923 protein-coding genes, 4 tRNA genes, 25 pseudogenes, 2 riboswitches and 1 other annotated feature (1 of these 955 running past the window's edge) are annotated in these 922,746 nt (G+C 47.6%); of the genes and pseudogenes, 709 read left to right on the top strand and 243 right to left on the bottom strand.

Translation table 11 applies throughout. The features are described from left to right. Positions 1-538: the final stretch of a serine--tRNA ligase gene (serS, locus tag VV089_RS18850; protein WP_334336989.1), read on the top strand. The gene continues 740 nt to the left of window position 1, outside the view; only the last 538 of its 1,278 coding nucleotides appear in the window; the start codon falls outside the window, past its left edge; its stop codon occupies positions 536-538. A 151-nt stretch (positions 539-689) separates the two neighbouring features. Continuing rightward, complete coding sequence (locus VV089_RS18845; RefSeq protein ID WP_172540541.1) at positions 690-1,568, top strand: DUF3881 family protein; 879 nt, start codon at positions 690-692, stop codon at positions 1,566-1,568. Positions 1,569-1,794: 226 nt separating this feature from the next. Here the strand turns inward: VV089_RS18845 and VV089_RS18840 are convergent, their stop codons facing one another. The 3 genes from VV089_RS18840 to VV089_RS18830 are packed head-to-tail and all read right to left on the bottom strand — an operon-like array spanning position 1,795 to position 4,542. Beyond that, positions 1,795-2,631 carry a hypothetical protein gene (locus tag VV089_RS18840; RefSeq protein WP_334336988.1) on the bottom strand — a complete coding sequence of 279 codons (837 nt, stop codon included), beginning with the start codon at positions 2,629-2,631 and terminating at the stop codon, positions 1,795-1,797. Next, complete coding sequence (locus VV089_RS18835; RefSeq protein WP_334336987.1) at positions 2,618-3,433, bottom strand: hypothetical protein; 816 nt, start codon at positions 3,431-3,433, stop codon at positions 2,618-2,620. The genes VV089_RS18840 and VV089_RS18835 overlap by 14 nt, the downstream gene beginning before the upstream one ends. Then, a complete protein-coding gene (locus VV089_RS18830) occupies positions 3,430-4,542 on the bottom strand; it encodes a hypothetical protein (RefSeq protein WP_334336986.1) in 1,113 nt (370 codons plus the stop codon). Before VV089_RS18830 ends, VV089_RS18835 begins: the two co-directional genes overlap by 4 nt. Positions 4,543-4,821: 279 nt before the next feature. Between VV089_RS18830 and VV089_RS18825 the strand changes: the two genes are divergently transcribed. Further along, a complete protein-coding gene (locus VV089_RS18825) occupies positions 4,822-5,517 on the top strand; it encodes a LytR/AlgR family response regulator transcription factor (RefSeq protein ID WP_334336985.1) in 696 nt (231 codons plus the stop codon). 81 nt (positions 5,518-5,598) lie between these two features. Here the strand turns inward: VV089_RS18825 and VV089_RS18820 are convergent, their stop codons facing one another. Together VV089_RS18820 and VV089_RS18815 are read right to left on the bottom strand one after the other, a co-directional pair. Beyond that, a complete protein-coding gene (locus tag VV089_RS18820; RefSeq protein ID WP_334334736.1) occupies positions 5,599-6,834 on the bottom strand; it encodes an IS110 family transposase in 1,236 nt (411 codons plus the stop codon). A 197-nt stretch (positions 6,835-7,031) separates the two neighbouring features. Then, complete coding sequence (locus VV089_RS18815; RefSeq protein ID WP_334336984.1) at positions 7,032-7,187, bottom strand: hypothetical protein; 156 nt, start codon at positions 7,185-7,187, stop codon at positions 7,032-7,034. Between the two features lie 201 nt (positions 7,188-7,388). Between VV089_RS18815 and VV089_RS18810 the strand changes: the two genes are divergently transcribed. The 11 genes from VV089_RS18810 to VV089_RS18760 all read left to right on the top strand — a co-directional run bounded on the left by VV089_RS18810 (position 7,389) and on the right by VV089_RS18760 (position 19,930). Then, positions 7,389-8,429 (top strand): sensor histidine kinase, encoded by a 1,041-nt coding sequence (locus VV089_RS18810; protein WP_334336983.1) that lies wholly within the window; start codon positions 7,389-7,391, stop codon positions 8,427-8,429. Positions 8,430-8,609: 180 nt separating this feature from the next. After that, positions 8,610-9,359 carry an ABC transporter ATP-binding protein gene (locus VV089_RS18805; RefSeq protein WP_334336982.1) on the top strand — a complete coding sequence of 250 codons (750 nt, stop codon included), beginning with the start codon at positions 8,610-8,612 and terminating at the stop codon, positions 9,357-9,359. Between the two features lie 10 nt (positions 9,360-9,369). Continuing rightward, positions 9,370-11,379 (top strand): ABC transporter permease, encoded by a 2,010-nt coding sequence (locus VV089_RS18800; RefSeq protein WP_334336981.1) that lies wholly within the window; start codon positions 9,370-9,372, stop codon positions 11,377-11,379. 54 nt (positions 11,380-11,433) lie between these two features. After that, positions 11,434-12,999, top strand: coding sequence for an ATP-binding protein (locus tag VV089_RS18795; protein ID WP_334336980.1), 1,566 nt, complete (start codon positions 11,434-11,436; stop codon positions 12,997-12,999). Next, entirely contained in the window at positions 12,968-13,582 is a 615-nt protein-coding gene (locus tag VV089_RS18790) for a response regulator transcription factor (RefSeq protein ID WP_334336979.1), read from the top strand. The genes VV089_RS18795 and VV089_RS18790 overlap by 32 nt, the downstream gene beginning before the upstream one ends. Before the next feature lie 148 nt (positions 13,583-13,730). Then, positions 13,731-14,414, top strand: a complete 684-nt coding sequence (locus VV089_RS18785; protein WP_334336978.1) for a response regulator transcription factor — start codon at positions 13,731-13,733, stop codon at positions 14,412-14,414. Further along, positions 14,411-15,442, top strand: a complete 1,032-nt coding sequence (locus tag VV089_RS18780) for a sensor histidine kinase (RefSeq protein ID WP_172540530.1) — start codon at positions 14,411-14,413, stop codon at positions 15,440-15,442. Before VV089_RS18785 ends, VV089_RS18780 begins: the two co-directional genes overlap by 4 nt. 9 nt (positions 15,443-15,451) lie before the next feature. Beyond that, the gene (locus tag VV089_RS18775; protein ID WP_334336977.1) at positions 15,452-15,622 is read left to right on the top strand and encodes a hypothetical protein; all 171 of its coding nucleotides are present in this window, start codon (positions 15,452-15,454) and stop codon (positions 15,620-15,622) included. Positions 15,623-15,844: 222 nt separating this feature from the next. Next, positions 15,845-16,549, top strand: coding sequence for a hypothetical protein (locus VV089_RS18770; protein ID WP_334336976.1), 705 nt, complete (start codon positions 15,845-15,847; stop codon positions 16,547-16,549). A gap of 133 nt (positions 16,550-16,682) precedes the next feature. Then, positions 16,683-17,348, top strand: a complete 666-nt coding sequence (locus VV089_RS18765; RefSeq protein WP_334336974.1) for an ABC transporter ATP-binding protein — start codon at positions 16,683-16,685, stop codon at positions 17,346-17,348. Positions 17,349-17,362: 14 nt separating this feature from the next. Beyond that, positions 17,363-19,930 (top strand): ABC transporter permease, encoded by a 2,568-nt coding sequence (locus VV089_RS18760; protein WP_334336973.1) that lies wholly within the window; start codon positions 17,363-17,365, stop codon positions 19,928-19,930. A gap of 74 nt (positions 19,931-20,004) precedes the next feature. On the opposite strand, the gene VV089_RS18755 is transcribed toward VV089_RS18760, so the two are convergent. The 7 genes from VV089_RS18755 to VV089_RS18725 all read right to left on the bottom strand — a co-directional run bounded on the left by VV089_RS18755 (position 20,005) and on the right by VV089_RS18725 (position 26,174). After that, positions 20,005-20,748, bottom strand: a complete 744-nt coding sequence (locus VV089_RS18755; protein ID WP_334336972.1) for an ABC transporter permease — start codon at positions 20,746-20,748, stop codon at positions 20,005-20,007. Continuing rightward, entirely contained in the window at positions 20,745-21,518 is a 774-nt protein-coding gene (locus VV089_RS18750) for an ABC transporter permease (protein ID WP_334336971.1), read from the bottom strand. The genes VV089_RS18755 and VV089_RS18750 overlap by 4 nt, the downstream gene beginning before the upstream one ends. Then, positions 21,502-22,425, bottom strand: a complete 924-nt coding sequence (locus VV089_RS18745) for an ABC transporter ATP-binding protein (RefSeq protein WP_172540572.1) — start codon at positions 22,423-22,425, stop codon at positions 21,502-21,504. Before VV089_RS18745 ends, VV089_RS18750 begins: the two co-directional genes overlap by 17 nt. Positions 22,426-22,564: 139 nt before the next feature. Next, positions 22,565-23,470: a sensor histidine kinase gene (locus tag VV089_RS18740; protein WP_334336970.1), complete on the bottom strand. Its 906-nt coding sequence runs from the start codon at positions 23,468-23,470 to the stop codon at positions 22,565-22,567. Further along, positions 23,471-24,160: a response regulator transcription factor gene (locus VV089_RS18735; protein ID WP_334336969.1), complete on the bottom strand. Its 690-nt coding sequence runs from the start codon at positions 24,158-24,160 to the stop codon at positions 23,471-23,473. A 122-nt stretch (positions 24,161-24,282) separates the two neighbouring features. Continuing rightward, a complete protein-coding gene (locus VV089_RS18730; RefSeq protein ID WP_334336968.1) occupies positions 24,283-25,038 on the bottom strand; it encodes a radical SAM protein in 756 nt (251 codons plus the stop codon). 236 nt (positions 25,039-25,274) lie between these two features. Beyond that, the gene (locus VV089_RS18725) at positions 25,275-26,174 is read right to left on the bottom strand and encodes a radical SAM protein (RefSeq protein ID WP_172540575.1); all 900 of its coding nucleotides are present in this window, start codon (positions 26,172-26,174) and stop codon (positions 25,275-25,277) included. A 266-nt stretch (positions 26,175-26,440) separates the two neighbouring features. On the opposite strand from VV089_RS18725, the gene VV089_RS18720 reads away from it, so the two are divergent. The 3 genes from VV089_RS18720 to VV089_RS18710 all read left to right on the top strand — a co-directional run bounded on the left by VV089_RS18720 (position 26,441) and on the right by VV089_RS18710 (position 28,670). Beyond that, positions 26,441-26,770, top strand: a complete 330-nt coding sequence (locus VV089_RS18720) for a winged helix-turn-helix transcriptional regulator (RefSeq protein WP_172540576.1) — start codon at positions 26,441-26,443, stop codon at positions 26,768-26,770. A 357-nt stretch (positions 26,771-27,127) separates the two neighbouring features. Continuing rightward, entirely contained in the window at positions 27,128-27,766 is a 639-nt protein-coding gene (locus VV089_RS18715; protein WP_334336967.1) for a DUF6088 family protein, read from the top strand. Further along, positions 27,750-28,670: a nucleotidyl transferase AbiEii/AbiGii toxin family protein gene (locus tag VV089_RS18710; protein ID WP_172540578.1), complete on the top strand. Its 921-nt coding sequence runs from the start codon at positions 27,750-27,752 to the stop codon at positions 28,668-28,670. Before VV089_RS18715 ends, VV089_RS18710 begins: the two co-directional genes overlap by 17 nt. A 640-nt stretch (positions 28,671-29,310) precedes the next feature. Here the strand turns inward: VV089_RS18710 and VV089_RS18705 are convergent. The 17 genes and pseudogenes from VV089_RS18705 to VV089_RS18625 form a co-directional block, all read right to left on the bottom strand. Then, complete coding sequence (locus tag VV089_RS18705) at positions 29,311-29,913, bottom strand: TetR/AcrR family transcriptional regulator (protein WP_334336966.1); 603 nt, start codon at positions 29,911-29,913, stop codon at positions 29,311-29,313. A gap of 26 nt (positions 29,914-29,939) precedes the next feature. After that, on the bottom strand, positions 29,940-31,532 hold the full coding sequence (locus VV089_RS18700) for a hypothetical protein (protein ID WP_334336965.1): 1,593 nt from the start codon (positions 31,530-31,532) through the stop codon (positions 29,940-29,942). Further along, on the bottom strand, positions 31,529-32,242 hold the full coding sequence (locus tag VV089_RS18695) for an ABC transporter ATP-binding protein (protein ID WP_334336964.1): 714 nt from the start codon (positions 32,240-32,242) through the stop codon (positions 31,529-31,531). The genes VV089_RS18700 and VV089_RS18695 overlap by 4 nt, the downstream gene beginning before the upstream one ends. 358 nt (positions 32,243-32,600) lie before the next feature. Continuing rightward, positions 32,601-33,314: pseudogene (locus VV089_RS18690) on the bottom strand (thiamine pyrophosphate-dependent enzyme); the annotation flags it as partial. 35 nt (positions 33,315-33,349) lie between these two features. After that, on the bottom strand, positions 33,350-34,075 hold the full coding sequence (locus tag VV089_RS18685; protein ID WP_334336963.1) for a DNA alkylation repair protein: 726 nt from the start codon (positions 34,073-34,075) through the stop codon (positions 33,350-33,352). A 30-nt stretch (positions 34,076-34,105) separates the two neighbouring features. After that, positions 34,106-34,942 (bottom strand): AraC family transcriptional regulator, encoded by an 837-nt coding sequence (locus tag VV089_RS18680; RefSeq protein WP_334336962.1) that lies wholly within the window; start codon positions 34,940-34,942, stop codon positions 34,106-34,108. Positions 34,943-35,029: 87 nt separating this feature from the next. Next, the gene (locus tag VV089_RS18675) at positions 35,030-35,773 is read right to left on the bottom strand and encodes an ABC transporter permease (RefSeq protein ID WP_103237958.1); all 744 of its coding nucleotides are present in this window, start codon (positions 35,771-35,773) and stop codon (positions 35,030-35,032) included. Next, a complete protein-coding gene (locus VV089_RS18670; RefSeq protein WP_334337597.1) occupies positions 35,770-36,438 on the bottom strand; it encodes an ABC transporter ATP-binding protein in 669 nt (222 codons plus the stop codon). Before VV089_RS18670 ends, VV089_RS18675 begins: the two co-directional genes overlap by 4 nt. A 118-nt stretch (positions 36,439-36,556) precedes the next feature. Further along, the gene (locus VV089_RS18665) at positions 36,557-37,444 is read right to left on the bottom strand and encodes a helix-turn-helix transcriptional regulator (protein WP_334336961.1); all 888 of its coding nucleotides are present in this window, start codon (positions 37,442-37,444) and stop codon (positions 36,557-36,559) included. 207 nt (positions 37,445-37,651) lie between these two features. Next, positions 37,652-38,473: a GNAT family N-acetyltransferase gene (locus tag VV089_RS18660; protein WP_334336960.1), complete on the bottom strand. Its 822-nt coding sequence runs from the start codon at positions 38,471-38,473 to the stop codon at positions 37,652-37,654. 13 nt (positions 38,474-38,486) lie between these two features. Beyond that, on the bottom strand, positions 38,487-38,723 hold the full coding sequence (locus tag VV089_RS18655) for a hypothetical protein (protein WP_334336959.1): 237 nt from the start codon (positions 38,721-38,723) through the stop codon (positions 38,487-38,489). A gap of 139 nt (positions 38,724-38,862) precedes the next feature. Continuing rightward, on the bottom strand, positions 38,863-39,744 hold the full coding sequence (locus VV089_RS18650; protein ID WP_334336958.1) for an immunoglobulin-like domain-containing protein: 882 nt from the start codon (positions 39,742-39,744) through the stop codon (positions 38,863-38,865). Positions 39,745-39,874: 130 nt separating this feature from the next. Beyond that, positions 39,875-40,705, bottom strand: a complete 831-nt coding sequence (locus VV089_RS18645; RefSeq protein WP_334336957.1) for an N-acetylmuramoyl-L-alanine amidase family protein — start codon at positions 40,703-40,705, stop codon at positions 39,875-39,877. A gap of 161 nt (positions 40,706-40,866) precedes the next feature. Then, entirely contained in the window at positions 40,867-42,021 is a 1,155-nt protein-coding gene (locus tag VV089_RS18640) for a hypothetical protein (protein ID WP_334336956.1), read from the bottom strand. A 145-nt stretch (positions 42,022-42,166) separates the two neighbouring features. Then, a complete protein-coding gene (locus tag VV089_RS18635; protein WP_160263441.1) occupies positions 42,167-42,793 on the bottom strand; it encodes a hypothetical protein in 627 nt (208 codons plus the stop codon). Then, positions 42,790-43,257 (bottom strand): RNA polymerase sigma factor, encoded by a 468-nt coding sequence (locus VV089_RS18630; RefSeq protein ID WP_160263442.1) that lies wholly within the window; start codon positions 43,255-43,257, stop codon positions 42,790-42,792. The genes VV089_RS18635 and VV089_RS18630 overlap by 4 nt, the downstream gene beginning before the upstream one ends. Before the next feature lie 281 nt (positions 43,258-43,538). After that, a complete protein-coding gene (locus tag VV089_RS18625) occupies positions 43,539-44,210 on the bottom strand; it encodes a hypothetical protein (protein ID WP_334336955.1) in 672 nt (223 codons plus the stop codon). A gap of 275 nt (positions 44,211-44,485) precedes the next feature. Here VV089_RS18625 and VV089_RS18620 point away from each other — a divergent pair, with 275 nt between their 5' ends. From VV089_RS18620 to VV089_RS18595, 6 genes are all read left to right on the top strand, one after another. Further along, positions 44,486-45,274, top strand: coding sequence for an EFR1 family ferrodoxin (locus VV089_RS18620; RefSeq protein ID WP_334336954.1), 789 nt, complete (start codon positions 44,486-44,488; stop codon positions 45,272-45,274). Positions 45,275-45,307: 33 nt separating this feature from the next. Continuing rightward, the gene (locus tag VV089_RS18615; RefSeq protein ID WP_334336953.1) at positions 45,308-45,769 is read left to right on the top strand and encodes a GyrI-like domain-containing protein; all 462 of its coding nucleotides are present in this window, start codon (positions 45,308-45,310) and stop codon (positions 45,767-45,769) included. Positions 45,770-45,796: 27 nt separating this feature from the next. Then, positions 45,797-46,153, top strand: a complete 357-nt coding sequence (locus VV089_RS18610; protein ID WP_334336952.1) for a hypothetical protein — start codon at positions 45,797-45,799, stop codon at positions 46,151-46,153. A 31-nt stretch (positions 46,154-46,184) separates the two neighbouring features. After that, on the top strand, positions 46,185-47,096 hold the full coding sequence (locus VV089_RS18605) for an alpha/beta fold hydrolase (RefSeq protein ID WP_160558259.1): 912 nt from the start codon (positions 46,185-46,187) through the stop codon (positions 47,094-47,096). Between the two features lie 80 nt (positions 47,097-47,176). After that, the gene (locus tag VV089_RS18600; protein WP_120431147.1) at positions 47,177-47,587 is read left to right on the top strand and encodes a DUF5071 domain-containing protein; all 411 of its coding nucleotides are present in this window, start codon (positions 47,177-47,179) and stop codon (positions 47,585-47,587) included. Positions 47,588-47,722: 135 nt separating this feature from the next. Beyond that, complete coding sequence (locus tag VV089_RS18595) at positions 47,723-48,097, top strand: GNAT family N-acetyltransferase (RefSeq protein ID WP_334336951.1); 375 nt, start codon at positions 47,723-47,725, stop codon at positions 48,095-48,097. A 113-nt stretch (positions 48,098-48,210) separates the two neighbouring features. Here VV089_RS18595 and VV089_RS18590 read toward each other — a convergent pair whose 3' ends face one another. From VV089_RS18590 to VV089_RS18575, 4 genes are all read right to left on the bottom strand, one after another. Next, the gene (locus VV089_RS18590) at positions 48,211-48,756 is read right to left on the bottom strand and encodes a hypothetical protein (RefSeq protein ID WP_334336950.1); all 546 of its coding nucleotides are present in this window, start codon (positions 48,754-48,756) and stop codon (positions 48,211-48,213) included. Between the two features lie 167 nt (positions 48,757-48,923). Beyond that, the gene (locus VV089_RS18585) at positions 48,924-49,187 is read right to left on the bottom strand and encodes a hypothetical protein (protein WP_334336949.1); all 264 of its coding nucleotides are present in this window, start codon (positions 49,185-49,187) and stop codon (positions 48,924-48,926) included. 64 nt (positions 49,188-49,251) lie between these two features. Next, complete coding sequence (locus VV089_RS18580; protein ID WP_334336948.1) at positions 49,252-49,704, bottom strand: DUF6194 family protein; 453 nt, start codon at positions 49,702-49,704, stop codon at positions 49,252-49,254. After that, positions 49,701-49,856 (bottom strand): hypothetical protein, encoded by a 156-nt coding sequence (locus VV089_RS18575; protein WP_334336947.1) that lies wholly within the window; start codon positions 49,854-49,856, stop codon positions 49,701-49,703. Before VV089_RS18575 ends, VV089_RS18580 begins: the two co-directional genes overlap by 4 nt. A 105-nt stretch (positions 49,857-49,961) precedes the next feature. Here VV089_RS18575 and VV089_RS18570 point away from each other — a divergent pair, with 105 nt between their 5' ends. The 4 genes from VV089_RS18570 to VV089_RS18555 all read left to right on the top strand — a co-directional run bounded on the left by VV089_RS18570 (position 49,962) and on the right by VV089_RS18555 (position 52,450). Next, positions 49,962-50,909: a helix-turn-helix transcriptional regulator gene (locus VV089_RS18570; protein ID WP_172550311.1), complete on the top strand. Its 948-nt coding sequence runs from the start codon at positions 49,962-49,964 to the stop codon at positions 50,907-50,909. Between the two features lie 147 nt (positions 50,910-51,056). Then, the gene (locus VV089_RS18565) at positions 51,057-51,416 is read left to right on the top strand and encodes a BlaI/MecI/CopY family transcriptional regulator (protein ID WP_160263451.1); all 360 of its coding nucleotides are present in this window, start codon (positions 51,057-51,059) and stop codon (positions 51,414-51,416) included. Positions 51,417-51,420: 4 nt separating this feature from the next. Continuing rightward, positions 51,421-52,050, top strand: coding sequence for a M56 family metallopeptidase (locus VV089_RS18560; RefSeq protein ID WP_334336946.1), 630 nt, complete (start codon positions 51,421-51,423; stop codon positions 52,048-52,050). Next, complete coding sequence (locus VV089_RS18555; RefSeq protein WP_334336945.1) at positions 52,031-52,450, top strand: hypothetical protein; 420 nt, start codon at positions 52,031-52,033, stop codon at positions 52,448-52,450. Before VV089_RS18560 ends, VV089_RS18555 begins: the two co-directional genes overlap by 20 nt. Before the next feature lie 288 nt (positions 52,451-52,738). Here the strand turns inward: VV089_RS18555 and VV089_RS18550 are convergent, their stop codons facing one another. The 6 genes and pseudogenes from VV089_RS18550 to VV089_RS18525 form a co-directional block, all read right to left on the bottom strand. After that, positions 52,739-54,001: a DUF6070 family protein gene (locus VV089_RS18550; protein WP_334336944.1), complete on the bottom strand. Its 1,263-nt coding sequence runs from the start codon at positions 53,999-54,001 to the stop codon at positions 52,739-52,741. Positions 54,002-54,014: 13 nt separating this feature from the next. Beyond that, entirely contained in the window at positions 54,015-55,295 is a 1,281-nt protein-coding gene (locus tag VV089_RS18545; protein WP_334336943.1) for a DUF6070 family protein, read from the bottom strand. Then, positions 55,296-56,327, bottom strand: a complete 1,032-nt coding sequence (locus VV089_RS18540) for a DUF6070 family protein (RefSeq protein ID WP_334336942.1) — start codon at positions 56,325-56,327, stop codon at positions 55,296-55,298. It lies immediately after the preceding gene. A gap of 215 nt (positions 56,328-56,542) precedes the next feature. Beyond that, positions 56,543-56,827 (bottom strand): annotated as a pseudogene (locus VV089_RS18535) (GNAT family N-acetyltransferase); the annotation flags it as partial. 88 nt (positions 56,828-56,915) lie between these two features. Beyond that, entirely contained in the window at positions 56,916-57,542 is a 627-nt protein-coding gene (locus VV089_RS18530; RefSeq protein ID WP_334336941.1) for an ABC transporter permease, read from the bottom strand. Positions 57,543-57,565: 23 nt separating this feature from the next. Continuing rightward, positions 57,566-57,898 carry a DUF6809 family protein gene (locus tag VV089_RS18525; protein WP_300858539.1) on the bottom strand — a complete coding sequence of 111 codons (333 nt, stop codon included), beginning with the start codon at positions 57,896-57,898 and terminating at the stop codon, positions 57,566-57,568. A gap of 166 nt (positions 57,899-58,064) precedes the next feature. Between VV089_RS18525 and VV089_RS18520 the strand changes: the two genes are divergently transcribed. Further along, positions 58,065-58,409, top strand: a complete 345-nt coding sequence (locus VV089_RS18520; RefSeq protein ID WP_160258808.1) for a helix-turn-helix domain-containing protein — start codon at positions 58,065-58,067, stop codon at positions 58,407-58,409. A 15-nt stretch (positions 58,410-58,424) separates the two neighbouring features. Here the strand turns inward: VV089_RS18520 and VV089_RS18515 are convergent, their stop codons facing one another. The 8 genes from VV089_RS18515 to VV089_RS18480 form a co-directional block, all read right to left on the bottom strand. Continuing rightward, entirely contained in the window at positions 58,425-59,057 is a 633-nt protein-coding gene (locus VV089_RS18515; protein ID WP_334336940.1) for a DUF1697 domain-containing protein, read from the bottom strand. Between the two features lie 217 nt (positions 59,058-59,274). Next, entirely contained in the window at positions 59,275-59,703 is a 429-nt protein-coding gene (locus VV089_RS18510; protein ID WP_334336939.1) for a DUF3788 domain-containing protein, read from the bottom strand. A 13-nt stretch (positions 59,704-59,716) separates the two neighbouring features. After that, positions 59,717-60,646 (bottom strand): AraC family transcriptional regulator, encoded by a 930-nt coding sequence (locus VV089_RS18505; protein ID WP_334336938.1) that lies wholly within the window; start codon positions 60,644-60,646, stop codon positions 59,717-59,719. Positions 60,647-60,685: 39 nt separating this feature from the next. Next, on the bottom strand, positions 60,686-60,946 hold the full coding sequence (locus tag VV089_RS18500; protein ID WP_334336937.1) for a GNAT family N-acetyltransferase: 261 nt from the start codon (positions 60,944-60,946) through the stop codon (positions 60,686-60,688). Beyond that, complete coding sequence (locus VV089_RS18495) at positions 60,943-61,278, bottom strand: GNAT family N-acetyltransferase (protein ID WP_334336936.1); 336 nt, start codon at positions 61,276-61,278, stop codon at positions 60,943-60,945. The genes VV089_RS18500 and VV089_RS18495 overlap by 4 nt, the downstream gene beginning before the upstream one ends. An 11-nt stretch (positions 61,279-61,289) precedes the next feature. Next, complete coding sequence (gene tsaA / locus VV089_RS18490) at positions 61,290-61,763, bottom strand: tRNA (N6-threonylcarbamoyladenosine(37)-N6)-methyltransferase TrmO (RefSeq protein WP_120423395.1); 474 nt, start codon at positions 61,761-61,763, stop codon at positions 61,290-61,292. Positions 61,764-61,849: 86 nt separating this feature from the next. Then, on the bottom strand, positions 61,850-62,689 hold the full coding sequence (locus tag VV089_RS18485) for a MerR family transcriptional regulator (protein ID WP_160582112.1): 840 nt from the start codon (positions 62,687-62,689) through the stop codon (positions 61,850-61,852). A 60-nt stretch (positions 62,690-62,749) separates the two neighbouring features. Beyond that, entirely contained in the window at positions 62,750-63,082 is a 333-nt protein-coding gene (locus tag VV089_RS18480; protein WP_120423397.1) for a DUF3795 domain-containing protein, read from the bottom strand. 305 nt (positions 63,083-63,387) lie between these two features. On the opposite strand from VV089_RS18480, the gene VV089_RS18475 reads away from it, so the two are divergent. After that, positions 63,388-64,647, top strand: coding sequence for an IS110 family transposase (locus VV089_RS18475; protein ID WP_286083100.1), 1,260 nt, complete (start codon positions 63,388-63,390; stop codon positions 64,645-64,647). 122 nt (positions 64,648-64,769) lie between these two features. On the opposite strand, the gene VV089_RS18470 is transcribed toward VV089_RS18475, so the two are convergent. From VV089_RS18470 to VV089_RS18455, 4 genes are all read right to left on the bottom strand, one after another. Beyond that, positions 64,770-65,144 carry a DUF3795 domain-containing protein gene (locus tag VV089_RS18470; RefSeq protein WP_334336935.1) on the bottom strand — a complete coding sequence of 125 codons (375 nt, stop codon included), beginning with the start codon at positions 65,142-65,144 and terminating at the stop codon, positions 64,770-64,772. 28 nt (positions 65,145-65,172) lie between these two features. After that, on the bottom strand, positions 65,173-65,655 hold the full coding sequence (locus tag VV089_RS18465; protein WP_334336934.1) for a VOC family protein: 483 nt from the start codon (positions 65,653-65,655) through the stop codon (positions 65,173-65,175). Positions 65,656-65,740: 85 nt separating this feature from the next. Then, the gene (locus VV089_RS18460) at positions 65,741-66,289 is read right to left on the bottom strand and encodes a DUF3795 domain-containing protein (protein ID WP_334337596.1); all 549 of its coding nucleotides are present in this window, start codon (positions 66,287-66,289) and stop codon (positions 65,741-65,743) included. Positions 66,290-66,480: 191 nt separating this feature from the next. Continuing rightward, positions 66,481-67,686 carry a hypothetical protein gene (locus tag VV089_RS18455; protein ID WP_334336932.1) on the bottom strand — a complete coding sequence of 402 codons (1,206 nt, stop codon included), beginning with the start codon at positions 67,684-67,686 and terminating at the stop codon, positions 66,481-66,483. Between the two features lie 760 nt (positions 67,687-68,446). Between VV089_RS18455 and VV089_RS18450 the strand changes: the two genes are divergently transcribed. Next, complete coding sequence (locus VV089_RS18450; protein WP_334336931.1) at positions 68,447-68,719, top strand: hypothetical protein; 273 nt, start codon at positions 68,447-68,449, stop codon at positions 68,717-68,719. Positions 68,720-68,782: 63 nt separating this feature from the next. After that, positions 68,783-69,640 (top strand): site-specific integrase, encoded by an 858-nt coding sequence (locus tag VV089_RS18445; protein ID WP_334336930.1) that lies wholly within the window; start codon positions 68,783-68,785, stop codon positions 69,638-69,640. A 258-nt stretch (positions 69,641-69,898) separates the two neighbouring features. On the opposite strand, the gene VV089_RS18440 is transcribed toward VV089_RS18445, so the two are convergent. Further along, a tRNA-Arg gene (locus tag VV089_RS18440) sits at positions 69,899-69,972 on the bottom strand. 453 nt (positions 69,973-70,425) lie between these two features. Here VV089_RS18440 and VV089_RS18435 point away from each other — a divergent pair. After that, entirely contained in the window at positions 70,426-71,082 is a 657-nt protein-coding gene (locus tag VV089_RS18435; RefSeq protein WP_172544460.1) for a YkgJ family cysteine cluster protein, read from the top strand. Between the two features lie 80 nt (positions 71,083-71,162). Here the strand turns inward: VV089_RS18435 and VV089_RS18430 are convergent, their stop codons facing one another. Beyond that, positions 71,163-72,752: a D-alanyl-D-alanine carboxypeptidase family protein gene (locus VV089_RS18430; RefSeq protein WP_334336929.1), complete on the bottom strand. Its 1,590-nt coding sequence runs from the start codon at positions 72,750-72,752 to the stop codon at positions 71,163-71,165. Positions 72,753-73,513: 761 nt separating this feature from the next. Between VV089_RS18430 and ileS the strand changes: the two genes are divergently transcribed. The 4 genes from ileS to VV089_RS18410 all read left to right on the top strand — a co-directional run bounded on the left by ileS (position 73,514) and on the right by VV089_RS18410 (position 81,117). Then, the gene (gene ileS, locus VV089_RS18425) at positions 73,514-76,666 is read left to right on the top strand and encodes an isoleucine--tRNA ligase (RefSeq protein WP_334336928.1); all 3,153 of its coding nucleotides are present in this window, start codon (positions 73,514-73,516) and stop codon (positions 76,664-76,666) included. Positions 76,667-76,696: 30 nt separating this feature from the next. Next, on the top strand, positions 76,697-79,156 hold the full coding sequence (locus VV089_RS18420) for a glycogen/starch/alpha-glucan phosphorylase (RefSeq protein WP_334336927.1): 2,460 nt from the start codon (positions 76,697-76,699) through the stop codon (positions 79,154-79,156). 161 nt (positions 79,157-79,317) lie between these two features. Then, positions 79,318-80,187 carry a SpoIID/LytB domain-containing protein gene (locus VV089_RS18415; protein ID WP_334336926.1) on the top strand — a complete coding sequence of 290 codons (870 nt, stop codon included), beginning with the start codon at positions 79,318-79,320 and terminating at the stop codon, positions 80,185-80,187. Positions 80,188-80,250: 63 nt separating this feature from the next. Beyond that, positions 80,251-81,117 (top strand): murein hydrolase activator EnvC family protein, encoded by an 867-nt coding sequence (locus tag VV089_RS18410; protein ID WP_334336925.1) that lies wholly within the window; start codon positions 80,251-80,253, stop codon positions 81,115-81,117. A 5-nt stretch (positions 81,118-81,122) separates the two neighbouring features. Here VV089_RS18410 and VV089_RS18405 read toward each other — a convergent pair whose 3' ends face one another. Further along, the gene (locus tag VV089_RS18405; RefSeq protein WP_172541934.1) at positions 81,123-81,380 is read right to left on the bottom strand and encodes a GIY-YIG nuclease family protein; all 258 of its coding nucleotides are present in this window, start codon (positions 81,378-81,380) and stop codon (positions 81,123-81,125) included. A 433-nt stretch (positions 81,381-81,813) separates the two neighbouring features. Beyond that, positions 81,814-82,482, bottom strand: a complete 669-nt coding sequence (gene trhA, locus VV089_RS18400) for a PAQR family membrane homeostasis protein TrhA (protein ID WP_172542557.1) — start codon at positions 82,480-82,482, stop codon at positions 81,814-81,816. 214 nt (positions 82,483-82,696) lie between these two features. Between trhA and VV089_RS18395 the strand changes: the two genes are divergently transcribed. The 4 genes from VV089_RS18395 to VV089_RS18380 all read left to right on the top strand — a co-directional run bounded on the left by VV089_RS18395 (position 82,697) and on the right by VV089_RS18380 (position 87,811). After that, positions 82,697-83,944 (top strand): AfsR/SARP family transcriptional regulator, encoded by a 1,248-nt coding sequence (locus VV089_RS18395; protein WP_334336924.1) that lies wholly within the window; start codon positions 82,697-82,699, stop codon positions 83,942-83,944. Between the two features lie 935 nt (positions 83,945-84,879). After that, positions 84,880-87,057: a hypothetical protein gene (locus VV089_RS18390; RefSeq protein ID WP_334336923.1), complete on the top strand. Its 2,178-nt coding sequence runs from the start codon at positions 84,880-84,882 to the stop codon at positions 87,055-87,057. Positions 87,058-87,366: 309 nt separating this feature from the next. Then, positions 87,367-87,648: a BrnT family toxin gene (locus VV089_RS18385; protein WP_334336922.1), complete on the top strand. Its 282-nt coding sequence runs from the start codon at positions 87,367-87,369 to the stop codon at positions 87,646-87,648. After that, positions 87,623-87,811 carry a hypothetical protein gene (locus tag VV089_RS18380; protein WP_334336921.1) on the top strand — a complete coding sequence of 63 codons (189 nt, stop codon included), beginning with the start codon at positions 87,623-87,625 and terminating at the stop codon, positions 87,809-87,811. The genes VV089_RS18385 and VV089_RS18380 overlap by 26 nt, the downstream gene beginning before the upstream one ends. Before the next feature lie 31 nt (positions 87,812-87,842). On the opposite strand, the gene VV089_RS18375 is transcribed toward VV089_RS18380, so the two are convergent. Beyond that, positions 87,843-88,433, bottom strand: a complete 591-nt coding sequence (locus VV089_RS18375) for a GNAT family N-acetyltransferase (protein WP_334336920.1) — start codon at positions 88,431-88,433, stop codon at positions 87,843-87,845. Positions 88,434-88,638: 205 nt separating this feature from the next. On the opposite strand from VV089_RS18375, the gene VV089_RS18370 reads away from it, so the two are divergent. Continuing rightward, positions 88,639-89,055, top strand: a complete 417-nt coding sequence (locus VV089_RS18370; protein WP_334336919.1) for a pyridoxamine 5'-phosphate oxidase family protein — start codon at positions 88,639-88,641, stop codon at positions 89,053-89,055. A 227-nt stretch (positions 89,056-89,282) separates the two neighbouring features. Here VV089_RS18370 and VV089_RS18365 read toward each other — a convergent pair whose 3' ends face one another. Both VV089_RS18365 and VV089_RS18360 read right to left on the bottom strand, forming a co-directional pair. Beyond that, the gene (locus tag VV089_RS18365; RefSeq protein ID WP_160562893.1) at positions 89,283-89,825 is read right to left on the bottom strand and encodes an NADH peroxidase; all 543 of its coding nucleotides are present in this window, start codon (positions 89,823-89,825) and stop codon (positions 89,283-89,285) included. A 193-nt stretch (positions 89,826-90,018) separates the two neighbouring features. Continuing rightward, complete coding sequence (locus VV089_RS18360; protein ID WP_172542561.1) at positions 90,019-90,402, bottom strand: Fur family transcriptional regulator; 384 nt, start codon at positions 90,400-90,402, stop codon at positions 90,019-90,021. Positions 90,403-90,836: 434 nt separating this feature from the next. On the opposite strand from VV089_RS18360, the gene VV089_RS18355 reads away from it, so the two are divergent. From VV089_RS18355 to rsmI, 9 genes are all read left to right on the top strand, one after another. Further along, positions 90,837-91,931: a C40 family peptidase gene (locus VV089_RS18355; RefSeq protein WP_334336918.1), complete on the top strand. Its 1,095-nt coding sequence runs from the start codon at positions 90,837-90,839 to the stop codon at positions 91,929-91,931. Positions 91,932-92,130: 199 nt separating this feature from the next. Then, complete coding sequence (gene hydF, locus VV089_RS18350; protein WP_172542563.1) at positions 92,131-93,348, top strand: [FeFe] hydrogenase H-cluster maturation GTPase HydF; 1,218 nt, start codon at positions 92,131-92,133, stop codon at positions 93,346-93,348. Further along, positions 93,345-94,808 (top strand): aminotransferase class I/II-fold pyridoxal phosphate-dependent enzyme, encoded by a 1,464-nt coding sequence (locus VV089_RS18345; protein WP_334336917.1) that lies wholly within the window; start codon positions 93,345-93,347, stop codon positions 94,806-94,808. Before hydF ends, VV089_RS18345 begins: the two co-directional genes overlap by 4 nt. A 10-nt stretch (positions 94,809-94,818) precedes the next feature. Continuing rightward, positions 94,819-95,412 carry a guanylate kinase gene (locus VV089_RS18340; protein WP_172542565.1) on the top strand — a complete coding sequence of 198 codons (594 nt, stop codon included), beginning with the start codon at positions 94,819-94,821 and terminating at the stop codon, positions 95,410-95,412. A 75-nt stretch (positions 95,413-95,487) separates the two neighbouring features. Then, a complete protein-coding gene (locus tag VV089_RS18335; protein WP_334336916.1) occupies positions 95,488-96,477 on the top strand; it encodes a DNA polymerase III subunit in 990 nt (329 codons plus the stop codon). Between the two features lies 1 nt (position 96,478). After that, on the top strand, positions 96,479-97,390 hold the full coding sequence (locus VV089_RS18330; RefSeq protein ID WP_334336915.1) for a PSP1 domain-containing protein: 912 nt from the start codon (positions 96,479-96,481) through the stop codon (positions 97,388-97,390). Continuing rightward, on the top strand, positions 97,380-98,117 hold the full coding sequence (locus VV089_RS18325; RefSeq protein ID WP_334336914.1) for a tRNA1(Val) (adenine(37)-N6)-methyltransferase: 738 nt from the start codon (positions 97,380-97,382) through the stop codon (positions 98,115-98,117). The genes VV089_RS18330 and VV089_RS18325 overlap by 11 nt, the downstream gene beginning before the upstream one ends. A 66-nt stretch (positions 98,118-98,183) precedes the next feature. Next, positions 98,184-99,413, top strand: coding sequence for a putative glycoside hydrolase (locus VV089_RS18320; RefSeq protein WP_334336913.1), 1,230 nt, complete (start codon positions 98,184-98,186; stop codon positions 99,411-99,413). Between the two features lie 3 nt (positions 99,414-99,416). Beyond that, a complete protein-coding gene (gene rsmI / locus VV089_RS18315; RefSeq protein WP_334336912.1) occupies positions 99,417-100,265 on the top strand; it encodes a 16S rRNA (cytidine(1402)-2'-O)-methyltransferase in 849 nt (282 codons plus the stop codon). A gap of 88 nt (positions 100,266-100,353) precedes the next feature. Here rsmI and VV089_RS18310 read toward each other — a convergent pair whose 3' ends face one another. Beyond that, on the bottom strand, positions 100,354-100,608 hold the full coding sequence (locus VV089_RS18310; RefSeq protein WP_334336911.1) for an AbrB/MazE/SpoVT family DNA-binding domain-containing protein: 255 nt from the start codon (positions 100,606-100,608) through the stop codon (positions 100,354-100,356). A gap of 233 nt (positions 100,609-100,841) precedes the next feature. Between VV089_RS18310 and VV089_RS18305 the strand changes: the two genes are divergently transcribed. From VV089_RS18305 to VV089_RS18295, 3 genes are all read left to right on the top strand, one after another. After that, complete coding sequence (locus VV089_RS18305) at positions 100,842-101,480, top strand: nucleoside recognition protein (protein ID WP_172542571.1); 639 nt, start codon at positions 100,842-100,844, stop codon at positions 101,478-101,480. A 166-nt stretch (positions 101,481-101,646) separates the two neighbouring features. Further along, positions 101,647-103,245, top strand: a complete 1,599-nt coding sequence (locus VV089_RS18300) for an AAA family ATPase (protein ID WP_172542572.1) — start codon at positions 101,647-101,649, stop codon at positions 103,243-103,245. Between the two features lie 165 nt (positions 103,246-103,410). Next, positions 103,411-104,370 (top strand): hypothetical protein, encoded by a 960-nt coding sequence (locus tag VV089_RS18295; protein WP_172542573.1) that lies wholly within the window; start codon positions 103,411-103,413, stop codon positions 104,368-104,370. A gap of 36 nt (positions 104,371-104,406) precedes the next feature. Here the strand turns inward: VV089_RS18295 and VV089_RS18290 are convergent, their stop codons facing one another. After that, positions 104,407-105,987 carry a DEAD/DEAH box helicase gene (locus VV089_RS18290; RefSeq protein WP_334336910.1) on the bottom strand — a complete coding sequence of 527 codons (1,581 nt, stop codon included), beginning with the start codon at positions 105,985-105,987 and terminating at the stop codon, positions 104,407-104,409. A gap of 221 nt (positions 105,988-106,208) precedes the next feature. Between VV089_RS18290 and VV089_RS18285 the strand changes: the two genes are divergently transcribed. From VV089_RS18285 to VV089_RS18275, 3 genes are read left to right on the top strand one after another with little or no spacing between them, the layout of a single operon-like run. After that, entirely contained in the window at positions 106,209-106,976 is a 768-nt protein-coding gene (locus VV089_RS18285; protein WP_334336909.1) for a hypothetical protein, read from the top strand. 12 nt (positions 106,977-106,988) lie between these two features. Beyond that, positions 106,989-108,164 carry a BREX system ATP-binding domain-containing protein gene (locus VV089_RS18280; RefSeq protein WP_172542576.1) on the top strand — a complete coding sequence of 392 codons (1,176 nt, stop codon included), beginning with the start codon at positions 106,989-106,991 and terminating at the stop codon, positions 108,162-108,164. Beyond that, positions 108,157-109,350, top strand: a complete 1,194-nt coding sequence (locus VV089_RS18275; RefSeq protein WP_172542577.1) for a BREX system ATP-binding domain-containing protein — start codon at positions 108,157-108,159, stop codon at positions 109,348-109,350. Before VV089_RS18280 ends, VV089_RS18275 begins: the two co-directional genes overlap by 8 nt. Positions 109,351-109,686: 336 nt before the next feature. On the opposite strand, the gene VV089_RS18270 is transcribed toward VV089_RS18275, so the two are convergent. Beyond that, positions 109,687-110,556: a helix-turn-helix domain-containing protein gene (locus VV089_RS18270; RefSeq protein ID WP_172542578.1), complete on the bottom strand. Its 870-nt coding sequence runs from the start codon at positions 110,554-110,556 to the stop codon at positions 109,687-109,689. A 285-nt stretch (positions 110,557-110,841) separates the two neighbouring features. Between VV089_RS18270 and VV089_RS18265 the strand changes: the two genes are divergently transcribed. The 4 genes and pseudogenes from VV089_RS18265 (at position 110,842) to VV089_RS18250 (ending at position 117,915) form a co-directional block, all read left to right on the top strand. Next, a complete protein-coding gene (locus tag VV089_RS18265; protein WP_334336908.1) occupies positions 110,842-113,892 on the top strand; it encodes a glycoside hydrolase family 2 TIM barrel-domain containing protein in 3,051 nt (1,016 codons plus the stop codon). 197 nt (positions 113,893-114,089) lie between these two features. Next, entirely contained in the window at positions 114,090-115,481 is a 1,392-nt protein-coding gene (locus VV089_RS18260) for an MFS transporter (RefSeq protein WP_334336907.1), read from the top strand. A 280-nt stretch (positions 115,482-115,761) separates the two neighbouring features. Next, positions 115,762-116,301, top strand: a complete 540-nt coding sequence (locus VV089_RS18255; RefSeq protein ID WP_442891558.1) for a spore maturation protein — start codon at positions 115,762-115,764, stop codon at positions 116,299-116,301. A gap of 14 nt (positions 116,302-116,315) precedes the next feature. After that, positions 116,316-117,915: pseudogene (locus VV089_RS18250) on the top strand (AAA family ATPase). Between the two features lie 45 nt (positions 117,916-117,960). Here VV089_RS18250 and VV089_RS18240 read toward each other — a convergent pair. Further along, positions 117,961-119,343 (bottom strand): alanine/glycine:cation symporter family protein, encoded by a 1,383-nt coding sequence (locus tag VV089_RS18240; RefSeq protein WP_334336904.1) that lies wholly within the window; start codon positions 119,341-119,343, stop codon positions 117,961-117,963. 245 nt (positions 119,344-119,588) lie between these two features. Between VV089_RS18240 and VV089_RS18235 the strand changes: the two genes are divergently transcribed. From VV089_RS18235 to VV089_RS18155, 17 genes are all read left to right on the top strand, one after another. Then, positions 119,589-119,897: a hypothetical protein gene (locus VV089_RS18235; protein WP_172542582.1), complete on the top strand. Its 309-nt coding sequence runs from the start codon at positions 119,589-119,591 to the stop codon at positions 119,895-119,897. A gap of 133 nt (positions 119,898-120,030) precedes the next feature. Beyond that, positions 120,031-122,046, top strand: a complete 2,016-nt coding sequence (locus VV089_RS18230) for a V-type ATP synthase subunit I (RefSeq protein ID WP_172542583.1) — start codon at positions 120,031-120,033, stop codon at positions 122,044-122,046. A 2-nt stretch (positions 122,047-122,048) separates the two neighbouring features. Further along, positions 122,049-122,528 carry a V-type ATP synthase subunit K gene (locus VV089_RS18225; RefSeq protein ID WP_172542584.1) on the top strand — a complete coding sequence of 160 codons (480 nt, stop codon included), beginning with the start codon at positions 122,049-122,051 and terminating at the stop codon, positions 122,526-122,528. A 39-nt stretch (positions 122,529-122,567) separates the two neighbouring features. Next, on the top strand, positions 122,568-123,161 hold the full coding sequence (locus tag VV089_RS18220; RefSeq protein WP_172542585.1) for a V-type ATP synthase subunit E: 594 nt from the start codon (positions 122,568-122,570) through the stop codon (positions 123,159-123,161). Between the two features lie 21 nt (positions 123,162-123,182). After that, entirely contained in the window at positions 123,183-124,154 is a 972-nt protein-coding gene (locus VV089_RS18215; RefSeq protein ID WP_172542586.1) for a V0D/AC39 family V-type ATPase subunit, read from the top strand. Then, on the top strand, positions 124,147-124,467 hold the full coding sequence (locus VV089_RS18210) for a V-type ATP synthase subunit F (RefSeq protein ID WP_172542587.1): 321 nt from the start codon (positions 124,147-124,149) through the stop codon (positions 124,465-124,467). Before VV089_RS18215 ends, VV089_RS18210 begins: the two co-directional genes overlap by 8 nt. Positions 124,468-124,491: 24 nt before the next feature. Further along, complete coding sequence (locus tag VV089_RS18205; protein ID WP_172542588.1) at positions 124,492-126,258, top strand: V-type ATP synthase subunit A; 1,767 nt, start codon at positions 124,492-124,494, stop codon at positions 126,256-126,258. Continuing rightward, positions 126,259-127,632, top strand: coding sequence for a V-type ATP synthase subunit B (locus tag VV089_RS18200; protein WP_172542589.1), 1,374 nt, complete (start codon positions 126,259-126,261; stop codon positions 127,630-127,632). A gap of 13 nt (positions 127,633-127,645) precedes the next feature. Beyond that, complete coding sequence (locus VV089_RS18195) at positions 127,646-128,323, top strand: V-type ATP synthase subunit D (protein WP_172542590.1); 678 nt, start codon at positions 127,646-127,648, stop codon at positions 128,321-128,323. Between the two features lie 217 nt (positions 128,324-128,540). Next, positions 128,541-129,254, top strand: a complete 714-nt coding sequence (locus VV089_RS18190) for a hypothetical protein (protein ID WP_334336903.1) — start codon at positions 128,541-128,543, stop codon at positions 129,252-129,254. Beyond that, positions 129,238-130,056 (top strand): hypothetical protein, encoded by an 819-nt coding sequence (locus VV089_RS18185; RefSeq protein WP_334336902.1) that lies wholly within the window; start codon positions 129,238-129,240, stop codon positions 130,054-130,056. The genes VV089_RS18190 and VV089_RS18185 overlap by 17 nt, the downstream gene beginning before the upstream one ends. A 290-nt stretch (positions 130,057-130,346) precedes the next feature. Next, the gene (locus tag VV089_RS18180; RefSeq protein WP_334336901.1) at positions 130,347-132,500 is read left to right on the top strand and encodes a PTS transporter subunit IIABC; all 2,154 of its coding nucleotides are present in this window, start codon (positions 130,347-130,349) and stop codon (positions 132,498-132,500) included. Positions 132,501-132,522: 22 nt separating this feature from the next. After that, positions 132,523-133,353 carry a PRD domain-containing protein gene (locus tag VV089_RS18175; protein ID WP_172542594.1) on the top strand — a complete coding sequence of 277 codons (831 nt, stop codon included), beginning with the start codon at positions 132,523-132,525 and terminating at the stop codon, positions 133,351-133,353. 262 nt (positions 133,354-133,615) lie between these two features. Then, on the top strand, positions 133,616-133,849 hold the full coding sequence (locus VV089_RS18170; protein ID WP_172542595.1) for a hypothetical protein: 234 nt from the start codon (positions 133,616-133,618) through the stop codon (positions 133,847-133,849). Between the two features lie 216 nt (positions 133,850-134,065). Continuing rightward, positions 134,066-135,319 carry a class I SAM-dependent methyltransferase gene (locus tag VV089_RS18165; RefSeq protein ID WP_334336900.1) on the top strand — a complete coding sequence of 418 codons (1,254 nt, stop codon included), beginning with the start codon at positions 134,066-134,068 and terminating at the stop codon, positions 135,317-135,319. Then, positions 135,316-137,853 carry a hypothetical protein gene (locus VV089_RS18160; RefSeq protein ID WP_334336899.1) on the top strand — a complete coding sequence of 846 codons (2,538 nt, stop codon included), beginning with the start codon at positions 135,316-135,318 and terminating at the stop codon, positions 137,851-137,853. Before VV089_RS18165 ends, VV089_RS18160 begins: the two co-directional genes overlap by 4 nt. A gap of 61 nt (positions 137,854-137,914) precedes the next feature. Then, the gene (locus VV089_RS18155) at positions 137,915-139,030 is read left to right on the top strand and encodes an aminopeptidase (protein WP_334336898.1); all 1,116 of its coding nucleotides are present in this window, start codon (positions 137,915-137,917) and stop codon (positions 139,028-139,030) included. On the opposite strand, the gene VV089_RS18150 is transcribed toward VV089_RS18155, so the two are convergent. Continuing rightward, positions 139,027-139,296: a hypothetical protein gene (locus VV089_RS18150; RefSeq protein ID WP_172542598.1), complete on the bottom strand. Its 270-nt coding sequence runs from the start codon at positions 139,294-139,296 to the stop codon at positions 139,027-139,029. The two genes, VV089_RS18155 and VV089_RS18150, sit on opposite strands and share 4 nt — an antisense overlap. 99 nt (positions 139,297-139,395) lie before the next feature. Between VV089_RS18150 and VV089_RS18145 the strand changes: the two genes are divergently transcribed. From VV089_RS18145 to metK, 8 genes are all read left to right on the top strand, one after another. Next, positions 139,396-140,187 (top strand): hypothetical protein, encoded by a 792-nt coding sequence (locus VV089_RS18145; protein ID WP_334336897.1) that lies wholly within the window; start codon positions 139,396-139,398, stop codon positions 140,185-140,187. A 13-nt stretch (positions 140,188-140,200) separates the two neighbouring features. Then, on the top strand, positions 140,201-140,680 hold the full coding sequence (gene lepB / locus VV089_RS18140) for a signal peptidase I (RefSeq protein ID WP_334336896.1): 480 nt from the start codon (positions 140,201-140,203) through the stop codon (positions 140,678-140,680). Positions 140,681-141,107: 427 nt separating this feature from the next. After that, a complete protein-coding gene (locus VV089_RS18135; protein ID WP_172542601.1) occupies positions 141,108-142,757 on the top strand; it encodes a putative manganese-dependent inorganic diphosphatase in 1,650 nt (549 codons plus the stop codon). 170 nt (positions 142,758-142,927) lie between these two features. Next, positions 142,928-143,503, top strand: coding sequence for a flavin reductase family protein (locus VV089_RS18130; protein WP_172542602.1), 576 nt, complete (start codon positions 142,928-142,930; stop codon positions 143,501-143,503). Beyond that, positions 143,504-144,013, top strand: a complete 510-nt coding sequence (locus VV089_RS18125) for a shikimate kinase (protein ID WP_172542603.1) — start codon at positions 143,504-143,506, stop codon at positions 144,011-144,013. A 50-nt stretch (positions 144,014-144,063) separates the two neighbouring features. Then, positions 144,064-145,692: a M23 family metallopeptidase gene (locus tag VV089_RS18120; RefSeq protein WP_172542604.1), complete on the top strand. Its 1,629-nt coding sequence runs from the start codon at positions 144,064-144,066 to the stop codon at positions 145,690-145,692. Positions 145,693-145,972: 280 nt separating this feature from the next. Beyond that, a complete protein-coding gene (locus VV089_RS18115) occupies positions 145,973-147,265 on the top strand; it encodes a UDP-N-acetylglucosamine 1-carboxyvinyltransferase (RefSeq protein ID WP_172542605.1) in 1,293 nt (430 codons plus the stop codon). A 64-nt stretch (positions 147,266-147,329) separates the two neighbouring features. Continuing rightward, a riboswitch (SAM riboswitch) is annotated at positions 147,330-147,427 on the top strand. Between the two features lie 353 nt (positions 147,428-147,780). Continuing rightward, positions 147,781-148,968, top strand: a complete 1,188-nt coding sequence (gene metK, locus VV089_RS18110) for a methionine adenosyltransferase (RefSeq protein WP_334336895.1) — start codon at positions 147,781-147,783, stop codon at positions 148,966-148,968. 71 nt (positions 148,969-149,039) lie between these two features. Here metK and VV089_RS18105 read toward each other — a convergent pair whose 3' ends face one another. Next, entirely contained in the window at positions 149,040-150,218 is a 1,179-nt protein-coding gene (locus VV089_RS18105) for an iron-containing alcohol dehydrogenase (protein ID WP_334336894.1), read from the bottom strand. A gap of 503 nt (positions 150,219-150,721) precedes the next feature. On the opposite strand from VV089_RS18105, the gene VV089_RS18100 reads away from it, so the two are divergent. The 10 genes from VV089_RS18100 (at position 150,722) to VV089_RS18055 (ending at position 162,553) form a co-directional block, all read left to right on the top strand. Next, a complete protein-coding gene (locus VV089_RS18100) occupies positions 150,722-152,683 on the top strand; it encodes a BglG family transcription antiterminator (protein WP_334336893.1) in 1,962 nt (653 codons plus the stop codon). Positions 152,684-152,924: 241 nt separating this feature from the next. Continuing rightward, positions 152,925-153,386: a PTS sugar transporter subunit IIA gene (locus VV089_RS18095; RefSeq protein ID WP_172541236.1), complete on the top strand. Its 462-nt coding sequence runs from the start codon at positions 152,925-152,927 to the stop codon at positions 153,384-153,386. 8 nt (positions 153,387-153,394) lie between these two features. Continuing rightward, entirely contained in the window at positions 153,395-153,709 is a 315-nt protein-coding gene (locus tag VV089_RS18090; RefSeq protein WP_172541235.1) for a PTS fructose transporter subunit IIB, read from the top strand. Continuing rightward, the gene (locus VV089_RS18085; RefSeq protein ID WP_334336892.1) at positions 153,709-154,794 is read left to right on the top strand and encodes a PTS fructose transporter subunit IIC; all 1,086 of its coding nucleotides are present in this window, start codon (positions 153,709-153,711) and stop codon (positions 154,792-154,794) included. The genes VV089_RS18090 and VV089_RS18085 overlap by 1 nt, the downstream gene beginning before the upstream one ends. Positions 154,795-154,984: 190 nt before the next feature. Next, positions 154,985-155,869: a class II fructose-bisphosphate aldolase gene (locus VV089_RS18080; protein WP_334336891.1), complete on the top strand. Its 885-nt coding sequence runs from the start codon at positions 154,985-154,987 to the stop codon at positions 155,867-155,869. Positions 155,870-155,903: 34 nt separating this feature from the next. After that, positions 155,904-157,514 carry a class I adenylate-forming enzyme family protein gene (locus VV089_RS18075; RefSeq protein ID WP_334336890.1) on the top strand — a complete coding sequence of 537 codons (1,611 nt, stop codon included), beginning with the start codon at positions 155,904-155,906 and terminating at the stop codon, positions 157,512-157,514. A 36-nt stretch (positions 157,515-157,550) separates the two neighbouring features. Continuing rightward, positions 157,551-159,128: an acyl CoA:acetate/3-ketoacid CoA transferase gene (locus tag VV089_RS18070; protein WP_334336889.1), complete on the top strand. Its 1,578-nt coding sequence runs from the start codon at positions 157,551-157,553 to the stop codon at positions 159,126-159,128. A 168-nt stretch (positions 159,129-159,296) separates the two neighbouring features. Further along, the gene (locus VV089_RS18065) at positions 159,297-160,157 is read left to right on the top strand and encodes a 3-hydroxyacyl-CoA dehydrogenase family protein (protein WP_334336888.1); all 861 of its coding nucleotides are present in this window, start codon (positions 159,297-159,299) and stop codon (positions 160,155-160,157) included. An 18-nt stretch (positions 160,158-160,175) separates the two neighbouring features. After that, on the top strand, positions 160,176-161,354 hold the full coding sequence (locus VV089_RS18060) for a thiolase family protein (protein WP_334336887.1): 1,179 nt from the start codon (positions 160,176-160,178) through the stop codon (positions 161,352-161,354). Between the two features lie 44 nt (positions 161,355-161,398). Next, positions 161,399-162,553 (top strand): glycerate kinase family protein, encoded by a 1,155-nt coding sequence (locus tag VV089_RS18055; protein ID WP_334336886.1) that lies wholly within the window; start codon positions 161,399-161,401, stop codon positions 162,551-162,553. A 7-nt stretch (positions 162,554-162,560) separates the two neighbouring features. Here VV089_RS18055 and VV089_RS18050 read toward each other — a convergent pair whose 3' ends face one another. From VV089_RS18050 to VV089_RS18020, 7 genes are all read right to left on the bottom strand, one after another. After that, positions 162,561-163,604, bottom strand: coding sequence for a LacI family DNA-binding transcriptional regulator (locus VV089_RS18050; RefSeq protein WP_334336885.1), 1,044 nt, complete (start codon positions 163,602-163,604; stop codon positions 162,561-162,563). A 250-nt stretch (positions 163,605-163,854) separates the two neighbouring features. Continuing rightward, positions 163,855-165,171 (bottom strand): ABC transporter substrate-binding protein, encoded by a 1,317-nt coding sequence (locus VV089_RS18045; protein WP_334336884.1) that lies wholly within the window; start codon positions 165,169-165,171, stop codon positions 163,855-163,857. A 26-nt stretch (positions 165,172-165,197) separates the two neighbouring features. Beyond that, positions 165,198-165,917, bottom strand: coding sequence for an ABC transporter ATP-binding protein (locus VV089_RS18040; RefSeq protein WP_334336883.1), 720 nt, complete (start codon positions 165,915-165,917; stop codon positions 165,198-165,200). A gap of 1 nt (position 165,918) precedes the next feature. Next, positions 165,919-166,650, bottom strand: coding sequence for an ABC transporter ATP-binding protein (locus tag VV089_RS18035; protein WP_334336882.1), 732 nt, complete (start codon positions 166,648-166,650; stop codon positions 165,919-165,921). Between the two features lie 7 nt (positions 166,651-166,657). Continuing rightward, positions 166,658-167,683, bottom strand: coding sequence for a branched-chain amino acid ABC transporter permease (locus tag VV089_RS18030; protein ID WP_334336881.1), 1,026 nt, complete (start codon positions 167,681-167,683; stop codon positions 166,658-166,660). A 22-nt stretch (positions 167,684-167,705) separates the two neighbouring features. Continuing rightward, positions 167,706-168,581 (bottom strand): branched-chain amino acid ABC transporter permease, encoded by an 876-nt coding sequence (locus VV089_RS18025; protein ID WP_334336880.1) that lies wholly within the window; start codon positions 168,579-168,581, stop codon positions 167,706-167,708. A 50-nt stretch (positions 168,582-168,631) separates the two neighbouring features. Further along, positions 168,632-169,390, bottom strand: coding sequence for an SDR family oxidoreductase (locus tag VV089_RS18020; protein ID WP_334336879.1), 759 nt, complete (start codon positions 169,388-169,390; stop codon positions 168,632-168,634). 387 nt (positions 169,391-169,777) lie between these two features. Between VV089_RS18020 and VV089_RS18015 the strand changes: the two genes are divergently transcribed. The 5 genes from VV089_RS18015 (at position 169,778) to VV089_RS17995 (ending at position 176,198) form a co-directional block, all read left to right on the top strand. Next, positions 169,778-171,394, top strand: coding sequence for a class I adenylate-forming enzyme family protein (locus tag VV089_RS18015; protein ID WP_334336878.1), 1,617 nt, complete (start codon positions 169,778-169,780; stop codon positions 171,392-171,394). Between the two features lie 38 nt (positions 171,395-171,432). Continuing rightward, positions 171,433-173,019, top strand: a complete 1,587-nt coding sequence (locus VV089_RS18010; protein ID WP_334336877.1) for an acyl CoA:acetate/3-ketoacid CoA transferase — start codon at positions 171,433-171,435, stop codon at positions 173,017-173,019. Positions 173,020-173,033: 14 nt separating this feature from the next. After that, positions 173,034-173,777 carry a 3-oxoacyl-ACP reductase FabG gene (fabG, locus tag VV089_RS18005; protein WP_334336876.1) on the top strand — a complete coding sequence of 248 codons (744 nt, stop codon included), beginning with the start codon at positions 173,034-173,036 and terminating at the stop codon, positions 173,775-173,777. Continuing rightward, positions 173,774-174,952 (top strand): thiolase family protein, encoded by a 1,179-nt coding sequence (locus VV089_RS18000; protein WP_334336875.1) that lies wholly within the window; start codon positions 173,774-173,776, stop codon positions 174,950-174,952. The genes fabG and VV089_RS18000 overlap by 4 nt, the downstream gene beginning before the upstream one ends. 103 nt (positions 174,953-175,055) lie before the next feature. Continuing rightward, positions 175,056-176,198, top strand: coding sequence for a glycerate kinase family protein (locus VV089_RS17995; RefSeq protein WP_334336874.1), 1,143 nt, complete (start codon positions 175,056-175,058; stop codon positions 176,196-176,198). Between the two features lie 57 nt (positions 176,199-176,255). On the opposite strand, the gene VV089_RS17990 is transcribed toward VV089_RS17995, so the two are convergent. Continuing rightward, complete coding sequence (locus VV089_RS17990; RefSeq protein ID WP_334336873.1) at positions 176,256-176,543, bottom strand: helix-turn-helix domain-containing protein; 288 nt, start codon at positions 176,541-176,543, stop codon at positions 176,256-176,258. A 304-nt stretch (positions 176,544-176,847) separates the two neighbouring features. Here VV089_RS17990 and VV089_RS17985 point away from each other — a divergent pair, with 304 nt between their 5' ends. The 19 genes from VV089_RS17985 to feoB all read left to right on the top strand — a co-directional run bounded on the left by VV089_RS17985 (position 176,848) and on the right by feoB (position 198,375). Next, positions 176,848-180,903: an efflux RND transporter permease subunit gene (locus tag VV089_RS17985; protein WP_334336872.1), complete on the top strand. Its 4,056-nt coding sequence runs from the start codon at positions 176,848-176,850 to the stop codon at positions 180,901-180,903. A gap of 1 nt (position 180,904) precedes the next feature. Continuing rightward, entirely contained in the window at positions 180,905-181,510 is a 606-nt protein-coding gene (locus VV089_RS17980) for a TetR/AcrR family transcriptional regulator (protein ID WP_334336871.1), read from the top strand. 41 nt (positions 181,511-181,551) lie between these two features. Continuing rightward, positions 181,552-181,775, top strand: a binding site (T-box leader). A gap of 141 nt (positions 181,776-181,916) precedes the next feature. Beyond that, positions 181,917-184,565 carry a valine--tRNA ligase gene (locus VV089_RS17975; RefSeq protein ID WP_172544046.1) on the top strand — a complete coding sequence of 883 codons (2,649 nt, stop codon included), beginning with the start codon at positions 181,917-181,919 and terminating at the stop codon, positions 184,563-184,565. A gap of 2 nt (positions 184,566-184,567) precedes the next feature. Continuing rightward, positions 184,568-185,893: a bifunctional folylpolyglutamate synthase/dihydrofolate synthase gene (locus VV089_RS17970; protein ID WP_334336869.1), complete on the top strand. Its 1,326-nt coding sequence runs from the start codon at positions 184,568-184,570 to the stop codon at positions 185,891-185,893. After that, on the top strand, positions 185,886-186,035 hold the full coding sequence (locus VV089_RS17965) for a hypothetical protein (RefSeq protein WP_172544034.1): 150 nt from the start codon (positions 185,886-185,888) through the stop codon (positions 186,033-186,035). The genes VV089_RS17970 and VV089_RS17965 overlap by 8 nt, the downstream gene beginning before the upstream one ends. A gap of 16 nt (positions 186,036-186,051) precedes the next feature. Next, positions 186,052-187,446, top strand: a complete 1,395-nt coding sequence (locus VV089_RS17960; protein ID WP_172544035.1) for a tetratricopeptide repeat protein — start codon at positions 186,052-186,054, stop codon at positions 187,444-187,446. A 169-nt stretch (positions 187,447-187,615) separates the two neighbouring features. Then, positions 187,616-187,972 carry an anti-sigma factor antagonist gene (locus tag VV089_RS17955; RefSeq protein WP_172544036.1) on the top strand — a complete coding sequence of 119 codons (357 nt, stop codon included), beginning with the start codon at positions 187,616-187,618 and terminating at the stop codon, positions 187,970-187,972. After that, positions 187,959-188,390: an anti-sigma F factor gene (gene spoIIAB, locus VV089_RS17950; protein WP_172544037.1), complete on the top strand. Its 432-nt coding sequence runs from the start codon at positions 187,959-187,961 to the stop codon at positions 188,388-188,390. Before VV089_RS17955 ends, spoIIAB begins: the two co-directional genes overlap by 14 nt. 3 nt (positions 188,391-188,393) lie before the next feature. After that, complete coding sequence (locus tag VV089_RS17945; RefSeq protein WP_334336868.1) at positions 188,394-189,107, top strand: SigF/SigG family RNA polymerase sporulation sigma factor; 714 nt, start codon at positions 188,394-188,396, stop codon at positions 189,105-189,107. A gap of 186 nt (positions 189,108-189,293) precedes the next feature. Further along, complete coding sequence (locus VV089_RS17940; protein ID WP_172544039.1) at positions 189,294-189,458, top strand: hypothetical protein; 165 nt, start codon at positions 189,294-189,296, stop codon at positions 189,456-189,458. Continuing rightward, positions 189,455-190,099, top strand: coding sequence for a stage V sporulation protein AA (locus VV089_RS17935; RefSeq protein WP_334336867.1), 645 nt, complete (start codon positions 189,455-189,457; stop codon positions 190,097-190,099). The genes VV089_RS17940 and VV089_RS17935 overlap by 4 nt, the downstream gene beginning before the upstream one ends. Positions 190,100-190,117: 18 nt before the next feature. After that, positions 190,118-190,528, top strand: coding sequence for a stage V sporulation protein AB (locus tag VV089_RS17930; protein WP_334336866.1), 411 nt, complete (start codon positions 190,118-190,120; stop codon positions 190,526-190,528). An 86-nt stretch (positions 190,529-190,614) separates the two neighbouring features. After that, positions 190,615-191,082 carry a SpoVA/SpoVAEb family sporulation membrane protein gene (locus VV089_RS17925; RefSeq protein ID WP_334336865.1) on the top strand — a complete coding sequence of 156 codons (468 nt, stop codon included), beginning with the start codon at positions 190,615-190,617 and terminating at the stop codon, positions 191,080-191,082. A gap of 267 nt (positions 191,083-191,349) precedes the next feature. Next, positions 191,350-192,813, top strand: coding sequence for an RNA-binding domain-containing protein (locus tag VV089_RS17920; protein WP_334336864.1), 1,464 nt, complete (start codon positions 191,350-191,352; stop codon positions 192,811-192,813). Between the two features lie 608 nt (positions 192,814-193,421). After that, positions 193,422-194,432, top strand: coding sequence for a stage V sporulation protein AD (gene spoVAD, locus VV089_RS17915; protein ID WP_172542035.1), 1,011 nt, complete (start codon positions 193,422-193,424; stop codon positions 194,430-194,432). Positions 194,433-194,573: 141 nt separating this feature from the next. Then, positions 194,574-194,930, top strand: a complete 357-nt coding sequence (locus VV089_RS17910) for a SpoVA/SpoVAEb family sporulation membrane protein (protein ID WP_172542039.1) — start codon at positions 194,574-194,576, stop codon at positions 194,928-194,930. Positions 194,931-195,080: 150 nt separating this feature from the next. After that, positions 195,081-195,950 carry a DegV family protein gene (locus tag VV089_RS17905; RefSeq protein ID WP_334336863.1) on the top strand — a complete coding sequence of 290 codons (870 nt, stop codon included), beginning with the start codon at positions 195,081-195,083 and terminating at the stop codon, positions 195,948-195,950. Positions 195,951-196,115: 165 nt separating this feature from the next. Next, positions 196,116-196,349, top strand: a complete 234-nt coding sequence (locus tag VV089_RS17900; protein ID WP_172542033.1) for a FeoA family protein — start codon at positions 196,116-196,118, stop codon at positions 196,347-196,349. Then, the gene (feoB, locus tag VV089_RS17895; RefSeq protein WP_172542032.1) at positions 196,339-198,375 is read left to right on the top strand and encodes a ferrous iron transport protein B; all 2,037 of its coding nucleotides are present in this window, start codon (positions 196,339-196,341) and stop codon (positions 198,373-198,375) included. The genes VV089_RS17900 and feoB overlap by 11 nt, the downstream gene beginning before the upstream one ends. A 97-nt stretch (positions 198,376-198,472) precedes the next feature. Here the strand turns inward: feoB and VV089_RS17890 are convergent, their stop codons facing one another. From VV089_RS17890 to VV089_RS17875, 4 genes and pseudogenes are all read right to left on the bottom strand, one after another. Continuing rightward, positions 198,473-198,700 carry a hypothetical protein gene (locus tag VV089_RS17890; protein ID WP_334336862.1) on the bottom strand — a complete coding sequence of 76 codons (228 nt, stop codon included), beginning with the start codon at positions 198,698-198,700 and terminating at the stop codon, positions 198,473-198,475. A 5-nt stretch (positions 198,701-198,705) separates the two neighbouring features. After that, complete coding sequence (locus tag VV089_RS17885) at positions 198,706-198,882, bottom strand: hypothetical protein (RefSeq protein ID WP_334336861.1); 177 nt, start codon at positions 198,880-198,882, stop codon at positions 198,706-198,708. Between the two features lie 243 nt (positions 198,883-199,125). After that, positions 199,126-199,632: pseudogene (locus tag VV089_RS25300) on the bottom strand (M56 family metallopeptidase); the annotation flags it as partial. A gap of 240 nt (positions 199,633-199,872) precedes the next feature. Then, on the bottom strand, positions 199,873-200,265 hold the full coding sequence (locus VV089_RS17875) for a BlaI/MecI/CopY family transcriptional regulator (RefSeq protein ID WP_334336859.1): 393 nt from the start codon (positions 200,263-200,265) through the stop codon (positions 199,873-199,875). Between the two features lie 195 nt (positions 200,266-200,460). Here VV089_RS17875 and VV089_RS17870 point away from each other — a divergent pair, with 195 nt between their 5' ends. The 33 genes and pseudogenes from VV089_RS17870 to VV089_RS17715 all read left to right on the top strand — a co-directional run bounded on the left by VV089_RS17870 (position 200,461) and on the right by VV089_RS17715 (position 230,364). Further along, the gene (locus VV089_RS17870; protein WP_334336858.1) at positions 200,461-201,132 is read left to right on the top strand and encodes a hypothetical protein; all 672 of its coding nucleotides are present in this window, start codon (positions 200,461-200,463) and stop codon (positions 201,130-201,132) included. A 65-nt stretch (positions 201,133-201,197) separates the two neighbouring features. Beyond that, entirely contained in the window at positions 201,198-210,956 is a 9,759-nt protein-coding gene (locus VV089_RS17865; RefSeq protein ID WP_334336857.1) for a DUF6531 domain-containing protein, read from the top strand. Positions 210,957-211,118: 162 nt separating this feature from the next. Next, positions 211,119-211,604, top strand: a complete 486-nt coding sequence (locus VV089_RS17860; protein WP_334336856.1) for a hypothetical protein — start codon at positions 211,119-211,121, stop codon at positions 211,602-211,604. 272 nt (positions 211,605-211,876) lie between these two features. Then, a complete protein-coding gene (locus tag VV089_RS17855; protein ID WP_334336855.1) occupies positions 211,877-212,530 on the top strand; it encodes a hypothetical protein in 654 nt (217 codons plus the stop codon). A gap of 233 nt (positions 212,531-212,763) precedes the next feature. Beyond that, on the top strand, positions 212,764-213,579 hold the full coding sequence (locus VV089_RS17850) for an RHS repeat domain-containing protein (RefSeq protein ID WP_334336854.1): 816 nt from the start codon (positions 212,764-212,766) through the stop codon (positions 213,577-213,579). Between the two features lie 59 nt (positions 213,580-213,638). Further along, positions 213,639-214,031: a hypothetical protein gene (locus VV089_RS17845; protein WP_334336853.1), complete on the top strand. Its 393-nt coding sequence runs from the start codon at positions 213,639-213,641 to the stop codon at positions 214,029-214,031. 5 nt (positions 214,032-214,036) lie between these two features. Next, complete coding sequence (locus tag VV089_RS17840; protein WP_334336852.1) at positions 214,037-214,984, top strand: hypothetical protein; 948 nt, start codon at positions 214,037-214,039, stop codon at positions 214,982-214,984. A gap of 131 nt (positions 214,985-215,115) precedes the next feature. After that, positions 215,116-215,583 carry a hypothetical protein gene (locus VV089_RS17835; RefSeq protein ID WP_334336851.1) on the top strand — a complete coding sequence of 156 codons (468 nt, stop codon included), beginning with the start codon at positions 215,116-215,118 and terminating at the stop codon, positions 215,581-215,583. A 157-nt stretch (positions 215,584-215,740) separates the two neighbouring features. Continuing rightward, entirely contained in the window at positions 215,741-215,929 is a 189-nt protein-coding gene (locus tag VV089_RS17830; RefSeq protein WP_334336850.1) for a hypothetical protein, read from the top strand. Positions 215,930-216,177: 248 nt separating this feature from the next. Next, complete coding sequence (locus VV089_RS17825) at positions 216,178-216,894, top strand: hypothetical protein (protein WP_334336849.1); 717 nt, start codon at positions 216,178-216,180, stop codon at positions 216,892-216,894. A 229-nt stretch (positions 216,895-217,123) separates the two neighbouring features. After that, positions 217,124-217,984, top strand: coding sequence for a hypothetical protein (locus VV089_RS17820; protein ID WP_334336848.1), 861 nt, complete (start codon positions 217,124-217,126; stop codon positions 217,982-217,984). A gap of 91 nt (positions 217,985-218,075) precedes the next feature. Continuing rightward, positions 218,076-218,444: a hypothetical protein gene (locus VV089_RS17815; RefSeq protein WP_334336847.1), complete on the top strand. Its 369-nt coding sequence runs from the start codon at positions 218,076-218,078 to the stop codon at positions 218,442-218,444. Between the two features lie 44 nt (positions 218,445-218,488). Further along, positions 218,489-218,899 carry a hypothetical protein gene (locus VV089_RS17810; RefSeq protein ID WP_172542028.1) on the top strand — a complete coding sequence of 137 codons (411 nt, stop codon included), beginning with the start codon at positions 218,489-218,491 and terminating at the stop codon, positions 218,897-218,899. Positions 218,900-218,901: 2 nt separating this feature from the next. Then, entirely contained in the window at positions 218,902-219,141 is a 240-nt protein-coding gene (locus VV089_RS17805) for a hypothetical protein (RefSeq protein ID WP_334336846.1), read from the top strand. Between the two features lie 316 nt (positions 219,142-219,457). Next, a complete protein-coding gene (locus tag VV089_RS17800; RefSeq protein ID WP_334336845.1) occupies positions 219,458-219,862 on the top strand; it encodes a hypothetical protein in 405 nt (134 codons plus the stop codon). A 275-nt stretch (positions 219,863-220,137) separates the two neighbouring features. Continuing rightward, on the top strand, positions 220,138-220,923 hold the full coding sequence (locus tag VV089_RS17795; protein WP_334336844.1) for a hypothetical protein: 786 nt from the start codon (positions 220,138-220,140) through the stop codon (positions 220,921-220,923). A gap of 523 nt (positions 220,924-221,446) precedes the next feature. Beyond that, positions 221,447-222,229: a hypothetical protein gene (locus tag VV089_RS17790; RefSeq protein WP_334336843.1), complete on the top strand. Its 783-nt coding sequence runs from the start codon at positions 221,447-221,449 to the stop codon at positions 222,227-222,229. Positions 222,230-222,318: 89 nt separating this feature from the next. Next, entirely contained in the window at positions 222,319-222,666 is a 348-nt protein-coding gene (locus VV089_RS17785; protein WP_334336842.1) for a hypothetical protein, read from the top strand. A 195-nt stretch (positions 222,667-222,861) separates the two neighbouring features. After that, positions 222,862-223,188: a hypothetical protein gene (locus VV089_RS17780; protein WP_334336841.1), complete on the top strand. Its 327-nt coding sequence runs from the start codon at positions 222,862-222,864 to the stop codon at positions 223,186-223,188. Then, positions 223,167-223,613, top strand: a complete 447-nt coding sequence (locus VV089_RS17775; RefSeq protein ID WP_334336840.1) for a hypothetical protein — start codon at positions 223,167-223,169, stop codon at positions 223,611-223,613. Before VV089_RS17780 ends, VV089_RS17775 begins: the two co-directional genes overlap by 22 nt. Positions 223,614-223,790: 177 nt before the next feature. Next, positions 223,791-224,224, top strand: a pseudogene (locus tag VV089_RS17770) (IS982 family transposase); the annotation flags it as partial. A 106-nt stretch (positions 224,225-224,330) separates the two neighbouring features. Continuing rightward, positions 224,331-224,648 carry a hypothetical protein gene (locus VV089_RS17765; protein ID WP_334336839.1) on the top strand — a complete coding sequence of 106 codons (318 nt, stop codon included), beginning with the start codon at positions 224,331-224,333 and terminating at the stop codon, positions 224,646-224,648. Between the two features lie 199 nt (positions 224,649-224,847). Beyond that, the gene (locus VV089_RS17760; protein ID WP_334336838.1) at positions 224,848-225,153 is read left to right on the top strand and encodes a hypothetical protein; all 306 of its coding nucleotides are present in this window, start codon (positions 224,848-224,850) and stop codon (positions 225,151-225,153) included. 281 nt (positions 225,154-225,434) lie between these two features. Further along, positions 225,435-225,710 carry a hypothetical protein gene (locus VV089_RS17755; RefSeq protein WP_334336837.1) on the top strand — a complete coding sequence of 92 codons (276 nt, stop codon included), beginning with the start codon at positions 225,435-225,437 and terminating at the stop codon, positions 225,708-225,710. 255 nt (positions 225,711-225,965) lie between these two features. Next, entirely contained in the window at positions 225,966-226,112 is a 147-nt protein-coding gene (locus VV089_RS17750) for a hypothetical protein (protein ID WP_334336836.1), read from the top strand. Positions 226,113-226,259: 147 nt separating this feature from the next. Next, entirely contained in the window at positions 226,260-226,469 is a 210-nt protein-coding gene (locus VV089_RS17745) for a hypothetical protein (RefSeq protein ID WP_334336835.1), read from the top strand. 141 nt (positions 226,470-226,610) lie between these two features. Continuing rightward, a complete protein-coding gene (locus tag VV089_RS17740) occupies positions 226,611-227,057 on the top strand; it encodes a hypothetical protein (protein ID WP_334336834.1) in 447 nt (148 codons plus the stop codon). A gap of 99 nt (positions 227,058-227,156) precedes the next feature. After that, positions 227,157-228,017 carry a hypothetical protein gene (locus VV089_RS17735; RefSeq protein ID WP_334336833.1) on the top strand — a complete coding sequence of 287 codons (861 nt, stop codon included), beginning with the start codon at positions 227,157-227,159 and terminating at the stop codon, positions 228,015-228,017. A 34-nt stretch (positions 228,018-228,051) separates the two neighbouring features. Further along, positions 228,052-228,423 (top strand): ribonuclease domain-containing protein, encoded by a 372-nt coding sequence (locus tag VV089_RS17730; protein ID WP_334336832.1) that lies wholly within the window; start codon positions 228,052-228,054, stop codon positions 228,421-228,423. A 1-nt stretch (position 228,424) separates the two neighbouring features. Next, positions 228,425-228,820 carry a barstar family protein gene (locus VV089_RS17725; protein ID WP_334336831.1) on the top strand — a complete coding sequence of 132 codons (396 nt, stop codon included), beginning with the start codon at positions 228,425-228,427 and terminating at the stop codon, positions 228,818-228,820. 111 nt (positions 228,821-228,931) lie between these two features. After that, on the top strand, positions 228,932-229,360 hold the full coding sequence (locus VV089_RS17720; RefSeq protein ID WP_334336830.1) for a hypothetical protein: 429 nt from the start codon (positions 228,932-228,934) through the stop codon (positions 229,358-229,360). A gap of 257 nt (positions 229,361-229,617) precedes the next feature. Beyond that, positions 229,618-229,812 (top strand): annotated as a pseudogene (locus VV089_RS25295) (restriction endonuclease fold toxin); the annotation flags it as partial. Between the two features lie 147 nt (positions 229,813-229,959). Next, positions 229,960-230,364 (top strand): Imm7 family immunity protein, encoded by a 405-nt coding sequence (locus VV089_RS17715; RefSeq protein WP_334336829.1) that lies wholly within the window; start codon positions 229,960-229,962, stop codon positions 230,362-230,364. Positions 230,365-230,619: 255 nt separating this feature from the next. Here the strand turns inward: VV089_RS17715 and VV089_RS17710 are convergent, their stop codons facing one another. Both VV089_RS17710 and VV089_RS17705 read right to left on the bottom strand, forming a co-directional pair. Continuing rightward, positions 230,620-231,156, bottom strand: a complete 537-nt coding sequence (locus VV089_RS17710; RefSeq protein ID WP_334336828.1) for an O-acetyl-ADP-ribose deacetylase — start codon at positions 231,154-231,156, stop codon at positions 230,620-230,622. A 105-nt stretch (positions 231,157-231,261) separates the two neighbouring features. Next, a complete protein-coding gene (locus tag VV089_RS17705; RefSeq protein WP_334336827.1) occupies positions 231,262-231,633 on the bottom strand; it encodes a zinc ribbon domain-containing protein in 372 nt (123 codons plus the stop codon). Positions 231,634-231,973: 340 nt separating this feature from the next. Here VV089_RS17705 and VV089_RS17700 point away from each other — a divergent pair, with 340 nt between their 5' ends. From VV089_RS17700 to VV089_RS17605, 20 genes are all read left to right on the top strand, one after another. Continuing rightward, positions 231,974-232,630: an SDR family NAD(P)-dependent oxidoreductase gene (locus tag VV089_RS17700; RefSeq protein ID WP_334336826.1), complete on the top strand. Its 657-nt coding sequence runs from the start codon at positions 231,974-231,976 to the stop codon at positions 232,628-232,630. A gap of 152 nt (positions 232,631-232,782) precedes the next feature. Continuing rightward, positions 232,783-233,799 (top strand): alcohol dehydrogenase catalytic domain-containing protein, encoded by a 1,017-nt coding sequence (locus VV089_RS17695; protein ID WP_334336825.1) that lies wholly within the window; start codon positions 232,783-232,785, stop codon positions 233,797-233,799. A gap of 27 nt (positions 233,800-233,826) precedes the next feature. Next, positions 233,827-234,609 (top strand): IclR family transcriptional regulator, encoded by a 783-nt coding sequence (locus VV089_RS17690; RefSeq protein WP_334336824.1) that lies wholly within the window; start codon positions 233,827-233,829, stop codon positions 234,607-234,609. A gap of 94 nt (positions 234,610-234,703) precedes the next feature. Then, positions 234,704-235,663: a C-terminal binding protein gene (locus VV089_RS17685; protein WP_334336823.1), complete on the top strand. Its 960-nt coding sequence runs from the start codon at positions 234,704-234,706 to the stop codon at positions 235,661-235,663. Positions 235,664-235,697: 34 nt separating this feature from the next. Then, positions 235,698-236,714: a 2-dehydro-3-deoxygalactonokinase gene (locus VV089_RS17680; RefSeq protein ID WP_334336822.1), complete on the top strand. Its 1,017-nt coding sequence runs from the start codon at positions 235,698-235,700 to the stop codon at positions 236,712-236,714. A 296-nt stretch (positions 236,715-237,010) separates the two neighbouring features. Continuing rightward, positions 237,011-237,922 carry a dihydrodipicolinate synthase family protein gene (locus VV089_RS17675; protein ID WP_334336821.1) on the top strand — a complete coding sequence of 304 codons (912 nt, stop codon included), beginning with the start codon at positions 237,011-237,013 and terminating at the stop codon, positions 237,920-237,922. A 36-nt stretch (positions 237,923-237,958) separates the two neighbouring features. Beyond that, positions 237,959-239,086, top strand: a complete 1,128-nt coding sequence (locus VV089_RS17670) for a TRAP transporter substrate-binding protein (protein WP_172542012.1) — start codon at positions 237,959-237,961, stop codon at positions 239,084-239,086. A 77-nt stretch (positions 239,087-239,163) separates the two neighbouring features. Beyond that, positions 239,164-239,649, top strand: a complete 486-nt coding sequence (locus VV089_RS17665; protein ID WP_334336820.1) for a TRAP transporter small permease — start codon at positions 239,164-239,166, stop codon at positions 239,647-239,649. A 370-nt stretch (positions 239,650-240,019) separates the two neighbouring features. Next, positions 240,020-241,312: a TRAP transporter large permease gene (locus tag VV089_RS17660; RefSeq protein ID WP_172542010.1), complete on the top strand. Its 1,293-nt coding sequence runs from the start codon at positions 240,020-240,022 to the stop codon at positions 241,310-241,312. Positions 241,313-241,325: 13 nt separating this feature from the next. Beyond that, positions 241,326-242,603: a lactate racemase domain-containing protein gene (locus VV089_RS17655; protein WP_334336819.1), complete on the top strand. Its 1,278-nt coding sequence runs from the start codon at positions 241,326-241,328 to the stop codon at positions 242,601-242,603. Positions 242,604-242,774: 171 nt separating this feature from the next. Then, positions 242,775-243,326: a type III toxin-antitoxin system ToxN/AbiQ family toxin gene (locus tag VV089_RS17650; protein WP_334336818.1), complete on the top strand. Its 552-nt coding sequence runs from the start codon at positions 242,775-242,777 to the stop codon at positions 243,324-243,326. A gap of 121 nt (positions 243,327-243,447) precedes the next feature. Then, on the top strand, positions 243,448-244,446 hold the full coding sequence (locus VV089_RS17645; protein WP_334336817.1) for a LacI family DNA-binding transcriptional regulator: 999 nt from the start codon (positions 243,448-243,450) through the stop codon (positions 244,444-244,446). A gap of 89 nt (positions 244,447-244,535) precedes the next feature. Beyond that, positions 244,536-246,065 (top strand): sugar ABC transporter ATP-binding protein, encoded by a 1,530-nt coding sequence (locus tag VV089_RS17640; protein WP_334336816.1) that lies wholly within the window; start codon positions 244,536-244,538, stop codon positions 246,063-246,065. Between the two features lie 49 nt (positions 246,066-246,114). Beyond that, positions 246,115-247,056, top strand: coding sequence for an ABC transporter permease (locus VV089_RS17635; protein WP_334336815.1), 942 nt, complete (start codon positions 246,115-246,117; stop codon positions 247,054-247,056). Positions 247,057-247,106: 50 nt separating this feature from the next. After that, positions 247,107-248,156 (top strand): sugar ABC transporter substrate-binding protein, encoded by a 1,050-nt coding sequence (locus tag VV089_RS17630; protein ID WP_172542005.1) that lies wholly within the window; start codon positions 247,107-247,109, stop codon positions 248,154-248,156. Positions 248,157-248,272: 116 nt separating this feature from the next. Next, positions 248,273-249,550, top strand: coding sequence for a M20 family metallopeptidase (locus VV089_RS17625; protein ID WP_334336814.1), 1,278 nt, complete (start codon positions 248,273-248,275; stop codon positions 249,548-249,550). A gap of 8 nt (positions 249,551-249,558) precedes the next feature. Further along, positions 249,559-249,708: a hypothetical protein gene (locus VV089_RS17620; RefSeq protein WP_334336813.1), complete on the top strand. Its 150-nt coding sequence runs from the start codon at positions 249,559-249,561 to the stop codon at positions 249,706-249,708. A gap of 5 nt (positions 249,709-249,713) precedes the next feature. Beyond that, positions 249,714-249,971: a PfkB family carbohydrate kinase gene (locus VV089_RS17615; RefSeq protein ID WP_334337594.1), complete on the top strand. Its 258-nt coding sequence runs from the start codon at positions 249,714-249,716 to the stop codon at positions 249,969-249,971. 80 nt (positions 249,972-250,051) lie between these two features. After that, positions 250,052-250,843: a glutamine amidotransferase gene (locus tag VV089_RS17610; RefSeq protein WP_334336812.1), complete on the top strand. Its 792-nt coding sequence runs from the start codon at positions 250,052-250,054 to the stop codon at positions 250,841-250,843. Positions 250,844-251,724: 881 nt separating this feature from the next. After that, complete coding sequence (locus tag VV089_RS17605) at positions 251,725-254,328, top strand: tetratricopeptide repeat protein (RefSeq protein ID WP_334336811.1); 2,604 nt, start codon at positions 251,725-251,727, stop codon at positions 254,326-254,328. Positions 254,329-254,387: 59 nt separating this feature from the next. Here the strand turns inward: VV089_RS17605 and pfkB are convergent, their stop codons facing one another. After that, a complete protein-coding gene (pfkB, locus tag VV089_RS17600) occupies positions 254,388-255,320 on the bottom strand; it encodes a 1-phosphofructokinase (RefSeq protein WP_334336810.1) in 933 nt (310 codons plus the stop codon). A 190-nt stretch (positions 255,321-255,510) separates the two neighbouring features. On the opposite strand from pfkB, the gene VV089_RS17595 reads away from it, so the two are divergent. The 3 genes from VV089_RS17595 (at position 255,511) to VV089_RS17585 (ending at position 259,669) form a co-directional block, all read left to right on the top strand. Then, positions 255,511-256,869, top strand: a complete 1,359-nt coding sequence (locus tag VV089_RS17595; protein ID WP_172541999.1) for an alpha-amylase family glycosyl hydrolase — start codon at positions 255,511-255,513, stop codon at positions 256,867-256,869. A gap of 65 nt (positions 256,870-256,934) precedes the next feature. Further along, positions 256,935-258,833 carry a 1,4-alpha-glucan branching protein GlgB gene (gene glgB, locus VV089_RS17590; protein WP_334337593.1) on the top strand — a complete coding sequence of 633 codons (1,899 nt, stop codon included), beginning with the start codon at positions 256,935-256,937 and terminating at the stop codon, positions 258,831-258,833. Between the two features lie 47 nt (positions 258,834-258,880). After that, entirely contained in the window at positions 258,881-259,669 is a 789-nt protein-coding gene (locus tag VV089_RS17585; protein WP_334336809.1) for an AraC family transcriptional regulator, read from the top strand. Between the two features lie 35 nt (positions 259,670-259,704). Here the strand turns inward: VV089_RS17585 and VV089_RS17580 are convergent, their stop codons facing one another. Continuing rightward, on the bottom strand, positions 259,705-260,202 hold the full coding sequence (locus VV089_RS17580; RefSeq protein ID WP_334336808.1) for a heme-binding protein: 498 nt from the start codon (positions 260,200-260,202) through the stop codon (positions 259,705-259,707). A 378-nt stretch (positions 260,203-260,580) separates the two neighbouring features. On the opposite strand from VV089_RS17580, the gene VV089_RS17575 reads away from it, so the two are divergent. The 11 genes from VV089_RS17575 to VV089_RS17525 all read left to right on the top strand — a co-directional run bounded on the left by VV089_RS17575 (position 260,581) and on the right by VV089_RS17525 (position 274,311). Continuing rightward, on the top strand, positions 260,581-261,627 hold the full coding sequence (locus VV089_RS17575; RefSeq protein WP_334336807.1) for a sugar ABC transporter substrate-binding protein: 1,047 nt from the start codon (positions 260,581-260,583) through the stop codon (positions 261,625-261,627). Positions 261,628-261,715: 88 nt separating this feature from the next. Then, on the top strand, positions 261,716-263,194 hold the full coding sequence (locus VV089_RS17570) for a sugar ABC transporter ATP-binding protein (RefSeq protein ID WP_334336806.1): 1,479 nt from the start codon (positions 261,716-261,718) through the stop codon (positions 263,192-263,194). 15 nt (positions 263,195-263,209) lie between these two features. Then, a complete protein-coding gene (locus tag VV089_RS17565) occupies positions 263,210-264,181 on the top strand; it encodes an ABC transporter permease (protein WP_334336805.1) in 972 nt (323 codons plus the stop codon). Positions 264,182-264,196: 15 nt separating this feature from the next. Further along, entirely contained in the window at positions 264,197-265,165 is a 969-nt protein-coding gene (locus VV089_RS17560; protein ID WP_172541992.1) for an ABC transporter permease, read from the top strand. Positions 265,166-265,184: 19 nt separating this feature from the next. Beyond that, positions 265,185-266,048, top strand: a complete 864-nt coding sequence (aroE, locus tag VV089_RS17555; protein ID WP_334336804.1) for a shikimate dehydrogenase — start codon at positions 265,185-265,187, stop codon at positions 266,046-266,048. Positions 266,049-266,243: 195 nt separating this feature from the next. Further along, positions 266,244-268,598: a glycyl radical protein gene (locus VV089_RS17550; RefSeq protein WP_334336803.1), complete on the top strand. Its 2,355-nt coding sequence runs from the start codon at positions 266,244-266,246 to the stop codon at positions 268,596-268,598. Further along, positions 268,595-269,488 (top strand): glycyl-radical enzyme activating protein, encoded by an 894-nt coding sequence (locus tag VV089_RS17545; RefSeq protein ID WP_334336802.1) that lies wholly within the window; start codon positions 268,595-268,597, stop codon positions 269,486-269,488. Before VV089_RS17550 ends, VV089_RS17545 begins: the two co-directional genes overlap by 4 nt. Before the next feature lie 3 nt (positions 269,489-269,491). Next, a complete protein-coding gene (locus VV089_RS17540; protein ID WP_334336801.1) occupies positions 269,492-271,264 on the top strand; it encodes a hypothetical protein in 1,773 nt (590 codons plus the stop codon). Between the two features lie 4 nt (positions 271,265-271,268). Continuing rightward, positions 271,269-272,378: a lactonase family protein gene (locus VV089_RS17535; RefSeq protein ID WP_334336800.1), complete on the top strand. Its 1,110-nt coding sequence runs from the start codon at positions 271,269-271,271 to the stop codon at positions 272,376-272,378. 146 nt (positions 272,379-272,524) lie between these two features. Then, on the top strand, positions 272,525-273,328 hold the full coding sequence (locus VV089_RS17530) for a helix-turn-helix domain-containing protein (protein ID WP_334336799.1): 804 nt from the start codon (positions 272,525-272,527) through the stop codon (positions 273,326-273,328). A 44-nt stretch (positions 273,329-273,372) separates the two neighbouring features. Then, positions 273,373-274,311: an ROK family protein gene (locus VV089_RS17525; protein WP_334336798.1), complete on the top strand. Its 939-nt coding sequence runs from the start codon at positions 273,373-273,375 to the stop codon at positions 274,309-274,311. A 62-nt stretch (positions 274,312-274,373) separates the two neighbouring features. Here the strand turns inward: VV089_RS17525 and VV089_RS17520 are convergent, their stop codons facing one another. Continuing rightward, positions 274,374-275,123, bottom strand: coding sequence for a DeoR/GlpR family DNA-binding transcription regulator (locus VV089_RS17520; protein ID WP_334336797.1), 750 nt, complete (start codon positions 275,121-275,123; stop codon positions 274,374-274,376). 220 nt (positions 275,124-275,343) lie between these two features. Between VV089_RS17520 and VV089_RS17515 the strand changes: the two genes are divergently transcribed. Next, a complete protein-coding gene (locus VV089_RS17515) occupies positions 275,344-277,758 on the top strand; it encodes a glycyl radical protein (protein ID WP_334336796.1) in 2,415 nt (804 codons plus the stop codon). A gap of 71 nt (positions 277,759-277,829) precedes the next feature. On the opposite strand, the gene VV089_RS17510 is transcribed toward VV089_RS17515, so the two are convergent. The 3 genes from VV089_RS17510 to murQ form a co-directional block, all read right to left on the bottom strand. Further along, positions 277,830-278,240 carry a DUF2871 domain-containing protein gene (locus VV089_RS17510; protein WP_172541982.1) on the bottom strand — a complete coding sequence of 137 codons (411 nt, stop codon included), beginning with the start codon at positions 278,238-278,240 and terminating at the stop codon, positions 277,830-277,832. A gap of 183 nt (positions 278,241-278,423) precedes the next feature. Further along, positions 278,424-279,209, bottom strand: coding sequence for a glycyl-radical enzyme activating protein (locus VV089_RS17505; protein ID WP_172541979.1), 786 nt, complete (start codon positions 279,207-279,209; stop codon positions 278,424-278,426). Positions 279,210-279,408: 199 nt separating this feature from the next. Beyond that, on the bottom strand, positions 279,409-280,326 hold the full coding sequence (gene murQ / locus VV089_RS17500) for an N-acetylmuramic acid 6-phosphate etherase (RefSeq protein ID WP_334336795.1): 918 nt from the start codon (positions 280,324-280,326) through the stop codon (positions 279,409-279,411). A 149-nt stretch (positions 280,327-280,475) separates the two neighbouring features. On the opposite strand from murQ, the gene VV089_RS17495 reads away from it, so the two are divergent. From VV089_RS17495 to VV089_RS17480, 4 genes are all read left to right on the top strand, one after another. Next, on the top strand, positions 280,476-281,324 hold the full coding sequence (locus VV089_RS17495) for a MurR/RpiR family transcriptional regulator (RefSeq protein ID WP_334336794.1): 849 nt from the start codon (positions 280,476-280,478) through the stop codon (positions 281,322-281,324). Between the two features lie 89 nt (positions 281,325-281,413). Then, entirely contained in the window at positions 281,414-281,878 is a 465-nt protein-coding gene (locus tag VV089_RS17490; protein WP_334336793.1) for a PTS system mannose/fructose/N-acetylgalactosamine-transporter subunit IIB, read from the top strand. A gap of 183 nt (positions 281,879-282,061) precedes the next feature. Continuing rightward, the gene (locus VV089_RS17485) at positions 282,062-283,651 is read left to right on the top strand and encodes a PTS system mannose/fructose/sorbose family transporter subunit IID (protein WP_334336792.1); all 1,590 of its coding nucleotides are present in this window, start codon (positions 282,062-282,064) and stop codon (positions 283,649-283,651) included. After that, the gene (locus VV089_RS17480; RefSeq protein ID WP_334336790.1) at positions 283,651-284,349 is read left to right on the top strand and encodes an N-acetylmannosamine-6-phosphate 2-epimerase; all 699 of its coding nucleotides are present in this window, start codon (positions 283,651-283,653) and stop codon (positions 284,347-284,349) included. The genes VV089_RS17485 and VV089_RS17480 overlap by 1 nt, the downstream gene beginning before the upstream one ends. A 33-nt stretch (positions 284,350-284,382) precedes the next feature. Here VV089_RS17480 and VV089_RS17475 read toward each other — a convergent pair whose 3' ends face one another. Continuing rightward, positions 284,383-285,663 (bottom strand): sensor histidine kinase, encoded by a 1,281-nt coding sequence (locus tag VV089_RS17475; RefSeq protein WP_334336789.1) that lies wholly within the window; start codon positions 285,661-285,663, stop codon positions 284,383-284,385. Between the two features lie 96 nt (positions 285,664-285,759). Then, on the bottom strand, positions 285,760-286,434 hold the full coding sequence (locus VV089_RS17470; RefSeq protein WP_172541792.1) for a response regulator transcription factor: 675 nt from the start codon (positions 286,432-286,434) through the stop codon (positions 285,760-285,762). Between the two features lie 256 nt (positions 286,435-286,690). On the opposite strand from VV089_RS17470, the gene VV089_RS17465 reads away from it, so the two are divergent. The 7 genes from VV089_RS17465 to VV089_RS17435 all read left to right on the top strand — a co-directional run bounded on the left by VV089_RS17465 (position 286,691) and on the right by VV089_RS17435 (position 294,329). Further along, a complete protein-coding gene (locus VV089_RS17465; protein ID WP_172541793.1) occupies positions 286,691-286,987 on the top strand; it encodes a nucleotidyltransferase family protein in 297 nt (98 codons plus the stop codon). Next, positions 286,974-287,375 carry an HI0074 family nucleotidyltransferase substrate-binding subunit gene (locus tag VV089_RS17460; protein ID WP_172541794.1) on the top strand — a complete coding sequence of 134 codons (402 nt, stop codon included), beginning with the start codon at positions 286,974-286,976 and terminating at the stop codon, positions 287,373-287,375. Before VV089_RS17465 ends, VV089_RS17460 begins: the two co-directional genes overlap by 14 nt. Before the next feature lie 359 nt (positions 287,376-287,734). Continuing rightward, positions 287,735-288,313: a hypothetical protein gene (locus VV089_RS17455; protein ID WP_334336788.1), complete on the top strand. Its 579-nt coding sequence runs from the start codon at positions 287,735-287,737 to the stop codon at positions 288,311-288,313. Positions 288,314-288,422: 109 nt separating this feature from the next. Continuing rightward, positions 288,423-290,774: an ABC transporter substrate-binding protein gene (locus VV089_RS17450; RefSeq protein ID WP_172541796.1), complete on the top strand. Its 2,352-nt coding sequence runs from the start codon at positions 288,423-288,425 to the stop codon at positions 290,772-290,774. Between the two features lie 130 nt (positions 290,775-290,904). Next, complete coding sequence (locus VV089_RS17445) at positions 290,905-291,789, top strand: carbohydrate ABC transporter permease (protein ID WP_334336787.1); 885 nt, start codon at positions 290,905-290,907, stop codon at positions 291,787-291,789. 4 nt (positions 291,790-291,793) lie between these two features. Beyond that, positions 291,794-292,690, top strand: a complete 897-nt coding sequence (locus tag VV089_RS17440) for a carbohydrate ABC transporter permease (protein WP_334336786.1) — start codon at positions 291,794-291,796, stop codon at positions 292,688-292,690. 7 nt (positions 292,691-292,697) lie between these two features. Continuing rightward, positions 292,698-294,329 carry a hypothetical protein gene (locus VV089_RS17435; protein ID WP_334336785.1) on the top strand — a complete coding sequence of 544 codons (1,632 nt, stop codon included), beginning with the start codon at positions 292,698-292,700 and terminating at the stop codon, positions 294,327-294,329. Between the two features lie 26 nt (positions 294,330-294,355). Here the strand turns inward: VV089_RS17435 and VV089_RS17430 are convergent, their stop codons facing one another. Then, the gene (locus VV089_RS17430) at positions 294,356-294,532 is read right to left on the bottom strand and encodes a GHKL domain-containing protein (protein ID WP_334336784.1); all 177 of its coding nucleotides are present in this window, start codon (positions 294,530-294,532) and stop codon (positions 294,356-294,358) included. Between the two features lie 257 nt (positions 294,533-294,789). Between VV089_RS17430 and VV089_RS17425 the strand changes: the two genes are divergently transcribed. The 4 genes from VV089_RS17425 to VV089_RS17410 are packed head-to-tail and all read left to right on the top strand — an operon-like array spanning position 294,790 to position 298,230. Continuing rightward, complete coding sequence (locus VV089_RS17425; protein WP_334336783.1) at positions 294,790-295,953, top strand: hypothetical protein; 1,164 nt, start codon at positions 294,790-294,792, stop codon at positions 295,951-295,953. After that, positions 295,943-296,752 carry a hypothetical protein gene (locus VV089_RS17420; protein WP_172541803.1) on the top strand — a complete coding sequence of 270 codons (810 nt, stop codon included), beginning with the start codon at positions 295,943-295,945 and terminating at the stop codon, positions 296,750-296,752. Before VV089_RS17425 ends, VV089_RS17420 begins: the two co-directional genes overlap by 11 nt. Further along, complete coding sequence (locus tag VV089_RS17415; protein WP_172541804.1) at positions 296,745-297,593, top strand: hypothetical protein; 849 nt, start codon at positions 296,745-296,747, stop codon at positions 297,591-297,593. Before VV089_RS17420 ends, VV089_RS17415 begins: the two co-directional genes overlap by 8 nt. Continuing rightward, positions 297,586-298,230 (top strand): ABC transporter ATP-binding protein, encoded by a 645-nt coding sequence (locus VV089_RS17410; RefSeq protein ID WP_172541805.1) that lies wholly within the window; start codon positions 297,586-297,588, stop codon positions 298,228-298,230. Before VV089_RS17415 ends, VV089_RS17410 begins: the two co-directional genes overlap by 8 nt. Positions 298,231-298,539: 309 nt before the next feature. On the opposite strand, the gene VV089_RS17405 is transcribed toward VV089_RS17410, so the two are convergent. Further along, positions 298,540-299,025: an FMN-binding protein gene (locus VV089_RS17405; RefSeq protein WP_172541806.1), complete on the bottom strand. Its 486-nt coding sequence runs from the start codon at positions 299,023-299,025 to the stop codon at positions 298,540-298,542. 155 nt (positions 299,026-299,180) lie between these two features. Here VV089_RS17405 and VV089_RS17400 point away from each other — a divergent pair, with 155 nt between their 5' ends. The 9 genes from VV089_RS17400 (at position 299,181) to VV089_RS17360 (ending at position 309,591) form a co-directional block, all read left to right on the top strand. Beyond that, complete coding sequence (locus VV089_RS17400) at positions 299,181-300,047, top strand: YitT family protein (protein WP_172541807.1); 867 nt, start codon at positions 299,181-299,183, stop codon at positions 300,045-300,047. 584 nt (positions 300,048-300,631) lie between these two features. Next, positions 300,632-301,720, top strand: coding sequence for a PucR family transcriptional regulator (locus VV089_RS17395; protein ID WP_334336782.1), 1,089 nt, complete (start codon positions 300,632-300,634; stop codon positions 301,718-301,720). Positions 301,721-301,774: 54 nt separating this feature from the next. Continuing rightward, on the top strand, positions 301,775-302,464 hold the full coding sequence (gene ftsE, locus VV089_RS17390) for a cell division ATP-binding protein FtsE (RefSeq protein ID WP_172541809.1): 690 nt from the start codon (positions 301,775-301,777) through the stop codon (positions 302,462-302,464). Further along, complete coding sequence (gene ftsX / locus VV089_RS17385; RefSeq protein ID WP_172541810.1) at positions 302,454-303,368, top strand: permease-like cell division protein FtsX; 915 nt, start codon at positions 302,454-302,456, stop codon at positions 303,366-303,368. Before ftsE ends, ftsX begins: the two co-directional genes overlap by 11 nt. Positions 303,369-303,398: 30 nt before the next feature. Further along, the gene (locus VV089_RS17380; RefSeq protein ID WP_334336781.1) at positions 303,399-304,697 is read left to right on the top strand and encodes a murein hydrolase activator EnvC family protein; all 1,299 of its coding nucleotides are present in this window, start codon (positions 303,399-303,401) and stop codon (positions 304,695-304,697) included. 119 nt (positions 304,698-304,816) lie between these two features. Beyond that, the gene (locus VV089_RS17375) at positions 304,817-306,034 is read left to right on the top strand and encodes a S41 family peptidase (protein ID WP_172541811.1); all 1,218 of its coding nucleotides are present in this window, start codon (positions 304,817-304,819) and stop codon (positions 306,032-306,034) included. Between the two features lie 388 nt (positions 306,035-306,422). After that, complete coding sequence (gene ulaG / locus VV089_RS17370) at positions 306,423-307,526, top strand: L-ascorbate 6-phosphate lactonase (RefSeq protein WP_172541812.1); 1,104 nt, start codon at positions 306,423-306,425, stop codon at positions 307,524-307,526. Between the two features lie 19 nt (positions 307,527-307,545). Next, positions 307,546-308,001 carry a PTS sugar transporter subunit IIA gene (locus VV089_RS17365; RefSeq protein WP_172541813.1) on the top strand — a complete coding sequence of 152 codons (456 nt, stop codon included), beginning with the start codon at positions 307,546-307,548 and terminating at the stop codon, positions 307,999-308,001. Positions 308,002-308,052: 51 nt separating this feature from the next. Next, positions 308,053-309,591 carry a PTS ascorbate transporter subunit IIC gene (locus VV089_RS17360; RefSeq protein ID WP_334336780.1) on the top strand — a complete coding sequence of 513 codons (1,539 nt, stop codon included), beginning with the start codon at positions 308,053-308,055 and terminating at the stop codon, positions 309,589-309,591. Between the two features lie 25 nt (positions 309,592-309,616). On the opposite strand, the gene VV089_RS17355 is transcribed toward VV089_RS17360, so the two are convergent. Further along, on the bottom strand, positions 309,617-311,293 hold the full coding sequence (locus VV089_RS17355; RefSeq protein ID WP_334334951.1) for an IS66 family transposase: 1,677 nt from the start codon (positions 311,291-311,293) through the stop codon (positions 309,617-309,619). 4 nt (positions 311,294-311,297) lie between these two features. Beyond that, positions 311,298-311,480 carry a hypothetical protein gene (locus VV089_RS17350; protein ID WP_172541642.1) on the bottom strand — a complete coding sequence of 61 codons (183 nt, stop codon included), beginning with the start codon at positions 311,478-311,480 and terminating at the stop codon, positions 311,298-311,300. 438 nt (positions 311,481-311,918) lie between these two features. Between VV089_RS17350 and VV089_RS17345 the strand changes: the two genes are divergently transcribed. The 5 genes from VV089_RS17345 to VV089_RS17325 all read left to right on the top strand — a co-directional run bounded on the left by VV089_RS17345 (position 311,919) and on the right by VV089_RS17325 (position 316,213). Then, the gene (locus VV089_RS17345) at positions 311,919-312,227 is read left to right on the top strand and encodes a PTS sugar transporter subunit IIB (protein ID WP_172541815.1); all 309 of its coding nucleotides are present in this window, start codon (positions 311,919-311,921) and stop codon (positions 312,225-312,227) included. Positions 312,228-312,445: 218 nt separating this feature from the next. Then, positions 312,446-313,210, top strand: a complete 765-nt coding sequence (locus VV089_RS17340) for a DeoR/GlpR family DNA-binding transcription regulator (RefSeq protein WP_172541816.1) — start codon at positions 312,446-312,448, stop codon at positions 313,208-313,210. Between the two features lie 18 nt (positions 313,211-313,228). Continuing rightward, on the top strand, positions 313,229-314,275 hold the full coding sequence (locus tag VV089_RS17335) for a hypothetical protein (RefSeq protein WP_334336779.1): 1,047 nt from the start codon (positions 313,229-313,231) through the stop codon (positions 314,273-314,275). Positions 314,276-314,563: 288 nt separating this feature from the next. After that, positions 314,564-315,412, top strand: coding sequence for an L-ribulose-5-phosphate 3-epimerase (locus tag VV089_RS17330; RefSeq protein WP_334336778.1), 849 nt, complete (start codon positions 314,564-314,566; stop codon positions 315,410-315,412). Between the two features lie 105 nt (positions 315,413-315,517). Further along, positions 315,518-316,213, top strand: a complete 696-nt coding sequence (locus VV089_RS17325; protein ID WP_334336777.1) for an L-ribulose-5-phosphate 4-epimerase — start codon at positions 315,518-315,520, stop codon at positions 316,211-316,213. Between the two features lie 100 nt (positions 316,214-316,313). On the opposite strand, the gene VV089_RS17320 is transcribed toward VV089_RS17325, so the two are convergent. Genes VV089_RS17320 through VV089_RS17310 form a run of 3 tightly spaced genes read right to left on the bottom strand, consistent with a single transcriptional unit; the run spans position 316,314 to position 319,757 of the window. Beyond that, entirely contained in the window at positions 316,314-318,764 is a 2,451-nt protein-coding gene (locus tag VV089_RS17320; RefSeq protein ID WP_334336776.1) for a CotH kinase family protein, read from the bottom strand. Then, positions 318,761-319,426, bottom strand: a complete 666-nt coding sequence (locus VV089_RS17315; protein WP_172541598.1) for a YigZ family protein — start codon at positions 319,424-319,426, stop codon at positions 318,761-318,763. The genes VV089_RS17320 and VV089_RS17315 overlap by 4 nt, the downstream gene beginning before the upstream one ends. A 22-nt stretch (positions 319,427-319,448) precedes the next feature. Next, positions 319,449-319,757 (bottom strand): DUF6514 family protein, encoded by a 309-nt coding sequence (locus VV089_RS17310; protein WP_172541599.1) that lies wholly within the window; start codon positions 319,755-319,757, stop codon positions 319,449-319,451. Positions 319,758-319,965: 208 nt separating this feature from the next. Here VV089_RS17310 and VV089_RS17305 point away from each other — a divergent pair, with 208 nt between their 5' ends. The 21 genes from VV089_RS17305 to VV089_RS17205 all read left to right on the top strand — a co-directional run bounded on the left by VV089_RS17305 (position 319,966) and on the right by VV089_RS17205 (position 342,041). Further along, positions 319,966-322,575 carry a PBP1A family penicillin-binding protein gene (locus VV089_RS17305; protein ID WP_172541600.1) on the top strand — a complete coding sequence of 870 codons (2,610 nt, stop codon included), beginning with the start codon at positions 319,966-319,968 and terminating at the stop codon, positions 322,573-322,575. A gap of 96 nt (positions 322,576-322,671) precedes the next feature. Continuing rightward, positions 322,672-323,043 carry a RidA family protein gene (locus VV089_RS17300; protein WP_334336775.1) on the top strand — a complete coding sequence of 124 codons (372 nt, stop codon included), beginning with the start codon at positions 322,672-322,674 and terminating at the stop codon, positions 323,041-323,043. 166 nt (positions 323,044-323,209) lie between these two features. Then, a complete protein-coding gene (locus VV089_RS17295; RefSeq protein WP_334336774.1) occupies positions 323,210-323,953 on the top strand; it encodes a LytR/AlgR family response regulator transcription factor in 744 nt (247 codons plus the stop codon). A 13-nt stretch (positions 323,954-323,966) separates the two neighbouring features. Beyond that, positions 323,967-325,229, top strand: coding sequence for a sensor histidine kinase (locus VV089_RS17290; RefSeq protein ID WP_334336773.1), 1,263 nt, complete (start codon positions 323,967-323,969; stop codon positions 325,227-325,229). A gap of 164 nt (positions 325,230-325,393) precedes the next feature. Next, on the top strand, positions 325,394-326,587 hold the full coding sequence (locus tag VV089_RS17285; RefSeq protein WP_334336772.1) for a hypothetical protein: 1,194 nt from the start codon (positions 325,394-325,396) through the stop codon (positions 326,585-326,587). Position 326,588: 1 nt separating this feature from the next. Continuing rightward, positions 326,589-327,347, top strand: a complete 759-nt coding sequence (locus tag VV089_RS17280; protein ID WP_334336771.1) for a hypothetical protein — start codon at positions 326,589-326,591, stop codon at positions 327,345-327,347. Continuing rightward, on the top strand, positions 327,340-328,179 hold the full coding sequence (locus tag VV089_RS17275) for a hypothetical protein (RefSeq protein ID WP_334336770.1): 840 nt from the start codon (positions 327,340-327,342) through the stop codon (positions 328,177-328,179). Before VV089_RS17280 ends, VV089_RS17275 begins: the two co-directional genes overlap by 8 nt. Further along, on the top strand, positions 328,179-328,808 hold the full coding sequence (locus tag VV089_RS17270) for a hypothetical protein (protein WP_334336769.1): 630 nt from the start codon (positions 328,179-328,181) through the stop codon (positions 328,806-328,808). The genes VV089_RS17275 and VV089_RS17270 overlap by 1 nt, the downstream gene beginning before the upstream one ends. A 15-nt stretch (positions 328,809-328,823) precedes the next feature. Next, positions 328,824-329,471, top strand: a complete 648-nt coding sequence (locus VV089_RS17265; RefSeq protein WP_172541608.1) for an ABC transporter ATP-binding protein — start codon at positions 328,824-328,826, stop codon at positions 329,469-329,471. Between the two features lie 172 nt (positions 329,472-329,643). Continuing rightward, complete coding sequence (locus VV089_RS17260; protein ID WP_334336768.1) at positions 329,644-330,324, top strand: Crp/Fnr family transcriptional regulator; 681 nt, start codon at positions 329,644-329,646, stop codon at positions 330,322-330,324. A 19-nt stretch (positions 330,325-330,343) separates the two neighbouring features. Then, positions 330,344-331,123: a nucleoside phosphorylase gene (locus VV089_RS17255; RefSeq protein WP_334336767.1), complete on the top strand. Its 780-nt coding sequence runs from the start codon at positions 330,344-330,346 to the stop codon at positions 331,121-331,123. Beyond that, entirely contained in the window at positions 331,120-332,214 is a 1,095-nt protein-coding gene (locus VV089_RS17250; RefSeq protein WP_334336766.1) for a BMP family lipoprotein, read from the top strand. Before VV089_RS17255 ends, VV089_RS17250 begins: the two co-directional genes overlap by 4 nt. Positions 332,215-332,337: 123 nt before the next feature. Beyond that, positions 332,338-333,894 (top strand): ABC transporter ATP-binding protein, encoded by a 1,557-nt coding sequence (locus VV089_RS17245; RefSeq protein WP_334336765.1) that lies wholly within the window; start codon positions 332,338-332,340, stop codon positions 333,892-333,894. Continuing rightward, the gene (locus tag VV089_RS17240; RefSeq protein WP_334336764.1) at positions 333,887-334,981 is read left to right on the top strand and encodes an ABC transporter permease; all 1,095 of its coding nucleotides are present in this window, start codon (positions 333,887-333,889) and stop codon (positions 334,979-334,981) included. The genes VV089_RS17245 and VV089_RS17240 overlap by 8 nt, the downstream gene beginning before the upstream one ends. Continuing rightward, positions 334,968-335,891, top strand: a complete 924-nt coding sequence (locus VV089_RS17235) for an ABC transporter permease (protein ID WP_334336763.1) — start codon at positions 334,968-334,970, stop codon at positions 335,889-335,891. The genes VV089_RS17240 and VV089_RS17235 overlap by 14 nt, the downstream gene beginning before the upstream one ends. Before the next feature lie 34 nt (positions 335,892-335,925). Further along, positions 335,926-338,181: an ADP-ribosylglycohydrolase family protein gene (locus VV089_RS17230; RefSeq protein ID WP_334336762.1), complete on the top strand. Its 2,256-nt coding sequence runs from the start codon at positions 335,926-335,928 to the stop codon at positions 338,179-338,181. A 273-nt stretch (positions 338,182-338,454) separates the two neighbouring features. Continuing rightward, on the top strand, positions 338,455-338,880 hold the full coding sequence (locus tag VV089_RS17225) for a hypothetical protein (RefSeq protein ID WP_172542870.1): 426 nt from the start codon (positions 338,455-338,457) through the stop codon (positions 338,878-338,880). Between the two features lie 149 nt (positions 338,881-339,029). Beyond that, entirely contained in the window at positions 339,030-339,869 is an 840-nt protein-coding gene (locus VV089_RS17220) for a hypothetical protein (protein WP_334336761.1), read from the top strand. 245 nt (positions 339,870-340,114) lie between these two features. Then, a complete protein-coding gene (locus VV089_RS17215) occupies positions 340,115-340,387 on the top strand; it encodes a response regulator (protein ID WP_172542871.1) in 273 nt (90 codons plus the stop codon). A 120-nt stretch (positions 340,388-340,507) separates the two neighbouring features. After that, complete coding sequence (locus tag VV089_RS17210; protein ID WP_334336760.1) at positions 340,508-341,107, top strand: hypothetical protein; 600 nt, start codon at positions 340,508-340,510, stop codon at positions 341,105-341,107. 109 nt (positions 341,108-341,216) lie between these two features. After that, positions 341,217-342,041, top strand: coding sequence for an N-acetylmuramoyl-L-alanine amidase family protein (locus VV089_RS17205; RefSeq protein WP_172542872.1), 825 nt, complete (start codon positions 341,217-341,219; stop codon positions 342,039-342,041). A gap of 196 nt (positions 342,042-342,237) precedes the next feature. Here the strand turns inward: VV089_RS17205 and VV089_RS17200 are convergent, their stop codons facing one another. The 6 genes and pseudogenes from VV089_RS17200 to VV089_RS17175 form a co-directional block, all read right to left on the bottom strand. Then, entirely contained in the window at positions 342,238-343,593 is a 1,356-nt protein-coding gene (locus VV089_RS17200; RefSeq protein WP_334336759.1) for a sensor histidine kinase, read from the bottom strand. Beyond that, positions 343,584-344,243 carry a response regulator transcription factor gene (locus VV089_RS17195; RefSeq protein WP_334336757.1) on the bottom strand — a complete coding sequence of 220 codons (660 nt, stop codon included), beginning with the start codon at positions 344,241-344,243 and terminating at the stop codon, positions 343,584-343,586. The genes VV089_RS17200 and VV089_RS17195 overlap by 10 nt, the downstream gene beginning before the upstream one ends. 27 nt (positions 344,244-344,270) lie before the next feature. Further along, a pseudogene (locus VV089_RS17190) lies at positions 344,271-344,414 on the bottom strand (YccF domain-containing protein); the annotation flags it as partial. Between the two features lie 14 nt (positions 344,415-344,428). Then, positions 344,429-345,181 (bottom strand): lantibiotic immunity ABC transporter MutG family permease subunit, encoded by a 753-nt coding sequence (locus VV089_RS17185; protein WP_172542876.1) that lies wholly within the window; start codon positions 345,179-345,181, stop codon positions 344,429-344,431. After that, complete coding sequence (locus VV089_RS17180) at positions 345,174-345,902, bottom strand: lantibiotic immunity ABC transporter MutE/EpiE family permease subunit (protein ID WP_334336756.1); 729 nt, start codon at positions 345,900-345,902, stop codon at positions 345,174-345,176. The genes VV089_RS17185 and VV089_RS17180 overlap by 8 nt, the downstream gene beginning before the upstream one ends. Then, positions 345,902-346,609: a lantibiotic protection ABC transporter ATP-binding protein gene (locus tag VV089_RS17175; protein ID WP_334336755.1), complete on the bottom strand. Its 708-nt coding sequence runs from the start codon at positions 346,607-346,609 to the stop codon at positions 345,902-345,904. The genes VV089_RS17180 and VV089_RS17175 overlap by 1 nt, the downstream gene beginning before the upstream one ends. Before the next feature lie 269 nt (positions 346,610-346,878). On the opposite strand from VV089_RS17175, the pseudogene VV089_RS17170 reads away from it, so the two are divergent. The 33 genes and pseudogenes from VV089_RS17170 to VV089_RS17015 form a co-directional block, all read left to right on the top strand. After that, positions 346,879-347,137 (top strand): annotated as a pseudogene (locus tag VV089_RS17170) (DEAD/DEAH box helicase family protein); the annotation flags it as partial. A gap of 243 nt (positions 347,138-347,380) precedes the next feature. Beyond that, a complete protein-coding gene (locus VV089_RS17165) occupies positions 347,381-348,265 on the top strand; it encodes a MarR family transcriptional regulator (RefSeq protein ID WP_334336754.1) in 885 nt (294 codons plus the stop codon). A 267-nt stretch (positions 348,266-348,532) separates the two neighbouring features. Next, a complete protein-coding gene (locus VV089_RS17160; RefSeq protein WP_172520294.1) occupies positions 348,533-349,081 on the top strand; it encodes a hypothetical protein in 549 nt (182 codons plus the stop codon). 48 nt (positions 349,082-349,129) lie between these two features. Beyond that, positions 349,130-349,654, top strand: a complete 525-nt coding sequence (locus tag VV089_RS17155; RefSeq protein WP_334336753.1) for a DUF5720 family protein — start codon at positions 349,130-349,132, stop codon at positions 349,652-349,654. A gap of 280 nt (positions 349,655-349,934) precedes the next feature. Beyond that, a complete protein-coding gene (locus VV089_RS17150; protein ID WP_334336752.1) occupies positions 349,935-350,672 on the top strand; it encodes a DUF6577 family protein in 738 nt (245 codons plus the stop codon). 4 nt (positions 350,673-350,676) lie between these two features. Beyond that, positions 350,677-351,717 (top strand): nucleotidyl transferase AbiEii/AbiGii toxin family protein, encoded by a 1,041-nt coding sequence (locus VV089_RS17145; protein ID WP_334336751.1) that lies wholly within the window; start codon positions 350,677-350,679, stop codon positions 351,715-351,717. A 19-nt stretch (positions 351,718-351,736) separates the two neighbouring features. Next, complete coding sequence (locus VV089_RS17140; RefSeq protein WP_334336750.1) at positions 351,737-352,405, top strand: DUF6088 family protein; 669 nt, start codon at positions 351,737-351,739, stop codon at positions 352,403-352,405. Positions 352,406-352,504: 99 nt separating this feature from the next. Beyond that, entirely contained in the window at positions 352,505-352,717 is a 213-nt protein-coding gene (locus tag VV089_RS17135) for a hypothetical protein (protein WP_334336749.1), read from the top strand. An 86-nt stretch (positions 352,718-352,803) separates the two neighbouring features. Then, on the top strand, positions 352,804-353,130 hold the full coding sequence (locus tag VV089_RS17130) for a GRAM domain-containing protein (RefSeq protein ID WP_334336748.1): 327 nt from the start codon (positions 352,804-352,806) through the stop codon (positions 353,128-353,130). Between the two features lie 26 nt (positions 353,131-353,156). Further along, positions 353,157-353,315 carry a hypothetical protein gene (locus VV089_RS17125; protein ID WP_334336747.1) on the top strand — a complete coding sequence of 53 codons (159 nt, stop codon included), beginning with the start codon at positions 353,157-353,159 and terminating at the stop codon, positions 353,313-353,315. Between the two features lie 33 nt (positions 353,316-353,348). Continuing rightward, positions 353,349-353,777: a hypothetical protein gene (locus VV089_RS17120; RefSeq protein WP_334336746.1), complete on the top strand. Its 429-nt coding sequence runs from the start codon at positions 353,349-353,351 to the stop codon at positions 353,775-353,777. Positions 353,778-353,843: 66 nt separating this feature from the next. Next, positions 353,844-354,089 (top strand): annotated as a pseudogene (locus VV089_RS25290) (SMI1/KNR4 family protein); the annotation flags it as partial. A gap of 137 nt (positions 354,090-354,226) precedes the next feature. Then, positions 354,227-355,576, top strand: coding sequence for a hypothetical protein (locus tag VV089_RS17115; protein ID WP_334336745.1), 1,350 nt, complete (start codon positions 354,227-354,229; stop codon positions 355,574-355,576). 17 nt (positions 355,577-355,593) lie between these two features. Further along, the gene (locus VV089_RS17110; RefSeq protein WP_334336744.1) at positions 355,594-356,550 is read left to right on the top strand and encodes a hypothetical protein; all 957 of its coding nucleotides are present in this window, start codon (positions 355,594-355,596) and stop codon (positions 356,548-356,550) included. 85 nt (positions 356,551-356,635) lie between these two features. Then, positions 356,636-357,172 (top strand): hypothetical protein, encoded by a 537-nt coding sequence (locus VV089_RS17105; protein WP_334336743.1) that lies wholly within the window; start codon positions 356,636-356,638, stop codon positions 357,170-357,172. Between the two features lie 38 nt (positions 357,173-357,210). After that, a complete protein-coding gene (locus VV089_RS17100) occupies positions 357,211-357,528 on the top strand; it encodes a hypothetical protein (RefSeq protein WP_334336742.1) in 318 nt (105 codons plus the stop codon). A 57-nt stretch (positions 357,529-357,585) separates the two neighbouring features. After that, complete coding sequence (locus VV089_RS17095; RefSeq protein WP_334336741.1) at positions 357,586-357,924, top strand: hypothetical protein; 339 nt, start codon at positions 357,586-357,588, stop codon at positions 357,922-357,924. Beyond that, entirely contained in the window at positions 357,888-358,460 is a 573-nt protein-coding gene (locus VV089_RS17090; protein ID WP_334336740.1) for a DUF4299 family protein, read from the top strand. The genes VV089_RS17095 and VV089_RS17090 overlap by 37 nt, the downstream gene beginning before the upstream one ends. Continuing rightward, positions 358,457-358,657 carry a hypothetical protein gene (locus VV089_RS17085; RefSeq protein ID WP_334336739.1) on the top strand — a complete coding sequence of 67 codons (201 nt, stop codon included), beginning with the start codon at positions 358,457-358,459 and terminating at the stop codon, positions 358,655-358,657. Before VV089_RS17090 ends, VV089_RS17085 begins: the two co-directional genes overlap by 4 nt. A gap of 123 nt (positions 358,658-358,780) precedes the next feature. Next, positions 358,781-359,572: a hypothetical protein gene (locus VV089_RS17080; protein ID WP_334336738.1), complete on the top strand. Its 792-nt coding sequence runs from the start codon at positions 358,781-358,783 to the stop codon at positions 359,570-359,572. Then, a complete protein-coding gene (locus VV089_RS17075; protein WP_334336737.1) occupies positions 359,569-359,814 on the top strand; it encodes a hypothetical protein in 246 nt (81 codons plus the stop codon). The genes VV089_RS17080 and VV089_RS17075 overlap by 4 nt, the downstream gene beginning before the upstream one ends. Positions 359,815-359,860: 46 nt before the next feature. Continuing rightward, positions 359,861-360,370 (top strand): hypothetical protein, encoded by a 510-nt coding sequence (locus VV089_RS17070; protein WP_334336736.1) that lies wholly within the window; start codon positions 359,861-359,863, stop codon positions 360,368-360,370. Positions 360,371-360,479: 109 nt separating this feature from the next. After that, positions 360,480-361,052 carry an SUKH-3 domain-containing protein gene (locus VV089_RS17065; RefSeq protein WP_334336735.1) on the top strand — a complete coding sequence of 191 codons (573 nt, stop codon included), beginning with the start codon at positions 360,480-360,482 and terminating at the stop codon, positions 361,050-361,052. Between the two features lie 187 nt (positions 361,053-361,239). Then, positions 361,240-361,986: a hypothetical protein gene (locus VV089_RS17060; RefSeq protein ID WP_334336734.1), complete on the top strand. Its 747-nt coding sequence runs from the start codon at positions 361,240-361,242 to the stop codon at positions 361,984-361,986. Between the two features lie 128 nt (positions 361,987-362,114). After that, a complete protein-coding gene (locus VV089_RS17055; RefSeq protein ID WP_334336733.1) occupies positions 362,115-363,074 on the top strand; it encodes a DKNYY domain-containing protein in 960 nt (319 codons plus the stop codon). Positions 363,075-363,079: 5 nt separating this feature from the next. Further along, positions 363,080-363,427, top strand: a complete 348-nt coding sequence (locus VV089_RS17050) for a hypothetical protein (protein ID WP_334336732.1) — start codon at positions 363,080-363,082, stop codon at positions 363,425-363,427. Positions 363,428-363,469: 42 nt separating this feature from the next. Beyond that, a complete protein-coding gene (locus VV089_RS17045) occupies positions 363,470-364,102 on the top strand; it encodes a hypothetical protein (RefSeq protein ID WP_334336731.1) in 633 nt (210 codons plus the stop codon). After that, positions 364,099-364,692: a DUF4304 domain-containing protein gene (locus VV089_RS17040; RefSeq protein ID WP_334336730.1), complete on the top strand. Its 594-nt coding sequence runs from the start codon at positions 364,099-364,101 to the stop codon at positions 364,690-364,692. The genes VV089_RS17045 and VV089_RS17040 overlap by 4 nt, the downstream gene beginning before the upstream one ends. Positions 364,693-364,876: 184 nt before the next feature. Continuing rightward, positions 364,877-365,368 (top strand): hypothetical protein, encoded by a 492-nt coding sequence (locus VV089_RS17035; protein WP_334336729.1) that lies wholly within the window; start codon positions 364,877-364,879, stop codon positions 365,366-365,368. A 43-nt stretch (positions 365,369-365,411) separates the two neighbouring features. Next, positions 365,412-365,573 (top strand): hypothetical protein, encoded by a 162-nt coding sequence (locus VV089_RS17030; RefSeq protein WP_334336728.1) that lies wholly within the window; start codon positions 365,412-365,414, stop codon positions 365,571-365,573. Positions 365,574-365,625: 52 nt separating this feature from the next. Beyond that, entirely contained in the window at positions 365,626-365,967 is a 342-nt protein-coding gene (locus tag VV089_RS17025; RefSeq protein ID WP_334336727.1) for a hypothetical protein, read from the top strand. A gap of 73 nt (positions 365,968-366,040) precedes the next feature. Then, complete coding sequence (locus VV089_RS17020) at positions 366,041-366,592, top strand: hypothetical protein (RefSeq protein ID WP_334336726.1); 552 nt, start codon at positions 366,041-366,043, stop codon at positions 366,590-366,592. 123 nt (positions 366,593-366,715) lie between these two features. Beyond that, positions 366,716-367,588 carry a hypothetical protein gene (locus VV089_RS17015; RefSeq protein WP_334336725.1) on the top strand — a complete coding sequence of 291 codons (873 nt, stop codon included), beginning with the start codon at positions 366,716-366,718 and terminating at the stop codon, positions 367,586-367,588. Positions 367,589-367,616: 28 nt separating this feature from the next. Here the strand turns inward: VV089_RS17015 and VV089_RS17010 are convergent, their stop codons facing one another. Beyond that, a complete protein-coding gene (locus VV089_RS17010; protein WP_334336724.1) occupies positions 367,617-367,907 on the bottom strand; it encodes a hypothetical protein in 291 nt (96 codons plus the stop codon). 324 nt (positions 367,908-368,231) lie between these two features. Here VV089_RS17010 and VV089_RS17005 point away from each other — a divergent pair, with 324 nt between their 5' ends. The 15 genes from VV089_RS17005 (at position 368,232) to VV089_RS16935 (ending at position 382,787) form a co-directional block, all read left to right on the top strand. Next, complete coding sequence (locus tag VV089_RS17005; RefSeq protein WP_334336723.1) at positions 368,232-368,609, top strand: DUF7668 domain-containing protein; 378 nt, start codon at positions 368,232-368,234, stop codon at positions 368,607-368,609. A gap of 45 nt (positions 368,610-368,654) precedes the next feature. After that, positions 368,655-368,990, top strand: a complete 336-nt coding sequence (locus tag VV089_RS17000; protein WP_334336722.1) for a hypothetical protein — start codon at positions 368,655-368,657, stop codon at positions 368,988-368,990. A gap of 30 nt (positions 368,991-369,020) precedes the next feature. Beyond that, a complete protein-coding gene (locus VV089_RS16995) occupies positions 369,021-369,347 on the top strand; it encodes a DUF7677 family protein (protein ID WP_334336721.1) in 327 nt (108 codons plus the stop codon). A 51-nt stretch (positions 369,348-369,398) separates the two neighbouring features. Continuing rightward, positions 369,399-369,584, top strand: a complete 186-nt coding sequence (locus VV089_RS16990) for a hypothetical protein (protein WP_334336720.1) — start codon at positions 369,399-369,401, stop codon at positions 369,582-369,584. Positions 369,585-369,646: 62 nt separating this feature from the next. Continuing rightward, a complete protein-coding gene (locus tag VV089_RS16985; RefSeq protein WP_334336719.1) occupies positions 369,647-370,528 on the top strand; it encodes a hypothetical protein in 882 nt (293 codons plus the stop codon). Further along, positions 370,434-371,483: a hypothetical protein gene (locus VV089_RS16980; RefSeq protein WP_334336718.1), complete on the top strand. Its 1,050-nt coding sequence runs from the start codon at positions 370,434-370,436 to the stop codon at positions 371,481-371,483. Before VV089_RS16985 ends, VV089_RS16980 begins: the two co-directional genes overlap by 95 nt. A gap of 65 nt (positions 371,484-371,548) precedes the next feature. Continuing rightward, positions 371,549-372,028 carry a hypothetical protein gene (locus VV089_RS16975; RefSeq protein ID WP_334336717.1) on the top strand — a complete coding sequence of 160 codons (480 nt, stop codon included), beginning with the start codon at positions 371,549-371,551 and terminating at the stop codon, positions 372,026-372,028. 72 nt (positions 372,029-372,100) lie between these two features. Next, complete coding sequence (locus VV089_RS16970; protein ID WP_334336716.1) at positions 372,101-373,660, top strand: hypothetical protein; 1,560 nt, start codon at positions 372,101-372,103, stop codon at positions 373,658-373,660. A 29-nt stretch (positions 373,661-373,689) separates the two neighbouring features. After that, positions 373,690-375,423, top strand: coding sequence for a leucine-rich repeat domain-containing protein (locus VV089_RS16965; RefSeq protein WP_334336715.1), 1,734 nt, complete (start codon positions 373,690-373,692; stop codon positions 375,421-375,423). 24 nt (positions 375,424-375,447) lie between these two features. After that, positions 375,448-376,722 (top strand): hypothetical protein, encoded by a 1,275-nt coding sequence (locus tag VV089_RS16960; RefSeq protein WP_334336714.1) that lies wholly within the window; start codon positions 375,448-375,450, stop codon positions 376,720-376,722. A 2-nt stretch (positions 376,723-376,724) separates the two neighbouring features. Continuing rightward, positions 376,725-378,038: a hypothetical protein gene (locus VV089_RS16955; RefSeq protein ID WP_334336713.1), complete on the top strand. Its 1,314-nt coding sequence runs from the start codon at positions 376,725-376,727 to the stop codon at positions 378,036-378,038. Positions 378,039-378,100: 62 nt separating this feature from the next. Continuing rightward, positions 378,101-379,636: a DUF4132 domain-containing protein gene (locus VV089_RS16950; protein WP_334336712.1), complete on the top strand. Its 1,536-nt coding sequence runs from the start codon at positions 378,101-378,103 to the stop codon at positions 379,634-379,636. Continuing rightward, complete coding sequence (locus VV089_RS16945) at positions 379,633-380,358, top strand: hypothetical protein (RefSeq protein WP_334336711.1); 726 nt, start codon at positions 379,633-379,635, stop codon at positions 380,356-380,358. Before VV089_RS16950 ends, VV089_RS16945 begins: the two co-directional genes overlap by 4 nt. Beyond that, positions 380,316-381,782, top strand: a complete 1,467-nt coding sequence (locus tag VV089_RS16940) for an SMI1/KNR4 family protein (RefSeq protein WP_334336710.1) — start codon at positions 380,316-380,318, stop codon at positions 381,780-381,782. Before VV089_RS16945 ends, VV089_RS16940 begins: the two co-directional genes overlap by 43 nt. Positions 381,783-381,860: 78 nt before the next feature. After that, positions 381,861-382,787, top strand: coding sequence for an NTF2 fold immunity protein (locus VV089_RS16935; RefSeq protein WP_334336709.1), 927 nt, complete (start codon positions 381,861-381,863; stop codon positions 382,785-382,787). A 50-nt stretch (positions 382,788-382,837) separates the two neighbouring features. Here VV089_RS16935 and VV089_RS16930 read toward each other — a convergent pair whose 3' ends face one another. Beyond that, positions 382,838-383,104 (bottom strand): helix-turn-helix domain-containing protein, encoded by a 267-nt coding sequence (locus VV089_RS16930; RefSeq protein WP_334336708.1) that lies wholly within the window; start codon positions 383,102-383,104, stop codon positions 382,838-382,840. 256 nt (positions 383,105-383,360) lie between these two features. Here VV089_RS16930 and VV089_RS16925 point away from each other — a divergent pair, with 256 nt between their 5' ends. The 6 genes from VV089_RS16925 to VV089_RS16900 all read left to right on the top strand — a co-directional run bounded on the left by VV089_RS16925 (position 383,361) and on the right by VV089_RS16900 (position 389,022). Beyond that, positions 383,361-384,026 (top strand): response regulator transcription factor, encoded by a 666-nt coding sequence (locus VV089_RS16925; RefSeq protein ID WP_334336707.1) that lies wholly within the window; start codon positions 383,361-383,363, stop codon positions 384,024-384,026. After that, entirely contained in the window at positions 384,023-385,438 is a 1,416-nt protein-coding gene (locus VV089_RS16920) for a HAMP domain-containing sensor histidine kinase (RefSeq protein WP_334336706.1), read from the top strand. Before VV089_RS16925 ends, VV089_RS16920 begins: the two co-directional genes overlap by 4 nt. 135 nt (positions 385,439-385,573) lie before the next feature. Further along, complete coding sequence (locus VV089_RS16915; protein WP_334336705.1) at positions 385,574-386,803, top strand: ABC transporter permease; 1,230 nt, start codon at positions 385,574-385,576, stop codon at positions 386,801-386,803. Positions 386,804-386,819: 16 nt separating this feature from the next. Further along, complete coding sequence (locus VV089_RS16910) at positions 386,820-388,211, top strand: ABC transporter permease (RefSeq protein ID WP_334336704.1); 1,392 nt, start codon at positions 386,820-386,822, stop codon at positions 388,209-388,211. 14 nt (positions 388,212-388,225) lie between these two features. After that, on the top strand, positions 388,226-388,855 hold the full coding sequence (locus tag VV089_RS16905; protein WP_334336703.1) for an ATP-binding cassette domain-containing protein: 630 nt from the start codon (positions 388,226-388,228) through the stop codon (positions 388,853-388,855). Beyond that, positions 388,852-389,022: a cysteine-rich KTR domain-containing protein gene (locus tag VV089_RS16900; RefSeq protein WP_016280883.1), complete on the top strand. Its 171-nt coding sequence runs from the start codon at positions 388,852-388,854 to the stop codon at positions 389,020-389,022. Before VV089_RS16905 ends, VV089_RS16900 begins: the two co-directional genes overlap by 4 nt. A 71-nt stretch (positions 389,023-389,093) precedes the next feature. Here the strand turns inward: VV089_RS16900 and VV089_RS16895 are convergent, their stop codons facing one another. Next, a complete protein-coding gene (locus VV089_RS16895) occupies positions 389,094-390,476 on the bottom strand; it encodes an MATE family efflux transporter (RefSeq protein ID WP_334336702.1) in 1,383 nt (460 codons plus the stop codon). A 123-nt stretch (positions 390,477-390,599) separates the two neighbouring features. Here VV089_RS16895 and VV089_RS16890 point away from each other — a divergent pair, with 123 nt between their 5' ends. Both VV089_RS16890 and VV089_RS16885 read left to right on the top strand, forming a co-directional pair. Beyond that, positions 390,600-391,127 (top strand): PadR family transcriptional regulator, encoded by a 528-nt coding sequence (locus VV089_RS16890; protein WP_160583012.1) that lies wholly within the window; start codon positions 390,600-390,602, stop codon positions 391,125-391,127. Positions 391,128-391,133: 6 nt separating this feature from the next. Continuing rightward, positions 391,134-391,331, top strand: a complete 198-nt coding sequence (locus VV089_RS16885) for a cysteine-rich KTR domain-containing protein (RefSeq protein ID WP_016306672.1) — start codon at positions 391,134-391,136, stop codon at positions 391,329-391,331. Positions 391,332-391,335: 4 nt separating this feature from the next. Here the strand turns inward: VV089_RS16885 and VV089_RS16880 are convergent, their stop codons facing one another. Continuing rightward, the gene (locus tag VV089_RS16880) at positions 391,336-391,707 is read right to left on the bottom strand and encodes a hypothetical protein (RefSeq protein WP_334336701.1); all 372 of its coding nucleotides are present in this window, start codon (positions 391,705-391,707) and stop codon (positions 391,336-391,338) included. 64 nt (positions 391,708-391,771) lie between these two features. On the opposite strand from VV089_RS16880, the gene VV089_RS16875 reads away from it, so the two are divergent. The 24 genes and pseudogenes from VV089_RS16875 (at position 391,772) to VV089_RS16760 (ending at position 419,347) form a co-directional block, all read left to right on the top strand. Beyond that, a complete protein-coding gene (locus VV089_RS16875) occupies positions 391,772-392,080 on the top strand; it encodes a hypothetical protein (RefSeq protein WP_334336700.1) in 309 nt (102 codons plus the stop codon). Then, positions 392,046-392,249 (top strand): RNA polymerase sigma factor, encoded by a 204-nt coding sequence (locus tag VV089_RS16870; protein WP_334336699.1) that lies wholly within the window; start codon positions 392,046-392,048, stop codon positions 392,247-392,249. The genes VV089_RS16875 and VV089_RS16870 overlap by 35 nt, the downstream gene beginning before the upstream one ends. Positions 392,250-393,032: 783 nt before the next feature. Then, positions 393,033-393,188: pseudogene (locus VV089_RS16865) on the top strand (type II toxin-antitoxin system PemK/MazF family toxin); the annotation flags it as partial. A gap of 41 nt (positions 393,189-393,229) precedes the next feature. Further along, entirely contained in the window at positions 393,230-394,195 is a 966-nt protein-coding gene (locus VV089_RS16860) for a site-specific integrase (RefSeq protein WP_334336698.1), read from the top strand. Position 394,196: 1 nt separating this feature from the next. Then, complete coding sequence (locus VV089_RS16855) at positions 394,197-395,480, top strand: site-specific integrase (protein WP_334336697.1); 1,284 nt, start codon at positions 394,197-394,199, stop codon at positions 395,478-395,480. Between the two features lie 353 nt (positions 395,481-395,833). Further along, the gene (gene uvrB / locus VV089_RS16850; RefSeq protein WP_334336695.1) at positions 395,834-397,816 is read left to right on the top strand and encodes an excinuclease ABC subunit UvrB; all 1,983 of its coding nucleotides are present in this window, start codon (positions 395,834-395,836) and stop codon (positions 397,814-397,816) included. 175 nt (positions 397,817-397,991) lie between these two features. Further along, on the top strand, positions 397,992-400,826 hold the full coding sequence (uvrA, locus tag VV089_RS16845) for an excinuclease ABC subunit UvrA (RefSeq protein ID WP_334336694.1): 2,835 nt from the start codon (positions 397,992-397,994) through the stop codon (positions 400,824-400,826). A gap of 188 nt (positions 400,827-401,014) precedes the next feature. Continuing rightward, on the top strand, positions 401,015-401,926 hold the full coding sequence (gene murB / locus VV089_RS16840) for a UDP-N-acetylmuramate dehydrogenase (RefSeq protein ID WP_334336693.1): 912 nt from the start codon (positions 401,015-401,017) through the stop codon (positions 401,924-401,926). A 451-nt stretch (positions 401,927-402,377) separates the two neighbouring features. Beyond that, entirely contained in the window at positions 402,378-403,256 is an 879-nt protein-coding gene (gene rapZ / locus VV089_RS16835; RefSeq protein WP_334336692.1) for an RNase adapter RapZ, read from the top strand. A gap of 24 nt (positions 403,257-403,280) precedes the next feature. Continuing rightward, positions 403,281-404,180, top strand: a complete 900-nt coding sequence (gene whiA / locus VV089_RS16830) for a DNA-binding protein WhiA (protein WP_172543211.1) — start codon at positions 403,281-403,283, stop codon at positions 404,178-404,180. Continuing rightward, on the top strand, positions 404,177-404,431 hold the full coding sequence (locus VV089_RS16825) for an HPr family phosphocarrier protein (protein ID WP_160562755.1): 255 nt from the start codon (positions 404,177-404,179) through the stop codon (positions 404,429-404,431). The genes whiA and VV089_RS16825 overlap by 4 nt, the downstream gene beginning before the upstream one ends. A gap of 197 nt (positions 404,432-404,628) precedes the next feature. Next, complete coding sequence (locus tag VV089_RS16820) at positions 404,629-405,399, top strand: class I SAM-dependent DNA methyltransferase (protein WP_172543222.1); 771 nt, start codon at positions 404,629-404,631, stop codon at positions 405,397-405,399. Positions 405,400-405,436: 37 nt separating this feature from the next. Then, complete coding sequence (hslO, locus tag VV089_RS16815; RefSeq protein ID WP_334336691.1) at positions 405,437-406,318, top strand: Hsp33 family molecular chaperone HslO; 882 nt, start codon at positions 405,437-405,439, stop codon at positions 406,316-406,318. A gap of 68 nt (positions 406,319-406,386) precedes the next feature. Continuing rightward, positions 406,387-408,312: an NAD(+) synthase gene (locus VV089_RS16810; RefSeq protein WP_334336690.1), complete on the top strand. Its 1,926-nt coding sequence runs from the start codon at positions 406,387-406,389 to the stop codon at positions 408,310-408,312. A gap of 85 nt (positions 408,313-408,397) precedes the next feature. Further along, positions 408,398-409,282, top strand: a complete 885-nt coding sequence (locus VV089_RS16805; RefSeq protein WP_334336689.1) for a DegV family protein — start codon at positions 408,398-408,400, stop codon at positions 409,280-409,282. A gap of 51 nt (positions 409,283-409,333) precedes the next feature. Continuing rightward, entirely contained in the window at positions 409,334-410,563 is a 1,230-nt protein-coding gene (locus tag VV089_RS16800) for an AAA-like domain-containing protein (RefSeq protein ID WP_334336688.1), read from the top strand. A gap of 171 nt (positions 410,564-410,734) precedes the next feature. Continuing rightward, complete coding sequence (locus VV089_RS16795; protein WP_334336687.1) at positions 410,735-411,439, top strand: response regulator transcription factor; 705 nt, start codon at positions 410,735-410,737, stop codon at positions 411,437-411,439. Positions 411,440-411,441: 2 nt separating this feature from the next. Next, positions 411,442-414,081 carry a sensor histidine kinase gene (locus VV089_RS16790; RefSeq protein WP_334336686.1) on the top strand — a complete coding sequence of 880 codons (2,640 nt, stop codon included), beginning with the start codon at positions 411,442-411,444 and terminating at the stop codon, positions 414,079-414,081. A gap of 334 nt (positions 414,082-414,415) precedes the next feature. Continuing rightward, a complete protein-coding gene (locus VV089_RS16785; protein ID WP_334336685.1) occupies positions 414,416-416,701 on the top strand; it encodes a hydratase in 2,286 nt (761 codons plus the stop codon). A gap of 103 nt (positions 416,702-416,804) precedes the next feature. Further along, positions 416,805-417,035 (top strand): hypothetical protein, encoded by a 231-nt coding sequence (locus VV089_RS16780; protein ID WP_334336684.1) that lies wholly within the window; start codon positions 416,805-416,807, stop codon positions 417,033-417,035. 57 nt (positions 417,036-417,092) lie between these two features. Beyond that, the gene (locus VV089_RS16775) at positions 417,093-417,440 is read left to right on the top strand and encodes a hypothetical protein (RefSeq protein WP_334336683.1); all 348 of its coding nucleotides are present in this window, start codon (positions 417,093-417,095) and stop codon (positions 417,438-417,440) included. A gap of 205 nt (positions 417,441-417,645) precedes the next feature. After that, the gene (locus VV089_RS16770) at positions 417,646-418,020 is read left to right on the top strand and encodes a helix-turn-helix domain-containing protein (protein WP_334336682.1); all 375 of its coding nucleotides are present in this window, start codon (positions 417,646-417,648) and stop codon (positions 418,018-418,020) included. 4 nt (positions 418,021-418,024) lie between these two features. Next, entirely contained in the window at positions 418,025-418,864 is an 840-nt protein-coding gene (locus tag VV089_RS16765; protein ID WP_334336681.1) for an ImmA/IrrE family metallo-endopeptidase, read from the top strand. A 72-nt stretch (positions 418,865-418,936) separates the two neighbouring features. Next, a complete protein-coding gene (locus tag VV089_RS16760) occupies positions 418,937-419,347 on the top strand; it encodes a hypothetical protein (protein ID WP_334336680.1) in 411 nt (136 codons plus the stop codon). 359 nt (positions 419,348-419,706) lie between these two features. On the opposite strand, the gene VV089_RS16755 is transcribed toward VV089_RS16760, so the two are convergent. Genes VV089_RS16755 through VV089_RS16740 form a run of 4 tightly spaced genes read right to left on the bottom strand, consistent with a single transcriptional unit; the run spans position 419,707 to position 426,036 of the window. Next, positions 419,707-421,461 (bottom strand): DUF885 domain-containing protein, encoded by a 1,755-nt coding sequence (locus tag VV089_RS16755; protein ID WP_334336679.1) that lies wholly within the window; start codon positions 421,459-421,461, stop codon positions 419,707-419,709. A 38-nt stretch (positions 421,462-421,499) separates the two neighbouring features. Then, positions 421,500-422,933, bottom strand: a complete 1,434-nt coding sequence (locus tag VV089_RS16750; protein ID WP_172543219.1) for a sensor histidine kinase — start codon at positions 422,931-422,933, stop codon at positions 421,500-421,502. A 7-nt stretch (positions 422,934-422,940) separates the two neighbouring features. Next, on the bottom strand, positions 422,941-423,642 hold the full coding sequence (locus VV089_RS16745; RefSeq protein ID WP_172543220.1) for a response regulator transcription factor: 702 nt from the start codon (positions 423,640-423,642) through the stop codon (positions 422,941-422,943). A 15-nt stretch (positions 423,643-423,657) separates the two neighbouring features. Continuing rightward, entirely contained in the window at positions 423,658-426,036 is a 2,379-nt protein-coding gene (locus tag VV089_RS16740) for an endonuclease MutS2 (RefSeq protein ID WP_334336678.1), read from the bottom strand. Positions 426,037-426,173: 137 nt separating this feature from the next. Here VV089_RS16740 and VV089_RS16735 point away from each other — a divergent pair, with 137 nt between their 5' ends. The 10 genes and pseudogenes from VV089_RS16735 to VV089_RS16690 all read left to right on the top strand — a co-directional run bounded on the left by VV089_RS16735 (position 426,174) and on the right by VV089_RS16690 (position 435,565). Further along, positions 426,174-427,451, top strand: coding sequence for a S1C family serine protease (locus tag VV089_RS16735; protein WP_172540315.1), 1,278 nt, complete (start codon positions 426,174-426,176; stop codon positions 427,449-427,451). A 58-nt stretch (positions 427,452-427,509) separates the two neighbouring features. After that, positions 427,510-428,481: a 3'-5' exoribonuclease YhaM family protein gene (locus tag VV089_RS16730; RefSeq protein WP_172540316.1), complete on the top strand. Its 972-nt coding sequence runs from the start codon at positions 427,510-427,512 to the stop codon at positions 428,479-428,481. 68 nt (positions 428,482-428,549) lie between these two features. Then, the gene (gene rlmD, locus VV089_RS16725; RefSeq protein WP_334336677.1) at positions 428,550-429,980 is read left to right on the top strand and encodes a 23S rRNA (uracil(1939)-C(5))-methyltransferase RlmD; all 1,431 of its coding nucleotides are present in this window, start codon (positions 428,550-428,552) and stop codon (positions 429,978-429,980) included. An 85-nt stretch (positions 429,981-430,065) separates the two neighbouring features. Next, positions 430,066-430,249 (top strand): annotated as a pseudogene (locus VV089_RS16720) (hypothetical protein). A gap of 266 nt (positions 430,250-430,515) precedes the next feature. Beyond that, entirely contained in the window at positions 430,516-431,898 is a 1,383-nt protein-coding gene (locus VV089_RS16715) for an RNA-binding domain-containing protein (RefSeq protein ID WP_334336676.1), read from the top strand. Between the two features lie 26 nt (positions 431,899-431,924). Next, positions 431,925-432,375 (top strand): annotated as a pseudogene (locus VV089_RS25285) (Mom family adenine methylcarbamoylation protein). A 280-nt stretch (positions 432,376-432,655) separates the two neighbouring features. After that, positions 432,656-433,027 (top strand): RNA polymerase sigma factor, encoded by a 372-nt coding sequence (locus VV089_RS16705; protein ID WP_334337592.1) that lies wholly within the window; start codon positions 432,656-432,658, stop codon positions 433,025-433,027. Positions 433,028-433,136: 109 nt separating this feature from the next. Then, the gene (locus VV089_RS16700) at positions 433,137-433,694 is read left to right on the top strand and encodes a hypothetical protein (RefSeq protein ID WP_334336675.1); all 558 of its coding nucleotides are present in this window, start codon (positions 433,137-433,139) and stop codon (positions 433,692-433,694) included. Between the two features lie 167 nt (positions 433,695-433,861). Next, positions 433,862-434,635 (top strand): sigma-70 domain-containing protein, encoded by a 774-nt coding sequence (locus VV089_RS16695; RefSeq protein ID WP_334336674.1) that lies wholly within the window; start codon positions 433,862-433,864, stop codon positions 434,633-434,635. A gap of 51 nt (positions 434,636-434,686) precedes the next feature. Further along, entirely contained in the window at positions 434,687-435,565 is an 879-nt protein-coding gene (locus VV089_RS16690) for a hypothetical protein (protein ID WP_334336673.1), read from the top strand. A 55-nt stretch (positions 435,566-435,620) separates the two neighbouring features. Here the strand turns inward: VV089_RS16690 and VV089_RS16685 are convergent, their stop codons facing one another. The 6 genes from VV089_RS16685 to malQ all read right to left on the bottom strand — a co-directional run bounded on the left by VV089_RS16685 (position 435,621) and on the right by malQ (position 442,022). After that, positions 435,621-435,827 carry a cold-shock protein gene (locus tag VV089_RS16685; protein ID WP_160562735.1) on the bottom strand — a complete coding sequence of 69 codons (207 nt, stop codon included), beginning with the start codon at positions 435,825-435,827 and terminating at the stop codon, positions 435,621-435,623. Positions 435,828-436,118: 291 nt separating this feature from the next. After that, on the bottom strand, positions 436,119-437,075 hold the full coding sequence (locus VV089_RS16680; RefSeq protein ID WP_172540323.1) for a Gfo/Idh/MocA family protein: 957 nt from the start codon (positions 437,073-437,075) through the stop codon (positions 436,119-436,121). 38 nt (positions 437,076-437,113) lie between these two features. After that, complete coding sequence (locus VV089_RS16675; protein ID WP_334336672.1) at positions 437,114-438,499, bottom strand: UDP-N-acetylmuramoyl-tripeptide--D-alanyl-D-alanine ligase; 1,386 nt, start codon at positions 438,497-438,499, stop codon at positions 437,114-437,116. A gap of 138 nt (positions 438,500-438,637) precedes the next feature. Beyond that, entirely contained in the window at positions 438,638-439,690 is a 1,053-nt protein-coding gene (locus VV089_RS16670; RefSeq protein ID WP_334336671.1) for a D-alanine--D-alanine ligase family protein, read from the bottom strand. Between the two features lie 70 nt (positions 439,691-439,760). Continuing rightward, positions 439,761-440,492: a lysophospholipid acyltransferase family protein gene (locus VV089_RS16665; RefSeq protein WP_172540609.1), complete on the bottom strand. Its 732-nt coding sequence runs from the start codon at positions 440,490-440,492 to the stop codon at positions 439,761-439,763. 9 nt (positions 440,493-440,501) lie between these two features. After that, complete coding sequence (gene malQ, locus VV089_RS16660) at positions 440,502-442,022, bottom strand: 4-alpha-glucanotransferase (RefSeq protein ID WP_172540608.1); 1,521 nt, start codon at positions 442,020-442,022, stop codon at positions 440,502-440,504. Between the two features lie 140 nt (positions 442,023-442,162). Here malQ and VV089_RS16655 point away from each other — a divergent pair, with 140 nt between their 5' ends. The 7 genes from VV089_RS16655 to VV089_RS16625 all read left to right on the top strand — a co-directional run bounded on the left by VV089_RS16655 (position 442,163) and on the right by VV089_RS16625 (position 447,949). After that, the gene (locus VV089_RS16655; protein ID WP_334336670.1) at positions 442,163-442,564 is read left to right on the top strand and encodes a protease complex subunit PrcB family protein; all 402 of its coding nucleotides are present in this window, start codon (positions 442,163-442,165) and stop codon (positions 442,562-442,564) included. 29 nt (positions 442,565-442,593) lie between these two features. After that, positions 442,594-444,180 (top strand): DUF3794 and LysM peptidoglycan-binding domain-containing protein, encoded by a 1,587-nt coding sequence (locus tag VV089_RS16650; RefSeq protein WP_334336669.1) that lies wholly within the window; start codon positions 442,594-442,596, stop codon positions 444,178-444,180. 370 nt (positions 444,181-444,550) lie between these two features. Next, positions 444,551-445,447 carry a 4-(cytidine 5'-diphospho)-2-C-methyl-D-erythritol kinase gene (gene ispE / locus VV089_RS16645; protein ID WP_334337591.1) on the top strand — a complete coding sequence of 299 codons (897 nt, stop codon included), beginning with the start codon at positions 444,551-444,553 and terminating at the stop codon, positions 445,445-445,447. A gap of 55 nt (positions 445,448-445,502) precedes the next feature. Next, entirely contained in the window at positions 445,503-446,171 is a 669-nt protein-coding gene (locus VV089_RS16640) for a GntR family transcriptional regulator (RefSeq protein ID WP_172540605.1), read from the top strand. A gap of 139 nt (positions 446,172-446,310) precedes the next feature. After that, on the top strand, positions 446,311-446,571 hold the full coding sequence (locus tag VV089_RS16635) for a hypothetical protein (protein WP_172540604.1): 261 nt from the start codon (positions 446,311-446,313) through the stop codon (positions 446,569-446,571). Positions 446,572-446,671: 100 nt separating this feature from the next. Further along, entirely contained in the window at positions 446,672-447,496 is an 825-nt protein-coding gene (gene murI, locus VV089_RS16630; RefSeq protein ID WP_172540603.1) for a glutamate racemase, read from the top strand. A 3-nt stretch (positions 447,497-447,499) separates the two neighbouring features. After that, the gene (locus tag VV089_RS16625; protein ID WP_172540602.1) at positions 447,500-447,949 is read left to right on the top strand and encodes a DUF1934 domain-containing protein; all 450 of its coding nucleotides are present in this window, start codon (positions 447,500-447,502) and stop codon (positions 447,947-447,949) included. A 101-nt stretch (positions 447,950-448,050) separates the two neighbouring features. Here VV089_RS16625 and VV089_RS16620 read toward each other — a convergent pair whose 3' ends face one another. Continuing rightward, complete coding sequence (locus VV089_RS16620) at positions 448,051-448,491, bottom strand: hypothetical protein (protein ID WP_172540601.1); 441 nt, start codon at positions 448,489-448,491, stop codon at positions 448,051-448,053. Between the two features lie 132 nt (positions 448,492-448,623). Between VV089_RS16620 and cls the strand changes: the two genes are divergently transcribed. The 3 genes from cls to spoIIID all read left to right on the top strand — a co-directional run bounded on the left by cls (position 448,624) and on the right by spoIIID (position 451,686). After that, positions 448,624-450,123, top strand: coding sequence for a cardiolipin synthase (gene cls, locus VV089_RS16615; RefSeq protein ID WP_442891555.1), 1,500 nt, complete (start codon positions 448,624-448,626; stop codon positions 450,121-450,123). Between the two features lie 48 nt (positions 450,124-450,171). Continuing rightward, entirely contained in the window at positions 450,172-451,266 is a 1,095-nt protein-coding gene (gene tig / locus VV089_RS16610) for a trigger factor (RefSeq protein ID WP_172540600.1), read from the top strand. A gap of 162 nt (positions 451,267-451,428) precedes the next feature. Continuing rightward, positions 451,429-451,686, top strand: a complete 258-nt coding sequence (gene spoIIID / locus VV089_RS16605) for a sporulation transcriptional regulator SpoIIID (RefSeq protein ID WP_172540599.1) — start codon at positions 451,429-451,431, stop codon at positions 451,684-451,686. 105 nt (positions 451,687-451,791) lie between these two features. On the opposite strand, the gene VV089_RS16600 is transcribed toward spoIIID, so the two are convergent. Next, a complete protein-coding gene (locus tag VV089_RS16600) occupies positions 451,792-452,478 on the bottom strand; it encodes a 6-phosphogluconolactonase (protein WP_334336668.1) in 687 nt (228 codons plus the stop codon). A gap of 116 nt (positions 452,479-452,594) precedes the next feature. Then, positions 452,595-453,131, bottom strand: a complete 537-nt coding sequence (locus VV089_RS16595) for a TetR/AcrR family transcriptional regulator (protein WP_334336667.1) — start codon at positions 453,129-453,131, stop codon at positions 452,595-452,597. Between the two features lie 230 nt (positions 453,132-453,361). Between VV089_RS16595 and VV089_RS16590 the strand changes: the two genes are divergently transcribed. From VV089_RS16590 to VV089_RS16525, 14 genes and pseudogenes are all read left to right on the top strand, one after another. Then, on the top strand, positions 453,362-453,763 hold the full coding sequence (locus tag VV089_RS16590) for a PTS sugar transporter subunit IIA (protein WP_334336666.1): 402 nt from the start codon (positions 453,362-453,364) through the stop codon (positions 453,761-453,763). Between the two features lie 66 nt (positions 453,764-453,829). Beyond that, positions 453,830-454,324: a PTS system mannose/fructose/N-acetylgalactosamine-transporter subunit IIB gene (locus VV089_RS16585; RefSeq protein WP_334336665.1), complete on the top strand. Its 495-nt coding sequence runs from the start codon at positions 453,830-453,832 to the stop codon at positions 454,322-454,324. Between the two features lie 22 nt (positions 454,325-454,346). After that, positions 454,347-455,144 carry a PTS mannose/fructose/sorbose/N-acetylgalactosamine transporter subunit IIC gene (locus VV089_RS16580; protein WP_334336664.1) on the top strand — a complete coding sequence of 266 codons (798 nt, stop codon included), beginning with the start codon at positions 454,347-454,349 and terminating at the stop codon, positions 455,142-455,144. 13 nt (positions 455,145-455,157) lie between these two features. Continuing rightward, entirely contained in the window at positions 455,158-455,979 is an 822-nt protein-coding gene (locus tag VV089_RS16575; RefSeq protein WP_334336663.1) for a PTS system mannose/fructose/sorbose family transporter subunit IID, read from the top strand. 242 nt (positions 455,980-456,221) lie between these two features. Continuing rightward, complete coding sequence (locus VV089_RS16570) at positions 456,222-456,548, top strand: (2Fe-2S)-binding protein (protein ID WP_334336662.1); 327 nt, start codon at positions 456,222-456,224, stop codon at positions 456,546-456,548. After that, positions 456,535-458,124 carry an FAD-dependent oxidoreductase gene (locus tag VV089_RS16565; protein ID WP_334336661.1) on the top strand — a complete coding sequence of 530 codons (1,590 nt, stop codon included), beginning with the start codon at positions 456,535-456,537 and terminating at the stop codon, positions 458,122-458,124. Before VV089_RS16570 ends, VV089_RS16565 begins: the two co-directional genes overlap by 14 nt. Continuing rightward, positions 458,121-458,450 (top strand): (2Fe-2S)-binding protein, encoded by a 330-nt coding sequence (locus tag VV089_RS16560; protein WP_334336660.1) that lies wholly within the window; start codon positions 458,121-458,123, stop codon positions 458,448-458,450. The genes VV089_RS16565 and VV089_RS16560 overlap by 4 nt, the downstream gene beginning before the upstream one ends. Continuing rightward, complete coding sequence (locus VV089_RS16555; protein WP_334336659.1) at positions 458,443-459,576, top strand: NAD(P)/FAD-dependent oxidoreductase; 1,134 nt, start codon at positions 458,443-458,445, stop codon at positions 459,574-459,576. Before VV089_RS16560 ends, VV089_RS16555 begins: the two co-directional genes overlap by 8 nt. A 92-nt stretch (positions 459,577-459,668) precedes the next feature. Continuing rightward, positions 459,669-460,319, top strand: a complete 651-nt coding sequence (locus VV089_RS16550) for an HAD family hydrolase (RefSeq protein WP_334336658.1) — start codon at positions 459,669-459,671, stop codon at positions 460,317-460,319. A gap of 232 nt (positions 460,320-460,551) precedes the next feature. Then, entirely contained in the window at positions 460,552-461,874 is a 1,323-nt protein-coding gene (locus tag VV089_RS16545; RefSeq protein WP_334336657.1) for an MATE family efflux transporter, read from the top strand. Between the two features lie 83 nt (positions 461,875-461,957). Further along, entirely contained in the window at positions 461,958-463,499 is a 1,542-nt protein-coding gene (guaA, locus tag VV089_RS16540; RefSeq protein WP_334336656.1) for a glutamine-hydrolyzing GMP synthase, read from the top strand. A gap of 105 nt (positions 463,500-463,604) precedes the next feature. Next, positions 463,605-463,736: pseudogene (locus VV089_RS16535) on the top strand (toxin HicA); the annotation flags it as partial. Further along, positions 463,720-464,081, top strand: a pseudogene (locus VV089_RS16530) (type II toxin-antitoxin system HicB family antitoxin). The pseudogenes VV089_RS16535 and VV089_RS16530, both read left to right, overlap by 17 nt. 321 nt (positions 464,082-464,402) lie before the next feature. Then, complete coding sequence (locus VV089_RS16525) at positions 464,403-464,591, top strand: TfoX/Sxy family DNA transformation protein (RefSeq protein ID WP_334337590.1); 189 nt, start codon at positions 464,403-464,405, stop codon at positions 464,589-464,591. A 147-nt stretch (positions 464,592-464,738) separates the two neighbouring features. Here VV089_RS16525 and VV089_RS25280 read toward each other — a convergent pair whose 3' ends face one another. The 3 genes and pseudogenes from VV089_RS25280 to VV089_RS16515 all read right to left on the bottom strand — a co-directional run bounded on the left by VV089_RS25280 (position 464,739) and on the right by VV089_RS16515 (position 465,837). Then, entirely contained in the window at positions 464,739-465,131 is a 393-nt protein-coding gene (locus VV089_RS25280; RefSeq protein ID WP_442891604.1) for an MATE family efflux transporter, read from the bottom strand. A 25-nt stretch (positions 465,132-465,156) separates the two neighbouring features. Continuing rightward, a pseudogene (locus VV089_RS25275) lies at positions 465,157-465,228 on the bottom strand (hypothetical protein); the annotation flags it as partial. A gap of 262 nt (positions 465,229-465,490) precedes the next feature. Then, positions 465,491-465,837 (bottom strand): annotated as a pseudogene (locus VV089_RS16515) (GNAT family N-acetyltransferase). A gap of 284 nt (positions 465,838-466,121) precedes the next feature. On the opposite strand from VV089_RS16515, the gene VV089_RS16510 reads away from it, so the two are divergent. The 8 genes and pseudogenes from VV089_RS16510 (at position 466,122) to VV089_RS16475 (ending at position 472,503) form a co-directional block, all read left to right on the top strand. Next, positions 466,122-466,727, top strand: a complete 606-nt coding sequence (locus VV089_RS16510; RefSeq protein WP_172543937.1) for a class I SAM-dependent methyltransferase — start codon at positions 466,122-466,124, stop codon at positions 466,725-466,727. A 243-nt stretch (positions 466,728-466,970) separates the two neighbouring features. Beyond that, positions 466,971-467,197, top strand: a pseudogene (locus VV089_RS16505) (DUF2992 family protein); the annotation flags it as partial. 151 nt (positions 467,198-467,348) lie between these two features. After that, a complete protein-coding gene (locus tag VV089_RS16500) occupies positions 467,349-467,525 on the top strand; it encodes a hypothetical protein (protein ID WP_172543938.1) in 177 nt (58 codons plus the stop codon). A 28-nt stretch (positions 467,526-467,553) separates the two neighbouring features. Further along, positions 467,554-468,420, top strand: coding sequence for a KilA-N domain-containing protein (locus tag VV089_RS16495; protein ID WP_334336655.1), 867 nt, complete (start codon positions 467,554-467,556; stop codon positions 468,418-468,420). A gap of 229 nt (positions 468,421-468,649) precedes the next feature. Further along, a complete protein-coding gene (locus tag VV089_RS16490) occupies positions 468,650-469,873 on the top strand; it encodes a GmrSD restriction endonuclease domain-containing protein (RefSeq protein WP_172543940.1) in 1,224 nt (407 codons plus the stop codon). A gap of 392 nt (positions 469,874-470,265) precedes the next feature. Beyond that, positions 470,266-471,438, top strand: a complete 1,173-nt coding sequence (locus tag VV089_RS16485) for a PDDEXK nuclease domain-containing protein (protein WP_172543942.1) — start codon at positions 470,266-470,268, stop codon at positions 471,436-471,438. Next, the gene (locus VV089_RS16480) at positions 471,407-471,775 is read left to right on the top strand and encodes a GNAT family N-acetyltransferase (protein WP_334336654.1); all 369 of its coding nucleotides are present in this window, start codon (positions 471,407-471,409) and stop codon (positions 471,773-471,775) included. The genes VV089_RS16485 and VV089_RS16480 overlap by 32 nt, the downstream gene beginning before the upstream one ends. A gap of 89 nt (positions 471,776-471,864) precedes the next feature. Then, on the top strand, positions 471,865-472,503 hold the full coding sequence (locus VV089_RS16475; protein WP_334336653.1) for an MBL fold metallo-hydrolase: 639 nt from the start codon (positions 471,865-471,867) through the stop codon (positions 472,501-472,503). 160 nt (positions 472,504-472,663) lie between these two features. Here VV089_RS16475 and VV089_RS16470 read toward each other — a convergent pair whose 3' ends face one another. The 4 genes from VV089_RS16470 to VV089_RS16455 are packed head-to-tail and all read right to left on the bottom strand — an operon-like array spanning position 472,664 to position 476,820. Next, on the bottom strand, positions 472,664-473,026 hold the full coding sequence (locus tag VV089_RS16470) for a response regulator (RefSeq protein WP_172543945.1): 363 nt from the start codon (positions 473,024-473,026) through the stop codon (positions 472,664-472,666). 18 nt (positions 473,027-473,044) lie between these two features. After that, positions 473,045-473,536 (bottom strand): hypothetical protein, encoded by a 492-nt coding sequence (locus VV089_RS16465; protein ID WP_334336652.1) that lies wholly within the window; start codon positions 473,534-473,536, stop codon positions 473,045-473,047. 21 nt (positions 473,537-473,557) lie between these two features. Then, entirely contained in the window at positions 473,558-473,971 is a 414-nt protein-coding gene (locus VV089_RS16460; protein ID WP_172543947.1) for a response regulator, read from the bottom strand. After that, the gene (locus VV089_RS16455) at positions 473,968-476,820 is read right to left on the bottom strand and encodes a hybrid sensor histidine kinase/response regulator (RefSeq protein WP_172543948.1); all 2,853 of its coding nucleotides are present in this window, start codon (positions 476,818-476,820) and stop codon (positions 473,968-473,970) included. Before VV089_RS16455 ends, VV089_RS16460 begins: the two co-directional genes overlap by 4 nt. Before the next feature lie 334 nt (positions 476,821-477,154). Between VV089_RS16455 and VV089_RS16450 the strand changes: the two genes are divergently transcribed. The 11 genes from VV089_RS16450 (at position 477,155) to VV089_RS16400 (ending at position 490,386) form a co-directional block, all read left to right on the top strand. Further along, positions 477,155-478,360, top strand: coding sequence for a glucose-1-phosphate adenylyltransferase (locus VV089_RS16450; RefSeq protein WP_172543949.1), 1,206 nt, complete (start codon positions 477,155-477,157; stop codon positions 478,358-478,360). Next, positions 478,357-479,499: a glucose-1-phosphate adenylyltransferase subunit GlgD gene (gene glgD / locus VV089_RS16445; protein WP_172543950.1), complete on the top strand. Its 1,143-nt coding sequence runs from the start codon at positions 478,357-478,359 to the stop codon at positions 479,497-479,499. Before VV089_RS16450 ends, glgD begins: the two co-directional genes overlap by 4 nt. A 101-nt stretch (positions 479,500-479,600) precedes the next feature. Then, positions 479,601-480,191, top strand: coding sequence for a sce7726 family protein (locus VV089_RS16440; protein ID WP_334336651.1), 591 nt, complete (start codon positions 479,601-479,603; stop codon positions 480,189-480,191). Further along, complete coding sequence (locus VV089_RS16435; RefSeq protein ID WP_334336650.1) at positions 480,191-480,451, top strand: type II toxin-antitoxin system RelB/DinJ family antitoxin; 261 nt, start codon at positions 480,191-480,193, stop codon at positions 480,449-480,451. The genes VV089_RS16440 and VV089_RS16435 overlap by 1 nt, the downstream gene beginning before the upstream one ends. Positions 480,452-480,494: 43 nt before the next feature. Next, entirely contained in the window at positions 480,495-481,046 is a 552-nt protein-coding gene (locus VV089_RS16430) for a shikimate kinase (protein WP_334336649.1), read from the top strand. Between the two features lie 175 nt (positions 481,047-481,221). Continuing rightward, complete coding sequence (locus VV089_RS16425; protein ID WP_334336648.1) at positions 481,222-483,135, top strand: hypothetical protein; 1,914 nt, start codon at positions 481,222-481,224, stop codon at positions 483,133-483,135. 16 nt (positions 483,136-483,151) lie between these two features. Continuing rightward, entirely contained in the window at positions 483,152-486,184 is a 3,033-nt protein-coding gene (locus VV089_RS16420) for an AAA domain-containing protein (RefSeq protein ID WP_334336647.1), read from the top strand. 355 nt (positions 486,185-486,539) lie between these two features. Continuing rightward, complete coding sequence (locus tag VV089_RS16415) at positions 486,540-487,226, top strand: PBECR4 domain-containing protein (RefSeq protein ID WP_334336646.1); 687 nt, start codon at positions 486,540-486,542, stop codon at positions 487,224-487,226. Positions 487,227-487,334: 108 nt separating this feature from the next. Next, positions 487,335-488,891, top strand: coding sequence for an NAD(P)/FAD-dependent oxidoreductase (locus VV089_RS16410; protein ID WP_334336645.1), 1,557 nt, complete (start codon positions 487,335-487,337; stop codon positions 488,889-488,891). A gap of 227 nt (positions 488,892-489,118) precedes the next feature. Further along, positions 489,119-489,613, top strand: coding sequence for an RNA polymerase sigma factor (locus tag VV089_RS16405; RefSeq protein ID WP_334336644.1), 495 nt, complete (start codon positions 489,119-489,121; stop codon positions 489,611-489,613). Further along, positions 489,613-490,386 (top strand): hypothetical protein, encoded by a 774-nt coding sequence (locus VV089_RS16400; protein ID WP_334336643.1) that lies wholly within the window; start codon positions 489,613-489,615, stop codon positions 490,384-490,386. The genes VV089_RS16405 and VV089_RS16400 overlap by 1 nt, the downstream gene beginning before the upstream one ends. Positions 490,387-490,530: 144 nt before the next feature. Here the strand turns inward: VV089_RS16400 and VV089_RS16395 are convergent, their stop codons facing one another. The 3 genes from VV089_RS16395 to VV089_RS16385 all read right to left on the bottom strand — a co-directional run bounded on the left by VV089_RS16395 (position 490,531) and on the right by VV089_RS16385 (position 493,632). Beyond that, the gene (locus VV089_RS16395; RefSeq protein ID WP_334336642.1) at positions 490,531-491,904 is read right to left on the bottom strand and encodes a sodium-dependent transporter; all 1,374 of its coding nucleotides are present in this window, start codon (positions 491,902-491,904) and stop codon (positions 490,531-490,533) included. 130 nt (positions 491,905-492,034) lie between these two features. Continuing rightward, a complete protein-coding gene (locus tag VV089_RS16390) occupies positions 492,035-492,799 on the bottom strand; it encodes a type III pantothenate kinase (RefSeq protein ID WP_334336641.1) in 765 nt (254 codons plus the stop codon). Between the two features lie 197 nt (positions 492,800-492,996). Continuing rightward, on the bottom strand, positions 492,997-493,632 hold the full coding sequence (locus tag VV089_RS16385) for an ECF transporter S component (RefSeq protein ID WP_334336640.1): 636 nt from the start codon (positions 493,630-493,632) through the stop codon (positions 492,997-492,999). A gap of 490 nt (positions 493,633-494,122) precedes the next feature. Here VV089_RS16385 and coaBC point away from each other — a divergent pair, with 490 nt between their 5' ends. From coaBC to VV089_RS16340, 9 genes are all read left to right on the top strand, one after another. Then, positions 494,123-495,322 carry a bifunctional phosphopantothenoylcysteine decarboxylase/phosphopantothenate--cysteine ligase CoaBC gene (gene coaBC, locus VV089_RS16380; protein ID WP_334336639.1) on the top strand — a complete coding sequence of 400 codons (1,200 nt, stop codon included), beginning with the start codon at positions 494,123-494,125 and terminating at the stop codon, positions 495,320-495,322. 72 nt (positions 495,323-495,394) lie between these two features. Continuing rightward, positions 495,395-498,883 (top strand): DNA polymerase III subunit alpha, encoded by a 3,489-nt coding sequence (locus VV089_RS16375; protein ID WP_334336638.1) that lies wholly within the window; start codon positions 495,395-495,397, stop codon positions 498,881-498,883. Positions 498,884-498,993: 110 nt separating this feature from the next. After that, entirely contained in the window at positions 498,994-499,971 is a 978-nt protein-coding gene (gene pfkA / locus VV089_RS16370) for a 6-phosphofructokinase (protein WP_334336637.1), read from the top strand. A gap of 17 nt (positions 499,972-499,988) precedes the next feature. Further along, positions 499,989-500,762: a TrmH family RNA methyltransferase gene (locus tag VV089_RS16365; RefSeq protein WP_334336636.1), complete on the top strand. Its 774-nt coding sequence runs from the start codon at positions 499,989-499,991 to the stop codon at positions 500,760-500,762. Between the two features lie 279 nt (positions 500,763-501,041). Beyond that, on the top strand, positions 501,042-502,082 hold the full coding sequence (locus VV089_RS16360; protein WP_334336635.1) for a cell wall hydrolase: 1,041 nt from the start codon (positions 501,042-501,044) through the stop codon (positions 502,080-502,082). Positions 502,083-502,285: 203 nt separating this feature from the next. Next, positions 502,286-502,972 (top strand): response regulator transcription factor, encoded by a 687-nt coding sequence (locus VV089_RS16355; RefSeq protein ID WP_334336634.1) that lies wholly within the window; start codon positions 502,286-502,288, stop codon positions 502,970-502,972. A 102-nt stretch (positions 502,973-503,074) separates the two neighbouring features. Beyond that, positions 503,075-503,989 (top strand): ABC transporter ATP-binding protein, encoded by a 915-nt coding sequence (locus VV089_RS16350; protein ID WP_334336633.1) that lies wholly within the window; start codon positions 503,075-503,077, stop codon positions 503,987-503,989. Beyond that, positions 503,982-504,806 (top strand): ABC transporter permease subunit, encoded by an 825-nt coding sequence (locus VV089_RS16345; RefSeq protein WP_334336632.1) that lies wholly within the window; start codon positions 503,982-503,984, stop codon positions 504,804-504,806. The genes VV089_RS16350 and VV089_RS16345 overlap by 8 nt, the downstream gene beginning before the upstream one ends. A gap of 24 nt (positions 504,807-504,830) precedes the next feature. Beyond that, positions 504,831-505,715, top strand: a complete 885-nt coding sequence (locus VV089_RS16340; RefSeq protein WP_334336630.1) for a sensor histidine kinase — start codon at positions 504,831-504,833, stop codon at positions 505,713-505,715. A gap of 85 nt (positions 505,716-505,800) precedes the next feature. On the opposite strand, the gene VV089_RS16335 is transcribed toward VV089_RS16340, so the two are convergent. Then, positions 505,801-506,739 (bottom strand): carbohydrate kinase family protein, encoded by a 939-nt coding sequence (locus tag VV089_RS16335; protein ID WP_334336629.1) that lies wholly within the window; start codon positions 506,737-506,739, stop codon positions 505,801-505,803. 131 nt (positions 506,740-506,870) lie between these two features. Beyond that, on the bottom strand, positions 506,871-508,319 hold the full coding sequence (locus VV089_RS16330; RefSeq protein ID WP_334336628.1) for an alanine/glycine:cation symporter family protein: 1,449 nt from the start codon (positions 508,317-508,319) through the stop codon (positions 506,871-506,873). Between the two features lie 208 nt (positions 508,320-508,527). Here VV089_RS16330 and VV089_RS16325 point away from each other — a divergent pair, with 208 nt between their 5' ends. The 7 genes from VV089_RS16325 to VV089_RS16295 all read left to right on the top strand — a co-directional run bounded on the left by VV089_RS16325 (position 508,528) and on the right by VV089_RS16295 (position 516,774). Beyond that, positions 508,528-509,814: a 4Fe-4S dicluster domain-containing protein gene (locus VV089_RS16325; protein WP_334336627.1), complete on the top strand. Its 1,287-nt coding sequence runs from the start codon at positions 508,528-508,530 to the stop codon at positions 509,812-509,814. 322 nt (positions 509,815-510,136) lie between these two features. Then, positions 510,137-510,805 carry a hypothetical protein gene (locus VV089_RS16320; RefSeq protein ID WP_334336626.1) on the top strand — a complete coding sequence of 223 codons (669 nt, stop codon included), beginning with the start codon at positions 510,137-510,139 and terminating at the stop codon, positions 510,803-510,805. 199 nt (positions 510,806-511,004) lie between these two features. Further along, positions 511,005-512,189 carry a dicarboxylate/amino acid:cation symporter gene (locus VV089_RS16315; RefSeq protein WP_334336625.1) on the top strand — a complete coding sequence of 395 codons (1,185 nt, stop codon included), beginning with the start codon at positions 511,005-511,007 and terminating at the stop codon, positions 512,187-512,189. Positions 512,190-512,480: 291 nt separating this feature from the next. Beyond that, a complete protein-coding gene (locus VV089_RS16310) occupies positions 512,481-512,975 on the top strand; it encodes a sigma-70 family RNA polymerase sigma factor (RefSeq protein WP_334336624.1) in 495 nt (164 codons plus the stop codon). Further along, complete coding sequence (locus VV089_RS16305; RefSeq protein WP_334336623.1) at positions 512,965-513,879, top strand: DUF3298 and DUF4163 domain-containing protein; 915 nt, start codon at positions 512,965-512,967, stop codon at positions 513,877-513,879. Before VV089_RS16310 ends, VV089_RS16305 begins: the two co-directional genes overlap by 11 nt. A 410-nt stretch (positions 513,880-514,289) precedes the next feature. Further along, positions 514,290-514,670 carry a BlaI/MecI/CopY family transcriptional regulator gene (locus VV089_RS16300; RefSeq protein ID WP_172543428.1) on the top strand — a complete coding sequence of 127 codons (381 nt, stop codon included), beginning with the start codon at positions 514,290-514,292 and terminating at the stop codon, positions 514,668-514,670. Continuing rightward, entirely contained in the window at positions 514,654-516,774 is a 2,121-nt protein-coding gene (locus VV089_RS16295) for a M56 family metallopeptidase (RefSeq protein ID WP_334336622.1), read from the top strand. Before VV089_RS16300 ends, VV089_RS16295 begins: the two co-directional genes overlap by 17 nt. Before the next feature lie 156 nt (positions 516,775-516,930). Here the strand turns inward: VV089_RS16295 and VV089_RS16290 are convergent, their stop codons facing one another. The 4 genes from VV089_RS16290 to VV089_RS16275 all read right to left on the bottom strand — a co-directional run bounded on the left by VV089_RS16290 (position 516,931) and on the right by VV089_RS16275 (position 521,863). After that, positions 516,931-518,484 (bottom strand): hydantoinase/oxoprolinase family protein, encoded by a 1,554-nt coding sequence (locus tag VV089_RS16290; protein WP_334336621.1) that lies wholly within the window; start codon positions 518,482-518,484, stop codon positions 516,931-516,933. Next, positions 518,484-519,578 carry a DUF917 domain-containing protein gene (locus VV089_RS16285; protein ID WP_334336620.1) on the bottom strand — a complete coding sequence of 365 codons (1,095 nt, stop codon included), beginning with the start codon at positions 519,576-519,578 and terminating at the stop codon, positions 518,484-518,486. Before VV089_RS16285 ends, VV089_RS16290 begins: the two co-directional genes overlap by 1 nt. A 148-nt stretch (positions 519,579-519,726) precedes the next feature. After that, a complete protein-coding gene (locus VV089_RS16280; RefSeq protein WP_334336619.1) occupies positions 519,727-521,328 on the bottom strand; it encodes a PucR family transcriptional regulator in 1,602 nt (533 codons plus the stop codon). 4 nt (positions 521,329-521,332) lie between these two features. Beyond that, positions 521,333-521,863 carry a VanZ family protein gene (locus tag VV089_RS16275; protein WP_334336618.1) on the bottom strand — a complete coding sequence of 177 codons (531 nt, stop codon included), beginning with the start codon at positions 521,861-521,863 and terminating at the stop codon, positions 521,333-521,335. 315 nt (positions 521,864-522,178) lie between these two features. On the opposite strand from VV089_RS16275, the gene VV089_RS16270 reads away from it, so the two are divergent. From VV089_RS16270 to VV089_RS16180, 19 genes are all read left to right on the top strand, one after another. Continuing rightward, on the top strand, positions 522,179-523,474 hold the full coding sequence (locus VV089_RS16270) for a M56 family metallopeptidase (RefSeq protein WP_334336617.1): 1,296 nt from the start codon (positions 522,179-522,181) through the stop codon (positions 523,472-523,474). A 78-nt stretch (positions 523,475-523,552) separates the two neighbouring features. Then, positions 523,553-523,921, top strand: a complete 369-nt coding sequence (locus tag VV089_RS16265; protein ID WP_172543419.1) for a BlaI/MecI/CopY family transcriptional regulator — start codon at positions 523,553-523,555, stop codon at positions 523,919-523,921. A 927-nt stretch (positions 523,922-524,848) separates the two neighbouring features. Continuing rightward, positions 524,849-525,307 carry a hypothetical protein gene (locus VV089_RS16260; RefSeq protein WP_172543418.1) on the top strand — a complete coding sequence of 153 codons (459 nt, stop codon included), beginning with the start codon at positions 524,849-524,851 and terminating at the stop codon, positions 525,305-525,307. A 287-nt stretch (positions 525,308-525,594) separates the two neighbouring features. Beyond that, complete coding sequence (galE, locus tag VV089_RS16255; protein WP_334336616.1) at positions 525,595-526,611, top strand: UDP-glucose 4-epimerase GalE; 1,017 nt, start codon at positions 525,595-525,597, stop codon at positions 526,609-526,611. A 14-nt stretch (positions 526,612-526,625) separates the two neighbouring features. Then, positions 526,626-528,152, top strand: a complete 1,527-nt coding sequence (locus VV089_RS16250) for an ArnT family glycosyltransferase (RefSeq protein ID WP_334336615.1) — start codon at positions 526,626-526,628, stop codon at positions 528,150-528,152. Positions 528,153-528,234: 82 nt separating this feature from the next. Next, positions 528,235-529,689, top strand: coding sequence for a DUF1846 domain-containing protein (locus tag VV089_RS16245; RefSeq protein WP_172543415.1), 1,455 nt, complete (start codon positions 528,235-528,237; stop codon positions 529,687-529,689). A 237-nt stretch (positions 529,690-529,926) separates the two neighbouring features. Beyond that, positions 529,927-530,130, top strand: a complete 204-nt coding sequence (gene rpmE / locus VV089_RS16240) for a 50S ribosomal protein L31 (protein WP_172543411.1) — start codon at positions 529,927-529,929, stop codon at positions 530,128-530,130. Positions 530,131-530,229: 99 nt separating this feature from the next. After that, positions 530,230-531,417: a DUF1385 domain-containing protein gene (locus tag VV089_RS16235; protein ID WP_442891554.1), complete on the top strand. Its 1,188-nt coding sequence runs from the start codon at positions 530,230-530,232 to the stop codon at positions 531,415-531,417. Next, positions 531,414-532,256, top strand: coding sequence for a peptide chain release factor N(5)-glutamine methyltransferase (gene prmC / locus VV089_RS16230; protein WP_334336614.1), 843 nt, complete (start codon positions 531,414-531,416; stop codon positions 532,254-532,256). Before VV089_RS16235 ends, prmC begins: the two co-directional genes overlap by 4 nt. Before the next feature lie 27 nt (positions 532,257-532,283). Then, on the top strand, positions 532,284-533,357 hold the full coding sequence (gene prfA / locus VV089_RS16225; protein WP_334336613.1) for a peptide chain release factor 1: 1,074 nt from the start codon (positions 532,284-532,286) through the stop codon (positions 533,355-533,357). Positions 533,358-533,366: 9 nt separating this feature from the next. Then, positions 533,367-534,356: an acyltransferase gene (locus VV089_RS16220; protein ID WP_334336612.1), complete on the top strand. Its 990-nt coding sequence runs from the start codon at positions 533,367-533,369 to the stop codon at positions 534,354-534,356. Positions 534,357-534,371: 15 nt separating this feature from the next. Continuing rightward, on the top strand, positions 534,372-535,724 hold the full coding sequence (locus VV089_RS16215) for an MBOAT family O-acyltransferase (RefSeq protein WP_334336611.1): 1,353 nt from the start codon (positions 534,372-534,374) through the stop codon (positions 535,722-535,724). Positions 535,725-535,740: 16 nt separating this feature from the next. Next, complete coding sequence (locus VV089_RS16210) at positions 535,741-536,811, top strand: hypothetical protein (protein WP_334336610.1); 1,071 nt, start codon at positions 535,741-535,743, stop codon at positions 536,809-536,811. Positions 536,812-536,838: 27 nt separating this feature from the next. Then, complete coding sequence (locus VV089_RS16205; RefSeq protein WP_334337589.1) at positions 536,839-537,930, top strand: DegT/DnrJ/EryC1/StrS family aminotransferase; 1,092 nt, start codon at positions 536,839-536,841, stop codon at positions 537,928-537,930. A 20-nt stretch (positions 537,931-537,950) separates the two neighbouring features. Further along, positions 537,951-538,373, top strand: a complete 423-nt coding sequence (locus tag VV089_RS16200; RefSeq protein WP_334336609.1) for a sugar 3,4-ketoisomerase — start codon at positions 537,951-537,953, stop codon at positions 538,371-538,373. Beyond that, on the top strand, positions 538,370-539,305 hold the full coding sequence (locus VV089_RS16195; protein ID WP_334336608.1) for a glycosyltransferase family 2 protein: 936 nt from the start codon (positions 538,370-538,372) through the stop codon (positions 539,303-539,305). Before VV089_RS16200 ends, VV089_RS16195 begins: the two co-directional genes overlap by 4 nt. A gap of 66 nt (positions 539,306-539,371) precedes the next feature. Next, positions 539,372-540,307 carry a glycosyltransferase family 2 protein gene (locus VV089_RS16190; RefSeq protein ID WP_334336607.1) on the top strand — a complete coding sequence of 312 codons (936 nt, stop codon included), beginning with the start codon at positions 539,372-539,374 and terminating at the stop codon, positions 540,305-540,307. A gap of 15 nt (positions 540,308-540,322) precedes the next feature. Continuing rightward, positions 540,323-541,414, top strand: a complete 1,092-nt coding sequence (locus VV089_RS16185; RefSeq protein ID WP_172543401.1) for an SGNH/GDSL hydrolase family protein — start codon at positions 540,323-540,325, stop codon at positions 541,412-541,414. Positions 541,415-541,439: 25 nt separating this feature from the next. Continuing rightward, the gene (locus VV089_RS16180; protein WP_334336606.1) at positions 541,440-543,014 is read left to right on the top strand and encodes an ArnT family glycosyltransferase; all 1,575 of its coding nucleotides are present in this window, start codon (positions 541,440-541,442) and stop codon (positions 543,012-543,014) included. Positions 543,015-543,164: 150 nt separating this feature from the next. On the opposite strand, the gene VV089_RS16175 is transcribed toward VV089_RS16180, so the two are convergent. Beyond that, a complete protein-coding gene (locus tag VV089_RS16175; RefSeq protein ID WP_334336605.1) occupies positions 543,165-545,351 on the bottom strand; it encodes a hypothetical protein in 2,187 nt (728 codons plus the stop codon). A 151-nt stretch (positions 545,352-545,502) separates the two neighbouring features. Between VV089_RS16175 and glmM the strand changes: the two genes are divergently transcribed. The 9 genes from glmM (at position 545,503) to VV089_RS16130 (ending at position 556,943) form a co-directional block, all read left to right on the top strand. Next, positions 545,503-546,837, top strand: coding sequence for a phosphoglucosamine mutase (gene glmM, locus VV089_RS16170; RefSeq protein ID WP_172543398.1), 1,335 nt, complete (start codon positions 545,503-545,505; stop codon positions 546,835-546,837). Positions 546,838-547,058: 221 nt separating this feature from the next. Continuing rightward, entirely contained in the window at positions 547,059-547,979 is a 921-nt protein-coding gene (locus VV089_RS16165; protein ID WP_334336604.1) for a nucleotidyltransferase family protein, read from the top strand. Between the two features lie 268 nt (positions 547,980-548,247). Next, on the top strand, positions 548,248-550,011 hold the full coding sequence (locus VV089_RS16160) for an ABC transporter ATP-binding protein (RefSeq protein ID WP_334336603.1): 1,764 nt from the start codon (positions 548,248-548,250) through the stop codon (positions 550,009-550,011). 57 nt (positions 550,012-550,068) lie between these two features. Next, positions 550,069-550,965 carry a DUF2156 domain-containing protein gene (locus tag VV089_RS16155; protein ID WP_334336602.1) on the top strand — a complete coding sequence of 299 codons (897 nt, stop codon included), beginning with the start codon at positions 550,069-550,071 and terminating at the stop codon, positions 550,963-550,965. Between the two features lie 102 nt (positions 550,966-551,067). Then, entirely contained in the window at positions 551,068-552,123 is a 1,056-nt protein-coding gene (gene hisC / locus VV089_RS16150) for a histidinol-phosphate transaminase (protein ID WP_334336601.1), read from the top strand. A gap of 61 nt (positions 552,124-552,184) precedes the next feature. Next, positions 552,185-552,694, top strand: coding sequence for a COG2426 family protein (locus VV089_RS16145; protein WP_172543890.1), 510 nt, complete (start codon positions 552,185-552,187; stop codon positions 552,692-552,694). A gap of 75 nt (positions 552,695-552,769) precedes the next feature. Next, positions 552,770-553,729 (top strand): diacylglycerol/lipid kinase family protein, encoded by a 960-nt coding sequence (locus VV089_RS16140; protein ID WP_172543889.1) that lies wholly within the window; start codon positions 552,770-552,772, stop codon positions 553,727-553,729. A gap of 45 nt (positions 553,730-553,774) precedes the next feature. Beyond that, positions 553,775-554,638 carry a class II fructose-1,6-bisphosphate aldolase gene (gene fba / locus VV089_RS16135; RefSeq protein WP_172543888.1) on the top strand — a complete coding sequence of 288 codons (864 nt, stop codon included), beginning with the start codon at positions 553,775-553,777 and terminating at the stop codon, positions 554,636-554,638. A 181-nt stretch (positions 554,639-554,819) separates the two neighbouring features. Continuing rightward, entirely contained in the window at positions 554,820-556,943 is a 2,124-nt protein-coding gene (locus VV089_RS16130; RefSeq protein WP_172543887.1) for a glutamine synthetase III family protein, read from the top strand. Between the two features lie 82 nt (positions 556,944-557,025). Here the strand turns inward: VV089_RS16130 and VV089_RS16125 are convergent, their stop codons facing one another. The 3 genes from VV089_RS16125 to typA are packed head-to-tail and all read right to left on the bottom strand — an operon-like array spanning position 557,026 to position 560,148. Then, the gene (locus tag VV089_RS16125) at positions 557,026-557,484 is read right to left on the bottom strand and encodes a bactofilin family protein (protein ID WP_172543886.1); all 459 of its coding nucleotides are present in this window, start codon (positions 557,482-557,484) and stop codon (positions 557,026-557,028) included. 42 nt (positions 557,485-557,526) lie between these two features. Beyond that, positions 557,527-558,270 carry a M23 family metallopeptidase gene (locus tag VV089_RS16120; RefSeq protein ID WP_334336600.1) on the bottom strand — a complete coding sequence of 248 codons (744 nt, stop codon included), beginning with the start codon at positions 558,268-558,270 and terminating at the stop codon, positions 557,527-557,529. A gap of 51 nt (positions 558,271-558,321) precedes the next feature. After that, complete coding sequence (gene typA, locus VV089_RS16115; protein WP_172543884.1) at positions 558,322-560,148, bottom strand: translational GTPase TypA; 1,827 nt, start codon at positions 560,146-560,148, stop codon at positions 558,322-558,324. A gap of 227 nt (positions 560,149-560,375) precedes the next feature. Here typA and VV089_RS16110 point away from each other — a divergent pair, with 227 nt between their 5' ends. The 8 genes from VV089_RS16110 (at position 560,376) to guaA (VV089_RS16075) (ending at position 569,191) form a co-directional block, all read left to right on the top strand. Then, the gene (locus VV089_RS16110) at positions 560,376-561,005 is read left to right on the top strand and encodes a single-stranded DNA-binding protein (protein WP_172542164.1); all 630 of its coding nucleotides are present in this window, start codon (positions 560,376-560,378) and stop codon (positions 561,003-561,005) included. A 169-nt stretch (positions 561,006-561,174) separates the two neighbouring features. Continuing rightward, positions 561,175-561,660 carry a cob(I)yrinic acid a,c-diamide adenosyltransferase gene (locus VV089_RS16105; protein ID WP_172542162.1) on the top strand — a complete coding sequence of 162 codons (486 nt, stop codon included), beginning with the start codon at positions 561,175-561,177 and terminating at the stop codon, positions 561,658-561,660. A gap of 112 nt (positions 561,661-561,772) precedes the next feature. Further along, positions 561,773-561,947, top strand: a riboswitch (Lysine riboswitch). Positions 561,948-562,171: 224 nt separating this feature from the next. Next, positions 562,172-563,062, top strand: coding sequence for a 4-hydroxy-tetrahydrodipicolinate synthase (dapA, locus tag VV089_RS16100; protein ID WP_172542158.1), 891 nt, complete (start codon positions 562,172-562,174; stop codon positions 563,060-563,062). Continuing rightward, positions 563,063-563,830: a 4-hydroxy-tetrahydrodipicolinate reductase gene (dapB, locus tag VV089_RS16095; protein WP_172542156.1), complete on the top strand. Its 768-nt coding sequence runs from the start codon at positions 563,063-563,065 to the stop codon at positions 563,828-563,830. Between the two features lie 151 nt (positions 563,831-563,981). Further along, positions 563,982-564,338, top strand: a complete 357-nt coding sequence (locus VV089_RS16090; protein WP_172542154.1) for a hypothetical protein — start codon at positions 563,982-563,984, stop codon at positions 564,336-564,338. Between the two features lie 24 nt (positions 564,339-564,362). Further along, positions 564,363-565,739, top strand: a complete 1,377-nt coding sequence (locus VV089_RS16085; RefSeq protein ID WP_334336599.1) for a DUF2130 domain-containing protein — start codon at positions 564,363-564,365, stop codon at positions 565,737-565,739. Beyond that, positions 565,736-567,811: a DNA helicase RecQ gene (gene recQ / locus VV089_RS16080; protein WP_334336597.1), complete on the top strand. Its 2,076-nt coding sequence runs from the start codon at positions 565,736-565,738 to the stop codon at positions 567,809-567,811. Before VV089_RS16085 ends, recQ begins: the two co-directional genes overlap by 4 nt. Before the next feature lie 87 nt (positions 567,812-567,898). After that, positions 567,899-569,191, top strand: a complete 1,293-nt coding sequence (gene guaA, locus VV089_RS16075; protein ID WP_334336596.1) for a glutamine-hydrolyzing GMP synthase — start codon at positions 567,899-567,901, stop codon at positions 569,189-569,191. Positions 569,192-569,445: 254 nt separating this feature from the next. Here the strand turns inward: guaA (VV089_RS16075) and VV089_RS16070 are convergent, their stop codons facing one another. Next, a complete protein-coding gene (locus VV089_RS16070) occupies positions 569,446-570,006 on the bottom strand; it encodes a helix-turn-helix domain-containing protein (protein WP_334336595.1) in 561 nt (186 codons plus the stop codon). A gap of 224 nt (positions 570,007-570,230) precedes the next feature. Here VV089_RS16070 and VV089_RS16065 point away from each other — a divergent pair, with 224 nt between their 5' ends. The 9 genes from VV089_RS16065 (at position 570,231) to VV089_RS16025 (ending at position 576,507) form a co-directional block, all read left to right on the top strand. Continuing rightward, positions 570,231-570,410: a DNA-binding protein gene (locus VV089_RS16065; RefSeq protein ID WP_334336594.1), complete on the top strand. Its 180-nt coding sequence runs from the start codon at positions 570,231-570,233 to the stop codon at positions 570,408-570,410. Positions 570,411-570,425: 15 nt separating this feature from the next. Next, positions 570,426-571,508, top strand: a complete 1,083-nt coding sequence (locus VV089_RS16060) for a site-specific integrase (protein ID WP_334336593.1) — start codon at positions 570,426-570,428, stop codon at positions 571,506-571,508. A gap of 4 nt (positions 571,509-571,512) precedes the next feature. Next, on the top strand, positions 571,513-571,836 hold the full coding sequence (locus VV089_RS16055) for a plasmid mobilization protein (RefSeq protein ID WP_120480443.1): 324 nt from the start codon (positions 571,513-571,515) through the stop codon (positions 571,834-571,836). Beyond that, entirely contained in the window at positions 571,833-572,966 is a 1,134-nt protein-coding gene (locus VV089_RS16050; RefSeq protein ID WP_334336592.1) for an AAA family ATPase, read from the top strand. Before VV089_RS16055 ends, VV089_RS16050 begins: the two co-directional genes overlap by 4 nt. Before the next feature lie 295 nt (positions 572,967-573,261). Continuing rightward, entirely contained in the window at positions 573,262-574,611 is a 1,350-nt protein-coding gene (locus VV089_RS16045) for a plasmid recombination protein (protein ID WP_334337588.1), read from the top strand. Positions 574,612-574,632: 21 nt separating this feature from the next. Beyond that, complete coding sequence (locus VV089_RS16040) at positions 574,633-574,947, top strand: hypothetical protein (protein ID WP_334336591.1); 315 nt, start codon at positions 574,633-574,635, stop codon at positions 574,945-574,947. A 108-nt stretch (positions 574,948-575,055) separates the two neighbouring features. Beyond that, the gene (locus VV089_RS16035; RefSeq protein WP_334336590.1) at positions 575,056-575,412 is read left to right on the top strand and encodes a hypothetical protein; all 357 of its coding nucleotides are present in this window, start codon (positions 575,056-575,058) and stop codon (positions 575,410-575,412) included. 40 nt (positions 575,413-575,452) lie between these two features. After that, the gene (locus VV089_RS16030) at positions 575,453-575,989 is read left to right on the top strand and encodes a DUF6756 family protein (protein ID WP_334336589.1); all 537 of its coding nucleotides are present in this window, start codon (positions 575,453-575,455) and stop codon (positions 575,987-575,989) included. Positions 575,990-576,045: 56 nt separating this feature from the next. After that, a complete protein-coding gene (locus VV089_RS16025; protein WP_334336588.1) occupies positions 576,046-576,507 on the top strand; it encodes a hypothetical protein in 462 nt (153 codons plus the stop codon). A gap of 483 nt (positions 576,508-576,990) precedes the next feature. Here the strand turns inward: VV089_RS16025 and VV089_RS16020 are convergent, their stop codons facing one another. From VV089_RS16020 to VV089_RS16005, 4 genes are read right to left on the bottom strand one after another with little or no spacing between them, the layout of a single operon-like run. Next, positions 576,991-578,280 (bottom strand): hypothetical protein, encoded by a 1,290-nt coding sequence (locus VV089_RS16020; RefSeq protein WP_334336587.1) that lies wholly within the window; start codon positions 578,278-578,280, stop codon positions 576,991-576,993. A 45-nt stretch (positions 578,281-578,325) separates the two neighbouring features. After that, entirely contained in the window at positions 578,326-578,895 is a 570-nt protein-coding gene (locus tag VV089_RS16015) for a helix-turn-helix domain-containing protein (RefSeq protein ID WP_334336586.1), read from the bottom strand. Positions 578,896-578,917: 22 nt separating this feature from the next. Next, complete coding sequence (locus tag VV089_RS16010; RefSeq protein WP_334336585.1) at positions 578,918-579,424, bottom strand: GNAT family N-acetyltransferase; 507 nt, start codon at positions 579,422-579,424, stop codon at positions 578,918-578,920. 38 nt (positions 579,425-579,462) lie between these two features. Then, the gene (locus tag VV089_RS16005) at positions 579,463-579,936 is read right to left on the bottom strand and encodes a GNAT family N-acetyltransferase (protein ID WP_334336584.1); all 474 of its coding nucleotides are present in this window, start codon (positions 579,934-579,936) and stop codon (positions 579,463-579,465) included. A 193-nt stretch (positions 579,937-580,129) separates the two neighbouring features. On the opposite strand from VV089_RS16005, the gene VV089_RS16000 reads away from it, so the two are divergent. From VV089_RS16000 to VV089_RS15940, 13 genes are all read left to right on the top strand, one after another. Next, positions 580,130-580,321 (top strand): DNA-binding protein, encoded by a 192-nt coding sequence (locus VV089_RS16000; protein WP_334336583.1) that lies wholly within the window; start codon positions 580,130-580,132, stop codon positions 580,319-580,321. A 12-nt stretch (positions 580,322-580,333) separates the two neighbouring features. Then, positions 580,334-581,419, top strand: a complete 1,086-nt coding sequence (locus VV089_RS15995) for a site-specific integrase (protein WP_016292727.1) — start codon at positions 580,334-580,336, stop codon at positions 581,417-581,419. Continuing rightward, positions 581,416-581,805, top strand: a complete 390-nt coding sequence (locus VV089_RS15990; protein ID WP_129178936.1) for a plasmid mobilization protein — start codon at positions 581,416-581,418, stop codon at positions 581,803-581,805. The genes VV089_RS15995 and VV089_RS15990 overlap by 4 nt, the downstream gene beginning before the upstream one ends. 100 nt (positions 581,806-581,905) lie before the next feature. Further along, a complete protein-coding gene (locus VV089_RS15985) occupies positions 581,906-582,883 on the top strand; it encodes an AAA family ATPase (RefSeq protein WP_334336582.1) in 978 nt (325 codons plus the stop codon). Positions 582,884-583,235: 352 nt separating this feature from the next. Further along, positions 583,236-584,585 carry a plasmid recombination protein gene (locus VV089_RS15980; protein WP_334337587.1) on the top strand — a complete coding sequence of 450 codons (1,350 nt, stop codon included), beginning with the start codon at positions 583,236-583,238 and terminating at the stop codon, positions 584,583-584,585. Positions 584,586-584,606: 21 nt separating this feature from the next. Continuing rightward, positions 584,607-584,921, top strand: coding sequence for a hypothetical protein (locus VV089_RS15975; protein WP_172544129.1), 315 nt, complete (start codon positions 584,607-584,609; stop codon positions 584,919-584,921). Positions 584,922-585,022: 101 nt separating this feature from the next. After that, the gene (locus tag VV089_RS15970) at positions 585,023-585,271 is read left to right on the top strand and encodes a DUF3781 domain-containing protein (RefSeq protein ID WP_016285953.1); all 249 of its coding nucleotides are present in this window, start codon (positions 585,023-585,025) and stop codon (positions 585,269-585,271) included. Next, positions 585,261-586,640 (top strand): DEAD/DEAH box helicase, encoded by a 1,380-nt coding sequence (locus VV089_RS15965; protein WP_334336581.1) that lies wholly within the window; start codon positions 585,261-585,263, stop codon positions 586,638-586,640. Before VV089_RS15970 ends, VV089_RS15965 begins: the two co-directional genes overlap by 11 nt. 35 nt (positions 586,641-586,675) lie before the next feature. Next, complete coding sequence (locus VV089_RS15960) at positions 586,676-587,047, top strand: hypothetical protein (protein WP_334336580.1); 372 nt, start codon at positions 586,676-586,678, stop codon at positions 587,045-587,047. Next, positions 587,038-587,670: a hypothetical protein gene (locus tag VV089_RS15955; RefSeq protein ID WP_334336579.1), complete on the top strand. Its 633-nt coding sequence runs from the start codon at positions 587,038-587,040 to the stop codon at positions 587,668-587,670. The genes VV089_RS15960 and VV089_RS15955 overlap by 10 nt, the downstream gene beginning before the upstream one ends. Then, complete coding sequence (locus VV089_RS15950) at positions 587,639-587,842, top strand: hypothetical protein (protein WP_334336578.1); 204 nt, start codon at positions 587,639-587,641, stop codon at positions 587,840-587,842. The genes VV089_RS15955 and VV089_RS15950 overlap by 32 nt, the downstream gene beginning before the upstream one ends. An 86-nt stretch (positions 587,843-587,928) precedes the next feature. Further along, a complete protein-coding gene (locus VV089_RS15945; RefSeq protein ID WP_334336577.1) occupies positions 587,929-588,483 on the top strand; it encodes an AlbA family DNA-binding domain-containing protein in 555 nt (184 codons plus the stop codon). After that, positions 588,480-589,481, top strand: coding sequence for an ATP-binding protein (locus tag VV089_RS15940; RefSeq protein WP_334336576.1), 1,002 nt, complete (start codon positions 588,480-588,482; stop codon positions 589,479-589,481). Before VV089_RS15945 ends, VV089_RS15940 begins: the two co-directional genes overlap by 4 nt. 78 nt (positions 589,482-589,559) lie before the next feature. Here the strand turns inward: VV089_RS15940 and VV089_RS15935 are convergent, their stop codons facing one another. The 3 genes from VV089_RS15935 to VV089_RS15925 all read right to left on the bottom strand — a co-directional run bounded on the left by VV089_RS15935 (position 589,560) and on the right by VV089_RS15925 (position 591,036). Continuing rightward, on the bottom strand, positions 589,560-589,811 hold the full coding sequence (locus VV089_RS15935; RefSeq protein WP_172542143.1) for a hypothetical protein: 252 nt from the start codon (positions 589,809-589,811) through the stop codon (positions 589,560-589,562). After that, the gene (locus tag VV089_RS15930; RefSeq protein WP_172542141.1) at positions 589,804-590,175 is read right to left on the bottom strand and encodes a plasmid mobilization protein; all 372 of its coding nucleotides are present in this window, start codon (positions 590,173-590,175) and stop codon (positions 589,804-589,806) included. Before VV089_RS15930 ends, VV089_RS15935 begins: the two co-directional genes overlap by 8 nt. A gap of 393 nt (positions 590,176-590,568) precedes the next feature. Then, positions 590,569-591,036 carry a hypothetical protein gene (locus tag VV089_RS15925; RefSeq protein ID WP_334336575.1) on the bottom strand — a complete coding sequence of 156 codons (468 nt, stop codon included), beginning with the start codon at positions 591,034-591,036 and terminating at the stop codon, positions 590,569-590,571. A 370-nt stretch (positions 591,037-591,406) separates the two neighbouring features. Between VV089_RS15925 and VV089_RS15920 the strand changes: the two genes are divergently transcribed. From VV089_RS15920 to cptIN, 3 genes are all read left to right on the top strand, one after another. Beyond that, a complete protein-coding gene (locus tag VV089_RS15920; protein ID WP_334336574.1) occupies positions 591,407-592,120 on the top strand; it encodes a toll/interleukin-1 receptor domain-containing protein in 714 nt (237 codons plus the stop codon). A 54-nt stretch (positions 592,121-592,174) separates the two neighbouring features. Further along, positions 592,175-593,275 (top strand): hypothetical protein, encoded by a 1,101-nt coding sequence (locus VV089_RS15915; RefSeq protein WP_172544142.1) that lies wholly within the window; start codon positions 592,175-592,177, stop codon positions 593,273-593,275. A gap of 237 nt (positions 593,276-593,512) precedes the next feature. Next, a complete protein-coding gene (gene cptIN / locus VV089_RS15910) occupies positions 593,513-593,983 on the top strand; it encodes a type III toxin-antitoxin system CptIN family toxin (RefSeq protein WP_172544143.1) in 471 nt (156 codons plus the stop codon). A 1,222-nt stretch (positions 593,984-595,205) separates the two neighbouring features. Here the strand turns inward: cptIN and VV089_RS15905 are convergent. From VV089_RS15905 to VV089_RS15720, 39 genes and pseudogenes are all read right to left on the bottom strand, one after another. After that, positions 595,206-596,492 (bottom strand): annotated as a pseudogene (locus VV089_RS15905) (IS110 family transposase). Between the two features lie 261 nt (positions 596,493-596,753). After that, a complete protein-coding gene (locus VV089_RS15900; protein WP_172544140.1) occupies positions 596,754-597,107 on the bottom strand; it encodes a hypothetical protein in 354 nt (117 codons plus the stop codon). After that, positions 597,022-597,276, bottom strand: coding sequence for an AlbA family DNA-binding domain-containing protein (locus VV089_RS25270; RefSeq protein WP_442891603.1), 255 nt, complete (start codon positions 597,274-597,276; stop codon positions 597,022-597,024). The genes VV089_RS15900 and VV089_RS25270 overlap by 86 nt, the downstream gene beginning before the upstream one ends. A 21-nt stretch (positions 597,277-597,297) precedes the next feature. Then, positions 597,298-597,729, bottom strand: coding sequence for a hypothetical protein (locus VV089_RS15895; protein WP_334336573.1), 432 nt, complete (start codon positions 597,727-597,729; stop codon positions 597,298-597,300). A gap of 76 nt (positions 597,730-597,805) precedes the next feature. Next, positions 597,806-598,147, bottom strand: a complete 342-nt coding sequence (locus VV089_RS15890; RefSeq protein ID WP_334336572.1) for a hypothetical protein — start codon at positions 598,145-598,147, stop codon at positions 597,806-597,808. Between the two features lie 12 nt (positions 598,148-598,159). After that, positions 598,160-598,876 (bottom strand): metallophosphoesterase family protein, encoded by a 717-nt coding sequence (locus VV089_RS15885; RefSeq protein ID WP_334336571.1) that lies wholly within the window; start codon positions 598,874-598,876, stop codon positions 598,160-598,162. A 57-nt stretch (positions 598,877-598,933) separates the two neighbouring features. Then, positions 598,934-600,514, bottom strand: a complete 1,581-nt coding sequence (locus tag VV089_RS15880) for a recombinase family protein (RefSeq protein ID WP_334336570.1) — start codon at positions 600,512-600,514, stop codon at positions 598,934-598,936. A gap of 1 nt (position 600,515) precedes the next feature. Then, the gene (locus tag VV089_RS15875; RefSeq protein ID WP_334336569.1) at positions 600,516-602,153 is read right to left on the bottom strand and encodes a recombinase family protein; all 1,638 of its coding nucleotides are present in this window, start codon (positions 602,151-602,153) and stop codon (positions 600,516-600,518) included. Beyond that, on the bottom strand, positions 602,154-603,815 hold the full coding sequence (locus tag VV089_RS15870; RefSeq protein ID WP_334336568.1) for a recombinase family protein: 1,662 nt from the start codon (positions 603,813-603,815) through the stop codon (positions 602,154-602,156). A gap of 131 nt (positions 603,816-603,946) precedes the next feature. Continuing rightward, positions 603,947-604,198, bottom strand: a complete 252-nt coding sequence (locus VV089_RS15865; RefSeq protein ID WP_334336567.1) for a DUF6870 family protein — start codon at positions 604,196-604,198, stop codon at positions 603,947-603,949. A gap of 171 nt (positions 604,199-604,369) precedes the next feature. Then, positions 604,370-605,968 carry an N-acetylmuramoyl-L-alanine amidase gene (locus tag VV089_RS15860; protein WP_334336566.1) on the bottom strand — a complete coding sequence of 533 codons (1,599 nt, stop codon included), beginning with the start codon at positions 605,966-605,968 and terminating at the stop codon, positions 604,370-604,372. 164 nt (positions 605,969-606,132) lie between these two features. Further along, positions 606,133-606,540, bottom strand: a complete 408-nt coding sequence (locus tag VV089_RS15855) for a phage holin family protein (RefSeq protein WP_334337586.1) — start codon at positions 606,538-606,540, stop codon at positions 606,133-606,135. A gap of 126 nt (positions 606,541-606,666) precedes the next feature. Beyond that, the gene (locus tag VV089_RS15850; protein WP_334336565.1) at positions 606,667-608,073 is read right to left on the bottom strand and encodes a hypothetical protein; all 1,407 of its coding nucleotides are present in this window, start codon (positions 608,071-608,073) and stop codon (positions 606,667-606,669) included. A 16-nt stretch (positions 608,074-608,089) separates the two neighbouring features. Beyond that, entirely contained in the window at positions 608,090-609,973 is a 1,884-nt protein-coding gene (locus VV089_RS15845) for a hypothetical protein (RefSeq protein WP_334336564.1), read from the bottom strand. 127 nt (positions 609,974-610,100) lie between these two features. Next, entirely contained in the window at positions 610,101-610,664 is a 564-nt protein-coding gene (locus tag VV089_RS15840) for a YdeI/OmpD-associated family protein (protein ID WP_334336563.1), read from the bottom strand. A 75-nt stretch (positions 610,665-610,739) separates the two neighbouring features. Beyond that, positions 610,740-610,937, bottom strand: coding sequence for a hypothetical protein (locus VV089_RS15835; protein ID WP_334336562.1), 198 nt, complete (start codon positions 610,935-610,937; stop codon positions 610,740-610,742). 83 nt (positions 610,938-611,020) lie between these two features. Next, positions 611,021-611,185: a hypothetical protein gene (locus VV089_RS15830; RefSeq protein WP_334336561.1), complete on the bottom strand. Its 165-nt coding sequence runs from the start codon at positions 611,183-611,185 to the stop codon at positions 611,021-611,023. A 110-nt stretch (positions 611,186-611,295) separates the two neighbouring features. Next, on the bottom strand, positions 611,296-611,595 hold the full coding sequence (locus tag VV089_RS15825) for a YciI family protein (protein ID WP_334336560.1): 300 nt from the start codon (positions 611,593-611,595) through the stop codon (positions 611,296-611,298). An 80-nt stretch (positions 611,596-611,675) separates the two neighbouring features. Beyond that, the gene (locus tag VV089_RS15820) at positions 611,676-612,038 is read right to left on the bottom strand and encodes a hypothetical protein (protein ID WP_334336559.1); all 363 of its coding nucleotides are present in this window, start codon (positions 612,036-612,038) and stop codon (positions 611,676-611,678) included. 2 nt (positions 612,039-612,040) lie between these two features. Beyond that, on the bottom strand, positions 612,041-614,971 hold the full coding sequence (locus VV089_RS15815; RefSeq protein WP_334336558.1) for a phage tail tape measure protein: 2,931 nt from the start codon (positions 614,969-614,971) through the stop codon (positions 612,041-612,043). A gap of 193 nt (positions 614,972-615,164) precedes the next feature. Beyond that, positions 615,165-615,512, bottom strand: coding sequence for a hypothetical protein (locus VV089_RS15810; protein WP_334336557.1), 348 nt, complete (start codon positions 615,510-615,512; stop codon positions 615,165-615,167). A gap of 95 nt (positions 615,513-615,607) precedes the next feature. Continuing rightward, complete coding sequence (locus tag VV089_RS15805; protein ID WP_334336556.1) at positions 615,608-615,772, bottom strand: hypothetical protein; 165 nt, start codon at positions 615,770-615,772, stop codon at positions 615,608-615,610. Further along, the gene (locus VV089_RS15800) at positions 615,769-616,146 is read right to left on the bottom strand and encodes a hypothetical protein (protein WP_125126865.1); all 378 of its coding nucleotides are present in this window, start codon (positions 616,144-616,146) and stop codon (positions 615,769-615,771) included. Before VV089_RS15800 ends, VV089_RS15805 begins: the two co-directional genes overlap by 4 nt. Before the next feature lie 15 nt (positions 616,147-616,161). Further along, positions 616,162-616,764 carry a major tail protein gene (locus tag VV089_RS15795; protein ID WP_125126864.1) on the bottom strand — a complete coding sequence of 201 codons (603 nt, stop codon included), beginning with the start codon at positions 616,762-616,764 and terminating at the stop codon, positions 616,162-616,164. 3 nt (positions 616,765-616,767) lie between these two features. Then, positions 616,768-617,085 (bottom strand): hypothetical protein, encoded by a 318-nt coding sequence (locus VV089_RS15790; RefSeq protein WP_125126863.1) that lies wholly within the window; start codon positions 617,083-617,085, stop codon positions 616,768-616,770. Then, positions 617,082-617,468, bottom strand: a complete 387-nt coding sequence (locus VV089_RS15785; RefSeq protein WP_334336555.1) for an HK97 gp10 family phage protein — start codon at positions 617,466-617,468, stop codon at positions 617,082-617,084. The genes VV089_RS15790 and VV089_RS15785 overlap by 4 nt, the downstream gene beginning before the upstream one ends. Positions 617,469-617,472: 4 nt before the next feature. Further along, positions 617,473-617,856, bottom strand: a complete 384-nt coding sequence (locus tag VV089_RS15780; protein WP_334336554.1) for a phage head closure protein — start codon at positions 617,854-617,856, stop codon at positions 617,473-617,475. Beyond that, positions 617,856-618,134 (bottom strand): head-tail connector protein, encoded by a 279-nt coding sequence (locus VV089_RS15775; protein ID WP_334336553.1) that lies wholly within the window; start codon positions 618,132-618,134, stop codon positions 617,856-617,858. Before VV089_RS15775 ends, VV089_RS15780 begins: the two co-directional genes overlap by 1 nt. Before the next feature lie 111 nt (positions 618,135-618,245). After that, on the bottom strand, positions 618,246-619,457 hold the full coding sequence (locus VV089_RS15770; protein ID WP_334336552.1) for a phage major capsid protein: 1,212 nt from the start codon (positions 619,455-619,457) through the stop codon (positions 618,246-618,248). Between the two features lie 73 nt (positions 619,458-619,530). After that, positions 619,531-619,671, bottom strand: a complete 141-nt coding sequence (locus tag VV089_RS15765; RefSeq protein ID WP_334336551.1) for a hypothetical protein — start codon at positions 619,669-619,671, stop codon at positions 619,531-619,533. After that, the gene (locus tag VV089_RS15760; protein WP_334336550.1) at positions 619,668-620,375 is read right to left on the bottom strand and encodes a head maturation protease, ClpP-related; all 708 of its coding nucleotides are present in this window, start codon (positions 620,373-620,375) and stop codon (positions 619,668-619,670) included. Before VV089_RS15760 ends, VV089_RS15765 begins: the two co-directional genes overlap by 4 nt. A gap of 233 nt (positions 620,376-620,608) precedes the next feature. Beyond that, complete coding sequence (locus tag VV089_RS15755) at positions 620,609-621,853, bottom strand: phage portal protein (RefSeq protein WP_334336549.1); 1,245 nt, start codon at positions 621,851-621,853, stop codon at positions 620,609-620,611. A gap of 75 nt (positions 621,854-621,928) precedes the next feature. After that, complete coding sequence (locus VV089_RS15750) at positions 621,929-622,747, bottom strand: MerR family transcriptional regulator (RefSeq protein ID WP_334336548.1); 819 nt, start codon at positions 622,745-622,747, stop codon at positions 621,929-621,931. Between the two features lie 115 nt (positions 622,748-622,862). Beyond that, positions 622,863-624,410 (bottom strand): terminase large subunit, encoded by a 1,548-nt coding sequence (locus VV089_RS15745; protein ID WP_334336547.1) that lies wholly within the window; start codon positions 624,408-624,410, stop codon positions 622,863-622,865. Continuing rightward, positions 624,410-624,889, bottom strand: coding sequence for a phage terminase small subunit P27 family (locus VV089_RS15740; protein WP_016220764.1), 480 nt, complete (start codon positions 624,887-624,889; stop codon positions 624,410-624,412). Before VV089_RS15740 ends, VV089_RS15745 begins: the two co-directional genes overlap by 1 nt. Before the next feature lie 36 nt (positions 624,890-624,925). Then, positions 624,926-626,521, bottom strand: a complete 1,596-nt coding sequence (locus tag VV089_RS15735; protein WP_442891553.1) for a DNA cytosine methyltransferase — start codon at positions 626,519-626,521, stop codon at positions 624,926-624,928. A gap of 1 nt (position 626,522) precedes the next feature. Continuing rightward, positions 626,523-627,650, bottom strand: coding sequence for a hypothetical protein (locus tag VV089_RS15730; RefSeq protein ID WP_334336546.1), 1,128 nt, complete (start codon positions 627,648-627,650; stop codon positions 626,523-626,525). After that, positions 627,628-628,515 (bottom strand): phosphoadenosine phosphosulfate reductase domain-containing protein, encoded by an 888-nt coding sequence (locus VV089_RS15725; protein ID WP_334336545.1) that lies wholly within the window; start codon positions 628,513-628,515, stop codon positions 627,628-627,630. The genes VV089_RS15730 and VV089_RS15725 overlap by 23 nt, the downstream gene beginning before the upstream one ends. Further along, positions 628,490-628,693: a hypothetical protein gene (locus VV089_RS15720; protein ID WP_334336544.1), complete on the bottom strand. Its 204-nt coding sequence runs from the start codon at positions 628,691-628,693 to the stop codon at positions 628,490-628,492. Before VV089_RS15720 ends, VV089_RS15725 begins: the two co-directional genes overlap by 26 nt. 382 nt (positions 628,694-629,075) lie before the next feature. Here VV089_RS15720 and VV089_RS15715 point away from each other — a divergent pair, with 382 nt between their 5' ends. Next, on the top strand, positions 629,076-629,303 hold the full coding sequence (locus VV089_RS15715) for a SymE family type I addiction module toxin (RefSeq protein WP_004070873.1): 228 nt from the start codon (positions 629,076-629,078) through the stop codon (positions 629,301-629,303). Between the two features lie 51 nt (positions 629,304-629,354). Here the strand turns inward: VV089_RS15715 and VV089_RS15710 are convergent, their stop codons facing one another. From VV089_RS15710 to VV089_RS15645, 14 genes are all read right to left on the bottom strand, one after another. Continuing rightward, complete coding sequence (locus tag VV089_RS15710; protein ID WP_334336543.1) at positions 629,355-629,708, bottom strand: HNH endonuclease; 354 nt, start codon at positions 629,706-629,708, stop codon at positions 629,355-629,357. Positions 629,709-629,710: 2 nt separating this feature from the next. Continuing rightward, positions 629,711-629,914 (bottom strand): hypothetical protein, encoded by a 204-nt coding sequence (locus VV089_RS15705; RefSeq protein ID WP_334336542.1) that lies wholly within the window; start codon positions 629,912-629,914, stop codon positions 629,711-629,713. Between the two features lie 222 nt (positions 629,915-630,136). Then, positions 630,137-630,622 carry a hypothetical protein gene (locus VV089_RS15700; RefSeq protein WP_334336541.1) on the bottom strand — a complete coding sequence of 162 codons (486 nt, stop codon included), beginning with the start codon at positions 630,620-630,622 and terminating at the stop codon, positions 630,137-630,139. Beyond that, positions 630,600-631,967 carry a DEAD/DEAH box helicase gene (locus tag VV089_RS15695; RefSeq protein ID WP_334336540.1) on the bottom strand — a complete coding sequence of 456 codons (1,368 nt, stop codon included), beginning with the start codon at positions 631,965-631,967 and terminating at the stop codon, positions 630,600-630,602. The genes VV089_RS15700 and VV089_RS15695 overlap by 23 nt, the downstream gene beginning before the upstream one ends. Next, complete coding sequence (locus tag VV089_RS15690) at positions 631,948-632,229, bottom strand: VRR-NUC domain-containing protein (RefSeq protein ID WP_334336539.1); 282 nt, start codon at positions 632,227-632,229, stop codon at positions 631,948-631,950. The genes VV089_RS15695 and VV089_RS15690 overlap by 20 nt, the downstream gene beginning before the upstream one ends. 267 nt (positions 632,230-632,496) lie before the next feature. After that, positions 632,497-634,872: a virulence-associated E family protein gene (locus tag VV089_RS15685; RefSeq protein ID WP_334336538.1), complete on the bottom strand. Its 2,376-nt coding sequence runs from the start codon at positions 634,870-634,872 to the stop codon at positions 632,497-632,499. 59 nt (positions 634,873-634,931) lie between these two features. Then, on the bottom strand, positions 634,932-636,872 hold the full coding sequence (locus tag VV089_RS15680) for a DNA polymerase (protein WP_334336537.1): 1,941 nt from the start codon (positions 636,870-636,872) through the stop codon (positions 634,932-634,934). A gap of 75 nt (positions 636,873-636,947) precedes the next feature. Further along, a complete protein-coding gene (locus VV089_RS15675) occupies positions 636,948-637,502 on the bottom strand; it encodes a DUF2815 family protein (protein ID WP_334336536.1) in 555 nt (184 codons plus the stop codon). Positions 637,503-637,506: 4 nt separating this feature from the next. Beyond that, positions 637,507-638,640 carry a DUF2800 domain-containing protein gene (locus VV089_RS15670; RefSeq protein WP_334336535.1) on the bottom strand — a complete coding sequence of 378 codons (1,134 nt, stop codon included), beginning with the start codon at positions 638,638-638,640 and terminating at the stop codon, positions 637,507-637,509. A gap of 1 nt (position 638,641) precedes the next feature. Beyond that, complete coding sequence (locus tag VV089_RS15665; RefSeq protein WP_334336534.1) at positions 638,642-639,061, bottom strand: hypothetical protein; 420 nt, start codon at positions 639,059-639,061, stop codon at positions 638,642-638,644. After that, positions 639,061-639,444: a DUF7768 domain-containing protein gene (locus tag VV089_RS15660; protein ID WP_004070900.1), complete on the bottom strand. Its 384-nt coding sequence runs from the start codon at positions 639,442-639,444 to the stop codon at positions 639,061-639,063. The genes VV089_RS15665 and VV089_RS15660 overlap by 1 nt, the downstream gene beginning before the upstream one ends. Beyond that, positions 639,404-639,778: a DUF7768 domain-containing protein gene (locus VV089_RS15655; RefSeq protein WP_004070903.1), complete on the bottom strand. Its 375-nt coding sequence runs from the start codon at positions 639,776-639,778 to the stop codon at positions 639,404-639,406. The genes VV089_RS15660 and VV089_RS15655 overlap by 41 nt, the downstream gene beginning before the upstream one ends. Positions 639,779-639,782: 4 nt before the next feature. Then, positions 639,783-639,941, bottom strand: coding sequence for a hypothetical protein (locus tag VV089_RS15650; protein WP_004070906.1), 159 nt, complete (start codon positions 639,939-639,941; stop codon positions 639,783-639,785). A 156-nt stretch (positions 639,942-640,097) separates the two neighbouring features. Beyond that, the gene (locus VV089_RS15645; protein WP_334336533.1) at positions 640,098-640,550 is read right to left on the bottom strand and encodes a sigma-70 family RNA polymerase sigma factor; all 453 of its coding nucleotides are present in this window, start codon (positions 640,548-640,550) and stop codon (positions 640,098-640,100) included. 519 nt (positions 640,551-641,069) lie between these two features. On the opposite strand from VV089_RS15645, the gene VV089_RS15640 reads away from it, so the two are divergent. Both VV089_RS15640 and VV089_RS15635 read left to right on the top strand, forming a co-directional pair. Continuing rightward, complete coding sequence (locus VV089_RS15640; RefSeq protein WP_334336532.1) at positions 641,070-641,429, top strand: helix-turn-helix domain-containing protein; 360 nt, start codon at positions 641,070-641,072, stop codon at positions 641,427-641,429. Continuing rightward, positions 641,419-642,483, top strand: coding sequence for a DNA cytosine methyltransferase (locus tag VV089_RS15635; RefSeq protein WP_334336531.1), 1,065 nt, complete (start codon positions 641,419-641,421; stop codon positions 642,481-642,483). Before VV089_RS15640 ends, VV089_RS15635 begins: the two co-directional genes overlap by 11 nt. Before the next feature lie 36 nt (positions 642,484-642,519). Here VV089_RS15635 and VV089_RS15630 read toward each other — a convergent pair whose 3' ends face one another. The 11 genes from VV089_RS15630 to VV089_RS15580 form a co-directional block, all read right to left on the bottom strand. After that, the gene (locus tag VV089_RS15630) at positions 642,520-643,476 is read right to left on the bottom strand and encodes a restriction endonuclease PLD domain-containing protein (RefSeq protein ID WP_334336530.1); all 957 of its coding nucleotides are present in this window, start codon (positions 643,474-643,476) and stop codon (positions 642,520-642,522) included. A 29-nt stretch (positions 643,477-643,505) separates the two neighbouring features. Next, on the bottom strand, positions 643,506-645,359 hold the full coding sequence (locus VV089_RS15625; RefSeq protein WP_334336529.1) for a Z1 domain-containing protein: 1,854 nt from the start codon (positions 645,357-645,359) through the stop codon (positions 643,506-643,508). Then, positions 645,346-646,494 carry a restriction endonuclease PLD domain-containing protein gene (locus VV089_RS15620; protein ID WP_334336528.1) on the bottom strand — a complete coding sequence of 383 codons (1,149 nt, stop codon included), beginning with the start codon at positions 646,492-646,494 and terminating at the stop codon, positions 645,346-645,348. Before VV089_RS15620 ends, VV089_RS15625 begins: the two co-directional genes overlap by 14 nt. 63 nt (positions 646,495-646,557) lie before the next feature. Continuing rightward, positions 646,558-647,019, bottom strand: coding sequence for a very short patch repair endonuclease (locus VV089_RS15615; protein ID WP_334336527.1), 462 nt, complete (start codon positions 647,017-647,019; stop codon positions 646,558-646,560). Between the two features lie 49 nt (positions 647,020-647,068). Then, positions 647,069-647,461, bottom strand: coding sequence for a hypothetical protein (locus VV089_RS15610; RefSeq protein ID WP_334336526.1), 393 nt, complete (start codon positions 647,459-647,461; stop codon positions 647,069-647,071). Positions 647,462-647,481: 20 nt separating this feature from the next. Then, positions 647,482-649,131 (bottom strand): hypothetical protein, encoded by a 1,650-nt coding sequence (locus VV089_RS15605; RefSeq protein WP_334336525.1) that lies wholly within the window; start codon positions 649,129-649,131, stop codon positions 647,482-647,484. A 264-nt stretch (positions 649,132-649,395) separates the two neighbouring features. Continuing rightward, entirely contained in the window at positions 649,396-649,671 is a 276-nt protein-coding gene (locus VV089_RS15600; RefSeq protein WP_334336524.1) for a hypothetical protein, read from the bottom strand. Next, complete coding sequence (locus VV089_RS15595) at positions 649,637-650,638, bottom strand: ParB N-terminal domain-containing protein (protein WP_334336523.1); 1,002 nt, start codon at positions 650,636-650,638, stop codon at positions 649,637-649,639. The genes VV089_RS15600 and VV089_RS15595 overlap by 35 nt, the downstream gene beginning before the upstream one ends. After that, positions 650,628-651,413: a ParA family protein gene (locus VV089_RS15590; RefSeq protein ID WP_334336522.1), complete on the bottom strand. Its 786-nt coding sequence runs from the start codon at positions 651,411-651,413 to the stop codon at positions 650,628-650,630. Before VV089_RS15590 ends, VV089_RS15595 begins: the two co-directional genes overlap by 11 nt. Positions 651,414-651,416: 3 nt before the next feature. Next, positions 651,417-651,662, bottom strand: a complete 246-nt coding sequence (locus VV089_RS15585; RefSeq protein WP_334336521.1) for a SymE family type I addiction module toxin — start codon at positions 651,660-651,662, stop codon at positions 651,417-651,419. Positions 651,663-651,854: 192 nt separating this feature from the next. Next, entirely contained in the window at positions 651,855-652,616 is a 762-nt protein-coding gene (locus VV089_RS15580) for a Fic family protein (RefSeq protein ID WP_334336520.1), read from the bottom strand. 497 nt (positions 652,617-653,113) lie between these two features. On the opposite strand from VV089_RS15580, the pseudogene VV089_RS15575 reads away from it, so the two are divergent. Next, positions 653,114-653,305 (top strand): annotated as a pseudogene (locus VV089_RS15575) (hypothetical protein); the annotation flags it as partial. An 86-nt stretch (positions 653,306-653,391) separates the two neighbouring features. On the opposite strand, the gene VV089_RS15570 reads toward VV089_RS15575, so the two are convergent. The 7 genes from VV089_RS15570 to VV089_RS15540 form a co-directional block, all read right to left on the bottom strand. After that, positions 653,392-653,880 (bottom strand): tyrosine-type recombinase/integrase, encoded by a 489-nt coding sequence (locus tag VV089_RS15570; RefSeq protein ID WP_334336519.1) that lies wholly within the window; start codon positions 653,878-653,880, stop codon positions 653,392-653,394. Beyond that, the gene (locus VV089_RS15565) at positions 653,867-653,992 is read right to left on the bottom strand and encodes a hypothetical protein (protein ID WP_334336518.1); all 126 of its coding nucleotides are present in this window, start codon (positions 653,990-653,992) and stop codon (positions 653,867-653,869) included. Before VV089_RS15565 ends, VV089_RS15570 begins: the two co-directional genes overlap by 14 nt. 154 nt (positions 653,993-654,146) lie before the next feature. Then, on the bottom strand, positions 654,147-654,710 hold the full coding sequence (locus VV089_RS15560; protein ID WP_334336517.1) for a tyrosine-type recombinase/integrase: 564 nt from the start codon (positions 654,708-654,710) through the stop codon (positions 654,147-654,149). Continuing rightward, on the bottom strand, positions 654,676-655,239 hold the full coding sequence (locus VV089_RS15555) for a hypothetical protein (RefSeq protein ID WP_334336516.1): 564 nt from the start codon (positions 655,237-655,239) through the stop codon (positions 654,676-654,678). Before VV089_RS15555 ends, VV089_RS15560 begins: the two co-directional genes overlap by 35 nt. A gap of 253 nt (positions 655,240-655,492) precedes the next feature. After that, positions 655,493-656,266 carry an SDR family NAD(P)-dependent oxidoreductase gene (locus tag VV089_RS15550; RefSeq protein WP_172544150.1) on the bottom strand — a complete coding sequence of 258 codons (774 nt, stop codon included), beginning with the start codon at positions 656,264-656,266 and terminating at the stop codon, positions 655,493-655,495. Between the two features lie 30 nt (positions 656,267-656,296). Continuing rightward, a complete protein-coding gene (dmpI, locus tag VV089_RS15545; RefSeq protein ID WP_172544151.1) occupies positions 656,297-656,515 on the bottom strand; it encodes a 4-oxalocrotonate tautomerase DmpI in 219 nt (72 codons plus the stop codon). Between the two features lie 26 nt (positions 656,516-656,541). Beyond that, the gene (locus VV089_RS15540) at positions 656,542-656,961 is read right to left on the bottom strand and encodes a MerR family transcriptional regulator (protein ID WP_334336515.1); all 420 of its coding nucleotides are present in this window, start codon (positions 656,959-656,961) and stop codon (positions 656,542-656,544) included. Between the two features lie 176 nt (positions 656,962-657,137). On the opposite strand from VV089_RS15540, the gene VV089_RS15535 reads away from it, so the two are divergent. Further along, entirely contained in the window at positions 657,138-657,395 is a 258-nt protein-coding gene (locus VV089_RS15535) for a hypothetical protein (protein ID WP_172544153.1), read from the top strand. A 433-nt stretch (positions 657,396-657,828) separates the two neighbouring features. On the opposite strand, the gene VV089_RS15530 is transcribed toward VV089_RS15535, so the two are convergent. Next, the gene (locus VV089_RS15530; protein ID WP_334336514.1) at positions 657,829-658,140 is read right to left on the bottom strand and encodes a TetR/AcrR family transcriptional regulator; all 312 of its coding nucleotides are present in this window, start codon (positions 658,138-658,140) and stop codon (positions 657,829-657,831) included. Between the two features lie 602 nt (positions 658,141-658,742). Here VV089_RS15530 and VV089_RS15525 point away from each other — a divergent pair. From VV089_RS15525 to VV089_RS15515, 3 genes are all read left to right on the top strand, one after another. Next, on the top strand, positions 658,743-659,336 hold the full coding sequence (locus VV089_RS15525) for an aldo/keto reductase (protein ID WP_334336513.1): 594 nt from the start codon (positions 658,743-658,745) through the stop codon (positions 659,334-659,336). An 81-nt stretch (positions 659,337-659,417) separates the two neighbouring features. Then, positions 659,418-659,630 (top strand): hypothetical protein, encoded by a 213-nt coding sequence (locus VV089_RS15520; RefSeq protein ID WP_334336512.1) that lies wholly within the window; start codon positions 659,418-659,420, stop codon positions 659,628-659,630. Between the two features lie 522 nt (positions 659,631-660,152). Then, on the top strand, positions 660,153-660,443 hold the full coding sequence (locus tag VV089_RS15515) for a hypothetical protein (protein ID WP_172544157.1): 291 nt from the start codon (positions 660,153-660,155) through the stop codon (positions 660,441-660,443). Between the two features lie 220 nt (positions 660,444-660,663). On the opposite strand, the gene VV089_RS15510 is transcribed toward VV089_RS15515, so the two are convergent. Next, a complete protein-coding gene (locus VV089_RS15510; RefSeq protein ID WP_334336511.1) occupies positions 660,664-660,921 on the bottom strand; it encodes a hypothetical protein in 258 nt (85 codons plus the stop codon). Positions 660,922-661,400: 479 nt separating this feature from the next. On the opposite strand from VV089_RS15510, the gene VV089_RS15505 reads away from it, so the two are divergent. The 20 genes and pseudogenes from VV089_RS15505 (at position 661,401) to VV089_RS15405 (ending at position 677,352) form a co-directional block, all read left to right on the top strand. Beyond that, entirely contained in the window at positions 661,401-661,736 is a 336-nt protein-coding gene (locus VV089_RS15505; RefSeq protein WP_172543317.1) for a hypothetical protein, read from the top strand. A gap of 27 nt (positions 661,737-661,763) precedes the next feature. Next, entirely contained in the window at positions 661,764-661,991 is a 228-nt protein-coding gene (locus VV089_RS15500) for a DUF5348 domain-containing protein (protein ID WP_172543336.1), read from the top strand. 366 nt (positions 661,992-662,357) lie between these two features. Continuing rightward, positions 662,358-662,430: transfer RNA gene (locus tag VV089_RS15495), tRNA-Lys, on the top strand. Between the two features lie 44 nt (positions 662,431-662,474). Next, the gene (locus tag VV089_RS15490; RefSeq protein ID WP_172543335.1) at positions 662,475-662,624 is read left to right on the top strand and encodes a hypothetical protein; all 150 of its coding nucleotides are present in this window, start codon (positions 662,475-662,477) and stop codon (positions 662,622-662,624) included. Then, positions 662,587-662,669 (top strand) — tRNA-Tyr (locus VV089_RS15485). Before VV089_RS15490 ends, VV089_RS15485 begins: the two co-directional genes overlap by 38 nt. 49 nt (positions 662,670-662,718) lie before the next feature. Further along, the gene (locus VV089_RS15480; protein ID WP_334336509.1) at positions 662,719-663,210 is read left to right on the top strand and encodes an ATP-binding protein; all 492 of its coding nucleotides are present in this window, start codon (positions 662,719-662,721) and stop codon (positions 663,208-663,210) included. Between the two features lie 403 nt (positions 663,211-663,613). Next, positions 663,614-664,285: a response regulator transcription factor gene (locus VV089_RS15475; protein ID WP_172543192.1), complete on the top strand. Its 672-nt coding sequence runs from the start codon at positions 663,614-663,616 to the stop codon at positions 664,283-664,285. Beyond that, positions 664,282-665,499, top strand: a complete 1,218-nt coding sequence (locus tag VV089_RS15470) for a sensor histidine kinase (RefSeq protein WP_172543193.1) — start codon at positions 664,282-664,284, stop codon at positions 665,497-665,499. Before VV089_RS15475 ends, VV089_RS15470 begins: the two co-directional genes overlap by 4 nt. A 155-nt stretch (positions 665,500-665,654) precedes the next feature. Then, positions 665,655-666,335, top strand: coding sequence for an ABC transporter ATP-binding protein (locus VV089_RS15465; RefSeq protein WP_172543194.1), 681 nt, complete (start codon positions 665,655-665,657; stop codon positions 666,333-666,335). A 6-nt stretch (positions 666,336-666,341) separates the two neighbouring features. Then, positions 666,342-668,555 (top strand): ABC transporter permease, encoded by a 2,214-nt coding sequence (locus tag VV089_RS15460; RefSeq protein ID WP_334336508.1) that lies wholly within the window; start codon positions 666,342-666,344, stop codon positions 668,553-668,555. A gap of 163 nt (positions 668,556-668,718) precedes the next feature. After that, positions 668,719-668,922 (top strand): annotated as a pseudogene (locus VV089_RS15455) (TnpV protein); the annotation flags it as partial. Between the two features lie 158 nt (positions 668,923-669,080). Then, positions 669,081-669,251 (top strand): annotated as a pseudogene (locus VV089_RS15450) (radical SAM protein); the annotation flags it as partial. A 406-nt stretch (positions 669,252-669,657) separates the two neighbouring features. Beyond that, positions 669,658-670,353 carry a helix-turn-helix domain-containing protein gene (locus VV089_RS15445; protein ID WP_334336507.1) on the top strand — a complete coding sequence of 232 codons (696 nt, stop codon included), beginning with the start codon at positions 669,658-669,660 and terminating at the stop codon, positions 670,351-670,353. 512 nt (positions 670,354-670,865) lie between these two features. Continuing rightward, positions 670,866-671,921, top strand: coding sequence for a DNA cytosine methyltransferase (locus tag VV089_RS15435; RefSeq protein WP_172543198.1), 1,056 nt, complete (start codon positions 670,866-670,868; stop codon positions 671,919-671,921). Further along, the gene (locus VV089_RS15430; protein ID WP_172543199.1) at positions 671,921-673,384 is read left to right on the top strand and encodes a protein NO VEIN domain-containing protein; all 1,464 of its coding nucleotides are present in this window, start codon (positions 671,921-671,923) and stop codon (positions 673,382-673,384) included. Before VV089_RS15435 ends, VV089_RS15430 begins: the two co-directional genes overlap by 1 nt. Next, positions 673,372-674,340: a DNA cytosine methyltransferase gene (locus VV089_RS15425; RefSeq protein ID WP_172543200.1), complete on the top strand. Its 969-nt coding sequence runs from the start codon at positions 673,372-673,374 to the stop codon at positions 674,338-674,340. Before VV089_RS15430 ends, VV089_RS15425 begins: the two co-directional genes overlap by 13 nt. Position 674,341: 1 nt before the next feature. Continuing rightward, complete coding sequence (locus VV089_RS15420) at positions 674,342-674,827, top strand: very short patch repair endonuclease (RefSeq protein ID WP_334336506.1); 486 nt, start codon at positions 674,342-674,344, stop codon at positions 674,825-674,827. A gap of 194 nt (positions 674,828-675,021) precedes the next feature. Further along, the gene (locus VV089_RS15415; protein WP_172543202.1) at positions 675,022-675,576 is read left to right on the top strand and encodes an RNA polymerase sigma factor; all 555 of its coding nucleotides are present in this window, start codon (positions 675,022-675,024) and stop codon (positions 675,574-675,576) included. A gap of 45 nt (positions 675,577-675,621) precedes the next feature. Further along, positions 675,622-676,659: a DUF4179 domain-containing protein gene (locus tag VV089_RS15410; protein ID WP_172543203.1), complete on the top strand. Its 1,038-nt coding sequence runs from the start codon at positions 675,622-675,624 to the stop codon at positions 676,657-676,659. Positions 676,660-676,719: 60 nt separating this feature from the next. Then, positions 676,720-677,352 (top strand): TIGR01906 family membrane protein, encoded by a 633-nt coding sequence (locus VV089_RS15405; RefSeq protein WP_334336505.1) that lies wholly within the window; start codon positions 676,720-676,722, stop codon positions 677,350-677,352. A 1-nt stretch (position 677,353) separates the two neighbouring features. On the opposite strand, the gene VV089_RS15400 is transcribed toward VV089_RS15405, so the two are convergent. Continuing rightward, complete coding sequence (locus VV089_RS15400; protein ID WP_334336504.1) at positions 677,354-678,280, bottom strand: tyrosine-type recombinase/integrase; 927 nt, start codon at positions 678,278-678,280, stop codon at positions 677,354-677,356. Between the two features lie 281 nt (positions 678,281-678,561). Between VV089_RS15400 and VV089_RS15395 the strand changes: the two genes are divergently transcribed. Continuing rightward, a complete protein-coding gene (locus VV089_RS15395) occupies positions 678,562-679,293 on the top strand; it encodes a class I SAM-dependent methyltransferase (protein WP_172543207.1) in 732 nt (243 codons plus the stop codon). Here the strand turns inward: VV089_RS15395 and VV089_RS15390 are convergent. Continuing rightward, the gene (locus tag VV089_RS15390) at positions 679,274-680,266 is read right to left on the bottom strand and encodes a hypothetical protein (RefSeq protein WP_172543206.1); all 993 of its coding nucleotides are present in this window, start codon (positions 680,264-680,266) and stop codon (positions 679,274-679,276) included. The two genes, VV089_RS15395 and VV089_RS15390, sit on opposite strands and share 20 nt — an antisense overlap. 194 nt (positions 680,267-680,460) lie before the next feature. Between VV089_RS15390 and VV089_RS15385 the strand changes: the two genes are divergently transcribed. The 26 genes and pseudogenes from VV089_RS15385 (at position 680,461) to VV089_RS15260 (ending at position 706,677) form a co-directional block, all read left to right on the top strand. Continuing rightward, positions 680,461-681,318, top strand: coding sequence for a S66 family peptidase (locus tag VV089_RS15385; protein ID WP_334336503.1), 858 nt, complete (start codon positions 680,461-680,463; stop codon positions 681,316-681,318). Between the two features lie 112 nt (positions 681,319-681,430). Beyond that, positions 681,431-681,868: a MarR family winged helix-turn-helix transcriptional regulator gene (locus VV089_RS15380; protein WP_172543209.1), complete on the top strand. Its 438-nt coding sequence runs from the start codon at positions 681,431-681,433 to the stop codon at positions 681,866-681,868. 218 nt (positions 681,869-682,086) lie between these two features. Then, positions 682,087-683,829, top strand: a complete 1,743-nt coding sequence (locus VV089_RS15375) for an ABC transporter ATP-binding protein (RefSeq protein ID WP_334336502.1) — start codon at positions 682,087-682,089, stop codon at positions 683,827-683,829. Beyond that, positions 683,819-685,747 carry an ABC transporter ATP-binding protein gene (locus VV089_RS15370; protein ID WP_442891552.1) on the top strand — a complete coding sequence of 643 codons (1,929 nt, stop codon included), beginning with the start codon at positions 683,819-683,821 and terminating at the stop codon, positions 685,745-685,747. Before VV089_RS15375 ends, VV089_RS15370 begins: the two co-directional genes overlap by 11 nt. Before the next feature lie 99 nt (positions 685,748-685,846). Next, the gene (locus VV089_RS15365) at positions 685,847-686,221 is read left to right on the top strand and encodes a hypothetical protein (protein ID WP_334336501.1); all 375 of its coding nucleotides are present in this window, start codon (positions 685,847-685,849) and stop codon (positions 686,219-686,221) included. Positions 686,222-686,459: 238 nt separating this feature from the next. Continuing rightward, positions 686,460-687,851 carry an asparagine--tRNA ligase gene (gene asnS / locus VV089_RS15360; protein ID WP_334336500.1) on the top strand — a complete coding sequence of 464 codons (1,392 nt, stop codon included), beginning with the start codon at positions 686,460-686,462 and terminating at the stop codon, positions 687,849-687,851. Between the two features lie 486 nt (positions 687,852-688,337). Next, the gene (locus tag VV089_RS15355; RefSeq protein WP_334336499.1) at positions 688,338-688,799 is read left to right on the top strand and encodes a VanZ family protein; all 462 of its coding nucleotides are present in this window, start codon (positions 688,338-688,340) and stop codon (positions 688,797-688,799) included. Positions 688,800-688,919: 120 nt separating this feature from the next. Then, on the top strand, positions 688,920-689,327 hold the full coding sequence (locus tag VV089_RS15350) for a BlaI/MecI/CopY family transcriptional regulator (RefSeq protein WP_334336498.1): 408 nt from the start codon (positions 688,920-688,922) through the stop codon (positions 689,325-689,327). Continuing rightward, complete coding sequence (locus tag VV089_RS15345) at positions 689,324-690,787, top strand: M56 family metallopeptidase (protein ID WP_334336497.1); 1,464 nt, start codon at positions 689,324-689,326, stop codon at positions 690,785-690,787. The genes VV089_RS15350 and VV089_RS15345 overlap by 4 nt, the downstream gene beginning before the upstream one ends. A 117-nt stretch (positions 690,788-690,904) precedes the next feature. After that, entirely contained in the window at positions 690,905-691,360 is a 456-nt protein-coding gene (locus VV089_RS15340) for a hypothetical protein (RefSeq protein ID WP_334336496.1), read from the top strand. A gap of 450 nt (positions 691,361-691,810) precedes the next feature. Then, positions 691,811-692,164 (top strand): hypothetical protein, encoded by a 354-nt coding sequence (locus VV089_RS15335; RefSeq protein ID WP_334336495.1) that lies wholly within the window; start codon positions 691,811-691,813, stop codon positions 692,162-692,164. 462 nt (positions 692,165-692,626) lie between these two features. Continuing rightward, a complete protein-coding gene (gene hprK / locus VV089_RS15330) occupies positions 692,627-693,562 on the top strand; it encodes an HPr(Ser) kinase/phosphatase (RefSeq protein WP_172540668.1) in 936 nt (311 codons plus the stop codon). Positions 693,563-693,582: 20 nt separating this feature from the next. Continuing rightward, positions 693,583-694,518 carry an ROK family glucokinase gene (locus VV089_RS15325; protein WP_172540669.1) on the top strand — a complete coding sequence of 312 codons (936 nt, stop codon included), beginning with the start codon at positions 693,583-693,585 and terminating at the stop codon, positions 694,516-694,518. 214 nt (positions 694,519-694,732) lie between these two features. After that, complete coding sequence (locus VV089_RS15320) at positions 694,733-695,167, top strand: NfeD family protein (protein WP_334336494.1); 435 nt, start codon at positions 694,733-694,735, stop codon at positions 695,165-695,167. Between the two features lie 54 nt (positions 695,168-695,221). Continuing rightward, on the top strand, positions 695,222-696,151 hold the full coding sequence (locus VV089_RS15315; protein ID WP_172544165.1) for an SPFH domain-containing protein: 930 nt from the start codon (positions 695,222-695,224) through the stop codon (positions 696,149-696,151). A gap of 154 nt (positions 696,152-696,305) precedes the next feature. Then, entirely contained in the window at positions 696,306-697,478 is a 1,173-nt protein-coding gene (locus tag VV089_RS15310; RefSeq protein ID WP_334336493.1) for a patatin-like phospholipase family protein, read from the top strand. Between the two features lie 63 nt (positions 697,479-697,541). Beyond that, complete coding sequence (gene argF / locus VV089_RS15305; RefSeq protein ID WP_334337584.1) at positions 697,542-698,549, top strand: ornithine carbamoyltransferase; 1,008 nt, start codon at positions 697,542-697,544, stop codon at positions 698,547-698,549. Continuing rightward, complete coding sequence (locus VV089_RS15300) at positions 698,536-698,814, top strand: hypothetical protein (RefSeq protein WP_172544167.1); 279 nt, start codon at positions 698,536-698,538, stop codon at positions 698,812-698,814. Before argF ends, VV089_RS15300 begins: the two co-directional genes overlap by 14 nt. A 4-nt stretch (positions 698,815-698,818) precedes the next feature. Next, the gene (locus tag VV089_RS15295; RefSeq protein WP_334336492.1) at positions 698,819-699,820 is read left to right on the top strand and encodes a biotin--[acetyl-CoA-carboxylase] ligase; all 1,002 of its coding nucleotides are present in this window, start codon (positions 698,819-698,821) and stop codon (positions 699,818-699,820) included. 9 nt (positions 699,821-699,829) lie between these two features. Then, complete coding sequence (locus tag VV089_RS15290; protein ID WP_172544169.1) at positions 699,830-700,168, top strand: DUF6145 family protein; 339 nt, start codon at positions 699,830-699,832, stop codon at positions 700,166-700,168. Beyond that, positions 700,161-701,597 (top strand): prolipoprotein diacylglyceryl transferase, encoded by a 1,437-nt coding sequence (locus VV089_RS15285; RefSeq protein ID WP_334336490.1) that lies wholly within the window; start codon positions 700,161-700,163, stop codon positions 701,595-701,597. The genes VV089_RS15290 and VV089_RS15285 overlap by 8 nt, the downstream gene beginning before the upstream one ends. Then, a complete protein-coding gene (locus tag VV089_RS15280; protein WP_334336489.1) occupies positions 701,590-701,835 on the top strand; it encodes a hypothetical protein in 246 nt (81 codons plus the stop codon). Before VV089_RS15285 ends, VV089_RS15280 begins: the two co-directional genes overlap by 8 nt. A gap of 79 nt (positions 701,836-701,914) precedes the next feature. After that, positions 701,915-702,880 (top strand): tRNA dihydrouridine synthase DusB, encoded by a 966-nt coding sequence (dusB, locus tag VV089_RS15275; protein ID WP_334336488.1) that lies wholly within the window; start codon positions 701,915-701,917, stop codon positions 702,878-702,880. A 368-nt stretch (positions 702,881-703,248) separates the two neighbouring features. Further along, on the top strand, positions 703,249-703,731 hold the full coding sequence (gene greA / locus VV089_RS15270; protein WP_172544173.1) for a transcription elongation factor GreA: 483 nt from the start codon (positions 703,249-703,251) through the stop codon (positions 703,729-703,731). An 88-nt stretch (positions 703,732-703,819) separates the two neighbouring features. Further along, positions 703,820-705,307, top strand: a pseudogene (lysS, locus tag VV089_RS15265) (lysine--tRNA ligase); the annotation flags it as partial. Positions 705,308-705,465: 158 nt separating this feature from the next. Further along, entirely contained in the window at positions 705,466-706,677 is a 1,212-nt protein-coding gene (locus tag VV089_RS15260) for a tyrosine-type recombinase/integrase (RefSeq protein ID WP_334336487.1), read from the top strand. A 33-nt stretch (positions 706,678-706,710) separates the two neighbouring features. On the opposite strand, the gene VV089_RS15255 is transcribed toward VV089_RS15260, so the two are convergent. Then, on the bottom strand, positions 706,711-706,944 hold the full coding sequence (locus tag VV089_RS15255; RefSeq protein ID WP_172544178.1) for a helix-turn-helix domain-containing protein: 234 nt from the start codon (positions 706,942-706,944) through the stop codon (positions 706,711-706,713). 124 nt (positions 706,945-707,068) lie between these two features. Between VV089_RS15255 and VV089_RS15250 the strand changes: the two genes are divergently transcribed. Continuing rightward, a complete protein-coding gene (locus VV089_RS15250) occupies positions 707,069-707,911 on the top strand; it encodes a hypothetical protein (protein ID WP_334336486.1) in 843 nt (280 codons plus the stop codon). 101 nt (positions 707,912-708,012) lie between these two features. Here VV089_RS15250 and VV089_RS15245 read toward each other — a convergent pair whose 3' ends face one another. Beyond that, positions 708,013-709,341, bottom strand: a complete 1,329-nt coding sequence (locus VV089_RS15245; protein ID WP_442891602.1) for an IS701 family transposase — start codon at positions 709,339-709,341, stop codon at positions 708,013-708,015. Between the two features lie 169 nt (positions 709,342-709,510). On the opposite strand from VV089_RS15245, the pseudogene VV089_RS15240 reads away from it, so the two are divergent. Then, positions 709,511-709,657 (top strand): annotated as a pseudogene (locus tag VV089_RS15240) (helix-turn-helix domain-containing protein); the annotation flags it as partial. Positions 709,658-709,716: 59 nt separating this feature from the next. Here the strand turns inward: VV089_RS15240 and VV089_RS15235 are convergent. Both VV089_RS15235 and VV089_RS15230 read right to left on the bottom strand, forming a co-directional pair. Next, complete coding sequence (locus tag VV089_RS15235) at positions 709,717-711,084, bottom strand: sensor histidine kinase (protein WP_334336485.1); 1,368 nt, start codon at positions 711,082-711,084, stop codon at positions 709,717-709,719. Next, positions 711,084-711,785, bottom strand: coding sequence for a response regulator transcription factor (locus VV089_RS15230; protein WP_288153669.1), 702 nt, complete (start codon positions 711,783-711,785; stop codon positions 711,084-711,086). The genes VV089_RS15235 and VV089_RS15230 overlap by 1 nt, the downstream gene beginning before the upstream one ends. A 302-nt stretch (positions 711,786-712,087) precedes the next feature. On the opposite strand from VV089_RS15230, the gene VV089_RS15225 reads away from it, so the two are divergent. From VV089_RS15225 to VV089_RS15200, 6 genes are all read left to right on the top strand, one after another. After that, positions 712,088-712,954 carry a tyrosine-type recombinase/integrase gene (locus tag VV089_RS15225; RefSeq protein WP_334334807.1) on the top strand — a complete coding sequence of 289 codons (867 nt, stop codon included), beginning with the start codon at positions 712,088-712,090 and terminating at the stop codon, positions 712,952-712,954. Continuing rightward, positions 712,947-714,104 (top strand): IS91 family transposase, encoded by a 1,158-nt coding sequence (locus VV089_RS15220; protein WP_334334806.1) that lies wholly within the window; start codon positions 712,947-712,949, stop codon positions 714,102-714,104. Before VV089_RS15225 ends, VV089_RS15220 begins: the two co-directional genes overlap by 8 nt. Before the next feature lie 401 nt (positions 714,105-714,505). Further along, positions 714,506-715,429, top strand: coding sequence for an ABC transporter ATP-binding protein (locus VV089_RS15215; protein WP_172543899.1), 924 nt, complete (start codon positions 714,506-714,508; stop codon positions 715,427-715,429). After that, the gene (locus tag VV089_RS15210; RefSeq protein WP_172543900.1) at positions 715,422-716,213 is read left to right on the top strand and encodes an ABC transporter permease; all 792 of its coding nucleotides are present in this window, start codon (positions 715,422-715,424) and stop codon (positions 716,211-716,213) included. The genes VV089_RS15215 and VV089_RS15210 overlap by 8 nt, the downstream gene beginning before the upstream one ends. Before the next feature lie 2 nt (positions 716,214-716,215). After that, complete coding sequence (locus VV089_RS15205) at positions 716,216-716,995, top strand: ABC transporter permease (RefSeq protein WP_334336484.1); 780 nt, start codon at positions 716,216-716,218, stop codon at positions 716,993-716,995. Between the two features lie 14 nt (positions 716,996-717,009). Next, positions 717,010-717,396, top strand: a complete 387-nt coding sequence (locus VV089_RS15200; protein ID WP_172543902.1) for a YxeA family protein — start codon at positions 717,010-717,012, stop codon at positions 717,394-717,396. A gap of 224 nt (positions 717,397-717,620) precedes the next feature. Here VV089_RS15200 and VV089_RS15195 read toward each other — a convergent pair whose 3' ends face one another. After that, a complete protein-coding gene (locus tag VV089_RS15195; RefSeq protein ID WP_172543903.1) occupies positions 717,621-717,986 on the bottom strand; it encodes a helix-turn-helix domain-containing protein in 366 nt (121 codons plus the stop codon). A gap of 51 nt (positions 717,987-718,037) precedes the next feature. On the opposite strand from VV089_RS15195, the pseudogene VV089_RS15190 reads away from it, so the two are divergent. Beyond that, positions 718,038-718,223: pseudogene (locus VV089_RS15190) on the top strand (ATP-binding protein); the annotation flags it as partial. 94 nt (positions 718,224-718,317) lie between these two features. Here VV089_RS15190 and VV089_RS15185 read toward each other — a convergent pair. Then, a complete protein-coding gene (locus VV089_RS15185; RefSeq protein ID WP_288153672.1) occupies positions 718,318-718,665 on the bottom strand; it encodes a helix-turn-helix transcriptional regulator in 348 nt (115 codons plus the stop codon). Positions 718,666-719,024: 359 nt separating this feature from the next. Continuing rightward, positions 719,025-719,534 carry a hypothetical protein gene (locus tag VV089_RS15180; RefSeq protein ID WP_334336483.1) on the bottom strand — a complete coding sequence of 170 codons (510 nt, stop codon included), beginning with the start codon at positions 719,532-719,534 and terminating at the stop codon, positions 719,025-719,027. A 572-nt stretch (positions 719,535-720,106) separates the two neighbouring features. Here VV089_RS15180 and VV089_RS15170 point away from each other — a divergent pair. From VV089_RS15170 to VV089_RS14725, 90 genes and pseudogenes are all read left to right on the top strand, one after another. After that, positions 720,107-720,514 carry a gp33 family protein gene (locus VV089_RS15170; RefSeq protein WP_303742416.1) on the top strand — a complete coding sequence of 136 codons (408 nt, stop codon included), beginning with the start codon at positions 720,107-720,109 and terminating at the stop codon, positions 720,512-720,514. Positions 720,515-720,598: 84 nt separating this feature from the next. Next, positions 720,599-721,375 carry a hypothetical protein gene (locus VV089_RS15165; protein ID WP_303742417.1) on the top strand — a complete coding sequence of 259 codons (777 nt, stop codon included), beginning with the start codon at positions 720,599-720,601 and terminating at the stop codon, positions 721,373-721,375. Between the two features lie 58 nt (positions 721,376-721,433). Beyond that, complete coding sequence (locus VV089_RS15160) at positions 721,434-723,365, top strand: bifunctional 3'-5' exonuclease/DNA polymerase (RefSeq protein ID WP_334336482.1); 1,932 nt, start codon at positions 721,434-721,436, stop codon at positions 723,363-723,365. A 3-nt stretch (positions 723,366-723,368) separates the two neighbouring features. Then, a complete protein-coding gene (locus VV089_RS15155; RefSeq protein ID WP_334336481.1) occupies positions 723,369-723,803 on the top strand; it encodes a DUF7768 domain-containing protein in 435 nt (144 codons plus the stop codon). A 1-nt stretch (position 723,804) separates the two neighbouring features. Then, positions 723,805-726,288 carry a DNA primase family protein gene (locus tag VV089_RS15150; RefSeq protein ID WP_334336480.1) on the top strand — a complete coding sequence of 828 codons (2,484 nt, stop codon included), beginning with the start codon at positions 723,805-723,807 and terminating at the stop codon, positions 726,286-726,288. 189 nt (positions 726,289-726,477) lie between these two features. Beyond that, the gene (locus VV089_RS15145) at positions 726,478-726,762 is read left to right on the top strand and encodes a VRR-NUC domain-containing protein (protein WP_303742421.1); all 285 of its coding nucleotides are present in this window, start codon (positions 726,478-726,480) and stop codon (positions 726,760-726,762) included. A gap of 88 nt (positions 726,763-726,850) precedes the next feature. Continuing rightward, positions 726,851-727,270, top strand: a complete 420-nt coding sequence (locus VV089_RS15140) for a DUF1492 domain-containing protein (protein ID WP_300849889.1) — start codon at positions 726,851-726,853, stop codon at positions 727,268-727,270. A gap of 111 nt (positions 727,271-727,381) precedes the next feature. Beyond that, entirely contained in the window at positions 727,382-727,747 is a 366-nt protein-coding gene (locus tag VV089_RS15135) for an HNH endonuclease (protein WP_334336479.1), read from the top strand. Positions 727,748-727,940: 193 nt separating this feature from the next. Further along, positions 727,941-728,237 (top strand): type II toxin-antitoxin system RelE/ParE family toxin, encoded by a 297-nt coding sequence (locus VV089_RS15130; RefSeq protein ID WP_300849887.1) that lies wholly within the window; start codon positions 727,941-727,943, stop codon positions 728,235-728,237. A gap of 32 nt (positions 728,238-728,269) precedes the next feature. Next, a complete protein-coding gene (locus VV089_RS15125; protein ID WP_334336478.1) occupies positions 728,270-729,322 on the top strand; it encodes a HigA family addiction module antitoxin in 1,053 nt (350 codons plus the stop codon). Between the two features lie 87 nt (positions 729,323-729,409). Continuing rightward, a complete protein-coding gene (locus VV089_RS15120; protein WP_334336477.1) occupies positions 729,410-729,880 on the top strand; it encodes a phage terminase small subunit P27 family in 471 nt (156 codons plus the stop codon). After that, complete coding sequence (locus VV089_RS15115; protein ID WP_334336476.1) at positions 729,880-731,505, top strand: terminase large subunit; 1,626 nt, start codon at positions 729,880-729,882, stop codon at positions 731,503-731,505. The genes VV089_RS15120 and VV089_RS15115 overlap by 1 nt, the downstream gene beginning before the upstream one ends. Positions 731,506-731,522: 17 nt before the next feature. Beyond that, positions 731,523-732,866: a phage portal protein gene (locus tag VV089_RS15110; RefSeq protein ID WP_334336475.1), complete on the top strand. Its 1,344-nt coding sequence runs from the start codon at positions 731,523-731,525 to the stop codon at positions 732,864-732,866. After that, positions 732,799-733,575, top strand: a complete 777-nt coding sequence (locus VV089_RS15105) for a head maturation protease, ClpP-related (RefSeq protein WP_334336474.1) — start codon at positions 732,799-732,801, stop codon at positions 733,573-733,575. Before VV089_RS15110 ends, VV089_RS15105 begins: the two co-directional genes overlap by 68 nt. A 14-nt stretch (positions 733,576-733,589) precedes the next feature. Beyond that, positions 733,590-734,774: a phage major capsid protein gene (locus VV089_RS15100; RefSeq protein WP_334336473.1), complete on the top strand. Its 1,185-nt coding sequence runs from the start codon at positions 733,590-733,592 to the stop codon at positions 734,772-734,774. 15 nt (positions 734,775-734,789) lie between these two features. After that, on the top strand, positions 734,790-735,119 hold the full coding sequence (locus tag VV089_RS15095) for a head-tail connector protein (protein WP_442891551.1): 330 nt from the start codon (positions 734,790-734,792) through the stop codon (positions 735,117-735,119). Further along, entirely contained in the window at positions 735,119-735,460 is a 342-nt protein-coding gene (locus VV089_RS15090) for a phage head closure protein (protein WP_278796350.1), read from the top strand. Before VV089_RS15095 ends, VV089_RS15090 begins: the two co-directional genes overlap by 1 nt. Beyond that, the gene (locus VV089_RS15085; protein WP_278796351.1) at positions 735,460-735,843 is read left to right on the top strand and encodes an HK97 gp10 family phage protein; all 384 of its coding nucleotides are present in this window, start codon (positions 735,460-735,462) and stop codon (positions 735,841-735,843) included. Before VV089_RS15090 ends, VV089_RS15085 begins: the two co-directional genes overlap by 1 nt. A gap of 2 nt (positions 735,844-735,845) precedes the next feature. Then, on the top strand, positions 735,846-736,025 hold the full coding sequence (locus VV089_RS15080; protein ID WP_334336472.1) for a hypothetical protein: 180 nt from the start codon (positions 735,846-735,848) through the stop codon (positions 736,023-736,025). Then, positions 736,015-736,332 carry a hypothetical protein gene (locus tag VV089_RS15075; RefSeq protein ID WP_334336471.1) on the top strand — a complete coding sequence of 106 codons (318 nt, stop codon included), beginning with the start codon at positions 736,015-736,017 and terminating at the stop codon, positions 736,330-736,332. The genes VV089_RS15080 and VV089_RS15075 overlap by 11 nt, the downstream gene beginning before the upstream one ends. A gap of 59 nt (positions 736,333-736,391) precedes the next feature. Further along, a complete protein-coding gene (locus VV089_RS15070; RefSeq protein WP_334337582.1) occupies positions 736,392-736,871 on the top strand; it encodes a helix-turn-helix transcriptional regulator in 480 nt (159 codons plus the stop codon). A gap of 115 nt (positions 736,872-736,986) precedes the next feature. Continuing rightward, a complete protein-coding gene (locus VV089_RS15065) occupies positions 736,987-737,640 on the top strand; it encodes a GyrI-like domain-containing protein (RefSeq protein WP_334336470.1) in 654 nt (217 codons plus the stop codon). Positions 737,641-737,642: 2 nt separating this feature from the next. Then, the gene (locus VV089_RS15060) at positions 737,643-738,179 is read left to right on the top strand and encodes a ClbS/DfsB family four-helix bundle protein (protein WP_334336469.1); all 537 of its coding nucleotides are present in this window, start codon (positions 737,643-737,645) and stop codon (positions 738,177-738,179) included. A gap of 18 nt (positions 738,180-738,197) precedes the next feature. Next, positions 738,198-739,088: an SPL family radical SAM protein gene (locus VV089_RS15055; RefSeq protein ID WP_334336468.1), complete on the top strand. Its 891-nt coding sequence runs from the start codon at positions 738,198-738,200 to the stop codon at positions 739,086-739,088. Continuing rightward, positions 739,085-739,267: a cysteine-rich KTR domain-containing protein gene (locus VV089_RS15050; protein WP_120409526.1), complete on the top strand. Its 183-nt coding sequence runs from the start codon at positions 739,085-739,087 to the stop codon at positions 739,265-739,267. Before VV089_RS15055 ends, VV089_RS15050 begins: the two co-directional genes overlap by 4 nt. A gap of 71 nt (positions 739,268-739,338) precedes the next feature. Next, positions 739,339-739,551: pseudogene (locus tag VV089_RS15045) on the top strand (sigma-70 family RNA polymerase sigma factor); the annotation flags it as partial. A 108-nt stretch (positions 739,552-739,659) separates the two neighbouring features. Further along, on the top strand, positions 739,660-739,992 hold the full coding sequence (locus VV089_RS15040) for a PadR family transcriptional regulator (RefSeq protein ID WP_334336467.1): 333 nt from the start codon (positions 739,660-739,662) through the stop codon (positions 739,990-739,992). 4 nt (positions 739,993-739,996) lie between these two features. After that, positions 739,997-740,569 (top strand): DUF1700 domain-containing protein, encoded by a 573-nt coding sequence (locus VV089_RS15035; protein WP_334336466.1) that lies wholly within the window; start codon positions 739,997-739,999, stop codon positions 740,567-740,569. A gap of 265 nt (positions 740,570-740,834) precedes the next feature. Further along, positions 740,835-742,382 carry a sodium/proline symporter PutP gene (gene putP, locus VV089_RS15030; protein ID WP_334336465.1) on the top strand — a complete coding sequence of 516 codons (1,548 nt, stop codon included), beginning with the start codon at positions 740,835-740,837 and terminating at the stop codon, positions 742,380-742,382. A 533-nt stretch (positions 742,383-742,915) separates the two neighbouring features. Beyond that, complete coding sequence (gene rpsJ, locus VV089_RS15025; protein WP_172543915.1) at positions 742,916-743,233, top strand: 30S ribosomal protein S10; 318 nt, start codon at positions 742,916-742,918, stop codon at positions 743,231-743,233. A 114-nt stretch (positions 743,234-743,347) separates the two neighbouring features. Continuing rightward, positions 743,348-743,983: a 50S ribosomal protein L3 gene (gene rplC / locus VV089_RS15020; protein WP_172543916.1), complete on the top strand. Its 636-nt coding sequence runs from the start codon at positions 743,348-743,350 to the stop codon at positions 743,981-743,983. A gap of 26 nt (positions 743,984-744,009) precedes the next feature. Further along, the gene (gene rplD, locus VV089_RS15015; RefSeq protein WP_172543917.1) at positions 744,010-744,630 is read left to right on the top strand and encodes a 50S ribosomal protein L4; all 621 of its coding nucleotides are present in this window, start codon (positions 744,010-744,012) and stop codon (positions 744,628-744,630) included. Continuing rightward, on the top strand, positions 744,630-744,929 hold the full coding sequence (gene rplW / locus VV089_RS15010; RefSeq protein WP_172543918.1) for a 50S ribosomal protein L23: 300 nt from the start codon (positions 744,630-744,632) through the stop codon (positions 744,927-744,929). The genes rplD and rplW overlap by 1 nt, the downstream gene beginning before the upstream one ends. Positions 744,930-745,000: 71 nt before the next feature. Continuing rightward, positions 745,001-745,843, top strand: a complete 843-nt coding sequence (gene rplB / locus VV089_RS15005) for a 50S ribosomal protein L2 (RefSeq protein ID WP_172543919.1) — start codon at positions 745,001-745,003, stop codon at positions 745,841-745,843. Positions 745,844-745,855: 12 nt separating this feature from the next. Beyond that, entirely contained in the window at positions 745,856-746,134 is a 279-nt protein-coding gene (rpsS, locus tag VV089_RS15000; protein ID WP_172543920.1) for a 30S ribosomal protein S19, read from the top strand. A 32-nt stretch (positions 746,135-746,166) separates the two neighbouring features. After that, positions 746,167-746,571, top strand: coding sequence for a 50S ribosomal protein L22 (gene rplV / locus VV089_RS14995; RefSeq protein ID WP_160569152.1), 405 nt, complete (start codon positions 746,167-746,169; stop codon positions 746,569-746,571). 10 nt (positions 746,572-746,581) lie between these two features. Then, positions 746,582-747,238, top strand: a complete 657-nt coding sequence (gene rpsC, locus VV089_RS14990; RefSeq protein ID WP_172543921.1) for a 30S ribosomal protein S3 — start codon at positions 746,582-746,584, stop codon at positions 747,236-747,238. Beyond that, the gene (rplP, locus tag VV089_RS14985; protein ID WP_334336464.1) at positions 747,238-747,675 is read left to right on the top strand and encodes a 50S ribosomal protein L16; all 438 of its coding nucleotides are present in this window, start codon (positions 747,238-747,240) and stop codon (positions 747,673-747,675) included. Before rpsC ends, rplP begins: the two co-directional genes overlap by 1 nt. Then, complete coding sequence (gene rpmC / locus VV089_RS14980) at positions 747,665-747,868, top strand: 50S ribosomal protein L29 (protein WP_334336463.1); 204 nt, start codon at positions 747,665-747,667, stop codon at positions 747,866-747,868. Before rplP ends, rpmC begins: the two co-directional genes overlap by 11 nt. Before the next feature lie 21 nt (positions 747,869-747,889). Next, positions 747,890-748,144 (top strand): 30S ribosomal protein S17, encoded by a 255-nt coding sequence (gene rpsQ / locus VV089_RS14975; RefSeq protein WP_334336462.1) that lies wholly within the window; start codon positions 747,890-747,892, stop codon positions 748,142-748,144. A gap of 18 nt (positions 748,145-748,162) precedes the next feature. Then, positions 748,163-748,531 carry a 50S ribosomal protein L14 gene (rplN, locus tag VV089_RS14970; RefSeq protein ID WP_172543925.1) on the top strand — a complete coding sequence of 123 codons (369 nt, stop codon included), beginning with the start codon at positions 748,163-748,165 and terminating at the stop codon, positions 748,529-748,531. 11 nt (positions 748,532-748,542) lie between these two features. Continuing rightward, a complete protein-coding gene (gene rplX, locus VV089_RS14965; RefSeq protein ID WP_172543926.1) occupies positions 748,543-748,854 on the top strand; it encodes a 50S ribosomal protein L24 in 312 nt (103 codons plus the stop codon). A gap of 22 nt (positions 748,855-748,876) precedes the next feature. Beyond that, the gene (rplE, locus tag VV089_RS14960; protein ID WP_334336461.1) at positions 748,877-749,419 is read left to right on the top strand and encodes a 50S ribosomal protein L5; all 543 of its coding nucleotides are present in this window, start codon (positions 748,877-748,879) and stop codon (positions 749,417-749,419) included. An 18-nt stretch (positions 749,420-749,437) separates the two neighbouring features. Further along, a complete protein-coding gene (locus VV089_RS14955; protein ID WP_172543928.1) occupies positions 749,438-749,623 on the top strand; it encodes a type Z 30S ribosomal protein S14 in 186 nt (61 codons plus the stop codon). A gap of 21 nt (positions 749,624-749,644) precedes the next feature. Next, entirely contained in the window at positions 749,645-750,046 is a 402-nt protein-coding gene (gene rpsH, locus VV089_RS14950; RefSeq protein WP_160569187.1) for a 30S ribosomal protein S8, read from the top strand. Positions 750,047-750,124: 78 nt separating this feature from the next. Beyond that, the gene (gene rplF, locus VV089_RS14945) at positions 750,125-750,664 is read left to right on the top strand and encodes a 50S ribosomal protein L6 (RefSeq protein ID WP_172543929.1); all 540 of its coding nucleotides are present in this window, start codon (positions 750,125-750,127) and stop codon (positions 750,662-750,664) included. A 17-nt stretch (positions 750,665-750,681) separates the two neighbouring features. Then, entirely contained in the window at positions 750,682-751,050 is a 369-nt protein-coding gene (gene rplR, locus VV089_RS14940) for a 50S ribosomal protein L18 (protein ID WP_160569138.1), read from the top strand. Between the two features lie 19 nt (positions 751,051-751,069). After that, a complete protein-coding gene (rpsE, locus tag VV089_RS14935; RefSeq protein WP_172543930.1) occupies positions 751,070-751,579 on the top strand; it encodes a 30S ribosomal protein S5 in 510 nt (169 codons plus the stop codon). A gap of 12 nt (positions 751,580-751,591) precedes the next feature. After that, complete coding sequence (rpmD, locus tag VV089_RS14930; protein WP_172543931.1) at positions 751,592-751,774, top strand: 50S ribosomal protein L30; 183 nt, start codon at positions 751,592-751,594, stop codon at positions 751,772-751,774. A gap of 25 nt (positions 751,775-751,799) precedes the next feature. Beyond that, positions 751,800-752,240, top strand: a complete 441-nt coding sequence (rplO, locus tag VV089_RS14925) for a 50S ribosomal protein L15 (RefSeq protein WP_172543936.1) — start codon at positions 751,800-751,802, stop codon at positions 752,238-752,240. Continuing rightward, complete coding sequence (secY, locus tag VV089_RS14920; protein WP_172543932.1) at positions 752,240-753,556, top strand: preprotein translocase subunit SecY; 1,317 nt, start codon at positions 752,240-752,242, stop codon at positions 753,554-753,556. The genes rplO and secY overlap by 1 nt, the downstream gene beginning before the upstream one ends. Before the next feature lie 228 nt (positions 753,557-753,784). Then, positions 753,785-754,429: an adenylate kinase gene (locus tag VV089_RS14915; RefSeq protein WP_334336460.1), complete on the top strand. Its 645-nt coding sequence runs from the start codon at positions 753,785-753,787 to the stop codon at positions 754,427-754,429. 67 nt (positions 754,430-754,496) lie between these two features. Continuing rightward, positions 754,497-755,252, top strand: a complete 756-nt coding sequence (gene map / locus VV089_RS14910; protein ID WP_334336459.1) for a type I methionyl aminopeptidase — start codon at positions 754,497-754,499, stop codon at positions 755,250-755,252. Positions 755,253-755,261: 9 nt separating this feature from the next. After that, positions 755,262-755,555: a KOW domain-containing RNA-binding protein gene (locus VV089_RS14905; protein WP_172542533.1), complete on the top strand. Its 294-nt coding sequence runs from the start codon at positions 755,262-755,264 to the stop codon at positions 755,553-755,555. Then, positions 755,548-755,766 (top strand): translation initiation factor IF-1, encoded by a 219-nt coding sequence (infA, locus tag VV089_RS14900; protein ID WP_158363570.1) that lies wholly within the window; start codon positions 755,548-755,550, stop codon positions 755,764-755,766. The genes VV089_RS14905 and infA overlap by 8 nt, the downstream gene beginning before the upstream one ends. A 219-nt stretch (positions 755,767-755,985) precedes the next feature. After that, positions 755,986-757,122, top strand: coding sequence for a 1-propanol dehydrogenase PduQ (locus tag VV089_RS14895; protein ID WP_172542532.1), 1,137 nt, complete (start codon positions 755,986-755,988; stop codon positions 757,120-757,122). Continuing rightward, positions 757,103-757,489 (top strand): BMC domain-containing protein, encoded by a 387-nt coding sequence (locus VV089_RS14890; protein ID WP_172542531.1) that lies wholly within the window; start codon positions 757,103-757,105, stop codon positions 757,487-757,489. Before VV089_RS14895 ends, VV089_RS14890 begins: the two co-directional genes overlap by 20 nt. 22 nt (positions 757,490-757,511) lie before the next feature. Then, on the top strand, positions 757,512-757,958 hold the full coding sequence (locus tag VV089_RS14885) for a EutP/PduV family microcompartment system protein (RefSeq protein WP_334336458.1): 447 nt from the start codon (positions 757,512-757,514) through the stop codon (positions 757,956-757,958). 30 nt (positions 757,959-757,988) lie between these two features. Beyond that, complete coding sequence (gene eutA / locus VV089_RS14880; protein WP_334336457.1) at positions 757,989-759,419, top strand: ethanolamine ammonia-lyase reactivating factor EutA; 1,431 nt, start codon at positions 757,989-757,991, stop codon at positions 759,417-759,419. A gap of 18 nt (positions 759,420-759,437) precedes the next feature. Beyond that, on the top strand, positions 759,438-760,805 hold the full coding sequence (locus VV089_RS14875) for an ethanolamine ammonia-lyase subunit EutB (protein WP_172542529.1): 1,368 nt from the start codon (positions 759,438-759,440) through the stop codon (positions 760,803-760,805). A 17-nt stretch (positions 760,806-760,822) separates the two neighbouring features. Then, on the top strand, positions 760,823-761,725 hold the full coding sequence (eutC, locus tag VV089_RS14870) for an ethanolamine ammonia-lyase subunit EutC (RefSeq protein ID WP_334336456.1): 903 nt from the start codon (positions 760,823-760,825) through the stop codon (positions 761,723-761,725). 19 nt (positions 761,726-761,744) lie between these two features. After that, entirely contained in the window at positions 761,745-762,395 is a 651-nt protein-coding gene (gene eutL, locus VV089_RS14865; RefSeq protein WP_172542527.1) for an ethanolamine utilization microcompartment protein EutL, read from the top strand. Positions 762,396-762,445: 50 nt separating this feature from the next. Further along, positions 762,446-763,045, top strand: coding sequence for a BMC domain-containing protein (locus VV089_RS14860; RefSeq protein WP_334336455.1), 600 nt, complete (start codon positions 762,446-762,448; stop codon positions 763,043-763,045). A gap of 18 nt (positions 763,046-763,063) precedes the next feature. Further along, positions 763,064-764,533 (top strand): acetaldehyde dehydrogenase (acetylating), encoded by a 1,470-nt coding sequence (locus VV089_RS14855; protein ID WP_334336454.1) that lies wholly within the window; start codon positions 763,064-763,066, stop codon positions 764,531-764,533. 16 nt (positions 764,534-764,549) lie between these two features. Then, positions 764,550-764,831: an ethanolamine utilization microcompartment protein EutM gene (gene eutM / locus VV089_RS14850; RefSeq protein WP_334336453.1), complete on the top strand. Its 282-nt coding sequence runs from the start codon at positions 764,550-764,552 to the stop codon at positions 764,829-764,831. Between the two features lie 157 nt (positions 764,832-764,988). Beyond that, positions 764,989-765,273, top strand: coding sequence for an ethanolamine utilization microcompartment protein EutM (gene eutM, locus VV089_RS14845; protein WP_172542473.1), 285 nt, complete (start codon positions 764,989-764,991; stop codon positions 765,271-765,273). 51 nt (positions 765,274-765,324) lie between these two features. Then, the gene (locus tag VV089_RS14840) at positions 765,325-766,122 is read left to right on the top strand and encodes an ATP-binding protein (protein WP_172542474.1); all 798 of its coding nucleotides are present in this window, start codon (positions 765,325-765,327) and stop codon (positions 766,120-766,122) included. Between the two features lie 9 nt (positions 766,123-766,131). Next, positions 766,132-766,749: a phosphate propanoyltransferase gene (pduL, locus tag VV089_RS14835; protein ID WP_172542475.1), complete on the top strand. Its 618-nt coding sequence runs from the start codon at positions 766,132-766,134 to the stop codon at positions 766,747-766,749. 17 nt (positions 766,750-766,766) lie between these two features. Beyond that, a complete protein-coding gene (gene eutJ, locus VV089_RS14830; protein WP_334336452.1) occupies positions 766,767-767,582 on the top strand; it encodes an ethanolamine utilization protein EutJ in 816 nt (271 codons plus the stop codon). A 31-nt stretch (positions 767,583-767,613) separates the two neighbouring features. Next, complete coding sequence (locus VV089_RS14825) at positions 767,614-768,324, top strand: hypothetical protein (protein ID WP_334336451.1); 711 nt, start codon at positions 767,614-767,616, stop codon at positions 768,322-768,324. A 16-nt stretch (positions 768,325-768,340) separates the two neighbouring features. After that, positions 768,341-768,631, top strand: a complete 291-nt coding sequence (locus VV089_RS14820) for a EutN/CcmL family microcompartment protein (RefSeq protein ID WP_172542478.1) — start codon at positions 768,341-768,343, stop codon at positions 768,629-768,631. A 4-nt stretch (positions 768,632-768,635) separates the two neighbouring features. Next, positions 768,636-769,985: a 4Fe-4S dicluster domain-containing protein gene (locus VV089_RS14815; RefSeq protein ID WP_334336450.1), complete on the top strand. Its 1,350-nt coding sequence runs from the start codon at positions 768,636-768,638 to the stop codon at positions 769,983-769,985. A gap of 3 nt (positions 769,986-769,988) precedes the next feature. Further along, positions 769,989-770,528, top strand: coding sequence for a BMC domain-containing protein (locus VV089_RS14810; RefSeq protein ID WP_172542480.1), 540 nt, complete (start codon positions 769,989-769,991; stop codon positions 770,526-770,528). 37 nt (positions 770,529-770,565) lie between these two features. Further along, positions 770,566-771,807 carry an ethanolamine utilization protein EutH gene (locus VV089_RS14805; protein WP_172542481.1) on the top strand — a complete coding sequence of 414 codons (1,242 nt, stop codon included), beginning with the start codon at positions 770,566-770,568 and terminating at the stop codon, positions 771,805-771,807. Positions 771,808-771,887: 80 nt separating this feature from the next. After that, positions 771,888-772,322, top strand: a complete 435-nt coding sequence (locus VV089_RS14800) for a cupin domain-containing protein (RefSeq protein WP_334336449.1) — start codon at positions 771,888-771,890, stop codon at positions 772,320-772,322. 5 nt (positions 772,323-772,327) lie between these two features. After that, positions 772,328-772,882: a DUF2284 domain-containing protein gene (locus tag VV089_RS14795; RefSeq protein ID WP_334336448.1), complete on the top strand. Its 555-nt coding sequence runs from the start codon at positions 772,328-772,330 to the stop codon at positions 772,880-772,882. 126 nt (positions 772,883-773,008) lie between these two features. Continuing rightward, positions 773,009-774,607 (top strand): AAA family ATPase, encoded by a 1,599-nt coding sequence (locus VV089_RS14790; RefSeq protein WP_334336447.1) that lies wholly within the window; start codon positions 773,009-773,011, stop codon positions 774,605-774,607. Between the two features lie 271 nt (positions 774,608-774,878). Further along, complete coding sequence (gene rpmJ / locus VV089_RS14785) at positions 774,879-774,992, top strand: 50S ribosomal protein L36 (RefSeq protein WP_003497809.1); 114 nt, start codon at positions 774,879-774,881, stop codon at positions 774,990-774,992. A 287-nt stretch (positions 774,993-775,279) separates the two neighbouring features. Next, a complete protein-coding gene (rpsM, locus tag VV089_RS14780; RefSeq protein ID WP_087163733.1) occupies positions 775,280-775,648 on the top strand; it encodes a 30S ribosomal protein S13 in 369 nt (122 codons plus the stop codon). Between the two features lie 37 nt (positions 775,649-775,685). After that, the gene (gene rpsK / locus VV089_RS14775) at positions 775,686-776,078 is read left to right on the top strand and encodes a 30S ribosomal protein S11 (RefSeq protein WP_087308020.1); all 393 of its coding nucleotides are present in this window, start codon (positions 775,686-775,688) and stop codon (positions 776,076-776,078) included. Positions 776,079-776,095: 17 nt separating this feature from the next. Then, the gene (gene rpsD / locus VV089_RS14770; RefSeq protein ID WP_172542485.1) at positions 776,096-776,689 is read left to right on the top strand and encodes a 30S ribosomal protein S4; all 594 of its coding nucleotides are present in this window, start codon (positions 776,096-776,098) and stop codon (positions 776,687-776,689) included. 60 nt (positions 776,690-776,749) lie between these two features. After that, positions 776,750-777,709 (top strand): DNA-directed RNA polymerase subunit alpha, encoded by a 960-nt coding sequence (locus VV089_RS14765; protein WP_172542486.1) that lies wholly within the window; start codon positions 776,750-776,752, stop codon positions 777,707-777,709. Positions 777,710-777,844: 135 nt separating this feature from the next. Next, the gene (locus VV089_RS14760) at positions 777,845-778,381 is read left to right on the top strand and encodes a bL17 family ribosomal protein (protein WP_172542487.1); all 537 of its coding nucleotides are present in this window, start codon (positions 777,845-777,847) and stop codon (positions 778,379-778,381) included. Positions 778,382-778,589: 208 nt separating this feature from the next. Beyond that, on the top strand, positions 778,590-779,783 hold the full coding sequence (locus tag VV089_RS14755) for a pyridoxal phosphate-dependent aminotransferase (RefSeq protein ID WP_334336446.1): 1,194 nt from the start codon (positions 778,590-778,592) through the stop codon (positions 779,781-779,783). Positions 779,784-780,044: 261 nt separating this feature from the next. After that, positions 780,045-780,980: a shikimate dehydrogenase family protein gene (locus tag VV089_RS14750; RefSeq protein WP_334336445.1), complete on the top strand. Its 936-nt coding sequence runs from the start codon at positions 780,045-780,047 to the stop codon at positions 780,978-780,980. 33 nt (positions 780,981-781,013) lie between these two features. Continuing rightward, the gene (locus VV089_RS14745; RefSeq protein WP_334336444.1) at positions 781,014-782,090 is read left to right on the top strand and encodes a sugar ABC transporter substrate-binding protein; all 1,077 of its coding nucleotides are present in this window, start codon (positions 781,014-781,016) and stop codon (positions 782,088-782,090) included. A 106-nt stretch (positions 782,091-782,196) separates the two neighbouring features. Then, positions 782,197-783,732 carry a sugar ABC transporter ATP-binding protein gene (locus tag VV089_RS14740; RefSeq protein ID WP_334336443.1) on the top strand — a complete coding sequence of 512 codons (1,536 nt, stop codon included), beginning with the start codon at positions 782,197-782,199 and terminating at the stop codon, positions 783,730-783,732. Next, entirely contained in the window at positions 783,732-784,709 is a 978-nt protein-coding gene (locus VV089_RS14735; RefSeq protein ID WP_172542499.1) for an ABC transporter permease, read from the top strand. Before VV089_RS14740 ends, VV089_RS14735 begins: the two co-directional genes overlap by 1 nt. A 14-nt stretch (positions 784,710-784,723) precedes the next feature. Next, entirely contained in the window at positions 784,724-785,695 is a 972-nt protein-coding gene (locus tag VV089_RS14730; RefSeq protein WP_334336442.1) for an ABC transporter permease, read from the top strand. A 171-nt stretch (positions 785,696-785,866) separates the two neighbouring features. Further along, a complete protein-coding gene (locus VV089_RS14725) occupies positions 785,867-786,622 on the top strand; it encodes a GntR family transcriptional regulator (RefSeq protein ID WP_172542501.1) in 756 nt (251 codons plus the stop codon). A 139-nt stretch (positions 786,623-786,761) separates the two neighbouring features. On the opposite strand, the gene VV089_RS14720 is transcribed toward VV089_RS14725, so the two are convergent. Next, positions 786,762-788,282: a xylulokinase gene (locus VV089_RS14720; RefSeq protein ID WP_334336441.1), complete on the bottom strand. Its 1,521-nt coding sequence runs from the start codon at positions 788,280-788,282 to the stop codon at positions 786,762-786,764. A gap of 349 nt (positions 788,283-788,631) precedes the next feature. Between VV089_RS14720 and VV089_RS14715 the strand changes: the two genes are divergently transcribed. The 9 genes from VV089_RS14715 to VV089_RS14675 all read left to right on the top strand — a co-directional run bounded on the left by VV089_RS14715 (position 788,632) and on the right by VV089_RS14675 (position 797,393). After that, positions 788,632-789,663 (top strand): zinc-dependent alcohol dehydrogenase, encoded by a 1,032-nt coding sequence (locus VV089_RS14715; RefSeq protein ID WP_334336440.1) that lies wholly within the window; start codon positions 788,632-788,634, stop codon positions 789,661-789,663. A gap of 15 nt (positions 789,664-789,678) precedes the next feature. Next, positions 789,679-790,263: a glucose-6-phosphate isomerase family protein gene (locus VV089_RS14710; protein ID WP_172542504.1), complete on the top strand. Its 585-nt coding sequence runs from the start codon at positions 789,679-789,681 to the stop codon at positions 790,261-790,263. Further along, on the top strand, positions 790,260-791,219 hold the full coding sequence (locus VV089_RS14705) for a hypothetical protein (RefSeq protein ID WP_334336439.1): 960 nt from the start codon (positions 790,260-790,262) through the stop codon (positions 791,217-791,219). Before VV089_RS14710 ends, VV089_RS14705 begins: the two co-directional genes overlap by 4 nt. 181 nt (positions 791,220-791,400) lie before the next feature. Continuing rightward, positions 791,401-792,048, top strand: coding sequence for a bifunctional 4-hydroxy-2-oxoglutarate aldolase/2-dehydro-3-deoxy-phosphogluconate aldolase (locus VV089_RS14700; RefSeq protein WP_334336438.1), 648 nt, complete (start codon positions 791,401-791,403; stop codon positions 792,046-792,048). After that, positions 792,045-793,001, top strand: coding sequence for a phosphoglycerate dehydrogenase (locus tag VV089_RS14695; RefSeq protein ID WP_172542507.1), 957 nt, complete (start codon positions 792,045-792,047; stop codon positions 792,999-793,001). The genes VV089_RS14700 and VV089_RS14695 overlap by 4 nt, the downstream gene beginning before the upstream one ends. Before the next feature lie 273 nt (positions 793,002-793,274). Next, positions 793,275-793,967 (top strand): DNA/RNA nuclease SfsA, encoded by a 693-nt coding sequence (gene sfsA, locus VV089_RS14690; protein WP_334336437.1) that lies wholly within the window; start codon positions 793,275-793,277, stop codon positions 793,965-793,967. Beyond that, positions 793,968-795,023, top strand: coding sequence for an A/G-specific adenine glycosylase (gene mutY / locus VV089_RS14685; RefSeq protein ID WP_334336436.1), 1,056 nt, complete (start codon positions 793,968-793,970; stop codon positions 795,021-795,023). A gap of 117 nt (positions 795,024-795,140) precedes the next feature. Continuing rightward, a complete protein-coding gene (glf, locus tag VV089_RS14680) occupies positions 795,141-796,295 on the top strand; it encodes a UDP-galactopyranose mutase (RefSeq protein WP_172542509.1) in 1,155 nt (384 codons plus the stop codon). A 72-nt stretch (positions 796,296-796,367) separates the two neighbouring features. After that, complete coding sequence (locus tag VV089_RS14675) at positions 796,368-797,393, top strand: glycosyltransferase family 2 protein (RefSeq protein WP_334336435.1); 1,026 nt, start codon at positions 796,368-796,370, stop codon at positions 797,391-797,393. A gap of 93 nt (positions 797,394-797,486) precedes the next feature. Here VV089_RS14675 and VV089_RS14670 read toward each other — a convergent pair whose 3' ends face one another. From VV089_RS14670 to VV089_RS14660, 3 genes are all read right to left on the bottom strand, one after another. Further along, a complete protein-coding gene (locus VV089_RS14670; protein WP_334336434.1) occupies positions 797,487-798,149 on the bottom strand; it encodes a phosphatase PAP2 family protein in 663 nt (220 codons plus the stop codon). A 158-nt stretch (positions 798,150-798,307) separates the two neighbouring features. Beyond that, complete coding sequence (locus VV089_RS14665) at positions 798,308-799,237, bottom strand: diacylglycerol/lipid kinase family protein (RefSeq protein WP_334336433.1); 930 nt, start codon at positions 799,235-799,237, stop codon at positions 798,308-798,310. Positions 799,238-799,241: 4 nt separating this feature from the next. Continuing rightward, entirely contained in the window at positions 799,242-800,042 is an 801-nt protein-coding gene (locus VV089_RS14660) for a hypothetical protein (protein WP_334336432.1), read from the bottom strand. 197 nt (positions 800,043-800,239) lie between these two features. Here VV089_RS14660 and VV089_RS14655 point away from each other — a divergent pair, with 197 nt between their 5' ends. From VV089_RS14655 to VV089_RS14565, 19 genes are all read left to right on the top strand, one after another. Beyond that, the gene (locus tag VV089_RS14655) at positions 800,240-803,260 is read left to right on the top strand and encodes a fucose pyrophosphorylase domain-containing protein (RefSeq protein WP_334336431.1); all 3,021 of its coding nucleotides are present in this window, start codon (positions 800,240-800,242) and stop codon (positions 803,258-803,260) included. 84 nt (positions 803,261-803,344) lie between these two features. Beyond that, the gene (locus VV089_RS14650) at positions 803,345-804,547 is read left to right on the top strand and encodes a glycosyltransferase (RefSeq protein WP_334337581.1); all 1,203 of its coding nucleotides are present in this window, start codon (positions 803,345-803,347) and stop codon (positions 804,545-804,547) included. After that, positions 804,540-805,286 (top strand): glycosyltransferase family 2 protein, encoded by a 747-nt coding sequence (locus VV089_RS14645; protein ID WP_334336430.1) that lies wholly within the window; start codon positions 804,540-804,542, stop codon positions 805,284-805,286. Before VV089_RS14650 ends, VV089_RS14645 begins: the two co-directional genes overlap by 8 nt. Before the next feature lie 80 nt (positions 805,287-805,366). Further along, positions 805,367-806,971, top strand: coding sequence for a DUF6056 family protein (locus VV089_RS14640; RefSeq protein ID WP_334336429.1), 1,605 nt, complete (start codon positions 805,367-805,369; stop codon positions 806,969-806,971). A gap of 10 nt (positions 806,972-806,981) precedes the next feature. Continuing rightward, positions 806,982-807,683 (top strand): glycosyltransferase family 2 protein, encoded by a 702-nt coding sequence (locus tag VV089_RS14635; RefSeq protein ID WP_334336428.1) that lies wholly within the window; start codon positions 806,982-806,984, stop codon positions 807,681-807,683. Further along, positions 807,680-808,072 carry a DUF2304 domain-containing protein gene (locus VV089_RS14630; protein WP_172542519.1) on the top strand — a complete coding sequence of 131 codons (393 nt, stop codon included), beginning with the start codon at positions 807,680-807,682 and terminating at the stop codon, positions 808,070-808,072. Before VV089_RS14635 ends, VV089_RS14630 begins: the two co-directional genes overlap by 4 nt. Positions 808,073-808,189: 117 nt before the next feature. After that, on the top strand, positions 808,190-809,050 hold the full coding sequence (gene rfbD, locus VV089_RS14625) for a dTDP-4-dehydrorhamnose reductase (protein WP_334336427.1): 861 nt from the start codon (positions 808,190-808,192) through the stop codon (positions 809,048-809,050). A gap of 67 nt (positions 809,051-809,117) precedes the next feature. Continuing rightward, on the top strand, positions 809,118-810,071 hold the full coding sequence (locus tag VV089_RS14620; protein ID WP_334336426.1) for a glycosyltransferase family 2 protein: 954 nt from the start codon (positions 809,118-809,120) through the stop codon (positions 810,069-810,071). An 85-nt stretch (positions 810,072-810,156) separates the two neighbouring features. Beyond that, the gene (locus tag VV089_RS14615; RefSeq protein WP_334336425.1) at positions 810,157-811,389 is read left to right on the top strand and encodes a hypothetical protein; all 1,233 of its coding nucleotides are present in this window, start codon (positions 810,157-810,159) and stop codon (positions 811,387-811,389) included. Further along, complete coding sequence (locus VV089_RS14610; protein WP_334336424.1) at positions 811,382-812,269, top strand: hypothetical protein; 888 nt, start codon at positions 811,382-811,384, stop codon at positions 812,267-812,269. The genes VV089_RS14615 and VV089_RS14610 overlap by 8 nt, the downstream gene beginning before the upstream one ends. Positions 812,270-812,512: 243 nt before the next feature. Continuing rightward, entirely contained in the window at positions 812,513-814,225 is a 1,713-nt protein-coding gene (locus VV089_RS14605) for a hypothetical protein (protein WP_334336423.1), read from the top strand. A gap of 119 nt (positions 814,226-814,344) precedes the next feature. Then, the gene (locus VV089_RS14600) at positions 814,345-815,595 is read left to right on the top strand and encodes a tetratricopeptide repeat protein (RefSeq protein WP_172543034.1); all 1,251 of its coding nucleotides are present in this window, start codon (positions 814,345-814,347) and stop codon (positions 815,593-815,595) included. 12 nt (positions 815,596-815,607) lie between these two features. Beyond that, entirely contained in the window at positions 815,608-817,032 is a 1,425-nt protein-coding gene (locus VV089_RS14595) for an MBOAT family O-acyltransferase (RefSeq protein WP_334336422.1), read from the top strand. Positions 817,033-817,227: 195 nt separating this feature from the next. Next, the gene (locus VV089_RS14590; RefSeq protein ID WP_172543036.1) at positions 817,228-817,542 is read left to right on the top strand and encodes a helix-turn-helix domain-containing protein; all 315 of its coding nucleotides are present in this window, start codon (positions 817,228-817,230) and stop codon (positions 817,540-817,542) included. Further along, positions 817,535-818,881 carry an ImmA/IrrE family metallo-endopeptidase gene (locus VV089_RS14585; RefSeq protein WP_172543037.1) on the top strand — a complete coding sequence of 449 codons (1,347 nt, stop codon included), beginning with the start codon at positions 817,535-817,537 and terminating at the stop codon, positions 818,879-818,881. Before VV089_RS14590 ends, VV089_RS14585 begins: the two co-directional genes overlap by 8 nt. A gap of 131 nt (positions 818,882-819,012) precedes the next feature. Further along, positions 819,013-819,204: a hypothetical protein gene (locus VV089_RS14580; RefSeq protein ID WP_172543038.1), complete on the top strand. Its 192-nt coding sequence runs from the start codon at positions 819,013-819,015 to the stop codon at positions 819,202-819,204. 56 nt (positions 819,205-819,260) lie between these two features. Further along, entirely contained in the window at positions 819,261-820,256 is a 996-nt protein-coding gene (locus VV089_RS14575) for a hypothetical protein (RefSeq protein WP_334336421.1), read from the top strand. Positions 820,257-820,337: 81 nt separating this feature from the next. After that, positions 820,338-821,510, top strand: coding sequence for an acyltransferase family protein (locus VV089_RS14570; protein WP_334336420.1), 1,173 nt, complete (start codon positions 820,338-820,340; stop codon positions 821,508-821,510). A 54-nt stretch (positions 821,511-821,564) separates the two neighbouring features. Then, positions 821,565-822,488 carry an acyltransferase family protein gene (locus VV089_RS14565; RefSeq protein WP_334336419.1) on the top strand — a complete coding sequence of 308 codons (924 nt, stop codon included), beginning with the start codon at positions 821,565-821,567 and terminating at the stop codon, positions 822,486-822,488. Here the strand turns inward: VV089_RS14565 and VV089_RS14560 are convergent. Next, entirely contained in the window at positions 822,444-823,622 is a 1,179-nt protein-coding gene (locus VV089_RS14560) for a CDP-glycerol glycerophosphotransferase family protein (RefSeq protein ID WP_172543042.1), read from the bottom strand. The genes VV089_RS14565 and VV089_RS14560 overlap by 45 nt on opposite strands. Before the next feature lie 152 nt (positions 823,623-823,774). On the opposite strand from VV089_RS14560, the gene glf (VV089_RS14555) reads away from it, so the two are divergent. Next, entirely contained in the window at positions 823,775-824,866 is a 1,092-nt protein-coding gene (glf, locus tag VV089_RS14555; protein WP_334336418.1) for a UDP-galactopyranose mutase, read from the top strand. A 59-nt stretch (positions 824,867-824,925) separates the two neighbouring features. On the opposite strand, the gene VV089_RS14550 is transcribed toward glf (VV089_RS14555), so the two are convergent. Further along, the gene (locus tag VV089_RS14550) at positions 824,926-826,776 is read right to left on the bottom strand and encodes a CotH kinase family protein (RefSeq protein ID WP_334336417.1); all 1,851 of its coding nucleotides are present in this window, start codon (positions 826,774-826,776) and stop codon (positions 824,926-824,928) included. 233 nt (positions 826,777-827,009) lie between these two features. Between VV089_RS14550 and VV089_RS14545 the strand changes: the two genes are divergently transcribed. From VV089_RS14545 to VV089_RS14480, 14 genes are all read left to right on the top strand, one after another. After that, the gene (locus VV089_RS14545; RefSeq protein WP_334336416.1) at positions 827,010-828,587 is read left to right on the top strand and encodes an ion channel; all 1,578 of its coding nucleotides are present in this window, start codon (positions 827,010-827,012) and stop codon (positions 828,585-828,587) included. Positions 828,588-828,956: 369 nt separating this feature from the next. Beyond that, positions 828,957-830,324 carry a homoserine dehydrogenase gene (locus VV089_RS14540; protein ID WP_334336415.1) on the top strand — a complete coding sequence of 456 codons (1,368 nt, stop codon included), beginning with the start codon at positions 828,957-828,959 and terminating at the stop codon, positions 830,322-830,324. A 20-nt stretch (positions 830,325-830,344) separates the two neighbouring features. Beyond that, positions 830,345-832,276 carry a sigma 54-interacting transcriptional regulator gene (locus VV089_RS14535; RefSeq protein WP_334336414.1) on the top strand — a complete coding sequence of 644 codons (1,932 nt, stop codon included), beginning with the start codon at positions 830,345-830,347 and terminating at the stop codon, positions 832,274-832,276. Positions 832,277-832,319: 43 nt separating this feature from the next. Continuing rightward, a complete protein-coding gene (gene otnK, locus VV089_RS14530; protein WP_334336413.1) occupies positions 832,320-833,612 on the top strand; it encodes a 3-oxo-tetronate kinase in 1,293 nt (430 codons plus the stop codon). Beyond that, positions 833,605-834,207 carry a class II aldolase/adducin family protein gene (locus VV089_RS14525; protein ID WP_334336412.1) on the top strand — a complete coding sequence of 201 codons (603 nt, stop codon included), beginning with the start codon at positions 833,605-833,607 and terminating at the stop codon, positions 834,205-834,207. Before otnK ends, VV089_RS14525 begins: the two co-directional genes overlap by 8 nt. A 334-nt stretch (positions 834,208-834,541) precedes the next feature. Next, positions 834,542-835,501: a 2-keto-3-deoxygluconate permease gene (locus VV089_RS14520; RefSeq protein ID WP_334336411.1), complete on the top strand. Its 960-nt coding sequence runs from the start codon at positions 834,542-834,544 to the stop codon at positions 835,499-835,501. A 30-nt stretch (positions 835,502-835,531) separates the two neighbouring features. Beyond that, the gene (locus tag VV089_RS14515) at positions 835,532-836,695 is read left to right on the top strand and encodes an amidohydrolase family protein (RefSeq protein WP_334336410.1); all 1,164 of its coding nucleotides are present in this window, start codon (positions 835,532-835,534) and stop codon (positions 836,693-836,695) included. A 272-nt stretch (positions 836,696-836,967) separates the two neighbouring features. Further along, positions 836,968-840,123 carry a response regulator gene (locus tag VV089_RS14510; RefSeq protein ID WP_334336409.1) on the top strand — a complete coding sequence of 1,052 codons (3,156 nt, stop codon included), beginning with the start codon at positions 836,968-836,970 and terminating at the stop codon, positions 840,121-840,123. A gap of 321 nt (positions 840,124-840,444) precedes the next feature. Beyond that, positions 840,445-841,845: a S1C family serine protease gene (locus VV089_RS14505; protein WP_334336408.1), complete on the top strand. Its 1,401-nt coding sequence runs from the start codon at positions 840,445-840,447 to the stop codon at positions 841,843-841,845. A 255-nt stretch (positions 841,846-842,100) separates the two neighbouring features. After that, on the top strand, positions 842,101-843,513 hold the full coding sequence (clpX, locus tag VV089_RS14500) for an ATP-dependent Clp protease ATP-binding subunit ClpX (RefSeq protein ID WP_334336407.1): 1,413 nt from the start codon (positions 842,101-842,103) through the stop codon (positions 843,511-843,513). 29 nt (positions 843,514-843,542) lie between these two features. Then, positions 843,543-844,538, top strand: a complete 996-nt coding sequence (locus VV089_RS14495) for an acyltransferase (RefSeq protein ID WP_334336406.1) — start codon at positions 843,543-843,545, stop codon at positions 844,536-844,538. Beyond that, positions 844,535-844,828, top strand: a complete 294-nt coding sequence (locus VV089_RS14490; protein WP_172544607.1) for a hypothetical protein — start codon at positions 844,535-844,537, stop codon at positions 844,826-844,828. Before VV089_RS14495 ends, VV089_RS14490 begins: the two co-directional genes overlap by 4 nt. Further along, a complete protein-coding gene (locus tag VV089_RS14485; RefSeq protein ID WP_334336405.1) occupies positions 844,807-845,874 on the top strand; it encodes a DUF3810 domain-containing protein in 1,068 nt (355 codons plus the stop codon). Before VV089_RS14490 ends, VV089_RS14485 begins: the two co-directional genes overlap by 22 nt. Before the next feature lie 71 nt (positions 845,875-845,945). Continuing rightward, positions 845,946-846,617, top strand: a complete 672-nt coding sequence (locus VV089_RS14480; protein ID WP_334336404.1) for an NUDIX hydrolase — start codon at positions 845,946-845,948, stop codon at positions 846,615-846,617. A gap of 9 nt (positions 846,618-846,626) precedes the next feature. On the opposite strand, the gene VV089_RS14475 is transcribed toward VV089_RS14480, so the two are convergent. Then, positions 846,627-847,316 carry a superoxide dismutase gene (locus VV089_RS14475; protein ID WP_334336403.1) on the bottom strand — a complete coding sequence of 230 codons (690 nt, stop codon included), beginning with the start codon at positions 847,314-847,316 and terminating at the stop codon, positions 846,627-846,629. A gap of 174 nt (positions 847,317-847,490) precedes the next feature. On the opposite strand from VV089_RS14475, the gene VV089_RS14470 reads away from it, so the two are divergent. The 6 genes from VV089_RS14470 to dapF all read left to right on the top strand — a co-directional run bounded on the left by VV089_RS14470 (position 847,491) and on the right by dapF (position 851,445). Next, positions 847,491-847,564 (top strand) — tRNA-Pro (locus tag VV089_RS14470). Between the two features lie 284 nt (positions 847,565-847,848). After that, on the top strand, positions 847,849-848,025 hold the full coding sequence (locus tag VV089_RS14465; RefSeq protein WP_172544610.1) for an AAA family ATPase: 177 nt from the start codon (positions 847,849-847,851) through the stop codon (positions 848,023-848,025). Beyond that, the gene (locus tag VV089_RS14460; protein ID WP_334336402.1) at positions 848,006-848,395 is read left to right on the top strand and encodes a PD-(D/E)XK nuclease domain-containing protein; all 390 of its coding nucleotides are present in this window, start codon (positions 848,006-848,008) and stop codon (positions 848,393-848,395) included. Before VV089_RS14465 ends, VV089_RS14460 begins: the two co-directional genes overlap by 20 nt. Before the next feature lie 138 nt (positions 848,396-848,533). Beyond that, on the top strand, positions 848,534-849,880 hold the full coding sequence (glnA, locus tag VV089_RS14455; RefSeq protein ID WP_172544611.1) for a type I glutamate--ammonia ligase: 1,347 nt from the start codon (positions 848,534-848,536) through the stop codon (positions 849,878-849,880). Positions 849,881-850,002: 122 nt separating this feature from the next. Continuing rightward, a complete protein-coding gene (locus VV089_RS14450) occupies positions 850,003-850,551 on the top strand; it encodes an ANTAR domain-containing response regulator (RefSeq protein ID WP_172544612.1) in 549 nt (182 codons plus the stop codon). A gap of 48 nt (positions 850,552-850,599) precedes the next feature. Next, complete coding sequence (dapF, locus tag VV089_RS14445) at positions 850,600-851,445, top strand: diaminopimelate epimerase (protein WP_172544613.1); 846 nt, start codon at positions 850,600-850,602, stop codon at positions 851,443-851,445. A 286-nt stretch (positions 851,446-851,731) separates the two neighbouring features. On the opposite strand, the gene VV089_RS14440 is transcribed toward dapF, so the two are convergent. Both VV089_RS14440 and VV089_RS14435 read right to left on the bottom strand, forming a co-directional pair. Continuing rightward, on the bottom strand, positions 851,732-851,827 hold the full coding sequence (locus VV089_RS14440; protein ID WP_334337580.1) for an AAA family ATPase: 96 nt from the start codon (positions 851,825-851,827) through the stop codon (positions 851,732-851,734). A gap of 126 nt (positions 851,828-851,953) precedes the next feature. Continuing rightward, on the bottom strand, positions 851,954-852,337 hold the full coding sequence (locus VV089_RS14435; protein WP_172544614.1) for a hypothetical protein: 384 nt from the start codon (positions 852,335-852,337) through the stop codon (positions 851,954-851,956). A 401-nt stretch (positions 852,338-852,738) separates the two neighbouring features. Here VV089_RS14435 and VV089_RS14430 point away from each other — a divergent pair, with 401 nt between their 5' ends. The 8 genes from VV089_RS14430 to VV089_RS14395 all read left to right on the top strand — a co-directional run bounded on the left by VV089_RS14430 (position 852,739) and on the right by VV089_RS14395 (position 860,267). After that, a complete protein-coding gene (locus VV089_RS14430; RefSeq protein WP_172544615.1) occupies positions 852,739-853,254 on the top strand; it encodes a recombinase family protein in 516 nt (171 codons plus the stop codon). 94 nt (positions 853,255-853,348) lie between these two features. Next, on the top strand, positions 853,349-853,522 hold the full coding sequence (locus tag VV089_RS14425; RefSeq protein ID WP_334336401.1) for a type II toxin-antitoxin system HicA family toxin: 174 nt from the start codon (positions 853,349-853,351) through the stop codon (positions 853,520-853,522). Positions 853,523-853,557: 35 nt separating this feature from the next. Further along, entirely contained in the window at positions 853,558-853,980 is a 423-nt protein-coding gene (locus tag VV089_RS14420; protein ID WP_172544617.1) for a type II toxin-antitoxin system HicB family antitoxin, read from the top strand. A gap of 815 nt (positions 853,981-854,795) precedes the next feature. Next, positions 854,796-855,272 (top strand): hypothetical protein, encoded by a 477-nt coding sequence (locus VV089_RS14415; RefSeq protein ID WP_334336400.1) that lies wholly within the window; start codon positions 854,796-854,798, stop codon positions 855,270-855,272. Then, a complete protein-coding gene (locus VV089_RS14410; protein WP_334336399.1) occupies positions 855,260-855,553 on the top strand; it encodes a sortase in 294 nt (97 codons plus the stop codon). Before VV089_RS14415 ends, VV089_RS14410 begins: the two co-directional genes overlap by 13 nt. Before the next feature lie 265 nt (positions 855,554-855,818). After that, on the top strand, positions 855,819-857,033 hold the full coding sequence (locus VV089_RS14405; protein WP_172544619.1) for an LL-diaminopimelate aminotransferase: 1,215 nt from the start codon (positions 855,819-855,821) through the stop codon (positions 857,031-857,033). A 204-nt stretch (positions 857,034-857,237) separates the two neighbouring features. Beyond that, positions 857,238-859,445 carry a cell division FtsA domain-containing protein gene (locus VV089_RS14400; protein ID WP_334336398.1) on the top strand — a complete coding sequence of 736 codons (2,208 nt, stop codon included), beginning with the start codon at positions 857,238-857,240 and terminating at the stop codon, positions 859,443-859,445. A gap of 33 nt (positions 859,446-859,478) precedes the next feature. Beyond that, complete coding sequence (locus VV089_RS14395; RefSeq protein WP_334336397.1) at positions 859,479-860,267, top strand: amidohydrolase family protein; 789 nt, start codon at positions 859,479-859,481, stop codon at positions 860,265-860,267. 122 nt (positions 860,268-860,389) lie between these two features. Here VV089_RS14395 and VV089_RS14390 read toward each other — a convergent pair whose 3' ends face one another. From VV089_RS14390 to VV089_RS14380, 3 genes are read right to left on the bottom strand one after another with little or no spacing between them, the layout of a single operon-like run. Then, a complete protein-coding gene (locus tag VV089_RS14390; RefSeq protein ID WP_334336396.1) occupies positions 860,390-860,623 on the bottom strand; it encodes a hypothetical protein in 234 nt (77 codons plus the stop codon). After that, entirely contained in the window at positions 860,623-862,740 is a 2,118-nt protein-coding gene (locus tag VV089_RS14385) for a M56 family metallopeptidase (RefSeq protein ID WP_334336395.1), read from the bottom strand. The genes VV089_RS14390 and VV089_RS14385 overlap by 1 nt, the downstream gene beginning before the upstream one ends. Then, positions 862,740-863,120, bottom strand: coding sequence for a BlaI/MecI/CopY family transcriptional regulator (locus VV089_RS14380; protein ID WP_334336394.1), 381 nt, complete (start codon positions 863,118-863,120; stop codon positions 862,740-862,742). The genes VV089_RS14385 and VV089_RS14380 overlap by 1 nt, the downstream gene beginning before the upstream one ends. A 299-nt stretch (positions 863,121-863,419) precedes the next feature. Here VV089_RS14380 and VV089_RS14375 point away from each other — a divergent pair, with 299 nt between their 5' ends. The 6 genes from VV089_RS14375 to VV089_RS14350 all read left to right on the top strand — a co-directional run bounded on the left by VV089_RS14375 (position 863,420) and on the right by VV089_RS14350 (position 869,553). Beyond that, on the top strand, positions 863,420-863,743 hold the full coding sequence (locus VV089_RS14375) for a PadR family transcriptional regulator (protein ID WP_172541216.1): 324 nt from the start codon (positions 863,420-863,422) through the stop codon (positions 863,741-863,743). Further along, entirely contained in the window at positions 863,736-864,659 is a 924-nt protein-coding gene (locus VV089_RS14370) for an HAAS signaling domain-containing protein (RefSeq protein WP_334336393.1), read from the top strand. The genes VV089_RS14375 and VV089_RS14370 overlap by 8 nt, the downstream gene beginning before the upstream one ends. After that, a complete protein-coding gene (locus tag VV089_RS14365) occupies positions 864,643-865,152 on the top strand; it encodes a hypothetical protein (protein WP_172541214.1) in 510 nt (169 codons plus the stop codon). Before VV089_RS14370 ends, VV089_RS14365 begins: the two co-directional genes overlap by 17 nt. Before the next feature lie 149 nt (positions 865,153-865,301). Further along, positions 865,302-866,012, top strand: coding sequence for a response regulator transcription factor (locus VV089_RS14360; RefSeq protein WP_334336392.1), 711 nt, complete (start codon positions 865,302-865,304; stop codon positions 866,010-866,012). Continuing rightward, positions 865,975-868,401, top strand: a complete 2,427-nt coding sequence (locus tag VV089_RS14355; protein WP_334336391.1) for a sensor histidine kinase — start codon at positions 865,975-865,977, stop codon at positions 868,399-868,401. The genes VV089_RS14360 and VV089_RS14355 overlap by 38 nt, the downstream gene beginning before the upstream one ends. 111 nt (positions 868,402-868,512) lie before the next feature. Beyond that, entirely contained in the window at positions 868,513-869,553 is a 1,041-nt protein-coding gene (locus tag VV089_RS14350) for a dipeptidase (RefSeq protein WP_334336390.1), read from the top strand. A gap of 2 nt (positions 869,554-869,555) precedes the next feature. On the opposite strand, the gene VV089_RS14345 is transcribed toward VV089_RS14350, so the two are convergent. Next, on the bottom strand, positions 869,556-870,329 hold the full coding sequence (locus VV089_RS14345) for a gamma-glutamyl-gamma-aminobutyrate hydrolase family protein (protein ID WP_334336389.1): 774 nt from the start codon (positions 870,327-870,329) through the stop codon (positions 869,556-869,558). 516 nt (positions 870,330-870,845) lie between these two features. Between VV089_RS14345 and VV089_RS14340 the strand changes: the two genes are divergently transcribed. The 6 genes from VV089_RS14340 (at position 870,846) to rplT (ending at position 876,055) form a co-directional block, all read left to right on the top strand. Further along, positions 870,846-871,544 (top strand): ABC transporter ATP-binding protein, encoded by a 699-nt coding sequence (locus VV089_RS14340; protein WP_334336388.1) that lies wholly within the window; start codon positions 870,846-870,848, stop codon positions 871,542-871,544. Between the two features lie 56 nt (positions 871,545-871,600). Then, positions 871,601-873,445 carry an efflux RND transporter periplasmic adaptor subunit gene (locus VV089_RS14335; RefSeq protein WP_334336387.1) on the top strand — a complete coding sequence of 615 codons (1,845 nt, stop codon included), beginning with the start codon at positions 871,601-871,603 and terminating at the stop codon, positions 873,443-873,445. A 2-nt stretch (positions 873,446-873,447) separates the two neighbouring features. Beyond that, positions 873,448-874,677: an ABC transporter permease gene (locus tag VV089_RS14330; RefSeq protein WP_334336386.1), complete on the top strand. Its 1,230-nt coding sequence runs from the start codon at positions 873,448-873,450 to the stop codon at positions 874,675-874,677. Between the two features lie 220 nt (positions 874,678-874,897). Then, a complete protein-coding gene (gene infC / locus VV089_RS14325) occupies positions 874,898-875,395 on the top strand; it encodes a translation initiation factor IF-3 (protein ID WP_172541206.1) in 498 nt (165 codons plus the stop codon). A 75-nt stretch (positions 875,396-875,470) separates the two neighbouring features. After that, positions 875,471-875,668, top strand: coding sequence for a 50S ribosomal protein L35 (gene rpmI / locus VV089_RS14320; protein ID WP_172541205.1), 198 nt, complete (start codon positions 875,471-875,473; stop codon positions 875,666-875,668). Between the two features lie 30 nt (positions 875,669-875,698). After that, positions 875,699-876,055, top strand: a complete 357-nt coding sequence (gene rplT / locus VV089_RS14315) for a 50S ribosomal protein L20 (RefSeq protein ID WP_172541204.1) — start codon at positions 875,699-875,701, stop codon at positions 876,053-876,055. 131 nt (positions 876,056-876,186) lie between these two features. Here rplT and VV089_RS14310 read toward each other — a convergent pair whose 3' ends face one another. Then, positions 876,187-876,432: a helix-turn-helix domain-containing protein gene (locus tag VV089_RS14310; protein WP_172541203.1), complete on the bottom strand. Its 246-nt coding sequence runs from the start codon at positions 876,430-876,432 to the stop codon at positions 876,187-876,189. 110 nt (positions 876,433-876,542) lie between these two features. Here VV089_RS14310 and VV089_RS14305 point away from each other — a divergent pair, with 110 nt between their 5' ends. The 5 genes from VV089_RS14305 (at position 876,543) to VV089_RS14285 (ending at position 879,972) form a co-directional block, all read left to right on the top strand. After that, positions 876,543-876,722 (top strand): hypothetical protein, encoded by a 180-nt coding sequence (locus VV089_RS14305; RefSeq protein WP_172541202.1) that lies wholly within the window; start codon positions 876,543-876,545, stop codon positions 876,720-876,722. A 118-nt stretch (positions 876,723-876,840) separates the two neighbouring features. Further along, on the top strand, positions 876,841-876,996 hold the full coding sequence (locus tag VV089_RS14300; RefSeq protein WP_334336385.1) for a hypothetical protein: 156 nt from the start codon (positions 876,841-876,843) through the stop codon (positions 876,994-876,996). Then, the gene (locus VV089_RS14295; RefSeq protein WP_334336384.1) at positions 876,993-877,739 is read left to right on the top strand and encodes an ATP-binding protein; all 747 of its coding nucleotides are present in this window, start codon (positions 876,993-876,995) and stop codon (positions 877,737-877,739) included. Before VV089_RS14300 ends, VV089_RS14295 begins: the two co-directional genes overlap by 4 nt. 237 nt (positions 877,740-877,976) lie before the next feature. Continuing rightward, positions 877,977-878,990, top strand: a complete 1,014-nt coding sequence (locus tag VV089_RS14290) for a CobW family GTP-binding protein (RefSeq protein ID WP_334336383.1) — start codon at positions 877,977-877,979, stop codon at positions 878,988-878,990. Positions 878,991-879,021: 31 nt separating this feature from the next. Beyond that, positions 879,022-879,972, top strand: a complete 951-nt coding sequence (locus VV089_RS14285) for a TIGR03943 family putative permease subunit (RefSeq protein ID WP_334336382.1) — start codon at positions 879,022-879,024, stop codon at positions 879,970-879,972. Between the two features lie 5 nt (positions 879,973-879,977). On the opposite strand, the gene VV089_RS14280 is transcribed toward VV089_RS14285, so the two are convergent. After that, positions 879,978-880,868, bottom strand: a complete 891-nt coding sequence (locus VV089_RS14280) for a LysR family transcriptional regulator (RefSeq protein WP_334336381.1) — start codon at positions 880,866-880,868, stop codon at positions 879,978-879,980. Positions 880,869-881,224: 356 nt separating this feature from the next. Here VV089_RS14280 and VV089_RS14275 point away from each other — a divergent pair, with 356 nt between their 5' ends. From VV089_RS14275 to VV089_RS14170, 22 genes are all read left to right on the top strand, one after another. Next, positions 881,225-882,199, top strand: coding sequence for a hypothetical protein (locus tag VV089_RS14275; RefSeq protein WP_334336380.1), 975 nt, complete (start codon positions 881,225-881,227; stop codon positions 882,197-882,199). A 186-nt stretch (positions 882,200-882,385) separates the two neighbouring features. Continuing rightward, on the top strand, positions 882,386-884,014 hold the full coding sequence (locus VV089_RS14270) for an FAD-dependent oxidoreductase (protein WP_334336379.1): 1,629 nt from the start codon (positions 882,386-882,388) through the stop codon (positions 884,012-884,014). Between the two features lie 30 nt (positions 884,015-884,044). Continuing rightward, positions 884,045-884,998: a 4Fe-4S binding protein gene (locus tag VV089_RS14265; protein ID WP_334336378.1), complete on the top strand. Its 954-nt coding sequence runs from the start codon at positions 884,045-884,047 to the stop codon at positions 884,996-884,998. A 43-nt stretch (positions 884,999-885,041) separates the two neighbouring features. Beyond that, positions 885,042-886,109 (top strand): YeiH family protein, encoded by a 1,068-nt coding sequence (locus VV089_RS14260; RefSeq protein WP_334336377.1) that lies wholly within the window; start codon positions 885,042-885,044, stop codon positions 886,107-886,109. 104 nt (positions 886,110-886,213) lie between these two features. Continuing rightward, entirely contained in the window at positions 886,214-886,663 is a 450-nt protein-coding gene (locus tag VV089_RS14255; protein WP_334336376.1) for an Lrp/AsnC family transcriptional regulator, read from the top strand. Positions 886,664-886,800: 137 nt separating this feature from the next. Beyond that, the gene (locus tag VV089_RS14250; RefSeq protein ID WP_334336375.1) at positions 886,801-887,949 is read left to right on the top strand and encodes an AI-2E family transporter; all 1,149 of its coding nucleotides are present in this window, start codon (positions 886,801-886,803) and stop codon (positions 887,947-887,949) included. 161 nt (positions 887,950-888,110) lie between these two features. Next, the gene (locus tag VV089_RS14245) at positions 888,111-889,799 is read left to right on the top strand and encodes an AAA family ATPase (RefSeq protein ID WP_334336374.1); all 1,689 of its coding nucleotides are present in this window, start codon (positions 888,111-888,113) and stop codon (positions 889,797-889,799) included. A gap of 68 nt (positions 889,800-889,867) precedes the next feature. Beyond that, positions 889,868-891,553, top strand: a complete 1,686-nt coding sequence (locus tag VV089_RS14240) for an AAA family ATPase (RefSeq protein WP_334336373.1) — start codon at positions 889,868-889,870, stop codon at positions 891,551-891,553. 124 nt (positions 891,554-891,677) lie between these two features. After that, on the top strand, positions 891,678-892,133 hold the full coding sequence (locus VV089_RS14235) for a DUF1653 domain-containing protein (protein ID WP_334336372.1): 456 nt from the start codon (positions 891,678-891,680) through the stop codon (positions 892,131-892,133). Positions 892,134-892,257: 124 nt separating this feature from the next. Next, positions 892,258-893,619, top strand: a complete 1,362-nt coding sequence (trkA, locus tag VV089_RS14230; protein ID WP_172543606.1) for a Trk system potassium transporter TrkA — start codon at positions 892,258-892,260, stop codon at positions 893,617-893,619. Continuing rightward, positions 893,616-895,058 (top strand): TrkH family potassium uptake protein, encoded by a 1,443-nt coding sequence (locus tag VV089_RS14225; protein WP_172543607.1) that lies wholly within the window; start codon positions 893,616-893,618, stop codon positions 895,056-895,058. The genes trkA and VV089_RS14225 overlap by 4 nt, the downstream gene beginning before the upstream one ends. A 248-nt stretch (positions 895,059-895,306) precedes the next feature. After that, positions 895,307-896,686: an MATE family efflux transporter gene (locus VV089_RS14220; protein WP_172541680.1), complete on the top strand. Its 1,380-nt coding sequence runs from the start codon at positions 895,307-895,309 to the stop codon at positions 896,684-896,686. Between the two features lie 172 nt (positions 896,687-896,858). Then, positions 896,859-897,683, top strand: a complete 825-nt coding sequence (locus VV089_RS14215) for an Mrp/NBP35 family ATP-binding protein (protein ID WP_172540644.1) — start codon at positions 896,859-896,861, stop codon at positions 897,681-897,683. Positions 897,684-897,791: 108 nt separating this feature from the next. Continuing rightward, positions 897,792-899,060, top strand: coding sequence for a uracil-xanthine permease family protein (locus tag VV089_RS14210; RefSeq protein ID WP_172540645.1), 1,269 nt, complete (start codon positions 897,792-897,794; stop codon positions 899,058-899,060). Between the two features lie 384 nt (positions 899,061-899,444). Next, positions 899,445-899,957 (top strand): DUF6323 family protein, encoded by a 513-nt coding sequence (locus tag VV089_RS14205; protein WP_334336371.1) that lies wholly within the window; start codon positions 899,445-899,447, stop codon positions 899,955-899,957. 71 nt (positions 899,958-900,028) lie between these two features. Continuing rightward, complete coding sequence (locus VV089_RS14200; protein ID WP_334336370.1) at positions 900,029-900,859, top strand: DUF6179 domain-containing protein; 831 nt, start codon at positions 900,029-900,031, stop codon at positions 900,857-900,859. Between the two features lie 47 nt (positions 900,860-900,906). Then, on the top strand, positions 900,907-902,223 hold the full coding sequence (locus tag VV089_RS14195; protein ID WP_334336369.1) for a putative DNA modification/repair radical SAM protein: 1,317 nt from the start codon (positions 900,907-900,909) through the stop codon (positions 902,221-902,223). A 16-nt stretch (positions 902,224-902,239) separates the two neighbouring features. Then, positions 902,240-903,010 carry a TIGR03915 family putative DNA repair protein gene (locus VV089_RS14190; RefSeq protein WP_334336368.1) on the top strand — a complete coding sequence of 257 codons (771 nt, stop codon included), beginning with the start codon at positions 902,240-902,242 and terminating at the stop codon, positions 903,008-903,010. Between the two features lie 6 nt (positions 903,011-903,016). Continuing rightward, positions 903,017-903,538 (top strand): M48 family metallopeptidase, encoded by a 522-nt coding sequence (locus tag VV089_RS14185; RefSeq protein WP_334336367.1) that lies wholly within the window; start codon positions 903,017-903,019, stop codon positions 903,536-903,538. A gap of 177 nt (positions 903,539-903,715) precedes the next feature. Next, the gene (locus VV089_RS14180) at positions 903,716-905,005 is read left to right on the top strand and encodes a homoserine dehydrogenase (protein ID WP_334336366.1); all 1,290 of its coding nucleotides are present in this window, start codon (positions 903,716-903,718) and stop codon (positions 905,003-905,005) included. Positions 905,006-905,111: 106 nt separating this feature from the next. Continuing rightward, positions 905,112-905,693: an HD domain-containing protein gene (locus tag VV089_RS14175; protein ID WP_442891601.1), complete on the top strand. Its 582-nt coding sequence runs from the start codon at positions 905,112-905,114 to the stop codon at positions 905,691-905,693. A 223-nt stretch (positions 905,694-905,916) separates the two neighbouring features. Next, entirely contained in the window at positions 905,917-907,200 is a 1,284-nt protein-coding gene (locus VV089_RS14170) for an aminotransferase class I/II-fold pyridoxal phosphate-dependent enzyme (RefSeq protein ID WP_334336364.1), read from the top strand. 105 nt (positions 907,201-907,305) lie between these two features. On the opposite strand, the gene VV089_RS14165 is transcribed toward VV089_RS14170, so the two are convergent. Continuing rightward, a complete protein-coding gene (locus tag VV089_RS14165) occupies positions 907,306-908,298 on the bottom strand; it encodes a LacI family DNA-binding transcriptional regulator (protein WP_334336363.1) in 993 nt (330 codons plus the stop codon). A 243-nt stretch (positions 908,299-908,541) separates the two neighbouring features. On the opposite strand from VV089_RS14165, the gene melA reads away from it, so the two are divergent. The 8 genes from melA (at position 908,542) to VV089_RS14125 (ending at position 917,559) form a co-directional block, all read left to right on the top strand. Then, positions 908,542-909,897 (top strand): alpha-galactosidase, encoded by a 1,356-nt coding sequence (melA, locus tag VV089_RS14160; RefSeq protein ID WP_172544272.1) that lies wholly within the window; start codon positions 908,542-908,544, stop codon positions 909,895-909,897. Next, entirely contained in the window at positions 909,881-911,185 is a 1,305-nt protein-coding gene (locus VV089_RS14155; RefSeq protein ID WP_334336362.1) for an ABC transporter substrate-binding protein, read from the top strand. Before melA ends, VV089_RS14155 begins: the two co-directional genes overlap by 17 nt. A 61-nt stretch (positions 911,186-911,246) precedes the next feature. Beyond that, a complete protein-coding gene (locus tag VV089_RS14150) occupies positions 911,247-912,122 on the top strand; it encodes a carbohydrate ABC transporter permease (protein WP_334336361.1) in 876 nt (291 codons plus the stop codon). A gap of 11 nt (positions 912,123-912,133) precedes the next feature. Next, entirely contained in the window at positions 912,134-912,970 is an 837-nt protein-coding gene (locus VV089_RS14145) for a carbohydrate ABC transporter permease (RefSeq protein ID WP_334336360.1), read from the top strand. 72 nt (positions 912,971-913,042) lie between these two features. Beyond that, positions 913,043-914,119 carry an ABC transporter ATP-binding protein gene (locus VV089_RS14140; RefSeq protein ID WP_172544268.1) on the top strand — a complete coding sequence of 359 codons (1,077 nt, stop codon included), beginning with the start codon at positions 913,043-913,045 and terminating at the stop codon, positions 914,117-914,119. After that, positions 914,119-915,186 carry an amidohydrolase family protein gene (locus tag VV089_RS14135; RefSeq protein ID WP_334336359.1) on the top strand — a complete coding sequence of 356 codons (1,068 nt, stop codon included), beginning with the start codon at positions 914,119-914,121 and terminating at the stop codon, positions 915,184-915,186. Before VV089_RS14140 ends, VV089_RS14135 begins: the two co-directional genes overlap by 1 nt. Further along, complete coding sequence (locus tag VV089_RS14130) at positions 915,179-916,147, top strand: N-acetylglucosamine kinase (RefSeq protein ID WP_334336358.1); 969 nt, start codon at positions 915,179-915,181, stop codon at positions 916,145-916,147. The genes VV089_RS14135 and VV089_RS14130 overlap by 8 nt, the downstream gene beginning before the upstream one ends. Before the next feature lie 8 nt (positions 916,148-916,155). Continuing rightward, the gene (locus VV089_RS14125) at positions 916,156-917,559 is read left to right on the top strand and encodes an MATE family efflux transporter (protein ID WP_334336357.1); all 1,404 of its coding nucleotides are present in this window, start codon (positions 916,156-916,158) and stop codon (positions 917,557-917,559) included. 117 nt (positions 917,560-917,676) lie between these two features. Here VV089_RS14125 and VV089_RS14120 read toward each other — a convergent pair whose 3' ends face one another. Then, positions 917,677-918,501, bottom strand: coding sequence for an undecaprenyl-diphosphate phosphatase (locus VV089_RS14120; RefSeq protein WP_172544264.1), 825 nt, complete (start codon positions 918,499-918,501; stop codon positions 917,677-917,679). A gap of 272 nt (positions 918,502-918,773) precedes the next feature. Between VV089_RS14120 and VV089_RS14115 the strand changes: the two genes are divergently transcribed. From VV089_RS14115 to VV089_RS14100, 4 genes are all read left to right on the top strand, one after another. Then, on the top strand, positions 918,774-919,646 hold the full coding sequence (locus tag VV089_RS14115; RefSeq protein WP_172544263.1) for an ABC transporter substrate-binding protein: 873 nt from the start codon (positions 918,774-918,776) through the stop codon (positions 919,644-919,646). Between the two features lie 233 nt (positions 919,647-919,879). Continuing rightward, the gene (locus tag VV089_RS14110; RefSeq protein WP_172544277.1) at positions 919,880-920,545 is read left to right on the top strand and encodes an amino acid ABC transporter permease; all 666 of its coding nucleotides are present in this window, start codon (positions 919,880-919,882) and stop codon (positions 920,543-920,545) included. Then, positions 920,532-921,254: an amino acid ABC transporter ATP-binding protein gene (locus tag VV089_RS14105; RefSeq protein ID WP_172544262.1), complete on the top strand. Its 723-nt coding sequence runs from the start codon at positions 920,532-920,534 to the stop codon at positions 921,252-921,254. The genes VV089_RS14110 and VV089_RS14105 overlap by 14 nt, the downstream gene beginning before the upstream one ends. 175 nt (positions 921,255-921,429) lie before the next feature. Then, positions 921,430-922,593 (top strand): galactokinase, encoded by a 1,164-nt coding sequence (locus VV089_RS14100; RefSeq protein WP_334336356.1) that lies wholly within the window; start codon positions 921,430-921,432, stop codon positions 922,591-922,593. The last annotated feature ends 153 nt before the right edge of the window (positions 922,594-922,746 follow it).

The following is a 922,746-nucleotide window of genomic DNA, read 5'->3' as shown; positions in this document are numbered from 1 at the left end:
TCTCCAGCCGGAGAATCTGCCTCAGACATTGACAAGTTATTCCCCCTGCTTCCGAAAGGAGAAGGGAGCTCACGGTCTGGAGGAGAGGGGCGTATATCGGATTCACCAGTTTGAAAAGCAGGAAATGATCGTAGTCTGCCAGCCGGAGGATAGCCCTATATGGTTTGAAAAATTGTGGCAGAATACCGTAGATCTGTTTCGGTCTCTGGATATTCCGGTTCGTACTCTGGAGTGCTGCTCCGGCGATTTGGCGGATCTGAAGGTGAAGTCTGTGGATGTGGAAGCATGGTCTCCCAGACAGAAGAAATACTTTGAGGTGGGAAGCTGTTCAAATTTAGGAGATGCCCAGGCCCGCCGGCTGAAAATCCGCATCAATGGGGAAAAAGGAAAGTACTTTGCGCATACACTGAATAATACAGTAGTTGCGCCGCCCCGGATGCTGATTGCATTTTTGGAAAATAACCTGAATGAAGACGGAAGCGTCAGCATTCCCGAAGCCCTTCAGCCCTATATGGGAGGACAGAAGGTAATCCAGTAAGCGAGAAATTGTTTAAAGTATGTGGATAAGTGTATGAATATGTGGATAACTACGTCGATTTTTGACGGCAGTGTGTATATTTATTCGTTACTGTTTATGGAGTGAATAGTAATAGTTATTCTGCTTATTCAGAAGAAGGAGGTGAAAGGCAGTGCATGAATATTTGAGAGCCGTAGGTTTTAGTGAAATCAAGGATAAAGAGCAATTGAATTTACTGCTTCAGATGACAGAAGATGGCTATCAGAGTGAACGCACCTCCGGTAATCGCGGCGGTTCAGATTTTTCCGAGCGCAAAAAGGAATTTGCTCCGGGAATGGGAATTATGCTTTGCGGAGAGTATGATGAAAAGGAAAATTACCATAGAAATTACTATTTTCCCTATTTTCAAGGAAAGCAGGAAAAGCTGTATGACAGTGTTACCGTAGAGCGTCATGCAGAAAAGGAATCCTACGCAGGAGTCTGTGACGATCTGTCTTTGGGCGTATCCATTATCTTCTATGTTCAGAATGCAGCTGATTTGCTGAATGAAAAACGTCTGAACCAGCTTTCAAACTGCACGGTAATTCTTAAGTTTACCGGCCTTTCTATAAGCGGCAAGGTGCTGCTTCCTGTGGTTAAGGGTATGACGGAGGAAGAAAACACCGATGCTGTTCTGCAGCGGACAAAGCTGATTCAGGCTGCAAGGGATGGAGACGAGGAAGCTATTGAGAATCTGACACTGGAGGATATGGACACTTATTCCATGATTTCCAGGCGGATCGCGAATGAGGATGTGTTTTCGATTGTTTCTACATACTTTATGCCTTACGGCGTGGAGTGTGACCACTACAGTATTCTGGGAGAGATCTTAGAATGCAGGCAGGTGGAGAATAGTCTTACGGAAGAGAAGATTTATGTGCTCACGGTGGAAAGCCATGATCTGGTTTTTGAGGTCTGTATTAATCAGAAGGATCTTCTGGGCGAACCCCAGGTCGGGCGGCGGTTTAAGGGTGTTATCTGGCTGCAGGGGGAGATGGTTTTTCAGCCGTAAAGGATTATGAACAGGATCATTTTCAGTATCAAGTTAAAAATGAGTGAAGTAGAGGCACAGTGTACAGGCAGAAAAATATCTGAAATTTAATATTCTGGAGGAACATCTATGCCGTTATCCGGCAGTGCCTTTTGGTGAATATCGATGTAACTGGAATGCGTGGATTCAGAATGTTATCTTGTATCTTCATGTGGCTGCAGATTTAATACATATTTCTTGGGTATCATTATTTACTATTAATTACTTTTTCTTTATAATTTGCAGCCACACATAAAGAACTAAGAATTATTATTGCAATCAGGAAGAACCTTACTGCGTACGCCAGATTAATGCCCCATTTGGGTGCAAAACCATAAAACAGATCTAACTGCGCTAAACTTACCGGTGAAAACCCATATGCCCAATCCATCCAATCATTGGAGACGCATATATCCAAAACAGCAATCCATGCGCCCATGAATGTTCCTACTGATTTACCAGTCATCTTATTTCCAAAATAGATAAGTAATCCGATACACAGAATACAGAAAAATTCCAGTAAGACACTTATCATCAATGCATCGACAGGTTCATATTGCCGCATAATATTCTGAGATACGGACAACTTCACACCAAACTCTGCTCCGGCATTTGTTTTCCCCAGTGTGCCCCAAATCTTACCCCATTCGTTTGACCATGCAATATGCCCCATAAAGGGAATAATCGCTGCAGCAGCCAGACAGGCGATATAAAGAATTGACATTTTCAAAATATAAAGAATCTGACCCAATCCCCATGACAGTTTTCCGGCTCTGGAAATCATATATTGATAAGATTCATCTTCAAATGGCGCATTGCAAAACAAAATAACTGCACTTGCCGCTATCACAAACTGCATTTCGTAATTATTGACTAAAAAAATAAAGGCAAATGGTGTAATATCTATATGTACGCTCCGGCTGAAAGTTAAAACCGCAGAAAGGTTTTCCATCACATACAACACGACAATCATAAGGATAAATGGTATTCTTATATTTTCCCGTAACATTCTCATATTGTAGTTGGATACCTTATTTGCTTTCATAAAACATTCCATTTCTAAGCCCCTTTACCAACTTTTTCGTAAAACATACGCCCATCAGGAAAACCAGAATACTTGAAGCAATCGCTGCAGCCACAACCGTATACCCACTATTCCGAATTACCGTCCTGCCTATCAATATATGGTCAAGCCGCCAGTCAGCATCAAGGGATAATATCTGGCTTACCCTTATCAGCACGTAATTCCCTAAAAACGGAAACATTGTAATGACGAATCTGTCCCTTACATATAATGACACAAACATGGAAGCGCCAGCCCATATCATCCCACGCATAAATCCAAGCGCTGCCTCTGTCATACAATAACGAACCGGGGAATGAACCGCCAGCCATTTATGAAATAAATCTGCGGCACTTTCAACGGATGTTTCATAATAATCGCTTGTCATCTGAAATCGCATACGCAAAAATAAAATCAGCAAAACTGTACCAAATGCAACAACCAGCCCGCCAATCAGGATATTTACGATATATTTCACAGCGCCATACCTTTGCGTTCCCTCTCTGGAAGCAATGTACGCAACCACTCTGTTGTTTCTTTCCTCGCAAAAGCTGGCTGCAAAAGGCAGTGCCGCAAAAACAGGCAATATATAATTTCTGCACATTCCTCCGAAAGCGGAATTGCTCGTAAAATAATATACACACCAGACAGTACTGCCGCTTTGCATTGCACTTACCAGATCATTCCATGAATCAAAGCAAATGCAGAACATAACGCCAATGATCCCTATGGCAGAGCTTGTATTGACTGCCCTCTTCCATTCATTTATGAATATCCGGATCACGAGATTTCCTCTCCTGTGATTGCATGAAACCGGATCGAATATCTGCTGTCTTCCACCGATTGTCCATTTACTTCAAACTCAACGCACCATACTGGGATCAGATCCATCTCCGTAAAGGAATCTTCCCTTAGAAGTGGGAAATACTCCATCCAGATATTCTTTGCCCTAAATTCATTTGATAAAATGACATCGCCAAATTTTTTCTTGATCGCTTTTTTAATGCCGTCTTCCCCTATAATAGCTGTTTCGTTCTGATGTTCCTCACAAGGCTCAAACATTCCCATCATGGATATCATTTCAATTCCATTATTTGACAGCAATACCGTTACAGAAGCCGGATAAGCCAAAATTCTCTCACTTGTCTGCCGCAGATTTGGCTCGTTTCGGTATACGGGAATCCCGTTTACATCCATGCGAAAGATGATCTGATACACTTCCATGTCTTCGTCAAACGTATCGTTTCCATATCCTTTTGCAGACAAAAACTGATAGTCTTCATCTTCCATAATTGTTTTTTTCACGTTCTCAAAATCCGCCTTATCCATAGCAACCACATCGAGAGCTTCCGGTTCTCCACCCACCTCAATCATCCCTATAAAGTTCTGCATCCTTCTGGCAGCATCCTCTTTGGACATAAAAGACAAATCCCTGTCATCTGCCAGTCCCATCTCCTTCGCATAGGAACAATAAGTGTCCAAATGGCTTGCCATGTCATTTCTTTGATAAGTAAGTGAGCCTCCCGTAAATCCATCGTTCCCATCATCAACAGCAAGGTCTCCTTCTGTATTTTGCCCTATCGCTTCCTGTACTTTATCATAGTCAAAACATTTTAACCTTGTTGCATACTCATAAAGATTATTTTCCGGCATTTTCAACTCTGCACTGATGAACAAATTTTCATCCAGTTTTTCATCTATAAAAACTGTTGTGTCCTGTGGCACAATTTCAGCAGTACTATTTTTTTCATCCTGTGCTTCAAACGTTTGCGTCTCTGCTTTAGGACTATCTGAATCAATACTTGGTATTTCTCCTTGGGATGTGTGAGCGCAGCCGTCTAATAATGTCATAAGAACCAAAATACCCACTAAAGCCGTTACTGTCTTTTTCATCCTTTTCAGCCTTCCTTTCTTTTCATGCGATAAATTAAATATTTCTTTTTGCTGTTACATAAGATCAATAACGGTTTCCATTATCCACGTTTCTGTTATAATTCCAATCCTTTTTGCACCAAACGACATTTTTTGCTTCTATTTGGTCATTCTTTCATCAAATTTATCTTATTTTTTAATATTAATCCAAAATCCGCCAAAAACTGTCTTTTCATGCAATACGCTTTTATTTTACGGGTCCATACTGTATAATATAGCAATATATACGGAGGTATAAAAATGCGGATACTCATCTGTGACGATGATGTGCTGATAATCGAACAGCTTCAGAAATACATTATAAATTTCTTTGAAAATATCGGTGTAAAATGTCCTGAACTGGTCTGCTTTTCTGACGGAGAATCCCTTCTGTCAGACAAAGGTGAAAAAGACATTCTTTTTCTTGATATAGAAATGCCTGGAATGAATGGCATCTATGTGGGAAATGAATTAAAAAGAGCAAACAATAATATCATCATTTTTATTGTAACTTCTTATTCCGAATATCTTGATGAGGCAATGCGGTTTCATGTATTCCGATACCTGTCAAAGCCACTGGATAAACAGCGTTTTTTCCGTAATATGAAAGATGCTGTTGACCTGTATAACACCATAACAATAAAAATCCCTGTGGAAACAAAACAGGGTATGCATACCCTTCCTGCTTCCTCTGTCATAGCAATAGAAGCACAGGGCAGAAAAATAACAGTACATACAACTTTGTGTGATTTTGAATCCATTCACAATATGCAGTACTGGCTGGAACTTCTTCCTAAAAATTGTTTTTTTCAGACCCACCGCAGCTTCATCATCAATTTTGAACATGTCATAGATTTTGACCATAATCTTGTTCATATGTCAGATAATCAACCTGCTTATCTGACAAGAAGGAAATACAGCTCATTTAAACAAGCCTATCTCCTTTATTTACTGTGAAACATAATCTTCCGGGTAGCCAAAAAAGCGCAGACTGCCCCTATCAAGCTTAAAAGAAGTTTTTGACCCTGTCTGGAAGACTCAGGCGGCAACTACCGGGGCTTCCCAACCAAGTGCTTTTAACTTTTTCAGATACGCATTGATTTTGCGTTCTTTGTTGAACTGGTTATAATAATCAGCTCCAAGATCCTTGAACACCACTCCGTCTTTGAGGATATGGTAAATGGCTATGAGCATGGAATGGGCAACTGCGACATAGGCCCTCTTCTTTCCCCTGTGGGAGCTGATCCTCATGAACTGCGCATGGAAATAGGACTTTTTATTCTTTACAGCTGAATGCGCGCAGGTAATCAGGGTTGTCCGCAAAAGGGAGTTCCCTTTTCTGGTCTTGCCGGACTTCCTCTTCCTGGCGCTTTCATTATCACCAGGGCATAATCCGGCCCATGACGAGATATGCCTGTCCGTAGGAAAACGTTCCATATCCGTGCCAATGACGGAAATGATGGCCTGCGCGCTGGTATTCCCTATACCAGTCACATCCTGGATGGCATGGGAAGCCTGTTTTTCCTCCGGCTTCATGAAGTTGTCAATCTCATCATTCAGATTTTTGATGTGGATATTAAGCTCGTCCAGGTGTGCCAGAAGCTCCTTCATCATCCGGCGCTGGAGAGGGCTCATCACACCATTGAGGTCGTCTATGATCTGCTCCTTGGTGGCCTTGAGATTATGGGCGATGATCTTCTGTTCATACATCTCATCATATTTCGGTCCATCCACGGACGCCCCGGTGAGAAGATACTCCAGGATGTTGCGCGCGCTCTTGCCGTTGATATCCGACACAGTACCGGACAGCTTGATGTTGGCGCCTTCCAGCATCTTCTGGAGGCGGTTGAGCTCCCTGGTGCGTTCACCAACAAGGCTCTTGCGGTAACGGACCAGCTCACGCAGTTCCCGCTGCTCTTTATCAGGGATGTAACTGGGCTGGAGCAGCCCATGCTGAAGAAGATCCGCAATCCATTCAGCATCCCTGACATCTGTCTTGCGTCCTGGGACAGCTTTCATATGGCGGGCATTGACCACCATAGCGTTCAGGCCGGACGATTCAAGGATGTTATACAGAGGCTTCCAATAAGATGCCGTGCTCTCCATTGCGGTCATTTCACAGCCGCCGTCTTTGAGCCAGTCAGCCATTTCGAGAAGTTCTCTGGTTGTTGCGCCAAACTCCCGTATCTCCTGCTTATTGCCTTTTCGAAAGCAGGCAACGATGAGTTTTTTGTGCACGTCAATACCACAACAATTGTCGTAAATTCTATCCATAAAGGCACCTCCTGGGTAAATTTACGGCATGGTACTCTGTCTGTTATCATTTTACTGTACGTCCTTTTGCCGTAAGAGGCTGGACAGGTGGTGGTGCAAATGAGAGTACCTGAAATCAGTTTAGAAAACGGGCTGCAGGCCCAAAATTAAAACGATCTTTGCCGTTGGTTATAGTATAGACAATGGCAAAAACAAATTCAATAACCTATCGCTTGCACAGTTTCATTTATGGTGGTGCCAAATGTGGGGCATGAGGGTTTAGAAAGTACAAGGTAAAGCAAATGGGAAATACAGTCTGTTATTTTTTCAGTTTTCTTGTAGAAGCAATTATACTTTGGCAATACTCTTCCCATTTATTTTCCTCCAAACACACGCTTTGGAAAAAGCTTACCATACTTTGCAGCTTATATTTTATCCTGTTTTTTGTTTCACTGTCTGAGCTTATATGGCTAAATGTAGCTTTATATTTTTTACTGAATTTCATTTTCTTAGTTACTCAGTATGATCTAAATTATTACTCTGTGCTATTTCATTCTTCTATACTGACGGCTGTTATGGCAATGAGTGAACTGATCGTATATGGAATTGCCAAGCGGTTTACCCTTCATTTTCTTGATAACGACAGGGAATTCTATCATCTTTTAGTTTTTGCAATTTTCAGTAAGCTTATATTTTTTGCTGTTATCTATGTACTGATGCATCTGATGCAAAAACCGAAGAAAAATATAGGGCAGTATGATAAATCTGTTTACCTTTTTATTTTCATACCTTTAACCTCTATCTTTATTATGTTTATTTTTATTAGTATTGGGGAATCGGTTCCTCTTTCATCATCACTTGATTGGATGATTGCAGCGGGCGCTGTTTTTCTGTTGGCAGCTAATCTGTTTGTGTTTGGAATCAATCAATATAATCAGAAAAAAAATATGGAATTTACAGAAATGCAGTTATTGCTCCAACAAGAATCTAATTCAGTCCAGTATTATGAAATGCTGCGTTTACAGAACGAAAACCAGCGCATCTTAATCCATGATATAAAAAAACATCTGCAATCCATTGATATGCTGAATGACCAAAAAGAACATGATAAAATAGGCGCCTATATCCGACAGCTGATACATTCCTCAGACCTGAAAGAATGTTCCAGACTATGCGATCATGAAATGCTTAATTCCATTCTATGCCGCTATATGCAGCAATGTACGGACAGTCACATAACTTTTCATGCCGACATCCGAAGCAGGACAATGGATTTCATTGCAGACAATGACCTAACATCTCTATTTTGCAATTTACTGGATAATGCCATAGCTGCTGCAGGCATTGTCCCTGATTCTTTTATTGAAATCAATACAAGAAAACATGAGAAAACATCATTTGTTGTAATAACAGTTATCAACTCCTGCAGGAAAGATCCTTTTTCCGGCAAAAACAGACAGCTTAGTACCGATAAAACTGATAAAATCAGGCATGGGTTTGGGTTAAAAAGTATTCATAAAACGGTCAGCAAATATTACGGCAATATGCAGATGTATTACAATGATGATACACTGACTTTCCATACAATCATTACTTTGAAGCAACAGGAACTGTGAACTGGATGCAGATCCTGTTACCCAAAGTTTAGAATTTTCCCACTCTCCCCTGCCGGAAAAAAGGAAATGAGGTAATTGTTGAGTAAATCACGCAAAAAATCTGCGTGATTTACTCATTCTTTTTTACAGCCCCCAAATTACAATACTGTTATAAAAAAGCGGAAAAGGAGAATAAAAGAAATGGCCACATTATTGGAAGCGAAAAACGTAACAAAAACTTATGCAAAATCACAGCACCCAAGCCTTAATAAAGTATCATTCCGCGTAACGGACGGCGAATTTATTGCCATTATGGGGGCTTCCGGATCCGGAAAGACCACCTTGCTTAATGTTCTTTCTACGATTGATACACCCACAAGCGGCAGCATTACAATAAACGGCATCAATCTAAAAAATCTGACGGATTCCAAAGCAGCGGATTTCCGCAGGGATCATCTGGGTTTTATTTTCCAGGAATATCTGCTGTTAGACAGCCTTACTATTTTTGAGAATATCGCTGTTCCGCTGACTTTACAGAAACTTCCGCCTCAAAAAATAGAAAACATGATAAGGAGACTGGCGAAAAGCTTTGGTATTGACGCACAGTTAGAAAAATATCCAAGTGAGCTTTCAGGCGGGCAAAGGCAGCGTGCTTCCGCTCTAAGGGCTATTGTGAAACATCCAAGCATTTTATTTGCAGACGAACCGACCGGGGCATTGGATTCAAGCTCCGCAACAGATTTGCTGAACACTTTAAAGGAATCAAACGAACGTCTCCATACTACGATACTAATGGTCACACATGATGCTTATGCTGCAAGTTTTGCTGACCGCATCCTGATTTTTAAAGACGGCTGCATTATTCAGGAATTATGGAAACAAAATACTGACAGGCGTGCATTCTATGAATCCATTGCACAGGAAGTAGCAAAACTAGACACAGAAAGGTAGGAAATCATTCATGAACCATTTATCTACGGCACTTAAGAACCTAAAAAATAATTTTTCCTTTTATGCCCTCTATTTATTATCCATTTCCTTTGTGATTACTATTTTTTTTGCTTTCACTTCGTTTTCCATGAATAACGTTATGCTTGAGAAAATATCAGGCGACGGGCGGGTGGAAACTATGTGCAATACGATTTCTATGTTCCTTATGGCATTCGTTATTTTTTATATGTCCTATTCAAACCGTTTCTTCCTGCGCCGGCGCATAAAGGAATTAGGTATCTATGCATTATTAGGATATCGGAAATCCACAATACTGTCTTTGCTTACAGCAGAAAATTTACTTTCCTGCTTTGGGGCTTTCGTAATCGGAATCCTTTTGGGTGGTCTGTTTCACAAAGGCATTGTGTTTGGCATTACAAAATTACTGGGATTGACAGTCAACAATTCAGAAATACCTTATTTTAACCTGAATGCCATGGGAAAGACGGCTTGTTTTGTTTTTGCTATTATTATCCTGTTATCGCTGTCCAACAGCAGATTTCTTTTGAAATCCTCCCTTATGGATTTAGTGCGGTTTGAAAAAAGTGCGGAAAAGCACACAAAGTTCCATGCCGTTCCTTCCATCATCGGGTTTGTCTCTGTCATTTTGGGATACGGTATTGCCCTTGATATCCTGCGGGGCGAAAAATCTGTCTGGTTTTCAGTCGGGTTTTATGCTGTTGGAATGCTTACATTTGCACTCATTCTTTTTGGGACAGTGCTTTTTATTGCATCTTTTCTCCCTTATGCGGTACAGACCAGCAAGAAAAATAAGAAGAAATTTTATACGGAAACAAGAATCATTACTTCACCGGGGTTTATATACCGAATGCGCTCCAATTCAAAAACGCTGATCATGCTCACATTACTGTCTGCCGCAACTTTGACTGTTTCCAGTGTTATGGCTCTCTCCCTGTATTATCCGATTGCAGCAGTATCCCGCATTGCGCCGTCAGAAATCGAGTGCCGTATTGAAAAAGAGAGCGATCTGTCCGCAATCATGGAGATCGTGAACAGCTATTCATCGGGAGATGATATTACATTCCTGCAGACCGATATTTATAAAGTCACTTCTACTGCCAGGCAGCTTCCCATGGAATACAGTGTCGGAACTTCCAAGGGAGATGCTGACAACGAAAAAATCCTTCGGAATGCAGGTTTTGAATGTATCTCATATTCTGACTATACCGCCATTCTGAAAGCGCAAGGGCGGCAAAAGGCCTTGGAGCAATTTACAGCATTAAACAGCAATGAGTGTATTTTTGTTAGATACCAGCCGGCTTCCGGCAAAGATGAAACAGGCAGCACCTATCCACTGCTCATAAACAATACAGAAATACCTGTCACTGTGACTATGACCACATTAGATAATCCGATTTCTTTTGCGAACAGTGTTGGCACTTTGATTGTAAGTGACAATTTATACAACATGATATCTGAACATGCCGCCCCCGAAACGACAGTTTTAAGTATAAATGGAAGTTCCATAACAGGCAATGAGGATCTGTTTCAGGCGCTATCTGCATATTTGGATAAAAGTCCTTACCTGCAGGGGAATTCCCACAGGATACATGAAGTAGTTTCCCTAAGCAGTTCCACCTTCCTGCTGATAGGCTTTCTTGTGGTATTATTCTTTATCGCAACAGGAAGCATCCTATATTTTAATAATATTTCAGCCATAGCCGATTCAAAATCCGATTACGATATTCTCGTAAAAATGGGATATACGAACAGGAAGATTAAAAAAATCATCAGGAAACAGGCACTCACATTTTTCAGCATTCCGTTTCTGTTCGGATTGGCAGACTGTATCTTTGCCACATTCGTATACAAAACAGCTCTTATGCAGAACCTTTTGGCAAACAGCATTGTTTTATACGCCCCTGCGATATTCGCCATTGCGCTGACACTGATCATTTATCTGATTTATTACTATATGACTGTCCATACCTGCTGTAAAATGGTTTTGGAAAAATTTTAGTTGTATGCACACAGATAACTGATATAATTTAGGCATGGATAAGGGGGCAAAAATATGAAGTGTATGATCTTTAAGCTTTTGCTTTTTATAAATTTCATCCTGCTTATACTATATATGGGGCTGGAAATAAATATTCAGATGCCTTGCAGCATGAGCAAAACCGTATCCGTATTCCTGTCATCGCTGATGCTGATAGACGCTGCTTATGTGAGTTCCTGCAATATCAGAGATAATAAAGCTATTTCTTTGTTTTGCGGTCTGCTGGCATTAGACAGTTGGTATATATCCCTTTCCGTTTCGGACAACGCTATAACAAATATTGCTTTTTATGCCTTAAGTCCAGTTATATGGTGCATTTTTATCCATTTCATACTTATGTTTTTATTTCAGGGGAGCGGTTATAAATTCAAAAAAGCAGCAAACCTCTGCCTGACTGGAACCTGTATCTGCTCCCTTATCGGCATCTTAATATCAGATAATATGTTTGCATTGTTGTATGGCATCCAGTTTTTGGCAAGCTGGCTTTGTTTCATTTTTGTTGTTGCTTACCATAGAAAAAGAGCTGCTTTTGTTCTGAAAGCAGAATGGAAGTCCATTCTGTTCTCTCTTGTGGTAATAATCATCTTATTCATTGCATACTGTCTTACCACAATGGGCATAAAAGGAAATCTTTCGAACTTTGGAGTGTATATCCCTGTCCTGCTTTTCTCCATGAGTATTCACGGTATTATACTAAAAGAACATCGCAGTTTTCCATTATCAGCCATATTTAGCAGTTTTCAGTTAATGTTGCTCCTGCTTTTCGGCGTTATCATTTGTGGTCTGATTACAATGACTTTTGGGATCGGCCGGTTATCTTTCCTTCTTATGTTGGACGCTATGTTTGTATTTATCTATGTCTGCAATATCATACTGGATTTTAATTTACGGCAGGGATCAGGCAACATGGTTATGGAAAGCAAATACAATGCCGCATTGGCACAGTTACAGCAGGAAGAGCAGATAAATCTTGAATTTTCAAATTTTCTTCATGATAATATTCTTCAAGACCTGCTTTCCATAAAAAATATGATGTATAAATCAACAAGTCCTGAGATACAGAAAATAATCACACAAACTCTTGATCATATGAACAGCTATATCCGTGAGCAGATGCAGAATTACCATCCTGTATTGCTGTCAAAGCTTACTATAAAAGAGAATTATCAAAATTTGCTTGCATATATTGCGCAATCATTTCCTGATCGCCACATCAGCATTGTTTTTGACTGTTCAGACTCTTTATTTTTAGTTCCGCCATATGATATTTTCATATATCGGCTTTTGAAAGAACTCGTCACGAATGTTTATAAACACTCTACGGGAGAAAAAGCATGGATAACGCTTACACAGGATCATGGAATGATAGTATTATGCGTAAAGGATAATGGGAGTGCTGATACCGACAGCCTCACCTGTATAGACTCATCAAAACACAGAGGTCTTGCATTAAGCGCTGACCGTGTGCATAGCATGGACGGCACTGTAAGTATAACCCAAAATTTTCCACATGGAATCAGCGTCTGCATCAACCTGCCAATGAAAGGAGATGCTTCTTATCAATATTTTATTAGTCGATGACCACGCCCTATTTTCCAAAAGTCTGGAAATTGCATTATCAGACTACCCGGAAATAAAAACCTTTAAAAGTATCCATGATATTTCCCTGTTGGATAAATTCATTGAAGAAGATGCCCCGGACATCCTGCTCATGGATATCAATTTAAAAAATATAACATCTGAAGACGGTTTGGAATTAGCAAAGCAGATATTATCCAATTATCCGGAGCAAAAAATTGTTATCCTGTCCGGATACGATCTTCCGGTATACCGAAACGAAGCCAAAAAAATCGGGGCAAAAGGATTTATCAACAAAAATACAGAACCGGAAAAGCTTATCGCTTTTCTTTCACAGATCATGCAGGGAAAATTTATCTTCAACGGTTCCATTCCGTTTTTAGAAGAATTAACGGACTGTGAAAAACAGATTTTGCAGCTTATAGCAGACGGCAGAAAACGGAAAGAGATTGCAGGCACGCTTTATATCAGCGAACGTACCCTTTCTAATCATTTACAGCATATATTTGAAAAACTTGATGTTTCCTCCTCTGTCGAAGCTGTAACCAAGGCGATTCAATTAGGATACCTCCCACCGCTTTGTTAATTCCGATTCCTGCCATAATCTTCTCCATCAAAACTGCAGTCAGGATTGTCATGGAAATCACAAAATCAAGGTTGAAGGCCACTTGCCTTGGTGGTATACTTCGTCCATAACGATTTTTACTTATGGAGCGGAGGAAGGAGATAAAACCATGAGACTTTTAGTAGTTGAGGATGACCGTCTTTTAAACAATACCCTTTGCTACAATCTTTCGGCGGTCGGCTACACAGTGGACGCTGCCATGACAAAATCAGAAGCGGTCAGCCTCTGCGAAGCGCAGGACTATGATCTGATTGTGCTGGATGTCAATTTACCTGATGGAAACGGATTTGACTTCTGTAGAGAAATCAAAGAGCGCCGTCCAGATACCGCCGTGATTTTCCTGACCGCAAACGATATGGAGAGCGACCAGCTGCGCGGTTTCGAGTTGGGAGCAGACGACTATGTGACAAAACCGTTTCCTATCAGTGTATTCCGAAAAAAAGTTTCCGCTTTGCTGGGCCGTATCCAGAGGCAGACCGGCGGCGATTGCTACACAGACGGTACATTGTCCATCAATTTTGGGGAATTGACCGCTGCCCTTGCGGGGGATCCGGTTGTCTTCACTCCAATGGAATACCGTTTGCTAAAAGTACTGGTAAGAAATCCGCAAACCGTTCTGACCCGACAGGCGCTTCTTGAAAAGCTGTGGGATGCAGATGAAAACTTTGTGGACGAACACGCCTTGACCGCAGCGATCAGCCGCGTCCGGGGAAAAATTGAAGCAGACGGCCAGCAATATATCAAGACTGTCTACGGCATGGGCTATATGTGGATCGGGGGGATAAAGAAGTGAATGGGAGCAAACTTTCCATCAACTGCGCCTGCGCGGCAGGGGCTGCTTTTTTAGGTTTTATCTCCGCTGCCACCGTTACTGCGACTTTTCTCTTTGCCGACAATCCGGTAATCGTATGGCTGTGCCTGCTGTTTTCCCTGCTGGTATTCACCTGTGCAGCCCTTTTCGTGGCTTTTCTGCGCCGGAAACTGGTATTGTTTTCGGACAGACTATGCGAAACAATAGACCATATGCTGGACGGAGACTCAGCTTGGCCGCAGGTCTGTGAGGAAGAAAACCTGTTTTACAAAATCAACCACCGGCTTGTACGTCTATATGAAGTTATGTGGGAAAATCGAGAGAGCGCAGCAAAGGAGCGGGCTGATTTGCAGGAATTAATCTCCGACATATCCCATCAGGTAAAAACGCCAATCAGCAATCTAAAAATGGTAAATGCCACTTTGCTGGAGCAGCCTATGCCAGAGGAAAAGCAGAGGGAGTTTTTGCAGGCTTCCGGCGGCCAGCTTGAAAAGCTGGATTTTCTCATGCAGGCTATGATAAAGACCTCCCGCCTGGAAACCGGCGTCATTTCACTGGACAGAAGGATACAGCCCCTTTATGACACCTTGGCGGCGGCCCTGGGCGGTATTCTGCTGAATGCGGAAAGGAAACATATTCATGTCAGCGTAAATTGTCCGGAAGATATCATTCTGGCCCACGACAGAAAATGGACAAGTGAAGCCCTGTTCAATATTCTGGACAATGCGGTGAAGTACACCCCGGCAGACGGCGATATTCAAGTTTCCGTTCAAAGCTGGGAGTTCTATGTGAAAATCGACATAACCGACAGCGGAAAAGGAATCGCAGAGAGCCGGCAGGGGATGATCTTCAAACGCTTCTACCGGGAGGAAGAAGTCCACGATGTGGAGGGCATCGGCATAGGGCTGTATCTTGCCCGGGAGATTGTCACCATGCAGGGAGGATATATGAAGGTGACTTCGGCACCAGGCAGCGGCTCCACATTTTCCGTGTTTCTGCCTCATGGATAAAATTTGCAAGTGGGAAAAATTATATTTTTTGGAAGTTTTCATAACGCATTTCTGGAAGATACCAGGAAGCAGCATGGAAGGAGAGAAAAAATCATGCTGGAATTCTTTGACGGCATGAACCGATGGGAGCGGACGGCGGAACTTATACAGATTATCATCTGGCTGCCGGCAAATGGATGATTGATAACGCCCAGTGGTGTCTGGAGGGATGCTGGTCTTTCTGCGGGCTGTAACCCATACTGAATAGAGATCCATCAGCTCCTGGGGCTTGCCGGGCTCCGCCTCTCCCAGCCTATACAGGCCGTAAAAGGGTTCCGGGCCGCGTACTTTTTACCGTCAAATATCCGTTGTAGGGCAAGAGCGGACACAACCCAAATCATTTTGAAAAGAAAGGATACCAAAATGTCAGAATTATACAGCATTCCACTTATCTATAAAGCAGGCGTATACAGCGCTGCTGAATTCAGCAAGGACATTGACAGTGACAATGCGATTTCCTTTGACTATGATGCGCAGTATCAAATGCTCACCTATGACATTCCTGTCGGGAAGGACTGGCGTGGGATGACGCTGTACAATGTGCCGGAGGATGACCTCGTCCGGATGCTCCGCGTCGTCTATGGCAAAGATGGAACACTCCAGAACATCACCACTATATTGGGTGGTCATGAAACACTGTTGTACATCCGCTACGAAAACGAGGAGCACGCCAGACAGGAAATCCGGAGATTTGCTATCCAGAATGCAGATGCTATTATTGAACAAATCCGACAATGCACAGATGTTGTGGCAAGGCTTTTCATTGAGTATTATTGCGACTCCGATAACATGGATTACCATGCCGTGATTGGCACTGCGGATCAGATGGAAACAGTAAGGCAGAAAGGACATTACGATGATTCCTGCGACTATGCCGGCAACTATCCATCTGAAAACCTTGAGGGCGATAACGAGATGCTGATAGTAATGATGCGCTGCGCTGCTGGTCATCCATGCGAGAATTTCCGGTATTCAGTGGAAATTATGTCAAAACATATCGAGGAACACGCATTGTCAGCGATAAACAAGACGGAGGATTTCAAATATATCTGTGCAGAATATGATTAAGAAATTAGAAATGAACTTTTTTTAAAATGTCACAGAATTGTGACATTTCAAGGGTAAAAAATCAGTGGTCCGTGACATTTCTGTGAGAATTGGCTGTTATGATAGCGGCATCAAAGAAAGGATGGCGCTTACCATGAGCATTTTACAAACAACGGACCTCAAAAAATACTACGGCGCAGAGCCAAATCTCACAAAGGCGCTGGACGGCGTGACTCTTTCCATCGAGCAGGGGGAATTTGCCGCCATCGTTGGAACCTCCGGCAGCGGCAAGTCCACTCTGCTGAATATGATGGGCGGTCTGGACGTGCCAACCTCCGGCAGCGTTCAGATCAAGGGAAAAGAACTGGCCGAACTGAACGACGAGCAGCTTACCATCTTCCGCCGGCGCAACATCGGCTTTATCTTCCAGAACTACAATCTTGTCCCTGTTCTGAATGTCTATGAAAACATCGTCCTGCCTGTGGAACTGGACGGCGATACGGTGGACAAAAAATTCATGGACGAAGTCGTGCGCCTGCTGGCCTTGGGGGACAAGCTGAACAATATGCCAAACAACCTGTCCGGCGGACAGCAGCAGCGTGTCGCCATCGCCCGTGCTCTCATTTCCAAGCCCGCCATTGTTCTGGCTGACGAGCCGACCGGCAATCTGGACAGCCGGACGAGCAGCGATGTACTGGGGCTTTTGAAAGCAACCAGCAGCAAATTCCATCAAACGCTGGTGATGATAACCCACAACAACGAGATCGCCCAACTTGCCGACCGCATTATCCGAATTGAAGACGGCAGGATTTTTGAGTAAGGGGGGTGCTGACGATGAATGATATTTTATTCGGCAACAGCAACAGTGTGGTCATCAAAAAGCTGTCAGGCCGCTACTTCAAGGCAAGCAAAAGCAGGAATATCATTGCGATCATCGCAATCGTTCTGACCACCATACTTTTTACCACAATCTTCACCCTTGGCTCCGGTCTGATGGATACTGTTCACGATCAGAATATCCGCAAGGCAGGCGGAGAGGGGCAGGCGGTGTTGAATTATATCAGTGATGAAGTTTACAACAATATAGCGGGAAGTTCCCTGATTGACCGCATCGCCTATACAAAAGCGGTATCTTACCGGCTGAAAAATTCGGGCTTAGAGCGTTGGCGGTCTGATTTGTGGTATATGGATGATACCGCTCTGGAATTTGCCCGCTACACGCCCACAACAGGCCGCCGGCCCGAAGGGGCAGACGAAATCATTGCGGACACAAAAACGCTGGATGCCCTGGGCGTACCGGCGCGGATCGGGGAAACCGTTTCTCTGACCTATGAGGTAAAAGGGAAGACCTACACCACCGATTTTACCCTCTGCGGCTTTTGGGAAACAGACAGCTTGAGCAATATCGGAAGGCTGATCGTATCGAAAGCCTTTGTGGACGCCCATTCGGATATTCTGTCGTATACCTATCCCATAGACAATGACTATTCCGGCGTTGTCACCGCCTACGTAATGTTCAGAAGGAATGGTGATATAGAAGCCCGGCTCCATCAGCTTCTTTCCGAAACCGGTTATACCTGTGACACAATGGGCGGCAGCAAGGAGGACAGCAACTATGTGATTGCCCGTGTCAGTCCGGCCTATCAGAGCGGCGCATTAACGGACAATCCCGCTATGCTGATTTCCGGCATTGTAGGTGCCCTGCTGATTGTCGTAACAGGATACTTGATTATCTACAACATCTTCCAGATTTCCGTTATTCAGGATATTCAGTCCTATGGACAGTTAAAAACGCTGGGGACAACAAAGCGGCAAATCAAGCGGCTGATCAATCGGCAGGCGCTCCGGCTGTCCTTAATTGGTATTCCTATCGGTCTGCTGGCAGGCTTTTTCATTGGCCGGGCCCTGGTTCCTTTTCTGATGAACGGAACAAGTTATACCGCAGACGCCGGTATCAAAGTAACGGTAAACCCTTTAATTTTCATTGGTTCCGCTGTTTTTGCTCTGTTTACGGTCTTTGTCAGCGTCCGCAAGCCTGCGAAGATTGCAGGTATGGTTTCGGCAATCGAGGCCATCCGCTATACGGAGAATGATGCGGCGGCGTTTGGAAAGCGCAAAGCCAAGGAGAAAAAATCGACCCACGGCGCAAAACTTCACTTTATGGCGCTGGCAAACCTGGGGCGCAACCGCAAGCGTACTGTGCTGGTGATTGTGTCCATGACATTGAGTTTGGTGCTGTTCAACACAGTATTCACACTGTCCGGCGGCTTTGATATTGACAAGTATATTGCAAAATTTTTAGATACGGACTTTGTGATCTCTACCGCAAATTACTTCCAGTATCAATTTGAAAAAAGTGAAAATGACCTGTCGGAGAATTTTATCGAAGCGGTCAAAGGGAATGTGTGTTTCGAGGATGGCGGCAGGCTCTATACCTCCCGCATGCTGGAAGAACCGTTTTCCATAGAACACAATGCCTTTTTCAGCTACAACAAAGATCAGAATGGAAATCCCTTTGCAGCCTTGTATGGCGCGGACGATTTTCTGTTAAATGGCATGGAGGCCGTAGAGGGAACCATTGACCTGGAAAAGCTGAAATCAGGAAAGTATATCCTGCTGAGTGTGGAGTGTAATGATGATGGAACCATCATAGATAATCCAAATATCAGTGTGGGCGACACAGTACGGATCAACCATCTGAAAGCAGAGGAACTTTCCACCGCCATTACGGACAGCTATGACTTTATCATCATGGCTAAAGTCCGGGCCAACGAGAACACGGCCACTACCCGCAACACAGGCGAAACCCGGTTCTATCTTCCGACAGAGATTTTCCTGCCGCTGTGCGATACCCCCCACCTGGTCAACTTCCCCTTTGATGTGAAGGAGGGGACAGAAGCTGAAATGGCAGAGTTTTTGAATCGCTATATCGACAGCGTGGAGCCGGGTATGGATTTTGAGTCCAAGGAAACCTATGTCAGCTCCTTTGATAACCTGACTTCCCTTATCATCACCATCGGCGGGGCGTTGAGCATCATCATCGGGATGATTGGTATCGCAAATTTTGTCAACTCCGTTTTGACAAGCGTTATTACCCGTAAAAAAGAATTTGCCATGCTGCAAAGCATTGGCATGACCGGGAAACAGTTAAAGGGTATGCTCTCCTTTGAGGGACTGTACTACGCTGTGGGAACGATCATCACATCAGCGGTTCTCGGTGTGCTGTTTTCTGTGGTAGTCGTAAAGGGGATTTCCAGTGGAATTTGGTTCTTCACCTATCAATTTGTTATCTGGCCCATGTTGGTGATCTATCCGTTCCTCATCCTCCTGACTGTGGCGATACCGGCGATGCTGTACCGCAAAATCGCCAAGGCCAGCATTATTGAGCGGCTGCGGCAGTGATGAAAAACAGGCTTTCCCATTCCCTCTTGATAAATGGGAAAGCCTGTTTCCGTTACATTTTCCTTTGCTTCTTTTTATTTTGAAATATCTGCTTTGTTTTCTCTACAATACCTAATCCGGTACACCAGCATACACAACAATCCATACAGGAAGATTGCTGCACCTGACTTCATGTATCCTAATACAGATTTATCACCATAAATGTCCGATAGAAATGAGAAACAAGCTGTAACCGGATGCCAATAAGCCGCCTTTCCATTTACTACAAACACTCCAGATACACCAACGAGCATGGACAGTATACTTCCCCATATATATTTCCCGCCATTCTTTCCAAACCACAGAATCACAGGCAATATGGTTAACGTGATACAGATGTTATACGCAAGCGCTTTCATGCATACGCCTGCCATCATAAGTACGGCGGGGCAGTTCCTTAATATAATGCCCGCAGACAAAAGCAGAACCATTTCAAACAGCGCAACTCGGATCATCAGCAAAAACAAGACTGCCGCTTTCGCTTTTATCACATCCTGCCATCTGACCGGTATCGCCAGCAGATTTTTCAGCGTATCCCTTGCATATTCCTGATCTATCATGTATCCCCCGATCAAAGATATTGTAAACGGCAGGAACAGCATCGCATTGTTGTAAAAAAACATTTCTGCAAGCCCTTCCCATTCAGGAACTCCCGCCTTAATCCGCATTTGCTGCGCAAAAGTAATGATAAACGAAAAGAGGATGCTGAGATATCCAACAAAAACCATTTTCTGTCTTTTCAATTTCTTTAATTCTGCCCGGATCAATCTTTTCATCATACATCGGCCTCCTGTCTGTTATAAAGCCATAAGCTAATTGCGAGGGAAGCTGCCGCTGTTGTCCCCAACAAAAGTATTCCCTTGTCCATTGGATAATACAGTGTGTCCAAACCAAGCTGCAGATTATCCGTATATTCAATAATGGTAAGGGGATAAGTGATGCGATATGCTGCCAAAACAGGCAGATGCATCTCAAGGCAATGAAACATGGACAACTGCCATAGAAACAAAAAATCAATGAGTATAAAACAGTTAATCGCTATCATCGCAATCAGGTTCCTTTTGCGGAGCAAAATAATCAAAAGCACAACAGGCATTGCCGCACAGACGCTGCACAGAGATGTTATTAAAAATATACTGAAAATATGGAAAGCATCCGGAATATAATTCCGCAGAAACATTCCTCCTGCAATAGTATAGGCAGTAATGATTCCCACAAATACCACGACAATCACAAGAGCAGCGGCCAATTTTGACAAAAAAATCTTCCATTCGGGTACGCCAATCACCAGAATGTTTTTCAATGTATGATTTCTCTCCTCCAGTTCAAACAGATTTAAAAGCATGGCGGAAAAGACAAATGGAATCACAAGAAAACTTCCAAACAAGACATTCGCACCGACCAAATTTCTAAAGGGATAATGGTTTTTTATACAGAGCAGTGTGCCAAACGTAGGTATCAGGATGCCAACTGCCCACAACATCCTTGCTGTCTTCTGACGCTTTAGTTTCTTTAATTCATTCCGGCATATGTTAAGCAATTCCCTCACCTCCGGTTATCCTTTTAAAATAATCTTCCAGTGTATCACGGCATTTGTTAATAGCATCTACATAAATATTCCGTTCTGCAAGAAACTTAACGATTTCCTTTGTCTGTATCTCTGTGTCAAAAATTTGAATGCACCCATTCCCCATAATCCGATAATCCTTGATATGAAATTCTTCTTCCAGCATATGGATAACCGTTTCAGTCGGATCCGCGGATACCAGAATATAATGCATATTTCTTTTTTTCAATTCCTCATAAGGACTTTCTTCCAGCAGAATCCCTTTGTCAATAATTCCTATCCTGTCTGCCAAAAGCTCAATCTCTGACAGAATATGGCTTGACAGCAGAATCGTTTTTCCATAATCTTGCGAAAGCTCCCTGATAAAATCCCTTGTTTCCATTACCCCAATTGGATCAAGCCCATTAACCGGTTCATCCAGTATCAGGATTTCCGGATCATGGATAATGGCAGCTGCAATACCAAGCCGCTGCTTCATTCCAAGGGAAAATTCTGAAAAAAGCTTTTTATCTTTATAAGGCAGCCCAACCTTCCCCAAACTTTCTTTTATTGCATCCCGTTTTATATATCCCCGCAGATCGGAAAGAATTTCCAGATTTTCTGTTGCCGTAAGGTTTGGATAAAATCCTGGTGTTTCAATCATGACACCTATCCGTCCCAAAAATTCTTTTTTATTCCCCGCAAAAGGTTGTCCAAACATATGGACAGTTCCTTTTGTTATCTTGGATAAGCCCAACAGCATTTTCATGATCGTTGTCTTTCCGGCTCCGTTCCTTCCCAAAAGTGCATAGATTTCACCCTTTTTAACATGGATATCCACTCCCTTTACTACGGCAGTATCCCCATAACATTTCGTCAGCCCTTTCGTCTCAATGACAAAATTCTCCATCACACCATCCCTTTCTTCGTGCGCTATATCTAATATAAATACATCTGCCTGCTGTTTTATATTATCATGCTTTCTCTCTCAAAACCTTACGAAAACCTTGCAAAAAAACTGCCCTGCCTTACGGCAGAACAGTTCATTTTTAATTCTCTAATATGGGAAATTCCATAACAAAACAAATTCCGTTCTTTCGGGGCTCTACAAAAATCTTCCCTCCCTGTATCAAAACCAGTTCCCGTACGATTGCAAGTCCCAGACCGCTTCCTTTACTGTTGCGGGCATCATCCGACTTATACAGCCTGTCAAAGACAAAAGGAATCGCTTTCTCAGGAATCCCCACGCCATTATCGCAGATTTTCACAGCAACTGTAATACCAGCTTGTACAATCTTTATCCAGATTTTAGAAGCCCCGCTATGTTCCATTGCATTTTTAAGCAGATTATTCACAATACGCTCATAAAAAACTCTGTCCATGCTAATCCATATCTCGTCCATATCTGATACAAAGTCATAGGATATTCCATTTCCTTCAAAAGCCGCAACCCAATTTGCAAAAATTGCCCGTGTTTCCTCTACAACATCCAATGGCTCCATTTCTGCTTTCTCTTCTTTGGAATTGAGCTTGAACCATTGAAACAGATCGTCCAGATAATCTTTTAGGACATATGCTTTTTCCCTTGCCTGTCGGACAGACTCTGCATTCATCTCCCCATGAACATATTGATAATGAACGGCATCCAGGTGACCGATAATAGATGTAAGGGGAGTTCGGATATCATGAGACAGACTTGTCATGAGCTTTTCATTCCTGTGTTCCTGCCGCTTTGTCTGTATGATACGTTCCTTATTATCCATCATAATCTGGTTGAGTTTATAACAGGTATCCGATAAAAGGGAATATTTTCTTATCAGGATCCTTCTATCCGTTTTCCCTTCTATGACTTCATCTAATACCTGATTGATTTTTTTAATCTGCCTCCAGATACCTGCCAGCAAAAACATTAGCCCCAAACAGATGACGATAAGCGCTATCATTCCTATATCCATTTACTGCCCTCCCCCGAAGCGGTAGCCGACTCCCCTGACTGTCTGTATTATGCTGGGATTTTCCGGATCATCTTCTATTTTTTTTCTTATCTTACTGACCAATGCCATAATGTTATTATCGTCATAGACATAATCGTCCTTCCATACAGCCTTATAAATCTGCTTTTTTGTATAAGCTTGCTTTGGAGATGAGGCAAGAAAATACAACAAGTCAAATTCTTTTCCTGTCAGCAGCACTTCTTTGTTTTCTTTCAATATTCCTTTCATCTGCGGAATAATAGTAATCTTATCGAAACAGAGTTTTTCTTGTGGCAAAACTCCATTCTTTAGTGTGGTATTTCTTCGAATCTGAGACGCAGCCCTCGCCAGCAGCTCCTCCATATTAAATGGTTTCGTTACATAATCATCTGCACCGATTTCCAGACCACTTACCTTATCTGACGGGGAGTTCTTTGCCGTCAGCATAATCACCGGCACCGCATACTGCTTCCGTATTTTCCCTAAAACCTCAAAACCATTTTCGCCAGGCAGCATCACATCAAGCAGTACAAGATCATATTTTGTCTGTGACAGCATATCAAGCCCCTGCTTTCCATTCCATGCCGTATCTACTTCATATAAGTCATGTATACAGTTTTGCAGCAGTTCCAAAAGAGATTTATCATCATCTATTATCAGAATTTTGTTCACGATTCACGTCCTCTGTTTTTCAAACCTCATACGGTAGATATTCCATACAACCACACTGCAATTATATGTGGAAATTCGGACTATGACAAGTATCTAAAATACAACTAAGAAAGTATCATTGCTTATCCTAAAGATTTTAAATTATTTCTATACTTCCGCATCTCCATTTCATCCGTATTATCTAATACATATTGCAATTCACATGTGACCTTTTCACGGTCATACGGAAGATACGCCGTTACGGGAGTGAAATTTGAAACCGTGTTTGCAAATAAATGTGTGCGTATATTTAAGTTGTTGATTAGCATTTGCAGTTCACGGATACGCTCTTTTTCGTCAGCAGGGACAAACAAACCTTGCTGTGCCATCTGGTACAGCTCTGTGTCTGGGAAAAGTGTAAGAGAGTCTACGGAAACAAAATACGGATTGAGCTGGCTGAACAGTTCAGCACTATTTCTTGCATTACGGTATCCGCCGTCTTTTCCCGCAAGACCTGTCATGTAAATAAAGTAATATTCAATACCCGCTTCATCTAATTTTCTGCATTGTTCCAGAATATCAGCAGCCGTATATCCTTTATTTGCAAGGGCAAGCGTTTCGTCATCGCCACTTTCCACGCCGATGCTCAGTCCGTTAATGCCCATTGCCCTTAATTTCCTTAGCTGCCACACCTCTTTATTTTTAATATCACGGATGCTCGCAAACATAGCCATTGTCTGGCATTTAATCAGATAATCCCTTACGGTCAAAGCCCTAAGTTTCAGATTCTCGTAACTCATGGCAAAAGGATTTGCCCCTGTCCAGAATATTCTCCTTGCATATGGCTGATAGCTCTTTATCTCTGCTAAATCTTCCTCAAATTCCTCCATAGGCGACATTCGGAAGTACTCGTTTTGATACAAACTGCAAAACTTGCACTTATTATAAGTGCAGCCAGAGGCAGCCTGTATGATGACCGAGTGGCTTCATATGGTGGTCGCCAAGTTCTGCCCGTAAAGTGCATGATTATCGCTCCTCCTTTTTGTGCTGCTTTTTGTGAAGATATACCTGCAGGGTGCTTTCTTATTTTTGTGTAGTTGTCTGTACATAACGGTACACTCACAAAATGTTGCTCTTACAGATGATGGACACTTCTTCTATATCGCTGTAATTCATCTTCACTGACATTTTCTATGATTTCATCAAGAAATGCCAATAACTTTTTCTTGTCTTTTGGCAGCTGCCCATGAAACTGGTACGCATTGGAAGCTCCCATTGCCGCAAAGATGGCAGGTATCTGCAAATTTTCAATGAGCGTCCGTACCTCTTTGTACTTTTCAACTTCTCCCTCTTCCTGCCAGTTCCCGCGCTGTATTTCTGCAAAAAGTTCAGAATCGGGATAAATCGTAAGCATATTTGCCCCGATGAGCGCAGGGTGAGTCTGATTGCATATATCAGCTGACAATTTTGCCCCGATTTCTCCACGGCCTGCCCCAGAAATGCTTACTAAGTAAAAGAAACTGTAATGGATGCCTGCTGCATCTAATCTCTGGCATTGTTCTATGATGTCGGCAGAGGTATATCCCTTATTCATAAACCGCAGGGCTTCATCATCGCCTGTTTCTATTCCTATTGTCAGACCGTCATATCCCATATCTCGCAGTTTGGCAAGCTCCTCATCGGTTTTAGGAATAACATCTGTAATTCTCGCAAACGAGCCGATAGATGTAACTGACGGAAGATATTTGCGGATTAGCTCTGCAATCGCAGTTAATTTGTCATAAGACAAAACAAAGGGGTTAGCTCCCGTCAAAAATACTCGGTGGGTACGCTCGCTGTTCCAACTTTTCGCTGCTCTTTTAACCTCCTGTAAATCACTCTCAATATCTTTCAGAGGGGACATTCTGAATTTGAACGGCAAATCATTATACAAAGTACAAAACTTACATTTATGATGTGTACAGCCTGCCGTTACCTCTAACAAAAGTGATGCCGCTTCATACGGCGGCCGCCAAATTGTTCCTGTGTAGTGCATAAAAACATCTCCTTTCCTTATTGTTGGCATGTTTTTCGCCATAATGGTATACCCACAGGGTGTTTCCTTATTCCTGCGCAGCTTTTTGTGTACGCATGCCGGAGGGTATAAAGGTATGTCCGCAAGGTGTTTTCTGTAGTTTATACTAATTATACTTTTGTACAATGATTTTACAAGTACTGTACTTTTTTGCAGTACCTATATCAAAGCGGTACATTGATTTTTAAGAAAAGACGTGTTATATTATTTCAGAAGGAGTGACAGGAATGAAAAAAAGTACATTGGCTGTTGAACGCTGCAAAACAGTTTCTACCATACAAAAAATTCTGGGAGGTAAATGGAAAATTGAAATCATTTATTATATCGCCTTTCGGGATATACACCGCTTTGGAGAGCTTCGCAGGCATATCGGTGACATTACGGAATCAAGTCTGACAAAGCAGCTTCGGGAACTGGAAGCCGATGGCTTCATTACCCGTTATGACTACAAAGAAGTACCTCCCCATGTGGAGTATAACCTTACTGACTTAGGCAAAAGTTTCATTCCCGTTTTTGAGCATATGAAACAATGGGGAGATGAAAACCTCAATATGTAATCATGTTTTCCTCAAAAAGACAGAGCCAGCGAGCTGACATTGGCTCTGTTTTTTCACTTTTTATGCTTGATAAACAACTACGAAACAAGTCCGTTTGTGTTATCCTTCTGTCTGATACATAGAAAAAGAGGGGAACCCTCACTGTCCAAAGCTTGTGTCGTTTATATAGAGATAAGAAAACTCCTACCAATTTGAAGGAGCCGGATGTGCAGAAACGCCGCCTTATCTCCTATCTTTTTCTTGACCGTGGAAAGGTGATCAAATACAAGATCCGTGACTGAAAAAAACATACAAACTACATTTTGACATATCTATTGACCTTTTGGGTATAAATATAGTAGTATGGAGGTGGAAGGAGTGGATACTTGTATGCTGAAGGAATATCTGGAAAAAAACTATGGTTACAACGAACCGATTTTCATAAACGAGATTCAGCTGGATGGGCTTAATGATAATGCCCTGCGCCAGTATTTCAAACGGATGCTCAAGTCAGGCGACCTGGCTCGTTTTGACACAGGGATTTATTATCTCCCCAAAGCGTCACGGCTGCTGAAAAAAAGTTATTTAGATCCCATGAAAGTCATTATACGCAAATATATCCAAAGTACAACAGAAATCTACGGATACTTCGCCGGAGCTACTTTTGCCAATCAGATCGGTCTGACAACCCAGATGCCGGCAATGTTGGAGATCATCACATCAAAAGAATCAACAAAGGGGCGTACAGTTACCGTAGGCTCCCAGGCTATCCGGCTGAAACGGCCCGCTACGACTATAACATCGGAAAACGCTGCACTGCTCCAGCTTTTGGATGCCGTTTCCCAGGCAGAAAAGTATTCTGAGCTTTCTGCTTTAGAAACCGGGAATCTTCTGAGAAACTATGCAAAACAACAAAATTATAGTAAGGAACTTCTTTCCAGCGTGTTGTCTGGCATTACAGGTCCTACTGCAAAAAAACTGATTGAATGGGGAATTATTTATGAATTTACATCATGACCACGAAGCATTTAGCGAATTTATCATCGCTGCTTCTAACGAACTGCATATACCTCCCGGAATTATTGAAAAGGATTATTATGTTACGCTTGCTCTCAAGGAGCTGGCCTCCAAGGTAAAGGGGATGGTTTTTAAAGGCGGCACCTCTCTGACAAAATGCTATCAGATTTTGGATCGCTTTTCGGAAGATATAGATATTTCCTATGCCGCATCAGAAGGCGTTCCTGGCGAAAGTCGTAAGCGGCAGCTAAAAAAGGCAGTTATTTCTTCCATGGAGTCTCTGGGGTTCTCTGTTACAAACCTCGAAGAAACCCGTAGCCGGCGCAGTTATAACTGTTACAGGGCTGGCTATCCCAGTATTTATTCCCCGCTGTTGGAATTAAAACCAGAATTGCTCATTGAAACCTATATTGCCCTATTGCCCTTTCCGACAGTAAACCGCATGGCCGATAATTATATATACCGTTTCTTGAAAATGACGGAACAGGAAGAACTGGCAGAAGAGTTTGACATCATGCCCTTTGAGATCACAACGCAGGCGATTGAGCGGACTCTGATTGATAAGGTCTTTGCCATCTGTGATTATTATTTGTCAGATAAGATTGACCGGCATTCCCGGCATTTATATGATATCTACAAGATTATGGAATATACGAAGCCGGATACATCTTTGTCAAGACTTGTCCAGGAAGTTCGGGGCCAGCGGGAGCCTCTTCCAGTCTGTCCGTCTGCTAAAACAGGGATATGTATCAATGACGTTTTGACAGAGATTGTGGACAAGGAAATATATCGGCAAGATTACGAATCGATTACTGGCAAGCTTTTATTTACATATGTTCCTTATGAAACAGTCATTAGCGGGGTAAAAGAAATTATTAACAAAGGCTATTTCAGTGATATTTGATATGACTTATCTTCATTATCTGATAAAAAAGAAAAACGAGTAAGTTACTTGAGCTTATGCTACATAGTAGGAAACTCGTTTCTCTTTGTATTCGCTTTATTAAATACTTAAAAATAATACAATAATTAAAGTATAAGTGTAAAAGCAATAGGATTTCTTAATTCTACAAGATATCTTGTTGCTTTTCATAAGTGTTCAAATATTTTTCTATGGTTTTCTTTGCCCCCAATCCACCTCATCTAAAATTTTCTCTATGTTAACTATAAATACAAATCCCAAATGGTAATCAACATCGTACTATAGTGTCCGCCAGTTCGGTGCCAAATATATAGCTGGTGGGAATCCAGTCTGGTAAGACCTGGCAAGTCGCCAGTACCGAGTCCTTGGAGCGCCAAAGGCTAACAATGGTGTTTAAGCGTAGGACAGGGAACAGGAACGCCGTAATGCGTAAGCGTGAAGTGATTGAGCTTCGTTAGATCTATCGATTGTGCGGGGTGGTCTGCTGTCTCTACGGGTCACCCATAAAGATTAGTCGTTAAAGCGAGACTATGAAAACACACCGGAGTCCTAGAGCATGGCAGACAAGGTCAATTACCCGCAAATAAAATGATATCCATTGTTTTTCTCCCGACAATGCAGTCTACTTCAAATAAGCAATTCTCCACTGCCCGACCCGTTTCAAAAAATCCCTTTCCAGGCCGTCCGGGTCCAGTTTCCCGGCGGATAGCATCTGCCAGAGACTGTGAAACAGATAGCTGTCAACCTCCTCCAGCAGCATTCCCACGTCAATACCCGGGCGGAACACGGAAAGGTCCACGGAGCCCAGCAGCTCACCCGCTGCGTCTTCATATACTTCTTTATATGACTTCCCGGTTGCCTCCCTGATTTCCAAGGACTCCGCAAAAAGGGCCCGTATGGAAAATAAATATTCATCAGGGGCCGTTCTCATAAACTCGCATCTTGCCAGAATCTTCCGGGTCATAATCTCAAAGAAATCCGTTGTTTCCTTGTAATACTTTAATTCTATTTCACAGGATATCCTGTTGATATTCTCCCAGAGGTATAAATACAGTTCCTTCTTATTGTGGAAATAGTGGAACAGCAGGGACTTTGATATCCCGCCGGCAGCTGCAATCCGGGACATGGATGCCTTTTGGTAACTGCTGTCGGCAAATACCACATATGCGGCATTTATAATCCGCTTCTGCTTTTCTTCCGGCAGCGTAAAAAATTTCCCGTTCATCGAAACCTCCTGTATCTTTTTTTTGTCTATAGTTTTTTCAGCAGTGCTGGTCCCTGCCTGGTAAGGATTACGATACATACCGTTGCAAACAGAGCGAATACCCCTATGGGCAGCGCCAGCGCAGTCCAGGGGGCTGTTTTACTGCCCAGATAATAGAATCCCGCTGCCACCCCAAGTACCGCCATGGAAGCGAACATTGCCAGCACCGTGGCCATAGACTGCTTGATAACGACCGTTTCATTCACTGCGTCAAGCTTCGGAAAGCACAGGCCCATAAGCATTCCAAAGGCGGCATGCCCTATGGCGAAAAGCAGTGTGGCAATGAGCAGCACCGCCCCCTGCCGCAAAGAAAAACTAAAAGCAATCGAAATACACAGCCCGGCAATTACCGTACAGGGCAGGGTCAGCAGAAGCTGAAAGCCAACCTTAACCCAGAGCAGGGAGCTTTCCTCTATGGGTGATTCCCGCAAAATCCACAGGTATTTTCCCTCCAGGCTGATGGAAGGCGCAGTGATGGGACAGGTGCAGAGGCCAAAACCAATCACGGCTGCCGCCATGGGAAGCAGCGGGAAAGGATACCCTGCCATTTCCACATAAGCCAACAGTTTCTCTCTCATAACCAGGGAGGCTGCCCCTGCGGCCAGCAGCAGAAGCAGACCAATACCGGCATTCCAGAAGTACATGGGCGTACCAAAAAAACGCTGCATTTCCTTTTTCAGCAAAGCCTTCTTCGGTCCGGAGACAGTCTGTGCCGTGAGTTTGTAATTGCTCTGTACGGACCGCGCGGCAAAAGCAGTCACGGCCTGACGGTATCCCCGGCCAAGGCCCATTACCACCAGGGCAAACGGGAACACGCAGCACAGGACAAAGGCCAACAGCATTTTCCAGTCTCCCATAATGCCTTCCCCCATCCACAGCATGGGTGCCGCCCAGGTAAGGGAGTTTTTCACTCCGGCGGCATTCTCAGCAAGGCTGTTAATCATACCGTTTAGGTGAAACGAGAAATAGAACACTGCCGCCATGAATATTCCCATCACAATATTCTGCCCCAACGCTCTGCGGGACACCCGGACAGACAGAAAGGCCACCAGCACCCCCAACAATACAGACAGCGCCGTATCCAGCAGCGGAAGGGCCAGCACCGCGATCCCCAGCCGCATCCAGAACAGCAGACTAAGACCCACACCGTTTTGTGTCAGAAACGTACAGATTACCCCGGCGGGAACCAGTACGAAAACGGCGAACAGCAGGTTTTCCAGATAAATGGCAGTTACCCGGCTGGCCATCAGCATGGTTGTGGGCACCGGCATACTCAGCAGCAGGTCATTGTCCTTTCCGCCAAATACCACGCCCTTCACCGCAAAGGTGGTAAACAAAAGCCCGCCCACCAGTGCCACCATGCCCATGAATACAAATACCAACACTTCCATATTGGATGGCGCCAGCGCCTTCATCAGCATATAACTGTAAAGCCCGGACAGATACAGACCCAGAAAGGCAATGAGAAAGACTGCGCCCAGCCCGGTAGCCGCTTTTCTCTTACTGCGTCCCCTGGAATTGGTTGAGGAAAGAAGCATAGACCGGAGGCTGACGTTCAACAGGACAAAAAATTTATTCATCGCTCTCCCTCCAGTTCTAAAAATACGCTTTCCAGGGAGGAATCCCCCACCAGCTCTGCCGTGGGGCCGCTTTGCACCAGTTTCCCTTTTTTGATAATGGCAATCTGGTCGCATAGCTTTTCCGCCACCTCCAGTACATGAGTGGAAAAAAATACCGCTGACCCGCTTTGGCATAATTCTGACAGATAACCTTTCATTATATGTGCAGCCGAAGGGTCCAGACCTACAAATGGTTCATCCAGAATCAGCAGCCTGGGCCGCCGGATAAAAGCAGAAATCAAAGCCAGCTTCTGCCGCATCCCATGGGAGTAGCTGCCAATGGGGGAACCCAGATTGTCCGTGAGTTCAAAAGCATCGGAATATTTGCCAATGTCTGCGGTACGCTGATCTGCAGGAATGTCATACAGATCGGCAATGAAATTAAGGTAATCAATCCCTTTCATAAACTCATAGATGTCCGGGTTGTCCGGCAGAAAAGCGGTGACACGTTTCGCCTGCACAGGATCCTTCTTAATATCGTGGCCGTCAATGGTGATGGCGCCTTCCGTAAAGTCCATCACCCCGGCCACAGCCCGAAGGGTGGTGGTTTTACCTGCTCCGTTGTGGCCGATGAATCCATAGATCTCACCTGGCCCAACATGTAAGGTCAGGTCATCCACCGCCTTCTTCCCGCCGGGATATATTTTCGAATAATGTTCAATATGAAGCATTCGTAATCTCCTTTCGTAACTCCGTTTCTTTCAATATGTTTACTGATTTTATTCCAGGTAACGGCAATGCTGCTAATGTTAATATAACCATTATGGTCACAAAATACAGGTATCATTCTTATATTGCATCCATAGCAGTTCTCCTGATGACACTACGAGCCGGACTTTATGTAAAAAATAAGAGCCTCCAAATAAATCAGAAGCTCTTTCCGGCGCACTGCGGCGTAAAAATATAAGATAATAACCTGCCCTCTCTGATTCGCTTTCTATATTATCACCCCATTGACCAATTTTGAGAAGCCCCATTTCTCTTTAACCCCTACATCATTTTCAACAAATAAACAAATCCATCTCTTTTTCATATTCCCTTATCCCCGCTTTCCAGTATCATGTCGTCCAAAGCATTGCCGGGCGGAACAATCGGCATAACATTTGCCTCCGGCTCAATGATAAATTCAATGACAGTAGGTACTTTTAAGTTGTGTTTTGCGTTTTCAAGGGCGGCGGCAATCTCATTTTCTTTTGTTACGCGAAAACTGTTTGCTCCGTAGCTTTCCGCCAATTTAAGAAAATCCGGCGTATATTCCGGGCAGTGCTCTGTCGGGGTATTGCAGCTGCCGGGGCAGCTTTTCCTGTACCGCATACAGGTGCTGGAATAACGCCTGTCAAAAAACATTTCCTGCCATTGCCGTACATTTCCCAAATAACCGTTGTTCAGTATGCAGATGGTGATTGGAAGTTCATAGCAGATTGCGGTCGCCATTTCCTGAATGTTCATCTGCATGCCGCCGTCCCCTGAAATAACGATAACATCCTTTGACGGATTTCCGATTTGGGCTCCAATAGCAGCCGGAAAGCCATAGCCCATGGTTCCTAAGCCTCCGGAAGTCAGCATCTGCTTCTTTTCGCTTAATTCCAGGAATTGTGTCGCCCATAACTGGTTCTGCCCCACATCTGTGGCAATGATCGCGTTGTCAAACGTATGGTTGATTGCCCTTATCACTTTTTCCGGGGTCAGCCCTTCTGTTTTCATGGAGAGTGGATACTGGCTTTTCCACTGCCTGATCTGCTCCTGCCTTTCCTGCGGTAGCGCAAAAAACTTCCCGTTCATCCCGAACCTCCTGATTCCTTTCCCATCCTGGTATTTGCGGAAATCAGACGTCCCCGTCCTTCTGCCTTTACCATGGTTTCCAGTTCCTTCGCCGCATCCTTTCCAATCCACCTCAATGCCTTGCTTTCTCCTTCCATCCACTCGTGCGCCAGCAAAAGCGCCTTTTCATTATAATGAAAGTTCTTTTTTCCGATTTCCCTCAAAGCAGTAGAAACCGCCTTTTTCACATGCTCCCGTCCATCATCCGCATGCTGTGTAACCATCTCCAGATAGCCGTCCACCGTTTCATCCGTAAGCTTCCTGTCATGTATCACGGAAGCTGCAATCAGCACAAACGCCGCCCTTTTTTTATATAACTGCGGTTCCCGTATCCACTTTGCAATAAAATTATCCCTGCTCTTCATCTTCAAAAATAAATTTTTACACAGGTGGTCGCATAAATCCCAGGAAACCACATCAAGGAGCAGCCTTTCCGCCTCAGCATCCGTTGTCGCCTTCGGATTCATCAACAAGACCGCCAGCATCCTTGCCTCGTGGTATTTTGTATTCCACAGTTCAAATGCCAGCTCCTGCGATTTCCCGGCTTTCTTTGCAAGGCCCCTTACTACGGACGTTGCCACACCAATACTATTTTCGGCCGGTATCCCCATCCGAATCATATTTTCCCTGTATTTCTCAGAAGCCTGCGCCCTAAGCTCATTTATCATCTCCTGACCATCCATCGGTATCCTCCTTCCGGTTCCATGCTCTTCTTATCGTACAGGAAGCCAGTATTCATAGACTGCGTCTTCCGGGTCTGCATGGAGATACACCTCAATATCCGGTATCTCTGCGTAGGTGTAGCCGGACGTAGGGAGCCACTGGGTAATGACACGCCTTTCCAGCTCCTGAAGGGTACGGTTCGTTCCCTTTCCTTCAAAAACCGCCCATTTGCATGCCGGAATCTGATATTCTTCGTATTCCCCCGGCTTCTGATCGGAACGGACAGCAATCAGATATTTCCAGTCTTCCGTATGATGGATACTGACACCGAGAAGTCCCTCCGGCTTTCCCTCTGCCATGGAGAGTAATCTGGCAAGTGTTCCGTCTGCCAGTGCGGCATCCCATACCGCTGGTATCCTTTCAAAATTCTCTGTCAGTTCTTTCGACAGGGGACAGGACCTTCCCAGTATCCGGAACGCTTCTTTTTCCTCTATCCTGAACTGCAGCGGCGCCCCTCCGTGGATTGCCATGGAAAAAGAAATGGGCGGATATGCCTGAAAGGATACCGGTTCCGTTTTTACAGCGGAGGGCGTGATTCCATGAAAATTCTTAAAAGCCCTGGTAAACGCGGTGGGAGATTCATAACCATACTTCATGGCAATATCCGTTACTTTTCCATTTCCCTTTTGCAGTTCCACGGCGGACAGAGACAGCCTGCGCCACCGTATGTATTCCCGCAGTGTCATGTCTGTCATATATAAAAACATCTGTTGGAAATAGTAGGAAGGGCAGCCCGCAACCCCGGCTACATCCTCATAATCCAGTTCCCCATCCAGGTTCTTTTCTATAAAATCAATCGCCTGGTTCAACCGTTTTATCCAGTCCATCGTGTTCCCCCTGTTGCTTTTATTATAGCCGATTCTCTCACAAAAAACCTCGCATTTGAACGATACGAATTGATAGCCCGAAAGAACTCACTCCCATTTAAAAAATTTCACCGCCGCGCCTGCACACAAAATGGTGACGATTCCCATAACCGCTGCCGGTACCCAGACAGATTCCGTATGCATCCCCAGAAAAGCCGCCTTCATAAGCTGTATCCCCTGTGCCAGCGGGAAAAGGGCAACGATTTTCTGCATCATCCCCGGCATCACCTCAAAGGGCAGCGTGGCCCCGGAAAAAATCAGCATGGGAAAGTACAAAAGGCAGGCGATCACACTGGCCATTTTTTCATTTTTCGCAATGCCGCCCACCATCATCCCGATGCTTAAGGTGGAAACCAGGGTAAGAAGCCAGCTTCCAAGGAATGCCGCCGGGCTGCCGGGAAGCCTTACGCCCCAGAACACAGCCGCCATGGGAAAGACCAGAGCCATAGAAACCGCAGCATACAGCACATAGATGGTAAATTCCACCCCCAGCAGCATAACCGGGCTGATGGGCGTCACCCGGAACCGTTTGAGGATTTTCCGTTCCCGGTATCCGGCTACCACCAGAGGCAGCCCCATCAGGCCCCCGGCGCAGATGGAGATGGTACAGACCGCGCTCATGGACTGCTCCAGGAACGTGTACTCCGCCCCCGGAAAGGCGGGCTTTGTCTGGTATATGAAACCAAGGATGACCAGTACCACAACCGGCATAATGACGGCAAAAATCACCATGTTCATATTCCGGATATTCAGCTTCAGTTCTGTTTTTAAAAGACTGAAAAATGTTCTCATGCCACAACCTCCTCGTCCGCAAATTTCAAATAGGCATCCTCCAGACGCTCACAGCCGCTCTGAGATTTCGCCTGCTCCACGGTGCCGTAAAAGACGGCCTCCCCTTTTCTCAGAATACAGATCTCATCGCAGAGGGCCTCCACCTCATCCATGAAATGGGAAGTGAGAAAAATGGTCAGCCCTTCGCCCTTTAAATCCTCAAGGATCTTCCACACCGTCCGGCGCGCCCTTGCGTCCAGCCCGGTAGTCAGCTCGTCCAGGAACACAAGCTTTGGGTTCGGTATCAACGCCAGGACAATAAACAGCCGCTGGCGCTCCCCGCCGGAAAGACTTTTCACGGTGTTTTTTATCTTATCCCCAATCCCGAAGCGTTCACAAAGCTTCTTCCAGTCTGCCGGCCTCTCATACAGGCAGGCGGTTTCCCTGCAAAGCTCGGATACCTTGATCTCCGGCTGGTAATCCCCTTCCTGAAACTGGACGCCCACTTTCTGAAATACAGCGCGCCGGTCCTTTTTGGCATCCCACCCCAATACCAGGGCGGTTCCGCCATCGGCCTGTTTCGTTCCCAGGATGCATTCGATAGTGGTACTCTTTCCGGCGCCGTTTGCCCCCAACAGACCAAAGACCGTTCCGGCCTTGACTGACAGATTCAAGCCCTTCAACACAGTTCTTCCCTGATAGCTTTTGGTAAGGCCCGTTGTTTTAACAGCCTCTTCTGTTTTCTTTCTCGTTTCGCTCAACTTATTCAAATTATCCTCCTTTTTCCGGTAACGGTATGCACCGCTACTGCTGCTTTTTAATTGCCCGAAGCTCGATGTATCCCCTCTCCCCTCTGGGCTCCAGCTGGATGCGGGGGCTTTCCTCGTCCCACTCGTATCCGATCACAGACGGGTCATAATGGTCGATGGCATATTGTACGGCAAGAATCGCCTGGGAATAATCTTCCTCCCGGAAAGGCTCCCCCTGGACCGCCAGATACTCGGCGGCAGGCAGGGAAATGACATCAAACCCCTCCGGGATTTCCCCATGGTAATCCGCCTCTGCCTCCACGCCCTGTACATAGGTGGAAGTGCCGGGCTTTTTATAGGCTCCCGGCAGCCACAGGCAGACCGGCTCCCCGCAGAGGGAATCCATGCTTTTTAATATTCCCCAGACCTCACAGCTCACTTCGTCACAGTATGCAAAATAATCTTCCGCTTTTATTCCTCGTTTGATGATGACCTTTCGCTCCGGTTTTTGGATCACCTGGATAAATACGCTCTGGAGATTTTTCATTTCCATATCCAAAACATCCTTTCTCAGTTCTCCGAATTTCACGCCGTATGGGATAAACAGGGCAATGGGCACCGGATTCTTCAGATATTCCCCCGGCCTGCAGCCGAATTCCCGGTAAAAGGCACGGATATACCCGTCCACACTGCCAAACCCGCAGTCAAAGGCCGCCTCCGTCACAAGGCACTGTCCCTCCTTCAGCCGCATGGCGGAGCGGGAAAGCCGGAGCCTGCGGATATATTCTGCCGGCGTCACCCCCAAAAGCTCCTTAAACAGCCGGTAGGAATGCCAGGGAGAAAACAGGGAGACGGCTGACAGCTGTGCCAGTGTGATATCCGCTTCCAGATGGGCTTCGATATAATCCTGCATCCTCTGGACCGCCGCTGTCTGTTCTTTCAAAATAAACCACCTCCTTCTTCCTTGGGCTTATTATTTTATAATGCCCCCTGCTTTTTGTCTCGACTTTTTTTGCTGTTTTCGGATATCATCGAAGAATCCCAAGAAGGTGGCCGGGGTGAAACGCCTGCCAGCACTGCATTGCGGAAATAACGGTGAATAAAGTGCCGGATGTCTGCGGCATCTGTGCGTCTGGCTCTATGATGATATTCATTTTTCATCTGTGGTTTTTTCTATTACGATTGACGAACCTTTTGATTTATCGCCATTCAGCCACTGCCATTGTTCTGAAAGTTCTATTCTGCCATCACTTAAAATCTGTGGTACACTGTGACATTTCCCAATTCTTATCTGGTCACTCAAATTAATATGCTGATAATAAAAATCTATTTCTCCATTCAAAGCAACCGTTCCAACTATACTCCCTTTTTTTATTCCCCCGCCATAGTAATCCGCCCATAAAATATTCTCATTTTGATGATATAAAAAAAGCGTTTGATTATCCACTTCACCATTTTCAGTATTCATCTTTGGTATAAAGTATTTTCCATCATAAAAAATATCTGTATTAGGAACTGCTATACGTTTCTCCATTACTTCATAAGCTAACCTTGCATTTCCATTGATAAATAATTCTTCATGCTTTAAGGTTTTATATCCCCTATGCTCATAAAAACAGGCTGCCGCAAGCGAAGCATCTAAGTAAATAATCGTGCTGTTAAAAGATATTTCTTTTTCAAGACATTGCATAATATAACTGCCATATCCTTTTTTCTGAAAATCAGAAGCAACAAATAGTCTTGATATATGATTTTCCTTGCAGCTGCCTGTTCCCACTAAACAATCACCAGATAACAAAACTCTAACAAAACCATTTTCTATATCTGTGGCAATGTTTTCCTTTGAATGAAGCCCGCAAAAAAATTCAACTACTCCTTGAGGATAATATAACGGATAAATAGCGTTAATCGTGTTCTGTACCAATTGATAAATTTGTTCAATGTTTTCTTTTTTTGCTATTTCGTATTTCATTAACACACCTCCATTAGCCAATTTTGTCTATGCATAGTGTAACTTGTAAATTTACTGCATTTATTAAACTTTCCTGTAGTCTCCCTGCTTCCATAGGCCTTTTCTTTTTGTCCTGCAGAAAATTGCAGATTTTTTCAACAGTCAAATCATCATCCACCATATGCTTTTCAACATCTGTTATCATGTCCTCTGCAAGATAAAATTCATTTTTCCCTGCTAAAAATATTCTGGCTGCCGGACAGAGAATCATCCCTTGTGGCCCTGCCCCTGTTGCGTATTCCCCTGTCTTTTAGGAACTGTATGGCCTCCTCCGATTCCGCCGCCGCGATACCATGCTGCACTTCATCAAGCCGCAATGCCGTCATGCTTTGCCTGGGCAAAAGTTGCCTCTATAAGAAATTTGCGCATGTTCCTGCCATCCTCCCATGCCCCACCAGAAACTCGGCGCTCAGTGTTTCCACCACAAGCCTGTACATCCCTGGCTCCAGCGTGCCATAAATATCCAGATTATATGTCTCGCTGGCACTCTCCCCGTCCGGAAGGATATGGGCAATATCCTGAAAGCCAACATTATCCGCCCTGACAGGCATTGTGTACCACTGGCCATCTATCTGTTTCTGGAGGGAAAAGTATTCCCCGTAAGTGAATTCTTCCCCGCTGTTATTGGCAATCAATACCGTAATCTCACTTGTCCCGATGTCCTGGACAGTCATAGACATCCCCTCTGTACCCTCTGCAGGCAGCTCATCCGCTTTCAGCAGGAAACAGCTGTGATATACGGACAAATGCCCGGCATTGGGAAAGTTAAGGACATTCCAGGTATCCTCATCACTGCCTTCCATCTCTCTCCATAGAAAGGAGAGGTCCGTATCCCCATAATAAACCGCCCCGTCATTCCTAAGCCAGACCCCGCCGGATGCCGTCACGGAAATGTCATACCCTTCCCCGCTGCTGATCCAGATTCCAAAGAAGGGAGTCTCCATCTGGGAGAGGGCCTGTTCCTCTGCCGCCTGGAGGGGAATATCATTGCTCCTTTTAATCACTTCCTTCTCCGTACTGCTGTCATACAGAGTCCTGACCATAACCGTTTCCCCGTCATAATAATATAGTTGGAAAGCACTTGTATCCGGGCTTGCCCCAACAAGGATATTTCCACCCTTATCATTTTTGTAAAGAAACACAGCAAACAGAACGCCTTCCACAGCCAAAAATAAAATGATGAAAAACACAACTGGTATATACTTTGTTTTCTTGTTTTCAAATGTCCCCATCGGTATCTTCCTTTATAAACCTGTCTATATTAGAAAAGCCACAGTAAAACTGCGCTTTACCGTCAGAACTATCGACTCCTTTTATTATCCTCCGATTGGCCGATTATGGGAAGCCCTGAAACAGAACCTACTATCCTGTCCTTTCCTCCATCCCTTTCACAATCCCCTTCACAAGTTCTCCGGCAAGCTTCTCCTGATATTCTTCTGACATCAGCTGATTTCTTTCATTATAATTGGAAAGATAACCTATTTCTACCAATACAGCAGGAACTGTTGTATTCTTCAGAATATAGTAATCGGCAGGTTTTACATTCCTTGAAACAATATTTTTGCTCTCTTCTATTGTTTCCATAATCTTTTCCGCATAATGTTTCCCTTCCTCCCCGCTCTTGCAGTAATAACATTCCAGACCATATATCGAACTGTCTTTTTCATAATAATTGCAGTGAATGCTTATAAAAAGATCTGCCTTTTCCCAATTTGCAATCTGTACCCGTTCCTCAAGTTTCATAAAAATATCTTTATCCCTGGTAAGTACCACCCGGATGCCCTGTTCCTCCAGCAGTTCCTTTAATTTCAGGACAACAGCAAGGTTGATCTCCTTCTCCGTTGCCGCCTGTTCCACTGTTCCCCCATCTTCCCCGCCGTGTCCGGCATCCAGGACAACCATATGGTTTTCTTCCCCCGAAAGGTCTGCGTCCAATTCATCTTCCTCTACACTGGATATTGTTTCCCGAACAACATCCGCCTTTTGGGTGCTGATCTCATTCTCATTCCTGCGGAAAAAATCCCGGATATACAAACAGCCACAGATCATCAGCAGAATCATAACTGCCAGAACAGCCGCCATGATTCCCCGGACGGTATAGGCTATGACCCTACGCCTCTTTCTGGCAATCTTCTTGCTTCTTTTTCTCTGATTCTCTGTCTTCCAGGCTGGCTGTCTTCTCTTTTGCACCATACTTACTCCTGCATTTTGTTCCTTTGGGGTATTGACAATATATAAATTACAAAAACTGCCAACCAAGCATGCCACGAACCACCGCCCACTGGTTCCTGACATGCTTACCTGGCATACTGATGATATATTAAATTATTTTCCGGCGGCCGTAAGATACTGCCCTACTGCCGCGCCGCAGGAACATAATGGAATTTTGTTCCTTCTGCTGCCACCCACATATTCGTTGGATCATCCTCATCCCATTTGTAATTTCTATCCAGAAACAGTACCCTTCCATCGGGCAGTGTTGCCATTGGGAAATATCCCTCTGTGCTGAAAGGCAGCTCGCCTGCGGAAACCTTCCATTTGATACTGGCACTCCCCAGGTCATAGCCAAGGATTCCCTGTCCGCCGAAAATTACAAGGTCACAGTCCCTCCCCGGACATACACAGTTATAGAAGCTGCCGTCACTGTGGAGAAGAAAAGAAGTGACATCCCCTATACTACCATTGCGCCCGTCCAATTCAACGATCACGGAAGTGCCATCATTTGCAATACTGTCCCAAAGTACGGCGTATACCTTTCCGTTCCGTCCTCTTCCCATGGCGGTGCGCAGCGTATAAACCTTGTAATCATAACTGATCTTATTCAGGAAGTTCCCTTCCGCATCAAAGGTCAGCACTGCTGTTCCATCGTTCTGTGTGGAAAGGTAGATATCCCCGTTTCCTGCCACTGCAATCATACGGGGTGAAAAAACTTCCTGTTTTACATATTCGGAAATGTTCAGTTTTGCCGCCACCTCACCAGACGGGCTGACCCTCCATACTTCACAGTGTTTTGTAGGGCAGACAACCTCATCATCCCTCATCACTGCTTCAATATCCCTGTCCTCTGCCACCACATACAGGTTCCCCTGTTCGTCCGTGGTCATGACGGAAAACACCATTCCATCCGGCGCCGTCACCTGCAGATCCTCCCCGTCAGCCTCCCCTGGCTTCATTTTCAGGATTCCGGATCCCCCGTCCCGCTCCCTGCTCAATAAATAAATGGCATCCGAAGACGCCGTAAGCCAGTCTACGGACACACTCCCCTTATAATCTATGGTCCGTGCTTCTGTGGATAATGGGGGCAATGCGGAACTTTGGCTGCTTTCCTCCGGGACAGTGTCATCATCCGCACGATAAGCAGAATCTGCTGAATCTTCCTGCATCACCGGCTGCGGTACCTCTCCTTCCATAACATCTGCTGTTGGGTCTGGACTGTCGCTACAACCAGTAAGACATAAGGCGCCTGCCAACAGCAGCATACCCAACAGCCTGCATTTTTGCATTTTCATGTTCCCTTCTTCCTACATATGTACTGATATGTTCCATTTCGCCTTTTTAGGGCACCATGGCTTACAGCCCTGATGCCCTGTTCCGGCCAGCCTGCTCTCAGGCAACACTGGCCTTATTCCCGATTTTTCTGTAAACTGGCAGCGATTATTCCTCCCCGGCCTGCGCTGCTCTTTCTTCGGCCTCTGCTTTTGCTTCCTCTCTTGCCTTCTGCACTTCCGGTGACTGGTCAAGGGCATAGTCCCTGGCTGCGTTAAAGTCCAGTATCTGCAGAAGCTCCTCGTCTGTCAGTTCCCGGTCAGGCAGGTAGAAGCAGCCGGTATCCTTCGTATAGGCCAGTGTATCCCCGTCCGGCACCTGGCTTTCATTCTCCACCAGGGTCAGCGTGTTCTCCGGGAACATGCCATTCTCGTACTCCTGTCGGAGGGCATCCATCCGTTTCCTTTCCTCCCTTGTATATTCCCTGCTGAACTGGTCTGCATGGATCTGTTGGCTCTGGATCATGTCCTCCGTTGCCTCCACCTCTGCCCTGGGAATCGCCTCCATCCTTGCCCGCACCAGGTTGCTGATTGCCGCATAGGAAGGAATGGACACCGCACCGAAGACCAGCATGAAGGCTGCCGCCGACATTGCCATCCTCTTAAAGCTGTTCCGTCTGTAGGTTCCGTCTGCCATCTGTGTTCTTACATTCATGATAATTTCCTCCTGCATATTTTCTTTCATGTGTACCTGTTTTAAAGCATGTCTCAGCTGTCCGCCATTCATCTCACTCATCTGCAATATTCCTCCTTCCAGGTAGTCCGAAACTGCTCCCTTCCACGCTGCAGCCTCTTTTTGACCGCATGCTCCGTAATTCCCAGGATACCGGCAATCTCCTTTACCTGGTATCCTTCTACATAGTGGAGTACCATCACGGCCCTCTGCTTTGGGGGCATCTGGAGGAGCTCTCGCACCGCCTCCCTATCCTCCTGCCGGGATACCAGTGTGCCTGCAAGCTCCTCAATGGGCACCTTCGGGTGCCGGAATCTGAACCGCTGTATGTCCCTGCAGTGATTAGTCGCCACCTTGATCAGCCATGCCTTTTCATGCTCGCCGTCCACAAATTTCGGTTTTTTCTCCAGATATTTGCAGAAGGTCTCCTGGATGGCATCCTGGGTGTCCTGCTCACTGCCGAGTATTACAATGCAGATCCGGTACAGCATCTCACTGTGTTTCCTTACTGCCGCTTCCAGGTCCATATCTTTCCATCTCCTTTCTGTTCCACATCCATCGCTCAAAATACCCGGATCTGGAAGAATTTTCTGTCACATCCGTGTCCGAAAATCTTTCCGGGTATCCTTCGGCTGGATGCTGTTATACTTATGACACGCAATCGGAAGACGAAAGGTGACCTTTTTACAAAATTTTTTAAGACACGCCAGTTTTTATGAAAGAAATGCAGGAAATAAAAGTTTTATTTAGAAAAACTGCCCTCTCCTGACAAGGGTTTTTTCCTTATCAAAAGAGGGCAGGTAATGGTTCAGTCCACTTTTACAATACAAATCTGGGTTGCTTTCAGTCCGCTGCCGGAAGAACTTCCCCATACCTGAATGAACTGGCCGGATGCCAGGTCCGCCGCTGTTGCTGCTGACATTTCAGATCTGGCCCCTCCATCATAGATCGTTTGTATAGCAAACAGGGTATTTGCATCGTATGTAACCGCAATCTTGTTATACTCAGAATCATCCCCGCTGCCAGGAGATACTACGATATCACCTCCATTATCTGATTTTTCTGTAATGGCCTCTACCACGGTAAGCTGCCCATCCTTCAGTTCTTTGATATCCCCTTCCAGATTGGGAGTACTGTCCACCCATTCTGCAGATGTGCCAGACGTACTTTGACTTTGTGCTTCCGGCTGTTCTTTCTGTGTGCTGTCTGTTCCCTGGCTGCTGCTTTCACCGGATTGCGGTTCCGGTGAGGCTTCCGGTGACTCCGGTTCATTCCCGGTGTCGGTTCCTTCTGCATCCGCTTCCGGTTCCGGAGCAGAAGCATCGTTCTCCGTATCATCTTCCGGGCTCGGCTCGCCTTGAACCACCTGTGGTTCCTGGGTATCTGATGCTTCCTCCTTCTTTCCACAGGCACATACCGCAAGGCTCAGGATGCACAGCACCCCTGTCAATAAGATCATTTTTCCTGTTTTCTTTTTCATGTTGCTCTCCTCTCATATAAAATTCCATCCACAGCTTATCCAATATTTCTGCGAATTTTTGTCCATTCTATCAGAGTAGTCTCCAAAAAGCCTCTAAAACATCTTAAAAAGAATGAACTTAATTTATTATTGCTCCATTGACCGATTTTGAGAAGATGTTTGTTTTCAGCCCTTCCCAAAATCGGTCAATGGCAGTAAAATTGACAGAAAAGGATAAAATCAGAAACCATGGTGCAGGGACGTGGTCATTACTCCAATTTTGAAAGGGAAAATATATGATAGGTATCTATTTAAGCGGAACAGGAAACACAGAACATTGTATCAAAAAGCTGCTTTTTTTACTGGATAAAACTGCGCAGGCAGTTCCGATGGAGCAGAAAGACGCGGCACATTTATTATCACAGCATGACTTTATCGTTTTTGCATATCCTGTTCAGTTTTCAAACGTTCCTGTCATGGTAAAAGATTTTATCAAAAGCCATCCGGATCTTTGGAAGGGTAAGAAAATACTTTGCGTTGCCACTATGGGATTGTTCAGCGGAGACGGCGCAGGCTGCTCGGCATGGCTGCTCAAAAAGTATGGCGCCAAAATCGTTGGCGGTTTCCATATCCGTATGCCTGATTCTGTCTGTGATGTAAAGCTGCTGAAAAAAACCTTTCAGGAGAACCGGGAAATCATCCGGAAAGCAGACAGAAAGATTGAGAAATGCGCAGAGGAAATCAGGAAAGGCAGGTATCCCAAAAACGGCCTGCATCTTTATAGCCGAATCGCCGGATTACTCTGCCAGCGTTTGTGGTACTACAGCAAAACCAAAAGTTACTCGGATCAATTAAAAATCAGTAATGCCTGTACAGGCTGTGGGCTTTGTACCCGGCTCTGCCCGGCCGACAACCTTACCCTGAAAAACGGAAAAGCGGCTGCCGGAAAACACTGTACCATGTGTTACCGGTGCATCAGTTCCTGTCCGGCAAGGGCAATTACATTACTGGGGCACACAGTCATTGAGCAGTGCCGCTATGATAAATATATCCAAAACGAGAAAAAGAAAGAGCCTTTAAAATGAAATGAAACATAAAGCGAAGGGAGTAACAAATCAATGAAAATCGAAACATGTGAAAAAGAATCCTTTGTTGTAATCGGAAAAGAAGGGGCGACAACGGACGGAGCCGGCTTTATTCAGAAGTTATGGGATGAGGCGAATTCCCATTTTGGAGAAATCGCACATCTGGCAAAGAAAGATGAAGATGGGAACATCAGCGGAATATGGGGCGCAATGTCTGACTTTTCCCGTTCCTTCCAGCCCTGGGAGGGCTTTCAGAAAGGGCTTTACCTTGCAGGGGTAGAGTGTAATGAGGATGCAAAAGCCCCCGATGGCTGGACAAAGTGGGTGATACCCGGCTATGAGTATATTTATGTGGAACGTGAAAATGATAATACCTTTTCAGAAGTAATCCAATATATGAAGGGCAATGGTATTGCTCTGGTTGGTGCCGTCCATGATTTTACCTGCCCAAAGACCGGGAAAGGGTATATATTTTTTCCCATAAGGAAGCTGTAAAAAAGAGAATTTGAGGAGGAAAACAGAATGAAATCTATCTGCGGAATTGATTGTACGAACTGTGAATTATGCAGCACTTGTAACGGATGTGCAGCAACAGAAGGGCAGCCTTTTGGGGCGGAATGCCTTGTTGCACAGTGCTGTAAAAATGGGAAAACAGCGTTAAGCGAATTAAAAGAAAAGCTGATTGCGGCCTTCCATGCGCTGCAGATTCCAGATATGGAAGAAGTAACAGAACTGAATGCGCTGAAAGGTTCCTTTGCGAACATTGAATATACCCTTCCAAACGGCCAGACCGTAAAGTTTTGGGAGTCTTCTTCAAAAAACAGGCCGCCATGGAACTACACTGTTGTTAACTCTTGGGAGAAAGGGCTGTCTTGGTAATGGAGGCGCACCGACAGAAGTTGGAGGAAACATGTATATAGACAAACAGTTAAAATTGAATGTAAACGGTGTGCCGCAGTTTGTTTCGATACGTGCAGAAAAGGAAAAGGCTCCTTTGCTGATCTATCTGCATGGTGGCCCCGGAGACGCTGCGTTTCCCTTGGTGATGACGTACAATAAAATGTTAGAACAGCAGTTCACGGTTGTTATATGGGAGCAGCGTGGTGCGGGAAAGTCCTATTATAAATTTGACGGGCCCGTTACGATTGACATTTTTGTCAATGACCTCTACACACTTGTGGATTATTTGCTGCCCCGGTTTCATCAAAGTTCGGTGTATTTGGTCGGTCATTCATGGGGGAGCATTCTGGGGCTGCGCTTTGTCCAGGCATACCCGGAATTAGTGCATACTTATATCGGCTGTGGGCAAGTCGTCAATATGAAAAAATCCAGCAAATCAGCCTATGAATATGCTCTGGCACATGCTGATAAAAAGGACTTGGAAAAACTCAGGAGGATTGATTGCTCCTATCAAACGGACAGTTGGCTGAATGACCTGCTTTTTGTGACCAGGCAGGTTGTTAAACACAAGGGTTCCCTCTATGGAAGAACAAATTATAATAATTTAGCCATTCCCTTTTTGCTCTCTCGATATTACACACTCGCCGATTTGATTCGGCACCAGAGGGGCAGTCTGCAAGCCATACAATATTTGTGGCAGGAAGTCATGCAAACAAACTTTGAAGCCCAAACACAATATGGCGCTCCAATCATATTTATCGAGGGAAGATATGACAACCATGTGTCCTCTGCTCTTGCGAAGGAATACTTCGACCGGATTGAAACAGAAAAACAGTTTTACTGGTTTGAGGAATCCTGTCACTTTCCTCAATGGAGCGAAAGCGACAGGTTTAATAAGCTAATTTGCAATTTGCTTACATAATAAATAATAATTTAGTGCGTCTTAATGCTATCAGGTAAAGACGACAAATCGTTAAGTTGAGATGGAGATGAAGAACTAATATGACAGATATTTACGACTTGGTGCCAAAAAATAAATTTGATAGTTCCAATATAGAGAGGCTAAAACACCTCACTGACAATGAGATTGAGCCGATATTACCCTCTCTTTTGGAGTGGATACAGGACTGTAATTGGCCTGTTGCTGGTGATATTTTGCCGGTGCTAGCTTTACACCAATCAGCTCTGACCCCTTTAATTCATAGAGTTTTAAGTCCACATGAAAAAGACGAAATATGGAAGTATTGGATTATTACCTGTCTGGCACCTCTTTTTTCTGATAAGAGCATAAATTGTATTCTCTCAGATATACAGAGGATTGCAAAAAAACCTACACAGGGCGAATTAAGAGAAGAAGTACAAGAAGCTGCTGTTACCTTTTTGCAGAATAGGCTATCAAAAACAAGTCGATAACTTTCAGTTTATCGGTAATTTATGCAGAACAAGAAATTGAAATCTTGTACAGATGGGGATTATGCAGATGAATTGGATTTTCCGCTGCCGGAAGGTTTTTACTTTGTAAACCCCCAGGACATTGACAGGACAAACGTGGGCAAATGCTGTTTTAAAGGTTTTGACCATGAGCAGTGTGAAGGTCCGTGGAATCATCAGTATGAGCAGCACAATTATATACTGAGCACCGCGCCGCACGCAACGCCGGAACTGGATGTGGTTATTGCAGATGAGTCGGGAGAATATGCCTGCTATGCAGGGATGTGGTGGACACCTGAAAATCGCCTGGCATACATGGAACCTCTCTGCACCATTCCTGAATACCGGCATAAAGGTCTTGCGGCGGCATTATCTGAAATGTATCGGAAAACCAAAGCATTAGGCGCAACACATATGACAGGCGGTTCCGGCAGATTTTATCAAAAAACAGGATTCCAAAATGCCGTAAAATGGACATTCTGGGAAAAATAATGTATAAGGACTGCTTAATTTATTGAACTTTTGCATGATCCACACAACAAAACGGACGCATCACATCAGTTAGTCGATACGCCCGTTTTGCTTTCCCATATATGGCATCCGCCCTAATTTAATTTCTCCAGGTTTTCATTCATCTTTTTCAGGATAGAATCCTTTTGGTCTAAAGTTACGGTCTTATCTTTTACGGCCTGGTCCAAAAGCTTTGTTACATCCTCAATATCCTTTTTATAGTTTTCCGCTGTCAATTCCTCAGCGCTCTTTGCCAGATCCGGCCTCATAACGATTGTGGGATTGAAGGCAACGATGGTAGTTTCTGTGGATACGGTAAAAGCGCCTTTGTAAATGACAAATTCACCTTTGCCGTTATCCGCCTTCAGTTTGGCCAGGTCCGCTTCCATGGCCTTGACATCGGCATGGTCTGCGCCCATATATTTTTTAATCTGGTTGATGGATTCCTCGTATTCTTCCGGGGTATAAAGCTCAAAAAGCCCTCCCAAAGTAAGATCCTCCGCCGGGTTCTGAACTTCCTGGGCCCAAACCGTGGATACCTGCGGGGCAGGCGCTGCTCCATAGGCAGTCTGTCCGGCAGCCATAAGCATAAGACACATGATTCCTGAAGCTGTAAGGTTTCTCTTTGTACGATGGAACATGGTATAAATCCTTTCTTTTTATTAGTTTATCTTCACAGGTGCGCACCTTTTGAAAAAACGGACTACTATGATAGTCTGTCTAAACAACAGACTATCATAGTAGTCCAAGTGCGTCAACGAATATTTTCTGACGAATCTCTTAAGAATTCCGATTACAGCCCGCTTTTTTAATTGGGATAGAAATTTACCACCATAAAAGTAAGCATTACATCCTGCTCATTGATATAGGTGTGCTTGACAGACGAGTCAAAAATAAGAGCGTCACCGCTGTTTAGCGTATAATTTCCCATCTCTGTGTGCAGCGTTTCCCGGCTCGTTTCGCTGAAATGGATATGTATGTCAAAGGTGGTATTTCCTATCCGCTTCACAAGATCGGGCTTCACATCCAGAAGGGCGGTGGTGTGGCTGGTCTTGCTGGTGTCTTTGTTCATAGACTCTCCTTTGCAAAAGCCATTGAAAGAATACATGATGTGTTCCTTGTATGCTTTTGTTGCATTATTTACTTTTTCTTCTGTTGAATTTTTCTTTTGCAAAATCATAGGATTCTTGTATCATTGCTTTGAAATCCTCAAAGGTCTTATCAGAGGGATTTAAAACACATACCCAGCTCATCCATGCGTAGACAGGGTGGGGAATAATGGTATCTAAAACGGTAAAATCATAATCCATTTTTACGATTTTTCCAGCAGGCGGACGCTCTGGAATATACCCAAATTTTTTAATAAAGGTCTGTTTCCTTAAACCGACATTCACACGATATACATTATCACGGTTCAACATAGAGCCTTTATCATTATCACCGTCTTTTTCTTTAACAGTTAAAACATATACTCCCCGTTTTAAAACTCCGTTCGGATTATAAAAAATCCCTTGTTCTCCCCAACTTTCTACCAATACAACATCTTTCAAATTAGACTGGCAGTAGGAAAGAATATCGTTTGGTGTCATGCCATTTCCTCCAAATGGAACATCATTGTTCCCTCGTCTGCTAAAGCAGAACAATACTCCTGAAATTCCGTAACCTGCGGCAACTTTTCCAAAGCCCCCTGTGCTGCCTCCATTGATGCCCACCAAATCATTTCAATCACGTTTTTATTCATAACATCTTGTCCTTTCGTTTGAGTATCATATTGCATTTGGTACATAGATAGTCTATCATGGAATAGTGACAACGGCTGTCACCATTCGGAAAGGAGTTTTTAAAAATGTCAAAAGCAGAACGGCTTATTGAAATGATGATAACGATAAATGCCAAAAAGGATTTTACAGTAGGCGAATTAGCAAAAGAATTTTCTGTGTCAAAGCGAACAATACTCCGTGATTTGCAAGAATTAGAACAGGCTGGATTCCCCCTTTATTCCGAAGTCGGTGCTGCTGGCGGGTATCACATCTTGAAAGAGCGCATTTTGCCGCCTATCACTTTTTCAGAGAATGAAGCCAAAGCTATATTCTTTGCCTGTCAAGCCTTGAAATTCTATCACGATTTACCTTTTGAACAGGAAACAATATCTGTTTTGAAAAAATTTTTGAACTGTCTGCCCTTAGATATACAAAGCAGTATTACACAAATTCAAAATAGTGTAGTATTTTGGATTCCAGACAGGCATTGCGATTCACCACTACTTAAATCAATGTTTCATATTGTCGTTAATCACCATTCAGCAACAATACAGTATTCATCAACACATTCTGAAAGTATACGCACAATTATACCGATTGGGCTATATGCTATGAACGGGCTTTGGTATTGCCCTGCATATTGCACCGTTGCTAATCAAATCAGAGAGTTCCGTATTGACCGTATAAAGGAAATAATAGAGGAAAAACCATATCCTAAAGGGAAATTTCCTGTTCCTGCGTCCATTCAAGAATATCTCGAAAGGTTAGAAATCGGAAATGATTACCACATAAAGATTCAGCTAACCGATATAGGTGTTAAACGCTGCGAAACTGAATTTTTACTGGCAAGGGGATTAAAAACATTCCCAACAGGCGGCGGTATCATCGACATGGAAATACGTCATGCAACCTTGGATTGGGTTGCCGATTATTTCCTGCCATTTGGAATCAATGCAACTGTCTTAGAACCACCAGAACTTGTGGAGCTAATGAAACAAAAGATATACGAATTACATCAGCATTATTGTAGGTAAGCTTCCTTATAACCCTATTATACTTATCGGTTCAATTATATTATCAGCCACATCCAGCGGTTATTCATTGACATCAACAGACTACTGTGATAGTGTATAGGAAATGTACGATAAAGAACACACAATGAATACGAGGTGAACACGGATATGGAGAAGACACTGTTTGATTCAGAACGAAAAGTAATGGAAGTAATCTGGAAAGAAGGAGACGTGACAGCCAAACAGATTTCCCTGACCTTACGTGATACCATCGGCTGGAATAAGAATACCACCTACACAGTCATTAAAAAATGTATCCAGAAGGGCTTTATTGAACGCCTGGAACCGAATTTTGTCTGCAGGGCTCTCCTTTCCAAAGAACAGGCGGTTCAGGATGATACCAGGGAATTTGTAAACCGTGTCTTTGACGGCTCCGTCCCCCTGTTGTTTTCATCCCTGCTTTCTCAGAAAGCCCTCTCAAAGAAGGAACTGGAGGAATTAAAACGAATGATCAATGAAATGGAGTAAGCCTATGAACCTGCTGCAGATGAGCCTTTCGGCTTCCGTTCTGATCCTGATTGTCATAGCATGTCGGAAGTTCTTTTCCGCCAGAATATCCAGAACCACTTTTTCGCTGCTCTGGCTGCTTGCCTGGTGGAAGCTGATGATTCCCGTACCGGTGGGCTTTCCTGTGCCTGCGGCCCATCAGTTAAGGGAAAAAATGCCGGATATCACCGTAGCTTTACCCCTTTCGGCGGGAACCTGGCAGACAGCCGGGGCCGGGCCGGACTTCGGATGGAATCTCCTTAAAATCCTGTGGCTTTGCGGCGCTGTATCTGTCAGCCTGTATATCGCTTATCTTCATGCCGCCAGTATGAAGAAATACCGCACAGCAATTCCTCTTAAGGAATCTTCCTGGATTCCCATGTGGCTGGAGCAGAAACGTTCCTTCCGCAGAATTACCGTCCGGGTTTCGGACGAGATTGCTTCCCCCTTAACCTATGCTATCTTCTTCCCGGTAATCCTGCTTCCAAAACAGTCCGACTGGGCGGACAAAGAGAGCATGAAGCTGATCGCTGACTATCGCTGCCACCATAAGCTGCGTCGCAGTCTACGGCGCCGTTCCTTCTGGCGCTTTTTCCATGAAATCCCTGAAGAATGACCCGACCCTTGGAGGGATTTTTGAACTGTACTCGGTGGAAGAGTATCAAAGGATTGTAGATACTGTAAAAGAGGACAGAGGGGAGGGAGATCCGGATGCCTTAGCCATGGAACGGGACCTGGAGCGTCTGAAAGCTGACAACGGAAAAGGGGAATTTGTCATCTATAAAGGCGCGTTTATGGTATCCACGGAAACCACGGTGGTCGCTTTCAACCCAACCATTGTCATGCGGCCGGAACTTGTAAGCCGGAATACACCTCTGACTGCTGAAACTTACCAGAATGATATAAAAGATGTGACAGAGATTCTGGAAGACGCAGTGGCAGACGGATTTTTAACAGAAACCCAGAAAAAAAGAGTGTTAGACAAAATGGAGGAGAATCTGGCCGGACTGGAATAAGCACCGAAAATGATCCTCCATTTTGAGACTGCAGGCTCCCTGCCCAGTCTTAAAAGAAACTTAAAAATATTTTTCAGTAAACAAGGGGGGATATAGGTTTTGGAAGTGCAGAATCATTGGAAGAATTTTACACAAAGACCATTTCATATTTTATGATACCCCTGTCGGCCCATGTGATTATAGTCCATGCTAATTTAAGCTTATTGATAAATTCGGCGTGTGCTGGTGTCTTTTTGTATGAGGGAACAAGGATAACCGCTGGCCCTCTCCAATGGTCTGTGATAATCTTTATTTTCCAATCCGATACTGATACTCCGGGATATTAAAAATTCCGTCATCCAGTATCCGGTTCTCCAGATACTGGATATCTCCGTTTTCTGAGAGCCTGACCGTAAGTTCATGGGTTATGACCGCATCATTGCATAAAATCATCTGGCATACCGCATCCACAGTCAGGGTAAATGTTCCATCTTCATTTTCCCTGATCTGTGTCACCTCGGGAACAGAAGTACCGAAGAAACTGGGTGCGTAATTTCCGCACCCCAGTCTCTCCCATCGGTAGACTTGACGCACTTCATCAAACACGGCCCACTGCCGAATCTCCTCCCTGGAAACCGGAAGGTAATCCATGATGGTGTTTTCAAACTCTTCTGCCGGTATCCCATGGGGATACTGCTCCGGTTCAAACCTCCTGTCATACTTCATCCCATAAAAATATTCATAAATCCCGTTATAATCCAGTTTATCCAGGCTCTCCCTGTCCCAGTTGGAGCATAACAGGTTATTTCCCTGATACCCCAATGGAAGCACACATTTTTCGGACATTTTACGGCATTCCTCTGGCAGGGGCCTCACTCTGACCAGGCAGCTTCCGTCAACAATCTCCGATACTTCCGGAGGTTCCGGTACACATAATTCATAGCAGAAATATCCTTTTTCCGTATACTGCCATTCTTTTATTCTTGTATAGGAAATGTACGCAGGCATCGGTGTTTCATCTTTCCCCCATGTCATATTTGCTGCCAGCACATACATAGTTTCCCCATCATACTGATATTGAAACCTTCCGATTCCTCCATCTCCATGAATCCGGTACAGGAGCACGGTCCCGGCCTTTCCCACTCCGGCATCCTGTAAAAAACGCTCCATCTCCTGCCAGTTCTCCATAACCTGGTACGGTTCGCTTCCTGTGACCGGCATGCCCATAGTCTTTAGCTTCTCTTTTAATTGAATTAAAACTTCCTCTGATAAAACCACGTTTGAAGCATCGCCTTTGTCCGCTTCTTGGTAGATGTCCCCGGTCAGTTCCAACGCGGCCCTTAAGTCAGCTTCCGCTTCTTTCCTTTCGTTTTCATCAACCGGAAGATCATACCCTTTTTCCCAACGCCCTTTTTTGTCATTATCTTCCCTGCTCTCTGCCAAAGAAGGTTCTTCCCCACCTTCTATGGCGCCGGACAGTGAAAACTCCTCCTGCTTTTTTCCTCCACAGGCACACAAAAATCCTGCCATCATTATAATAATAGTCTGGATATATATTTTTCTTATTTCCATGGAAATCCTTCCTTTATTTCATATCATATACGTTGGGAATGTCCAGCTCCTTTTTCTCTATGGAATTGGATAAATAACGGAATGTCCCGTCATCAAAGGGCTGAACGGTTATGATGTTGGTAAACGCACGGTCGGAGTTATAATCCGGCCATACCCCATCTACAAAGAGGGTCAGCGTTCCGTCCGGGTTCTCCTTATCCCCCACCACTTCCCCAAAAGGCGGATACGGGCTGGAAAAGATCATTTCATACGGATAGCTGTCTGTGTCTGCGCGGTAACCGCATATCTCCCTTATCCGTTCCTTTGTGACTGGAAAATACGTGGTCATGATCCGTTCATATACCTCTGCAGGTATCTCCCCATTTTCCGGCCGCAGAATCTCTCCCGTATCCATGCGATACAGGTCCTCAAACATGCATGGCATCAGGATATCCTCCACGTTGTTACTGTCCCAGTCCGTTACAAGGACATTGTAATTGACATAGCTAAGTCCGTCCAGATATTTTTCTGTCAACTCCCTGCACCGGTCAGAAAGCGGGGCTGCCCGCCAGAACTGGCGCAGGCTGGAATGGTAGAGCTGTACCGTATAGGCGTAAATGAAATATCCTTTTTCTGTCAGTTTTATCTCCGCAATATCACTGACAGCAGTAGATATGATTTCCGGTACGCCCCCTTCCCTCCATCCGATCTGCACATAAAAGGTCTGCAGGTTTCCTTTCCTGTGTATAAACGTATAAGCACCGATCAGCCCATCCAGATTCACGTCAAAAATAGTAACCAGGCTGTCCTGCCCTTTTAAATAAGCAGAATAAAAGTCCCGGACACTGTTATGGTTTTCCATATTTGCCCCATCAGTAACGCTTACATATCCGGCCTCTCCCAGCATGGATACTACCCGGTTCCTCTGCTCCCTGGAGAAATCCCTGACCGTATAAGTATAGGGCGCATCCTCCTCTATTGCTGCATACCTGTATACTTCCTGCACCTCCAAGGCAGCCGACAGGGCACTGTTTTCCAGTTCTTTTTCTTCAGCTTCACCGAGCAGGCTGTCCGGCTCTTCTAAAAAATATGGTGATGGCAATGCTTCCTGTGGTTTTTCCCCTTTGTCTGCTGCCCCGGTATTGCCAGTGGCGGCGCTGCCGGAAATCTCCATAGCCGGTTCCCAGGATTCCTCCGGCTGCTTTCGGCCTTTGTCCTCCTTAAAGCCTGTATAGAAGCTCCCGGCTGCCACTGCCAGACATAACAGGATAAGCAGGAAACTCCCCTTTCTGAACAACCGCTTTAAATCTTCCAACTAATCATCCCCTCCATATACTTTCTTCCACTGGTCTTCTGTCAGCCGGTCTGAATGCCACCACAGCTCACAGCCGCCCTCCGGAAAAATAACCTGATTGGATACATACTGAAAACCTCCATCGTCAAGGGGACGGACCACGGTTTTGTGGGTATACGCCCTGGAGGTGTTTTCCTCCGGGTATACGGCATTCACAGTCAAAGCTAACGTTCCGTCATCATTTTCCGTATAACTGACCACCTCCGGATATGGGATATCCGGATATTCAACCTCATAAAACCCTCTCGGTCTGTATTCATAAGTCTGATCCTCCGGGATATAGGCGGCCTTCCTCTGCAGCTCCTCGTAATCAATTTGCAAATGACGCTCAATGACATGTTCAAATACATCTGCCGGTATCCTGTAAAAGGCTCCGGCGTCTAAATCATCATCCGGCGTAAAAGGAACCGGCTGTTCATAGATATCAGGATAGAACCTGTCAAATAAATCATAAAAATCCAGATTCCCAAAATCCTGCTCGCTCCAGTCCGTAAGGAAAAGATTATTTCCCCCATACCCCACCGGCAGCAAATACCGTCGGTTTAATTCCCTGCACGTTTCATCCAGCGGCTCAATCCTCAGCGCCGTATGTTCCGGTTCATCACTGAGGGAAAGCACATAATAGCTTTCGGAATAATAACTTCCCTCAAACAGCAGGTAGCCTTCTTCCGTATATTCCCACGATTCTGCCGGATAGCTTACGGTACTTAAGTTTTTCGGAATCCCATTGCTATACTGATAATATCCTCTGGTTACATTTACTGCTCCCTCTGCTGTAAGAAGGTCATACTTTATAAATCCGCCGGAACTGGTGACTGCGATTATGGTAAGTTTGTCATCCTGCGCTTCCTCTACGGATCTGCAAAAGCGTAAAACCTGTTCCGAACCGACCATGTCAATCTGATTTTCCTCTACCTTTTTGCCGCATCCGGACACTATAAAAAGAAGGACACCTGCTGCAATAAACAGTTTTTGCTTTCCCATGTTTTTCATCTCTGTCAGACCACCTTTTATCAATATCTTTTATTTTAGAATTCCCGCCATGCGCAGCAGATACCTGGCATTTGTGGTAGTGCAGCGCCCCACATTTTGGCAGCAGAGAAGCATTGCACATCTATTTATCCAGCTGGGTTACGACAAGACAAAACTGATGTCCTGCCATAATCAGGGTTTCCAGTATCTCCACATCCTTTCAATTACTGATTTTCTTATACAGGGATATCATACTGCATGATGATGTTATGGAAACAGTCATGGAACCCCAGTTTTCTGTAAAGTTCAACGGCCTCCTCCGAACCGCTGAGCGTAACTGCCCTTACTCCGTTTTCAAAAAGCTCCCCCAGTGCCTGCGAGCATATCGAAATTGCCGCTTTCCTCCTGCGGTATTCCTGTATGGTGGAAACAAATTCCAAAGACGCCGTATCCCCTGTCCGGATTGTGGAGGTCGTGGATACCGGTTTCCCATCCATCTCGCACAGATAAAACCGGAGATTCTCTTCCTTATACCCTCTGCAGTTAAAAAGCCGGAAAACGTACTCCTATTATCACCCTGTTGACCGATTTTGAGAAGACTCCGGGTTCTTATTCCACAAGTTCAATGGAATCCACAATGCTCATCCTGCTGACCTTCCGGAGTGGAATACAGGTTGCCAGGATACAGGCTCTGATGGCAAAAAGTGATGCGCAGGCCATGGGAACCACGGGAACTGCCGTCAGCCGCAGGACATCCGCTGCCCCGGCCTCCACAAATACTGTGCCGATATATCCGGTGATACACCCAATCACCGCCGCACTGATGCCATAATAGAACCTTTCCCACAAAAATACCCGGTACAGGCTTCCCGCGCTCATACCCATGGCCCGCTGTATGCCGATCTCCGTGATCCGGGTATGGATATTGGTATAAACTGTATTGATAATGTTCAGGATTCCTATGAGGCCGATGAACAGAATCAGGCCCCAGGCCAGCAGACGGATCTGGGTCTTGCTTTCCGCATACTGGCGGTCCGTCTGTTCATAGGACACCGTGACCGTCCCCAGTACTCGCCTGCAAAATTCCTCCAACACCCGGTCAAAAGCTGCCCGGTCGGAACCTGCAGTTAATCCCGGCCTAAGTTCCCCTTTACCGCAAAAAGGACGGCCATCACAAACGATTGCCGCCCTGCAATTATTTTCCTGTCCTATATCTGCTTCAAACCATTCAGACAAAGCATTCCTTCCGTACCTCCGTTTTATTCCATCTTTTCCGGCCACTTTAACCCTTCTGTTTTCCTTAATAATCCCATATGAAACAGCACCTGCACGCAGTCCGCATATCCCTGGATATATGCCCTTCTCTCCTGAACAGACGCAAAGTCCTCCAGGCAGTCTTTCATTTTTTCCGCCTGATTCTGCTGCTCTGCAGATAAGGTTTTTAAAAATTCTTCCCACTCCAGCTCGGTTTCTTTCCAGGCAGTCAGCGCCTCTTCATACTCCGGAGTGCGGATGTAACTTTCCCTGTTCACATTCTCCCCGTTTAAGTTGCCCAGGAACTCAGCCATTTTCACCCACATATCATTTGACATTTCCAATTCTCCTTCCTCATTCTTAATTTCAACTCCTGCATTTCCCGTATATTCCTATCTCCTGAAGTACATTATGTATGTTATAGAAGAACTTTCTCAACCATAATCGCTTAATTATTGAAACTATAGCAGATAAAATTAAGCCATTATACTTGGAGGTGAACGGATGGACGACTTATTAAAACAGATTGGAAACCGGATACTGCATCGCAGGAAACAGCTGCGCATGACACAGGAAGAACTGTCTGAAAAGGCAGGTATCACCCCCCAGACCGTTTCTTCCGCAGAACTTGGCAAAAAAGCACTGCGCCCGGAAAATATCATCCGGGTCTGTTCCGCACTGGATATCAGCACCGATTACCTGCTTCTCGGAGAAGTGAATGCCAGCGACCACTGGACCCTGATTTCCAGAATCTCAAATCTGCATCCCGCACAATACCGTCATCTCGAAGATATTATCAACAGCTTTATCTCCGCTTTAGAGGTACGGGAAACACAGAAAAGAAAATAATTCTCCCCATGTTAATCAGTTACTCCGAAATGCTGACATGGTATCTGCAATCAGTGCTCGTGTTGCCTGATCCATCTCTTTTGGCGGATACTCTCCATCCGGCTTCTTCTCCGGCTTGAAAGCGCCCTGTTTCCATATAGTTTCACTTTTTATCTCTGTTTTATCCTCTGTCTGCCTAACATTTTCTTTCTGGCTCAGAATCTCCGCAACGATTTCTTCGATTGCCACCCTGTCTACGGTCTGGGGAATGGCAATATCCGGTGTTTCCGGGCAGTTGATATAGTGGAGGACCGCATTCACAAGAAACTGTGCCTTGCTGCGCAGCCCCTGTTTTTCCAGCAGACGAATCACGGCGTCATGGGCCGGATCATTTTCATTAAATTTGATACTGAACCGCTCCCGGTCTTTCTTTGACAGGACAAAAACAGGAATAACCAATCCAAACTGATTTTTTATCATTTCCTCAATCTTGTCCGTAAGCTTCCTTATATTATCTTCATCACTGGAAAAAATCACATTGCCGCTGTTCAGATATGTTTTTACTTCTACAAAAGCAAGTGTTTCAAATCCCTTCTTTAATTCTGCCATTGGCACTTTATTTTTTCCACTTATATTGATACCCCTTAATAAAGCAATATATCTTTTCATATCCGCCCCTCCTGTCACTTCTTGATTTATTTATTCATCAATTCAAACGCTTTTTCAAATGAGATACATTCTGTATATCTTCCATTCCACATGAATCAACAACCAAAAGTACCATTCTATTTTCTCCTATTCATTTAGACAATACCTGTTCAGACATTAAATCCTGCTTGTTATACACAGTTTGTCATAAAATGGCTCTGCAACTTTCATATTCCTGCTATGATGGTATACGCCTTCTGAGATTGATAAGGCGAAATACATCATCCATAATTTCTCTATCCCGCACATCCAGCATCAACCATTTCTGTCCATTTCCGGTTTTTGTGTTTTTGAATACTGTCTGCACATAGTCGGAACATTGCGGCATAAGAAACTCTGCCTCCGTAAATTCACGACTTCCTACAACCACGAGAGCGATAAAATAGCCCTGCATCGGATAGAGAGTACAAAGAGACTTTCCGTCTTTTTTATACTTAATATTCCAGCCTGCCTGCATAGAACAACGGCTGTGTTCCATGCAGGGCCTGACCCGATAGGTGGACTGAATACGGTTATTAAAATCTGTCCATAATGAACTGTTAATGTATTCTGTGACTTGCTCCAGTGATGGGGATTTTTCCTTTGAATATAGCGCATTCCAATCCATTCTGAACTCCTCCTTAGCCTTTATTTTTCAGCGGCAGGGGCTTGACCCAAATTTCCATACAGGCCATCCCCTCCAGGTCACGGTAATATTTCTCTGCTGAGAAAGGCTCCGTGGTTAAATTGTGGCGGGGCAGCCAGATACCAAAAAGATATTTGCCGGCCTGATCTAAAGCAGCCGTTACCAAATCCTCAAAATTTTCTGCTTCGACTCTGCAAACGATGTATTCTCCTGCCGGGAGTTCTCTCTTAACAAAACCATCCTGCAGCCGGTCCGGAATATTTTGAACAAGGCCGCCTGCAAAATAAGTGAAAAGGTTTTGTGCAATACCTTCCCCATGGGACATTCCCATTTCTACAGCAGTATTTAGATTGGCTGCGATGGAAGCCTTCTCCATGTGATAACGTTTCCAAAGTTGTCCTGGTACATCTACACCTGTGCTTTCACCAGCCGGCATTTGTTCGGAGATACGGACTTCCGTTTCCAGGCCAAGGTAAATTTCCGGTTTTTCCAATGTCCTTCTCTGGATTTCCAGGACGATATTTCCCGCCACCAGCGGAACCCCCTCGTCTACTAAAACATAATTCATGGAAACTTCCGGCCTGGCGAATGTGTTGAGCATTGGCAAATCCCTCCTGTAGCTTTCAGGTGTAATCCCATAGGTTTCCTTGAAAGCCCGTGTAAAATTGCCGTGGCTTAAAAAGCCATAGTCCAAGGCAACGTCAAGAATCCTCTGGTCGGTATTTTTTAGATTTTCAATAACCTTTGCCAAACGGCGTAGCTTCACATATTCCTGAACCGGTTTGTTTACCAGCCTTTTGAATAATCGCTGAAAATAAAAGGGGGACAGACCGACAGTATTGGCCAGTTCTTCCGTTGAAATTTCTTTTGTCAGGTGTTCCTCGATAAAAGTCAGGGATTGTTCGATTGCTTCATATGCGTGCATTGCGGCACCTCCTTAAGTTGATGATCAAATTTTATCATTTTATTTTTTGCCGGGCTTTTCACGCAATGCGCTTTTTGATTTGGAAATTTCAATATAATCAGCCTTAATCATACCATACAAATAGTAATCGCAGTATGTGTTTACCATTTTATCTTCACGGATAAGTCCCTCACACTTGAAGCCTGCTTTTTCCAAGGTTTTACAGGATACAATATTTTGTGTGTGAACATCAGCCCATAAACGCTGTAATTCCGTTTCTTCAAAGCAGAAGGTAACTGCTCTCACCAGCGCTTCTGTCATAAGCCGTTTGCCCTGGCAGGCAGGTGAAAGGCGAAATGCCACTTTTGCCATGCGGTAATTTCAATGAGATATACCCACATATCGCCAATAACTTTATGATCCTGCTTATGGATAATACCCCAATGAAAACTTTTCGCAGGTTTCTCTTGCTTTTGGATAAGTAATTCCGGGTTTAAGTCACTTTTCCCGGAGCGTTTGCCCCAATACTGATAAATAGAGCTGTCACCCAGCCATTCTTTCAGATCCGTAACATCCTCTTTTCGCAGAGGGCGCAGGATAAGCTGTTCCGTTTCAAGAACAGGTTTATTCTGAACATAATCCTGTAATTTCATAAGCTGTCCCTTTAAAAGTTAAACACCTGTCCCCAATCAAAACAGCCGGACGCTTCTGTGCTTTTCGGCCATTCGCTGCACCATGCGGGAACACCGGGCGTTTCAACCCTGTCAAAACTCGGTGTATAGGGCTTGATGTCCAGTACAGGCGTATTGTCATCCGCATCAATGAACGCAACACGAATCATTCCGTTGGTGAAATCAATGTTGATTATTTCGGACGCTGTTAATGCAACAGGGTTCGGACGTGCAGGAGACCGTGTCGCAAATACACCCATGACTTTGGGTGCGCCTTTATAGGGCTGTTTCGTTTGTAGTTCATTCCGGTCCGCATGGTTGTCGCAATCGCTGAACCACCAGAGGACTTGGATGTGGCTGAAGCCTTCCAGGGCCTGCAGTCCGGGAATGTACTCTGGGGCCAGCTGAATAAATGTGCCGCTTTCATCATTTTTCACTTTGCCAATGGCTTTTAACTGACAGGTCATATTTTTTTCCTCCTTGCTTTGTTGGTAAAACCAGTATAAGACCTCACATCATGTGAGATGCAAGAGGGAAAAAATGCCCTGCATTTTTAGCGGGGCATTTCAATTTCTATATGGCTATGGTGTTCCAGTGGTATTTGAAGCTCAATCAAATACTTTTCAGGGTTCTTCTCATTCCACGGGCCTCTATGCACGATTTGACGCATGGGGGCAGACATTTTGTATTCGCTGTTTTTCTGCAGCCATTCGGCAAAGGCAAGATAAGCTCCTTTTATATTTGCAAAATCGCCATAGACCATTGTGCAAGCCATATGCGGGACTGGTTCTGTCGTGCCAAAACAAAATGGGTCTTTTGCCTTCCCCATTTCCTTTACCGGAGCGCACAGTTCAATATCAACATCTGTCTCCCGAAATTCTGTATCGTGATAAATAGAAAATGTACTGCCCGTTATTTCTATTTTTTGCTCTCTCGTAAAAGCAGAGAGTTCTTTCCATAAGTCACCCTCGGAATAGTAGTCTGGTACAACCCTCCTCAGGGACAGCACCTGATACCCAGGGATTGGCTTAATGGAGATGTGATAGTGCAGCTCTCCTTTGCCACCCTGTATTTCACTTTTTGCAAGTTCGATTTTTTGCAGTTTTTCCTGTTCGGCCTGTATTGCATTTTCTATCTCCATGCGCTTTTTGTCGAGCTGCGTAAGAAGTGATTGCTCATCCTTCGTCAAAGCAAGCGCAATTTCTGAAACATTCAGTCCGCTGTCCCGCAAATACAGGATTTTATTCAGGCGCGGTATTTGCTCCACCGAATACAGCCGGTGTCCCGTCCACTTGTCAACCTCTGCCGGTGTCAGGATACCTGTCTCATCATAATAGCGGAGCATACGAACAGATACCTGCGTCAGCTTTGAAAATTCTCCTATCCTGAACATTGTTTCACCTCCTGCTCCAGCTTAATGAGATCACTGTAAGTTGTCAAACGAATCGGTAGTCTATCCCCTCAGATTTTTTAGAGCATCGGGGTTATTTGAGATAATCTCTCCAACAGTCTGACAGCTTTCCATGTTTGGGCAGTCTCCACATGTCGCCACACCCTTTTTCAATGCACACTGACGAATTCCGCAAAGACTATCGCAGAATACAGTTTTCATTCCATCAACACGACATCCTTCACAATTGATATGTTCAGGCAGAATGGGGGCATTATTTAACTCGGCCCATAGTTTTGCAGTTTTCTCACGCAGCGCCTGGTCATCATTGATTGTTGCGAGATATGCATCACATTTCTCACAATCCAGCCCGCAGTATGCAATCATATTTCTCATGGTTATAATCCACCTTTCTGCGAAAGGCACCAATGGGGTTATGAAACTCATTTGTGGCTTTCACTCTTCAAATTTTCCTGATATATTATCGTTGTAAGGCTGACACACTACACAACACGTGGAGGTGAGTGGTGGGGCTGTATAGCGGCAACCTCGTATGGTTATATGTGTCGGTCATCCGTTAAGGCATCAATGAATGGCGCATTCCCGCAGCCCGTAAACTTATCTCTTCCAAAGTCGACTCGATTTTGCCGGATGGCCAGTCCCTGTCAGCTTGCAACTATAAATCTCAGGAGGTTATTTTCTTGGCTTTTAAAATCTTTCGTAAAAACTGTTGTGGGCTTGATGTCCACAAAACATGGATCTATGCCTGCATCGGGATTACCGACACAAACGGCCGAACTGAGTATAAGCAGGCTCGTTTCTCGTCCTTCTCCAAAGGGCTTAAGGAACTGGCTGACTGGCTTGCAAAATACCGCTGTTTTGAAGTTTGTATGGAATCTTCCGGTAAGTATTGGATCCCTGTTTTCAATATCCTGGAAAAAGCAGGGCTCTTTGTCACCCTTGCCCATCCCAAATACACCAAACCGCAAAAAGGAAACAAGACAGACCGTAAGGATGCCAAATGGATCTGTGACCTCTTCATGTGTGACATGATCAAACCTTCCTTTATTCCGCCTGCTGACATCCGCCATCTGCGGGATCTGGTACGCTACCGGTTCAAGCTCACCTGTATGATTACTGGCGAGAAGAACCGTGCGCAGAACTGTCTTACCGTATCCAACCTCAAGCTGGATGATGTCTTCAGTGACGTTTTTGGAAAGTCCTCCCGTTCCATCACGGAACAAATACTTGCCCATCCTGGGGAAACTTTTGATGTGGCACCTTTTGTTGACAGACGGTGCAAGACTCCGATTGGAGAAATCCAGGCTGCCATTGATGGAGCTGTTTCTCCTGAACAGGCTGTCAAACTCCGTCAGTGCCTGGACCACATAGACGAACTGGAGATGCATATAGAAAAAGTGCAACAGGAAATCCTTCGTCTCAGTGATAAATACCAGGCCGCCCTTGATTTGGTCCGTACCGTTCCGGGCTTTGACAAAAATCCTATGACTGCAATCCAGATCCTTTCTGAAATCGGTGGTGATATGTCTGTCTTCCCCACAGCAAAACACCTCGTTTCATGGGCAGGATGCTGTCCCCGTAACGACCAGAGTGCCGGCAAAATCAAATCCACTCGGATTTCCCGTGCTGGTTCTTATTTTAAACCAGTTCTGGTGCAGGTTGCAAGTGCTTTGACAAGATCAAAGGACCATCCTGAAATCACCAATCGTTACAGGCGTATAAAAGCACGTCGTGGTCACAAGAAAGCCATCATCGCTGTCTGCCGTATGCTCCTGACCGCTATCTGGCACATACTCTCAGATTTAAAGCCCTATACACCAGACGGCTTCGTTGAACCACGTCCTGCGGAAAAGTCAAAGGTACTGACTACTGCGCAGGCACTTAGCTTGTTGAAGCAACGGGGATATGTTATCTCCGATTCTGCTCCGGTTCTAAATTAGGTGTTGTGTCTATATTCATTTTTTCGAAGCCACCACATGATGGCTTGTTTGTGGCGCAATTCACTTTCTCTCTAACCGCTACCTCTCAGTTTCAAACTTATGTACCTCCTAAAAATCCTAATTTAGCGTTTCCCCGTCTTAATAAATTCTATCAGCTTTTCCACATCGTCAAAATCATCATAATCGCCAATAATCCCTTTACGATGGTACAGGATTCCTCTCTTTTCATTTTCTTCAAGGCAGTCAAGAAGATTTTCTATCCCATATCTTTTTATAAATAATGTAAATCCATATGGCTTGATTTTGTTCAGCAACCCTCTTTTACAATCTATTTCACAGGCATAACAGCCTGGAAGTTCCTTTTCCATGGAACATTTTCTGTTTTCACATTGGGTGTAGTCAGGACAGTTATCCGAATAGCAGCCATTGCATTTTTCATTTTCTGAACACAGGCAACAGGCAAGCCCACACCTTGCAATTCCTAATTCTCGTTTCATTCTTTCCCTTCCTCAACTCTCGATTTGTTTATTGGCCCGCCATGCACTCACTATCCAGAAGTTTCGTTAAGTCCTCCACGGAGGCGTTCATTTTCACAGAGATCTCCTCCATCGTCATGCCGGAAGCAAGAAAACGCTTTATCACCACTTTCATATCCTCACCGACCTCTATGATATGCCTGTCCAGATCATAAAAACGAATCACCCGCTGGCCCCAGCTATGTTCGATTACTTCTCCCAGATATTCAATATCCGGGTATTCTTTCAGCCTGCGCAGAAATCCGTCAAATTCCTGTTCCTCAAAGACGATTTCCGCATTGTTGGATTTTTTTAATACCTTTTCTTTGGGTAGGTTCACAAGCCAGTCAAAATCCTGCTGCAATGCCAGGCCGCAGGTAAAAGCGATATTCCGTCCGTAGTCCTGAAATACTTCCAGTCCAAACAAATCCTCATAAAATTTTCTTGCAGCGTTCATGTCGGCCACCGCTATCACCGTACATATGTACTTCATAGAACGATTCCTTTCCGCTTTATTTTTTCTGTTCCTCTTTTACTATTGTCTGATTCAGATAAAAATAAGTACTGTACTCTGATTGTCACTTTTTCCTGCGCAGCTTCAGGTCAACCTTTCTACGGGATGCAATCTCCGAAAGCACCTCTGCTGCAAAAGCGCTTTTCTCTTTGAGCGTAAGGATCTCCATATCCGGTCTGCTCTCAATTTCCCTGAGCGCCTCCTTAAGTTCCTGCAGATTCAAAAGGTTTACCGCAACGCAAAAAAGGGTCTTTTTACGGCCGTCATTATAGCCGGACAATAAAATATCCAGTATTTTTATTTTTTCCATCTGCTCTGTATTATAGGCTTCGGCCCCAAACTGCCGGATCTTTTCCAGATCAACCCTTCGGTTGCGATGTGTAATAAAGGAATCAAAATCATCAATATGCTCATATTTTTCACATGGGTACTCCCTGCATTGACAGCAGTATTCTACTCCTCTGTGCTCCATGCTGCACCTTGCGATCCTGCACGACTGATTTCCTTCCCCTCCACCGCAGCCGGGGCAGTTTTTGTTCAAAAACATAGGGCAAAGTCCACAATTCAGACCACAAAGGGACAAGAACTGATTTTGTCGGTTAAATCCTTTCATCATACCTCCCAAACAGCTTGCCTGTACCTGATTTGACAAGCAACGACTGAATCCTCTCTGGTAAACAAAAATATAGGAAATTATATCATTGTCTATGGAATTTCACAACCAAAATGGTATAAGTGGTCAAATGAAAAATACTGGAAAGAAAAATAAGATTGCAGGTTCCAACCAACAATCTTTTCTATCGTTTATAGAGCCTCCATATCAAACAGGCTTAATTGTACCGGCTGCTCTTTTTTCTCCTTTTCTTTTAGCAGATGCATCTGTTCCAGTTCTGCTATCCTCTCTGGACCCAGCCATTTATCTGCATGGCGCCGGTCTGTGCTGTGTTCCTCCAGGCTCTCATATCCGTTCTCCAACACTTTCTTTTCCAGGCACCTGACTGCGGCCTCCCGTGACTGCCGCCGTCTCTCCCTTTTATTCTCTGAATCCCGTTTTTCCATGTCGGAAGCATGCACAATCTGGATTCCGTTCCGGATATCTTCCAGGTCCTGCATCAGATTCCGGCTCTCCCTGCGCTCTGCACGGACGTTCTGGATCTCAAAGGAAAAATACCTGCCGTGGTATTCGGAGAAAAAGAGTTCCGTAAAATAGTGGTTCCGCACTTTCTCCTTTATCCTGTCCTGGCAGAGACTGGCGCATATCTTGCAGATATCCATGCTCACCGGATGGTCAAAGAGCTTTTTCCCTTTGATAATCTGGGTATCCACCTGCCCTTCAAACAGTGTGCCGCTTAGGTCATTTCTAAGATAGGAAATTTTTATATCATAAAATACATTTCCCCTTTTCTTATCCAGCTCATGCCCCAGGACCGGGCACATCCCTGCACATCTGTTCCGTCCGCAGTCATAAGGGTCATAGTTCATCTCCCATTCCAGTGTATCCCGGTTGAACCGCATATGCTCCCGGCAGACACGTCCTTTCTTCTGCAGTCCGAAACTGATCTCCTGCCTTCGTATCTCATCGTCATGCAGTTTCAGGATATGCTCCACACTCCCCTCATAACAGTATTCTTCCTCCGTCATATGGACCTCGCAGTCATACCGGAGTATGCCATGCTCCTGGAGATATTCATGTTTCAGCTTACATTCTTTCTTTTCATAAGGGCAGTGGATGGTAGCCATATCATTTTCAAAAGTCCACTCAATCCCCATGTAGCTCATGTTGCTGTGGCACTGGAGCCCTTTGCACTGCAGGCCGCAGGGTGTCTTAAAAGTCTGCTCAAATATCCACCATTTTTCATAAGTAAAACCCCCATCATAATTATCAAGAGTCTTTTCCTGCCACATGGGTATGTCAACCCTTACATAGTCTGGATGGTGCTCTGCGCTATAACCTTCCTCCAGCAGCCGTTTTGTCAGAGCATTGTATTCCTCATATTCCTTTTCCCTCATTTTGTTCCTCCTTATAATCCCTGGCAGGGACGCATCCCAAAATAGTTTTCCATGCGGTCCCGCAGCCTTTCTGCCGACATATCATATTCTCCGGCAATACAGGATTCACAGCACGGGTATTTGTACGCCAGGGTTTTCGATAACCGGGCATCCCAGCTGTTTAACTGTCTGCCACATTTGTTACAGTCCTGATCCAGCCATCTTACTTTCTGCAGTCACTCTCCACCTTTCTTTCTTGTGAATGTTGTTGTATCCTTATATGCCTTCCGGCTTTCAGGCAGCAAAAAAGCAGGAATGACTCTCTGATATTCCTGGCGTCCGTAGTTTCCTGTGAACTCGTGTCATTCCTGCTCTGAAAAGAAATAATAAAATTTTCCAAAATAAAACCAGCGGTATATCACTCACAGGGCGTAGTGATACTGCTGGTACAATCATACAAACTTAACGGCGTGTGCAATGCGGAAGTTTGCCACATACAGGCAATTCCGACTATATCCACAAAAGGATGCGCACAAAAATCAATTACAAGGGAAGTGTAACACAAGATATGGAATCAGTCAACAACTTAAAACTATATATAGTATGAAAGAAATTTAAAAAATTTCTGATTCTTGCAGAAATATCTGGTTTTCACCCTATTTTATTATTATATAGGTCATTTAAAAAGATGCCATAGAACGTACATTGACAATTTCACAGCATGGTACTGGGAGTCATACAGGTGCATGGGACAGGTCTGCCGTAAAAAGCCAGCCCCTGCTTGATCGTTGCACAGCACGGCCTGAAAAAATGGAGGGCATCTACCTATGATGGCAATAACGGACTTCTGGAGAATTATGTGCATCCCTACCTGGGTGACAAAAAGCTCCGTTCCATCAAGACAAAAACGGTAGATGACTACTATCATTTTCTGGAAACAGAAGCAGAACCGGCTACCAATATGGGGAAGCCCATGCGTGACCATATCACGGCCGCTACCATCCATGACATCCATAAGGTACTGCGGTGTGCTTTCAATCTTGCGGTGCGTTGAGAATATATCAATAAGAATCCATTCCTAAATGCAACTCTTCCGGAACACCACGAAAAAGAAAGGGTGATCCTGGAACCGGAGCAGATTTTAAAGGTTCTGGAATTTACCAACCGCCCCGAATATTACGATTATTACTTAATCCATTGTGCGGTTCTGATCGCCATTGGATGTACCGTGCGGGGTGGTGAAATCGGCGGCCTGCAGTGGGACAAGATCAATTTTGAAAAGCAGATCATCCATTTTGACCGGGCAATCGACAGGGTATCCAAGAAAAACATGGATATGCCGAAGATGAACATTCTTTTTAAGTTCCCAAATCTTTATCCAGGAACCAAGACAACGATTGTTCTGAAACAGCCCAAAAGTGATGACACGGTACGGGATGTGGATGTTCCCCAGAGTGTACTGAATGCGCTCCTCATACTGAAAGAGATGCAGGACAAGCTGAAAAAGGAATTAGGACCAGATGGTTACATGGATTATAACCTTACTATCTGTCAGGCCAATGGGCGTCCCATTATGACGGAACACCTGAATAAGCGGTTTAAGGAAATCCTGACTGAAATGAATGATCCTGATATGGATCCCCAGGAAATCGTATTCCACAGCCTGCGGCACACCAGCGCCACCACCAAACTTCTTATGTCCGGAGGCGATTACAATTCGGTTATGCAGGCCGGCGGATGGTCTAATCTGGAAATGCTGACCAGACGTTACGGGAAGCATTCTTTTGCAAGCGAGCGCGAAAAACTGGCTGGTAAAATGGATGATTTTCTTGACGGCAAAGGCATCTGTGATTCGCAGAAAAATGATAAAGATGAGGCAGGTTCTGCAGAACAGGTACTGCAGCAGCTTATGAAATCCAATCCTGAACTGCTAATAGAATTTGCCAGGTCTATCCAAAATGCTAATAAAGAGTAAATCTATTAGCAGACAAAAGAACAGTTAAAAATACCGTATTAGCAAAAAAGAAAAAATCTTGTGTTTGGGAAGCTTCAAAATGGGAGTTTTATTAGCAGAAAAACAGAGCGGATTATTTGAACATCCGACCAATTAACTCGTATTAGCATGTAGGTTCGATTTTCAAATGTATTAGCATATTAGCAAATCTGAGTTTTGATGCTGAAATGAAGAAAGCCGAAAACCCACTAAAATCAAGGCTTTCGGCTGTGTTCCCAGCGTTCCCGAGGTGACTCGAACACCCGACCTACCGCTTAGGAGGCGGTCGCTCTATCCATCTGAGCTACGGAAACGTGTATAAAATTGTGTGTGACTTACTACCTCATGTCCTCCAAAAAGTTTCCGTTGTAGGTTCTCTTAGGAGGCGGTCGCTCTATCCAGCTGAGCTATAGCGACATTTAGGAAATCTATATGTTATTTTGCTTGCTGCCTTTTCCCTTGTCCTCCGAGGTGTATGTTTTAACACTTTCTTAGAAGGCTCCTGTTATATCCATATAACTAAGGGAACAAGTACAATTATGGTTACTGGCTGCGAAGTGAACAGTAACTAATTATGCATGCTGTCAAGATCATTTTTTGAAAATCAATCTTGACTGACTTCCAGTTAAGAGTGTACCATAAAATAGATAACTACACAAGCAAAAAGTGAAGAAAAGACATCCGTTCTGCTATGAAAAATGCGAAAAAGACGAAATACAAAGATAAGCAGAAATCAAAACTGACAACAACGAAAGAGGAGAACCTGCATGGAACGTGAAATAGATATGAAGGAAGTCTCAGACGGGCGGTTTTACAGCCTGCGCGACATGGTAAAGGCAGACTGCGGCGGCTGCCAGGGCTGCTGTGACTGCTGCCGGGGAATGGGAAGCAGCATTATCCTGGATCCCTATGACTGCTTTCGGCTGACGACAGGCCTGCACCGCTCCTTCGAGGAATTGCTGGATAAGGAAATCGAGTTGAATCTGGCAGAAGGAATTGTCCTGCCAAACTTAAAAATGACAGGGCCTAAGGAGCAGTGCGGCTTTCTAAGCGGGGAAGGCCGCTGCACAATCCATCCATACCGTCCAGGCATGTGCCGCATCTTTCCTCTGGGACGTTATTATGAAAATGAGAGCTTCCGATACTTCCTGCAGGTGCACGAATGCCCAAAAGAGCCCAAGACAAAGGTAAAAGTGCAGAAGTGGATTGACACGCCGGAGGTGAAAAAGAATGAAGCCTTTATCATAGAATGGCACTATTTTTTGAAAGCTTTGTCAAGGCGGCTGGAACATACAGAGGAGGGAAGCTTCCAGAAAAGCTTAAGTATGTATCTATTGAAAACTTTTTATCTAAAGCCCTATGAAGAAACTCGCAGCTTCTACGGCCAATTCCAGGAGCGAATGGCAGAGGCGCGGAAACTATAGTAGAAAAATAAAATCGTTACAGAATCAGCAAATGTTATTTCGTTAAGTATAAACCAGCTGACTGTAACGATTTTTCTATTCTAAAGATCCAGATCCGAATAAGGCGAGCTGCGTTTTTTCGGTGTTCTCTGATACCGATTCCGCGGCGTTACCCTGCGGCGCTTCTTTCGTTTGCGCCGTTTTTGCAGCTTGAAGCGGCGCAGCTTTCCGGAGAGATCCCACTGCTTTGAAAGCTTCCGGAAAAGAATGCAGAGCAAAAAAATCACAGAAGCAATCATAACACCAATCGCAACCAGTCGGATATTGATTTGAATAAATCTCTTTTGTTCGGTTCCGGAGGAAGTATCTGTATCCGGAGTTTCCGGATCACCTGTTTCCCGATCAAAGGAAAATGTATGGAGCTTTGACTGGGCAAGCTCTATAGAAGCGGAGCCGACAGGCTGTCCCTGCCAGGTGTAAGCCAAGGTAGCTATGGTATCCGAATCCTCCTCACTTTGAAAGGTCAGCTCTGGAGAAGCCTCTGTAAAAGGAACGTCATTGGGAAGGACAATGTAATCATTTTTGTTGATTTCAATCAGTGATTCTGTCTGTCCGAAGATGGAGCTTCCTGTATGAAAGAAGCCGGAGTTATTGACAGAAAAATTGGTCTCGTTGGAAGCTACATTCACTTTGCTAAAATTTTCTGATGCATAGTCAAGAAGTAAAGCCGTATCTGGAAATAGAGGAATGCCTCGTTCCGCATTTGGATCTGAGGCTGTTCGCATAGTAACAACAATTAATGTTAAGCCGTTTCTCTGAGCTGCGGTGACAAGCGTATTTTTAGCTGCACTGGTTCCTCCGGTTTTTCCGGCAATCACTGTATCATCCAAATATTTGGTTACACTCCTATAAGGCCCAATCATATAGTGATGATTTTTCATATATACAATGTCATCACTTTTATTCGTAGCCCGCAGCTCATAACTGCCGGTTCCGGAGATTCGGACAAAGTTTTCATTCTGCAGAGCCGCCCTCATAATCAGAGCCATATCATGAGCAGTTGTATAGTGATTCTCGTCATGCAGTCCGTGAGGATTCACAAAATGGGTGTCCGTACACCCAAGCTCGGCCGCCTTTTCGTTCATCATATCTGCGAAAGCCTCTACGGAGCCTGCAACATGCTCAGCCAGTCCATTGCCGCACTCATTGGCAGACTCAAGCAGAAGAGCATAGAGGGATTCTTCCACCGTAAGCTCCTCTCCCTCCGTGCGCCCGATGCTGCTGCTTCCGGCTTCAATGGAATGAGTAGCATAATAAGAGTAGGTCACTACTTCGTCCAGAGAACAATGCTCCAGAGCCACAAGAGCAGTCATAATCTTGGTTATGCTGGCCGGAAAATTGCGCATGTCCATATCTTTGTTATAAAGGATAGCGCCGGTATCAGCCTCCATGATAACAGCAGATTCCGCATAAATCTGCGGCCCTTGGGGCCAGCCTTCAATCTGATTGGAATCAATGGCCTTGTTGTAAGCATCCTGCCGTTCCTGTTCTGCCTGTTCCGCAGCGGCAATCTCCGCGGCCGTCGGCCCGCGCTTTTTTTTGGCCGCATCTACATCCAGAGGGGAAAAACAGGCAGAACCTAAGAGGGCCAGGCCAAGGGCCGCAGCCAGCAATCTATGTGAAAATTTCATATTTGACCTCCGCAAGTCAGGCGGATAGGATTCTATATCCGTCTGACACTTAAATTATCATTGAAAACCTTTGGAATACGAGTATAAGCAAATGCATGCTGTATTAAGCTTTCGTATTTAGAAAAAGATAGTATTATCAACAGGTATTAAGAAAAATGACACCTTCAAGTATATGTTATTTTTTTTACAGGTGCAAGGTCTATTACAAAAAGTTTACATTTCTTTAAGAAAAAATGTAATAATTGAAATCGAAAAGAGGCTTCAAAAAGTTTTTGTTTTTTGAAAAACTTGAAAAGTAATGAAAAACAGAAAGAAAAGGGCCGAAAACATTGACAAACCAAGCAAAAGCACGTTATACTAAGGAACGATAAGCAAAGACAGAGACGAAGACAGTAAGATCTGCTCAAACGTTCCAGCGAGCCGGGGAGGGTGGAAGCCCGGTACAAGTAGAGCTTTTCCGAAGATCACTTCCGAGTTGCAGGCTGAAGGAAAGCATTTCACAGAGGACTGCTTCCATAGGTACTGACGGCTTTCCCGCGTTATAGGGAAACGCATGTGACAGCATGCAGTAACAGGTGGTATAACAGAAGCAAGGCTTCCGTCCTTTTACAGGACGGGAGCTTTATTTGCAAAAAGAACTAAAATCAGTAGTGTCCTGTCAGTGCACAGAACAATTTACAGACGCATGCCTTTGAGGCTGGAAATTGTTCTATTAAAGGTGTATGGACAGAATATTACGGAACTAAAATGGAGGCATACTTATGTACGAAAAAGTATCACCCAATCTGAATTTTGTAGAACGGGAAAAGAATGTGGAAAACTTCTGGAAGGAAAACCACATTTTTGAGAAAAGTATGGAAAACCGCAAGGACGGCGAAACCTACACCTTTTACGACGGGCCGCCCACGGCCAACGGAAAGCCCCACATCGGCCACGTACTGACCCGTGTTATCAAGGATATGATTCCCAGATACCGCACCATGAAGGGTTATATGGTCCCGAGAAAGGCGGGCTGGGACACCCACGGACTCCCGGTGGAGCTGGAAGTGGAGAAGCTTCTGGGCCTTGACGGCAAGGAGCAGATCGAGGAATACGGCCTTGATCCCTTTATTACAAAATGTAAGGAAAGTGTCTGGAAATATAAGGGCATGTGGGAAGACTTCTCCGGCACCGTAGGCTTCTGGGCTGATATGAACGATCCTTACGTAACTTATCACGACGACTATATCGAGTCTGAGTGGTGGGCCTTAAAAGAGATCTGGAAAAAGGGCCTTCTATACAAAGGCTTTAAGATTGTGCCTTACTGCCCCCGCTGCGGAACGCCCTTATCCTCCCACGAGGTAGCCCAGGGCTATAAAGCAGTGAAGGAGCGCTCCGCCATTGTCCGCTTCAAGGTAGTGGATGAGGACGCCTGTTTCCTGGCATGGACCACAACTCCCTGGACGCTGCCCTCCAACGTAGCCCTCTGCGTGAACCCCAACGACACCTATGTAAAGGCAAAGGCGGCAGACGGTTACACCTACTATATGGCCCAGGAGCTCCTTGACAAGGTGCTTGGATCCCTGGCGGAGGAAGGACAGGCTGCCTATGAGATTCTGGAAACCTTTAAGGGAACGGATCTGGAGTACAAAGCCTACGAGCCTTTATTCCCCTGCACCGGCGAAGCAGCCGCAAAGCAGAAGAAAAAGGGCCACTATGTAACCTGCGACACCTACGTAACCATGACAGACGGTACGGGAATCGTACACATCGCACCGGCCTTCGGTGAGGACGATGCTCAGGTTGGCCGCAGGTACGATCTGCCTTTCGTGCAGTTTGTGGATGGCAAGGGTAATATGACGGAGGAGACGCCCTACGCCGGTATGTTTGTCAAGAAGGCAGACCCAGAGATCCTAAAGGATCTGGATAAGGAGGGCAAGCTCTTCTCGGCGCCCAAATTTGAGCATGACTACCCCTTCTGCTGGCGCTGCGACACGCCCCTTATCTACTATGCAAGGGAATCCTGGTTTATCAAGATGACGGCAGTCAAGGAGGACTTGATCCGCAACAACAATACCATCAACTGGATTCCGGAGAGCATCGGCAAGGGCCGCTTTGGAGACTGGCTTGAGAATATCCAGGACTGGGGCATCAGCCGGAACCGCTACTGGGGAACGCCTCTGAACGTGTGGGAGTGCGAATGCGGCCATCAGCACGCCATCGGAAGCCGCCAGGAGCTTCTTGAGATGAGCGGCAATGAAAAGGCCCTGACCGTAGAGCTTCACCGCCCGTATATAGATGAAATTACCGTCAGGTGCCCGGAGTGCGGCAAAGACATGCACCGCGTCCCGGAGGTTATTGACTGCTGGTTTGACTCCGGAGCCATGCCTTTTGCACAGCACCACTATCCTTTTGAAAACCAGGATTTGTTTGAGCAGCAGTTTCCTGCTCAGTTTATCTCCGAGGCTGTAGATCAGACAAGAGGCTGGTTCTATTCCCTGCTCGCAGAGTCTACACTGATTTTTAACAAGGCTCCTTATGAGAATGTTATCGTGCTGGGCCATGTGCAGGACGAGAACGGGCAGAAGATGAGCAAGTCCAAGGGAAATGCCGTGGATCCCTTTGACGCGCTGGCAACCTACGGCGCAGACGCCATCCGCTGGTACTTCTATGTGAACAGCGCGCCCTGGCTGCCGAACCGTTTCCACGGAAAGGCTGTGATGGAGGGACAGCGCAAGTTTATGGGAACCCTGTGGAACACTTATGCGTTCTTTGTGCTCTATGCCAATATTGACGGTTTTGATGCAGCAAAATACGAGCTGGACTACGATTCCTTAAGTGTTATGGACAAATGGCTTCTCTCCAAGCTGAATACCGTTGTGGGCCAGGTGGACGATAACCTGGCAAATTACCGGATTCCTGAGACAGCCAGGGCTCTCCAGGAGTTTGTGGACGATATGAGCAACTGGTACGTGCGCCGCAGCCGGGAGCGTTTCTGGGCAAAGGGCATGGAGCAGGATAAGATCAATGCATATATGACCCTCTACACTGCGCTGGTAACTATCTGTAAGGCGGCGGCCCCCATGGTGCCTTTTATCACCGAGGATATTTACCGGAATCTGGTATGCAGCATTGATAAGAGCGCGCCGGAGAGCATTCACCTCTGCGACTTCCCGGAGGTGAGACAGGAATGGATTGATAAGGAGCTCGAGAAGAATATGGACGAGGTTCTGCGCATTGTAGTGATGGGCCGGGCCTGCAGAAATGCCGCAAATATTAAGAACCGCCAGCCTATTGCCGATATGTTTGTGAAAGCGCCCTATGAGCTCGACGGCTATTACCAGGAGATTATCCGGGATGAGCTGAATGTGAAGGCTGTCTCCTTTACGGATGATGTGCGTGCTTTTACCACCTACAGCTTCAAGCCCCAGCTAAAAACCGTAGGCCCCAAGTACGGCAAATCCCTCAATGGTATCCGGGCTTATTTATCAGAGGCAGACGGCAATGCGGCTATGGATGAGCTGAAGGAAAAGGGCAGTCTTACATTTGACGTAAACGGTGTTTCTGTGGTATTATCAGAAGGAGATTTGCTGATTGATATGGCCCAGACCGAGGGCTATGTATCCGACGGGGACAACGAGATTACGGTAGTTCTTGACACCAGGCTGACCCCGGAGCTGATTGAGGAAGGCTTTATCCGGGAGATCATCAGCAAGATCCAGACCATGCGCAAGGAAGCCGGCTTTGAGGTAATGGATAAGATCACGGTCTACTGTCAGGGCAATGATAAGATTGCGGAGCTGCTGACATCCCACAGGGAAACCATTCTGTCAGAGGTGCTGGCTCTTGAGGTAAGGATCGGCGAGACAAAGGGATATGTAAAGGACTGGAGCATCAACGGGGAGGAAGTAACCCTGGGTGTGGAACGTCCATAAAGAAAAATAAAATAACGGGAGGGATTTACCATGAGCAAGAGACCTTTTGATAAGGAACTCTTCAAAAGAAGCGTTGTTTACAATGTAAAGACATTGTACAGAAAGAGTATCGAGGAAGCGACACAGCCGCAGATTTTTCATGCGGTAGCCCTCGCTACTAAGGATGCGGTCATTGACGCCTGGCTTGCAACCCAGGAGGAGATGAAGAAAAAGGATCCCAAGATTGTTTATTATATGTCCATGGAATTTCTTATGGGCCGGGCCCTGGGCAACAATCTGATTAATCTGACCTTTTATAAAGGGGTAAAAGAGGCTTTGGAGGAGCTTGGATGCGATCTGAACATTATCGAGGATCAGGAGCCGGATGCAGCTCTTGGCAACGGCGGCCTGGGCAGACTGGCAGCCTGCTTTTTGGACTCCCTGTCCTCTCTGGGCTACGTGGCTTACGGCTGCGGTATCCGTTACCACTACGGAATGTTTAAGCAGAAGATCAAGGACGGATACCAGATTGAGGTGCCGGACGAGTGGTTAAAGGACGGCAATCCTTTTGAACTGCGCCGCTCCGAGTATGCCAAGATTGTAAAGTTCGGCGGCTATGTGCAGGTAGAGACAGACAAGAACGGAAGAAATCATTTCGTGCAGAAGGGCTACCAGAGCGTCCGTGCGGTTCCCTGTGATCTGCCGGTGGTAGGCTACGGCAACAATGTGGTAAATACTCTTCGTATCTGGGATGCAGAGCCCATGAATTCCTTCCATCTGGATTCCTTTGATAAGGGCGAGTACCAGAAGGCCGTGGAAGAGGAGAATCTTGCAAAACTGATTGTGGAAGTTCTTTATCCCAATGACAACCATATGGCGGGCAAGGAGCTTCGTCTGAAACAGCAGTATTTCTTTATCTCAGCCAGCGTGCAGACGGCCATTGAAAAATATAAAAAGGATCACAAGGATATCCGCAAATTCTATGAGAAGGCAACCTTCCAGCTGAATGACACCCATCCCACGGTGGCTGTGGCAGAGCTGATGCGTGTGCTCATTGATGAGGAGAATCTGGAGTGGGATGAAGCGTGGGAGGTTACCACCAAGACCTGTGCGTACACCAACCATACCATTATGTCCGAGGCGCTGGAGAAATGGCCCATTGAGTTATTTTCCAGACTGCTTCCCCGTGTGTACCAGATCATTGAGGAGATCAACCGCCGCTTTATCCTGGAGATTCAGAAGAAGTACCCGGGCGATCACGAGAAGGTGCGCAAGATGGCCGTTATCTATGACGGACAGGTAAAGATGGCCCACCTGGCAATTGCCGCGGGCTACTCTGTCAACGGTGTGGCAAGGCTTCACACGGAGATTCTGAAGAACCAGGAGCTGAAGGACTTCTACCAGATGATGCCGGAGAAGTTTAATAATAAGACGAATGGAATCACACAGCGGCGGTTCCTGCTTCACGGCAATCCCCTGCTGGCAGACTGGGTTACGGATCACATCGGCGACGAGTGGATCACAGACCTGTCCCAGATCAGCAAGCTTAAGATTTATGCGGACGATGAGAAAGCTCAGCAGGAGTTTATGAATATCAAGTACCAGAACAAGGTGCGTCTTGCAAAATACATTCTGGAGCACAATGGGGTGGAGGTAGATCCCAGATCGATCTTTGACGTACAGGTAAAGCGTCTCCATGAGTATAAGCGCCAGCTGATGAACATTCTCCATGTAATGTATCTGTACAACCAGATCAAGGAGCATCCGGAGATGCCGTTCTATCCGAGAACCTTTATCTTCGGCGCCAAGGCGGCTGCAGGCTATCACCGCGCCAAGCTGACCATCAAGCTGATCAATGCTGTGGCTGAGGTGATTAACAACGACGCATCCATCAACGGAAAGCTGAAAGTGGTATTTATCGAGGATTACCGGGTATCCAATGCGGAGTGGATCTTTGCGGCGGCTGACGTATCCGAGCAGATCTCCACAGCCAGCAAGGAGGCTTCCGGTACAGGCAACATGAAGTTCATGCTCAACGGCGCTATTACCATCGGAACCATGGACGGTGCGAATGTGGAGATGGTGGAGGAGATGGGCGAAGAGAACGCCATTATCTTCGGCTTGAGCTCCGATGAGGTTATCAATTATGAGCAGAACGGCGGCTACAACCCTATGGATATCTTTAATGCAGACCAGGATATCCGCCAGGTATTGATGCAGCTCATCAACGGGTACTATGCGCCCAACGATCCGGAGCGGTTCCGGGATATCTACGATTCTCTGCTGAACACCAAGAGCAGCGATCGGGCGGATACCTACTTTATTCTGAAGGATTTCCGTTCCTATGCGGATGCTCACAAGCGTGTGGAGGAAGCTTATCGTGATGAGAAGGGCTGGGCAAAGAAGGCTATTCTGAATACAGCTTCCTGCGGCAAGTTCTCTTCTGACCGGACTATCCAGGAGTATGTGGATGAGATCTGGCATCTGGATAAGATTACCGTGGAGCTGTAAAGCGGCAGAAACGTTATAGAGAGATTGAATTGACTAAAAAGGATTGAATTCGGTTTTACTGGATTCAGTCCTTTTTCTTCTGCCGTCAGAGAGATTTCTTCATTATTCAGTATCACTGTGGATAGAGCGTCTATTTTTTCCGTGAGTTCATAAAATGTAAAATGAGGGAAAAAATAAAGACAGGAATATCCATATTTATTATTTTAATACTGCTTCCTTATGTGGCGGTGGTTTTTCGTACCGGAAATATGCGCGGAGAGCAAAGAGAAGCGGATGCACCCAGTCTGGAAGACTATGTGGCGGGGATTCTGCCGGGGCAGATGCCGGTTTCCTATCCGCAGGAGGCTCTTAAGTCCCAGGCCGTGATCATACGGACGAACCTTCTGAAAAAGAGCATGGAATTTTACGGGACGGAAAATATGGAGGAGGCAGCCGCATCCATTCGGCAGAGTGATCTGAAGACTATGGGATTTTCTTATGCTTCGCCGGAGGACTTGGAGAAGCTGTGGGGGTACGGCCAGTGGGAGGACTATTATGCCAAAGTCCAGGAGGCAGTCACTGCCACACAGGGACAGATTCTGGTTATGAATGCTCAGCCTGTGGATCTGCCTTACCATGCGGTCAGTGCGGGAAGGACGAGGAGCGGCCAGGTACTGGGAGAGGGATATTCCCATCTGGAGCCGGTGGAATGTCCCCAGGATGTGGAATCGGCGGATTATTTGAAAATAGAGTTTCTTAAGCTTGAGGAGCTGCCGGAGATCCTGTCTCAGGATGATGCCGGCTATGTGACAGAGCTTCGCCTGGGAGGAGAGGTTCTGGGAGGAGAGGAGTTCCGCAGCCGTTATTCGCTGAATTCCAGCTGTTTTTCTCTGGAAAAGACCCAGGAAGGCATTCGTGCCGTGACCAAGGGGCTTGGACACGGGTTGGGACTTAGCATGTATCAGGCCAGTCAGCAGGCGGCTGCCGGGAAAACGTATATGGAAATATTACTCTATTTTTATAAAAATGTGGAATGTATAAGCTTCCATTAAAGTGGCTATGCTATGGTTAGCAGCACAAAGAAACGTGTGTAATCTAGTATAGAGGTGAAGCTTATGACAGTGAAAAGAAAGAAAAAGAGTACATTTACGGGAGGCAAATCCGTAACGGTTGCGTTTAGTCTCTGCCTTCTTGCCGTAGTCGCTATGATTGGCATGTATACGGTGGGAAAAAGCGAGCAGAAGGAGAATGAACTCCAGCAGAAGATTGCGGATGCCAAGGAGAGGCAGGAAGAGGAACGGGCCAGACAGGAGGAAGTGCGCAAGGCACAGGAGGAGGAACAGAAGCAGGAGATGGAAGAGATGCGCCAGGAGGCGGCTTCTGCTTCCGCAAAGCGTGAGAAGGAGACACAAACAGCGGATAAAACGGTAGAAAAAAATGTGATCAATGAGGCGGAGCTGGAAAGTGAATTTCAGGCGGAGGATGCGGAGATTGCGGAAAATGTTGTGATTGACGAGATGGAGGAGGCGGTTTCGGACGCCATGGCGGAGGAGCCGACCCTTTCCTTTTCTGCGGAGACAGACAAGCTTTTCTGGCCTATTGCAGGAAATGTGATCCTGGATTACAGTATGGACAAGTCCATATACTTTTCTACCTTGAATCAGTATAAATATAATCCGGCGGTGATTATACAGGGAAGCCTGGACGCCTCTGTGATGTGTGCTGCTCAGGGGAAGGTTACGTCGATTGAGACGCTGGACGAGACGGGGACTACGGTTACGATGGATATCGGCAATGGGTATGAGGTTATCTACGGACAGCTGAAAGAGCTTACGGTGAAGGAGGGCGATTACCGGAAGGCTGGGGAGACCATTGGGTATGTGAGTGAGCCTACGAAGTATTTTGCCCAGGAGGGGTGTAATGTGTATTTTGGAGTGCGCAAGGATGGGGAGAGTATTGATCCTATGCCGCTTTTACAATAGTGTATTTAGCTGATTAAGGGTTTTGTGTTGATAAGCCGTTCCTTCTGGGGGCGGCTTAGTTTTTTGATGGCGGCTTCCCGGGACATGGCTTCTTCTTTGGTTGTGTGGAGTTCGTAGTAGACGAGGGTTACGGGGAGGCGGGAGCGGGTGTATTTGGCGCCTTTGCCTTGGTTGTGGGTTTTTAGACGCTTTTTTAGGTCGGTGGTCCAGCCGGTGTAGAGGGTGTTGTCGGAGCATTTTAATATGTAGGTGTAGGTTGGCATGGGGACTCCTTTTTGGGGTTGGGGGTGGACGGTTCAGCCGTGAAAGCAGCCGGCAGACTTTTCCATATCTGTGTTCGGACGGTTCACGTACACGCTGTCTGCTCTGAACGTACATTGCCTCTTTTTGGGTGTTGGGTGTTGTGGGGCTCGGGGCAATGTGCGTTCATATCAGACAGCGTGTGCGTGAACAGCCGGACACTTGATATTGGAAAAGTCTGCCGGCTGCTTTCACGGCTGAACCTGGTTGTTGGGGATGAATGTTGGTTCTTTTATTATAATGGGTGGGATGGAGGGGTGCAAGGGATATGTGAGGGTTTTGGTGAGGGGGATTTATAGGGGGATGGGTGCGGAGTGGATGGTGATTTTGGAAAAGTAACGAGCCAGGCGGCTGGCTCGTTGATTGGGTGGGGGATTTTGTTTTTGGGGTATTGGGTTAGAGGGGCATGGGGGCTACGAATACGTACATCATGATGAAGTGGCAGATGCTTCCGCCCATGACGAAGAGGTGGAAGATCTCGTGGGAACCGAAGTGTTTGTGTTTTGAGTTGAAGATGGGCAGTTTTAGGGCGTAGATGATTCCGCCTATGGTGTAGATGATTCCTCCGGCCAGGAGCCAGGCGAAGGCGGCTGGGGAGAGGGAGTTGAGGATCTGGGTGAAGGCGAGGACGCAGACCCAGCCCATGGCTATATATAGGATGGAGGAAAACCATTTGGGGCAGGTGATCCACAGAGCCTTGATGAGGATTCCGGCTAGGGCGATGCTCCATACGAGGGCGCAGAGGCTGTAGCCGGTTTTTCCGCCTAGGACGATGAGGCAGACTGGGGTGTAGGAGCCTGCAATTAGGATGAAGATCATCATGTGATCGATTTTTCGGAGTATTTTGTTGGAGCGTTCGGATAGGTTTAAGGTGTGGTAGGTGGTGCTGGCTGCGTAGAGCAGTATCATGCTTCCGATGAATATGGCCAGGGATATCAGATGGATGGTATCGGGCTGGCTGGCGGCTCGTATTAAAAGGGGAGTGGCGGCTAGGGCTGCCATGAGCATACCAATGAAATGGGTGATGGCGCTTCCGGGGTCTTTGATTTCTAGTTCGAATTTCATATTGACATCTCCTTTTTGGATAATCATACTTTGACATGTAGTTTTTAATACTATGTGTAGATGTTAATATATTATACTATCTGTGTAGAAATGTCAACATCTGTGCGGAGATTTTTACATATTACTGTCTGATGGTGGTAATGTTAATAAAAATATATTGGACAACTGTAGGAAATATGCTGATATATGATGGATCAAAGGGGAAGAGTTTACTTTGGAAAAGGTTTTGCGCATTCAGATGCTGGGAGGCTTTGCGGCTTATTATGGAGAGAAAGCGGTGGTTTTGAAGAAGGTCGGAAGTTCGAAGTCTATCCGGCTGCTTCAGATGCTTTTGATGTCTTTGCCCGGTGGGATTTCCAAAAGTGAGATTATGGATAATCTGTATGGATGGAATGAAAAGGGGGATATGGGGAACCGCAATAAGAATCTGAATAATCTCATTTACCGGCTGAAGGGACAGCTGACGGCGGGAGGGCTGCCGGAGGAGGAGTATGTTGAGATCCGTGAGGGGATATGTTATTTCAAAAGCAGTCTTCCTTTGGAACTGGACACGCAGGAGTTTGAGGAGATCTTAAAACAGGCCAGAGAGGAAAGGGGAACGGGAAGGGCCGCACTTTTGTGGAAAGCCATTGAGCTGTATTGCGGAGAGCTGCTTCCGGTGAATCTGGCGGATATGTGGTTTTTTCATAAAAGCAGATATTATAAAAAGCTGTATCTGTGGGCGGTCAATGAGCTGGAGCAGGAGCTTTTGAAGAACCGGGATTATAAGAATCGGCTGGCGCTCTATGCCAGAGCGGCCGCTATCTATCCCTTTGAGAACTGGCAGCTGAAGCTGATGCGCTGCAACCTGGAGCTGTACCGTTACGATGAGGCGCTGGCTATATATAATAAGACGGTGGATCTCTATGCCCGGGAAATGGGCGCTCCCCCTACCGGGGAGATGCAGGAATGCTTTGAATCTCTGGTGCTTATGGATGAGAACCACAGAAGGGACGCCGGCAATGCGGATAGCTGGCGTAACATGGATAAGATTTTTATGGGAAAGAGAGGGGATATCCGGCAGGCAATTTTTGAGGAAGAGGATGTGAAGGGGGCTTATTACTGTACGTATCCAAGCTTTGTGGATTACTGCCGGCTGGTGGTGCGGGCCAAGGAGAGAAATGATTTTCCGGCGGTGCTGATGTTTTTAACCTTAAGCCAGAAGAAAAGAGTGCCCCGCTCCATGGATCTCCAGGAGCAGATGCAGCTTTTAAAGGAAGTGATTGAGAGTGCTCTTCGGATTGGGGATGCATTTACCAGATATGGAAACCGGCATTTTATCGTGATGCTGGTTAAGACAAAGCTGGAATTCTGCAGCACGATTTTTCAGAGGCTGGAGGCGGCTTACAGCAGGGAGGGAGGAAAGGGCGAACTGTGGTATTATGCGGATATGACCCAGGAACTGAACCATACGGCCCTATAAATACTCAAGGATATTATATATGGAAGAAAGCGGCTTTGCTGATCTAGAGTGGGAGATCTGCAAAGCTTTTCGTTAAAAAACTGTAATTGACAGGATGTTTCCCATGAAATGAGGCAGTTGGCAGGATACCTGCGCTGATATAATGAAAGACGTAAAAAGGAAAAGGCTGCTTTACAAGTGAAAGGAATGGATGTTCTGCAGTATCTCTTTGAGAGAATAGCGCCGGAAGAAAAATAATTTAGGGGGAAAAGAAAATGAAAAACAATTTAGTAAACAAGAAGATTGCAAGCTCTATCGGGATTGGCATTATGGCGTTTGTGACGGCGGCTTCACCGGCGCTGACAGTTTTGGCGGAGGATGGAGAGCCGGCTGAGAATCCGGCGCCTGAGACAACAGAAGAGCAGCCAAGTGAGCCGGAGGTACTAAGCGAGCCTCAGAATACGGAAGTGAGCGAGGCGGTTGATGAAGCACAGGCTGCAATTGATAAGGTGGGAGAGGGTGAAGCCAGTGCCGTGCCGGATGATGTGGTAAACGCATTGGAGGAATCTTCTGAGAATCTTGATGCAGTTGATACAAGAGTTGATACACTGGATGGCTACAATAACGCAGCAGAGGAAGCAAAGAAGGAACTGGAAGAGGCAACTGCAGAAGATGAGGAAAGAGCGAATGCAAATCTAACTTCATCGGAAGCAAAGACAGAGACAGAAAAAATAGCGGAAACGATTGAAAAGGAAAATCTGACAGAAGCAGAAGCAAAGAAGGACGCAGTAGTCGAGGCTCAGGAAGTTACATATGAAAGCAGTGAGGCAGCAGAGGCGGCAAAGAAGCAGGCGGAGGCAGATGTAGCAGCCGCAGAGGAAGAGCTTGCAAAAGCTGAGAAGGCAAAGGAAACAGCAGATCGGCATGTAAGCGATGCAAAGACGGCTTATAATTATTTGAAGGGACAGAGTGAAAAAGCAGAAGCTGCTTTAAACACTGCCCAGGAAAATGTTGAATCTGCCCGAAAGGAATTGGAAGAGATCTGTAAAGCTTATGGAATAAGGCTGGGCATGGAAGAAGTAACACTTACAGGGGAAGCCGGAGCTGCTTATAATGAGGCATATGAGGCATGGAGACTGGCAAATGAAGATCTTGAAGCTGCAAAGCAAAAAGCAGAAGAGGCCGGCCGGGCCAGGGATCAAGCTCAAAATAATAAAGACAAGGTGGAACGAGAGAAAGAGGCAGCTGAAAAAGCATTATCTGAAGCAAAAAATGAATTGGAGTATCAAACGCTTGTAAAAGAGAATGCGGAGCGTAATTTGGAGAATGCACAAAAAGAGGCAGAAGAGAAAAAGGAGATCTTTGACAACGAGAACGAAATCTATTTGGAAGCACAGAAAAAATCAAATGATGCAACGGCTGAGAAAATGCAGGCATATGCTGACGTAGATAATAAAGAAAAGGTTCTTGAAAGAAAAAAAGAGCTATTAGAAGAGGCTGAAGTGGAAGAAGCGAATGCTGAAGCTGCGTTTAAAGAAGTTGAAAAATATGAGCCTGTATTCGGAGCAATAAAAGGATACCAAGATTTGTATAAAGAGCACTATGCAGATGCAACGGAAAATACCCTTTGCTGGGAGATTTTTGACGGCATGGCAAAAGAAGCTGTTAAGTTTTATTTGTTCAAGCAGAACATTGATATTGGAGGCATACGTTTCCCTAATGAGGGAAAAACTGAGACCGGGTATTCAAATGGCTGGTACAAGGATCCAGGCAACGACATTAGTAAAAACTATTTGCTTGTGGAATATGAAGAGGATGGACAGACAAAAACAGCTTATTTTGATTACGGAACAATGAAAGACAGCATAGAATCTGAGAATGATGTTTATAAGATAAGACTTTATATAAAGACGGGAGCTCCAGGCAGCTTTGAGGGCAAAGGAACGGAGTGTATAAATCAGGAAGAATATACAAAAGCAGTAGAAGACTATCTGGCGAGAGAAACCAGAAAGAACAATGCGATTCAAGCAAAAATTGAAGCTGAAAACGCCAAAGAAGAAGCAGAAAGACAAAAAGCTGCTGCAGAAAGTGTTTTGAATGTTTTAATAGAGAAAGCCAAAGAAGCCAAAGAAGAAGCAGAAAAACAAAAGGCTATAATGTCTGAAGCGAAAAACTTCTGGGAAGAAGCAGAAAGAGATAAAAACTTAAGAGACTTGCTGTACAAGAGTGCAACAGAAACGGTAGAGAAAGTAAAGGGTAATGTTACTTTATGTGAGCAAGAAAGTTTCAGGCTGGCAGATGCTTTGTTAGAAGCAATCAATCATTTGGATGAAAGTGAAGCGAATGTAGAACTTGCTTTAGAGAAGGAAAGAGCAGCCGGAAAGATAAATGAGGATGTTGAAAATGCATTGGAGATGGTGACAAAGGCAGTAAAAAAATTAGCTTATTTGTCCATACAAGAAGATGCAGACACAGAGGCATATAATAAGCTGGTAGAAGAGTGTAAGGCAGCGGAGACAAATCTGGAAAATGCAGCGGCAGCAAGGGATCTTTCCCAGGAGAGCCTGGAAAAAGTATTAAAAGCCGTAGAGGAAGCCCGTGAAGCAGCAGCAAAGAACTTCGCATACAGAACTCCGGATACACCGACAACGGATGGTGGAACTACAGGCGGCGGAACAACCGATGATGGAACAACGGATGGCGGAGCAGCCGGCGGTGGAACGACAGGTGGCGGCGCAGCCGGAGGTGGAACGACAGGTGGTGGAGCAGCCGGAGGCGGAGCAGGTGACGGCGCCGGAGCTCCTGCGGCAGCTCCGGTAGTAACAATCCCCACAGCAGCAGTACCTCTTGCAGGCCCGGGGGCAGTAGAAGATACAGCATTGGCAGACGCCGGCGAAGATGAGGCGGCAGGCCTTACAACCCTGGAAGATGAGGTAACACCTCTTGCCGCTCCGGAGGAGAAAGCAATAGCTGTGAATCCGGAAGACTTTGCAATGCTTCTTGCCACTCCGGCAGCCGGAATGGGACAGATGTCCTGGTGGTGGATGCTGATTATCGCATTGCTTGGGGTAACCGGCGAGGAGATGTACAGAAAAAATCGGAAGAAACGCAAAGAAGCGGATATTGAGAACTAATAGCAGTTTACAACAAAAGCAGGACGGCCACCGGCCGTCCTGCTTTTGCTGCAAAAAGACGTTTCCTAATTTTTATAAATGAGTAAAAGCCTCTATACAAGCAATTCTTAAAGAACTATAAACTTCTCAAAATCACTTGTATAATTTTTCCAGCAGTGATATTATAAACGCACTTACATCAGATTCAATTCAATGTATTCTAAGGGAAACAATCCTTTCCAAGATTTCCAACCACTAAACCATTTACGAAAGAAAAATTATGGCCTTTGAACAAGAAAAAAAATATGTTAAAATAGAGGAGGAATTATATTGAAATTTGAGTGGGACGAAGAAAAAAATCAAATTAATTTCAAAAAGCATGGCATTGATTTTGAAACGGCAATACTTGTTTTTAATGATTTGGATCGTATTGAAATATACGATATATCATATAGTGTAGAAGAAGATCGTTATAATACAATAGGAAGAGTAAATGAGGTACTATTTGTTGTATATACGGAACGAAAGGATAATATACGTTTAATATCAGCAAGACTTGCAACAAAAAAGGAAAGGAGTATTTATTATGATACAAACAGTTATATTAGATAAAAATCAGAAGCCCACAAAAGAACAGCTAAAACAGATAGAAGATGCAGCAAAGAGAGAAATTGTCTTTGATGAAGATTCTCCGGAACTGACACCGGAAATGGAAGAAGCATTTCGATTGGCGGCAAAGAATCGTAATACACATAAAAAGATGGGTGTATCGTAATTGGTTTCCAGATAATGCCAAAAAATATTTTTCATTTGCGGCAATACCGCATAAAAATCTTCTCATTAAACCCTTTTTGCTTACCATGTTTTTCCGGAATACGCTTAAATTCCTCAAATCCAATGCTCGTATAACATTTAATAGCATTAATATTTATATCCGTCACATCAAGCACAAAATCTTGATAATTTGTAAGCAGCATACTTTCTTGAAGCATAGCTGCAGCAATGCCTTGTCTGCGGTATTTTTTTCGTACTGCTACAAATTCTATGTATCCAGTTGTAATCGGATACTCAAGCTGCTTTTCAAATTCTTCTTTCAAAACGAAAGTACCAATAATTCCTTTAAAGAACCCAAAGTGTCTCTTCAAAGATGCTTTTTCTGCTCTTGCAGCTCTTCCATTGCAGTCAGAAATTGCCAGCACTCCCACGATATTTCCCTTCATATCTGCCACATAAAATTTTTCCATATTCAATCCCGTTTTGATAGCATCTGCCACTTTTTGCTTATCTTTACATAATATTGAAAAATCCTTTTCAAATCCTTCTGCAATACATAAAGCTACGTTATTACGGTCTGTTTCTTTTGCTTTCCTTATATGCACCATCTTAATATCTTCCAAACTTTCGTATCCTCCTGTAGAGACACCGATTTCTTTATCTGTTTTTCAGCTTCGATTATACATGAAAGGATATGCTTTTTCAATTCCTCTAACTTCTCTTCATTTAGACTTAGACGGCTATTTTCAATAGAAAAAGTGTTATTATCAAACAAATTATGGTACAATTCATTTTAGAAATCAGGATTTGAAAGTGAGATAAAATATTATGGATTTAAAGAAAATCGAAAATTTTATTGATAAACAAAAAGTTAGTTTTATATGCTCTATTGATGATGAAAATTGTCCTAATATAAAAGCAATGCTAAAACCCCGCAAAAGAATAGGGCTAAAAGTGTTTTACTTTTCTACTAATACTTCATCTATGAGAGTAAAACAATATAAAGATAATTCAAATGCTAGTATTTACTTCTATCACAAAGGATTAATGAAATATATTGGTGTTATGTTAAAAGGTAAAATGGAAGTCTTAACAGACCAAGAAACTAAAAACATGATTTGGAAAAAGGGCGATACAATGTTTTACAAAAAAGGTGTAACTGACCCAGATTATTGTGTTTTAAAGTTTACTGCCGCAAGTGGCAGATATTATTGTGATTTGAAAACAGAAAATTTTGATATTTAAGCTGTTACTAAATTCCAGTCTGTCTATTGCAGTATCCAAGAGAGATAAGTGAATGCTTATCTCCTTTTTAAACCCACATTTAAAAGAGTGTGTTTCTCCAAAGAAAATGGGAAGTAAAATTATAAACCCACATCCAGACACAACCGCCTGCACAAAAATAAGGGTATGTCAGATTGCTCTAACATACCCCTAAATCCTCAAAAATGTTGAATTTACAGCATTTCCAATTAGCCAAAGTATCTCTTAAGCAGACCCTCAAATGCCTTGCCATGACGAGCCTCGTCACGAGCCATCTCATGCACGGTGTCATGGATTGCATCCAGGTTTGCAGCCTTTGCTCTCTTAGCCAGGTCAAACTTGCCTGCGGTTGCGCCGTTTTCAGCGGCAACTCTCATCTCCAGATTCTTCTTGGTGCTGTCGGTAACAACCTCGCCCAGCAGCTCAGCAAACTTAGCAGCATGCTCAGCCTCTTCGTAAGCTGCCTTCTCCCAGTAAAGACCGATCTCAGGATAGCCCTCTCTGTGAGCAACTCTTGCCATAGCAAGATACATACCAACCTCAGAGCACTCGCCGTTGAAGTTAGCTCTTAAGTCCTCAAGGATATCCTCGCTAACGCCCTTAGCTACGCCTACAACATGCTCAGCAGCCCAGGAAAGGCCCTCAGCCTGCTCTGTGAACTTGTCCGGGCCAACGCCGCACTGGGGACATTTTTCGGGAGCGGAATCTCCCTCGTGAACATAACCACATACCTGACATACGAATTTCTTCATGCTTTTATTCTCCTTTTCTTATAAAAAATGTTTTGTGTTCTAAAACAGTAATAATTACTGTTATTAAGATATCATAAATCAGAACAATCGTCAAGCTTTATTTTATAATTTTCAAAGTAAAATTTTGTTACTGTTCATGCACAACATAACAAAATTTTTGCAGCAGTTCCATTATCTGAATACCTGCAGACTTTTACAGATTCATGCAGTCGCTGCACACGCCGTAATACTGTACGGAATGCCCCTCAATCCGCCCGGTAAATGCTTTCTGGGCCTCTGCATTGATAAAATCTTCATTTTCCATATGAATGTCCAGAAGACCATGGCATTTCCTGCATATAAAATGGGAATGAGGCTCTACATGAGCATCAAAGCGGTCAGGGCCATCGGTAGTGATCTTGATAATCTCTCCTAAGTCTGTGAGAAGGGCAAGATTGCGGTAGACCGTTCCAAGACTGATATTAGGAAATTCTTTTTTTACATTTATATAGATGGTATCCGCTGTAGGATGATCGTATCTGGAAAGCAGAAAGCTTTTGATGCATTCCCGCTGACGGCTGTACTTCAAAGCAGTCATAAAAACCTCCTTTCCTTAATTTGCCCACGCTCTTTGGGCATAAAGGTATGCCCGAAGGGTGTTTCCTTAATTTGCCCACGCTCTTTGGGCATAAAGGTATGCCCGAAGGGTGTTTCCTTAATCTGCCCATGTTCTTTGGGCATAAAGGTATACCCGAAAGGTACTTCCATGCTTCAATAATAATAACAATTACTATTTCTCATTATTTTACCAAAACAGCAGGAAAAGTCAAGAAAAGTTTAATGGAAAATAATAGAAACCAAAGAAAGCAGATTAAAAGTTCAGGCTTAAACTATTACATAAATAAAATGGAAAAAATGTAGAAAATCGCAGAAACAGTTGACAACAAGTAATCATACTGTTATAATTCTTTCATAAGTCTTAACAAATTTGTAATAATTAAGTTGAGAAGCTTACGGAGGATAGTAAAAATAATGAGAGTTCATAAATTGACAACCTTATGTCTGACCGGTGCACTTTGTTTCAGCTTTGGAGGGATGAGGGCAGAAGCCAGCAACCTTTCCGCTTTAGGAGAAGAGGGAATTGCATCTGTTATGACAGAAGCACATACAGCAGACCCCACCGTAGACGAAAAGGTGATAGAAGAATTAACACCTTCCGAGTTCGACGGAATCTGCATCGCACAAGTAAATGATTATGTCAATGTAAGAAGCCTGCCAAGCGAGGAAGGAGAGATTCTTGGAAAGCTCTATGATGAGTCGGCAGGAACCATAGAGGAGGACGTGGACGGCTGGTTCAAGATTACCTCCGGAAGCGTAACCGGATATGTAAAAAGCGATTATGTGGTAACCGGCGACGAGGCTGAGGCCCTTGCCGAAGAAGTAGGAAAAAGAGTTGCAACCGTTACAACGGAGACTCTTCGTGTAAGAAACGAAGCCAGCACGGAAGCCAGCATCTTAGGCCTTATCGGAGAAGAGGAAGAGCTTACCGTAACTGATGAGACCGAAGATTGGGTGCAGGTATCCATCGAGGAAGGCGACGGCTGGGTATCCAAAGAATTTGTAGACCTTCGGACGGATTTTGTCCAGGCAGAGTCCAAGGCAGAGGAAGAAGCCAGACTTGCTAAAGAAGAGGCAGCCAAGGAAGAAGGAAAGCGTAAGGCAGCAGCGGCGGCAGCTAAGTCCGGCGGCCAGAATGCAGGCCTGGGCAACGGCGGCGGAAGCAGCAGCGGCAATGCAGTGGCATCCTTCGCAAGCCAGTTTGTGGGCAATCCTTACGTATACGGCGGCACCAGCCTCACAAACGGTGCGGACTGCTCCGGATTTGTAATGAGCGTCTATGCGAATTTTGGCGTAGGACTTCCCCATTCCTCCAGCGCAATGCGCGGCGTGGGATACGGCGTAAGCCTTTCAGAAGCGCAGCCGGGCGATATCATCTGCTACAGCGGCCATGTTGCTATTTACTGCGGCAACAACACCATCGTACATGCAAGTACTGCGGCAACTGGCATCAAGTATACATCACCGGCCAACTACAAGCCGATTCTTGCAGTAAGAAGAATTTTCTAGAAAAAAATAGGAAGGCAGGAGCAGATAAAGCTCCTGCTTTTTTGATCACAGAAAGCAGCTTTTAGCAGCCTCGGCGCCCGGAAGGCGTATGCAATGATATACTGGCAATTCCCGGATTTTTATAGTAAGATAAAGAAATCAAAAGGTTATTGACTATGACTGAAACAGTAAGGTTAAAAGCAGCGGACAGGAGAAGACTATGAGTTTAAACGAGACGCCGTCCTCGGAACGGATCCATATAGGAATCTTTGGAAAGCAGAATGCAGGCAAGTCCAGCCTTATCAATGCGATTACCGGACAGCATACCGCCCTGGTATCGGAACAAAAAGGAACAACTACAGATCCCGTGTATAAGGCCATGGAGCTTCTGCCCCTGGGCCCGGTTGTGCTGATGGACACGCCAGGCCTGGATGATAGGAGTGAGCTTGGAGAGCTCCGGACGGCCAGAAGCCGGGAAGCGCTGAAAAAGGCCGATCTGGCTCTTGTGGTCATTGACGCAGCCAGGGGCGCAGATTGTCTGGAAGAAGAGCTGATGGAAGAACTTCGAAAGCAGGAGACGCCGTTTTTAATTGTATATAATAAGAGCGATTTAAAACCGGACTCCGCCGGGCAGGGAGAGGGAGGCGCAGTCTGGGTCAGCGCCTGTACCGGACAGGGAATAAAGACCCTTAAGGAGAAAATGGCACATATGATTCCTGTAAGGGATTCGGAAAAGCGCCTGGTGGGAGATCTGCTGAAACCCCATGATACAGTGGTGCTTGTGGTTCCCATAGACAAAAGCGCCCCCAAGGGCCGGCTGATCCTGCCCCAGCAGCAGACCATCCGGGATGTCCTGGAGGCCGGAGCAGTCTCTGTTGTGGTAAGAGACACGGAGCTTAGGGAGACCCTTGCGCGTTTCCCAAAGAAGCCCCGGCTTGTGATTACCGACAGCCAGGTGTTTGAGAGGGTGAATAAGGAAACCCCGCAGGAGATTCCTCTGACCTCCTTTTCCATTCTCTTTGCCAGATATAAAGGAAATCTCCTGCAGCTGGTACAGGGCGTCCAGGCGTTGGAAAGCCTGAAAGATGGAGATAGGATTTTGATTGCAGAGGGATGTACCCATCACCGCCAATGCGAGGACATCGGAACGGTGAAGCTTCCCCACTGGATAAAGGAGTACACGGGAAAAGAGCCGGAATTTGTCTTTGCTTCCGGGAAGGAATTTCCCCAGAGCCTGGAGGAATACGGCCTTATTGTCCATTGCGGCGGCTGTATGCTTCAGGAGCGCGAGATGCAAAACCGCCTTAAGCAGGCGGCCCGGGAGGGAGTGCCGGTAACCAATTACGGAATATTGATAGCCGGCATGAAAGGAATCTTAAAGAGAAGCTTAGAGCCGTTTCCGGAAACGGAGGCTTTGAGGAACGGAGATGCAAGGTGACCAGGCAAAGAGAGATAGATTCCCCCAGAGGCCCTTTATATGAGAAGCTCACGGCTTATCAGTCGGCGGATTACTGTGCGTTCCATATGCCGGGGCATAAGCGGCGCGGGGGAGATATGGGAGATCCCTATGGGATCGATATTACAGAGATAGACGGGTTTGACGACCTTCACCATCCCCAGGAACAGGGGATTCTGGTACAGGCCCAGGAGCGTGCGGCTCTGCTTTATCAGGCGGAGGAGACCCATTTTCTGGTAAACGGAAGCACAGCCGGGGTCTTAGGCGCTATTTCTGCCTGTGTCCCTCCAGGAGGGGAGCTTTTGCTGGCGAGAAACAGCCACCGGAGCGCATATCATGGAGCCGGACTTCTGGGAGCTGCAGTCTGGTATCTTTATCCACAATTTCTTGGCGGTTTGGGGATAAACGGCGGCATTCTCCCGTCAGATGTGGAAAACTCCCTGGCGGAGCATCCCGGCATCCAGGCCGTATTTGTTACGTCTCCCACATATGAAGGTATCTGCCTGGATGTAAGGGCTGTTGCAGAAGCCTGCCATAGACGCGGCGTGCCTTTGATTGTGGATCAGGCCCATGGGGCTCATTTTCCCTTTTCCGGCTATTTTCCGGAGGATGCCCTGGCAGCGGGCGCCGATATGGTGATTCAGAGTGTGCATAAGACCCTGCCGGCGCTGACACAGACAGCCCTTCTTCATGTACAGGGAGAGCTTGCAGACAGGGAGCGGCTGCGCTATTATCTTTCTGTGTATCAGACCAGCAGCCCTTCTTATGTGCTGATGGCGTCGATTGATCGCTGCATGGAATGGATAGAGCGGCAGGGCGAGGGGCTCTTTGCGGCATATGTGGAGAGGCTGGAGCGCTTCCGCAGAGGCTGTGGGGAGCTGAAAATACTGGAGCTGGCAGGGAAGGAATGGGTAGGAAAGGCCGGGGTGTGGGATTTTGACCGCTCCAGGCTGGTGATATCCACCCGGAAAGGAAGGATTTCCGGACATGAGCTTTCGGAATGTCTGAGACGCAGGCACCATATTGAGATGGAGATGGCTTCTGTGCAGTATGCCGTTGGAATATCCACCGTGGCTGACAGGGAGGAAGATTTTGAGCGGCTGGGCCGGGCTCTCCGCCAGATAGACGATTCCCTGGAAGAAGGAAGGATGCAGATTCCGGATTCGAAAGAAGAGGGGACAGAGGAGCCGGCTTTGGAAACGTCCGCAGCCTTTACACTGGGGAAGGCCCTGGAGCAGAAAAAGGAATGGATAGACAGAAAAGAGTGCCGTAACCGGATCAGCGGAGGATATCTCTATCTATACCCTCCCGGGATCCCTCTGGCGGTTCCCGGAGAGCGTCTGACAGACGGGATATGCCGGAAAATAGAAGCGTGTATGAGGACAGGGCAGGAGCTGCACGGCCTTGACAGAAAAGGAAGAATAGAAGTATTAAGGGAATAGGAGAACAAAAATGGGAAAAATATTTTATATCTTCGGAAAAAGCTCCACCGGAAAAGATACCATTTACAAAAGTCTTATGGAAAATAAGGAGCTGGGCCTGCGCCCGGTTGTTCCCTATACCACCCGGCCCATGAGAGCGAAGGAGACACCGGGGGTGGAATACCATTTTACGGATGAGGAGGAGCTTTCCCGGCTGCAGGCGGCCGGGAAGGTAATTGAGCTGCGGGCATACGAGACGGTTCACGGTATCTGGAAGTATTTTACCGTGGACGGAAAACACATGGATCTGGCGAACTATAACTATGCTATGGTGGGAGTGCTGGATTCCTTTCTGGCGATCCGGGAGTACTATGGGGCGGACAAGGTGATTCCCATTTATATTGAAGTGGAGGACGGGGAGCGGCTTCAGAGGGCCCTGGACAGGGAGCGGAGCCAGGAAGAGCCCAAGTATGCGGAGATGTGCCGGAGATTTCTTACGGACAGCGCTGACTTTGCAGAGGAGAAGCTGCTGGGGGCAGGCCTTGTGCGCAGATTTTTTAATAAGGACTTAAAGGAATGCATACAGGAAATCACCGCCTGCCTACAGGAAGAAATGGAAATGTAAAAAGTCTGTCTTTTGCAGAGGAAATGTGATATACTACACATAGGCACCAAAGATTAACAAAAGGAGGGGAGATCTATGCCCGATTTTAAAGATATCATAGGCCATGAAGAAATCATCAGCCATCTGAAAAATGCAGTCCGTCTGAAAAAGATCTCCCATGCTTATATTTTTGACGGAGAAGAGGGAGCCGGGAAAAACCTCCTGGCCCAGACCTTTGCCCAGACCCTCCAGTGTGAAAAGGGAGGGGAATCCCCCTGCGGCGTCTGCCGGTCCTGTAAGCAGGCGGCCGGCAGCAATCAGCCGGACATTATCTATGTGCGCCATGAGAAGCCGGGCTCTATCGGAGTGGAGGATATCCGGGAACAGCTCTGCGGCGATATCCAGATACGCCCCTACAGCAGTCCCTATAAGATCTATCTCATAGACGAAGCGGAAAAAATGACCGTTCAGGCACAGAATGCGCTTTTAAAAACCATAGAAGAGCCGCCCTCTTACGGAGTGATTTTTCTGCTGACCACAAATTCCGAGAGCTTCCTTCCCACCATTTTATCCCGGTGTGTGACCTTGAAGCTGCGTCCGGTGAAGGACAGCCAGATCCGGAGCTATCTGATGGAGCAGCTGCGTGTGCCCGATTATCAGGCGGATATCTGCACTGCATTTGCCAGGGGCAATGTAGGAAGGGCGCGTATGCTGGCGCTGTCGGAACATTTCGGGGAGCTTAAGGATCATGCCCTTCATCTGGTGCGCCATATGAACGACATGGAGCTCTGGGAGATCACCGAGGCCATCCGCAAGGTGTCGGATTACAAAGCAGACATCAACGATTATCTGGATCTGCTGGTGCTCTGGTATCGGGACGTCCTGCTCTTTAAGGCTACCAGGCAGGTGGACAGCCTTATATTTTCAGAGGAAATCAATTATATCAGCCTCCAGGCAACGAAGATATCCTATGAAGGCCTGGAGAAGATTATAGAAGCGCTGGAGAAAGCCAAGGTGCGTCTCAAGGCCAATGTGAACTTTGAGCTTACCATGGAGCTTCTCCTGCTGACCATAAAGGAGAATTGAGATGGAAAAAGTAATCGGAGTCAGATTCCGGAATGCGGGAAAGGTTTATTACTTTTCCCCCGGAAAGCTGAATATACCCAAGGGAAAGCATGTCATAGTAGAGACAGCCAGAGGGGTAGAGTACGGATATGTGGTGGTGGGAACCAAGGAGGTAGAGGGGAACCGGGTGGTTCAGCCCCTAAAGCCCGTTCTTCGGATTGCCACTGCGGAGGATGACGCCAAGGAAGCAGCCAACCGGCAGAAGGAGAAGGAAGCCTTTCAGATCTGTCTGGAGAAGATTCGGAAGCATAAGCTGGACATGAAGCTTATTCAGGCGGAGTACACCTTTGACAACAACAAGGTATTGTTCTATTTTACGGCAGACGGCCGGATTGACTTCCGGGAGCTGGTGAAGGATCTGGCAGCCGTATTCAAGACACGGATTGAGCTGAGACAGATCGGCGTCCGGGATGAGACAAAGATTATAGGAGGCATCGGTATCTGCGGCAGAAGCCTCTGCTGTCATACCCATTTGTCGGAATTTATACCGGTTTCCATCAAAATGGCAAAGGAGCAGAACCTTTCCCTGAACCCGACCAAGATTTCCGGTGTCTGCGGCAGATTGATGTGCTGCTTAAAGCATGAGCAGGAGACTTATGAGGAGCTGAACAGCCGTCTGCCTAATGTGGGCGATCATGTGACCACAGGGGACGGACTGAAAGGCGACGTACAGAGCGTCAACGTGCTGCGCCAGAAGGTGAAGGTGATCGTAACCCTGGAAGGAGACGAGAAGGAGATCCGGGAGTACAAGGTGGACGAGCTGAAGTTCCGCCCAAGGCGCAGGAAGGAAAAGGGCGACGTTGCCGACAAGGAGCTGAAAAAGCTGGAGGCGCTGGAACGCCAGGAAGGAAAATCAAAGTTAGATGACAATTGAGCTGAAGGAAGGGGAACGGCTGGACGAGCTGCACAGGAACGGCTGGCAGATCATCCAGAATTCCCATAAATTCTGCTTTGGCATGGATGCGGTTCTGCTGTCAGGCTTTGCAAGAGTAAAGACAGGGGAACGGGCTCTGGATCTGGGAACAGGCACGGGAATTATCCCCATTCTGCTTCGGGGAAAAACCGAGGGACGGGATTTTACCGGACTGGAGATCCAGGAGGAAAGCGCAGACATGGCCAGGCGGAGCGTGGCATACAATCATCTGGAGGAATCGGTTTCTATTGTGACCGGAGATATCAAGGAAGCGGCGGCTCTTTTCGGAGCTGCTTCTTTTGATGTAGTTACCTGCAATCCTCCCTATATGACGGGAAATCATGGGCTGGTCAATCCAAAGCAGTCAAAAGCCATTGCCCGTCACGAGATCCTGTGCACCCTGGAGGATGTAGTCGGCCAGACGGCAAAGGTGCTTCGTCCCGGGGGACGCTTTTACCTGGTTCACAGGCCCTTCCGGCTGGCGGAGATTCTGACTCTCCTGGTGAGATATAAGCTGGAGCCCAAGCGGATGCGGCTTGTGTATCCATTTGTGGATAAGGAGCCCAATATGGTTCTCATCGAGGCCTTGTCCGGCGCAAAGTCACGGATTACGGTGGAAAAACCTCTGATTGTGTATAAGGAACAGGGCGTTTATACAGATGAGATTTATGATATCTATGGGTATTGAAGCCATGCGTGATAAAGAGGATAAAAGGCGTAAGGAAGGCTGTACGGGCCGGATGGAGGAAAGGGATTGAAAAGGGCAGGAGTTTTTGCATTGCTTTTTATGCTCCTTGTGTCAGGGGCGGCAGGATGCATCCGGCAGCCGGAAGCGGAGGTGCCCGCAGTGCGGCAGGCGCCGCCGGCTGCGGAAGAGGAGATCGCGGGCGAGGAGCAGGCAGAGCCGGAAGTCCCAGAGGACACGGAGGAGCCGGAAACGGAGGAAGAGGAAGTGCTTCAGGAGCCGGAGATACCTCAGAAAGAGCTGCCGAAGGTGAAGGGGATCTATATAACCGGCCCCATGGCGGGCCACGAGGGGATGGCCGATCGGGAGCAGCTTGCGGCCGATACGGAGCTCAATGCTATGGTTATTGACATTAAAAATGACGAGGGCATTGTCACGTATAAGATGAGTCAGCCTATGGTGGAGGAGCTTGGAGCCGGTTTGGCTTATATCCAGGACTTGCCGGAGCTTATGGGGCGTCTGAAGGGACAGGAGCTTTATCTCATTGCCAGAATTGTGGCCTTTAAGGATCCGCTGCTGGCAGAAAAGCGTCCAGAGCTCTGCATCCGCAAAAGGGACGGCAGTGTGTTCCGGGATAAAAACGGCCTGCCCTGGGTGAATCCTTATGAGGAAGAGGTCTGGGAGTACCTGGCCGCCCTGGGAAAGGAGGCGGCCGGGGCTGGCTTTGACGAGATTCAATTTGACTACATCCGGTTTCCCACGGAGATTTCCGACGAGGAAGCGGATTATGGGCCCAAGGCCCAAGGGAAGTCCAAGACAGATATTATTACCGAATTTACAGCATACGTCTATGAGCAGCTTTCTCCTCTGGGGGTACAGGTGTCGGCGGACGTGTTCGGAACTGTGATAGACAATGAGGATGACGGGGCCCTTGTGGGTCAGGATTACGGAGCTATGGCCAGGCACCTGGACTATATCTGCCCCATGGTTTACCCGTCCCATTACCGGGACGGCGTGTATGGCATTGAGCACCCGGATCTGATGCCTTATGAGACGGTTGCAGCGGCCCTTAAGGCTTCCGGGGAGGCGCTTGATGGGATTCCGGAAGGAGAACACAGAGCCATTGTAAGGCCTTGGCTCCAGGATTTTACGGCTGTCTGGATCTCTCACCATCAGAGCTATGGGGGCAGCCAGATCCGGCAGCAGATACAGGCAGTCTATGACAGCGGCTGCGAGGAATGGATGCTGTGGAATGCAAAATGCTCTTACACGCCGGAAGGGCTGTTAAGTGAGGATTAAACTATGCAGGGAACCTTATATTTGTGTGCTACACCCATTGGAAATCTGGAGGATATTACCCTCCGGGTGCTCCGCACCTTAAAAGAGGTGGATTTGATTGCGGCGGAGGATACGAGAAACAGCATTAAGCTTTTGAATCATTTTGAAATTCATACGCCTATGACCAGTTATCACGAGTATAACAAGTACGAGAAAGGCAGAGAGCTGGCTGCCAAGCTCAGACAAGGAAAGAACATTGCCCTAATCACAGACGCAGGAACACCGGGAATCTCCGATCCGGGAGAGGAGCTGGTGAAAATGTGTGCGGAGGAAGGGATTCCGGTAACCTCCCTGCCGGGAGCCTCTGCCTGCATCACGGCCTTGACCCTCTCGGCTTTAAGCACCAGACGCTTTGCTTTTGAGGCCTTTCTGCCGGGGGATAAGAAAGAGCGGCAGGCCGTGCTGAAGGAGCTGTCCAGGGAGACAAGAACAATCATCCTTTACGAGGCGCCCCATCGGCTCAGGAAGACGCTGAAGGAGCTTTATGAGCTTCTGGGCAACCGGAGGCTGACGATCTGCCGGGAGCTTACGAAGAAGTATGAGACGGCCTTCCGGACGGACTTTGACGAAGCTCTCCGTTGTTATGAGACAGAGGAGCCCAAGGGGGAGTGCGTGCTGGTCATTGAGGGGAAAAAGGCGGAGGAGATTCTTGAGGAGCAGAAGGCGGCGTGGCAGGAGCTGAGCCTTGAGGAGCATATGGAGCTTTACGAGGAACAGGGACATTCTCGTAAAGAGGCTATGCGGCTGGTGGCCAGGGACAGAGGCGTGTCCCGAAGGGATATTTACCAGGGGCTGCTGGAGGGAAAGGAATGAAAAAACCGGGTTCCACAGCTGTGGAGCCCGGTTCGTTATGTAGATCAATCAGTAGTAAATAGAAACAGTGTTTCCTGGCTACGGATATTCAAATCAACTCTGCGAGCTTCGCCAGGTCTTCAATGGTCTTCTTGGATACCATCTTGCCTCGGTATTCAATCAAATCATCCCTCTCTCCTGTGAAAATATCCGTAGGTGCGTACTTCTTTAAAATGATTTTGTCATCTTCAACATAAATTTCGAGAGAATCACGTTCTTCAATGTTAAATACCTTTCGTAACTCCATTGGAAGCGTGATACGTCCCAGTTCGTCTAGTCTTCTGACTACACCGGTGTTTTTCATTGTGTCTCCTCCTTCTGCGATAGTAGCACGTTCTTCTTTGTAAGTATATCAAAAAGTGCGTGAGATTCCAAGATCATTTTTGACAAATATCGAGTAAAAATGAAAAAAATTTCCGTGTAAAAATTCGTTAAAAAGTGCGAAAAATGTGGAAAATTAAGAAAAATAATCCATCCAAACATAGGCCGTGGCACAAGAGAATATATTGATCGTAAAAGGAGAAAAAACGGTGTGAAATGTTAAATTATTTGTGGGGATTCATGCTGCTTGTGGGTATTGTGTATGGGGCCTTCCAGGGACGGCTTCCGGATCTGACTACGGCGGCTCTCGACTCGGCAAAAGATGCAGTAAGCTTGTGTATTACTATGACAGGGGTGATGTCTCTGTGGGTGGGACTGATGGAGATTGCCCAGAAGAGCGGAATGATCCGCCAGGCGGCAGGAAAGCTGCAGCCCTTTATCAGCTTTATGTTTCCGGAGATTCCCAAAGGCCACAGGGCAAGAGAATACATAACTACCAATATCATTGCGAATATCTTCGGCCTGGGCTGGGCGGCGACGCCGGCAGGATTGAAAGCCATGGAGGCGCTGGAGGAGCTGGAAGAGGAGCGGAGAAAAGGAACGGCAGTCCGCCCGGGCGGCAGAAGCCTCAGACCTCCTGTGCCGAAAGGGACGGCAAGCAATGAGATGTGCACTTTTTTGATCATCAATATCTCGTCCCTGCAGCTGATCCCGGTGAACATCATCGCCTACCGGAGCCAGTACGGGAGCGTGAACCCGGCGGCCATTGTGGGGCCGGCCATTGCGGCGACTTTTGCGAGTACAGCGGTGGCGGTTGTTTATTGCAAGGTAAAGAGCGGGAGGCAGAAAACATAACGTTTTCTGGCTTTTATAAATCATAAAGCTGGAGCGTTGACATTATGTAACGCATGGAATAAAATGAAATTTATAATTCCACTTTTTTAAACAAAAAAAGTATTGTACGAAATGATTATTATGGCTATGTAAAGAATGCATCTAAGACAATAGGGAGAGCGCGGATATGGGAATATATTTAAATCCGGGAAATGAACAGTTTGCCGTTTCTGTTAATTCTGAGCTGTACGTGGATAAGACAGAACTGATAAAATATACGAATAGCCGTATGGGAAAAGACAGGCCTTTGATCTGCTCCAGCAGGCCGAGAAGATTTGGAAAGACAATGGCGGTAACGATGCTGTCAGCGTATTACAGTAAAGGATGCCGCTCTGAAAAGTTATTTACAGGACTTAAGATAAGCCAAAACGAATTTTTCGTAACGCACTTGAATAAGTACAATGTAATTTTTTTGGATATCCAGTGGATGTATGGAAATGCCCTTGAGGAAATGAAAAGAAATTCTTTTGTTAAGGTGGTGAGCTATATCCAGGAACAGGTGATAAATGAGCTGAAAAAGGAATATCCGGAATGTGTTCAAGACACGGATGTTTCATTGCCCTCTGTATTGGCAAAAGTTAACGCCATGACAAAAGAACAGTTTATCATTATCATTGATGAGTGGGATTGTCTGTTCCGGGAGGATAAGGATAACAAGGAGCTCCAAAAGGAATACATTAATCTGCTGAGAGGTTTGTTTAAAGGGACTCCGTCAGGAGCATTTTTAAAGCTTGCTTATATTACGGGTATTTTGCCGATCAAGAAGTATGGCACGCAGTCGGCGCTGAATAATTTCCGGGAACATACAATGGTCAGCCCCAGGCAGATGGCGGAGTATGTTGGATTTACAGAGGAGGAAGTAAAGACTATCTGTAAAGAACATGATATGCCATTTAAAGAGATGCAAAGATGGTATGATGGGTATTATTTTGAAAAGGCAGGACATGTCTATAGCCCCAATTCTGTCATTGAGGCTGTAGACAGCAGGGAATTTGGAAATTATTGGTCAGGAACAGAAACCTATGAGTCTTTGATGACGTATATTGCAATGGACTTTGATGGATTAAGGCAATTGATCGTAGATATGCTGGGAGGCCAGAGGCGCAGTATTGATGTGGAGTCTTTCCAAAATGATATAACTTCCTTTCACTCTGCCGATGATGTGATCACATTGTTGATTCATATGGGATATATGGCTTATGACAGCAAGACAAAGAAAGTTTTTATTCCAAACGACGAGGTCAGGAGCGCTTTTCTGCGTGCTGTTAAAAATGATGGGTGGGAAGAGGTAATAAGAGCAATAAATGCGTCGGAAGCCTTGCTTAGAGCAACTTTGGCGATGGATGAACAAGCTGTGGCACAGATGATACAGGACGTTCATATGCAGAATTCTTCCAGTCTGACATATAACAATGAAATTTCCCTAAGCAGCGTGATTGCGCTGGCATATTACAGCGCATGCAGAGATTATACTCTTGTAAGAGAAATGCCGGCAGGTAATGGATTTGCCGATATGGTTTTCCTTCCCAAACGAACCTCTTTGAATCCTGCGATGGTTCTGGAACTAAAATGGGATAAAACTGCCGAGGGAGCCATAAGCCAGATTAAAAGTAAAAGATATGTGTCAGCCCTTAAAGAGTATAAAGGAAATGTTTTGCTTGTTGGGATTAACTATGAAAAGAAAAGTAAAAAACATCAATGCAGAATAGAAAAATTGGAATGGTAATTTTGTAATTTTAATAAATCATTTCTAAATGATTTATGGAGTCTTCCATACCTGCCGATATATCTAATATACGAAAAAAATTCTGATGGATGGTAAAGCCAGTGTGTCGAAGCGGCTTTACCCTTTACCGCTGTCGCACAGCGGCTTTTAATAGGAGGCCCTGCTATGATAAAATGCACCTGTTACCATTCCGCACCATACCAGCCAATCCGCCCTTTAAAAGAGCAGCTTACCCCGGAACAGGATGCGAAGATAAGAGAAGGATTCGCATCTGCAAAGCCCATGAATGAGAAGCCCCTGGCGCTGCCGGAGTCTGTGGATACATCGCCTGCGGCCCCTGTGGAGCGCGGCCCCATCGTGATAGAGACAGGCCCGGTCACCCCCTTTTACACCGGCTATGCCCGGATAGACAATGCAATTACCGATGCATTGAAGGGAAAAAGCCAGGAACTAAAAGACGATGTCTATCGGATTATCTGGAGAGATTTTCTCCCCCACAATGTTCACGGCATGGAGGAAGCAGACCGTCTGGCCAAGATTGGGCTTGGCGTGGAAAAGGCGCAGTACCTTGCAGATCAGTTTATGGATGACAAAACAAAAGCTTCCTTCATGGAAGCCATGCGCTCCATTGCCAAAATCGGAATGTCTGGAACGCGGGTCAGCGACTGTGAGATGGAGTATAATGTAAAGCATATCGTACAAATCGACGGGAACGGTTACGTGCATGAGGATCGTTCGGAAGAGTATCTTTACGCTATGGAAACAAAAGCCCCGAAGGAATATGAAACCTATAAAAAGATCAAGGAAACCTCAGGAGAGACAGAGGCTGCCTTTTTCATGGTCCGGTGGGCTATAAAAAATCTGGATCTCATAAAGAGCAATCAAAAGGATTATAAAGAGAAACAGGAAGAGCGGTATGAGAAGCTTAACAAGGTAGAGCTTGACCAGACCTTTGCCGGGGCGGATACCTCAAGCAAGGAGCGCTTTCTGGCATCCATCCAGGAAAAGCTTATGGACAGCAAGGGCTTGCAGATAAGCCTTTTCCTGAAACAGATATCGGATATGGCAAAAACGCCGGGGAACTATCTGTTTGGACGAAGACAAGAGTTTACAGCCCGGGCTTAAGGAAGAATAAAGGCTATCGTAAATATGGGCATTGTCCTATAGAGACGTTCTATGGGGCAATGCCTTTATCAATTTCATGCAAATCCAATAATTTTTCTCCGAAAGGGAGGAACAGGCGTGAAGCCTTTGCTCCAGCTCTTTTTCGGAAAGCAGCCAGTCAGAGCGGACGCTTCCAAGCAGCAGGCAGCGCCGGACTTCCTTTAGCTGTTCTTCATCAATGCCGTCATGGGCCATAGTTTCCAAAAGCTGCGCGGCGTCCTTATCGTAGGCTGGATTGACAAATATCTGCTTATTTGCATGGTATTCCAGATCATATACCGGATATACACCGCCATCCGGCAGAAAGCAGCGCTCCTCCGTAGTTTCGGCCAGGTGAAGATAGTAGAGAGCAGCTTTCTCCTTATTCCCGGCGTTTCGGATAATGCGTCCCAGCCGCTGGGTGCGCTGCCTTGGCATAGAAGTGCCGGAAAGGACAATTCCAATGGAGGTCTCCGGAATGTCAATACCCTCGTCCATAGATTTACAGGCAATGAGAATCCGAAGGGATCCGTCCCGGAAACGATTCAGCGTATTCTGATTGGCAGTCCTCCCCATCTGGGAATGGCAGCGGCCTGCCTTTTCGGGATACTGCTTCTGCAAGAGCCGGTACAGCTCATCTGCCTGGGAAATACGCTCGCCGAAAATGAGAATTTTTTCGTTTTCCGGCAGGCGCCGTACCAGTTCACAGGCACAGGAGATCCGCCCGGATGCCAGGCAGACCAGGGTTTTGCGCATATAGGAGAGTTTTAAGTAGGAGGATGCGGCCTTCGCCGTCTTTTTGTCCGGATCCTTGGCAAGCGAGGAGATAAGCTCAAAGCGTTCCTTCTGGCCCGAATCCCTTAAAACAGGGCAGGAATGAACAAGACTGCGATACAGAGAGCGCATCCGTTCCGTGATTTCCTCATATTCGGCCCGTTCTGATTTTTGAAAGGAAAGGCTGATATGAAAGATGTCGCAAGGACATACGGTGTGCATAGCGGCAGCCTTCTTTATCTCATAGCGGTAGATTTCAGGGCCCAGCAGCGATGCCAGTCTGCTTCCGGCTTGTTCGGAAGGGAGGGTTGCTGACAGGCCAAGGGAAAAGAACGGGGCATCCGAGGGCTTCAAATGGGGAAGGAATTCGAAAATCAACTGGTTTTGTTCACTTTCATAATGGTGGCATTCATCTGCAATGAGCAGAACAGGAATCCCTCTTTGAAGGTCGCTTAGGATCTGCCTTGCCAGCTCATACCGGGCAGAGTTAATGACATAAATCATATACTGCCTGCCGGCAGGCATTCTGCATCCCGCGCCCCGAAGCCCGATACAGTGATGAAGGGGAGCCGGGCCTTGCAAAGCCTCCGAAGAATCGGAGAGAAAGTCTTTTATGGCACGGTTCCACTGATGCATAAGAGAGCCGGAGGGAACCACGATTTTTATATGCAGTTTCTGGGGCAGGCTTTTTTCCAGGCGCTCTATGGCATTCAAAGCCAGCAGAGTTTTGCCGGAGCCGGTAACTGCCTGCACCATTCCGCGGCATTGATTCTGAAACCACCGATCCAGGCATTCCTCCTGCCAGGGGTATAGGGAAATTTTCATAATCAGGTACTCCAATTAGATGTTTGTGCCGTTTATAAAAGTATAGCACAGGTTACAGGAAATGATAAGGAGATTTGGCATTACTGTCCACACGCCATTGTTCCGCAAGGTGTTTCCGTATATTTTGGGGAATAAAGATTGAAAACTTTCCGGCTTTCGTATATACTTTTTATAGTAATTTGCAACGGACGGATTCAAATACAAGAGATGAGGATAAAAAAATGAATTATGAAGAATTGTACGAAACCTTACAGCCGCAGGAAAAGTCTTTGAAGGACAGCCTGGCTCTTATGCAAAGGCTGTTTAAAGCAGTGGCGAAGGAGACAGAGGGAGGAGATCTCAAGAGCCTTATGCGGGACGTGAGTGCTATGCAGGAAGCCTGCGAATCCCTTAAGACAGCCCTTGAAGATGTGAAGGATACCATAGAGGGCTTTGATTCAAAGGCTTATTTTGCAGAAGGAGATTTTGCGGAACAGATGCTTTCGGCCTGTGCAGAAAAGGGAGTGGATGTGAGAGGAGAGTTTCCGGTTTATGAGATGTTTCCCTATAAGGTAAAGCTGGATGCGGAGAACCAGGATGTGTATCTGGATCGGAAAAAGCTTCCCTGTATGCGTCCTTTAAGCCTTGTAAATACGGTAAAAGCCGGACAGGAAAGGTTAAACAGGGTTTCTTTCAATGCCCAGGCATTTGTAAATGAACTTGCGGATGCTTACGATTTGGCTGTTTTGAAGCTTGGCAAGCAGGATGCGGCAGATGTTTACCTGACCAATCTGTATAAATTCCTGGCGCCTATGAGCCGCTTCCGAAAGGACTATGATCAGCAGAGCTTTGCCTTTGACCTGGCAAGATTGTACGCTTCGGGGATTGAGGAGACGAAGAATGGGAGGAGGTTCCAGTTCGGCCCAAGCCGGAAGCAGAATAAGGCGATTCGGATTCTTGACAAGGATGGCCAGGAGCAGTACCTGGCAACCATTCGTTTCTTTCAATAAGGGGGAAGGGCTATGAGATTGGAGTTTGAAGAGGGAGCGGATGGGAAGCCTGCCCGTGGAATTGAGTTTCTTACGGACTTCTGGGAAGCAAAGTATCTTCGGGAATACATACGGGACGGCGGCAGCAAGATTAAGTTCGTGACCGGGCGGGAAGGAAGCGGCAAGAGCCATTTTCTGAAGCTGGTTACAGGAATAGCGCGAAGAGAAGGCTATAAAACGGCCGCATTTTCAGCCAGGGATATCTGGATGCATGATTTTAGGGAGATTTATATAGAGATTTTCCGCCAATGTGATATTCTGGACTGCCTGGAAGGGGTCAGCCGCTATCTGATAGAAGAAATGGGGTTTGATGCCAGGGAGATTCCGGAGGGAATGAAGTTCATTGATTATCTTTCCCAGAATGGATCGGGGGATGCAATTACGAAGAGGGAGATCCGAACGCAGCTGAAGCAGATTTTTCTGGACAACCCTATGCTGGATAATAATTTTGCCCTTGCATGCAGTATGCTTACGGGAAGCATTCTGGGTTATCCGGTTCTGGAGGAACAGAACCGGGAGCTGCTTCTGGCCTGGCTTACAGGGGATCGGACTATTAAGCTTACACAGCTTCGGGCGATGGGCTTTTATCCCAGCCGGATTACAAAGTACAATGCCCGTCACATGCTCTGCTCTCTGGCGGAGGTTATCCGCATGGGCGGACATCCGGGATTGTTTATTGCGATTGATGATATGGAGATTCTTATCAGCCGTTCCAGTCTGGAGCCTGTCCATTATACGAAGATGAAGCGTGAGGATACCTATGAGAGCATCCGTCAGCTCATTGACGATATTGACAGTATGAAGCATATTATGTTTGTGTATGCCTTTGACCGGGGACTGATGGATGATGAAAATGCAGGGCTTAAGTCGTACCAGGCTCTCTGGATGCGGATTCAGAATGAGATTGTGGGAGAGCGCTTTAACCGGTTTACGGATATGGTGGATCTGGATCGTCTGGCGGCTCAGGAGTATACAGAAGAGGTTATCATAAGCATGTCTGAAACATTGGCCGGGCAGCAGAACAGCACTTTGGCCAGGCCCCTTGGCCGGGAAACAGCCCGGGAGATTCTGCGTCAGGCCCGAACGGGGGCTGTCGGCATCCCGGGACTGGTCCGGACAGCAATGCAGGAGGTGAAGGAAGATGTATGATATGGAAGCCAGGCACATCGTGGAAGCCTTGCGCTCCGGCATTCCCTCCAGGGCTGTGGGGCAGTATTTTTCCGAGGCAAGGCCCAGGATTATGAAGGAAATTTCGGATCGTCTGGACGCCGTGTGCGATCAGGGCCGTTCCGGCGGAATGGTGATCAGCGGAAAGTATGGGGAGGGAAAGACCCATCTTCTGAATACTGTATTCAATCTGGCCCATTCAAATAATATGGTTGTCTCCTATCTTTCCTTGAGTAAGGAGACGCCTATGGACAAGCTGTATCTGATTTATCAGAAGGTTTTGCAGAATACTTATCTTCCCAAGCGGAGGCAGCCGGGATTTATGTATGAGCTGGAGAAGATTTCAGCCAACAGCCCCATTGCAAATGAGATGCTTCTGTATGCGGCGAAACAGCTGGAGACGGATAAGCTGTATTATTTGTTCCGGTCTTATCTGAATACGGAGGATTCGGACGAGAAGTTCCTTCTCCAGTCTGATTTAGAGGGAGACTTTATAGCCAATGCGCCCTTGAAAAAGATTTACCGGCGGATTTTCGGACAACCGGTAAAGTATAATGTGAATTTTACCAAGACGAAGCACTGCCGGGATTATTTTTCCTTTATGAGTTATTTGTTTACACAGATGGGGTATCATGGCTGGGTGATTCTGCTGGATGAGACGGAGCTTATCGGAAGGCTCGGGAAGAAGGCGAGGCTCAATGCCTACCGGAATATGGCGGATTTTCTTCTTTCCGATCGGTGCCCGGAGAGAACCTTCAGCCTTTTTGCCCTCAGTTCATCTTACGTGGAGGATGTGATTGAAGGAAAGCACGAATATGAGAATCTGGAGGCGGTTTATCCGGAGGAACCGGAACCGGCCCGGACAATTTTGAACCTGCTGGAGGGAGCGCCGCAGTTATTGCCTCTGACAAAAGAGGAGATCCATGAAGTGCTGCGCAAGATACAGGAATTTCATGGACGGGCTTATAATTGGACGCCGGCCTTGTCGATAGAGACATTGGAAGAGGCGATTCAATCCGGAGGATATCTGCTGCGGACCCGGATACGGGCGGCAATAGAATTTCTGGATCAGCTTTATCAGTATGGAAAGGCTGGAAGGACAACGATCAATGAGCTGGGGAAGGAGAGCTTTACGGAGGATGTTCCTTCTTTAGAGGAGTTTTTGTAAAGCATGAGAGGCTGTTAAAAACGCAAAGACAGACATTCGCAGTCTGTGTGTGTTTTTGACAGTCTCTTTTTCCTTTGAGAGATATTTCTGCACCTGGTGTCATACTTTGCGCATGCTATAAGACAACTTCGGAATCGCTCCGCCCCAGTGCGAACCACAAACGATAATATAATCTGGTGTCAGGATCATTCAGATCGTTATCATAAAGCAAAGCTGTTAATTTTTTCAAACCTCGGATGAATCTGCCTATGCAAACGGCGCTCTCCTTACGGCAGACTTTTTTGAATCTGTATTTTCATGGTTATGAAACACGGGATACTGAAAAAGTCTGCTGTCTTATTTTTTCCCGGCCTGTCCAAGCTTCCGGTAATCCGAGGGCGACATGCCTTTCTGTTTGCGGAAGATCCGGCTGAAATACAGGGGATTGTCATACCCAACAATCCGCCCGATCTCCGTAATGTTATAATTGGTAGTCTCCAGAAGCATCTGTGCATTGGTAATGCGCCTTGAGACAATATACTGCATAGGCGTGGTGTGGGTGTACTGCTTAAAGCTGCGGATGAACCAGCTCACGCTCATGCCCCTGGAAGCTGCATACTCTTCAATATTCACTTCCGTATTGTAATTATCATTAAAAAATTGCATGGCAAGTGACATTTCCCCATCCAGATATTCATTTTTCCGGGTGTGATCCCTTGTGAGCTGTCGATGGATGAGAATAAAGAGCTGCCGGAGCAGCAGGGTCAAAACCTCCGGGTAATTGGTCTGGCACCGCTGCAGTTCATAGATCATCTGCTTAAAAATCCGGGCATAGTCCAGAGAGGTTCCGGTGGAAAGCACACGCATATCGTTTGTGATGCCGTAGCTTCCAAGAATCTTTTTCACACTGCTTCCGGTAAAGTGCACCCAGTACACCTCCGTCTGTTCATTTCCATAATACACATACCGCTGAGGCTCTTTGGGCCGGTAGAGTACCATATGTCCGGCCGGTACAATCGTGTCCTGTTCCTTATTATCAAAATAAAAGTGCGCAATGCCCGAAGCAATATACAGCAGTTGAAAGTCCAGCCGTCCCTTGGGACGGTAGGTAGGAAGCTTTGGTCTGGTATATAAATGATAGGTTCCGCAGCTTCCCACAACAAGCGGTTTGCTCTTGTCCTTGAAGTCAACCAGTGAGTTATTTAAATAAGCGGAATTAATATACATACCGTTATCAGCCTCCTTTCCATCCGTTTTCAGTCCGGTAAACGGGATGCATGATAAGTTAAGCTCCCAAAGCTTGTGAAGGCTTCGGCATTTCTCGAGGATTAACTTAGTAACATTGGGTGTGAACAATAAAATTGTATCATTTTGTGCATGTTTTGTCTAATGCAGTCTATGGACGTTTTGCAGGGGAATTACTATAATAAGAAGCAAGATAAGAAGAGCGGAAAAAAATTAGAGCAGAAGAAGGGCTCAATAAAAATAATGTAACAGGAGGAGCTATTATTTATGATTGTACCAAGACACTACGAAAACATGAATGTTCTGCACGAAAACACCATGCCGCCCCGGGCTTATTACATCCCGGCATCCCTGCGGATGGATACTCTTGTAGAGAAACGGGAGGATTCGGACCGGTTTCAGCTTCTAAACGGCGACTGGCGTTTTTCCTTTTATGCAAGTATTTATGAATTAAAAGATGCATTTTATGAGACGGATTTTGACATCTCATCTTTTGACTGCATCAAAGTACCGGGCACCTGGCAGATGGCAGGTTATGATACCCACCAGTACACCAACATACGCTACCCATTTCCCTTTGATCCGCCTTATGTACCCCAGGACAATCCCTGCGGAGCCTACATAAAGGATTTCGATTACCAGAGAGACGAAAGCGCACCGACAGCTTTCCTCAACTTCGAGGGCGTAGATTCCTGCTTCTACGTATGGCTCAACGGAACCTACATCGGCTACAGCCAGGTATCCCACAGCACAAGCGAATTTGATGTAAGCTCCGCCATTGTGGAGGGAAAAAACCGCCTGGCCGTACTGGTCCTCAAGTGGTGTGACGGAAGCTACTTAGAAGACCAGGACAAATTCCGCATGAGCGGCATTTTCCGGGATGTGTACCTCCTAAAGCGTCCCCTTAAGACAATCCGTGATTATTTTGTAAAAACAGCCCTGGAAAATGGAACCGCAAAATTGGCAGTGGAACTTAAATATTTCCAGGAACAGATCCCGGTAACCGTATCCCTCTACGATGCGGAAAACCGCCTTGTAGATACCAAAAAGCTGCAAAGGGCAGAGACCGTCTTGCTGCATATTCCGAAACCGATTCTGTGGAACACAGAGGCGCCATACCTCTATACTCTGGTGCTGGAGACAGAAAACGAGGTTATCACAGAGCATATAGGACTGCGTGAAATAAAAATATCTCAAAATACGGTTTATTTCAACGGAAAGCGTCTGATTTTCCGGGGCGTCAACCGCCACGATTCCGATCCGGTAACGGGCTTCGCCATAAGCATAGAGCAGATGATAACAGATTTGACCCTGATGAAACAGCATAACTTCAATGCGGTCCGCACAAGCCACTATCCCAATGCTCCGGTATTTGGCCAGCTCTGCGACAAATACGGCTTCCTGGTCATTGGAGAAGCAGATTTGGAGAGCCACGGTCCATCGGAAATCTACTATCAGGACAATTCCGATGCCAATAAATTCGACCGCTGGAATGAGCCCATTGCCGATGCGCCCATGTGGGAGGAATCCATTCTGGACCGGGTGCGTCTCCTGGTGGAGCGTGACAAAAACCGCTCATGCGTGGTTATCTGGTCCATGGGAAATGAAAGCGCCTATGGATGCAATTTTGAAAAGGCTCTTAGGTGGACAAAAGAATACGATGCTTCCCGGCTGACCCACTACGAGAGCGCCAGATACCGAAAGAGCGGTAAAGCCTATGACTTTTCCAATCTGGACTTATACAGCAGAATGTATCCGTCCTTTGAGGAAATAGAAGACTATCTGGGGCACAATCCCACAAAGCCCATGATTCTCTGCGAGTACAGCCACGCCATGGGAAACGGCCCGGGAGATCTGGAGGACTACTTTCAGCTGTTCCATAAAAATGAAACCATGTGCGGCGGCTTTGTCTGGGAGTGGTGTGACCATGCCATTGACCATGGCAAAACGGCCGAAGGCAAGACCATTTATTCCTACGGGGGAGATCATGGAGAGGTCATTCACGACGGAAACTTTTGCATGGACGGTCTGGTTTATCCGGACCGGCGGCCCCATACGGGACTTCTGGAATATCGGAATGTATACCGCCCGGTGAGAATTGTCTCCTATAACCAGGATACCGGAACACTCACACTTCAAAGCTATCTGGACTTTACGGATCTGCAGGAGGAGGTTGAGATCCATTATGAGGTAAGCTGTGACGGCGTATACCGGCAGACAGGAATACTTCCGGCCTGCACTGTAAAGCCGGGACAGACGGGGGATGTACCTTTTAAGATAACCGTACCGGAAGCGGGCCGGGCTTATCTAAAGCTCACCTATTATCAGAAAAAAGAGACTCTGCTGGTTCCGGCAGGCCATCTGCTGGGCTATGAGGAGCTTCCTCTTAAGACAAGGGATAACAGAAATCAGACCGCATACAAACTTTTGAAGCCCCAGAAGACCTCCGGCTTCGGGACGGCGATACATATTACGGAAACAGAGGAAGCTTTTTTACTGAAGGGAGAGAACTTTACCTACTGCTTTGACAGGCGGACCGGGTTGTTTTCCGGGCTTCGATTTGAGGGTTGTGATTTTCTTGAACGCCCCATGGAGCTGAATATCTGGCGTGCGCCAACGGATAATGATATGTATATCAAGGAGGAGTGGAAGCGTGCGCAGTACGACCGGGCTTATGTACGTGCTTATAACAGTGAAAGCCGTCAGACAGGCTCCGGTGCAAAGATACGAAGCCGTATGTCCATGGGAGCAGCCACAGTACAGCCCATGATGTGGATCGAATCCGTCTGGCAGGTGGGAGCAGAGGGAGGTCTTGAAGCCGCTTTTTCCATAAAGCGCAATATGGAATTCCCGGAGCTTCCCCGGTTTGGAATCCGTATGTTTCTGCCAAGAGAGCTTAATCAGGTATCCTACTATGGCATGGGTCCATATGAGAGCTACAGGGATAAGCACCAGGCATCCGTTCATGGATTGTATCAGGCTCCCGTGTGGAAGCTTCACGAGGACTATCTTCGGCCCCAGGAGAACGGAAGCCATATGGACTGTGATTATGTGATTTTATCAGGCGGTTCTTACAGCCTGGCGGCAGTATCCGGGAAGCCCTTTTCGTTTAACGCATCGATTTATACACAGGAGGAATTGGAGAAAAAAACACATTACTATGAACTGGATCCATCTGGAAGCACCATTTTGTGCCTGGACTATGCCCAGAACGGCATCGGCTCCAATAGCTGCGGACCGAGGCTTAAGGAAATCTATCGGTTTGATGAAGAGACATTTACATTTTGCATAAAACTTGTGCCATTTCAAAAGCAGTAAGCTGCGGTTCATCATATGAATCGGAGCAGCATATAGAAACCACATCGCCCTCCCAGGTATCTTAGCATGCAGAATCCGGAAACGGATACCGGGGGAGAGGGGATGAAAACAATTGCACGCATCAATCGGTGCGGAACTGTAAAGGTTTAAACAGCACCCATTGGACAGTGCAAAACTGGAACAGAAGGGAGCATTTTATGCAGGAAAAAACGTATTTAAAATGGTACAACAAAGTGGGATATGGTTCCGGAGATATTGCAGGAAATGTAGTATATGCATTCCTATCCTCCTTTGTAATGATTTATCTCACCAACACCGTGGGACTTCACCCAGGTGTGGTTGGAACGCTGATTGCGGCCTCCAAGCTCTTTGACGGGGTGACAGACATTTTCTTCGGGGCCATGATTGATAAGACAAAAAGCAGGCTTGGAAAAGCGAGGCCCTGGATGCTCTATGGGTATATCGGCTGTGCCGTTACCCTGGCCGCCATCTTTGCCATCCCTGCAGACCTGGGGAAAACGGCACAGTATGCATGGTTCTTTATTGCCTACACTCTGTTAAATGCGGTGTTTTATACGGCCAACAACATTGCCTACTCCGCGCTGACTGCCCTTGTGACCAAAAACAGTAAGGAGCGTGTGCAGATGGGCTCCTGCCGCTTCATCTTCGCATTCGGCACAAGCCTCTTGATTCAGTCCATTACTATCTGGGTGGTGGCGGCCTGCGGCGGCGGAGCCGGGGGATGGAGGATGGCTGCCATTATCTATGCCCTGGTTGGCCTGCTTGTCAATACCATATCCGCCCTGTCCGTAAAGGAGCTTTCGGAGGATGAGCTGAATGAAGGCGTGGAGGAGCAGGGGCCGGAGGAAAAGTATGGGCTTGCTGCGGCGGTAAAGCTCCTTGCCTCCAACCGGTTTTATCTGATGATCTGTGTGGTATATATTCTCCAGCAGGTCTATGGGGCTATGCTGAATATGGGCATCTACTATATGACCTATGTTCTGCGAAATGAAAATTTGTATGGTGTATTTTCCTGGGCCATCAACATTCCGCTGATAGCTGCCCTTGTATTAACTCCTGCGCTGGTGGCCAGGTGGAAAGGAATGTATAAGCTGAACCTGAGGGGCTATATGCTTGGCACTCTGGGCAGGGCTCTGGTGGTTGCGGCAGGTTATCTTGGAAGCGTTCCTCTGATGCTGCTCTTTACGGGAATCGCAGCTTTTGGACAGGGACCCTGGCAGGGAGATATGAATGCGGTGATTGCTTCCTGCTCGGAGTATACCTATCTGAAAACAGGGAAACGGGTGGACGGAACCATGTACTCCTGCACCTCCCTCGGCGTAAAGCTGGGCGGCGGTCTTGGAACAGCCATTGCAGGCTGGATGCTTGCCGCAAGCGGATTCGACAAAAATCTGGCCGTTCAGCCGGAATCTTGTATGCAGATGCTCTATTTTATGTATCTGTGGATTCCATTGATTATCACTCTGGTGATTACCCTGGTGCTTTCCAGGATGAATGTGGAAGACGCTAATGCAAAATTGAAGGAGCAGCGTAAGGCGCAAGAGGAAGATATTTACTGGATCAGATAGGAAATAGGAGCTGTCAGGAAAGCAGCCGGTCAAAGGAGGCTCATAAGATGCTGCGTAAGATGCAGGAAGTTCCTTCCCTGGAGGATTTGGAGTAAACAAGAGAGGCTGTAAGGCAGGAGTTAATACTGCCTTACAGCCTCTCTTTCATTCGGTAATCCGAGGGAGAAACGCCTGTCATCCGTCGGAAGAACTTTGAAAATGCCAGCGGATCGGAACCGCAGAATATTCCTCGCTTAGGATTCATAGAATAGAAATAAGATCTCCAGAGAAGGTCGGGCTTATGCAGGCGGCAATCCGTATTATTCTTTATATTTCTGATTTATTAGTTCCCTTTTTGATCTTTTATGTAGTTGCATATGGAATTCTTATGAAACGACCGGTTTATGATGATTTTGTACGGGGAGCGAAGGACGGTTTTCATACGGTGATACAGATCATGCCCACGCTGATTGGGCTGATGGTGGCTGTGGGGGTGCTTCGTGCCTCCGGGTTTCTGGACTTTTTGTCCGGGGCGCTGAGTTATGTAACCAATTTGATTCATTTTCCGTCGGAGCTTGTGCCCCTTGCTGTTGTCCGGATGTTTTCCTCATCGGCGGCTGTGGGTCTGGCGCTGGATATTTTTCAAAAATATGGAACAGATTCCCGCCTGGGATTGATTGCATCCATTATGATGGGGTGCACGGAGACGATTTTTTATACAATGAGTGTCTACTTTATGACGGCCAAGGTAAGGAAGACCCGCCACACGCTGACAGGAGCCTTGCTTGCTACGGCAGCAGGAATTATAGCCAGTGTGGCGCTGGCGGGGATGATGCAGTAAAGATGCAGGCTGCTATGGGGGTAAAAGTTGCAATCGGTCTGCAAAGCTTTGAAAAGATACGTGAGAACAATATTTTCTACGTAGATAAAACAGACTTTATAAAAGACTGGTGGGAAAAGGAAGACAGTGTAACATTTATCACCCGTCCCCGCCGTTTTGGAAAAACTTTAAATATGAGTATGGTAGAATGCTTTTTTCCTAACCGTTACAGGGACAGAGGGGAGCTTTTTGAAGGGCTTTCCATATGGGAGGAAGAAGACTATAGAAAATTGCAGGGAACACTTCCGGTGCTGTTTTTGAGTTTTGCAAAGGTAAAAGCGCAGGATTATGAAGAGATGCAGTTTTCCATAGCAAGTATTATTTTCGAGGTATATCAGAAAAATTCGTTTTTGATGGACGGGGATACTCTGAGCGAAACGGAAAAAAAGTATTTTCAAAGCATACGGCCGGAAATGAGCCGTAAAAGAGCAGTTAATTCCATAAATACACTATCAAATCTACTGAGTCGTTATTACGGAAAAAAGATTATTATTCTACTGGACGAGTACAATACGCCCATGCAGGAAGCCTGGCTGTCCGGATACTGGGATGAGGCATCCAGCTTTTTCCGAAGCTTTTTCAACGCCACCTTTAAAACAAACCCCTATATGCAGAGAGGGCTGATTACAGGCATAACCAGAATTTCCAAGGAGTCCATTTTTTCCGATCTGAATAACCTGGAGGTGGTAACAGCCACATCCGAAAAGTATGCCTCCTGCTTCGGTTTTACAGAGGGAGAGGTTTTTAAAGCCTTAGATGAAATGGGACTTGGGGAAGAAAAACAAGGGGTAAAAGATTGGTATGATGGATTCACTTTCGGAAAGTTGAAAGATATCTATAACCCCTGGTCTATTATAAACTTTATCGGCAAAAACGGTGAATACGACGCCTACTGGGCAGACAGCAGCGGCAACGGGCTTGTGAATTCTCTGATTCGCAATGGATCGGCAGATGTGAAAAAGCTTATGAAGCAGCTGCTTAAAGGACAAAGTATTGAAATAGAGCTGGATGAACAAATTATTTTTAACCAGCTGGAGGAGGATGAAAATGCTATCTGGAGCCTGCTGCTTGCCACGGGATATTTGAGAGTAGACAAGGTAGAACGAAGGGGACGGCTTTTGAAAAAATTTTATACACTGCATTTGACAAATATGGAGATTGAGAGCCTGTTTTCCAAGATGGTGCAGGGATGGTTTAAAAATTCGCAGCCGGAATACAATGAATTTATCAAAGCCCTGTTAAATGACAATGTGAAAAAAATGAATACCTTTCTGAATAAGGTTGCCCTAAATACGTTCAGCAGCTTTGACGGAGGAAATAAGCCGTCAAAGACAGCCGGGCCGGTATGACGTGATGCTTGAGCCCTTTGATAAAACCCAGAAAGCGTTTATCTTTGAATTCAAGGTGCTGGATCCGGATGAGAATGAAAACAGTTTGGAGGATACGGTGAAAAATGCCCTTGCCCAGATAGAGGAGAAGCAGTACGAAACCGAGCTGACAGCCAGCGGCATTGCGCAAAAGAACATTCGGAAATACGGCTTTGCCTTCTGTGGGAAACAAGTGTTGATTGGATGAAATAATAAAAGCCGCGGCATTTTTTAAATAAGCCGCGGCTTTTCATTATTTTGCATCCGCACCCTTCACCAGCTTCGCAATCGTCCCTCCGAGCAGGAACAAAGCAGCCAGGTTCGGAATGGACATCAGGCCGTTAAAGGTATCCGCAATGCTCCACAAAAGCCCAAGGTTCACGGTAGCACCGATAATGGCCACTGCCGAGTACACCAGCATAAAAGGCTTATTCGCCGTAGAGCCAAACAGGAATTCAATACACCTCGTCCCGTAAAGCCCCCATCCAAGTATCGTAGAAAAAGCAAAACAGCAAAGAGCCGCTGCCGTAAAGATGGATACCCAATTGCCATAGGTGGACGTAAATCCGCTGATGGTCAGCTCAGCCCCTGCCGCAGTCCCGTAATCCACCGGCACGCCGCTGCACAGAATAACCAAAGCCGTTGTGGTACAAATAATAATCGTATCCATGAATACTTCAAAAACACCGAAATAACCCTGCTTCACCGGATCCTTCGTATCCGCCGCCGCATGGGCGATAGAACCCGTGCCAAGTCCGGCTTCGTTGGAGAAAATACCCCGGGAAACGCCTTTCTGCATGCTTAAAAACATGGTTCCCACAACGCCGCCTGTAACGGCGGAAGGAGCGAAGGCTCCCTGGAAGATAGAAGCAAAAACACCGGGAACATTCTGAACATGTACCAGAATCACGCCGATAGCCAGGATGATATAGAACACAGCCATAAATGGAACCAGGCGTTCCGTAACCCGGCCGATCCGCTTGATACCGCCTAAAAGAATCATAGCAACCAAAATCATAATAACAATTCCGATAACCAGATTAACCGTATTAACGGAATCAGAAGAAATGATATTATAATTCAAAAGAGCCGTATTAACAGCTGTGGTAATCGTATTCACCTGCGTTGCGTTTCCTGTACCGAATACCGTCAGAATACCGAGAACGGAAAAGACCACGGCCAGCCATCTCCACCTGGGGCCCAAACCGTTTTTAATATAATACATGGGGCCGCCCACCCAGTCGCCGTGCTGATTCTTCTCCCTAAAGTGCACAGCCAGAGTAACCTCGGAAAACTTCGTACACATGCCTAGGAGAGCCGAAACCCACATCCAGAACACCGCCCCCGGGCCGCCGATGGCAATGGCTCCGGCAACGCCGGCGATATTCCCCGTACCTACCGTGGCGGCAAGGGCCGTGCACACAGCCTGGAAGGGCGTAACAGCGCCTTCGGCAGCATCTGATTTAGCAAAAATCTTTCCGATAGTGACCCGGAAGGTATGGCCAAACCTGCGAAATTGAATAAAACGAGTACGTAAACTGAGATAAAGTCCCACACCAATAATGCAGACCATAGCCGGGATTCCCCAGACAATATTGTTGACTGTATTGTTGATGTCTGTAATTGTTTGCAGCATCGCATTCACTCCTCACATTTTTCCCATATATTGCCGGATATCCGGCTGTTTTTTAATCATAGCATATTTTTTTAAAGAAATACAAGAAAATATGAAATTTTTAGGAGCGGTTATTGCATAAATCGGGCAAATATCAGATAAAATTGCGGATTTGCACATTGACTAACAATAGAGAAAATGCTAATATTTAAGGGATGTGTAAAGAAATAATTTACATGAATTGAGAAAGAACAGGTGGTGATTGAGTGGTTCAGGAAGCAGTTCATGCTGTGAAGGAAGCGGAAGCCCAGGCAGAGGCGATTCTAAGGGAAGCCCAGGAACAGAGCGAAGAGCTTGTTGCGAAGGCAAAGGAGGAAGCCCAGGCAATTCGGGAAAAGGCAGCTGCCCAGGCAAAAGAGCAGGAAGCTCTGCGCATGCAGGCAGCAAAGGATTCGGGAAGCAAGGTCCTGGAGGAAGCCGCCGCGGAAGCACAGAAGGAAGCCGACGCATTGAAAGCTCTTGCGGCAAAGGAGGAAGCGAAAGCGGTAAAAGCCGTAACTTCTGAACTCATATAAAAGAGCTTGCGCAGGCAGAATGGGGAGTTGTATCCCCGGATGCCCCGAAGATGGTTCAAGGGAGTACCTTAAAGTATTTCTTAATACCTTAAAAGGGGCGAGTTAAAGAGAATAGAAGAGAGGAGGGATGTATATGGCAGTATTGGAGATGCAGCGGATCGGCATCTGTGCAATGAAAAAGGACAGAAAAAAGCTTCTGGAGCTTCTGCAGAAGAAAGGCGTAGTAGAGATTGACGCCCATGTGGAAGAAGATGAAGTCTTTAAGAAAATGGATACGTCCAGCTCCAGAAATATTTTTGAAAAAAATGCACAGGCTGCAGAGCGCGCTTTAGAGATACTGCAGGAATATGTTCCGGAAAAGAAAGGCATGCTGTCCTCACTGGAGGGAAAGGCCCTGGTAGACGCCCAGAGCTACGACAGTGTGATCAAACGGCAGGATGCAATTATGTCAAAGGCGCGCCAGCTGGTGTCCCTTTCCAGACAGATAGCAGAAAACAAAGCAAATATTCAGAAACGGGAAAACCAGATAGAGGCTCTTGAGCCTTGGAAGAACCTGGATGTCCCCATGAACTTCGTGGGAACCAGAAAAACAGAAGGGTTTGTGGGTACCGTTTCGGAGCTAATGAACACCGAGCAGCTTTACGCAGCAGTAACCCAGGCCGTCCCCGATGTGGACGCTTTTTTTGCGGAGGTTATTTCCACAGACCGGGATCAGACCTATCTCTGCGTAATCTGCGGAAAAAAGGATGCGCCTGCCATGGAGGAGGGGCTGCGGAGCATCGGCTTTGCAAGACCGTCCCAGATAGGAAGCCTCTTACCGGCAGACCGGCAGGAGCAGCTTCGGGGGAAACGAGAAGCCCTGGTTCAGAAAAATGAGGAGATTGTTTCTCAGATCGCAGCTTTCGCAGAGGCAAGACGGGATCTGGAGCTTGTAGCGGATTACTACCGGGTGAGACTGGATAAGTATGAGGTGCTGGGAGGACTGATCCAGTCGAAGAGTACCTTCCTGATAACCGGCTATGTGCCTAAACGCGACGGGGAAAGCTTAAAGCAGGAGCTTGAAAGGAATTTCACCTTAAGCGTAGAGGTTGCGGATGTGGAGGAAGAAGACATTCCGCCCATTCTTCTCAAGAACGGCAAGCTGGCGGCTTCCTTTGAGGGTGTTGTGGAGTCCTTCGGACTTCCGGGCAAGGGAGAGATTGATCCCACTGCGATTATGGCGTGGTGTTACATTTTCCTGTTCGGACTGATGCTTTCCGACGCAGCCTATGGACTGATGGTCTTTCTGGCCTGCGCCATTGTACTTAAGAAATTTCCGCGTATGGGCGAGGGCATGCAGAAATCCCTTCGGCTGTTTATGTACTGCGGCATTTCTACACTAGTCTGGGGCGTGCTTTTCGGCGGTTATTTCGGCGATGTGGTGGATGTTGTGTCACGGACCTTCTTCGGACAGCAGGTGACCATAAAGGCGCTTTGGTTTGTTCCGCTGAATGATCCGATGAAGATGCTTGTTTATTCTATGCTGTTCGGACTGATTCACATGTTCCTTGGACTTGGACTCAAGGCATATATGTTGATTAAGGACAAAAAATATCTGGATTGTTTCTGCGATGTGGGACTTTGGGTTATCTTTTTGATGGGATTGATACTGATGTTCCTGCCAAGCAGCATGTTTGCATCCATATCCCAGATGTATTTCACCTTCCCGCCTGCAGTGAATACGCTGGCAAAGGCTATGGCAATCGGAGGAGCGGTGGGAATCTGTCTCATGTCCGGCCGGGATAATAAAAATTTCGCGCTGCGCATTGCGCTGGGCGCGTATGACCTCTACAACGTGACAGGCTGGTTAAGCGATGTGCTTTCCTACTCCAGACTTCTTGCTCTGGGACTGGCGACCGGTGTTATCGCTTCCGTTATCAATTCCATGGGAAGCATGGTGGGAAGCGGTGTTGTGGGAGCGATCGTATTTATTCTGGTATTTGTGGTAGGCCATGTGCTCAACCTGGCTATCAACATTTTGGGAGCCTATGTGCATACCAACCGTCTGCAGTACGTAGAGTTTTTCGGAAAGTTTTACGAGGGTGGAGGCAGACCCTTCAACCCATTTAATATGAAAACAAAATATGTAGATATTAAGGAGGAAAATTAATTATGTTAGGTCAATTAGGAGGCGTTTACGCATTATTAGGAGCAGCAGTTGCAGCACTTCTGGCAGGCATCGGTTCTGCAGTGGGCGTTGCAATCGCAGGTCAGGCAGCAGCAGGCGTTGTAACAGAGGATCCGGCTAAGTTTTCCAAGGTTCTGATTCTTCAGCTTCTGCCCGGTACACAGGGTATCTACGGTCTTCTGGTAGCTTTCGTTACGCTGTCCAAGACAGGACTTCTCGGCGGAAGCATGGCAGCGATTGATGTTCCTACCGGTCTTATGATTCTGGCAGCCTGCCTTCCGATTGGTATTGTAGGTATGATTTCCGCGATTAACCAGGGCAAGACCTCTGTTGCATCCATCGGTATCGTAGCAAAGAAGCCGGAGCAGTTTGGTAAGGCTATGCTGTTCCCCGCTATGGTTGAGACCTATGCGATCCTTGCACTTCTGGTTTCCATCCTGGCCGTAAACTCTATCCCGGTTTAAGCAACAGATGGAAAAATCCCAGAAAAGGAGAGCTGATTGATGACTGGATTAGAGAAAATGGTGAGCCAGATTGTGGATGAGGCAAAGGCAGAGGCCGAGAGCCGTTTGAATACGGCCAGAGAAGAAGCGGATAAAATTGTCTCGGAAGCAAAGGCGGAAGCGGATAAGCTCTTAGAGCAGAAGTCCGAACAGTCAGAGACAAGCGCCGCTAATTATCTGGAGCGTATCAAATCCTCCGCAGACCTGCAGCGCAGAACCTTAATTCTGCAGGCAAAGCAGGAGGTGATTGCCTCCGTTCTGGAAAAGGCATACGCATCTCTGAATACAATGGACGAGGAAGCATATTTCGCCATGATACGAAAGATGCTGGAGAAATTTACATTAGCAGAAAGCGGAGAAATCTATTTTTCCGCAGCAGATTTGAAGCGCCTTCCGGCAGGATTTGAGAAAGAAATCTCAGCCATTGCTGCAAAGAAAGGCGGAAGTCTGACCCTTCAGAAAGAAAGCAAAGGAATAGAAAACGGATTTATCCTGGTATACGGAGGCATCGAGGAGAACTGTACCTTTAGGGCGCTGTTCAATACCCAGAGGGATGTCCTGCAGGATAGGATCCACCAGGAATTGTTCGCATAACACGCATAAGGAGGTTACAACATGTCTGATTTAGAATATACCTATGCGGTTGCGCGAATTCGTACCAAGGAGTTATCTCTCTTCTCGGCAGCTACCATTGAGCAGCTGCTTGCCCGTAAATCTTATGAGAACTGCCTGCAGTTTCTCCAGGAAAAGGGCTGGGGAGATTCGGATACTCCCTTGGAGGCAGAGAAGATTCTGACCAGAGAACGGGAAAAAACATGGGAGGATATCCGGGAGCTTGTCAAGGACATGTCCGTGTTCGGCATTCTGGATTATCCCAATGTGTTTCATAACCTGAAAGCGGCCATCAAGGAAGTTTGTACGGAAGGACACAGTGCCAATATCTTTTATAAGGATACGAACCCTTCCGCGGAGGAGATTCTGGAAGCGGTGAGAAACCGGGATTTCGGAAATCTTCCGGCTTATATGGCGGATGCGGCTGCGGAAGCGTTTGAAACCCTGCTTCACACAAGGGATGGCCAGCTCTGCGATGTGATTGTGGACCGGGCGGCTCTTGACGCCATCTACCAGGCGGGCAAGTCGGCTAAGGATGAGATTATCCGGGCATATGCGGAATCCGCCGTGGCCGTGGCCGATATTAAGATAGCAGTCCGTTCCCAGAAAACCGCAAAATCTTTGGAGTTTATGAAAAGAGCGCTTGCTCCCTGCGGCAGCCTCAATGTGGAGGCCCTGGCTCATGCGGCCCTTGGGGGACCGGAAGCCATTCGGGATTACCTGGCAGGTACAGATTACGCAGAGGGCGCGGAGGCCCTGGCGGTATCGCCTTCCGCCTTTGAGCGCTGGTGCGACAATCGGATTATCTACACCATCCGGCCGCAGAAATACAACTCATTTTCCGTAGGACCCATTGTGGCCTATGCCCTGGCCCGGGAAAATGAGATTAAAACGGTAAGAATTATCCTGTCCGGGAAGCTCAACGGCCTGTCGGATGATTCCATCCGGGAAAGGGTAAGGGAGATGTATGTATAGGATTGCAGTGCTGGGAGATTATGACAGCATTTACGGCTTTGCTACACTGGGACTTGATACATTTCCTGTGACAGAACCCGTGGAGGCCGCGAAAAAGCTGCACCAACTGGCCGGCGGCGAGTATGCCGTAATCTATATTACGGAGAGTCTGGCAGCTCAGATAGAACATGAGATTGCCAAACTGCGGGAGCAGGTGCTCCCGGCGGTGATTTTGATTCCGGGTGTGTCCGGCAATACGGGCAAGGGAATCGAGAGCGTCCGCAAATCCGTGGAACAGGCCGTTGGATCGGATATTTTATTCAGTAATAATTAAACAGAAAGTGGGTGATTCGTCCAAATGAGTATAGGAACAATAAAGAAAGTAGCAGGACCGCTGGTCATTGCAAGCGGAATGCGGGATGCGAACATGTTCGACGTGGTTCGTGTCAGCAATCAGCGTTTGATCGGCGAAATCATAGAGATGCATGGGGACGAGGCGTCTGTCCAGGTATATGAGGAGACATCCGGACTTGGACCCGGCGAGCCTGTAGAATCCATGAATGTGCCCATGTCCGTAGAACTTGGACCGGGACTTATCAGCAGCATTTACGACGGAATTCAGCGTCCTCTGGACGACATTATGAAGCTGTCGGGCAACAACTTAAAGCGTGGTGTGGAGGTTCCTTCCTTAAAGCGCGATTTGAAGTGGAACTTTGTACCCGTTGCTAAGGCGGGCGACGAAGTAGAGCCGGGCGATGTGCTGGGTACTGTACAGGAGACAGCCTCCGTGGTACAGAAAATCATGGTACCCTACGGAACTACAGGTACGGTGAAAGAGATCAAAGCAGGCGAATTTACGGTAGAGGAGGTTGTAGCCGTTGTAACAACGGACGAGGGAGACAAAGAGCTGACCATGATGCAGCGCTGGCCCGTTCGTAAAGGCCGTCCCTACCAGGAAAAGCTGCCGCCGGAGATGCCTCTCATTACCGGCCAGCGTGTTGTAGACGGACTCTTCCCCATTGCCAAGGGCGGTGTGGCAGCCGTGCCCGGGCCCTTCGGTTCCGGCAAGACGGTTATCCAGCATCAGCTTGCAAAGTGGGCGGAGGCAGATATCGTAGTTTACATCGGCTGCGGTGAGCGTGGAAATGAGATGACGGACGTTTTGAACGAGTTCCCGGAGCTGAAGGACCCGAAGACCGGCCGTTCTCTGATGGAGCGTACCGTGCTGATTGCCAATACCTCCGATATGCCCGTTGCGGCTCGTGAGGCATCTATTTATACAGGTATCACCATTGCAGAGTATTTCCGTGATATGGGTTACTCCGTAGCATTGATGGCAGACTCCACCTCCCGTTGGGCCGAGGCTCTCCGTGAGATGTCCGGACGTCTGGAGGAGATGCCCGGTGAGGAGGGATACCCGGCATACTTAGGCTCTCGTCTGGCACAGTTCTATGAGCGCGCAGGACGTGTAGTTTCCCTTGGAAAGGATGAGCGCATTGGAGCGCTGTCCGTAATCGGAGCCGTTTCACCGCCAGGAGGCGATATCTCCGAGCCTGTATCCCAGGCGACCTTACGTATCGTAAAGGTATACTGGGGACTGGATTCCGCCCTGGCTTACAAGCGTCACTTCCCGGCTATCAACTGGCTGACCAGCTATTCTCTGTATGTGGATGATATGGCTGACTGGTTCAACAAGAATGTGGCCGATGACTGGATGGCACTGCGTCAGAGCCTGATGTCCCTTCTTCAGGAAGAGGCAGAGTTAAATGAAATCGTGCAGATGGTAGGTATGGACGCTCTTTCCGCGCCGGACCGTCTGAAGATGGAAGCGGCCCGGTCTATCCGTGAGGACTTCCTGCATCAGAACTCCTTCCATGAGGTAGATACCTACACCTCTCTTGAGAAGCAGTATCTGATGATGAAGCTGGTACTGAAGTTCTACAACGACGGTGTGGAGGCCCTTGACAAGGGCGCTGATGTGAACGGCCTCATTAAGATGGAGGTTCGTGAGCGGATCGGCCGTTTCAAATATACGCTGAACGACGATATTCAAAAAGAATATGAAGCGATCTCTAAGGAGCTTGCAACGGAGATTGCCAATTTACTCGGGAAGGAGGACTTCTAAATGCCAAAGGAATATAGAACAATACAAGAAGTTGCCGGCCCGTTGATGCTGGTTCAGGGTGTTGAAAATGTAACCTATGATGAGATCGGCGAGATTGAGCTGGCCAACGGGGAAACCCGCCGGTGCAAGGTTCTGGAGATTGACGGAACGAATGCGCTGGTACAGCTTTATGAGAGTGCAACCGGTATCAACCTGTCCAACAGTAAGGTGCGCTTCCTGGGAAGAACCCTGGAGCTTGGCGTGTCTGCGGATATGCTGGGCCGTGTATTTGACGGTATGGGACGCCCCATTGACAAGGGACCGGAGATTCTGCCGGATGAGCGCCGCGACATCAATGGCCTGGCTATGAATCCGGCGGCTCGTGACTACCCCAATGAGTTTATCCAGACAGGAATCTCCGCAATTGACGGACTGAATACCTTGGTACGTGGACAGAAGCTTCCGATCTTCTCTGCTTCCGGTCTGCCCCATGCACAGCTTGGAGCCCAAATTGCAAGACAGGCAAAGGTTCGGGGCAAGGATGAGTCCTTCGCCGTAGTATTTGCCGCTATGGGTATTACCTTTGAGGAGTCCAACTTCTTTATTAACAGCTTTAAGGAGACGGGTGCTATTGATCGTACCGTACTCTTCATCAATCTGGCAAATGACCCGGCCGTAGAGCGTATCGCAACACCGCGTATGGCTCTGACTGCGGCAGAATATCTTGCATTTGAGCAGGGTATGCACGTACTGGTTATTCTGACGGATATTACCAACTATGCGGACGCTCTCCGTGAGGTATCCGCAGCCCGTAAGGAGGTTCCGGGCCGCCGTGGTTATCCGGGATACCTGTACACCGACCTGGCTACGCTGTATGAGCGTGCCGGACGTCAGAAGGGCAAGGACGGAAGTATCACCATGATTCCGATTCTGACCATGCCCGAGGGCGATAAGACCCACCCGATTCCCGACCTGACCGGATACATCACCGAGGGACAGGTAATTTTGAGCCGTGAGCTTTACAGTAAAGGTGTTACGCCGCCTATCGACGTACTGCCCTCTTTGTCCCGTCTGAAGGATAAGGGTATCGGCGACGGAAAGACCCGGGCCGACCACTCCAATACCATGAACCAGTTGTTTGCCGCTTACTCCCGCGGTAAGGAGGCGAAGGAGCTGATGGTAATTCTGGGTGAGGCTGCTCTTTCTGATATTGATTTGATTTATGCGAAGTTTGCGGATGCATTTGAGAAGGAGTACGTATCTCAGGGCTATCTGGCAAACCGTGATATTGAGGAAACTCTGAACATTGGATGGAAGCTCCTTTCCATTCTGCCCAGGTCCGAGCTGAAACGTATCGACGATAAGTATCTGGATGAATACTACGGAAAGTTCTAGGGAGGTGATTTGATTGGCATCTACCCAGGTAACTCCAACCCGAATGGAGCTGACCAGGCAGAAGAAAAAGCTGGTTACGGCTACCCGGGGACACAAGCTTCTGAAGGATAAGCGAGATGAGCTGATGCGTCAGTTCCTTGATATGGTGCGTGAAAACATGGCTCTTCGTGAGAAAGTGGAGGCCGGCATCAAATCTGCCAACAAGAATTTTGTCATTGCCAAGGCGGGAATGTCGGAGGAGATTCTGCGTGTTGCGCTGATGGCGCCCAAGCAGGAGGTATATCTGGAAACCTCTGCCAAGAACGTTATGAGCGTGGATATTCCGGTTTTTGAGTACAAGACCCGGACTGCGGACACGAATGATATTTATTCTTACGGTTTTGCCTTTACCTCCAGTGATCTGGATGACGCAGTAAAATCCCTGGCGGATATTCTGCCGGATATGCTGCTGCTGGCAGAGCGTGAGAAGGCCTGTCAGCTGATGGCAAGCGAGATCGAGAAAACACGCCGCCGTGTAAACGCGCTGGAGCATGTGATTATTCCGCAGGCTCAGAGCAATATCAAGTATATTACCATGAAGCTGGATGAAAACGAGAGAGGATCTCAGATTCGCCTGATGAAGGTAAAGGATATGATGCTGGAGGAAGAGCATCATTACAAAGAGAAGCAGCAGCAAAGAGCACAGGCTTAAATGGATGGAGACAGGGTAAAGTCAGACGATGGGCTGGCTTTACCCTGTTTTTTAGCGTGCTGCTTGTCACGGAGCGGACAGTAATCTTTCGCTTTTTGCATATGTTTCTGGTAATATATATCTAGCGTTCGAAAAATTCTTGATTAAACGAACGCACTTGGTTTATAATAGAGAAAAGAGCTGCATGTAAAATCAGAGCGGAAGCAGAGGTGAGCATATGACTGAGCAGCAAAGGCAGCAACAGGAGATTGAGCGCCTGCAAAAGAAAATTCAAGCCTTGTCGAAAGCGTACAACGATACTAGGGAAGAGTTAGAGAAGAGAAAGCAGGAGGAGAAAAAAACGCGCCCAAAGGGCCGACCGTCTACCAGCGCAGAAAAAAAAGCTCAGGTGCTTTCACTCTGCCGCCAGGGGCATTCTATGCGTTCCATTGCCGGTAAGACAGACCTTGCCCTCAGTACGGTTCACAAGATTATCACGGAAGCCTCCCAGGAGTCAAAGCGTGTTTATGTGTATATGGACCGGGGCAGACTGGCGACGATTATTGAAGCCTGTGCAATTACCCAAAAGGTGCACATTATAAACTTTACGGATGATATGCTCAGCCGGGCCTTCGGTGTCAATGAAAATCCTGGCTGGGAGGATTACAATGCTTTTATGGAGAGCCGGTGCATGCCCCGGACGCGCTATGGAATCCGGGAAGAGCTTAAATATATGGGAATTGACGTCTACGACCCTTTTCAGATTGTGGAGAAGACCTCTGGCCGTGTATATGGGGACGGCCAGAGCCTGGAGCGCATGAATCCGGAATGGGTAAAAAAGTACGACAAGATCCGAAAAAACGTGAAGGATGCCGCAGAACAGAAGGAAGAATTGAAAAAGCTTTTAGAGGAAAATAGAGGAAGGCGGACGAGCAATGACCTTGATTACTGACAAGCTGCAGATGACAGGACAGGAAACAAAATGGACATCCTCCAAGGGAAATCAGAATAAATGGTTTGCGGACGGCATGTGGTATAAGGAAGACGGCCTTGGATATGAGGCCCTGGCAGAGATTCTTGTATCCCGGCTCCTTGCAAAAACAAATGTAGAGACTTTTGTATCTTATGAATACGAGCAGGTGGAGAGAAACGGCAGGCAGTATCATGGATGCAGGTCGGCAGATTTTCTTCTGCCGGATGACGACAAGCTCATATCGGTAGAGCGGCTGTTTCAGGCCTACAAGAGAGAGGGGGCGGCCCAGAAAGCTGCTCAGTTTGAGACGGCTGCAGAGCGTATCCGATATATTGCAGAAAGCATAGAAGAGATTACGGGCTTAAATAATTTTGGAGATTATCTTCGGAAGGTTCTCACCGTAGATGCCCTGTTTTTAAATGAGGATCGCCATTTTCATAATATTGCAGTTATACAGAAAAAGGATGGAACCTTTCGGGAGTGCCCGCTTTTTGATCATGGAGCTTCTCTGTTTTCTGATACAAAAAGCGATTACCCTCTTGAGATGTGCTTAGAAGAGTGTTTTCAAAAGATACAGGCGAAGCCCTTTTCCAGGTGCTTTGACGAACAGCTGGATGCCTGCGAGATTTTATATGGAGGCTTTCGGTTTCATGCTTTTTTTACCATGAAGGATGTGGAATTGCTGTTGGAAGAATTTCGTGGGTTATATGAAGAACGGATTTTAATTCGTGTTCTTGAGACGATGGGACAGCAGATGCGGAAGTATGCGTATTTGTTCTAACACAGTGGGGATTGGCGTATAGGATTAAAAAATTTCTTGACAAATCCTTCTGCAAATGGTAATTTATTCTCAGTGATATAGTATGTAACTGTTCGGCAGGCATTAACTATGCATGAATATTTTGGATGTTTATGCACGTTAATGCTTTTTTTGTGTAAAAAATGGGGAAATGTGGGCATAGTAAGGAAGCAAGATGTGGATAAAACGTCCGGAACAACTGAAAAACAGCAATACTTCTCCATAAAGGGTACTGTTAGAAGTATTGCGGAATTGGAATGGAGGGTTTCAGTATGAAAGACAAGATTTTTGGTGTACTGCAGCGAGTGGGACGTTCCTTTATGCTTCCAATCGCAATCCTGCCGGTGGCAGGTCTGCTCCTTGGTGTAGGAGGTTCCTTCACCAATGAAACAATGCTCGAGGCTTACGGCCTGATGGGGATTATGGGCCCCGGAACCTTTTTAAACGCGATTCTGAAGGTGATGAGCGCAGCCGGCGATATTGTATTCACGAATCTTCCCATTATCTTTGCCATGGGCGTTGCAATCGGCATGGCAAAGAAGGAAAAAGAAGTGGCTGCCCTGGCAGCGGCAATTGCCTTTTTCATTATGCATGCATCCATCGGTGCCATGATTGGAAATAACGGCGGCGCAGAGGCCATGCTGGAAGGAGCAACTGCCTCGGTTGTGGGAATTACCTCCCTTCAGATGGGTGTGTTCGGCGGCATCATTGTAGGCCTTGGCGTTGCGGCTCTTCACAACCGCTTCTATAAGATTGAGCTGCCCCAGGTATTGTCCTTCTTCGGGGGCACCCGCTTTGTGCCGATTATCAGCGGCCTCACCTATACCATTGTGGGCATTCTGATGTTTTACATCTGGCCGGTGATTCAGCAGGGAATTTACGCCGTAGGCGGCGTGGTGCTGGAATCCGGCTATGCAGGAACCTGGGTGTACGGCCTCATGGAGCGTGCACTGATTCCCTTCGGCCTCCATCATGTATTCTACCTTCCCTTCTGGCAGACGGCTCTTGGCGGAACCATGGAGGTTGCGGGCCGGATGGTTGAGGGCGCACAGAATATCTTTTTTGCACAGCTTGCAGATCCAACGGTAGAGCATTTTGCCGTGTCAGCAACCCGGTTTATGACCGGCAAGTTTCCGCTGATGATCTTTGGCCTTCCGGGAGCAGCTCTTGCCATGTACAAGGTTGCAAAGCCGGAGAAAAAGGAAGCCGTTGCCGGTCTTCTTTTATCTGCGGCTCTGACCTCTATGCTGACCGGAATCACGGAGCCTCTGGAGTTTACATTCCTCTTTGTAGCGCCGCTTTTGTATGCCATCCACTGTGTTTTTGCGGGTCTGGCGTATATGCTGATGCATATATTCGGGGTGGGTGTCGGAATGACATTCTCCGGAGGACTTATTGATATGTTCCTGTTCGGCATTCTTCAGGGAAATGCAAAGACAAGCTGGATTTGGATTGTTGTAGTAGGTGTGGGCTACTTTGTCGTATATTATTTCCTGTTCTCCTTCCTTATCCGGAAAATGGATCTAAAGACTCCCGGACGCGACGACAATGAGGAAGTGAAGCTGTACCGCAGAAGTGATGTAGACGCCAGGAAAAAGGGAGGACAGGACTCCCAGGATGGCGGCCCTTCCGAGGAAGACGCCATGTCTGCAGCGATTTGCCGGGGACTTGGAGGTAAGAAAAATATTTCCGATGTGGACTGCTGTGCCACAAGACTCCGCTGCACGGTACACAAGTCTGAGCTGGTGGACGACGGCCTGCTGAAATCTACAGGAGCTTCCGGTGTGGTTCATAAGGGCAACGGCGTACAGGTGATTTACGGTCCCCGGGTAACGGTGATTAAATCCAACCTGGAGGACTATCTGGAATATGCGCCGGATGAAGAATACATTCCGTCACAGGCGGCGGAAAATGAGCAGGCAGCAAAAAATGAGACGGAAAGGGCAGAGGGCAGAGTGGTAGAGAGCATAACCATCTACAGCCCGGTTACAGGTATGGCAGCCGACATTTCCGAGACGCCGGACGAGGCATTTGCCGGACGGATGATGGGAGACGGCGCTATGGTAATTCCGGAAGAACCTGCCGTATGTGCGCCGGAGGACGGAGAGGTCTGCTTTGTGTTTGAGACAAAGCACGCCATCGGTTTCCAGACCGCATCGGGAATTGCTATGCTGCTGCATATGGGAATTGACACAGTCAATTTGAACGGCGAGGGCTTTGAGGTTCTAGTAAAGGACGGAGATCAGGTGAAAAAGGGCGATGTGCTTATGAAGCTTGATCTGGAATATCTGAAGAGCCATGCGCCTTCGCTGGCATCTCCGGTGCTGTGCACAGAGCTTGGAGAGAACCAGAAGATCCGTCTGCTTGCAGCAGGAAAGGTAAAAGCAGGAGATGCTTTATATGCCGTGGATACCTATGAGGGATAGATAAAAGCTTGGGGGAAAAAGGATGTTCAGAGTAAAAAAGGCGCTGAATCACAACACAATTATTGCGATCAACATGGCAGACAACCGGGAATACCTTCTTATTGGGAAGGGCATTGGCTTTGGAAAAAAGGTCAGTGAGCGTATGGAAACGCCTAAGGGGTGTACCATGTATTCTCTGCGTGAGCATACAGAGCGCGGAACTGCTATGGAGCTTGTGAAGGATATGGATCCGGTGTTTTTGGAGATTGCCGAGCAGGTATTGAAGGAAAGCGAGCGGATCTTTGGGCGCATTGACTGGAGCATCCTTTTTCCCATGGCGGATCATATTGCCTTTGCGGTACGCCGGATTCAGAACAATGAACAGATCAGTAATCCTCTCACCAGCGATATACGGGCGCTGTTTCACATGGAATACAAGACGGCGGAATGTATTAGGCCGATTCTTAGGGAACGGCTGGACGTGGAGATAGACGAACATGAAGTGGGGTATATTGCTTTACATATCCACTCAGCCATTGAGGAAGAAAACGTGGCTCTCTCCATGCAGATTGCCCAGACAGTCCGGGAGTGTATCCAGATGGTGGAGGAGGCTACAGGGCAGACCATAGACGTTATGTCCCTCTCCTATAACCGGCTGATGAATCATGTGCGTTACATGGCAGCCCGGGCGGTGAAGGGGGAAAAGCTGAAGCTGAACATGAATGACTATATGTCCACAAAATTCCCCGAAGCCTATGAACTGGCAGCCCAGGTGTGTAAGCATCTGGAGACATATCTGCGCAAGCCTTTAGATGAGTCGGAGATTGGTTATCTGGCTATGCACATTGAGCGTGTGGCGGCCCAGGAGGAGTAAGAGCCCATTCTATTGTGGAGCAGACACGGGAAAAGGGATTTTGCATATACTATTCAAAAAGGATTTTTTTATGAACCCATATTATGAGCAATACGTACCGGGACAAAACCCCAGCCCCTTTTACGAAGCGTATAAGCGATACCCGTTTTGCCCTTTTAGCCCATGGGAAGATGAAAAAGCGCGAGATCAAAGAAAATTTAGGGAACTCTATCCAAGCCTTGCAAGACAAATTCAACCGCTGGTAGAGGAAGAATGCGATCAGATGGAGTACGACGGAAGCTTTATGTTCGATGAATATCCGGATCAGCTCCAGATCCGCCGGATCAGCCGCCGGGTTTATGACAGGCTGAATAAAAAGGAATACCAGGACGATCTGATGATGCAGGAGACAAACGGGCGGAACTGGATGGAGGATTTCGTCACAATGATGCTTCTCAATGAGATGTATCAGCGCCGGTGCCGCCGCAGGGATCGCCGGTGTAGCTGGAGGTATTGAAAACAGGAGGGACTGCCGGGAAAAATGGCTGATGCCGCATTTCCCGGCAGTCCCTTTGACGTATCCTTTTATCATCCTTTTGCAAGCCCGTATTTCGGGGCCGGAATACTGGTAATTTGGAAAAGTTTGTGATATAGTAAACGGGAAGCTGCCGAATGGAAGTAAAAGGCGGCAGCAGGAATGAAATACAGACCTTTAGAAGAATAAGGATAATAGATGGAAGAATTAAAAAGCTTATTAGAGAAATATCTGAATAGAGAACTGCTTCATATGGTAATAAGCGGAGCAAAAGGCCCGGCGGAGCTCACAAAGGTTCGTATCCGTCCCGTGCTTTTAAAGGAGGAGCTTAGGTTCCAGGCGGAGATTTTCCGGGGAACAAAGGCTTTCCACGAGAATCTTAAAAAAGAAGAGGCTGCGGCGCGGATCTCACAATGGATGCAGGATTCTTTCCGCCAGCTTCAGCTGGCCGGCACCTTTGGCACGGCAAGCGTCCTGGTGAGCAAAAAGGGAAAGGTAACAATCAAAGAGAAGACTCAGAACACAGGTGTAAAAGCCGGGGAGCTTGCGCATAATAAAAAGAAGCATTATCTTCTGGAGGAAGGCCGCCCCATTGATTTTCTGGTGGATTTGGGGGTTATGACCCAGGAGGGAAAGGTTGTTCATGCCCGTTATGACAAGTTCCGGCAGATCAACCGGTTTCTGGAGTTTATAGAGGACGTGCTTCCGGCGCTGCCGCGGGATCGGGAAATTGCAATCCTGGATTTCGGCTGCGGCAAGTCTTATCTTACTTTTGCCATGTACTATTATTTAAAGATATGCCGGGGCCTGGATATCCGTATCACAGGCCTGGATCTCAAGGAGGATGTTATCCTGCACTGCAGTGAGCTGGCAGAAAAATACGGCTATGAAAAGCTGAACTTTTTAAAGGGAGATATTGCAGGCTACGAGGGTGAAAAGCAGGTGGATATGGTTGTGACGCTTCACGCCTGCGATACAGCTACGGATTATGCCCTTTATAAGGCCGTCAATTGGAACGCAAGGGTGATATTGTCTGTTCCCTGCTGTCAGCATGAGCTGAACAGGCAGATATACAGTGAGCAGCTTGCCCCAGTGCTCAAGCACGGGCTTTTAAAGGAGCGGATAGCAGCACTTGTGACGGACGGCCTGCGCGCGGAGCTTCTTGAGCAGCAGGGATATGCGGTACAGGTTCTGGAATTCATTGATATGGAGCATACGCCGAAGAATATTCTGATTCGGGCGGTGAAGCGGTCCGGGGAAAATCAGGAGCATGGCAAGGCTTATGAGGCATGTACGCAGGCTCTGCACGTTCATCCGACCCTGGAACGCCTGCTGAAAAAACAGCCTTCAGGCAAGGTGAATTTGCCCGAAAGGCAAAGAGAAGGTGCCCTGGGGCATATCCCTTTATGTCCGGAAGACGCGGACAGATCAAGGAAAGGAGCAGCCGGATGAAAAAGCTGATATTGAAAATTATATCCGTTCTGGCAGCTTTCTTTCTGGGAATCGTCTTTATGAGCTACATGCAGTCTGCAGGAAACCGGGATCTGACAGATTCCATGGCTTCGGCTACACTGCCCCTGGTTTATCTGGAACAGGGCGGCCGGCAGCTGAACCTGATGCATGGATACACCCAGCCAATGAACGGCAGCCTTTTGAGAGAGGCGGTGCTTCCCCTTCCGGAGGATCGGGAGATAGAGCTTCTGGTACAATGTCCCAATACAGAGGCAGAGCAGCTTTTTTATGAAGTCCGCAGTCTTGACACAAAGCGTCTGGTAGAGGATGCGCAGATTATGGATTACACCCGGGAGGACGATTTTATCCGGGCCAGATTCCAGCTAAAGGATCTTCTTGACGAGGGACAAGAGTATCTGCTGGTGATACGGCTTGAGCTTGAACGGGGGCAGGAAGCCTTCTACTATACACGTCTGATAAATCTGCCGGAGCATCATCTGGAAGAATGCATGGACTTTATTACAATGATCCATGAAGCCCTTTTTGATAAGGAAAATACAGTCAATATCACCTCTTATCTCGAACCGGATACTTCGGCAGACAACGGGACATTGGCTTACGTGAATATTCACTCCCGTTATAAGCAGCTTATCTGGGATGAGATGGAGGTACAGCTTTCCAGTCCGGTGCGGACGTATCTCATCGACCTGGAAGGGTCAATTGCGGCTGTGCGTCTGGAATATGAAGTAAACCATCTGAATGAAAAGGGAAAAACCGAGCGCTATCAAGTTCAGGAGGCGTACCGGGTCCGCTATACGGAGCAGCGGATGTATCTGCTGAACTATGAACGGACTGCCGAACGGATTTTTGATCCGGAGCTGGAAGTGTTTACTGAGAACTCCATTGAACTTGGAATACTGAATACAGAGGTGGAATACCGCAAAAATGAGGAGGAGAATATCATTGCCTTTGTCCAGAACGGAGATCTGTGGTGTTACGATGTGGCGCAGAATAAGCTTTCTTATGTATTTGGATTCCGGGATGGGGATGACTTAAGGTGCAGCTATGAGGAGCATGAGATTAAGATCATAGATGTGGACGAGTCGGGCAGCATGAATTTTCTTGTATACGGTTATATGAACCGGGGACGGCACGAGGGAAGGACGGGAATTTCCGTTTATACCTACAACGCCCTGACGAATTCCGTGGAGGAACGGATCTTTATCGAGAGCAGCAAGCCCTTCCGGATTCTGAAATCAGAGGTTGGAAAGCTGGCTTATGTAAATAAACAAGAGATTCTTTATCTGTATCTGCAGAACAGTATCTGGCGCATTGATCTGAAAACCAGGAGCTTCGAGGAGGTTGTGACAGGAATCGCAGAGGAATGCTGCATGATGTCCGAGGACGGCCGTCTGGCCGCATGGCAGAGAGAGAATTCCCTCAATGAGTCGGAGGCCGTGGAGCTTCTGAACCTGGAGACAAACCGCAGGCGGACGGTTCAGGCGGAAGAGGGATTTTATATCCGGGCGCTTGGATTTATGGGAACGGATTTTATCTATGGGGAGGCAAGAAAGGAAGACGTTGCCAAAAGCATTACCGGCAGCTTTGTGTTCCCCATGGGCTATGTAGCCATTCAGGATGAAAACGGCGTTAAAATCCGGGAGTTTTCCTATGAGCAGCAGGGAAAATATGCGGTTGATATTTCCATAGAGAACAACCGGACGATTCTGGACTGTGTGGCAAAGGATGAGGCTCAGGGATATACGGAAGCGCTGCCGGAGCTTATCACAAAAAATACGGCGGAGGTTGTGGAAAAGATAGCCTTGAATACAAAAAATTCCGGAGTCAAGAAGCGGGAATTTTACTTTGAGCTGACAGAGAGCCGCAAAGAGACGCAGATGAAGCGTTTAATGCCAAGGCTGGTTCTCTTTGAGGGAAGCCGGAGCCTGCAGCTTGAGAAAACGGAAGAGGATCTGCGCTATTTCGTCTATGCTTATACCGGAAGGCTTGCGGGGGCATATGGCTCTGCCAACGAGGCGGTTATAACAGCCTATGAGCAGATGGGCGTGGTTGTGGACAGCAGCCAGAGCTGTATCTGGAGACGGGGCGGAAGAAAGACCCGGACAGAGCTCACGGGACTGGAAAACCTGCAGCAAAGGCCGGAAGAGACAAGTATGCAGGCGGCCATAGAGATTCTCTTAAGCGGAGAGAATAATTATGCGGATACGACTGCTTCGCTGGAAGCAGGGAGGACGCCTTATGAGATTCTCTCGGAGAATCTGGACGGAAGAGTGCTGGATTTGTCAGGCTGCTCCGTGAATATGATATTGTACTATGTAAGCCAGGGATATCCGGTGCTGGCCATAGAGGGCCGGGACACGGCAGAGCTGATTACAGGCTACGATCCCCAGAACGTCATTTTGACGAATCCCATTACGGGGGAGGCATACCGGAAGGGAATGAATGACAGTACGCAGATGTTTGAGGAGCTGGGCAATCTGTTTGTAGTCTGCCTGCCGCCGGAGAATCTGTGATAATATGGTTACTGGGCACGGAGTGAACAGTAACATAATATGAAAAAAGGAGAATAAAATTATGGACAAGAGAATTGAGACATTGGCAGAAAATCTCGTAAATTATTCCTGTAAGGTTGGAAAGGGCGATAAAGTATATATTAATTATACAGGCCCCTCCACAGAGGATCTTGCAAGGCAGCTGGTAAAGGAAGTCTATGCAGCAGGAGGTGTTCCCTTTGTGCATTACATCAATCCCAGGCTTCAAAGAGAGATACTTTTGAACTGTACTAAGGAGCAGCTAAAGCTGATGGCGGATCTGGCATGTCAGGAGATGGATCAGATGGACTGCTACATCGGCGTAAGGGGAAGCGATAATGTATCGGAGCTTTCGGATGTGCCTTCAGAGAAGATGCACTTATATGAAACTCTGTATTCCACCCCGGTTCACCACAACATCCGTGTGCCCAAGACGCGGTGGGTAGTGCTGCGTTATCCCAACATGTCCATGGCGCAGCTTTCCGGAACCAGTACGGAGGCCTTTGAGGACTTCTATTTCCAGGTGTGCAATCTGGATTATTCCAAAATGGCGGAAGCTATGAAGCCTCTGGTGGAGCTGATGAACCGCACGGATCGGGTGCGTCTCACGGGAAAGGGAACGGATCTTACCTTTTCCATTAAGGGAATTCCTGCAATTGCCTGCGCAGGGGAGCTGAACATTCCCGACGGAGAGGTTTACACGGCGCCTGTGAGGGATTCCATCAACGGAAAGATTACCTACAATACGCCCTCCCTGTACCAGGGGGTTACATTTGAGAATATCTGTCTGGAATTTAAGGACGGAAAGATTGTGAATGCCGCTGCGAACCATACGGAACGGCTGAACCAGATTCTGGACACGGATGAAGGGGCCCGCTATGTGGGTGAGTTTGCCATCGGCGTGAATCCCTATGTCCTTGAGCCCATGAAGGATACCCTGTTTGATGAAAAGATTATGGGATCCATTCATTTTACGCCGGGAAACTGCTATGATGATGCGCCCAACGGCAACTCCAGCGCAGTTCACTGGGATCTGGTAATGATTCAGAGAGAAGAGTTCGGCGGCGGAGAGATTTACTTTGATGATCGGTTAATCCGGAAGAACGGCCGCTTTGTGATTCCGGAGCTTGAGTGCCTGAATCCGGAAAACCTGGTTTAATCGTCTTCCTCAAGCATCTGGATCTCCAGGTAGTCGAATTCGATCTGCTCAATAAAGCTGTCTTTGTAAAAACGTGCCTTGGCGTGCTTCTGAAACTCACGGACATTGGAGTCCAGCCACAGGGGGCGGCCAAGGTCAAACTGGGAACAGACTTCATCCAGAGCGTGAAAGATTTTGTGAGTACGGGTATCGCTGCTGCCGTCGCAGATGACAGTATCCCGGAGCATATGGTTATTTTTAAATGTTTTGGCCCATAAGCGAAACATATACACCTCCTGGTTAAGCATAAAAGCTGGTTTTAAGTATAGCGGATCTTCGGAGGAAAGTAAAGTCAGGAAAGACAAGGAACAAAGGAGGACATAAAAATGGACGTCGAGAATAAGACAGAAGTAAAACCGGAAGAAGAGAAGCCGGAAGAGGTTAAGTTATTGGAGATGCCGGACGTGGTGTCGGGGACAGTGCCGGCAGACTATCCGGAGATCAGTGAATTCCTCCAGAAAATGAAGATAAAAACCGGGTTCTTCGGCTACCAGAAGGAGGATGTGCTGGAGAAGATGCAGCAGCTGAACAGCCTGTACCAGAACCGGGTCCAGCAGATGCGCGACCAGGCAAGGGGCCAGCTGAAGCAGATGAAAAAGCAGCAGCAGGAGGATGTGATTGAGATTCGCAGCCATCTGCAGAAAGCCCAGGATGAGTTTAAGGAAGAGTGCCTCAAGGAGGTGCAGGCTCTGAAGGTGCAGCAGGAGGAGCTGAAAGCCGGCCATGCCAGGGAGCTGGAGGAGGCCCGGAATGAATATGAGCGCCAGCTTGAGGAAGTGAAAAAGGAGTATGCCCGTCTTCTGGAGGAGGCGGAACAGGCATCTGTACAGCGTGCAGAGGAGGCGAACCGCGAGCGCATCCGCCGGATGGAGGAGATAAAGAGTGAGTATACCCGTCAGCTGGAGGATGAAAAAAACAAATACGCCCAGGAAGCGGAAAAAGTAAGGAATGAATGCAGCCAAAAGGCGGAGGAAGCAAGAAACGAGTACGAGCAGAAATGGAAGGAAAAGCAGGGTGAATATACACACTTGCAGGAAAACCTCCAGGGAGAGCTGGAAAAGCTGATAAGCAGGCTGGAAGAATTAAAGGGCAAGGTTCGTCTGGCGGCAGAGGAATGATTAGGACAGGCATATGAAAAAAGAAATAAAACGGAACCCGGATGAAGTGCTGGAGGCGAGGCTGAACAGACTTCAGCACAGACGGGAGTTCAGACAGATACTGATAGAGTGTATCGTATTAGCCGGGCTCATTTATGTGCTCCTCCACTACATAATAGGAATTGCCCTTGTCAGCGGAAGCTCTATGGAGCCTGCGCTGTCAGACGGAGAGCTGGTTATCTTTTACCGCCTGGATCAAGAGTATCAGAAAGGCGATATTGTGATTATTCAACGGGAAAATGATATACAATATGTAAAACGGATTGCCGCACGTGGGAATGAACGCATAGAGATTGATGAGGAAGGGGGGGAGACGCCCTTTGACGTGCCGGCCGGAAGCTATTATGTGCTGGGGGATAACCGGGAGGATTCCATAGATTCCCGGTCTTTTGGCGCTGTTAAGAAGGAAGAGATTGTGGGAAGGGTGATTTTTCATGGCGGGGTGGCGCGGTAGAGTAAGATGTCTTGTCTGCCGGGCAGCCAGGAAAGCCGGAGGCTTTCCTGGCTCGCGGCTGTCGCTGCATGATAAAAGAAATATGGGGCTCATAGATTTCGCACAACATGAGGAGTGCCCCGGCGCACCAGGTACGCCGAGGCTATTATGAAAAAATTTATCTATATGTGTAATGAAAGCGAATCCACCGGGAAGGAAGACCTTCCTTTAACGTAAATTCAGTATATCAGCAAAATATGAACAAAACATGAATAAAATATGAACTTATTGTGAAAGTATACAAAATAGCAAAAAAACAAAAGGAGATAATAGGGCAATTTATATAAAATATTTTGAGGATAGTCAAAGGGAAAGTGGTTGTAATGACTACACAGAAATGATAAAATGAAGAAAAAATCTGTACAGGGAATGTTTGAAAGGAAAGGGTATGAAAAAGGATCGGACAAGGCCGGTGTATATCATTGGACATAAGAATCCGGACACGGATTCCATCTGTTCTGCGCTGGCATATGCTTATTTGAAAAATCAGCTGGAAGGAGGGGGGTATGTGGCGGCCCGGGCCGGGCAGCTAAATCAGGAAACCCAGTATGTTCTGAATTTTTTCCAGGCAGAAGCGCCTGTTTACGTAGCGGACGTGATGACACAGGTGAAGGATATAGAGATCCGCAAAACAGAGGGAGTGCGGGGCAATCTTTCCTTAAAGCAGGCGTGGAATCTCATGCGCAAGCTGGGGGTGGTGACCCTCCCGATTACAAAGGAGCGGAAAATCGAGGGATTGATTACCATAGGCGACATTGCCACTGCCTATATGGATGTTTATGACAGCAAGATTCTCTCGACAGCCAATACACAGTACCGAAATATTGTGGAGACCCTTGAGGGCTGCCTGCTGATCGGCTCTGAGGAGGATTACTATAACCGGGGCAAGGTATTGATTGCGGCGGCAAACCCGGATCTCATGGAGGATTACATTGAGGAGGGGGATTTGGTGATCCTTGGAAACCGCTATGAGTCCCAGCTCTGTGCCATTGAGATGCATGCAGGCTGCATCATTGTCTGCGAGGGGGCAAAGGTTTCCCTTACCATAAGGAAGCTGGCGGAGGAACACAACTGCGTGGTTATCAGCACACCCTACGATACATTTACAGCGGCAAGATTGATCAACCAGAGTATGCCCATCCAGTATTTTATGAAATCGGACAATCTCACCATCTTTAATGTCAGTGAGAGAACCGAGGATATTAAGGAAATCATGGGACAGAAGCGTTACCGTGATTTCCCCATCATTGACAAGGAAGAAAATTATGTAGGCATGATCTCCAGGCGGAACCTGCTGAATCTGAAGCGGAAGCGTCTTATTCTGGTGGATCACAATGAGGAATCCCAGGCGGTGGACGGCATTGAGTTTGCAGAGATTCTGGAGATTATCGACCACCATAGGATTGGCTCCCTGGAAACCATGTCCCCGGTATTTTTCCGTAATCAGCCTCTGGGGTGCACGGCGACCATTATGTACCAGATGTACCAGGAGCGGAACGTGGAGATTCCCAAGAAGATAGCCGGACTTCTCTGCTCCGCCATTATTTCCGATACGCTGATGTTCCGCTCTCCCACCTGCACGGCAGTGGACAGAGCTGCTGCTGAGGCCCTCGCAGGAATAGCCGGCATCGAGATCGAGGAGCTGGCCATTGATATGTTCTCCGCAGGCAGCAATCTGGGCTCCCGGACGGCGAAGGAGATCTTCTATCAGGATTTCAAACGATTCAGCGTTAACGGCGTGGAATTCGCCGTAGGCCAGATCAACTCTATGAACGCCATTGAGCTGGGCGAGATCCGGGAGAAGCTGATGCCTTACCTTGAGGTGGCTTATACGGAAGTCGGTTTGAACATGATTTTCTTTATGCTGACCAATATTGTAAAAGAAACCACAGAGCTTCTCTGCTGCGGGCCCAATTCGGACAGTCTGGTGCGCAAGGCCTTCCAGCTGCCGGAGGACTCTGACAGCTATGAGCTGAAAGGGCTCGTATCAAGAAAGAAACAGCTCATTCCGGCACTTGTAAGTGTGATTCAGCAGTAATATTTCTTACCAGTGTATTGTGAGAAATATTACGGAACTGGAAAACAGTAATATTTTTCACAATGCACAAATCGATTTACAGACACAGATATTAGTGGCTGTAAATCGATTTCTTACCAGTGTATTGTGAGAAATATTACGGAACTAAATATAGAAAGAAGAGTGGGTATATGAAAAAACAGCAATGGAAACCGGGAAATATGCTCTATCCTCTGCCGGCCGTTATGGTAAGCTGCGCACGGGAAGGCGAAAAGCCCAATATTATCACACTGGCCTGGGTTGGAACCGTCTGCTCCGATCCGGTGATGGTATCCATTTCTGTCCGCCCGGAGCGGTATTCCTATGATATTATCCGGGAGACGGGAGAATTCGTAATAAATCTCACAACAAAAGAGCTGGCTTACGCCACGGATTACTGCGGTGTAAAGTCCGGCCGGAATGTGGACAAATTTGCCGAGCTTCATCTGACGCCGGGAAAAGCAGGAACGCTTAAGACAGCCCCTCTGATTGAGGAAAGCCCGGTTAATCTGGAATGCAGAGTGACAGAGGTCAAAGAGCTTGGAAGCCATCATATGTTCCTGGCCGAGGTTGCGGCTGTGGATATCGACGAAGCATATCTGGATGAAAACGGAAAATTCCGTCTGAATGACACAGGGCTTCTTGCCTACTCCCACGGGGAGTATTTTACCTTGGGTGGGAAGTGCGGAAGCTTTGGATACAGCGTGAAAAAGAAACGGAAAAAATAGATGAAGGATAATATTGTACTCATAGGAATGCCGGGGGCCGGCAAAAGCACCATAGGAGTGATCCTTGCAAAGGTTCTGGGGAAGGATTTCATCGATGCGGATCTGGTGATACAGAAAGAGGAAGGCCGCCTTCTCAGCCGGATTATTGAGGAAGAAGGCCCGGAGGGCTTTTTGAGAATCGAGGAGCGGATTAACAAAGGGCTCAATCCAAAGCAGGCAGTGATTGCCACCGGCGGCAGCGTCGTCTATGGCCGGGAGGCTATGGAGCATCTTCGGGAAATAGGCGTCGTCGTGTATCTGAAGCTTTCCTGCGAGGCTGTCCTGGGCCGTCTGCGTGATATCCGGGGCCGGGGAGTCGTGCTCCGGGAGGGACAGACCCTGGAGGGGCTTTACGAGGAACGCTCGGAGCTTTATGAAAAATACACTCATCTGACAATAGACGAAGACGGACTTACAGTGGAAGAAACATTAGAAAAAACTTTACAAGCGGTTAATTTGTTGGTAGAATAGGAATTGTTACGAAATTATTACAAACTATTATAGACAGAAGCGAAAAACAAATGAACCGAAAAAAATTATTATTCAGCAAAAGATCAAAGCTTGTTTTTATTCAGTCGGTAGTGGCTGCCTGCGGCTGTATGCTGGTGGGCATTCCGCTGCTGGGATCCGGCTTCGGCAACGGCGACAGCTATTATGAAGTGACGCTGGAGGGAAATCTGGTTGGTTCCGTGAAGGATCCGGAGGTGGTGGATGATGCCTTTCTGGATGCCAGGGCACGGATTTCCAGGGAGACGGAAGGACTGGTGCTGGCAGACGTGGAGTACAGCATGGAAAAGATTCCCAAGGTATTCGGGAGCACCATGGACACGGAGACTCTGACAGACGCCATTTACCAGGAGCTCTGCGAGGTAGTGGCAACGGCCAAGCATAAGGCGTACCTTATGAAGATCAATGAGTTTACAGTGACACTTGGCAGCTATCAGGACGTGATGGATGTGCTTTACGCCACCAAGAACCGGTATGATGAAGAGAATGAATTTCAGATTAATATTGTTTCCGATGCAGATCGGGAACTGAACGTTTACACAGTGCAGATTTCCAAACAGGAGGAGCCGGAGGAGCTAAAGCTGCTTCCGGTACAGAGCAACAGCCTTGCACAGATTGGAAAGGCTACGGCCGGCGTGGGGGATTTTGACGTAACCCAGGCGGTGGAAGACGTTATCACCATGACGGTTACTGAGGAGCAGGTGCGAAACGGGGACGGCCAGGAGGAGGATCTCCGCCAGGCCACAGGCGACGGGCTCAAAGACGTGAAATTTACCGACCGGGTAGAGATTGTGGAAGCCTATGTGTCCAACGATATGATCACGCCTACCCAGGAAGCCATTGATATGGTGACCAAGGACACGGAAAAGAACCAGGTGTATGAGGTTCAGTCCGGAGACACCCTTTCCGTGATTGCCAACAGCCACGGACTGCTGGTAAAGGATGTGCTGGCGCTCAATGAGGGACTGGACGAGGGGACAACCCTGCATCCGGGGGACGAGATTATTATTACCGTGCCGGAGCCGGAGCTTTCGGTGACTTCCATAGAAGAATCCACCTATGAGGAGGATTACTATGCGGAAACCCAGTATATTGACAATGACGAATGGTATACGACAGAGACCGTGGAGCGCCAGGCGGCAGCGCCGGGACACCATGAGGTGACGGTGCTCATTACCAAGAAAAACGGCAAAGAAGAAAGCAGGGAGATGATAGCGGAGACGGTGCTTGCAGAGCCCACGCCTCAGATCATCGAACGCGGAACCAAGATACCGCCGACTTACATCAAGCCTCTGTCCGGAGGACGCTTTAGCTCCGGATTTAAGTGGAGATGGGGAAGACAGCACAAGGGAATCGACTGGGCGTGTCCTATCGGTACTTCGATTATGGCTTCCTGCGGCGGAACGGTGGTGCAGGCAGGCTGGTTCGGAGGCTACGGAAATTGTATCACTCTCCGCCATCCCGACGGACGGCAGACGCGCTACGGCCACCTGAGCAGGATCCTGGTAAAGACGGGACAGAGCGTGAAGCAGGGAGAGAAGATCGGCCTCAGCGGAAACACGGGCCGAAGCACCGGGCCGCATGTGCATTTTGAGATTATTATAAACGGAAGCCAGGTGAATCCGTTGAATTATCTGGATTAGAAGACAAATTATAAAGAGGATGCCGCAAAATAGATAATTTTGCGGCGCCTTTTTTGTGGGAAACATAGTGATTCAGACAAAATGTCTATTTGCAAAGACGGTCAGACGACCAGGGAAATCTGTAAAAAAAGATAGGGTATTTACAAATGAACAGATTGTGGTATACTAGACCCAGGATATTTCCCGGTTTTTTGGGAATGAATAAAGTAAACCAACAAGAGTATTTGTGATGATAGATATTTTGCTCGGTTAAATATAGAGAGATTGGGAGCAGCCAGTGATGGATCAATATGTAATTAAAGGTGGAAATCCACTTGTAGGCGAAGTTGAGATTGGCGGAGCGAAGAATGCAGCTCTGGCAATCCTTGCGGCAGCTATAATGACAGACGAAACGGTAATGGTAGAGAATCTCCCGGATGTACGGGATACGAATGTCCTTTTACAGGCCATGGAAGAGATTGGCGCACAGGTTGAACGGATAGATCGCCACACGGTGAAGATCAACAGCTCCATGATCGGGAGCTACAGCGTAGATTATGAGTACATTAAGCGGATTCGCGCTTCCTATTATCTCCTGGGAGCCATGCTTGGGAAGTATAAGAGGGCTGAGGTGCCTCTGCCCGGAGGCTGCAATATCGGCAGCAGGCCCATTGATCAGCATCTGAAGGGCTTTAAGGCCCTGGGGGCAAGCGTTAAGATTGAATACGGCTTTATTGTTGCGGAGGCTGAGCACCTCCGGGGCAGCCATATTTACCTGGATGTGGTGTCCGTAGGGGCTACCATCAATATTATGATGGCGGCAGCTATGGCTGAGGGCAATACCGTGATTGAAAATGCGGCCAAGGAGCCCCATGTGGTGGATGTGGCCAACTTTTTGAACAGTATGGGGGCCAATATCAAGGGCGCCGGTACGGACGTGATCCGTATCAAGGGCGTGGAGCGTCTGCACGCCACGGAATATCCCATTATTCCCGACCAGATTGAGGCCGGAACCTTTATGTTTGCGGCGGCAGTCACCAAAGGGGACGTGACGGTGAAGAACGTGATCCCCAAGCATCTGGAAGCAACGACCTCCAAGCTGCTGGAGATTGGCTGTGAGATTGAGGAGCTGGACGATGCAGTGCGGGTAGTCTGCTCAAAGGGACTGAAGCCTACCAATGTAAAGACGTTGCCCTATCCCGGATTTCCCACGGACATGCAGCCCCAGATTACAGTAGCCCTTGCACTGGCCAAAGGAACCAGCATTGTAACAGAGAGCATTTTCGAAAATCGATTCAAATATGTGGATGAGCTGGCCCGTATGGGAGCCAATATCAAGGTGGAAGGCAATACGGCGATTATAGACGGCGTAGGGCAGTATACGGGTGCTCAGATTTCCAGCCCGGATCTTCGGGCGGGAGCGGCTCTTGTTCTTGCGGGGCTTGCGGCTGACGGGATTACCATTATTGAGGATGTACATTTTATAGAGCGGGGTTATGAGTGCTTTGAGGAAAAGCTGAAAAGCCTTGGCGCCATGATCGAAAGGGTCGGGGAGGACAAGGATATTCAGAAGTTTCGTCTGAAAGTGGGTTGACAAAAGCGCTCAACTGGTGTATTTTAATAATGTTGATGGTAAGCAAATTGAATATTGTGAATTTCTCTTATTCAGAGTGATGGAGATACAAAGGATCTATGAAGTCACGGCAACCCCAGCGATGGAAGGTGCCAACCTGAGCGAGTAATCGAACAATAAGGGGATTTGGTTATCAGAATATATCCGGTCCGCCTTTGGCGGACCTTTTTTTTCGCGTAAGCAATGAGCCGTGCGGAAAAAGACAAGTATGAAGCAGCGCTGAGCTTGCTCAAAAGCAGATTCATACTTGGCTTTTTCCATAGGGCGAAGCCCGCGACCGAGGCGTAAGCCGAGGTGCACGGCGGGGTATCGTGCGGAAAAAGACAAGTATGAAGCAGCGCTGAGCTTGCTCAAAAGCAGATTCATACTTGGCTTTTTCCATAGGGCGAAGCCCGCGACCGAGGCGTAAGCCGAGGTGCACGGCGGGGTATCGTGCGGAAAAAGACAAAAACACCACAAAAAAGGAGAGAATCACCATGGAAAAATTATTATTTACCTCAGAATCCGTTACCGAAGGCCATCCGGACAAAATCTGCGATCAGATTTCCGACGCCATTCTGGACGCCCTCTTAGAGCAGGATCCCATGAGCAGGGTAGCCTGCGAGACAGCCACCACCACGGGGCTTGTCATGGTTATGGGCGAGATCACCACCAAGGGCTATGTAGATATCCAGAAGATCGTCCGTGAAACCGTCCGCGAGATCGGCTACACACGCGGAAAATACGGCTTTGACGCAGACAACTGCGCGGTGCTCACAGCCATTGACGAGCAGTCCACAGACATTGCCATGGGCGTGAACAAGGCCCTGGAGGCAAAGGAAAACCAGATGTCCGATACAGAATTAGAGGCTATCGGCGCAGGCGACCAGGGTATGATGTTCGGCTATGCATCCAACGAGACCCCGGAACTGATGCCCTATCCTATCTCCCTGGCCCATAAGCTGGTGCTCAAGCTTACCCAGGTACGCAAGGACGGCACCCTGCCCTATCTTAGACCCGACGGAAAGAGCCAGGTAACCGTAGAGTACAATGAGGCAGGAAAGCCCATACGTCTGGATGCAGTTGTACTTTCCACCCAGCACAGCGAGAATGTGACACAGGAGCAGATTCACGCAGACATTAAGAAATACGTCTTTGACGAAGTGCTTCCTGCCGATATGGTAGATGCAGACACCAAGTTCTTTATCAACCCCACCGGCCGCTTCGTAATCGGCGGACCCAATGGAGACAGCGGTCTCACTGGGCGGAAGATTATCGTAGATACATACGGCGGCATGGCCCGTCATGGCGGCGGCGCCTTCTCCGGCAAGGACTGCACCAAGGTAGACCGTTCCGCAGCTTACGCAGCCCGTTACGTGGCCAAGAACATCGTAGCGGCAGGACTGGCGGAAAAGTGCGAGATCCAGCTTTCCTACGCCATCGGCGTGGCGCAGCCCACCTCTGTAATGGTAGACACCTTTGGAACCGGAAAGGTTTCCAATCAGAAGCTGGTAGAGCTGATTCGCGAGAACTTTGACCTCCGCCCGGCCGGTATTATTAAGATGCTGGATCTGCGCCGGCCTATCTACAAGCAGACAGCGGCTTATGGTCATTTCGGCCGTACCGATCTGGATCTGCCCTGGGAGAAAACCGACAAAGTAGAACTGCTGAAAAAGTATTTATAAAGAATCATAGAAAAAACATCCCGAATGAAGCTGCATTCGGGATGTTTTCTTTTTGGCAGTAAAGGCGAAAGCTATCTGGCCATTTGCAGTATTTTAACGACATCCTCCTTGTATAAGGTCTGAAAGAAGCCTACATGCCCACCGCCTGCGGATACACATTTCTCGGCCATTTCCTCAATCTGCCCGTCTGTGGGAGCAATCCCCAGTTCCGTTAGGCTGGCAGGCATTCCGATGGATCGGCACCAGTCTTCCCAGGCTTCAATCCCCTTTTCGGCAGTTGCCTCCCTGTCGTAGAAGTTTTCCGCCGCGTCAAAGACCCGGACGGCAAATTGGGCAAACCGGGCCGGATTGGTTTTGTATACATAGCGCGCCCAGCTTCCCCAGATGGCGCACAGGCCCGCTCCGTGGGCCACATCAAACATTCCGCCCAATTCATGCTCAATTTTGTGAGAAGCAAAATCCGTAATGCGTCCCGTACCGGTAAGGCCGTTGTGAGAGAGGCTTCCGGCCCACATGAGAGTAGCGCGGGCTTCGTAGTTATCCGGCTCCTTTACGGCAGTTTTTGCAGCCTCCCTGACAGCCGTGAGCAGCCCCTCGGACATGCGGTCTATGAGATCCACATCTTTTGTATTGGTAAAATAGCGTTCCATGGTATGCATCATAATATCAGAGGCGCCGCTGGCCGTCTGATACGCCGGAAGGGTGCAGGTAAGCTCCGGATTCATAATTGCGAATTTGGGACGGGCGCAGTCGTGATTGTAGGAACGCTTCAGCATACCCTCCTCAATGGTAATTACCATGGAATTGCTGGTTTCAGATCCGGCAGCGGCAATGGTAGAAATACACCCAAGGGGAGCAATCTTGTCCGTTGTCACTTTTCCAAGGAGCAGATCCTCTAAGGGAAAGTCATTGACAAGACCGTAGCCGATGCCCTTGGCGGAATCAATCACACTTCCTCCGCCTACGGGAAGAAGAAAGTCCACGCCCTCTTCCTTACAGAGACGGATTCCTTCCTTTACAAGACCAAGCCGGGGATTGGGAACCACGCCGCCCAGATCCACATAGGTAAGTCCGGCCTCCGTAAGGCTCTCGTGGATACGATCCAGCACTCCGCTTTTTTTAAGGTGGCTGCCGCCGAAGTGAACCAGCACCTTGTGTCCTCCCAGGGCTTTGATTTCTTTACCGGCCGTCATCTCTGCGCCCCTGCCGAAAATCACTTTCGTGGGGTTGTAAAATTCAAAATTAAGCATCTCCAATACCTCCTATTCCAGTTCCGTAAGATCCCTCCCAGTACACGGGTATGAAATTAATTTACAGACGCAGAAAACATGCGGCTGTAAATCGATTTGTGCACTGTGAGGAATATTACTGTTTTAAAGTCGCTGCGCGACAGCACTAAAGGGTAAAGCCGCTTCGACAGAAATAGCCAAGCTGACAGCTTTACCACTTAATTATAGAAAAAAATCCCCGGAATGAATAATTATATAATTGCACCTGCTTAGTGAAACAGAATCGGCAAAAGAAAAAACGGCCTGCGGATTATGCAATGTATACAAAAACGGCCATTGGATACTAGGCATTTTCACAAGAGCTTATCTGATAAAATGCACAAAAAAGCATATGAAAAGTGAAAAAGTATAAAATTTCCGACAAAAATTGCACTAAGTAGAAGAGCCAAAGTGAAATTAACTGATTTGATAAAGCACATACACATTCGCTATAATGAGGTCAAACAGCAGAGAAAGGCGGCCAAATGTTTTTACCAAGAGAAAAGAATATTTTAAAGCTTCTTTTAAAAAGTGAAAAGAAATTTACAACCGCTCAGATTGCTGCGGAACTAAAAGTAAGTCCCAGAACCATCAAGGCAGATATCAAGAAGATAAACGATACGCTGAAAAATGATTCCTGCCAGATCTGTACCAAACAGGGAGTGGGACTGTGGCTCGATTATGACAAGAGCAAGGAACGTTATCTGAATCTTCTGATCTATGAGGATAAGGACACAGGCGTTTCCCTGGAGAGCCGGAAGTATTATGTGGCGGCGGAGCTTCTCACCTGCAAAGATTACATTTCCATGGAGACAATCGCCAACAAGCTTTATGTGAGCAAAGGAACTGTAGTAAATGACATTGCAGAGCTGCAGGATTTCTGCAGAAGATTCGAAATCACCTTTGTGAAAAGAGTTAAGCATGGAGTCCGGGCAGAAGGGGAAGAGATACGTCTTCGCCTGGCCCTGGTGGAAGCCCTGAAACAGGCGGTGAAGCAGGAGGGCAGGGTTTCTCTTGAGCGGCTTTCGTCCCTGCTTGAGCAGGTGGATCTCGCCCGGCTTCGGGAGATTGTCTTACAGAGTGAGCAGCGTTTTCATTTTATCCTGTCTGACATTTCTTTTGATGAATTTGTCATACAGCTTGCGGTTCTGGCGCAGCGGCTGAAAAGAGGCTGTCACATGAAGGAACCTGCCGATGGAAGGGCTGAAGGGATTAAGGAAGAGCCTGCCGGCAGCAGAGAGCGCAGGCAGTGGTTTGTGATTCAGTATCTGAAAGGGCAGATGGCCGATTCCCTGGGTGTCAGTGTTCCCGATACAGAGGATTCCTACCTGCACACCTGTTTTCAGGGGCTGCGCTTTCAGGTTCCGATGGTTCAGGAGACAGACAGGGACAAGCTGCGGAGCCGGGCGCCGGAATTGTTCGACTACATGATGTCTGTGATAGGGGAAGTAGACGAGCAGTACCATTTGAAGCTGAAAGAGGATTCGGAGCTGTACTGCGCCATGTTCAACCATCTGGAATGCATGATACACCGGATTCAAAGCAAGCTGTTTTTGGAAAATCCGATTTTAAACTCTCTGAAAAAAGAGATGGTTTATGAATATGAGATTGCCTCCTACTTTATGTCAAAATTCAGCACCAGGTATGATATCAAGCCCACGGAGGATGAGATAGGCTATCTCACCTTTTACATAGGAGCGGCGCTTGAGCGGATGAAGGAGAAGGGCAGGCAGGTGCTTACGGTAACGCTTGTGTGCACCACAGGCGTCGGCACCTCCCAGTTTCTTTCTGTAAAGCTTGGCCGGCTGTTTCCGGATCTGGAGATCACAAATGTGATTCCCAGCAACCAGGCGGCAGCTCTAAAGCCGGGAGAACAGGATCTGGTTATTTCCACAGTTCCTCTTCAACGGGATGATTTGAACGTTATACAGGTATCCTCTGTATTGAATGATACGGACATCCGGAGAATCGAAAGGTATATAGAGAAGCGGAGCGCATTGGAGAATGAATGTAAATATCAGTGTCTGAAAAAGCTGCTTTGCGAAGAGCTCTCGATCCTGGACTGCGATTTGCGTTCCAGGGAAGAGGCCATCCGGCTTCTGGGCGGCAGAATGCACATGGAAGGATATGTGGATGAGGGCTACATTGATTCTGTATTCAAACGGGAGGAGGTTTCCGAGACAGCCATCGGAAGCCGCGTGGCAATTCCCCATGCTTTTCAAGGTCATGTCTGCAGACAGGGGATAGGGCTTCTGACACTGCAGAGGCCGGTTTCATGGGGAAACGAACGGGTGCAGGTTATATTTCTCCTTGCCCTTGAGGCCTCAAAGGAGACGGATCTCCAGGGCGTCTTCAAAGACATTCTTTCACTGACACAGAATGCAAAGGATCTGGAGAGCCTGCTGAAAGTAAGAAAATTCGGAGAAATCAATATCTGGAAAAAATAAGAGATTACGGAACTGGAATCAGTAATATCCTTCCAGTGCACAAATCGATTTACAGACGCAGCTTTAAGCGGCTGGAAATTGATTTAGATAAAGGTGTACTGGAAGGATGTTACGGAACTGGAATCAGTAATATCCTGCCAGTGCACAAATCGATTTACAGACGCAGCTTTAAGCGGCTGGAAATTGATTTAGATAAAGGTGTACTGGAAGGATGTTACGGAACTGGAATAGGAGATAGAGTATGAACATTGCAGAAATGGTAGATGAGAAGCTGGTAAGCTTTGGGTTTGAGGCAGGAACCAAGGACGACGTGTTAAAGGGCCTTGGGAAGATGATGTATGATGCAGGTAAAGTAGAAGACCTGAACCAATATATAAACGGACTTTACGAAAGAGAGGCCGAATTCTCAACAGGGATAGGGAACGGAATTGCAATTCCCCACTGCAAATCCGACTGCGTCAGAGAGGCAGCATTTACATTGGTAAAACTAAATAATCCGGTGGAGTGGGAAACACTGGATGGACGTCCGGTTGACTATGTAATTATGCTTGCGGCACCAAACACATCAGATAACGTGCACTTGAAAATGCTTTCCAGGCTTGCGGCCAATCTGATGGATGATGATTTCCGTGAAGGCTTGAAATCGGCCGGAAGCATTGAGGAGATCAAAACATTATTTTCAGCGAAGAAGGAGGAGAATTAAGAGGGAACATGAGTAAGTACATTCTTGGAGTAACAAGCTGTCCCGTAGGGATTGCACATACTTATATGGCAGCTTCCAATCTGGAAAAATGTGCAAAAAAGAGAGGACTGGAAATCAAGATTGAGACACAGGGGGCGACCGGTGTGGAAAACGAGATTACCAGAGAGGATATCAAAAGGGCCGATGCGGTCATAGTGGCAAGCGACGTAAGGATCAAAAACGGGGAGCGTTTTGCGGATCTTCCTACCCTGACCGTAGGCGTCAGCGAGGCAATCAAGGATGCGGACGGAATTATTGACGAATTATTGGAGGCGTTGGAATAATGGCAGAGATTAAGAGAAAAACAAAAAAGAAAAGCCAGGGAGCTTTTTTAAGAGATTCAATTATGACAGGTATTTCCTATATGATTCCTGTGATTGTAGGAGCCGGTGTGCTCCAGGCAATTGCAAAGGCCATGGGTGGATATGACATCGGAAGCCATATGGATGAGATTGACACACTGGCAAAGGCGATTATGCTGCTGGGCCAGAACATGATGAACTTTGTAGTTCCGGTTATTGCGGCCTTTATCGCCTATGCCATGGCAGATAAGCCGGGTCTTGCTCCTGGTTTTGTAATGGGCGCGCTGGCAGGCGCTATCAACACAGGCTTTGTGGGAGGTGTTGTAGGCGGTATTCTGGTCGGATACTTTGTACTGGCAGTCAAGAAGATACAAGTACCCAAAGCCATACAGGGCATTATGCCGATACTGGTAATTCCTGTTGTGACAACACTGGTCTGCGGTCTTTTAATGTACTATGTGATCGGTGTTCCCATCCGGCTGTTTATGGAGACTCTGACAGGCGCACTGACCTCGTTAAACGGCGGCTCCAAGTTCATTCTGGGCGCTGTAATCGGCGCTATGATCTGCTTTGACCACGGCGGCCCCATCAATAAGACAGCTGCTTTGTTTGTAAACGGACTGAATGCAGACGGATTTTTGATTCCTACTTCCGCAAAGATGTGCGCAGGCATGACCTCTCCTCTGGGAATCGGCCTGGCATGCTTCCTGGGCGGAAAGAAGAAGTTCACAGATGCAGAGAGAGAGCAGGCCAAGTCCTTATTTATCCTTTCCTGCTGCTACGTACAGGAGGGCGTTATCCCCTTCCTGATGAAGGATCCCATTCGTGTAGGCGCATCCTGTATGATTGGCGGAGCTGTCACCGGCGGCCTGTGTATGATTACGGCTCTGGAATCCCCGGCTGTTCACGGCGGCGCCTTTGTCATCGCCATGACCTCCAATCCTCTTCTGTTTGTCGGCTACTGGCTCCTTGGGGGAATTATCACCGGTGTTCTGTATTCCATCCTGCGCAAGCCGCTGCCTGAGGGCTACGAAGAGAGCGAGGACGACATCGTTTCGATTATCTAGTGTACTGACCGCTTTTGGGAAAGAGGAAGAAGCCTTGGCTTTTTCCTTTCTCTTTCCCGGCATAAAAATAGAATTGCGGAACTGGAATCAGTAATACCCTGGATTTACGGACACAGGAAACTGTGGCCGGAAATTCATCTAGATTGCCGGGGATTGGACAGGGTATTACGGGACTAGAATGGAGGATAGTATGTATGTATCGATGAAAGACATGCTCTGGCATGCACATAATAACAATTATGCGGTTATGGCCATTAACTGCGTCAATATGGAACAGGCAAAGGCCATTATCCAATCGGCAGAGGAGGAGCGCTCAGCGGTTATTCTCAATATCTCCCCCCGCCAGATGAAAGCACACGGGCACGGGGAGATCCTGGCGCCCATGATCCGGGGGATGGCGAAGCGCATATCTGTTCCGGTGGCCTTTAACCTGGATCACGGCGCAAACCTGGAGGACATTACGGCAGCCATGAGTTATGGCTTTTCCAGCGTTATGATTGACGCATCGGGCTTTGCCTTTGAGGAAAATGTAAGAAGAACGCAGATTGTTGCCTCGATGGCCCACGGAATGGGGCTTTCCTGCGAAGCAGAGCTTGGCCATGTGGGCCTTGCAAAGGAAGCAGACAACGAGAAGGAGGATCTTTATACAAATCCGGAGCAGGCCAAGGAATTTGCAGAGCGCACAGGCTGCGACTGCCTGGCGGTAGCCATCGGCACTGCTCACGGCAGCTACCCCAAGGGCTTTGTTCCCCGGCTGGATTTTGAACGCCTGGCGCTTTTAAAGGAGACGCTTCAGATGCCCCTGGTGCTCCACGGAGGTTCCGGAGCAGGAGAGGAGAACATCAAAAAAGCAGTGGCCTGCGGCATTAATAAAATCAATGTTTGCACGGATTTGTTCAAACATGCCAGAATTGCCACGGCAAAAACCCTGGAGGAAAATCCGGAGATTGACTATATGGATTTATGCATAGCGGCCCAGAATGCCATGAAGGAATTTATAAAGAGCTATATGCGCATAATTGGTTCCAGCGGACAGTATGATTTTGAGCAATACCAGGGACCGGAGCTTGATTAGAGAATCATTTTTTGCGAAAAGGAGGTGAGTGAGCATGCTCAAAGGAAAGAATGTATGGAACGAGTGGTATCAAAAGGGCATGGGAGAGATGCGGATTGGAGAGCGCACCGTATACTCCTTTCCGGATATGAAAAAAAGCTTTTATGATATGCTGAGGGCCTCGGCGGAAAAATATCCTCATAAAACAGGCCTGTGCGACAACTGGAACCGCAGCTATACCTACCGGGAATTTTTGAGCATGACAGACAGTCTGGCCTTCTATTTGAGAGAGACCATGCAGGTAAAAAAGGGCGGTCATGTGGGTCTCCTTCTGAATAATGGGATAGAATTTGCAGCTTCTTTCTACGCAGTGAGCAAGCTGGGCGCAGTAAGCGTCCCTTTTCCAACCAAGTACCGGGAGCCGGAGGTACGCTCTCTGGTTGAGAAAGCAGATCTTGCCTGCATTCTGGTCAGTGAGGATTACGAGGCATGGAGTCCTGCTTATGAAAATATGGGAATTCCGGTGCTGCTCACCCACGGCGAAGAAAAGGAGTACGGCTTTACATATCTGCATATGCCGGAAGCGCCCTGGGAGGAGGGCGTGGGAGAGCTCGCGGATGAAGCAATCATCATGTTTACCTCCGGGACTACCTCTGCCAGTAAAGGCGTTGTGCTGAAAAATTATAACATCAACCATGCGGTTATGATTTATCAGAGGCTTCTCCATCTGGATTCGGAGGATAAGACCATTATCCCGGTGCCGGTTTACCATATTACCGGCCTGGTGGCCCTGCTGGGGCTCTTTGTCTGCCTGGGAGGTACGGTTTACCTGTATAAACGCTATGATGCCAGGCGGATTCTGGAGGGTGTGTGTAGGCATGGGATCACCTTTATGCACGGCTCCCCTACGGTATTTGGACTGCTTCTGAATTACCAGAAAGAATTCCCAAGGCTTCCTTCGATCCGGACTCTGGCCTGCGGAAGCAGCTACCTTCCGGTAGAGACCTTGAAAAAGCTTCACCGCTGGATGCCGGAAATGAAGCTTCAGAATGTCTACGGCATGACGGAGACATCCTCTCCCGGAACGGTATTTCCCTATGATGCGGCTACCAGTATTTATCCGGGATCCGAGGGAAAGCCGGTCCCTGGAATGGAGATTAAGATTGCGGATGAGGAAGGCAATGAGGCGCCGGAGGGAACCGTTGGGCTTGTATTTTTGAGAGGCGCCAATATCTGTGAATATTATTATCATCTGGATACACCCCTTATTACAAAGGACGGCTGGCTTAACACCGGAGATATGGGCTATATCAACGAGGACTCTTATGTATTCATTGTGGATCGGAAGAAGGACATGATTAACCGGGGCGGTGAAAAAATCTGGTGTACGGATGTGGAGGATGAGCTGATGGCCATAGAGGGTGTCCGGGACGCTGCGGTGGCCGGAATTCCGGATGCAGTCTACGGGGAAGCCGCGGCTGCGGTGGTTGTGCTGGAGGAGCAGGCGCATCTTACCCAGGAGGACATAAAGGAGCGGCTCAAAGGCAGGCTTGCGCGGTATAAGATACCAGAGCAGATTCTCTTTGTGGAGGCGGTTCCCAAGACGCCAGGGCTTAAGACGGATAAAAGGCGGATTAAGGAGCTGTTTGCAGAAAAGCAGATGTGAAATAGATAAACAGAAAAAAAGAGAGGAAATAAGATTATGCTGAAAGCAAATTTTATTACGGCCAGAGAAGCGGCTGCGAAGGTAAAGGACAATAGTACCATCTGCACCATCGCCATGACCCTTGTCAGCGCCAGCGAATCCATTTTAAAAGAACTGGAAAAGAGCTTTCTGGACACAGGGCATCCGGCCAATCTGACGCTTCTGCACTCCTGCGGACAGAGCGATCGGAAGGATGGAATCCAGCATTTGGCCCATGAGGGGATGGTGAAGCGGATCATCGGCTCTCACTGGGGGCTGCAGCCCAAGTGGATGGAAATGATTGCAAACAGCCAGGTGGAAGCTTACTGCCTGCCCCAGGGACAGATTGCCCAGCTCTACCGCAGCATGGCCTGCGGACTTCCGGGGAAAATGTCCAAGGTCGGGCTGGGTACTTTTATTGACCCCAGAGTCGAGGGCGGAAAAATGAACGAACGCACCAAGCCGCTGCCGGACATTGTGGACATTCTCACTTATGACAATGAGGAGTATATGTTTTACCGCCAGATTTCCATTGACGTGTGCGTGATCCGCGGAACGGCCTGCGACGAAATGGGCAATCTGACGACTACGGAGGAGGCCATGAAGCTTGAGGTGCTTCCGGCGGTGCTGGCGGCAAAACGCTGGGGCGGAAGGGTGATTGCCCAGGTAAAACAGGTGGTGCAGACGGGGACGATTCATCCCAAGGAAGTGACAGTTCCGGGCGTCTTTATCGACGATATTGTGGTGTGCGGGAATCCTATGGAGGATCACCGCCAGACCTCGTCCTGGTACTTTGATCCTTCCTACTGCGGCCAGGTGCGTGTTCCCCAGGGAAATATTCCCCCGGCTCCTTTTAACGAGCGGAAATTTATCGCCCGCCGGGGAGCCATGGAGCTGTACAGGGGAGCTGTGGTAAATCTGGGAACGGGAATCCCTAACGATATGGTGGGAAAGGTCTGCAACGAGGAAGGCGTATCGGACGATATTATGATCACGGTAGAGTCCGGCATCTACGGCGGTGTCCAGGCAGGAGGCATTGACTTTGGAATCGGCCAGAACCTGTATGCCATGATCGGCCATCACGAGCAGATGGATTACTACAATGGAGCTGGTGTAGATATTACTTTTATGGGCCTTGGGGAGCTTGGGGAGGACGGAAGCGTCAATTCTACCAAAATGGGATCCAGGTGCACGGGGGCCGGGGGCTTTATTGATATTACGCAGAATGCCAAGAAGGTGGTTTTTCTGGGAACCTTTACTGCCAGCGGAGCGGAATATGAATTCTCGGAGGGGAAGCTTAAGATTGTCAAAGAGGGAAAGATCCGCAAGATGGTAAAGGAGGCAGCGCAGCTCTCCTTCAACGGCCCTATGGCCCGGGAAAAAGGGCAGGAGGTTCTCATTGTGACGGAACGGGCGGTATTCCGCCTGTGCAGGGAGGGCGTAGAGCTGATTGAGATTGCCCCGGGAATTGATTTGCAGACCCAGGTGCTGGAGCAGATGGATTTTGCGCCCATAGTGAGCGCGGATTTGAAAGTGATGGACGAGAAGCTTTTTATTCCGGACGGCCCCTTCGGGCTGGAGCTTAAAGAAAAATAGGGGAAATTGATTTAGAACAAGGTGTACAGAAAAAATATTACGGAACTGGAACAGTAATATTTTTTCCGTGCACAAATCGATTTACGGACGCATGAATCTGCGGCCGGAAATTGATTTAGAACGAGGTGTACGGAAAAAATATTACGGTACTGGAATGGAGGATATGAGATGAAAGCAGCAGTAGTTGGAGCAGGACTTATGGGGAGCGGTATTGCGCAGACATGTGCCCAGGCAGGATTCGAGGTGGTGAACATCGACACCTTCCCGTCAGCCATCGACAAGGCAAAGGCCAATCTGGAAGCCCTTTTTGCCAGAAAGGTAACAAAAGGCTCCATGACAGAAGAAAAGAAAGAAGAAATTCTAGGCAGGCTGACCTACAGCGGAAGCTTTGAGGACGTAAAAGGAGCGGCCATCGTGATTGAGGCGGTTCCGGAAAAGATCGAGATTAAAAAAGATACCTTCCGAAAGGTAGATGAAGCCGCCGATGCAGATACTTTAATTGTTTCCAACACATCGGGCTTAAGCATTTCGGAGATTGCTTCCGTAACAAACCGCCCGGACAAGGTAATGGGAGTCCACTTCTTCTATCCGGCGCCGGTTATGAAGCTGGTGGAGCTGGTGCGCGGTCTGGTGACTTCTGACGAAACTTATGAGAAGGTAAAGGAGTTTGCCGGACAGATTGGAAAAACAACAGTGGATGCGCCGGAATATCCGGGCTTTATGGTGAACCGGATTCTGGTTCCCATGCAGAATGAAGCTGCCTTTATGGTAATGGAGGGAAGCAGGCCGGAGGACGTAGACAATGCCATGAAGCTTGGCTGCAATCATCCTATGGGCCCCATTGAATTGACGGACTTTGTAGGAATTGACACCATGCTTGCTACGATGACGGGGCTTTACAACGGCTTCCATGACAGCAAGTACAGACCCTGCCCCCTGCTTGAGACCATGGTGAAAGCGGGCCATCTGGGAAAAAAGACCGGACAGGGCTTCTATAAATACGATGAAAAAGGAAATAAGATAAGCTGAGAAAAGGGGAAAAAGAAAATGAAGGATGTAGTAATCGTAAGCGGCGTCCGCCTTCCAGTGGGAAGCTACGGCGGAAGTTTAAAAGATGTATCGGCCATTGACATGGGAGCCATGGTCGTAAAAGAGGCGGTAAAGCGCGCCGGAATCCAGCCTTCGGATGTAGACGAGGTTGTGATCGGACAGGTGGGAGAGATAGCGGAAAACGGATTTATTGCAAGGGCGGTGAGCCTTAAGGCAGGGATGCCGAAGGAGTCCGCGGCTTATTCCGTAAACCGCCAGTGCGGCTCCGGACTGCAGGCAGTTGCGGAGGCAGTGATGGAGATTCAGACCGGACAGGCAGAGGTGGTCGTGGCAGGGGGAGCAGAGAATATCTCACAGCTTCCCTACTATGTAAAGGATGCCCGGTGGGGCGCAAGGATGGGGCACAAGAGCTTCGAGGACGGGGTGATTGACATTCTGACCTGGCCCTTAGACGGCAATCATAACGGGGTGACGGCGGAAAATGTGGCGGAGAAGTATCATGTGACAAGGGAAGAGCAGGATCAGTTTGCCCTGGAAAGCCATCAGAAGGCCTGCGCCGCTATCAAGGCCGGGAAGTTTAAGGAGGAGATTCTTCCGGTAGAGCTGAAAGACCGGAAGGGCAATGTCACGGTATTTGATACGGACGAAGGCCCCAGGGACGGTCAGACCATAGAGAAGCTGGCAAAGCTTCGCCCGTGTTTTGTAAAAGACGGCACGGTGACGGCAGGAAACTCCTCCAGCTTAAATGACGGCGCGGCTGCCGTGGTGGTGATGTCGGCAGAGAAGGCAAAGGAGCTGGGGGTAACGCCGAAGCTTAAGATAGAAGGCTTTGCAGTGGCAGGCTTTGACGCGGAGCTTATGGGGTATTCCCCGAAGCTCTCCAGCGAGAAGCTTGCGGCCAGGCTTGGGCTGAATCTGAAAGAGATTGATATGTTTGAGATCAATGAGGCCTTTGCCAGCCAGGCTTATGCAGTGAGCCGGGATCTGGGGCTTGACAAGAATAAGGTGAATATCTATGGAGGCGGAATTTCCATCGGTCATCCTATCGGGGCAACCGGGGCGATACTGACTGTGAAAGTATTGTATGAATTATTGCGGACGGATAAAAAAGATGCTATGATCAGTATGTGCATCGGAGGGGGACAGGGGATCTCCATGTACTTTACGAAGTGCTGACAGCGGCCGGGAGACGGAGCCGGAAGGGAGAATATAAAACAGGTATGAGAGTTGTAATTGCGATTGATTCACTAAAGGGAAGTCTTCCTTCCTTAGAAGCAGGCAGTACCATAGCAGAGGGCATCAAAAAAGTATACCCGGATGCGGAGATCCGGATAAGCCCTCTGGCGGACGGCGGCGAAGGGACGGCGGAGGCTCTGACCTTAGGGCTTAAGGGAACCTGGCAGAGCTTAAGCGTGACTGGGCCTCTGGGGGAACCGCAGCCAGCCTCTTACGGCATTCTCCCCGATGGAAAGACGGCTGTCCTGGAGATGGCTTCGGCGGCAGGAATTACGCTGGTAGAGCCGGAAAAACGCAATCCCATGAAAACAACAACTTACGGCGTGGGAGAGATGATCCGGGATGCGATCGAAAAGGGATGCCGCCATTTCATTGTCGGAATCGGCGGAAGCGCGACCAATGACGGCGGAATCGGGATGCTGCAGGCGCTGGGATTCGAGATGCTGGACAAAGAAGGGAATCAGGTGCCCTTCGGAGGGGAAGGCCTTTCGGTACTCCATAAAATCAAAGCGGAGCATGTCATGGAGGAACTGAAGGACTGCACCTTCCGCATTGCCTGCGACGTGACGAATCCCCTCTGCGGCCCCATAGGGGCCAGCGCCGTGTACGGCCCTCAGAAGGGAGCGGACGCAGAGATGGTTACGAAGCTGGACGGCCTCCTGGGCCGCTGCGCATTTTTGGCAAAGGAGCTGAACCCGGAAGCGGATCCGGAAGCGCCGGGAACCGGTGCGGTGGGAGGGCTTGGCTTTGCCTTTCTGACCTTTACCAATGCAGTCTTGGAGTCGGGAATCCGGATTGTTATGGAAGAAACGCATCTGGAAGAGCTTGTTCAGGATGCAGACCTGGTCGTAACCGGGGAGGGCTGCCTGGACGGGCAGACGGTGCAGGGAAAGGCCCCTGTGGGAGTGGCCGGGCTTGCGAAGAAATATGGAAAGCCGGTAATCGCATTTTCGGGAATTGTCAAAAAGGACGCCTCTGCCTGCAACGAGGCAGGAATCGACGCCTTCTTCCCGATTCTGCGCAGAGTAACGACCTTAGAGGAAGCCATGAAGCCGGAGAATGCAAGAGAGAACCTCCTGGAGACAAGCGAGCAGGTGTTCCGGCTGGTAAGGGCAATGGCAGATAAAAGAAAGGAATAACCGGCCTTCACGGCTTAATCAGCAGATTTTTATTGGTCTCGTCAAACTGCCTGGTGGAACTGCGGACAAAGAGGGTTGGTTCCAGAACGATTTTTTCGACTTTGGAATCGTTCCCCTCTATCTGTTTTAAGATCAGACGGGCGGCTTGCTCCCCCATCATCCGGACATTCTGTCCGATGGTTGTTAGTTCAATGCCTTTGATGGAAGAAAATGCAATATTGTCAAAGCTGACAACGGAAATGTCCTCTGGAATGCGGATGTTTTGCTCCCGGCAGCCGTCCATAAAGCCGATGGCAGCCAGATCGTTTACAACGATCATGGCAGTAGGTTTTTTCCCGGCTTTTTTTGCAAAATCAAGGGCGACTTCTTTGCCGGCTTCCATCTTCAGCTCGCTGTCAAATACGAATTCCTCCTGAAGGGGAAGGCCATAGCTGCCAAGAGCCTGGCAGTATCCCAGATATCTCATCCTTGAAGCAGAGGAAACCTGGGGGCCCCGGACAAATCCGATTCGGGTGTGCCCCAGCTCGAAAAGATGGGTAACAGCCATATAACCGGCTTTGAAATTATCGGTCAGTACAGAATTTCCGTTGTAGGAGGGCAGAACGCGGTTCACCAATACCTTGGGAAGCTCCAATGCCTTTAGAGTGTTTTCCACACCGTCATCCTGAGCAGTAAGCAGAATAAGCCCGGCAAAGCTGAACTGCTGAATCAGATCGAGAAATTCCAGCTCCCGCTCCACATAGTATTCGCTGTTTAAAACAACCAGCATATAGCCGCTTTTGTTTAAGCACTGCTGGATATAAAATGTCAAATCTGCATAAAAGGGATTTCGAATATCGCCGAGAATCAGAGCAATGATATTCACATGACCTTTGATTAGACTTTTGGCAATCGTGTTGGGACGATAACCAATCTCATCCACAAGATCCAGAACCTTTTTCCGGAGTTCGTCTCCTACGCCTGGATTTCCGTTTATAGCACGGGAAACTGTAGCTTTCGAAACGCCAAGCATCTTGGCTACGTCTGATATACTGTACTTTCCGTTTTTCATCAAATCAATTTCCTTTTTCTTTATAATACAGATATTAGCCTAATATTCCCTTAAAATCAATCTTTTTTGTGTTTCCGTATTTTTATGCGCAAAAAACCACCAGACTTTTCTGCGTTCTTCGTCCGCATAACTTGCGTACACCGGATATCAGAAAAGTCTGATGGCTTATTCCTGCGCTGCAAGCTTGATGTCCTGTCAGCTTGCTGCAGAGTGTCTGGCTTGGAGGCTGTCCCCCCAATTGTGAGCCTGTTTATTGATAATCAGCCGGATACTGCAATTTGGATTCTGCAATCTCATAGGGCCAGATGGTCACATAGCTGCCGTCTTGAATCTGAGTCATGGTCAGGGTGGCGTTCAAGTTCTGATTCAGATAAGGCGCGCCGTCGAATTCGTCCTCGTCAAAGGAAATGGTATCGTAGGGGAGGATGATTTCGTTCCCGTTGGAAAAGCTTCCGTCAATTACGATTTTGGCCAATTCATCCCGGATACTGCTGTGGCTGAGCTCCTGTTGTGAAGCGGCGATCTCTTTGAAGGCGTCAATCAGCACCCAGGCTGTTGTGTAGGCTTCCGCAGAGTGACCGTTCAACTCCTCGCCGTATTTGGAATAGTACTTATCGCTGATTTCCACGCCCTTGCTTCCCACAACGAACTCAGTCGCCACAGCGATGCCGTCTGCACGGGTTCCTACACTTTCTAAGTAAGCGCCCTCCGTGAAGCCGTTTCCTTTGCAGACAATCAGGCTGGGCTCATATCCCTGCTCGCTTAAGGTGTTTGTGAAAAGGATTGCATCTGATACATAAGCGTCAGCAATGACCACATCCGGAGCCATGGACTTCAGCTGCAGAACTTCAGAGGACAGATCTGCCGCGCCGGAGGTAAAGAGGATTTCTCCAAGATACTGGATGCCGTTCTGCTCTGCCCAGTATTTTGCCCACTGAACCGTCTGCTGTCCCACCTCGGAGTTATCCGTGATAACGGCAACGGAATTTCCGCTGAATTCGGAATTGCTTTCGGATTCGTCAACGATGTACTGAATCATATCCCGGACAAACATCATATTCGTGGGAGCCAGGCGGAAAAAGTACTGATAACCATTTCCTGTGATAGCATCCGATGTAGCGTTGGCGGTAATCATGGGAACCTCATACTGCTCTGCAATCTGGGCTACGGTCAGGGTAACGCCGGACTGATAGCATCCAATCAGAACATCTACGTTTTCCTGCGTGATAAGACGCTCTGCCTCAGACATGCCCGTTGCGGAATCTCCCTGGGTGTCGCCGTAGATCACCTTGACCTGTCTGCCTTCGATACCGCCGGCTTCGTTCACTTCCTCCACGGCCATGTCGATGCCCTGCTGCATGGTCTTGCCGGAATCGGCCAGATCGCCTGTCATGGGGTAGAGGGCACCGATGATAATATCATCTTCATCTGCCGGCGCTTCAGCGCTGCCGTCGTCGGAAGCAGAAGGAGCTTCGGAAGCCGGGGCTTTCTCGCCGGAACCACAGCCGGTAAGCATGGAGCCAAGGATACATGCTGCCAAAAAGATTGTAAATAGTCGTTTCTTCATTTCTTTTCCTCCTAAAAATAATTTTATCAAAAGCCCAGATAGGCTTTTTTAACGTCTTCGTTATTGGACAATTCCTCGGCGGTGCCTGTAATATTTACAACGCCGTTTTCCAGAACGTATCCCCGGTTGGCGAGCCGCAGGGCTTTGCGCACATCCTGTTCCACAAGCAGGATGGTGAGCCCGGTTTCCTCTGCAACCTGTCTGGCAATGCGGAAGATATCGTCTACAATATTCGGTGCAAGGCCCAGGGAGGGCTCGTCCATAATCAGCATCCGGGGCAGTCCCATCATTCCCCGGGAGAATGCGACCATCTGCTGTTCGCCGCCGGATAAGGTTCCGGCCATCTGGCCTCTGCGCTCCTTAAGCTTCGGAAACCAGTGGAAAACTTTTTCGATGGTTTCCTTCTTCTTGCTTTCCGCCATTTTGCTGCATGCGCCCATTTCCAGATTCTCGTAAACAGTCATCTGTGGGAAGAGCTGCCTCCCTTCGGGAACCAGGATAATGCCGGCGTCGATAGCGGCCCGGGCGTTGCCGCCGGGAATCTCGTTGCCGTCAAAGACGATGCTTCCCGAGGTATGCCGGATCAGCCCGGCTACTGTTTTTACAGAAGTGCTTTTTCCGGCGCCGTTACTGCCTACCAGAGCGATAATTTCCCCTTTTTCCGCCTCAAAGCTTACATCCCACAGTACCTGTATATCTCCGTACTTTACATTCAGGCCGCTGGCCTTAAAAAAAGCGTTTCCCACCTTACTGCTCCTCCTTTCCCAGATAGATTTCAATCACATAGGGATCGTTCATAACTTCGCTGGGAGTTCCCTCCGACACCTTTTCCCCATGATGCATGACTACAACTTTTTCACACAGGTTGGCTACTGCCCTCATAACATGCTCAATGAGAAGAATGGTGATTCCTTCATTGTTGATTTTCAAAAACAGCTCGATTGCCTCGTCTGTCTCTGTGGGGTTCAGGCCGGCCATAACCTCGTCCAGAAGCAGAAGCTTCGGGTCGGTAGCCAGGGCTCTTGCAACCTCCAGGCGCTTTTTAAAAGGCGTTCCCATTTCCTTGGGATACATGTCTTTTTTATCATACAGATCTGTGAACTTTAAAATCTCGGCTGCGTACTCTCTGGCTTCTTTTGTGTTTGAGATTTTTTTGCGTCCGAACATGGCGCCGGAAAGCACATTCTCCAGCACGGTCATATTGCGCAGGGGCTTCATAATCTGAAAGGTTCTTGCTATGCCCAGGCCTGAATACTTGTGGGCTTTTGTTCCGGTAATGTCATTTCCGCAGTAAGTAATGGTTCCCTCAGAGGGAAGCAGGACGCCGCTGATCATATTGAATACGGTCGTCTTTCCCGCGCCGTTGCTTCCGATAATACCGGTAATGCTGTTTTCGCTTACCGTGAAGCTTACATTGCTTACCGCTTTCAGGCCCTGGAAATTTTTGCTGAGATTTTGGATTTCCAATATATTTGCCATTTCCTCATCACTCCTCATTTTCTGTTGGTTTCATCTTGAACAGCTTCACATTTACTGCGTCCAGCTTTTGGTTGACGTTTTTCTTAAAACGGCTGTGGGCGAACCATCCCATAATGCCGTTTGGCTGAAAAAGGATGACCACAATTACGATGGCTGCATAGACAATCAGATTCAGTCCGTTTGCGACAGAGGACAGGTTTGCGCTCAGGAATTCGGAAAGGGGCGTAAGGATGGCAGAACCAAGAAGCGGCCCGGCGATATTTCCAACGCCGCCGATGATTGCCGGCATTACATAATTTAAACTATAGGAGTGATCCATAATGTCTGAATTGATGTACCCGATATAGTTTGCGTAAAATACGCCTACAACGGCGATCAGGCCTGCGCTTAAAAAAGTGGCGATAAACTTGTATTTGAAAGGGTTGATGCCGATTGCCTTGGCGGTTTCCTCATCTTCACGGATGGTTTTAAGGGCAAAGCCCAGCTTGCTGTGATCGATGGAGCGCAGGATGATGAAAAAGAGGATCACCATAAAGAAGCTGATGTAATAGTAGGGAACCTTAGATACCCACCGCATCCACCAGAAGCCCTTCTTTATGGGAATCAGGATTCCCTGTCCGCTTCCTGCGTACTCCCAGTTGATAAAGAGATTGCGGAAGGCTTCGGAAAATGCAATGGTAACCAGACTGAAGTAGGCGCCGGACAATACGAAGCAGGGCGCCATCAAAATGCTGGCAATCAGTCCTACCACAAGAAAGGCGATGAGCATGCAGATCCAGGGAGAAATCTCTGCTTTTGTAGTCAGCAGTGCAGTAATGTATGCGCCCAGTCCCATAAATCCTGCATGTCCCAGAGAGGTCTGCCCGGTCAGGCCGCCAAGAATGCTCCAGGCAATGGTTCCGCAGGCGATGTAAAAGGTAGTTACAAAGATACCCAGGATATAGGGCGTTTTTATCCAGAAAGGCACCAGGGCAAGAATTGCTATCAAGACCAGCAGCAAAATGGTACGGATTCCGATGTGTTTTTGTTTCATAATTTCCTCCATTTTCGTGTTCTTAACCTCTTTTTCTTTTGATGTTAAGGTTTTCTTTGATTACGAGAATCAGTATAAAGACTACAAATACAAGGGTATCCTTGAATGCCGCGCCTACGATTGTGGAACCTACGGTCTCTAGGATTCCCAGGACAAAGCCTCCGGAAAATGCGCCCCAGACATTGCCCAGGCCGCCCATAGTTACTACAATAAAAGACCTGGTTCCGTATACGTTTCCGACCGAAGGGTATACGTAGTAAAAGGACATAAGACATGCTCCTGCAATGCCGGCAATGGCGGCTCCGATTCCGTAAGTGCAGGTATAGATGGATTTTGTTTTGATTCCCGTTACCTGGGCTCCGGTGGGGTTCTGCGAGGTTGCGCGTATCTGCTTGCCAAGCTTCGTATGCTTCAGCATCAGGAAAATGAAAACCGTTGCCAGGCAGAGAAGAAGAAAGCTTACAAATCTGGGCAGGCTGATATTCATTCCAAATACTTTCATAACCTGATTGGAGAAAATACTTTCCACGGTTCTGTAGTTGGATGAAAAAAGAAGCAGCGCCGTGTTTGTCAGAAAAATTCCCAGACAACAGGTTAAAAAGAGCACGTTCTGGTCTCCGTCCTCCTTAATGGAACGGTTGATAAGAAGCGATTGAAGCATTGCGCCGAAGGCAAACATGATGAGAGCCACCAAAGGGATGGCGAGAAAGGGATCCAGATTGAGATAGGTATAGAGCAGATAGGTAACGTACATACTGACCATAACAATCTCGCCCTGGCAGAAATTTGTGATTTTCATAACTCCGAAGATCATGTTCAGACTCATCCCCACCATAGCGTAGATTCCTCCGATCATGATGCCGTTAACAAGCGCCTGTACTAAAATTCCAACATCCATTTTTTCCCTCCTATTAAAAGTCGCTGCGCGACAGCGCTAAGCCGGACTTTTTATTTTCCAAGATATCCCCCGTCCACGGGGATCACGGCTCCTGTTATATAGGATGCCGCATCGGATGCCAATAATAGGGAGATTCCCTGTAAGTCCTCTCCGGTTCCCCATCTTCCTGCCGGGATGCGCTGGGTGATTTGCTCATATTGGGACGGGTTCGTGGTTTTGATTGTTTCTGTCAATGAGGTTTTCATATATCCTGGGGCTATGGCGTTCACAAGAACGCCTCTTTTTGCCCATTCATTGGATAATGCTTTTGTCAGCTGTGCGATGCCTCCCTTAGAAGCGCTGTAGGCCGGAATCTGCTCACTTCCGAAAAAGGAGGTCATGGAAGCGATGTTTATGATCCTTCCGCAGCCTTGCGCAAGCATATCTCTTCCGGCAAGCTGCGACATCCGAAAGGCTGCTGACAGATTTAACTTTAAGATTCTCTCCCACTGTTCATAGGGGAAGGTTTCGGCAGGGCAGCGGAACTGGGAACCGGCCCCGTTGACCAGAATGTCAATCCTTCCGCCAAGGATGCGCAGACATTCTGCATAAATTTCCGGAATACGTTCCGGTTCGGATAAATCTCCGATTACGGCGGCTGCCGTACGGTGGCGGGAGGCTATTTCCTTTGCGGCTTCTTCTGTTCTTGCAGAGCTGCCTACGATGACCACTTCGGCTCCTGCATCCAGGTATGCCTGTGCAATGCTTCTGCAAAGTCCCCTTCCGCCGCCGGTAACAACAGCCTTTTTTCCGGTTAAGCTAAGATTCATAAATTGTTTTCCTTTCTTTTTCCCGGATTTTCTGGAATTAATTAAGTAACCGTTTTCGTAAGAAGAGACTAACACCTTTTTGTACAAAAGTCAACAGTATATTTTTAAATAATGCCGAAAACAATATTTTTCTGCTATTTTTTACGATTTTCAACAGTGGAATTTGTGCATAATATACATATATAGGGGAAGGAGAGAACGAATCGGAAGGAACGAGATAAGAGAGTCAAACAAATCGCATAGTTGCTCCTGTGAAACTGGATTTTGTGTAAAATGTCTAATTTTTAAGGCTATAATTAGTAATTTTGCCAGTTGACTTTTTGCATTTCTGTAAATATGATAAAAATAATTAAGAAACCGTTTTCTTTAATGTAAGGAGGAACATATATGCACTCAGGAAACGATCTCTGGAATTTAACAGAGCAGAAGGCCTTAGATGTGCGTCATATTGCGGATTCGTCCGGTGAAAAGGAGATTTTATCGTATCCCCACAGCTTTCGCAGCATGTATGATATGCTGGTTCGCTCAGCCGAAAGGCAGGGGGACAAAGGGGCGATTGCAGACAATGAAAATCATATGCATACATACCGGCAGCTTCTTATGGATACGGATGTACTTGCGGATTACCTGGAGAATACCCTCGGCTTTCAGGCTCACAGCCGTGTAGGGCTGCTGCTGTATAACAGCTATGAATTCTGTGTTTCCATTTTTGCCTTATTTAAGCTGGGGCTGACAGCCGTGCCCATTCCCACCAAGTTCCGGGAGAGGGAGATCTGTTCTCTGATTGAAAAATCGGATGTAAAAGGAATTCTGTCGGATATTCATTTTGAACATGCAGTTGCGCCCTTTTCCGGGAAAGGCATTAAAATTATCTTTTCGGAGAATGCTGCCGGGGAATATGGCTTTTCCCATTTGAAAACCGGAAACAAGCTTTTTGCCGATACCAGGGCAGAGCTGTCGTCAGATGCGATTCTCATGTACACTTCGGGGACTACCGATCAAAGTAAAGGCGTAGTTCTTAAGAATTACAGTGTGATTCATGGGATCATGACCTATCAGAAGCTTCTGGGGATTACTGAGAAGGACAGCTCCGTTATTTCAATTCCTATTTATCATATTACGGGAATTGTTGCGCTTCTTGGGCTCTTTATTTATGCAGGGGGAACCCTCTATCTTCATAAAACCTTTGATGCCGGCCGGACTCTTGCCTGTGTACGTGATTTTTCAGTTACGTTTCTGCATGCGTCGCCTACGGTGTATTTGAAAATGTTAGATCTGCAGACTTCTTATCCGTCCCTTCCGTCTCTTCGGATGCTGGCCTGCGGCAGCAGCAATATGCCGCCTGCCAAGATCCGGAAGCTTCAGGAATGGCTTCCGCAGATGGAATTCGTCACTGTTTACGGACTTACGGAAACCTCTTCTCCCGGGACGATCTTTCCTGGAAATGCGGCGGCAAGCCCTTATATCGGCTCGTCGGGCCGTCCGATTCCGGGAACGGAGTTTCGCATTGTGAATGAGGATGGGGAAGAGCTGCCGGACGGCCAGGTGGGAGAAATTGCAATCCGGGGAACGGTAGTGCTGGACCGCTATGATAAAATCGAAACGCCGCTCTTAAAGGACGGATGGCTTAGAACCGGCGACCTGGGATATTTTAACGAGGAAGCTTATCTTTATATTGCAGGCAGAAAGAAGGATATGATCAACCGCGGCGGAGAAAAGATCTGCATATACGATGTGGAGAACGCACTGTGCAGGATGGAAGGCGTGGCGGATGCTGCAGTGGCAGGGATTCCGGACGAGATCTACGGAGAGACAGCGGCGGCAGCGGTAGTTTTGGAAAAAGGATATATGCTTGAGGAAACAGATATCCGGGCCTTCCTAAAGACGATGCTTGCCGGCTATAAGATACCGGCCCGGTTCCTGTTTTTGGAGAAGCTTCCGGTGACGCCGGGCGGAAAAACCGATCGGAAGGCGGTTAAAAAACGGTTCCTCCAAGAGAAGTAAGAAAGGAGATCAGACGGCGGCAGCCGTCTGCAGATACTATGAGAAAACCTGTATTTATCACTGGCCGGGAGGCTGCGGAAATGATCCGGGACGACTGCACGGTTGCAACGATCGGCATGACACTGGTATCAGCTTCCGAAACAATCTTAAAAGCAATAGAAAGCCGGTTTCTTGAAACAGGACATCCGTCCCGGCTGACTCTGGTTCATTCCTGCGGACAGAGCGATCGGGATCGGGGAATTCAGCATTTTGCCCACGAAGGAATGCTTCGCCGCATTATCGGAGGGCACTGGGGGCTTCAGCCCCGGATGATGGAGCTGATAGCGGATAACAAGATTCTTGCTTACAATCTTCCCCAGGGACAGTTTGCCCAGCTTTACCGGAGCATGGCGGGGGGAGAGCCTGGAAAGATTACGAAGGTAGGTCTTGGAACCTTTGTGGATCCCAGGCAGGACGGGGGAAAGATGAACGAAATCACAAAGGATGCCCCGGACATTGTGGATCTGGTTCAGATAGACGGCGAAGAATATATGCGTTATAAGCCGATTCCTCTTGATTACTGTATCATCCGGGGAACCTGCGTAGACGAGCTTGGCAACCTTACAACGGATGAGGAAGCCATGCAGCTGGAAGTGCTTCCGGCGGTTCTGGCCTGCCAAAAATACGGAGGGAAGGTCATTGCGCAGGCAAAATACAAGGTTCGCTCCGGATCTCTTCACTGTAAGCAGGTTACGGTTCCCGGCGTTTTCATTGACGCGGTGGTGATGTGTCCGGATCCGGAGGAGGATCACAGGCAGACCCACAGCTTTGCTTTTGATCCAGCTTATTGCGGGAACGTGAAGACGCCCGTTTCTTCCCTGGAAGAGCTGCCTATGAGCCTGCGCAAAGCAATCGGCCGCCGGGCGCTCATGGAGCTTAAGGAAAATGATATTTTAAATGTGGGTACGGGAATTCCCAATGATGTGATCGGCCCGATTCTTGCAGAGGAAGGAGCTTCAGAGGAGGTAACCATTACCGTGGAATCGGGAATCTATGGGGGAATTCCCATGGGAGGCGTTGATTTTGGCATTGCCAAAAATCAGTATGCGCTGCTGCGGCATGACGATCAGTTTGATTTTTACAACGGAGCAGGGGTTGACGTAACCTTTATGGGCGCAGGAGAAATGGATGCGTCCGGCAATGTGAATGCTACCAGGCTGGGCTCCACGCCTACCGGTGCGGGAGGCTTCATTGACATTACCACCAATGCAAAGCATGTGGTTTTCTGCTCTTCCTTTACGGCAAAAGGGCTTGTATGCTCCTTTGAGGGCGGCCGCCTTCACATCCGGCAGGAGGGCTCTGTGATTAAATTTGTAAAGAAGGTGAAGCAGATTTCCTACAACGGGGAGATTGCCCGGAAAAAAGGCCAGAGGATGCATTATGTAACGGAACGGGCCGTGTTTGAGCTCCGCCCGGAGGGACTTACATTGACGGAAATTGCCCCGGGGATTGACTTGAGAACACAGGTGCTGGATTTGATGGAATTTGAGCCTCTGGTGAGCCCGGATCTAAGGCTGATGAATCCGGATATTTTTAAGGAGTCCGGGACTTTTGGCCTGAAAAATATATTGAACACAAATGAATAAGGAGGTTGTTGAAGATGCGTTTGGAGAATAAAACAGCAATTGTAACAGGAGCGGGCCGTGGCCTTGGAAGAGGGATTGCAAAGAAGCTGGCCAGAGAGGGCGCCCGGGTAGTTGTGGCAGATATGGCAGATACGGATGAGACGGTTGCGGAGATAATCGAAGCAGGAGGCGCTGCATCGGGATTCCAGGTAAATGTGTCCAGGCAGGAAGAGGTGCAGGCATTGATCCAGTATGCGGTAGATACTTACGGCGGTCTTGATATTATGGTAAATAACGCCGGTATTAACCGGGACGGTATGCTTCACAAGATGCCGGTAGAAAATTGGAATGTGGTAATTGATGTGGATTTGACGGGTACTTTTTATGGAACCCAGGAGGCCCTTAAGGTAATGAGAGCCCAGGAGAGGGGCAGGATTATCAACATTTCCTCCGGAAGCTGGCTTGGCAATATCGGGCAGGCGAATTATGCTGCGGCAAAAGCCGGAGTGGTGGGGCTGACGAAGACAGCGGCAAGAGAAAATGCCCGTAAAGGCATTACCTGCAATGCGATTTGCCCCGGATTTATCGAGACGGATATGACACTTAAGCTAAAGGAAGTCAATGACGGCGCAGCCTGGGACAGCATGATGCAGAGAATTCCCATGGGCTGTGCGGGAAAGCCGGAGGATGTGGGAAACCTGGTTGCTTTTCTGGCATCGGATGAGGCCGCTTATATCACGTCAGAGGTAATTAATGTAGGAGGAGGGATGATTGTATGAAGGATGTAGTAATCGTAAGCGGCGTCCGCCTTCCAGTGGGAAGCTACGGCGGAAGTTTAAAAGATGTATCGGCCATTGACATGGGAGCCATGGTCGTAAAAGAGGCGGTAAAGCGCGCCGGAATCCAGCCTTCGGATGTAGACGAGGTTGTGATCGGACAGGTAGGAGAGATAGCGGAAAACGGATTTATTGCAAGGGCGGTGAGCCTTAAGGCAGGGATGCCGAAGGAGTCTACGGCTTATTCCGTAAACCGCCAGTGCGGCTCCGGGCTGCAGGCAATTGCGGAGGCAGTGATGGAGATTCAGACCGGACAGGCAGAGGTGGTCGTGGCAGGGGGCGCAGAGAATATCTCACAGCTTCCCTACTATGTAAAGGATGCCCGTTGGGGCGCAAGGATGGGGCACAAGAGCTTTGAGGACGGGGTGATTGACATTCTGACCTGGCCCTTAGACGGCAATCATAACGGGGTGACGGCGGAAAATGTGGCAGAGAAATATCATGTGACAAGGGAAGAGCAGGATCAGTTTGCCCTGGAAAGCCATCAGAAGGCCTGCGCCGCTATCAAGGCCGGGAAGTTTAAGGAAGAGATTCTTCCGGTAGAGCTGAAAGACCGGAAGGGCAATGTCACGGTATTTGATACGGACGAAGGCCCCAGGGACGGTCAGACCATAGAGAAGCTGGCAAAGCTTCGCCCGTGTTTTGTAAAGGACGGCACGGTGACGGCAGGAAACTCCTCCAGCTTAAATGACGGCGCGGCTGCCGTGGTGGTGATGTCGGCAGAGAAGGCAAAGGAGCTGGGGGTAACGCCGAAGCTTAAGATAGAAGGCTTTGCAGCGGCAGGCTTTGACGCGGAGCTTATGGGGTATTCCCCGAAGTTTTCCAGTGAGAAGCTTGCAGACAGGCTTGGGCTGAATCTGAAAGAGATTGATATGTTTGAGATCAATGAGGCCTTTGCCAGCCAGGCTTATGCAGTGAGCCGGGATCTGGGGCTTGACAAGAATAAGGTGAATATCTATGGAGGCGGAATTTCCATCGGTCATCCTATCGGGGCAACCGGGGCGATACTGACTGTGAAAGTATTGTATGAATTATTGCGGACGGATAAAAAAGATGCTATGATCAGTATGTGCATCGGAGGGGGACAGGGGATCTCTATGTACTTTACAAAATGTTAGACAGGCCATTGCAGGCAGTAAGCAGGGCGGACGTCTGATGCGTCCGCCTGATTTGCTGACAGCGGCCGGGAGACGGAGCCGGAAGGGAGAATATAAAACAGGTATGAGAGTTGTAATTGCGATTGATTCACTAAAGGGAAGTCTTTCTTCCTTAGAAGCAGGCAGTACCATAGCAGAGGGCATCAAAAAAGTATACCCGGATGCGGAGATCCGGATAAGCCCCCTGGCCGACGGCGGCGAAGGGACGGCGGAGGCTCTGACCTCAGGGCTTAAAGGAACCTGGCAGAGCTTAAGCGTGACGGGGCCTCTGGGAGAACCGCAGCCAGCCTCTTACGGCATTCTCCCCGATGGAAAGACGGCTGTCCTGGAGATGGCTTCGGCGGCAGGAATTACGCTGGTAGAGCCGGAAAAGCGCAATCCCATGAAAACAACAACTTACGGCGTGGGAGAGATGATCCGGGATGCCGTCGAAAAAGGATGCCGCCATTTCATTGTCGGAATCGGCGGAAGCGCGACCAACGACGGCGGAATCGGAATGCTGCAGGCGCTGGGATTCGAGATGCTGGACAAAGAAGGAAATCAGGTGCCCTTCGGAGGGGAAGGCCTTTCGGTACTCCATAAAATCAAAGCGGAGCATGTCATGGAGGAACTGAAGGAATGCATCTTCCGCATTGCCTGCGACGTGACGAATCCCCTCTGCGGCCCCATAGGGGCCAGCGCCGTGTACGGCCCTCAGAAGGGAGCGGACGCAGAGATGGTTACGAAGCTGGACGGCCTCCTGGGCCGCTGCGCATTTTTGGCAAAGGAGCTGAACCCGGAAGCGGATCCGGAAGCGCCGGGAACCGGTGCGGCGGGAGGGCTTGGCTTTGCCTTTCTGACCTTTACCAATGCAGTCTTGGAGTCGGGAATCCGGATTGTTATGGAAGAAACGCATCTGGAAGAGCTTGTTCAGGATGCAGACCTGGTCGTAACCGGGGAGGGCTGCCTGGACGGGCAGACGGTGCAGGGAAAGGCCCCTGTGGGAGTGGCCGGGCTTGCGAAGAAATATGGAAAGCCGGTAATCGCATTTTCGGGAATTGTCAAAAAGGACGCCTCTGCCTGCAACGAGGCAGGAATCGACGCCTTCTTCCCGATTCTGCGCAGAGTAACGACCTTAGAGGAAGCCATGAAGCCGGAGAATGCAAGAGAGAACCTCCTGGAGACAAGCGAGCAGGTGTTCCGGCTGGTGAAAACAGTTTGGGGATAAAAGAAAGTATTAAGAAATGGAGATGTGACTGCAAAAGCTCACATCTCCATTTGGTTTCTAAAGAATGGGTTTTGAAGGGGTTACGGTTAAACGTAAGCCAAGGTGCTGAAATATAGTAAGAAGTGTACCAAGATTAGGAGTGGTTTTACAGGATTCGATACGGGCGACCGAAGACTGCGGAATTCCACACATGGAAGCAAGCTCCCTTTGGGTGAGTCCCATAGAAGTGCGCTGCTTAACCATAGCGCTGACAATGGCAGAAATTTCTTCTGCTTCATCTATATCTTTGGCAGCTTCAGGATCTGCAGCTTTGACGTGTTTTTTATAATCATCCCAGGTCTTCATAATTTGTGAGTCTCCTTTCTGGCAATATAGTCAGCACGTTCTGCTTTGGGGATGATAGCATAAATGCTATCAAAAATCAAGCAAAGCAAATAATAATCTCTGCTTGCTATTTACCAAGCAAATAATAATTAATATATTCAAAAGGAAGGAAACATTTAAAATTTTGACAATCCACACCCAAAAGAGGTAAGATATCTTCGAAAATTTTTATACTTTTCAACTTGACACGGCCCGGAGGTGACTTTTATAATAGAACAGAACCGACTGGTCGGTCGGAAAATGAGGAGACAGGAGACGAGACAAAATGATATCCAGGTACAGTGTAAAGAGACCGTATACCGTATTTGTGGCAGTGGTTCTTGTGATTGTATTGGGCGTAGTGTCCTTTACAAAGATGACCACAGACTTGCTGCCCAGCATGAATCTGCCCTATGCGATTGTTATGACCACCTATGCAGGCGCAAGCCCCGAGACGGTGGAGAGCATCATAACAAGGCCGGTAGAACAGTCCATGGCCACAGTAAGCAATATTGAGAATGTAAGCTCTATTTCCGCAGAGAACTATTCCCTGGTGGTTCTGGAATTTTCCCAAACCGCCAATATGGATTCCGTCACCATTGAGATGCGCGAGAATCTGGATCAGTTAAAAGCCATGTGGGATAATGATTCTATCGGAAGCCCCATTATTATGAAGCTGAATCCGGATATGATGCCGGTTATGGTGGCCGCTGTGGGAAAAGAGGGACTGTCCCACACAGAAGTGACAAAGCTCACAGAAGATTTGATTATCCCGGAGCTTGAAAGCCTGGAGGGAGTGGCCTCCGTGAATGCCTCCGGCCTTATTGAAGAAAATGTCCAGGTGGTGATCCGCCAGGAAAAGATAGACGCCATCAACGAGCAGGTTTTCGGGTACGTTGAGAGTGAATTTGAGGATGCTGAGAAAGAGATAGCAGACGGCAAGAAGGAGCTTGTGGACGGCCAGAAGGAACTAAACGACGGCCAGCTTGAGCTCAATGACAGCATTGCCGAGCTGCAGGAGAACCAGGCAGATCTGGCGGAGAATAAGGAAGAACTGGAAGACGGCCTTGATGAAATCCGGGACGGAATCGATACCCTGGACAGTAAAAAGACAGAGACCGCAGCCCAGCTTGCCGCAGCTCAGACAGCCATCAACGAAGGGAAGGCGGAGATAACAAAAAATCTTGCGGCGATCCAGGTGCGGCTGAATGAATATGAGACAGCAAAAGCAACGGCAGAGGGGCTTGGAAAGCTTTCGGAGGGATTACATACGCTTTTGGCAGCCGCAGAAAAGGCAGAAGAAGATGCCGTGGCAGCAGGAGCGCCGGCAGGCTCCGGGGCGGCAGATCTGGCAGTGCAGGCGGGAATGGAAGCGATACTGGGTTCCGCCGCAGGCACGCCCTTTGCAGATCTGCTGAAGGATGTGAAAGATTACGCTTCCTTACAGATTGCAGTGGGAGCGGTAGAAGCGCAGAAGCAGGAAGCAGACGCTGCGCTTGCGGCAATCCCCCAGGCAGAGATCGATCAGCTTACGGCGGCAAAGAAGGAGCTGGAAGCTGCCGACGCCCAGTTAAGCGAGAAGCTCACTGAAGTAAATATGGGTGAAATGATAGCAGCCATCGAAATGGGCAGCGCCTCCGCCACCTTAAACATCACCAAATCCCAGCTCAAATCCGCCAAGGAGCAGCTGGAATCCGCAGAGGAGCAGCTTACCGATGCCTGGGATCAGATAAGCGACGCCCAGGAGCAGCTAAACGACGCACGAAAGCAGTTAAACGAAGGCTGGGATTCCATCAAGGAGGGCGAGGAGGATCTGGCAGAGGCCAAGGAAGACGCGCTGCTCAACGCAGACATGACGGATATCCTCACGGTAGAGATGGTGGAAAACCTTTTGGCAGCTCAGAACTTTTCCATGCCGGCAGGCTATGTGACGGAAGAGGGCATTGAATATCTCGTTCGCGTAGGCGAAAAAGTGGATGATGTAGAAAGCCTTCAGAACATGGTGCTCATTGACATGGAAATGGACGGAGTTGATACCATACATTTAAGTGACGTGGCAGACGTATTTATGACAGACAACTCCGACGAGGTCTATGCCAGCATCAACGGCCAGGCAGGCGTCATGCTGACCCTTCAGAAGCAGACCGGTTACTCCACGGGAGACGTATCCGACCGGATTAACAAACGGATAGCAGAGCTTCAGGAGGAAGATCCGGATCTATTGCTGCTTCCCCTGATGGATCAAGGTATTTACATTGATCTGGTAACGGATTCCGTATTTAACAATATGATTTCCGGAGCATTTCTGGCAATCTTAATCCTTTTGGTATTTTTGAAGAGCTTAAGACCGACCCTGGTCATTGCCTGTTCCATCCCCATCAGCGTGGTGGCGGCTGTGGTATGCATGTATTTCAGCGGCGTAACCCTGAACATCATATCCCTGTCCGGCCTGGCCCTTGGAATCGGTATGCTGGTAGATAACTCTATTGTCGTGATTGAAAATATTTACCGTCTCAGAAATGAGGGGCTCAGTGCGTCGGAAGCAGCCATCCAGGGGGCGAAGGAAGTGGTGGGGGCCATTGCGGCTTCCACGCTGACCACTGTCTGCGTATTCCTGCCTATCGTATTTACCGAGGGAATTACCAGGCAGCTCTTTGTGGATATGGGCCTTACCATTGCCTACTCCCTGGGTGCCAGCCTGGCGGTTGCGCTGACACTGGTGCCGGCTATGGGAGCCGGGCTTTTGAAAAGCGCCAAGGAAAAGAAGCCTTCCAGGCTCTTTGAGAGGATGATAGGAATTTATGAAAGCATGATCCGCCTTGCGCTGAGAAGGAGATTCATAGTGCTTGTTCTGGCAGTTGCCCTTCTGGTGCTGAGCGCAGTTCTGGAATTTGCAAAGGGAACGGCATTTATGCCGGAGATGGACAGCACCGAAATCAGTATGACGCTGACCATGCCGGAGGGAACGCCGCTGAAAGAAACGGCCGAGCAGGCAGACGAGCTGGAACGCCGGCTGCTGACCCTGGATGATGTGACAGAGGTGGGAGCCATGGCGGCCGCCGGAAGCAGCATGGGCCTGGTAAGCGGAGATACCTCCACCAATGAGGTTTCCCTCTACGGTCTGCTGAAAGAAGATAAGAAGCTGACAAACCAGGAATTGAAAAATGAGATCTTAAAGCTTACGGAGGACATGGAGGCCGAGATTGAAGTGTCCACCTCCAGTATGGATATGAGCGCTCTGGGAGGAAGCGGCATCAGCATCGTGATCAAAGGACGCGATCTGGATCGGCTGCAGGAGATTGCCGGGGACGTTGCAAAGCTTGTAGAAGAAGTGGAAGGAACCACAGATGTATCTGACGGCATGGAGGAAACCACAGGGGAGCTCCGCATCAAAGTGGATAAGGAAAAAGCGGCCCAGAAAGGGCTGACGACAGCGGGCGTATTTTCCGAGATAATGGAGAGGCTGTCGGATCCTGCCAGCGCAACAACCCTGTCTACAGATACGGAGGATTTCGACGTGCTTGTGGTGAACGGGGGAGATGTGGAGCTTACCAGAGAGACGGTGAAGGATCTGGTGCTGACCGTTACAAAGAAGGATAACACCAAGGAACACGTTCCCCTGGCAGATATTGCCGAGTTTTCACAGGCAGAAGGCCTGGAGACCATCCAGAGGGATGCCCAGTCCCGGTTTATCAACGTGACGGCTTCCGTCGACGACAACCATAACATCGGCCTGGTATCCGGCGAGGTAGAGAAAAAGCTTAAAAGCTACCAGCCTCCGGAAGGGTATACCATTGAGATGCAGGGAGAAAATGAGACAATCATGGAGTCTATGGTGGAGCTGGTAAAGATGCTCCTTCTTGCGCTTTTGTTTATGTATCTCATAATGGTAGCCCAGTTCCAGTCGCTGCTGTCGCCTTTTATCATTATGTTTACCGTGCCGCTGGCATTTACGGGAGGCCTTTTCGGACTGTACGTTGCAGGAAGTGAATTCAGCGTGATTGCCATGATTGGTTTTGTAATGCTCTCCGGTATCATCGTAAACAATGGAATTGTACTTATTGACTATACCAATCAGCTTATTGACCAGGGAATGACGAAGACCGAAGCCTTGGTGGAGGCGGGAAAAACCCGTATGCGGCCTATTTTGATGACAGCTCTCACAACGGTGCTGGGACTGTCCACCATGGGAGCCGGCGCAGGGATGGGGGCGGATATGGTTCAGCCAATGGCGGTTGTAACCATCGGCGGACTTTTGTATGGTACACTGCTGACCTTGTTTGTGATCCCCTGTATCTATTCGCTTCTGATCCGCCGGAAAGTCCGTGAGGAGGTGGAGTAGCATGAAGGAAACAAGGCCGAAGGTTCTGGCGCTGTACCGGGGCGTACTGGAGCTTCTGGATGAAGGCGCCGATGTGAATTCCATCAAAGTGTCTGACATTACCGCAAAGGCAGGAATCGGAAAAGGAACGGCTTACGACTATTTTAAAAGCCGGGAGGAGATTATCGCCTGTGCCCTTCTCTACGATGTGGAACAGAAGATTGAGGAAGAAAAAGAAGAACTGGATCGCCGTCAAGGCTTTTCAAAGAAGGTAATCTACGCCTTTGACTGGATGGAGCGGCGGTTCCGGGAGCAGAAGGTTTTTGCGCGGATTCTGCGGCTGACTACGGAAGGGAGCGGACTGAGCAGCACGATTCTGGAGGAGCTGCAGAAGCGCAAGAAGGCCGGCTGCGGCCCCTTAAAGGTTCTGATGGAAATGTGCCGGGAAGGAAAGAGCCAGGGAGAGATCCGGCAGGATATTCCCGCTTCTGCGGCCTGTATCGCATCCGTGGCAAATATGGCGGCTTTTGTCATGTATCTGGAGAAAAGCGAGCAGATGCCCGAGCTTGATATGGGCTGGATGAAAGAATTTCTCTGTAAAGGACTGTTGAATCAGTTAACGGCTTGACAAAGAGAAAAAAGCCTGCTATGTTAGAAATTGCCAAACAGAAAAAGGCTTGGAAAAAGAGGGTACACAGAGATCACATCTGCCAGAGAGAGGGAGCCGCAGGCTGAAAGCTCCTTTCAGAACAGTGGCTGTGGAGGTAGCTTTGGAGCCGGAGCGGTGAAGGAGGAGTAGCTGTTCACGCCTGACCAGCGTTAAGAGGTCTTAGAGATGTATGCGGGAAACCGCATATAAGACAGGTGGTACCGCGTTAATTGACGCCCTTTCAGATAATGAAAGGGCGTTTATTTTTTGCAGGCTGGCAATGAGCCGGGCAGCCTGAAGGAGGAAGCCCGTGAGCGAAATGAAGCGAAGCAAACTTGAGCGTGCCCGGCGGACAACCGGAACTTCAAAAGGAGGAATTTCACAAATGAAAGAATTAGCAAAAACTTACGATCCCAAAGGCATGGAGGATCGCATCTATGAAAAATGGCTGGAAAAGAAGTATTTCCATGCAGAGCCCGACAAGAGCAAAAAACCCTTCACCATCGTAATTCCGCCCCCAAACGTAACCGGACGGCTTCACATGGGACATGCCCTGGATGAAACCATGCAGGATATTCTGATCCGCTATAAGAGAATGCAGGGCTACAACGCCCTCTGGATCCCGGGAACGGATCACGCTTCTATCTCCACAGAGGTGAAGGTGACCAATCAGCTGAAGGAAGAAGGCATCGACAAAAAGGAACTGGGAAGAGAGGGCTTCCTGAAAAGAGCCTGGCAGTGGAAGGAAGAGTACGGCGGAGCCATCATCAACCAGCTGAAGAAGCTGGGCTCCTCCTGCGACTGGGATCGGGAGCGCTTTACCATGGATGAGGGCTGCTCTGAGGCCGTACTGGAGGTATTTATCCGCCTTTATGAAAAGGGTTATATCTACAAGGGCTCCCGGATTATCAACTGGTGTCCCGTATGTAAGACCTCCATCTCCGACGCAGAGGTGCTGCATGAGGAACAGGCGGGCCATTTCTGGCATATTAACTATCCCATCAAGGACAGCGATCGCTTTGTGGAGATAGCCACCACACGTCCGGAAACCATGCTGGGCGATACGGCTCTGGCCGTGAATCCGGAGGACGAGCGTTACCAGGATATCATCGGGAAGACCGTGATTCTTCCCCTTGTGGGACGGGAGATACCCGTGATTGCCGATGCTTATGTGGACAAGGAGTTCGGAACCGGCGTGGTAAAGATTACCCCGGCCCATGACCCCAACGACTTCGAGGTAGGCAGACGCCATAACCTGCCGGAGATCAATATATTAAACGACGACGCCACTATCAATGAGAACGGCGGAAAGTATGCCGGCATGGACCGCTATGAGGCCCGTAAACTGATTGTGGAGGAGCTCAAGGAGCAGGGCCTTCTGGTAAAGACAGCGGATCACTCCCACAACGTAGGAACCCATGACCGCTGCAAAACCACGGTGGAGCCCCTTATCAAGCAGCAGTGGTTTGTAAAAATGGAGGAGCTGGCGAAGCCTGCCATCGAGGCGGTGAAGAACGGCGAACTGACCTTTGTTCCGGAGCGCTTTGACAAGACGTACCTTCACTGGCTGGAGAATATCCGCGACTGGTGCATCTCCCGGCAGCTCTGGTGGGGACACCGGATTCCGGCCTACTACTGCGACGACTGCGGCGAGCTGATCGTGGCCCGTGAAGAGCCCTCTGTCTGCCCGAAATGCGGCGGTAAGCATTTTACACAGGATCCGGATACCCTGGATACCTGGTTTTCCTCTGCCCTGTGGCCTTTCTCTACCCTGGGATGGCCGAAGCAGACCGAGGATCTGGATTATTTTTATCCAACGGATGTGCTGGTAACAGGCTATGACATTATCTTCTTCTGGGTAATCCGGATGGTATTCTCCGGTTATGAGCAGACAGGGAAATCTCCCTTCCATCATGTGCTGATTCACGGGCTGGTACGGGATTCCCTGGGAAGAAAGATGAGCAAATCCCTTGGAAACGGCATCGATCCACTGGAGATTATCGACAAATACGGCGCCGACGCTCTCCGCTTCACCCTGGTGACAGGCAATGCGCCGGGCAATGACATGCGTTTCTACATGGAGAGGGTGGAAGCAAGCCGGAACTTTGCGAATAAGGTGTGGAATGCCTCACGGTTCATTATGATGAATATGGAGAAGGCTGAGATCCCGGATGCTATGGAGCTGGAGCAGCTTACCAGTGCGGATAAATGGATTCTCTCGAAGGTCAATACCCTGGCAAAGGACGTCACTGCCAACATGGACAAGTTTGAACTGGGGATTGCCGTACAGAAGCTCTATGATTTTATCTGGGAGGAATTCTGCGACTGGTATATTGAGATGGTGAAGCCCCGTCTTTACCAGGAGGAGGATAAGACCAAGGCGGCGGCCCTGTGGACTCTGCGGAAGGTTCTTGTCAGCGCACTAAAGCTTCTGCATCCTTATATGCCCTTTATTACAGAGGAGATTTTCTGCAATCTCACGGGAGAAGAATCGATTATGATCTCCTCCTGGCCGGAGTATAAAGAGGAGTGGGCCTTTGAAGGGGACGAGCTGGCGGTAGAGCGGATCAAGGAAGCTGTCCGGGGCATCCGGAACGTGCGCTCCGAGATGAATGTTCCCCCCAGCAGAAAGGCTTCGGTGATTGTGGTTTCTGAGAAGGAAGAGGTGCAAAGCATCTTTGAAACGGGCCGTATTTTCTTTGCTACTCTTGCTTATGCAGGAGAGGTCGTGATCCAGGCGGATAAGACGGGAATCAGCGAGGATGCGGTTTCTGCCCTGATTACAGACGGAGCCGTTTACATGCCTTTCTCCGACCTGGTAGATATGGAGAAGGAGCTGGAGCGGCTTAAGAAAGAGGAGGAACGGCTTGCGAAGGAGCTGGCCCGTGTAAACGGAATGCTTGGCAATGAGAAGTTCATAAGCCGGGCGCCCAAGAGCAAGATTGACGAGGAAAAGGAAAAGCTGAAGAAATACAGTCAGATGATGGAGCAGGTAAAGGAACGTCTGGCGTCTTTTTCCAGGGAAGAAGGATAAAGATGGAAAGCAGAAAGACATACGAAAGCATGACTTATGAGGAAGCGGCTGCATATATAGAGGAGACGCCGAAATTTACAAAGAAGAATACCTTGGACAATACGAAGGCCATTCTGCGGCATCTGGGAGATCCCCAGGAGCGCATGAAGATTCTTCATGTGGCGGGAACCAACGGGAAGGGGTCTGTCTGCTCTTTTCTGGCTTCTATGCTGCATGCGGCGGGAAAGCATACGGGACTGTTTATTTCGCCCCATCTGGTGGAGGTGAACGAGCGTTTTGTGATAGACGAGGCGCAGGTGGATAATGACAGATTCCTTGAGGCCTTTCGCAGGGTGATGGGCTGTGTGGAGCAGATTCAGAAGGAAGGCTATGCCCATCCCACTTATTTTGAGATTCTCTTTCTCATCGGTATGGTGCTTTTTGAAAAGGCGGGAGTGGAATATCTGGTGCTGGAAACGGGATTGGGGGGCAGACTGGACGCCACCAATTCGGTGGCGCATCCTCTGGTAACGGTTATTACTTCTATCAGCCTGGATCACACGGAGTATCTGGGAGATACGGTGGAAGCCATTGCCGGGGAAAAGGCAGGAATTATCAAGGAGCGGGTGCCCGTTATTTTCGATGGGGAAAATCAAAAGGCGGCGGCTGTGATTCAGAGGCGGGCAGAGAAATTGCACTGTCCGTCCTTTGGAATCTCGGGAGAAATGCTAAAAATTTCCTCTATGACAAATAAAGATATTGATTTTTCCATAAATTCTGGGTATTATGATTATATTGAGCTTTCTATATCCAGCGTAGCGGAATATCAGGTGAAGAATGCGGCCTTGGCCGTGACAGCCTTGAAGGTGATGGATACAGAGGGCGCATTTACAGATGAAGTGATAAAACAGGGAATCGCCCGTATGAGATGGCAGGGGAGAATGGAGACCGTGCTTCCGGGGGTGATTATCGACGGGGCCCACAATGAGGCCGGCGTGGAGGAGTTCGTGAGAACGGCAAAGCGTCTGGAAGGAGATGAGCCGGTCACCCTGTTATTTGCCGCGGTGGGAGACAAGGATTACCGCCATATGATAGAAAAGATCTGCCGGGAACTGCGCACGGACCAGGTGATTGTCACAGAGGTAGGAGGATACCGGGCCGTGGATGCGAAGGAGCCGGCGGCGCTTTTTAAAGAGTACGGAAGCGCCCGGATAACAGTGTGCCCGGATGTGGAGGAGGCATTTTCCACAGCCCTTGCCAAAAAAGGCGGCGGAATCTTATTCTGTGTGGGTTCTCTGTATCTGGTGGGAAGTATTAAAAGTATCTTAAGGAGGACGGCACATGATTGATTTTGAGGAAGAATTGAAGCGGTTTCACCCCAGCCTGGAAGTAGAACAGGTAGAGGAGAATGTCTATAATAATAAGCCCAGAGATATGGCCGATCTTCTCCAGGAGATGATTAAGGAAATGAAAGGCAGCAACCGATATTAGAAAGTGGGATTAAAGAATGCTTTGTGTAAAATGTGGAGCCACTTTGCAGGATCCGGAATATTGCAGTGCGTGCGGCACGGATATTAAGATCTACCAGAAGCTTATCCGCCTGTCCAACACCTATTACAACATGGGTCTGGAAAAGGCCAGGGTGCGGAACCTTTCCGGCGCAGTCCAGGATCTGAAGAACAGCTTAAAATTAAATAAAGAGCATATTTCTGCAAGAAATCTTCTGGGGCTTATTTACTATGAGACCGGAGAGGTTGTATCTGCCTTGACGGAGTGGATTATCAGCAAGAACCTGGAGCCTAACAAGAATATTGCGGATGAATACATCCGGGCAATCCAGAACAATCCGGCCCGTCTGGAGACTATCAATCAGACAATTAAAAAGTACAACCAGTCTCTGCTGTACTGTCAGCAGGGAAGCGATGATCTGGCAGTCATTCAGTTAAAGAAGGTTCTCTCTCTGAATCCAAAGCTGGTAAAAGCACATCAGTTACTGGCGCTTCTCTATATTCAGTCTGAGGAGTATGACAGGGCCGGAAGGGAGCTTCAGCGGGCTCTTGCCATAGATAAGACCGACAATCTGTCCCTGCGCTATCTGGAGGAGCTGGAGCAGCGGACGGGTGCGCCTGTGGGGAGCGGAAAGAAGCCGGAACGGGAAGGGAAGGAACGGGGAAAGAATCCCGATGTGATTTCCTACACCAGCGGCAACGAGACGATCATTATGCCATCCACCTATAAGGACAATACAGGTGTAAATGTGGTATTGAATCTTCTCATCGGCCTGGTGGTCGGCGTGGCGCTTATGTGGTTCCTGGTGGTTCCGGCTAAGCTTCGGGCAGTCCGCAGCGAGACGAACCAGGAGATTGTGGAATACGGAGATCAGATCTCCGCCAAGCAGGCAGAGATCAACAATCTGCAGAAGAAGATAGAGGAACTGGAAAGCCAGCAGGTGGAGGAAGAGGAAAAGCCGGATATCAGCGTTCACTATGAGAAGCTGATCGAGGCTTATGCAGCTGTCCAGGCGGAAGATGACGAGGCGGCCCTTGCCGCTCTCGACGAAGTGGATTCCAGCCAGCTTTCCGAGACAGCTAAGGCTCTGTACAGCCAGATCTACGGCCCCCTTCATATGGAAGAGGTAAAGGCATTGTTTGATGCAGGTTCTGCGGCTTATACGTCAGGAAACCATGATGAAGTCATAGACAAGATGGAGCAGGTAGTTGCCGTAGAGGAAGATTATGAGGACGGCTACGCAATGTATTACCTGGCCCGCGCTTACGAGGCGAAGCAGGAGAATGCAAAGGCCCTGCCGCTGTTCCAACGGTTCGCGGAGACGCATCCGGGAACAGAAAGAGCGCGGTACTGTAACCAGGCCATTGCCCGGCTGCAGCAGGCACAGCAGTAAAAACAGACGAAAGAGGAACCCTGGAGAAAGGGACATACCGGAAGGTATGTCCCTTTTTGACGAGTATATTTTTATAACAGCTTACAGACGCGTATTTTGCGGCTGGAAATTGATTTGATACCCGCGTACTTTGAAGGATATTACGGAACTGGAATAGGAGGATGCAGGAATGAGCAGCAGCATAGAAGCATGGGGAGAACAGAAGATAAAGGATAAAACCTTGTGGATATCCGTACCGAGAGAACTGGATCATCACAGCGCAGAGCGGATCTGCCGGGAGGCGGACACGCTGGTGCGGCAGAAAGACATCCGGGAGATTGTATTTGATTTTTCAGATACGGTTTTCTGCGACAGCTCCGGGATCGGGATGCTGATGGGACGGTATAAAATGATGAAAGCCCTGGGGGGCGATGTCCGGGCGGTACAGGTTCGGGAAAGGGTAGGAAAGATTCTGATGCTTTCCGGCGTTATGAAGATTATTCCGGTGGAAAAGAAGCAGGGGGGAATGCAGGATGAAAAGGAATGAGATGAAGATAGAATTTGACAGCATTTCGGACAACGAGGCATTTGCCAGGGTGACGGTAGCGGCTTTTATGGCGCAGATGAACCCCAGCATGGAGGAAGTGGCAGACGTAAAAACGGCCGTCTCGGAGGCGGTCACAAATGCGATCATTCATGGATACGAAGGGAAAGTACATAAGGTTACCATTACCGGCGTGATTGAGGACGGATTTCTGTGCCTGGAGGTTGCAGACCAGGGAGTCGGAATCAAAGATGTGAAGAAGGCGATGGAGCCTTTGTATACCTCGCGTCCGGAGCTGGAGCGTTCCGGTATGGGATTTTTGTTTATGGAGGCCTTTATGGATGAGGTTCAAGTCTCTTCCAAACCGGGGGAAGGAACGGTTGTCGCCATGAAGAAGAAGATCGGGCAGCATGGAGAATGATATATGGCTCGCACAGAGGAACTGATTCGACGGTCACGGGAAGGAGATAAAGAGGCAAGAGAGACACTGATTGAGGAAAATATGGGATTGATTCATCATGTAGTAAAGCGCTTTCTGGGACGGGGCGTGGAGGCGGAGGATCTCTTTCAGATCGGAGCCATCGGGCTGGTTAAGGCGGTAGACCGTTTTGACTTAAGCTTTGACGTCCGGTTTTCCACCTATGCGGTTCCTATGATTGCAGGTGAGATCAAGCGCTTTCTCCGGGATGACAGCATGATAAAAATAAGCCGTTCTTTGAAGGAGCTGGCCATCCGGGCGGCCAGGCTGCGGGAAGAGCTTTTGATGGAGCGCGGCGAGGAGCCGGGAGTGGAGGAGCTGGCGGAGCGTCTGGGGGTAGAGCCGGAGGAACTGGTACAAGCCATGGACGGGAGCGCTGAAGTAGAGTCTCTTCAGAAAATTGTATACCAGGGAGACGGAGAGGGCCTAAGCCTGATGGACAAGGTGGATCAGGGGAAGGATGAGGAGGAGACACTACTTCGCCAGCTTCTTCTGGAGCAGCTTTTAAGCTCCTTAGAGCCCAAGGAGCGCCGCCTGATTGTGCTGCGCTTTTTCCACGACCGCACGCAGACGCAGGTGGCGGAAGAGCTCGGCATGTCGCAGGTTCAAGTATCGAGGCTGGAAAAGAAAATTTTACAGGCGTTAAAAAAACGGATGTAAGACAGCGCATAATAAGAAATTCCGAGGACATAATAAAGCATTATGGATATTACGGAACTGGAAAACAGTAATATCCTTTACAATGCACAAATCGATTTACAGACACAAGTTTTTTGTGGCTGTAAATTGATTTCATACCCGTGTATTGTGAAGGATATTACGGAACTGGAATAGGAGGCAGATATTATGGATCGGACAAAGTACAGGGTATGGCTGATCTCTGTTGTGCTTGCAGCTGCAATCTTCGGAATTTTTTATTATGTGTATACAGGAAACCAGGAAAAGACGATTACCGACGGCACTTTGGTTTACAGGCAGGAATGGACGCCTAAGGAGGAAGCCGCTGCATGAGCGAGATTCTTTACGTGAAGTTTGAGAAAAACACCCGAACCTATAACCGGACGGTGACTTTAGGCGAAGCGGGAGAAATGCAGTGCGCGGATACGGCCATTGTAAACCGGCTGAAAACAGAGAAGCTGCACACCTTCGAGCATGTGAGAAAAGGCCGGCACACTTGCGCAGACCGCAAAGTATTTTCCATTCTGGAGGTAGTAGAGAAGATTCACAAGGTTTATCCCAATCTGGAAATCCAGAATATGGGAGAACAGGATTTTATCGTGGAGTACTCGACCAAGCCGAAAGAACAGCCGGCCGTGACTTTTATTAAGGTGGCCCTGGTATGCCTTATCTGCTTTTTCGGATCGGCGTTTTCCATTATGGCCTTTAACAACGACGTGTCCACGGTGGATATGTTCGGGCAGTTTTACACGCTGATGACGGGACAGGAATCAGACGGCTTTACCATTCTGGAGCTGACTTATTCTCTGGGGCTTTCCGCCGGTATTATTGCATTTTTCAATCACATCGGGGGACGGCGCCTGAGCAAGGAGCCTACGCCCATCGAGGTAGAAATGCGGCTCTATGAGGATGACGTGAATACAACGCTTATCAATACGGCCAGCCGGAACGGGGCTCATAAAAATGAGCAGTAAGGGGGCGGCATCATGTGGATGAAACAGATTTTTATGGCAGCAGCAGGATTCAGCTGCGGCCTTGCCGTGGCAGGCGGACTGTTTGCTCTAATCATCGCCCTGGGACTGGTGGCGGAGTTTGCAGATCAAACCCATACGGCTAAGCACATTCTCCTGTATGAGGATGCGGTGGCAGCAGGAGGGATCCTGGGAAACCTGATGAGCGTGTATCGGTTTATTGTTCCGGCAGGGCCTGTGGGGGTGGGGATCTTCGGTCTTTTCAGCGGTGTGTTTGTGGGAGCCTGGGCTATGGCTCTGACGGAGATTGTGAACATCGTTCCCATTTTTACCAGGCGTATTGATATGCGAAGAGGGCTTGCCCTTGTGATTGCGGTTATGGCTCTTGGAAGGACGGCCGGCTCTCTGATTTTTTATTATTTCCGATGGTAGGTGATACCGGCAGAGAGCAAAGGGAATGAAGCGCTTGATGAAGGATCTATGAATGTGGGTTGGAAGAGAAAGGAAGCAGTATTGTTATGAAAGAATTTATTGAAGAAGAACAAAAACAGCAGTACAACGAATACGTAAAGCAGGTGACGCCTACCCACAGCCTGCCCATGCAGATGGCGAAGGCCTTTGTGACGGGAGGCATTATCTGCTGTCTGGGACAGGCTGTTTTGAATTATGCAGGCAGCCTGGGACTGGAGAAGGATGTTTCCGGAGCCTGGTGCTCCATGCTTCTGGTGCTTTTGAGTGTGGTTCTTACGGGTTTTAATATTTTCCCGGGAATTGCCAAATGGGGCGGCGCCGGGGCTTTGGTGCCCATAACCGGATTTGCCAACAGCGTGGCGGCGCCGGCTATTGAGTATCAGAAGGAGGGGCAGGTATTCGGAATCGGGTGTAAGATTTTTACCATCGCCGGGCCGGTGATACTCTATGGAGTGTTTACGAGCTGGCTGTTGGGGTTGATTTATTGGGTTTTGATGATGGCGGGAGTAATTTAAATTGACAGGGATGTGTTATACAAGAACTTGTATGGGCAGGCTGGCGGATGAAACATTCGTCAGCCTGCTTTTTATTGTGCTTTTGGCTTTTTTCGATTATAATATGAAAGGATAGAAGGATTGGTTATGTGGAGGAAGGATAATGGATTATTTGTTTTCTTATGTAGAAATTAGAACTTCATATGGAAATGCCCCGGTATGGTTTTAGAATTTATAAGACACTGATATTTAAATGTAGAATAATATGGATGGAGTTGATAGTATAAAATGATCACGGGCCAGCAGGATTATTACATTAGTCTGATAGAACGGTTGAGAAGGCTGCCAGCAGAAACAGAATGGTTGGAATACAAAAGCAATAATACAGCCCCCCAGATGATAGGAGAATATATTTCTGCTATAAGTAATTCTGCCGCTCTGGAGCGAAGAGAGAAAGGATATCTCTTATGGGGGATTGATGATACAACACATGAGATTTTAGGAACAGATTTTTGCCCGGGGACGGCGAAGAAGGGCAATCAGGAATTGGAGAATTGGCTTGCAGGCTTAAGTAATCCCAGATTGAATATTCAGTTTATCGAAGTAGAGGTGAAGGATAAAAGGGTAGTTATTCTGGAGATTCCCATGGCTTCAGTTAAACCTACGGCATTTGCGGGAGAGGAGTATATTAGGATTGGTTCTTATAAGAAAAAGTTAAAAGATTTTCCTGAAAAGGAACGGGCATTATGGCAGTCATTTGAAACAACACCATATGAGATGCGAACTGCCAAAGAGAATGTAACTGAGGAAGAAGTGACACGGCTGCTGGATTGTGCTGCTTATTATACGTTAATGAAACTTCCATTACCCAGTAATCGAAGTAGTATGATGCATAACATGAAGGATGAGGAATTCATTCGTGAGATGGATAACGGACAATATGCTATTACCAATATGGGGGCATTGCTGTTTGCGAAGGATTTGAACAAATTTTTACATTTAAAAAGAAAAGCTGTTCGAGTGATTCAGTATAAAGGAACAGGCAGGACAAATGCGATTCGTGAACAGGTTTTTACACAGGGATATGCGATCTGCTTTGACGAAATTTGCAGATATATAGATACCCTTATTCCGCAGGAGGAAGAGATTTATATTGGACTTCGCCAGATACACAGGATGTTCCCAGAGAAGGCAGTCCGTGAGATGCTTGGAAATATGATTATTCATCAGGATCTGACAATGCGTGGCACAGGGCCAATGATGGAGATTTTTGATGCCAGGGTAGAGGCTTCTAATCCGGGATACTTGTTGGTGGATGTGAATCGAATTATTGATACGGCTCCGCATTCCAGAAATGAGGCCATGGCGTCATTTTTGAGGATGATTCATATTTGTGAGGAGCGGGGAAGCGGATTTGACCGTATGGAGGAGGGGATGAGTGCCTTGAAGATACCGGCTCCTAAGGTTGAAACAGGAGATGATTTTGCTAGGACGAAATTATATTGGTATGCGAATCTTAATGAATGGACGAAAGAGGATAAAATCCGTACTTGTTATCTGGCGACTTGTTATTATTATGTAAATGAGATTCCGGTGGCAAATGCCGTGTTAAGGGAACGGTTTGGTGTTGATGAGAAAAATATGTCTATTGTGTCAAGAATTATCAAAGACACAATGAAAGCTGGATTCATAAAATTAGCTGATGAAAATGCTTCATTGAAAATGAGAAGATATATTCCATATTGGGCGTAGATTTTTATTTGATGTGTATTTGATAGATTCAATATAGAAATCGTAAAACGTTGGAATTTATAGTCCTTTCTAGTGCATTTTTTATTTGATGGGTATTTGATTGCTATTTTCGTGTATACAATAAGATTACGAAAGATATTAAAGTACCATTTTTGGATGGATGGCGGTTTTCGGGTTGATGATACGCCGGTTCACAGAGCGTTGAGGGAAGCGTTGGCGAACTGTATTATCAATACAGATTTTATGGAAAACAAGCGATAAAAACAAAAAATAATCAGGAGAAAATACGACTGTATTTACGAGGGCGTGAAACAGCAAAAACCAGAGATATCGCAGAGTTGCTGGGTTTAAGCATGGCAAGGACGTGAGAGATACTTTCTGTGATGGATGATGTCGAAGCAATGGGAAGAAATAAGACAAGGATATATCGCTTGCGAAAAGAATCGTAATGGGCAGAGAAATATTTAACAGGCAGAGGGGCAGGTTAGCGGATGAAACATTCGTTAGCCTGCTTTTTGATGTATTAAGTTATTTTTTTCGCAGCTTAAGCATATAATATAAGTGCCGGAAAAAAATAAGAAAAAGGAAACACAGGAAGGAAGATAAAAATGGATACAATGGTAGGAAAACAGAGCATTCAGTTTCAGAGAGCACCACACATTGTCAGCGCGGCCTCCATTGTGGGAAAAAAAGAGGGCGAGGGGCCTTTGGGCTCTCAATTTGATCAGATTGAACAAGACCCCATGGCAGGACAGAATACCTGGGAGGAGGCGGAGAGCGCCTTGCAGAAAAAAGCGGCCTCTATGGCCATGGAGAAGATGCCGGCCGGGCTTCCTCCGGTGCGGTATCTTTTTTCCGGGGATCTTTTGGGACAACTTATCGCTACCTCATTCGGGGTAATGGATTTGAAGCTTCCCTTATTTGGCCTTTACGGGGCCTGTTCTACCATTGGGGAGGCTTTGATGCTTGCGGCCATGACGGTTCAAGGAGGGTATTCGGAGACGGTGCTGGCCCTCACCTCCAGTCATTTCGGAAGCGCGGAGAAGCAGTTTCGCTTTCCCTTGGAGTATGGAGGACAGAGACCCCTTGCAGCTACCTGGACCGTTACGGGAAGCGGTGCCTTTGTACTTGCCCCACAGGGAGGAAAAGCCCGGATATCGGGCGCAACCCCCGGAAAGGTTGTGGACTTTGGACTGAAGGATTCCTTGAACATGGGAGCCTGTATGGCTCCGGCTGCCTGCGATACGATCTGCCAGCATCTGGAGGATTTTGGAAGGCAGCCCTCGGACTATGACTATATTATAACGGGAGATCTGGGAAGTGTGGGGCAGACCATTCTTCTGGATCTGGCAAAGGAACGGGGATACGATCTGTCAGAGAAGCATCTGGACTGCGGAATGCTGATCTTTGACAGTGAAACCCAGGATACCCATGCGGGAGGCAGCGGATGCGCCTGCTCTGCGGTGACATTGGCGGCGCATATTCTGCCGAAGATTGAGAAGAACCAGTGGAAACGGGTGCTCTTTGTGCCCACGGGAGCTTTGCTTTCTACAGTCAGCTATAACGAGGGGCAGAGCGTGCCGGGGATTGCTCACGGGGTCGTGATTGAGCATGCTTGAATATTACGGAACTGGAAACAGTATATCCCCATACCGCACCCAGATGGATTTACGGACGCATGTATTTTGCGGTCGGAAATTCATCTCTTGTACCGGGTGCGGTATGGGGATATACGGAACTGGAATAGGAGATGACTTATGATGGACTATATCAATGCATTCTGGGTAGGGGGGCTCATCTGCGCCCTGGTACAGATTTTGATGGAAAAGACAAAAATGATGCCGGGAAGAATCATGGTGTTGCTGGTCTGCACAGGCGCCGTTCTGGGGGCAGTCGGAATCTACGGGCCCTTCCAGGAGTATGCAGGGGCGGGAGCCTCCGTGCCGCTTCTGGGCTTTGGCAATACCCTCTGGAAGGGAGTAAAGGAAGCGGTGGAGACAGACGGCTTCTTAGGGATCTTCAAAGGCGGCTTTGAGGCCAGCGCCGTGGGAATCTGCGCAGCCCTGGTTTTTGCCTATGTGGCAAGCCTCATCTTCCAGCCTAAGATGAAGAAATAAGCTTGTCTTTTGAAACTCAAACTGTTATACTGGTACTGTTTGCAAATGGTGCGGACGGTTACTGCCTGTCCAAAAGCGCTGCGGTTCACTCTGTGGCCGGTAACCAAAAATCAGACAGTAACCAGGATAACAGTTGAGGAGGAACAGGCATTGAGCAGAGTAGCGATTGTAACGGACAGCAACAGCGGCATTACACAGGAGACTGCCTGTGAGATGGGAATCCGCGTGCTGCCCATGCCATTTACCATTGATGGAAAAGAGTATTTTGAGGGAATCAGTCTGAACCAGAAAGAGTTTTATGAGAGGCTGGCACAGGATGCGGATATTGCAACCTCGCAGCCGTCTCCGGAATCCGTTATGGATCTTTGGAAGGAGCTTCTTATGGAGTATGACGAGGTAGTCCATATTCCCATGTCCAGCGGTCTGTCCGGTTCCTGCCAGACGGCCATTGCCCTGGCGGATGATTTTGATGGAAAGGTCCAGGTAGTGAACAACCAGCGGATTTCCATTACCCAGCGTCAGTCTGTGGCGGATGCCGTCCGTCTGGCAGAAGAGGGAAAAAGTGCAAAAGAGATTAAGGAGATTCTGGAGAGAGTGAAGCTGGAATCCAGCATCTATATTACGGTGGCAACGCTGAAATACCTGAAAAAGGGCGGACGCCTTACGCCTGCAGTGGCAGCTATCGGAACCTTGCTGCGCATCAAGCCGGTTCTGCAGATCCAGGGAGAACGGCTGGATACATTTTCCAAGGCACGAACCATGCAGCAGGCAAAGAAAACCATGCTCGATGCCATCCGCAATGATATTGAGACCCGGTTCGGCGGATTGGATGCAAAGGATGTGTATCTGGATATCGCCCACACGAATAACGAGGAGGAAGCCGTCAAGTTCAAGGCAGAGGTGGAAGCGGCGTTCCCGGGATATTCCGTGGGATTTGTGGATCCTTTGTCGCTGAGCGTTTCCTGCCACATCGGCGACGGCTCTCTGGCGATTGCGGCTACCAGGATTCTCCATGACTGACCAATGAGAATTCTGGAAAAAAGAAACATGCACAAAATCAGATAAGGAATGCGTCAATATTTATTGAGAATTATTATCAATAAGTATTGACGTTTTTTTTCTGTAGTGATATGGTTTTATATAGCTGGAAAAGTCAATGGAGAGAGTGAGAGAAAAGGAAGAACAATGACGTTACGAGAAGGAACCATAGGAAATAAATACCAGGTAAAAGAGATACAGCTTGAGGACAAGGTGAAGCGCCGTCTTCAGATGCTTGGAATGACAAAGGGGACGGGAGTCCAGGTGTTGAACAATAAGAAAAGCGGATCCATTATTATGAAGGTCCGGGGAACCAGATTTGCCATAGGAAAGCGGATTGCAGAGGGCATTCTGGTAGAGGAGGGCGCTTATGAGCAGTGAGATTCATGTAGCCTTTGTGGGGAATCCCAATTGCGGAAAAACCACATTGTTTAATGATTATACAGGCGCAAAGCTGAAAGTGGCCAACTGGCCCGGCGTGACGGTGGAGAAGAAGGAGGGCTCGTACACCTTTAAGGGAGAGGCCATGCGCCTGGTGGATCTGCCGGGTATTTACAGTCTGACTTCCTACACCATGGAGGAAAAGGTCTCAAGGGGCTATATTCTCGGAGATGAAGTAGATGTGGTGGTGGATGTGGCAGACGCCTCTTCCCTGGAGCGGAATCTTTATCTGACCCTGCAGCTGATTGAGCTGGGCAAGCCTGTGGTGCTGGCGTTAAATATGATGGATATTGTGGAGGAGCGGGGCATGGATATGGATCTGCACCGCCTGCCCGAGATGCTGGGAATTCCCTGCATTCCCGTAAGCGCCAGGACAAAACAGGGCCTGGAGATTCTGATGCATGCGGTGGTTCATCACAAGGACCGGGAGCTTGACAGCCTGGAGCATCATCACGAGAGGACAAGCCGTCACAAGCACGATCACCACAAGGATATTGTGATGGTATACAGTGACGAGCTGGAGGACAAAATTGACGCAGTGTCGGATCGCTTACGGGAAGCCTATGGGGAGCTGCCGAACATGCGCTGGCATGCCATTAAGCATCTGGAGTGGGACGAAGAAATCCGCAAAAAATATCCCGTCGATATGGCCGGCATTGCAGAAGAGAGCTGTGAGACGGAGATTATCAGCCAGAAATATGATTTTATTGAGGAAATTATTGAAGAGTGCCTGGTGGGGAAGAGCCAGAAGGCGGAATTTACAGATAAGATTGACAGAGTGCTGACCAACCGTTTTTTGGGCGTGCCTATTTTCCTTGGGATTATGGCCCTTGTGTTTTTTCTGACCTTTGCCATCGGGGACTGGCTGAAGGGCTTTATGGAGGAAGGGCTTGACCAGGTTACGGGAGTGATTCTGAATCTTATGGAGGCAGCAGGGGTGAGCGCTGTGCTCCGCTCTCTGGTGGTGGAGGGAATTATTGCCGGCGTAGGCGGAATTCTTACCTTTCTGCCGAACATTTTTATCTTGTTCCTGGCTCTTGCATTTTTGGAGGACAGCGGATACATGGCGAGGGTTGCCTATGTGATGGACGGGATCATGGGGAAAATCGGTCTGTCCGGACGGGCGTTTATTCCGATGCTCCTTGGCTTTGGGTGTACGGTTCCGGCAGTTATGGCTTCCCGGGCTCTTGAGGATCCGAAGGATCGGCTGAAAACGATTCTGGTAACGCCTTTTATGTCCTGCAGTGCGAGGCTTCCAATTTATGTGCTGTTTTCCAGTATGTTTTTTCCCGACTGTGCTATGCTGGCGGCTTACTCCATGTATGTGCTTGGGATTGTGACGGCCATCGGGGCGGCCCTGGTGATGCATTTATTTACCAGGAAGAAGGAGATTAATACGCTGCTGATTGAGCTTCCGGAATATAAGTCGCCGAATTTACATAGCATCGCTATTTACACATGGGAGAAGGTGGAGGATTACCTGCGGAAGGCCGGAACTACGATCTTTGCAGCGTCCCTTGTGCTCTGGGTGATTCTGAACTTTGGGCCGGGTGGAATGGTGACAGATATGTCTATGAGTTTTGGAGCTATGGCCGGACGGGTGGCTGCGCCGCTGATGAAGCCGGCCGGGCTTGGGTACTGGCAGGTTGTGGTGGCACTGATTGCCGGGCTGGCGGCTAAGGAGGTTGTGGTTTCCAGCATGAGCGTGCTCTTTGGGATTACGAACGTGACTTCGGCAGCAGGAATGGCCGGGATGCGGACAGCCCTTGCCGGGATTGGCTTCACGGCGGTGAATGCTTATGCGCTGATGACCTTCTGCCTCCTGTATACGCCCTGCATGGCGGCAGTGGCTACAATCCGCAGGGAGACGAATTCCTGGAGATGGACGGTATTTGGGGCGGTGTTCCAGAGTGTGCTGGCCTGGATTGTGGCGACGGCGGTTTACCGGATTGGGGTGCTGCTGTAGTGGGATGTGTTTGTTAAAAAATATTGATAAGAAGAAGGACGGCATGCTGTGTAAGCAGTGCCGTCCTTCTTAAGAGGAAATTAGAATACTGAACAGGTTAGGGGACTATTTCCCAATCCGTCAGCGGAGTTTTGGTTGAATAATTGTAAAGCCTGCGGTAAAGGACACCATCAATGACTTTATACTGCCAGTCAATATCCGGTTTCCGTTCCACATCAGACAGCTCCAGCGCATATGGGGCAGGTGACATAGCAGCAACACTTAAAGGTGCAGCTAAAAAGAGCAGGTTTAATGTTGTTACAAAATAAAGAATCGCTTTTTTCATGGTACTTATTCCTCCTTTGTATTGTCGTATATTGGTATATCTTTAAAACTATCTAAAACTTCTGCACTTGTATAAACATATTGATTATCCATATAGAGCTCATACTTGTCACCATTGTGAATGTAAAAGGTTCCTTTAGCGGGACTTCGATAAATCTCATCCCCGGCCTCATCCATTCTCACCGGATAAGATGTCTCCAGCACAAAAGTAAATGACAACATGAACAGCACAAAGCAAAGAATCACGCCCAATATGGAGTTATGCCTGGCAGGAGCAGCTTTTATGTAGTTGAATCTCTGAAAAATAAGCGCTTTTTTTCGATTGGGCAAAAGACCAAAATGTATATTTTGGGGAAAGCGAGCTTTCGTTTTTGCGTACTGCAGTGTCTTATGAAGGCCGCTCAGATAGGCGGATCGTTGGGACTGGGTAGTCATACGAACCAACTGGGCATCTGTGGAGAGCTCTTGTATCTGATGAACAGCAGGGAGAAAGAAAAAGATAAGTACTGGGTTCCACCACTGAACAATAGTCAGAAGATCCAGCAGTATCTTAAGCAAAAAATGGCAAAGCTTATAATGAAGCAGTTCATGTATGAAGACACAACGCAGCTCATCCTCTGTATAATCAATATCAGGCAGCAGGACAACAGGATGCCTCACCCCCCAGAGGGCCGGAGTCGGAAAGCGGCTGCACCTCACAAGGCGGAAGCTTACTTTTCCTCCGGGAAAGATATCTTCCTGGACGTTTTCAAAGATACGGATGACGGCAGGATCGGATATCTGTGGAAATAATTTTGTCAGCCTGCAGCATCGGCGGTAACCGAGAAGCTTATGAAACAATATAACCAGGGAACCGGCCAGCCAGACGCAGGACAAAATACCTGCCAGTGTCAAAGAAAAGGAATCTGTCTTAAGCAAAGGATGCAGGAGCATATCCCTAAAAAACGGAAGCCATGTCCTGGAATAGATGGTTCTGGTTAAAGAAAACGGAAAATATGAAAGCTCTATCGGAAGCAGGCCCCGGATAAGTATCAGAGATGCAAGAAAAGATAAACATCTCAAACCTAAGTGCTTTATCAAATAATCATTTCTTAAAAAAATCAATAGAACTAAGGTTAAAAGAACGACGGCAATGAATGAAGCAAAAAAAGAAGAAAGTGATAACAGCATGATTTAGTCCTCTCTGCTTTTGTAATCCTGTATCATCGTTTCCAGCTTTTCTAATAAATCATCATCAACATAATCAGAGCGAAGCAGTGTGGAAAAATAAGACAAAGTACTGCTGGCAATAGATCCGTTCTCAGAGAGAGCCTGGATCAAGACTCCCTGTTCCTCATATTCCTCCCTGGACACAGTAGGAATGTAAGCGCGCCCGGTTCTCGTTGTTGACTGCCGAAAAGATTCTACCTCGATATAACCCTTTTTTTCAAGATGAACCAGAACCTTGGCCACTGTATTGCGGCTTAAGGAAGGATTCATCTTTAAAATATCGGAAATCAGGCAGGAGTGTCCGGCAGACCACAGAAGCTCCATAATTTCCTTTTCCTTTGGAAAAAGTCGTCTCATTACTTAATCCCCTTGTATTTACGTTAATTTCATAATAGAACAATCAGTTTCATATGTCAACATAAAAATGTGTATTGACAAAAACGTATTTATTATGTAATATGCAAAGCATAATAAATATGCTTTTTGAAAAACATAATTAGAATTCTTAGCTCGCTTAAACAATAAAAATGTCTGTGGAGGGGTAAGGGCATTATGAGAAAAGAATGGAATGGACAAAAGAAGCCTTTCAAGCGAATAAGCTGTACGGCAAATTTTCGATACGGATTACTGGGAACCGGAGCATTCTGCATCAGCATGGGGCATGCTCTATGGGTTCCCTTTGTAATATCAAACCGTCTGGGAGGCGCTGCTGCGCCCCGGGAAGTACGGCTTTTAGGAGTGTTTTTGCTGATGGCCGGAGCAGCGCTCCTTATCCGGGGCCTGGAAGCAAAGAAATGGAAAGAGTGGGGGAAGCTCTTTCTTTTTTTCGCCATTTTACAGATATGCCTTTCCCTGGCTTCCGGTCTTCTGGCCCTTTTTGTGCTGTCTCTGTCCGGGGATAACGGAAAGACGGCAAAGGAGGCAGCGGATCTGGGCAGCGTGGTTCTCGCCCTTCCGGTCCATGCGTGGATGCTCTGCCTTGCCGGGCGTCTCCTAAAAAAGGAGCGGTTTGTCCTCTGGTTTCCGGGGAAACTGTTCCTGCAGTTTCTTGCTTTTTGTTTTCTGGCCGCATTGTGTCAGGCTCTGTCAGCAGGACTTCCAGAGAGCACGGCAGGAATCCTTACGCAAGGAGCGCTGGGCGGATGCCTGCTCTTTGCGGCTCTTTTCCTGATGCTGAAGCTGACGCAGCGTCAGCTTTCCAAGGAAGAGATAAGGGAATCATAGGGGAAAACGGCAATTCTCCCGGACAGGGATACGGCCGGAAGAACTGCAGAACAGGAGAAGATAAGATGAAACGCATCACAGTACAGAAGATAAAAAGAATCAGCATAGCAGCACTGGCGGCAGTCTTGTTTGTAAGCAGCGAGCTTCCGGCTTACGGGGCGGTGATTCCCCAGGAGGCGGAAGAGGCAGAACCGGCAGCAGAAGAGAAAGAGAGGGAGACATTCGACTATCCCCAGGCAAATGTCTATGAAGGGGAGACGGAACTCTCCCAGGATAAAGAATCCGGTCAGGAGACTCCGGAACAGGTAGAAGGGGCAGGGCCGGAAAGCGGACAGCCGGGAGTTTTAGGAGAAGAGCCGGAAGAAACGGAAAAAACAGAACAACCAGAGCCGGAGGAATCAGAACCGGAAGAGCAAGAACCAGGGGAAGACATAACACTTTTGGCCCCGGATCTTTCCGAAGAAGCGCTCCCTTATGCAGAGAAATGGGAAGAACCTGTGGAAACAGGAATGTATTATAAGACTTACCGGAATCCGGACGGATCTTTTCGCACGATCTGCACCTCAACCCCGAACCTGTATAAGGACGAGAAAGGGGAAGAACATCCCATTGACAATACACTGATCCTGGCAGAAGAAGAGGAGGCTCCTGCGTCTTTGGAAGAAGAAGGCGTATACGTAAACACAGCCAACAGCATGAAGATAGAGCTCCCGGCAGTTATAAAGCCGGAAGAAAGCAGAGGAATCACCATAGAAGAGGAAGGCCTGCGCCTTGTGATGGTTCCGGCAGAGGGCGATTACAGCCATGCAGCAGCTGAAGAAAACGCAGTCCGCTACAACCAGGTCTTCGAGAACATTGACATCCAGTACACGATCCAGGACACAGGCCTCAAGGAAGATATCATTCTTCTTGCGCCCACAGAGCGGAACAGCTTTTCCTATCTCCTTAAAAAGGACGGCTTCACGGCAGAGGAAGAGGAAGGGAGGATCCTTATTATACCCGAGGGACAGGAGGAGCCGTCGGCAGTGCTTACCGCACCTTCCATGAGCGATGCGGCAGGAGCGCAGAGCCGTGATCTTTCCTTAAGCCTGGAGGAAGAGGAAGAGGCATACCGCATCACGGTAACGGCAGACCGTGAGTGGCTTGCAGAAGAGGAAAGGGTCTATCCGATCAAGATTGATCCCAACACGCTGATCTTAAAAAAAGAGATTGTGCTTATCGGCCTGTGCTCCGAGTACAGCAGGGGAACCTTCGATGCCGTCCCTACCATCCACGCAGGTTACAAAACTGGTTTTGGAAAATGCCGCCTTTTTGTGATATCGGGTTTCCTGTATCCGTCCATTGGAATGGGGGAGGACGGCCCGGTCACCATCACCTCCGCTTCCATGCACCTCTACCAGGAGGAAAAGGCAGGGGACGGAAAGATGTTCTGCCATATCATTGACGAGCCCTACAGCTTTTCCGGAGCCGGAAGCTGGAATGCCCTTGTGGGGCTTAAGCACCACGCCATAAGCCCCGACGCCGTAGTCTCTGGCGTGGGCTGGAAGGACATCGACATCACGGAAGCCGTAAGCGGATGGTACGGCGGCATCTATGAAAGCTACGGCTTGATTCTGCTTGCGGAAGACGAGACAAAGCCTTTCGGTTCCTTTGCTTCGGAATGCAATGGGGACACGTCGCTGCGCCCCTACTATGAGATCAACTGGAAGCTCACAGACGAGGCAGATCCCGATTATCCCCTGGATAACACCACCCTCACCCTAAGGACCATCATGCAGACAGACGTCCAGGGAAAGATGAACCTTCTTGGCGTATTTGCAGACGGCCTGGCCCGGCCTGGCTCCCAGGTAGTCTACGCCCTTACAGAGGATGCAGGAAAATATTCCGGAATCGCCAAAGGAAGAAGCCGGACCTTATACCCCAATACGGAGAGCTTCGAAAGCGCCTTCCCCAAGGGAAGCACCCGTTACCGCCAGGGACTCCATAACTGGCAGACAACCGTCCCCTTCACGGATCTGGAACCTAACAAGGTCTACCGCCTCCAGGCCTCCGCAGTCAAGAACGGAAAAACAGGAAAGACCGTATACAGCGACGAATTTTTAAAATACAAGATCACCCGTTACGACACCCTGCCCAAGATCGCGGACTATTACGGCGTTCCTCTGGCCCAGTTAGTGTACGACAACCGGGTTCAGGACATGCTCCTGGTAGAGGGCAACACCCTGTTCATACGCAATCCTGCAAAGAACAAAAATAAACCCTACCAGCCGGCGGCGCTGACAGACGCCGACAAGGCTGCCATAGACGCCCAGCTGATGGGCCGGGGCCTCCACTGCGAATTCGGCTTCGAGCCGGTGAATCTGAACACAGGAAACTTCTACCTGGAGCAGGAAGACAGCAGCGTCCCAGGGTACGGGGAAGCACTCTCCATCACCCGGAGCTACAACAGCCGGGGAGCAGGCTGCACAGGTTCCTTCGGCGCAGGCTTTTCCTTTGCATATGACGAGCAGCTTATCCGGAAGGACAACAAAACTCTTCTGTACCGGAGAGGAGACGGAAGCACCCTGGAGTTTACCCTGCAGGCAGACGGAACCTATGCATCTCCGGCCGGATACGGGATGGTCATAGAGCCAGTGGAGGATGGAACAGGAGAAATCACCAATCCTACCACAGAAGAGCAGGCAGAGGAAGCGGCAGACGGAGAGACCGTATTCGGCACCTACCCCGTGTACCGGTATGAACTGAAGGAGAAGACAGAAAACGGCGGAATCTGTACACGCAGCTTTGATTCCTCCGGCCTTCTGACACAGATTAAGGATGAAAAGGGCAATACGGTAACGCTCTCTTATGGAGCTGACAGCCTCCTTGAAAGCATTACCTCCGATTCCGGACAGACCTATGGCTTTGAATGGAAGAACGGCCTTATCAGCGCCGTCATCCGTCCTGACGGGAAAAAGCTGTCCTATGCTTACAACAGCGATAACGAACTGGTATCCTATACAGATTCCTTAGGAATCACACTCCGCTATGAATACGATGATCGGCACCGCATGACCGCCTGGTATGACGGGAACGGGGATCGGATGGTATTAAATGAGTACGACAGCCAGGGCCGGGTAACGAAGCAGACAGACGGCAGCGGCGGCGTTACCGAGCTTTCCTACCAGAAGGGGCAGACCATAACTACAGACGCCCTGGGACAGAAGACGGTCTATCTCTATGACGAACAGTACCGGACAAAAGAGATCCGCTGCCCCGACGGCACACAGGAAACATTTGCCTACACGGCAGGAAACCAGACAGCCTCCCATACAGACCGTCTGGGACATATTACTGCTTATACTTATGACAGACAGGGGAACCTTCTTAGCGAAACCCGTTTTGACGGCGCAGCTCGTTCTTATGCCTATGACGGGAAGAACCGCCTTATTTCCCAGACGGATTATAACGGGGCGGTTACCACATATGAATATGACGGAAAAGGAAACCTCACCCGTATGGTACGCCCGGACAAAAGCGCCCTGTCTTACGGCTACAATGGGAAGAACCAGCTTACCTCCGTAAAGGATCCGGAAGGGAATACCGTCACCCTCTCCTATACAGGAACCAGCCTCACCGGAATCAAGGATGCACTGGGGAACCAGGCAGCCTTTGCTTACGATGCCTTCGGAAATCTTATCTCCATGACCGATCCCGAAGGGAACACAAGTCGTACCGAATATGATGCAGAAGGGAGGAAGCTTAAGGAAACCGATGCCCTGGGCGGCGTAACTTCTTACGCCTTTGACGATGCCGGGAATGTTCTCTCCATCACAGATCCCATGGGAAATAAGACTTCCTTCACCTATGACGCAAACGGCAATCCGCTTACCGCCTTAGACCCGGAAGGTAACACGTATACCTACACTTATGATGCCTTAAACCGTCGTCTGACCGAAACCCTGCCCGACGGTACTCTGATAAAAAAGGAATATGATACGGATGGAAACTGTATTCTGGAAACCGACGGAGAAGACAATGCCTATACTTACCGTTACGATCCCCTGGGAAATCTCCTGGAAGAAACGGATCCTCTGGGCCATACCACTGTTTATACCTATGATTACAGGAATAACCAGATGGAGACTCGAACCGACGCATTAGGCGGCGTGCTGCGTCTGGAATACGATATTCAGGGAAGCCCCGTCCGGTTCACCCTGGAAAACGGCGTCTCCGTCACCTATGCCTACGATGTCCTGGGCCGTCTCATCCGGGAGGAGAACGAAGCCTCCGGTCTGGAGACAGAGTATGTTTATGACAAAAACGGAAACCTCTTAAAGCGTGAGGACAGCCAGGGAAGAAGCTGGTCTTACACCTACGATGCGGCCGGAAATATGACGGAACAGCTCCTTCCAAACGGCGGTCGCCTGTCCTATGAATACGACGCCTGCGGCAGGATCAAAAAGGAAACGGATCCTCTGGGCCATGAGACCAGCCGGAACTACGATGCCCTTGGCCGGGTACTGTCCCAGACGGATGCCAAGGGGGAGACAACCTCTTACGAGTATGACGCCAATGGCAATGAAACTACCCGGACGGATGCCCTGGGCCATACTGTCCGGACCATCTATGACGGTCTGAACCGGGCAGCAGGCTATGTGGACAGCCGGAATTTCCAGACCTCTGTCACCTACGATGGGGCCGGAAACCTGACCTCCCTCACCGATGCCTTAAACGGAACCACTTCTTATTCCCACGACGGCCGGGGTCTTGCTGTGGAGGTTACAGACGCCCTGGGGAACGTGTACCGGAACACCTTCGATGCCTCCGGGAATCGGATCCGCATCGATGCCCCGGACGGAACCTGGATCCGTTACACCTATGATGCCCTGGGCCGTCAGACAAAAAGTACTGACAGCGAAGGTCTGATAAAAAGCTATGCCTACGACGTATCGGGGAACCTGCTGGAAGCTTCCGACAATGAAGGTCACAGCACAAAGTACGCCTATGATCCCTCAGGCAATCTCATTTCCGTGATCGATGCCCTGGGGAATAAGACCAGTTATACCTACGATGCTTACGGCCAGGTACTTTCCGTGACCAATCCGGCAGGAAGTATGACCAGCTACACCTACGATTTCATGGGAAATGTGGAAACCGTTACCGACGGGGCAGGGCTTACCGTTACCTATACCTATGACAAAGCTGGCAGATGTACTTCCGTCCAGGATGAAGTACACGGGAGGCAGGCCTATGCCTACGATGCCCTTGGGAACTTAAAGAGCGACACCAACCCCTTAGGGGAAACCAATACCTATACCTATGATGCTCTAGGCCGGGTTACTGCGATCCTGGAAGCTGGAGGCCTGCATACAGAGTACACCTACGACCCTTCCGGAAACCTTACAGAAGAGATTGATCCAAACGGCAATAAAACCAGCTACGAATACGACGCATTAGACCGCCTCATCTCCCTTACCGAAGCAGACGGAAGCCGGGAGGACTATCTGTACGACGCCCTGGGCAACCTGGTGAAATATCAGGATGCCATGGGAAATGTGACCTCCTACAGGTATGACAGTGTAAGCCAGCTGACCGAGCTTGTACTGCCGGAGGGCGGCGTGTGGCATTACGCCTACGACGGACACGGAAAAATCCTTCGGGAAACCGATCCCCTGGGCCGGGAGACCTCTTACGGCTACTCCCTGTCCGGAGAGCTTGTAAGCCGGACCTTGGCAGACGGGGCGGAGTACCGTTACGCTTACGATCTCCTGGGACGTATCACAGGCCTGGAAGCCCCGGAAGGAAGAAGCCTGTCCTGGGAATACAACGAGGCAGGGGATCTCATCCGCGAGACCGACGCAAAAGGGAATACGGCCTCCTACACCTATGACAAGCTGCACCGGCTTCTTTCCGTTACCAATCCGGAGGGAGCCAGGATCAGCTACAGCTACGACAAGGCCGGAAATATGGTAAGCGCCGTGTCGCCCTCAGGAGCAGAGAGCAGCTTCCGGTACGACGCTCTGGATCGGGTAAGCAGCGTAAAAACTCCGGGTATGCATGAGCTCTCTTACACTTATGATGAAGCAGGCAATCTTGCCGCCGTTACCGAAACCGGAAGAGAAAGGAAAACAGGAACCGGAATCGGCGCTGGAACAGGAGCAGGGATAGGGGCATATATAGGAGCCGGAAGAGAAGCAGAGACAGAAAAGATCATCAGCCGTGCCACCCGGTACGCTTACGATGCGGCCGGGAATCTTCTCACCGAAACCGATCCGCTGAACCAGATACAGAGCTATGCCTATGATAACAGGAACCGCCTGACAGAGACCGTCAGTGCCGCAGGGCGGAAGGAACAGTATACTTACGACCGGGACAGCCGTATGATCGGGATCACCGATGCCCTGGGGAACAAGATACGCCTTGCCTACGACGGCAATGATAACCTTACAGGCCTTATTGATGGGGAAGGCCGGAGCATTACTTATACTTACGATCCGGCAGACCAGCTTATTAAGGCAGAGGAGGCCGGGGCTGTCACCGCTTATACTTACGATTCCGTGGGAAATGTAAGCACAGTAACGGATGGAAACGGCAACACTACAAGCTATACCTACGACCTGGCAGGCCGTCTTACCAGCCGCACCAATCCTCTTGGAGAGACCGAGCGTTATACCTATGATCTCAATGACTGTCTGGAAGCATTCACACAGGGAGACGGAAGCGCCATAACCTACGATTATGATAAGCTGAATCAGCTTGTAAGCGTGGATTACAGCGCGGCAGAGGAAGAAGACTCCCAGGTGCTCTACGCCTACGATTCCGAAGGGCGGCGGATCTCCATGGAGGATTTGACCGGGACAAGCACTTATACTTATGATGAAGCCGGGCGCGTGGAGAGCGTCACGGACGGCAGGGGAAACAAGGTATCCTACGAATATGATGCCTTCGGGAACCTCTCTGTCCTTATCTATCCTGACGGGGGACGTGTATCCTACACTTACGACCTCCTGGACCGCCTGACAGAGGTAACAGACCGGCAGGGAGGGGTTACGTCCTATACATATGATCCGGACGGGCTTCTTCTGGAGGTAAAGCGTCCCAACGGGACGAGAACCACCCTTTCCTATGATGGTGCAGGGCAGGTTGAGACGGTCAGAAACCTGGATAAGGGAGGTGGAGAGCTGTCCTTCTACCGCTATGCCTATGACCATTCCGGCTTTATCACCAGCGAAGAGGTACGCCAGAGAGCGGAAGGGAAAACAGAGCTTTTCACGAACACCTATACTTATGACAATCGGGGACAGCTGGTTTTGGCATCCACTTTGAAGGACGGGAAGACCAGTGAAATCCGCTATACCTACGATAAGGCAGGGAACCGGATTGCATTAGAAAAGAACGAAGATACCATCCTGGCTTACCTTGAGGAATACGCCTACGATGAAGCGAACCGCTTAACCAGTCGGAATGTAAGCGGAAACCAGAAAGAGCCGGAGCTGAATGGAACCACCGCCTGCACTTATGATAAGAACGGGAATCTGATCCAGGAGATCGGGCCCGATGAGCGGATTACCGTATACACTTATGATGTGGAGAACCGTCTGAAAGCCGTGATGGAAGGAGACCGCCTCTTGCTGGCAGCCCTTTACGACGGCGACGGAAACCGGGTATTCCGGATGGAGTACGGGGATAAAACGGATGGAATATCTATAAACGGCGCGGATAAAGAAGAGAACAGCGTCTCCATAACAGAAGAGACAAAAGGGGAAGCAGGCAGAAGCGGCTCGCCCTTGATTCCTCATGTCCATGAGACAGAGGAAACGCAGGAGGAGATCACAGAGACCCGGAACAATATCTTCTGGTACGGCTTCGGCCAGGGGCTGATCCAGGGTCTTACCACGGTGCCCGGATATCTGAGCCGCTGGCTGCATGAGCACTGGGAGTATATTTTAAGAAGAATCGATCTCCATAAGGATTATGAGGTACATACCTTCACAGAGGGAGGGGACGAGGCCAGGAAGCCGAAGGAGGGGGATGCCTGGACATCCATGCTTTATGATGAGATCTTTATCCCCTTCCATGTAGGGGAGGAAGCCCGTGAGAACTATGTGCAGACCAGCTATGTGAATGATGTAAACCGCGCATATGCGGAGACGCTGGCGGAATACCAAGTGAACGGAGCCGGGGGAACTGCAGGAACAGAAGGCAGCATTTATGAATACGGCCTCCAGCGCCTGAGTTATACGGAGATGGGAAGCGGAGAGCTGTTCACGTATCTCTATGACGGAAGGGGGAGCGTGTCAAACCTGACTTCCCAGTCCGGGGCATCTGTGCTAAGCTATGTGTATGATGCTTACGGGATGGCAGAAGTCTATAACTGTACGGGCAGTGACAGCCCTGCTTCCGGAATAAGAAATCTATACGGTTATAACGGCGAATCTACAGATCCGTCTACCGGTTTCCAGTATCTGAGAAGCCGCTATTACAACAGCCGGACAGGAAGCTTTCTGACGGCGGATACCTACAGCGGAAGTATCTTAGAGCCCTTAAGCCAGAACCGCTACACTTACACCGGAAACAACCCTGTAAACTTAAGGGACCCCGGCGGTCATGCCTGGATAAAAGGAACGGCGGCAAAGGTATTCTCGGCAGGAAAGAAAGCCGCCGCCAAGCCTAAGGCGATAAAGAGCAGCCCGGCGAAAGCGGTGATGAGTGCAGCCAAGAAAACAATAACGAATACAAAAAAGACCGTATCCGCCAGCAGCCAGAAAAATAAGGGAACCTCCAGGCAGAATGTAAGCAGTGGGACTAAGACTGCGGCCTCAAAGATAATGAGCGCCGGGGTGTCCGTAGCAAAAACAAGCAAAAGCAGCGGAGTAAAACGTGCCGCAGCGAAAACGGACTGGCAGCAGACCATAGCCAACGATATGAGCGGAACAAAGGCAGGGACAGTCCGGAGAGTTAAGACAGGCCAGAGCTATATCAATAACAAGCTGTTCACGGCCAGCAGTGAGAAAGAGAGGAAGATTTGCGCCAGCGGAGACAGAGCCACAGCTGGGGCAATACCTACTGCAATTGCAGTAGCTCCTCCAGCACCGGTACTTCCATGGTTTTGGGGAGTGATTGAAGGACTTCTAGAAGGCGCAGCTGCAGCTTTGGGCTGGGGAGCATTAGCGATTCTGGCAGTAATAGGTGCAGGTATTTTTGTAAATTTAGGTGTGGGATATCAGAAAGAACAGACAGATACATTGATACATGTCACCCCACAATTTAGAGATCGAATGAAGGAGATTCTGGATAGAAGATATGGAGAACAAGAGACGACTATAACAAGTCCTAATAATTCTGAAATCGAAGATTCAGACGATGAGATTCAAGAAGGAGGCGGCGATAAAAATAATAATGATGAGGATGATGGTGAAGAGAAAGAACTAGAACCAGAAGCTCCAGAACCGAAAGCTCCTAAGCCGGAAGGCAATAGTTCTAGTTCAGAGAACAATCAAGAGGGTACGAATATTTCTAAAAGTGTATTAAAGCATATACTAAATCGGCATATGCCATTACAAGTTGCGAAAAAATTTGAACATATGAGTGAAGAGATGATTCAAAAATATTTAAATGCCGTATCATTTTTTAATAAAAATTGGTCGGTAGAAATGATACAGGAAGCATTAGATTATGGATTGAATGAAGCTATAAATCAAGGGGTGGAAAAGGGAAAATATATTTTTGAATATCTTGGAGATATAATTACAATTTATATAGAGAATGGTTTTTTAAAAACGGGATATGGAAATTATAAATATACAATAGACGAGATAATGTTTTTACTAACAGGTAAATGAAAATTTTGGATTTCAGCTTTTAGGTTTACTAATTGGAAAATATTATTAAATAACACAATTTTTAGGTGAACAGTAACGAAGTCTTTGGGGAGAGTTTTTCATTTCTCGCTAAAAGCTGGGATTGTTGATTATCTATTGATTGTAAGAAACAGAACGGAGGATATGATGGTAAAAATGCACTGGGTTATTACAAGTGACCTGTCAAAAATTACATTAGATGAGTTTGATAATGAATGGAATGGGGCAGTATATGGATTTTTTGAATTGTGTATTAATAATAGAAAGGAGGGGATCTGGCCTAATAAAACGGAAATGGATGCATTAATAGAAATAGGAATGGCAGATATGGAGGATATCCTATATTGGTTTGTTCATTTAAAGGAAGGCATAAATGCAGTAAAGAAAAATAAAGAGTATGAAATGCAGCTTTTAACCATGAATAGGTACAGCTTGAAGATGAAGCTGAAGCATGAATTATATTTGAAATTTATTAATATAGAAACGGGTGAAAATAATTGGGATGAAAGGGTAGAGTTAGAAGAATTTGAGAATGAACTATACGTTAATATAGAAAAATTTTTGAATTATATAAAAAGAACTAATTCCAGACTGCTAAAATCTAAATGGATAGAAGAATTGCTATTATAAAGTATATGTTTACAAGGGAAAGAAGATAATGAAAATGCAGGATGGGTTTATTATATCGGGAACAAGCTGTTCACGGCTAGTAGTGCAATTTCTCCTGCAGTCTTAACAGTACTGGCAGTTGCAGGAGGAATCGTATTAGGAGTAGGAAAACAAATGTATTATACAAAGGAAGTAAAGCCAAAGTTTTTTATATATGGGATGGACGTACAAATGATTTTGTCATTAATCTCTTGAAAAGTCCTGGCTTAATAAAATGAATAGGGATGAAGCATTTGAAAGACATAATAAATGTGAAATTATCGCAATATTTAGTTAATGAAATAACACAAGAGCAGCTAAATAAATGGGCAATAGATATGCTGCATCAAATGCTGAAAGGTGATGTTTTTCAGCTTAGCATTTTGGAAGTGTGGGGAATTATAACAGAACTGGCTGGAGCAGGTGATCTTGAGAAAGAGCTTTGTGATAATTTGGTACAACAATTTAGTGATATTTTATCAGGTAAAATACAAGCTGCATTTAGTGTTGCGGTTCAAATTCCTAATAGGCTTGTAATGAAAGATTTGGCGCATGTAAAAGATGTTTTGCAAAAGTATATGCAAAAGAAGACTTTGTCAAAAATAGAAATTCAAAAGTTAAAATTAGTAGTTAAAGAAAAAGTTTGTCCAGTTAATACACTTTCACAGATGCTGAAAGAACAAATAATAGGGTTATTGAAATTAGGCTATGATTTTGACTTGGAAGATAGCGACATAGTTTTTGATTTAAAAAGTACATTATTCATTCATTATGATATAGAAAGAGCATTAGAAAGCGAACTTTTATCTAAAATAATTCAATTATTGGATTGCTATAATGGGGAGAAATGTTTTTTTGTTAATATAAGGTATGAGAAGGGGGAGGGAAATATATCTATTCCGCCCTAGAATTAAAATATAGATTAATAAAAATGATAGTTTGTATCGGAGATTCTCGTGTATATTTCCGATAGCGCAGGTCAAAAAACCTCGCCTTAGTATCACTATTCCTATGCTTTTTGACGTGTATCTTCGGGAAAATATCCGCAGAAAATACATAAGAATCTCCAAGGCAGACTATTAAAATAATAAGTAGATATTTTTAGAAATAAGGATTTATTTTCTATGATGGGGCAGGACAGGTGGAGACGGTCAGAAACCTGGACAAGGGAGGTGGAGAGCTGTCCTTCTACCGCTATGCCTATGACCATTCCGGCTTTATCACCAGCGAAGAGGTACGCCAGAGAGCGGAAGGGAAAACAGAGCTTTTCACGAACACCTATACTTATGACAATCAGGGACAGCTGGTTTTGGCATCCACTTTGAAGGACGGGAAGACCAGTGAAATCCGCTATACCTACGATAAGGCAGGGAACCGGATCGCCGTAGAAAAGAACGAAGATACCATCCTGGCTTACCTGGAGGAATACGCCTACGATGAAGCGAACCGCTTAATGACAGCCAGCAGTGAAAAAGAGCGGAAGCTTTGCGCGAGTGCAGGAAGAATTTCGAAAGGCGACACTGATGGGGTTGGAGTGGTAAAGGGAATCAGCCAAGCGATTACGGATATTTGGAATAAATCTATGTCAGAAAATCCCATAGGGAAAGTATTTCTAAACCAGGGAAAGAAAACAGCTCCAAGTATTGGGAGTACGGTGATGGAGATTGCACAGAGGGTGATTAAGGAGCAGGAAGAGATAAAGAAACAGGAGGAGTTGAAGAGAATGCAGGAAGAGGCTGCAGAATCAAGGCGTCAATTGTGGCTTGAAGGAGTGCAATTTGAAATTGGAAAGTTAGCAGAAACATATGCAAAAAAAGAATACGCTTCTCAAAATGAACTGTATTCCAGCCCATTGTTTAATTTGGTGGCTCGGACGATCTATGGCGAAGAGACAGGGGCTGATGTAACAAGCAATGATGAAATAAGAGAAAAAAAGAACAAGGTCAAGATATTATAACATGGGTAATCATTGAAAGGGTTCTGGGGCAAAACTCAACATATACACATGGAAAGGACGTGACATTGTTTAATGTCCTAACAACAGATAAACAGTTTACAACATTACAAATGGAAAAAGGAAATGATCAATCATATATTGCGAAAACAGAGTACGAATGGCCGGGCTGGGAACATGCATTTGAAAATGCTTACTGGGTAGCTGAAATATTGGGTAACATAGATGGAAATAGCACACAAGAAGAATTGGATGCGGCAAGAAGAAGGTTGGAAGAAAGGCTTGGAAAAAACCCAGCGCAAGGTTATGAAAATTATCGTACAAAAGAGAGATTTGAGAGTGGTGTACAAATAAGAAGGGAAAATGGAGTAGACGTGTTTTATTGGGGAAATGAAAGAATAATCAGTCAATATGAAGATGGAGTACATGTCTTTTTCAATACAGTTAGGGAGTGATGAGAATGTGGAAAAAAATATACATTATGATAGTTTTAATCCTTGTTTTAGCATGTTTTACATATGCAGATTATAAGATAAAGAGTTCAGAATTTCAGTTAAATAAGTCCTTCTTTTGTGAGCACTCCACAAAAAAAGCGCTTGACATTATTGAGGAACAAAGGCAAAAGGAGCTTATCATTGAGGAAGAGCAGAGGCAAAAGGAACTTATCGTTGAGGAAGAGCAAATACAAAAGGAACTTACTATTGAAGAAGAGCAAAGACGTAAGGAACTTATGCTTCAATTTGCTGGTCAAGTTGATCAAAACTTAAGTGAGATGTATTGGCTTTATGATATGAAGGATAATATACCATTTGGAGAAACGCCGCTGGAATTTTATGCTGACTCTTTAGATGATATAAAGACATTGGTTATAATTTCTTCTGGAAAAAACTCTGTTATTGAATCCGAAACAGGTGAAGAAGTGGTAATGACCTGCTTTTATGTAAAAAAGTACAGGGTATGTAAAGGAAAAATTTTAGATCTGATATCAAATGGCGAAACACATTGGCATTCATGGGAAGAATCAAGGGAGTCATTAAAAGAGATAGAACAATCCCTGGACACAGAACTTATTTATTTCGGCACAATAGATTCCTATGAATGGCCGAAGGCAAAAAAGCCGGAATATAAGCTGGAAGATCTAGAAAGTCTGGAAGTATATCAAAATTTTTATACATATATAGAAGAGCGTGCGGGTTTTAGGTTTAATGCAGATAGTGAGGTATATCTTGGATTATGGAATGGACATTCGGAGAATGTAAGAATGGCATGGAAATGGATTGATAGTTCTGGGGAGGCCGGATATTCTGTGGCCAGGCTAGATATGAACGGAACACGTTCCGGAATGATTGATGAAATTGATAAAGAGGTATTTGAGAAGTTCAAAGGCATTTCCGTGCGGATGTTTTAAATGCTATGTAAAAACAATGAGAAATATTATCGTGTAATTGTAGATGGTAAGGGGAGATTCAAGAAGAGCAGGTTGATTGTGTTTATGGTGTATTAAATAAATTAAGAGAATACGAATTATTTAATGAATTATTGCTGCCTGCCAGAAGCAAAAAAGAGGTTGAAGTATTTGATATAAGTGAGAAAAGTATTGAAAGTTTTATTTTATGTAAACAAAATAAAAAGTATAAAAATCTTGGGGCGCAATTATCGTTTTTTACGTCTTTAGACGAGGAGAAATCGTTAAGTATTGATTTTTCTGTAGGAAGATCTAATGGTAAATTTAACAATACAATGGTAATTTCTTTACCTGTTAATTTTACATCATCTAAATTGATTGGAAGTATTGGATTATTAAAAGATTTGATTAAGAAATATAAAGCTTTTTATGCTTGCTTTACAAGCAATATCAATTTAAAGCAGTATGATGATTTTTATGATTTTGACAGTCAAATTCCTAAAGTGGTTTTTTGGGTAAATTATTGGGGAGAAGATATTATAAATAATTTTAAAATTAATGAAAAGATGTTGGAAATTTGTAAGTGTAAGTCACGTATCTAATATAAAAGATAGTAAAAATTGTAAGGTTTTGAATGAACCGTTGGCTGCATGAGCACTGGGAGTGAGACCTCGGCGGCCATGCCGGATAAAAGGGACGGCGGCAAAGTTAATCCAGGACAAGAGGATGAAATAATAAACCCAGAAGGAGACCAGCTGTATGCAGATAGATTCAAAAATATTAAAGCAAAAGATAGATGAATATTACAAGAAAAATATATCAAAAAATGAGTTAGGCAGGTGGGCAAAGGAAGGGTATTACACATTAATGAAAGGTGAATATTTAGAAATTGAAAAATTGGAGATCTATCATTTTTATTTTGAAAAATATAGAGAATGGATTTTATAAAATTAAAATATTGAGGGATCAAACGGAAGTAGAACTTATTTATGATAAAAATGAAAAAGAGTATGAGATGTATTTGATGGATTCAATATAGGTTTGATTCCTGGATTTATAGACGGGAGTATTTACCGCTGCAGAGACTGGCTTTCCGTCCAGCCGCTGTTACAACAACTGGATGGGAAGCTTTGAAGATTTATATGCCTAAAAAATACTGTTTACAACTTGAATTTCATGTTGAAATGAGAATTTATATGAAAAGAATCTATGTATTGATAGAAATCATAATAGTCTTTTTTTCCGGGTTAATTATTGGTATGCATTATGGAAAAAATGAACTGCATTTAGAAAACAATTTAAAGCAAATAACAAATATTGGATTTAGTAATATTCTTATTTCTAAAAACAATGAAGAAAAAATAGCTATGGAGTTTTATGAAGATTTTTTGCAAGCAGGAATAACAGCTTTCAGTGAAGATATTGGGGAAATTGAAATTGCAGACATAACGGTTCCGAAAGGAGAACCCGAGAAACAATATTATTCCAAATATACATATCTTGATACCGATAAGGATGGTGTTAAAGAGCTTCATGTCAAATCAGCTCGTTATTATTGTATCATAAAATATAATAATAATGGTTTATATATCTGGAAGCAATTGTCACAAGATTGGGAGCCGTTAAATAATGGAGCATTCCTTGAAGAACGTACTTTTAGTGCACCATCATATACGGTATATACATACAATATTTTAGATTGTAATGGGAATGATATTTTTAAGCTTAATTTTGGAACATATGATAAAAATTATAATGGGGTTCAAGATGAGGATGATGAATATTATTTTGACAGCCTAAAAATGGAGAAAGACGTGTGGGATATGCTGACAAATAAATATTTGTCTGTTGGAAATGATGAAATTCAATGGATAGTTTTGTACGACGGAACAAAATACAATTACTCTCTATGAATTTAGTAAAAATTGTTTTATATAAGAGCGATGGAATTATGATAAATCTTATGGATAAAAACATAAATGAAGTTATATGGTCTGAAAAAATAATAGCTCAAGAATTATATACTAAAGTTTTGTATAATGTAGAAAGGTTTATTAAAGAGATCCAAAAACAAAAGTCTAATTATGTACTTCAAAATGGAAATATATTTTTTGAATATTACGATTAACGGAGAACGATGCATTGAAAAAATATGATACTTTATTAAAAATTATCATAATAGCCCTCTGTATGGGGAGTGCTTTTTTCATACAATCAGTTGGTGATGATATATTAGTGATACATTCAAATAATACTTGCAGACAAATATATACAAGAGCAGATGAAATCTTGAAAAAGGAGGCTGATGAAAGAGAGAGAATAGGAATGCAGTCGGATATTGCTATCAATAGATTGCTAGATCAAATTAATGCAAATATGTCAGAAGAGTACTGGCTATTTGAGACACAACGTAAAACCAAAGGACCGCTTTCTTTAGACATATATGTAGATGATATAGAGAACATAGAACATATTGTTGTTGTTCCATTAGACAAGGTGGCTTTTGTTAATGAAAAGGGTGATGAGTATTATTTTATCTATATTACAGAATATAATGTTTTAAATGGAAACATAAAAGAATTAGCAGCAACAGGGGGAAGATATCTGGATTCTTGGGACAACCTTCAAGCAACATTGAACGAGATGGAACGAATAAGGAAATGCACACTAAATTATGTGAAAACAATTGAAAATTATGAGTGGCCCCAGGCAAAACAGCCCAGATACAAGCTGGAAGATTTGCAGAGTACAAAAATATATCAAGACTTCGAGCTTTGTATAAATAAACAATTTTATTTCTCGACAGGGGCAGATATATATCTGGGTTTGTGGAATGGCTATTCAAATAGAGTGCGGATGATGTATAGAACATTGGGGTCAGACGAAAAAATTCATTATTATAGTACAGAAATGAATCTGGATGGGCAGAGATGTAATTTTGTAAATGAAGTTACGGAAGAAATATATGAAAGATTTAAGCTTATATCTGTGAAAATGATGTGAGACAATCCATTTATTTCCATGAGTAGCGAGCCGGGTGGACATCCAAGTAGTAGCATAATGTGGCAAATTGTTGATGAAATTCTAGGGAAATATGAGTATTGAAAAATTTATTAAAGCGATTAGGAATAGGCCTTTAATGTATGTCGAAAAATTAGAAATAAATTATATTTATTATCTAGTTATCGGTTTTTTGGGAAGTAATTTGATGAAGGGTGACATTTATAAAATTGATAGGATATTTCATAAGCATTTTGTAGGATGGGTAATAAAGTGGGTACAGGAAAATGTGGATTCGAATTATGTAAAGAAAAGTTTTTATTGGCATCATATTTTTATAGCGATAACAGATAGTGAAGAAGACGCCGTAAAATTGTTTTTTGAATTAAGCGAAAAATTTTTTGAAGAATATCAATTTCAGATTGATATGGAGGAAAATGCTTATGATGAAAACAATTTTTAAGCCAATAATTTATAAAATTACAGTATGTGATGAGGTGAAAGGCTATGAAATGGATTTCTATTGAAACAGAAAAGGATATTTTTAATATACAGAAACAATTTAATAATTTTTTGGATGCAGAGATTGTTAGATTTGGATTTGAAAGCGGAAATTATATAGATTCTGAATTAGTAGGACATGAATACATGAAAAATGAGCTTCATATTATTTTTCAAAGAATGGATATGAATCCGTTTGAAATTGAGGTGATTTTTGAAGAAATGAGAAGAATAAATTTTTATACGCCATTGATGGACGAATATTCTTCTTGTATAACTTATGCGAAATTCGTTAAAAATGATAATTTTATTTATTGGACTAAGTGGAAGGATTTTGATCCATATAATGCGAAACACTTAGAGGCAAATGTAACTTTTATTGAAGCAAAAAGGGCTATGTGGAGAATCATTCGTTAAATATGATATTAGGCATAGAAGGATATAAGTATCTGACAGCAGAAAAAGTGGGAACGATTCCTTCCATTGCGGAGCAGATACTTGAAATGATAAAAGAACAGCCGAGTACAGAAAACAGTAGTTTTAATTCAGAAAATGTTCCAGAAGTGACAGAAAATGAAACAGAGGAATTAATCCCAGATTTAAGCGACAAAGCGGTAAAGCATCCCATGAATGATCATATGCCAGCAAAATATGCGTAACTTTAGTGTATATGGTTGAATCATTATGTTGACGGCGAAAACCAATTTTGGAGATTGGGCCTAACAAACGGCTCGTCGCATATACTTGCGATGTGGCGAGCCGTCTAAAGGTGGCAAAGGAGGAAGCCGCAGAGACCCAATTAGCTCTTTTGGAGAGAAACTGAAGGAGAATGCTGAAAGAGACGGGGCACTTCACGAGGAACAGTTAGAGGAAATATTAAAAGAGTTTAAAGATAATAAATAAATCAACAGGTCAGATTAGTGATTTTTATGAAGGAACAAGTTTAAATGGTTTTATTAATATAAGGAAGGTGCAATGATGAAAATACAAGATGAGCCTATTATACCTGGAGTTGGAATAGGAAATATAAAACTTAATATGACAAAAGATCAGCTTATTGCTATACTTGGAAAAGATTATAAAGAACGTTTTCGAGAATGCGATTCGGTAATTGAAATTGAAAATGCCAAATTTTGGGTATCTGAAGATGGAAAAATAGATCAAATCGGTGTAGAGGGTGATTTTAAAGGAAAGTATAAGGGAATTATAGGCATAGGCTCTACTTTAAGCGAGGTGAAAAAATTTATTGGTAATTATGTTCAAGTATATGATACTTATGAAATGGAAAATGAAGAGGGCATCTGCTTTGAATTAGAGGACATAGATGACTGGGATCCATTAGTGGCTCCAATCGATCATATTTATGTATTTAGAATATAAACGATTCTGCTTTTACAATATAGGACAAACATATACATTTATAATGTAAACAACTTGATTGGGACTGTTAAAAATATCTTTCATCAATACCTATACCTACAACAGCTGACGTTGAGAATCTGGTATTTCGGATGGCATATGCAGGAAAGATTGGAGGCATATCCAGAAATGGAGCAGGGAGGAAAGGGAACATCACTTCTGCTGTATCTTCTATTAGATTCCCTGTTAAATAAGAAAATAATTTTCTAAAAAATTTTGGGAAGAAGATTAGGGATATGAAAATAAAAAAAATAAAATCTGGATTGATAGTAGGAGTGGTACTAGTTTGGGGCGTCACCTATGTACTTTTTAATAGTTTACCAAGCTTTTCAAATGAACCTGGATTTGCCGTATCAAGTGTGTTTAAATGTGTTTTGGAACGAGATAAAGAGGTAAGACATCTAAACTCTTATTTTTATAATGAAAATTCTTTTGAATTAGAATCTGCTGCAACCTATTATAGTGGGTTTACATCAGATACTGTTAAAGAAAAAATTATCATAAAGGGGGAACTACTGAAAAATTATGAAAATGGAGATTTGTTTAAACTTGTTATTAAATTGCCGGAACTTAAAGGATATTTTTTTAACAATAATTTGTATGATGATCCTGGTTATTTAATTGAGGACAGGGTGATATTTTATTTTTATGTTACAACGGATAAAATATATAGAGTTTCTCCGTATATTTACGATGCGCAAAAAAATCAGATTTATAAGGGATTAAATAATGAGTTATTATTAATACATCTTTTATCTACTGATCAAGCAATCGTCGCAAACAGCAAAATCGTATGCCAGAATGAAGAAATGCATACAATTGATGAATATGGAAGAATTATCAATATTGCATTAGAAAATGAAAAAGTCAAATATGAAAGACGTGAATATAATCAAAGTAGTGGTGAGCTGCATTTCCATGAGGAATTTGTATGGGAAAGAGATAAGGGACTGGTTTCTTATGGAAGTGCATATCGGGTTGAGGCTGAAATTTTATATTTAAATGCAATTGAACAAATATAGTTTGATTTACATTTTATATCTGAAAGGGTAAGAAGTGAACTAAGGTTTGTGTAATGGCTAAATACAGAAATGAGCCTAAATGAGTAGAGATTTTAAAAATGAAAAGAGCAGATATTAGGTCCGGCAGAGGCAGGATTCAGAATTTCAGATAAGTAAGTCCTTCTTTTGTGAGCATTCCATTAAAAAAGCGTTTTGCATTATTGAAGAGCAAAGGCAAAAAGAATTTCTGGAAAAACTCTGTTATTGTGTCCGAAACAGGTGAAGAAACGATAATAACCTGCTTTTATGTAAAAAGTATAGGGTATGTAACGGAAAAATTTTGGATCTAATATCAGATGGCGAAATTTTTAGGTTGATTGTTCTCATGCGACCTGTGGGAGCAGCCGGAGCTGATGTTTAACAGATTTACATTTGGTCTGATGATGAACGCAGTGAATAGCGGAAGCGAATATACGAAAGCATTGTTTCTATAGTTGAAAAGGCAGGTAAAGGAACACCCAAAGGTTATAGGACTGATTTAAATATGAAATTAAAAAAGACAGGAATTTTGATAATAGCAGGATTAGTTTTATCTATTTGTTCTGGTAAGCTATTATTTGATGCACAAACATATGAGTATAATGAATTAAATATTGCTATATTAGGAGTATTTCAAACTATTTTGCCTGGAGATACAGAAGTAAAACATCAAAACCCCTATTTTTATTCCCAAAATACATTTAATCTAAGTGCGGAAGCAACATACTATAGTACTGTATCATATGATGCTAAGGAAAAAGTAAACATAGAAGGCAAATTGATAAAGAACTATAAAACAGGCGATTTATTTAAACTTAAAATTGATTTTCGAGAGGAGCAGGGATTAATTTACGATAATACATTCAAGTCTCCTATACAATTAACCAGTGACAGAGTGGTATTTTATTTTTACGTTACAAATGAAAAAATATATCTGGTTAACCCATATATTTATAATGAACAGAAAAAACAGGTTTATATAGGATTGAATAATGAAATGGCATTGACATTTTTTTTACCGACGGATCAGGAAATAATCGCAAATAGTGAAATAGTATGCCAAGAAGAAATATTACATGTTGTGGATGAATATGGAGGGGTTACTAATATCACATCAAAAAATGAAGAAGTTGAATATGGAAGACGTGAATATAACCAAAGTAATGGTGAATTATCCTTCCATGAAGATTTTATATGGGAGAAGGATAAAGGATTAATTTTCTATGGAAGCGCATATCGAATGGAAGCTGAAATTTTATATTTAAATGCGATTGAAGAAATAGAGTAAATATTTTTAATAATTACTAGAGGTTTACTGCTGCCTCCAGATATTTAACTGATCCAGTAGGAAGAACTACTGGATATACCTGCGATTCCATGGGAAATGTGAAAACCGTCACGGATGGAGCGAGACTTACCATTGTCTATACTTACGACAAAGTGGGAAGATGCACTGCCGTCCGGTATAAGATCCACGGAGAGCAGACCTATACATATGACAGTGTAAGCCGGATGACAGAGCTTGTACTGCCCGAGGGCAGCGTGTGGCATTACGCCTGCGATGGCCTCGAAAAAATTATCAAAGAAACGGATCCAAGTATTGGGAGTTCGGTGATGGAGATTGCACAAAGGGTAATTAAGGAACAAGAGGAACAGAGGAAAGAGTGGGAGAGAGTGCTGGAATCAAGAACAAAAAGCGCTTATATATGGACTAAATGTAAATGAAGGAAATAATGGAGAATACCTTGATGATGAAGGACACCAATGGATTTATATAGGACCAAGAGTTTTAGATCCAGATTATCCGGATACGGGAGAATTGAAGGCAGAAAAATTTGAGTTTGGTACTAAAATAGATATTAAATTGAAGGAGCGGAAAAAAGGAGAAGAGCTTTATGTTTATAATAAGTGAGGTTCAAAATGAAAAAATGTGGTTGGATTATTATATTATTGGGAATGGTTTTATATTTTAGCAGTTGTATACATACAGACACAAAAACTCTATTAAGAGGATTAAATGTTATTGAGAAAGTAGAAGTACAAAATTTAGAGATTCCAATATCTGAAACTAAAGAACGTCATATATATAACGAAGAAGATGATGAAAAAAATAGATTTCTTCAATTTTTAAATGATGAGATCCCGTTAGTTATGACGTATATACAAATCCCCCAGAAACCGTTTATGCCAGTGAAATATATATGGGGGACAGTGAGAACAACCTTATGCCGGATAAGTATTGTGTGATTGATATGGATGGAGATGGAGAAAATGAGTTCTGTTTTTATTCATGGTTAGTGTTAAATATTATTAAATACGATCACGCTCAAAAGGTTTTTACATTGTGGCTGGATATAGACTGGAATTATAAACCTCTTAGGATGGGAGAAATGTATGCAATTGTAGATGGAGATTATGTTCCAGCAACAAGAAGCTGGATTTATGAGTCCTATGATAAAGACGGAAATCAGCTGCTCACTAATCTTTATAGTATGATCTGGCAAACGCAGGAAGAAATTCAATATACAGTAACGGAAAATATGGCTAAATGGGAGGATATTCAAAGGGAAATCGTTACAGAAAAGGAATGGACAGAACGCCGGGCATATCTGATAGACTTAATTGAAGATGCCCCGGAATGGATTACGTATGAGGATTTATTTAACAGGTAGTCAGTACCAGAAATCCTTGTGCATATTTCCAGTACGGACTGCCAGGAGACTTATGAACAAAAAGAATAGAACATTAATTAGCATGTTTGCAGCAGCAATATAATGATAAACCTTTAGGATGGGATCCATATTCTTTTCCATGAAAACAATAAGTTCGGGGAAATATGATGTATTATACACCGACAGGTTGTTCCTGTGTCTGTTTCGCAAAGGCGGATCAACCGAACCAGAAGGGCGCTTTTGCAGGCAGCGGAACTGCTCCGCCAGCAGCTGGCACAGTCCTTTCCTATACCAGTCAGCCGTTATTTTGTCATTGACAGCTTTCGCTTCCGGTCTGCAAGTTTGGGCGTGCGCATTACTGCCATTCTTTCTGCACGGAAGGCGCGAATTAAGGAAGGTGTCCTTCCAAAAAGGAAACTTATTTTGGTTTCAAAGTCCATGCCTTGATTACGCTGGAGGGTTATATTTCAGCATTTGAGATCACTCCGGCATCCGTGGATGACAGGGAAGGGCTCCGGGACTTTGCGGAGAATCACCTTGGTCTGGTAATCCTTGGGGATAAAGGATACACGGGAGAAGCCCTGTCTGCCGACATGCAAAACAAAGGGATTACTGAAAATAAAATGCCTCGATAAGGCAAGGGGGCTGGCATATGACTGAGAGGGTCAGGGCAGGCCAGAGTTTAATTTTGATGCTGCGTTTGGAAGGTAATAGAATATGTCAATCAGCGTGAATAGAGAAGGAAATTCAGATGGAACAATTGATTTAGCTATTAGTATAGCTGCTACAGATTTCTTTAATACTTATTGGGAAAAAGCGATAAAAGATACGAATGTGAAAATCTTTAAAGAGAATAGTTGTTTCAAAAAAAGCCAAATAGAAGATGTCCTAAAAGAGTTGGAAGCCATAAAAAACTGGGCACTGCAAAATCTTACGGAAAGAGAATTGGAATATATGCAGGAAAGAATAAAAAATTTAATTGAATCTATACCAGAGGCATTTGATAAAGATGATACGGTTTTATATATATATTAAAAGATAACGGAAAAGGCAGATGTAGATTAATACCAATGTTTTAAGTATTTGCCAAATCTTGGATATCTGGAGACGGAAAAATAGATCAAATTGGTGTAGAGAATGATTTTACCAATAACAAAATTTATAGAGATAGGAATGCCATTAAGTAAAGATGAATCAATAGCTTGTATGAAAAATTAATAACTGTTTATACAGTATGGAAATCTACCTCTCTCAGATATGCCGGAGAAATGCAATATTATCTGAAGGACCAGACAAAATAAACTCAGCTGCAGGTAACTTAATGCTGGCATCTGGAAAAACCATAAGTAATTTTGGAAGTGCAGCCATAGAGACCGCAGAATCAAGGCATCAATTGTGGTTTGAAGGAGTGCAATTTGAAATTGGAAAATTAGCAGAAACTTATGGGAACAAGGCCGAGATATTTATTATAAAATGGGTAATCATGGGGCAAAATTATGAAAATTATCATGCAAAAGAGAGATTTGAGAGTGGTGTATAAAAAAGAATGGAAAATGCGAAAAAAACATTCATTATGATAATTTTAATCCTTGTTTTAGCATGTTTTACATATGCAGATTATAAGATAAAGGGTTCTGAATTTCAGTTAAATAAGTCCTTCTTTTGTGAGCACTCCAAAAAAAAGCGTTTGACATTATTGAAGAACAAAGGCAAAAGGAGCTTATCATTGAGGAAGAGCAGAGGCAAAAGGAACTTGTCGTTGAGGAAGAGCAAATACAAAAGGAGCTTACTATTGAAGAGGCGCAAAGACGGAAGGAGATTATGCTTCAATTTACGAGTCAAATTAATCAGAGTTTAAGTGAAGGATACTGGCTTTATGATAGGAGGGATAATATACCATTTGGGGTAACGCCGTTAGAATTTTATGTTGATTCTTTAGATGATATTAAAACATTAGTTGTTATTTCTTCTGCAAAACACTCTGCTATTGTGTCCGAAACAGGTGAAGAGACTATAGTAACCTTTTTTTATGTAACGAAATACAGAGTGTTCAATCAAAATATTATTGATCTCGAATCAAACGGACAAACATATTAGGATTCATGGGAAGAGTCAAGGGAGTCATTAAAAGAGATAGAGCAATCCCTGGACACAGAACTTATTTATTTCGGCACAATAGATTCCTATGAATGGCCGAAGGCAAAAAAGCCGGAATATAAGCTGGAAGATCTAGAAAGTCTGGAAGTATATCAAAATTTTTATACATATATTGAAGAACGTGCGGGGTTTAAGTTTACTGGGAATCATGAGGTATATCTTGGATTATGGAATGGACGTTCGGAGAATATAAGAATGGTATGGAAATGGATTGATAGTTCTGGGGAGTCCAGATATTCTGTGGCCAGGCTGGATATGAACGGAACACGTTCCGGAATGATTGATGAAATTGATAAAGAGGTATTTGAGAAGTTCAAAGGCATTTCCGTGCGGATGTTTTAAATGCTATGTAAAAACAATGAGAAATATTATCGTGTAATTGTAGATGGTAAGGGGAGATTCAAGAAGAGCAGATTTTATTGAACTTCGTTATGGAAAAATGGATTTGACGGAGAGTGTATTAGGAGACCAGTATATGATAGATATAAAATGATTATATGGGCAAAACCAAAAGAAGAATCATTAGAAGAGCAGGTTGATTGTGTTTATGGTGTATTAAATAAATTAAGAGAATACGAATTATTTAATGAATTATTGAAGGATAGCTGCTATATTAGATTGCAAAAAGAACCAATTGACGCTTTCAATAATCAACATATGGAATTTCAAAATAAAATAAATCGTATGTTAAATTTGTAAGGTATATACAAGGGTTGAAAACCAGCCATGCGGAGGCAGAAATAAGTGCCATAAAGAAAATGGTAACGAATACAAAGAAAATCGCATTAACGGGCAGCCAGAAGAGATACTTTTATAACTATTATTAAAGAGGCAAGTATAATGAAAAAGATTTTTCCTCTGCTTATTTTGATTATATGTATAAGCTTTGCAATAAGATATACTATGCACGGTGTTAGGGAAGAAAAGGATTCGTTTTATTTAATGGGAAGCGGTAAAAAGATTATTACAGAAATGCAGGAAACATTGAGAGAAAAGAAGGAGACAGAAGAAATTCAAAAAACATCGAGTGAGAATGAAGAAACGCTGGATATAATTATAAAAAACCTGCTTGCCCAGATTGATGCTAATTTAGTAGAAGGCTGCCTTGGTTTGTGGAATGGTTACTCTCAAGAGATTAGATTAATGTATAAAATGAAATCAAATAAAGGGAATACGAACTATTATATGACTGAGATAGGATTGGATGGCTCAGTACGTGGATATATAAACGAAGCCACAAAAGATGTTTATGAACGGTTTAAACAGATATCTATAAAAATGAGCTAGAGAACTTATTATTATGAAGGTAAAAGAATAAAGTCTAATTATGTACTTCAAAATGGAAATATATTTTTTTGAATATTACGATTAACGGAGAACGATACATTGAAAAAATATGATACTTTATTAAAAATTATCATAATAGCCCTCTGTATGGGGAGTGCTTTTTTCATACAATCAGTTGGTGATGATATTTTAGTGATACATTCAAATAATACTTGCAGACAAATATATACAAGAGCAGACGAAATCTTGAAAAAGGAGGCTGACGAAAGAGAGAGAATAAGAATGCAGCCGGATATTGCTATCAGTAGATTGTTAGATCAAATTAATGCAAATATGTCAGAAGAGTACTGGCTGTTTGAGACACAGAAAAAAACTAGAGAAATGGTTTCATTGGATATATATGTAGATAATGCAGAGAATATAAAAAATTTTGCTGTTGTTCCCTCAGATAAACTGATAGTTTTAAATGAAAAGGGCGAAGAACTTTGTTTTTTTAATATTCTGCATTACACTGTAACAGATGGAAATATAGAAGGGTTATGGACAACAACCGGAAGAGATTTACGCTTTAGAGAAGAAATTGAAACGGCATTAAAAGATATAGAAAAAGTAATTGATTGTAAATTAAATTATGTGAAAACAATTGAAAATTATGAGTGGCCCCAGGCAAAACAGCCCAGATACAAGCTGGAAGATTTGCAGAGTACAAAAATATATCAAGACTTCGAGCTTTGTATAAATAAACAATTTTATTTCCCGACAGGGGCAGAAATATATCTGGGTTTGTGGAATGGCTATTCAAATAGAGTTCGGTTGATGTATAGAACATTGGGATCAGACGAAAAAATTCATTATTATAGTACAGAAATGAATCTGGATGGGCAGAGATGTAATTTTGTAAATGAAGTTACGGAAGAAATATATGAAAGATTTAAGCTTATATCTGTGAAAATGATGTGAGACAATCCATTTATTTCCATGAGCAGTGGGCCGGGTGGATATCCAAGTCAGTAAAATCGAGTTCAGCAAAGGCGCAGGGCCAGGCTGGAGGGTTAAGAAAGGCCGGAGCTATATCAATAACAGGCTATTCACGGATTCTTATAAAAAATACGGGATAGATGGATGGAAAGGGCCGCGTCCAGATCAAACTCCAGGGACAAGGGGCGGAAGGACCTATAAAAACTACGATAAAACTTTACCACAAACAGATGGTGAAGGAAATGATATCACGTATCGAGAATTTGATGTAAATAATAAGATAGAAGGACAGAATAGAGATGCTGAAAGATTTATAATTGGTAGTGACGGTTCGATATATTATACGAATGATCACTATCAGACATTTATAAAAATACGTGGAGAATGAAATGAATAAAAACAACTTGATTTCTTGTGAAAAATTAAAGGTTGAGACTTTACAAAAGGGTGAAATCCGAATCATAATTTCTGGAAAAGAGATGACTACAAAAAAAGAATTTCTAGAAAAAATGGAACAAAAATTCCTATTCCCAGAATCTTGTTTTGGAAGTTTAGATGTATTTATGGATTATATTCGAGATTTATCCTGGCTGAACTGGGAAAGAATCACTTTGATTATAACAGATAAAGATGATTTTTTAAGTTCGGATAATGGTTTGAAAAACATTATTTTGGATTGTATCGAAGAAGAAATATTGCCGTATTGGGAAATGGATGTAATAAATACGGAAGTTGACGGTAGGAGTAAGCATTTTTTAGTGTATATGGTTGAATCATTATGTTAGAAACCGGCATAGGACTGCTCCAGGAGTTTACCACGGTGCTAGGATGTTTAAGTCGATGGTTGTATGAGCAATAAGTATTATCTGAAAATATTTAAGCTTATGGAGGACTATATGCAGCTAAATTCAAAAATATTAAAGCAAAAGATAGATGAATATTACAAGAATAATATATCAAAAAATGAGTTAGGCAGGTGGGCAGAGGAAGGATATTATGCATTAATGAAAGGTGAATATATAGAAATTGAAAAGTTGGAGATTTATCATTTTTTAAGGACAATTTCAACATTTCATTTAATTCCTGATGATAAAAAGGATGAATATCCTTGCAGTGAAGAAGACGTTGTTAAAATAAGAGAAATATTATATGGGAGAGAAAATACTTGTTATACATTTAATGTTAGAATATATCAAAATCTTTATTTGGAAGAAAAGTATATTGCTAAGCTGGAAGAATTTAAGGGGTTAAAGGAAATCATTGATATAATATCATTGGAAGAAGTGTTACTGGAAAAAGTACATTATTCATTCATTATGATATAGAAAGAGCATTAGAAAGCGAACTTTTATCTAAAATAATTCAATTATTGGATTGCTATAATGGGGAGAAATGTTTTTTTGTTAATATAAGGTATGAGAAGGGGGAGGGAAATATATCTATTCTGCCCTAAAATTAAAATATAGATTAATAAAAATGATAGTTTGTATCGGAGATTCTCGTGTATATTTCCGATAGCGCAGGTCAAAAAACCTCGCCTTAACAAGCAAAAGCCTAATATTCAGGCGATTTACAAAAAGTAGATAATCCAGATGCGGAAGCGGATGCATTAGCAGAACGAATTGGCGGTGAATCAAGGGTTAAGTTTTCTAATGACCCTAAAGGAAGAGAATTTGATGTAATTAGTGACGAATTTATTGCGCAGGCTAAACCGAATTTGCAATCTTTTGGTAAATCATGGAGAGAAGAGACAAAGGCAGCATTTGAAGCCGCATAAGCAACCGGCAGGAAGGCATATTTTCAATTTGAGGGAACTCCTGCGGATGATATTTTACGTAAAATAGCAGAATATGGAGAGCGGTATGGCGTTGAGTATGTTATTGATACCGAGCCATTAGGAGTTCATAATTGAGGAAGACAGAAAATGGTAGAATTACATGGCTGGATAACATTTAGAGAAACATATAAGGTGTTTATTGAAGAAGAAGCACATATAGATTTGCTGATAAGAAAAATCCAAGAAGAAATTAATAATTTGTCCTGGTTTAAGCCTAAAATAGAAGCTCAAAATGGAGATTGGTTTATACAATTTTCGATTTATGCAAATAGAATAAATCCTCAGATTCTGGAAGTTTTCAAATTGTGTAGAAAAATTGCAGAAGGAAGTTATGGATTGATTTATTTATACGATGATGAGGATACGAATGGAAATGAAAATGCATTCCAGGTGTTTTCTTTAGCCAGAGGGGAATTGACAAATAAGAAAGATTTTTATTTGTCACCAGTTATTCCAACAATAGAAGATAAAGATGAATCTTTAGAAAATTAAAGTGTTTTTAAATAAGTGATTATTATAAAACGATTGGAGATCATGAGTTTTTGCTAGAGTTTAAAAATAACGAAAATGGAAGATGAACAGGATGTAAAAAAGGATTAGAGGATGTACCAGATGACTGGAACAATTTATCAAAGGCATACTAGAGATAAGAAGATTATGATTACTGAGTATAGTAAATTAGACAGAACAATTTATAGAGATGTGATAAATAATAATGAAAATGCAATGTATTGTGAAATTTATAAATCACGAAATATCATCCGCACATAGCTCTTTCACTGCCTGCTCATAAACAGCATACGTTCTCGGATCAAACAGAACAAATCTGACAATATCGATCTTATCCGCATTCTGCTCACAGAACGTCCGCACGGTTCTGACTGCCGCAAAGGCAGCCTGCTCCACCGGATAGCTGTATACACCTGTGGAAATGGAAGGAAACGCGATTGTTCTGATACCATGGGAAACCGCGGTCTGAAGAGAATTTCGATATGCATTTTCAAGGAGCTGTTCTTCATTGTTCTGCCCTCCCCGCCACACAGGCCCCACCGTATGAATGATATATCTGCATGGTAAATGATAGGCGTTCGTAATCTTTGCCTCCCCGGTTCTGCAGCCGTTAAGCTTCCGGCACTCCTCCAGAAGCAGCGGCCCGGCGGCGCGGTGGATTGCGCCGTCTACGCCTCCCCCTCCAAGGAGGCTGCAGTTGGCTGCGTTTACAATCGCTTCCAGATCATCTATTTTAGTAATATCGCCTTGCATAATTTGAATGTGATATCCCATTTTTTACACCTCGAATATTTAAATTTTAAGCTTCCCGGTGACATTTACTGAATGTCGCTAAGGCGGCAGAAAGAACCTAAGATGAGAGAAGACAGCGGGCTCCGCTTAAAATCTCCTCCCGCATTTCGGGCAGAATTCAAAATCCTCCTGGGTTTCGAATCCGCAGTTACCGCAGCTTTTTACTCTGCTTCTGCATCCGGCCTGAATCTTCGTTAGATTCTGGGGAAGTATTTCGGCCTGTCCGCCTCTTGCGATGCGCTTTCCCACCTCCGGTTCAAGGGTGTAAACTGTGCTGCAGCAGGTAGTCCGCACATAGTATTGCCGGTTCCATTTAAAACAGGGAATAAAAAACAGCGACAGATACATATAAGTCATAAACACCTCGTATCTGCAGTAAGAACCGCAGTGTTCGCAGATGCACATCTGCTGATAAGCAAAATTCTTTCTCCCCTGGCTGATTCCCATGATAAAAAACATCTTAATCATTCTCCCGATTCTGTACAATTTCAAAAAGCTTGGAAGGAACTGTATACAGGCTTATTATACACCAAAATCTGAATTCTGAAAAGCCGCAGCAGTGTCAGTCTGATAATCAAATACAGCCTTGGGTTACTGTTCGTGCGCAACTGCCTTGCCAGGCGTCACTGCATATTTTGTGCAAAAAGATTTCGGCAAATGTAACGAATTTAGCTGCTGATTTTTGGCGATATTTGCGCATTTACAAATAAAATTGTTTATGCTATATTCTAACTATGGAACAAAAATAAAACTTAGTTTTATTAGATAAAACTAAGGCGGTTGGAAGGAGTCAGATGAGATGATTTTAAGTGAATTTGAACTTTCCGGAAAAGTGGCGCTCATTACAGGCGGAGGAAGCGGAATCGGCGGAGGCATCACAAAGGGACTGGCAGAAGCAGGGGCTTCCATTGCTTGTGTGTACAACCGCCATGAGCCCATAGAGATGCAGCAGTATGTAGAAAGCATCGGCGGCGCATTTTTGCCCATCCAAGGGGATGTAAGTGTCATGGAAGAGCTGCCGGGTATCATACAGAAAGTACTGGATTGTTACGGACGCCTGGATATCCTGGTGAATAATGCCGGAATCTGTCCCCGGGCATCTGCCCTGGAATATACGGAAGAGATGTGGGATTCGATCATCCAGATCAATCAGAAAGCAGTATTTTTTCTTTCACAGCTGGCGGCAAAGCAGTTCCTAAAGCAGGGAACCCGGGGGAAGATCATCAATCTGGCCTCCATGCTGTCCTATCTGGGCGGTTTCAACACTACAGCCTATACGGCGAGCAAGCATGCCGTGATGGGACTTACAAAGGTTCTGGCAAGCGAATGGGGCGGCATGGGAATCAATGTAAATGCCATTGCCCCAGGGTGGATTAAAACGAATCTGTCCGCCGCCCTGCGCGCAGATCCAAAGAGAGATGCCAGCGTAAAAGCACGGATTCCTCAAGGCGACTAGGGAGAACCGGAGATGTTCAAAGGAGCCGCGGTATTATTGGCAAGCAGCGCAGGCGACTATATCAACGGCGTGACAATTCCGGTTGACGGCGGTTATCTGACAAAATAGCAGTTGATGCACAATACCAGAAAACCGTAAAGGAGGTGATACGAGTGAAAGCGCTGATTTTAGATAAGGCGAAGGAGTTTCATTATGAGGAACGGCTGTATCCTAGGTGTGGGGAAGGCACGGTGACGGTTCGCATGGACGCAGTATGTATCTGCGGTTCCGATGTGCATGCCATTCTTGGCCGCCAGCCGTTGTTTTCTTTTCCAAGGGTAATCGGCCATGAGGCTGCCGGCACCGTTGTTGAGGCAGGAGAGGGAGTTTCGGATCTGAAGGAGGGAGATCAAGTATGTCTGATGCCGTGCATTTCCTGTAAAAAGTGCAGGGCATGTGAGAAGGGACAGACGAACGCCTGCAAAAGCCTGGAGCTATACGGGGTACATCGGGACGGAAGCCTGCAGGAGTATCTGAACGCACCGGCGGAGAACTGGATAAAGATATCCGGGGATGCCAGGCCGGAAGAAATCGCGATGCTGGAGCCGCTCACAATTGGATGCCATGCAGCTGCAAAGCTGGGGCTTAAGCCGGGAGACCGGGTGCTGGTAATGGGGGCCGGCCCCATTGGCGTAAGCTGCGCCCTAAATGCAAAAACATACGGGGCGGAAGTGATACTGGCAGATACCAGTGCGCAGAGAAGGAGGTTCGTGTCGGAGCAATTCGAACTTGATGTTTTAGACCCGGTAAGCTATGATTATAACAGCACAATCCAACGCATAACCGAGGGACAGCTTTTTGATGCAGTAGTGGATACGACAGCTGTGAAATCTGTGATGGAAAATGACTGGCGTCAGATTACACAGGGAGGGAAGCTTGTATTTGCAGGCATCTGTAAAGGCGTGCTGGAGATACCGGGAGAGGAGTTTCATATGAAAGAGCCCTCCTTATTTGTGACAAGGAATTCAACAAAGGCAGATTTTGAGCGCGTCATAGATTTTTGGAAGCAGGGGATTCTTTCTCCAGGGGATTTTATTACACATAGGACTTCTTTTGAGGAAGCGGGAACAGAGCTGCTAAAGTGGACGGCCCAGGGAGCGGATGTTTTTAAGGGAGTTGTGCGTTTTTGAGAACGGGATGGAAAAGAGGAGAACCGGATGAGTACAGGAAGAGATTATACCATTCATGCAGTTCAAAATGCACTGAGAGTATTGAAGCTTTTTAAGGATAAGCCGGAGATGACCTTGTCCGAGCTGAGCCTGACGGCGGGAATCGGCAAGAGCTCCATGCTGCGGATTTTATATACGCTGGCCCAGGACGGATTTGTGAGCTATGACGCAGAGACACAGAAGTATTCTCTGGGTCTGGAGCTTTACTGCCTGGGAAAGCAGAAGTTCGAATCCCTGGATCTGCGTAAGATTGCCGCCAGATATCTTCAGAAGCTTTCCGATAAAAATGATATGATCTGTTACCTGGGACTGAGGGACAATGACATTCTGATAATGGTTGAAAAGATTGTTCCAAGCAGAGTGCCGGCCTGGACGCAGCTCCTTGTACAGAGAGGGGAAACCAGCGAGCTTTATTCCACCGGGATCGGGCGTTTGTTTCTGGCTCAGGACAGTCCTGACGAGATAGAACGGTATTTCAAGAATGTAAAGCTTCAGAAGTTTACGGAAGACACGATTGTAGACAAAGAAAAACTGAAAAAGCTCATTTTTGAGGCCGGGGAAAAGAGGTATTCTTATAATCTGGGCGAGAATGAAGTGCATGTATGCAGCTTGTGCGCGCCGATTTATGATTTGAGCGGCAGAATGATTGCCGGAATCAGCTTGTGCGGCATGCAGGACATCCTTTTCGGGGAAGAATATGACAGCTATCTGGAACAAGTGACGAGCACGGCAAAAGCGATCTCAAAAGAGCTTGGTTTTGCTGTGGATTAAGCTTTTTTACTTTAAGCCTGTAAAGCAGGTTTAAATTTTATCCACTTAATAAAACTTAGTTTTATACAATAAAACACAAGGAGCAGAAAGTATCATGAAAGCGGTAATTACAGATTATTACTATGAGAGCCTGGAACAGGAAAAGAAGGTGTTCTCGGACAGCGGTATCGAGCTTGAGGCATACCAATGTAAGACAGAGGAGGAAGTCATCCGGGCGGCTGGGGATTGTGACGCTCTGATCTGTCAGTTTGCACCGATTACGGCAAAGGTTATCCAGGCTCTGCAAAAGTGCCGGGTGATAGTGCGGTATGCCATCGGTGTAGATAATATTGACCTGGAAGCGGCCGGGAAAAAAGGGATTTATGTCTGCAATGTGCCGGATTACAGTCTGGACGAAGTGTCCAATCATGCAGTTGCGCTGCTGCTGGACTGCGCAAAGAAGCTGACCTATCTGGCGGGACAGGTAAAAAGAGGGGAGAGCAGCTATACCGTTGTAAAGCCTTTGTTTCGTGTAGAGGGTAAGACCCTTGGACTTGTAGGCTTTGGCAGGATCCCCCAGCTTGTGGCAAAAAAGATGGCCGGCTTTGGTGTAAATATCATTTCCTATGACCCTTTGATGAACCTGGAAAAAGCGGAAAAGCTTCATGTGAGGCCGGTGGAGTTTGAGGAGCTGCTGAAGCAGAGCGATTATATCAGCGTGCATTGTCCGCTGAATGACGGAACTTATCATATGTTTGACCGGCATGTATTTGGCAGGATGAAAGAGGGAGTTATTTTTATCAATACGGCAAGAGGCGCAATCGTGAAGGAGGAAGATCTGGTGTGGGCCCTGCAGAACAGACGGATTGCCATGGCTGGAATTGATGTGACAGAAGTAGAACCCATTCCGCCGGAGCATCCGCTGCTGCAGCTGGACAATGCAGTTGTCACCCCCCATACGGCGTGGTATTCCGAGGAGGCGGTGGCCAGTCTCCAGCTGAAGGCGGCACAGGAGGCGGCCCGGGTGCTGGCAGGAGAGAAACCGAAGAATCCGGTAAACCATCCTCAATTTTAAGGCGGAGAGCTTTAGAGCATAGAAAGGAAAGAACATGTTTGCAGTAATTGACAGCGGAACGACCATGACACGAATCTATATTGTGGATCAGAACAAGAATATTGCTGCTTCCGGGCGCACAAAGGTAGGGGTGCGTGATACCTCCATTACAGGAAGCCGCAACAAGCTCCGCAGAGGCGTGGAGGAGCTGTTTTTCCGGGTATTGGAGGAACATAAAATTGCGGATAAGGATGTGGAATTCGCAATTGCCTCGGGCATGATTACTTCGGAGGTGGGACTGATTGAGATTCCCCATCTGGTGGCGCCTGCAGGTTTAAAGCAGTTGACGGAAGGGATTGAGAAGGTAGAGGATCCGGCGGTTCTCGATATTGGGCGTCCGATTTATTTTGTGCGCGGCGTGCGCAACCAGTATCCGGAGGCGAAGATACAGGCGCTGCGGCAGGTGGATTTTATGAGGGGCGAGGAAGTGCAGTGTATCGGCATTATGAAAAGCATGAAGCTTGCATATCCCTGCAATTTTGTAGCTCTATCCTCCCATACCAAGGTAATGTATATCAACGAAAAGCAAGAAATCGCTGCCAGCAGTACGACCATCAGCGGACAGCTGTTTGAAGCAATCTGCAATTCCACCAACATAGGAAAGAGCCTGGTTCCGGTGGAGGGCGAGGAGCCGGGGGGCTATACGGAGGAAGAACTCATCGAAACCGCAGCCAGCTGCGTGCGGCATGCCGGGCTTGCCCGCACTATGCTGATGCCGCGCTTTATGCAGGTGCTGATGCATACGGACGGCCATGAAAGAGAAGTGTTCATGGACGCGGCAATTGCGGCGGACGACCTCAATGCCTTCCGGGAATTGAGAGAGCAGGGCTATAGAGCGGAGCATTACGTCCTCTATGGGCATGAGAGCCGCTGCAGGATGTATGAGTATATGCTGAAAAAGGAATTTGGCCCGCAGACAGCCATTGACATTATTTATGAAAAGGAAGAGCTGGACAGGCTGACCGTAACCGGCTCCATAGCAGTGGCTCTGGAGCAGATTAGGAAATTATAAAATGGAACTGGAAATTCTTCTGGAAGAGGATGTGCAGGATAGGCTCTGCGGAACTGGAAAATAAACAGCAGAGCCCATCCTGCGCATAGAAGGATTTACGAACGCAGGTTTTTGCGGTCGGAAATTCTTCTGGAAGAGGATGTGCAGGATAGGCTCTGCGGAACTGGAATAGAAACAGCAGAGCCCATCCTGCGCATAGAAGGATTTACGAACGCAGGTTTTAGCGGTCGGAAATTCTTCTGGATCAAGATGTGCAGGATGGGTTCTGCGGAACTGGAATAGAAAGGAGCAGAAAAATGTTTCAGATGTATGGGGTAGTGCCTCCTATGATCACTCCGTTTTGTGAGAATGGGAAGGTAGATTATGAGGGATTAAAAACACTGGCGGGATTTCTGTCAGAAGAGGTGGACGGCCTCTTTATCAACGGCTCTTACGGCGGAGGCGTATTGATGACAGAAGAAGAGCGGAAACGGGTGGCTGAGGTTACGGTCAATACGGCCGGAGGCAGAGTGCCGGTTATCGTACAGGTGGGCACGGCGGATTCTTTAAGCGCCGGGCGGCTGACAGAGCATGCAGTGCAGAACGGCGCGGCAGCAGTGGCTTCGGTGGGGCCCTTTTATTTCAAACACAATAAGGATCAGCTTCTTTATTATTTTGATGCCCTTGTGAAGGCTGCGAAAGGGCGCGCGCCTGTTTACGTGTACAACAATCCGCAGTTCCAGGGTTATATGATGGATTTGGATGTCATTTCTGATTTGAAGGAAAAGACGGGGGTAAGCGGAATCAAAGATGCAACCTTTGACATTCAGATGATGGCCAAGTACATGCGGCTGCTAAAGAGCGATAGCTTTGACGTGGCCCTGGGAACAGAAGCCATGTGGCTGCCTGCCTGCGTGCTGGGATGCAAGGCCTTTATCCCCGGAATCGCCAATGCGTTTCCGGAAATCTGCCGCAAAATGTTCAGGGAAGGTATAGAGGGGGATTATGAGGCATGCCGAAAGACCCAGTTTGAGGTAAATGAGATGCGTGAGATTATGTACCTGGCGCGCTCCACCCAGCTGGCAATCTATGCCATGCTGGAGATTCGGGGGATTCTGAAATGTTACCCCCGCGCACCGTTTATTCCGGCAACGGAGGAAGAAAAAGCGCAGATTCGCGGACGCTTAAAGGAGCTTAGTCTTCTTGGAGGCTCTTACGAATTATCTTGAACTTAAAAATGCATTTATAAATAAAGGAGGATTACTATGAAAAGACGTATTGTACTGGCACTTACTGCTGCGATGATCCTGGGGCTTACGGCCTGCGGCAGCTCACCGGCTTCTGACCAGCCAAAAGAGCAGGAAGAAGTATCGCAGCAGCCGGAAACGGAAGAGGAAAACGCTTCTGACGAACAGGAGGCGGCGCCGGGGGAGACACCTGTTACCATGAAGCTGGGCTGGGCCGAGACGGCGGAGCGCAGCGGACACGCCCTTTCCGAAGCGGCTTATACCTTCAAGGAGCAGGTGGAGGAGCTCTCCGGCGGTACGGTTACCGTTGAGCTTTATCCGGCAGCCCAGCTGGGAGACGCCAGCAGTATGCTGACACAGGTAGAATCGGGGACACTGGAAGCCTGCATGAGCATCAGCAACGGCCAGTTTGCAACATCCTATTATCCGGACTTGGGATTTTTAGATATTCCTTATTTGTTTGAATCCGGTGAAGAGGCATATGAATTGCTGGATCCGGAGGGGGAATTTTTTGCAAAGCTGCAGGCTGATATTACAGAGAAAACGGGCATCCGTCCGCTGGTATTTTTCAATGAGGGACTGCGCCATATTACCAACTCCAAAAAACCGGTTCTGACACCGGAGGATCTGAAAGGGCTTAAGATTCGTACTATGAATGTGGCGGCACATATGAAAATGTTTGAAACCCTGGGAGCACAGCCTACAAATGTCAGCTGGAACGAACTTTATACGGCGCTGCAGACGGGAGCAGTGGAGGGGCAGGAGAATCCCATTGCCAATGCAGTTTATATCAGCGCCTGGGAAGTACAGAAGTATATGACCTTGGACGGGCATGTGTGCCTTTGCGGATTGTTCTGTATGAATGAGGACTTCTACGGCTCATTATCTGATGCACAGAAAGCTGCGGTAGATGAAGCTGCCCGGAAATCACTGGAAGCAGAGTACGGCATGTATAAGGAAAAAGAGGCAGAAAATCTGGCCTTGCTGAAAGAGAAGGGGCTTGAGGTTACAGAGCTTAGTACGGAGGAGATTGATGCATTCCGCCAGGCGTGCCAGGGAGAGGTTCTTGAGTATCTGCGTACCGTTATGGATACACCGGAACTGCTGGATGAAGCCATGGAACGTGTGGAAGAGATCCGCAGATAAAAAGACTTCTGCAAATAAAGGCAAGGGGACTGCTGCCTTATGGTGCGGCAGCCCCCGTACAAAAGAAAGGAATCAGAATGGATAAATATGCTGCTTTTGTAAAAAAGGCTAATCAGCTCCTGCTTGGTATCGGAATCCTTTTTCTGCTGGCTGCCGTAGTGATTACAGCTGTACAGGTATTTACACGTAATGTATTTTCCACCTCTTTTACCTGGGCAGAGGAGATTACCCGTTATATGGTGATCTTTGCAGTTTACTTTGCATCCGGAACGGTTGTTTATATGGATGCCAATGCAAGGGTAGATATTTTTTACAGAATGTTTTCCAAGAAGATGCAGTGCATATTGTCCTGCGTTTTCTATCTGCTGACGGCTGTTTTTCTGGTTGTGATGGGATATTACGGCTATATTTATGTGGCGCGTAATATGACAATCTGGTGCGCCTCCGTCCGGATCCCCTGGGCAGTTCCCTTTTCTGCATTGATAATCGGCGCTGGGAATATGCTGCTCCAGGTTCCGGTAAAAATGTGGCAGAGCATCAAAGAAATGAAAGGGATGGAGTGAAGGCTTGAACTTTGCGGAACTGGAAAATAAACAGCAGAGCCCATCCAGCGCATAGAAGGATTTACGAACGCAGTTTTTTGCGGTCGGAAATTCTTCTGGATGAAGATGTGCTGGATGGGCTCTGCGGAACTGGAAAATAAACAGCAGAGCCCATCCAGCGCATAGAAGAATTTACGAACGCAGTTTTTTGCGGTCGGAAATTCTTCTGGATGAGGATGTGCTGGATGGGCTCTGCGGAACTGGAAAATAAACAGCAGAGCCCATCCAGCGCATAGAAGGATTTACGAACGCAGTTTTTTGCGGTCGGAAATTCTTCTGGATGAGGATGTGCTGGATGGGCTCTGCGGAACTGGAATAGGAGGTTGAAGGAATGAATCCGCTTGTTGCTGCATTGATAGTATTTGCTGTTTTAATGTTTTTGGGCATGCCAATCGTATTTGTAATGGCTTTTTCCAGTCTGAGCTATTGCATTGCGGCAGGAAAGCTCATGTTTCTGATGGTTGTGATAGAGAAAATGTTCCGGGGCATGGACAGCTTTGTGCTGCTGGCGATTCCGATGTTCATCATGTGCGGAGAGGTTATGAACCGGGGCGGCATTACCAGGGCGATAGTACGGTTTTCAGATCTCTTGATTGGACGGGTGCGCGGCGGACTGGCATATGTCAATACCCTTGCCAGCACATTTTTTGCCGGGATTACCGGATCCGCCCTTTCGGACATTGCCTCTCTGGGATCGATTCTGATTCCTTCTATGGAAGAACAGGGCTTTGACAAGGATTTTTCCTGTGCGGTTACGGCGGCGACTGCAATTCAGGGCCCCTTGATTCCGCCCAGTATACCGGCAGTGCTGGTGGCCTCTGCAACAGGGCTTTCCACAGGAGCGCTGTTCTGGGGCGGCGCAGTGCCGGGAGTTTTGATCGGACTGGGGGCTGCGGCTGTTATTTTTGTAAAAGGTCGTTTTAGAGCATTTCCCAAAAGGACGGAGAAGATTCCCCTAAAGGAAGCTGTCCGGGTAATCGTCAGCTCTCTTCTTCCGCTGATGACGGTTGTTATTATTCTGATAGGTATGAACAGCGGTATTTTTACGCCTACGGAGGCTGCGGCGGTGGCGCTGGCTTATGCGCTGCTTATTACCACCTTGCTTTACAACCGGATTTCCTTAAAAGAGTTCTATGGGATGTGTCAGAATGTATTGATTCAGACGGCTGTGATTTATCTCATCATTGCAGGAGCAACCACATTTTCCTATGTGCTGGCTATTGAGAATGTCCCGGCCCGTCTGTCTGCTCTTCTGGGCGCTTTTTCTGACTCTACAGCGCTGGTGCTGCTTCTTATCAACGTGATTCTTTTGGTCTGGGGAATGTTCATGGATACGGCGCCGTCTATACTGGTGCTGGTGCCGATCCTGTATCCGGTTGCAGCGGCTGCCGGTATCAATCCCGTTCACTTTGGCGTGATTGTCGTAACAAACCTGATGATTGGGATGCTGACACCGCCTTTTGGAATGGCATTATATACCACCCAGTCCGTAGGAAAATGTGCCATGGTAAATCTGATTCGGGAGGTACTGCCGTTTTTGATTGTAGATCTGGTGATTCTTGTGTGCATCAGTGTGTTCCCGGATCTGGTACTGGGGCTTCCGAGAATGTTCGGTTTCATATAAAAAGGAGATTTTGATGGGAGTTATTGCTGAACTGCTAAGGGATGTGGAGATCCCGGGATTTTATAAAGTGAGAAATCACATGGAGGATACCCATACGGAGGACGCGGCGCAGGCAGTGCGTGAAGCATTGAAGCGGGAGGGGACGCTGGAACGGATTCGGGCAGGCAGTACGGTATGCTTTTCGGCATCCAGCCGTGAGATTGCAGGCAGCGCTGTGATCCTAAGAACGCTGGCGGAGGAGGTGAAGCGCATCGGCGCGGTGCCTTATATTGTACCGGGGATGGGCAGCCACGGAGGAGCCTCTGCCGAAGGCCAGAGAGCCATTCTTGAGCATTATGGAATTACAAAAGAGGCCTGCGGCTGTGAGATTGCGGCCACAATGGAAACCGGCCATGTGGGATATACGCCGGAGGGGCTGGAGGTGCGCCTGGACGCGTTTGCGTTATCCTGCGATTATATTGTACCTGTGGGGCGGATTAAGCCCCACACGGATTTTCGGGGAAGCTTTGAGAGCGGCATTATGAAGATGCTGGCAATCGGCCTGGGCAAACAGCACGGCGCGGGTATCTGCCATCAGCAGGGAATGGCGCAGATGCATAAGAATGTGCCGGCTTTCGGCCGCTGCTGTCTGGAAAACTGCAGCATTCCCTTTGGGGTGGGAATCCTGGAGAATCATTATCATCAGACCTATGCCATTCATGCAATACCGTCGGAATACATAGAGGAAGAGGAGCCCAGACTGCTTGAGAAGGCGAAAGAGCTGCAGGCAGGGATTCCCTTTGACAAGGCGGATGTGCTGATCCTGGAGCAGATTGGAAAGGATATCAGCGGCTGCGGCATGGATACCAATGTAGTGGGACGCTCCTGTAGCTGGACGGAGAAGCCGTTTTTACAGAGAATCGGGGTGCTGGATCTGTCGTCAAAGTCGGGGGCTAATTTTATGGGCATTGGAAATGCAGATGTTACCACCCGGCGCGTGCTTGAGAAGGCATCCTTTGAGGAGACGTATCCCAACGGCATCACGGCAAGGACGGTCTATTATATGAAAATGCCGCCTGTTATGGAAAATGACAGGCTTGCTCTGGCCTTTTGTATACAGACTTGTTTAAGTCAGGGCGGGCCGGTGAAAATTGTATGGGCAAAGGATACGCTGCATCTGGGGGAATTCTATGTGTCGGAGAGCATGATAGAGGAGGTGCGGAAGAATCCGGCGCTGTCCACAGACGGACAGCTTTATGAATTGGATTGGGATGAGGAGGGGAATTATAAAGGGTTTTTTTGTTTTTGTTGACATATTTCTCACAAAAACATATAATAATATCAGAGATGGGAAACCATCGTCAGGAGAGTTCCTGCCAGATAGTGGAAAACTTTATATTCGGGAGAGTTCCTGCCAGACAGTGGGAAACTTTAAAATCGAAGGGTGATCGCTATGATCACCCTTTTTGTGTAGGAGATTCGAATGAGCGAATTAAAATTATATGAAATATCCGAGGAATACATTTCATATATCAGCACCATTGAAAAAAATGTTTTTTCCTCAAAAGAAAATGATCGAAACCATACGCGGAAATATCTTGGCATTGTATACAGCATTAACGGATATCATTACTATATTCCGCTTTCTTCCCCTAAAAATTCTGATTACCGGATGGAAAATGGAATACAGAAGATCCGCAGGAGCATTATTCCCATTATCCGCATTACTTCCAAATCCTCATCCGGAGAACTGGAATTAAAGGGGACATTAAAGCTGAGCAATATGATTCCTGTTCCTGCATCGGAATTAACCCTGTATGATATGGAATATGAACCCGACTTATCCTACAAGGCCCTCATACATAAGGAAATGCTTTTTATCCGTAAAAATAAAAACAAGATCATCCAGAATGCCAAAATTCTTTATAAGCAGAAAAAGGAAAACAATTCTGCTATAGGATACTTGAAAAGTACCGTTGATTTTTCATTACTTGAACAGATACACGATAAATTTATTGAAAAGAACGGTAGTTAGCAGTTAAACCATACCAGAACAAAGAAAACATGGACAATTTCATGTTGACTTTTCAAAAATCCATGGTATACTTTTACTAAAAGATATGTAAAAACGTTACGACATAGAAAGATGATCAAAAGTGAGCGCAACAATCAAAGACGTGGCGGATTACGCCCAGGTTGCCGTATCAACGGTTTCACGAGTAATTAACAATAAAGACAGAGTAAGCCAGGAAACAAGGGATAAGGTATATGAGGCAATCGAAGCCCTGGGATATGTTCGGAACAATCTGGCCGCATCCATGAAAACAGGGGCAACCCACTTTATCGTGATCGTAGTCCCCGACATTCGAAATGAGTTTTACACCTCTGTGATTCGGGGAGTTGAATCCGTAGCCAGTCCAAGGGGATACTATACCCTTGTTTACACCACCAACGAGCTCTACGAAAAGGAGCAGACGGTTTTTGACGGAGAATTCAGCCATCTGGTGGACGGAATGATTCTCGTTCCGGCCAAGACAGATTACACCTTGTATCAGTGTACAAAGCCTACGGTTATCATTGACCGGGAGATACCCGGCAGCGATATGTATTCCGTGTGCGTGGATAATTACAAAGGCGCCGTTCTGCTGATGGAGGAGCTGATTCGTTTCGGCCACAGAAAAATTGCCATTATTTCCGGACCCTTGAAGTTCAACATCGGTATCGATCGTATGAACGGCTACAAGGATACCCTGAGACGTTATCATATTCCGGTGAGGGAAGAATATATATGCGTGGGAGAGTGGTTCGAGGAGGACGGCTATCATCTGACGAACCAGCTGCTGCAGCTTGCGGATCCCCCCACGGCCATTCTTGCGGCAAACAACCTTACCTGCATCGGAAGCGCAGAGTGTCTGTGCGACCGCGGCATGGTCATTGGAAAGGATATATCATTGGTGGGCTTTGACGATTCCGTTGTGGCGCGCTATCTATATCCCGGCATCACCTGCATCCGCCGGGCAACCAGCGAGATGGGGGAGATTGGAGCCGAGATGCTGCTTGCTATCCTGAACGATCGGAAAGGGAATATTAAGAAAAAGAAGCAGATTTTAGATGTTGAGTTAATAGAGCGGAATTCTGTCGCAAAAATTGAATAAAAAAGGAGGGCTGGTATTTTTTTACCTTTTGTAAAAACGTTTCGACAACGGAAAATCAAGCATTTTCATAAGAAGAACAAGGAGGCGCTATGGATCGAGAAAAAGTATTGAGCGTGGAAAACATATCTAAGACCTTTCCGGGAGTGAAGGCTTTGAACAACATCAGCCTGGATTTGTACAAAGGGGAGGTGCTGGTGCTTGTGGGAGAAAACGGCGCCGGAAAGTCTACCTTTGTAAAAATTTTGTCCGGGATATACATGGCTGACGAGGGAGGGAAAATGACCCTTGACAAAGAAGCGTATATCCCAAAGGGAATCAGAGATGCCAATGAAAAAGGAATCTACATTATCCACCAGGAATTAAATATGATTCCCGACATGACCATTACGGAAAATCTGCTTCTGGCAAAGGGATTTCCCAAAAGAAAAGATTTCAAATGCTTCGTGGACTGGAAGGAGGCCCACAGGCAGGCCCAGTCAATCATCGACCAGATGGATCTGAAATACGATCTCCATGCAAAGGTGGAAACCCTAAGCGTTGCCGGACAGCAGATGCTGGAGATTTCAAAGGCCATCAGCCAGGAAAATGCCAAGGTCATCATTATGGATGAACCGACTGCATCCATAACAAGCCAGGAAGTGGACAAGCTGTTCGAATACATCCAAAGGCTTAAGGAGAGAGGCATCAGCATCATCTATATCTCCCACCGCCTGGAGGAGATCAAAAGGATAGGCGACCGGATCCTGGTACTGAGGGACGGGACCTATGTGGGAGAAAAGGAAGCGGCAGCCGTAGATATAGACGAGATGATCCGCATGATGGTGGGAAGAAACGTGACCCAGTACTATCCCAAGAGCGGGCACAAAGCAGGAGCTCCGGCTCTGGAGGTGGAGAATCTCAGCCTGCCAAGACTTGTGAAGAACGTAAGCTTACAGGCGAGAAAGGGCGAGGTGCTGGGCATCGGAGGGCTGGTAGGCGCAGGGAGAACAGAACTGGTAAGGGCTATATTTGGCGCAGACCGGATGGTATCCGGACGAATCCTTATTAACGGCAGTCCGGTAAAGCTTTCCAATCCAAAGCGGTCCGTAAAACACAAGATTGCTTTTCTGACCGAGGACAGAAAACGGCTTGGACTTTTAATGGGACAGAGCATCTGGTCTAACGTGGTAATCAGCAGCTTTTCAAAGCTGGGCCGTTTCGGCTTCCTTACAGAGGGCAGAGCCGTAAAGGTAACGGAATATTATAGGGAAAAGCTGAAAATCCGGATGCCCTCTTCCAGGACGCTGATTGAAAACCTGTCGGGAGGAAACCAGCAGAAGGTGATCTTTGCCAGGTGGCTGTTCAGTGATTCGGATATTTTTATCTTTGACGAGCCCACAAGAGGAATCGACGTGGGAGCCAAGACCGAGATGTATGAGCTGATTGACCGGCTGGTGCTGGATCAAAAGACTGTGATACTGATCTCTTCCGATATGATGGAGCTGATGGGAATCAGCGACCGGATAGCCGTTATGAGCAATGGCACTCTGACCGGAGTACTGGAAAGAAACGACTTTACACAGGAAAAAATTATGGAGCTGGCGCTTAAGGGATACCTGGAAAGCGCAGAACAAGAATAAAAGCTGGTGTGCGAAAGGAACTGCTGCAAAAGGGAAATGGAGGACGGATATGAAGTTAAATCTTAAAAGTTTTATGGAGAAAGCGGGCTCATTACTGATACTGCTGATACTGATCATTTGTATGGGACTGGTCTCACCCAAGTTTTTTGCGCTGGATAACCTGAAGAACATCGGGATCCAGGCGTCTGTCAATGTAGTATTATCCATCGGGATGCTGATGGTTATTATTATCGGAGGTATTGATCTGTCTATCGGGGCGGTCCTGGCTCTGGCAGGCATTGTCTCTGCGTATCTGATGAAGGCGAGTTGTCCCATTTTCTGGGCAATGCTTATTTCCTGCTTTGCAGGCGCAGCCCTGGGAGCGGTCAACGGCTTCATCGTTACCTATATGAAGCTTCCGCCCTTTGTGGCCACCCTGGGTACAACGGGAATCTTCCGGGGCACTGCTCTTCTGATTACAAACGGGCTTCCGGTTTCACAGCTTCCGGAAGCTGTGAGGGTGATTGGGCAGGGAACCTTTATCGGGATTCCCAATCCCATCGTGATTATGATTTTTACGGCGGTTGTCATTCATATTCTGCTGGTGTACACCTCTTACGGGCGCAGCCTGTACGCCATTGGCAGCAACTATGAGGCAGCCCGGCTGTCCGGAATAGCAATCAAGCGAAATACCATGCTTACCTATACCATCGAGGGCTTCCTGGCAGCGGCAGCCGGAGTTATCCTTCTGGGAAGGCTTGCGGTAGCCCAGCCCAATGCGGCAGCCGGCTATGAATCCAACGCCATTGCGGCAGCGGTAATCGGAGGAGCGTCCTTCTCCGGAGGCCGCGGATCGGTGAAAGGCTCTCTCATTGGCGCGCTGATCATCAGCGTTCTCAACAATGGCTTCACGCTGCTTGGGCTGAACTCTTTTGTACAGCAGATTGCAATCGGCGTGGTGGTAGTCCTGGCCGTTTTTGCAGATATCCTACAGAGGGAAAAGGTCAGCTGACCTTTCTCATAGAAAAAAGGAAACCCACAGAGAAAAAAGGAGGAACGAACATGAAGAAAAGGTTGACAGCAGTAATTTTAGCCATGTCTATGGCGGCCGCCGCACTGGCCGGCTGCGGTTCAAAGGCGGAGGCGCCGGCGCCGGGGGCAGATACGGAGCAGACAGAGGAACCCACAGCAGAGAATACAGATGATGCGGCAGAGCCGGCCCCCGCTGAGGAGACAAAGGACGGTCCGACAATACAGATGATTGTAATGTCCATAAACAGCGAATACTGGCTGAACGTACAGGCAGGCTCCCTGGCAGAGCTTGAGAAGAGCGGCGGAGAATTGATTTACACAGGCCCCAGCCAGGACGGAGATATCCAGGGCCAGATGGATCTGATGGAAAATGCCATATCCAGCGGAGTTGACGGCATCATTCTGATTCCGGTTGATTCGGACGCTCTGGTTCCCTCTGTGGAGAAGGCAGAGGATGCAGGAATTCCCGTGGTTGTAGTAGACGGCCCCGTAAATACGGATAAGGTTACCTCATACATCGCCACAGACAATGAGGCAGGCGGACGGCTTGCAATGGAAACGCTTATAGAGCTTATGGGCGGACAGGGGAAGGCAGTTGTAATCAATGCGCTGGCCGGCATTCCCTCAAACGACGGCCGGGGCATCGGTGCGGAAGCGGCAGCGGCTGAACATTCCGGAATCGAGCTGCTGGAGACTTTAAGAGGCGCAGACCAGGCAGCAGCTTTGTCCAACACAGAGAACATGCTGACGGCAAATGCGGACGTCGCAGGTATCTTTGCAGCTTACGACAGAGGTGCCATCGGTGCGAGCCAGGCTCTGATTAACGCAGGCCTTGAGGAGAGCGTGCATGTGGTTGCCTTTGACGCAGCGGCGGACGAGATTCAGTATCTGGAAAACGGCGTCATTGACGCGCTGATTGTACAGCAGCCTTATGAAATGGGAAGATTGGCAGTAGAGTATATTAATCAGGCTCTCGCAGGGGAAGAGGTTCCCCAGGAGGTGGCGACCGACGTTGTTGTGGTAACAAAAGAAAATATGAATGATCCCGATGTGCACAAGGTTCTTTATCCCCTTGAGTAAAGCTCTTATCAATCACGGATTAACGTGTTTTTCTGACAATGGGGCTGTCGGAAAGTAAGGCAGCCCTGTTTCTAAAGTATCTGAGCGTATTTGAAGGCTGGAACGGAGGAAGAGCCATGGAATATATCATAGACAGGATAAGAGAGTGCGTAGATAAGAACCGGAAGGAATACATCGGTTTTCTGAGCGAGTATATACAGAAGGATTCCACGAATCCTGCCCTGGGCGAAAATAAGGCGCCTTTTGCATGCCATCTCTGGATGCAGAAGAAGCTGGAAGAATATGGGATTTTTGACAAGGTTGATTTCTGGAAATCGGGAAATGATTTTTCAAATGTTGCGGCAGTCAGCGAGGGAGAGGGAGAACCCCTTCTGTTTGCAGGACATACGGATACGGTTCCGGTAACGGAGCTCCAGAAGGCGGAGTGGAGAGAGGATGCCGGCCCCTGGTCCGGCGCAGTAAAAGAGGGAAAGATATACGGCCGGGGGGCGTCTGACATGAAGGCAGGATGCGCAGCCCCCTTGATGGCAATGCACGTACTGCACAAATTGGGCGTCAAGCCGAAAAGGCCGCTGTATTTTACTTATGTGATGTCAGAGGAGAACGGAGGCCGGGAATTCGGCGTAGACAGTATCATCGAAAGAGGCTATTTTGCAAAGGAATGCATTGTGATGGAGCCTTCCAACGACCTGGCTGTCGTACCGGCAATCCAGGGGGAGTTTTATTTTACAATTGAGGTGCAGGGACTAAGCTATCACATCGCATCACGCCACCATACTCTCTATCCCCATGGTTATCACGTGAAAAATGTTCCAGGAAAGAATGCCATTGAACTTGCCATTGAGTTGATTGGAGAGCTTCAGAAGCTGGAAAAGGAGCTGGGGCAGTATGCGAACCATCCGCTGACGGAATGGGGGTCTACTACCATCAATTTCTCCGGAATTGAAAGCAAGGGCATTTTTTCGGCAGGAGCAGAGAAATGCAAGATCACAGGAAGCATGCTGTATAATCCGAGCATTTCCCAGGAGGAAGCGTTTGCTTATTTTAAAGGAGCCGTTAACCGGGCAGCAGAAAGAAGCTTCTGGCTTAAAGAGCATCCGCCGGTTGTCACGATTCCCTATCTGCTCTCAGCCAAGCCGCCTGTCAATGTGGAGATGGAACATCCTTTATGCAGACAGCTTGCAGAGGCGGCGAGGGCCTTCGGAAGGGAGCCGGTCTATGAGTCCTGCTTAAGCACGTCGGACGCCAATTACCTGCAGGATCACGGGATTGCTGCCATTACCATGGGACCGGGGTCCAATGAATACGGAGTTCACGGGGTAAATGAATATGTGCCGGTAGAGGTTTATCTGGAATCCATAGCCAGGTATGCGTATTTTTTAAGTAAGCAGTAAGAGACACTGTGAAAAAGAACATTCTCGAAGAGAAAGGCAGGGCGGATATGGGAAAACCAATTGTTGTATTCGGAAGCTTTGCGGTAGATCTGATCAGCCGCACAGACGGCATGCCGGCGCCGGGGTATTCCAGGATAAGGGCGTTCGGAATGTCGTGATTACAATGGGAGCAATGGGTGCATATGCCGATGACGGAGAAAAGAGGGAGCTGCTGCCATGCATGAAGACGGAAGCAATCGATACCACAGGGGCGGGAGATGCGTTTAACGGCGCTTTTGCCACGGCTCTGTCGGAAGGAAAGGATATCTTTGAAGCAATGCGTTATGGAAATGCGGCAGGCGCATTGGCGGTAACGAGACAGGGGACGGCTCCGGCCATGGCCCTGCGCAGTGAGATAGAAAAGCTGCTGGAGGAAAGCTGAATCTGGGCGTCTCCTTGTTCGCAGAGAGTTTCGGCTTCAGCGGTAAACTATGAAATCAGAAAGGGAAGGATAGGGATATTATGTCAAAGAAGGTATTATTTGTAGGCGAATCATGGACAGCCACCGTGACAGAGGTGAAGGGATTTAATTCTTTTTCAGCCTCTAAGTATGAGACGGGTCTTGGATGGATTGATAAGGCCATTGAAAAGGCTGGATATGAATTTGTATATATGCCAAGCCACATTGCGGCGGATCAGTTTCCGTTTACCATGGAGGAGTTAAAAGAATATGCGTGTGTAGTGCTGTCGGATGTGGGTGCGGATACGCTGCTGATTCCCACGGAAACATTTACCATGGGGAAAAGATTTCCAAACCGCTGCAGCCTCCTTAAGGATTATGTGCTGGAGGGAGGATCGCTTCTGATGATTGGAGGCTATATGACCTTCAACGGAATCGGGGGACAGGGAAAATGGTGGGCCACGCCGGTGCAGGACGTTCTTCCGGTGCAGCTTCTCACCTGTGATGACAGAATGGAGCACTGCGAAGGGGTATCGGCGCAAACGGAGGCTTCCGAGCATCCTGTTTTAAAGGGGATCACTGGGGAGTGGCCGCCGGTTCTGGGATACAATAAAAGCATTTTAAAAGAAGGCGCAGAGCTTGTGGCGACGATCTGCGGCGATCCCTTTATTGCATTCGGAACGTATGGAGAAGGCAGAAGCGGTATCTTTTCCAGCGACTGCTCTCCCCACTGGGCGCCGAGGGAGTTCTGCGACTGGGAAGGCTATGATGTGCTGTTTGGGAATATGATAGATTATCTGGTAAAGTCAAATGTTCGTGCAAGTACGGTGCTTGGCTCATTGCTCGCAGAATAGTTGTGCGTGAACAGTAACAGAAAAAGGGGAGCGAATTGGATAACCGCTAAAAAATGCTTGCTGCACTTTAAAGATTGTGGTATATTGAACATAAAGAAGGACACCTGCGTCAACAGATGCCCAACAGGCGTTACCGATAGACGGTTAGCCCAACATATGCTAAACAAAAATGGCCGCTTAGTTTGCTAGACTGGGGCGGCTATTTCTGTGTCTTGTTACTATCCTTACCGATAGAGTATCCTATTCCAAAGCAGGTCAAGCCAAAGCTTAACACCGCCATAAGTCCTAAAATATCCATTGGCTCAGCCCTCCTTTCTCCAGATTCCCTTGTGGGTTTCTATGTAATCGGAGGGTCACAGTCCCTCCGGAGAGGGCTAACCGCCTACCATCTTGGTATTCCCAGATAAATACTACCATAATTCGACAGGAACTTCAATTTGATTTTTCACTGTTCGCTGTACGATATAGTTTAAGTGTGACCTATTTAATGCAGCTACAACTCAAAAATTTAGTTTATAAAGCATTTATTGCTTTGCAAGAATAAAAAGATATTATAGTAGAAATTAATGGCACAGTTTACGTTTATGAAAAAGTAAAATGTAAAATATATCTATTACTGCATTTTTAACATCACCGAAAGGAACCGATATTCTGCCAGAAACTGCTGTCCGGATATCGGTTCTTTTTTGCGGAATCCGGGGAGAATCTTAAGAGAAAAAATTTTGACAAGGCATGTGCCCTGTGATACACTAAGACTATCTACGGCATATTTTGACAAATGCTCTAAGAACAGGGCGAGATATGGTATTTATAGAGCCGGAAGCCCGTACAGACGCCTTTTGCATATCTGCTGTTTACGGGAATTGATTGAGGTGGAACGGTTGGACAAGTATGAATTTCAGATAAAAACCGAACAGATGGAAAAGCTGCTTGAGCAGAAAAAATATAAAGCCGCAGCCAAGATTGCAGATTCCATAGACTGGAGCAAGATCCGCAATACAAGCCTGCTGATGAGCGTCAGTGAGATTTACGAGAACCTGGAGCGCTATGAGGATTGCAATGAGATTCTGAACATGGCGTATGACTGCGCCCCTATCGGGCGTATGATTGTATACCGCATGGTGGAAGTGGCCGTAAAGCTTGGAAACTTTGACGAGGCCATTGAATTATACAAAGAATTTACAAAGATAGCGCCCCATGATTTGAGCCGCTATGTATTGAAATATCAGATTTACAAGGGAAGAGGCTCCTCTGTTGAGGATCAGATTGCCGTTCTGGAAGAATATAAGAGCCGGGAATACCAGGAACAATGGGCTTACGAGCTGGCGGCCCTCTACTATAAGGAAGGCATGATAGCCAAGTGCGTGGAGGAATGCGACGATCTGATTCTGTGGTTCAGCGAGGGCGAGTACGTGATGAAGGCCATGGAGCTGAAGATGCGGATTCAGCCGCTGACAGCCTCCCAGGAAGAAAAGTACCGTCAGATGATGTCCGAAAACCAGGCGGAGGAGATAGAAGTTAAACAGATCAATATGGACGAGTTTAACACCAGCAATCTCCAGGCAGCCCTGGCAGAGGGACTTCAGGACTTTATGAGGGAGGAGCTTGCAAGGGAGACCAATCCCGAGCCCGTGCCTGCGCCCTGGGCGGATGCACCCCAGGAAGAGGAGGAAGATCCGGAACAGGAAGCGGCCAGACTGCAGCAGGAAAAAGAGCGGCGTGAGGCCGAGGCTCATAAAAAGCGACAGGCCAGAGCAAGGCGCGAGGCTGCCCGTAAGAAGCTGGAGGAGGAACAGGAGGCCGCCCGGAGGAAGTTAGAAGAGGAACAAAGAGAAGCCTTAAGAAGGTTAGAAGAAGAGCAGGAAGCCGCCCGGCAGCAGTCAGAGGAAGCAGAAGAAGAAGAAGAAGAAATTGCGGTAGCCGAACCGGAGCAGGAGGAAGCGGTTCTTGCTTCAAAATATGAGAGTGTTCAGGAGCCGGATTTAAAGGCCGGTCAGGACAAGCCGGCAGAAAGACCGGTACAGAGACTGGAAAGAGACACCTTCCGTCTTCCCAGGTTTTTAGGTCAGAACGAGAGCGGCCAGCTCACTTTTGATATGGAAGAAAATGTGCTGGATCGGCAGATTACAGGCCAGATGACCATAGAAGACATTCTGAACGGCTGGGAGGAAAAGAAAAAGGAGACAGAGGCAGCCATCGCCGAGGCGGCCAGACGGGACGAGGCCAAGCGTAAAGAGCGCGAATATCTGCGGGCCACCGGCCAGCTCCCGGAGCTGAATACAGAAGTCATTCCGACCCTTCCGGAGGAGATTCAGAGGCTGATTGATGAGATTGAAGGCCAGCTTCCGGTCCGGGTGCATGTGGAGCCCATACAGAAAGGGAAGGAAGAAAGCAGGCAGAAGGAGAAAGAACCAAAGAAGAAAGAATCGACGAAGGAAGCGGTCCGGGAACCGGAAAGGGATCCCAAGAAACGTCTGGATGAAACCTGCGATATTGCAACTATATTGGAATATGAGCTTCCCGACGGATTTGATGATATCATTGACATTCTGGAGGCGGAAAGCCTTGATAAGCCTTTTGTAAAAGAAGAGAACCTGGCGTTCACCAAGGAGGAAGAGCCGGCAGTATCCGAAGAAGAGGAAGAGGAGCCGGAGGAAGAGCCCGTATCCCCGTCTCCCATGATGGAAAAGCTGGAGAAGGCCTTGGAGGAGGAGATTGCAACCATTCCGCCGGGACAGCTCTCCGAGGAACAGAAGAAGCTTTTTGCATACTTTACTTCTGTCCGCGGCATGAATCAGCAGCTTGCGGAGCTGTTAGAAGAGGATCGGATGCGCGGGGAGCGCAGAGAGGATTCTCTGGTGGGCAACCTGGTTATCACAGGAGAGGGCGGAACAGGAAAGACAACCCTGGCCTCCGATATTGTAAAAGCCATTGAGAAGCAGCGGAAAAATACCGGGGCTAAGCTGGTAAAGGTGGAGGCGGAAAGCCTGAACGGCAAGAATATCTCCACTGTATTCGGAAAGCTGGGAGGAGGAGCGCTTCTCATTGAAAAGGCCGGACGTCTGAAAACCCAGACGGCAGTCCAGCTATCCCATGCCATGACCCGGAAGACAGGAGGGCTTTTGGTCATTCTGGAGGATGAGAAGGAAGAGATCCGGGATCTGTTTATCCGCTGTGAAAGCCTGGCGGCTAAGTTCACTCGTACCATAGAGCTTCCCACCTTTACGAACAAGGAGCTGGTTGCCTTCGGCGAATCCTATGCAAGAGAGCAGGAATGCGTCTTTGACGAGATGGCAGTGCTGGCCCTTTACAACCGCATAGGCAATCGTCAGACAAGCGATCACCTGGTAAATGTGGCCGAAGTGAAAGAGATGATTGACGAGGCGATAGAGCGCGGAGACAAGCGGGGACTCTTTGGAAAGCGGCGTAAAGGCCGTACAGATGAGTTTGGCAATCTGGTTTTACTGGAAAAGGATTTTGAATAGCAGTATAGAAAGAAGAGGCTGTGGAGAAATGCATATTTCTCCGCAGCCTCGGTTTGTTCTTACAAGACAGTTTCCACTTCTACCAGAGGAAGCAGCTCTTCCACATCGGATTTTCCGGCAAGGATGGTTCCCTCCTGGCGGATGGAGCCGCCGGCGGCGGCCATGGCGTAGCGGAGCATATCCGGGGTGCTCAGATTCTTACGGATGGCGCAGCACATACCGGCCACCATGGAATCGCCTGCCCCGGTGAGCCCAAGGGGCTTGAGCGGAAGGGGCTTTGCCCGGTAAGCATGCTCACGATCTATGAGCATGGCGCCGTCGGAGCCCATAGAAAGACAGAGATAAGGAATGCCGCTGTCCACCACCCGGCGGGCAATCTCAAGGGTATCCATACCGCTTTCGATCTCCTTTTGGAAGGCCTGCTCAAATTCCAGGGTATTGGGCTTGATGAGAAAGGGCTTTTCCTTAAGCCCCAGAAGCAGAGGCTCTCCTGCGGCATCCAGCACGGTTTTTACCTGTTTTTCTTTTGCCATGCGGATAAGCCTTTGATAGATATCCGTGGGAACTCCGGGAGGGATGCTGCCGCTCATAACCAGGATATCCGCGCGCTCAAGGGATGCTTCCATATCTTTAAGAAGCTCCTCCACGCAGGAGGAGGAGACAAGGGGGCCGGCCTCGTTGACCTCGGTCATCACCTGGCAGGACTGATCAAAAAGCTTGATATTCGTCCGGATTGCCCCATTCTCCATAATAAAATTCCGGGCAACCCCATGGCGGTCAAGAAGCTCCTCAAGAAGCCGTCCGTTGTTCTTAAAATTGAATCCTTTGCAGAGAGTCTCCTCGCCCAGATTATTCAGAACAATGCTGACATTCAGCCCTTTTCCGGCCGGATCCTCTCGGGTACTTTTCACGCGGTTGTAGGAGCCGACCTCCAGCTGGTCCAGATAAATAGTTTTATCAATACAAGGATTGAGAGTAAGCGTCAAAATCATAAGAAACCTCCAGTTTTATAAGTCTGATTTGATTATAAAAGGTGCACAAAAAAAAGTCAAACGAAAACAGGAACTTGACACAATATAACGAAAAGTATAAAATGTTTCTATAGTATGCTTAGAGCGAGATCCTCAATTTTGGTGATAGTTTCTGAGGAGAACGGCTCTTAGAAAAAAGGAGGACGATACCATGTCAAAATGGTACGAGGAGGCGGTTTTTTACCATATCTACCCCTTAGGTCTTACGGGGGCGCCTAAATACAACACAGAAGAAGAGACGGTTCACCGTTTGCAAAACTTAGAACCCTGGATTGCCCATATGAAGGAATATGGGGTCACTGCAGTCTATATCGGTCCCTTGTTTGAATCTACAAGCCATGGCTATGATACCAGGGACTACAAGCTGGTAGACCGCCGTCTCGGAGATAACGAAGACTTCAAGAACTTTGTAACGCTCTGCCACGAGAGCGGAATCCGTGTGGTGGTGGACGGTGTATTTAACCACACGGGACGGGAATTTTTCGCATTTCAGGATCTGAAAGAAAAAAGAGAGCAGTCCCAGTACCGCTGGTGGTATCAGGATGTAAGCTTTGAGGGGAATACCCATTATAATGACGGTTTTTACTATAAAGCCTGGAGAAACTGCTTTGAGCTGGCCAATCTGAATCTGTACGACGAGGGCGTGCGAGGGTATCTCTTTGATGTGGTGCGGTTCTGGATTGATGAATTTGACATTGACGGCATCCGCCTGGACTGTGCGGACTGCCTGGAATTCAACTTTATGAAGGAGCTGCGCAGGGTGACGGAGGAGAAAAAAGAGGACTTCTGGCTCATGGGCGAGGTGATCCACGGAGATTATGCCCGGTGGACCGGGGAGGATATGCTTCACTCTGTAACGAACTATGAGCTTCACAAGGGTCTCTACTCCGGCCACAACGATCACAATTACTTTGAGATTGCCCACACCATCCGCCGCCAGTTTGACGCCAACGGCGGCATTTACCGGGGATGCAGGCTGTATTCCTTCGTGGAAAACCATGATGTGGATCGGCTGGTAAATAAGCTGAAGGAGAAGGCCCATCTGGCGCCGGTATATACCCTTCTTTACACCCTTCCCGGCATTCCCTCCATCTATTACGGAGGCGAGTGGGGCGTGGAAGGCAGGAAGGAAGGCGCCAACGACGATTTTCTGCGGCCCTGCCTGGATCTTGAGAAGATGGAGGCGCAGCCGCCTCATCCCCAGTTAAAGGAGCTTTTAATAAAGCTCTCGAAACTTCGAAAGGAAGCGCCGGCCCTGGTAGACGGGGTGTATCGGGAGCTTTGTCTGACCAACCGCCAGTATGCTTTTGCCCGGATCCTGGGCGGGGAAGCCGTTGTTACTGCAGTGAATAACGATGAGGCTCCGGCGCGGATGGAGATACCCTGTCCGGTGGCGGGAAGCAGCGCTCTTGAGGTTCTGACGGGCAAGACCTTTCCCGTAGAGAACGGAAAAATTCAGTTGGAAATATCCGCAGGCGGAAGCGCGGTATTTAAAATTATACAGGAGTGAGCATTATGGGAGAGACAAAGAAACAGAAAAAGAAAGCACAGCCGAGAAGAAAGCAGAAGCCGGAGATGCCTTCCTGCTTTGTGACAGATATGGATCAATATCTGTTCGGACAGGGAAATCACTATGACATTTTCCGGAAGCTGGGAGCCCACACCGTGAAGCATGAGGGAAAGAAGGGCGTCCACTTTGCCGTATGGGCCCCCCATGCCCACAGGGTTCATGTGATTGGGGAGTTTAACGGATGGGATCAGGAAAGCCATGAGATGAAGCGTCTGGAGCCTCTGGGAATCTATGAATTGTTTGTTCCCGGCGTGGAGACAGGAACCCTCTACAAGTTCCTTATTGAGACGGAGGATCACCGTCTGCTCTACAAGGCCGACCCCTACGCCCTGGAGGCAGAGCAGCGTCCAGGAACTGCATCAAGGATTGCCGATATCAGCGGCTTTCGCTGGAGCGACAGCGCCTGGATGGAGAAGCGGAAGGTGCGGAATACAAAGGAGGAGCCCATGTCCATCTATGAGGTGCATCCGGGTTCCTGGAAGAAGCATCCCCACGGCCCCGACGAGGACGGCTTTTACAGCTATCGGGATCTGGCCCACAGTCTCACAGACTATGTGAAGGAGATGGGCTACACCCATGTGGAGCTGATGGGCATTGCGGAGCATCCCTTTGACGGCTCCTGGGGCTATCAGGTGACAGGCTACTACGCACCCACCTCCCGGTACGGAAGTCCCGAGGACTTTATGTACCTGATCAATTACCTTCATAAGAATAAAATCGGCGTTATCCTGGACTGGGTTCCCGCTCATTTTCCAAGAGATGCCCACGGCCTTGCGGATTTTGACGGCCAGGCCCTCTATGAATATCCGGATCCAAGAAAGGGCGAGCATCCGGACTGGGGCACCAAGATCTTTAACTACGAGATGAACGAAGTAAAGAACTTCCTGATTGCCAATGCTCTTTTCTGGGTAGAGCAGTACCATGTGGACGGCCTTCGCGTGGACGCGGTGGCTTCCATGCTGTACCTGGATTACGGCAAGCAGGACGGCCAGTGGGCAGCCAACAAGTACGGCGGCAACAAGAACCTGGAGGCCATTGAATTCTTTAAGCATCTCAATTCCTGCCTGCTGGGAAGGAATCCCGGTGTGATGATGATTGCGGAGGAGTCCACCGCATGGCCCAAGGTAACGGATATTGCGGAAAATGACGGGCTGGGCTTTTCCTTCAAGTGGAATATGGGCTGGATGAATGACTTCCTGGAGTATATGAAGCTGGATCCCTATTTCCGCAATGGTGCGCACAATCTGATGACCTTTGCCATGACCTATGCTTACAGTGAGAACTATATTCTGGTGCTGTCCCACGATGAGGTGGTGCATCTGAAGTGCTCCATGATCAATAAGATGCCGGGCCTCTATGACGATAAGTTTGCCAATCTGAAGGTGGGATACTCCTTTATGATAGGCCATCCGGGTAAGAAGCTGCTCTTTATGGGACAGGATTTCGCCCAGTTCCAGGAGTGGAGCGAAGCCAGGGAGCTTGACTGGTATCTGCTGGGAGAGGAGAAGCATCAGCAGCTGCAGAGCTATGTGAAGGCGCTGCTTCATTTGTACAGGAAGACACCGGCTCTTTATGAGCAGGATACAGTTCCGGCCGGCTTTAAATGGGTCAATGCCAATGACAATTTCCGCAGCATTTTCTCCTTTATGCGCTTCAGCAAAAAGGGTACGAAGAATCTGCTCTTTGTCTGCAATTTTACGCCTATGGAGCGTGAAGACTACCGGGTGGGCGTGCCGAGAAGAAAGCAGTATAAGCTGGTGCTTAACAGCGACGCGGCAGAATTCGGCGGAAGCGGACAGGAGCGGCCCCTTGTGTATAAGGCAGAGAAGAGTGAGTGCGACGGTCTGCCCTATTCCTTTGCGTATTCACTGCCGCCTTATGGAGTGGCTGTGTTTGAGTTTTAGTACAGGTTGTAGTTATTTGAGTACATCATCGGACAGGATGTGACAGGATGGAACTGGAAAAAGCTTATGAAGTAATCCGGAACAGTAACCCCAGGCTGCGGTTTTGTGAATGGTTTGACGAGAACAGCAGTATGTGGAATTTTGAGCTTCACTCCCATCCCTACCATGAACTGATCTATTACGTGGAAGGAAAGGGAAATGCGGATGTATCGGGAACGAAGCTGAACTTTTCTCTGTATGATACCACGGTCTATCCGGCCTGCCAGGAGCATCTGGACAAGCGGCTTCCGGAGCGTCCAAGGGAGATCATCTGTCTCTGGATCGATATGCCGGAGCTTGTGATTGAAGAGCCGATACGGCTTCACGAGAGAGACGGCATTCTGGGCAATGCGTTCCGTCTTGTGTACCAGGAGGGAAAGCGTGATAAACGGGATGAACTCCTTCTGGAGCATGCCATGAAGGTGCTGATGCTTATGGTTTTAAGAGAGGCAAAGGAAGCGGTGGAAGGCAGCAGGATGCTGGACTGTGTGATAGAATACATCAAGAACCACTATGCGGAAAGGATTTCCCTGGATGAGCTGGCAGAGCTTGAGCACATCAGCAAATCTTATCTTTCGCGTAAGTTTAAGGAACGGACCGGGCTGTCGGTGATATCCTACATCAACCGGTTCCGGATCGAGCGATCCAGACAGTTTCTGATGATGTCCTGTCTCAGTATAGATGAGATTGCTTACCAGGTAGGTTTTGATTCACCAAAGTATTTTCACCGTGTATTTAAGGAGATTACCGGAGAATCTCCGGCCGGCTTCCGCCGGCAGTTTAAGACCTCCGGATAATAGAATCATATGGTAAGCTTGAAGATAAGGCGGGTTTAAGAAACCCGCCTTATCTTTTTATCCAGCTGCAGAGCCATGGCATCGGCGATTACCTGGTGATCCTCAAAATGCTTCATCCCGGACACCAGCACATAAGCCCACGGCGTGCTTCCGTCAGTGGGAAATACAGGGATACATCCGCCGCAGACAGCATAGTTATCCGGACGCTCCTGCCATTGGGGCGCAGGATTGCCCATTTCCGTCTCCACACAGGAAAAAAGGGAGCTTTTTCCTGTTATGCGTGATACGGCCAGCTTGCGGTTCATCCACCAGTCGTTTTCTGAGGAGGTGCCTGCCATCTTATGGGCGAAGATTATAGTACCGTCCTCTACAATCTGGACAGCCAGAGGCTTCTGATAGGTGCTTTCTGCCAGCTTGAGGATGTTAAGGCCCAGTTCCAGGGCCATGCTCCTGGTAAAGGTATCGTAGCGCAGAAGCTCCTCCTGCTCCTTCAAAATCTCCAGCCAGCTTTCCTGATAATAAAAATTACTCATAGTATGTTCCTCCATCCTTGATTCTGCAATCGTCTCCGGTATGCTTTGGAAAACTTCGTAAAATTGCTGTTTGTCTTATTGTAAAAGGAGAAAAGGGAATTGTCAAATAAGAATGCAGCATTCTTCTTAAATGCAGAAAATAGATGGTTAAAACAAGATAAATAGTTTCGAAACAAATATAGAAAGACACTATACGTAACTTTTGTTCATTATAGTGTACTTTTTGTGTTGGATCATGGGTTATTTGACCAAAAATATTTGTCTATAATTAATAAACGAAAAGGGAACAAAAAGATATTCTATGGATGATATCACAAAGATGATTGACAGGTGCAGCCTGTTAGTTATAAAAAATAACAAATCCAAGGAGGAACAACAATGAAAAAGCGTATTGCATTGCTGTTAGCGGCTGTCATGGTGCTGGGCCTGGCCGCATGCGGCGGTAAGACAGAGGAACCTGCGGCTTCGGAGCCTGTACAGACAGAGGAAGCGCCGGAAGCGGAAGCGTCCGGGGAGGAAACACCTGCGGCTGAGCCGGCCGGCGACGGCAGCCTGGCAAAGGTTGCATTTATCACCCAGTCTCTTGCAAATCCATCTCAGGCATATGCATGGAAGCTGATTCAGCAGTATGCGGCAGATTATGGATTTGAGGTAACTGTATTTGACGAGGATTACGATGCGCAGAATGGTGTGGCTGCTATCGGAACCTGCGTGTCCCAGGGCTATGTGGGAATTATGATTAACCCCACGGACCCAAGCGCTATGATTCCTGCCATCCAGGAAGCCCGTGAGGCCGGCGTATTTGTAGGAATCTTCTCTTCCGAGCTGCCGGAAGGCTTTGCAAGCACCGAGTACCGTGATTTCGCTTGTGCGACCAACGACTATATGTGCGGTGAGGAAGCAGCGAAGGCTCTGATGGAAGCATTTCCGGACGGCTGTAAGGTAGTAGAGGTAGGCGGACAGTCCGGCCACAGCGCACAGATTCTTCGTCACGACGGCTTCTTTGACACCATTGACACTGCCAAGGTAGAGGTTCTTGATACCAAGGACTGCGAAGCTTGGGCAACCGAGGACGCAATGGCAATTATGGAAGACTTTATTGTAAAGCACGGCGAGGACATCCAGGCTGTATTCTGCCACTGGGACAACGGTGCAACCGGCGTTATCGAGGCTTTGAAGGCTGCTGAGATGAACGATGTGTACGTAATCGGCGTGGACGGCTGCGGAGCCGGATATGATCAGGTAAAGGACGGCACACAGGCGCTTTGCATCGGACAGAGCTACCAGAACATGACCACCTTTTCCTTTGAGTGTATCCAGAAGCTTATGAATGGCGAGACACTGCCGGATGAAGGCGTTGTATATGCACCGGTAGATATCGTAACCAAGGATAACGTAGAAACTCTGCCTTATCCGGAGTGGTAAAAAGCCAGAAAGCATACATTGGCAGAGCTAAATGGGCTGTCGCTTTGCGGCGGCCTTTTTCAATGAAAGATTAAGGGAGGCAGTAAAGTTGGAGAATAAGACCGATTACATCCTAGAGGTGAAAGACATCTGCAAATACTTTCCGGGAGTAAAGGCCCTGGATCATGTGTCCTTGTCCATCCCCAAAGGCGTTGTGTACGGAATTGTCGGCGAAAACGGGGCGGGCAAATCCACTTTAATGAAAATATTATCCGGTGTATACGAAAAGGACGAAGGCACTGTCATATTCAACGGAGAAACCATTGAAAAGACAACTCCCATCCAGGCGCTGCGCCGGGGCCTTAGTATTATCTATCAGGAGTTTAACCTGGTAAACACCATGACGGTAGGAGAAAATATTTTCCTGGGCCGTTTTATGGAGAACAAGGGCATGGGCGGAACCCATAGGAAGGCCAGAGAGCTTCTTGACAGCATTGGAAGCACCATCAGCACAACCTCCCTGGTAGGGGATCTGAGTGCATCGGAGATGCAGATGGTGGAGATTGCCAAAGCCCTTTCTTTTGATTCCAAGCTGATCATCATGGATGAGCCCAGCAGCTCCTTGACCTCGGAGGAACTGAAAAAGCTGGGAGTGATCATCAATCAGCTCCGGGACAGCGGCGTGTCTGTAATCTACATCAGCCATAAACTGGATGAGATTTTTGAGTACTGCAATATCGTAACCATCATGCGGGACGGCTGCGTCATTGACACGAAGCCGGTGGAAGAACTGACCCGAAGCGATATGATTGCCAAGATGGTAGGCCGGACCATTGAGAATGAGTATCCGCCCAGGGCGCACTTTGTGGGAGAGCCCCTTCTGGAGGTGAAGAATCTCAATACACGCAAGCTCCATGACATTAATTTTACCTTGCACAAGGGTGAGATCCTGGGCCTGGTGGGTCTGGTGGGAGCCGGACGTACGGAGATTATCCGGGCCCTCTATGGCGCCGACAAGGTTAAAGGGCATGAGATCTATCTGGAAGGAAACAAGGTAAAGATTGTGACGCCCCACGACGCCAAGAAAGCGGGAATGGCCCTGGTGCCCGAGGACCGGAAGAGGGAGGGCCTGATTCTGCCCTTCTCGGTGGAGAGCAATATTACTATGGCATCCCTGGAGGATCTGGCTCATTTCGGCGTTGTGGATTCCGCAAAGGAAACGGATATCGGAAAGCGCCAGATAGAGGCCCTGGCGATCAAGACGCCCACGGCAGAGACGAAGGTGGTTACGCTGTCCGGCGGAAACCAGCAGAAATGTATCGTCGGCCGGTGGATGGAGCGCAATCCCAAGATTCTGATTCTGGATGAGCCTACCAGAGGAATCGACGTGGGAGCCAAATATGAGATCTATGTGCTGATGAATAAAATCGTGGAGGACGGCGGAGCCATTATTATGATTTCCTCCGAGCTTCCTGAGGTTTTGAACATGAGCAACCGTGTTCTGGTTATCTGCGACGGCCGTATCACCGGAGAATTCAATCCAGAGGAAGCAGATGCGACGGAAATCATGGATAAGGCCATCGGATAGGACGGAGGGAGAGAAATGACAAAGAATATTAGTGCAATTGCGACAAAGGATTTTCTTAAGAAAAATCTGGTGCTCTGCGGCATCTTAATATTGGCCATTGTGACGGCTGCCGTGGAACCGAAGTTTCTCGGAGCTGCGAACATGAATAATGTGCTCAAGCAGCTGGGGGCTCTTCCCTTTGCGGCCCTGGGCATGACCTTTGTTATCATCGCAGGCTTTATTGATCTGTCCATCGTAGGTATGATCAGCCTGGTAGGCGTTGTGACCATCAGCCTGATTGATCCGCTGGGACAGTGGGGCGCTCTGATTGCCGGCGTTCTGCTGGGCGCCCTTCTCGGTTACATAACAGGGGCGATTCTGACGGCCTGCGGAGCTATGACCCAGGCGGAGGTGCTGTTTATCACCTATGGAATGAGTTCGGTATGGCTTGCGATCGGCTTGATTTTCACCCAGGGAGTTACCATCAAGATTTCCAAGTGCCAGAGCCCTTACGGCGTATTTACGGCTCTGGGCTCCAAGAACATTGGAATTCTGCCGGCAGCCTTGATTGTGTTCCTGGTTTTCCTGGTATTTATGAATTTCTTCCATAAAAAGACCATCTGGGGGCGCTCCATCAGCCTTTTGGGCGGCAATAAGGATGCGGCATACCTGGTGGGCTTCAATGTAAAGAGAGTGATGCGTATGGTATATGCCATCGAGGGCGCCATGGCAGGACTGGCAGCTATTATGCTTATGTCCCGTGTAACCAGCGCCAATGCCACCATGGGTACGGGCTATGAGACCAACGCTATTCTCTGCGTGGTGGTAGGCGGAACCACGCTGAAGGGCGGCAAGGGAAGCGTCATCCGAACCATGCTTGGCGTATTCCTGATTACGGTACTGGGCAACTGTATGAATATGCTGGATCTGTCCACTTATATGCAGACCGTCATGCGTGGAGCCGTTCTGGTTGTGGCTATCTGGCTGGACAACCGGAATCAGCAATAAAAGGAGGGCAGGAAAATGAACGCGAAAACAAATGCAAATAAAGTCTGGAAGATTGTTTCAAAGCAAAAGGCCGTAATTGCGATTCTTGGGCTCATGCTTATGATGCTTTTCTTTGATACGACATTTTATACCATGTACAACTGGCTGGATATGCTCCGCTCCACGGCCATTCTTGAGATTGTAGCTTTCGGCGTGACGGTGGCCGTTATCTGCGGCGGCTGCGATCTGTCCGTAGGCGGCACCCTGTGTCTGGGGGGCATCATTGCCGTTATGATGGTGAATTCAGGACAGCCTATCTGGCTTGCCTTCCTCCTGGCTCTTTTAAGCGGCCTGGCAGTGGGGATTGTCAACGGCTTCCTCGTTGTGCATCAGAAGACGGAGCCCTTTATCATTACCCTGGGTATGGGAATGCTGTTAAAGGGAATCTGCCAGCAGATTACCAACGCGCATCCGCTGACCTGTACCAGCAAGGAGTTTATGCAGATCTCCAATATGAAGTTTTTCGGAACCATTCCGTCGCTGGTCGTATATATGGTGATCTTGTTTGTTATTTTCTACTGTATTATGCGCTTTACCAGCTTTGGGCGGAACTGCTACGCCATCGGCGGCAATTATGAGGTTGCAAAATACTCCGGTATCTCGGTTGTTCCCATCAAGTGGGCGGCCTTTATTATCAGCGGCGTAGTATCCACACTGGCCGGAGTGCTTCTTTCCTCCCGTATGAACACCGGATCCTCTGTATATGGAGATACCACCGGTATGATGGTAAACTGCGGCGTTGTAATCGGAGGAACCTCCTTCGCGGGCGGCGTGGGCGGCATGATAGAAAGCTTTATCGGCCTGTTTGTAATCCAGCTTGTGAGCAACTGTATGAACCAGCTTGGAATTGACGGATATTATCAGAAGCTTTTTGAGGGAATTTTGATTGTAGTGATTATCGGCGGCGACTGCTTCGGAAGAAAGCTGAAGAGAGAGCGTGTATAGAGAAAGGAGTGCAGGAAGTATGAAAGAACAGAATTATCTGGATCATTTGGTAGGCGTGTTCGGACAGCCGGTTGCGGAGAATCCGGGAGTGGTGATTCAGGACGCGGCATTTGAGGCTATGGGACTGGAGCGCTGGCATTTTCTGACCCTGGATGTGGATAAGGATAAGCTGGGAGATGCCATTGCAGGACTGAAGGCTTTTAAAATGAGGGGGATCAATTGTACCATTCCACACAAGATTGCAGTGATGGATTATCTGGACGAGATTTCCGAGAGTGCAAAGCTTATCGGAGCCGTGAATATGATTGTCAACGAAAACGGCCGTCTCTTTGGAGAAAATACCGACGGCAAGGGCTTTATGATGTCCCTGGAATCCAACGGGGTAGACGTGAAGGGAAAGAAGGCTGTCGTATTCGGAGCCGGCGGAGCAGCAAGGGCTGTCTGTGTGGAGATGGGGCTTGCAGGTGTGGCGGATATTACCATTGTGAACCGTGCCCAGGATCGCGCTCTGGGAGATTCTCTTATGGCGATCCTGAGGGAGAATACAAAGACAGAGTGCCGCTACATTGACTGGGACGGTCCCTTTTCCATTCCGGAAGGGACGGACATTGTGGTAAATGCCACCTCCGTAGGCCTCTATCCGGATGTGGAGGCTGTACCGAATATCGACCTGGATTCCATTAAGCCGGAGATGTTTGTACAGGATGTCATTCCCAATCCAACGGAAACGGCTTTCATCAAAGAGCTGCGCCGCAGAGGAATTCCCTGTGCGACGGGAGCGGGCATGCTGATCAACCAGGCTGCCTTGAATATTGAGATGTGGACCGGAAAGAAACCAGACAAAGATGTCATGTATAAGGCTTTGGAAGAAGCCCTGTCATAGATTGGCGTTGTCTTTGGGAAGGGGGCCGTCGCGGCTGCGGCGGCCCCCTTCCAATAGCAAGAATACAGCGGCGGAAAAAGGAGAGAATCGTATACTTTTTGGGTGAGACTGTGAGTAGGTAGCAGATACCAGGTGTGCTATATTGAAGGTAGAAACAAGAGGAATCGGAAACGTAACCAAAAGGGAGGTCGGCAAATGGAAACAAAGACAATTCTAGAGCTAACATGCTCAGAGCGCATCAGGAAACTAAAGGAAGAAATGCTCAAGGAGCCAAGATTTGCAAGCATTGAGCAGGCCCGCATTGTGACGGAAAGCTACAAAAAGACAGAGGGAATGCCTCGCTGCATTCAGAGGGCGGAAGCGCTTAAGGCAGCTCTTCTGCAGATTCGCATCCGGATTGAACCGGAGGAGAGAATTGTGGGAAACCGGACCTATGGAGTACGGGGCGGCGTGGTATTTCCCGAGACCGGGGCTTCCTGGGTAGATCGGGAGTTTGAGACGCTTCCCACAAGGCCCCAGGATAAGTTCCAGGTACGGGGGGAGGACATCGACGCTTTCCGGAAGGAGATTATGCCCTACTGGAAGGGACGTTCCCTGGAGGATCAAGTAAGAGTAGCCGTTGGATCCCAGGTAGACGCTATCGCCAAGGTGGTAAAAATTAACCAGAAGGATCATTCCCAGGGCCACATCTGTCCCAACACCAAGAAGTGGCTGGAGCTTGGGCCGGCAGGAATCCGTAAGGAAGCCCAAGAGTATCTGGAAAAGGCAGACGAGGCCCAGAAAAGCTTTTACCAGAGCGTGATCATCAGTATGGAAGGAGCCAGCGCCTTTATAGAGCGGTATGGAGTTCTGGCAGATAAGCTGTACCAGGAGACTGGAAGAGAAAATCTGGCAGAGACGGCCCGTGTCTGCCATAAGCTGGCTGCAGAGCCGCCAAAGACTTATCAGGAGGCAGTGCAGGCTGTCTGGTTCCTGTACGTCATTCTTCAGATGGAGGGAAATGCGTCTTCCTTCTCTCCGGGACGGATGGATCAATACCTGTATCCTTATTACGAGCACAGCCGCAGGGAGGGAATGACCCTGGAGGATGCCCTGGAGATTACCGAGTGTTTATGGCTCAAATTCAACCAGCTTGTATATCTGCGCAACTCCAACAGCGCCCGGTATTTTGCAGGCTTCCCGATTGGCTTCAATGTAGCCCTGGGGGGACAGAAGGAAGACGGAAGCGACGCTTCCAATGAACTGAGCTATCTTTTCCTTCAGGCCCAGTCTCATCTTTTGCTGCCGCAGCCGAATCTGTCCCTGCGGATTTACAAGGATTCTCCGGCAGAGCTTCTTGAGGCAGCCAGCAGGGTCATCGGACAGGGAAGCGGAATGCCGCAGGTATTCAATGACGAAGCGGTTGTTCCGGCGCTTATGGCCCACGGGGTGAGCCACAAGGATGCGATGAACTATGCCATTGTAGGCTGCGTGGAGCTGACCACCCACGGGAATGCCCTGGCCTGGAGCGACGCAGCTATGTTCAATCTTCTAAAGGCTCTGGAGCTGACGCTGAATCACGGCGTAGATATGCTCACGGGAGAAAAGACAGGGCTGGATCTGGGGGCTCTGACTACTTATGAAACCTTTGAAGAGCTGGAAACAGCCTACGCAAAGCAGATTGATTACTTCTCTGACCGGATGGCAGAGTGTGTAAGCCAGGTGGAGAAGATGCATGAGAAGCTTCTGCCTACGCCTTTCCTTTCTGCGGTGATTGACGACTGTCTGGCAAGGGGCCGGGATGTCACCCAGGGGGGCGCTCATTACAACTTTGCGGGCGTGCAGGCTATCCAGGCTGCCAATCTGGCAGATTCCCTGGCGGCGATTAAGGCTCTCGTATACGACGAGAAGAAGCTTTCCAGGGAAGAGCTGCTTCACGCTCTTCAGACAGACTATGAGGATGCGCCTCTTATCCGGGCTATGCTGCTCAACAAAGCGCCTAAGTACGGAAATGACGTAGATTGGGTGGATGCGCTTGGGGTAAAATGGGTAAATTACTTTGCCGACGGCTTAAAGAAGTATAAAAACGGCCGCGGAGGAATCTATCAGATGGGCCTTTATACGGTTTCCGCCCATGTGCCTATGGGACAGAACGTGGGAGCCTCCGCTGACGGACGCCGCGCCAAGGATCCGCTGGCAGACGGCGGTGTGTCCGCCATGTACGGACGGGATACCAATGGCCCCACAGCCCTTCTCCAGTCCGTGGCAAAGCTGCCCTTTGAAAAGGCCAGCAACGGAACCCTTCTGAACATGAAATTCCTGCCCCAGTTCTTTAAGACGGACACGGGAATTCAGAAGTTTGTGGAGCTTCTTCGGTCTGTATGCCGCTTGGGGATCAGTCATATTCAGTTTAACGTGCTCAACGAAAAAGATCTAAGAGCGGCCCAGAAGACGCCGGAGCAGTATCGCAGCCTTACCGTCCGCGTCGCCGGCTATACGGCATACTTCACGGAGCTTGCTCCCGATCTCCAGGAAGAAATTATTGCCCGTACCACTTACGAATCGGCATGAAAGGGATAATTTTTGATCTCAAGCGGTTTGCCGTCCATGACGGGGAGGGACTTCGCACTACCCTCTTTTTCAAGGGCTGCCCTCTTCACTGCCCCTGGTGCCAGAATCCGGAAGGGATGGACGGGACCCCGGCGCTCTGGTACAGCCCGGGGGACTGTTTAAAATGCGGCACCTGCGCGGCAGTGTGTAAGGAGAAGGCTTTGAAGCTTACCGATCGAATCCACATAGATGCTTCCCGGTGCAGCCTCTGCCAAAGCTGCCAGGAGGCCTGTCCGGGAGCTGCCCTTAGACAAATCGGGACAGAGCTGACGGCGGAGGAGGCGGCTAAGAAGCTGCTTCGGGATCGTGTGTTTTTTGGGGAGACAGGGGGCGTGACGCTTTCCGGGGGCGAGGTGCTCGTTCAGTGGAGATTTGCAGCGGAGGTCTTAAGGCTTTGTAAGCAGGAGGGCGTGAACACGGCTGTGGAAACCTGCCTTTTGGCCCCCAGAGAGGCTGTAGAGGCAATGCTTCCGGTGACCGATGAGTTCCTGATTGATATCAAATTCCTGGATACCAAGCTTCATAAAAAGCACCTGGGAGCAGGAAATGAGCAGATTCTTGAGAATTATGAATATCTTTCGGCAAAGGGGGCGCATATCCTTGTGCGGACGCCGCTGATTCCGGGCTATACGGCCACGGAGGAGAATATCCGCAGTATTGCCCGTTATATCCGGTCGGTGAATCCGGACGGTGCCTATGAGCTTTTGAACTTCAATCCCCTCTGCCGCAGCAAATACGCAGCTATGGAAAGAGATTATCCTGTGGAAGGAAAAGCCCTTTCCGGCGAGGAAATGGAAAGGTTTTACGAGATATTGGAGCAGGAAGGAATTGTACATATTGTAAAGGAGTAAACCATGCTGAATGATTTTCTGGAGCAGGCAAAGAAGGATGAGCCTGTCTATATTACGGATGTAAGAAACGCATTTGAAAAGGAGGGAACAAGGCCCTTCCATCTGCATGTAACCCTCTATGACGAGAGTAAAAAAAGCTTTCCGCTGTCGCTTCCCGAGACCAGAAGCCGGGAGGAAGAGGCGTTCGCGGCTTCTTATGTCCACGCAATGATTTACAACATCCTCTCTTCTCTGGGAGCAGTGAAGATCGAGATCTATACGGATGCTGAGGATGAGAAGGCAGCAGCTCTGGCAGAGGGGCTGGATGAAGTGTTTCAGACCAAGGCCTCAAAGGCAGAGAGAACCGGCTATGGAAAGAGTCTGAATGTAAACGAGCGCATATTGTCCGTGCTCCTGAAAGGGAAATATTGCTTCCGGTTTGAGCGTAAAGACGTGTCAGAAGAGAAGCCTGTGGAAAGTAAAACCCAGGAGACAAAGGGAGAGGCCGTCTTTGCCGCTCTGCCGGAGCTTGCCAAGGATAAGATGCTTTTGGGAATTGATATCGGCGGAACAGACATTAAGCTGACGGCAAGCGTAAAGGGCGCTCTGGCAGTGTACAAGGAGTTCGACTGGTTTCCGGCCGGCTTTGAGAGGGCTGAGCAGCTGATAGATCCGGTGCTGATGCTCACAAGGATGATGTGCGCGGCAGCCAGCCTGGAGGCATCGGGCAGAGGCGCAGAGATAGATAAGGCTGCTTTTTCCAAGGACGCTTCCTTTGAAGCTATGGAACGCGGGATTATAAGTATGGAGCAGGCGGCAGGAGAGGGGCTTCGTAAGTTCGACGCTATCGGCCTCAGCTTTCCGGACGTGGTGATTCAGAACCTGATTGTCGGGGGAGAGACTTTTAAGACAAAGGGCATGAGAGAAAATAAAAAGCTGGATTATGAAGAGCAGTTTGGGAAAATCTCTGTGCTCTGTGAGGACTTGAAGGCATTTGTGACAGAGGACGGAGCGGTGATGAATACCAATGACGGCCCTATGGCGGCTTTTACGGCTGCAGTGGAACAGGCGTGGGCAGGGGAGGACGTGTCCAACGGATTTTTTGCCCATACTCTGGGAACGGAGCTTGGAACAGGCTGGGTGCTTCCGGACGGATCGATTCCGGAGATTCCTCTGGAGGTTTACAACTTTATGATTGACCTGGGAAGCTGTGTGCAGAAGCAGTATCCCTCCAATGACGTGCGGAGCATCAACAATTACAATACGAATCTTCCCGGCACGCTGCAGAAGTATACCTGCCAGTCAGGAGTATTCCGCCTTGCCATGAAATATCTGCCGGAGGAAGAGCCGGAGATTTACCAGGAGGCTCTTGAGCAGGGGCTGTTTGTCTGGGACGGGAATGAGGTGACAGTTCCGACGGAGCCCAAGGATATGCGCAAGCCCTGTCTTGAGTTCTTTATGAAGAAGGCAGGGGAGTCTGAAAGCTGCGGAGAAATTTTTCGGAAGGTAGGAGAATATCTTGCCGTAACCTGGGAGGAGACGGATTATATTCTGAATCCGGCGGCCAAGGAACGCTCCTTGTTCGGACGGCTGGTAAAGAGCCCCGTATGCTTCCGGCTGATGTGCGAGGGGGCAGGACGCAGGAAACCGGATCTGAAGCAGTATGCGGCGGACGGCGGCCTTGCCAATACGGATCTGATGAAGCAGCTTGAGGCCCATCCCGATTATACGGTGGCCCAGTTTGCCCAGGCGGTGGGCGCAATATACTTTGGGTGCCTCGGGCTTAGACAGGAGTAGAAGATTGAAAAATTTTTATTTCTTTACAGGAGGATATACGGAACCCGCAAAGATGGGGTCTGGTGAGGTTGTGCCGGGCAGATGCAGGGGGATTACCTGTTACGCATTTGACGGGGAGACCGGAAGGCTTACGCGGCTGTCGGTGACGCCCTCCGTGTCCAATCCTTCCTATATATTGGTGCATCCTGACGCGCCCTTCCTGTACTGTGTAAACGAATTGAAGGAATACGGGGGAATTCCCGGTTCTACGGTGTCTGCTTATGAGATTGTCAGCAAAACAGGAGAGCTTGCGCTGCGAAGCAGACAATTCACTTGTGGGGCCGATGCCTGCCATCTGGCATTTTCCCCGGATAAAAGATATCTGATGGCTGCCAATTATTCCGGCGGAAGCTTAAGCGTCTTTCCGATTCTTGGGGATTACCGTCTTGGGCATGCCTCTTGTGTGCTCCGCCACAGCGGTGAAGGAGTAAACCGGGAACGGCAGGAGGGGCCCCACCCTCATCAGATGCTTCTTTCTCCCGATGGGAAATATGTCTATGTGCCGGATCTGGGGCTGGACTGTCTTGCAGGATATCGGGGGGATTGGGAAAAGGGCTGGCTGCTGCCCGATGAGCAGCTTACGATACTGGGGATCAAGGGCCAGGGAATCCGGCATGGAGTCTTTGACCGGAAAGGGCGGCATCTCTATGTGATGACAGAGATGGCCTGCCAGGTCAATGTCTATGAATACGAAATGGAATCGGGCTGCGCCCGGCTTGTGCAAACGATATCAGCTATGCCAAAGACTTGCAGGCCTCCTTCTCTGGGAGCGGCCATCCGTCTGCATCCAAAAGGAAAATGGCTTTACGCATCTGTCCGGGGAAGCAACCATCTGGCTGTGTTCCGCATAGAAGAGGACGGAAGGCTGGAACAGATTCAGATACAGGACAGCTTAGGAGAGATCCCCAGGGACTTTATCCTGTCTCCTGACGGGGAGTATCTGCTGGCAGGAAACCAGGATACGGACACAATCTGCGTATTCGGCATCAACCAGGAGAATGGGAAGCTTTCGCCGCTGTATGCGGAAAAGGAAGCCTGCTGTGTCACTGTACTGGCGGCATGGCGGAATCAGTAAGATGAAAAAATCCATCCATGTGTAAAAAAATGGGTGGATTTTTGCTTAACGAAATATATTTTATTTCTAAAGAAAGCATATAATTGACAAACGAAAATACATGTGGTAAGCTATAAACAGAAACCGCATAGGAAAGGAAATATACTATGGACGGTGAGGAGTACAAGCGGATCATCTCTCTCATTCAGGACAGCAGCCCCAAGCTGACTTACTGTGAGTGGTTTGACGAAAACGACAGTCTCTGGGATCACACCCGTCATTCCCATCCTTATATTGAACTTATCTATTACGTAGATGGAAAGGGAAGTGTGGGAATCGGGGATGCGCAGGTGAATTTTTCCCTGTATGATACGATTGTGTACCCGGCGTATGTGGAGCACAGGGACGCGCCTTCGCCGGAACGGAAAAGGGAGATCATCTGCCTCTGGGTGGATATCCCGGAGCTGGTGCTTCCGGGCCCTATTCATCTGAACGAGCGTGAGGGAATGCTTAATAATGCCTTCCGGAACATATATCGGGAGGCCAGGCGGAAAACCCAGGAGCCGGTTCTTCTGGAGTATGCAATCAAGCAGCTTCTGATTATTATTTTTCGTGAATGCTACGAGGCAGACGGCAGAAACCGAACCTTTGAACGGGTGTTGGAATATATTCAGAATCATTACATGGAGAAGCTTACCTTAGAGGAGCTGGCAGGCCTGGAATACATCAGCAAATCCTATCTTTCCCGGAAGTTCCGGCAGCTGACGGGGGATTCGGTAATCGGCTATATCAATGCCATGCGGATTCAGAAGGCCAGCGAGCTTTTGATCAGCACGTCCATGGGGGTGGATGAGATTGGGGCTTTGGTGGGTTTTGATTCGCCCAAATATTTCTGCCGGGTATTTAAAGAGAAGATGCAGGAGACGCCGTCGAATTTCCGCAAGCGGTACAGAGCACAGAGCGGAATATAGAAAAAAGATAGTATGAAATCAGGGGCGGAGCAGAAGGAGGCGCGATGGAGAAGAAATATATATTCGGAATTGATGCGGGCGGTACGAAGGTGGCCTACGGCCTTTTTGACCGGGAGGGGGAGCTGCTAAAGAAGTATCAGCATCCCACCGACATTGAGGCGGACGGGCCGGCCTTTTCGGAAGAGATCATTGCGATGATTCACAAGATCCTGGAAGAGCGCCAGGCATCGCTTCGGGAGGTGGAGGGCGTTGGGATCTGTATGCCTTCTTACATACGCTTTGAGAGCGGATATATTCATATGACTTCCGCCATGGTGAATATTAAGGATTTTGCCATGCGCGATTATCTGGAGGAGCGCCTTGGGGTACAGGTGGTTCTGGACAATGACAGCAATGCGGCTGCCTTGGCGGAGTACCGCCGGGGAGCGGGCCGCGGCTTAAGGAATATGGTTTATATGGCAGTGAGCACGGGAATCGGAAGCGGAATTATCATCAATGGAGACCTGTTCAGGGGAAGCTATGGCTGGGCGGGAGAGAGCGGGCATATGCTGGATACGCCGGACGAGGGAATCATGTGCGGCTGCGGCAATTACGGATGCTTTATGTCACAGATAAGCGGCCGGAATCTTCCGAAGCGTCTGGGCATGCGGCTTCTCCGTGGAAAGAAAAGCCTGCTTGAAGACGCAAAGGTGCGCAATGGAGAGGCGCTGCTTAAGGCAGTACGGGAAGGAGATGAGCTGGCGGGGGAAGAACTGACCCATATGGCCCATCATCTGGCAGTCTGCGTTTACAATATCTACCAGCTCCTCAATATCAATACCTTTGTCTTCGGCGGAGGGCTGACGAGCTTTGGAGAAAGCCTTTTTGGGCCCATGCGTCAGGAGTTTGACCGGTACGATCACATTAAGATGCCGGTGGAATTCCGGTTTGCGGAGCTTAAGAAGGATTTTGGGATTATCGGGGCGGCGGAACTGCTGCTGTAGCATTGCGCAGACGGCGGTGAATAACACGCTGCAGGGCATCAGGAGGGGAGAAGGCAGAACGTTCACCCCTCTGCAAGCTCTACCCGGATCTGATGAGAGCGCAGCGTGTCTGCGTATTCGGGGGCAAGCTGGGAATCGGTTACAATGGTGTCCACCTCGTCGGAGGAGAACATCCTGGCCACGCTGCGCTTCCCGAACTTATCGGAGGTTGTGAGGACAATCACTTTATCCGCCTGCTTTGCCAGAGCCCGGACAGTGCTGCAGCGAGTGTGGTTGATGTTGGAAAAGCCGTTGTCCTCCGTGTAGCCGTCTATTCCCACAAAGATTTTATCCACATAATATTCTCTGGCGCAGAGCTCTGTCACCGGCCCGGTGGTAACCTCGGCTACCGTGTCATAATCACCCCCCAGCAGAATTACCTTTGCACCCGGGGCAGATCCCAGGGAACGGGCAATGTAAGTGGAATTTGTAATAATGGTCACATCATTGACGGCCGCCAGCTCTGCGGCAAAGAGGGCGCAGGTAGAGCCGGATTCAATCATAATGGTCTCCATAGGCTCCACCAGAGAGACGGCCTTTTGCGCAATCTTCTTTTTCTCCAGATAGCGGAAGGACATCCGCGAATTGATGGCGTCCGGGGAAGCCTTGGCGGCGTAGCCGTGCTGGCGGCGCAGAAGCCCTTCGGACTCCAGCTCTTCTAAGTCCTTTCGTATGGTCACAACGGAAAGGCCGAGCTTTTCCGAGAGCTCCTGGACGCTGATTCGCTCCCTTTCGTTCACAATGTCTAATATCTCAAGATGACGTTCTTTCATGGAAAATCCCTTTCTTTTTGATACCTGGCCTTTGCCTGCCGAGGATATCCTATTTTCAATTCATTGTAACACATCCACATCTTTCCACACAACAGATTTTTCAAATGAAATAAGCTTGCGTTTCGAATAAAATCTCATTGACATCCGCAGAAAAGAATGATACTATAATTTTACAAACGAAAATAATTTAGTTACGAACGAAATATTAATGGAGGGCAATATGGAAAATAGAAATCATTTCGGCGCATTGACAGAGCGTATGCAGGCATTCCGGGAAGAAGTCCTGGACGAGAAGCCTTATGTGGATGCAGAGCGTGCCATTCTGGCCACGGAAGCTTATAAAGAGAGCTTAAACCAGCCCCGGGTGATGGCAAGGGCGCTGATGCTGAAAAATATTCTGGAGAAAATGACAATCTACCTGGAGGACAAATCTCTCCTTGCCGGCAACCAGGCAACGAAGAACCGGAACGCCCCTGTTTTTCCGGAATATACCTTGGAATTTGTATTGAAAGAGCTGGATCTGTTTGAAAAACGGGACGGCGACGTGTTCTATATTACGGAGGAGGCCAAGGAACAGATCCGAAGCATTGCGCCCTTCTGGGAAAACAATAACTTACGTGCAAGAGGCGAAGCCCTCCTTCCAGAGGAGGTAAGCGTCTTTATGGAGACAGGCGTGTTCGGCATGGAAGGCAAACTGAATGCCGGCGATGCCCACCTGGCCGTGAATTATGAGCGCCTTCTTGCGATTGGGTTAAAGGGATACGAAGAGAGAACTAGGAAATGTAAGGCAGCCCTGGATCTGACAGATCCGGACAGCATTGATAAGAATGTATTCTACAACGCCGTTCTGATTGTCATAGAAGCTGTCCGGGCATTTGCACAGCGGTACAGCGCTCTGGCAAAGGAACTGGCGGAAAAGGAAACAGATGAGAACAGAAAAAAAGAGCTTTTTGAGATAAGCAGGATCTGTGAGAAGGTTCCTTATGAACCGGCCTCTTCCTTCCGGGAAGCCGTGCAGTCCGTCTGGTTTATCCAGCTGATTCTGCAGATTGAATCCAATGGCCATTCCCTAAGCTACGGCCGCTTTGACCAGTATATGTATTCCTATTATATAAATGATTTAAAGGAAGGCAGGATTACAAAGGAGGAGGCGCTGGAGCTTCTCACCTGCCTGTGGATCAAGACCCTGACCATCAATAAGGTGCGCTCCCAGGCCCATACCTTAAGCTCCGCAGGCTCCCCTATGTACCAGAATGTCACCATAGGCGGCCAGACTACGGATAAGAAGGACGCAGTGAATGAGCTGAGCTTCCTTGTGCTCCAGTCCGTGGCCCAGACAAGGCTGACGCAGCCGAATCTGACAGTCCGCTATCATGCCGGCCTGGATAAGCATTTCTTCGACGAATGCATTGAGGTTATGAAGCTGGGCTTTGGAATGCCCGCTCTGAATAACGATGAGATCATTATCCCTTCCTTTATCGGCTGGGGCGTGAAGGAAGAAGACGCGTATAATTACAGCGCTATTGGCTGTGTGGAAACGGCGGTTCCCGGAAAATGGGGCTACCGCTGCACGGGAATGTCCTACATCAACTTCCCCCGGCTGCTTCTGTGTGTGATGAACAACGGCGTGGATCTCACAAGCGGAAAGCGTTTTACAAAGGGATACGGTTACTTCAAGGATATGGAAACCTATGAGGAGCTGATGGCAGCCTGGGATAAAACCCTTAGGGAAATGACCCGTTACAGCGTTATAGTGGAAAATGCCATTGACAAGGCCTCCGAACGGGATGTGCCGGATATCCTCTGCTCGGCCCTTACGGACGACTGCATCGGACGGGGAAAGACCATCAAGGAAGGCGGCGCCGTATACGACTTTATTTCCGGCCTCCAGGTGGGGATTGCCAATATGGCGGATTCCCTGGCGGCGGTTAAGAAGCTTGTCTATGAGGAAAAGAAGCTTACAAGAGAACAGCTCTGGAATGCAATCCTGGACGACTTCCAGTCGCCGGAGAATAAGAAGATCCAGGAAATGCTGATTCATGACGCGCCTAAATACGGAAATGACGACGATAAGGCAGATCTTCTGGTAGTGGAAGCATACGACACCTACCTGGATGAGATTGCGAAATATCCCAGTACCCGTTACAAGAGAGGCCCCATCGGCGGAATCCGCTATGCGGGAACCTCATCTATCAGCGCCAATGTAGGCCAGGGAATGGGAACCATGGCCACGCCGGACGGAAGAAATGCCTTTGAGCCTCTGGCGGAAGGCTGCAGCCCGGCCCACAATGCCGACAAGAGCGGTCCCACTGCCGTATTCAAATCCATTTCCAAGCTTCGGACGGAAAAGATCACCGGCGGCGTGCTTCTGAACCAGAAAATGACGCCTCAGATGCTTTCCAAGGAAGAAAACAAGCAGAAGCTGGAGATGCTGCTAAAGACATTCTTCAACCGGCTCCATGGATATCATGTGCAATACAATATCGTATCCCGGGAGACCCTGCTGGATGCCCAGGAGCATCCGGAGAGGCATAAGGATCTCATAGTCCGGGTGGCGGGCTACAGCGCATTCTTCAATGTATTGTCCAAGAAAACCCAGGATGATATTATTGAGAGAACGGAGCAGACCTTGTAAAGGGATTTTTCCTATACAATATAAAATGGGGGCTGTTGCAAAATAAGCCATCAGCCCCGTATATCCGATGTCTAAGCAGCACACTTCCTGATTTTCAGCAGGATAAGAACCATCGAGACGCCCATTAAGATGTGGCCGATCCCGGCAATGCCGGAAATAGAGGCGTCAAGTCCCTTGCTCAGCTCGGTGCCCCACACTTGTGTCAAGCCCCTCATAAGGAAGCCAAGACCGGTGATGTTCAGACCGAGCTGATAAGTAAATAAGATTCTGCCCATACGCTGGCCGAAAAAGTGAAATGCTTTTTCGGCCAGCATTAGGATCAGAAAAAAGAACATTCCCAGTACAAAGTAATGTGTGTGCAGAAAGGACAGGTTTGTCTGTCCCTCAAAAGAGCTGAACTTTGTAAATTCTCTATAAAATACTCCAAAAATCATAGCGATAACGGCGTAGACCAAAGCCATATCTGCATATCGTCTGCTCATAATGATGCTCTCCTTCCGTGTTTTCGAAAGCTGTTTTTTGGATTCTTGATAAATGTTTCATTCCGAATATACTTCGTACAACATTGTCCTGCATATAATATACTTTGAGCTGGGATTTGTCAATCAAATGGAACATGTCCACAATAAAAAAGACGGCCCAGCCGTCTTTTGGTGTGAAAGAATTTATCGGAAGGAAGCTTCAAGCCCTTCCTTTAAAAAGATATCCAGATAGGTCTGCAGATTTTCGGGATGGAGCTGCTTTACATCTGCCATTTCATAGGGGATGCCAAGCTGCTCGTACTTTTTTTCGCCAAACTGATGAAAAGGAAGGAGATGAACCTCCGTAATTCCCATCTCCTTTAGAAGCGCAGCCATTCCCGCAGCCGCTTTTTTGTTGGCGTTAAAGCCGGGAATAACGGGAATCCGGGCGGTAACCGGAACCTTCCGGGCAAGGGCGTAACGCATATTTTCCAAAATAATGTCGTTATAGACGCCGGTTTTCTTTTGATGGATTTCCCGGTCACAGTGTTTCAGGTCGAAAAGCAGCAGATCAATGTCCTCGATGAATTCCGAAAATATCTCATGAGAAGCAAAGCCGGTTGTCTCCGCCGCACAGTGGAGGCTGCGCTTATGGGCCTCCTTTAAAAGGGCCGTGGCAAAGGCGTGCTGCTGCAGGACTTCTCCGCCGGAAAGCGTGATGCCGCCGCCGGATTCCTCGTAGAAGCAGCGATCCTTTTCTACCTCTGCAAGCACCTCTTCGATGGTCCAGGCCCGGCCGGTAAGCTTGGGATCGCCGCAGGCGAGAGCCGCCTTTCGGTTGCGGTTCTGGGATTCGGGATTGGAGCACCAGCGGCAGCTTAAAGGGCATCCGGCGAAAAAAATCGTGGAGCGGATGCCGGGGCCGTCGTTGATGCTGAATTTCTGTATATTAAAAATAAGACCTGTTTGAACATTTTCCGTTGTGTGCATAAAAATCTCCTATTTAAAGTTCCGTAATATTCCTTTCAAGACACCCCGTATGAAATCAATTTCCAACCGCAAACCCATGCGTCTGTAAATTGATTTGTGCCTTGAAAGGAATATTACTGTTTCTAGTTTACCATGAAATACGCTGTTTGTAAATGAAAAGAAAGATTTTTAATTTCAAACGAAAACAAATTATCAAACATTAGAAATGTTCTTTGTAAATATCAAGCGCCAGACGAAGATGGCCTTTTGCCTGCTTCAGATATGTTTCTGCCTCCTCTGCTTTGCAGCCGGTGATGCCCATAAAAACAGCATATTTTACATGGTTTCCGGAAGCAGCTAAAAGCTCTAGGGCCTCTTCTTCGCCGCACCCTGCGCATTCCCTTACAATACTGGCGGCACGCAATAGGAGTTTTTTGTTGGAGGGCTGAACATCTACCATTAGATTTTCGTAAACCTTCCCAAGCTTAATCATAACAGAGGTTGAAATCATATTTAAAATCATTTTTTGAGCCGTTCCCGCTTTCATCCGGGTGGAACCGGTTATCACCTCGGGGCCGGTTACGGCTTCTGCGGCAATCCGGGCGTGTCCGGATATCTGAGCGCCGGAAACACAGGAAACAGCTCCGGTGTAAGCGCCTATGGAATTGGCATAATCCAGCGCTCCGATGACGTAAGGAGTCCGTCCGCTGGCTGCCAGCCCGATTACGGCATCTTTTTTTGTGATTCCGGCCTTGATCAAATCGCTGCGTCCCTGCTGGGGATTATCTTCCGTTCCTTCGCTGGATACTCTAAGAGCAGAATCGCCTCCGGCAATAATTCCTTGAACCAGCAGAGGAGAAACTCCGTAAGTGGGAGGACATTCGGACGCATCCAGAACACCCAGGCGTCCAGAGGTTCCGGCTCCCACATAATATAGACGGCCGCCGTCTTCCAGCCGGGAACAGATTTCATTTACCATTTCAGCCAGAAGCGGCAGACATTTTTGGATGGCTGCAGGAACAGTCATGTCTTCCTTGTTAATGGCAGTGAGAATGTCAAGCGTATTCATAGAGTCAATTGTCTGCGTGTGCGGATTTCTTAATTCTGTCTCCAGATTTTTTATGTTGCTTGTATTCATAGAATAGTCCTTTCGTTTGTTTTACAGCTGTTGTTGGCTATTGTACCATTCTGAAATGAAAAATCATAGCTTTTCTAAAAGAATGAAATTTTATTTTGAATTCTGAAAGAAACATGTCATACTATAGAAAAACAAATAAGGAGGCTGCTATGAGTGTATTGATTAAATTAAGGGATTATCGGAATCTTTCCGCAGCGGAAAACCAGGTAAGAGAATATATCTTAAAATATCCAAAAAAGGTTTTGGAATATACGGTGTATGATCTGGCCAGAGAATCTTTTACCTCTCCGGCTACCGTAGTAAGACTGTGCAAAAAAATTGATGTTAAGGGATTTACACATCTGAAGGTTTTACTGGCGGAGGAGATCAAGTATTTTCAAGATATGAAACTTAATCTGCTGGACAGCACAACGATTGAAAAGGACGATACGCCCCATGCCGTCATTGAGAAAATCACCAATATTGCGGTCAAGACGATTGAAGAAACAAGGGTTCTGGTAAATGAGAAGGAGTTTATGAAGGTAGCGCATTTGCTGGAAAAAGCGGTTATTATTGATTTTTACGGGGTAGGCGCATCCCATATTGTAGCAATGGACGGTTTGTTTAAATTTATGCGGATTGGGAAAAATGTGATTACTTATCAGTTTTATGACAGGCAGTATGTACAGGCAGTTAATTCTGATGCAAGTCATGTAGGCATTATTATTTCTTATTCGGGGGAAACAAAAGAAATGCTTCAGATTGCCGGGATCCTTCAAAAAAACGGAACTCCTGTAGTGGCAGTTACGTCCTGCGGAGAAAACTCCCTGAACCGCGTGGCGGATTATAATCTGTTTGTTACGGCAAAAGAAACTGTGTTTCGCAGCGGCGCCATGGCATCCAGAACAGCGCAGCTCTATATTATTGACATTCTATATGCCCTTTATTGTTCTCTGCATTACGACGACACCATCCAAAAAATTCAGCAGACCCGTATTGACTCCGCTGATGTTTCATAATATGAAATAAAATTTCGCAATTATCAAACTTTATTGACACTAACTTTCACATCTGGTAGTTTTGAAGTAGGAAAGGGGGAAATACAATTATGGTTACCATAGCACGAATTGACGAACGCCTTATACATGGGCAAGTAGCTCACGCTTGGAGTGTAGCATACAAAAGCGAGGGCATCATGGTAATTGACAATGAAGCGGCAAAAGACAAATTTCAGATTTCTCTGCTTCAGATGGCCTGTCCCAAGGGTGTGAAATGCATCGTGTGCGATGAGGAAAAAGCAGTAGAGCTTCTGAAAAAGTACGAGAAAAGGAAGATTTTTATCGTCGTTAAGCATCCCTGCGCGCTGCTTTCCATTTGTGAAAAAGGGGTTGAGCTAAAGGAAATAAACGTAGGCGGACTGTATTACAAAGAGGGAAGGAGACAGCTTTCCAAAACCGTTTATGTAGACGCACAGATGGAAGAGGCTTTCAGAAAATTGAGCGGTATGGGGATAAGGCTGGAAAACCGGACTCATCCCACAGATACCAGAGAGGATTTGATGGGACTGCTGTAGGAATCCGGGGTTCGCAAAGTCCAGCTAAGAAATGTCAAGCGCCGTCGCGCAGCGACTTTGAATCAGTAATATCCCTCACAGTGCACAAATCAATTTCCAGACGCATGCTTTCTGCGGCTGGAAATTGATTTCATACAAGTGTACTGGGAGGGATATTACGGAACTGGAATAGGAGGGTATTTTATGAGTACGATTCAAGTGTTGATATTAAGTGTTTTTATTGCGTTCTTGATTTTAGAGAACTATGGGTATGGCTACTGGATGATTTCACGGCCCATTTTTGCAGGCCCCTTAATCGGGCTGCTGATGGGAGATCTGCCTACCGGTCTTCTGGTAGGAGGAAGCGTGGAACTGATGTATATGGGCGTGATTCCGGTTGGCGGAAGCGTTCCGCCTAATGCACAGATTGCCGGTATTCTTTCCACGGTGTTTGCAATTTTAAATGGTGGAAATGCAGAGGTGGGCATTGCGCTGGCCCTTCCCATTGGTCTTCTGGCACAGCTTCTGATTATGTTCGCCTGGAACCTGAATATCATTCTGATCCACAGCGCGGACAAGTATGTGCAGTCAGGTGATGATAAGAAAGTGGAGAGGATGCAGCTCTGCGGACTGATTGTATTCTTTCTGGTATTTTTTATTCCCACCTTTTTGGCCATACAGTTCGGCAGTGAATTCGTGAATTCCGTTGTGGCTTCTATGCCCCAGGTATTGACAGATGGTCTTAAGATTGCTTCCGGTATTCTTCCGGCAGTGGGAATGGCGATGCTGCTGAAGATGATGAATTTTAAAAAATATTGGGCTTTTTTTGCCCTGGGCTTTGTGTGCTCCGTCTATCTGGGGCTGAATGTTCTGGCAGCTTCTATCATTGCCATGTCGCTGGTATTCGCTATGTATACCATGAGGAAAGAAAACGCCGGCGACGGATTTGACGATGACTTTGAGACAGGGGAAGAGGAAACGGCTTCCGGAGAAAGGCGTCTCAGCCAGAAGATATTGAAGAAGGTTTTCTGGCGTTCGTTTTTTACCATGACAACCATCAATTATGAGCGGTACTGTTCGCTGGGATTCTGCTATTCCATGATACCTGCACTGCGGACTCTGTATCCGGATCAGCAGGAGTTCAGGGAAGCTATGATGCGGCATAATGAGTTTTTCAACTGCCATCCCTATACCGGAAATGCGGTTATCGGCGTATCGCTGGCACTGGAGGAACAGCGCGCCGTTGGAAAACCAATTTCTGCAGAAGCGATATCTTCTACAAAAGCAGCTTTAATGGGACCGCTGTCCAGCATTGGCGATTCTGTATTTAAGGCAACCTTTATGACGATCTTTGCGGCAATCGGGGCAGCCCTTGCGCTGGACGGCAATCCGGCGGGACCTTTTGTGTTTCTGATTCCGAATGTGCTGCTGAATGTATGCTCCAGATGGCTGTTTATCCGATATGGTTATGAGCTTGGAACGAATCTTGTGGTTAAAATGAAGGGCAGCAGTATCATTGATAAGTTTGTAGAGGGAGCAACCATTGTCGGCATGATGGTGGTAGGAGCCATGATTGTGGGCTTTGTGAATCTGAATGTGGGCTGTGTGTGGATGATTGGAGAAAAGGAAATTATTCTTCAGGATATTATCAATTCCTTAATGCCAAGCCTGCTTCCCCTTTTGCTGGTGCTGTCCTATTATTGGATTCTGGTTAGGAACAAAAAAGGGATGTATGTTTGTATTATTGCAAGCTTTGCATTAGGAATTGTAGGAAAGGCGGTCGGAATCTTCTGATGAAACAGTGGAGCAGCGTATTGGAACAGATAAAAAATAAATTGATCGTATCCTGCCAGGCAAGAGTCGGATGGCCCATGTACGGAGCAGACATCATGGCGGCCTTTGCAGCTGCCGCACAACAGGGCGGCGCAGCCGGAATCCGTGCCACAGGAGCAGACAATATCAGAAAAATCAAGGAACGGACAGACCTCCCAATCATCGGGATAAACAAGCAGTTCCGGGATGACTGTGAGGTATATATCACTCCTACATATGAAAGCGCCAGAGAGATATTGGAGGTTGGAATCGAAATCATTGCACTTGACGCTACGCCAAGGAGACGGCCGGAGGGTGAATGCGTAGAGGAAATCATAGGCCGGATACGGAAAAATTACCCAGAAGTCCTTATCATGGGAGAAATCTCGACACTTAAGGAGGCAGAGGAAGTTCTTCCTATGGGAGTGGATTTGGTTTCGACTACACTGTCCGGTTATACGAGAGAAAGCCAGGAAGTGCAGACGGTGAATCTGGATCTTATCCGTGGAATTCACTTCATTACAGACATTCCGATTATTGCAGAAGGAAAGATTTCCTCCCCAGACGAGGCAGCAGAAGCGCTGGAGGCCGGAGCTCATGCGGTCGTAGTCGGAACCTCCATTACAAGGCCGGAGATTATAACGCAGCGCTATGCGGATGCTTTGCAGCAGTTTAAATAAAGAAAGCATGGGTACGGCATAAAAACAGTATTTTTAGAGAAGCGGCAGCAGGAGCGTAAAGGTACTCCCTCCTCCCGGCGTATCGCCCACCAGGATCTGTCCCTGGTGGGCTTTTATAATTTCCGAAGCAATAGCCAGGCCAAGCCCGAAGTGGCCTTTCCTGCTGCGCGAGGGATCCGCCCGGTAAAATCGTTCAAAAATGCGGCTCTTTTCCTCTTCCGGGATACCAATGCCGTTATCCGCCACTTGAATACGAAAGGTTTTTCTGTCATAAGCAAGGGAAAGCCGGATGAGTCCCTGGGCCGGTGTATAGCTGACGGCGTTGTGCAGCAGGATAGAAAGCACCTGCCGGATGCGTCCGGGATCACAGCTGCAGGGAGGAAGCGCTTCCTGCGGAAGCTCAATGGCAAGCCGGACAGGCTTCTCGGCGGCTACTGGTTCAAAGGCTTCAAAGGTTTCCAGCAAAAGCGTATCCAGCTCTGTGGGGCGCATTTCCACAGACCAGGTATGAGCCTCCATGCCGGAGAGCAGGAGCATATCGTCAATCAGCCCCGACATACGCATCCCTTCCGACTGAATGGAATCCAGAAAATGAGCCCGTTCCTCCTCGTTCCCACACCGGGAAGCAGAGGCGCAGGAAAGAATCACAGCCAGAGGCGTGCGGAGCTCATGGGAGGCTGCGGCAACAAACTGGGTCTGGCGCCGCTGGCTTTCCTCCAGAGGCCGAAGAAGCTTCCAGGTGAAATACCATGCGAACAAAAACAAAGCAGCGGCAGCCAGTGCGGTGAGAAGCGAAAAGAGAATCCGCTGGGAACGTATCTGCTGTTCCAGTGCAGTGAGAGGCATTAAAATCATAATTTTGAGCATGCCCCCGTTCCGCTCAAGGACAATGGCGCAGCCATAGTAATCCGAGGAGCCGGAAGATTTTGAGGGAAAGTCAAATTCCGCGCAATAGACAGGGGATTCCTCAAAGGAGGAAAATGCAAAGTGTTCTTCAAAATAGCGCCATGCGGCAGCAAAAAGCTCCTCCTGTGAAGAAGACTGGCGGTGAAAGAGCAGAGGAACCTCATTATCCAGAATCTGAATGGAGTAAGTTCCCTGATCCTCAATCCGGGCAAGCTGCTCCCAGGTAAGAACACTGCTTTCAGCAAAGCTGCCGGAAATGTCCTTCATCTCATCCTGAAAGGCGGCAAAGCTGCTGTCCTTCAAGCTTTTTTCGGAAATATAGAGATAACCGCAGGACATCACAGCTAATATGAAGCATGTAATACTGGCGCAAAGGAGAGCCAGACGAAAATGTACCTTGCGAAACATAAAGGCTCCTTCCTATATTACTGCCGGTTTGTTCCGGCACACAAAAGGAAATGGTTACCGGCCGCTCTGTGAGCAGCAGGAAACGTGCATGAGCGGTTACCCGGCTTCCAGACGGTAGCCGATTCCCCGGGCAGTCTTAATGCTGACGGCGCTTCCCACGGATTTTAACCGCCGCCGGAGAAAATGAACGTAATTGTCCAGATTTCCCTCTTCCACATCGCTGTCCATCCCCCAGACCCGTGTGAGCAGGAGCGGGCGTGAGAGGGTCTGCCCGGGATTTCGCAGGAAGGACTCCAGAAGCGTCCCTTCCCGCCTGGACAGGCTGCAGGAGCCCTTGGGGCCGGTAAGTGTATTTTCTCCCAGATAATAAGTCAGATCTCCCAGAGCCAGCTGATCGTCCTGCGTCATACGCCGGGGCCTGCGGGCGATACAGCGAATCCGGGCCATCAGCTCCTCAAAAGCAAAGGGCTTCACCAGGTAGTCATCCGCACCGGAATCCAGTCCGGTTACTTTGTCGTCCAGGGTTCCAAGGGCTGTAATCAGAATCACCGGCGTCTCGTTGCGTGCCTGGCGCATCCTGGCCAGTACCTCCGTGCCGCTGAGCAGGGGGAGCATCCGATCTAAAAGAATCAGATCGTGGATATTTTCTTCTATATAATAGAGGGCCTCCTCCCCGTCCCGGCAGGCATCCACCAGAAAGCCTTCCTTCTTTAGCTGAAAGGCCAGGGATTCATTCAGTTTTTCATCATCTTCTACTAATAAAATTCGCATAAGGACTCCCAAATAAGGTTTACTATATGATATATCCATATTATAACTAAATTTAGCATATAAATCTTTAAGATTTCTCTAAATTTAAAACCGGATTACCAGCATAGGGATCGGCGGATTTTGGATCTGGTTATAATATTGGGAAACAATTACAAGGTCATGTATGCAAAGGTGTTTGACGAATGGAAAAAACTCAGCTATGATAATAGATAGCTTTTTGCAGATACATGGGAACAACAGGGAAAGAGGTCTGTGTATGATAGAAAATACAGGAATCCGGGAAGAAATCCTTTGGGAAATTCAAAAGCTGGCAAAAGACTGTGGGCTGAAGCGGGTGTTGCTTTTTGGCTCAAGGGCCAGAGGCGATTACAGAAAAACCAGTGACATTGATCTGGCAGTTAGCGGGGGGGATGCGGTAAGGTTCTCCCTGGAAGCAGAAGAAGTGATTTCTACGCTGCTCTTTTTTGATGTAGTGAATCTGGACGGACCTGTACAAAAGGAGCTTTTGGAATCAATTCAAAGAGAGGGGAAGATCCTTTATGAAGAAGTATGAAAATTTTTGCCGGGCACTTGAAAATCTAAAGGATATTTATGAATATGAAGAGCCTTATAATAATGTGATCCTCACAGGACTGGTGGCTTTATATGAGATATGCTTTGAACAGTCCTGGAAGCTGATGAAGGAGCTTTTGGAAAAGGAGGGCGTGACAGAGGCCAGAACAGGCTCTCCCCGTCAGATTTTAAAATCCGCCTATCAGGCAGGAATGGTGAGAGAGGAAACTTTGTGGATGGATGCGCTTGCAGCCAGAAACAATGTGGCACATGCCTATAATCAGGCGGTTGCGCTGGATATTGTAAGTCAGACAAAGAAACGCTATTACCCTATGTTTGCTGCGCTTAAGACAACGATAGAAGAAAACTGGAAAGAACAAGAGCAGTAGTTATGGCGGGATTTATACTTGGAAAGCATTTCTGCATCTCAACCTGGGGGAATCTCGTGGAAAGGCTGCCGGCGCAGCGGCAGCTGTCTAAAGTAAATAGAAATGTGTTATGGGCAGTCGAAGACTTAATAGTCAGACTGCCTTTTTATGAAACGGATAAAAGCAGAAGATTTTAATAGGTATAGGAATAATGCGGCTGAGAGGTATTTTAAAATGAAATACGATATCAGCCATAATCTGAAATACTGCGAGTGATAATTTTATAACTTCAGGTAAAAATCAAAAAGTTTTAGAGAAAACTTAGAGACACCTTTGCTACCATACAGTTACAATACAAAAGAAAGATGAGGAGAAAAACTATGAAAAGGAACGTATGGAACGAGATAAAGCTGTTTGCTTTGGCAGGGGTTATGAGCCTGACCCTTTTGGGCTGCGGCGGCAAAGGTGACGCAAAAGAAGAGCCGCCTGTACAGGAAGGACAGCAGGAGGACTTGAACACCGAAGACCAGGAAGCTCCCCAGGGGGAAGAGGAAAAACCCGAAGGTCAAGGAGAAAGCACAGACCCTGACAAACAGGCAGACAGCTCCGGCACGCAGAATGAGGAAGAGGTAACCGGAGAAATCACAGAGCTTGGAGACGGGCAGTTCACCATTAAAAAGTTTCATGAGGAGACAGCGGAGGATGGAAGCGAGATATTGGTTTCTCCTGCAGAGGGAGTCGAAGATGACGGAGGGATGGAGTTTGAAAGCCTGACCGTGCTCTGCAATGAAAATACCCGTATCTATAAGCGGACCATCCGGGACGGAGGAGCCAGCTATGAGGATTCAGAGAGTTCCTTTGATAAGCTGGAAAAGGGCATGGAGGTAAGGTTCAAGGGAAGCTGCGAAGGAGATACGTACCGGGCATCCGAGGTTCAGATTGTAGATGTGATTCTGTAAACCTATATGCACAAAAAGCATGTGCAGATTAAGGAAACACCCTACGGGTATACCTGAATGCACAAAAGCATGTGCGAATTAAGGAAAGTAAGGAGAAACAGAAAAAGTTATGAAAAGATCAAGATTTCAACAAATAACAGCATGGCTCATGCTTGCGTTTCTGCTGCTTGCCAGCGGATGCGGCAAAGGAAAGGATACGGTTCCTCAGGGTACAGCCCCGTCGGGAGATCCGGGAGAACCGGGAGAATCGCAGGCCGAAGGAGAAAAAGAGCAGAGCATGGGACGCTATCTGGAATACCAGATCGAGCTCCCGGAGGAATTCGAGTACGCCGATGCCTGGAATACAAGGGCTGTACAGACCCTGGGGGGCGGAGAAATTGCCCTCCTTGAGGAAAGCCTGGGACTGTATGTATCTGCAGACAAAGGCAAGACCTGGGAGCAGCGCGCCGCTTCCTGGCTGACGGATCTGTCTGCAAAGGAAGCATATATTGCCCATCTTGCGCTGGCTCCGGACGGCTCGGCGGCCGCCATTTACTCTGGAGGGGAAGAGAAAGCAGAAGGAGAAGAGGAAGGCTATCACCCCCAATATATCTATGCAGATCCAGAGGGAACCCCCCTCCCAATCCAGTATACAGATGATAAGGATACTCTGTATGGTCTGTGGTTCGGAAAAGACAGCAGCCTTTACGGCTTCAGCATGCAGGGAAGCGTATACGAGATTAACCGTGAAGACGGCTCCGTCCAGGAGCTGTTCAAGGTAGACGGTCTCACGGACTATGTGTGCTTCACGGAAAGCTATATGGTAATCCTCACAAGCAGAACCGTGGAACTCTATGATCTTGAGGCAAAAACCCTGGCCCCCAGTGACGAAGTGCTTCAAAGCTTTATCTCCGAAGAGACAGATGGAGAAATAGGAACCAATTCAGACAGTCACTTGGTTGTAATGTCTTCCGGAGAAGGAGATGTCATTTACCTGGCTATGGATAAAGGGCTTTACCGGCACATAGTGGGAGGCGCTGTTGTGGAGCAGATTGCAGATGGCAGTCTCAATTCCCTGGGAGATCCCCAAATGTACCTTAGGGGAATGCTTACCCTGCCCGGGGATGAGTTTATGATCCTATACAATGGGCCGCTCTGCCATTACATCTATGATCCTTCCGTGCCGGCAGTACCGGAGGAACAGCTTACTATCTACAGTCTGGAAGATGATTACACGATCCGGCAGGCCGTAAGCCTGTATCAGAAAAAGAACCCCGGTATTTATATCCGCTATGAGGTGGGGATGTCCGGCGGCGACGGTGTGGTTCGTGAGGATGCTGTCAAAAATCTGAATACCAAAATTATGTCGGGAAGCGCTCCGGATCTCATTGTTCTGGACGGACTTCCGGAGCAGTCCTACAAGGAAAAAGGCATCCTTGCAGATCTGACAGAGCTGGAAAAGGGTCTGACCGGAGAAAATGCCTTGTTCCCCAATCTGGTAGACGCATTCCGCCAGGAAGGGAAGCTCTACTCCCTGCCTGTGCGCTTCCGGATACCCTTGATGGTAGGAGATCCGGACACCCTGAAGGGAATCACCAGCCTCGTTTCATTTGCAGATGCCGTGGAGCGGCTGAGACAAGAACATCCCCAAGGGTCCATCTTACGGCAGATTACGGAAGAACAGATCTTATATACCCTCGGTCTGTCCTGCTCCGGCGCGTGGCTTGGGGAGGACGGGAAGCTTGACGAGGGAAAGCTGACAGAATTTCTTACACAGGCAAAACGTGTTTACGATGCAGAGATCGCAGGCTGGGATTCCGCAGAACTGAAGGAAATGCAGCAGCGGATGATGAACCTGTGGACGGAAGCAGACGGCCTTTTGTGGGAGGATTACAGCGCAAGCGCCTCCGGCATATCCGTGGATATCGCCATGGAGGATAGCTATCTGGGAATCGGCACAACCAGGGGCATGAATGGAGACTTTAACATGGTATCCACACTGGCAGGCCAGGAGGATGACATCGACTACGCATCCTACCCGGGGCAGGTACAGGACAGCTTTGTACCCGATACCTGCATTGGAATCTATGCCAATTCCATAGAAAATGAGCTGGCTCTGGATTTCTTCCGTTTCCTGTTTGGCACAGAGCTTCAGGATTTGGATTTGCCGGGAGGACTGCCGATGAACATGGCATCCTTTGAAAAACAGAAAATAGATCCCAATGAGGGAAAAGATAACAGCAGCATTTCCATAGGAGGCGAAGGGGGAGAATCCTTCCATCTGGAGATTCTGTGGGTGACAGAGGAACATTTTCAGCGCATCCATGACATCGTAGACGCCGCAAAGACAGCCAGCCGCAGCGACTCCGTCATAGAACAGACCGTCCTCGAGATCGGCCCCAAAGCGTTGAACGGCAGCCTCAGCGTGGAGGACACAGTAAAAGAAATTGTAAAAAAAGCGGCTATTTATCTGGCCGAATGATATTACGGAACTGGAAAACAGTAATAGCTTTCAAAGTGCACAAATCAATTTACAGGCGCATGGTTTTGTGACTGGAAATTGATTTAGATAAAGGTGTACTTTGAGAGATATTACGGAACTGGAATAAGAGGTGAGGGCAACGAAAAAAAGACAAAAACTCTCCGGAAGCAGAAATGCCTGGATATGGTTTCTGCTTCCAAGCGGAATCGGAGTTCTGCTCTTTGTATGCCTGCCATTTCTGGACGTGGTCCGGCGGTCATTTCTGACCGTCGTGACCCAGGAATGGGTAGGCATTCATAATTACGAGCTTATATTTAAAAACCAGGCATTTCTTCTGGCAGTAAAAAACACCCTGCGCTTCACGGCTGTCTGCCTCCCGATCCTCATAGGCCTGGGCCTGTTCCTGGCCGTACAGCTGAGCAGGCTGCAAAACATCCAGTTTTTAAAGTCCTGCTTTCTGTTCCCCATGGCCATGCCGGCAGCCGCAATCGTACTGGTGTGGCGCATGGTATTTTCCAAACAAGGCTTTTTGAACCTCTTGTTAAACAGCCTGCATTTGATACCTGAGAGCGGCCCTGTGGATTACATGGGCACAAAAGCGGCTTTCTGGGTTCTGGTATTCAGCTATGTGTGGAAAAATCTCGGCTATACCATTGTACTCTGGCTGGCCGGAATCTTCTCCATCCCCGGGGACATACTGGATGCGGCCCGGGTGGACGGAGCAGACGAGCGACAGTGCTTCTGGAAGGTAATATTTCCGAATCTGAAGGGAACCCTCTACACCATCACCGTACTTTCCTTTCTGAATTCCTTCAAGGTATTCCGGGAGGCATATCTGGTAGCAGGTTCCTATCCCCACGAGAGCATGTACCTGCTGCAGCACCTTTTCAACAACTGGTTTGTAAACCTGGAGCTGGACAAAATGGCTGCAGCCGCAGTCTGTGTGGGAACCGTGCTCTTTATATTCATTCTATTATTACAGAGATTCTGGGATAAAGACGGAAAGGAGGCATAAGCAGATGCAGATAAAAACAATCTTCCGTTTCCGGGTATGCAGACGAAGCCTGGTAAAAAATACTCAGAGAAATATAAGAAAATTCAGCCTGTTTTTTCTGGCGGTTTTCTTTTTGCTGCCGGCTGTCCTGGTACTTTCCGGCACCATCTTAAGCCGCTGGGAGCTGGAACAATGCCTGGCTTCCCTGACCGGCGGAGCGGGAGAATATATCACCTGGAAGTTCCTTCCCAGATACCCTGACTTTGAGCACTATGCACGCGTACTCTTCTATACGCCCCAATTTTTTGTAGTATTCTGGAACTCCATGAAAATCGCAGTTCTGGTACTCTTGGGCCAGCTCCTCCTGGCTGTACCGGCCGCCTGGGCTTTTGCAGTATACAGATTCCGTTTTCGAAAGATACTGTTTACGCTGTATGTAGTCCTGATGCTGATGCCCTTTCAGGTAACCATGCTCTCCAGCTACTTAGTGCTGGACGGCTTACACCTCATCAACACACATGGAGCCGTTATCCTTCCGGCGGTATTTTCCACCTTTCCGGTATTTCTTATTTACCGGGGATTTTGCGCCCTGCCGGAGAGCATCATCGATGCGGCCCGTGTAGACGGCGCGGGAGAGTGGACGATCTTCCGGCAGATTGGCCTCCCTCTGGCCTCGAACGGCATCCTGTCAGCAATGGTACTGGGCTTCCTGGAATACTGGAATCTTATGGAACAGCCTCTGGCATTTTTGGAAGACAAAAGCCTGTGGCCCCTGTCCCTCTACCTGCCGGAAATCCGTCTCGACCAGGCAGGCTATTCCTTCGTAGCATCCGTCATCACGCTAATCCCTCCGGTATTCGTATTTTTGATCGGCCAGGAATACCTGGAACGGGGAATTGTGGCATCAGCCCTAAAGGAGTGAGTTCAAAATGGAAATGTGGAAAAAGCAGAAAAAAACAGCCATCGCCTTTTGCGTCTTTCTAAGCCTGATGTTCCTGTGTACCCTGGTGTCCCGGGCAGTCTACGCTTCCCGGCTTCCCCAGATAACCACAAAGAAGCCGGAGCGCACCGCCCTCATCCACAAGGTAGAAACGGAAGGCCTCGTCAGTCAAGGCATGGAATACGCAGTCAACACCTTAAGCGGTCTGCGCTGCCGGACTGTCCACGCTCACGTAGGCGATCGTGTCACAGCCGAAACCCTCCTGTTCGAAATAGATATGGAAGATTTAGAGGAACAGATTAAGGAACAGGAAATGATCATAAAAAAACTCTCCCTGACCATCCAGGAGCAGGAACAGAATAAAAACCTTGCAGCAAACGAGAAAAAAACCGAGCAGGATCGGGCCAAAGAAGACTACGACCGCACGGCAGAAAACGCTCAGGACAACGTAGATCGGGCCAAGGAAGATTTAAAAGGAGCCCAGGACGCCCTGGAACAGCTAAAGCAAAACCCAGCCGCTGTCACGTCAGAGGAAGAACGTCAAAAAGCCCAGGCAGAGTATGACGCATGGTCTCTAAAAGAACAAGAGCTCCAAAAAAATCTCAAAGAAGCCCAGAACGAAAAAGAAAATGCAGAAGCTGCCTTAAAAAAGCTGGAAGAACAGGGAGCAGCTCCAGGCGATCCAAGCTTAGAGGAAGCAAAAGCAAGCCTGGAGAACGCAGAAAAAGCATATACCGAAGCAAAATCCCAATATGAAAGCCACACATCCGCCCCGATTGCAAAGCCCGACTACAGCAGCGAAGACACAGCAAAAGCAGCCTGGGAAGAAAAAAAGAGTTCCCTGGAAAGCAGCATAGGATCCGCCGAGCGAAGCCTTTCAGACGCAAGGAAAAGCCGGGACGACACCCTCCTGGATGCCAAACGCCGCCTGGATGATTCGGGGAACCCGGCCGCCGCCGACAACAGCCTGGCCATCAACCGCCTGGAACTGTCCGTCCTCCAGGAAAAGCTGGAAAAATACAAGGAAATCCAGGGCACCGGCGGCTGTATTTACCCAGAATCCGACGGAATCGTCACCCGGATCCAGGTAAGCCCCGGCGAACGAATCCCCGACGGCGCAGCCGTCGTCTACGCAGACCTGGAAAGCCCCCTGGAATTCCGCATCACCCTGACAAAAGAACAAAAAAAATATGTCAACCAAGGCGACACAGCAGACCTATCCCTGGGAAAATCCAAAGAATCCGTAACGGTAGACTATGTGGCTCCAAGCGAAGCCAGCCCAGAACTTTTTGAAGCAATCATTTTCCTTCCCCAGGGAGTAGGAACCTTAGGACAAAGCGGAATATTCACCACCGAAACCCAGACCGAAACCTTCAACTGCTGCATCCCCCTAGAGGCCCTCTACACCGATCAAAACGGCAGAAGCTACATCTACACCCTAAAAGAAAAATCCGGAATCCTAGGCCCCGAACTAGCCGCCGAGCTCACCTACGTAAACATCCTGGATCAAAACAGCAGCTACGCAGCCATCGAAGAAGGCATCATAGACAGCGAAACTGAAATAATCATAAGCACCACCGAGCCCCTGGAAGACCGCGCCATAGTCCGCCCCAAAGAATAAATAAGAGTTGTACGAGTTCACAGTTCCTATTGCTTTAATGATATGATTGTATTGATTTCAATAAAAGAATCAGGAACAATCCCTGCCGATTCAATGGCATTATCAATCAGATTGCAAAACAGGGAAGCAAGGTCATTGTCGGCAATGACCTTGCTTCGTATGTCGGCATGAAAGGTTATGCGACCTTTGATACATTGCTCCATATAGCGGCATAGAATAGAAATTGTATGAAAAGACATTTTTTTATAGATTTTGAGAAGAGACGAATATTTGTGAAATGACCAAAAAAGGGAAAACAATGTTGTTTCATGCAAGAAGGGTTGAAATTATGGAAAATATAGGGATAATGGAAATTGTCATTGAAAGGCGCCGAGAAGCTGAATCCTTGATTTTTACAGGGGATGAGGTGATTTGGGGTATTGATCTTGACACTGCCAATCTGATGTAAAAAGGAGATATTATGAAAAAGAGCGTTTCAAAAAAGACATTTGTCTTGTCTGTGCTTATGTCTGCCGGTATTCTGTTGACGGGCTGTTCCGGTACGGAAGCAGAATCCTCGGAGAGCACACCGATGGGAAGCAGCACAGAGGCGATGCAGGGGAGTGTAGGTGGGACAGAAGCTGGAACAAACCATATCAGCGAGAAGCTGTCCGATATGTTGGTAATTGATGCGGATGTAGTTTTGCCGAAAGAGCAGGTATATAGCGTGTATGCGTTGACAAAGCAAGCGTTTCCGAGAGAGGATTTAGATGTTTTTTTCGGAGCGTCGGAAGCAGTCGTAACGGTTCACCCGGAATGGGAGGGGGCATATTCTGCAAAAACGGAAGAGGGCGGATACTTTAGTACGGATCCCTATGGAAATTTTACATATGCTAAGGATGAGGAAAGAGACGACTATATCGTATATTTGGTGGAATCCGCATATTATAATGCTGGCAGCTGTTCTTTCCAGAAGGAAGAAATACCGGATTTGTCCTTCCTAAACGCAGAGAATGCCATTCAGATGGGAAAGGAAAGGATTAAGGAACTGACCGGACAGGATTCTGAGGTTCTTGCTGCTTATGCTCTGAACCGGGAAATACTAACAGAGCTGGAGGAGGAGTATAGGCAGACTCAGAAATACCAGGAAGATGCACAGAGAGGGAAAGAGACTACGGTCGATGACTGGTCGGATGAAGATGAGATATACTATATGGAGTTTGAATTGACGAAGGATGGTCTGCCGATTTACAGCGGCATCCATGAGCCGGGCATATCCATGGCAGTGGAAACCTTTTGGACGGCTGAAACCCGAATCACTATGCTGCTTGATAAGGATGGGATTCGCTATATAGTCAGTAGGGGTGGAATTTTTGACGCCAGCCCGGAAGCAGAGGCGCAGACGATTATCTCAGCGGAGGCAGCATTGGAAGCGGTAAAGGAAATTTATGTGAATACCATATTGAACTCGCAGGTTACAATCTCTCGGATATGGCTGGAATATGTGGTTGTACCGGACTGGGAAGAGAAGGAACAGTATAAGCTGGTGCCTTATTGGTGTGTGCAGATAGATTCGCCTTCGGGAAACAGCAGTGCGGAGCGGATCAATGCGGTAACGGGAGGCAATCTAGCCTATGGAGAATAAAAGGGCATTGCCCCGTCTGTTTGGTGCTGAATTTAAGAGGAGTCTGACGGTGAGATTTCTCCTTGTACCGGTCGGTGTGGTGTTGTGCATCTGTCTGGATACCTGGAACCAGATACCATTTATGTGGACATCTCCTGAGACTGTGGATGTATATTATTATTGGTGCAATTCTTTTATATTTGGAGGCTTTTATGGTATCTATGTGGTTCCGATGCTGGCGGCGCTTCCCTGTGCAGTAACTTTTTGCGAAGAATACAATACGAATATGCTGAGAGTGCTGCTTATGAAAGCAGGGAAGAGGAAATACTGCATGTCCAAGGTGCTTACGACGTTCCTATCGGGAGCTCTTTCGGTATCGGCAGGCGGGATTGCTTTTATCTTCTTGGCAGATTTTTTTGTTCAGTTGTTCAATCGGGCCAGATTGCCGGAGACAGAAGCATTTCCTTATTATGAATTTTTACTGCAAGGTAATGCTGTCTGCTATTTTGCAGCGGTTCTCTTCCTTTTGTTTTTGACCGGAGGGCTATGGGCAACGGCAGCTTTGCTGGTATCGTCATACTTCCCTAATATCTATGTGACGGCGGCGTCTCCTTTGATTCTGTCCTTTTTGGCAGGCCGGGCTTATTTGATTTTGAAGATTCCCGTCAGACTTCGGCTGGATTTATGGCTGCAGGGCAGAAGCTCCGCCGGTACAGATCAGCTTACCATTTTGTGTTCTGCGTTGGTTGTGCTGGGACTGACTGTGGGATTTGGTATTCTGTTTTACCAGAAGCTGAAAAGGCGGGTGGAGAATGAGTAAGGGACTTCGGGTTTTTTGTTTTCAGCTAAAGCAGGAACTGGTGCAAGTCAGGGTGCTGATCCTGTTCATGATTCTTGCTGTGTTTATCTATTCCTATCTGGAGCCGGTGGCTAATCTGGCACAGGCGGTTGGTGAGAAAGTGAGTCCGTGGGCTTTTCCGCATCTGATGAATGATTACATCTGTCAGATGGTTTTTATGGTGAGTGCAGTCTTCCTGTTTAGCACAGCACCCTTTGAGGGGAAGGCTCATTACTATATCATTCAGCGTTCCGGGAGCCTTTCCTGGCAGTTGGGTAATGTACTGTATATTCTAGCATCTTCGTTTTTGTTTGTGGGGTTTATATGGATACTTAGTGTTATCAGCCTGCTTTCACAAACCAAGTTTAGCGGCGATTGGGGAATCATCTGGGGGACATTGGCAAGGACAAACGCAGGAAATCAGTATGATGTCCCGTTTACGGTGTTTGCTTATATTGTCGGTGTGCTTTCGCCGGTGGAGACGACTGCAATCAGCTTCCTGCTTGAGTGGGCGTGTGTCTCATGGATGGGGCTGGTGGTCTATTTGTTCAACTATATCACAAAAAAGATGACAGGGATATTGGCGGCATCGTTCTTTGTGTTTTTGGATGTGATGATCTACAATTCGTGGACGCCCAAGGCATATCTTTTCTCACCGGTGACGTTGGCACAATTGAAGGCGATGTCAGGGAACAGCTTATCCTATGGCGTATCTTTGAAATATGCAGTGGTGTTCTTTACGGTGACAATCACGGTTTTTATTGTAATATGCTTGGGTCAGGGAACAAAAAAAGTAAAGAAATGGGGACGGAAAAATGAATGATAGAAGGATTCTTTTTAAAAATGTCTCTAAGACAATAGACGATCAGACGATATTGAAGGATATCAATCTGGAGATACCTAAGCAGGGGATTTATGGAATTGTGGGCAGGAACGGTTCAGGAAAGACGGTGCTGATCAAGTGTCTGTGTGGGTTTATGCCTGTCACGGAGGGCGAGATATGGGTAGGAGAAAAACAGGTCGGGCGTGATGTGGAATTTATTGAGGATACAGGCTTCATCATCGAGACACCGGGCTTTTTGCCAAGAGAATCCGGATTTCGCAATTTGAGATATCTTGCCTCTATCCGGAATGTGGTCGGAAAGGAGCGTATCAGGGAGTGTATCACCATGGTTGGCCTTAATCCGGATGATAAGAAATGGGTAGGGAAATACTCATTGGGGATGCGCCAGCGGCTGGGGATCGCACAGGCTATCATGGAGAATCCCAGTCTGATTATCCTTGACGAACCCATGAATGGGCTGGACAATCATGGCGTGGAGGAGATACGAAAGCTCCTGCTTGGATTGAAGGAGGAGGGAAAGCTAATCCTTATCATCAGTCATAACCGGGAGGACATCAACCTGCTCTGTGACAGGGTGTATGAGATGGATATGGGAGTGCTGACACAAGTAAGGTAAAAATAGCAGAATACAGCGATTGTTTTTTATATGTGGGAAGGTGTGCCGTAGTGAAGTGAAAACTGTATTGCGATACACTTTCTTTTTATATGCCGCTAAAGAAGCTCATCGGCGGTGCATGAGTAGTGCAGATAAATCTTCCCTAAACGCTCCGTCTGATCGGAACGAACATTACTCAAAAACAAACCAACACACAAGGTTCAAAAGTAATGTTCGATCCGGGCGGACGAAGTGTACAAGAACTGTGCGAACACAGATATGGAAATGCCCTCCGGCTTATTTTACGTTTCTCCTGTATATCTCCCAAACCTATTCAGCCGCTTCATCAGAATGTTCCTTATTCTTCTTTGTCTCATCCTCCGAAGCCGCCGCCTTATCAAGCGCCCGTTCCACCGCATCCAAAATCACCAGAGAAGTATATTGATTTTCCTCCGGATATGTAATATGATCAAGAGACTGGGAAGCGATAATCTGCTCTGCCAGATTGTCAAGAGCCGGTTCCATAAGCGGATACATTGTAGAAACCATCTCACTGACATTTACCATCTGAATAGAAGCAATCGCATCCTTATCCACCGTTACAGCAATATCCACGGCATTGCCGTTCAGCATAATCGACGAAGTATACACGCCTGGCACATATTTATCAGAAGTATCAGTGGAAGCCGGTTTGCCGTCCTTAGGAGCAAACATAAACACCAGAAGAAGGATCAGAAGAATACCCAGGGCGACAAAGATCCCGGTGTAAATCAACTCCTTCATGCGGAGGACCACAATTTTAGTTTTTGAGCTCAAGAGAAGCCCCTCCCATACAATTCGATTGCTATAACCTATGCGGAAAAAGACAGGGATAGAACTGCAAAACAAGTAAAAACTATGGGATAAAAAGACAGGACTAAAAGTGCATTTTCATAACATAGAACATCGGGACGAAAGGAATAAAAGAAATCATGGGAAAGAAAAGCCAGACAATTGTAAAAGAATATCTGCTGATAGCAGCAGGAACCGCCCTCATAGCATTCGCCGTAGCTTCCATCTACGATCCTTCCGGCTTTGTCACAGGCGGATTTTCCGGCCTGGCCATCATTGTAAAGCAGCTCACTGAAGAGCTGGTTCCGGGCGGCGTCCCCTTAGCCGTGACCAACCTGGTGCTCAACATCCCGGTATTCCTCATAGCCATCCGCTTAAAGGGCTGGAACTATATTGTAAAAACCCTCTTGGCCACGGTAATGCTGTCTGTCTGGCTGGGGGTCCTTCCCGTAGTGCCCTTAGCGGCCGGCGATCTCCTGCTTACCGCCCTCTACGGAGGCGTTGTTATGGGCGTGGGAATCGGCCTTGTATTCTTAAGTCAGGCCACCACGGGCGGCACGGATCTCATAGCGGCCATTATACAGCACTTCTGGCGGCATTACAGTATCGCCGATATCATGCAGGTCATAGATGCCATGATTGTACTGGCCGGAGCTTACCTTTTCGGGATTCAGATGGCTCTCTACGCCGTAATATCCATTTATCTCGTATCGAAGGTATCTGACGGCATCATAGAAGGCTTAAAGTTCTCCAAAGCCGCATTTATCATCACCAGAAAGCCCGACGAGCTCTCCCGGATACTGATGGACGAGCTGAGCCGCGGCGTCACCGGCCTCTCTGCAAAAGGCATGTATTCCGGCGAAGAAAAAAATATGCTTTTCTGTGTGGTGTCCCGAAAGGAAATCGTCCGCCTCAAAGAGCTGACCCTGGCTCTGGATCCGGACGCCTTCGTCATCGTTACGGATGTTCGGGAGGTATTGGGGGAAGGGTTTATTGAGACAAAGTAGAAGAGCTGCTTTTCTATCTACGCCTGCGCCCCAAAACCTTGGAACCAACAACTGTAACCTCTGTCAAACTGTCTCTTATGATTTCAAGTATCAGTTCGTAGGCTTCACGAAATCAGGGATATCATTTTATCTGTCATGTGAAATGGCGGTTTGCAGCCACCCATTGGAGGTCGCCTCCTTCGGAACTTTTATTTGCTATGCTCTTTGTTTCTTGGCTGTCTTGTGCTTATTTGTTTCACACTTGCAGCTGCTATGAGTGTACGAATTAATGACCAAGGACTTTATTTGTACGACATCATAAACATAAAAAAAGAAGCGCGTAAGCCGCAGCATAATGGAAATAGTTTCTTTTGTGAACAATGTATAGGAAAATAATTTGAAAAAAATCCCAAAAAGTCGAGGAAATGCATAAATTTTTTTACATTTCCTCTTTTCTTTTTTGTGATTTTGCATTAGTATATAGATTAGGTATTTTTATTTTTACATAATAAGGGGAAATTCTATAGGTGATATTGCCAGCGGAATCAAAAACAAAGATCTGGCGATGTGCACAAAAAGACAAGCAAAAGGAGCAGGTAAAGACTATGATTTCAAACCAGATACTACAGAATACCATCGAGGGGTTAAAGGGAATCACCCGGATAGACCTTTGCATTATTGATACGGAAGGGAAGGTGCTGGCTTCCACGTTTCCCGAGGCGGAGACCTACACAGGCTCTGTCCTTGCATTTATTGATTCCCCGGCAGACAGCCAGGTGATCCAGGGCTTCCAGTTTTTTAAGGTTTTTGACGAGAACCAGCTGGAGTACATTCTTCTTATCAACGGCGGCAGCGAGGACGCCTACATGATCGGCAAGATCGCCGTATTCCAGATTCAGAATCTGCTGGTTGCCTACAAAGAGCGTTTTGACAAAGATAACTTTATCAAGAACCTTCTTCTTGACAATCTGCTTCTGGTGGATATCTATAACCGGGCCAAGAAGCTTCATATCCAGGCGGAGGTCCGCAGAGCTGTCTATGTGATTGAGACCGGAAAGGAAAAGGACAGTGCGTCCCTGGAAAGCCTCCGGGCGCTGTTTGGCACCAAGTCCAAGGATTTTATCACAGCGGTGGATGAGAAGAACATCATTGTAGTAAAAGAGCTTGGGGAAAACGAAGGCTATCCGGAGATGTATAAGACGGCCCGGGTGATTAAGGATCTGCTCACCAACGAGGGCGAAGATCAGGTTCACATTGCTTACGGAACCATCGTAGGCGAGATCAAGGAGGTGTCCCGCTCCTACAAAGAGGCCCGTATGGCTCTGGATGTAGGAAAGATCTTCTTCGAAGAGAGAGACATTGTGGCATACAGTACCTTGGGAATCGGCCGCCTGATTTACCAGCTGCCCATTCCGCTGTGCAAGATGTTTATCCGCGAGATCTTTGACGGAAAGTCCCCGGATGATTTTGATGAGGAGACGCTTACCACCATCAATAAGTTCTTTGAAAACAGTCTGAACGTTTCCGAGACCTCCAGACAGCTTTACATCCACCGGAATACCCTGGTATACCGTCTGGATAAGCTGCAGAAAAGCACAGGGCTGGATCTTCGGGTGTTTGAGGACGCCATAACCTTTAAGATTGCATTGATGGTTGTGAAGTATATGAAGTACATGGAGACCATAGACTATTAAAAGCAGCAGAATCCTGGACCGGACAGGAAAAGCACTGAGGAGAGAAAAGAAAAAATGATCGATTTGGAAAATGTGACAAAAGCCTATTCCACAGGCAACCATGCCCTCAACGGCGTCAGCCTGCACATTGACAAGGGCGAATTTGTATTTATCGTAGGGGACAGCGGATCGGGAAAGTCCACCTTGATCAAGCTTCTTCTAAAGGAACTGGAACCGACCTCCGGAACCATCAAGGTAAACGGAATCAATTTAAATAAAATGAAGCAGCGCGCCATTCCCAAGTACCGCCGGAAGATCGGCGTGGTATTTCAGGATTTCCGTCTTTTGAAGGATCGGAACGTCTATGAAAATATCGCTTTTGCCCAGCGGGTGGTCATTACGCCTACCAAGAATATCCGTAAAAACGTGCCGGCCATGCTGTCTTTGGTGGGGCTGGCAGAGAAGTATAAGTCCTACCCTAAGCAGCTCTCCGGCGGCGAACAGCAGAGAGTCGCCCTTGCCAGGGCTCTGGTCAATAAGCCCAACATTCTTCTGGCGGACGAGCCTACGGGAAACCTGGATCCGAAGAACTCCAAGGAAATTATGAAGCTTCTGGAAACCATCAATGAGAGAGGGACCACCGTGGTAGTGGTAACCCACAACCAGGAGATTGTGGATCAGATGAAGAAGAGGGTAATTGCAATGCATAGAGGCGTCATCATCAGTGACGAGCGTAAGGCTGGGTACATACAACATGCGAATTAGTACGATTGGCTACTGCCTAAAGCAGGGGCTTAAGAATATCTGGAGAAATAAAATGTTCTCCCTGGCATCCATTGCCACTATGTCCATCTGTATCTTTTTGTTCGGCCTGTTCTTCTGTGTGGTTCAGAACTTCCGGTATATGGTGGAGGAAGTGGAAAGCGGCGTGTCTGTCAGCGTGTTTTTTGACGAGGAGATTTCCCAGGATCAGGCGGCCATGGATGAGATCGGGGCAAAGATCCGGGCCAGGGAAGAGGTAGAGGAAGCACAGTTTGTCTCGGCAGAAGAAACCTGGGAATCCTACAAATACATCTATTTTGCAGAAGCGCCTCATCTGGCGGACGGATTTGCCAACGACAATCCCCTTGCAAAGCAGGCTCATTATGAGATTTATCTGAAGGATGTGGAGGGGCAGAGCACTCTGGTGGAATATCTGGAATCCGTGGAGGGAATCCGCCGGGTAAATAAATCCGTAGAGGTGGCAGAGATTCTCACAAGCTTTAATCTGCTGGTGGGGTATGTGTCCGTTGCCATTATCATTCTGCTCCTATGCGTCTCCGTATTCCTGATCAGCAATACGGTAACCATCGGAATCGCAGTGCGGAAAGAAGAGATTGCCATTATGAAGCTTATCGGCGCTACCAACGCCTTTGTAAAAGCGCCTTTCGTAGTGGAAGGGCTTTTGATTGGAGTGATTGGGGCGTCCATTCCTTTAAGCCTTCTCTATCTTCTCTATACAAAGCTTGTGGGGTATATGGGAGGACAGTTTGACAACCTGACAGGACTGATGCAGTTCCTTCCCATTGATGAGATGTTTCGGACGCTGCTGCCGGTGGGACTGGCGCTGGGCGTCGGCATCGGATTCTTTGGAAGTTATCTCACTATTCGGAAGCATTTGAGAGTCTGAAACCGGTAAACGAAAAGGATGTTTGCAGAGATGAAAAGAAAGAGCTGTATTTACGGACTGCTTGCGGCGGTTCTGTTGACAACCGTACTGTATCATTCCGGGAAGAACCCCGTCATGGCTTCGGAAGCAGAGATTTCCACCGGCGGCTCTTCCGGGGAGAGTTCAGAGAAAACAAATACAGAAGAAAAAAAGCCTTCTGGTTCCGGCGGCAATAAGATCGATACAGATAAGCTGGAACAACAGAAAAAGGATGCGCTGGATAAAATTAAGGATATCAAATCAGACATTAACCAGATAAAGAAAAATATCCAGCAGCTTGAGGCTGATAAGAGTAATTTGCAAAATTATATTGCCCGTCTGGATGAGGAGGCTGCGTCCCTTACGAGGCAGATTGAGAAGCTGAATGAGGATATTGAGGAGAAAAAGGAAGAGATTGTTCAGGCACAAGCGGAGCTGGACGAAGCCCAGAGAGTGGCGGATCAGCAGTATGAGGATATGAAACTCCGAATACAATACCTGTACGAGAACGGGAACCCTTCTTATCTGGAGATGTTTCTGACAGCCGACAGCATCGGGGATTTCCTTAACAAGTCCACTTATGTCAAAGCAATGTCGGAATATGACCGGAAGATGATGGACGAATACATTGCACAGAAGGAAGCGGTTGCCGCGGCAAAGGCGGTTCTGGAATCCGAGGAGGAGGAGCTGGAGCTCATGGCGGATGCCGCTAAGGAGCAGAAAGAGACCGTAGAGGCTCTGATTAAGAAAAAGACGGCGGAGATACAGAGCTATCAGGCGCAGATTGACAGTCAGAACAGTGAAGCGGCAGAATTCAAAGAGGATTTGGAGGAACAGGAGAAGCTGCTGAACCAGATTGAGGAGCAGATTGCGGCTGCGGCCCTTGCCAATGCCAGTATGGACGACGGGGACGGCGGCGCCTCCGGCTTTGTGTGGCCTTGTCCCAGCAGCCGGCGGATCACCAGCGGCTTTGGCCCGAGAACCCAGCCTGTTCCGGGAGCGTCCACCAACCATAAGGGAATTGACATTGGAGCTGCGCATGGCTCGTCTATCGTGGCAGCGGCAGGTGGAAGGGTGACCACGTCAACCTACAGCGGCTCGGCCGGAAATTATATTGTAATTTCTCACGGAAACGGACTTTCCACTGTGTACATGCACTGCTCGGCTCTCTATGTATCGGCAGGAGATGTAGTCAGTGCCGGACAGAGTATTGCGGCAGTGGGCTCTACGGGCTTTTCCACCGGGCCTCATCTGCATTTCGGCGTGATTAAGAACGGGGCTTACGTGAATCCCCGGAATTATGTGGGATAGAATAAAAGAAAATTGCGTATAGTTAAAATAAGGAAACCAGGGGGATGCCGCAAGGCCAAGCGTGAGAGAAAAGCTTGTTTTGCGGCAGCCCCTTTCGGTTGCAGGAGATGAGGTACAAAATGAACGAGAAAAAGCAGCTGTGGAAAGGCATAGCAATCGGATTTGCAGTGACGCTGGTTGTGATCCAGGCCGTGATGTTCTGCAACAGCCTTCTGAAAAGCCGTGTCCGGGAAGAAAAGCAGGTGAATCTCACGGACGAGGCGGTTCAGGAGAAGCTCACAGAGATTGAAGGCCTGATGAACGATTATTTTCTGGATGAACTGGATGAGGAACAGATAGAGACCTGGCTTTATAAGGGGGCCGTGGCAGGACTGGGGGATCCCTATGCGGCATACTATACGGTAGAAGAATATCAGAGCCTGCTTGATTCCACCAACGGCAGCTACTGCGGAATCGGCGTGGAAATCTCCCAGAACATCAACACCGGCATTGTAACCGTGGCCCGTGTGTTTGAGGACGGGCCGGCCATGGAGGCTGGGCTTCGGCCGGGGGATATTCTCTACAAGGTCGGCGATGCGGAAGTGACAGGGATGGATCTGACCATGGTCGTTTCCCAGATCAAGGGAGAGGAAAATACAAAGGTTCTTATCAGCGTAGCCAGAGAAGGGGAGGAGGACTATCTGGAATTCCAGGTAGAGCGGAGAACCATAGAGATCCAGACCGTAGGCTCTGCGATGCTGGAGGATCAGATAGGATATATTTCCATCACCTCCTTTGATGACGTGACCACGGATCAGTTTATGAAAGCGCTGGATGAGCTGGAAACCCAGGGAATCAAAGGGCTGATCGTGGATCTTAGGGGGAACGGCGGCGGACTCGTCTCCAGTGTGTGCGCTATCCTGGACCGGCTGCTTCCGGAGGGGCTGATTGTGTACACAGAGGATAAGTACGGAAACCGGGAGGAGGAGACTTCTGATGCCGAGCATTACTTCGATAAGCCCCTGGCTGTTCTGGTGAATGGAAACAGTGCAAGCGCCTCGGAGATATTTGCCGGAGCCATCAAGGACTACGGCATTGGAACCCTTGTGGGTACCAAAACCTACGGAAAGGGAATCGTACAGAAGATTTATCCCCTCCACGACGGGACGGCAGTTAAGCTGACGGTATCCAAATACTACACGCCCAAGGGGAATAACATCCATGAGATCGGCATTGAGCCGGATGTGGAGATTGATCTGGAGGAAGCTTTGAAAAAAGAGGTGGTAGTTCCCCTGGGAGAGGATAACCAGGTTCAGAAAGCGCTGGAAGTGCTGAGGCCGGAAATAGAAAAACAGTAATATAGCCATATGAGTTAAGGAAAAGAGCCGGGGGTTCGCAGAAACATAAGAATCACCGGGCTCTTTTTTGTGGGAAAATTTGTTTCGGCGTATAACTGATTTTTGTCTTGTATTGAAAAAATGAAACATATAAAAGTTCAAATAATTCATAAAAATAAAAAGTCTTATTGAACTTGCACAAAAAAGTGAATAAATTTAGGATAATATAGAGATTAAAGTATACATTAATTACAAAAATTACTAATTTCAATATAAACGAACATAAAATAGTTCAAACAATCATAAAAAAGATTGCAAATAAAGAGGCATTTCGGTAGAATAATTTCAGCAAGAAAGTTAAGGGCTTTGCAGTAAGAAAGTATTCAAAATAAGAAAGGAAGATGAAAAAATGTCCAAAGTAAATGAAATCACCCGGGAGAGCTGGATTATGAGCACATTTCCCGAGTGGGGAACCTGGCTGGTGGAGGACATCGAGAACGAGACGGTTGCTCCCGGCAATGTGGCTATGTGGTGGCTTGGATGTACCGGCGTCTGGTTCAAGACCCCAAAGAACACAAACATCACCATTGACCTGTGGTGCGGAAACGGAAAAAGAACCCATGGGGACAACAAGATGAAGCCCGGCCACCAGATGGCGAATATGTGCGGAGGGCGGCTGATGCAGCCGAACTTAAGAAACGTTCCCTTTGTAATCGATCCCTTTGCCTTCAAGCATGTGGATGCAGTGCTGGCAACCCATTATCATCAGGATCACATGTCTGCCGAGTGGGCCGCCCATGTGATTCAGAGCGGCATGACTACCACCGACGAGAACGGAAATGAGATCCCGGTTCCCTTTATCGGCCCGAAAAAGTCCGTAGAGACCTGGATGAAATGGGGTGTTCCGGAAGACCGCTGCATTACCGTAAAGCCCGGCGATGTGATTAAGATTAAGGATCTGGAGATTGTGGCCCTGGACAGCTTTGACCGCACCTGCATCGTAACTACCGATGATACAAGCGAGAACAGAGAAGAGCTTACAGGCGTATGTCCGGTTGATATGGATGACAAGGCTGTCAACTATCTGGTAAAGACTCCAGGCGGAAACATTTACCATTCCGGCGACTCTCATTTCTCCATCTACTTTGCAAAGCACGGCAAGGATTATGATATTGATGTGGCATTCGGCTCCTTCGGTGAGAATCCTGTGGGTATGCAGGATAAGATGACCTCCATCGACATTCTGCGCATGGCCGAGAATCTGGGCTGCAAGGTAGTTGTTCCCATCCATTGGGATGTATGGACTAACTTTCAGGCAGACTGCGAGGAGATTAAGGTTCTGTACGACTTCAAGAAAGACCGCAACGAGTACAAGTTCCACCCATTCTTCTGGCAGGTAGGCGGCAAGTATACGTATCCGCAGGATAAGGATAAACTGTACTATCACCACAGAAGAGGCTTCGAGGACTGCTTCGAGCATCCTCAGAACATTCCGTTCCGTTCATGTCTGTAGGTTGCAAAGGAGAGAAGGTATGTTAAGAGAATTCGTAGAAAAAAAGCATTACTTTTTTGCAGAGGAGGCTCCGGATTGGAAGGAAGCCATCCGCATGAGCTGCAAAAGCCTTGAGGCGGACGGAACCGTGGAAGCCAACTACAAGGAGGACATTATTGCCTGTGTAGAAAAGCACGGCCCTTACATTGTAATTATGCCCAATGTGGCCATGCCTCATTCCCAGGAAAATGCCGTGGGCGTGAATAAGACAGCCATCGGCTTTATGAAGCTTGACAAGCCGGTAAGCTTTGCGCCGGGAGATCCGGAAAAGGATGCGCAGTTGTTCTTCACTCTTGCCTCCTGCAACCCTGAGCAGCATCTGGATAACATGATGAAGCTGTCCGAGATGCTGATGAACGAGGATGTGGTAAAGGCCCTGGCCGATGCGAAGACACCGGAGGATTTGCTGAAGATACAGGAACAGTATCTGGATTGATAAAAGAAAATTATATAAAGCTGCCGCAAAATTAAGATAAGGAGAGTGTGTATGGATATTTTAATGAAAGCTTGGTCGTATTTTGCTACAAATATTTTACAGCAGCCCGCATGGATGATAGGACTCATCGTTTTATTGGGATATATTCTGCTTAGGAAGCCCTGGTATGATGTGCTTGGAGGCACTATCAAAGCCGTAGTAGGCTATATGATTCTGGCCGTTGGTTCCGGCGGACTGGTAAGTAATTTCCGTCCGGTGCTGGTAGGCTTAAAAGAACGTTTTAATCTGGACGCAATGGTAATTGACCCTTACTTTGGACAGAACGCCGTAACGGCCGGAGTGGAGGAGGTATTTAAAAAATCCTTCTCGCAGGTTATGATGCTTCTTCTGATTGCATTTATAGTAAATATCATTCTGGTACGTCTGCGCAAGATAACAAAGCTCCGTTCCCTGTTCACTACCGGACATGTGCAGGTACAGCAGGCATCTACAGCCTTCTGGCTGATTCTGTTTGCGCTGCCGGCACTGAAAGACAATAATACGGCGCTTCTGATTGTTATGGCTGTCGTACTCGGCCTTTACTGGGCGGTAGGTTCCAATCTGACCATTGAACCCACACAGGAGCTGACTGACGGAGCGGGCTTCTGCCTTGGACATCAGCAGATTATGGGTGTGGCCCTGTTCTCCTGGATTGCAGGCAAGATGCATGAAAGAGATGAGAAGAAAGGCAAGAAGGTTTCCAGAAGAATTGAGGATATCGAGCTCCCGGGCTTCATGTCCATCTTCAACGAGAATATGGTATGCACCGCATTGCTGATGACGGTTTTCTTTGGTGCAATCCTGCTGATTCTGGGCCGCGATTATCTGATTGAGGCCGGATTCTTAGGAGAAAATGCAAGCTTTTTGTTCTACATCTTGACCCTCTGCCTGAACTTTGCCGTATATCTGGCAATCCTGCAGCTGGGCGTAAGAACCTTCGTAACCGAGCTGACCCAGTCCTTCCAGGGTATTGCCAATAAGCTGCTCCCCGGTTCCGTGCCGGCAGTAGACTGTGCCGTAACCTATGGCTTCGGCTCCCCCAACGCAGTTCCCATCGGATTCCTGTGCGGCGCTGTAGGACAGTTCCTGGCAATCGGAGTTCTGATTCTTCTGCAGAGTCCCGTACTTGTAATTGCCGGATTCGTGCCTGTATTCTTTGACAATGCAACCATTGCAGTTTATGCAAATAACAAGGGCGGTATGAAGGCGGCTATGATTCTGCCTTTCATCTCTGGTCTGTGCCAGGTATTCGGTTCTGCGCTGATTGCAGGCTGGGTAGGCATGGCGGCATACGGCGGATACTTAGGTATGTGGGACTGGGCAGTTGTATGGCCGGTATTCACCGTACTGATGAGATACTTAAGCTATGCAGGTCTTGCTATTGTGGTAATTGCGCTTCTGGTGATTCCGCAGCTGCAGTACCGTGCGGATAAAGAAGGCTATTTCCTGATTACCGAGGATTATGAGGCATATAAAGAGCTGAAGGCAAAGAAGGCAGCGGTTACTGTTCAGAGGTCAGCTTGTGATAAACAAACCGATGGTGTAGACTAATCTTAGTCGAAACCATCGGTTTTCTTTATCCAAATATCTCGGATACTCTGTTATATAAATTTGATTCTTCGTTTTGGCGTATCTGAATAAGCATGCTCATGCATTCACAGAGATACTCGATGGACTCGAATCCCCTGAATGACACAGCCTGCTGCTGCTTGCGCTTATATCCTCTAAGCAGACGCTCCGCTTCATTGTTTGTAGCCGGAACTCTGTGATCATGCAGGAACAGAAGATGGTTGGACATGTATTCTTCCATCCGCAGATACAGGTTGTATCCGTCCTTATAATACTCACTTGCTGGAATGTATTCGTATTCCTCTTTCGCTTTTTGCAGTATTGCCCGGTAGCGTTCTTCATACTCCCTGACCTTTTCGGTGTCAGGAGGCGCCTCTTCCGGCAGGCCGTTCCGGTAGTGGATCATTTCCTGTACCAGAGCACGCATTTCCTTGTTCCAGGTCCGGTCAGCCTCATTATCTATGCTGTCCTTCAGATAGCGGAGGACATGCGCAAGACACTCCTGGTGTTGTGCACCATAGTTATAAAAGGTTTTCTCATGATCGTGAACCAGGATTCCCTGGTAATCTTCGACCGGGGTGCCTTTTACTCCTTCGTGCCCTTTTTTCCTGCGTGCAAAATACATCGCTTTTCCATCCGGGGCAGCGCACACAAATACATAAGCATTTTTTCCGTTTTCCTTTGCGTTGGTACAATCCGTATGAAGGACGGGGCTAAGCAGCAGATCGGCAAACGTCGCTTTTCGTTCCTGTTCCGTTTTTTTGGCAAATTCCCTGCCAAGCTTATTAACCATGCCCTTGGATATGCTGAGCCTGCCATCAGTCAAATCGGAAAGGAATTTCCTGCTTTTGTCGATGGAAGTGCAGCAGTCGTTATTCAACAGAAACAGGAAGGCCTTGACGCTTCCACCATAATTCACCTCGTCCACAACGCCGGGAGGAAACTCCGCATGGATCCGCTCGCCGGTTTTGGAATTATAATACACATCTGCGTGGTATTCCGTGACCTCCAGTATCGTACGTATGTTGACCAGCTGTTTCACGATCGTTTTTGAAGTCTTTTTGAAATCCGGATCTTCCAGCACTTCCCGGGGCGGCGGCAGCAGAACCGGATCCGTGGCAGGGATCTGCTTTTTCCTGCGGTGTCCCGGATGTCCCGGCTGGGCGCCCGGCTTACGGCCGCTTTTTTCCCGGCCGTTGGAGATCTTCTTGCGGCGGAGCGTTTTGGAAGAAGGGATGGAGGAATTTTCATAATCCCGGTTGATTTGCGCCCTCAGCTTCAAGTTCCTGCCCTTTTCCTCTTCCAGCGCCGTTTCCAGCCCATAGATCTTATGGCGCTGCCGGGTTGCCTTGTCCAGTGCGGCGTCTCTCTGTCTTTCTGCCTTTATGGCACGCCTTTCCATTCGTTCCAATTCTTTTCGCAAGGCCGACAGCTTTCGCTCGCATTCCTTTTGAAGTTCTTCAAATATCTCAAACCATTGATTGCGGACGGAAACGGTTTCACTGCGGGCACGTGAAAGCTCGTCCTTCAATTTCCGGATTTCCCGTTCCAAAGAACGTAATTCTTTCAGGTATTCCTCCTGCATGCGGACATATATTTCACCGGATTTGAAAGCGCATATCTGTGCGTTGGCCGCTTTCAGCCTGTATTCAAGAGTGGTGGTGTATTCAAAGGAAGCGTTCATGTGGTCAGCCCTTCTTTAAGGAGTCAAGAATTCTGTTCATCAGCGCCGATAATTCACCGTTGTGTTCCTGTTGGGCCTTAATGATGCGTTCCTGCTGCCTGATGATTTCATTTTTTGCCTGGACTTCCTCTTCGAGACAGGCAACGGCCTTGTTAAGCAGGACGATTTCATCTTCCATGTTTTTCATTCTCTCAATCCTCCGTTTTCATAAGGCAATTATACTATAGATGCCCTCAAAATGCGAATTTCCGTATTTGAGGGCATGGTCAATTTGACGGTGGATAATTTAAAAAAAGCGAGTAAATATTATCCATAAAAAGAGGGCAAGGAAGCATGCCTGGGACGAAACGGAAGACAGAAATGTGGATAACTTTCTGATAAATAAAGCGGACAGAAAAACTATAAACATCATTTTTCTGTCCGCTTTATTTATCCACATATAAAAAATTTAAATTTCGTCACTTTTCACAATCGTCAAATGTAGGGAGTGAACAGTAACAGGCAGCGAAATAAATAGGAAAAGATTTCCGCAATAACGTTGACTTTTATGAAATATTTTATTATCATAATGATAGAATAATCTTAAAACCCTTTCGACAAAGGGAAAGAAAAGGAGAATGCGGTTATGGCTAAGGATAATATGAGCTTTATGGTTTGCTGTGCAAATGGAGCAGGTTCCAGCCTGATGATGAAGATGACCCTGGAGAAGACCTTAAAGAAGATGAACATTAAGCCGGGAAAGATTCATCACTGTGCTCTTTCTGAGGGAAAAAGCGCAGCATCCCAGTACGATGTAGTGCTCTGTGCTCAGAATTTCCTCAATATGTTTGCAGACGCCCAGAAAAAGGGAACCACGGTTGTGGGACTGCGCAACATTATGTCCATGCAGGAGATGGAGGAGAAGATGACCGAAGCCGGTATTGAGGCAAACTAAGTGCGGACGACATACCTGTTTTGGGCGAAGATTAAATAGAAAACTGGTATGAAGACAGCCGAGAAGAGAGCGTCTTCCGGTAATATAGCCGAAAGACAGCTCTCTTTTTCATTCCTGGGAAAACGTCTCTGTTTTTTGATTGGCTTGAACGTAAATGGCGGCAGAAAAGATCTGAAAAAAGCAGCATTGCAGGACAGAAGAAAGGGAGGAAGAACAGGATGAAAATGAGCCGCAGCATTGTAAACAGCCGGAGGGAAAAGGTGCTGGAGCTGGTGCGTGAGAATGGCGACGTGACTGTGAATCACCTGGCGGAGCAGTTCCAGGTATCCCCCTTAACCATCCGAAGGGATCTGCAGTATCTGGAGGATCACAAGCTTTTGGAGCGCTTTTACGGAGGCGCAAGGAACAGCATGGAGTCCGAAGGAGGGCTTGGAGAGAATAAAAAGCAGTTCCGCAGAGAACAGATAGCCCGGTATGCCGCGGGTCTTGTGGAGGACGGAGACAGCATTTTTATTAACACCAGCTCTACGGCTCTTGCTATGGTAAAATATATCACCAGCAGGAACGTAACCATCATTACGAACAACGGAAATATTATCAATGAAAAAAATCCTTCCCACGCCACAATTATTCTCCTTGGCGGAGAACTGCGTTATGTGAAAGGAGCTATGGTAGGGGACTTTGCCATGAACAATCTGGCGCAGGTTACTGCGAAAAAAAGCTTTATGGGCTGCGGAGGTATCTGTCCGGACATAGGCATGACCACGGAGCTTCTCAATGAAGTGAATCTGAACCAGATGATGTTTGAACGGGTGAGCAAGGGTTCCTATATTCTGGCGGATTGTACAAAGTTTGGGAAAAGGAGCAGCTTCGTGAGCTGTCCGCCGGAGCTGATTGCAAATATTATTACAGATGCAGATGCGCCGTCTGACCTTGTTCGGGAATTTCGGGAAAAAGGAACTTTGGTACATCAGTTATCATAAGGAATAAGGAGTATGAAAATGAAGATTCATAAAATAAAAACACACGAACTGGAAAAATGCTATTCTATCTGCCCTTTGACTTATCAGGGTAAGGAGCATATGCTGGTTGCGGCGGAAAAGGTAAACAAATGCCTTTTGTTCGACCTTGACGGCAATCTGGAGGAAACCGTATGGGAGGGGCCCGGGGGAACCATGACCATGGTGCAGCTTCCGGGAAGCGACGGGGAATTCCTTGCGACCCATAAGTTCTATTCCCCCAATGATTCCAAGGAGGCAAAGATTATCCTCGCTTCCCCCAAAGGAAAGGACGACTGGGAGATCAAGACCCTGGTGGATCTGCCTTTTGTACACCGCTTTGACATTCTCACAAGCGGCGGCGTAAATTATCTGATTGCATGCGCATTAAAGTCTGGCCATGAATATAAGGATGACTGGAGCAGCCCAGGAAAGATCTGGGTATGCGAGCTTCCGGAGGATTTAAGCACGGTGAATGAGGAGAATCAGCTTCCCATAACCGTCTTAAAGGAAGGCCTTTTGAAGAACCATGGCTACTGCCGGGTAGAGGAGGCAGACGGCGTATGGGCGGCTGTGGCAGCGGACAATGGAATTTTTAAGGTGGTTCCTCCGGCAGAGCGGGGCGGCGGCTGGACTGTTGAGACCTTGACAGAGGATGCGGCCAGCGATATGACTTTTGCAGATTTTGACGGGGACGGCGAGAAAGAGATGCTGGTAATGACGCCTTTTCACGGAGATACGGTTAAGATTTATAAAAAGAGCGGCAGCGCATATACCTGCATCAAGACCTTTGAAGAAACCTACGAGTTTGCTCACGGGATCTGGGGCACTGAGATTGACGGAAAAGGCGCTGCCATTATCGGTCACAGAAAAGGAACGCGCGATCTGCTGGCCTGCACGTACAACGGCAGCGATTACGTAATGGAGGTACTGGACCAGGATGTGGGGCCTGCCAATGTGCGCTGCTATGCAAAGGGCAGAAAGACGGGACTTGTGTCTGCGAACCGGGAAATCGATGAAATCGCATTCTATGAGATCGAGAGTATGTAAAAGGGTACGGAAGCTGCGTGCCGAAGCGGCTTTACCCTTTAGTGCTGTTGCGCAGCGACTTAGAATCAGTAATATCCCTCAAAGTGCACAAATCAATTTACAGACGCATGCTTTGCGGCTGGAAATTGATTTCAAACCCGTGTACTTGGAGGGATATTACGGAACTGGAATCAGTAATATCCCTCAAAGTGCACAAATCAATTTACAGACGCAAGTTTTTGCGGCTGGAAATTGATTTCAAACCCGTGTACTTGGAGGGATATTACGGAACTGGAATAGGAGGAAAAGATGAAAGCTTACACCATTGGATTGTACGAGAAGGCCATGCCGAAGGAATTGACCTGGAAGGAAAAGCTTGAGGCGGCCAAGGAAGCGGGCTATGATTTTGTGGAGATCAGCATCGACGAGACGGACGAGAAGCTGGCACGGCTGGAGTGGACAAAGGAGGAGCGTCTGGAGCTTGTGAAAACCATGTATGAGGTGGGAATTCCCGTTCGCACCATGTGTTTGTCCGGCCACCGGAAGTATCCAATCGGAAGCAGTGATCCCGAAATCTGCAGAAGAGGAATGGAGATTATGGAAAAAGCCATTCAGCTTGCAGATGACTTAGGTGTGCGCATCATCCAGCTTGCGGGTTATGATGTGTACTATGATCCCTCCACCCCCGAAACGATAGCCCGGTTTGGGGAAAATTTAAGAAAGTGCACATGGATGGCAGCCAGGGCGGGCGTTCTCATGGGCTTTGAGACTATGGAGACAGAATTTATGAACACCTGCAGAAAGTCTATGAATTATGTGGAGAAAATCAATTCCACCTATCTGAACGTGTACCCTGACTGCGGCAACATCAACAATGCGGCCATTACTTACGGAACCGACGTGCTGGAGGATCTGAGAAGCTGTAACGGACGCATTACCTCCATGCATTTAAAGGAGACAGAGCCCGGAAAATTCCGTGATATGATGTACGGGGACGGCCAGGTGGATTTTCCTGCCATGATTGATACGGCATGGGAGATGGGCGTGCGGAAGTTTGTAACCGAATTCTGGTATCTGGGCAGTGAAAAGTGGAAAGAGGATCTGGCTTTTGCCAATAAGTCCATGCGGACTTTGCTGGATCAAAAAGAGAATTCGTAGTCTATACCGGAGATATGTACAAGGGTTTCCTATAGGATCTATCAGAGCATGTTTGAAAGCTGCTTTTTGTCAGACATGCTTTAAAATAAGGAAGGAGAAAGAAAGATGTTAGAAGCATTGAAAAAACAGGTTTACGAAGCAAACATGGAGCTTCCGAGAAGAGGGCTGATCACCTATACCTGGGGGAATGTCAGCGGAATCGACCGGGAAAGAGGGCTGTTCGTTATCAAGCCCAGCGGAGTGGATTACGAAGAGCTGAAGCCGGAGGATATGGTCGTTATGGATCTGGACGGCAATAAGGTGGAAGGCGATTACAATCCTTCCTCCGATACGCCGACCCATCTGGAGCTTTACAAAGCCTTCAAAGAGGTGGGAGGAATCGTCCATACCCATTCTCCATGGGCAACTTCCTGGGCACAGGCCGGACGGAGCATCCCCTGCTACGGAACGACCCATGCGGATTATTTTTACGGGGAGATTCCCTGCGCCCGGAGCCTGACGGCGGAGGAGATCAACGGTGAGTATGAGAAGAATACGGGCCTGGTGATCATTGAAACCTTTGAGGGTAAGAATCCCATGCACATTCCCGGCGTGCTCTGCACCAACCACGGCCCCTTTACCTGGGGAACGGACGCAGACAACGCAGTTCACAATGCAGTCGTTCTTGAGGAGGTTGCGAAGATGGCCTGCCGTACAGAGCTTCTGATGCCCGGCATAGCCCCGGCTCCTCAGGTGATCCAGGATAAGCACTTCCTGCGTAAGCATGGAGAGAACGCTTATTACGGACAGATTAAGAAATAAGATAAGAAAATGAGAAGAGGCTGCCGGGAAATATGATATCAGAAAAGTCTGATGTCATATTTCCCGGCAGCCTCTTCTTTACACGCATAGAAAAAGAAGCCTACCTGGAAAACACGGCTTTTACGGAAGCCTCTGTGCCGTCCTCTAGCTGTATCTGAATCTGGTGCTTTTCGGTGGAATCAGACAGGATGCCGCAGCCGTTTACCTCCCAGCCCGCAAAGGTATAGCCTCTTTTGGGAACAGCCGTGAGGGTCAGGGGATAATCTGTATAGTAATTTCCCGCCCAGCTTCCGGAAGTAAGATCCGGTGTAATGGTGTTCAGAATCACAGTTCCTCCTTCCGGCTGCTCTGCAGACAGTGTTAAGGGAACTAGGGATCCGGCCAGGGAAAAATGCCGGGCAAGGCAGGGAACGATGGCGTCATAGCGGTTGGCAAAAAACACCCGCAGCTCCTCTGCCTGCTGTTCAAAAGGCGTATCTATAGGAGCTGTGTTCCAGCGCTCATAGCTTTTGGCGGCAGCTTCTGCATACTGGGCTTCCAGCTCGTCCAGCAGGGCCGTTACACGGGAGGGGCGGAAGTTCTCATTTGCCATATCCATAAAGGTCAATACAAACTGACGGCGGAACTCCCCGCTCTTCATCAGAGAAGGCATGGGATCGTCATCCAGGAAGCCGCAGGGGGAATAGCCGGGGTGTTCCACAAAGGAATCAATGAGGTAGGAAGGGGCTTCGGAATCAATCCCCACACCCAGGGAGTCATCCAGATCGTAGAGCATCCAGCGCCACCTGCCGTCCTGGTACTTTGCCCAGCCGGGGACGGCTGCTCTCCAGGTAAACACATTATTGCCTAGAGGCTTTGAGTCGGTATTGGCAATATAGATATTGGCGCACATCCAGTCAATAAAGCTCTGCATATCCATCTGCTGCAGAAGTCCGTTATAAACCTCCGGATTGGACATGTCCAGCTTAAGGTAATCCTTGAGATAGCGGAACTGGAAGATAAAATCGGAATTGCCTTCCTGAACCTCCCAGGAGGTTTTGATCAGGACGATGTTTTCTTTTTCCGCCCCGTAATGCCCTTCCAGGTATTCGCCGGAATATTTTTCCATCAGATAATACATCCCCCAGTATTCACCGTTTAAGAAAACCTGGCACGGCGTGTACCTTTGAACGGCGGCGCTCCGATCCTCTGTGAGGGAAAAGAAAAATACCTTTTTCAGATCTTTGCCGCTGTTTAAGATCAGATCGGGGTAAGAAATACCGGTATTAAAAAATACAGGGGCAAAGGTATTGTTTCCATAGCGTTTCCTGGCAAAGAGAGTAAAACTCTTCTGGGGAAAGCTCCGGGACTGGTTTCCCCGGACGCGGATGCCGCATTCTTCCTCCAGAAGGAGGCTGTGGGCGCTGTCCAGAAAGGTAATATGGGCCGGGCGCTCGGAAATGGTTCCGCGCAGATAGTAGTTCAGATAATCCGTCAGCTCGCTCCAGGAAAGATCGGGGCTGATTTCCAGATTTTCGATTCCCTGGTCATAACGGCTGCCCCGGACATAGATGCCCGTTTCCTCATCAAAGAGATTATCCGGGTCGGTAATAAGGGAGACAATGGCCGTATTTTCATAGCCTGCTTTTTCCTCAAAATCAAGAAAATAGACGGCTGTGACAGGCTGGCTGTAATTGCCCTCTTCGTCATATGCGGCAGCCCTTACCACCAGGGCTTTGTCTACGGGGTCAGAAGGCGGAAGATAACCGTCTGTTTGTGAAGCAATGTCGTCCCGGGCAGAGAATACATTGCCGCTGCTGCTGGGATCGGAAAAGGTCAGAGGCTCACTGTAAAGGTGATCCGCCGGCGTAGGGATGCTTCCGTCCAGGGTATAATAGACAGAGAGACCTTCTGGGCACTGAAGCTCCAGGGTAAAGGGAGCCGGATAAAAACCGCTCTTGGCAGAAAGAACGGGAGAATCCAGAAGACGGGAAGCTGTCTGGTTGGAAGAGTCGGGGGAGGGACGCATTCTTGCAGGTTCTCCTGTTCCGTCCTCTGTTCTGGCATACACAATCCCGGGAGGCAGAGAAGGCACGAACAAGGTGTCTATGGGAAAATAATTTTTATCGCCGCTTTCGGACTCGATACAGTAGCTGAGCGTGACGGTTTCATTTTCGGACAGACGAAAGGGCAGGCTGTGAAAGCCCTCGGGAACCGAGTTGTCCTTGCTGTCTGCATAGATTACATAATAGCCGCCGGGAGGAATGACATCGTCCGGGAGGGGAGCACGGCCGTAGTTTTCTTCGGTATCGGACAAGAAGACATGTTCAAGGGAGATTTCCTGGTCGGAAGGGTTGTACAGTTCAATGTAATCCTCATAGATATAGGCCTCACCTGCATTCACGCCGGGATTCACCGTACAGACCTCGTTGATCCGCAGAAGAAACGGGGGATAATCGGGATGGGAACGGTAATAGGAGGCTGCAAGGGAAAAAATAAAGAAGAAAAGAGAGCCTGCCGACAGCAGACCCAGCAAAAGCAGATTGCGTCTGAAAATAGAGCGCATATTCATAAGGCTTCCTCCTCAAACATAAGTACCTCCCCGTCCAGGAGCGCATACATGCAGGGATCGCCTGCAGTCAGCAGAGCCTGTCCGCTGGTGGCTTCTGTGATGGAAGAAGTGACAGCGTCCACAAAAGAGACGGGAACAAGGGCCTCCAGAAAAACAGAATCCGTATATTCCGAGTGAAGGAGGGGAAGCTTGTCCTGATTTAAAATATATTGGATCTTTCCCAGGCCGTTATAATCTGTCTGAATCGTCAGCCGGACACCCGGCTTCTTATCCAGAATCACAGCATGGCGCAGCCCTTCCCGGACAGCTGCGGAATAGGCCCGGACAAGTCCGCCGGTTCCCAATAGCGTGCCGCCGAAATAGCGCGTCACTACGACGGCCGTGTCGTGGAGATCTTCGCCTAAGAGGACATCCAGCATAGGGCGTCCGGCTGTTCCGGCAGGCTCCCGGTCGTCGCTGCACCGGGTGAGCTGATGGCTGCTTCCGATGGTGAAAGCAGTACAGTTGTGGGAGGCGTCCCAGTGCTGCCTGCGGATGCGTTCGATAAAGGCCATGGCCTCTTCTTCTGATTTTACAGGCTCTACAGCGGCAATGAAACGGGACTTCTTTTCCGTAATCTCTCCTGTGCCGCCTATGTAGGTAAAGCGATATGATTCTGGCATAAGATTCCTTTCCTATATCTGCCTAAGAAGCCTGTCCGCTCTCTCCTGTCATCATATCGTCTACAATTTCCAGAAGGCAGACAGGCGTAACGGCATTGGTGATCAGCCGCCGCAGCATCTGCCTGGCAAAGGCTTCCGAGTGGGAGACAGGAGGCGTGCTTTCCGTTTCTTCTACTCCGGGCTTCTCCGCAACGGACTTTTTGATGCAGATACGATAGAGCGGGGTAACGGACAAAGGCTGTTCTTCCTCAATCAGGTAATATTTCAGATTCAGCAGATTTCCTTTTTCGTCTGCAACAGCTCTGGTCTCGATTAAAAATTCCTTTTGCATAATGCACTCCTTTTTGAACGTCTTTTGGAGAGTATTATAACGGGTATCCGCTGCAAAAACTGTCGAAAACTGTTACAGAAATAAAAAGTATCTTAGAAATATTATAAAGAAACCTTATTAAAAACGCAAGAAAATGTGAATTTTTATTTTATGCTTTATTCCTACTGTAATATTTGTTATAATGATTGGATGTAGAGGAGGCTAAAGCATGAATTACGGAAAAAGAGGGACTTCCAAAAAACAGAGGTCTATGAACTCCAAAACTGCAAAAGTCGGAAAAAAAGCAAGTGTTGTATTTATAAAAGCATTTCTTATCTGCATACTGGCAACGGGAGTGGCCGGCCTGTGTGCGGGAGTGGGAATTGTAAAGGGTGTAATTGACAATGCGCCTCCTGTGGAAACCATCAATGTTGTTCCGAGAGGCTATAAGTCGATTATGATGGATGCCAACGGCAACCAGATTACAGAGCTGGTGGAGGCGGGTTCCAACCGTATCTGGGTGGATATTGAGGATGTGCCCCAGCATGTGCAGGATGCCTTTGTGGCCATCGAGGACGAGCGGTTTTACGAGCACAACGGAATTGATTTGAAGGGCATTATCCGGGCCGGCGTCCGGGGAATTGCCAGCGGCTTCAAGCGTACCGAGGGCGCCAGCACCATTACGCAGCAGCTGCTGAAGAACAGTGTCTTTGATTTTATGAGCGAGAGCACCACGGCGGAGAAGGTGGAGCGTAAGCTTCAGGAACAGTACCTGGCAGTGGAGCTTGAGAAGAGCATGAGCAAGGAGGAGATTCTGCAGGCATATCTGAATACCATCAATCTGGGACAGAATGCCCTTGGCATCCAGGCGGCGGCCAACCGCTATTTTAATAAGGATGTAAAGGATCTGACCATCTCCGAGGCGGCGGTGATTGCGGGAACGACCAAAAGCCCGACAGGCTACAATCCCATCAGCAATCAGGAGAAGAACCAGGAGCGCAGGGATCTGGTGCTGGATCATATGCTGAAGCAGGGATATATCAGCCAGGCCGAATACGATGAGGCTATGGAGGATGATGTGTACGCCCGGATTCAGATTACCAACGAGGTCAAGAGCAATACGGAGGTGTTCTCCTACTATGTAGATGCTGTGATCGATCAGGTGATCAATGATCTGCAGGAGGTCAAGGGATATACGCCCCAGCAGGCATACAATCTTGTATACAGCGGCGGTCTGACCATTGAGACGGCCCAGGATCCGGAGATCCAGGCGATTATGGACGAGGAGATGGGCAATCCGGAAAATTATCCGGCCAATGTCCGCATCGGCCTTGACTATGCGCTGACTGTGGTCAAGCCGGACGGCGAACAGAAGAATTACAGTAAGGAAATGATGGAGGCATACTTTAAAAAGAACGAGTCTGCCAATTTTGAGCTGCTTTTTGATACGGAAGAGGAGGCCCAGAGCTATATAGACGCCTACAAAGCCACGCTGGTGGAGGAGGGCGATACGATATACGAACGGGCGGATATGACCATACAGCCCCAGGCGTCTATGGTTGTGATGGATCAGGCTACGGGATATGTAAAGGGCATTGTAGGCGGCCGTGGAGAAAAGAAGGCCAGCTTAAGCCTGAACCGGGCCGTGGACACGGTGCGTCAGCCGGGGTCTACCTTTAAGGTAGTGTCTACCTATGCGCCGGCCCTGGATTCGGCCGGAATGTCACTTGCCACCACCCAGTTTGACGCGCCCTACAGCTATACAGGGGGACGCCCCGTGCGGAACTGGAACGGCGAGGCTTACAAGGGGTGGACGTCTCTTCGAAAGGGTATTGAGCAGTCTATGAATATTCTTGCGGTAAAGACCCTGACGGATATTACGCCGGCTCTTGGCATAACGTATCTGGAGAATATGGGAATCACCACGCTTCAGAAGGAACTGGATGCCAATGGCAACAACGACTATACCCAGGCTATGGCCCTGGGCGGACTGACAAGAGGTGTGACGAATCTGGAGCTGACGGCGGCTTATGCTACCATTGCCAACGGCGGCGTTTATACAAAGCCTGTATTCTATACAAGAATTCTGGATCATGACAAAAATGTTCTGATTGACAATACGAAGTCCTATACCAGAACGGTGTTAAAGGACAGTACGGCATGGCTTCTCACAAGCGCCATGAAGGACGTAGTTACACAGGGTACGGGAGGAGCCGTCCGCTTCAGCGGCATGACGATTGCCGGAAAGACGGGAACAACTTCAAAAAATAACGATGTGTGGTTTGTAGGATATACCCCTTACTATACGGCAGGCATCTGGGGCGGTTTTGACAATAACCATAAGCTGGGCAAGGGAGAGACGAGCTATCATAAGGTGATCTGGAAGAATGTGATGTCCAGAATTCACGAGAATCTGGAAAATAAGGATTTCCCCAAGCCGGAGTCCGTCACCAGTGCAACCGTCTGCGCAGCTTCCGGAAAGCTTCCAATCCCAGGGCTGTGCGACGGTATGATGAAGTCGGAATACTTTGCGGTGGGAAGCACGCCTACGGAGTATTGCAATGTTCATGTGGCAGGGGAAGCTTGTGTGGAGAGCGGCGGACTGGCAACGGACGCCTGTCCCGTCCATGAATACCGGGTGATTACCTTGATGCCGGAAAACAACGATGTGTCCGGCTCGCCTCTGGTGGCGCCTCCTTGTCCCCTTCATCTGGGGAATCTGATTGGAGGAATCGTGCAGCCGAATGCCGTGGACGGAACGATGCCGGACGGCATGGAAGAGGAAGAGGGCGAGGTTCAGCCGGAGCCGGAGGATGAGGAGATCCCTCCGGAGGAGTAAGGGTTTACGTATGTAAATATTTGAAAAACTGCAATACCCTCAGTGGACAAGAGGACACTGAGGGTATATGGTTAAAAGATAAAAAGGAGGAGCAGCATGAAAGCAATAGCAACTACAAAAGCACCGGCGGCAATAGGCCCCTATTCCCAGGGGATAGAAGTAAACGGATTTGTTTTTTCTTCCGGTCAGATTCCGGTAAACCCGGAGACAGGAGAGATTCCCGAGGGCATTGAAGCACAGGCGCGGCAGAGCTGCGTGAATGTGGGAGAGATTCTGAAAGCAGCCGGGATCGGCTATGAGCAGGTGATCAAGACAACCTGTTTTTTGGCGGATATGGCGGACTTCGGGGTGTTCAACCAGGTATATGAGGAGTTTTTCGTATCCAGACCGGCAAGAAGCTGCGTGGCAGTGAAGGAGCTTCCCAAGGGTGTGCTTTGTGAGGTTGAGGCTGTCGCAGTGAAGAATTAAGAGCCAAAGCCTTTAGCGGAAACGGCTGATGAATACAAAGGAATAGAGAGTGGGAAGGGGCTGTCGGGATATGATATCAGAAAAGTCTGATGTCATATTTCCCGGCAGACCCTTTTTCTATGTAAAGTACAATAAAAACGACATTGTTTAAAGGAGCAGGGATCGTATGTACAGAGTCGGAATATGTGACGATGATAAAATTTTGTGTTCCTTGCTGGAGGAACAGATTCAAAAGCTCTCAGCAGATAGTTCAGTAAAATTTGAAATTGAGGTGTGGTATAGCGGAGAGAGTCTGGAGTGTGATTTGAAAAAAGGGGTTGAATTGGATCTCCTTTTTCTTGATATTGAATTGCTGCAAAAAAACGGCATCGAAATAGGAGCTTTTATCCGTGACGAGATGGGGGATTTTGATACCCATATCGTCTATATTTCTTCAAAGCAGGGTTACGCCATGGAGCTTTTCAAAATACAGCCGCTGGAATTTCTTGTAAAGCCGATTTCCGCTGCCCGGCTGAAAGAAGTGTTGGAAAGAAGCATGAAAAGAAAAAGGTATGCAAAAAGATGCTTCGAATATCGAAGGGGAAGCCGGATTTTTCGTGTTCCGGTAAAGGAAATATTATATTTTATGAGTATGGATAAAAAGGTCTTGATGATAAAAAGGGATGGCCAGGAGGAATTCTATGGGAAGCTGAAGCATGTCATGGAGCAGCTTCCGGCAGGCTTTCTGATGATTCACCAGTCCTATGTGATCCATCAGGAATATGTGTGCGAGTATTCCTATGAAAGCATAAAAATGCTGAATGGCGACGTCCTAAGCGTCAGTAAACCATACAGGAAAGAAGTCAGGGAAAAAATCAAACAATATTTAAAGGGAAAAATGACTGCTGCTCCCTCTGTGAGTGAACAGTGAAGAAAAGGGTACAATGTGTTATAAAATAGGATATGAGTTACCAGCCATTTTGATTGTAGGTATTTTGCGCACGGCGCTGCTGAAAAAGGTCTTGGATACCTTTCTGCCTGCGGAAGGTAAGAACAGGCTCTTGTGGAAACTCGTTTTTGCAGGATACTATCTGTTGACAACAGCCGCCTACGGTGAATTTCATTTGACGCTTTTCTATGAAATGTGTAATTTGACGGGGATTATTGGCGCAGCTTGTTTTTACCGCGGCCCATGGGAGAAAAAAATATGGATCGCTATGGTCTATTTCTGCCTGGACATGGGCAGCGGAGCGGCTGTATCCTTTGCAGGTTCAGAGCTGATTCGAATGCAGGAGAGCGCGGTTTCTGCCCTGCTCCTGCTGATCTGCGCAGTGGTGATCTGTCATATTCCCGATCCGAAGGAAAGCAGGGAAAAAAACCTTGACAAAAAACAGATGTTTTTGCTGTCTGCAATTCCTGTATTGAGCGTGGCGGTATTTTGCGGGATGCTGTATGGAAGTATTGGCAGATGGACGGCGGTATTGGTGTGTGCGGCGGTTTTGATACTTAATCTGTGTGTCTTTTATTTGTATCATATTTTGCTTAAAAATTACGTACAGCTAAGGGAACAGGATATTTATAAACAGCAGACGGCTGCTTATCAGAACCAGTTTGAGCTTATGAAAGAGTCCCAAAGCCGTATCAGGGCATTAAGGCACGATATGAAAAACCATGTGCTGGCGCTTGAGGGATTGGCAAGGGGTTCAAAGCCTGAAAAAGTGACAGAATATCTTGATTCCATGCAGGAGTTTATGAAGAATCCGTCCGAGCATATTTATACAGGGAATGAGGCGTTGGACAGCCTGCTGAATTACAAGCTGCAAAGGGCAAAAGAAGAATTGAAAAAAGTGGAAACGGATATTGTGCTTCCGGAGAAGATGAATCTGCGTTCTTTCGATTTCAATGTAATTGTCGGAAATCTTTTGGATAATGCCATAGCGGCATCTATTCAGACAGACGAACGGTTTTTGAAATTCAGTATTCGGATGGAAAACGGCGTTTTGCTTCTGTATATGATCAATAGCTGCACTGGGATTCCCGAAGGCGTATGCGAAATGCGCAGGCTGTCAGAAAAGTCGTCTGCAGGGCATGGAGTAGGGCTCACAAGCGTCCGGCGGATCGTAGAAAAATATCATGGCGATATGGAAATGCATTGTAAAGACAATCGTATGGAAACAGAGATTGTGCTGTATATGAAAAACCTATAAAACACGGGAAGGGGGCTGTTGCAACAGCCCCTTTTGATAAAGATTTTTTCGGTTGATTTCGGAAAAAATATGGTAGAATTTCGCCGGAACAAAAAAAACGCAGGGAAAGAAGTGTATAATCCGAACCATAACCCATATGAGGAATTGTCAGGAGGCGTATGAAAATGAAAAAAAGATTTTTAAGAGTACTAATCGCAGGCGTAACAGGGATATGTGTTTTGACGGGGTGCCAGAAAGCGCCGGAAGCATCGGCAGACAACGGCGTTTCCCATGCAAAAAGCTCTTTGGAAGACGAGGTGGAGAATATTGCAGCTGAGGAGACATATAGAAATGCAGCAGATACAAAGAGTGCGGGGCAAGGCGAAAGGTATGAGGGCCTGGTCGGAACGGAGGAAAACGGTATCTGGATTTGCGCAGAAGTTCCAGCAGCGCCGCAGACAGTGCAGGCGTTGACTCTGCAGGAACGGGACGATTGGGACGAGGAAAAGCTGAAGGAGCTGCTTGACAGCGAAGGCGGAAATGTGCAGGACCTTACAAAGGAATATCTTGCACAGGCGGAAAAAGAGTTAAGTGAAATGGATGAAGAGGATAAGCCGGTTGAATGGCTGAATTTCGGCGATGATTCTCTTATGATTTTATCGGATGGGCAGAAAGAGGCATCGTTTGCAAGAAATACATGTGTAAGCTATGTGGAAAACGGGTTAAAGAAGGATTGTGATGCGATTTATAAAAAAGCGCCGGAAATTGATGCTGCCAAAGACAGTGAGAGCATTCCTGCAAAATTTTCCGTTTCCAGGGCAAAAGATATTCTTCTGGAGAAGCTGGCGGTATTGGACATTACAGAAATTCATATTTCCAGGACTTTGTATTATGAACTTAACGGAACCGCATTTTATGAACTGATATTTACGCCTTCTTACGAAACGATTGGAGTGGCGTCGGAGTTTGGCCAGATTGTGCTTGGGGAGGTTCAGCCAAGAGGAACCGCATGGATTACAGAGGATGGCATAGCGGCAATGAATTTGGAGAATTATTGCGGCAAAATTACGGAGCGGTCAAAAGCCGGGAATGTTTTGACATTTCCACAGGTAACAGATATTTTGGAAACATATTTGGAAACTAATACGCTCTGCGGAAATTTCAAGGCGAAGCTGACACAGGTAGAGCTTGTATATTATCCAACGCTTTGGGAATCGGAACTGATTCTGACACCGGCATGGCATGTCTGCATCCCGTTGAATGAAATGGAAACAGCGCTGGAGGCCGGCGATAAAGCATGGCAGGAAGCGGCTGACAAAGGTGCGGCATGGAATATTTACCTGGATGCCGTGACGGGAAAACTGATAAAGGTGGAATAAAATGAACGGATTTTTTTGGAAGGATATGAAAAGAAGTTTCCTGAATGTGGGATTCTTTGCCGGGATGGCAGCGGTGGCGGCGCTTTTGCTGGCAGCGGCAGTGAATGGGACGCCGCCGGAGCGTACACGGAGCAGCTATTATATTTTGTACAATGTGTTCGGTGCTTCGGGCTTCGGGCCTTTTGCGGCCGTCTTTCCCGTATTGGCTTATGCGGCAAGCTTCTGTGAGGAATATCAGAGCGGGTATTACCGCATGATTTTTTCAAGGATGAGTCCGGTACGTTTTGGAAGAATCCGGATATGCAGCGTTGCGCTGTCCGGAGGCGTTATGCTGGCAGTTCCCATTGCAGCAGCCTGTATCATGGCGTATACGCTTGGCGTTCCGGGGGTACCGCAGGATTCGGATCAGGGACTGCTGGACGGGACCATTATGCTTACCTATATCATCCAATACGGGGATTGGTACATTGCAGTGGGGAAAACCGTTCTTGGTTTTTTGTTTGGATGTGTGTGGTCGCTTGTGGGGCTGCTGTTTGCAGTATGGACTCCGAACCGCTATGTTGCCTTGATTGCGCCCTTTGTGCTGTATGAATCTATGTGGATTGGGCTGAATGGGATTCCATGGCTGAATCCTATCCGGCTTCTCAGGGGAGATGATGTAGGCAGTTACCCCCTGGCCGCAGGAGTGGAATGTGTTTATATCCTGATTGTGTCAGCCTTCATTATGGTGGGACTTGTGAGGAGGTATCGGAATGGGTAGCGTTGCTGTTATCGTAAAGGGAATGCTTCAGCAAGAGCAGAGAAGCGGCAGGGTCGTCATGGGGTATCTTTTGGGCTTTGCAGTCATGGGCTATTGGATGTCCGGCTTCCTGCGGTATGCGGCTGACACAGGGGAACCAGTCAACATACTGGAAACTTTTTGTGTGGTTGAGCAGCATTATGTGAATATGCTGTTTTTAGTCTTAGGGTGGCTTTTGGCGGCGGCGGACGCTCCGTTTATAAAAGGGAATCTTTATCTGCTTTTGTATCGGTGCGGCAGAAAGCGCTGGAATATGGGAATGATTTTTTATATCTTAATGCAGGCGTTTCTCTATGCTGGGGCCATGGCAGCATTTAGTATCATTGCCAGCAGTTTTTTGGGGTTTGCAGGAGATATATGGAGCAGTCCGGCATACGCTCTGGCGCTTGATACCGGAAACCATATTGGGGTCAAATATAATATTACGTTTCCATGGCTTGAAATGATGAAGACGATGTCAGTTCCGCAGGCATTTGCAGTCACGTTTCTATTTTTTTATCTTTATCTTGCTTTTTTGGGAGTGCTTTTATATACTTCTGCATTGCTGTTTTCTAGAAATGCCGGAATGGCGGCTGTGATGGGGGTACATTTGGCCGGATATTTACAGATGATGGACGGCCATATGGAAACCTCCCTTCTGGCAAGGGCAATTCCGGGAAATTATATAGACGGAACGCTGTCTTATCTGCAATCGGCAGCTTTGTTTTTATCAATGATTGTCGTTTTGACGGCGTTATCCTTTCTGATTGTAAACAGCATTGAGTTTGACTCGGGGACGGAGGTGGAAGGATAGTGTCGGAAAGTATGTTTATCAGACTGTTTGCAGGCGTGCCTTCTGATTATTTTGGCGCTATACCGCTTATTCCGTTTGGATGGTGGCTTCTGTCGATGGGCGTCTTTCTGCTTGCAGTGGGATTCTATGGAGAAAGGGACAGGAAGCTGGAAGTCCTGTCCCTGTATCGATGCAAAACAGTGAAGGGCTGGTGGAAAAGGCGTTTTGGAAAAGGGCTTTTATACGGTATAAAGACAGCGGTACTGTTCTTGGTCCTTGTTTTGAGCTGGGACATTGCTGTGGGGAGCATCGTTGTGCTTTCTGCAGAGCTGTTTGCAAAAATCACCATCCTGTGGCTGTTCCACAGTGTCAGTATGGCTGCGTTGTTTGTGCTGCTGGATTTGTTTCCGGTGGGACGTTTTGCTCCGGGGGCGTTGTTCCTGTTAGAAGGCGTGACGTTTATCATCGGCTGTCAGGTTCATGCAGTTTCCAAAGTGATGTATGGAATGTGGGGCATGTATCTGCAAAGCGGCTTATGCGAAGCAGGCGGCTTTCCAGTGGGGCCGGTTATCGCAGCGGAAGCCGTTTTGCCGGCGGCCGGTTTTTGGATCGGGTGGGAATATTTGAAAAGAGAAAGAGATCTTGTTTGAAGAAGGGATGTAATTATGGCAGAATGTATCCGTGTAGAGAATGTAACAAAAAGGTTCGGCGATGTCATTGCGCTTGATCGTATTAATATCAGTTTTGAAAGCGGAAAAATCTATGGGATTATAGGCAGGAATGGTTCAGGTAAGACTGTTTTGTTCAAAACCATGATTGGTTATTTAAAACCCACATCCGGGAGAGTGGTTGTTGGGGAAAAGGAGATTGGAAAAGAGATTGATTTTGCAGACAATATGGGAATCATTATAGAAAATCCCGGATTCTTAAGCAGATATACAGGATACAAAAATCTGGAATATCTGGCATCCATCCGTAAATTGATAGGCAGGGAGCAGATCAGGGAGAGTATGGATCGGGTGGGCTTAGATCCCGACAGCCGCAAAAAGGTTGGAAAATATTCCCTTGGTATGAGGCAGAGGCTTGGGATTGCCCAGGCAATTATGGAAAACCCGGATATTTTGATTTTGGACGAGCCGATGAACGGGCTTGATAATGAGGGGGTAAAGGATGTGCGGAATATTCTTTTGGGATTAAAGGAAGAAGGAAAGACCATTATACTTGCCAGCCATAATAAGGAGGATATCGAGGTTTTGTGTGATACGGTGTATGAGATGGAGCATGGGAGAGTGGTACAAGGGAAGGCTGTTTGAATGTTTACTTCCCTGCTGAGGGAAAAGACAAATGTCTTCTCAAAAGTGAAAAATAGACAAAAAAGCGTCGGAAAGAAGGCTTGTACAAGACATATTTCCTATATTTTTCAGAGAAGAATGGGTATAATAGCAATTATAAATTTTATTCTTGCGCAGGAAATGAGGAAATTATATGAAAGGAGATTTGAACGAACTTTTAGAGCTGATTGAAAAGGACTGTACCATCTATACCATGTTTAAACAGTGCCCTTATGAAATATTGAGAAAAGTCCGGGTCCGGCATTACGGCCAGGGAAGATTCCGGCTGTCACAGGGAGGCATCTCAGATACTTTTTACATTATCATAAAAGGAACCGTGGGGATTTATGTAGAATCGGAGCATGGAAAGCGTTACACAATTACCACCTATGAAAAAGGAGATTATATCGGAGAGCTGGAAATATTCCGGCGGGCGCCTTATGTCAGCGGCGTGGAAGCCAAGGGGGCTGTGAGTGTTCTGGAGATTGACAGGGATGTATTTCTGGAATGGATTCATATGGACCGGAATTTTAACGAATATATGATGCAGACCATGTGTGATACCAGCTATAACATGTGCAGAAACATGGCGGAGAATATTCTGTATCCATTGAAACAGAGAGTCTGCCAGTATGTGATAGAAAACGGGGATAAGAATAAGAATTCCGGCATCCCGCTGCATACAGAGACGCTGGGGGTTCAGATGGCGGTTACTCCGCGCAGTGTCAGCCGTGTCATTAAGCTGTTGAAAGAAAAGGGGATTATCAGCATAAAGAAGGGAAGGATCTTCATAGAGGATCGGGAAGCCCTTATTCGGGAAAAGGATATTAAGTAAGGAAACAGGAGGTTCAGGAATGGACGTACAGCCACATATCAGATGCAGGAGGGAAGACGCGGCAGAGTATGCGATTCTTCCAGGGGATCCGGCACGTGTGGAGAGGGTAAAGAAGTATCTTGCCCAGGTGAAAGAAATTGCATTTAACAGAGAATATAAGAGTATAACCGGATATTACAAGGGAATAAAGGTACTAGTCATGTCGACCGGCATGGGAGGCGCTTCCGTGGGAATTGCAGTCGAGGAACTGAAACAGATTGGCGTAAAAACCATGATCCGCATTGGAAGCTGCGGAGCCCTTCAGAAAGAGATCCATCTGGGAGACCTGATTATCGCCAACGGTGCAGTCCGGGACGAGGGAACCAGCAAGTCATATGTGGAGAGTATCTATCCGGCTATCCCGGATACCGATCTGGTATTTCAGGTAATTGAGGCAGCAAAGTCTTGCGGCGTATCTTATTATGTGGGAAAAGTGCGAAGCCATGACACGTTTTATACAGAAAGGGAGGAGGAAATCGACCATTACTGGTCGAAAAAGGGAATTCTCGGAGCAGATATGGAGACCGCGGCTCTTTTCACCATCGGAAGTCTGAGAGGGATTCGGACTGCATCCATTCTCAATACAGTAAATGAATATGAGGTGGATCTGACAGAAGAGATCGATGCCTATGTGAATGGAAAGGAAGAGGCCATGTGGGGCGAACAGAATGAAATCCGGACTGCCCTTGAGGCATGTGTCAGAATGGAACAGGAACATAAAAAAATCAAGAAAAACGTCGAAGAGAGGAAAAGCTTATGAGAAGAAAAATCGCTTTATTTTTAACCGCGGTAATGGCAGTATTGAGCCTGGCCGGATGCGGAGGAAAATCGGACGAACAGGCAGGAGAGGACAAGGTCTATAAGATTGCCTTTGTAGTACCTTATATCGGAGATCAGTCCTACTGGGATCTGGTAGACAGAGGACGACAGATTGTGGAGGAATACGAGAATGTAGAGACAACTCTGATTGAGGCAGGAGAGGATACCAGCAAGTGGACCAGCGTTATGACAGACGTATGCGAATCCGGCTATGATTTGATTGTATCGGGAAATGATACCTATGAGTATTATCTGTACGAAGCAGCGGAAAAGTATCCGGATCAGCTGTTCTTTAATTTTGATTTCGGCAATCCCCTGGATTATGACAATGTATATGCAGTAAAATACGACACTGCGGAGCTTGGGTACGTGGCCGGACTGCTTTCCTGTATTGTAACCTCATCCGATATGGAGCAGGCCAACGAAGATAAGGTGATTGGCGTAATCGTGGGTATGGAAAACGATGCAATGGACGATTTCATCGGCGGTTACTGCCAGGCTGCCAATGATATGGGCGTGCAGGTAATTATCGGTTACCCAGAGAGCTGGACGGATGTGGCAAAGGCAAAGGAAATGACCCTGAATATGATTAATTCCGGCGCGGATGTAATCTGGCAGGTTGCCGGCGGGGCAGGAAACGGAGTCTTCGAGGCTTGTGCGGAGCAGAATGTGTATGCGCTGGGCGTAGATCAGGATCAGTATGCGCAGTTTATTGATTCCAAGCCAGAGTATGCCAAGACCATTCTTACCTCATTTGTGAAAAACGCAGAGGTAGGCGTGCAGACCGCAGTGGACAAGCTCATTGCCGGAGAGTTTCCCGGAGGCGCCGTAGAGAATCTGGGTATTGCAAAGAACGGCGTGGGGCTTGTGGAAAATGATTACTATCTTGAGACTGTACCGGAGGAGGTTCGAAATCAGGTGGCGGAAGCGCTGGAGAGGGTGACCAATGGAGAGATTGAGGTATTTAGTGTTCTGAACGGAGATCCCACAGAGTGGCAGGAGATTAAATCCGAGGCACAGCAGGCGAAATAAAACAGTAATATTCCTCACAGTGCACAAATCGATTTACAGGCACATGTTTTAAGTGACTGGAAATAGATTTAGGTAAAGTGTACTGTGAGGAATATTACGGAACTGGAATAAGGAGAAGGAAGAGTGGAAGATTATATCCTTGAATTAAGCCAGATCAATAAGGTGTATGGCAACGGAGTGGTTGCCAACCGGGATATCAATATTTCATTCCGGAAGGGCGAAATTCATTCTATTGTAGGTGAGAACGGTGCGGGGAAGTCTACCTTGATGAAAATTATCTTTGGAATCGAGCAGGCTTCCAGCGGCACCATGCGGTACAAAGGAAAAGAGGTTACGTTTTCCGGCTCCATGGAAGCCATTGAGGCGGGGATCGGTATGGTGCATCAGCATTTTATGCTGATCCCCTCCTATACGGCAGCGGACAGTATTATTCTGGGAAATGAACCAAAGAAAATGAAGATCTTTACGGATCATAAGACAGCCGTAAAGCGGACCCAGGAGCTTTCCGACCAATATCAGTTCGGTATAGATGTGACGAAAAAAATTTCCGATCTGTCCGTGGGAGAAAAGCAGAAGGTAGAGATCCTAAAAACGCTCTATCGAAATGCGGAGGTTATCATTCTGGATGAACCTACTTCCGTGCTGACTCCCCAGGAGACGGAACTTTTGTTCCGGCAGCTGATGCATTTTAAGGAGACCGGACATACAATCCTCTTTATTTCCCATAAGCTCAATGAGGTCAAACGGATCAGCGATCGAATCACCATTATGCGGAACGGATCAGGCAGGGGAACTTACAATGCAGAAGATATTTCTCTGGAGGAGATGGCCCGGCTGATTGGGGGCAGAGAAGTGGCGGCGGATTACAGCCATCTGCGCAGGGAAGTGCCGGAGCAGAAAACGATTCTGGAGGTAAAGGATCTGAGCCTGACCCAGAACGGAGTGCCGGTATTGGATAAAGTGTCTTTCTCAGTGAAGAGCGGAGAGATTCTCGGCATTGCGGGGGTGCAGGGCAACGGCCAGTCTGAGCTGATACGCTGCATTACCGGATTGATTGATTATGGAAGCGGAACCGTCGTGGTGGATGGAAAAGACATTACCCATCTCAACATTCATGATAAGCGGCAGAGCGGCCTGGCTTATATTCCGGAGGATCGGATGGAGGATGGGACCGCAGGAGCGGCCAGCATTACAGACAATGCCATTTCTACCTTTTATGAGCGTCCGGATCTGAACAAGGGTCCCTTTTTAAAGATAAAAAGGATACAGGAAGAGGCTGAAATGCTGATTGATAAATTTTCCGTAAAGGCGAAAAATGCAAGGCAGCGGATCGACAGTCTTTCAGGCGGCAACATTCAGAAGGTGGTAGTGGCAAGGGAATACCATGCGAATCCCAAATGCCTGATTGCCGAACAGCCAGTCCATGGAATTGATATCGGAAGTGCGGAATTTATTCATATTCAACTCATTGAGCTTCGTAATCAGGGAGCCGGAATCCTGCTGGTGAGCGCAGACATTAACGAAGTCATCAATTTGTCTGACCGGATTCTGGTGATGTATGAGGGAAAGATTGCAGGCTGTTTTGAGGATCCAGCCAAGTTCGATGAAAAGGAACTGGGCCTGTACATGCTGGGAGTAAAACGGCAGGAAGAGGGAGCGGGAGGTGTGGGACATGGATAAGCTTAAATCCATAAAAGGCCGGTTATCCATAACCAATGAGTTTGTATTTAAGATTGTGAAAATTGTGATCTCCACACTGATTGCGCTTGTGATCACCTTTGTGGTACTGGCGCTTGTTTCGGATCGCCCGCTGGAGAATTTTATCATAATTCTGACTTCGCCGGTGAAAAAGCTGCGGTATTTTGGAAATACCATTGAGATGATGATTCCAGTGGCTTTTGCCGGGCTGTCTGCGGCGCTGTTATTTAAAATGGGCGTTTTTAACCTGTTTGTGGAGGGGCTCTATTATATCTGCGGAGTGGCCTGCGCAGCGGCGGCAGTCCAGCAGATAGGGAACGGATTTGTGCATCCCCTCCTGTGTATTCTGATATCCTGTCTTCTGGGAAGCTTTTTGATGGGAATCACGGGATTTTTAAAGGCCAGATACAATACCAACGAGGTTGTGTCTACCTTGATGCTGAATAATATTATGCTGGGTGTGGGCCTTTTTTTTCTGAAAAGGACCGGGATCCGGGACGAAGGATTTGCGGCTGTGGCTTCTAAGGTCTTTTCGGACAGCGCAAAGCTGGACATTCTTTTTCCAGGAACACGTATTACAGTCAGCTTTCTTCTGCTGATTCTCACGGTGGTCTTTGTCTATGTATTGATCTATAAGACAAGGCTTGGATATTCCATACGAATCACTGGAATCAACAGCAGATTTGCCCATTATTCGGGAATCAGTGTATTTGCAATGTATATGATGGTACACGCCATTGCAGGCGCCATTGCCGGGCTTGGGACTTCCACAGAGCTTTTGAGTCTCTATGACCGGTTTCAGTGGACAGATCTGCCGGGCCTTGGCTGGGATGGAATTCTTATGGCAACACTGGCTGACAATCATCCTGTGGGAATTTTGATTGCATCTTTTGGAATTGCGTATCTGAAGAAGGGAGCAGAGGTTGTGTCCCTAACCACCAATGTGCCGGTGGAGATTATATCCATCGTACAGGCAATTCTGGTGCTTTTGGTGTCTTCCCAGAGATTTTTAGTTCGTTTCCGGGAGAGAAAACTATTGAAGGAGGGCATGAAGGATGAGCTGGGATAATTTTGCGGAAGCTTTTTTTTCAGCAAACTTTCTCTATGTAGTAATCCGTGTATCGGTTCCGCTGGTGCTGGCCTCGATCAGTGCCTACATGGCGGCTCTGACGGGGGTAGGGAATATTGCAGTGGAAGGTATTATGCTGATGAGCTGTCTGATGGCCGTGCTGGGGAGTTATTGGACCCAGAGCGCGGTGCTGGGGCTTTTGATTGCTCTGCTGACCGGGGTGGTGATGGCGCTGATGATTTATATGTTTTCCATGTCTTTAGGGGCCGAGCCTCTGCTGGTAGGCATTGCTCTGAATACATTTGCCTCTTCTTTTACCGTATTTCTGCTTTACCAGTTTACCAACAGCAAGGGCTCCAGCGCCAATCTGTCCTCGAAGGTTCTGCCTGTGGTGGATATTCCTCTGATTCAGGATATTCCCATTCTGGGGGAAATTATTTCCGGCCATTATCTTCTTACCTATGTGACGGTTGTGCTGGTGATTCTGCTGTATATTATGATTTATAAGACGCCCATTGGAATGCAGATGAAGGCCTGTGGCCTCAACGAGCAGGCGGCCCGTTCGGTTGGGATTCATGTGACCAGAATGAAGCTGCTGTCCATGCTGCTCTCCGGTCTGACGGCGGCCATAGGCGGAGCTTATATGACAATGGGGTATGCGTCTATATTTTCTAAGGATATGGTGGCGGGCAGAGGCTGGATCGGAATTGCAGCCCAGGGAATTGCCGGAATCAATTATGTACTGCTGTTGATTGTGTCCATGATTTTTTCCGTGTTTCAGGCAATAACTAACGTATTCCTGCTCTACGATCTTCCCAGTGAGCTTATCAATATCATTCCCTATGTGGGCGTGCTTCTGGGCGTGATCTTTTATTCGGTGGCGGCAGCCAGAAAGCATAAGCAGGGGTAAAATAGCTTCTGTTATCTATGGAAAGGAGTTTTACGTGGGAGTTCCTGTAAAAGGTCTGAAAAAAGACGAAAATACGTATCAGTTAAATGAAAACACCCTGGAGCGGATCTATGCAGGATGGCTGGGAAAGGTTATCGGCATCCGTATGGGCGCGCCTGTTGAGGGCTGGAGCAGCGAAGAGATTCAGAAAAAATACGGGGAGCTGTGGGATTATCCTGTGGATTACGGAAATTTTGCCGCGGATGATGACAGCAACGGGCCGGTTTTTCTTGTGAGGGCCTTGGAACAGGTGGAACCGGGGAGGAAGCTTACGGCGCAGGATGTGGCGGAGGCCTTGTTGAATTATGCGCCCTATGAGCATGGATTTTTCTGGTGGGGCGGTTACGGTTTATCTACGGAACATACAGCATACTTGAATCTCAGGCAGGGAATTCCCGCCCCTTTAAGCGGAAGTATCCAAAAGAATGGAAAAACGATGGCGGAGCAGATCGGGGGACAGATTTTTATTGATCCCTGGGGGCTTGTGTCTCCCGGCAATCCCGGACAGGCGGCAGAGCTGGCTAGGGAAGCAGCCAGTGTCACCCATGACGGCAATGGAATCTGGGGCGGTGTCTTTGTGGCGGTCTGCATCAGCCTTGCCTTTGAGGAATGGCCCATGGAGGAACTGATTGAAAAGGCTCTCACCTATCTTCCGTCTGATTGTGCGTATGCGGAAATGGTAAGGGAGGTTCTCAAGTTCTGGGAAAAGGATAAGACGGGAGACTGGAGGGTGTGTCTGGCCTTTATTCAGGAGCATTTCGGCTATGACAAGTATCCGGGGAGCTGCCACATTATTCCAAATGCAGCAGTCATGATCCTGGCCCTTCTCTATGGCGGAGATGATTTTGCCAGAACCTTATGCATCTGCAATATGTGTGGGTGGGATACGGACTGCAATGTTGGAAACCTTGGGTCGATTATGGGCGTGCGCGCAGGAATATCCGGAATTGATTACGAAAAATGGCAAAGAGCAGTGAATGATCTCCTTATTTGCTCTGGGACTATGGGAAGCCTCAATATCATGGATGTTCCTTATGGGGCATCCTGCATGGCCAGACAGGCCTTTGCGCTGGCTGGTGTGGAACTGCCGGGAAGCTGGAAGGAGCTGCTGGAAAATCATTTGGAGAGCTGTCATTTTGAATATCCTGGTTCCACACATGCTATGCGGGTGCGTTTGGAGCAGGCAGAGGAGGATGAGAACGGAGACAGGGAATATACTGCTGGGGAGGGCTGCCGGCAGGAAGCTTTATACAGAATCTACAATACTTCGGAGATGTCCTGCACAGGCCGGCGTTCTTTGAAGGTGGAAGCAGAGGGAATGAGAGCAGGAGCGAAGCTCTATGTTTATCAGAAGACCTATTACCGGGCGGAGGATTTGTATGACAACCGTTATGAGCCTTCTTTTTCGCCTAGAATCTATCCGGGCCAATACCTGCAGGCAAAGGTACTGGCGTGTGGAATTCAAGGATATGTACAGTTGTATGTGCGGGATCTGAATGATGGTGAGCTGTTATCCGGTAAAAAGATTCCCTGTCAAAAGGAATCATGGCTGGATTTGGAGTTTGTGATTCCCTTTAAGCGAGGAGCCTGCCTGGGTGAAGCCGGACTGTTGTTTACGGCTCAGGAAGAAGGAAGCGGCGGTTTATTTACGGCTTACCTGGATATTCTGGAGTATGGTGGTGAGCCTGATTATGAAATGGATTTCCGACAGGAATGTCTGGAATCCTGGTGTGAGCACTGGAGCAGCACTCAGCGGGAGGTTACTCAGTTTACCCGTGTGAAGGGCAGTACCTGGCTTGAAGACGAATGGCTGCATGTGTCAGGAACAGATTTTGCGGAAACCTATACGGGAAGCCATACATTTGGAGATTACTGCCTTTCGGCGGAAATTAAACCCTTGTGCGGAGAGAAACATTTGCTGAATGTGCGGGTGCAGGGAGCTGTGCGATCCTATGCGGCAGGATTTTATGGGGAAGGGAAGCTGGGGCTTCTGAAGAATAAGAATGGGTATCAGATACTGGCAGAGACGGAATTTTTCTGGGAAACGGGGAAGTGTTACTGCATTGAGGTGCAGTGCAGGGGGGCTGTACTGTGGGTTCTGGTGGATGGGAAGAGGCTGCTGGAATACGAAGACTGCGAAGGGCCGTATCTTCGGGGTGCTGTGGGGATGTCAGTATTTGAGGGCAGCCATTGTGCATATCGGAATTTAAGGGCAGAAGGGGCGTGTTACCGGGCACGGAGTGAACAGTAACAGGGGCGCAGATTTGGCGGCGTGGCTGTCGCAGCGCCCTTGCGTGACAGACAAATTTCTGCTATAATTGCATCATTATACCGTCAACAGCGGCGCTCTTATACTCGCAGGGAACTGCGTGGCGGAGAGCGCCTTTTTGTTTTGAATACTATCGGCTTTTTGAAACTACATATGGAAAAACTAAAATCTATCATTTTTGCGGCATGAAAAGGAGAGTGGGAATTCGCCGCTTGGAAGCTGAATGGCGGGAAAATTGGATTGAGAGGTGTTATCATGGAGGAATTGTTGGTTTATGCGATTTTGCTTTATGAGGAATTGATAACTGAAGATGAGTATAATAAACGGCTTGATGAATTATTTCTCAATACCCCCGAGGATAATGAGCTGCTCTATTTGGAATGGGAAACAGACATGAAAAAAGCGATTATTTATATAAGAACACATATTGACTACAATAATCTTGATCTTGAACAATTCGGAAGGATTTTAATGAGTAAATTAAAAACAGCTTATGTTAATTGTCCGGATATAAAGCATTTTGCAGGCCGAATGTATAATTTGTGGGAAAATCTTCCGGGAAATATCCAGAATATAGAGCCATTTTGGACTCTGTGCTATGCAGATGACCCTTTATCCTGGGGAGATGAAGAACAGACCAGGAATATTTATGAGCATATGCTGAACTACTATAAGGATTAAGCCGATATAACAATTTTATTTTATCGAGGACTAATCGGAATAAGATTCCGTGATTATTTACCCATTGAAAAGTCGGAAAGCATAAATATGATAACGAAAGTTTTTGCTTTAGCATCTATATAGATTATGAAGATACGAGGAGAGGCGGTATGAAAAAGAAGGCGCTGGTAGTTATATTAACATGCATATTATTTATAGGAATTATCATTATTGTTTCCTATGCTGTTGGCGGGAAAAAGCCATTTAAAGATTTGGAACCATCGGAAATAGTGTCAGCCACAGTACGATTGACTCCGCCGGACACAACCATTCAAATTGAAGAAATTGAGGAATTAACAGGATATTTGAATGACGTGGTTATCTATAATGAAGACAATTCCTATACAGAGTATAGCGGACAAGGCGTGATTTTTACACTGAAATTATCAGACGGAACACAGACAGAAGTTATGGGATATAACCCATTCTTTGTGATTGACGGTGTTGGTTATAAGACGAAATACGAACCATGCCAGGCACTTAGTGCATATGCAAACAGACTGTTAAATGATGAAAATGCCAATATAATATTAGAGGCTCCGCCCAGATTAACTGTCACAAGTGATGAAACTGCTTTTGATACGCTGTTGGGGGCTTATGTGTGGCAGAAAAGAAATAGTGACGGAACTTCTACCGAAACACAAACCGATAGTCCGCATCCGCTGGATTGCGAAAGTTTGCTTTTCAAATATGAAACCTCAGAGACAACAGCTGCTTTGAATTTTTCAGAGAACCCCAGTTCAATTTTAAATATTCAGTGCTGGAACGAGAAGCATTGGAACGACCATGATGCAAGCAGTGAAAATATAGATATAGACAGCTATGAAATAGAGTTGAAACCAGGCGGATATATTTATGAAGTCGTTGCTGAATGGGATACTAAAAAAAGCGGTTATGGTGGTATAGCACACTATTATTTCTATATACAGGTCTTGGAAAATGAGCAGTAGAGACATTTTTCCGAAAAGGGAGTTTTTTTAGGCGGCTGAGTATTTCATACGGACTGGAAAGTTACCGTAAGGGTAAAGTCAAAGGCATTTTCTAAATTTCCCCGTTTAAGAAATAAGGAAAACCACAACTTTTCAATCTTCCTCACAGTATCCTTGAAAATTGATTTCCGTACCTTTTTATGACAGTTGAGAATTCTTTGAGATTTCTGTGATATAATAAAAAATCTCTGTAGAAGGTGGAACGTATGAAAAGGAAATTATTGATTGTGGATGATGAGCAGGGAATTGTGGATATGATGAGAAGTTATTTTTCCGAAGCGTATGATGTTTTGACCGCTTATAACGGGAAGGAAGCGATTCAAAAAGCACAGATGCAGCCGGATCTGATTCTGATGGATATCAATATGCCCGGTATGGACGGCCTTTCCGTGTGCAGAAACATACGAAACCATGTGACGTGTCCGATTCTTTTTTGCGAAAGGCTTCTCAAAATCGGTCAATGGAGCAATAATAAATGAAGTTCATTCTTTATTAAGATGTTTTAGAGACCTTTTAGAGACTGCTCTGATAGGATGGACAAGAATCCGCAGAAATACTGGATAAGCTGTGGATTGAATTTTATAGGAGAGGAGAACAACATGAAAAAGAAAACAGGAAAAATGCTCTTATTGACAGGGGTGCTGTTCATCCTGAGCCTTGCGGTATGTGCCTGCGGAAAGAAGGCGGAGGCATCAGATACCCAGGAACCACAGGTGGTTCAGGGCGAGCCGATCCCGGAGGATGATACAGAGGACGATGTTTCTGCTCCGGAACCGGAAGCGGATGCAGAAGGAACCGGCACCGGGAATGAACCGGAATCACCGGAAGCACAAAGCCAAGGTACGTCTGGCACATCTGCAGAATGGGTGGACAGTAATCCCAATCTGGAAGGGGATATCAAAGAGCTGAAGGATGGGCAGCTTACCGTGGTAGAGGCCATTACAGCAAAGTCGGATAATGGCGGTGATATCATAGTGGTTCCCGGAAGCGGGGATGATTCTGAGTTTAACAAGATTGCGGTTACATACGATGAAAATACCCTGTTTGCTATACAAACGATCTACGATGGAGGGGCCAGATCTGAAATGTCAGAGGCAGCAGCGGCAGATCTGGCATCCGGACAGTTCATTCGGGTATGGGGAAGTTCTTCCGGCAGCGGACTGAAAGCAACCCAGATTTGTATTGTAAAAGTGGCCTGAGCCATTGCCTGCCCTCTTTTGATAAGGAGAAAACCCTTGTCAGGAGAGGGCAGTTTTTTGCAGCTGGTATATTGTCAATATCCCAAAGGAACAGAATGTAGGAGCAAGTATGGTGCAAAAGAGAAGACAGCCAGCCTGGAAGACAGAGAATCAAAGAAAAAGAAGCAAGAAGATTGCCAGAAGGAGGCGTAAGGTCATAGCCTATACCGTCCGGGGAATTATGGCGGCTGTCCTGGCAGTTATGATTCTGCTAATGATCTGCGGCTGTTTGTATATCCGGGATTTTTTCCGCAGGAATGAGAATGAGAGCAGCACCCAAAAGGCGGATGCTATTCGGGAAACAATATCCGGTGCAGAGGAAGATGAATTGGACGCAGACCTTTTGGGGGAAGAAAATCATATGGTTGTCCTGGATGCCGGACACGGCGGGGAAGATGGGGGAACAGTGGAACAGGCGGCAACAGAGAAGGAGATCAACCTTGCTGTTGTCCTGAAATTAAAGGAACTGTTGGAGGATCAGGGAATCCAGGTGGGTCTTACCAGGGATAAAGATATTTTTATGAAACTTGAAGAACGGGTACAGATTGCAAATAGGGAAAAGGCAGATCTTTTTATAAGTATTCACTGCAATTATTATGAAAAAGACAGTTCGATATATGGTTTGGAATGTTATTACTGTAAGAGTGGGGAGGAAGGGAAACATTATGCTGAAAAGATTATGGAAACAATAGAAGAGGGCAGAAATATTGTTTCAAGGAATATAAAACCTGCCAATTATTATATCCTGAAGAATACAACAGTTCCTGCTGTGTTGGTAGAAATAGGTTATCTTTCCAATTATAATGAAAGGAATCAGCTGATGTCGGAAGAATATCAGGAGAAGCTTGCCGGAGAACTTGCGAAGGGGATTGTGGAAGGGCTGAAAGCTTTTTAGTAATCACGAGACCATTATCTTTTTATTTGCCTTTCTGTTTAAACCAGAAAATGTGGTGGGAATACGGCTGCTTGACATTTTTCTATTGCCGTCATGTGGCAGGTTGTATTTCTATTGTTTATTAATATGTTAACTGCTAATTTTGTGGATTTTATAAAGATTTGAAAAAAGGACGGCTCGAAAGCCGCCCAAAAGATCAATATGGAATTTTGATTATAACCTGTGCGCCGCCAGTCTTTTCAGAGTTGCTTAAAATAAGCTGTCCGCCATGTTGGGCTATTATGGAGTCTGCTACATAAAGACCTATTCCATAATGTGATTTGGAATGTCTGCTTTGTTCGCCCATAAAAAAAAGTTCGGCCGCATGTTTTAACGCTTCGGGAGAAAAGCCGCTTCCCATATCAGTGATAGAACATAGGATTGAATTATCTTTTTCATACACTTCAAAGAAAACAGTTTTTCCTGCCGGCGTATATTCTATTGCATTTGAAAGAACATTTGCAAAACCTCTTATCAGTTGTTCACTGTCTGCAAAGATATATTCCCGATCAACATTCTCCCTCCATTCCAAATGAATATTTTTTACAGCGCACAAACCTTTTGCCTGTGTATGAATTTCCTGCAATAAGAAAGATAATTTTACATTTTCACGGCGAAAAGAAAAATTCTCTTTTGCTTTTGTCATGTCAATCAGCGTTTCAACATAATCCTGCATTTGAACAACGCTGCCCTCAATATAGTCCGCACATTCTTTCTGATTATCGGCAAGTATCGTATCATACAGCAGCTCCGTATTTCCACGGATAATAGTCAATGGTGTTTTCAAATCATGTGCCAAAGCTGAAATTTGTTCCTGCCGTAATTTATCGGCTTGCCATTGTTCGGCAAGTGAATTTTTTAGTGCCTGTTTCAAGTGTTCTAATGCGGATAAAGCGCGGTCTACTTCAAATATGCCACTGCTTTCAATCTTAAAATCCAAATCCTGCTTCTCAATTTTCTGGGTTACAATAAGCAGTTTCTCAATTTTCCTGCCCGTATATTTCCCAAACCAATGAGAAACAAGGAGCAGCAAAACGATAGTCTCAATTATTATCAGCCCGACAAGGCAAAAGTCGGATGTGGGGCATATCCGCCGAAGCACTGGATTGCTGAATTGTGAAGTCAAACGGTAACGCAAAAGAATGACTTCGTCCCCACGGTCAACAATCCGAACACGGTATGGGTGAATTATATTCTTTCCGTTTGTGGCAGCTTTTTCCCAAAAGGTGTCGGCGGTATCTTCTGATAAAGAACCGTACCGGAACGCACCTGTGGGAGAATAAACGCCATAATCGCAAAAGCTGGGAATGTCGGCTGTATCAAATAATTTATCTGCCTGTATTTTTTCTGCTGCGTCAGCAATCCTATCCTCAATATTCATGGCAGGAATAATGACTTCTGTATTTATACAGAGCATATATAGACCAACATTAACGGCAATAATGAAAAGGATACCTCCGGCAACAGTGAATATATACCGCATGAAGATAGAACGCAGTTTTTTTACTCCCATTTATAACCCACCCCCCAAACCGTTTCAATAGGGGATAATTTGACAGCCGCTAACTTACTGCGAATATTTTTTACATGAGTGGCTATCACACTATCGTCACTTTCTCCCTCAAAACCAAAAACAGCTTCATAAATCTGCTCCTTTGAAAAAACCTGTCCCCGGTGCAAAGCCAAGTATTCACATATTTCATACTCACTTTTGGTTAGAGGGAGTTTATTCCCATTAACTTCCGTTTCCTTTGCGTTGATGTGAAAGATAATGCCCGAAATGGATATGGCATATTTCTTTTCTCTGGTATCTCTGCGTAAATGCGCATTTACACGGGCAAGCAATTCATTTGTACCAAAAGGCTTTGTGATGTAATCGTCGCCGCCAATTCCCAAACCACGAACAATATCGCTTTCCTGTGTTTTTGCAGTCAAGAAAATAATAGGGCAGTCCACAAGGGAACGGATTTGATCGCATAATTCAAAACCGTCCATATCCGGCATCATAATATCCAGCAAAATCAAATCATATCGTCTGAAATCCAAATCAAGAACGGCTTTTGCATTTGCTTGAAGTGTTACGGTATGGGCGTCTTTTTCGAGAATGCGCTTTATCAATTGCAGCATTGGGTTTTCATCATCAACAACTAATATATTTGCCATATCAATCCCTCCTGTCAGGCTTCATTTACTAAGAGCAGTAAATTTGAAACATTGCCGCCCAATCGGTATTCCAATAATGGTTATGCACCCAAAAATGCCCGATATTGTCCATGCCAAGCCCTGCCATAATCCTCCGCACAGGAACCATATCACATTTCCCAAACAACCCATATAATATCATCTCATCACTCATTTGTACACTTTCCCTCGTACCGCAAAAACCACACGAGCAAAATTACAATAAACAAAACTGTCATGCCCGCACACATGCTTATCCCAAATTTAAGTTCTGCACTAACAGCAGGTAAATCCTGCAAGGCAAATTGAAGCGCAAAATTACTAAGACGTATTCCAAAGCCATATGGCAGCACAAACCACAAGCCTGTACCTAGGCCTGTTTGGAGCAACGCAGCTAATAAACTGCCAATAGCTCCCGTTCCTATGCAGATCGTTCTTCCAAACCGAAATGCCAAGATAATGGAAAGCGCATATAGCAGTATATTACTGCTCCACAAGGTCAGAGCCGGTAATACAAGGGATGATATGGGCAAAAGCAGCTTTGTTCCTGTTGCCGGAAGCAACAAAGTAAATAGAAATATGCCCAATAATACTGCAAGCAATCCGGCGGCAATCAGTAACAGGAATTTAGACAAAATAACTTTCGTTTTGGAACGCAGCACTAAAATATTCTGATAATGCCCAGCCCGGTTTTCCTGTCCTGCGATAATCTCACAAACGATACTAATAACAAAAGGATATGCGATTGCGAAAAGCTGAAAGAATACCGCAGTTTTGTTTATATCGTTTACAGCCGCAAATGTCGCATACAGTAAAACAAGTGCTGCTCCCAGAAATGGGAATAAAACATGTACCCAAAAGAACGAAGAATTGCGCAGCTTGTAAAAATCGCTTTTTAGATAATGGTATAACTCAATCATGTGTTCTGTCTCCTTTACTGAAAAGCCATGCTGTAAGCAAAAAACACAATACCGCCAAAATCAAGCTAAACAAAGCGGCAGGAATGACCGTTCCAGTATTCAGCAGAAAGGAACCATTTTCAATAGGAATACCGTTAGGATGCATTTTGAAAAAGGGGCATACAATGCGTGCTGGAATGGCAAATGGATTGAGATAAAACAAATCGCTTTCTGCTCCAAGTGTGGATAAAATGCTGCAGCTAAAGGAAATTAGTACAGCGGTCAGATAATTTGTTTTTTTCGCAAGCCACATAATAAGCGGAAGCTGCCAAAGGTAAACAAGAAACAATAACATACAGCCGAAAAACCCATTAAGCGGGTCAATGTTCATTACGGTAAAAACACCAAAGAGCGTACAGCCGCCCCACATTACAAAATTGGTTAATAAAAGCAGCAAGGCAGCCGCAAACAGCTTGCCAATCCAGATTTTCTTCCTGTCAACAGATAAGCAGAGAATATTCTGATACTGTGTGCGTTTTTCACAACTGATAAAGCTGGCACACCAAATAGCAATCGTAATCGGCAGTATCAAAATATACCACCAATTATAGGCTGTAAGCTGAACAAATTTTCCGCTCAAGATGTATCCTAAGCTCAAAGTAACGATAGGAGCCGCAACAAATAGCTTTACTGCAAACGTATGACGCACTTTTAATAATTCAGAATGTATAAGATAAAACATTATTTTTTCCACCTTTCGTTATTAGCAGCTACAACACGCATAAAAATTTCTTCTAAACTTGTGCCTTTGTTTATTTTGCTTTCATAGCCCAGCTTCCCGGCAGAAATAATTCCAATGTGTTCCGCAATCTGTTCTACTTCGGATAAAATATGGCTGGATAAAATTACTGTAATTCCATGCGCCGGGAAAGAACAGATAAGTTCCCGTAACTCTTGAATACCAATAGGGTCTAACCCGTTTGTCGGTTCATCTAAAATCAACAATTTAGGTGATGCTAACAGCGCAAGCGCAATGCCAAGCCGCTGTTTCATTCCCAAAGAAAAATGTCTCGCTTTCTTTTTTCGGGTGTCTGTAAGGTCAACAATCCGCAAGACTTCCTCAATGCGGGTATCGGGAAGTCCGAGCGCAAGGGTTCGCACTTTCAGGTTTTCGTATGCAGTCAGATTTTCGTATAGGGGCGGCATTTCAATCAATGCGCCGATAGATTGCAAATCGCTGCGGTTCCATGCGTGACCGTCAAACTCAATTTCTCCCGATGTAGGGCGCAAAATACCAGTGAGCATTTTAAGAATGGTAGATTTGCCTGCTCCATTTGGTCCCAGCAATCCGTAGACGGAATTTTTCTGAATGTTCAGAGAGACATTGTTTACTGCTGTCTGCCCTTTGAAGCTTTTACAGAGGTTTGTTGTTTTCAGAATCATATCCATAATCATCATGTCCTTTCATTTGATTCTATCAATAGCATAAAAGATATTTTTGAAGATTTCATAAAGAAAATGGAATATTGACGAGAAAGCAAAAGGAATTTATTTTAGGCATATCTTTATATCCTTCACTATATTTAGTTTCTTTTCATTGACTGATTCCATATATTGTGTTACATTTCCCTTGTAATTGATTTTTGTGCCAGTAGTACCATTATGCCCTTTGGCTGGTGGTATTCAGTGTTGTTTCGTTTCAAAAATACGGTTTTCCTATGCCGGAGCTTAAATTACAAGCTCCCTACAAGCCCGCAGGCCGTTGCCGAGTTGGTCAAAGGCTTCAAGGAGGGCAGTCGATTCCAGACTTTACTAGGGGTTACGGGTTCCGGCAAGACGTTTACGATGGCGAATGTCATTCAGGAATTACAGAAGCCAACCCTTGTCATAGCCCACAACAAGACGTTGGCAGCACAGCTCTATGGAGAATTCAAGGAGATGTTCCCGGAGAATGTAGTGGAGTATTTTGTGTCCTACTAAGCGAAAGGACTTTTGAAACTACATCTAGTATTATTTAGTTTCATTTATACCATATATTGTGGACTAAATGGACTGTATGGAGGGAAAAAACAGGGTGGAATCATAGGAATTGTGAATAAAATTCGTCGTGGAAAGTATTTAAAAGAAGAATATAGGAGCTAAATGATGATCTACAAGGCATAGGAAATTTGTCTTGTAGATTTTTTTTTACAGAAAACTATGAGAAATGAGGAAAACATTATGTCAGAATATCAATTAGAGATCAAACAGATTGTGGATTATCCACGCTGCCGGATCTACCGGCAGTTTATCCAGAACTTAATGGCAGACCGGAGCATTCGCACAAGCGGGGGCTCCGGTCTTTTTTATTATACGGTGCTTTGCAACTACGCAAATTTCCGTACCTCGTATCTCCGCATAGATGGTATCGGCTATACGGTATACCCTGGTGAATGGATCTGCACTGTGAAAGAACTTACAGCATGGTTCCGTACCCGTTTCCAGTGCCAGGCAGTTTCTATCCTGGATGAATTGCAGAAACGCCATCTTATATCCTATCTTTTCCTTGACCGGGGAAAGGTAGTCAAATATAAGGTGCGTGACTGGAAAAAACATAATACCGTGTTGGACTACAACTGCCCCTGTCAAAAGGATACAGGATTTTTCTTTATGCCCACTGTGATTGCAACAGAACTGGTCAGCGCCGGCCGCTGCTCTGAAATGGATATCCTGCTGGAGCTGTGGATGTCTGCTGTCTACAATGACAGCCAGGTACAGGGTTCAGAAATTGGTCCGGTTGTCTATTTTCGTAATGGCACCGGCTCCCCACTGGCTGCCTACAGTGAAATGGCTGTCCGTTGGGGCATCTCCAAAGCTACAACAGGGCGGATACTGAAAAAGCTTGCCGACATGGACTATATCTCTTTAATGTCATTCCCCGGAAGGACAGGCAGCGTGATCTATCTGCATAGCTACCTTTCTACCATGTTCCAGATATCAGATGTCCTTGTTGATAAAGAGGAGGTTGCCATGGTCCTAAAAATCAATCTTGCACTGCCGGATGAAACAGATTCACAGGAAGATTCTACTGTTACAGAGCGGAGATATGCGTTTCAGAGGAATTAACCAGCGTTTCAAAATCGAACATGGAAACTGTCATCACAAAAATGGCGCAAGTCCTTGATGCACAGGGCATTTCCTGTTTCCGGTGTCCCAAATCCATATATAAGTTATATCCTTTATCAGACGTCTGCAGGGAAGAGTATATATCCCACATACTGAAAGGTGCTGTACGGTTTGGAATGACTGTATCCTGTGGGGAGGATAAGCCAGTCTATACCTTTGAGCTGACGCTTTCCCCAACCGAAAAAGCAGAGAAGGAGGTGCCGGGGCATGAAAAAGAATCAGGAAGAAATGAACATTGCCGATAACCCACTGTACCATGATACCTGGAAACTGCTGAAGAAATACAGGGACGTGGTGTGGAGTCTGGAGCTGTCCGTCCAGCAGGTGCGGAGCCGGTTTGAGATCGAATATGGGAGTTCCATTGAGGATTTCCTGGAGTCCGTCTATGTGGCCGGAATAGACTTGTCAGACCGCAGCATTGAGCACCATGCCAAATGTATCGAGCGGAGCCACCGGATGCTGAAACTTTTGGATACCTCTATCGACCTACTCCGTACCAAGCATAAAAATGGGGAGAGCTATTACTGGCTGCTGTATTACTCCTTCCTCTCCCCGCAGCAGCTCCGAAATGTGGAGGAGATCATAGAGAAACTGCGCCCCCATATCCGGGATATTAGTTTCCGTACCTATTATCGCAGGAGGCGGGAGGCGATTGACGCACTCAGTTCTATCCTGTGGGGGTATACATCCAAAGACAGTATCGATATTCTGGAGAAGTTCTTTCCGGACGATAAGGAAGCCAGGGAAGAAAAATAAGTAGCTATATGATATTTTTAGGTGATCAGGCCGGATTGGAGGAAATATATGATAACATTGACCGAGAATGAAAAGAGGATGGTATTTCAGCTGGAAGGCTGCAACAGATATGATGCGATACAGGAGATTGCTGTGTTCTGCCAGTATACCCGTGATCATGACAAAAGGAACATTGCCGAAAATCTGTTAAAGAAACTCCGTGAACTCTCAGAAAATGACTGTAGGGAGCTGATTTGTGATATTCAGAAAAATTATCATCTGCCTCGGAAAGCAAAGACTGTTGGAGAGATGATTGCTGTGGCCCGGCAGGAGTCCGGCGCCCAGAAGCTGGAAGGGCATGACATCATGGCACTGGAACGCTTTGACCCGGAAGTGAGGCATATGATTGTATTTGATGTGCTTTCAGGGGAATCTCCCATAGGAGATAAAGGGCATAGGATGCGGCTGTTTCTGACAGAAGCGGGCTATAAAAAGGCGGTGGAGAGTCAGGACAGGTCTTTTATTCGGATTCTGAACCATGCAAAAGTGTCACAAGGGCATCTAAGATATGACCGGCTGGATGGAGAACGGTAATTTGCGAAATGTTGTAATGTAAGAGATTATTTTTCTAATGGGGAATGAGGGTTCCGAAAAGGAATGATGAGGTTGCCGCTTTTGTTTCATAGTGCATAATCAAATTGATAATCGGCATGATATATGAAAGAAAGATAGTAAATACAAGTTTAGTATATCGGCATTTGATTAAAAAAATGCCGATATGCTAATTGACAAATGAAAAGGAAAGATTTAGAATAAAAATAGAAAATCGGTATTTTTAGATAAAAAGTGCCGATATGCTAATGGAGATGATTTTATGATCAATGACAGCGGTATATTCCTATTAAAAAATAAAGAGCCTTTTGGCAGGCAGGAGCTTTTTCGGGTTTTAGAAGAGCAGTACAAAGGGCTGAGCCTGGCGTCTTATAAATTGAAAATGCAACGCTTGTTGGAATCAGGGGAAATTGCGAGAGTTGGAAGGAATCTGTATTGTATTCCGGATCACCAGGCACCAGTATATGATTATGAGTATTCGGAGCTTGCAGTAATCATTCAAAAATTGATTTGTGAAAGACATCTTTTTTTAGAATACCGGATTTTTGAACTGGTACAGATGAATGAATTTTTAAACCACCAGATTGCTCATAATACAGTCTTTGTGTCTGTTGAGGCAGATTTGGGTGATTTTGTGTTTGAGACATTGAAAGAAAAATATCCAGGAAAGGTTTTATTAAATCCTTCTGTAAAGGAGTATCATCTATATTGGCAGGATGATCTTATCATTGTAGGAAAGCTGCTGACAGAAGCGCCAAAAGGAAAGAAGGCTGTATGGCATACCTGTCTTGAAAAAATGCTCGTTGATATGACTGCAGAGAAAGTGATAAAGACAACCTTTAGTGAGGCAGAATATCCAGGTGTACTGGAGCAGGCATTTCAAAAATATGTTATTGATGAAAGCCAGATGTTCCGTTATGCAAAGCGACGACATATAAAAGATGATATCTTGAAAATTATTCAGAGTCAGACAACAATAAAACTCAGAACGGAGAAATAAATTTATGCTCACGAAAGAAAACTTTAATGAATCACATATCCGGATGTTACAGAAACAAAGCAAAAAAGATCCTGCACTTTTAGAAAGGGTGGTATTTGCGTTTGGCTTGTTAGAGGCAATCAGGCGGGTAGAAATGCCGTTTATTTTTAAAGGAGGCACCTGTCTGATTCTTTTGTTAAAGCATCCTATGAGACTGTCTACGGATATAGATATTGTTGTTGAGCCGGATACTGATGTGGACACATATATTTCTAAAGCATCAACAATATTTCCATTTAAACAATGTGAGGAACAGGTGCGCATTGGCAGAAACAGCATGGAAAAGAGGCATTTTAAATTTACCTGCCAGTCTCCGATCACTGGAAAAGATATCTATATTTTTTTGGATATTTTATTTGCTGAAAACCTTTATACCAGAGTGGTGGACTGTGAAATAAGGAATGATTTATTATTAACTGAGCCAGAATATCTGCTGGTAAAAACGCCGGATATCAACTGTATTCTTGGTGATAAACTGACGGCATTTGCGCCACATACAACAGGGATTCCGTTAAATGCAAAAAAAGATATGGAAGTGATGAAGCAGATGTACGATGTCGGAACATTGCTGGACGAATTTACAGATTTTAATCTGGTATATGATACATATTTTAAAGTGGCAGCGGAAGAGATTTCCTATCGGGGGAATAACATAACAGTAGGGGACGCAATTAAGGATACATATATGTCGGCAGCCTGTATTGCATCCCGCGGCACTCTTTCTTCGGAAGAGTATCCTTTATATGTACAGGGGATACGTGATCTGAGGGGGCATATTTATGCAGAGAACTATTCTCCGGAAACGGCAGTGGGACGAGCTGCCAAAGTCATGTATATGGCTGCATGCCTGTTAAAGAGACAGTCTTATGAGAAAATCGAAGATCCTATGGAATTTTCCACGCAAAAGTTTTATACCGCAGATATGACAAAATTAAAATATTTGCGTAAAGTCAATTTGGAAGCATATGGATATGCAATTAAGGCAGAACATTTGATGAACTCCTAATAATAATGGACAGGAGACTGTGAAACTACATGGTATGGAGGTGGAAGGAGTGGATGCCTGTATACTGAAGGAATATCTGGAAAAAAACTATGGTTACAACGAACCGATTTTCATTAACGAGATCCGTCTGGATGGGCTTAATGACAATGCTCTGCGCCAGTATTTCAAACGGATGCTGGGGTCAGGCGACCTAGCCCGTTTTGATACGGGGATTTATTATCTCCCCAAAGCGTCACGGCTACTGAAAAAAAGTTATTTAGATCCCATGAAAGTCATTGTACGCAAATATATTAAAAGTACAACAGAAACCTATGGATACTTTGCCGGAGCCGCTTTTGCCAATCAGATTGGTCTGACAACCCAGATGCCGGCAATGTTGGAGATCATCACATCAAAAGAATCGACAAAAGGGCGTACAGTCACCGTAGGCTCCCAGGCCATCCGGCTGAAACGACCCGCCACGACTATAACATCGGAAAACGCTGGACTGCTCCAGCTTTTGGATGCCGTTTCCCAGGCAGAAAAGCATTCTGAGCTTTCTGCTTTAGAAACTAGGATTCTTCTGAAAAACTATGCAAAACAGCAAAATTACAGTAAGGAGCTTCTTTTCAGCGTGCTGTCCGGCATTACGGGTCCGACTGCAAAAAAACTGATTAAATGGGGAATTATTTATGAATTTATATCATGACCGCGAGGCATTTAGCGAACTTATTGTTGCTGTTTCTAATGAACTGTGTATACCATCCGGAATCATTGAAAAGGTTTAGATAACAAGCAGGTGAGAAGCATGGGATTGGCGTATTTTTTCTTGTTTATTATGATACTGGGGGCAGCAGGGGCAGTGGTTGCTTTATTGGTGTTGGCGTGGATAATCTGGAAAAAATCTCGTTTCAAAATCTTTGCAATCATCCCTGTGCTTTTGGCTGTGCCTTGCGCTGTTGCAGCATTTTACTTATTGGCAATCGTTTGGAGAGAGCCGCCCTGGGGGGTTCATTTCTGATGGGCTGACAAATATTCTTATAAAGGTTTGGGGAAAATGCCCCGAAGTAGGTGGCAAAAAATAATTACAGTTAGGAGCGTAGAACTATGGCAAAATTTCAACTGAATCCCGAAGAGACACTGATCGGCAGTGGGATGATGTCAATCTATTTGAAGCAGGGACTGAGCAAAAAGCCGTTTCAAGGGAACATCTATATCACTAATCAGCGGGCGTGTTTCAAAATCAGCATGATGCCCGGCGCATTGGATATGGATTTACCGTTGGAAGACATCAGGGGATTTTCGGTGAGTGGTGTGGCGATATTTACCCAGGTAACAATCCACAGCCGGACAGGAGAAAACTACTCCTTTACGGGTTTCCCGGCAAAAAAGCTGCAGGGTTGGCTGATGCAGTTAGGCGTGCAGAAATTGTAAGGCAAAATCGGAATTGGAGGAATATTATGGTTCGTGCAACTTTAGCATTCGCTTTTTTAATTGGTATCGTCTTGTTACAAATTTTTCTGTCGCAAACAGAACGCAAATGGCCTGGACTTATTTTACCTGTTATTTCATTTTTGTTTGGGATTGTTCGATCTTTGGGACAAAATGCCCAGATGTAGAAATATTAAATTCAAATTCATGGAGGAAATACTATGAGCAATAAATTTTTTGCTAATTCTTTGTTTGTTTCTTACATCAAAGGAATACCCTCTAACGAGCGCATTCCGTATCTCCAGGGGGAGTCACTTACACAGGAAATCGTAAATCGCTTGACAGATCAAATACTATCTGGAATTGTCTGTTCTGTCCAACTTGACGATGAAACAAAGGAAAATAGTTTGGTTGCTGATTTTCGGGAAGGGTGGTCAACTGTATATATTGTCAAGGGATGCGAGAATTATTATGAGTTTGTAAATGATCAATTTCCAACTTGTGAAACGCAGTTAAATATCACTGGCGATGGGCCTACTCCTCAAAAACATGCGACTGAGGATCTGCAGTTAATGGCAGAGATCATGATACATTTCATGCAAACGGGAATGGTATATCCAGACTGTACATGGGAGCATACAATCCATTAAGGTATCAGAAACAATTTGGTTAAAGAAAAAAACTTCTTTAGTAAATATAGAAGGAAGTGAAAGCCTATGTCAAACACATTTCCAATAGAAGAATTGCGCTCATTGTTAGAAAAGGCAAGGGCCACAGATGCCAATCTGAAACAATTTGGCGCAGAACATCATAAATATCAATGGAATCCGCCAGCGTCTCTCAAAGAGATAGAAAAATTCGAGAAGGAAACAGGGATTTCGCTTCCGGACGGCTACCGTAATTTTCTGCTGCAGGCGGGGAACGGCGGAGCCGGGCCTTTTTACGGCCTGTTTTCACTGGAGCAGGTGAAGGGCTGGCTGAGCTGGCAGGTGGAGCCGGGAGAAACGCCGTATCTTGCTCCTGGATATTCTTCCCCAGGGAGCCGGACTTTTTATCCTGGTATATCCGTTGGCTGCGGGAGGCGGCAGCCGGTTACGATATGGGGTGGTTCGGCCTTTCTCTGGATGGCGACGAAGAAACGCTGCGGAAGCTTTACATTCAGGCCGATACGGATGCGGAACGTCTGCTGGCGGTCGGCAGCATGGACAAGTTCCCGGCTTTATCGGAGGCTTCCCGGGATTTCATACGCGGGATTTTGGATGATTGGATCGCAAAAGAAAATGTGGACAGCCTGCCTCTGCTGGCTTACCGTGTAGACCCTGTGTTATATGGACAGTTTTTGGATAAACGGTGGGAAGCAGGGTTATTTGATCAGGTAGTCTATGAGTTGTACCACACGCCTGCGGAAAGGAAAGAGCTGGCGAAGATCTGGAGGGAGCGCATTCTGGATAAGCTGTCGGAGCTTTCCCCGGAAACTTATTGTATCGCCATCCCCCTTTTAAGGATGGGCGGTGAAGTGAAACTGGAACAGGTGGCGTTTCTTCTGGACAAAGCCGAAGGCAGGGAAAAAAGGGAACTGCTCCGTGATTTAGGGCGTTTCCCGGACGCAAAGGAACACCTGGAGATATGGCTGGACTTTTTGCGGGAACGGGAGGATTTGGAGCTGCTCCATTATGCCCTGCTGTCGGTTCCTTGTGTAAACGACTCTCGGTTACGGGAAGCATTGCTTGAGGTGCAGGAGGCATTTCCGTTTGCGCTGGAGCAGATCCATGTGGACGATTATAAGGACAAAGAAGCATTAGAGCGTTCTTTCCGCCGGGATGCGGAACGCAAAGTCTACAAAGGGGCCGGCACGGTGTTAAAGGATTTGTTTTATGAAAGCATTAACCCGGAGAATACCCGTTTTCCCCGCCCGTACCGTCTGGAGATGCCGGGAAATGCGCTGGCTGACCTTGGCATGTACCGGACACCACCGGCAGATGGGATTTTGCTGCATCCGCTGATTGCCCTTGCCATCCGGCAGGAATCGGGCGGACGGCTGCCGTCCACGGCCTGGGACTGGGGGCGGAAGTTAAAGCAAATGAAAAAGCTGCAGCTTGTCCTGTCCGAAAAAACGGTTCAGAGTTGGGATGATGAAAGGCGCTATGCGTATCTTCGTGCGCCGGAGGAACATTTTCCCCCGGAACCTTACTATTATGACCTCCGGGGCTGGTCTGTTATCGGGCGTATGGAGAATTTACGGGAACTGCGGATCTGCGAAATATGTGTGGAGGATTTTTCTTTCCTGACAGAATGTAAAAATCTGCGGTCGTTATCTCTCTATAATACAAATTTTACGGATTGCCGGTTACTGCTGAAACTGCCTAAGTTAAAATATATTGACCTGCGCTCCTGCCGCTTGATACATAAAGAGGTTTTGAAGAAACTTCATGTGGAGTGTGAGCTATAAAATAAAGGAGATATGGTATGTCGGAATTATTAAACAATGTTCGTTCCCGCATTGAATCGTTGGGGATAGGCTTTCAATTTGTAAAAACAGTCAAAACCGGAACAAATGGAGCAGAACGGGAAACATGGCTTTTGGAATATGAGGGTTCCCAGTTTATCTTTGTACCTGGCAGGAAACATGTCACTTTGGGATGGGATACAGATAAGTGTCCTCTGGGAGAAGGTGTATTAGAAGGTCTGCAGAAAGAATTTTCTTCCGGTCATGAATATTACTATGAGGAGGAACTGGAGGGTTTAAAGGGCGATTATCAGGAGCAGATTGACGAGGCAGAAGAAAACGGCGATTCCGTGAAAGCAGACGAGCTGCGTTCGGAACTGGCAGAAGAATTAAGATCGTGGAACGAGGACATAGAAGAAAAAGGTTACGCAAGCTGGGAGGGCTTTCTGGCAAAGTGGAACGAGCATCTGTCCAGGTGCCTGTCGCCGCTGCGCACTGCCGATATCGGGGATATGATAGTAGAGGTGGACAGCCGCTATCTGGACGAGGACGCGCCATCCCTGGAACAGGCGGTTCTCTCCCTGAAACAAGGGCCTTTTACATTACCGACAGAAGATGAATGGGAGTATCTTTGTAATGGCGGCACACGGACATTGTTCCGTTGGGGCGATACATTAAGCGATGTAATGACGGAGATCTTCCAGGTGGGCGCTGTTGGGGAAACCAGGGAAAATACAATATTGGAGCAGCCTAATATGCTGGGTCTGTTCATTGCGTATGATTCTTATAAAAATGAAATCATTGATAATACATCCTATACAAAAGGCGGGGATGGGGGATGCTCGCTTTGCGGCGGTGACGGAGCAATCTATGTCCTGCCCTGTTATACTGCTTTTTACCGTCATCCGGTCAACGAACGCTGTCCAGGTTTGTTGAAAAATTATTTTTGTTACCGGCGCATTATTCGACTGCCATAATAAATTTGATTATATAGGACGGATGTTATCTATCACCGGATTACTATGAATCTAAATAAATAGGGAATGACAGGGAGCAATATCAATGAAAAAATGTATACCGCGTACATCTGACCGTATTATTACTGTTTTGGCGGCTGTTGTTTGTGCAGTTGCAGCATTTTTCGCTTGCCGGGAATTGCTCTGTGGCGGACAGCCTCCCACAGTATTTTTCGCGATGACTCTTTTATTTGGCGGTGTAGCCATACATACAATCTGGCGCATGATCTATATGGGGAACTGGGGCTTTTTCTATGATGATGAAAAAATTATTTTTGCCCTGTCCCGTAAAGATTACCGTGATTTTCGATGGGATGAACTACAAAATGCGAAGACGAACATTTTCTATCCATCCTCGCCTGCCGCATGGTATTTTTACTTTCAGGATGAAAAGAAGACAAAGAAGATCGCCGTTACGCCTCGTCTGGCAGGCTACAATGAGTTTGTAGATATGCTTAGAAAAAAAGGGTTTCCTGCCCAAAGCCCTGGTACTCTTAATTTTGATAAAAATACTGCTAAGGATATTTTCCATGAGGTATTTGGAGAGGATTTTGGCAAAGGCAGCAAGAATGGGAGCAAATAAATATAGTTAAATATAAATCGGAAATTGAGGTGCATATAATGATTTTTCAAATGGCCAGTACATCAGCTTATGATGAGAATGAAGTTCAAGTATGTATTCTTGCTGAAAAAGGAGAAACAATCAGAATTGGAGACATTATTGCAATTCCAATGAATGACCATACTTTTGAACAACGTGAGATTATAGCTATGTATAGGGATAGAAAGAAGTGGAAAAAAGGTAAAGGCTTATTCTCTGAAATAAAGGAAGGTGAATGGGCGGAATGTATCATCCATAATATCCATTCAGGAATGATTCATACAATTAGTGCTTCCTATGATGAAGACCTGCTAAAAGATGGTTGGGTATGCGGTTAAAAGGAAGTGGGAGCAAAAGTAAGTAATTTTTTACATAATACAAGGAGGAATACATCTATGCTGCATTGGATTGCGATTATACTCGGAATTGCCTTTACGCTTTTTCAACTTTTTTATGCTTTTATAGTAATATGCAGTTTGATAGAAAATACGGGATATAAAATCCTTAGCATTGTTTTTGGCATCTGCCATGCAATTTCACCGGTTTTGTTCGCATTCTTTGGCTATCAGTGCCTTTTGCGTAAGATAGCGCAATATGGCGTATTAAAAGCAGGTATCGGTATTGTTGTTTGTTTTGTCATATATTTTTTTGCAGTATCAGTTTGGAATAGGACTGTATTGGGGGATGTTCCTGAAACATGGAAGAAGAGAGGGCCTTTACCAGTAGGGAACTAGAACAGGGAATTGAGGGTTTTGCTGTATTCAGCCGGAAGTCACTGAACCAGTTTTGCGGAAATAAGGAATTTAAAAGCCATATTCTTACGCTGGCACGGTGGCCTTATACACTGACGGAGGACAAGGCAGCCGCATGGGAGGCATGTACGGATCTTTCTGATTTTGAGAGTACCCTGCATGGTCTTCAGGCACGGGATGTCTATTACGCAAAGCCAAGGCTTCTGCAGAAAAACGATACAAAAGAGATCGGAGCCTTTTATGCCTTAACAGAAGAATGCGAAAGTATCTTTCCTGTCCGGGCTGACGGGTTTCTGAATCTGAGTGAACTGAAAGTGACAGAGGGGGTTATACAGTTTGTACTTTACAGTGAGCAGCGTGTGCTGGAAGGAATGTTTCCTTATGAGCAGTTTATTGAGGAACTGAACAGATATGATGTCCGAAAGTTTGACGCGGATCATATCCTAATCCCACCTATGACAAAAGCGGATCTGGAAAATTTGGCCGAGAAACTACGAGGAAAGGGAAGGTTGGCATGAACGGAGCAGCAGGAGAAAAGCAGGAAGCAGAAAAAAGGATAAAGGAATATATACAGGTAAGCGCCATGGGCCTGAGCAAAAAGGAAGAACAGGATTTCAACGAGTTTGTGCTCCGCAATGAGGAAACAGCAAAAAAGGTATTCCGGGGTTCAAACCATACAGGGAAAGCGTATATCCTGATCTTTTTGAATTCCTAGGGGAAAGGCGCAGACATTGCAAAAGAGGAAACGGCAGACTGGGCCGGCCAGATGGAATTTATAAACAGCAATCCTTTAGAAGAACGGGCATTCCGTTCCTGGCTGTCAGGAGAAACAGATATCATGCCGGAAACAATGCCTGTCAATAAATATATTATGGGATTTCCCCACAGAAAAAATGTGGAACTCTGTTATTTATCAAAGGTATGCACATTTACGGAAAGACTTATCGTTTATGGGATAAAAAGAGGATATGTGGATATTGTACGGGGGCCGGTGAAGGAAATGATGCGTGAAATTGGAGTGCCCTATGCACATTCTTTTCTTGAACATACAATCCGGACATACCAATTATCAGAAGAAGATATCATGCAGATGTATTCCGCAATCTATGCCATATCCGGAAACGCAAAAGCGGAAAAGGAGTTTTACCGAAATTTTATCTGTACATGGCTGGAGCAGGATCAGGACAGGTATCTGTCTGCTATCCTCCCCGCTGACAGTTACGAGGACAAAGGCGTTTATACCTTTTCACCTTATCAGGTACTGCCCGTCCAGGTTCAGAATACGGGAGCCAGCGGACGGGATCGCCGCATGAACCCGACGAAAACCGCCTATATGGTCTACTATCAGGACATCAGTGGAAGCGGCTATCAGTGGAGCGAGCAAGCCCTCACCCGTGAGCTGGGCCAGAAGATTGTGGATGCAGGAGCAACAGTGGAGCGGCGGGTGCTGGCGATTCCCGCTGACCGCTCCTATATCACTGTGGAGCCGGATCAGACTGCGGAAAGCTACACAACAGGACTTCGGAAAAAGTACATCACTGCCCTCGTGCTGGCGGGTGTTTATGTCCTGTTGTATGTGGCGGCGTGGTGTGTGACAGGCGGTATGAAAAGGAGAACGGGGCAGGTATGAAAATAAAAATTGTGCGCCATGTTGTTTCTTTATGCTGGGTAACAATGGTTGTTCTATTATTGACTGGCTGTAATCCAGCAGCAGGTGCAACAGAATATGAAGTAATATATCCGTCCGGTTATAGCAGAGATTCCTATGCTTATGATGAAAAATCTCCCATTGAGGGAAGTTCTTGTTATCTTCAATGGGAAAAAGCGGATGATTATGAGAAAACCTATGACCGATATACATATCCTGGATGAGAATGATTCGGTATTGTATCGTTATCCCGATGTGGGAAGCAAGGCGATGCGTGGAAACGTACAGAAAGATGGTAAAACCTGGGTTTGTGCGGAACATTGGACGGCTCCCCACCACAATGGCTATGTGGAAGGCTGGCTGAAAGAAAGCGATCTGCTCCTGATTGATTTGAGTGATGGCGAGATACTGTTTCAGGACAAGGCAGGAGAAAATGAATTTTACATCACCACATATGGAACACGATGCTATTTCTATCTTCCTGGAAAAGAAGAAAGCGAGAAGCTGTTTGGATTGATAAAGATACCAGCGGAAAATGCGGTAATTTATTACCGGGATATTTCGGACTGGACACAGAAACACATGGTTTACACTTTTGATTATGTGGCAGAGCCTGATATTGATACAAGTAATGGAGTTAAAACGCGCGTTAAATTTTATATATATGAAAACCAGCTTAAAGTGGCATGGACATCCTTTGAACCTGTTGGTAATGAGCATTGGGAGTACCTGGAGAAAAAGGCTTATGAAATCCCAATTACTGAAAATGCTGACGAGTGAGCCAAAAGCGCAGATGAGGTGATACAGACTATAGTGGACAAGTTTGTTTGCGGTTGTCTGGCCTATAAATAAAGAGAATGGCAAATAGAAATATAGAGGAGTGAGTTGTATGAATCTCTCTTTAATTGATGAGTATGTGTATTTAGTTTTGACAGATAATGGTTGGACAGAAAAAAGGGATTTTCTAACTGCAGATAGCTGGATAGAGAAAATAGAACAAAAATGTGGGTTTCACTGTTTTGAGTATGCAAGGGAAATTTTACACCTGCTCGGTGGCATAAAATTTCGGGAGTTTTCACCGAAGTCTGGTCAATATTTTTTGGGAAAATACGATGGTGATGTCAACCGTTTAGAGAAAGGGTATTTGCGTGCCTTGGAGCGGTTAAATAATTTAAGTGAAAAGAAATCATTTGAAACTTATAATGGAGCAACTTTTACTTTTGATGCGTGGGCTGCCTTTTTAGATCTTGAAATCGTAATTGATTTGAAAACAGCGGAACAGGTAGTCAGTGAAAAACTATTCCCCATAGGAACTGTTGAACCGGATGGTATAACTTGTGCTGCTGAAAGCGGAAACATTTATACGCTATTTGATGACAGCATTTTCTTGTCAGGTGATTGTATAGAAAACTATTTGAATATGTTGTTTATCCACGGACGAAAACCGAAAAAGTTAATGTAACTTCATTATAGGTTTTACAAACCTATAAGTCCTCGGCTGCCAAGGTCAACGGCAGATAAAACCTTTGGATGGGCTGCTGGATCATGCATTTTGATATTTTCAAAAAAAGGAGAGGTTCGCAGGTGTGGTGAAACAGAAAAGACTATTTATAATTTCCTTATTACTGCTTATGCTGACGGGATGCGGTATGAGTGAAGAACTGACAGACTGGGCAGCGGAAAAAGCAAATGATGCATTGGAGGTTGTCGGCGGCGGTGTTCAAGAGGCCATTGATGATCTGAAAAATGCCGAGTATCAAGACGGCCCATTTGAAAATAACCTGGAGTCTGCGAGAGCCTATTTGCTGGCACAGTTACAAGAGAAATATGGGATAGAATTTATTGTTGTCGGTGACGAGGATTTGGAAAACTATGGGCTGTTCGCCGGGGCCACTTATACCTGTGATGTTGCGCCGATCAATGCGCCGGAACAGGTGACAACCGCTCTTGTATCCCAGACAATGTATCAAGATGTCCGGGACGGATATGCTGTGTACTTCTTCAAGGAAGAGGCTGAGGCTCCGGTTTTGGAATTGTGTGAAACTAAGGATTATGTCATTGACCAGCGTATTTCTCTGGAGATGCCGGAAACGGCAAGAGCATGGACAGCCGAAGACGGGCTGGAGCGGTTCCTCTCAGAAAGCGGGGCGTATGTAAAATTGGTTTTACGCTTTACGGACGATTTAGATACAGAAACGTATGCGGAATACCTCTATGATTTTCTAAACAGCATAGACCATTTAGAATGTAATCTGCTCTTGCAGGCAAAAGCAAATAAAATTTATATCTTCCATGAGGAACTCAATATTCTGAATGGCTTTGACGCCAGCACTTATACTGTGGAAGATTTGAGACAAGAAATTGAAGAGTTTTTAAGTATGGGCGCACCTCAATAAATTTATAAGAGCAGAATACGGCTTCCCCATCCAGGACGAATGAGCCAAAAGCGATGGCGAGACAACGATACTATGGTATATGATTTGAAAATATAGATATAAAAATTAGAAACAGAGGGAGCGATACAATGGGTTACGCACGTATTTTAAAAGATAACAATGGAAAACCATCCGGCTACCGTGAATGTGACGGTGAAGTGGCCTTTATGCCGGAACAACAATCGTATGAAAATATTTTCCGCCGTGTCAAAATTGATCTTGCTACAATGGAGGTTCTGAGCCATGACTTTATAAAGGACAAAGAGCGGGTTTACCGAAGAGGCATCCTGTTGCGTGACATTACACCGGAGGGCTTTCACGTCTTCAATCCGGCCTATATTGGAAACCATCAGATCATTTATACTCCATATGGCGATGCCAAGATTGCACATCCGGAAACCTTTGAAATATTGGATGATGGTATTGGAATGTATGGCCCTGAAGGTTATGGCAGAGATGCAGAATTTGTGTACTTTTTTACTTATTCTACGGAAACCCGCCACGCTGTCCGACTGAAAACGTGTAAAAATCCGGCTGCCTTTACTATCTTGACCGATGGATATACAAAAGATGACGAACGTGTATATTTTTGCCAGGTAACAGTAAAAAGAGCAATTCCTCAATCCTTTGCTGTACTAAGTGATGGATATGCCCGCGATGATAAGCACATATTTTGGAGAGATCAGTTGTTGAAAGCAAAAGTACAGAATTTTGTGATATTGGGTGACGGCTATGCCAATGATGGCAGGCAGGTATTTCATAATGGTGTGCCACTTGATGCAGACAGCAAAGCCTTTGCTCTGTTGGGGTATTCTTATGCCAGTGACGGAATTCGGATATTTGGGGAAGGTAAGCAGCTTGATACTACGCCCCAGAGTTTTATGTTGTTAAGTGACGGATATGCTCGTGATGATAAACATATCTTTTGGGGCAATCGGTTGGTAGATGCGGATTTTGATTCTTTCAGAGTTATGGAAGATGGCGATGCGGAGGACAATTATCGCTATTTTTTTCATGGAACAATGATAAAAAAGAAAGTACAGAGGTAATAGCTATGACAAATTTACAGCTTAATCCAGGCGAGTCACGAATTGGACAAGGGCTCGTATCTTATAGGGATTTAGAGAAACATACCTACCAATGCTGGCATGCCACAATTTATGTGACAAATCAAAGGGTATTTTTGGACACTTATACAGGCATTGAGCTAAAATTATCAAAAATAAGAGGCTTTACATTTGGCAGAATCCTTCTCTTTTTTCCGTCTGTGACTATATTTGGCCAGGCAGAAAAAACAGTGATTGGTGAACATGGATTGACAGAGGACGCCTATACATTTACCGGTTTTCCTATAAAAAAGCTGAAAGACTGGTTACAGCAGGCCGGTATTCAGGAATTATAGCTATTACCTCAATGATCAGTATGGAATAAAGGGTGAGTCGAAATGAATGAATATAAGTTAATGATTGCTCCATTTCATCATAATGGATTTCGGAGTCTAAGCAAGAAACAGGCAGAAGAATATTTCCATTGGTATGTTGGACAATCAAAAGAGAGAATTGAACAGCTATATGAATATGTCCAGTCAACAGGGGGAGCAGCTTTTTTGTGTGAATATACACCGGATTCCCTTATCGAGCTATGGAACTGGTTTGAAACTCAAATCGACATGGTAGCAAAAAGCGAGGAAGAATACCAGGCAGAATTAAAGCAATTTCCGGAATGGATGCATGATAGTATTTCAAAAAAGAGATTTTCAGTGAGAACATTAGCGATTATTACAGATATTTCATTCTATTTTGCTGAAACATTTATAAAGCACAACCCTATGGTCAGGTGGGGATATTTTACAAAGCCTAAAAATGAGGTGTCTGTCAACATGCCCGTACTTTTGGGGTTTAAGTCCAATATGAAACTTGATCCAAGGCGAATTGTTTCAGTCTGTGCATCGGAATCATTTGAACAGCATGACAAAAACAGGTTACGAAATGCCTACCGGACATGGACTAAGTATACAGCCGAAGCAACGCCGAATATAGCAGACGTTTTTTCATCTATAAGGGAGCGAAAAATATGAAAACGATAATTGGCGAGGTTAAGGGGATATTTTCCGAATACGGATATAAAAAGGAGCGAAATTCTTTTTGGAAAATAGAAAATGATTTTTACAAGCTTATCAATTTTCAGCATGGGGCTTATGGTGATTACCTTTTTGTTAATGTTGGACTTCACCCCGTGGGGCTCCCGTCTCTTTATACTGGAAAATTAGAGATAAAGGAAAAGCCAAAAGAACATGAGTGCATTATACGGCAAAGAATGGAGCAGATTGTTCCCATTCCTTCATTGGAAAAAGCCTTAACTTTTCCAACACATGAAAATATTGTCCAGGATATCATTTTCAATTTTCCAAAGGTAGAAACATGGCTGAAAGAGTGGGGCTCATGGGAAAACATTGCGAATACCCATTTTGACGATATAGAAAAGATAATTTCGGTTGTGCCAATTACCCAAAAGAAAGCATATTTTATGCTGAAATATTATTGTATGATTAAATTGGGGCGCAGATCTGAAGCTGAAAAGTTTTTGAACGCTTATTCAGAGGAAAATAGTACTATGGATTTTACCTTAGTTGATTGTTTCCTCAATAACTTATTATCGGAGATTTAAAGGTATGGAAGGGAGTAGCAATGAAGACTTTACCTATAACAGCCAGATTTTTTGTCCGCAAAGTTACCGATGATAAGATTACATTAGTCTTTATAGATTTACATGTCATGTGATACCATTTATAAATTTCTTTTTATCGGAAACTGATTGGGAAGCTGAATCCGTAATGGAGGAGATTTGGGATATGATGAAAGCGAAAACACTGGCTTTTATGACGATGCTGATGTTGGCATTAACCGGATGCGGAAAAGAAGAGCAGGAACCATTAAGGGTGTATTCTTTTAGTGGGGAGAATGAACAGCTCACAGTGTCTAATGGTATTATTGTTTTCAATGGTTCAGAGGAAATTTTCTCCGGTGGTGATTTGAAAGTAGCTGATGAGTCTTTCCTTGATATTACATCATACTCAACCACATTTTATACGATATTCGGCAGTGAAAAGAATGTGATTCTTTCCAATAGTGTGGTAGATACGACAGGAGGTACCGTCAATGTTTCCGGTGATTTGGGGCAGATATCGGGAGACAGTACACTTAAGAGAATAAATATAGATGATACAAATGATTTCAATGGTACCCTTTACTTTGAACTTACTACGAAAGATAAGTATGGTACGGAAAATGTATATCAGCTGCAAATGGCTTTAACAGAAATAACAAAAAATGATGGTAATTAAATTTGGACTGCTTTCTGTTTATTGAGTAATGGAGGTTTCAGTTATGAGGACAATGATTTCCAGTGTGATAATTGTAATTGCTGCTGTTATTGGTTTTTTCATGGGAGCAGGAATAAATCAGGCTATGGGTGGCGCAACACTGTTTGCGACGATTGCAGGTTTTTCCTGTACGATCCAGGCTATTGAGAGCAAGAAAAATCAGTAACTTTCAGTTGGTTAAAAACTGTAAGTATCTGCTTTTCAGGAGGTTATATGCTATGAAAAAACAACTGCTGTTAATTTTAACGATGAGTCTTATATTGTTGGCTACTGCTTGCGGAACGTCCAGCGGTGGCGGGGAATCGAAAGTGGGTGGAGACGAAACAGCCACATTCCAGGCGACTATAATAGAAATACAGGATGGTTGTTATCTTGTGGAGCCGGTGGAAGGAAGTGCGGAATTGAACAGTGCAGACCGGATAACTATTCCCATGGCAAATATGGAACCCTCGCCGGAGCCGGAAGTTGGTGATGTTCTGGAAATTGAATATGATGGCTCGATTGCGGAATCGTATCCTGCGCAAATTACGAAAGTTTATAGTATTCGCGTGGCCGAATAATGAAATAACAAAATTGTGAAAAGACCAACAGATAGTATCAAAAAATTATTATAACAGGCAAGGAGGAAAAAACATGGATGTCCTGAATTTAGCAGAGTTGCTCTTATCTCCTGATGAGAAAAATGAGTTACACAGTTCGATGGAGCTGTTGGAACAGTCAGACTACTCCGCATTTTATGAGAAAAATCAGAGCATTATCCAAAGCATTTTATTTCTTGAAACACTGGAAGAATTTTTGGACTTTTCAAAGGAAAATGAGTTGTATGCGGAATGTTTTTGTGCCGCTTTTCTCTGCGCGCACGGTTACGGTATCCAGATCGGCGGCTATGAGGATGACCTGACACATACTTTAACGGAGTTTTTCCATACACAGGGAATGGAATATCCGGAAATTTCAGAGATTGTCCACAAAGAAAAGATATACACGGATTGCAGCGATTATGATAATTTCAAAAAATCTATGACCGCAATAAATCAGGTTTTGGATGTGCATGGGATGCGGCTAATCGTGCTGGAAGATTATATTTACTGTGACTGTGAATACACAGTGCTGAGAGTGGACATGACACTTGCTGAAAATGTGCTTTCCACATGGAGCAGTGATAACTTTGAAATTTACCTGTGATCTGGTTCCATATATTCAAAGGTTGATTGATTAAAGAGCGAATGAATAATCTCTTGCTGTCAGTCATGAAAACAGATTGAGGCTGTAATAAACAGCTTAATAGATAGAAAATGGAGGTGCATGATGAAACGCTGTATAATCTGTAAAAAAGAAATCATTGAATTTGGCGAAAAACACTTTACTGATTTTCAGTCTATCTTTCCCCCGAAAGAATTCGACAAAGCCTGCTACTTTGTTCTGCGAGATGGGAGCAGCGGTCCGTATTACCCATTTGCGCAGAAAAGTGAAACGGGCAGTTTCCGGCACCTGCGTATAGAACGTGGATTCTGGAATGAACAAATCCATCTGCGGCTCAACAATGTTTATGTTAGTTATCTCAAGTACGATTGGAGTGCAGCCATGTGTGCTTGCGGGGTGTCGAACTACTCCGGTTATGGCAGGCTTTCCAGTATCCCCGAAAAATATACGGTCTGTTCCCCGTGGTTTGATACGGAGAATGATAAGGACAGTCTGCAAAAGGGCCTTGCTGAATTAGGCGCATGGTATGTCGAGCATTTGCCGGAGATAAACCTCTCCTATGAAAAACAGCAGACGTGGCTGGACAAAGACTACCGGGACGCCAAAATAACCAGGGCTTATTTGGATGAACATTTATCTGAATTGACGGAGCCGGAAATTTTTGAACTGTATCGGACAGTTGACCATCTTGCAGGTGAGTATGAGAAGTCGGATATGAAAAATCGAAAGAATTCCCTGGGATATCGTGCCGCACTTTCAGGCTTCAATGATTTTTGCTATGGCAAGTTTCCACCTAAGATCAATCATTGGGTAGACGAACTAAGTGAGATGATGCTGTCAAAGAAGGTTGTAAAAGGCATAGATATAGATTATGCCCGTTCCTTTGCCATAAAAACTCTGCTGTACCTTTTCCATGACAGCCAGGAAGCAAATTATCCTGCAATACTGAAACATAAGGAGATATGGAAATATCAGTAGATTTTATGTTGATGAACTACCCTCATGACTAAGCGGAATTATAAGAGGACAGGATGATGAGAAAACCCACGGATGATATTGCAAACTGGCGATTACAGCAGGAGAATACATCAAAACCATTCCCATATGTTTTCCCACAGATGCCGCCCCGGTTCCGGCGGTGCTGTGCCTTTGCGAAAGCAGTATTTCTGATACAATGGGGATGCTTTGCCGCTTCTTGTGTTTGCAGTATGGTGCTGTTCATTCCCGTGGTTATTTGGGGCAGGAACATGGGAATGAGCGCCATGATAGAGAACAGACCGTTTTTGGCGTTTTTCATTGTGGTGGCTGCTATATCACTTCTGATTTTTTTTGCGGCTGTTCCGTTTGGATTTACCCCGAAACTATTTTGGCGGTGTCCTTGCTGCGGACATCCATTTCCATATTATGTTCCGACAAGAGGGGATAATCTGAAAGAAAAGGAATGTTTGCGGAGCATAGAGGGGCGGCATATCAAATATGTGAAGCTGAAATTTTGTCCGCTGATCATTCCGTCAGTCTGCCCGGAATGCAAATGTAAGTTTTTTGAAATGGCTGATGATCTACAAAATGCAGGGAAAAATTGATCAGGAAGAGAAATCGGAGATAAAAGAGGGTTTATTTTATGATATATGCAGAAAAGGGAAAAGAACAGGAATGTTTTATTGATTTTGTAGAAAAGGCTTTAGGAATATTGGCTCAGGAAAAGTACCATGATTTTTTAGTTGTGTTTGACAACAGTAGAATATTGACAGAAGAAGATTTAATCTCTGCGCTTCAATATTTGGATAAAACCCGGCCTGTGCTGAAAATTGATGACCCGAAACAGGTGAAAAACCAGAATCAGGAAATATATTTAGTTGCTCTTCGTGACGGAAGTGGGTACTGTATGGATTATGCTTTAACAACAGATGGCGAAATAAATGATTTAACACTCCAGATTGAATTTTTGAAAAAAGGAGACGGATATATTGTTTCACTTGATGATTTGCATACACTGTAAATATTTTTGGTGAGATAGCTTTCAATTTACATGGAGTTTGATTGTATGAAAAAGAAAGTATTATTTGTTCTTGCAATAATCCTGGTTGCTGTACTATGTGTATCTGTCTGGTACTATGGATATTACAACCGAAAAAGCAATGATAACATTCCGTCAAAGGAATTGATGGTTTCTTATTATCAAAACAAAGGTGCGGATTATGCAACAGAACAATTACAAGGTTACAGGAATACGCAGTTAATGGAAGTGTGGGGAGAACCAGATAGTTTCCTGTCAGGAATGTGGGGCGACATTTGGGAAACCAATAACACATATTACATCATTGTTTATTATGACAGCAACGGTGTTGTTGAGCATGTTAAGGTTACGAATGAAGATTAACAGATTTTAGTATGCAAGGGAGCGTGTTACATGAAAGTAAGTCATTATTTATCCGGTGCAGTAAGACAATTTTCGTATTGGTTTGTGCATGGGACATTAGGATATCCTATTTTAGAAGGAATTGATTATTTGAATGAATTAGAGGAAGACAGCAGCTGTATGGAACAGGCATTTTCGATATTTATGAATAACATTGAGTTAGATAATGAGGGAAATGTATTGAATTATAAATATTGTGAAAGAAGAGCCGCAGAATATATCCGAATATATTTTAATCCTGATTATAGCCTTGACAAGCCATTCGAGAATTGGGAATTAGAATTGCATCCGGTAAGTAAAGAATCATATAACCTATAAAATTCCGGTTTATAGAACCGGAAAAGCCGGAATTTGAAAGGGGATAAACAGATGAAAAAAATTGTATTAGGTGGTTTCATTTTTGTGGGTGGGGCAGTTATGTTTTCAGTCGGAACATTAGGATTCGCAGATGTGAACGTACAGGCGCACTATATGCAGCTGCCGCGGTATATTGGAGTGGCAGCGATGATAGCAGGCATTGTTTTTGGGATATTAGGTTTGAAAGATGATAAGTGATATCGGAACAAAATAATAGATTGCACTGACACAACATAAAAGAAAAGAGGATGAAAACAAACATGAAAGCTGCTATGCAATATCAAAATAAAACTCCGGAAGAGATTGTTCGTCAATACAAAAAGAGACTTCGGGCCAAGCAGGGGCTTCTCATCCTGATTTTTCTGCTGTATGTTATTGTGGGCATCAGGGGAATCTGGTGGGGGGATGATGGCATGCCAGATGTTTTACTAAAACTGTTCATTCTTATTGTGATCACTTTTCCAATCAACATCTGGATTTCCTGGGATTTTATGTCTCTGAATATGATTCTAAACCAGGACTGCGATCCGGTAACCTATGTTCAGGTGATGCGCCTGCTTGAAAAGGTACATAAAAGAAAGCGGAGCGCCGTGGCTATCCGTATCAATGAGGCATCCGGCCTTATGTGGTCTGGACAGTTTTCTGATGCCTTAGCTTTGGCAGAGCCTTTGCGTAAGTACAAATTAAGTGTTAATTATCAGATTTCTTTTTTGAACATTCGTTTTAACTGTTATAAAAAAATGGAAGATTTGGAAAGGGCAATGCAGGTTAAACATGAGGCGGAGGTTCTTGTTTCTTCATTCAAAAAAGCATCCTTACAGAGAACAGGGCAAGAGCTGCTGAACGTTATGGATGCCAGCCTGGCCCTGTGGCGGGGAGATTATGAAGCATTCCGCCGTATGGAGGAAGCCCGGAGTGCCGGATATACAGCCAAGCTTCAAAAAGTGGTTTCTGCCGTATGCCTTGCGGATGTGGATATTGCCTGCAATGAGTTAAAGAATGCCAGAACACATCTGGAGTATGCGATCCAGGAGGGCGGGACTTTGTATGTGGTGGAAGACGCCCGGCGTATGCTGGCAGAACTGGCTCAAAAGGAGTGGATGGAAGGAACTGACTATGGGGAAAGAACAGTTAAAATCTAAAATAGAAGAACAGCGGGCCGTTTATCAGGCTCTGAAAGCAGGAAATGACGGCACAGTCCGCTATAAGGAATTTCAAAACGGGGAATGGGGTACAGATGACGAGAATTATACGAATCGCCTGCGGCTGGCGTATTATCTTCTGTACTGCCATATTGAGGATGAGGAGGCGGTTGCTTTCCTCTTTGGGGAGGAATTGAAGGACAGGGAGCAGAATTCATTTCAGGGGATAGGGAGTACGCTTGAGATATTGACGCACCTGCTCAGAAAATACAATGTGGATGGAAAGTACGCCAGTTTATTGGAGCGGGCAAAGAACGCAAATTTTGACTGCGCCTGCGGCTATGACCCGGACGGACAGATGGAGGATGACTTTGGGGAAAACAGCCTGCTGGACTGTATCTATTTGTGCTGGGAAATGGAGTACAGGGATGTGATGGGAAGCCTGGTGGATGAGTGGAAAAAGACTATCACAGAATGGTCCGATTCCAACCGCAAAGTGCTGATCGACTTTAACACATTTCTGAAAAGAGATGCGGAAAATGAAAAGCTTTATCAGGAACAGCTGGAGGAAATCCTGTCAGCAGAAAAAAGCAGTACAAGAGATATCATTTCCGGGTATAAAAATCTAATCCGGCATTACATATATATGTGCGATTATGGAAAGGCACTCTGTTTATGTGAAAAAGTGATCAAAACCACGGATTACGGGCAGATCCGGACGCTCCGGCTGTTCAAGGATATCCTGGAAGCCTGTTTTGAGGTCACAGCAAATCATACAACGGCAGCAGCCAGCCTATGGAACTGGGCAAAGGCGGAACTGCAGAAGGTGCCGCAGTCGAGCTGGTACGGAAATTTATATACAAAGGGAATTGCGGCGGCAAAAGCCATGGATGATCCTTATGGGAAACAGTTAGAGCAGGAGTATGAAAGCTTTCTTGCAAGCTTTAGAAAGTAGATGACAGGAAGGCAAACTATTTTAGCATGGAAGGATGCACTTTTATTTCTGGAGGAAAACGCAAAATGATTGATAAATTTATAAGCTGTATGAAAGAACAGGGCTGGACTGTAGAGAGGAATGAAAAACAGAGATTCTGTCTGCCTGAACCAATGAAAAGCCGATATACCGGCTACCCGGAAAGCTGGGTGGAATTTGTTTCGATTGTAAAAAGTATGATACGAGGTGATGAGAGGGCCTGGTTTTTATGTTCGGAAGATTATGATATGCAGGGAGACAAGGCATGGCAATGGAATGAATGGGAACTGCTCAGCTTGAAGGCTGCAGAAAATGATGCGGCATGGAAGGATGAGATCAGAAAGTTCTGGGACGGACATTTACCTGTCTTTTTATCCTTAGAAGGCGGTTATGCTTATTATGCAATCTCCATAAAAGAAGGCAGTATTGTTTATGGCAGTGAACCGGAATTTGAGGAATGCCAAATTGTTGCCGATTCTTTTGAGAATTTTATGGAAAAGATAATCAGCAAGAAGATTCGTTTATAGAAAAGACGAATGTCGAAACGCATCTATTAGACATTGATAAGACCATCTATGGCATTGGGGAGGAATGAAGCCATGAAAAAGGATCAGTGCTTGGTCAAATTAAAACAAAGAACTGCAAAGTCGGGAGATGTATATGCTTTTTATGTGGAAATGCTGGGGAAATACGGCGCCTGCCAGATCCTTGCCGTGGATGGCAAAAGCATTTGCTATGTGCTGCTTGATTATCTGGAGGATGACCTGCCCGAAAAAGATAGCTTGGAGCGGTTACAGCCGTATCACCGGGAATCCTTCCGGTATCACCATCAGATGATAAAAACAGGGATTGAAAATACTCCTGTTCCCAGGGATTACCGGTACATAGGCCAGTGCGGGCTCAAAAGCAGTCCGACGTGGGATTCCTACTCCTGGAAGTGGCCCACAGGGGAAGATTACTATTATGAAGAGCGCTGGAAGTCTTTTGACGAAACCGCCAGGTCGGCATACAAAAAATATATAAACAACGGCGATTTTGTGTCCGTACATGGCAGGATGTTCCGAAAGAATACCGGAGGACTGCGGGATGACCTTTACCAATGCCTGACAGAAAAAGATACGTTAGAAGAGTTTCCCTGTATCACCTATGCCGAATTGCAGGGGTATTCCGGTAAGCTTCAGAAGCTGCTCTCCACAGCGCCGTTGCTTCGGACACTGCGCCTGCAAAAGGCAGGTGTGGAGGTACTTGACCTTGGGAAGACCTGCCTGGACAATCTGGAGCTGGATATGAGCGGAATTAGGAAACTGGTACTTCCAAAAGATACCCGCTTTCTGAAGCTGTATGGGAAGATCCGGCCGGAACTGCAAATTGACGACAGCCTTTGCAGTGGGAAACTGACTCTGGAAATATCCTTGAAAAAGGCATTGCTTCAGAGATACGGACTTCAAAAAAACCGGGTCCCAAGGCTCCGCCTGACTGACATAAAAGAGCTGGATATGAGGCAGGCGGCCGAACAGTTTCCAGAGGCGGAATATTTAAACATAAGCGGAGCTCCCGGCACCGTAACCCATATGCAGGAGGCAGGAAAGCTGTCCGGGCTTCGGAATCTTTACTGCAAGGATCTGTTTGGATATGATGAGAGGGATATGGAAGCATTGGAGGGGCTTAAGGAACTGTGGGAGCTGGATTTTGACAGCGTTCCCAAAGGAGCGGGCCTGTACCTGAAAAAACACTGGAAAGGGAAGCTGGACAGGTTAAGTGTCACCCATTTACGGGATGAAGGATGGCTTAGGGATAACCTGGAGAACCCGTTCCGCCATTGGGATGGAAACGAGTTCATTCCGGAAGCAGCATACCGGAGCGCCAGAAAATGCTACAAAGATACCAAAAAGCTGCTGGGAGAGGCGATGGGCAGGGCGGCGGACAGAAAAGAAATCGAAGAGATTGTCCGCAGGTACACACAATCTTTTAATAAGCTCAATGACCGCTATGAGGAGTTCATCGAGACAGAGGAACGGGAGGATATCTTTATGGCCATGCAGAGGCTTTACGAAGAGTGTATCCTGCAAGGAGAATACGGGCAGGCGGATGAGAATGCGGCGCCTGTGACGCTTTCGGAAATTTGGAATGTCATGGATGAGGTGCGGGAGGGCTGGTGATACAATTTTTTTCAGGAGGAGCTTTTAAAATGATGAAACAGTATGGAATTGATCCAAGGCTTGCAATCTGGATTCAGAGAAACACAGGGCATGACCTGCAGACATTCAGCGATCTGGCTAAGATCAAATGCCTGGACAGCACAAGGAGAAATTTTGCGGCGGTTAAAAAAATAGAGGATATCCGCCTCCCTTCCTGGCTGACAATAAAGGAAAATGATTTTTCTCTGATTGGGGAAATGATAAAGCTAAAGCAGCTGTTCCTCCATGATGTGGCAATCGACGACTATTCTTTTCTGGCCGGATGCAAAAGTTTAACTACCCTGGATTTGCAGGATACCAGCTTTTCAGACTGCCGCCTGCTGGCAGAGCTTCCGGCGCTGAAGAAAGTCCTCCTGCCTCCTTACAGCCAGCTGAAACATACGGAGGTGCTGGAACAGCTGTCCTGTCTCCTGGAGATAAAAGAAGAAAAAACAGAAGAACCAAAGGCGACAGAGCAGCCCCACGGGGAGGAAACTCTTTCTGAAGGCAATCCGGCATCCGAGGAGCCGCTGCATCTGGGGGATACGGCACATTTGAGTATTGACGGTATGGGGATTGTCCTGTTTTCCCCGGAGGTTATGAGATATGTTGTTCCGGGGAGCGACTTTTTGACGGAAGAATTCACGAATCCGAAACAGGTGGGGGAGCATATCCGGAAAGGGGATATCACGGCTTTCTGTACGGGTACGGGAGGCGATTTTATCCTATGGCTCCGGTCCGGCTATCCGGATTCCAATGCGGAGAAAGAGTTTCCGGTGATGATCCGGCTGGCGGTGGAGGTAAGGGGCGGTTCCCTGCAGTTTGGAGACCTGTTCTGGCTGAGTGACTGGAATCCGGGTTTCCCACAGGACCAGGTGCTGTCTTTGCCGGACGGTTATTATCATATCACAGCCTGCACCAGAAGGCCGGAATCCGGATATTGGGGGGACGACCAGATCATCTGCCTTTATTTTAACAGGCTGGAGGAAATGCCTGAGCTTATGTGGCAGGGAGTTCCTTACCTGTTTACGGAAGAACCGGAAGCAGAACCGCAGGATGCGAGCGCTCAGGGACAGAATCAGAGAGATTATATGGAAATGATTCGGCAGTTGTATGGGGTGGAAGAACTGCAGGGATACACAGAAGAAGAGCTGGCTGTTATAAAAAAGTATTTTAACCCTCTTCCCCCCGTGCTGGAAGAGTTCTGGAGCAGGGCGGTGCGCACGGAGGCGATTCACAGGGTACAGGATAAGTGGATCAGGCCGGAAGATTTCGACAGATGGGGCTGGTTAAGGGACGGCGATTACCTGGTGATCCTGATTGAAAATCAGGGATGCTGCCGGGCGGGAATCCGAAGAAAAGACCTGACAAAAGCTGATCCCCCGGTTTATGTGGTTGCGGATCAAATCAATGACCAAAGATGGACTTTGTGTGCCGGAACGCTCAGCGGATTTCTGAGGGCCGTCCTTGCCTATGAAGCGGTATTCGCTTTTCCTTTTCATGGAGAGGAGCTAATGTACTGGCTTACGGAGGAAGAACTGGAGACCGTCCGGTCAGGCCTTGAAAAACAACCCTTTGGGCTTTCTGGATGGCTGGGAATGGATATGAGTTTTTACAGCAATGCCTCTGACAATATGGCTGTAGTGATGGACTGCGGCGATCTGGAAGTGCTTTATGGAGCTGCCAGTGAGGCAGGATATAAGAAGCTTATGGAAGTTATGGAAGGACTTGGAGAAGCGATATAAAAGAAAACGGGAATTGAGCAGAGTATGAAGGGAAAAAGGGGATCAGACAGCGGAGGGAAAGCATTCGGCAGAATCACAGGAATGGCAGTAACAGGGATTTTGTCAATGTTCCTGCTTACCGGATGCAGCCGGGAACGGATGGAGACACGACGGGAAATTGACCGTATCTATAAGGCGGCGGAACAGACAGCAAAGGACAGGGCAGCGGCTTATATCACGGAAAAATACGGGATAGACGCTTCGCCACAGGGATATTGGGTTCAGGGGTATCATGATTTTTTTGCGCCTTATGTCAATTCCAATGTGGTGGTATTCATGGAATATGAAGGCAGGAAGTTCTGCGCAGGAATCGATGTGGATGATGAGACAATCCTTTGGGATAATTACCAGAGGAAAGAAATAGAGACTGTCCTTCAGGAGTATTTTGCAGAGTTGTATCATTTGCCGCAGCCTTATAAAACAGATATCGAATTCCAACTGGAAAATGCCCCGGGATATCGTGCGGCTACACCCGCAGAATGGCGGGAAAGAGGATTTGATCATGGGAATATGGCGGATTTTTATTTCCAGGGCCAGGCGGCAGAAGAATTGCTTGCGATGATGAGCCGGGTGGAATTCCATAATTCCTGGCTGTCCATGGAGCAGCCGCTTACCTCACTTTCATTCGAGGCCGGAGACTGGCCGGTCTGTGAAGGGGGCTGTGTTGAGTGGAACCTGCGGGTGTATGCTTCACCGGAGGCGGAATGGGTAGACCGTTCTGTGGAATATCCGGATATTGCAGGCTTCCCATATTTCAGGGAGTGGAGGCGGGCCTGCCTTAAGGACAGGGGAACAAAGGAGGAGGAACTGTCAGAAGAATCCTGGGGATTTCATTCCATGCAAAATGAGGGGATCATGGTTATATCAAGGCTTCCTTTTGAAATAGAAGATATCCTGTGCATCAGTGAAGGCGCAGAGGAATGGAATGTTGACCGTGGAAACAGCAAAAGCCAGACATACAAACTTGTATCGGATGTGTATGAAGTGACAGAAAAAAGCCCTGACAGCAATTACGCAACGGTAATGCATGTGTCGGAAGATTTCATGGACCAATATGAAGGAACCCTGTACATACTCAGCAGGAATCGGGAAACAGGGGAAGTAAAGCTCGTGAAAGATATCTCGCCACAGGAAGAACTGGATTTATTGCCAGAGGATGAATTTGACAGAGATTATAAGATACATTCTAATGGGACATGTGGCATGAGCGCAGGCTTTCAATATGCAATAGCAGAAAGAAAAGGGAAGGCAGGAGAATAAAGATGGGATTTCAGGACGAGATGAAACAGATATTTCTGCGCGTTGCGGCGGGGGAAATAGAACCGGTGGAGTGGGAAAAGTGGTGGAACAGCAACAGGCTTAAGTTGGAAGAAACCCTGAACCGGGGAGACAGAGGGCGGATCATGCCCGCTTTATGGAGCGCAAACTATTACTGGATGACAAAGACGCAGGACGGCGTCGCCTACTATTTCCATGCCCAGGGGCGTCCGGTGAAAACATCTGGTTATTATGAGGAAAAAGCACGGGAAGAGGAGATCCGTGAAAGACAGAGAGCCATGGAAGTCTATCACAGGAAGACGGTGCCTGCCAGGCGTCCCTGGGAGGAATATCTGGAGAAACATCCAACAGAATCCATTTCTTTTGACTGGAAAAGCCTGCTAGGGACGCCGCCCGGCCAGAAACCGGCGAAGGCTTTCAGCTATAAAAACGCAAGGACAACCGAACAGTGGAAAGAGTGTGGGGAAGAACTGAAACTCCGCTTAAAGGAAAACCTGCAGGCAAAGATCGCTCCTGTTGCAAAGGCATACGGTATGAAAAAGGCAGGCCCCAAAACCTTTGTCCGGGAAAAGAACGGCCTGGTATCCCGGATTCAGTTTATCGGTTATTTCAGAGGCGGCGGATATGAGGCCATGATCTGTTATCTCTGTCCCATATACGCCATACAGTACGGAATCTTAGGATTGCCGGGTCATGTCAGCCAGGGGGAATATTTTCAAAAGATGCGTAATGGATGGGGCGTGATCCAGTATGGCACAGTAGCCGTGGATGCCGCCATGGTGGAGAGCATCAACGGAAAATTTGATGATATCCTGACCTTCCTGGCCGACGGCATGCTGCCGGAGTGGCAGAAAATCGACAGTCTGGAAACCTACTTTGCGAAAGAGCGCCGGGATTACCTGAGAGCCACAGAGAAAGGCCCAAACGATCCGAGAACCGGCAGGCCTATGTGGAATCTGGATGGGGAGGAAAAACCGGACCCCTGGAGGGCGGACTGCTATCTGTTCGGCGTATGGGATCTGCTGACCGGGAAAGAATCGGAAGGATATGCACGCCTTGAAGAATGTGTGAGACATAATTCCGATTATATGAAAGACCGACTGAAGGAGTTCCCCAATGCCTGCGATGATCCAAGAGACGCCATGGCGGTCATGTATCGCAACGCACAGCTCTTTCTGGAAACAAAGGAGATTCCAGATGCACAAAAACGCCAGAACGCAATCCGGGAGACCTATGAGGAAGAATGCCGGTTCATGCGGTATTACCACGGCCTGGCGAAAAAGACGGAAAGATCCTGATAGCAGGATTTTAAAAGTTTTATATACGATGTACAGAAATGAAAGGAAAATGGAGATTTTTGATGATGGACGAGAAAAAAGAGCAGCTTGAAAAGGTCCGCCGGGCATTCCGTGATCCATACCTGCGGGGATGGATTCCGAAGTATCTTTTGACAATATTGGAACAGGGGGAGGATACCGAAGATATCCTTTCAAAAATGGAACAGGTCATGCCAAAGTATTGTGTTCCCCGCAAATTTGAGACGGAAGAACAGCAGAGCCTTGACGAGGGGAGCGAGAGACAGAACGATTGGAGGTGCCTGCTGTTTGAATTAAGCCCCACTGTCAGGACATCCTGGGCGGAAAAATATAACCGTTATATCAATCCTAACGGGAAATATCAGACGCTTCTGGGATTTACGGATATGCGGGAACGGTTCCTGCAGGCGTCCCATGAAAGCAGCATAGAGCTTCTCTACCGTATTGGATGGAAGCCGGCGGATACTATGTGCGCCTACCTGCTGAGCATGACCACAAACCGTATGTACAGCCTCTCCCCTGATGCAGTAAGGGAAGCGGTCAGGCTGGATGGGGAGACGGCAGTCCGGCTTCTGGATAAAAAGGTGCTGGGGGAGATGATCGTCCACCATCATTCGTCCTATCAGGCCTGGTGGCAGAAGATATGGATGGAATTCCTGTACCTGTTCTGTGAGTTTGATGATCCGACATTTCTGCATGCAGAGCATAAAACAAAAAAACTGAAACAGCAGTGTCAGGTCATCTGTGAGAGGCTTGCGAATCCGGATTATGAGCAGCTGGAACTGGAGAAAGAGCTACGGGCCTGCGCTTTGCTTCCCACGCAGGAGGAACCGGACGGCGTTTCCGATAAAAAATTCATAAAAAGGCAGAAGGCGGCTCTTTTGCGTGCCTTTGTCTGCAGCTATCTGTGGCAGTGCTCTGACTGGAAGAAGATGAAGGAGCATCCGGCCGGCCGGGCAATGTCGCGGAACCTTCTTTGGGGATATTACCGGGATGGGGAGCTTCAGACCGTATTTGCCCTGAGAGAGGACGGAAGTGTGCTGGATGAAAAGGGGGAGACGGTTCCCCCGGAATCTATTTCTGACGAAACGGGCAAAATCGGGCTGGTGCATCCAGAGGAACTGGCAGAAACAGAGCGGAGCAGATGGAAGAAATATGCAGGAAAAGAGAAATGGAAACAGCCCTTTCCGCAGCTTAAGATGCCCGTGTGTCAAGGACAGCATGACTTTTCCGCCCTTTCCGGCGTACAGGTAACCGAACTTTTTCTGATCACTGCCGCAGGAAAATGGGGATTGTATCAGGGGAGCGACAGGAACAGGTATATATCCTACCATATGGCGGATCTGCTGCATGGGTACGGCGCACAGATGGTCTTTGATGGTATCTGGAGGGGACCGGAATACGGACCGGAAATCATTACGGCGGAAAGGGTAGTCTTCTACCGGTTCCGACATTTCTTGCTCTGGGATCATGTACCCGAAAGTCTGGTCTGTGCCCCGGAGGAACTGCCGGCACGCTTTGTGTCTACTGCAATGGCAGCTTTCCAGGGCATCATTGGGAAAGGGAAAAAGAAAGAATGAAAGACTGTTTTAAGGTAATCGGATATTATATATGCGAAATAAACGATACTCCTGGGTGGCTGCAGGGGATCAGCAGGCAGATCCTGTCTGTCAGTGGCTGCATAGGAGAGCAGCATCCCAGGTGGGAATGTTTTATGGGCGGATGGCTTAAAGGGGAGGCGCGGGGATATCAGGAGAAGCTGCGGCTTGATGGAGAACAGTACAGAGAGTTTTCAGAAACGGCAAACTGCCTTTTCGATGCCCAAAGGCTGGATGTGGATTGCAGGTTTTTGAAATTATCAGATGCAGGAGATTTTTATGAGAAATTTTGTCAGGCGGTTCCCTCTTGTGTGGTAAGTATTTCTACAACCATGGAGTATTATAAAATCCTGCTGGATGAGTTGAAGGGCAGCAACAGCCATGCCTTGATGAATGGTGAAAACGATAACAGCCCATGCCTGGGAAATGATATTTTGGGTTGGGATATTGGCGGATTTCATTCTTTTCTGTGCAATTCTCTGCAGAAAGAATTGCCGGATGTAAGATTCAATGATGTGGGACTGCTCTGCAATGTGTTTTCAGAAGTAGAGGGATTTACGCGTCAGATACAGGGAAAAGGGGAACCAGTGGAATGGATTCCCTGCAGGATTGGGATGCATGGGCAGAACGCAGAGTTTGACCGGCTTACAGGAGGAGGAAAATGGGGAAAACAGGACAGCCCGCATGGGCAAAGCGTATTTTAAAATTGTTGGAGCAGGCAAAGGCGAAAGATCCGGACCTTGTGCGGTTTGGGGCCTACAGCCACAAGTATAAGCTGTCACCGCCTGCCAGTGAGGAGATGATACAAAAATTTGAGGAGCAGGAGGGAATACGGCTGCCGGAAGAATACCGGGATTTCCTGCTTTTTGTGGGAAACGGCGGCGCAGGCCCTTATTATGGGCTTTATGGGGTGAAGACACAGGAAAAGGAACTTCACGATTCCCACGGTTCCCGCCTCTACCGCGTTCAGGAAGAGCCGGTGATCTATCCGAAGATGAGTGATGAGGATTGGAACAGGGTGGCCGATCCGGAGGGCAGGCGAAAAGGGGATGAGGTACATCCCTATGTGGGAGTTCTGCCTATCGGGAGCCAGGGCTGTACCCTTATGACAGGGATCATGCTTGCGGGGCCGTATCGGGGGCAGGTGGTCTATTATGACGAGGATTTCTGCGGCCAGCCGTTTTTTGTGCGGGAACAGGGATTCCTTAAGTGGTATGAGAGATGGCTCCGGGAAGTGATCGCAGGCTATAATGACGAAGAGGTTGGATTTGGGCTAAATATAGATGGAACCCCCAGTCAGCTGATGGAGCTGTACGAACAGACCGAAGATCCGGAGGAAAAAATAGAGATTATTGACAGCTTCTATAAATTTGAGACTCTGCCGGGAAAACAGAAAACGTATTTCAAAAAAGCCTGCACCCAGGAATCCAACATGGAAGTACGGATGAAGCTGATTAAGATGCTGGTCCGTTTCCATGTGTCAGGGATGGCTAAGGAGCTTGAAAAGCTGTGGGAATATGGGGCCTATGCGGAGGCTGTTTCTATCATCACCTATGAAGGAACATGGGAGGTGAAGGAAGCATGGTATGAAAGGGTGTTTGAGATACTGCCCAGGCTCCGGGGGGAGGGCTTCCGGGATGCCTGCCATACCATCAGCGCCGTGAAAGATTATCCCAATGTCCATGCGGGAAGGCTGAGAGAAGCCCTGAACCGGAATGATCTGGACAGGAATGACAGGAACTCACTGTTCCACTGTATCAAGGAGTTGAAGGGGAAAGAAGAGGTGCTGGATTATTTCCTGGATTATCTGTCCACAGAGGAAGATCCCACTTTGCTGATTTATGCCGTCTGGTGCACGGAGGGTGTGGAGAACCGGCAGCTGCAGGAGCTCTATGTACGGCTGATGGACAAGTACAGAACCCATGAAAATACGAGATTTGACTATAAAGGCAGCCAGATGGTCTTAAGAGGCGGCGCCTGTCTGGGAGCCGGCAGACCGGAGGGACAGCTCACAAGCAACCTGATGAGGCAGTTTGATTATTTTGGCCTGGATTATCCAGGTGGCTTTAAGCTTTTGATGGACGAGGGCAGATGGAAGGAATGGAAACAGCAAAGTGGGTTTGCATAGATTCAGAAATTGTAAACATGAATGGATACACAGAAGTATTTCCGGAATATTCAGGGAGAAAGCATGGGAGGAAAAAATATGATGTTGGAATTTGCCCCGAATACTTATATGTTGGAATATCAGAATGGTGCCTACCTCTGTAATGGAACAAAACGGGTAGAAGCGCCGCTGAATTTAGATACCCTTGAGGAGGCCGTCAGACAATGCCCAAAACTTCAACAGGTCTTATTGAATGATGCAACCTTTGATGACCAGTGTTTCTCCATTTTGGCAAGGATTCCCAAGCTAAATATGCTGACCCTGATGTGGGGCAGACAGATTACCGGACACGGACTGGAACTGTTGAAAGACCTTCCCTTAAAGGATCTGTTCTTACAGCGGACAGCTCTGGACAACGAGGGGCTGGCCCAGGCCGCACAGATTAAAAAACTGGAAAATATCTATATAGCTGCCTGCCATCATATTACCTTTGAAGGACTGTTGGCGGTTTCCTGGAGGGATAAGTTGTATATCAGCGATACAGACATGCATGATGACGAGGGACTGGCGGGGTTGTTTACAAAGGCAGAGCGCAAGTCATATGAAGATGCCCGTACCTATAAAACCATGAAAAATCGAATTTCATTGGACAATCCCGAATTACAGGCCCCCATTCATGCGCTGTGGGAATTCTTTAACGACATGAACCGCTGGGAGCAGATGGCAAAACAAAAAGGGCGCGGTGATCAAGCGGAGATTGATGCACTGTTTGCCAGGAGAGTGAGCTGGTCTCCCCGTCCTGGCTGGCGCCCCGTGAATCTTTCTTGGAGAAGTGGCAGAAGTGGCGGGACCTATACAGATCATCATTTGATTGCCGGAGAACGGGTCACAAAAAGCAAATTCTGGCTTTATGCGGAACAGGATATTTTCTATTATCGTTATTTGATGCGTCTGATTGATGATAAGTGGATGATTGATAATGCCCAGTGGTGCCAGAAAGGGCGCTGGTCATTTTGCGGACTGTGATGAAAAGTGAACTCTTTCATAATAAGGAATGGAGATTATGCCAAAACGTATCAGGAACACATTAAGAAGGGAGAAGAACAACAGTGAAAATAGAAGAGTTGAAAGAATACATACATAGTGACTGGAGCGAAACAGCCGAATGCAGAAACGATAAACAGTGGAAAGCTGGGATACTGTCCCTCTTTTTCAATGGACTGCAAATGTCTTGCGGAAATGCCAAGTTCTTCGGCTAATTCTTCTCTGGTGATCCGCTGTTTCTCACGGGCATTTTGAATTGCCTGCCCTAATTCCAGAAAATCAAAATCATGACTGGTCATATTTTCACCACCTGTATTTAATATTGGGTACTTCTATTGTACAGAGATGAAAGTTCTACTTAAACGATGTGAAATCTCTTTGTATAGGAGATTTTATTTCTACTCACAAGTGATAAAAGTTCATATTTGTACAGTTGATTGCTGAAATAAGGATAATTATAATAGGTGCAGGAGTTTGAATCAGAATCCCGAAAAATGCAAAAAATTCATACTCCATACACACGGAGATGCTAAGATAAAGTTGGAGGTGGTCTTTGTGGCAAAGATATTGATTGTGGAAGATAATGTTGATACAAACGAAGCTCTTTCCGAATATCTGCAAGAGGCAGGTCACGAAATTATATCAGCGTATGACGGAACAGAGGCTTTGGAGATTTTCTCACAGAACAAGATAGATTTAATTGTCCTTGATATTATGCTGCCCACAATGTCGGGGCTTGCGGTATTAAATGCGGTACGAAAGACAAGCCAGATACCAGTCATCATGCTTACGGCATTAGAGGACGAATATACGCAGGTATCAAGCTTTGATTGTTTGGCAGACGATTATATGACAAAACCGTTTTCAATGGTGGTGCTTGGAAAACGCATCACCGCCCTGCTGCGGCGGGCAGGCGTAAAGGATGAGCCGAATATCTGGAAGTATGGCGAGTTGACCGTGGACTTTTCTGGATACTCCGCCTGCAACCAGAACGGAAAAATTGATATAACCCCCAAAGAAATCGAATTGCTAAAGCTGTTACTCGACCATAAAGGACTGGTGCTGTCACGGTCACAGATATTAAATGCAGTCTGGGGAGACGATTCTTATGTGATAGACCGTATTGTTGACAGCTACATCAGAAATTTGCGAAAGAAACTGGAAATTGATTGCATCGTCACAGTGAAAGGAATTGGATATAAATTGGAGGTGGGCGCATGAGAAAGCTGAAACTCTTTCCGAAAACCTTTTTATATACATTTAGTTTGATGATTGTAATTGTGGCAGTCTCCCACCTGCTCATTTACAGCCTGCTTCCAGTGGCATATAATTTCCGTCAGCGGAACGAATTGGAAAACGATGTAGCCAGCTTGTGTGAAAAAATAGCGAATACTCCAGATGCAGAAAGACTTCCATTAGTGACAGAATTTGCAGGGAAATGGTGGGCTGATGTTTCAGTATGCTATGACGGCTATACCTATGAAATGAATTTACTGAATGCAGGTGAATCAGAGCTTTTGAATTTTTCTAACACTACGGAAGTGGTGAACATCATTGCGGAAGAAACAGATGGAAAAATAAAAATATCACTGTCCCAGAATCCAAAAGGCGGTACAGATTTCTTTTATGTGGAAAGAATATTGCCGAATGAAAACGGATATGTAAAAGCCACGGTATCAAGACAGCAGATTGAAGATGCTGTCAGTACAGTCATTGTCATTTTACCCATTACTGCCTTTTTATGTACGCTTATTTCAATATTGTCCGCCCTGGCATATTCCCATATGCTCACAAAGCCAATCAAACAGATTTCAAGCGCAACAAAGAAGATGCAGGAATTGACATCGGACATTCATTGTGAAATCCATACCCATGATGAAATTGAAGCATTGGCAGATAATGTAAACAACCTATATGATAATCTGCTAAAGACCATTCATGACTTGGAGCAGGAAATTCACAAAGTAGAAGAAATGGAAGTACAAAAAACAAACTTGCTTCGCTCTGCTTCCCATGAATTAAAAACGCCCGTTACAGCCGTAAATGTCATGTTAGAAAATATGATTTTGAATGTAGGGAAATACAAAGACCATAGCGTGTACTTGCCAAAGTGCAAAGTTTTGATGGAGCAACTGGCGGCAATGATTCGGGAAATTCTGGACGTATCAAAGTTTGAAAAACCGCAGGACGGAGAAGATGAAGAAATCGACTTATCTGAACTGATTCCACAGGTCATTCCGCCCTATGCGATTATTGCCAAGTCGAAAGGGATTTGCATAGAAACGGATACTTACGAAAAACTTTCGATATGCTATCCTCTCCCTATGATAAAAAAAGTAATCTCTAACCTATTGGCGAACGCCGTGTCCTATACCCCCAAGGGAGGCAGCATAAGAATTTATATAGCAAATCAAAAACTGATTCTGGAAAACGAATGTGTCCCGATTCCCCAGAAATACCTAACCCACATCTTTGAACCGTTCTACCGTCCAGAGTACGGACGCAGCCCAGATACGGGCGGTAACGGATTGGGCTTATATATTGTTGACACAATCCTAAAAACCTTGCAGATTCCTTACACGTTTGCAGCCATAGAGGATAACAGCGGAATGCGTTTCACAATAGAATTTTAGATAGCTTGAAAGTTGCCTGCGCAGAAAGCAGGCAGCTTTTTTTCTGCAATTTCATACGCCATTCATATTAGAATGATACCTCAATCACATGAGGGGGATAGAATCTATGGGTATCAAGCGAAAGGAGGAACAGTTTTGAACGTCTACAAGCGAGCATTACTTTATGTCATTAGAAAGAAAGGAAAAAGTTTGACGCTTTTTCTGTTGTTGCTTTTAATAACCGTGTCGGTCATGGTGGGAGTTTCCATCCGAGACGGAACGGCAAAGGCAGCGGAGAACCTGCGGACAACAATAGGTGCGTCCTTTACCATGAGCGGGAACATCAACAATCTGGACTTTCATGACGGCGAAGCAGGATATACCGCTGAAAAAATCCCTATTTCCCTTAATACAGTGGAACAGATAAGAAATATAGAGGGCATAAAGACTTACAATGCCGAACAGCACACTTCTGTCACTGCTGAGGGAATCTACTATCTTTCTGGAATGTCAAGCGGCAATCTTTCCACTAATACGGAAACCGCCTACCAGACGGATTTTATGAACGGAATACTGGAATTAGCGGAGGGCAGGCATATTACGGAAGATGACAGGGACGCAGCACTTATCAGCGATAAACTGGCGGCAGAGAATCATTTACAAGTTGGCAGTGAGCTTGTTTTGGAATCTGCTTCTGGTGACAGCGGGGAGCAAACTAAGGTCTTGATTGTAGGGCTGTATTCCAGTGACGATAAGATGGAATATGATAATGACACCATTTTCACAACCCATGATGTTTATTGGAAACTGTCTGGGCAAAAACCATTCGGATATTCTGGGAATGTAACTTTCTATGTGACTGACCCAAAGGAATTGAATCGCATTGTGGAACAGGTACAACAGATAACGTCTATCCAGTGGGAAGATTACTTTATCCGCATCAATGAATCCGAATACAAGGCAGTCGCATATCAGATTCAGACAATGGAACGGCTTACGGAAATACTGATTACTGTAATTGCAGGAGTTGGCTTTATCGTTGTAGCCCTTGTGCTTGCAATGAGAATAAAGAATCGGATACACGAAGCAGGGATATTCCTTTCCGTTGGCGAATCAGCTCCCCAGATTATGCTACAGCTTATTTGCGAAATCCTTATGATTGCTGCCTTGGTGTTCTTTGTATCACCCATGTTGGGACAGTTCATCGTAGGACAAGTAGAAGCTGCCCTAAAAAATATGGGAACTATAATTACAATGTCAATTTCCCTAAAAACGACAGCTTTGCAATTCCTTTTAGAGACACTTATTATCGTGCTTGCAGTGGTTACGGCTGCTTTGCCAATTGCCCGAATGAAACCAAAAGATATTTTATCAAAAATGAGCTGACAGGAGGATAAAAGCCATGAGTACATTGAAAAGAGCATTTTTATATACGATGCGGAAAAAGACAAAAACCCTTATCCTATTTTTGGTGTTGGTTACAATATCCACCTTTATTCTGACTGGATTATCCATATATAAAGCGGCAGACGATTCTGCCCTAAGTCTGCGCCAGTCCGTAGGCGGGAGCATTCGCCTTGAATTAGATAAGAGCAATAACAAAAACTGGCGGTATCAGCAGGCGGCAGGTGGAATGTTGGTTGAATATGTTGGAACTCCCATTACTGACAGGGATATTCAAAAGATTATGTCAATAGACGGGGTGAAAGCATATAACGGCATAGGTGACGGGGATGTTTATGCAAAAGACTTTGATTTCATATCTGGGATTAGTTTTGGTGCAGAAATCGATGACAGCAGGCTTCCATCTGTCACGAATTCAGAGTATTTTAATTTCTTTACCCGAAAAGCGTTCCAGTTGGTAGAAGGACGGCATATTAAGGAAGATGATGACCATGTTGTTTTAATTAGTTCGGCAATTGCGGAAAAAAACAATTTAAAGCTCGGTGATACCATTACCGTACAGTGCTGCTTTGACAACGGTGATTATCCTGATGTGAAACTGAAAGTTGTTGGCATTTACGAGTATAAGGGAGATACCAATCCATACCACACTACCTCAACGGATAAGCGCAACCGATTGATTATAGACCATAAGGCAATGCAGGAAATCATGCAGAGGGATGTGATACAGTATGATAACGGCGTTGATTTTTATGTGGATGACCCCAGAGAAATGGAAAGAATCGCAAGCCAGATAAAAGCCCTTGATTTAGACTGGGATTCCTTTACCCTCACAATGGATAACTCCGCATACGAAGCAGTTGCTTCGCCATTGACAGCTATGCAGAATCTGATTGTCTGGCTGATTGTCGGATGCGTCGCGGTGAGTGTGGGTATTTTGGTACTGATTCTTTCCATGTGGATAAAGCAGCGTCGGCATGAAACTGGCATCCTGCTCTCTGTCGGAATTTCAAAAAGCAGGATTCTTTTGCAGTATACAGTAGAAGTGCTGATGATAGCGATAGTTGCTTTTGGAGTATCCTTTTTTACAAGCAGCCTCATTTCACAAGGAGTGAGTGATTTGATTTTCCATCAAGTGTCTGAATCACAGTCCCTACCCGAAATAGAACTGCCAGACGATGGCACAGAGTACCTTGATATAACAGGACAGTATATTCCATACGACACTTCTAATGTGGAAACACTGGAATCTGTTCAAGTAACTGTCAGTCCCGACTATTTGCTATATATCTATATTTTCGGTACATTACTGATAGCGTTTTCCGTTTCAGCATCATCCATTTCAGTCATACAGATGAAGCCTAAAAAAATTTTATCACAGATGAGTTAAGGAGGTATTTTTCAATGAGCATTATGGAAATTCGTAACATCCGCTATTCCTATGACGATAAGCGAAACGTATTAAAAAATGTAAATGCAGAATTAGAAGCAGGCAAAATGTATGCAATCCTCGGCTCGTCGGGCTGCGGAAAGACTACTCTGCTCTCCCTGCTTGGAGGTCTGGACAGCCCCCAGAGCGGACAGATTTTATACAACGGTGAGGATATTGAAAAGACTGGACTTGCGGCACACCGCAAGAATCACGTTGCATTTATCTTCCAGAGCTACAATCTGATAGACTATCTGACACCGAGAGAAAATGTGGCTCTTACCTCAAAGGTGCCGCCGATGCCCGTTTTAGAGCGTATGGGACTAACTGAGGAAGAAAGCAGACGGAACGTGCTGAAGCTCTCTGGCGGTCAGCAGCAGCGAGTAGCAATCGCCCGTGCATTGGCTTCTGATGCAAGCGTTATCCTTGCGGACGAGCCGACTGGAAATCTGGACGAGGATACCACAGTTGACATCACAAATATTTTGAAAGAATGCGCCCATCAGATGGGGAAATGCGTTATCATCGTAACCCACTCCAATGACTTGGCAAAACGGGCGGATGTAATCTTTCGTTTGAAAAAAGGTGAATTGCAGCAAATATGAAGATTGAATGGATACGATGCCCTATCTGCGGCAGTAAAACCCGAAACAAAATAAGAGGGGATACTGTTTTGAAGAATTATCCCCTATACTGTCCGAAGTGTAAACAAGAAGTTTTGATTGAGATAAAAGATTTACAAATGACCGTCATCAAAGAGCCAGACGCATAGACGCAGAGCCGATGAACTTGTGAGAAAACCTTACAGCTCATCGGCTCTGTCTGTTTAGAAAGAATAAATATTTAGTTGTTGTTCGTGCTTATTGCGGCAGTTTGTTTCTGCATCTCATTCAGCTTTTTGTGGAGCGGTATCGCCATGAATACCGTTATGATGGCGGAAAGTACATCAGCAATCGGCTGGGCGTACATAATTCCATTTAGCCCCCAGACAATCGGAAGAAGCAGGATAACGGGGATAAAGCAAATCCCCTGCCTGCAAGCTCCGAGGATAAAGCCCTCTCTGCCTTTTCCCAGAGCAAGGAACAGGGAAGAATACACTGTATAAAATCCAAAGAGCATAATGGAAATGCCGTTTGCTCTCAAAGATGCTGCCCCAATGCGAATCATCTCAGCATCGCCCTTTGTGAACCTTGAAACGATAGCCGCAGGGAACAGAGCCAGTATCACGCCAAAAATCACACAGAAAACCGTAGACCACAGGATGGAAGTCTTGATTGCTTCACGCAGACGGTCAAACTTCTTCGCCCCATAACTGTAACCTGCAATGGGCTGAAAGCCTTTGATGAACCCGAATACGGACAAGCTGCCCATTGAAATAAGGCGGGTAACAACGCCCATGCCTGCAATGGCAGAGTCCCCGTAATCGCCAGCGGCATTGTTGATTAAGGAAATGGACACACTCGTTAAAATCTGGAATACCAATGTCGGGATACCGATTTTGAAAATCTCAGACATGGTTTCTTTTGTATATGTGCAGTCCTTAACCTGAAAATGGAATACACTTTTTTTACGCAGGATGTAGATTTGATAAACGCAGGTTGAAACGACTTGTGAGATTGCGGTTGCTATCGCCGCTCCTGCTACTCCTAAGTCAAACACATAGATAAACAGTGGATCTAGGGCAATATTAAGCACTGCACCCGTGAGCAAGGCACACATGGTTGTTTTAGCGGCACCTTCACTTGTTACAATGTTATTCATCGTGACGTTGAACACATTAAAAATACAGGAAACAATGTAGACACTTGCGTATGTGGCGGCAAAGGGGAGGATACTGTCTGTTGCCCCTAAGAGCTTCAGTATGGGATGCAGGAACACCATAGAAATTATAATGATAACTGCTCCCACGGATACACTGCTGTATAAAGCGGTACTTGCCACTTTATTTGCATTTTCCTTATCCCCACGACCTAATAATCGGGAAATATAAGAAGCCGCACCGTTGCCGAACAGCAGGCCAAGACCGACAACGACCTGTCCAAGTGGATAGACCACGGAGATTGCCCCCATCTGGCTCTCTCCTAATCCGCCGACGAAATATGCGTCAACAAGGTTGTAGAAAGCATTTACCAACATACCTATCATTGTTGGAATACCCATTGATAAAAGTGCTTTTGGTATGGATGCACTGCCGAGCAGCTCCATTTTTTTACTTTGACTGTTCATTGTGAACTCCTTTCTCTTGACAAATAGTATTATTTATACTACTATATAATATAGTAATTGCGTCGCGGAAATTATAATACTATAATTTATAGTAGTTGTCAATAGAAAAAGGAGGGATTTTAAATGGCGACCATTGACTTGATTGTATTGGGAATGTTGAAGCGGGAATCAATGAGTGCATACGATATTCAGAAACTGGTGGAATACCGCAACATTTCAAAGTGGGTAAAAATCAGCACACCATCTATATACAAAAAGGTGATCCAGTTGGAAGAAAAGGGGCTTATCACAAGCCGTACGGAGAAAGAGGGAAAAATGCCCGAAAAGGCGGTATATTCTTTGACGGATGCAGGAAATGAGGAATTTGAAAAGTTGATGATTGAAATATCCTGCAAACCAATCAATATATTTTTGGATTTTAATGCTGTTATCGTAAACTTAGAAAGTATGGCGAAGGAACAACAGAGGGAATGTCTGGATAACATTGAAAGCAATATCAATGTGTTGAAATCTTATCTTGAGGAGAATATTTCCATGAAAGAAAACGCGCCCGATATTCCTGCCACGGGTATGGCTGTTTTACATCAGCAGTTTTTATTGGTGCAGGCAATCGAAGAATGGATAGCAACACTAAAAAAGAAATTAGGATAATTTGTTATGGGTAAAGTAGAATGGATATTATGTCCTGTCTGCGGAAGTAAAACCCGTAACAAGGTTAGGGAGGATACTGTTCTGAAAAATTATCCTCTCTACTGCCCAAAATGCAGGCAGGAAACACTGATTGAAGCGAAGAATTTGCAAGTAACAGTCATCACAGAGCCAGACACATTAGATGCAGAGCCGATGAACGTGTGAGAAATCACAGTTTGTCGGCTTTTCTTTTTATAGAGCCATAGGTAGATACGTCCACCAAATTAAAAAAAACAGCAATTTGGTGGGCGGTATTGCTATGCCCGAAAGACTTAACAAACACTCTCCAAACCTGTTTCAAGTTTGGGGGGATTTTTATTGCCTGCAAATAGCAATTTCTATTTTCATATACGATATAAAGGGACGGATAACCCGTTAAAAAAATCCTTGCCAATACAAGGGGGCTTTCTACCCCACAAGTAGAGGTCAAATTTCTACATAATAGAAATAAATTCTCCATAGACCGTAAAGGTGTGACAGCCTTTGCGGTTTTTCTTTTGTCGTTTTTTGCCGGATTACGCCGCAGGGCGTTATTCATCATCGGTTGCCGCTCACCGCCTTCCAACCTGAATTTTCAACAAAAAATTCAGATTGGAGGAAAGGACATGGAGGGTAATCGCCCAAAAAGAAGAAAGGATAAGTATAATCCTTATACAATATTCGAGAAAGACGGCCAGTATTACGTTTCATTCAAAGATGGACAAGGTGATTTACATAAACTTGAAATCAGCAAGGTGCTGTATGACACGTTTGATTCTTTTGAATTAAGCGATCTGGTGTATCTTAACGTGGTGGACAGGCATATCGGAGCAATCCGAGGTGTGGGAAAACACTTTGAATATGAGAGCGATGAAAAAGCCGGACAGCATGGAGGAAATCGTGTTCCGCAGGGTTCAGACAGAAAAGCTACATAAGGCAATCAACGAACTGCCGGAAAAGCAGAAGAAAAGGCTGATACTGCATTATTTTCAGGAATTGACCTATGTGGAAATCGCAGAGCGGGAGCAATGTTCGACCAGAGCAGTAGAGTACAGTATCCACGGGGCAATTCAAAGCCTGAAAAAGTTTTTTGAAAAAAATTAAAAAAGGACTTTCGGGTTTTGCCTGATAAGTGAGGAAACAGGTGAGGGAGATAAAAATTCCTTCACCTGTTTTCTGCATTTATGCACATGGCTTTTGTGCATAGAGGGATACCCGAAGGGGATTTCCGTTATGTGGTGAATGGGTTTGCACTCTGAAAATTTCATACCCATTCATCAAACACATTCCTGTTGTTATCGTGATGAGCGTAAGCCACATTAGCAGGTACGCCATGAGCTGGATGGAGATAAAGGCAACGGAATCGCACAGACAGAAAGACAATGGTTTGCGGCTGTCCTATCCCCGTTTAAGGAGCGAAAAACACCGGGCTATAACTGCCAGCTTGCTGCTGGCAGGGCGATAACAGGCAGCAGGGACAATGATACTCCCGCCCAGTCACAGGTCGAGCGTAAATACCCATCAGGTATAAAAACGCCGCAACCAATGTGGGCGGCTCCGGGCGATCCCCGGAGGGGTGCTATTCCCGTGGAGCCGGCCAGCAGCCAGTCGTTTGGTGACTTCCCTATGTTTGCCGTAAAAGCGGTAGATATGTAAGCCGGGGTGTCGAGGACAAATAGGCTTATCAGGCAAAAGTGGTAGCCGGACACAAAACATGAAAATATTCTGAAGAATAATCAAAAAGCCATGCTTTTGTGTTCGGCTGATACATACCTGAAAGGCAGTTTTTTCGACAGGTAAGATGTATTCTGCAAATTTATATTTTCCGCCATGAAAGAAAAAGCAGACTGGATTCAGGAAGTAAAGATTATGGAGGACATTTTTATTATGGAAGAAAGAAAAATCAGACAAGGGGATATTTACCATGCAGACTTAAATCCCGTTTTCGGAAGTGAACAGGGCGGATACCGTCCGGTATTAGTGATTCAGAATAACAGAGGGAGTCAATACAGCCCAACCGTAATTGTGGCAGTAATTACAAGCAGTCCCTTCCCGTGTTTCGGGAGGTGACTGAGATAGATACCATGAATTTGCAAAAACAGGTTTATGACGCTGATGACATTCAAAAGCTATTGGGTATTGGCAGAAGCAAGGCATACGCCTTATGTGACTTGATTATCCCAAACATTGATTATGATATAAAGATGAGGTTTGTCAGCGTGGAATACCTGGACGGACTTCTGGAGAGGACATCAAAGGCTTGTGTTTCGGCAGGAAACAAGGGGCGGGAAATTTTGAATCTTGCCATGAAAGAGGCAGTCATAGAGGGCTATATCAATGTGAATCCCGTGCCGGAAACAAAGCCATATAAAAGAAAGAAACCCAATATCGTGATTCTCAGCAGGGAGAAAATAAAAATACTCCTTCAGGCGGCTTCAAAGGATAACTGGTATCTGGAAATTCTGTTGGGACTGTTTTGCGGACTGCGGAAAGGCGAAATCTATGGGCTGAAATTTTCCGACTTTGATTTAGAACGCCGTAGTGTGAAAATCAGCAGACAGATTGTTGCAAACCCTATTATAAAAGAGGGGAGCAGGATTGAAGAAAATATTTTAATCAAACGTGATCCCAAAACGCCCAACAGTTTCCGGGTACTGCGTGTACCGGAGGTCATTATTACAGAGCTGGAGAAAAGAAAATGTCTGATAGATATGTATAAAGAAAAAATGCAGGAGGCTTTTATTGATAACGATTATATCAGTTGTCAGGCAAATGGAAAGGTACATAGCCTGTCCGCCATGAACAATGCTTTGACAAAGCTGTGTGTGCGGAATGGGCTTCCTGCCGTAACCGTGCATGGGCTCCGCCATATGTTTGCCACCATTTTGGTGGAGCAGGGTGTTCCTCTTGTGAAAATATCAGGGTTGTTGGGACACAGTTCTGTCAATACAACCTTTGAATATTATTGCGACGTCATGGATGAGAAAGAAAAGATTATTGCCTTTATGAATGACTCTTTTATTCCAGAAGGCAGGGAAGGGACAGGATAACATGGAATTTGATTTGAAATTACAGCAGTTTGTGGACTGGAAGGTATATAACGTCACGCCGATCAAGAATAAGTTTGGCTATCGTGTGGTGCTGATTTATGCGGACGGGACAAAAATACCACAGCAGAAATCCGGATTTGCGACAAAGAAAGCGGCGAACACGGACAGGGACAAGACGCTGGGCGAATTATATTCAGGCACATATGTGGTATATACCAGCGTAAAAGTGAGAGACTTTATGCTGTTCTGGCTTGAAAAAGAAATGCGCCCACGCATTACAAGCGGCTCCTATGAAACCTATTCCAATATCGTGAATAACCATGTGATTCCAGCGATGGGCAACATCAGAATGACAGAAATCAAACGGAGCCATATCCAGAGCCTTTATTATGAAGAAGCGGCGGCTTCCGTTTCTATCGCAAGATTGGTAAAAACGGTGATGAATACGTCCATGCAGTATGCTGTGAATAAGAAAATCATTTCCATAAATCCGACGATTGATGTAGCACTACCAAAGCAGGTAGAGAAAAAAGCCTATCACACCCGGAACATTGATACACAAAAGACGCTGAATATGGAGCAGGTTTTAACGCTCATTGAAGCGAGCAGGAAAACGCCAATCCATATGCAGGTACTTTTTGCAGTGCTGTTGGGATTGAGGCGGTGTGAAATCAATGGGGTAAAATATTCGGATATAGATTATATCAACCGGACATTGAAAGTGCAGCGGCAGTTAGGCAAGAAGCCGAACACGACTGCCGGGGATTTCCCGGCTAAGACGTTTACAAAGCAGGAAATCGGATTGAAAACGCCGTCCAGCTACCGAACCATCCCCATACCGGATTATGTGTTTGAAGCCATTCTGGAAGAAAGAAAAGTGTATGAGAAGAACCGCAGAAGGCGGTCAGGCACATTTCAGGATTTGGATTATATCTGCTGTTCCACTTATGGACGTCCGAGAAGCAAGGATTTTCACTGGAGGCATTATAAGAAGCTGTTGGAGGACAATGGACTGCCCGATATAAGATGGCATGATCTGCGAAGCACCTTTTGCACTATCTTATTAAAGAATAATTTTAATCCCAAAGCGGTATCACAGCTCATGGGACATGCGAAAGAAATTATCACCATAGATGTTTATGGAGACACTGCCGAAATCATTGAGGACTGCTTAGACGATCTCCAGCCGTTTATTGATGAAGTAATCCCAAAGGAAGAATGTGAAAGCGGTACTGATTTTTCAGAAGATAATTATATAGAACAAATCAGTGAATTTCTTGCATGAAAATAAGATACTGGCATAATCAAATCGCATGAAAAAAGTACAGAACAAAAGTTCGATTTTGGTCTGTACTTTTTTTGACTTATATGTTATAATGAAAAACCAAATGACTGGATAATACTATCTGTACTGGTTGGTGTTATTCAGTGTTGTTTCGTTTCAAAAATACGGTTTTCCTAAAGGATACTGCGTAATGTGACCTGCATTCGTGTAATTGCTATTTTAACGCTTATTCGCCAGCTTTGCAAGCCCATTTTACACGAATCGAAAATCAAATTACACGAATTTCGGGCGAATAGGCAAACTTTTTTCGGTCACATTACGAAGTATCCCTTGCGGAAATTGGAGGTTTTCATATGCCAGAGTTCAAATTACAAGCCCCCTACAAGCCCACAGGCGACCAGCCCCAGGCCATCGCAGAGCTGGTCAAAGGCTTCAAGGAGGGCAATCAATTCCAGACTTTACTAGGGGTTACGGGTTCCGGCAAGACATTTACGATGGCGAATGTCATTCAGGAATTGCAGAAGCCGACGCTGGTTATCGCCCACAACAAGACGCTTGCGGCGCAGCTTTACGGAGAATTCAAGGAGATGTTCCCTGAGAATGCAGTAGAGTATTTTGTCTCCTACTACGACTACTACCAACCCGAAGCCTACGTCCCTTCCAGCGACACCTACATCGCCAAGGACTCCTCCGTCAACGACGAAATAGACAAGCTGCGCCTTTCCGCTACGGCAGCGCTGATAGAGAGGCGGGACGTAATCATCGTATCCTCCGTCTCCTGCATCTACGGCCTGGGCGAGCCGGAGAATTTTGAGAAAATGATGGTATCCCTCCGTCCGGGTATGCTAAAAGATCGGGACGAGGTCCTGCGCCAGCTTGTAGACATTCAGTATGACCGAAACGACATGGACTTCAAACGGGGAACCTTCCGGGTAAGAGGGGATGTTCTGGAGATCATACCAGCCAGTGAGATGGAGACCGCCTTCCGCGTGGAATTTTTCGGAGACGAGATTGACCGCATCTCAGAGATTGACGTACTAACCGGAGAGATCAAAGGCTCACGTGAGCACGTAGCAATCTTCCCCGCTTCTCACTACGTTGTTCCGGCAGAGCAGATCCGCAGAGCCGCCAAGGATATTGAGGAAGAGCTTGAGGAGCGCATCCGCTACTTCAAAGGAGAAGACAAGCTCCTAGAGGCACAGCGTATCTCCGAGCGCACCAACTTTGACATTGAGATGCTCAAAGAAACCGGCTTCTGCTCCGGTATTGAGAACTATTCCCGCCATCTGTCGGGCCTGGCGCCGGGCGTGCCTCCAAGCACACTGATAGACTATTTTCCGGACGATTATTTGATCATCATTGATGAGTCCCACAAGACCGTTCCCCAGATTCGGGGCATGCACGCAGGAGATCAGTCCAGAAAATCAACCCTGGTAGACTACGGCTTCCGCCTGCCCTCAGCCAAGGACAACCGGCCCTTGAATTTTGGAGAGTTTGAAAGTAAAATAGATCAAATGCTCTTTGTGTCCGCCACCCCTGGAATCTATGAGGAGGAACACGAGCTTCTCCGCACAGAACAGATTATACGCCCCACAGGCCTTCTGGATCCCAAGATCGAGGTACGCCCCGTGGAAGGACAGATTGATGATCTGGTAGGCGAGGTAAACAAAGAGACGTCTGCCGGGCATAAGATACTGATTACCACACTGACAAAGCGGATGGCCGAGGACTTGACCGATTATATGCGCGAGCTTGGTATCCGCGTAAAATACCTTCACTCCGATATTGATACTCTGGAGCGAACCCAGATTATCCGCGATATGCGTCTGGATGTCTTTGACGTACTGGTTGGAATCAACCTTCTCCGTGAGGGCTTGGACATCCCGGAAATCACGCTGGTGGCGATTCTGGATGCGGACAAGGAAGGCTTCCTGCGTTCGGAGGTTTCGCTGATTCAGACCATCGGACGTGCAGCCCGGAATTCCGAAGGCCGTGTTATCATGTACGCAGATACTATTACCGACTCCATGCGTCTTGCTATTGAAGAGACAGAGCGCCGCCGTGAGATCCAGGAAAAGTACAATCAGGAGCACGGGATTACGCCCCAGACCATCCAAAAGTCTGTCCGGGATCTGATCAGCATTTCCAAGGAAATTGCACAGAAGGATCTGCAGTTCGAAAAAGATCCGGAGTCCATGAGCAAAAAGGAGCTGGAAAAGCTGGTGGCGGATATCGAGAAGAAGATGAAGAAGGCTGCCGCAGAGCTGGATTTCGAGACGGCGGCAGAGCTGCGTGACCGCATGATAGAACTGAAAAAGCAGATTCACGATATATGACTATAAAAAGGACATTCTTCTGCAATTGCAGCTATAAAAAGGGATATTTATATATTGGCCGGAAACCGGATATATAAGCTGCCAGGCAGCTTTCCGTGATTTCAAAAAACAGAGTATCAGAAAACAAAAGATAAGTCATACTGAACTATATACAAGAAAATAAAAGAGGAGCAATATGAAAAATTACATTCGCATTCGAGGAGCAAACGAGCATAACCTGCATGATTTAAGCATCGATATTCCCAGAGAGGAATTCGTGGTGCTGACGGGCTTAAGCGGTTCGGGAAAATCCTCCCTGGCCTTTGACACCATTTACGCTGAGGGACAGCGCCGGTACATGGAATCCCTCTCGTCTTACGCCAGACAGTTTCTGGGGCAGATGGAAAAACCTGATGTGGAAAGCATCGAGGGATTGTCCCCGGCTATTTCCATTGATCAGAAGTCCACAAACCGTAACCCACGTTCCACTGTGGGAACCGTAACAGAGATTTACGATTATTTCCGTCTGCTGTTTGCAAGGGTGGGAATCCCCCATTGCCCCAAATGCGGCAAGGAAATTAAAAAGCAGAGCGTGGATCAGATGGTGGATCAGATTATGGCGCTTCCGGAACGGACTCGCATTCAGCTTCTTGCCCCGGTGGTCAAGGGACGTAAGGGTGAGCATGTAAAGGTTCTGGAGCAGGCCCGGAAAAGCGGCTTTGTCCGTGTGAGGATTGACGGAAATCTCTATGAGCTTTCGGAGGAAATCAAGCTGGATAAGAACATCAAGCATCTCATCGAGATTGTGGTGGACCGTCTGATTGTGAAGGAGGGGATTGAGCGCCGCCTGTCCGATTCTATTGAGACGGTAATGAACCTTTCGGAGGGCCTTCTGGTGGTGGATGTGGCAGACGGGGAGGTCTTGACCTTCAGCTCAAGCTACGCCTGCCCGGACTGTGGTATCAGCATGGAGGAGGTAGAGCCGAGAAGCTTTTCCTTCAACAATCCTTTCGGCGCCTGCCCGGACTGCTCCGGCCTGGGCTATAAGATGGAATTTGACGAGGATCTGATGATACCGGACAAATCTCTGAGCATTGCCGAGGGAGCCATCGCAGTTACCGGATGGCAGTCCTGTACAGAGCCATCCAGCTTTACCTATGCTATATTAAAGGGCTTGACAGAGGAGTACCATTTTGACCTGAATACCCCCTATGAGAATCTGGATCCGAAGGTTCAGCAGGTGCTTATACATGGAATGGGCGGAAAGCATATGAAGGTTCATTACAAAGGACAGCGCGGCGAGGGGGTCTATGATGTAACCTTTGAGGGACTTGTGAAAAATGTGGAGCGCCGCTACCGGGAGACTGGTTCGGAGATTATGCGCCAGGAGTATGAGAGCTTTATGCGCATCACTCCCTGCAAGAGCTGCGGAGGACAGAGGCTTAAGAAAACCTTTCTGGCCGTGACGGTTGCAGACCGGAATATTTATGAGCTGACAGCCATGTCCATCTTAAAGCTCCATGAGTTTTTGCAGAATCTCAAGCTGACACCTCATCAGGAGCTTATCGGTGCGCAGATTTTAAAAGAGATCCGGGCACGAATCGGTTTTCTTATTGACGTGGGACTGGAATATCTGACCCTTGCAAGAGCTACCGGAAGCCTTTCCGGAGGCGAGGCGCAGCGGATTCGTCTGGCTACCCAGATTGGTTCCGGCCTGGTGGGCGTGGCTTATATTCTGGACGAGCCAAGCATAGGCCTTCACCAACGGGACAATGACAAACTGCTGGCAACATTAAAGCGTCTTAGGGATCTGGGAAATACCCTGGTGGTGGTGGAGCACGATGAGGATACCATGTTTGCGGCGGATTACATTGTGGATATCGGCCCGGGAGCCGGGGAGCACGGTGGAAAAGTGGTGGCAGCCGGAACGGCGGAGGAGATCATGGCCTGTCAGGAATCCATTACAGGAGCTTACTTAAGCGGCCGGCTTCAGATTCCGGTGCCCCAAAAGCGGCGCACTCCCACGGGCTGGCTTACCATAAAGGGCGCGCAGGAAAATAATCTGAAAAAGATTGACGTGGAGATTCCCCTTGGAATTATGACCTGCGTCACCGGCGTGTCCGGATCGGGAAAAAGCTCTCTGGTAAATGAGATTTTGTATAAAACCCTGGCGAAAAAGCTGAATCGGGCCAGAACCATTCCAGGCAGGAATAAAGGTATTCTTGGAGTGGAGCAGCTTGACAAGGTGATTGCCATTGACCAGTCCCCCATCGGGCGGACTCCCAGATCCAATCCGGCCACCTATACGGGAGTCTTTGACCAGATTCGGGATCTGTTTGCGGCCACGGCAGATGCCAAGAGCAAGGGATACAAGAAGGGACGTTTCAGCTTCAATGTGAAGGGCGGCCGCTGTGAGGCCTGCTCCGGGGACGGAATTATTAAGATTGAGATGCATTTCCTTCCGGATGTGTATGTGCCCTGCGAGGTATGCCAGGGAAAACGGTATAACCGGGAAACATTGGATGTCAGGTATAAAGGAAAGAATATTTTCGACGTGCTGGACATGACGGTGGAGGAGGCCTTAAGCTTCTTTGAGCATGTGCCTTCCATTAAGCGGAAGATAGAGACGCTCTATGACGTGGGCCTGTCTTATATTAAGCTGGGGCAGCCTTCCACTACGCTTTCCGGAGGCGAGGCGCAGCGGATTAAGCTGGCAACGGAGCTGAGCCGCCGGAGCACAGGAAAAACCATTTACATTTTGGATGAGCCTACCACGGGTCTGCACTTTGCGGATGTGCATAAACTGACGGAGATCCTGCAGCGCCTGGCAGAGGGCGGAAATACGGTTGTGGTGATTGAGCACAACCTGGATGTGATTAAGACTGCGGATTATATCATTGATATGGGGCCCGAAGGAGGAGACCGGGGCGGAACCGTGATTGCGACAGGAACGCCGGAGGAAGTGGCAGAACAGCCGATTTCCTACACGGGACAGTATCTAAGAAAGTCTTTAAAGAAAGAGAAAAAATAAAGAAAAGGATACTGTTCACTCCGTGACCAGTAACAAGAAAAGGGCGGCTGGACGTCAGAGCATCGGAAAGGGGTTGTACTTTCCGATGTTTTGGCATATACTTAGATTAATATATCGAAGATTTTTGTGTACATTCCAGGCAGGGACAGCTCGTGTACATAAGAATGAGTTGAAAGCAGGAGTGCCGTATGAAGCAGGAGTTTTATGAAAGATTACGAGAGATCCTTGGGGAAGAGGGCCAGGTACAGATAGATGAGCCTTTGAAAAAACATACCACCTTCCGGATAGGAGGCCCGGCAAAGTACTTCTGCCTTCCAAGGACGCCTGAGCAGCTTTCCGGGATCATAGCCGCCTGCCGTACATTTGGAGAGAGCTGCTATATTCTTGGAAACGGAAGCAACGTATTAGCCAGCGATCGCGGCTATGACGGCGTTGTCATTCAACTGTTTCAGAATTGGAACGAAATACGTATAGAAGGGAAGACTCTGTATGCCAGATCCGGCGCCTTGCTGGTGAAGGCCGCCCATCTGGCGGCGAAGGAAGGCCTGACGGGACTTGAGTTTGCCTCAGGCATCCCCGGAACTTTGGGCGGCGCCCTTGTGATGAACGCGGGAGCCTATGGCGGCGAGATGAAGGACGTGGTGAGGGAGGCTCTTATCTTAAAGGAAGACGGAGAGCAGATAAGGCTTTCAAAGGAAGAACTGGATCTGGGATACCGGACGAGCAGTGTGGCCAGGGAGCATTATATCGTTCTGGAGGCCGTACTGGATCTGGAACAGGGAGACAAGAAGGCCATCGAGGCCAGGATGCAGGAGCTTAAGGAGATGCGGACGGGAAAGCAGCCGCTGGAATACGCAAGCGCCGGCAGCACCTTCAAGCGGCCGGAAGGATACTTCGCGGGAAAGCTTATTATGGACGCAGGCCTTCGAGGCTTCCGGATTGGAGATGCCCAGGTGTCAGAGAAGCATTGCGGCTTTGTGATCAACAGAGGCGAAGCCACTGCCCAGGATGTGCTGGAGCTGGTTTCCCATGTTCAGCAGGAGGTCCGGCGGCAGTTCGGCGTGAACCTGGAGCTGGAAGTGAAATTGCTGGGATTTTAGATGATACAGCTTTAATGCCGTCGCGCAGCGGCTTTAAAACAGTAATATCCTTCACAATGCACAAATCGATTTACAGACACATGTTTTTTTGTGGCTGGAAATTGATTTCATACCCGTGTATTGTGAAGGATATTACGGAACTGGAATAAGACTGGAATAGTCCAGCAAAGAAATGTCAAGTATTTATTAAAAATAATTTCTGCTGGACGGTAAAGTCGCAAAGGCGCACGAGAGGAACTTCTATGAGTGCCCTTTCGAATAAAAGTTTCTCTCATTACAGGTGTGTCGAAGCGACTTTACCCTTTAGTGCTGTCGCGCAGCGACTTTAAAACAGTAATATCCTTCACAATGCACAAATCGATTTACAGACACATGCCTTTTGTGGCTGGAAATTGATTTCATACCCGTGTATTGTGAAGGATATTACGGAACTGGAATAGGAGGACAAAAGGTGCGTTTTGTAATTGTTACGGGAATGTCCGGAGCAGGAAGGGGAACCTCCCTTCGGATGCTGGAGGATGCCGGCTATTTTTGCGTAGATAATCTTCCGATCCCGCTGATGGGAAAGTTTTCCGAGCTCGTCTATTCCGGAACCAGTGAAATCACAAAGGTTGCCCTGGGCATCGATGTGCGGAACGGACAGGCGTTAAGCGATCTGCAGCGTTCTTTGGAGGAGCTAGCCATAGCCGGCTACACCTGCGAGATCCTGTTTCTGGATGCGGCCGACCATGTCTTGATAAAACGCTACAAAGAAACACGAAGAAATCATCCTCTTGCAGGAGACGGGCGCATCATGGAGGGAATTGAAAAAGAGCGTGAGCGTCTCACCTTTTTAAAAAAGCAGGCGGATTACATTATAGACACCAGCAGCCTTCTTACAAGAGAGCTTCGGGTAGAATTGGACAAAATATTCGTACAAAATAGAGAATTCAGAAATCTTGTCATTTCCGTCCTGTCCTTTGGATTCAAATTCGGAATCCCCAATGATGCGGATCTGGTATTTGACGTGCGCTTCCTGCCGAATCCTTATTATTATGAGGATCTCCGCAGGCTGACCGGAAACGATAAGGAGATACAGGATTTTGTCATGGGCTTTGAGGCGGCTCACCGTTTTCTGGATAAACTGGAGGACATGGTACGCTTCCTTCTTCCCAACTATGTACAGGAGGGAAAGAACCAGCTTGTCATCGCCGTGGGCTGTACGGGAGGAAAGCACCGCTCCGTGACCCTGGCCAACCGGCTTTACGAGCGTCTTGAGGAAAATGGGGATTATGTAGTGCGGTGCGAACACCGGGATATTGAAAAAGATGCCATTGTAAAAGCCCATTAAGCAGTGAACAATATGAGGTGACAAATGTCTTTTTCCAGTGAAATTAAGGAAGAGCTGTCCAGGCAGATCCCCGGGGCAAGGCATTGCCAGCTGGCGGAAATTGCGGCAATCTTAGGATTCTGCGGCCGTGTAACAGAAGAAGGGGACACCCCTTTTGGGCTCCGGATGCATACGGAAAATCTGGCAGTTGCAAGAAAGTACTTTACATTGTTGAAAAAAACCTTTAATATAAGACTGGACGTATCAGCCAGGCAGAATAAGAGCCTTAAGGGAGGACACAGCTTTGAGGTTGTTTCTTATGGGGATATCTCTGCTGCGAAGCATGTGCTGATTCAGAATCTTTGCTGTAAGCGCGCATACATCCGCGGGGCGTTTCTGGCCTCGGGTTCGGTGAGCGATCCTGAGAAGGGATATCACTTTGAGATTGCCTGTAACAGTCTTGAGAAGGCAGAGCAGCTCTGCAATATGATTGGGAGCTTTGACATTGAGGCTAAAGTGACCAGGCGCAAGAAGAACCAGATCGTATACATCAAAGAGGGTGCACAGATTGTAGATGCTCTCAATGTCATGGAGGCTCATGTAGCCCTTATGAATTTTGAAAATATCCGGATACTTAAGGATATGCGCAACTCTGTGAACAGGCAGGTGAACTGTGAGACTGCCAACTTGAACAAGACCGTTTCTGCAGCGGTAAAGCAGATTGAAGATATACAATATATTAAAGCAACAATCGGGTTTGACCAGCTTCCCGAAGGGTTAACCGAGATAGCGGTGCTTCGCCTGGAACAGCCGGAGGCCACATTGAAGGAATTAGGACAGATGCTGTCCCCTTCTGTGGGGAAATCGGGTGTTAACCACAGGCTGAGGAAACTGAGTCTCATTGCAGAGGAGCTAAGGGAGCACAAGGAGGAAAGGTTATTATGATTAAGCAGGAAATCACGATTCAGATTCCAAACGGCCTGGAAGCGAGACCGGTGGCTCTGCTGGTACAGGTGGCAAGCCAGTATGGCAGTGAGATTTACGTGGAAAGTGATAACAAGAAGGTAAATGCCAAAAGCATTATGGGTATGATGACCCTTGGACTTTACGCAGGAGAGACGGTGACCGTCTCAGCCAGCGGCGAGGACGAGGAAGAGGCCATGGCTAATATAGAGAAGTTTTTGAGCAGTAAGTAAAAGGGTGCGGAATAGTTACTGGCCGCGGAATGGACAGTAACGGGGAATAGACAGTCTCTCATTTCGGGTGGAGGCTGTCTTGTTTTTTGAAAAAAAATTTGATATGATAAAAACGATTGGGATAATTGTTCATAGAGTGAGCAATAACCCATTGGGCGAGGGAGAAAAAGAAGCACATGAGCAGCAAGAGAATCGTTGTGGATGAATATGCCGGCTTTGCAGCCGTTTACGATTTGTTCATGGACAATGTTCCTTATGAAACATGGCGTGACCGCATTGCAGAGCTGTTAAAAGAATACGGGGTGAAGGACGGCCTGGTACTAGACCTGGGCTGCGGAACCGGAACCATGACGGAGCTTCTTGCAGAGGCCGGCTATGATATGATAGGTGTGGATTCCTCAGAAGAAATGCTGGAGCTGGCTGTGGAAAAGCGTGCAGCTTCCGGCCGCGATATTTTATATCTTCTTCAGGATATGCGGGAATTTGAGCTTTACGGCACGGTAAGGGCGGTGGTGAGCGTCTGCGATTCCGTCAATTACATTACGGAGGAAGCAGATCTATTGCAGGTACTGCGTCTGGTAAATAATTATCTGGACCCGGGAGGAATCTTCCTGTTTGATCTCAATACCGTTTATAAATACAAGATGCTCTTAGGGGAGAATACCATTGCGGAAAGCCGGGAAGAGGGAAGCTTTATCTGGGAAAACTATTATGACCCAGAGGAAATGCTGAATCAGTATGATTTAACGCTGTTTATCTGCCGGGAGGACGGGCTGTATGAGAAATATGAGGAAACGCATTTTCAACGGGCCTATTCCGAAGAGCAGATTCGAGATCTTGTGAAGGAGGCGGGCATGGAGCTTTTGCGGATCTGCGATGCCGATACAGGGCAGGAGCCGTCGGAAACGACGGAGAGAATTCATGTGATCGCGCGGGAGCATGGGAAAGGGACAGAAGGAAAACAGTAAAAATATATGCAAGGGAGATAGAAGGAGAAGCAAAGCAATGTCAGATTATATTGTAAGGGCAGCGGCGGCTGACAACCAGATCCGGGCCTTTGCCATAACCTCCCGGGAAATGGTGGAGAAGGCCAGGCAGATTCACAATACCAGCCCCGTAGCAACGGCGGCTCTGGGGCGTTCCTTAAGCGCAGGCGCTATGATGGGGTCTATGATGAAGGGGGAGCGGGATCTTCTGACCCTTCAGATCCGGGGAGACGGCCCCCTTGGCGGCATTACGGTGACTGCAGATTCCAGGGCTCAGGTAAAGGGCTACGTGAACGAGCCGGCAGTGCTGATCCCGGCCAATGAAAAAGGGAAGCTGGATGTGTCGGGAGCTATTGGAAACGGGATGCTTCAGGTGATACGCGATCTGGGCATGAAGGAGCCTTATGTGGGACAGACAGAGCTTCAGACCGGGGAGATTGCAGAGGACTTAACCTATTATTTTGCAACCTCTGAGCAGATTCCTTCCTCCGTGGGGCTTGGGGTTCTGCTGAACCGTGACAGCACCGTATGCCAGGCCGGAGGCTTTATAATTCAATTGATGCCTTATACGGAGGACAAGGTGATTGACGCTCTGGAGCAGCGTCTTGCCGGAGTCAGTTCTGTGACGGAGCTATTGAACCGGGGGCTGACGCCGGAGGGGATTCTGGAGGAGCTTTTAGGCGATCTGGGCCTTACCGTCAACGATACCATACCCACGGCCTTTTCCTGCAGCTGTTCCAAGGAACGTGTGGAAAAGGCTATCATCAGTATAGGAAGCAAAGAGATCCGGGAGATGATTCGGGACGGCAAGCCTATCGAAGTAAAATGCCATTTTTGCAATGAGGCGTACAGCTTCCAGATAGAAGAACTAAAGAAAATATTAGAGAAGGCAAAGCGTTAGGCTTTTGCGTATTGTAAGGGATATATTGCGGAACTGAAAACAGCAGCACTGGAACAGGAGATGAGCATATGAAGCATGGATTTGTAAAAACAGCGGCTGTCACACCGAAGATTCGTGTGGCCCAGCCGGAATTTAACGGAGCAGAGATCATTCGTCTTGCAAAGGAAGCAGCCGGAAACGGCGCAAAGCTGATTGTATTTCCGGAGCTTTGCATTACGGGCTACACCTGCGGAGATTTATTTTTGCAGGCGGCCCTTATCAGAAAGGCAAGGGAGACTTTATTTACCATAGCAGACGCTGTAAAGGAGCTGGATGCGCTGATATTCGTGGGCCTGCCCTGGGAGAAGCAGGGAAAGCTCTATAATGTGGCGGCTGTGCTGAACCGGGGCGAGATCCTGGGAATGGTGCCGAAAACAAATCTTCCCAATTACGGGGAATTCTATGAGCTGCGCCATTTTGCACCGGGAAACCGGGATGTGGAATATGTGTGGCTTGGCCGCGGAAACGAAGAGGAGGAGTATGTACTGTTCGGAACCGATATGGTATTTTCCTGTGGAGAGCTGCAGGAGCTCGTAGTCGCCGCAGAGATTTGTGAAGACCTGTGGGTTCCGGAGCCGCCAAGCGTGCGCCATGCATTGACAGGGGCAACGGTTATTGTGAACTGCTCTGCCAGTGACGAGACTGTGGGAAAGGATCGCTATCGGGAGGAATTGATTCGCAGCCAGTCTGCAAGGCTGGTATGCGGCTATGTGTACGCCAATGCAGGAGAGGGAGAGTCAACTCAGGATCTGGTCTTTGGGGGGCAGAATGTCATTGCAGAGAACGGAACCATTCTTAGCTGCTCGGAGCGTTTTCAGAACGGGATTACTTACGGCGATGTGGATGTATGCCGCCTTACCGCCGAGAGAAGAAGGATGAATACCTTTTCCGTGGAAAATAATGATGCTTATACGGAGGTGGGCTTCCATCTTTCAATGGAAGACACAAAACTGGATCGCCCCATTGATCCAAGCCCCTTTGTTCCGGCGGACAAGTCGGATCGGGATCGCCGCTGTGAGGAGATCCTTTCCATACAGGCTATGGGGCTTAAAAAGCGTCTGGAGCATACAGGCTGCTGGTCGGCTGTGGCAGGAATTTCCGGAGGCTTGGATTCCACTCTGGCGCTGCTTGTGACGGCCAGGGCCTTTGATCTTTTGTCCCTTCCCAGAGAGCAGATTATCGGCGTGACCATGCCCTGCTTCGGCACCACAGGCCGAACCTATGACAATGCCTGCAAGCTCACAAGGAAATTGGGAGCTACCCTGCGTGAGGTGGATATCCGGGAGTCGGTGAACGCTCACTTCTGGGATATCGGGCAGGATCCGGAAAATCACGATATTACCTATGAGAATGCCCAGGCCAGAGAGCGGACTCAGGTGCTCATGGGAATTGCCAATCAGACCGGCGGTCTTGTAGTGGGAACCGGCGATATGTCGGAGCTTGCCCTTGGATGGGCTACCTACAATGGGGATCATATGTCTATGTACGGGGTCAACAGCGGTGTGCCTAAGACGCTGGTGCGCCACCTGGTACGCTATTATGCGGATACCTGTAAGGATAAGGAGCTTTCCGAGGTGCTCCTGGATGTGTTGGACACGCCGGTGAGCCCGGAGCTGCTTCCGCCCAGGGACGGAAGTATTTCCCAAAAGACCGAGGATTTGGTGGGGCCTTATGAGCTCCATGATTTCTTCTTGTATTATGTGCTTCGGTTTGGATTCTCGCCCTCCAAGATTTATCGGATGGCAAGGCTGGCCTTTGCCGGCGTCTATGAGGACGGGGTTATTTTGAAATGGATCAAGACCTTTTACAAGCGGTTCTTTGCGCAGCAGTTCAAACGCTCCTGCCTTCCGGACGGCCCCAAGGTAGGAACCGCAGCCGTGTCGCCCAGAGGCGACCTGCGGATGCCCAGCGATGCCTGCAGTGATATCTGGCTGAAAGAATTAGAAGAACTATAACTATATAACGGAACTGGAATCAGTAACATCCAGCCAATTGAGGGTGTGTTGGGTGGATGTTACGGGACTAAAATGGAGAGCAAAAATGGCTTTTAAGATTATTACGGATTCAGCAACAGATCTGCCGAAAGAGATTATCGATGAATATCAGCTTCATGTGATCCCAACCCCTGTCACCATCAACGGAACGGATTATTTTGACGGAAAGACTATTTTCCCAAAGGATTTTTACCGCATCCAGTCAGAGGGAGCAGAAATCAAAACCTACCACATCAACCAGTATATGTTCCGGGAGAACTTTGAGCCTTATGCAAAAGCCGGGGACGAAGTGCTTTATCTGTGCTTTTCCACCGGAATTGCCGGAACCTTCAACGCAGCAAATCTGGCCCGGGAGGAGCTTCTGGAGGAATACCCGGATTTTAAAATTACTATCGTAGATTCCAAATGCGCCTCAATGGGCTTTGGCCTGGGCGTTATCAAGCTTTTGCGTATGCAGAAGAACGGAGCGTCCAAGGAGCTGATTACAGAGGCAGCCCGTTACTTTTTTGACAACATGGAACACATTGTAACCGTGGATACCCTGGAATATCTCTACAAGGGCGGCCGCTTAAGCAGAACCTCTGCCGTAGTGGGAGGCGTGCTTGATATTAAGCCTATTATCGAAGTCAACGACGAGGGGGCCTTGGTGGCCTTTGAGAAGGTAAGGGGACGCATGAAGTCCTTAAAGCGCTGCGTGGATCTGGCAGGCGAACGGGGCGTGGAGCTGGAAAAACAGGAGATTGCCGTAGTTCACGGAAACGATCCCGGCACCTGCGCCAAGGTAAAGGAGATGCTGACAGAGAAGTATCACTGTAAGAATATCATAGAATCCCAGGTCGGCTGCGCCATCGGCGCCCACACAGGCCCGGGAATCATCGGAATCGTGTTCTTAAGCGCCAGTGAGGAGAAGTATCGGGAATACCTGAAATAGATACCTTTAAAATCAGCTTGGGGATAGGCCGGGAAAAGGGATGGATGGAAATTGAGAAAGTATTTTAATGTTACAGGACTGTGTACGCCCGATAAACATTATATGGTGGATATCAGCCGGAAGCTGGTACAGATCCAGAGGCTGGTAGACAGAGGGTTTTATTTTACAATCAATCGTGCAAGACAGTATGGCAAGACAACCACCCTGGTAGCTCTGGAAAAGACATTGGCAGACAGATACCTGGTGATACGTCTGGACTTTCAGGTTCTTGGCAGCGCTTCTTTTCAGAATGAAAATACATTTTCGCTTGCCTTTGCATCCTGTTTTTTAAAAGCAGTCTGGATAGCAGATAAGGAATCAGCGGCAGACAGCACGGCCCTTGCAGAGCTTTGCAAAAGAGAAGGGGAGAGGGACTGCGGTTTGGATTTGCGCAGGCTGTTTCAGCTTTTGCAGAATTTCTGCGAGTCCCTGCAAAAACCGGTGGTTTTGATGATTGATGAGGTGGACAGTGCAGCAAACAACCAGGTCTTTTTGGATTTTCTGGCACAGCTCAGGTACTATTATCTGGAAAGGGCAGCACAAAATTCCGCAGCCTTCCATTCGGTTATTCTGGCAGGAGTCTATGATGTAAAAAATTTAAAGAGGAAGCTTCGGGGAGATGAAGAGCATAAGACAAACAGTCCCTGGAATATTGCCGCTGATTTTGATGTGGATATGAGCTTTGACGTGGATGATATTGCAGGTATGCTGCAAGCATATGAGTCTGACGTCCAGACCGGCATGGACATTGGAAAGATGGCGGCTCTGCTTTACGAATATACCTCCGGTTATCCTTTTCTGGTATCGCGCCTCTGCATGATGATGGATGAAAAGCTCGGAAAAGAGAGCGGATTTGCTTCGGAAAAAGAGGTGTGGACCAAAGAAGGATTTCTGGCCGCAGTACGCATGCTTTTGATGGAGAAAAATACGCTGTTTGAATCTCTTTTAGAGAAGATGGAGGCATATCCGTCCTTAAAGCAGATGCTGAGGGAGCTTTTATTCGCAGGGAAAGAGATTTCGTACAATGCATTAGATCCTTCCATTGCGCTGGCTTTGATGTTTGGATTTGTGAAAAAGCAGAACCATGCGGTGGTTCCGGCAAATCGAATTTTTGATACACTGCTTTATAATTTTTTCCTGTCACAGCAGGAAACCCAGGGGGAAGAGATTTCCCTTGCATCACAAAAGGATAAGAATCAGTTTGTCCTGGACGAGAAGACCTTGATTGAGGCTGTTGTATAATACAAGATATTTTTTTGGAAAAACAGATATAAAAGAGGAAGCCGGCTTATTTTGCTGACTTCCTTTTTGGGTTATCGCTGCTTCCATAACAAATTCTTAAGAATTCCCCTTCCAGAACTTAAAAAACCCTTGTTATAATCAAGAAGAATCGGTAAAATGGGAGCAGAGGTGATGAAGATGAATACAAATACCATTTTAGTATGCGACGATGATAAGGAAATTGTGGACGCCATAGAGATCTATTTATCCCAGGAGGGGTATCAGATCCTAAAGGCCTACGACGGCCTCCAGGCGGTGAGCATGATGGAGAAGCAAGAGATTCAGCTTCTTATCATTGATATTATGATGCCAAAGCTGGACGGGCTTCGGGCAACCTTGAAAATCCGGGAGAAGAGCAGCATTCCCATTATCATCCTGTCTGCCAAATCCGAGGACGCCGACAAGATTCTGGGCCTCAACATCGGAGCCGATGATTATGTAACAAAGCCTTTTAACCCCTTGGAGCTGGTGGCCCGTGTGAAATCCCAGCTCCGGCGCTACACCAAGCTTGGCAATGCGGCGGAGGAAAGCCAGAAGATCTATCAGACCGGCGGCCTGGTGATGAACGACGATTTGAAAGAGGTAACGGTGGACGGGGAGCCGGTGAAGCTGACCCCCATAGAATACAACATCCTGCTCCTTCTGGTGAAAAACCAGGGAAAGGTATTTTCCATCAATCAGATTTATGAAAGCATCTGGAATGAGGATGCCATCGGAGCGGATAATACGGTAGCGGTGCATATCCGCCACATCCGGGAAAAGATAGAGATCAATGCCAAGGAGCCCCGCTACTTGAAGGTGGTGTGGGGAATCGGCTATAAAGTGGAGAAGCTGTAGGAATGAAGCGATGGGAATATTCTAAGGGCTGGAAGGCCCTGGCCCTTATTTTGAATCAAGTCTGTGCGGTGGTGCTGGTGCTGTCCATAGCCGTCTGCATGGTATCTGTGGGAAACAACGGATTCCGTCTGTTCAAAGAAGATGATATCTTTGAGAATACATCCTATTTTCAGCGCGAGGCCCGGGAGCAGATTTTCCGGTGTGTCCGTGCTGCCAGCCGGGAGAGCCGGTTTGAGAAAAACGGTGTGTATGATGCGTCTCTGGTGCTGAATATCCAGGAATATGCGGATGAAAATCAGATTCTCCATACCAGACCCGAGGACGGAGGCCTCTGCTACAAGCTGACGGATCTGCTGAACTGGTCTTTGGATGGCTGCACATACAATACCCTTTTGAAAATTACTTATGACGACGGGAGAGTGGGCTATATATCCAAGAGCTCCAAGGATTATACAGAGCAGGCAATCTATGACGACGGTACGGCGGTAGCCTCCGTTTCCATTTCCTATGATGCGGCCCTGTCCTTTATAGAGGAATCTTTGGAGGAGGTTTCAGAGGCAGAGATGGAGGAGGCTTTTATACCGGAGGGAGGGATAGAGGAGCCTGATCTGTTCGGAGAAGGGATCTTCGGTCAGGCCGTGATTCAGGATGTAGAAGAAATCCAGGCGGTGGAGGAGCGCTATGCACCGGCGGAGTATACGGATATTATTTCCTATGCGGAGGCGCAGAAGCTGTCTACCCAGGAGCTGCAGGAAGTTTATGCATCCCTGGAGAATGTACTTAACAATATTTACAATGACTATTATTCCTATAAGGAAAATTTGGAGCTTTTTAGTCCAAGTATGACCAATATGCGCTATCTGGTGATTCCGGAGGATGTCACCAGAATAAGCAGGGAGGACTATGAGCAAAAGACTGTGACCAATATCAAAAGCTTTGGAAAAACAGAGCTTGTGGATCGCAGCAGCCTCTTGGAGTATATTCGGGAGCATGGGGACTATCTTATCTTCAACAGCTCGGATATGAGCTTTGAGGCAAGTCAGATGCCGGTTTCTTTAAGTGAAATCAGCAGCTATCTGAAGGAGTTCCCGATGTCTGTGGAGGGAAATTATACGCTGGCTATTGCCATTGACCCAAGCTATGTGGCAAGCGATAATCTTCAGATGTATAAGAAGCAGTACGAGGAGATCCAGCCTATCAGCCGTATGTCTGTGTATGGAGTGATTCTGGGCGGTATTCTGTACCTTTTGACCCTGGTCTATCTGACCCTGGCTGCTGGACGGGGAACGGAGGAAGAGGATAGGAGCGTCACCCTTACCAGATTTGACCGGATTCGCACCGAAGGGGCTGCGCTGCTTCTGGTGATACCCGCATGGATGATTTTATTTGCAGGAGCTCTGCTGTATAACCGGGTAAATGGAATCGGAGAGGCAGGAGTATTTGGAGGAGTGATGACCTTTTCGCTGAATTTTTTATTTCTCTGCGGATATTTAAGCCTGGTGCGGCGCATTAAAACGAGAACCCTTTGGAATAACAGTGTGCTTTACGCTGTATTGAAGCATTGTTACCGGGTGGCGGGCGGCTGGAAGGTAACGACTAAGGTAATTCTTTCTTATGGAATATTCCTGCTGGCAAATGTCTTTCTTCTTTTCTTTGGCAGCTTTGGAATTATGCTCATTATGATTTTTGATTTTGGGACGGGACTGATTCTGCTGCGGCAGGCGCGGCAGCGCAAGCAGATATTAGATGGAATCCGGAAGATCTCCGAGGGGGATCTGAATTACCAGATTCCCATGGAAAAGCTGTCAGGCGACAGTCTGCTTATGGCGGAGGCTGTAAACCGCATTGGCGAGGGTCTTTCTACGGCGGTGGAGCAGAGTGTGAAGGATGAACGTCTGAAGACGGATTTGATTACCAACGTGTCCCATGATATTAAGACGCCGCTGACCTCCATTATCAACTACGTGGATTTGCTGAAACGGGAGGATATTCAGAATGAGAGGGCAAGGAATTACATTGCCATTCTGGAGGATAAGTCCCAGCGCCTGAAGCATCTGACGGACGATCTGGTGGAGGCTTCTAAGATAAGCTCCGGAAATGTGAAGCTGGAGCTTGTGAGGATTAATTTCCAGGAGCTTATCAATCAGACTAACGGGGAGTTCAGCGAGAAGTTCGAGGAGCGTGAGCTGCAGCTTGTGGTAAATATGCCCAAGGAGCCGGTGATCATCGAGGCAGACGGGCGCAGGCTCTGGCGGATTATTGAAAACCTGTACGGAAATGTGGCCAAGTATGCCATGCCCAGGACAAGGGTCTATGTTGAGCTGACTGTGGTGGGGCATATGGTACGGTTCCATGTTAAAAATATTTCCGAGCAGCCCTTGAACATTGACGCAGGCGAGCTGACGGAGCGCTTTATCCGCGGAGATGTGGCCAGAAGCACCGAGGGCAGCGGTCTCGGACTGTCCATTACCAAGACCTTGACGGAGCTGCAGAAAGGAAGCTTTGATATTTATCTGGATGGGGATCTGTTTAAGGTGACGATTATATTTCCGGAGGCTCCCAGGCTGGAAACGGAAAAAGAGAGGCCGTCCAGAGAAAATTTTAACGAGCTGGAGCTTAAGGAGGAAATTCTCGCAGAATAAACTTGCAATCTTTGTCGGTGCTATTTATAATAAATTTAGCGTTGCCGGACAAGGCGTACTGCCCTTGGCCGGCAATTTAATGAAAATAAACGAGATTACGGGACTGGAAACAGTAATATCTCTTACCAGGCACAAATCAATTTACAGATGCATGTACCTGCGTCTGGAAATTGATTTCATACAAGTGCATTGGAAGAGATATTACGGAACTGGAAACAGTAATATTCCTTACAATGCACAAATCAATTTACAGACGCATGTATCTGCGTCTGGAAATTGATTTTATACGGGTGCATTGGAAGGAATATTACGGGACTGGAATAGGAGGAGAATCATGATTCAATTATTTGAAGGCGGAGCCTATGTGCTGAACGGAACAGAGATTATCCCAGACAGCAAGGATGCAGTGAGCGTTCTGGAAAGCAGGCTTGGCGAGGCGCCCTCCAAGGAAGAGGCCAAAAAGCAGACAATTGCTTATGGAATTCTGGAGGCACACAATACATCCGGCAATATGGAAAAACTGGAGATTAAGTTTGACAAGCTTACCTCCCACGACATCACTTTTGTAGGCATCATTCAGACGGCCCGGGCATCAGGCTTGGAGCGTTTTCCCATCCCTTATGTGCTGACCAACTGCCACAACAGCCTCTGCGCCGTAGGCGGAACCATCAATGAGGACGACCATATGTACGGCCTGACCTGTGCGAAAAAGTACGGCGGCATCTATGTGCCCCCTCATCAGGCAGTAATCCATCAGTATGCCCGTGAAATGCTTGCGGCAGGCGGAAAAATGATTCTTGGCTCTGACAGCCATACCCGTTACGGAGCTCTGGGAACGATGGCAATGGGAGAGGGCGGCCCGGAGCTGGTGAAGCAGCTTCTTAATAAAACCTACGATATTCCCATGCCTGGAGTTGTAGGCGTATACCTCACCGGCGAGCCTCAGAAGGGCGTCGGCCCCCAGGACGTGGCTTTGGCGATTATCGGAGCCGTATTTGAAAAGGGGTATGTAAACAATAAGGTTATGGAATTTATCGGCGACGGCGTGGAGAATCTGAGCGCGGATTTCCGTATTGGCATTGATGTGATGACCACAGAGACCACCTGCCTGTCCTCTATCTGGAAAACGGATGATGTGATTAAGGAATTCTATGAGATCCACGGCAGAAGTGAGGATTATCGTGAATTGAATCCGGGCGGCGCCGCTTATTACGACGGAATGATTTATGTGGATCTGAGCGCAGTTAAACCGATGATTGCGATGCCTTTCCATCCGAGCAATACCTACACCATCGAGGAGGTAAAGGCCAATCTAAGCGATATTCTTCGTGATGTAGAGAAAAAGGCGCTGGTAAGCCTGGGAGACGCGGTAGATTTTTGCCTGACGGATAAGATCCGCAACGGGAAGCTCTATGTGGATCAGGGAATCATTGCCGGCTGCGCAGGCGGTGGGTTTGAAAATATCTGTGCGGCAGCCGATATTTTAAAGGGAGCAAGCATCGGACCGGACGAGTTTACCTTAAGCGTGTACCCGGCCAGTATGCCTGTTTATATGGAGCTGGTGAAAAACGGTGCGGCGGCAGCGTTGATGGAGACAGGCGCTGTTATGAAAACAGCCTTCTGCGGACCCTGCTTCGGCGCCGGCGACACGCCCTCCAACAACGGCTTTAGTATCCGCCACTCCACAAGAAACTTCCCCAACCGGGAGGGCTCCAAGCTTCAGAGCGGCCAGATTGCGTCCGTGGCGCTGATGGATGCACGTTCTATTGCAGCTACGGCGGCAAATAAGGGATACCTGACGGCGGCTACAGAGGTGGATGCGAAGTACACCAATCCCAGGTATTTCTTTGACAGTAAGATTTATGAGAACAGGGTATTTGACAGCAGGGGTGAGGCGGATCCGGATGTGGAGATTAAGTTTGGCCCCAACATCAAGGACTGGCCGGCCATGTCTGCTTTGCCGGAACATATGATTTTGAAGGTGGTTTCGGAGATTCACGATCCGGTTACAACTACGGATGAGCTGATTCCTTCCGGAGAGACTTCTTCCTATCGTTCGAACCCTCTGGGACTTGCGGAGTTTACCTTGTCCAGGAAGGATCCGGCTTATGTAGGAAAAGCCAAGGAGATCCAGGCGGCTCAGAAGGCTGTTGAGGCCGGTGAGTGTCCTGCAGAGGCAGTTCCGGAGCTGAAAGGAATTTTTAATGCTTTGAATCCCTGGTATCCGGGCGTGGATAAGACCAACCTGGGAGTGGGAAGCACAATTTTTGCCGTGAAGCCGGGAGACGGTTCGGCCAGAGAGCAGGCGGCTTCCTGCCAGAAGGTACTGGGAGGATGGGCGAATATTGCCAATTCCTATGCCACCAAGCGTTATCGTTCCAACCTTATTAACTGGGGTATGCTGCCCTTCTTGATTGACGAGGGCGAGCTGCCCTTTACAAAAGGCGATTTCCTGTTTATCCCTGAGATGCGCAAGGCCATTGAGGAAAACAGAAGTGAAGTGAAGGCTTACGTGAATGGAGAGCAGGACAGAGAGGTGACGCTTCGCCTGGGCGCTTTGACGGATGATGAGCGTGAGATTATTTTGAAAGGCTGTCTGATTAATTACTATAGAGGATAGTGGTTCGTATATAAAAATGGGGCTGCCGTACCGGATGAGAGAATTGCCGGGGCGGCAGCCTTAGTATTTTACAAATGAATATACGAAAGAAATATTATATGATTTGGAAAAAGTAATGAGCTTGCATATAGAAGAAACAAGGATTGAAAAAGCAATACGAGAGAAAGATAAAAATAGTCAAAATAATTTGTTCTTCTTAAAGGAAAATGGACAATTCATATGTGTTGATTGTAATGATAATGATTGGATTTTTCCGCTAGTTATAAATGTATATGGTAAAGAAAATACTTTGTTACATAATATAGAAGAGGTTTATGGTATAGAATTACTATAATATACCCTATGGGTATCCATTAATACATGCCCCTTCGGGGCTGGTGGAGGTATAGATATGGAAAATGGGTTTTCTTATGAAGGCAATTTATTTAAAATCGGGGAGAAGCTCAAGGAATTTGCATATTTGATTAGAGATGCCAAATTATGTAAAGATAAGATTATTGTGTTACTTGAAATTCCATTTGAAGATGATGAAATTAATAATTTATATGCGATTAACGAAAAATGTGAAATTATATGGAGAGTAGAAGATTTGAAAACAATGTTTAAAAATCAAGTGCTATTGCCATATGAGCAAATGGTTATAGAAGATAAAGTAGCTATCGTTTCGGATTTTTATGGTAGAAGGTATTATATAAATTGTGATGATGGGAAAATAATGAAAAGAGATATTGCGAAGTAAAAGAGATCATGATATAAGGGAAAATTGGATTTGAGGATTTAACAATCTGGTTCTGTATATAATAAATAATTTATCTCCAAAATAAAAACAAAAATTAAAGAATACGGAATAGAAGTCAAGAAAATATTGACTAGTGGTTGTGCTCTACATATAATAATAGTGTGAAATAGGTTATTATCGTTAATTTTACTTGGAGGTATTTGTGATGGTAAACATGAATGAGATTATCAGTAACAATATTATGAATATTATGAAGCAAAATAACAAGAAGCAGATTGAACTTGCTGGACATCTCGGTGTATCTAAGCAGATTATAAGTAAAATGCTTAGTGGCTCCAGAATGATCAATGCGGTTGAACTGCAAAAAATAGCAGAGTTTCTGGATGTTACGATGGAAAGCCTGGTAAAGGTTTCGCAGACGCTTCCGGAAACCAATACAGTGAAGGCTTTTATGGGAAGAGTGGAATCTCAGGAAGCAAAGGAGGGACTTGCAATTGCGGATGAGATTGCAAATCTGATTTGCTTCTATGCTCGTACTTATGAAAATGTAGAAGAAATGATGCAGCCATGGGAGGCATAAGTCTATGTGTAAGGTTTTGGACAACAGCCTTTATATAAAGGAACGAAAAAAATATTTAAAGATAAGCCAATGTGTGACAAGCTTTAATGCTCTCTATAATAAGAATAACATTATTCAGGACGATATTTTTTGTGTGTTGGAAAATTATGCAGCCCGACACGATATGCCATTAGAATTGCTTAGATATCCAATAGGGGATGCAGAATTGTGTGCTTGCACATTTATAAGGCAGGGACGGATGTTTGTAATGATTAATTCTGCGATTCCTTTGTCAAAACAAATATTTGCTGCAGCGCATGAGCTATACCATATCTATTGTTATTGTGAAGAGAAAGATTTTGCATTATTACAGTTTGGTTCCATTCTTGAATCAGGTGTTATCGAGGATGAAGCAAAAGAACTTGAGGATATGGAAGCAAATGCTTTTGCTGCGCTTTTATTGGCTCCTAGGGATCGCCTTGAAGAACAGTCGGATGTTTATAATTTATCCTACAAAGAGGTTTCTGTTCAGTTAATTCTAAAAATAATGGATATTTTTGCAATTTCATATAAAGCAGCAGTACTCAGACTTTTTGAAGAGGAAAAGATTGATAAAAAAACTGCGAGGAATCTTTTGCAGATTGACCGTGATGAAATAAATAAGCAGATGGAAGTGACTGGAAAAGCTGTAAGATGGCAAGAAATTCCAAGAAATCTCATTCGGTTTGGCAGCTTATTAGAAAAAATGTATGATCTTGAACAACGAGAAAGAGTACGGGATGAACGTCTGAATAGCGACAAGGCCAGATTGAAAGAGATTGAAAAAATGTTAGGAAAACCAGCGAGGCAGCGCCGATGGAGATAGACAAAAATACGCCTTGCTGGATACTGATTTTTATATAAAGCACATTTGGCAAGGAATACAGAAAACCATACATTGGCTGAATTTGTTTTTGATTTTAACGATTACGAATTTTACTGCCATGAAATGATAAAAGAAGAACTGACAAGACATAGAATCAATCCGGATCCCAATCCGTGGTTTCAAGAAAAAATCAAAACCGGAAGAATAAAACTGTATTCTGACAGAGATATTGTGAATGAGCTGAATAAAATATATGGGACAGCAGCGACACTCATATATATTTCCTTACTCAAGATTAGCTGTGATACTTTTCATGCTGGATTTTTTGAAGAATACTATGGAGCTTTAGACTGTATTGAAAATGTAACGGATATTGAGTGTTTTCTTACAACAATAAAAGAGTGTGATGAAAAGATACCACATCAAAATGGCTTAGGAGAAAAGAAAACCTATGTTTTAGTTCAGATGATGGAGATACTTTAAAATAAGCAGGTCTATGTATTCTGTTCCGATGATTTTAAAGCAAGACAAAGTATTTCTAGCTTAACAAAACCAATTAATTGTATGAGCATCCTGGGTGTGTTCTATAAGTTGATGAAAATGGGACATGATAAAGCTGAAATGCAGGAATACTATAATCGTCTATCAGCTTTTTTGAAAAACCAGACGGATTATAGAGTTTGGTCGCTGTCCGGACATCAGAGAGTTAGAGTGTCGATTAGTCAGGTGTTGGATGACATCTATAATGGGAAGTTTCAGCTTCTGAGAAATGGAGACTTACAATACATAAAATAATTCAAATCAAACAGCCGGGAAAGAAAAAATTTCCCGGCTGCCGATTTTTACTGCTCTTCCATCCAGTCCTCCATCCGATCCTCAATAATCTCAAACTGCGCCGGCCCCACATCCAGCAGGAAGGTATGGAATTCCTTTAAATTAAACTTCTCCCCCAGGGTCTCCTCTGCCTTCTCCCGAAGCTCTGTAAACTCCAGATATCCGCCATAATAAGCCAGATAAAGGGCAGGCTCTTCCACCATCATCTCATAGATTTCCTGGCAGGTTTCCTCATCCACACCAAGAAACTCTGTCGTATCCTTAAGATTCCAGCCCCGATAATTGATGCCGATATCCGTCAGGCAGTAAAGGGCAAGGGTATAGGTCTTATTAAGCTCGTTCAGCTTCAGCAGCTTATCATCCAGCCCGGCCAGCCGGTAAGCATAGATTTCCGCATAGGTGCCCCAGCCTTCCGAGTACCCGGAGAAGCCGAAAAGCTTACGGATAGGCGAGGGCTCCTTCCCGTAAAAATAAGTCGTCTGATACAGGTGCCCCGGAAAGCCCTCATGGGCCAGGGTGACAAACTGCTCAATGTCATCGCTGGAATGCTTATTGTTGATATAAATAGCGTTATTTTCCAGATAATCCACAGGAGGAAGGATATAGTAGGCCGGATTCATATACTCTTCCATAGAAGCCGGAACATAATTTACCTTAAAGGGAAGCTCGCCTGAAGCCGGAAAATCCTCGGCGATTCCCTCCTTTAACTGATTGAGAACCGCGTAGGGATCGTCAAGCTCCACCGGGCACTCCATCATAAGGTCAAAATCTTCATCCGCCAGAGACAGCCCCCAGATGGTTTCCATATCGCTCTGCAGCTTTTCCAGGATGAGATCCTCGAATTCCTGCACAGACTTATCGGATCCGGTAGAATCCCGTACAAGAAGCTCGTAGAACTCCCGTCCGTCCTCAAAGTAACAGAGGCCGGCGTCATTTTTGGCAGAGCCTTTCAGTTTTGCCAGCTCTTCCACCAGATAACCGTAGGCCGGAATCAGCGTATTCTGCACCAGATCCGCATTTTCTGCCCGATAACGTTCTTTTTCCTCCTCTGTAAGAAAATCCGTTTCCTCAAGGCGCAGTTGAAAACTGTCAATGAGATAGTGATTTTCCGGATCCTCCATGAACTGCTGGCACTGGTCAATCACCTTGTCCGCCTCAAAATCCGGCATGAAAAATCCGTTGTCCGCCTGCTCCTGCTCAAAGGCCATCAGATCCTTGAAATAGTCCGGAAACAGCCGCAGGGTATCCAGATAATCCGCCACGTCCTGCTTCTTGTAAAATTTGTATTCCGCCAGAAGGGTGGGCAGATAGGACTGTACCCCGTTGGTAGGAGACAGATAGTCATAATAGAGCCGGAACTTTTCTGTCTTCAGATTATCCTCCCCATAGGTCAGCATAATATCATAGATCAGCTTCTGCTCCTCGGTCAGCAGATCGTAGTCAAACTCCTTCAGCTCCTTGAGCATATCCCGGAGATCCCGGTAGGATTCCTCTTCGTATTCCTTGGAAAAGCTGCCGAAAGAAATCTCGTAGTCCTCGATGCCGTAATTCTCGGGGAAGGCCAGCGTCCAGTGGAGATTCAGGATATTTTCCGTAATATCGGAAACAAAAACCTCATTGGTAAAAGCGTCAAAGCGTTCCTGCACCTCTGCCGCTTTTTTCCCGGAATTGCAGCCTGCCAGGGAGGCAGTTATGAGGGAAAGGGCGAGAAGCAAGGCGGCAGAACGCCTGCCAAGGGTGTGTTTGGTAGTCTTTTTCAGCATAGTCTGTGAGCTCCTCCTTTGATAGATATGGTATCGATTTACGCATCCTCCGATTCCGGCACACGGGGCAGAGTAAAGATAAACTCCGTCCCCACGCCCTCAGTGGAGATAGCGTTGATATGTTCCCCGTGGGTGGTGATAATCTCCTTCACAATCGCCAGGCCCAGCCCGGTTCCCCGTTTGTCCTTGCCCCGTGAGGCATCCGTCTTGTAAAACCGCTCCCAGATCTTTTTCATGCTGTCCCGGGGAATTCCGATTCCTTCATCTTTTATGGAGATAAAGACCTTTTCATGGCGCAGAGTAGTTTCAATGGTAATGACCGAGTTGTTGGGACTGAATTTAATGGCATTGTCAATGAGATTGTACATGACCTGCTGAATCTTCCCCATATCTGCGGATACATACTGCTGCTTTGCGTCAAAGAGAAGCTCCAGGGTAATATGGCGCTGCCGGCACTGGCCTTCAAAGGAAGCGATGGTATTCTTAATCACGCCGTTGATGTCAAAATCCGTGATATCCAGACGGTTGCGTTTGGTGTCAAAGGAATTCAGAGCCAGAAGACCACTGGTGAGCTTATTGAGGCGCTCTGTCTCCATAAGAACTGTATTTAAGTACTTTTCCTGCATTTCCGGTGGAATGGTTCCGTCCAGAATGGCTTCCAGATAGCCCTTGATGGAGGTTAAGGGAGAGCGGAAGTCGTGGGAGATATTAGCGACAAATTTTTTTTGGTAATCATCGCTTTCTCCCAGCTCATGGGACATATAGTTCAGCGTGTCCGCCAGCTGTCCCATTTCATCCTCCTCGTTGATCTCAAGGTTATATTTGAAATTCCCCTGGGCATACTGCCGGGCGGCCTCGGTAATTTTCATCAGAGGCCGGTATACGGTAAAGGTAAAGACAGCCAACACCAGAAGGGACAGAAGAAAGACCAGAAGAACCGTTAAATATGTGATGTTCAGAAGCTGATCCCGTTCGCCTTCGATGGAGGCCAAAGGCATGTGAATCAGCACATATCCCCGGGTTCGGAAGTTATAAGTAATAGGTGCGGCAACAGAGAGGGCATCCTCCTCAAAGGTGTCGTAAAAATTGCCGATGATATAGTAGCGGCTGCCCATATCCGTAGGGTCAAAGGCACTCACGCCGGGGGAGGAAGCCTCGGAAAAGACAGCATCAGAATCCACCAGTATGGTGCCGTCAGAATTCAAAAGCCAGATAGAGGCCCCCAGATACGTATCCAGAGCCTGGAACTGGGAGTGGATGGCCCGAAGGGAATCCGCGTCCTGGCTCCTGGAGTAGTAGCTCCGCACAAAATTCGTGGAAATGTAGTTGGCTTCCTTATACAGGCTTTCCGCCTTCTGGGAGGTCAGATGGTTCAGCGTCATCTGGGAGCTGAAGGTGGCGATGATAAAGAAGCTTAGGAAACCGAATACCACATAAGTTAAGATGAATTTTAAATAGAGGGAATGTTTCATAAAGCGTCTATCCTCTGGTTTCAAATTTGTAGCCGATTCCCCACACGGTAGACAGGCTCCAGGAAGGATGATCCTTGATCTTTTCCCGGAGACGCTTGATATGTACGTCTACGGTACGTGTATCACCGATGTATTCATAGCCCCATATATGATCCAGAAGCTGCTCCCTGGTAAATACCTGGTTGGGCGAGGAGGCCAGGAAGTAAAGAAGCTCCAGCTCCTTGGGAGGCATATCCACGGGCACGCCCTTATAGAGAACCGAATAGTTGGTCTGATTGATCACCAGCTCCGGATATTCCACTACCTTGGCTGAGGACTTGGGAGCTTCCTGCTTGGCCGGCTGATAGCGTCTGAGCACAGCCTTCACCCGGGCTACCAGCTCCTTGGAGTCAAAGGGCTTGATAATGTAGTCATCGGCCCCAAGCTCCAGACCCAGCACCTTGTCAAAAACCTCCCCCTTGGCGGAGAGCATAATAATGGGAGTGGCTGATTTTGCCCGGATCTCCCGGCAGACCTGATAGCCGTCAATGCCGGGAAGCATCAGATCCAGCAGGATCAGATTCGGCCCAAAGCTGTCGAATACAAAGAGGGCCTCCTCCCCGTCATGTACCATCATGGTCTCGAAGCATTCCTTCGTCAGATAGAGGGAAATAAGCTCCGCAATATTGGCATCATCATCAACAATGAGAATTTTCTGTTTTGCAACCATAATCCGTCTGTCTCCTTATTTAAATTCCGCAATGGTAACGCCGGCATCTCCTTCTCCGAATTCGCCCAATCGGAATGATTTTACATATTTACAACGCTTCAGATGGGTGTGAACCGCTTTCCGCAGAGCTCCGGTCCCCTTGCCGTGGACAATGCGCACGGAAGGAAGATGGGCCAGGGAAGCGTCGTCCAGATACTTGTCCAGATGGGCCAAAGCCTCGTCCACGGTCATGCCGATGAGATTGATCTCTGTGCTGACGCTGGCAGACTTGCTCATCTTAATCTTGCCGGCGCCGCTCTTGCTGAAGTTCTTCCCGGTGATCACCGGCTCGTCTATGAGCTCCAGATCGGAAAGCTTGACCTGGGAGCGCAGAATACCCATCTGCACGAAGAGATTTCCCTTTGCGTCCGGCAGAGAAGATACGGATCCTTCCAGATTGAGACTGAGCACCCGGACGGAGTCTCCCAGATGCAGCTCCGAGGGCTTTAACTGCTTTTTCGGCGCCTGCTCTTTTTTGAGGGAAAGCTTTTCCTCTGTCTTCTGAATACGCTCCCGGAGACGGGCTCGCTCTGCCTCCATCTCGCTTACGGAGATATTGGACTTGCCGAACTTGTGGAAGTCCTTCATGGTCTGATCCGCATAGTCCTTGGCTTCCTTAAGCACCTTACGGGCCTGCTCATTGGCCTCGCGTAAAATGCGTTCCCTCTGGTCTTCCAGCTTTTCCTGCTTCTTTTCCAGGGCGGCCCTGAGACGGGCGATTTCTTCCTTGTGCAGACGGATCTCTTCCTGCTCCTGGATACTGGTTCTGCGGCTGGCCTCAAGATCCGCCAGCAGATCCTCGAAGCTCTCGCTCTGCTCGCTTAAATGGGTCTTTGCCTCCTCAATCAAAAAGGAGGGAAGCCCCAGCTTAGAAGAAATGGCAAAGGCGTTACTCTTGCCGGGAATTCCAATCAGAAGCCGGTAGGTGGGACTTAAGGTCTCTACATTGAATTCGCAGGAGGCATTTTCCACCCTTGGCGTGGAGAGGGCGTAGACCTTCAGCTCACTGTAGTGGGTGGTGGCCATAGTCCGGATCCCCATCTTGTGCAGATGGGAGAGAATGGAGATGGCAAGGGCTGCTCCTTCCGTGGGATCCGTTCCGGCGCAGAGCTCATCGAAAAGTACCAGTGAATTTAGGGAAGCTTCGTTAAGAATCCGGATAATATTGGTCATATGAGAAGAAAAAGTGCTTAGGGACTGCTCAATGCTCTGCTCATCACCGATATCTGCATATACGTCCTCGAACAGGGCAAGCTCTGAGTGAGGGGCGGCAGGAATCTGCAGCCCTGCCTGTCCCATGAGCGTCAGCAGCCCCACTGTTTTTAAAGATACGGTTTTTCCGCCTGTGTTGGGGCCGGTTACAATGAGTAGATCAAAATCCGCTCCCAGCCGGATGGTCACCGGAACCACCTTCTTCGGATCCAGAAGGGGATGCCGCCCGTCCTTGATATGGATCTGCCCCTTGGTGTTGAACAGGGGCCGGGAGGCCTTCATGCTCTTGGCAAGAGAGGCCTTTGCGAATATAAAATCCAGTTCAGTCAGAAGCTCATAGTCCTGGAGAATGGCTTCCGTAAAAACAGCCGTCTCTTCGCTTAAGCGTTCCAGGACGTGCTCAATCTCTTCCTGCTCTTTTAAATAAAGCTCTCTCAGATCGTTATTAAGTTTTACAACAGCCATAGGCTCTACAAACAGGGTGGAACCGGTGGAGGACTGATCGTGTATCATACCGGGAACCTGGCTCCGGTACTCTGCCCGGACAGGGACACAGTAACGGCCGTTCCTCTGGGTAATCACCGCATCCTGCAGATAGCTGCGCGAGGAGCCGTTGATCAGTCCGGCCAGGGTGGAGTGAATCCGCCCATTGGCTGTCTGAATGCCTTTTCGCACCTGCCGAAGTCCCGGGCTGGCATCGTCGCTTATCTCTTCCTCCGAGAGGATGCACCGCCGTATCTCTGTGGATAAGGGGGTACAGGGTTCCAGAGCGGAAAATAGGGGATCCAGGCTGTCCTGTGTTTCTTCCTCTGTCTCGGCGCTTCTGGCATACCGCTTGGCCCGGCCTGCTGCCTCCAGAAGGCTGCATACCTGCAAAAGCTCTGCAGCATTCAGGGAACCGCCGATCTCCAGTCTTTTGAAGGAAGCTCCCACATCCTTAGCGCCGGAGAAAGAGACGCTTCCCTTCCGGTATAAGCGCTTCAGCGCATCGTCAGTCTCTTCCTGGGCCTGCAGAATCTCGTCGAGACGGTGTCCGGGCGTCAGGGAAAGGCAGCGCCTGCGGCCTCCCTCGCTTCCGGCCAGCAGGGCCAGCTGCTCTATAATTTTGTCATATTCTAAGGTTTTTAATACTTTCTCGTTCATGTATCCTATTTTACCCTACTTTTGCCGGAAAAGAAAGGGCTTTTTCGCAATCGGAAAATCTGGACAGAAAAGGCAAAATGTATTAAAATAGACATTAGTGTACATGGTCAGCAGATTTACAGTAGTGGAGAAATCTTATGGCAGAAGAAAAGAATCGGGAAGAAGAGGAATTTTCCTTTGTGAAGGAGAAGATTAAGCGTCAGCGTTTCTATCAGAATAAGACCTTCCGGAAGGTGGTTTTCCAGCTTATACTGGCGGCTGCGTGCGGTATTACGGCCTGCTTTGTCTTTGTGATTTCCCGTCCCTGGATGGAGGAGCGGTTTCAGAAGGAGGAGCGCCAGGAGATCAGCCTGCCTCGGGATGAGGAAGAGGAAGAGCCTGTGTCCGCGCCTCAGGAGCCGGAACCGCCCCAGGAGCCTGTTATCATTACAGAGTCCGTGGAGCTTGAACTGGAGGATTACAGGAAGCTTTATGGGAAGCTGAAGGGCGTGGCGGACGAGTGCGCCAAGAGCCTGGTTACGGTCACGGCGGCCAGCAACGATATGGACTGGTTCAACGAGACCTATGAGAGCCGCGAGCAGACCAGCGGCATTCTGGTGGGCAACAACGGGGTGGAGCTTCTGGTGCTCACTATTTATTCCCGTGTCCAGTCGGCGGATCAGCTCCAGGTAACGCTGGCCAGCCATACGAGCTTTGACGCAGTTTTGAAAAATTATGATACAGTGACGGATCTGGCCGTGCTCAGCGTGAACCTGGCGGATCTGCCGGAGGGAACCCTGGATCAGCTTCAGATGGCGAACCTGGGCGGCTCCCGTAATATGCGTCCGGGAGAACTGGTGATTGCTGTCGGAAGTCCGGCGGGCGTGTCCGGCTCCGTGCTGTACGGCAATCTGGTATCTGCCGGTTACAGTGTGAGCGTCATCGACGGGGAATATGAGCTGCTTCTTACGGATATGCCGAAGGCCTCCGAGAGCAGCGGCGTCCTTGTGAATCTGGATGGGGAGATTGTGGGCATTATCCAGCAGAGCTGCCAGGGGCCGGGAAGCCGGGATACGCTGACAGCATATGGGATCTCGGATGTGAAGGATGTGATAGAGCACCTTTCCAACAGTCAGGATCTGGTATATATCGGAATCATGGGTGCGGACGTGACCCAGGAGACGGCGGAGGTTCAGTCCCTGCCCACCGGCGTGTATATAACCAGCGTGGAGATGAATTCACCGGCTATGGATGCAGGCCTCCAGCAGGGCGATGTGATTACAGAAATCAACGGGCAGACCATTACGGGGATTTCCGAGATCCAGGAGATGCTCCTGAAGTTTTCCAGGGAACAGGTGATACAGGTGCTTGTGATGCGTCTCGGGAAAGAAGGCTACAAGGAGATTCCCTGCAGCGTGACGCTGGATCAGCTGTGACGGGCCGCAGTCTACGCTCGCGGCTGGTAATGGCAAGAGACTATATGAGGAGGGCGTTATGAAATATATTGAAAACTTTCGGGAGGGCGACCGGATTTCCGGCGTATATCTGTGTAAATACAAGCAGTCGGCTGTGACGAAGAACGGCAAGACTTACGAGAACGTGATTATGCAGGATAAGACGGGCACCATTGATTCCAAGATCTGGGATCCCAATTCCCAGGGAATCGAGGACTTTGAGGTTCTGGACTATGTGGATATTATGGCGGAGGTGACCAGCTTTCAGGGAACCCTGCAGCTTAATATCAAACGGGCCAGGAAGGCAAGGGAAAGCGAATACAAGGCTGCGGATTATCTGCCGGTGAGCGACAAGGATATTGAAGTGATGTACCGGGAGCTTATGGGCTTTGCGGATCAGGTACAGGAGCCCCATCTGAGGGCGCTGCTTCAGGAATTCTTTGTGAAGGACGGGGCATTTGTCAAGGCCTTTAAGTTTCACTCTGCGGCGAAAAGCGTCCATCACAGCTTTGTGGGCGGCCTTCTGGAGCATACCTTGAGCGTGTGCAGGCTTTGCGGTTATTATGTGGAGGCTTATCCGGTGCTGAACCGGGATCTGCTGTTTACGGCTGCTATGTGCCACGATATCGGCAAGGTCTACGAGCTGTCGGATTTTCCGGAAAATGATTACACCGATGAGGGACAGCTTCTGGGACATATCTCTATGGGAAGCGAGATGGTGGGGGAATGCGCCCGGCGGATCCCTGGATTTCCCCGGCGGCTTGAGAATGAGCTGAAGCATTGTATTCTTGCCCATCATGGAGAGCTGGAGTATGGTTCGCCCAAGAAGCCGGCGCTGATTGAGGCGGTAGCTTTGAATATGGCGGATAATACGGATGCCAAGATGGAGACTTTGAAGGAGATCTTTAAGTCGGCAGGGGCAAGCCAGGAGTGGCTGGGCTATAACCGGCTGTTTGAGTCCAATATCCGAAGAAGCTCTCCGTCCGGCCCTCAGCCAGGCGAGCAGCAGTGAACCGGGAAAGGCAGCGGTGAAGCAGGGCTGCAGGCCGCTGGTTGAACAGGAACGGATTGGAGTGCAGGATGAAGAAAAATGATTTGCTTACTTTAAAAATAGAAGGAATGGGAAACGAAGGGGAAGGCATCGGAAAGGCGGATGGCTTTCCTTTGTTTATTAAGGATGCGCTGCCGGGGGATGTGATCCGGGCGAAGGCTTTGAAGGTGAAAAAGACCTACGGCTATGGACGGCTGATGGAGATTGTGACGGCTTCTTTGGATCGGACAGAACCCCCTTGTCCGGTGCACCGATCCTGCGGCGGCTGCCAGATTCAGGCTCTTTCCTATGAGAAGCAGCTGGAGTACAAACGAGAAAAGGTGCAGAACCAGCTGATACGCCTTGGCGGCTTTTCCGCCCCTGAGGTGCTTCCGGTTCTGGGGATGGATGAGCCCTTCCGTTATCGGAATAAGGCGCAGTTTCCCTTTGGCCGGGATCGGGAGGGAAGGGTTGTGACCGGATTTTATGCCGGCAGGACGCATCATATTGTGCCCAATAGGGACTGCCTTCTTGGGGTGGCGGAGAATCAGGAGATTCTGGAGATTCTTGTGGACTTTATGGAACAGGAAGGGATTGCCCCTTATGAGGAGGCTTCCGGAGAGGGCCTTGTGCGGCATGTGCTCATCCGTAAGGGCTTTGCTACGGGAGAACTGATGGTGTGCCTGGTGCTCAACGGCGATGTGCTGCCGGGGGCCGGGGAGCTGGCGGATCGGCTGTTTCAGATTCCGGGGATGACGAGTTTTACATTGAATGTTAACACGAAAAACACCAATGTGATTCTGGGCGATAAGCTGATTCCGGTACGGGGGCAGGCTTATATTACGGATCGGATTGGCGATGTACAGTACCGTATTTCGCCCTTGTCCTTTTACCAGGTGAATCCGGTACAGACGAAGCGGCTTTATGAGACGGCTCTTAGCTATGCAGGACTGACGGGGACGGAGGTCGTGTGGGATTTGTACTGCGGTATTGGGACGATTTCCTTATTTCTGGCACAGAAGGCGGGAAGAGTGTACGGGGTGGAGGTGGTTCCCCAGGCGGTGGAGGATGCCAGGGAGAACGCTGCGCTGAATGGCTTGTCCAATGTGGAGTTTTATCTGGGGAAAGCGGAGGAGGTTCTGCCCCGGCAGTATGAGGAAAAGGGAATCCGGGCGGATGTCATTGTGGTGGATCCCCCCAGGAAGGGCTGCGGCCGGGCCTGTCTTGACACGATGCTTTCCATGGCGCCGGAACGGATTGTCTATGTGAGCTGCGATTCGGCTACGATGGCAAGGGATCTGAAGCTTCTTTGCGAGGGTGGTTATGAGCTGAAGAAGGTGCAGCCGGTGGATATGTTTCCGCATACGGCTGGGATAGAGACTGTGTGTCTCTTGAGCAACCGAAAATCTAAGCCCGATTCTTACGTAGACTTAAGCGTCAATATGGAAGATTACCATAGAATTAAGAACGAAGAAAAATAAACCATAATAAACCGAACTTACAGAAGAACTGTTAGCACGATGAAGTGTTGGCAGTTCTTTTTTTCGTGTAAGGGAGGTGGTGCCGTTGGGTTATGGAACACAATTTGAGATTGATGGTAAGCAGGTGTCTTTTAAGGCATCTGCTGCCATTCCGAGAATTTACCGTATGAAGTTCCAGAGGGATAGTGCTTCCACGGCTCATTGAACTTTGGGGATTGAATGTGCAGACCGATGTGGAAGCTAAAAAAACTTCGTCAGACAGACCGTGAAATGACAACTCCCTTATTCCTGTTAAGGTGCGTACAGTTAGGCTTGTCGATGACAGATTTGGAGCTGTTGTCGATAGGCCTTATTAATGATATGTATGCGGAAAGCAGAAACGATGACTGCAAGTACGCACAGCTTGCGACACAGGAAGATTTTGATAGGTTCTAAGAATAATTTTTTGAGAAATGCATAAAATATTCCCAACTTTATTCCCAACGTGTTATAATGTTTTCGTTGGGATTATAAGTTGGGAAAAGGATGATGATTTATGAATATTGAAAAATTAGTTTTAGACTTATGTGCATATGACGATGAACAGGAATGGTTTGAATTTAAAGAAAATTGGTTTCAGCCAGAAGTGCTGGGTGAATATATATCAGCATTGTCAAACGCAGCGGCATTTCATTATAAACAACAAGCATATTTTGTATGGGGTGTAAATGATGAAACCCATGAGATTGTGGGTACGACATTTAATCAGTATTGTGATCATAATAAAGAGCCATATCAAAATTTCTTGGCGAGAAATTTGTCACCAAGTATCAACTTTTTGTTCGAGGAAGAAATCATTGATGGTAAAAGAGTTGTTGTTCTGGTAATTCCTGCTGCCGAGGAGATTCCGACGGCTTTTAAAGAAAAGCGATATATCCGTATAGGCTCTTCTAAAGCAAACTTAAAAGATTACCCGAAGAGGGAGATTCAGTTATTTAAGATTTTGGATGGAAGAGTGGAGACGATTGAGACATTACCGGCAAAATATCAGGAACTGACATTCTCTAAATTGTTTGGATATTATGGTTCAAAAGGAATCGTATTAAATGAAAGAACCTTTGAGAAGAATCTTGGGTTAAGAAATAAGGATGGAGAATATAATCTGTTGGCACAGTTGCTTTCAGATAATTCACATTTTCCATTAAGAGTATCAATTTTTGAAGGAGAAACGAAAGGTTCCAATTTGTTTGCGGTAAGAGAATTTGGTAATAATTGTTTGCTCTATACTTTGGACGAGGTATTAAGATACGCAGATGTATTAAATTTGATTCAGACAGATGAAAGTGAGCGCATAGTGGAACGTCCGGAAACACCGTTGTTTGATAATAAGGCTTTTAGAGAAGCAATTATAAATGCTATTTTACACAATCTGTGGATTAGTGGAAATGAACCGATGATTTCTGTATTCTCAAACAGAATTGAAATCTTATCGAGAGGAACATTGGCACCGGCACAGACTATGGAAGGATTTTTCTTGGGAGAATCCATTCCAGTAAATGAAAAGCTATCAGAAATCTTTTTGCAGTTGCATATCAGTGAGAAATCTGGTCGAGGAGTGCCTAAGATTATTGAAACTTACGGAAAGGAAGCATTTACTTTTAGAGAAAATTCAATCGTTGTAACAATCCCACTTCAGAAGATTAAAAAAGTTGGGAAAAAAGTTGGGGATAAAGTTGGGAATAAAAAAGGATTAAACTCAAGAAGACAAAGAATTATAACAGAAATGAGAGATAATCCTAATATTACTACCAGCGAATTGCATCAGATACTGGGGATTAGCGAAACGGCAGTAGAAAATAATCTGACATTCTTGAAAGAAAATGGATATGTAGAAAGAGTTGGTTCTAAAAAGACTGGTTATTGGAAAGTGCTTGAATAAGCTGTTACAAATTATATAAAAATGAGATGAAGCATCTATCAGAAATGATAGGTGCTTTTATTATGCAAGGAAGTGAGGAAATGTATCGGTTCAATATAAAAGAGATTTCAAAAGAAGATGCCCTGAAAATGATTCAGAAATACCATTATTCCAATACTCTTCCGAAAATAAATAAATATTTTCTGGGAGTCTTTCTGGAGAAAGAACTGGTTGGTGTGGCCACGCTTGGATGGGGTACAAGGCCACGACACACCATACAGAGAATTAAAAGATTATCTGGAGATTGGACGAATGTGTATGACGGAAGAGATGCCACGAAACAGTGAATCCCAGATGTTATCACAACTTGTGAAATGGATTCAAAGGAATATTCCGGAATTGAAGGTATTATTTACCTGGGCAGATGGAATGGTTGGCAAGGTTGGATATGTGTATCAGGCCTCTAATTTTATTTATGCCGGATGGACAGAAGGATAGCCTTTATTAGAAAAGGGGTACAAGGGTGTATTTGAGAGCCTGCCGGAAGAAAAACAGTCGATACTTATCGGGCGAAAAGCTGATTTCGCAGAGAGAGCAGGGATAGACGTGTAAAAGAATGTTTTTATAAAAGAAATGGATAAAGAGATGGATTCCATAGCCAGTTATGCACATTTCCATGATGCAGATTTGAAAAATTTAATGAAGCTTTGATCATTTGAGCGGAATGGAGCGTTATTATATATACGAACCTTTCAAAGAAAGTTGATAATGTGTGAATATGGAAGAAATATATTCTGATGATGCGTTGGTAGAGCAGATAAGGATCGGAGACGAAAAAGCGGCTGAGGAATTGATAAGACGTTATTATACATCTGTTTTACGTTATTGTAAAAGACAATGTTTCAATCTGGAGAAAGCGGAAGATTTAACGCAGGAAACTTTTTTGAAACTGTTTAAAAATTTGTCTGGATATAAAGAAAAAGGGAAATTTAAGGCATATTTATATACAATAGCAAATCATTTATGCATTGATGAAAGCCGGAAAATGAAAGATTGTTCCTTAGAAAATGAAGAAGAAATCAGAGATGAATGTGATGAGCTGCGCCGGATAGAGGATAAGTCAGAGATAGGTTATCTGCTATGTGGATGATTTCTATTATCGCTGTTAACACAGACACAAGATTGATGATGAGCATTTTTGTAATTTTCAACCGTCTCTTAATCAGAATGATTTTAACCATGAAGTGGAGCAAGTGATTTTGGATATGGTAAACCACGAGAACTTCCGTCAATTTGTTATGGACAAGGTTAATACAAAAGTTGATGTAAGTGCTCTGGAAGAAGAAAGAGAGAGGATACGAAAACTGCTCAGACAGGTAGTGGGGGCAAAAGCAAAGCTTACTGACATGCCTGATAAATTGGATGTGATGGATAAGCATTATGACCAAAAATATCAAGACATGCACGACAGACTGGATAATCTGTACGATAAGATTTCCGAGTATGAAGACAGTATTGCAGATATCACAGCAAAGATTGAGGCAGTGTACGGGAACCAGATTACAGGAAAACAGATATATGACATTCTGGTACATTTTGAAATGATGTACTATAAAATGACGGACCTTGAAAAGAAAGAATTTATGAAAGACTTCATAAACAGTATTGAACTTTATCCGGAAAAGATGGATAATGGAAGCATCGTGAAGCAGATAAACTTCAAGTTCGGTGTTTGTTATGAAGGGCAAGATGGATATTCGGCTGCTCAACGAAAAAACAGAGTCGAGTGCTGTTGTTTATTAAAAAGGAAAGAGTGATAAGATAAAAGAGATGCTGCTGTGTTGGTAATTGAGCTAAATTCTGTTGCTGCGGCTGACAAGTAGTGTTATACTTAAATCCGGATTTACGATTTTGTAGAAGGGCCGGCAGAAAAACACGCTTTTTAAAATAAGAAATAACTCATCAAAAATCAAAGGAGGCACCCATGAATCGGGAAGAATTTCAGCAAAAGCTTACAGAACTTGGAAAACTGGCCGGGGAGAACGGGAATCGTCTGACCGTAGACCAGGTGCGGAATTTTTTTATTTCAATGGAGCTTTCAGAAGAGCAGTATGAATTAATCTTCGCATATCTGGCTTCCCGCCAGGTCGTTGTGGAAGGCTATATGCCGGCACAAAAAGGGAAGGAGGAAAAGCCGAAAACCGATCTTCCTTTGTCCGGTGAGGAGAAAAGCTTTTTAAAAAGCTATCAGGCAGAGCTTGAACGCCTGGAGCTCTTAGAGGAAGCAGAGCTTCTAAAGCTGTGCAGCCAGATAGAGGAGACCGGAGACGGATTTGCCAAGGCAAAGCTTACAGAACAGCTTTTGCCGGAGGTGCTGCGCCTGGCACATGACTTCCGCGGCCGGGAGCTCCTTCTTGGAGATCTGGTTCAGGAGGGCAATATCGGATTGATGCTGGCGTTGGAAACTCTGGGAATGCGGGAACCGGGAAGTTCGCCTCTTGAGTACCTGCGGCAGGAGATTTGCCAGGCCATGGCCCAGGCCCTGGAGGACGATAGGGCAGAAAAAGAGGCCGGAAGCCTTATTGCAGAGCGCTTGAATCATCTGAGGGATGAGATTAAGAAGCTGACAGATGAATTGGAACGCAAGGTTTCCGTGGAAGAACTGGCGCTGTATATGGATATGCCGGTGGAAGAGGTAGAGGATCTGCTGAAGCTTGCCGGTGAGACATCCTATGAGGAAACAGAAAAGGAGACTTAAAGATAGAATTAAAGGAAGTTAGGATATTTTGAGAAAGGGGTTGGAATACGAATGAAGCGGTTTGTAAGTATCATGGTAATTATCACCTTACTGCTTTCCGGTTGTTCGCAAAAAAAGGAAGTAGAGATGAAGGAAGAGAGCTACACCACAGATGGAGGGGAACAGGGGTGGATGTACCTGCCGGACGCCGCCATAGATAATCCGGAGGAAAAACGTCCCTTGGTTCTTGTAACCTGCGCTTTTAGAAGTCATCCGGAGGAAAAGCTTCAGCAGTCCGGATGGATAAAACAAGCCCAGGAGGCAGGCCTGCTTCTTCTGGTTCCAAAGTATAAAACTACGGAAAGCTACAGCCAGACAGAACGTGTGATGGAGATTTTGAATTATGCTATCGAGCATTATCCGGTAGACACCACCCGTATCTATGCTTCGGGCTTTTCCAATGGAGGAGGGGTGGTAGGAGCGCTGACGAATGACTACCCGGGAATCTTTGCCGGAATCTCCTTTATGAGCTGGATGATGCCGATCAAGCATTTGAGCTCCCCCTATGAAATGCCTTTCCAGATCATACAGGGAAGTGAAGATTTGACACTGGAAATGGACTCTGGCTCCATGCGTGTCATTGACGATGAAGTGTGGGGAATTGAGTCCTTAATGAGATTTAACGGACTTCTGGAATCCGGAGAGGCCAAGGACTTTGATAAGACAGAATATTGGGGCTATGAACCGGATGAGGTGGAGACATCCGTTATCGAGGAAATCACCTGGACGTTCAGCAACTATTATAAGGAAGACCATACGGCACCCCTTGGCCAGCTGGTGCTGATAGAGGGAGGAAAGCATGAACTGACAGAACAGAAGGCATTTGTAGCCTGGGACTTCCTGCGGCATTACGCCAGAGGAGAAAATGGAGCCTTGATAGAGGTAGAATAGAACAAAAAGATATCCCGGCAGTCCTTACGGATTGCCGGGATATCTTTTTTGACGTCTACGCAACAACAACTACATTGGTTGCCTGAGGTCCGCGATTCCCCTCGGTGATATCGAAGGTTACGGACTGTCCTTCTTCCAGTGTTTTGAATCCTTCGGCAACAATACCGGAGAAATGTACGAATACGTCCTCGCCAGTTTCGGAATTGGTAATGAAACCATATCCCTTTGTGCCGTTGAACCATTTTACTGTACCTTTGTTCATTAAAAGTTACCTCCTAACTTAAGTACTATTCCGCATATCTTCTCCGAGATAAAAAAAACATGTTCTGTAAGCATCATGCATAGAATGATGACCTACAAAACATGTGAATCAAATTCATCAAAAATATACTTCAATGCACCTTCATATTAGCCTATCCTAAGCTAAATGTCAAGCATAAATAATGGAATTTTGTGGGAAAATGTTGCAAAATTCGTTTTTTTGAGAGAGCTCTGTGTGTATAGAAGGGGAGCTTTCCAATGTTCTTTTGTTTGTTTTTATGGCTAACCTGTTTTAGGAAAACCACATTTTTTGAATGGCGTTTAATACTTTTATGGCATTTACGGTCATATCCTCTGTCATAAGAGGGCTTTCGGTCAATCCCTTCCGGATACATTGCTCCACATGAAGAACTTCATACATGAGTTCGTGTTCGCAGGGGTATTCAAGAATTACAGGCTCCTGCCCGGGATAGTGCAGAATGGCTTTACGCGCTTTCCAGTAGTCCGGGATTTCGATATAGCCGTTTTCTCCATATAGATAACCTGTGTGGGCGGTGGTTACGGCAGTGCTTGTTTTGTTTGTGAAGAGAAGGCCGTTTTCCATCAGCAGGGAGAGGGAGAATTGATTTTCTACACGGGCCTGGCTTTTGGTGCACAGTCCGCTCCAGTCCGTAACCCTGCAGTCGAAAAGATACTGCATAAGCTGAAGGCTGTAAATAGCGTTCCCGTAGAGGGGGCCGCCGCCCTTTTCCGCATCAAAAAACCAGGTATTGTAGCCTGGGTCGAAGGAACTGGAGAAGTCAGCCATCCTAATGGCCCCGAAAGAGCCGGACCGGATCAGTTCTTTTAATTTCTGCACAACGGGAAGGAAGAGAACCTTCTGAGCCTCCATAATAAAAAGGCCTTTTTCCCTTGCAAGGGCGAACAGCTCCCGGGATTCCTGGACGCTTAAGGTAAAGGGCTTCTCACAGAGTACATGCTTTCCCTGTTCCAGGGCCATCTTTGCATAGCGGTAGTGTGCGCTATTGATCATGGCTACATATGCCGCATCAATTTCATTGGAACGCAGAAGCTCCTCATAGCTTCCATAGGCTTTTGGGACATTCCAGAGAGCTGCCTTTTCCTGGGCTTTTTCAAGATTTCTGGATGCCAGCGCAGAAGCCTCGCAGCTTTTTGCGGCTCGTACGCCCTTGATAAAGCGCGGGGCGATGGAGGAGGTGCTTAGGATTCCGAAGCGTAGTTTTTTCATGGCATTTCTCTCCTGGTTAAAGTCGTTGCGTGACAGCACTAAAGGGTAAAGCCGCTGGCATTTTTTAAATAATCTACAATCTCCCCAAACTCCATAAAATGTGAAGCTTTCACCAGGATTGAATCTCCTTTGGAAAGAAGAAGCGGCAAAGCGGCAAGCAGCTCTTCTTTGGAGCCAAAATGCCGGAAGGTGAGTGAGGGGTTTTTGGCCTCGATGCCCCGGGCGGTTTCCCTTGAGAGCTCTCCTACAAGAAAGACAGCGTCTATGCCGGCATCGGCTGCATGGCAGCCTACATTGTAATGAAGCAGCTTTTCATGCTCCCCAAGCTCGCCCATATCTCCCAGAATGGCGACCTTTCGTCCCAGAGCGAAGCTCAGAACATCCAGGGAAGCGCACATGGAGACGGGGTTGGCGTTGTAGCAGTCGTCCAGAATCGTCCATTTTTCCGTGTGAATCAGATTATTTCGTCCGCTGACAGGAGTGAGGCCTTCTATACCGGCCTTGATTTGCTCCGGGGTCAGATTCAGGGCCAGCCCCACGGCAGTTCCGGCCAGAGCGTTGTAGACCATATGGCGGCCTGGAATGGGGATATGAGCCGTAAAGCTTCCTGCTTTGGTTACAAAGGTACAGTGCGTGCCGTCAAGGCCCAGGTTTTCAATCTGCTCCGCATAGAGATCGTTAGAGGGATCCAGGCCGAAAAAGCAGGGCGTTGGGGTGCGGCTTTCCCGAAGGGTGATCAGCTTGTCGTCGTCGCCGTTTAAGATAACCTGTGCGCCGGGCTGGGCCTCTTGGAACATTTCTGTCTTGGCCTTTAAGATGCCGTCCCGATCTTTTAGATTTTCCAGATGGCAGAGGCCGATGTTGGTGATTACACAGAGATTGGGCTTTGCCATACGGCTTAAACGGGTCATTTCCCCAAAGTCACTGATGCCCATTTCCAGAACAGCGGCCTCATGCTCCTCACGGATACGGAAGATCGTCAGGGGAAGGCCGATTTCGTTGTTGAAATTACCTTCGGTCTTTAAGACGTTATATTTCTGCCCCAGTACGGCGGCGATCATTTCCTTGGTGCTGGTTTTGCCCACACTGCCGGTGATTCCCACAATGGGAATGGACAAGGTGCTGCGGTAGTATTCTGCCAGACTTTTCAAGGCTTCCAGGCAGGAATCTGCCAGAATGCAGGGGCCGGCCGGATGCTCGGGGACATGCTCACAGAGGACGCAGGCCGCGCCCTTTGCAAAGACTGAGGGGATGAAGCTGTGGCCGTCTACACGCTCGCCCTTGATGGCAGCAAAAAGATACCCTGGCTCAACCTTCCGGCTGTCGATGACAACACCGGATACCTCCAGGCTCTTTTTTGATTCCTCTCCTATATAGGTTCCTTTGCAGGCACGAGCGATTTGGTTTAATGACATTTCTTTCATAATAGCAGTTCCTATTCCGTTGAGGTTAAAATAAGATTTACTTTACCGTCACAACTAAATTCATAAACAGAAAATCCGGTATCTGAGAAGTGTAGCATTGGGAGCGGTTTTGCATAATGGTTTTGTCAAAGATACAGATTATGCCTGCCGATACCGGGCAAGGGAGACTTCAATCAGTTTCTCGCAGAGCTCTTCAAAGGACATCCCTACAGCCGCAGCCTCCTGCGGAAGCAGGCTGGTGGGGGTCATGCCCGGCAGAGTGTTGGCTTCCAGGCAGTAAAAAGAGTCATCGGACGCATCCATCATAAAATCAATCCGGGCATAGGAGCTGAGCTTTAAGGCTTCAAATACCTGCTCTGCATAGCCCTGCAGCTGAGCGGTCAGTTCGCTGCTTAAGTCCGCCGGGCAGGTTTCCACGGTGCTTCCGGGCTGATATTTGTTCTTATAGTCATAGTAGCCCTGCAAGGGAGCAATCTCAATAACAGGAAGAGCCTTTCCGTCAATCACGCCCACGGAGAATTCCCGTCCGGAGATAAACTGCTCCACAATGACATCCTCCCCGAAGGTATAGGCTTTTGTAAGCACGTCTGGCAGATCCTCCGGACGCTCTACCCGGTAAGTGCCCACACTGGATCCGCCGCAGACAGTCTTTACCATGCAGGGATAGGGAACGGAAGCAGGATCCGCCTGCTGGCCGTTTTTCAAGGTGATGCCTGCGGGGGTGGGAATTTTGGCCTGCCGGAACAATTGCTTGGACAGGCCCTTATCCATGGCAAGCGCACTGCTTAGATATCCCGTTCCGGTATAGGGAATGCCCATCAGATCAAAGGCGGCCTGGATGCGGCCGTCCTCTCCGTTTGCTCCGTGAAGTCCCAGGAATACAATGTCAGCCAGTTCGCAGAGAGCCAGCACATTGGGGCCGAACATGCTTCTGCCGCCGTCCTTGCGCTGCTCTTTCAGACGAGAGAGATCCGGGTGGGATTCGGAAACGGCCCGGATATCCTTTGCCCAGTCAATGTCTTTTTCAAAAAGCCCTTTTGTCACAGGCTCATTGAATTCCAGGCCCAGATACACATCCAGAAGGATGGCCTGGTGGCCTCTTGCCTTCAAGGCATAGTAAATCTTGCTGCCGGAGCTTAGGGATACATCCCGTTCGGTACTGGTGCCTCCGGCCAAAACGACGATTTTCATATATTTTCTCCTCGTATTCCAGTTTCACTACTTATAATATACAGATAACCGGCGAGCCGTGTACACAGAGCTATATCAGGCTCTTGTTCTTATCCAGCATCTCCTGTATCCGGTTCTGGGTATAGGAGCCCAGAAACTTTTTCTCCTCCTTTGTCAGCTCCCTGGGGAGAATGGGGGCGCCATACTCCAGAATCACATGACAGGGGCGGATAAAAGGAAGATGGTTTTCAAATATTTCTGCGGAATTGGTAATGGCCATAGGGATGATGGGGCATCCTGTCTTTTCCGCAATTTTCATACTGCCTTCCTTAAAGGGAAGCATCTCGTCCGTGCGGTTCCTGGTTCCCTCTGGGAAGATGCAGATGGAAATTCCTCTTTTGATATATTCAATTCCCTGGAGGATGGTTTTTAATCCGGCCTTAATGTCCTTCCGATCCAGAAACAGGCAGTAGAGCGCTTTCATCCAGTCCCGGAGAAGCCAGTAGCGGAGCATCTCTACTTTGGCTACATAGCCTGTAAGCCCGGGGCATCGGGAGTAGGTAAGAAGGATATCAAAATAACTGCGGTGGTTTCCGATGTAGAGAACAGCCTGATCCTTGGGGACATTTTCCTCCCCGATGACCGTTAGGCGCACGCCGGTTACCTTGAGCATTAGCTTAAAGGCTGTCTGCACCATGTGCAGACAGCTATAGTCCTTTGCCTCTTGATTGAACTTTCCGATGACCCATTCGACCAGGAGAACGGGGATGCCCAGAAGCAGATAGAGAAATAACATCAGAACAATTATAATGAATCGTATCATTCATGCCTCCTATCTGCCGAAGAGCTCCGTCATCTGCCGTAATCCGGAAGCCATGCCGGAATTCAAATCTTCCCTGCGATAACGCCATTCCCAATTGCCAAGGGGCACGCCGGGGGTATTCATCCGGGCTTCGCTTCCAAGCTTCAGTACATCCTGGAGCGGGAAAATGGCGTAACGGGCAATGGTGCCCAGGCAGATACGGATAAAGTCCCAGCTGATGCTGGAGGCGTCCGTGTTCATATAACGGCGCACCTTATCCTTTGCATAGTCCGAAGTATTCTGATACCAGCCGGTGCTGGTGTCGTTATCGTGGGTGCCTGTGTAGCAGATACAGTTGCGTGTGTTCAATTGATGGGGCAGGAAGGTGCTCTCACCGCCCTCAAAGGCAAACTGCAGAATCCTCATGCCAGGGAAGCCTAAAGTATCACGAAGATGCTCAACCTCTGGGGTGATCAGCCCCAGATCCTCTGCGAAAATGGGAAGATCGTCTCCAAGTTCCTTTTGGACAGCCCGAAAAAGCGCCTCGCCCGGTCCCTTTTTCCAGGTGCCGTTGATGGCTGTTTCCTCCTTGGCGTCCACTTCCCAGTAGGATTCAAAGCCTCGGAAATGATCGATGCGCAGGTAGTCTACCTGGTCAATCTGATTGCGGATACGGGCAATCCACCACTGGTAGCCCTCCTTTTTGTGAGCGTCCCAGTCATAGAGGGGATTGTTCCACTTCTGGCCGGCAGCGCTGAAATAGTCGGGGGGAACGCCTGCCACGGAATCCGGATAGCCGTCCTCGTTGACCTGGAACAGATGCCGGTTGGCCCATACATCGGCCCCGTCCGGGGACACAAAAATGGGAATATCGCCGATGATGGCAATGTTCTTTTCATTGGCATAGGTTTTCAGATCATACCACTGTATATAGAATAAGTATTGTAAAAACTTTTGATAGGCAATACCCTTGGCCAGCTTCTTCTCCCACAGGGGCCGATCCTTGGCGGAAAGGCTGCGAAGCTCCTCGGGCCATTCTGTCCAGGGGGCTTCCTCCTGATCCTCTCGGATGGCCATAAACAGGCAGTAATCCGAAAGCCAGAAGGCATTGGCCTCACAGAAGGAATTGTATTCCTCAAGGAAGTTTTTATCTGCAGTATGGCGGAAGGCCTCGTATGCCTTCTTGTAAAGGCCGAACTTGTAGGCGCGCACCTTCTCATAATCTATCCGTGTTGCGTCGAAGCTGGGAATATCCTTCAGATCCTCCTCGGTCAGAAGCTCCTTTTCCTTCAAAAGCTCCGGGCTAATCAGCAGAGGCTCTCCGGCAAACACGGAATAGCCCTGGTAGGGGGAATTGCCGTAGGAGGTAATGGGAACCAGAGGGAGGATCTGCCAGAGATGCTGCCCAGAGGCTTCCAGAAAGTCAACAAATTCGTAGGCACCTTTTCCAAAATCCCCGATTCCGTAGGGGGACGGAAAGGAAGTGGGGTGCAGTAAAATGCCGCTGTACCTGTGATTCACATGGTCATCGGCAGAGGTTTTAAAACGCATAGTACTTCTCCTTTCGCGGTACGGCGGATAGATCAAGCAGGCCGTAACCGGATTCTTCTTTTCCCATTATAATAAAGATAACATTAAAAAACAAGGATAATACAAGCTTTTTCCACGTAAATATAAGTGAGGTGATGAATATGTGGAAACGGATTCTTTTAATCGGCAGCATTCTGATTTTTCTTTCCGGGTGCAGCATTCAGACAAATGAACAGGAAAAGCTTAGGGATCTGGAATATACGATTGTGGAAGAGGGGAAGGCTCCGGAGGGATTGGAGGCGATTCTGGAAGAAAAACGGAAGGGGGAGTTCAAATTAACTTATGAGGAGGAGGGGCAGCTTTACCTGTGTATCGGCTATGGGGAGCAGAAGACAAGCGGCTACAGCATTGCAGTCAACGAGCTGTATCTTTCGGAAAATGCCATTTATTTTGACACCAGCCTTATCGGCCCTAGCAAAGAAGAGCAGGTAGCGGAGGTATCAAGCTACCCCTGTCTGGTGGCGCGGACGGAATATGTGGATAAACCGGTGGTATTTCAGTAGAGCTTTCTGCATAGATTGGTAGAAAAGAAATGGGAAAGCAGGTGTATGTTATGGAGCTTGTTCGCAGAAATATACATATGAACCGGCGAAAGGGAAAAGCAGTCAGCCAGATGACTCTGGATGATGACTATAATATTCCGGATAACATGCCGGATGCCGGTATGATTATACAGGAAAAAGGAAGTATTGAGATCGGAGAAGTACGGGTGGAGGCGGGCCGGGTGAAGGTCAAAGGCGCCCTGAACTTTTTTGTGCTCTATATGGAGGAAGGGCCGGAGAGCGGATTACATAGTGTACAGGGGCAGATTCCTTTTGAGGAAATGATGAATGTAGAGGATGCCAGGGACGGAGACAGCTTACAATTAAAATGGATGCTGGAGGATGTGTCCTCGGCTCTGATCAATTCCAGGAAGCTGAGCATCAAGACAATTGTAACTCTGGAGCTTTGCGTGGAGGAGCTTTTTGACGTGGAGGTGCCGGTGGAGGCAGAGGATTCTGAGACAATCCAGGTAAAGACCTGCCATGTATCCACAGCCGGTCTGGCTGTCCGGAAGAAGGACACCTGCCGGATTAAGGATGAGATGATTCTGCCGGCCAACAAGCCCAATATCCGCCAGCTGCTCTGGCAGGATATCTCTATGCAGGGGACGGAGCTTCGGATAGGCGAAGGCGAGATTCTTGTTAAGGGCGAGCTTGTGGTGTTCGTTCTGTATGAGGGCGAGGAGGAGAGCGGAAAGGCATTCTGGATGGAGCAGGTGATTCCTTTCAGCAGTCATGTGGATGTGAGCGGCTGCCGGGAAGGGATGCTTGGAAATCTCGGAATTCTCCTGGCGCACAGCGATCTGGAATTGAAGCCGGATTATGACGGGGAACTTCGGGTGCTGAATCTGGATGCGGTATTGGAGCTGGATATCCAGCTTTATGAGGAAGAGCATCTGAGCATGATCTGTGATCTGTACAGTCCGGTACGGGAGCTGGAATTGATTACGGCGCCGGCGGTTTATGAGAGCATTCTGGTGAGCAATTCTTCGAAGTGCCGGGTGGCGGACCGGATGAAGACCGGAAGCCCGGAGGTGCAGATTCTTCAGATCTGCCACAGCCGGGGCGAGGTGAAGGTGGATGAGACTTCGATTACGCCGGAGGGGCTTCTGGTGGAAGGTGTCATCTCCATACAGGTTCTTTATGTGACTTCGGATGATAATCACCCGTTCCTGTGCCTGAAGGATGTGGTTCCTTTTGAGCATCTTGTCGAGGCTTCCGGGATTGGGAAGGATAGTGTTTATTATATTCAGACTTCCCTGGAACAGCTTGGGGTTACTATGGTGAATAGCGGGGAGCTGGAAGTGAAGGCGGTTGTGCAGGTGAATGCGCTGGTGCTGAACCGGGTGAGCATGGAGCGTATTTCGGAGGTTGAGGAGCGGCCTCTTGATATGGATGTGGTGAAGGGGCTGCCAGGGTTTTTGATCTATACGGCGCAGCCAGCGGATACGCTTTGGGATATTGCGAAGGCTTATCATACTACGGTGGATTGGATTTGTGAGTTGAATGAGTTGAGCAGTGATCAGATTCGGCAGGGGCAGAAGCTGCTGCTGGTGAAACAGATGGAGAATTTGTAGAGAGGAGGGATGGATGGACGGGGCAGGCAGAAAATAAGCCCTCCGGTATTTCCGCATCTGGTGTTCGGACGGTTCACGTACACACTGTCTGCTCTGTGTGAACATTACCTTGGAGTGTTTTGGGGTATGGGATGCTTTGGGGTAATGTTCGCCCATATCAGACAGTGTGTGCGTGAACAGCCGGACACCTGGATATCGGAAATGCCGGAGGGCTTATTTTCTGCCTGCCCCTGATTTTGGGGGCGGCAGGTGTGGGGGATGTAAGGGGGTGGGGATTTGGTGTATTTTTGGGGTTGTGTGGGAGGGGGAAGTTTGTTATACTTTTGTGTATACAAAAAACAGAGGAAATACAATGGATTGGGAACAGAGGATGGGTGGAATGGATAGGATGCAGCTTAGGGCTATGGCGAAGATTAATCTGGGGCTGGATGTTCTGCGTAGACGGGAGGACGGGTATCATGAGGTCCGGATGATTATGCAGACGGTACATATTTTTGATCAGCTTCAGCTGGAGAAACGGCGGGAGGAGGGGATCCGGGTTCGGACAAACCTTTATTATCTGCCGGAGAATGAGAATAATCTGGTGTTTAAGGCGGCGAAGCTTTTGTGTGATGAGTTTGGGCTGCCGGGGGGGATTTCCATTGAGCTTAAGAAGTATATTCCGGTGGCGGCCGGGATGGCGGGGGGAAGCTCGGATGCGGCGGCAGTGCTTTTTGGGATGAACCGGATGTATGAGCTGGGGCTTTCTGTGGAGGAGCTTATGCAGAGGGGGGTCCGGATTGGAGCGGATGTGCCTTACTGTATTATGCGCGGGACAGCTCTGGCGGAGGGGATTGGTGAGGTTCTTAGTCCGCTTCCGCCGCTTCCGCCTTGTACGATTCTGGTGGCGAAGCCGGGGATCGGAGTTTCTACACGTTTTGTGTTTGAGAATCTGAAGGCGGATGAGCTTGAGCGGCATCCGGATATTGACGGGATGATGGAGGCTCTGAAAAAGCAGGATTTGAAGGGGCTTGCAGGGCTTATGGAGGCCGGGAATGTGTTGGAGACGGTGACGGTTCCGGCTTATCCGGTGATTCAGAGGATTAAGGATGCGATGCTTCGGGCCGGGGCCCTTGGGGCGCTGATGAGTGGGAGCGGCCCTACGGTGTTTGGAATTTTTGACAGCAGGCAGGCGGCGAAAAGGGCTTACGGCGTCCTGAAACGGGGACATCTGGCGAAGCAGATTTTTCTGACTACGCCTTATAATAACCGGAGTTTCGGCGGCTGATGAAGGAAGGGCCGATTTGTTTTCTGATATTATGGTACGGAAAGAGGAGCGAAAGATGGGTAAGGAAATTCGCACAGTGATCAACGAATATCTTCCTCTTCGGGATGTTGTGTTTCAGACGCTCAGGCAGGCGATCCTGTATGGGGAGCTTAAGCCCGGGGAGCGTTTGATGGAGGTGCATCTGGCGGAGCGTCTGGGGGTGAGCCGGACGCCGATCCGGGAGGCTATCCGGAAGCTGGAGCTGGAGGGGCTTGTGGTGATGATTCCACGCCGGGGAGCGGTGGTGGCCAGTATTACGGAGAAGGATCTCAAGGATGTGCTGGAGGTGCGCCGCACGCTGGAGATTCTGGCCGGTGAGGTGGCCTGTGAGCGGATTACACCGAAGCTTCTGGAGGAGCTTAAGGAGGCCGGAGAGGAGTTTGGACGTTTGAAGGATGCGGAGGATGTCAACTGTCTGGCAGATGCGGATGTGCGTTTCCATGAGATTATTTATGCGGCTACGGAAAATGACAGGCTGATTCATATTCTGAATAACTTAAGGGAGCAGATGTACCGTTACCGGCTGGAGTATCTGAAGGATAGGGGCAGCAGAGAGCGGCTTGACCGGGAACACAATGCGATTTACACAGGGATTAAAAATGGGGACAAGAAGGCGGTATGTGACGCTGTGTGTATCCATATCGATAATCAGGAAGCGGCTATCTTAGCCGGAATCCGGGACTAGTACAGCGAGATACTGATGATCCGGCAGTAAGGTCATACAGACAGGTATAAAATAAGAAAATTATGGGAATTCTCTGGAGGACAAGATTCGGTTCCGCGGCTTACGGTCAGGGAACGGAAGAAAATTCAGGAGGAGAACCATGAGAAATAAGAATAAAATGCAGCTGTTGATTCTGGCCCTGTCTGTGATGATCGGAGGCGCGGGGACTTTTCTGTACGCCGGACGGGTGGCTCAGTGCAGCCCGGCTCCTATGGCTTTGATGGCCTGGTGGGGAGGCGTTTATCCGGAATACTGCCTGTCCGGGGCTGTGGAAGCCGTAGAAGAGGAAGCGGACAGCGCTCAAGAGACAGAGAAGCAGGTCAGGATTCGTTTTAAATATCTGACTTTTCTAAATGACTGATGGAAGGTCAGGAAATTTCCCACATGGATGTGTGGCTGGAAATTGATTTCATATCTGTGTGTTGTAAGAGATATTACGGAACTGGAATAGGAGGCAGGACATGAGTGATGTAAGGGAGGCGCCGATAGGGGTCTTTGACTCCGGCGTGGGAGGTCTGACGGTAGTGAGGGAGATCATGCGTCAGATTCCCCAGGAGCGAATTGTATATTTTGGGGATACGGCCCGGGTGCCCTACGGAACGAAATCCAGGGATACAGTCATCCGCTATTCCCGGCAGATTGTCCGCTTTCTGAGAACCCGGAGGGTAAAGGTGATTGTCATTGCCTGTAATACGGCCAGCGCCTATGCGATGGAGACCTTACAGCAGGAGATAGAGCTTCCGGTGATCGGGGTGGTGAAGCCGGGGGCCCGGGTAGCGGCCCGGGAGACGCCCGGCGGAAATATCGGCGTTATCGGCACGGAAGCCACGGTGGGAAGCCATATTTACAGGGATTACATACAAAGCCTGCGGCCGGAGACACAGGTGTTTGAAAAGGCCTGTCCTCTCTTTGTCTCCCTGGCGGAGGAAGGCTGGTGGAAAGACCCGATTACCGAGGCTGTAGCCAGAAGATATCTCCAGGAGATGAAGGATCGGAAGGTAGATACTTTGATTCTGGGCTGTACCCATTACCCCCTTCTGCGCTCTACGGTGCGCAAAGTGATGGGGGAGGAGGTCAACCTGGTGAATCCGGCTTATGAGACGGCGGTCAGCCTTCGGGAGCTTTTACGGGAAAAGCAGATTGATAATCAGGGGCACAATAAGACGGGGGAGAACCCTTACGAGTTTTTTGTAAGCGATGCGGCTGAGCGCTTTAAGGCTTTTGCCAATTCCATTTTACCTTTTGATATTACAAGCACACGGCAGATTCAGATAGAGGAGTTTTAAAGTATGACAAAGGAAGTACTGCTTACCATTGCCGGGCTTCAGCTTCTGGAAGGAGAAGAGGGGGTTCCGGTGGAGGTTGTAACGGCAGGAAGCTATTATCATCGGAATGGGAAGCATTACATTCTCTATGATGAGGTAGTAGAGGGCTGTTCGGGCCATATTCACAATACGGTGAAAATCGGGGAGGAAAGCCTGGAGGTGATCAAGAGGGGCATTTCCAATGTGCATATGGTATTTGAAAAGAATAAGAAAAATGTGTCCTGCTATGCAACGCCCTTCGGTAATCTGACCGTTGGGATTATGGCGCATCGGATACGGATAGAGGAGAGGGACACAGACATTGATGTGGAGGTGGGCTATTCCCTGGATGTGAACGACGAATATCTGGCGGACTGTTCCATACAGCTGAATGTGAAGTCCAAGGACGCTGGAGATTTCCGTCTGCACAGGTAAATGGATGCAGGGGCATGCATTAATGGGATACCCGTAGGGTATACAATCCAGGATCTAAAAAAAGAAGCGCCGGAAATGAATCTGCGCTTCTTTTTGAATCCTTATTTTTTAAACAGACGCTTGAAAAAGCCTTTCTTCGGGGGCGGTGTCTCAAGTCCTCCTCTTGCGCTTTTGATGGCGCTGATGTAGATACCGCTGACCACTACTTTTACCTCCCGCTTCACGGGAATCAGCTCGAATACTTTATCGTCACAGACCAGTGTCATTACCTTGGGGCCTACCTTTGCCTTAACGATGGGAAGCTTATTCCAGCGCAGAAGCTTGGGCGTTTGTTCGATGACCTGTGAGGGAAGCCCGGATTGTGAGATCTTCATGCGCTTCTTGTCAATAACGAGCATACTGACGGTCTGGGCCATGGCCTCCATCTGTTCCTGCTGGACAGCCTGACGCCGCTGTGCCTTTTTTCCAAAAAAATATAATGCTGCCAATACGGCTATAAGGACAACAATAATAACAATCAGAACAATACTAAGTGTTGACATGGACTCAATTCCTCCTGCGTACTTGAAACAAAAGATATTATAACAGTTTTTCTGGTAAAGCGCAAGGGAAAATGATATACTAGCAAATAAGGCGTTGAAAAGGAAATGGAGAACCGGAAATAGAGAACCGGAATGAAAGAAGGCATTATGTTAGCTGTCCTGGAAGGCTTGTGGAATGGACTCATCCAGCTTATAGGATTCTGGATGGATCATCTGATTTTTATCAATATTATATTATCCATTGTGATTGTGTTTTTTGAACGCAGGGAGCCGCGGACGGTCTGGACCTGGCTTCTTTTGCTGTACTTTATTCCCATTCTGGGAATCTTTTTGTATTTTTTTATCGGACATGATTTTCATAAGCAGCATATGTTCCGGACAAAGGAGATCGAGGATGCCATATATTCTGCCATCAGCAAGCAGGAGGAAATCATCATCCGGGACGAATTCGAGCCCAAGGATCCGCGGCTCCGGAAATACCTGGATGTGGTACTGATGAACCTGGAGGCGGCGGACGCCGTGTATACGGCGGACAATGATATCAAGATTTACACGGACGGGAAAGAAAAGTTCCGGGCCCTCTATGAAGCAATGGAGAAGGCGGAGGAATACATTCATATCCAGTATTACATCATCCGGAACGACGAACTGTGGCAGGCATTTGAAAAGCTTCTGACAGAAAAAGTCCGGCAGGGGGTGGAGGTACGCCTGTTGTATGACAGCATGGGAAGCAGAGCCATGAAGAAAAGGGACTGGAAGCGCCTTCGGGAGGCCGGCATTCAGGTGGGAGAGTTTTTCCCGGCCCTCTTCGGGCGGCTGCAGCTTCGTATCAACTACCGGAACCACCGTAAGATTGTGGTGATTGACGGGAAAACAGCCTTTGTGGGGGGCTTTAATATTGGAAAAGAGTATGTGGGGATGGATCCAAAGTTTGGTTATTGGAGGGATACCCATTTACAAATCTGCGGTTCTGCGGTACTCTCTTTGCATATCCGTTTTATTCTGGATTGGAATTATGCCACAAAACAGAATCTTTTTATAACGGATCGGTATTTTGAAGAATATAAGCAGGAACGCTGCGGGGAGGAGGCAGTCCAGATTGTTGCCAGCGGACCGGACTCCAAGTGGCAGAACATCCGCAATGTGTACCTTAAAATGATCAGCAAGGCCAGAAGGAATATTTATATTCAGACCCCCTATTTTATTCCCGATGAGACTATTATGAATGCCATCCGGATTGCAGCCATGTCCGGGGTGGATGTAAGGGTGATGATTCCCTGCAAGCCGGATCATCCTTTTGTATACTGGGCTACTTATTCCTACATCGGCGATTTGCTGGAAGCCGGGGCCAAATGCTATACCTATGACAATGGATTTCTCCATGCCAAAGGAATGGTGGTGGACGGGGTCGTAAGCTGTTATGGGACAGCCAATATGGATATCCGCAGCTTCTGTCTCAATTTTGAGGTAAATGCGGTGATTTACAGCGTACAGACGGCTGAGCGGCTGGAAGCTTTGTTCCTGGAGGATTTGAAATACTGTACCAGGGTGACGCCTTATCTCTATGGGAAAAGATCCTATGTGGTGCGTTTGAAGGAGCAGTTTTCCAGATTGTTTTCGCCTCTGCTGTAAAAAAGGATGCAGAGATGGATATGGAAGAACTTAAAAAGGAGAATGATTATGAAAAAAAGATGGATTTTGGCATTGGCTATTGCAGGAGCTCTGGCGATGACCGCAGCCTGCGGCGGAAAAGAGGAAGCAGAGACAAATGAGGCGCCGGTTGAAACCGAGACGCAGACCCAAGAGAGTAAGAGCAAGGTAGTCAAGCTTGGGAATTACAAGGGTGTAAAGGCAGAGGCCGTCAGCACAGAGGTGACGGAGGAAGAGCTTCAGGCGGAGATTGATGCTCTGCTGAATTTTTATCCGGCTACAAAGCCGGTGGAGGGCAAGACGGTCATAGAGGAAGGGGACACGGTGAACATTGATTTTGTAGGCCGGATGGACGGAGAACCCTTTGAAGGGGGCAGCTCCCAGGATCAAGGCTATGATCTAACCATTGGATCCGGTTCTTTTATTGCAGGCTTTGAGGAAGGGCTGATTGGGAAAGAGATTGGCAATACGTATGATCTCAATCTAACCTTTCCGGATCCCTACAAGGTAAATCCGGAAATGTCCGGAAAAGAAGTTGTATTTGAAGTTACGGTTCACGAGATTGTGGAGTATGTAGATGCTGAATGGACGGATGAATTTGTGGCGAAATATACGGAATATGATTCCATAGAGGCATATCGGGAGGGCACAAAGGCCCTGCTGGAGACAGAAAAGGTGCAGAACCAGCCGTCAGAGTGGGAAAACCGTGTGATCCAGGCAGTGGCGGCGGATACGGAGTTTGAATTTGACCAGGAGGAGATTGAGCTTATAAAGACAAATATTGTCCAGGAGTATGAGATGTACGCCTCCCTTTACGGCGTAGAGATGGCGGAGTTTCTGAAGTATTATATGAATGGCATTTCCGAGGAGGAATTCTACCAGCAGGCTGCGGAACGGGCGGAGAATCAGCTGAAAAGCCAATTGGTGATTGAGGCTATAAGGGAAGCGGAACAGATTACAGTGACGGAAGAAGAATACCAGGAGGGATTAAAAGACCTGGCCGAACAGTATGGAGCAGAGAGTCCGGAGGCGTTCGAGGAGCAGTACGGCCGGGAGACGGTGGAGGACGGTCTGATCTTTGACAAGACTGTTGACTTTGTAGTGGAGCAGGCGGTGGAGATTTAGCCTGCCGTCTGTCCCGGATTTCGTCCGCTTGCCGGCCTTTGGCTATACAAAGATGCAAAATGTCCGGCGTTTATATTCAGAGTAAGAATAGATTTTAAGCCCCTGGAATAATCCTGGTTTTTTACTCATAAGATGTAAAAAACGTTCTCAAGGGGGATTACCTTGAAGGAATATATCGAAGAACGGGCGGTGGCCATCGCTAATTACATCATAGAGAACAATGCAACGGTGCGGCAGACAGCGAAGCGGTTCGGGATTAGCAAGTCCACGGTACATAAGGACGTAGCCGAGCGTCTGACCCACATCAACCCGTCTCTTGCCAAGCAGGCCAGAATCGTACTGGATATCAACAAATCAGAGCGTCACATTCGGGGCGGAATGGCTACAAAGGAGAAGTATCTGCATCAGAAAAGCGTGTAGCAAGGATCTTTCATAAAATCAGAGTGGGGATAAAAGGAAGAGGGGGATTTTCAAAATTGCTTTGTGAATTTTGGAATATCCCCCCTCTTAAGTGTTCTTGGGCTGCTACAGCGCTAATTTTGAGGCGGCAGGCTTGTCTATCAAGACGATGACATCGGGATGCAGCTTCAAAAGTGTAGCCGGAACTGCAGAAGAAATCCCTTGTGCGAACATATCTGCCACAGCCTGCGCTTTGCTTTCGCCATTGGCAATAAGAAGTATACGCTTTGCAAGAAGAATGTGAGAAACGCCCATAGCAATATAGCTGCCGCTGGGACGAACCTCTTTATGAGCTCCAGGGGCCAAAGCGTCGTTTGGGCGATTCATTCCAATATGTGCGTCCTCGCCGATTCCCAGAATCTGCATATCCAGGCGGCTGCTGGGCAGACTGCTCAGCAGCCTGTCGTATTTTTGACATTCAGCAGAGATATCTTCAGGCTGGCTGTCCGGAAGAAGCAGTTTTTCCGGAGAAACATCTGTTTCGTCCATAAAGTGCTTATGGAAATAGCTTCTGCAAGTAGAAGGATCATCCTTTGCAACCCCGATTTTTTCTTCCAGATTGTAAAACCAGGCATCAGCAAAGGAGACCGTCTTGTTTTGATAGAGGCGGACTAGCTCTGCAAACATGCCAACAGGAGTTTTTCCGGCAGTCAATCCCACGTGGCTGTCTGGTTTTAATAGAAGCTGCGCCGTAACGACATTTGCAGCTGCCCTGCTCATTTCTTCATAAGTGTCGTAGATGTGGAGTTTCATAAAAATACCTCTCTTTCCTTAGCAATCGCTCGTTTTTTCTTACTATCTTAGAATAAAAGACGAAAATTGCAAGAAGAAAGGAAGGGATAGTGACAAAAGTCTGAAAATTGTAACGCTTAATAATTGTCGAATTTTGTCATAATATCATAAATGGTGATGCTCATCTGCTCAATATTTTCTGTCATTCCGTTTTTCGTCCAATCTATGAGGATTTTAAAGAAAATACCCACCAGTGCGGAGATCTCATAGTCGCTTTGAAAACCATAAGAATAAAGCAAAAGATAAAAAGTAGAATGAAAATGCGCTTCAATGGCATTGAGAATGAGATCTGTCATATGAAAATGTATCAGATCGTTCATTAATTCTTGATTGGCATAAAAAAATTCACAGGTTCTTAAAATCATATTCGGAAGGTACATGATCTTATCTGCATTGTTTTCGTTGATTCCCAGCTTAGTCGTATTGAAATAATCAATAATAATATCTTCAATTGTTTCATAATTGCGGTAGAATGCCATCCTGGATACGCCGGCTTTTTTGGTCAGCTCTGTAACTGTTATTTCATGAAAATTTTTAGATTGCATCAAAATCAGGAGAGCAGTAAAAAGGCACTCCTTGACGAAAATATTCTTTGGATTTCTGGATTTTTCCATGTTACATTTTCCTCGTTTTTGTAATAATTAGTTAAAAAATCAAAGAATTTAGTGTTACAGATTTTGAAATTGTCACTATTGACGAAAAGAGTATTGAAATAAATAAAAAAATAGGTATATTGTATAAAAAGAAACTTTGCTGTAGTTGTCGAGTAATACAAATGATATTTATTATAGTTGATACAGCAGAAAATTTCAAATAGTTTGTCAGTGAAGGGAGGGGGATTGACTTGACGGGAATTTTATTGCTAACACATGGACAGTTCTGCGAGGGGATCATTGAAGGCGTGAAAATGTTCATGGGAGAGGCTGAAAAGCTGGAATGCCTTAAGCTCTGCGCCGACGATGATGTGATGATTTATCGAAATCAGGTAGCGGATCACATCAAAAAACTGGACGATGGGGACGGAGTTCTGATTTTGACAGATCTGATGGGGGGGAGCCCCTACAATGTGGCGGCATCCTGGCTGAACCAGCTTTCGGCGGAGTGCGTTACAGGAGTAAATCTTCCAATGGTTTTAGAAGCGCTGCAGGCGCGGGAAGATATGCCGGTACAAGAATTGGCAGAGCATTGTATAAAAGCGGCAACAGACGGGATTGTCAACGTCAGGAGACATTTAGGCCTTTCATAGCGAAAAGCCGGTATCCTTCTCCAGAGAAGGATTTGCGAAACTTTAGATGAACAGGAGGAAATAAAGGTGGCCAAAATTGAACTAGCGAGAGTGGACTTTCGGTTAATACACGGACAGATTATCACCAGATGGAGAAAGGTAATTAATATTAACAAAATCATTGTGATTGATGACATTCTTGCAGCAGATGAATTTATGACAAAGGTGTACGCATCTGCCGCTCCGGCTGATATTACGGTAAAGGTTTACACAGAGGAAAAGGCGCTGCGCCTTTGGGGAAAGAATCAGTTTGGAACAGGAGCAGTGATGATTTTATTTAAAGATATTGCAACCTGCAGCAGAATGATTAAAGAAGGACTTCCTCTGTCTGAGGTACAGCTGGGAGGCGTGCCGCATACGGAAGAAAAGAAGCTGATTATGAAGGCCGTTTCTCTTAACAATGGAGAAATGAACCTGATAAAGGAGCTGTATGAAGACTATGAAGTGAACTTTACAATCCAGGTAGTTCCCGAAAACGCCAAAATGGAATATGCCGAGATTGTGAAAATATTTAATAAGTAACCATAAGAAGGAGGTACATGTTATGTTAGGTGTTGCTTTGTTTTCCGGAATCTGGTACGCCATTGCAGGCTGGAGACCAGGTTACAGCACACATGAAATCTGGATGTTCCCATTGTTCTCGGCATTGCCTATCGGTTTGATTATGGGAGATGTGCCAGGGGCTATGGTCATTGGCTGCGCCATCAGTATGATGTATGTAGGTATGGTGGCGCCCGGCTCTGAGATGCCGGCAGATATGTCTTTGGCGGGGTTAATCGGCATCCCCATTGCATTGTCTATTGGCGCTGATACAGGAACAGCCATTGCCATTGCAGTTCCTTTCGGAGTGCTGGGAGTATTCCTGAATCAGATTCGAAGAATTATTAATGCGAAATTTGCACATATGGCTGACAAATGTGCATTAAAAGGCGATACAAAAGGAATTGCCAACTGTGCGATGTGGTATCCGTTGATTATGAACCTTGTAACCAAGTTTCCCTTTGCGTTTATCGGCGTATATTTTGGCTCTACTGTCATTGAGAAGCTTCTGGAGGTTCTTCCGGATTGGATTTTAAATGGCTTATCCGTAGCAGGAGGCGTTATGCCGGCTATTGGTTTTGCCGTGCTGATCGGAATTTTGAGTGAGAGAAAGAGTATTTTCCCGTTCTTTTTCCTGGGCTTTTTCCTGGTTCAGTTCTTTGGAGTCAGCAGCATTGCAGCGGCTTGCTTTGGAGTTCCCATCGCAGTGATTATTGTACTTATGCAAAAGGATTCTCAGGAAGAGATTATGGTACAGGTAAAAGCGGCTTCTTCTGTGGATGATGACGATGATGATGAGTGAGGAGGGTGAAAAGATGAGCGAGGCAAAAATGAGTTCTAAAATAACAATAAAGGATCTCTGGATCACCTTCTGGAGATGGTGGCTTTCCTGTGAGATGTCCAATTCTTATGAGCGTATGCAGTCCATTGCCTACTGTTTTGCCATGATCCCAGTATTGAGGAAGCTGTATCCGGATAAAGAAGCATTTACAGAAGCATTGCAGCGACACTTGGTATTTTTCAATACAGAGGGTATCTGCGGAAACGTGATTTTGGGTATGTCCGTCGCTATGGAGGAAGAGAAGGCAGAGGAAGGGGTTTTGACAGGAGATGCCATAGTAGCATTAAAGTCGGCCTTGATGGGACCTGTTGCGGGAATTGGAGATACCATTACCTGGGGAACCGTTAAGCCGCTGATATTTACAATTGCACTGACGGCCAGCGCCGACGGTTCTGTGATTGGATGGTTCCTGATGCTCCTGTTTGTCCCTGTGACTGTTGCCTATGGCTGGTATTTGATGTCCATTGGCTATAAGGTAGGAAAGAACGCCTTGGTGAAGCTTTTGGAGTCCGGGTGGATTAACCGCATTATTCTGGGAGCCAGTATTCTTGGTTTGTTCATGGTAGGTGCATTGTCTGCGTCTATTGTAACTTTGAATCTGTCGGGAACTTATATGAGCGCAGGAACTGAGGTAACTTATCAGAGTATCGTTGATGGCATTATGCCGGGGGTACTCCCATTGCTTTCTATCATGGGGATCTATGGATATATCAAGAAGAAGGGACAGAATTTCGGGGTATTGATTCTGATTATCATTGCTGTGGCTATGGTGCTTTCACTTCTTGGCATTGTATAAGATATCAAATAAGTTGATGCATATGCAGGAGGCGGTGGCGTTTCCGCCTCCTGAAAAATATACGGGGGATGATAAGATACGTGACAGGACAGTGGCCTTCACGAAGATAAAATGGAATATACCGTAGCTTTTCTGAGGCGGTATTTAGAAAAGCTGTGTAGATAAAATCAGAGTACCGTCTGTCTTGCAATCAGACGGCACACGGAATCAGAACGAAATTATAATACAGGAGGTAACATGTTATGAGAATTGAAGAGCATCCGATTCTAGGCGCCTTTGAGAAAGGAGATGAGGTGGCTTTTACCCTGGACGGAAAGGAAATGCACGGCTATGAGGGAGAGCCCATTGCAGCGGCCCTGCGTGCGGCGGGAGTGATGGCGCATCGTCATACGCGTAAGAAGGATGAGCCCAGGGGAATTTTCTGCGCCATTGGAAGGTGTACGGACTGTGTGATGATTGTAGACGGCAAACCAAATGTGCGGACTTGTATAACGCCGCTGAAGGCCGGAATGCAGGTTCAGACCCAATATGGAATAAGTGCAAAGGAGTCAGAAGATGAAACGATATGATTTGATTGTAATCGGAGCCGGGCCGGCCGGATTATCTGCTGCGATCCAGGCAGCAAAATATGGGGTTGAGACAGCTGTATTTGATGAAAATGAAAGGCCGGGCGGACAGCTGTTTAAGCAGATTCACAAATTTTTTGGCTCCAAAGAGCATCGTGCAAAAATCAGAGGCTTTCAGATAGGAAGAGAGCTGCTGGCGGAGGCAGAGGAATGCAAGGTCCATGTGCATTTAAACGCTACGGTTTTAGGTTTGTATGAAAATAAAGAAATTCTTGTTCGTGAGGGTGATGAAACAGGGCATTACAAAGGAGACGCAGTGATTGCAGCCACCGGCGCCCGAGAGAATATGATTCCCTTTGAGGGATGGACACTCCCGGGTGTTCTTGGCGCAGGCGCTGCACAGACCTTGATGAACCTGCATGGAGTGCGCCCAGGGAGTAAGGTGTTGATGGTTGGAACCGGCAATGTGGGACTGGTAGTATCTTATCAGCTTCTGCAGGCAGGCGTGAAGGTGGAGGCGATTGTGGATGCGGCTGCCCGCGTAGGAGGCTATGGCGTGCATGCTTCTAAGATTGCCCGGGCCGGCGTTCCTTTTTATTTATCACATACTGTTGTGAAAGCAATAGGAACGGATCATGTGGAGAGAGCGGTGATTGCCCAGGTAGACAGTCATTTTCAGCCGATCCCGGGGACGGAAAAGGAGCTGGAGGCAGATACCATCTGTATAGCGGCAGGCCTTTCCCCGATGTCTCAGATTTTAGCGATGGCAGGGTGTGATACCACGGAAAGAGGGGGGACGGTTCCCGTAGTCAATGAGTATTTGGAAACAAGCCTGGAAAACATTTTTGCAGCAGGCGATGTGGCTGGGATTGAGGAGGCCAGCTCTGCGATGATTACAGGACGTATTGCAGGCACGGCGGCTGCCTTTAAGCTGGGGTATTTGGAAGAAGCCTCCTGTATAGAAGAAATAGGGCGGCTTAGGGAGTCCCTGCGGCAGCTTCACGAGGGAATGTTCAGTCCGCAGAACCGAGGAAAATGCGATATCAAGCTGACGGACGAAGGAATTGATATTTCCGAAAGCTTGTTGAAAAAAGGGTACATAGAAGAACAGGAGCTTAACCGTTTCCCGGGCGTTCCGGACAAGAAGATAAAGGGGCTGCATCCGGTTATTGAGTGTACCCAGAATATACCATGCAATCCCTGTCAGGATGCCTGTAAGTTTGGCTGCATTAAGGTGGGGGATAAGATTACACGTCTTCCGGAGGTGAATCTGGAGGCAGCTTGTGCAGGATGCGGAAAATGTGTGGTATCCTGTTCCGGCCAGGCGATTTTCCTGGTAGACGAAGATTATGAAGAGACCAGCGGCACTGTGACTATGGCCTATGAGTTTTTGCCCCGCCCGGCACCCGGAACAAGAGGAACTGCATATGGAAGAGACGGCAAGGCTGTGTGCAGTGCGGAGGTGGTGAGCTGTCGTATGAATCCAAGCATGGATCACACGGCTCTTTTAACCATTAAGGTGCCTAAGGATATGGTAATGAAGGCTAGATTTTTCCGGGCAGAGGAGGAGATGAAATGAGTAAGGTTCAGGACAGGAGTATTGATATCGGGCCATTTGTTCCAGGGCCGGATGATGATCTGATTGTATGCCGGTGTGAAGAAATTACAAAGGGGGAGATACGCAGAGCTATTCATGACGGGATGTTTACCATGACCGAGATACGCAGATACCTGCGTGCAGGAATGGGTTTGTGCCAGGGAAATACCTGCGGAAGAATTGTAAAAGGAATATTGGCTTCCGAGCTGAAATACAGACCGGGAGAACTGGATGACTGCACGGCGAGAGGCCCGGCCCGCCCAATTGAAATGGAGGCATTTGGCAGGGAGGTAGAAAAAGATGAATAATACAGCAGATGTAATTGTAATTGGTTCGGGTATTGTAGGGAGTTCCACAGCTTACTATTTGGCTCAGAAGGGGCAGAAGGTGTTGGTGCTGGAAAGAGATAATATTGGAGACGGAGCTTCCAGCCGAAACGGCGCGGGCGTTCGGCTGTCCAGCCGCGTATTTCCGGAAAGCGCCTTGGCGGAGGAGGCGATTAAGCATATCTGGCCTGTATTGGGAGAGGAACTGGATGCAGATCTGGAATATACGGCTCCTGGAAGCCTTTGCCTGGCGCAGACGGAGACCCAGATGAGAGCTTTGCAGGGCTCCTTAAAGAAGTCAAAGGCCTATGGGGCAGAGGTACATCTCATAGACGGAGATGAGGCACGGAAAATCTGCCCCTGCCTGTCGGATAAAGTGAATCAGGCGCTTTGGTGTCCGGAGGACGGATATGCAAATCCTATGGTCACTACCTTAGCATATTATCGGAAAAACCGGCAGATGGGCGTTCGTTATATCACAGGCGAGGATGTACGATGCATAAAAAAATACCGTGGAAGGGCAAGGAAGGTAATTACGGCTGAGGGCAATGTATATGAAGCGGATAAAATTGTAGTGGCAGCAGGATTTAATTCCAAACGAATCGCAGAGACAGTCGGTATATGGCTTCCATTTTTAAAGCGTGTGGATGAATGCATTGTCACAGAAGCGGTAGCTCCCTTGACAAAGTTTCGTCTTTCTACTGCGGATGGCAATTTCTACGGGCATCAGACAAAGCATGGGTCTTTTATATTTGGAGGAAATACGAATCTGGAGCGTTATGAAAGTACCTATGATCAGCGGCCGCGCAATACGAACAAGCAGTCCTCGGATAAATGCCGGGCGGTATCCAAGTATATTCCGGCGCTGCGGGATGTGAAGGTTATTCGTCAATGGGCAGGGTGGCTGGATTCTACGGTAGATCGCCTTCCGATTATTCAGGAGATTCCAGAGGTGCCGGGCATGATTCTGTCATGCGGATATAGCGGACATGGCTTTGCGATCGGACCGGCCGCAGGGAAGGTAACAAGCCAAGTGGCCCTGGGCGAGGAGACGATAGTGGATATCTCTTCCTTATGTTATAATCGTTTTAAACCTAGCGGATGTTAGTGACTGTACCGGAAATTCTCGTACCTATTTCCGGCATGTTTTTCCGATACAGACGGCAAGCTGGTACACGGGAGAATGGGAGATGGAAAAATATGGAGATCAAGGGAATCATTTTTGATATGGATGGATTGATGTTCGACACAGAGCGGATAGCGCTCATGGTTTGGAACCAGGTGTGGGAAAGTGAAGGGATCGATCCGAATTGTCCAAAGCTGGGGGATATGCACGGGATTACAGTGCAGGAGGCAGCTATGAGGTATGAAAAAGCATTTCACGGCAAAGTGAATTACTATGAGCTGCGTAAGAAAAAGCAGGCGCTTATGGAGGAGTATATTCATACCTATGGACTTCCTGTGAAAAAAGGTCTCTATGAGCTCCTGGAATATTTAAAGGAAAGAAAGTACAGAATCGCCATTGCAACGTCTACCATGGAGAAAGAGGCAGTTCCATATCTGGAAATGGCACAGGTAACAGCGTATTTTGACGGCAGGGTATTCGGCGATATGGTAGAGCGCGGAAAACCGGATGCAGAAATTTTTTGCAAAGCAGCAGAGCAATTGGGGCTGAAGCCAGAGGAATGCATGGTTCTGGAAGATAGCTGGAATGGTCTGAGGGGCGCTCTGGCGGGAGGCTTTCATGCAGTGATGATTCCGGATCAGCAGAAGCCGGATCCGCAGCTTTCAAAGAAGCTGACGGCTATTTGTGATTCTTTGCTGGATGTGCCGCATCTGTTAGAAAAATAAATATAGAAGCCTCAATCGTTTGCAAAGGGCTGTCCGGCATTGAATGCCGGGACGGCTCTTTTTATTTCAGCGGGCAATGAGCCAAGTGCAGAACGTTGTCTCTTGAGGGATTCTTAATCGCAGAGGGCACATCCTTGAGGTATGGAAAAATTCATTGACATTTATAAGAAAGTTGCTAGAATAAAGGGATAAAGTCTGGAGCAAGACGGGATACCAACGAGGAGAGGCAAAAATGTTTACAAAGCAGGACTTGAGAAAACTGATTCTGCCATTGATTATAGAGCAGATTCTACTTGCAACGGTGGGAATAGCGGATACGGTGATGATTGCCAGCGTAGGAGAGGCGGCTGTGTCGGGTGTTTCATTGGTGGATAATATCAATGTACTGCTGATTAACATTTTCACAGCTCTGGCAACTGGCGGAGCCGTGGTTGCCGGCCACAGCCTGGGAGAGGGCTCAAAGGAGAGGGCATCGGAGGCCGCTGAACAGCTAATCATTTTTACGGCGTTCCTTTCGGCGGCGATTATGCTTGTACTGCTCATTGGCTGTCCATGGATCCTGCAGGGAGTCTTTGGAAAAATTGAAGGGGATGTTATGGCCAATGCAAGAATTTATCTGCTGATTACGGCATTTTCCATTCCCTTTATCGCCCTATACAATGCAGGAGCCGCGATTTTTCGAGCTATGAGTGATTCCAGGACGCCTATGCTTGTGTCTTTGATTATGAATGGGGTAAATATTGCAGGAAATGCGCTTCTAATCTATGGCTGCGGCATGGGCGTGGAGGGCGCAGCGATCCCGACCTTGGTTTCCAGGATGGTTGCGGCTGTAATTATTCTGGTTTTGATTCGAAATCAGGCTTTGGATATTCATTTGCGAAAAGGGCAGAGGCTGGGGATTCAAAGGAGGGTAATTCGCAAAATATGCTTTATCGGCATTCCCAACGGACTGGAGAACAGCTTGTTCCAGCTTGGAAAGATTCTGGTGCTGAGCCTGGTTACCAGCTTTGGGACAAAGGCTTTGGCGGCAAATGCAGTGGCAGGCACGATTGCTTTGTTTCAGATTATACCTGGAATGGCTATTGGCTATGCGATTGTTACAGTGGTTTCTCAATGTGTGGGAGCAAAGCGGTATGAAGAGGCCAAGTACTATACAAAACTGCTTTTAAAATATATGTATGCAGGTATGTGGCTTGTGAATATCATTGTTATATTTGGCTGTCCCTTTATTGTGCAGGCCTATCACCTGTCTCCGGAGACAGGAGCGTTGACGGAAAAGCTTTTGATTTACCATGCTTTTTGCTGTATGACTATCTGGGAATTGTCTTTTGGTCTGCCCAATACGCTGCGGGCTGCGGGAGATGTGAAGGTTACGCTTGTGGTCAGTATGCTGTCTATGTGGATTTTCCGGGTGGGCTTTAGTTTTCTGCTGGGAAGAAATCTTGGATGGGGCGTTTTTGGAGTCTGGGTTGCCATGACCATAGACTGGCTGTTTCGGGCGATTCTATTCTTCGTCCGATATCACAGAGGGAAGTGGCAGGAAATACGGTTTTAGGCAGTGGATTTTGCGGCTGGAAATTGATTGCATATCCGTGTGGTTTAAGGGATATTACGGAACTGGAATAGGAGGATAATGGGTTGAACAGAGAGATGGTTATGGTGCTGGACTTTGGAGGACAGTACAATCAGTTGATTGCCCGGAGGGTCAGGGAGTGCGGTGTATATTGTGAAGTGCATCCGTATACGGTCAGCCTTCAGAAGATTAAGGAAATGAACCCTAAAGGAATCATTTTTACAGGAGGGCCAAACAGTGTTTATGAGGAGGCATCGCCTCATTACCAGAAGGAGATATTTGAAATAGGAGTTCCGATTCTGGGAATCTGTTACGGCTCCCAGATGATGGCGCATACTCTGGGCGGAACGGTAAAGACGGCGCCGGTAAGCGAGTATGGCCATACGGAGGTTCAGGTGGACAAGACCTCTGTGCTGTTCCGGGATGTGGAGGAAGAAACGGCTGTGTGGATGAGCCATACGGACTATATTGAGACGCCGCCGGAAGGGTTTCGGATTACGGCACACACGCCGGTGTGCCCGGTGGCGGCTATGGAATGCCAGGAGCAGAAATTGTATGCCACGCAGTTTCATCCGGAGGTGATGCATACCAGGGAGGGGCAGAAGATGCTTCGGGCCTTTGTGTATGAGGTGTGCGGATGCTCAGGAGATTGGCAGATGGGATCGTTTGTGGAGGAGAGTATTCGTCAGATCCGGGACAAGGTCGGAAGCGGAAAGGTGCTCTGTGCTCTGTCCGGCGGCGTGGATTCTTCGGTGGCTGCAGTTATGCTTTCCAAGGCAATCGGGAAGCAGCTTACCTGTGTGTTTGTGGATCACGGCCTTCTGCGGAAAAATGAGGGGGATGAGGTGGAAGCTGTCTTTGGGCCGGAGGGCCCTTATGAGCTGAATTTTATCCGAGTGAATGCCCAGAAGCGGTATTATGAGAAGCTTCGGGGGGTGACGGAGCCGGAGACGAAGCGGAAGATTATCGGCGAGGAGTTTATCCGGGTCTTTGAGGAGGAGGCACGGAAGATTGGTGCTGTGGATTTTCTGGTGCAGGGGACGATTTATCCGGATGTGATTGAGTCCGGGCTTGGAAAGTCGGCGGTGATTAAATCTCATCATAATGTGGGCGGCCTGCCTGGGGTTGTGGATTTTAAGGAGATTATTGAGCCGCTGCGGATGCTGTTTAAGGATGAAGTGCGCAAAGCCGGACTGGAGCTGGGGATTCCGGAGTATCTGGTGTACCGCCAGCCGTTTCCGGGGCCGGGGCTTGGCGTGCGGATCGTGGGCGAGATTACGGAGGAGAAAGTCCGGATTGTGCAGGATGCGGATGCCATTTACCGGGAAGAGATTGCTAAGGCCGGATTGGATCAAGGGCTTGGGCAGTATTTCGCAGGGCTTACGAATATGCGGTCTGTGGGGGTTATGGGGGATTTTCGAACCTATGACTATGCGGTGGCGCTGCGGGCAGTGAATACCAGCGACTTTATGACGGCGGAGTGTGCGGAGATTCCTTATGAGGTGTTGTTTAAGGTTACTAGCAGGATTATTAATGAGGTCAAAGGGGTGAATCGGGTTATGTATGATTTGACTTCGAAGCCGCCTGGGACGATAGAACTGGAATAAGTTGGAGTAGCGAAGAAATCCAGTGTTTTTATAGTTAAGCGGTTAGTGATAATATTTTTTGTAGTTGATGAAGATTTTATTTGTAAAAAATATACGGAGTATATCCATTATACATTTAGGAAGGAGGGCTGTATGCCGATCACAATACCTAAACACGAACCAATCAAGAAAGTATATGTTGAAATGGTAAGGCAGATTGTAGAGAGTGAGGCGAAGAATGATGAAGAAGCTGAATAATTACATGGCAATGTCCTATCGCATGGAAATTGTAGAAGATAAGGATGAGGGGGATTTGTGGTTTCCTATCCGGATTTGCCTGGCTGCATTACTTGTGGTGAGACAGTAGAAAGCGCAGTGGCAAATGCATTAGATGCGAAGAAAGCATGGATTGAAGCAGCACTTGAAGAGGGTGTAGAGATTCATGAGCCAGATAGCCTGGAAGATTACTCAGGACAGTTTAAATTGAGAATTCCACGAAGTCTGCACAGAGCTTTGGCAGAACATTCTCAAAGGGAAGGAATCAGTATGAATCAGTATTGTGTATATCTTCTTTCCAGAAATGATGTAATGTTCTCAAAATAAAGCTTGTTAGACGTTTTTATGTCAGTTATAGCAAAGCATTAACAAAACGCTGACAGAAAATCAGCGAGTAAAATAGTATAGTGGATTTGTCTAAGTAAAAATAGTATTTTGTGTCTACACATAGGATTGATTTTTATTAGAGGAATTTTGGGAGTTGATTTTCTAGAGTAAAAATAATAAACAGCTTTGATATATGCCGAATAATATGGATATATCAAATAATCAAAAGATTTACATACTCGATAGAGAATAATTCCTAAATAAAATTAGTTAGGAAAAGTCGAGCTCAAATAGTAAACAGAGAGCCGGGAAGCCGAATAAATAAAGGACTTTCCGGCTTTTGAGATAGGTGCAAAAGGCGCATTTCTTAAGCTAAAGCAGAAATATCCGAAGGTGTGTCTGGTACATTTATACACACTGGAGGGAGCAATCCATGATACAGAATTTAACAGACTTTCAGAAGATACGAAAAAGGAATTAAAGGAGTTTAGCGATTTTCTAAAAAAATAGCAGCGTTGATTCCTGTTTGCAAAAGAAATAATATTTTCTTTATAAAATAGGTGGGTTAGTTACTTTTTCTTCCTGTTCATTAAGTGTCAGTACTAAAATTTTCCCATATGCTGCAACCGCCTTCCATAGTTATCAATTATGCTGTAATTATAAGCATTGTGATAATGACAACATTTCCTTACGCTCTTTCAAAACAAGATACATAGATAAGATTGTTGCTATTGCGTCACTGATTGGCTGTGCAAAAAATATACCATTTATATCGAAAAGGATTGGCAAAACAAATATAAACGGAATTAAAAACACCACTTGTCTTAATACAGTTATCAAAATAGAGGGTGCGGGGCGGTTAATGGATTGAAAGAAAGTGGTTGCCAACATGACAAATCCTAAAACCGGGGTAATGCAGAAGTTTATCCTCAGTCCCGTAATTCCGATATGGAACATTTCTTCTGTTCCACCAAATGCAGCGAGTATCTGTTTCGGAAAAAAGTACGATAAGCCAAATAAAACAGGTAATTGATACGGAAAAGATTGCAGCTTGAAAAAGTGTCTGAATTACCCGGCTATAATTTTTTGAACCGTAATTATTTCCGATAATAGGCTGAATACCTTGATTGATACCGCTTGCAGGCATAGCGCCTTTTCCAAATGGAATGTATTTTTGGAAATCGTTACTTGGGTTTTCTTTCCAAAGACAAGATATGTACCAAACAAGGCAGAGAAAACCTGTCCGATTACGGTTGCACTGGCAGCGCCAACCACGCCCCAGTCAAAAACAATGATGAAAACAGCGTCCAACACAATAAATCCATTATAAACCATAGAAAAATAACTAGTTCAAGCTATCCGCCGAGGAGTTTGAATAAAAGAACCGTATTTTTGTAATGGTAATTGATTCATAAATGACATATCATAACAAATTCTTCTTCATTCTCCATTATAATTTCAAAACCAATCTTTAAATACATCTTTGCTGCATAATTGGCTTTTTGGACAGAAAGAGAAACTCGTCTGTACCCATGTGATTTCAGCAGAGCAAGAATTTCTTTCATCCAACCTCCGCTGCCAATCCCCAATCATCTTTTGATTCACCGAAACGCTCCACATAAACCTGTAATTCGGGAGACGTGATAATGGTTTTGGGTGGAGGCTCGATACCCTCTGGAACAAAAATTGCTTCATATAGAAAATTATCCAATAACGGATATTCTTGTTTTTGTATTTTGCGTATCTTATAGTCCATAGCTGACCTCTCAATTCTGTGCTCTTTAAATATTCTAACATAATTCAGATAATACAGGAACAAAACTTATCAGAAATGCTAAGCGGCAGAAAATAAGGAAGCATACCAGGGAAGGGGTTCGATTGATTTTTCCTCAATTGATTTTTGGGCAGTCGTAAGGAGTGTTCTGTTGGCTGGCAGGGGAGAGGGAGAAGAAAATACAAGGTATCCCCCATATTTTATAATGGCAGACAGAGAATAAAAAAAGTATAATCAAATGGAGAGATCAGGAGCGAGGAAAAAACGTGAATAAGAAAACAGAAGAATCAAGAATTACATACAATAAAATAGCATCTGAATATGATGCGTCAAGGGAAGGACAATATACAAGATTTCACATTATGGAACTATCCAATACGATAGATTTGCATGAGGGTAATGTTGTCCTTGATGTTGCATGTGGAAATGGAACTTTGTTGTGGGAATTATCAAAAAAAGCAAAAATCCAAGCAAATGGAATAGATATATCTGAGAACATGATTTGTTCTGCAAAGATGCGGTATTCGAATATGAATTTTGAGGTAAAACCATGCTATCCTCTTGAATGGAGCAATGAAAGTATTGATATTATAACTGTATGTTGTGCGTTTCATCATTTTGACAATCCGCAAGCTTTCGTAAATGAATGTAAAAGAGTTTTAAGGAAAAACGGTACAGTGTATATAGCTGATCCTAATTTTGGAGCAGTAGTTAGATTTATAGCAAATAAATTTTGGTTTCCCTTTTCAAAAAGTGGAGATGTAAGAATATACAGCAAAAAAGAGCTAGAGGAAATCTTTTACAATTGTGGATTTAAAACAGTGCAGGTTTATAGAAAAGGGGAAGGGGTGTTTCTTAAAGCTGAAAAATGAGTATCAAATTTTCGTCTGTAAGAAAGGCAGAATATTTTTCCTTAGTAATGATTTGAACATGGTGCTAGCACCATGCAAGTTAATTCGGATAAGGAAAATGTGATAATGTGGCAGTTCACACTATTAAGCGAATTGCCGCATTTTATATCAAAATAAGCAGTTATGTGGTAATATATAGGAACAAAGATAAAAACACAACGCAAGGTAATCTTGCAGAACTGGTAGGTAGTCCAGTCGCACCGATTTGGCGTAGAGCCTAAAGACTATGAAATTTATGATTTCGTTCTGAAAAATTACTGTCGGCTGCGATTTAGTCCGGCTGTGGCAACTGATGTAAAAGAAGCTGGCCGCAATCCTAAACGGATGCAGCGTGAAGTGCGGAAACGTGCCGGGAACAACGGGAGGAAGAAAGACAGCGGCAGTTTGAACTGAAACAGCAGAAAAAGAAAGAGAAGCATAGGGGCAGGTAATACCTACATGGTCATTTCTTGATATAAGAGTATGTACTCCAATATACAATTATAAGGGGGCATCCCCATTTGATGCGGTCTATCCGCCCCCGGGATGGAGTGAGAAGAAATCCTGCAAAACAGGGACGTGTGATGAGGAGGGTATGTGTAAATGGCTGAGAATTTAGATGAAAAAGCAGTAAAGGAAGTCTTAAAAAAGATTATTGAGAATAATAACAATATTCCGTATAAGGCTAAAGCGGAGATAAAAGCGATAATAGAATTGGAACACAATCCAGAAAAATTGCTGCAAGAGTGTCTGTTATATATGATGTCATATAAGGGATAATCTGTGCTAAAGGAAGTGGTTGGAGATAATGAAAAATATGAAAATAGATGCCAATGGAACAGAAATCAGAGTAATGGGGGATGTCGTAAATGAAGAAGCTTATATTTCTTTAACGGATATTGCCAAATATAAAAATTCAGACAATGCTTTTATCGTGGTTGCGAACTGGATGCGTAACCATTCAACAATCTCATTTCTGGGTTTGTGGGAGCAGATTCATAATCCCAATTTTAAACCTATCGAATTCGATAGGTTTAAAGCGGAGTCGGGAGATAATGCATTTACATTGACGCCGCAACAGTGGATAAAGGCAACAGCCGCAATTGGTATTATATCAAAATCGGGTAGATACGGCGGTACATATGCCCATACAGATATAGCCTTTGAATTTGCGTCTTGGATTTCGCCAGAATTTAAACTCTATATTATTAAGGATTATCAGCGGTTAAAGAAAGATGAAGCAAACCGATTAGCGATTGGCTGGGATGCTAAGAGGGAACTTTCAAAAATAAATTATCGTATTCATACAGATGCGGTAAAGGAATTTCTGATAACACCAACATTATCCCCACAGGAAATGGTTTATACATACGCATCCGAAGCAGATATTTTAAATATGGCTTTGTTTGGCAAGACAGCGGCGCAATGGAGAAGTGAAAAGGGAATAAGTGGAAAAACACCTAATATCAGAGATTTTGCTTCGGCAGAGGAATTAGTTGTACTTATCAATTTGGAAGATACCAATGCTGATTTGATAAGGCAAGGGTTATCTAACATTGAACGATTAAAGATATTAAGGGAAAAGGCGTATAGGCAGTTGGAACTTCTTAAAAAGAACCAAGATACGATTGAAGCACTAAAGAAAAATCTGATCGAAGATACGGAAACAATGTAGGTTTGTCAAACATTTGTTATATTGGCGTAAGATGATTGTCCAATAGTTGTTTGGGAGAATTTCGTTTTTTACAGTATGCGGAGGATATTATTAGCAAGGGAAGGGTAGACTTTTGATTTGCGTTTTATTTTTTGTTCAATCGTTTTGAGTAAAATAGACTCTTGAGCTTTTTGTGAATTTAATTGAAAATATAAAAAATATCAGAAAGAGTCTGTTGACAAAGGAGAAGATGCAGTATATAATGACCTTAAACAGCGAAGGAGGAGAAGTGATGTCTTTTATAATGTCTTTTTCCTATGATTCTAGACCGATACAAACATTGCTGAATCAGATTAGAAACATAAATAAGCGTGATGGCATTGATTTACAGCCTGAATTTCAGAGAGGATATATTTGGAGTTCTGATTTTAAGGATAAATTATTATACAGTATTATAAAAAGTTATCCGATTGGAAATGTAAGTTTGAGAGTTCGTACAGAAAAAAATGATAAAGGTGCAATGTTTGAGGTGGTTGATGGACAGCAAAGGTTGACGACTATTTATAAATTTATTGAAAATGAATATGTTATACAGAGTGATGTTTCGAGGTCAATTATTGAATATATTATAGAGTATGTAGGTGAGGATTCAGATATTAGATTATTGAAATTAAAGAAAAAATTACGTAATAAAGGGAAAATTCTACTTAGTTTTAAGCATTTACCTCAAGTCATCCAAGACAATATTTTGGCATATAATATATCTATTACTAATATAACAAATGCTTCCGATGAAGAAATTACAGAATATTTTAGATATCTTCAAAACCAAGAACGATTGAGAGCGGGAGAAATTATAAATTCTGTGCCAGATACTGAGTTGGACAAATATTTAAAAATGATTAATGATATAGATTTATTGCTGGACAAACTTTCTTTTGGAAATAAACGTAAACAGTTTGACAGAGTTTTTTATAGTATTTTGGGATTAATTGACGGGAAGATTGGATTTGGTGTGACAGATAAGGAAGTTATGAGATTTGTTTCTGAGTGTAGTGAATTAAATGAAGAAACAATTGCAAAAACACTTTATTGTATAGATGTACTTAATTCAATTGTAGATAATAATAGTATTCCTATTAAATATATGTCCTGTAATGCTAGGGCAATGAAATTTTTCTTGTTGTTGATTGTTCTAAAATTTGTAGATTTTACGGAGAATGGTAAAGATAAATTAAAGGCTTTAGATTCTATAAATGAAAAGCTTTCAGCATTTAGTTCAGCCAAGGCTGATAGTGTGAAAGGGGCTTTTCATGGATATTCAGACGCTGTAGTTGAAGAGTATCGATTGTTGGCGCTTATTTCAAAAGGAGGTCATTCATTTAAAAGAGTAGAAAATAGAATGAAAATATTAGCGTATTATGTCAATGGTTTTGATAATAAAATTCAACCATCGGGAATAATACCTGTTTAGAAAAGTGAAAGTGATGTACAGATTTGAAAGTAAATGTGTATAAGACTCAAGATAAAGTAGTTGATAATTAATAAAGATAATATTTGCATTGTTATAAGAATACAGTCTTAAAACTGTATGAAAGTACAAGGTACGAGTGTTTTTATGTATTCCTATATTAATGGTCAATTCGCTAAATAAAATTGTTTATGATTAAAATCATAACATATAGTTATTATCCGCAGTTACAGAGCATGTGTTATCAATCCCGATAACAAAATGATAACATTAGCTCATATAGGCAGGATAATATTGATATATCAAATAATCAAAAGATTTACATACTCGACAGAGAACAAATCCTAAATAAAAAATGATAAATACTGATTTTGATAATTGGAGAGTGATTGTAAATGAGTGAATATTCAAATTATGAAGAGGCTGTCCAAACGATAAAGACAGCAATTTTGCAGAGCCAATATGATGCAGCCAGAGGAGTGAATGAAAAGCAGCTTATGCTGTATTATGGTATTGGAAAATATATTTCTTCAAATTCTCGAAATGGATATTGGGGAAGAGGGGCAATTAATGCGATTAGCATGCGGCTTGATCGGGAATTGCCAGGACTTCGTGGATTTTCGCCCAGAAGTTTAAGGGATATGCGAAAATTTTATGAAGAATGGTCGTGTATAGAAGATACAGAACAAAATGAGATGATTGAGCTGAAAGATAATTTGGCACCCGTCGGTGCCAAATTAGAAAAAAATAATAATATGGCAATTTGGCACCCATTGGTGCCGGAAAAACTGACGGTTCCGGCGGATGCATTTTTGGCTATTGGGTTTACACATCACAGAACGATTATATCTAAAGTAAAAGATATGAACGAAAGAATTTTTTATATCAAGCGTTGTGCTGAGGAGAAATATAGTCGTGAAGCGTTGGTAAAAGCTATTGACAGGGATGATTACCATCATCAGGGACAAATGCCCAATAATTTTGTACAAACACTTCCGTCAAGTCAACAGGCTTTGCGAGCAATCAGTACTTTTAAAGACGAGTATTTGCTGGACTACATCAATGTAGAAGAATTAGGTGTTCGTGATAGGGCGGATGTAGATGAACGAGTGGTGGAAAATGCAATTGTCCAAAATATAAAAAATTTTATTTTGACGTTTGGACGAGATTTTACGTTTGTGAGGAACCAGTTTCATCTGGATGCTTTTGGAGAAGATCAATATATTGATCTCTTATTTTTCAGCAGAGCATTGAATTGCCTTGTGGCGGTAGAGTTGAAAAACGGAAAATTTAAACCGGCTTATTTGGGGCAATTATCAGGTTATTTGAGTGTATTAGATGAATTTGAAAGAAAACCACATGAAAACCCGTCGATTGGTATTATACTATGTAAAGATATGAATAAAGCCTTTGTAGATTTTGTGATTCGGGATTATACGAAACCGATGGGAGTGGCTACCTATAAAACATCAAAAGATATGTCGGCGGAATTGATTGAAGCACTCCCGGACATTGATGATTTGAAGAAATTGCTGGATGCGGAAGAAAGAGAGGATTGTGCCGTCTGAAGTGTTTTTGGCGGTAAGGAAGCAGGACAATTTTGTTGTGGGTATCATTGATTTCCGCCATCCTCTCTCTTACTCTCTCAGAATTTTCGGAGGCAGCATCGGATATAGCGTTCGGCCGTCCGAAAGACGGAAGGGTTATGGGGCTGAAATGCTCAAGCTGATTTTATCCATTTGCCATGATTTCGGAGAACATAGGGTTTTATTAACCTGTGATAAAGAGAATACTGCTTCAAAAAGAATCATCGTGAAAAATGGCGGAGTGTTGGAAGATGAGGTTGAAGATACTGCAGGGCTGAGTAAAAGCGGTATTATACAAAAGTATTGGATATCTGTATAATACGAGCTTGGGACAGAATTTTATTCCAGCAGATTCAATACAGAAATGTTATAATCAAGCCCATAAAACAATATGTCAGGAGAAGAAATATGAGCGAAATTCATAGGATAAAATGTGGAAACAGTAACTGTTATATAGTCGAAAACGGAACTAGCGGAATACTAGTAGACACAGGGAAAAAAGAATTCCTAAATAAAGTTATTGAACAGTGCAAAGCGTATAATGTTAAACTGATTGTCCTGACACATGCACATTTTGACCATGCAGAAAATGCCGCCCAAATATCAAATGCGTTGGGAATTCCAATCGGAATGAACGAAAAGGACTGCAGTCTAATTGAATCCAATACAAATCAAAGGCTTTCTGCCGAAAGTTTTTTGGGGAAGATTGTCTTGTCCGTATCGCTCAAAGAGTTTTCGGCGCGTACAATGGAAGAATTTAAGCCGGATGTATTGCTGAATGATAAAGACAGCTTAAGAGCCTATGGGATTGATGCAAATGTAATTGCCTTACCCGGACATACAGATGGTTCGATAGGGCTTGATGTGGAGAACGCCTATCTGATAGTCGGCGACGCATTGATGAATATGTTTTATCCGACAGTATCAATGTTGTTTCACAACAAACATGACATGTTAGAAAGTGCGGGAAAAATCAGCAGACTGGGTAATAGAAGAATCTATTTTGGGCATGGCAAACCAGTGTCTAATAAGCAGTGGGTTAAATAAGTGCGTCTGTATATAAGGAAGCCTGGTGCAAAATATGAGCCGGGGCAGCCGGAATTATCAGGTTATAAAAGCTGAAAGCCCATAAAAAGGTCTTACCAAATTGAGAAGTATCATTTTGGCAAGACCTTTTTCAACTGACAAAAATAAAGCCCCCAGGCAGTTAAGACAACGCCTCTTCAAACACCTTGAGCAGCTGCTCCTGATGAAAAGGCTTATCCACAAAGCCTTTTGCGCCGATGGCCTTAGCTCTCTCAAAGGTATCGTCGTATGCCAGGGAGGAGATCATAACAATCCTGGCATCCGGATGCTTCTTGAGAATAATCTCGGAAGCGTCCAGGCCGTCCATTCCCTGCATGATAATATCCATGGTCACCAGATCGGGATTTACCTCGTCATACTGGGCAATGGCATCCTCGCCGCTTCGGCAGTATGCCGCAATCTCATAATCCGTACCTTCCAGAACATCACCCAATTGAACCCGGACAAGCCGGGAATCATCTACCACCATAATTCGTTTGCTCATTTCCTATACTCCCTTCTCTCAGCCTTCGCTTGCGACAGTCCCGTCCTCATGGGAACAGGGTACATGGTGAATCAACTGTGCGCCGCCTCCGCAATGCTCGTCGCAATATGTGAGTACGAATTGTATCTCACGCCCTTCCGGTTCATAGCGTCCATGATAAAAGACCGGCGGGCCAAAATGAGCCGGAACCTGTGTGGCCCGGAACATTGCCCCTGCTATTCTGCCGCAGAGCACATTGAAATATTCTTTGCTGAATTCTTCCAGATCTTCCGGGCTTACGGATTCCTCGTGAAAGGAATTGCATGCCATGCGGTACAACAGTCCCGTATCGGCGCATAAGGTCAGGCTGGTGTGAAACCCTTTGTCAAAGGTGATCTGGACAGTACAAAGATCTCCGGCAGGAGACTGCTCCCCCTGCTGGAGACGCACCCCTGCGGTACGTTCCGTCACATCCTGAACAGCCTGATCCAGTATTTGTGCAAGCTCTTCCTTCGCCAAAGCAGTATTCATCTTGTCAATCCCCTCTCTTTCTTATGATTCCATATCCGCATGGTTTTCCGGTTCGAAAACCATGCGGATTCTTTTCAGCAGATCATCGGAAGAAAAAGGCTTGAGTATGTAATCGCAGATTCCAAGCTTAAAGCTTGCAAGAACACTTTCCTTATCCTCCACGCCGGTAAGCATGATCACCGGTATGTCTGACCGGTCTCTCATAGAGCGTATATCCCGAAGGGTATCGATGCCGTTTTTGGGAGTCATCTGAATATCCAGCAGAATCAGATCCGGTTTTTCCTGGCCCAGATATTTCAAGGCCCGCGCCCCAGAATTAACAGTGATTACATCAAAATCGTTCCGCAGGATATCCGAAATCCTGGTTAAGATAATAGCAGTATCGTCCACTGCTAAAATACGCTTTTTAGAAAATCCGCTTTCTGTTTGACTCATTTTTGTTCGTCCTCCTTTTCAAGTATGCTTAGAAGCCGGCTCAATAGATCTTCCGCATTATCGTCTTCATATAATCTCAGCTGATCCCGTATCTGCAAAAGGCTCTCCTTAGTCTCCTTGGGCAGTTCATGGAGCAGCATTGCCTCCACTCTTTTTGCGCACTCCTGAGAGCGGAAATGTTTCAGCTCTTCCAGCGCTGCGGCGGTCTGTTCCTTCAGTTCCTGCAGGGTCAGACAGGGAAGCTTTTCTTTTGCTGCATTCTCCTGGCTCCGCCGTTCCAGGAACTGTCCGATACCAGCCAGAAGGGTCTCATACTCTGCCAGCAGCAGCGGAAACTTCTCACGGATGAACTCTCTGTCTCCCTGGGCGGCGGCATGTTCCTGCGCACGGGCCATGGCGGAGACCTCCATTGCTCCGATGTTGGCGGATGCGCTCTTAAGTCCGTGAACCTCTATCTGATAGCGCAAAATATCGGAATCCACAAGCTCGCGCAGAAGCTCTGTCTTGCGTTTGCCGTCTATGCAGTAAAGCTCCAGCAGATCGGCAAAGCCCTCTTCATCGCCGGAATAATACTGCATCGCGGCATTCATATCCACCCCTTCAATCTGAAATACGGCCGGATCAAGGGGTTTGGCTTCCTCTTCTATACCATCTGTCTGTCTGTATTTTTCCGGCACCCAGCGCAGTAGGAGCTGGTTCAGCTCTCTCCGATCAAGAGGCTTGGCAATAAAATCCTGAAAACCGCATTTCAAAAAATGTTCACGCATTCCTTCCATGGCGTTGGCGGTCAATGCAATCATAACAGGGGCGGCGCCGTTTTCGCCGCAGTCTCTGCGGATAATCTCCGCTGCCTCAATGCCGTCCATACCAGGCATCATATGATCCATAAAGATAATGTCAAACCGGACATTGCGCACAAGCTCCACGGCCTCCGGCCCGCTTGCCGCTTCGGTCAGATCAAAGGCATAATTTTTCAGAAAGCCTCTTGCCACTTTGCGGTTGATCACATTATCATCCACAATGAGTACCTTTACACCGGGGGCGGTAAACATATCTGTTAATTTCTGCTCTGACTGCGGAAGCTCCGGCGTATTAGAAACAGGGGCGGCGTCTATAATCTTCTGTGGGATCATAATGGTAACCGTCGTCCCTTTGCCGTAAGTGCTTTCTACCTGGATGGTGCCTTCCATCAGCTCCACAAGATACTTCACAATGGCCAGGCCCAGTCCGGTGCCCTCTGCGTTTCGGTTCCGCTTGGAATCTACCTGCCGGAAATCCTCAAAGATCTTGCCGAGATCTTCTTCGCGGATGCCGCAGCCGGTATCTTCCACATAGAAAATGAGCAGCTCCTCATCTTCGCTCCTTCCGGGCTTTCCGGTAATATAAGCGCGTACATATCCTTTGTTTGTAAATTTAATGGCGTTGCTGAGAATATTGATTAAAATCTGCTTGATTCTGCCGTCATCGCCGTTGTAGCGGCAGGGGATTGTTTTGTCGCATTCATACTTCAGAATCAAACCCCGCTGGGAAGCGGCCATATCCATCATTCCCATGATCTCGTCCGCCATAACTTTTAGGTAATAATCTACATGCACCAGCTCCATTTTGCCGGCCTCTACCTTGGACAGATCCAAAATATCATTGATAATTGCCAGGAGATTCTTTGCCGCAGACTGTACGTCCTTGGCATAAGCATAGATTTCGGTATCTCCGCATTCTTCCATGATGATATCATTCAGTCCGATAATGGCATTCATGGGGGTCCGTATCTCGTGGGACATATTGGCAAGAAATTCACTTTTGGCAATGCTGGCTTTCTCAGCCTGGCGCCGGACGCGTTTGATCTCATTGATATAGGCTTTTATGTCAGTCATATCCAGAATTAAAATGACGCAGCCCTGTATCTTGCCGTTCTCATCTATAATATGTTTGCTGTGGCTTTCATAATGCTGTTCGTTGATGGAGAAACTCTGAGGAATGTCCTCGTTAAGCATTTCTTCCCGAAAGCCCTCCACGACACGGATATTTTCTCCCGGCTTATGGGAGGGCAGATGGGTAAAGATATTCGCCGCCGCTCTGTTATAGCTCACCAGCCGGTCGTGGTCATCCAGCGCAATTACGCCGTCGCCCAGACTTTCCAGGACTTTTTCCGCCGCCAGGTAACGGAAGTCATAGTTGCGGCGGCTCCAGACTACAATAACTACCAGGGACATCGAGATAGCCAGTGTTACAGGTGTGAGATCAAATACCGTCACGAATTTAAAAACATAGACTGCCAGCATAATCACAGGCAGGGTAGAAATTCCGAGAATCGTCCAATATTGACGGTTTATCTGCCGATCTGAGTGTTCGCGGATAGCTTTTATCAATGTGCAGATACAAAGGGTGTAAGGAATGATAATACGGCTGAACAAAAAAAGCACATATAACGGGCCGTAAGTGATGCTGATATGATAAAATCCATTTGCATCCGCCAGCCATTGAACGTCTTGATAGAAAAGGCCGTGCCAGTTAAAAAATACCGTGGGCAGAGTGAAAAAGCTGATAGTGCCAATAATTCTTAAAAAGGTTTTCGGCGGATTGATGCAGCAATAAATATAAATAAACCAGCAATAACACAGCGGAACAAATGTGGAGCCTGCATTTTCTACCGTCACTGCCGTTATGGCAGCCTCCACGGTAGGAGCCGTCAGTTCCAGTAAGTAGCCGATATTCTGAACGAGAGTTCCGCACATGATAAGGATCAGCAGCTTCTGCTCTTTAGCGCCTTCTCCGTTGAGCAGAAGGAGTAATGCTATAATAGTTAAACATATGCCGAAACATTCCAATAGAATAACTAGATTTACCATATTACCCTTCCCAGCGCCAGCGGCTTTTTTGACCGACATGATGGCTTGTTGTTTATTTCCATTGGCAATGGGCCGGATGTTCAGAACGTATGACATACGGCAGATACCACAGGATATTTGATGCTAAAAATACAATATTACAATTTTGCCGCAGTGTCAAGAAATAGCGTAATAAGAGCTTTTTTACTTGGCGTGTATTGTTACTGGGAAAAATAAAAGAAAAATAGGTAAAGCTTTATGCCTTTTAGAGAAAAGGGATACCAAATTTTGCCGCTTTGTAGTATAATCTACGTATGAGAGCATTCTCGGAAACATAAAAAGGGGGAAAATTTTTATGGCAAAAGAAATGATTGCAATGCTCCTTGCCGGCGGCCAGGGCTCGCGCCTGTATGCCTTGACAGAGAAGCTTGCAAAACCAGCAGTTCCTTTTGGCGGAAAATACCGTATCATCGACTTTCCACTGTCCAACTGTGTAAACTCGGGAATTGACACAGTTGGCATCTTAACCCAGTATCAGCCCTTGGTGCTGAACGAGTATATCGGCAACGGACAGCCCTGGGATCTGGACCGTCTGCACGGCGGCGTCCATGTGCTTCCGCCCTATCAGAAGTCCAGCGGTTCCGACTGGTACAAGGGTACGGCAAATGCGATTTACCAGAATATTTCCTTTATTGAGCGGTACGATCCCAAGTATGTCATCATCCTTTCCGGAGACCAGATCTGCAAGCAGGATTACAGCGATTTCCTGCGGTTCCACAAGGAAAAAGATGCAGAGTTCAGCGTGGCGGTTATGGAGGTTCCCTGGGAGGAAGCTTCCCGTTTCGGCCTGATGGTAGCGGACGAGGATGACAAGATTACGGAATTCCAGGAGAAGCCAAAGAATCCCAAGTCCAATCTGGCTTCTATGGGCATCTATATTTTTAACTGGGACATCCTGCGCAAATATCTGGAGGAGGACGAGGCCAATCCGGAATCTGAGAATGACTTTGGAAATAACATCATTCCCAACCTGCTTCGGGACGGCCGCAGAATGTATGCATATCATTTCAGCGGCTACTGGAAGGACGTGGGAACGATTTCTTCCCTCTGGGAAGCAAATATGGAGGTACTGGATCCGGAGCACAGCGGTATCAACCTCTTTGATTCCAACTGGAAGATCTACAGCCGCAACAGCGGCATGACCGGCCACAAGATCTGTCCGGGCGCCCTGGTGGAAAATGCTATGATTACAGACGGCTGCCGGATCAAGGGCACGGTGAAGCACTCCATTCTTTTTGCGGGCGTCAGGGTAGAAGAAGGGGCGATTGTGGAGGATGCAGTTGTAATGGGCGGAACCCTCATTAAGTCGGGGGCTGTTGTAAAGCACTGTATCGTGGCCGAAAATGTAACCATCGGCGAAAATGCTGTTGTGGGCGCCATGCCTTCCGGCGATGAGAGCGGCGTTGCTACTATCGGCGCCGGCGTCACCGTGGGAGACGGGGCTAAAGTGGGGCCGAAGGCTATGGTAAGAAAAAACGTGGAAGGCGGTGAAGAGGTATGATGAATGCAAATAAAAGCGCGCTTGGCATTATTTTCCCAAACAGCCATGACGCACTCGTTCCGGAGCTGGTAAATGTACGGCTGATGGCTTCCATTCCTTTTGCCAGCCGTTACCGTCTTATTGATTTTATTCTGTCCAGCATGACAAACTGCGGCATTAACAACGTTTCTCTGATGGTGAGGAATAATTATCATTCTCTGATGGATCACCTTGGATCCGGACGGGAATGGGATCTGGTTCGGAAAAACGGCGGACTGACCATCTTTCCGCCCTTTGCGGACAAGACCAACAAGCCTTTCGTGGGCCGTGTGGGCGCTCTGGCCGGTATTCTGGAGTTTTTAGAGGATCAGAAAGAAGAATATGTGGTTCTGGCGGATACCAACGTTGTGGTGAATTTTGACTTCAAGGCTTTGATTGACGCGCATATTGCTACCGGAGCCGATGTCACCATGGCTTACCGTGAAGAGGAGATTCCGGACAGCATTCTGGAAAGCGCTTCCAATGACAAGGGATTTTATTATACCTTTGCCCTTAAGGACGGCAGGATCACCAAGATGTATGTGAACTCCAAAGCCAAGGGCGTACAGAATTTCTCTATGGGAATTACGCTGGTTAGACGGGAGCTTTTGATAGATCTGATTAATACGGCTTATGTGCGCGGAGAAGTATATCTGGAGCGCGACGTGCTTCTGCACCAGCTTGACAGGCTGAATGTCCAGGGGTATAAATATGACGGCTATGTGGCGCGTATATTCGATATGAAGAGTTATTTTGATGAGAATATGAAGCTTCTGGATGATTACAATCTGGACGCCCTGTTCTCGGCGGCGCCTATTTATACGAAGATTCGTGACGACAATCCTTCCCGATATATTGAAGGGGCTAAGGTAGAGAATATCATGGTTGCGGATGGCTGTATCATTGAAGGCGAAGTGGAGAACAGCGTATTGTTCCGTGGTGTTAAGGTAGCCAAGGGCGCTAAGGTGAAGAACTGTGTTCTGATGCAGGGCACAGTGGTGGAGTCCGGCGCAGATGTAGAGTACGTGATTGCGGACAAAGATGTGACGGTGAGCGCCGGGAAAGAGCTGAAGGGGACAGATACGTTTCCGGTTTATATTGGGAAGAAGCAGAAGGTGTAGCGGATAAGCAGAAGCTCACATATGTGCGTACGGACAAAGAGGTGTCGGGCCTGGTGCCTGGCTCCTCTTTTTGAAAATGATTTGGGTTGGGATGGATTTGTATGCTGTATGATAAAGATATCAGAGAGCCGTTGTTTGACTATCTTGAAGAACGGTATGGCAAGGCGCGGATGATTGAGGAGAAGCAGATGGGAAGATCCCGGGCAGATATTGTGATGGTGCTTCAGGGGGAGCTTGCCGGGATTGAGATTAAGAGTGATGCGGATACTTATGCGAGACTGAAGCGGCAGGTAAAGGACTATGACCGGTTTTTTGATCGGAATTATGTGGTGGCGGGGTCTACTCATGCCATGCATATCGGGGAACACGTTCCGGAGTATTGGGGGATTATCTCCGTGGAGCAGATGGAAGAGGGCGTGGATTTTTATATGATCCGGGAGGCGGCGCGGAATCCGAAGATGGAGCTGGAATTAAAGCTTCGGATACTTTGGCGGCCGGAGCTGGCGCATATCCAGGCGATCTGCGGTATGGCGAAGTATGGGGGGAAGAGTAAGGAGTTTGTGAGGAATAAGATTGCGGAAGGGGTGCCGGCAGAGATCTTGAATGAGCTGATAAGTGAGGAGCTGTTTGAGAGGGATTATACGGAGATTAGGGGGAAGATTGAGGAGTTTCGGGGGAGGAGGAAAAAATAGTGAAGAATGTAAACGTTACTTTTCGTGTGGATGAGAATTTGAAAGCTCAGGCGGATGCTTTATTTGCAGATTTAGGCATGAGCCTTTCTACTGCGTTTAATATTTTTTTGAGGCAGTCAGTGAGAGAACAACTGATTCCTTTTGCAATCAGCCGCAATATACCGAATGCTGTTACTTTGGCGGTAATGGATTCAGCTGAAAGGGAGGAAGAACTTTATGGTCCCTTTGACAACGTAACTTCTTTGATGGAGACAGAGTAATCTGTTTTGAATAAAGTACAAATATACAATAGGATGGAGGAGCATGACAATATTTTTGTTTGGAGTATCAAATGTAGGAAAGACGACAACAGGAGAGATGCTGGCTCGGAAGTTAGGATATGACTTTTATGATTTGGATGAGGAAGTAAAAAAATTTTATAATACGACTCTTGAAGATTTTGTCAATACGGGAAGTATCGAAGAAAGAGATTGGAAAAGAGGGCGTGTGATAGATATGACGATGAAGAAAAAGGGAAATAAGGTATTTTCGATTACCCCTATTGCTTACCCAGATCATTTCAATCGCTATCTTGCTTGCGAAGATGTATTAGCAATTGAGCTGCAGGATTCTTCGGAGCATATATTTGACAGGCTTGTTTTTAGTGATGAGAATGATCATGTGTACAAAGATGATGATTATAAAAATGCTCATAGGGATTATTATATTCGGGAGATTAAGAAGGATATATGGGCATATACGCCTTCGTTCTTGAAGGTGAAGAATAAGTTTTATATGGATGGTGATTCGCCGGAACGGGTGGTGGAGAGGATTGTTGCGGAGTATGGGTTGAAATGCGATAGAAAAAAGACTTAAAATGAAACAAATTAAAGCTTGTAGAAATTAACTGATGACATTTAGAAATATGATTATATCTTCTTAAAAACATAAAATGAAACCATTGAAAGGACTTGCCTATGTTAACTCTAAAACTCACCCCAAAACTTCCATCCGCTCATTTCAAATCCGCCAGCCTGGCCATCCCGGGCAGGTGACGTTTTATGAACTCCATGCGGCGCTGGAGCTTATCCTCAACTTAAGCTGCGGTGCCTGTTACAGCTTTATGCTTATGACATCCAGGCATGCCATCGAAGACTTTATAGCTGCAGAGTACAAAATTGCCCCGGCTTTCAACAAAAATGCTCAGATTCGCTACCTAAACCCATATCCGCAAACCTTTGCCTGTCTATTGGAGCTTGAATCCGCAGACGACAAAGAGGATATCCCATATCCTGCCATAACCGGAACCGGCAGCGACAGCCAGATAAACACCTGGCTGAAAGAATACTGCCATTTTTCAAACACCTGGAGATACCATAACGAAGACTTTTTCCAAAAGCAGCAAAAGGCGGAGAGGAAAAACAAAAAGCAATCCACCGCAGCTGCTTCGCATCCTGAAACAGCAGAACCGCAATTTATCACAGGCTTTCGTCCAAAAACCATAGAACAAAAACAACAAATCCTGCAAAGTCTTTATCTGGCGTGTGAGTTTAACGCGTCCACCCGCGTTACCGTGGGAAGTTCTCGGTATACGCAGTCACAGCTTCTGGAAGCCTCAAAAAAGAACAATCTGATAGACTATTGCCGTTATTCCCTTTTGCCGGTATCGGCTAACCGGCGGAAAAAGGAGCTGGCGGAAGCTTTCACCGCCAATCTTCAGGAAAATATGTGGCTTACCCTGGTGCTTCTTCCCAGAGAAGCCATAGAGCTTTACTTCCGCCTGTGCCGTGTAAAGGAAAACCAGAAACTAACCCTTAACCTGGAGAAAGAGAAAGCAGCCTTGGAGCTTCTGATATACCTGGGAATGACGGATCTGATCTTTGGAGCGGGAGAAACGGATATCCGTCTTGAGATTTCAGCAGATTATAAGAAAAGCTTTCAGCTGTTTTTCCAAAACTCTAAAAACTTTGCGCCAGAATCAGCATGTACCTGCTTCTTGTCTCCGGAGCAGAAAACGGGCAGCTGGCAGAGGATTGTCAAAGGCTATGAAGAACTGGATTATCGGGTAACTATGCTGCTTTGCCGCTATGGGATTCTTACTGCGGAAGATTTGCGGAGAAAACTGTGTAACTGCTATGGGTATCGCTTTGAACAGGATCAATTTAAAAATTATCTTATGCTTCATCTGCGATTGCTGGAAATTGTATACACAGGTCATCTTCGGGGAACCCGGCAAAGGCTTGTGAGTATTCGGGAGCTGAACATTGCTTATGCCCTTAAAGTACAGGAAAGCCCGGTTTCCCCAGAGCAGCAGAGGCCGGTAACGAAAGAAGAGCTGGACATCTACACAGAATGGCTGTCAAACCAGCTGGAGGATTTGGCACACCTCTTGTCAAGCTATACAGATGATGCCAGTCTGTTCATAGAGGTTTCCAAACAGATCATGTATGCTGTTCTGGAAAATGAAACCTGGGGAGACTATCTGGAAATTTTGTCAGAACTGCTGGAAGATATAGATGCCTTTATGCGCATGTGTTTCTGGTACGAGCTGAGCAAGCTTTACCTTCATCTTCCTGTAGCCGGCCTGGGCGGTTATTCGCGCATGGAATACGCCGAAAAGGAACATCTTTCCAACCCTTATCTGATTTTAAACGGCGCTGAAGATTCTTTGGAGGACTGGAAGGACATGGACATTTTTGGTATGCCCTTTGACGTGCAGTGTGAACTCTATTTAAGCGCAGAACGTTTTGTAAAGGACGGAACGGAGCTCTCGGAAAAACGTATGATGAAATATGCGAAAAAGCAGATAGGATCAGAAATGGCAGCAGCCCTGCAGATCCACTGTTGTCTGATTTCGGGTAATCCAAGGCTTCTCACTCTTTTGGAAAAGGGAGCAAAACGGGGAAATGCGGAGGCAAGGGAGATGCTGGAGGAAGTGAAATCTCTGCTGGATCTAGATGAATAAAGGAGCAAGGAGCCCCATGAACAACACCAGCCGCAACATTTTCAAGGCCATCCACGAAGGCAAATGGCTCAAAATCGAATATCAGAACATGGAAAACCAGATTACAAACTACTGGATAGGCATCCGTGATCTGAACGCTGCAAACCGCACTCTTTCGGTAGAAGGCCTGCACACTGCAAAATACACCCTGGGCTCCTATGACCGCATCTACATAGATTCCATCCTCACATCCCAGGTCATTGAGGGCTCCTACTGCGAGATTAATGAGGAGCTGGTAAGGGATATTTATCTTCATCCCCATAAGTACAAAACCCTCTTCGATCACACGGCTAATCTAAAGATTCTCAATTACCTGGAAATGTGCAGCCGCATGGACTGCGTGCCCTATTATTCTGATTTTGAACTAATCCGCTATCTTGACAGAGACAGTTTTCAGGAGGAGTTCTACGAACTCAGCGACGAACAGTTCCGTATGATGGTCACTTATTTTCAGCAGAAAACAGAAGAAAACCGCCCAGACGGACGCATTTCCCTTCAGCAGCTGGCGATGAATGTCCTGAGCATCCATACCAATAAGGGGCTGTATGTGCTGGCCTACCGCCGCCTCCGCCTGGATGTAAAACGCCGAGTCCTCCGCCCGGACGAGGATATCACCATCTGCACGGAGTACACTGTGGACGGTACCGTAGAGAGTATCCGCCGGTATCTGGACGCAGACGAGTATGAGCTTCTGGAGCATTTTGAGGAGAACCAGGAGCGGATCAAAGACTGCATCACCCACTACAACCGGACGGTTCTGAGCGTTGACGACATGCCCTATGTGATTGGCCTTGGGATGGACATCGCCCTGGATCTTCACAAGGAATACCAGGCCATTTTAAACATGTATCAAAAGGACAAGGTTCCTGTGCCCATCCGGGCATTTTTCGGAGATCTTCTCAACCGTCCCGTCCGTAAAAAGGCATGTCCTATAACTTTGCTGAACAGGCGCATCAATCTGGATCAGCTTCTTGCCATCAACAACGCCATGAAATATCCCGTAGCTTACATCCAGGGGCCGCCGGGAACGGGCAAGACCAATACGATTCTGAACACTTTGCTGACTGCATTTTTCAACGAAAAGACCGTGCTGTTCACCTCCTACAACAATCACCCCATCAACAGCGTATTCCAAAAGCTGACAGAGCTTCGATACCATGGCCGGAAGATTCCCTTCCCGGTGCTCCGCCTTGGAAATGTGGACAAGCAGAGAGAAGCCATCCGTTATCTGAAGGAGCTCTACCATACCACAAAGGCGATTACCGTATACGAATCTACCCTGGACAAACGGCGCGGCGACCGCATCCAGAGGGCAAAAGAGCTCTCCGGCCTTCTGGGACGTTACGAGGAGGTTCTGGATCTTCAGGAGCGGAGGGAAACCCTTCACCGGATGACAGAATACCAGAGCCATTTAAAGGGAGCCATCGGCCTGCTTCCCTTCCAGGCGGATCTGCAGGGAAGGCAGCTGGAGATGGTGAACCGGAAAATCAGCAGCAAAGGCCAGATTACCGATGAGGAGGCCCTAAAGCTTCTGGATGACAATGAAGAGGAGCTTTACAAGTATCTTTACTACACTTCGGCAAAATACATCCAGAGGCTGGATGAGCCGAAATACGAGGAGCTCCGGAAGATCTTATTTGAGGCCGAAGGGGAGGAGCAGCTAAAGGCATTTTCCAAATACCTCAGAAAAACAGAGCATGTGCGGCGCCTTCAGAGAGTATTTCCGGTGATGATCACCACCTGCATATCCGCTCACCGTCTGGGAGCGCCGGAGACTATATTTGATATGGTGATCATGGATGAGGCGAGCCAGTGCAATACGGCGGTTTCCCTGGTTCCCATTATAAGGGGCGAGCAGCTGATGCTGGTGGGCGATCCCCAGCAGCTCAATCCGGTGATTCTCCTGGATCCCCTGGTCAATCAGCGCCTCCGCAGGAAATACAACGTATCCGACGAGTACGACTACCGGGAGAATTCCATTTACAAAACCTTTCTCTCCTGTGATTCCGTCAGCGACGAGGTATTGCTTCACAATCATTACCGCTGCCATGAGAAAATCATCGAATTCAATAACCGGAAATATTATAACTCCAAGCTGAACATCCGCTCTGACAGCAGTGAGGCGCATCCCCTCGTCTATGTGGATGTAAAAAATGAGGCCGCAGATCAGAAAAATACGGCCCCCTGCGAGGTGCAGGAGATTGTAAACTACGCGGCCGGACACCGGGATAAAAGCATCGGCGTAATTACGCCCTTTGTAAACCAGAGGAAAATGATTGAGGAGGCGTTGAAAAAGGAAGGCCTTGATCATGTGGCCTGCGGAACGGTTCACGCCTTCCAGGGGGACGAAAAGGATGTGGTGCTCTTTTCCACCGCTATCTCGGACAGTACCCAGGCAGGCACCTATGAATGGCTGAAAAATAATCGGGAGCTTATCAATGTGGCTGTTTCCAGGCCCCGGGATCAGCTGATTGTGCTGTCCGATTCCCGGAATCTTAAGCGGCTGCACCAGAGGGAGGGCAGCGACGACCTCTATGAGCTTGTGGAGTATGTGAAGGCTAACGGAGCGTCCCAGGTGAGCCGGAAAAAGGCCAATTCCCGGGCTCTTGGAATCAAGCCCTTCAGTACGGCTATGGAGGAAGCTTTTCTCGCAAACCTTACCCATGCCCTGGAAAATATCTGGCTTTCCCAGAGCCGTTATACCGTTCACAAAGAGGTGGCAGTGTCCCAGGTATTTCAGGACAATCTAAGCCATGACGACCTGTTTTATTCCGGCCGCTTTGACTTTGTGGTCTACGAGCGCCAGGGAGGCAGGGAGCTTCCGGTGCTTGCCATTGAGCTTGACGGGAAGGAGCATTTTGAGGACGAGATTGTAAGGGAACGGGATCGGAAAAAGAATGCCATCTGCGAGGCGCACCAGATGCAGATCATCCGGGTGGAAAATGCTTATGCAAGACGGTATCAACATATCAAGGAGATTTTGATTCATTATTTCTCGATTCGGCATTAAAAATGATAACAAGATACTTTTATTTTTGTTGACATAAGATTGTTTTCTGTTATAATGAATTCAGAGGATAGCGGCAGTGATTGGCTATCGCGGCATGGAAACGGCAGGCTGTGTCGGCAGGCAGTCGTCCGTGGAGCCAGCTCGTGGGTTATGCGGTAACCACAAACCGAATAGATTCTTAGGAATTGAACGAAAACGCATCGAGGCTCTGTATTTGCAGAGCCTTAACTATTTATGCACAGCTCCGTGCAGAGGAAACGAGCTGCCATGAGGCGCACGGTGAGCAGGGGAGAAAGCCGTTCCTCTACTTGATTGGTAAGTGGAGAGTAATATTATATAGCTTTGAAAGAAGCAAGTGGAAAACGGATTTTTTCAGCTCGATTTAAAGGAGGAGACGGTTGCAACGATTCAAAAGCCTGATATTCTTTTCCGTTCCGCACAAGTGTGGAAGGAACTGACGGAATATCAATATATTTTTACATACGGTTATAAAAAACAGCTTTATACGATACATCTTAAGTTCTCCTATGAAGATTTTCCCCATCTTGCAGGATTTCAATATTTAAAGGATCTGGTTCTTCCAAAATATAATCCCCGAAAAACAATTGACAGAATACTTTTGAAAAAGCTTACATTAGAGCAGATACAAAAGGGAATGCAGTATGAGATCATGGTAAAGCCTCGTTTAGAAGCACTGGTACATCTAAAGAATATTCTTGAGGAAGATTTTGTCTTATTTTCTTTTATGCCTCGAATGTATCCTTTTACAACAACAATCAAGGGGGACTATCTCATTTCCAGCCATTCAGATAACGCAAGCTTTGTTTTTCTCATACAATCCTCACAAAATAGTAAAGAAAATGGAGCATATGTATGCTGCTCTGCATTTATCCGAGGAGAACGGGATTACGGGACAAATCAGCGTATACGTACAATTTTGAAAAAAGAGCGTTTACATATTGGTTCTGGTGAATCCGAAGTTCTATATGACAGGTTAAACCCTGTCCGTTACAACTATGTAAAGGAAGACGTGAAAGAGTGACGCGTTATGTTTGACGGCAGCTTGTAAATCATGTACAATAGAAAAATAACCTGGATACAAAATCCAATATCGGCAGACAATAACAGGAAAAAGAAAAAGGAGCTTCAAATGAAGAAAGCAATCATCATCGGCGCAGGTCCGGCAGGTGTGACGGCAGCCTACGAATTGTTAAAGCAGTCAAAGGAATACGAGGTACTGGTCCTTGAGGAAAGCCAGGAGATAGGCGGCATCTCCCGAACTGTGCGCTACAACGGCAACCGCATGGACATCGGCGGCCACCGCTTTTTCTCCAAGGACGACCGGGTGACACGGTGGTGGGATCAGATTATGCCCCTTCAAGGAAAGCCTTCCTATGACGATAAGGTTCTGGGCCGCAGCGTACCGCTGAAAAAAGGAGGGCCGGATCCGGAGAAAGAGGATCTGGTGATGCTGACCAGGAACCGGGTATCACGTATCTATTATAAAAAGAAATTTTTCGATTATCCCATCAAGCTCAATGCAAAGCTTTTCCTAAATATGGGTTTTGCAGATACGGTTGTGGCGGGCTGCAGCTATCTGAAAACGGCAGTTGTCAAGAAGCCGGTGGATTCTCTGGAGAATTTTTACATCAACAGCTTCGGCCGGAAGCTCTACTCCATGTTTTTTGAAGGCTACACGGAAAAGCTCTGGGGCCGTCACCCCAGAGAGATTGCACCGGACTGGGGAGCACAGCGGACGAAGGGACTTTCCATTATGGGAATTCTGAAGGACAACCTGGTAAAGCTTCTTCCGGCAAAGCAGGACAAGAAGCATGTGCAGACCTCTCTCATCGAGGAATTCAATTATCCCAAATACGGCCCGGGCCAGCTTTGGGAGACAGCCGCTGCCGAGGTGGAGCGCATGGGCGGCGAGATCCGCAAAGGCTGTAAGGTGACAAAGATCAACACCGAAGGAAACCGGGTGGAGAGCCTGGTGTACGTGTGCGACGGACAGGAAGTAACCGTGGAGGGCGACGTATTTATCTCCTCTATGCCGGTGAAGGATCTGGTGGCAGGCATGAACGACGTGCCGAAAGATAAGGCTGAGATTGCAGCAGGCCTTCCCTATCGGGATTTCGTCACCGTCGGCCTTCTGGTGAAAAAGCTGAATCTGAAAAATGAAACAAAGCTTAAGACTTTAAACAACATTGTTCCCGACTGCTGGATCTATGTTCAGGATACCGGCGTAAAGCTGGGACGTATCCAGATTTTCAACAACTGGTCCCCCTATATGGTGGCGGAGCCGGAGAAAACCGTGTGGATCGGCCTGGAATATTTCTGCAGCGAGGGCGACAAGTACTGGAAGCTCAGCGAAGAAAAATGGGTCAAATACGCCACGGCCGAGCTCTTGAAGATGGGCGTGATTTCCAGCGAGAGCGATGTGCTGGATTCCCACCGGGAGCGCGTGAAGAAGGCCTACCCGGCATACTTTGATACCTATGAGCATATGGATGATTTGATTGATTATCTCAATCATTTCGGCAATCTATACTGCGTAGGCCGCAACGGCCAGCACCGTTACAACAACATGGATCATTCCATGGCAACCTCCTTTGAGGTTGTGGGCAATATTTTAAGCGGCAGGGAGGATAAGAAGAATATCTGGAGCGTGAATACGGAGAAGGAGTATCACGAAGAGAAGAAATAAGGTTAGAAGAACAAAACGGCAGGCTGTATCCGGGAAATCGGATACAGCCTGTTTTAGGGAATAGAAGGACTTTCATATTATTTATATCAAAAAGTTAAAATGCGGTGTAATATTTAAGATAGTTTTCGTGTCTAATTTATATAAGCAGAAAGTTTAAGGTACAAATTAAGCTTGACAGAGGGGCTGTCGCAAAATAAGCCATCAGCCCTTGGGGGAAGGAGCATATTTTGTCAAAATATATAAGCGAAGACACTCTTAAGAGACTGGTAAGCGATTATGGAAATGATGTGCTGAGAATGTGCAGTTTATACTTAAAAGACTACCAGCTTGCAGAGGATATTACACAGGAAACTTTCTTAAGGGTTTATGAAAAATACTATACGTTTGAGAATCGATGTTCAGAAAAAACGTGGATTATGAAGATTGCAATGAATCTATGCAAAAATCACATGAGAACACATGGGTTTGGGAATATAAACCTAGACATGATCCCCGAAGCAAAAGCGGAAGACATATATGAAAAGCTGCTTGATAAAAATGCAATATCTGTTGAAATAATGAAATTATCACCCAAATATAGAGAAGTCATACTTTTATACTATTATCAACAACTGCCTGTCAAAGAAATTGCCCTTATTTTGAATAAAAAAGAGACAACAATATTGCAATGGCTGAAAAGAGCCAGAGAGCAGTTAAAACCCTTATTACAGGAGGTTTTATAATGGAGGTAAAAAAGCAAATTGACCAGGAACTATCCGATATCATATTGCCGGAACATTTTGTAAATAATGTTCTATATGCGGCTCGCAATAAAAGAAGGAAACGAGGGCTGCAGGCGGCTGTCATTATATTATGTGTGATGTTAACCGGGGGAACAGCTGGCGCCGGATATTTCCTTTACAATAATATCCATGTGAACAAGGAGGTTCTGCCTGCGCTGGAACCAATGGAAAAAAAGGCTGTAAACAATTGCAGCGGCTCAATGGATGACAAGGGGCATTATCTGGAGGAGTACACCTCTTATCAGGAATTGTGTTCTGAGCTTGGCATTCGTTTATTGAGCTCCAAGCTTGCTGAGAATAATCCATATATGCTTATTCGGCGGGAGACAGATAATCTTAATTGGAATACCATATATGTGAATCCTTACATTCTTGGCGATGTGAAAAGTGTTAACAGGGAATTTGGAAAAGAGCGGTATACATGGGAAGAGGGAAGTGAATTTTCTTCGCCTATAGATATGGAAATAAATATTATTGTCAGTGAGAGTCAGTTAAAGCACGGATGGGATAAAGATTTCCTTGGAACTTATGAATTTGTTGAAGCTTATACAACCATGCAGGGATATCAGGCTAATATTATAAAAGACGTCTCTGTAACAGGCACAAGCCGCCCAAAATACTGCGCAGTTCTGGTAGCGGATGGAATACGCTATCTATTAAAGGGACAGGTGGAACTAGAAACTATGAAGGAAATTCTTGATTCTTTAGAATGAAATCATGTGAAAGGGTCTGCTGCAAAATAAGACAGCAGACCCTTGATAATTCAATTGCTTATACCCTACGGGTACCCCATTAATGCATGCCCCTGTGGGGCGGATGGACTTTCGTCCATTAAGGTATAACCAATTCTAAAAGCATCATCCGGCAAACTTCTGCCAATACCCCATCACAAAGATAAACAGCACAATCACCGGAAGGATATAAGAAACATAAAATCTCGCCCACTTCGGAAACTTCACGCCTTCCCCGGCATCCGCCTCCGCAATGAACTTATCCCATCCCCATCCATACCGGCTGGTACAGAACAAGAGATAGACCAGGCTGCCCAGAGGAAGAAGATTATTGGAAACAATAAAATCCTCCAAATCCTGAACGGTAGAGCCAGGGCCCAGGGGAGCAAATCCGCTCCATGCGTTAAAGCCCAGCACACAAGGCATAGACAGCACCAGAATCAGAACCAGGTTCACAAGAACCGCTTTCTTACGGCTCCATCCCCACAGGTCAATGGCAAAACTGATAATATTCTCAAACACGGCAATCACTGTAGACAATGCCGCAAAGCTCATAAAGATAAAGAACAAGGTTCCCCACAGCCGTCCTCCGGCCATCTGGTTAAAAATATTAGGCAGGGTTACGAACACAAGTCCAGGGCCCTCCCCGGGATCCACTCCAAAAGCAAAGCAGGCAGGAAAAATCACAAGTCCGGCCATCAGGGCAATCAGCGTATCCAGAACACAGATATTTAAGGATTCCCCCATTAAAGTCCGTTCCTTACTGATATAACTTCCGAAGATAGCCATAGCTCCGATACCAAGGCTCAAGGTAAAGAATGACTGTCCCATGGCGGCAAAGACCACCTCGCCGATGCCGTTTTCCACCACCTTGCCAAAATCAGGAACCAGGTAAAAGCTTAAGCCGGCTCCGGCGCCCTCCAGCGTGATACTGCGGACACACAGAACAACGAGAATCACAAACAGAAAGCCCATCATAATCTTCGTAATCCGCTCCACACCGTTCTGAAGGCCCATGCTGCAGATACCAAAGCTCAAAAGAACCGTAACCACCATCCAGAATGTCATAGAGCCAGGCTGAGCCAGCATCTCGCCAAAGACGCCGCCCACTGCATCCGGGCTCATACCGCTGAAGGTTCCCGAGGCCATCTTATACACATAAGCAAGCATCCATCCGCCCACAGTCGTATAGAACATCATCAGCAGGTAATTTCCGGCCATGGCCGCATACCCTTCCAGATGCCACTTGCTCCCTTTGGGTTCCAGCACATGAAAGCTTCTGGCAGCCGACTTCTGGCTGGCCCGGCCCACGGCAAACTCCATAGCCATAATCGGCATACCAAGAATAACCAGAAACACCAGATAAATCAGTACAAAAGCAGCTCCGCCATACTTACCCGTTATGTAAGGAAACCGCCACACATTGCCAAGTCCCACGGCACATCCGGCCGAAATCAGAATAAATCCCAGCCGGGACGAAAACTTTTCTCTTTTTTCCATAGTAACATACTCCCTTTTTATACTTCCGCATGCCCAAAACAATCCGTCACGGAAAAGTTTCTTTTGCGGCACACGAAATAATAATAACAGACAAAAGGAACTGCGTCAAATCATTCTTGCTGACTTCCTCCTAACAATTCTTTTCATAAAGCAGCAGGAGACCCCGAAGCAGAAGCTCCTCATCCAGCAGAATCCGGTTCCGGCAAAGAGGAACAATCACCCTGGCAAGCCCGCCCGTGGCAATCAGCGTGCAAGGCTCCCCAAGCTCCTCCTGGATACGGTCGATCAGCCCGTCCAGGGCTCCGGCGCTGCCATAGAGAATTCCACTCTTCATAGAATCCACCGTATTACTCCCAATCAGCTTTTTCGGCGGATCAAGAGAAACCTTCGGAAGCTGCGCCGCCCGGCTGGAAAGGGCATCCAGAGAAACCATCACTCCAGGCAGAATCATTTTCCCGATAAAAGCGCCGGATCTATCAATCACCGACACCGTAGTAGCCGTCCCCATATCAATCAAAATCTGCGGAACCGGATAATCATGGACAGCCGCCACAGCCGCTACCACCAGATCACTGCCCTGCTGGGCCGGATTATCCACCGCCAGTTTAAGCCCCGTTTTAATCCCAGGCCCCACCGCCAGAAACCGCGACCCCGTAAACCGCTCCGCCGCCAGCTTCACCGTATCCGTCACCGAAGGAACCACAGAAGAAATAATTCCCCCCTCAACAGCAGAAGCATCCATCCCATACAGAGAAAAAGTCTCCCGGAAAATCACCCCATACTCCAGAGAAGCCCACCGCTGATTCGTCTCAAACCGCTCAAGAAAACACAGCCGTTTACCCTCAAAGCAGCCAATCACAATATTCGTATTTCCAATATCAACCGTCAAAATCATTTTAATTCCCCTTTAGAAAAAAACATGGGCAGTAATAAAACTCTACAGAACAAACAAATCACATCCAGGCATCCAGCAAAGCAAAACAACGAATACCCCCCGTGAGCAAAGCAACCGCCCACAGAGGGTAAAAAATCATCAGTCAAAAAATCAGCGGCCGAACCCAAACCCATCAGGCAGACTCAAGCCAAAAACTCCTAACAGGCCGCAGCCATCTGCTTCCGGAAAAACACCAGAAGCACCCTTCCAAGAGCCGTCACCAGAACCGCCGCCGCAATCGCCTCCGGAACCCCCGAAGCCGTCACCGTCGTCATAATCAGGCCCCACACAGCACTCCGGGCAACCTCCTTAGCCGCCGCATACTGCGAAGCCAGAAGCACATAGATACTCCCCATCACAAAAACCGTATTCGTCAAAGAACCCACAAAACCAGTAACCGGAAGAGCAATCCAAGGCGACAAACGAAGCTTTCGAAGCCCAATCCAGAGCCATCCCGCCACAACACCAATCAGAACCCGGCATCCGACAGCAATCCAAAGCGTCTTCAAAGCCCCAATCAGATCCTCCGCAAGAAAAGGCGAAAAAGCAAAAGAAAGCAGCGTAGGAGCCACCGTATTACTAATCATCGAGCAGACCCCAAACACACCTCCCAGAATCGCCCCAGCCAAAGGCCCCAAAAGAACCGCCCCAATAATAACCGGAATATGCACAGTTGTTGCCTTAATAATCGGAAGCTGAATCATCCCCAGCGGCGTATTCGCCAGCAGAATCACAATCGCAGCCATAAGTGCAACACTGACCATCCAACGAGTGTCTTTTCTTGATTTCTCCATATTCAATTTTCCTCCTAAATGTTATTATTCTCCTATTGGAGATACAATACATCTACCTTTATACCACAGATCCCAAAAAAAATATACAAAAAAATAAACTTTTTGTGCTATACTAAAAAGAGTTTAAAAAAATACAAAAAAACCAAGTTTACCAAATCAATCAAAATTTAAAAATTACACCCCTTCATATTTGCATAACCATCATTAAACAACCGATACCCATTACAACAACAAACCACCGCCAAGAAACAGGGGATGCCGGAAACGGAGGCCGCAGGCTTTTCCAATATCAAGTGTCCGCCTGTTCGCGCACACGCCGTATGAGCTGGGCGGACATTACAAAAGCAAAAAGCATCCCAAAGACATCAAGCAAAATGTCCGCCCAGAGCATACGGCGTGTACGAGAACCGTGCGAACACAGATATGGAAAAGCCTGCGGCCTCCGTTTCCGGCATCCCCGTCCCCCCCACCACAAAAAAGGAGCCCCCCAATGTTAAAAGGAAAAACCGTCATCCTAGCCGTAACCGGCAGCATAGCCGCCTACAAGATCCCCAACCTAGCCCGCATGCTAAAAAAACAAAACTGCAGCGTCCAAGTCCTAATGACCCAAAACGCCATGAACTTCATCAACCCAATCACCTTCGAAAGCCTGACCGGCACAAAATGCCTCATCGACACCTTCGACCGCAATTTCCAATACAGCGTCGAACACGTCGCATTAGCCAAACAGGCCGACCTGGTGGTAGTCGCCCCAGCCTCCGCCAACGTCATAGGAAAGATAGCAGGCGGCATAGCAGACGACATGCTGACCACAACCATCATGGCCTGCCCCTGCAGAAAACTCATATCCCCAGCCATGAACCACAACATGTACCACAATCCAATCGTCCAGGACAACCTAAAAAAACTGGCCGGTTACGGTTATGAAATCATCCCTCCCGAAAAAGGCATGCTGGCCAACGGCGACGAAGGCGACGGCAGGATGCCCGAGGAAAAAGTACTTCTGGAATACATTTTAAAAGAAATCGCCTATGAAAAAGATCTCACCGGAAAGAAAGTCCTAATCACCGCAGGCGCCACCCGGGAATCCATAGATCCCGTCCGCTTTATCACCAACCACTCCAGCGGAAAAATGGGCTTTGCCCTGGCAAAAGCCGCCATGCTCCGGGGAGCAGAAGTCACCTTAGTAACGGGCCATACAGAGGCCGTGCCCCCCATGTTCGTACACACCCTGCCGGTAACCTCCGCCCAGGACATGTTCGAGGCAGTAACCAGGGAAGCCGCCGCAGCCGACTACGTAATCAAAGCCGCCGCAGTCGCCGACTACACCCCGGTGTCCATGGCAGATCACAAGCTGAAAAAATCCGATCAGGACTTGACGATACAATTAAAGCGCACAAAAGACATCCTGAAATACCTGGGGCAGCACAAAAAACAAGGCCAGCTCCTCTGCGGTTTCGCCATGGAAACAGAGGATCTCTTAGAAAATGCCAGAAAAAAACTGGAATCTAAAAACTGCGATCTCATCTGTGCCAACAGCCTTCGGGAGGAAGGCGCAGGCTTTGGCGCAGACACCAACCGGATTACCCTGCTCACCAGAGAAAAGGAGACCCAGTTGGAGCTGATGACAAAAGAACAGGCAGCCCACCGCATCCTGGACACGCTCCGGTACGAGCTTTCAAATGAATAACACTGCAAAAACAGCCAGCTTTCTGCGTCAGATTTTTCATTCGCAGCTGCCATTTACCTACGGAGGAAGAGAATGTCATTTGTACACCTGCACACCCACACGGAATACAGCCTCTTAGACGGTTCCAATAAAATCAAAGAATATGCAGCCAGAGTAAAAGAGCTAGGCATGGAAGCCGCCGCCATCACCGATCACGGCGCCATGTTCGGCGTTATCGATTTTTACCGGGCGGCCCGTGCGGAAGGCATCAAGCCCATCCTGGGCTGCGAGGTCTATGTAGCGCCCAACTCTCGTTTCGATAAAGAACTCACCGGAGGAGAAGACCGCTACTACCATCTGGTTCTCCTGGCCGAGACCAACGAGGGCTACGCCAACCTGGTCAAAATCGTATCCAAGGGCTATGTGGAGGGCTTTTATTACCGTCCCCGTGTAGACATGGAGGTATTGGAGCAGTACCACAAAGGCATTATTGCCCTGAGCGCCTGTCTGGCCGGAGAGGTGCAGCGTTATATTGTAAAAGGACTCTACGACGAGGCCAGGAAAACAGCGCTCAAATATGAGGGAATCTTCGGGAAGGGTAATTATTTCCTGGAGCTCCAGGATCATGGAATCCCCGAGCAGAAAACAGTAAACCAGGCTCTTCTGCGCATGAGCCGGGAGCTTGAGATCCCCTTAGCAGCCACTAACGATATCCACTATACCAACGCCGAGGACGCAAAGCCCCACGATATCCTCCTCTGTATCCAGACAGCCAAAAAGCTCCAGGACGAGGACCGGATGCGCTACGAGGGCGGCCAGTACTACGTAAAGTCCCCGGAGGAAATGGAGGCTCTGTTCCCTTACGCAAAGGAAGCCCTGGAGAATACGGGAAAAATAGCCGAGCGCTGCAACGTAGAGATTGAATTCGGCGTCACAAAGCTTCCCAAATTCGACGTGCCGGAGGGCTATACCTCCTGGGAATACCTCAATAAAATCTGCTTTGAGGGATTAAAAGAACGCTATCCCAACGACGACGGAACGAGAAAAGAGCGGCTGGAATACGAGCTTGGCGTGATCAAGCGAATGGGCTATGTGGACTACTTCCTTATTGTATGGGACTTTATCAAATATGCCCGTGATCACGGCATTGCCGTAGGCCCCGGCCGGGGATCCGCAGCGGGCAGCATTGTCTCCTATGTAATGCATATCACCAACATCGATCCTATGGCCTACCAGCTTCTGTTTGAGCGGTTTCTGAACCCGGAGCGTGTGTCCATGCCGGATATCGACATTGATTTTTGTTACGAACGGAGGCAGGAAGTCATTGACTACGTAGTAAGAAAATACGGCAAGGATCGGGTGGCCCAGATTGTAACCTTCGGAACCATGGCTGCCCGGGGCGTGATCCGGGATGTGGGCCGCGTGATGGATCTGCCCTATGCCTTTGTAGATTCCATTGCCAAAATGATTCCGGCTGAGCCTGGAAGAACCGTGACCTTAAAGGATGCCTTGAAGATGAATCCCGAGTTCCGGGACAGCTATGAGAAGGATCCCCAGGTTCACGAGCTGGTGGATATGTCCATGCGTCTGGAGGGCCTGCCCCGCCACACCTCCATGCATGCCGCCGGCGTAGTCATCTGCCAAAAGGCGGCGGACGAGTATGTACCCCTGTCAAGAGCTACCGACGGATCCATCACCACCCAGTTCACCATGACAACCTTAGAGGAGCTGGGCCTTTTGAAAATGGATTTCCTGGGACTGCGGACATTGACCGTGATCCAGGACGCGGCCAGGCTTGCGGAAAAAAGCTCTCACATTCACCTGAATATGGATGAGATTAATTATGATGACAAGGCCGTATTTGCCTCCATCGGAAGCGGAAAGACCGACGGCATCTTTCAGCTTGAGAGCGCAGGCATGAAAAGCTTTATGAAGGAGTTGAAACCGAAGAATCTGGAGGATGTCATAGCCGGGATTGCCCTCTACCGTCCCGGCCCCATGGACTTTATTCCCCAGTATATCCGGGGCAAGGATCACCCGGAAACCATCTCCTACGACTGTCCGGAGCTGGAAGAGATTCTGGAGCCCACCTATGGCTGCATCGTCTACCAGGAGCAGGTAATGCAGATCGTACAGCGGCTGGCCGGATATACTCTGGGAAGAAGCGATCTGGTGCGCCGGGCCATGTCCAAGAAAAAGGCTTCCGTTATGGAAAAAGAACGGCAGAACTTTGTCTACGGCAATCCAGAAGAGGGAGTGCCCGGCTGCATCAGCAAGGGGATTCCGGAAAAGACCGCGCACAAAATCTTTGACGAAATGACGGATTTTGCAAAATATGCCTTCAACAAGTCCCACGCCGTGGTGTACGCCGTGGTGGCCTATCAGACTGCCTACCTCAAATACTACTATCCGGTGGAATTTATGGCCGCCCTTATGACCTCCTGCATTGAAAATCCGGGAAAGGTATCCGAGTATATCTTAACCTGCCGCCAGATGGACATTCCCATTCTGCCGCCGGATATCAACGAAGGAGAGGCCGCATTTTCCATATCCGGCAAGTCTATCCGTTACGGCCTGTCAGCAATCAAGAGCATTGGCCGGCCCGTGGTGGAGTGCATTGTGGCGGAGCGGAAGCTGGGGGGAGCCTTTAAGAGCCTGACGGACTTTATCGAGCGGATGTCCGGAAAAGAGGTCAACAAGAAAACCCTGGAAAATCTCATAAAGGCGGGAGCCCTGGACAGCCTGGGAGGAAACCGCCAGCAGTATATGATGGCCTATGCAGGTATTATGGAAAGCGTGGCTCAGAGCCGCAAGAACACTATGACAGGGCAGATGAGCCTTTTTGACCTGGTGGACGAGGAGGAAAAGGAGCACTTTAAGATTCAGCTTCCCAAGGTGGAGGAGTACAAAAAGGAGCTTGTCCTGTCTTTTGAAAAGGAGGTTCTGGGCGTCTACATCAGCGGACATCCCCTGGAGGAGTATGAGGAACGCTGGCGGAAAAACATTACGGCAGTAACTATGGATTTCCAGCTGGACGAGGAAACCAACAAAAGCCGGGTACGGGACGGGGAGCTGGTGATTATCGGCGGCATGATTACCGGGAAAACCATTAAGTATACGAAAAATAACCGGGTAATGGCCTTTCTGCAGATCGAGGATCTGGTGGGAACCGTGGAAGTGATTGTATTTCCGAATATTTATGAGCGCAATTCGGGAATGCTGACAGAGGAGGCCAAGGTATTTGTCAGCGGCCATGTAAACGGGGAGGAGGACAAGGCCAGCAAGCTTATCTGCGACCGCATTTTCTCCTTTGACGAGGGAAAGAGGGAGCTGTGGATACAGTTTGCGGATCAGGCGGCCTGCATGGAACAAGAAGCGGAGCTTCTTAGGCTCATCCATGACAGCGACGGCAGCGACCCGGTGGTTCTTTACGCGGCGGCGGAGCGCAGCACAAAGCGCCTGGGAGCCGGAAAGACGGTTTTGGCAGAGGGGGAACTCCTTGCAAGGCTTCGGCAGCGTTTCGGCTCAGATAATGTAAAAGTTGTGGAGAAACGTATTGAAAAGCTGAGAAGAATGCATTAAAATAACAAAGAGATACAGTCAGAGCCGCGCTGCCGCCCGTGCCCGGGCAGAAATAGGACGGTTACAGACTGACAGATGAGATATGCGGCAATATATGGGGAGGAGTAGACATGACAAAAGAAATTAACACCATCGGAGTATTAACAAGCGGCGGCGATGCCCCGGGAATGAATGCGGCGATTCGTGCAGTTGTCAGAAAAGCCATTGCCAACGGAAAGAAGGTCAAGGGAATCCGGAAAGGGTATTCGGGCCTGCTCAATGAAGAAATCATCGATATGACAGCCAACAATGTGTCCAATACCATTGAGCGCGGAGGCACCATTCTGTTTACAGCCCGCTGCAAGGAATTTATGACAAAAGAAGGCCAGGAGCGCGGGGCAGAGATTTGTAATAAACATGGAATTGACGGAATCGTAGTCATCGGCGGAGACGGCTCCTTCAAAGGCGCCCAGGCGCTGGCGAATCTGGGAATTAACACCGTAGGCGTGCCGGGCACCATCGACCTGGATATCTCCTGTACCGAGTACACCATCGGCTTTGACACAGCAGTTAATACGGCTATGGAAGCCATTGATAAAGTTCGCGATACCTCCACCTCCCATGAGCGGTGCAGCATCATCGAGGTAATGGGAAGAAATGCCGGCTACATCGCGCTCTGGTGCGGCATTGCCAACGGCGCAGAGGATATTCTGATTCCGGAGAATTACGATTATGACGAGCAGGAGATTATCAACAATATCATTGCCAACCGCAAGCGCGGCAAGAAGCATCACATTATCGTAAATGCCGAGGGCGTGGGACATTCTACCAGTATGGCCCGCAGGATTGAGGCGGCCACGGGCATTGAGACGAGAGCCACCATATTAGGCCACATGCAGAGAGGCGGAAATCCCACCTGTAAGGATCGCGTGTATGCATCCATGATGGGGGCCATGGCGGCGGATCTCCTCTGCGCCGGAAAGACCAACCGGGTAGTGGGCTATCAGCACGGCCGGTTCCAGGATTTCGATATCAACGAGGCGCTGGCTATGGACAAGGGAATCGATCCCTATCAGTATGAGATTGCCCAGGCGCTTTCCAAGCATTAGACCAAGGGAATTACATTATGATAACGAGCACGGCGAACCAGCAGGTAAAGCAGCTGATTCAGTTAAATAAGAAAGGAAAGCTTCGGAACGCCCAGGACGTCTTTGTAGTAGAAGGACCCAGGATGTTCCGGGAGGCTCCCGGGGATCGGATCGAGAAGATCTATCTGTCGGAGACGTATTTCAAAAGCCGGTGGAAGGAAAAAGAGGCCGAAGCTCCCTGGGAGGTGGTCCAGGACAGCGTATTCAAGGCTATGTGCGACACCCAGACCCCTCAGGGAATCCTCTGCCTGGTAAAACAGTACCACTATTCCCTGTCGGATCTTCTGAAAAAAGAGAATCCCCTGCTGCTCGTTCTGGAAAATATTCAGGACCCGGGGAATTTGGGCACCATGATGCGCACGGCAGAGGGAGCCGGGGCGGACGGCGTCATCCTAAGTCCAGGCTGTGCGGATATGTATAATCCCAAAACCATTCGTTCCACCATGGGATCCGTGTACCGAGTCCCCTTTTTTCAGACGGGGAATCTGAAAGAAACCATGGGGCAGCTTCGGGAGCGGGGCGTGAATACCTTTGCCGCTTACCTGGACGGAGCAAAAGGCTACGACAGACCGGACTACCGGAAGGGGACTGCATTTCTTCTGGGAAATGAAGGGAACGGTCTTACCCAGGAGGCGGCTTTAAGTGCCGATACCTGCATCCGGATTCCCATGGAGGGAAAGCTGGAGTCCTTAAATGTGTCGGCGGCCTCTGCAGTTCTGCTGTATGAAGCTCACCGTCAGAGAAATTTATAAGTTTGTTACAGGGGCTGTTTTGTATGCTGATTTGTCCTGTCATGGGAATATCCGTATGCAAAGCCCCACTTTTTTTGTGTTTTTTGCCAAAAATATTCCCACAGCCACCACTTTTGTGTTTATACCCTTGACAAGTGCCCTGCTTCCTGCTAAAATGACAGCGTAACAAAATTGTAATATTTGCGATCATATTTGTAATATAATCACCGGAAAGAGGCGGCAGAAAGCCGGACATTCCGGGCAGAATGTAACATGCAGATATTACACAGGGAGGTTCTTATGAGAGCAATCAGCAGAAAGCTGCCGGTTTTACTAGGCCTGTTACTGATTTGGGCCACGGCGTCCGGATTCGAGGGAATCGAGGAGCTGGATGTGGAGACAACGGCCGGCATTGAGTCTGTGATGGACGATTTAACAGGAGAAGATTTTGAAAAACTGCAGATTGAGGAAGAATGGGAAGAAAAAGTACTTGCAAATGTGGAAGATTATGTGACGGTACGCTCAGAGCCCAATGCGGAATCCACCGCTCTGGGACGGATGTTTAAGGGCGACGGCGGCGAAGTGGTAGAGCGTCTGGAGGGCTGGACGAGGGTACAGTCCGGCAATGTAGACGGCTATGTGAACAACGAATATCTGCTGTTTGGATACGATGCCTATGAGCAGGCCCAGGAGGAGGTTACCTTGACGGCAACATCCCTGACAGGCGGACTGCGTATCCGTTCCGAGGCCAGCACTGAGGGAAAGATTCTGAAGAATGTAGGCGAGGGAACGAAGCTTGACGTGGTAGCCGGCGAGGAGACCGAAGGAGCCGAGTGGATTCACATTCAGTATGCAGAGGAAAAGACCGGCTATGTATCGGCAGAGTACGTCAGCGTGGAATTTGAGCTGGGTTCAGCCATGACCATGGACGAGATTAAGAAAAAAGAGGCCGAGGAAAAGCGTGAGAAGCTGAAACAGCAGCGGGATTCCTTTAAGGCAAACGGCAATGAGGTTACGCTCCTGGCGGCCCTTATCCAGGCAGAAGGCGGCAACCAGCCTTATGACGGCCAGGTAGCCATCGGCGCAGTGGTTATGAACCGGGTGAAGAGTCCCCGGTATCCCAACACCATTGCAGATGTTATCTATGCGCCGGGACAGTTCGGCCCGGTAAGCAACGGAACCATGATGCAGTATATCGGAAGCCCCAAGGCAAGCTGCATGCAGGCAGCCCAGGAGGCCATCAACGGTTACACTACCATTGGAAGCTACACCCATTTCAGACGGGCAGGCTCAGAGGTGGGCTCGGACAGTATTGTGATTGGAAGCCATGTATTTTATTAAGAAAGAATAAGAAGCTGCGGAGAGATTGATTCTCCGCAGTTTTTTGCATGGCGGAAAATGAGAAAGAGGAGAACGGTTGAGAAGTAAACGGATCTGCCGTATAATGATTTCAGGCAGAATGCTTTGAAAAGCGCACTCTGCAGGCATTCTGTTCATACAGATCTATTGGGGATACCCTCAGTGAAAGGAATCGAATTTATCTTATGAAAAGCATTGCAGTGATTGATGATGATATTTATATCGGCGATATGATGGAGGAAGTCTTGAAGAAGGAAGGCTATGAGGTTCTTCGGGCTTATTCAGGCACAGAAGCGGTTTATCTACTGAAGGAGCACAGACCGGATCTTGTTCTCCTGGATCTCATGCTGCCCGGTTTGTCAGGAGAACAGGTTCTTCCCCTTATACGGGGAATCCCGGTGATTGTGGTCAGCGCCAGGGCAGATGTGGGAGACAAGGTCAAACTGCTTCGGGAGGGCGCTGCAGACTATATTACCAAACCCTTTGATACAAGAGAGATGCTGGCCCGCATCGATGTGCAGCTTCGCGCGGCGGCTTCCCTGGGAAGCAGTGAAGGCCTTGTTTTCCGGGAGCTTAGGCTGGATACGGCCAGCCGGGGCTTAAGCGTACAGGGGAAGGCCGTAAGGCTTACAAGAACAGAATATGCCATCCTAAAGCTTTTGATGCAGAATCCGAAGCATGTTTTAACAAAAGCTGTTTTGTTGGAGCGGATAAGCACGGACACGCCGGACTGTACAGAAAGCTCCTTGAAAATCCATGTGAGCAATCTGCGGAAAAAGCTTCGGGAGGCAGGCAAAGAGGACTATATCGAGGCTGTGTGGGGAATCGGATATAAAATGAAGGAAGAGGAGGAAATCTTTACTGTTTCTTAACCTTTTTCTTTACGGCTTTCTTAACCTTCTTTTGCTAAAGTGCAGGTATGAGAAGTGCGGCACTGTTAATCACATTATGGACTTAGAATAGGAGGCAGCAATTTGGAGTATTGTTTGACAGCAGAAGGATTGAGTAAGCATTACCGGCATTTTAAGGCTTTAGAGGGACTTTCCATCCACGTCCCCAAAGGATCCGTTTATGGCCTGGTAGGAAGAAACGGCGCAGGCAAGACGACGCTCATCCGCCTGATATGCGGGCTGCAGAGCCCCACATCCGGCGAATACATTTTATACGGAAAACGAAACACGGAAAAGGGGATCACAGAAGCACGCCGCCGGATGGGGGCCGTAGTGGAAACGCCCTCCATATATTCGGACATGACTGCAGAGGAAAACATCCGGCAGCAGTATCAGATCCTGGGAATCCCCTCCTTTGACGGGATTCGGGAGCTTCTGGAACTGGTGGGTTTAGAGGATGTGGGAAAGAAAAAAGCCAAAAACTTTTCCCTCGGCATGCGTCAGCGTCTGGGAATCGCCGTGGCTCTGGCAGGAGATCCGGACTTTCTCATTCTGGACGAGCCGGCGAACGGCCTGGATCCGGAGGGAATCATAGAAATGCGGGAGCTTATTCTGCGTCTCAACCGAGAGCGTCAGATCACCGTCCTGATATCCAGTCATATCCTGGATGAATTGTCCAGGCTTGCAACCCATTACGGCTTTCTGGATCAGGGCCGCATGGTAAAGGAATTAAGTGCACAAGAACTGGAGTCTGCCTGCCAGAAATGCGTCCGGCTTCGAATTTCGGACACAAAGGCACTGTCACAGGCATTGGAGAGAGTGGGATTGGAATACAAGATCCGAAGCCATGAGGAGGCCGATGTATACGGGGAGGTCAATCTGTCACAGTTGATTCTGGATCTTGCAAAGGAGGACTGTCAGGTGTTCGGTATCCAGGAGCACAACGAAAGTCTGGAGAGTTATTTTATGGGTCTGGTAGGAGGTGGAGAGCATGAATAAGCTGTTTTGGGCGAACCTGAACCGCCTGCACCGGGACAAAAGCTTTTTGTTTGGATGTATCCTGATGGCAGGTATGAGCATATATTTTCCCATTCTTTACTATGTGGAACAGGGAGAGAAAGCAAATCCGAACAATTATTTCTGGAACTTTAACCTTGTAATCGGAGTGATTGCGGCCGTCTGCTGCAGCATGTATCTGGGTACGGAATACAGCGACCGAACCATGCGTAATAAACTGATAGCAGGACATACGAGAAAAGACATTTATTTATCCAATTTAATCATCGGTACCCTTGCCTGCTTTTTTGCGGTGGCAGTATATATAGCGGCGGAGAGTCTTGTGGGGATTCCACTAAACGGAAATGTCCGGATGGATCCGTGGGAGCTGGCGGTCCGGTTTCTGGTAAGCGGACTTATGATTTTGGCCTATGTCTCCATTTTCACAATGATCAGTATGCTGAACCAGAACAAGGCTTCCGGGGCTGTGGCCAATATCCTCCTGTTTTTCGCTCTGCTGGTGTTGGCCTTTGTTGTTAAAGCAAGGCTGACGGAGCCGGAATTTCTCACAAACGACTATATCTTAAATGAATTAGGGGAGATGACACAGAAGGAACCCATGCCAAATCCACGGTATCTTCAAGGAACCGCACGTGCCGTTTATGAGTTTCTGTATGATTTTCTTCCCACGGGGCAGATGATTCAGATGTGCAGCCAGGTATTCATATGGTGGCAGCGGATGGCGTTGTGCAATGTGGGGATTACGGCTGTGACTACGGGGATTGGGATGTATTTGTTTGGGAAAAAAGATATTCGGTAGTTTAAAAGGACATGGATGGAAAAAATGATTTGTATGGAAATATTGTGTCTGGTGCTGTTGGCGGTCTGCCTGCTGCTTTTATGGAAAATACACCTTTTGCGTAAAGGGGCAAAAGAAATACGCAGAGAATTTGAACAGAAGCTTTCGGAGGATACCAATACGCCCATTGTGATTTCCACCCGGGACTTATGTATGCGTCAGTTAGCAGAGGGAATAAACCGTCAGCTTAAGCTTCTGAACCGGGAACGCCATCGGTTTTGGCAGGGAGATCGGGAGCTTAAGGAAGCGATCACCAACATTTCCCATGATCTGCGGACACCTCTGACGGCCATATCCGGGTATCTTGATCTGCTGGATCAGGAGGAGCACACCCCGACGGCAAGGCGGTATCTGGAAATGATCCGCAGCCGGACCAATGCCCTTGGTGACTTGACGGAGGAGCTGTTCACTTATTCCGTCATAACCTCCCAGGAGGAGAATGCGGGGGAGTACCTGTCACTGAATCGTGTATTGGAGGAAAGCCTGGCCTTTTACTACGGGGCCTTTGTGCAGCATAAGATAACACCCGAGATCTCCATTCCGGGGGAAAAGGCAGAGCGATTTCTCGATCGTTCTGCCCTTATGCGGATCTTTGGAAATATTATCAGCAATGTGCTGAAATACAGTGACGGAGATTTGTCCGTGGTGATGAAGCCCGACGGGACCATTATCTTTGCAAATAAAGCGGCGGGTCTCACGCCGGTTCTGGCCGGACGGCTTTTTGACCGCTTTTACACGGTGGAAACCGGCAGCCATTCCACGGGTCTTGGCCTGGCAATCGCAAAACAGCTGTGCGAGCACATGGGCGGCAGTATCCGGGCGGACTGCCGGGAAGGGAAGCTGCTTATTACGCTGTATTTTCCGGAATAAAAATGGTAGAAAGACTTTTCTTATAAAGTTGTCTCTGCCAATGCAGATCATATGCAGGAGTGCCCGGTGGAGAGGTATCAAAGCATCAGCCGTTTTCCAGGAAACGTTCCATAACCTGCGAAAGAGATCGCACACCTGTGCAGGCACCCAGGGACTCCACGGCCAGGGAGGCGGTTATATTGGCAAAGCGTCCGCAGTCCTCCAGATCCATATGCTCCGAGAGGGCATAGAGAAATCCGGCGGCAAAGTTATCCCCGGCTCCCGTGGTATCAATGCATCTCGTGTGGGGATAAGCGGGAATCATAAACCTCTGCTTTTTTGTCTTAATAAAACATCCGTCTTTTCCCATCTTAATTACCATACAGGACACGCCGCAGTCCAAAAAGGCATCGGCGATCTCATCCGGTTCCGAAAGGCCCGACACAGCCTTTGCCTCCTCATAGTTGGGAAATAGATAATCCAGATATTGAAGGGCTTCCTGGATATCCGGGAGCCGTTCATTATTTTTACAGCGTGTCATATCAGCGCAGAGAATACAGCCCTGTTCCCTAGCGGAGCGGAACAGGGAAACCATAGCCGGGACGTCAAAACGGGGAGACACAAAGATGCTGGCAAAGCACAGAATAGGAGCTTTTTTTAAAGCATCCATATGGACGTCCTCAAGAGCAAGCCTACGCAGGGAACCGTTCCGGTTGGTGATAAAGGAACGCTCAGCCTTTGGATCTACCAGGACAATATTGATCCCGGTGTCCAGATCCGGTTCGATCACCGCATCCTCCGTAGAAACGCCGTTTTCCCAGAAATAATTCAAAAGGAGCTGTCCGCTCAGATCCCCTCCGAGCTTGGTGATAAGGTTCACAGCCTTTCCTAGGCGTGCAAGAGTGACCGCTTCGTTGGCAGCATCTCCGCCGGGTGTAAGGGTGACTTGGTCTGCCGGACAGGAGCGGTCTGATAGGTTCTCTTTGGAAATGGGCTGTGCCAGAACATCCAGAATGGCGGCGCCGATGATGGTGATGTCGTACATGGGGTATCTCCTTTGCAGGTTGAAATAAATCCTTATAGGTGCTTTGGGTTCCTAATATCCTTAGGCTTGTAAAGCCGCAGATTAATTATTAAGATTATAGCATTTCCTGATAAGGCGGACAATGTCTTGTATTATGAAATATTTGACTTCTTACGTAAAGGCACGGGAGTATTGTCCTTTTCATCCAGGTGCTTCAGGTAATACCGTGTATCCCTGCCAATGGTATCGGACAGCAGCAGAACCGCCAGAAGATTGGGAACTGCCATCAGCGCATTGAGGGTGTCTGAGATGCTCCACACCAGTTCCAGGCGGATGACCGGCGCAAAGACAAGAACCAGAATCCAGAGAAAACGGTAAGGAAACAGGGATATTTTCCCAAACAGATATTCCAGGCAGCGTTCCCCGTAGTAGGACCACCCCAGTATGGTGGCATAGGCAAAGGTAATAATGCCGAAGATCAGAATGGGCCTGCCGATATAGGGAATCTGGGAAAAGGCGGCGGTTGTCAGCTCGCCTCCGGAAAGTGTCTCCCAGGCAGCGTTCCCTCCGCGCAGGATGCTGCTCACCAGAACCAGCCCGGTGATAAGGCAGACGACAACCGTGTCCCAGAAGGTAGCCGTGGAAGCAATCAGAGCCTGGCGGACGGGATTGCGTGTACGGGCAGCCGCGGCGATAATGGGAGCCGAACCCATTCCGGCTTCATTGGTAAAAAGCCCCCGTGCAATGCCGTAACGGGCCGCGAGCATCATACCGGAACCTGCCAGCCCTCCGCCTACAGCTTTGGCGCTTCCGAAGGCAGAGGAGAGAATTAAGTAGATGCTTTCGAAAAGAAAGCTGCGATTCAAAACCAGGATCACACAGCAGCCGCCCAGATAGGAGAAAGCCATAAAAGGCACAAGCCGTTCGCAGACCTTGGCAATAGAGCGGACGCCGCCCAGAATCACCAGACAGGTAATAAGTCCTGTTACAAGGCCCACAGCAAGACAGACGGCATCAGGCCGAACCGCCAGAAGCCGTGTGAGAGAGGTGGAGCTTCCCTCCAAAGCGGAGCGGACGGAGGAATCTATGATTACGGCAATGGCATTGACCTGAACTCCGCAGCCGATGCCAAAGGAGGTGAGAACGCCGAAGCAGGCAAAGAGGATGGCCCAAAAGCGCATTCCCAGGCCTCGTTCCAGAGCGTACATAGCGCCTCCGAGCATGGTACCGTCCTTGGTGCGCACCCGGTATTTTACGGCAATAAGAGATTCGGCATAGGTGGTAGCGATGCCAAAGACTCCGGTCAGCCAGCACCAGAATACGGCCCCTGGGCCGCCCAGGGCAATGGCTGTTCCCACGCCGATGATATTGCCGGTTCCCAAAGTGGAGGCAAGAGAGGTGGAAAGGGCTGCAAAGGGACTGATATCGCCGTCGGAATCCGGGTCTTTTGTGAGGGAAAGCCGGATAGCCAGCGGTGTTTTGCGCTGGATAAAGCCCGTTTTCCAGGTCATAAAAAGATGGGTGCCGAAGAGAAGCACAATCATGGGCATGCCCCAGAGGTATTGGTTGACGGTTTCGATGAATGAAGTGAGTGTGGTCATGGGCAGATCCTTATTTGGGGGGATTATTAGAATTATATGTGGGGGCGGGATAGGAATTGCTGGAATTTGTCTGTAAAAGAGAGTATAATAAAAAAATCTGCAAAGCTCTGTCTATAGTGATATATTTTGCAGCTGTGTGCAGTCTCACTACCGAATAAGCGGAAACAGATACCAAATTGAATAGAAAAAGGAAAGGCGAGGAAAAGATATGGGACATCTAGCAAGCAGAGACGCCTATAAGAATCTGGAAGACCGTATCAACTGGTTCACCCAGGGTGCGCCGGTATCGGATACCCTGTACAAGATTCTCCAGGTGCTCTACACGGAAAAAGAAGCCAAATGGGTAGCCCTGCTGCCCGTGCGCCCCTTTACGGCCAAAAAAGCTGCCCGGATCTGGGGCACCAGCGAGGCAAAGGCGGAGAAGTTTCTCACCCATCTGTGCGAGAAAGCCTTGCTGGTAGATTCTTACCACAACGGCGTGCGCAAATTCGTGATGCCGCCCCCCATGGCCGGTTTTATTGAGTTTGCCCTTATGCGCACCAGAGGCGATATCGATCAGAAATATTTAAGTGAATTATATTACCAGTATATGAATGTAGAGGAGGATTTTGTAAAGGATCTCTTCTTTGTCACAGAGACCCGTCTGGGCCGTGTGTTTGTCCAGGAGCCGGTGCTGACGAATGCAAATACCCTGCACATTCTGGATCACGAGAGGGCCAGTCATATTGTGGAGGAGGCTGAGTATATCGGCCTCGGCACCTGCTACTGCCGCCACAAAATGCTTCACGCAGGCCAGCCCTGCGAGATAGATGCGCCTCTGGACGTGTGCCTCACCTTTGGAAATGTGGCCCGTTCCCTGGCGGAGCACGGCGGCTATGCAAGGCTGATTGACAAGGCGGAGGCTATGGATGCCCTGGAGCGTTCCTATGCCCATAACCTGGTTCAGATTGGGGAAAATGTCCGGGAGGATCCGGCTTTTATCTGTAACTGCTGCGGCTGCTGCTGCGAAGCCCTGCAGGCGGCCCGGAAGTTTGCGCCCATGCAGCCGGTGGCAACCACCAATTATATTCCCAAGGTGGACAAGGAGACTTGCATAGGCTGTGGGAAATGCGCAAAGGCCTGTCCGATTTTTGCCATTTCCTTGGAGGAAGGGGAAAACGGGAAAAAGAAGGCATCGGTGAATGAGGAGATCTGCTTAGGCTGCGGTGTCTGTGCCGGGAACTGTCCAACGAAGGCGATTGAGCTGAAGCGCAGGCCGGTACAGGTGATTACGCCGGTGAACAGCACCCATCGTTTTGTTCTGCAGGCGATTGAGAAGGGAACCCTGCAGAACCTGGTTTTTGATAATCAGGCTTTTGCCAATCACAGGGCTATGGCTGCGGTATTTGCGGCGATTCTGAAGCTTCCGCCAGTGAAGCAGGCCCTGGCCAGCCGGCAGTTTAAGTCGGTTTATCTGGATAAGCTGTTATCCAGCCAGATGAATAAAAAGGATTGATAAGGGGCTTCGCCGGGAAAAGGCCGGAAGAATTACCGGTTTTCATAAAGAAGGGGATGTCGGGAAATAAGGCAGAAGACTTTTCCGATATCCCCTTTTTTTATGAAAGAGCTGCCTTTTCAATACGGCACTGGTGTTTCTTTGTCTTTTTATCATAATTTACGGCTACCAGCAAAACCTGTTTAAAGAAACAAAGAAAGAATAGAAATCAAAAAACTTACCAAAAAAAGATATACCATCAAATAGTATTGCGTAAAAGCAGCAGGATATACTATATATTGTTACTCAGAAACTGCAATACCTGTTATGGAGGAATTTTGTTATGAAAAGACAAATCTTGTTTTTGACGGCAGCGCTGACGGCCGCAGTGCTTGCCGGCTGCAGTACGACAGATAACGCCGGAAATGAGAACCAGAATGGATCTTCCGGATCCGTTGTGGAGAATGTGGTGCCCAATCACGGAAATACCCAGCAAGATACAGAAAACAACAATCAAAACACAAGCTCCGGTACAAGCCAGAATGAAGGGGAAGGCCAAGACTATAAAATGGGAGTGGGCATCGTATCGCGTCTTAAGAGAGCCCAGAACGCCGAAGACACGGACGGTTCTGCAGAGATCAATACCGTAGTGGCGGCAGTTACCGTGGACGGAGAGGATCGCATTATAAACTGTATCATTGATAAGGTGGAGAATAAGCTTTCCATTTCCAACACAGGCTCTATCGGCTCTGTGGCCAACACGGAGTATCCCACCACAAAGGAGCTTGGGGACAGCTACGGCATGAAGGGAGCTTCCCCTATTGGAAAAGAGTGGAACGAGCAGATTGCTTCCTTTGAGCAGTACGTCATCGGAAAAACCGTTGAGGAGGTAAACGGGATCGAAACCGACGATCAAGGCTATGCCCAGGAAAATGATTTGACCAGCTCGGTTACCATTTCTATCAGCGACCTTCAGGCAGCCATCACCAAGGCTGTTGAGAATGCCCGGTAAATGCCGGATTATTTTTACTTGTGATAAACAGTTTTTTCCTTTATAATAAAAAAGTGTAGAAAACGGGGCTGCTGCAAAATAAGCCATCAGCCCCGTTTACACAAAACCCAGAAATGCATATGATAATAGAGAGACAATTCTGCTGCTGTTCGTGGAAGGAACTGCAGCAGCATACTTCAAAGAACAGAGGGGGAAAGTTATGCAGAAATTTTTTAAGAGCCTTCCATTTAAACTGCTGGTAGGCGTAATCGCAGGCATTGTGATTGGCCTTGCAGCAAATGAAACGGTAATGAACGTGGTGGTGACGGTCAAGCAGGTTCTCGGACAGCTTATTACCTTCTGCGTGCCGCTGATTGTCATCGGTTTTATCGCGCCGTCTATCACCAAGCTGGGCAACAATGCGTCCCGGATGCTTGGAGTGGCCCTGGTACTGGCTTATGTGTCTTCCATCGGGGCGGCGCTTGCTTCTATGGCTGTGGGCTTTGGTATGATACCGCACCTTTCTATCGTAACGGACGTTGAGGGCTTGAAGGAGCTGCCGGCTGTTTTGTTTGAACTGGAGATTCCGCCGGTGATGTCTGTGATGAGCGCTCTGGCCTTCTCCCTTCTGACAGGCCTTGGCGTCACCTGGACAAAATCCCGTCAGTTGGAAACTATCTTGAATGAATTTCAAGCGGTGGTTCTGGCTATTGTAACCAAGGTAGTTATTCCGATTCTGCCCTTTTTCATTGCTTCCACTTTTTGCGGCCTGGCCTATGAGGGGAGCATCACCAAGCAGTTTCCGGTATTTATCAAGGTGATTTTGATTGTGATAGCAGGCCATTTTCTGTGGATGATTCTCCTCTATGCACTGGCAGGGGCTTATTCCGGAAAGAATCCGGCGGAGGTGGTAAAGCACTACGGCCCGGCGTACATTACTGCAGTGGGAACCATGTCCTCGGCCGCAACTTTGGCGGTTGCTCTGCGCTGTGCCAAGAAGTCTTCCGTTCTGCGCCAGGATATGGTGGACTTTGGAATACCGCTTTTTGCCAATATCCATCTCTGCGGCTCCGTGCTTACAGAAGTATTTTTCGTGATGACGGTTTCCCAGATTCTTTATGGAAAACTGCCTTCCCTGGGAACAATGGTCTTGTTCTGTCTGCTTCTGGGCGTATTTGCCATTGGAGCGCCCGGGGTGCCGGGAGGAACGGTGATGGCCTCCCTGGGACTGATTACGGGAATCCTGCTCTTTGACGGGACAGGAACGGCGCTGATGCTGACGATATTTGCCCTTCAGGACAGTTTCGGAACTGCCTGCAATGTGACAGGAGACGGAGCGCTGACCCTGATGCTGACGGGGTATGTAGAGAAGCATCATATTAAGGCGGAGGAGACCAAGCTGTAAAGAATCATATGGAATGTTTTGGGGCTGCCGTAAAGCAGACTGTCCGATTAGAACCCTTAAGACAGTCTGCTCTGCGGCGGCCCTTTTTGGTTATTGGGAAATATTTTAAAAAAATAGGTATCTTTTAAAACCTTTTCAAAGGCGGCGCCGTCTAATAGTTACAAAGAAACAGCAGCAGCTTGCCTGGTGCACAGATTCATTTACAGATGCAGGCTTTTACATTCGAAAATGGAGCTCCGGCCGAGTGTGCCAAGAGAACTGCTGCGGAACATTAAATAGGGAGAGAGAAAGATGCGAGCAGAGGCATTACAAAAGAAAGTGGAGGAGATGGTTTTGGATTCCTACGAAGCCATGTACCGCCTTGCATACACCTACGTGCGCAACGAGGAGGATGCCCTGGACATCGTTCAGGAGAGCGTATACAAAGCCATCAAGCATTCGTCATCCGTTAAGCAGGACGGTTATATCAAAACCTGGCTTTGGCGTATCGTGATGAACACCGCCCTTGATTTTATCCGAAAAAATCAGAAGGAGATAGCCGTTGACGCCTTTTTTGAAAATGGAAAAGAGGACAGCTACCAGGATTTTGATACCATAGAAGCCTTGAAGGTTTTGACGGAAAAGGAAAAAACAGTTGTGGTGCTCCGGTTTTTCGAGGATCAGAAGCTGAGTGAGATTGCGAGAGTCCTCAATGAAAATACCAATACGGTAAAGACTATTTTATACCGGAGTCTTAGGAAGCTGAAGCTGGAGCTGACGGAAGGAGAGCTGGGCTATGAGGGATAAAAAATTAGAGGAAATGAGACAGGATTACGAAAATGTGAAAATACCGGCACAACTGCGAGAGAGAGTAGAGGCAGGCATCCGGCAGGCAAAGGAGGAGACGCAGATGAAAAAGAAATCAAAGGTAATGGTGTACACAGGCAGAGTTTTGGGAGGCGCTGCTGCGGCAATGCTGGTGATTACGGTAATGGCTAATTCCGGAGCGGCCATTGCCTACGCTATGGCAAAGATTCCGGTGATCGGCGCCATTGCGGAGGTGGTCACGTTCCGGGAGTACGAAAGCTCCGAAAACAACATGGAGGCCGACATCAAGATTCCAGAGGTCAGCGTGAAAAACGAGGACGGTACGGTGAATGAGGAAACGACTCAGAAGATCAATAAGAGCATCCAGGAATACACGGATGAGATTATTGCGCAATATGAGGCGGATGTGAAGGCGGCAGGAGAGAATGAAGGACATCTGGATGTGAAGCTTGATTACTCTGTGATTACGGACAGCGACCGGCTGTTTTCCATCCGCTTTGACCAGCTTCTGGTGATGGCAAGCGGTACGCAGATGGTGAAGATCTACCATATTGATAAGCAGACAGGGGAGATGATTGACCTGGGCGGCTTATTCAAGGAGGGTGCAGACTATGTAACTGCTGTCTCTGAAAATATCAAGAAGCAGATGAAGGAGCGGATGGCCGCTGACGAGTCCCTGGTGTATTGGGTGGACAACGAAGACATGGCGGAATGGAATTTTGAATCCATAAAGGAGGATAACACTTTTTATGTAAATGAAAACGGAAAGCTGACTATCGTATTTGACGAGTACGAGGTGGCGCCCGGTTATATGGGAAGCGTGGAATTTGAGATTCCCACAGAGATTGTGCAGGATTTGGTGCAGGAAGGGTTTTTGAAATAAGGAATTGATTGCTGTTAGGGGGGTGTGGTTCAGAGGGTCAGCAGCGGCGCAGGCCGGCAGACTTTTCCATATCTGTGTTCGGACGGTTCTCGTACACACTGTCTGCTCTGTACGGACATTGCTTGTTTGGTTTTGTGACCGGATTGTTTTTGGGCAATGTTCGTCCATATCAGACAGTGTGTACGCGAACAGCCGGACACTTGATATTGGAAAAGTCTGCCGGCCTGCGCCGCTGCTGACCCTCTGAACGGATTTAGGCTGTGGGAGTGATTGGGGAAAATGTTTTTGAAAGGGGTTGACAAATGAGGTTTATAAGTATAAACTTAAAACAAATGGAAGGTTTATTATAATAAACCTTTCGTGGGAGAAGGATAAAGAATTAAATGTTCAAAACGAAAAGGGGGATATTTATGGATTATCATATTAATGAGAGTGAATACCGGCTGATGGATATTCTTTGGGATGTGCAGCCGATTAATTCTATGGAACTTGTTGGTTTATGCAGGGAACAGCTGGGGTGGAAAAAGTCTACCACTTATACGGTTTTGCGCAATCTGGGAGAAAAACAGATTCTTCGGAATGAGAATGCGGTGGTGCAGGCTCTGGTGTCCCGGGGGGAGATCCAGAGGCAGGAAAGCAGGGACTTTTTGAAGAAAAAATTCCGCGGAAGCCTTCCTGCTTTTATCGCAGCTTTTCTTCAGGAGGAAAAGCTGACAAAAAAGGAGGCCGAGGAGCTTCAGGAATTGATAAACCAGGCGTCGGAAGGAGGAGGCAATGATTCTGTTTTTTAACCAATTACTTCAAAACAGTCTTACCGCAGTTGTGCTGATTCTGGCGATTCTCCTGTTTCGAAAGCTTACAGGCGACTTGTCGAAATTGTATGTTCATATTTTATGGCTGATAACTATGCTGGTGCTTGTTCTTCCGCCTGTTCCACTGGGGTCTCTGCAGACTGCGCGCAGCCTCCTTCCGGAGACGGAGTTTGCATTTTCCGGAAAGCAGCCGGGTATCGTACAGAAGCCGGGGACGGAAATGTTCGCAGGAGCGCAGGTACAAAATAAAGCTGCAGAAGTGCCTGACGGCGGTGAAGCCCAGGATATGGGAGATGTCTCGGAAGAACTGTTCCGCCGGGGACGGGGAGTCCAGACAGCATCCGGCTCTTTTGAACCCGGCTTTGCGGAAGTACTTCTAATCCTCTGGGCGTCCGGAGCGGTCACGCTGACAATCTTAACCTTAGCGGAGTGGCTGCATCTGAAGAAAAGAACGGCCTTGGCCATTCGGATTCGAAAGGATGTGTGGAGCACAGCGCAAATATCCACGCCCTTTGTCATGCCGGGGCTGCCCTCCAGGATCTATATCCCTCGGGGATTGGAAAAGGAGGCGGAGCAGCTGGAAGACATTTTAAAGCATGAGCGCAGACATATCCGCAACCGCGACCCCTGGATCAAATGCGTTGCTGTTCTGGTTTTGATTCTGCACTGGTTCAATCCTTTTGTGTGGCTGGCTTTCCGGCTGATGAACCGTGATATGGAGATGTACTGCGACGAATGTGTTCTCCGGGGCAGGAGCATAGCGGAAAAAAAGCATTATGCCCAGACACTTCTGGAGTTCGCTTGTAAAAGCAGAGGAATTTCGCTTGCCGTCTGCTTTGGAGAGAGCAATACAAAAAAGAGGATTCTGCATATACTCAATACAAAGCGTCCCCATGCGGCAGTAAGCCTTTTGCTCCTCTTAATGATCAGCGGATGCGGCCTGTCTTTTCTGGCCACAGGTGAAAAAGAGCCGGAGAGAGCGGCTGCAGGGACACAGAAGGAAGAGAGTCTTTCTGAAACCTTGCCTGGCGGCGATGGGGAAAACGAGAAGGAAAACAGCACAGAGTCCGAAGGGGAAGAAGTAAACTGGACCGAAGAACGTATAGTAGGTTCCGGACAGAAGGATACAGAGCAGAGATTCGATGAAACAGAAATGAGTGTAATGGGCGAGACAGAGCATTTTACTCTTTACGGAATCCATGAAGGAGAATCCATGGCAGTCCAGACACCAGACGGGCTGGTGTATGCAGAAGTTCCGCTTATATCCAACTACGACGTTGGGCCGCAGATACTGGAGCAGGACTTTGACGACGACGGCAGAGAAGAGCTTGCCATCATCACCTACGTACTCCATGGTACAGGGATATCCATACGCTCCCTCTTTATGACAGACAAAGATTCGGCCGGAACATGGAATATCTATCACCTTCTGGAAGAAGATTATATACAGGAATTAACATCACATTTTACCACGCAATACACAGAGGAAGGCGTAAGACTGATATTCAACGGAGCACCCGTCGGAATCCCGGAACAAGTGGATCAGGAAGAACTGGACAATGAATACGCTTACTATGCCGGATCCCAGATAAATTTCCGTTTTGTAGAGGGGAAAATATATCTTCGGGCAGGTTTGGCCGGCTATTCCAACATCAATTTTTCCGGCAGCTACATTGGCCATCAGCTGGAAGCCGAATTACATTACGCAGGAGAAGGAAAATGGCAGTTCCTATCTGTAAATTATGCAGATGCCGGAATCACAGAACTCATTGAATATGCAGTTCCCCAATACCTGGCAGGCCAGACAAGCGAAGTCAACGAACACTGCACCGCCCCAGGTACACAGCTATCTGATTTCGGAGAACCACAGGAAATAACCATCCTCTCCATCCTCTGTCCAGCCGAAGACCTGGCAGCCGGCGAAACCGAAGCCTACGTAACCATCCGCCGCGCCGGCGAAGACGCCCTAGACTACTTACACGTCCCCTTAAAAAGAATCCCCTCAGAAGAGCCCGAATCCAGCCAGGAAACCACAGACAAATACAACTGGCGGATAGCAGGCGAGATCTACATGGAGCGATAACCAATCACAAAAAATTCAAGAAAAACAATACAACAACCCACTAAAAGCAGAGCTCTATGGCCCTCCCCCATCAAGCGGAGGATTTGAAAACCCATTTACACAAACAGGGGCTGATGGCTTATTTTCCAGCAGCCCCGTCCGTTGCTCCAAAGCGCCCTATTTCAAATCCCCCGCCGCCTTCACCCTCACCCGGTTCGTATTCCCCGGATAATACTGCAGCGGCACATCCTCCACATCAATAATCTCCACCGTCTCCCGTACAGCTCCAGCCTCCACAGCCAGCTCTGCCGCCTCAGCCTTAGCCTCTTCCAGCGCCTTCTCCCGGGGCGTAACCAGATAATCCACCAGCTTCTCATAATTCCCTGAAACCTTTGAAACAGCCGACCCAATAGCATTCGCCACCCCGCCGGCCTCCGGCTTCGCCACAGTCCGCGCGCCTGCAAGCTTCTCCGGCAGAATAATAGACCCGCCCCCCACAAGAATCAGATCCACATCTTCACTGGAAACCTTCATAGCATCGATACTATCCTCCACAAGCTCGGTGAGAGCCTCCAAGGCCTTCCGGGCAAAAGTCTCACTCAGATGCGCAACCTTCGCCTTATCGCCAAGGTCTGCAAGCCCCAGCCGAACCGCAATATCCGTAGCAGTACATACCCCGCCGCCAAATACAAGGGCCTTATCCGTAATCTGAAATCCAACCGAATCGGGCCCTACCGTCACCCGTCCGTCCTCATGCTCCCGGACAATAGAGCCGCCGCCCAGACCAATGGAAATCACATCCGGCATCCGGAAATTCGTGCGCACACCGCCGATGGTAACTGCTACGCCTGATTCCCTGGGGAATCCGTTCTGAATTACCCCCAGATCCGTCGTCGTGCCGCCCACATCCACTACAACCGCATTTTTAAGCTGGCTTAAGTAGCATGCGCCCCGGATCGAATTTGTCGGTCCGCAGGCAATGGTCAGAATGGGATAACGTCTTGCGTACTCCATGGTCATAAGCGTTCCGTCATTCTGGGAAAGGTAAATATCTGCATTTGTAACGCCCTCATCTGCAAGGCTCCTGGCAAAGCCCTCCGTAAAGGATTCCGCCACATGATAAAGCGCCGCATTTAAAATAGTAGCATTTTCCCGTTCTATCAGTCCCATAGAACCGATTTCGCTGGAAATGGACACATGGACGTCCGCCCCCATGACTTCTTTGCAGAGCTTGGCCGCCTCCAGCTCATGGTCATTGCGCACGGTAGAAAATACGCAGGAAACAGCAATGGATTTAACCCCTTTTTCCTTAAGGCCAAGGAAAAAAGTCCTGGCTGCCCCGGCGTCAAAGGGAGCCAGCTCCTTGCCGTCGTACTCAAAACCGCCTCCGACCATGGCAGTATCCACGGCAATGGCCTTCAAATCCTCCGCCCAGTCCACCATAGGAGGAATACCAAGGGAAGCCGGTGCGCCAATGCGCAGGATGCCGATAGAGGCAAGCCCTTTGCGCTCTACAATGGCATTGGTACACTGGGTAGTTCCCAGCATGGCCTGTCCAATCTGGGAACGGTCAACGCCGGATTCCTTGAGGACAGCACGCACAGCCGCCAGAATACCGGTGTACACATCCTTTGTTGTGTGCTGCTTTACACTGGCTGCCACGCGGAGATCTTCGTCAATCAGAACCGCATCCGTATTGGTGCCGCCTACGTCAATACCAAGTTTATACATTACGCATTTCCTCCTTTACAGCGCTCCTCAAGCGGGATATAGTCCGTATCAATACCAAAATACCGGGGGCCCACAAGCTTCAGTCCCTCCGGCGTGCGCCAGAGAGGATAACAGGGAAGCCCCGCCACCATCACACGTTTTCCGTATTTCAAAGCGTCCGTGGGAACAGGCTGAAAGGTCTCGGTGTCCACCAGACAAATGAGATCCGGCGTGGTGGCAAGGATCTCTTCCTCTACGGCAGCCGTCAGATTTTCATTTTGAAATTCCACGTAGGCAGATTTGCCTTTGTAATCACCGATTCCATCAAGGAGAACCTTGCCGAAATTAAAGCCGGCCCGAACCTCCCGGAGCACGTCGCAAATCTTGCCTTTAAAGAGCCGGAAGCCCTCGGTAATATGCAAAAACTCTTCCTCAGGCGTGCGCTGGGAAGCCTCCTTCACACGGCGGATGGCGGAGCCTAAGATCTGGCTGCGTGTCACAATCCCTTTCACGGCATACTGCTTCATAAAGGCTCCATCCATAGAAAAGAGAGACACCGATACGGATCCACCGCAGGCCATGGTCACTGCCCGGGCCAGCTCCTCCGTCCATTTATTTGTAATGGTGCGGAAGATACAGGAATTGCCCTTTTCATCTACAAGAGCCATAGGCGTGGCAGAGCCGCCCCCGATGGTAAAGGTCACCATCTGAAGCTCCGGGAAAGCCCGTCCCATACCGTCGCAGTCCACCAGCGGAAGCCCGAGCCGGGCCGCCGCTGCAATGGGAAGCATAGAGTTCACGCCGCCGGCTTCAATGGGCATAAAAGCGTAGATGGGTTTCCCGTAAAAGGTAGAAACCGTATCATAAAGGGTCTGATATTCCGCTCCGCCGATAGCCTTCTCCGACAGAACCGTGGGCGCGCCCATCATGGCAATGGGCACCACCAGGGCATCGTCGGGCACTTCCTCCGGATCCAGTAATGTAACAGGGCCGCATTCCTTCACGGCGCCTATGGCAACCAGCTTTCCCACATAAGGATCGCCGCCTCCTCCCGCGCCCAGAAGCGCCGCTCCCAGGGCAATGTCTTCAATCTCTGCAATTCCAATTTTCCGCAACTTATGATACCTCCATTCCAGTTTTGCAATTCAAATAAAGCTATTAAGGATTATACGTCCCGGGCATCACTGGGATAAAGAGAAAAAGAGACAAAAAAACCGGCTGTCATTTGTCCAAAAGGACAAAGACAACCGATGAAATGCAAACCTATCTGGAATCCAAAAGACGGTTCAGAGCAGCAGCCTGGTAAAGGGAGAAGAGCTCCGGAACCTTGTCAAGCGGATACCCCAGCAGCTCCCGGATGCGGTTTAACCTATATTTTACCGTATTTTTGTGAAGAAAGAGCAGATCGGCACAGGCGGAAACACTGCTTCCGGCGTCCAGTAAAAACACTTCCAGAGTTTTAAGAAGCGCATTGTCCTCGCGCACATACTTGAAGGTGTCTAAGGGGATAAGGGCCTTTGTCAGAGCAGCTTCGCTTTCGGATAGGATTTTCCGGCAATCCGCTGCAAATTCCAGCTCCTGCAGGGTATAACAGCTGTGAGAGGGCCAGATTTTCCGTATAGTTTCAATCACTTCCTGGTGCAGCAGGAAGGTACGGCGCACATCCGAGGTACTGTTAAGGGGATAGCAGCGCGTCAGCGACAAGGAAAAGCCTAGGCCTTCCAGCCGGGCTGCCAAATCCTGTGAAACCAGAATCCGATCTGGGGAATGCTCGATCCAATCCATAAAAGCAGCAATCCGCCCCTCATACAGATCTGCCACCACCGTATGGCAGTAGTGCTTCAGATGCTCCCGGATAAGGGGAAGACCCTCCCGGCGGAAGCGTTCCAACTGGTCTTCTTCACAGTGGAGAATCCACATTTCATGGATATCCGCCACATTGATGTGGAAGATATTAGCGAGCTGCCGCATTTTCATAGGCTCATCCTGCAAAATGGCGCGGATTAATTCGTGAATTGCCACCTCTCCCGACTTCTGTCCCCAGAGATTGACGCCAAGGCGCACCACGTCCGTAAGCTGCGTAAGCACATCACTGTCTGGCTGAAGTCCTTCCCGGAGAACCAGAAGTTCAAGTCCGGGGCCCCGATCGTTTCCGATGGAGAAACGGTAAAGGCGGCTGTCCGGAAGAATATCACAGGCGAGGGACTGCTGATCGCCGGGCAGAGCATTCAGCCCTTCAATGCCCTTTTTAATGGAGGCCTCCGCGCTCCGGGGCCAGGCGGCCAGGTTCTGGATTTTGAGAGAACTGTCACAGAGGATAAGGGAGGCAGAAATGCGGTCGCTGAGCATCTTTAAGATGGTGTTCACAGACTGCTGATGCTGGGGAAGGGCAGAGACACACTCCAGAATCTCCGAAACCAGGAAGGGGTTGCAGGCCCGATCCCGGAAAATAAGCGCTGTTACATCACTGATGGCTTCTCCGTAGCGCAGGGTCACGTCCCCTTCCGGCATCACAATCAGCACAAAATCCATTTCATCTGCAAGAGAAACCAGCCGGGGATCGATTTTTTTCAGATATACCCCTACATAGTAGAGGATAAGCCCCACTTCACCGCCCTCGGCCAGGCGTTTCATGTTAATATACTGGCGCTCCACATCCTCTGTCATATTTAAAAAGCCGGTGATCACAATCTCGCTGCCGAAATATTCCCCTTGGGGAAATACTTCGTCTATCAGCACGCCGGGGTCTGTGGATTCCAGGACAGTGATAGACGAGACAATCCGTGAAAGACCCTTGTGCCCGGCAATCACCTTCGCCTGGCGCAGAGAGGGCAGCTTTAGCAAATCCGCAACTGTTACACTCATGTGTTCACCTTCCAATCTGCTTTTGCAGTTTCCTCTTTGGCTTCCGCTCCCGAAATACCGTTACCCTTCCGATAAAGCAGACAATCCGTACCAGGATCACCCCGGCTAGGATTCCGATGCTGTCGATCATCACGTCCCGCTTCGAAGGGCCTCGTCCGGCCACAAAGGACTGATGGTATTCATCCAGGCAGGCGCAGGCCACGCAGAAGCCGCCGGCAATGATGGTCAGGGCAATTCCGCGCAGACGGTACACGTACAGCGGAAATGAAACGCAGACAGCCAGAAGAAAATACTCCGTAATATGGGCCAGCTTGCGCACGTATGGGTGGAACATTTCCGTATAAAGATTCAGCTCCGCCGCACTCCATCCCGTTTCAAAGGATTCGCAGGTGATCTCCAGAAGCTTATGAGTGGCTCTCCAGCTTAAATTTCCGGAGACCTCGCCGGGCTGGGCGGAGAGCTGAAAAATCACATACAGCATAAACAAAGCAGGAAGAAAGGAAAAGGGCTTTAAAATAGGTTTTATATATCGCATAATGTAATCCTCTTTCTTATGTGGTTATAATTCCTGGAAAACTGGCGAAAATTGGTTTGATGCTTTTTTCAATGGATAAAGATTATCAATTTTCAAACACGCTTTAGCATAGCACAGACAGGGAGAAAAATCCAGTGAAGAAACCTTAAGGAAATATGAATGTAAAATGAATTACAGGAAATCCAAAGGGATCGCCTTTTGTAGGTATGTCCATTATCTTAAACAGGTTGACAATGGAAAAAGAAAAATGTATTATAAGTATAAAATACATATAAAGGAAGGGGGAGGAGAGCGATTGAGACAATAAGAAATAATATGCTGTTAATAATGTCCCTGTCGGGGAGCACCGCTTTCCTGCTATACGGTTTCGTGTGTCGGATACTGGGGAAACATATGACTTTAAAATGCAGATATTTCATTTTAAAGCTGACAGTCGTTTTCTTTTTATTTCCGTTTTCCTATTTTAAATATTATGCATTAGATTTTATAGGAAAGATAATTCCCCTTCCGAAAAAGAATCTAAACCAGATTTATGACACAAGAAACATGATTATTACAAATAAACGGTATACCCACATCGGAATCCGGATTCAATTGCTATGGTTCTATATGCTGTGTATGGCAGTTATATTTCTGTGTGTTGTGATTGTGTGTCTGGTGCACTGCCAGAAGTCCAGAAGATTATTGCTGTTGTATGAAAAGGAGCCTGTTCCGCCTAAGCTGAAAGTACAGTTTGATAAATTAAAAAGGGAATGGAATATTTCTGCAAATGTGGAATTGGTGTGTTCCCGGGAATGCAGGGAGCCTATGACAATTGGAATTCTCAGACCTAAGATTTTATTCCCTTGCACATGGAAGGAGAGCCTGGAGGATTCGTCCTGTGAGTTTATGCTGCAGCATGAACTCATACACGTCCGTCAGCAGGATTTGATAGTGGAATTACTGGGAGTGCTTGTCATTGCATTACATTGGTACAATCCGCTGAGTTACTTTTTGTATCGGGAACTTCTGGCAATAAGGGAGCTTTGCTGTGATGAGAAGATAGTTGGAGATGGCAGTGAAGAATTGCGCAGGGAATACAGCCGTCTGCTGATTGATGCAGCGGCGCATCAGCTGGAAAAAGAGGAAAGACTGGCGGTGCGCTTCCTGGGGCGTAATGAAAAAGTTTTGGAAAGGAGAATTTTAGAAATGAAGGAAAAGAGAAGATCCAAAGGGTATCTGACGGTTTTAGTTTCTGCTACTGTATTTCTGGCAGGCAGTATGACGGCGTTTGCTTATGAGAGGCCGCAGATTGCAAAGTCGCTGGAAGATACTTCGGAAATTGAAGGAGAGTATTTTTTCATAGAAGGAGTGCCGGAGATAGAACCCGTTTTATATGATTCTTTCTGGGTAAATGCAGATGGGAGTGTTGAAGAAATAATGGATGATGAGCTGGAAGAAAGGGCGGTCTGCAGTCATACATTTAAAGAAGGAACCTATGGAAAGCATAATAAAGACAGCAGTGGGGGGTGCACGGTTACTTATTGGAAAGCAAAAAAATGTATAAAATGTGGTTATATGGATTACGAATCGATTTTAAATAAGGTGAGCTATCAGAAATGCCCCCATTAAAAATAGTTTCTTCATTTGAAACATCTGGACAGAGCTATGGATTCTGTCCAGATACTTTCATTATAAGGAGTAATCAGAGTGAATAAAAATTTTGGCTTATCATATACAGAAAAAGAAATTATGGAATTATTATGGCAATCGGGGGAACCTTTATCGTTCCGTGAGATTTTGGATTATGCAAATGACACGTGGAAGAAAAATTGGAAAAAACAGACATTGAATACCTATCTGCTTAATATGCAGAAGGCTGGCTTGATCGGCTCTGAGAGGGGGAAGGTTTATCAAGTCTACTTCCCTCTTCTTACAAGGGAGGAGCATATTCATAACTGGACGAGGAAGATGGTGAAGGAAACCTTTGGAGGGTCAGTCTATAGCTTGGTAGCTGCTTTTACTGGGGGAGAAAGGCTGTCTGAGGAAGAGGCTGAGAAATTGAGAAAGCTGATTTAAAATATTTATTTAAATTGGAATAAATTTGTTGAAAATATTGACAAAAGTACCCAAATATATTATGTTTAAATAGTACATTTAATACAATTGCCGATGGCGTAAATCTCATTGAGATATGTGTAGAAAACGGAGAGAATGAGTTTGGTTCTGAGATTATTTCCGATACATTGGAGATAATGCCACGTTTTCCGGTTTATCGTGAGGAGACGGTAGATCTGACATTTCAAGGTTGGATCACTCCGCCATCGACATACAATTTCAATGTTTATAATAAAGAGCTTAAGACGCAGATGAGCGGAACCTTGTATCTCCAAGTATATGATCAGAGATATCAAAATTTGCAAAAGATAACATTTGCGGTTTACAAGGGGACAGTATCAGGAAATATTTAATTAAGAATTTGATATAGTTATAGCGAAAGGTGGTTGAGTTAAATGGACACAAAACGTATGAACTTTGTTTATTTTTTGTCGGACTGCATTATTATGGGATTGTGTTATATATTAACTTGGTATATTGTTCGTAAATATTTTTTTGTATATGTATGGACAGTCGAAACAGGAAATTCCTTTCGCATTTTCTATCTGATCTCGTTAGGCTTGATTCCCATATATTTATGCGTACATGCATTGTACCGTTTTTATCATTCAAGTGCTGTTAAGAACAATTGGAATGGACTGCTTACTATCTGCAAAGCAAACTTTATAAGTGTCTTCCTTTTTGGAGCTATTCTTTATCTGGGAGGCCGGAACACCTACGTGTATATGTTTCCGAAGAGTTTTAATATTTGCTTTTATTTTATAAGCATTTTAATGGTTGTAATTGAAAGAAATGTCTTTTTGATATTAGAGAAGAAGATGCAGTGGTGAATAAGGAAGTGATTCCAATGGAGAATAAAAAATATAAGTGACAGGGGAGCGGATATGAATGTTTAAAAAAGAAAGAAGATCATGGATAATCTTGATTTGCGTAATCATGGTTCCGGTTTTTTGTTTTGTTATAGCGCCTCTTCTGATTTACGGTATTGGACATTTTTGGTCTTCAACGGAAAAAGTATATGAAGTTAACTGGAATATTACTTTGCCGGATGATATGGATTTACTGGATGACAGAAAAACGGAATCATTTCGCGGGGACGGGGTAAGGCATACGGTTTATTCCGTTCACGGTAAGGAGGATTATTTTCAGGACTTTAGGACAAGCGGCAGTGCCGAAATCGAAAAAGTATGTTTCGATGTGCTTGCAGATTTACAGGTAGAAGAACCTTATATTCCGGATTTTAAGATGGGATATGTATGGAAAAAATATACAAAATACAGTGATTTCTTAATTGTTCTATACATTCCGGATAAGAGTGAGCTTCATCTGTTTCAGCAATTTATTTGAAGCGAAAACGCAGGAAGATAGAGAAAAAGAACAAAAACGAAGGATAAAGCAAAATATAATAATGATAGAACCGCTGGCTCATGCCAGCGTTTTTTGCTGCCCAAGCCGCCTTGTCCCGAAGCCGGTTTTTGGGGAGGTTCCACAACAAGCAAATTAAACTATAAAAAGCAGAAATTCACCCCCAACTCCCTTGCGTCTCCCCAAAAACCATGCTATATTTAGAAAGGAATTTCAAACAGAGCAGATTCGCATTTTAAACGGGAGCAAGCAGAAGGAGGAAAAGGTTTATGTCAATTTTAGTGACAGGCGGCGCGGGCTTTATCGGAAGCCACACCTGCGTAGAGCTTTTGGAAGCGGGCTATGAGGTAGTAGTAGTAGACAATCTGTACAATGCCAGCAGAAAATCCATGGATCGGGTAGAACAGATCACAGGAAAGAAACCCACATTCTATGAAGCAGACATCCTGGACAGGGAAGCGCTGAATCAGATTTTTGAAAAAGAAAAGATAGATTCCGTCATTCATTTTGCAGGACTGAAGGCTGTAGGCGAGTCCGTGGCAAAGCCAATCGAATATTACTATAACAATATTGCAGGAACCTTGGTGCTCTGCGATGTAATGCGCAAGCACAATGTAAAAAATATCGTATTCAGTTCCTCCGCTACTGTGTATGGAGATCCGGCCTTTATCCCCATTACCGAGGAATGCCCCAAAGGGAAGATCACCAATCCCTACGGCCAGACCAAGGGCATGCTTGAGCAGGTGCTCGAGGATATCCATGTATCCGATCCCCAGTGGAACGTGATCCTGCTTAGGTACTTCAATCCCATCGGCGCCCACAAGAGCGGCCTTATCGGAGAGGATCCCAAGGGCATCCCCAACAATCTGGTTCCCTACGTGGCACAGGTGGCCATTGGAAAGCTGGAATGCCTCGGAGTATTCGGCGACGACTATGACACGCCCGACGGAACCGGTGTCCGGGATTATATCCATGTAGTTGATTTGGCAAAGGGGCATGTAGCGGCCATCAAGAAGCTGGAAGAGAAAAAAGGCGTGCTCATCTATAATCTGGGAACCGGAAAGGGCTACAGCGTGCTGGATGTGGTTCATGCCTTTGAAAAAGCCTGCAAAAAGGAGATTCCTTATGCAGTGAAGCCCCGCCGCCCCGGCGATATCGCTGCCTGCTATGCAGATCCGGCAAAGGCAAAGGCAGAGCTTGGCTGGGAGGCTGAGAACGGAATCGAGGAGATGTGCGCCGATTCCTGGAGATGGCAGTCTATGAATCCGAACGGATATGAGGAATAGAAAGAGCATTTAAAATGAAAAAGAGGCTTATAGCTTTCGGGCAGGAGTTTGCCCTGGAAGGGCTTACGCTGGCTGTGATTGTGGCGTTATTCTGGACCTTTATGAAAAAAGGAATTCTGAATGACCGGGATCTCATTCAGCCGGTTCTGTGGCATTTGATGATACTGATAGGAATAGGCGTTCTGATTCTGGCCTTTTGTAAGCGTTTGTCTTACAAAGGGCTGGTTTCTGTTATCCTTTTGGCGGGCCTGGTGATGCGGATCGGATTCGTGCTCTACAAGCCTTCTTACACGGCTTACCACGATCTGGGCGAGATTACCACCGTAGGCTATTATGGACATGCCTCTTACATATTGAAAATATTTGAGACAGGAGCCCTTCCCCTGGAAAATAAAGGGCAGTATTATCATCCGCCGCTGTTTCATATTCTGGCGGCCTGCGCTATGAAGGTGACGGGGAAAGTGCTCCGCATTACGGATGAAGTCTATTTGTTTGAAAGCGCTAAGATTATTTCCTGCGCAGCCACCTGCTTTACCTTTTTGACAGCCAGAAAGATATTAAAGGAGCTGGAACTGGGAAAAACTGCGTTTGTAACCGCGCTTTCTATCTGTGCGTTTCTGCCCATCCACTATATGCTTGGAGGATGGGTGAATAACGATGCGCTGGTTACGTTTTTTATGACATGGATCATTTTGTATACCATTCGGTGGTTTAAAAATCCCGGTTACGCCAACATTGTTTTCCTGGCGCTGGGATTCGGCTTCGGAATTTTTTCCAAGATTTCCTGCGCGCTTTTTGCAGCCTTTACCGGGAGCTTTATGCTCGTAAAGCTTGTGCTGGCCGTAAGGGGCGGAACGTGGAAACCGCTGATTGGACAGTTTGCGGTGTTTGCCTTGATTGCCATGCCCATCGGTCTTTATTATCCCATCCGGAATTATCTGATGTTCGGACAGGGACTGAATTTTGTGTTAAGGCCGGGAGATAATGTCTACTGCGGCGAACATGGATTTGTGGAGCGTTTTGTGCTCTTTCCAGTTTCCAGGCTGCTGTCTCCCGTTTATCTCAATCCCTTTGAAGAGTATAATTTGAATTTTTATCTTGTGAAATCAGCAGTGGTGGGAGAATTTGAATACCACCATGTGGAGGAATGGCCGGCTGCAGTGCTGGTTGTCTGCAATCTGATTTTAGTGGTTCAGTCGGTGTTTTCTGCTGCTGCGGTCTGTGTACAGGGCTTTAAAGAGAAGGCGGTTACAAGCTCCGTGAGGGCGCAGTTTCTCTTCCTGGGACTTCCAGGTCTGTGGCTCTGGATTTATGTGAATCATCTGATTCTGAATGTCCGCCTGCCTTACGGCTGTACCATGGACTTTCGGTATATTGTGCCTACGTCCCTTTTGGGGGCCGTATATCTGGGGCTTTATGTGGAAAAATGTCTGACAGAGCCTACGGTATTCCGGCGGATATTTGCTGGGATCGGCATGGCAGCCATACTTTTTCTGACAGCAGCAGGAATGTATATGTTCTCGAATATGTTTAAATTCTGATATAGAAAATAGACCGGCAGCCAGGTGCAGGGCGTCCGTACCTGGCACAGTGCCGTAGAATACAATAAGGGGAAAGCAGAATATGAAAAAAGGATTTGACAACGAAAAATATCTGAAAATGCAGTCCCAGCATATCCGGGAGCGGATTGGGCAGTTTGACAATAAGCTGTACCTGGAGTTTGGCGGAAAGCTTTATGACGATCATCACGCTTCCAGGGTACTTCCGGGCTTTGAGCCGGACAGCAAGCTTCGGATGCTGATGCAGCTGAAGGAGCAGGTGGAGATTGTCATTGTTATCAGCGCCGAGGATATTGAAAAAAATAAGATCCGCGGGGATCTGGGAATCACTTATGATTCCGATCTGCTGCGTCTGAAGAGTATTTTCGAGTCCAAGGATCTCTATGTGGGAAGTGTATGCATTACCCATTTTGCGGGTCAGTACAGCGCCCAGATGTTCCAGAGCCGTCTGGAGAAGATGGGAATCCGGGTGTACCGCCACTATATGATTCCCGGTTATCCCAATAACGTCCCGGTGATTGTAAGCGAAGAGGGGTATGGACACAACGAGTATATTGAAACCTCGCATCCGCTGGTAGTAGTGACAGCGCCTGGCCCGGGAAGCGGAAAAATGGCCACCTGCCTTTCCCAGCTTTACCATGAGCATAGACGGGGAATCCGCGCGGGATATGCCAAGTTTGAGACCTTCCCCATATGGAATCTGCCCTTAAGCCATCCGGTCAATCTGGCTTATGAGGCGGCGACGGCGGATCTGAATGATGTGAATATGATCGATCCCTACCATCTGGATGCCTATGGGGAAACAACGGTGAATTATAACCGGGATGTGGAGATTTTCCCGGTGCTTAAGGCCATCTTTGAGCGCATCTACGGGGAATGCCCTTACCAGTCGCCTACGGATATGGGCGTCAATATGGTAGGAAACTGCATCATAGATGATGAGGCATGCCGTGAGGCCTCCGGACAGGAGATCATCCGCCGGTATTACCAGACCCTGGTGAACATTGCAAGGGGAAAGGCGGCGGAGGAGGAGGCCTATAAGATTGAGCTTCTGATGAATAAGGTGGGAGTGACAGTCCAGGATCGGAAGGCGGTTCCGGCAGCCCAGAAGCGCGCTGAAGAGACGGGGCACACGGCGGCAGCTATGGAACTGACGGATGGACGCGTGATTACCGGGAAGACCAGCGAGCTGCTTGGAGCCTGCTCTGCACTGCTGGTCAACGCTTTAAAGGAGCTGGCCGGGATTAACCATAAGGTGCTGCTCATTACCCCGAATGTAATCCGTCCCATACAGAAGCTGAAGGTAGAATACCTGGGAAGCAAGAACCCCCGTCTTCATATGGAGGAGGTTCTTATCGCCCTCTCTGCCAGCTCCGAGAGCAATGAACTGGCGGATCTGGCTCTGCGTCAGCTGCCGCGCCTTCGGGGAAGCCAGGTACATACCTCCCGGATGCTCAGCGCAGCGGATGAGAAGACATTTCAGAGGCTTGGGATTCTGCTCACCTCGGAGCCCAGATAAGCGCCGGGCTTTGAAAATGAACCGTATTTAAAAGGGTGAGGAAGAGGAATTTGAAAAAGAAAAAATACTTGAAATCTCCGGCTTTTTATGCTACACTGTATAAGCTGTCTATATTGGAAGCAAACTGCAGGGACTTGCAGGGATAGCCCAGGGAAACTTGCTGTGGAAGCATCGGAGCAGCATTGACTGGGAATAGAAGGATAGAAGTTCACAAATTAAAATGAAGAGGTGACAATCATGAAGGAAGGAATCCATCCGGAGTATTACCAGGCAACCGTAACCTGTAACTGCGGCAACACATTCGTAACAGGTTCTACAAAGAAAGACATCCATGTTGAAATTTGTTCCAAGTGCCATTCGTTCTACACAGGACAGCAGAAGGCTGCTGCAGCCCGCGGACGTATTGACAAGTTCAATCGTAAATATGGCATCAACAAATAAGAAGGTGTAAGTCAGGGTTGAGGTTGGAAAATCTCACCCTGTTTTACTATGCGGCAATGGGTAAGGCGCCGGCCAAAGGCGGCGTCACGGAGGAGAAACATGAAGAAAGCGTGCAAATCTTCGGGAATCGGAGGGCAGGCCGTTCTGGAAGGCATTATGATGAAGAACCAGGAAGTCTATTCCATCGGCGTGCGCAGACCAGACGGAGAGATTGAAGTTCATTTAAGTACCCATGAGGGGATTGGAAATAAAAAGCTGAAGAAGATACCGCTCATCCGGGGTGTCATCAATTTTGTGGATTCTTTGGTGCTGGGAATGAAATGCCTTACATTTTCCGCCAGCTTTTATGACGAGGAGGAGGCCAAGCCCTCAAAGGCAGACATGGCGCTTCAGAAGATCTTTAAGGACAGGGCGGAAAAGATTGTCATGGGTGTTACCGTGGCATTTTCCATTGTAATGGCAGTGGCTATTTTTATGGTGCTGCCCTACTATCTGGCAGATATTTTCCGCCGCTATATTGTCTCGGATACGGTGCTGGCAGTGGTGGAGGGAGGTATCCGGCTCCTTCTGTTTATCAGCTATGTGCTTCTGATTTCTTTAATGAGAGATATCCAGAGAGTATTCCAGTACCATGGAGCAGAGCACAAATGCATCAATTGTATTGAGAATGGATTGGAGCTGAAGGTAGAGAATGTGCGCAGAAGCTCCAAGCATCACAAGCGCTGCGGAACCAGCTTTATGCTGATTGTAATGGTGATCAGTATTATTTTCTTTATCTTTATCCGGGTAGAATCGCCGATTCTCAGGGTTGTGTACCGTGTGGCTCTGGTTCCGGTGATTGCGGGAGTATCCTACGAATTTATCCGCCTGGCCGGCAATACGGACAATCTGATTATCCGCATCTTAAGCCTTCCCGGTATGTGGCTGCAGTCTCTGACCACCAAGGAACCGGATGATGATATGATTGAGGTTGCCATCGCGGCGGTGGAAGCCGTTTTTGACTGGAGAGTTTACCAGGGAAGGGCGGAAGAAGAGCCCATAGAGGCGCTCGCCGAGTCTTTGGAGGAAGAAGCAGCGCCTGCGGCAGAACAGCCGGAAACAGAGGCGGAAGAACAGCCGGAAGCAGCGCCGGATAGAACGGCAGAGGAGACGGCGGAAGAAATAGAGCTTGAAGAAATCATGTCAGTGGAAGCTGCCGGGCTAGAAGGGCCGGAATACGAAGAGGAACAAGAAGAAGCGTCAGAGGGATTCCAGGATATCGAGGATATTCTGGAAGCGGAGCAGTGACACTTTCGGAGGCCTGTCTGTTTGGAGAAAAAAGGCTGGAGGAGGCAGGTGTACCGGAGGCCGGGCTGAACGCATGGCTCCTTCTGGAATATGCGAGCGGCTGCACCAGAAGCCGCTATTATGCATATCCACAGGAACAGCTTTCAGAGAAAGAGGAGAGAGAGTTTCGTAAGGCACTGGAACAGCGGGCCAGCCGCATTCCCTTACAGTATATCACAGGCACCCAGGAATTTATGGGACATTCCTTTCTGGTCAATGACCAGGTGTTGATTCCCCGCCAGGATACAGAGGTTCTGGTGGAGGAAGCCTTGAAATATCTGCAGCCGGGAATGTGTTTTCTGGATCTCTGCACCGGATCGGGCTGTATTTTGCTCAGCCTTCTGCTGGGGTGTCCAGGGGCCGCAGGAACCGGATCGGATATTTCGAAAGGAGCTTTGCAGACAGCGGCGAAGAACCGGGAGCGCCTGTTTCCCGAGGCTGTCCTGGTGGAGAGCGATTTATTCCATGGAATTGATGGTGTCTTTGATATGATTGTATCCAATCCGCCCTACATCAGAAGGGATGAGATTGGAAATCTGATGGAGGAGGTACGGCTGCACGAACCGGCGTCCGCACTGGACGGACACGAGGACGGCCTATACTTCTACCGGAGAATTGCGAAGGAAAGCCCTTCCCATCTGAGAGCAGGAGGACGGCTGTACCTGGAGATCGGATACGACCAGGGAATCACAGTCCCAGAGCTTTTGGAAGAGCGGGGATTCTGCGAGATAGAGGTAAAAAAAGATCTGGCCGGCCTAAACCGGGTAGTAACAGGAGTTTATCCTGGTACAGATGGGTGAATGCGGAACTAAAAATGGAGGAACAAAATGTTTGACAAGTTAGAAGATCTGCTGCTGCGGTTTGAAGATGTCTTAAATGAGCTGAACGAGCCTTCCGTGGTCAATGATCAGGCGCGCTTCCGGAAGCTGATGAAGGAGCAGAACGACCTGCAGCCGATAGTAGACGCCTACAGAGAGTATAAAAAATGCAAGGAGACCGTGGAAGAAAGTCTCCAGATGCTGGAAGAAGAAAATGACGAGGAAATGCGGGAGATGCTGAAGGAGGAATTAAGCGAAGCCAAGGAAAGTATTGCAAGGCTTGAGCATACGCTGAAAATTCTGCTTCTGCCCAAGGATCCCAACGACGACAAGAACGTCATAGTGGAGATCCGGGCCGGCGCCGGCGGCGACGAGGCCGCTTTGTTTGCGGCGGAGATTTACCGGATGTATGTGCACTATGCCGAGAGCCGCCGCTGGAAGGTGGAAGTGATGGAGGCGGACGAGATCGGCATCGGCGGAATGAAGAGCGTAACCTTCCAGATCAACGGACAGGGCGCTTATTCCGTTATGAAGTACGAATCCGGCGTCCACCGGGTACAGCGTGTGCCTGAGACAGAGTCCGGCGGACGGATTCACACCTCTACCATTACGGTGGCAGTGATGCCGGAGGCGGAAGAGGTGGATGTGCAGATAGACGACAAGGATATCCGGATTGATGTTATGCGGGCTTCGGGAAATGGAGGTCAGTGTGTAAATACTACGGATTCCGCCGTGCGCCTGACCCACTATCCTTCCGGAATCGTGGTATACAGCCAGACAGAGAAATCCCAGCTCCAGAATAAAGCCAAGGCGTTTGCACTTCTTCGGGCAAAGCTCTATGACATTGAGTGCCAGAAGGCCCATGACGCAGAGGCGGAGGCCAGAAGAAGCCAGATTGGAACCGGAGACCGCTCCGAGAAGATAAGAACCTACAATTTCCCACAGGGGCGCGTGACGGATCACCGGATTGGTTTAACTCTCTACAAACTGGACAAAATAATGAATGGGGATATCCAGGAAATCATAGATTCGTGCATTTCGGCAGATCAGGCAGCAAAGCTTTTGCGGATGAATGAAGAGTAGGAGACTTCTATGGCAGATATGCGAAGCCAAAATATAGACGCATTAAAAGGAACTGCCATTCTCATTGTAATGGCCGGGCATGTATTGACCTGGAATCATATGGAAGACGGTTATATCTATGATGTGATCAAGGTCATACAGATGCCTCTGTTCATTATGGTCAGCGGCTACCTGTGCGGAATCGGACGCCGGGTGTCGGATCTTACCCAATATTGGCGGATTTTAAAAAGACGCGCCGTTTCTTACCTGGTTCCGTTCTTTTTCTGGATTGTCCTGCTCCATCCCAGGCATCCGCTGTCCAGCATTTGGGAAACCCTGTTCTGCCTGGACAAAGGCCTGTGGTTTTTGATGACGCTGTTTCTTCTGAACCTGATGACTTACACGGCCCAGCTGGCGGGAGCGAAGGCGGCTCATCATAGAAAGCTGGTATTCTGGGGTGTGTATCTTTTCCTGGCGGCGTTTGTTGCAGCGGAAACGCTGCTGGGCTGGGAATTCTTAAGTCCGGGGCTTACAAGGCTGTACCTGCCCTTTTATCTGACCGGGTATCTGGCCGGGGAGAACAGAGAAGTGCTTGCGGACATACCGAAGCAATGGAGGGCAGTCTTTTGCGGACTCTTTGCAGCAGGGCTTATTTACCTGGCGTCTGCCTTTGATCTTTTGGATGTGGGAACCCTGATGCTTCTGGGGAGACAGCTTCTGGCCTCCTTCCTTGGCTGCGGCGCCGTGATCTGCCTGATAACCTTCTGCCGTGACGGGAGGGTCAAGGGCTTTCTGGCATGGCTTGGCAATTATACCCTTGAGATTTATGTGCTGCATTTTCATTTTGCCACGCTGCTGAACCGGGGGGAGACATACAATCTCTATAGCCTGGAGGGCTTTCTCTTTGCAGCTGCTTCCTTTGGAGTTATGAGCCTGGTTACGGCAGTTATCATTGTCATTACGAAGAAAATTCCGGCGCTGGATTTCCTCTTGTATGGAAAGCCTGGCCGGCCTGTATAAATTCCGGAGGATGAGATGGGATTTACATCACTAGCCTTTTTGGTATTTTTTCCAGCTGTTTTTCTTATATATCTGCTGATTCCGCGCCGGGCCAGGGCAGTATGGCTTCTGGCGGCCAGCTATGCTTTTTGCATCAGCTTTGGCGCGGAATATGCCCTTGCGCTTTTTTTGTCTACCCTTGCAACGTATTTTCTGGGAATCTTCATAGAGAGCCGGAAGGAGACGCAGATAAAGAAGCTGTGTATAGCAGCGGCCGTTTTTCTGCACGTTCTTTTTCTGGCCTTTTTTAAATATAATCGCCTTCAGATCCTGCTCCCTGTAGGAATCTCTTTTTATACCTTCCAGGCCATCGGCTATCTGGCGGATGTGTACCGGGGAATGGCGGCTGAGCGCAATATGGTGGATTTTGCCCTGTTCCAGGCCTTTTTTCCAAAGCTTGTGCAGGGCCCCATTGAGCGATCCGACAGCCTCCTGGAACAGATCCGAAGCTTAAGGCAGAGAGAGCTTTTTGATATGCAGCGTATCCGGGAAGGAACGGTTCTTATTTTGTGGGGGCTGTTTCAGAAGCTGATGATTGCAGACCGGATCGCCATTCCCGTCAATGCGGTTTACCGGCAGTTCGGCGCTTTCGGCGGCGTGGAGATTCTGCTGGTGACGGTATTGTATGCCTTTCAGATCTACTGTGATTTTGCAGGCTACACAGACATTGCAAGGGGTGCGGCCCGGATTCTCGGCATAGAGCTTAAGAAGAACTTTATGCGTCCCTATCTGGCGGATTCCGTACAGGACTTCTGGCGGCGGTGGCATATTTCCTTAAGCAGCTGGCTTCGGGATTATCTCTATATTCCCTTGGGAGGCAGCCGGAAGGGAAAGCTTCGGAAATACGCCAATATTATGATAACCTTTCTCATCAGCGGTATCTGGCATGGAACAGGCTTTCATTTTCTGGCCTGGGGAGGACTTCACGGTCTGGGGCAGATATTTGACATAAAGAACATAAAGCTTCCCAGGTGGCTGAAACGGGTGCTGGTGTTCTGCTTTGCAGACCTGGCCTGGATGGTATTCCGGGCAAATTCCCTGGGGGATGTAAAGGGAATGCTGCTGATTCTCTTTACGGATTTCCGGCTTCGGGACTATAAGGGAATGGAGCTTGCAGTGTTTGAGTGGGTGCTGGTGCTTGCCGGGATTTTGCTGGTGATGGCCAAGGACATTCTGGAGGAAAAGGGCGTGTGCATCCGGGAGTGCCTGTTTCGTCAGGCCTGGCTTGTGCGCTGTCTGATTTATACGGCTATGGCTGTGGGGATCGTGATCTTCGGGGTCTATGGGGCGGCTTATGACACCAGTCAGTTTTTGTACACCAAGTTTTGACAGTTAGGGGGAAGCCATGAAAGACAGCAGATACAGACAGATGCTTAGCTTTTTGGGGATGCTGGCCGCAGTGTTTTTCCTGACCGGGCTGGCTGTCCGCGGCTGCAATTATATCCTGGTGGATGATACAAAAAGCTATACCAGGCTTATGATGCACGAGATGTATGAGAGTGAGGAAAATATTGATACGGTGTTTCTGGGCAGCTCTCATTGCTTCCGGGCCTATGATCCCCGGCTGTTTACAGAGCTGACAGGAAAAACAGCCTTTAACCTGGGCTCTTCTTCCCAGAATTTTGACACTTCCTACTATCTTTTGCGTGAGGCGGCAAAGTACCATGATATAAAAACCGTTTACCTGGATATGCATTACAAGTTTCTTTTTAAAGAAAAAACGGATGACAGAGATCTGATTCAGGCAAATATAATTTCGGATTATATGAGGCCTTCCCTCAATAAGCTGGAATTTCTGACCCAGGTGTCCGGGGCAAGGCACTATACAAACCGTATGCTTCCCTTCCGAAGGGACTGGAAGAAGATCGGGGAGATGCCCTACCTGCAGGAGCTGTGGGAAAAGAAGCAGTCGGAGGCATACAAAACCTTCGCTCCGGTGGTAAATGAAGAGGAATACTATGTGGGAAAAGGCTTTGTTTATTCGGAGGAGGAGATGGATGCGTCGAAAATTACCTGGTGGAATAAATATGCATCCGTAACCGAGGACTTAAAGGGGAATGCGGATTATACCAATTCCTATATCAAAAGAATCGTGGAATTCTGTCAAAAGAATGAGATTCGGCTGGTTTTTGTCACAGCGCCCAGCTTTGGGCAGTATCTGGATACCATAGCGCCTTATGATGAGGCTTATGCCTATATCAAGGATATGGCGGATGAGTACGGGGTTTCTTACTGGGACTTTAACCTCTGCAGAAAGGAATGCCTGGATCTGGGAGAGGAATGCTTTGTAGATGTGGATCATCTCAATGGAAAAGGAGCCCAAAAGGTCACGGAGCTGCTGGCCAGGCTGGACGGGGGCCAGGTGAGCGTTGACGAATATTTTAAGCCATGGTATGATGAAGAAAGCCACGAGTGATAGAAATGGAGAGAAAAGGCAAAAATGATGAAGATTATGGCAAACCGTATGGATCGGGGCTTTTTCCGGTATCAGAAGGAGTTTGAGGACCGGGCTCTTGAGGTTTTGCGTTCCGGCTGGTATGTGCTGGGGAACCAGGTGAAGAGCTTTGAGGAGGAATTCGCAGCTTATACAGGCGGCGGATACTGTGTGGGACTGGCAAGCGGCCTGGATGCCTTGTGGATCGCCTTCCGGGTTCTGGGGATAGGGCCTGGGGACGAGGTTATTGTCCAGGGAAATACCTACATTGCAAGTGTCATGGGGATCACCATGAACGGAGCGACGCCGGTTTTTGTAGAACCCGACGAATACTTTAATATTGATACAGAGAAGATAGAAGAGAAGATCACAAAGCGCACGAAAGCAATTTTGGCCGTGCATCTTTACGGCCAGGCCTCGAAGATGGACGCCGTAACAGAGCTTGCCCATAAGTATGGCCTGAAAGTAGTGGAGGACTGCGCGCAGTCCCACGGAGCCTGCTTTCACGGACAGATGACGGGAACCTTCGGGGATGTGGGATGCTTTTCCTTTTATCCCTCCAAAAATATCGGAGCCTTTGGAGACGGGGGCGCGGTTGTGGTGAAGGACGAGAAGCTGGCGGAGGATTTCCGCATTTTCCGCAACTATGGAAGTGAGAAGCGCTACTATAACAAGATAGTGGGAGCCAATTCCCGTCTGGATGAGCTTCAGGCGGGGCTTTTGAGGGTGCGGCTGAACCATGCGGATGAGTGCGAAGAGGAACGCAGGCAGATTGCAGAGCGGTATTTAAGGGAGCTTAAGAATCCGGAGCTTATGCTGCCAAAGCTTCGGGAGGGAGCAACGGCTGTATGGCATCAGTTTGTGATACGTACCTCCAGACGGGAGGAGCTGATTTCTTATCTGAATGACAGGGAGATTGGAACCATCATTCACTATCCCATTCCGCCCCATTTGTCGGAAGCCTACAAAGGCCTTGGTTATGAGAGAGGAGCGTTTCCCATTACGGAGCAGTATGCGGACGAGGTGCTGTCCATTCCCATGTATAACGGGATGACAGACGAGGAACAGGGGTATGTGATAGAAGCTTTAAACGGATTTTAGGCTGTATCAGGAGGCAGGATATGAGTATAAAGGACCAGTATAGGATTCTGGAGTTTGGGGACCTGGGTGACGAACGGGGGAATTTGGTAGTTGTGGAGGGAGCGCAGGATATTCCCTTTGAGATTAAACGTGTATTTTATATTTACGGCTCTGACAGCGAGGTCGTCCGGGGACAGCATGCCAACCGGAATTCGGAGTTTGTCCTTATCAATGTAAGCGGAACCAGCAAGGTCCGGGTGGACAACGGCTTCGAGGAGGCGGTGATTGAGCTGAACCGTCCCCGTATGGGGCTTTACCTTCCCACGATGCTATGGAAGGATATGTATGAGTTCAGCGAGGATTCCGTGCTGCTGGTTCTGACCAATACCCACTATGACGGAAAGGAATATATACGCGATTACGGCGAATTTTTAAAAGAAGTAGGAGGAACCGGGCTTAAATGAGCAGGCTTTCAATTATTGTTCCCGTTTATTGGAATTCTGATACCCTGATGCTTCTCTATGAGGATATGAGGGAAAAGATTCTCCACAAGCTTGGGGATTATGAGATTGTATTTGTAGACGACGGATCCGGGGATAATTCCTGGGAGATTATGAACCAGATACGGGATATGGACAAGCGTGTAAAGCTTGTAAAGCTGTCCCGGAATTTTGGGGAGCATGCGGCTATCCTTGCAGGCTTATCCAGCTGTACGGGGGATTGCGCCGTGACCAAGCAGGCTGATCTTCAGGAGGATTCCGAGCTGATCCTTGAAATGTATGAAAAATGGAAGGAAGGCAATAAAGTGGTTCTGGCTGTCCGCTCAGACCGGGACGAGGGAGCAATTCAGAAGTTTTTTGCCAACTTGTACTATACCCTGATGCGTAAGCTGGTGATCAAGGATATGCCTAAGGGAGGTTTTGACTGCTATCTGCTGGATCGGCAGGTAATCAAGGTGCTGATGATGCTGGATGAAAAGAATTCGGCCCTGACCCTGCAGGTACTCTGGGTGGGATTTAAGAGCGATAAGGTGTATTTCCACAGAAAGGCCAGGGAGATCGGGGAATCCCGCTGGACGCTTTCCAAAAAAATAAAGCTGGTGCTGGATTCTATGATGAGCTTTTCCTATTTCCCTGTCCGGTTTATGTCAGGAATGGGGACGGCCTTTGCTTTTGCTGCCGTAATCTGGGCGGTCATTCTTGTGGTTCAGCGGCTGAACGGGATTGAGGATGTGGCCGGCTGGACGTCCATGATGGTATTGATGCTGTTCGGCTTCGGTCTTATTATGGTGATGCTTGGACTTTTAGGCGAGTATATCTGGCGGGCCCTGGATGCCTCCAGGAACCGGCCGCCGTTTCTGGTGGATGAGACGAGAGGCTTTGAGGACAAGGAGTAATACCAGGGACAGTAAGAGTATGGCAGGCGTGCCGGGGCAGAACAAAGGAGAGAATGAGAGAGGCAAATGGATAAGATTTCGATTATTATTCCCTGCTACAATGAGCAGGAGGCCATACCAATTTTTTATAATGCCATTGTAAAGACGGCGGAAGAGCTTTTTGAGGTTCAGATGGAGTTTCTGTTTGTAAACGACGGCTCCAAAGACAAAAGCCTGCAGGAGATGAAGAGTCTGGCCGAGAAGGACGAGAGGGTAAAGTATGTGAACTTTTCCCGGAATTTTGGAAAAGAGGCGGCTATGTATGCCGGCTTAAGCTATGCCTCCGGGGATTATATAGCTACTATGGACGTGGATCTGCAGGATCCGCCGGATCTGCTGCCTGTAATGTACCGTTCTATCAAGGAAGAGGGCTATGACTGTGTGGCGACCAGGCGTGTGACAAGAAAAGGGGAGCCTCCCATCCGCTCCTTTTTTGCGCGGATGTTTTACCGGATGATGCACAAGCTGTCAAAGACGGAGATTGTGGACGGAGCAAGGGATTACCGTCTGATGACGCGGCAGTTTGTGGACGAGCTTCTAAGGCTTAAGGAATATAACCGGTTTTCCAAGGGCCTGTTCGGCTGGGTGGGCTTCGATACCAAGTGGCTGGAATATGAAAATGTAGAGCGCAGCGCAGGGGAAACCAAGTGGTCTTTCTGGAAGCTTCTTATCTACAGCATAGAGGGACTGGTGGGCTTTACAACGGCGCCGCTGGTAATGGCTGCGTTTCTTGGACTGTTTTTTTGTCTGATGGCTTTTGCCGCCATCTGCTTTATTGTCGTCCGCACTATGATATACGGCGATCCGGTTTCGGGCTGGCCGTCCATGACCTGCATCATTGTATTTATCGGGGGAATCCAGCTGTTCTGTATGGGAATACTGGGAGAATATCTGGCGAAAACCTATATGGAGACAAAACAGCGTCCGATATTTATCTGCAAGGAGACCAATGTTGAACGGTAACACACGGGAGGAGCCATGAAACAGAAACCATTCAGAGTGCTTACGGCGGTATTCTCTCTTTTGCTGCTGGCGATGCTGGTCTGGAATATCAGCCTTCAGAGGGAGCTGAAGCAGTATAAGCCTCAGATAGAGGCTTATCTGCCAAAGGATATCTATGTGGCGGTGGGAAGTACCATAGAGCTTTACAATGACCAGGTGGCATGGGCCGGGATCCGGGAGGGATATTCCTTCAACTGGGACTGCCCGGTTGGGGAAAATCTGCAGGATCGTTTTTCGGTAACGGGAAAAGAAGAGCAGGTGGGAGATTATCCGCTGACGCTTACCATTTACGATTATAATGTAAATGAGGCGCTGGCCTTTACCAGCACCCTCCATGTGGTGGAACAGCTTACAGAGAGTGAATACTCGATTATGAATATGGGAGACAGCCTGTCCAACGGAAGAGAATGGTATCGTACCATTTATCATTTGTCCGATGGACAGATTACGTTTACTGGGACAAGAGGCTGGGAGAGATACAGCCACGAGGGACGGAGCGGCTTTACCGCAGAGGACTATCTGAAGCCCACGGAATATTTTTCGGAAGGGGTCAGCGAAGGCGTTCACCCCTTTTATGATCCGGTTCAGGATATGTTTGACTGGAATTATTACAAGCTGTTCACAGGAAAGGATCCGGATGTTATCCAGATCTTTCTAGGGACAAACGGCCTGAGGGACGACCCTTCTGAGACTGTGGATGCCATTGGCCAGATGGTAAAGAATATCCGCAGGCATGACAAAAAGATTCCCATTTATCTGGTAAATACCATTTACTGGGGGGATCAGGAGAAGATAGGAACCATGGTGCGCCAGGACGGGACGGCTTTTCTGCCGGGAGAGTTTAAGAGCCGTTCGGATAAGCGGATTATGGATCTGATGAAGGCCATGGATAAAAGGTTCGGGAACATGGATGGGGTGACATTGATTCCTCTGGCGCTGATGCATAACAGCAGAGACAACTTCCGGGAGGGTGATGCCCTGCATCCGGGAGAAGAGGGGGATCAGCAGTTTGCGGAGGTTATGTACAGCGTATATTGCGGCACGCTGAACGAACAATTGCGGCACTAGCAGTCTGTATGGGAAGGGAGCGGTTATGTTAAAAAATGCTTATGTGGCTGCGTTGAAGCTTTTTGAAAAATGTTACTGGATTTTTTTTGCGGCAGCCTGTCTGGCTCTGGCCTTTTACTGCTTCCGGTGTCTGGACGTGCAGTACGTGGATTCCTGGGACGAGGCCCGTCACGGCGTCAATGCCTATGAGATGATACAGAACAATGACTATATCCGCCATACTTATAATTATGTGACGGACGACTGGAATCTGAAGCCTTCTATGAGCTATTGGGGGATTATTCTGGGCTTCCGTCTCTTTGGATACAGTGTGTTCGGCCTGCGGTTCTGCTCGGCCCTTGCCTATCTTATCACAGGAATCGGCTGCGGCTTGTTTGCGAAAAGGTACAGCAAGGAGGCGTCTATACTCGTTCTCGGGTTTTTCTGCGCCAATACCCTTCCCCTGTCTGCCCACCTGGCCCGGGCTGGGGATGCGGATTCTCTGTATCTGCTGTTTTTTACCTTTGCTATGCTTGCGATGTTCCGGATACGGGAAAATCACAGAAACCTTTATCTCTGCGGCCTGCTTTTTGCCCTTGCGTTTCTCACGAAGAGCTGGCATGCCGGCATGGTTGCGGCGATCGGCGGCATGTACCTGCTGCTCACAAAAGAGCTCTTCACGTTTAAGCTTAAGGAATGGGGGCTGTTCCTTCTGTCGGTGTCTGCGCCTCTTCTGGCATGGTTTGGCTGGCGGTATACGAAAGACGGCTTTACATTTCTGGGACAGATGGTGGAGGTGGATCTTCTGGCCCGGACATCGGGAGGAAATTTTGAGGGCCATGAATTCCCCTTTTCCTTTTACTATGAGACGGTCTTTGCAAATGAAGCCTATATCTATCGGTGGCTGATGTGGATTTGTGTTCTGGGAATCCTTTTGGGGATTGTCCTTTTGGTGCGCAGAAGGATCGTTTCAAAGACCCTGTTGGAGGAATGCGCCGGTTATTTCCTGTGGTTTCTGGTGCCGTTTTTAGGGTTTTCACTTGTTAAGACAAAGCTTATCTGGTACTGCTATCCCTGCATTGTGCCCCTTTTCCTGGCGGCTGCTGTGTTCCTTGGGAAGCTTTTAAGGCTTCCGGCCGGGAGTATGGCGAGTACAGGGACTGGGAAAGAGAACCGCTGGAAACAGGAGGTTTTCGGGGGATGCATGTGGCTGGCGGCGGCAGGCTGTATTGCTTTGACAGCGTATTTTATGCATAATACGTACCTTTCCGTTATACGGGGAGCCAAGGGAGACAGCTTTCAGATGTTCCTGCAGGCAAGCGTAGACAGGGAGGATGCCTATGCCGGGAGAAAGGCTTACATTATGACGGATACGGAGCAGCCGGATCATGTGGGAAGCTGGGATCAGAATATGCTGTTTGTGGCGGAGATCAGCGGGGATTTTCACTGCATGGACGGCGGAATCCGTGGGTTTTTAGAGGAAGATGAGCCGGCGGTGCTGTATGTGGACCAGGGCCGCTATCAAGAGTACGAAATGCAGCTGAAAGATATGAATATCCTCTATGGAGGGCCAAAGGAAGGATATGTTCTGCTGGAAAAAGAATCAAAAGCCCGGCAGTAAATGTATCCGGAACCCTGAGGAACGTTTAAGTGAGCTGGCAGAATAGGAAACGTCAGAGATGCCTGAGTTTAGATATAAAGGGGCTGCCGGGAAATATGACATCAGACTTTTCTGATATCATATTGCCCGACAGCTCCTTTCAGTATGGGATCAATACATTTTTTTGTCAAACAGCCGCTGCATCCCGGCAGTGATTCCGCCCAAAAGAAGCAGAATTCCGGCACAGAGCATCAGATATATCTTGATGTTAAAATACGTCGTAACTTCATACTCATAAACGGAAAAGGCCAGATCGCCGTTTGGTTGTTCCTCGCCGCCGATGGTGAGGGCGCCGCCGGGGTACATATCGCAGTTGCCTGTATTGTAGGCGAGAAATTCCAGGCTGTCCTCATTTTTGACATAGCCGGGGGCGATCTCCAGAGTATAGCGCGTAGAGCCCTCCGGGACTATGGTGTCCAGGACAAAGGCATAGGGCGTATTTTTCACTACCATGCCGGAGAGAAATTTTTCATCGTAAAAGACGTTTCCGTATTCATCGGTGAGCTTTACCATAAAAGCAGACTGGTTGTAGGGGCCCACAGTGTTGATGGCCTGGATGGCGATTCGGTTAAAGGGCTTGTCTGCAGTAAAGGTCTGTGTATAGATCTGGCTGGCATCGGATACAAAGCCGGCTGCTTCGCCTGCATACTGGTATTGATTGACACAGTAATGCTGCTCTTCAATGGGCGTTTCCACCAGCTCTTTTTTGCCAAAAAACAGAAGCACAAGCATCACGGCAAAGGCGCCGGCACAGCCGATCCAGCCTTTTTGCAGGAAAATGGAAGCTTTTTCTTCCTCCGCCAGACTGGCAATGCCGTCAGACAACAGGATCAGCCCCAGGAAGGTAAAGCAGATGCTGTAGAGGGGATTGGCTTCCCAGACGATGTGAAACGCGATTCCCCCCAGAAGAGTCAGCTGAATGAGAAACAGAGGGGAATATTCTCTGCGCTTCACGGCCAAAAGTGCCAAAAAGCCGATCGCCAGCATTTGAAGAACCCGGAATATCTGAGCATAAATTACCATAAAGCCGCATTTAGAGCCCAGGAGGTATTCGTAGGGCCTGCTGTAGGTGCAATAACTGTTTTCCGCCCGAAAGTTGTCCGTGCCGTCCGCCCAGGTGTTGAGAAGCTTCCGCCCGGCCAGAACCACAAGCCCGGACGGGCCGGCATCCCGGATGCGTTCCAGCAGAACCTTTTTGTCTGCCTCGATTTTTTCTTCCTTTGTCTTAAAACTGAATGTGTAGATCTCGTCCGACTGATCAAAGGAGCCGTCCCAGCGGGCGCTCATCATTACCCAGTGAATCATGGGAAATCCGGTGTTTTTGTAATCAAAGGGCACATAGCGTTCTGTCATAGTATGCCAGAAGGTGAGTGAAAGGAGAGCCGTAAGTAGAAAAACAGCCATGGAAGAGGCGTATTTTTTTAAGACAGCCGTAAGAACAGAGCGCAGACGGGCCAGGCGGTTCCCTTTTTCCGCAGCCAGCCCGGAAAGCTTCATGAGAATCAGGATGCCGACGGCAATCCCTGCAATCATTGTGGTGGCCCGGAGCTTATAGCCCAGAATCAGAAGGAGTCCTGCAAGAGCGCCCAGCAGGCTGCGCTTCCAAACCGAGGCTGCCTTGGGAATGCGCAGGTACAGATACAGAATCCCCATAAGGCAGGGAATGGAACAGGTGGTGGTGTAAAAAAATCCGGCCCATACATAGGAGAGAGGACAAAGCGCGCAGACAACCAGATAGAAAACGGCTTTTAGGCGTCCCCGGAGCTCTTTTACAAGCAGATAGCCCAGCCAGATAGAACCGGTGATGCAGGCAATATTCACAAGCTGGACAGCCGGCATAAAAAGAGACTGGGGCACGCCGCATTTTGATAATACCAACAAAAACCAGTAGGTCAGAAGGACGATGGGATAATTGTTGGTATATCGGGCAAAATAGCCGGTCTCGTAGGTTTCGGAAACGGCGTGGGTCTTTAACATCTCTACAGCCATGTCAAAGGTTTTTAAGGAGTCGTATCGAAGCATGGGCTGAACGAGAAAAAGCAGTATGAGCTGGCCGGCAGTCAAAATCAGCATACAGATCACGGCAGTCCTCTTTAAACCTTTTGCGCCTAGCCGCTGGAGCAGGCGGAAAATGACAAGGAGGGCTGCGCATAGGAAAAGGATTCCTGCCAGAATAATCAGTATCTGAACAGGAGGGGTATTCATATCTCTAAGCCAGGAGGCGTCCCACCGGACAAATCCGCAGACGCCGATAAAAAGGCAGAAAACAGCCAGAAGCAGAAGGGTTAACGTATACATAGGACCTCCAGAAAAATTGTTGTTTATAGGATAGCGCAAAAATCGGGAAGGGTCAAGCAGGAGCGGAAGAACCCTAAAATTTTATCTTGTGAAATTTGAATTATTTGGTATAATGATTGAGATAGGCAAATGCATAAAAAAGGAGTAGATTATGGGAAAGTATTTTGGTACGGACGGCTTCCGAGGGGAAGCAAACGTAAAACTGACCGTAGAGCACGCCTTTAAGGTGGGAAGATATCTGGGCTGGTACTACGGAAGAGATCACAAGGCACAGATTGTTATCGGCAAGGATACAAGAAGAAGCAGTTATATGTTTGAGTATGCACTGGCAGCGGGAATCACAGCCTCCGGCGCAGATGCGTATCTTCTTCATGTGACTACAACCCCAAGCGTCTCCTACGTGGTACGGACGGAAGGGTTCGACTGCGGTATTATGATTTCCGCAAGCCATAATCCCTTTTATGACAACGGAATCAAGGTAATCAACGGCCTGGGACACAAGCTGGAGGCTGAGGTTGAGGAAAAGATAGAACGTTACATTGACGGAGAGGCAGAAGAACGCCCTCTGGCGACAGGAGAGGATATCGGAAGAACCATTGATTTTGCGGCGGGAAGAAACCGCTATCTTGGTTATCTAATCTCCCTGCCTACACGTTCTTTTAAGAATATGCGCGTAGGTCTGGACTGCTCCAACGGAAGCGCGTCTGCCATCGCCAAGAGTGTGTTTGACGCCCTGGGAGCGAAGACTTATGTGATTAACAATGACCCCGACGGCACGAATATCAATACGGACTGCGGCTCCACCCACATTGAGACTCTGCAGCAGTTTGTAAAGGAAAAGCATCTGGACGTAGGCTTTGCCTATGACGGAGACGCAGACCGCTGCCTGGCAGTGGATGAGAACGGCAATGTGGTAGACGGCGACCGGATTCTCTATATCTGCGGCAAGTATATGATGGAGCAGCATGCGCTGAGAGACAGCACAATCGTAACTACCGTGATGTCAAACCTGGGACTTTACAAGGCCTGTGACAAAATCGGCATGAAGTACGAAAAGACGGCTGTAGGGGATAAGTATGTTTACGAGAATATGACTGCCAACGGCTTCCAGCTGGGCGGCGAGCAGTCCGGCCATATTATTTTCAGCAAACATGCCACAACAGGGGACGGGATTCTCACTTCCCTTAAGATAATGGAAGTGATTTTGGAGAAAAAGACGACCCTTGCAACGCTGGCTTCCGAAGTAAAGATTTATCCGCAGCTTCTGCAGAATCTGAAAGTGTCGGATATGGATGCCACCTTGAATCATCCGGATGTGGTGAAGGCCATTGCCGAGGTGGAGGAGAAGCTGGGCAGCGAAGGAAGAGTTCTGGTGAGAAAGAGCGGAACAGAGCCGCTGCTTCGGGTCATGGTGGAAGCCTTGACAGATGAGCTCTGCGAGGAGCATGTGCTTCACATCATCAATGCTATGAAAAGCACCCTTTAAGGGACTAAGATAAAAGAAATACTACGTAACTGGAATAGTCCAGCTAAGAAATGTCAAGTATTTATTAGAAAAATTTTCTGCTGGACGGTAAAGCTGCAAAGGCGCACGAGAGGAACTTTTATGAGGGCTCTTTCGAATAAAAGTTTCTCTCATTACCGGTGTGGCGAAGCAGCTTTACCCTTTCGTGCTGTCGCGCAGCGACTTAAAAGGAGGTATGGGTTATGAAAAAAACAGCACTGGTAGTCATGGCAGCCGGAATCGGCAGCCGCTTCGGCGGAGGAATTAAGCAGTTAGAGCCGGTAGGCCCCAGCGGAGAGATCATTATGGATTATTCCATCCATGATGCCCTGGAGGCAGGCTTTAACAAGGTGGTATTCATCATCCGCAAAGATCTGGAGAAGGATTTCAAGGAGATCATCGGCAACCGGATTGAAAAGCTTGTGGAGGTAGAGTATGCCTTCCAGGAGCTTGAGAACCTGCCGGGAGGCTTTCAGAATCCCGAAGGCCGCACCAAGCCCTGGGGAACCGGCCAGGCAGTTTTAAGCTGCAAGGGTCTGCTGAAGGAGCCCTTTGCAGTAATCAACGCAGACGATTACTATGGAAAGGAAGCCTTTGTAAAGGTTCACGATTACCTGGTAGAGGAGCATCCGGACAACGGAATGCTTGATTTCTGCATGGCAGGATTTATCCTGGGCAACACCTTAAGCGACAATGGGGCTGTCACAAGAGGAATCTGCAAGGTGGAGAACGGATATCTGACAGACGTGGTGGAAACCTCCGGCATTGAGAAGCTGCCGGACGGTGGGGCAGCCGTACCGGGAGAGGACGGCAAGCTGGTGCCTGTTGATGCCAAAAGCTATGTTTCTATGAATATGTGGGGACTGACTCCGGAGCTTCTGGACGAGATCGAGCGCGGTTTTATCGAGTTCCTGGGCAATGTAAAGCCAGGGGATCTGAAGGCTGAGTACCTCCTTCCGGGAATCATCGACGGCCTGTTAAAGCAGGAGAAAGCTACCGTAAAGGTTCTTGAGACAAAGGATAAATGGTTCGGCGTTACCTACAAGGAGGATAAGCAGTCTGTAGTGGATTCCTTTAAAAAGCTGATCGCAGACGGCGTATATAAGGAGAAGCTGTTTGCATAAATCATAATTGAGAGAAAATACAAAGGAGAGGCAGCGGAATGTACGAAATGATACAGATAGCAGTGGAGATCGCCTTTTTTGCATGCGTTGTGATCGCCATTGTCACCACTCTTAAGAAAAAGAAAAAATAACGTAACGAAAAGGGATGCCGAAAAATAAGCCGGCATCCTTTTTCTTCTGGCAAAACCGAAGTATATGTGTTACACTATTATGGTTGTCAATGAAAAAAATACAAGAAACCGGGCAAAATAAAATGGAAGCAAAAGCAATGAAAACAAGTACACTTTTAAAAAGATTCATCCCTTACTACAAAAAATACACCAGGATCATGGTTATGGATCTTTTCTGCGCCGCCCTCACCACGGTCTGCGAGATGGTTCTGCCCTTGATTCTGCGCTATATCACAGATGTGGGAATGCGTGATCTGTCTGCCCTTACAGTGCGCTCCATTGCAACTATCGGTATGATATATTTTGCGCTGCGCATTGTGGACGGAATGGCAAGCTACTATATGGCCTACACAGGCCACGTAATGGGCGCGGCCATTGAGACGGATATGAGGGAGGATGCCTTTGCTCATCTCCAGAAGCTTTCCGACAATTATTTCAACAATACCAAGGTAGGCCAGATCATGTCCCGGATTACCAGCGATTTGTTTGACGTGACCGAGTTTGCCCATCACTGCCCGGAGGAGTTCTTTATCGCTTTTTTAAAGGCTGTAGTTTCCTTTGTGATATTGGCAAGGGTGAACCTTCTGCTGACTGGGATTATTTTTGCATTGATCCCAGTGATGGCTGTATCCTGTACTTATTTTAACCTTCAAGTGCGCAAGGCCTTCAAGCGTCAGCGGAACCATATCGGGGAGCTGAATGCAAGGATTGAGGACAGCCTTCTGGGAAATAAGGTGGTACGGGCCTTTGCCAATGAGGATGTGGAGCTTGAAAAGTTCAACCGGGACAATCACGAGTTTCTGAAAATCAAGCGTCAGACCTATAAGTATATGGCGGCCTTTCAGAATACCATCCGCATCTTTGACGGCCTGATGTACGTGGTGGTGATTGTGGCCGGCGGTATCTTTATGATCCGGGGGCTCATTGCGCCGGCGGATCTGGTGGCCTACACCTTGTATGTCACTACCCTTCTGGCAACCATCCGGCGGATCATTGAATTTGCAGAGCAGTTCCAGAGAGGCATGACAGGCATTGAGCGGTTCACAGAACTGATGGATGCCAGTGTAGATATCTTTGACGAGGAAGGGGCTGTTCCCCTGACCCAGGTGGAGGGCGAAATCACTTTCCGCCATGTGTCCTTTGAGTACCCGGATGATCAGACCCCGGTTCTGTCCGACATTGATCTGACTATCCGCCCGGGAGAGAAGGTGGCCCTGGTAGGACCTTCGGGAGGCGGAAAAACCACTCTGTGCAATCTGATTCCCCGCTTTTACGATCCGACGGAGGGAGAGATTCTCCTGGACGGGCAGAATATCAAAATGGTGACCTTGGAAAGCCTCCGCAGCAGTGTAGGCGTAGTTCAGCAGGATGTGTATCTTTTTTCCGGAAGCGTCTATGAGAATATTGCCTATGGGCGGCCCGGAGCAGGCCGGGAGGAAGTGATGGAGGCGGCAAAGCTTGCCGGGGCCCATGATTTTATTATGGAGCTGAAGGAGGGCTATGACACCTATGTGGGAGAACGGGGAGTGAAGCTCTCAGGCGGACAGAAGCAGAGAATCAGCATTGCCCGGGTGTTCTTAAAGGCTCCCAGAGTGCTTCTGCTGGACGAAGCCACGGCTGCGCTGGACAACGAAAGCGAGCATCTTGTGTCCGAATCCCTGGACAAGCTGGCGGCAGGCAGAACCACCCTTACCATTGCTCACCGACTGACTACCATTCACGGTGCAGACCGGATTCTCGTCCTGTCAGGCAACCGGATCGTGGAGGAAGGAAATCACGAAACGCTGATGAAAAAGAAAGGGATTTACTATCAGCTTTACGAATCGGCCAATATTACGGAACTGGAATCAGTAATATCCTGAGATTTAGATAAGGGTTAGATGGAAGGATATTACGGAACTAAAATTAGGAGAATATTTATGGAAATCAATTTGAAGCGTCCGGAGTTAGAGGATCGGGCGCAGATCAACCACTATTTAAGCTATGCGGATACAAGAAGCTGCGAGATGACCTTTGCCAACACATTTATGTGGTCGCGCCATTACCATGCAGGATTTACCATTTTAGAGGACATGCTGGTATTCGGCAATATAACGGGTTCTGTGTCCTTTACGGTTCCTGTGGGGCCGGGAGACCTAAAACAGGTTTTGGATCTTCTGATGGCTTATTGTGAAGAAAGACAAGTTCCCTTTCAGCTGCATAATGTGACAAAGGACAACTTTGACCGCCTGGAAGCCCTTTATCCAGGGGAATTTACTATCAGCTATGAGCGTGATTATGCAGATTACGTGTACGAGACAGAGAAGCTGATCAATCTGTCAGGAAAGAAATATCACAGCAAAAAGAATCATATTAATAAATTCAAGACCCTCTATCCGGATTGGAGCTATGAACCTATTACAAAGGACAATCTGGAGGAATGCTTTCAGATGGGTCTGAGGTGGAGAGAGCTTAACGGCTGCGAGGAGGATGAGGAAAAGCATGCGGAGATCTGTGTTACCCTGAACTATCTCCGCCTTTTTGAGGAGTTGGAAATGCGCGGCGGCGCTTTGCGCGTGGACGGCAGGATCGTTGCTTTCACCATCGGGGAGCCAGTGGGAAAGGATACGCTGGTGGTTCACATTGAAAAGGCATTTGCGGATATCCAGGGGGCTTACACCATGATCAACCAGCAGTTTGTGGAGCACGAGGGAGCTGGCTTTGCTTATATCAACCGGGAGGAGGATATGGGCGAGGAAGGGCTGCGCAAGGCAAAGCTTTCCTATAAACCTGTATTTCTTGTGGAAAAAGGGGTTGTAAGAAAGCGAAGTCTCTAGTAATATAGTAGGAAATCCCAATTGCGAAATAAAGATACTGGGATGTATCGCTGCAAAAGAGAAGATTTGTAAGGGTACTGCATTACAAAAATGGAGACGATTATGAAAAAATGGCAGGAAAACATAAGAAGAGTGATTCCCTACACACCGGGAGAGCAGCCCAATATACCAGGAATGATCAAGCTGAATACCAATGAGAATCCTTATCCCCCTGCTCCGGGCGTTCGGCGCGTCCTTGGGGAAATGAAGGAGGAAAACTTCCGGCTCTATCCGGACCCGGCCTGTTCCATGCTTGTGGAGGCGCTCTCAGAGCGGTATCAAAGGCCGAGGGAACAGTTTTTCGTGGGCGTAGGATCGGACGATGTACTGGCTATGGCGTTTTTGACCTTCTTCAATTCCGAAAAGCCTGTGCTGTTTCCGGATATTACCTACTCCTTTTACCCTGTGTGGGCAGAGCTTTTTGGAATTCCCTATGAGCGTCCGGCTCTGGACGAGGAATTCCGGATTGTAAAGGAGGACTACGAACGAGAGAACGGAGGTATTGTTTTTCCCAATCCCAATGCACCGACAGGGCTTTATATGGAGCTTGCCCAGGTGGAAGAAATTGTCCGCTGCAATCCGGATGTGATTGTAATAGTGGACGAGGCCTACGTGGACTTTGCAGGCCCCTCTGCCATGAAGCTTGTGGATCGGTATGACAACCTTCTGGTGGTTCAGACCTTTTCCAAATCCAGATCCATGGCCGGAATGCGCATCGGCTTTGCGGTGGGAAATCCGCACCTTATCAAGTACTTAAATGATGTCAAATATTCCTTTAACTCTTACACCATGAGCCAGGCGGCCCTGGAGCTGGGAGCGGCTGCAGTGAAGGACGAGGCGTATTTTCAGAAGAACATTGAGAGACTTACCAAGACCAGAGAACGGACGAAAAAGGAGCTCAAGGCTCTGGGCTTTCATTTCCCTGATTCTGCGGCGAACTTTATCTTTGCATCCCATGAGAGCTGTCCGGCAAAGGAGATTTTTGAAGCCCTTCGCCAGCGGCGGATCTACGTGCGGTATTTTGATGCGCCAAGGCTTCAGGATTATCTGCGGATTACCATAGGAACGGACGAAGAGATGGAAACGCTGCTTAGAGCTTTAAGGGAAATAACCAATTAGAATTACCATTCAATAGATGACCGGCAGTAGAAGGTACACCGGCGAGAAAGGATAAGAAACGATGACAGAGACATTGGTACAATGGTTTGTGGAAAACCTGGGAGGAAGTGCGGCAAAGGAGCTGGTTATTTTTATCATTTCCATGATTCCCATATTGGAGTTGAGAGGAGGGCTTCTGGCAGCAGGGCCGGCTTTCCTGGATGTGGAGATGTGGCGGGCCATTCCCATCTGTATTGTGGGTAATCTGATTCCGGTTCCCTTTATCTTGCTGTTTATCACGGCGATTTTTAACTGGCTGAAAAAGACAAAGCTGTTCCGCCCCATGGTGGAGAAGCTGGAAAACCGGGCCATGAATAAGAAGGATCAGATTGAAAAATATGAATTCTGGGGTCTGCTGCTTTTTGTGGGAATTCCTCTGCCGGGAACAGGAGCCTGGACGGGTTCTTTGATTGCGGCTCTTCTTGGAATCCGCTTTAAGAAGGCATTTCCGGCTGTGATCCTGGGCGTGCTGCTGGCTGCATTTATTATGACCATTTTATCCTATACCATCCTAGGTTCAATTTTTGCTTAAACAGTAATATTCTGCATAGGTGTATATTACCCTCAGTGAACAAGGGTACGGAACTTTTAATAAGAGGTGAAGATTGTGGAAAGGCCGAAAAAGAAATTATATTTTATCTACAATCCCCATGCCGGGAAGGAGCATATCAAGGGAAAGCTTTACGGAATTCTAAAGGTGATGGCAGATGCCGGGTATGAGCTGACGGTTTACCCGACAAAGGGAGCAAGGGACGCCATGGAGCAGATAGAGCAGCTGCCGGAGGTCTATGATTTGGTAGTGTGCAGCGGAGGAGACGGAACCCTCGACGAGGTGGTAACCGGTATGATGCGCCGGAAGCACAAGATGCCCGTCGGTTATATTCCGGCAGGAACCTGCAATGATTTTGCCAGATCCTTAAAAATACCCGTCAATATGGAGGAAGCGGCGCAGATTGCCGTACAGGGAGAGAACTTTCCCTGCGACGTGGGTTCCTTTAATGATAACAGCTTTATATATATTGCGGCCTTTGGCATTTTTACGGATGTCTCCTACTCTACGAAGCAGGAGGTCAAGAATGTCCTGGGCCAGATGGCCTATATTCTGGAGGGCATGAAAAGCATTTACAATGTAAAGTCCTATCAGCTTAAAGTAACCAGCGCAGAAATGTGCTTTGAAGGAGACTTTCTGTTCGGCATGGTGACCAACTCCAAGTCCGTAGGGGGATTTAAGGGAATCATAGGAAAGGATGTGGTTTTTGACGACGGCGTGTACGAGGTAACCTTTATCCGCAGGCCGAAAAATGCCATTGAGCTCCAGGAAATCCTGGCTGCCCTTCTGGTGAAGGAGATAGACAGCAAATACATGTATTCCTTCCGCAGCGCCCGGATCGAGGTAGAGTCAAAAGAGTCCATCCCCTGGACCCTGGACGGAGAATTCGGGGGAACCCATGACTATGCGGTGATTTCCAATAATCCCAGGGCAGTGGAGATACGTGTAACGAATGAGTGCAGAAAGAGTATAACCTGTGAAAAAAATCTTGCCATACAACAGGCGGATCATATATAATAGACAGGTATGAGAAAGAGCAAGGAAAAACGGAGGTAGAAAGCAATGTTAGTATCGGCAGCAGAAATGCTTAAGAAAGCAAAGGCAGGACACTACGCAGTGGGCCAGTTCAACATCAATAACCTGGAGTGGACAAAGGCAGTGCTTCTGACCGCACAGGAGAACAATTCTCCCGTGATTCTCGGCGTATCCGAGGGCGCAGGAAAGTATATGGCAGGTTATAAGACCGTAGTAGGCATGGTAAACGGAATGCTTGAGGAGCTGAACATCACGGTTCCCGTAGCGCTTCACCTGGATCACGGCAGCTACGATGCATGCTACAAGTGCATTGAGGCGGGATTTTCCTCTATCATGTTTGATGGCTCTCACTATCCCATCGAGGAGAACATCGAGAAGACCAAGGAACTGGTAAAGGTTTGTGCAGAGAAGGGCATTTCTCTGGAGGCAGAGGTCGGCTCCATCGGCGGTGAGGAAGACGGCGTGATCGGTATGGGCGAGTGCGCAGATCCCAAGGAGTGCAAGGCCATTGCAGATCTGGGCATTGACTTCCTGGCAGCAGGAATCGGCAACATACACGGCAAATATCCGGAGAACTGGGCAGGCTTAAGCTTCGAGACTCTGGACGCTATCCAGCAGCTTACCGGTGAGATGCCTCTGGTGCTTCACGGCGGCACGGGAATTCCTACGGATATGATTAAGAAGGCTATCGACCTTGGCGTATCCAAGATCAATGTGAATACCGAGTGCCAGTTATCCTTTGCGGCCGCAACCAGAAAGTATGTGGAAGAAGGCAAGGATCAGCAGGGCAAGGGCTATGACCCGAGAAAGCTTCTGGCTCCGGGCTTCGAGGCAATCAAGGAGACGGTGAAGGAGAAGATGGAGATCTTCGGCTCTATTGGAAAAGCCTAAGCAGAGAATCCATATTCGGGGGTGCCGGGAAATAAGTCAGCGATCTTATTTCCCGGCACCTTCTTACGATTTTACTTGCATTTAGTAAGGTTTTTCAGTATCTTAGAAAGATAAGTTACTGTCCGCCTCAAAATTGAGGCGGTGGAATCATCATATAGAAAAACCTTCAAGGGAGATTAGAATGGCAGAGAAAACAAATATCTCTAAAATATTTGGAGAAAATGTATTTAATGATACGGTGATGCAGGAGCGTCTGCCGAAAAAGATTTACCGGGAACTGAAGCTGACCATACAGGAGGGAAAGGAACTGGATCTGGCGGTGGCGGATGTGGTGGCCCATGAGATGAAGGAGTGGGCCATTGAACAGGGGGCGACCCATTATTCCCACTGGTTTCAGCCTCTGACCGGGGCAACCGCAGAAAAGCATGACGCCTTTCTTTCTGCGCCAAAGACAGACGGAAAGGTTCTGATGGAATTTTCCGGAAAGGAGCTGGTGAAGGGAGAGCCGGACGCTTCCTCCTTCCCTTCCGGCGGCTTGAGGGCCACCTTTGAGGCCAGAGGCTACACAGCCTGGGACTGTACCTCGCCGGCCTTTGTAAAGAAGGATGCGGACGGTTCCAGAGCCATTTTGTACATACCCACAGCCTTCTGCTCCTATAAGGGCGAGGCCTTGGATCAGAAGACGCCCCTTCTGCGCTCCATGGAGGCCGTTAATAAGCAGGCCTTACGTCTTCTGCGGCTCTTTGGAAACGAGACATCCCACAGGGTGACGCCTTCCGTGGGAGCGGAGCAGGAATATTTCCTGGTGGATCGGGAAAAGTACTTGAAGCGCAAGGATCTGATATTTACAGGGCGGACCCTCTTTGGCGCCATGCCTCCTAAGGGACAGGAGCTGGACGATCATTACTTTGGGGTAATCCGGGAGCGGATCGCGGACTTTATGGAGGATGTGAACCGGGAACTGTGGAAGCTGGGAGTGTCGGCCAAGACACAGCACAATGAGGTGGCCCCGGGACAGCATGAGCTTGCCCCGATCTATGCAGAGTGCAACGTGGCGGTAGACCACAATCAGCTGGTGATGGAGACCTTGAAAAAAGCGGCCTACCAGCATGGGCTGCAGTGCCTGCTTCACGAAAAGCCTTTTGCAGGGGTAAACGGCTCCGGAAAGCACAACAACTGGTCCCTTATCACGGATGACGGCATTAACCTTCTGGATCCGGGAAAGACCCCCCATGAGAATATACAGTTTCTTCTCATTCTGAACTGTATCTTGAAGGCTGTGGATGATCACGCGGCGCTTCTTCGGGAGTCTGCGGCGGATGTGGGCAACGATCACCGCCTGGGAGCCAGTGAGGCGCCTCCGGCCATTATCTCCGTCTATCTGGGGGAACAGCTGGAGGATGTGCTTTCCCAGCTTATCAGTACGGGAGAGGCTACCCACAGCCTTCGGGGCGGCCATCTGCATACAGGGGTAAAGACCCTTCCTGATTTTGCTAAGGATGCTACAGACCGGAACCGTACCTCGCCCTTTGCTTTTACAGGCAACAAGTTTGAGTTCCGTATGGTGGGCTCCAGGGATTCTATAGCGGCTCCTAATGTGGTGCTTAATACGATTGTGGCCCAGGCATTCTCGGAGGCCTGCGACTGTCTGGAGAAGGCGAAGGACTTTGATATGGCAGTCCATGATCTCATTAAGAAATATGCTTCCGAGCATCAGCGGATCGTCTATAATGGCAACGGTTACTCAAAGGAGTGGGTAGAGGAGGCGAAGCGCCGCGGGCTTCCCAATATTAAGACCATGGTAGACGCCATTCCCGTGCTTACCCAGGCAAAGACTGTGGAGCTCTTTGAAAGCTTCGGCGTCTTTACCCGGGCGGAACTGGAATCCCGTGCGGAGATCCAGTATGAAACGTATGCCAAGGCCATTAACATTGAGGCCCGTTCTATGATTGACATTGCCAGCAAGCATATCATTCCTGCAGTTTTGCAGTATACCACAGCCCTTGCTACCTCTGTGAACCAGATTCGCGAGGCCTGCGGAGAGGCTAATATCAGTGTGCAGATTGATCTCTTAAAGGAATGCTCCTCCCTGCTGGCGGCTACAAAGGCAGCGCTTAGGAAGCTTGCGGAGGTGACGGATGCTTCCCAGGGAAAGAAGGAAGGAAGAGAGAGGGCAGTGTATTTTCAGGATGTGGTGGTTCCCTCTATGGAAGCCCTGCGCCAGCCGGTAGATAAGCTGGAGATGCTGGTAGCCAAGGATATGTGGCCGATGCCTTCCTATGGGGATCTGCTCTTTGAAGTGTAGAGAAGAGAGAAAACTATAAGATAAGGGGCTGTTGTAACAGCCCCTTTCGGAATCCTATGTAAAATTCAGTGAAGAACCTGCTTTAGTACTTATCTGCGCTTGCTTTGCCGTCTGTCTTATCGGCTGCAGCCGGTTCTTCCTCTTCCTCAATCTCCAGAGCGGCGGCATGGTTGGTTACCATGGCGCATCTGCCGTCGAAGAAAGCATCCTCATCAATGACAAGGGAGCGGGCAGTGATGTTTCCGGACAGCTTACCGGTGGAAAGCAGTTCCAGTTTTCCGGAGGAATCCACATCGCCTACGACCTTACCGGAAAGAATGACGTTCTGAGCCTTGATGTTGCCTTTGATCTGGCCTTCGGTTCCCAGAATGAGATTGCCTTTGCAGTCGCAGTTGCCGGTGAGGGTTCCGTCGATACGGATAGCTTCCGGTGCGGTGATATCACCTTTGAATACGGCGCCTGGCCCGATGATGGTGCCGATCTTGGCTGTCTGTGTCTCTACCGTAGAGGCAGGGGCAGTTGATTTGCTTTTTCCTAACATGTTAAAATCCTCCTTAACTTATCTGCAGCATTGCGCCGCTGTTTATCCTTTTGCATCAATAACGGTAAGCGGATCTACGGGCTCGTCATTTAAAAGAACCTGGTAATCCAGCTGACAGTCATCGGATGTAATGGTCAGTAAGGTATCTCCGGCCTCTACCTGGGCCCCTTCCTCCGTATTCACTTCACAATCCTGGTGAAGAAGGTAGCGTGTCTTATAGCCGCCTTCATGCTCGATCTCAACAATGTGAGCATACGTATCATCGGAGGTGACGGCTGTCACAGTGCCGTTCCCGGCGGCAATAATATGGCCGTCCGTATAGGCGCTGATGGCAATGTAGGGCTGTTCCTCCGAATAGGCTGTTTTCAGAATGCCGGCGCCGTCGGAAGGATACAGGCTTGGAAGGGCAGGATCCGCAGCTTCCTCCGGCGCCTCCTCCTGGGGAGCTTCTTCAGGAACTTCTTCTGCGGCTTCTGTCTGGCGGCGCAGAGCTTCATTCTCAGCCGCAAGGGTCAATTTATCTTTTGTCAGGTCTTCACGTTCTGTCTCAAGAGCAGTCAGCTGCTCCTTTAATGAGGCGACCTCCTGACGGAGAACCTGCCGCACCCCGTCGGCTACGGAAGCCTGGTAAATGAGCCAGCCTATCACAAGGCAGAGAGCAGCTACAAAACCGGCACAAAAACGAAGTGTAAAAGCGGATATCTGGAACTGTCGGCTTTTTCCATCTGTGTTGGAGACCATAAGAACGGAATAGATTTCTTTACGTTTATGTCTCTGGTTTTTCATAGATCAACCTCCTATGTTCCCCATTGTACCATAAAAAAACGAAAAAGAAAACTATTTATGATTCATTGCGGCTCGCTTTCGAAGGGTGGGGTCGAGAATCTTCTTGCGGATGCGCAGAGATTTTGGCGTAATCTCCAGAAGCTCGTCCGTATCGATAAATTCCAGGCACTGCTCCAGGCTTAATACTCTGGGAGGCGTCAGTTTCAAAGCTTCGTCGGCGCTGGAGGAGCGGGTGTTGGTGAGCTTCTTGGTTTTGCACACATTCAGCTCAATGTCCTCCGCCTTGCCGTTCTGTCCGATGATCATACCGGCATAAACCTTTTCGCCGGGGCCGATAAAGAGGGCGCCGCGCTCCTGGGCGTTAAAGAGGCCGTAGGTGATAGCCTCGCCCGCCTCAAAGGCAATGAGAGAGCCCTGCTTGCGGTACTGGATATCTCCTTTGTAGGGGCCGTAGCCCTCAAAAATGGTATTCAACACACCGGTTCCCTTGGTATCTGTGAGAAATTCTCCCCGGTATCCGATAAGACCGCGGGCAGGAATCAGAAATTCCAGCCGTGTGGAGCCGCTTCCGTTGCTGTTCATATTCAGCAGCTCGCCCTTGCGCTCTCCAAGCTTCTGGATCACATTTCCCGTATATTCGTCGTCTACGTCAATGTAGGCGCGCTCCATGGGCTCAAGCTTATGTCCCTTTTCATCCGTGCGGTAGAGAACCTCCGCCTTACTTACAGCGAATTCATAGCCCTCGCGGCGCATATTTTCTATTAAGACGGATAGATGAAGCTCGCCGCGGCCGGATACCTTGAAGCATTCCGTGGTCTCCGTTTCCTCTACCCGGAGGCTTACGTCTGTATTCAGCTCACGGAAGAGACGATCCCGTAAATGGCGGGAGGTGACATACTTTCCTTCCTGTCCGGCAAGGGGGCTGTCATTTACCAGAAAATGCATGGCAATGGTGGGTTCGGAAATCTTCTGGAAGGGAATGGGCCTTGGCTGCTCCGGGGAACACAGCGTATCTCCGATGCGGATATCCGCAATACCGGATATGGCTACGATCGAGCCGATGCCTGCCTCGGCCACATCCACCTTGTTCAGACCATCAAATTCGTAAAGCTTGCTGATCTTTACCTTTTTGCACTGCTCGGGATCGTGGTGGTTGACCATCACCATCTCCTGGTTTACCCGGATGGATCCGTTGTCTACCTTGCCTACGCCGATGCGCCCTACGTATTCGTTGTAATCAATGGTACTGATCAGCACCTGGGTTCCGGCCTCGGGATCTCCCTCGGGCGCGGGAATGGCGCTTATAATGGTCTCAAAGAGCGGGGTCATGTCTTTTGGCTCATCCTCCAGGTTAAGGAGGGCGTAGCCGTCTCTGGCAGAGGCAAAGACAAAGGGACAGTCAAGCTGTGCGTCAGAAGCGTCCAGATCCATCAGAAGCTCCAGCACCTCGTCAATGACCTCCTCCGGCCGAGCCTCCGGCCGGTCGATCTTGTTGATGCAGACGATCACTGGGAGCTCCAGTTCCAGGGCCTTGCGCAGTACGAATTTGGTCTGCGGCATGGAACCCTCAAAGGCGTCCACCACCAGGATAACGCCGTTGACCATCTTAAGCACACGCTCCACTTCGCCGCCGAAATCCGCATGGCCGGGGGTATCGATGATATTGATTTTAATATCCTTATAAGTTACCGCCGTATTTTTGGAAAGGATGGTGATGCCGCGCTCACGCTCAATGTCGCCGGAATCCATCACGCGCTCTGCTACCGCCTGGTTGGCGCGGAATACGCCGCTTTGCTTCAAAAGCTCGTCCACCAGTGTGGTCTTACCATGATCTACATGGGCAATGATTGCAATATTTCGAATGTCTTCTCTTTTCATAAATGCTTCCTCATAACTGTTATTTCCTGCTTTTTCTTACCCTCAATGTCCGCTGAGGATATCATTAACTTATACAGTTTACCACATTTAACAAGGAATACAACAGGAAAATGGGGCAGGAAATAAAAAAATTATTAATTTTACAGAAAATGGTTCTAAAGCAGTTTTTCCCGTCATATATATGTAAAGATACCAAAATACGAGAAGAAGAAGGGAGAACTTGCGTAATGTCAGATAAGGTCATTGAAAACAACCAGGTGTCGGTAATCGGAGAAATTGTTTCGGAATTTACATTCAGCCATGAGGTCTTTGGAGAAGGCTTTTACATGATGGATGTGCTGGTAAGGCGGCTGAGCGATTCGGCGGACATTATTCCGGTGATGATTTCGGAACGGCTTATCAATGTGGAGGAGGATTACACCGGAGAGTACATCCGGGTAGCCGGCCAGTTTCGTTCCTATAACAGACACGAAGAGAAGAAGAACAGGCTGGTGCTGTCTGTCTTTGCCAGAGAGGTAGAATTTCTGGAGGATGAGGTGGAAAATGCGAAAACCAACCAGATTTACCTGGACGGATACATATGCAAGACGCCTGTTTACCGGAAGACGCCTCTTGGAAGAGAGATTGCGGATCTGCTGATTGCAGTGAACCGTCCTTATGGAAAATCAGATTATATTCCCTGTATCTGCTGGGGCAGAAACGCCCGTTTTGCATCGGGCTTTGAGGTGGGAGGCCATGCCCAGATCTGGGGCCGCATCCAGAGCCGGGAATATGTGAAAAAAATAGATGAGGAAGAGTCGGAAAAGAGAATCGCTTACGAGGTTTCGGTGAGTAAATTGGACTATGAGGAGAATTAAACAGGCGGCTGTTCATATGCGGCGGCGGTTAGTGAAACAGGGCTGAACCGGAAAAATTTGCAATTCCTGCGTAATTGGTGTATGATAGATGCATTATAGCGTACCGAAATTACAACACGACATCTAATGCTCCTGCCTTTTGCTTCGGGAGCAGGAAAGGAGTGCGGGGATGGAGAAGGGACAGATCATGATTATCTGCGGCGAGGGAAAGGGAAAGACCTCTGCAGCTATTGGACGGGGAATTTCCGGCGCAAGCAAAGGCAAGTCCGTGATTATCATTCGTTTCCTTAAGGGAAAGGTGAAAGAGAAGGATGAGTTTATCAAGCGCCTGGAGCCGGAGATCAAGGTGTTCTCCTTTGAAAAGTGGGATATGGATTATGAGTTCCTGTCACCGGAGCAGCAGCAGGAGGAGGCCGTGAATATCCGCAACGGATTGAATTTTGCCAGAAAGGTTATGACTACAGACGGCTGTGATCTTTTGATTCTTGACGAGGTGCTTGGACTGGTGGATAGAGAGATTATCAAAGAGGAGGAGCTGAAAGCCCTGGTGGAGGCCAAGGACGAGAGCATGGAGCTGGTGCTCACAGGAATCAATATGTGCGAATCCCTGTATCCCTATGCCGATGATGTGGTGAAGATTGATACTTTAAAATAGGGCATTTAAATGGCTGCCGGACACAGAGTGAACCATAACTTTAAATTCGGAGGAAATTTCGTTGACAATCAAATAGCCTTGTGGTACAGTAAGGCTGATATAGACAATTTAAGATAATGATAGAGGTTGCGTTCTCCAAGAGTACCTTTTCGGATATGGCAGACATAGAGGAAGGAGAGGAAAAGGGGCGGACGCCGAAAGGGGCGGCTTTCTGCAGGCAGTTTCTTGGGCATATGCCAAAAAGGTATATGACTGTCATCAGACTCTGATGGGGCGCTATCGAAAGAATGGATGGTAAAGAGGATTCTTTAGGGGCGGACTTCGTGAGGGTCAGCCCCGTTTTTGATCGATTGGACAGCAATGCAGAGTGACGCTGCGGAACTGGAAACAAAAACAGTAATATCCCACACAGTGCACAAATCAATTTACAGGCACATGGATTTGTGACTGGAAATTGATTTCATACCGGTGTACAAAGGGGGATATTACGGAACTTGAATGGAGGTTAAGTATGGCTATTTTTAAGGGAGCGGCGGTGGCGATTGTCACACCATTTACGGAGAAGGGAGAGATTAATTTTCCAAAGCTTGCAGAGCTTCTGGACTATCAGATTACGAATCACACGGATGCCATTGTGATCTGCGGCACCACAGGTGAGTCTTCCACCCTGACCCATGAGGAGCATCTGGAAGCGATAAAGTTTACCATCGACCATGTTGCCGGACGTGTACCGGTGATTGCGGGTACTGGCTCTAATTGTACGGAGACGGCAATCTACCTGTCCACGGAGGCGGAAAAATACGGAGCGGATGCTCTGCTGATTGTAACGCCTTACTATAATAAGGCTACCCAGAAGGGGCTTATTGCCCACTACACGGCTATTGCCAATTCCGTGAAGCTGCCAATCATTATGTACAACGTACCCAGTCGGACGGGCTGCAATATTCAGCCTCAGACTGCAGTAGAGCTTGCAAAAAATGTAGAGAATATCGTGGGCATCAAGGAAGCCAGCGGCAATATTTCACAGGCGGCGAAGCTGATGGAGCTTGCGGACGGATGCATCGAGCTGTATTCGGGAAATGACGACCAGGTAGTACCCCTGCTGTCTTTGGGAGGCTTCGGGGTAATCTCCGTGCTTTCCAATGTGGCGCCCAAGGAAACCCATGACATGGTGGCAAAGTTCCTGGAGGGAGATATTGCAGGCAGCCGGGAGATTCAGCTTCGGGCTATCCCGCTGGTGGATCAGCTGTTCTGTGAGGTGAACCCCATTCCCGTGAAGGCGGCGCTCAATATGATGGGGATGGAGGCAGGCCCCCTGCGGATGCCGCTCACGGAGATGGAGCCGGAGCACAGGGAGAAGCTTAGGAAAGCAATGATTGATTTTGGAATCGAGGTTAAATAAATGATTAGAGTACTGATGCACGGCTGCAACGGCCGGATGGGACAGATGATCGCAGGCCTTCTTAGGGAGGATGCGGAAGCGGAGATCGTGGCAGGGGTGGATACCTTTGACGGCGTGTCCAATCCGTTTCCTGTATTTGCTGCCATTGGGGATTGCGATGTAGAGGCGGATGTGGTGATTGATTTTTCCAATGCAGGGGCGGTGGACGGGCTGCTTGACTACTGTGCGGCGAAAAAGCTGCCGGTGGTTCTGTGCACCACGGGGCTTTCTCCGGAACAGCTTCAGAAGGCAGAGGAGACGGCCAAGGAGACGGCAGTTCTCAAATCTGCCAATATGTCTGTGGGAATTAATCTGCTTCTGAAGCTCCTTCGGGAAGCTGCGCCGGTTTTGGCGGAGGCAGGATTTGATATTGAGATTGTGGAGAAGCACCACAATCAGAAACTGGACGCTCCCAGCGGAACGGCCATTGCTCTGGCGGATGCCATCAATGAGGCGGAGGACGGAGCGTATACCTATGTGTATGACAGGAGCCAGGTGCGTAAGAAGCGCGAGGCTAAGGAGCTTGGCATTTCGGCTGTCCGCGGAGGAACCATTGTGGGAGACCATGATGTGATTTTTGCAGGAACGGATGAGGTGCTCACCTTTGAGCATCGTGCTTATTCCAGGGCGGTCTTTGGGAAGGGAGCCGTGCAGGCTGCCAAATTCCTGGCCGGGAAGCCTGCCGGGCGGTATGATATGAGCGATGTTATCGGGCAGGCTGATGAATGAGAAGTGAAATGCGAACCTTGCCGGCTTTTGGGAGCGATCTTGAGGGGCGGTAAGGTTTTGTTTCCAATCATTTCAATCTTGGATTCCGGTGAATTCTCACCATATTTTCCAGAGTTGATTTAAAAATATTTCTTATGGAGGAAGAATGCCTATGAATTTAAAGGAAGACAGTAAAAATATCTTTGTGTATGGTATGGGGCTCTTGACGTATTTCGGAAAACCCCGTATCCTAAAGACAGGAGCGAACGTACCGCATGGCTGTCTCCGAGCCATGCTGAGACAACGGCCGGAGGAGGTGCTGGAGATGTTTTCAGAGGCATTACGGATATTGGATGAGAACACTGTGAAATATATGATTGAAGAGCTGCAGAAAAAAGTTGAAGAAAAGGATGCAGTAATAAATGAACAGTGTATTGCCATGGACAGAATAAATGCGGAAAACGAAGCATTAAAAAGGCAGTTGGAGGAGCTGGGCGCACAAATAGAGCTTTCAGCGGAGAAGAAATAAAGTACGACATGGAAAGGAAAGATCATGCAGGAAATCAAATGTCCCAATTGCGGTGAGATTTTTGCAGTAGATGAATCCGGCTATGCGCAGATTGTGCAGCAGGTCCGGGATAAGGAGTTTGAGAAAGCGTTAAAGCAGCGGGAAAAAGATTTGGCTGAAAAGAAAGAAAGCGAACTGAAGCTTGCCGGAATGAGACAGAGAGAGGAATATGAAAAAGCCTTGTCCGCAAAGGAAGCGGAGCTGTCCAGGAAGGAAAGGGATATCGAGCAGCTGAAGGCCCGGATTTCCGGGAGTGAAACCGAGAAAAAGCTTGCCATAAGCGAAGCCGTCAATGAGAAAGAAAAGGAAAGAGAAAAAGTACTGGAAAAGAAAAATGGAGAGCTTGCAGAAAAGATCCGTGTGATTGAGGAGTTAAGAGCAAAACTTCAAAATAGTGAAACAGAACGAAAGCTTGCCGTCTCAGAAGCCGTTCAGGCAAAAGAAAAAGAGCTTACCAAAAGAACTACGGAAATTACAGAATTAAAAAGTCAGTTATCATACAAGGACGCTGAACGCGATCTAAAGGAACAAGCACTGCAGAAAGAATATGAGGACAAGCTCAAGCAAAAGGACGAGCAGATAGAGTATTACAAGGATTTCAAGGCCCGGCAGTCCACGAAGATGATAGGCGAAAGCCTGGAACAGCATTGCCTGAACCAGTTTAACGCTTTACGCATGACCGCATTTCCCACCGCTTACTTTGAGAAGGACAACGATGCACGGACAGGAAGCAAGGGGGACTTCATATTCCGGGAATGTGTGGAGGGAACGGAATTTATCTCCATCATGTTTGAGATGAAAAATGAGATGGACGAGACTGCCACTAAGCATAAAAATGAGGATTTCCTAAAGGAGCTTGATAAGGACAGGCGTGAGAAGAAATGCGAATACGCAGTCCTTGTCTCCCTTCTTGAGATTGACAATGAGCTCTACAACAACGGAATCGTGGATGTTTCCTACAAATATGAAAAGATGTACGTCATCCGCCCCCAATTCTTCATTCCTATGATTACCCTTCTGCGCAATGCGGCGCTGAACTCGCTGAAATATCGGCAGGAGCTGGAGCTTGCAAGGAATCAGCAGGTAGACATTCTTCATTTTGAAGAAAATATGAACATCTTTAAGGAAGGCTTTGCCAGGAACTACCGGATAGCCAGCGATAAATTTAAAACAGCCATTGAAGAGATCGACAAGACCATAACCCATCTGCAGAAAACGAAGGAGGCTCTTCTTTCCTCAGAAAATAATCTTCGCCTGGCCAACAACAAGGCTGAGGATCTGAGCATCAAGCGGCTGACAAAAAATGCTCCGGCGGTGAAGGAGATGTTTGAGGAGCTGAAAAAGGAAGGTGATTCACAATGAATCCGTCAAGCGTATTAAAAACGTATTTTGGTTATGATTCCTTTCGGAGCGGCCAGGAGGATATTATCCAGTCCATTCTTGGCGGAAAGGACGCACTGGCCATAATGCCGACTGGAGCCGGAAAATCCATCTGCTACCAGGTGCCGGCATTGCTGCTCCCGGGGATCACCCTTGTGATTTCGCCGCTCATTTCTCTGATGCAGGATCAGGTGAAGTCTCTAAATGAATCTGGAATTCACGCTGCCTTTATCAATTCCTCTTTAACGGAAACACAGATTTCAAAGGCTTTGAATATGGCCTCAAAAGGAACATATAAAATCATCTACGCAGCCCCCGAGAGGCTGGAAAGCGGCGGATTCCTCGACTTTGCGTTAAATACTTCCATTTCCATGATAACGGTTGACGAGGCGCACTGCATCTCCCAGTGGGGGCAGGACTTCCGGCCAAGCTACCTAAAGATTGTTGACTTTATCGACCGCCTTCCCAAGAGGCCCATTGTAAGCGCATTTACGGCAACGGCGACGGAGGAGGTTAAGACCGACATCGAATGTATTCTGAAGCTTAGAGAGCCGAGCATCGTTGTGACAGGCTTTGACAGGGAGAACCTGTATTACCGGGTGGAGCATATTTCCGGAAAACACAAGGATGCTTTTGTGACGGATTACATAGAAAAGCATCGGGACGAGAGCGGAATCATTTACTGTGCTACCAGGAAGAATGTGGACACTTTATACGAGAATCTTTTCAAACAGGGCGTGGCGGTTACACGGTATCACGCAGGAATTGATAATGAGACGCGGAAGAAAAATCAGGACGATTTTATCTATGACAGAACGCCCGTTATTGTAGCCACCAATGCCTTTGGAATGGGAATTGACAAGTCGAATGTCAGATTTGTGATTCATTACAACATGCCTCAGAGCATGGAAAATTACTATCAGGAGGCCGGGAGGGCGGGCCGTGACGGTGAAAATTCCCAGTGTATTCTTTTATTTTCCCAACAGGATGTGATGATCAATAAGTTTCTTCTGGAAAAGAAGGAATTTGAAGGCTCAGATGCAGAAGATATGGAGCTGATCCGGCAGAGGGACGCCCAGAGGCTGCGGCTGATGGAGGGCTACTGCAAGTCCACCACCTGTTTACGGCAGTATATCCTTTCTTATTTTGGGGAGAAAATGAGCAGGCCCTGTGACAATTGCGGAAACTGCCATCGGGAATATACCACAGTGGATATGACGGCAGATGCGAAGTGGGTGATCAATTGTCTGGCAGAGACCAGGGGCAGATATGGGCAGAGCATTGTAACGGGCACGTTACTTGGAGCAAACCGGGCGCGGCTCAGGGAGATTAGAGCCACAGAGTATAAATCCTATGGTGTTCTGTCCCATCGAAGCGAAAGAGAGGTGCGCCTGCTGATTGACCAGATGCTTCTGGAGGGATATATTATCCAGACAGAGGGGGAATACAGTGTTTTGCGGATGGGCGATATTGGAAGGCTTAAAAATGAGGACACACGTGTCGCCGTCAGAACCTTTGAGGAGAAAAGGGCGCCGGCAAAAATCAAGGGCGGAAAGAAGCGAAGCACGGATGCCCTTACAAGCGCAGGCTACCGGCTGTTTGAGAAGCTCCGCAGTCTGCGGCTGGTGATTGCCAGGGAAGAGGGCATGCCGCCGTATATCATTTTTAATGACAGAACACTGATTGATATGTGCGCCAAGATACCAAAGGATAAACAGGAGATGCTCCAGGTATCCGGCGTGGCGGAAAATAAATTCCAGAAATACGGCCAGCGGTTTCTGGAGGAGATTGGGCAATTTACCGCCGATAATCCGGGGGCTGTTATCAGTGCCCAGATAGAGGATGAGCCGGAGGCTGCGGCAGAACTTCCGGAGAAAAAGCAGGAAAGAGAGCAAGACAAGGTGAATCAAGGGACAGCCTGGAGTGAGGAAGAGGATGAACGGCTGTCGGAGGAATATTTGTCGGGCATGAAGATTGCTGAGATTGCCAGGGAGCATGGAAGGACAAGCGGGGCGATTAGGGCCAGATTAAAGAAAAATGGGCTGATTGTATAAGAAATGCTATACAATCTTCCCGTTCATCTGCTATAATAAAGCCGGTAAAATTGACTATTTACGAAAAAGATAAGGAGACTATTTTCCATGAAGCAGGACTTAATTGTAATTCTGGATTTGGGCAGTACGCAGAATACGGTAATTGCCCGTGAAATTCGTGATCTTGGCGTATACAGTGAGATTCATCCCCATGATATTACCGTGGAGGAGCTGAAAGGATTTGACAATGTGAAGGGCATTGTCTTAAACGGCGGCGAGAACCGCATGGTGGACGGGCAGGCTGTGGAGGTTCGCCAGGAGCTTTACGAACTGGGCTATCCGATGATTTCTATTGACTATCCCCAGTCAAAATGTGAGAAGCAGTTTGACAGGCTGCCTTCCCGGGATGAATGGAAGAAGTTTATATTCGAGGACTGTAAAGCGGAAGCGAACTGGAATATGAAGAATTTCATTGAGGACCAGCTGGAGCTGATTCGTCAGCAGGTAGGGGATAAGAAGGTGCTGCTGGCGCTGTCCGGCGGAGTAGATTCCTCTGTGGTGGCGGCTATGCTGATCAAGGCTATTGGGCAGCAGCTGGTCTGTGTTCATGTAAATCATGGTCTGATGCGTAAAAATGAGTCAGAGAGCGTGGTAAAGGTTTTCCGGGATGAGCTTCATGCCAACCTGATTTATGTGGATGCATCCGAGCGTTTCCTTGGCAAGCTGGAGAATGTGGCGGATCCGGAACAGAAGCGGAAAATCATCGGCAGTGAATTTATCCGTGTGTTTGAGGAAGAGGCAAGGAAGCTGGAGGGAATTGATTTTCTGGGGCAAGGCACCATTTATCCCGATATTATAGAGAGCGGAACGAAGACGGCGAAGATGGTGAAGTCTCATCACAATGTGGGCGGACTGCCGGAGGACTTGAAGTTTGAGCTGGTGGAGCCCTTGAAGCAGTTATTTAAGGACGAGGTGCGCGCCTGCGGCGTGGAGCTTGGGCTTCCCCATGATATGGTGTACCGCCAGCCGTTCCCGGGGCCGGGATTGGGTGTGAGATGTCTGGGAGCGATTACGCGAGAGCGGCTGGAGGCTGTCCGGGAGTCGGACGCTATTCTTCGGGAGGAGTTTGCCAAGGCTGGCCTGGACAAGAAGGTGTGGCAGTACTTTACGGTGGTGCCGGACTTTAAGTCTGTGGGAATGAAGAATCATGCGCGAGTGTTTGAGTATATGGTGATTATCCGGGCAATCAATACTATTGATGCTATGACGGCTTCTATCGAGAAGGTGGATTGGGAGGTGCTGGAGCGGATTACTAATCGTATCTTGGCGGAGGTGGAGCATGTGAATCGTGTCTGCTATGATATGAGCCCGAAGCCGCCGGCGACGATAGAGTTCGAGTGATGAAATGGACTTGAAAAAGCCTTTATTTATGCGGGCTGCAAGCAAATTTGTTTAGGTGTTGGCAACGATTTGGCAACATTTTTCACATCACGCACTAAATAATTACATCAATGGCATAAGAAAACCTTGCTGATTTGCGCGAGCAATGAGGAAAATGGGAATGCTTGCATTTCCATTTGACGAATGCCGCGACAACCGCACGATAGTGCGGGTTCAGATATGAAAACTGAATATCGGCAAGGTCTTTTTTATGCTTATTTCTGCTTTTTCTTTTTAGATGTTTTCTTTTCTTCTTTCTCGATTTTCTGAAATTCTTCCATGAGCATATCACTGACCGCCTGTGAGGGGACTTTCGCCCAATGCTTTGAGGTGTCCAGTTCCGGGTACTTGTACCGCCACTGGTCGTATTCCTCTTTGGTAATCTCGCCCTGTTCCAGTTTGGCGGCTTGCTCCTGCCATGCGTGGAACATATCGAACATGGACGTATAAGTGGAATAGTCGGACTTGTCAAGGCGCAGGCAGATTTCCCCGTCAATCTCCCCGATTTCCAGCCCGTACATATCTTCCAACGCAAAGAGCGTGTGCATAAGCCCGGTATAGGTATCAATATCCGGCACGGTGAGGGCGTGGGTGCTTACATCAAAGATATTCGCCATTTCTTTTACAAGGTCGTGCTTCGGTGTCCTCGCTTCGGTTTCATACTGTGCCATGCGGACATCAGAGGTCTTGCCGAGAAAGCCGAGGATTTCGCCTAGCTGTTTCTGTGTCATGCCCTTTCGGTTGCGGAAAAAGCGGATACGTTTGCCGATTGCCATAATAAAACCTCCGTTGTAGTGAAAGTGGTACAGCCTTGCATGACTGTACTTAAACAAATCTGTTGAAGTCAGTATAACATGATGCAATAGGAATAGCAAGAATAACTTAAATAAAAAAAGTTAAGATTTTCTTGAAAACCACTTGACTTAACGGAATTTATTTAGTATTCTATATAAAACACTTAAACAAAAACAGTTAAATATTGAAAGGAGAGGGTATCTGAATGGCAGAAAAATCATTTATGACAGTGGAGGAAGTGGCAGCGGAACTGCGTGTGTCGAAGTCAAAAGCCTATCAGATTGTAAGGGAACTGAACGCAGAAATGCAGAAACAGGGCTATCTGACGGTAGCAGGACGTGTGAACGCTACATTTTTTCATAAAAAGGTATGTTACAGCGAATAGAAGGGAGATGATGGAATGGCTGTATACAAGGACAACGCTACGGGGACGTGGCGGGTTATCTACCGCTTTACCAACTGGAAAGGGGAGAGGAAACAGACACAAAAGAGAGGGTTTGCAACCAAAAGGGAAGCGCAGGCGTGGGAGCATGAAGCCATGTTAAAGCAGGGCGCAAAACTGGATATGACTTTCGGCAGTTTCTTTGAAGTGTACGAAGCCGACAAGAAACAGCGTGTCAAGGAAAGCACTTGGGAGTCCAAAAGCCATGTGATACGGACAAAAATTTTACCGTACTTTGAGAACCGCAAAATCGCAGAGATTGAAGCAAAGGACGTGATTGCGTGGCAGAATGAGTTAATGGCATACCGGGACGAGAAAGGCAAGCCATATTCCGCAGATTATTTGCGGACGATACACGCACAACTGACGGCGATATTCAACCATGCGGTAAACTTTTATAATCTCCCCTACAACCCGGCAAGGCGGGCGGGGACGATTGGGAGCGAAGCCGTTAAGGAAATGGACTTTTGGACAAAAGAGGAATATCTGAAATTTTCCGAAGCTATGATGGATAAGCCCCGTTCCTATTATGCGTTTGAAATGCTCTACTGGTGCGGTATGCGTTCCGGCGAACTGCTTGCCTTAACGCCTGCTGATATTGATTTTGAGAAGCAGACGGTCACGATCAGCAAAACTTTCCACCGTTCCAAAGGACGGGACATTATCACAAGTCCTAAGACGAAAAAGAGCAACCGCACAATCAAAATGCCGCCGTTTCTCTGTGAGGAAATGCAAGAGTACATCAAAATGCTTTATGATATTAAGCCGGACGAAAGGTTATTTACCGTCACAAAATCCTATCTTAATCACGAGATGGAGAGAGGGGCGAAGCAGACGGGCGTTAAGAAAATCCGTGTCCACGATATTCGTCATAGTGCGGTTTCGCTGTTAATCAACATGGGATTTTCGGTACTGGCGATTGGGGAGCGCATGGGGCACGAAGCGGAGAAAATCACTTACCGTTATGCCCACTTGTTCCCTACGGTGCAGACGGAAATGGCGGAGAAACTGGAAATGGAGAGAATGACAAAGGAGGACTAAGAACATGGAAAAATCACTGGATTACAAGGGAAGATGGCGCAACCATACGGTGGCGTTCCGGGTATCGGACGAAGAAGCAAAGCTGTTGAATGATTTGGTGGCATTGTCGGGGCTGACAAAGCAGGACTACATCACAAGGCGGCTCTTATGCCGGGACGTTGTGGTGCAGGGCAATCCGAGGGTGTATAAGGCACTGAAAAATCAGATGGCGGCAATTTATGAGGAATTGAAACACATGGAAAGCATAAGCCCGGACAATGACGAACTGCTCTACACGTTACAGGTAATTGCAATCACTTTAGACGGTCTGAAAGGGGAAGATGAATGATAGAAAAAAAGAAATCGACTGCTCCCGTATCATCTGTTGGCGCAGATGGGGAACAGCCGAAAACAAAAAATTACGCTGAAATTATAGCAAATGAAAACGTAAAAAACAATCTGCAAGCCACAAATTGCCTGGAGAAATCCGGGCAGGGCGGCGGGCTTCAAACCGTTTCCATGACAGAACTATATGATACGGTGTACCCGCCGAGAACGCCTGTTGTAGACGGCTTTCTGTATGGCGGCACTTATCTCTTTGTGGGTGCGCCGAAAGTGGGAAAATCATTCTTTATGGGGCAGCTTGCCTATCATGTGGCAATGGGGCTTCCGCTGTGGAATTATCCTGTTCGGAAAGGGACGGTGCTATATCTTGCACTGGAAGATGATTACGCAAGGCTTCAGCGACGGTTGTCCGTCATGTTCGGCGTGGAGTGTGCGGACAATTTATTTTTCGCAACGCAGGCAAAGACGCTGAATGAGGGACTGGACGGGGAGTTAGAGGGCTTCATCAAAGAGCATAAGGATGCAAGGCTGATTATCATTGACACGCTCCAAAAGGTGCGTGAGGTCGGCGGGGACAGGTACAGCTATTCCAGTGACTATGAGATTGTGACAAAGCTGAAATCATTCAGTGATAAATACGGTGTCTGTCTGTTGGTGGTTCATCATACCCGCAAGTTAGAATCCGAGGACAGTTTTGATATGATTTCCGGCACAAACGGGCTTCTCGGTGCGGCAGACGGGGCGTTTATCATGCACAAGAAAAAGCGCACGGACAACACGGCGGTCATGGATATTGTGGGGCGTGACCAGCCCGATCAAGAACTGGTGATAGAATTTGACCGTGAACAGTGTATTTGGAAATTTCAGAAAGCGGAAACGGAGTTGTGGAAACAGCCGCCCAATCCATTACTGGAAGCAATCAACGAATTTCTGACAGAGGAAGTACAGGAATGGGAGGGGACGGCAACGGAACTTTTGAAACAGTTGCCGGATATGCAGTTATCGGCAAATGTGCTTTCCCGAAGATTAAATGTAGTGAACAGCCAGTTGCTTAATGACTACGGTATTTTCTATGATAACAAGCGGGGGCATGAGAGGAAAATCATTCTGAAACGGCTAGAGCCGAAAACGTAAAGTGCGACGATATGCGTCGGTTGCGACGGTATTTTTGATAGCGGGGCGGTATAGAAAATACCGACGCTATCGACGCAAACCGACGCATGGGGGAGCAGTAAAGCGGCGAAAAGCCGCCCCGTCCATTAGGACGGAAAGTCCCCGGCAGGGCGCAAAGGCACTTTTGATAGAGCGGAGCGTGTCGAAAGTGCTTTTGCGTTACTTTCGCAGAAAGTAACAAAGGCTATGCGCCGTATCCGGCGCCCATTACCCGACAGGGAGAAAGGAAAATTGATTGAAGCGGACAATCAGCGTTATGACAGGAAAAGGCTCTGTCAACCACAACAGCAGAAAATTCCATGCAAAGAACACTGACCCGAAGCGGAGTTGTCTGAATGTGGAATACTGCAACGAAAATATCAAAGAAGTATACCACGAATTATTTGATGAAGCACTCGCCCGGTACAATGAGAAGCAGACCAGAAGTGACCGCATAATTGATGATTATTATGAGAAAATCTGTTCTGGCAAACAGGAAAAGCCATTCCATGAGATTATTTTGCAGATAGGCAACAAGGACGATATGGGGGCAAAGACACAGGACGGGCAGCTTGCGGCGAAAATATTTGGTGAATATATGCAGGACTTCCAACGGCGCAATCCTACACTAAGGGTGTTTTCGGCGTATCTCCACATGGACGAAGCCACACCTCATCTGCATATAGATTTTATACCCTATACGACTGGAAGCAAGCGGGGACTTGATACGAGGGTATCATTAAAAAAGGCACTTGCGGAACTTGGATTTAAAGGCGGCACAAGGAGCGAAACGGAGCGCAACCAGTGGGTGGCGGCAGAAAAAGAACGGCTTGCGGAGATTATGTTGCAGCATGGCATTGAATGGGAGAAAAAGGGAACACATGAGAAGCATTTATCCGTTTTGGATTTTGAGAAAAAAGAGCGTGCAAGAGAAGTTGCCGAACTGGAACAGACAATCTCCGGCAGTAAAGAGGAATTATCCGATATTCTTCATCAGCAGATAGCGGCAGGACAGGAAACGGAGCAGATACGGAAAGAGGGAGAAGCAATCCGACAGGAAGTATCAGAACTTTCCGCTACAAATCTTCTTTTGAAAGAGCAGACGGAAACACTGGCAGAGGATAAGGAAAAATTGTTATCCGAAAATGAGAAGTTTGAGAAACAGCAGAAAAAGTTACAGCAGGAACTAAACAAAATGGTACAATCAAAGGAAGTCATGGAGAGAAATATCCATGCCTATGATGAAGATATAAAATGGCAGTTGGCAGAGCCGGGGGCATTGATGAGCGCAAAGAGTTTTAGGGATAAAAAGGCTTTACCGCTGGTGGAGAAGTTGAAAGAGGTCGTTAAAAATCTGACTGTCAAATGCGTACAGCTTACGGAGCAGGGAAAGAAGCTGACCGTCAAAGTGGACAGGCAACAAAAGCAGATTAGCCGCTTGACAGATAAGGTTATGGAGCAGAGCGACACCATAGATCGATTGCAGGAAAAAGCGTCTGATTTGGGGCGTTTGGAGCGTCATATAGGCAGGGAACAGATACAGTTGATAGTAGAACGGGCAAAGGTATTAGAACTGGCAGAACAGGCAAATAAACGCCCGAAACGTTCCTTTGAAATGAGCCGGTAGTAAAGAGAGGATTGATAGGATATGACGGATCTGGAGAAGAAAGTTATGATACGGCTGTGTGCTAAAATCGTAGTAGAAACAGACCTTTACGAAACGGACAAGGAAGTGCAAAATCTGATAGACTGGGTATGCCTGTCGGAACAGATAAAGGAAAACAACAATACAATCCGCAATCTGACTGGGGAATATAAGAAGATAGAGCCGGATTGCCGAGAGGGAGTGCGGGCGCAGTTGGAACGCATGAAAGAACTCTGCAAAGAGCGCAATAGTCTGTATGAGAAACAGAATGACTTGAAAGGGCAGAAGTGGAAGATTGAGAAGTCGTTGGAACGATAAGAAATGTAGGGCGTGGCGGTTGCCATGCCCTATGTTTTTATGGTAAATGGAGCGTGAAAGTGATATAATCAAATTCGTAAATCACAAAGTTGCAAAGGTGGGGTATAGGTGAACTTGAATAAAATCAAATCTATTTTACCGGATTTTCAAATGAGCCACTTCAATATGTTTGATACGATTATATTTTTGAAATGGGAAACAACATTAGATAATAATTCTTGGGAAGAATATACAAATTTAATATTAGGTATGACCAGTCCAGATAATTATAAGATTTTCATAGAATTTGTAGATGTAAATTCTTGGCGCTTTCATGGAAGTGGTAAAATTTCTGGATTTTATATTAAAGATATGACCGTGAGAGGATATGAAAATAATTCAAAGTATGAGGTCGGTGATTATGAAGAAAATGAAATAGAATTTTATTGTTCAGATGTTATAATAAAGAGCTTTGAAAGACAATGATTTTATAAATGAAATTATGGATTGAAAGTGAGAATAGAGTATGAACAGGTCTGCAAGTGATATATTTAGATTAGAACACGAAATAATAACAAAGTGTGGCATATCGAAAGAACGTTTTCGTAAAGTGAGTGGAAGCCAGTGGGAAAATATATATCAAAAGATTGCAGAAAAATATGCGGATAAAACAAAAACGTGGAAAAACGGTCTGCATTGGGCTAATACGAATGGTTATAGTCCTAAAAGCATGAAAAAACTTCTTGGGTGCTATGCGGTTGATTATTCAACATGGTTTCATTTTTTGCCTCAAATTATAAAAGAAGAAAATAAAATGGTTTATTTTCTAATCGACAAGAGTAGTGATTGGTATTGTGGAGAAGAATTTTGGATATTTGAAAGTTATGTATCTGAATTAGTGAAAGCCCTTGATTTACTAAATCATACGACTTTTTTAGATAATGGCTGGTTAGATTATTATGTTGTTTCAAAAAAATATCAATGGATTATCGGCTTCAATCACCACGATATTGTTTCGTGTATTGGAGAGGGATTAAACCTTGACTGTTTCAAAAATCAATAGTTTTATTTTCAAAGAAGCGGAAAGATGAGATATTATTATGTTTAAGGAGCGTCAATATGAATAGTCTACAAAAAGGTTCTATTTTAACGTTGCTGAAAACGGATGAAATGAGCAGCAACTATACAAATAATTATTGGTTCTCATATAAAGACTATCTGGACCCGGCAGATGATTTTACGGATTTTTGCTGTGAATGTCTTGAGGGAAAGCATGAATATATTGCCTTGATTGAAAATTTAATCAATAAAGATAAAACGGCAAAAATCTTTGTGCAGGTTTATGGGCTGGACAATAAAGACAAGGTTATAACCGCAGATACTTTGATTATTTTCAGTAAACTATCGCTTGTGGAAATAAAGCAGATTTTTAATGAACCAAAAGATATATTTCCGAGTGATATTGGAGAAGAAACAGACTTTTCACAACCAACTTTTATGATTGGGGATAATGGGGAATTGATTTCAATTACAGAACTATCCCATGAGGGGCAGTGCGTTTACTATTGCTGGTGGGACTAACGTTCTTGTTATTGAATCAACGTTTTGCCTTGTTGATGGTACAAACATGGTGCTAGCACCATGTTATGAAGGCGTTTAAGGAGAAAATGTGTGTTGGCGTTGTTACGCTTTAGGCTTTGGGAATACCTTATTTTACAAGGCATTTGGAATATGAACAGGGCGGGGAGGATATTTTATACCTCTATCCTCAAAAATAGCTTTTATTGCGTAACATTTCAAAAATGGGTTGCTAAATTGCCGGGATTTGCTATAATAAATGCGTGGCAACATTTTGGCAACAGAAAATCAGCAAGCCATAATAAATGATGTAATTGAAGTAAAAAAGGGCGTGTATTTGCATAAAACTTAAACAAATATAGTTAAGAACAACAAAGAACACGCCGAGTTCGAATAGTAAACAGAAAGCCGGGAAGCCGCATAAATAGCGGACTTTCCGGCTTTTGAAGTGGGGCGTGATACCTTTTTGATACCTAAATTATCAATTTATAAAGATTCAGCTGAATTGACAATTATTGATTCAGCTAAAAATCTCATTAGTGGAATTTCCTTAGATAGTTCTTCGTTATCTTTAAACGGCTTGTATAGACCTCGTTCTGATAAACGCGCTTCATTGGATTTATTGTGGACTAAAGCATTGCGTGTTTTGTATATTCTTGCCGCTAATTTCTTAGGTAGTTTATCATTTGATAAATCATGTAAGTTTATAGAATCACCTTTCGAGAAAGTGATTTCATGGTTACAGTAATAGTCAATGATAGTGGAATCATATGTTGATAAATCTTGTATAAGTTCTGCTAAGTTAATATATTTTCTGATGGTTAATTCTAGAGCTTCTAATTCTGATCCTTGGAAATCTTCCTTGTTTTGATGATTTTTCTTTTTTATAGTGTCAACTAACTTTATAATATCTTTTTTTCTTTTTGATGAAAATCCCGGATGTTGCAGGATATTTTGAATATTTTTTAATAAGTCCTCATTGTAAACATCTTCGAAAAAGTATTCTAATATGTGATAAAACCCTATAAATTTAACAAAAGGATCCGAAGAAGCTAGAGCCATATAATATTGTTCTGCTAATTCGTTTGTATATGAAAGTTTTGGTGGCATTAATTCATCTACGTTATGTACTCGACGTATGCTTTGAAATGTACGCTTTGGAAAAAGTACGTCAGGTGATGTAATAGGTTTTAAAACTAAATCTAGGTTATACGCAATATTAAATAAATAAGATTTGCTAAAAGATAATAATTTATCTTTTGACATACGTTTATTGCATTGAATTAAAATTGCATAAGGAAGGCGTATGATTAGTCTTAATATATTAAAAATGGTCTTGTTTTCTAAATTTGCACAACGACTTTCAAACATGAAATAGGGCATTTTCAAGGATATACGTACATTTTCATATGTAGCTAATATATAATAAATTAATTCGTCAGAGGCTTCTTTAAATGAGTAAGTAATTTCATTTTCGGAATCTATAATAGAGGTTGACATTAACTTATCTTCAAAACTAATAGAAAAGCGTCTACGAGAATCTATATCCGGAAAATCGACTAAACATTCATACTGATATTCAGTTATGAGAGAATAAGGTTGATAAAAAGCTTGTTCAGCTTTATTTTTTATATTTTCAAAATCATTTTTGGTATAAATATATTCATTTCCGTTTATTCTATAGAATATTTTTTCTTCGTCATAACTATATTGTAATTTATCCCGGAAAAGACGACTGCAATTGTCTATTTTAGAGCAAAAATCATTCCAATCCATATTAGTTCTCCCATTTATTTAGTAATTTAATTCTTATGTGTAATTTTATATATTTCTCCATTGATAGCTGCTGTTTTTCTTATCATTCCCTTTTTCATCAACACTACTACTCGTAGCAGGCCAGTTGATTTTCCACTCAAAATACTCGTCCTCTGAAATCTCTCCGCTTTTCAACTGTTCTTTCCGCAGACACCACTCTCGCATGAAATCATTGACTAATCCATACTCTAACCACATACCTACCGGGGCATGAGCAGGCCAATCATCATTGTCATAGTAACGCACCGACTTATCATCAGAAGCGTTGCACTTGCCGGGATTACGGACAAGCTGAAATAAGTGGATCGTGCTGCGGTCATCTTCATCAAGCCAAAGGAATGTGAGCATAATATCTTCGGCGCAACCGGGGGTAACGCCAATAAAATGAATATAATTGACGTTCAGTATCTTTGCCATTTCCATTAAAGTGTTGTTTTTGGGAACACGATAGCCAGATTCATACTGTGCGATACGAACATCGGCATTGCGTTCCTCATAGCCCAATTTCAAACCCAATTCACGCTGTGTCAAGCCCCGGAACGTGCGGATTCTCTTTATCCGTTCTCCTAATACCATAATCATGTGTCCTTTCTGAAAATTAGAATGATTGTTTTGAAATTATCATGTTACATCTGCTCCACAATTCGTCTTTATAGGAAAATACATCTTTGTCAATCTTTCTTTCAACAAAGCCGATTTTTTCATAACATTGTTTCGCTAATGCGTTTTCATTGAAAACATTTAGCTGAACCGCTTTTGCGCCGGTTATCTGAAAAGCGTATCGCAGAGCAAGATTCAGCATTTCTTTTCCGTAACCTTTTCCGCGTTTTGTTTTATCAACAATTACAAATTTAAGAAAACCGATATTGTCTGCTGTATTGACAGAATAACAGAAGAAGCCTACTGCCTGTCCGCTGTTTTCAGTTGCTACATAAGCACTGTCTGTCCAGTCTATTGCATTTTTCTCTAAAAAATCATGGAAAGATTGTTGCGTAATTGGATAGGAAAAGCGATTTGCACACCAAAAAGCATGAGTTCTTTCGTTATCAATCCATTTTGATACATATTCGTAATCTTTGTTTGGTATATATGGTCGGATTCTCATAAATGAAATGTCCTTTCTCCAATTTATTTATAAATTTGTTATAGGTAGTACACCATAATATATTCTTCTTCATTCTCCCTTACAATTTCAAAACCAATCTTTAAATACATTTTTGCGGCATAATTGGCTTTTTGAACAGAAAGAGAAACTCGACTGTATCCATGTGATTTAAGCAGGGTAAGAATTTCTTTCATCATAGCCGTTCCAATACCAAAGCCCCGGTATTCTTTATAAAGAGAGATTGCCAAAGAGGGCGTTTCATCATCTATATGTCCGTAATCGTTCATAATACGAACCCAAACAGCACCGACAACCTTACCGTCAACCTCCGCTGTTAATCCCAAATCATCTTCTGATTCCCCGAAACGCTCCACATAAACTTGCAATTCGGGTGATGTAATGATGGTTTTAGGTGGAGGTTCGATACCCTCTGGAATAAAGATTGCTTCATATAGAAAATTATCCAGTAACGGATATTCTTGTTTGTGTATTTCGCGTATCTTATAGTCCATAGCTGACCTCTCAATTCTGTGTTCTCTAAATATTCTAGCATAATTCAGATAATACAGCAACAAAAACTTATCAGAAATGCTAAATTTAATAAAAAAGATAAGCTTAACAAATAAGCTATTGACAATAACAGAAATGTTAAGTATAATTCAAATACAGAACTTAACAAAAACGCTAAATAAAGGAGGGCGTTGAATGAAGAATGAACTATTTGTATCTGCCGGGGAGGTAGCGCAGGAGTTGGGCGTTTCCAAACCATTTGCTTACAAATTAGTACGACAGATGAATGAGGAACTGGAAGAAAAAGGTTTTATCACAATCGCCGGACGTGTCAGCAGAAAATATTATGAAGAAAAATTCTACGGCATGGCGCAGGCGGCGAACTAAGGAGGGCGAAATATGGCGGCATATAAAGATGAACAGCGTGGAACGTGGTATGTATCGTTCCATTATTATGACTGGACGGGGAAGAACTGCCGAAAAGTCAAGAGAGGTTTCAAAACCAAAAGAGAAGCTACGGAGTGGGAACACCATTTCCGTATGAAAGAAGCGGCTGACTTGGATATGACTTTCGGTGAATTTGTGCAGGCATACACAAGAGATATGAAACCTAAGTTAAAACACAATACTTGGTTGACAAAGGAGCATATCTTACGCACAAAATTGTTACCGTACTTTGAGAATAAGAAAATGTGCGATATTCGTGCAAAAGATATTATCCAGTGGCAGAATGAGCAGATTTCCTATCGTGATGAAAAGGGAAAGCCTTATGCGCCGACTTATCTGAAAACTCTGCAATCAGAATTGAGCGCATTGTTTAATCATGCGGTACGGTTCTACGAATTAAAGAGCAATCCCGTTGTCAAAGCCGGTCCGCTTGGGAAAGGGAAAGCAGAGGAAATGCTTTTTTGGACGAAAGAGGAATATCTGAAATTCATTGAAGCAGTAAAAGACAAGCCATATTCCTATCAAGCATTTCAAATTTTATACTGGTGTGGCTTGCGTGTTGGCGAACTTTTAGCACTCACGCCGCAGGATATAGATTTTGATAACAAGGTAATTCGGATAACAAAATCTTATCAGCGGTTAGAGGGAAAAGATGTGATAACAGACCCCAAAACACCGAAAAGCAAGCGAAATGTCAGTATGCCGGATTTTTTGTGTGAGGAATTAAAAGAGTATATCGGCAGGCTGTACGGGTTTCTCCCGACTGACCGTATCTTTCATCTGACAAAAAGTTTCCTGCACCATGAAATGACGAGAGGGGCAGGAAAAGCAGGGGTAAAGCGCATTAGAATCCACGATTTAAGGCATTCGCACGTTTCGTTGTTAATCAGCATGGGATTTTCAGCGGTATCAATCGGGAACAGGGTAGGGCATGAAAGCGTGGATATTACGTTTCGATACGCCCATATGTTCCCGACAGAACAGATACAAATGGCAGAGTTGCTGAACGCAGAGTTTAAGGAGGGTACAAAAGAATGAGCGGCACACACAAATATCCAACAATCAGTTTTCGCATTTCTCCCAGAGAACGGGAAGAAATTGAAGCAAAGATTTTTGCAAGCGGCATGAAAAAGAAAGATTATTTTGTTCGTTCCTGTATTTACAATCGTGTATGCGTGGTGGGGAAGAAAGAAACGGTATATCAGATTGTGGAAAAATTGCAGGAAATGCAGAGCCGTATGGAAGAACTGGCAGAGCAGATAAAAGGCGAAAAGCCGGAGGTCACTACCGAAGAAATCAGAGAATTACAGACGACATATGAGGATATGTTGAAAGCAATCCTTTGGGTATTGGACGGAGCAAAATATCTGTGGCAGGGAAGCACCAACGGAGAAGAAAAAAGCCCCAACAGCGGCAACTGTTAGGGCTGTGATAACTGGAAAACCTCTGTTATCAATATTCACAATACAAGTATAGCAGAGGGTTCTTCCAGTGGCAACGATTTTTCAGAAATGGAGGGCATTTATGGAAGAAACAAAAATCGAATTACAGTTGATTAAATTGTCGGAGATACAGTCGCAGGAAGTTTCTTGGCTGTGGTTTCCGTTTATACCCTATGGCAAGCTGACAATCGTACAAGGCGATCCGGGTGACGGAAAGACAACATTTATTCTGAACATAGCGGCAAAACTGTCTAAGGGAGAAAGTTTAGGCGGTGGAATGAATCTTACAGAGCCTTTGAATGTAATCTATCAGAGTGCAGAGGACGGTCTTGCTGATACGGTCAAGCCCCGGTTAGAACAGGCAGGGGCAGACTGTGAGAAAATCTCTGTCATTGATGAAAAGATAAAATCCCTTTCCATGATAGATGAACGCTTGGAAGAAGCTGTTATAAAGACGGGCGCAAAACTGCTGATTTTAGACCCGATACAAGCCTATTTAGGCGGCGGTATGGATATGAACCGGGCGAATGAAGCAAGGGATATGACAAAGAAATTAGCGGCACTGGCAGAGAAATACCAGTGTGCGATTGTCCTTGTCGGGCATATGAACAAGGCGGCAGGAAATAAGGCGGCATACCGGGGAATGGGTTCGATTGATTTCTTTGCAGTCGCTAGAAGCGTTCTCTTAGTTGGCAGGGTTGAGGGAGAAGAAAATATAAGGGCTGTGGTACAGATAAAAAATAACCTTGCGGCGTTCGGACACCCGAAAGCATTTGAATTATCGGAGAACGGTTTTGAATGGCTTGGAGATTATGAGATTACCGCTGATGAAGTCTTAGGCGGTATTGCCCCGAAAGCAAATAAAATGGAACAGGCAAAGCGGCTGCTCCGGGAACTGGCAGAAACAAACAATGCCATGCAGAGCAATGAGATTTTCAGTCTTGCAGACGAGCAGGGCATATCGAAGCGGACACTGGAAAATGCGAAAAAAGAGTTAGGTGTCCGGGCAAAGCGGATAAACAATACATGGTATTGGGAACTGGATAAAATCAGACAGTGACGGACAGGCAAGGCAACAGCGCAACAATGCAGGGTATTAGGATTTTGCAGTCTTGGAATTGCGTTCTTGAAGATTGCAAGGTTGCAAAAATTATAGACATTGCAATGTTGCGCTGTTGAGAGAAAGCAGGGAAGCGGCGGTATCAAGGCGGCGAAAAGCCGCCCACCGTCCGTTAGGACGGTAGCCCCCGGCAGGGCGCAAAACCTGCTTGCAGGTTGCATTTTTGTTGGCGTAGCTGACAAAAGTGCTTTTGCGTTACTTTCGCAGAAAGTAACAAAGGCTATGCGCCGTATCCGGCGCTCATTACCCGATAGGGAGAAAGGGAAATTTATTGAAACGGACTATTAGCGTTATGACAGGGAAAGGCTCTGTCAATCATAACAGCAGAAAATTCCATGCAAAGAACACTGACTCGGAGCGGAGTTGTCTGAATGTGGAATACTGCAACGAAAATATCAAAGACGTATACCACGAATTATTTGATGAAGCACTCACCCGGTACAATGAGAAGCAGACCAGAAATGACCGCATAATTGATGATTACTATGAGAAAATCTGTTCCGGCAAACAGGAGAAGCCATTCCATGAGATTATTTTGCAGATAGGCAACAAGGACGATATGGGGGCAAAGACAGAGGACGGACAGCTTGCGGCGAAAATACTTGATGAATATATGCAGGACTTTCAGCGGCGCAATCCCACATTGAGAGTGTTCTCTGCCTATCTCCACATGGACGAAGCCACACCGCATCTGCATATAGATTTCGTACCCTATACGACTGGAAGCAAGAGAGGGCTTGAAACAAGGGTGTCATTAAAAAAGGCACTGGCAGAACTTGGCTTCAAAGGCGGCACAAGGAGCGAAACGGAACGTAACCAGTGGGTAGCGGCAGAGAAAGAACATCTTGCGGAGATTATGCTAAAGCATGATATTGAGTGGGAGAAAAAGGGAACACATGAGAAGCATTTATCGGTTTTGGATTTTGAGAAAAAGGAACGTGCAAAAGAGGTTGCAGAGCTGGAACAGACAATCTCCGGCAGTAAAGAGGAATTATCTTCCATTCTTTATCAGCAGATAGCGGCAGGACGGGAAACGGAGCAAATACGAAAAGAGGGCGAAGCAATCCGACAGGAAGTATCAGAACTTTCCGCTACAAATCATTTTCTAAAAGAACAGACGGAAACACTGACAGGGGATAAAGAAAAGCTGTTATCCGAAAATGAAAAGTTGGAGAAACAGCAGAAAAAGTTACAGCAGGAAATCAACAAAATGGTACAGTCAAAGGAAGTCATGGAGAGAAATATCCATGCCTATGATGAAGATGTGAAATGGCAGTTAGCAGAGCCGGGGTCATTGATGAGCGCAAAGAATTATCGGGATAAAAAGGCACTCCCGCTTGTGGAGAAATTGAAAGAAGTCGTTAAAAATCTGACTATCAAGTGCGTACAGCTTACGGAGCAGGGAAAGAAGCTGACCGCTAAAGTGGACGGGCAACAAGTACAGATTAGCCGCTTGACGGACAAGGTTATGGAACAGAGCGACACCATAGACCGATTGCAGGAAAAAGCGACTGATTTAGGACGTTTGGAGCGTCATTTAGGCAGGGAACAGGTGCAGTTGATAGTGGAACGGTCAAAGGCATTAGAACAGGCAGAACGAGCAAAAAAACGCCCGAAACGTGCCTTTGAAATGAGCCGATAGGAAAAGGGGGATTGATAGGATATGACGGATATGGAAAAGAAAGTTATGATACGGCTGTGTGCTAAAATCGTAGCAGATACAGACCTTTACGAAACGGACAAGGAAGTGCAAAATCTGATAGACTGGGTATGCCTGTCGGAGCAGATAAAGGAAAACAACAATACAATCCGCAATCTGACCGGGGAATATAAAAAGATAGAGCCGGATTGCCGGGAGGGAGTGCGGGCGCAGTTGGAGCGCATGAAAGAACTGTGCAGAGAGCGAAATAGTCTATATGAGAAGCAGAATGACTTGAAAGGGCAGAAACAAAAGATTGAGAAGTCGTTGGAGCGATAAGAAATGTGGGGCGTAGCGGTTGCTATGTCCTGTATTTTTTGTGGTAAATAAGGAATAAAAGTGGTACAATCAAATGAACAAAGCAGGAGCTAAAGAAAAAAATGGAAGATAAAAAGATATTGCTTGATAATATTGATAAAATTCATACAACCGAAATGGGAATTGATAGAATTAAAAGAAACCTAAAAATAGATACAACAGATGTTGTTGAGTACTGTAAAAATAAAGTGTTAGATAAAAATTGTAACATATACAAACAGGGCAAAAACTGGTATTGTGAGGTTGAAAATATCAAAATTACTATCAATTCATATAGTTATACAATTATCACGGCACACATTGTTAAATAAAATCTGTGATTATAATGTACCATATGAAATTTCATTAAAAGAAGCAATCAATAAAGGTATGCTTGTTCCATTTCATTATTACGGTATTTATGATGAGACAGATTATTCATCATTGCATCTAGTAAAAGGTCGTTACGATGAAAAGGAATTAAATGAAACTTATATTGGCAACATAAAACGCTATGATTTGATTTATAAATACTACATGAAATATCGTTCTAAAAGGGCTCTTGGCTTTTGCTGTTCCAGACAACATGCAGAAGAAATGGCAAAGGAATTTTGTAAAAGAGGTATTGAGGCTGTTGCAGTATATAGTAATGCGAATGGAGCGTTTTCAGAAGACAGGGATAAAGCAATTGAGAAACTAAAGAAACAGGAAATAAAGATGATTTTCTCTGTAGATATGTTTAATGAAGGGGTAGATATTGCTGCTCTTGATATGGTTATGTTTTTAAGGCCAACCGAGTCACCAATTGTCTTTTTACAGCAGTTAGGGCGTGGGCTTCGTATCAGTAAAGGTAAAGAATATCTAAATGTTTTAGACTTTATTGGTAACTATGAAAAAGCAGGACGAGCACCATTACTATTAAGTGGTGGGAAAGATCTTGGAGAAAAGAGTGCCTATAATTATGCTGATATTGAGTATCCTGATGATTGTATTGTGGATTTCGATATGAGACTGATTGATTTATTCAAGGAACTGGAGAAGAAATCATTATCTGTAAAAGAGCGAATTAAGCAGGAATTTTACAGGGTAAAAGAACTACTAGATGGTAAAGTTCCATCTCGTATAGAATTGTTTACATATATGGATGATGATATTTATCAATATTGTATGAAACACGCAAAGGAAAATCCATTTCGAAGATATATGGAATTTTTAAATGAAATGCACGAACTTTCGGTAGACGAAGAAGTGGTATATTCGGGGATAGGAAGAGAATTTCTTTCCTTGATTGAGACTACTGATATGCAGAAGGTTTATAAGATGCCAATTTTATATAGTTTCTATAATGATGGAGATATACGACTGGCAGTTAAAGATGAAGATGTGTTAGCAGCATGGAAAACATTTTTTGATAATGGAACAAATTGGAAAGATTTTGCGGCGGACATATCATATACTGATTATAAAGCTATGACGGATAAACAGCATTTAAGTAAGGCGAAAAGTATGCCGATTAAATTTTTAAAGGCTTCCGGAAAAGGGTTCTTTATTGAGAAAGATGGCTATGCGATTGCAATTCGGGATGATTTGGAAGAAATAATAAGGAATGATGCGTTTAAGAAACATATGAAGGATATTTTGGAATACCGTACGATGGACTATTATCGCAGGAGATATGAGGGAAAAGCACAATTGAGATAAAAGTAGTTGATAGAATTATAGCAGAACAGTGGAATATGGGAGTGAAAACCATTGCAGAAATTAAAGGTGTAGTAAGACAAATCAATATAGGTGACATGAGCATAGAAGATTTGGAAAATCTTACTCCTGTTGATAGCGTTAATTTTTCAAAAAGGAATTTTTCAGAAGAACAAATAGAGGATATTAATCAACGAACTGTGGTAAATCACTTGCGAAATGCTAAGCATATTGTATTTGACAGAAAAAATCATGTCAGGTATTGTGAGGCAAATCCAAAAGTAATATGGGAAAAGATTGATTTTACACAGTATAGGAATCTTGTTATATCAACTGAGTTGATATACAGGGATTATGCCGAATTGATGGAAGAATTGGACATTAGGGATGGATATAGGTATTGGAAATAAAAAACTTTTGGTTTACAGATGAACTTGAAAGAGAGTTTGAAAAAGTATGTATTCATTCGTCGGATGACGCGTTTAATAGTGCTGCTTTCAAGAGATTAGGGTATACATTAAATATGGGCTATGCATATAATGACATATATAGTTCTGTGGTTAATTATTTTGATGCAGAATTATTTTCGTCAGATATTGTGGATTTAAATGAGTTAGATCGGCGGCTTGTGAATTTATCTATTTTTAATTCAGCACTATATAAAAAGAAAATGGACTTAGAATATATCGAAGTGGCACCCAAAATTTTGATATCTATTTCTCAGGTGGAATATGTATATGGGATTACTATAAGTGATGTAAAAAAATTACAAAAGTGGGTGCTAAAATGTGAAGATAAATATTTTAATGCACATAGTTTGTGGAATAGGCTGTCAGAATCAGGTTTTTCAGAAAAGTTGCAAAATAATGAATGGATGTGTACATGTATATTTAGACAACAGGAAGCGATAGCATCTTTGCAGGTGGCTGGCGGAATTATTTTGTGTAGAGAATATAGCGAACTTAATTTTGGATTAATATGCAAGTGGCTGGTAGAGAAGAATGACAATACAAAATTTAACTTTGCTTTTTAATGATACTTTTTCAACAAGAGTTCTTGTAAGCAAGATTGCGGAAAAAATGAAAGCATATGGTTTATGGGAGACATTTGTAACAGATTCATTTGAAGAATATATTGATAATCTTGTAGTTAATACGGATTTGGAGCTGGATGATAATGATTTGTTCCAAGAGGAATTTTTCTAAAATGAATGGTTGAATATATGTTTTAAAAAGACATGATTTTATTTAAAGCAGTAAGAAATATTCATACCAGAAAGAGAGGCATCTGAATGATACCATTAAAGATAGAAACTTTATTAGAAGGACGTGTCGTTGAACATGACCGTGTAGAGTATAAAACAGGCTGGAATCCAAATGATATTATTCATTCTATTTGTGCTTTTGCAAATGATTATGATAACACCAATGGCGGATATATCGTCATAGGGGTAAAAGAGAGCAATGGTATGCCGGTATTTCCGTTAGTAGGTGTTCCGAAGGAAAAGTTAGATTCCATCCAGCAGGAAATATTTCAGTACTGTAATCAGATTATTCCAAGGTACATTCCAAGAATGGAAGTGGTTGATTATAAGAATGAAGGAATTTATTTGATATATCTATGGTGTTCAGCGGGTGATAGCGGTCCTTATCAGGCACCGAAATCATTGTATGTGGAAAATGGTGAAAAAGCTGACAAAAGCTTGAAATATTGGATTAGACCGGCGTCGCTTACGACAGATGCCAAGCAGGACGAAATATCTGAATTGTTTGATAAATTTAATTCCGTGCCATTGTGCCATTTGATGACCGTGTCAATAGAAAGGCGAAAATTGATGATATCATGAGAGGCTATCTTGAAGATTTTATTAGGAAGAGCAACAGTAGTCTGGTGATGGAACTGAATAGCAGTTCATTAGAGGAACTGCTGCTTGCACAGGAAGTTGCAAATGAGACAGATACGGAATTAGATATCAGAAATATCGGTGTATTGATGTTTGCGGAACATCCGGAGAAGCTGATTCCCGGGGCATATATTGAGCTGACTAGATTTCATTCAGAAGAAGCCGAGGCATCGGATGATTTTACGGAAAAAATATTTACAGGACCAATATGGAGACAAGTTCAGGATGCTTTGAATTATATAAAGACAACTGTGATTGAGCAAAAAGTTGTAAAGGTTCAGGGGCAGGCAGAAGCAGAACGATATTTTAACTATCCATATAATGCATTGGAAGAAACATTGGTAAATGCAGTATTTCACAAGTCGTATCGCGAGCCGGAGCCAGTGGAAATCCGCATATATGTGGATAGCATTCAGATACTTAATTATCCTGGACTTGCGAAATGGATTAATCTTGAACGTTTTGTATCAGGTAAAGTGAAAGGAAGGAAATATCGTAACAGAAGAATTGGGGAATTATTTAAGGAGATTGACTTATCTGAAAAAAAGGGAACAGGCATTCCTAAAATATTAAGAGAACTGAAACAAAATGGTTCACCGGAGCCTGAGTTTGATATGGATGAGGAAAGAACTTATTTAAATGCGATTATTCGCATAAGAGACGGTTTTGAAAGAAAAGAGAAAATGTCCGAATCAATGTCCGAATCAATGTCCGAATCAATGTCCGAATCAATGTCCGAATCAATGTCCGAATTGGAAAGAGCAAGAATGCAGATTATTTTGATTTATCTGGAAACAAATAAAGAAATAAATAGTGCTGCTGCGGCAAAATTGCTGGAAGTTGAAATAAAGACGGCAAGCCGTTTGTTGTTGAAGGCTGAAAAGCTGAATATCCTTAAAGGCACAGGAAAAACAAAAAATAAGGTTTATTTTAGAGAATAATGCAAATGAATGTCATAAGAATGGATTAAGAAGCCTATCTCCATCATAAGAAAAATGATGGAGATAGGAAACAGGCTGTTAATTAAATTCATTCATGGCATTCACATAATCTTGTAAGCCATTTGCTTTCAATGCAAGCTTTGCGTATAAAAGCGGTGTTTCTTCTGCTAAATGGTACAGATAGACTACATCACTGGAATCATCGAAGATAACAGAGGAATTACATTCTTTACAACGGATAACAAGAATGGAATTTTCGCCAGTGTTCACAATGATGGAATCGGTTGCAGGTTCGTACATACCAAACTGAAAAGTAAGATTGTTATTCATGCTGGTTTCCTTCCCACAGATATTTTGCACCATCCAGCAGGTCAATGATAGCTGTCAGCATATTGGTGTATTCAGTTTGTAATTCCTTAATGGATTCCAAAGAAGGAAGCGTATCAGGAGTAACATCGTTTGCGGTAAATTCTCTTTGCATTTTAAGTAATTGCAGATACAACGCATTGACAGTCTGTACCAGAGGATATATGGTTTCTTTCTTGCCAACAACGCAGATGCGGTTGTAAATGCAGGAACGGACAAAGTAATCTTTTTTCATCATTCCACTGGCAAGAATGCGTGCCTCGATTTGTTTTCGTTCGCCATCAGTGATTCTGAAACTAATTGTTGGATTTTTATGTTTGTTGCTCATAGTGGTGCTCCTTTCGTTTTGACAGTGGCAGCAGGTATAATAGATAGCCTGACAGTCACATGGATTTATTCGTTGTGAATAATAAAAAGTAGATTATATCAAGCCGATGGAAAATTATCGGTGCAGATACTGCAACTAATTTGCTACTAAAAATTGTGAAAACGATGCGAAAAGAGTAATATTTGGCGAAATAGATGTACCCGAAATGTAGGAAATATCAGCATTTGAGAGTTGCTGATAAAAATTCCGGGAAGAGTTCGAGTAACGGATGAAATCCCGGAAACACTGATAAAATGGGCGTTTCCGGGATTGCTTTATGCCTGTTGGCTCTAAAATGGCTCTAATTATCTGATGAATACTGGATTTCGGGCGGGTATCATGATATCTGTTTTTTTAATACAGAGGAATTTTGCCCTCATAATTGTCGGCTCTTTCCAACAGAGGACCGGTTGCGCCCATTGTGAAAGCTATATCACTGCTTCGGATAGACAATAGTTCCGTTCCAATCTTCAGATTAAGAAAATCTAATATCTGCTGATTAAGCTGAATTACACCATTCTCTGAAATATTTACCCAACAGTATGACCGCCCTTTGTATTTGACAAATTCGCCCTCTGTGGTCTGATAATTCTGTAAAGCTGGATTATCAGTAAGAATGTGTCCTAATTTTGACGGTTCTAACAATCCTTTTGTTGTCACGCAAAATCCGCCAGTGACCTTGCTTCCAGTAAAAAGATAGACTTTTCCCTCTGCTGTGGCGTTGTACTCTGTAAGAGCCTGTGTTGGGAGATAGATTGTCAAATCATCTCGTATCAGTGATTTTCCGAAAATAAATTTACCGCCTTTGTTCATTTGTGGCATATATCATCAACTCCTTTTCCTAAAAGTGGAAGTCCACTATATCATAAGAAAATTGAAATGTCACTAAGGCTCTCTAAAGTGTGGCAGATTTCATATCGTTTCTTGATAAAAAAGTAGAATATGTAGTTGTTGAGATTAAAAAACCATGATAAACTAAGCATAGCAGTTTTAAAAGTTATGAAGTTGTTTGGTGTGGTAACTTAACAATACATCATAAATTTAAAAACTGCTATTTTTTATGGCAGAAAATTGAAACTAAATGTACTTAGGGCTAGCCGTCGCGCTAGCGACTTGGTACAATGAAAATAAGATTGCAAACTTTAATAGCAACAGACGAAGATAAATATTTCATAGAAAAAGGTATGAAATTATGGCAAAATGTACAGCGCCAATTAACGGTCACCGCACAGCAAGTGGAAGGGCAAATTGTCCAGTGTGTGGAGGAGGCGGTTATAGAAATTACAATTTTTATCCCACATATTCTACACCACATTCTGCGCCAACAAGCAGTTCGAGAAGTGGTAGCAGTAGTGGGCAATCTAAGACAAAAGCACGATGGTCTTCGACGGGGTCAACTATTTTATATACTCCTGCGGAAATTCGAACACTTACCCCAGTGCGTGAAAATGTTGAAAAGCGTTCCGAGTTACCAGATTTAAGAGATGTTTTTCTTTGTCACGCATGGGATGACCGTAAAGGTGCAGCTAAAGAATTACATGATATGCTTGAATCTAAAGGAGTAACGGTTTGGTTTAGTGAAAAAGATGTTCTTTTAGGTTCTTCATTACTTCGTGAAATTGATAAGGGATTAGTAAAATCTCGTGTCGGCATTGTATTGGTTACACCTTCGTTTCTTAAACGTGTTAGTGGAGAAGGAATAGCAGATAAAGAACTTTCTGCGTTGTTGGCTCGTGACTTACTTGTTCCCATTGTACATAATACAACTTTTGAAGAACTGCGTGAAGTTAGTCCATTGCTTGGCTCAAGAAGTGGTTTAAGTACGATTGAGGAATCATTGGAGGATGTAGCGGCAAAAAGTTACTTTATAAACAGAAAAATGATTATAATTTGCACCATTGTGTGATTTACCTTGTTATAAAGGATATATTTAGCGTTATGAATAGAGAGGTAATTTGTTATGAATTATGTTCAAGCGTATATATCAAATATCTCTTTCCCAAATTCATTAGATGAAGTTTATAATTATGCACATTTTTTTAATATGGAAGCAATTATAAGGGGTGGTGATGATGGCGAGTATGAGGATAGAGAAACCGCATGGACAGCACCTAAGTGGTGTAAGAAAGGCGATATTGTCTTTTTTATGCACGCAAAATATGCAAATAGTAAAATTAGTAAATTAAAGAATGAGCTTTTAAGTAGCAGAGAACGGTATTCTAATAGTGCTTTTTGGACAATCATGAATGCTCTGATAAGAGCAAAAAAGATTCATGAAATATATGGTGGAAAAATATTTGCAATAGGAAAAATATCTGGTAATCCTGCCTATGAAAAAATGGATAATGAGAATTTGCATTGGAGAAGTAATATATATGCGCCAATTGATGATATTTTTCTATTGGAAAATCTAGTCGATATATCAGAATTTAGTATTGAATTAGAAGTTTCAAGACAGAGCAGTATAACACCGGTTTTTGGCGAAAAATTTGACTTTATTAAAAAATTGATTTTAAATAAAAACATTATTGTGGAGAAATATTTTATAGATTCGGTTGCAGAACCGATGCCATTATATAAGCTAAATGATGATAATTGGCTGAAAATAGTAAATTGCCATAGGAGAGATTTTTTCCTTGAAGCACAGTTTAGAGCGTTTTACGTGGATAGATTTTTGAAAGTTTTGGGAGATACAAAAGCCTTTTTTAAAGAATGTGGTTGCAAAAAGGAGAACAGAAGCAAAACATTTGTAGATAATGTAATAAAAATGAACGGTAAATATTTGCCTGTGGAAATCAAGTTATCTGTTTCAGCAGAAAAGGACATAAATTCTCAGTTGATGTCATATTGCAATTTAAAACAGTTGTATTTAACAGCAGATAAGGTAGTGACGGACAATATTTATAAAGATAATGTATTAGTGATTGATACAGATAAAATCTATGTATATTATGACAAAAAAAGGATGATAAAAGAAGTGTTTGAGTTGGATGATATAGAATCCAATGATGATATTGCTAATTTGAGAGTAATTATTATAAATTTGCTTGATTACTCGTAAAACAGGAATAATTCGAGCGGATATTCCATAAAATTTTCATGGAAAGCCCTATTGACTTTCCTCTTTGCACTTGCTAGAATGTAGGTACAAAGAAAGTTTACCACTGACCGATATGTGGTATATAAATGGTCGGGTTGAAAGTTTACCGCTGACCGATATGCGGTATATAAATGGTTGGGTCGAAAGTATAGTCCTTCGCCGCAAGGCGAGGGACTTTTCCGTAATGAGGACAGGCAAATGAAGAAAACAGGCTTTTATATTATTAAGGACATATTCTTTGAAGATATGTCAGACCCGTATCTTAAAGGAAATAAGGCAGGAAACAGACCGCATTATTACTGTTTTGAAGATACGAATACGGGTATATATTGGATGATACCGTTATCCAGCCGTATTGAGAAATACAGGAAGATTATGGAGAAAAAAGAAAAAGCCGGGAAACCTTGCGACATTCTCCATATCGTTAAACTGGATGACAGCCGAGAGAGTGCGTTTCTGATACAGGATATGTTTCCGATAATGGAAGAATACATAGAACGGGAATACACAATTGCCGGAAATCATTTGATGCTGACGAGTGAGCATGCCGCTAGAGAGATTGAGAAGAAAGCGAAAAAAGTCATGGGTATGTTGAAGCATGGCATAAAGTTCACTCCAACGCAGCCGGACATTATGGCGATATTAGAGAAGCTGAGGGAGCGCAAATAGATTTTCTTTGTTGGTGTAATTACATGGCGCTAGCGCCATGTAGATAGGGCAGACAAGGAGAAAATAGCGGATTTGACTGGCTCTATTTCGGCTCTAAAAATTTTGACAGTCATAAAAACGAGAGAATTTTTTAAAGAATATGGATAATATATGTTTGAAAAATGAGGGAAAAACAGTCAGTTCAAGCTATCCGCCGAGGAGTTCGAATAGTAAACAGAAAGCCGGGAAGCCGCATAAACAGTGGGCTTTCCGGCTTTTGATGTGGGGTGTGATACCTTTTTGATACCTAAATCAATAAATATTTGATATGTTAAAATAGACCAGTAATATCATCAATGCCTTCAACAAAGCCACCCAAAATATCATTTACATTATTAGCTTGGCGTTCTACGATTCTATATAATCTAAGCAAATTGCTTTGATTTTCTAAATCACTTTCACAAATTTCAGTCAGTATTTCATAACTTATAGAGCAGACAGAAATTACGCCTGCGGTTGTAGTATAGGAGTCGCCGTATGGGTCAATATCACTATATTGTATTTTTTGTATAACTAAAATATTATCTCCTTTTTTGTTTCATATATTGGATAATAGTGTGGAAAGTGTTTGGAGCTACATCTATTCCAAGTAATAGCATTAGATTTAGTTCCGTTGATTAATTTTACTACAAATTCATCAAAATTCATAAAGTTATCCTCTCTATTTAGTCAAGTCTTTTTCCTTATTTTTCAAGGATTTTTTAGTTATATATCTCAGATGAATGAGCCAAGATAATGGACATTTCTTTGTATCTGGTACGAAAATAGAGGTGTTGGGTATACAAAGTAGAACGTCTTCCGTTTCCGCTCTACATGGCCTTGTGTATGCCCCTCCTTCTACGGCAGCGTACCTCCCGTGTCTACCAGGATCACCAGCATCTCTGCCGGGTCCTAACTTCCTTCGTCCCGCCTGTCCATAACCAGGGTGTCAGCTTAGCTCCTTTACAGGGTCATGCCCTATGGATAATATTCCTGCCGACTACCGGCTCATTCTTTGTTATAAGTCTTACTGACCTGTCCCGTATGCTTCCCTCACCGGCACCTTTCGGTGGACGTTTTCCCGGATTGTTCCCCATACTTTCCAGCTTTCCTGTCACAGCTGGATTCAACCCTCAATCAAAATTTTTGAAAGTTCAACCCAACTATGACAGGGCATTGCCTGCTTGTGGTTTATGTTCGTTTATTACGCTGCCTGGATCTGTGGTCTCCTGATGTCGCCCATCAGTTTTCCGGCATCATAGTCTACACCTTTTGTCAGTATCGTGTAGAATACCCTCAGAACCTTACACGCTACCGCTACGACAGACTGCATCTTCTTTTATGGGTTTTCTTTACGTGTCCGGTAATACTCATGTATTGCCCTGAACTCTGCATTCTTCCCAATCAAGGATATCGCTGCTTCATACAGCACATACCTCAGGCGTTTCCTTCCCCTGTAACTGATCCGGCTTTCGCCGTTATGCTTCCCCGAATCATTCGCCACAATCGCATATCCCGCCAGCTTCTGTAACTGCTTTGGGTTGTCAAAACGTCCAATGTCTCCCACCTCCGCAATGAATCCGCTGACTGTTGCCAGGCCGATCCCCTTAATTCCCATCAGTTTATCAACATATGGGATTTCTTTCAGCTTTTCCTCTATTTTCACGAGAAGCTCCTCCAGCCTTGAGGTATATACATCCATGTCGTTGAGCAGGTTCTTCAGTTCCATCCTTGCCGCTCCCGGTGCTTCCTTACTTCCTACGCTGTGCCCCGCTGCCGATACCAGGGTCTTTGCTCTCTTCATTCCGGCGCCTCTGAGCTTTGCGTTCCTCCATATCCGGTTCACACCTTCCACCCCCAGTTTTCTGATGTCCTCCGGCAGCGGTGCCTCCTTCAGCACCATCCTCCCACTCACCGCCTTCAAATCCCCATAAACGTCTTTATATTCAGGGAAGTAGATGGCGAACCATCTGGCCAGGCGGTTCTTGATCCTCGTGAGCTCCTCCTGCGTCTGGAAGCGCAGGTTTGACAGGCTCCTGATCTCTGCATAGATACCGGTTGGTATGTAAGGGTACGAGAACCGTCCCTCGTTGACAAGCGCAGCGATCGTCTTTGGGTCTTTACGGTCATTTTTGTTGGGGTTGTTGTCATCCAGTTCTTTTGATTTTTTCACGTGGTGGGGATTCACATGCACAGGCCTCATCCCGCTGTCCTGCAGGAATTTCCCCAGGGCAAACCAGTAATGTCCTGTCGGCTCCATACCCGGTATTACAGCAGTTTTACCGTGTTTCGCCGCTATATCCTCCATCCATGCTTTGAATGTCTGGAACCCTGTCTCTGTGTTACTGAATTCCAGTGGCTTTCTGGTATATTCATAGTTGCGCCAGTCGAATGCCCTGGCATAGTGGGTTTCACTTCCTACATCGATTCCAACAATCAAAGTTTTTTCAGTTATGGATGCAATTTTTGCGTTTTGTGTGTTACAATTCATTTTAGATACCTCTCTGTTCAATAAGATTTTCACTAACCTGCAAGTCAGTAATCTTATTTTACTCTGAGGTATTTTTTTCTCAACCTTCTTTCTTGGAATTCCCTATACTTGAATTATACAGGAAGCTCCCTTTAACTTCTGAAATCTTTTAATATTTGTTGCAAAAGTTGAGATTGTAAGTAGTCTTCTTTGAATGCGTCCATATCATCAGTAATATAAAACAGATGAATTGTATATTTGATTGAACCTTTCACGAAATACTTATATGAAATGTCCCAGCGGTGGCAGCTCAACATCATCCACCGTCCAAAGCAGCTCCACCCAAAGAATATAATAAGGTTTTTGCAAAAATAATAAGGCGCGATCCAGAGCAGTTGCATCAATTCCGAATCTTTTTTTCCATAGTTTTTCTATGACATCTATATCTGCAGATGCATTTTTAGGGGTATTGGTATCCATTATTCGAGAATAGATGTTATTGGCAAATACACCTTGATATTGTTCTGTTAAATAATAGGGTGTATTACGATCATTGCGAATAACAATAACATCTATTACTTTTTTGCAGTATAAACAGGAATGAACAATCGCAAGTAGCATAATCCGTTTCTTCATTAACTCCAATAATAATAAGTCCATCGTGATTTGATAGATTATTTGCCATACATATAATATCATGCAGTAAATCAGACTTATTCTTGTGCCATTCCTTTTTGAAATCCCAATATTCGCCCTCTTGCCAAAATGCAATTAGTCGTAACACTTCTTCTTTAAATGAAATCATATCCATTGAAGTCACCTTATACTATGCCTTAATATAACGCGTAGATCTTGCCGACCCGATCCGTTTTATTGCACCGCTCTTTACCATTGAACCGAGGACTGCTTCAACTGTTGTCGGACTGACATCGGGGAGAATCTTACATATTTCGGCTTTGGAAAGAGGGGTTAGACTGTTTAATACCGTTGCTTCTATGCGGGCTTTCTTTGTAATCTTTTTCCCATGTACGACTGCAAAGCGTTTGTCCAACTCTTTATAGCACATATAAAGCATAGACAGGAAATTCTCAATAAATGGGAAATAACTATTTTCATTTGATTCCCAACCGTCAGAAGATTGACGAAGAGATTCGTAATAATAGGCTTTGTAGTTATTGATTTGCTCTTCAAAGGACATATATTTTCCGGCATCAAAGCCATTCTTGTATAGGAGCAGCAACGATAACAGGCGTGACATTCTGCCGTTACCATCAGCTGATGTCAAGCATGGGACAAAAATTTTTTCATCTTTTTAATTTCCTACCTTACCATATTTACGAAATCTTATCTAATTCTTCTCTTAACTTTCTTTTAAGTGCCTTCGATACAGGATACCTTTTTATTTTTTCTAAAATTGACTCTTTACTCTCACCTTTTTTATAAAGTTCTTTAACAACTGCCGTAAAAATGGAATCAAAACCAAATTCCACTATCCCTTGCGATGCTAACCCTATAACTCCTAACGTAGCAATTCCTCCCAGCATACCAAACGGACCTAATGCTGCAAGCGCAGAAGTTATTGCCGCCGCTCCTGTCAATCCTGTTGCCGAAATAGCAATTAAAAGCACTAATCCCGGTACTCCCAATGCCGCTATTTTCGATACTATTTTCTCCATACTACCATCCTCTCAAAAAACGTTATCGTTTGCATTTCCACCAATCACCCCAAAATTCTCAAACATTATCTCCACCCTATCAATCTTCTTCTCCGTATGATAATGCCCGCAATACCACTTCCCATAATCCAATCTATCCTCAATCCTGTCCAGCCATTCCTCCGTAGACTTGTCCACCTTACTCTGGTCAACCCCGGCCATGAACACCTCCACCGGCTCATACTTCAACGGCGTAGTATGGCTCAACACCACATCCACCCTCCATCCCAGCCTGTCCAGCCGACTCTCCACATACCGCTTAGTCTCTTCCGAAGGCTGCTCATCCGGCCACCACCCGTACCCATACATAAGCCGTACCATCTTATCAATACTATAGGCCCCGCCCATGACAATGGCCTGCTTCCCGTCCAGATCAAACACTTCCCCGTCCTTCGCAAACAGCAGGCTCGGATACTCTTCTTCCCAGTACACCACACCGCCATGCCACATCTTCTCCTGATATCCTTCAATGGTCTGCGGCCTCTGCTCATGGTTCCCATGAATCGCAAATACCGTAATTGGCAGAGATTCCAGAAATTCCTTCTTCCTCATATCCCGGATTCCCCCGCTATAATTAATCCCGGCATCCCCAAGAATAATCATCACATCTTCCTTACAAGTCCCGAACCGCCTGCAGAAAGCCTCAATCCGCCCAAACTCCCCATGGGTATCTCCCGTTATGTAAATCATGCAATCATCCTCTCTGGATGCCTGCCGTCCGGCAGGCACCCTAATTATACCATATCTTCACTGCATTTCACCTAAAATCTTTTCATAAACGTCCCCGAATTTCCAGACCACTTCCAGCCTGTCCTCACCCATCACCTTTGCGCTCTCAATCAAAGAAGCCATCACCCGCTTATCATACCCCTCCAGATGCAGATACTCCCGAATCCGGAAAGCCTCCCGGTACTCCCTCTGCCCGGCTTCCTCCACGATCTCCCGCGCTTCCGCCTCCAACACCGCCGCAGACAGCTCCTGCCTCCTGGCATCCAGCGCCCTCTTTCTCTCCACAAAACGCTCCCTTGACAACTTCCCCGCCTTATAATCCTCATACCCGGAAATCTTCTCCCCGTCCAGCCTGCGCATCTCCGCCCTCAAGCTCTCTGCGTCCGCTCCCGGCTCCTTCATGCCCTGCCGCCCTTTCAGCGCCCTCTCTGCCTCCAGAAGAAGCTCCGCCTGCTTCCTCACCAGACGCACCAGCGTATCCTCCGCAAGCGCCCTCTTCATCCTCACCCGGCTGCAGGGGCTGTCCCGGTGCATCCGCCCCGTAGGACAGTACAGGATACTCTCCTTCTGCGTCCCCGGCCGGAGCGTCAGCCCGCAGTGCGGGCAGACAATGACCGAATAATTCCCCTTATTGGCAGACTCCCTTTTCTTCCCCTGCACCACGCTCCGCATGTTGGCATTGGCCCGGTCAAATTCCTCCTGGGTCACGATCCCCTCATGGGTATCCCTGACCACGATCCAGTCCGACCTGTCCACACCCACCTGCCTCCTGGAATCAAAACTCTCATAAGCCTTCTTCCCGGACACCATATGCCCCGCATACCGCTCGTCCCGGATAATCTTTGCCACCATGGACGTATTCCAGCCACCCTTCTTCCCCTCCGGGAACCAGTCCCGTGTACAGCCCTTCCTCTGCTTATAGACCGCCGGTGTGGGCACGCCCTCTTCATTCAGTATCTTTACAATCTCATTCCGGCGCATCCCCTCACCGACCATCCGGAAGATACGCCGCACAATCACCGCCGCCTCTTCGTCAACCACCAGCCTGTGGATATCCTCCGGGTCCTTCCGATACCCGAAAAACCCATAAGGTCCGATATACTCCCCGCGCTTCATCCTGGTCTCCACCGCGCTCTTCACCTTATGGGACAAATCCCTGCTGTAAAGGCTGTACACCAGATTCTTAAACGCCACGTCAATGCCGCCCGTCTGCCCGTCCAGCATGGCGCTGTCGTACCCGTCATTCACGGAGACAACCCTTACCCCCAGGAAGGGGAATACCTGCTCCAGCAGGTTCCCCACCTCCACATAATTCCTCCCAAGCCGTGACAGGTCCTTCACCACGATGCACCCCACCTTACCGGCCCGGCACTGCCTGACCATCTCCTGGAAACCGGGGCGGTCCAGGTTCCTGCCCGTATACCCGTCATCCAGGAACTCCTTTACAGAAGCCCCTCCAAAGTCCTCATGCTCGGAAATATACTTCCTCAAAAGCGCCCTCTGGTTCGTCACGCTGTCGCTCTCTTCCTTCCCGTCCTGTATATCGTCATCTTCCAGAGAAATCCGGATATACAGCGCCACTATATTTTCCATGCCCATCCTATCCCTCCATCCTGCGCAGAATCTCCCCGCGCCCCAGAAGGGACGCTTCCAGCCTCCTGCCCTTGAAAACCCGTACCTCTTCCACAAAACACTCCGCCATCTGCCTGTCCAGCTTTCCGGCCGACAGCCAATTCCTAAGCCGTGCCTCCGCCGTTCCCCGGCCGGCCTTCCCGCACTTCTCCCTCTCCCGGAGCAGCCGTTCCCTCTCCTGTGCCAGCTTCTCCTTCCTCCCAAGAAACTCCTTCCGCATCAGCAGATAATCCCCATTGTCCAGAATCCCGTCTGCAGCGTCCTGGTACAAGTCGGCCAGCTTCACGTCCAGCCCTTTCAGTTCCCGCTCCGCCTTCCGCACCTCCGCTTCCAGAGACTCCCGCTCTGCAGGCATGTCCCCGTCCACGGAAATCCCCTCTTTCAGCATCTGCCTTATACAGCCTTTTATCTCCCCAAGCACAAACCTCTCCACCTCTGCCTTATCCACCCTGTCCTTGTTCATACAGACGGCAGAACGCAGCGTCTGGTATCCCCGGCAGTAATACACCCGCGTCACTTTCCCGCCCCGCATGGTCTGGGAAAGGTTGAAGGTCTTCCCGCAGTGCCCGCACCGCATATACCCTTTCAGGTAATTCTCTTCCTTATGCTCACTGATTCGGCTCTTCTCCCGTCTCTCGGTCTGCTCCCTCTGCCTCTCTTCCAGAATCCCCTGCACCCGGAAAAACAGCTCCCTGTCCACCACCGGCTCATGGGTATCCTCCGCCACGATCCACTCCGACTTGTCCGTATGGTACTTCGGGACATTATTGCACAGCTCCTGCCGCTCCTTCCCCTGCACCATGTCCCCGATATACGCCCGGTTCGTAAGGATAGTCCTCACCGCAGACCTGCCCCACCGGGAATCCTTATAGCGCTCCGACTTTGTGACCCCGATCCGGTAACGGTACTTCCTCGGGCAGTCTATCCCGTCACCGTCCAGTATCCGCACAATCTTATCTATGCTCACCCCGTCCGCATACAGCCGGAAAATCCTGCGCACTACCGGGGCCGCCGTCCCGTCCACTACAAACCTGTTCTTATTTTCCTTTGATTTCAGATACCCATAGGGAGCCACCATCCCGATAAACTCCCCGTTCCTCTGCTTCGTCCGGAAAGCCGAAATAATCTTCCTGGAAATATCCCTGGAATACACATCATTCACCAGATTCTTGATGGAAGCCACCATAGCCCCCATGCCGTCGCCGTTTCCCGTGTCAAACCCGTCCGTCACCGCCACCAGCCGGATATTCAGGAAAGAAAACACGTTCTCAATCAGATTCCCCGTCTCAATATAATTCCTCCCAAGCCTGGACAGGTCCTTCACCACGATACAGTCAACCTTCCCCCTTTTTGCGTCTTCCATCAGCCGCAGAAACCCTGGGCGCTCATAATTTGTCCCCGTATAACCAAAATCCGAATACGTCCCTGCCAGCATCATATCCCCCCGGCTTTCCACAAACCTTTCCAGGAAATACACCTGCGTCTCCAACGTATCCTCTCCGCTGGCCTCATTGGAAAGCCTCGCATAGATACCGGCCTTAAAAATCCCTCTCACTTCTGGAACCGCCGCCTCCGCAGCCCCCGCAATCCTGCTCTTCCTCGCCATCTATGAGACCTCCCTTCCGCCAACTCCCGGAATGCACTCTGCACCCTCCACAAGCTCCACCGCTTCCCGATACCGATCCTCATACCGGAACCGCACCTCAATCCGTTTATCCTCAAACACCCGAATCTCTTCGATCAGTTCCACAACCACGCTCCGCACCAGGGACCGGATACCCTTATTCTTCACAAACCCCTCAATCCACTCATGCCGCTTCCCCTCCCTCCGGGCAAGCCTCTCCGCCTCCTGCCTAAGCTGCCCCGCAGAAGCAAGCGCCGCCTTCCGCCTGCCCTCAAACTCCTGCCGGATAGCGGCATATTCCTCCTTGGTGATCAGCCCGTCTTTCAGGTCCTCATAAGCCGACACTTTCAGCCGCTCATACTTCCCAGCCTCTTCCTCCATCTGCACCATGCGCGCCTCCAGACGCCTCACGTCCGCATCCTGCATGGGCAGCGTCCCGATATATTCCAGGATATCCCTCAACTCCGCCAGCCGGTCAATATGGCAACGCAGGCTTTCCGTCACCGCCTCCGTCAGTTCCTCTTCCCTTATCCGGTGCCCCGTGCAGACGCCCTCCCGCTTATTGGCGGAGCACATATAATACACATACTTCCTCCCCGCCACCGTGGACACCTTCCGGGACATCTGCCGCCCGCAGTCTCCGCAGACCGCAATGCCGGAGAACAGATACACATGCCCCTTATCCGGCGCCACCCTGGTATCCTTCAAAAGAAGCCCCTGCACCGTGTCAAATTCCTCCCTTGGGATGATCGCCTCAAACGCATTCTCGATACGCACCCAGTCCGCCTCGTCCTTCAAAACGGCCTTCTTCACCTTATAGTTCGGCGTGGTGGACTTCCCCTGGACCAGCGTGCCTGTATAGCACTCATTGGACAGAATCCTGGACACCGCCACGGCGCTCCACTGCATCTCCTTCCCCGTCCGGAACTTCACCCGGTATCTGCTCCCGCAGCTCTTCTTATACGCCGCCGGGCACAGCACCCCCGTCCGGTTCAGCCGGTCCGCAATCCCCTGCTGGCTCATGCCCGCCCGCTTCCATGCAAAAATATCCCTGACCACCTTCGCCGCATACTCGTCCACCACAAGACGGTTATGGTCCCTTTCGTCCTTCTGATACCCGAACACGGCAAAAGAGCCGATAAACTCCCCTTTTCTCCGCTTAATATCCAGATGGCTCCTGATCTTAATGGAAATGTCCCGGCAGTAAGCGTCATTTATCAGATTTTTGAACGGAATCACAATCTCGTCCGTCTGCGACTTCCCCGCCAGGCTGTCATATCCGTCATTGACCGCAATAAACCGCACCCCCAGCATAGGAAAAATCTTCTCAATATACCTGCCGGACTCAATATAGTTCCTCCCGAACCGGGACAGGTCCTTCACCACCACGCAGTCCACCTTCCCCTGCCGAATGTCCTCCAGCATCAGCCGGAAAGCCGGGCGCTCAAAATCCACCCCGCTGAACCCGTCGTCTACACGCTCCGAAACAACCCTGATATCAGTTTTCTCTTTCAGGAAATCTTTAATGAGCTCCCTCTGGTTGGAGATACTGTTGCTCTCCGCCCTGGAAGCGTCAGAAACATCGCCATCTTCTTTAGAAAGCCTCACATAGATGGCGGCATTATAGATATGTCTTTCTCTCATACGCAAACCTCCTGCATTTTATCAAGGCGGATGCCCCAATAAAATCTCCGGCGGTCTGCACTTCTTAGCCCTGCAACCACTATACCACACATCCCTTCAAACATCCAGCGCTAAAATAAAGAAAACCTGGCCTATTTCAGCCCTACAAGCATCCGCTCAAACCTCTCCCCGAAACTCCCTCCGTTTTCGGAGAACACGGTCTTCACCACCACGTCCCCCACCCGGAAGCAGTACGGGTTCTTCACCTTCCCTATGAACCTCTTTATCCGTTCCTCCGCCGGAAGCCCCCGCTCCACCGGAACCTCCCGGATATCCACAAGCTCTGCCCTGTCCACAATCCTCACATCCACACCTTTCAGCGCGTCCAATTCCTTTGCCGTCATAATCCCTTACCTTTCCTTTCCAAAATTCATACCAACGGCATGGTATGTACCGCCGGGGAATCCCCCGGCTGACGCGCCGCACAAAAGCCCTTACCAGAACCCGCCTCTGGCAGCCCTCCCATATATCCGGACAAAAAAAGAAGGCATCCCTGCCCATCTGCAAAAACACCCTTACAGCCTCGTAACAAAATCCAGCGAAATCCACCCGTCCCGCTCCCTCTTATACGACTTCAAAAGCCCCCACTTCCCGGCTCCCTTCCCGTCCGCTTCCTCCACAACCGTAAACACACCCGCACCCGTAAACAGCCCCGTCCGGGCAAAATCCGTCCCCGGTCCCTTACGGATATTCAGGTCCGGGATATCCACCCGCACCAGATAAGAAGACTTCCCCGGCAGCCTCTCCATGAACATCACATACTCCGCATCCGCCGTAATAAAAAGCCCCGATTTCAGCCTGTACCACCGCTTATCCAGGCTGATGCCCGTCACCGTATAAATACCCTCATACACCACCCGGTCCACGTTATCCCCCATGCAGGGGGCAATCCGCACATTCACGCCGTCCCTGCCCTTATAGAACACCTTCACATACCCGGACATGGGCTGTACCGGATTGTCCGGGCTGTCCGCACCGTCCCCGGCGCTCCCGGCCTCCCCGGCAATCTCTTTCAAAATAGACAGAATCTTCTCCCCATACCCGGCTCCCGCAGCCCAGCCTTTCCCCTGGGGATTCTCCCGAATACCCAGCCACTCCACATAAGGCGCACAGCCCCTTACAACATACTTGAAGCGTGGGTCTATATTTTCATTCACCAAAGTCTCCGTACAAGCATAGGCTTTCAGGTGCTGAATCTGGCATCGTATCCCAAGCTGTGCCGTATCAAAGGACAGTCCCCTCACCCCGTTCTGCGTCACGCCCATTCCGGCAAAATTATTCTGCTCCGGCGTCACCGCCGAACCGGAAAACGTAAAATTCCCCGTCTCCAGGCAGGACTGGGCAAAAACCACATCACCCCTCACGCCTTCCGCCTCCCCCTCGGACAGATACAGCGGCACCATATCCAAAACCGACTGCGCCACAGACGGATTCTTCCGCTTCACATACTCCCGCATCTGCTTCGCCGTCGCCGCAGCCTTCCCCATGATCTCCGTAAGCCCGGAAACACCCGCGCCGGAACCGCCGTTCCCGCCGCTCCCGCTCCCGGTTTCAGAACCGTCCATAGCCGCCCTGATATCCTTCCGGAACTGCCCCATAGACAACCCAAACCGCTTCCAGATATGCTCCACATCCCCGTGATTGCTGGCAATCCCCCTCTTATATCCTTCGGAATGAGAAATCACCACCCCGTCCGCCAGAGGGTCCAGCCCATACATCCGGCACAGATAAGCGAACAGCTCCACCGCATATTTATAAGTGGCAGACACATGGCTCTCCGTATTCCTCCCGTCCCCGGTCTCCGTCCAATCCGCACCGCCCATATACCGGATCGTGGCAGGCTCCGTCATCTCCACGCCTATATGCGTCCCGTTTGCGTCACCTCCGCAGTGCCATCCCCGGCAGTCCCAGGGCAGGAGCTGGTACACGTCCCCTCCCGGCTCCACAATGGCATGGACGCAGGCCCCCGCATCCGCCTTATCCCAGTTACTGATAAAAGCAGACGCCCTCGGCTGCGGACACCCCACCGAATGGATCATCAGCCCCTTCACCGCAATCTTCCTCCCCGCCCGGTAACACCCGGACTTCGTTAAAAACTTTTCAATCAGCTTCATACAAAACCACTCTCCTTCTCCGGTTCCCTGACCGGAAACATTCTCCAATTCTCCGCATGAAAAAAGGCACCAGCTTCCCGCTGATGCCCACTCATAAAAAACCTAAATCATATACCCTGCCGCATTTTACCGCGCTTAACCGCACTTATCCTCCATACCGTCTCCTACTCCTTCCCCTTTTCCTCCCGTAACTGCGCCAGAACCCCTTTCAGCTTTTCCGGCACCGGAAGCCCGATCCTGGCCGCATTCTCCAGAATCGAAATCCCCTCATTGGACAGATAAAAAAATATCACCGCCGTCCGCACCGCGCTCCCGTTCTGAATGACATGCGTATCCAGGATATGCCCCAGGGCCACCAGGCAGAAGACCACAACCTTCTTAAAAATCCCCCGAAAGCCCACGCCGCTGGACAGCTTCTTCTCCACCGCCGCAGCCATCAGCCCCGTCACATAATCCACCGCCACAAACACCATTAGGGCATACAGAAAACCGTCAAACCCTCCCATGGCCCAGCCCAGGTATCCGCCCATAGCCGCAAACCCGCACTCTATCACACCCACAAACTCCTTCATCCAAAATCCCTCTCTTTCTCTTTTTTCTATGGAAAAAGCGGCCCGCTCCCAAAAGCCGCCGCCCTGTTCCCAATCCCAATATCCACACACCATCCCCGGCTCCATATCCCATCCGCCTGACGCTATTCACGCCCCGGTATCCTCAACCTCCGTCAGCGTATAAGTAATCTTCATAGTCTTATTGGCGTCCTTCACCACCGCCGAAGAAAGATTGTTAATAGTAGCCAGATACGGCGTCAGCAGATACATATGCCGGTATTCATTCCCGTAACTGCCTCCCCACCCCACCAGAAACTGCTTATACTGGAACAGAGGCGTGGCCGCGCTCCCCAGCCTCGCGCTCCCCTGGGTATGGACCACCGTGTCCTCTGCCGTCACCTGAAAATCCCCGCCCACAATCAAATCCCCAACCAGCGTCAGGAACAGCTCACAGGTTCCCGACTCGCACAAAGGCTTCATCTTGGACGTAAACCCAAAAGCAATCAGCGACACGTCCGCCGTATTCGCCACATTGATCTTATAAATCCCCTTCTTGTCATAGGCCGGCACATACAGATACCCGCCCCGCATACAGCACCGGCACTTCCGCTCCGGATAGCTCCCGGTCATGTCCCGCTCCCCCACAGCCATCAACTTCGCATTGGAAAGCGTCCACTCCCCCTCCATCATGGAATAGTCCGTTTTGGAAACCCTCACCCACAGCACCCTGGCATTCCCCGAAGAATTGCCCTCATTGGAAAACCCGTACCAGTACCCGTCCTGCCCGTCCAGGAACTCCCCGTACTTCGTATAGCTCCCCAAAAACAGAAACGTCTGTACAGGCACCGCATGGTCCTCCAGCACCGTATAAGTGGAATCGTCCAGCCTCTCATTCAGCCCGATACTGAAAACCGGAACCCTCACCTTCCGCACCCGCACACTGGAATCCTCAAACGTAATGGAATACAGCAGGTTCCTCTCAAAATCCATCTCCGCCGCCTCAAACAAAACAATCTGCTTCGCCTTCCCCAAGTCCCCGATATCCAGCTTCTTAATCTGCAGAAAAGCGCTGGCATCCCCCGTCAGGCTCCCGTACCCGTTCTGCCCGCCCTGGGCACTGGTCAGCGCCACCGCCGCAATGGTCCCGTTCCCTTGGCTCGGCGTAAACTCCCATACAAACTTATACCCGTTCTCCAAAACCTTGCTCTCCGTCTGGTTCAGGCTCCCCCTGGCCGCATTCGCCGTGGTATTCACGTTGTTGGAAGCATAAGCCACCGGCAGGTTGTCCGACATCTCATAGATATGCCCCGCGTCCTCTTCCAGTGTCTTCGGGAACAGCAGAATCCCCCCTATCATGTTGGGGCAGACCGGCAGCATGGTATCATTCCACGACATCACATCCGCCAGCCGTTCCTCGGAATAGAACACCCCCATGGGATTCATCCCCAGGATATTGTTCACCGCCTCCGTCACCATGTTTTCCTCCGTGACCGTCTCCACGTCCCCCGTGGCCCCATCCGTCAGTTCCAGAACCATTGTCCCTTTCAGCTTCATACATATCCACTCCTTCCTATGCCAAATCAATGGGCTTCCCAAACGCCCCAATCAGCGCCTTCCCGATACTGTCCGCATAACCCTTCCGCACCAGCTCCATAGTCTCAATCCCTATCTCCCCGGCAAACCCCTTCATACCCAGGCCGCCGCCAAAAGCAAAGCGGGCGACATATTCCTCCACCGTGACCGTGCCGTCCCATGCGGCCGCCGCGGCCATGCCCTGCCCGCTGATGGAAGCAATGCACCCGCCGGTCCCAATCTCCCCCGTACCGTTCTCCACCCGCAGATACACATTGAACGTATTGGTAATGTTCGGCACAAGGTTGTCAATGGGATAGTACAGAGACAAAATGTGCTTTCCGCTCCCCCAGGTCTCCGCCGGACAGTGCGCCAGAATCTCCGAATCATTAAACTCATAAGTAACATAAGCCACAGCCTTCCCGTCCTCCGTCCAAGTGACCGGAAGCTCCACCTCCACAATAACATCTTCCGTACTTCCCCCGGCTCCGGAACCGTCCCCTGCACTCCCCTCTTCTCCGGCAATGTCCCCGTTTCCGCCGGTTTCCGCTCCGGCATCCGTCCCCGCCGGAATCGGGACCACAATACTCCCGGACGCACTGGCCGTCCTCTCCGCCTGCACCGCCCTCACGTCCACAACCGCCTGCCCGAAAAACTGCACATGGGTCTCTTCCTTCGCCGCAAACTCGATACTGATAATCCGCACATTATCCTCCGCCACCGTATAAGCAGAGGCATTGGTGAATGTATGAATCCCCACCTTCCCGGCCTCAATCTGGTTCAAAAGCCCAGAAATATTCTTATCATTCTTAGACTTCGCCTGGGCCAGCCGCGGGTTCTTCCCCACACATTTCAGGCTCTGCCTCCCTCCGATCCTGCACTGAAAAGACGTGATACAGGTCACCTGCTCCCCGTCCGCCTGCCCTCCCGAAAAAGTCAGCACGTCCCCCAGGTCCAGAGCCGGGTTCCCTATGGTGCTGGAATCAAACGGCACATAATTCACCACGGACAAATCATTCAGGATATTCTCACACAACTGCCTCCTGGTCTCTTCCAGCCCAAACTGCAGGAGCGGGTTCACCCCCAGGTTCATGGTCAGCCCGTCGTCCCTATCCAGCGCATAATACTCCGCCGTCTGCGTCCGCAGGTTCGTAGAGCTCACCGCCGTATACCTGGTGATAAAATCCGAAAAACTGCTGGAAAACCTGTGCCTCCCCTGCACCTCCGTCACCGGCTCCGCCCCGTACTTCCGAAGCTCCAGCCTTCCCCTCCGGTTGATGCAGAAGAACCCGCCCAGCACCTGCCCCACAAAAAACAGCACGTCCCGGTACGTCCCAATATCATTCTCCGGATAAATGGAAAGCAGCTCCCTCCCGTTGGGCATACCCTCAATCTCCGCCCTCGTGTTCTCCATCTCCACGCCGCAGGCCTTACAGCACAGTTCCAGAAAAGCCCAGGCATTCCCCACAGACTCAAACCCGTTAAAGCTCTTCTCAAACCGCAGCATATAGTCATAGGCTTTCAGTTCCAGACAGTGCGCCGTGCGGTTCGCTTCGCTCACCTCAAAAATGCCCATCGGCACTTCCTCAAAACTGCCGTCCGCCACCCGCAGATGGTAGGACAGCTCCACCCTTGCCCCGTCCAGCGTATACCGGTCAATCTGCGAAAACAGCGTAACGCCCATCTCCGCCGCATACACCGTCCCCAGCTCGATCTCCGCGCTCCCGCAGCACTGGGCGGAAACATACCCGCTCCCCTTCACAATATCCTCATACCCGAAAGGATACACCGCCCCGCCCTTTGTGGTAATCTTCCCCGTCCAGTAATACCTCCGGGTATTCTCCTGCACCGCCCGCAGGAACGCCTCGCTCACCGGATACATGAAAACACCCCTTCCACACAAAAAGCACCAGCCATTCCTGACTGATGCCTTCCCTAAAAACAATCATAATCTCTCAAAAAATAAGAATTTTTCAAAACACTTCTTAATCAATAAATATATGCACCGATTACATAGGCTTTAGATTTTTATTAAGCCTATCCACCATCCACGCAATCCGCTTTTCCCGCCCTGCATCCGTCTTTGCGTCAAAGAACGCCCGTGTATAAGTCTTCTTCACAGATAAAGACATCGCCTGAAAATTTGTGTAGGCTGGCTCATAACTTTCCAATATCGCAGAAAGCTGTGCAATCTGCTCTTCCGTAATAACCGCAAGCGGATTTACCGCATCCCATTGGCCGTTCTTTTTGGCATCCGCTATTTTCTTTCTGCCAAAATCAGTCATACGCCCCTGCTCTTCAAGCCTTTTGGCTAATTCCTTATTTTTGTCCGACCACTTGCTATTCTCCCTGCGCATCGAAAAATACTTTTTATAGGTTTTGTCGTCAATCTTTTCCATCTGGCCGTCAATCCATCCAAAGCAGAGCGCTTCTTCCAGCGCTTCTCCCGCTTTTATTGTTTTCGGTCCGCCAACCTTTCCAAACAAAACCCAAATACCGGCACTTGAAAGGCAGTTATCATAGAGCCACTTTCTAAATTCATCTCTGTTCCCAAATTCCATTATATCGCTCATTACACACCACCTCTTTCCTATGTCTTATCCGCCAAAGGCCCGCTATCTCCAACAAAAAATGAATTGAAAATACCTTTAAATCAATTCCAAAGCCCTTTTATAAAGCGGGTCCATCTCACAGCCGCAACTCCCGCATTCCTTATCTGCCTGCTTAACCGCCGATATTAATGCATCCCTATCAAATTTTCCGTCTAACCATTGCTGTGCCGGAACAGATATTAAATCCCACCCCGATGCAGCGAACTTCTCCATAATAGATTTTAATTCTTCCATAATGTGCTCCTTTCATAATAACGATTTTCGGCTCCTTTCCACCATTATACAGGACATTCCGCAAAAAAGCATCTGTTATTTTCCTAAAACCCCTTTAATGTAAACGACACCTTCCAACGCCCCTTAAAAGACGTATCCCTCACCAGCACCGCCTTATATCCCTCAACAAACATCTCCGCCTCTTTCATCTCCAGCGTCTCCGTATCAAGATACTCCACCCCGATCTTCTCCCTCTGTTTAAATTCCATCAGCACTTTCAGCCGCTTGAAAAAGCACCAGCCATTCCTGACTGATGCCCATTGATACTGCTATTCCCGAAACACATCGTAAAATCTGCCGGCAACTATTTTTCCCGCCGTCACAACAGATAATTATTTTCCCTGTTCGCAACCTGCAGGCCAACCAGCTTATATTTTGCATAACCTCCAACCACCAAAGGCTCCCTTTTACACAGTTCCTCCGCCTCTTCACGGCTTTCTGTTTTCAGGATATACATGCCTGCCATCCCCGGATAGCCTTTGAATACGCCGCATATCTCCAGCTTTCCCTCATCATCCAGCCGCCTGATATTCTCAACATGTTCCTCAACCACTTTCTTTGTTATCTTATTATAGGTCTTGGTCTTTTCAATCATCATCATATACATCAGCTTATCCATACCACATTCTCCTTCACTGCTTTCAGTTTCTTTCCCACCATTATACAGGACATCCAGCAAAAAAGCACCTGTTATTTCTCCTAAAACTCTTTCAACGTAAACGACACCTTCCACAGCCCTTTATAGGACGTATCCTTCACCAGCACCGCCTTATACCCCTCAACAAACATCTCCGTCCGCTTCGTCTCCAAAGTCTCCGTATCAAAATACTCTACGGAAATCTTCTCCTTCTGCTTAAACCCCGTCAGCGCTTTCAGCCACTTCGGAGAAACCGAAAAGCTCACCGGGATAGACACCACCCCCAGCCTTACCACATCCCTCTGGGTAGTCCCGGCCTCCGTCTCCCCGCCGGAATCCGCTTCCACGTCATCCATCTGCACCTCATAAGAATCCGGCATAGGGAGCGCAACACCGTCAAACACCAGATACTGTACAAACGCCATCCCTATCTCCCTCCTGACCTCAGATTCTGCCTCGCCTGCGCGTCCACCACCACTTCGTCCAGCAGCGTGCCGCCCACATACACCGGAATACAGATCGTCCCCATTCCGTCTCCGCCCTGCATCCCCGCAAACATCTCCTGCAGGCCGGAGACCATCTGCCACACAGCCTCCATGGAAGCCCCCTGCGCCTGAACCGCCTGCATATCCGCCAGCTTCGGGCTGACCACCATATCCCCGGCCACACCCTCCACAGCCTTCCTCACCAGCCCCCGGCTCTTCTCGATCCCTCTCGCCAGACCGCCCATAAAATCCGGCATCCAGCTCTCATAATCCGTCAAAGGCCCCACGTCCGGCACAGAGAAATGCAGGTAAGACCGGATGGCATCCGCAACATCTGAAACCGCGCTCACCACGTTCCCGATGGCCCTGCGGACACCCTCCGCAATCCCGTTGATAAAATCCATCCCCCACTGCAAAGCCCTCCCCGGCAGGGACGTGATAAAACTGATGGCAGACTGGAACCCGTCCTGCACCACGCTCCCCAGAGAAGACAGGGCCGAACCAATCCCCGACACCATCGCCCGGAAAGCCTCCACCGCCGACTGCTTCAAATCCGACGCCGTGGACACCACCAGATTTTTGAGCCCGTTCCAGGCCGAAGCCGCAGCAGAGGACACCGCAGACCACAGGTTCCCCATGAAATCCCGCAGCCCCGACAGCAGGATAGAAACATGGTTCACCAGCCCCTGCACCAGAGCACCAACCATCTGCTGAATGCCGGACCAGATCGTGGAAGCCGCCTGCTGAATGTTCGTCCAGATATGCAGCGCGTCCTCTTTCAGCTTCGTAAAATTCCCCGTCACCAAGTCAATCAGCAACAGAACCGGCCCCAGAATCACATTCTTAATCAACTCCCAGGCACCCGAAGCCGCCGTCTGAATCCCCTGCCAGATGCCCAGCATAGCAGCAGAAAGATTCTCCCAAAGAGACCGTATCATATCCACAATCCCGGACAGCACCGGATTCTCCATCATGCCCGTCCAGACATTGTTAAAAAAGTCACCCACCGACTGCCACAGCCCCGACCACCACGCCGGAATCCCCTGAAAAAACGAAACCAAAGACTCCCACGCCGCCGGTATGGTCTCCGTGAAAAACGAACAGATAACCTCCCAGGCAGAGGCAAAAAAGTCCCTCACCTGCGCCCAGACCGCATTCACCGCGTCCCGGAACCACTCACACTTATTATAAAGCAGCACAACAATCCCAATCACCGCGGCAATGGCAACGGGAACCCACCCGATAGCCGCCACAACAGCCGACAGCGCTGGAATCACCGTCCCCGACACAAACCCGGCCACGCCGGAAACCGCCCCCGCAATCTTCGGAACCACTGTCAGGATCGTCCCCACGGCGCCTACCACTTTACCAACCACGATCAACACCGGCCCCAGAGCCGCAGCCACCAGAGCCACCGTGACAATGACCTTCTTCGTCCCCTCGTCCAGCCCGTTCAGCCAATCCACAAGCCCCTGAATCCACCCCACGATCTGCCGGATGGACGGCATCAGAATCTCCCCTATGGAAATCGCCAGTTCCTCCAACTGGCTCTTCAAAATCGTAAGCTGCCCCGCCAGATTGTCCTGCATGGTCTCGGCCATCCGCTCCGCCGTGCCGTCACAGTTGTTAATGGCGCTGTTCAGCTTCTCAATATCCCCCGGAGCCGCATTTATCACCGCAAGGAACCCGCTCATGGCGTTCTTCCCCACCAATGCCTCCGCATTGGCCGCCCGCTCGGATTCCGACATCTGCGCAAACGCCGCCCGGCAGTCCGTAAGAATATCCCCCAGGCTCCGCATACTCCCGTCCGCATTGGTAGTCTGCACCGTCAGCTCCCCAAAAGCATCCCCAACAAAGGTCACTTCCCCCGTCAGGCTGGTCAGCATGGTCCGCATAGCCGTACCCGCCTGGGAAGACTTGATCCCCGCATTCGCCATCAGCCCGATGGCCTCCGCCGTATCCTCCGCCGTGAACCCCAAAGCCCCGGCAACCGGCGCGCAATACTTGAACGTCTCCCCCATCATAGATACGTTCGTGTTCGCATTACTGCTGGCCGCCGCAAGGATATCCGCAAAATGCCCCGAATCCGCCGCCGACAGCCCCAGAGCTGTCAAAGCGTCCGTCACGATATCCGAAGTAGCAGCCAGATCCTCCCCGGAAGCCGCCGCAAGGTTCATGATCCCCTCAATGCCGTCCAGCATGTCCCCGGTCTTCCAGCCTGCCATAGCCATGTAGTTCATAGCCTCCGCCGCCTCGGAAGCAGAGAACTTGGTCTTGCTCCCCATCTCCCTGGCCTTGTCCCGCAGGGCCTCCAGCTCCTTCCCCGTGGCCCCGGACACCGCCGCCACCTGGCTCATGGCAGAATCAAAATCAGATGCCACCTTCACCGCAGCCGCGGAAAGCCCGCCCACAGCCGCCGTGACCGGCATCAGCTTCCGCCCGGCCCCCTCAATGGCAGAACCCACGCCCTGCAGCTTCTCCCCAGCAGCCCCAATCTTCTGCAAAGCCACCGAAGACTGCTCCGCCTGCCGCTCCAGATCCCGCAGGGCCTGCTCCGTCTCCGCAATCTCCCTCTGCAGGGCGTCATACTGGCTCCTGGAAATCTCCCCCTTCGCCAGCGCCTCATTGGCCTGCTGCCCCGCCAGCTTCAAAGCATCCAGCTTTTCCTTCGTCTCACTGACCGCCTGGGACAAAAGCCTCTGCTTCTGCGCCATCAGCTCCGCATTGCCCGGATCCAGCTTCAACAGCTTGTTCACGTCCTTTAGCTGTGCCTGCGTGTCCCGGATCTCCTTATTCACCTTTGAAAGCGCCGTGGAGAGCTTCGTAGTATCCCCGCCGATCTCCACCGTAATCCCCTGAATCCTGGATGCCACGAACCTCACCCGCCTTTCTCCAATAAAAAAAGAGCCACCCCAGCTCCCGTAAAAATGCAACAAAAAAAGCGCCTGTCATTTCCAACAAACGCTTATGTATATATTTCTATCCTCGAAAACCGCCCCTGTCCACTCTCCACAAACATAACACCTTTTTATGCTTTCTTAGGATTCAGACGTTCTTACTATGAAATCAGACGATATTTTCACCTAAAATTATTTTAGGCATTGTGATCAAACATCTATTCCATCGCTTATAGAATTTTTCTATACCCAGCTTAGATACTCTTGCATGTGCCTCTTCATTCTCCAGCACCCAATATAAAACATATGTCACCTTCCCTACATTTCTTGTAAGACGGACAGGCAATTCCCCTTCTTTAACCGCATTAAAATCTTTTTGCCGGTGCGTCCGTCTTATATAATGTACGTCTATAACACCATCCTGCTTCAAATAAAAATCAGCCACTTCCCGCATCAGCTCTTCAATTTCATCCAGCTTCGTTAATTTTGCCTCATATATACATATTTCATTAAACATAAAATTCCTCCATGAATCCCTTTTCCCTGCTGTCACCAGACAGCCTTTTCCCACTACCCATCATAGCAGAAAAAGGCCGCCGTATCAATCAGATTTCAAAACCGGTCCATATCCTCCTGCGTCCCCAGCTCACAGTACTGATACCCGTCATTCACCTGCTCCGTATACATATCGTTCACCAGCCCAATAGACAAAAGCTCCGTATCCGCCATAGACAACCCCAACTGCACGCACCTAAGCAGGAACAGCGGCGTAGTCATCTCCCGCTCTGTAGGGCGAAGTTTTTTTTAGCCTCCGCATCCGTCTGCACATTCAGCCCCCACAGCCTGATCAGCTCCGGCAGCACCTGGTAAATAGAAAACGTATTGAACCCGTCCAGCCATTCCTCCACATCGTCCGGGATCGCCGGGTCTGCATGCTTTGCCATGGTATAGGCAATATTCTCAAACATCTCCAGAGAAAATAAATCCAGATTGGAATGTTCCTCATCCCCCTCCCCAATGCTCTTCTCCAGAATCCGCAGGTCCTTATAAATGTCCCTCTGGAACTTCAACCGGTAAATCCTCGGGATTGCCGCCGATGCCTTAAACAGCACCTCTTTCCCGTCAATCCCCACCTTCTTCACAATGCTCATGCCCTTTCAGCCTCCTTACCCCTGACCTTCCGTATCATCTCCACTGCCGCCCGTCTCCGCCTTCGGGACCGGCAGATACACGCTCTTATACCACCCCTCATACGTCTCAGCAGAAGTCCTGTTCCCCGTCTTCGCCTTCACATACCCGCTTGCCAGCGGCCTCGCCTTCACCGTCAGCGTCTCCGTCTGCACCTCCCGGCTTTCCTCATTGGTCTTCCCCTCGATCTTCGGCCTGCTGGCAGAACAGTTATAAAGCACATGCCGGATCTTCCGGACATCCCCGTCAAACTCAAACAGCAGGGCAAAAGCCCCGGTCTCCGAATTGGCATTCTCCACCAGCACCTCATTCCCGTCCGCTTCCTCCTTCAGCACGTCCGTCCGGAAACTCTCCGGGATCAGCGCCAGCTCCAGGTCCCCGTCATAACCCATATTGTTGGCAATGATATAATACTCAATGCCGTCCGCATAAAAAGACTCCGGCTCCCCGTTGGGGTCCAGCGCCAGCGAAACCGCGCCCGGCATCGCCACCGGCGTATCAAACGCCATCTCCCCGTCTTCCGCCGCCCTCTGCAGCGCATAATGGCAGTTGCAGATATTGAACTTCACCTTGTTATTCATCGTCTATACCTCCGTCTCATACAGAACCTCATACAGCTTCTCCGACTCGATCCACACCTCGCTCTTCCCGTAGAAAATCCCGTGCCTCAACAGCACCGCCTCCACAGCCTCTTCCAGCTCCGGGTCCTTCAAGTCCGTATACAGCTCAATGTCCAGCTCATTCTTCTTAAAATATGCAATCCCGTCCGCCGAAAAATTATCGGCCCTGGGATACAGAAACACCGCAAACGGCGGCTCCGGCGCCTCCCCTTCCACGAAATGGTCATAGGCAAAAGGAAGCCCCATTTCCTCCATCATTTCCAACACACCCTCATGGCTCATTTGGACAGCCCCCTTTTTATCCCCTCTTCCAGCTCCCGGATGCCCTTTTCCTCCGCCGGGGCAATATGCGGAATGGCTCTCACCCTGCCGCCGCCCCGCTTCGCATGGCCCTTCTCCAGAAGATGGGTAAGCTGATACCGGTTCCTGCTGTGTACCACCACCTCCAGCGTATTGGAAGTCTCCCTCTGCCGCTTCACCGCCCAGCTCTTCTTATACTTCCCGGTCCTCACCGGAGCGCCCGCCTGCGTCTCCTTCTTCACCGTGTTCCCGGCCTTCTTCACGCAGTCCTTCATCACGTCCGCGGCAAGGTCCGCATACTCCAAAAGCCCCTCCATAACGGCATCCGCCATCCGGTCCACAGATACCCTCCGATTATCCGCCATCCCGTCACCTCTTCGCCAGAGAAGCCCGCAGCTTCAACGTCCTATTCTGATACCGCACGTTATCAATAAAAGAGATATTGTAAACCTGCCCCCGAAACAAAATCCGGTAATGCTCCGTGTCCATATCAGCCACTTCCGAACAATACCGGATAATGAAATACATATCCTTCTGTGCGTTAATCTGCGCCGCCTCCCAGTATTCCTTCCCGGAAAGATTGTTCACAAAAGCAGAGCAGGAAAAATAATCCTCCCAGGCCAGCACATGGTTCCCCGCCTTATCGTTCCCCGGAGAGCTTTTCTGGATCGTGATCCGCTCTTTCCACTCCCCCAAAGGATACCTCTGCCGGGAACTCCCGCCCGCCCCGCTGTCCCTCCATTCCTCCGCCATCAGAACACTTCCTTCCTGATACCGAACAGCAGGGAGCGTAAAGTCTGCACCAGTTCCTCATGGTCCGCCTGCTCCCTGTGCTCATACAGATAGGCAGTGACATATAAGACGGCAATCCGTGCCATAGGAAGATGTCCTTCCAGCTCTCCCGCTTCCATCCGCGCCATATCCGCGCACATGCTCTCCCCGGTCTCCAGCAGCCCGGAGATAAACCCGTCCTCGTCCGCGCTGTCCACCCGGAGATACTGCTTCGCCTCTTCCAGCGTCACAACCGCCATCCTGCATCCCTCCCGCCTTTCATACTTTATTTCATACCGAAGATTTCATACCCCCGGCACTGCCGGAACACCATACACCCCGGCATCACTCATTCATCATACCCCGGAACCTTACGCCCCGGCGCTGCTCCCCTTGATCGCCATGGTCTTCACAGCCTCCGACAGAATCAGCTTCCCGTCCACCCTCTGGCTTGCCAGGAACCCCACCTGCCCGTTTGCCGCAAACAGCTCATTCAGCCGCTTAAAAGACCTCCCCTGCCGGTCCGCGATCCAGTAATAAGAGAAATCCCCGAAGGCCATCACCTTCGCCCCCGCCGCAACCTCCGGCACATAGGCGGAAGTATGGTACGGACGGTTCAGGATCATGTCCGGCTGCCCCGCCTGCACGGACGGCTGCCAGATATAATTGCCGTTATTGTCTTTCAGCTTCCGCAGGGCCTTCACCGTGGTATCATTCAGCACCCAGACCGCCTTCTTCCGGTACGGCGACTTCACCGCATAGAACAAATCCATCACATCGTCAAACGTGATATTCGCCGCTGCCGTGGTCACCCCGTCAGAAGCCCCGCCCGCGGCATTAAAAATACCCGTAGGCTTGCCCTTCCCGTCCCCGGTAAAGAACGCCTCTTCCTCCTTCGCCCCGATCCTGCGCCCGAACTCCTTAGAGATATACGCCTCCAGGTCAAACACGCTGTCATTCAGAAGCTCATCCGACACTTTCAGCATCGTCGCCACCTTGTATGCCCCGATGGAAACCTGCCCGAAAGAATCATCCGACTCCGGATAAGCCCCTTCCTCGTCAATCCAGGAAGCCGTCCCCTTCGTGGCAACCACCGGGATCTTCCTGTCCCCGCTGGAAGTCCGGATCACCGTAGCGATACTCCGGAAAAAGTTCTCTTCCTCCAGAGCCTCCACCAGCGTATGCTCAAACTCGTCCGGCACCAGATACCCGCCCTCGGAATCCGTCCCCACCTGCAGGGCATTCTCCACGTCATAGAAATTCTTCCTCCGCATGGCGTTCCAGAACATCTTTTTATACCTATCCGTCGCCCTGCCCTTCTTCTCTTCGCCGTCCGGATTGTTGTTCGGCTTATTCGTGATCGGCTCGGAGACAGGCTTATTCAGCTCCGCATCAATCGCCGCCTGCCGTTCCAGCCGCTCAATCTCCTTCCCCAGATCCACAACCTCCTGCTCCATCTTCTCATAGGCGGCAGTATCCTCCGCAGACAGCAGGCCGTCCTCTCCACGCTTGCTGTCCAGAAAAGCCTTTGCCGCCTCCCATGCCTTTGCACGTTTTTCCCTCAACTCCAAAATCTTCTTCATCTCCATACCTCCGTCAATCTATTTTTTGAATTTACAAAAACCTCTTTTCCAGGCCCCGCACCGCCGCAGCACCTCAAAGCCGCTTCCCAGGCTCCACAAGCCGCAGCACCTCTAAACCGCTTCCCAGGTTCCACATAGCCGCAGTACCTCGCAGCCTTCCCCTGCTCCGCCGGTTCACAGGCCGCCGCAGCCCATGGCCACTCCGAAAACTCAATGCCGCAAAAGCCCCAGCCGCTTCTCCAACTGCTCCACCGGAACCCTCTCTTCTATCTCCTTTGGCACCAGCTTAGACAGCAGGGAATTAGTCACCGCCATGCGCGAAAACATCACGCCCTCCGGCTCCGCGCCTCTCACCGAATCTTCCGCACCTTCCCCTTCATGCAGAACCCCGTCCGCAAACCCAAGCTCCACCGCCTTCTTCGCATTGAACCAGCTCTCCGCATCCATCAGGTGGGAAATCCTCGCCCGGCTCATGCCCGTCTTGATTTCATAGGCGTTCATAATACTCTCCTTCACCTCGTCCAGCATCTCCCCGGCCCTCTGCATCTCCTTGGAATCCCCAATGGCAATCGTCATGGGATTGTGGATCATCATCATACCCACCGGGGACATCAGGACCTCCGTCCCAGCCATGGCAATCACAGACGCCGCCGAAGCCGCCAGGGCATCTACCTTCACCGTCACATCCCCTTTGTACTCCATCAGCATGTTATAAATCTGCGCCGCCGCAAACACGTCCCCGCCCGGAGAATTGATCCAGACCGTGATATCCCCCGTCCCCGCATCCAGCTCCTTCCGGAACAGCGCCGGCGTCACCTCGTCCCCGTACCAGGTCTCATCCGAAATCTCTCCATTCAATACCAGGGTCCTCTCCCCGTCCGTCTCATTCCGTATCCAGTTCCAAAACTTCCGCTTCATCCCTGCACCTCACTTTCCGCTTCTTCCAACACTTCCCGCCAATCCCCCTAAATCAGCGCACAAAAAAAGCCGCCAGATATCTCCGCCTGCCAGCTTCCAAAACTCCTTTATTCTGCTTTTATGCCTTTATACCTTTATGCCTTTATATCTTTATGCTTTCATGTTCCCACGCTTCACTGCCTCTGTCCGGGATAGCCCTGCCGGGGCATCCTCCCGTCCGGCGGCTCCAGCTCCTACAGGTTCTTCCCCGCAAACAGCCCCGCATCTTCCAGCCTGCACAGATTCCCGTTCACCAGGTACAGATCCCCGCCTTTCTCCACCGGGATCGGGTTCATGTCCTCCATCTCCCTGATATCATTCGCAGACAGCCACCCATTCTGCCGTCCCACAGAATATCCGGTCATACGGCTCTGGTAATCCCCCCGCAGAAGCCCGTCCACGTTCAGCTTCACAAAATACTCCCGCTTCTCCTGGGGCAGCAATAAGGCTTTCTGTAAAGACTGCTCCCACCGGATCACCCATGGGTCCAGCGTATACTTCACAAATTCCAAAGACTGCTGCTCAATGTTGGAAAAACTGCTCTTATCCAGATCCCCCACCATATGCGGCGGAATCCGGTACAGCCTGGCGATCTCGTCCACCTGGAACTTCCTGGTCTCCAGAAACTGCGCTTCCTCCGGCGGAATCCCGATCTGCTGGTACTTCATGCCCTCTTCCAGAACGGCAACCTTCCCCGCATTCTTAGAGCCCCCGTAGACAGCGTGCCAGCTCTCCCGCACCTTCGCCGGATCCTTCAACACCCCCGGATGCTCTAGCACGCCGCCCGGCGTGGCCCCGTTCTCAAAGAACCCCGCCCCGTATTCCTCACAGGCCAGCGTCATCCCCACCGCATTCTTCGCCATGGCAATGGGAGAATACCCCACCAGCCCGTCAAACCCAAGCCCGGGGATATGCAGCACATCTTCCTGCGGAAGATACACCCTGCCGTACTCCCCAAAGTTCGGGTTCTCGTCACTGTACCGGTTATAGACATAATAAAGCTCCCCCTTACCGTCCCGGTCAACCTCCACCTTGTCCGGCAGCAGCGGGTACAGCCCCAGCACCCGGCCCCCGCCGTCCCGTATGATCTGCGCATAGGCATTCCCCCAGATCAAAAGATGGCTCATAAGCGTCTCCCGGAACACAAAAGATGTCATCTCCGGGTTCGGCTCATCATGCAGGAGATAATACAAAGGATGGTCATACACCCGCTCCTTCCCCCTCCCCGCATACCGGTACAAATGCACCGGCAGGGAAGCAACCGCCTCCGACAGAATCCGCACACAGGAATAGACCGCCGTGGTCTGCATGGCCGTCCGCTCATTCACAACCTTCCCGCTGCTGCTCCGCCCAAACAAAAAAGAATAGGCCGTACTCCCATAACTGTCCCTCGGCTTATCCCTCGCCCCCCTGATACCCAAAATAGACGCCAGCTTCATACACACCTCCTAAAAATCAGCAAAAAAGAAGCGCCTCCGAAGAGACGCCCCCTATATGTCCAAATCAACAGACTGCTATTTCTTTTTTACCGGAAAACAGACTTCCGTGACCAGTTCCTCCGGGTCAGATGTGTCACTGGGGCTTACATGGTAGATACAGAATGACTTCCCGTTAAAATCATACCCATTCTCAACCACCCAGTTTGCAACAGCCGCATTCACCCTCGAAATCTGGTCATAACTGCCCTTATATGTGGCAGACGCAATCTGAATAGGCGGCACGGTCTTAAATTTCACATGCTCCGTATCCTGATATGTTCCCACAACCATACTCTGAATCTCCACATCCGGGTCATGCTCCTTATGCCCTTCATCGTGGAAAATCGCCATCCCATAACACGGCGCTGCCTGCTGCACATTCTGTCCTTCCAGTTCCCGGCACATGATCTCCCATAACAGCCCTTCCTGGTCATAAGCAGGGATCACCTGCCGCACACTTGCAACGTACCGCTCCGGTAATGTTTTTAATGTCACATTATAATCCATAAGGTTACCATCCTTTCTCATCCATTTCAATGTACTGTCAAGAAACTGCAGCTTCTGCCGTATCTCTCTGGCTTCCCCTTCCAGTTCCTTCCGTTTCAAAATCAGGAACCGCTCCATTTCCTGTACGTCCTCATATTTGCCCAGTATTTCTTTTATCATGGAAAGCCCGAAGCCCAGGCTTTTTAATGCCTGTATCTTTCCGGCCAGAGGAAGCTGGGACTCGCTGTAATAGCGGTATCCTGTAAAATCGTCCACGCATTCCGGGTGAAGGATTCCTATTTCATCATAATGCCGGAGCATACGGATACTGATCCTTGACAGTTTTGAAAAATCTCCTATCCTTAACATTCTTTCCACCTCACATATATGTGTCTTCCTGAGCTCAATCATACTTTAGAGTATACCATAGTGTGAGAGTCAACCCCATAATCAAAAGATTTATTAATTTTTCAGTCCTATCAGGCTAAAAGCTCAAAATCCCCCTCTCGTCATACACGCTCCCCGTACTTCCTCCATGCCTAATCGCCCGGTCAAGCGCCATAATCGCCGCCACCGCGCCGTCAATCTTCTCCGTGGACTTCTCCTTGTCCGGCTTGATATTCCCCGCCGGGTCCGTCCGCACAAAAATATTGTCCATCATCCACCGCAGCACCGGATGCCCGCCGTGGGCAACATTCCTCTCCAGCACCAGCTCCATCAGCCTCTTTGTAGGCGGCGACATATCCTTGAACCCCTGCCCGAACGGGACCACCGTAAACCCAAGCCCCTCCAGGTTCTGGACCATCTGCACCGCTCCCCACCGGTCAAAGGCAATCTCCTTTATGTGGAACCTCTTCCCCAAATCCTCTATAAAACTCTCAATAAACCCATAATGGATCACATCCCCCTCCGTAGTCTCCAGAAACCCCTGCTTCTCCCACACATCATACGGCACATGGTCACGCCGCACCCTCCGCGCCATGTTCTCCTCCGGTATCCAGAAAAACGGCAGGAACACATACCTCTCCGTATCGTCCCTGGGCGGGAACACCAGCACAAAAGCCGTGATATCAATAGAGCTTGACAAATCCAGCCCTCCGTAACACTCCCGCCCCAGAAGCTCCCCCTCGTCCACCGGGAAAGCACAGGCATCCCACTTCTCCATCTGCATCCAGCGTGTGGACTGCTTCACCCACTGGTTCAGCCGGAGCTGCCGGAAAATATTTTCCTCCGCCGGATTGTCCCTGGCGCTCAAACAAGCATTCCGCACCTTCCCGATATCAATCGTATGCCCCAAAGACGGGTTCGCCCGGTACCACACTTCCTCCGAAGTCCAGTCCGCATCATCCTCCGCCCCGTAAATCACCGGATAAAACGTGGGGTCCGCCTTCCGCCCGCACAGAATATCCTCCGCCTTCTGATGCTGTTCAAAACAAACCGAATGCCGGTCCGTCCCCGCCGTAGTGATCAGGAAGAACAAAGGCTGTGTCCTGGCATCCCCGGAGCCCTTCGTCATCACGTCAAACAATTCCCGGTTCGGCTGGCTGTGCAGCTCGTCAAAAATCACCGCATGGACATTCAGCCCGTGCTTCGTATACGCCTCCGCAGAAAGCACCTGGTAAAAACTGTTCGTCGGCTTATACACCAACCGCTTCACCGACATCACCGGCTTGATCCGCTTCTTCAACGCCGGGCACTGCTCCACCATGTCCACCGCCACATCAAACACAATGGAAGCCTGCTGCCGGTCCGAAGCGCACCCATAAACCTCCGCGCCCCACTCATTGTCCCCGCAGGTCATGTAAAGCGCCACCCCCGCCGCCAGCTCCGACTTCCCGTTCTTCTTCGGAATCTCCACATAGGCCGTATTATACTGCCGAAACCCGTCCTCCTTCACCGTCCCGAACACGTCCCTGATAATCGTCTCCTGCCACGGCAGCAGGTCAAACGCCTGCCCCCGCCATCTCCCCTTCGTATGTTTCAAGCAGCGGATAAACTCCACAGCCCTCTGCGCCTTCGCCTCGTCAAACACTATCCTCCGCCTCCCTTGAACAACAGGATCTCCATGGCGTCGCTCTCCTTATCCTCCCCGGCATCCGCCACGATCCGGCTCCGGGAAGAAGGCGTAAGCCCGAACTGCTCACAGAACCGGTTCATGATCTTCAGGTAAGTCTGCGCAATGGACACCTGCGGGACCTGCTGGCAGTACCCCGAAGGCGTCTCCATGATCGCCCCATGCTCGGAAATATATTCCTCCGCTTCCTTCCACCTGGCATACGCCTGGCAGTACCCCGCAAAAGCCGCCATGTCAATCTCCGTCAGGATACCAAGCCGCTCCATCTGCTTCGCCATCCGCTTCCATTCCTTCTTCGCCTCCGCTTCCAGCCACGCCGGACACCTGGGAGCCTTCTTCTCCGGCTTCGGCTCCCCCGCATTCAGCCCCCGCTTCCCAGGATTCCCCTCCAGCACCTTCACCGCCGTAGGCTTCGGCTTCCGCCCTCTCTGCGCCACCGCGCTCACCTCCCTCCGTACCGGCTCACACACCTTCTAATTCAGAAAATCAAAATCCTCATCAGGCCCCGTCCCGGAACCTCCAAGAGCCTTTCCTGCAAAAATTCCCTTCTCCATGTCTTTAAAATCTTCATATGCTGATTCACACGAACAATCTTCAAAGCCTTCCTGCTCTATTCCCTCCGCAGAATCTCCAAAGTCTTCCCATGCCGTCCCCGGCACAAAGCCATCAGCGCCATTCCATTCAGCCTCCCGCACGGAATCCCCGAACTCTTCCCACACAGTCTCCATCTGCGCCAGAAGTTCCCGGCTCTCCGGCAGTGCCATGGCGACCGCATAAGCCACCGTCGCCGTGACCGCATTCCCGGCCTGCTTGTAAAGCTGTGTCTCCGAATTGACAGCCGCCGCCCGCTCATACAGCTCATCCGGGAACCCCTGCAAACGGAAACACTCACGGGGAGTCAGCCTCCGGATCTTCCCGCACTTCGTCACCGTCCCCATCATGCATCCCGTATCCAGCGTCTGCGAACAGCCCTTTCCAACCCGGCCCCGCCTGGAACCGCTTTTCGGATATGACAGCACAATCCCGTCTCCGGGATGCGCCATGTCATATCCCTGTTTCGTGGCATTCCGGACAGGCAGCGCCAGCTCCGCATCCCCGGACACCTCTTCCGGCAGGTACACCCCATGCTGATCCTGCGCCGTCAGCGTGAACATCGGTTCCCCGGTTTCTTTCATCCGCCTCCCGTTCTGCCGCTTCTCCATCCTGTCCGGCGTCAGCACCGCCCTGGCTTCCTGCACCGCAGAATCAGTCTCCAATACCCCAGAATTTCCATAATTCGTCAGCCCGCCATTATACTGTGCAATCAGGCACCTAGCAACCTCTGTGACCTTTGGATGGTTCAGCGTCTGATCCACAAATATCCGTCCGCCTGGCTCTGCATCTCCCACGCAGTACAGCCCGGTCTTTGCACCCATGCCCCCGCCGTTCGCCCCGATACTCACCGAAACCCCGGACGGGTCATACACCCGGTATCCCTGCATCCCGCCTATAACCTCTTTAAGAGCTCCGCCGTCTTCTCCGGTGACAGGTAATATTTCCCGTCCACCTCTGCTTCTAAGAACTGCGATAAGGAATACCCTCTCCCGGTTCTGCGGGACTCCGAAGTCTTTAGAATTAAGCACCTGCCACCGCACGTCATACCCTGCCTCGTCCATCTCAGAGAGAACGGCGGCAAAATCGAATCCTGCATTGACTGATAACAGGTTCTTAACGTTCTCAACAAGTAGGTATGTGGGCTTATCACCTTCCTCTTTGCCTTTGATGAGGTCAATAATGCTGTAATAGATCCCACTTCGCTTCCCTCTAAGCCCCCTCTGCTTTCCTGCAATGGAAATATCCTGACAAGGGAATCCGTAGCACCAGATATCGGCGTATGGGATATCCCCCGGTCTAAGTTCTGTAACGTCATATGCCTTCCACTCCCCTTCCGTATCATACATGGCCTCATAGGAAGCCCTTGCAAACTTATCATACTCACAATACCCGATACACTTATGCCCGGCCCATTCCAGCCCCAGCCGGAACCCGCCAATCCCCGAACAGATATCCAGAAATGTAAGCCGCCCCATATCAGCTTTCCTCCCCTCTGCCGTCTGCTCCCAAAGCACACACCTTCTCAAATTTCAGGTCATAAAAATAAGCGGCCTCCGGGAACCGCCGCTCAAACTCCTCCAGATATTTAAAACAGGCGCTCTGCCTGCCGTTCATCTCCCCAAACTCCCTCAGGCTCTTTTTACAAAAAAGCCCCGGCTGGTTCGCCCATCTCGCAATGGTGACATACATCCCCCAGAACGGGCTCTCCCTGTACCGCCCAAACCGCATCACATAAGGCAGGCACCCATACTTCATCAGGAGCTCCACCCGTTCCAGCAGCCCGAAAACATCATCCCTCCAGAAAGCCCCGTCCCACACGCCCTCCCGGTCAAACCCGCAGAAACAGTAAAACCGCAGACGCACATCCGTATACTTCCTGACAAGAATGAGCTTCTTTTCAATCAGCCCTGCGTCCCTCACGTCATCAAATGCAAATGTATATGTCCCGTCATACCTGGCGGAAAACAGCTCCCGGCACTTCCCGTCATCCAGGAGCCGCTCGTCCAGCCCCTGCCGGAACTGAAAAGGCTTCCCCGCCCGCTTTAATGCGTCCAGCATCTCCTTCCAGCGGGGATGCCCCAGGAAATTGTCATCCAGAAGGCATATCTTCTTCCGCTCCGGATCCAGGAACTCCTCCAGGGGGCTGTGCATACATACCCGGTCATAATTCCTGTTCACGCAGAACTCGCATTTCCGGAAACACCCCCTTGTGAGGAAACCGATGGAATAATCCAGGTAAAACTGAAAATCACTTCTCCTTGCCCCGGCATCCAGCTTCTCCTGCACCCACCCGTCATACAGATGGTAGTCCGGCATACAGTGTTCCGCTTCCTCCGGCAGAGACGGCGCCCTGTCGTAAAAGAAACCCGTCCCTCCGTAAGAGACGTTCCCCATCCCAAGGACACCCTCCGGCACTTCCGTATCCGTGAACACCTTCGACAGATACACCCTGTCAAACTTATCCAGCCCCTCATAGTCCGTTTTCAGCGCCACGTCATCCCCGCGCCCCTTGTGGTATCCCGACAGCTTCATGCAGGCAAGGTTCGGGAACCTGTGCTTCTTCCTGCCAATCAGATCCGCATCAACCACCGCAATCCGTTCCATCCTGCACCTCCCCTTCCGACTCTTCCCGGATCTTTTCTCCGACCGGAAAACACAGACCGTCCATGCTCCCCAGTCTCTCCCTCAATTCCCGGAAGAACTCCTTCCCCCGGATACGCTTTCCCTCCCGTATCCGCTCTTCCTCAAACCGGAACCGAACCTCCAGCTCATGCACGGAAAAATCCTTCCGGAAATCCCGCCATGTCTGCGCTTCCCATTCCAGAAGCCGGCTCCACAGCTCCGGAAACTCCCGGCGCAGCGTCCGCAGTTCCTCCAGCCCCTGCAGGGGGCAGCACCAGCAGGACACCCGGTCAAACAGCCTGTACAGCCCGCCCCAGTCATACCCCCGCTCATAGCAGTAATCCAGGCAGTCCTTCTCCGTCATCCCCCATTCCACCAGGGGATACCGGTACTCCCTCACCCTCTGGGGCTCATCCGCCGCTATGCCGATATACTGCACAATCTCATAATTCTTCCTAAGCCCAGACAGATACCTGTTGATCACCGCCGTCTTCAACACCGAAGTACACCAGCGGTTCTTAGGCCCCGCCCAGCTCATGCCCGGCTTATCCGCATAAGGGGAATCCAGGTCCTTCCGCTCCGGCGTATAATGTAGCAGGTAATACTCAAAGCCCTTTTCCTCTTTCAGACGCACCACCGGGACCGGCAGCGCCTTCTCCAGCTTCTCCACATGCTCATACATCCGGGGAAATTCCAGCCCCGTGTCACAGAACATCACAAAATCCAAAGGCCAGCCTTCCTCCACCAGCCGCAGGACCATGGCCGTGGAATCCTTCCCGCCGGACAGCGAAGCCGCATACAGCTTTTCCTTTCCGCCGTCCTCATGCACCCGGCATGGCGGCACCATTGTCCGCCATCTCTCTCTGCAGGTTCAGCTTCGCCGCTTCCCCATAGCCTTCCATCCCGTTCGCCCTGCAGTAATTCCGCACAACGTCACGGGACAGCCCCACGGCAGAGGCAGCAGCCTTATAGCCCTTCCCCTGCATCCGAAGCTCTTTAATCCGCTCCGCCTGTTCCTTCGTCATACCTTCACCCCCAAATAAAAAGAGCCGAAAACCACCTTTTTCCGATAGTTTTTCAGCCCCAAAATGCAGGATTTATAAAGGCTCCCGAAACCGCTTCCTCCCCGGAAATCCTTATAAATCCCGCATTTATGTATAACAGAACAACGCCCTGCCTATCCCCCCTGTCAATTTCTGCGAAAATTCACGTTTGAGGGGGCGGCGGTGTCCATGGGGAGAGCTTCCGGAGATTTCCACCGCCCCTCCCCTACGGCTATATACAGAACCCACAGCTCACATGAAAAATCTTTGTGGAGATCACCGGCCAAATTTCACTGGAGATCCGCACGGTTCCACAGTAAAATAATAGCCAGCACCACACCAAATCTAAAGGAGGCACACGTCTATGAAATCAAAGCTGATCAAAGTAATCACATCCTCACGCCTTACCTATCCCAAAAACCCTTTTGATGACACCAAATACATCCGGACGCCCAAAATCCAGATAGAGGGAAACTGGCTGGAATCCCTCGGCTTCCACATCGGGGACCGCCTGCAGGTGGACTATGAAGAAGGCTCCATACATATCCACCCCGCGCCGCCGGAATCAGAATGTCCCGCCGAACCTGCATGACAAAAAGCATATACCGCAAAAGCCCTGGAAGCTCCCAGGGCTTTTCTGCCGTCAGTACCTGTATTCCTGATACCTGTCCTCGGTCATGGTCTTGCTGTCATGGCAGCTCTTACAAAGCGCCTGCCAGTTCCCTTCATCCCAGAACAGCTTCCCATCCCCTCTGTGCGGCACGATATGGTCAACCACTTCCGCTTTCACGAACCGCCCCTGCTCCTTACACTTCTCACACAGCGGATGCCTTTTCAGAAAAAGTTTCCTCGCTTTCCGCCACCTGCTGCCATACCCGCGCCCGGATGCATCCACACGGTCCGCCCTGTGCAGTGCCGCATGTCCCTCACAGAAATCACCGTCCGTCAGCTCCGGACATCCTGGATGCCTGCACGGCTTCTTCGGCCTTCTCGGCATGGTCACCACCGCCTCACTCCGCCGTAATACTTATCCGCTATGGCATCCTGCTGATGCCCCGGCAGGCTCCTAAGCCTCTCCCTCGCTTTCTCCAATGAACGCTCCTGTTCCGCCTTCGTCTTATGGAACCCGCAGGACTTCCCCTGGCACATCCCGCTGCCTAAAATGCTGCACTTCCCTCTATCATTCACCGCAAAACAATCCATTACAATCCCCCTTCCATCCTCTCAATCCAAAAAAGGCAGCGGTGAAAGGATAAAGCCCGCTGCCCCGCAAAGACAAAAGAAAAAGCCCCATGGACATATCCACAGAGCTCCTTACAGTTCTTCGCATCCTAATCATAGCACAGATGCCAATAAACTTTCAATAAACCTTCCCTATACTCTTACTCAACCTTTACTCAACCATCACTCAACCGTATCACAGAATCAGTCCAGAAGATACTGCCCCGCCGTCCTCTCCCTCATCAGGTACAGCTCCCTCATCTCCGCCAGCGCCCTCTTCCGGTACTTCCCAATCATGGCCTCGCTCACGCTGTACTTCTCGGAAAGCGCCCTCCACGTCATATCCTCCATCACCATATCCCGCACCACCTCCGGCAGCCTCCCGCTCAACTGCCCCACGGCATACTCAAAAAACTCCAGTTCTTCCTTCACTGCCTGATACCTCCCAAGCAGGTAATCAAACCAGTCGTCGTCCAGGTGCTCCTTCACCTGCCGGTACTTCACCGCCGCATTCCCGGTCTTATCGGAAATCCCGCCGCCCTGCACCCGCTCCCCCTGGGGCTGCCCCAGGCACATGCTCTCTATCACATCTTCATACGGAACACCCTCAAACCGGGACAGCTCAAACTCCAAAAGCCCCATATCCTTCTTCCAGTTCTGGTATTCCTTAAACAGCTTCTCTGTCTCCATCCTTTCCGCCTCCAATCCTCGCCCTCACCGCATCCACAAGCGCCGCCTGCCCGCAGTCCTTCCTCTCCAGGGCCGCCATCACCCGTTCGTCCAGCGTCCCCTTCGCAATCAGATGGTGGACCACCACCGTATCCTCCTGCCCCTGCCGCCACAGCCTCGCGTTCATCTGCTGGTACAGTTCCAAGGACCAGGTAAGCCCGAACCATACCAGCGTGGAGCCTCCCGCCTGCAGGTTCAGCCCGTGCCCTGCGGACGCCGGGTGGATTACCGCCACCGGAACCTCCCCGGCATTCCACTTCCGCATATCCTCCGCCGTATCCAGCTCCACGGCCCCCACCTTCTCCCGTATCCGCTCCAGGTCATGCTTATACCAGTAAGCCACCAGCACCGGCTTCCCGTTCGCCGCCTCTATCAAATCCTCCAGGGCTTCCAGCTTCCGGTCATGGATGCGCCTCACCCTGCCGTTCTCGTCATAGACCGCCCCGTTCGCCATCTGTAACAGCTTATTGGAGAGTCCGGCGGCATTCACCGCGTCAATATCCCCCTCCGCAAAAGGCAGCAGCATATCTTTCTCCAGCTTCCCATACAGTTCCATCTCCCTCCCGCTCATGGCAACCTCCACCCGGTTATACACACACTCCGGCATATCCAGATAGTCACACGCCCTCATGCTGATACAGATATCAGAGATCAATCCATAGACTGCTTCCTCCGCCCCGTCCCTGGGCTTGTAGGAGAACACCATCTGCCTGCTCCGCTTATCCGGCAGGAAGAACCGCTCCCGGTATCCGCCAATGAACCGCCCAAGCCTCTGCCCCATGTCCAGTAGCCCGATCTCCGCCCATAAATCGATCAGCCCGTTCGGCGCCGGCGTCCCGGTCAGCCCCACTATCCGCCGCACCTTCGGCCGCACCCTCTTTAGCGCCTTAAACCGCTTCGCCCTATGGGACTTGAAAGAAGACAGTTCATCAATCACCACCATATCAAAATCCCACCTGCAGGAATCCACCAGCCACTCCACATTTTCCCGGTTGATGACATACACCTGCGCCTCCCGCTCCAGTGCCGCCAGCCGCTGCTTCTCCGGCCCCAGCACCTTTGACAGCCCGATCCCGGACAGATGCTCCCACTTCTCCAGTTCACCGCCCCAGGTGTCCCTCGCCACCCGCAGAGGCGCGATCACAAGCACCTTTCGGATATCAAAATAGTCAAACAGAAGCTCCCACACCGCCGTCAGCGCGATCACCGTCTTCCCAAGCCCGCAGTCCAAAAACAGCGCGCTCACTTTCTCCCTGATGATAAATTCCTTCGCATACTCCTGATACTCATGCGGAACATATCTCATCCAGCACACCTCCGATCTGCCTCAGACTGTCTATCACATAAACCGGAAAGCCCAGGCCTTCCAGCTGCCGCTTCCTCTTCTCCTGCAGCGGCCTTGTCTTCTTCCCAGGAGCCTTCAACTCCACAAAAGCAATCTTCCTCCCCGGCAGTAAAATAATCCGGTCCGGCACCCCATCCAAGCCGGGAGAAACGAACTTCACCGCCATCCCTCCCAGCTTTTTCACCGATACAGCCAGATGCCGTTCAATCTCACTCTCCCTCATCCAGACACCTCCGTCCTGTCCTTAATCCGACCCGGAACATGGATACAAAAAATCCCTTATACCTTATACGTGTTATAACACGTACCTATATGCTTCTTTTTCTTATTACCCATACCCCACTAAGAGATTCTTGTTCCCTTGTTCCAGACCGCCCCGCAACCCTTGATTTTACGGAATCCCTTGTACGGGAACTACCGTCAGAACAAACTCCCTCTTGTTCCGCTCGTTCCGTTCCGGCTTGTTCCCATACAGGCAGACTTGTTCCGTCTATTTCCCGTCTTGTTCCCGCACATATGCCCGTTGTTTCCCATAAATCGGGAACCCGGACATCCCGTTCTTCGTCTCCGTATATTTTCCCCATCCCTCAATCTTCCGCATGATGCCGCTGATCTCATAGGAATCTATCTTTTTCAGCGCAGAGGACTCCCTCCCGAAGCACTCACACCAGATCTCCATGTTGCACACCATCGTCCGGCGCACCGTACCCGTCTGCCGTTCCTCCCCAAACTCGCTGCCGTTCAAAAAATTCCTCCGGTCATATAAACTCATAGAGCCCCAGTTCTCCGGCAGGAGCGTGTCAAGGTACGTCCGCACCAGCCCTTCCCGGTCATCCGTCTCCATAGCCTCCGCCTGCTCGGATACAGCCATGGCCGCAACGTCCCCTTCCAGGTACAGCCGCTCCCCGCTCTCATAGACGGCCTTCGCCTCCGCCCATACCTGCAGCACGTCCTCCCCGGAAATCTGCCACGGCTTCCTCACGCTCTCCCCGTTCACCCTCACCGGCCAGAAACGCCGGTTCCCGGTAATGTCACGCAGGAAACCGCTCTCCGTATTCGTGCTCCCCACAATCACGCACTGCCTTGGGTGGCTCTCCACGTTCAGCCCATAGCTGGCGCGGTACTTGTCATCCACCCTGGACAAAAAAGATTTCACCGTCTCCACATCCGTCTTCTTCATTCCGGCAAGCTCCCCTAATTCCAGAATCCAATACCCTTGCAGCTTCTCCGGCCCGGACTTATCCCGCATGTCCGTAAGCGTCAGGCTGTCCGAAAACCACGCCCCTGCCAGTTTTGCAAAAAGTGTGGACTTCCCAATCCCCTGCGGGCCGTTCAGGATAAGCACACTGTCAAACTTCGTCCCCGGCTGGTAAATCCTAGCCACGGCCGCTGCCAGCGTCTTCCGGATGACCGCCCTTGTATATGCGGAATCCTCCGCCCCCAGATAGTCCGTCAACAGCGTGTCGATCCGCTTCACCCCGTCCCATACCGGCAAAGCATCCAGATACTCCTTCACCGGATGGTATGCCCGCTCCGATGCCACAGCCAGCAAGGCATCCTTCGTCTTTGTGGGCGCATACACCCCGTAACCCTTATTCAGATAAACTTTCAAAGACGCAAAATCCGAATCATTCCACCCCGGCTTGATCTGCTTCCAGGGCAGGCTCTCCCCGGCATCAATCCCGTCCCGGTGCAGATTAAAAGCGATGGACTGCAGACCCTCATCATGCCGGATCGCCAGCACCAGATTGTCCAGCGTGTCCTTCACCTTCCCCTGCCGGTCCAGTTCCAGCCCCTTGCGCCAGTCATCTTCCGAAGAAAACTCCTTCCGGGCAGACTGCGCCCTGTCCTCTGCCAGTGTCAGCTTCACCTTTTCGTCACTGACCGCAAACTCGCTCATAGCCTTAAAGGACAGCAACTTAGAAGCCTCCGTATCCTCCGAAGCCCTCACGTCCAGCTCCCCGAATTTATGAATCCGCACCATGTCAAAAGCGTTCATCAGCTTCCCGCAGGCCGGGTCCGTGGCATGGTGGGAATAGGCAAACTTCCCCTCATAAACCACCACCCCCGCCTGAGAATCTGCCGGTACATAATCATACCGCCCCTGCATGGCGCTCGGCTTATACACGTCCGCCAGGAACACCTCCGCCGCTTCCTCTATGCTGTACGTCCGGCAGAACGCCCCCACCACGCCCTCCTTCCCAAGCGGGTCCGCCTGCTTCTTCATCTCCCTCAAAACCACCGCCTGCTGCCGCCCGCTCACCGGCCACTCCGAAGAATCCCGCCAGTCCCTATACCTGGAGAGCACCGTGTCCGGGTCCAGGACCTCCCCTTCGATATCCCGGAACACAAACTCCCCGTCCGCAGACGTGGACGGCCAGTACATCAGGCGGGACGGCTCATAGGTGGTATCGTCAAACAGCTCCATGCCGATGTCCTCCGCCACCTTCCGCGCCACCGCCGCGTACTCGTCCGGCGACACATTCCTGGACAGCGGGACCACCAGCCGGAACCTGGGGCTCTCCGGCGTATGCTTATGCGTGGAATAGATCAGGCACCGGAAATCAAAGAACATCTCCATCCGCTCCGGGATATCCGCCTCGGCATGGTCCATATCCAGCGTCAGGGCAGACCGGAACACCACACAGTCCTTCTTCCGCCTGCCGCCCTTCAACTTCCCCATCACAAAGCCGCCCACGTCCTTGATGGAATCCTGCCTCGCCTTGGACAGCTTCCGGTACTGCTCCACCGTCTCCGCCGTCCGTATCGTCCGAGAAATACGCCGGACAAAATCCTCCAGCTCCATCTCCCCGCCGTTCCACCGCTTCTCCATCCTCGAATTGCCCGTTGAAATATATAATTTCATACACTCATACCCCCTGTTCCGCTTCCCGCACCATTCCCGTACCCCATGAAAACGTCCTCCTACTGTTTCTGATAAAACGGGCACTCATACCCGTCCGCCCGCAGCGGCAGCCCCTCCGCCCAGGAAGGCCGCACCGCCATCACCTCGCACATCTCTTCTACAGAACCGCTGCCCTCCGGCACCTCCGCTATGATCTCATCATGGCAGTGCATCACAATGGGATAGCCCCTCTTCTCCACCCGGAGCATGGCTTCCGCCAGCAGGTCCCTGGCCGTCCCCTGCACGATATTCTCCACCAGCTTCGGCCCGTAGGTCTCAATCCGGCCCCACTTCTTATTTTCCAGAATCCCCTCATAAGTCAGGCCCTCCCGCCCGAACTTATTCACCGCCATCCTGGGCTTCACATACGCCAGCTTCCTGCCGGACGGCAGCATGACAAACAGAATCCCGCTCCGATACTCAAACCCAATCCTGCCTGCCCGTGTCTTCGCCCTCTTCGTCACAGCCTCCACAGCCGCCTTATCCACGTCCCACCAGAACTGCGTGATATGCGGGTTCGCCCTGCGCCATGCAGCCACCAGGGACGGCAGATCATCCTCGGACAGCCCCATATCCAGCGCACCCATGGAAACCAACGCACCTGCCGCCCCGCCGTATCCCAAGCCAAGCTCCGCAATCTTCCCCTTCTGCCGAAGAGTGGAACCCTTTGTCACTTCCTCAATCGGGACATGGAACATAGCAGACGCAGAAGCCTCATAAATCTTCCCATGGGAAGAAAACACCTCCAGCCTCCACCGCTCCCCGGCAAGCCACGCCAGCACCCTTGCTTCAATGGCTGAAAAATCCGCCACCACAAACCTGCACCCCGGCACCGGCACAAACGCCGTCCGTATCAGTTCGGAAAGCACTTTCGGCGTGGAATCATAAAGCATTTCCACATCCTCAAACCTGCCCTCCCTCACAAGCCTTCTCGCCAGCTCCAGGTCCTCAATATGGTTCTGGGGCAGATTCTGGACCTGCACCAGCCTCCCCGCCCATCTCCCGGTCCGGTTCGCCCCATAAAACTGCAACAAACCATGCACCCGCCCGTCCGAACAGACAGACCGCTCCATGGCCTCATATTTCTTCACGGAAGTCTTCGCCATCAAAAGCCGCAGCCGCAGAAGTTCCTCCACTTCCCCGTCCGATTCCCTGATCATCTCCGACACCGCTTTCTTGGACAGGCTCTCCGCCTCCACCCCGTTCTCCCCCAGCCAGCCCTTCAACTGCGCCACGGAATTGGGATTCTCCAAGCCGGTAAGCTCATACGCCCGCCTCGTCACAACCTCCTTATGCAGACGCTCACAGACAACCGCCTGCCGCACCAGCCCCATATCCACCAGCACGCCCCGGTCATTGATCCTCTGGTCCAGCCGGTACAGCTCCATCTCACCCTCCGGAATCGGGAACTTATACAGCTTCCTCCGTATGGCTTTCTCCACATCCACGTCCCTCATGCAGTAAGTCTTGAACAGCTCCCACTTCTCCGGCGCATGGCATGGCAGGTTCCGCCTCCTGCCGCCGTTGGCCTTCGTCGGCTTACACGGCACACAGAAATACCGGATCAGCTCCCTCCCCTCCTTCATCTTCTGCTCGTCCAGTCCCAGCACCGCGCCCACGTCCTCCAGGGACCGGGGCAGCGCCAGCACCGCCGCCTGGACTGCGCTGCAGTGCCAGGAATCCGGCGGAAGATACCTCCCGAAATGCTTAGAAAGGCACGTCCGCTCAAAATTCGCATTGAACGCCGTCTTCACCACAGAACCGTCAAAAACCGCCTCCGCAACTTCCCCCGGCAGTTCCTCCCCCTGTGCTAGATCTATCACCCTGGTTTCCCCTCCGTCAAAGGAATAGGCAAACAGCAGGACTTCAAAAGCAGGGCTGTCCGCATAAGCGTAAACCCCGCACTTAATCAAATCCACATCCGAAAACGTCTCAATATCCATCTCTAAAATCCGTCCCATAACGCCACGGCTCCCTTCCTCCTGTATTTCTCCCCATTGGGAAACGGGCGGCAGTCCCCCGCCGCCCTGATACATCTACCCAAGGAAATCTTCCTCTTCGTCCACTTCCACCGCGTCAAAATCATCCTCCGCGCTCGTCCTCCCGCCCAGGGATTCCCCGTCACGCAGCTTCTGGATATTCCCCAGCCCGGCCGCAATCCCACGGTTCCCATTGCTGTTGAACCCGTAAAAATTCACGCTGATCCGCCCATAGCACCCGGAATACACCTCCGACTGGTCCAGGATCGGCTGCACGTTCTTATCCACCACCTGCGGCGCCTGCTTGCTGTTAGCATTAAAAAAATAACTGTCCGCATAAGCCTCATCCTCCGGGCGGTCAATATCCCCGTCCCGGAGCGGCAGCTTCAAATTCGCCGGGACCTTCCCGCCCCACTTGGAAACCGAATCCTTCTTCGCCTGCTCAATCGCCCTCTTAATCTTCCCAATGGTCTCCGTGTCCGACTTCGGGATGATAGCCGACACCGAATACTTCGGGTCCCCGTCGTTCACTGCATTAGGCTCCCAGCAGTGCAGATAAGAAAACCTGCAAGGTACGATCACTTTTGTCAAACTTACATTTTCGTTACTCATAAATTCATTCCTCCTTAAAATCCGCCTCCGCCGTCGCCGCCAACACTTCCTGCCTCTTATCCGACTCTGGCACCAGCGTAATCTTCCCCTGGGGCTTATACACCAGCTTCCCCAGGACCTCCGCAAACTTCCTCTTACCCATCAGCTTCTCCATCTCCGTAATCCCGATTAGCGACCTCTTATAAATATCCGTATACCCGGCAGCCACAGCCGCCTCCGCCGCCTCTTCCTCGTCCGTATACTTCCGGTAGCTCCGGCCCTCCACCAGCTTGAACCCGGCCCACTTCTTCCCCTTGGACACAGCCTCGTCCTGGGCATAGGCATACACATCCGCAGACCACCTGGCCAGCTCGTCCGCCACCTTCAAGACCTCCGCCACCTCATCATCCGTCAAAAGCGCCGGAGCCTTAAACTCCATCTGCGCCAGCCTCAAAAATTCCTCCGCCCTGGCCCTGCAGGTATCCTTCGCCTTGCAGAACCGGCACCAGGAACCGCTCTTAAACTCTCCTTCCCCATTGATGGCAAGCTGGGCTTTCGGCTTCAGCTCCGTCTCCACCCACTCCATCAATTCCGGTACGGAAATCTCCCAGGTACTCACCGATTCCAGACGCGGCTGATAAATCGTCATACGCACCGTATCAATATCATAGATAGCCCCGAACAGCTCCAGCGCCCCCAGGCCATACAGCATCATCTGCGGGTTCCATTCCGCGTCCACTGCAACGCCCTTCCCATACTTCAAGTCCACCACCGTCAGCACCCGGTCCGCCACGATCAGCAGGTCCCCCGTGCCGAACCCCTCCGGCACATAGGCCGAATAGTCCAGCCTCTGCTCAATCAGCACCACCGGGTCCTTACACTCCTGCCTGGCAAGCTCCATCTGCTCCATGGCATAGGACACATACCCGTCCGTGCATTCCTCCATCTCGTCACACTGGTAATCCGACACCGGACGCTTGGAACGCCTTTTCAGGCTCCGTTTCAGCTTATGCTCCGCAAGGGCATGGGCAGCAGTCCCTTCCTCCGCATACACGCTGTTCCCCGTCTCTTCCGCAAACTGTTCTTCCAGCCGTGCGGACGGCGTACAGTTCAGCCACCTCTTAGAAGAAGACGCCGACAATAACGCATGTCTCCCCATATCAAAGCACCCTCGCTTCCTTCAAAAGCGCCGGGTAATGCTCCGGATTCACCGCAGACAGCTTCACCGCACCGTACCTCTGCAGCAGGTCCTTGATCTCCTGTGATTTCCCCTCCTGGGTCTTCTGCGCCATCACCGCCCGCACGTCCTCAATGGCAACAGCCTTCTCCTTCTTAACATCCGCCGCCTTCTTATCCTCTTTCCCGGCCTTCTGCCCCTTCCCGGAATCCGAAGCGCCGGCCGCCCCGAAATCCGCTTCCGCATTCCCGTCCGTATCCACGGCTTCTGCGCTTCCCGGCACGCCCGCATCCTTCTCCGCCATATCAACAGCACCATTCCGCTCCATACCGGCAAGCCCTCTAATCCCGTCCACCACCATGGAAAACCCGTCCGCGATCTTCAACAATTCATTTCCCATCATCACAATCCCTCCATATCTTCCAAACGCTCGATCAGTTCCTCGGAATACATAGCGCACACCAGCAGCTCCTTCCCAATCTCCGGATGGCTGAAATACTGCGCCTTCTCCCCGTACATCTTCCGTACCTCTGCCTCCATCAGCCTGCGCCGCTCGCCCCTCTCAAAGCCGAACACCCAGATCCCGTCCGCCTTCTCCATCAGCCGGGAGACCAGGATGCCCTCCACCGCGCTCCCAAGCTCATCCTTGAAAATGCCATGGAAACACAGAAACGGGCTCACCGGTATCTTCCCCTTATGGGCCGCATACCGGCAGTATTCCTCCGCCCTCTGCCGGTCCAGTTCCTCACTCCCCGTCAGATGCGTCAGCACAAGCACCATCTCCATACGCGCCGCCTCCTTCCAGTTCCTCCGGCTCCATGAACCGCACCCCGATCCCCTGCTCCACGGCAAAGGCGATCTCCGAAGCCATCCCTTCCGTGGCCTCCCCGAACACCCACACCTCGTCACAGCAAAGGAGCAGTTCCAGCCCCATGGCAAGCCCCGCCTGCCGCTCCGCCTCAATCCCCTCATTCAGAAACTGCGGGAACAGCAGATGCGGTGCAACAGGCAGAACCCCTTCTTCCCAGGCCGTCCGGCAGTACCCGGCCGCCTTCCTCGCATTCCCCTCCATGTCCCCACGGAAAGGGCTGCAGATAAACACCTTTTTCCTTTCAGACATACCGTCACTTTCCTTTCTTCATTTTCCTTCTGCCCCGGGTCCCTTCCCCGGCGGACTCATACGCCCTAATCTCCCGATCAATCTTCATCAGCTTCACCGCAAGGCTCTTCGCCACAATGCTGATCGCCTGCAGAATCCCGATCAGTTCCTGCGAATTTTCCATAAATCCCGGCCTCCTTCCTTCCCGTTTTGAAAGGCAGCAAAACTTACCCCTCTACTTCCCGTAATGACACTTTTTTCAAATGTGACGAACAATTTTCAAAACTTTTTCAAAAAACATTCGACATGCCTGTCCCTTATTGTCGAACCGCCGGCCGGCTCACACATCCAGCCCCTTCCCCCGGAAATACGCCCGCAGCTTCCCCAGCACCGAAACCTTCCGGGAAGACACCGTTGTCCTGGGCTCTCCACGCTCCTTCGCAAACTCGCTCACCGGCACCTGCTCCCCGAACACTTTCAGGGCCAGCTCCCTTTCTTCCGGCATCAGGGAATCCAGCGCTTCCTCCAGCACTCCAAGCAGCATCTCCTTCTCCAGCAGATCATCCATATCCGGCTGCCCCGTATCCGCAACCCCCATATCCTCCGCCGCATCGTCCCTCCACGCCTCATAAGACTCTTCCGTATACCCACGTTCCTCCATCGCCTCCCGGTTCCTCTGCTCCCTCTTCTTCTGCCGCCACCATGGGCGGAAATACCGCTGATACTCTTCCTCCGTAACCTCCATCCATACCTCTTCCCTTCCTGACTGAATCCTGATTCTCCGTTTTGACATACGGCTTTCCTTCCTTTACCCTGCGGTAAAGCCAGGAAAAACCGGCTGCCACTCCTTCAAACACAAAAAAAGACCGCAAAAAGCCGGAATCCAGCCTCTTACGGTCTTCATAACGCATCTCTCCGCACGGGTGACGCCCCGGCGGAAACATGATCCGATTCTTAACTATACTGTGACATTCAAGACAAAACTTCAAAAACACAACACTGCTTTTTTCATTGGCGATTATTCGTATGCTCACCAGCCCTTTTCCGGATGATGAAAGCAAAGGGTCAGGCATCGTCTCTCCTTCCTGGCAGCACCGCTCGTATTCATGACTTTTCATGTACTAATGCAATCTGCCCTGGGCCTGTCTTCTACGACGCAATCCCACTTTCCATAATCTACCATGTATAATAAGTATTCCCGTAAAACAGAATTTTATTTCAATTTATGCCGCTGCTATATCGCAGCGAATTTCATATTTTTGTTGCATTTACGCAGCAGATGTGCTATACTATCTAAAATTGAGGTGATGATATGGCAGAAACACTTGGACAATATCTAAGGACAATAAGAGAGCAAAATAAATTAAGCACAAGAGACGTGGAAAAAGAGACCGGCATAACAACTTCACAATTAAGCCGCTTAGAATGCAGCCACACACGCAATCCGTCTCCCGTTGCTTTAAAAAAACTGGCTCTATTATATAACATAAAACTAATAGACTTGTTCCAAAAAGCAGGATATCTGGACTCCCAAGACGTAGATTCTTACATGGATTCCTGTTTCAAAGGCATTGAAAAATTAGACCAGGAAGACAAAAAACAGATACAGAATCAAATTGACTATTTGATTTTTCAGCATGAAAAAGAAAGAGAGGACAGAAATGATTTATAGATTAGGAGAACTGTTCTGCGGCCCCGGCGGAATTGCATGGGGAGCCCTTAATGCCGATATCGGGGATGACAACTATAAAATTGTTCACCAATGGGCAAATGATTATGACAAAGACACCTGTGAAACATACCGGTATAACATCTGCAGTGACAATCCAAAGAGCGTTTACCACAAAGACATCCGTGAATTTAACCTGGAAAACCTGCCGGAAATTGACGCCCTGGCTTTTGGATTCCCGTGCAATGATTACAGCGTAGTAGGAGAGCAGAAAGGCATGGACGGCGTTTTCGGCCCCCTCTATTCCTACGGAGTAAAAGTATTAAATATATACAACCCTATATGGTTCGTTGCAGAAAATGTAGGCGGACTCCGAAATGCCAATGACGGAAAAGCCTTTACCAAAATCATTGACGAACTGAAAAAAGCAGGAACCCACGGCGGATATACTGTCGTCCCGCATTTATATAAATTTGAGGAATACGGAATCCCCCAGGCCCGCCACCGGATTATCATAGTAGGCATCCGGAAAGATATTGACGTTGCATACCATGTTCCTTCTCCGGAACCATATGCGGACATTGACAATACCTGCCGGAAAGCAATAGAAGACCCGCCCATCCCGACAGACGCCTTTAATAACGAACTGACAAAACAGTCTAAAACCGTCATTGAAAGGCTGGACCATATCCTTCCCGGACAGAATGCATTTACTGCCGACCTGCCGGACGAACTGAAACTGAATGTCCACGGCGCCAAAATCAGCCAGATATACAAACGGCTGGACCCTGATAAACCTGCATACACCGTCACCGGAAGCGGCGGCGGCGGAACCCATATTTACCACTGGAAAGAATCCAGGGCCCTGACAAACCGGGAACGCGCCCGCCTGCAGACCTTCCCCGATACCTATAAATTTATCGGGAGCAAAGAAAGCGTCAGAAAACAGATCGGCATGGCCGTTCCATGCAAAGGGGCGAAAATCATATTTGAAGCCATCCTGAAAAGTTTCGCCGGCATCGAATACCCCAGCATTGAACCAAACATCAATGAATGACCTTATAGTAAAACCGGAGCTTTAGCCCCGGTTTTACTACACAGAAAAATCCATATAATACTGCTCATCATCCAACTTATAAAACGTAACATCTGTACGTCCATATTCCTCCAGATCACTTCTCCAAATATAAGCGCCATTCGCCAGCCCCAGCCGGTTCCTGAAATACTCCCCAAGCTGTGCATTACTAAGCGGTGTAGTAATCGCCTTATTCCCCTGCTGTTCCACCCTCAATATCAGCTGATGGCCGTCATCCGTAACAACCGTAAAATGCTGTTTATTCAACGGAAAAAAGCCCGTCCGGACCATCGGCGCAGGAAGCGGTATGTACGCCTCATTCTTATTCCGCCTGCTTCTCTGTCCCCAGTTCAGCCCCGATTTCGTCCCCACTTCCCCGTTTTCCGAAAGCAGGGAAAGCGTTATCGTTTCTATATTTTCACCCGACAGGCTGCCGACCGGCTTATTTTCCATATCCAAAACGCTGTGCGTGGGATACAGTACCACATATTCCTCAACTTCGGCATGATTGCAGAATATCGTATCATTTTCTACACTGCAGTAATACCGGTACGCTTCCAGCGCATCACATTCCACCATATATTCCCTGCGCTTTTCCCCAAATGCACTCTGCGTAAAATTCGCCGAACCCGCAAACGCCGCAACCGGCTCATCCCCTTTAAGCCAGACATACACTTTCGCATGTACCGGCGCAGAATCATACACATAACTGCACTGATAATGCGCCACCTCCTGGGGCATCTTCTCCTTCTGCAGCTCCTTAAATCCCTCATGAACAGCAATGCTGAGACCGTCAAAAGGAACCATTCCCACAATCAAAGATATATCTATAGGCCCGGATTTAAACTCCTTCAAATTCTTTATCAGCCACGAAGCCATGTTCGGCGTTGCGTACCCTGACAAAATACACAGCCTGTCCGCCCCCGTGCGGAGCGGTTCAAACAATACCCTTCTCGCCAGCTCTGAATACTTCATGACACCTTCCTTTCAAACACATAATACCATTATTCACTGTCATCTGTTATATCATAATACACCATCTTATCCGGCAGTTTGATATTCGGAACCCATATTTTCTCTCCGCCCCAGCCTTTTTCTCCTGTCATCTGATACATAGTAAGAACAATCTTGTCCGTAACAGATGCGCCTAACTGCCAGTCATTAGGAGACAGCAGCGCACCCGTACCCTTCGCCACGTTCCTGTTCCTCCTGACAATCAGAACCCCCTGGCCTGCCGGTTTTTCAGCAAGCACCATATCAATAATAGAACGGAAAACACTTACTTTAAAATCATCCTCCGACTTGATATGGGAAAAAACCTCCTGCATCAAACGAAGACTCACCTGATAACACGGCTGTGAATCATCAAATGCCTCCAGAAGCTGGTCAATGTCAGCAATCGTATCATTCTCTGGCGAATATGGATAATAATTTGTCCCCCCTGAAATCATGGCCAGTTTCTTATTATCCAGAACATTCTTCCTTGTCGGATTCAATCCCTCCGGATAATAAATCTTCACATCCGCAGTTCCCCTCTCCACCTGGGAAATAATAGAATTATTCGTTGCATTGATATCCGCAAACAGCTTATACAAATGCTCGTCAATAAACACCTTCATAAGCCCGGCATCCCTGTCATAGCCGAACATACGGCTGTGCTGCCACATCGTATCTGCCTGCGGCTTCTTGGCCGTTCTGGTATAATAAATCGTCTGCAGTCCCGCAAAAGTAACACCCCGTCCAAGCGTATTCCCGCCGATAATCACATTAGAGCCCGATGCATAATCATCACTGCCTACATCGGAACTTCCGTTCATGACCAGAACCTTAATTTCATCATTTTCCAGCAGTTTCTGTATAAAATCCAAAACCTCTCCAAACGGCTTCTTCTCAAATTTAACCGGGTTCAGCTGCTCATACCGCTGCCTGGCCTGCACAGTAAATCCGTCATCCCTGCACCTTTCCTTGAAATCCCCCAAAACCTTAAACACATCCTGCTGGTATTTTCCATGCACCGCCTTCCGAACACTGGGATGAATTAAAAAATTTGCCACCCCTTTTCCCGCTGTCAGCATGATACCCGATACCACCAGATGATGCATTAACGCCTCTTCCAACGGATCTCTCAAAGAATCTATATAAGAAATACACTCCCCGGCTCCTTCCGCCGGAAAGAAAAAGTCTCCCCCAAGATACCCGTTTCCCGGCCGGAAATAATAAGCAAAATATGGATGCCACCCTGATGACATTGTCTGCAGCAACAGCGCCTGCGGCGTCCCCGTAACCTGCAGATAAATACTGCACGCCGATCTCGCCTTAATATCATCCAGATACCTGTTGATAGAAGACCTGCCGTTTCTGTTGACCATCGTATTCAGAGAGGCCGCATCTGCCTCATCATCAATAATGAACAGCGGGTTTCCCCTCATAAACCCCGTAGACCCCAGAATATTAGACCACTGCTTCAAAGTCCTTACATTCTTCTTCAACACAATGATGGCCGGCTGCATCAGACAGTTTTCTGCAAAAATCTCCGAATCATATTCGTCACATATACAGAACCCCTCCAAGTCCTCCCTCACCCGCTCAATGGTCTGCTGCTGGAGTATGACATTATCTGTTGTCAAAATCAAAAATACCGGAAACCCCAGATCTGCCGCCACAGAAATCACGCCGAACATCTGCCCTGTTTTTCCGGACTGCACATTTCCAAAGAGAAGCCCTACCTCATGCTCACAAAAAGAAAAACCCTCTAAATACTTCGGCGCGATATTATCCACCGTTTTCTGGATAGAATCAGCTAACTGCTTATTCCCCCGCCCCTCTATCCTCTTTAAGTACGTTTCAAGATATTTCATCTTCTGCCTCCTGCTGATGCCTGCTCTCCGGAAGGAAAGACAGCATCCATACTTCCAGTTCCGTACCATCCTCCGTCTTCGTCACAATATCTGTCTTTGTCAGCGTGATCGTATCCCTCCCGTATTTATTCAGCATCTTATGTGTGATAACGCCTTTCCCGTCCAGGTCACTTTCCACCCGGTTCACCGGCTCCACCAGGCCGGCCGCCACAAGGCGCCCTTTAATCCAGCGCCCCATGATCTTCAAATCGTCTTTTGAATATAGATTTTTATTGTTCTGTCCGCAGGTCCAGGCCTGGAACTTCCAGCCGTCATCCGTAACCGCCATAAAGGGCTGCTGATGCAGGGGATAGCCCGGCAGATCCCTGATAGACTTACTGACCACCATTTCAATCTCCCACCAGACACGCTTTCTTCCGCTTGCATAGCAGACATTGATATTGGACCCCATCATAGACTGATCATTCTCATCCTCCGGCACTTTCAACGGAAGCTCAAAGGAAACATCCGTCATCCTCTTCTTATAAGCATCCACTTCCTCCGGCGTAACTTTGGACACAAATTCCTGATCCACCAGCGCCCGGTTGACCTCCCGAATCAGAGGCACATCCCGCAGATCAGCTATATTAGCCGAACACCTTGGAAGCATAATGTCCCTGACATGGGCAGAAATCTCCTGCAGTTCCTTCGGTTCCTCCGTCACCGCCGACAATTCATACTGGCGCAGATTGGATGCCTCCAGCTTGACTGCCCCCAGATTATGCGAACCAACCACAGCAGAAAACGGCTTTCCATTCTTATAAAAAACATACACTTTCCCATGATATTTAAACGCCCTCACCAGACGCACTTCACCAATCCCGCGCCCAGTCCAGTCCTCATTCAAAGCCGCCGCTACATTATATGTACCCTCCGGCATGCCCTCATGATAATACATGCCGATTGTCAGACATACCCTCTTTACTCCGGCCTCGTCAACCAGCCCCTGCAGCTCTTTTAAAGCCGCCTTCGACACATACCCCACTGCAATATCTATTTCATCCGCCTCATGCACAGCATCCATAAAATAATCTATAAAAGCTGTCTGCCCGTCTCCCAGCTTTAACGGGAGTATATTAGAATATAATAACCGCATTTTCCCTTCTCCATTTTCATTAGTCACTGCAATTATAGCAGACATACCCGGCACTTTCTACCATCACTCATCATCCACCCCATAAAACGTCCTGTCTCCCTGCACGTTCAACTCAAAAATGCATTCTTCAATCACCCGGATACACTCCCCGCAGTTCTTTAAAATATCCTTTCCCCAAAACCGGATCACTGTCCAGCCCATGAACATGAGAGCCTTATTCACCTCATCATCCCGCTCCATATTCCTCAATATCTTTTTCTTCCAATACTCCGGATTGTTTCCCGCCTCCAGACGCGGCTTCAAAACCTCCCAGTCCTTCCCATGAAAAAATTCACTGTCACAAAAAATCGCTATCTTATACTTTGTCAGCGCAATATCCGGCTTACCCGGCAGGGCGGCATAATTCTTCCTATACCGGAATCCCCTTGCCCACAGCTCCTTGCGCAGCATCAACTCAATGCTGGTATCACTGGATCTGATATTCCGCATATTCTTATGCCGCTGTTCCTTCGTAAGATTATCCACTTCATCAGCCCCAAACACAATATAAACAACTTTTAACTATTTCCATCACCTATCCAAGATACTCGATTTCAAGGCTGTTAGGAGAAGTAAAAGTCACCCTGACTTTCCCGCCTACTTGTGCGCCAACGCTTCTGTACCAATTACCTATGCCCTTTAAATTTCCTGCTTCCGCAAACTGCTTTGCATAAACATCCCCTGCACAGCTACAGCCCTGTGCAAGCAGAATGCCAGAATAACGCCCATTTACAGCAACACAGCGATACCTAGGATTTGCCGTGGGATGATTGTCATTAAATATATCAAACCGCTCTGCATACTGCCTTGGTATTTTAATATAACCCTCCCCGTAAATCGGATCACGGGTATCAGTATAGCGGTATGTACCCCATCCTAAATGGGACGGTTTCAAAGTAACTGTAAATGTGTCTCCTGCTCTTGGCATAAAACTCTCCTTCCTATTGTTTAATCTACAAATAATTTCCCTTCTATTTTCCCTGATGCTTCCTGAGACATTATACTATAATCAATTACAGTATTTTCCTTAATATCTTTAAATACTAAGTATTTACTAAGCATTAGAGCCTCCTCTGGTCTAAGACCGTCCATTTCCCACTTTATTATTACATTATCATTTGCATCATATATTTTTTCGTATTCTATTTGATGTTTTAATTCTTCTAGCATTTTCTCTTTTTCTATAGCCAGTGACTGCGAATTAAAATATCTTTTCGCATCAATCATACTATAAAAACCACCATTCCCTTCCCACCCTATATTTTCATCTTCTGTGGGTGTCCAAATAAGTTCTGTAATATTATCGTCATTCAGTTCTTTTGCCATTTCAAATTGAGAACAAAGTGTATTCACCACCATATTTAAATCAAGAAAGCTAACAGATTTAGCTGGTATCTTCAACGTAAGCATTATTTTTTTATCATTAATACGCCCGTTGTTTCGTAATACAACTGGCAATATTTTTATATCTTGGAATGCTGATATATAATTTTCATACTCAAGGGCCTCCGAAATTCTTTTAATAAGATCCCACATAAGCCTTTCTTTTCTCTTTTGCTTGTCAGTTCCCACAAGAACATCTATACCGTTTAACCCTTTTTTCTTTTTCAAACTGCCAAAATCGAAAAAGGACTCATCAAGACATATTCCAAACAACACATTTACATATGTAATTATATTTTCTTTCAGTTTGCTATCCACTACATATTCCTGCGCTTCCGTCTTGCTTTGCGGCATAGGATCTTTAACATTTATGTATTCCTCTCCATTTATAATAATCGGTTGATCTTGAGCATTTACATCTATTTGAATCATTTCATCTATGACTGTTTTCGCTTTTCTATCATTATTTTGCTTTAATTGTATATATCCTTGCAAATCTATAATACCTAATGGTTTAATTTTGTTTAAAAATTTTCCTTTACTATAAAACACAGCTTCTATTGAGGAAAACTGATTATCATTCTTTAATTGTTGCCCACAAGACAAATTAAGCCAATCAAAAATTCTCTTATCATAATGTTCTCTACTAATGCTTTGTCCAGCAGTTGCTAAAAGCAAATCAGCACCTAATATCATTTCAGCTAATCTGGCCAAAACTGATTGTTTAACAGCAAATCCTTTCTTATCAATATATTCATTAAGCATATCCCTAACTTGCGCCAACAAAATATCTTGATCAAAAGGCAGACTCCTAATCATTATTTTATTTGTATCCAGTATAGCTTCATAGCCATTAAGACTATTTTTCATTTTCTGTGTATTTTCACCTTTATAATATTGACCAACTGAATTTATAAAAATATTCGCATTTTCATCCGGAGTCCCTAACAAAATCAACTCATATTGAGATGCTGGCACATCTGCTAACAAGTCTTCAATCCATTTTATTATATTTTCTCTTGAAAAAAGATTTATTGATGATTTTACTTGAATTGCTTCTATAATCACATCATCATCTAACAACGCAATATCAACTTTATCAAGCGGGGAGTTATATTCAACTGATATTTTATTCCAACCATTTTTCCCCAATGCTTTTATTATTGCAACAATTCCTTGGTAAACATATCCTCTTATCCCCGCTTGGCCACCCATACATTCTCTCCCTTATAAACGAAAAATCCAGCAAGAATCTTAAAATTATTATGTATCATCTTCTCTCAAATATCTGTACATGTGAAATCATTATGCTATCATTCGTCATATATTATATCAAAATAGCCTCCATCTTACAATTACAACCCTTAAAATTCACTTACAAAAACATTCCTCTTCTTCCTAAATATCTACTTTAAACGGTAAAAAAGGTTCATTGGCTACCTTTACCAATGAACCTTTTTATACCTAATCCAACTATCTCTATTCTTGCTTCCGCCCATTCATCTGGAACATATCATGCCCCATAATATTCTTCACCGCCTGCCCCAGACTCCTTGCCCTCCCATGCTGATGATAAGGCTGGGAAGCCCTATGTTTATGGAAAATAATGCACTCCCCTTCCCCCGGATACTCCGGATTATGGATATACCAGATATGCCCCGTATTCTTAGACTGAATCGTCACATCATAATTCTCCGCCAGGATAATGTTAAAATAAGACTTATCCAGCTTCTCTATCTCTTCCGCTCGGAACATCTGCATCCCCTCCCTTCCCGAACCATGCCGCCAGCGCTTCCTCCACAATCCCCGCCACGTCCGCAGGTTTCACACCGGCAAAATACCTCTCATACACATCCGCTGACAACTTGACGGATTTTCCGGCAGAATCCTTCTTCCCTTTCCCGCCGACAAGCGTTTCCAGCACCCTCTTCTCCGTCACACTCCCGACCATGCCCCTGACGCACTTCGCCGTCTTCGCATCCAGCCTGATCTTCCCCTTCTCTGCCAGCCCGGACACCACTTTCTGCTCCTTCCCCGACAGATAAGACAGATCCACCGCCGCCACCAGAGGCAGCGTCCCCTCGTCCAGCCGCTCCTTCAAAGGTTCCTCCAACTGCTGTACCCGCATATACCTGGCAATATTCCTCCCGGTCATCCCATACTCTTCCCCGATGGCATCCCGGCTCTTCAACTTGTGGACATCATGTCCACAAGTCCCCGCCGTGTCCTGCCCATTCAGCCTGGCAATCTCTTCCAGAATGTCATTCCGCCTCCCCTGACTGCTGACCTTCTCATACCGCTCCGCCAGCACAGCCGCCTTCTCGGACGGCAGAAGCTCCGCAAAGCCCCTCTGTATCACATTGGTCTCGATCACATAGACATAGGCTTCCTCTTCCGTCAGGTCCGTCTTCACGATAGCCGGAATCTCCGCCAGCCCGGCCAGCTTCCCCGCCATCTGCCTGTTATGCCCGGCCAGCATCTCATACCCGTCCCCCTCCTGCCACACGATCACCGGATTCAGAACGCCATGCTCCCTAATGCTCTCCACCATGTCCTCCAGACGCTCCCCCTCATACAGCCGGAAAGGATGCTTCCGGAACGGGCGGATACTGTCAATGGGCAGCATCCTGATCCCGTTCTCCGGAGCGGAAACCTCTTCCGCCCCCGCCAGAAGGTCCACAGCGTCATTAAAAATCTTCCTCTTCGTCCCATTAGCCTTCATACGAAACCAACTCCTTTGCAAACTTTCTATAAGCCATCCCCGCGCTCGCCTTCGGGCTGTACTCCGCCACCGGCAGGCTGTAATAAATGCTCTCCCCCACCTTCACCGTACTGGGAATCCTCGTCTCAAACACCCGTATCTGCTCCTGGAAGCTCTCCGTCACTTCCTCCGTCAGAACCCTGCACAGCTTCGTCCTGGGCTCGCACATGGTCATCAGGATACCCGCAATCCCCAGCCCCGGATTGATCCGCTTCCTGATCTTCACCACCGTCCGCAGAAAATCCTGCATCCCCATCATAGCCAGAAGCTGGGGGTTCACCGTGATAATCACTTCATCCGAAGCAGCCAGGGCATTGATTGTCAAAGTCCCAAGGGACGGACAGGTATCAATCAAAATATAATCATACTTCTCCCGCAGCGGCTCCAGAATCCCGGGCAACATCTTTTCCGCCCCCATCTCCAGCCGCAGCTTCGCATCCACCACCGACAGATAAATAGACGATGGGATGAAGTCCACCCCGTCCTTCGTCCGTATGTACTTCTTCGGGGACGGCAGCTTCATATCCTCAATCTGCGCCATCATCAGATGCCCAATAGTATCATCCAAAACCCCCGTATCCTCCACACCAAAGCACGTTGTCAGATTCGCCTGGCTGTCAAAATCCACAGCCAGAACCCTCTTCCCCATCTTCCGCAGGCAGTACGCCAGATTGAACGTAGTTGTTGTCTTCGCCGTACCCCCTTTTTGTGAACCGATCACATAAATCTTACCCATATATCAAAACCTCACTTTCCTCTCTGCCACCATGCTTAACTGCTGTTCCTCAAACACATCAATGTAATCCACCGACTCCCTCGGTTCAATGACCAGCTTCCCTTCCTCACACCGGACCGTCAGGAGCGTCCCCGCCCCAAAGCCCAATTCTTCCAGCCAAAGCCCCTTTAATGTGATTGTAGGCGTCGGCTTATAATTATGCCCGCTCTGCTCATATACCTTATATTTTCTAACATCCTTTTTTGCCATAAAACTTTTCCTCCTGAAATTGAGTAGACAGACAGCTTCCCTGCCCACAGACCATACCTTACAGAACTTGACCGTCCTGCGAAAAGAAAAAGGACCTCAAATCACCTTCCGGTTTCCCGGCCAGGGTGAATCAAAGTCCTATCTTTGTTATTTCTTTTATAACCTCACACTTCTCTAAAGCCAGTACCTCCGCTATGCACAGAGTCCCATCTGACTTTCAGTATAGTAGGTATTGATATGTACGGCGCCGTCCTCTCTCCACCCCGCATGGGATAAAAAAATAGGACTAAGGAGTGCAAACCCGTTGATTTTACTGGGTTTCTCTAACCTTGTCCCAATTATAACACCATCATCTCTGAATGGATGTATGCAGAGAAAATCCAAAATAATGCAAGGAATCAATAGCAGTTGGTTTATATTGGCGTCACTACGTGCTTCCATATAGGCAAGCTCTAACTGTTCCATAGCCTTTGGCGTTTCATTTGCAGGGGTGGGACGAAAACGAACACGCCTGTTTCCGTCTGTATCGATTTCCAAAATCACATTATCGTCTGTTTTATATTGACCGCCATATTCATAACCTGCAAATGCCATCATCATTTCGTGCAAATGCAAAATATCACGCTCACAAAAATCAATACGCTCATAGTCTAAATGAATTTCATTTAATGCATCTCTATATCCGGCAATTTCCGCTTCATTATGATTCAACGGAGCGCTGTTCTGATTGACGATAGCGGCAATACGCTCGTCACTTGTAACAATACCCTCAATAGCATTAGAACTCTTAATCGACTGTACCTTTGCAACTGCCTCTAACTCCGAAAAAATTTGGGTATATTCCTCTTTTCGCACTCCCGCCATTGTTTTCAATGCCGAAATATTTGAAGTAAGATTCACCAAATTTGCAGGCAGTAAGCCGTTGTTTAAAAAAGAGTAATCGAATTTCCTCATATCACACCATCCTTTCTGCATATTATTGCAACATATTATATGCAGAAAATCAAGCAATATCTGTTTTATCTGCACATAAAACGGAATAAATTATGCAGGTATGAGGAAACAATGTGCAGAAACTTATAAAAAGCAGTACAGAATGATTACATACTGCCTTCATCAAATGCTCATTTTACAGCATGCCAGTCTTTTTCAGATATGTAATGCCGTCACTATATCCTCTGAGATAAAATCTCTGCCGTTCCATACTGTCGCACCGAATCTGCATGAAAAAAGGCGTCCATCTGATAAGATGAAACGCCACGGCAACCAGCGGTCAGGCAATACACCGGACCGCTGACGCTATTAAATTTTGTTCGTTAATGAAACAGCCTCCTTTTTTCGATATTTTTCTCGTCAGATTTCAACTTGGAAAAGAAATTGAATAAATGGCGGCAAACGCGTGGACTCCTTGAAAATCAAGGCTTTTTCCGTTTGTCGTTATTATACCGTAACGGCATTCACACATTTCTTTGTTGATTGAGATGGGTTTTTCAGCACTTGCCATAGCAGACAGAGTAAGGCATGAGAGTATAGACATCACCTATCGCTATTATGGAAAGCAAAATATTATGGCAAGTATCGCTGACAGATTCCCATATATAAGCGGAATCTGCCAGGATTTTCTTTCCATAATTATTGCTTAAGTCTATTAAGCCAATCAAGGAGCGATTTATCCTCCGTCCAGTCGGCTTTGGGTTTATCAGGCACTACATCCTTGCCGGATTTCATTTTATCCAGCGCCGCTTTCTTCATCTTGATGCTTGTTTTTGAGTATATATGCAATACCCTGGCGGGTGAGTTTTTTCCCCTGTGAATTAAAGAACAGAGGATGCTCATAGTGGGCAGGGCTGTCAAGCCCATGTTCAGACAGATACTGTTTCAGGAGAGATGCCGTTTTGTCCATCAGCAGGACGCTGCGGCTTTTCCTTCCCTTTCCGAACAGCTTCACCTGGGCAGGCGCGTCAAGCCGTATGCTGCCAACACAGAGATCAGCAAGTTCCTGTACACGTGCACCACTGTCATAAAGAAGGGTGAGCAGCATCTGGTCCCTGCGCCCTTTCCTTGTTGAGGTGTCAGGCAGTGTAAGGCGCTGGTTGTGGGTGCTTCTGCCGTTGCCACATCCGGCTTCCAGCCAGTTTAAGAACCCAGTTATCCTTTCCATGGACAGCTCGTCCAGGAGGAAGCTGCTGAGGAGCCGGGCAAAGTCAGTCGTCTTCATACGCTGTCTTCACCTCCATATCCGGTATGATGTCCGCATAGGCGGCATTCACCCTGTGCCATCCTGTGTCGCCTGCCGCCAGTTTGGCTGTCTTTGCACAAACGCCCCACACAGTTCTTTGGGTAGCCCTGCGCTGCAGTCATAACCATCGCTCATCTGGTCAAGCACATGCAGCATCCGCTCCTGTTCATGGTACTTGAACCCCAAGGGCCCGCTTTTCAGCGAGAAAGGCAGACATATATGGGGCAAGCTGCCCATTGAAGCCTTTATTGCCTGACATAATCCATCACCTCCACTTCCAGTGCGCATTTGGCGAGCCCGTCAAGGTCTACCCTGAGATAGTGCTTTGCGACCTGCGGGTCCGAGTGGCGCAGCGAATGCCATCCGTAGTGCCTGGACCTGTCAACGGAGATGCCGGCACGCTTGAGTATCTTGCTTATGTTGTGCCTGAGGGTGCTCTTGAAAGGGCTCCCTTTATATGGCGCATTGTGCACCACAAAGATGTTGGGGCAGTCCGTCTCCGGCCTGCCGTTTTTAAGGTAGTTGATAAGCGCCCAGCCGACATCATCGGGAAGGGGGAGCGTCAATGGTTCCTTTGTTTTCCCCTGTATGATGGATATGAGCTTGTTTTCCCAGTCGATGTCATTCATGGTGAGGTTGAGCATATCCCCAATCCGCAGCCCAAGCCTGGCCCCCATAAGGACGATGGCATAATCCCTTTTCCCTGTCGCCGTAGTTGTGTCAACTGCATGGATGATGCTTTCAATCTGTTCCTCGCTCCATACCGTGGGAAGCTTAGCCCTGACCCACTGCGGAAAGGCGCTCAGCAATCGTGACAGGGGCCAGGCCGACCGTGGTCTCTGTAAAACGCAAGACAAGGCCCGGGCTGACGCCATCCAGGTCATGCACTCCAGCCGAGTCAAGATAAAGTATGAAATCCTTTATGACAAAGCGGCACCGGTCATACGGGTAATGGGAACATCCATACTCGACTTCATAACGGAGAAACTCGAGTGTGGCATCCTTGAATGGCTCAGGCCAGACAATCTCCCCATGGAAGTCGTGCAGCCTGAAAAGGATCCCGAAGTTATAGTATTCTGCAAGCGAGCGTATAGCCCTGAAATAATACATTTCGTTTTTGGAGTGTTCTCCAGATGTAACGAATCCGCCAAGCTGCTGGAACTTCCATACAAGGAAGTCCGTCCCCTTTGACTGCGAATAGTCACAGTCGCCTGCATATTCCGTGAATTCGCGGAATACTTTGCTGTACCTGCGCATGGAATCCTCCGAATAGTGAAGATTCCTTAGCTTGGACTCCAGCTCTTTGCACAGGTCAGCAACTTTGATCTGTCTTAACATAACAAACCATCTCCTCTCTAAAAGTAGCGCATAGCGCTCCATGAGGAATATCGGTTTTTATGTAAAGTTCTATTGCCTGGAAGGCTACAGTGACAAGCGGTCAGAGAATTTACTTTCCATAATCACTTGCTTTCTATAATAGGTTCAAGCTGTATATAATCAGCAATAGCCGATATAATTTTGTTTGTTACTTTTTCTTCTTGTTCATTAAGTGTCAGCACTAAAATTTTTCCAATATGTCATCACCTTCTTCTCAATAATTGTTCATCATAATCATTGTCAGCTTGTTTGTAATGTTAAGAGGCATTATCTTTGAGCAGAAAATGAGAAATTTGTTATACAGTCCCGGAATGATTAAGCGTTTTCCTCTTACTATTTTAGGATAAGCTATTTTAACAACTTGTTCGGGTTTCATAACGGCAACTTTAAAAAGTAAGGTTTGTTCTATATTGGCTTTTCGTGCGAATTCGGTTTTCGTTGCTCCGGGACAAAGCAAAGTGATTTTTATTCCTGTATGTCTATATTCTCCGTAAAGGGCATTTGAAAAAGACATAATATATGCTTTTGTGGCGGAATAAACTGCGTCAGATGGAGAGGGAATGAAAGAACCTGTTGAACCGATATTCAATATGTGCCCGTAATTATTCTTTTCCATAATTGTCAAAATACGTTTTGTAAGTTGCGTAACAAAACGTATGTGCAAGTCGATCATTTTTATTTCCTTGCTAATATCTGTTTTGCTAAATAAGCCACACTCATTGAAGCCCGCATTGTTAATAAGGAAATCAACAGGTATATTCCAGTTACATATTTGCTCCATAATTAAATCTACGGCATTTTCTTTTGACAGGTCATATGCAATAAAATTTACAGTTACATGATACTGATTTTGTAAATATAATTGCTGTTGCTCCAGTTTTTGTCTATCTTGTGATACAAGTATGATATTATTTCCCATGCTTGCAAATTTTTCGGCAAATGCTTTTCCAATCCCGCTTGTTGTCCCTGTAATTAAAACATTTTCCATTCCTTTTCCCTGCCCGTGTTTCAAATTATCCTATAATTGCTTATTATGTATCTGCATATACTCTGCCTTTACCTTGTCAATGGTTTTTCCGCCAATGCCAAAGTTTTTGTCAGGCACTTCCTTTATGGTTGTTACAAAAAATTCTTGTGGTATTTTCATAATGTCAGATGATATTTCTGTTAATCGTTTAATCAGTTCCTCCTTTTGCGTATTGGACAAAACACCGCTTTCTACTGTGATATAAGGCATTTTCCATTTCCTCCTATTTTTTCTCGTTAATTTTCTCCATGATTAAATAACTTCCATTCTTCGCTATAGGACATATTTTTAAAGGAAGAATCCTCTAAAAGTTTTTTATAGAATGACAACTTTTTTTGTGTCAATTCAAATGCATTCTGTAAATTAGTCATTTGCTTTTTAATATCCTCCATGTGATTTTGTACCATAGTAAAACGCTGTTCAAGGGTTTCCCCGCCTAGTAATAACAGTGCAACATATTCTTTAATGGAATGAATGGGGATATTTGCCATACGCATACATTGTACCATTTTAATCCATTCAATGTCCTCATCTGTATATTGCCTGTATTTTTGGCTGTTTCTAGCTATTTGGGGCAGTAATTTTTCCTTTTCATAATATCTCAAAGTTGCTGTTGATAATCCTGTCATTTTGGCTGTTTCCTTTGCTGAATACATATTAATCCGCCTTTCTTCTTAATCATAAACTATGAAGTACGCTTCAAGTCAACAAGAAAATTATATCATATGCAGGCGGTTTGTGCCTTTTTTATGGGTTAAAGTATTGATTTTTCGTAGCAAGGTTCAACGCACCAAAACGGTGTGGGAAGTTTGAGATATTTATTTCCGGCTTTGTGGAGGGGGCCTGCAGACCCGCACTGGGGGAATACCTTCAGTATAATGGGCGCTGCTATGCCCTGACTGTCTATCAGAGAATAGCGGAATTTAACAAGGTTATCACGGTAGACATCGGGGACTTTACGCTGGATTACCTTATGATCCGGGGAGAGAAGACAGATTTTGTTGAAGATGTCGTCCGTATTGTGGAGGATATGACAAGGACTTTTTTGAATGACATCCTCGGTACGCTCAGGGAGCGCGGCTTGGGATAATCCTCTTTCTTGCCGGAGCTGTCTGATCTTGGAACCAATGATGTTTTTGGAGGTTCCGTTCCGGTAAATTTTTATAAATACATTCCCTTCTAAAGATGAAGTGTAGAAAAATATCAGGGATAAGCAGTGGATTGATGGTATGAAATAAAACTGATTGTAAAGGAGACACATGGCTTTCCAACGGAACAGAAAGAGAAGCTGGAGGAAATAAAAGAATGTCAGGAGGACTTTGCTTCCGCATAAGAATTACGGGCATACATTCAGGGATATGTAGACTGCATTCAGGTAATGTATCATATGGGGGTTTTGAAAGAGAGTAAAGGATTGAAGTGGGCAGAGAAGGCGGATGATTGAATAAATGTTATGCCCTCACAGCGCCGCTGCACAAGTCAAATACCTTGCAACAGGCTACGGGGCATCAATATTGAATGCATCAGGCACAATGCGTCCAAAGGATGCTGTGGTATTTGACCCTTGCGACAGTCGCCAATATGTCGCAGGGGCGTTCCAGTCCCTGGGTGCGCCTGATAAAATTCTGCGCCAGTTCATTCTGGATCTCCAGAAGAAGGTCATCCAACGTGTTGTAATGTAAATAAAATGTTTTTCGATTGATCTTGGCGCGCTGCGTCAATTCTTTGACAGAAATCTGTTCATAATCCATTTCACAGATCATTTCTTCAAAGGTTTTGCGGATAAATTCTTTAGTCCGCTGAACCCACAGGTCTTCTTTTTTATTTTCTGCCATATACATCTCTCCTTAAAAACGATATTGTATAGAAAAAAACTGCTTGATATGTTTTGGAATTTTATTCCCAACGATAAAAACAAAAGTCTGCGGAATTTTGGCTTATTACCGCAAGGATAAATACTCACTTGTATCATAATACGGGCAGGTATAAAAATCAACATGAGTGTATTATAAAATTTGCAGGACATAAACAAACGGAATAAGAAATCGGGCTATAAGTTATGCCGCATTTTTGCCACTTGTGGGGCGTAAACCACAGAATCATTTTGTTTGGTGTGGAGTCGGGCGCTTTTTCCGGATTATAATAGACATAAGGTTGGCTGCAATCCTGATTTTGCGGAAGACCGGTAGGTTTTCAGATGTTTTGGATAAAGAGGAAATAAACTAAAATTTCAGGAGGATATGATGTATATGGAAAATATTCGACACACTTACGCTTTATAATGGAGTAAAAATTCCCGGACTGGGTTTCGGTGTATGGCAGATTTCTCCCTTGCATACAGCAAAATGTGTGAAAATGGCAATCAAGGCAGGATACCGCAGCATAGATACGGTGCAACACGAAGCTCTGGAATGATAACCGGGTCTATGACAAAGCAATGAAAGCCTTTGAGGTATCCCTAAAAAAACTGGGGCTTGAATATCTGGACCTGCTTTTGCTGCACCAGCAGGTGGGCGATTATATGGGCGCATGGAAGGACTGCGAAAAAGCAGTTGCCCAGGGAAAAGTAAAAAGTATCGGACTCAGCAATTTTGAATCGGGGCGTCTGGAGGAGGTCTGTGAGGCAGCGGTCATCAAGCCCGCTGTGCTCCAGGTGGAATGCCATCCTTATTTCCAGCAGAACGAATTAAAAAAGAGGCTGGCGCCTTATGGGACAGTCATCGAAGCATGGTATCCCATCGGACATGGCGATGCGGATCTGATCGGCGAGCCGGTCTTTACAGAACTGGCGCAGAAATATGGGAAAACCAATGTTCAGGTCATCCTGCGCTGGCATATCCAGGAAGGCACGGTCATTTTTCCGAAATCCACCAATCCGCAGCATATCAGGGATAATTTTGATATCTTTGATTTTGAACTGACAGGAGAGGAAATGGAGCGGATCAGGGCGGTCGATAAAAATGTGCGGTTCTTTACAACGCCGCTTGAGCAGCAGGAGGCGCAGTTTACAGCCTGGGCGCCGGAGGATTAAGGAGGCAGGACAAGATGGACAGGGCATATGTGATCTGCCACATGGCGGTCTCGCTGGACGGAAAGATAGACGGAGATTTCCATGAGGCGGAAAAAAGCGAAAAAGCAGGGGCATTACTGTCTGGTTTATGACAGGGAAGGCAGATGCACCTGGGAAGCTCCGACAAGTGCGATGAACGGTGTTCCCATGCAGATCGTGGAGGTGGTCACAAAGGCTGCCCGGAAAGAATACCTGGCGTATTTAAGGGATATGGGCATCTCCTATCTCATTAATAACTTCTCGGAATCTCAATAAATGAGATACCAACTGAAAATTGACAACTGAATATCGTGCAGGAAAAGAAATTTGAGAAAAATGGACATAAACATTGGACATAGCGGGTACTATGCCTTGAAAAATCTTATGGAATCGCTTAAGATATCATTATTAGGCGGTGAATCCTAATAATGATTCTTGAAATGCCTCAGCAGAGGGCATTTCCCAGGCATCAAGATGTTGTAGCATCAAGATGCCGTAGAGGCGGCAGTACCACATCTTAGTCGAGCGGTGCCTGCCGTCTTCTAATTTATAGTCCTCTTTCTCCCGCTTGTTGGAGCGCTCCACAGAAGTTCTTCTATCATATTCTTTTTCCCATGCTTTAGAGTCCCTTGGCGGTATGTTAAATAACCTTGGATTGTCATCGGTAAAGATGTGTACGGTTCTTCCATATTTTGCCGGTGGACAGGGGTGCCGTCACCGGCAAGAGCCAGGTGCCGGGGATTAACCAGCCCCCTGTGGACGGACTGGTCCAGGAACTGCTGCTGGTAAAGCCGGAAAATGAGGAAAAAGGGATTCTCAGGCTTTAACTGCCAGCGTTCCAGCAGGGGAAGAAGTTTTGAAGCAGTGCTGGAAGAATCGCAGCATGCAGGAAGGGAGCCGTGGTTCCGGGCCAAAAACAGAGTAACATTCCTGCATGACAGAATCCGTCTTGGAAAGATCAAGAAACCAGAACTGCACGATATAATCCCAGGTGCTTTTGGGAAGCGCAAAGGGATCCGGGTAAAATTTAAGGAACTGGGATACGAAAGTATCCTGAAAGGCGGCATGACCGCCAGGGTTACAAGGTAACATCAAAAATCGCCTCCAATCAAAAAGTGTACTTTTTGATCAAGGGCGCGAAGCGCCGCATTTTTTGACTGGTTTGTCAAGTGTTTTTGAGAAAAAAGTGGGTGATTTTTGAAAAATAGGTTCTGAAAGCCCTATGAAATAAGGGCTGAAGATTCCGAGAAGCTATCAGGAGAGAAGGGAGGGAAGCCATACCCGTGGCGTGTGGCCGGTGGGAAAAGGATCAGGGGCCGAACACCTGCTGGCAGTAAGGCGCCGGGTTCTTATGGGACTGGAGGAAGGACTTTGTAAAACGGCGGACAAAGGCGGAGGCGAAATCCGAATAGGCCGTCTGCACGAGCAGGGCTTTCAGGAAGGAAAGGCCGGAAGCCTCCATGGAGGAGAGTACACCGAGCCATTCCTCCTTCTGTACCCGGAAGAGCTGCAGCCACCGGCGCAGCTGGGAAAGGGTGACGGAGAAGCGTTCGCATAGCTTCTCCACAGTGGAAAGGTGCAGGAAATACTCCGCCAGGACGCGGAGGAGGAAGAACAGGCCGTAGCCTGAGTAGGGGATGATGAAGTCCGGGAGGATGGCATGGGCAGGTCTGCAGCTTAGGGCGGAATCCGGCCATGAAGGAGCCGAATAGGGCTTTTGATGAATTTTTTATACGAATCAGCTTGCAAAACAGGGAATTTTCTCTTATCATAGTATATGTCGGTGGTGCCGGAGCCTCACGAGTGGGACACGATCCCGTATATGGCAGGCACACTGGTATGTGAGAGAAAGAACGAACTGTAGGAGGTGCTGTTCTTTCTCTTTTTTGTTCCATAAAAACTATATCGGAACAGCAAGGGATGGTCAAGAGGAAAACGTGCCGCTTCCTGCAGCACGCTCTTATAGACAGTATTTGAAACCTGAGATTTTAATTTGACGTTTTTGTGCGGGAGATAAGAACTTTAATTTGCTGGACTACAGTATGGATGCTGTTTAGAAAACTGACAGTGGTAGAAGGAAGTTATTCACGCCATCCAATACTGGCGGCGGAATATGACCTGACAATCTTTCTGACATGCAGCTGGGAAGAACAGAAAAGGCGTCTGCAGATTCGGGAAGGAAATCATTTTTCTGCGTTTGAAGACGTGTGGATACCAATGGAAGAAAACTATCTGCAGCACTATTCGATAGAAACCGGCAGCCATCTTATCGTAGATACTTGTTACGGCAGCAATGCTTATGGCGGGTGCATTTTTGAATGCAGTTCCCGGGATCATTCTCCAGATGGTGTTTATCCCTGTGCTCATGGTGGCTTTGAATAAGACAGGGATTGTACGTTTTTACCGGGAATAGAAAGCCGCAGTGAAAGCAGGGCAGGGAATATAATTGATTTCTTTTATACCGACGGGGATGGGGACAGGCGTGATTACGGAGGCATCCATTGCGGAGGGGTCTTTGAGTTCAGGCTCAATGATGTCTGGGTTCCTGCCCGCATGGAGATGGGCATGGATGACAAATGGTATCTGGTGGGATTACCGGGGCTTACGCTGGACGGGCTGGAGGTAAAGGTGGAATAGATAGAAGCCGATTTATTTGTGAAATTATATTACTGGTATAATGACAAACAGACTGATCGGTGATATAGTGGTTACAGTAAAAACAAAAGGGACAGATAAGTCCGGAAAGGAAACGATCATGGCAACAGTTAATTTCGCTGCGAATGGCTTCGCAACAGCTTCAGTTGTTTATTATCTGCATAGCGAACATTATGAGGCACTGTTCAGTAAAGAAAAAGAACAGAGTCTGGTTAAGATACGCTCATGCAAGGTAAGAAAAAGGCGAAAAACTGTGTGATGTGAGGGCAGGTCTTATGGAGGCTGCCAGAAATAGATCATAGTTTTCATGTACCGCTTATCTTAAATGAGGTAGGCGGTATTTTTTATGCTTCATTAGCTCAGTTGGGAGAGCACTCGACTTTTAATCGAGGAGTCATGGGTTCAAGTCCCATATGGGGCATATACCGCCTGGATATTTATTTCAAATAACAGGAGGTGAGGATCATGGTGTATCTGCCGGTTATAGATATGGTAAGGAAAGGACAGAACATAGGAAGGCTGCGGAAGCAGGGAGCTGCCCTGCAGGTGCGCATGGATGATATTCTGGTCACCTCACGGATGGGTATGCCTAGCGGCGAGGGCAGCGGACTGTAAATCCGTCACACAGAAACAACGCAGGTTCGAGTCCTGCCCCATCCACTTTCCGTTTGCGTGTCCGAGAGGTTTATGGTGCCGCCCCTTAAGGAAGGTGTGTGGCAACGCACCGAAGGTTCAAATCCTTCCGCAAACGCTTTTAACAAAAGGTGGGATATTTAGGAAGCATAATACCTCCGTCCATTCCGCCGCCGAATTCTATCGGCAGCTTTGTGTCAAGCTGGGACTTGAGGCTTCCCAAAAAAAGACGGTTATGTTTCAGCGCGTCCAGGAGTATTTCTATTCCATGTCCACGAACAAGAATGTCCATTGCATGGTCTGCCTGGATGAAGCCCAGTATCTAAACAGTGATATTTTAAGGGATCTGAAAATGCTGTGCAACTTCTGCATGGATTCCAAAAACTGTTTTTCCCTGATTCTTCTGGGACAGCCCGTGCTGACCAGCCTCATGATGCGACAGCCCAACGAGGCGCTGCGCCGGCGTATCGCCGTCAGCTACGGCTTTGCCGGGTTTTCCATCTGTCCGAAGCAGACACTGGGAATTGTGCCAAAAAGGTACACAAATCCAACATTTACATGTTTTTAATGGGGAAGAAAAAGTCTGACAGATGATGAATAGCTTAACAAAGGAAGCTTTTCTCCCTATGCAGACAATGGAAGAGACATAATTGCATGAACAACTTTTAGAAATAATCTGATGAAACAGCGGAAAACACAGGGATAATGTGATGGAATCGGGTAAAAAAGATGGGATTGAATTTGACGTTTGAATTTGCTACAGTGTGACGTTCTACACTTGAACTGTTCAACCAACGCATCGCTCAATTCCTTAGAGGGAACCTTCGCCCGATACAGCCGTCAAATCCGCTTTTGGCTTGTGTGAGCCGGTTTCGTACTGTGTAAAAGAGCTTTTATTGTATGGGGAGTGAGTAACTAAGTTGTAACATTTTTCTGGTATAATAATAAAAAAAATAGGTGGTTTATTGAAAATGGTCGAATTATTTTATGCTGAGGATGACGCTCATATTGCAGGTGTTGTAAAAAAATATTTGGAACAGAAAAACTTTAAGGTAGTAATATATCATACAATTTCAGAGGTCAGACGAGCTTTGGAAATTCATGTGCCAACGATTATTTTGCTGGATTGGAATATGCCGGATGGACGTGGGGATAGTCTTTGTCAATGGATACGCAGCAGATGGAAAGAACTGCCGATTATTTTCCTTACGGTCCGGGATGATTCCCAGGATATTGTTTCATGTTTTCAAAATGGTGCGGATGATTATGTAGTAAAGCCTTTTGAATTAAGCGTATTGTATTCAAGGATTCAGGCGGTACTTAGAAGAACGGGCAATGTGGCGGCGCAGTACTTATCCTGTGATGGGATCAAGATAGATTTAAACCGCAGGACAGTTGTTTGTGGCACGGAAGAAATAGATTTAAGCGTATCAGAGTATGAGCTGCTTTTGTACCTCTTGCAGAATAAAGGAAAGACTGTTACCAGGGAAAAAATCTTAGAACAGGTATGGGATGTAAATGGAAACTACGTGAATGATCATACATTGACAGTTACTATGAAACGGCTGCGGGACAAGCTGCATCAACCGTCCTGTTTGAAAACAATTAGAAGTGTGGGATACCGCATGGAGGATACCATATGAGCGGGCGAAAAAATTTAGTGATTCTCTTTGGATTTGTGGCAGCTGTCAGCCTGATTTCTTCTGCTGTTACGGCAATGCTGCTTTCCTGTCATTACAGCAGGCTTCAATTTGATTTGGTAAATGTGATCTGCGGCGAAGTGCTGGAACAAGAGCCGGAAATGAAGCATATCGTTTCTGCTGCATTGAAAGAATATACGGGTGGAAATGCTGATGGCGTGGAAATGAGGGATGTATTGTCCGTTTTAGGGTACCGCATATCTGATTTTTCTGATTCATCTGTTACGTATGATAGTATATTCGCAATAACGGGGTTTTTAGCAGGAATCGTTCTCTTTGCAGTTACTTATGCATTCCGTAACAAAACAGAAGCGAAACGAATAGAGGAGCTGTCAGATTATCTGGAGCAGGTTAATATGGGAAAAGCGGTCGTCCTCTCTGTTTCCGGAGAAGATCTTTTTTCCAAGCTGGAAGATGAAATATATAAGACTGTGACATTTCTTTATCAGACAAAGGATGCGGCGGTACAGGCCAAAAATAATTTTGCCGAGAATCTATCCAATATTGCACATCAGATCAAAACTCCGATTACCGCCATTTCTTTATCACTGCAGACATTATCTGAAATGCCGGTGAGAAAAGAATATGAAAAAGACAGGATGGAGCAGATAAAGAAACAGTTAAACAGACTGATTCATTTAGAAGAATCCCTGCTTGTTTTATCTCGTCTTGATGCAGGTACATTGATGTTTCAAAAAGAAGATGTGGATGTTTTTACCTTGCTTGTCCTTGCGGCAGACAATTTGCAGGAATTATTTGCAGATTCCGGCACTTTCATTGATATTCCGGAATCAGGGGAGATGGCAGTGACAGTCGATTTAAACTGGACTATGGAAGCAGTTATAAATGTAATGAAAAACTGTATGGAGCATAATGTGGGCGGAATAGTCCATTGTTCTTATGGGCAGAATCCGCTATATACAGAAATACTGATCTGGGATGAGGGGGACGGATTTGCCAAAGAAGATATTCCGCATCTTTTTAAACGGTTTTATCGCGGAAAGAATGCAGATGCGGGCGGTAATATCCGTGGAAGCGGCATTGGGATAGGCTTAGCATTGTCAAAAGAGATTATAGAACATCAAAATGGGACAATAAGGGCTAAAAATCTGCCGAATGGCGGTGCATGTTTTGAAATCCGGTTATATAAACAATAAATTTAATATCAATTCTGCAGCAGTTACTAAGTTGTAACTTTCATTTGGTACAATATAGCTTGTAAACAGTTTGCCTGCAGGAACAAAGTTTACAAGCTGACGGGCAGCTTTGCTGCAAGCGTAGAAATTCAAAACATCCAAAGGAGGAGACAAAAATGAATATCTTAACATGCGAGGGAGTCTGCAAAATGTATGGCTCCGGCAATAATCAGGTGACTGCACTGGATGGAATTGATCTGACGGTAGGCAAGGGAGAATTTGTGGCGGTTATCGGAGCGTCCGGTTCGGGTAAATCCACATTGTTACATATTCTGGGAAGCGTGGATAAACCTACAAGCGGAAAAGTTACAATAGACGGAACGGATTTGTCAAAACTGAATCAGACACAGGCAGCGATTTTCCGCAGAAGAAAAGTGGGTTTGGTGTATCAGTTCTATAATCTGATTCCGACACTTACCGTGCAAAAAAACATTCTTATGCCGCTTGCCCTTGATAAGAAGAAACCAAATAAAGAGTATTTTGAAAAGATCGTCCGTTCGCTTGGAATTGATGAACGGCTTGAAGCTCTGCCAAACCAGTTATCAGGCGGGCAGCAGCAAAGGGTTGCCATAGCGCGTTCATTGATTTACCGCCCGGCTCTGCTTTTGGCGGATGAGCCGACTGGAAATCTGGATCAGAAAAATTCCAAAGAAATTATTGATATGCTGAAATTATCGAATCGTAATCTGGAACAGACGATTGTGCTGATTACCCATGATGAGAAGGTGGCTTTAGAAGCAGACCGTATCATAACCATAGAGGACGGGCATATTATAAGCGATGAGAAGCGGAGGTAATGAGCTATGTGGAAAGATTATTCATCAAGCTATATTAAAAATAACCGTTCATCTGGCATGTCTGTTATGATAGCGGCATTTATATCAGCTCTGCTGTTATCACTGCTCCTAGGGTTATTTTATAACGCATGGAAGTACGAAATTGAAAGAATTGAACTGGAAGAAGGCGGCTGGCAGAGCAGAATTGTCGGGGAATTTACCCAGGAAGATATTGAATCTATAAAGAATTTTGCTCATGTAAAAGATGTAGTTGTAAATGAAAAGGGAGCGCAGATTCCGGAAACCGTGATAGATATTTATTTTGACAGCATGGGGTCTGTCCTTGACAATACGTTACGGATTGCTGAAACTTTGGGAGTTTCAGCAGAAAAGGTTATTTATAACTATGAACTTCTGGCGATGTATATGATACGTGATTCGCAGGACACTGCGCCGAGACTGGTTTTTCCGATGTTTATTCTGATAGTCGGAGTTGCCTCTTTTTCATTGATTATAGTAATACATAATTCTTTTGCAGTGTCTATGAATGCCAGAATCCATCAGTTTGGTATTTTTTCCAGCATTGGAGCCACGCCCAAACAGATACGCTCATGTCTTTTGCAGGAAGCGGCTGCATTATGTATTCTGCCGATCTTAATTGGGAATCTGCTCGGCATTCTAATCAGTATGGGACTGATACATATGGCGAATGATTTACTGGGGAGTGATGTGTCGGGCAGGCATGAATCAGTCTTTGGCTATCATCCGTTAGTCTTAGTCGCGGCACTTCTTTTGACGGTGGCGACCATATGGATTTCCGCATGGATGCCAGCCAGAAAATTAAGCAGACTGACGCCGCTTGAAGCGATTAAAAATACAGGCGAATTACAATTAAAGCGTAAGAAAAAATCTCCGCTGCTTACCTGTCTTTTTGGATTGGAAGGAGAATTGGCAGGTGGAGCATTGAAAGCACAGAAAAGAGCCTTACGGACAGCATCGCTTAGTCTGATATTCTCTTTTCTTGCCTTTACCATTATGCAGTCCTTTTTTGCACTTTCAGGAATCAGTACAAGGGAAACTTATTTTGAACGTTATCAGAGTGTTTGGGACATTATGGTTACAGTAAAGGACACGGATGTGGATTCTTTTAGTGAGGCACAAAAATTACGGGCGATTTCCGGAATAAGAAGTGCCATTGTATATCAGAAAGCAATGGCAAAAAGAATCATTGCAGAGGATGAAATAAGCGAAGATATGAAGTCCTTCGGCGGTTTTGCTGTAGCCAGGGATAAATATGTGAGGAAGACGGATGGGGGATGGCTTGTAAATGTTCCCATTGTCATACTGGATGATGCGAGTTTTTTAGCGTACTGTGAACAGATTGGCATCGCACCGCAGCTTAATGGGGCAGTCATATGGAATCAGATACGTGATGTTACAAATCCGGATTTCAGGCATCCACGATATATGCCCTATGTGAAAGGGGAAAATGCAGTAAGTATTTTAAGACAGTCCGGCAAGGAAGAAATGACGGCAGAGATCCCGGTTTTGTCCTATACGGAGAAGGTGCCTGTTTTAAGAGAGGAGTACGCAACGCTTGATTATTATGAACTGGTGCATTTTATTCCCACATCTTTGTGGAAAGAGATCAAGGGGCAGATTGGAGGCAGCGAGGAGGATTCCTATATCTGTATGCTTGGCAGGGAAAATGTGACATCAGGGGAATTGGATGCTTTGCAGGGGCAGGTAGACAGCCTGATTGCGGGGAACTATAAGACAGAAAGTGAAAACCGTATTCAGGAAGCAGAAGTGAACGATAAACAGATACAGGGAATGATGACAATCTTTGGCGGTTTCTGTGTCCTGCTTGCGGTGATTGGCATTGGAAATGTGTTTTCCAATACGCTGGGCTTTGTCCGTCAGAGAAAAAGGGAATTTGCAAGGTATATGTCTGTTGGAATGACACAGGGTGAAATCAAAAAAATGTTCTGCGTGGAGGCGCTTACCATTGCAGGGCGTCCGATTTTAATCACCCTTCCGTTTGCGGTTATTACAGTGGGGTATATGCTGAAGCTAAGCTATGTTGAAGTGGGGACATTTCTTGCCGAAGCGCCGCTCATTCCGATTATGATTTTTATGCTGGCTATCTGGGGGAGTGTGGCATTTGCGTATTATCTTGGTTGGCGTAATATACGTAAAATCGACTTAGCTGAGGTTTTGCGGGATGATACAATGATGTAAAATGCGATGAAATTGACAAAATCGTTATTTGAGGAAATGGACGGAAAATACGAAAGGCAAGGGGATTACTTAATTTAAAGATAGTATATTCATACAGCCTGCTGATACATAGCTTGCAGATACCTCGCAGAAACCAAATCATACAGAAAAGCAATTTTTGCATATGAAGTCAATATTTGAACAGTTAGGCGGCACATATCACGAAGAAGATGGGTATCTTATCCCAGATTTGAGATTACCCACCGAAGAAGAGCAACCGATAGGAACATGGGGACAGCGGCATCTGGATTATCTGAAGCAGTACCGCAAGGTTACATACACCAATTTTCTCACAAGCGACAGACTCAACGCTTACCTTAGGGAAATCATATACGCATAAAGCATTAAAATTGGAGGGCAGGGATTTAACACCTTGCTCTCTACCTTGCTTTGAAAAGTATTAGAGATATAGGGAATACAGTAAAGAAAAGCGTTACTTATTATCCCTGCTTTAAGCAGAAAGGGATATTATCTGCTAAAAATGGAATGAATTTATATCATGGCTGCTCACACGGGTGCATTTATTGTGACTACAGAAGCAAATGCTATTACATGGAATACGCTTTTGAGGATATTGAAGTCAAGGAAAATGCGATTGACTTGTTGGAATATACTCTAATTCATAAGCGAAAAAAGCGTATGATAGGTACAGTGTCGGACAGCGAATTGAGGGAGACACAAGCAGCAAATTATTTTTCCGACATTTATCCCATTGACAGCGCAGTGCTGTCTGCAAATGCACAATTCATATGCAGGTAATGTGACATAATGCGGAAAGGCGATACAGACTGTAACCTATCTAGCTTATAAGCCATAAAGCGCCTATCTTTTCACTACAAACAGACTGCAAGGAGAAAATACAATTGGGCAGCCCACTGACAGGCAAAGGGCTGTTTTTAAAATTACATGGATCATTGAGCGGGTATCTGGTAAAATGACCTTGCAATACAAGAAAATTTAATTAGACAATCGTGTCTAATGGCGAAATAGGGCATTTCTCGCTTTGTGTCGTGTTTTGCTGTTGACATTTATGGTAATGTGCAAGTGAAAGGAGGGGAAAAGAATGGATACGAAAAAGATAGGAGAATTTTTAAAGGTGCTTCGTAAAGAACGAGGATTAACACAAGAACAGCTTGCAGAAATTCTTCTTGTATCGGGAAGAACGATCTCTCGGTGGGAAACAGGAACTAATATGCCAGATTTAAGTATCCTTATCAAAATGGCGGAGTTCTACAATGTAGAAGTGAAAGAAATTTTGGACGGAGAAAGGAAAAGCGAGAATATGGATAAAGAATTGAAAGAAACCTTATCTAAAGTGGCAGACTATAACAAATTGGAAAAAGAGAGGGTAACAAAAGCAGGAAATATTGCATTTGGTCTAACCTTTGCTATTTGTGCGGCTGTGATCATCATTCAGCTTCTCATGGTGGGAGAATTGGCGATTGTGGCAGGAGAAACTGCTGTTTTACTTGTTGGTGGAGCAGCTTATATTGGAGTGATGACCTATAATGGAGTTTGGGAGACTGGTTCCAGGTTCAAAAGTACGCCATTTACAGATGCGTTGATAGCTGTGATATGTGCCGGAGTATTTGCGGCAGCATTGGTTATTTGCTATATCAGATTAGGCGCAGCAGCGTCTCAAGCGGTTCATAGCGCACTTATATTTTTTGTGGGAATTGCCGTAGTTGGTTTTGGGGTATTGAGAATACTGGCTTGTATCAATCATAAAAGAAGAGAAAAAATAGTGCAAAACAAGTGATAAAGGAAATGGGGCTGAGGCAGAATGTTACGCATTAGGGCAAGCCGAAATAATTGATGTAAAAAGCGGCGTGTGTTGCAGGAAAACTTAAATAAATATAGTTAATAATAGCAAAGGAGAGGACATACCGAATTCGAGCAACAGATAAAATCCCGGAAATGCTGATAATGTGCGTTCCCGGGATTGTTTTATGCTGTCGGCTCTAAAATGGCAGTATATCAGATTGTTTCCCAATTCCTTAAAAAACAGGATTTGCTGTAGCTTTTGCAAGGCTTCATCATCATATAGGCGATAGCCGGATTCGGTCCATCCGCTTGGCTTATGGTTCGCATTCTTATCAGCTCCTAAAGTTTGTGAGGAAGCAAGACAGAAATTGCTGGCTGATTTCTATTCTGCTCCTATGAGATAAGAATACAGTATTATCTCATCAAAAAAGAACAAATATTCGATAGAATATCCTTGTTTTTGTTCCTTCCGTAGAATATAATGAATGAAGAAGGCGAGGTAACAAAATGGGAAATAAGTTAAATGCAATAGATTTATTCTGCGGCTGCGGGGGACTGTCTTATGGATTTGAGGAAGCAGGGTTTCATATATTATTGGGGATAGATAATGATTCAAAAGCATTGGAAACATTTGAACTGAATCACAATGGCGCAAAATCAATTTGTGGAGATATTACACAAATAACTTATGAAGAAGATATTAAACCATTGATTGGCGATCAGACCATTGATGTAATTATTGGCGGGCCGCCGTGCCAGGGAATGTCCCTTTCGGGCCCAAGAAGGTTTGATGATCCAAGAAATAAATTATATTTGTCATACATCCGCTTGGTGCAGGAAATACAGCCGAAAGCATTTGTGATAGAAAATGTACCAGGGCTTGTGGGGTTGTTCGGCGGACAGATTAAAGACAGCATTTTAGAAAAGTTCACAGAGATGGGGTATCAGATTCAATATAGAATCTTATGTGCCGCTGATTATGGAGTTCCTCAAAGCAGAAAGAGGGTAGTTTTTGTGGGAACAAGAAGCGGAGAATTCCTATATCCAGAGCCCAATAAAGATAAAGTGAGCTGCAGTATGGCATTGTCAGACCTGCCGGCCTTAGAAGACGAACTTGGAGATGAGAATTTAGAATATCTGACACAGCCGCAGAATGAATATCAGAAAATGATGCGTAAAAATTCCAAAGTAGTTAGAAACCATATTGCGGCAAATCATTCGGAACGAGTGAAAAAAATAATTTCTCTCGTTCCTGATGGCGGAAATTATAAAAGCTTACCGGCCGAATATATAAACAGCAGAAACTTCCATGTTGCATGGACAAGATTTGCAAGTGATAAGCCGGCGCCGACAATTGACACAGGGCATAGACATCATTTTCACTATAAATATAATCGCGTACCTACAGTGAGGGAATGCGCGAGACTGCAGTCCTTTCCAGACAATTTCATTTTCTTAGGGAATAAGACACAGCAGTTTAGACAAGTAGGCAATGCGGTTCCGCCGCTTATGGCACAGAGCATTGCAGAACAGTTAAAAAAAGTATTGGGAGATGAAAAATAGTGGAAGAGTATAAAATTCCAGAGGAGTATTATTTTAGACTGCATCATGTCCGGCCTAGATTTAAAGGCGATATAGAAAATGTGTTGATTTATGTTGCGGAAGAAATAACCCGTGTCGGTGAAAAAGAGACAGAAAAGTTCGTGGAAGAAGTAAATGCAGCATTATTCCGGTATCCGGGAAATGCGCACCGGGAACTGAAAACAATCAATAACTGGAGAACTGAGATATCGGCACTGTTTGGTTTTATAGAACATACAAAGACAACTGATAAACCCGGGAGAAGAGCGGCAGAGCTGGCCAGGAGCGGGGATTTAGTAGAGTGTTTTAAAACATTTCTTTATAATTTTCAGTATCCGGGGGCACATATAAAGCCGAATAGGGTTTTGGAACAAATTGGAGAAGGAATTCATTTTAAACCGGCACAATATATTTTAAGGCTATTGAGATATGCGAATCGTGCCGGCGGCAATTCTGTCGGAATTACTAAGTTTGAAGTATGCCACTGTTTATTCAATGATTTACGGGTTACGAGAGATTGCGAAGGTGTGGAGAAAACCTGGGAAAGAATTTCTCAGAACAGAAAAGAAGAATTAGCATACGATCAGGCAGGCGATGTGATAAGATATGCAGGCGATATAATTGATTATATGGAAATTGCGAATCTTTTGAAAACCTATGATAGCAGAACCTATTATTTAAATACCCTGGAGGAGGAATCCATAGTAAAGTTTTGCGAATCCAATGAATGGTTTAGCGGTTATGATACAATGATTAGCCAGAAAAGCGGAAGTATGGAGGCTGTCAAGTCGTGCGTGAACAGCTGGTTTTCTTATGTAAACAGAGATATGCAGGATACAGACTTCTCTACGGATATTCTGGCATACATAGCAAGCGATGAAGAAGAATTAAAACAGTTGAAGAAGAATACAACAAACGTAGAAACCAGCAGCCTGGAGGAGCTTGCACAAAGAGATGATATATTAGAAAAACGTATTTTTGCATGTTTCGATACGTTTACAACAAAAGACATTGGCGATATTGGAGAAAACTTAGTTCACGGGCACGAATGTATGCGGATTAAGCTGGGCGGACGTGAAGATTTGCTGCATTTAATCAAACGAATACCTACGCAGTTTGCAGTCGGATACGATATTAGTTCCGTGGAATTGGATGAACGGAAACGGTATATAGAAGTAAAGACAACGATTAGTTCAAAACCATTGCATTTTAATCGAATCCATCTGACAAAGAATGAGTGGAATACGGCCAGCAGCACACATGACAGATATTATGTATACCGGTTGATGTTAAGCAAGAATGAACGGAAATTGTTTTTACTGCAGGATCCAGTCGGGCTTTATAAAAAAGATAAGATCAATATGATACCTTCTGATGGCGCAGATATAACATTCGATCCGAAGGAAGTAGGAGAATTTGAGGAGTTGCTGACATGGAAAAATTAAAAGTTGCATCATTATTTTGCGGCTGCGGAGGAACCGATGTTGGTCTGGTAGGAGGATTTGATTTTTTAGGAAAACATTATAACTCCAATGATATGGAGATCGTTTACGCCAACGATATAGATGATAATGCATGCAATATTTTTAGGGAGAATTTTGGAATTACGCCGGACAATCGTGATATTAGAGAAGTTAAAACGGAAGAAATACCAGAGTTTGATATTTTGACAGGCGGCTTTCCGTGTCAATCTTTTTCGATTGTAGCGCAGAATCCAAAACGTTTGGGAGTGAAAGACGAGAAAGGAAAGCTTTTCTTTGAGATGTGCAGGATTTTAAAGGAACGGCAGCCGAAATGTTTTGTTGCAGAAAATGTAAAGGGAATACTGACGGCAAATAAAAGAAGCGCGTTTCCTTTAATATTAAGAGAGTTTGAGGAAAGCGGCTATGATGTGCAATATGAGATCTTGAATTCCGCAGGGTATGGCGTTCCCCAGAAAAGAGAACGTGTTATTATTGTAGGATTCAGAAAGGATTTGAAGATAAAATTTTCATTTCCTAAAGCAGAAATAGAAGATGAAACCAAGTATATTCCCTTAAAGTCCGTTATTGAAAAGCGCGTAGATGAAAAATATTTTTTCAGTGAAAAGGCCGTTGCAGGAATGATGAAAAAGCGTGAAAGCATGAATAAAGGGAGAGCGCAGGATATCAATAAACCATGTAATACGGTGGGGGCTCATTTGGCGAAGGTATCTTTAAACAGTACAGATCCAGTGCTTATGGAAGGCGGAAGATACAGACGCTTTACACCGAGGGAGGTTGCAAGGATTCAATCTTTCCCAGATGATTTTGAGCTGGTGGGAAGCGAGTCTGCACAGTACAGAGCATTAGGAAATGCAATTCCGCCGGTAATGTTTTGGCATGTAGCAAAAGCAGTAGGCAAAGAGTTGAAAAAGGATTAATATGGATAATCTGACAAAAGAGCAGCGCAGAAAAAATATGCAGCGTATCCGGGCAAAAGATACTGGTATAGAGTTGAGATTGAGAAAGGCATTGTGGCATAAAGGATATCGTTATCGGAAAAACGATAAGAATCTGCCGGGAAAGCCGGATATTGTTTTGACAAAATATAAGATTGCTATTTTTTGCGATAGTGAATTTTTTCATGGAAAGGATTGGGAAGTTTTAAAGCCTAGAATTGAGAAGGGAACAAATAGTGATTATTGGATCAAGAAAATTTCCAATAACAGAAGACGTGATGATGAAGTGAACAAGCAGCTTTTATTCAGAGGGTGGACGGTAATTAGATTTTGGGGAAAAGATATTCAGAAAAATCTCGATGAATGTGTAAACGTTGTTGAGGAAGCTGTCTTTGACAGTAAAATGGATGAAGCGGCAGATTTAGAAGAAATAAACTTGAATATGGATGAAGGCATCAAAGAGAAATAGAAGATTATTCGTTTTTGTCTAACTAAAAACTGTAAGTAAAAAGGCTCGTCCAAATGGAACAACCCCAATTTGGCAGGGCCTTTTCTCTTTCGCCGGCACATTAAAAAAATAAAGATAAAATTGCCCCAATATTTTTTCCTGCTTTGCGGCTATATAGGTGAAGGGATCTGAATTTTAGGGAAAGGAGATTTCAAGTGGAAGATGAACAGATTGTGAAATTGTATCTTCAGCGCAATGAAAAAGCATTAGAGGAAGCACAGCGTAAGTATGGCGCCTATTGTTTTCACATTGCCAGGAACATTCTTACGATTTGGGAAGATGCAGAAGAATGCGTGAACGATACGTGGAACTTATCGTGGAACAAGATTCCTCCGGTTATTCCAGCGTCCTTAAAAGCATTTCTCGGAAAACTCGTCAGAGACAGAGCAGTCAGCCAATATAGGGCAAATCACGCAAAAAAGCGATATAGAGGAATCGAGCTGATCTTTGAGGAGCTGGAAGAATGCATTCCATCCGATTTTGATATGGAAGAAAGTTTTGCCAATCAGCAATTGTCCGAATTCATCAATGACTGGCTGGGAGAGCTTTCGAAAGAGGACAGAGTACTCTTTGTCAAACGGTATTATTATGGCGATGCAGTAAAGAAATTGGCCAAAATGACAGGCTGCACGGAAAATCAAATGGCACAAAAGATGCTGAAATTAAGAAAAAGTTTGAAGGCATGTTTAACTGGTATCCTGTCTGAATAGCAGCCAGACGAGACACCGGACAGGACATAGGAAATGGGGTAAAGTATGAGAAAAGAAGATTTGTATCATGGAATATCAGGAATCCGCCCGGCTTATCTGGAAGAGGCTGATTCTTATAAAGTGCGAAAGCCGCTTCGGTGGAAAAAATGGGCGGCAGCAGCATGTATCTGCATCTGCTGCGGCACTGCCGTGCCGGTTTTGGCAGCGGCAGACAATAAAATTGCATATGAGCTGTTGTATCACATTTCGCCCTCTGCCGCTCAAAAATTAAAACCAGTCCGTATTTCATGCGAAGATAATGGAATTAAAATGGAAGTGATAGCAGCGGATATCGAGGGGAATAAGGCAGTGATATTAGTGTCCATGCAGGATTTAAAAGGGAACCGCATAGATGAAACGGCTGATTTATTTGACAGCTATAGTATTCATACGCCGTATGATCAGACCGGCGGCTGTTTTCTTGTTGGATATGAGGATGAAACTGCAACAGCAACCTTTATGCTGGAGATTGAACAGGCAAATCAAGAGTTGATTCCCGGAGACAAGATTACTTTTTCAGCAGGAGAGATCTTGAATGGCAGGAAACATAGTAATTTTCAGCTTGAAAGTATAGATCTAAAGAATCTGCCAGTAATAAACGATTTGAAGGAAGATCCCAATATCAGAGGCTGCGGCGGAATGGAACTGGATGCTTTTGATGAAGAACATGCGCAGCTTATGGAACCCCGGGAGGAAGCAATTGTCCTGGAAAAAGGCGCTGCCTTAACCGGATATGGAATTGTGGATAATAAGCTGCATGTACAGGTTCGCTATACGGATATTCTTAAGACAGATAATCATGGTAATATTTATCTGAAAAATAAAGATGGAGAGATTATCTATTGCCAGTACAGCGCTGCTTTTTGGGATGACAATGAGGCGGACAGTTATGAGGAGTATGTGTTTGACATCCCTGTTGATGACTTAAATAACTATGAAATATGGGGTGAATTCTGGACATGCAGCGCCGGCTCTGTAAAAGGCAGCTGGCAGGTGACATTTCCATTGACATATGCCAATCCATCTTCTAGAATAAATGAATGAAATAGAAAGCGGAGAATGGCAGTCTGTGGAGCGGAGTGCCGGCAGAGAGGTAAGGAGACAATGAAGAAAGAGAATCTTGTATTTCATACGGTACTGGCACTTGTACTTACGCTGACAATCATTTCTTTGTCCGTGGTGTTTACCCTGGCATTTCGGCCCCTTTATTATCTGGATATTTCTGCCCTTGGCATTGCGGAGCAGTCGGGGTATCCAGAAGAGGAGATACGGGAAAATTATGACGTTCTGATCGACTATAACATGTCTTTGGGCAGTGACAGGCTGGAGTTTCCGACCCTTGCGATGTCAGAGCCCGGGCGGATCCATTTTGAAGAGGTTCGGGCCATTTTTAATATTTTTAAGTATATGGCGATTGCAGGCGCGGCGCTGAGCATGGCAGGGATTGTATTCTGTGCCAGAAGAAAGGAATTCAGGTATCTGAAGCTGTCCTCTATTCTGACGGTGGCTTTACCTGCCTTGCTCGGCCTGCTGGTGGCGATAAACTGGGACTGGGCTTTTGTAGCCTTTCATCATCTGGCTTTTAACAATGATTACTGGATTTTTGACCCGGCGACCGATCCGGTGATCACCATTCTGCCGGACACCTTTTTCATGCACTGCGCGCTGATGATTCTGGGCTGCGTGGCGTTTGGAAGCGTTCTTTGCGCTTTGATTTACCGAAAATGCAGAAAATAGCTTATGAATTCCCTGTTATCATCAGATTACGGGGGTGCTTGTTAAATAAAATATCTTTTTGCTTTACATTGGATACATGGGTATAGATTTCTGTCGTGCTGATAGAGCTGTGCCCAAGTATTCTCTGGATATAACGGATATCAACATCCTGTTCCAGCAGAAGGGTGGCAAAGGAGTGCCGGAACATATGCGGGGTAAGATGCTGCTCAATGCTGGCAAGGCGGGCGTAGCGGTTGATCATAAAGCGCACGGATTGATCCGACAATTTCTTTCCCAGCCTGTTTACGAAAAAATATCCGCATATTTCTATATCGGCCTGAAAGGCTGTCTGATACAAAAGAAGTGCAGAGAGAACCTCTGGATTTCCAATCTGTACAATTCGTTCTTTTGCCCCTTTTCCATAGATTAAGATGCTTTTATTTTCAAAATCAATGTCTGCCGGTTTGAGAGAGCATAGCTCAGATATCCGCATACCGGTAGCAAACAGCAGTTCAATAACAGCGATATCCCGGATACAGCAGCGGAGCTGATGCTCAGAAGCTGCTTTTTCTTTCTGCTTGTACAGGGTCGAGAGAAACGCCTGTATGGAATGGAAGGGAATGGTCTTGGGGAGGAGCTTTGCCTGCCGGAAACGGATATCGAGCCGGGAAAAGGGATTTTCCTCCAGAAGATCCATGTATTCCATATAGTGGAAGAAGGTTTTTAGTGCGGCAATTTTGCGTTTTACCGTTCTGGGACTGTATTCCTTGTGCAGGTGTGTGATGTAGCTGTCAACAGCCTCCCGGGAATAGAATTCCGGATATGCTTTTTGATAGTCGTTGTATTGGTTCAGATCGATTTGGTAGGCCTTTAAGGTTTTGGGATCCAGCCGTTTCCGGCATGCGCAGTATTCCAGATATTTGGCGGCGTAATAATCGAAGGTGTTCATCAATCGAGACTCTCCTTTGCTTTTTCATCCATTATGCACGGACGAGGCGGTGTTTGTCTATGGGGAATGTCTTAAAAACGACAATTGGAGGTCAAAAATCGACAGAATAAGGACAGGGTGACACAAGGTGGGGGAATGGTGGTATAATATTTTGTTAATAGTAGGGTTTTGGAATAATGGGCTCAAGAACGGGTTGATTAAAGGATAATTCCCGATTATTTGGGGGTAGAAGATTACTTGGTATAGCGGGCATAATTTCGAGATTATCAATGGAGAAACATATGGAAATGAAAAGCTCTAATGATGTGGAAGAAATTGCGCTGGCAAATTATAAGCAATCAGAACCTTGGCCTGATAATGATGTCTGGCATCATTATACAAGTGATAGCATACATAAATATGTACAAAATTATTTAGATAAATTACTTCTAACTACAGATAATATTTTGTTAAATGCTGGATGCGGTAAAACATCATATGTTACTAGCGCAAATGTTATATACATGGATATAATAAAAGAATATATCGATGCCTTTGAAAATTACTTAGTTGGTTCTATAGAAAAAATACCATTAAAAGAAAATACCATAGACTGTATTATATGTGTAGGTAGTGTTATCAATTATGCAGATCTTCAAAAAGCACTATCTGAATTTAGTAGAATTCTAAAACCAAATGGCATTTTGATTTTAGAATTTGAAAGATCAAATAGTGCAGAATTTTTGGGTACAAAGAAATATGGACAAGTTATTTTTAAACAAAAATATCACTATAATCATCAGGCGCATTATCTTTGGATGTATAATGAAAAATTTGTCTTTCAACTAGCAAATTATTATAATTTTATTTCCATAAAAAAATATCGTTTTCATTGTATTTCGTCATTATTTTTTAGATTTGGACTTTCCGAAGAAAAAGCAGCTAAATATATTAAGTTTGATAGAGTAGCGCAACCTTTTTCCTATCTGATAGCACACAATGAAATCATCATTTTTACAAAAGTTGATCCTTAACAAATTGGAATAAAGCAACTATTGCAGAAAGAATTGTCAATAAAGAACAGGCAAAAGTTATTTCTGTATTAAAATAATTTGAATAGCAAAAAAATGCAGTTATAATTGCAAAAAAAACGCAAAGAATACGTACTGCCCATTGTTTAAACTGGTACTTTCGTCTGGCATGTAATGTTATATTTTCTGATGAAACTTGGTTACACAAGCCATTTTGAAAGAGTAGGCAATTAACCAAAGTGATATCGTCTATTTCGACTTTATTTACAAATTCTTTCTTGGCCTTATTTAATAAATTATCAAAAAATATTTTAACTTGTTCTGAATCTATATATTTTTCATACCATGCTACGTAATGGTTTATATAAATATCTGATAATAACTCAAAATAAAATTCTTCATTTATATGGGTTTTAGACGGTAGACCATTTATCAAAGGCTTAATAGCAATATTAAAATCCATAAAAGACAATTCATGCTTTAAATTGCAATATGGTTGGAAATAAGGTGTTTTTAACACCTTGAATCCCTCCATGCTCAATAATTGCCGAAAGTAGTTGCTATCAATATCTATATATCTATTCTCCTTATCTTTTTTTAATGATAGTTCTGTAATAATATACTTTATATATAAATTTTCCTTTTTCAAAGACGTACAAATTTCTTCATAAAGCATATGATAAAAATTATAGAAATAAGTATGATTTCTCGGACTGGTACAAATATAGTCAATCAATAATACCTCACTTTGGGGAAGATATCCATACTCCGCAAAACCAACAACATTATTATTAACATATAAAATATAAAAGAACATTTTTCTGTTATCTTTATATTTTTGTTGTATATAATCTCTTATTTCAGAGGTAGATGTCTCTGAATTCTCATCCACTGTATGTATATAAATGTTAAGAGCATCAAGTAGATCTTTATCTTTCGCATTTGTAACTAACCTAATTTTATAAGTAGTTTCCATATGTTTCTCCATTGATAATTCTAAATTATGCCCGCTATACCAAGTAATCTTCTACCCCCAAATAATCGGGAATTATCCTTTATTAACATCCATTTAATTTAAACAAAGCCCTAAAACCACGACATATCCCACTAGACACAACAGCCTCTATTAAGCTAAAATACATAATAAAAAACCAAGGAAGTTCCCCCAAAATGAAAAAAGCAAGTAAAACCGCCCTAATATCCTGCTCCAACGCCCAGCCCCGTGCGAACAGCGAAAAGTTAACCGTTTTAAAAACCACTCTTTCATCTCTAGGCCTGCTCCCCGTCTTCGGAGACTGCATCTACGAAAAGGAATCCGTCTTTAGCGGTACGGCAAAAGAGCGAGCCGAGAGCCTGATGAGCTTTTACCGCGATCCAGAGATCCGGGCAATTTTTGATATCTCCGGAGGGGACATCGCCAACGAGATTCTGCCCTATCTGGACTATGATGTAATAGCCAAAAGCAATGCAGTATTCTGGGGCTACAGCGATCTGACAACAGTCATAAACGCAATCTTTACAAAAACGGGAAAGCAATCCGTACTCTACCAAGTCCGAAACCTTATCTCTTTACACGCCCAAGAGCAGAGAGCCAATTTTTCCGCAAGCTTCTTAGAAGGAAAGCCGGATTTATTTTCGTTCCATTATGAAATGATTCAAAAAGATTCCATGGAGGGCACAGTAGTAGGCGGAAATATCCGCTGCCTTTTGAAGCTGGCAGGCACCCCGTACTGGCCGGATATGAACGGGAAAATCCTACTTTTGGAAAGTCTCGGCGGCCTTGTTCCCCAGATGACAGCCCATCTGAATCAGCTAAAACAGATGGGCGTATTTGAACAGATCAATGGAATCCTTCTTGGAACCTTTACAAAGATGGAAGAGGAAAAAGCTTACCCGTCTATGCCGGAGCTGGTAAAGCGTTATGCAGGAAAAGAACTGCCCATTGCTAAGACAAATGAAATCGGCCACAATACCAATGCAAAGGCAATTGTAATCGGACAGAAGATGAATTTCACAAAATTTTCATAATTCTATTATTGACAATCCAACATATGGGTATTAATATATAGCGTAATATATATTTGGTATATACTACGCTATATATTTTTGCGCTCAGGACTTTAAAGGAGGTGACAGCCCCATGCAAAGAGAGCCCAACACCATCAATAAACAGCTCAAAATGATTCAAAAAACCTTCGAGGAAAGAAGAAACAAACACTTATCAAAATACAATCTCACCTCATCCCAGCAGGAAATTCTTTTTTACCTGGGCTTCCACGAGGGAGAGCCGATTCATCAGCGTGAGATAGAAAAATGGTTCCGTCTAAAGAATCCAACCGTCACAGGCATCTTGAACCGGCTGGAGGAAAAGGGATTTATCGTGCGGAAAACGAAAGAAAACGACAAGCGCTTCCGTATGATAGAGCTGACGGAAAAAAGCCGCTGCCTGATGCAGGAGATGTGTGAGGAAATGTGGCAGATGGACGATAAAATCTACAGCTGTATGACAGCAGAAGAACGCAGCCAGCTCTCCGGCCTTTTAGAGCGGATTTTAAACAGTTTGTCAGAACTAGAATAAAATTATGAAACTGGGATATTACGGAACTTTAAATAGTCCAGCTAAGAAATGTCAAGTGCTTTTGAAAAATAATTTCTGCTGGACGGTAAAGCTGCAAAGGCGCACGAGAGGAACTTTTATGAGTGCTTTTTCGAATAAAAGTTTCTCTCATTACCGGTGTGTCGAAGCAGCTTTACCCTTTAGTGCTGTCGCGCAGCGACTTAGAATAGGAGGTTTATATGCTCAAGACACTAAAAAAATACATCGGCGAATACAAAAAGATAGCAATATCAGCTCCTGTTTTCATAATCGTGGAGGTCATTCTGGAAATGTTCATTCCCCGTCTGATGGCAAGCATCATCGACGACGGCCTCGGCACGGGAAATATGAGCTACGTGGTAAAGGTGGGCCTGGTCATGCTGGTTGTCTCCTTTGCCTCCCTGTTCTGCGGAGCCATGGCGGCCAAACAGGCTTCCATCGCGTCCACCGGATTTGCCAAGAATCTGAGGGAAGCCATGTACGGCCAAATTCAAGAGTTTTCCTTCTCCAACATTGACCGCTTTTCTACAGCCGGTCTGGTCACAAGGCTGACCACAGACGTAACCAACGTACAGAACGCCTTTCAGATGATCATGCGCATGTTCACCCGGGCGCCGATTACGCTCATAACGGCAATGACTATGGCATTTCTTATCAATGCCCGTCTGGCCCTGGTATTCTTAGGAGCGCTCATTTTCCTGGGCTGTGTGATTATCTTCCTTATGGGAAAGGTAGGCCCCTATTTTCGGGAAATGTTTGAGAAATACGACGGCCTCAACGCCAGCGTGCAGGAGAATCTCACCAGCATCCGCGTAGTAAAAGCCTATGTCCGGGAGGAGCACGAGACAGAAAAATTCAAAAAAGCATCCCATGCACTGTACCTTTGCTCCGTCCGTGCGGAGAAGGTTATGGTGAGCATGATGCCGATTATGCAGTTCACAGTGTATACTTGCATCATTCTTCTCTCCTGGCTTGGTGCCAAGACCATCGTGGTAGGCGGCATGACAACGGGTGATCTGATGAGCATGTTCACCTATACCATGAATATTCTGATGAGCCTGATGATGATAGCTATGGTTACCGTTATGATTTCCATGGCAAAATCCTCCGCCGAGCGTATCTGCGGTGTCTTGGAGGAAAAGAGTGATTTGACCAGCAAAGAGGAAGGAGAGGCGCAGATGGAGGTGAAGGACGGCTCCATCTCCTTTGAGGACGTCTGCTTCAGCTACCACGGAGATAAGGAAAATCTCCATCTGTCCCATGTGAATCTGGAGATTCGCTCCGGCGAGACAGTGGGAATCCTGGGCGGCACCGGAAGCGCCAAGTCCACCCTGGTGCAGCTCATTCCCAGGCTCTACGATGTGACAAGCGGAAGCGTAAAGGTAGGAGGCCTGGATGTACGGGAGTACGATCTGGAGGCGCTTCGGAACGAGGTTTCCATGGTTCTCCAGAAAAATGTCCTGTTTTCCGGCACCATCAAGGAAAATCTGCGATGGGGTGATAAGGAGGCTTCAGATGAGGAGCTGATCCGTGTCTGCAAGCTGGCCTGTGCGGATGAATTTATTGAGAAATTCCCCAAGCAGTACGACACCTACATCGAGCAGGGCGGCACTAATGTGTCCGGCGGCCAGAAGCAGCGTCTGTGCATTGCCCGGGCCTTGCTGAAAAAACCGAAGGTGCTGATTCTGGACGATTCCACCAGTGCAGTAGACACGCACACCGACGCTATGATCCGCAAGGCATTCCGGGAGGAAATTCCCGAGACCACCAAGCTGATCATTGCCCAGCGTGTATCCTCCGTACAGGATGCGGATAAAATTATTGTATTAAATGACGGGCAGATCGACGGTATCGGCACCCATGAGGAGCTGATGGAGAACAATGCGATTTACCGGGAAGTATATGAATCTCAGCAGAAGGGAGGAGACGCAGATGAGCAGTAATCAGGCGAGAGGCCCAAAAGGCCCTATGGGACATGGAAAAGGAATGAAAAAAGGCCCAAAGGCCAAGAATCCCGGGCGTACCCTGAAACGCCTCTTTGATCTCGTAGTAAAGGCTTATCCCGTTCACTGTATTTTTGTAGTTGTGGGAATTGTGGTGGGTGTGCTGGCCAATGTCCGGGGAAATCTGTTTCTCCAGACTTTGATTGACGGCTATATTACGCCGCTGATTGGCTCCGATACACCGGATTTTACGCCGCTTTTGAAAGCACTGGCTATGATGGCACTGATTTATCTGACGGGAGCGGCATCCACCTATCTCTACAACCGTCTGATGATCACGGTGGCCCAGGGAAGCCTTACAAGGATCCGAAACGAGCTTTTTGCTCATATGGAAACCCTGTCCATCCCTTATTTTGATACGCATTCCCATGGGGATATTATGAGTATTTATACCAATGACACGGATACGCTGCGGCAGCTTATCAGCCAGAGCATTCCCCAGCTTTTATCCTCCAGCATTACCATTGTCAGCGTATTTATTTCCATGGTGATGTTAAGCCCGTATCTGACGCTTCTGGTTGTGGTGATGATTGTCATTATGACCCAGGTGATTAAGCACATCGGCGGAAAGTCCGGAGCTTATTTTGTGGCCCAGCAGAAAGATCTGGGAGCGGTCAATGGCTATATCGAGGAAATGATGGAGGGACAGAAGGTGGTAAAGGTCTTCTGCCATGAGGAGGAGGCCAGGCGGAAATTCAAGAAACTCAATGATCAGCTCTTTGAAAGCGCAAGCAATGCCAATATTTACGCAAGCGTCCTGATGCCTGTTATGGCGAATATCGGAAATATCAGCTATGTGCTGACTACCATGGTAGGAGCCCTTCTGGCAATCGGCGGCGTGGGCGGCCTGACCCTGGGCGGCCTGGCATCGTTCCTGCAGCTGAACCGGAGCTTTACCCAGCCCATTACCCAGGTGGCCCAGCAGTTCAATTCGATTATTATGGCCCTGGCCGGAGCGGAGCGTATCTTTGAATTGATGGATGAGCCCTCGGAGCAGGACAACGGCTATGTGACCCTGGTCAATGCCCGTTATGAAAATGGGGAGCTTGTGGAGGTTCCCGAGCGCACCGGCGTCTGGGCCTGGAAGCATCCTCATCACGACGGAACTCTTACCTACACAGAGGTGAAGGGAGATGTGGTGATGGACGGCGTGGACTTTGGCTACACAGAAGAGAAGATGGTGCTCCATGATATCAAGCTCTTTGCAAAGCCCGGACAGAAGGTGGCATTTGTGGGGGCCACGGGAGCCGGAAAGACAACCATCACCAATCTGATCAACCGTTTTTACGATATTCAGGACGGAAAAATCCGCTATGACGGGATTAACATCAATAAGATCAGCAAGTCGGATCTGCGCCGTTCCCTTGGAATGGTTCTCCAGGACAGCCACCTGTTTACAGGCACTGTGGCAGACAATATCCGCTATGGAAAACTGGACGCCACGGACACTGAGGTGAAGGGCGCGGCATTGCTTGCCGGTGCGGATACCTTTATCCGGCATCTGCCTCAGGGCTACGACACGATGATTTCCGGCGACGGGGCGAATCTGTCACAGGGGCAGCGTCAGCTTTTGACGATTGCCAGGGCGGCCATTGCCGATCCACCGGTGCTCATTCTCGATGAGGCAACCTCCAGCATTGATACCAGGACGGAGGCGATTGTTCAGAGGGGGATGGACAGCCTGATGACGGGCAGGACGGTATTTGTGATTGCCCACAGGCTTTCTACGGTGCAGAATTCTGATGTGATTATGGTTCTGGAGCAGGGGCGGATTATTGAGCGCGGAACCCACGAGGATCTGATTGAGGAGCACGGAAAGTATTATCAGCTTTATACAGGGGCCTTTGAGTTGTCGTAAAAATTAAAAAAATTATAACAAAAACATTTTTCCTTTTTGAATAAAAGTCCTGCAAATGGCTCATAATGGTAGCAAAGAGCAAGAAAGGAGACTTTTATTATGAAAATGTTCAGAAAGTACACAGCCGGTGCGCTGCTTCTGGTAATGATTCTGGTAGTGGCGGCTTGTGGAAATTCCGACAACAACGCTGCGGATACGCCGGGAAATGACACAACGAATGAGGGAACAACCAACGGAACCAATGGTACGACAAACGGAACGAATGGAACTACGAACGGTACAACCAATGGTACGACCAACGGCACTACGGATGGAACCACCAATGGTACGGACGGCGACGGAGTTGTGGATGATCTTGGCGATGATATTGTGGATGGCGTGGATGATGTTGTCAATGGCGCTGAGGATGTGGTGGACGATGTGACCGGGAACGGGAATACGACTACCAACGGCGGTACGAATGCGAATCCGTAATTGATATGGTTTGGATGTGAATCTGGCGGGAGGCTTTTGGGCTTTCCGCTGGATGTTTTTGGGGAAAATACATAAATGTTTGGTTGCAGGTAGGGGAGAAATGAGGTATACTATCGTAAATGGTAAGATATGTTTGTTTTTTCTTTCCTAGATAATGTTGGTGATCGCTCTTGGATTGGGATAGATTTTGATGAGAGGGATTGCGGAATCAGAATAAGAGTATAGAGGGGATTGAATTATGAATTTTATTACAGTGAAAGAGTTATATAAGAACAGTGAGGCTTATCTGGATAAGACCATTGAGGCTGTGGGCTGGGTGAGGAGTAACCGGGGGTCTAAGGCTTTTGGATTTCTGGTGATCAATGATGGTTCGTATTTTAATACGCTGCAGGTGGTTTACCATGATACGATGGAGAATTTTGCGGAGATCTCTAAGCTGAATGTGGGTGCAGCTGTGATTGTGAAGGGAAAGCTGGTGGCTACGCCGGAGGCGAAGCAGCCTTTTGAGATTCAGGCGGAGTCGGTGATGGTGGAGGGTGATTCTGCGCCGGATTATCCTTTGCAGAAGAAGCGGCATTCTTTTGAGTATCTGCGGACGATTTCGCATCTGCGGCCGCGGACGAATACGTTCCAGGCGGTGTTCCGGGTGCGGTCGCTGGCTGCCTATGCGATTCATCGGTTTTTCCAGGAGCGTGGGTTTGTGTATGTGCATACGCCGCTGATTACGGGAAGTGACTGTGAGGGCGCCGGGGAGATGTTCCGGGTGACGACCCTGGATCCGAAGAATCCGCCTTTGACGGATGATGGGGCTGTGGATTACAGCCAGGATTTCTTTGGGAAGGAGACGAATCTTACGGTGAGCGGACAGCTGAACGGTGAGACGTATGCCTGTGCTTTCCGGAATATTTATACCTTTGGGCCGACTTTCAGGGCGGAGAATTCCAATACGACCCGGCATGCGGCGGAGTTCTGGATGATCGAGCCGGAGATGGCTTTTGCGGATCTGGATGATAATATGGAGATTGCGGAGGCGATGCTTAAGTATGTGATTCAGTATGTGCTGGATGAGGCTCCGGAGGAGATGGAGTTCTTTAATCAGTTTGTGGATAAAGGGCTTCTGGAACGGCTGAAGGGCGTGATGAACTCGGAGTTCGGCCATGTGACGTATACGGAGGCGGTTGAGATTCTGGAGAAGAATAATGACAAGTTTGATTATAAGGTGAGCTGGGGCTGTGATCTGCAGACGGAGCATGAGCGGTATCTGACGGAAGAGGTGTTTAAGCGGCCGGTGTTTGTGACGGACTATCCGAAGGAGATTAAGGCTTTTTATATGAAGCAGAATGAGGATGGGAAGACTGTGGCGGCGATGGACTGCCTGGTTCCCGGGATTGGAGAGATCATTGGAGGAAGCCAGAGAGAGGATGATTATGAGAAGCTTGTGACCAGGATGAGGGAGCTTGAGCTTAATGAGGAGGATTATGGATTCTATCTGGATCTTAGGAAATACGGATCTGTGCGTCACTCTGGGTTTGGGCTTGGGTTTGAGCGGTGTGTGATGTATCTGACGGGAATGGCGAATATCCGGGATGTGCTTTCGTTCCCGAGGACGGTGAAGAACTGCGAATTGTAAGAATGGAAGGGCTGCTGCAATGTATGGAAGGGATTTCGTATGTTGGGGCAGCTTTTTTTGAGGGGTTGGGAGGGGACGGTGCTGTCAAAAAATAAGCCGGCAGACTTTTCCCTATCCTGTGTTCGGACGGTTCACGTACAGGCTGTCTGCCCTATACGGACATTGGTTTTTGGTTTGTGGATTTTATGTTTTGGGTAATGTCCGTAGAGGTCAGACAGTCTGTGCGTGAACAGCCGGACACTGGATATGGGAAAAGTCTGCCGGCTTATTTTTTGACAGCACCTGGTTGTGGAGGTGGAAGGATAGATGGGGGATTGGAATTTTTTGATGGATTCTTTTTCTTTTTGTTTCATAGGCGGTTTCCTCTGTAAAAATTATTTTGTATGAAGTATGTGAAAGTTGTATTTGCCTTTATATAGAAATTACGGTATTATATTAAATATAATTATAAAAATAAAACAAGGAAGGGATGAATGGTGGCTGGTTATGAAGAAAAGAATATTCTCAATGCTATTTTTTATGTATATGGCTTTTTTGATTTTATTTGTAGTATTAAAATTTGATGGAAGTTTTGAGGCGCTCATATCACTTCGCCGCAGTATCATGGAAAATGAGCAAAATGGAATTATAAATGTGAATCTCATTCCTTTTAGAAGTATATCTCCATATTTGAGGAATATTACAGAACCATTTGCCTTTAGAAATATTGCGGGGAATATTGTATTATTTCTTCCTTTGGGATTTTTTTTCTGTAACATATTTTCTAAAAAAATTTTAAAATCAATTATACTTTGTATAGCAGTAATATTGGTGATTGAATGTATACAATTTGTATTCAAAATAGGTTTTTTTGATGTGGATGATGTACTTTTAAATTTTGTAGGATGCTTATTTGGAATTTGTGTTGGTTTGGTTTTGAATGCTGTTGACACATCAATAAAACAATGATATATATTAAATATATAAAATTAATAATATATTTTTATAAGCGTGTTTTTGTATGTACTTTACATAGTAATTGTGGCATTATATTAAATATAATTATGAAAATCAGATTAGGAGGGTGAGATGGCAAGAATAGCGGAAAAGCCTCTGGAGCGTATCGGAGGTAAGAAACGGCTGTCGGCAACGGAGATGAAATTTATGGAAGTAATCTGGGCGCATCCGGAGGGGATCAGCAGTGAGGAGATCTATAAGCAATTTCCTCAGGCCCGGGGAACGAAGAGTACGACTTTGTACAATATTTCGGAAAAGGGGTATATCACGAACCGCCAGGAGGGGCTTCATCATATTTATACGGCTCTTGTGTCAAGGCTGGAATATGAGCAGGCCGTGATCTGCCAGGAGCTGGAAAAAACCTTTGGGAGCAGTTCTTTTGAGCGGCTGGTGGCGGCGTTCTGCGGAAAGGAGAAGCTGACAAAGGAACAGCAGAAAAAAGTCCAGGCGCTGCTGGATGAGATAGGAGAGGAAGCATGATATTTTATGAGGGACAGCTTATGGTACTTTGGCGGTTCAGTGATCTGATTCTGTTGCTTTTTACAGGAGTTTTGATTCAGAATATCCTGTTCCTGCTTTTTGCGGCGGGACACAGGTTCCTGGAAAAGAAGCTGTCTATGTGCGATATCCGCAGACTGATGAAGCTGGTTCTGTGGTATGCCCTGATTCTCTTGCCGGCAGTAGCGGGTATTGTGATGTTCAAAGCTACTTATACGAAGTTTGGGCCGGTGTCTAAATGGATTGGGAAAGGAGGAGAATCAGAGCATCCATTGATTTATATGAATTTGGAATCCTTTAGTTCCAGAACTGCTTACGGGAATCATTGGATCTTTCTGGTGATTTTATGTGTATGGATAGTGGGAATACTTGTAAAAGGGATGGCGCCGAGCCTAAGAACCCGCCGTGTGCTTAAAAAATTAAAAAGAACCAAAGTGGCACAGCCGGATCTGGCATTGCTCGGGATAGTTCGGAGACTGGAGAAGGAGCTTGGGATAAAGAAAGAGGTAGAAATGATAGAAAGCCCGCTGCTGTCGGTGCCTTTTGTGACAGGCTGGTTTCGCAGCAGGCTGTATTTTCCGAGCCAGATTCGGGACGAAGTGGAACGGGAACTTCTGCTTTGCCATGAACTGACGCATTGTCGCTGCTGGGACGGGTTTTACCGAAGGCTTTTGTTCCTGCTGGGAGATCTGTACTGGTTTAACCCGTTTATGCATTTATTTGCGAATTATTTTGTGGAGGTCAGTGAGATGGCCTGTGACGAGGAGGTCTTAGAGAAATGTTCCTCTCAGGAGAAGAAGCTCTATGCAAAGCTTCTGGTTTCCTTTGAGACAGGAGAAGACTTCCTGCGGTCGGCTGCTGCGTTGACCGGACATGCAGAGAGTGGATTGGAAAGGAGATTGAAGAATATGAAGAAAAAAGAAACGAAGAGAAGCAGGCGGAGTGTTATGCTGGTGACGGCGGTTGTATTGAGTATGTGTCCGCTGGCTACGGTATCTGCGGCTTCCGGGGTATCTGTGCTGCAGGATAGAATCATTAAGATGACGTTTCCGAATTTTGAGGAAGAGATGAACGGAATTCAGAATACACTGACAGAGGAAGTGGATTATGAAGATTTGGGAGAAACGAGGGAACTTGGAATTCACTTAGGGGCGAGAGGTGCGTCCATAGATACAACACTAAATGGGACAGGAGCGGTTGTTGTGGAAACAAGGGCGTTGAAAAAGGGAGATGAGATACTTTTTACAGTATGGGGAGATAAAACGACAGATAAATTCCGAGTAGGGTGGAAGGACAGTTCCGGGAAGACAATTTCTGTCACGTCCACGGATGGCGAGATTTTTCACACATTTACGATACCGAAGGATGATACGTATATTTTGTTTATACAAAGGACTTCCAGCGGTACGGTTCATGTGACGGGAAGAGTTTCCTTAAAGTGATGATACGTTGTACATATATTTATAAAATGTAAAAATAAATATTGATATATTTCTATGAGCTAAGGTGAATGCTGTTGATTTTGTAGGTGATCAATCCGGAACATCCGAAACCGGAATATGGGAAAGAAGACAAATGGTGGAAAATGTGTAAACAGGAGTTACGTCCACTATGGCAGTAATCTGGGGGGGAGGGAAAAGAAAATGCGTGATACAAAAATTTTTTCTTATATAACGCTTTTTCTTGCAGAAGCTATGGCAATATTAAAAGATACCTATTTTTATAGTATGCAGCTGCAGGCTTCAATGCGGTATCGGGTGGATTTGACGATGGCCTATAGACTGATTCCCATATGTGTCATTGGAATGCTGCTTGCGTTTGCTGTATCCTATGGAAAATCATGCAGACTGCTGGGAGTGTTTTTGGGATTAATTGTATTGAATATTGGTTTGGTGATATTCAGTTATTATACATTTATTTTCCGTGATTATTCTGGAATTATCCTTGTAACTGGGTTTTCCATAGGAGGCAGCGTTGCGCAGATAATATCGAATAAGGCTGAACCCAGATTATAACACATACTTTACTGTATTTTCATCCATAATAGACAGACGGCTAGGTAAAACAGCCGTCTGTTTTTAGATTGTAAGTCATAAGATCCTGTGATAAAATAAAACCAGTTTACACTACCCTAAAAATTCAAGTTTGACACCAAAATCAATGGGAGGCCAGTAAAATCAAGGCCTCCCATGTTTTTTCAGCATAGTGTATATTTGACTGAAATATTGATATATTGATATATTTCTATGAGCCAAGAGGTTGCTGAAGTTGGTGCTGTGGTATTCTCTGGTTTTTCTGCCGACGTTTGGATGTCTTTCCTAATATACGCGTTATGAATATCTGCTAATATATCAAAATAAATATTGACATAATTATTTTGTTAAAATATAATAAAAGCGTACTCAGAAAATGGACATGACTCAATGAACAACTATTTAAAATAAAAATGATAGGAGTATATTACTATGAAATTTAAAATAATAGGATTATTTACAAGTATTCTGCTTTCAGGTGCGCTTATTGCGAATGCTGAAAGTTCGGCTGATGTAAATAATTATTTGGCTTTTTCTACGGCTGCTCAAGCGGCATCTATAACTTATTCGTCAGATGGAAACGGAACGGAAATGTTGTCTGATAATGTAGGAGTAGAAAGTTCAATGGATGACTGGTCGGGCTATAAGTCTGTTGAAGCAGAGATGCGAGAGGTTTCAAACGGCGTATATGAAATGCTGAATGAAGAGGGTGAAGTGATTGCGGTTTATGAAGAGATAGAGGGGGATGATGTTTTACAAAGCCGTGCAAGCTGGACGATTGATTGAACCGTCAAACCAGGTGTTCAGACAGCAGGCTCAAGTCGTATTGAAAGCTATGCAGGACTTGAGTTTAGTCACAATATAAAGTTTTCCCGTACAGGCACTTCTAAAATTGGCATAGCCAGCCATGATGAGAAGTATATTTATTGGGGCGCTACATCCACGAATGGCTTTGAGGGTGTCATTACCATAAACAGAGCTATGGGTAAGGTTTCATTAGCTATCAGGAATGATTCAAGCAATACCATAACCTATACAGGAAGCTACACCATTTAATGGAATTGTAAAAAATCAGTAAGACATATGTTACTGGTCACGGAGTGAATAGTAACAGACAGACGGCTCAGCATAAGAGCCGTCTGTTTTTAGATTGCAAGCCATAAGATCCTGTGATAAAATAAAACCAGTTTACACTACCCTAAAAAGGGTGAAAAGTACAGGAACGGTAATGAAAGAAAGGGAAAGACTATGGCGGTTGTACAGAGCATTGAGCTTACAAAAATGGTAGAGAAACTGAATCTCAAAAACGAAACTCCGGACATTGACATGTCGGGAATGAAGCTGGTTACCCCGGAGGTGAACCGTCCGGCCCTGCAGCTGACGGGATACTTTGACCATTTTTCTTCGGAACGGGTGCAGATTGTAGGATATGTGGAATACACTTACCTGCAGAGCAAGACCAAGGAGGAAAAAGCGCCCATCTACGAGCGGTTCTTTTCCAGCAATATTCCCTGTGTCGTTTACACCTCCCAGACAGAGCCGGAAGAGGAGGCTCTGGAGCTGGCCCATAAGTATCAGGTGCCTATCTTAAGCACTCCGGTTATGACCTCCAACTTTATGGCAGAGGTTATCCGCTGGATGAATGTGGAGCTTGCCCCCCGGATTTCCATACACGGGGTTTTGGTGGATGTGTACGGAGAGGGCGTGCTGATTATGGGCGAGAGCGGAATCGGAAAGAGTGAGACGGCCCTGGAGCTGATTAAGCGGGGACACCGTCTTGTGACAGACGATGTGGTAGAGATACATAAGGTCAGCGACGACTCCCTGGTGGGACGTTCTCCGGAGATTACGAAGCATTTTATCGAGCTTCGCGGCATCGGCATCGTGGATGTAAAGACCCTCTTCGGCGTTGAGAGCGTCAAGGAAACCCAAACCATTGATATGGTAATCAAGCTGGAGGAATGGGATAAGGATAAACAGTATGACCGCATGGGACTCCAGGAGGAGTACACGGAGTTTTTGGGAAATAAGGTGGTCTGCCATTCCCTTCCCATCCGGCCGGGCCGGAATCTGGCAATCATCGTAGAGTCTGCGGCAGTCAACCACAGACAGAAGAAGATGGGCTACAATGCGGCTGAGGAACTGTACCGCCGCGTCCAGGCCAATATTGCAAAGAGAAATTAAGGAAAAGGGGTGAGCGGCATATGAAAAAGTATTGCTTTGGCGCAGATATCGGAGGCACCACGGTAAAGCTTGGCTTATTCGATACGGAAGGAAACATATTGGATAAATGGGAGATTAAGACCCATACGGAAAATGAAGGCTCTGCCATCCTGCCTGATACGGCGGCCGCCATCCTGGCTAAGATGGAGGAGCGGAAGCTGAACCCCGAAGAGGTAGCCGGAATCGGCGTAGGCGTTCCGGGGCCGGTATCCATCGACGGCATTGTGCCTCACACGGCCAATCTGGGCTGGGGCTATAAAGAGGTAACAAAAGAGCTCTCCGAGCGCACCGGCCTTCCCTGCAAAGCGGGAAACGACGCCAATGTGGCGGCGCTGGGCGAGATGTGGATGGGAGGAGCAAAGGGACACAAGGATGTCCTGCTTCTGACCCTGGGAACCGGCGTAGGCGGCGGAATCATTGTGGACGGTAAGATTCTGACAGGCGCCCATGGGGCCGGCGGGGAGATTGGCCACATTCACGTAGAGGATCAGATAGAGGAGCACTGCGGCTGCGGCAACCAGGGCTGCCTGGAGCAGTTTGCCTCTGCCACAGGCATTGCGCGCCTTGCCCGGGCTGCTTTGGCCGAGAGCGAAGAGCCTTCAATCCTTCGTGAGGGCGAGGTGACGGCAAAGGCTGTCTTTGATGCCCTGAAGGAAGGGGATGAGCTGGCGAAGCGTGTTGTGGAACGTTTCGGAAGATATCTGGGGACTGCCATTTCGGTTATGGCCGGGATTCTGGATCCGGAGGTTATCGTTATCGGCGGCGGCGTGTCAAAGGCCGGCTGGATTCTTCTGGATTACATCCGCAGATACTACAAGCCGTATGCCTACAAGTCATCCAAGGAGACGGAATTTGCACTGGCCCAGCTGGGAAATGACGCCGGAATCTACGGCTGTGCAAAGCTGATACTGGATTAAAAACGTTACTGGCCGCGGGGCGGACAGTAACCTAAAAACAGATAGCGGACAAAACAGACGGATGAATCAAATACTTGTAATTCGGAGAGAATTATAGTATGATTAACTTTAAGCTTTAAAAAGCAGAGTATCATGGGATTGGAATAAGTAATCTCTCTCATACAGATGTATTGGGAGGGATATCACGGGACTGGAATAGGAGGGGTGAAGCTAAATGAACGCCATATACTGGCTGATTCTTTTCATTGTGCTATTGGTGATTGAGATCATCACATTGGGACTTACAACTATCTGGTTTGCCGGCGGGGCACTGACGGCCTTTGTGCTTTCGATGCTGGAGGTATCACCGGCGGTACAGTGGGCTGTATTCTGTGCTGTTTCTCTGATTCTTCTGTTTGCTACACGCCCATGGGCGGTGCGTTGTTTTAACAACCAGAAGAAGGAAAAGACCAATGTGGACAGTCTGATAGGCAGGACCGCTGTGGTTACATCTGAGATCCGGAATCTGGAAGGAAAAGGCGAGGTTTTTGTAAACGGACTTACCTGGACGGCCCGTGCAGGGGAAGATTCCCTGGTAATTAAGGAGGATACCCACGTTACGATAACAGCCGTACAGGGCGTGAAGCTGATTGTTGAAGTGAAAAACTGACAATGGTTCTGTAGGAGATGCTGCGGAACTAGAACTGGAATAGGAGGATATGACATGGGAGTTGGAATTGCACTGGTTATTATATTGGCGATCTTTATTTTGGCCATTCTTGCATCGTGTATCAAGATTGTACCCCAGGCACAGGCACTGATTATTGAGCGTCTGGGCGCATACATGGGAACCTGGGGCGTAGGTATCCACTTTAAAGCGCCTTTTATCGACCGGGTGGCAAAGCGTGTGACCTTGAAGGAACAGGTAGTTGACTTCGCACCTCAGCCGGTGATTACCAAGGATAATGTTACCATGCGGATTGACACGGTGGTATTTTTCCAGATTACCGATCCGAAGCTGTTTGCATACGGCGTGGAGAACCCGATCATGGCAATCGAGAATCTGACGGCCACTACCCTTCGTAATATCATCGGCGAGCTGGAGTTAGACCAGACTCTGACCTCCCGTGAGGTAATCAATACCAAGATGCGCGCTTCTCTGGATATTGCAACAGATCCCTGGGGAATCAAAGTGAACCGTGTGGAGCTTAAGAATATCATTCCTCCGGCAGCTATTCAGGATGCTATGGAGAAGCAGATGAAGGCAGAGCGTGAGCGCCGCGAGGCGATCCTCCGTGCAGAGGGTGAGAAGAAGTCTACGATTCTGGTAGCGGAAGGCCAGAAGGAATCTGCAATCCTTGACGCAGAGGCTGAGAAGCAGGCGGCCATTCTCCGCGCAGAGGCAAAGAAGGAAGCAACCATCCGTGAGGCAGAAGGTCAGGCACAGGCTATCTTAAAGGTTCAGCAGGCCAACGCAGACGGTCTGCGGATGCTCAAAGAGGTAGAGGCAGACAGTTCAGTGCTGCAGCTTAAGAGCCTGGAGGCATTTGCCAAGGCGGCGGACGGCCAGGCGACGAAAATTATCATTCCCTCAGATATACAGGGATTGGCGGGCACGATAAAAGCCATTACAGAAGTGGCAAAGGACAGCTGAGATAAGATATTTGGAGGCTGTTGCAAAATGGGTGAGCAGGCTTTTCCGAAACGTCTGCTCATCTATTTTGTAACAGCTGCTTTCTTTTACTGTAAAAAAATTTGATTTTGAGCAGAGACTTGGATGTAAGCAGAATTCTTTTGCAGGAGGCAGCATGGAACCGGTAATTGATTTGTCAAAGGAATACGGCCTGGTGCTGGAGGGCGGCGGAGCCAAGGGCGCTTATCAGATAGGAGCCTGGAAGGCGCTTAAGGAAGTGGGCGTCCGGATACGCGCAGTGGCCGGAACCTCCGTAGGAGCCCTCAACGGCGCATTGATCTGTATGGGCGATCTGGAGCAGGCGGAAAAGCTCTGGAAGACCATAGCCTATTCTAAGGTTATGGACGTGAGCGACGAGCTGATGGGGAAGCTGTTTGATAAGGAACGGATGAAATCAGAGGACTGGCGCAGTACGCTCAAGGATATTTTCAAGGTACTGGCGGAAGGCGGAGCCGATATAGCGCCTCTTCGGCGTCTGCTGGAGGAAAATGTGGATGAGGAGCGTATTCGGAACAGCCCGGTAGAATTGTACTGCTGCACCTATTCCGTTACAGACCGCAGGGAGCTGGATGTAGATATGAAGACTGTGCCGGAAGGGCAGATGCAGGATATGCTGCTGGCAAGCTCCTACCTTCCTGTTTTTAAAAATGAGAAGCTTCACGGAAAGACCTATGTGGACGGCGGGGTGACCAATGTGCTTCCCGTAAATGCGCTGCTGGAGAGAGGCTATGAGAATCTGATCCTCATCCGGATCTTCGGCGTAGGCCGTGAGAGGAAAATAACCATTCCTCAGCAGGCCACTGTGCTTGAGATTGCGCCTAGAACCAGTCTTGGCAGTATGCTGCAGTTCGACGGGGCAAAAAGCCGGCGGAATATGCGGATAGGCTATTACGATGCCATGCGGATGCTCTACGGGCTGGAAGGAAAAATATATTATATTGAAGAAAATAAAGAAGAGTGTTATTATTTAAAGCAATTGACAGAGCTTCGCCCGGAGGTTCTGGAGCGGCTTCTTGAAAACTATAAGATCGAAGGGGAGCCGGGAGGGCCGCTGCGGCGTTATATGGAAGCGGTTCTGCCGCAGATAGCCGGGGAATTGAAGCTTGGAAGCGGATGGAATTACAAGACGCTTTATCTGGCTGTACTGGAGGCTTCTGCAAGGCTGCTGCGGATTAGGAAGTATCGGATTTACAGCTTAGAGAAGCTGGCGGAGGCTGTGCGGAGGAAGGCGGCGGACAACGGAATTCCCGAGGGGGCTCCCGGATTTGTGCATATTATTTTGAATTGAAAATTGCAATGAGGGATATTGCGTAACCGGAATAAGATAAAATAGGACTGGAGGACAAGTGTGATGGATTTAAAGGGACGGGATTTTTTAACATTGAGAGACTATACGCCGGAGGAGATTTCCTATCTGATAGAGCTTTCCGGAAAGCTGAAGGCCAGGAAGAAACAGGGCATTGCCGAAAAGCCTCTTCGCGGAAAAAACGTGGCGCTGATTTTTGAAAAAACCAGTACGCGTACCCGCTGCTCCTTTGAGACGGCGGCCCATGATCTGGGAATGGGCACTACATATTTAGACCCTTCCAGCTCCCAGATTGGAAAGAAGGAGAGCATTGCTGATACGGCCCGGGTGCTGGGGAGAATCTATGACGGCATCGAGTACCGGGGCTTTGGACAGGAGATTGTGGAGGAGCTGGCCAGATATGCAGAGGTTCCCGTCTGGAACGGCCTTACGAACGAATACCATCCCACCCAGATGCTGGCCACGCTTCTGACCGTAAAGGAACATCTGGGCCGTCTGAAGGGCGTGAAGCTGGTGTACATGGGAGATGCCCGTTACAATATGGGGAATTCCTTAATGATTGTCTGTGCCAAGATGGGAATGCATTTTACGGCCTGCGCGCCCAAGGCTTATTTCCCGGAGCAGGAGCTGACAGATTGGTGCAGGGCCGTGGCGGAGGATACAGGCGCGACTATTACGCTCACGGAGGATGTGGATGCAGGCACAAAGGGAGCGGATGTGATTTACACCGACGTATGGGTTTCCATGGGAGAGCCGGACGAGGTATGGGAGTCGCGTATCCATGATTTGATGCCGTACCAGGTAAATAAGCATGTGATGGAAAATGCAGGCCCTCAGGCGATCTTTACCCATTGTCTGCCCGCGTTCCATGATTTGAATACAAAAATCGGAAAAGAAATCAGCGAGAAATTCGGCATTACGGAGATGGAGTGCACGGACGAGGTATTTGAGTCCTCCCAGTCTGTCGTATTTGACGAGGCGGAGAACCGGATGCACACCATAAAGGCCGTGATGGCGGCGACCTTAGGAGCAGAGATTGATGAAGCAGAATAAACCGCCGGGGGGCGATTCCTATTACTATTGGAAGATCATAAATATGATTCTGGCCTGTGTGATTCTAATTCTGGCGATTCTGATTATTCTGGGAGGAAAAGACGGCCTTCTGGTGCCGGGCGTCTTTTTCCTAGGAACTGTGATGTGCAGCATGTCCGGAATTATGGAGCTTGCCAGGAACAAAAGGGTAGTAGGGTATATCTGCTCGGTTTTTGCCGGGATTTTAACAGTGGCGCTGATTGTAAGTATAATTCAGATGTGGTGAGGGAATGAAAGAAAAGATATTGCGGATACTGAGAGAGGCGGAAGACTATGTGTCCGGCCAGGAGCTCTGTGAGCAGCTTGGCGTATCCAGGACTGCCGTGTGGAAGGTGATCGGACAGCTAAAGGAAGAGGGATATGAGATTGAAGGAGTGAAGAACCGGGGATACCGTATTTCTTTCATTCCGGATATTATGACAGAGGCCGAGATTGGAAGCCGTCTTGACACAAAGGTAATGGGCCGGTGCTGCGTCTGCTATGAGGAGACCGATTCCACCAATACCAGGGCAAAGCGGCTGGCGGATGAGGGAAAGCCTCACGGAACGCTGGTCTGTGCGGAAACGCAGACTGGGGGCAAGGGACGCCGGGGAAGAGCCTGGAGCTCGCCTCCTGGGGAATCTGTCTATATGAGCCTTTTGCTGAGGCCGCTGATCAGCCCCATTCATACTTCCATGCTGACGCTGGTGATGGGTCTTGCTGCAGCTAGGGCCTGCAATGAGGTATTGGAGCGCAGTCTGGTAGAAAAGGTTCCCAAGGTAATGGTAAAATGGCCCAACGACCTGGTGCTGGAGGGCCGGAAGCTGGCCGGAATCCTGACGGAGCTGAGTGCGGAAGTGGACTACATCAACCACATTGTCACCGGAATCGGCATCAACGTAAATACAAAAGCCTTCCCAAAGGAGCTTGCGGCTACGGCCAATTCCATGTATCTTGCCGCAGGAAGGCCGTTTTCCAGAGCAGAGCTTGCGGCCTGCTGTATGAAGCATTTTGAAGCATGTTATGATACCTTTCTTAAGACAGAGGATTTAGGCGCTCTCAGGGAAGAATATGAGAGCCTTCTGGTGAATAAGGGCAGGCAGGTGCAGGTACTGGAGCCGGGGCATACCTATACGGGAACGGCCCTGGGCATTAAGAAAACCGGGGAGCTCCTGGTGGAACGGGAGGACGGGCAGGTAACGGCTGTGTATGCGGGCGAGGTGTCCGTGCGCGGAATTTATGGATATGTGTAGGAGAGACAGATGTATCAGGAAAAGATAGTGCTCTGCGGAGCCAGCTCCTATGAGGAAAAATACTATTTTAATGAAGATTTTGCAGCGCTTCCGGAGGAGATCAAAAAGGAGCTTAAGATTCTTTGCGTGCTGTTTGTGTCCGAAGTAGGAGGCGTCCTCACCCTGGAATTTGAGGAGGACGGAACCCTATGCTTTCAGGTAGGCAGCCAGGAAAATGATTTCTTTTTTGACGAGATAGGAAGCGGCTTGAAGATTAAAGCAGTGCAAAGGGAAAAACAGGAGCTTCTGGCGTCTCTGGAGCTTTTTTACAAGGTGTTTTTTCTGAATGAGGAGATTGAACATGCATAATGAGATTATTACCATCGGCCCTGTCACCATCTACGGCTATGGACTGATGATTGCAATCGGTATATTTTTGGCTTATTTTCTGGCGGAGTACAGGGCCAGAAGAGTTGGGCTTGATGGGGAAGAGGTTTTTGGGCTGACCTTTTTTGCGGTCGCAGCCGGTTTGATTGGAGGAAAGGTTCTTTATTATATTACGACCTTTCGGGAGATTCTGGCGGATCCTTCCCTTCTTCTCGATGTTGCCGATGGCTTTGTGATATATGGAGCGCTCATAGGCGGCGTGGCGGGTGTGATTCTTTACTGCAGGTGGAGAAAGCTGAACTGCCTGAGTTATTTTGACCTGGCAGTGCCGTCTGTTGCCCTGGCGCAGGGGTTTGGCCGGATTGGCTGCCTGCTGGCCGGCTGCTGCTACGGAAGGGAGACGGACAGCCCCTTAGGAATCGTGTTTCATGCGTCAGAGTATGCGCCCAACGGGGTAGCCCTTGTTCCCACGCAGGTGATATCCAGCGTACTGAACTTTGTTCATTTTGCGATTCTGATTGTATTTGCAAGGAAGTATAAGAAGGGGGAAGGACAGGTGGCCGGGCTGTTTTTTGCAATGTACAGCGCCGGGCGCTTTTTCCTGGAGTTCCTCCGGGGGGATGCGGAGCGCGGTAATGTAGGCGCGCTTTCCACTTCTCAGTTTATTGCGATTTTCATGTTTGCGTTTGGCTGCCTGCTGTTTTTTTATCTGGGAAAACGAGGAAAGAAGGCTTTTGCGGTCAGCATCATTGGAGGAGCTTCCGGCCCCACAAGCATTTTCCTGGCAGGAACGGATCGTTCCGGTGACGGGGAGAGGAAGCGCAGGCTAGAGAAGAAGCTGGAGCAGTGGAGAGAACTGCTTCCGGCGAAACCCCATACACTGGAAGAGGTAGAAGCATATCTCACAGAAAAATGGCAGGCGGAGCGGCTTGAGGAAGAAACCCCGGAGTTTCGCCATATGGAGCAGGCGCTGCGGTCAACCCTGGCGCTTACACACAAGAAGGAGCTTCTGGACACGCCGGAACCGGCAGCCATTGATTCGAAGGCCTCTAAGAAGGAGCAATTGGCATTTGTAGAGCAGATTCAGAAGCGGTTTGACGAGGCTGAGAAGATTACGGCGGAAGAATTGCCCATGGATCTCCGGATATATCGGATTTGCCCGGACAAAGAGGAGGGAGCGGAGCTCCAGGATAAGGCGGCAGAGAACACCCGCCTGGATGTACAGATAGAAAAGAGCTTCCAGGTTCTTCAAGTTTCCTTTCAGCATGACGGCAGGGAAGGGAAAAAGAAAATGGAAGAGATTATGAAGGATATTTATGAGTATTACGGGGTGACGGAAGAGGACAAGGAAAAAGGGACGGAGCGTTTCTGGATGCTTGTCCACGTGCTGGAGGAACGGTCGGATGAGTAGGCAGGAACGGATTTTTCAGACATGCTTATATATGGGCGCGCTGCTTTTGGTGCTGCTGGCGGACTGGCACTGGTTTGCCGGCCGCTGCCCTCAGGGGAATCAGGTGTTGGGAGCGGAGCTTTATCCTTTGATTTACGGGGCTTTTCTTGTGTTCATAGGCGGCTGCCTGGGGGCGGCGGTGTATTTTGGCAGAAAAGCCCGGCCAAGGGTGACAAAGCATCGGAATAAACGTAAGTAAAAGGCTGCCGGCCGCGGAGTAAACAGTAAAAGAGCGGCGCCGCCGGGATGTGCGGGGCTGCAGGATGGGAATGAGAGTAATGAGTCTAAAAATAGGAAATGTTGAGCTTTCGAATCCGTTGATTCTGGCGCCTATGGCAGGGGTAACCGACCTGCCGTTTCGTTTGCTGTGCAAGGAGCAGGGGGCGGGACTGGTCTGCATGGAAATGATCAGCGCAAAGGCTATTTCCTTTCACAACCGGAATACGGAAAGGCTGATGGAGATTGCGCCAAAGGAAAAGCCGGTGTCCCTGCAGCTGTTTGGTTCGGATCCGGAGATTATCAGTGAGACTGCAAAGGAGATTGAGGAGAGGCCTTTTGATATTCTGGATCTGAATATGGGCTGTCCTGTTCCCAAGATTGTGGGCAACGGCGAGGGATCCGCATTGATGAAGGATCCCAAGCTGGTGGAACAGATTGTGTCCCGGACTGCAAAGGCGGTGAAAAAGCCGGTGACGGTTAAAATCCGCAAGGGGTTTGACGACAGCTGTGTGAATGCAGTGGAGATTGCAAAGATTGCGGAAGCCTCCGGCGCGGCTGCGGTGGCGGTTCACGGGCGTACCAGGGAGCAGTACTATTCCGGCAGGGCTGACTGGGAGATAATACGTAAGGTAAAGGAGGCTGTCCGGATTCCGGTGATTGGAAACGGAGATGTGGATTCGCCCCGGCAGGCCCGGCGGATGCTTGAGGAGACGGGCTGCGACGGCATTATGATCGGCCGGGCGGCCAGGGGGAATCCCTGGCTGTTTCATCAGGTGCTTACCTTTCTGGAAACCGGGGAGGAAGAGCCTCGTCCGGGACTAAAGGAGCTCCGGCAGATGATGCTGCGCCATGCCCGGATGCAGATTGATTATAAAGGGGATTACACGGGGATCCGGGAGATGCGAAAACACATATCCTGGTACACTGCCGGCTGCCCCCATTCCGCCAGATTAAGAGCGCAGATTAACAGCGTGGAAAGCCTTTGGGAGCTGGAGGAATTGATATTGACAAGGACTGACCGTTGAGATATACTTTAACGAATGAAGTCTGCCTGCTTTCGGATAAAACAGCGCAGATTGGAAGCATAAATTATACAAAAGAAGATATAATGTACGGGAAGGCAATGAGCAGAGCCAAAATGGAAGATGACAAAATGCCAGCTTGCTGGCGATTTTGTCAGATTGCATTTTGATAGGGCGAAGCCCGCGAATGGAAGATGACAAAATGCCAGCTTGCATTTTGATAGGGCGAAGCCCGCGAATTTGGAAAACCATCTGGTTTTTCAAATTTGCGCACTGCGGCGATGATCCGCTAAATATAGATAGTTACAATTCGAGCCACGAAGGGTAACAATAAATCTGCAACAAGAAATACAGGAAGGATGTAAAAGGAAATGAGCGAGAAAAAAAACTTACTGACTTATGAAGGACTGAAAAAGCTGGAGGACGAGCTTCAGGATTTGAAGGTTGTTAAGAGAAAGGAAATCGCACAGAAGATTAAGGAGGCCAGAGAGCAGGGCGACTTATCCGAGAATGCAGAGTATGATGCAGCGAAGGACGAGCAGAGGGACATTGAGGCCAGAATTGAACAGATAGAGAAGATTCTAAAAAATGCAGAGGTAGTTGTAGAGGATGAGGTTGATCTGGACAAGATCAGCGTGGGCTGCAAGGTAAAGGTTCTGGATGTGGAATTCGAGGAGGAAGAGGAATTCAAGATTGTGGGCTCTTCCGAAGCAAACAGCCTGGGCGGCAAGATTTCCAACGAATCTCCCGTAGGCAAGGCGCTGATCGGGGCTAAGGTCGGAGATACGGTTCAGGTGGAGACCCAGGCGGGTATGATTGAATATAAGGTATTGGAGATCCAGCGGTCAAATTAGTCTGTCTGTGAAAGGATCTCCGGAAGAATAAAAAGTAACAGTCCGGACATCCGGGATGTTACATATAGAAAATGAGGAGTGGAAGATTATGGGAGAACAAAAGAATGGGGCTGCAAAGGAGCAGGATGTAAAGCAGCTTCTCAAGGTGCGGCGCGAAAAGCTGGCCGATCTGCAGGAACGGGGCATGGATCCCTTTCAGATTACAAAATATGAGGTAAGCCATCACAGCCAGGAGATCAAGGATGAGTTTGACAGTCTGGAGGGTAAGGTTATCACCATAGCGGGCCGTATGATGTCCAAGCGTGTTATGGGGAAGGCCTCTTTTTGCAATGTGCAGGATTTGAAAGGCAATATTCAGTCTTATGTGGCCAGGGACAGCGTGGGAGAAGAGGCCTATAAGGATTTCAAGAAGTTCGATATCGGCGATATCGTGGGAATCAAAGGACAGGTGTTCCGCACCAAGACAGGGGAGATTTCCGTCCATGCGGAGGAGATTACCCTTCTGAGCAAGAGCCTTCAGATTCTCCCGGAGAAGTTTCACGGACTGACCAACACGGACGTGCGCTATCGCCAGCGTTATACGGATTTGATTATGAATGCGGAGGTGAAGGACACCTTTGTAAAGCGTTCCCGTATCTTGAGCAGCATCCGCCGTTATCTGGACGGACAGGGCTTTTTGGAGGTGGAGACGCCTATGCTGGTAGCCAATGCGGGCGGCGCGGCGGCACGGCCTTTTGAGACGCATTTTAATGCGCTGGATGAGGATTTTAAGCTTCGTATTTCTTTGGAGCTTTATTTGAAGCGGCTGATTGTAGGCGGCCTGGAGCGTGTTTATGAGATTGGCCGGGTGTTCCGCAACGAGGGCCTGGATACACGCCACAATCCGGAGTTTACGCTGATGGAGCTTTACCAGGCTTATACGGATTATCACGGCATGATGGATCTGACCGAGAACCTGTACCGCCATGTGGCTCAGGAGGTTTTGGGGACGACGAAGATTGTGTACAACGGTGTGGAGATGGATCTCGGAAAGCCCTTTGAGCGCATTACCATGGTAGATGCGGTGAAGAAGTATGCCGGGGTTGATTTTGACGAGATTAAGACAACAGAAGAGGCAAAGGCCGTTGCAAAGGAGAAGGGCGTGGAGTTTGAGGACCGCCATAAGAAGGGCGATATTTTGAGCCTGTTCTTTGAGGAATTTGCGGAGGAGCACCTGGTTCAGCCAACCTTTGTGATGGATCATCCCATTGAGATTTCGCCGCTGACGAAGAAGAAGCCGGACAACCCGGACTATGTGGAGCGTTTTGAGTTCTTTATGAACGGCTGGGAGATGGCCAATGCTTATTCCGAGCTGAATGATCCCATTGATCAGAGAGAGCGCTTCAAGGCCCAGGAGGAGCTTCTGGCCCAGGGGGATGAGGAAGCCAATACAACGGACGAAGACTTTTTGAATGCCCTGGAGATTGGCATGCCGCCTACGGGCGGAATCGGATTCGGCATTGACCGGATGTGTATGCTGCTTACGGATTCGGCTGCCATAAGAGATGTTTTGCTGTTCCCCACGATGAAAAGTAAAGAGTAGAAAAACTGCATAAAATCAAGGTTTTTAAGAAGTGAAAAGCCCTAGATTCGTATAAAATTTGCTTGTGTTCGTATATGATTCGTAGTACAATGAGCCTAGAATTAGTATAAATCAAGCGAAAATGAAAAATATACGAATGGAGGGCTTTTACTATGGCAGAACAGGTAAAGCGGACAAAGACGAAATATCCGAACATCTATTATAATGAGAATACAAAACTGTATGATGTAAAGTATAACTATAAAGTCTATGACCCTCTTACTCAAAAGAACAAATATAAAGCAAAGTGGAAATACAATCTTTCAAGCCTTGCAGAAGCGAGGGGAGAACTGGCAAAACTACAAACGGGAACAAATAAGGCAGAGGATAAAGACATAACTTTACAGGGTGTGTTTGATTTGTGGAAGAACAAGGCAGGCGGGCAGAATTTTAGTCCTGTTACCATTAGGAATACAGAACAGCAGATGAAAATGATTTATCAGTTTCTTCCAAAGGAAACAAAGCTAAAGGATATAACGGAGGATGTGTATTATAAGTTATCTGCTGACTGTCGCAATCATGGATATTCGGAAGAAACATTGCATAGTATCAATGCCACATTCCGAAAGATGATAAACCTTGCTTATAAGAAAAAGCTGATAACAGAGAATATTCTTGCTTATGCGGACAATGTAAAGACGAAACAAAAAGAGGACTATAAAACTATCAGCAAAGAAGAATTTGAGAAAATAGATGCTTATTTTCATTACAATAAGTTTGTCCGTCTTGGAGTAGATAATTACCCAAAGTATCGGCTTTTGTTTAATATTCTCTATTACACAGGGCTTCGGATAGGAGAAGCAATCGCCTTAACCTATAATGATTTTGAAGAATTTAGTTATTATAAAAAAGGAACAGAACCGCTTTCCTTATATGTGCCAAACAGTCAAAATGCTCAAGGAGAACATTTAAGGGGTACTAGAATCAAAGTTACAAAATCTTATGTGAGTGATATGAATCTTACAAAGGACCCTAAAAATTTTAAAAAGAGAACGGTTCCGTTATATACAGACCCAGAACGGTTGTTTATTAGGCTCAAAAATGGACATTTACAAGATGGCGGTAGTTTAGATGATAAAATATTTGATTGGGGGCATACTGCCTGTGCATATATGTTAGAAAAGGCTTGTAAAGCCTGTAATCTCCCTAAGTATACTTGTCACGAGTTTAGGCATACATTTATAAGCAATTTGATAAAAAACAATGTTCCCTTGCCTGTTATCGAGAAAGTGAGCGGGGATACACAGCAAACGATTTTGGAACGATATTCACATATGTTTGAGAGTGATGAAGTGATGGTGTTGCTCACTATGCAAAGTTTGTAATAAAAAGACGAGTATTCCGCTTTCTGGATCGGGTTACTCGTCCTTTTTGTTTTTTGATGGAAATTCATGTTCTTTTACAAATTCTATAATATCTTCAATTCTGCAATCTAAGATGGAGCAAAGCATATCAAGAGAGTGTGTGCTAATGCCCTCATTATTTCTTAATCGCTGTAACAGGGATTTGCTTATATTGTAATCTGTCACAAGATTGTATTGACTTATTCCCTTTTCTTTAAGAGTTTTCCAAAATCGGTCATATTTTATCATGTTTTCAGCGAAATCTGTATGATTTGCTACCGCCTTTCTCTTGCATTATCTTAATTTTAAAGCTATAATAGTGATGACTAAATGGTCTATTTTTAGACCCTAAACAAAAAGGAGAAAACATATTATGAAGAAAAGAACAGCGGTATTAGTATTGGCAATAGTATTATCTTTTAGTTTGTTTGGCTGCGGAAATAATGCTGATCAGAAGCAGGAAGAACCGCAGGAAGAAGCAGAACAGGAAGAGGCACAACAAGAAGAGATACAGGAAGATATTGAAACAGAAAACTTTTTATTTTTAAAAGAAGTTGGAAAAGTTGAATATTTGTTGGGTGAGTTTGAGTGGGAAGAAAGTACAATCGAATTTACGACACAATATGAAACAGATGTATATGATATGGAGGGAAGAAAAGTTGGTTATATAAAATCTGATGTACCTGTAACAATTACAGAACATGGTATAAACAGTGGATGGTATAGGTTTAAAAATCCTGAGAATGGAACAGATTATGAATATTTATGTGTGCGAAGGGATGATGTAGATTCACAAGTACAAAATGAAACTGAAACTCAAAACCTTGAAGAACAGGCGGAAACTCCTATTTTATCTGATGAGTATATTGAAGAACAAAGAATGTTTGATGAAGCGATGGATTTAATAGATGAAAATAAAACTTATACAATAGAAGAATTTCATGCTTTATTTAAAGACATTTGCGAAAAATTTGGAACAATATATGATGTTGAAGTTAAAGAACAATTTATAGGTACACCTGCGAAATTTACATTAAATCTAAATGGAAAAGAATTGAAAAATATTATCAATGATCAACAGTTTTTTTGGTATATTCTGTATGGCCCGACTGGCTCTAATCCAGTTGATATCTATTTTGGAATAGATGAAAATTTAGATACATCAAGAGATTTTGAAGCTACGTTGTTTATTAGATTTCACAAAGAAAATAATTGATAAAAATTTTGGAGAGGTTTCGGAGAAGTCCGAGACCTCTTTTAAAGTTCATTCATATTTTTTTGATGATTTTTTCATATGTATTTATAATATACACCACTTTACAACTTATGCCAACCGCTACATTGATGCCAAAGCAGCTGTTTCAGTACCTTTGTAAAGACACTTGATTTTATGCCCGTTTCGACATTTTGCAGGAAAGTGGCATAAAATACCTGCCGGCGAATTTCCTCACTGAGGGCAAACCGGAATTCCTGCACGCTTTCGCTGCGGTATTTTGAAAAAACTTCATCTTGATAAGGCAGCATTTTCATTGCGCAGTATGCGACATTAATCAAATTGACCAGCATTTCTATCCCTTTGCTGCTGCGGACCATGTAACTGCATAATGACCAGAACGTTTTCTGCTCATAGTAACTGACCTCGATGTTCCACCTGAAATAGTAACACAACAGGGGAATAAACTGCATGCGGCTGCTCCCGGTCTGGTTCAGCGGCGCCTTTTCCTGCCAGGCACAGAATATCTCCATCTGCCAGGGGAAAATAGTGCTGAAAAACAAACGTCTGGCGCCCTTTGCTTTATCAGAGGCCGTCACATAGGCAAGGACTTCCCTCTGCCCGAAGAGGTTGGTGAGAACCTGGCGCACGCCAATGTAATAATCCCAAACCTTTTCCTCAGAAAGGGTGAAATCTGTCTCTATGGACAGGCGTCTCCCATGTTTGGCAGGCCTGCCCTTTTTGCCTGTAGGGTGCGGGGCAAGGTCATAAATAACAGAGTCATACCTGGCATTGCAGATAACATCCAGGTTGGCATACTCATCTACGACATACACCAAGTCCTTTTTGGCATACCAGCTGTCGCACAGGATGATGACATTTCTCTGTGCAGAAAACTCCGGCATAACCTGCCGTACCATGGATGCCGCCAGTTCCAGCTTGGATACTTCCTTTTTCCACATACGGTATCCCAGGGGAACTGCCAGGTAGACAATCCGCTGTTTCCGCCATACCGGGACACAAAGCATAAGGCTGACAAAACAATGCCCGTTGAGGTAATTGGAACCATTATGTGCGGCATGGTCGAAAAGTTTTGATACATCCTCAAACTTTTTCCCAAACTTTGCCACCATGGTGTCGTCAATGCAGAGAAAAACCGGCTGTGACTTCAGGCGTTCCGGAACCAGCTTCAGGGCCATGGCCGCTGTTACGTTCATAAACCTGGAATAATCCACTTTCGCATGGGAGCAGGCATAGTAAAATGCATTCAGTGATTTTTCCGTGATGCCGGACAAAAAGTGCCTGTAAAGGAAGCGTATGGAATGGGCTGATTCCATTGCCAGTATGGATAGTACCAGTAAAAACAGCGTCTCTACAGTAGGGGCAGAAAATGTTTCAAAATAAGTAAAAAAATATTGATGAAGTCTACCAATCAGGTTATCTTTGTTGTATAATGAGTTTATCGTACAGGGTCACTTTCCTTTGTAAAGGTTGTAGCAAACTCATTATACATCAGAAAGTCCTGTACGATACTTTTTTTATTAAAAAACTTGTAAAGTGGTGTATAAATGATTAGTCTGATATCCCTCCTGGGTTCGCTCACAATCCATGATCTACGAAGCAGTCTGGAAAGCGGACCCGGAGCATTGTGGGGCGGCGGTGGCAAATGTTATTAGTCAGCTTCGGCGGAAAATTGGAGATGGGTACATAGAAACGGTGGTTGGAAGCGGGTATCGGTTTGTTGCGTAAAAGAACGTCCCAGGGTAGCAATGTAGGATTGCTGCTTTGGGACGTTTTTATTTTACCTATTATCTTTTTTGCGGTAAGCAGATTTCAATTTTCAGGCCATGTGGGTTAATATTTGAAAACTGAATATTCCCTTGATGTACTTTGACAATCTGCTGTACAATTTTAAGCCCTAATCCATGTTCACCTTCGGCTGTTTCTTCTTGAGAACTTGGGATATTGACATCGTTATTTAAAAGTGGCAGATAAGATTCGCTTATTCCGCATCCGGTGTCAATGACGCAAAATGAACATATTCCATCATTCATTCTGACAGAAGCAGTTATTTGGCATCCATTCGGATTGTGCGTAATGCTGTTTTGTATTAAATTTTGCAACATTCGGTTAAGTAAAGAAACATCACCATATATAGGCGTTATGTTGTTTGTATCAGCTTCAGAAAGTTCCAATTCATACCCATCCGGAAGACCGTTATTTAAAAATTCGCTTATAACTTGGCGGAGCAGCTCAAGCGGATCAATCGCTTGTATACGGATAGGTTGCATGGAATATTTCAATTTTGTTGTTAGATTCAGATCGGAAACTAATGCACGCAGTTTTTCGCTTTGTTCTCGTATAATTCCGGCCTGCTTTCTGGTGGCTGCTGGCAATTCAGGGTTATCCTCCATTTCGCTGGAATAACCTAAGATCATGGAAAGTGGAGTACGGATATCATGAGATACTCCACGAATCCACTCAGCCCGTGTATTGTCTTTTTTTATCAGATAATCTCCAGCGTTGTTTAGTTTGATATTGATTTCAGCCAATTCTCCTTTTGCCGGGAGATCTATCGGGTTGCCTTGAGATATAGTTTCAATTCCATTCAAAATAGGTACAACAGCCTTTTCCACGTTACGGGTATTTCTCCAGAACAAAAGGACAATTAAGAGGACATTCACAATGATGACGATTCCAATTCCCAAAGCTATGGTAGTCAAATAAGTAACATCCAACGCAAAGTTATATTTTACAATACTATTTGGTTCACACCCAATAACAAGTAAACCTGCAGGATGTTCCAGGACATAGACCGGATAGTCTTGTAAATACCATCTGCTGAACTTTGCAATGTCAGTAGCAGCATATTTTCTTGGCAGTTCATCTGGCATACATTCCTGCCAGAAAACTTGTCCGCTATCATCCAACATCATGGCCCATGCTTTTTTATCATCCAAAATATCAGGTAGAGTATCGGCTGCAGTGAGTGTGCCATTTTCATCAAGAGTGATGCTTTCACTAATTTGTCGGAGTGGGATTTCTGGCCTGGAAGAACTCTGCCATGCCCATATTAAAACACAAAAAATCAGCACAATGTTTAAAATGAAAAATAGTATTAGAATCGCAGCCGATTTCAAAAGATATTTCCGAAAAAAGCGATTGATGTTCTCCATTACTTCACCCCTTTAACGATCAGTTTATAGCCAAGTCTTTTGACAGTGATCAAAGAAACCGGAGTTGAGGGGTTCTTTTCTATCTTTTCCCGTAAATGACGTATATGAGTCATCAGCGTGGTTTCATATCCTTGCCATATTTCACCACAGGCAGTTTGACAAAGCGCACCGATGGTAACTATGTGACCCGCATTTTCAGCTAATTTCGTAAAGATACTATATTCTTTAGCTGTTAATGGAATGATTTCACCGTCACGATGTACTTCAGCTTTGTCTAAATCAACAGATACTGCATCCAAAAATACAATCCGATTACTCTCTGGATAAGCCCGTTTCAAAATTGCCTGCACACGCAACAGCAGTTCTTTAGGCAAGAACGGTTTTATAAGATAATCGTCCGCACCTAACTCAAAACCGGAAAAACGGTCTTCAGCTTCCCCTTTTGCAGTCAGCATTAGGACAGGAACCTTGCTGACTGCACGGATTTCCTGTAATAGTTCAAAACCGTCCATTCCCGGCATCATCACATCTAAAATAATAATTTCCGGCATTTTTTTGGAGAGTATTTTTAATGCTTCCTGTGCGGAAGCAGCGGTTATTACCTGTGTATAGCTTGCGCGTTCAAAAATAGATTTTATCATAACCCGCAAATCTTGTTCATCGTCAACGACAAGAATGGATTTATCATGTATCTCGTTCATAGCAGTTCCTCCAGTCCGAAAGTGTTTTCAGTTTCGTTACTAATTGTACCAAGTCGCTAGCGCGACGGCTAGCCCTAAGTACATTTAGTTTCAATTTTCTGCCATAAAATATAGCAGTTTTTAAATTTATGATGTATTGTTAAGTTACCACACCAAACAACTTCATAACTTTAAAAACTGCTATGCTTAGTTTATCATGGTTTTTTAATCTCAACAACTACATATTCTTCTTTTTTATCCGTCCGCCTCCCCACTTTTGATATGTAACCGCTGTTTTATTACATTTCAAAGGAGATTTTATCATGGACAATTATTTAGATTCTTTCAGGGAAATGATTTCCCTCCGCGGTCTTGCTGAGCATACCCTTACTAACTACTGCACCTATATCCGTGCCTATCTGGATTACCTTTCCCGCTTTCTCCTTAAAGCTCCCGAAGATGTTTCCTGGAATGAATTGCGTGATTATATCCGCTGGCTCCAGAATTCCAGAAACCTTTCTGACAGGACTATCAACTGTGCCATCTCACAGCTCCGCTTTTTTACCATCTATGTCCTCCACAAAACATGGGACGATACCCAGCTCCCCTTCCGCAGGTTCGATGAATATCTTCCCTATGTCCCCTCCAGACAGGATACCTGGACTTTCATTTCCACTATGCCTGATTTGAAGCAGAAGACCATGACCGCTTTGATGTATTCCTCCGGCCTCCGCATCGGCGAGGTATGCTCCCTGCGTTATGAAGATGTTGAAAGAAAGAATCTCAGGCTCCACATCACTCATGGCAAGAACCGGCATGACCGCTATGCCATCCTTTCAACAGCCGCTCTTGACCTGCTTACCCAGTACTGGTTTCAATACGGAAAACCCCGGGGATATCTTTTCCCCAAGCAGAACGGACAGGACAGGCCCATTGACACCTTTTTCCTTTCCAGACATATCCATGCCCATGAGGACCGCCTTGGCTGGGAACGCAGGCTCACCTGCCATTCTTTCCGGCATGCTTTCGGCACCCATCTGTATGAGGATGGCGTTGACCTGCTTACCATTAAAGCTCTGCTGGGACATAAATCTTTAAGCTCCACCGCCATTTATGTCCATCTGGCCTCCAATGGCACCGGCTCCGCCGTCAGCCCTTTTGACCGCATGGCAGGTGTTTCTCATGGGTGAATTTAAGATCCGGCAGGTATTTGAAGCTTCTTATCAGGCTTATTCCGCAAAAGCGCCTTATCTGTCGGATGTACAGCGTAAAGCGGCACATTCCATCCTGAAATGTAAATCCCCTTCCCTCGGGTGTAACGTAAGCCGCTGTGACTGCTGCGGACATATGGTATTCCACAATAATTCCTGCCGTAACCGCAGCTGCCCTGACTGTCAGGCTGTCTTAAAAGAAATCTGGGCGGACAAGCGCAGGGCCGAGGTTATCGATTCCCCCTATTTCCATGTGGTATTTACTCTTCCACATGAACTGGGGCCGCTCTTTTACCACAACCAAAAGCTCCTTTACGGACTCTTCCACAGATGCTGCGCCCAGACCCTTCTCGAATTAGCTTCAAGCAGGAAATATCTCGGGGCTGTGCCCGGCATCATACAGATCCTCCATACCTGGAACCAGGAGCTTTCCTACCATGTCCATATGCACTGTATTGTTTCCGGAGGCGGCCTTACAAAGGACCATAAGATACGCCTCTCTTCCAATAACTTTTTTATTCCGGTCAGGGTTCTGAGGGATAAATTCAAGGGAAAGTTTATGGCCTGCCTCAGCCTGCTTTATAAGGACGGCTCCCTTGTTTTTCCTTCCTCCTGCTCCGCTCTTAAAAATCCCTGCTCTTTCAGGAAGTGGAAGGATTCCCTTTATGCAAAGGACTGGTGCCCTTACATAAAAGAAACATTCAACGGATTCGGCAATGCAATTGAATATCTTGGGCGTTACACCCACAGAATTGCTGTTTCAAACAGCAGGCTCCTTTCCGTTTCACGGGATTCGGTCTCTTTTTCTGCCAGAGGTTTAAAACCCGGCGGCCCAAAACGCACCATTACACTGGACAACATTGAATTCATCCGCCGCTATCTGATGCACGTCCTGCCTTCCGGTTTTCAGAAAATCCGGTACTATGGTTTCCTGAACAACCGCATGAAGACACACAACCTGACGGTTATTTTTAAACTTCAGGGCGGACAGCGTTTCCGGCAGCGTTATGCCGGTATGGCCATGGCAGAACTGCTCAAAGCGGTCTGGGGTTTTGATATCCGCATCTGCCCGGAGTGCGGCTGTGCTTCCATGAAGCAGCTTGGAAGAATGTATGCGGCTTCCGGATAAAACAGCGTTTTTTCATACTGTTTTTCAAGACCTCCCGGCGGAAGGTCTGTGAAGCATGCCCTTAAATACGAATACCGCATAACAAAGACCTGTCTTCACAGCTTTTTTCATAGGATTCTCCTGTTTAAGGGAGCTGGAAAAGATACTATCCCCATATACATACCGGCTGCACGTCCGCGAATTGGTACAATTGGAAAGAATCACATTCCGAGCAGTTTTATCTTTTGTATAAAGCTGTTCTCTTTTTCTGCTCTGAATCTGATACTTTCCTTAAGAATTATACCATACCCATGCAACTTTTAGATAACGCCATCTGAAATCTCAAGGTAATCTCAAGGTTCTCTCAAAGATGCCTCAAGGTAGATTGTTTACAATAAAGCTACCAAAGGAGGTACAGAATTATGAGTGATTATGTTATCGAGACAAGAAATTTGACAAAGCAGTATGGTACACAGACGAGTGTTTCAGATCTGAATATTCATGTAAAGAAAGGGCGCATCTATGGCTTGTTAGGGCGCAACGGGGCAGGAAAAACCACCACTATGAAAATGTTGTTAGGATTGACGGCTCCCACATCTGGTGAAGTTGAGATTTTGGGTAAGAACATCCGAACAAACAATAAACAGGTATTGCCCCATATTGGCAGTTTGATTGAAGCACCGGGTTTTTATCCTAATTTGACCGGGACTGAAAATCTGCGTATCTTTGCTGAACTGCGTAATATTAAAAATGCAAATGCCATCAAGGGAGCATTGGAACTGGTAGGCTTGCCATACCGGGACAAAAAATTGTTTTCGCAATATTCCCTGGGCATGAAACAGCGGCTGGCGATTGCGTTGGCTGTCATGCACAATCCTTCCATTTTAATCTTGGATGAACCGATCAACGGACTTGATCCTATTGGAATTGCAGAAGTGCGGTCGTTTATTCGTGAGCTGTGCGATGCACAGGGAAAGACCATTCTGATTTCCAGTCATATCCTTTCAGAGATTGCTTTGCTGGCTGATGATATTGGTATTATCGATCATGGGGTACTGTTGGAGGAAGAAAGCCTTACTGAGTTGGAGAATAAGAATCGGCACTATATTCAGTTTGGCGTATCTGACAGTAAGACAGCAGCGCGTATTTTACAAAGTGACTTAAGGATTCAGAATTTCAAAGTATGCGATCAACACATTTTACAGGTCATGGATGTAAATGTACCAATTGCTCTAATCAATCGAACCTTTATTCAGAATGGATTGGAGGTTTCCGAGGCCCATATGTGTGAAGATACTTTGGAGGATTATTTCAAACAAGTAACCGGAGGTGAGGGAATTGCTTAAGCTGATCCGATGTGAATTTCAAAAGCTAAAACGAAAAAAGTTTATTCTGCTGGTATTTTTGGCGGCATTCATGTTCCCTGTACCGCTTTCGTATATGGTAACCACACCGTCCATTGCATCACGGTATGCAGATAAGGCGAGTCTGTTTGATGGTTTATACAATATGGTGTTGGAGTTCGGCGTTCAATTTTTGCTGCCCTGTGTGATTGGCGTAATTGCGGCCATGCTCTTTTTTATGGAAAGGGATAATGACACATTCAAGAATATAAAAACTATCCCTGTTTCCAGTACACAAATGATAATTGCAAAAATTATTACCTTATTTCTTTTTGGAATTATATTCTGTGTCGCAACAACAGCCGCAACAATTCTATGCGGATTTCTAACCTGTGAAGTAAACGGCGTCCTATACAAAATGTGGTTTATGATTGTGAATGGCATTTTGGTTACAGCCGGAACTCTGCCGCTGGTAGTGGTCATTGTATTTTTCAGCAAGAATTATATTTTTTCCATTTTGTTATGCGTCTTTTACAGCGTTTTGAACTTGAGTGCAACGGCACTGTATGATGTATTACCACGTAATCTTTTCCTCTTGCTTCCGACTCCGCTGACAATGTTTTGGGGCGCTGGTAACATGGTAAAGCACGGTATGGAGTTCAATCTTTCAGAAATGTTGCAGTATGATTTGATTGCACCAACATGGCGGGTGCTGGTTACGTTAGGTCTTATGGCAATTATCTCTATTCTGCTGATTGACTTACTATACAAGAAAAGGGAGGATTGACTATGCGGGCTATTATCAAGACAGAATTTTTGAAAATAAAACGATACCATATCATTTGGGCTGGTGTGGGGTTGATGTTACTTTCAGTATTACTTACCTTGTTTACTTCTACGGCAAATGACGGTTCTGTATGGACTTTTAGTTACTTAGCAGAACAGGTAATTAAGAACAATATGTCCATGATTTTTCCGATGTGTATCACTTTGATTGCAGGCTATTTGGTTTCAAGAGAGCAAACAGACGATACACTGAAAAATCTTTTAACTATTCCGGTTTCTCTAAAAAGACTTATGGTTGGAAAACTGGTGGTGTGTGGAGCATTATCGATTCTGTTGGGATTAGTAAGCGCCATTTTTACGATCATTGCTGATGTTTTTGTGGGATATCCGGGATTAACATTTAGTGCGGCGATGTACGCAAGTATTCAGATTACTGCGCTTAATATATTCCTTTACATTGCCGTGTTGCCTATTATTATTTTGACCAGCCGTATGTCAAATGGTGCATTGATTGGCTGTATTATTGCGTTTGTTTATGGTTACTGTGGAATGTTTGCTTCTGGTAATATGACGCTGGCTAATTTCTATCCGATTACAGCAAGTTTGGGACTGATTGGATACCGTGCTTATGATGCGGCTGTGAATTGGAACATTATACATTGCCTGTGCAGCATTGTGGCAGTTATTGTAATATCCGCTGTTCTGGTAATGTTATCAAAAAATGTAGAACCGAAGAAAACTGTAAAAAAATCTAAAAAGGTCAAAACCAAAAAAGGATGGTAAGAAAGGAAGGCAATATGAAGAAAAAAGTGTTTATTATTGGTATCCCTGTTGTAGTGATATTGCTGTTTTGCTTTTGCGCGTGGCTTTTCATAGGCACTGACAGCCAATACTACTATGCTCAAATCGATAATAGCAAAATGAGTCTTAATTCCTCAGATGGAGGAGTGATCGATTTCAATGGAGGATTAGATTATTCGTATAGATTACCCGCTTTCAATGATAGTGGAGAAGAAAAGAGCATTACTTTTAACACATCAAAAGAATTAAGAGATGGAGCTTTTATCCGCCTAGAAGTTGTACCTATTCGTGGTGTTATTACGTGGGCTGAAATACAGTATGAAGATATGCCATCAATTGTTCAGGATAATTATGCTGTTCCAATAAGTAACTCCGGTAAGTAAAGCATCTTTAGAATGGGAAATTGTGAGCAGATTAATACCCCAGAGCAATGTATCAATCAAACTGTTCCGGGGTAGCTTTCTACTTTTTTGTCACATTCTGTCGAACGATTTTTGAAATATTAGACCATCCAGAACTCAACCAGAACTTATCCAGAAGTCGGTGGTTTATAATGGCAGAAAACGAGAGAAACCAGCAGAAACAAGGAACTCTTGTTCTGCTGGCTTCACTCAGAGTCTTTCGTTTCGGACCCGGATTGGCGGGCAAGTAGCTGCTCGACCATACAGTCCACGGTGTTCAGCATGAATTTCCGATCCTCGGAGTTGCACACCTGGAATTTCCCGATGAGGTGCTGTATTTCTTCCTCATCCTCTGTGCTGTCCGGGTTGAACAGTATGTTCGCTGAAATTCCTAACCGATTCACAATCGGATAGAGGATTTCAAAGGAAGGGTTCATCTGCCCCTTCTCTATGTTCTGGATGGTCTTGATTGCCACATGGCAATCGTCCGCCAGTTCCTGTTGGGTTAGTTTGCAGTCGTGCCTTGCGGCGCGGATACAGCTGCCCAAATGTGCTAATTTGTATTTCGGCATAATCATTCACCTCACATATATTCTATCGTTAGGAAGGCATTTGCGCAGAATGTATTGGAGCGGTTATTTACTATAGAAGATTCCAGAAACCGGGAGATACAGGGGAACGGACTAGGGCTGACTATCGCACAAAATCTCGCACACCAACTTGGTGGGGAGATTACCCTTGACAGCGAGCCGAACGTAAAAACTACTTTTACGGTAAAACTACAGGGACAGAGCAGCACCACCAGCTAAGCTAGTGGTGCTGCTACACCAACCTACTTTGAAGAAATAAGATTTTTGAAAATTGAGAAAACCAATAGCTTTGCAAGGGATTCTATTGGTTTTCTCATAGTGTTGGATGGTCTTGCTTACGCATCAAATCTAGCAGATAACGAACCATAGGAAGCAAGTCATGAGCTTCCTGTTCTGTGCAGTCATTTAGCAGAGTTAAGAGCTTTTGAAGGCTAGGAGATATATTCTCCTTATATGGATAGAAAATTCTGTCAGCCGGTATCTTCAGATATGTAATTAAAGGATAAAGCACCTCAAATTTCGGATTTCCACGTCCGGCTTCGATGTTCAATATGGTGCGTTGATCCAGATTAAGAATTTCTGCCAGCTTTTCCTGTGAAAGACCGAGTTCTGTACGGGCTTCACGTACTGCGTTGGCAAGATTTTGTTTTATATCCTGCATTGTAATTCACCTCGGTAGTAGTTTACATTACACATCGACAGGAGTGAATTGCATTAGAATACAGAGTGAATATGGAGTACAATACATGATAAAACAAAAGTGGAAAATACGAGAAAATAGAATATCAGTAGATAGAGCAGCAAGAGCTTACTACACATATCAAGGTGTATCGTAACGAAGTGAAAAACTTCAATGCGATACACCTTTTTTGATGGGCAAAATTAGAGTGTAGTTTGGTCTTTTTTCGGTTTTCTGTCATTAGACTGCTGAACTGACGAACTACGGTTCAGATATTGATTCAGATTATCTAATTTTCTGTTGAGAGCATGGATTTCTTTCTCAGCAGATTTATAGGTTTTCTATAAGGTTTCTTTCTTGGAATACAAAGAATTGTATTCGTTACGGAGCTTTTCAATATCAAGCGTTTTAGGGCTGATTCCAAGACGTTTTAGCATATTTTCTGCACCGTCATGGAGCAGAAGTTCTGTTTCGTGACTTCGCAGGTAAGCATCCGGATTTTTAGATTTCTGATACCGGACATGATAGATATGATTGGACTGATATTGTTCGGCATATTTCAAAATCTGTCCTAAATCCTTTAATTGATGCTCGGTTTCAACAAGACTGTTTCGTGCAGTTTTGGCAAGAACCGACTTAGTAGCAAGCTGTTTTTTCAGCTCGGCAATGGAGCCTGTTTCATTGTAACTGCTGGCAGCAATTTTTAGGTTTTGGATGTCCGCCCAATGCTTCAGCCCGGGACTTTGTTCAAACTTTTCTTCCGAGGTGTCAATGAGCTTTTTGGAAGAATAATCTTTGACAAGCTGCTTCTTTCTTGTAGGAAATGGAATACGCTTTTTAGGCTGTGTCAATGCCTTTGCTTCGATCCGCTCCTTAATTCGTTCTTTGGTGTATTCCGCACCTAAAGAGCTGGCTCTGCCACGGATAAAATGCTCACGGTCAAGTGGTCGGAAAGAGATATATTTTAAAGATTTTTCATCAAAGGTTTCGCCTTTTATCTCATATCCTTTGGCACGGATAAGGTCAAGAAAGTCCTCATAAGTATCAGCAGTTTGGATAGCTTCGTCAATGTCATTTTTGAGTGTGGTTTTCCATGAAGTTTTGTCTTTCCCGACGATGAAGTCTTTGAAGGACGGAATGCAGTAAAATCAAGGCTTTCAAGCCTTCGATAGAAAAAAGTACAGCAAAAGTACAGCGAATTTCGAGCCTATAATACCCGATAACACTGAATAATACGGGTTACGGAAGAAAAGCAGTACCAAGCAGCAGGAAAGAAAAATAGAGATTGCGCTTATTAAGAGCCACTTTTCTAAGAGAAATCTTGGAAGAGTGGCTCTTTTCGTTTTGGCGATTGTCCGGGGAACCTTCAGAGGGCAAGTACGATGCACAAAGCTTCAAAGATTCAATGAATAAGGAGGCTTTTATGGATAACAGGATTTTTGAATTAGCGGATCAGCTTAAGGCCGCAAAAGATAAGAAGAAGGAACTGGATGCTGAAATAAAAGAGCTTGGTGCAAAGATCGATGAACTTGATCTGGCATTGTCGGATGCGATGGCTGAAGCGGAATGTGAGAGATTCAGCCGTAATGGAAATACTTTTTATCTGAATACCAGATTATATGCTTCTCCTATTGCCGGTCAGAAGGAAGCAATGTTCCAGGCGCTTAAGGATAACGGATACGGTGAAATCGTTACCGAGACTGTTAATGCTAATACTTTAGCTTCATTTGTCAAGGAGCAGATGGCTGAAAATAATGATGAAGTGCCTGAGTGGATCGCTCAGGTCGTGAACACCTTCGAGAAGGTTAGTGTCGGTATTCGTAAGGGATGAGCTTAAGGGGGTTGCAAAATTTCCATAGTGGTAGAGGGAGCGGTTCCCTCTATCACATTGCTCAAAGAAACGGAGGATTTTATTATGAGCGAAAAGAATAATGATACTGCGAATAATGAACAGACAGCGCTGACCGCGGGAGGTTTCGCAGCTCTCGCAAATGTGGGTGCGCTGAATGATGCAACAGAGGATCTGGCAGGTCTTGATCTCACTTTTGACAGGATAAAGATTCCTGCTGGTGGTTCAACGGCTTTTGAGATTCCGGACGGTGACAGTGAAGAAGTGAATATGGTTAAGGAAATTGTAGGAGTGATCTTGCTACATCATCCTGCTTATGCCTATTACAAGGATAAGTATACCGGCGGTTCGAATCCACCTGATTGCGGTTCCTTTGATGGTGTGAACGGTACGGGTGATCCGGGCGGTGCTTGTGCTACCTGTCCTTTGAACCAGTTCGGTTCCGGAGAGGGTCAGAGCAAGGCCTGTAAGAATCGTCGCATGATCTATGTGCTTATGGAGGGCGAACTTTTCCCGATGGTGCTTTCGCTTCCTACGGGATCGCTGAAGGAATTTACCAAGTACTTGAAGAGACAGCTTTCAAAAGGGCGTAAGCTCAATCAGATCGTGACCAAGATTTCTCTGAAGAAGGCGACGAACAGTTCCGGTATTGCTTTTTCTCAGGCGGTTTTCACTTTTGACCGTGTGCTGAATGAGGAAGAGAAGGCAGCGATTGTTGTTATGACCGAATCGGTGAAGAATTATGCGGCGAATCTTACCATGTCAGCCCTGGCAGAAGGTAATGATGATGCGCCTTTTGTAGATGCTGAGACCGGTGAGGTTATTGAGCCGTTGAAGAAGTGATGTTTTGCAGTAAGCCGGAGGGGTGATGAGCCCTTCCGGCAGAATTGAGGTGATATCGATGGGAATGAAAACTGAATATAGAGTCGTTACCACCGTGGAAGAGGCTTTGGATTATATAGGCGATTCCAAAGAGGTGGCATTTGACTTTGAGACCGCACCGAATGATAAATTTCGGGATGAGGATAAGGCAGCTCTGGATCCGGCGAAGAGCCATATCGTGACCATGAGTATAAGCGTTAAGGAAGGTACTGGGATCATGATACCGGTCGCACATAAGGTCGGTAAGAATATTGATCAAGAAGCGTTTGTGATTTTTCTTCAGGCGATGATGATGAGACCGAGCTGGATCAAGATCGCACATAACCTTCAGTTCGAGGCTATGTTCTCATATGCGCTGGGGATCGTTATACAGGAACCTGTTTATGATACGATTGCTGCTTCACAGATGTCTATGAAGAGTGCAACAGAGTTTAGATCACTTTCGGAGTCGGGCTTAAAACCATTGGCAGCGGAATTGTGTGATGAGCCGTTACCTTCCTTTACAACCGTTACCGGGGGTAAGCATTTTGATGAGTTGGATCCTGAGGATCCAGAGACTATACGGTACAGCTGTGCGGATGCTGATTTTGCTTTGAGGCTGTACCACATTTTCAATAACTGGTTTGATAAGTTCCTTCCGAAACACAGGTGGATCGTGGAGAATATCGAGTCTCCTACGGCGGTATATCTGGGGATTATGAAATATAACGGTGTTCCGATTGACGAAAAGCTGATGCTGAAGCGTAAGGAAGAAGCAGAGGCAGAAATGGAGCGTATTCGTAAGGAGATCGCTTTTATCATTGGTGATGTGAATATCGGAAGTAATTGCAGCACCAATGCGTTCAAGAATTATCTCTATAAGGATCTTGGACTGCCGGTATTAAAGGTTACGGAATCGAACCGAGAGGCAGCAGATGATTCGACCATGATCATGTTGAAGGAATGGAGCGATGAAAACAGGCCTGAGCTTTCGCCGCTTTTTACGCTGGTACAGGAATATCGTAAGTGGGGCAAGATCAAGTCTACCTATATCGACGGCTATCTGAAATACAGAAATGCTGTGACGGGTAGGTTGCACCCGAATTTCTTTGCACTGTCTACAGATACAGGGAGATTCAGCTGCAATTCTCCGAACTGCCAAAATATGCCGAGAAAAACGAATGATCCGATAGGAGTCAGAAATTTTATCAAGGCACCGAAAGGGCATATTATTGTGAGTTGCGATTATAGCCAGATTGAATTACGTGTCGGCGCTCATTACTGTCAGGATGAGATTATGCTGGATACATACAGGCGCGGCGGCGATATTCACGCGGCTACTACGAGCGTTATCTTTAATATTCCTTATGATCAGGCGGTTGATAAGCACGCTGAAAATTATAAGGAAAGACGGACGATTGCTAAGAATGTGAATTTCGGCACATTTTACGGGCTTTTCCCGAGGGGGTTGCAAAAAACCCTTAGGTTTAAAGCCGGTGTTGAAAAGAGCGTGGAAGAATGTGAGGAGATCATCAGCAATCTCAAAGCCGGGTATCCCGGACTTACCACATGGCAGGAAGAAACTAAGGCTATGGCGGCAAGGCGCAAGTATTCTGAAACAAGGCTTGGTCGAAGGCGCTATCTTCCAAACATTGATTCCGATGATTGGGGAAAGAAGTCTTTTGCAGAACGTTGTTCAATGAATACGCCGATTCAGGGTACGGCAGCAGATATTTTGAAGATGGCTTTAGGTAGGATCATCGCAGGGCTTCCCGAGAGGGAGTGGTTAAAGCCAATACTTCAGATTCACGATGAGCTTACATTTATTATTCCGGAGGAAAAACTGGATGATGCAGTTGCTTATATCAAATCCTGTATGGAGCCTCAGCCTTTTCCCGAGTTTGATCTTCCTCTGGTAGCAGAGGCATCGGCTGGTCCGACATTTGGCAAGATGGAAGAGTTGGAGGATTAGCCTATGTACAGAAACAGTGAAGGGTACTCAGATCCTACCGCCGCTATGGCGGTGGGGAATCTGATGCGCGAGTACAAGCAGAAACAAAGAACAAAGTGGCGAAGACAATATGAAATAAAGAACAGGAAAAAAATCTACGTGGCTTCAAAGTATGCGGGAAACGTTGATGCAAATGTCGCTGCAGCGATTGGTTACTGTAAATATGTCATTTCACAAAACTGTATTCCTATAGCAAGCCACCTGCTTTATCCGCAGACGCTTGATGACAATGATCCCGATGAGCGTGAGCTGGGTCTTATGTTCGGGTTGTCGCTTTTGGCAATCTGCGATGAAATATGGTGCTTTGGCGATATATCCGAGTCTGAAGGTGTTCAACAGGAGATCGTCGAGGCAAGGAAGCTGGGGAAGACGGTACGATATGTAAAGGAGGGCAGCTGATATGGATATAACAGCACAAGAGATATTAAACAGTCTGTTTAATCCTGAAGACAAGGTTTGCCTCCGAGTTTTTGATGACAAGAAGCGCGGAGTGTTTGCCGGTCAGAAGCTTGATGTGGAATGTGGTAAGTTTGCTTCTATTGAAGAGACTCTGAGACAGCATAATGCTCAGGATCGTGGTATTTTCTTTGTCGTTAATTTCGGCGGCCAGGATGATGATGCGATTACAAGGATCAATGCACAATTCGTAGAGAGCGATGAACTTTCTTTTGAGGAACAGGAAAAACAGATAGGTGAATTTCCGCTTCCGCCTTCAATGATCATTAAGACAAGGAAATCTCTGCATACTTACTGGTTTGTAAAGGATGCGAAGGTCGAGCGGTTCCGTGTTATTCAGAAGCAGCTGGTAAAACAATTTCACGGGGATTCAAATTGTGTGAATGAGAGCCGTGTTATGAGGCTTCCGGGGTATAACCATTGTAAGGAAGATCCTGTGATGGTGGAATGCATTTTGTTTCACCCGGAACGTCGTTATACACAGGATCAGTTATCTGATCTGCTTCCGGTTGTAGAAGAGCAGCCCGTGGAGAATAAGAAGGGTACCGAAAAGGGACTTTCCATTCTTAAACATGAATGCGAGTTTATCAAGCATTGCCGTGATAATGCGGCGACTCTTTCAGAGCATGACTGGTATGCTATGCTCACTGAACTGGCGGTATTTGAGGGTGGCGTGGAGCTTATACATGAGTATTCAAAACCGTATAAGGATTACGATCCGGCGGTGACTCAGAAGAAGATCAATCATTTTCTGGAATCCGGTACCCGTCCGATGACTTGTGCGACTATCGGAGAAAAGGGTTTTAAATGTCCCAAGATGGTATCCGGGGAGTGTACCTGCAAGGCACCGGCGGCAATATGTTATGTGCCGATGAGCTTGGATGGACTTCGTGATATCATTGCGAGTCTTCCTGTTGCGAACAAGGTATTTGATAATATGCAGACCGCAAACGAGTTTATGGAAGAGTACCTTTACAATCAGGATAATGTTATCGCTGAAACTGTGATCAATACGGAGCTGAAGGAGCATTTTAAGCTTACGGTATCTTCGCTGAAGCCGCTGATTGCAAGGTACAAAGAGTTATCGAAAGCATATCAGCAGGGTCTGAAATCGAGGATGCATAAAGTGGAGAACGAGCTTCCTCTGTGGTATTCACCTACAGATCATGAACTTAAATTCTTACCCGGAGTTTTGGCAGAGCATATGGTCGAGGCTGAAAAGGTATTTTATGCAGCTGAGCAGCATTACATTTACCGTAGCGGTGTATATTCACCGATACACGAAATGGAAGCTCAGAAGCTGGTGCGGGATAAGATGATTGCGAGTGAGACCAAAATGAACCAGATCAACGATGCGGAACATCAGTGGAGACTTCTGGTTCGTAAGGAGATCAGGGAGCTTAATTCCAATCCCTATATTCTGAATCTGAAGAACGGTCTTTACAATGTTTTGGAAGATACGCTTACAGAGCACACAGCAGAGTATTATTCTACGATACAGCTGAATGTAAGTTATGATCCGGGAGCCGATTGTCCGAGGTTCAAACAGTTTTTGGAAGAATCGATGGGCGGCGATATGGGTCAGGTCAAACTGATACAGGAAATGCTGGGTTATTTCCTTATACCGGTGAATCTGGCTCAAAAGTGCTTTGTTATTGTCGGTGCAGGCGGCGCGGGCAAGTCGAAACTGCTCATGGTACTGAATGAGCTGCTTTTGGGCAAGGAAAATGTGTCCAATGTATCATGGCAGGCGTTGAATGAGCGTTTTAAGACAGCAGAGCTTTTCGGGAAGCTGGCCAATATCTTTGCGGATCTTCCGACGAAGAATATTGATGACAACGGTATTTTTAAAGCTATTGTAGGCGAGGATTATCTGACCGTCGAGAAAAAGAACCGTGATCCGTTCTCATTTCAGTCGAATGCGAGGCTGCTTTTTAGCTGCAACAGTATTCCTAAGAATTACGGTGACAGGTCGGACGGTTTTTACAGAAGGCTGATCATTATCCGTTTTAATCATGCGGTGCCTCAGGAAAAGAAGGATCCGAACCTGCTTGATAAGTTCAGGGTAGAAGCGGATGGCATTTTTCTCTTTGCACTGGAAGGTTTACGCCGTTTGATGGCTAATCATTATGTGTTTTCAGAGACCGATATCAACAGGGAAGAGCTGCAGCAGTACCGTGAGGAAAGTGACAGCGTGCTGTCCTTTGTTAAGGAAGACTGCGAGCTTGGTGATGGTTATGAGGTCGGTTCGACACAGCTTTACAATGCATACAAGGCATACTGCGAAGAATGCGGATTGAAGCCCTTTTCACAGAAACAGTTTGTATCACAGATCGTTGCTGCAAATGACGGAGTTACAAGGAGCGTGGATAAAGTTGGCAAAAAGAGGACGCTTGCAGGAATCAAGCTGGGTGAGCTCCTGGATTAAGGTTCCATTGAAATCGGTTTTTGACACATTGACACGTTTTGACACCAAAATTCTATCTTCCCAATATATGCATGTGAAAATAATGCCATATTAAGAGATATGCAGGATTTTTGAAAAATGTTCCTTAAAAATGGAAATCAAGTGTCAAATGTGTCAGAAGCCTTGAAAAACAAGGAGACAATTTGACAGATGAAGGAATCGGATATCGTAAAGGCAATCCTGAAGTACTTAAAAACCGTGCCGGGATGCTTTGCCTGGAAAGAGCATGGCGGGATGTACGGTACCGCCGGAATACCTGATATCATCTGCTGCTATCGTGGCAGATTTTATGGGTTTGAAGTTAAGACAGAGGATGGAGAGCCTACCAGATTACAGGAGGCTACAATCAGAAAAATCCAAAAAGCCGGGGGCACTGCTTTGGTGGTGAGATCCGTGGATGAGGTGCGAGCCGTAATAGACGGTTCCTTGCAATGAACATAGAACACTGAATCAGAAAACAACGCTTCAATGCATCGATGCCGCAAAAGATATAACAATAAACCTTTTGATGGAGGTATCGACAATGAAGATTAAAGAATATTTGATGCAGGCATACAGAATTGACCAGAGAATCAATTCCAAACTGGAACAGATCGGTGCCCTGCATGATCTGGCGACAAAAGCGACGGTTACATTTTCAGATATGCCGCGCAATCCCAATAAGGGAAAGTCCAAGATCGAAGATGCCATTATTAAGATCATGGAGTTGGAAGATGAGATCAATCACGATATAGACGAGCTGGTTGATCTTAAAACGGATATCACTCATCTCATCAAGAGTCTGGACAGTCATGAATACCAGATAATATTGGAACAGAGATATCTTTGCTTTAAGTCGTGGGAAAAGATATCCGTGGATTTGGGATATAGCATTCAGCATACATTTCGTCTGCACGATGCCGCTCTTACAGATTTGGAGAGATTTTATAAAGATGAGAGTTGATGTGATAGAATGCGATATGGCACCTGTGATATAGTTATAATGGCGAAAGTAAAATGAACGAAGCCCGGAGGGAGCAATCCTTGCCGGGCTTTTGTATTGGAGATGATGATTATGCCAAGGAGACCGAAAAGACCATGCTCATATCCGGGCTGTCCGAACCTTACAGACGGTCGTTACTGTCCGGAGCATCAGCAGAAGGTGAACAGTAATTATGAGAAGTATGGCAGGGATAAGTCTACGAAGAAGAGATACGGTCGTGCGTGGAAGAGGATCCGTGACAAATATGCTGTGGAGCATCCCTTCTGTGAACTGTGTTTTGAGCGTGGGATTATCGTGCCGACTGAAGAGATACACCATAAGAAGCCTTTGAGTGAAGGTGGTACACACGATCGTATTAACCTGATCGCGCTGTGCAAGTCGTGTCACTCAACCATACACGCGAAGAGAGGGGATTATTGGGGAAACCATCGTGGGTAGGGGCAGGTGAAATCTCTACAGGTATGGCTCCCAGGGAACGGCGCGGGGGTCACGCGTGCAAAATCGCGAAATGAAAAGTGAAATTCGAACTAAAGAGAATTTACCTCTGAGGTAAACAAACATCTTGACTGATTAAGATATCTGTGCTATCATAAATTTACCTCAAAGGTAAATCCGAAAGAGAGGTGATGGTTTGGATATCACGTACAAGAACAACAAAATCAAAAAGGTTTGTACGGATGCCAAAACTGCAGAGAGAACCTACGGTCGAGAAATGGCCGAAAAAATACATCAGCGTATAGATGAAATTGGTGCAGCAGATACTGTTGAGATGATGATACAGTTCCATATCGGACGATGTCATCCACTTACGCAGAATAGAAAAGGGCAATACGCGGTGGATTTGGTTCATCCGTACAGATTGGTATTCGAGAAGAATGGCGACGAGATCCAAATAGCAAACATTTTGGAAATAGTCGATTATCATTAGAGGTCAAGATGACAAGTCAAGGAGGTAGCACTATGGTGAGAAGTCGCAGTTATATTGCAACGCCACCTGGGGCGACAATTAAAGAGCAGTTGAATGACAGAGGCATGAGCCAGAAGGAGTTTGCAGCCAGGATGGATATGTCTGAAAAGCATATCAGCAAGCTCATTAACGGTGAGGTGCAGCTTACACTGGAGACCGCGGTTAGATTAGAAATGGTTTTAGGTGTACCGGCAAAGTTTTGGAATAATCTTGAGGCGATATACAGAGAGAAGATAATAAAGGCTGAAGCAGAAAATGCAATGGATGCTGATGCTGAAATGGCCAAACAATTTCCTTATAGCGAGATGGCAAAGTTTGGATGGGTTCCGGAGACTAGAGAAGCGAAGGAGAAGGTTGTCAATCTGAGGAAATACTTTGAGGTTGTTGAACTTTCACTTCTTGGGAGTGAGCAGATTACGAGAATTGCCTGCAGACGTCTGGCAATAACAGAAAAAAGTGATCTGGCATTAATTGCATGGGCACAGGAGGCAAAGATTAAGGCGCGTGGTATCCAAACCGCTCCGATCAATATCAAAGGTTTGATTTCTGCTATGCCAGAGATAAGAAAAATGACAGTTCTTAAACCTAAGGAATTCTGTCCTCAGATCAAGAAATGTCTTGCGGATTGTGGAATAGCTTTAGTATTTCTGCCGCACCTTAAAGGTTCATTCCTCCAGGGGGCTTCTTTTATGGACGGGAACAAGATTGTTGTAGGGCTTACTGCCAGAGGTAAGGATGCTGACAAGTTTTGGTTCAGCCTGTTCCATGAACTTGCGCACATCGCTCTTGGTCATGTAGGGCAACCTAATGGTACATCTGAAGATGATGAGAAAGCAGCGGACAAATGGTCTGGTGATACACTTATTTCATCTGATGATTTTGAAGCTTTCAGAGAGGAAAGAGATTATTCAGAGAGAAGAGTACTCCAATTTGCAAAAGCTCAAGGAATTGCTCCGGGGATAGTAGTCGGGAGAATGCAGCTGGAAGGAATGATCAAGTACAGTATGTTGAATAATTTGAAAGAGAAATATGAAATAGCTGTATAAAGGATATATTCAAAAAACTTTTGAAGGATCATGTGAAGAGCATGGTCCTTTTATTATGCAAAGCAGAAGGAAGGAGGGCGATGCTCTATGGCTGGAAGAAAGCCGAAGCCTACAGCCGTAAAAAAGCTGGAAGGCAATCCGGGAAAGAGAAAACTGAACACAAAAGAACCGAATCCGGGTAAGGGAATGCCCGACTGCCCTGCATGGTTATTGCCGGAAGCTAAGACAGAATGGATCCGCTTATCGGAGAAATTGAATCAGATGGGAGTGCTGACGGAGATCGACCGGTCTGTATTTGCAGCCTATTGTCAGTCCTACGCCAGATGGAAAGAGGCTCAGGAACATATCAATTCCGAGGGTGCTACCTACGAAACGGAGAATGGTATACAGAGACCGAATCCGTGGGTTGCGATCTGTAACACGGAACAGCGGCTGATGATGCAGGCAGCATCTGAGTTTGGTCTGACTCCATCGGCCAGATCGAGGATCATGGCGGCATCCGGCGTCGGCAAGGACGAAGAAGATGAGATGGAGGCATTACTTGGGGGTGAGGCTTAATGGCGGAGAGAAGACCTGCGGGTTATCCGAAGCTGAAGAATTATAAGCCGTCAAGGTTCATGCTTCCGACATCTCATTATGATAAGGCGAAGGCTGACAGGGCTGTGAAGTTTATCGAGAATCTGTGTCACACCAAAGGGAAATGGGCAGGCAAGAGGTTCTGGCTGCTCCCCTGGCAGGAACAGCTGATCCGTGACATCTTCGGGATCGTCAAACCTGACGGGTACCGGCAGCTCCGAACAGCCTTTGTGGAAATATGCAAGAAAGTAGGTAAGAGCGAATTGGCAGCAGCCGTCGCTCTTTATCTTTTGTATGCAGATAATGAACCTTCTGCTGAAGTCTATGGCGCTGCGGCTGACAGGCAGCAGGCCAGCATCGTTTTCGATGTGGCAAGGCAGATGGTGGAGATGTCGCCGGCGCTTCTGAAACGGTCGAAGCTGATGACGGCAACAAAGAGAATAGTAAACTACGGAAATTCAGGATATTACCAGGTGCTCAGTGCAGAGGTCGGGGGTAAGCATGGATTTTCAGTCAGTGGATTGGTATTCGATGAGATTCATACTCAGCCGAACAGGCAGCTGTATGACGTTCTGACAAAGGGATCATCAGATGCCAGACAGAATCCGCTGCATTTCATTATCACCACGGCAGGTACGGACAGACATTCCATCGCCTATGAGCTTCATACAAAGGCGGTGGATATTCTGGAAGGCCGGCGTGTGGATCCGACTTTCTATCCGGTGGTCTATGGACTGAAGGATGATGAGGACTGGGAGGATGAAGCAAACTGGTACAAGGTCAATCCTTCGCTGGGATACACCGTGGATATAGAGCGCTTGCGTGATGCCTACCGGGAAGCAAAGCAGAATCCGGCGGATGAAGTGACCTTCAAGTGGCTGAGGCTGAACATGTGGGTTTCAAGTACTGTGGCATGGATACCGGATGCGATATTCATGAAGGGAAACGAAGAGATTGATCTGGCGGCGCTGGAAGGCCGGGACTGCTACGGCGGTCTGGACTTATCCAGCACAGGTGATATCACGGCTCTCGTTTTGATGTTCCCACCGAGGGATGAGGATGAGAAGTATATCCTGCTTCCGTTCTTCTGGGTACCGGAAGAAACGATACCGCAGAGAGTGAAGGCAGCATCCGTTCCTTATGACATCTGGGAGAGGCAGGGATATCTGTTATCGACCGAGGGCAACGTGATCCACTATGACTTCATTGAGAAGTTCATCAATGACCTGGCGGAGAAGTACCACATTGTCGAGATCGCAGTGGACAGATGGAATGCCACACAGATGATCCAGAACTTGGAAGGTGACGGATTCACGATGGTTCCGTTCGGTCAGGGCTTTGCTTCAATGTCAGGACCGACAAAGGATTTTTATCATCTGCTTATGGAAGGCAAGATCATTCACGGAGGACATCCGGTTCTCAGGTGGATGGCCGGCAACGTGGTAGTCGATACGGATCCTGCCGGGAATATCAAGGTAACGAAGGCAAAATCAAAAGAGAAGATTGACGGCATTGTGGCTGCAATCATGGCACTTGACCGATGCATACGCAATCAGACGGAGCCGCAGGGGAGTGTTTATGATGAGCGCGGATTACTTGTATTTTGACGAAGGAGGGAATTGCGATGGGAATACTGAGCGGTCTGTTTCGGAGCAGGGATAAGCCTACAGACAGGACAGCAGGAAGCAGCTACAGCTTCTTTCTGGGAGGTACTTCAAGTGGCAAGTATGTGACGGAACGGTCTGCGATGCAGATGACGGCGGTGTACTGCTGCGTAAGGATCCTGTCGGAGGCGGTGGCAAGCCTGCCATTACAATTTTACAGATATACCGACGATGGCGGTAAGGAGAAAGCGGTGGATCATCCGCTTTATTTTTTGCTCCATGATGAGCCGAATCCGGAGATGACTTCCTTCATATTCCGGGAGACCTTGATGACACACTTGCTTCTGTGGGGAAATGCGTATTCGCAGATCATCCGTAATGGCAAGGGTGAAGTTGTGGCTCTGTATCCGCTGATGCCGGATCGGATGAAGGTGGACCGTGATGAGCACGGAAGGCTCTATTACGAATACACCGTTTATGATTCGGACGATGTGGACGGGAGGAAGGGCACCAATAAGGTTGGAAGAACCGTAAGGCTCCAGCCTCATGATGTACTGCACATTCCGGGGCTTGGTTTTGACGGGCTTGTGGGATATTCGCCTATTGCAATGGCGAAGAATGCCATAGGCCTTGCGATTGCTACGGAAGAGTACGGCAGTAAGTTTTTTGCGAACGGCGCGGCTCCATCGGGTGTGCTGGAGCATCCGGGAACTATTAAGGATCCGTCAAAAGTGAGAGAAAGCTGGCAGGCTACCTTCGGAGGAAGCGGCAATGCGAATAAGATTGCTGTTTTGGAAGAAGGTGTGAAGTACACGCCGATCTCCATTTCACCGGAACAGGCTCAGTTCCTGGAGACAAGAAAGTTCCAGATTGATGAGATTGCGAGGATCTTCCGTGTGCCGCCTCATATGATCGGTGACTTGGAGAAGTCCAGCTTCAACAACATTGAGCAGCAGAGCTTGGAGTTTGTGAAGTACACGCTGGATCCCTGGGTAAGCCGTTGGGAGCAGGCAATGGTAAGAGCTTTGCTCACTCCGGATGAGAAGAAGAAATACTTCTTCAAGTTCAATGTGGACGGATTGCTCAGAGGTGATTACCAGAGCAGGATGAACGGCTATGCGACAGCCAGACAGAACGGCTGGATGTCTGCAAACGATATCCGAGAGCTGGAGAACCTGGACAGGATCCCGGCGGAACAGGGCGGTGATCTGTACCTGATCAATGGAAATATGACGAAGCTGGAGGATGCCGGGATATTTGCGGCAGGCAACAACGGAAAGGAGGAAGGAGATTCCGATGAAGAAGTTTTGGAACTGGAAAAGCAGGAAGATCAGAGACCAGGCTTCCGGCGAAGAGGTCAATGAAAGAGTGCTTTTCCTGAATGGAACCATAGCAGAAGAGAGCTGGTTTGACGATGATGTCACGCCGGCTCTTTTTAGAGAAGAGCTGAATGCCGGAACAGGAAACATCACGGTCTGGATCAACAGTCCGGGCGGTGACTGCGTGGCAGCGGCTCAGATCTACAACATGCTGATGGACTATAAGGGCGATGTCACGGTGAAGATCGATGGCATTGCGGCATCGGCGGCAAGCGTGATCGCGATGGCAGGGACGAAGGTGCTCATGAGTCCCGTGAGCATGATGATGATCCACAATCCGGCGACTATCGCTTTTGGCGATACGGCGGAGATGCAGAAGGCGATCAACATGCTGGCTGAAGTGAAGGAATCCATCATGAATGCCTATGAGATCAAGACCGGCATGAGCAGGACGAAGATTTCACATCTGATGGATGCGGAAACCTGGATGGACGCGCACAAGGCGGTGGAACTGGGATTCGCGGATGATGTGCTGCAGAGGGCAGATGCATCGGAAGCAGATGATCTGGAAGCACCGGAAGTGTCGATGCTTTATTCCAGGGCGGCGGTGACCAATTCGCTGATGGATAAGATCGCGGCGAAGTGTCACATTAAGGCACCGGAGAGCGGTGCGGCAACTGAACAGACAACGGATAACGGGCGTTCCTGTGATGAGATCAGGGAACGCCTGAACTTTATCAAGAGATTCATTTAAGGAGGAATCGAGCTATGACTATTAAAGATATGATCGAGAAGAGAGCGAAGGTGTGGGAAACCGCAAAGAACTTTGTGGATACCCACGAGAATGAGAACGGCGTTCTGTCTGCGGAGGATAACGCGACTTACAGCCGTATGGAGCAGGAGATCGAGGATCTGACTGCGGCGATCGACCGTCAGCAGAGAGCCGAGGCAAGAGAGGCGGCGCTGAATCAGCCTATCAACACTCCGCTTACCGGAAGACCGGCAAAGCAGGTGGAGGAAAAGACCGGACGTGCTTCCAATGCCTACAAGGAAGACTTCGGTGCGCATCTTAGAGGTAAGAGACTTGTTCATAACGTCCTTTCCGAGGGTGTGCAGGCAGACGGGGGCTATCTTGTCCCGGAAGAGTTTGAGCGTCAGATCGTGACGGGTCTTGATGAGGCAAATGTGGTGAGAGGCCTTGCAAAGGTCATCACTACCAGCGCTGAGAGAAAGATCCCGGTTGCGGCAACTCACTCTACCGCACAGTGGACGGCAGAGAACGGTGCTTATACCGAGAGTGGTCCTACTTTCGACCAGAAGACCATTGATGCCTTCAAGCTGACTGACCTTGTGAAGGTTTCCATCGAGCTTCTGCAGGATTCCATGTTTGACCTGGAGTCTTACATTGCCGGTGAGTTCGCAAGGGCATTCGGTATTGCTGAGGAAGAGGCATTTTGCATCGGTACAGGAACCGGACAGCCTACCGGTATCTTTACCGCAAACGGTGGAACCGTAGGTGTGACTGCGGCAAGCGCAACGGCGATCACGGCGGATGAGCTGATCAACCTGATCTATTCGCTGAAGAGTCCTTACCGCAGAAATGCGAAGTTCCTTATGAACGACGCGACGGTATCCATGATCCGTAAGCTGAAGGACAAGAACGATGCCTATCTCTGGCAGCCTTCCCTTCAGGCAGGTGAGCCGGACAAGCTTCTGGGCTATGACCTTTACACTTCTCCGTATGTTCCTACGGCGAAGGCAGGAGCTCTGACTGTGGCATTCGGTGATTTCAAGAATTACTGGATTGCTGACAGATCCGGCAGAACGGTACAGAGACTCAATGAGCTCTACAGCACCAACGGTCAGGTTGGTTTCGTTGCGACGGAGCGTGTTGACGGCAAGGTGATCCTTCCGGAAGGCATCCAGCTCCTGAAGATGAAGGCAAGCGCCTGATCGTAAGAACCAGTAATGACGGCGGCAGTACAGATGATTGTGCTGCCGCTAATTTGTGAGGTGATGCAGATGACTGTGACTGTGGAAGAGATGAAGAGTTATCTCCGGGTTGATTTCGAGGATGACGATTCCCTGATCGAAAACTTCATAACGGCGGCAAAGAAGCAGTGCATGGATATCCTGCGGACGGACGATGAGGCGGATCTGGATGCGGCTCAGAACGGAAAGATCGCTGTGATGTTTACAGTGGCTTATCTGTATGAGCACAGGGAAGAAGCTGATCATCATGCGATGGATCTGACTCTTCGGGCTCTGCTGTTCGGCAGCCGGAAGGAGGGATTCTGATGGATGTGGCAGCACTCAGATCAAAGGTGACGTTCCAAAAGAATGAGACCGTGACCGACAAGTACGGTAATCACAAGAATGCCTGGACGGACTATTATACCTGCTTTGCCACAATCGGCGGTGAAGGGCTGGCCAGTTCCAAGGAAGAACAGACTGCCGGAACTACGGTTGAGGATTTCAGCATGACGGTCACCATCAGGTACTGCCGGAAGGCTGCTGCGATCGATTCCACGCATTTCCGAGTGATGTTCATGGGTGAGATCTACAACATCGTGAACATCGATCATATGAACTTCCGGAAGAAGTCACTGAAGTTCACCTGCAGGAAGGAGCGGCGCTGATGGCACAGACGATAAAGATTGACCAGCTGGCGGATACCGTGATGAAGGGTATGGAAGAATACGCGAAGCTTGCTGCGGAGGACCTGAAGAAGGATGTCCAGAAAGCAGGTAAGACCGTAAAGCAGCAGATCGAAAGCACGGCTCCGAAGAAGACGGGAAAGTATTCCAAGAGCTGGGCGGTGAAAAAGACCAGGGAAACGTCCGATTCCATCCAGATCGTGGTGCATTCCAAACGGTACCAGCTGACACATCTTTTGGAGTTTGGCCATGCGAAGCGCGGCGGTGGAAGAACAAGGGCGTTCCCTCATATCGCACCAGCGGAGCAGGCGGGCATCGAGCAGCTGACAAGGGATATCGAGCGTGACCTGCAGAAAGGCGGTTAGTAATGATGGAGATATTGCTTTTGTTATTCGTGATCGCTCTTGGGATTGCGGTGATCGGCGCTGCCGTTTACCACGGTACCCGAAGAGGCGAGGATTGTCATGGTTATCCGTATAACTGCCCGGCCTGCCGTCATGCTGCGGAATGCATTATCGAGATCGGGAGGAAGAAGGATGACGCATGAAGACGTAATGCAGATGCTGGCTGAAACGGAGATCCCTTTTGCGTATGACCATTTCGCGGAAGGGGAAAGTCCTGATCCGCCATTCATCTGCTTTTTATTTCCGGGTTCGGAGAACTTTGCTGCGGACAACGTGGTATATATGGAGTTTTCCAACCTGAGCATTGAACTTTATACCGATGAGAAGGATCCGGAACTGGAAGACAGGGTTGAGGCGGTGCTGAATGCCCATGAGCTGTTCTGGAACAAATCGGAGGTATGGATCGAGTCAGAGAAACTATACGAAGTGCTGTACCAGATGACGGTATAGCGGAAAGAGAGGTTTATTATGCCGAGTACAAACAACAAGGTGAAGTTCGGCCTTAAGAACTGCCATTATGCGTAAAAATAACTTATGCAAATTCCTGCGGAACAATTAGCGAAAGAATTGTCAGGCCGCTAAAAATGTCATATAAGTCTATGTCATGGTACTTAAAAGCATATTGTACGGAAAAACAGGATTATCGTATTTTTAAGCTGACCCGTATCATAAATTTTGAAGTTCTCACGGAAGGCTTTTGCAAAAGCTCTTTTCCAGAATTAGATGAAACATTGAAGCATACTTACAATACAATCGTACTGCGTTTCCCGAAAAATATGTCATACCGTGTTTACGATGAGTTTGACAAAACGATGATAAGCAAAAAAGAAAATGGGGATTTAATCGTATCTGCCCAAATGCCAGAAGATGAATGGCTCATAGGGTATTTATTGTCATTTGGAACGCAGGTAGATATTATAGAGCCTGTATATCTGAAAGACATCGTGGCAGAACAGGCACAGAAAATCTATGAAAAATATACCTTGTGAAACGGCCGGATGGCCATAATGGGATGCCCTGAGGGTATAAAACTTGACATAGGGTGTCAGCATAAGCGTGATATAATTTGCCTGTAAATTCTATTTGAGAAAGTGAGGGCTGAAAATGAAGCATGAATGGAAAAAGCAAGAGAAAGAAATATATGGTGTAAAAAAACCTTGTGTGCTTGATATTCCTATTCAGAAATATATCATTCTTTCTGGCAGCGGAAATCCTAATGATGAAATCTTTTCAGATAAGGTTGCCGCCCTGTTTTCGGTAGCTTATAAAATTAAGATGGCATATAAAGCAGCTGTCCCAAAGAACAATGAAATAACAGATTATACCGTATATCCATTAGAGGGAATATGGAGCATGGATTCTGAAAAAGAATATTTGGTAAAAGAAGAATTGCAGTACCGCATCATGATACGACAACCGGATTTTATTTCCAGAGAAATGTTTGATCATGCGTTAGAGACAGTAAAGGCGAGGAAAAATATTCTGTATCTGACAGATATTTCTTTTGAAACAATCTGCGATGGCAGATGCATTCAAATATTGCATAAAGGAGCGTTTGATGATGAGCCTGCGTCATTTGAGATTATGGACGGATATTGTATGGAACACGGATATAAGCGTATGGGAAAAGAACACCGTGAAATATATTTGAATCATGCTAACCGTACAGATAAAGCCAATTTGAAAACTATCTTGAGATATAAAGTTACAGATACAGAGAAACAGCAGCATAGTATTATAAAAACGAAAGGAAAATAAATATGGGCAGACCAACAACAAAAACAGATTTACTAACAGCCGCAGCCGCTAATTATGAAAAGTTAAACACTCTTGTTTCTGGATTAACAGAAAAAGAATTATCAACGCCTTTTGATTTTTCGGGTGATGAAAAAAAGAAAGAAGCTCACTGGAAAAGAGATAAAAATCTTCGTGATATTTTCATCCATCTCTATGAGTGGCATCAGCTTTTGTTAAACTGGGTGTATTCCAATCAGAACGGTGATAATAAACCGTTTCTTCCAGAACCGTATAATTGGAAAACCTATGGAGATATGAATGTGGAATTTTGGAAAAAGCATCAGTCTACATCATTAGAGGACGCAAAGAATATGTTCCAGAAATCCCATAACGGAGTAATAAAACTGGCGGAAACTTTTTCAAACGAGGAATTATTTTCGAAAGGCGTTTATAAATGGGTAGGCGGAAGCACTCTGGGTTCTTATTTTGTCAGCGTTACAGCAAGCCATTATGATTGGGCAATGAAAAAACTGAAAGCACATAGTAAAAATTGTGTCTAAATGCAGGGAGGACATACTATGCACTTCGTGAAAGCTAAAGGGATATTATCTGCTAAAAATGGAATGAATTTATATCGAGGCTGCTCACACGGGTGCATTTATTGTGACTCCAGAAGCAAATGCTATCACATGGAACACGCTTTTGAGGATATTGAAGTCAAGGAAAATGCGATTGACTTGTTGGAATATGCTCTAATTCATAAGCGAAAAAAGTGTATGATAGGCACAGGTTCTATGACAGACCCCTATATTCCGCTGGAAATGGAAATAGGGAATGTCAGAAAGGCTCTGCACTTAATATATGAGCATGGTTTTGGATTTACGGTCATAACAAAATCAAACCGCATTTTGAGAGATTTAGACCTTTTACAGAAAATAAATGAAAAGACCAAGTGCGTTGTGCAAATGACTTTGACTACTTGCAACGAAGATTTGTGCAAAAAGATTGAGCCGAATGTAAGTATGACAAGGGAGCGTTTTGAAGTATTGAAAAAGTTAAGGAACGCAGGGATACCGACAGTTGTATGGCTGACGCCGATTTTGCCGTTTATTAACGATACTGAAGATAATATTTTAGGTATTTTGGATATGTGTATTGAGGCAAAGGTTTATGGTGTTATTTGTTTTGGAATGGGGCTGACTCTCCGAGAAGGAAATCGAGAGTATTTTTATGAACAGTTAGACCGATTATTTCCTGAACTGAAAGAAAAATATATCCGTACATACGGAAATCAGTATATGATAGAAAGCGGCAACAGCAAAAATTTAATGCGGCTTTTTCACCGAAAATGCGAAGAAAATGGAATTTTGCATGACAACGGGCAAATATTTAACTATTTGCATTTCTTTGAAGAAAAGGACGACAGTAGGCAATTAAGTATTTGGGATTGGAAAGCGGGTAAAATATAAGTGTCATTTATGGAACAGAATGGATACGTTGTCCTGTTTGCGGCAGTAAAACCCGTGATAAAATCAGAGAAGATACGGTATTGAAAAATTATCTACTCTATTGTCCAAAATGTAAGCAGGAAACATTGATTGAAGTAACAAATTTGCAGATAACAGTCATCACAGAGCCAGACGCATAGACGCAGAGCCGATGAACTTGTGAAACCGTAGAGGTCACAGAGCCTTTGCGGTTTTTCTTTTGCCGTAAAGAATGGCATACAACAACGGATGGGAGAACAGGAAATGGTTTATCTGGAAAGAAGCCGAGGAAAAAATATTGTGGGAGTATGGATTTGACGAAACCATCATTGAACAAATCCGCACAGACGGCAGGGCAGACTTCAATTCTAACAGGCGGTTTTACCATTGGACAAGCGACTTCGGTGAATACCTTGAGGGGCTGCCCATTTTTCAAAGAAGAGCTTCCTGCAAAAAGAAAATACAAGAATTTGAATAGGCTATAAATTTCCCAGATATACTATTGACAAATGATATACTATGCAGTACGATATATATACTGGAGGTACAGTAGATGAACATTGACGATTGGAAATCCCAAATCAAACGAGGGACTCTTGAATTTTGTATTCTGTTGATGATAAAACAGAGAACGTCTTATGGGTATGAAATTATCAATACTTTGGAGGAATACCCTATTTTAGCTGCGAAAGAGAGTACAATCTATCCGCTGCTTAGGCGGTTGCTCAAAGAAGAATATATTTCTTCTTCATGGCAGGAAAGTTCCGAAGGCTTGCCGCCAAGGAAATATTATTCGATTACAGACAAAGGGCTTGAATACATTTCTGCAATGTCTGATGAATGGAACAATTTATTGAATGCAATTCGTAAAATCAAAGGAGAGTAAAACAATGGAAAGAATTCTGAATAATTATCTTGAAAAAATTGAAAAGTATTTGAAGCCGCTGCCGGTTTCGGAACGTGTTGACATTGTAAAAGAGATTAAGAGTGAAATGCTTGAATTGCAGGATAACGGAAAAAAAGCAGAGGAAATCATCGAGCGATTGGGCGATCCGAAAGAATTAGCAAAAGCCTATTTGGGAGATTTGATTTCCAATAGTAATTCTTTGGGCTCGAACAGAGTTCTTGCAATTTGTGCCTATTATAGTCTTGCAAGTTTTTCCGGTTTATTTGTAATTCCGATACTTGCAATTTGTTCGCCGGTATTTATTCTTTGTGCAATAGCCGCTCCCATTTTGGGAGCTGTTAAACTGATTGACGCATTGTTAAATTTAGGTATTCCCTATGCCGGTAACATCGATATTTCTGGAATACAAAATCCATTTATTGTTTTTATTCTCTGTATTATTATTGGTGTTGCATTATATCTTGTTGGATATGGCTGCTGGAAGTTATTGGTTCGTTACATCAAGGCTGTCAGCAATACAAAACGGCGCTTGTTAGAGGAAGTCCGCCCGGCCTGAAGGAACATGCATTAATGGGACGCCTGCAGGGTATGATTTTTTAGAGAAGAATATTACACAAAATTTTTAAGGTCTCACATAAAACCATAGAAAATATAATAAAAAGTACAACGAAAATTCCTTGAAAAATCAAGGAATTTTTCATTTTGTAAAGAATAACGTATAGACTTTATTCTAGTTTTTAGTCCGGATCTGGTACATTCCTAAAACTACTGTTATAATCAAACATAGTGAGTAGAGAAGTAAGAGATGGAGGAGTGTTAGAATGAGTTCAACAGTTTGGATCATTGCCGCTTTTGCGGCATATATGATTATGATGATTGTCATTGGTGCTCTTTATATGAAGAAAACCAACAATTCCGAGGATTATTTCCTGGGCGGAAGAGGGCTCGGCGGCTGGGTGGCGGCGCTGTCGGCCCAGGCCTCCGATATGAGCGGCTGGCTTCTGATGGGGCTTCCGGGAGCAGTTTACGCCTACGGCATGGGGCAGGCGTGGATTGCCATCGGCCTTCTTACAGGGACGATCCTTAACTGGGTATTTATCTCCGGGAGGCTGCGCCGCTATACCATCAGGGCAAACAATTCCCTGACCCTGCCGGCTTACTTTGAGAACCGTTTCCATGATAAGAAGCAGATTCTGCTGATAATATCCTCTGTGGTAATCGTAATCTTTTTCCTGGTCTATACGGCGTCTGCCCTGGCGGCCGGCGGTAAGCTGTTCCATCTGGTATTTGGTCTGGATTACCGGATTGCACTGACGATTGGCGCTGCCGTTATTCTCCTGTATACCTTCATGGGCGGCTTTATGGCTGTATGCGTAACGGACTTTATCCAGGGAATGCTGATGCTGGTGGGAATCCTGGCAGTTCCCATTGCTGCCTTGTTCCTGGTGGGAAGCGAAAATATGACCTCTCTTCTGGATGCCAGCGGCGTGGCCCAAGGTTCCCAGTCCTTCTTAAACCTTATGCACAGCGGCGGAAAGGCATACACGGGGATGGAGATTTTCTCCCAGTTTGCCTGGTGCTTCGGGTACTTTGGAATGCCTCACATCCTGGTGCGCTTTATGGCAGTACGGGACGAGAAGGAAATCAGAAAATCCCGCTGGATTGCGGTTGTCTGGTGTACCCTGTCCCTGGCGTTTGCCTGTGCCCTCGGCGTAATCGGCCGGGCTTACCTCTATCCTGTGATTTTGGGGACAGAGGGTGCAGGCTCTGCGGAGAATGTATTTATTGAAATGATCACCAAGGTATTCACCCAGGATCTGGCGCTGCCTTTTGTCGGCGGCCTGTTTCTCTGCGGAATTCTGGCGGCTATTATGTCAACGGCGGATTCCCAGCTCCTGGTTACGGCGTCTGCCGTGTCTGAGGATTTGTATCATCAGGTGGTGAATCCGAAGGCGGATTCCAAAAAAGTATTAAGCATCAGCCGCATTACCGTACTGGTGGTTGCAGTGCTGGCGTATATCATCGCCCTTGACCCGGACAGCAGCATTATGGGCCTGGTGTCTAATGCCTGGGCCGGCTTTGGAGCAGCTTTCGGGCCGCTGGTAGTGCTTTCCCTTTACTGGAAGCGTACCAATCTGCCTGGCGCTGTGGCCGGAATCGTTTCCGGGGCGCTGACGGTCCTGGTATGGGATTATCTGCCGCTGGCAGGAGGCCGGACTCTGGGAGCGGCTACCGGACTTTATTCCCTTGCGGTAGGCTTTGCCATCAGCCTGGCGCTGATTGCGGGGGTAAGCCTGGCAACAAAAGCGCCTTCTGAAGAGATCTTAAGAGAGTTCGAGGATGTGAAGTCGGGAAATGTGGAAGCGTAAAAAGAAAAAGACCACAGCTGTGAGCAGGGGCGGAGGGATACGATTTTCATTGAAGATTTGGAGCCGGAGTTGATAAGCTGACAGCGTGCTGGAATCAGAAAGAGTGGCAAAAGAATTCGGCGAAATAAACAAAAAAGTGCGGAAGGATTTGTGCAATTTGTAAGAAATTTTTCCGCACTTTTTTTGCAAAATCCCTTGCATTTCCCCGAAACTTCCTGTATAATCACAAATGTTGTGACATTGATAGCTGTGAAACGTGAGGTTGCTGCCCAAAAGTGGCAGGTTTTCCGTGGAGCGAATGTCAAGTTAGGAAACTGGCGACAAGTCACTGTACAAAATAACTGTCCACGTCAGGCTGCGGCATCGATAAAGCGTGGAAATACCCTTCGGGTATATCTGGATGCCAAAAAGCATGGCAGAAAAGTGGAAACAACGTGTGGATTTCTGTTTAAGAATAGGATACACACGGGAGAGTGTACAGTCACCGCTTGTCGTACTGGTCTTAAAAGTACGAAAAGGAGGCGACTTTTTTTATGGCAACTCAGGTAATGAGAATCACATTGAAGGCGTATGACCATCAGCTGGTGGATGCATCCGCAAAGAAGATCATCGAAACTGTAAAAAAGAACGGAGCACAGGTAAGCGGACCGGTACCCCTTCCCACTAAGAAAGAGGTGGTTACCATTCTGCGCGCAGTACACAAGTACAAGGACTCCAGAGAGCAGTTCGAGCAGAGGACTCATAAGAGACTCATTGATATCATTACACCGACTCAGAAGACAGTAGATGCACTGTCCAGACTGGAGATGCCTGCAGGCGTGTACATCGATATTAAGATGAAATCAAAGTAATCCTTCAGCTAGAATGAACGTTTCCTCTATAATAATAGTGTCCGCTTTGCGGCATAGAGGGAAGCCAAAAAGGCGCATATACGTTCCGCTGTAGAGAAATAAGGAGGAAGAGAAATGAAGAAAGCGATTTTGGCAACCAAAGTTGGAATGACACAGATTTTCAACGAAGACGGCGTGCTGACACCGGTTACCGTACTCCAGGCAGGTCCCTGCGTGGTAACGCAGGTAAAGACAGCAGAGAATGACGGCTACAGCGCCGTACAGGTAGGCTTTGTTGATAAGAGAGAGAAGCTGGTGAACAAGCCCTTGAAGGGACACTTCGAGAAAGCCGGCGTTTCTTATAAAAGATATGTAAGAGAGCTGAAGCTTGAGGACGCAGAAAGCTACACACTGGCACAGGAGATCAAAGCAGACATCTTCGAGGCCGGAGACAAGGTAGACGCAACTGCGGTTTCCAAGGGCAAGGGCTTCCAGGGAGCTATCAAGAGACATGGCCAGCACAGAGGACCCATGACCCACGGCTCCAAGTTCCACCGCCATCAGGGTTCCAACGGTGCATGCTCCGATCCCAGCAAGGTATTCAAGGGAAAAGGAATGCCCGGACAGATGGGCCGCAAGAAAGTGACCGTTCAGAACCTTGAGATTGTTCGGGTAGATGCAGAGAACAACCTGCTTCTGGTAAAGGGAGCGGTTCCCGGACCCAGAAAATCTTTAGTTACAATTAAAGAGACAGTAAAGGTTAGCAGATAATCTTTAGCGGAAAGGAGGACTTACAGATGGCAACAGTATCTGTTTACAATATGGAAGGTAAGGAAGTTGGCACAATGGACTTAAACGATGCTGTATTCGGTGTGGAAGTAAACGAGCACCTGGTACACATGGCCGTTGTGGCACAGCTTGCAAATAAGCGTCAGGGAACGCAGAAAGCAAAGACTCGTTCCGAAGTATCCGGCGGCGGAAGAAAGCCCTGGAGACAAAAAGGAACCGGTCATGCAAGACAGGGTTCAACAAGAGCTCCCCAATGGACGGGCGGCGGAGTGGTATTCGCTCCCACGCCGAGAGATTACACCATTCGTCTGAACAAGAAGGAGAAGAGACTGGCTCTCAAGTCCGCTCTGACCTCCAGGGTTCAGGAGAAGAAGCTCATTGTAGTAGACGAGCTGAAATTCGACGAGATTAAGACCAAGAACTTCAAGAACGTTCTGGATAACTTAAAGACCACAAAGGCGCTGGTTGTTCTGAATGACAATGACAAGAACGTGGTAATGTCCGCAAGAAACATTCCGGATGTAAAAACGGCTCTTACAAATACCATCAACGTATTTGACATTCTGAAGTACAACACGCTTATCGTAACCAAGGACGCAGTAGCAACAATCGAGGAGGTGTACGCATAATGGCAGATTTGAAGTATTATGATGTGATTCAGAAGCCAATCATCACTGAGAAGAGTATGGCTGCTATGGGCGAAAAGAAATATACCTTCCTGGTTCACACAGATGCAACAAAGTCTCAGGTAAAGGAAGCCGTTGAGAAGATGTTCGCGGGAACCAAGGTAAAGAGCGTAAACACCATGAACCTGGACGGCAAGAAGAAGAGACGGGGCATGGTAACAGGCAAGACCGCCAAGACCAAGAAAGCTATCGTACAGCTTACCGCCGAGAGCGCAGACATCGAGATTTTCGAGGGACTGTAAGCTTCGGCAGGTTTCAGACTATATGCATTGCAGCATGACAATAAACGCAGAAACGAAAGGAGTGAACTGTAATGGGAATTAAAACATATAACCCATATACACCTTCCAGAAGACATATGACAGGTTCCGACTTCTCGGAGATCACCAAGAAGGAGCCGGAGAAGGCGCTGCTTGTTTCCTTGAACAAGAACGCCGGTCGTAACAATCAGGGTAAGATTACCGTAAGACACCGCGGAGGCGGTTCCAGAAGAAAATACAGACTTATTGATTTCAAGAGAAGGAAAGACGGAGTACCGGCAACGGTTATCGGAATCGAGTACGATCCCAACCGTACCGCCAACATCGCCCTTATCTGCTACGCAGACGGCGAGAAGGCTTACATCCTTGCACCCCAGGGCTTAAAGGATGGCATGAAGGTTATGAACGGGCCGGAGGCTGAGGTAAGAATCGGCAACTGCCTGCCCTTATCCGAGATTCCCGTAGGTACTCAGATTCATAATATTGAGCTTCATCCCGGCAAGGGCGGCCAGATGGTTCGTTCCGCAGGAAACAGCGCACAGCTCATGGCAAAGGAAGGAAAGTACGCAACCTTACGTCTTCCCTCCGGCGAGATGAGAATGGTTCCCTTAAACTGCCGCGCAACCATCGGTGTAGTAGGAAATGCAGAGCATAACCTGATCAACATCGGTAAGGCCGGCCGCAAGCGTCACATGGGCATCCGTCCCACCGTCCGCGGTTCTGTTATGAACCCCAACGACCATCCCCACGGCGGCGGCGAAGGAAAGACTGGTATCGGTCGTCCGGGTCCCAGCACACCCTGGGGCAAGCCTGCTCTTGGTCTTAAGACAAGAAAGAAGAACAAGCAGTCTAACAAGTTAATTGTAAGAAGAAGAGACGGTAAAACATTCAAGTAAGGAGGAAAAACCATGGCTCGCTCATTAAAAAAAGGACCATTTGCAGACGAAAGCTTACTGAAAAAAGTAAATGCGATGAACGAAACAGGTGACAAGACCGTGATTAAGACCTGGTCCCGCCGTTCCACCATCTTTCCGCAGATGGTTGGTCATACAATCGCAGTGCATGATGGAAGAAGACATGTTCCGGTATATATCACAGAGGATATGGTAGGACATAAGCTGGGAGAGTTCGTTCCCACCAGAACCTACAGAGGACATGGCAAAGACGAGAAGAAATCCAAACGTTAATCGCAATTACTTTTTGAAAGGAGATTCATCCAATGGCTAAGGGACATAGAAGTCAGATAAAGAGAGAAAGAAATGCCCAGAAGGATAACCGGCCATCAGCAAAGCTGTCTTACGCCCGCGTATCCGTTCAGAAGGCATGCTTCGTATTAGATGCCATCCGTGGCAAAGACGTGGACACAGCCCTCGGAATTTTGACCTATAATCCGAGATATGCGTCCAGCATAATCAAGAAATTACTGGAGTCTGCCCGGGCAAATGCAGAGTATGTATACAGCATTGACCCGGAAAAGTATCCGAATCCGGATAACCTTTACGTAGCGGAATGCTACGCCAACAAAGGACCTACAATGAAGAGAATCAGACCGAGAGCACAGGGCCGGGCTTACAGAATCGAGAAGAGAATGAGCCACATCACAATTGTGCTTGATGAGAAATAGGAGGTAAAGCATGGGACAGAAAGTTAATCCGCACGGCCTCAGAGTCGGCGTTATTAAAGATTGGGATTCCAGATGGTATGCAGAAGATTCCTTCGCTGATTATCTTGTAGAGGACTACAACATCCGTAAATTCCTGAAGAAGAAATTGTACAATGCAGGCGTGTCCAAGATTGAGATTGAGCGCGCTTCTGACAGAGTGAAGGTTATCATCTACACCGCAAAGCCGGGCGTAGTTATCGGCAAGGGCGGTTCTGAGATTGAGAAGGTAAAGGCAGAGCTTGCAGGCTACACAGACAAGAAGCTTATCGTAGACATCAAGGAGATCAAGAGACCGGACCGTGATGCGCAGCTGGTAGCCGAGAACATCGCACTGCAGCTTGAGAATCGTGTATCCTTCCGCCGCGCCATGAAGTCTACCATGCAGAGAAGCATGAAGGCTGGCGCAAAGGGAATCAAGACAGCAGTAGCAGGCCGTGTAGGCGGAGCCGATATGGCCCGTACCGAGTTCTACAGCGAGGGAACCATTCCGCTGCAGACCTTAAGAGCAGATATTGACTATGGATTCGCAGAGGCAGATACCACCTACGGCAAGATTGGCGTAAAGGTATGGATCTACAAGGGCGAAGTACTTCCTGCGAAGGGAAACAAGGAAGGGAGCGATAAATAATGTTAATGCCGAAGAGAGTAAAGCGTCGTAAGCAGTTCCGCGGCTCCATGGCAGGTAAGGCTTTGAGAGGCAACAAGATTACCATGGGAGAGTTCGGAATCGTCGCTGCAGAACCCTGTTGGATTAAATCAAATCAGATAGAGGCAGCCCGTATTGCCATGACACGTTATATGAAGCGTGGCGGTAAGGTCTGGATCAAGATTTTCCCGGATAAACCGGTAACAGCAAAGCCGGCTGAGACCCGTATGGGTTCCGGTAAAGGAACTCTGGAGTACTGGGTAGCCGTTGTAAAGCCGGGCCGTGTGATGTTCGAGGTCGCCGGTGTACCAGAAGAAACAGCCAGAGAGGCGCTTCGTCTTGCAATGCACAAGCTGCCATGCAAGTGTAAGATCGTTTCTAAAGCAGACTTAGAAGGCGGTGATAACAGTGAAAATTAATAAGTATGTAGAAGAATTAAAGGCAAAATCTGCTGCTGAATTAAATGAAGAATTAGTAGCTGCGAAAAAGGAACTGTTCAACTTAAGATTCCAGAACGCGACAAATCAGTTGGAGAACACAAGCAGAATCAAAGAGGTTCGCAAGAACATCGCCAGAATCCAGACTGTTATCGCACAGAAGGCGAATGCATAATATTGCGGAAGGAGAATTGTCGTGGAAAGAAATTTGAGAAAAACCCGTACAGGTAAAGTAGTGAGCGACAAGATGGATAAGACCATTGTTGTAGCCGTAGAAGATCATGTAAAGCATCCCCTTTACAAAAAGATCGTTAAAAATACCTACAAGCTGAAGGCGCATGACGAGAACAATGAGTGCCGTATCGGCGACACGGTAAAGGTTATGGAGACAAGACCTCTGTCCAAGGATAAGAGATGGAGACTCGTTGAGATCATAGAGAAAGCGAAATAGTATAAGGAGGTTACCGGCATGGTACAACAGGAAACCAGACTGAGAGTTGCTGACAATACCGGCGCAAAGGAACTTCTTTGCATCCGCGTGTTGGGCGGTTCAACCAGAAGATATGCAAATATCGGTGATATCATTGTTGCCAGCGTTAAAGATGCAACACCAGGCGGTGTTGTTAAAAAAGGCGATGTGGTAAAGGCCGTTGTGGTTCGTACAGTAAAGGGCGCTCGTCGGAAAGACGGTTCTTATATCAGATTTGACGAAAATGCAGCAGTAATTATCAAGGATGACAAGAACCCCAGAGGAACACGTATTTTTGGACCAGTAGCAAGAGAGCTTCGTGAAAAACAGTTTATGAAGATTGTTTCACTTGCTCCGGAAGTATTATAGGAGGGTGCCAGATGTCAACAGTTAAGATTAAGAAAGGCGACACCGTAAAGGTGATTGCCGGCAGAGACAAGGACAAAGAGGGCAAGGTAATTGCCGTCAATCATAAGAAGAACACCGTCGTTGTAGAGGGTGTGAACATCATCACAAAGCACACAAAGCCTTCCGTTGCAAACCAGAACGGCGGAATCATCCACCAGGAGGCCCCCATTGCCATTTCAAATGTGATGTACAGTCTGAAGGGCAAAGTTACCAGAATCGGCTTCAAGATGGATGGAGATAAGAAAGTCCGCTATGCGAAAGCAACTGGCGAAGTGATTGACTAATTAGGGAAGGAGGTTTAGGAAGTTGAGTAGATTAAAAGAAAAGTATACGAATGAAATCGTAGACGCAATGATGAAAAAGTTTGGATACAAGAACATCATGGAAGTGCCGAAGCTTGACAAGATTGTGGTAAACATGGGCGTTGGCGAGGCCAAGGACAATGCAAAGGTCCTGGAATCTGCTGTCAAGGACATGGAGACCATCACAGGCCAGAAGGCTGTTCTTACAAGAGCAAAGAATTCCGTTGCAAACTTCAAGATCAGAGAAGGTATGGCAATCGGATGTAAGGTAACCCTCCGCGGCGAGAAAATGTATGAGTTTGCGGATCGTCTGATTAACCTGGCGCTGCCTCGTGTACGTGACTTCCGTGGAATCAATCCGGATGCATTTGATGGAAGAGGAAATTACGCCCTTGGTATCAAGGAGCAGCTGATTTTCCCTGAAATTGAGTATGACAAGGTAGATAAGGTGAGAGGTATGGACGTTATTTTCGTAACAACCGCCAAGACCGACGAAGAAGCTCGTGAATTACTGACATTATTCAACATGCCGTTTAGAAAACAGTAATATAGGAGGGAAAATTTCATGGCTAAGACAGCAATGAAGATTAAGCAGCAGCGGAAACAGAAATTCTCCGTAAGAGAATACAACCGCTGCAGAATTTGCGGCCGTCCGCACGCATATCTGAGAAAATACGGAATCTGCAGAATCTGCTTCCGTGAGTTAGCATATAAAGGACAGATCCCTGGCGTTAAGAAGGCAAGCTGGTAAAGGAGGCAAACAGTAATGGCATTGACAACGAATGATCCCATTGCGGATATGCTTACAAGAATTCGTAATGCGAATACCGCAAAACATGATACAGTTGACGTTCCCGCTTCCAAGATGAAGATTGCGATTGCAAACATCCTGGTAGACGAGGGATACATTGCAAAGTATGACCTTGTAGAGGACGGAAACTTCAAGACCATCCGTATCACCTTAAAGTATGGAAAAGACAAGAACGAGAAGATTATCTCCGGTCTTAAGAGAATTTCCAAGCCGGGTCTGCGGGTATATGCGAATAAGGAAGAGCTGCCCAAGGTACTGGGAGGGCTTGGAATTGCAATTATTTCCACCAACAAGGGTGTCATCACCGACAAGGAAGCCCGCGCACAGGGCGTTGGCGGCGAGGTACTGGCTTTCATCTGGTAAGACAGGCCGAAAGCAACTGAAAACAGAGAGAACAAAGCATTCTCTCCGAGAATTTAAGTTATTAGGAGGTAAATTGGTATGTCACGAATCGGAAGACTGCCGGTTGCCATTCCTGCAGGCGTCACAGTAGACATCGCAGAGGGCAACAAAGTGACCGTAAAAGGTCCCAAGGGAACACTTGAGAGAGTATTACCCGAAGAAATGGAAATTAAGTTAGAGGAGGGTCAGGTAGTAGTTGCAAGACCCAGCGATTTAAAGAAAATGAAATCCTTACATGGTCTGACAAGAACCTTGATTCATAACATGGTAGTTGGCGTAAGCGAAGGTTATGAGAAGGTTCTGGAGGTGAACGGTGTCGGCTACCGTGCTGCCAAGTCCGGCAATAAGCTGACATTGTCCCTTGGATACTCTCATCCGGTAGAGATGATTGATCCGGAAGGCCTGGAGTCTGTAGTAGACGGTAACAAGATCACCGTAAAGGGAATCGACAAAGAAAAGGTTGGCCAATACGCAGCGGAAATCAGAGATAAGAGAAGACCGGAACCTTACAAGGGCAAGGGTATCAAGTATGCTGATGAAGTGATCAGACGTAAAGTTGGTAAGACCGGTAAGAAATAAGTAAGGAGAGTATAAGAATGGTTAGCAAAAAGACAAGAAGCGTAGTTCGCCAGAATAAACATAGAAAAATACGTAATCATATCAGCGGCACTGCTGAAAGACCGCGTCTGGCTGTGTTTAGAAGTAATAATCATATGTATGCTCAAATTATTGACGATACGGTCGGCAATACTCTTGTTGCAGCCTCCACCCTGGAGAAGGATGTGAAGGCGGAGCTGGAGAAGACGAATAACGTTGATGCTGCAGCATACCTGGGAAAAGTGATTGCCAAGAAGGCCCTTGATAAAGGTATTAAGGTAGTTGTCTTTGACAGAGGCGGCTTTATATATCAAGGTAAGATTCAGGCATTGGCAGATGCAGCCCGCGAGGCTGGATTGGAATTCTAGGAAAGGAAGGAAAAGACACATGAGACATGAGATTATTGATCCGAGCCAGTTGGAATTAACGGATAAAGTAGTGTCAATCAAGCGTGTAAGCAAGACTGTCAAGGGCGGTCGTACCATGCGTTTCACAGCTTTGGTAGTTGTGGGAGACGGCAACGGCCATGTCGGAGCAGGTCTTGGAAAGGCCACCGAGATTCCGGAAGCAATCCGCAAGGGCAAAGAGGATGCCATGAAGAAGCTGATCACGGTAGCGATTGACGAGAACAATAGTATCACACATGATTTTATCGGAAAGTTCGGCAGCGCATCCGTACTGCTTAAGAGAGCCCCGGAAGGTACTGGTGTTATCGCAGGAGGTCCGGCACGTAACGTACTGGAGCTTGCCGGCATCAAGAATATCCGTACCAAGTCCTTAGGCTCCAACAACAAACAGAACGTTGTTCTGGCAACCATCGCAGGACTGAAGGCTCTGAAGACTCCGGAGGAAGTTGCGAAGAATCGCGGCAAATCTGTTGAAGAGATTACGAACTAGGAGGAAACAGACATGGCAGATAAATTAAAAATTACCTTAGTGAAATCTCCGATAGGTGCTGTTCCCAAGCAGAAGGCAACGGTTGAGGCTCTCGGCCTTAGAAAGCTTCACAAAACCGTTGAGATGCCGGATAACGAGGCAGTCAGAGGAATGATTTGGCACGTTAAGCACTTAGTTAAAGTAGAAGAAGTATAGATCATACAGAATAGGAGGTGGCATGATGGACTTATCAAACTTACAGTATGCTGAAGGCTCCAAGCAGAGCAATAACTTCAGAAGAGGCCGCGGACACGGCTCAGGAAATGGTAAGACAGCCGGTAAGGGACACAAGGGACAGAAAGCGCGTTCCGGTGCACCGAGACCGGGCTTTGAGGGCGGCCAGATGCCCTTATACAGAAGACTTCCGAAGAGAGGATTTACAAACCGCAATTCCAAAGTAATCGTTGGAATCAATGTAAGTGCTCTGGAAGTATTTGAAAATGACACAGTTGTTTCCGTAGAGACACTGTTAGAGCAGGGCATTGTTAAGAATCCCCGTGATGGCGTTAAGATCCTTGGTAACGGAGAACTGACAAAGAAGCTGACTGTTCAGGCGAATGCTTTCTCAGAGGGCGCAAAAGCCAAAATTGAAGCTCTTGGTGGAAAAGCTGAGGTGATCTAATGTTTAAAACATTACAGAACGCATTTAAAATTAAGGAGATCCGGCAAAAGCTTGTGTTTACCTTCCTGATGGTTATGGTCATCCGGTTAGGCTCACAGCTTCCTGTTCCGGGTGTCAATAGAACCTTTCTTGCCCAGTGGCTGGCCCAGAATACCGGTGATGCTTTCAATCTCATTGACTCCTTTACCGGCGGCTCACTGGCAAGCATGTCATTATTTGCGTTAGGTATCAACCCCTATATCACATCCTCCATTATTATGCAGCTTCTTACCATAGCGATTCCAAAGCTGGAAGAGATGCAGAAGGATGGAGAGGATGGAAGAAAGAAGATCCAGAATATCACCCGCTATGTGACCATTGTACTGGCGCTGATTGAGGGTGCGGCCATGACCATCGGTTTCGGAGGACAAGGCCTTCTGGAGAATCCCACCTGGTATAATATGGCAGTTGTGGTAATCACACTGACTGCCGGAAGTGCATTCCTTATGTGGATCGGCGAGCGCATCACACAGAACGGTGTTGGCAACGGTATCTCCATTGTACTTTTGGTAAATATTGTTTCCCGTATACCGGATGATTTTTACCGTCTGTACACCATGTTCATTCAGAACAGAAGCGTGGCAAAGGGCGTTCTTGCGGGAGTGATTATTCTTGCGGTCATTCTGGTAACGGTTGTATTTGTTATTGTTCTGCAGGATGGGGAGAGGAGAATCCCCGTTCAGTACAGCAAGAAGCTTCAGGGCAGAAAGGTTGTGGGCGGACAGAGTACCCACATCCCCATGAAGGTGAATACTGCCGGCGTAATCCCGGTTATCTTCGCTTCCTCTCTGATGTCATTTCCCGGTGTCATTGCATCCTTGATTGGTAAGGGAGGCGGAACGGGAGTGGGAAGCAAGATCTTGAGAGCCTTAAGCTCCGGAAGCTGGTGCAATCCCAAGGAGCCGGTTTACAGCCTGGGCCTTCTGCTTTATATTGTACTCGTTGTATTCTTTGCATATTTCTATACCTCCATTACCTTTAATCCTATGGAGATTGCGGACAATATGAAGAAGCAGGGCGGCTTTGTACCGGGTATTCGTCCCGGCCGGCCTACAACCGAGTATTTGACAAAGATTTTAAACTATATTGTTTTCATTGGTGCAATCGGCCTTATTATCGTATGCGTGATCCCGATTTTCTTTAACGGAGTATTCGGAGCCAATGTGTCCTTCGGCGGAACCTCCATCATCATCATTGTCGGTGTTGTACTGGAGACCTTGAAGCAGATTGAATCACAGATGGCAGTGCGCTATTACAAAGGCTTTTTGAACGATTAGGAAAAACCTTTCTAGCCTGTGCGGAAGCTTCCGCGCAGGCTATCGAAGGTTATGGTAAAAGGAGCACATAGTGCCGCCGCGCAGCGGCTTTAATGGTAAAGCCGCAAAGGCGCACGAGAGGAACTTTTATGAGTGCTTTTTCGAATAAAAGTTTCTCTCATAACCGGTGTGTCGCAGCGGCTTTACCCTTTAGTGCCGTCGCGCAGCGACTTTAATAGGAGGATTACGATGAAGGTTATTATGTTGGGGGCCCCGGGTGCAGGAAAAGGCACACAGGCAAAGAAAATAGCTGACAAATATCAGATTCCCCATATTTCCACGGGCGATATTTTCAGAGCAAATATAAAGAACGGGACAGAGCTTGGAACAAAGGCCAAGGCTTATATGGATCAGGGACTTCTGGTTCCGGATGAGCTGACGCTGGAGCTGATTATGGATCGTTTTAAGGAGCCGGATTGTAAGAATGGTTATGTCCTGGACGGCTTCCCCAGAACCATCCCTCAGGCGGAAGCTCTCACGAGAGCTCTGGAGGAGCAGGGCGAGAGTATCGACTATGCGGTAAATGTGGAGGTGCCGGATGAAAATATTATCAGCCGCATGTCCGGACGGAGAGCCTGCCTCTCCTGCGGCGCAACCTACCACATTGTACATATTCCCACAAAGGTAGAAGGAGTATGTGATCGATGCGGCGAGAAGCTGGTTCTTCGGGACGACGACAGGCCCGAGACCGTAGAGAAGCGCCTCGGTGTTTACCACAGCCAGACACAGCCTTTGATTGAGTACTATACCAGCCAGGGAAAGCTGGCGGAGGTAGACGGCACGCAGGAGATGGAAGCTGTGTTTGAAGCGATTGTAAAAATATTAGGAGCATAGGGCTTGAAAGTAAAAATTTCAAACTCTATCTGGATGACGCAGTAAATGCGTCAAGAAAGAGGAAAGCATGTCAGTAAGTATTAAATCTGCCAGAGAAATTGAACTGATGCGGACAGCCGGAAAGCTTCTGGAGGAGGTTCACAATGAACTTGCGGATTTTGTGAAGCCGGGAATCTCTACCTTGGATATTGACCGTTACGGAGAACGGCTGATCCGGAACCGGGGATGTATTCCGAATTTTCTGAATTACAACGGCTATCCGGCTTCCATCTGTGTTTCGGTGAATGACGAGGTGGTTCACGGGATTCCCTGCCGGGAGCGGATTCTGGAGGAAGGCGATATCGTAAGCCTGGATGCCGGCCTTATTTACAAGGGCTATCACTCCGATGCGGCAAGAACCCATGCGGTAGGAAAGATAAGCCCGGAGGCGGAGCAGCTTATCAGAGCCACAAAGCAGAGCTTTTTTGAAGGAATCAAGTACGCCAGAGCAGGACGCCATCTTCACGAGATCTCCAATGCCATCAATGATTACATTGACACTTTCGGTTATGGAGTGGTTCAGGATCTGGTCGGCCACGGAATCGGGACGAAGCTCCATGAGGACCCTCAGATTCCAAACTTTCATCAAAGAAGGCGCGGCTTGAAGCTGATGCCGGGAATGACTTTGGCGATTGAGCCTATGATTAATGCAGGAACCTGGCAGGTATCCTGGCTGGATGACGACTGGACGGTAGTGACCGATGACGGTTCCCTTTCCGCACATTATGAGAATACGGTTCTGATTACTGACGGAGAACCGGAGATTCTGACATTGTCACTGTGAGGCGTGCCTATGGAGAACATTGTACCGGGCATGATGGCCCGATCAAGAGCAGGCCGCGATAAGGGAAGTCTGTATCTCATTATGAAGACAGAGGGCGAATATGTATATCTGACAGACGGAGTCAGGCGGCCTCTTGCGAAGCCAAAGAAGAAGAAATACAGACATATTCAAATCATAAAGCAGGTGCCGGAGAATTGGGATCCGGACCGGATAAGCGATGACAACGTAAAGCGGATGCTGAAAGAATATGAAAAGAAGTCCGCAAATCTAAATCTGATCAAAGTGGAGGGAAAAAATGTCTAAAGCAGATGTAATCGAAATTGAAGGAACCGTAGTGGAGAAGCTGCCCAATGCCATGTTTCAAGTTGAGCTGGAGAACGGCCATCAAGTATTGGCTCATATCAGCGGAAAGCTCCGGATGAACTTTATCCGGATTCTTCCGGGGGATAAGGTGACGATTGAGATGTCTCCTTATGATTTGTCTAAAGGAAGGATTATTTGGAGAGACAAGTAAGTAAGAGGGTAAAAATGTAAGAATCGTAGAGCTTGTACAGAACTGTACAGGCTCTTTTTTATATAATATGACGAACATAAAGAAAAATAAAAATACTATTTTATGGAAAATGATTGCTTTTTTCTGGAAAGACGGTATAATAGTATGTATTAGATGAACAAAAAACAGATTCTAAAGCTTTTGTACGGGATTCCGTGAAAGAAGCAGGAGGAAGAGGCTATGAAAAGTTATTGTGTGAAGCCGCGAATTTATATGGAGAGAGAAGGACTGCGTGAAGTATTAAGGGGAGTCACGCAGGCCTTTATTGTTACGGACAAATTTATGCATGAGAGCGGTAAGGTAAGTTATCTGACAGAGCTTTTGGAGGAGCTTGGAATCGAATACCGGATTTTTTCCGAAGTTCGTCCCGATCCGGACATAGCAACCGTAACCAAAGGGATTGAGATGATTGCAGACTTTAAGCCCCAGGCGCTGTTAGCTCTGGGAGGAGGCTCCCCCATTGATGCGGCTAAGGCTATGAATTACCTGGCGGCGCGCCAGGGCTTTATCACGAAATGCCGTTTTGTGGCAATCCCTACCACCAGCGGCACAGGAACCGAGGTGAGCCGGTTCTCGGTGATCAGCGATCCGGAGCAGTCAGCAAAGTATGCCCTTGTGGAGGATGAGCTTCTTCCGGACGCAGCGCTACTGGATGCAGAGCTTACGAAGAGCGTGCCTCCGGCCATCACGGCGGATACGGGGATCGACGTTCTGACCCATGCCATAGAAGCTTTTGTGTCCACCAATGCCAATGATTTTACAGACGCAGCGGCCGAAAAGGCTATCAAGCTGGTGAGAAGCAATCTGCTCCGGGCCTACAAGACACCGGAGGATATGACAGCGCGGCAGAAGATGCATCATGCATCCTGCCTGGCCGGTATGGCTTTCAGCAATGCGGGCCTTGGCCTGAACCACAGCATGGCTCACACCCTGGGAGGACATTTTCACATTCCCCACGGCCGGGCCAACGCTATTTTCCTTCCTTATGTAATGAGCTTTAACGCAGGCTGCAGGGATAAGGCAACGCCGACCATGAACCGCTACGCCAGAATCGCCCGCTGCTGCTGGCTGGAAGGGGCGAGCATGCGCAACAGCGCCTTCAATGTAATCCGCTCCACTAAGCAGCTGATCAAGCAGCTGGGCCTGCCCACCAGCATCGGGGAGGCAGGAGTGCCAAGAGCAGACTTTATGGCAGCCCTGGATGAGATGGTAGAGGCGGCGCTTCAGGATACCTGTACAGCCACCAATCCAAGGACATGTACGCCGGAAGAGCTCCGGGCCTTGTTCCAGGAGGCATATGAGGGAAGAAGAATCTAGGAAAGGGGGGACTCCGGTGTTTGGAGAAGAGCATAAGGAACGGATTATTCAGGAATTTGTCCCTGGCAAGCAGGTGACGCTGGCCCATGTGATCCCCAATCCCGTGGATGCGCTGTATGGAAAGATGGGCCTCATTGACGCAGAGGGAGCCATCGGCATCTTTACCATTACGCCCAGCGAGGCGGCCATTATCGCAGCCGATGTTGCCAGCAAGGCGGCTGGGATTACCATCGGATTTGTAGACCGTTTTAACGGTTCCTTAATTATCACGGGAGATGTTGCCGATGTGGAAGCGGCCCTCCATGATGTGATGCATGTGCTCTGCGACGGAATGGGTTTTGCAGGAACACCGATTACACGTTCCTAAAGGATCAGAAAGCGGCATACATATGAAAAAGAAGATTATTCTCATCGGGCGCTCCATGGCGGGAAAAACGACGCTCTGCCAGTATTTGACCAACAGCGCCCTGAAGTATAAGAAAACCCAGACGGTAGAGGTTATCAATAAAAGCATGATTGATACGCCGGGGGAATACCTGGAGCGGACCTACCTTCGGGGAGCCTTGATGGTTTCGGCTGCGGATGCAGATTACATTGTACTGGTACAGGACGCAACGGAACGGGGAACCATGTTCCCTCCCGGATATTCCAGCAGCTTTGCAAAGCCCTCCATCGGCGTTGTCACAAAGAGCGATCTGGCTTCGGAAAAGGATCTGGAGGATGCGAAGAAATATCTGGAGAATGCAGGCGCAAGGCGGATCTTTGTGACCAGCAGCTATGAGGGAAAGGGTTTTGAGGAATTTCTCTCCTTCTTCCAGGAGGAAGACGAGGCGTAAGCCGGGAGGCCGGAGTAAAGGGAGATTTTTATGCGAGAGACGATTACCAGTGTGGGGATTGATATCGGAACCTCCACCACACAGCTGATATTCAGCCGGCTTACCATAGAAAATCTGGCAAGCAGCTATATGGTTCCCAGAATCAAGATTGTAGACAAAGAGGTCACTTACCGGAGCCGGATTTACTTTACCCCTCTTCGGTCTCAGACAGAGATTCATGCCGAGAAAGTAAAGGAGATCATTCAGGGAGAATATCAGGCGGCCGGCATGGAGCCTAAGGATCTAAAGACGGGAGCCGTGATTATCACGGGAGAGACGGCCAGAAAGCAGAATGCCAATTCGGTTCTTGCTACCTTAAGCGATATGGCCGGGGACTTCGTAGTAGCCACTGCAGGGCCGGATCTGGAATCCGTGCTGTCGGCAAGAGGAGCCGGAGCGGATAAGCTTTCGGAAGAGCACAGGCAGGCTGTAGCCAACATTGACATCGGCGGCGGAACCAGCAACATTGCCCTCTTCCGGAAAGGAAGCCTTAAGGGAACCAGCTGCCTGGATATCGGCGGCAGATTGATTAAGATAGAAAACGGAAGAATCCATTACATTTATTCGAAGATTTTACGGCTTGCACAGGCCCATGGAATAACCATCCGTGAGGGAGACCGGGCGGAAGAAGGCACCTTGTACCGCATCTGCCAGATAATGGCAGACCAGCTTGCCATGGCGGTTCATGCCATGGAGGCGGACAGTCTTCACCAAGAGCTCTATACCAATGAGGGGAAGCCTCTGACAAAAGAGCCTCAGGTTCAGGCCCTTACCTATTCGGGGGGCGTTGCAAGCTGTTATTACAACGGGGAGCCGGATAACGTATTTGAATACGGCGATATCGGAGTGCTCCTGGCAAGGGCTGTGAGGAACCATCCGGTTCTGAAGCAGATTACAACCTATCCTGCCGCAGAGACTATCCGGGCAACGGTGGTCGGAGCAGGAACCCATACTACAAATGTTAGCGGCAGTACCATTAGCTACACCCAAGGACAGCTGCCCATAAAAAACATTCCAGTTCTGAAACTCTCCGAAGAGGAGGAGCAGAATCTGGCACTGTTTCAGGAGACTCTCCGGCGAAAGCTGCAGGTTTATAAGACGGAGGGAAAGCTGGAGCAGGTCGCAATCGTATTCTCAGGAAGATACCACACCAGCTTCGCACAGATCCAGGAGCTTGCCCGGGCTGTTGCAGAGGGGGCGGACGAGGTGATTGCCGGACCTCATCCCCTCATTCTGGTGATCGAGAACGATATTGCCAAGGTGCTTGGAAATGCATTGAATGTACTTCTTGAGCGCAGAAAGAGCTTTATCTGTATTGACGGTATCTTTGGGAACGACGGCGATTACATTGACATCGGCGAACCAGTGGCTCAGGGAAGCGTGGTTCCGGTAGTGACAAAAACCCTGATCTTCAATACATAAAAAAGGAGAGTGAAAAGGTTGATTTTAAAGACAAGGTTATTCGGCAAAGTGTACGAATTCAAATCTCTTCGTGAGGTAATGGCGAAAGCCAACGAAGAGAAATCCGGTGACAAGCTGGCAGGAATTGCAGCTGAGTCGGCGGAGGAGAGAGTGGCTGCCAAGGTTGTTCTTTCCCACATTACTCTGGAGGATCTGCGGAACCATCCGGCAGTTCCCTATGAGGAGGATGAAGTTACCAGAATTATTCAGGACGGCGTCAACGAGGCCATCTACAGAGAGCACAAGAATAAGACGGTAGCGGAATTCAGAGAGTGGATTTTAAGCGAGACCACCACAGGAGATATGATCAAGCGTGCGTCCCGGGGTCTTACTGCTGAGATGGTAGCGGCAGTCTGCAAGCTGATGACAAATCTGGATCTGATCTATGCGGCAAAAAAGATTCGGATATCTGCCCATTGTAATACGACCATCGGCCTTCCGGGAACATTTTCTTCCCGTCTGCAGCCCAACCACACCACGGATGATCCCAAGGGTATCATGGCTTCCGTAATGGAAGGCTTAAGCCTTGGCTGCGGGGACGCCGTAATCGGACTGAATCCCGTAGACGACTCGGTGGAGAGTGTGGCAAGAATTCTTAAGAGTTTTGACGAGTTTAAGAATAAGTGGGAGGTTCCCACCCAGATTTGCGTTCTGGCACATGTAACGACTCAGATGGAGGCCATCAGCAAGATGCATGCGCCCATCGATCTTTTATTCCAGTCCATCGCCGGCTCCCAGAAGGGAAATGAGGCCTTTGGATTGGACGCAAAGATGCTGGACGAGGCACACGATCTGATGCTTCGGGAAGCGACCAGCACCGGCCCCAATGTGATGTACTTTGAGACAGGACAGGGCTCAGAGCTTTCCTCTGACGCTCATAACGGCTGGGATCAGGTGACCATGGAAGCCCGCTGCTACGGCTTTGCAAAGAAATATCAGCCTTTCCTGGTAAATACCGTTGTAGGCTTTATCGGACCGGAGTATCTGTACGATTCCAAGCAGGTAATCCGCGCAGGCCTTGAGGATCACTTTATGGGCAAGCTGACCGGCATTCCTATGGGCTGCGACGCATGCTACACCAATCATATGAAGGCGGATCAGAATGATATCGAGAACCTGGCAACCCTTCTGGTTGCGGCAGGCTGCAACTATATCATGGGTGTTCCCCAGGGAGACGACTGTATGCTGATGTATCAGTGTACCGGTTTCCATGAGGCAGCAAGCTTAAGAGAAGTATTCGGACTTCGCCCCATCAAGGAATTTGATCAGTGGCTGGAGAAGATGGGCTTCTCAGAGAACGGAAAACTGACGCCTCTTGCAGGCGACGCATCCGTGTTCTTAAAATAAACAGGAGGTGAATGACTTTGGTAAGCGAAAAGGATTTAAGAGATATTATTGCACAGGTGCTTACAGAGATGAATGTGGGCGCAGGAGATTCTGCTGTGGCCGGCTCTGTGGAGAAAGCAGTCAAGGCTTCCTGTGAGAATTGTACGGAGATTGAGGATGGCTGTCTGGAGGATGTAGCAGCCATCGACTTAAGAACCCAGTATTTGATAGAGAATCCGGTGAGCAGAGAGGCTTACTACGATCTGAAGCAGTATGCTCCCTGCCGTCTGGGCATCGGCAAGGCAGGAGCACGCTACCGTACTCTGCCGGTATTGGAATTCAGGGCAGCCCATTCCGCTGCACAGGATGCGGTATTTTCCGATGTAGATCAGGACTTTATCGATAACATGGGCCTCTTCACCATACAGACCAAATGCGACTGCAAGGATACCTACCTGACCCGTCCGGATCTGGGAAGAGTATTGAGCGACGAGGGAGCGGCAGCCGTGAAGGAAAAATGCAAAAAGAACCCCACCGTTCAGATTTATGTATCCGACGGCCTAAGCTCCGCAGCCATTGCAGCCAATGTAGGCGACGTGCTTCCGGCTATTGAGCAGGGACTTAAGAGCTACGGCATCAATTGCGGCACTCCTTTCTTTGTAAAATACGGCCGTGTGGGAGCCATGGATCAGATTTCCGAGCTCACAGGCGCAGATGTAACCTGCGTGCTCATCGGAGAGCGTCCCGGACTGATTACGGCAGAGTCCATGTCCGCATACATTGCTTACAAGGCAACTGTGGGCATGCCTGAGGCCAGAAGAACCGTTGTGTCCAATATCCATAAGGACGGCACCATTCCGGCAGAGGCCGGCGCACATATTGCAGATATCATTAAGAAGATTCTGGATGCCAAGGCCAGCGGAACTGACTTAAAACTATAACGAATGGAGGTCAAATAAAATGAAACGCGATCCAATCAAAGCAACCGTACTCGCAACAAAAATTATTCCAAATGTAAACGCAGGTATGGCTAAGGAATTAGGCCTGACTCCGGATCAGAGATCTCTTGCGCTGATTACGGCAGACTGCGATGACGTTACCTACACGGCGCTTGACGAAGCAACCAAGAAGGCCGATGTAAAGGTGGTATATGCAAAGAGCTTCTACGGTGGAGCAGCCAATGCGAATACCAGGCTGGCCGGTGAGATCATCGGCATGCTGGCAGGCCCCAATCCGGCAGAGGTAAGAAGCGGTCTTGAGGCAGCTGTAGACTTTATTGAGAATCAGGCTCATTTCGTATCGGCAAATGAGGATGACAGCATTGTATACTATGCACACTGCATTTCCCGTACAGGCTCCTACCTGTCTGAGGGAGCGGGAATCGAGGAAGGCGAGGCTCTGGCTTATCTGATCGCACCGCCTCTGGAGGCAATGTACGGAGTGGATGCCGCTCTGAAGGCTGCGGATGTGAAGATGTGCTGTCTGTACGCACCGCCCTCAGAGACCAACTTCGGCGGCGCGCTGCTGACCGGAAGCCAGTCCGCATGCAAGGCGGCCTGTGACGCTTTTGCGGCAGCCATTGAGTTTGTAGCAGACAATCCGCTGGAGTAATGGCACAGGCGGCTGCAAGGTTTCAAAGAACCGTAAAGAGGTAAAACAAGATGAAAGCATTGGGAATGATTGAAGTATATGGTTACCTTGCGGCAGTAGAAGCACTGGACAGTGCACTGAAGGCAGCGAATGTTTCTCTTGTAAATGTGGAAAAGGTTAAGGGCGGCCTGGTGGCCGTACTGGTAGAAGGGGACGTGGGAGCCGTGAAGGCGGCTATGGATGCCTCGGCGGCAGCGGCAGAGCGGCTGGGGACAGTGGTCAGCGTACATGTGATTCCCCGTCCGGCTGAGGATGTGGCACGGATGCTTGGAAGGCAGGAGGGAACTCCCGGCCCGGATAAAGATCCGGATCCACAGCCGCCGAAGCCCCCGGCGCCAGAACCGGAACCAGAAGCCGAACCAGATCCGGAATCGGGAACCCCGGAGGAACCGGAATCCGTAGAAGAGCCTGAGGCTGTAGAGGAGCCGGCTCCTATATCGGAACCGGAACCAAAAGAGCTGTCCCTTCCCCAGGGGATGGAAAGCATGAGCGTGCAGGATCTGAGGAAGCTGGCCCGGGAACTGGAGATTACCAACATGACAAGGGCAGAGATCCGTTATGCAAAGAAGCAGGAGCTGATTCAGAAGATAACAGAGTATAAACAGGCTTAAGTAAAGGAGAAGCAGCTTATGCAATTATATGATAAAGATCTGTTGTCAGTGCAGGAAGTGCGGGAGCTGGTAGAGAAGGCGAAAGCAGCCCAGAAGGAGCTCAGTCAGAAGAGCCAGAGGGAAGTGGACGCCATTGTAAGATCCATAGCAGAGGCGGGCGGACGCAATGCCAGGCGTCTGGCAAAGCTGGCCCATGAAGAGACCGGCTTCGGCGTAGAAGCTGACAAGGTAATTAAAAACGTATTTGGAAGCCTTGGTGTGTATGAGCAGATCAAGGATATGAAAACCATTGGAGAGCTGGATTACGATGAGGAGAAAAGGCTCCGCACCCTTGCGGTTCCTGTGGGAGTGATTGCGGGCTTGATCCCTTCCACCAACCCCACATCCACCGCTTTCTATAAATCGGAGATTTCTGTGAAGGCAGGCAACGCCATCATATTCTCCCCCCACCCGAATGCAAGGAACTGCATTTTGGAGACAGTAAAGGTGATTCGCCAGGCCATAGCGGAGGCGGGCGGCAATGAGGATCTGGTATCCTGCATTACCCTTCCCACCATTCAAGCCACGGATAATCTGATGCGTCACCCGGATGTGGCGCTGATATTGGCTACCGGCGGAAGCGCAATGGTGCGCGCAGCTTACTCTTCGGGGACGCCGGCCATCGGCGTAGGCCCCGGAAACGGCCCGGCGTACATAGAGAAAACCGCAGATCTTCCTCTGGCAGTGAAACGCATTATGGATTCCAAGACCTTTGACAACGGAACCATCTGCGCCTCCGAGCAGTCAGTGGTATGTGAAAAAGATATGGAAGAAGCAGTGCGCAGGGAGATGGAGAAGCAGGGAGCTTACTTCCTGACCAGCGAGCAGAGTGCCAAGCTTGGAAAGTTTATCCTGCGCGCCAACGGAACCATGAATCCCGCGATTGTGGGAAAGAGCGCAGCCGTGATTGCCGAGCTGGCAGACATTGAGATACCAAAGGGCGCCAGGGTACTGGTGGCAAAGGAGACGGGTATCGGAAGAGGGCACCCCTATTCCAATGAAAAGCTTGCCCCCATCCTTGCCTTCTATACGGCAAATGATTTTATGGAGGCGTGCGATTTGAGCTGCGAGATCCTTCACTACGAGGGTGCGGGCCATACCTTCATTATCCATACCAGGAACCCGGAGATTGTCAAGTATTTTGCAAAGAGAGTTCCGGCTTCCAGGGTGATTGTGAACAGTCCCGGCGCACTGGGAGGAATCGGGGCGTCGACAGGGATGATACCTTCCCTGACCCTTGGCTGCGGAGCCATCGGCGGAAGCGCCACCTCGGACAATGTAGGCCCCATGAACCTTCTGAACCGCCGCTGCGTGGCAGAGGGATTGAAGGAGCTGGATGAGATTAAAAAGGAGATTCCCGACTGCGGCAGCTGCCGTCCTATGAATGTGAAGGACGTCGACCTGGATGCAGTGGTGGAGGAAATCGTAAAAAGACTTCGTTCTATTTAAAAAGGAGGACTGAAAAATGGCTGGATTACAGGCATTGGGAATGATTGAGACAAAGGGACTGGTAGCTGCTATTGAGGCAAGCGACGCCATGGTAAAAGCAGCAAACGTAACCCTCATCGGGAAAGAGCATGTAGGCGGCGGCCTGGTAACCGTAATGGTCCGGGGAGACGTAGGAGCCGTAAAGGCGGCTACAGACGCAGGAGCAGCGGCGGCAGAGCGCGTAGGCGAGCTGATCTCCGTACACGTAATTCCGAGACCCCATGAGGAGGTTGAGGCAATTCTTCCGAAGCTTGGCTAGGGAAGATACGCAGCATAAGGGATATAGAATAAAAAACAGCAATGCCCCGGCTAAGCCCCAGATGGATTTACGGACGCGGGTTTTGGCGGCCGGAAATCCATCTAGAAAACCGGGGATTGGACGGGGGATTGCGGAACTGGAAAAGGAGGACTGAAAAATGGCTGGATTACAGGCATTGGGAATGATTGAGACAAAAGGACTGGTAGCTGCCATTGAGGCAAGCGACGCCATGGTAAAAGCAGCAAACGTAACCCTCATCGGGAAGGAGCATGTAGGCGGCGGCCTAGTAACGGTAATGGTTCGCGGAGACGTAGGAGCCGTAAAGGCAGCGACAGACGCAGGAGCAGCGGCGGCAGAGCGTGTAGGCGAGCTGATCTCCGTACATGTGATCCCGAGACCTCACGAGGAGGTTGAGGCAATTCTGCCATCTCTGACGAAGTAACATACTCCTTGACAGGAGTAAAGAGCAGGAAAAGGAGGTGGCGGTACCTGGATGAAGGTGATTACAGAAGCGATTTTAAGAGACGAGCTGAGGGCAGACCGGCCGGAGGTTTATGTAATTCCCGAGGGAAAGCTTCTTTCCCCGGCGGCCAGAGAGTACCTGCAGCAGCTTAAAATCAAGATTGTCAGTGAAAAGGATAAGCCGCTCCTGAACAAAAAACCGGAGGTGAAGGCCACAAAGGTTCCGGGAATTCCGGAATCCGCAGTGGAGGGACTTCCTGCCGGTGAGCAGAAGCCCAGATATATAGACGATCAGACAGGAGCCTATTTCTATGAGAAGCCGGAGCATATGACCCACCTTGCAGGGAACCGCCTGGTGAACAAGGATGATAAGCGGATTCTGTTCCGGGGAAAGCTGGACAGTCTCCAGGCGCTGTTTGTTCTGAATCAAGCCTTATTTGCAGAAATGGGAGAGGAGAAGGAGCTTCTGGAGGACTTAGAGGATATTCTGGCGTCCCTGCGCGAGATGATGCGCTGCGACGTGCTGGGAGAACCCTTTGAGAGAAAGACTATCATCGGTCTTACCCATGAGGAGCTTCGGGATCATTCTCACCATCCTATGAAGTATTATAAGGTAAAGCAGATGGTGCTTCCAAGCTATACCCTGGGAAAAACCTACGCAATGCTCAACCAGATGCGGACGGCTGTCCGGGAGACGGAAGTGACTGCGGCTGCAGCCTTCCACAACGGAAGAAGCTATGAGCGCAAAGATATCATCGAAGAGCTGAACCGGATGTCCAGCGCTATGCACATCATTATGTGTAAGTATCTGGCAAAGCTTCAGAATTAGGAGGCGCCCATGAGACAATTGATAGAAAAGGTAGCCGATCTCATTGTGGAGAGCGGACTGGTAGAGGTAGAGGTGTCGGCAAGGCATGTGCATCTGACCCAGGAGGACGTGGAGCGGCTCTTTGGAAAAGGAGCTAAGCTGCATGAGAAAAGACCCCTGTCTCAGCCGGGGCAGTTTTTAAGCGAGGAACGGGTAACGCTTGTGGGCCCTAAGGGGAAAAAGGAGCATGTGGCCGTTCTGGGTCCTGTGCGCAGCGCAACCCAGGTGGAGCTGTCGATCAGCGACTGCGTGGCGCTTGGAGTCAAGGCTCCGGTGAGGGAATCCGGCGATCTGCGTGACGCAGGCCCCATTGTCATTGAGACAGAAGGGGGAAGAATCGAAGCCGGCCAGGCCGTGATTGTGGCAAAGAGCCACGTACATGTGCCCCCGAAGATTGCGCGGGAGCTTAAGCTCCAGGACAAGGAGCATGTAAGTGTCCGGGTGCTGACCGAGCGTCCCGTGACCTTTGACAACGTAGTGATCCGCGTAAGCGATGCATTCCGCTACAAAATGCACATTGATTTTGATGAGGCAAATGCAGCTCAGGTAAGCGGCTTTACCCTGGGCAGAATTATAAAACAAGATTAGTCAGACGAGGACAGGAAATGGATACAGAACGTGTAGAAGCCTTTATGAGAAAGGTGGAGGAGTCGGAAACAAAGACCTTTACGCCCGTGAGCGGCAGACTGAAAACAGGAGTGGATTTGGGAACAGCCTACATTGTACTGGTGGTGCTGGACGAAGAAAACAATCCCATAGCCTGTGAGAAGCAGGCGGCAGACGTCCTTCGGGACGGGGTGGTGGTAGACTATCTGGGAGCCTTGAAAATCGTAAAGGAATTGAAGGCGAAGCTGGAAAAGCGCATTGGCCGTGAGCTTATTAACTGCGCCATAGCCATGCCGGCCGGAACGCAGAGCAGCGCCAAAACCCATCAGTATGTGGCGGAGGGAGCGGACTTCGAGGTGACGGCCGTGCTGGATGAGCCGAGTGCAGCCAACGCTGTTTACGGGATATCCGACGGTGTTATCGTCGATATCGGAGGCGGCACCACGGGTCTTGCCATTCTAAGAGACGGCCAGGTAGTGCAGATTGAGGATGAACCAACAGGAGGAACCCATCTGACGCTGGTGCTGGCAGGCAACTACCACATCCCCTTCAAGGAGGCGGAGGCTATCAAGCAGGACTATGGAAGGCATCGGGAGATTCTTCCGGTTTTGAAGCCTGTGGTGGAAAAAATGGCTGCTATTATCAAAAAGCATGTAGATCCGGCTGCGGTGGATACCATTTATCTCTGCGGCGGAACCTGTTGTCTGACAGGTATGGAAACCATTCTTGAGAAAGAGACGGGAATTCATACCGTGAAGCCGGAGAATCCTTTCTTGGTGACTCCGGCAGGAATTGCAATGAATTGTAAGCTGTAATGTAGAAAACAGCAGGAAAGGAGGGAAGTGCGTGGAACTGGAATTGTTAATCAGTGAGATATGCGGCAAGGTAAAGGAGCGTATGGAGGCCCTGGAACAGAGTGAGGCAAAATGTTCGGATAAGCCGAGGCTTTTTCTTATTTCCCAGGATCACGGGACTCTTTGCCATCCTACTTTGGAGAGCAGGGAGCTTTTAGAGTACTATTGCGTGGACTGTATGCTTCTTCAGGATAAGACCTTGGAATCTGCCCCTTACGAGGGCGTGATTGCATATACGCTGACCAATGAGGCTCTTGGGAAGCTTGCCAACGGCATTTTTGATACGGACTATACGAGAGCGTTCGGGAAGGCACTTCTCCTGGGAAAGAGGATTTTTGTCCCTGAGGAAGAGGTGGAACTGTACCGCTATCGGGATACGGCCCCGGAAGGCTATTACAACCGCTTGGCCGAGAATCTGAAATTTCTTGAGAATAACGGCGTGACGATCGTGCCGGACTGTGAGCTGATACAGACCATTCTGGGCGGTCAGACCCGGAACGAGGAAAGCGCAAAGCCAGAAAAGGCGCAAAAGCCGGAAAAGATCGTTCATCTGGCGAAAAAGGTAATCACAGAAAGAGATATGATTGCCGCCAGGGAGGAACAGGCCTCCTGCGTAACTGTAGAGCCCAAAGCGATTTTGACGGATTTGGCAAAAGAGTACGGCAGACGCTATCACATAAAGCTTGAGCGTAAACAGGGTTGAAAGGGGCTTCAGATAAATGAAAATAGGAAGAATCATCGGAAATATCTGGGCCACCCGGAAGGATGAAAGGCTGGCGGGCATTAAGCTGCTGGTAGTTCAGCCTCTGAATCTGCTGACGGAAGGGCCCATAGAAGCGCCTATTGTTGCGGCTGATATCATCGGAGCAGGCGTGGGAGAAAAGGTTATCTACGTAGGCGGAAGCTCGGCCCGGGGAGCGGCAGGATCCAGCGATATTCCGGTGGATGCAACCATTGTAGGAATTGTGGACGATCAGGAGATCGATGCATCATTGGCAGACGGGCGGTGATGAAATGGAATTTGTAGAAGCGATTCAAAAAGCAGGAGTTGTGGGGGCCGGAGGAGCCGGCTTTCCCACACATATCAAACAGAATGCCGCAGCAGAGTATCTGATTATCAATGCGGCGGAATGTGAGCCCCTCATTGAGACGGACAAATACCTGTGCCGCACCTTTGCCGATCGAATCGTGGAGACGGTGGAAAAAATGGCCGCTCATCTGAAGGCGGGCCATCGTGTCATAGCTTTAAAGGCAAAGTATAAGCAGGAGATCAAAGCTCTTAAGGAAGCCATCGACAGGCAGAAGGCGGGGGTGGAGATCTTCGAGATGGGCACCTACTATCCTGCCGGAGACGAGCAGATTATGGTGGAACAGGTCACAGGCAGGGTGGTTCCCGAACGGGGACTTCCGCTGAATGTAGGCTGCGTGGTGGAAAATGTAGGCACGGTTCTTGCCATTGCGGATGCGCTGGAGGATAAGCCGGTGACGGATAAGTATTTGTCTGTGACAGGGGCGGTAAAGGAGCCGGTTATGTGTCTTGCGCCTCTTGGAACGCCCATTGAGGATGTTCTTAGGCAGGCAGAGCTTCTGGTGAAGGACTACGCAGTGATTCTGGGCGGCCCCATGATGGGAAAGCTCAAAAAGGATCGGGAGGCTGTACGGGAGGCAGTGGTGACAAAGACCACAGGCAATCTCCTGGTGCTTCCTTCGGATCATTACCTTATGAAACGGGGAACCATGTCCGTGGAAAGAATGATGCGCCAGGCAGCTTCGGCATGTATTCAGTGCCGGGCCTGTACGGATCTCTGCCCTCGGCAGCTGATTGGACATAATGTGGAACCCCACAGGGTAATGCGGAATATCTGGAGACAGGAATCCGTCACGGATGCGGCAAAATTCGAGAGAACCTTTGGAAGCGCTGCCAACTGCAGCAGCTGCGGCACCTGTGAGATGTTTTCTTGCCCCATGGGCCTTTCGCCCAGAAAAATGAATGATTATGCCAAGGCGCTCCTTCGCGAGAGGGGAATACAGCCGGAAAAAAATCAGGAGCCGGTAAAAAGCACGGCCCTTGGCCACCGCAGAATTCCCACGGAACGGCTGATTGCGCGGCTTGATTTGACGCCATACGTATCGCACGGCCTGCCAAAGCTGTATGAGGTGACGCCAAAGGAGGTTTTCGTACCTCTGTCCCAGCATATCGGCAAACCGGCAGTCCCTGTGGCGGCAGTGGGAGATGAGGTAAAGAGAGGAGATCTGATTGCAGAAGCGGCGGAAGGACTCTCGGCAAATATTCATACGGGCTTTGAGGGCGTGGTAAAAGAGATTACCCCCCAGGGTATCCGAATCGGAAGAAGGGAGGCATAGGATATGGGAAAGGCCATTGGAATGGTAGAGCTGTCAAGCATTGCCAGAGGCATTGAGACAAGCGACAGCATGGTGAAGGCGGCCCAGGTGGAGCTCCTTCGTTCCGTAACCGTATGCCCGGGAAAATATATGGTTATTATCGGGGGCGATACGGGAGCCGTCCGGGCGGCCATGGAAGCGGGAAGGCAGAAGGGAGCCCAGTATGTAGTGGACACTCTGCTGATTCCCAGCGTCCATGAGCAGGTATTTCCGGCGATTTCCGGCACCGTGGAAGTGACGAACCCCCAGGCAGTGGGTGTGGTGGAGTTTTACTCTATCGCATCGGCGATACAGGCTGCAGATGCAGCGGTGAAAGCGGCCCAGGTGACCTTGATTGAGGTACGCACGGGTTATGCCATCGGAGGAAAGGGCTTTGTGGTTCTCACCGGCGATGTAGGAGCCGTCCGGGCAGCCGTGGAGGCGGCGAAGCAGGCGGGTGAGCTCTTTGTGGAGAGTACGGTGATACCAAGGCCGGCGCCTCAGCTTCTGAAGTCGCTTTTGTAGGGAACAGGCAGTATGAATGAAAAACGGAGGTATAGGTATGTTTCAGGAGTTAATTGATAACTTGACGAATGTGGAGGTTTTTACAGGCAGTGTTTCGGAATGGATCGGCGGTTTGTCCATCAACTCTGTGATTATGTTTATTATGATGATCTTTATGATCGTAGGCGCTGTGGATAAAATCTGCGGCAACAAGCGCGGCTACGGCGAGCAGTTTGAGGAAGGCTTCAATGCTATGGGGCCTCTGGCCATCGCTATGGCAGGCGTTGTGGCTGCGGCGCCGGTGCTGGCTATCATTTTGAAACCCATTATTGTGCCCATTTACACTTTGCTGGGCGCTGACCCGTCGATGTTTGCAACGACACTGCTGGCCTGCGATATGGGCGGCTATCCGCTGGCGACACAGCTTGCGGCAAATGAGACCATCGGCAATTTTTCCGGACTGATTCTGGGAACTATGATGGGCCCCACCATTGTATTTACAATTCCCGTGGCTCTTTCCATTATTAAGAAGTCTGACCGTCCTTATCTTGGAGCAGGTGTTCTGGCCGGTCTTATCACCGTACCGATCGGCTGTATCGTAGGCGGCCTTGTTATGAACATGACCCAGTACAAGATTGACATTGTTACCATTCTTCGGAACCTGATTCCGGTTATTATCATTGCCGGACTGATTGTAGCCGGACTGTGGTTTATTCCGGATAAGATGATCAGCGGCTTCAATAAGTTCGGAACGGCAGTAACAATTGTTATCACTTTCTTTACGGCAGTTGCCGTATTTGAGTATCAGACCGGCATTAAGTTCCCGCTGATGAACATTATGGTGGAGCCGGATGCGGACGGAGTGATTCCGCTGGAATCCGGACTTCTGGTCTGCGGACAGATCTCTATCGTATTAATCGGCGCTTTCCCCATGGTTCTGTGGATTACACGTACCTTCGGAAAGGCTCTCAATGCCATCGGCGCGAAGCTTGGCATGGATGAAAACGGCTCTGCAGGTCTGGTAGCTACTCTGGCAAACAACATTGCCATGTTCAACATCATGGATAAGATGAATCCAAAGGGCAAGCTGCTCAACGTAGCATTCGCAGTCAGCGCGGCTTTCGTATTCGGCGATCACCTTGGCTTTACCGCCGGCGTAAACTCCGAGATGATTTTCCCGGTCATCGTCGGAAAGCTGGCAGCCGGTATTACAGCTCTGATTCTTGCCAACATTCTCTCGCCCAAGCTGCTTGAGAAGGTACAGGTATCGGTAGCAAAGGCTGAGGCAGAGGAAGCATAAACAAAGATTCTTTTGCATAATAGGGATTTTCCGGCGGGGCCAGGGCCCTGCCGGAAATGAATAGAAAGGACAGGTGCAATATGAACATTAGCGAAGAGCTGATTCGTGAGATCGTTCTGAAGGTGCTGACAGAGGCAAAGCAGGCCGATACCCAGGAGGAGGATTTCGTAAAGGAGAAGGATCCAAGCGGAATCATTAAGATTGCCACGGAAACCGTAAAATGCGAGCCGTTTAAGCAGAAAGGCGTTGCGTTGAAGGATGTGGTGACTCTGGAGGAGGCGCCCCGTATGGGCTGCGGAATCATGGAGCTTGATCATACAAGCTTTGAGTGGACCCTGACTTACGATGAGTATGATCTGGTTCTGGAGGGGACGCTGGAGATTGAGATCGACGGCCGTGTGGTAACGGCAGGGCCGGGACAGATTATTTACATTCCCAAGAACAGCCACATCCATTTCCAGACTCCCAATAAAACAAGGTATGCATACTTTGTATATCCGGCGGACTGGCAGTAAGCAGGATGAAGGAATTTGAACTTAAGGTCCGGGTGAAGCAGATATCCATGGAGCGGCTGCTGGCTGGTTACCGAACCCTGGGAGCGGCAGCCGAGGCCTGTGGGCTCTGCCCTAATTACGGAACCGTATGGTCCTGTCCGCCGGGCGTGCCGGAGGCGGAAAGATACTTAAAGCCATTTTCCGGCTGTTTTCTCATAGGCGTGCAGGTGAGCTATCCGGAGCAGCTGAGGAAGGAGACGGCATCGGCCAAGGAAGTGCAGGCTGTCCGGGACAGGACGTATGAAAGGATAAAAAAGCAGCTGTTCCTTACGCTTCTGGAACTGGAAAAGCAGGTTCCGGGCGGAGTCTGTCTTGGAGCGGGACGCTGCATCCTCTGCAGCCGCTGTGAGCGGAAGGAGGGAAAGCCCTGCCGTTTTCCCAAGCTTCGGCGGTATTCCGTTACGGCGTTTGGCCTGGACTTTGCAAGAATGGCAGAGGAGCAGCTGGATATGAAGCTGCTGTGGAGTTTAGAAGGGCTTCCGGAATACGATGTGGCCGTAGCCGCGCTGTGCTATCAATGACAGCGCGGCTGTTGTTTTGGTTTCTATAATTTGTGCTGTGCGGATTTATGGAAAACCTTGCGAACGATTGGAAGTGTGGGTATAATATAGACATATGTGAGCGAATATCGGAAAGGGGCATGTAAAATGGGACGATTTGTAAATCCTGATAACAGTGCATTTCAGGTTGCATTGAATTCAGAAATTTATGTTGACAAAACAGGTTTAATCGAATACACAAACCGGGTAATGAATACAAACCAGGCAATGATCTGCAATAGCCGCCCCCGCCGCTTTGGCAAATCAATCACGGCGAACATGCTCACGGCTTACTATAGTAAGGGCTGCGATTCGGAAGAAATGTTTGAAGGCTTGGCAATTAGCAGGAGCGCATCCTTTAAAACGCATCTGAATCAATATGATGTGATCCATTTTGATGTGCAATGGTGTATTAATCCGGCCGACGGTGCAGAGCATGTGGTTTCCTATATTCAGCAAAACGTTATTGATGAATTACGGCAGGTGTATCCAAACGAAATTCCGCAGACAGCAGCTTCGCTGCCAGGAGCTATGTCGAGCATCCATGCAGCTACAGGCAGAAAATTTATTGTTATTATAGATGAGTGGGATGTATTGATTCGGGATGAAGCAGCGAACCAGAGTATACAGGAAAAGTATATTAACTTCCTTCGCGGTATATTTAAGGGAACGGAACCCACAAAGTATATCAGTCTTGTGTACTTGACAGGAATTCTGCCGATTAAAAAGGTAAGGACACAATCAGCGCTCAATAACTTTGACGAGTTTACGATGTTGGATGCGAAAATATTTGCTCCATACATTGGCTTTACAGAAGATGAAGTAAAAGCATTGTGTGAAAAATATCAGAAGGATTTTAATGAAGTAAAGCGATGGTATGACGGCTACCTCCTTTCGGGCTGTCAGGTTTATAATCCCAAGGCGGTGGTCAGTATTATGACCTGGGGTAATTTTCAAAGCTATTGGTCGCAGACAGGCACATATGAATCCATTATGCCGCTGATAAATATGGACTTTGACGGCTTGGAGACTGCGATCATAAGAATGGCTGCCGGAGAGAGGGTGAAGGTCAAAACTACAACTTACCAGAATGATATGATTACATTTAAGAGCAAGGACGATGTGCTGACGCTGCTTATTCATCTCGGGTATCTGGCCTACGATTCTTCGAATCGCACGGCTTTTGTTCCTAATGAAGAAATCCGAAGCGAATTAATGGATGCGATTGAGGACGAGCAGTGGAATGAATTTGCGGAGCTTAAGATAAAATCCGACGAACTGCTTAAAGCAACGCTGGATTTGGACTGCGAAGCGGTAGCCCAGACGGTAGAAGCGATTCGTTCCGGATATGCGTCGGACATTGCTTACCATGATGAAAATTCATTAAGCAGTGTACTTAGCATCGCATATCTTAGCGCTATGCAGTACTATTTTAAACCTGTAAGGGAGCTGCCTGCAGGCAGAGGGTTTGCTGATTTGGTATTTTTTCCGAAAAAAGAGTATCCAAAGCTTCCGGCTTTGATTGTGGAGCTTAAATGGAATCAGTCGGCAGAAGCTGCGATACAGCAGATAAAGGAACGGAACTACACACAGGCATTAGAGAGATATACGGGCAGGATGCTTTTGATAGGAATTAATTATGACAAGAAAAGTAAGAAACATGAATGTATGATTGAACAATTTGAAAAATCCAGCCCATCTGAATGAAGACATTAAAGACAGAAATATTAGAGGTGGGTTAGACAGAAAAATTTCCGTATTTTGTTAAAAAAGTACTTGCATTTTAAATATACTGGTGTTATACTATTTGGCGTATGGTCTCAAAGGGATTATTGCGCCTGTTTTTATGCGCTTTTTTAGAAGTCCCAGGAGAGGCCGGTAACAAGAAATGCCTTGTTCTCCGGGCATAGAAAGCCTTCAAAACCCAGGAGGTTTGAAGTGCGGGGAGAGCGAAAGATGTGAAAGGAGGATTTTTACGATGAAAGTAAGATCATCTGTAAAGCCTATTTGCGAAAAGTGCAAAATCATCAAAAGAAAAGGCAGTATCAGAGTAATTTGCGAGAATCCGAAGCACAAACAGCGCCAGGGATAATTCAGCAAACAGTGATTCCCTGTGAAGAAATATATTTGTGCGGCTGAGCATCGGCTGCCTGAATAGGAGTTTCCTTATTATAGGCATCCATGTTATTTACAATATATCTGACCAGGATTATTCACAATGATATTGCTTAAAACGGAGAAATGCGCAAAGCAGAGTATCTGAAAGGCCGGGTCTTTATCCGGCTGGATATGGAAGCCCATATCCCATTTAGGAAAGTGTCATCGGGCACCTATTAAAAAACGCCCGAAACTAATTGTTTAGTATGGAGGAATAATCAAATGGCTCGTATTTCTGGTGTAGACTTACCAAGAGAAAAACGTGTAGAGATCGGTTTGACCTATGTGTACGGAATCGGCCGTGCCAGCGCAAACAAGATCCTGGAAGCAGCGAAAGTAAACCCGGATACCCGTGTAAGAGATCTGACAGACGACGAGGTTCGCAGAATCAGCGCCGTTATTGATGCAGATTACCAGGTAGAGGGTGATTTAAGACGTGAGATTGCCATGAATATCAAGCGTCTGCAGGAGATTGGATGCTACAGAGGTATCCGTCACCGTAAGGGACTTCCGGTACGTGGTCAGAAGACTAAGACCAATGCAAGAACAAGAAAAGGTCCGAAGAGAACAGTAGCGAACAAGAAGAAGTAATGATACCTTATAAAAAAAGAAAGTAGGTTAGTTTAAAATGGCGAAAGTTACAAAGAAAGTGACAAAAAAGCGCGTAAAGAAAAACGTTGAACGCGGACAGGCACATATTCAGTCATCTTTTAACAATACAATTGTTACCCTGACAGATACTGAAGGAAATGCTTTATCATGGGCAAGTGCCGGTGGTCTGGGATTTAGAGGTTCAAGGAAATCTACTCCGTATGCGGCACAGATGGCAGCAGAGACAGCAACCAAGGCAGCATTAGTACATGGACTTAAGACAGTAGACGTTATGGTAAAGGGACCGGGTTCCGGCCGTGAGGCAGCAATCCGCGCACTTCAGGCATGCGGCCTGGAGGTGACCAGTATCCGCGACGTGACTCCGGTACCGCACAACGGATGTCGCCCGCCCAAACGCAGAAGAGTCTAATTAGGAGGTAGAGAGTAATGGCAGTCAATCGAGTTCCGGTTCTGAAAAGATGTCGTTCCCTTGGTCTGGAGCCGACAGTTTTAGGAATTGATAAAAAATCTACAAGAGAGTTAAGAAGAGCGAACAGAAAGATGTCCGAGTACGGACTTCAGCTTCGCGAAAAGCAGAAAGCAAAATTCATTTACGGCGTTCTGGAGAAGCCTTTCCGCAATTACTATGAGAAGGCCGACAGAATGAAGGGCATGACAGGTGAGAACCTGATGATCATGCTGGAGAGCAGACTTGACAACGTGGTATTCCGTCTGGCTATGGCGAGAACCAGAAGAGAAGCACGTCAGATCGTAGATCACAAGCATGTACTGGTTAACGGAAAGCAGGTTAATATTCCGTCCTACCAGGTAAAACCAGGCGATGTAATCGAAATCAAGGAAAAATGCAGAGGATCTCAGAGATACAAGGACATCGTAGAGGCTACAGGCGGAAGACTGATTCCGGAGTGGCTGGAGTCTGATCTGGAGGCATTAAAGGGAACCGTAAAAGAGCTTCCTTCCAGAGATGCGATTGATGTACCGGTAGATGAAATGCTTATCGTCGAGTTGTATTCTAAGTAATCAGGAGTATAACACGTAGCATAACGCCACCCAACTAAAATATGAAGGAGGGGCCTTTTAGTGTTCGATTTTAACAAACCGAAAATTGAGATTGCAGAGATTTCAAATGACAAAAAGTATGGGAAATTTGTAGTTGAGCCGCTTGAGAGAGGTTATGGTACGACACTTGGCAATTCGCTGAGAAGAATTATGCTTTCTTCTCTGCCGGGCGCAGCAGTGAGCCAGGTAAAGATCGAAGGTGTTCTCCATGAGTTCAGTTCCATTCCGGGAGTGAAGGAGGATGTGACTGAAATCATTATGAACATTAAGAATCTGGCTATCCGTAACACAAGCGAGTCCAGCGAAGCAAAGATCGCCTACGTTGAATTCGACGGCGAGGGTATTGTGACAGCAGCTGACATTCAAGCAGATCCCGATATTGAAATTCTGAATCCCGACCTGGTGATCGCCCATTTGAACGGCGGTGCGGACAGCAAATTGTATATGGAGCTTACCATTACAAAAGGCAGAGGTTATGTGAGCGCAGAGAAGAATAAAAATCCGGATCTTCCCATTGGAGTGATTGCGATTGATTCTATCTATACTCCCGTAGAGCGTGTCAATATGACCGTTCAGGATACCCGTGTAGGCCAGGTTACCGACTTTGACAAGCTGACTCTGGATGTTTACACCAATGGCACCTTAGTGCCCGACGAGGCAGTCAGCCTGGCAGCAAAGGTTTTAAGCGAGCATTTAAGCCTGTTTATTGATTTGTCTGAGAATGCCAAGACCGCAGAGATCATGGTGGAAAAAGAGGACAATGAAAAGGAAAAGGTTCTTGAGATGAGCATTGACGAGCTGGAGCTTTCCGTTCGTTCCTTCAATTGTCTCAAGAGAGCAGGCATCAATACCGTAGAAGAGCTTTGCAACCGCACCTCCGAGGATATGATGAAGGTCCGCAACCTGGGCCGCAAGTCCTTGGAAGAGGTTCTTGCAAAGCTGAAAGAGCTTGGACTACAGCTAAATCCAAGCGACGAATAGTCGCTTGGATGCTACTTCTCGAACTTGTTTCGAGAAGGTTCCGCTGTTTTCAAGCGGCGAGTAATGGAATTAAGCCCTCTCCAGTAAGACCGAAGAAGCATGGAGATGTGGTTCCACGAATGGAGGAAATGTAAAATGGCAAAGTATAGAAAACTCAGCAGAACTTCCAGCCAGAGAAAGGCATTACTGAGAAACCAGGTAACAGCACTTCTGCAGCATGGAAGAATCGTTACCACCGAGGCAAAGGCGAAAGAGGTACGCAAGATTGCCGAAGGTCTGATTGCACTTGCAGTAAAGGAAAAAGATAACTACGAGACCGTAACCGTAACCGCCAAGGTTCCCCGCAAGGACAAGGACGGCAAGCGTGTGAAGGAAGTCGTAGACGGCAAGAAGGTTACTGTATTTGACGAGGTAGAGAAGACCATCAAAAAGGATCAGCCTTCCAGACTTCATGCAAGACGTCAGATGCTGAAGGTTCTTTATCCGGTAAAAGAGGTTCCGGAGAAGGCCGCAGGAAGAAAGAGAAACACCAAGCAGATTGACATGCCGGCAAAATTATTTGATGAGATTGCGCCCAAGTATGTAAACCGCAACGGTGGTTATACAAGAATCATAAAGATTGGCCAGCGTAAAGGCGACGCTGCTATGGAAGTAGTATTGGAACTTGTATAAAAAGCAGAATAAGAATTTTTAGAAAACCTGTCCGGTATGTATGCCGGGCAGGTTTTTTAGCTGCGCCTGACGGCCCCCTTTTTAAAAAACGTTCTTGCACTTTAGTGAGGTAAATAGTAAAATGGAAAAAAATAATTTTGCAGCAGATTTGAGTTTTTAGAAGTAAAATATTGTAAAATATGGACAACAACAGAAAGGAAGCAGCAGTATGATATCAGAAGAATGCTATGAGCTTGGAAGCAGGAGCTCTATTATACGTGAGATTTTTTCCTTTGGACTGAAGCGCAAGGCTGAGATAGGCGCTGATAAGGTTTATGATTTCAGCTTAGGGAATCCCAGCATTCCTGCGCCGGAATCTGTAAAAAAGGCGATTCTGGAGCTTATGGAGCGTCCTCCGGAGGAGGTTCATGCATACTCCCCGGCGCCGGGGGATGCGGGTGTCCGGAAAACCATAGCGGAATCTCTGAACCGGCGGTTTGCGGAAAGCTTCCGGGCGGAAAATATCTTTATGACCTGTGGGGCGGCTGCCTCTCTTAATATCTGTATCAAGGCCCTTGGGAATCCCGGAGATGAGTTCATAACCTTTGCGCCCTTTTTCCCGGAGTACCGCTGCTGGGTGGAGGGGATTGGAGCTGTTCTTAAGGTCGTGCCGCCCCATCTGCCGGATTTTCAGATAGATTTGGAGGAGCTGGAAAAAGCCATTTCATCTAAGACAAAGGGTGTGATTGTGAATTCGCCCAACAATCCTTCCGGTGTTGTTTATACAAAGGAAGCATTAACAGGACTTACGGAGCTTTTAAAGAGAAAGACACAGGAGTATGGCGCTCCTATTTACCTTATTTCGGACGAGCCCTACCGTGAGATTGTGTATGACGGCGTGACGGTACCTTATCTTACCAGATATTATGACAATACCCTGGTCTGCTACTCCTACAGCAAGTCCCTTTCGCTGCCGGGAGAGCGGATCGGCTACATTGTAATCCCGGATCGGCTGGCGGATTATAAAAAGGTATCCCCGGCAATCGCAGGAGCAGCCCGCGTGCTGGGTTTTGTCTGTGCACCTTCCTTGTTTCAGCAGGTGGCGGCAAGATGCGTGGAGGACACGGGCGATATTGAGGCATATAAGAGTAACCGTGATCTGCTCTTGAAGGGCCTCACAAACCTCGGCTATACCTGCGTTCCGCCCCAGGGCGCTTTCTATCTCTTTGTTAAGGCATTGGAGGAGGATGCAGATGCCTTCTGCGAGAGGGCCAAAAAGTATGACCTGCTGTTAGTCCCCAGTGATGATTTCGGATGCCCGGGGTATGTGCGGATTGCCTACTGCGTGGCGCAAAAGACGATTGTGGACGCTATGCCGGCTTTTGGGAAGCTGATGGAGGAATATAGCGCTGCAGTGTCATAGAGAGTAAATGTGTAAGGAAATTAGTACCCTCAGTGGATAAGGCGGGTGTGCCCTTGTCCACTGAGGGTATTGTTATGTTTGGGCATCTGATTTTGGCAATAGCAGGGTTTAAAGCCGCGGGATTGATAGTTTATATTCCAAATTGACATTGTAAAAACATTTTAACAGAGAAAATGAAAATGGATCTTGACAATTCCACAAAGATGCAATATCATTATGTTATGACAAAGGTACGTAAAAACATTACAAGGAATGAGAACAATGTTAAACTATGAAAAAGCGACAAAACCAACCATTTATTTCATCGGTGTAACGACAGGGAGCTCTTCCATTATGAAGGTGTTTCCTAGATGGGCGGAGGCATTGGGACTAAAGGATGCGGTAATCAAGGGAATTGATTTCAAGCCTCATTCTGATCCGCAAGACTACCGGCAGGCAGTGGCATTTATCAAAGAGGATCCCTTATCCCTGGGAGCTCTGGTGACGACCCATAAGATTGATTTGTACAATAGCTGCAAGGATCTCTTCGATTACATTGACCCCTTTGCCGGAGAGCTGGGGGAGATTTCCTGCATTTCCAAGAAGGACGGCCAGTACCGGGCACATGCAAAGGATCCGATTTCCAGCGGATTGGCGCTGGAGGCCTTTGTTCCGGAGAATTACTGGAAGGAGCACGGCGGGGAAGTGCTTCTCTTAGGAGCGGGCGGAGCAACCCTGGCCATGTCGGTGTACTTTACCCAGGAACGCTTTCAAGAGAATGTTCCCAAAAAGATCGTCATAGCCAACCGCAGTCTGCCAAGGCTTCAGGAGGCCAGAAGAATCCTGGAAGGGCGGAACAAAAACGTAGAGTTTGAATTTGTACATAACCCGACGCCTGAAGAGAACGATGCCGTATTGGCATCCCTTCCCCCACACTCCCTGGTGGTGAACGCCACGGGACTGGGAAAGGACGGCCCGGGAAGCCCCCTTACGAATGGGTGCAGTTTTCCGAAGGACAGCCTGGTGTGGGAGATCAATTACCGGGGCGATCTGCTCTTCAAGGATCAGGCAGAGGCACAGAAGGAAAAGAAAAACCTTTTCATTGAGGATGGATGGACTTATTTTATCCACGGCTGGACCCAGGTGGTTTCCGAAGTGTTTCATGTATCCATTGAGGGTAAGGTGCTGGAGAGGCTTAGCGCCATTGCAAAAGGATAACAAATGATTGTTATAATAAAGGAGGAAAAGAGAATGAAAAAAAGGTTATTGGGAGTATTACTCAGCACGGTGATGACAGCAGCAATGCTGACAGGATGCAGCAGCGGATCTTCCGAAGCTCCCGCGGCGCCGGCGGAAGCAGCGGAAGAGGAAGGGACAGAGACAGGAAGCGAGAGCACAGGCGGGCAAAAGACATTTTACTATGTGGCTCCCGGCCTTGGCCAGCCCTACAGCATTGATATGATTAAGGGCTTGCAGTATGCAGCTGAAAAGTATAATGTAAAGATCATAGCCCAGGGAGCAAATGACTGGGATTCCGATACTGCATGCGCAGCCCTTGAGCAGGTAATCCCGAATAATCCGGACGGCATCATTACAGCAGCCTGGGACGCAGCTATGAATCCTGGAATTTTGAAGGCTCAGGAAGCAGGAATTCCCATCATTGTAGTAGAGGCAGAGAGCGGAGAATTCGGAGACCTTTACATCGGTCTTGACAATGTGGACGCAGGCCGTGAGACGGCACAAGAGCTGATTAAGGCAGCCGGCAATTCCGGCAAGCTCCTGGTAATCGGCAACTGGGGCTCCACAAACATCGATCAGAAATATGAAGGATTGAAGGAAGTGCTGGCTGACACAGACTGGGAGATCGTTGGAGATCAGGACGGAGAATGTGACGCAGCAACATCTCTGCAGGCAGCAAAGGATCTTTTGAGTGCAAATCCGGACGTTGACGCCTTTGTCGGCCTTGACTCTGCATGCGGCGGCGGAATCGCAGGCGCGATGGAAGAGCTTGGCATGGAGCCGGGAAGCATCACGGTTATCTGTGCAGACCGCGAAGACGCTATGCTGGATTATATCCAGGACGGATATATTCATGCTTCTCTGACAAACAGAACGGCAGCCATGACTGATATGGCAGTTGCGCTCTTGGTAAATGCGACAGATTATGGTTTCCTGGACGTGCCGGTCAGCAGCGACAATGAGGCTTCCGCAATCAGCGTATGGCCCTTGACCATCTATACCGGAAATGTTGTAATCACAAAGGATAATGTAGAGAATTTCTACCATGATGCTTTGGGTGAGTATGGCGCGGACAATTACGAGGGATAATTAAGGCGCCAGATTAGAAGCAGGCGAACGTAAAAAAGGAAGAAAGGGATGCTGCGAAGAAGGCGATTCTTTGCAGCAGCCCCTTTTTAAGAATGGGGTATATGGGATGTCAGAACAGAATTTGGAGTATTTAAGGATTGATCACATATCGAAATCCTATGGGGTTGTAAAAGCCCTGACAGATGTGTCCTTTACCATCAGGCAGGGTGAGATCCATACGATTTTAGGTGAAAACGGAGCGGGGAAAAGCACCTTGGTAAAAATTATTATGGGCGAGGAAACTCCGGATGACGGAACCATTGCCCTGGATGGGGAGCAGGTAAAAACCTACACGCCATCCGCTGCCCAGGAAATGGGAATCCGTATGGTGCATCAGGAGCTGGCCGTATTTGAAAATATGACGGTGGCGGAGAATATCTATCCAAGCCATAATTTTAAAAAGAACGGAAGAATCGACTATCGGAGGCTCTACGAAGAAACAGGAAAGCAGCTGGAGAGCTTTGGCCTGAAAACCGTAAAGCCGGAGGAGCAGTTAGGCGGCGTGACCCTTGCGGGGCAGCAGATGATAGAGATTATACGCTGCATTGTGGCAGCTCCAAAGGTAATCATTCTGGATGAGCCGACTTCTGGCCTCAATGATGAGGAGGCCGATCGTTTAATGGAGATTCTGGAGCGTCTGAAAGCCCAGGGAATGACCATTATCTACATATCCCATCGGCTGAAAGAGATTATGCGGATTTCCGATCGGGTTACAATCATGCGCGACGGACAGTATGTGACTACCCTGGACAATGACGAGAGCCTGACAGAAGGCGATTTGATCAACAACATGGTGGGAAGAGATCTGACGCTGTATTCTATGAAGGATCCCAAGGATGTCATTTCCAATGGAGAAGTCATTTTTGAAGTAAAGAATCTTTCCAAAGCCCATGCATTAAATCCGTCGGATCTGCAGCTCCATAAGGGAGAGATTCTGGGAATCTTCGGTCTGGAGGGTTCTGGAGTAACCAAGCTGTCCCGGATGATGTACGGCCTTGAGCGAAAGGATACGGGAGAGATCTACATGAAGGGGAAAAAGCTTAACAAGGTAACCCCGAAGGCTATGGTAGATCAGCATATTATGTATTTGAACAACAATCGGAAGGCGGCCGGGCTTCTTTTGGATATGCCCGTTACGGATAACGTGTCTCTGCCTGTGCTGGGAAAGGTATCAAATGCTCTGGGCTTTATCAATGCAAAGGAATTGAAGCGGATTTCTACAGAATATATCAAGAAATTTGAGATAGCGCTTCCCTCACTGTCGACCAAGCCCCGGAAGCTGAGCGGAGGCAACCAGCAGAAGGTGATGATGTCGGCATGTCTTGCGCCGGAGCCGGAGGTTTTGATTGTAAACGAGCCTACCAGGGGAATTGATGTGGGAGCAAAGGAAGAGATTCATAAGTTCCTTCTGGAAATTGCGAAGAGAGGCGTGGGAGTGATAGTATTCAGCTCTGAGCTGCCGGAGCTGATGCGGCTTTCAGACCGGATAAAGATTATGCGTGACAATTCCATCGTAGGCCAGGTGGAGTGCAGTGAATTTACCGAGCAGACCATTATGCATTATGCGGCTATGGGCACATCGGGGAAAGGAGCGGAGGGCTGATGAGTACAGAGGCAACAGGCCGCAGGCTGAATGAGCAGGAAAAACGAAAATTTGATTTTGGAAGCTGGACGATTATTTATTTAACAGCAGCACTCTTTCTCTTTTTGTCTGCCACAAGAAGCACATTTTTAGGGTTTAATAATATCCATTCGATCTTCTTTGACGTATCCGTTGACTTTTTTGCCATTATTGGCTTCACCTTTTTGATCATTATGGGTGAACTGGATATGTCGGTAGGTTCTATGTTCTGCTTCGGCGGAACGATGATGGGAATTTTCTGCAATACCTATAAGCTGCAGGCGGCTCCGGCGATTCTGCTGGCTATGGTGATAGCGGGAGTAATTGGACTTGTATCGGGCTTTTTGATTACCAGATTCCGCTTGAATTCCATGATGGTAACTATCGGTGTGATGCTGGCCGTGAAGGGCTACAACTGGATGATGATAACAAAGATGACAGGAAGGCAGCTTCCCAGAGACAGCCGGAACTTTGTTATGAATAAGATAGGCGGAATTTCTTGGGTCATTATCCTGATGCTGATTACGGCAGTCATATTGGAGTTCCTTTTGATAAAATCCAGGTATTTTAAACAGATGTATTATGTGGGCCACAATATGGACACGACGGTTCTGTACGGAATCAAAGCGGATCGCCTGAAGATGGTCTGCTTTATGGTATCGGCCATGCTGTCTACCTTCGGCGGAGCGCTGATGACGTGCAGGGTGAAGGCGCCGAATGTAACGGTGGGAAGCGATCTGGAGGTGACCATGATTACGGCGGCCGTAATCGGCGGCGCCAGTATCTTCGGCGGTAAGGGCAGCATGATAAAATCCATGCTGGGGCTGGCCTTCATCTATATCCTCAGAAACGGAATGACGGCGTACCGCATTGATTCTTATGTGCAGCAGATTGTTTTGGGCATCATTCTGATTCTGGCAATTATCATCGATATTCGAATCAGTGCAAAGAAAGTCTGAGGGGAGGGAGAGATATGCGGCAGAATTGTATGAAAAAAATGATGAAAAAGAATGAAGCCATCGCGGCCATCCTGTGTATTGTTATGGTGCTGATACTGACCATAAGAAGCAATGTATTCTGGGATCCCAGAAACCTCCACTCTCTGCAGGCAAGCTTTGTACCGACAGCCATCATTGCATTTGGCATGATGCTCCTGCTGATATGCGGATACTTTGATATGTCGGTGGGCTCCATTATGCTGCTGTCGGCGATTGCAGCGGGAAAATTCACCATGATGGGATTTCCCATGCCTGTGGTGCTTGTGCTTACATTGGCGGTGGGGCTGGTTATGGGCTGCATCAATGGATACCTGGTCTCCATACTGGGCATCAACGCTCTCATTGCCACTCTGGGTATGCAGTATGTGGGCTATGGTGCGGCCATGCTTTTGTGGAATGAGGTGCGGACGCTTCAAGCCTTTGATGATGCCTATATTATACTGGGCGACGGGGAATTTGCCGGTATGTACGTGATGACCTGGGTATTGCTGCTGCTGATTGTTCTGTTCAGCATGTTTTTGAAATATTTTCCCCAAGGAAAGCGTCTGTATTTTGTGGGAGGCAACAAGGAGGCGGCAAAGCTGATCGGCTTCCATGACAAGCGGATTTTATTCCTGGCATATGCAGCCACGGGCGTTCTGACCTCCCTGGCGGCGGTGTTCCGCTCTGCATATGTACATAAGCCCACGCAGTACATGGGCGAGGGGATTCATATGACCTGCTTCATTGCTTGTGTGATTGGCGGAGGAAGCTTTGCCGGAGGCAAGGGATCGGCTGCAGGAGCCGTACTGGGAGTTATATTTATGTCATTGCTGACGAATACATTTAATCTTTTAAAGATGAGCCCCGAGCTTCAGAATATAGTGGTGGGAGTGATTCTGGTATTGGTTGTAACCCTGGATGGCTATCGGAATATTAAGAAACTGCGCGAGCAGGGGAAAATATAGCGAAACCGTGTTTTGGGCGTGACTAGTAGTCTTTGGACAGCTTTAGGCCGACGGCCCCTCTTTATTTGCTTGTAATGGAAAAAAATTGTGCTATAATGTAATTGTTGATTTTGTATGTATCATTGTAGTGATAATAAGAGTTAGTTTTGCAAAACAGGGAGGAGGTAGAGGATGTTTTTAGAAAATAAAGAGTTGGATAAGCATGTTCCGATTCCGCTGTATTTTCAGTTAAAGGAATTGATTGTAGAGGAGATAAAGAGCGGGCTGTATCCGGTGGACAGTCTGATACCAACAGAGAAGGAGCTGAGCGAGCAGTTTGATATCAGCAGGACGACGGTGCGCCAGGCTATAACGGAGCTGGTTCAGGAAGGATGGCTGTACCGCGTTAAGAGTAAGGGTACTTTCATAGCCAGACAGAAGATTAAGCAGGATTTTCTGCAGCGCCTCGAGACATTTCGCGAGCAGATGAAGCGGATAGGCCTGGAGCCCAGCACCGAGGTGTTGGATTTTAAGGTTGCAAAGGCCTCCTATGAGGTGGCGGAGAATCTTAGGATTGAGGAAGGGGAGCAGGTGATTTACCTGTTTCGAAGAAGATTTGGAGACGGGGAACCTGTGGTGACGGTGGAGACCTATCTTCCTTATGACAAATGTGCATTTATAAAGGATCAGGATTTTGAGAAGGTTTCGCTCTATGATGTCCTTTCTGCCAGGGAGGAGACACGGATTTTCAGTGCGAAGCGTCTGGTGGAAGCAGTGGAAGCAAACAACAGCGACGTGCAGTATCTCCATGTGCGCAAGGGAAGTCCCATTCAGCTTGTTCATACAGTGAGCGTGAATAAGGCGGATGCGGCGCTGGAGTATTCTATTGCCAGATACAGAGGAGACGCCAGCAGCTTTCAGCTGTATGTGTATGTGGATCCTACGTAGTTTTAGAGAATAGAGACGGCGCTGCCGTAAAATAAGCCGGCCGGTTTTCCATATCTTATCGGGAAAGCCGGCCGGCTCATTTTACAGCAGCGCTTTGTTCATTGAGAGCGCCTTTAGACGAAACAAAAGAGCTTTCGGATCAGACATTCAGCTTTGGAAAGACATCCTTCAGAGCAAAATAGCATTCGTCAAAGACAGCCTTAACCTGCCTGTACTTTTCTACGGCAGCTTGATCCGGCTCCTGAACGGAGTTGATTTCCAGAAAACGCTCTACGGCGGTAAAGTCCTTATAAATTCCGGCTCCGACACCTCCGGTAACGGCAGCGCCCATAGAACCTGCTTCCTCTAAGAGGGAGGGAACTAAAATCCGGGTGTTGTATACGTCGGCCATAATCTGACGCCACACATCGCCCTTGGCGCCGCCTCCGATAACGGTTATCTCATGGATCTCTACCTGCTGTCTCAAAATATTCAGAATGATATCCAGATTCATGGTAACGCCTTCAAGGACACTGCGCAGCAGATCCCCTCTGGTATTTTCGGATTTTAAACCGAGAAAAGCGCCTTTGGCATAGATGTCCCAACGGGGCGCCCGTTCGCCTAAGAGATAGGGAAGGAAGATAATTCCGTTTGCCCCGGCAGGCGATGCGGCAATCTGTTCGTTCATATAGTCATAGGGGGATTTTCCGTGAAGCTTTGCGTCGTAGCTTTCCATTTTGCAGACCGTGTTTTTCAGCCAGCTATAGGCTCCTCCCGCAGTCTGCATGGTGCCGTTGGGAGCATAGAGCCCGGGAATCACATGGGCCCAGGTAACCGTGCGCATTTCTTCATCAAAGATGGGTTTTTCCGTGGTGGTGGTGATCCAGGCAGAGGTGCCCATACAGCTGTAGGTTTTGCCGGGGCAGATGGAACCTGTCCCTACATTGGCAGTTACTCCGTCGCCTCCGCCTAAGACTACGGGAGTTCCGGGGGCTAAGCCGGAAGCAAGGGAGGCCTTAGGCGTAACCACACCTGCCGCATAGGTGGAGGGCTTAAGCTCGGGCAGCTTGTCACCGTCGATCCCGGCATAAGAGATAAGCTCCTCTGACCATTTCAGGCCGCAGAGATCAAAGCATCCCATACTGTTGCCGTCGGAGTATTCCGTATAAAATTTTCCGGTAAGGCAGAAGACAATATAATCCTTTGCATTGAGTACCTTGTAGGTCTGTTCATAGATTTCCGGCTCGTTGTCTCTGATCCACATAAGCTTCTGTACGCCGTAGGAAGGTGTATTTCTATGTCCTACAATATGATAAAAATCTCTTTGGCTGATATGCTCTTCTATCTGGGCCGTCTGGCTTACGGCCCGCTGATCTGCCCATATAATCGACGGGCGCAGCGGCCGGCCTTGCCGGTCAACGCAGAGACAGCCCATCATCTGGCCGCTGAAGGATACGGCGGCAATCTCGTCCGGCGAAATACCGGTTCCGCGGATCAGCTCCTTTGTGGAGGAGCAGACGGCATTCCACCAATCGTCTGCATTCTGTTCCACCCATGTGCCGTTAAAATAACGGGTATCGTAAGGTTCTACCCGGCTGCCGATCAGCTTTCCGTCTGTGGAAAATAAAGTAGCTTTATTTCCGGAGGTTCCCAGATCGTGTGCCAATATGTATGCTCCCATTTGTAATTCCCCCTTTTGATTTAATTGTAGTAATGTAATTACATAGTAATATTACTTTAACATCCATTTAACAGGATGTCAACAAGAATGGAAGAAAGATAAGGGGTTAAGGCGTTCAAAAAAATATTTGAAAATTAGGGGTAGAAATTTTGTTTTCCATCTGCTATAATACATTTAGTATCAATGTTACTACATAGTTTCATAGTGATGTAGAAACAAAAGCTGATTCAAAAAGAAACAGCCGTCACAGTGCCGCATCAATTTCCAGGCAAAGCAGCAGGAAAATAATTCAGACCGGAGCGTACTGGGAGAGCTGTCACGCAGCGACTACAAATAGGAGGTAATGATTATGAAGTCTTTTATTGTAAACAAAGATGGTTCCACAGAGATCAAGGAGATACCGAAGCCTCGTTATCATTCAAAGCAGGCATTGGTTAAGACCATCGCCTGCGGTATGTGCGGCACGGATGTAAAGCTGCTTCACCGTACTTTTAAAGGCTTTCCGGAATCGGTTTATCCGATTATGCTGGGGCACGAGGGAGTTGGCGAAGTAGTGGAGGTGGGAAGTGAGGTTAAAAGCTTTCAAGTGGGCGACCGGGTATTTCTTCCCTTTGTAGATCCGGATCCGGAGCTTTATCCCGGCATGGGTTCCGGGTGGGGAGCCCTCAGCGAATATGCCGTTGTCTGCGATCCCGCTCCGTGGCCGGAGGGAGAAGCTCCGGAATGCGGATATGCCCAGACGGTTCTTGACAAGGATCTGGATCCCGTTGATGCGGTTATGATTGTTACCTTCCGGGAGGTATTAAGCAATATCCGCTATTTTGGAATTCAGCCGGGAGACAGCGTAGTTGTGTTTGGCTGCGGCCCCGTAGGATCTACGTTTATAAAGTTTTTGAACTTGTGCGGAGTAGAGGAGGTCACTGCGGTAGATATTGTGGATGAAAAGCTGCAGAATGTAAAAGCAAACGGTGCGAAGCATATCATTAACAGCAAAACAAGCGATGTGACAGAGGAAGTGAGAAAGCTGTATCCCAAGGGTGTGGACTATGTCCTGGACGCCATCGGAGCGCCCTTTGTGGTGAATGCAGCCATGCCGCTTATCAAGGACAGGGGTACGGTTCTCTGCTATGGAGTTCCGGAAAAAGAGGAGATTACCATTGACTTTAGCAAAGCGGACTACAACTGGAGAGTCATCTATCAGCAGATGCCGAGAAAGGCAGAGGAGGGCGCTGCCACGGAGCAGGTGATGGAATGGATACATTCGGGCCGGCTTGTGATAAAGGACTTTATTTCCGATTATTTTAAATTTGAGGATTCCGTAGAGGCCTATGAAAAGCTGCTGCGCAGAGAGATTACAAAGAAGGGAATTATTGTTTTCTGATTTTTAGGAGGGTATATGAATAGTTTTAATTGGGACACAAGCTTTTTAGTGGATTTTGATTTAAAGGATGGCTTTTCCAAGACAGCTGAGACAACAAAACGCCATCTTTCCCAGATGAAGGATATGTTTTGTGACAGGAAGGCAGCGGAGGATATTTTAGAGAAAGAGGATCCCTTGGTTTACGAATTCTATGAGCTGGGCTGTCCGGAGCGCCAGGGGGATCTTGCATTCGGCACAACTATTTTATATCCGGGAAAGGTCGGCAGAGAATATTACTTTACAAAAGGGCATTTTCACACAATCCTTGAAACTGCGGAGGTCTATTACACATTACAGGGAGAGGGCTATATGGTTATGGAGAATCCCGAGGGAGACTGTATAGAGATGCCTCTTTCCCAAGGCAAAGCGGTATATGTTCCGCGCCGCTACGCCCATCGGACGGTGAATACGGGAAGCAGCCCCCTGGTTCTTTTTTATACCTTTGCGGCAGATGCGGGCCATGATTACGGAACCATTGAAACGAAAGGATATCACAGGCTCATCGTAGAACAGGACGGGAAACCGGCAGTGGTCAGCAACCCCAATTGGAAACAGCTATGAAGAGGATTATGACGGTATGCGGCCCGGAAGAGGGGGACAATCTGGGCTTTTGCCAGTGCCATGAGCATCTGGCAATCAGCAAAGGAGTGTCCAGTGAGAAAAATCCCGTGCTGCTCATGGAGGATGAGGAAAAAAGCCGAAAGGAAGCGCTGCGTTTGAAAAAAAACGGAGGCGGAACAGTGGTGGATGCCCAGCCCGGAGGCTGCAGCCGCATGGAGGAAGTCCTGCAGCGGATTTCTAAGGAAGCTCATATACATATCATTGCATCTACGGGCTTTCATAAGCTGTGCTTTTATCCGGAACATCATTGGGTTATGGAAAAGTCCCAGGAGGAATTATATGAAATTTTTCTCCATGAGCTGACAGAGGGGATGTACAGCGGCATTGACCGTGAGTTTCAGCCAAAGGATACGAAAATCCGGGCAGGCATTGTGAAAATGGCTCTTGATAAGGAAGGACTGACGCCTGTATATCGGAAGCTGTTTTTGGCCGGGGCCTATGCGGCGGGGGACGCCGGGGTTCCCATGATGATCCATATTGAAAAGGATTCGGATCCGGCAGGGCTTTTTCGTTTTTTAAAGGAAAAAGGCTTTCGGGCGGAGCAGATGATCTTCTGTCATATGGACAGGGCGGTTCCGGAGCTTTTGGTTCACAGGGAGCTTTTAGAGGAAGGGATCTTCTTAGAGTATGATACCATCGGCCGCTTTCAGTATCACAGCGACGAACGGGAGCTGGAGATTTTCCGGTTTATGATTGACGGAGGCTATGAGGATCAACTGCTTTTTTCGCTGGATACCACCCGTGCCAGATTGAAGTCCTATACGCCGGAGGGAATAGGAATTGACTATTTGCTGACAGACTTTGTGCCAAAGATGCTTGCTTTTGGGTTTACCGAACAGCAGATACATAAAATATCCCATGACAACTTTATACGGGCTTTTACGGCTGAAAATTGATTTCATACCTGTGAACTTTGAGGGATATTACGGAACTAGAATAAGACAGCAAAGCCGCAAAGGCGCACGAGAGGAACTTTCATTCGTGTCCTTTCGAATGAAAGTTCCTCTCATCACAGGTGTGTCGAAGCGGCTTTGCCCTTTAGTGCCGTCGCGCAGCGACTTTAAATAGGAGGACAAAATGAGACAAGAGGAATTATTGGCAAACATAAAAGAGAAACGCCTGGTGCCGGTCGTGAAGCTGGATCGGGCAGAGGATGCAAAGCCTTTGTGCGAAGCCCTGTGCCAGGGCGGCCTGCCAGTGGCGGAAATCACGTTCCGGACAGAGGCAGCCGAGGAATCCATTCGGACGGCGTCCAGGGAATTCCCGGAAATGATAGTAGGAGCCGGCACGGTCATCAACGTAGAGCAGGCCAGACGGGCAGTAGATGCCGGAGCTTCTTTTCTTGTATCGCCAGGCATTTCAAGAGAGGTTACGGAGTGGGCCCTTAAAAATCAAATATGCATTTTCCCGGGAACCTGCACACCCACGGAAATTATGATAGCTTTGGAGTATGAGCTTCCTGTGGTAAAATTTTTCCCAGCCAGCCAGTATGGGGGCTTGGAGACGATCAAGGCATTGGCAGCGCCCTTTCCGGGGATCTCCTTTATGCCCACGGGAGGCATTGGAGTGCACAATATCAAAGAGTATCTGGCCTTCAAAAAGGTTGCGGCCTGCGGCGGAAGCTGGATGGTAAAAGATACATTTATCAAGGAGGGAAGCTTTGATAAAATCCGGGAATTGACCAGGGAGGCTGCAGCTCTTATCAATGAGGAGGGCGCGCTATGAAGATTTTAGTGACGCCAACCTCCCTGCAGCCGGGAAAAAATGAGGAGGCATTGTCCGTGCTGAGGGAATTTACGGAGGATCTGGTATTTAACACAACCGGAAAACCTCTTTCAGAGGATGAATTGATCCCTCTTCTTAAGGACTGCGACGGCTATATTGCCGGCCTGGACGAGATTACGGAAAAGGTAATGACAGCCAGCCCCAGGCTGAAGGTGATCTCCCGTTACGGGGCGGGGTATGACAGGGTGGATGTTGCGGCAGCGAAACGGCACGGGATCAAGGTGACAAATACGCCCGGCGTCAATGCCCAGGCAGTGGGAGAGCTGGCCTTTGGCCTGATTCTTGCAGCGGCCCGGAAAATTCCCTATTTGAACGGTGAAACCCAAAAGGGCGGCTGGATACGGTCTACAGGCATGGAGCTTAAGGGAAAGACCTTGGGAATCCTGGGACTTGGCGCTATCGGAAGAGTCGTGGCCTCCTGTGCACAGGGATTTGGCATGCAGGTTCTGGCCTACGATCCATATATCAATGAGACTTATTGCAGCAGCCATGGAATTGAAGCCGTATCCTTTGAGGAGCTGATGAGCCGCTCCAATGTAGTGAGCCTGCATCTGCCGCTTTTGGATTCAACGTATCATCTGATTGACCGTAAGGCAATCGAGAGGCTTCCGCAAGGGGCGATTCTGGTAAATGCTTCCCGGGGCGGAATCATAGACGAGGATGCCGCATATGAGGCCCTCAAGAGCGGAAAGCTCTTCGGTCTTGGTCTGGACGCCTTTGAGACGGAGCCCCCCAAGGCATCCAAGCTGTTTGAACTTGACAATGTAATCGCAACGCCTCATACGGGCGCCCATACCCGGGAGGCAACAGAGCACATGGCAGATCTGTCTATTAAAAATCTGATGGATGTATTGTCGGGGAGAGAGTGTCCTTTTGTTATAAATGAAAAATGAAAAAAGCGAGAGTCGGAAAGTGTCTGCCATATAGTTTCCGGCTCTCGTTTTTTGACGGAATTTTTTTCTGGAATGCGAATGAGATTTTAATGGGCTATGAAAATTCCGCAATTTGTGATAAAATACAAAAGATGCCTCAAAGGCTTTACGGAATCTTAATAAAAATATAGAAGGAAGTTAATAAATCTGCGTTAACATACTTAGAGGATAGATGTAATATGTATCCATCCTGTCCAGACGGATCCTGTCTGTCAGGGTATAGCAGTATGCAGATTGAAAAATACTATGAAGTACAGTCATATAGAACAGGCAGTTTTTCTGGAGCGTCCCAACCGCTTTATCGCTTACGTGGAGCAGGCGGGAAAACGGGAGATCTGCCACGTAAAAAATACAGGCCGGTGCAGGGAGCTGCTTTTGCCCGGCGCGGAAATATATATACAGCGCCAGTCCAATCCGGCGAGAAAGACCCCTTTTGATCTGATTGCCGTGAAAAAAGGGGAGCGTCTGATTAACATGGATTCCCAGGCGCCTAATAAAGTAACGGCGCAGTGGCTTCGAAAGGGCGGCTTCTGCAGTCCGGATGCCCTGATAAAGCCGGAATGCCGTTATGGAAATTCCCGGTTTGACTTTTATATCGAAGACGGACCGCGTAAGATATTTATGGAAGTAAAAGGTGTCACCCTGGAAGAAGAGGGAATCGTCCGCTTTCCGGACGCGCCCACCGAGCGCGGCGTGAAGCATATTCAGGAATTGATTGCATGTCAAAAAGCAGGCTATGAAGCATATATATTTTTTGTGATTCAGATGAAACATGTTCTTTTTATGGAGCCGAATGACCGGACGCATCCGGCCTTCGGGGAAGCCCTTAGGAGGGCTGCGGCAGAAGGCGTGGGCATTCTTGCCAGGGACTGCCTGGTAAAACCCGATGAGCTTGAGATAGACCAGGAAGTTGAGGTTCGTTTATAGATGGAAGCATTAAAAGAAATTGTTACGCCCCTTTTAAAATGGTACGACGGCCATGCCAGGGTACTTCCCTGGCGCGAGGAGCCTTCCCCCTATCGCGTGTGGGTCTCTGAAATCATGCTCCAGCAGACAAGAGTAGAGGCAGTTAAACCGTATTTTGAGCGGTTTATAAAAGAGCTGCCGGATATCCGGGCTTTGGCGGAGGCGCCGGAGGATCGGCTGATGAAGCTGTGGGAGGGACTGGGCTATTACAACCGGGTCCGCAATATGCAGAAAGCGGCAAAAGAGCTGACCGGAGAGTATGGCGGAGAGATGCCGGCAGACTTTGAACGGATTCTCAAGCTTCCGGGAATCGGAAGCTACACGGCTGGGGCGATTGCCTCTATCGCTTTTGGAATCCCAAGGCCGGCGGTAGACGGCAATGTGCTCAGGGTTCTGTCAAGGGTTCAGAAAAGTTATGAGGATATTATGAAGCAGTCGGTTCGGAAAAGCTTTGAGGAGCAGGTCCGGGCCGTGATTCCAAAAGACAGGGCAGGGGATTTCAACCAGTCTCTCATTGAGTTGGGAGCCATCGTATGCGTGCCAAACGGCGCACCCAAATGCGGGGAGTGTCCCCTGAAGGAGCAATGCAGGGCCCGTGCCGGCGGTGTGGAGCTTGAGCTTCCCAAAAAGACTCCGCCCAAGAAGAGGCGGATCGAGGAGCGGACGATACTCGTCCTGCTTTCAGACAATAAGGCTGCGCTGAAAAAGCGTCCGCCCAAGGGACTTCTGGCCGGCTTGTATGAGCTGCCCAATCTGGAAGGCAGGTATGAAAGCCAGGAGATGCTTAACTATGTGAAGGAGCTTGGCCTGTCGCCTATCCGCATCCAGCCCCTGCCGGAGGCAAAGCACATTTTCAGCCATATCGAATGGCATATGGCCGGATATGCGGTGAAGATTGAAGAGCCGGAGGAGGAGCCGGAAGGGTTTTTCTTTGTGGAAAAGGCACAGATGGAGGAGAAATACTCTATTCCGGCGGCATTTGGAGCTTATACGGAATATTTTAAGCATCGTTTTTAGGATATACGTCATAAAAGACGAAAATATAATCAAATAAGCATTCTCATATGCAGAATAAGGAATAACGGCAGAACACTGCTTGGAAAAAGACAGCAAAAGAACATAGAGGTGAACAAAATGTATGATGCAATTGTAATCGGTTCCGGAATTGCCGGAGCCGCTGCGGCCAGAATATTGGCAGAGGAACAGAACAAATCCGTACTGGTGCTGGAAAAAAAGGCGCACATCGGCGGAAACTGCTACGATGAGGAGGATGCCCACGGAGTTCTCATTCACCGCTACGGACCCCATATTTTCCATACCAGCGACGAGGAGGTCTATGCCTGGCTTTCCCGTTTTACCGACTGGTACGCCTTCGGTCATGAGGTAGTGGCGAAGGTGGGAGAGAAGCTGATTCCGGTGCCCTTTAATCTCAATACCTTAAGGCAGGTTTACGGGGAGGAAAAGGCGGCAGTCCTGGAACAGAAGCTTAAGGATACCTTCGGGGAGGGCGCCCGGGTGCCGATACTCAAGCTCCGGGAGCAGCAGGATCCCGAGATCCAGGCTATTGCAGACTATGTTTACGAAAATATATTTTTAAAATATACGATGAAGCAATGGGGACAGAAGCCGGAGGAGATTGATCCGGCGGTAACGGGCCGTGTTCCGGTGGTGATCTCCCATGACAACCGTTATTTCGGTGATAAATACCAGGGAATGCCGAAAGACGGTTATACGCCCATGTTTGAAAAAATGCTGGATCACCCCCTGATCGAGGTGCGCATAGGAGTGGATGCAAGGGATGTGATGGAGCTTTTGGAAGACACGGGAAAAGTGCTGCTCTATGGAGAGGAATTCAATGGCTGCGTGATTTACACAGGGCCGGTTGACGAACTGTTCGGATGCCGCTTCGGGCGCCTGCCTTACCGTTCTCTGCGGTTTGATTTTGAGCATCTTGATGTTCCCGATTACCAGGGGCACAGTGTGGTGAATTATACGGTGAGCGAGGACTTTACGAGAATTACGGAATTTAAATATCTCACCGGGCAGGAGACGGACGGGACGACGATTGTGCGTGAGTATCCCTTTGCTTATACAGGAGCGGAGGGAGAGATTCCCTATTATGCCATTATGAATCCGGAAAATAATAAGCTGTATGAGAGCTATGCGGCCCTTACAGAGCAATTTCCCGATTTCCATCTATTGGGACGGCTTGCGGAATATAAATATTATAATATAGACGCCATGGCCGGAAAAGCCATTGCGCTGGCAAGAAGCCTGGCAGAACATTAATATGTGGGCGGTGTGTCGAAGCGGCTTTACCCTTTAGTGCTGTCGCGCAGCGACTTTTAATAGGAGGACATTATGAAACTTTTATCGATTGCAATTCCATGTTACAATTCGGAAAACTATATGCGCAACTGCATCCACTCACTTCTGGTAGGAGGCGAGGAGGTAGAGATTATCATTGTGGACGATGGTTCTACAGACGGGACGGCTGCCATTGCGGATGAGTATGCGGAGAAATACCCTTCCATTATCAAGGCCGTCCACCAGGAAAACGGCGGCCACGGCGAGGCGGTCAATACAGGACTTCGCAATGCCACAGGGCTGTACTTCAAGGTGGTGGACAGCGATGACTGGGTATCCATTTCCGCTTACAAGGAGATTCTGAAAACGTTGGAGAATCTGGCAGGCGCAAGGCCCCCGGTAGATATGCTGATCAGCAACTTTGTCTATGAAAAGGAAGGGCAGAAGCGCAAGAAGATTATGAGCTACCGCTCTGCATTTCCCCAGGATCGGGTTTTTACCTGGGACGACGTAAAGTTTCTGCTGAAGGGACAGTATATATTGATGCACTCTGTGATTTACCGGACAAAGCTTCTGCGCGAGTGTGAATTGGAGCTGCCTAAGCACACCTTCTATGTGGATAATATATTTGTGTACCATCCCCTGCCCTATGTGAAGTATCTGTATTATATGAATGTGAATTTTTACCGGTATTATATCGGGAGGGAGGATCAGTCGGTCAATGAGAAGGTGATGATCAGCCGTCTGGATCAGCAGCTGAAAGTGAATTATCTGATGATTGACGATTACAAGCTGACAGATTCCAAGCAGATATCCAACCGGAAACTGCGCCATTATATGAAGAATTATCTGGAGATTATTATGGTGGTTTCTTCCATCATTGCCATCCGTTCCGGTACGAAGGAAAACCTGGAGAAAAAGTATGAGCTTTGGAAGTATCTAAAGAAGAAGGATCCGAAGCTTTACTATGAACTGAAATGGGGAATCATGGGACGAAGCATGAACCTGCCGGGACGAAGCGGCCGGAAGATTTCGGAGACGGCTTATAAGATTGCCAATAAGTTTGTGGGATTTAATTAAAGTTTCTACAACATATAAAAAAGATGCCAAGGGTTTTTCCCAAGACATCTTTTTTTATTTCCGCAAGCAATGGGCCAGGCGCCGTGCTTGTATTCAAGCTCCCACCGGCTTCCGCTTCCTGGCACGCACGAAAGAGAAGTCCGTATGGTACACAAGCTGTTCCATCAAAATCCCCAGCAGCGTCCCGGCGATTACGTCCAGCATGGAATGCTGCTTCAAAAACATCGTAGCCAGTATGATGGACATCATCAGCAGGAAAGAGCCGCCTCGAATCCAGATATTTCCTCTCAGTTTCTGATTTTTCACGACAGCCACATGAGCCGCAATGGAATTGTACACATGAATGCTGGGAAAAATATTGGTAGCCGTATCTGCACGGTAAAGCATCTGAACGGCAAAAGTAAAAATATTGTTACGCTCAAAGGAAGCGGGCCGGAGCAGATGTCCGTTGGGGTATATGGTAGACACCACCAAAAACAGCGTCATTCCCGTAAACAGGAAAATACAGTACTGATAAAATTCCCGTTTCTTATCAAGCTGGAAAAATAAATAAACAAAAACGGCAGCTATATACACAAACCACAGAAGGTAAGGCACGATAAACCCTTCCGAAAAAGGAATCAGGTCGTCCAGGCCTACATGAATCACATGGTAAGGCAGGTTCGCCCGGCTCTCAAGCCATAGAAACCAGGGCATATAGATAAATCCATAGAACAGGACAAAAGCATGCCGATATTTATAAAAAAAAGCTTTCATATCTTCATCCTCTTTTCTTACTCTCAGTGGACAAGTGGGCGATTGTTCCCTTGTTCACTGAGGATAAAATGATCTTTTTATCATTTATATTATCTGAAACGAAGTATATCACTTTGAAAATATCAATACAATGACCTTTCGAATATTTTAAGAAAATATTATAAATTCTCTATACTTCCGATTATGGTAAGAGCCCCGGGAAGGCAGGTGGCCTTAAGCACGTCCTCCGGGGTATATGGTTCCCCGTCTGCGTGGAAGGGGAGGGGCTTTTCCGGCCGGATTTCCAGAGTTTTTACCTGATATTGATGAATTCCCTTGAAGATATTGTGCCATCCCTGGTAGGCTGTGGGGAACATAAGAGCAATGGTCAGTTTGCTTAAGCCCTCTACCACGCATACATTCAGAAAACCGTCGTCCGGCCGTGCCGTGGGGCACATCTTCAAGCCTCCGCCTTCATAGGGGCAGTTTAAGGCAGAAAGAAAATAAGTTCGTAAAAAGCGCAGCTTTTTGTGGTGATCCAGGGTAATGTTCACAGGGACGGGGCGAAACAGAAGAATCTGCTTCAGCGCAATTCCCACATAGGTGAGCTTCCCAAGGCCAAAGCGGTTCAGTGCGTTTTTGATCGGAGATCCCAGGGCTTCCTGACAGACGGCAGCATCAAAGCCGCAGCCGCAGCTTCCCGCAAACCGCCGTGTCCAGGAGCCGTAGGTGATAAGTCCCAGATCAATCCTTTGAAAATAGGAGGGATGCAGGATGTTGTAAAGAGCCGCCTCCGGCGCCGAGGGCAGCCGCAGGCTTCTGGCAAAATCATTGCTGGATCCCGTGGGAATATAGCCGAAGGTAACTTTTGAAAAGTCCTGTATGCCGTCCACCACTTCATTCACCGTACCGTCTCCGCCGACTGTCACAAGAGTCAGCTTTTCCTTCTGGGAGGTGATTTCCCTTGCCAGCTTTGTGGCATGGTAGCGGTATGTGGTGAAAAATACCCGGTATTCCACCTGTTCCCGTTCCAGAATCCCTTCTACAATCTGCCAGACGGCCTTGCCCCTGCCGGAGCGTGAGCCGGGATTGACAATAAAATAGTACATCCTGTTATTCCCCCTCTTTTGTCTTCCCGTCCCCGGCAATGACCTTTTCGATTCCCCTCATATCAGCTGCGGTGTCTGTAAAAGAGCTCCAGAAGCTGCCGATAATCTTTGAGGAGGCGGCAAGGCACCAGAGATCCACAAGGGCGTCCTGCATACCTTCGACGGAATTCCGCTCCTGAACCCGCAGCTCATTGCTGATGATACGTCCGGGAAAGGTCTTTCGAAGAAGAGCCTCCTCCTTGTTATCATCGGTAGCCAGGAAGAAGCAGGTTTCCGGATATTGGTCAAGCTCCTTTTTCATCAGGGCGATGAACTGCTCTGTGGTGCTCTTTCCCATGGAAACGGTATTGTCCGTTCTGCGGATATGAACGCCTACGCAGCGCTTGCCAAAGGAAGCGGTGATAAGGTCAATACGCTTCTGCAGAGAAGCGCAGGGCACATAAAAATGATAGTCACGGGAAGGATAAAAGTGTTCCCAGGTGAAAAGGTAGACGGGATTCTTCAGGCTTTCAAAAAAATCCTGGTGAAGGACGCCGTCTGTTTTGTGGCTGAGAATATCATCATTTCCAAAGCGCTGCCGGGCAATGAGCTGGTAGAAAAGCTTCCGGGGATCCTTTAGGGAATGGATATTGATGATGCGTATCTCCTTTACCGGCTGAAAAAGAGACTCAAAGGGGCAGTTAAGCTCCGGACAGAGATACCAAAGGACAATGAGACGTTCCCCTCGTTTCTTTGCCAGCTCCCAGGCGGAATTAATCACGCGCATCCTATTGCATAAACCGCCCGATGGTTGTATTATTAACATAGTGTCGTCTGCCTTTCTTTAAGAAATGGTGAACATTCATACTTTTATATAGTATAACACAATCTATAGCAGATGAAAACATCGTCCAGTTAAGAAAAGTGCGCAAATTGATTTACAGCCGCATGTTTTTACGGCTGGAGATTGCTTTCATACCCGTGCGCTTTGTGGGATATTACGGAACTGGAAGAGGAGAAAAGATGAAGCCGCAGAAAATGAAAAATTTATTTTTGCGTCAGAGTTATCAGGACGCATGGGAGGAATATGAGAAATCCCTTACAAAAAAGTATTTTATCCGTTGGGACTACGTGATACTGACAGCCTCCAATGAGGAGCAGGCCGCAGCCTACCAGGCCCAGATAGACGCAAGATTGAAACAGGGAAGGCTTCCCGGACATACCGTTTACAAAGTACTGCCGGACCCGGAGGGAAAGCGCGTAGGATCCGGCGGAGCTACGTTTCATGTAATGAAATATATCAGCGAACAGACGGAGGAGGAGCGGTGCTTCCGGAATAAGAGGATTCTGGTGATACATTCCGGAGGGGACTCCAAGCGCGTTCCACAGTATTCCGCCTGCGGCAAGCTATTTTCGCCTGTGCCCAGGGAGCTTCCCGACGGACGGCGTTCCACTCTGTTTGATGAATTTATAATTGGCATGTCGGGAATGCCGGCCCGGTTTAAGGAGGGAATGTTGGTGCTGTCCGGGGACGTCCTTCTGCTTTTTAACCCTCTGCAGGTGGATGTGGCTTTCCGGGGAGCGGCGGCTGTTTCCGTGAAAGAGCATGTGGAGACAGGGAAGGATCATGGGGTATTTTTGAGCGATTCCGAAGGATACGTGGGCAATTTCCTGCATAAGCAGAGCGTGGATAAGCTTCGCAGCCTTGGGGCGGTGAATGAGCAGGGGGCAGTGGATCTGGACACGGGAGCTATTTTGCTGGACTGTGATCTGCTGGAAAGCCTGTTTGGGCTGATTGGGGAAAAGGGCCGGGTGGTTCCGGAGAAATATGCCCGTTTTGTCAATGAGAAGGCGCGCATCAGTTTTTACGGTGACTTTTTGTATCCGCTGGCCTCTAAGTCCACTCTGGAACAATATATGGCAGAAAAAGCGGAGGGGGAAATATGTGAGGAGCTGCTTACCTGCAGAAAGGCCATCTGGGAAGCAATCAGTTCTTATTCCCTGAAGCTTCTGTGCCTGGCTCCGGCGCAGTTTATTCATTTTGGAACAACCCGGGAGCTTCTGGCTTTGCTGACGGAAGAGATTGATAATTATGAATTTCTGGACTGGCGGGGACAGATCTTCGGTGTGGAGGAGCATCCGGGGGCCTGTGCCTACAGCAACAGCTATATAGAAAAGAATACAAAGATCGCAGCCTCCTCCTATATTGAGGACAGCTATATTTATGAGGGAACCCGGATTGGGGAAGGCTGTGTGATTGCGGCGGTTACTTTACGTGGAGAGCAGATTCCCTCCCATACGGCCCTTCATGGGCTGAAACAGAAGGACGGAACTTTTGTAATCCGGGTTTATGGAGTGGAGGACAATCCAAAGGTAACGCTGGAAGAAAACGGAGCGTTTCTTGGGAGCGATCTTCCGGCCTTTATAAAGACGGCGGGCCTTAAGCCGGAAGAGGTATGGAAGGGAGAGACACATTATCTGTGGGATGCCGCCCTTTATCCGGTGTGCCGCACCATTGGGGAAGCAGTGGAAGCGGCTGTGCTCATCCTTGAACTGGCGGCAGGAAGACCGGATCGGGCGGAAGCATACCGGAAAATGAGGCGGATAAGCCTCAAGGAAAGCTTTGAGCAGGCGGATATCCGCGAGATAGCGGCCTGGCAGGAGAAGCTCAACACCCAGGTTCGGATTACCCGTTTTCTTCTGGCGCTTAAAGAGCGCAGGAGCGTTTCCGAGGCGGCGTCTGCATTTGGAAGCCAGGGGGTGACGGAGGCGCAGCTTGAGAAGCTGAAAGGGATCGCAGAGGATGCAGAGTTCGGGCTTCGCATGCGTCTTTATTACTACTTGTCCAGAATGACGAAGGGACATGTAAGCGAGGAGCTTGAGGATAAATGCTTCCGGTATATCTGTGACAGTCTGTATGATGCAAGCATCGGGAGGGAGCCTGGGGAGAAGCAGTACCATATTGCCAGAGAGGAAGTGAAGGTAGAGCTTCCGGTCCGGGTGAATTTCGGAGGCGGATGGTCTGACACGCCGCCCTACTGCAACGAGCATGGGGGAACGGTTCTCAATGCGGCTGTGAAGCTCAATGGAATTCTGCCGGTCATCGTGACGGTGCGGCGGCTTGATAAGCCTTGTATCGCCCTGGCCAGTACGGATTCCGGCGCTTACGAGGAATTTACGGATGTGAAGCGTCTTCAAAGCTGCCGTGATCCTTTTGATACCTACGCCCTCCATAAGGCGGCTCTTTTAGCCTGCGGCATTGTGCCTCTTACGGAAGAGATTACCATGGAAGAGCTTATGAAGAGGCTGGGAGGCGGCCTGTATCTGTCTACAGCGGTGATGGGGATTCCAAGAGGATCGGGGCTTGGCACAAGCAGCATTCTGGCCGGGGCCTGTGTGAAGGCAATTTTTGAATACATTGGAAAAGAGGCTGCGGAAAATGAGCTCTATACCCATGTGCTCTGTATGGAGCAGCTTATGAGCACCGGAGGCGGATGGCAGGATCAAGTGGGAGGACTTACGGCCGGAATCAAGCTGGCGTCCACAAAGCCGGGGCTTCTCCAGGAGATAGAGGTGGAGCACCTTAAGATGCCCCGGGAGGCCATAGAGGAGCTTAAGGAGCGTTTCGTGCTGATTTATACGGGGCAGCGGCGTCTGGCCCGGAACCTTCTAAGGGAGGTTGTGGGGGGCTATATCGGCTCCAACCCCAATTCCATTGAGGTTCTCTATGAGATTCAGCGGACGGCGGTTCTTATGAAGTTTGAACTGGAAAAGGGGAATATCGACGGCTTTGCAGAGCTTCTGGAACGCCACTGGGAGCTGTCGAAGCGCCTGGACGGAGGAAGTACCAATACGTGTATTGACCAAATCTTTTTAAGCTGCCAGGATCTTCTGGCAGCCCGGATGATCTGCGGCGCTGGCGGCGGCGGTTTTCTGCAGGCCATTCTGAAAAAGGGCTGTACAAAAGAAGAGCTGCGCACCCGTATCCGGAGCGTGTTCCAGGACAGCGGTGTGGATGTGTGGGATTGCGAGATTGTTTTTTAAGAAGGCAGCCTGGCAATGGTTCCCCCAAGATGGATGAGGACTTGTGAAACGGAAATAGAAGCTGGAGAATTCATTTTGAAGGTAATGCAGATTAATACGGTATGCGGCAGCGGAAGCGTAGGCCGCATAACGGTAGATTTGATACATGCTCTGGAGACAGAGGGCGGCGAAGGCCTTGCGGCCTTTGGCCGGAGAGAGGCGCCCCAAGGTGTCCGTGCTTATAAGTTCGGCACCAATCTGGATATGGGCTTTCATGTGCTCCATACCTTTTTTGGCGGCGAACATGGATTTGCCTCCAAAAAGCAGACGAAGCGTCTCATAGAAAAAATAGAAGAATACAATCCGGATATCATTCACCTGCACAATATCCACGGCTTTTATCTGGATGTGGAGCAGCTCTTTGCTTACCTGAAAAAAGCAGGACGGCCTGTGGTGTGGACGCTTCACGACTGCTGGAGCTTTACCGGGCACTGCGCTCATTTTGACTATATCGGCTGTATGAAGTGGAAGTCGCACTGTGAGAGCTGCCCTCAGTATAAAAGCGTTTATCCCTATGCGCTGTTTAAGGATAATTCAAAGGAGAATTACAGCCGGAAAAAAGCTGCTTTTACAGGAGTGCCCAGGCTGACCATCGTAACGCCCTCCAGATGGCTTTCCCGGTTTGTGAAGGAATCTTATCTGAAAGAATACCCCGTCCGGGTGATACCCAATGGAATTGCCCTGGACAAGTTCCATCCAGTGGATAAGGGACTGAAAGCCCGTCTGGGCATGGAGAAAAAATTCATTCTTTTAGGCGTGGCCGGTATGTGGGAGGAGCGAAAGGGTTATTCTTATTTTGAGGAGCTTGCAGACCGTCTTGACGATTCCTGCCAGATTATCCTCATAGGGCTTTCCAAACAGAAGCTTCGCAGACTTCATCCTAAGATTTACGGAGTGATGCGCACCAACAGTATGGAGGAACTGGCAGAGTATTATTCCATGGCGGATGTTTATGTGAATCCAACACTGGAAGATACCTTTCCGACTACGAACCTGGAGGCGCTGGCCTGCGGAACTCCGGTGATTACCTTTGCCACCGGCGGAAGCGTGGAGTCGGTGGACGAAGAGACCGGAAAGATTGTGCCCAGAGGAGATACGGAAAAGCTCATTGAAGCAGTTAAGGAGCTGCGTGGGGAGCCGTCCAGGCGGGCGGCGTGTCTTAGTAAGGCAGCGGGATACAATAAGGAGGACAGATTCCGGGAGTATCTGATTTTGTACCGGGAGCTTTTGGAGGAAAGAGATGCATAAGCCAAAGGTGTCGATTGTGACAACCACCTATAATGATAAGGAGAGCCTGGAAAAAACCATCTGCCAGATACGGCAGCAGGACTATGAGAACTTGGAATATATTATCGTGGACGGCGGCTCTACAGACGGAACCAGGGAGGTAATCGAAAAAGCTGGAAAAGAATTCGGAGAGAGGCTTCTTTGGATATCGGAGCCGGATAAGGGGATCTACGATGCCTTGAATAAAGGGCTGTCCATGGCGTCCGGGGATATCCTGGGCTGCTGCTTTGATCAGTTTGCCGAAAAAGACGTGATCTCCAAAATGGTGGATGTGATTCTTAAGGAGAATACAGACGGTGTTCACGGAGATCTCTGCTATATGGACGGGGAGCGCATTGTCCGCCGCTGGCATCAGGGCCAGGGAAAGATCCGCTATGGATGGATGCCGGGACATCCGACGCTGTATCTTAGACGGGAGGTATATGAGCGGTTCGGATACTATAAGACAGATTACCGGATTTCTGCAGATTATGAGTTTATGATCCGGATCCTGAAGGACGGACAGGTGAAGCTTTCATATCTTCCGGAGGTTCTGATCTATATGGCCCACGGGGGAACCAGCACCGGCAGCCTGGGCGCTTATCTGGAGGGAATGAAGGAGGGGCACAGGGCTCTAAAGGAAAACGGCATCCGGGCGGCCTGGTTTACGGATTTGTGCAGAACCTTACGCGTACTTGCACAATTTGTTAAAAAGAGGTAAACTACACAGAAGGAAAATATCAGTGCCATGCTGAGTTAGTGACAAAAGACATAATAACAGATAGCAGAAGGTGATTAAAATTGGAATTGATTTATCAAATAACAAATGAGCTGTGGAAAAGGATTCTGGACTGGATGAAGGAAGAGAAGAATCAGGAACGCTTTTTGTGGGCCTGCTTCGGCATCAGCCTGCTTCCGATTCTGGTTTTAAGTTTTTTTAACCATCCCGTTATGGACGACTTCAATTATGGGATTCTGACCCACCGGGCTTTTATGGAAAATAAGGGATTTGGCTGTATTATTCCCATACTAAAGGCGGCAGTCCAGCGCTCTGTGAACCTGTGGCACAGCTGGCAGGGAACGTTTACCTTTGCCGTGATAGGAGCCCTGCGGCCTTCCATTTTTACGGAAAAGCTGACCTTTACCCATACCTTTATTTTGCTGGGACTGTTTATCGGAGGCTTTGTTTACTTTTCAAAGATTGTACTTCACCGGATTCTGGGTCTGTCGAAGCATGTGGCAATGATAATTGCGGTTCTGGTTATGACCCTTTGTATCCAGTATGTTCCGGTGGGGCTGGAGGCATTTTACTGGTGGATCGGAAGTATCGGCTATACAGGCATGTTCGGGGTTATGCTGGTGCTCTTTGCCATGCTGTTTCTGTGCAAATATGAGAAGCGTATCACAGCAAAACGGATGGCGGCAATGACGGCCATGGCGTTCCTTTTGTCCGGCGGCATGTATCCGATCCTGCTTCTGACGGCGGTACTGCTGGTTCTGAATCTGTTGGATGTCTTGATTGGGAAGCAGTATGAGAAGATCATGAAGATTCAGATAACAGTTATGAATGTGATATTTTTCGCAGGCTTTATTTTGAATGTGGCTGCGCCCGGAAACAGCCGCAGGCAGTCGAATTTTGAGCCGCGCACGCCGGTGGAGGCTGTTTATAAATCCTATACCAAATCGCTGGAATACCTGTTTGAATGTACCAATGTGGTCATCGCCCTGGTTATGATCGGCCTGTTTGTCTATATGCTGTACAAGCTTAAGGATACAAAGTTTTCCTTCCGCTGTCCTCTTATGTTTACCCTGGTAAGCTACAGTATGGTAGTGGTAATGTGGGTGCCGGCCATCTATGCCGTGCGGTTCATCTCGGGGGGACGCTATTACAATATCCTTTACTACGGGGTGATTATGTTTTACACGGCGAATGTGATATACTATGCGGGCTGGCTGAGGCGTAAGTATGAAAAGTGCGGGGAGCAGGTTCAGAAGCTTGTCCGGGATCTGTCTCCGCTTATACTGGGAGTACTGGCTGTTTTCTGTGTGATTCTCGGTTTTTTGAAGATCAATATTGTCCGAGATTTGGAGGAGATTACGTCTGCCACAGCTCTTAAGTCCATGGTTTACGGGGAGGCCCAGGTATATCATAGGGAGATTAAGGAGCGCGAGGCCATGTACAACGATCCCAGTCTTAGGGAGGTAGTGGTGGAAGAGGTAACGTACCGTCCGGAGCTTTTGTATTTTGGAACGCTGACTCCGGATCCGGATGAGAGCCGCAACCAGGCTATGTGTGACTATTATGACAAGGATTATATGGTGAAGCTTGTACCGGAGGAAGAGGAAACCGGGGAAGATTCCGCAGGAGAAGCCGAAGACAGCAGCGGGGAAGCGGAACTGGAATAGGAGAAAACAAATGAAATGTCTGGTGATTATTCCGGCGTACAATGAAGAAGAGAATATTGAGCGTGTGATTGAGAATCTGAAGGAGCATTACTCCGCCTATGATTACGTGGTGATCAATGACGGCTCCTCAGACAATACAGCCAGGCTCTGCCGGAAGAGAGGCTATGAGCTGGTAGACCTGCCGGTGAATCTGGGACTGGCCGGCGCCTTCCAGACAGGGCTCAAATATGCTTACCGCAGAGGCTACGATTATGCCATTCAGTTTGACGCAGACGGACAGCACCGGCCGGAGTTTATAGCTCCCATGCTTGACAAGATTCAGGAAGGCTACGACATTGTCATCGGCTCCCGGTTTGTAACGAAAAAAAAGCCTCATTCCATGCGGATGCTCGGGAGCAACCTGATTTCTTTAGCCACCAGGCTGACTACAGGAAGAAAGGTTAAGGATCCCACCTCCGGCATGCGCATGTTTAACAAAAAAATGATAGCCGAGTTTGCTTTGAATCTCAATTACGGGCCGGAGCCGGATACCATTTCTTATCTTCTGAAGCAGGGAGCGACCATTGCAGAGGTACAGGTGGAGATGGATGAGCGGATTGCGGGGGAAAGCTATCTCAATCTTTCCCGTTCCGTGATGTATATGCTGCGGATGCTGATGTCGATCCTTTTTATACAGAACTTTCGTAAGCGCAGGGAGGTGAACACAAAATGACGCCTGTATTTCGCATCCTTTTGATTGTGGTGTCTTTGTTCACCACCTACTATATTTTAAAACGTATCCGGCAGTCGAAGCTGCAGATTGAATATGCGATTTTCTGGATTCTTTTTTCCGGCGTACTGATTGTATTCAGTCTGTTTCCCTGGCTGGTATCCATGTTTACGAGAATGATCGGGATGCAGCTTCCCGTTAATTTTATTTTCCTGCTGTTTATCTTTGTGCTGATGGTGAAGCTTTTCTTTATGACCATCGAACTTTCCTCCCTGGAAAATAAGGTCAAGGATCTGACCCAGGAGCTGGCTCTGGAGGAAAAGGAACACAGGGATGAACAAAAAGAGCTTCTGAAAGAAACCCGGCAGGAGAAAGAGAGCAAATCAGAATAAAAATGGTTACTGGGCACAAAGTGAATAGTAACTAAAAATGCAGCATAGCTTTTGTAAGTGTCAGATAAGGTGCACAGGAAGAGAGCTGTAAAATGGAAAATAAGGAAGGAGATCTTTATGAAAAAGATTATGATCACAGGCTGCAACGGACAGCTTGGACGGGCAGTCAATCAGCAGTATGCAGGAAGTACGGAATATGAGCTGGTCAACACAGATGTGGGAGAACTGGATATCACAAAGGTAGAGGAGGTACTGGCTTTTGCCCGTGAGGTAAAGCCCTGCGCAATTATTAACTGCGCCGCCTATACCAATGTGGACAAGTGTGAGACCGATGTGGATCTGGCTTGGAAAATCAATGCCGTTGGAGCCAGAAACCTTGCGATAGCGGCCACGGATGTAAAGGCAAAGCTGATGCACATTTCTACCGACTATGTATTTTCTGGGGATATGTGTGAAAAACCGCTGACAGAGTTTGATACACCGGCGCCGAAAAGCATGTACGGCTCTACCAAGCTGGCAGGAGAGCAGTTTGTCCGGGATTTTTCCGATCATTTCTTTATTATCCGGACAGCCTGGCTCTACGGGGACGGTCACAACTTTGCCAAGACGATGCTGAAGCTTGCAGAGACGAACGATACCATCGGCGTGGTAATGGATCAGGTGGGAACGCCTACCAGCGCCCTGGAGCTTGCAAAGGCTGTGAAGTATCTGCTTCCTACGGATAATTACGGCCTGTTCCACGGAACCTGCGAAGGGGATACCAACTGGGCGGAATTTGCAAAGACCGTCTTAAGGCTGGCAGGAAAAAAGACAGAGATAGAGCCGATTACCTCAGAGGAGTACAAGCGCCGTTTCCCGGCTGCTGCCGATCGGCCTGCTTACTCGATTCTGGAGAATTATATGCTGAAGCTGACGACTGATTTCAGGTTCGCAGACTGGCAGGAGGCAATTGAAGTGTATATGAAGGAGTTGCTGTAAACTGATTTCATACAGGTGTGCTGTAAGAGATATTACGGAACTGGAACTGGAATATGGAGAAAGCTAGATGACAGGAAATGATATTTTATATTTGGTGATACCCTGCTATAACGAGGAGGCGGTGCTTCCGGAGACGGCCAGGCAGCTTCTTGACAAAATGAATTCCATGCTTGACCGGAACATGATTTCCGGTGAGAGCAGGATTTTGTTTGTGAACGACGGCTCAAAGGATCGTACCTGGGAACTGATTGAGGAGCTTCACGCCTCCAATCCCATCTATTCCGGGGTGAAGCTCTCGCGGAATAAAGGGCATCAAAATGCGCTTCTGGCAGGATTGATGACGGCCAGGGAGAAGGCGGACATTACCATTTCCTTAGATGCGGATCTGCAGGATGATATTGATGTCATTGATAAGATGGTAGAGAAATATTACGCCGGAAACGACGTAGTCTACGGAGTGCGCAGCGCCCGGAAGACAGACACCTTTTTTAAGAAATTCACAGCCCAGAGCTTCTATAAGATGATGCAGGCCATGGGGGTAGACATTGTATACAACCATGCGGATTACCGGCTGATGAGCAAAAGGGCGCTTTGCGGCCTGGAAGAATTCAAAGAGGTGAATCTGTTCCTGCGGGGAATTGTGCCCCTGATAGGTTTCCCTTCGGATACCGTAACATACGAACGCCATGAGCGTTTTGCCGGAGAATCCAAGTATCCCTTAAAAAAAATGCTTTCCTTTGCTGCGGACGGAATTACCTCTTTTAGCATCAAGCCCATCCGGATGATTACGGCATGCGGATTCTTGATTTTTGCGGTGAGCATTCTCATGCTGCTCTACTCGCTGATCGTCCACTTTACCGGGCATACCATTCATGGCTGGACCAGTATGATTGTGTCTATCTGGGCCATTGGAGGCCTGCAATTGCTGGCCATCGGAGTGGTTGGAGAGTATATCGGGAAGATTTATCTGGAGACAAAGGAGCGGCCTAAGTTTATTATTGAGAAGGTGCTGGATGAGTGAGCTTAAGGCGGCCGGAAATTGACTGGATAAAGGCATAATGAAAGACATTACGGAACTGGAATAGAGGTGTTGTATGGAGAAGCTTTTGAAAAAGTATCAACTGGATTGGGCGGATATTTTATATCTGGCGGCACTTACGGCTATCGGCCTTGCTATCCGGGTGATTCTGCGTGTCGTGACAACCATGGATTGGGAAATGTACTGGGATCCCTGGATTTCGGATTTAAAGGAAATGGGTTTTTCCTACCTGGCCACGGATCGGTATGATTACGCGCCCTCCTTCGTATATATTCTGTGGGTAATCAGCAAGCTTCCCATCAATCCCATGACCGCCTACAAGTCGATACATATTGTACTGGATTTTGCGGCGGCTGGTGTAATGGGAAGGATGGCCGCAGAGGTTACGGGAAGTAAGAGCAAGGGCATCTGTGCTTATGGAGTGATGCTGCTGGTTCCTACCATCTGGGCAGACAGCGCCCTCTGGGCTCAGTGTGATATTATATTTATGCTCTTTGTCCTTTTGTGCTTTTACTGCCTGTTCCGGGAAAAGCCGGGGACAGCTATGTTTTTTTACGGCATGGCTTTTGCTTTTAAGCTTCAGTCTTTGTTTATTTTTCCGTTCCTGGTGATTCTGTGGGTGAATAAGAAGATTAAGATCCAGCATTTCCTGTGGATTCCGGGACTGTATTTCTTAAGCATTATTCCGGCCTGGATTGCCGGGCGGCCTCTGATTGAGCTCATTAATATCTATATGGCCCAGGGGGCCCAGGATGTGTGGTCCCTGTCTATTAAGTGGGCCAATATCTATCAGATTATCGGAAATAAGTATTTCCTTCTGGAGTATGCTGAGGCGGGAACCTGGCTGATTCTGGGGATTCTCATGTGTATCATGTTTGCCATGGCACAGAAGCGTTACCGCATTACCAATGAATTCACTGTACAGACGGCTCTGTTTTTTGCGATTCTTACTCCCTATATCCTGCCCCATATGCATGAGCGGTACGGATGTCTGGCGGATATTCTTGCAATTCTCTATGCCGTGATGAACCGGAAGCGGTTCTACATTCCGATTGTGCAGATTCTCATCTCCTTTAACTGCTATATGGCTTATCTGAGCCACTTGGGCGCTAAGGAGCCTGCCATTTACTATGGTGTCTGGGCGCTGGCGGAGCTTGGGCTTCTGGTTATAGTGGGCCTGGACATCTGGAACTTTATGACAGATAAGGAAAATCAGCTTCCCATTCCGGAAGCAGTTATGGGAAACGGGGGCTCTCGAGGCGCAAACGGCGGAAAGGAGAGGAAGCGGCAGCATGGATGAGTTTTTACAAAGACTGATTGTGAAAAATTGGAAGATCGGAAAGCTTACATTTACCTTTCTGGATGCCCTTCTGGCAGTGTGCATTACGGGAACGGGGATTATGCTCCGGCTGGCAGTCGTGGAATATACGGTGACGGACAGCCAGAAGCTGGGAGCCATGATCATTGATTTTATCCTGGCCTTTTATTGTGGGGAGATTGTCTACGAATATACCCGGCATCGGAATAAGGCGTTTTTAACTTATGCCATCCTGGTGATTTATCCTACCATGATTGCCAACAGCGCACTGTGGGGGAAGAACAGTGTGTATAGCGTGTTTTTCTTTTTCGTGGGTCTGTATTACTTTGCCCTTCATGACAAAGAGAGGAAAAAGTGGCTTGGGCTTCTGGCGGCTGCCGTGGGAGCGGCCAGGGCGCTGGCGGTGTTCAGGCTGAGCAGCGAGAGCATGAACCTGGGGTGGCCGAACTTCTATGAGATTATTGGGAAAGAGGCTTTTGTGGAGCTGTTCAATCAGGTGTCGGTGCTGTGCCTTTTTGGGATTCTTTTTACTATGCTCTATGTATTTGTAAAGCGGCGGATAGAGATTACGAAGGATATGGCCCTGCGGCTGTTTTTGTTCCTGGCGATTCTCATTCCTTACCTGGCGCCCTCCATGCCGGCCTGGGCCGGCCTGACGGCGGATATCGGGGCTCTGGTGTACTGTATGCGGCGGCCCAGGAAGTTCTATGTGCCCATACTGCATCTGATTGTTTCCTACAGCGCATATGCCTATGCACTGAATGGGGAGACGAAGCTGCCCATGGTCTTGTATGCAGTGATTCTGCTGGCGCTTTTGGTGGATACAGGAGTTGGAATTTTCCGGGAGGCTGCAAAAGGGTGACATAAAGATAAACTGTTAATGACATTTTTATAAGCTCATGTTAAAATGAAAATGAATAGTCCAGCTAAGAAATGTCAACTATTTTCGAAAAAAATTATCTGCTGGACGGTAAAGCTGCAAAGGCGCACGAGAGGAACTTTTATGAGTGCTTTTTCGAATAAAAGTTTCTCTCATTGCCGGTGTGTCGAAGCAGCTTTACCCTTTAGTGCTGTCGCGCAGCGACTTAGAATAGGGGGGATAAGCTTGGAAGAGAAGAAGAAGGGTTTTAGCGGTATTCCCTGGCCCTGGAACCTTATTCTTTCCATTGTATTTGTAGCAGGGGCCGGATTCTTTATCGGATATCTCTGGAGCTTTCTGATAGCGATGGGGGCGTCGGCCTGGATGAAAAGCCGGAATCCGGGTATGCCAAGCGGCGGCTACTGCCTGGAAAAAACCAGAAAGCAGCTGTCTTCGCTTGGAATTGCGGTACTTATATTGTTTTTTGCTTTCTGCGCAGCCGTGTACACATGGATGATGCTGGAGGAAGACAGAACAGCCTGGGAGACCATGGAATACGCAAAGTTTGCAGGGTCTATTGTTATGAGCGCAGCCCTGTTCCTCTTGGGAATTTATACGGCGTACATAGCCATAAGGGATACCTTTTGGCCGCAGAACAGTACCCTGGCCCGTTCCATCCGTTCCCAGCTTCCTTATCCGGACGCAGCTCCGGGAGCAGCAGAGCTCTTCGCCATGGTGGATAAGGACATTGAAGAGAATGGCCAGTGGTTTGACAAAATAGCTGTGGGAAAAGAATGGATTCTGGGAGAGGTGGCGGGCTGTATCCCCCGTATCCGTGTTTATTTCGGAAGAGACGAGATAAGGACCCGCAGAAGCGGTGAGCGTGTGAACAGCACCCGGATTGTGGAGCTCCACATTCTGGACGACCGCAGGCAGCATCACATACTGTCACTGCGAAATCCCAGGGAGCTTGAGCCTCTTTTGAACTGCATTTCCCTAAGGGCTCCGGATGCCATCTGCAGGCCCTACAGCGAGTTCGGCAGGTGGCAGGGAAAGTCCGATATGGAGTGGGAGAACCTGCTCCGGGAATTCCGTGTCAAGCAGGGCAGCCGGGAGATGTCATCCTTCCAGATTGGGAACAGGGACGCCGATATTCAGCAAAATGTAACCCTGACCCGTCCGGACGGAAGCGTAACCTCCCGTGTGACGCCGGACTTGATTCACCAATCTATGACAGAATGCCTTCAGGAGGGGGAGGGAAGCTTTTCCCTGGCCCTTGGATGCCCCATCGAGCAGCACAATGTCCGCTATGTGGAGATGGAGTGCTTTGCATCCTTCTATGAGGACATGGAGGATGTGGAGAATCCGACCCTGGAGGACATGATGGAGCTTGGGGAGGCGGAGCTGTTTCTGAAAATGACAGATGTGGGAGAAGCAGGGAAAAATCATTACTTCGGCCGTGTATTCGAGACGGACATCCAGACGGCAGAGGAGATTCTAAAGGCCTGGGCCAAGGGCGTGATTCCCAATATGACAGGCTGGGAAGCCACTCCCATGTGGGAGAAGAAGGAGCAGGCTGTAAAGAGAGAGGTTCCGCCGCCTCATCTGGCCCTGATGTCTCCCTCCGGGGTATTTCAGAGCCACGACCGGTTTACGATAGAGGATGTGGAGGTTGTGGCAGAGGGACTGGTGGACGGAAGCTGCCAGATGGCAGAGCTGGTGCTTACCGGCGGCTATCTTCTGATGCGGATAGACGGCGGCAGCAAAATGGACGGCCGCTGTACCGTAACGGTTACAAGGCCGGATGGAGCGAAGCTTCGGTTCTTTAAAAATCAATGCACCCACAGACAAGCGGCGGCCTGGCTTCTGGAGTTCGCAAGCGGAAATTTTGCGCCGGACTGGAAGGAATGGAAGGACTGCACCAGACAGGCGGAACGAGATATGGCCCATAAAAAATAATTTTAATAAAAACAGTGATATCCCTCAAGGGCATAGGAGCTGCCGCAGAATAAGCCATCAGCCCCTTGGCAAAGACGTGATGAGAGATATTGCGGAACTGGAACAGGAGGAATAGGAAGATGGGAAAATGCTACAGTGATGAGGTTGAGCAGGCACTTCGGTACATTTATTACGATCTGCGCGCAGGAAAGGGAGCGGAGGGCTTTGCCCTGCTTGAGAAGGCATCCGCAGCAGGAGACGGGGACGCTTCCTGTATACTGGCACGGTGCTATTGCGGAACCCAGTATGTGTGGAGCGGACACAATTTTCCGGAGGATGACGATAAGGCAGTTGCCTTGATCCACAAAGCCGTAGAGCAGGGAAGCGGAATCGGTGTTATGGTGGCTATGCGTACAGGAGAATTGACGCCGTCTCTTGAGAAAAAGATGGGCTTTGCAAATCTTGAGGAGGCTTTCAACAGCGTTCTTGAGAAGGCGGAGCTGGGAGACGCTTTCAGCCAGTATACGGCGGCAAACGCTTACTTTTGGTGGGATTTCCTTCGCATTCAGGGAAAGGGACGGGAATCTTTTTCCACAGACGGGGAATTTAAATCCTATTTACGGGAAAATATATCAAAATGTGAGGATCTGTTTCAGAAGGCATTCCGGGGCGGCATGTATTTTGCGGCAAATAATCTGAACAAATATTATTCAGAGGGCGATGAGGATCTGATTGCGCCCCGTCCGGAGCTGGCAAAGGATCTTTTCAAGACCGGAGCTGAGAGAGGATTCCCCATCCATCAGTGGTTTTATGCGGATGAGCTGTACGATGCGGAGCAGTTCGAGGAGGCCCTTCACTGGTATAAGCTTGGGGCAGAGGGCGGCCAGCTGGAATGCTGGTTCCGGATCGGTCTGATGTACGAGCAGGGCAAAGGGACAGCACAGGATCCCGCTTATGCGGCCCAGTGCTACGAAAAGGGCCTGGCACAGAAGCAGGACAGCGGCAAACGAATCGGCTGTGCAAACCGCCTGGGCGCTTTGTATTATGACGGTAACGGAGTGGAGAAGGACTATGCCAAAGCTTTCCAGCTTCTGAAATATGCCCATGATCAAGACAACAACTGGGGCGCCTGCTATCTTGGAAAACTGTATTTCCGCGGGTGGGGAACCCAGCAGGATTATGGAAAAGCAAGAGAGCTTCTTGAGAAGGTGGACTGGAACAATTCGGAAGCCTTCTATATGCTGGGCGCAATCTACGGACAGGGTCTGGGCGTGCCGGAGGATATCAAGAAGGGCGTGGAATATCTGCAGAAGGCCGGCAGCAATGAGGAGGCCAAAAAGGAGCTTCTGAAATATAAGAAGACCTTATTCGGAAAATGGGTGCGCCGGTAAAGAGGAACTTATATGGCATCTGATATTATGCTGACCCTCTTATTTCTGGGGGCGGTGCTGGCGGTTTACTACCTTGCGCCGTCCCGGATAAGATGGTGGATTCTCCTTGCGGCAAGCCTGGGGTTTTATGCAAGCGCTTCCGGCTGGATGCTGCTTCTTACAGGGGCTTCGGCCTGGTGGTCCTGGTTCGCGGGAGGGAGAATCGAAAAGGTACACACAGAAAAAGATAAAAGAGGCTGGCTGCTCTTTGGCATCCTGCCTCTTCTTGGCGTTCTTTTTCTCTTTAAATATTTTAATTTTTTCAGCGCTTCTGTGGCTTCGGTTCTGGGGATGGCAGGGCTTTCGGCGGCTCCCCTTGTGCTGAAGCTTATGCTTCCCCTGGGGATCTCTTACTATACGTTTAAGATCATAAGCTATCTGGCGGATATCTATCTGGGGAAAAGGGGTCCGGAGCCTCATATGGGATATTATCTGACGTATGTGTTGTTTTTTCCTCACATCCTTTCGGGGCCTATTGAGCGGTCGGAGAGCTTTTTAGAGCAGCTCCACAAGGGCCTTTATTATGACAGCGGTCTTTTTGCACAGGGGATTCAGAGAATTGTTCTGGGGCTTTTTAAAAAAATGGTGATTGCCAACCGGCTGGGCGGATATGTGGATGCGGTGTTTGCTTCTCCTTTGGAATATCCTGGGCTGGCGGCTGTGATGGCGGCATTTTTTTACTCCTTTCAGCTTTACTGTGACTTTTCCGGATATTCGGATATTGCCATTGGCATGGGGGAGCTTCTGGGGATTCGCTGCAGGCAGAACTTCCGCTGCCCCTATTTTTCCCGGAATATCCGGGACTTCTGGAGCCGCTGGCATATCTCCCTCTCGAGCTGGCTTCGGGATTATGTGTACATTCCCCTTGGAGGAAGCCGTGTTTCCAGGGTGAAACGGGGGCGGAATCTGCTGCTGACCTTTCTGGCCAGCGGACTCTGGCATGGGGATAACTGGACTTTTGTGGCTTGGGGAGGGCTGCATGGAGTGTGGAATCTCCTTAGCCGGAAGAAAAAGGCGGAGGCTATCCGGCCTGTGCATAAGCTGTGGCAGACACTTGTGACCTTCTGCGGCGTTACCCTTGGGTGGGTGTTCTTCCGGGCAGAAAGCCTTCCGGCGGCGGTTTCCTATCTTCGAAGGGCGGTTCTGGGATTTTCTCTTTCTATGACGGATATTCAGAATTCGATTCTGCCCTTTACGGGGGATAATACCTGTGCGGCCTATTTTCTGACGGTGTGCCTGTTTTTGCTGCTTCTGTTTCTCTATGAGCGGGGGCAGGTTTACGGGAAGGGGAAGGATCAGGAGTTTTCTCTTTCCTGGGGGTGGATGGCTGTTATGGGAGCCAGCACTGCCTTGTTCGGCGTGTTCGGGGCTTCGGGGTTTTTGTATGCGCAGTTTTAATCCGGCATTTTTATCGTGAGAAAAGAATAGAAAGAACAAAAGCAGCTTTTGAAACTGGGAACTGGATCCGGAGACGGACACAGTGGTGCTTTTTCCGTTATTTTCGTCAACAATAAAAGTCAGAAAATCTGACATTTATTGTTGACTATTTTGCCATTTCTGGGTATACTGATTTATGAAGTGGAGGTAGAAACTATGCATGAAAGATTGAAGGAAGCAAGGAAGAACCTAAAATTGTCACAGGAATTTGTTGCCCGTCAAATGCAGCTTTCCAGGCCGACAATCAGTGCGATAGAATCCGGGCAGAGGAAAGTTACGGCTGAGGAACTTGCCAGATTTTCTGAACTGTACGGGGTAAGTGCAGATGAATTGATGTATGGGAAGGCTTCTGAGGATGCACAAGTGGAAATGTTCGCACGTGCTTTTTCAGAGCTGTCAGATATAGACAGGCGGGAAATTATGAGCCTTATCGACTTTAAACGCAGATATAAGGAGACGATGAATGGCTGACGTGTTGGAGAAGCTTTATAGCCAGAGGATGACTCCGCAGATGTTGGCCGAAAAAGTCCTTGAGGACAGGCTGGGTGGGGAAATGCCTTCGATTCCAATAGACCCGTTTAAGCTGATGCGCGAATATGGGATTGTGTACCAGTTTATGGGTTTTGAGGATTTGGAAGGCATTTACCTTGTGCCGGAGGATGGCAATGACATTCCGTTGGTAGGCATCAACTATAAGAGGAAAATTACAAGGCAGAGATTTACTGCAGCACATGAATTGTGCCATCATCTAAAAGACCGCAGGAACGAAGCGTGCCCTATAAGGAGTACCCAAAATGGAATAGAGCGCTTTGCAGAACAATTTGCGGCCGAACTGCTTATGCCTAAAAGACTGTTTTTGGCTGTGGCCGGCGAGTATGCAGATAGTGGGAAAGTTTCACTGGACGGCGCCCTGCAGATTGCGGAGCGATTTGGCGTGAGTTTCCGATCCTGTGTGCTTAGGCTTGCATATACTTTCCATATCCTGGATGGTGAATATGCAGATTTGAACAAGAGGATTTCAGAATATAAGCCAGATAAGAAAAAAGCTGCCTTAGGTATGGACGTTGAAAATATAGACTTGCTAAGACAAGCGGTGGATTCATATGAATTTTATTTTACAATAAAGCCTGATATCATGTGGTATAAGTTTAAGAATGAATTTATCTATAACGAAAACAGGATGGAGGGGCTTAACCTTGATGAAGAAGAGGTTGCTGAGATTGTTACGGATTTGAGGATGAACGGCCAGGAGAGCGCATACTGCCAGGAAAAATATGAGGATATTATTCAGGTAGTCGGGCATGCGGCATTGTATGATTATGTGCTGGAGACAGAGGATAAGCTGACGATTTATAAGCTGCTTGATTTGAATAAGAAACTGTTTCAATATGCACCCTTCCCTGAAGAGGCGGGAAAGACGAGGATGAATAACAATCTTGTGCTGGGGGCGAAATTTGAGACGGTTGACTGGCGCGAGGCTGCGATGGAACTGGTGAAGCTGCAGGTGCCGGTTGAGGACTTGATGCGGGATGCCAATAAACTGACCATCAGTGAGTTTGTGCTGCAGGCGCTGAAGATTCATCATCGCATTACACAAATCCATCCTTTCAGAGACGGAAACGGCAGAAGCTCCAGAGCTTTTTTGAATTGGATGCTAAGGAAAAAAGGGCTGCCGCCAATCTATTTTAAGCTTACAGAAAAAGAATCTTATTATAAGGCATTAGAGAAAGCGGATGGGCAGGGGAATTATTTAGAGCTATTGAGAGTGACGATTAGAGAACTATTTAGAACAATCATGAGAAGGAGCTGACAGAAGGGACTTCTTTGGAAGTCCTTCTTATTCTCATAAAAATTTATGCCCTAAAATGAATTACTTTTTTAATCCAGGAAGCAGGCAGGTAAATCTTGTTGAGATGGTGTTGGCTTTCTAGTATAATGTACATGAGTGACAGGTCATATGGACTGGAGGTCAAGGCAGGAAAGAATGCGGCGAGAACAGCAAATGAGCTGCTGGAAGCCGGAAAACTGGATTATATTTATAATCTGAAGGATACCTATGGAGCCAGAGACGGAAAAAAGCTGGCTGTACCGAATTACCTGGCAGGGCGTATCAGTTTTTCGCTGGGGGCTTAACTTACAAGGAAAAACAAATATACGGAAAGGACATTGCGGAACCGGAATCATAAGATATGAAACAGACAGGAAAAATTCTGGCAGGCGTATTGCTTGCGGTACTACTGCTCACAGGAATCAAAAATGAATATGCCCGGCTTCTGCCCGTGTCTTCCTACGGAATGCAGGCGGTTATCAGGAAGAAATCCATTGACCACCTGTTCATCGGCTCATCCATGTTCCGGCAGGGGTTATCCATTGACGTATTGGAGGAGGAACTGGAAGGGAATGTCTATATCCTTTCCTACAACGGCAACCAGCCGGCTTTTATGGCTATGGAGCTGGAATATATGCTGGAAGAAGGGCTGGAGATCGGAACCCTCTATGTGGATCTCTATCCCTATACAGCTGCGGCTGCGCCCTGGATCAGTGATACCAAGATCCTTCTGGATACAGATCTGGGCTTTAAACTGGATGCCTGGAAGCTGATGAATGCCTGCAATGATACAAAATTCCTCGATTTTTACGAGTTGTTTGTGACGGCCAATAACGAGCAGATCTTAACGTATCCCATCCATAACCGCCTGGTATCCGCCCAGTTCCGCAATGGGGGCAATATTCTGACGCCCGGAGGGCAGACGAAGGAGCATCTGGATTCCCTGGGGATGCTAGGGGGAAGAGACGGCCTTAAGGAGACCCAGGTCAAGGGGTATGAGAGGATCCTGGAGCTGGCAAAAGAGCATGGAATCCAGGTATGCTTTATCGAGACGCCGAAGTATGAGCGGATGTACCGGGATGCAGATTATATGGAACTCTATGAGGCGTGTACGGAGAAGATCCGCAGGCTGGCAGAAGCACAGGGAGATACCTCTTTAAAAGGGGCAGATGAGAGAAAGAGAACGGGCGAAGGAAGCAGAGAGAATGGGGAAGCCGGAACAAAGGTCAAAATGATTCTGGCAGAAGAGCTTGCCTTTGATTTTGGAGATGCGGCCTGTTTCCAGGACTTGATCCATTTGTCCACGGAAGGAAGGATATGGTATACAAAACTTTTATGTGAAAGATTAGAAGAATAAGGGGCAGAATAAGTTCATTTACAGACAGCTGGCGGGCAAAAGGGTTAAAAAAAAGATACATGGAAAGCAGGAGGCAGAGGAATGAAAAAGCTGGATTACATTGACGGACTAAAGGGCATGGGCGCGCTGATGGTGTATCTCTGTCATTTTGTATTCGCCTTTTACTATGCCGCCTACACCCTGCTTCCGGAGCATGTGAATACCAGGACAGGCGTTGAGATTCTGATAGGCAAAACCCCCTTGAACTTCTTCTACAACGGTAACGGGGCGGTCTGCCTCTTCCTGGTGTTCAGCGGCTTTGTGCTGTGCCTGTCTTATTTTCGTACAAGGGACAGAGCCAGGCTGAAGGCCGGGGCGCTGAAACGGTATTTCCGGCTGATGCCAGTGATTCTGGCGGTGAATCTGCTGATTTTTATTTTGATGTATCTGGGGCTGTACCGGAACGCAGAGACGGCGGCCTATACAAAATCCATTCCCTGGTTCCAGGGCTTTAACCAGTTTGAGCCCAAGTTTCTGAGCATGCTCAGTGAAAGCCTTCTGGGATGCTTTGTGTGGGGAAGCAATGACTATAACGGGGTGCTCTGGACGATTCCTTACCTGTTTCTTGGAGCCCTGGTGGTGTATCTGGCCGCTTACCTGGTTGGAGAGAATCCCTTACGGTATATTGCTTACGGCGTTATGATTCTTGTGGCCTTCACAACGGATATTTATTTTACAGGAATCTTTCTTGGCTTTGTGCTCTGTGATTTTTTCAGCACCCAGGAACGGCTGGTAAGCCTGTACCGAAGGTCCCGGCTGCTTCCGGTGCTTGCATTTTTGCTGGGATTTTACTTGACCTCCTATCCGTCCATCGGAACGGAACAGCCAGGGACGATCTATGGATTTCTGCCTGGTGCCTATACGGTGATTTACCATATGGCCGGGGCATTCCTGCTGACTGCCGGGGCGCTGGGCTGCGGCGGGCTGCAGTGGTTTTTTTCCCGAAAGCCTTTTTTATACCTTGGGAAGATTTCCTATTCGCTCTATCTTCTGCATTTTCCGGTGATAGCAACCTTTTCCTGCTGGTTCTTCCTGGAATTTCAGGAGAGTATGGGATATGGATTGACAGTAGGAATTGATTTTGCGCTGACAACTGTACTGGTGCTGGCCCTGTCGGCATTGAGCAGACGTTATCTGGAACCTGTGGGGACATGGCTTGAGAAGATGGTTGAGAGATGCTTAAGTTGGAAGAGCAATGCACAGAAGTCTGCTTAGAGCTTGAGAAAGAGGGGCAGGCTGTCATTTGAAAATCTGGTGAGGAGGCGCAGAATGGAAAAGCAGAGAATTCTCTGGATGGATATAGCGAAGGCTTTCGGAATATTGGTTGTGCTGATTGTCCACAGCGGCATCAGCCTGGGGTGGGTGACATTTCTTGGCGGGATGTTCTACATGCCGGTCTTTTTTGTGCTGGCAGGCATGACCTTTACCTGGAGGAAAGAGGAAGGCTTCTGGAGCTTTGTGAAAAAAAAGGCCCGCCGCCTTCTGGTTCCTTATTTTTCCTATAACCTCTTCCTCTTCCTGTTCTTTTTTGCCAAGGACAGGCTTCTTACAGGAAGTATTTCCTCAGAAGCTTTTTTTCCGCTGCTCGGGATCGTATACTCAAGGAACTGCCTATATGATATGAATGCGGCCCATAATGTGTACTTTATGCAGATTCTCAATGCGCCCACCTGGTTTCTGACAGGTCTCTTTGTAAGCCTTGTGATATTCCGGCTTCTGATGCAGGCGGCCAGGGGAGATCTTCGCCGCCTTATGGCTCTGAACAGCGGCGTTCTGCTTCTGGCAGTTCTGGTGCATTATTTCTGTCCGGTTCTGCTGCCCTGGAGCCTTGACTGCGCCCTGTATGCGGTTTCCTTTTTAAGCTTTGGAAAGGCTCTGGCCGCATATGGGTGTGTGGAGAAGTTGTACAAAAAGCCGCCGGCCCTGCTGTTCCTGGCCGCGGCTTTTGTGGGATTATCATTGGTAAACGGTTCTGTGAATATGTCGGTGGCGGAGTATGGAAGCTCCATGATCCTGTATCTGCTTGCGGGAGGACTGGGTTCCCTGCTCTGTATGGAGCTGTCTCTGTTCCTGGAAAAGCATACCCGGTATCTGGCCGCAGGATGCGCCTGGCTTGGCAGGCATACCATGCCGGTGCTGTGTCTCCACTTATTTGTGTTTTCCGTGATTGGAACACTCCTTGGCATGTTCTAAAATAAGATCCACAACGGCTGCCGAGGCGATTCCGCCTTCATAAAACTGCATCCAGCTGCGGAATTTTTCGCATTTGGACTCATACGCTGCTTCATCAAAGGTTTCGATGGCATGCATAAGTTCTTCGTTGGAGAAGGTCAGAGGGAAGGGCAGTTCTGTTAAGTCGTAGTAATACCCTCGTTCCTTTTTGGCGCTTTCGTAATCCTCAATATAGAGAAAGCCTGGACGGCCAAGCATTGCAAATTCCGTGGTACAGCCGGAGTAATCGCTGATGATGGCGTCGGAAGCGGCTAAGAGCTCCTGCATATCCCCGTAACCTGCCGGATTTAAGATGCGGTCTGTGTAATGAACGACGTATTTACTGCGGTCTACATTGGGATGCAGGCACACAAGGACAGCCCAGCTTCCGCCGAAGCGTTTGGCCATGGTATCCAGAAGCTGTTCATAATTCAGATTATACATATCCGTATTGCGGCTTTCCCGGAAAGTGGGGGCATAGGTTACAAATCTTGTGTCTTCGGGAAGGTGGAAATGAGCCTGTACTTTTTTCCGGTAGATATTCTGATCCCGGAAGTAAACGTCATATTTTGGCTGGCCTTTTTCAAAAACAGGGCCGTCATACCAGAATGCGCGCTTCAGAAGCTGGGTCTGCCATTTGCAGGTGGACAGCATCAGATCGATATTCTTCGAGTCAATCTTCGCATAAGCTACATATTCTTTACTCAGCAGCTCCTCACAGTCCCCTTCGATCTTTTTTGGGCCCGGCCCCCCATGACGGGTATGGATATAAAACTGGCCGGGGCGCTTTTTTACATAATACAGCTTGCGTGTATTATCCACCCAGGTGGAGGCAGTGGACATATGCCAGACAAAGGCGACGGTATTGGGACGGACAGGCAGTACGCCCTTTGGCAGCTTGTAGTCGGAAGCCGATGTCCAGTAGAGCTTCCAGTCCAGCCTGCGTCTTAAGAATTCTTCAACAATGTATTTTGGATTATCTCCAAAGACACCGCCGTTAAAATTGCTGAATACTGCTTTTTGGGGATTGAGGGGAAAGAGTGAGAATACATTCCAGCAGATTTTTAAGAGAGTGCGGTGAAGCCAGAGATATATGGGAAGCAAAAGCTTTTTCATAAAAATGCGAACCTCCTTAGCGTATAATGTCTTTATCTTAGCATTTCCCAATTAAAATGTAAAGTCTGGAAATAGTTCTTTGATTTTCCTGGAAAATATGATATATTCATACTGAAAAAAATCCGAAGATTGCAAGAAAGTGAGTGAGACAAATGAGATTTCCATATGTGATAGTAGGAGCGGGACTTGCTGGGATAACCATGGCAGAGAGAATCGCCAGTCAGATGAATGAAAAGGTTCTTATCATAGAAAAGCGTTCCCATATCGGCGGCAATGTGTATGACAGCTATGATAAAGAGGGAATTCTGATTCATAACTACGGCCCCCATACCTTTCACACCAATGACAAAGAGGTATTTGACTATATCTGCGGATTTACAGAATGGAACGATTACCAGCACCGGGTGCTCTCCTATGTAGACGGCAATTTCGTTCCTCTGCCTATCTCCCTGGAGACCATTAACCGTCTGTACAATATGAATCTGTCGGAGGATGAGATGGAAGACTTTATCGCCTCCAGGCGGATTCCCATTGATGAGATCAAAACCAGCGAGGATGTGGTTTTAAGCCAGGGCGGCCGGGATATCTATGAGAAATTTTTCAAATATTTTACCATAAAGCAGTGGGGGGTGTCCCCGGCAGAGCTGGACCGGACGGTGATTTCAAGGATACCCTTCCGGAAGAACCGGGATACCCGGTATTTTACCGATCAGTATCAGGGCAATCCGAAATACGGCTATACGGCCATGTGCCAGAAGATGCTGGATCACCCCAATATAAAAATCATGTTAAATACGGATTATAAGGAAGTGATCGGCGATATCGCTTATGACAAGCTGATTTATACAGGGCCTATTGATTATTACTTTGACAACTGCTACGGAGAGCTGCTGTACCGGAGCATCCGCTTCCAGTTTGAAACCCATGACTGCGAATCCTATCAGCCGGTTACCTCCACCCGTTATCCCCTCGATTATGATTATACAAGGATCACGGAATTCAAGAAGATGACAGGCCAGAAGCATCCAAAAACTACCATATTAAAAGAATTTCCCTGCTTCGGAGGGGAGCCCTATTACCCCTATCCCACACAGGAGTGGAAGGCGCTGGCTGAGAGATACCGGGAGCTGGCCCGGAAGGAGGAGAATGTGATCTTCCTTGGAAGACTGGCGCAGTATAAGTATTATGATATGGACGATGTCATAAGGGAAGCCTTAGATGTTTTTGAAAAATTGAAGAGCTGAAGAATTCCAAGAAAAGGAGCTGTCTTATTTTGCAACAGCTCCTTTTTCTGTGAATCTCATTACCCAGATGCGAGAAAGAGGAAATCTTCATAGATGGGAATTTCCAGGCCGAAATCCTCCCAATTCCGTTCGTTATGCCACCATTCTCCCTCATTTAAGAGATAGTCCGGCGGCTCCGGGATCAGAGAGCCGTCGGGAACCACAAAGGTTTTGGAACCGTTGTCGCTGGTGAAGGTTACCGTGCGCCACTGGCCGTTTCCTTTTTCGGGGGCATAGTGGTTGTCTTCCTCCAGCCACTCTGCGTCCAGAAAGCAGAGGCGGCGGGCAAGGAAATATTTCAGATAACGGACATTGTTTTCATAAGCTTCGTAGTGTCCGGTCCAGGTTTCAACATAGTCCCAGCGGATGGAGTCCATGGCAATTGAGCTGCGGATCCTGTCGGCATACTGATCAATGATCCCTCCCGGCGCAATGAGTTTTTTTACATGGGGACGGACTGTCTTTTCATAGGTGTCCACGATGTTTTCATAGAAAAAATCATTTTCGTATAACTGTGGATACCAGACGGGATTTCCCGTACCTTTGTAATTGTTGAGATTAAAAACAACAAGAATGTTCGTGGACATAAAGGTGTAGCGTCCAAGAGCGCAGTCATAATCCCAGGCAGGCCCGGCGTATAGACGGGGATCATCCTTATACTTGTAAAAATACATACTGTTGTATCCAAAATCATAGTTCCACACAAGTTCTTCCAGAAGATACCGGGCAACAAAAGAGTCCAAATCAATATAATCAAAGAGTTCATTGTCATTGGAAAGAATCAGATCCTCAAGTCTTTGTATGTAATCCGCTGCATAATCTACCTGCTCCTGAGTGGCGTACTGGGGAGCGCGGAGGGTAAAAGGAGTGAGGTTTGTGGTAACAAAGCCGCTGGGACCGCTGTAATGGTGATCCACCTCCAGAATATAGCCTCCCGTAATATTATCCGGGTTCTGATCTGCAAGACTGCCTCGCTGGATTCTGGTGTTGAAGGTCTGGATATTTTTTAGGCTGCCGTTTAAAAGGGCGGTTTCCTCCTCCAGATCTTCGATGTCTACTCGGTTTTCATCTACCTCGATCTTTTCACAGAGCAGATAGTTGCCCCAGTACTCGCCGTTTAGATAGAGATCCACCCAGGTGCTTTCGGAAGTATAGTTCAATCCGAAGGCTTCCGCCATTTCCAGGGAGATTTTATTCTGAAGCTTATTAGCGTCAAAGACATTGCTCATCAGAATCCAGCTCTTGCTTTCCCCCATGGAAAAGAGATCTGCAGGCTTGGAGAGCATGATGCCGTAGGATTTCTTTTTGCTTTTCCAGGTAGCGTTTCCCCGGCTTTTGATGTGAGTCAGATCCCCCTCGTACAAGGGAGCGCCCTGGGGATCCGTAATTAAGATATTGCCGGGTTCTTTGAATTCTTTATCCCGCTCTACCCGATCCATTGTGCCGCTTTTGGTTTCGACAAAGACGCTGCCGATGTTGGCAGACTTTAAAAAGCGAAGCTTTCCCTCGGATTTGGTGTGTATGGAGGAAAAGCAGTAGTCATATTCTTTATCCAGTTCAAAAGAGACGGGGGCAAAGAAATCGACGGTTTTCCCGTCTATCTCAAGTGTTCCCCTGGAAGCCTCCCAGGATGCATTTTCCCAATTAAAATAAGAAGGCAGAAAGAAGTAGGCGGTTCCGTCCTGCTCCCATGGATGGATCTGCTTTCCCTGGCAGACCAGGCAGAAGGCGTCTTCCAAAGAATTGGCGGAGGCGTCTGTCATGGTTTCTGTTTCTGACGGATGCTGGATTACGAATTCGGATATATAGGCGTAGGATATCAGTAAGAGAATGCTCGCTGTTCCTATAAAGAGGGAATAGATACGCTTCATTTTTGTCTCCGTGAGTTAAGCGGAATTCGCTTTTTATCTGTATTATTAACTAGGGATATATTACCATAAGGTTCCAGTCTTTTCAATATTCTCTCCTTTTTTGCGAAAATTTTGGTGTTACTGTTCACTGCGTGCCCGGTAACGGTGATTTGGCGTTTTCCTGCTTGGAAAATTTGGCGAAAGAAATTATAATGGAGGGGAAGTGTGTAAATGGGATGGAAGGTGGATGGCGTATGAGGGCGAGAAGGAAGATTTATCTGTGTTTTGTGGCAGGGGTGGTTTTGGTTTATGTCTGTCTGCTTGTGGTTCTTTATTGTTCGGAGGCTGGGGATAGTGATGCGGTGATCCGGACTTTTGGGGATGCTTTCTGGTATTCGCTGGTGACTCTGACTACGGTGGGATATGGCGATCTGGTGCCGGTAACGCCCCTGGGGCATATAGTGGGAATGATTTTTTTGCTTTTGTCGGCTGGAATTATGGTGACAATGCTGGGGGCTGTGGTTTCCTTTGCTGCCAGTGAAGGGCTGCCTTTTCTTATGCTTGGCCTGCAGCGGCATAAGAACTGGTATTATTTTGCAGATTGCGGGGTGGAGTCCAGGGCGCTTGCGGCCAATATCTCTAAAGAAGATCCGAATGCGCTGATTATCTATGGAGAGAAAAGAAACGGTCAGAGTGAAATGCCGGATTATCCCTGTGTCTGCCTAAGTGCGCCGCCGGCTAAGATTGTGGAGAAAAAGAAAAATGTCGGTACGGCCTGTAAGGTTTTTCTGATGAGGGAGAATGATATCGGCGTTAACAGGAGAGCGGGCAATCTCCATGAATTACCGGTGGAGGTGTATGCCAGGACGACCAACGGGCAGGATAAGCTTTCTGGGAATATTCATTTTTTTCACAGCTATGAATGCTGTGCAAGGCAGTATTGGCGTTCCAAGCCTTTGTGCAGCCATGAAAATACGATTGTGCTGATTGGGTTTGGAAGCTATGGGAGCAGCATTTTGGAACGGGCTATTTTGACGAATATTATTTCTGTGGATCAGCATGTGACGTATCATATTTTTGGGGATGCAAGGGAATTTCTTGCCGTTCATTACCGGCTGGGGGAGGTGTTTTCCCTAAATCGCGAGCCGGGGACGGGGGACTGCCTCATTTTCCATGAGGAGGGCTGGGAGGAGAACCATTCTGTTCTGGAGCAGGCGGACCGTATTATTATCTGTGAGGATGACGAACAGACGGGATGGGGGATTTTTTGGACCTTGAATAAGTTTTACCGAGTTTTTGGGCGCATTGACCTGCGCAGCAGCTGGAGAGTGCCGGGAATCTCCTGCTTTGGGACAAATGAGGATATTTATACATCGCAGCAGATTATACGCACAGAGCTGAATAAAGCGGCTATTATGATCAATGAGATTTTCCGCAAGTCGGTTTCCTATCCCACACGCACTTGGGAGGAGCTGGATGATCTGCATCGGCAGTCCAAGATTGTAGCGGCAGATCACCTTCTGACAAAGACAAGGATTCTTCTGAATGACGAAAGCATTACCGAGCTTACGGCATCTGTGGTAAGAAAGGCTTACGACAGGTACTGCAAGACAAGGGAAGATGAGGCTGCAAGAGAAATGTACCGCAAGCTGGATCATATGAGGGGGCGGCGTTTTTATACCTTTTACAATTGGAGCTACGGCCCTGTCCGGGACGATATAGCAAGACAGCATCCCATGCTGCAGCCGTATGAAGAACTGACGCCGGAGCAGAAGGGGGAAAGGGATGCGGCCTGGGAGCTGATGAGGAATATTTCTTCCGAGCTTGAATAAGCGGGATTTTTGCCTGTAAATGGTATAGGGGAAAAGAAACCGAATACTTGGCCGGAAGCCGGAGTATTATCCTGGCTTCCGGCCAAGTGTTTGACGGGGTAACGCACTAGTAGTCCGTACCGGAAATCCTTGTGCATATTTCCGATACGGACTACTAGGCAGGGGAAATGATGCAGCAAGTGTTGTGAAACATATATGTTGCAAAAAGCGGATGCAACATATGGAGGAGCTGTCTTTATCATTTGCAGGGCAGGAAACTGCCGGTGCGACAAGAAAAAGGATTTTTTACAAAAGACACGGGAGGCATGGAAAAGTTGGCATGGTTTTTGCTACATATGTGTAGCAGAAAAGAAAAAGGAGGATTGTTGTATGGATTATACAAATTTGATGAATGACAAATCCGGAAAAAAATCAAAGGTTGGAATCATTGGAGCCACCCGGGGATACGGTTATACATTATTGGCGCAGATTCCGAAGGTGGAACGAATGGAGCTTAGGGTTATCTGTTCCCGGCATCCCGAAGAGTGTCTGGCAGTGCTGAAGGAAATCGGATATAATGAAGAGAAAATTGTCTATTGCGAGAACCGGGAAGCGATTGCAAAAACGGACGACAGGGCAATTCTGATCGTCAGTGATTACCGTCTCGTTATGGAATGCGGAATTACAGCCCTGGTTGAATGCACCGGGAATACGGCGGTAAGCTCTGACGCTGCGCTGATGGCTCTAAAGAGGGGGATCAATGTATATATGGTTTCCAAAGAAACCGACAGCGTATGCGGTGCGTTTCTGAACCGGACGGCGGCGGAAAACGGAGCCGTCTATGCACTCGTAAACGGGGATCAGCCCAGAAATCTTCTGGATCTGTATTCCTGGGGAAAGATCTTGGGATTGGAAATCGTTGCCGCAGGCAAATCCAGTGAGTATGACTTTGTCTGGGACAGGGAAACCGGCAGACTGACTTATACGGACGGAAGCAAAGAGGAAAAGGAAATGCCCAAAATGCTGGAGTGCTGGCAGTATGAGGGCCGGGAAACTCTGGAAAGGAGAGCCAGGCTCCTTGAAGATTATGCGGAGGTTATTTCCGCAGATCTTTGTGAAATGAACCTGGTATCCAATGTAACAGGCCTTGTTCCGGCTTCTCCCTTCTTAAGCTATCCGGTTGCAAAGACCAGCGAGCTTGCCGATATTTTTATTCCGGAAGAGGACGGCGGTATCTTAAAGGAAACCGGAGTTGTAGATGTATTCTACAATCTGCGGGAGAAGGGTGAAGCAAGCTTCTGCGGCGGAGAATTCATTATTATTAAATGTGAAAATGAAAAAATGTGGGATATATTAAAGAGTAAAGGGCATGTTATGAGCCGCAGCGGAAAATACGCCTGCATTTATTATCCTTATCATTATATGGGATTGGAGACGCCGGTTTCCATTCTGCTGGGTGATTTTATGGGAATCGGAACACATCCCGAATGCCGTCAGGTGAGCATTCTGGCAGGAGTGGCCCAGAGGGATATTTCCAAAGGAACCGTACTTACTGTCTCGGGGCACCATCATTCCATTGACGGTCTGGTGCCGGAGCTTCTTAAGAGGGAATATGCGGATAAGGCGGCCCCGTTCTATCTCCTGAATGGAGCAGAGCTGCTTAGGGATGTGAAGAAGGGGGAAGCAGTCACACTGGAGGACGTGGATCTTTCCGGGCTGGCGGCTTATGAATATTATAGACAGGGCCTGGAACTTTAAAAGAGAAGAGGAAGAAGCTTATGTTGAAGGTCTTACTGGTTGTTCCGTATCCAAAGCTTGAGGAGACGGCAAAGAGAATCTATTCAAAGCATTTTGAACGCCGGGATATTCATATGGATATCCGGGTGATTCAGGCTGAGGAAATAGAAAAAATGCTTTGGAATGAGACTTATGATTTGATCATCGGCAGGGGACATACAGCGACGCTTCTATTGAAAAGAGAGCCCTTTGTGCCGGTATTGGAGATTCCGATTACCGGATACGATGTTATGAGGGCACTGATTCTGGCAAAGGAGCGGTTCGGCCCGGAAAAAACAGCAGTGATTGTATCTTCCAGCTACAATCACGACGAGGGTGTGCTCAGCTTTTTGTCGGGAATGGATGTGAGGATTCAGGAGGTACCCGACTTTAACCAGGTGGGAGAGGCGGTCAGAGAATGTGTGGAAAAAGGATATCGTACAATTATCGGCGGCTATTCCGTAACATCAGCCGCAGCGGCCCAGGCGGTGAATGCGGTTACCATTGAGACTGGTGAAGAGGCTGTTATCCAGATTATGCACGAGGCAGTGCGGATGATACAGACCATATACCAGGAGCGCGAGCAGCGAAGCACCTACGAAACAATCACCCAGTCTTCCAAGGAAGGCATCGTCTACGTGGATAATAAGGGAGAGGTGCGGCTTGCCAATAAGAAGATTCTGCAGATGATTTTGACAGACAACGACTCTGTCCACGGAAAACGGATTGAAAGGGTATATCCTTTTCTGGCCCCAATCTACCAGGAGGTAATCGCCTCCGGGAACCCAAGATACAATGAACTGCAGGATATCCGGAATAATACCCTTTCCGTTGATTATGTGCCGGTTATGGTAGGACAAAAGCCTGCCGGGGTGGTGATTACCTGCCAGACAGTGAAAAAGATCCAGCAGATCGAGTCCCAGATACGAAAGAAGCTGTCCGAAAAAGGGCTGGTGGCAAACTATACCTTTTCCGCCGCCATACGAAAAAGCGACTTGATGGAAAAGACAGTTGCCATTGCCGGCAAATATGCCAGAGTGGATTCTAACATTCTGATTGTGGGGGAGACCGGAACCGGAAAAGAGGTGATAGCCCAAAGCATTCACAATGCAAGTGAACGGCGTAACGGCCCCTTTGTGGCGGTAAACTGTGCGGCGCTTCCGGAGAATCTGCTGGAAAGCGAGCTTTTCGGTTATGTGGACGGGGCTTTTACGGGAAGCCGCCGGGGCGGCAAGGTGGGCTTTTTTGAACAGGCTCACAGAGGGACGCTTTTTCTGGACGAAATATCGGAAATCCCCATTAATTTCCAGGGAAAACTGCTGCGCGTCCTGCAGGAGCGGCAGGTGCGGCGGATTGGAGACGATAAGGTCATAGATGTGGATGCGAGAATTATCGCAGCTACAAACAAGAATCTGAGGCAGATGGTGCAGGATAAGGAGTTCAGGCAGGATCTGTTATATCGCATTGACGTTCTGGAGATTTATATACCGCCTCTCCGGGAGCGCAAGGAGGATATCCTGCCTTTGTTTTATGAATTCCTAAAGGAATACAATAACCGCTTCGGCAAAGATATTTCAGGCTGTACAGCCAAGGCGAGGGAACTGCTGATTCATTACAATTATACGGGAAATGTCCGGGAGCTGCGCAATATTGCGGAGAGAGTGGCGGTCACCTGCGAGGAGAAGCAGATAGACGAGCGGCTGATGGAAACGGCGCTTTATCCGGCGGATGTTTTTTCATCTCGCAGCGGCTTCTATGGAAACGCCCTGTCGGGGAAAAGAGAGTCAGAAGCGGAAGAGGATGAGATTTCGGAGCGTGACAGCATCCTAGAGGCGCTGCAGAAAACAGGAGGCAGAAAAGGGGCGGCTGCCGGGCTTCTGGGAATGGATCGTTCTACCCTTTGGAGAAAGATGAAGTTTTATGAAATCAAATAGAGAAATGCAGACGTGAGCTGTTGAGATTGTGGAGGACAAAGCAATGACAAGAAGACAGATGCTGGGCTGCGTGGCGGATGATTTTACAGGGGCATCCGATGCGGCAAGCTTTCTGCAGAAAGCCGGAATGCGGACGCTGCTGCTGAATGAAGTACAGGAGAAGATTACGGCGCTGGAGCAGATAGACGCTGTAGTCATAGCCCTGAAATCACGGACACAGGAGACAGAGGCTGCAGTGAAGGACAGCCTGCAGGCAGTCCGGTGGCTAGAGGAACGGGGGGCGTCAAAGTTCTATTTTAAATATTGTTCTACCTTTGATTCTACCCGGGAGGGAAACATCGGGCCGGTGGCAGATGCGGTTATGGAGTATCTGGGGCAGCGGTATACGGTTCTCTGCCCGTCGCTTCCGGTAAATGAACGTATTGTCAGAGAAGGAAGGCTTTATGTAAAAGGTCTTCCTCTGGATGAGAGCCCTATGAAGGATCACCCTCTGACACCTATGTGGGACAGCCGTATTAAGAATTTGATAGAGGCACAGAGCCGTTTTAAGGCCACAGAGCTCAATCGGGACAGGCTGGAAATGACGCAGAAGGAATGCGATGCGTGGATTGGAGAAGAGGGAAAAAAGGAAAGCCGTTTTTATGTGATTCCGGATTATGCGGACGATGCGGACGCCCGGAATATTGTAAGGCTGTTTGGCAGTTTGAGGTTTTTGACAGGCGGATCCGGGCTTTTGGAATTTCTTGCACCGGCCATGCAGGAAAAAGCAGGCAGGGCAGCAAAAAGCTCGGGAGATAAGAAGGCAGAAAACAGGGAGCCCGGGGTGGTATTTGCCGGGAGCTGTTCGGTTGCGACCTTGGCCCAGATCAAGGATTATCAGGACAGGGGCGGTCTCTCCTGCCGGCTGGATCCTATAGCGCTGCTTGACGGCAGGCAGGGCAGGGAAGAGATTCTGGATTTTATTCTTTCGCATCCCCAAAAGGAGGTGCTGGTCTATTCTTCCGATAAAGCGGAGAATGTAAAGGAGATACAGAAGCTGGGAAGAGAACGGGTTGCGGAGCTGATCGAGCAGACAATCGGCAGCGTGGCAGCGGAGCTTGTAAAGCGGGGTTATGGCAGGATTGTAGTTGCGGGAGGGGAAACCTCGGGAGCAGTGACCAGGGCCCTGGGATTTGATGCGTTTGAGATAGGAGAATCGGTTGCGCCCGGCGTGCCGATTATGATTCCTGTGGAGAACAGACAGGTTCGGCTTGTATTGAAGTCGGGGAATTTCGGGCAGGAGGATTTCTTTGCCAGGGCCCTTAAGATGACGAAAGGAGAGAAATACAATGAGTGAATTGGAGCGGAAAAAAGAGGATGCCATATGGATTGCAAAGACGCTTTTTGAGAGGGGGAGGGCTACCGGATCCTCCGCTAATTTGAGCTTTCTCCATGAAGGGCATATTTATATCACCGGCAGCGGAACCTGCTTTGGAAGACTGACGAAAGACAGCTTTTCCAAAGTGGCGATGGACGGCGCCCATGTAGAAGGATTGAAACCCAGCAAGGAGCTTCCCCTGCATAAAATGTATTATGAAAAATCGGATCAGATTCAGGCGGTGATCCATGTACACAGCTTTTATGCGGTGATGTATTCTTTTCTAAAGCAGGAGTGTGTGACGGATATGGTGCCGGCGTATACGCCCTATCTCCGGATGAAGGTGGGAACCATCGGGCTGGTTCCCTATGCAGAACCAGGCAGTCAGGAGCTGTTTGGATATTTTAAGGAAGCAGTTTCCAAAAGCGACGGCTTTATCCTGAAACAGCACGGGCCGGTCATAGGCGGACAATCCCTCATGGATGCCTTTCATGGTCTCGAGGAGCTGGAGGAGAGCTGCAGGATAGCGTGGACACTTGACGAGGGGCGCAGGGAACGGGTGGATTCTCTGTAGGGAAGCGGATATCAGGCCATGTATCGAAAGGAGCTGTTGCAACTTTTTTGTGGTTCGTGCAACGGGCGCAACATGAACCTGGAGGAAAACGGAACGAATACCAGGAGGACAGAATCGCACATAGAAGATTATTTACCTGTATTTGTAGGAATATATAAAAAACAGAAAAAAATTTTGCCGGTTTTTGTAACATGGCACATGTTTTGCTACTTAATTATTTTATAAAACATATGCTGTGCAGCTGCGGCAGAAAAATGGAAACTTGTTAAATATTAAATACTTCTCAGATAAGATGCTCTTGGTGAGTATTGCAGAACTGGAATGGAGGGTAAATATGAAAATTTGTGCAACAATGAAGAAATTCCCTGGTGGAATGATGGTAATTCCGTTGGTGATCGGCTGTCTGGTGAATACATTTATTCCCCAGTGCCTTCAGATCGGAGGTTTTACAACAGCGCTTTTTAAGAGCGGACAGGCAACCCTGGTAGGCTTGTTTATTTTCTGCAGCGGCGCGACGATTAATGTAAAGCAGGTGGGGCAGCCCCTGTATAAGGGTGCGGTTCTGACCATTCTGAAGCTGGTTATAGGCGTTATAATCGGTTATCTGCTGAATATGGCTTTTGGCCCGGCAGGCATTCTGGGGCTGACACCCTTTGCGGTCATCTCGGCAGTAATAAACTCCAATGGAGCAATCTATACGGCTCTTGCAAAGGAATTCGGTGATGATACGGATATGGGAGCCATTGCAGTCCTCTCTCTGAATGACGGACCCTTTCTGACGATGATTGCGCTGGGCACAACAGGCCTTGCTTCTATCCCGGTGATTGATATTGTGGCGGCAATTATTCCTCTGATTATAGGTATGATTCTCGGCAACCTGGATTCTGATTTCCGGGAGCTGCTTTCCAAGGGGCTGAATATGATTCTTCCGGTAAACGGTTTTGTGTTCGGAGCCAATATAAGTCTTATGACAATTGCGGCAGCGGGCGTGTCGGGAGTTATCCTGGGGCTGGTTACAGTATTCTGCACAGGCGTTCTGACCTACATTATCTACAGTGCAATCCGGAGAAAACCGGATCCCATGGGAATGGCCATCGGCACTGTCGGCGGAAATGCAGTGGCAACGCCGGCGGCAGTTGCAATGTCGGATCCCAGTCTTGAGCCTTATGTGGAATCGGCCACGGCGCAGACAGCGGCAGCCGTAGTTATCACAGCGATTCTTACTCCGCTGCTGACGGGCTTTGTCAGCAGGATGGCGGATAAAAAAGCAGGGAGTAAAGGGAAAGCAAAGTAAAAGGCAGAGAGCAATGCAGGAGGACAAGGGATGAAAGCACAGATTATAAAAGCAAAAAATATAATTGCCGGAAGAGAGCTGGAATGCATGGAAAATGCGGCAGTTAAGATCGAGAACGGAAAAATTGCGGAAATATATGAGAATGCATCACTGCTTCCGAAAGACATGGAGGCTGAGGTAGTAGATCTGGGAGACAGGACACTGATTCCTGGTATGATTGACTGCCATAACCATCTGGCGCTGGATGCCAGGCTGGAAAATCATCTGGTAAAAATGAACGACTGCGAATGCGAGCAGACGATCCGGGCTATAAAAACAATGAAGGATGATCTGGTATCGGGAGTGACCACGGCCCGCTGCCTGGGAGACCGTTTTTATATTGATGTGACCTGCAGGCAGGCCCAGAGAGAAGGAAGGATTGCCGGCCCGAAGCTTGTGGTAAGCGGAATTGGGATGCGGGCTTCCCATGGCCACGGCTATGTAGGTATGCCTTTTGACGGGCCGGAGCAGTTCCGCAGACAGGCCAGGGAAAATATTGCTCACGGTGTAGATTTCCTTAAGGTTTTTATGACGAAGGTAATCAACGCAACGCCCTTTATCTATCATTTTATGAGCCCCGAGGAGCTTCGGGCAGTTGTGCAGGAGGCCCGGAGCGTGGGCATTCCCACAGCCTGCCACTGTTCCGGCGGACAAGGGCTCGACGACTGTGTGGAAGCAGGAATCGACTGTCTGGAACATGTGTATTATATTACGGAAAAGCAGGTTGAAACAGTAGAAAGGGCAGACCGCTGGGTAGTATATACACCAAGCTATGCCCTGAATGATACGCTGCTTTTTAAATTCTCACCGAAGGACAGGGAGGGAAGCCTGGCGGAAAAGGAGATTATCTGCAATTGCCTGCGGGGGGCTGTTAAGGGAGGCCTGAAGTTCGGCATTGGAACGGACGGACTTCACCAGGGGCTTGCCCAGGAATGCAGATATGTCTCGGAGCTGGGCGCATCCAATAAGGCAGTGCTGGCAGGCGTTACCGTAAATGCAGCTGAGATTTGCGGCGTATCCGGGAAGACCGGATCTATTACAAAGGGACTGGCTGCGGATCTGGCAGCCCTTGACGGAAACCCATTGGAGGATCTTGAGGCTTTGAAGCATGTGGCGGCAGTTTACCAGGATGGAAAATCAATTGAATTAGGATAAGAACAGACAGATAACAAAAGGCGCTAAAACCAATTCTACCCTCAGCGTTCAAGGGGGACCGTGTGTCCCCTTGGACGCTGAGGGTATTGTATCGTGTTTTACTCTTCGTGAACAAAGGGGATTTTACTGCTGCCGGGCACGGAGTGAACAGTAATTTTTTCTGGCATAAAATAAGGCTTTTTTTGTTTCTTATATTGATCGAAACGCCAAAATACAGTATGATAGTATAGAATGACTACATTACTACTTGCAGAGCACAGGGGGAAGAAAAAATGTACCAATGCCATCTTAAGCTCTATCTGGCAGGCGATTCCTGTAAAGTGTTTGAAACCATAAAGAAGATGCCTCCGCTTGATAGCTTTACCCACACCTTTTTGGAAAGCCAGGCGCCTGATGCGTCTCTTGCGGCAGAGGCGGACGTGATCGCTGCCCGGATACAGAGCGGTGACGTAAGAGAGCTTTTGGGAACGTTGATTTCGAATAAGAAAAAAGAGGCAGAGCTGATACTGCTTGCAGAACCGGAACAGGTAAAAGCGCTGTCAGACTGTCTGGAGGATATGAAGGACATCTGGATGATGCCCATGTCAGAAGAAGAGACGCAGTTCCGATTTTTAAGGTGGCAGCAGAACTGCAAGCTAAGCAAGGATTTGTGGCAGACCAGCCATTATCTCGAGGCAACCATTGACAATGTCCCCAATCTGGTCTGGTACAAGACCAAGGACGGCGTCCATGAGAAGGTTAACAACAGCTTTTGCAAGACGGTCAATAAAACGAAGGAGCAGGTACAGGGCCAGGGCCATGCCTACATCTGGGATGTAGAGCAGGACGATCCGGCCTGTATTGAGTCCGAACGGATCGTAATGACAAAGAGGGAGACCTGCATCTCCGAGGAGGTAGTTCAGGCCGGTGACGGCACAAAGCTTCTCACCACTTACAAATCCCCTCTCTACGATCTGGACGGAAGTGTTATGGGAACGGTGGGCGTTGCCATTGACGTTACCCAGGAACGGGCCTATGAACGGGAGATTATAGCCAAGAACCAGACCCTGGAAACGATCTTTACCACCATGGACTGCGGAATCATGTGCCATACCATGGACGGCGCGCGGATTGTGAGCATCAACCGGGCGGCTCTTAAGATCCTGGGCTATAAATCCCAGGAGGAGATGGAGGCCGACGGCTTTGATATGATTGCCTCTACCGTTATGGATGAGGATAAGAAAAAGCTGCGCTCCTGCATCCGGAAACTGAAAAAAGAGGGAGACAGCATCAGCGTAGAATACCGCGTCTGCCCAAAAGAAGACGAGATCCGTCATGTAATGGGCAACATCAAAATCATCAGAGAGAACGGAGAGCTTCTATACCAGAGATTCCTTCTGGATTACACAGCCCAGAAGCTCAAAGAAACGGAGAATGAGCAGCGCCATATGGAGCTTTTGCATGCGCTGACGATTGATTATAACCTGGTAGGCTTCTTTGATCTGGATACAGGCAAGGGTATGCCTCTGAGGGAGGAGGAGGCTTCAGACACGGCCTTCGGAGTTGTGTTTGACGAGGAATTTACCCTGGAAGAGAGCATGAGGCGTTACATAGATCAGTTTGTTTATGAGGAAGACAAAGAGATGCTGCGGCAGATTATGACTGTGGAGCGTCTCAAGAAAGAGCTGGCAGATAAGAACCAGAGCTACGTGAACTATCGTGTGATGCTGGACGGGGAGATGAAGTACTTTCAGTTCAAGATCGTGCGTGCCGGGTCGTGGAAGAGGAGCCACGGCGTCGTTCTGGGACTTCACAGCGTGGACGAGGAAATTCAGCATGAGATGGAGCAGAAGAGCCTTCTGGAGGACGCCCTTTCCCAGGCGAACCGGGCGAACCGGGCGAAGAGTGTATTTCTGTCCAACATGTCTCACGATATCCGTACGCCTATGAATGCCATCGTAGGCTTTACGGCTCTGGCTATCACCCACATTGATCAGAAGGAGCGTGTGGGAGAGTACTTGAATAAGATTATGACCTCCGGAAATCATCTTTTAAGCCTTATCAATGACGTTCTGGATATGAGCCGCATTGAGAGCGGCAAGATGCGTCTGGAAGAGAAGCCCTGCCGTCTGCCGGATATTCTCCAGGGGCTTCGGAATATTCTTCAGGCAGATATCCGTGCAAAGCAGCTGGAGCTTTACATGGATGCGGTGGACGTGCTGAATGAGGATATATACTGCGATAAGCTGCGGCTTAATCAGGTGCTTTTGAATCTTCTGAGCAATGCGGTGAAATATACAAGGGCCGGCGGCATTGTCAGCGTGCGTGTTACGGAAAAGCCGGGCGCTCCGGCAGGAAGCGCCAACTACGAGTTCCGCATCCGCGATACGGGCGTTGGCATGAGCGAGGAGTTTGTCTCCCATATTTTCGAGCCCTTTGAGAGGGAGAAGAATTCCACCACCAGCGGCATCCAGGGTACGGGACTTGGAATGGCGATTACAAAAAATATCGTGGATATGATGAACGGCTCCATTGAGGTAAAGAGCGAGCTGAATTCAGGCACGGAGGTGGCGGTGTCCTTTACCTTCCGCCTTCATGCGGAAGCCGTGAAGGAGCCTCAGGATATTCCGGAGCTTCGGAACTGCCGGGCGCTGGTTGTGGACGATGATTTTAATACTTGCGACAGCGTGACCTACATGCTTGGACAGATAGGGATGCGCGCGGAGTGGACGCTGTCCGGCAAGGAAGCGGTTCTGCGCACGCGGCAGGCTATCTCCAGGGAGGATACTTATTGCGTCTATATCGTTGACTGGCTGCTGCCTGATATGAACGGAATCGAGGTTACCAGACGTATCCGCATGGAAATGGGGGATGAGGTTCCGGTGATTGTGCTGACCGCCTATGACTGGTCGGAGATTGAGGACGAGGCAAAGGAGGCGGGAGTTACCGCATTCTGCAGCAAGCCCATGTTCTTTTCCGAGCTTCGAAGCTGCCTGCACTCCATTGTGAGCAAGGGAGGCCCGGAAGAAGAGGCGCAGGCCGGGGAAAATATTGCAGTGGGGCGCTCCAACAAGGGGCGGATTCTGCTGGCCGAGGATAATGAGCTGAACCAGGAGATTGCCGTCGCCATTTTGGAGGATGCCGGATTTTCCATTGATGTGGCGGATAATGGGCAGATTGCGGTGGATATGCTGAAGAATTCGGAGCCGGGGCATTATCTTTTGGTGTTGATGGATGTGCAGATGCCGGTGATGAACGGCTATGAGGCTACGAAGCTTATCCGGAACATGGAGAACCAAAAGCTGGCAGGTATCCCCATTCTGGCCATGACGGCCAATGCCTTTGAGGAGGATAAGCAGGAGGCTGCTAAGTGCGGTATGAACGGGCATATTGCCAAACCTATCAATATCAAACATCTGCTGAATACCTTGGAGCAGGTATTGAAATAATAGGGTGCAGGCCGGCATAGATGGAGTAAACAACGATTGATATAGATACACCGCTCTTGGAGGAATAAGGAAAGCAGCGCCTTGTTCTTTGGAGAGGGGTGTATTTTTTACAATAGGAAACTTTTCGTTTTTATATCACAGTTTGAACACAATTTACTGTTAAACTGAGTACTAACAGCAAGTGTAGCCTCAGCGGACAAGGGGCACAGTGTGTCCTCTTGTCCGCTGAGGCTAGGGAAGCACTTGAAACTTGGACGAATCACTTACAGTCCACATGGGAAAAAATATCGTAACAGCTTTGTTGGGAAGGAGTTATGACTTATGTATGAATATGGAAGCGGAGGGTCAGACCCGGAGAAGAGATCCTCAAGTGAGTACCGGTACAGCGGCCCCTTTTATCAGGACAATATTGGATCCGGTTCCTCCCGCAGTACCATCGGGGAGGTTAAGGTTAAGGAGAAAAAGAAGAGCTTTCCCAGGCTGCTGATGAAGGTTGTCTGTGTGGCTCTGGTATTCGGTATTGTGGCAAGCGCAGCCTTTCAGGCGACGAATTACGCAGGTGCGAAGCTGCGCGGCGAGGATGCAAAGACGGCGGTAAATGAGGAGCCGTCTGTGCTTCCGGAGGTCGAGGCTACGATACCTCAGATAGGAGGGGAGAGCCAGAAGCCTTCCGGCGACGTGATCTCTATTGTCCAGCAGTGTATGCCTTCCCTGGTAGCCATTACCAATGTAAGTATCCGGGAGGTGGAAAGCTTTTGGGGCTTTGGCTGGTATAATATGCCCCAGCAGAGAGAACAGACCTCCACAGGCACAGGCATTGTCATAGGACAGAATGAGACGGAGCTTTTGATCGTTACCAACAACCACGTGATTGCAGGCGCTACGAATCTGACTGTTCTCTTTAGCGTGGATGAGGGTAAGGACGGGGCAAGCGCAGTGGAAGCTCAGATTAAGGGCACGGATGCCGGCAAGGATGTGGGCGTCATAGCCGTTCCTCTTAAGGATATTCCGCCGGAGACCCTAAGCGAGATTAAGGTAGCCACCATCGGTGATTCTTCCCAGCTTATGGTAGGGGAGCAGGTGGTAGCCATCGGCAATGCCCTGGGCTATGGGCAGTCCGTAACCACCGGCATTATCAGCGCGCTGAACCGGGATGTGACTCTGCAGAACGACGACGGCTCCCTGATCAACAACAGTCTGATTCAAACGGATGCGGCCATCAATCCCGGCAACAGCGGCGGCGCCCTGCTTAATATGAAGGGTGAGGTTATCGGCATCAATGAGGCAAAGTATTCTGCAAACCAGGTGGAGGGTGTGGGATATGCAATCCCCATTTCCGATGTGGAGGGCATTATCGGGGATCTGAAAACCATGACCAACCGTCCCGAGGTGGATGCGGAGGATATGGGTTATCTGGGCATTACCTGCCAGGATGTGACGGAGGAGATTTCCAAGCAGTACGATATGCCGGTTGGCATTTATCTGAAGTCTGTAGTGAGCGGCTGTGCGGCGGACAAGGCCGGCCTTAAGAAGGGGGATATTATCACCCGGTTTGACGGCATCGGCGTGAGCAGCTATGATTCCCTTCGGGATCGCCTGCAGTATTATGCGGCCGGCGAGACGGTGGAGGTTACAGTGATGTCATCGGAAAACGGAGAGTATATGGAAAAAACCGTAACCCTTACCTTGAACAGCAAGGAGGAAGTGGAGGCTGCCTCATAGGCCTGGGTTATAGAGAAAAAAGATTCCCTTGTCCGCTGAGGGGATTAAGAGCGGATGTAACAGACAGACTGCGGCAAAAGACTGATTTTGCCGCAGTCTGTCCGTTGTAAGGGGGACAGCCGGCTGCTGTCGGTATGCCGAAGCGGCTTTACCCTTTAGTGCTGCCGCGCAGCCACTCTTAATAAGAGGTATTTTTTTCCCGGTGCTTGGTCTTTTTTCAAATCTGTGTTATACTCTAGGGAAAGGAGAGGACGAATGGACGAAAAAGATTACTTGGAAGAGATTGAAGTAGAAGATACAAAAGATTCAGAGGACAAGGAAGAAAAAGACAGTGATTACGAGGAGGTCTGTTTTCTCTGCCATCGGCCGGAGAGCAAAACCGGGAAGCTGATCATGCTTGCAAAGGGGATCTGCATCTGTTCGGAATGTATGCAGAAAACCATGGATACCATCCAGAACAACAGCCAGGATTTTTCCAAAATTCCCGGCTTCAGCTTTATCAATCTGGCGGATCTGCAGAATGTGATTCCTCAGAGGCAGAAGGTGAAAAAGAAGAAGCCCAAGGAGGAGAAGCCGGCAAAGGAGCTGGATATCCGCAGTATTCCGGCCCCTCACAAGATCAAGGCCAGCCTGGATGAGTATGTCATCGGGCAGGAGCATGCCAAGAAGGTTATGTCTGTGGCTGTTTACAATCATTATAAGAGGGTGGCTACAGGTACCCAGGACGAGATTGAGATAGAAAAGTCCAACATGCTGATGATCGGGCCTACGGGAAGCGGAAAGACGTACCTGGTGAAGACGCTGGCAAGGCTTCTTGACGTGCCTCTGGCGATTGCGGATGCTACCTCCCTTACGGAGGCGGGCTACATCGGTGATGACATTGAGAGCGTGCTGTCCAAGCTTCTGGCCGCAGCGGACAACGATGTGGAGAAAGCGGAACGGGGCATTGTCTTTATCGATGAGATTGATAAGATTGCCAAGAAAAAGGACACCCATCATCGGGATGTGAGCGGAGAGTCGGTGCAGCAGGGGATGCTAAAGCTCTTAGAGGGAGCGGAAATCGAGGTGCCTGTGGGAGCCAACAGCAAGAATGCAATGGTGCCTCTGACCACCATCAATACCCGGAATATCCTTTTTATCTGCGGCGGCGCATTCCCGGATCTGGAGGATGTGATCAAGGAGCGGCTGAACAAGAAGTCCTCCATGGGCTTCCAGGCTGACTTGAAGGATAAGTACGATAAGGAACCGAATCTGCTTTCGAAGGTTACAGTGGAGGATCTGCGGAATTTTGGCATGATTCCGGAGTTTCTGGGGAGAATGCCTATTGTATTCACCCTCCAGAGCCTTACGAAGGAGATGCTGGTGCGCATCCTGAAGGAGCCGAAGAATGCCATTTTAAAGCAGTATCAGAAGCTTCTGGCCCTGGATGAGGTGCAGCTGGAATTCAATGAAGGGGCTTTGGAGGCTATTGCGGACAAGGCTATGGAGAAGGATACAGGAGCCAGGGCTCTCCGGGCGATTATTGAGGAATTTATGCTGGATATTATGTATGAGATCCCCAAGGATGACAATATCGGCCGGGTGACTATTACCCGGGAGTATATTGAGCACACGGGCGGCCCGGTGATTACCATGCGCGGAGTGCTTGCACTGGAAGGCCAGGCATAGCTTAAGGCTGCTGTGTGGATGATGCCGGAATGAAAAATGATTGTTTAAATGTGTGTAAGGGGATTGCAGCTTTTGCCGTTGTGTTTATTCACTGCAATTTTCCAAGCCCTGTGGGCGGAATGATGAACGGCCTGGCCCGGTTTGGGGTGCCGCTGTTTTTTATGGTCAGCGGATATTTTTCCTATGGAAAAGGGACGGATACGGTAAAGCGGCGGATATGGAAGGTTTTTGGTCTGTTTCTTGGGGCGAACGGAATCTATTTTGTATGGAGGCTTCTGGCGCTTTGGGGACAGGGAAGCTTGAATATGAAGGCGGCGGCCGGTTTTTTTGCCCCGAAGTCCCTGCTTCACTGGGGGCTTTGGAATGAATCGCCTTTTATGGGGCACCTGTGGTTTTTGGGAGCCTTGCTTTACTGCTACTGCCTGTATGGGTTTTTCGTAAAGAGGGGCATAGAGGAGAGGGTGTATGTTCTGATTCCTCTCTGCCTGGGTGCAAATCTTCTGCTGGGAGAGATGCTTTCCATTCTGGGGAAGGGGATTTCCTTTCTGTATGTGCGGAATTTCTGGCTGACGGGCCTTCCCTTTTTTATCTGGGGACACTGGATGCACAGGGAGGAGCAGAGGGGAAGGCTTAGGCTAAGACCTGGGGTCTGCCTGGGAGGTATTCTCTTTGGCGCCTGTCTCTCTATGGGAGAGATGCTGCTGTCGGGGGGAGCGGATCTGTATCTGGGCAGCGTTTTGATGGCAGGCGGAATGTTTTTGCTGGCTTTGGGGCGGCCGGAGTTTGGAAAGGGGAGCTTGCTGGCTCACGTAGGGGAAAAGGCGGCTCTGCATATCTATCTCTGGCAGATGATGGTATTTGATGTTGTGGAGAAGCTTGCGTATATAAGGGGTATCCATGAGCATATGGTATATCAGTGGGTGATGCCTCTGGCGGTGGGGATGATTTCCTGGATTTTGGCGGAGGCGCTGGTTTTAGGGAACACGGTTTGCAGTACTGGAATAGAAAGGAGAAGAGGGCAATGAACAAAGAAGTATTGGATGACATCGGAAGAGTGATTTCGGGAGCGGCGGACACGGTGAGCCGGAAAACCGGGGAGATTGTGGAGCTGACCAGGCTGAAAAATCAGATTTATAATCTGGAACGGGAGATTAAACGAGATTACGCAGACTTGGGGAAGATGGTTTATGAGCAGTATCTGGAGACAGGTATTGTGGATGAGGCGCTGCTTCCGATCTGCCAGGGGATTACGAAAAAGGAAGGCCTGGTGGAGCAGTATGAAGGTGAAATCGAATGTCTCAAAAAGGTGCATTAGACAGGGCGTTCGTTTTCTGGGGCGGCCTGCTTTGCATCAGCCTGCTTTTACATCTGGCAGCCCGGCTGGTTCCGGGATTTGCGGAAGGGTATGCGGTTCATGTCTACCCTGTCTTTGTAGGAACTCTTGGGAGGCTTTGTTCGCTCGTTCCGTTCTCGGTGATCGAGATTCTGCTTTATGCGGGTGCGGCTTTGATTGTGGCGGGCGTCGTGGGAGTGCTGCTTAGGAAGCTGTCACTTAAGCGGGCTTTGCTGCTCCTGGCCCGGTCGCTGATCGTGGTTTTTCTGGTGTTTACCTTGAACTGCGGCATTAATTATCAGCGGCTTCCTTTTTCAGAGCGGGCCGGCTTTGTGCTGCAGGAGTCTACAGAGGAGGAGCTGATTGCCCTGTGCGAGTTTTTGGCAGGGGAGATCAATGAGGCGGCAGAGGAGATTGCCCTGGATGAGGACGGGTACTGCATGCTGACCGGAGATCCGGTGGAGCTTGCCAGGGAAGCTATGGCGGCAGCGGCCTTGGAGTATCCGGAGCTTGAGGGGTATTATCCTAAGGCGAAGCCCGTATTTTCCACCTGGTATCTGTCAAGTCAGCTTCTGCAGGGAGTGTACAGCCCTTTTACAGTGGAGGCTAATTATAACAACGGAATGCCGGATCAGGACAAGCCTTCGACCATCTGCCATGAGCTGTCCCATCTGAAGGGATTTATGCGGGAGGATGAGGCGAATTTTGTAGCTTATCTGGCCTGCCGCGCCTCAAAGGATACAGGGTTCCGGTACAGCGGCAGTATTCTTGCCTATATCTACAGCGGAAATGCCTTGTACGCCCAGAATCCGGCGGCCCTTCAGAAGGTTCGGGAAAAGCTGTGCGATCAGGCAGTACGGGATCTTTTGGATCACAATGCTTATTGGGATACATACCGGGGAACCATCTCGGAGGTTTCGGATAAGGTGAATGATATGTATTTGAAGGCCAATGCACAGGAGGCCGGGACAAAGAGCTATGGACGCATGGTGGATCTTCTGCTGGCCTGGAACAGGGAGCGCAGATAAGGTTTTCTGAGAGAAGCTGGGCCGGATAAGGTGCCCAAAACGAAGCTTACGGTACTGAAATGGAGAGTTATATGGAATATATTGATTTGCGCCGGGAGGATGGGAGTCTTACAGGGGAGGTAAAGGAACGCAGTCTGGTACATCGGGACGGGGATCTTCACGGGACTTCCCACGTATGGCTGGTACGGTATCGCAGTGACAGGCATTCTGCGGATGTGCTTCTGCAGAAACGGAGTCAGAATAAGGATTCTTTTCCCGGAAGCTACGACATTTCCTCGGCGGGACATATCCCTTCCGGGGCGGATTTTCTGGAATCGGCTTTGAGGGAGCTTCGGGAGGAGCTTGGCATACAGGCGGAGGCAAAGGAACTGATATACGCTTTTACCCATATCGGGCACCATGAGGCGGAATTCTACGGGAAGGTGTTCAGGAATCACGAATACAGCCGGATTTATCTGTACGAGTGCGGACTTTCCGAAGAAGAGATGCATCTGCAGAAGGAGGAAGTGGAAAGCGTACTCTGGATGGATTATCGGGAGTGCCTTGAGCGGATTCGAAGAGGCGATCTGAACCATTGCATTTTTCTCAATGAGTTTGAACGGCTTGCAGGGGAAATAGAGGATTATTTTGCCCGTACCGGGCGGCCGCTTGAGAAAAAGGCGCTCACGGAAACCTGGGCGGAGGATGCCCAGGCGGAGCTTGAGGACTGGATTGAGGAGCAGGGGATCTATATCCGCCAGTGAGGGCAGAGGTTATACTTCATCTTCGCTTTTGGGAAGCGGCTTGGACTGCTTTTGTCTTCCATTGCACAGGAGATTGTTGAAAAGGGCTTTTTCATACCGGCGTTCGGCCTCGGTCCAGTTGATGATGCCAAACCAGTTGCGGATGTATTCTGCCCGGAGATTCTGATACTCCAGATAGTAGGCGTGCTCCCACACGTCCAGATTCAGGACTGGCGAAAGGTTTTTTGGCAGAGGGGTATCCTGATTGGGAAGGGGAAGAATCACAAGCTTTCCCCGTTCGTCAGCCGCAAGCCACAGGTTTCCGGAGCCAAAGAGCTCTACTGCCATCTGGAAAAAAGTTTCATAGAAGCTCTCCCAGGTTCCGAAATCCAGCAGCAGGGCATCCTTCAGCTTTCCTAAGAGCTGGGTAGGGTTGGGCGACATTCCGGCAAAATAGAGCTGGTGGTTATAGACGCCGCCGGCATTGTTCCAGACTTTTTGGCGGATTTTCTCCGGAAGCTCCTGGTTTTCCAGGATCAGCCGCTCCAGAGTCCACTCGTGGAACTGGGGATAGGGCCTAAGAAGGGTGTTGAGATTGTCTACATAGGCTGCAAGATGCTTGGAATGGTGGAAAAACATGGTTTCCATATTGATATTGGGCTCCAGGGAATCGTAGAGATAGGGGAGCGGCAGTACTTCAAAGGGATAATGCTGAATCATGGATGTACCTCCTGGCGGACATCATTTACGAATTGCTCGGACAGTCTGCGTCAAAATCTGCATTTCGCGGCAGGTTATCGGAACAATTACGATATTTTCATTGTATGTTTCAATAAAATAAAATATGCACTTGACAAATGTGTCAGAATGGCATACAATAATACCTGCACGTGACGGAGTATGGCGTAGCTTGGTAGCGCGCTCGGCTGGGGGCCGAGAGGTCGCAGGTTCAAATCCTGTTACTCCGACTTTTTATAAAGACTTGATAACTTATATTACATAATCTATCGTACGAAAGAAGTTGAAGGCTGCTGACATGCGGCAGGGAATAAAAAGTTCAGCTTCTTTTTTTCATTATAATAATTTTCTGCTACTCCGCAGAAGGGTGCGGTGTCTCTTTCAACATGTTTCCCAAGCATATTACCACTTTTATGTTTGAAAATCAATATGGAGCAGGCTTTGGAGTGTATATAAATCATAATTGCAGAAGCAGGCAGCAGAAATGCAGCAACTTTATACAGGAGGTGTGAGGATGAAGAAGCCGTTGCCGATAGGGGTAGAAAATTTTGAAGACATAATAAAATCCGGTTATTATTATGTGGATAAAACGATGTTTATTAAAGAATTGCTTGATTTAAAAAGAAAAGTGAATTTATTTACCAGGCCGCGGAGAACGGATGCGGGATATCTTGAATGGACAGCTATTTGATACGATCAGTTTCTTCGATAGTGCGGAAAACTTCTACCATGGCTTTCTGACGGGAATTTTGAGCCAGAGTGAAAATTATCTGGTAAAATCCAATCGGGAAACCGGAAACGGACGCTCCGATATAATGGTAAAAAGCCCGTCTCTTCGGGGCAGATCCTTTATTCTGGAGATAAAGATTTCTGATTGCATCGATGATCTGGAGGAGGATGCTAAAAAGGCGCTGAAACAGATAGATGAAAAGAGATATGCGGAGGAATTGAGGACGGAGGGCTATCGAAATATTGACTGCTACGGAATATCCTTTTACCGAAAGGACTGCGAAGTGTGTTCCTTACGCGATCTTTCTATTGACAAAGCCCCCCATAACTGATATATTCTGAAACAGAGCAAAGGCGTTCTATATAGGGAAAAGAACGCCTTTTTTTGCATCATAGAAGTAGTTTTCCATCATTGACAACGGGCATGGCCTGGGAAGCTGTCTGAAAGACAAAGAGAAGGAGAAGAAGGCATGAGCCATTTTACAAAAAAAGATATTTTAAGGCTGGTGGAGGAGGAGGATGTGGAGTTTATCCGCCTGCAATTTACGGATTTGTTCGGGAATCTGAAAAATGCAGCCATCACAGTGAGCCAGCTGGAACGAGTGCTGGATAACAACTACGTATTTGACGGCTCCTGTGTGGACGGTTTTGTGGATGACAGTGATACGGATATGTTTTTGTGTCCCGATCTGAATACCTTCGTGATTTTCCCCTGGAGGCCCCAGCAGGGAAAGGTTGCCCGTCTCATCTGTGATATCAAGCGGCCCGACGGCACGCCCTATGAGAGCGATCCGCGGTATATTTTGAAAAAGGTTCTGGAAGAGGCCAGGAGCATGGGATACCAGTTCGATGTGGGGCCGGAATGTGAATTTTTCCTGTTTCACATGGATGACAATGGGGAGCCCACCACCTTCAGCCATGAGAGGGCAGGCTATTGCGATATGGGGCCCATTGATTTGGGAGAAAATGCAAGGCGCGACATGGTTATGACCCTGGAGGAAATGGATTTTGAAGTGGAATCCTCCTTCCATGAGGTGGCTTCTGCGCAGCACGAGATCGATTTCCGCTATGATGAGGCATTGCTGACGGCAGATCACATTATGACCTTTAAACTGGCGGTAAAGGCCATTGCAAGGCGGTTCGGTCTTCACGCCACCTTTATGCCGAAGCCGAAGACAGAGGAAAACGGCTCTGGTATGCATACCAATATGTCTTTATCCCGGGAGGGGAGGAATATTTTCCAGGATTCCGGCGATCCCAATGGCTTGAGCAGGGAGGCGTACTATTTTATCGGCGGTATTTTGAAGCATGCCAGGGGAATCACAGCTATTACCAATCCTTTAGTGAATTCCTACAAGCGTCTGTTCCCGGCACAGCAGGCCTCGGGCTACATGGCTCCGGGCTACGTGGCCTGGTCGGCCGTGAACCGGGCCCAGCTTATCCGCATTCCGGCCCAGAGAGGGGAAAATGTGCGGATCGAGCTTCGAAGCCCTGACCCCTCCTGCAATCCGTATCTGGCTCTGGCCCTGTGTCTGGCCGCCGGCCTGGAGGGAATCCGGGAGCAGATTCTTCCGCCTGACCCGGTGGATCAGAGCAGCCGCCGGATGACGGATAAGCAGCGGCAGGAGAGAGGGATCGAGTCCCTTCCGCGGAATCTTTTGGAAGCCCTGAATGCCATGGAGGCGGATGAGCTGGTGACAAAGGTTCTGGGTGAGAAGGTCAGCCGCAGCTATTGCGAGGCGAAGCGCAGAGAGTGGGAGGAATACTGTACGCAGGTATCGGCCTGGGAGATTGACTCTTATCTTTACCGGATTTAAGCCTTGTGTTCAAATTCTTTAGACAGTCAGATGCTCGTGCAAGCACGGCATGGCTCATTGCTCGCAGAGATAAAACGGTTACTTTGTGATTTTAAGGAAAAACGCTGTACGGGGGGAGGTACATGACAAACATTATTGTATTATTTCCAAAGGCTGAAGATGCCGGAAATGTACGCAGCCTCCTGGTGCGGCACGGATTTTTGGTATCGGCAGTCTGTACAACGGGAGCCCAGGCGCTGGCTCATGCCAACAGCTTAGGCGACGGGATTCTGGTCTGCGGCTGCAAATATCCGGATATGATTTATTCGGAGCTGCGCAGCGTTCTCCCTTCTCATTTTCAGATGCTTCTGGTAGCGTCCCAGCGTGTTTTAAGCGAATGCAGTGATCCGGATCTGATGTGCATTGCCATGCCCCTTAAGGTGCGTGATTTATTAAATACGCTGGATCTTATGGCGGAACAGACTGCCCGGCGGAAAAAGCGTCTGCGGCAGAAGCCGAAGGCGCGCTCAGAGGAGGAGAAAAAGATTGTTTTAGAGGCAAAAAGCCTTTTGATGGAGCGGAACCATATGAGCGAGGAGGAAGCCCACCGCTATATCCAAAAATGCAGTATGGACAGCGGAACAAATCTGGTGGAAACGGCCCAGATGGTATTGAGCCTTATGAATTTTTGAGATGGAAAAGATTTTACGGATATTACGGAACTGGAATGGAGGTCTAAATTGAAGTTTACGAAAATGCATGGAATCGGCAACGATTATGTTTATGTGGATTGTACCAGGGAACCCTTAAAGAATCCGGAGGAAACAGCCCGGCTGGTGAGCGACCGGCACAAAGGCATCGGGGGAGACGGCTTGATTTTAATTCAGCCCTCTAAGGAGGCCGACTTTGAGATGGCAATGTACAATGCGGACGGCTCCTACGGAAAAATGTGCGGCAACGGTATCCGCTGTGTGGCAAAATACGTATACGATCACGGCTTGACAGATAAGACAGACCTTCGGATCATATCCGGAGGGGCTGTCAAGTATCTCAAGCTGACAATAGAAAAAGGCAAGGTATCCCAGGTGCAGGTAAATATGGGCGAGCCGATTTTAAAGCCTTCTCTTATTCCGGTGAAAGGGGAAGGAGAACGTCTTGTGGCGGAGCCGATTGCCGTGGACGGCCAAACCTATGAAATGACCTGCGTTTCCATGGGCAATCCCCATGCGGTTGTATTTATGGAGGATATAAAGAATCTGAAACTGGAGGAGCTGGGGCCGAAATTCGAGACACATGAGCGTTTTCCGGATCGGGTGAACACGGAGTTTGTGCGCATGGTTGATAAAGAGACACTTGAAATGCGTGTGTGGGAACGAGGTTCCGGGGAAACCATGGCCTGCGGAACAGGAGCCTGCGCAGTGGCAGTCGCTGCAGCCCTCAACGGCTTCGCCGGACGCAGCGTCACTGTCCGGCTGCTGGGAGGCGATCTGCAGATTGACTGGAACGAGAAGGACAACTGCGTGTATATGACCGGGCCTGCGGCTGAGGTGTTCCGTGGGGAGATTGATCTGGAAATATCAGTCTGAAAGAAAATACAACTGGGCCTGTGATATAAGAGAATCTCTTATATACTGTATAAAAGTAACGCCCTGCTTTCTGGCAGGGCATTACAGACATTTTAATCCCGAACAGTAACGGCCTCCTTTTGTCCAAGCCGCAGAATATTTTTCATCTGCAATAAAATCGTCTTTTTTACCATTTTCAGATATCTTTTCCAATCAATACCTTTTTTCCAAATCATCCGACAATAATGCTTTGATAAAATCGTTATAGTTTTCATCCTGCTCTGAAAACCATCCCTGAATCATATTTTCAAACATCATCCGGTTTTTTCCGCCACTCTTTTATAAACTTTGTTTTATCAACATAAAAATATTGTTTTTCTCGTATTGTCTCAAAGCTTTGCAGCCCAATCCCTTCAACTGCTATTCCTTTCGCCGCCGCTTTTTGTTACTGTTCACTCGCCGCTGTTCCGTGTTACTAGTATAATAAAGCAAAAAACCACAGGCACAAGCCGAATCATAAACATCCCTTTCAGGGTTTTGGATTCATACCCGGCGGCTCGTCAAGCGGTACAGAGCCTGTGGGAACCAGGTGATCCCCGGAATGAAAATCTGATTTATTGCGGCCCGGAATCATCAAGGCATAATGTCCGCCGCAAGGTCCGTCAGACCTTGCCTCTTTCGGATGAATATATTGCCCCTGATACCTGGGATCTGGCTGTTCAATACGCTCAATTATGCAGAGGAAGGAAGTCCCTGCTTGGGGGACACAGATTGCCTGTTGCCCTTGATGGAGTACTCCCTTGGTGACTCGTCCTGCAACTACCACGCCGCATTCCTTTAAGGCAAACACATCTTCAATTTGAAAATTAAAGTCCTCCTGTTTCTTTTCTTTTCCGAAAGAGAATAACTTCATACTAATAACCTCCCGCTATAAGCTCTGCACATTATTATCTGTGCACATCAGCAATCTCTTCGCGCACCGCTGCTTCTGTCTCCTGTTTATACTCAGCTTCCTCTATAGAAAATGTTTCTGATACCATTTTAAGTTTTGGGCTATAGATTACTTTCCTCCATTATACTTGATTGCTTTCTTTTTCTCAATCATCTGTGTTTGAAAATTTTCGGCATTCCCACTGAAATAATAAAAAGATAATCTGGAAAAATGACAGCTCCCTTTTTAGCCTTGACTTAACCTTCTGAAAATGCTCACTTTCACAACTTAATCCAGTACAATGATTCTGCTGGGAAGCCTTTCAAGAGGGAAAAACGGCAGATAACTTTACATGTTTACTTAGGATAAGGAGGTATTGGAGCATGAAGGGAAACTATTATGGTTATATCCGGGTATCAACAAAGGAGCAGCACGAGGATCGTCAGGTAATTGCGCTGGAGGCCTTTGGCGTGAGCAGAAAGAATATCTATATGGATAAATGGAGCGGAAAAGATTTTGAACGTCCAAAATACAGGGCTCTAATGAAAAAAATGCGTCCCGGCGATGTGCTTGCAGTGAAATCAATTGATCGGCTTGGAAGAATTTATGCAGAGATTCAGAATCAATGGCGCATGATTACCAAGGAAATGCGGGCAGATATCGTTGTATTGGATATGCCTCTTCTGGATACAAGAAAGAAGGATAAAGACTTAACGGGAACCTTGGCAAAAGAAAAGGGGGTGCGGTTTGGAAGAGAGTCTATGGAGATCCCCTTAGAATTTTACCCACTGCAAAAAGAATATAAAAAGGGAATGATTTCAGCGAGAACTGCGGCAAAAAAATTGGGGGTAGCCCACAGCACCTTTCTGAAATGGCACCGCATGATGCAGGAAGTATAGAGGGTAATCTCCCGAATATAGTGGAAAAAATGCGTATCATATTTGTTGACGATACACAAAAAATGTGTATAATATAATTATAGGAGGAAATGCTATGAAGAGAAGAGACCTGATAAAAAAGCTTGAAGACGCTGGGTTTCATTTCAAGGAGCATGGAGGTAACCACGATACATACAAACGTGGAAGTGACACAGAACAGGTTCTAAGACATACAGAAATTAATGAAATTACGGCAAAAAGGATACTAAAGAAGTGGGGATTGAAATAAATCCCTGGTATCTTTTTTAGATAAGGAGGAATACAATGAAAAGAGCATATCCAACATTTATAGCAGAATGTGGAACAGATTATCTGGTGTATGTTCCAGATATGGATATTTTTACAGAGGGGCAAGATCTGGAGGATGCTATAGAAATGGCCAGAGATGCAATAGGGCTGAAAGGAATATCCCTGGAGGATGACGGGATAGAGATTCCGGAGGCATCCGGTTATCAAGGAGCAGTAGTCAAAGCAAAGGAGGATACAGAGGATTTTGATTATACCAAAGGAATTTTGACTATGGTGGACGTGGACTTTATCGTGTACAGGAGGCGCATGGATAATAAATCCGTGCGAAGAAATGTTACATTACCGAATTGGTTAAACCAGGAGGCAGAGGCAGCGAATCTCAATGTGTCGAAGGTTTTACAGGAAGCATTGATGGAGCGGCTTGCAATAAGCGGTTAAACAGAGGGACACCTTTTGAGGTGTCTTTCTTTAGGGTGTAAAGCGATTGTTCCAATTGTTATTTAACATATATTTGGGGAGGATATATATGTTAATGCAGATAAATTTGAAGAGGATTTTAATAAATATAAAATTTTATATGAAATGTTGAAATAAACAAAAATTCTATGCGAAAGATTTTTCAATCCCATAGAGTTTTCTATTTTCCCGTTTACCTAGCATAAGTCATATGTTTTGCAATGTTTCCTTATGGGCTGCTGTCTTATTTTGCGGCAGCCTCTTGAATTTGCGAATCATGTATTTTTCTAGTATTTTCTGAAAATTTTTGCTGAAAAGTGGATTTTAAACTAGTAGTCCGTATCGGAAATCCTTGTGCATATTTCTGAGGATATTTTTCCGAGAGTGCAGGTCAAAAAACGCAGACGTAGTGGTGCTACGGCGAGGCTTTTTGACCTGTGCTATCGGAGAAATAGACCGGAAATATGCACAAGGATTTCCGGTACGGACTACTAGACTTTAAAATCCGCCTTATAAGACATTAAATTTCAGATAGTACAGATTATGTGTTATCCCATAAATTCCTTATAAATACAGTATTTTTTTCAAAGTCTTCCATCTTTTGCCATTATCATACCATTTCTGGATGCAAAAGTCTGCATTAAACACCACTTTGAACGTAGCAGGAAATCAGCCAAATCCTCACAGAAACAGCTAAATGGACATACCGGAACAAGGCATAAGTATCTGGAAAAAAGGCAGGATCATACCCATCTGGCCAGCAGTCTGTGGGAAAAAAAATCGGAAGGGTGTAGGAGATGAAGGACCACAGAAGAAAATCATTTGTTTACCGGGGACTTAACGGGCTTCTTGCTTGTCCGTTGCTTTGGAGCGTATTTGCACAGCCCTTGTGCGCAGCCGGCATTACCCTCGAGCTTCCGGGGAGAAAGCCGGGAATCACGCTGTTTGAGCGGCACAATCCCGTCTACAGCATGATCGTGGACCAGGGAACAGGCGCGGCAGAGCTGGAACTGCCCGATACCCTCCGTGCTGTCTGCCCGTTGAAGGACGTGCAGATGGATGGCTTTGTACAGGCCCGGCCTCAAAGGGGTTCCTCTGGCGGACAGGATGATTACGACTATTATTATTATGGTTATGTGGCCCCCTGGAATCAGGAGGAACTGTATAGGGAAAATAAGCCCGTGGTCTATACCATTTATTATGCGGGAACAGGAGAAATGTCCCAGGAAGTTCCGGTGTACTGGAATATGAAAGCAACGAGGTGGATCAGATAAAGCTGGTGGAGCCTGGGGATACCGGGGAATTGGCAATCATTGAGGGAGGGGACTATATAACTCTTGTGACCTGCACTCCATACGGAGTGAACAGCCACCGCCTTCTGGTAAGAGGGGAGAGGCGTGAGTATGAAGAGGAGGAGCTGATGGAGCAGACAGTGGAAAGAGAGGCCAAGAAGAGCAGGACAGCCGGCCTCCTGGCGGCAGGATGTGCAGTGTCTGCGGCGGCTCTTGCTGGAATGCTGCTGTTTTCAAGGAAGAAAAAAGGGAAAATTTATTGACAAAGTTCTGCATTACTGCTATATTTTGAAACAGAGCAAAGGCGTTCAACCGAGGGGGAAGAGCGCCTTTTTTGCGTGAACCAAAATTACCGGTGTGCCGAAGCGGCTTTACCCTTTCGTGCTGTCGCGCAGAGACTTTAAAACAGTAATATCCTTCACAATGCACAAATCGATTTACAGACGCATGCTTTTGCGGCTGGGAATTGATTTCATACCGGTGTATTGTGAAGGATATTACGGAACTGGAATAGGAGGTAACAGAGCGATGTATAAGATAAACGACAATTATTTAAAGCTGCCGGGCAGCTATCTTTTTTCTGACATTGGCAAAAAGGTCGCTGCATATACGGCGGAGCACCCCAAGAAGAGCATTATCCGCCTTGGGATCGGAGATGTCACCCAGCCCCTGGCTCCGGCCATCATAGAAGCCATGCACAAAGCCGTGGACGAAATGGGCCATGCAGAGACCTTCCGCGGCTATGCCCCGGACTTGGGCTACGAGTTCCTGCGAAATGCCATTGCCGAGGGCGATTACCGGAGCAGGGGCGCCCGCATCAGCCCGGATGAAATCTTTGTAAGCGACGGCGCAAAGTGTGATTCCGGCAATATCCAGGAGATCTTCAGCACAGACAACCGGATCGCCGTCTGCGATCCCGTATATCCTGTCTATGTGGACACGAACGCCATGGCAGGCAGGACAGGAACCTACAACCCCAAGACAGAAATGTGGAGCAGTGTAATCTACATGCCTTGTCTGGCAGAGAACGGCTTTGCCCCCGAGCTTCCAAAGGAAACGCCGGATCTCATCTACCTGTGCTTTCCCAATAATCCGACCGGTTCCACGATTACAAAAGAACAGCTCCAGGAATGGGTAGATTATGCGAACCGGACAGGGGCGGTGATCATCTATGACGCAGCATACGAGGCCTACATTTCCGAGGAAAATGTTCCCCACACCATTTATGAGTGCCAGGGAGCCAGAACCTGTGCCATCGAGCTTAAGAGCTTTTCTAAGAATGCCGGTTTTACCGGCGTGCGCCTGGGCTATACAGTCATTCCCAAGGATTTGAAATGCGGCGGTGTGTCTTTACACGCCCTCTGGGCAAGACGCCACGGAACAAAATACAACGGAGCCCCCTACATCATCCAGCGTGCAGGCGAGGCAGTCTATTCCGAGGAAGGAAAAGCCCAGCTGAAAGAACAGGTGGCCTATTACATGAAGAATGCCGAAACCATCCGAGAGGGGTTAAAGGCGGCCGGCTACACCGTATCCGGCGGAGTCAACGCCCCCTATATCTGGCTGAAAACGCCGGGCAATATGACCTCCTGGGAATTCTTTGACTATCTTCTGGAAAGAGCCGGCGTCGTAGGGACACCGGGATCCGGTTTCGGCCCAAGCGGAGAGGGATATTTCCGGCTTACGGCCTTTGGTTCTTATGAGAATACCCTGGCGGCCTTGGAGCGGATTAAGCAGATGTAAAAGGCTGCTGTTCACTCCGTGGCCAGTAACGTAAAAAGTCCCCAGCCTGTTACCGGCCGCGGAGCGGACAGTAAGCGCCGCCTTGAAATCGGATGTGTTTTCCCGTAGAAAAGCATTTACATTGAAAAGAGATTTTACTATAATGATGAGAGACAAAGCTGTGAGGGCGGCAAAGGGCCGCTCCAATGACGCAGGAGGGAAAGCATGGCGGCAGTACAGGTAAAAAAGACGCAGATACAGGCAGAGCAGACGATTTTTGCTCTGGATATCGGAACACGGAGCATCATCGGAATGGTGGGAACCGTGGAGAATGAAAAGATCCGAATCATTGCTATTGAGAGGGAAGAACATACAGAACGGGCAATGATCGACGGACAGATCGAGAATATAGATAAAGTGGCGGCTGTGGCCGGAAAGGTGAAGCAGAAGCTTGAGAGCAAGCTTCATTTTAAGCTGGAGCGCGTGTGCGTGGCGGCGGCGGGAAGAGCCCTTCGGACGAAACGGGCGGAATTTGAGATGGAGGTTTCCGGAAAGGATCTCATTGACGACGAGGTGATAAGCCGTCTGGAGGCGGGAGCTATCAGCAAGGCGGAGGAAGCCTTTGATGCGGAGAACCGCAGTATGGAGGATAACCGCAGGTTCTATCTGGTGGGTTATACAGTGTGCCAGTATTATCTGGATAAATATATGATTTCCAGTTTGAAGGATCACAGGGGAAAGAGCGTGAAGGTGGATCTGATAGCGACCTTCCTGCCGAGCGAGGTGGTGGAAAGTCTCTATACCACCATGAATAAGATCGGCCTGGAGGTGGCCAGCATTACCTTGGAGCCGATTGCAGCTATCAATGCGGCGATTCCGGCAAATCTCCGGCTTTTGAACCTGGTGCTGGTGGATATCGGCGCAGGAACCTCGGATATTGCGGCCTGTACCGACGGAAGCGTGACGGGCTACACCATGGCTACCATGGCGGGAGATGAGATTACGGAGACCTTGATGAAGGAATACCTGGTAGATTTCCAGATGGCGGAGTCTATGAAGGCGCAGGCAGATCAAGAGGAGGAAATCACCTTTACGGATATCCTGGGCTTTGAGCAGACGATTTCCAGGGATGAGCTTCTGGCGTGTATACAGGATACCTCGGATCATCTCTGCCGGGAGATTGCGGACAAGATCCTGGAGATCAACGGCAATCCGCCCTCGGCGCTGTTTTTGGCAGGAGGCGGCAGCAAGCTTACAGGGCTTAAGGAGGGCTTGACGGCGGCTCTGCAGATGGATTCCAAGCGTGTGGCCATTGCCGGAAATAATTTCCGCACCAGTGCATTTTCCGATGAGTATGATCTCAACAATCCGGAGTATGCAACGCCTTTGGGGATTGCAGTGTCTTCGGGACTGAATCTTATCAATGCAAGCTTCCGGGTGATCCTGAACGGCAGGCCGGCGAATCTGTTCCGAAGCGGAAGCTTTACGGCGCTGAATCTTTTGATGATGAACGGCTATAGCTTTTTGGATGTTATGGGACACAGTGGCGCGAACCTGGTTGTGACGGTGAACGGAAGGCGGAAGGTGTTCTACGGTACGCCTGTGGAGCCTGCGGCTCTGTTTATTAATAAAAAGGAAGGGAGGCTCTCGGAGATCATACAGGCCGGAGATGAGATTGACTTTACACCGGCAGTATCGGGCGTGTCTGCGGCGGCCTGCCTTGGGGATATTAACGGGGCGGCAGAGGCTGTGGAGCTGACCTTGAACGGGATGCCTGCGGATTTGGAGACCCAGTTGAAAATGGGCGATGTGATTGTGATGAGGCGGCCGGGAGAGGAAGCGCTGACGGAGGAAGCTGCGGAAGCGGAAGAAGGGGCAGCAGCGGAGGATGTGCCTGCGGCGGAGGAAGGAGCAGAGCCGGAGCCAGCGGCTGTTCCGGAGCAGACGCAGGAGCAGGAGCCGGTGCAGCAGGAAGAAAGTGCAGCCGCACCAGATAGAACCGCAGAAACTGCGGCAGAGTTTAGCGAACCTGCAGGAACAGAGCGGCAGCCGGAAACGGCAGAGGAAACAGCAGAGGAAACAGAGCCTGTTGAGATGAAACAGGAAGAAGAGCCAAAACCGGCGTTAAATCCGCAGAGAAATTTTGCACAGCGTTCTGCTCTGGAGGCAGCAGCTCCCGTATCCCAGAGGGAGGAAAAGACGGCAGTCTCTGCGCAGCCGCCGGAGGTGCATTTTCATTTGAATGGAATGCCGATTACTTTGCCTAGAAAGACGGATGGAACCTCCTATTTTCTCATGGATATGATACAATATTCCGGAATTGATTTGAAACAGCCAAAGGGGCGGATAGTTCTTACAGTCAATGGAATGCAGGGGCTGTTTCAGCAGGAGCTGAGAGACGGGGACAACATTCGGATTGAGGAAGAGATGTAGATATCCTCTGGTGCAGATAAGGAATTATGTTTTATGAAGATAGCAGATATACACGTACACATTTTTCCGGATAAATTGGCGGAAAAGGCGGCTCATTCCATCGGAGAATTTTATGACAAAACCGCTTATACCACGGCGGGCACGGACTGCCTGGTCAAAGAGCTCGAAGAGGCAGGCATCAGCCGCTGCGTGATTAGCAATTCCGCCACCACACCGGGGCAGGTTCACAATATCAATACTTTTTTGGCCCAGACCGCCCGTGAGCATCCTGGCTTTATCGGTTTTGGCTCGCTCTATCCGGGGATGGAAGGCTATGAGGAGGAACTGGATCGGATGGAGGAGCTGGGCCTTCGCGGTATCAAGATTCATCCGGATTTTCAGAGGGTTCCCATTGATGCCTCCTGTGGAATAGCGATGTATCGTTCCATAGCCAGACGAGGGCTTCCGGTGCTGTTTCATATGGGGGATGACCGCTATGACTTTTCTTCGCCCAAGCGTCTGACGAATCTTCTTAAGAAGGCGCCGGATTTGAAGGTGATTGCCGCCCATTTTGGAGGATGGGCTATCTGGGAGCAGTCTTTCCATCATCCCCAGCCGGAGAATGTACTCTACGATACCTCCAGCACGATTCCGCTTGTATCCGAGGAATTGGTATACCGCATGTTTGACCGCTTTGGTCCGGAACGCTTTTTGTTCGGATCTGATTTTCCCATGTGGAAGCCGGAGGATGCGGTGGAGCAGCTTCTGCGCTTTGACTTGGGCGAGGATTTGATGGATAAAATATTGTATGGGAATTTCTGTAAATTATTTGGACTCGAATAGCGCGTCAACGAAGGATGACTGTTGGAAAACAGGTATATATGAAGGACAAAGCCGCTTGTTCCATTACCGCAAGGTGCAGCTCTACCTGTTTGCAAAAAGATGGATTTACCAAGAGAAGCCCTTTACTCCGTCCGCATCTCCCCATCCTGGGTACTCAGCAGCAGCCGGCAGTTGTTCAGGTAAGTATCCATCTGTGCCTTCCACTGATGAAAGCTTTCCTCATCATAAGGAATCAGATCCTGGTCAAAGGAGAAGGAGCTGCCGGCAATCTGAAGAATCTCGCTGTTTTCGCCCAAACGGAACACTTGATAATCAGACCCTCCATAGGTATCCCGATCCTCTATATGGACTCTCATCAGAAACGGCGTCCCGTCAAGCTCTCCAAGATAGATATTATTCCAACCGGCCCGGGAGACGTGAGCGCCCTCGGAGTAGAGAATATCCCCGTTTCCATTCCGGCCCCTTCCCCGAAATCGCTTTCCACACGGTACGCCTGGGTATAATAGGTTTCCAGAGGATCAATCCCTTCCATCTCCGGAAAGCTGTGGATATCTGCATACCAGGTATCCGGGGTAAAGGGCTCATAGGCGATGCCTGCGCCGTACCATGCGCTTTCCAAAGCCGCATGGGTAATCACATTATCCCTAAAATGAAGGGTGCACAGAGGATTGCTCCAGGAAAATCCGTCCTCAGCCAGCTCCGTGAATTCATCAAAGTCCACGTCCTCATAGCGGACAGCATTCATCTCCCGGTTGACCCGGAAAACGCAGTCCTCTGCAAACGCAAGAAGGGGAAGCTCCTGGATGGAATCCTCTGTAAGCGTATTGACGACATAGCGGTCAATCCCCCGTGCGCTCCGGGCAATCCTTTGGATATTCAGCCGGAAGGTTCCGTTCAGATCCGCCTGGGACAGAAGTGTCTCCAGATTCTCGGAGGACAGATAAGGAACCTTGGAGTCCTGTTTTAAAAGCTCCAATCGAAGTCCAAAGCCGAATTCCGAAAGAACCCGTTCCGCCTCCTCAGGAAGCATATTCACCCAGATCTGGTACTGTTCCGGCGCCACATCCAGAATCTCCACAGAGTGTAAAAATTCCACATCCTGTATCACGCCGTTCTTGTCCGGCTCCTGCAGGTAGACATCCAGCAGATCCCCGGGCTGTGCATCAGGCGCCATTCCAAGAGGCAGGGCAAAACGATAGCTGTTTCCTTCCCCAGGCTCCATAGCAAAGGGGCCCCGGCCCATCACCTCGATTTTCTCGGCCTTGAGGGAGAACTGGCCGGGATAAGTCTCCATAATAGAGATCTCTTCCCCTTTCGGGAAGGTGATCCGAATGAGATCTCCGGCCTCCAGTCCGTTAAAATCAATTTCGATATAAGGCTCCACCCGGTCTGCCTCCGGTACAGCCATATCCCCGAAACGGGGAATGCGCACGACCATAGGAGGCGTTTCCCCTTCCATATCCCCATAAGCTACAATACCATAGAATACATTTTCCCAATCCGTATCCGATCCGCCGTCCCTGGGATTGGCCAGAAACTGTACGGCAAGCACCACACAGACAATAGCGGCGGCCGCAGCCAGAATCCGGGCGGGCTTGTGGTAATGAAGGACGTTTTCTATACGGTTTTTCGTATCTCCTTCCCCAAAGGCAATCGGAAGGCCTTTTACCATGGGATGGACTGAGGCGAGAGACAGAAGGGAAGCAGAGTATTCCTTTTTCACATTGCTCCCAAGCTGCCGGATCACAGCTTCGTCACAGGACATTTCCATATCCTGCTCACTTAAGAAAAAGGCCAGCCACACCAGAGGATTGAACCAGTGAAGACAGAGGGCCCCGTAAGCAAGCGTCCGGAACAGGGGATCTCTTCTACGGATATGAATCTGCTCATGGAGCAGCATATAGCGCTCCTCCTTCTGGTTAAGGGCCTGGGAGAGATAAATGCGCGGCCGGATAAGCCCGTAGACGAAGGGCGTTCCATGGCCCGGCATCCGGTAAATATTCCCTCCTTCGTGGGAGGCCGCTTTCAGCTTTTTCCTAAGGCGGAGGAGGGAAAACATGCTGTAAGCGAGCATAACTGCAATCCCCAGAATCCAGATACAAGACAAGACGAAGATCCAGATTTGAAGGGGGTTGGCGGAAGCAGCCGGATTGCCGGCGGGAAGGGATGCGTTGACGGCATCGCTGACGCCGGGAAGCGGGAGACTGACCTTGGGCTCCATCTGATATCCGATATTTTTGGGAATATATTCCATCCGCCCTTTCGCAGGCGCATTTTTTTCCAGAATACCCAGGAAGGAGATGCCGGCGGAAAAGGACACGGGACAGAGAAGCCGGAAGAGTACCACGGCCCACAGAGCATAGGAAAAAATTCTGGGGGCTTTTCGAAAGCACAGCCGGACAATCAGCATTGCTGCAATGATCACGCTTCCTGTAAGGCTCATATTGAGAATCGTAATAAAAAGCTGTTCCATTATGAGCTGCCTCCTTCCGTTTCGTCTTCGTATTCCTCAATCAGCTTCCGAAGCTGTGCAACCTCACGGCTGCTCAGCTTTTTCCTTCTGGAAAATGCAGTGAGAAACCGGGGCAGGGATCCGTCAAAATTTTCCATCAGGAACTGTTCTCCCTGGGCGGCCTGGAAATCCTCCCTTGTTGTTTTGACCTGAACGATGCCGTTTACATTTTCAAAGAGGTTTCTCAGGCAGAGCCGTTTCAGCATGGTGTAGGTGGTGGTTCGCTTCCAGTCGAATGCATGCTCACACAGCTTCACCAGTTCGCCGGTGGCAATGGGAGCGCGCTCCCAGATTAAATCTGCAAATTTTTGTTCCATTTCTCCCAATTTATAAGGTTCCATTGCCATTCCCCCTTGCCGCTTTTGTGTATTTGATAAAAGATAGGTGTCTAATAATATTAGACACCTATAGTCTAACACCATTAGACACCGCTGTCAACAGGGAAGATATAGGCATCACTACTTTTAAAATATTAGTACTTGACAATACATAGTAGCTGGCGTAATATAATAGCATAAAGAAAAAAGAGCATACCTTGCGCATTGCCAAGAAGGATTTCCGGCCGCATACATATGTCACCGAAAGCTCTTGCGGCAGGAAGGGGCTTGTGCGAGGGCTGCGGAATTGGAATGGAGAGTACATGAATCCACAATTTAAAAAAGGAGTATTGGAGCTGATTGTTCTGGAATCTGTGCGGAAAAAGGACATGTACGGCTATGAGCTGGTGGAAGAGGTTTCCCGGGTCATTGATGTGAACGAGGGAACCATCTATCCGCTGCTGAAGCGGCTGACCAATGAGCGCTATTTTGAAACGTATCTGCGTGAATCCTCAGAAGGCCCTCCGCGGAAGTATTATCACCTGACGGCGGCCGGAATCCTGTACCGGGATTCCCTGGAAGCCGAGTGGGAGGAATTTCAAACCAGGGTCAGCCGATTTTTGAAGGAGGGAAAGGAACATGAATAAAGAGACATTTTTAGAAGAGCTGCGCGGATACCTCCGGATTCTGGAGGATCAGGAGCAGGAGGACATTTTAGAGGAATATGCCCAGCACATAGACATGAAGCTTCAAAAGGGTCTGAGCGAGGAAGAAGCCATTCGGGATTTTGGCCCCATGCGTCAGCTTGCGGCGGAGATTCTGGAAGCCTACCATGTAAAGCCGGAGTTTGATAAAAAGTCTTCCGTTCATCTGCCGGAATTCAAGAGGGGAGGTATGGAAGAGGGAGGGAAGCTTTTTCGGAAAATAGGAACCTTTCTCAAAGACAAGTCCATAGCCTGCATGAGCGGAATCAGCCGCGGCCTTCACTGGTGCGCCGGTAAGTGCCGGGCACTGGCCTTCTGGATGAAAAAGCCTTTCTCCAGCATAAGAGCAAGGGCAGAAGGGGCAGAAGAAAGCGCTCTTTATATGCAGGAAGATCCTGCGGCGGCCAGGGAAGAGGAAGCTTTCTCTTTGAGACATGCAGACGTTCCCCAAGAGACGGACAAAGGGGAGGGAGGCTTGAAGATTGTGAAAACCGTGAACATAGAACAGAGGCCGAAAAGAAGCCTGGCAGCCGCCTTCTTTCAGGTTATTACGAAAATATGGGATTTGTCTGCTGCTTTTTGCATCTGGTGGATGCGGCTGTTCTGGAATCTCTTATGGCTGTTTATGGCCTTGTTTTTTGGAAGTATGGCCCTCATAACACTGGCGGGCCTGGGAACCGTGCTGGTTCTTCTGCCCCAGGGCTACCCCATGGCGGGAATGCTCCTTATCTGTCTTGGCGCAATGCTCTGTCTTGGCGTTCTGGCCTGGGGCTCCTACAGCCTGGTGCGGAGAAGAAAAAAAGAGGAGCGGGAGGATTACGGAATGGGAATGGAGGAGTACAATGAAAAGAATGCATAAAATATTGTTTGCCGTATTCTGCGCCGGCGTTCTGCTGACCGGGATCGGCGTGGGCGTTCTGTTTACGGAATTTTCCGCCCTTGCCTATGGCGGCAGGGAGATTCTGGGGAAGACCGATATGCAGACAGAAAATTTTGACGTGGAGTTTGAGCCGGGAGAGGAGAAAATCGCAATCACAGGTGGGTACGAGTGGAAGCAGGATGAGGTATTGACGGATGCACGGGTTCCGGAAAATACAGTACGTTTCTGCGTAACCTACAATAAGGAGCGGATGGCTCCCAGGCCCAGATGGGCAGAAGAGTACGATGAGATTGTTTTGATGAGCCGCTGGGTTTCCACGGAAGATGACATGGAGCTGATGATGAAGGCAAAGGATGTGTTTTTGGAAAATCTGAAGGCCGGCCGGCTCGTATCCTTTGACACTTTAGGAATCGAGGAAGTCACCGCCATCGTCAATCCGGCCAACAAGGATGATGTGTATCTGGTTTGGTAGCGCATGTCTGGGAAGGGCTGTGATTGTAAGAAATCTGTAAGAAATATCACAATTCTTTTGTAAGAAATATTTCCTACCATAAATACAGGCTTGAAGAACGCGGCTGTTTTGATGAACAACAGCCGCATACACGAGGAAGGAGAAAGAAAATGAACGAATGCGTGCTGGTGGTGGATGACGACAGGGAGATTGTAAAGGCCATCGGGCTTCTTTTGGAAAAGGAGGGCTACCAGGTGCTGAAGGCCTACGATGGCATGGAGGCCCTTGAGCTTGTGGCTGAGCATCCCGTGAGGCTCATTATTATGGATGTAATGATGCCGAAGCTGGACGGCCTGTCCGCAGTTATGAAGATCCGGGAGCGGAAGAATCTTCCCATTATCGTCTTAAGCGCCAAGAGTGAGGATACCGACAAGGTTCTGGGGCTTTCCATGGGAGCGGACGACTATGTGTCCAAGCCCTTCAATCCCCAGGAACTGGCGGCCCGGGTGAAAAGCCATCTGAGACGGTACACTTCCCTTGGCGATATCCACGCACAGCAGCAGGCAGATGTGATACGCAACGGCCGTCTCTGTTATCGGATGGAGGAGCGCACCCTCTATGCAGACGGGGAGCCGGTAAAGCTTACCGCTACGGAGACAAAGATCGTGGATCTCCTGATGCGGAACCGGGGCCGTATCTTTCCGGCCGAGGAAATCTACCAGAGAGTCTGGGAGGAGGATGCCTTTGCTCCGGAAAATACGGTGATGGTGCACATACGGCGCATTCGTGAAAAAATCGAACTCAATCCAAAGGAGCCAGAATATTTAAAGGTGGTGTGGGGAATTGGATACAAAATTGAGAAAATTGAGAATCATTGTTAGTTTTACGGCCTTCTTTTTGGGAGTGACCCTGTTGCTTGGAAATTTCCTGTCTATGGTGAGCCTCATTGGCAGCAGCGCAGACAGCTTGAAAAGCCGGATAGGAACGGATTATCAGGAGCATCCGGACTTCCGCTTCTATATAGCAAGCCGTCTGGAGGAGCTTCTGGGCGTGGCAACCGGAGGAAAAGGCTGGAATAATTATGGAGTGGCCTACAGCGGCGACGGAACCTATTATTATGACGGATATTATGACGGCGGATGGCTGGGCTATTCATGGGAAACAACTGTCGTGCAGGAGGCGGAAGCAGCAGCCGGCACGGAGATCCCTACTGAGGCTGCGGCGGAGGGAGAGGCCGGGACTTCGGAAGAGGCCTGGAATGAGATACAGCAAGAGTATGGTATAGCGGATGACACCATGGATGCCATACGCAGAGGCGAGTACGACAGAGACAATAACGGCAGCCCGAAGGATGAGAAGGAGGCCCTGGAAGCGTATATGAAGGAATATGCCAGGGATAAGAACCTTCGCTATGCAGTCATTTACCAGGGAAAGCTTCTTTATACCAATATGGAGCAGCTGGAGCCCAAGGTGGGAACGGAACTAAAGGATCCGGATTTCCAGGGGTATCTTCCTGGGGAGGAGGAGTATAACTTCTGCCTGTGGTACAACGAAAAGGGAGACGGAAAGGTTCGCATCAGCAAGGACGGCAGGGAGCTGGATGTCTATGGGGACGGCGTGTACACAGAGGACAGCCTGTGGTATGTGCCTGGTTATACGAATTTTAACGTGGACGAATCTGCCATGGATGCCATGATCTTTATAGCGGCGGCAAAGCAGCCAAAGCTTTATGTTACCGGAAGCTATTCAGAGTACGGAGCCGTTCAAAACTGGGGAGGGCTTTATCGAATGCAGCAGTACCAGGAGAGCCGTTATGACAGGTATCAGGCGGCGAAATGGAAGCTGATTGCAGCCCTCTTTTTGCTGACTCTGTCAATTCTGCTTTGGAAGGATAAGCGCCGGGCGGACAACGCTATCGGAAGCTTCCTGGGGCATATCTGGCTTGAGGTGAAGCTCCTGCTGTTTGTGGGAATTCCTCTTGCATTTTTGCTTACGGGAGGAAGGGAAATCATTCAAGAGCTTATCTGGCTCTATCAGGACGGCGGTTATATGGGTGCGGAGGTATTGGGACATTATGCCGGCATGATTGTGGGCCGGGGGCCTTTTTTGACGGCTGCGTTCTGGATGGGATATCTGGGTGTGACGGATCTGAGGCTCAATAAGGGAAAACGGAAGTCTCTGCTTGGGCCCGTGATTGCAAGTATGCGGACGAAGGAACTGAAGCTTCCTATCCAGAAACGGATGGTGGAGCGGTATTGCCAGGTATTTGTGTCTGCGGTGCTGTTTTCGGTGTTTTCTATTACGGCGGCTTCTTATTACAGACATGGCTTTTATTGGAATGGGCCGGGGATTGTGCTGGTATGCTTTGTTGTATGCCCGGGTGTGTGGCTCTTGGTGTTTGGTGTCTGGCATTTGCGTAAGAATAAGGAGCTGGCAGAGGACCTGGGGGCACTGTCGGATCAGATTGCGGCTATCCGGGAAGGAAATCTGACGGAGCGGCTTCATCTGCCGGAGGATGCGGATCTGAAAACGGCTGCGGAGAATCTTAATGAGATTCAGCAGGGGATGGAGACGGCTCTTAAGGAGCAGACGAAGAGTGAACGCATGAAGGTGGAGCTGGTGGCCAATGTGTCCCATGATATTAAGACGCCTCTCACGTCTATTGTGAGTTATGTGGAGCTGCTCAAGCAGGAGGAGGATCTGCCGGAGCATGTGAAGGAATATGTGCAGATTCTGGGGGAGAAGTCGGAGCGGCTCAGGACTATGGTCCAGGATGTGTTTGAGGTGAGCAAGGCGGCTTCGAACCAGCTTCCGGTGAATCTGGAGAAGCTGGACCTCGGGAAGCTGCTTCGGCAGACACTGGCGGATATGAATGTGCAGATTGCAGAGAGCGGCCTGGTTATGAGGACGGTCATTCCGGAGGCGCCGGTGATGATTATGGCGGACGGGCAGAGGCTTTACCGTGTATTCCAGAATTTGATTCAGAATGCCCTTCAATATTCACTTAAGGGATCGCGGATCTTTTTGACGCTGACGGATAACGGGAGTGTGGCCGTGGCGAACATTAAGAATACTTCCGGGACGGAGCTGGATGACGGGGTTGATTTTACGGAGCGGTTTGTCAGAGGAGACGCAAGCCGGACGGATGGCGGCAGCGGACTGGGGCTGTCGATTGCCAGAAGCTTTACGGAGGCTTGCGGCGGTACGTTTAAGGTAGAGCTGAATGCGGATCTGTTTACGGTGACGGTGGAGTTTGTGAAAGCCCTTTAGGGGTAGACTGTTTTGCGGATTGCGCATAAAATATAGAAAAATTATTTACAGGGACTGGGACTGCTGCCTTATGCTGCTGCAGCTCCGGCCCTTGTTAAAAGGAAGAGGAAAATGGAAGAGGTTTTTGTGGAATGGGCCAGGGCGATACATAGGGAACAGACCGTTGTGGACGGGCATTTGGATCTGGCGGCGGAGGTGTATAGGCGCAGGCTGCATGGAGAACGGGATGTGGTGGAGCGGAGGTATCTTCGAAGCTTTTTGGAGGCTGGGCTGAATGTCTGCGTTTCTTCGGTGTTTGTCTCTTCCGGGGATCTGCCGGAGAAGGGGCTTCCTGTGGCGATGGCGCAGATTGCGGCTCTTCGGGAGGATTTGGAGCCGGTTCGGGATGTGATTGGCGTCGTGTCCAGCCGGGAGGAGCTGGAGGGGGCTCTGAGGGATGGGAGGATTGCGGTTCTTTTGTCTTTGGAGGGGCTGGATCCGATTGGGACGGATCTGTATCTGCTCCGGGCTTTTTATGATATGGGAGTGAGAGGGGCCGGGCTTACCTGGAGCCGGCCCAATGGATTTGCCAGGGGATGCTGTAAGGCCGGGGAGTTTGCGGAGATTCACGGAGGGCTTACGGAGCTTGGCCGGGAGGCTGTGGCGAAGATGGAAGAGCTTGGGATGTATGTGGATGTGAGCCATTTGAATAATGACGGATTCGCAGATATCCTGGAGTGCGCAAAGAAGCCTTTTATGGCCAGCCACTCGGATGCATGGAGCGTCCATGAGAATTACCGGAATCTGAGAGATGATCAGATTGCAGCTTTGGCGTCCCGGGGAGGGGTGATTGGGGTGAATGCCTGCGGAACCATTGCCGGGGCCGCGCCTTTTCCCAGAGAGCAGGCCATCGACTGTCTCTGCCGGCATGTGGAGCATCTTGCGGCAGTGGCCGGAGAGGAGCATGTGGGCTTTGGGTTTGATCTTTGCAACGGGCTTTCGGCTTCTACGCCGAGGCTTAGCTTTGATGTGGAGGAGGATGATCTTTTGCTGCATCATGGGGAGATGCTGACGCTGAGCGCAGCCCTCTTGGGGCGCGGGATGAGGGAGGATACCCTTGCCGGCGTGCTTGGGGGGAATTTCCTGCGCTTTTTTCGAGAGACCCTTTCCTGAATTTACAAAAGGGAGAGGAAATACCGAAGCAGGGCCGAACCGTCATCCATGCGGATGTCGGCGTATTCGAAGCACATCCGCTCGGGGTGCCACTGGACGCCCAGGATGGGAAGCTGTGCATGGTAGAGGGCTTCTATGACGAAGTCGTGGCTGTACTGAGCCACCAGGAGGCCGTCGCCTACGGCGCCTGTACCCTGGTGGTGGGCGCTGTTGGTGATGGGCGCATCTCCGTAAAGCTGCTGGGGGAAGGTTCCTCTGGCAGCTTTTGTAGGATGGATTTTGTCACCGTTATTGCGAGTGACGGGCATTTTGCATGAGCTGTCCTTTTGGGGAGGACGGCTTTCTTTTGGAGAGACGTATGCGTGGACAAGCTGTGAGGGCTCCGGCAGATCCTGGATGATGGTTCCGCCGAAATGGACATTTATGATCTGGAGGCCTTTGCAGATTCCTAGAACGGGTTTTTCTGCCTGTATGAAGGCGTCCAGGGTTCGAAGCTGGAGGCAGTCCAGCTGTTCGTCGATATCACGGGAGCCTTCGTCCCTGGCTCCGAAGAGGGCTGGGGCAATGTCTCCGCCGCCGGGAAGGACAAGGCCGTCGTAGTCCCAGGGATTGTAGGAGAGTCTGGGCAGGGAAAGGATGGGAGCCGATTTTCCCTGGCGCTGCAAGGGGCCGGGCGCTTTGGGCGGAAGCGTATCGAAGGATGCGCCTAGTCTTTGAAAGGCGTTCTGATAGTTGATGGTGGAATCGGCATATCCGGCGATTAAGAGTTTTTTCATGGAAGGCTCTCCTTGTTCTGCGCCGCCTTCGGAAGCGTTCCCAATACATGCTCTGCCCGGCAGCGGAATCGTAAAAACTGGTTTTAATAAAATATATGAAAATATATGAAGAAAAAGACGAGCTCTTTTCGTTTTATTAAATGAATCCATTTTTAAATCAGAATAACAGTGCTTTGGGCAATGTTTTTCGGAAATGAAGAAATAAAAAAATAAAACTTAAGATTTTATGAAGTCTATTGATCTTACGACGGAATGTGTTACTGTATTATTCAAATAATACATATGGAAAATAGTTGAAACAGTAATATTTATCAAATCAAATTACAGACGTGCGTTTTACGGCTGGAATTTGATTTAGATTAGGGTGTATGGGATAAATATTACGGAACTAGAAACAGTAATATTTATCCAATGCACAAATCAAATTACAGACGTGTACTTTACGGCTGGAATTTGATTTAGATTAGGGTGTATGGGATAAATATTACGGAACTAGAAATAAGAAAGGGGAGCTGTATGAGCGCACTGGTGGAGGTAAGAGACATTTGCAAGGTCTACAATCCCGGGGAAAATGAAGTACGGGCGCTGGATCATGTAAGCCTTACCATTAACAAAGGAGAATTTGTGGCCATTATCGGACAGTCCGGTTCCGGCAAATCTACGTTGATGAACATGCTGGGCTGTCTGGACGTTCCAACCTCCGGGAAATATTATCTGAATGGCAAGGATGTGTCTAAGCTTACGGATGATGAGCAGTCGGACATCCGGAATCTGGAGATTGGATTTATTTTCCAGGGCTTTAATCTAATCAGCAATCTGACGGCCATCGAAAATGTGGAGCTTCCGTTGATTTACCGGGGCGTGGGCAAACGGGAGAGGCACAGACTGGCTGTGGACGCTCTTAAAATGGTGGGGCTTTCCCACCGCCTTAACCACAGGCCCAATGAAATGTCCGGCGGACAGCAGCAGAGGGTGGCCATTGCCAGAGCGATTGCAGCAAAGCCTCCGGTGATACTGGCCGACGAGCCTACGGGTAATCTGGATTCGGCTTCCAGTAAGGAGATTCTGCAGATTTTGAAGGAATTGTATGTGGGCGGCAGGACGGTGATTCTGATTACCCACGACGACGGAATTGCCGCTCAGGCGAAACGGGTGATCCGCATTATGGACGGAAAGATTGAGTCAGATGAAACGCTTGATCAGGATTTTGCATGAAACTGTGACAGAACAGAGCAGTTAGAATCAGAGATAGAAAATGAGGAGAATCAGTGATGTTTAAGAAGAAAAAGAACGAAGCAGCGGAAGCAGAAATGACGGTGGAGGGGAAAAGCCCCCTGGACGAATGGAGCGATTCTTCACAGGATGATTTGGGCGGAAAGCCGAAGAAGCGCTTTTTCCTTCGACGGGAGAAGGGAGAAAAACCGGAGAAGGAGCCTTTGACGCCGGAGCAGAAGAAAAAGCGGAGAAAGCGTCTGATTATCGGAGGCATTGTAGTTGTGATCCTGGCTTTGAATATTATTCCGAAGATGTTTGCGCCGGAGGTGCTGCCTATGGTAAATGTGACGGAGGCTTACCAGGGAACGGTGGAACAGATCATTGAGGGCAGCGGAAGCGTAAAATCAGAGCATGTGAAAACGTATTTTTCCCCTGTATCGGCTACGGTTTCCGAATGTGAGCTGAAGGTGGGGGATACGGTGGAGGCAGGAGCTACGCTGCTGACTTATGACGCCGGGGAACTGGATGAGCTCTACAAGCAGGCGGAACTGACGGGAAGCGCTGCAGGCTATGGCTACCAGGATGCCATCACCAGGGATAATAAAAATGTATCCGAATTCAACCGTTCCTCTGCCGCCCTGGGTGTGCTTGAGCAGCAGGTGGAGGATGAGAAGAATGAAAATGAGCATGTGCAGGATCGGATTACCGAGTATACGGAGAAGCAGGCGGCTTCTTCTATGGTGATTGGCGAGCAGCAGGCGATTGTGGCAGATGCTCAGGCGAAAATAGATCAAGCACAGGCAGACTTGGCGGAAGCAAAGAAAAAAATACAGGAGTTAGAGGAAGGGGGAGATTCAGCCAATGGAACGCCCGATGCTCCGGCCGGAGATACAAACCCGGCGGCAGCTCCGGATCCTTCTGCACCAACAGCTCCGCCCACAGCCCCGGATCCTTCTGTACCGACAGCTCCTCCTGCAGCTCCGGATACATCCCAGGAAAAGGCAAAATGGGAAGGCGTGAAGGCAAAAGCGGAAGCAACCATCAATGAACAGACCGCAATCCGCGATGCCGCCCTGCAGAAAATCCGCGAGGAACAGGACGTCTTGAACGAAATCAACGAAAAGCTGAACAAATACCAGGATCGCTTAAAGGATTCTACGGAGAATCTGGAAAAGCTCCAGACCGACAAGGCCAAGGAGGAAGGAATCAAGGATTCCACGGATGCCTCCAGGCTGACCTCCGCAGCAAGAAACGAGCTGTCGGCCAATAACAATCTCAGCAATCTCAACGCCCAGATGACCAAGGATGAGATCAATGAGGGCAAGGCCGGAATCCAGGCGGAATTCTCCGGCGTGGTAACAGAGGTGTCTGCAGTTGCCGGCGGCCCTGCGGCCAAGGGCGGAAGCCTCTTTACCGTAGCAAGCAATGAGGATGTTGTGGTAGATATGTCTGTAACAAGATTTGACCTGGAAAAGCTGGAGGTAGGCCAGAGTGCCGAGATCAATCTGGCAGGAAAGCTTTACACCGGCAAGGTAAGCAAGCTGAGTCGTCTGGCGGCGGAGAACAGCAAGGGAACGCCGGTAGTCAGCGCCGAGATACATATTGACAATCCGGATGAGAACATTTACCTGGGATTGGAGGCTAAGGTGGCAGTAAACGGCCGCAAAGCGGAAAATGTGGTTGTAGTTCCGGTGGAAGCAGTCAACACGGGCGTGGACGGAAGCTTCTGCTATGTGGTGGATGAGAACGGCGTCGTTGCCATAAGAGAAGTGGTGACCGGTCTTGCATCCTCTATGGAGGTCGAGATTCAGTCAGGCTTAAGCGCCGGAGACAAGGTTATCCGCAATACTACCGGAATGTTGGTGGAAGAGGGTATGAGAGTTACGGCTGTGGAGGAATAGAGATGGCACAATTACTGGAATATATGAAAATGGCCGTGGATAATATCCGGGCCAACAAGGGCCGTTCTATTCTGACCATGCTTGGAATTATTATCGGTATTTCCTCGGTTATTATGATTATGTCCATCGGGCAGGGAGCCAAGGGAGAGATCAGCGATCAGCTCAATGCTGCTGTGGGCGGACAGATCTTTATCAGCGGCGCCTACGGAGACAGCGATTTGATTTACCTCACCCCGGAGGATCTGGAGGCTATCCGGGGCGTGGAGGGAGTCAAAGGCGTAACGCCCAATGACAGTATGTCCGGAAAGCTGATTTCCCCCAGAGACATTGAGTTTGATGTAGGAATTACCACGGGAACGGAAGATTTGAAGTACACCCACAATCCGGAGATGAAGTACGGCCGTTATTTTACGGATTCCGATGTGGAGGCTATGAATCTGGTAGCAGTCATAGGCGAAGGGGATGCCCGGAAGCTTTTCGGCACGGACGACGTGGTGGGAATGAGCGTGGAGGCGACCATCTACGACACGACCCAGGAGATTACCATGATCGGAGTTATCAAGGAGGAGCAGTCCGACGACGGCGGACTTGTGAACGCCATGATGTATAATTCCAACCGCGTTTCTCTCTATATGCCTTATACGGCCAACTATGCTTTTGGGTATATTCTGGATGAATTTTACAGTATTTTTGTAGTTGCGGACACCGGCTACAGCAGCGTGGCGGTGAGCAGTGAGATTGTAAGCCTTCTGGAGCGCAGATATCAGGTTCAGGGGGAGGATAAGTTCTATGTGGAGGATGCGGAGAGCCAGATTAAGATGATGACGGATGTGCTGGATATGCTGACTGCCTTCATCGCATTTGTGGCGGCCATTGCCCTTCTGGTAGGCGGCATCGGCGTTATGAACATTATGCTGGTATCCGTAACTGAGCGTACCAGGGAGATTGGTATCCGGAAGGCCCTGGGAGCCAGAACACGTTCCATTATGATGCAGTTTCTGTCAGAGTCTGCCATTATTACGGCTATGGGCGGTATCATCGGCATTGTCCTTGGGATTATAGGGGCTAAGGCCATCTGCTCGCTGCCTATGCTCGGCTTCCCTGCCAGAATCAGTATTCCAACGATTATCCTGGCTACCTTCTTTTCCTCATGCGTGGGAATTTTCTTCGGAATCTACCCAGCCAGGAAGGCGGCGAAGCTTAGCCCTATTGAGGCTTTGCGGAGGAATTAATCAGAAAACAGTTGACACTGCCTGCAGGCTGTGCTATTATACTTGGGTGACAGCAAGCAGAGTATCCACTCTCACCTCAGCGCAGGCAGGCGACTCGGGTTTATATCTGACAAGTTAAGGCGTTTTATACGTCTTGAGATCTGGTATGTTAAGTGGATAGTCTGACTATCCACTTTTTTTGGATTTTTCTTTTAAGGAGGGTATTACTATTAGCGATTTAATGATTAACGAACAGATCCGTGACAAAGAGGTCCGCTTAATCGGGGCCAATGGAGAGCAGCTTGGGATCATGTCCGCGAGGGATGCTATGAAGATTGCCAGGGAAGCAGAGCTTGATCTGGTGAAGGTTGCGCCGACTGCAAAGCCGCCGGTATGTAAGATTATCGACTACGGCAAGTACAAGTATGAGATGGCGCGCAAGGAGAAGGAAGCCAAGAAGAGACAGAAGATCATTGAGATCAAAGAGGTTCGGCTGTCACCGAATATTGACGACAATGATCTGAATACCAAGATAGGCGCAGCGCGCAAATTTATCCAGAAGGGGAACAAGGTGAAGGTATCCCTTCGGTTCCGGGGCCGTGAGATGGCTCATATTCAGAACGGAAGGCGTATCCTGGATGCGTTTGCAGAGAAGATGTCTGACATAGCGGTTGTGGAAAAGGCGCCAAAGATGGAAGGTCGTCAGATGTTGATGTTTTTAACGGAAAAGCGTCAGTAAGTACGGGAATCACCTGCATGCAGGAATGATTTTATAGAACTATGAAAAGAAAACTTGACAGGAGGAGTATATAAAATGCCAAAAATGAAAACAAGCAGAGCGGCTGCAAAGCGTTTCCACAAGACAGGAACCGGCAAGTTAAAGAGAATGAAAGCGTATAAGAGCCATATCTTAACCAAGAAATCTCAGAAGAGAAAGAGAAACCTGAGAAAGTCAGCCATTACAGATGCAACCAATGTTAAGAGCATGAAGAAGATCTTACCGTATCTGTAAGCGAGGAATATTTCAAGGAGGAGAGAAAAAATGGCAAGAATTAAAGGCGGCTTAGGCGCTAAGAAAAGACATAACAGAGTATTAAAGCTGGCGAAGGGCTACAGAGGAGCCAGAAGTAAGCAGTATAGAGTAGCAAAGCAGTCCGTAATGAGAGCGCTGACCAGCTCTTATGCAGGAAGAAAGCAGAGAAAGCGTCAGTTTAGACAGCTTTGGATTGCGCGTATCAACGCAGCAGCCAGAATGAATGGTTTATCCTACAGCAAGTTCATGCATGGATTGAAGCTGGCAGAGGTTCAGTTAGACAGAAAGATCTTAGCCGATATGGCTGTAAATGATGCGGCAGGCTTTGCATCACTAGTTGAGCTGGCAAAGGGTAAGCTGGCGTAAGCGGGCATCCTCTTTTTACAGAGAGTATTACAACAAGAGAAAGAGCCATTGAAACAGAGTGGAAAAGCGTCTGTATTCAGTGGCTTTTTTTTGCAGATAAAAAAAGAAGCGGACAGCCAGGACGGTCCCGGCTATACCGATTTATCTAACAATGTATGGTATCCCACATCAAAAACCTTAGCAAAATATGTAAGCTCTATATCCGTTACAAACCGCTTCCGGGCTTCGATTCGCTGGATTGCATTTTTATCTACATCCAGTCCCAAAAGCTGCAGCGCATCCGCAAGCTCCCTCTGGGACCAGCCCCTTGCCAGACGCTGAGTCCGGATTGCGGATCCGGAAATATTATTTTTATTACCAATTTTATTTTTATACATAAGCCACCTTTGACAGATACTGAATGTCATTTACTTTTTAAATTCTATGTTAAAATCTTTATAAGTATGACATTTATTAAATGTCAAAATTTTGGAAAGGTGATTTTGAAATGAAAAAAGGTCCGGTAAGAGAAGACGACAGTGGGAAGAATTTTTTGGAGTTATATGGACATTTATCCGGACAAGGGAAGGAAATAGCGGAAATTTTACTGAAAATCGGAAACAGCAGCATATTAACAGAACGGGAATTTGAAATTTTGATTTGGACGTTGATGGGGGAGCGCTTGTAGGCCAAAAACCTTGAGGCAGGGTTCGTTGTATTTTCAATATAATTACGTTATAATGAAGATGTATTGTGAATGGAAGATGAGCAGCAGGCACTGATTATAGGCAGAAAGGGCTGAAAAAATGCAGATAGAAGACATTAAACGTATGGCATATACGGTTCTTGAGCAGAATCATATTGAGACAGATTATATTGAGTATAAGAAGTCTGTCAATTTTAAATCAGGAATATTGAAAACAGCCTGCGCTTATGCAAACAATTATATGGTAAGTACATGAAAGAATACCTGGTATCTACAAATGCAAAAGAGGCTATCCAGGCATCTTACACGATTAGGGATGCAGATAAAATAGAACATCGGATTGTATATAACTGGCCGTTGGCCGCTTTTGAGGAGTTGGCCACAAACTGTATTTTGCATAAACGGTATGAATCGCCTAATTATATTGGGATTTATGTGTATAGTGATAGAATCGCATTTGTGAATCATAATCGGCCTATGCCTCCGGTTACCATTGAAGCGATGAATAGCCAGAGCAGCTTTGACAATAGAAAATATTTGAATCCGGAATTAAAAGATATGTTCTTTGCACTGAATTTAATTGAATCGTATGGATCCGGAATTCGAAGGGCAAAGGAGGCATTGAAATCAAATAGGTCACCTAAGATGGAATTTTTGCCCAATAATGATTATGATGATTATACGATGGCAGTAATCTATATAAATGAAGAATTTGCAGAAATATCGAAGGACGAAAAAAAGATTATTGAGTCTGATAAAAAGCCGATAAAAGCCGATAAAAAGCCGATAAAAGCCGATAAAAAGCCGATAAAAATGGAGAGGAAATCTCTAATACTAAATTATATTGCTCAAAATGGCTCAATCAGTAATCGAGAAGCAAAAAAAATTTTGAATTTGGCTGAGTCAACAGTAAAACGGTTATTAAAGGAAATGGTAGATGAAGGGCTGCTGAGAAGTGAAGGGGAGAGAAAGAGCAGACGGTATACGGGCAGAGATTAAGGGCCTGTTATGATAAGGCGTAAGAAGTGCTTAAAGCAGTATTTGGGATGGTACATTGCAGTTTGACAAATCAAGCGAGCGTGCTATAATTAGCAGTATGTCAAAGAGAGTGCTAATGATAAAGAGCAACAGCTCAAGCAATTGTAGAGCAATATCTTACCGCCTGTGAAATCTGCCTGGAAATGAAGTGCATGGGAATGATATTGCAGAGCTTAATAGAAGAAAGAAGGAATAGAAATGACAGAGATTACCATTATTTCCGGTTTCCTGGGAGCCGGAAAGACAACGCTTATCAAGAAGCTTCTTAAGGAGGCCTTTCAGGGGGAAAAGATTGTCCTGATTGAAAATGAATTCGGAGAGATTGGCATTGACGGCGGCTTTTTGAAGGATGCCGGAATCCAGGTAAATGAGATGAACTCCGGCTGTATCTGCTGCTCCTTAGTAGGAGACTTTGGTACGGCTTTGAAGGAGGTTCTGGATACCTATGGGCCAGATCGGATTCTGATTGAGCCCTCCGGTGTGGGTAAGCTTTCCGATGTGGTAAAGGCTGTGGAAAATGTGGCAGGCTCCACTGATGTTCACATTGACAGTTCCATCGTTGTAGTGGATGGAAAGAAATGCAAGATGTATATGAAGAATTTCGGTGAATTCTTCAATAACCAGGTGGAGCATGCAGGGACTATCGTGATAAGCAGAACCCAGAGTATGACAGATGAAAAGCTGGAGGAGTGCGCGGCCCTTCTTCGTGATCACAATGGACATGCTGCAATGATCACAACACCTTGGGACGAACTGGACGGAAAGCAGATTCTGGCAGCCATGCACCACGCAGAGCTGGAGATGGAGGAGCATGACCGCCATCACCACGATGGGGAATGTGAGCACGGCCATCACCACCATGAGCATGATGAGAACTGCACCTGCGGCTGTCATGATCATCACCATCATGATCACGAAGGCCATCACCACGCAGATGAAGTATTTACAAGCTGGGGCGTGGAGACAGCTCATAAGTATACGGCAGAGGAGCTGCAGCAGATACTGGAGGAATTGAGCGGCTCCGAAAAATACGGCATTATTCTTCGCGCCAAGGGTATCGTTCCCGATACCGACGGCAATTGGATGCAGTTTGATTTTGTTCCGGAGGAATACGAGGTTCGGGACGGAAGCCCTGATTACACAGGACGACTGTGTGTCATTGGATCCAAGCTCGATGAGGATGCGCTGAAGGAACTGTTTCATGTAGTATAAGGCAGATTTTGGTACTGGAATAGGAGCAGCTATGAGTCTTTTAAATAAAGTACCTGTTTACGTGGTAAACGGGTTTCTGGAAAGCGGAAAGACTTCTTTCATACAGGAGACGCTTTCTGACCCTTATTTTTCCGACGGAGGCAAAACCCTTCTTATTGCCTGTGAGGAGGGGGAGGAAGAGTATGATAACCATATCCTGGAATCCTATGATACGGTTATGACAGTGGTGGAGGGAAAGGCGGAATTTACCCCGGAGTTTCTGGAGGCATGCAGGAAGGAATACAAGCCCACCCAGGTTATGATCGAGTACAACGGTATGTGGGGCATGCAGTACCTAAGGGACATGCAGCTCCCCCGGGGATGGTTTCTGGCTCAGGGCATTACTCTGGTAGATGCCGGAACCTTCGATCTGTATATGCAGAATATGAAGTCTCTCTTTATGGATATGGTACAGGATTCCGATCTGGTAATCTTCAACCGCTGCAAGGAGGGGACAAAGGCTGCCTCCTATAAGCGGAATATCCGGGCGGCCAATCCCAGGGCACAGGTAGAATTTGAGCAGGAAGGCGGAGAGCTCTTTGAATATGAGGAGGAGCTTCCCTTTGATTTGAATGCCGAAATCATTGAGATCGGAGATATTGACTATGGTATCTGGTATCTGGACGCGATGGATCATCCCGAACATTACGAAGGCAAAACTGTCCGGTTCAAGGCAATGGTAATGCGTCCGAAGGAGCTGGAGGCAGGCTATTTTGTACCGGGGCGGAGGGCCATGACCTGCTGTGCGGACGACACCGTATTTTTAGGCTTCCTGTGCAAGTCTCAGAATGTTGACAAGCTTCGTAACCGTCAGTGGCTTACCGTTACGGCCAAGGTAAAGGTGGAGGCCAGGAAGGAATATTCCGGCGAGGAGGGCCCGGTGCTCTATACGAAGGCGCTGAAGTCCGTGGAGAAGCCGGAGGAAGAGATGGTGTACTTCTAGCAGAATCATCCGATCTCCGGCCTTCGATACTGCAGCAGCAGATTTTTCAAATGAAACATAGAATCCGTAAGGAGCTTATCCTTATGGTAAACCAGATTAAAGGTGCGGTTCCAGGCATGCTCCGGATGGGGCAGCATATGGATCGTGCCTTTTTGCAATTCCTCTTCAATAAGGCGCACGGAAATCACTGCCATACAGTGATTGTAAAGAATGGCATGCTTCATAGCCTCCGGAAACGGAGCTTCTATCCGGCAGCGAATGTGAATATGGCTGGCGTGCAGGTATTCTTCGAACAGCGCCCTTGTACCGCTGCCCTTCTCACGCATAACAAAATCCAACCCCTCCAGATCCGAGGGGCAAAAGGAGGTCAGGGAGGCAAAGGGATGGTCTTTGCTGCAGGCCAGAACAAGATAATCCTCCACCATTGGAATACTGATGAGATCCGGACTTTTGATTACGCCTTCCACGATGCCGGCATCCAGCTCCGACTTTAAAAGCTTGTCCTCAATCACGGCAGTATTTCCAATGAAAGAAAAGGTATCCACCTGGGGCTTCCTCTGGCGGAAATCCTCCAGAAGGGATGGGAGCAGGCAGGAGCCTACCGTGACGGTAGCGCCGATCCGGAAATGCTCGGTCTGGGTGCAGTTTTCCATATGAAGCTCCAGATCCTCAAAGGCACGGACTGCATTCCGGGCCAAATCAAGGAGCTCCCGTCCTGTCTCCGTGATATAAAGGCGTTTTGAGAGCCTGTCAAACAATTGGGTGTGATAATGGGCTTCCAGCTCGTGAATGGCCTGGCTGATGGTGGGCTGAGCCAGATAGAGCTTCTTGGCCGCCACGCTCATTTTGCCTGTCTCGGCTACTGCAATAAATATTTTCAAATGACGGATGGTCATATATGCCTCCTGTTTCCCTTTTACAAGATCCCTCCCCATAGAGATTTCTATTACATGAAAAATGAATTTTGCATGGCAGGAGAGATTGCTGTTGAGAGATTCACATGTATTCATAAAAAATAGTATCATTTCTGCAGCGTATTGACAAGTGACACAGAAACTGAGAATACGTTTCAAAAAGAACAAAAATCAACCCGCCAGCAAAAAGAAGAAAAGATGATGCAAATATGATGTAATTTTGATTCTGTTATGATGTAGTCCTCCGCTAAAATGAACACTAGTAGTCCGTACCGGAAATCCTTGTGCATATTTCCGATACGGACTACTAGATAAAGAACGGCAGAGGGGAGAAGACTATGAAAAAACGGATGAATAAAATCATATTACTTTTATTATGTATCGTAATCAGCTCATTTTGCGCATCTGACAAAAAAGTGCAGGCCTCATGGGCGAAATCAGGAGCAATGGGGCATTATCTGCAGAAAAACGAAGGCCTGCCCAGGACGGATAAGGGAGAGGAAAACAGTTTGCCGGGGAAGCAGATGAAGGAAAACCGGGAACGCTTTTTGGAAGAGGCAGGGAACCAGGGCGTAAAGGCAGAGCAGGCGGCGGAGCTTTTTGACCGGCTTTTGGAGGATGATGTGTTTCAAAAGGGCGCCATGAAGCTGACAGGGCTTCGGCTGGATGATATGGACGGGAACGGGCAGAGGGACATGCTTCTTATGGTGCAGGATGCAGAGGAAATAGTCTTTTACGGGTCGGGAAGCTTATGGCTTTACATGAATGAGGACGCGCCCTACTGCTTTGAGGAGGAAGCGTGCTCCTATTACGGCATTTTTGATGTATTCTGGGCCGATGTGGACAATGATGAAAACATAGAGATTGTGTTCAGCGCAGAAGGATTTGGCTGCGGTGCGGTGGGAGATTCCTACAAGGCTGTTTTTAAATATAGAAACAACACCATAGAACGCATGGAGCTTCCTTCCGACCTGGATGCGGATTATGACCAGGGACTTACCGTAGACGTGATACAGGAGCCGGAGGCAGGCAGCTACAGCGCATATTGCTCCTACCTGGACGAGATACTTCCCTTTCACCGGAAGTATGGCGGCACGCCTCCGGAGACGGCGCAGCTTGCAGGCGGCAATGCACGGGGATTTTACGATTTATCGGTAACAGAATATGAAGGAAGAAACGTACTTCAGGCTTCCGAGTATCTCTATGGGGAAGGCGGAGCAGCAGACTGCGCAGGCGTTGCGCACTTTTTCATTACATGGGAGGAGGACGGTACTCCGACAGTAGTCAAGTGGTGGATTGAAGAGGGAGTCTAAAAAGAATTAACAGGTTACCAGCCCTGGAATAGGCAGTAACATTGATAGGTTTTACCTATGTTATTCATAAAATAATATCATTTTAATTATTAATTCCCAAGTGATATAATAATTCTAAACGAGGCATCAAGGTAATTTCGACACAGAATTGTTAAAAAAATCACGAAAAGAAAGGGGATTTTACCGATGAAAGTACTGATTATCGGGGGCGTTGCGGCCGGTACGAAGGCGGCAGCGAAAATCAAACGGGAAGACCGCAGCTGCGAGGTGACGATTCTCACCAAGGGAAAAGACATTTCCTATGCAGGCTGTGGGCTTCCTTATTATGTGGGAGGCGTGATTCCCGCAAAGGAGCAGTTGATCGTGAATACACCGGAATCATTTTCCAAGCTTACAGGCGCAGAGGTTCTCACGGAAACCGAGGTTACGGCCGTTGACACGGCGGCAAAGACCGTCACAGCCGTACATAACGGGGAGACCGGCACTTACAGCTATGACAAGCTGATCATCGCCTCCGGCGCATCACCCTTCCGTCCGCAGATTGAAGGCCTTGATCTGGAAAATGTATTTTTTATGCGCACTCCGGACGACGCCATTGCTCTTAGGGAAGCGGTAGAGGCCGGAAAGATCAAGAGGGCGGTCGTTGCAGGCGGCGGCTTTATCGGCCTTGAGGTGGCCGAGAACCTGGCGGAAAAAGGCGTCCGTGTCAACGTCATTGACTTTGCCCCCCATGTACTGCCCAATTTCCTGGACCCGGAGCTTTCCGAGTATGTGGAAAATAAAATGGCTGATGCAGGAATCAATCCCATGACGGGCGTTGCCTTAGAGGGCGTGATTGGCGACGGCAAGGTGGAGAAGGTGCAGACCAGCAAGCGCGCGGTAAAGGCCGACGCCCTCGTTCTGGCAATCGGAATCCGCCCCAATACTGCATTCCTGGAGGGAAGCGGCATTGAGATGTTCAAGGGCACCATTCTCACGGATAAAAACCTGCGCACCAATGTGGAGGATGTGTACGCCATCGGCGACTGCGCCATGGTAACCAACCGGGAGACCGGCGAGCCTGCCTGGTCCCCCATGGGCTCTACAGCCAATATTGCAGGACGTGTGCTGGCAAAGAATCTCTGCGGCAAAGAGATTGAATATGCGGGCGTACTGGGAACCGGCGTGGCCAAGCTTCCGGGGGGCATCAATACTGGACGTACCGGGCTTACAGAGACAGCGGCAAAGGCAGCGGGCCATGATGTGGTTTCCGTGCTCTGTGTGGTGGACGACAAGGCTCATTACTATCCCGGTGCAGGTTCCTTCATTATTAAAATGGTAGCAGACAAGACAACCCGGAAGTTCTTAGGCCTGCAGGTACTGGGAACCGGCGCGGTTGACAAGGTGACGGATATTGCCGTAACTGCTATTTCCCTGGGAGCAACCGTAGATCAGCTGGAGAATCTGGATTTTGCCTACGCACCGCCCTTCTCCACGGCCATTCATCCCTTCGCCCACGGGCTTAATATTCTGTTGAATAAGATGAGCGGAGCCTTTGAGACCTTCACACCGGCGGAGTTTGCAGAAGGAAAAGCAGAAGGATACCGTATGGTGGACGCTTCCATTCAGCCGTCCATTCATTCCGCTCCCTACCTGGATCTGACTAAGATCGACGGGGAGGTAGAGGGCTTTGGCAAGGATGAGAAGCTTCTTCTTGTCTGTGCCAAGGGAAAACGCGCCTACATGGTGCAGAACCGTCTGAAATACTACGGCTACACCAACACGAAGGTATTGGAAGGCGGCACCACGTTTAATACCGTAGAGGAAGAAGATTAAATAAAAACGAAAAACAGGAGGATATATATTATGGCAACATTAACCATCAGTCCGGAGGACGAGAAGAAGGTAAAGGCAAGAGGATTTTTGAGCAACAAGGGAACGGACAATTTTTCCGGACGTATTATCACCATCAACGGTAAAATCACCGCAGAGCAGCAGAAGGTTATCGGCGAGGCGGCCGAGAAGTTCGGCAACGGAATCGTAACCTTCACCACACGGCTGACCATCGAAGTACAGGGAATTCCCTACGACAAGATTGATGATTTCTGCGAGTACATTGCAAAGGCAGGCCTGGTAACAGGCGGAACCGGCTCCAAGGTGCGTCCGGTGGTAGCATGTAAGGGAACCACCTGCCAGTACGGCCTTCTGGACTCCTTTGAGCTTTCCGAGGAGATTCATCACCGTTTCTATGAGGGATACCGCCAGGTACTGCTTCCCCACAAGTTTAAAATCGCCGTGGGCGGATGTCCCAACAACTGTGTGAAGCCGGATCTGAATGACCTTGGAATCATCGGGCAGCGGATTCCCAACTATGAAGAGGACGACTGCAACGGCTGCAAGAAGTGTGCCGTTGAGAAGGCTTGTCCTGTAAATGCCGCTAAAATGGCAGACGGCGTAATGGAGATTGACAAAGATATCTGCAACAACTGCGGACGCTGCGTGGGAACCTGTCCCTTTGACTGCATCGAGGACGGAACCTACGGCTACAAGATCTACATCGGCGGACGCTGGGGCAAGAAGGTGGCTCAGGGCCAGGCCCTTTCCAAGGTATTTACCGACAAGGAAGAGGCTCTTTCGGTAATTGAGAAGGCTATCCTGTTGTTCCGGGAGCAGGGACAGACCGGGGAGCGTTTTGCAAGAACCATTGAGCGTCTCGGATTCGACAATGTGGAGAAGCAGCTTCTCTCCGACGACATTCTGGCAAGAAAGCAGGAGATCCTGGATGCGAAGCTTCATCTCACAGGCGGCGCTACCTGCTAATTGCAATATCTAATACAAAAGAAATCTGAGGGAGTTAAGAAAAATGAATATAAAGAAAACAGGTGCCATCCTCCTGTGCCTTGTCATCGGATGGCTGGCAACTCTTTCTACGGACTGGCAGACTGCCTTGCTGGATCGCACCGTTATGGGAGGGCCCATGGTAGCCCTTCTGGTGTCCATGATTGCCTGCAACCTGCTTCCAAGCCTTGACAAAGACTTCAAGGCCGGAACTACCTTTGCAAGCAAGAAGTTTCTGAACTGGGGCATTATTCTCACCGGTGCAACCTTAAGCTTTGCGGATATTCTGGGAACCGGCGTGAAGGCGCTGCCTCTGATATTGTTCAACATCTGTCTTTCCTTTGCTATTGCCCTGCTGGTTGGAAAGAAAATCGGTGTGAGCAGGAACACTTCGATTCTGGTAGGCGGCGGAACCTGTATCTGCGGCGGAACGGCCATTGCCACCCTGTCACGGATCATCAAGGCCCTGGAGGAGGAAATTGCTTTTGCTATGGCGGCAATTTTCCTGTTTGACACCCTGGCGGCATTCAGTTATCCCTATTTGAGCGGTGCTTTGGGACTGACGGACAATCAGTTTGCATTTCTGGCCGGAACAGCCATCAATGACACTTCTTCCGTGGCCGGAGCACAGGCTACTTATGTAGCGATGAATGGTCTTGGAGAGTGGAGCGGCGCTTTGAATGTAAAGCTTGTCCGGACTACAATGCTCATTTTTGTAGCTCTGGTATGGACGATCATTATGGCAAAGGATGCCAAGGGGAGCGGCAAGGGCGGACAAAGCGATTCCCTGCTCAATGTTGTGAAGAAAACCTTCCCCATGTTCATCTTATGGTTCGTGGTTATGGCCGGGCTGAATACCTTCGGCGTATTCGAGTTTCAGGTGCCGAGCCTTGACATGTCCGCGTCAAAGCTTTTGGGAAAACTTGCGAAATTCCTCTTTGCATCGGCTCTGGCCGGCGTAGGCTTTAAGATTAAATTTAAGGATGTATTTTCTAAGGGCGTCAAGCCCATTGCCCTGGGCGGCATTACCTGGGCCTGTGTAGCGGCCAGCTCCCTGGCCTTTGTGTTCCTGTTTTCGGGATACATCGGATAAAAAGCACCTGGACAGTGGAAAATTTTTCTGTTATGATACGTGTATAATACAAAGGCAGTTTGCGAAAGCAGGCTGCTTTTGTTATATGGAATAGAGGTATGGATATGGATCGTATGGACAGGAGCATACTAAGACACTTGAAGGAAAATTCCAGGCAGACGGCTTCCCGTATCGGCCAGAACATCCATTTGTCCGTATCGGCGGTTATTGAGCGGATACGAAAGCTGGAACGGACAGGGATTATTCAAAAATACACGGTAGTTCTGGATGAAAGGCAGCTGGGCAATGCACTGACGGTCTTTGCTGTCCTGCAGCTTTCCCATTGGAAATACCATGAGCCTTTTGCAAAGGAGATCCTCGCCTACGAAAATATCTGCGAGTGCCACGCCATTGCCGGAGATATGGATTATCTGCTGAAAATAGTGACGAAATCAGCCTTAAGCTTGGAGCAGATTCGTCAGGATCTGCGGAGGATGCCCGGCGTATCCGGGCTTAAAATCCTGTATGTGCTTTCTACTGTTAAGAATGAATATTCGGTTCTGCCCATGGACTGAGGCTTTCTTTCTTAAAAAACTATAAAATAGATCTTCGTGCTTGACAGAAACGTCCCGGGGGCTTATGCTCCTTAATAATAGCTTTACCCTGGCCGACGGAACTTGAGATATTACGGAACTAAAATAGAGGTTTAAAAATGAATCTGAATCGAGAAACTATGAAGAAGCTGATGCTTTTGATTGCTTTTACTATATTGCTGCTGGTGGGCGTCCAGAGATTGGACGCAGTTTTCGGAGCAGTAAAATTTCTGTGGGGAATCGGCTTTCCCTTTGCGCTGGGAGGGGCCATTGCCTTTATCTTAAATGTGCCTATGACAGCTCTGGAACGCTGGCTGTTTCCTGAAGAAAAAACTGCGAAGAGCAAGCTGAAAAAGAAGCTTGCCCGTCCTCTTTGCATGATTCTTTCTATTCTGCTGGTGCTGGGCGTGATTTCCCTGGTGATTTTTGTCGTGGTTCCGGAGCTTGGTTCTACGGTAGTGGGACTGGGGGCCAGTGTTGAGGCGTTTATTCCAAGGGCACAGGAATGGCTGGAGGATATTTTCCGGAATAATGAACAGATTGTTGCCTGGATTGAGAGCTTGGAAATGAATTGGGAGAAGGCCGTAGAGACGGCCTGGAGCTTCTTCCGCAGCGGAGCTGGCAGTGTGCTGTCCTCCACCATGACCGTGGCAAAGACCATTATCAGCGCTGTGACGAATTTTTTCATCGGCTTTGTATTTGCCTGCTATGTGCTGCTCCAGAAGGAAAAGCTGGGGGAACAGTGCAGGAAGCTTCTGGCGGCGGTCTTTCCCGGGAAACAGGTGGATTACATTCTTCATGTGTGCTCTTTAAGCCACCGCACCTTTTCCAGCTTTATCACCGGACAGTGCATGGAGGCGGTGATTTTGGGAGCAATGTTTTTTGTGGCCATGAACCTGCTGCGGTTCCCCTATGCGCTGCTGGTTGGAGTGCTGGTAGCGTTTACGGCGCTGATTCCTATTTTCGGAGCCTTTATCGGCTGCGTGGTGGGGGCCTTCCTGATTTTGATGGTCAATCCGGCCCAGGCGCTGGGCTTTATTGTGCTGTTCCAGGTACTTCAGCAGATTGAAGGAAACCTTATTTATCCCCGTGTGGTAGGGAATTCCGTGGGGCTTCCGGCTATCTGGGTATTGGCAGCCGTGACAGTAGGAGGCAATCTTATGGGGATTTTGGGAATGCTGATTTTTATTCCCATTGTGTCTGTACTTTATGCGCTGCTTCGGGAGTGGATGTATGGGAGGCTGGAGGAGAAGAGACAGCAGAAGTGAGCGGCTTTATCCTTTAGTGCTATCGTGCAGCGATTTTAAAACAGTAATATCCCTCAAAGTGCACAAATCGATTTACAGACGTATGTTTTTGCGGCTGGAAATTGATTTTATACCTGTGTACTTTGAGGAATATTACGGGACTGGAATAAGGAGGCGGCAGCGTGGCGAGAACGGTAGGAATCGGGCATCAGAATTTTGAGCAGCTGATAACAAACCATAATTTTTATATAGATAAGACAGAATTTATCCGGGAATGGTGGGAAAACCAGGATGTGGTGACGCTGATCACACGCCCCAGACGTTTTGGAAAGACACTGGCAATGAGTATGGTGGAGCAGTTCTTCTCCCTGAAATATGCGGGACGGGGAGATCTGTTTGAAGGGCTTGCCGTCTGGGAGGAAGAAAAGTACCGAAAGCTCCAGGGGACTTATCCGGTGATTGCCTTAAGCTTTGCAGACGTTAAGGAAAGCAGCTTTTCCGGCATCCGGGAAAAGATCTGCCGGATTTTAAAAAAACTTTGCGATGATTGGGATTTTGTTCTGCAGACGGATTTTTTAAAAGAGGGGGAAGCAGAGCTTTTGCGGAATGTGTCTGTGGAAATGACGGATGCCGCGGCATCTTATGTGTTAAAGGTATTGTCCTCCTGTCTGGAGCGTTATTATGGAAAGAAAGTGATTATTCTTTTGGATGAATACGATACGCCCATGCAGGAGGCCTGGCTGTCCGGCTGCTGGGATGAGGCAGCCGGCTTTTTCCGCAGCTTTTTTAATGCGGCGTTTAAAACAAATCCGTCTATGCAGCGCGGACTGATTACAGGCATTACCAGGATCTCCAAGGAATCCATCTTTTCAGACTTAAATAATCTGGAGGTTATAACAACCACCTCTGAAAAATATGCGCCTTATTTCGGCTTTACGGAGCAGGAGGTTTTTAAAGCCCTTGAAGAGATGGGGCTTGGAGCGGAAAAACAGGGTGTAAAGAGCTGGTATGACGGCTTTGCTTTCGGAAGGCTGAAGGATATCTATAATCCCTGGTCTATCACAAATTTTATCAATAAAAACGGTGAATACAATGCATATTGGGCAGACAGCAGCAGCAACGGACTTGTCAATTCCCTGATTCGCAGAGGCTCGTCAAATGTAAAAGAGATGATGGAAATGCTGCTGAATGGGAAAAGCATAGAGGTAGAATTGGATGAGCAGATTATCTTCGAACAGCTTGACGAGGATGAGAACGCTATCTGGAGCCTGCTCCTTGCAACGGGATATTTAAGAGTGGAAGAACTGGAACGAAGGGGACGGCTTTTGGAAAAGGTCTATAGGCTGCATTTGACGAACATGGAGATTGAGAGCATGTTTTCCAAAATGGTGCAGAGCTGGTTTAAGAATTCTCTGCCGGAGTACAACGGGTTCATCAAGGCGCTTCTGTGTGACGATAAAAAAGCAATGAACATTTATATGAACAAGGTTGCGCTGTCTACTTTTAGTTCCTTTGATGTGGGAAAGAAGCCCTCAGAGACGGCAGAGCCGGAGCGGTTCTATCACGGCTTTGTTCTGGGGCTTCTGGTGGAGCTTAAAAGCCGTTATATCCTGACTTCCAACCGGGAGAGCGGCTACGGCCGGTATGATGTGGTACTGGAGCCCCGAAAAGAAGGGGATGCGGCTATGATACTGGAGTTCAAGGTGCATGATCCGGAGGAGGAAAAAAGCCTTGCGGATACGGTGAAGTCCGCCTTGGCGCAGATTGAAGAAAAGCGGTATGCCGCCATGCTGGAGGAAAAGGGCATCCGGCCCGAATATATCCGGAAATACGGCTTTGCCTTTGAGGGGAAGAAGGTTCTCATAGGGTGAGAGAGTTCTCCGGAACAGCCGGCCAAGGAACAGAAAGGAAAATTGGGAGAAAGCAAGGAGGCGGCAGCGTGGCGAGAACGGTAGGAATCGGGCATCAGAATTTTGAGCAGCTGATAACAAACCATAATTTTTATATAGATAAGACAGAATTTATCCGGGAATGGTGGGAAAACCAGGATGTGGTGACGCTGATCACCCGCCCCAGGCGTTTTGGAAAGACGCTGGCAATGAGTATGGTGGAGCAGTTCTTTTCCCTGAAATATGCGGGACGGGGAGATCTGTTTGAAGGGTTTGCCGTCTGGGAGGAAGAAAAGTACCGAAAGCTCCAGGGGACTTATCCGGTGATTGCCTTAAGCTTTGCAGAGATAAAGGAGACCAATTACCCGGACGTGCGCAGGAGAATCAATCAGATTTTGACAGGGCTGTATGCGAGACATTATTATCTGATGGACAGCGATATGCTTACACCTGCTGACAGACGGTATTTTGAGAGTGTACGGGAGGATATGGGCGATGTAGAGGCAGCGATGGCGCTTCAGAAGCTGTCGGAATACCTATTCCGCCATCACGGAAAGCGTGTGCTTATTTTACTGGACGAGTATGACACGCCTTTACAGGAGTCATATGTGGGCGGATACTGGAAGGAGCTTGCGGCATTCACCAGAAGCCTGTTTAATGCGGCATTTAAAAGCAATCCTTATCTGGAACGGGCGATTATGACAGGGATTACCCGTGTGAGCAAGGAATCTATTTTTTCGGATCTCAATAATCTTACAGTGGTTACAACTACTTCGGATGTCTATGCGGAAAGCTTCGGCTTCACCGGGCAGGAGGTGTGGGAGGCCCTGGATGAGTATGGGCTTTCTGAGAAGAAGGAAGAGGTAAAAAGCTGGTATGACGGGTTCACTTTTGGAGAACATAAAGATATCTATAATCCCTGGTCGATTATTAATTATTTGAAAACAAAAAAGTTCTCCGCTTATTGGGCTAATACCAGCAGCAATAGCCTGGTGGGAAAGCTGATTCGTGAGGGAAACGGAAGTATCAAGCAGACAATGGAGGAGCTTCTGGCCGGAGGAACGCTTCATACGGAGATTGACGAGCAGATTGTCTTTAATCAGCTGGATGAGCAGGAAAATGCCATCTGGAGCCTGCTTCTGGCCAGCGGTTATCTGCGTGTGGAGAAGTTTGCCTTTTTGGAGGAATGGGGCAGCGGGGAATACGATCTGGTTCTCACAAACAAGGAAGTCCGCATTATGTTTAAAAATATGATTCGGAATTGGTTTGCAAAGGCTGGGACAGCCTACAATGAATTTATAAAAGCCCTTCTGCGTGACGATAAAAAAGCAATGAACATTTATATGAACAAGGTTGCGCTGTCTACTTTTAGTTCCTTCGATGTGGGAAAAAAGCCCTCAGAGACGACGGAGCCGGAGCGGTTCTACCACGGCTTTGTTCTGGGGCTTCTGGTGGAGCTTAAAAGCCGTTATATCCTGACTTCCAACCGGGAGAGCGGCTACGGCCGGTATGATGTGGTACTGGAGCCCCGAAAAGAAGGGGATGCGGCTATGATACTGGAGTTCAAGGTGCATGATCCGGAGGAGGAAAAAAGCCTTGCGGATACGGTGAAGTCCGCCTTGGCGCAGATTGAAGAAAAGCGGTATGCCGCCATGCTGGAGGAAAAGGGCATCCGGCCTGAATATATCCGGAAATACGGCTTTGCCTTTGAGGGGAAGAAGGTTCTCATAGGGTGAGCGTTTTCCTGGGGTTTTCTTTTTTGGATAAGTGTGCTACACTATCAGTTATCGGGTCAGATGCTTGCTGCGGGCAGGAAAAAACAAAAGCGAAACAGACGAACACAGAGAAAGAAGGAATTTTGTGAGAGAGATTAAGATTGGCGGTTATTACCGGCATTTTAAAGACGGGCTGTACCAGGTGACAGCCATTGCTGTCCACTCAGAGACAGGGGAACAGATGGTAGTGTACCAGGCTCAGTATGGGGAAGAAAAGACCTGGGTCCGTCCCTATGAGATGTTTGCAGGCGAGGTAGATCACAAGAAGTATCCGGAGGTAAAGCAGAAGTACCGCTTTGAGGAGGTGGAGGAGCCCACAGAGGTGAATCCCATGCTGGTACGTTTTCTGGATTTGGAGACCTACCGGGATAAACTAGAGCTTTTTCAGTCCTGGGCAGGCTATGAGGACGAGAACCTCTTTGAGAGCATCGCCGCTTCCCTGGATATCGGCCTGGCAGCAGGCAGCACCCAGGACAAATACCGCCAGATTTTGAATTGTCTGAAAACCATGGAACATTTTGAGACCGATCGGTTTCGGTGATAACAGCAAAGCTTGGACACTGCACAGAAGGATTTACGGACACATGGTTTAAGCGGGCGGAAATTCTTCTGGATAAGTGTGCAGTGTCCGAGCTTTGCGGAACTGGAATAGAGGATAAAAACAAATGAACATCGTAATAATTGGAGATGGCAAGGTAGGACATAAGCTTGCCATCCAGCTTACGTCCGAGCGTTACGACGTAACGCTGATTGACGTGCGGGAGGGCCGCTTAAAGGATTCTATCAATGAACTGGACGTATCCTGCGTGGTGGGAGACGGAGCCAGCGCGGAGATTCAGATGGAGGCGGATGTCCAGAGCGCGGATCTGGTGATTGCCTGCGCTTCCACCGATGAACTGAATATGCTCTGCTGCCTTCTGGCCAAGCGTCTGGGAGCCAAACAGACCATTGCCCGTGTGCGCAATCCCGTATACTATCAGCAGATTCATTTATTCAAGGACGATTTGAAGCTGAGTATGGCCGTTAATCCGGAGCTGGTGCTTGCAGGAGAGATTTCCCGTGTACTGATCTTCCCTTCGGCGGCCAAGGTAGAGACCTTTGCCAAGGGACGAGTGGAGCTGGTGGAGGCATCCATCAGTGAGAACAATCCTATGGCCGGCCTGTCGTTTCGGGAATTCTATGAAAAATACCAGATTAAAATGCTGATTTGCGCCGTCCAGAGAGGCAATGAGGTTTTTATCCCCGACGGCAGCTTTGTGCCGAACCGGGGGGACAAGATCAACATTGCAGCCTCCCACAAGGAGATTGAGAGGTTTTTCAAATTCGTGGGAGCCCTTCGCAGCCGGGTGAAAAACGTTATGATCTGCGGAGGCGGAAAGACGGCTTACTACCTGTCCTTAAAACTTTTGTCGCTGGGCATGAATGTCAAAATCATTGAGCGTGACGCAGAGCGGTGCGCTTCTTTGTGCGAGCTGCTTCCAAAGGCCACTATCATCTGCGGCAATGCGGCGGATCACGAGCTCCTGGAAGAAGAAGGCATTGAGCATGTGGACGGCTTTGTAGCCCTCACCGGCATGGATGAGGAGAACATCATTATGTCCATGTACGCCAAGACAAAGAAGGTCTCCAAGATTATTACCAAGGTAAATGACGAAGCGCTGCAGCATCTGGTGGATGAGCTTGGAATGGAAAGCGTGGTTTCGGCCAAAAACGTAACGGCCAATCTGATTATGAGTTATGTCCGGGCTATGAAAAATTCCATGGGCAGCGCCAACATTGAGACGGTATATCAGCTTATCAACGGTAAAGTGGAGGCCCTGGAATTCCAGATTCGGGAGGCGGCCAGATATACGGGAATTCCCCTAAAGGATCTGACCTTGAAGGAAAATCATCTGGTGGCCTGTATTGTGCGGAAGAGGCAGATTATTATTCCGGGCGGCAATGATACCCTGGAGGTGGGGGACAGCGTGGTCGTTGTAACCATGAGCCAGGGCCTGGAGGATCTGGAGGAGATTCTGAAGCGATGAATTACAGTATCATTCGATTTATTCTGGGAAGAATGCTGCGGATTGAGGGACTGGTGCTGCTGGTTCCGGCTCTTGTGTCTTTGGTTTACCAGGAGCACAGCGGTCTGACTTTTGTACTTACGTCGGCTCTTTTGATAGCGCTCTCTCTTTTGCTAGGGAAAAGACCGAAAAATATGGTGTTTTATGCAAAGGAAGGCTTTGTGATTGTAGCTTTGGCCTGGATTTTATGGTCGGCTTTCGGAGCGCTTCCCTTTGTGCTGTCCGGGTCTATTCCTCATTTTGTGGATGCTTTTTTTGAGACGGTTTCCGGATTTACCACTACAGGATCTACCATTTTGCAGGATATTGAGGTTCTGCCCAAGGGGATCAACTTCTGGCGCTGCCTCACTCACTGGATCGGCGGCATGGGCGTGCTGGTCTTTGTTATGGCGGTGATTCCTCTGGGAAATAAGGGAGCCATGTTTTTGATGCGTGCGGAGATGCCGGGACCTACCTGCGATAAGCTGGTGCCTAAGAGCAGGGGGACGGCAAAAATTCTCTATTGTATGTACCTTTTCCTCTCAGGCGTGGAGGTTCTTCTGCTTCTGGCCGGGGGCATGGATCTGTACAACGCAGTGATTCATACCTTCAGTACGGCGGGAACAGGAGGATTTTCCAGCATGAATGCCAGTGTGGCGGCTTTTGACAGCGCCTACATTGACGGTGTGATCACGGTTTTTATGCTGCTGTTCGGCATCAATTTTAACCTGTACTATCTATTGCTTTTGAAGAATGTACGGGCAGTTATGAAGAGCGAGGAGCTGCGGGCCTATCTGGGCATCGTGGCCGGAGCCATTGCGCTGATTACCCTCAATATCCTGCATTTGTATGAGACGCCTCTGCGCGCTCTTCGTTATGCGGCGTTTCAGGTGGCCTCGATCATCACCACTACCGGCTTTGTAACGGCAAACTATGAGCTGTGGCCGGAGCTTTCCAAGACAGTAATACTGCTGCTGATGATTATTGGCGCCTGCGCTGGATCTACGGGAGGCGGCATGAAGGTATCCCGTATTCTGATTCTCTCCAAGACTATCGGCAAGGAGGTCCGCCAGATTCTCCACCCCAAGTCCGTAAATGTGGTAAAGATGGACGGAAAGCGGGTGCCGGGGGAAAGCATTCACGGGGTTTATGTGTACCTGATCTGCTATCTGGTGATTCTGTGCGGCTCTGTCCTTCTGGTGTCTGTGGACAACCAGGATTTTACAACGAATTTTACGGCGGTGCTGACCACCCTCAACAATGTGGGGCCGGGTCTTGCGAAGGTAGGGCCCATTGAGAATTTTTTCCATTTTTCCTACTTTTCCAAGCTGGTTCTGAGCATGGACATGCTGGTGGGCCGCCTGGAGATCCTGCCCATGCTGATGCTGTTTGCGCCCCAAGTGTGGCGGAAGAAGTTTTAACATTACGGTGTGTCGAAGCAGCTTTACCCTTTAGTGCTGTCGCGCAGCGACTTTAAATAGTCCAGCTAAGAAATGCCAAGTATTTATTAAAAAGATTTTCTGCTGGACGGTAAAGCTGCAAAGGCGCACGAGAGGAACTTTTATGAGTGCCCTTTCGAATAAAAGTTTCTCTCAATACCAGTGTGTCGAAGCAGCTTTACCCTTTAGTGCTGTCGCGCAGCGACTTCTAATAGGAGAATAAAAAGGTTATGAATGAACATAATAGATTAACGGCAGAAGAAAACAGAGCCTTTTACCGGATGGCCATTGCCCTTGTAATTCCCATGGCACTGCAGAATCTGATCAATGTAGGCGTAACCACCGCCGACGTAGTGATGCTTGGGAAGGTGGGGGAGACTGCTTTGTCCGGCGCTTCTCTGGCCGGACAGGTTCAGTTTATTATGAATCTGATTTTCTTCGGGCTTACCTCCGGAGCTTCTGTTCTGACCGCCCAGTACTGGGGCAAACAGGACGTGCGCACCATTGAGAAGGTGTTTGGGATTTCCATGTGCATTTCTCTGGGAATCGGCCTGGTGTTTTTGGCGGCGGCCCAGATAATTCCCCGTCAGCTTATGTATGCTTTTTCCTCGGAGGAGCCGGTGATACAGGAGGGGATTTCTTATCTGCGGATTGTATCCTGGTCTTACCTTCCGGTGGCCTTCACGATGATTTATCTGAATCTGATGCGCAGCGTGGAGCGGGTGGTGGTGGCAACCTGGACATACTTTGCCTCTCTGATTATCAATATTATCGGAAATGCCATTCTAATCTTCGGCATGTTCGGGATACCGGCCATGGGAGTCCGGGGTGCGGCTTATGCTACCTTATTTGCCAGGCTGGTGGAGCTTGTGATCGTGGTACTGTACATAAACTGGAAGGGGAATCCCATTTCCCTTCACCTTCGGGATTTTGTACGGTTTGACCGGATGCTTCTTCGGGATTTTGTGGTGTTTTCCTCTCCGGTTGTGGCAAATGAGCTCATGTGGGGCCTTGGCATGTCCGCCAATGCGGCGATTATCGGCCATCTGGGAAGTGCGGCTGTGGCGGCAAACTCCGTGGCCCAGGTGTCCCGGCAGCTTATTATGGTGATTGGCTTCGGACTGGCGGCGGCTACCTCCGTTATGATAGGAAAGGTTATCGGAGAGCAGAAGCTTCGTCTTGCGGAAATCTATGCAAGGAAGTTTGTCTGGCTCAGCGTGGGGATTACACTGGCAGCGGCTTCCGGGTTGTTTTTATGCCGGGGCTTTATCTCGGGAAGCATGACGATATCTGGGGAGGCCAAGGATTATTTGAATTTTATGCTGTTTGTGGTCTGCTATTACGCCATTTTCCAGTCCTACAATACGACCCTGGTGGTAGGCGTATTCCGGGCCGGAGGGGACACACGGATTGGCTTCTTTGTGGACGTAATCGGCATGTGGTGCTTTTCCATTTTACTGGGCGCCATTACGGCGTTCTGGCTCCACTGGGGCGTCAAGGCCGTGTTTGTAGTGCTTTTGTCGGATGAGATAGTGAAGATTCCCATCACAACCTGGCGGTATCGGAAGAAGCTGTGGATTCGGAATGTGACCAGGGAAATTGAAACTTGATACTTATGGAACTGGAATAAGACGGTAAAGCTGCAAAGGCGCGCGAGAGGAACTTTTATGAGAGCTTTTTTAAGGAATATCGAATAAAAGTTTCTCTCATTACCGGTGTGTCGAAGCAGCTTTACCCTTTAGTGCTGTCGCACAGCGACTTAGAATAGGAGGTATAGTATTTATGTCAGAGAGAGAATGCAATAACAGCAGCTGCGACAAGTCAAGCTGCGAGGGCTGCCCCAGCAGGCAGCAGCCCCAGAGCTTCCAGGCGGAAGCAAACGAGTACAGCTGCATCCGCCGTGTGATCGGCGTGGTCAGCGGCAAGGGCGGCGTGGGAAAGTCTATGGTGACGGCTTCCCTGGCCAATCTTCTTGCCTCAAAGGGCTACAAGACAGGGATTCTGGATGCGGATATTACCGGCCCGTCCATCCCTAAGATGTATGGAGTCCACGGCCCTGCGGAGGTGACGGAAGAGGAGGGAATCACCCCCTGCTACACGGAGAACGGAATTGCCCTTATGTCCATCAATCTGCTGCTTCCAGACGAGGCGGCTCCGGTGATCTGGCGCGGCCCCATTATTGCAAATGTGGTAAAGCAGTTCTGGACGGACGTAATCTGGGGGGATCTGGATTATCTTCTGGTGGATATGCCGCCGGGAACAGGCGACGTGCCCTTGACGGTGTTCCAGTCCCTTCCGGTGAATGAGATTGTGATGGTAACCTCGCCCCAGGATCTGGTGCAGCTCATTGTCAAGAAGGCTCTGGGCATGGCAGAGCAGATGCATATTCCGGTAAAGGGAATTATCGAAAATTATTCCTATTTTAAATGTCCGGACTGTGGGAAGGAGATTCAGCTCTTTGGCAAGAGTCACATTGATGAGGAAGCGGCCAGGCTGGGACTTAAGGTTCTGGGGAAAATGCCTGTGGATCCATCCTTGGCGGAGGCTTCGGACAGAGGGGAATTCCATACGGTGAAGAATCCCTACCTGGATATTGATTTTGAATAAAAAATACATTTTCTGGTAAAAATCGGGAGAATTTTCTCCCGATTTTTGTTGAAAAGTAAAAAGGAGTATTGTATAGTAAGAAAGAAACGCAGGATGGAGGATTGTGTTATGGAGAAAACGGCAGCTCAGAAGTTGATATTGGGAATTCAGCATGTTTTGGCGATGTTTGGGGCAACGGTGCTTGTGCCGGCATTGACAGGGCTGAATACTTCGATCACACTATTTTGCGCAGGGCTTGGAACTCTTTTATTCCATTGGATTACAAAGAGAAAAGTACCTGTTTTTTTAGGCTCTAGTTTTGCATTTATCGGAGGAATCTGCACGATTCTGGGAGATTCCAGGATGGGAGACGGGGATTACCTGGAAAAACTGGCTTCTGTGAAAGGGGCTTTGATTGTGGCGGGCCTGGTATACGCAGTCTTTGCGGCGCTGATTAAGCTGGCTGGGTATGAGAAGGTGAATAAGCTGCTGCCGCCGATTGTGACAGGGCCTATTATCATCGTGATTGGCCTCAGACTTTCCGGGTCGGCCATTAATTCGGCTTTTTACTGGAATGGGGAGTTCAGTATGAAGGCGGTTCTGGTGACCCTTGCAGTTCTTGCTACGGTGATCTGCATTTCCGTATTTGCAAAGGGAATTTATAACCTGATGCCCATTCTTTTTGCGATTATTGTGGGGTATCTTGTATGCATTCCCATGGGCTTTATTGATATGACGCCTATGAGGGAGGCCCATGCCCTTTCTTTTCTGGATCGGAATATTATGGATCAGGTGCTCTGTATGCCGGTCTTTAAGGCGGATGCCATACTGGCCATTGCGCCAATCGCCCTTGTTACCCTGATTGAGCATGTGGGGGATATTACTACCAACAGTGCGGTGGTGGGAAAGAACTTTATGATTGACCCGGGTATTCACCGGACGATCCTGGGCGACGGCATAGCAACGGCAGCGGCGGGACTTCTGGGAGGCCCGGCCAATACGACTTACGGCGAGAATACAGGGGTTCTGGCAGTGACAAAGAATTACGATCCGGCGGTGATTCGGATTGCGGCGGTGTTTGCCATTGTGCTGGGACTGTTTGGAAAAATCGGCGGAATTATCACCAGTATACCGGGGCCTGTGACCGGCGGCATCAGTATTGTGCTTTACGGAATGATTTCTTCCGTGGGCGTGCGGATTCTGATTAATTCCCGTCTGAATTTCGGCAACAGCCGGAATCTGATGATTGCGGCGCTGATTTTTGTCCTGGGAATCGGCTGTGACAGCATTCCGGTAACGGGGACGGTGACTATTTCCGGACTGGCCCTGGCGGCTGTAGTGGGGATGGTTCTGGCAGCCATTCTTCCGGCAGGGACGGATGATGTAATCCAGGAATAAAGAATCTGCCGCAGGCAGGAGACACGTAAGATAAAAATGTAGAGATTACATAAAAAAGGGAGCGGATGAAAAATCCGTCTCCCCTTTTCCATTTTTATAATAGCACAAAATTCAAAAAAATCAAGACTGGTAAGGCAGTCAGGGGAATGTTATAATCTTTTTTATTACTGCTCACTGTGTGATCAGTAACGAGCTTCGCTGGATCATAAGGAATCCACCAAGCAAAGCTTGGTTCCCCTTATGATAACTGATGCGCAGAAAGCGCAAAAAGAAGCGGCTTCGCATCGAAAAATTTCAGAAAAGCCTCAGAAAAATGCGGCTTTTCTGAAGTGGGAGAGAATTCTTTAAAAAGAACAAGGGGGCGATTGTTTGGAGAAGGATTGGATGATTTTGTTACAACAGAAAAACCAGCTTGCAAAGGTACTGGAAACAAATGAGATGACTGCCAGGTACGGGCTTGTGCTGACACAGCAGGACGCAGAGCTTTTGGCGGCGGAGCGGTCTCATGTGCTGAAGAGGGAGCGCCGGGTGGAATTCGGCCCGGGAATCCTGCCGAAGGTGATTGAACAGTTCTGCGATTCTGATTTTATTGACCAGAATAATTATGTGGATACGCTGCTTAGGCTGCAGGAGATTTTCTATCTCTACAAAAATGAAATGCAGGATGAGATTTCCGATGAAGAATTGCTGCATTTTATGAAGGAGCAGTTTGAAGGAGTGTGTTTTGGAGATCTGGGCTATCTGGAAGGAACCTGCCTGCAGATTTTTGCAGAGGCTGTCCGGGCAGGCTACCGGGGGTATCAGGCCTCGGAAGGGTACGGGGAGTACACGGAGCTTGACGAGGTCAAACGGTGGGATCGGGACTTGTATCTGGAGGCTCTGTACGATTTGTTTTAGGCGGAGGGTGCAGGTTACAGAGCATGGAGCGGCCGGTAACAGGCGCAAAAAAAGGAAAGGGAGGGGTTTTTATGAATTATGAGCTGGAAGAGCTGCTGCCCATTGTTGGGCGGCTGGCAGAGAGATACACGGGGACGGACAGCACGTCGGTTTCTTATGAGAAGGCCGAGCAGCTGATGGAGGCAGTGCTGTACTGTATGCAGGAGGCGGAGCTTGAGTCTTCCCAGGCAGCTGCGGCCCAGGGAACCTCTGCCAGGCAGATGTATGAGGCGGGAAAGGCAGCCGTGGAGAGAAAGGTAAAAAGGGCTCTGGAGCTTTACCATAAGCTCCTGCCGGAATTTTCCGACTACGGAAGTCCTTATCTGGCAGATGCGGTTCTTAAGGGGATGCCTAAGTTTTTTCGGTGGTACAATATGGAATTCGAGCCCCAGAATACGATTTTAACGCTGGATTACCCGGTGCTAAGGGACTTGTCCCCTTACACGGGAATTGACAGAATCTATGAATTCCTTGTGTGCGTTGACAGAGAGCAGGAATTTTTAAAAGCATTTCCCCAGGGGATGGTAAGAGGGCTGCTGCGTTTCCGCTTCGGGGAGGAGGAAGACTTTGCCGATAATGTCTGTGAAGAGGTGCTTTTGGTCATGGCAATGCATATTTTGGCCGGGAAGCCCTTGGGGGAGGAAATGCTTTCGGAAAAAGACTGTCTTTTTGTGAAAAGCCGCCTGGGAGAAATGGAGCTTGCAGAGGTGAAAAGCCATCTTCTGCAAGCCTTGGAAAAATTCACAGAGGCTTATTGCAAAAATTCCGGGGCGCTTTTGGCATATCTGGAAAATGGGGTAAATAATATTGCCGTCCGATTGAAAAATAGTACTTGTAACTTTTCCTCTTCTGTGCTAGAATAAAACAAACGTTCGAGAACAAATGTTTGTTTTGAAGGAGGGGACGAAGGATGCAGATCCGTGTGCCGGAGAAGCTGTCGCTGATGGAAAAATTGAATATTTTGTCTGATGCAGCCAAGTATGACGTAGCCTGCACTTCCAGCGGAACGGAACGGGGGAACCAGGGAAAAGGCGTGGGGAATTGTGCGGTGGGCGGAATCTGCCACAGCTTTTCAGCGGACGGCCGCTGCATTTCTTTATTGAAGATTCTTTTTACAAATGAATGTATCTACAACTGCCGCTACTGCTTGAACCGCTCTTCCAATGACGTTCCCAGGGCGGCATTCACCCCCCAGGAGGTCTGCGATCTGACCATGGGATTTTACCGGCGGAATTATATAGAAGGGCTGTTTCTTAGTTCGGGCATTTTGAAAAGTCCCAGCTATACCATGGAGCTTCTCTATCAGACCCTTTATAAGCTGCGTCATGAATACGGCTTCGGGGGATACATCCATGTGAAGGCCATACCGGGCGCGGATCCCCGTCTGATTGAGGCTGTGGGATATCTTGCGGATCGCATGAGCGTAAACTTAGAGCTTCCTACAGCTGAGGGCCTTAAAAAGCTGGCTCCCAGCAAGTCCAGAGCGCGCATTCTCACGCCCATGCGGCAGGTTCAGAACCGCATGGAGGAGAACAAGAACGAGCTTGCTCTTTACCGCAGCGCCCCCCGTTTTGTCCCGGCGGGGCAGTCTACCCAGATGATTATAGGTGCCACGCCGGAGAATGATTACCAGATTGTGTCTGTGGCGGAATCCCTCTATCAGAAGTTTGCGCTTAAGAGGGTATTTTACTCCGCCTTTGTGCGTGTCAATGAGGACAGTCTGCTTCCGGCCCTTCCCGGAGGGCCGCCGCTCTTACGGGAGCACCGTCTGTATCAGGCGGACTGGCTTTTGCGCTATTATGGCTTCCGGGCTTCGGAGCTGCTTTCCGAGGAGAAGCCGAATTTTAATGTGCTTCTGGATCCGAAGTGCGACTGGGCTTTGCGCCATCTGGAACAGTTTCCGGTGGAAGTGAACCGGGCAGATTATATGACCTTGCTGAGAGTTCCGGGGATCGGGGTGCGTTCCGCCCAGAGGATTGTGAAGGCCAGGCGGCTGGGGACTGTGGATTTTCCCGATTTGAAGCGGATGGGGGTCGTGTTGAAGCGGGCCCTCTACTTTATCACCTGCCGGGGGCGTACCATGTATCCCATCCGGATTGAGGAAGACTATATTACGCGGAATCTTCTGGATGTAAAGGAGCGTCTGCCCTTTGGGACGGGGGAGCAGATTACGTATCGCCAGCTGTCGCTTTTTGATGATCAGAATAGCGGACAGGCAGTTATGTGATTGGAAGTAAAAGCCTATGACTATCTTTTGGTGTGAGGACAGCCTGGACGGGATTCTTACCGGGATTTATGACGCCTGGGACAGCCGTCTGGGACACGGAAACGTAAAACTGAAAACGGATGAACAGGATACGCTGGAGCTCTTCTGCAACTACCGCCAGGTTAAGACGGATGCGGTCAAGGCGGAGAAGGTGCTGCGTACCATTCGGGAGCGGCTTGGGGAGGAGGCCTTTGAAGCAGTCTGCTATGCTGCGGCCTGTACGGACAGCAGACGGGCGGACGCTATCTATCGGGTTGTGGTTCTGGGGCTTCATATGAAGGACGGCCGCCGGGTAATGAACTGCCTTCAGAATCCCGATGTGTCTCTTGTTATGAGCCTTCGGATCAAAGCCTGGCATGAGGCCCATCGGTATATGGGTTTCGTGCGCTTTGAGGAGCTGGAAAACGGCGTGCTTTACAGCGCCATTGAGCCGGCCTATGCGGTTCTGCCGCTGATGGCGCCTCATTTTGCAGATCGCTTCCGGCAGGAAAACTGGGTGATCCACGATAAGCGCAGAGGCGTTATGGCAGTACACCCCAAGGGATCTTTGTGGGTTCTCGCAGATGCCAGGGAGCTGAATACGGACTATTTGGGACATCCCACAGAGAGGGAGCAGGAATTCAGAGAGCTGTGGAAGAGCTTCTGTAAAAGCATTGCCATAGAGGAGCGCAGGAATCCCAGGTGCCAGCAGGGACTTCTGCCCCTGCGCTTCCGAGGCTGCATGACGGAGTTTCGAGAGGAAGGATGAAGCCATATGATTTCTTATGAGATAATACGCAGCAGGCGCCGGACGCTGGCATTGCAGGTGACACGGGAGGGAAGGGTTGTAGTGCGCGCCCCTCTTCGGTATCCGGCAGACCGGATTGAAGCATTTGTGCGGCAGCATGAGCCGTGGCTGCAGAAGAAGCTTTCGGAGCAAAAAGAGAGAGGAAGCGCGCTGCCGGTGCTGAGCCAGGAGGAGGAATATGCCTGCCGGGAGCAGGCGCGGCAGGTGCTTGGGGAGAAGACTGCCTATTATGCCCGGAGGATGGGTGTTACTTACGGGCGGATCTCCATCCGGGGACAGAAAACCAGGTGGGGAAGCTGCAGCGCAAAAGGCAATTTGAATTATAACTGGAAGCTGATGCTCTGCCCCGAGGAGGTGCAGGATTATGTGGTCGTCCATGAGCTGGCGCACCGAAGGGAGATGAATCATTCCAAAGCGTTTTATCGGATTGTGGAGGAGATCCTTCCGGATTACAGGGACTCTATACGATGGCTTAAGGAGAATACCTAGCGTGTTGTCTGGCAATTCTTTCTAAACTGTTACAAAAGTTTTTCATATTATGGAAAATGTATGGAAAATTTTAAGAAAAGTTCTTTTGACATGTCCTCGAAATCATAGTAAACTTATAATTGTGGTTACAATTCCATGAAGAAAGGGAAGGCTCGACGCAGAGACAGGAGAAAGAGAATGGGAGAGATTCCGGTAATAAAGGCCGCACTTTTAGGTGCGGGAACAGTGGGCGGAGGGGTTTTTGAGATCCTAAGCCGCCAGAGAGAGGAGATGCCCCGAAAGCTGGGCGCTTATGTGGAGATTACGAAAGTGCTTGTCCGGAATAAAGGCAAGGAGCGGCCGGGCATGGATTCCTCTTTGTTTACGGAGGACTGGAAGGAGATTCTTGCGGATCGGGAGATTCAGATTGTTATTGAACTGATGGGCGGCATAGAACCGGCAAAGACTTACATTCTGGAGGCCTTGCGCTCGGGAAGGCATGTGGTGACGGCCAATAAGGATCTGCTGGCGGATTACGGGAGGGAGCTTCTGGATACGGCCCAGGAACATGGCTGTGATTTGATGTTTGAGGCGGCGGTAGCCGGGGGAATTCCCATTATCCGGCCTTTGAAGCAGTGTCTGGCCGCCAACCATATCACAGAGGTTATGGGGATTGTAAACGGAACTACCAACTACATTCTCACCCGGATGACCGAGGATCGGATGGAGTTTTCCGAGGCGCTGGCTCTTGCGTCAAAGCTTGGATATGCGGAGGCAGACCCCACGGCAGATGTGGAAGGGTACGACGCGGGGCGCAAGGTGGCGATTATGGCTTCCATTGCCTTTAATTCCCGCGTTACCTTTGGGGATGTATTCACGGAAGGCATCACAAAGATTACCGCTGCGGATATTGCCTATGCAGATGAACTGAATATGGTGATTAAGCTTCTGGGCGTGGCAAAGAATGCCGGAGACGGCATAGAGGCCGGAGTGTATCCGATGCTGATTCCCAGAGAGCATCCTCTGGCTTCTGTCCAGGATGCCTTTAATGCTGTTTTTATTCACGGGGATGCAGTGGACGACGCCATGTTTCTGGGGCGCGGCGCCGGCAGATTCCCTACGGGCAGTGCGGCAGCCGGAGATATTTTTGAGGTTGTCCGGAATATCCGGGCAGGCAGTACCGGAAAGATTGGGTGTACCTGCTATAAGAACTTACGGGTAAAGCCTGCGGATGAGGCCAGCCATCGGTATTTTCTGCGTCTGCAGGTAGAAGACCGTCCCGGCGTTCTGGCCGGGATTGCCTCTGTATTCGGCAATAACAATGTAAGCATCGCCCAGGTGATTCAGAAGAATAAGCATGGGGAGTTTGCGGAGCTTGCGGTTATTACGGAGCAAGTGCTGGAGCGCCATTTCAAGGATTCGCTTCTGGTGCTTGGAGAGATGTCTATGATCAAAGAAATTTCCACGATTTTGCGTGTATATGCATAAGAGAAAGCGCACCGGCCCCTTCGGGGCTGCTGCGAAAAGTATGGCGTCCGGTTCTGCTTATGGGGGAGCAGAGCCGGGGGCCTGGAACCCATTGGAGGGGAAGCGTATGGAGAAGGCATTGACACTATTTGATTCGGCAATTATTTTTGCTACAAAGGCTCATTCGGGAATGACCAGGAAGGGGACGAACGTACCTTACATTGTCCATCCCATTGAGGCGGCGGCCATTGTGTCCGCCATGACGGACGATGAGGAGGTAATTGCGGCAGCGGTTCTGCACGATGTTCTGGAGGACACGGCGGCTACGGAGGATGATCTGCTTGCCCGTTTCGGACGGAGGATCACGGAGCTGGTCATAGGGGAAAGCGAGAATAAGCGCAGGAACTTTCCGGCGGCTCTTACCTGGAAGATCCGCAAGCAGGAGACGATTACCTTTCTGGAGACAGAGGCGGATACGGATGCAAAGATGCTGGCCCTGGCGGACAAGCTTTCCAATCTTCGGGCCATTCACCGGGATGTGTGCATCATTGGGGATGCTGTGTGGGAACGGTTTAATGTAAAGGATAAGAGCATGCATGGCTGGATGTACCGTTCCATTGCCAGAGCGCTAAGGGAGCTTAAAGAGCATCCCACCTGGCAGGAGTACAACCATCTGGTGGAGGTTGTGTTCGGGGATGTTTCTCTTTGAGTTTTCCCTTTGAAGGCAGGCAGAATAAGAAAAACGGCTTGACAAATCCGCAAAAAAAGGATAATCTGCTACAGGAAATATAATTGACGGAAAATGAAGCATCATTGCTGCGCAGAGCCGGTTGCTGTTCACATGCATCGCAAAGCGTGTTACTGGGGGCGGAGTGAACAGGAACCAAAGCCGGGCAGCAGGGATATTGCGGAAGTAAAACAGGAGGAGCACAATGAAACCTTACCAGGAATTGAGCAGAGAGGAGCTTTTAAGCTTAAAAGCGGAGTTGGATAAAAAGTACCGGGAGGCCCAGGCAAAGAATCTGCATCTGGATATGTCCAGGGGAAAACCGAGTGCGGAACAGCTGGATCTTTCTATGGAAATGATGGATGTTCTGAACAGCAGCGCAGATCTGAAGGATTCGGAGGGCGTGGACTGCCGGAATTACGGTGTGCTGGACGGCGTGAAGGAGGCCAAGGAGCTTTTAGGACAGATGTCTGAGGTATCTCCGGACAAAATGATTATCTACGGCAATTCCAGCCTGAATGTGATGTATGACACCGTAGCCAGGGCAGTGACCCACGGCATAATGGGACATACTCCCTGGGGAAAGCTGGATAAGGTGAAGTTCTTATGCCCGGTTCCCGGCTATGACCGCCACTTTTCCATTACGGAATATTTCGGAATCGAGATGATCAATGTTCCCATGACAGACCAGGGCCCGGATATGGATCTGGTGGAGGAGCTTGTGAGCAGCGATCCGGCTGTCAAGGGGATCTGGTGCGTGCCTAAGTACTCCAATCCCCAGGGCATTACGTATTCTGACGAGACGGTGCGCCGTTTTGCGGCTCTAAAGCCTGCGGCGGAGGATTTCCGCATTTTCTGGGACAATGCCTACTGTGTGCATCATTTATACGAGGATCAGCAGGATTTTCTGCTGGAGATTCTGGACGAGTGCGAGAAGGCGGGCAATCCGGACATTGTCTACAAATTCTGCTCCACTTCCAAGATCAGCTTTCCGGGATCCGGCGTGGCCTGCATTGCCACGTCCCCGAACAATCTGAAGGATATTAAGAAGCAGCTTATGATTCAGACCATCGGCCATGACAAGGTGAATCAGCTTCGCCATGTGCGCTTCTTTAAGGATATTGACGGGATTCATGCTCATATGCGCAAGCATGCGGACATTATGCGTCCCAAGTTCGAGGCGGTTCTTGACACGCTGGAGAGAGAGCTCGGCGGTCTTGGGATTGGAAGCTGGATCCGGCCAAGAGGCGGTTATTTCATTTCCTTTGACGCCATGGAGGGCTGTGCAAAGGCTGTCGTTGCCAAGTGCAGGGAAGCCGGCGTGGTGATGACCGGAGCGGGAGCTACCTATCCCTACGGAAAGGATCCCAAGGACAGCAATATCCGTATTGCGCCCTCCTTCCCCACCAAGGAGGAGCTGGCAGTGGCAGCAGATTTGTTTGTGCTCTGTGTAAAGCTTGCCAGTGTGGAGAAGCTTCTGGAAGAATAAAATATATAAAAGAAAAAGAAAGGGCTGTCGGAAATAGGACAGCCCTGTTTTATTTCTGTGGGCAATGAGCCAGGCGCCGTGCCTGCGCAAGCAGATAAATCCCTGTCAGCCTCGCAGCTTCCGTGTGGAGCTGCGTATTTTCAGCTCCACGGGCAGAAGGATCTGCAGGTTCTGGGAAGTGTTGGTTGTGATCTGTTCAATGAGGACCCGGGCCGCCACCTTCCCCATCTCTATGGAAGGCAGGCGGAGGGTAGTGAGGGGAGGGGAAAAGCTGCTGGCCAGGTCGATGTCGTTAAAGCCTGCCACGCCGATGTCCTCCGGGCAGCGAAGTCCCAGCTGGTTTAGCTGGGCCAGAATCACGATGGCCAGAGAATCGGAACCGGCAAAAATAACCTCCGTATCCGGACGGCGGGCCAGAAGCTCCCGGGTCTGCCGGGCGCAGAGCTGGTGATCCCAGCTGCAGTCGCAGATGATATCCGGATCAAAGGGAATGCCGTTTTTGCGCAGGGTTTCCCGGTATACCATCATACGGGGAGAGGCGTCGAATTCCTGGTAATCAGAAGGGCCCCCGATATAGGCGATCTTGCGGTAGCCGCAGGCGATGAGATGATCCATCACCAGCTGATTGGCAAAAATCTCGTTGTAGCCTACATTGCAGCAGCCGTTGATGTAGTTGTCGACGAATACCAGCTTCTTATTAATGCGGTTGATAAAATCAAGCCGCCCCTCCGGCAGATCGGTAATGATCAGGCCGTCCAGCTCGGAAAGCTGCTTTTCCAGACCGTCCTTCATTTCGTGAAACTGGGCATAGCTTACGATGAGAGAGATATAAGCATTGTGCCCGGAGCAGAAGGACTGAATGCCGTTGAGGATATCGTTGAAATAGGGATCGGAATAGCTGTAGGTCAGGGACATGATGCAGCCGATGTGAATCTGGCTGCGCTTGGCTGCGTACTGGTAGTTCAAGGCGCGGACAGCCTCCATCACCCGTCTGCGCGTTTCCTCGCTGGCGTGGAAGGAAGGATCGTTGGAGAGGATGCGCGATACGGTGGTAATGGAAACTTGTGCTTCTTTTGCGACTTCTCGGATTGTGGACATAACTGACCTCCTTTGTTTAGTAAACATTATAATATAAAACTGATCCAATGTAAAGCTGTTTTTATGTAAAAGCAACGGAATGTTCCTGCTGTTTAGTAAACAAATATCATAATAATATACAATATTTAACTAAAAAATGCAAATAAAATTGGAAAATAGGGCTTTTCAATGAAACAAAACCGTGTTATTATGAAGAAGCAATGATAAACAAAATGAAAATGTTTACTAAACGGAGGCGACAACATGAACAAATTTACATTTATTGGAGCAGGGTCCCTGGACTTTACAAAGGATCTGGTACGGGACATTCTGACCTTTGAAGCTTTCCGGGACGCCGAGCTTATGCTGATGGATATTGATCCGAAGCGTCTTGGGTATGCGGTAAAGGGCGTACAGAAAATTGTGGACGCAGGGCATTATCCGGCTGTGGTAAAAAGCACAATGGACCGCAGGGAGGCGCTTAAAAATGCGGACGGAGTGCTGATTACCATTTTACAGGGCGGTGTGGAGGTATGGCGCCATGACATTGAGATTCCGAAGAAGTACGGCGTGGACATCTGCGTAGGCGATACGAGAGGGCCTTCGGGAATTTTCCGCTTTCTTCGGACGGCCCCGGTGCTCCTTGACATTATAAGGGACTGTGAAGAGGTCTGCCCCAATGCGGTTGTGCTGAATTACACCAATCCCATGGCTATGCTGGTAAGCTATCTGCAGTCCATGTCTGACATGAACATTACCGGGCTGTGCCACAGCGTACAGGGAACTGCGGCTATGCTGGCAGAGTGGCTGGGAGCCAAGGACAAAAAGTTTCAGTATACCTGCGCCGGCATCAATCACCAGGCCTTTTACCTGGAGCTGAAGGCAGACGGAAAGGACGCCTACCCGGATCTTTACAAAGCCATTGAGAGGGAGGAGGTCGCCGCCGAGGAGCCCATTCGGATTGAGATGTTCCGGAAGCTTGGATATTTTAATACAGAGTCCTCGGGGCACAATTCGGAGTATGTGGCATGGTTTCGGAAGCGCCCGGAGCTGATTGAAAAATACTGCTCCCACGGCACAGGCTGGAATCCCGGAGCCTATGCCTACATATTGGACGAATATCTGGGCCGGGAGGATACCTGGGAAAAGGAGTATCAGGACTGGCTGGATAACGCAGAGGTGGACTTGAACCGGGGAGAGGAGTATGCATCCAACATCTTCAACGCCCTTTTCGGAGATCATACGCCCTATTTCTTCAACGGTAATCTGAAGAACCACAATTATATCACCAATATAAAGCAGGGCGTGTGCGTGGAGGTTCCGGTGGTAGCTACAGAACAGGGCATCGCTCCCATCCGGCAGATCACCCTTCCGGAGCATCTGGCAGTACTTGTGAATAACTCGGCCTTAATCGAGGATCTGGCTGTACAGGCGGCCATCAAGGGAGACGCCAACCTGGTATTCCAGGCGGTGCTCTTTGATCCCTTAACCAGCGCAGTGTGCAGCATGGACGAGATACAAAAGATGGTACAGGAAATGCTGGATAAGAATGCAGAATACCTCGGTTACTTTAAATCTTTAAAGATAGAAATGGAGGCAATACATGAAAAAGATCGTTAGTTTGTTGTTGTGCGTGGTACTGACAATTTCTCTCACAGCCTGCTCCGGTTCCGGCAAGGAGGCAGATCCCGGGCAGGGGACCGCTTCCGGAGGAGGAGGGGAGGTTACGCTGACCATGTGGGCCCATCAGAATGAGCCCTGGAATGCGGCCTACACAGATGCCATTGCGGCCTTTGAGGCGGAAAATGAAGGAATCCATATTCAGCTTGAGCTGTTCCCCTATGACGAGTTTGAGGCAAAGGTACAGACCTCTCTGATTGACGGGGAGGGAGGCGCTGATATTTATGAGATGTGGGGCGGCTGGGCCCTGGACTTTACCCCTCACAATACACTTCTGGCCATGCCGGATGATTTCGCAGCCCGGATTCAAGAGGAAACCTATGCGCCCACCTATGGAGCCTTGATGAATGAAGGAAAGCTCTATGGCGTGCCTTTGGAGTTCAATATTGAAAACGGCGCCATGCTGGTGAACCTGGGACTGCTTGAGGCCAACGAGCTTGAGGTTCCCACAACCTGGGAGGAACTGAAAAGTGCGGCTGTGGCAGGAACCGTCTATGACGGAAATGTATTTCAGGTTAAGGGCTTTGACTTTGTGAACTGGGATTCCGTGCCCTATTATTTCCTCTCTCTGATTCTACAGCAGGGTTCCAACTATCTGACAGAGGACGGAAGGTTTGACGTGACAACGAAGGAGGCTAAGAAGGCCTTCGATGAGCTGGCAGCCATGGTGACAGAGGATAAGGTGACGGATCTGGAAGGCCTTACAGGCGGCGGAGATCTGGAGGGCTATCAGCAGCTTTTTGCCGGCAGGTGCATGATGGTGCCCCGGGGCCCCTGGACTATTTCAGAGGGAATAGAGTCCTTCGGCATGGAGCTTGGGAAGGATTTTGACTATGCAGCCATGCCCTGGTATGGGGAGAAGCAGGGCTTTGCTTCCGAGACCGGCTGGTCTTTGGCAGTCAGCGCAAGCTGTAAGGAGCAGGAGGCAGCCATGAAGTTTATTGAGTATCTGTATGAGGACGAGGTGATGCTGGATCTCAATATCCGCTGCACCCAGATTCCCTCCAAGCGCAGCCTGGCGGAAAGCGCAGAGTACCAGGAGGCAATGCCCTACACAAAGGTGCTTGTGGACATACTGGATCAGGCGCAGTTTATCGGAACCTTTAATACAGACCGCTTGAAAGAGACGGTAAACGACACCTTTGTGGGATACTGCTCCGGTGATTATGCTTCTGTTGACGAAGCGGTAGAAGATCTCAATACCAAGCTGAATGCAATTCTGGAATAGTGAAAGCAGGGCCGGTGGAAAGGAAAAATCCTCCTCCCCCGGCCGTGATTGAGGGCCGAGTATGAAGAATAAAAAATTTGTTTGGGCGGTTATGCTGCCGGCGATGCTGCATATCCTGGTTTTCATTATAGTGCCGATTGGAATCGGACTGACGGTGTCCTTTTTTAATTATAATCCTCTGAGTTCAGACAATACCTTTATCGGGCTTGGAAACTTCAAAAAGCTCTTTTTGGACGCAGACTTCCGGCTGGCTATGAAAAATACGCTGGTATTCGTGCTGGCGGCGGTTTTTCTGAATATAGCCCTGTCCCTTCTGACAGCGCAGCTTATCAGTTACTTTAAGTCCAATAAGGTGAGAAGCTTTTTCCGCATGGTGTTTTTCCTGCCCTGTATTGCGCCTATGGTGGCAACCTCCGTGGTTTTCTCACGCTCCATCTTTCCTACGGCCACGGGCTTTCTTAACATGATGCTCAACCGCATAGGGCTGCCCTCGGTAAACTGGCTGGGGGATCCGAAGGTGATTATGATTTCCCTGATTATTTATACCATCTGGGTAGATGTGGGCTATAATATTGTCCTGTTTTCCGCAGGCATAGACGGCATTCCGGCCTATGTGTATGAGGCGGCGGATCTGGATGGCGCAGGAGAGTGGCGCAAGTTCCGGAAGGTGACGCTGCCGCTTCTAGGAAGAAGCTTTCAGTTCGTGATTGTGCAGACGCTGATCTCCCATTTCCAGATGTTTGCGCAGTTTTCCGTTCTGATACTGAAAGACGGACCCCAGAATTCCGGCCTGGTGCTGTCGCGCTATATTTATAAGACTGCTTTTGAGTATAAGGATATGGGCTATGCGTCTGCAGTGTCCATGGTACTGTTTATTATCATTATCATTCTGTCCTTCATTGAGCAGAAGAAGCACAATGTAGACTGGGAATACTAGGAGGGCCGGATATGAAATTCATCAAAGATAAAAAAAATCTCAAAATTCGCATGATTGCCTTTGCGTGCCTGCTCCTTGCAGCAGTGGTTTTCCTGGCTCCTTATTTCTGGATGCTGTCCAATTCCTTCAAATCCACGAAGGAAATCCTTATGGAGCCCACAAATATGCTGCCAAAGCAGTTTACTGTTTCCGGCTATGTGAAGGTGCTGACCAAGTCGCCTTTCTTTTCCTGGATGCGCAATTCTCTGCTGGTAACAATTGTGGATACGCTGGTGATTTTATTTACCAGTTCAATCATCGGCTTTGTGCTTTCCAAGTATAAATTCAAATTGAACAAATTTATTTTCACATTGATTCTGCTGACCATGATGATGCCTACGGCAGCTATGATGATTCCGAACTTCCTGCTAATCTCCAGGCTGGGGTGGTACGATAAGATCATTTCTTTGATTTTTCCCACCTTTATCAATGCCTTCGGAATATTCCTGTGCAAGCAGTTTATCGACGATCTGCCCAAGGAATTGTTTGAGAGTGCCATGCTGGACAATGCGTCGGACTTTAAAATTTACTACCGGATTGTACTTCCGGGAATCCGTCCGGCCCTGGGGAGCCTTACGATCTTTACGTTTCTGGGAATCTGGAATGACTATCAGACACCGCTGATTTACTTGAACAGTGCGAAGAATATGACCCTGCCTCTGGCAATGTCTTATTTCTCCACACAGCATTTGTCGGATCTGTCAGCAACCATGGCTGCGGCCTCGCTGATTATGATTCCGGCGTCTGTGGTATTTATTGTATTCCAGAAGCAGTTTATCAAGGGAATTTCCATGACGGGAATGAAGTAGCAGGCGGCAGATTTGGAATGATAGGAGTCCGCTGTCCCGGGAAGGGGACAGCAGTGATAATCGGGAGGACATATGGCGACAGTAAAATTAAACAATATTAATAAAATATATGAAAACGGTGTTCAGGCAGTTTTTGACTTTAATCTGGATATCAAGGACAAAGAGTTTATCGTGTTTGTGGGGCCCAGCGGCTGCGGAAAGACCACAACCCTGCGCATGATTGCCGGTCTGGAGGACATTACCTCCGGGGAACTGTGGATTGACCAGGAGCTTGTAAACCGGGTGGAGGCAAAGAACCGGAATATTGCCATGGTATTCCAGAATTATGCATTGTATCCTCATATGAGCGTGTACCAGAATCTCTCCTTTTCCCTGGAGAACAAGAAGGTGGATAAAGAAACCATTGACAAAAAGGTTCGTGAAGCGGCGGCTGTTCTGGGGATTGAGGCGTATCTGGATCGGAAGCCCAAGGCTCTTTCCGGCGGACAGCGGCAGCGTGTGGCTCTGGGCCGGGCCATTGTCCGGGACGCCAAGGTATTTTTGATGGATGAACCCCTTTCCAACCTGGATGCAAAGCTGCGCGTACAGATGCGCACAGAGCTGATCCGCCTTCATAAGAGTATCGGAGCCACAACCATCTATGTGACCCATGATCAGACGGAGGCCATGACCATGGCAGACCGCATTGTAGTGATGAATAACGGCTATGTGCAGCAGGTGGGGACGCCGGAGGAGATCTATGAGAATCCGGCCAATCTCTTCGTGGCAGGCTTTCTGGGAAGCCCTCAGATCAATTTCTTTGAGGGGCGGTATGAGAAGGACGCTTTTGTGATGGAGAACGGAGTAAGGGTTTCCCTTCAAAAGGAACAGCAGGAGGTATTGGAAAAGCATGCAAATACGGAACTTGTGCTGGGTGTAAGGCCGGAGGATATTCACCTGGAAACGGCCGGGGAAACTTTTGATTACCAGGTGGAAGTAAAGGAAATGCTGGGCCATGAATATGTATTGTACGGCAATATCGGAGGAGCAGATTGTACTCTGCGTACTTCGCTGAATGCCTTCGGCCGAGGGGAAGAGAAGCTCCGGATAGGATTTGACATGAATAAATGCCATGTATTTGACAAAAAAACGGAGGAGAGGATTTTCTGATGGAATTAAAAAGATTTCATCCGGTAAGCGAGGCAGTGGTTCCGGTGACAGACTGCCCCCGTCCCCGTTTTCCGGTAATTGATTTTCACACCCACTGCGGAAAGATGCTTCTGGGGGAGAATTATGCATCCGTGTATGACACAGAGGAGTATGCCCGTGAGCTTTTAAAATACGGTGTTGTGAAGGCGGTAAATCTGGACGGCCTCTATGGGAGGGACTTAGATGAGATGAACCAGAAGCTTGCAGGCCGGGAGGAGACCTTTCTCAACTTTATGTGGGTAGATCTGGAAGATTTTGAAGAGCCGGATTTCTCTTCCAAAGTCCGGGGGCAGATACTGGAATGCCATAAAAAAGGATGCTGCGGAATTAAAATGTGGAAGGATCTGACCCTGTACCGGAAGGACTCAAAGGGGCAGCCTGTCCGCACCGACGATCCCCGGCTGGATGCAGTCTATGATACGGCGGCGGAGCTTGGGATTCCTGTGCTGATGCACATTGGGGATCCGGCGGCGTTTTTTAAGCCTAAGGATGAAAAAAATGAGCGGTACGAAGAATTGGACGCCAATCCGGACTGGGAGTTTTCAGATGAGAGCAGGTTCCCAAGATTTGAGACATTGCTGGAAATGCAGGAGAATACCGTGCGCAGCCATCCGGATACCATCTTTGTCATTGCCCATGTGGGCAGCTATGCAGAGAATCTGGGCTGGGTTGGAGAACAGCTTTCAAAGTATCCCAATCTCTATGTAGACATTGCGGCGCGGCTTGCGGAGCTGGGACGGGTGCCTTACAGCGCCAGGCGTTTTTTCACTGCATTTCAAGACAGAATTCTGTTCGGCACAGATTCTACGCCCGTAACCCTGGGGGCCCATCCGATCTATTACCGCTGTCTGGAGACGGAAGACGAATATTTTCCCTATGAGCCGGAGGGGGAAATTCCGGAACAGGGGCGCTGGGCCATCTATGGCCTCTTTCTGGAGGATGAGGTTTTAAAAAAGGTGTATTACAAAAATGCCTGCAGGCTGCTTCACCTGGATGAGGAGACTTTCGAGGAGGAATTTTATGGGTAATTATTTAAGCGTTGACTGTGGGGGGACAAAAACGGCTTTCCTGCTCTGCGGCGAGAGAGGAGAGAAAAAAGCGTATTGCGTACTGGGGCCGGCAAATTATATGGTCAACGGCGTGAAATGCGTTATGGATATTTTAAAAGACGGCGTGGAGCGTGTCTGCGGCCAGGCCGGGATAAAAAGGGAAGAGCTCCGGTCGGGCTTCATTGCCATAGCCGGGTTCGGGGATATCCCGGAGGATATGCCGGGGCTGATTAGGCAGGCGGAAGAATTGTTTCCGGGGCTTCCTCTCACTTTGGGGAATGACACGGAAAATGCCATGGCCGGTTCTCTGCTTCTTAAACAGGGCATCCATGTCATAGCAGGCACAGGCTCAATCGGCCTGGGCTGCGGCAGAGACGGGGTACAGGTGCGAAGCGGCGGCTGGCACCATCTCTTTGGGGGAGATGAGGGAAGCGGCTACTGGATCGGGTGCCGTCTGATTCAGCATTTTACCAAGCAGGCGGATGGACGGGAGGCAAAAACCGGGCTTTATTCTTATCTGATAGAGACGTTTCGGCTCAAAAACAGCGAGGCAGTCCTTGATTTGGTCATTGGGGAATGGGAGGGACGGCGGGAGAAGATTGCTGCGCTGTCCGTACACGCTTATGAGCTGGCAAAACGGGGGGATGCCTGTGCCCGGGAAATTTTTGCAGAGGCGGGTTATGAACTTTCGCTGATTGTGCGGAGTATTTATGTACGGGGAAACTTTGATGATCCTTTAAATATCTCATATTCGGGAGGGGTTTTTAAGGCTATGGAATATCTGCGCCCTGCTTTTGACAAAGCTCTTTCGGATATTCCCCATCGGATTCTGAATCCCCGGCTTTCGCCGGCGGCAGGAGGCATTGTGCTGGCTCTTAAGGCGGCGGGAGAGGAGCTTAATGAGGAGCGGCTTGCGAACCTTGGACAGTGCGGTGTATAAGAAAGCTTATGATACAAAGATTTAAGGACAAATTTATCGGGAGCCGGGCATTTTATGTACAGATGCTGGGAATTGCAGTGCCCATTATGATTCAGAACGGAATTACCAATTTTGTGGGCCTTCTGGATAACATTATGGTGGGGCAGCTTGGCACGGAACAGATGTCGGGGGTCTCCATTGTAAATCAGCTGCTGTTCGTGTATAATCTGTGCATTTTCGGGGGCCTGGCAGGGGTGGGCATGTTTACGGCCCAGTATTTTGGGCTGAAGGACAATGAAGGTATCCGCCATACCTTCCGGTATAAGATCTGGCTGGGGCTTTCGGTGACCCTGGCTGCCTTCCTTATTTTTTTTCTATGGGGGGATAAGCTGATAGAGCTTTATCTGAACGGAAGCTCCAATGGGGGAAATCTCCGGCTGGCCTTTGACTGCGGGGTGGATTATCTGCGGATTATCCTGCTTGGCCTGCCGCCCTTTGTGCTGCTGCAGGTGTATGCGAGTACGTTAAGAGCGTGCGGGGAGACAAAGGTGCCTATGCGCGCGGGCATGACGGCCGTGCTGGTAAACCTGGCTCTGAATTATCTGCTTATTTTTGGAAGGATGGGCTTTCCCTGCCTGGGAGCCAGGGGGGCGGCTATTGCTACGGTGCTGTCCCGGTATGTGGAGCTTTGTGCAGTGGCAGTCTGGACTCACCGGCACAGGGAAGAGAATCCTTATATTGTGGGTATTTACCGGACTTTAAGAGTACCGGCAGTGCTGGTAGAAAAGTATTTTGTGAAGGGGATTCCGCTGCTTATCAATGAAGGGCTCTGGTCCGGAGGAACGGCTGTAGTGGCTCAGTGTTATTCGCTGAGAGGGCTGACGATCGTGGCCGGGCTGAATATCGCCAATACCATCCATGATCTCTTTAATGTGTCCTTCCAGGCTATGGGGGAGTCGGTTGCGATTATTGTAGGCCAGCTGCTGGGAGCCGGGAAAATGAGAGAGGCACGGGATACGGATAACAAAATGATTGCCTTTGTCGTGCTTTCAAGCTTCGGGATTGCCCTGGTGATGCTGGCGATTGCCCCTCTGTTTCCGCAGATTTACAGGACGGATGCGGAAGTGCGTGCAGCGGCGGCCGGTTTTATTGCTGTCCAGGCAGCTTTCCTTCCTCAGAATGCATTTCTTAATACAACCTATTTTACCCTGCAGGCCGGAGGGAAGACGTGGATCACTTTCATCTATGACTGTGTGTGTATCTGGGGAATCAGCGTTCCGCTGGCCTTTGTGCTGAGCCGTTATACCGGCCTGGACGCACATTTGATTTATGCGTTTGTAGGGGTGGGGGAGTGGGCGAAATGCCTTTTGGGATTTGTTATGGTGAGAAAAGGCGTCTGGCTGCAGAACATTGTTTCCGATCCGCAGACATAGACAGGGAAAGTTCAAAAAACGGGACTGCCGGGAAATCGGACATCATCTGTTTTGGATGTCGCATTTTCCGGCAGTCCCGTTTTGTAAGGGCAGTCTGCTGTGATGGCTTTCCTGCTGTTACCCGAGCAGCAGGAAATAAGCAAGCACCAGGATACCGAGAACAATCCGGTAGTAGCCGAAGGCCTTGAAATCATTCTTGCGGATGTATCCCATGAGAAAGCGTATGGCAAGAATGGAAATTACAAAGGCCGTGGCCATGCCGGCGGCCAGAATACCGATCTCCGTTCCCGTGAAGGCAAAGCCGAACTTTACAAGCTTCAACAGGCTGGCCCCGAACATAACGGGGATTCCCAGGAAAAAGCTGAATTCCGCCGCTACAGGACGGGCAAGGCCCAGAAGCATGGCTCCCAAAATGGTGGCGCCGGAGCGAGAGGTTCCGGGAATCAGGGCCAGCACCTGGAAGGCGCCGATAAAGAAGGCCATGGAGAAGCTTAGCTGCTTGAAATTCCGGACCAGGGGCTTTCTGCCCCGGTTGCGGTTCTCGATTACAATAAAGAGAACACCATAGACAATCAGCGTAACGGCCACGGTCTGGTAGTTGTAGAACATGGCGTCGATCTTGTCGTCAAAGGGGATGCCGATTATGGCAGCCGGGAGAACGGCGGCCAGCACCTTAAACCACAGAGACCAGGTTTCCTTCTTGATCCATCCGTTCTTGGGAGTGGTGAAGGGCCAGAGCTTTCCGAAGTAGAGCACCACTACGGCCAGGATGGCTCCCAGCTGGATGACTACCCGGAACATTTCCATAAAGTTCTCGCTTACGTTTAGATGTACCAATTCCTCAATTAAAATCATATGTCCGGTGCTGCTGATGGGAAGCCATTCGGTGATGCCCTCCACAACTCCCAGAAGAAGCACTTTCAGCCATTCTAAAAGATCCATTTTCAACCTCCTGTTGTTTCTTTTTTGATCATCCGTATCAGTATACCACACACGAATATAAAGTCAACGAATAAGACCGGATATCCGATCTGTATAATAAAACGAAAATTTATGCATGAAATCTTCAAATTTATTCATTTTTTCTCTTGTTTTTTTCAAAAATAATGCTAAAATGTTGGATAGGCTGTAATAAGTATGGAATATTTATGGCCTAAGCTATGAAGGCGGATGCTTTCATAAATAACTTATTATTAAGTTTGGGAGGAAAGAACATGAAAAAATTAATCGCAGTATTATTGGCAGGCGCAATGTGTGCTTCACTGGCAGCCTGCGGATCAAAGGCAGAAGAGCCGGCGGAAGCTCCGGCAGAGACAGAGGCGCCTGCGGAGGCGGAAACTCCGGCAGAGGATGACGCGCAAGAGCCTGCAGAAGATGCAGAGGCATCCGGCAGCGAGGCGTCCGGTGAGTTCACCACTGTAACAGAGGGCGTTCTGACAATGGGAACCAACGCAACATTTCCGCCTTATGAGTTCTACGACGGAGACGTGATTGTGGGAATCGACGCAGAGATCGCGCAGCTTCTGGCTGAGAAGCTGGGACTGACCCTGGAAATCCAGGATATGGACTTTACGGCGATTGTAACCTCTGTTCAGGCAGGCAAGATTGATATCGGCCTGGCAGGCATGACCGTGACAGAGGAGAGACTGGAGAATGTAAACTTTACCGATTCTTATGCAACCGGCGTACAGGTGATTATCGTGAAAGAGGGTTCCGAGATTGCGTCTGTAGACGATCTGGAGGGCAAGCTTATCGGTGTACAGGAAGGAACAACGGGACACAGCTACTGTTCTGATGATTACGGCGAGGAGAACGTTGTAGCTTATGCAAACGGCGCAACAGCCGTTCAGAACCTTGTTTCCGGCAGCGTGGACTGTGTAGTAATCGATCAGCAGCCGGCCATCAGCTTTGTAGAGGCCAATGAGGGACTTAAGATTCTGGATACCGAGTATGTGATTGAGGACTATGCAGCAGCCATTTCCAAGGACAATGAGGGTCTGATGAATGCGCTTAATGCTGCTTTGAAGGAGCTCATTGCAGACGGTTCCATTCAGGAGATTCTGGATAAGTACATTAAGGCAGAATAGAACCGCCAGTATCTGCCGGGCAGTCTATCCGGCAGGGCCGTAAAGCTATCAAGAATTATCATAAGAAAACGAACATCAGAGGATGTCTCAGATGGGGACATCCTCTTTTGGCATCATTCCGGTAAAACGCCGGACAGTGAGATACGGAGAGGGGGACAACAAAGAGCGTGGAAGCTTGGTTGGAAAATTTGCAAAAGGGGTTTTATCAGACCTTTATTTTGAAGGACAATTATATGTATTTTGTCAAGGGCATCCGGATCACTCTGCTGGTGACGGTGCTTGCCCTGGTGCTTGGCGTCATTCTGGGTGTGCTGGTGGCGATTATCCGCTCCGCCCACGATCAGCAGCCGGTGAAAAAACGGGGGATCGTACTGCGGCTCCTGAATGGGCTCTGCAAAGTTTATCTGACGGTAATCCGCGGAACGCCCATGATGGTTCAGCTTCTGATTATGTGGTTTGTAATCTGGGCCGGAGCAAGGGCTACGGACGGCAATCTGATCCGCTGTGCCGTGATTTCCTTTGGAATCAACTCCGGCGCTTATGTGGCCGAGATTGTGCGATCGGGAATTATGTCCATTGACAAGGGACAGATGGAGGCCGGACGCTCTCTTGGGCTTAATTATGTGAGCACGATGCGCTTTGTGATTATCCCCCAGGCGTTTAAAAATGTACTTCCGGCCCTGGGAAATGAGCTGATTACTCTTTTGAAGGAGACGTCCATTGTGACGGTAATCGGCCTTAAGGATCTGACCAAGGGCGCTATGATTGTCCAGGCCAATACGTATCAGGCTTTTGTGCCCTTTATTGCCATTGCAGTCATTTATCTGGCCCTGGTTATGCTTTTGAGCTGGCTGCTGGGCAGGATGGAGAGGAGGTTGAGACAGAGTGATATACGTTAAGGATTTATCGAAAAGCTTTGGGGACAACCAGGTGATTTCCCATATTGACGCCCATATTGAGCCGGGAGAGAAGGTCGTGATTGTGGGCCCCTCCGGTTCCGGAAAGTCTACCTTTCTCCGCTGTCTGAACCTTCTGGAGCAGCCTGACGGGGGGAGCATTACCTTTGACGGGGAGGAGATCACCGCTCCCTCTGTGGATATCAATAAGGTGCGCCGCCATATGGGGATGGTGTTCCAGCACTTTAACCTGTTCGCCAATCTGACTGTGAAGAAGAATATTATGCTGGCGCCCGTTCAGCTGAAGCTGATGTCAAAGGCGGAGGCGGAGGAAGAGGCCATGCGCCTTCTTAAGCTGGTCAATCTGGAGGATAAGGCGGATGTGTATCCCATTCAGCTTTCCGGCGGCCAGAAGCAGCGGATCGCCATTGTGCGCTCTCTTGCCATGAAGCCCAAGGTAATGCTGTTTGACGAGCCTACCTCGGCCCTTGACCCGGAGATGGTGGGAGAGGTTCTTGAGCTGATGAAGCAGCTTGCCAGGGACGGCATGACTATGGTGGTTGTCACCCATGAGATGGGCTTTGCCAGAGAGGTGGGAACCCGGGTGATCTTTATGGATGAAGGGGTGATCAAGGAGGAAAATACGCCCCGTGAGTTCTTTGAGAATCCAAGGGATCTAAGGCTTAAGGACTTTTTATCAAAGATTTTGTAATGGGTGTAAAGTTTATAATTTTTAATTATTATGGGCGTCTGTGTGGACAGGCGCTCTTTTTTTTATTATACTAAAATGTAGATGCTCGGTTGCCTTTCCATAGGACGGGTTATGGCAGGTGGGAGGCATAAAAACGATGTGAGCAGAAAATTTTAGGAGAGCGGGAGGTTTTTTGATGAAGGAACAGGTGGTAAAGAAATTCGCGGAATTGTTCGGAGGAGAGGGTGATATCCGCACGTATTTTGCACCAGGACGGGTGAATCTGATTGGCGAGCATACAGACTACAACGGCGGCCATGTATTTCCCTGTGCGCTGACTATGGGTACATATGCGGCGGCCAGAAAGCGCGAGGACAGCGTGCTGCGGTTTTACTCCATGAACTTTGAGGATGTCGGCGTGGTGGAGACCAGCCTTGACGATCTGGTGTGTAAGGACGAGGCAGGCTGGACGAATTATCCGAAGGGCGTGGTTTGGGCCTTTGGTGAGAAGGGGTATCACGTTCCTTCCGGTATGGATATTGTGATTTCAGGGGATATTCCCAATGGATCGGGGCTTTCCTCCTCTGCGTCCCTGGAGGTGCTGATGGGCGTGATTCTGCGTGATTTATTTGGCTTTGAGGTGAGCCAGGTGGAGATCGCGCAGATTGGACAGTACTCCGAGAATAATTTTAACGGTATGAACTGCGGTATTATGGATCAGTTTGCCAGCGCTATGGGGAAGAAGGACTGTGCCATTTTCCTGAATACGGCGGATCTGTCCTATGAGTATGCGTCGGTGAAGCTGGAGCATGCCCGGATCGTCATCGCCAACAGCAATGTAAAGCACAGTCTGGTAGGGTCTGAGTATAATGTGCGCCGCCAGCAGTGTGAGTCGGCTCTGAAGCAGCTTCAGAGCGTGGTTTCGATTGAGACTCTGGGGGATCTGGACATTGAGGGCTTTGAGGCTGTCAAGGGTGCGGTTGCGGATCCGGTAGAGCAGAGACGGGCAAAGCATGCGGTGTACGAGAATCAGAGGACATTGGACGCAGTGAAGGCTTTGAAGGAGAATGATATTGCGGCCTTTGGAAAATTGATGAATGCATCTCATGTGTCTCTTCGGGATGATTATGAGGTATCCTGTCCGGAGATGGACATTCTGGCGGAAGAAGCATGGAAGGTTCCCGGTGTGCTGGGATCCCGCATGACGGGCGGCGGCTTTGGCGGCTGTACGGTCAGCATTGTGGAGAATGACCAGGTGGATACGTTTATTGAGACTGTGGGGTCTGCTTATGAGAAGCGCACGGGAATTAAGGCGGATTTTTATGTGGTGGACATCGGACAGGGGGCCGGCGTGCTATAGGAATGGTGCGTCCAGAGGGATGAATGAGCTGTGAAATCAGGCTTCCAAAGTGGTTTTGAGTTTCTTTCGGCTTTCGTAAGAATTTCTTAATTTACTTTATTCTTTTTTTAGAAGCTGGACATAGATTGGTCACAATTCTTTGTTATATTAAGA

This window comes from Candidatus Merdisoma sp. JLR.KK011 (genome assembly GCF_036941125.1).
Lineage (GTDB): Bacteria > Bacillota > Clostridia > Lachnospirales > Lachnospiraceae > Laedolimicola.
The sequence above is the reverse complement of the archived record's forward strand: the minus strand, read 5'-3'. Positions and strand labels throughout refer to the sequence as shown.

Excerpts from the sequence above, each read along its gene's own strand:
- VV089_RS16385 (WP_334336640.1), bottom strand. The coding sequence starts at position 493,632 with ATGGAGAAATCAAGAAAAGACACTCGTTGGATGGTCAGTGTTGCACTT.
- VV089_RS18335 (WP_334336916.1), top strand. The coding sequence starts at position 95,488 with ATGCCCGATTTTAAAGATATCATAGGCCATGAAGAAATCATCAGCCAT.
- VV089_RS18160 (WP_334336899.1), top strand. The coding sequence starts at position 135,316 with ATGAAAAAGCTGATATTGAAAATTATATCCGTTCTGGCAGCTTTCTTT.
- glmM (WP_172543398.1), top strand. The coding sequence starts at position 545,503 with ATGGGAAAGTATTTTGGTACGGACGGCTTCCGAGGGGAAGCAAACGTA.
- VV089_RS17040 (WP_334336730.1), top strand. The coding sequence starts at position 364,099 with ATGAAAACGATAATTGGCGAGGTTAAGGGGATATTTTCCGAATACGGA.
- VV089_RS15775 (WP_334336553.1), bottom strand. The coding sequence starts at position 618,134 with ATGGCGGTTGTGACGCTGGAAGAGGCGAAGCAGTATCTCCGGGTGGAC.
- VV089_RS14430 (WP_172544615.1), top strand. The coding sequence starts at position 852,739 with ATGAAGGGAAACTATTATGGTTATATCCGGGTATCAACAAAGGAGCAG.
- VV089_RS15370 (WP_442891552.1), top strand. The coding sequence starts at position 683,819 with ATGAGCAGTAATCAGGCGAGAGGCCCAAAAGGCCCTATGGGACATGGA.
- VV089_RS14360 (WP_334336392.1), top strand. The coding sequence starts at position 865,302 with ATGAACGAATGCGTGCTGGTGGTGGATGACGACAGGGAGATTGTAAAG.
- VV089_RS17180 (WP_334336756.1), bottom strand. The coding sequence starts at position 345,902 with ATGTTTTATCTTATACATTCTGAATTATTAAAAGTGCGTCATACGTTT.
- VV089_RS16040 (WP_334336591.1), top strand. The coding sequence starts at position 574,633 with ATGACGGATCTGGAGAAGAAAGTTATGATACGGCTGTGTGCTAAAATC.
- VV089_RS18600 (WP_120431147.1), top strand. The coding sequence starts at position 47,177 with ATGACAGATATTTACGACTTGGTGCCAAAAAATAAATTTGATAGTTCC.
- VV089_RS16030 (WP_334336589.1), top strand. The coding sequence starts at position 575,453 with ATGAACAGGTCTGCAAGTGATATATTTAGATTAGAACACGAAATAATA.
- VV089_RS15105 (WP_334336474.1), top strand. The coding sequence starts at position 732,799 with ATGAAGAAGTTTTGGAACTGGAAAAGCAGGAAGATCAGAGACCAGGCT.
- VV089_RS16430 (WP_334336649.1), top strand. The coding sequence starts at position 480,495 with ATGACAATATTTTTGTTTGGAGTATCAAATGTAGGAAAGACGACAACA.
- VV089_RS14305 (WP_172541202.1), top strand. The coding sequence starts at position 876,543 with ATGAAAAAAGGTCCGGTAAGAGAAGACGACAGTGGGAAGAATTTTTTG.
- rpsD (WP_172542485.1), top strand. The coding sequence starts at position 776,096 with ATGGCAGTCAATCGAGTTCCGGTTCTGAAAAGATGTCGTTCCCTTGGT.
- VV089_RS16220 (WP_334336612.1), top strand. The coding sequence starts at position 533,367 with ATGGCAGATATGCGAAGCCAAAATATAGACGCATTAAAAGGAACTGCC.
- VV089_RS15640 (WP_334336532.1), top strand. The coding sequence starts at position 641,070 with ATGGCAGAAACACTTGGACAATATCTAAGGACAATAAGAGAGCAAAAT.
- VV089_RS15300 (WP_172544167.1), top strand. The coding sequence starts at position 698,536 with ATGAAGCAGAATAAACCGCCGGGGGGCGATTCCTATTACTATTGGAAG.
- VV089_RS15075 (WP_334336471.1), top strand. The coding sequence starts at position 736,015 with ATGACGCATGAAGACGTAATGCAGATGCTGGCTGAAACGGAGATCCCT.
- VV089_RS15990 (WP_129178936.1), top strand. The coding sequence starts at position 581,416 with ATGAGCGGCACACACAAATATCCAACAATCAGTTTTCGCATTTCTCCC.
- VV089_RS15040 (WP_334336467.1), top strand. The coding sequence starts at position 739,660 with ATGAACATTGACGATTGGAAATCCCAAATCAAACGAGGGACTCTTGAA.
- VV089_RS17360 (WP_334336780.1), top strand. The coding sequence starts at position 308,053 with ATGGATATTTTAATGAAAGCTTGGTCGTATTTTGCTACAAATATTTTA.
- VV089_RS17340 (WP_172541816.1), top strand. The coding sequence starts at position 312,446 with ATGAAAATGAGCCGCAGCATTGTAAACAGCCGGAGGGAAAAGGTGCTG.
- VV089_RS17635 (WP_334336815.1), top strand. The coding sequence starts at position 246,115 with ATGAAGTTAAATCTTAAAAGTTTTATGGAGAAAGCGGGCTCATTACTG.
- VV089_RS17155 (WP_334336753.1), top strand. The coding sequence starts at position 349,130 with ATGATAACATTGACCGAGAATGAAAAGAGGATGGTATTTCAGCTGGAA.
- VV089_RS17785 (WP_334336842.1), top strand. The coding sequence starts at position 222,319 with ATGGGAAATGTGAAAACCGTCACGGATGGAGCGAGACTTACCATTGTC.
- VV089_RS16545 (WP_334336657.1), top strand. The coding sequence starts at position 460,552 with ATGTTTACAAAGCAGGACTTGAGAAAACTGATTCTGCCATTGATTATA.
- VV089_RS17195 (WP_334336757.1), bottom strand. The coding sequence starts at position 344,243 with ATGGCAAATATATTAGTTGTTGATGATGAAAACCCAATGCTGCAATTG.
- putP (WP_334336465.1), top strand. The coding sequence starts at position 740,835 with ATGAGTTCAACAGTTTGGATCATTGCCGCTTTTGCGGCATATATGATT.
- VV089_RS17815 (WP_334336847.1), top strand. The coding sequence starts at position 218,076 with ATGAGTATTGAAAAATTTATTAAAGCGATTAGGAATAGGCCTTTAATG.
- mutY (WP_334336436.1), top strand. The coding sequence starts at position 793,968 with ATGGAAGCATTAAAAGAAATTGTTACGCCCCTTTTAAAATGGTACGAC.
- murI (WP_172540603.1), top strand. The coding sequence starts at position 446,672 with ATGAGTGATGTAAGGGAGGCGCCGATAGGGGTCTTTGACTCCGGCGTG.
- VV089_RS18540 (WP_334336942.1), bottom strand. The coding sequence starts at position 56,327 with ATGAAAAACATGGGAAAGCAAAAACTGTTTATTGCAGCAGGTGTCCTT.
- VV089_RS16500 (WP_172543938.1), top strand. The coding sequence starts at position 467,349 with ATGGCTGAGAATTTAGATGAAAAAGCAGTAAAGGAAGTCTTAAAAAAG.
- VV089_RS15530 (WP_334336514.1), bottom strand. The coding sequence starts at position 658,140 with ATGGCAGAAAATAAAAAAGAAGACCTGTGGGTTCAGCGGACTAAAGAA.
- VV089_RS15285 (WP_334336490.1), top strand. The coding sequence starts at position 700,161 with ATGCATAATGAGATTATTACCATCGGCCCTGTCACCATCTACGGCTAT.
- VV089_RS17075 (WP_334336737.1), top strand. The coding sequence starts at position 359,569 with ATGAAAATAAAAATTGTGCGCCATGTTGTTTCTTTATGCTGGGTAACA.
- VV089_RS16450 (WP_172543949.1), top strand. The coding sequence starts at position 477,155 with ATGGCAAAAGAAATGATTGCAATGCTCCTTGCCGGCGGCCAGGGCTCG.
- rplN (WP_172543925.1), top strand. The coding sequence starts at position 748,163 with ATGGTACAACAGGAAACCAGACTGAGAGTTGCTGACAATACCGGCGCA.
- VV089_RS16665 (WP_172540609.1), bottom strand. The coding sequence starts at position 440,492 with ATGATACGATTCATTATAATTGTTCTGATGTTATTTCTCTATCTGCTT.
- VV089_RS17150 (WP_334336752.1), top strand. The coding sequence starts at position 349,935 with ATGATCAATGACAGCGGTATATTCCTATTAAAAAATAAAGAGCCTTTT.
- VV089_RS17970 (WP_334336869.1), top strand. The coding sequence starts at position 184,568 with ATGGAAAGCAGAAAGACATACGAAAGCATGACTTATGAGGAAGCGGCT.
- VV089_RS14350 (WP_334336390.1), top strand. The coding sequence starts at position 868,513 with ATGGAAGAGGTTTTTGTGGAATGGGCCAGGGCGATACATAGGGAACAG.
- VV089_RS17890 (WP_334336862.1), bottom strand. The coding sequence starts at position 198,700 with ATGAAAAAAGCGATTCTTTATTTTGTAACAACATTAAACCTGCTCTTT.
- VV089_RS15645 (WP_334336533.1), bottom strand. The coding sequence starts at position 640,550 with ATGTCAAAACGGAGAATCAGGATTCAGTCAGGAAGGGAAGAGGTATGG.
- VV089_RS15770 (WP_334336552.1), bottom strand. The coding sequence starts at position 619,457 with ATGAAGAAGATTTTGGAGTTGAGGGAAAAACGTGCAAAGGCATGGGAG.
- rplF (WP_172543929.1), top strand. The coding sequence starts at position 750,125 with ATGTCACGAATCGGAAGACTGCCGGTTGCCATTCCTGCAGGCGTCACA.
- VV089_RS17710 (WP_334336828.1), bottom strand. The coding sequence starts at position 231,156 with ATGGGATATCACATTCAAATTATGCAAGGCGATATTACTAAAATAGAT.
- VV089_RS17485 (WP_334336792.1), top strand. The coding sequence starts at position 282,062 with ATGAGTACGATTCAAGTGTTGATATTAAGTGTTTTTATTGCGTTCTTG.
- VV089_RS15280 (WP_334336489.1), top strand. The coding sequence starts at position 701,590 with ATGAGTAGGCAGGAACGGATTTTTCAGACATGCTTATATATGGGCGCG.
- VV089_RS18100 (WP_334336893.1), top strand. The coding sequence starts at position 150,722 with ATGTTTTTACCAAGAGAAAAGAATATTTTAAAGCTTCTTTTAAAAAGT.
- VV089_RS16635 (WP_172540604.1), top strand. The coding sequence starts at position 446,311 with ATGAGAAATAAGAATAAAATGCAGCTGTTGATTCTGGCCCTGTCTGTG.
- VV089_RS18365 (WP_160562893.1), bottom strand. The coding sequence starts at position 89,825 with ATGAAGAAATTCGTATGTCAGGTATGTGGTTATGTTCACGAGGGAGAT.
- VV089_RS17725 (WP_334336831.1), top strand. The coding sequence starts at position 228,425 with ATGAATAAAAACAACTTGATTTCTTGTGAAAAATTAAAGGTTGAGACT.
- VV089_RS18625 (WP_334336955.1), bottom strand. The coding sequence starts at position 44,210 with ATGAAAAAGAAAACAGGAAAAATGATCTTATTGACAGGGGTGCTGTGC.
- VV089_RS17790 (WP_334336843.1), top strand. The coding sequence starts at position 221,447 with ATGAAATTAAAAAAGACAGGAATTTTGATAATAGCAGGATTAGTTTTA.
- VV089_RS16000 (WP_334336583.1), top strand. The coding sequence starts at position 580,130 with ATGAAGAATGAACTATTTGTATCTGCCGGGGAGGTAGCGCAGGAGTTG.
- VV089_RS14890 (WP_172542531.1), top strand. The coding sequence starts at position 757,103 with ATGAGGGAAGAAGAATCTAGGAAAGGGGGGACTCCGGTGTTTGGAGAA.
- VV089_RS16260 (WP_172543418.1), top strand. The coding sequence starts at position 524,849 with ATGTTTAAAAAAGAAAGAAGATCATGGATAATCTTGATTTGCGTAATC.
- VV089_RS18815 (WP_334336984.1), bottom strand. The coding sequence starts at position 7,187 with ATGGGAAGAGTATTGCCAAAGTATAATTGCTTCTACAAGAAAACTGAA.
- VV089_RS14180 (WP_334336366.1), top strand. The coding sequence starts at position 903,716 with ATGGGAGAGATTCCGGTAATAAAGGCCGCACTTTTAGGTGCGGGAACA.
- VV089_RS16020 (WP_334336587.1), bottom strand. The coding sequence starts at position 578,280 with ATGGATTGGAATGATTTTTGCTCTAAAATAGACAATTGCAGTCGTCTT.
- VV089_RS16055 (WP_120480443.1), top strand. The coding sequence starts at position 571,513 with ATGGAAAAATCACTGGATTACAAGGGAAGATGGCGCAACCATACGGTG.
- VV089_RS15780 (WP_334336554.1), bottom strand. The coding sequence starts at position 617,856 with ATGGCGGAGGAATGGAGGGACAGCGGGGCGGGCGGGAGTTCCCGGCAG.
- VV089_RS16825 (WP_160562755.1), top strand. The coding sequence starts at position 404,177 with ATGATTAAGCAGGAAATCACGATTCAGATTCCAAACGGCCTGGAAGCG.
- VV089_RS15985 (WP_334336582.1), top strand. The coding sequence starts at position 581,906 with ATGGAAGAAACAAAAATCGAATTACAGTTGATTAAATTGTCGGAGATA.
- VV089_RS15420 (WP_334336506.1), top strand. The coding sequence starts at position 674,342 with ATGGATAATCTGACAAAAGAGCAGCGCAGAAAAAATATGCAGCGTATC.
- VV089_RS17640 (WP_334336816.1), top strand. The coding sequence starts at position 244,536 with ATGGATCGAGAAAAAGTATTGAGCGTGGAAAACATATCTAAGACCTTT.
- VV089_RS16275 (WP_334336618.1), bottom strand. The coding sequence starts at position 521,863 with ATGCGATATATAAAACCTATTTTAAAGCCCTTTTCCTTTCTTCCTGCT.
- VV089_RS15635 (WP_334336531.1), top strand. The coding sequence starts at position 641,419 with ATGATTTATAGATTAGGAGAACTGTTCTGCGGCCCCGGCGGAATTGCA.
- VV089_RS17160 (WP_172520294.1), top strand. The coding sequence starts at position 348,533 with ATGAAAAAGAATCAGGAAGAAATGAACATTGCCGATAACCCACTGTAC.
- VV089_RS18795 (WP_334336980.1), top strand. The coding sequence starts at position 11,434 with ATGAAGTGTATGATCTTTAAGCTTTTGCTTTTTATAAATTTCATCCTG.
- VV089_RS15730 (WP_334336546.1), bottom strand. The coding sequence starts at position 627,650 with ATGGAACGGATTGCGGTGGTTGATGCGGATCTGATTGGCAGGAAGAAG.
- VV089_RS15060 (WP_334336469.1), top strand. The coding sequence starts at position 737,643 with ATGGGCAGACCAACAACAAAAACAGATTTACTAACAGCCGCAGCCGCT.
- rplV (WP_160569152.1), top strand. The coding sequence starts at position 746,167 with ATGGCTAAGGGACATAGAAGTCAGATAAAGAGAGAAAGAAATGCCCAG.
- VV089_RS16345 (WP_334336632.1), top strand. The coding sequence starts at position 503,982 with ATGAATAAGCTGTTTTGGGCGAACCTGAACCGCCTGCACCGGGACAAA.
- VV089_RS16880 (WP_334336701.1), bottom strand. The coding sequence starts at position 391,707 with ATGATGAATAACGCCCTGCGGCGTAATCCGGCAAAAAACGACAAAAGA.
- VV089_RS15375 (WP_334336502.1), top strand. The coding sequence starts at position 682,087 with ATGCTCAAGACACTAAAAAAATACATCGGCGAATACAAAAAGATAGCA.
- rplT (WP_172541204.1), top strand. The coding sequence starts at position 875,699 with ATGGCAAGAATTAAAGGCGGCTTAGGCGCTAAGAAAAGACATAACAGA.
- VV089_RS17415 (WP_172541804.1), top strand. The coding sequence starts at position 296,745 with ATGAGTAAGGGACTTCGGGTTTTTTGTTTTCAGCTAAAGCAGGAACTG.
- VV089_RS16410 (WP_334336645.1), top strand. The coding sequence starts at position 487,335 with ATGAAGAAAGCAATCATCATCGGCGCAGGTCCGGCAGGTGTGACGGCA.
- VV089_RS15715 (WP_004070873.1), top strand. The coding sequence starts at position 629,076 with ATGAAATCAAAGCTGATCAAAGTAATCACATCCTCACGCCTTACCTAT.
- dapB (WP_172542156.1), top strand. The coding sequence starts at position 563,063 with ATGATTAGAGTACTGATGCACGGCTGCAACGGCCGGATGGGACAGATG.
- coaBC (WP_334336639.1), top strand. The coding sequence starts at position 494,123 with ATGTTAAAAGGAAAAACCGTCATCCTAGCCGTAACCGGCAGCATAGCC.
- VV089_RS18295 (WP_172542573.1), top strand. The coding sequence starts at position 103,411 with ATGATAAAATGCACCTGTTACCATTCCGCACCATACCAGCCAATCCGC.
- VV089_RS25270 (WP_442891603.1), bottom strand. The coding sequence starts at position 597,276 with ATGATTTCATTTAAAGAAGAAGTGTTACGACTAATTGCATTTTGGCAA.
- VV089_RS17980 (WP_334336871.1), top strand. The coding sequence starts at position 180,905 with ATGAAGGAAACAAGGCCGAAGGTTCTGGCGCTGTACCGGGGCGTACTG.
- VV089_RS17395 (WP_334336782.1), top strand. The coding sequence starts at position 300,632 with ATGATTTCAAACCAGATACTACAGAATACCATCGAGGGGTTAAAGGGA.
- VV089_RS17295 (WP_334336774.1), top strand. The coding sequence starts at position 323,210 with ATGTACAGAGTCGGAATATGTGACGATGATAAAATTTTGTGTTCCTTG.
- secY (WP_172543932.1), top strand. The coding sequence starts at position 752,240 with ATGTTTAAAACATTACAGAACGCATTTAAAATTAAGGAGATCCGGCAA.
- VV089_RS16600 (WP_334336668.1), bottom strand. The coding sequence starts at position 452,478 with ATGAAACTCCACATCTACGACACTTATGAAGAAATGAGCAGGGCAGCT.
- VV089_RS15320 (WP_334336494.1), top strand. The coding sequence starts at position 694,733 with ATGAACGCCATATACTGGCTGATTCTTTTCATTGTGCTATTGGTGATT.
- VV089_RS15090 (WP_278796350.1), top strand. The coding sequence starts at position 735,119 with ATGGATGTGGCAGCACTCAGATCAAAGGTGACGTTCCAAAAGAATGAG.
- VV089_RS16160 (WP_334336603.1), top strand. The coding sequence starts at position 548,248 with ATGAAAACAAGTACACTTTTAAAAAGATTCATCCCTTACTACAAAAAA.
- VV089_RS16595 (WP_334336667.1), bottom strand. The coding sequence starts at position 453,131 with ATGGAAAAATCCAGAAATCCAAAGAATATTTTCGTCAAGGAGTGCCTT.
- VV089_RS17430 (WP_334336784.1), bottom strand. The coding sequence starts at position 294,532 with ATGGAGCAATGTATCAAAGGTCGCATAACCTTTCATGCCGACATACGA.
- VV089_RS15735 (WP_442891553.1), bottom strand. The coding sequence starts at position 626,521 with ATGGGGCGGCTTACATTTCTGGATATCTGTTCGGGGATTGGCGGGTTC.
- VV089_RS16695 (WP_334336674.1), top strand. The coding sequence starts at position 433,862 with ATGAATCGGGAAGAATTTCAGCAAAAGCTTACAGAACTTGGAAAACTG.
- VV089_RS15410 (WP_172543203.1), top strand. The coding sequence starts at position 675,622 with ATGAGAAAAGAAGATTTGTATCATGGAATATCAGGAATCCGCCCGGCT.
- VV089_RS17705 (WP_334336827.1), bottom strand. The coding sequence starts at position 231,633 with ATGTTTTTTATCATGGGAATCAGCCAGGGGAGAAAGAATTTTGCTTAT.
- VV089_RS17120 (WP_334336746.1), top strand. The coding sequence starts at position 353,349 with ATGAGCAATAAATTTTTTGCTAATTCTTTGTTTGTTTCTTACATCAAA.
- VV089_RS17400 (WP_172541807.1), top strand. The coding sequence starts at position 299,181 with ATGGGAAAGAAAAGCCAGACAATTGTAAAAGAATATCTGCTGATAGCA.
- VV089_RS14290 (WP_334336383.1), top strand. The coding sequence starts at position 877,977 with ATGACAGAGATTACCATTATTTCCGGTTTCCTGGGAGCCGGAAAGACA.
- VV089_RS15345 (WP_334336497.1), top strand. The coding sequence starts at position 689,324 with ATGATATTTTATGAGGGACAGCTTATGGTACTTTGGCGGTTCAGTGAT.
- VV089_RS17070 (WP_334336736.1), top strand. The coding sequence starts at position 359,861 with ATGCGTGGAAACGTACAGAAAGATGGTAAAACCTGGGTTTGTGCGGAA.
- VV089_RS16675 (WP_334336672.1), bottom strand. The coding sequence starts at position 438,499 with ATGAAAGAAATGTCATTAAACCAAATCGCTCGTGCCTGCAAAGGAACC.
- VV089_RS15845 (WP_334336564.1), bottom strand. The coding sequence starts at position 609,973 with ATGTATCCGGTGAGCGAGGCGTTCCTGCGGGCGGTGCAGGAGAATACC.
- eutA (WP_334336457.1), top strand. The coding sequence starts at position 757,989 with ATGCGAGAGACGATTACCAGTGTGGGGATTGATATCGGAACCTCCACC.
- VV089_RS16335 (WP_334336629.1), bottom strand. The coding sequence starts at position 506,739 with ATGTACGACATCACCATCATCGGCGCCGCCATTCTGGATGTTCTGGCA.
- VV089_RS15525 (WP_334336513.1), top strand. The coding sequence starts at position 658,743 with ATGAAAGCCTTTGAGGTATCCCTAAAAAAACTGGGGCTTGAATATCTG.
- VV089_RS15930 (WP_172542141.1), bottom strand. The coding sequence starts at position 590,175 with ATGAGCAACAAACATAAAAATCCAACAATTAGTTTCAGAATCACTGAT.
- VV089_RS16965 (WP_334336715.1), top strand. The coding sequence starts at position 373,690 with ATGATGAAACAGTATGGAATTGATCCAAGGCTTGCAATCTGGATTCAG.
- VV089_RS14660 (WP_334336432.1), bottom strand. The coding sequence starts at position 800,042 with ATGTTAATAATACAACCATCGGGCGGTTTATGCAATAGGATGCGCGTG.
- melA (WP_172544272.1), top strand. The coding sequence starts at position 908,542 with ATGAACAAATTTACATTTATTGGAGCAGGGTCCCTGGACTTTACAAAG.
- VV089_RS16940 (WP_334336710.1), top strand. The coding sequence starts at position 380,316 with ATGGGGAAAACAGGACAGCCCGCATGGGCAAAGCGTATTTTAAAATTG.
- VV089_RS14225 (WP_172543607.1), top strand. The coding sequence starts at position 893,616 with ATGAATTACAGTATCATTCGATTTATTCTGGGAAGAATGCTGCGGATT.
- VV089_RS18150 (WP_172542598.1), bottom strand. The coding sequence starts at position 139,296 with ATGTTTCGCTTATGGGCCAAAACATTTAAAAATAACCATATGCTCCGG.
- VV089_RS17655 (WP_334336819.1), top strand. The coding sequence starts at position 241,326 with ATGGGAGTTATTGCTGAACTGCTAAGGGATGTGGAGATCCCGGGATTT.
- VV089_RS17125 (WP_334336747.1), top strand. The coding sequence starts at position 353,157 with ATGGTTCGTGCAACTTTAGCATTCGCTTTTTTAATTGGTATCGTCTTG.
- VV089_RS18065 (WP_334336888.1), top strand. The coding sequence starts at position 159,297 with ATGAAAGCAGCAGTAGTTGGAGCAGGACTTATGGGGAGCGGTATTGCG.
- cptIN (WP_172544143.1), top strand. The coding sequence starts at position 593,513 with ATGAAGAAAACAGGCTTTTATATTATTAAGGACATATTCTTTGAAGAT.
- VV089_RS17035 (WP_334336729.1), top strand. The coding sequence starts at position 364,877 with ATGATGAAAGCGAAAACACTGGCTTTTATGACGATGCTGATGTTGGCA.
- malQ (WP_172540608.1), bottom strand. The coding sequence starts at position 442,022 with ATGCGTTTTAAAACCTCTGCCGATGACCATGTGAATCACAGGTACAGC.
- VV089_RS18145 (WP_334336897.1), top strand. The coding sequence starts at position 139,396 with ATGGACGTCGAGAATAAGACAGAAGTAAAACCGGAAGAAGAGAAGCCG.
- murB (WP_334336693.1), top strand. The coding sequence starts at position 401,015 with ATGAAGCAGGAGTTTTATGAAAGATTACGAGAGATCCTTGGGGAAGAG.
- VV089_RS17440 (WP_334336786.1), top strand. The coding sequence starts at position 291,794 with ATGCAGATAAAAACAATCTTCCGTTTCCGGGTATGCAGACGAAGCCTG.
- VV089_RS15505 (WP_172543317.1), top strand. The coding sequence starts at position 661,401 with ATGCTGTTTAGAAAACTGACAGTGGTAGAAGGAAGTTATTCACGCCAT.
- VV089_RS17095 (WP_334336741.1), top strand. The coding sequence starts at position 357,586 with ATGCTGCATTGGATTGCGATTATACTCGGAATTGCCTTTACGCTTTTT.
- VV089_RS16015 (WP_334336586.1), bottom strand. The coding sequence starts at position 578,895 with ATGGTATTAGGAGAACGGATAAAGAGAATCCGCACGTTCCGGGGCTTG.
- VV089_RS18470 (WP_334336935.1), bottom strand. The coding sequence starts at position 65,144 with ATGAAACGAGAATTAGGAATTGCAAGGTGTGGGCTTGCCTGTTGCCTG.
- VV089_RS17505 (WP_172541979.1), bottom strand. The coding sequence starts at position 279,209 with ATGCACACAACGGAAAATGTTCAAACAGGTCTTATTTTTAATATACAG.
- VV089_RS15620 (WP_334336528.1), bottom strand. The coding sequence starts at position 646,494 with ATGCGGTTATTATATTCTAATATACTCCCGTTAAAGCTGGGAGACGGG.
- VV089_RS16185 (WP_172543401.1), top strand. The coding sequence starts at position 540,323 with ATGAAACAGAAACCATTCAGAGTGCTTACGGCGGTATTCTCTCTTTTG.
- uvrA (WP_334336694.1), top strand. The coding sequence starts at position 397,992 with ATGAAAAATTACATTCGCATTCGAGGAGCAAACGAGCATAACCTGCAT.
- VV089_RS16375 (WP_334336638.1), top strand. The coding sequence starts at position 495,395 with ATGTCATTTGTACACCTGCACACCCACACGGAATACAGCCTCTTAGAC.
- VV089_RS16110 (WP_172542164.1), top strand. The coding sequence starts at position 560,376 with ATGTCAGATAAGGTCATTGAAAACAACCAGGTGTCGGTAATCGGAGAA.
- VV089_RS15470 (WP_172543193.1), top strand. The coding sequence starts at position 664,282 with ATGAGCGGGCGAAAAAATTTAGTGATTCTCTTTGGATTTGTGGCAGCT.
- rlmD (WP_334336677.1), top strand. The coding sequence starts at position 428,550 with ATGAAGAAAAATGATTTGCTTACTTTAAAAATAGAAGGAATGGGAAAC.
- VV089_RS16910 (WP_334336704.1), top strand. The coding sequence starts at position 386,820 with ATGAGTACATTGAAAAGAGCATTTTTATATACGATGCGGAAAAAGACA.
- VV089_RS18115 (WP_172542605.1), top strand. The coding sequence starts at position 145,973 with ATGGATCAATATGTAATTAAAGGTGGAAATCCACTTGTAGGCGAAGTT.
- VV089_RS14310 (WP_172541203.1), bottom strand. The coding sequence starts at position 876,432 with ATGTATAAAAATAAAATTGGTAATAAAAATAATATTTCCGGATCCGCA.
- VV089_RS16900 (WP_016280883.1), top strand. The coding sequence starts at position 388,852 with ATGAAGATTGAATGGATACGATGCCCTATCTGCGGCAGTAAAACCCGA.
- dapA (WP_172542158.1), top strand. The coding sequence starts at position 562,172 with ATGGCTATTTTTAAGGGAGCGGCGGTGGCGATTGTCACACCATTTACG.
- rpsM (WP_087163733.1), top strand. The coding sequence starts at position 775,280 with ATGGCTCGTATTTCTGGTGTAGACTTACCAAGAGAAAAACGTGTAGAG.
- VV089_RS15940 (WP_334336576.1), top strand. The coding sequence starts at position 588,480 with ATGAGAGGCTATCTTGAAGATTTTATTAGGAAGAGCAACAGTAGTCTG.
- VV089_RS17060 (WP_334336734.1), top strand. The coding sequence starts at position 361,240 with ATGAGTGAAGAACTGACAGACTGGGCAGCGGAAAAAGCAAATGATGCA.
- VV089_RS18210 (WP_172542587.1), top strand. The coding sequence starts at position 124,147 with ATGTATAGGATTGCAGTGCTGGGAGATTATGACAGCATTTACGGCTTT.
- glf (WP_334336418.1), top strand. The coding sequence starts at position 823,775 with ATGAGATTTCCATATGTGATAGTAGGAGCGGGACTTGCTGGGATAACC.
- VV089_RS17280 (WP_334336771.1), top strand. The coding sequence starts at position 326,589 with ATGAACGGATTTTTTTGGAAGGATATGAAAAGAAGTTTCCTGAATGTG.
- VV089_RS16355 (WP_334336634.1), top strand. The coding sequence starts at position 502,286 with ATGAAAAGCATTGCAGTGATTGATGATGATATTTATATCGGCGATATG.
- VV089_RS16875 (WP_334336700.1), top strand. The coding sequence starts at position 391,772 with ATGGAGGGTAATCGCCCAAAAAGAAGAAAGGATAAGTATAATCCTTAT.
- VV089_RS18725 (WP_172540575.1), bottom strand. The coding sequence starts at position 26,174 with ATGCACTACACAGGAACAATTTGGCGGCCGCCGTATGAAGCGGCATCA.
- trhA (WP_172542557.1), bottom strand. The coding sequence starts at position 82,482 with ATGAAATTCGAACTAGAAATCAAAGACCCCGGAAGCGCCATCACCCAT.
- rplO (WP_172543936.1), top strand. The coding sequence starts at position 751,800 with ATGGACTTATCAAACTTACAGTATGCTGAAGGCTCCAAGCAGAGCAAT.
- VV089_RS16980 (WP_334336718.1), top strand. The coding sequence starts at position 370,434 with ATGTGGTGGAAGACGCCCGGCGTATGCTGGCAGAACTGGCTCAAAAGG.
- VV089_RS14285 (WP_334336382.1), top strand. The coding sequence starts at position 879,022 with ATGAGTCTTTTAAATAAAGTACCTGTTTACGTGGTAAACGGGTTTCTG.
- rplR (WP_160569138.1), top strand. The coding sequence starts at position 750,682 with ATGGTTAGCAAAAAGACAAGAAGCGTAGTTCGCCAGAATAAACATAGA.
- VV089_RS17550 (WP_334336803.1), top strand. The coding sequence starts at position 266,244 with ATGGAAACAAAGACAATTCTAGAGCTAACATGCTCAGAGCGCATCAGG.
- infA (WP_158363570.1), top strand. The coding sequence starts at position 755,548 with ATGTCTAAAGCAGATGTAATCGAAATTGAAGGAACCGTAGTGGAGAAG.
- VV089_RS17110 (WP_334336744.1), top strand. The coding sequence starts at position 355,594 with ATGTCGGAATTATTAAACAATGTTCGTTCCCGCATTGAATCGTTGGGG.
- VV089_RS16640 (WP_172540605.1), top strand. The coding sequence starts at position 445,503 with ATGGGTAAGGAAATTCGCACAGTGATCAACGAATATCTTCCTCTTCGG.
- VV089_RS15520 (WP_334336512.1), top strand. The coding sequence starts at position 659,418 with ATGAGGCGGAAAAAAGCGAAAAAGCAGGGGCATTACTGTCTGGTTTAT.
- VV089_RS17470 (WP_172541792.1), bottom strand. The coding sequence starts at position 286,434 with ATGCGAATTTTATTAGTAGAAGATGATGAAAAACTGAATGAATCCCTG.
- VV089_RS15160 (WP_334336482.1), top strand. The coding sequence starts at position 721,434 with ATGGGAATGAAAACTGAATATAGAGTCGTTACCACCGTGGAAGAGGCT.
- VV089_RS15665 (WP_334336534.1), bottom strand. The coding sequence starts at position 639,061 with ATGATGGGAAATGAATTGTTGAAGATCGCGGACGGGTTTTCCATGGTG.
- VV089_RS18730 (WP_334336968.1), bottom strand. The coding sequence starts at position 25,038 with ATGTCGCCTATGGAGGAATTTGAGGAAGATTTAGCAGAGATAAAGAGC.
- VV089_RS15325 (WP_172540669.1), top strand. The coding sequence starts at position 693,583 with ATGAAAAAGTATTGCTTTGGCGCAGATATCGGAGGCACCACGGTAAAG.
- VV089_RS16065 (WP_334336594.1), top strand. The coding sequence starts at position 570,231 with ATGGCAGAAAAATCATTTATGACAGTGGAGGAAGTGGCAGCGGAACTG.
- VV089_RS18840 (WP_334336988.1), bottom strand. The coding sequence starts at position 2,631 with ATGAAAGCAAATAAGGTATCCAACTACAATATGAGAATGTTACGGGAA.
- VV089_RS16785 (WP_334336685.1), top strand. The coding sequence starts at position 414,416 with ATGATTCAATTATTTGAAGGCGGAGCCTATGTGCTGAACGGAACAGAG.
- VV089_RS14150 (WP_334336361.1), top strand. The coding sequence starts at position 911,247 with ATGAAGAATAAAAAATTTGTTTGGGCGGTTATGCTGCCGGCGATGCTG.
- VV089_RS14560 (WP_172543042.1), bottom strand. The coding sequence starts at position 823,622 with ATGAAAAAGCTTTTGCTTCCCATATATCTCTGGCTTCACCGCACTCTC.
- VV089_RS15595 (WP_334336523.1), bottom strand. The coding sequence starts at position 650,638 with ATGAAGGCTAATGGGACGAAGAGGAAGATTTTTAATGACGCTGTGGAC.
- VV089_RS15630 (WP_334336530.1), bottom strand. The coding sequence starts at position 643,476 with ATGAAGTATTCAGAGCTGGCGAGAAGGGTATTGTTTGAACCGCTCCGC.
- VV089_RS14250 (WP_334336375.1), top strand. The coding sequence starts at position 886,801 with ATGAATCTGAATCGAGAAACTATGAAGAAGCTGATGCTTTTGATTGCT.
- VV089_RS15980 (WP_334337587.1), top strand. The coding sequence starts at position 583,236 with ATGACAGGGAAAGGCTCTGTCAATCATAACAGCAGAAAATTCCATGCA.
- VV089_RS16655 (WP_334336670.1), top strand. The coding sequence starts at position 442,163 with ATGTGGAAACGGATTCTTTTAATCGGCAGCATTCTGATTTTTCTTTCC.
- VV089_RS18355 (WP_334336918.1), top strand. The coding sequence starts at position 90,837 with ATGAGAGTTCATAAATTGACAACCTTATGTCTGACCGGTGCACTTTGT.
- VV089_RS14220 (WP_172541680.1), top strand. The coding sequence starts at position 895,307 with ATGAATGAACATAATAGATTAACGGCAGAAGAAAACAGAGCCTTTTAC.
- VV089_RS18310 (WP_334336911.1), bottom strand. The coding sequence starts at position 100,608 with ATGAAAAACACCGGTGTAGTCAGAAGACTAGACGAACTGGGACGTATC.
- VV089_RS17960 (WP_172544035.1), top strand. The coding sequence starts at position 186,052 with ATGCTTTGTGTAAAATGTGGAGCCACTTTGCAGGATCCGGAATATTGC.
- VV089_RS14270 (WP_334336379.1), top strand. The coding sequence starts at position 882,386 with ATGAAAGTACTGATTATCGGGGGCGTTGCGGCCGGTACGAAGGCGGCA.
- VV089_RS15865 (WP_334336567.1), bottom strand. The coding sequence starts at position 604,198 with ATGACGGCAAAGGAATTGGACGCGCTGAAAGGTGTGGATGTGAGGATT.
- VV089_RS16580 (WP_334336664.1), top strand. The coding sequence starts at position 454,347 with ATGTTAGGTGTTGCTTTGTTTTCCGGAATCTGGTACGCCATTGCAGGC.
- VV089_RS15915 (WP_172544142.1), top strand. The coding sequence starts at position 592,175 with ATGAATTATGTTCAAGCGTATATATCAAATATCTCTTTCCCAAATTCA.
- VV089_RS14905 (WP_172542533.1), top strand. The coding sequence starts at position 755,262 with ATGGAGAACATTGTACCGGGCATGATGGCCCGATCAAGAGCAGGCCGC.
- VV089_RS15875 (WP_334336569.1), bottom strand. The coding sequence starts at position 602,153 with ATGGCGAGGAAGAGCAGGATTGCGGGGGCTGCGGAGGCGGCGGTTCCA.
- VV089_RS18495 (WP_334336936.1), bottom strand. The coding sequence starts at position 61,278 with ATGAAATTACAGGATTATGTTCAGAATAAACCTGTTCTTGAAACGGAA.
- VV089_RS14175 (WP_442891601.1), top strand. The coding sequence starts at position 905,112 with ATGGAGAAGGCATTGACACTATTTGATTCGGCAATTATTTTTGCTACA.
- VV089_RS15760 (WP_334336550.1), bottom strand. The coding sequence starts at position 620,375 with ATGAAGCGGAAGTTTTGGAACTGGATACGGAATGAGACGGACGGGGAG.
- VV089_RS15215 (WP_172543899.1), top strand. The coding sequence starts at position 714,506 with ATGAGTGATTATGTTATCGAGACAAGAAATTTGACAAAGCAGTATGGT.
- VV089_RS14705 (WP_334336439.1), top strand. The coding sequence starts at position 790,260 with ATGAAGAGGATTATGACGGTATGCGGCCCGGAAGAGGGGGACAATCTG.
- VV089_RS16475 (WP_334336653.1), top strand. The coding sequence starts at position 471,865 with ATGAGCGAAATTCATAGGATAAAATGTGGAAACAGTAACTGTTATATA.
- VV089_RS14795 (WP_334336448.1), top strand. The coding sequence starts at position 772,328 with ATGAAGGAATTTGAACTTAAGGTCCGGGTGAAGCAGATATCCATGGAG.
- fba (WP_172543888.1), top strand. The coding sequence starts at position 553,775 with ATGTTAGTATCGGCAGCAGAAATGCTTAAGAAAGCAAAGGCAGGACAC.
- rplX (WP_172543926.1), top strand. The coding sequence starts at position 748,543 with ATGTCAACAGTTAAGATTAAGAAAGGCGACACCGTAAAGGTGATTGCC.
- VV089_RS17910 (WP_172542039.1), top strand. The coding sequence starts at position 194,574 with ATGGACTATATCAATGCATTCTGGGTAGGGGGGCTCATCTGCGCCCTG.
- VV089_RS17085 (WP_334336739.1), top strand. The coding sequence starts at position 358,457 with ATGAACGGAGCAGCAGGAGAAAAGCAGGAAGCAGAAAAAAGGATAAAG.
- VV089_RS18790 (WP_334336979.1), top strand. The coding sequence starts at position 12,968 with ATGCTTCTTATCAATATTTTATTAGTCGATGACCACGCCCTATTTTCC.
- VV089_RS15355 (WP_334336499.1), top strand. The coding sequence starts at position 688,338 with ATGAAGAAAAGAATATTCTCAATGCTATTTTTTATGTATATGGCTTTT.
- VV089_RS15135 (WP_334336479.1), top strand. The coding sequence starts at position 727,382 with ATGCCAAGGAGACCGAAAAGACCATGCTCATATCCGGGCTGTCCGAAC.
- tsaA (WP_120423395.1), bottom strand. The coding sequence starts at position 61,763 with ATGACCTGTCAGTTAAAAGCCATTGGCAAAGTGAAAAATGATGAAAGC.
- VV089_RS15335 (WP_334336495.1), top strand. The coding sequence starts at position 691,811 with ATGAAATTTAAAATAATAGGATTATTTACAAGTATTCTGCTTTCAGGT.
- VV089_RS17955 (WP_172544036.1), top strand. The coding sequence starts at position 187,616 with ATGAGCAGCAGCATAGAAGCATGGGGAGAACAGAAGATAAAGGATAAA.
- VV089_RS17300 (WP_334336775.1), top strand. The coding sequence starts at position 322,672 with ATGAAAGCAATAGCAACTACAAAAGCACCGGCGGCAATAGGCCCCTAT.
- VV089_RS14170 (WP_334336364.1), top strand. The coding sequence starts at position 905,917 with ATGAAACCTTACCAGGAATTGAGCAGAGAGGAGCTTTTAAGCTTAAAA.
- VV089_RS16090 (WP_172542154.1), top strand. The coding sequence starts at position 563,982 with ATGAATTTAAAGGAAGACAGTAAAAATATCTTTGTGTATGGTATGGGG.
- VV089_RS15235 (WP_334336485.1), bottom strand. The coding sequence starts at position 711,084 with ATGGAGAACATCAATCGCTTTTTTCGGAAATATCTTTTGAAATCGGCT.
- VV089_RS15170 (WP_303742416.1), top strand. The coding sequence starts at position 720,107 with ATGGATAACAGGATTTTTGAATTAGCGGATCAGCTTAAGGCCGCAAAA.
- VV089_RS18095 (WP_172541236.1), top strand. The coding sequence starts at position 152,925 with ATGAACATTGCAGAAATGGTAGATGAGAAGCTGGTAAGCTTTGGGTTT.
- VV089_RS15680 (WP_334336537.1), bottom strand. The coding sequence starts at position 636,872 with ATGGGACGGATTTTAGAGATGGATATTGAGACGTTTTCGGATGTGGAT.
- VV089_RS16985 (WP_334336719.1), top strand. The coding sequence starts at position 369,647 with ATGAAAGCTGCTATGCAATATCAAAATAAAACTCCGGAAGAGATTGTT.
- VV089_RS16755 (WP_334336679.1), bottom strand. The coding sequence starts at position 421,461 with ATGCTGAAAAAGACTACCAAACACACCCTTGGCAGGCGTTCTGCCGCC.
- VV089_RS15445 (WP_334336507.1), top strand. The coding sequence starts at position 669,658 with ATGGATACGAAAAAGATAGGAGAATTTTTAAAGGTGCTTCGTAAAGAA.
- VV089_RS15110 (WP_334336475.1), top strand. The coding sequence starts at position 731,523 with ATGGGAATACTGAGCGGTCTGTTTCGGAGCAGGGATAAGCCTACAGAC.
- VV089_RS14815 (WP_334336450.1), top strand. The coding sequence starts at position 768,636 with ATGGAATTTGTAGAAGCGATTCAAAAAGCAGGAGTTGTGGGGGCCGGA.
- VV089_RS16420 (WP_334336647.1), top strand. The coding sequence starts at position 483,152 with ATGAACAACACCAGCCGCAACATTTTCAAGGCCATCCACGAAGGCAAA.
- VV089_RS18275 (WP_172542577.1), top strand. The coding sequence starts at position 108,157 with ATGTATGATATGGAAGCCAGGCACATCGTGGAAGCCTTGCGCTCCGGC.
- VV089_RS15850 (WP_334336565.1), bottom strand. The coding sequence starts at position 608,073 with ATGAAGCTGAAAGGGACAATGGTTCTGGAACTGACGGATGGGGCCACG.
- VV089_RS18810 (WP_334336983.1), top strand. The coding sequence starts at position 7,389 with ATGGCAATGAGTGAACTGATCGTATATGGAATTGCCAAGCGGTTTACC.
- VV089_RS17435 (WP_334336785.1), top strand. The coding sequence starts at position 292,698 with ATGGAAATGTGGAAAAAGCAGAAAAAAACAGCCATCGCCTTTTGCGTC.
- VV089_RS14885 (WP_334336458.1), top strand. The coding sequence starts at position 757,512 with ATGAAAAAGAAGATTATTCTCATCGGGCGCTCCATGGCGGGAAAAACG.
- VV089_RS18185 (WP_334336902.1), top strand. The coding sequence starts at position 129,238 with ATGACCTTGATTACTGACAAGCTGCAGATGACAGGACAGGAAACAAAA.
- VV089_RS17105 (WP_334336743.1), top strand. The coding sequence starts at position 356,636 with ATGAAAAAATGTATACCGCGTACATCTGACCGTATTATTACTGTTTTG.
- VV089_RS18765 (WP_334336974.1), top strand. The coding sequence starts at position 16,683 with ATGAGCATTTTACAAACAACGGACCTCAAAAAATACTACGGCGCAGAG.
- VV089_RS17840 (WP_334336852.1), top strand. The coding sequence starts at position 214,037 with ATGTGGAAAAAAATATACATTATGATAGTTTTAATCCTTGTTTTAGCA.
- VV089_RS18045 (WP_334336884.1), bottom strand. The coding sequence starts at position 165,171 with ATGAAGAAACGACTATTTACAATCTTTTTGGCAGCATGTATCCTTGGC.
- VV089_RS15810 (WP_334336557.1), bottom strand. The coding sequence starts at position 615,512 with ATGTTTAATGAAATATGTATATATGAGGCAAAATTAACGAAGCTGGAT.
- VV089_RS17830 (WP_334336850.1), top strand. The coding sequence starts at position 215,741 with ATGCAGATAGATTCAAAAATATTAAAGCAAAAGATAGATGAATATTAC.
- VV089_RS17000 (WP_334336722.1), top strand. The coding sequence starts at position 368,655 with ATGAAAAAGAAAGTATTATTTGTTCTTGCAATAATCCTGGTTGCTGTA.
- VV089_RS16550 (WP_334336658.1), top strand. The coding sequence starts at position 459,669 with ATGGAGATCAAGGGAATCATTTTTGATATGGATGGATTGATGTTCGAC.
- VV089_RS18640 (WP_334336956.1), bottom strand. The coding sequence starts at position 42,021 with ATGAAAATGCAAAAATGCAGGCTGTTGGGTATGCTGCTGTTGGCAGGC.
- VV089_RS15800 (WP_125126865.1), bottom strand. The coding sequence starts at position 616,146 with ATGAGCATTGTGAAGAAGGTGGGGATTGACGGGAAAGAGGTGCTGTTT.
- VV089_RS14200 (WP_334336370.1), top strand. The coding sequence starts at position 900,029 with ATGAATTATGAGCTGGAAGAGCTGCTGCCCATTGTTGGGCGGCTGGCA.
- VV089_RS16690 (WP_334336673.1), top strand. The coding sequence starts at position 434,687 with ATGAAGCGGTTTGTAAGTATCATGGTAATTATCACCTTACTGCTTTCC.
- VV089_RS15795 (WP_125126864.1), bottom strand. The coding sequence starts at position 616,764 with ATGAATAACAAGGTGAAGTTCAATATCTGCAACTGCCATTATGCGCTG.
- murQ (WP_334336795.1), bottom strand. The coding sequence starts at position 280,326 with ATGAATACAAGCAACATAAAAAATCTGGAGACAGAATTAAGAAATCCG.
- VV089_RS17775 (WP_334336840.1), top strand. The coding sequence starts at position 223,167 with ATGCCGGATAAGTATTGTGTGATTGATATGGATGGAGATGGAGAAAAT.
- VV089_RS16730 (WP_172540316.1), top strand. The coding sequence starts at position 427,510 with ATGAAATATATTGAAAACTTTCGGGAGGGCGACCGGATTTCCGGCGTA.
- VV089_RS15855 (WP_334337586.1), bottom strand. The coding sequence starts at position 606,540 with ATGAAGGAGTTTGTGGGTGTGATAGAGTGCGGGTTTGCGGCTATGGGC.
- VV089_RS14185 (WP_334336367.1), top strand. The coding sequence starts at position 903,017 with ATGATTTCTTATGAGATAATACGCAGCAGGCGCCGGACGCTGGCATTG.
- eutM (WP_334336453.1), top strand. The coding sequence starts at position 764,550 with ATGGCTGGATTACAGGCATTGGGAATGATTGAGACAAAGGGACTGGTA.
- VV089_RS14655 (WP_334336431.1), top strand. The coding sequence starts at position 800,240 with ATGAAGCCGCAGAAAATGAAAAATTTATTTTTGCGTCAGAGTTATCAG.
- VV089_RS15085 (WP_278796351.1), top strand. The coding sequence starts at position 735,460 with ATGGCACAGACGATAAAGATTGACCAGCTGGCGGATACCGTGATGAAG.
- VV089_RS15290 (WP_172544169.1), top strand. The coding sequence starts at position 699,830 with ATGTATCAGGAAAAGATAGTGCTCTGCGGAGCCAGCTCCTATGAGGAA.
- VV089_RS17490 (WP_334336793.1), top strand. The coding sequence starts at position 281,414 with ATGGTTACCATAGCACGAATTGACGAACGCCTTATACATGGGCAAGTA.
- VV089_RS15400 (WP_334336504.1), bottom strand. The coding sequence starts at position 678,280 with ATGAACACCTTCGATTATTACGCCGCCAAATATCTGGAATACTGCGCA.
- VV089_RS16215 (WP_334336611.1), top strand. The coding sequence starts at position 534,372 with ATGGGATTTACATCACTAGCCTTTTTGGTATTTTTTCCAGCTGTTTTT.
- VV089_RS14365 (WP_172541214.1), top strand. The coding sequence starts at position 864,643 with ATGAAAAGAATGCATAAAATATTGTTTGCCGTATTCTGCGCCGGCGTT.
- VV089_RS18740 (WP_334336970.1), bottom strand. The coding sequence starts at position 23,470 with ATGGATATAGGAATGATAGCGCTTATCGTCATCTGTTTGGGGCTAATG.
- VV089_RS18630 (WP_160263442.1), bottom strand. The coding sequence starts at position 43,257 with ATGGACCTGGAAGCGGCAGTAAGGAAACACAGTGAGATGCTGTACCGG.
- VV089_RS16300 (WP_172543428.1), top strand. The coding sequence starts at position 514,290 with ATGGATTATCATATTAATGAGAGTGAATACCGGCTGATGGATATTCTT.
- typA (WP_172543884.1), bottom strand. The coding sequence starts at position 560,148 with ATGAAAAGAGAAGACATTCGAAATATTGCAATCATTGCCCATGTAGAT.
- VV089_RS17135 (WP_334336749.1), top strand. The coding sequence starts at position 352,505 with ATGGGATTGGCGTATTTTTTCTTGTTTATTATGATACTGGGGGCAGCA.
- VV089_RS17870 (WP_334336858.1), top strand. The coding sequence starts at position 200,461 with ATGAGAAAAGAATGGAATGGACAAAAGAAGCCTTTCAAGCGAATAAGC.
- VV089_RS18015 (WP_334336878.1), top strand. The coding sequence starts at position 169,778 with ATGCACTCAGGAAACGATCTCTGGAATTTAACAGAGCAGAAGGCCTTA.
- VV089_RS14860 (WP_334336455.1), top strand. The coding sequence starts at position 762,446 with ATGAAAGCATTGGGAATGATTGAAGTATATGGTTACCTTGCGGCAGTA.
- VV089_RS14100 (WP_334336356.1), top strand. The coding sequence starts at position 921,430 with ATGAAGGAACAGGTGGTAAAGAAATTCGCGGAATTGTTCGGAGGAGAG.
- VV089_RS17545 (WP_334336802.1), top strand. The coding sequence starts at position 268,595 with ATGAAAGGGATAATTTTTGATCTCAAGCGGTTTGCCGTCCATGACGGG.
- VV089_RS17945 (WP_334336868.1), top strand. The coding sequence starts at position 188,394 with ATGGCTCGCACAGAGGAACTGATTCGACGGTCACGGGAAGGAGATAAA.
- VV089_RS15825 (WP_334336560.1), bottom strand. The coding sequence starts at position 611,595 with ATGGATAAGCTGATGTATATGATGATGATTGAAAAGACCAAGACCTAT.
- VV089_RS14620 (WP_334336426.1), top strand. The coding sequence starts at position 809,118 with ATGACAGGAAATGATATTTTATATTTGGTGATACCCTGCTATAACGAG.
- VV089_RS15900 (WP_172544140.1), bottom strand. The coding sequence starts at position 597,107 with ATGAAGAAACGGATTATGCTACTTGCGATTGTTCATTCCTGTTTATAC.
- VV089_RS14335 (WP_334336387.1), top strand. The coding sequence starts at position 871,601 with ATGTTTAAGAAGAAAAAGAACGAAGCAGCGGAAGCAGAAATGACGGTG.
- VV089_RS14110 (WP_172544277.1), top strand. The coding sequence starts at position 919,880 with ATGTATTTTGTCAAGGGCATCCGGATCACTCTGCTGGTGACGGTGCTT.
- VV089_RS16955 (WP_334336713.1), top strand. The coding sequence starts at position 376,725 with ATGGGATTTCAGGACGAGATGAAACAGATATTTCTGCGCGTTGCGGCG.
- VV089_RS17650 (WP_334336818.1), top strand. The coding sequence starts at position 242,775 with ATGAGCGAATTAAAATTATATGAAATATCCGAGGAATACATTTCATAT.
- VV089_RS15870 (WP_334336568.1), bottom strand. The coding sequence starts at position 603,815 with ATGAGAGAAAGACATATCTATAATGCCGCCATCTATGTGAGGCTTTCT.
- VV089_RS18680 (WP_334336962.1), bottom strand. The coding sequence starts at position 34,942 with ATGGACTGGATAAAACGGTTGAACCAGGCGATTGATTTTATAGAAAAG.
- VV089_RS17585 (WP_334336809.1), top strand. The coding sequence starts at position 258,881 with ATGGAACTGGAAAAAGCTTATGAAGTAATCCGGAACAGTAACCCCAGG.
- VV089_RS16280 (WP_334336619.1), bottom strand. The coding sequence starts at position 521,328 with ATGAGTGTAACAGTTGCGGATTTGCTAAAGCTGCCCTCTCTGCGCCAG.
- VV089_RS16935 (WP_334336709.1), top strand. The coding sequence starts at position 381,861 with ATGATGTTGGAATTTGCCCCGAATACTTATATGTTGGAATATCAGAAT.
- VV089_RS18285 (WP_334336909.1), top strand. The coding sequence starts at position 106,209 with ATGAATTATGAAGAATTGTACGAAACCTTACAGCCGCAGGAAAAGTCT.
- VV089_RS14465 (WP_172544610.1), top strand. The coding sequence starts at position 847,849 with ATGAAGAAGCCGTTGCCGATAGGGGTAGAAAATTTTGAAGACATAATA.
- VV089_RS18485 (WP_160582112.1), bottom strand. The coding sequence starts at position 62,689 with ATGTTCAGGATAGGAGAATTTTCAAAGCTGACGCAGGTATCTGTTCGT.
- VV089_RS15145 (WP_303742421.1), top strand. The coding sequence starts at position 726,478 with ATGAAGGAATCGGATATCGTAAAGGCAATCCTGAAGTACTTAAAAACC.
- VV089_RS17920 (WP_334336864.1), top strand. The coding sequence starts at position 191,350 with ATGATCACGGGCCAGCAGGATTATTACATTAGTCTGATAGAACGGTTG.
- VV089_RS17560 (WP_172541992.1), top strand. The coding sequence starts at position 264,197 with ATGAACGCGAAAACAAATGCAAATAAAGTCTGGAAGATTGTTTCAAAG.
- VV089_RS18225 (WP_172542584.1), top strand. The coding sequence starts at position 122,049 with ATGTTAGGTCAATTAGGAGGCGTTTACGCATTATTAGGAGCAGCAGTT.
- VV089_RS18675 (WP_103237958.1), bottom strand. The coding sequence starts at position 35,773 with ATGAGAACATTTTTCAGTCTTTTAAAAACAGAACTGAAGCTGAATATC.
- otnK (WP_334336413.1), top strand. The coding sequence starts at position 832,320 with ATGACAAGAAGACAGATGCTGGGCTGCGTGGCGGATGATTTTACAGGG.
- VV089_RS15310 (WP_334336493.1), top strand. The coding sequence starts at position 696,306 with ATGGAACCGGTAATTGATTTGTCAAAGGAATACGGCCTGGTGCTGGAG.
- VV089_RS18685 (WP_334336963.1), bottom strand. The coding sequence starts at position 34,075 with ATGGATGGTCAGGAGATGATAAATGAGCTTAGGGCGCAGGCTTCTGAG.
- VV089_RS16365 (WP_334336636.1), top strand. The coding sequence starts at position 499,989 with ATGATAACGAGCACGGCGAACCAGCAGGTAAAGCAGCTGATTCAGTTA.
- VV089_RS18620 (WP_334336954.1), top strand. The coding sequence starts at position 44,486 with ATGATAGGTATCTATTTAAGCGGAACAGGAAACACAGAACATTGTATC.
- spoIIAB (WP_172544037.1), top strand. The coding sequence starts at position 187,959 with ATGAAAAGGAATGAGATGAAGATAGAATTTGACAGCATTTCGGACAAC.
- VV089_RS14820 (WP_172542478.1), top strand. The coding sequence starts at position 768,341 with ATGAAAATAGGAAGAATCATCGGAAATATCTGGGCCACCCGGAAGGAT.
- VV089_RS18290 (WP_334336910.1), bottom strand. The coding sequence starts at position 105,987 with ATGAAAATTTCCCTATACCCCTGGCAGGAGGAATGCCTGGATCGGTGG.
- VV089_RS18820 (WP_334334736.1), bottom strand. The coding sequence starts at position 6,834 with ATGGATAGAATTTACGACAATTGTTGTGGTATTGACGTGCACAAAAAA.
- VV089_RS17165 (WP_334336754.1), top strand. The coding sequence starts at position 347,381 with ATGTCAGAATATCAATTAGAGATCAAACAGATTGTGGATTATCCACGC.
- VV089_RS17680 (WP_334336822.1), top strand. The coding sequence starts at position 235,698 with ATGTTTGCAGTAATTGACAGCGGAACGACCATGACACGAATCTATATT.
- VV089_RS15925 (WP_334336575.1), bottom strand. The coding sequence starts at position 591,036 with ATGCCACAAATGAACAAAGGCGGTAAATTTATTTTCGGAAAATCACTG.
- VV089_RS17540 (WP_334336801.1), top strand. The coding sequence starts at position 269,492 with ATGCTGAATGATTTTCTGGAGCAGGCAAAGAAGGATGAGCCTGTCTAT.
- VV089_RS18090 (WP_172541235.1), top strand. The coding sequence starts at position 153,395 with ATGAGTAAGTACATTCTTGGAGTAACAAGCTGTCCCGTAGGGATTGCA.
- VV089_RS16890 (WP_160583012.1), top strand. The coding sequence starts at position 390,600 with ATGGCGACCATTGACTTGATTGTATTGGGAATGTTGAAGCGGGAATCA.
- VV089_RS17930 (WP_334336866.1), top strand. The coding sequence starts at position 190,118 with ATGAAACAGATTTTTATGGCAGCAGCAGGATTCAGCTGCGGCCTTGCC.
- VV089_RS16130 (WP_172543887.1), top strand. The coding sequence starts at position 554,820 with ATGGCAGAGAAAACAAATATCTCTAAAATATTTGGAGAAAATGTATTT.
- VV089_RS17200 (WP_334336759.1), bottom strand. The coding sequence starts at position 343,593 with ATGGGAGTAAAAAAACTGCGTTCTATCTTCATGCGGTATATATTCACT.
- VV089_RS17615 (WP_334337594.1), top strand. The coding sequence starts at position 249,714 with ATGGGAGCAATGGGTGCATATGCCGATGACGGAGAAAAGAGGGAGCTG.
- VV089_RS18340 (WP_172542565.1), top strand. The coding sequence starts at position 94,819 with ATGGGAAAAATATTTTATATCTTCGGAAAAAGCTCCACCGGAAAAGAT.
- VV089_RS16050 (WP_334336592.1), top strand. The coding sequence starts at position 571,833 with ATGATAGAAAAAAAGAAATCGACTGCTCCCGTATCATCTGTTGGCGCA.
- VV089_RS14645 (WP_334336430.1), top strand. The coding sequence starts at position 804,540 with ATGCATAAGCCAAAGGTGTCGATTGTGACAACCACCTATAATGATAAG.
- VV089_RS15785 (WP_334336555.1), bottom strand. The coding sequence starts at position 617,468 with ATGGCGGATAATCGGAGGGTATCTGTGGACCGGATGGCGGATGCCGTT.
- VV089_RS16950 (WP_334336712.1), top strand. The coding sequence starts at position 378,101 with ATGATGGACGAGAAAAAAGAGCAGCTTGAAAAGGTCCGCCGGGCATTC.
- glnA (WP_172544611.1), top strand. The coding sequence starts at position 848,534 with ATGAGCCATTTTACAAAAAAAGATATTTTAAGGCTGGTGGAGGAGGAG.
- VV089_RS14525 (WP_334336412.1), top strand. The coding sequence starts at position 833,605 with ATGAGTGAATTGGAGCGGAAAAAAGAGGATGCCATATGGATTGCAAAG.
- VV089_RS18130 (WP_172542602.1), top strand. The coding sequence starts at position 142,928 with ATGAAAAAACAGCAATGGAAACCGGGAAATATGCTCTATCCTCTGCCG.
- VV089_RS16485 (WP_172543942.1), top strand. The coding sequence starts at position 470,266 with ATGAGTGAATATTCAAATTATGAAGAGGCTGTCCAAACGATAAAGACA.
- VV089_RS16920 (WP_334336706.1), top strand. The coding sequence starts at position 384,023 with ATGAGAAAGCTGAAACTCTTTCCGAAAACCTTTTTATATACATTTAGT.
- VV089_RS15465 (WP_172543194.1), top strand. The coding sequence starts at position 665,655 with ATGAATATCTTAACATGCGAGGGAGTCTGCAAAATGTATGGCTCCGGC.
- VV089_RS15895 (WP_334336573.1), bottom strand. The coding sequence starts at position 597,729 with ATGTCACGCCTGTTATCGTTGCTGCTCCTATACAAGAATGGCTTTGAT.
- VV089_RS17455 (WP_334336788.1), top strand. The coding sequence starts at position 287,735 with ATGAAAAGGAACGTATGGAACGAGATAAAGCTGTTTGCTTTGGCAGGG.
- VV089_RS14575 (WP_334336421.1), top strand. The coding sequence starts at position 819,261 with ATGAAACAGACAGGAAAAATTCTGGCAGGCGTATTGCTTGCGGTACTA.
- VV089_RS15555 (WP_334336516.1), bottom strand. The coding sequence starts at position 655,239 with ATGTTAAGACAGATCAAAGTTGCTGACCTGTGCAAAGAGCTGGAGTCC.
- VV089_RS15150 (WP_334336480.1), top strand. The coding sequence starts at position 723,805 with ATGGATATAACAGCACAAGAGATATTAAACAGTCTGTTTAATCCTGAA.
- VV089_RS18505 (WP_334336938.1), bottom strand. The coding sequence starts at position 60,646 with ATGCACGCATATGAAGCAATCGAACAATCCCTGACTTTTATCGAGGAA.
- VV089_RS18180 (WP_334336901.1), top strand. The coding sequence starts at position 130,347 with ATGAAAGACAAGATTTTTGGTGTACTGCAGCGAGTGGGACGTTCCTTT.
- VV089_RS14650 (WP_334337581.1), top strand. The coding sequence starts at position 803,345 with ATGCAGATTAATACGGTATGCGGCAGCGGAAGCGTAGGCCGCATAACG.
- VV089_RS15405 (WP_334336505.1), top strand. The coding sequence starts at position 676,720 with ATGAAGAAAGAGAATCTTGTATTTCATACGGTACTGGCACTTGTACTT.
- VV089_RS17715 (WP_334336829.1), top strand. The coding sequence starts at position 229,960 with ATGGTAGAATTACATGGCTGGATAACATTTAGAGAAACATATAAGGTG.
- VV089_RS16305 (WP_334336623.1), top strand. The coding sequence starts at position 512,965 with ATGAGGGATAAAAAATTAGAGGAAATGAGACAGGATTACGAAAATGTG.
- VV089_RS15350 (WP_334336498.1), top strand. The coding sequence starts at position 688,920 with ATGGCAAGAATAGCGGAAAAGCCTCTGGAGCGTATCGGAGGTAAGAAA.
- VV089_RS15475 (WP_172543192.1), top strand. The coding sequence starts at position 663,614 with ATGGTCGAATTATTTTATGCTGAGGATGACGCTCATATTGCAGGTGTT.
- VV089_RS17345 (WP_172541815.1), top strand. The coding sequence starts at position 311,919 with ATGGCTAAGGATAATATGAGCTTTATGGTTTGCTGTGCAAATGGAGCA.
- VV089_RS17260 (WP_334336768.1), top strand. The coding sequence starts at position 329,644 with ATGAAAGGAGATTTGAACGAACTTTTAGAGCTGATTGAAAAGGACTGT.
- VV089_RS17700 (WP_334336826.1), top strand. The coding sequence starts at position 231,974 with ATGATTTTAAGTGAATTTGAACTTTCCGGAAAAGTGGCGCTCATTACA.
- VV089_RS14505 (WP_334336408.1), top strand. The coding sequence starts at position 840,445 with ATGTATGAATATGGAAGCGGAGGGTCAGACCCGGAGAAGAGATCCTCA.
- VV089_RS14590 (WP_172543036.1), top strand. The coding sequence starts at position 817,228 with ATGCATGAAAGATTGAAGGAAGCAAGGAAGAACCTAAAATTGTCACAG.
- VV089_RS14570 (WP_334336420.1), top strand. The coding sequence starts at position 820,338 with ATGAAAAAGCTGGATTACATTGACGGACTAAAGGGCATGGGCGCGCTG.
- VV089_RS18430 (WP_334336929.1), bottom strand. The coding sequence starts at position 72,752 with ATGAAATTTTCACATAGATTGCTGGCTGCGGCCCTTGGCCTGGCCCTC.
- VV089_RS15660 (WP_004070900.1), bottom strand. The coding sequence starts at position 639,444 with ATGGAGATGGTGCTTGTGCTGACGCATCTGACGGGGAGTGAGGAACTG.
- VV089_RS18360 (WP_172542561.1), bottom strand. The coding sequence starts at position 90,402 with ATGACTGCTTTGAAGTACAGCCGTCAGCGGGAATGCATCAAAAGCTTT.
- VV089_RS17450 (WP_172541796.1), top strand. The coding sequence starts at position 288,423 with ATGAAAAGATCAAGATTTCAACAAATAACAGCATGGCTCATGCTTGCG.
- VV089_RS15885 (WP_334336571.1), bottom strand. The coding sequence starts at position 598,876 with ATGATTTACATAACGGGAGATACCCATGGGGAGTTTGGGCGGATTGAG.
- VV089_RS17220 (WP_334336761.1), top strand. The coding sequence starts at position 339,030 with ATGAAAAAGAAGGCGCTGGTAGTTATATTAACATGCATATTATTTATA.
- VV089_RS18170 (WP_172542595.1), top strand. The coding sequence starts at position 133,616 with ATGGAGTACGACGGAAGCTTTATGTTCGATGAATATCCGGATCAGCTC.
- VV089_RS14155 (WP_334336362.1), top strand. The coding sequence starts at position 909,881 with ATGAAAAAGATCGTTAGTTTGTTGTTGTGCGTGGTACTGACAATTTCT.
- VV089_RS14665 (WP_334336433.1), bottom strand. The coding sequence starts at position 799,237 with ATGTACTATTTTATTGTCAATCCCGGCTCACGCTCCGGCAGGGGCAAG.
- VV089_RS18605 (WP_160558259.1), top strand. The coding sequence starts at position 46,185 with ATGTATATAGACAAACAGTTAAAATTGAATGTAAACGGTGTGCCGCAG.
- VV089_RS18300 (WP_172542572.1), top strand. The coding sequence starts at position 101,647 with ATGGGAATATATTTAAATCCGGGAAATGAACAGTTTGCCGTTTCTGTT.
- VV089_RS15655 (WP_004070903.1), bottom strand. The coding sequence starts at position 639,778 with ATGTCTGAAAGGAAAAAGGTGTTTATCTGCAGCCCTTTCCGTGGGGAC.
- VV089_RS14385 (WP_334336395.1), bottom strand. The coding sequence starts at position 862,740 with ATGGAACAGCTTTTTATTACGATTCTCAATATGAGCCTTACAGGAAGC.
- VV089_RS14740 (WP_334336443.1), top strand. The coding sequence starts at position 782,197 with ATGTCAGAACAGAATTTGGAGTATTTAAGGATTGATCACATATCGAAA.
- VV089_RS15960 (WP_334336580.1), top strand. The coding sequence starts at position 586,676 with ATGGGAGTGAAAACCATTGCAGAAATTAAAGGTGTAGTAAGACAAATC.
- VV089_RS18025 (WP_334336880.1), bottom strand. The coding sequence starts at position 168,581 with ATGGATGTTGGAATTTTAGTACAGGCGCTTGTTAACGGCATCATGATC.
- VV089_RS17800 (WP_334336845.1), top strand. The coding sequence starts at position 219,458 with ATGATGAAAATACAAGATGAGCCTATTATACCTGGAGTTGGAATAGGA.
- VV089_RS14435 (WP_172544614.1), bottom strand. The coding sequence starts at position 852,337 with ATGAAGTTATTCTCTTTCGGAAAAGAAAAGAAACAGGAGGACTTTAAT.
- VV089_RS17050 (WP_334336732.1), top strand. The coding sequence starts at position 363,080 with ATGACAAATTTACAGCTTAATCCAGGCGAGTCACGAATTGGACAAGGG.
- VV089_RS18650 (WP_334336958.1), bottom strand. The coding sequence starts at position 39,744 with ATGGGGACATTTGAAAACAAGAAAACAAAGTATATACCAGTTGTGTTT.
- VV089_RS14215 (WP_172540644.1), top strand. The coding sequence starts at position 896,859 with ATGTCAGAGAGAGAATGCAATAACAGCAGCTGCGACAAGTCAAGCTGC.
- VV089_RS17990 (WP_334336873.1), bottom strand. The coding sequence starts at position 176,543 with ATGAAGACCTGGGATGATTATAAAAAACACGTCAAAGCTGCAGATCCT.
- VV089_RS18590 (WP_334336950.1), bottom strand. The coding sequence starts at position 48,756 with ATGTTCCATCGTACAAAGAGAAACCTTACAGCTTCAGGAATCATGTGT.
- VV089_RS15700 (WP_334336541.1), bottom strand. The coding sequence starts at position 630,622 with ATGGAGACAGAGAAGCTGTTTAAGGAATACCAGAACTGGAAGAAGGAT.
- VV089_RS15860 (WP_334336566.1), bottom strand. The coding sequence starts at position 605,968 with ATGAAGCTGATTGAAAAGTTTTTAACGAAGTCCGGGTGTTACCGGGCG.
- VV089_RS15835 (WP_334336562.1), bottom strand. The coding sequence starts at position 610,937 with ATGGAAGAATTAAAATCTATTATGGAGAAGTTCGCTGCATCGGGGTGG.
- VV089_RS15225 (WP_334334807.1), top strand. The coding sequence starts at position 712,088 with ATGGACAATTATTTAGATTCTTTCAGGGAAATGATTTCCCTCCGCGGT.
- VV089_RS15100 (WP_334336473.1), top strand. The coding sequence starts at position 733,590 with ATGACTATTAAAGATATGATCGAGAAGAGAGCGAAGGTGTGGGAAACC.
- VV089_RS16105 (WP_172542162.1), top strand. The coding sequence starts at position 561,175 with ATGGAGAAGGGACAGATCATGATTATCTGCGGCGAGGGAAAGGGAAAG.
- VV089_RS16555 (WP_334336659.1), top strand. The coding sequence starts at position 458,443 with ATGAATAATACAGCAGATGTAATTGTAATTGGTTCGGGTATTGTAGGG.
- VV089_RS17610 (WP_334336812.1), top strand. The coding sequence starts at position 250,052 with ATGTCAAAGAAGGTATTATTTGTAGGCGAATCATGGACAGCCACCGTG.
- VV089_RS14510 (WP_334336409.1), top strand. The coding sequence starts at position 836,968 with ATGTACCAATGCCATCTTAAGCTCTATCTGGCAGGCGATTCCTGTAAA.
- VV089_RS16620 (WP_172540601.1), bottom strand. The coding sequence starts at position 448,491 with ATGTCAACACTTAGTATTGTTCTGATTGTTATTATTGTTGTCCTTATA.
- VV089_RS17045 (WP_334336731.1), top strand. The coding sequence starts at position 363,470 with ATGAATGAATATAAGTTAATGATTGCTCCATTTCATCATAATGGATTT.
- VV089_RS17010 (WP_334336724.1), bottom strand. The coding sequence starts at position 367,907 with ATGAAAAACGCCAAAAACGGTCTGTTCTCTATCATGGCGCTCATTCCC.
- rplC (WP_172543916.1), top strand. The coding sequence starts at position 743,348 with ATGAAGAAAGCGATTTTGGCAACCAAAGTTGGAATGACACAGATTTTC.
- VV089_RS16205 (WP_334337589.1), top strand. The coding sequence starts at position 536,839 with ATGAAGATTATGGCAAACCGTATGGATCGGGGCTTTTTCCGGTATCAG.
- VV089_RS16995 (WP_334336721.1), top strand. The coding sequence starts at position 369,021 with ATGAAAGTAAGTCATTATTTATCCGGTGCAGTAAGACAATTTTCGTAT.
- VV089_RS17090 (WP_334336740.1), top strand. The coding sequence starts at position 357,888 with ATGGAAGAAGAGAGGGCCTTTACCAGTAGGGAACTAGAACAGGGAATT.
- VV089_RS16315 (WP_334336625.1), top strand. The coding sequence starts at position 511,005 with ATGCAGAAATTTTTTAAGAGCCTTCCATTTAAACTGCTGGTAGGCGTA.
- VV089_RS14165 (WP_334336363.1), bottom strand. The coding sequence starts at position 908,298 with ATGTCCACAATCCGAGAAGTCGCAAAAGAAGCACAAGTTTCCATTACC.
- VV089_RS16480 (WP_334336654.1), top strand. The coding sequence starts at position 471,407 with ATGCGGAAGAAAGAGAGGATTGTGCCGTCTGAAGTGTTTTTGGCGGTA.
- pfkB (WP_334336810.1), bottom strand. The coding sequence starts at position 255,320 with ATGATTTTGACGCTTACTCTCAATCCTTGTATTGATAAAACTATTTAT.
- VV089_RS17375 (WP_172541811.1), top strand. The coding sequence starts at position 304,817 with ATGAACGAGAAAAAGCAGCTGTGGAAAGGCATAGCAATCGGATTTGCA.
- cls (WP_442891555.1), top strand. The coding sequence starts at position 448,624 with ATGAAAGAAGGCATTATGTTAGCTGTCCTGGAAGGCTTGTGGAATGGA.
- VV089_RS16495 (WP_334336655.1), top strand. The coding sequence starts at position 467,554 with ATGAAAAATATGAAAATAGATGCCAATGGAACAGAAATCAGAGTAATG.
- VV089_RS16805 (WP_334336689.1), top strand. The coding sequence starts at position 408,398 with ATGGCTTTTAAGATTATTACGGATTCAGCAACAGATCTGCCGAAAGAG.
- VV089_RS17860 (WP_334336856.1), top strand. The coding sequence starts at position 211,119 with ATGATGGTAAAAATGCACTGGGTTATTACAAGTGACCTGTCAAAAATT.
- asnS (WP_334336500.1), top strand. The coding sequence starts at position 686,460 with ATGAATTTTATTACAGTGAAAGAGTTATATAAGAACAGTGAGGCTTAT.
- VV089_RS17690 (WP_334336824.1), top strand. The coding sequence starts at position 233,827 with ATGAGTACAGGAAGAGATTATACCATTCATGCAGTTCAAAATGCACTG.
- VV089_RS14695 (WP_172542507.1), top strand. The coding sequence starts at position 792,045 with ATGAAGATTTTAGTGACGCCAACCTCCCTGCAGCCGGGAAAAAATGAG.
- VV089_RS15515 (WP_172544157.1), top strand. The coding sequence starts at position 660,153 with ATGAGGAAAAAGGGATTCTCAGGCTTTAACTGCCAGCGTTCCAGCAGG.
- VV089_RS18610 (WP_334336952.1), top strand. The coding sequence starts at position 45,797 with ATGAAATCTATCTGCGGAATTGATTGTACGAACTGTGAATTATGCAGC.
- VV089_RS14425 (WP_334336401.1), top strand. The coding sequence starts at position 853,349 with ATGAAGAGAAGAGACCTGATAAAAAAGCTTGAAGACGCTGGGTTTCAT.
- VV089_RS16855 (WP_334336697.1), top strand. The coding sequence starts at position 394,197 with ATGGAATTTGATTTGAAATTACAGCAGTTTGTGGACTGGAAGGTATAT.
- clpX (WP_334336407.1), top strand. The coding sequence starts at position 842,101 with ATGGACGAAAAAGATTACTTGGAAGAGATTGAAGTAGAAGATACAAAA.
- rplW (WP_172543918.1), top strand. The coding sequence starts at position 744,630 with ATGGCAGATTTGAAGTATTATGATGTGATTCAGAAGCCAATCATCACT.
- VV089_RS17275 (WP_334336770.1), top strand. The coding sequence starts at position 327,340 with ATGGGTAGCGTTGCTGTTATCGTAAAGGGAATGCTTCAGCAAGAGCAG.
- VV089_RS16340 (WP_334336630.1), top strand. The coding sequence starts at position 504,831 with ATGATTTGTATGGAAATATTGTGTCTGGTGCTGTTGGCGGTCTGCCTG.
- rpmD (WP_172543931.1), top strand. The coding sequence starts at position 751,592 with ATGGCAGATAAATTAAAAATTACCTTAGTGAAATCTCCGATAGGTGCT.
- VV089_RS18655 (WP_334336959.1), bottom strand. The coding sequence starts at position 38,723 with ATGATTCTCTGTCCGGCAGCCAGAATATTTTTAGCAGGGAAAAATGAA.
- VV089_RS14480 (WP_334336404.1), top strand. The coding sequence starts at position 845,946 with ATGGAATATATTGATTTGCGCCGGGAGGATGGGAGTCTTACAGGGGAG.
- VV089_RS17575 (WP_334336807.1), top strand. The coding sequence starts at position 260,581 with ATGAAAAAGCGTATTGCATTGCTGTTAGCGGCTGTCATGGTGCTGGGC.
- VV089_RS15435 (WP_172543198.1), top strand. The coding sequence starts at position 670,866 with ATGGGAAATAAGTTAAATGCAATAGATTTATTCTGCGGCTGCGGGGGA.
- VV089_RS18105 (WP_334336894.1), bottom strand. The coding sequence starts at position 150,218 with ATGCTTAATTTTGAATTTTACAACCCCACGAAAGTGATTTTCGGCAGG.
- VV089_RS15395 (WP_172543207.1), top strand. The coding sequence starts at position 678,562 with ATGGAAATGAAAAGCTCTAATGATGTGGAAGAAATTGCGCTGGCAAAT.
- VV089_RS17925 (WP_334336865.1), top strand. The coding sequence starts at position 190,615 with ATGAAAGAATTTATTGAAGAAGAACAAAAACAGCAGTACAACGAATAC.
- VV089_RS17380 (WP_334336781.1), top strand. The coding sequence starts at position 303,399 with ATGAAAAGAAAGAGCTGTATTTACGGACTGCTTGCGGCGGTTCTGTTG.
- VV089_RS15605 (WP_334336525.1), bottom strand. The coding sequence starts at position 649,131 with ATGGGTGGCCAAGCGGGGATAAGAGGATATGTTTACCAAGGAATTGTT.
- VV089_RS14120 (WP_172544264.1), bottom strand. The coding sequence starts at position 918,501 with ATGGATCTTTTAGAATGGCTGAAAGTGCTTCTTCTGGGAGTTGTGGAG.
- VV089_RS17055 (WP_334336733.1), top strand. The coding sequence starts at position 362,115 with ATGGGTTACGCACGTATTTTAAAAGATAACAATGGAAAACCATCCGGC.
- VV089_RS18230 (WP_172542583.1), top strand. The coding sequence starts at position 120,031 with ATGGCAGTATTGGAGATGCAGCGGATCGGCATCTGTGCAATGAAAAAG.
- VV089_RS18460 (WP_334337596.1), bottom strand. The coding sequence starts at position 66,289 with ATGAAAGGATTTAACCGACAAAATCAGTTCTTGTCCCTTTGTGGTCTG.
- VV089_RS17225 (WP_172542870.1), top strand. The coding sequence starts at position 338,455 with ATGGAGGAATTGTTGGTTTATGCGATTTTGCTTTATGAGGAATTGATA.
- glgD (WP_172543950.1), top strand. The coding sequence starts at position 478,357 with ATGATGAATGCAAATAAAAGCGCGCTTGGCATTATTTTCCCAAACAGC.
- VV089_RS16570 (WP_334336662.1), top strand. The coding sequence starts at position 456,222 with ATGAGAATTGAAGAGCATCCGATTCTAGGCGCCTTTGAGAAAGGAGAT.
- VV089_RS14130 (WP_334336358.1), top strand. The coding sequence starts at position 915,179 with ATGGGTAATTATTTAAGCGTTGACTGTGGGGGGACAAAAACGGCTTTC.
- VV089_RS16400 (WP_334336643.1), top strand. The coding sequence starts at position 489,613 with ATGGAGGTAAAAAAGCAAATTGACCAGGAACTATCCGATATCATATTG.
- VV089_RS15725 (WP_334336545.1), bottom strand. The coding sequence starts at position 628,515 with ATGGTGCCGCCATGCCGGGTGCATGAGGACGGCGGAAAGGAAAAGCTG.
- VV089_RS14675 (WP_334336435.1), top strand. The coding sequence starts at position 796,368 with ATGAAACTTTTATCGATTGCAATTCCATGTTACAATTCGGAAAACTAT.
- VV089_RS18060 (WP_334336887.1), top strand. The coding sequence starts at position 160,176 with ATGAAGGATGTAGTAATCGTAAGCGGCGTCCGCCTTCCAGTGGGAAGC.
- VV089_RS18660 (WP_334336960.1), bottom strand. The coding sequence starts at position 38,473 with ATGAAATACGAAATAGCAAAAAAAGAAAACATTGAACAAATTTATCAA.
- VV089_RS14395 (WP_334336397.1), top strand. The coding sequence starts at position 859,479 with ATGAAGATAGCAGATATACACGTACACATTTTTCCGGATAAATTGGCG.
- ispE (WP_334337591.1), top strand. The coding sequence starts at position 444,551 with ATGGGTGGAATGGATAGGATGCAGCTTAGGGCTATGGCGAAGATTAAT.
- VV089_RS17425 (WP_334336783.1), top strand. The coding sequence starts at position 294,790 with ATGAAAAAGAGCGTTTCAAAAAAGACATTTGTCTTGTCTGTGCTTATG.
- VV089_RS14260 (WP_334336377.1), top strand. The coding sequence starts at position 885,042 with ATGAATATAAAGAAAACAGGTGCCATCCTCCTGTGCCTTGTCATCGGA.
- VV089_RS18825 (WP_334336985.1), top strand. The coding sequence starts at position 4,822 with ATGCGGATACTCATCTGTGACGATGATGTGCTGATAATCGAACAGCTT.
- VV089_RS17995 (WP_334336874.1), top strand. The coding sequence starts at position 175,056 with ATGAGAGTTGTAATTGCGATTGATTCACTAAAGGGAAGTCTTTCTTCC.
- VV089_RS17530 (WP_334336799.1), top strand. The coding sequence starts at position 272,525 with ATGGACGGTGAGGAGTACAAGCGGATCATCTCTCTCATTCAGGACAGC.
- VV089_RS17765 (WP_334336839.1), top strand. The coding sequence starts at position 224,331 with ATGTCAATCAGCGTGAATAGAGAAGGAAATTCAGATGGAACAATTGAT.
- rplD (WP_172543917.1), top strand. The coding sequence starts at position 744,010 with ATGGCAACAGTATCTGTTTACAATATGGAAGGTAAGGAAGTTGGCACA.
- VV089_RS18080 (WP_334336891.1), top strand. The coding sequence starts at position 154,985 with ATGTATGTATCGATGAAAGACATGCTCTGGCATGCACATAATAACAAT.
- VV089_RS15340 (WP_334336496.1), top strand. The coding sequence starts at position 690,905 with ATGGGAAAGAAGACAAATGGTGGAAAATGTGTAAACAGGAGTTACGTC.
- VV089_RS14600 (WP_172543034.1), top strand. The coding sequence starts at position 814,345 with ATGGGAAAATGCTACAGTGATGAGGTTGAGCAGGCACTTCGGTACATT.
- VV089_RS15970 (WP_016285953.1), top strand. The coding sequence starts at position 585,023 with ATGGAAGATAAAAAGATATTGCTTGATAATATTGATAAAATTCATACA.
- VV089_RS17115 (WP_334336745.1), top strand. The coding sequence starts at position 354,227 with ATGGGGTGGTTCGGCCTTTCTCTGGATGGCGACGAAGAAACGCTGCGG.
- VV089_RS17030 (WP_334336728.1), top strand. The coding sequence starts at position 365,412 with ATGAGGACAATGATTTCCAGTGTGATAATTGTAATTGCTGCTGTTATT.
- VV089_RS17780 (WP_334336841.1), top strand. The coding sequence starts at position 222,862 with ATGAAAAAATGTGGTTGGATTATTATATTATTGGGAATGGTTTTATAT.
- rpsJ (WP_172543915.1), top strand. The coding sequence starts at position 742,916 with ATGGCAACTCAGGTAATGAGAATCACATTGAAGGCGTATGACCATCAG.
- VV089_RS18565 (WP_160263451.1), top strand. The coding sequence starts at position 51,057 with ATGGAGAAGACACTGTTTGATTCAGAACGAAAAGTAATGGAAGTAATC.
- VV089_RS15650 (WP_004070906.1), bottom strand. The coding sequence starts at position 639,941 with ATGGAAAATTCGCAGGAACTGATCGGGATTCTGCAGGCGATCAGCATT.
- VV089_RS17935 (WP_334336867.1), top strand. The coding sequence starts at position 189,455 with ATGAGCGAGATTCTTTACGTGAAGTTTGAGAAAAACACCCGAACCTAT.
- VV089_RS14750 (WP_334336445.1), top strand. The coding sequence starts at position 780,045 with ATGTTAAACTATGAAAAAGCGACAAAACCAACCATTTATTTCATCGGT.
- rpmI (WP_172541205.1), top strand. The coding sequence starts at position 875,471 with ATGCCAAAAATGAAAACAAGCAGAGCGGCTGCAAAGCGTTTCCACAAG.
- VV089_RS15790 (WP_125126863.1), bottom strand. The coding sequence starts at position 617,085 with ATGAGCCATGAGGGTGTGTTGGAAATGATGGAGGAAATGGGGCTTCCT.
- VV089_RS15590 (WP_334336522.1), bottom strand. The coding sequence starts at position 651,413 with ATGGGTAAGATTTATGTGATCGGTTCACAAAAAGGGGGTACGGCGAAG.
- VV089_RS18760 (WP_334336973.1), top strand. The coding sequence starts at position 17,363 with ATGAATGATATTTTATTCGGCAACAGCAACAGTGTGGTCATCAAAAAG.
- VV089_RS15600 (WP_334336524.1), bottom strand. The coding sequence starts at position 649,671 with ATGTTCCGAGCGGAAGAGATAGAGAAGCTGGATAAGTCTTATTTTAAC.
- VV089_RS18020 (WP_334336879.1), bottom strand. The coding sequence starts at position 169,390 with ATGAATCTTAGCTTAACCGGAAAAAAGGCTGTTGTTACCGGCGGCGGA.
- VV089_RS17100 (WP_334336742.1), top strand. The coding sequence starts at position 357,211 with ATGATTTTTCAAATGGCCAGTACATCAGCTTATGATGAGAATGAAGTT.
- VV089_RS17285 (WP_334336772.1), top strand. The coding sequence starts at position 325,394 with ATGAAAAAAAGATTTTTAAGAGTACTAATCGCAGGCGTAACAGGGATA.
- VV089_RS14390 (WP_334336396.1), bottom strand. The coding sequence starts at position 860,623 with ATGAGAGTCCATATAGAGGATCGGGATACCTATGGAGGGTCTGATTAT.
- VV089_RS18200 (WP_172542589.1), top strand. The coding sequence starts at position 126,259 with ATGCCAAAGGAATATAGAACAATACAAGAAGTTGCCGGCCCGTTGATG.
- VV089_RS14760 (WP_172542487.1), top strand. The coding sequence starts at position 777,845 with ATGGCAAAGTATAGAAAACTCAGCAGAACTTCCAGCCAGAGAAAGGCA.
- VV089_RS14370 (WP_334336393.1), top strand. The coding sequence starts at position 863,736 with ATGAATAAAGAGACATTTTTAGAAGAGCTGCGCGGATACCTCCGGATT.
- VV089_RS16180 (WP_334336606.1), top strand. The coding sequence starts at position 541,440 with ATGTTAAAAAATGCTTATGTGGCTGCGTTGAAGCTTTTTGAAAAATGT.
- VV089_RS14540 (WP_334336415.1), top strand. The coding sequence starts at position 828,957 with ATGGATTATACAAATTTGATGAATGACAAATCCGGAAAAAAATCAAAG.
- VV089_RS14720 (WP_334336441.1), bottom strand. The coding sequence starts at position 788,282 with ATGGGAGCATACATATTGGCACACGATCTGGGAACCTCCGGAAATAAA.
- VV089_RS18205 (WP_172542588.1), top strand. The coding sequence starts at position 124,492 with ATGAGTATAGGAACAATAAAGAAAGTAGCAGGACCGCTGGTCATTGCA.
- VV089_RS16210 (WP_334336610.1), top strand. The coding sequence starts at position 535,741 with ATGAAAGACAGCAGATACAGACAGATGCTTAGCTTTTTGGGGATGCTG.
- VV089_RS18615 (WP_334336953.1), top strand. The coding sequence starts at position 45,308 with ATGAAAATCGAAACATGTGAAAAAGAATCCTTTGTTGTAATCGGAAAA.
- VV089_RS18215 (WP_172542586.1), top strand. The coding sequence starts at position 123,183 with ATGTCTGATTTAGAATATACCTATGCGGTTGCGCGAATTCGTACCAAG.
- VV089_RS18500 (WP_334336937.1), bottom strand. The coding sequence starts at position 60,946 with ATGACAGAAGCGCTGGTGAGAGCAGTTACCTTCTGCTTTGAAGAAACG.
- VV089_RS17080 (WP_334336738.1), top strand. The coding sequence starts at position 358,781 with ATGCCGGAAACAATGCCTGTCAATAAATATATTATGGGATTTCCCCAC.
- VV089_RS17210 (WP_334336760.1), top strand. The coding sequence starts at position 340,508 with ATGAAAAAGAAAACAGGAAAAATGCTCTTATTGACAGGGGTGCTGTTC.
- VV089_RS18280 (WP_172542576.1), top strand. The coding sequence starts at position 106,989 with ATGAGATTGGAGTTTGAAGAGGGAGCGGATGGGAAGCCTGCCCGTGGA.
- VV089_RS14585 (WP_172543037.1), top strand. The coding sequence starts at position 817,535 with ATGGCTGACGTGTTGGAGAAGCTTTATAGCCAGAGGATGACTCCGCAG.
- aroE (WP_334336804.1), top strand. The coding sequence starts at position 265,185 with ATGAAAGAACAGAATTATCTGGATCATTTGGTAGGCGTGTTCGGACAG.
- VV089_RS14915 (WP_334336460.1), top strand. The coding sequence starts at position 753,785 with ATGAAGGTTATTATGTTGGGGGCCCCGGGTGCAGGAAAAGGCACACAG.
- VV089_RS15805 (WP_334336556.1), bottom strand. The coding sequence starts at position 615,772 with ATGACTACGCCGCTGTTCCTGCTTAGGTGCGTGCAGTTGGGGTTGTCT.
- VV089_RS16575 (WP_334336663.1), top strand. The coding sequence starts at position 455,158 with ATGAGCGAGGCAAAAATGAGTTCTAAAATAACAATAAAGGATCTCTGG.
- VV089_RS18635 (WP_160263441.1), bottom strand. The coding sequence starts at position 42,793 with ATGAGTGAGATGAATGGCGGACAGCTGAGACATGCTTTAAAACAGGTA.
- VV089_RS14340 (WP_334336388.1), top strand. The coding sequence starts at position 870,846 with ATGAGCGCACTGGTGGAGGTAAGAGACATTTGCAAGGTCTACAATCCC.
- VV089_RS16325 (WP_334336627.1), top strand. The coding sequence starts at position 508,528 with ATGGGACATCTAGCAAGCAGAGACGCCTATAAGAATCTGGAAGACCGT.
- VV089_RS16745 (WP_172543220.1), bottom strand. The coding sequence starts at position 423,642 with ATGGTTGCAAAACAGAAAATTCTCATTGTTGATGATGATGCCAATATT.
- eutM (WP_172542473.1), top strand. The coding sequence starts at position 764,989 with ATGGCTGGATTACAGGCATTGGGAATGATTGAGACAAAAGGACTGGTA.
- VV089_RS17875 (WP_334336859.1), bottom strand. The coding sequence starts at position 200,265 with ATGAGACGACTTTTTCCAAAGGAAAAGGAAATTATGGAGCTTCTGTGG.
- VV089_RS15540 (WP_334336515.1), bottom strand. The coding sequence starts at position 656,961 with ATGTATTCAGCAAAGGAAACAGCCAAAATGACAGGATTATCAACAGCA.
- VV089_RS16715 (WP_334336676.1), top strand. The coding sequence starts at position 430,516 with ATGAATATTGAAAAATTAGTTTTAGACTTATGTGCATATGACGATGAA.
- VV089_RS14145 (WP_334336360.1), top strand. The coding sequence starts at position 912,134 with ATGAAATTCATCAAAGATAAAAAAAATCTCAAAATTCGCATGATTGCC.
- VV089_RS17985 (WP_334336872.1), top strand. The coding sequence starts at position 176,848 with ATGATATCCAGGTACAGTGTAAAGAGACCGTATACCGTATTTGTGGCA.
- VV089_RS16650 (WP_334336669.1), top strand. The coding sequence starts at position 442,594 with ATGGGAAAGCAGGTGTATGTTATGGAGCTTGTTCGCAGAAATATACAT.
- VV089_RS16740 (WP_334336678.1), bottom strand. The coding sequence starts at position 426,036 with ATGAACGAGAAAGTATTAAAAACCTTAGAATATGACAAAATTATAGAG.
- VV089_RS14550 (WP_334336417.1), bottom strand. The coding sequence starts at position 826,776 with ATGAAGCGTATCTATTCCCTCTTTATAGGAACAGCGAGCATTCTCTTA.
- VV089_RS15425 (WP_172543200.1), top strand. The coding sequence starts at position 673,372 with ATGGAAAAATTAAAAGTTGCATCATTATTTTGCGGCTGCGGAGGAACC.
- VV089_RS14140 (WP_172544268.1), top strand. The coding sequence starts at position 913,043 with ATGGCGACAGTAAAATTAAACAATATTAATAAAATATATGAAAACGGT.
- VV089_RS16330 (WP_334336628.1), bottom strand. The coding sequence starts at position 508,319 with ATGACCACACTCACTTCATTCATCGAAACCGTCAACCAATACCTCTGG.
- fabG (WP_334336876.1), top strand. The coding sequence starts at position 173,034 with ATGCGTTTGGAGAATAAAACAGCAATTGTAACAGGAGCGGGCCGTGGC.
- VV089_RS18805 (WP_334336982.1), top strand. The coding sequence starts at position 8,610 with ATGGCCACATTATTGGAAGCGAAAAACGTAACAAAAACTTATGCAAAA.
- VV089_RS17460 (WP_172541794.1), top strand. The coding sequence starts at position 286,974 with ATGAAGAAGTATGAAAATTTTTGCCGGGCACTTGAAAATCTAAAGGAT.
- VV089_RS17020 (WP_334336726.1), top strand. The coding sequence starts at position 366,041 with ATGGATGTCCTGAATTTAGCAGAGTTGCTCTTATCTCCTGATGAGAAA.
- VV089_RS17740 (WP_334336834.1), top strand. The coding sequence starts at position 226,611 with ATGAAAAAGATTTTTCCTCTGCTTATTTTGATTATATGTATAAGCTTT.
- glgB (WP_334337593.1), top strand. The coding sequence starts at position 256,935 with ATGCCTTCCTGCTTTGTGACAGATATGGATCAATATCTGTTCGGACAG.
- VV089_RS18575 (WP_334336947.1), bottom strand. The coding sequence starts at position 49,856 with ATGAATAAAAACGTGATTGAAATGATTTGGTGGGCATCAATGGAGGCA.
- ftsX (WP_172541810.1), top strand. The coding sequence starts at position 302,454 with ATGCGAATTAGTACGATTGGCTACTGCCTAAAGCAGGGGCTTAAGAAT.
- VV089_RS17315 (WP_172541598.1), bottom strand. The coding sequence starts at position 319,426 with ATGCCAGAATCATATCGCTTTACCTACATAGGCGGCACAGGAGAGATT.
- VV089_RS14265 (WP_334336378.1), top strand. The coding sequence starts at position 884,045 with ATGGCAACATTAACCATCAGTCCGGAGGACGAGAAGAAGGTAAAGGCA.
- VV089_RS14330 (WP_334336386.1), top strand. The coding sequence starts at position 873,448 with ATGGCACAATTACTGGAATATATGAAAATGGCCGTGGATAATATCCGG.
- VV089_RS15080 (WP_334336472.1), top strand. The coding sequence starts at position 735,846 with ATGATGGAGATATTGCTTTTGTTATTCGTGATCGCTCTTGGGATTGCG.
- VV089_RS18510 (WP_334336939.1), bottom strand. The coding sequence starts at position 59,703 with ATGGATTGGAATGCGCTATATTCAAAGGAAAAATCCCCATCACTGGAG.
- ileS (WP_334336928.1), top strand. The coding sequence starts at position 73,514 with ATGTACGAAAAAGTATCACCCAATCTGAATTTTGTAGAACGGGAAAAG.
- VV089_RS17580 (WP_334336808.1), bottom strand. The coding sequence starts at position 260,202 with ATGAGTAATTTTTATTATCAGGAAAGCTGGCTGGAGATTTTGAAGGAG.
- VV089_RS15975 (WP_172544129.1), top strand. The coding sequence starts at position 584,607 with ATGACGGATATGGAAAAGAAAGTTATGATACGGCTGTGTGCTAAAATC.
- VV089_RS18405 (WP_172541934.1), bottom strand. The coding sequence starts at position 81,380 with ATGCCAACCTACACCTACATATTAAAATGCTCCGACAACACCCTCTAC.
- VV089_RS17755 (WP_334336837.1), top strand. The coding sequence starts at position 225,435 with ATGCTTCAATTTACGAGTCAAATTAATCAGAGTTTAAGTGAAGGATAC.
- VV089_RS16795 (WP_334336687.1), top strand. The coding sequence starts at position 410,735 with ATGAAGATGAATACAAATACCATTTTAGTATGCGACGATGATAAGGAA.
- VV089_RS14735 (WP_172542499.1), top strand. The coding sequence starts at position 783,732 with ATGAGTACAGAGGCAACAGGCCGCAGGCTGAATGAGCAGGAAAAACGA.
- VV089_RS15935 (WP_172542143.1), bottom strand. The coding sequence starts at position 589,811 with ATGAATAACAATCTTACTTTTCAGTTTGGTATGTACGAACCTGCAACC.
- VV089_RS18480 (WP_120423397.1), bottom strand. The coding sequence starts at position 63,082 with ATGAGAAATATGATTGCATACTGCGGGCTGGATTGTGAGAAATGTGAT.
- VV089_RS18555 (WP_334336945.1), top strand. The coding sequence starts at position 52,031 with ATGAAATCCCTGAAGAATGACCCGACCCTTGGAGGGATTTTTGAACTG.
- VV089_RS16990 (WP_334336720.1), top strand. The coding sequence starts at position 369,399 with ATGAAAAAAATTGTATTAGGTGGTTTCATTTTTGTGGGTGGGGCAGTT.
- VV089_RS18075 (WP_334336890.1), top strand. The coding sequence starts at position 155,904 with ATGCTCAAAGGAAAGAATGTATGGAACGAGTGGTATCAAAAGGGCATG.
- VV089_RS17685 (WP_334336823.1), top strand. The coding sequence starts at position 234,704 with ATGAAAGCGGTAATTACAGATTATTACTATGAGAGCCTGGAACAGGAA.
- VV089_RS14805 (WP_172542481.1), top strand. The coding sequence starts at position 770,566 with ATGTTTCAGGAGTTAATTGATAACTTGACGAATGTGGAGGTTTTTACA.
- VV089_RS14485 (WP_334336405.1), top strand. The coding sequence starts at position 844,807 with ATGTCTCAAAAAGGTGCATTAGACAGGGCGTTCGTTTTCTGGGGCGGC.
- VV089_RS17335 (WP_334336779.1), top strand. The coding sequence starts at position 313,229 with ATGAAGATTCATAAAATAAAAACACACGAACTGGAAAAATGCTATTCT.
- VV089_RS17065 (WP_334336735.1), top strand. The coding sequence starts at position 360,480 with ATGAATCTCTCTTTAATTGATGAGTATGTGTATTTAGTTTTGACAGAT.
- VV089_RS16930 (WP_334336708.1), bottom strand. The coding sequence starts at position 383,104 with ATGACCAGTCATGATTTTGATTTTCTGGAATTAGGGCAGGCAATTCAA.
- VV089_RS17350 (WP_172541642.1), bottom strand. The coding sequence starts at position 311,480 with ATGAAAAACATGGAAGATGAAATCGTCCTGCTTAACAAGGCCGTTGCC.
- VV089_RS14515 (WP_334336410.1), top strand. The coding sequence starts at position 835,532 with ATGAAAGCACAGATTATAAAAGCAAAAAATATAATTGCCGGAAGAGAG.
- VV089_RS15995 (WP_016292727.1), top strand. The coding sequence starts at position 580,334 with ATGGCGGCATATAAAGATGAACAGCGTGGAACGTGGTATGTATCGTTC.
- VV089_RS18190 (WP_334336903.1), top strand. The coding sequence starts at position 128,541 with ATGACTGAGCAGCAAAGGCAGCAACAGGAGATTGAGCGCCTGCAAAAG.
- VV089_RS14380 (WP_334336394.1), bottom strand. The coding sequence starts at position 863,120 with ATGGAACCTTATAAATTGGGAGAAATGGAACAAAAATTTGCAGATTTA.
- VV089_RS16945 (WP_334336711.1), top strand. The coding sequence starts at position 379,633 with ATGAAAGACTGTTTTAAGGTAATCGGATATTATATATGCGAAATAAAC.
- VV089_RS17965 (WP_172544034.1), top strand. The coding sequence starts at position 185,886 with ATGATTGATTTTGAGGAAGAATTGAAGCGGTTTCACCCCAGCCTGGAA.
- VV089_RS18255 (WP_442891558.1), top strand. The coding sequence starts at position 115,762 with ATGCAGGCGGCAATCCGTATTATTCTTTATATTTCTGATTTATTAGTT.
- VV089_RS15055 (WP_334336468.1), top strand. The coding sequence starts at position 738,198 with ATGCACTTCGTGAAAGCTAAAGGGATATTATCTGCTAAAAATGGAATG.
- VV089_RS18055 (WP_334336886.1), top strand. The coding sequence starts at position 161,399 with ATGAGAGTTGTAATTGCGATTGATTCACTAAAGGGAAGTCTTCCTTCC.
- rpsK (WP_087308020.1), top strand. The coding sequence starts at position 775,686 with ATGGCGAAAGTTACAAAGAAAGTGACAAAAAAGCGCGTAAAGAAAAAC.
- VV089_RS18135 (WP_172542601.1), top strand. The coding sequence starts at position 141,108 with ATGAAAAAGGATCGGACAAGGCCGGTGTATATCATTGGACATAAGAAT.
- VV089_RS15380 (WP_172543209.1), top strand. The coding sequence starts at position 681,431 with ATGCAAAGAGAGCCCAACACCATCAATAAACAGCTCAAAATGATTCAA.
- VV089_RS14855 (WP_334336454.1), top strand. The coding sequence starts at position 763,064 with ATGCAATTATATGATAAAGATCTGTTGTCAGTGCAGGAAGTGCGGGAG.
- VV089_RS16145 (WP_172543890.1), top strand. The coding sequence starts at position 552,185 with ATGACAGAGACATTGGTACAATGGTTTGTGGAAAACCTGGGAGGAAGT.
- VV089_RS15165 (WP_303742417.1), top strand. The coding sequence starts at position 720,599 with ATGAGCGAAAAGAATAATGATACTGCGAATAATGAACAGACAGCGCTG.
- VV089_RS16165 (WP_334336604.1), top strand. The coding sequence starts at position 547,059 with ATGAAAAAAACAGCACTGGTAGTCATGGCAGCCGGAATCGGCAGCCGC.
- VV089_RS14420 (WP_172544617.1), top strand. The coding sequence starts at position 853,558 with ATGAAAAGAGCATATCCAACATTTATAGCAGAATGTGGAACAGATTAT.
- VV089_RS18745 (WP_172540572.1), bottom strand. The coding sequence starts at position 22,425 with ATGGAGAATTTTGTCATTGAGACGAAAGGGCTGACGAAATGTTATGGG.
- VV089_RS16245 (WP_172543415.1), top strand. The coding sequence starts at position 528,235 with ATGAAAAAAGGATTTGACAACGAAAAATATCTGAAAATGCAGTCCCAG.
- lepB (WP_334336896.1), top strand. The coding sequence starts at position 140,201 with ATGAAAAAAGAAATAAAACGGAACCCGGATGAAGTGCTGGAGGCGAGG.
- VV089_RS15720 (WP_334336544.1), bottom strand. The coding sequence starts at position 628,693 with ATGACGAAGGAACAGGCGGAGCGGATTAAAGAGCTTCGGATGCAGGGG.
- VV089_RS17670 (WP_172542012.1), top strand. The coding sequence starts at position 237,959 with ATGAAAAGACGTATTGTACTGGCACTTACTGCTGCGATGATCCTGGGG.
- VV089_RS15295 (WP_334336492.1), top strand. The coding sequence starts at position 698,819 with ATGAAAGAAAAGATATTGCGGATACTGAGAGAGGCGGAAGACTATGTG.
- VV089_RS16360 (WP_334336635.1), top strand. The coding sequence starts at position 501,042 with ATGAGAGCAATCAGCAGAAAGCTGCCGGTTTTACTAGGCCTGTTACTG.
- VV089_RS14755 (WP_334336446.1), top strand. The coding sequence starts at position 778,590 with ATGATATCAGAAGAATGCTATGAGCTTGGAAGCAGGAGCTCTATTATA.
- VV089_RS18370 (WP_334336919.1), top strand. The coding sequence starts at position 88,639 with ATGGATTTAAAGAAAATCGAAAATTTTATTGATAAACAAAAAGTTAGT.
- argF (WP_334337584.1), top strand. The coding sequence starts at position 697,542 with ATGGATTTAAAGGGACGGGATTTTTTAACATTGAGAGACTATACGCCG.
- VV089_RS18710 (WP_172540578.1), top strand. The coding sequence starts at position 27,750 with ATGAATTTACATCATGACCACGAAGCATTTAGCGAATTTATCATCGCT.
- VV089_RS17420 (WP_172541803.1), top strand. The coding sequence starts at position 295,943 with ATGGAGAATAAAAGGGCATTGCCCCGTCTGTTTGGTGCTGAATTTAAG.
- VV089_RS15950 (WP_334336578.1), top strand. The coding sequence starts at position 587,639 with ATGACAATACAAAATTTAACTTTGCTTTTTAATGATACTTTTTCAACA.
- VV089_RS15705 (WP_334336542.1), bottom strand. The coding sequence starts at position 629,914 with ATGGATTGTTTTGCGGTGAATGATAGAGGGAAGTGCAGCATTTTAGGC.
- VV089_RS14725 (WP_172542501.1), top strand. The coding sequence starts at position 785,867 with ATGTTTTTAGAAAATAAAGAGTTGGATAAGCATGTTCCGATTCCGCTG.
- VV089_RS16565 (WP_334336661.1), top strand. The coding sequence starts at position 456,535 with ATGAAACGATATGATTTGATTGTAATCGGAGCCGGGCCGGCCGGATTA.
- VV089_RS14195 (WP_334336369.1), top strand. The coding sequence starts at position 900,907 with ATGCAGATCCGTGTGCCGGAGAAGCTGTCGCTGATGGAAAAATTGAAT.
- VV089_RS18000 (WP_334336875.1), top strand. The coding sequence starts at position 173,774 with ATGAAGGATGTAGTAATCGTAAGCGGCGTCCGCCTTCCAGTGGGAAGC.
- VV089_RS16470 (WP_172543945.1), bottom strand. The coding sequence starts at position 473,026 with ATGAGCAAACGAATTATGGTGGTAGATGATTCCCGGCTTGTCCGGGTT.
- VV089_RS15890 (WP_334336572.1), bottom strand. The coding sequence starts at position 598,147 with ATGGAGAAAATAGTATCGAAAATAGCGGCATTGGGAGTACCGGGATTA.
- VV089_RS18755 (WP_334336972.1), bottom strand. The coding sequence starts at position 20,748 with ATGATGAAAAGATTGATCCGGGCAGAATTAAAGAAATTGAAAAGACAG.
- VV089_RS17520 (WP_334336797.1), bottom strand. The coding sequence starts at position 275,123 with ATGAAAGAACGTCATCTTGAGATATTAGACATTGTGAACGAAAGGGAG.
- VV089_RS15695 (WP_334336540.1), bottom strand. The coding sequence starts at position 631,967 with ATGAGATATGTTCCGCATGAGTATCAGGAGTATGCGAAGGAATTTATC.
- VV089_RS16295 (WP_334336622.1), top strand. The coding sequence starts at position 514,654 with ATGATTCTGTTTTTTAACCAATTACTTCAAAACAGTCTTACCGCAGTT.
- VV089_RS15365 (WP_334336501.1), top strand. The coding sequence starts at position 685,847 with ATGAAAATGTTCAGAAAGTACACAGCCGGTGCGCTGCTTCTGGTAATG.
- VV089_RS17305 (WP_172541600.1), top strand. The coding sequence starts at position 319,966 with ATGAATTACGGAAAAAGAGGGACTTCCAAAAAACAGAGGTCTATGAAC.
- VV089_RS16320 (WP_334336626.1), top strand. The coding sequence starts at position 510,137 with ATGAAAAGACAAATCTTGTTTTTGACGGCAGCGCTGACGGCCGCAGTG.
- VV089_RS17900 (WP_172542033.1), top strand. The coding sequence starts at position 196,116 with ATGACGTTACGAGAAGGAACCATAGGAAATAAATACCAGGTAAAAGAG.
- dmpI (WP_172544151.1), bottom strand. The coding sequence starts at position 656,515 with ATGCCTTATATCACAGTAGAAAGCGGTGTTTTGTCCAATACGCAAAAG.
- VV089_RS16155 (WP_334336602.1), top strand. The coding sequence starts at position 550,069 with ATGGAAATCAATTTGAAGCGTCCGGAGTTAGAGGATCGGGCGCAGATC.
- VV089_RS17665 (WP_334336820.1), top strand. The coding sequence starts at position 239,164 with ATGGATAAATATGCTGCTTTTGTAAAAAAGGCTAATCAGCTCCTGCTT.
- VV089_RS18305 (WP_172542571.1), top strand. The coding sequence starts at position 100,842 with ATGTTAAATTATTTGTGGGGATTCATGCTGCTTGTGGGTATTGTGTAT.
- VV089_RS14580 (WP_172543038.1), top strand. The coding sequence starts at position 819,013 with ATGAGTGACAGGTCATATGGACTGGAGGTCAAGGCAGGAAAGAATGCG.
- VV089_RS16125 (WP_172543886.1), bottom strand. The coding sequence starts at position 557,484 with ATGTTAGGAAAAAGCAAATCAACTGCCCCTGCCTCTACGGTAGAGACA.
- VV089_RS16705 (WP_334337592.1), top strand. The coding sequence starts at position 432,656 with ATGGAAGAAATATATTCTGATGATGCGTTGGTAGAGCAGATAAGGATC.
- VV089_RS18175 (WP_172542594.1), top strand. The coding sequence starts at position 132,523 with ATGTTCAGAGTAAAAAAGGCGCTGAATCACAACACAATTATTGCGATC.
- VV089_RS15755 (WP_334336549.1), bottom strand. The coding sequence starts at position 621,853 with ATGAAGCTGGCGTCTATTTTGGGTATCAGGGGGGCGAGGGATAAGCCG.
- VV089_RS18270 (WP_172542578.1), bottom strand. The coding sequence starts at position 110,556 with ATGTATATTAATTCCGCTTATTTAAATAACTCACTGGTTGACTTCAAG.
- VV089_RS17760 (WP_334336838.1), top strand. The coding sequence starts at position 224,848 with ATGGAAATCTACCTCTCTCAGATATGCCGGAGAAATGCAATATTATCT.
- VV089_RS16010 (WP_334336585.1), bottom strand. The coding sequence starts at position 579,424 with ATGAGAATCCGACCATATATACCAAACAAAGATTACGAATATGTATCA.
- VV089_RS17235 (WP_334336763.1), top strand. The coding sequence starts at position 334,968 with ATGAGCTGGGATAATTTTGCGGAAGCTTTTTTTTCAGCAAACTTTCTC.
- VV089_RS17480 (WP_334336790.1), top strand. The coding sequence starts at position 283,651 with ATGAAACAGTGGAGCAGCGTATTGGAACAGATAAAAAATAAATTGATC.
- VV089_RS15155 (WP_334336481.1), top strand. The coding sequence starts at position 723,369 with ATGTACAGAAACAGTGAAGGGTACTCAGATCCTACCGCCGCTATGGCG.
- VV089_RS17510 (WP_172541982.1), bottom strand. The coding sequence starts at position 278,240 with ATGAGCAGACGATATGCAGATATGGCTTTGGTCTACGCCGTTATCGCT.
- VV089_RS18455 (WP_334336932.1), bottom strand. The coding sequence starts at position 67,686 with ATGAGGGAAAAGGAATATGAGGAATACAATGCTCTGACAAAACGGCTG.
- VV089_RS18165 (WP_334336900.1), top strand. The coding sequence starts at position 134,066 with ATGGAAGAATTAAAAAGCTTATTAGAGAAATATCTGAATAGAGAACTG.
- VV089_RS18525 (WP_300858539.1), bottom strand. The coding sequence starts at position 57,898 with ATGTCAAATGATATGTGGGTGAAAATGGCTGAGTTCCTGGGCAACTTA.
- VV089_RS16775 (WP_334336683.1), top strand. The coding sequence starts at position 417,093 with ATGGAAAATGGGTTTTCTTATGAAGGCAATTTATTTAAAATCGGGGAG.
- VV089_RS14125 (WP_334336357.1), top strand. The coding sequence starts at position 916,156 with ATGATACAAAGATTTAAGGACAAATTTATCGGGAGCCGGGCATTTTAT.
- VV089_RS14280 (WP_334336381.1), bottom strand. The coding sequence starts at position 880,868 with ATGACCATCCGTCATTTGAAAATATTTATTGCAGTAGCCGAGACAGGC.
- VV089_RS17005 (WP_334336723.1), top strand. The coding sequence starts at position 368,232 with ATGATATATGCAGAAAAGGGAAAAGAACAGGAATGTTTTATTGATTTT.
- VV089_RS15820 (WP_334336559.1), bottom strand. The coding sequence starts at position 612,038 with ATGGCGTTTGTACAGTATCTGGTGTTTGACGGTGTTGCGCTCCCTATG.
- VV089_RS16440 (WP_334336651.1), top strand. The coding sequence starts at position 479,601 with ATGCTGTATGATAAAGATATCAGAGAGCCGTTGTTTGACTATCTTGAA.
- VV089_RS17475 (WP_334336789.1), bottom strand. The coding sequence starts at position 285,663 with ATGTTTCGCAAGGTACATTTTCGTCTGGCTCTCCTTTGCGCCAGTATT.
- VV089_RS16975 (WP_334336717.1), top strand. The coding sequence starts at position 371,549 with ATGATTGATAAATTTATAAGCTGTATGAAAGAACAGGGCTGGACTGTA.
- VV089_RS17865 (WP_334336857.1), top strand. The coding sequence starts at position 201,198 with ATGAAACGCATCACAGTACAGAAGATAAAAAGAATCAGCATAGCAGCA.
- VV089_RS16195 (WP_334336608.1), top strand. The coding sequence starts at position 538,370 with ATGAGCAGGCTTTCAATTATTGTTCCCGTTTATTGGAATTCTGATACC.
- VV089_RS14800 (WP_334336449.1), top strand. The coding sequence starts at position 771,888 with ATGAACATTAGCGAAGAGCTGATTCGTGAGATCGTTCTGAAGGTGCTG.
- VV089_RS18125 (WP_172542603.1), top strand. The coding sequence starts at position 143,504 with ATGAAGGATAATATTGTACTCATAGGAATGCCGGGGGCCGGCAAAAGC.
- VV089_RS14495 (WP_334336406.1), top strand. The coding sequence starts at position 843,543 with ATGAAAAATGATTGTTTAAATGTGTGTAAGGGGATTGCAGCTTTTGCC.
- hprK (WP_172540668.1), top strand. The coding sequence starts at position 692,627 with ATGGCGGTTGTACAGAGCATTGAGCTTACAAAAATGGTAGAGAAACTG.
- VV089_RS16680 (WP_172540323.1), bottom strand. The coding sequence starts at position 437,075 with ATGAAAAAACTACGCTTCGGAATCCTAAGCACCTCCTCCATCGCCCCG.
- VV089_RS16560 (WP_334336660.1), top strand. The coding sequence starts at position 458,121 with ATGAGTAAGGTTCAGGACAGGAGTATTGATATCGGGCCATTTGTTCCA.
- VV089_RS15585 (WP_334336521.1), bottom strand. The coding sequence starts at position 651,662 with ATGGCAAAAAAGGATGTTAGAAAATATAAGGTATATGAGCAGAGCGGG.
- VV089_RS18260 (WP_334336907.1), top strand. The coding sequence starts at position 114,090 with ATGCAGGAAAAAACGTATTTAAAATGGTACAACAAAGTGGGATATGGT.
- VV089_RS15250 (WP_334336486.1), top strand. The coding sequence starts at position 707,069 with ATGAAGAAAAGAACAGCGGTATTAGTATTGGCAATAGTATTATCTTTT.
- VV089_RS15550 (WP_172544150.1), bottom strand. The coding sequence starts at position 656,266 with ATGGAAAATGTTTTAATTACAGGGACAACAAGCGGGATTGGAAAAGCA.
- VV089_RS14715 (WP_334336440.1), top strand. The coding sequence starts at position 788,632 with ATGAAGTCTTTTATTGTAAACAAAGATGGTTCCACAGAGATCAAGGAG.
- VV089_RS16395 (WP_334336642.1), bottom strand. The coding sequence starts at position 491,904 with ATGGAAAAAAGAGAAAAGTTTTCGTCCCGGCTGGGATTTATTCTGATT.
- VV089_RS18700 (WP_334336965.1), bottom strand. The coding sequence starts at position 31,532 with ATGAATAAATTTTTTGTCCTGTTGAACGTCAGCCTCCGGTCTATGCTT.
- VV089_RS14610 (WP_334336424.1), top strand. The coding sequence starts at position 811,382 with ATGGATGAGTTTTTACAAAGACTGATTGTGAAAAATTGGAAGATCGGA.
- VV089_RS18465 (WP_334336934.1), bottom strand. The coding sequence starts at position 65,655 with ATGAAGTACATATGTACGGTGATAGCGGTGGCCGACATGAACGCTGCA.
- VV089_RS14475 (WP_334336403.1), bottom strand. The coding sequence starts at position 847,316 with ATGATTCAGCATTATCCCTTTGAAGTACTGCCGCTCCCCTATCTCTAC.
- glf (WP_172542509.1), top strand. The coding sequence starts at position 795,141 with ATGTATGATGCAATTGTAATCGGTTCCGGAATTGCCGGAGCCGCTGCG.
- VV089_RS18155 (WP_334336898.1), top strand. The coding sequence starts at position 137,915 with ATGGACAAGAGAATTGAGACATTGGCAGAAAATCTCGTAAATTATTCC.
- hisC (WP_334336601.1), top strand. The coding sequence starts at position 551,068 with ATGAAAAAATGGCAGGAAAACATAAGAAGAGTGATTCCCTACACACCG.
- VV089_RS16290 (WP_334336621.1), bottom strand. The coding sequence starts at position 518,484 with ATGTATAAACTTGGTATTGACGTAGGCGGCACCAATACGGATGCGGTT.
- VV089_RS17625 (WP_334336814.1), top strand. The coding sequence starts at position 248,273 with ATGGAATATATCATAGACAGGATAAGAGAGTGCGTAGATAAGAACCGG.
- VV089_RS16005 (WP_334336584.1), bottom strand. The coding sequence starts at position 579,936 with ATGGACTATAAGATACGCGAAATACACAAACAAGAATATCCGTTACTG.
- eutL (WP_172542527.1), top strand. The coding sequence starts at position 761,745 with ATGAAACGCGATCCAATCAAAGCAACCGTACTCGCAACAAAAATTATT.
- VV089_RS17355 (WP_334334951.1), bottom strand. The coding sequence starts at position 311,293 with ATGAACGCTTCCTTTGAATACACCACCACTCTTGAATACAGGCTGAAA.
- VV089_RS16895 (WP_334336702.1), bottom strand. The coding sequence starts at position 390,476 with ATGAACAGTCAAAGTAAAAAAATGGAGCTGCTCGGCAGTGCATCCATA.
- guaA (WP_334336596.1), top strand. The coding sequence starts at position 567,899 with ATGAAGCAGGACTTAATTGTAATTCTGGATTTGGGCAGTACGCAGAAT.
- VV089_RS15065 (WP_334336470.1), top strand. The coding sequence starts at position 736,987 with ATGAAGCATGAATGGAAAAAGCAAGAGAAAGAAATATATGGTGTAAAA.
- rpmE (WP_172543411.1), top strand. The coding sequence starts at position 529,927 with ATGAAGGAAGGAATCCATCCGGAGTATTACCAGGCAACCGTAACCTGT.
- VV089_RS15140 (WP_300849889.1), top strand. The coding sequence starts at position 726,851 with ATGAAGATTAAAGAATATTTGATGCAGGCATACAGAATTGACCAGAGA.
- VV089_RS16465 (WP_334336652.1), bottom strand. The coding sequence starts at position 473,536 with ATGAATACTGCTTTGGCGAAGGAAGAGCTTGCACAAATACTGGATCAG.
- VV089_RS15670 (WP_334336535.1), bottom strand. The coding sequence starts at position 638,640 with ATGGGGAGACATGCGTTATTGTCGGCGTCTTCTTCTAAGAGGTGGCTG.
- VV089_RS14135 (WP_334336359.1), top strand. The coding sequence starts at position 914,119 with ATGGAATTAAAAAGATTTCATCCGGTAAGCGAGGCAGTGGTTCCGGTG.
- VV089_RS17250 (WP_334336766.1), top strand. The coding sequence starts at position 331,120 with ATGAGAAGAAAAATCGCTTTATTTTTAACCGCGGTAATGGCAGTATTG.
- VV089_RS17320 (WP_334336776.1), bottom strand. The coding sequence starts at position 318,764 with ATGAATATGCGCTCTATTTTCAGACGCAATCTGCTTTTGCTGGGTCTG.
- VV089_RS17145 (WP_334336751.1), top strand. The coding sequence starts at position 350,677 with ATGCTCACGAAAGAAAACTTTAATGAATCACATATCCGGATGTTACAG.
- VV089_RS15200 (WP_172543902.1), top strand. The coding sequence starts at position 717,010 with ATGAAGAAAAAAGTGTTTATTATTGGTATCCCTGTTGTAGTGATATTG.
- VV089_RS14450 (WP_172544612.1), top strand. The coding sequence starts at position 850,003 with ATGACAAACATTATTGTATTATTTCCAAAGGCTGAAGATGCCGGAAAT.
- VV089_RS18800 (WP_334336981.1), top strand. The coding sequence starts at position 9,370 with ATGAACCATTTATCTACGGCACTTAAGAACCTAAAAAATAATTTTTCC.
- VV089_RS14520 (WP_334336411.1), top strand. The coding sequence starts at position 834,542 with ATGAAAATTTGTGCAACAATGAAGAAATTCCCTGGTGGAATGATGGTA.
- VV089_RS18830 (WP_334336986.1), bottom strand. The coding sequence starts at position 4,542 with ATGAAAAAGACAGTAACGGCTTTAGTGGGTATTTTGGTTCTTATGACA.
- VV089_RS18520 (WP_160258808.1), top strand. The coding sequence starts at position 58,065 with ATGGACGACTTATTAAAACAGATTGGAAACCGGATACTGCATCGCAGG.
- VV089_RS16250 (WP_334336615.1), top strand. The coding sequence starts at position 526,626 with ATGAAAAAGAGGCTTATAGCTTTCGGGCAGGAGTTTGCCCTGGAAGGG.
- VV089_RS18330 (WP_334336915.1), top strand. The coding sequence starts at position 96,479 with ATGGAAAAAGTAATCGGAGTCAGATTCCGGAATGCGGGAAAGGTTTAT.
- VV089_RS16810 (WP_334336690.1), top strand. The coding sequence starts at position 406,387 with ATGAAGCATGGATTTGTAAAAACAGCGGCTGTCACACCGAAGATTCGT.
- VV089_RS16120 (WP_334336600.1), bottom strand. The coding sequence starts at position 558,270 with ATGAAAAACCAGAGACATAAACGTAAAGAAATCTATTCCGTTCTTATG.
- VV089_RS17630 (WP_172542005.1), top strand. The coding sequence starts at position 247,107 with ATGAAGAAAAGGTTGACAGCAGTAATTTTAGCCATGTCTATGGCGGCC.
- VV089_RS17255 (WP_334336767.1), top strand. The coding sequence starts at position 330,344 with ATGGACGTACAGCCACATATCAGATGCAGGAGGGAAGACGCGGCAGAG.
- VV089_RS18585 (WP_334336949.1), bottom strand. The coding sequence starts at position 49,187 with ATGAACAAAGACACCAGCAAGACCAGCCACACCACCGCCCTTCTGGAT.
- VV089_RS14295 (WP_334336384.1), top strand. The coding sequence starts at position 876,993 with ATGAAAGAATACCTGGTATCTACAAATGCAAAAGAGGCTATCCAGGCA.
- VV089_RS14895 (WP_172542532.1), top strand. The coding sequence starts at position 755,986 with ATGAAAAGTTATTGTGTGAAGCCGCGAATTTATATGGAGAGAGAAGGA.
- rpmJ (WP_003497809.1), top strand. The coding sequence starts at position 774,879 with ATGAAAGTAAGATCATCTGTAAAGCCTATTTGCGAAAAGTGCAAAATC.
- VV089_RS18050 (WP_334336885.1), bottom strand. The coding sequence starts at position 163,604 with ATGAAAAACGGAAAGTACAGTATATCAGACGTAGCCAAGATGCTTGGC.
- rpsS (WP_172543920.1), top strand. The coding sequence starts at position 745,856 with ATGGCTCGCTCATTAAAAAAAGGACCATTTGCAGACGAAAGCTTACTG.
- VV089_RS16490 (WP_172543940.1), top strand. The coding sequence starts at position 468,650 with ATGCAGTATATAATGACCTTAAACAGCGAAGGAGGAGAAGTGATGTCT.
- ftsE (WP_172541809.1), top strand. The coding sequence starts at position 301,775 with ATGATCGATTTGGAAAATGTGACAAAAGCCTATTCCACAGGCAACCAT.
- VV089_RS16270 (WP_334336617.1), top strand. The coding sequence starts at position 522,179 with ATGCTGTTAATAATGTCCCTGTCGGGGAGCACCGCTTTCCTGCTATAC.
- VV089_RS18325 (WP_334336914.1), top strand. The coding sequence starts at position 97,380 with ATGACAATTGAGCTGAAGGAAGGGGAACGGCTGGACGAGCTGCACAGG.
- VV089_RS15675 (WP_334336536.1), bottom strand. The coding sequence starts at position 637,502 with ATGAGTAACGAAAATGTAAGTTTGACAAAAGTGATCGTACCTTGCAGG.
- VV089_RS16860 (WP_334336698.1), top strand. The coding sequence starts at position 393,230 with ATGAATTTGCAAAAACAGGTTTATGACGCTGATGACATTCAAAAGCTA.
- VV089_RS14300 (WP_334336385.1), top strand. The coding sequence starts at position 876,841 with ATGCAGATAGAAGACATTAAACGTATGGCATATACGGTTCTTGAGCAG.
- dusB (WP_334336488.1), top strand. The coding sequence starts at position 701,915 with ATGAGTCTAAAAATAGGAAATGTTGAGCTTTCGAATCCGTTGATTCTG.
- VV089_RS18010 (WP_334336877.1), top strand. The coding sequence starts at position 171,433 with ATGAGAAAACCTGTATTTATCACTGGCCGGGAGGCTGCGGAAATGATC.
- VV089_RS18560 (WP_334336946.1), top strand. The coding sequence starts at position 51,421 with ATGAACCTGCTGCAGATGAGCCTTTCGGCTTCCGTTCTGATCCTGATT.
- VV089_RS14490 (WP_172544607.1), top strand. The coding sequence starts at position 844,535 with ATGAACAAAGAAGTATTGGATGACATCGGAAGAGTGATTTCGGGAGCG.
- VV089_RS18695 (WP_334336964.1), bottom strand. The coding sequence starts at position 32,242 with ATGCTTCATATTGAACATTATTCGAAAATATATCCCGGCGGGAAGAAG.
- VV089_RS18785 (WP_334336978.1), top strand. The coding sequence starts at position 13,731 with ATGAGACTTTTAGTAGTTGAGGATGACCGTCTTTTAAACAATACCCTT.
- VV089_RS14670 (WP_334336434.1), bottom strand. The coding sequence starts at position 798,149 with ATGAAAGCTTTTTTTTATAAATATCGGCATGCTTTTGTCCTGTTCTAT.
- VV089_RS18380 (WP_334336921.1), top strand. The coding sequence starts at position 87,623 with ATGATACAAACAGTTATATTAGATAAAAATCAGAAGCCCACAAAAGAA.
- VV089_RS14745 (WP_334336444.1), top strand. The coding sequence starts at position 781,014 with ATGAAAAAAAGGTTATTGGGAGTATTACTCAGCACGGTGATGACAGCA.
- VV089_RS17750 (WP_334336836.1), top strand. The coding sequence starts at position 225,966 with ATGGTATGGAAATGGATTGATAGTTCTGGGGAGTCCAGATATTCTGTG.
- VV089_RS15125 (WP_334336478.1), top strand. The coding sequence starts at position 728,270 with ATGGTGAGAAGTCGCAGTTATATTGCAACGCCACCTGGGGCGACAATT.
- VV089_RS17660 (WP_172542010.1), top strand. The coding sequence starts at position 240,020 with ATGAATCCGCTTGTTGCTGCATTGATAGTATTTGCTGTTTTAATGTTT.
- VV089_RS16235 (WP_442891554.1), top strand. The coding sequence starts at position 530,230 with ATGAAGAAAGCGTGCAAATCTTCGGGAATCGGAGGGCAGGCCGTTCTG.
- VV089_RS17330 (WP_334336778.1), top strand. The coding sequence starts at position 314,564 with ATGAAAGCTTACACCATTGGATTGTACGAGAAGGCCATGCCGAAGGAA.
- VV089_RS17265 (WP_172541608.1), top strand. The coding sequence starts at position 328,824 with ATGGCAGAATGTATCCGTGTAGAGAATGTAACAAAAAGGTTCGGCGAT.
- VV089_RS14275 (WP_334336380.1), top strand. The coding sequence starts at position 881,225 with ATGAAAAAACGGATGAATAAAATCATATTACTTTTATTATGTATCGTA.
- VV089_RS15205 (WP_334336484.1), top strand. The coding sequence starts at position 716,216 with ATGCGGGCTATTATCAAGACAGAATTTTTGAAAATAAAACGATACCAT.
- VV089_RS15390 (WP_172543206.1), bottom strand. The coding sequence starts at position 680,266 with ATGGAAACTACTTATAAAATTAGGTTAGTTACAAATGCGAAAGATAAA.
- VV089_RS16390 (WP_334336641.1), bottom strand. The coding sequence starts at position 492,799 with ATGATTTTGACGGTTGATATTGGAAATACGAATATTGTGATTGGCTGC.
- trkA (WP_172543606.1), top strand. The coding sequence starts at position 892,258 with ATGAACATCGTAATAATTGGAGATGGCAAGGTAGGACATAAGCTTGCC.
- VV089_RS18085 (WP_334336892.1), top strand. The coding sequence starts at position 153,709 with ATGGCAGAGATTAAGAGAAAAACAAAAAAGAAAAGCCAGGGAGCTTTT.
- VV089_RS16735 (WP_172540315.1), top strand. The coding sequence starts at position 426,174 with ATGGCAGAAGAAAAGAATCGGGAAGAAGAGGAATTTTCCTTTGTGAAG.
- VV089_RS14790 (WP_334336447.1), top strand. The coding sequence starts at position 773,009 with ATGGGACGATTTGTAAATCCTGATAACAGTGCATTTCAGGTTGCATTG.
- VV089_RS17940 (WP_172544039.1), top strand. The coding sequence starts at position 189,294 with ATGGATCGGACAAAGTACAGGGTATGGCTGATCTCTGTTGTGCTTGCA.
- VV089_RS17465 (WP_172541793.1), top strand. The coding sequence starts at position 286,691 with ATGATAGAAAATACAGGAATCCGGGAAGAAATCCTTTGGGAAATTCAA.
- VV089_RS15880 (WP_334336570.1), bottom strand. The coding sequence starts at position 600,514 with ATGGGCATGGAAAATATAGTGGCGCTGTATATCCGGATTTCTCTGGAA.
- VV089_RS14210 (WP_172540645.1), top strand. The coding sequence starts at position 897,792 with ATGGAGAAAACGGCAGCTCAGAAGTTGATATTGGGAATTCAGCATGTT.
- VV089_RS15460 (WP_334336508.1), top strand. The coding sequence starts at position 666,342 with ATGTGGAAAGATTATTCATCAAGCTATATTAAAAATAACCGTTCATCT.
- VV089_RS15220 (WP_334334806.1), top strand. The coding sequence starts at position 712,947 with ATGGGTGAATTTAAGATCCGGCAGGTATTTGAAGCTTCTTATCAGGCT.
- VV089_RS16045 (WP_334337588.1), top strand. The coding sequence starts at position 573,262 with ATGACAGGAAAAGGCTCTGTCAACCACAACAGCAGAAAATTCCATGCA.
- VV089_RS18550 (WP_334336944.1), bottom strand. The coding sequence starts at position 54,001 with ATGGAAATAAGAAAAATATATATCCAGACTATTATTATAATGATGGCA.
- VV089_RS18420 (WP_334336927.1), top strand. The coding sequence starts at position 76,697 with ATGAGCAAGAGACCTTTTGATAAGGAACTCTTCAAAAGAAGCGTTGTT.
- VV089_RS18720 (WP_172540576.1), top strand. The coding sequence starts at position 26,441 with ATGAAAAAAAGTACATTGGCTGTTGAACGCTGCAAAACAGTTTCTACC.
- spoVAD (WP_172542035.1), top strand. The coding sequence starts at position 193,422 with ATGGATACAATGGTAGGAAAACAGAGCATTCAGTTTCAGAGAGCACCA.
- VV089_RS18645 (WP_334336957.1), bottom strand. The coding sequence starts at position 40,705 with ATGGTGCAAAAGAGAAGACAGCCAGCCTGGAAGACAGAGAATCAGAGA.
- rplP (WP_334336464.1), top strand. The coding sequence starts at position 747,238 with ATGTTAATGCCGAAGAGAGTAAAGCGTCGTAAGCAGTTCCGCGGCTCC.
- VV089_RS18770 (WP_334336976.1), top strand. The coding sequence starts at position 15,845 with ATGTCAGAATTATACAGCATTCCACTTATCTATAAAGCAGGCGTATAC.
- VV089_RS14595 (WP_334336422.1), top strand. The coding sequence starts at position 815,608 with ATGGCATCTGATATTATGCTGACCCTCTTATTTCTGGGGGCGGTGCTG.
- VV089_RS16685 (WP_160562735.1), bottom strand. The coding sequence starts at position 435,827 with ATGAACAAAGGTACAGTAAAATGGTTCAACGGCACAAAGGGATATGGT.
- VV089_RS14115 (WP_172544263.1), top strand. The coding sequence starts at position 918,774 with ATGAAAAAATTAATCGCAGTATTATTGGCAGGCGCAATGTGTGCTTCA.
- VV089_RS17975 (WP_172544046.1), top strand. The coding sequence starts at position 181,917 with ATGAAAGAATTAGCAAAAACTTACGATCCCAAAGGCATGGAGGATCGC.
- VV089_RS15840 (WP_334336563.1), bottom strand. The coding sequence starts at position 610,664 with ATGAGCGATATAATGGAATTTGGGAACAGAGATGAATTTAGAAAGTGG.
- VV089_RS14730 (WP_334336442.1), top strand. The coding sequence starts at position 784,724 with ATGCGGCAGAATTGTATGAAAAAAATGATGAAAAAGAATGAAGCCATC.
- VV089_RS15920 (WP_334336574.1), top strand. The coding sequence starts at position 591,407 with ATGGCAAAATGTACAGCGCCAATTAACGGTCACCGCACAGCAAGTGGA.
- infC (WP_172541206.1), top strand. The coding sequence starts at position 874,898 with ATGATTAACGAACAGATCCGTGACAAAGAGGTCCGCTTAATCGGGGCC.
- VV089_RS16960 (WP_334336714.1), top strand. The coding sequence starts at position 375,448 with ATGAAGGGAAAAAGGGGATCAGACAGCGGAGGGAAAGCATTCGGCAGA.
- VV089_RS15945 (WP_334336577.1), top strand. The coding sequence starts at position 587,929 with ATGATACCATTAAAGATAGAAACTTTATTAGAAGGACGTGTCGTTGAA.
- pfkA (WP_334336637.1), top strand. The coding sequence starts at position 498,994 with ATGACAAAAGAAATTAACACCATCGGAGTATTAACAAGCGGCGGCGAT.
- VV089_RS15115 (WP_334336476.1), top strand. The coding sequence starts at position 729,880 with ATGGCGGAGAGAAGACCTGCGGGTTATCCGAAGCTGAAGAATTATAAG.
- VV089_RS15710 (WP_334336543.1), bottom strand. The coding sequence starts at position 629,708 with ATGCCGAGAAGGCCGAAGAAGCCGTGCAGGCATCCAGGATGTCCGGAG.
- VV089_RS17215 (WP_172542871.1), top strand. The coding sequence starts at position 340,115 with ATGAAAAGGAAATTATTGATTGTGGATGATGAGCAGGGAATTGTGGAT.
- VV089_RS18070 (WP_334336889.1), top strand. The coding sequence starts at position 157,551 with ATGCTGAAAGCAAATTTTATTACGGCCAGAGAAGCGGCTGCGAAGGTA.
- VV089_RS16455 (WP_172543948.1), bottom strand. The coding sequence starts at position 476,820 with ATGGTAAATCTAGTTATTCTATTGGAATGTTTCGGCATATGTTTAACT.
- VV089_RS14535 (WP_334336414.1), top strand. The coding sequence starts at position 830,345 with ATGTTGAAGGTCTTACTGGTTGTTCCGTATCCAAAGCTTGAGGAGACG.
- VV089_RS16200 (WP_334336609.1), top strand. The coding sequence starts at position 537,951 with ATGAGTATAAAGGACCAGTATAGGATTCTGGAGTTTGGGGACCTGGGT.
- VV089_RS14345 (WP_334336389.1), bottom strand. The coding sequence starts at position 870,329 with ATGAAAAAACTCTTAATCGCCGGATATGCCGATTCCACCATCAACTAT.
- VV089_RS16310 (WP_334336624.1), top strand. The coding sequence starts at position 512,481 with ATGCGAGCAGAGGCATTACAAAAGAAAGTGGAGGAGATGGTTTTGGAT.
- VV089_RS15625 (WP_334336529.1), bottom strand. The coding sequence starts at position 645,359 with ATGAAATATCTTGAAACGTACTTAAAGAGGATAGAGGGGCGGGGGAAT.
- VV089_RS17290 (WP_334336773.1), top strand. The coding sequence starts at position 323,967 with ATGTGTTATAAAATAGGATATGAGTTACCAGCCATTTTGATTGTAGGT.
- rfbD (WP_334336427.1), top strand. The coding sequence starts at position 808,190 with ATGAAAAAGATTATGATCACAGGCTGCAACGGACAGCTTGGACGGGCA.
- VV089_RS14710 (WP_172542504.1), top strand. The coding sequence starts at position 789,679 with ATGAATAGTTTTAATTGGGACACAAGCTTTTTAGTGGATTTTGATTTA.
- VV089_RS17495 (WP_334336794.1), top strand. The coding sequence starts at position 280,476 with ATGAGTGTATTGATTAAATTAAGGGATTATCGGAATCTTTCCGCAGCG.
- VV089_RS17310 (WP_172541599.1), bottom strand. The coding sequence starts at position 319,757 with ATGCAAAAGGAATTTTTAATCGAGACCAGAGCTGTTGCAGACGAAAAA.
- hydF (WP_172542563.1), top strand. The coding sequence starts at position 92,131 with ATGAGTTTAAACGAGACGCCGTCCTCGGAACGGATCCATATAGGAATC.
- rplB (WP_172543919.1), top strand. The coding sequence starts at position 745,001 with ATGGGAATTAAAACATATAACCCATATACACCTTCCAGAAGACATATG.
- VV089_RS14635 (WP_334336428.1), top strand. The coding sequence starts at position 806,982 with ATGAAATGTCTGGTGATTATTCCGGCGTACAATGAAGAAGAGAATATT.
- prfA (WP_334336613.1), top strand. The coding sequence starts at position 532,284 with ATGTTTGACAAGTTAGAAGATCTGCTGCTGCGGTTTGAAGATGTCTTA.
- VV089_RS15750 (WP_334336548.1), bottom strand. The coding sequence starts at position 622,747 with ATGTTAAGGATAGGAGATTTTTCAAAACTGTCAAGGATCAGTATCCGT.
- VV089_RS16070 (WP_334336595.1), bottom strand. The coding sequence starts at position 570,006 with ATGGCAATCGGCAAACGTATCCGCTTTTTCCGCAACCGAAAGGGCATG.
- VV089_RS15315 (WP_172544165.1), top strand. The coding sequence starts at position 695,222 with ATGGGAGTTGGAATTGCACTGGTTATTATATTGGCGATCTTTATTTTG.
- VV089_RS17025 (WP_334336727.1), top strand. The coding sequence starts at position 365,626 with ATGAAAAAACAACTGCTGTTAATTTTAACGATGAGTCTTATATTGTTG.
- VV089_RS18570 (WP_172550311.1), top strand. The coding sequence starts at position 49,962 with ATGTCAAAAGCAGAACGGCTTATTGAAATGATGATAACGATAAATGCC.
- VV089_RS18030 (WP_334336881.1), bottom strand. The coding sequence starts at position 167,683 with ATGAAACAAAAACACATCGGAATCCGTACCATTTTGCTGCTGGTCTTG.
- VV089_RS15610 (WP_334336526.1), bottom strand. The coding sequence starts at position 647,461 with ATGCCAAGAGCAGGAGACACATTTACAGTTACTTTGAAACCGTCCCAT.
- VV089_RS17565 (WP_334336805.1), top strand. The coding sequence starts at position 263,210 with ATGACAAAGAATATTAGTGCAATTGCGACAAAGGATTTTCTTAAGAAA.
- VV089_RS14840 (WP_172542474.1), top strand. The coding sequence starts at position 765,325 with ATGAAGGTGATTACAGAAGCGATTTTAAGAGACGAGCTGAGGGCAGAC.
- VV089_RS16190 (WP_334336607.1), top strand. The coding sequence starts at position 539,372 with ATGGATAAGATTTCGATTATTATTCCCTGCTACAATGAGCAGGAGGCC.
- VV089_RS17015 (WP_334336725.1), top strand. The coding sequence starts at position 366,716 with ATGAAACGCTGTATAATCTGTAAAAAAGAAATCATTGAATTTGGCGAA.
- VV089_RS15095 (WP_442891551.1), top strand. The coding sequence starts at position 734,790 with ATGACGGCGGCAGTACAGATGATTGTGCTGCCGCTAATTTGTGAGGTG.
- VV089_RS18415 (WP_334336926.1), top strand. The coding sequence starts at position 79,318 with ATGAGGGAAAAAATAAAGACAGGAATATCCATATTTATTATTTTAATA.
- VV089_RS17365 (WP_172541813.1), top strand. The coding sequence starts at position 307,546 with ATGTTAAGAGAATTCGTAGAAAAAAAGCATTACTTTTTTGCAGAGGAG.
- VV089_RS18240 (WP_334336904.1), bottom strand. The coding sequence starts at position 119,343 with ATGCTGCAAACAATTACAGACATCAACAATACAGTCAACAATATTGTC.
- VV089_RS15685 (WP_334336538.1), bottom strand. The coding sequence starts at position 634,872 with ATGAAATTATATATTTCAACGGGCAATTCGAGGATGGAGAAGCGGTGG.
- VV089_RS17795 (WP_334336844.1), top strand. The coding sequence starts at position 220,138 with ATGAAAATAAAAAAAATAAAATCTGGATTGATAGTAGGAGTGGTACTA.
- whiA (WP_172543211.1), top strand. The coding sequence starts at position 403,281 with ATGTCTTTTTCCAGTGAAATTAAGGAAGAGCTGTCCAGGCAGATCCCC.
- VV089_RS16905 (WP_334336703.1), top strand. The coding sequence starts at position 388,226 with ATGAGCATTATGGAAATTCGTAACATCCGCTATTCCTATGACGATAAG.
- hslO (WP_334336691.1), top strand. The coding sequence starts at position 405,437 with ATGTCAGATTATATTGTAAGGGCAGCGGCGGCTGACAACCAGATCCGG.
- VV089_RS17595 (WP_172541999.1), top strand. The coding sequence starts at position 255,511 with ATGTCAAAATGGTACGAGGAGGCGGTTTTTTACCATATCTACCCCTTA.
- VV089_RS17675 (WP_334336821.1), top strand. The coding sequence starts at position 237,011 with ATGTTTCAGATGTATGGGGTAGTGCCTCCTATGATCACTCCGTTTTGT.
- VV089_RS18410 (WP_334336925.1), top strand. The coding sequence starts at position 80,251 with ATGACAGTGAAAAGAAAGAAAAAGAGTACATTTACGGGAGGCAAATCC.
- greA (WP_172544173.1), top strand. The coding sequence starts at position 703,249 with ATGAGCGAGAAAAAAAACTTACTGACTTATGAAGGACTGAAAAAGCTG.
- VV089_RS15490 (WP_172543335.1), top strand. The coding sequence starts at position 662,475 with ATGGTGTATCTGCCGGTTATAGATATGGTAAGGAAAGGACAGAACATA.
- VV089_RS17525 (WP_334336798.1), top strand. The coding sequence starts at position 273,373 with ATGGAGAAGAAATATATATTCGGAATTGATGCGGGCGGTACGAAGGTG.
- VV089_RS14405 (WP_172544619.1), top strand. The coding sequence starts at position 855,819 with ATGTATAAGATAAACGACAATTATTTAAAGCTGCCGGGCAGCTATCTT.
- VV089_RS14630 (WP_172542519.1), top strand. The coding sequence starts at position 807,680 with ATGACGCCTGTATTTCGCATCCTTTTGATTGTGGTGTCTTTGTTCACC.
- rpsE (WP_172543930.1), top strand. The coding sequence starts at position 751,070 with ATGAGACATGAGATTATTGATCCGAGCCAGTTGGAATTAACGGATAAA.
- VV089_RS16765 (WP_334336681.1), top strand. The coding sequence starts at position 418,025 with ATGTGTAAGGTTTTGGACAACAGCCTTTATATAAAGGAACGAAAAAAA.
- VV089_RS18705 (WP_334336966.1), bottom strand. The coding sequence starts at position 29,913 with ATGAACGGGAAATTTTTTACGCTGCCGGAAGAAAAGCAGAAGCGGATT.
- VV089_RS15120 (WP_334336477.1), top strand. The coding sequence starts at position 729,410 with ATGGCTGGAAGAAAGCCGAAGCCTACAGCCGTAAAAAAGCTGGAAGGC.
- VV089_RS15260 (WP_334336487.1), top strand. The coding sequence starts at position 705,466 with ATGGCAGAACAGGTAAAGCGGACAAAGACGAAATATCCGAACATCTAT.
- VV089_RS14415 (WP_334336400.1), top strand. The coding sequence starts at position 854,796 with ATGAAGGACCACAGAAGAAAATCATTTGTTTACCGGGGACTTAACGGG.
- VV089_RS17745 (WP_334336835.1), top strand. The coding sequence starts at position 226,260 with ATGATTATATGGGCAAAACCAAAAGAAGAATCATTAGAAGAGCAGGTT.
- uvrB (WP_334336695.1), top strand. The coding sequence starts at position 395,834 with ATGCCAGAGTTCAAATTACAAGCCCCCTACAAGCCCACAGGCGACCAG.
- galE (WP_334336616.1), top strand. The coding sequence starts at position 525,595 with ATGTCAATTTTAGTGACAGGCGGCGCGGGCTTTATCGGAAGCCACACC.
- VV089_RS14955 (WP_172543928.1), top strand. The coding sequence starts at position 749,438 with ATGGCTAAGACAGCAATGAAGATTAAGCAGCAGCGGAAACAGAAATTC.
- VV089_RS16750 (WP_172543219.1), bottom strand. The coding sequence starts at position 422,933 with ATGAAACATTCCCTCTATTTAAAATTCATCTTAACTTATGTGGTATTC.
- VV089_RS15185 (WP_288153672.1), bottom strand. The coding sequence starts at position 718,665 with ATGCAGGATATAAAACAAAATCTTGCCAACGCAGTACGTGAAGCCCGT.
- VV089_RS17805 (WP_334336846.1), top strand. The coding sequence starts at position 218,902 with ATGATATTAGGCATAGAAGGATATAAGTATCTGACAGCAGAAAAAGTG.
- VV089_RS15570 (WP_334336519.1), bottom strand. The coding sequence starts at position 653,880 with ATGAAGACGACTGACTTTGCCCGGCTCCTCAGCAGCTTCCTCCTGGAC.
- VV089_RS15580 (WP_334336520.1), bottom strand. The coding sequence starts at position 652,616 with ATGAGGAAATTCGATTACTCTTTTTTAAACAACGGCTTACTGCCTGCA.
- VV089_RS18580 (WP_334336948.1), bottom strand. The coding sequence starts at position 49,704 with ATGACACCAAACGATATTCTTTCCTACTGCCAGTCTAATTTGAAAGAT.
- VV089_RS14400 (WP_334336398.1), top strand. The coding sequence starts at position 857,238 with ATGGCGGCAGTACAGGTAAAAAAGACGCAGATACAGGCAGAGCAGACG.
- VV089_RS17325 (WP_334336777.1), top strand. The coding sequence starts at position 315,518 with ATGTTAGAAGCATTGAAAAAACAGGTTTACGAAGCAAACATGGAGCTT.
- VV089_RS14700 (WP_334336438.1), top strand. The coding sequence starts at position 791,401 with ATGAGACAAGAGGAATTATTGGCAAACATAAAAGAGAAACGCCTGGTG.
- VV089_RS15385 (WP_334336503.1), top strand. The coding sequence starts at position 680,461 with ATGAAAAAAGCAAGTAAAACCGCCCTAATATCCTGCTCCAACGCCCAG.
- VV089_RS16625 (WP_172540602.1), top strand. The coding sequence starts at position 447,500 with ATGACAAAGGAAGTACTGCTTACCATTGCCGGGCTTCAGCTTCTGGAA.
- VV089_RS17240 (WP_334336764.1), top strand. The coding sequence starts at position 333,887 with ATGGATAAGCTTAAATCCATAAAAGGCCGGTTATCCATAACCAATGAG.
- VV089_RS18515 (WP_334336940.1), bottom strand. The coding sequence starts at position 59,057 with ATGAAAAGATATATTGCTTTATTAAGGGGTATCAATATAAGTGGAAAA.
- VV089_RS14375 (WP_172541216.1), top strand. The coding sequence starts at position 863,420 with ATGAATCCACAATTTAAAAAAGGAGTATTGGAGCTGATTGTTCTGGAA.
- VV089_RS17130 (WP_334336748.1), top strand. The coding sequence starts at position 352,804 with ATGGCAAAATTTCAACTGAATCCCGAAGAGACACTGATCGGCAGTGGG.
- VV089_RS18435 (WP_172544460.1), top strand. The coding sequence starts at position 70,426 with ATGGAACGTGAAATAGATATGAAGGAAGTCTCAGACGGGCGGTTTTAC.
- rpsC (WP_172543921.1), top strand. The coding sequence starts at position 746,582 with ATGGGACAGAAAGTTAATCCGCACGGCCTCAGAGTCGGCGTTATTAAA.
- metK (WP_334336895.1), top strand. The coding sequence starts at position 147,781 with ATGGAAAAATTATTATTTACCTCAGAATCCGTTACCGAAGGCCATCCG.
- map (WP_334336459.1), top strand. The coding sequence starts at position 754,497 with ATGTCAGTAAGTATTAAATCTGCCAGAGAAATTGAACTGATGCGGACA.
- VV089_RS14810 (WP_172542480.1), top strand. The coding sequence starts at position 769,989 with ATGGGAAAGGCCATTGGAATGGTAGAGCTGTCAAGCATTGCCAGAGGC.
- VV089_RS15830 (WP_334336561.1), bottom strand. The coding sequence starts at position 611,185 with ATGGAATTTAAACAGAGGGAGAAGATCGGGGTGGAGTATCTTGATACG.
- rsmI (WP_334336912.1), top strand. The coding sequence starts at position 99,417 with ATGCAGGGAACCTTATATTTGTGTGCTACACCCATTGGAAATCTGGAG.
- VV089_RS17810 (WP_172542028.1), top strand. The coding sequence starts at position 218,489 with ATGAAATGGATTTCTATTGAAACAGAAAAGGATATTTTTAATATACAG.
- VV089_RS14255 (WP_334336376.1), top strand. The coding sequence starts at position 886,214 with ATGGATCGTATGGACAGGAGCATACTAAGACACTTGAAGGAAAATTCC.
- VV089_RS14190 (WP_334336368.1), top strand. The coding sequence starts at position 902,240 with ATGACTATCTTTTGGTGTGAGGACAGCCTGGACGGGATTCTTACCGGG.
- VV089_RS18120 (WP_172542604.1), top strand. The coding sequence starts at position 144,064 with ATGAACCGAAAAAAATTATTATTCAGCAAAAGATCAAAGCTTGTTTTT.
- VV089_RS17205 (WP_172542872.1), top strand. The coding sequence starts at position 341,217 with ATGGTGCAAAAGAGAAGACAGCCAGCCTGGAAGACAGAGAATCAAAGA.
- VV089_RS15035 (WP_334336466.1), top strand. The coding sequence starts at position 739,997 with ATGGAAAGAATTCTGAATAATTATCTTGAAAAAATTGAAAAGTATTTG.
- VV089_RS15230 (WP_288153669.1), bottom strand. The coding sequence starts at position 711,785 with ATGAACGAGATACATGATAAATCCATTCTTGTCGTTGACGATGAACAA.
- VV089_RS15690 (WP_334336539.1), bottom strand. The coding sequence starts at position 632,229 with ATGAGGGAGAGTGAGATTGAACGGCATCTGGCTGTATCGGTGAAAAAG.
- VV089_RS16970 (WP_334336716.1), top strand. The coding sequence starts at position 372,101 with ATGAAAAAGGATCAGTGCTTGGTCAAATTAAAACAAAGAACTGCAAAG.
- VV089_RS17175 (WP_334336755.1), bottom strand. The coding sequence starts at position 346,609 with ATGGATATGATTCTGAAAACAACAAACCTCTGTAAAAGCTTCAAAGGG.
- VV089_RS17515 (WP_334336796.1), top strand. The coding sequence starts at position 275,344 with ATGGAAAATAGAAATCATTTCGGCGCATTGACAGAGCGTATGCAGGCA.
- VV089_RS14565 (WP_334336419.1), top strand. The coding sequence starts at position 821,565 with ATGGAAAAGCAGAGAATTCTCTGGATGGATATAGCGAAGGCTTTCGGA.
- VV089_RS16175 (WP_334336605.1), bottom strand. The coding sequence starts at position 545,351 with ATGTATACGTTAACCCTTCTGCTTCTGGCTGTTTTCTGCCTTTTTATC.
- feoB (WP_172542032.1), top strand. The coding sequence starts at position 196,339 with ATGAGCAGTGAGATTCATGTAGCCTTTGTGGGGAATCCCAATTGCGGA.
- VV089_RS18220 (WP_172542585.1), top strand. The coding sequence starts at position 122,568 with ATGACTGGATTAGAGAAAATGGTGAGCCAGATTGTGGATGAGGCAAAG.
- VV089_RS15255 (WP_172544178.1), bottom strand. The coding sequence starts at position 706,944 with ATGATAAAATATGACCGATTTTGGAAAACTCTTAAAGAAAAGGGAATA.
- pduL (WP_172542475.1), top strand. The coding sequence starts at position 766,132 with ATGAGACAATTGATAGAAAAGGTAGCCGATCTCATTGTGGAGAGCGGA.
- VV089_RS16670 (WP_334336671.1), bottom strand. The coding sequence starts at position 439,690 with ATGAAAATCGTCGTTTTGGCCGGAGGCACCAGTACCGAACGGGATGTA.
- recQ (WP_334336597.1), top strand. The coding sequence starts at position 565,736 with ATGAATCCGTCAAGCGTATTAAAAACGTATTTTGGTTATGATTCCTTT.
- VV089_RS16085 (WP_334336599.1), top strand. The coding sequence starts at position 564,363 with ATGCAGGAAATCAAATGTCCCAATTGCGGTGAGATTTTTGCAGTAGAT.
- VV089_RS18035 (WP_334336882.1), bottom strand. The coding sequence starts at position 166,650 with ATGGCAAATATATTGGAAATCCAAAATCTCAGCAAAAATTTCCAGGGC.
- VV089_RS16025 (WP_334336588.1), top strand. The coding sequence starts at position 576,046 with ATGAATAGTCTACAAAAAGGTTCTATTTTAACGTTGCTGAAAACGGAT.
- VV089_RS17720 (WP_334336830.1), top strand. The coding sequence starts at position 228,932 with ATGCAGCTAAATTCAAAAATATTAAAGCAAAAGATAGATGAATATTAC.
- VV089_RS14545 (WP_334336416.1), top strand. The coding sequence starts at position 827,010 with ATGAGGGCGAGAAGGAAGATTTATCTGTGTTTTGTGGCAGGGGTGGTT.
- VV089_RS16790 (WP_334336686.1), top strand. The coding sequence starts at position 411,442 with ATGAAGCGATGGGAATATTCTAAGGGCTGGAAGGCCCTGGCCCTTATT.
- VV089_RS15195 (WP_172543903.1), bottom strand. The coding sequence starts at position 717,986 with ATGCCGAAATACAAATTAGCACATTTGGGCAGCTGTATCCGCGCCGCA.
- VV089_RS17185 (WP_172542876.1), bottom strand. The coding sequence starts at position 345,181 with ATGATTGAGTTATACCATTATCTAAAAAGCGATTTTTACAAGCTGCGC.
- VV089_RS17410 (WP_172541805.1), top strand. The coding sequence starts at position 297,586 with ATGAATGATAGAAGGATTCTTTTTAAAAATGTCTCTAAGACAATAGAC.
- VV089_RS14205 (WP_334336371.1), top strand. The coding sequence starts at position 899,445 with ATGATTTTGTTACAACAGAAAAACCAGCTTGCAAAGGTACTGGAAACA.
- VV089_RS16460 (WP_172543947.1), bottom strand. The coding sequence starts at position 473,971 with ATGAGTCAAACAGAAAGCGGATTTTCTAAAAAGCGTATTTTAGCAGTG.
- VV089_RS18265 (WP_334336908.1), top strand. The coding sequence starts at position 110,842 with ATGATTGTACCAAGACACTACGAAAACATGAATGTTCTGCACGAAAAC.
- VV089_RS17825 (WP_334336849.1), top strand. The coding sequence starts at position 216,178 with ATGAAAAGAATCTATGTATTGATAGAAATCATAATAGTCTTTTTTTCC.
- ulaG (WP_172541812.1), top strand. The coding sequence starts at position 306,423 with ATGTCCAAAGTAAATGAAATCACCCGGGAGAGCTGGATTATGAGCACA.
- VV089_RS16060 (WP_334336593.1), top strand. The coding sequence starts at position 570,426 with ATGGCTGTATACAAGGACAACGCTACGGGGACGTGGCGGGTTATCTAC.
- eutJ (WP_334336452.1), top strand. The coding sequence starts at position 766,767 with ATGGATACAGAACGTGTAGAAGCCTTTATGAGAAAGGTGGAGGAGTCG.
- VV089_RS16885 (WP_016306672.1), top strand. The coding sequence starts at position 391,134 with ATGGGTAAAGTAGAATGGATATTATGTCCTGTCTGCGGAAGTAAAACC.
- tig (WP_172540600.1), top strand. The coding sequence starts at position 450,172 with ATGAAAAAAAGATGGATTTTGGCATTGGCTATTGCAGGAGCTCTGGCG.
- VV089_RS16770 (WP_334336682.1), top strand. The coding sequence starts at position 417,646 with ATGGTAAACATGAATGAGATTATCAGTAACAATATTATGAATATTATG.